Below are 792,977 nucleotides of genomic sequence, written 5' to 3' on the forward strand. Positions count from 1 at the left end.
GTAATGCCTGCCAAACAATGGCTTGCTGCTTCGAGGTCAGTTTCAAAAGGATGCCCTTTCCTCGAAGGGTTTGGATCGGTCCGATGTGTAAGTCAGCAAGAAACGTGTTGATCTCATTCAAATCATTGCGGATCGTCCGCCCACTGGCTGCGGTCTCTTCTGCCAGTTGCTCGATGGATAGTGGATAATCAGTCACCAACAGGCGATGCAAAACATCTACGATTCGTTTTTTCACAACTTTCTCTCCTTCTCTGATTTGAGTATATGATTTCGCTTACAACAAAAAAAGTAGATGTTTCTGCCACTTTAGTTTGCAAAAATGTAAACGCTTCTATTTCAAAATAGGAACCTTTGCTCGATTATTTCACATTTCCCTTCTTTTTCCTATCCAATGGAGAAAACGTTTAGATAGAGGATCAGATGCAAAAAAAGCAAGAGCAGCTGCTCTTGCTTATCGATGATGGTGCATGCTATTGTGTTTGATCCGTCGTGTCTTCTGGCTTATTTCCCAGCGCTTGCTCCATTTGCTTTACTGCCCAATCCATTAGAAAGATCAACAGCATTGCCAGCACGCTGCCAATCAATGCCCCTGAAAAACGCAATGGGATCAATTTCAGTGGCGTAAAACTAGTACCGATCGTCATTAACAGCAGGACTTGTGGGTTGGTAAAGAAATTAGCAACGGTATAATTGACTGGCATAAAAAACTCCGTCAATATGTTTAGAATGATCAATACCACTGCGATCGCTTCAAGGGGCATATGCAAGGACATCAATAAGAAACCCAGCAGCAGCCCTACGATTCCTCCCAGTACCCTGCCGATCGTGCGATTTTTGATTTTTTCCATATGTTCCCCTGCCAAGACGGCAGCAGCGGAAATCAAGATCCAATACCCGTTGCTGTCCCGCAACAGATAGGCAATGTAGGTGGCAATAAACAAGATCAAAGAAAAGTGCAACGCCTTGATAACCATTTCTGGTTGCTGAGATAATGCCAGCGAATATTTCTCGTGCAAGCTCAGTTGTTGAAAGGCCGTTTTTTCTTCTTTCAACGGTAGCTGTTCAGCTAACGAAATCACCAGTCCAGCAAGCAGCGAGCCTGCGATGCCATAAAGCAAATAGGAACTGTGGTGCAAGATCTCTCCAAGGTGCGCGGCGTGAAAATTAAAGCCGGTGGCATAAAGCATCAACACGAAGAAATAATCCGGCTTGGGGATCCGCATCACTTTTGACAACAAAAACGCAGAAAACGATAACGCACCGATAATAAAAGGCGCGCTCCAAGGAATCAGTGCTGTCCCAGCACCTAAAATAAAGGCTAGCAGTAGCGCCGCACCGTGGGTCAAAATGGCGCGCAGATTATAAAACAGGGACCGATGTTGAAAAGCTAAGTATGAAAAAGCCCCCATCGCCCCCACAGAACTTATCAAAGGGTCCTGAACAAGAATCCCTATAAATAAAGGAACCGCCATCGCAAACCCTGATCCTAATGGACGCAAGACTTTTCGTTTGTCTTTCATGCAATTCCTCCTATCAAAAAAATATGTACGATGATACAGCGTTTTATAAACAACGTCCTAAACTAGTATACGGAGCAAAAGATGAATATGCAAATTTTTTTCAGAAACTTTTCGATATAATCGTAGCGATGTTTTCTTGATCAAATCATACGCTGGCACAAAACAGCCCTTAGCAATAAAAAAAGAGAAGCATTCGCTTGGCAATAGACTACAAGCGAATCTCTCTACTTTTCGTCAAAATATTCTTCAATGAAGTGCTGGTCATTGTATCTACTATTAGTATCGCGCAGCATTCACCCGTTTGAATAACACTTGATGCACTCAATCAGCTAGTAACTCACCCTAGTGACCACATGGACAGACTCTTGACACACCAACACGAGTCATTGCCTTTGCTGCTGGTGTCTGGCGCGAATATGTCTCTCAATAGATAATTGAAACACTAAAGCACCGAAAACGGCGTCTTCGGTGCTGACCAATTTCCTTTTGTTTACTGCAAACGCCATTGAATAATTTGTTTGACAACAAGGATTGCTCTTTAATCCTGTAAAATCGCCGTTTTCAAGCACTTCGATTAATCATAAAAAAGCTGACAGGGATGACTGCTTTTCAACCAACTGGCAAGAATCATCGGTTGCTTCTCTGCTTTAATTTTTCTTGGAAAAATCACCTTTTGCGATGGCTTTGTCCGTACAATAGTGGCCTTTGCCATGGGTCTGACGGACCTCTGCCAATTTTTCTTGGATCATCTCGAGGATCACCATGAGGTTGTCTTGATTGGCAACAAAGTCCAATTGATCCCCATCGATTTGCATTTTCGGACAAACGTCAAAGTTTTCATACCATTCATCATATCGCTGATTCAATTCTTTGTAATAGTCGTACAATGTCGGATCGTTGGCAATTTGTTCATAGGAACGGCCACGTTTATTGATCCGTTCGATCATTGTATCCAAGGAAACTTTGATATGAACCATTAAATCTGGATGTTTCAACGGCGCCGATTCTTCCAATTCCCGCAGCATCGTATTCAACAGGTTATCGTATTGTTCGACTTCCATCGGTGCGATGCGACCTAGATCGGCATTTAGATGAAACATCAAACTGTCCTCATAGATGGAGCGGTCAATGACATTGTCATCATTCGACAACGCTTCCCGCATCCCTAAAAAACTTTTGTTTAAGAAAAAAATCTGCAATAAAAAGGCGTATCGTTCTGGATTGGAATAAAACAATGGCAGGACATCGTTGTCCTCCACGTTTTCATAGAAAGGCTTCGACGCCATTTCCTTCGATAAAAAATCAGTCAAACTGCTTTTTCCTGCCCCGATCGTTCCTGCGATTAATAACACATTCATCATCCTTTATTAAATATAGTCACCGACAAATGCTCGGTGCGCCATCGCTTCAAAATCATACGCTATTCGTGCCGCCAAATCAGTCAAATACGCTTGTACCGACTCCGTCAACATCAGATTGACCGCCGCGCTTTTTTCCTGAAAAGCGATCACTGGTTTATTTCGTACGTGTGCTGCGCCGATTTTAAAGGCTGTTCCCGGATCAGGGATTCCACCATGGTAATCCAAAACGACAACGACGACGTCGGCTCGTGTCAATTCCAGCATGTCTTTTTCAAAAATTTCTCTCGCCCATTCCGGTGGATTGGGTTCAGATGAACCTTCTTGATACAGGCGCGGCGAATAGATCGCCAAGGGCTGTCGGTTTTCCGCTAAACTGCGTTCTACCTGTTTGAGTCGTGCGACTTGTTCGTTTGAAAAAAACGGTCCAGCTAAATAGACCTGCTTCATCCTGCCAAGCACTCCTTTCCTGACCCCTTCGCCGCCAATCGTTGGATCAACGACTCAACGTCAGATAGGAAAAAGAGCGTTTCCGGCAGTTCAGCCCAAGCTTCAAACATTGTTAGCAGCGGCTTAAGTCCATCCTTCAAGCCTTCGTTCACCAACACACCGATCGGCTTGCCTGGCAATGGCCCAAGAGTCAAAAAAGTGCATACTGATGACAACTCCTCTAGTGTACCAAATCCACCAGGTAATACAAGGTAGGCATCGCTCATTTCCAATAATTGTTGCGTTTGTTCCTCCCTTGTATCCGTATAGAACTCGGTGTATGTGCTTGATCCAGTGACGATTGGCGGCAAATCTTCTGCAAAGGAACCTGATGGATAGATCCCCGTCACTGCGCCTTCTTTTTCAAAGACCCCTTTCACGATCTCCCTCATCAAGCCAGCCAAAGGGGCGCAATAAACCAACTCGATGTGATTTTTTGCTAAGGCATTGCCGATGGCACGAGCGGTCTTTGCCAACTTTTCCTCATTTTCTAAACAGGTACCGCAACATACAGTTACTCTCAAAAAAACAGCTCCTTCTTCACTACACCTGCTATTTTACACAATCTCTTAAAAAAGTAAATACTACATATTGTGCTTCATTTAGATAAAAAATCGATCCATTCACTATATATTGTATATCGCCATTTGCATCTTTTCGCTTTTTCTTAAACGTTACAAACCTTGAAAATAGCAGCCAAGAAAAAACAGAACCAGCTTTCATCGATTGCCTCAGCCCTCTTTCATCCCACATAAAAAAACACGATGCAGCTAGGCTCGTGTTTTTTTATCCATCGCTTTTTTTCTCTTGTCCAAGCAAAATTTAGCAAAAATCTGTATAAAAAATTATTTTTTGTCGGTGGCTGCTTTCAGCTTTTGCAAATCCTCTTGCTCGACAAAAAAGGTCACTTCTCCTGTTTCTAAATCGACGGATGCTTTGACTTCAACCCCTCGTGGGAAAAACTTGCTGGCATCGGTCTCGATTTTCAAACGCATCGTTCCGTCTTTCAATCCAGCACCATAGGTCATCGTACGAAAGTTCTTTTTCATTCCTGCTCGCTCCTTTTTTAATAGCTCATCGACGCTGCACCCATAAAGGGTACTCAGTTTCAATAAATTCAAACTGTCTGGTACCGTCTTGCCGGTTTCCCAATTTGAGATCGATGTGCGGGTCACTAAAATTTTTGTTGCTACTTCTTCTTGGCTCATTTGCTGTGTGACTCGATGGTTCTTTAGCGCTTCCCCAATCGTCATCTTGCCCTCCTTCTCCTACCTTAACGCAGACCTGCTGTGATTTCTGCTCAAATCCATTGATATTACGGCATTGTCAAACAGTTTTGACAGGATTTTCTTAAACGAACTCTCCGTGATAGTGGTTTTCTTTCTATCATAGATGAAAAAAGAATAAATGACTAGAAAATGATTTTTTTATTTCGACTATACTACGACAAAAAAAGTAGCACGAATAAATCGTACTACTTGAGAAAACATGACCTGTTGCTAACGGTGGATCATCACTTCTTTTTTAACTTCTACGGTGATGCGGCCATTTTTGATGACCATCAAACGTTCAGGAATATCGATCAGCACATCGGCTTTTCTTTGGGTATCTAAAAGAATCAAATCTGCGCGGTTGCCAACAGCGATTCCATAGTCTTTAATATTTAATGCTTTGGCGGTATTGGTCGTGATCATTGGCAAAACCGTCGGCAGGTCATCGGCGCCGCCTAAATGCGCCACTGGCACAGCCAACATAGCAATTTGAATCAAATCACCGTTGCCATAGGGCGTAAAGGCGTTACGGATATTGTTGCTGCCTAAACAGATATTCACACCAGCATCACGTAATTTGCGAATCGGCGTCACGGCACGGCGAACGTTGTAGGCATCGTTTCTGGCACCTAAGTGCAAGTCGGTCGCAGGCAACGGCATCACATTGATTTGGGCTTTGACCATCAAATCGATGACTTCTGCCAGCTGATCCGGTTCCATGGCGTGCAGCGCAGTCAAATGTCCTACTGATACCCGACCTTGATAGCCTTCTGCGATAGTTTTTTCACACAGATAGACGATCGATGTATCGTCTGCTTCGTCAGCAAAATCTTGATGCAAGTCAATGTCTTTGTCAAATCGTTTAGCGATCTCAAAGATCAAGTCGATGTGTTCATTGGCTGGCGCATCATTGTAAGGAATGCCACCAACGACATCGGCTCCTTTCTCCATCGCTTCGATCATCATTTTATCCGTCCCTGGGGCTTTAAAAATCCCTTCCTGCGGAAAGGCAACGACCTGAATATCGATCAAGTCGCGGTATTCTTCTTTTAAGCGCATGATGGTGTCAAACCCAGTGAAGCCTTGCGCCGGATCAAATTCGGCATGGGTGCGCACAGCAGTCGTGCCATGTACGATCAGCATTTCTAATGCACGTTTCGCTCGATCATAAATATCTTCTTCGGTAAAAGTCGGTTTGAGCTTTGCCGTAACTTGGATCGCTTCTTGTAATGTACCTGAATTATTAGGTTCACGATCGGCGATCAACGCTTTGTCTAAGTGGATATGGCTTTCGATCAATCCAGGGATCACCACTTTGCCTTTCGCCTCAATCGTTGTTGCTGCTGATTCTTCAATGTTGGGTGCAACTGCGGTGATTTTTCCTCCTGAAATTGCAAGGTCTACTAATTCTGCATCGTCTTCAAGACGTGCTTGCTTGATCAATAAATCCATGTTTTCCTCCTATCCATCAGCCAAACACTAAGCCGATGACTAATAATAATACGGCTGCTAAACTCAACCACTTCACGTTTCCTTTGACTACATCCAGAATCGGAATTTGGAAACCAGAAGATAAAGCTTGCATCGTAATGTTGACGAAACTCATTTGACTGCCGAGGCCAACCCCCATCGTTACAAAGCCAAGAGCTAAGATTGGGAAGCCTAATGAAACGGCAACTGGTAGCACTAATGTTAAAACGGAGCCGACATAGGCACCCGCGGGAATCCCAATCAAGACACCCGTCAAGATCGCCACGGGAACGACGATCGCTGCCGGGGCATTTTGTGCCGCACCGGCAATTACAGCAAAAGTCCCAGTTTCAGCGATCACGTTGATGAAGGCTAAAAAGATCCCCACTTGGAATAAGCGGGTCAAAATATACGTCGATCCGTCCACCATCGCTTCCACCGATTGATTCATCGAAAAGTCGGTACAAACAAAAATCAACGCCAACGTGACCACCATATAAACTAGCGGTGTAAAGAGGACAAAGCCGATCAGGTCATTGATCAACGGACCAAAGATGACCGCAAAAAGCAAGAAAATCGCAGGCAGTGTCGTTTTGAACAACTCGCCATTGCTTTTGTTTTCATACTCTTGGTTGGCAGATTCTTTGAAGCCCAAATGACGTCGCTTGGTCCCAAAGAATGCCAATAAAATCGCCAAACCAACGAATAACAACCAAAATGGGCGCATTTGATCGACATAAGAAGCGACACTAAAGCCGCCTAGTTCAGACACGATACTAGATTCCAAAGAGGCAGGAGAAGTCGTAAAGGAAACCGCTGCCGCTAACGACATCGCTGCGATCAATTCGGGTACCACCCCAACTGCCGCAAATGCTAACGGTGCGATCACCATCGCACTCCCGCCGCCGATCCCAGACATATAAGTCGCTGCTGCCAATAAGATGACAATAAACCCTGCCACATATTCCACTTTTCCTTTAGTCCCTCTTTTGGCTAAGGTTAAGGCCGCCGTATAACTGCCCGCTTTGAAGACCGCCATCGCTACAGCGGAATTGATGATTGGCACCGTAATACTCAACATCGTCGGAATAGCTTCCAACAGTTGCGAATTGGCTTCAGCTAAACTGATCCCGCCAATAATCATCGCCAAGATCCCAGCAATCAAGCCAGCAATGATCATATCTACTTTTTTAAAGAGCAAAACCAGCACTAACACTAATGGAATCAGTACTAGAAATGCTTTGACTCCTGTTGGTGCGACGATCTCATTGATCGCTTCTGCCGCAAACACTGTTCTTTCTGAAAAGATAAAAAGAATGAGAGCCATAAACAGTGAGACGAACGTTCCCTTTTTTTTCATCACATTTCTCCTAACTTATATGAACCTTCATATAATAAATGTTGTGTTGCTATGGGGTGTTGCCGATTGATTTTTCCGCTGAATTTTCTCTGGTGTTTCCCACCTTCTTTCCTCGAAGAAAGGAACCAAGCAAAAGACACCTGCTTTTTCGACCTTTTTCGCCACCTTTTCTTTCTCTATTATAATTCTTGTTGTTAACGCTTTCTTTGGACATTATTCTAAAATAAATCTTCGTTTTTTATCCAATTGGCTAAACGCGCAGAAAAAAAGCGCGGCCTGTGGAGAAAAGAGCCTTCATTTGATCCTTTTGCCCTTTTCTTGGAGCCCGCTTTATTAGTGATCTTCTGTTTATGATCGTTTTTTTCCTCGGTTTGTCCAGCGTTTCAGCCGATAAAAAAGCATCAGTTGTTTGCGCGCTCGCTTGATCCGCTGGTAGCGGTTGGGCTGCTTCTTGTAAAATGCTTGATGGTAGTTTTCCGCTGGCCAAAAGGGTGCAGCCCTGCGGATCTCAGTCACGATGGGTTGCTGATAATAACCAGATTGTGCTAGTTCCTTTTTGGCTCGTTGCGCAAGCACTTCTTGCTCAGCAGTCGTATAGAAAATGATTGGGCGATAAAAATTGCCGCGATCTTGAAATTGTCCGAAAGCATCTGTCGGGTCTGTCACTTGCCAATACAACTGTAACAAGTCCTGATAGGTGATGATTTTGGGATCAAAAATGATCTCTACCGCTTCGACATGCCCTGTTGTTCCGCTTAGTACTTGATCATACGTCGGATTCGGGACTGTTCCCCCGGTATACCCCGACAAGACGGAAAGAATGCCCGGCTGGTCTTCAAAAGGCTCGACCATACACCAAAAGCAGCCGCCAGCAAAAATAGCCACTTCTTGTGCTTTTCCACCTGTTTCGTTCGGCTCCACGGAAACTTCTGCTGGTTGGACTTTGCTTGTTTCTTCATTCATTGCCTTTTTCAGTGCTGACTGGCTGATTGTTTGATAAAACTCTGCGACATTCGGGGTCAGATTGTTTCTCAGTGCCAAAGGACGCAGCGACGCTTCTAGTTTTTCCAAAACCCGCCTGGTCTGTTGGTCTTCAAGACTATTTGACGATTCCTTTTCGTGTTTGCCCGCTTTTTGTTTGGTCGCCAGCTGGGTTTCCAGTGTATTTTTTGCTTGCACCAGTTGTTCTCGTTCCCACTGTCTCGTGCCAGGATGCAAGATCAAATTATAGATTTCTGACAGCCACGCCATCGTTGTTTGCTTCATCACCATTGCCCCTTTGCCTCATGAAGGAGCGACTCTCGCTCCTTGTTTGGTTGCACTGTACCATAGTTTCGCCGATTCGCCCAATTTGATGCCCAAAAAACGTTCGAGAGAAATCCTCGAACGTTTTTGACTGTTTCTTCCATTTTATTAGTTTTGTGTGGTTGTTTCTTCCTTTTGCAACGTCATGATGACTGGACCTTCTTTGGTGATGGCGATCGAATGTTCATATTGGGCACAATAGCTGCCGTCAATCGTGCGTGCTGTCCAGCCGTTCGGGTCCATCTTCATGCGCCAAGTGCCGGTCGTGATCATCGGTTCGATGGTGATCGTCATGCCCTCTTTCAAACGAATTCCTTTGCCAGGCAAGCCGAAGTGAGGAAAGAATGGTTCTTCATGAATGGTTGGGCCAATGCCGTGAGCAATAAAGTCCCGCACGACACCATACCCTTTTTCTTCAGCGAAGCTTTGGATCGCATAACCAATATCCCCGACTCGGTTGCCGACTTGTGCTTGCTCGATGCCTTTCATTAAGGCTTCTTTCGTTACTTCCATCAGCGCTTGATGTTCTGGTGAAATCTCTCCTACAGCATATGTCCAACAGCTGTCAGAGATTGCTCCTTTGTAATCGACACAAAAATCGACTTTGACGACATCGCCTGATTTTAAAACATATTCTGAAGGGAAACCATGACAAATCTCTTCATTGACACTGATACACGTCGCAAATTCATACTCTTCAAACCCGATTTGCGCGGCTGTTGCCCCTGCAGCTTCTATCTGTTGATGGACAAAAGCGTTGATTTGGTTCGTGGTGATACCGGGAACGATTTTTTCCCGTAGTTGCTCGTGAATACTTGCCAAGATACGACCGGAAGTTTTCATTTGTTCGATTTCTCGTGGGGATTTTAATGTGATCAATAGATGATCTCCTTTCCTTAAATAGCCATTATCAAGTTTCTTTTAATAATACACCTCATCTAGAAATAAGCCATGAGAAGGCACTGTTTCACCAGCTGCTTGTCGTACTTTCTCGGCTAACACTTGATCGATCACTTCTGGCGGCAGTGTGCCATCGCCAATGGCAATCAGTGTGCCTGTCAAGATTCGGACCATTTTATGCAAAAAGCCGTTGCCTTTGAAGGTAAACCGCAATAGGTCGCCTTCTGGTGTGATGGTGATTTCATCGATCGTCCGCACCGTTGATTTTTTTGATTTTTTCAACGCAGAAAAGCCGATAAAATCATGGGTGCCGATCAACTTCTCAGCCGCTTGCTGCATTTTTTCCAAATCAAGGGGCTGCGGGCAATGAAAACTGGTATTGCGAGCAAAGACTGATGGGATCGCGTTGTTCCAAACATAATAGCTGTATTGCTTGCCTTTGGCATGATAGCGTGCATGGAAGCGTTCAGGGACTTCTTCAATCTTGTTGACGACGATGTCTTGCGGCAAATAGCGGTTAAAGAACTGCTGCATCTCTGGCAAACTCATTTGATGGGCCGTTTTGAAATTCGCCACTTGTCCTCGAGCATGCGTGCCAGCATCGGTTCTGCCAGAACCCACAACCTCAATTTCTTCTCCCGTCAATAATTTGATGACTCCTTCAACTTTTTCTTGGATCGTTTTTTCAGAATCTCCTAGTCGTTGCCACCCTAAGTAGCGCTTGCCGTCATATTCAATCGTTAATTTGATATTTCGCATGGTTGTTGCTCCTTTTTACCGGTAGTACCGGTGGATAATTTTTTCTATTCTATTGCTTGAGATATTTACTTATGATAAGGCGCCCCCGTATTGATTCGATACGCGCGATAAATCTGCTCCAATAAGATCAGTTTCATGAGTTGGTGCGGGTAGGTCATTTTGCCAAAGGAGATTTTGGCATCACTGCGAGTCATGACTTCTTGGCTTAAGCCTAGGGAACCGCCGATGACGAAGGTCAGTTGGCTTTTTCCTTGGATGCCGAGTTGATCGATTTGTTTGGCGAAGACTTCGCTGGTGGGATTGGTGCCTTCGATTGCTAAGGCAAAGACATATTCGGTGTCTTTGATTTTGGCTAAAATGCGCTGGCCTTCTTTTTCTTTGATTTGCAGCATTTGGGCTTCACTCAAGGTTTCTGGCGCTTTTTCATCTGGTACTTCGACAAACTCAAGCTTTGCGTATGCCCCCAATCGCTTGGCGTACTCGTTGATTCCTTGAACGAGGTACTTTTCTTTTAGTTTTCCTACTGTGACGATTTTGATTTTCATAGTTTCCTCCTCGTTATCCCCTTATTTTATGAAAATGTGGACAATGCTATCCACAACCTTTTACACACTTTGACTTTCTTTGAAATTCTTCTATCTTATCTATAAAACTGTGACACTTCAACGGTTTCTTCATCCACCCAATCAAAGCTCTCAAGTTTGTCCACACACTGTGGATAAAAAGAGCATTGCTTCTCCCCAGATTTCCCTGCTATTTTTATTCAAAAATGAGCGGGTTTTGCGAAGAAAATTTCATCGTTTGAAACAGATTCTTACGCAACTTCTTCATATTTTTTTCAAAATCTCTTAGTAGACTAATCTCAGATAGAAGGAATATACTGATTATAACGAATTATTCATTAAGGGGGAAATAGTAATGGCAAGAAAATATGTCACACCAGGTAAGAAAACTTCTCCTGGTTTATTAAAACGATTAGGTATTGGGATTTTAGGCGGTATGGTCGGCGGTTTATTGACCTTCGGCGGTCTGTATCTGGCAATGGGGTCATCTTTGACTTCAACCCCAGAAACCACGACTAACAGCGGGGTCCAAGATTCTAACGGACAAACCCAAGTATCCAATGTAAAACTTGATGTGACTAGCGATGTCACTGAAGCAGTTGAAAAAGTACAAGATTCCGTCGTTTCCATCATTAATTTACAACAAAGTCAAAGCAACGATTGGAACAGCCTCTTTGGTCAGCAAGGTGGACAAAGTGAAGGCGATAGCCAAAGCGAAGACGACAGCGCCTTAGAAGCTTCTTCTGAAGGAAGTGGTGTCATCTACAAAATTGATGGCGACGATGCCTATGTCGTAACCAACAACCACGTAGTTGAAGGTCAAGATGGTTTGGAAGTTGTCTTAGCAGATGGTACGAAAGTCAAAGCTGAATTGGTAGGTACCGATTCTTACACAGACTTAGCCGTATTAAAAATCTCTTCTGAAAAAGTTACAACTGCCGCAACATTTGGCGATTCAAGTGCCTTGAAAGTCGGCGAACCAGCAATCGCGATCGGTTCTCCTCTAGGCTCTGACTATGCAAACTCTGTGACACAAGGGATCGTGTCTTCCTTGAATCGTCAAGTAACAAGCCAAAACGAGTCTGGTGGTACGATCAGTATCAATGCGATCCAAACGGATGCTGCGATCAACCCAGGGAACTCAGGTGGTCCACTGATCAACGTTGATGGTCAAGTGATTGGGATCAACTCAAGTAAAATCGCCAGCACCTCGGGCTCTGCTTCAGGCGTTAGTGTCGAAGGAATGGGCTTTGCGATCCCAAGTAACGATGTCGTTGAAATCATCAATCAACTAGAAGCAGACGGCAAAGTGGTCCGCCCTGCACTAGGTATCCAAACGATCGATTTAGGTTCCATCACATCACAACAACAAGAACAAATCTTGAAAGTTCCTTCATCTGTAACTTCAGGCGTTGTGATCTACTCAGTCAACAATGCAACACCAGCAGAACAAGCAGGATTGCAACAATATGACGTTATCACGAAGATCGATGATACAGAAGTCAGCACCACAACTGATCTGCAATCTGCGTTGTACAAACACAAAGTCGGTGACACGATCACTGTAACCTTCTATCGTGGCGATGAAGAAAAAACAGCAGAAGTAAAACTTTCCGTTGATACATCGATCAACGAACAATCAACAGACAGCAGCAACTAATCACCAAAACCAATCAAAACAATCAAAAAATGAACTGCCGCAAAAACAGGAAGCGGCAGTTCATTTTTTTAGGCTTTACCGACCGGAAAAGCTTCACCTACAACGGCATCTTGAGGCAGCTCAAGGATGCCTTTTTTCATTGGTGCACCTTCTAAATGTAGTTCTTTAGCAGAGCAGATCATTCCGAAGCTTTCTACGCCACGAAGCGTCCCCGGCCAAATCATCAAGCCATCTGGCATCATTGCGCCAGGTTTTGCGACAACGACTTTCAAGCCTTTACGGATATTGGCAGCGCCACAGACGATTTGCAAGACTTCCCCATCTCCAACTTCTGTTTCCGTGATAGAAAGATGGTCGCTGTCTGGATGTTCTACACAAGATTTCACATAGCCAACGACGATTTTTGGTTCCGTATCTGCAGGCAGTTCTTCGCTGAATCCTGCTTCTTTGATCATGGTGTTCAATTGTTGGATTTGTTCTTTCGTCAACGTCACTTGACCACGGCCTTCGATCGTCATCACTTCTGAGATCGAAAAAAAGTTCCAGCCAACGATCGTGCCTTCTTCATTTTTGATTTGGGCAACATTGCCTTTGCGTTCGACGGTTTGTTCTAATCCTTTATCATCTGCTGTGATGGCAAGCAGTGTATCACTGACATATTCTTTATTATAAGCAAAAATCACGTTTTTTCCTCCTTAGGTACTTACACATTCCGCCCATAATCTTAACAAATTTTTCGGCATCCGTCATGGAATTTCTTTGTTTTCCTTGAAATTCTAGTTATTTTCAAAGACAAAAAAGCCTGAAAACCAGCTACTGCTCATTTGCTAAAGACAATGCTTCACTAGCGAGCAAAATCGTTGATTCTCAGGAACTTCCTTTTGTCACTTGTTACTACCATGCGAACTAAGGAAAAGAACACGGCAGCGACAAGCTTATTTTTTTCAAAAATGACCTTACGCTTTGGTTTCTTCAGGAGATACGATCAGCACGTCGCACCGGGCTTCACGGATAACGAAGCTGGCGACACTCCCCATCATGAAGCGTTCCACGGCGTTCAGCCCGGATTGCCCCACCATGATCAAATCGATGTCGTATTTATCTGGTAATTGAGTGGCAAGAGCGTCTTTGATGGAGCCGTAAGCGACGATGCCTTCTACTAGATCAAAATCTACTGATTTTGCGTAGGCTTTACAGTCGTCGATCAGATTTTTCGCCGTATCTTTTTCTTGTTCCAAGATGGAACTATCCAAAGGTGCATAGCCCATCATGGTCGGCACTTGCTGATCGATGATCGTTGCGGCATAGACCTTCCCTTGATTTCGACGAGCGACTTCCACTGCTTTTTTGAAGGCAGACATCGCTTGATCTGACCCATCGATCCCTACTAAAATGTTTTGATATCTTTGTGCTTCCATCTTTTTCCCCTCCTATGCTGATTGTACGCTGGTTAAAAAGGCTTCGATCTCTTCTTTGGTTTTGCGATCCTTGTTGACTAACCGCCCCAGCTCCTTGCCGTCTTCGATAACGACGAGGCTAGGAATACCAAAAATGTTCCATTCAACCGCTACATCCATGTATTCATCACGGTCGACTTCGATAAATTGAAGATCTGGAAAGTCCGCTTCGATTTCAGGCAATTGCGGTTTGATGTAGCGGCAATCCCCACACCAATCGGCGGTGAAAAAGAAGACATTTTTGCCTTTCTCCACATATGTTGCTAACTCTGCTAAATCTTTTGGAATAATCAAATTCTCACCACTTTCTTTTCTTTAAGTATACACCTTTCTTTCAGGGACTACCAACTGACATGCTGATCTTAGAACCCCTGCAGAAAAAAAGAGACAACGGGTTGCTGTCTCTTTGCTTTCGTTCGTTCTCGCTTATTGTCCTGCCAAAATCGTATCAACGGTTGAACGATCCAAACCTTTCAAGACTTGAATCACCATTTCCCGTGCCGCTTCATAATCAGCGATACTGAATAGGGTTTGGTGGGTATGGATGTATCGTCCAGGAACACCGATAACTGAACTTGGGATTCCTTCATTTGCCATGTGTGCCGCACCAGCGTCGGTACCACCTTTTGAAACAAAGTATTGATAAGGAATGTTGTTGCTTTCTGCTGTATCCAACAAGAATTCTTTCATCCGTGGCAACATGATCATGCCTGGATCATAGATTCGCATCAAAGTCCCGGCTCCTAGATGACCAAAGGTGCCATTTTTCGTGACTGTGTCATCTGCTGGCGAGCAATCGACCGCAAAGAACAAGTCTGGTTTGAATTTCGTCACAGATGGACGAGAACCCCGTAAGCCGACTTCTTCCTGAACGTTGGCACCAGCAATCAACGTATGGCCTAATGTTTCCTCTTTCAAGGCTTCAAGTGCTTCTAATACGACCGCACAGCCGTAACGGTTGTCCCAAGCTTTCGAGATGATGTTTTTCCCATTGGCTGTTTTGATGGTTTCCACTTGTGGGACGATCGTATCGCCAGGACGTACACCAAAGCTTTCTGCTTCTTCTTTTGATTCAAACCCAGCATCAAACAAAATATCTGTCACTTCGACATTTTTTTGACCGCTGCTTCCTCGCAACAAATGTGGCGGTACTGAAGAAGAAACGCATGGGTAATCTCCCTTCGCTGTTTTCAATGTAAACCGTTGAGCAGAAACTACATAAGGGTTCCATCCACCTAAAGGAGTGACTTTGAATAAGCCGCGATCGGTGATCGTCGTCAATAAGAAACCAACTTCGTCCATGTGAGCAGCTAACATCACTCGTGGTGCATCTGCTTCTTGGTGGTGACGCAAACCGAAGATGCCGCCTAAGCCATCTTGTTGGATTTCATCTACCAATGGAGTCATCGCTTCACGCATATACGCTCGCACATCGTGTTCAAACCCGCTGGTTCCTTGTAACTCCGTTAGTTCTTTGATACGTTGAAATGTTTTTTCTTCCATGATCATTCGAGAAACACGTATCAGTTGTTTGCTGCCCCAAAGAAACAAAGCTGCTTTTTTTGAAAAAGCAACGCCTGCTGTTGCTGTGTTTTCCAGCAATTTTCGGGTGAAACAACGGATGTGCTCTCTTCCTCCTTATTCCTACTGATATTCTTTATTATAGCGCAAATTTCTATTGTTGGTTATTTTTCTTATAGAATATTTCTAAACTATGGTAAACTATTGTTAAGAGAACCTGTGCTTTCACCGAGATCACAACATTCGGGAAAACTTACTTTAGGAGGGACATTAGATGGAGAATGAGCATCCATTGCATTATTTTAAAAATGGACTGACCATCGGTTTAGGTCTTGGCTTTGCAGGAGGGATTTTTTCAACGATCTGGTTGAAGAAAAGGCAAGCCATGAATGCCGATGATGTCTTAGACAATATAAAAGCGGCGTTTATCAAAGAAGGACCGATCGAAGGTTCTTGGATCAATTTCGAAAAACAACCTTTGCGCAAATTTGCGATCACTTCCCAAGGATATACTGGCGGCATCACCCGCACCGAAGACGGACAGCTTGTCACCTATGAATTTTTGGCAGATGCTCATACCGGCACCGTCTTAGATATCCAACGAGCAATCGTGGACTAATCACTGCACTTACGACCAGCTTCTTAAGAGGCTGGTCTTTTTTCTTTTTAAGCAGTGCTTTTACTGGAGCAAAGTCGCAAGGTCCAATACCACGACTTCATCGATGCTGCCGCCTTTTTGCCGATACGCCCATGCCCCACTTTCAAACAAGCAGTACAGCTGCCCTTTTTCTACCACGATCTGTTCAAGGTAATGGGGAAACTTGATGCGCCGCAATGCATGTTTGCGGGTCAGCACCGTTGCATCCTTTGGAAAGACCCATAACTCCGCCGACCCTGGTCCAAAAGAACGTGCCAGCAACAAGTATTCAGTGGTAAAGGCGATACTTTGGACTTTCGTGGTGGTGACCCTTCTCTTACGCGGTTTGATGCGAGGAGGCGCTTTGCGACCGCTGGCTGAAAGAACAGACAGCGGATAATTCGCCACCACGCCTCCTTGTTTCAAGGCAAAGGTCCCTGAGACAAGTTCACCGCTATCGGCTACCAAATAGGAGCTGTGAGTGATGCCTGCCAATTCGATGACTTGCTGATAAACAATAGGCTGATTGGTTGCCAAGGAATCATCTTCCAGCAGTGCTTGTAAAGAAACACACGCCACGCGCCCCATCCCTTTTCCAGTGATGGTTAGCCACAGCATTTGCGTTGCTCGATCAAAGACTAGTCCACCGACATGAGGTCGTTTTGGCAGAACCACCGTTTTCAGATGCCGCCCGCTCGTTCTTTCTATTATATAAAGTTGTGAGTGATGTTCCTGCTGCGAACAATACGCTGAGAGGAACAAATAGTCCTCCGAAACGGCCAACCCTTGTGGGGTCATTGCCTGACATTGATCTGCATGCTTGTGCAGCCTCGTTTCTGCTTTCGCCGTTGCCGTCGTTGCCACTGCGGCAGTGGCTTCTTTTAAACCGGGAACCAAAAGGACTGCTTCCCTCTTTGCCCCGGCTGCCAGCCACGCTTGCCGCACGCTGGGATAACGCTTCAGTTGAGCTGCCAGTGCTTGGTTGTGGCGCGCCTGTCGGTGCTTTTTTAGCCAGTACACCACAAAAAGGCCAACCACAAACACGCCCAAAAGCAGCAAGCCCTCTGTTTGTCTCATTGATTGGCCTCCTTGATGAATTCCCTCTTGTCGGCTGATTTATCAGCCGCTTATTGTTTGTCTATTCGTAATAATGCTTAGACTACTTGAACTTCGACATCAATGTTGCCGCGAGTGGCACGAGAATACGGACAAAAATCGTGCGCTTCTTCTGCGATTTTCTCCGCCTCGGCTTTTTCAACGCCTGGTAATGATACTTCTAAAATCACGCCGATTTGGTAACTACCGTCCTCATGCTGATACAAAGACACTCTTGCTTTAACTTCGGATTCGGATTCGATGTTATGCTCTTTCAGCATATGCTGTACGGCACCGTTGAAGCATGAAGCATAGCCTGCGGCAAATAATTGTTCTGGGTTAGTCCCTTCACTATGAAGACCCGGTTTGTCAATTTTCAGGTGAAAACTGCCATTTGGTGCTTCGACCTCTCCGACACGACCGCCTCGATTGATCATCGCTGTTTCATATTGCTTTTTCATTGAACCTCTTCCTTTCTTTTTTTGACCTACTTCAAGTGTAACGACAATTTCCCGATATGACAAAAGGATTGCTTGTACTTGTTTCTTGAAAACAAAAAAGGCAAACCCAGAAACTCTGGATTTGCCTGTCTATTCGAGGTAATTGCTACCCGAAATAAATAAATGGAAACAATTGCTGAATGGACTAGCCGTTTGAACGTCCTAAGAAGAATGAAACAACAGCAACAACAATAACCGCACCAATAATTGATGGGACGATTGCCATTCCAGCAAGTGATGGACCCCAAGAACCTAAGATTGCTTGTCCAATAGCTGAACCTACTAAACCTGCAACGATGTTGGCGATCCAACCCATTGATCCACCTTTATTTGTGATAGCTCCGGCGATCAAACCGATAATAGCTCCTACGATTAATACCCATAACCAATGCATATTTTTCTCCTTCTTTCTTTTAAGTAGTTATTACACATATTATGTTACGCTTAATCCCCGTTTTAGACAAAAGATTTGCACTCAATTTGCAAAAAAAATTTTCAAACCTTGTTATATTAACGTTTATCAGCACTTCTTAATTATCGTTGTAAGAGCTCTAATTCGTTTTTTTAATATTCGTGCATTTTTTGAAATCGTTTTATTTTATATTTTGTATCTTCTCCGCTAAACTTAGGGAGAACTACTCTTATTTTGTCAGATAATTGGCACTTTTCACTCCTCAGTTCTTTTTGGGCGGCTATCTTTTCAGTACTTCAGCTATTTTTCATTAAGGCACGTTTCGATCGTTGTAGATTGGTAATGTCTTCGCAGATTCCCATGTTTGCTTCCAGAGCTCCCAGCGAAGGCGGGACTTATTTTAAAATGGTGGGAAAATACATAAAAGAAACCAGTGTGACTGTAAAAGTTCCTGATTTGCTTTACGTGGATTTATTGACGATCCTAGTCAGTGCCGCCTGCAGCTATGCGTTTACAAAATACGATGCCATTTTTTTCTTCATCTATTATCGCCATCACCATGCTGCCGATTGCCCGACCAATCATTATGACACTGGGGATCTTTTCCTTCCAGTGGCGGTGGAAGGATTATATCTGGCCCTTGCTCGTCTTGAATGATCCAAAAAAATATACCTTGCAAGTGGCGATCCGTAGCTTGGTGGGGGCGGAAAATATCAATTGGACGATTTTGATCGCTGCCTCAGTAATTTCCATTTTGCCTTTGCTGCTGGTCTTCCTCGCCTTTCAGCGCTGGATTCTCGACAGCAATTTAGATAGCGGGCTAAAAGAAAAAAAGTGCCGACTGCTTCGTCGCACCTTTCTCCTTTTATGGATGAACGGTGTCACAGAGCAGCGACGCTTTTTATTTTGAAAAGTCTTTTCGTGACAAGTAGACGGCGGTTAAAATGCCGACTAAAATAGCTAAACCGAAGACGACGATCGTACCGATCGCATTGTCTTTTCCTGGCAGTCCCCCGGTGTTGATCCCCCATAGCCCCGCAATCAAGGATGGCACAGCCACCACTAATGCCGCAGAATCTAAGTATTTCATCAGATGGTTTAGATTGTTGTCCATCATATCGGAGAACAAGCCACCGATAGTTTCTAACAAGTCGCGATAGATGGTGACCATTTTCATGGCAAATTTCTGCCGTAGCTTGATGTCATAAACAAGTGCTTCATTATCCAAACGATCCAAAAATTCTTTGCGATCCATCAAACGATCGACAGTATGATTTTGGTCCCGCAAAGTGTGATCAAGATAGACCATATCTCGTTCAGTATCGGCTAAATTGAACAATTCCTTGTTTTCCGTCGTTTTACGGGCTGCTTGATCCAAATCATCGATCTGTTTCTTCATTTCCTGCAGACCTTTGATGTAATGGGTGTAGATCATCAACGTCGAATAAGCAACGATATCTTCATACCGTTGAATGTCTTGTTCATGCTTTTCAATCAGGCGTTTGATGAGTGTAGATTGATGAGAGACATATGTGATCAAAAGATCTTTGGTATAAATAAAAGTCACCGGTTCTAAACGATCTTCGATGCGGTCTTGTGTCACTTCTGACAAATCGATCAAGGTATAAAGAATCGGATGATTTAACTTAGTGTTACGTAAGTATTCCAAACGTGAGACTTCTTCCGGTTCATTGGCGCCAATAAAAATATCTTCAGGTAGCTGATAACGCTCCAACAAGTGGCGTTGTTCCTCTGGATCTGTCCCAGAAACCACCAGCCAATTGTAATCCTCCTCCGAAGATTCCCTGATTTTTCGGTCTTCCATTTTGTAATACTGAAACATGGTGACTCGCTCCTTTTCTAATTCTCTCTTAATTTAACTATCTAACGCTTCACGCTTTTTGTCAAAGTAAATGGCTTTTCTTTTCAGTGCTTTTCCATTTTAGACAAAGTGCGTTTTATTAGACGAACCTTTCGATTCATGAGAAACTTTTTATGGGCCCAATAAAAAATTTTAGGAGGAATAGTATGTTTCGTCATCAAAAAGAACTACAGTTTGAAGCTAAACCAGAAAAACCAAATCCGTTAGTTGCGAAATACCTTCAAGAATTAATCGGTGGACAATATGGAGAAATGAGTGTTGCCATGCAATACTTATTCCAAGGATGGAGCTGCCGTGGGGAAGAAAAATACAAAGACATGTTAATGGATATCGCTACTGAAGAGCTTGGACACGTTGAAATGTTAGCAACGATGGTTGCACGTCTGTTGGAAGGTGCACCTGTGGAAGATCAGGAATCCGCCATGAAAAAAGACCCAACGATCGGTGCGATCATTTCTGGAATGAATCCGCAACATGCCATCGTTGCCGGCTTAGGACCACGTCCTGCTGATAGCGTCGGCAATCCATGGTCAGGTGCGTATATCATTGCTAGTGGCAACTTGCTTGCTGATTTCCGTGCCAACTTAAATGCGGAATCACAAGGTCGTCTGCAAGTAGCACGCATCTATGAAATGATCGATGACCGTGGGGTCAAAGACTTACTTTCGGTCTTATTAGCGCGTGATAGCTACCACCAAAATCTCTGGGCAGCTGCCGTGAAAGAATTGGAAGAAAACGAAGGCTCAATTTTAGTGCCAAGTACCTTTGACCGCAAAAACGAACGCTTAGATATCGCTTATGATTTCTATAACTTCTCAGAAGGCGACCAAAGCAAAGAAGGCTCTTGGGCGAAAGGCAAAGCCCTTGACGGTGAAGGCGAATACCAATGGCTAGACGAACCAAAAGTCGAAGGAAAAGCGCCAAAACTCGATCAAGTCACACCAAAAATGTATGGCACACCGCCTGAAAAATAATTTGATCAAAAAGAGCAATTGTTTCTGAAACAGAAACCGTTGCTCTTTTTTCTTTGTCTGTTTGAGCAAGTTGGTTACGTTCCTGTCAAAAAAGCGTTAGAGTAGAATGTAAAGAAAAGGAGGAATCATTTTATGAAAGCACCTTTACTGACATTAAACGACGGCAATTTACGCCCCGCCGTGGGCATCGGTACCTATCAGATCCGCGGTGGCGAAGGGTTGAGCCAGCTGCAAGCAGCGATCGCTGACGGGTATCGATTGATCGATTCTTCAACCAATTATGACAATGAAGGCATTGTCGGCAAAGCGATCCGTCGCTCTGGTATCCCACGTTCAGAATTTTATATCACCTCAAAATTACCGGGAAAATACCATGGCTACGATGATGCCCTAACCAGCATTCAAGAATCCCTTGCTCGCATGGGACTCGACTACTTCGATGCCTTTTTGATCCACTGGCCATTACCAAAACGCGGCAAATATGTCGAAGCTTGGCAAGCCTTAGTGACCGCCCAAAAATTAGGCTTGATCCGTTCCATCGGCGTTTCCAATTTTGAACCAGAACATTTGGATGCCATCATTGAAGCAACTGGTGTGACCCCTGCGCTAAATCAAATTGAGATCCATCCTTACTGGGTTCAAGAACGAATGGTCGCAGAAAACAAAAAACGCGGCATCGTAACGGAAGCTTGGAGCCCATTAGGTCGTGGCAGCGATGCCCTGAAAGAACCACTGATCACTGAATTAGCTGAGAAATACCAAAAGTCAGCTGGTCAAATCATCTTGCGCTGGCATGTGGATCGTGGCATTTTGCCCCTTCCAAAATCAAGAAACCTCGCCCATCAACGAGAAAATCTTGCAATCTTCGACTTTGAACTGACTGAAGATGAAATCAATCAAATCAATCAGTTAAACAAGGAAGACGGCCGTATTGATGGTCAAGATCCAAATGAGTATGAAGAATTTGAATAAACAATGATACCTAAAAAACATCATCTGCTGCTCCTTGATCAACGGAGTAACAGATGATGTTTTAATATCAATAATAAACGAATTTGCTTCCCTACTTACAGCTGATAATGGATCGCTTCTTGGTACTTTTCAAACAGGGACTGGTTCAATTCATCCCCGCCGTCTAGGTTCGCTGAGTAAAAAATCGGCGGATAGTCGACGCCAGCTTCTTTTAGTTTTTGGCAAACTTCAACGATGATCGCATTTAAAATCGTTGCGCCGACTACGGTGGATGTAGGCCCGACTTTTTGTTCCACGTCAGGAATCGTACACGCAGCATCGCCAATCTCCCCATGATTGTCGATGACGATATCCGCCGTTTCAAACAAACGCAAGCCTGATGTATGACGGCTGCTGACTGTTTTCGAATAGGTAAGGTTCGTTAATGCGATGATCTTGACCCCTTTTTCTTTAGCATGAAGCGCCATATCAATGATAACTGGGTTTCGCCCAGACACTGAATGCAAGATCAGCACATCGCCTGCTGTAAAGGGCTGGGTCGCCGCCAAGGCCCTACCGTAGCCTTCTAAGCGCTCCATTTTACTAGTGAAGGTGATTGGGCTGCGATCAAGCATCAGTTCTCTTCCAAAGATCGCGTTGATGGTCATCATGCCACCTGCTCGATAATACATCTCTTCGGCTAAGATCCCAGCGTGACTTGCGCCAAAAATGTAGATGGCTTTTTTGGTCAAGTTGGCTTTCGTCAACAATTCAATGGCTTGCTCAATCGCTGGTGCTTCTTTTTCTTCTACAATAGACAATAGTTCTTTTGCTTTTTCAAAGTATTGAAACATTTAAAACCCTCCAAACAGCTTGCCGATCAATTCACCAAGGATGCCCCATAGAGATAAATCGTTCCCACCGAAAATCAAGATCCAGTTTTGAATCGTCGTTGAGAACAACGCTGCAGAGATCCCAACGAGTGCTACCATAACGACAGAAGCTGTGATCGTACCAATAATGGCCCCTCGCAAGCCCCCTTGTCCTTCGCCGATCACCGCAGCACCGCCACATTCAAAGAAGCTGGTGATGACTAAAGGAACGATCAAAATGCCAAAGACGTTGGTCGTATTGGCAATCACCACTAAAATCGTTGAGGTGATCATCGCCACGATAAAGCCGATGATTACAGCATTTGGACGATAGTTGAACAAGATTGGCACATCAAAAGCTGGTTTTGCTCCTGGAACGACTTTTTCTGCGATCCCTTGAAAGGCGGGAATGATTTGGTTGATCAATAGACGTACCCCATACAACATGATCAATAGTCCTGCACCGAAGTTCAAGCCAGCATCAACCGCAAACATCACCAAGTTGCCCCCTTCAGGAACTAATACGGGCGCAATCAGACCGATAACGATATTCATCAAAAACATCACTAATGCGCCAGTAATCGATATTTCACGGAAAAACGAGAGATTTTCAGGCACTTTCAAATCTTCCGTCGATTTTTCTTTGTTTCCGACCCGTTTTGCAACAAAGCCTGAAACCAATGACAAGATCCCCGTTGGATGACCGATCAAAAATGAATCATCCCCAGTGGCATCCCATACATATTTCCGCATGATCCATGGCATGAATGACCAGTAACAAGCCGATAGAACCGCCCCTAAGATCAACAGTGGGATTCCGGTAAGTCCGCCTTCAACGCCCCCAGCGACGATGACGAATGGGAACCACCACAACATGTGGCCGGTGAGGAAAATCGTCTTCACAGGTGTAAAGCGAGCAATCAATAAATGAATGACAAGTCCGAAAAACATCGCTAAACCAACTGTTCCGCCGTATTCTGCCGTAAAGGTGATGTCAGAGAGTCCATCTGACACAGCAACGCCTAATTGGGTTTGAACCGCAGCATTGATCGGTGCGATCGTTCCCACCAACATATTTACCCCAGCCGTCAATGCCACCATCCCGAAGGAAGCTGTTAAGGTTCCTTTGACGACTTCTGCAAAAGGTTTTCTTTGTACCAATAACCCAATCATGGCAATGATCCCCAGTAGGACTGGCGGATTTTTTAAAATATAATCCGTAACAAAATTCATGCTTATCCCTCTCTTTCAGCTAAAAATTTTTCCATTTGCTGTTTGACTTCTTCTTTATCCATATACTTTTTGATTGGATAAACGGGTGCTTTAACGGATGCTTTTAACTCATTCAATAATTCATTACTCGTAAAATAAACATCTGCTGGTGTCGCTTTTGCTGTTGATAAATCAGTATTCTCGGCAGTTGCCGTCAACCCTAACTCTTTGATCACCTTATCGATCGTCATCTTCAATACCATTGAGCTTCCTACACCAAATCCACATACTGCTAAAATTTTCATATCCTTTTCCTCCTATTGGAATAATTGACAAATTTGTTCCCGATCGCCGTTTAATATCACGTTGTATTTTTCTTCATCCATAAAGATCGCCATGATCTCTTTCAAGCTTTCTAGATGGCTTTCACTATCTGCGGCGGCTAAGACAAGAAATATCCGCACCGGTTTCCCCTCAAGATCGATGGGCTGTTTCGTTACTAAAAGGCTCATACTTTGCTCCAAAACCCCTTCTCCAGGACGGGCATGCATCAGCGCAAAGTAATCCGCCAACACCATGTAAGGACCATTTTCTTCCACGCTTTGAATCATCGCTTCGATGTATTCTGACGTGATCAGCGCTTCATCCAGCAAGGGCTGGCTAGCTAATTTTACGGCTGAGCGCCAATCTGCCACTGTCTCATCCGTTTGTATATGCTTTTCAGGCAAATAATCCTTCACTTTCATTCTGATTTAACCTCCAACATTTTTGATAGGAACCATTCTTTGTTTTCGATTCCTTGCATGATCAATTTCATCATTGGTTCCACCTTTTGCGTCTCATCCTCTCGGATCATCAATAAAATAATGATGTCGGCTTTTTGGTTGCCCCATTCTACTGGCTGATCCAAAAGTAGGATTGAGATCGCTGTTTTTTCGACATAATTCGGATTGCCATGAGGGATGGCAAAGCCATTATCTAAATAGGTTGATTGTAGCTGCTCTCTTTCAATGACGGATTGCTGAAACTGCGCTTTTCGTTTTTCATCACTAAAAGGGGTTTGTTCGATCAGAAAATTGATGGCTTCTGTTTTGCTGGCAAATCGCTCGAAAAAGACGGTTGGCTGGATCATCGATTGGGCTTGAAGAAGCAAACCATTTTGATCGACCACCGCCTCATTATCGATGACTAAATCGATGTAGTGATTCATGATCCGCTTCATGTCGCGATTGGTCACCATAGGCGAGATCCGTACCACAGGTTTTTGAATCCCTACGAGATCGATGGTTGAAATAATAAAATCGATTGCCGAAATGTCCATCTGCTTTAATTTTTCTACTGAAACGGTTTCGATACTGTCGATCTCAGGTAGAATGCGACGAATTTTCGCAGAGACAAATGAGCTAGTGCCGACGCCATTGGGACAGACAAAAATGATTTTGTTCATGCGGCGCATTCGCTCGATTGCTGCTTGAAAATGGATCGTGACAAATCCGATCTCATCATCAGAGATCCCCACTTGATACGCTTTCAAGAAATCATGAAGCGAGAACCAGACCACGCCATACAAGGCAGGATAGTTTTGTTTGATTTCCTCTAACAAAGGGTTGATGACTGTGGTTTGCGCTTCGATCCGCAGCAGTAGTTGATACAGATGGATCGTCACATCTTCTTCCAATCGATTGTCTTGGGTCAAGTCGGTGCCTAAGCCTTCGCTGATTTTTTGAATCAAGTTGCGCACTTTTCCCCGAAAGACGAAAGGAACTTTTTCACTTTTCATAAAAAATTTCAAGCCGCTACCGACGATCAGGTAGGTTAGATATTGCACTTCTTTTGGTGAAAATTGATAAATGTGCTGTTCTTCGATTTCTTTCAGTAGCTCATAGACTAACGGATATTTGTCGAACTCCAAAAACAGCTTCCCCACTTGGCGATTTTCTTCAATCACTAAGTTTTCCGCATGACTCGCCCGTTCGATCAGCAGCACGATGGAAAGGACAATACTTTGGATATAGCTGTCGGGCATTTCCACTTGTTTTTCCATTAACGCTCGACGAAAGGCCTGATTTACTTCCTGGTATTTCGCAGGTTCCACCAACAAGGAAAACGCCGCTGGTTGATCCAGCATCATTAAGCAAAAGCGTTTGAGCACCCGATGGATCTGGGATTCACTTGCTTCAAAAAATGTACCTGAATTATCAAATCTCAGACGTAAGCTTTCTTTTTGAAACAGCTCTTTTAAATAAGAAATATCTTTGGCAATACTGCTGCGGGAAACGAAATAATCCTCTGCTAACTGCTGATAGCTGAGGTGCTCGCCAGCAATCAACCGCTTAAAAATCAAAATCCTTCGTTCCGATGTCCCCGAATAATTCATTTTCATACGCTCACCCTCTACATCTATTTTATTGCTACTGTACCAAATTAGAAGGCTAATTGTTAGATTAAAGAATGATTAAAAGGAGTGTACACTTTGATTTTCAAGGCTCCTGCAGGCATTTTATAACAATTTCAAGGCGCTTTTTTTCACAATCTGCCGCCTTTCTCTTATAATTAAGCTAGGATTTATATAGGAGGAGATAACATGAAATGGCGTGGGGGTAGACAAAGCAGAAATGTCGATGATCGAACGGGGCGATCATCTGGCTCAGGCGGGATGTTGGCTGCTGGTGGCGGGATCGGTACGGTGATCATCGCTGTTTTATTTTTCCTGTTTAGCGGTGGTGATTTAAGTTCGCTGCCGGATGTCTTGGGTGGCAGCGGTCAAGCAGCCAATTACCAGACAGAAAATGTGGGCACCAGTGAGTACACGGAGGAAAAAGAATTTTCCGCAGTCGTGTTCGGCTATTTAGAAGATTATTGGCAAGACGTTTTTCAAGAGCGGCAAGAAACCTATCAAGACCCGACACTCGTATTATTTACGGGAAGTGTGCAGTCGGCATGCGGCTATGCCACGTCACAGGTTGGTCCGTTTTATTGCCCAGCAGATGAGAATGTGTACCTTGATCTGAGCTTTGCCAATGAGCTTTCCGATAAATATGGCGCAAGCGGCGACTTCGCAATGGCCTATGTCATCGCCCATGAAGTCGGTCATCATGTGCAAAATGAGCTGGGAATCACCCAACAATTGGAAAAAATCCGCCAGCAAGTTTCAGAGAAGGAATACAATCAGTACAGCGTTCGTTTGGAACTGCAAGCTGACTACTTAGCTGGTACTTTTGCAAAGTATCTACAAGGTGAAACCTATCAAGGACAACCGATCTTAGAAGCTGGCGACATTCAAGAAGCGATCACGGCTGCCAATGCCATCGGGGATGATACGCTGCAAAAAGAATACCAAGGCTATGTTGTTCCAGATAGTTTTACGCACGGCACATCGCAGCAGCGCGTGGACTGGTTTAACCGTGGTTATCGTTATGGTGACTTAGCACATGGCGACACCTTCAATGTCGATAGCCTTGATTTGAGCAAGTAGCTTCAACTAAAAAAACACTCCGAAGCAGCATGAACCGCCTGCTGCTTCGGAGTGTTTTTAGGTTCTTGTTGTCCCTTCAGGCCTTTTGGTGAAGGGACGCTTTACGCTTTCTTAACTTTCGCAATGATTTTTTCGCAAAAACGTGCCTGCTTCGTCATACTTTTTTCACATTTCGAGACTATTATATAAGCATACCAACAAACAACCCTAACACTTTTTCATTTTTACTCCTTTGCCTGTCAGTCCCCGCTGACAGGCTCTTTTTTGTCTTTTGATTGATATACTCAGACCTGCAAGTCTTTGCGCTCGTAACGGTAAAAGGTGCCAAAGAAACACAATACACCGATCAGCAGTACCCATAGGACTGATGTGGCGCCGTTATCCATGAGTTGGACGGGTAGTGCCATCCGCACAGGCGAAAGTCCTGCCAGCCATTCCAATTTATCGTAGAGTTCCCCCACGATGCCGAGCAAATACAGACCGAACACGCAGCCTAAGCCGACGCTGGCGGTTTGTTTGCTGAAACGCAAGATCGTGGATAAAAAGAAACCTAGACAGAGGAAGAAAACTAAGACACCGTATTCGGCAACGAAGATTTTGCTGATTTCTTCTATAAAAGCGGACAGGTCGTCTTCAGGCAGTTTGAATAGAGCAAACGAGGCCAGACTACTGCCATAGGCAATCAGCCAAAAGCCAGTCAGCAGCAACAATCGGGCGAGGAACTTCCACCCAACGATTTCTCTGCGGCTAATAGGCTGAGCATATAAATACTCGATCGTTCCTTCTGATTCTTCAGTGATCAGGCTGTTCAAGCCTAAAAGCATCCCATAAATACACGCGGCGATAAATAAGTATTGAAAGTAGTACCCGAAAAAGCCTGTCGGTGAAACCAAGCTTGAAGGACCTGTCAGTTGGATGTTAAAGATGCCTAGTAATTCTGGGCTGAAAGAGCCCAACATCTGGTCTAATGACGTTTTCATTTCTGGCGTGATCATTTGAGGATAGATAGCCGTAAATCCAAAAATGATTGCTGCAAAAAGGATCGTCCAGACCAGCCAGCCTTTGAAGGTATTTTTAAGGTCGATTTTCATTAAAGTCATTTTTGAGAACCTCCTTCATACAGGAGCATAAATTGCTGTTCAAGGGTTGGGTGTTCGATCGTGAACTCTTTAATGGCAGGATTGGTTAAAAAATGTGCCAGCTGATTCATGTCCCCTTGATAGAAAAAACGCACGGTGTGTGAGTCCTGAGCAAGAACCTGTACATTTTTCAAGCCAGCTAATGAGAGGCTGTCCTCATTCGTGAGCGTTACAACTTTGCCGAAATTTTCTTCCTCACTCAGTTCTTTCACGGTGATGATCTGTCCTTCACGAATAAAGGCGGTCCGATGGGCATAGGTCTGAATTTCATGCAGATCATGACTGGATAGAAAAATCGTCATCCCCTGTTTGTTTCTTCTGAGAAGCTCTTCAAACAGCCGTTTTTGGATCAAGGGATCTAAGCCATTGGTCGGTTCATCTAAAATCAACATTCTCGGTTGTGCAATCAAGGCGCTCGCAAGCCCGACTTTTTTCTTGTTCCCTAAAGAAAGTTCTGCGATCGATTTGTTTGGATCAATTTGAAAAAGCTCCATCAACTCCTGAATCTCTTTTTTTGGCTGCTTGACTTGATGAAAATCCGCCGTAAATGCCAGTAGTTCTGCTGTCGTCATTTTTGAATAAAACCGTACATCACTGGAAACATACCCAGTAAACGTTTTGATCTCTTTGGCTGCTTGTTGGCAATCTCGTCCAAAAATCGCCGCCTGTCCTGCATCTGGTTTGATAAAATTCAACAATACTTTGATGGTCGTTGATTTTCCCGCACCATTTGGTCCGATAAAGCCAAAAATCTCTCCTTCTGCCACTTGCAACGATACATTCTCGATGGCGTACTTCTTGTTGTATTGTTTGCTTAGTCCGTTGATCGTAATGGCATCCATCCTGTCCCCTCCTTGTACTGCTTTGATGCCATCAGTGTAGCCTTATTTCGTGTTTCCGTCAATCAAAGATCTAAAAGGCTTCCGCTGGAATGTTTTACGAAAATCATCAACAGATTGACACACTTCTATTGCTTTCTCTTCCTATTTTTTTCACATTTTCCCGCTATTATTAATACATACCAACAAACAACCCTAACACTTTTTCATTTTTACTCCTATCCCGCCAGTCCCCGCTGGTGGGCTCCTTTTTTTTATCGGCAAAAAAACGCAGACCTAGCAGCAACTGACTTTAGCAAATGTAGCACTCGCTAAAGTCAATTGACTGACTATCCTGCGTTTTTTGGCTCGATCATTTCTGGGACGGATGAATCAATTCTGAATCATCCGTCCCACTTTCATTATTGACAATGCGTCCGTTTTTTAAGTTTTCATGGGTTGATTTGTTAACGAAATGGATTGTAGAAACGTCCGCCATTAAGGACCATCAAGGACAATCCAAGCGCCACGATCAAGCAAACGACAGCAATCGCCAAGAGATCTTTGCCTTGGATCGGCTTAGCTTTCAGCCAGGTACGCTGCTTGTGCTTGCCAAACCTTCTTAGCTCCATGGCAGCAGAAATATGGTCGATCCGTTCCAAGCTGGAAAAAATCAAAGGAATCGCGATCGCGACATTGCCTGCCACTCGCTTGCGCAAAGGTGCTTTTTTAGAAAGCTCCACGCCCCGTGCTTGCTGCGCTTTGGCAATGGTCCGAAAATCATCTTGAATATCGGGAATGTAACGCAAAGCCAGTGCGACTGCATAGGCGATCTTGTAGGAAATCCCGATGCGGTTGATACTGGACGCCAACTCGCTTGGATTGGTGGTAAACAGGAAAATCAACCCTGGGGGAATCGTGACAAAATATTTGATCAACAGATTCAGCTCATAAAACACTTGCTCTTGGGTCAATGTATACCGACCGATCCCTTCAAAAATCACGTGGCGCGTACCGTAGATCTCCACCCCATATTCTGGTGCGAAAAGATAGACCGCCACCAAATTCAAAAGCGAAAAGAAGATGATAAATTTCAATACAAAAGCGATATCTCGGTAGCGAATTCCAGCACTGGCAAATAGAAAGACCGAAAACAATGCCAGTCCAATGAGAAAACGCGTATCATAAGAGATCATCCCGATGACGGATAGCAGCAAAAAACAAATCAGTTTTGCGGCACCGCTTAGTTGGTGGATCCACGTTTTGCGGTCAAGATAGCCGATTAGATTACTCTCCATCGTGTCCCTCCTTCTCGCTGGCAATAAAGGCGGCAGTAAAAGCGGCGGGATCTGTCAGCTGGTTAAGGGTCGCCAGTGTGTACAAGCTGGTTTCTTTGAGGTTCGCGGCACTCACCACTTGTTTGTCTGCTAAAACAACTTCTGGCGGTGCGTCCAGCAAAATCGTTCCTTGCGTCAAAACGATCGTCCGCTGTGTATACTCCAACATCAGGTGCATATCGTGGGTGATCATAACGATCGTTAATCCCCGCTGGTTCAACTCCTGTAAGAATTGCATCATTTCGGTGTAATGGCGATAGTCTTGTCCTGCTGTTGGCTCATCCAATAAAATGAGTTCAGGATCTAAGACGAGGATCGCTGCAATGGCGGCTCGGCGTTTTTGCCCATGACTTAGTGCCGACAATGGCCATGAGCGAAACGGATAAAGACCACAAATTTTCAAGGTCTGATGAACTTTTTCTGTGATTTCAGCCTCTGGGACATTTCGGTTGCGCAAGCCTAAGGCAACTTCGTCAAACAGGAAGTTTTTTGACAGCATTTGATTGCTGTTTTGCAAAACATACCCGATTTTTTGCGCTCGTTCTTTGATGGAATCATTGCCCATGTCTGTTCCTTGCCAAAGCAACTTGCCAGAAGTCGGTGTCAAAAAGCCGGTAATCAAATGGGACAAGGTTGATTTTCCTGCGCCATTATGCCCGACCAAACTAATCATTTCTCCTTGATGGATGGTAAAATCCAGTGCCTGCAAGATGGGTTTACCGACTTGGTAAGAAAACGATAGATTCTTCGCTTCCAACAACGGCGGCTGGTGGCTAGGAAGCGCCGGTTTCGGAAATTTTTCTTGAAACTGAGTCAGTTTTTCAGCAATCTCAGATGATGCAAATGCTTCTACCGCGACCAAATCAGCAGCGTCGGTCACGGGAACGCCCGCTTTTTTTAAGGCGGCTAAATACAGTGGTTCACGAATGCCGACTTGCTGCAGCATGTCCGTTTTTAATAGTTCATTCGGTGTACTGTCGGCAAGGATGCGGCCTTCTTCCATCACGATGATGCGATCAACAGCTGCGGCTAACACTTCTTCTAAGCGATGTTCGATGATGATGGTGGTAAAACGCTTCTCTTGATACAGCTGGTCGATCATTTTGATGGCTTCCACACCTGTTTGCGGATCCAAGTTGGCTAGCGGCTCATCAAACAGTAGAATCGGTGTTTCATCGATCAAAACACCTGCCATTGAAACACGCTGCTTTTGGCCACCCGATAATTCCTGCGGTTTTTTCGCCAAATGATCCATTAAGTCGGTCTTTTCAGCCCAAAAACGCAGCGCCTCTTGCATCACTGCTTGACTACGCTGATCGTTTTCCAATGAAAACACGATATCTTCTGCTACGGTCAAACCTACAAATTGGCTATCGGTGTCTTGCAGCACCGTGCCGACGGTCAAAGACAGCTCATAGATGGAAGCTTGTCCAAAATCATTAGTACCGATCGTCAAAGCTCCGGTACTACTGCCTTTGTCATTTTGCGGAATCAAACCGTTCAAACATTTTCCTAATGTACTTTTGCCAGAACCGCTGGCACCGACGATCAGGACTTTTTCTCCTTCATAGATCGTTAGATCGATGTTTTTCAAGGTGGGTTCCGCTTGTGCATCATATTGGAAAGAAAAATTCGTAAATTGAATGATTTTTTGTTTCATTTTTTAGCCTTCACACATTTCTTTGGTTAGGATTCCTTGCTCAAGCTGCCTTTTTTGGTTTTGGTTTGGGCATAGGCTTTTAGCAGGATCACTCCGATTATCCCAGTTACGACTGCATTGGTCAATCCCGCAATGACTCCTTGCGTAAAGACTTTGTTCGCTGGTTCGCCATAGATCAAAATATCACCGATCGGGGCAATGATCACCCAGACGACCAAATTTGCGATCGTTTCACCGATCAAGAAGGTCCGAATTTCTTTAACCCCAAAGGTTCCTTGCTGGATTGGAATCCAACGAGTAAAAAGTCCAAAGAACACCCCTAAGATCCCAGAGGCGGCGATCCAAGACCACCATGGACCATAAGTCGTTAAATCTCCTAGAGCATGACCGATAAAGCCTGCTAAACCAGCCACGATCGGACCGTAGACAACGCCTAATAGCGCCAAGAAAGGATAGGCTGTGGCGATATCTGTATTTGGGAAACCCGTCGGAATCGTGACGAAACGTTTTAAGACGAAAAAGACCGCAGCACCGATACCGATTGCAACAATGTGTTTTACTGTAAATTTTGATTGATTCATTTTTCATTTCTCCTTTTTTTGAGGGTAATTTTCCAATTCGTGCCAGTCCCGATTTTATAGGTTTCAGCAAATGAAGCCAAGTTGAGCCCTAAACCGATATTCAATAGGGAATTGACGTATAAGACAGGTTCATTTTCCGACACTTGCGCAAAGGAGCGTCCGAAACGCACTTCTTCTTGATAACGCAGTGTATCTTGGTAGTAGATACTGACGAGCAGCGGCTCATTGTATTGGACCTGCCATTGCTTAAAGAACGTGTGGGGAATATTCGTCCACAACGAACCAAAGCGGATATCGAGAATATCGATCGTACCAGTGATCGTTTCTGTTGTTTGGCTTGGCTTTTCAATGGCAAAGACTTGGATCGCTTCTTTAGGTTCGGGTGTTCCTAGCTCTTCAAAACTGATGGCGCCGCTAGCGAGCCGAGCGGCGTTATACATATAAACATCCCGACCATGAAACGTATGGCTTTCGGCTGATCCGGCCAACCGCTCAGTTGCCTCATTGATCACCCGTAGTTCAGCGATTCCGATATAAGTCGCTAAATAGGTTAGGGTGCCATTATCTGGCGTCAAAACCAACTGTCCGGTCGCCAGCTTGGCAACCACGCTTCGTCGATCAGATCCTACGCCAGGATCCACCACTGAAACAAAGACCGTTCCCGCTGGCCAATAGGTGACGCTTTGTAACAGACGATAGCTGGCATCATGAATGTTGTATGGCTCGATCTCATGAGTCAAATCAGCAATGACCAGCTCCGGTGCCACTTGATAAGCTACCCCGTACATCGCATTGACCGCTCCATCTTGCAAACCAAAATCGGTTTGAACCACTAATTTGTGCATTTTTCTCTCCTCCCAACAACCTTTCTCCTTTTCAACAAAACCTGCGCTTGAAACAGCTGACCGTGCAGACACAAAAAAAGCCCTTAGCCAAAGCTAAGGGCATCACCTGCGGTACCACCTTAATCTGCAAAACCTTCACAGGCTTCACCTCATTCAGTACCCGAAAACACTCGGAGACTGTCGCTTGTTAACGGGGCAACCGTATTTTCCTAATTAGTCAGAAAATCCGCTCCAAAGTCATTTTCAAATCATTCGTTGTCGTTCCTTCTCACCTACCGGAACTCTCTGCTAGACAACTACCTTGATTCTACTTTCTTTTTCATCGCCTTTGCATTTTGTTTCATTTAAATTATCAAAGCTTGTGCCTTTTGTCAATTCTCTTTTAAGAAAAAATTCAAACAGAAGGCATAATTTGTCAAAAGATTCACGCAATTCCTGAATTTCGCTCGAAAATTCTTCATATTTTCTCGGTATGATACTTGTATACCAACAAACAACCCTAACACTTTTTCATTTTACTCCTTCCCGCCAGTCCCCGCTGGCGGGCTCCTTTTTGTCTTCTGACTGTTTTAGATGGTTTCACTTTTTCTTGGCGATTTCTTCCCATAATTCTGTTTGATTCGTCAATTTTTTTTCACATTTTCCCGCTATTATAAATGCATACCAACAAACAACCCTAACACTTTTTCATTTTTACTCCTTCCCGCCAGTCCCCGCTGGCGGGCTCCTTTTTGTCTTCTGACTGTTTTAGATGGTTTCACTTTTTCTTGGCGATTTCTTCTCAGAATTCTGTTTGATTCGTCAATTTTTTTTCACATTTACACGCTATTATAAATACATACCAACAAACAACCCTAACACTTTTTCATTTTTACTCCTTCCCGCCAGTCCCCGCTGGCGGGCTCCTTTTTGTGAGATTGGACTTGCATTTCTTCCTAGAAAGGATTATCTTTATCTTATGCGGAAGTGGCGGAATGGCAGACGCGCACGCTTCAGGCGCGTGTGAGTTTATCTCGTGTGGGTTCAACTCCCATCTTCCGCATTTAGCAGTTCAGCTTTCTGAACTGCTTTTTTTGTTGCAAAACGCGCATGTTCATCGAATAAACATGCGCGTTTCATTCAACTATTTTTCCCTTATTCACTCACATAGGCGGTGCGGAAAAAGAAATGCGCGCCATAAGCTGGGAATTGGATGTCTTTTACCTTTGATTTGATCAGATAATTTGAAGCACTTTGGTAAAGAGGGACTTGCGCAGCATCTTGTTCCAATAAAATTTCTTCTGCCACTTTGTAATCTTCAAAATATTGATCGGGGTCATTGGCATGAACGGTGCGCGCATCTTCCGTCAACGCCGTATATTCTTCATTGACATAGCCGCCGTAGTTAAAGGAAGCGCCGGTTTTGTATAAGATAAAGAACATATCCATGTCACTGCTTCCAGCGATCCAACCAGAAACGGAAAGCTCATAATCACTATTTGCTCTTGATTGATTCAAGCTGGCACGTGGCTGTTTGTTGATGGAGATCGACAAGCCTGGCAAGTTTTCTTGCAGTTGGCTTTGCAAGTACTCCCCGATTTTTTGACCATTGTCATCATCTGTCACTAATAAACGCAGCGTCGTACTTTCGCCAATTTCCGCTTGGGCTTTTTCCCACTCTTCCTTAGCAGCCTCTAAATCATACAGGTTGTAATCACCGCTATATGCTCGAAAATCTTCGCCAGTATTTGGATTCGCAGCTAAGCCGGTAGGGATCAATCCATTTAAAACTTTCGCTCCATCGTTCAACACATTATTCACGAGACTTTCTTTGTCGATCGCCAACGCGATCGCTTTACGCACATGAACATTTGCTAAGGCATCGTTGGCGGTTTTATTGAAATCTAAGAAAAAGTTCGCCACATCGTTTTGCGTAACTAGTTCTTCATTGTCCCCGTATTGTTGGACGTAGATCCCGCTGATTTTTTGCAAATCAAGGTCGCCGCTTTCAAACAATTGGATCCCCGTATTTTCTTCTTTGATGGTGGAGCCTTTGATTTCCTCCAATTGAACGACATCAGCATCGTAGTATTGGTCGTTTTTCACTAGCGTCCACTCGTCTCCTGTCTGTTGCCAATCGGTTAAAGTAAAGGGACCAGAATACAGCAAATCTTCACTTGTACGGGCATAGGTCTCGCCTTTTTCTTCAACAAAGGCTTGATTTTGCGGTGCCAACCAGCCGATGGAAATCAAGGATAAAAAGGAAGGCTGCGGCTGCTCCAACTGCACGATAAAGGTCGCGTCATCTGGGGTTTCCAGACCAATCGTTTCTATATCAGCATTGCCTTCACGAATGTCTTTACTATTAACTACATTATCTAACAAATAGGCGTTAGGTCCCATCGTTGCTGGATCGACTAACTTTTTCCACGCATAAGCAAAGTCAGCCGAAGTGATCGCTTCGCCATTGCTCCACTTCGCATCCTCTCGCAAGGTAAAGGTATAGGTTTTGCCATCTTCACTGATTTCGACTCCTTCTGCCAAGCCCGGAACTGGTTCACTGTTTTCATCGAAACGGTAAAGCCCTTCGAATAAATGTTGGACGATGGTAAACGTTGCTTTATCCGTCGTTTGGGTCGTATCGAGAGTCGTCAGCTCAGCTGGTAGACTCACCGCGATCGCTTGATTCGGCGCTCCGTTAGTTCCAGCCTCTGATCCCTCAGTATTTCCTGTTGTCGTGCAGCCAGAAAGGGTCAACCCAATCACTCCTGCTGCAACCAATAAACGCTTCTTCCAGATCATTTCCATTCTTCCTCCTATGTGATTGCGCAACCAACGCAAGTGTTTTTCATGATGGCAAAAAACGCATTCAACGATAAAAAGAAAAAACCTCATCCCTTTGCTTATCAACTTTGACAAACAAAGGGACGAGATTTTCGTGTTACCACCCTTTTTCGCACCATCCTCACAAATGGCACCTCAACAGTACGCTAAGATACTTGGCACGATAACGGCTGCTTTCCGTCTGATTTGCGTGAACAAATCAGATCACTCAGAGTTCATCTTCACTTTTTTTCTGCTGCCCTTTCTCACCATCCGGGTTCTCTTCTAACAGATTCCAAAGCTACTCTTCTCTTCATCGTCTTTCTTTTTATCTAAAAAACAGGTAAATGACGTTTTTTTGTCTATTTCATGATTGTTTTAAAGTATACTATTGGTGTTTTTGGAAGTCAACAAGAATTGCGAATATTCAGTTTTTTATGATTTTTCTATCAGAGCTTGTTTTGCGTCTTGCTTGCCTTTCGTCACGTTCTTCTCTAGGATAAGAACTAGATAAGCCTTCTCATTTGTAAAAAGGAGTGTGCCAAAATGAAATTAGCAGAAGCGTTACTTTTAAGACGAGATTTGAACAATCGTCTGTTTCAATTGCGCAACGAAATCTCTAGTAGTGTGTTAGTCCAAGAAGGCGATACCTTGGATCGCAGTATCACAGAATTGTTCAAGGAATACGATGAGATCAATCAACAGTATTCAGAATTAGTCGTAGCCATCAATCGGAAAAATGCGACTGCCTCTTTAGCAGATAGTGCGTTATTACTGATGGAAGCACTAGAACAGCGAGAACAGCTGCGCCGCAAGCATGCACTGCTTACGCAAGCACTGGAAGAAACCAAAGCAGCTCCCCGAATGGGTCGCAATGAAATTCGACTGGTGCGCACGATCGATACAAAAACGCTAACGGAGCAATTGAATACGACCGCCAAGCAGCTGCGAGAATTAGATGGAAAGATCCAACAAACCAATTGGCTGGTCGATCTTTAATCAATATGGGTGGGTGTCAAAGGCGAGCACAAAGCAGGTACAGGCTGATATGTACACTATGGAACGTCTGGCAGAGACGTAAACGTAACAACCACTGCTTACGAATCACAATCGTAACAATCACATTGTATTTTTTAGCGACCACGTGCTGATTTGACTGGATGGGAAAAACCCTCTTCTTTTTTTGAGAAGAGGGTTGTTTTTTATCGTATCCAGTCGTACAATGAAACGGCTCTTTTACTGAGGAACCTGCTGCTCATTATTCACAGCGGCAGAACGCGTCAGGAACGTTTGTCCTTTCTCACTGCTCCAAAACTCCTTCATCAATGCCGTCAATCCCTCTTTGGTTTGATTGGCACCAAAGAAAGGGCTGCCGGGTTCTAACATGATGCCATTAGCTAAAGCACCGATAGGAAAGGGATCAAAGCCGAAGGCGGCAACGATTTCGGCTGTCTGATCAAGGGCGGTTTGGTCATCACCAGCAATGGCGATGGCTTTTTTGGCAGTTCCTTGAGCAGCCGTTCTCGTCAGCAAGGATTCCTCTTGGATGTCGTGGTACCCCATATGATTGAATCCTTTGACTACTTTACTTTGGGAAAAATAGCGTTGCACACGTTCCGAAGAAGTCTGCTCGATGGATGAGTATTCTGTTTCTTTGCCGTCGACTTCCCACCAATAATTCATGGCATCGATCACTAGCTTGCCAGCCAATGCTTCTGCTGGCAGCTGTTGGTACTTACTCAATGGGATTGCCAAAATGATCGTTTGGGCTTCTGTCATCACTTCAGCGGCATTTTTTGCGATCGCTCCCGGAGCCAACACAGAAACGGACAAGGCGATTTTTTCTGCTGGCTTCGTACTGGCGATCAAGACCCGATAGCCCGTCTGGGCACCAAGATTTGCGAGCGCTAAGCCTAACTTGCCTGCGCCTAAAATACCGATGGTTTTAGGCATTGCCATCACCTGCTGCCAACAATTCTTTCACCCGTGGAATCACTTTGGTTCCATACAATTCAATCGTTTTGAAACGGTCTTTTTGCAGCTGTCCGCCAGTACCGTAAACCAGATCAAAGCGTTCTACACCGACTTGCGGCATCATACGGGCAATTTTTTGCGCCACGGTTTCTGGACTGCCTACATAGTAAGAACCATGTTCGACTTCAAAGTCAAAGCGCTCTTTGCTCATGGCTGGCCAGCCGCGATCAAGACCGATTTTGTCCATGCTCTTTTTGATGTAGTTCCAGCCGATTTCATAGGCTTCTTCGTCGGTGTCGGCGATCACACCATGGGAGTGCATGCCGATTGGCAGAATCGGTTGCCCCAATTGCTGCGCTGCCTTTTTATACAGATCAACATACGGCGCAAAACGAGCAGGTTCGCCACCGATGATCGCTAACATAACGGGAAACCCATAACGAACGGCACGAATGATCGATTCAGGTGTTCCACCGACACCTACATAGGTATCTAATTGGTGTCCCTCGATTTTTGGAAAAACGTCGGCATTTTTTAAGGATTGCGTGAACTTGCCTTCCCAAGTTAATGGTTTGCCTTTTCTCAATTCACTGAACATTGCTGTTTTTTCTTCAAATAGTTCTTCATAATCTTGCAAGTCATAGCCGAATAGAGGGAATGATTCAGTAAAAGATCCCCGTCCCAGCATGATTTGTGCGCGACCGTTCGACAACGCATCAACAGTCGCGAACCGTTCGTAGACCCTCACGGGATCATCCGAACTCAAGACAGTTACACCAGTACCTAATTTGATGGTTTTGGTAACCATTGCTAAAGCCGCTAGTACCGTATCAGGACTTGAGATCGAATATTCTTCCCGATGGTGCTCCCCTAAGGCAATGACATCGATGCCGACTTCATCGGCTAATTTTCCTTCCGCTACGATATTGCGCAACGATTCGCTGTAACTGATCCGTTCTTTCGTTGTATCATCAAAGGCTAGATCGCCAAAAGTATCTAACCCAAATTCAAGATTTCTGTGATTGATGGTCATTTTCTTTTCCTCATTTCTCATTACTGATTCTCTGTTCTCACTATAACAAGGAACAAAAAAAGTTGCGAACAATATGCTTACTTTTTGTAAGTTGCCGATTTTAAAGCAAAAAAACACTTTCCCGAACAAAAATTCAGGAAAGTGTTTGGTCTTTAAAGATAGATCCCTTTACTATGGAGATTCACTAAGCATTCTTCCAAGTATGCTTCATCATGTTCTGGATAGATCGGCGTAGTCAAAGGGACGGCTTGAACGGAGGGTTCCAGCGGCAGATTTTTGCCACGATACGCCGGATCGTACCATTCAGGTGCTGGCCGATAGCCTCGACGGGTCATTTCATCCAGCACTAACTGATGGTATTGAAACAATTTATAGGGTGGATGAGTAAAAACGTAATCGACGGTTGCATGCTTCTTGCCCCAGCCTAACCCTCGTAAGGCTGCTGCTTCACGATGCTGGCCTAACAGCTGCTGCCGAGGCAAAGCAGGTATCAGTGCTTCATGCCATAAGCGCATCGGTTCAGCCTCCTTTATTCTGCGTCTTGGCTGATGAAATTGTCTTGATTTTCAATAACGATCTTACCTACTGCATGGTGTGTCTCACTCAATGCGTGGGCATCGTAAATTCCTTGTGCTGTCAATGGGAAGGTTGCACCGATGACACTGGTGACTTTTTCTGCTTCGATCAGCTCTGTCAATTCTGCCAATTGTTTGCCGTTGGTTCGTAACCAAACTGCTTTGGCGAAGATGTCTTTTTCTTTTGCCAAGTCTTCGTCTTCAATACTCAAAATCGAGATCAGACGGCCCTTAGGTTTTAAGACAGTGAAACTTTTCTTCTGGGTGACGCCCCCCATCGTATCAAAGACCAAATCGATGTCTTGCAAGACTTCTTCAAAATCTGTCGTGTGGTAATCGATGATCTCATCGGCACCAAGTTTTTGTAATAACTCATGGTTACGAGGACTAGCCGTCGTGATGACGTAAGCGCCAGCTGCTTTTGCTAGTTGGACCGCATAGGTACCAACTCCGCCTGCTCCGGCATGGATCAAGACTTTTTCCCCTGCTTTTAAACGACCGTGTTCAAACAACGCTTGGTAAGCAGTCAAACCAGCTAGTGGCACTGCAGCTGCTTCTGCGTAGTTTTGGTTTTCTGGTTTAATCGCTGCTAACTCAGCATCCACGATGGCGTAATCAGCATACGTCCCAAAACGAGTCGTTTCAGGGCGGGCATAGATTGCATCACCAACTTTGAATTCTGTCACGTCAGCGCCTATTTCTACGATATCCCCTGCGACATCCCAGCCTAAAATAATTGGGAAGTCCCATGGAAACATTTGTTTCAAATAGCCTTCTCTTAATTTCCAATCGATTGGGTTGATGGATGTTGCGGCAACTTTGACTAATAATTGATTTGCTTTTAATTCAGGTAATTGGACCGTTGCTTCTTTTAATTGGTCTTTTCCACCATAGGCTTCAATAACGACAGCACGTGTTTCCATTGATGCTTCACTCCTTACATTCATTCTTCATCAAAGAGAGGTTCCTGTTTTTCCATCCCTTGATTTCTCACTTCCCTAGCTTAGGCAAAAGGAGGGAATTTGACAAATGATATGTTTGGAAACTGCCCCAGCCACCTGGCCGTTCCTCCTGCTAAGCCTTGAAAGAAACGGGTTTATTTTTTCTTCATTTTTTTATTGCCTTTTCTTTAAAAATCAATTACGCTACTCAAGAAATACGAAATTGTAGAGAAAGAAGGAATTGATGAATTGAAAAGGTTGTGGGTATTTTTTGGCGGTGTGATCGGCATCACCGCATTGCTGTTTTTCGGTGCTTCGGTGTTAACGAAAGAATCGGGGGCAGCAACGTCGTCCGACAAAAATACAGTGATTATTTACAATTGGGGCGAATATATTGACCCCGAATTGATCAAAACATTCGAAACTGAGACTGGTTACTCAGTGATTTATAATACATTTGACTCCAACGAAGCGATGGAAACGAAAATCAAACAAGGCGGCTCGCGCTATGATTTGGTTTTCCCTAGCGAATCGATCATTCCGAAAATGATCGAAGAAGGATTGTTAGTGCCTTTAGACCATCAGAAATTGACGGGAACGGAAGATCTGTCGCCTTTTTTGATGGATCAAGCCTTTGATCCGGACAATACCTACTCGATCCCCTATTTTTGGGGCACGATCGGAATCATGGCAAATACTGAAGAAGTCGATGCTTCTTCGATCCATGGCTGGGGGGATTTATGGGACCCTGCATTTAAAAATGATGTATTGATGGTGGATGGTGCTCGCGAAACCTTAGGAATCGCGTTACAGACGCTCGGTCTTTCCCAAAATGAAAAAGACCCGACTAAGGTCGCCAAAGCCTTGAAGAAGCTGGAAAGTATCCGTCCCAATGTCAAAGCAGTTTTGACCGACGAGATCAAAACCTTGATGATCAACAACGACGCCCCTTTAGGAATCGGGTATTCGGGCGATGCCGCTTATGTGATGGCGGAAAATCCTGCCGTCACCTATATCGTTCCCAATGACGGCGGTGCGATTTGGACAGACAATTTTGCGATCCCTAAAACCGTTGGTAATCTTGAGGGAGCCTACGCCTTCATCAACTTTATGCTCCGCCCAGAAAATGCCGCACAAAATGCCGAATACGTGGGCTACGCCACGCCGAGTGAAACGGCAAAAACCATGCTGCCAGCAGAACTGACTGCTGACAAAGCTTTCTACCCTGAGCCAAGTGCGATGGAACAAATGGAACATTATGAATACTTAGGAAAAGAAGCGGTTGAGCTTTACAACGACCTTTTCCTTGAATGGAAGTTGGGATTATAATTGTCACTATTACTAAAATCTGAACACATCTTTGATACCAAAACGAAAACGACTTTTGCGGGCTTTCTCTTGATAGAAGACCAGAAAATCACGGCTGTAGGTCCTCTTTCAGCGCTGCCAACACTTGCGGAAGACACCCAGGTCATTGATCTCAAAGAACAAATGATCATCCCAGGCTTTATTGATGCTCATGTTCATTTTTATCTTTCCGCATTACTCCATCAAGGGGCATTGACCCATCTTACGGGAATGACAGAAGAAGCCGTTGCCCAGCAAGTGCCCGCCTTGCCCATCACCCATGGATGGAAAATTGGCATCGGCTGGTTCAGCAGTGATTTCGGTCAGCAAGTCTACCCGACGAAAGATTCGATCGACAACTATTGTGCCAACACGCCTGTCATGCTGATTTCCGGTGATGCCCACAGTATTTGGTTGAATAGCCAAGGGATCGCTGCTTTAGGGATCACACCTGAGAACTTACCAGCAGGGATCAGCGGGGAGGCACTACTTGACGAAAACAGCGGACAATTAAGCGGCTGCTTTTTAGAAGCGATCGCCATTCATTATTTAGCAAAGGTCTTACAGTCGTTCCAAGCACAAAGCCCTGTTGCTTTTCTGACCTATATGAAACAGCTCAATCAATACGGCATCACGACGATCGGCGATGTTGCCTTGACAGGAGAAAGCTGGGACGATCTAGTCTATCCCACTCTTTATCGACAGACGGAAGCAGAAGCGACCTTGCGCGCTGTCTTTTATCCAGCCATGCGAGAAGACATCACACAACTAACAGAAACTTACCGTACTTATCGCTCCGAAAAAGTACAGATGGGCGGCGTCAAACAATTTTTTGACGGCGTGACGAGTACGCACACCGCTTTTTTAAAAGCGGAATATGAAACACCGTATTTTGCTGGTGATGTCGGGATGCCGTTGATCGATGTTCAACGGATGCGCCGCTTTATTTTACAAGCCAACCAGCAAGACTGGCCGATGCGCATCCATACCATTGGTGATGAAGCGATTCGACAAGCACTCCTCTTTTATCAAGAAAGTGCTGCTGCTCACCCGCTTTCTAAAGGCAAAGCCAATACCTTGGAACACTTGGAAGTGATGGATGCCGCTGATCTGCCACTAGTTCGCCAAGAACAACTGGTACTCTCCGTACAGCCTAGCCATTTATTAGTCGGTTATGAGACCCTCGATGAAGAAGTAGGACCTCAGCGTGCCAGTCAAATGTTTCCTTTTCAGTCCTTTCTAGAGCAAGGCGCAACCTTGGCTTTTGGGACTGATACGCCAGTCGTGATCGACGTGACTCCTTTAGACTCGCTGTATTATGCGGTTGCTCGGCAGGAAAAAAACGGCCAGCCAGCAGGCGGATTGATGCCAAAAGAAAAAATCTCCATCGCCGATGCCCTCTATGCCCACACCGCAGGCGCCGCCAAAGCCTTGAGTCGGCAAGATATCGGGCGATTAGAAGTTGGCTGTTTAGCCGATCTTTGTATTTTGTCCCAAAACATCTTGCCTTTGACTGCCGAAGAATTGCTTCAAACGACCGTTGAAGCCACCGTATTTGATGGGCGATTTGTTTATCGGCGTAATTGACATGAACCACCGATAGGAACCACGCGTGAGCTACGCGTGGTTTTTGTTGTGGACGCGCTGAAATTGATGCGCAAAAAAACTCCAGCACTTGTACACTGCAAGTACTGGAGTATTTAATCATAAGCCGTTTCGTTCAATCACTTTTTGATACCAATAGAAACTGTCTTTTTTCTTTCTATCTAAAGTCCCTGTCCCGTCGTCATATTTATCCACAAAAATGATGCCATACCTTTTTTTCATTTCTCCTGTAGAAGCACTGACAATATCAACGGCACTCCAAATCGTGTAACCAATCAACTCGACACCATCATCGATGGCTTTCTCCATTTCAGCAATATGCTTTTCTAAATAATCGATGCGATAATCATCATGAATCTGTCCATCTTCAGCAACAGTTTCTGAAACCCCGATCCCATTTTCCACGATCATCAATGGCAGTTGGTAGCGATCATAAATATCATTCAACGCAATTCTCAATCCTACTGGATCAATCATCGCATTCCATTCCGTCTGCTCTAGATAAGGATTATTTACGCCTGAACCGCCAATCATACTGTGTCCATTTTTGGTAACTTTCTCATCTGCAGAGACACAAAGTGTTAGATAGTAACTAAACGTGTAGTAATCCACTGTTCCCTTAGCTAGGATCGCTTGATCTTCTGGTGCAAACTCGATTGCAAAGCCATGATCAGCAAAATATTTCTTTGCATAATAAGGATATTTCCCTGTGACCTGCACATCGCCACAAAATTTCGAGTGCATATTTTCTTCTTGTTTAGCTAGTAGTACATCATTTGGATGGCTAGTATAAGGATAGCGTGGCATATAAGAAATCATACAGCCGATTTTCAAATCTGGATAGTGTTCATGTCCGTAAGCGACAACCTTTGCACTGGCAACAAATTGATGATGCAGGGCTTGGTAGCGTTGCTGTAGATTATCCGGCTGATTGATAAATTCAGATTCACCAACTTGCAGTCCCAGTGATAAAAAGTTTCCGATACTTAAGGTGGCCGTGTTGATTTCATTAAAAGTGATCCAATAGTTTACTTTTTCGTGATAGCGTTCAAACAACACCGCCGCATATCTCGCATAAAAGTCGATCACTTCACGACTCGCCCAACCATTGTATTCTTGGCTCAAATATGCGGGAACATCAAAATGAGCAATGGTTACAATTGGTTCAATCCCGTACTGCCGACACTCGTCAAACACACGATCATAAAAGGCCAGGCCTTCTTCATTCGGTTCAGCGTCGTTGCCCTTGGGAAAAATCCGGGTCCAGTTGATAGACATGCGGAAAGCTTTAAATCCAGCTTCTGCAAACAATGCAATATCTTCTTGATAATGATGATAAAAATCAGTTGCTTCGTGGCTTGGATACAACAACTCTTCTTCAATTTTTGCTGTGATTTTCCGAGAAGTCGTATGGCTGCCACCGCTGATCAAGTCAGCACAAGCGAGCCCTTTTCCACCCTCATTATAGCCGCCTTCATATTGGTTTGCCGCCGAAGCGCCGCCCCATAAAAAATGTTTTGGGAAACTCATTGCTGTCATCCTTTCTTCTTTCTAATGATTAAAAAATGGCTAATAACTGATCGCCAGCTTTTATTTCTTGCTGTTGGGCAAGTGCCACAACATCTAAGAAGTCTGCCGTATTGGTAACAGTGATCATAACGGTATCTTCATACCCTGCCTGAGCGATTTTTTCTGCATCAAAGTGCAATAATGTTTCTCCCATAGTGATTTGATCACCTTCATTGACTAGTCGTTCAAAGGCACTTCCTTGCATATTCACCGTATCAATACCGATGTGGATCAGTAGTTCAATCCCCTCAGTACTGGTAAGTCCAATCGCATGATTTCCTGGAAAAACGGCAGAAACCTGTCCCGTAAATGGGGCAATCACCTGTTGATCTTGTGGCTTAACAGCAATTCCTTTACCTAATGCCAATGAAGCAAACGCCTGATCATTGGTTTCTGTCAATGGAACGGCAGTTCCTTTTAAAGGTGATACTACAATTTTTTCAATCGCTGATTGTTCTTTCTTCGTTTCAGAAGAAACATCAGTTGCTTTGGGTGTCACATCTTGCGCTCCAGATTTGACTGCTTGCGGCTGATTATTATTAGGAAAATCTGCATCTTTGACCATGAGCCAAGTGTAGGTAAAGGCAATCGCAAAAGTAATCAACGAGCCGATCAGCGCATGAAACACACTGCTGTATGATGGAAGCGCCACAAATGAAGCAATGACTACTGGCGTATTGATTTTCATCAAACCAAAATAAAGTCCCCCAGCAGCACCCCCAAGGATCATTCCGACAATCGGTTTTTTCAGACGTAAGGTTACTCCGTACAAAGCAGGTTCGGACACACCCATCAAGGCAGTAATTGCCGATGAAAAACTCACTTGTTTAAATTCCGTATCCTTAGCTTTGATTCCAGCCGCTAAACAAATCGCTGCTTCGGCAGCCAATCCAAGCAGCATACCAGGGACGATCAAATCATCATACCCGTACGTTGCCAAAGAAGTTAATAAAATAGGGGTCAGCGTCGTGTGCATGCCCGTCATTACTAGCAATTGAGCAAAGGCACCCATAAACAAGACCGCTAACGGACCAAAATTGTTTGTTAAGTAGTTCAAAAACTGTGACACATAGTTGCCGATCGTCACACCTAATGGTCCGATTAGCAATAGAGCCAGCGGTGTGATCACGATGATGGCGATCAACGGACGGAGAATAAATTTGACACTGTTCGGTAAAATCCGATCGGCGAACCGATAGACATAAGACATAACCCAGACACTTAATAAGACTGGCAAAACGGAGGCATTGTAGCTCACATTCGGTACGAGCAATCCAAATAATGTGATTCCTCCTTCTTGGCTGAGAAGGGCCGTCAATCCTGGCATCACAAAAATCGCTCCGACGTAGCTTCCTAAGAAAGGATCTATTTTCAATCGTTTGGCCACAGAATTTCCTAAATAAACGGGAATGAAAAAGAAGGCTGCTTGCGATACTTGATACAATACGAGATACGTATCGTCAGTTGCAGCTAAAATTCCTGATAACTCCAATAGTGAAAGGACCACTTGCAGCATTCCTCCAGCTGCTATGATTGCAATCATCGGTGTAAAACAGCCTGCGATAAAGTCAAGGAGTCGTGAGATGATCGATTGATCGCTGCTGCTTTGATCAGCCGTCGTTTCTGTCGTCGGTAGTTGCGCGTATACACTCGATACATCCGGCCCAATAATCACTTGGTATTGACCATTTCCCTGAACGAGTCCAGTCACTCCTTTTAACTGTTTGATTGCTTCACTGTCAGCTTTTTTGTCGTCGGCCAGCGTGAAACGCAGTCTTGTTGCACAGTGGGTCACGTGCTGGATATTTTTACCACCGCCGACATTTTCATAAATTTCATTGGCTAGTTGTTTATAGTCCATTGTTTTTCTCCCTTTCTCCTTGTTCCGTCAATTTCTGGATATGGAGTGATAGATAAATTTCTTCATTTTCTGAGATGTTGATATCATACGTATTTTTGATATAAACCTTGATTTTTTCCACACAGTGAAATGCTTGCGGATACATCTTTTCAATTTGTGCATAGAGCGTCGACGCTTCATAGCTGGGAAGTGTATGGTTGATCACATTTTGTGCGAAATAGTGCAGATGCGTGACAAAGCGAGAGTAATGGAAACTATTCTCATCAAAATTTTGTTTGTACTCATACTTTACGATCGTCAGTACGTCTTCTATAAATTTCGCGATTTGATTGGTAACCGCCATATCCTTCTTTTGTGATTGGACATTTACAAAATGCAATGCGATGGAGATCGCTTCTTCTGTTGGTACATCGATCGCTAGTTCTTGCTCCATAAGCTGGACAGCATACACCCCTATGGCATATTCATCGGGATAAAATCGCCGAATATCCCATTGCAAAGGACTATGAAAAGTCATTTGCTGCTTGATCCGATGAACAGTGAAATCAATATGATCCAGCAAAGTCAAATAAATATAGTCGCTGACTGCTAATCGATAATTCTGTTTAGCATAAGCCACGATTTTAGCAACGATCGCTACGTATTTCGGATCGCATTTTCCTAATTGATAGCTAAAATGTTCCAGCATTGCATGAGTATCCAATACAAAAATCTTTTCAAAATCTTGTTCTTCTACATCATCTCCTACCTTCTTATTGAAGCTGATGCCTGTAGAAAATCCGATAATTTCATTGCTGCCTTTCTTTAGTAAGACAACATTATTATTTAAAAACTTCTTTATTTTCATGATTTCCTCCACCTTAAAAACACTAAAAAACCTCATACTCCACCCTTGGTGGAATATGAGGTTTGCCTTCTTACAGTAACATGCCTCTTGGTCACAGCACTTCTGTAACCGTTATCTAATTACATCGGTATCATAGCACTTCAAAAAAAACTTGTCAATCGCTTCCTTAAATTTTTTCACACGATCGTTAAGCCCTGTTGAGCTTCTCACAAAAGCTGCCTTTGTCAGACGGACATTTTAAGAATAACTTTTGCTTTTTAATCCCCCAAAACCAGCAACTTGCCAACACAATAAACAACAAGCTTCGTGCTTATATAATGCTTGAATCATCGTTTCTTTCTACAAATCATTTTTTAAGGGGAAAATGTATCAATAACACGCAAAAAACGAAAATAGCTTCTATTCTCTACTTTTGACGTATATCTTAGCTATTTCTCGATTGGTCTATTTGTTGAAATGTCAAAACCAAATAGCATTCATTCTTTGTCCTTCTATGCTGGAAAGCAAGTAGCAGAAATTTTATACGTTTCCGTTCCTTCGTCTTTCCTTCAAATGCGCATTGGTCTATTCCACTCTCCTCCCTTACTCCTTCAATCGTTTCTAAAACCTTTGAATAAATTCTTAATAAAATAACTAACAAAAAATAAACTTTTACTATATCTCTTGAATGTAAGCGGTAAATTTGTTATTATTACCAAGGATAAGGAGGTGTTTATCTATTGTATGCGATTAAAATCTTTCATGGTTATCTAACCGCCGAAGGAAAAAGAACACGGGACAAAACAATTGCATTGACCTATACTTGCAGAGAAGATGCTGAACGTTTCGCAAATAAAATCGGCGGGAGAGTTAAAAAAATTGGCTAACCAACTAGAATAAAAAAGGCTGTCAACCTCAGTAGGTGACTGCCTTTTTTTGTTATCTGGTTTCCGGCAAATCAAGCGATACTCCTGACTTTTTACATATGTTTAAGATCCTTTTCTTGTTGAATCGAGAAGTGAAGCAAGTTAGTTGGTTTTGACGCCTTGAATCTTTATACTGAAACAAAGGCAGCAGCCAATCCAAAAAAAGGAGTGACTCGTCCATGTGCGGCCGATACTTATTTGACCCAACAACTGGAGAATTGTCAGAATATTATCAAGAAGCCGCGGCGAAAGCCCGCAAGCGTCAACAGACTGTCGCTGTCAATGATGTTTTCCCTTCCAATCACGTCGTAACCATCGGTGCAAATCAACAACAACAAGTTGTAGCTGGTGTGACAAGATGGGGCTTTACCGGCTTTATAAAAGGGCATTTGATGATCAATGCGCGTTCTGAGACCGTTGAAGAGAAACCGACTTTTCGCAAACCTTTCCAAGAGCATCGCTGTGTCTTTCCGATGTCTGGTTTCTATGAATGGAATCATGAAAAGGAAAAGTTCCTCTTTTCGCAAGATCACGTGATTTATGCCGCTGGTTTTTATCGCATCCTTCAAAAAGAGGATCAGATCGAAACTGAATCAATCATTCTAACGACTGCCGCGAACGATTCTGTTGAACCAGTCCATGATCGAATGCCTCTGTTCTTAGAAAAAGAAGCGATTGCTTCTTGGATCAATGACTTGGCTTTTGCTCGCCAACAACTCAAAGCAGAAATGCCCAAGCTGAAAACCCAAATGCTCTCTTCTTAACTGTTTGCTACCTCTTTTTCAGCAGAACAAAAACCGCCAAGTCATCTGTGATTTGGCGGTTTTTGCTACTTCTGCTTTTCTTAATAAACGGTGAAGGTTTTGCCAGTCATGATCCCAAAAACTGCTTTTTGATACGCTGCAAAAACGGGTGCGTCACCAACGGGAATAAAGCCTTTGAAAGAATCGGCGAAGGTTTCCCAAGAACCCACAAGCGCATTGGGACTGACTGCATTGATTCGTAGCCCATGACCGATCTCAAAAGCTGCCGATGCCACGAAGGCTTCTAAACCGCCATTGACCAGTGCTGAAGGCGTGCCCATTGGGATAAATTCGTCTTTGATAATTCCAGAAGTCAGTGTGATACTACCGCCTTCATTGAGAAAATGCTGGCCAATCAACGCAAGGTTGACTTGTCCTTGTAGCTTCGAAGCCACCGACTGTTGAATATCAGCTGGCGTCAATTCCTCAAAGGGTTTAAACACTGTGCTTCCCGCAGCGGAAACAATAGCATCCACTTTCCCAGTAGCTGCAAATAGCTGGCTGACACTGGCTGCATCCGCAATTTCGACCTGATGATCACCATTGCTACGGCTAGCCGTGATCAGCTCCACCTCTGGTACCTGCTGAAAGCCTTCAACTAAAAGCTGCCCAAGTGTGCCGGTATGTCCAATCAAAAGTAATTTCATTTGCTCGCCTCTTTTTTTGTTTTGTGTTTCGATTCTAACCCAACCAAGCGATTTCGACCATTCATCTGCTTTTCCTGCTTTTTAGGTCTATTCTTGCCCTTGTCCATTTGCTCCCCTACTACCTGCGTAGTGATTGGAATCACCTATCACGAAAGCAATTGACAACTTTCTCATCTTGTTCTAAGATACTACTAATTTCATACACATGCAGTGAGAAGAAGAGTACGATCCCCCCTTTCTTTCAAGAGAACTCGGAACTGGTGGAAACGAGTAAGGAAGAAGATCCGAAGATGACCTTTGAGCATTCGTGGACGAACAATCCCCGACGGAGAAAGCCCGATAGCGCAATGCAGTTTATTTGATGAACTGACTGAGGTTTTTTGTTTCAGCAAAAAACAAACGAAGGTGGTACCGCGAAATGATCGTCCTTCCCAAAGACTATTCTTTGGGAAGGCTTTTTTTATAAAAAAGGAGGAAAAGTTATGAAACGAAAGATTCGATTGGGTGTGGGCATTGGTTTATTGTCCTTAGTTTTATTTGCCGGTTGTGGCAATCAAGAAGAAGTAACGGGAAATGCCGAGGAACAGCAAACAGAAATCAGATTGGGGACGACACCAGGGCCTTACAGTGAACTGTTTCTCAAAGGAATCAAACCGATTTTAGAAGAAGCTGGATATACTGTGACGGATATTGGCTTTACTGGGGTCTTGGAAGCGGACATTGCATTGAACGATGGCGAGATCGACTTAAACGTCGATCAGCACACCGCCTATTTAGAAAACTTCAATGATAACACGGATGCCGATTTAGTGGGTATCACACCGATTCCTACCGTTCCAGCCGGCTTGTATCCTGGCAGAAAGGACAGTTTAACAGCGATTGAAGCAAACGATACCATCGGGATCCCCAATGATCCGTCAAATAGTACCCGTGCCCTGTTGCTGCTACAAAAAGCCGGCTGGATCGAGCTTGACTCCGAAGTGGCGCCCATTGCCGCGACTTTGAGAAACATTACTAACAATCCTTATGACCTGGACATCGTCGAGATGGATTCTGCCCAAATCCCCCGCAGCTTAGCAGATTTAGACTATGCGGTGATTCCCGGCAGCATCGTTTATAGTGCTGGAATCGCTGCAGAGGAAAGCCTATTAAGTGAAGACATTTTGCAAGAATATGAACTGGTGGCAACGGTAAAAGAAGCCAATAAAGATAGTAATTGGGCACAGGCAGTGGTGGCAGCTTATCATTCTGAAGCCTTTAAAGAACTGCTGGCAGAAGAGAATCAAACGGATTATTGGTTTATTCCTGAGGAATTGCAATGACCGCTTGAAAAGTAGCAATAAGCAGCAACTGTCGTCTTATTTTTTAAAGAAGCTTCTATTATTATAGAAGTAAAAGAACTGACTACTATTGATTGGTGGACCCTTCCCTGTCGAAATCTTTGTAAAGGAGGTCAAAAATTGAATATTCAACAAATGCGGATCGTGCAAGCGATCGCTGACCATGGAAGTTTTCGTGAAGCAGCCAAACGGCTGTATCTTTCGCAGCCAAGTCTTTCCCAAGCCGTGAAAGAGTTGGAAACAGAATTGGAGGTCCAGCTTTTTGAGCGTACGAATCAAGGCGCCCGCTTGACTGCTGAAGGCTCGGAATTTCTAGACCATGCCCAGCCGATCTTGAGTCAAGTGGCGCAGCTGCAAACACGTTTTTCCAGCAAGCAAGCAGCGAATCAAACCTTCACTATTGCAAGCCAGCACTATGATTTCACGGCTGGAATTTTCAGTGAGCTGCTGCAGGAATTTCCCGACTGTCGCCAGTTTCGCCTTTTAGAAACCACGACCTTAAAGGTAATCACGGACGTGCAGCAATATCGAAGTGAATTTGGGATCCTTTATTTAAATGAGCAAAACCAAGCAGGGTTGGAACGACTTCTGCAAGGCGCCCAATTGTCCTTCGAGGCGTTGGGACGGTTTCGCCCCCATGTCTTTTTGCGAGCGGCTCATCCCTTGACAGAAAAAAGGCAGCTTTCCTTAAGAGATCTCGCCCCTTATCCACAAGTACGCTTTTTGCAAGAAGATGAACGCTATTCGTTTTTTTCCGAGGATTTGATCGACTTTGCTCCAAGCCCTCAAGTGGTGCATGTCAGCGATCGAGGCACGATGGTCCAGCTATTACAGCAGACGGATCTTTATGGAACCGGCTCGGGGATCGTTGCCCAACCAGAACGCCAAGGCTTGGCTTTTCTTCCTTTGATCGACGCGTCCGAGGGTGAGATCATCCTCATTAAAAAGAACGCTCGCCCGTTATCAGTGATCGGCGAGCATTTCTTAACAAAATTACGACAACACCTTGCCGCTTTTCCTACTGATATATAAGCGAAGGCCTCCTCTTCCTACTCCCCATAGATGATTGGCTGCACCTTCGCATTATATTAAAAATCCTTGAGCCACTTCCCATGCAGGAGGCTCAAGGATTTTCTTTTACGGTTACTGTTGTCGGCAATCACCGCTGATTACAGCTGCTCTGCCTGCATTTGATACATTTGCTGATAGATTCCTTGCCCTTGGACAAGACTTGCATGGGTTCCCCGTTCCACGATCTTCCCTTGGTCTAGGACCAAGATTTGATCGGCTTGTTTGATCGTTGATAAACGGTGAGCGATCATGAAGGTCGTCCGTCCTTTTTGCAAGACGGTCATCGCCTTTTGAATGATGGACTCTGTTTCAGTGTCCACATGGCTCGTCGCTTCATCCAGAATCAAGATTTTTGGATCAAAGACCAGCGCACGGGCGAAACTGATCAGCTGACGTTCTCCACTAGAAAACTCATTGCCTTTTTCAACGACTGGATGATGGATGCCTTTTTCATAACGGCTCAAAAGGTAGTCAGCGCCGACTTGTTTCAAGGCATCGATAATCATCGCTTCGGTGATCGTTGGATCGTTCATCCCGATGTTGCTGGCGATCGTTCCAGTAAATAGATAGGGATCTTGCATGACGATCGCCATTGAATCTCTTAAACTATGACGATCATAATCAGTGATCACTTGTCCATCCACAACGATTTTCCCCTGCTGCGGATCATAAAAACGGAACAACAGGTTCAAAATACTCGATTTTCCAGAACCAGTATGACCGACTAAAGCAATGGTCTCTCCTGCGGCAACGTCGAAGTTGATATCGTGCAAGATCGCTTGCTCAGGGTCGTAGCCAAAGGTCACCTGTTGGAAAGAAACATCGCCATTCGTAACAGTCAGCTGCTCACTTTGTTGTTTTTCAACCGGCTGATCAGCAAACTCAAAGACCCGCTGTCCAGCAGCTAATGATTGCTGCACGTTGGTGATGGTTTGGACAAGCCCCTCGATGGGATCATACAGGCGGTTGATGTAATCAATAAAGGCATACAGCAAACCTGCTGAGATCGCCAAGCGGCCATCAAGGAAAAAGGCGGCCAAGGTCGTGATTAAAATCAAGATGGTTGAATTTCGCAACAAATTGCCTAATCCCCAAGCGATACTTGAATCGAGTAAGAGGTATTTACGTCCGGTTTTGAACCATTTCTCTACTGTCTCATTAAATTCTTTCTGCAACTGCTTTTCTCGTTGGAAGGCTTGGATGATCGCCATTCCTTGGACAAATTCATTTAACTGTCCACTGATTTGAGAGATGTATTCCCGCATTGCTAAATTGTAACGAGAGGCATATTTGGTGTAAAAATGCTGCCAGATTCCTAAAATCGGGATCAAAATCAGCATCGCTGCTCCTAAGGTGCGATTCAAAAGAAATAATGCAATAAACGCACCAATGATTTGGATAATGTTGCTTAACAAATTACTGATCACGATCACGTAGAAATTAGACCGCAAGACTTCGGTGTCATTCGTGATCCGTGCGACGACCTTGCCGGCTGGAATCTGGTCAAAGTAAGAAACCGGTAATTTGTGCATATGGTCAAAAAGCTGATCCCGCATTTTTTTGACAATACTGTTGGACATTTTTCGCAATTGTAGCAAGCTGATATAACGAAAAAGGGAACCAATCAAATTGACCAGCAAATACCCAGCGAGTAATTGGATCAAAAGCATCGTATTTAGGTTTCTGCTGTCAACCGCCGGTGTCATCACTCGGTCGATCAGCTGTTTGGCAATCAGTGGTGAAGTCAGTTCGAGCGCTGCTGCCAGCAACAGCAAGATCGCGCCCACGGTAAATTGTTTTTTATAATAGCTCAAATACGTGAGCAAGCGCTTAATCGTTGAGAACACTTGTATCGTCCTCCTTTAACTGTTGATGGTAATACTGTTCTTGGTACCACCCTGGGGTTTCGATCAACTCCTGATGGGTACCACGCTGTGTGATCCGTCCGTCTTCTAAGACGATGATTTGATCCGCTTCGGTGATGGCGGACAATCGATGGGTCACGATAATGGAGGTCGGTGCCTGCTTCATCGTTTTCAAATTCGTGATGATGGCTTGTTCCGTTTTGGCATCAACTGCCGAAAGGGCATCATCCAGTAAGAGGACTTCACTGTTTCGTAAAAACGCCCGTGCTAATGACAAGCGTTGTTTTTGTCCACCAGAAAGGGAAACGCCTTTCTCACCGACAATCGTTTCGAGCCCTTCTGGCATCCGCTTGATGTCTTCGCTAAAGCAAGCAGCTTCCAGGGCTTCCCACAATACTTCTTCGGAAGCGTCTGGCTGTCCGAATAACAAGTTCTCGCGAATCGTTCGTGAAAACAAGGTATGTTCTTGCGGTACTTCTGCAAAGTGGTTGCGCACTGCTGTTGTTTGATAGGCCGTCAAGGGCTGCTCATTGATCAAGGGTACTTGATCAGAGTATGGATAGCGGTGACCGAATTGTCTTAGCAGCGTCGTTTTTCCGCTGCCGGTCTTCCCAACGATCCCTAAGACTTCTCCACGAGTGATCGTCAAATCCAGTCCTTCTAACACATAGCGAGCTGCTTGTGGGTATTGGAAATGGTATGCTTCAAAACGGATCGTATTGATGGCTTGCAGGTCGGCTTCGCCTGGCGTTTCTAATTCATCCCCTGTCTGCAGCACTTCATTGATCCGACGCCAGGATGCAGCACCTTGCTGCATCACATTCACAAGATCTCCTGCTGAGATCATCGGCCAAACGACCATTGTCAAATACACTTGGAAAGAAACCATCGCACCAATGGTGATCGTTTGGTTAGCAACAAGAAACGCCCCGACACCAAAGCTCATCACAAAACTGATCGCTAAGATGATGGTAATCAGCGGCCCAAAACGGGAATCGATCTCAGAAACGATATTGTTTTTTGCTCGTGTTTCCAGTGTTTTCTTTTGAAACTGTTCCGTGGTGGCTCCTTCTAGTCCATAAGCTCGGACGACCCGAATGCCATCAATGATCTCCAACACTTCACTGTTCATCTCAGAAACAGAATTCTGCGCTTCCGTAAACGCCTTATCGACTTGCGAGCCCCATTTGAAAATGTAATAGGCTAAAAGTGGCATTGGAATCAAGGCAATCAAGGTCAATAACCAAGAAACCGTCCCAGCCATCATCGCTACGATAAAGCTTAGATACAAACTAGTATTTAAGAAAACCATCAGACCATACCCAACGGTCATCCCCATCACTTGGACATCGTCACTGGAACGAGTCATTAAATCACCTGTTCGGAAACGATGGTAAAACGGCGCCCCCATTTTGAGAAAGTGGCTCATCAATTGTTCCCGTAATTGTTTTTGCAAATCGTAGGAACCAATAAATAAATTAAACGTCCAAACAAATTCCGCCAAATATCCTAACAAGATAGCTCCCGCGAAGAGGCTCACATATTGGATCAGTACGGAGTAATCAAAATTATCTTGAATCAACGCATCGATGAACAAGCGCAGAATATAGATCGGTGCAACATACATCGCACTAGCGATCACCATAAAGACGAATACAAAGGTATAGCGCACCTTATGTTCTTTAAAATACGTTGTTAATTGTTTTAATACATACTTCATGTTTTATCCCTCACATTCTAAAAAAGTACACAAAAAAGCTCTGTCCCTTCGGAAAAGGACAGAGCATAAACGTCGTTATTATAGACATTATCTGTACACTAATGGTTACCGAATGAGGGATTCACTTTATTCAATTTGGTTGTTTTTTTATCAAATACTTTTTGCATCGTAATCCCTCCTTCTCTTTTTATTTTGCTGACTACACCTAACACTTTACAGATAAGTTTCTGAGAATGCAACAACTTTTATTAATTTTCTTTAAAAAAGATTGACTTTTCTAAAAATGCGAATGTCAGAACAGTCCTTTTAACAACCTTTTTTTGAAAACGAATTCCTGTTTTATCCCAAGAGTTGCAAGGATTTTGGCAAAAATAAAAAAACAGATGCCCCTCTTTTCAACAAGCGCTGTTTGATCAGCACAATTGGTTGAAAAAAAGTTCCTCTGTTTTCTTACTACCTGTTTATTCTGTGACAGATGCTAGGCGATAGGATACTGTTCGTCCAAAAGGAAACACTTGCACCCCTTGCAAGCGATCCGTTTTCAAATACGCCACCGCTCCTTGATATAACGGCAAAACGGCTGTATCTTCAACGATCAATTGCTTTTCGAGTTCTTTCAATAAGTCCCAACGGGCAGCTGGGTCGTTTGCTAAAGTCGTCCGTGCTTCTGCTAACCCTTGGTCGTAACTTTCACTAGCATACCCAGAGGTATTCAAGCCACCTGTCGAATCATAAAATTCTAAGAAGTTGATTGGGTCCGCATAATCCGGCGTCCAAGTCCCAAAGACGAGATCAAATTCACCTTGGGATTGCAAGTCCAAGCGGTTTTGTAAAGGAATCGACTTGGCATCGATGGTTAATCCAGGCAAATTAGTTTCTAACTGTCCTTGGACAAATTCGATGGTTTTCTTGGCTGCTGCTGTATCTGCCGATAGCAACTCCAAGGTAATCTCGTCTTGTCCTAGCTCTTCTTTGGCTTGCGCCCAAAGGTCTTGTGCGGTTGTTAGATCATACGGCAGTAAATCGCCGTTTTCTTCACGAAAATCTTGGTCTGTTTCAGGATCTTTGGCAAAGTTGCTTGGCACAAAGCCGTTCAATGCAGTGGACCCATCGCCTAAGATATTTTCGGCAAATGCCTCTTTGTCGATGGCTTGTAAAATCGCCTGACGTACCTTGACATTGCCTGTGACTTCTCGTTTTTGGTTGGCACTTAAATACCCCACCAGCGCCTTTGGCACATAGTTGGCTTGAGCTGAGTTTTGGTATTGCTGCGCGTAAGTATCTGTCAAGGTGGTGTAGTCCAGTTCCCCTGTTTCAAAAAGGCTCACACCAGTTGCCGTTTCCTTCACTACTTGCACGTCGATCTTGGTCAATTGGACATTCTCAGCATCCCAATAATCAGGATTTTTCGTTAACGTCCATGATTCGTTGGTTCCGTTCCACCCTTCGATCAAGAATGGGCCATTGCCGACAAAATTTTCCGCTGATAACCCATAATCGGCGCCTTTTTCTTCAGCAAACGCTTGGTTTTTTGGCATAAAAGGTGTCCCGACCAGAATTTGATCCAGATATGAGATTGGACTTGTCAATGTTAGCTCTAACGTCTGCTGGTCCAATGCTTTGGCACCTAACTCACTCACCTCAGCGTCCCCTTGACGCACTTGACTGCCATTTTTCAACACATCCATTTGATTGCTACTGCTAGAACCGTTCTCTGGATTGGCAACATATTGAAAGGCGTAGACAAAATCATCCGCTGTAACAGGATCGCCATTGCTCCATTTTGCATCACGAATGGTGAAGGTATAAACCAGTCCATCTTCTGATACCGTAGGCTCTTCAGCGGCCATCGCAAGCTCAGGATCCCCCTCTTGATCCAGACGGTATAACCCTTCTGCCACTTGTCCGATCATATCGGAACTGTTGACATCCGTGTATTGCCCGCTATCAAGGGTCGATAAGGCGCCAGCGGTTGATACTTGAATCTCTTGCGCCACGGCGCCTTGCTCCTCTTGCTGTCCAGAATCCGTCGTGGAACTCGTGGTACTGCAGGCACTTAAAACCAATAGTGTGAAAGCAGCGATACCAAACATTTTCTTTTTCATTTTTCTCCTCCTTGCGTGACCTCTTTCTTACAACACGTCAACGACATACTTGAAAACCGCTTGTTCTTGTAAAAGCGCATCATAGGCAAAGTCTGGATGCCATTGAACCGCCAACAAACGCTGACCCACGTGTTCAATGCCTTCAATGATGCCATCAGGACTCCAAGCCGTCTTTTGCAATGGACGAGCCAATCGATCCACCGCTTGATGATGAAAGGAATTGACCTTTGTTTTTTGGCCATAGACACGAGCCAACATGCTTTTTTCAGCCGTCGCGATGGCATGAGTCGGCACTTCTTTCGGAATCGGTGCCTGCATATGAATGATCTCACTGAAGGTACTGATGTCTTGCTGCAGCGTGCCCCCGAATGCCACGTTGACCAGCTGCATTCCCCGACAAACCGCAAAGATCGGTTTCTTTTGCAGCAGCGCTTCATCGATCAGCGCTAGTTCAAACTCATCCCGTGCCAAAAAGCCACTTCCAGTTGCCTGATGGGCCTTCTGCCCATAAAACTTGGGTGAAACATCTTGTCCACCAGCTAATACCAGTTTATCGATCTGTGAAACATAGTCCTTGGCTGCAGCTGGCTCACTGATTGGCACGAGCAATGGCAGTCCGCCCACTTGCTGTATTGCTCGCACATACCCTAATGGTGTGTAGGCGATCGGCAAATGATGCAGCACATCGCCAGCATCTTGCACTTCATTCGCAGCGATCCCTATAATTGGTTTGCCCATCGACATCCCTCCCTGATTAACGATTTTTTCAGAAAAAAGCGGCATCTAACAGTTGAACAAGGCAAGCGCCGCTCTTTTTCTCAAGATATGTTTCAACTATTCTAAACCAATCCGCACTTTTTGTGAAACACTATTTTCACTTTCGCGATCATTTATTACAATCACCATTCTATTTAACCCCCTCTTTGATACGCAATAAAGAACACCGCTAGTCAAATATAGTTGAATTTTACCAATGCTTTCTCTACGTAAAAAAACATGCGAGAAGCCGTTGCTTTCCGCATGTTTCGTCATTAAAATAATCGATTGTCTTTTAAAAACTCCAGCATCTGTGTTTTTAGGGGATCTTTTTCATTACGGATCAACTTTGTTTGCGTCGTTTCATCAAGTGTCGATGGCCGCTTTTTAGGAAAAGGCGCCGCTGGTTCTTCTGCCAACTCTAAGATTTGGAAGCTATCCACCACCACTTCTGCCGCACAAAGTCTCTGACCTTCTGGTGTTTCATAAGGACAGCCTTGCAAGTGTCCATTGATTTTGATACTTGCCCCTTTTTGAGTATACCGTAAAAAGGTCTCTGCCTGCTTTCCATGAATGACGCAAGCAAACCATTCATGGTGCACTTCTTCACTGTTTTGCCATTGAGACACAATGACAAGATCAAAACGTACGCCCTGATCGTCCGCCGCATCAAACGCTTCTTTACTAGGCATCTCTGCGATTTTCCCAGTAAGAACCACTTTATTCATTGCCACGTTGCATCCTCGCTTTTCTCTCATTTCTTGAGTGATCTTAACTTATGCGACCTATTCTACCACATTCCAAAAAACAAGCAATCAAAGGTCGAATGGCTTAAGAAATGCTTTGAACAAAATGAACCAACTCAAAGAATTCGTCTGATCCTGCCAATAATGTGCGATTTTCTGACTGAAAACTTCTCTTTGCTCCAGACAGCAAAAAACCAGTTGGTTCAATCCCCCTCTGAACCAACCGTCTTCTGCAGATCTTTATTTAGCAAAGGAATCTTGACTACCATAGCGATCAAAATGGAGGGTTTCGCTTTCGAGATAATCGATGATCTCTTTAGGGATCATGACCCCTTCTTGCTGGGCTTTTTCAAAGTGTATTTGGCTGATCTCTCCAGGATAGTAGACTTGTGATTGCCCTTCTACTGGCGGGATTGCATGCAGCTCAGTCACCATCTGATCGATGCTTTGCTTGAAGGTTTCGGTGTTGGTAAAACGAGATGGATCGATCACAAGAAGGAATTGTCCTAAGCGGCGTTTTTCCGTCAAGTCCGCATACATGGAGGTGACCTGTTTACCAAAAGCCAAGCCTAGCATTGAGCCAGCTAAAATATCCACCATCATCATCAAGCCATATCCTTTAGCACCAGCGATGGGCAATAATCCTTGGACTGCATTGGGATCGGTGGTAGGCAAGCCATGCTCGTCTACTGCCCAAGTATCGGGGATCTGCTGTTTCTTCGAGCGAGCGTCCAAAATTTTGCCCCACGCTTGAACCGTTGTCGCCATATCAAAAACCACCGGCGGATGATTGGCTCGTGGTGCAGCAAACGCGATTGGATTGGTACCAAAATAGTTTTCAGTCCCACCAAAAGGCACCGCCATCGGGTCAGATTGACACATGGCGATCGCCACTAAGTCGGCTTCAGCAGCCTGTTTGACGTAATACGCCATCGTCCCGCTATGGCTGGTCTGCTCGATTCCTACTGCAGCGATCCCGGCTTCTTTTGCCAGATGAATGGCGATCGCCATCGCTTCATTGCACACATAATGCCCCATGCCGTTATCTCCGTGGAAAATTCCGGTAGCGGCGCCTTTTTTTTCAAAAGACATGTTTGGTTCCAGCGTGATGCCGCCTTTTACTAAACGCTCGGCATAGTAGTCCATCCGCACGGCACCATGAGAATGGATCCCGCACGCATCCGCAAAGGTCAAATGTGCCGCTGTTTCACTGGCAGCGGCTTCTGGCAAACCAGCAGCCAATAGTTTCTTTTTCATTAATGCTTCTAATTCCAGCAGAGAACGTCTGCTCATTTCTTCCATCTTTTCTCCTCCTTATGAAAAAGAGAAGCACGCTTGGCAACGGCTTCTCCTATTGATTAAACACGCGATAATCGAGTTCATCGGCTGACTTAGCGATCAGCAGCGCTGAATAGACGTCTGAGTTCACGTTCAAAATCGTCCGCAGCATGCCAACAAACCATTCGACACCAGCAAATAGCGCAATGCTTTCGATTGGTAACCCGAGCTGGGGAACGATGATTGCCAAGGAAACTAACCCCGCTCCGGGAACAACAGCATTGGCTAAAGAAACGAAAGTCGCAGTGACAGCTACCGTCACCATTTGGATCCCGTCAAAGTTGATTTGATACATTTGGGCGATCGTCATGACGGTAATCGCCATATGCATTGCTGACCCATTGCTGTTCAAAGACATGCCCAATGGCAATACCAAATTGGTGATGCGGCTACTGAGTCCTAATTTGTTCTGGGATTCTTCCATAGCGATCGGCAGTGTGATGGCAGAAGAGGTTGTCGCCAATGCCATGACCGACATATTTTTCATATTTTTGATCAATCGTAACGGATTGATCCGACAATACACGGTCAACAAGACTAGCCACAGCCCAAGGAACGTAACGGTGGCTAGACCGTAGATGAGCAAATAGCTGCCTAATGGCAAAATGATCTGCAAGCCCAGGGAGCTGATCGTTGAAGCGATCAATGCAAAAATACCGATTGGTGCCACGATCATCACGTAACGAATGATGGCAATGACGACCTCATTCAGATCCACGATCAGCCCATAAAGAGCTGACTCAGGTTTCTTTTGCATAAAGCGATTGAGGGCAACACCAAAAAATAACCCAAAAACGATGATTTGAATAATTGACCCTTTACTCAACGCATCGAAAATATTCGTGGGAATAAAGTTGATCACTGTCTCTGATATAGAAATTTCTTGTGCTTGCAGAGGTTCACCGGCAGCTTGTGAAAAGTCGATCCCTTTGCCCGGAGCAAAGAAGACCGCCATCAGCACACCCCATGCAGCAGCGAATAAGGAGGAAATCCCAAAGACAGCGATCGTTTTTCCACCCAAACGTGTGAGTTCTTTCGGGGCAATGCCCCCAACTGCTTGAATGATTTGTCCAACGATCAATAACGGGATCGCCATTTGCATCAGACGCAAGAAAAGATCGCCCAAGATTTTTAGGAATGAAGCGGCTTGCCCAAAGAACAAACCGCAAAGAATCCCTAGAAGAACGGCAATAACGATCTGCGTCACCATCGGTAGTTTTTTTGCTTTCACTTTGATCCCCTCTTTATTTTCGAAGTATGGTTCCTGTATGCTGATCTAGTTCAGCTAACTTTTCGATTGAGGTAATAATCGCGGTTCTGGCTGCATCTTCTTCAACAAAATCAATCGCAGCTTCTATTTTTGGCAACATACTGCCCGCTGCAAAATGGCCTTCCTCGATGTAGCCCTTGGCTTGTGCCACACTGATTTCCCCTAAGGCTTGCTGATTCGGCCGGTTGTAATTGATGTAGATATTGTCGACACCGGTCAAAATAATCAGGCGATCGGCCTGCACATCTTTTGCTAAGACACTGGCGGTAAAGTCTTTGTCGTTGACGGCTTCCACGCCAGTAAACCCATTATCGTTGCGAACGACAGGTACGCCACCACCACCGGCGCAAATCGTGATCACACCAGCATCGACCAATGTTTTAATGGCTTCTTTTTCAACGATTTCTTGCGGTTTCGGGGATGGAACCACTTTGCGGAAACCACGCCCAGCATCTTCTTGATATACCCCGCCATTGGCTGCCATCGCAGCATTGGCTTCCTCTTCACTATAAAATGGTCCGACTGGTTTGGAAGGTTTCTCAAAGGATGGATCTGCTGGATCGACACGAACTTGGGTGACTAATGAGATCACTGAAGGATGTGCTTGACGTGTGGCAAACTCATTGATCAAGGCATTTTGCAGCCAATACCCGATACTTCCTTGAGTCATCGCCACGCAGCTGTCTAATTTCAATTGAGGATTTTTTTCACTTTCCCCGGCTTTTTGCTGCAGCAGTAAATTGCCGACTTGTGGTCCATTGCCGTGACAAACAATGACTTTTTCCCCTTTTTCGACAAAATCGGCAATATAACGTGCTGCTTGCGCAACAACTGCTTTTTGTCCTTCATCACTGGGGTCTTTATCTAAAATAGCATTGCCGCCTAACGCGATCACATTCAAACTCATTTTATGCTCTCCTTCTGATTTTCCTTTGCTAATACGGCAAAAACACCTAATCCGATCAGCAGTAATAGACAAGACAGGTAAAACCCGACCTGCATCGATCCTAAAGAATCGGCTAAAAAGCCAGTAACATAAGGCGCTAAGATCGACCCCGACATCCCGATAAAGTTATAGGCACTCAAGGTCGTTCCTAAGGCGCCTTTTGGTGCATTTTTCGTCACAAAGGTCACGACGATTGGATCAAGCGCCAGCTTGCCAGTCAATCCATACAAAATCAAAACAGTGATCAATAAGGTACGATCGGTTACAAAGGCAATGGCAAATACGGAAAGGGTCGCCAATGGGACCAATAAATAGACTAATTTTTTCGTCGCGCCAGTTTTATCATTCAATCGAGCAAAGATCAATGCACCTGGAATCGATGCCCATGGGACTAAGGAAGCAATAAAGCCGACACTCGCCCCTTCAAAGCCACGCTCGGCAATCAAGAATTGCGGCAACCAAGTAATGATCACAAAGTTTGCATAAATGCTGGTAAAGCAAAGAACAAAGGCTGCCACGAGATTGCGGTTTGAAAAAATCTGCTTCAAGGAAATCTTTTCTTTTGGCCCTTCTTCTTTTATTTCTTGTCCTTCATCTTCTGGACGAATCACTTTTTCTTTCAAAACAAAATAGAACAAGACACCGACGATCAAGGTCGGAATTGCCATTAGGAAGAAGGGTTGACTCCAATGGCCCCCATTATCCAAGACCAATTTACTAGAAAGCAAGTATCCGCCAGACGTTCCAAACGCCATCCCACTGTTGATAATGGCATTTCCGACGGTCCGTTTGTTGTCGGGAATCGCTTCGGTAGACAATGCGTATTGCGGACCGTAATAGGCACCTTGACCAATCCCTGCAATGGCACGAATCACTAAGAACAAAACAAAGCTTGTGGCTAGCCCACTGAAGTACGTAGTCACCGCCAATAAAACAAAACCTAGGGCGATCACCAATTTGCGACCGATTTTGTCGCCGATGATGCCAAAAGGAATTTGCGCAACGGCATATGTCAAAAAGAAAATACTATTGGCAAGTCCTAGTTGTGTGTTGCTTAAATTGAATTCTTCTCCGATCACACCCATGATTGGATTGAAGATCGTCCGTGTGGCGTACATTAAAATCCAGCCGACAAAGAAAATAGCAACGACTTTTTTCCAGTAAGAATTGCTTACTTTGACCGCATCTTTCTGGTTACTGATTTCCATGATTTCTCCCCATTTCTATTCTTTTTCCTCAAGTGACAATGACTCCAACGCTAACAACAACCCAAAACTAAGATCTTTGCCTGACGAATGACCAACGGACATCAACTGCTGCACATCTTTTTCAATCACCTGTGGGTTTTGCTTTTTTAAGTCTTTAAATAATTGCAGCATCAGAGAATTGACATACCCTTGACTGGCACTTTGAATAAAAGCAAGGCTGACATCCGTCGTAGACAGCGGTTTTGCCAATGCTTGCGCTAACGCGTCAGCTTCTGGCTGCTGCAAGGCATAGAGCATCGCTTGATAGGCAACTAAAAGATCATCGCCGCTAGGTGTCAATCCTTTGCCGCGGCCAATCAGGTGAGCAATGATTGGTTCCCAATCTGAGACAGGCTGCCGCAATGCCGCAAACACTGCTTGGGTTTTCTCATCTTCGGGCAACCCAATCTTGGTTTCTAGTTTTTGTTGAAGCAGGATTTCTTTCAAAAGCTGCAATTCCGCAGAGGTGAAGGATAGCTCCTTCACCTGCAGCGAAACCAATTCTTTTTCCTCTAATGACAGAGAAAATGTTCCTTTTGTGCTGTAAAAGGTCAGACCATGCTCTCGGACTTGCACGCGATTGCCGACCTCGATCAAAGGCAGGACTTGTTCAAACAATGCATCTGGTAAAAAGATACCGAAGCCAGTCAAATAGTTGTGATAATTGTTGATGTTAACCAACTGCTGCCCGATCATCACATTGAATGAACGATCAAACACGCTATGCACCCGACCGTTACGACCGAATCGTCGCAATGGGTCTAGATAATCACTGATTTTGATTTTCTCAGTCAACATCGATCCCCAGATCCTTCGCATAAGCCGTCAAGGCATTTTCAAAACAGCCTAACGGTGCGCGCACAGTCCCTGCACCGACTTGGCCGACACCTGCTTCTTTATGGGCGATCCCGGTATTAATGATTGGGGTGATGCCTGTTTCAACGACTTTACGGATGTCGATCCCCAAACAAGTCCCTTGGAAGTCCCATGTTGGGATCGAGAAGGTCGGATTATGACCGAAACAGATTTTTGCCATTTCATTGGAAGTTTCTAGCGCATCTTCAAAGCCACCAGCGCCGACAAAGCGTGTTACCCCTGGTGCAGCTACCATCGCCATTGCTCCGACGCCGACGGTTTCAGTAATGGCACTATCCCCAATATCAGGATTGCCATCTGCTTCGGTAAACCCAGTAAAGTACAAACCTTTCGGCGTATTGACTGGTGCAGTATGCCATTGGTCTTCCGTTTGGGCGACACGAACTCCAAAATTGACGCCGTTTCTCGTCATGGTGGTCACGATCGTTCCTTTGGCATCGACACGAGCACCATCAACGATGGCTTTGCCAGTTGCCATCATGATATTCAAGAAGAACTGATCGGTATCTGCTAAGAACTTGATCACTTCATATTTTTGCTTTTCATCGATCTCTGTTTGGATGATCAACGGCGCGATTTCTTTCAAAAAGTTCAATGATGCTGCAATATTTCGTTGATGGAATTCATCCCCCATTGTGATCGACCGGGCAATCAATACATTCAAGTTGATGCCTTCTTCTGTTAATTGTAATGCCTTGGCAATGGTTGGTCCTAAGACGTCTTTGATCCAATCCAAACGATCGATGACTTCTTGTGAATAGGCACCAAATCGTAAGACTTTACCGATCCCTTCGTTCAAAATACAGTAGGCTTTGTTGCCGACAAGGCGGTTTTCAACCACAAAGACAGGCATATTCCCAGAAGTGATCCCGCCCATTGGTCCAACTGCCTGGACATGGTGACATGGCATAAAGCGGACTTCCCCACTTTCGAGTAAGCGGCGGGCTTCGTCTTCATCCTTCGCCCAGCGTTCAAACAAGGCAGCGCCGATACAAGACCCTTGCATCGGTCCCGTCATTTCCGACCATTGGATCGGTGGTCCTGCATGCAGCAAGGTTTTCTGGCTTTCGTTTAATTCAGCGATCACTGATTTAGCTGGAACGACATCGATCAAGAATGGTTGAGCATTTTTGATTTTATCCGTCACTGCTTGGTTTTCAGCTGTGATTTTTTCGTCAAATTCTTCTAACGCGTCTAAAATACGGATCATTTTCTTGTTGCCGTTGGCACGAGGACGCCAGTTGAATTGTTCTGTTTTCCCGCCATATTGCAGGATCGATTCATTGAAGCTTTGCAAGCCAACATTGATGATCCGTGGTTTGGTGGTCAACAGCTCCATTACTTTCTCGCTGACTGTCGGCACCTCAACCTTGCTACCAGTATAGTCATTGACCGCTTTGTCTGCTTCAGAAAGAGTCGCCCCTTTTAAGGAAAGGGCTAATTGCACTGCTTGAGCATTGCTTGGTGACACATAGACGCCAGCTGCTTTCAAACGGTTGACTGCTTCTTGATAGTTTTGCGGATCTTTTTCAGTTCCGCAGACGGTAGCAACAAAGTACAGCGCGCGATCAGCTGCTTGGGCTGTTTGCTGTGCAGCTTCGATGGCTGGTAACAGTGCACCTACCATATCTGCATGTGCGCCGTAACCTAACACCACATCAAATAAAATGACCCCGGTTTGCTCATCTTGCGTATAGTCTTCGATTTTTTTGATGCGCACTTCAGGATCGATCATTGGGTGCGGTTTGCCTTGGGTATAGATATCATCACCAAGGTCGATCACATCATAGCCGTGGGAATGCAAGATATAGCCTTCTTGTTTTACAAGGCCTTCTAGATTCAAGGCTTCGGAGATCAGCATTCCTGCTTCGGCAGCTAATGTACCGCCAGAATAAAGACCTTTGACCACTTTATCTTCAGCGAGTTTGGGCACATCTGGGGTTTTCACGCGTTCAAAATAGTTCGCTTTGACGGGTTCTTCATTGGCAAGATCAACAGCGATGCGCGCTGTTTCTTCCAGCGTATGTGCCAAATAGACTTTTCCTTCATGGGCTTCTGGTTTTTCTCCTAAAAAAATCGCTACCACAGGTTTGCTGATACTTTGCAGCAATTGAACGACTTCATCCCGCACTTCTTTTGCAGGTGGTTTCGAGATCACGCAAATCACATCTGTCGGTTCATGATTTTCTAAAGCAACGATGGCATCTTTGACAGTGATTGCCCCAACTTTGTCGCTTAAGTCACGTCCGCCGGTCCCGATGGCATGAACGACACCACCGCCTAATCGGTCAATGATCGTCGTCACTTCTTGAATCCCCGTACCAGAGGCACCAACGACGCCGATGTTTCCTGGTGCCACGACATTCGTGAAGGCAATCGGAATGCTAGAAATAATACCAGTCCCACAGTCAGGCCCCATCATTAATAAGCCTTTTTCATGAGCCAGCTTTTTCAAACGCACTTCATCTTCGATAGTGACATTGTCCGTAAACGAGAAAACATGCAAGTCATTTTTTAGCGCTTTTTCCATCTCGGCTGCGCCATATTCCCCAGGAATACTAAATAATGCAACATTGGCATCTGGCATTGCGCTCAAGGCTTCTTGCCATGAAGCCGCCGCTGGCGTTTCTTTGCCTTGATCTTTTGCTGAAAGATCAGCTAAGAATGAATCGATCGCTGGCATTACTTGATCCATGATCTGTTCGTTTTGGCTATCGACCACGATCATCATATCGTTGGGTGAAGCACCTTCTGCCTCTTTAGAAAGCAATCCAGTGTTATTTAATATGTCTTTGTTTGCATCCGTCCCCATCATGATTTGACTCATTTCGACATCGCCTAGATCATTGATCGTATTCGTCAGCAGCATTAAGTTAATGGAATCTTGGTAGTTATTCTTTAAGATTACTGTGTGCAGCATTTGTTCTCCTCCTTTTCTTATACTCTCATTCTAACGAGCCTTGTTTGCGTTTTCATTGGATAAAGTTCTAAAAAAATGCTATACTTTTTATCCAAAAGAGAAAAAAGGAGCATTTTATGAAATTAAAAGAATTGGTTGAACTGCCGCTTTTTGAAAAAAGTAAAGTCCTGACTGGCTCCATTGGTTTAACAAATTCCGTTGGTTCCGTTATGGTGCTGGAAGCGATGGATATCGAGAAATGGAGCAAAGCCCATCAATTGATTTTGACTTCTTTTTATGCCTTCAAAGACCAATCCCCTGAGGAACTGCGTGTTTTTTTTGAAAAAATGCAGCAAATCGGCGTCAGCGGTTTAGTGATCAAAGTGGATCGCTTGATCCCTATGATTCCAGATTGGGTGATCGAGCTTAGCTTTGCTTATCAGATCGCTTTGATCAAAGTGCAGCAAGAAGTCAGCTATGAAGCCATCATGCTAGCGGTTTACGAACCATTGCTGAATCACCAAACCCAGCTGCTGCGTACCTATTACGAAGTTCGCCAGCGCTTCATGAAAGTCGAGCGCAACCACTCTTCTTTCGATCAGATCATGCAGGAGTTCTATCAATTGATCGAAAAGCCTTGTTCTTTGCGCATCCCCCATTTAGATGTGCATGTGTCCGTCGGTCAATCCTTTAAGAATTTCGTGGTGACCAAACAAGAACCCATGAAAACCGTCGAGTTTACCAAGAACCACTACGAATATTTGGAATTATTTTCTCATGAGAACAATCAATATGTGACTGCCATCAAAGTAGAGATCATCAATCCTTACAATGATTTATGTACCTTGATCGTTTATCAGAAAGATTCGCAGATCCCTGAGGCAAAAGTCATGATTATTGAAAATGTGATCGACGTCATCTATGAACGCCTCCAAATGGAGTATTTGTTGAAGAAAGAGCGCTACAATCGTATGAACAATCTTGCCGATGCGATCTTGCAAAACACTCCTAGCAATTTGGCTGAGCTGGATCTTTTGTTAGAAGAAGCGCAACTGGATCGCTACGATTTCTACCAAGGCATCGCCTTTGCTTCCAACAGCTTTAAAGATAAGGAGCGTAAGTCCGTCGTTTTGCACAAGCTACGGGCGTTGAAAACACCCCACGTCTTTTTCGAACACCATAATTATTTGGTGATCCTTTATAATTTCCAATCGATCGCCCATCAGGTGACGAAACAGATGCTGCAGACACATTTTGATGATGCCCTGCTAGCCGATGAACATGGCTGCTTGGTGGTCAGCGAAGTCTTACGCAAGGAACAGATCAAAGAGATCCTGCCAGAGTGTTTGGATGCGATCCGCTTCAATCGGCAGTTTTATTTGGCGCCGATCATTGCCTATAGCGACTTAGGTATCTTTAGTTCCTTTATCAAAGAGAACCAACTAGAAAAGCTGCAGCAAAGCATTCCCCCGAAGCTGTATCAACTTTCGGAAGAAAATGAAGAGCTGTTCAAAACGCTGTATACCTTTTTTATCACGAATCGCAATTACAAAAATACGGCTGAAACCTTGTTTCTTCATGCCAAAACGATTCGCTACCGGCTAAGCAAAATTGAACAGCTACTAGAGATCGATCTAACAAGTCCGATCCAATTAGTCAATTACGAGATCGGCACCTATTTATTAGAGCTTCAGAAAAGGAGTCAAGCAAAATGAAAAAAGAATGGCAATTGACCACCAGCGCTTCGGTGACCCTTTATCCTGCTTCTGAGAAATACCTAGTTTATTTTCACGGTGGCGGTTTTGTTTATGGAACCCGCCAAGACATTCCCGCATCACTGATCGCACTATTTCAAGCGCAGCAATACAGCGTCCTCACAGTCGATTATTTGCTGGCACCTAATTCCTCGTTAGCGGAGATTTTAGCAATGAACTGGCAGAACTTTCAAGAATTGCAAGCAACTGTGCTTAAAGATCGCCCATTTTGTTTCTGCGGTCGGTCAGCCGGTGGGTATTTGATGCTGGCGCTGACCCAGCAATTACTGAAGGAACAACAGAGATTACCTGAAAAACTGGTCAACTTTTATGGGTACACCGATCTTTCTTTTATCGAAAACAAACGAGTCTTGCAGCAGCCGCTCTTAAGCAAAGAGCAAGTCCCTCCTTTGGATCAAACCGAGATCGTTTGGGATGATCCGCAGTTTCAGCGCTATTTGCCTTATGTTTATTGGGTCCAACAGCAAGAACTCGCCACCATCTATGGGCTAACAGCTGAGGATCTTTCTGACTATGCCATTGATCCTGAGCTGCTTTCACAATTTCCTCCAATTTTCAGCAGTGCTAGCAGTACCGATGAGGAAGTACCTTTTCGTTACAGCAAAGGCTTGAAGAAAGTGCCTAAAAGTAAATTTGTCCCTGTCTATGATTTGCCCCACGACTTTTTGAAAAACGTCGAGGAGCCGCAAGTCCAAATGGTCTTTCAGCAGCTTGCCCATTGGCTCGAACAATAATTTGTTACAAGTAAAGTGAAAATAATGTTTTTTTATTTTAATGATTGCGCAGAATAATTCTAATTGCCTTCGCTTCCTCCTCATCTCAAAAAACGTGCGGTTTAATGAAACTCTTTTATTAAAAAAAGGCTTGATACAGGCTCAATTCAAGAGAGAATGCTATACTAAAAGGGAGTATGTTATAGGAAAGAAGGATGAGGTTTTATGCATTTTGTCGGGATTTTGTGTTTGATCCTAATCACGACGACCCTCTTCTCGCATCTGGCGAGACGGATGGGCGTTCCTGCTGTCATCGGGCAGTTGCTAGCGGGGGTTTTATTAGGAGGCGCAGGACTCAATTGGGTCCATCCAGATATTCTGGTTCATGATTTTTCAGAGATTGGTGTTATTTTGCTGATGTTTTTAGCGGGACTGGAAAGTGATATTTCTTTATTGAAACGCTATTTTCGTCCAGGAATGCTCGTTGCCCTTTTGGGGATTGTGTTCCCGATGCTCTTCGGGTATGCCACAGGAGTCGGTTTTCAAAGCAGTCCCACAGAAGCGTTCTTTTTCGGGATCGTATTAGCTGCCACCTCAGTCAGTATTTCTGTCGAAGTATTGAAAGAGTTGAATGTGGTGAACACGAAAGAAGGTTCGACGATTCTTGGTGCTTCCGTCGTGGATGATATTTTGGTCGTGTTGGTTTTGAGTCTTAGCCTTTCCTTTTTAGGCGGCGAAAGCAGCCAAGCAACACCACTGCCGGTCACCTTATTGGTAGAACTGATTTATTTTGTGTTGATTTTTCTATTGGTGAAATGGATCGCTCCGTTCTTATTGGCACTTGCAGAAAAGCTATTTGCAAATTCCGCGGTGATCATCATGTCACTGATCATCTGCTTAGGAATGGCGTATCTTGCTGACCTTGTTGGGTTAAGCTCTGTCATTGGTGCCTTCTTCGCAGGGATCGCTGTCAGTCAAACGAAGGTTCGTGAGGAAGTGGAACACAGTGTCGAAGCATTAGGTTATGCCGTCTTCATTCCGGTGTTCTTTGTCAGCGTTGGCTTAGAAGTTGATTTTTCCCGCTTAAATGAGCAATTATTCTTTATTCTTGCCTTTACCGTGGTCGCGATCTTGACCAAACTGGTCGGCGGCTATGTCGGGGCGAAAATCGCGAAATTCTCGAACAACAGTGCTTGGATGGTGGGAGCTGGAATGATTTCCCGAGGTGAAATGGCATTGATCATTTTGCAGATTGGTCAACAAAACCAATTGATTTCGTCCACATTGTATTCCCCTTTGGTGATCGTTGTCTTGTTGAGCACCTTGATCTCTCCACTGATCTTAAAATACTTTACGAAAAAGATTTATTAAGCGATGTAGCAACAGCTAGGCGATACCGATTAGTGCAAAAAAACAGTGCGGGTTTTGTAGTGACCGCTCAACGGCCGATTTTTTGATCGAACGTTGGGCGGTCATTTCCTTTCCCGCGCTGTTTTTCTCTATACAGGTATAAAAGCGACAATGCTGCTAGTTACTGGAAACCAATGTTAATTTCCCATGATCGATTTGATACACGTCATCCGCGACAGCATCAATAAACGCTTGATCGTGAGAAGTGAACAAAACCATGCCACGATAGCTGCGAATCAATTGTTCCAAGACGGTGATTGTCGGCAGATCAATAAAGTTCGTCGGTTCATCAAGAATCAAGACATTGGCAGCTTGAGTAAAGATGCGTGCAAGCTCGACCCGTGTCGCTTCTCCGCCGCTTAGCACATTGACTGGCTTCATCACTTCATTCTGGCTAAATCCTAGATTGTGTAAAATACTGCGGACCAGTGGTTCCTGATAGTCTGTTTGAGCCATCAATTCCGTCAAAAGTGTTGTGGTGCTGTTTTTTCGATAGCCCATTTGCTCGTATATCGCAAAGACGATTTTCGGTGATAAATAGATCCCCTCTCCACCTGCGATGATTTCTTTTAGTAAAGTCGACTTCCCCGAACCGTTCGGACCCACGATAGCGATTTTCTTCCCGGCAGCAAACTGGAAACTGCTGCTGTCTAGCAAACATTTCGTCCCTCTTTGAATGGTTACTTGCTCCCCACGAATCGGTCGTTTATTATGCAGTTCCACTGCAGGGACTACTGGAAAACGAATCACCTGCTGCTGGGCGACACCCTTCACTTCTTCCAACTGATCCAAGCGGCTTTCCATGGCTTTGACTGTTTTTTGCAATGACTTTTGCACCGTGTCCTTTTGTTTTGATGACGACAAACGGTCTGGTCGGATGTTTTGCTGCCGCTTTTTTTCAGAAATGCGACTGCTCTTGATCACTTGTTCTTTTTTCTTTTGGATTGCTTGAGTCAACTGCTGCTTTTGTTGCTGATACTGTGCCGCCTCCCAGGCAACACGCTGTGTCGCTTGCTCTTTTTGCTGTCGGTAACTGTCATAATTGCCAGAATACTCGATGACTTTGCCTTGATCGACTTCCCAGATTTTCGTTGCCAGCTGATTCAATAGGTACCGATCATGACTGACCACGATCAGGGTGCCATAATAATACTGCAATTCCTCAATCAAGACTTGAATTCCTTGCTGGTCTAAATGGGTCGTTGGCTCATCGAGCAAAAGTCCTAATTGATAGGAAGATAACATTTGTGCCAACCGGTATTTGGTCTCCTCCCCGCCACTTAGTGTCGCCAATTCATTCGTTGGGATCGAAAAACGACCAAACAGCGCCCAGTCAAGAGCCTCCGTCTTTTCAGTCACCTCAGCGATTTGCGGGAAATAGTGAAACGAATTTTCTCTTTGGATCGTTCCTGAATCAGGATCGATCACTCCCGCAATCAATTTCAGCAAGCTGGACTTGCCTTGCCCATTTGCGCCCACGATCCCGATTCGATCTGTTTGATAGGCGCTCAGTTCTTCAATGTTCAGTACTTCTTTGGACCCATAATTTTTGATTAGCTTGTTTATTTTTACACTTAATTGTTCCATCAGTCTGTCCTTCCCGTCTAGGAAAACGCAAGAACAAAAAAAGGGCATAGCCTACCGCTATACCCTGATTTTAATAAGAAATTGGAAAAAAGAGGACACTCATCCCTTGAAATCACGATTGCCTAGACTTTTGAAATAGATTTAAATTAGCTATTCAAAAGGTCAATCCACAATTTCATCGATGCTGTCATGTTTTTTCCTCCTCTTTTTGTCGTATTTGTCTGTTGAATGACGAGCTGAAAATCAGTTGCTACTGTTTACCGTTTACGGTATTTCAGGAAGCTTCTTTAGTCTATCAACGAATCAATCGTAGCACGTTTTCAAAAAAGAGTAAAGTTTCATCACAAGAATGATTGGTCTTATACGCCATCGGTGATTTTTTCTGCTAATTTGACCGGGGCTTTTTCACCATTGAAGACTGCACGATCCAGTTCTCCTTCATCATGAGCAACGATCAACGCCACCGTGACGTCAGGATCCACATTCAAAAGGGTCCGAAACATCCCAGAAAACCAATCGATCCCTGCCAGTAAGGCGATGCTTTCATTAGGCAGTCCTAACATAGGTAAAACCGTAGCCAGTGTGACTAATCCGCCGCCTGGAACGACGATCGTTCCCAAGCATGCCAACGAGGATAACAAGACCACTTGCAAAAGATCTCCCAAGCTTAATTGGATCTGGTACGCCTGAGCAACGGTTACGATTGCCAGGGCTAAAAATAAGGAGAGCCCATTGCTATTTAAGGTCATGCCCAGAGGCATCACGAGCTTATTGATTCGATCACTGATCCCAAATCGTTCTTTGCCATCTTCGATTTGAAACGGCAATGAGACAGCAGAAGAGGTGGTCGTAAAGGAAATCACCGAGAGGCGCCACATGTTCTTTATCAAACGAAACAAGGAAACTTTGCAATAGAGCGACGTCAAGAGAAACCAAAGAAACAAAAAGAGCAAAGATGCTGCTGCTAACGTCAATAAAAAACTGGCTAACATTCCCAAAACACGAATACCGGTATCTTCTACTAAGGAAGCAACAAGGCCGAAAATCCCGATCGGCGCCAACTTCATGATCATGCTGACCATTTTTATCAAAATATGATTAAAACTGCTGATCATATCTAGAAACAGCTGATTCTTTTTTTCATGCTTGATCAAGCTCAAGGCAAGGCCAAAGAAGAGCGAAAAAATAATCACTTGGATCATATTCTGCTCCACCATGGCTTGAATAATGTTCAGTGGAACAAAGTTTAAGATGACTTCTTCCATGCTGCTGGTACTTAATGCGGTTTCTGTACTTTGCAGCAGGGATTGATCAAGGCCTGCGCCGGGCTTGAGGATCAAGGCGAAAAAGAGACCGAAAATAGCGGCGACAAGGGTCGAACCGGTAAACCAGAGGAAGACTTTCCCGCCAATACCACCTAATTCTTTTGGATCAAGTCCCCCCACCGCTTCAATCACCGAGCCCATGACCAACACGACCACAGACATTTGAATCAGTCGCAAGAAGAAGTTCCCGACTAGCTGCATTTGATCACCTAAACCGGGAAAGGAAACGCCCCAAAAAATCCCCAATACCGTTGCAATCATGATTTGGTTGGTCAAACTGATTTTTAAGGATCGTTTTTTCATCTGTTGTTCCTCACTTTTCTACTTTGCTGTTTTCTTAGAGTTTACAGTCAAGAATAAGAATGTACCACCGATCAACAAAATAATTGCGATATAAAAGCCCATTACTTTTGACCCTGTTGCATCCGAGATCGATCCGGTCAATGTTGGTGCGATAACGGAAGACATCATGCCGAAAAAGTTGAAGACCCCTAATGTCGTACCGACCCCAACTTTTGGTGCATTTTCCCCTAGCCAAGAAATGATGATTGGTTCAACCGCTAGTTTTCCAAGGAACCCGTACAAGATCAACGCGATCATTAAGAAGGTCGAATTTGTTGCTTGCACCGTTACTAATAACATCAACGCCGCCAATACTTCTAAAATAACGATAAAGGTAACTTTTTTATGCATGTATTTGTCTGCCAAGCGGCTAAAGAACAAGGCCCCAGGAATCGAAGCAAATGCCACCAATGAAGAAGAGAATCCGATTGCGACTCCTTGGAAGCCTCGTTCTGTTCCTAAGAAGTTTGGTAGCCAAGTAACCGTCATATAGTAGGCATAACACGTCGCAAAATATAACACATAAGTAAAGAGCATCCGCAGTGAGAACAAGGTCGAAAGGGAAACTTTTTCTTTCGGCTGATCCGTTGTTTCTTCTTCAGCTGCTGCTTGGCTCTCCAAGAAAGCCACGTCTTCTTTGTTGCTGCGGATCACCAATGCAAAAGCGATCGTCATACAAACGATCAAGAAAGCGGATAAATACATCATTGTTTGCCAAGGCATGTTCATCTGAATAACGATAAAGCTTGATAAGATCATCCCAAACCCTGAACCAACGGCAGAACCACTATTGACGATCGCTGTTGAGAAGCTCTTCTTTTCTTTCGGAATGTTCTGTGAGGTCAAAGAATACGCTGAACCGTAAAATGACCCACAGCCGATCCCTGCTAAAAAGCTACCGGTATAGATCATGGAGATTGAAGAGGCTTGTGAAATCAGTAAAGCTGCCAGTGCAAATACCACGAATCCTGGAAGCAGAACTGTTTTCTTCCCAATCTTATCCACCAAAAAGCCGGCCGGGATCTGCATGATTACATAGCCGAAAAAGTAAAAGCTGGCAATCGATCCTAATGCTGTATCAGAAATATTGCCGCCAAGTGACTCATTGATTTGCGGATAGACTGGCGATAACGCAGCGCGATAAATCCAGATAGTGACCCAGCCTGAACACATTAAGATAATAATTTGTTTCCAGTAGGCAAGCCCACCACGTTCTTTATTGATTTCCATTTTTTTCCCTCCATCAGTTACACAAGTAAAGTTTGTGAAGCACGCCAACGAAAGCGCTTTAAGATAGTCTTAGTGTACGTTTTTTTGCCGACGATTGCATTTGTCATTTTTCACAAAGCGCTTTCAGTCGTTGTGCATTTGTGCTAAAAATTTAAGTCGTTTTTTGGTAGTAATTTAACGCAGCGATGAGCGCTTTGCCAGCAGAAATTGGTGCTTGCTGGTACAATAGTGCCCCTTCTAACGCGGCTAGGACATGTAAAATATTTTCTTTGCGGCTGCTGTAGCCCATATTTCCAATCCGCCAGATTTTTCCTTTTAGATCACCAAATGAACTAGCGATCTCTACACCAAAGGAGTGAAGCATCTCTTCTCGGACAGCTTCGCCATCAACACCTTCTGGAATAAAGATAGGGGTAACTGTCGGCATTTTGGTTGCTTTTTCGCCATAAATCGACAGCCCCATCGCCTCCAGTCCAGCGACCAACGCGCCTTCATTCGTCAAATGACGTTGATAGGCTGCATCAAGGCCTTCGTTTAGCAGCATCCGTAATCCTTCATGAAGCGCATAGATCATACTCGTCGCTTCTGTGTGATGGTTGATTCGCTCTGTGTTCCAGTAGCGTTGCAGTTGACTCAAATCCAGGTAATTGCTCATAATGTGCCGCTTGTTTCGATCCGTTTTACTCAAGCCTAATTCTTTTTGGTAACGAGCATTAAGGACGGCTTCGACTCGCTCGTTGTAGGTCACTAATGAAAGACCAGACGGCACACTTAAACACTTCTGTGTACCGGCAATCGCTAAATCGACACACCAATCATCGACTGACAGGGCCACGCCACCATAAGTCGCCACCATGTCAACGACAAAGAAAATATCTTTTGCGCGACAATACTGCCCGATTTCTGCTAACGGCTGCATTTGCCCATTGGCGGTTTCCCCGTGGACCATCGCCACGATCTTGGGTTGAAATGCGTCGATTTCTTTGATGACCTCTGCGGGTGCAAAAGGAGCTGTCCACTCTTTTTCTACATATTTGACTTGTGCTTGAGCACGTTCACAGATTTCTCCCAGTAAGAAAGCAAAGCGCCCATAGGCTGGGATCAAGACTTTGTCCCCTGGTTCGATCAAAGCGATCAGCGCCGCTTCTAAACCAGCTCGGGAAGTCCCGTCAATGGCAAATGCCTCTTTGTTTTTGGTTCCAAACGGTTGTTTGATCATTTCTTTGACCTCATCCATGATCGCCAAAAAATTCGGATCAAACTGCCCCAAAATGCGATTGGTCATTGCTTGTAGAACAGCAGGATGGGCTTCTACAGGCCCAGGTGTCATGATCGTACGTTGTGCGATCGTTAACTCTTTATACATCTTTTTCCCTCATTTCTCTTTTTGATTTCACTGTCCAACGCCTTGTCAACGTTTCCAAGTTTGTTGTACAATAAAGCTAAAAAAGGACATGTTTTTGTTTATTTTGTTCAATTCCAAAAGGAGTTTCTCTATGAAGTTAGTTGCTGAATTGCTTGCTACACCACGCTTTTCCAATTTGCGTTTATTGACAGATCCCCTGACTGCGGAAATTCCCGTCGACAGTATCGAAATCACCGAGACCCCCGATATCGCCCACTATATTCCTGAGCATACCTTTATCTTAAGCACGGCGATGGTTTATAAAGATAATCAAGGAGCGCTTCTAGAGCTGATCGATTCTCTCGTAGCCAAAAATGCCGCTGGATTAGGCATCAAGATCGGTCGTTTTTTAGATGTCATCGATCCTGAAGTGATCACCTACGCCGATAGCTTGGGTTTCCCCATCGTAGAAGTACCTGCCACGATGCCGCTGGGTCGTTTGATGCACCAGCTTTTGAATTTATTGTGGAACACCAAAACCGAGCAGCTGAGCTATGCCTTAGACATTCAAAAACGGTTCTCTGCTTCCTTGATGAAGGATGTCAGCATCGCTCGCTTTATCGCTGATTTTGGCCAAATGGTCAATACACCGATCATTTTGTTGAATCCTTTTAAACAAGTGATTGCCCACTCCAAGCATTTCACCCGCATGTCAAAACCCGCGGAGTACTACATCCATCAATTAGGACAAACGAAAGGGGTTTTTACTGGTGAAAAAAGCGGGGCGATCCCTATCAAAGATCTTCATGAAAAAACGTCACAAATTTCTTATTATGCTATTGAAACCTCCACTTATTTCCCCCATTATTTAGTCATTTTGAATCCTGAGGCGATTCCTTATCCTGTCTCGGATTTTGCGCTGGAACAAGCAGCCTTGGTCTTGTCGTTTATGCTCTTCAAGAACCAAAAAGTGCAAGAATCTTTTGAAGATTTAAAAAGTGACTTTTTAACACGGATGATCGAATACCAGCAATCCACCAAGCAAGAACAAAAGGATTGGTTAGACCTCGGAAAGACTTACGGGTTGGTCAAAGCCCGCCATTATCGTGTCATCTATGGTGCCTGTGAACCAACCAAAGAAACCAAAGGCAAAGACAAATACTTAAAAGAAGAAAGTGACCTGGTCTATCAGTGGTTTAGTGAACAACTACCTTATCGCATCAAAGATGTTTGTCTCTTTCGCTTAAAGGGCAGCAATCACTTTGCGATTTTCGTGCAGCACAAGTGTGATGCCTTAGAAGACCATTTGATCGAGACCGCCAATGCTTTGACCAATCGGTTGCCATTTCGAATGGCCTTTGGGGCAGGGAGTGTCTGTGAAAGTATCAATGATTTAGCCAGCTCCTACATCGAAGCAAAGACTGCTTATGAAGAACGAAGAAACCAACATGATTTGTCCATCGTCTCTTTCTACCATCAACGGGGAATGCGGAGTCTATTTGAAAAAATGAGTCCTGAAGATATCCATTATTTCTGCCGTACGATTCTTAAAGAATTGGCGTTTCCGCAAGAAGATGCCACCATCGAATTGCGCAAAACCTTACGAGCTTACTTGGATTATCAATGTGAGATCACCCGCACCGCCAAAGCCTTGTTCGTTCATCGCAACACGATCAAATACCGCATCGAACAGTGTCAAAAGCTACTAGGAAAAAACGTGCATGATCCTAGCATCAGCCTGGATCTGCGTTTAGCCCTTGAGCTGTCCGAAGAAGGCGACTAATAGGCGAATCAAGCAGTTGGATCGCTGGTGTTACCCAGCGATCCTTGTGCCTGCTTCACCTAACAATGCTAAGTCCGCTTCTTCCAATGAGCAGATGATTGCTGTCTTTCCTTGTTTGGCAAACGCAATCGCCGCTTCCATTTTCGGCCCCATACTACCTTCTGCAAAATGCCCCGCATCAAAATATGCTTGCGCTTCACTTACGGATAAGCCCGTTAATTTTTCTTGCTCCGGTGTTCCGTAATTGATATAAACGTTGTTGACGTCGGTCAGCATCATAAATACATCGGCATCCACTTGTTCTGCCAATTTCTTTCCGGTTCGGTCTTTATCGATGACTGCTTCGATCCCTTTCAAGCCTTCCGCTTGTTTTACGACTGGAATCCCTCCGCCGCCACCAGCGATCACGATGGTATTTTGATTCAATAAATGAACCATTGATTCCACGCCGTGGATCGTCACAGGTTGTGGAGATGGCACGACGCGACGGTACCCACGTCCAGCATCTTCTTCCATCACCCAATGTTTTTCCTCAGCCATCTTTTTTGCTTCTTCTTCTGAGTAGAACAAGCCGATTGGCTTCGTTGGCTTTTCAAACGCGGGATCATCCGCTGCCACTTCCACTTGGGTCAATAAGGTCACGACATTGCTAGTCAATTCTTCTTGCTCAATTTTATTTTTGATGCTTTGCTCCATTAAATAACCGATAAAGCCTTGTGACTCTGCATTGCAGACATCCAGTGGAAAAGGCGGCACGACTTCTTTGGCTTCTTCATTTTGTCGTAAAATATTGCCGACTTGCGGTCCATTGCCGTGCGTCACGACGATTTGATGGTCAAGCTTCTCGATTTTAGCGATCTGTTCTGCACTTAGCTGGATATTTGCAAGCTGTGTCTCAACGGTCGCTGATTGATTCGGTTTTAAAATTGCATTGCCCCCTAGAGCGATGACCACTCGTTTTGCCATATGAATTCCTCATTTCTATTGTTTTGAAATTGATCGATACTGCGAGCAAACCCTGCCAAAAAGTCAGCCCCCGAGGTATGACCGATCGCTAGTATCTCTTTGATTACTTGGTAAAAAGCCGCTGAATCGGTACACCTGGTCAAGGATAACGCCGATTGATTGAATGCGCCTGTCAGTGCATGCAGAAGATAATGTTTACTGACGTCAGTCGTCAAATCATTGACTGTCAACAGCCTTCTTTGTAGATAAGCCACCAAGCGGGTATCTTCTTGCCCCATCACTCGGCGAGCAAGCAAATGACCAACTAGCATATCATCGCCTGTGGGGGTCAATCCGACACCCCGTCCGACTAAATAAGCGACTGCTTGCCGTTGTTCTTTAAATGAAGGCGTGCATAGCTGATCGATTGCGTCGTAAAACGGATGATTGCTGCGGATGGTTTCTGAAACAGCTTCTCGAATTCCCGTCTTTTCCGTGACGCTTTGGAGGGCTGACCAAAACAGTTCTCGATCAAATGGGACTGTGCCAGCTGGAAAGATGGTTGTAAATTTGGCTGCCTTTTGAAAAGACAGACGATGATGCGGAAAATGGATCACCCGTTGCTGAACCAAAAGAGCGGTACCAGCAACTAAGCCTGTCGCCAACGCTGCATAATCGTCGGCAGCTAAAATCATCCCTTTGGGCACGCGAGCCGCTTGTTTGGAGACACAGATCAGCTGATCCTGACGAGTATCTTGCAGATTGAAACTATGCTGAAACACACTGTGAACGATCCAGTTGCCATTGATAAATGTGGGTTCAAATAAAGCTTGGTCGATCCATTTTGCCTGTATCATCGCTAGGTTGCTCCTTTTTCACGTTTTCAGTCCCTGATTTATTCTTCAAATCCTAATTTTTTCGCATAAGCCAAGACAGCTTTTTCAAAGCAATCCATTGGTGGTGTCACTGTCCCGGCACCAATTTGTCCCCGTCCAGCTTGTTTGTTGGCGATCCCTGTATTGATCACCGGTAAGATCCCTGTTTCCACGACTTTACGAGCATCGATCCCTAAACAGATCCCTTTGAAGTCCCATGTAGGAACGGGAAAATTCGGATTGGTATCAATGGAGATCTCTAACATCTCATTGCTGGTTTTCAACGCATCGTGAAATCCGCCGGAACCAACGAAGCGTGTCACAGCTGGGGCAGCAATCATTGCCATTCCCCCGACACCAAAGGTTTCCGTAATGGCACTGTCGCCCATATCTGGAGAGGCATCTTCTTCACTGAATCCTGAGAAATAGAGCCCTTTTGGTGTATTGACAGGACCAGTAAACCACTCGTCCCCCATGCCAGAAATACGGATACCGAATTCATGCCCGTTGCGACACATTGCTGTCACAACCGTTCCTTCTTCAATCGTTCGGGCGCCATCAAGCACCGCTTTTGAAGAAGCCATCATGATATTCAAGAAAAACTGATCCGTGTCTGCTAGAAACTGAATGACTTCTGGTTTTTCTTTTTCAAATCCTTCCAGAGTAACGATCGCTGGTGCTACTTCTTTTAAGAACGCCAACGAAGCAGCGATATTCCGTTGATGGAACTCATCCCCCATGGCGATTGCTTTTGCGACTAAGACATTGATGTTCAAGCCATCGGGTTTTGTTTGTAGTGCAGCACTTAAAACTGGTGCTAACGTATTTTTCATCCAATGCAAGCGATCAATGACTTCTTGAGAATAGGCGCCAAAACGTAAAACTGCCCCGATCCCTTCGTTCATCGTACAATACGCTCGGTTGCCATCGGTTTTGTTTTCTACCACGAGCACTGGCATATTGGCAGAGGTGATGCCCCCCATTGGGCCAACCGCTTGCACGTGGTGACAAGGAATCAGTTGAACTTCCCCAGATGCTAATAAATGGCGTACCTCTTCTTCCGTTTCGCCCCAGCCTTCAAAAAGCCCCGCACCAACACAAGCGCCTTGAATCGGATCGATCATCTGGTCGTAGCGGATCGGTGGTCCTGCATGCAATAGGACTTTTCCTTCACCTAATTCTGGAATGACACTGACTGCTGGAACGACATCCAACAAAAAAGGCGAACCGGCAACGATTTTGGCAATAACGGCTTGGTTTGCTTCTTCAATAGTTTCGTACACGATAACTTCCTCCTACTCTGATAGTGACACTTGTGCTAAGAAACGTAAGGCTTTTTGTAACGTTACGTTCCCACCAGCAATTGGCTGCCAGTCATATTGAACGACTTGACCGTGATGCGCCTGGATCGCTTCCGCAAAGCTACGCAACCCTACATTGATGAACGCGTCATTCGCCAACAATTCGCGGCTCTTTTCAGATGGCTCTGGCAACACATCGGCAGTTGTCACTGCTTTTGGCAACAGCTTACGATTAATTGGTGAAAAAGGGTGACCGAGTAATGCTAAAGCTTGTTTGACTGCTTGGGCATTGCTTTGACACAAAATCACGCCAGCTGCGGTTAAAATCTCTGCTTGCTCGTTACTGTCTTGGGGGTCTAAATCAGTTCCGACGATCGTAGCGATCACCGCTAACTCTCGGCCAACTGCTTGTGCTGCTTCCTTCAACGATTTGATGGTCGGTGCCAATTCACTCGCCATATCTTGATGAGAGCCGTACCCTAAAACGATATCTAACAAAATCACTGCCGTTTCAGGATCTTCTCCCGCTTGTTTCAACAGTTCGATCCGCTTTGTTGGGTCGATCATCGGATGGGGCTTGCCTTGCGTATAGATGTCATCACCTAAATCGATGATCTCATGGCCAGCTGCTTTTAAGATGTACCCTTCCTGATGGGCATCTTCTTGTTCTAGATTTAATCCTGCTTTGACCAGCATCGCTGCTTCGTACGCCAATGTTCCGCCAGAATAGTAAGCTTTGATTTTTTGCTGTTCAGGTCCAAAAGCGGCAGCTGCCGTTTCCTCTTTTACTGGCTCTAATCCAATCTGTTCTTGACGTAGCAGCTGCACGGCTAATTGAGCCGCTTCTTCCAGCGTGTAAGCTCGGTAAAGATTTTCTTCGTGGTCCGTTGGCTCTTCCCCCAGAAAAATCGTGACTGCAGGTTTTGTTCCTCTTCTTAATAATGCCAATACTTCATCGCGGACACGTGGTGCAGGTGGCTTGGAGATCACCACGATCACCTCCGTATCAGGGTCATGTTCCAAGGCAAGAATGCTGTCTTTCATGGTGATCCCACCGACGGCTTCTTTGAGATCTCGTCCACCGGTTCCGATAGCTTGTGTCACACCGGCACCCAATTTATGAATGATGGTGGTGACTTCTTGGATGCCCGTACCCGAAGCGCCGACAACACCGATTTTCCCTTTACGGACGGCATTCGTGAAGGCTACTGGTATCCCATTGAGAATCCCTGTGCCACAATCTGGTCCCATTAAAAGAAGTCCTTGTTCATGAGCCATTTTCTTTAGCCGAACTTCCTCTTCCAATGAAACATTATCACTGAAACAAAAAACATGTTTGCCCGCTGCTAATGCGGTTTCAATTTCTGGTGCTGCCATAGTACCAGGAATCGATAAGACAGCGACCTTCGCATCTTTTCCAAGATCTAAGGCTTTTTCCCAAGTTTTGACGCTTTGGGTTTCTTCCCCTGCGCTATTGCTTTGGTCCGATAAGAAGGCATCGATTTCTGACATGACTGTTTCGATGATTTCTTCCTCTTCAATGTCTAAAACGAGCACCATATCGTTGGAGGTCGCATTGCTCATCTCCTCGGTATAAAGACCACCCGTCTTAAAGATATCCTTATTGGCAGGTGTACCCATCATGACCGAAGCGTTGTTGATCCCATCGATCGTCAGTAAACGATTGGTCAAAAGCATTAAAACAATGGAATCCTGGTAATTGTTTTTTTGAATAATAGTGTGTAACATGGGTCTCCTCACTCTCCTGTTCCTGTCTGTGCAAAGGCATCTGACCCAGAATACTGGTCAAAATGAACCGTGTCGCTAATGAGATAGCGATAAATGTTCTTTTCGATAGGAATGCCTTCTGCCATATATTTTTCATAGGTTAGTTGATTGATCTCGCCTGGATAATAGACTTGCTGGAACTGTTCAGCAGCCGGTATGGCGTGCAGCTCTTCGATCATCGTTTCCACCGACTCTTTAAATGTGTCTAAATCTGTGAAGCGTTGCGGATCGATCAGCAAAATAAACTGCCCTAAGTCGCGACCTTTCGTCAGATCGTTGTACATAGAGGAAACATGCTTGCCAAAAGGCAGCCCTAGGAGCATTCCAGACAAGATATCCACCATCATCATCAACCCAAAGCCTTTTGGTCCTGAGATTGGCAATAACCCATGAACATGATGCGGATTCGTTGTTGGCTTGCCATGGGCATCAACGGCCCATGTTGCAGGAATCTCTTTATTTTTGGAGCGAGCGTCTAATATTTTGCCCCACGCTTGGACCGTCGTTGCCATATCAAAGACCACCGGTGCCCCCTGTTTTCGTGGTGCGGCAAATGCGATTGGATTGGTACCAAAATAATTTTCTTTGCCGCCAAAAGGAACCACCATTGAATCTGATTGGCACATAGATAATGCAATCAAGTCAGCTTCTGCAGCTTTTTTGACATAATAGGATAGCGCCCCACTATGACTCGTTTTCCGTACACCAACTGCCGCGATCCCAGAACGTTTAGCCATCTCAATGGCATGCTTTGTCGCTTCTAATACAACGACCTGCCCTGCGCCATTTTGACCGTGAACGATCCCGCTGCTCGGCCCAGTCTCTTCAAACGTGATCTGTGGAGTGCGATTCATTCCACCTTTAGCGATCCGCTCTGCGTAATAGTCTACCCGTACAGCCCCATGAGAGTGGATCCCGCTGGCATCGGCAAAGACCAAATGCTCTGCAACGATGGCTGCGTGCGCTTCAGACAAACCAGCAGCCGCTAATTTTTTTTGGATCAATTGCTGTAACTCTTGTGACTGTACAATAACCGTCTCTTCCATCTTCTAAACTCCTTTAAATTTCCGGATCGCGGTTGCAATCTTTGGAATAAATATAGGTCAATGGTTCGTCACGACCAACACCATAGGCCGCTTGCTGTACATAGGCACTCATGAAAATGTAGTCGCCTTTTTCCACCGGGAACCACTCATTGTCTAAGTTATACATCCCTTTACCTGACAGTAAGTACGCCCCGTGTTCTTGATAGTGGGTCTCAATGTAGCCATGACTTGCCCCTGGTTCAAAGGAAAGGATATGAATATTCATGTCAAAGCCCAACTCTTTCGGTAAGAAATCCCAAAGCAAGACGTCTGCCATCCCTTCGTATTGGATCGGTGTCAACTCTGAAAGATTCCCCACTACTTTGTAGGATTGGTGATTTTCTAACGGTTGGTAACGCTTCTTATACAAGAACACTTCTGTCGCTTCTTCTTGGAGATTTTTCATATACAGTTTTTCTCCAGCAGGCAGATAGATATAGCCTCCGTCCGTCAATGTATGGGTTTCTTTGCCATCACTTACTTCCAGTTTGCCCGAGATGACATACAAGAAACTCTCGATCTCTGGACCGCCGAAGCCCAATTGGTTGGCGCCATCTTTTTTGAATGAAATGATGTAATCGACAAAAGACGCCCCTAATTTTGGTGTGCCGAGTATCGAACATTCACAGTTTTCGAATCCTGGAATGACATTATTCACTAACCCGTCATGCGGCAAGATCGCAAAATTATTTTTTCTAATGACTGCACGTGATTGCAGCAATCCATCTAAATAGCCCGTATTATTATTTTTATATCCCATGTGTGTCCCTGCTTTCTATTCTTTGTATGCTAGCTCGTAAAGGGAAGCTGCTAAAACTTCAACCCCAGCTACTAAATCTTCGATAGTCGTTGCTTCGGCTGGGTTGTGGCTAATCCCATCAATACTTGGTACAAACAGCATCGCAGTTGGAAAATGTGGTGCAATGATTTGGGAATCATGCCCCGCCCCACTATGCATGACTTTGTAGCGTTTGCCAGTTTGCTTCACCGCGTGTTCCACCGTGGCAACGATCGTATCGTCCATCGGCACTGGGCGTTCATCCATCCATAGATCCATCTCCACTGTCAAGTCATGCTCTTGGGCGATCATTTGAATGATCTGTTCTGCTTCAGCAGTAAAGGCATCCAATAGCTGCCCATCAGTATGGCGACAATCCATCGTAAACAACACTTCACCAGGAACCACGTTGACCGTATTCGGTTTTGGCTCAACTTTACCGAATGTCACTACTAATGGATCCCCAAGCTCTAAGCCACGGTCGATCACTGCGGCACACATTTTGGCAAAACCATACACAGCATCTTGGCGATAGCCCATCGGTGTGGTTCCTGCATGATTGGCTTGTCCTTTTAAGACAAAGGTGTAGCGCTTTTGACCAGCGATACTATTGACGACACCGATCTGCAAATTTTCTTTTTCTAAAACACTGCCTTGTTCGATATGGATTTCCACGAAGGCTTTGATGTCTGATCGAACCGGTTCTTGTGGGTCGCGAAAATCAAAGCCTTGGCGTTGCATCTCTGCCACGAAGCGATTGCCTTCAAAATCTGCGATCGCTTCAACATCGGCTTTTTTGGCCTCTCCGACAAAGTTTTTACTTCCCCAAAAAACGGTTGGAAAACGACTGCCTTCTTCTTCTGCCATTGAGATGACTTCCAATGAGCGTAAAGGTTGCCCATAGGTCTCTTTTAAATACTTGATCGCTAAAGCAGCAGCAACGACCCCGTATTGACCGTCTAATGTGCCACCGTTAACGACGGTATCGATATGTGACCCTGAAAGAATCGTTTCTTCTGGATACTGGCTGCCTTCCATTCTGCCGAAGAGATTGCCGACTGCATCATAGGACGTCGTTAAGCCAGTTTCTTTTAATTGTTTTTCTACAAATGATTGCGCTTCTTTCCATGAATCGGTATAAAGCAGTCTAGTCATTCCTCCAGTTGGATCACTCCCAATCTGAGATAGTGCATCGATCATTGCCGCTACTTCTTTTTTCAACTCCATTGTTCTGCCTCCTTTAATTTATACGGTTATTGTAAGCGTGTTACTGAAGGACATCATTGTTCACTTTCGACAAAACCGTTTCTATTTTTAGTCATAACGCTGTTTTTTAAACCGCTTCCTTCTCCTATACTCTTCCTTATACTATCGAAGAAGAGAAAGGAAGAAAACAATGGTTTATCCTAAAAATGCCTTTGCGCAAACAGAAAAAATCCAATTTGACACCTACGCCACTTTGCCGTTAGAAGTGACGATCCTAAAAGCAGCGCAGCCTCGGATCAGCCTTTTGTATTTTCATGGTGGTGGCTTCCTCTATGGTCAGCGGGAAGACCTTCCGCAGGATTATGTCCACCAATTGCTGGCTGCCGGTGTTAGCCTTTACCTGTTCGACTATCCACTGGCTCCCGAAGTAGCGCTACACGATATCTACCTTCATGCAAAAAAGGCAGTGGAGTGGTTTTTGACAGAAGGCTGGCACTTCAGCGGCGTTGGTACAAATGAGTACGTTTTGTTCGGTCGCTCCGCCGGCGGTTTTTTAGCGACCTTACTGACCGCACGCACAAAGCACTCGGAGCAAAAGGGCTTGATCCGATTTTACGGTTACCAAGAGTTGTTTTGTAAAGAATTTTTGCAGCCGGCACGCTTTTACACACAATTTCCGAAAGTCCCACCACTCACCGCTGAAGCCATGATCGAAAGCCAACCCATCACCCACGGCACGTTAGAAAAACGATTCCCTTTGTACCTTTCCGCCCGTCAATATGGCAACTGGCAGCGTTATTTAGGGAATCGGGAACAGCTAGCAGCCTTGGCGATTCCTGCTGCCGCTTACCAAGACTTTCCTCCTTGCTTTGTCGTTCATTGCAAAAAAGATCCAGATGTTCCCTTTAGCGCATCCGAAGCTTTCGCTGCACAAGTCCCCCATGCCAAAACACTTTGGCTCGACTTAGATCAGCATGACTTTGATCGGACACCAAATGCGAGCGCTGATGAGTGCTATCGAGAGATGATTTCATGGCTCCTTTTAACAATAGAGAAAAATTAAGCGCAGATTTAGCCATGCGTCTTTAGTAAACAAAAACAGGCGATCTTCAAAGGAGTGTTCCCTCTAAAGATCGCCCGTTTTTTGATTATAGTGAGTTGAAGGTATTCACGACATTCTCAACACTGAAGCCGAATTCCGCTAAGACTTTGTCACCAGGTGCTGATGCACCGAAATGATCGATCGCGATCACTTTTCCATGGCAGCCAGTGTAACGTTCCCAACCAAATGGGGAAGCCGCTTCGATCGCTACCCGTTTCTTCACTGCTTTTGGCAAGACACTTTCTTTGTATTCTGAGCTTTGGACTTCAAACAGATCAAAGCTTGGTAAGGAGACCACCGATACGTCGATGCCTTCTTCTGCCAATTTAGCTTGTGCTTGGACCGCAAGATTCACTTCAGAACCTGTGGCGATCAAAATACCCGCTGGTGTTTCACCGGCTTGTTTTGAAATCACATAGCCACCTTTTGCGACATTTTCATCCGCACCGGTTTGCGTGCCTTCGATCACTGGTAGGTTTTGTCGACTTAAGACTAAGACCGTTGGCTTATCGGTTGTTGTCATGGCCAGTCTCCAAGCAGCACGGGTTTCATTGCCGTCTGCTGGACGAATCACTTGGACATTTGGCATGCAACGGACGCTAGCTAATTGCTCGATTGGCTCGTGGGTCGGTCCATCTTCTCCAACCGCCACGGAGTCATGCGTCAAGACATAGATCACAGGCGCATGCTGGATCGCAGACAAGCGCACCGCTGGACGCAAGTAATCAACGAAGACGAAGAAGGTTCCACCATAGATTCGCGTACCGCCATGCAATTGGATCCCGTTCATCGCTGCCGCCATCGCAAATTCTCGGACACCAAACCAAATGTTGCGGCCTTCGTATTGGCCAGGTTCAAAGTCTTTTTCTGCTGCTACCATCGTGTTGTTGGAACCAGAAAGGTCAGCCGATCCGCCCCATAAGCTAGGTACGGCTTTGGACAACGCTTGGATCATCTCTTTGCTGGATACCCGACTAGCTTGTGAGCTGCCAACTTCGTAGCTTGGTAATGCTGCATCCCAATCTGCTGGCAATTCACCTACAAAGGCTTGTTTGAATTGCGCCGCAAGTTCTGGATAGGCTGCTTCATAGGCATGGAAAGTTTCGTTCCAAGCTTCTTCAGCTTTTTTCCCTTCATCGATCATGGTTTCTTTGAAGCGCGCAGCAACTTCGTCAGGTACAGTAAATTCTGGGTATTCCCAGCCATAAATCGCTTTGGCTGCTGAAATGCCTTCGGCACCGATCGGCGCACCATGGACGGCAGAGGTGCCTTGATTTGGTGCACCGTATCCGATCACAGTCTTGATTTCGATCAAGGTTGGTTTGTCGCTTTCAACTTTTGCTTCGTCGATCGCTTTCGAGATCGCTTCTAAATCATTGCCGTCTTCAACGAGAATGTGTTGCCAGCCATACGCCTCAAAACGCGCACCGACATTTTCTGTAAAGGCTTTTGAAGTTGGGCCATCTAGGGAGATGTCATTTGAATCGTACAAGACGATCAGTTTGTCTAATTTCATGTGACCCGCCATGGATGCAGCTTCTTGCGAAACACCTTCCATCAAGTCCCCATCGCCACATAAGGCATAGGTATAGTGATCAATGACTTGATACTTGTCGCGATTGTAGGTTGCAGCCAAGTGGGCTTCGGCCATCGCCATACCGACTGCCATAGCGATCCCTTGTCCTAAAGGTCCAGTGGTTGCTTCCACGCCGTCTGTGTGATCGACTTCTGGATGTCCTGGCGTGCGGCTATCCCATTGACGGAAGTTTTTTAGATCCTCAATGGTCACATCGTAACCAGACACGTGCAACAAGCTGTACAATAGTGCCGAACCATGTCCAGCAGACAAAACAAAGCGGTCACGATCCACCCAGTTGCGAGAAGTCGTTGGATTGACTTTCAAGTGTTTCGTCCACAAGGCATAGGCCATGGGTGCTGCCCCCATCGGTAATCCCGGATGTCCTGAATTGGCTTTTTGTACAGCTTCGATACTTAATGTACGAAGGGTGTTCACTCCTAATTGATCGATTTTATCAAATAGTTTTTTCAATTAAATTGCCTCCTTCACTTTCTTCAGCCAGCATGTTTCTATTCACTGCCTTTTCACAATAAAAAAGAACCGGACGTCCAAAGTTTACTGGCTAATAGGTAACGAATGCTCCTCTTTTTAACAGTCCTAACTTTGGTCGTCCGGTTCTTTTGCTTTCGGCTTTGCTCAGCTGCTCAAAACTTTTCCAGTCATTTCTTGATAATCTGCGACCATGATCGACCATGCTTTGGCAATGTCGTCATCTAAACCAAACAATCCACTGCGTCCGACAATATAGATGTCTGGATTGGCTTCATCGATCCGTTTGAAGGATTTCCGATTGGAGGAACCGTCCATTTCAATGACATAGTGATAGTCATATTCTTCCCGTAATTCCCGCAATTCAACAATTTTATCTAACGCCCCTTCAATAAAGCGTTGGCCAGCAAACCCTGGATCAACCGTCATGATCGTGACTTTATCCAATAGATCGATATAAGGCAAAATGACCGATACTGGCGTTTCAGGATTTAAAACGATCCCGGCTTTTAATCCAGCATCATGGATTTGATCGATCAGACGAAATGCTAATCCATCCAAAACCTCAGCGTGCATACAGATCCATTCACAGTTGATATCGATCAGCTGCTGCACCCAAAAAACAGGTTCAGTGACCATCAAATGAGCGGACAGAGGCAACGTACTGATTTTGCGGACCTCTTGAATAAACCATGGGGATAGGGAAATATTGGGTACGTAATGACCATCCATAATATCAATATGATAGGAGTCCACTTGGTCATTCAAAAAAGTGATTTGTTCTTTAAATTTATCTAGATCCATCGTCATCAATGACGGTGAAAATTCAACTTTGTTCATAGACTTATCCTTTCTCCTCAATCAGTCTTGTACTGAGAGGAACGATTCTTCTTCCAATTGAATCGCTTTTTTAGAAAATTTGAATATCATCTAAATCGATTTCTTCTTCTTCCACTTCTGCTTGTACGGCTACTTGTTCTTCAGTGACATTTTTCTTAATCAAAGCCAAGGTGATCCCAGTCACTACTATATTTACCAGCAAAGCTACTGCCCCAGCCCATGGACGAGTCATGGTCGGCAGCATCAGCACACCACCAAACGGTACAGTTGCATCTGCTCCTAAGACCATTGAAACAGCTCCGCCAGCAGCGCCGCCAATAGCTGTTGCGATCAGCCCTCGGACGATATCGTTCATAACGATTGGGATCACCCCTTCAACGATATTGATCACACCCATTGGTACGGCAGATTTTAACGTTTCCACTTCTACAGGCGTATAGATGTTTTTGCCGAACAGTTTTGCAATAAAGAATGCTAAACCAAAGCCGATCGGTGTTGCAGTATTGACTAATTGCAGTGCAGTGATCGGTCCATTGATTCCTTCTGCTTGCATCGTCAGAACAAAAGCAAAGACCGTTTTATTGATTGGTCCACCATAATCAACGCCGCTCAACAAGCCGATGACGGCACCAAAAACCAATAATGAAGAGGAGCCTAAGCTATTTAGTGCGTTCGTCAGTAAGTTCGTAAAGGCAGTGATCGGTGTACCGATAATATAGACCATGATCAGACCACCGATCAAAGAGGTCAAAAAGGGAATGATCAATGTCGGCATCAAGCCTTTCGCCCAATTTGGTACTTTAATAAATCGGAAAATAGCAATTACTAGATATCCAGCTAAGTAGCCGCCCAAAATTCCCCCAATAAAACCTGCACCAATGGCATTGGCTGTCAAACCAATAATAAACCCTGGCGCGATCCCCGGTTTTTCGGCAATCGCATAAGAAATTCCTGTCGCAATGACCACTGGAAGCAACCCGAGTCCTGCGCCTCCCATCGTAGCTAAAGCATCCCAAATCGTAAATTCACCTGGCACTAGTTGTCCCTGGCTGGTGCCGCCGAAAGCCATGCCAATGGCAATCAAGAATCCGGCACCGCAGACAATCGGAATCAAATAGGAGATGGCTGTCAACAAATGTCCTTTTAAATTCAATGCTTTGATTTTTTCCATAGTTTCCTTCCTCCTTCGGTTTGCTTAGACCGCCTGCTGTTGGACGACCTCTTTGGCTTTTTCCAACAATTTGCTTGGGGACTTGATGGCAACTTCGGTCGGCACTTGAATGATTCGTTTCCCTTCAAATCGTTCACGTCCTGCTACTTTGACGTCAACTGCTAAAATCACGACATCTGCAGCCGCAATCGCTTCAGGTGACAATTCATTTTCACGGCCGATCGTTCCTTGTGTTTCCACATGGATCTCGTAACCTGCCTTTTTAGCCGCATTTTCTAACTTTTCTTGAGCAATATAAGTGTGAGCGATCCCTACTGTACATGCACATACTCCGACGATTTTCATAAATAATTCCTCCTTAAATTTTCTGTTATCCTTGAAATGCTTCAATCACTTGCTGCGGCTCTTTTGCTTTCAACAAGGCAGCCGTCACCTCGTCATTTCCTAATTTCCGAGCGAACAAAGAGAGCAATTTCAAATGCTTTTGCGCCCCTTCCGTGTCATCACCGACGGCGAATAAGATAATTCCTTTCACTCCCTTGCCATCCAACGTTTCCCAAGGGATCTCTTCTTTTAAAACCCCGATTGCTACGCCGATCTCCTTCACATGAGCACTTTTTCCATGAGGAATGGCAATGTAATTACCAATCCCTGTTTGACCAACTGCTTCCCGCTCATAGACATCTTTTAAAAATGCTGCCTGATCCGTCAAGTACTCATTGGTATATAAAAGCTGACTCAATTGCTGCAGGGCTTCTTCTTTAGAAGCTGCCTCCATGTTGGTTTTGATTATTTTTGGATCAATTACTGTTGAAATATCCATTCGTTTTCCTCCTCTAGTTGAGTACCTCTTGCCTTACTGAATTGATCATTCATTCCTATCAGCCGCGTTGGTTGAGAAGGAAGGCTTCGATTTCTTCTTTTGATTTTTCTGCAATGAATTGCAGATTTTCTTCATAGGCGAAACATTTCATTAAGCGGATGACTGCCTGTTTCACCGCGGTTGTTTCGTCAGTCTTCATCAGGATCGCAAAAATTGTTTTTGCTTGCAGCGTTCCCTGCCAAAGGACTTTTTCACCTCTGACTAGGACGATTCCACTTTTTTTCACCACAGCACTTTCAATGTGTGGTAGCGCAAAATCTTCAGCAATCATCGTATTGCCGCTCGCTTCTCGGGCTTGCAGTGCTTCAAATAGCAGGGTTTTGCTCTCCGTCAGCCCGATTGTTTGACTAACAGCTGCAATCTTCCTTAAAACATCGACTTTCGTCTCTCCTGCTTCTGTTGAAACTAACGTAAGGGACAAAGGGAATTTAGTCATTTCTCACCCTCCCAATCATCGCTTCAAGGCGTTTTTGGTCTTCCATCGTCAGCATGGCGCTCACGATCACGACCGGAATCGGACTATCGATCGTTAATTGAACGGTTGAGATGATCATCTCCGTATCCGGGTGTTGCTTTAAAGCCGCTTCCACATCACGAGAAGGTAGGACAGCGGTGATTGCCAACTCACGAAATTTCTTATGCACTTTTACTTTTAATAATTCGGAGGTCCCGATTCCCGTAGTACAGACGATCATAACCTTGAGTTGTTGAGGATGTTCTTCGATCGCTTGAGCAAAGTAAAGGGTGACAAAGCCGATTTCATCTTCTGTGAGCGCTGGCAAATCGTACACTTGGCAGATTTCTCTTGCAGTCTCTTCGGTAGCAAAAAACAAATCTGTGTATTCTAATTTGATTTGCTCCAAAAGATTGTTTTTGACTTCGATGCCATGTCGCAACCGATTGATCATTGGTTTGATATGGCGAGCCAATTTACCGAATAACTCCTCGTCTTCAAATGAGCGCTGCAGCTGAGTGCTCATTTTTTCTATAAATGCATTGGAAATCAGTTTTACTTGTTCTGACAGATCCTCTAATTCATCCGTGGCCTTTTGCATCCGTGAGGAGACAAGGTATTGATACATATAATAGCCTTCGTTTTCTGGTAATTTCGTATGCAAGTACTCTTCGCTATTGCCAATGATCTCCTTGGCGATGGTGGCTAACTCTGGGTTTTCTTGCATTTGCTGTTTCTCTTTCTCATCTAAAATATCCTCGTTAAACGAATTCCCTACTTTGCGAAACCGTCGCAATAAGATATACAGGTGAGAAAAAAGATTAATGTTATAAGGATGTGGTATTACTAATCCTAGGTGATTTTCAATCAAATTCAGCTGTCGCAAAACAAACTCCGCATCATAACGGTTGAACGCCTCATTCGTCACATGCAGATCATCCATGCGGATGTTGCGGGTTTGTTGGATATACTCCTGCAATGCACGACGGATATTTTTTTCTGCACCGTTCACCCCGATCATTTTATTTTTGCGGGAAACCGTCAGCTCAAAACGCTGCAAAGCTTCAGAAATTAATTTCTCATCACTGTTGATGACCGTTTCACTTACATAAAAAGGCTGATACAGGGAAAAAATATTCTTTCTTTTGGGTGAAATAAGCAATAGCTCCTCCATCACCTTGTTACGGCGTTCCACTGGTGTCAGCGCATTCGGCATTTCCGCTTTCTGACTCTGGGGCTTTTCTTGATGATGGAAACTTAAGCGGTAGCCTTTCCCTTTTTCTGAGAGAATCACATAGTCAATCGCGGCATCCTCATTGATCGCTTTTACGATGCGATAAATCGACTTTGTAGAAAGTCGAAGCGCTGCGGATAGTTCATCGGCTGTGACAAATTCTCTCGTATTGGAAAGAATATGGATGATTTTTCTCTTTCGTTGTTCCATAACAGTCATGTAACCGTTCTCCTTTCTACACACTTATCATAGCACTAGGAAATGTAAGCGTTCTACCATTCTTTGTCCCCTTCATGGGACAAAGACGATCAATAATAAGAATTACAATACAACGTTATGGACAAAAAAAACAGCCATTTTTCAAAATGGCTGTAACAAAATCAGTGTTATCGTCAATGTTCCTTATTCAACTGTTGGAATAAGAAAAGCTGCTAGTTCCCATGAAACGAGAAGGAAAACGCCGTTTATCGAAACCCTTCAAACGCCGTTAAAGAGCAATCCAGGTTTAAACGGCTTGTGCAGCAAGCGAAATAACCACGCTCATTGAAAGGAACGATTTGAGCTTTTTACATCAACGAACGATAAAGCTCAATAATCTCTTCTAAAGTCGTATCCCGCGGGTTGCCTGGTGTGCAGACATCGTTCAAGGCATCTTTGGCGATGGCTGGGATATCTTCTTCTTTGACGCCTAATTCAGAAATGGTCGCTGGAATGCCCACATCTTTGCTTAACTGATCGATGGCTTGGCAAGCAGCATCTCGGACGTCTTCAAGTGACATCGTTTCTGCCCCTTCAATGCCTAAAACGATCGCGATCTCACGATATTTTTCTCCCGTAAAGTCTTTGTTGTATTTCATGATGGTTGGCAACAAGGACGCGCACGCTACTCCGTGAGGAATGTTGTACCAAGCGGACAATGGATGTGCCATGCCGTGGACTAAGCCCAAGCCGACGTTTGAAAAGCCCATACCAGCAATGTATTGTCCTAGCGCCATTGCTTCTCGTCCTGCTTGATCGCCCTTCACGGAATCTCTCAATGAGCGGCCGATGATCTCGATTGCTTTGATGTGCAGCATATCAGTCATTTCCCAAGCGCCTTTAGTGATGAAGCCTTCGATGGCGTGGGTCATGGCATCCATTCCCGTTGCGGCTGCCAAGCTCTTCGGCATCCCCATCATCATATCGCTGTCCACAAAGGCTACTAGAGGAATATCGTGAGGATCTACACAAACAAATTTCCGATGATTTTCTTCATCTGTAATCACATAGTTGATCGTTACTTCGGCTGCAGTTCCAGAAGTTGTCGGTACCGCTAAAATCGGCAAGCATGGATGTTTCGTGTCTGCCACGCCTTCCAAACTAATCACATCTGAGAATTCAGGATTCGTAGCAATGATTGCGATCGCTTTTGCCGTATCGATCGGTGAACCACCGCCAATCGCAATGATACAATCGGCTTGGGCTTCTTTGACAAACGCTAAGCCGTCTTTGACATTTTGGATCGTTGGGTTGGGCACGATCCCATCATATAACGTATAGTCGATACCTGCTTCATCCAATAATTTCGTCACTTTGGTCGCAACTTCAAATTTTACCAAATCTTTGTCGGTGATCACTGCCGCTTTTTTGAACCCTCGTGCCTTGAATTCTGTCGGTACGTTCTCGATCGCTCCTTTTCCAAAATACGATGTTTCATTCAAAATCATTCTATTCGCCATTCTTCCTACCTCCATTTGTTTGTTTATTCACAATATCTTTTAAATAGAAAAGACTGAAAGCCTTTTCTATTCTTCTACCATTGATTATACCTCAAGATAGCCTGCTCGGGGAGTGACTTTGAAAGCGTCAGCCAATTTTTTCAGATTTTCATCCGTAATGGTTTGTAAAATTGGGCCTTGTGCTTTGACATAGGTGTACACTTCCGCAGCTTTCTCTGCCGTTTCAATCAAGCCAAAGACTTCGTCCATATCTTTGCCGGCGCCATAGATCCCATGTTGCGGCCAAAGGACCAAACGGGTTTCTTTCATTTTAGCAGCTGTTGCTTCGCCGATCTCGTTCGTTCCTGGAACCATCCAAGGAATGATGGAAACTCCTTCTGGGAAGACCACCAAGCACTCCGTACACATCTGCCACAGAGTCCTCGTGAAACTGCGTTCATCCAACTCATGGGTAAAACTCATGGCTAAAAGATGCGATGCGTGGTTATGCATGATGATTCGGTTTTCTGGATCGACCGACAAGCGAGCGATATGACTCATAAAATGACTTGGCAGTTCACTCGTTGGCACCGCACCATTTTCCAAGCCCCAAAGCAATTCCAATGTTTGCCCATCTTCTTTGACTCGGATCACACCAAGGTTTTCCGCTGGATGTGCCGCTACATTTTTAAAGTATTTTCCTGAACCTGTCACGATAAAGTACTTGCCAGCTAGTGCAGTGGCATCAAAAATCATGGGAATTTCCCGCAAGACGCTTTGCGGATCGATGAAAGGCAAGATCTCTTCTTCTGTTAATAAGTAAGAAATATTGCCGCCGTTGCGCTCATCCCACCCTAAACGGTAAAGATTTGCTGTCGTTTTCATCATTTCTTGTACAAAATTCGCTTGTAAAATATCAATCTTTTTCATTGTTCTCCTACTTTCTGGCTTTTAAGACGGTTTCTTCATAGGTTTTCACTTCTGATAGCCAATCCAGACCTGCTGGTACCCCTTGGCTTTCACAGAAGTAATTCCAAACATCTGCATACGGATAGTCTTTTAATTCTTCCGTCATGGCTAAACGAGTGGTGAAATCACCTGACAATTCGATTGCTTTTAGTTCTTCGATCGGTTCTAGCATCGCTTTTAGCAACGCTTTTTGAGTATTGCGCGTCCCGATCACCCACGCAGCGACCCGATTGATCGTCGCATCAAAGAAATCTAACCCAATGTTGGTTTTTGGTAATAAGTCATTGCGAACCAATTCGCGGCCAATCTCTTGCAATTCATCATCCATGATCACGACATGATCACTATCCCAGCGTACAGGACGGCTGACATGCAGCAAAATGCCTTTGCTAAATAGTGCCAATGAAGACAGTTTATTGGAGATCACTTCGGTTGGATGGAAATGTCCAGCATCCAAACAAATCAATTTATCGCGTGTCAAGCCATAGCCCATATAAAATTCATGAGAGCCGACGGTGTAGGCTTCGGCACCAAGACCAAACAACTTGCTTTCCACGGCATCTATCGTGTATTCCGCTGGCAATTCTTCAGCAAAAATCTCATCTAATGCTGTCATCAAGCGTTCCCGTGGTGTAAAACGATCGATCGGGTTGTCTTTGTAGCCATCTGGCACCCAGAAATTATTGACACAGACTTGCCCAGTTTCTTTCCCCATATAAGCAGCGATTTGACGCGAACGTTTGCCGTGTTCGATCCAGAACTGACGAACTTCTTCATCTGGTGAAGCAAGGGTAAAGCCATCTTTGAACATGGGATGTGAGAAAAAGGTTGGATTGAAGTCTAAACCTAAGCCTTGTTCCTTCGCCCAAGCAACCCATTTTTCAAAATGCTTCGGCTCCAATTCATTTAGATCCACTGCTTCCTCGGTGTCTAAATAGATGGCGTGAAGGTTCAATTTGTGTTTTCCAGGAATCAAAGAGTAGGCTTTTTCTAAATCTTGGCGCAACTCCTCTGGGGTATGGGCAGCACCAGGATAATTCCCCGTTACAGAGATCCCACCAGATAATGCTTCATCACTCAAAAATCCTTGGACATCGTCCCCTTGCCAAACATGCATCGAGATTTTCACATCGGCTAATTTTTTCAAAACCGCATCCGTGTCGACGCCTAATTTGGCATATGCTGTCTTAGCTTCTTCATAACGCTGTTGAATCGTTGTCATTTTTTTCCTACTCCTTCTATAAAACGTTGATAGTTGCTTAAAATCTTGTGATCAAAAGGCTGTGGTTCATGAACACTGCAAGGAAATGAGTGTTTGACCGCGCGGCGTGCTTCAGCCAGCGACGTGAAGATGCCAGCACTCATCATCTGCATTAAAAGATTTCCGATCGCCGTTGCTTCACTTGGGCCGGCTTCGATCGTCAGCTGCGCAGCATCAGCCGTCAGTTGATTTAAAAAGCGATTATTGGAACCGCCCCCCACGATATGCAGTTTTTGCAGCTTGTTTGTCGTACCTGTCAGCTGTTCCAGCTTTTGTAATTCACTGGCATAACAAAGCGCTAAGTTATCATACACACAGCGAGCCAGTTCCCCTGCGGTTTCTGGAACTTTCTGCTGGGTTTCTCGACAATACGCTTGCAGTTCAGTAATCATGTTTTCTGGATTCAAAAAACGAGGATCATTGACATCGACAAACTGTTGAAAAGCAGGCGTTGCTTGCGCCAATTCCGCCAATTCTGCATAGGAATACTGATAGTCTTGCTGCCGAGCCACTTCTTGGATCAGCCACATGCCCATAATATTTTTTAAAAAGCGAATCGTGTTGTGGGCACCCCATTCGTTCGTATAATTTTCATCAAAGGCGGCAAGGGAAACATTGGGTACTTTGGTTTCGATCCCCAGCAATGACCAAGTCCCGCTGCTGATGTAGCCCCAATCTGAACCCTCTCCAGGTGTACCGATGATCGCCGACGCCGTATCATGACTAGCGACAGTGACAAAGGTCGCTTGTGGCAAATCATAGGCTGGAAACTTCTGTGTTTGCAGTGCGCCTAAAACCGTCCCAGCATCAACCAAAGGTGGGAATAGGCCTTCTGTTACGCCGACCTCAGCTAACAATTCTGAATCCCATGTTTGGGTGTTGGCATTTAGAAGCTGCATCGTCGAGGCATTGGTTTTTTCCGTGACCATCTTGCCAGTAAAAACGTAGCCCAAATAATCTGGAATCAACAGCAGTTTGTCGGCTTTTTGCAACAGTTGCGCTTCTTCTGTGGCTAATTGAAAAATCGTGTTGAAGGGCTGCAGCTGAATGCCTGTTTTCTCATACAGTTTTTGCAAAGAATAGCGCTGACCAAAAGTTGCGATCGCATCATTGGTGCGACTATCTCGATAAGCAACTGGGTCGCCTAAACGCTCGCCTGCTTGATCGATCAAACAGTAATCCACTGCCCAGGTGTCGATTCCGACGAAGCAGTCATTGATACCTGCTTGTTTCACTTTTTGCAGTCCTACTAAAATCTCTTGGATCAAATAATCGATCGCCCAACGGTCAAAGCCGTCATGGGGACGAAAGCCGTTTTTAAAGCGATGGATCTCTTCTAAAGTGATCTGCTCATTTTCCCAACGGCTCAGCATCAGACGACCGCTTGATGCGCCGATATCGATTGCGATAAATGTGTTCACTGGTCTCCACCTTTCATTATCTTGTTTAAAAATAAATCGATTACAATCCACTGATTCATTCTTGTTGACTCAATTTTAGCTTGACAATCAACGAGTTTCATCACACAATTTTGATAAAGACTTGCACAATCTTGGTAAAAAGGAGGATCCGATGGACTACTGGGAAAAAGCCAACCACTCATGGTCAACCGATTCACTGCGTTACATCAATACTTCAACCCAAAAGCAGCGTGAACTTTTCTATTACATTCAAGAAATCGGCTATTTCAAAGCCAGCAAACCTTACTTTACAGAACGAGAGAACCTGCCTTCTTATTTGATCAAATATACATTGTCCGGCTGCGGTGAATTGCGCTACAAAGGTAAAAGCTATCAATTAAAAGCAGGTGATGTGTTTTTTATCGACTGCCTAGACTATCAGTACTACCGCACCGTTAGTCAAGAGCCCTGGGAAATGGACTGGATCCATCTATATGGCGCCAACGTCGCAGCGTTTTATGATGAATTTCTCAAAAATGGCAGTCCAGTTTTTCACACCAATCCTGCCAGCAGTCGTCAAAATCCGATCCACTTGGTCTTACAAGATTTATTGATGCTACAGCCAGAACCAAATGCGAAAACCGCCTTCCAAAGCTCTGTTTTGATCCATCAGCTGCTCAATGAACTGCTCCTGCAAAAATATCATCTCGATTTTTCGGATAGTGAGATCCCGCCTTATATTTTGCAGATTCGTGACCAGCTAGAAGAGGATTTCCGTCAAGGGATCACCTTGGAATGTTTGGAGGAAAGGTACCATATTAATAAGTATCAAATCGTCAAGGAGTTTTCCAAATACATGGGCTTGCCCCCCATCGAGTACCAGATCAGCAAACGCATCTCTTATTCGAAAGACCTTTTGCGTTATTCTCGGCTATCCATCAAAGAGATCTCATTGGCGATCGGCATCGAAAACACCGCCTATTTCAGCCGTTTATTCAAGAAAAAAGTCGGCATTTCACCTAGTGATTATCGCCAGACGGAGAATGGACGGTAAAAAAAACATGAAATCATTCACTGATTTCATGTTTTTTTGCATCTATTGATTAAACTGTTATCTGCTATTTTATTGATCACTAACTAAAATTGCTCAGGTGCAAAGTTATTTCAACCAACTCATCCCTAATACACCAACCATATAGAGCAAGCTACCAAGAGCTACAAATTGCTTTTCTCTGCCAACTTTTTGTTCCTTTAAGAGGATAATACTTCCATAAGTAGCAACAAGTAAGCTCATTTGAGAAAATGAATAGGTTACGCCTACACCTAAAGATGACGATACAGCGAATAACGAAGTATTCGCGATAACCCATGTGCTACCAGTACCTAAATTGCGGATTATTTTGCGGAAATGCAACTGTTGCTTACTTTTCAAGGAAATTACGCTTCCCCCGAGAAACATCCCTACTGCCTGAGGCATGAAAATCTGTGCGCCACTTATCTGAAACAGACCAGTGACTGTCACATATAGCATCAAAAAAGCTGAAGAACAACATAGATAAAGAAGTACTTGCGGTGTTAATCCTGTTTGCTGATGAGTTGTTTTAGTTACAAGGAAAACACCTGTTAGAATGACTCCTAATGCCATGATTGAGAAAATTACAGTCGTTAAATCTGTCCATTCTTTGAGAAAGAAACCAGATGCTAATGTAACAAATAATAATTGGGTCCCTACGGAGACGGGCATTACTTTAGAAACCTCCGCTTTCTCCAAAGCGAGAAATTGGAAGTATTGTCCGCAAGCCCAAAAAACCCCAGATAATAAACTGATGGAAAATGGCACCAAGGCATAACTCACTTGATTCAAGAAACCAAATACACTACCGAAAATCAAGGCTGCGATTGTTGTTCCTAGCAGTTGTTCCTCTGATTTTCCTCCCATCAATTTAGCGACGATTGGCATTAAGCCCCATCCTAGTGCAGGCAGTGAGGCAAGCAATAAAAGTTGTACGGACATAAAAACTCCTTCTAAACATTGTAAAAAGCGAGAACACAAAATCTTGTAGAGGAAAACGTTACAAAAGCAATTCCTTCTCGACAAATTTTGTGTTCTTTATTCCTAGTTTTTAGTTAATAAATAGGTTGCTACCCCATAAGCATGGATGATATGATCCGCTTCAAGCGGTTCTTCTAAGGCATTGATTCGTTGATATGCGTACCCATTAAATAATTTTTTTGGCTCAAGAGATCGTTCTTTGTTCGTTGAATTGACGAAACGGATAACGATTCCCTCAGAGTAATACGCATTATGAAGCGCACTGACTCCCACACCTGGTTCTAAGCTGCAGGACAACAAAGAAAGAGACATGTCGGTCAGAGATAATGGATCAATGCGCTTTTGAATTTTATTATCTATGCGATAAATAAAGTAATTCAAATCTTGCAATTGATAAGAAATCGATGGCTGTTCTTTAACAGTTTTCCAAGTAGCCAACAACTCTTCAGAAATAGCTGTTGATGCAACTCGCAGGGAAAAATCGAAGACCATCTCATAGTTTTCCATTTGAGCAAGAGGCGTTTCCATCATAATATGTCCCTTTTTGGTTGTATCGCCAGAAGCGCGACCTGGTCGATACAACAAATCCGGTTTTCCAAGGGAGTCGGTTGTAGCTAGTACCGTTACATATAAGGAGTCGTCGAGATATTCATACTCTTTGCTCTGCTCACTATAAAAAACGAGGGCGTTTTCTTGATCATAAACAACCACTTGTTTTTCAAATGGTTCAATATTGACGGGTTTTTCTGCATATTTTTCTTGCCAATTTTCCAGTGTTTGATTTCTTTTTTCAAGATAGCCAAATTGAATGGCTGCAAACGCTCTTTCTATCGGCTTGTTTAATCGAGCTTTCACTCGAATCCGATGATTTAAAAGCGTATTTTTAAAACGTAACTTTGCGTTTACCTCACCATTTTTTGTCAATTGGAGGGTCAATGTATAAGCAAATGTTTTGGTGGCGATTCCTTTCATCCGTTCTTCGATCGTATACGGTAGCTGTAAACTTCCTTCCAAAACCAATGTTTCTTGCTTTCCTTTGCAGCTGGCAAAACGAAGCGTGATCGGTTGATCATTCAAAATAGGCGAATAGTCATACGTATCACCGGCATTACTATCATCGATGATCGACAAGAAATCCACGATCTGTTGTTTTCCATCTGAATAAATCAGGTGGTCATCTTCAAAGGAGAGCATGTATTTTCCATTTCTAATCCATGTGTTTTGATCTAAAGACGATTCGGGAGTTGTCTCTTGCTCTTCAAATGTAAGGACTTGATAGCCAAGGCCTGAAAAGGAACAGTTCACTTGAACGGTTAACAGATAATACCCCTCTTCTTCAATAAAACGGTTGCCAGCAGGAGTTTCTTCCATAATATTTTTCCTGCTTGGGATATACACTGCTTTAAGAACAGATGAATCAGCTCCAATAACCTTGATATTGTTGGTTCTGGATACGATCTTAACGAATTTCTCCCCTTGAAATGGCACTGGTGTTGGATGAAGAATCAGAAATTGGTTGGCTTGTAAAGCGAGTCCTTCACTGATTCTTTTTAAAATCAAATTTTCAATGCTCTCACAGATCTCACTGATTTCTTTTACCCGATGACTGATATCTTGTGCAACACCATCTGATACACAGCCTGCCAAACTATCATGGGCTTGACATTCAAATAACTTTTTCCAAGCTTTCATTAGCAAGCGATTACTTAATTCGATCCCTAAATCTTTCGCAATAACTAACATTGGTTCAATTTCTAAAACTAATTTGTTTTCTAATCGAAAAATCTCACGTTTCAGATCCATTCGTACAGAACCAATCGTTTTGTGAACCCGCGCAAAAACCGGTGCACGAAACTCTCCTTGATAAACTTCTAGTTCTTTTTGACGGACGATCTCCATAAATGCTGGATAGGTGCTCAATTGATACTTGTATTTTCCTAGCTGATTGATTTTCGTTAGTTTTTCTTCTATGGCAGAAACAATGCCTAACTGATCATTTCCAGTTGGAATCAAGATTTCAGGTTCATTCGCGTAGCTCTTAATAAAATCGACACCTTTATCGAGTCTGCCATCTACATAACTGCTCGTTGGCTCCAATTGCTGCTGTGCACCATATCCTTGAGGAAAATTCACCGCATACAGTGAATCTTGCCCACTTAAACTCGTCCATTTAAAGTAAGGGGATTTGACCTGTTCCCCTAAATCGATGCCTCGCCAAAAGATAATGTTATCAAGTCCAACTTCGTTCAATATGGTTGGCATTTGAGCATTAAAACCAAATGTATCTGGCAAATAGCCGATCGGCATATAGCTGCCATATTTTTTGCTATCAAATATACCAATCATGGCATTTCGAATGATGGACTCACCAGAAGCAAAAAAGGCATCTGTTTGGGTGTACCAAGGACCGATGAACAATTGACCATTGGCGATCAACTCTTTGACCTCAGTCAAGCGCTCAGGATATAGTTCTAAATAATCGTCAAGAATAGACAGTTGTCCATCTAGCACAAAAGAAGCAGTCGGTTGCCTCTTTAGTTCTTTTAGTACATCACTAAATAATTGGTCACTCAAAACGACACAGTCCATTGAAGTAAAATACCATTCACGATCCCAATGGGTGTGGTTTACTATGTGTACATTTGTCATAGCTATGCTTCCCACTGCTCTTCCCAAGCAGCTTCGTCAAATTCTTCCATCGTGGTATCTGTTTCTTTCCCCGCATCTTTTGAACGTAGCAAGCTTGTACAAATCGCAATGAATAATGAGCCGGTAGCAATCGATAAAACATACAGTGGCCATTTTTCTACAGTGAACCAGCCATAAAAACCAGAGATTGGGGCTGTATTGACAGCTCCTAGACCAACAGCCATTGCAGAACCAATCGCTGAACCAATCATATTCACTGGGATCACTTTTAGTGGATTTTCCACCGCAAATGGGATCGCTCCTTCTGAAATGCCTACTAGACCCATAATGATCGACGATTTTCCTGCTTCTTTTAATTCGTTATTGTATTTACTCTTGGCAAAAACAGTCGCTAAACCTAAACCAATTGGTGGAATAATGATTGCCACTTGCGCTGCAGTGTTTGGTGCATAAACGTTACTTGTCAATAAAGCCATCGCGGTTGTCACAGCTGCCTTATTTACTGGTCCCCCAAGGTCAAATCCAACCATTGCCCCTACAACTGCCGCCATCACGATCGCATTTCCGCCACTCAATCCGTTCAACCATGACTCTAAGCCCACATTGATAGCTGCAAATGGTGTACCGATCACATAATTCACAAGTAGGACAGTGACTAAAGTACCTAAAACAGGAACTAAGAACACTGGAACTACCGATGCCATCGATTTTGGCAGCTTTATATGGTTTTTGATCCACAAGCAAATGTACCCAGCGATCAGCCCTGAAACAATTGCGCCTAAGAAGCCTGCGTTAATGTCTTTTACTAACATACCTCCAACAAGACCAGGGGCAATCCCTAGCTTATCGGAAATCGAATAAGCAATAAATGCCGATATTACGGGAAACATCAATCCTAAAGCGATGCCACCGAATCCATCTAAACTATGGAGTAATCGGATGATCGTATTCGCACTTTCTCCATGAGAGGCGTCCCAAATATCGACGATCCCAAATATTGATCCGCCTACTCGAGAAATCGCCATGATAACTGCTCCGGCAATCACCAGAGGAATCATATAAGATATTCCTGTTAAAACATGATTTTTCATTTCACTTGCCAACTTTTTCATCTGATTTTCCTCCTCTTTATTGATCAATCAGCTTTAATGCATCTTCAATTACTTTTTCTGCATTTTTTATAGGGGCTGCTACCGGGACTTTAAGGATCTCCTTGCCATTGAAACGCTCCTCATTTCTCACTTTCGTATCAACGGCAAAAATCACAACTTCCCCAATTTGACAATCCCGCTCGTTCAATTCATTTTCGATACCTGTTGCTCCTTGTGTCTCAACCTTGATTAAATCCCCACGTTTCGCTGCTGCTTTTTTTAGCGCCTGTGCTGCCATAAAGGTATGAGCAACTCCTGTGGCACACGCCGTTACTGCAATAATTTTTCTCTTCATTCTTCTTTCTCCTTTTCTCCGTTTTATTCGCTTAATAGTTTCGCGATAATCTCTTTATCTGTTTCGCTTTTCAGCGCTTCAGTGATGTCTTCATCCATCAATTTCATGGCAATTTCTGATAAGATCCGTAAATGGGTGTCTCCTTGATGTTCTTCAGGAATAGCAAGCATAATCACAACCGTTACTGGTTCATCATCTAAGGATTGCCATTCTAATGGTGCCTTTAACCGAGCAAAAACGATTGCGGGTTCAGAAACTGCACGACTTTTTCCATGGGGGATTGCTATATTATTGCCTATTCCTGTGGTCGAGTGATCTTCTCTTTCCATAACTGATTGAACATACTCATTTTCGGATTGAACAATTCCTTCAGTTACCAATATTTTTGCTAATTGACGGACCACTTCTTCTTTAGTGGTTGCCTCTAGACCAAGAACAATATGTTCAAAAGGTAGTAGTGTTTCTATATTCATTTTATGTTCCCCTTTGTAAATACTTTTTTAATTCCTCTTTCGTCCCTTTAAGGAGGAAGGTTCGTTCATCTGATTCCATCACATTAAGCATCGTGTCATAGATTTCCTCAAGTTCTTGTACAGTTTCATCTTTGATACAGATGAAAAAGACATATTTCACCTTTGTTTCTCCCCAGTGGATCTCATTATGAAGACGTAAAAATACAATCGCTGATTTTTTCACGTATTCTGGTGTACCGTGAGGTGTTGCGAATCGTCCAAAAGAAGTAAAGGAAAGCTGTTCCCTTTTTAGGGAAGAGTCAATCATTTCCTCGTTTACATAGCCACGAGTAATCAACTGCTCCCCAATAAATGTAATCACCTCTTGATAATCTTCAAAATGATGATCTAAGAAAATCAAGTCCTCATGAATCAATTTCGCAAACTGACTGAAAGAACCATTTTGTTTTTCTTCGACTTTTCTTAAAAAGGCTTCTATTTTTCGCTGCTCATCTTTATTCAGTACAGGTGAAACATGGATTGTTGGAATCGAATCGATTTTTAAATCCACTGTCGATAAAATCAAGTCCTCATAAATATTGGTCTGAATCAACTCTTGAATTGAAAGAATCCTGGAAATATCGATTTGCTCATAATTTCTCCGAATACGAGCAGCTAATAGCTGTGAAGTGCCTTTCCCACTGCTACAAACTAATAAGACACTCACTTTCTTCGGTTGTTTTTCTTCTCGTTGTTCTTTCATCACTTGGATGTGTACGGCCAGAAAGGCAACCTCATCTTCGGGGATCGAAATCGAAAAATGCCAATTTAAGGCATGAGCTAATCGAAGCGCTTCCTCAAAAGACAAAGGGAAATTCTTCTTCACATCATTTAGAAAAGGATTATGAATGACTAATCCTTTTTGAATGCGATAAATAGCTTCTTTGATATGTGATACCAATCCTAACAAAAGACTTTCATTGCGTAGGGAGATCGTTTCATGAATCAATTTGCGTATCGTTTCATCAAGCAAATCATCGGAGTCATTCTTCTTCATCAACGAATCCCCATAGATATGAAGCGAAATATAATGAACTTCCGAAACTGGCAACGACAGAGAAAACGTTTCTTCTATTGAAGCAATAAAACGATAAAAAGCTCTATTCTCCATCAAAGGATGTCTTCTTTCTTCGAAAGTCAGATAATTCTTCTCTTTGACCCGATCAATCATGATGATTAGATGAAGCAATAGTGAGTGATAGGCAGCATCATTAAGCGTAATTTGTTCTTTTTTCAAATACTCTTGTAAGAGCGTATCAACTAAAGAAATCTTTGTCAGGTCAATAAAATCATTAACAAACTGAGGAATTCCTTGAATCGAATGCAAATAGCGTTGCTGCTCTTGTGTTATTTTCCAATTTCCACCCCAGAAATAGTAGATCAAATCAAATGCTAAACGACGTTTTTCTTGTTCTGACAAATTCAAAAAGGAACCCTTCCCCGGTAAAACTTCAATCGTAACGTTAAAATGACGAAAGATCTCGCTTACCTGCCCCATGTCATTTTCTAAAGTTGATTTACTGATGTAGAGTGCATCTTGCAGTTGTTGACGCGTAAAATACGTTTTTTGTTTCAGTATTTCAAAGCAAAGAAACTGAATACGATCTTTTTTGCTCGTCGGTAAGTTTGATTCCTCGTGCCCATCAAGATACTTTAGAATTTCAGCTGAATCACCATCAAGAAATACACCTACTCTAGGTTTGCGAACAAGCCTTATTGCTGTTTCCTGCAAAAATTCATCAATTCTCTTTAGCGATTGCGAAACTGTCTTTTGCGAAAGCGACATATGCAACCCAATTTTAGCAACCGTTGTTGGTCCATTCTCTAAGAGATATCGAATAATTGCTTTTTCCCGTTCACTGATCATGAAACTATCACCTCGTCTACGTTTCTAATGGTAGCTTTTTCTTAAAAAAATGAAAACACTTACTTTTACTGCATTCATTACAGTAAATCATAGGCACTGAATATATTGCGCCGTTTTTTTTCATGTGTACTTTTTCGTTTAATCCAGATTATTTACATGTCCCTTGGTATTTTCATAGTATAGAGGATATTACTCAGTGGGAACAGAAAAAAAATACCAATGAACAAACGAACTGTCGTCTGTTTCATTGGTATTTTAACTTTTGATTCTCTAATAACGAGACACGCTTGAGCAATTCCTTCCCTTAACGCCCCAACACCTCCGCCACCGAATAAACGCCTGGGGCAAAGGTTTTGCCTGTTAGCTTCATCGTCATGGCATTAAAGGTATAGTGCTCTTCTAAGACGACGACTTCATCGTATTGCTTTAATAGTGTGCGAAAATCTGCATCTGATAAGAGGAAATTCTCTCGGCCATCGACATTAGGTGAAAACAAGTAATATTTTCCGACATAGCCAACTAAGTAGCTATCTACTGCTTCTTTGTTAGTACTGACCACCAAATATTTTTTCTCGTTTAGGTCAAAGTGATCGCCAGTAACGGCTGAAACTTGTGCTGGAATCGAAGCAGCATATTCACGATTGGTATAACGCATGCCATTATTTTCTGAAAGGATCAGCAATGTCGCAAAAAATAACAGAATTAAGGTACTGTATTGATAGATTTTTTTCGTGGTCAAGCTGGCAAAACTACGGTAGTTTCGCCGATCGATCGCTTGTTCATGATACAAATGATCAATGCCTCTGACCATGAAAAAGGTCATTAAGCCAAGTGCTAAAATCACGATACTTGAGGCATAGCGATCGAACCCTGCCAAAGACAATGCTTCATCAGTGGGCATCGAGAACAAGAACATGGCATAGATTCCTAAATAATACCCCCCAATGATACCATCGATCAACAGCAGTTCTTTGAAAAATGGATTGCGTTTTTTCATGATAAATCGGACAAATAGCCAACTGCCCAACAGAATGACCTGGATCAAGAGAATCCCTTGCGTGGAGATCGTCGCAACATCCGTGATCGTTTTGACAAAAACATCCGTAATCTGCTGCAGTATCTGAGAATCCTTTTCGCCAAAAATCTGTTTATATGCGGTCACGCTGACTTCATGCTTCGATTTAGGAAAATTCGCTTTGACATGCAGGTTCCAAAGAATCGCTGGCAGGACAGATAGCCCAATGGCAGCTAATCCTACAATCATCATGCCCAGCCGTTGCCGCCAACGAACTGATGCCTGCCACAAGCAGACTAGTAAATAGCCGCCTAAAATCAGCAGAAAAAAGACGGCGCTATTTTTGACCAAATCAAGAGAGGCGCCAATCAAAAGAAAGAAACCGATCGACGGTAGTACGTTGCCTTTTAAAGCGAATAAGCCAGCGATGCCAGCTAAAGTCAACACTGGCAGGATAAAGTCTACTAACAAATTATTCATTCGAATCGCAATATTAAAATAATTGAAAACCGCCATACTGGTGAAGATCAGGGCAAAAGCCAGCTTTCTTTTCGGATCACGAATAATCGCAAAGAAACTATACAGACTACAGAAAATCAAAATCAATTGACCAATCAGCAAGACATTCTCATGATAGCCAACAATGATCGCTGTATAAGTAACAAACAGCGAGCTGCCTAAAGGATAGGAAGTAAAACTGATGATGGCATCGGCTGCCGTTGGCAATTGTCCCTGCGTATAAAGGAATTTAACGATCGTCGCCCAATGGGAGAAGTTGTCATAGTGGGTCAAATGACTGTGAAGCAAGGTTAAAACGAACAAAGCAAAATAGCCGTAAAACCACAGCAGGATGGGCTCTTGCAAGCCCCAACGTACCTGATAGCGCTCCTGCCAAAAACGCCAAACGCATAATAGTAAACCAAGACCAAATAAAACCCATGCCCCCCGAATCAACCATCCTTTGGGACCATATGCGATAAAGGAAAGAACGAGGATCGGCAAACAGCAAGCAGCGATCCAGCTGATGTGTTTGGGAAAATGGCAAACTCGTACAAAAAGATAGGCATAGCCAGCTAATGATAAACCAAAAAGACTAAATCGCAGCAGGATCTCGATCATCATCTTCCTCCTTTCTCAACAAGCTGTCTACCCATTCTTGAAAGGCTGCTGTAAAACGCAGCTCGGAAAGATTGCTTACTTGATAAATCACTTGATTTTCTGTTGGTTGAAGCGTTGCTTTTTCAGCGTGAAGCACAAGATTACTGATCGGTAAGGTTAGATGGGCCGGCATCTCGACTTCTTCTATTTTTGCCAACGTGAGCTGGTCAAAACCAAATGTTGTGACCACATAGGTTCCTTCATCAAAGTGCCATTTCTGATCAATGGTCAGTATGGGCACTCGTTGAGGCGGCAATGGCTTTTGTTTGGCTTGCAGCAGATGCTTACCGAGATTTTCAAAAAGACTATCAAAGAAGGTCATCCACGGGTCCCGCAGAACCGGCAGGCTTTGATTGAAGCCATCATAAATGATCTGCAAATAAGCCAAGTAGTCTTTTTCTGATAATTGGTGTAAAGCAACCCCATAGACCCAGCGATCCTTGCCTGAAAAAACGCGGACGACGTTTCCCGTCATCTCTGCTTGGTAGCCATTACGGGTTATTTTAAAAGTCAGCTGCGCATCTGGCGGAAAATAAAGAGGAACGTCAGAAACGAAGGACATGCCGTTTTCTGAGATATTTTCTGTCATCAAAGAATAGCTGGCGTCTTGGTCGGAAACTTCAACAGGATAATGGGCTCTGAACCGTTCCGTCGTTCGGTAAATCGGGCGACCGAGATAAAATAAGACCGCAAAGGTTAAGTTAAAGAAATGGGTCAGCAGCCAGAAGGTCAACACACTGCCGTAGAAAATCTCTGAGCCGAATTTGCCGTAATTAAACTTCACTAAGCCGATAATCGTCAAAATCAACAGCAACAAATGCGGCACCACAAACAACAAGTCTTTTTTAGACTGAGTTGCTGCTTTATTGGTCACTTTGAAACGGGTCTCTTTGATGCCAATGGCTTGTAAAAAGACAGGAATCACTAGGTAAGGTGCAAAAATCGTTTCCTGGATCTCGCCCCAGCGCTGCGTTCGAATATCACTGCTCAAATCCTGCATCGCCAAATGCAAGAACGTATAGCTTGGCAGCCAAAACAGCAACAAGACCCAAAAGTTGGTCTCTACGACCCTTACATTAAAGACGGTGTACAAAATCGGCGCGAAAATAAACAGCAACCGCCGTAAAAACGACCACCAATACAAATAGCTGTTTAAGAAAACCATTTTTTGCGCCAAAGACAACGTCTTGTTTTTGAAAAGATGGAGATTGTGGACACTTTGGACCACTCCTCTTCCCCAGCGAATCCGCTGCTTTAAGGCACTTGGGATATCAATTGGAGACAGACCGCTGGCCATTGGCTGCAGTGTTGATAAACTGCGATAACCTTGGCAATTGATCAAGGCGCCTAATTCAAAATCTTCCGTGATCGTGTCCGTCGGAAATCCGCCAGCGGCTTCGATCGCTTCTCGTGCGATCACCGTATTGGAACCTGTATAAATAGCTGTATCATGGGCGTTGTTCAAAACATTGACTTCTCTGGAAAAGAAGTCCTGCTCGTTAGGGATTGCCGCTTCTGAAAAAAGATTGTACTGAAAAAGATCCGCATTATAAAAGCTTTGCGGTGTTTGGACAAAGCCCAACGGTTTGATGGTCTGGTCTTTACGGCGTTCCTGCTGATTTGCCACAAAATATGGCACTGTTTCCAGCAAAAAATCTGAGTAAGGGATCATATCTGCATCAAAGGTCGCCACTAGCGGCGAATTGGTTTTTGATAATGCATGATTGAGATTGCCTGACTTGGCATGCTGATTGCCTGTCAACCCGATATAGCCGATGCCAAATTTATCTGCCAGTGCTTTGACCTCTGGACGGTTGGTGTCATCTGACAAGTAGATGTGAACTTTTTTGGGATCGGGGTATTTCATATGAACTGCCGCATTGACCGTTTTTAATAAAAGCGGCACTTCTTCATTATGGGTCGCAATCAACACATCGATCGCTGGATAGTCGGCTTCTGGCACGATCGGTTTTTCAAAAGGCTTTGCTTTGTTTTTGTTCCAAATCAACAGCAAGCCCGTAAAGTTCGATACGATCTCACTGCCCCAAAGCAGCAAACCAAACAGCAGGGCAAACCAAGACTCGTGCCATGGCAATGTATACAGCCCCCGCCATGATAAATAGATCAGCGAAAAGACAAACGCCAGAAAGTAAACGACTTTTTTCGCCCAAGGCAAACGTTTTTGTTCCACCTCAATCACTCCTTAAAGATGACATTTTTTTGCACATGGTAACTAAAGAAAAAGAGCAGGCAATCGACGCCTATTTTTAACAACACAGAATCCCCGATTGGCAGGATCAAATAGATCAAGTAGACGAGGAAAGAGGACAGCAAAATCTGTACGATCACCAATAAAAAATATTGCAACATACTGTTCTTTGTCCGTTGACCAAAAACAAGCTCACGATTGATGTAATAATTGACGATCGCCGAAATCAATCGGGCCCCCAGCGAAGCGATCACGATGGAGGACAGATCGATGACAGACAAGAAATGGATCAATAACGCATAGGCGATCACATCGACAAAAAAGGAGACCACAGATGAAAACAAATACTTCAAAAAGACGCTATAGATAGCGACAGAATCTGCCAAGACCCGAAAATGGGAAGACGCATTTTCTTCAATATAGATGGTGGCGATCGGTTGCGAGAGAATCGGCCACCCCCGCTTCTGGGCTTCGATCAGCATCCTCGTTTCATATTCAAAGCGCTCACCTGAGATCGCCAACAAATCTGTCATGAATTTCCGAGGGAAAACCCTTAAACCCGTCTGCGAATCCTCGATGGCAAGACCAGTCGCTAAACGTAGGATATTTCGGGTCAAAATGTTGCCGAACTTACTCCGCAAGGGGACTTCTTTGCCAAAGGATCGGGTCCCTAAAATAATGCTGTCCGGATGGGCTTGTGCCTTGGTTAAGCAAGCCATCATATCGGTATACTCATGCTGCCCATCCGAATCAATGGTCACCATAAATTCAACAGCTGGCTGATTTGTCAGCACTTCGGTGAGGGCGGTTTTGATAGCTGCGCCTTTTCCAAGATTTTTTGGATGGGTCAAAACCTGACAGCCAAACTGCTGTTCCAACGCCGAAAAGACAGACTGATAAGCTGATCCACTGCCATCATCCACGACCAAAATCGGCAGGTGCTGGTTATGCAAACGAATTTTCTCCACCAGAGCCAGCAGTTTGTGGTCAGGTTCTAGCGAAGGAATCATGATTAAACTATTTTCCATATGCGTTCCTCATTTAAGGTAGTATTTTTGAAAACAAAAAAAGAAAAGAAGCCAACCCCATCAGTAAAGACAGAGTTGGTCGCGACCGCTGCGCTTGGCGCGATACAATGCTTGATCGGCACGTTCTTGTGTTTGCATCAGCAGCTCGCCCCTTTGCCGTTGTGCGATCCCAATCGACAACGTGATGCTGACCGAATCGCCGGCATCCAAGATGATTTCTTGGTAACGGATGCGCTTTTGGATTTTTTCGAGGAGATAAGCAGCAGCCTGTGCGTCTCCTTGGATCAAGATCGCAAACTCTTCCCCACCGATGCGATAGACCGGATTGCTAGCCGTACAGTAGTTCAAAAAAATACGAGCGATTTCTTGCAAAATCACATCCCCGGCACGGTGTCCGTAACGGTCATTGTAATTTTTGAAATGATCGATATCGATCAAAGCGATCGATAAGTCCACCTCGGTCGTATCTAGGCGTTGGCGGTCCTCTTGAAACTTACGAAAGTTGTTCAACTGCGTCAAATCATCGATTTTGACTAAAGCCAAAATGCGCTGCATATCATTTAATATTGAGTAAAGGAAAAACGCCAACGTATAAGCAAGAATGCCATAAACTATATAAATTAAGGTCGTTTTTTGAATATCACCAGTCAAATAGCAGCCAAATAGAAAGGAGATAACAATCAAGTAGGTGATCGATAAAATCAACTCTTGTTTGTCACTAAGCCGCCGCTTGGCCCAAGCATGGAGAAACGTCAGGGTCACCATCAAAAAGAAACTGAGATATAAGTTCAACCAAGAAGATTTTGATACTTCAAACAAAAAACGACCTAACGCTAGATTGAACATCGTTGGTACGGTCACCTTCCAGCCCAGATACTTCATAGAAAAAGCGTAAAGCAAAAAGCGCAGGTCAAATCTTGTTTCATATACGACATAAGAGAAGTTCATTAGCAACATCCCTACCACGGTTTCACAAACAATCGCCGCTGCGATCTGCTTTGCTTTGAAAGTCCCTTGCCCTACGAAGCCATCACTGACTTTGAACAACAAGTAAATATTGATGATGATTGCACCTAAATTTGCGAGTGTATTGACAACCAGCGTATTTGCCATTTCCTGCGCTTCCTTTCTAAAAAAAAGAACCCTTACTTGCTGATTCGACAGAACATTTCCAAAGATGTTTCATGGAAAAGCGGACGGAGCATCAAGTAAGGATCACTATTTATCATTGACAGTTTCTATCACTCTTGATTTAAAATAATTTACCAGAAATTATACATATTTTCAATCTTTTTGTTGATATAAGAAGATTCTCAAAATAAATAAAATGATCAAAATGTATATTTTATAAATAAATAACATTATTTCTTTATTATTACTAACTTTTTGTGCATAAACATTTAATTCTTTGTGAATTTGTGTAAATTATTTTTCCATTATTTTTTACGTTTCAGGCAAGGTGCACACCCGGTTTCGACCACTTTGTTTTGCGAGATAGAGGGCTTGGTCGGCTCTTTCAACAGCTGCCAAGATATCGCCATGACAAAATGTACTCGCTTCAACGCCGCAAGACAAAGACATCGTCCCTTTTTCAAAATTGGCCACAGGAAACATACTGCTGGAAATGGTTTGACACAGTGTCGTCATCGCAGCTACGGTCTTTTCTTTGACATCCCCTTCGATCACGAGACAGAACTCTTCTCCGCCATAACGATAAAAGGAAAAGGTCTCGGCAAAATGCGCCTCTAAAAAAGTAGTCGTCCGTGAGGCAAAGGTTCTTAACAACTCATTTCCGGCGATATGACCATAACGGTCGTTGACCTTTTTGAAGTGATCGAGATCAATCATGGCGATCGTCACAGTCTTTTTCTGTGAAACGGCTTGAAGCAGATCGTGGTTATAGGTCCCATAATTGAAGCAGCCGGTCAACGCATCGATCTTACTATTCGCCAACTCTGCCAGTACTTGGTACTCTTCGCCTTCAATCAACCGATGAAGCCACATAAAGCCGCCCAACAGCACAAAAGAACCAACAAATACTGCCAGCATCGCTTCCCAGTCATAGGTCGTCGTATGATGCACCAGCATCGAAAAATGCGGTGAGAGCAGACAGGTCAAAAAATACATCAAATAAAATTGCTGTTGCGGACGGATTCGCTTGAGTTTTGATAAAAGAAAATCAAGGACAAAGAACCCAACTCCGAATAATGGAAGATAAAAAGCTTTATCCACATCAGAAAAACCGACAAACCACAAATAAAAGACGACCATACACGGCGTTATCAAAATCAAGATCTTACCACGATCACCATAGAAAAAATGACTCGCTATAAAAGCAGTTGTGTATTGATAACAGATAAACCCAACTGAATTCATTGAAAAAGAAAGAATAAAATACAAATGCGTAAACGTCAGAATACCAATAATAAAATACTTAAATGGACGAGAAACCGATATTTTTTGCACACTTCGTACAAAAACATCTGCGGTCACCAGTAAACTGGCAATCATCAGCGGCAAACCAAACGCCAAAAGCACGCCTCGTTCTAACATTCCATCACAATCGCTCTCCTTTAGACCATAAATACCCTTGTTGCAAATGCACCCCCATCTCAAGCAACTGTACCATTTTTTCGCGGTTCTCAATGCCTTCAACGATCAGCTCAAGCTGATATTTTTGGGCAACCTTCAACCAACAAGCCAAAAAGCTGAAGCCAATCTCCTCATCAAGCTGAATAAACGGTAACAACGAAAATTTCAAACAATCAACGCTGGCAAGATTGGCAAAGACCAACGAGAGGGTATTTTGCCCGCAACCGATATCATCGACCGCAATCACATAGCCATAGGCTTTGATTTTTGCGAGGGCGCTAGACAAATCAAATGACTCCTGCTGTATGCGTACGGGATGCTCCGTCAATTCAATCTGCAACTGCTCCTTATGAACAGCCATCGTTTCAAAAAAGGACCACGTTGACTGCCACAGCAGCTGTTGTGGATGAATATTGACACTAAAGCGGGTTTCCGGCTTTTTTTGACACAAACGCCGCAATTCCTTAGCATACCATTCCATCAATTGCTGATTGCCGCTTTCAGTTTGAATCATTGTACTGAATTCTTGCTGTGGGAAGCGGTTGTTCTTCTCGCTACGCAGTAAGACTTCATAGCCATTCAGCTCCTGCTGACTTAGCGATTCTACCTGCATGATTGGTTGACACAACAGATAAAGGCGATCTATGTTTTCCCAAGTTGTTTCATTCCCCATCTTCGTTAAGCCCCCATCTAGTAAAGTTATCATATCCGAGAATCGGTAATATTCCTGTCATCATTCGTTTCTCATGCAAAAAAAATGGTTCTCGTAAAGGAACTGATTTGCCTAAGTATACCAAACAGAACCAAAAATGCCCAAATATTTTAAATTCTCTGAAAGAGACTTACGTGAAAGAATGGACGGCAACCCCATGCCTGCTTAATAGAAATGCCCTAAAGTAACCACTTTTTGCTTTTTCGTAGAAACTTGCACGTTGAAAGTTGCTTCTTTCTCATCAGCTTCCTATTTCCCTAAGTACTTATAAAAAAAACGATTCTTTTTAAATAACAAAAAAAACAGCAAGTCTGCTTGCTGTTTTTTCTACGTATTTCTTTGACTGGGGTAGCTGGATTCGAACCAACGCATGACGGAGTCAAAGTCCGTTGCCTTACCGCTTGGCTATACCCCAATAATGGTGGAGGAGAGTGGATTCGAACCACTGAACCCTAAGGAACGGATTTACAGTCCGTCGCGTTTAGCCACTTCGCTACTCCTCCAAAAGGTTTTTCTCAAACCTGACAATAGTTATAATACCGAAAAAGATAACAAATTGCAAGAGCAAAAAGTAATTTTTTCTAGAAATTATTCATGTAAATTCCATTGGCGAATAATCATCTCGATGGCAGCTTCTAAGCTTCTGCTCGAACCTAGATCTTCATCCCCTAAAAAGCTTTGAAATTCTTTTGGTCCAGTTGTTAAAATCTCACCGATGCGTTTTTTACCGATAAACAATTCATTGACGGTATAGTCTTTGCCATGAATGGCTTTTGTTGTTTCTTCAATACGGACTTCGATATCTTTATTTTTCTTAGACATGGTTGCACCTCTTTCTTTACAGCACCTTCCTATTTTAACAGAAAAGCAGCAAAAGAAAAAGAAAATCTCTTCTTGAAATAAAAAAAGTAGCCAATCTTTACGATCAGCTACATTTCCTTAGATCACTTCTGGTTCGTCAAGACAGCACTCGTCACGGTATAACCTGCATCGCTTAAAATTTTCTCGATTGCTGCGACTTGCCGTGATTCTACTTGGATCTCAACAACTGTTTTTAGTGCCATCCGATTTACCACAATCGTCAAAATACTCATTTGATGATCAGCAAGGAGTTTCGTCACGTCTGCTAAAACCCCTACATGGTCGTCCGTGATCTCGATCGATACTCGGGTCCCGCCATCGTGGTAGCCAGTGATTTTCAAAAAGGCATCAAAAATATCATTGTTGGTAATGATTCCCACTAGGGCATCATCATCCATGACTGGTAAAACCCCCACGTTCTCACTACGCATGACGGAAATGGCGTCCTCTAATAGTGCATCTGGTTCAATCGTGGTCACTTTTTTCAACATGATATCAGCGACCGTCGTTTTATTTAAGAGATAGTTCATTTCATAAACGCTTAAGCTTGTCGCTTTTGAGGGAGTTGCTTCAGCGATCGTTCCTTCTGTGATCAGCCCTACTAATTTACCATCGTCAACGACGGGCAGACGATGGATATCATGCTGCTTCATCACATCTATTGCATCAAAGATCGGTGTTTGTGAATCGACGGTGATGACCGTCTTCGTCATAAAATCACTTACGCTCATTGTTTAACCTCCTAGATACGCTTTTCTTACTTCATCACTTGCTAGTAATTCTTCTCCAGTACCTTCTAAAACGATTTTCCCCGTTTCTAATACATAGCCGCGATCGGCAATCGATAAAGCCATTTTCGCATTTTGTTCGATCAGCAGCACAGTCGTTCCTTGCTGCTTGATTTCTTGAATGATGGAAAAAATTTCTTTGATAAAAATTGGTGCCAAGCCCATCGATGGCTCATCCAGCAAAAGCAAGCGCGGTTTTGACATCAATGCCCGCCCCATTGCCAACATCTGCTGCTCACCGCCAGATAATGTCGACGCATCTTGCGAGAGGCGTTCTTTCAATACAGGAAACTTGCGGTAAACTTGTTCATAGTCTTCTTTGACACCACTGTCTTTACGCAAGAAGGCGCCCATCTCTAAGTTTTCTTGAACCGTCAAACCGGAAAAGACGTGCCGCCCTTCTGGCACCTGCGACAAGCCGTTTGCGACGATTTTTTGCGGTGCTTCTTTCTCAATTTGCTTTCCTTCAAAAGTGACGGAGCCTTTTGAAGGACGGATCAATCCAGAAATCGTCCGTAAAATCGTGGTTTTTCCGGCACCATTGGCACCAATCAGCGAAACGATCTCTCCTTGATTGACGTGGAAGGAAACATCATGAACTGCTTGGATCATGCCGTAGTGAACACTTAAATTTTGAATTTCCAGCATCAGATTTCCCCTCCTAGATAGGCTTCGATTACCCGTGGATTGTTTTTGATCTCTTCTGGTTCACCATGGGCGATGACTTGCCCGTATTCCAGTACATAGATCCGTTCGCACACTTCCATGACCAAACTCATATCATGCTCGATCAAGAGGATCGTCAATTGAAAATCTTTTTGGATCTTATAGATCAGCTTTGTCAGTTCTGTTGTTTCCTGAGGATTCATCCCCGCTGCCGGCTCGTCAAGAAACAAAATTTTTGGCTCTGTAGCTAATGCGCGTACGATCTCTAAACGGCGTTGCTCGCCATAAGGCAAATTTTTCGCTAACGTTTGACTTTTTCCATCCATATCAAAGATCCGTAACAGCTCTAAGGCTTTTTTCTTCATGGATTCTTCGTTTTTGTAATACTTTGGCAAACGCAAGATGCTCGTCAGTAGTCCTTCCTTATGCTTACTGTTCATAGCGATCAAAACGTTGTCCATCACGGTCAAGTTTTTAAACAAGCGAATGTTTTGGAAGGTTCTTGAAAGGCCTAAATCCGCGATTTTATAAGGCTTCACGCCATTTAAACGTTTTGGCTTACCTTGGGTCTCAAAAAGCACTTCGCCTTCACTAGGCTCATACACACCTGTCAGGAGGTTAAAGAGCGTTGTCTTGCCGGCTCCGTTTGGTCCAATCAACCCGACCAGCTCATTGGTATCTAGATGGAGGTCTACATGAGAAACAGCAGCTAAACCGCCGAAGTTTTTCGTTAAGCTTTTAACTTCTAATAGAGGCATCGTTGTCATCCCCCTTTTTTCTAAATTTATCCAGCAGTCCTTTTACGGAGAATTCCCAGGTTCCTAAAAGTCCGCTTGGTTTAAAGATCATGATGATGATCAAAGCCAATGCATAAATGATCATGCGCAAATCAGAGAAGCCTTGCAAGTACATATTTAAGATTCCTAGCACTACTGCCGAAACAACTGCTCCTGTGGTACTCCCAAGCCCTCCAAAAACGACGATGATCAAGACATCGATCGATTTCATAAAACCGTAATCTCGTGGGAAAACCGACTGCTGATAGCTGGCATAAAGGGTACCAGCAATGCTTGCCATCACTGCTCCCATTACAAACGCAATTACCTTGTATTTCGTTGTGTTGACCCCCATCGATTCTGCAGCGATCTCATCTTCTCGAATCGCTAAAGTCGCTCGACCAGGTCCGCTATGGATAAAGTTTGACACGACAAGAATCGATAAAACGGCAAAGAGAAAGACGATCTGCCAATTACTGAATTGAGGCAATCCGAAAATTCCTGCAGGACCATTGGTCAAGCCTCGTAAGTTCACCAACAAGATCCGAATGATCTCTGCCACACCTAGGGTAGCGATCGCTAGATAGTCACCTTTTAAACGGAGGGTCGGAATCCCAACTACTAATGCGACTGCACCTGAAACCAGCATTCCCACCAATAAACCAGTTAAAAAGCCGCCAAAGGTTGGATTGCTTGCCGACAGGATCGCGCCAGCATAAGCACCGATAGCCATGAACCCGGCATGTCCCAAGGAGAATTGCCCTGAAAAACCAATGATCAGATTCAAACTGACTGCCAAAATAATGTTGATCCCGATATTGACAATGATGGCGTCAGAAAACAGATTGATCATCCCGCCGTTGTAAGCTGCAAATAATCCGAAATAAAGAATAGCTGCCAGAGCGAGCCAGATTAAGTTGTAACGTAAATTCTTTTTCATTTCTGCCACCTACACTTTCTCTTTGATATTTTTGCCGAGGATCCCAGCTGGACGAACCAACAATATAATTATTAAAATGACGTACACTAAAGCATCCTTGTAATCAGAAAAACCAAGCGCTGTCGCTGCTGTCTCCACCAAACCGATCACAAAGCCGCCTAAAGCTGCACCAGGAATGATCCCGATCCCGCCGAGAACCGCCGCAACAAAAGATTTCAGACCAGGAACGACCCCCATTGATGGATCAATGGAATTATAATACAAACCGATCAGCATCCCACCAGCTGCAGCCAAAGCCGAGCCTAAGGCAAAGGTAAAGGAAATCGTTCGGTTGACATTGATCCCCATTAAACGCGCTGCATCCGCATCAACACTTACTGCACGCATCGCTTTTCCCATACGGGTCTTTTTCACGATCAATTGCAAGAGAATCATTAAGGTAACCGAAACAGCCAAGATCAATAACTGGACATTACTTACTTGAACAAACCCGATGGAATAAGTTTGTCGTTCAATCGCTTGCGGAAAGGGGCGCACATTGGCTGAAAAGAAAAAGATCATGACATTTTGCAAAAAATAAGAAACCCCGATTGCCGTGATCAGTGCCGAAATTCGCGTGGAATTGCGTAAGGGACGATACGCTAAAAATTCGATCGTTACCCCAAGAGCTGCACTGGCGATCATTGAAATGAACAACGCGGGGAAAAACCCTAATTGCCATTGATTGATCAAAAAGTAACCGATAAAACTACCGATCATGTAAACTTCTCCGTGGGCGAAGTTGATCAACTTGATGATGCCATACACCATCGTATAACCCAACGCTAACAAGGCATAGATACTGCCTAGAAACAAGCCGTTGATCAATTGTTGGATCATCATTTCCATATACTCACTTCCAATATCATTTATTATGGTCATTCTTTTAGAGAAAAGAAACTGAGACAAACACATCAGGTCTGTCCCAGTTTTCACTGCCAAACAACTGCGGGTTTTTTAAGGTTCCACAGTGTCTGCTGAGGTTTCTTTCCCGTCAGTCAATCCTAAAACAACTGCTGATTTTTCAGGGTTATGATTTTCATCCATCGTGATTTCACCGGTCACACCGACAAAGTCTTTCAGTTCAGACAAACCAGCTGCGATCGCCAATGAATCTGCTGAGTTTTGATCTTCGATCGCTTGTTTGATCATATAAACGGCATCATAGGCTAATGCATTAAAAGCAGAAGGCTCTTTGCCATATTTTTCATTGAAAGCTGCCACAAACGGCTCAACTTTGTCGTTTGCTGGTGCTTTGGTAGAGAAGTGACCTGTATAGTAAACATTGCTGACATTTTCTGCACCAGCTGTTTGAACCATTTTTTCATCACCGAATCCATCCGCACCAATGATTGCTTGATCAATCCCTAATTCTCGCGCTTGCTTGATGATCAAACCAGCTTCTGTGTAGTAGCCTGGAATGAACAAGACATCGAAGTCGACATCTTTGATTCTTGTAAGAACTGCTTGGAAATCTTTGTCCCCTTCAGTAAAGTTATCTTCTAAGACAATTTCGCCTGGGTAGCTTTCTTTAAATGCTTCCGTCAATCCAATTGCGTAATCACTTGAGTTGTCTCCCAAGATCACGGCTTTTGATGCATCCAAATTTTCAGCCGCATATTTTGCTAAGATCGTTCCTTGGAAGCTATCTTGGAAACAAGAACGGAAGGCAAATTCTTGCACTTTCCCACTAGTGTAAGTAATCGCATCGTCAGTACCTGAAGGAGTAACCATTGGTACTTGCGCTCTAGTCACGTTAGGCAAAGCTGCTTTCGTAGCACCAGAGGTTGCTGGACCAATGATGGCTACCACTTTATCATTCGTTGCTAAATTGGCTGCTACTGTTGCAGCTTCATTGTTATCTGATTTGTTATCTTTCGAAATAATTTCAATTTGTTTTCCAAGAACACCACCGGCAGCATTGATTTCTTCTACTGCTAAGTCGATTCCTTCTTTTTCAGCCGTCCCATAAGCAGCTACGGCTCCTGACAACTCTAAATTGGTTCCGATCTTGATAGTATCTCCCTCTTGTTTGTTGCCACCTTCAGCAGCCCCGCTGCCGTCCGTTGATCCACCTGTTGGTCCAGCGCTACACGCTGTCAACAAAAACAAACTCGCAAACAAAAACGCAAATTTCTTTTTCATATTTTTCCTCTCCTTCACTTCCCCTGAATATGTTATCCAATATACTGAAAAATCCGGAAAATGTCAACGAATTATCAGAATATTTCACCTATTCAGAATTTATTTTTTTCGCTATAAAAAAATGGGGTTTTTAAAACACTGATCCACCAACAATGGAATCGCTTTTCAGTTTTTTGAGCAAAAAGAAAAGTAAGCAAAGTTTTTTTCCTTTGCTTACTTTTTGAACGTTTCGAATTGCTTCATTTTTTTGTCAAAAGGACGTTTGAAAACATCACATCTAGATGTTAGCGGCTATTTCTTGGATACAATGCTTGAAAATTGGCTGCTGCCCCAACTAGATTGGCGTCATTGCGATAGTCACAAAGCTTAATCAGTGGGACAAAATCATTTAAAGCTTGATCTGCCAGCATTTTTTTCAACCGTTGATCAACTTCTTGTAATAAGCCTTTTTTGGCACTGACACCGCCACCGATAATGATCACTTCAGGATCAAAAGCAAATTGAATACTGAACAGTCCTTGCGCTAAATAGCGGTAAAATTTATTGACTTCCTCGATCGCAATGGCATCCCCATCTTCTGCGCGTTGAAAGACCTCTTCGCCGGTAATTGTGGCTCGATCTACACCGATTCGATCACAATACCGCCAAGCCATCTGAACCGCTGTCCCTAATTGCGAAAATGTTTTGCCTTGATCCAAGATCATCAACCCAAATTCGCCACCGTATAAATGTGCCCCACGGACTAGCTCACCATTTTGAAACAGGGTGCCGCCAACGCCTGTTCCGATCACAACGAAGGCAGCTTGCTGAAACTCTTTGCCCGCTCCTTGATAAAATTCAGCCATCCCAGCGCAATTGGCATCATTTTCGATGGTTACTGGTACCCCAAATGCTGCTTCGAGTTCTGAGTAAATATCAAACCCATGGATATAAGGGATCGCACTGATGCCGTCGATCCGCCGCTCTTGGGCATTGACCGCACCCGGCGCACTGATCCCGACCCCTTCGATCTCTTCGTTTACGCTTGTTCTCACTTGCTGCAGCTGGGTTTTCATTTCCTCCCAAGTATTTGGAGTAGTAAATTTGCCTTTACTCACCAAAGAATCTTGTGACCAGACGCCGTATTTTACTGCTGAACCACCCATATCAAAGACTAAAATCGCCATTTTTTCCCCTCAATCCTTTATTATTCTGATACTATCTATTTTACCGTAAGTCCCCGCTTGAAGAAAGCGATTTCCGATAACAATAAAAAAAACAGCCTAAAATCGACATAGACTGTCTCTATGGATTAGAGCTGCTTTTCCAAAATAACTTGATCGATCAACTGCTGCCCATTTTCGAAAATCGGTTCAGCATAGTGGGTGGTGAAATAATTTTTCACCCGGTCTTTTTCAACATAGCCTTGCTTTTGATACAAAGTCAGGGCTGCTGAGGGCAGACTACCGGTTTTGATCACGACAAGAGGGTGTTTTGCACCTTGCTGCTGACTAAGAATCGCTTTTTCGGCAGCTTGCAACAATTGACCCCCAATGCCCCTTCCTTGCTTTGCTGGGGAGACAGCCACATTCATTATCTCCCACTTTGTGCCTTGGTCTTGATACACTAAGACACCGATCACTTCTCCAGCTTCTTCATAAACAAGCGTCTGGCTGTCATATAGATAGCCTTCTACAACTGTTTTTTCAGGATCCGCATCCAGCAACAGTGACCAAGGATACGCTTCATTAGGGTGGATTGGACGAATCATGTTTTTCTTCCTTTTCTTTTTCTCTTATGTTCGTTTAACTTTTCCGATAACGGTACGTTGGTTTGACTTTATCATCAGTGTTACGTTTTAACGTAAAGGTCTGAGGCACGTAGTCGATTCCCCCCTTTACAAAAGGATGGCACCGTAAGATACGTGCGATTCCCATCAAACCTCCTTTGGCTGCTCCATGGACTTGGATCGCTTGGATCATGTATCCTGAGCAAGTCGGATAATAACGACAGCTAGGAGGAAATAATGGAGAAATAAAACGTTGATAGAAACGAACAAAGCCAATCAAAAGTTTACTCATTTCTTGCCAACCTTTCTTTTTATGATCACGATGCAGTAAAGACAGATAGAAAAAACTAGGACTCAGCACGAGGCGTAAGTCCTAGTTTTGGGTTACTTCATAAACTCAAAGATATGATTCCAAAGACTTGGAGAGAAGACTTTAAAAGGACTACCGTCGCCAATCACTCCATAGCCAATCATTGTTCCAGCTAAGAACAATAAAATAGCTAACAAAATGACGATTAGAATTTTTATCAAGCTAGTTAGAATGTAACGGTTCAACTTCACTTTATTCTCTCCTACTCCTACTAAGCGTTTACTGGTACGGTTTCTTCAACTACTTCAGAAACTCGTTCCACAGAAGCACCTAATTGCTGCAATTTTTCATGGAATTTGTAATAGCCACGATCCAAATATTTTAGATTGCGGACACGTGTCCGACCAGTTGAACGCAGACCTAATAAAATCAACGCTGCGGCAGCACGTAAATCCGTCGCATAGACCAGCGCACCTTGCAATTCATGGCCGCCTTCGATCACTGCTATGTTGCCGTCGATTTTGACATGAGCATTCATCCGACGCATTTCTTCTAAATGTTGGAAACGATTCTCAAATACCGTTTCATTCACAACACTTGTTCCAGCTGCTAAAAGTTGAATAGCAGACATTTGCGCTTGCATGTCCGTAGGAAAACCTGGATGAGGCATTGTTTTCACATCTGTTGCCTTCAATTTTTCAGGTCCAACGACACGAATCCCTTCAGCTACTTCAGTCACTTCTGCGCCCATTTCGATCAATTTTGAAATCAATGGACGATTGTGTTCTGAGATTGCATCTTTAATAATAACGTCTCCTTGAGTCATCGCTGCTGCAACCATAAAGGTTCCTGCTTCGATACGGTCTTGGACGATCGAATGATCTACTGCATGCAGGTGTTCGACCCCTTCAATACGCATCGTTTCGGTTCCTGCACCAAAGACCTTGGCACCCATTTTGTTTAAAATGTTTGCTAAATCGACGATTTCAGGTTCACGAGCGACGTTTTCAATGATGGTGATGCCTTTAGCTTTTACGGCAGCCATCATGATATTTTGCGTTGCGCCGACACTTGGGAAATCCAAGTAAATGCTATTGCCTTTTAGCTCATCGGCGATCGCTTCTATGTATCCATCTTTTTGGATGATTTGAGCGCCTAGTGCTTGAAATCCCTTCAAATGTAGATCAATAGGTCGTTTGCCGATTGCACAGCCGCCAGGCATTGCCACTTTGGCATGACCATTACGGGCTAACAAAGGCCCCATGACTACGATTGAAGCGCGCATTTGGCTTACATACTCATACGGTGCTTCGATCGCTAACTCTTGTGATGCATCGATCGTCATCGTATTGTTTTCTTCTTCAAAATCGATTGCGACATTTAAATGCCGAATCACTTCTTTCATTGTTAATACATCGGAAAGGATCGGTACATTTGTTAATGTCGTTGTTCCTTCTTCCGCTAATAAGCTTGCCGCTAAGATAGGTAGAACAGCATTTTTTGCCCCTTCGATCTTCACTGTTCCAGTTAATCGATTACCACCTTGAACGATCATCTCTTCCATTTATGTTCCCTCCAAATAATGCAGTGACTCACACAAATCTTGCCAATTATAGCATAATATTCGGTGTTTTTGCATATATTAATGAAATTCTTAAAAACCTGTTAAAAATAAATTACGACATAACGCAATCAACTCAAGGAAAAAAGTACTGGCGGTGTAGCCTAATGCAATCGCAAGAAACACCATGACCATTCGTATCTGAGTCGTTCGTAAGGCTTTAAAAAAAGCATCGATCCGCACAGATTGCAATGCCCAAAATGCTAAATAGATGAACGCTAAATGACTCACGATTCGAATGATTGCATCAATTCCATACACTTGCATACTTCCTGCTCCTTTTTTCATAATTGAACATTCCTATCATACCACAAAGATGTCAAGATAAAAAATAATCTTTCTTGAAACCTTCATGAAAAGACTTTAAAAAGTTTTTAAAACGTTTTCTTGGAGAAACAAAAAAACAAAGGCAAGATGCCCTTGTTTTTTTAGGAATGTTTTGACACGTTGATTCGATTGATGGCGCGGTGCAAAGCAACCGTTGCGCGACGAAGCTGGTCGATATCTTCGACTTGTTTGGCCTCTTCGATTTGACGTTCTGCACGTTGTTTTGCTCTTTCTGCCCGTGAAACGTCGATGTCGCGATCACGTTCCGCACTATCGGCTACGATAGAGACAACATTGTCCCGCACTTCAAGGATACCGCCATTGACGGCGACCCAGTCGACGTGAGTATCCGAATCGATCCGTTTGACCCGGACTTCATCAATCGTCAAAGGAACGATGATTGGGGCATGATGCGGCAAAATACCGATCTCGCCATCTGTCGTACGTGCAACCACGATTTTCGCGTGGTGATCGTAAACCAAACCAGCAGGTGTCACCACATTGACTGTTAAAAATTGATCCATGAGGTTCCCCTCTTTCTTCGAGGCTGGTTAATTAATAGCCAATTTTTTTCGCTTTTTCAATGACGTCTTCAATTCGTCCTACACTACGGAAGGCTTCTTCTGGAAGATCATCATATTTTCCTTCAAGAATCTCAGCAAAGCCTTTGATCGTTTCCTCAACTGGTACATAAGAACCAGGTTGTCCAGTAAACTGTTCCGCTACGTGGAAGTTTTGCGACAAGAAGAATTGAATCCGACGCGCACGAGCCACTAACGTTTTTTCTTCATCAGACAACTCATCCATCCCTAAGATAGCGATGATGTCTTGTAGTTCGCGGTAACGTTGCAACGCATGCTGTACTTCAGTCGCTACTTCATAGTGTTTTTCACCAACGATTTCAGGTGCTAACGCACTTGAAGAAGAAGCCAGTGGATCAACGGCTGGATAGATCCCTTGTTCAGTCAATTTCCGTTCCAAGTTGGTTGTTGCATCCAAATGGGCAAAAGCAGTCGCTGGTGCCGGGTCCGTGTAGTCATCGGCAGGAACATAGATCGCTTGAATAGAAGTAACCGATCCTTTTTTCGTTGAAGTGATCCGTTCTTGTAATTGTCCCATTTCGGTTGCTAGTGTCGGTTGATACCCAACAGCAGAAGGCATCCGACCTAGTAAGGCAGATACTTCAGAACCAGCTTGCGTAAATCGGAAAATGTTATCGATAAACAAGAGTACGTCTTGTCCTTCTACATCGCGGAAGTACTCCGCTAAGGTCAAACCAGTCAAGGCAACCCGCATCCGAGCACCTGGTGGTTCGTTCATTTGTCCAAACACCATGGCTGTTTTTTCGATAACGCCAGATTCTTTCATTTCATTATAAAGGTCGTTTCCTTCACGTGTCCGTTCACCAACACCTGTGAAGACAGAGATCCCCCCATGCTCTTGGGCGATGTTGTGGATCAGTTCTTGAATCAAGACGGTTTTACCAACACCGGCACCACCGAAAAGACCAACTTTCCCCCCTTTTAAATAAGGGGCTAATAAGTCGATAACTTTGATCCCAGTCTCAAGGATCTCGGTACTTGTTGACAATTCATCAAAGTCAGGAGCTTTTTTGTGAATCCCACTGCGGGGTGCTTCATCAGGGAATGGCGCTTCTAAATCGATGGTGTCCCCTAAGACATTAAACACCCGTCCTAAGGTGTCTGTCCCAACTGGAACAGAAATGGAGGCGCCTGTATCGATTACTTCCATTCCTCGTTGTAAGCCATCTGTTGATTCCATGGCAATCGTACGGATAACGCCGTCGCCAAGTTCTAAGGCAGCTTCTAACACAACTTTTGTTTTCTGCTCATCTTTTTTGTAAACAATCAACGCATTGTTGATATCTGGTAATGATTGGTCTAGAGAGAATTCCACGTCAACAACGGGACCAATGACTTGAACAATCTTGCCTGAACTCATTCGTATTCCTCCATTCGTTCTTGAAACTATTCTAACGCGGATGCCCCCGCCACAATTTCAGTAATTTCTTGGGTGATTGCGCCTTGGCGCGCTCGGTTGTAAGAGATCGTCAAGTCCCCAATAATATTTTTGGCATTATCTGTTGCTGTTTTCATCGCTGTCATTCCGGCAGCATGCTCGGCTGTTTTTGCGTCAACAATCGCACCATAAATCAAGCTTTCAGCGTATTGAGGCAGTAATTGATTCAAAATCGCTTCTCTAGAAGGTTCAAACAAGTATTCTTGTTCATAACTTTCGGCTTCTTCAGGATCTAGATCGGAAATCGGCAACATTTTCTCCACACGAAATTGGCTAGTCAATGAGTTGATATGATGGTTATAACACACATATAATTCATCGAAGACTTCGTTTTGGTACATCGTTGTCGCCAATGTTACGATTTTACGCACCTCATCAAAGCTTGGTTGATCCGAAAGGTTTCTTAACTCGTACGCCAAATTGATGCCCCGTGCTTTGAAAAAGTCGGCGCCAGTTGCACCAATGGCAATCATGACATACTCTTCTTCTTTTGCATGGTCTTCGTCCAGCATGGTCATCATTTGCTTCAAGATGGAACTATTGTAGCCGCCCACTAGACCGCCATCAGAAGTGATGACAATATAGCCTGTGCGTTTGACCGGACGACTAACCAACATACTGTTATAGTTCACACCATCTTTAGGACCGGAACCTGCAAGATCGGAAAGCTGCTGCGCAGTTAAATGCGTAACGATTTCACGTACTTTGTTGGCATACACTTGAAACTGTTTCGAATGAGCTTCAGATTTTGTTAATTTTGCAGCTGAAACCATTTGCATGGCCTTTGTGATTTGGCTGGTTTTTTTTGTTGAGGCAATTCGTTGCTTGATTTCATTTAATGAAGCAGCCATTTTCTCTCACCTCTTTTATGCGTTTTGCATTGTCGATATTTTATCTTGCGGCGTCACCCGAGAACTGTTGGATGCCATGAAAATATCTTTGAATGCTTTAATGGTGTCATCTAACAAGCTTTCTTCTGGCAAGTCTTTCGTTGTCCGAATGGTTTCAAAAATCGTTGCTGCGTTTGCTTCGATATATTCAAATAATTCTGCTTCAAAGTCCAATAGTTTATTGACTGGCACACTATCAATGAATCCATGCGTCAAGGCATAAAGAATCACGACTTGTTTTTCTACTGCCAATGGTTCATGCAGTTTTTGCTTCAAGATTTCAACGGTTCGACGACCGCGGTTTAATTTGGCTTGTGTCGCAGCATCTAGATCAGACCCAAACTGTGTAAAGGCCTCTAGTTCGCGATAGCTAGCCAAGTCCAAACGCAAGGTACCGGCAACTTTTTTCATCGCTTTGATCTGCGCAGAACCACCAACCCGTGAAACGGACAATCCAGCCGCTACGGCAGGACGCACACCAGAATAGAATAGGTCGTTTTCTAAGAAAATTTGTCCATCTGTGATAGAAATCACGTTAGTTGGGATATAGGCTGAGATATCCCCTGCTTGTGTTTCAACAAACGGCAATGCCGTCATTGATCCACCGCCTAGTTCATCACTTAATTTCGCTGCACGTTCCAATAAACGAGAGTGCAAGTAGAAGACATCCCCTGGGTATGCTTCACGACCTGGCGGACGGCGTAGAAGGAGAGAAAGTTCACGGTAAGCGACTGCTTGTTTTGATAAGTCATCAAAGACGATCAAAACATGTTTGCCGTTATACATGAATTCTTCTCCCATCGCAGCCCCGGCATAAGGTGCGATATAAAGTAGTGGTGCTGGTTGTGAAGCACCTGCTGAAACAACGATTGTGTAATCAAGTGCACCATAACGGCGTAATGTTTCCACTTGTGCACGAACCGTTGAGTCTTTTTGGCCAATTGCGACATAGATACAGATCATGTCTTGCCCTTTTTGGTTGATGATCGCATCAATAGCGATCGTTGTTTTCCCGGTTTTCCGGTCACCGATGACTAATTCCCGTTGACCACGACCGATTGGTACTAAAGCATCAATAGCTTTTAAACCAGTTTGCATTGGTTCCGAAACGGATTTCCGTTGCATAACACCTGGTGCAGCTGCTTCGACTGGGCGTGATTTATCTGTTTCGATCGGACCTAAACCATCGATTGGTTGCCCTAATGGATTTACTACCCGGCCAATTAATGCATCGCCGACAGGAACTTCCATGATTTTACCGGTTCGTTTTACTTTGTCCCCTTCACGAATGGTTTCAAAATCACCTAGGATGATGATCCCGACATCGTTTGACTCTAAGTTTTGTGCCATCCCATAAGAACCGTTTGAAAACTCAAGCAGTTCTCCACTCATGGCATTTTCTAAACCGTGGGCGCGGGCGATCCCGTCCCCAACGTATGTGACAGTACCGATTTCTTCTACAGAAAGTTCGTTCTGATAATTTTTAATTTGCTCTTTGATCAAGGCACTAATTTCTTCTGCTTTGATGGCCATCCGATTCACCTCTTATCTCTTGTTTATCTGCCGATTTTTTGTCGCAGATAATCCAGTTGGCTCTTAATACTACCGTCGATCACTTGATGATTTGCTTCAACGATGACACCGCCTAAAATCGTTGGATCGATCGTTTCTTTCAATTGTGCCTGCTTGTACCCAAGCTTATCGGCGATTTGCTTTTCAATTTTGCTTTTTTGTTCTGCTGACAAAGCAACAGCCGTTGTGATCGTTCCGAGAACAAGACCTTGATATTCATCGTAACGACGTTCGTATTCATCAATGATCAGCAATAGATCATCCATGCGATCATATTCATAAACGATCTCTAAGAAATTTCTGACCAAGCCTTCAAAGCCCTTCAGCAATTGATCGACTAATTGTCTTTTCTCATGAAGATCCAAACGGTTATCGGTCACGATTTGGCCGAATGTTGGAATCTCCTGATAAATCTGACGCAAGGTCATTAATTCTTGGTAAACTTCTGTCAAGCGTTGTTCTTCCATCGCCAATTCGAACAACGCTTTTCCATAACGTTTTCCCACTGTGAATTTATCGAGTTTCATTAACTGAACCCAATCCTTCGATATATTGATTGATTAGGGATTCATGATTTTCGGGAGTCAATTCGCGGCCTAAGATTTTTTCTGCGATTTGAAGCGAAAGTTCTGCCACATCATCTTTCACTTCTTTTAACGCAGTTTCTTTTTCAAGGGTGATATCTGAGTTGGCTTTTTCTTTCAAACGAGCCACTTCTTCTTTGGTCTCGCTCAAAATATTTTGCCGACTCAATTCCCCGCTATCTTTGGCGCTCTTGATGATCTCCGCAGCTTCAGAATGAGAACGTGCCAATTTTTCTTGGCGTTCTTTTTCTAATTTTGCTGCATTCAAGCGTGATTGTTCCGCTGAATCCAAATCATTGGCGATTTTATCTTCCCGTTTTTGCATCATGCTACTGATGGCATCCCATGCAAAATGTTTCAATAAGAATAGCAAAAGAAGAATTGATCCGCTGACAACGATAATATTGCCAAGCATTGGATTTTGAACTTCCGCTATAACCAACTGATTTAGCATAACGATTCTTCCTTTCTGAAAGTCATTGTTTCATTAGAAAAAAGCAAAAACGAGTGCAATTGTTCGTTTCTGCCTTTTCGTGCTTGTCTTATCGGAAGACTAATAACAGCGCGATAACTACCCCTAGAATCGGTACAGCTTCGACTAGCGCTACCCCGATAAACATTGTTGAACGTAGTTGACCTGACATTTCAGGTTGGCGTGCCATTGATTCGATCGTTTTTGCGATTACTTGTCCGTTACCATACCCTGCACCAATTGCTGCTCCGATAATTGCTAATCCTGCTCCAATAAAGTTCATTCTTTTTTCCTCCTAATTGTATGTCGATTCGATTAATGTTCTGCCACGGTTTTGTGGCTCATAAATACCATGGTCAATGTAACAAATACATAAGCTTGGATCGCTCCAATAAAGAGCGAGAAGCCAATCCAGATCATTTCTAGCGGCATCACGATCGGCAATGACCACCAACCAAGACTAATAAACATGTTGGCAATCAATCCTAATAACACTTCACCAGCGAATATATTTCCATATAAACGCAAGCCTAACGTGATGACATTCGTAAACTCTTCGATGATTTTTAGCGGCAATAAAAAGCCCACCGGTTTCAGATACGAATTGATCAAGTAATTTTTGAAGCCCAACGACTTGATCCCAAAGAAATGTGTCAAGGAAATAACCATAAGTGCGAGTGTCAATGTAACAAACGGGTCTGCTGTCGGACTTTTCCATAAGGTAATGTCATCTGTCGTCACGATTTTTGTGACTAAGCCGATCTCATTTGCCACAAACACAAAAAGAAACATTGTTACACCGAGCAAATGAAAGTTGTTCACTTGAGATCCTGGTAGATTGTCCGCCACGATGCCACGAACAAAGTCAATGACCCATTCAATGAAGTTCTGCTTCCCTTTCGGTTTCATTTGCAAATTACGTGTACAAATAAAGACCACCAAAAAAACAATGATACAAGAAATGATTGTCATCATAGCTACAGTTCCATCAAACCATATAGGACCGATATGAAACATAAGCGATTTATCTTCCAATCTTTCTCACCTCTTTTCCTGTCATCTCCAGAAAAAAATCTGGTGTTACAATGCGTTTCCTCTCATAACAATCGGTATCATACCACCACGAATGGAAAATTTCAAAGCATTTTCAAGAAAATTAGACAAAAAACTCACAATGCTAAAAATCCTAAATTAAGTGAAAAATCCTCGCGTCGCTATGTGGAAGAAAAAGCCTGTTAAATCAACAGCTTTCTCTTAAATGCTACCAAATTTAGCGTGATTTTCAAAGCGATAACCTCTGTCGGATTCTAAAAGAAGTTCTTAGAAAATTAGAAATTTCTAAGAACTCGGTCAATTTGTCTTTCCTGATCTTTGCGTTTTAAGGATTCTCGCTTATCATACTCGCGTTTTCCTTTCGCTAAACCAATCAAAACTTTGGCATAACCATCCTTGATATACACCTTTAATGGCACAATCGTCATACCAGTATTTTTTGTTTCGCCAATCAAACGAGCGATCTGCTTTTTGTGTAGCAACAGTTTTCTCGTCCGCAATGGGTCATGATTAAAAATGTTGCCTTGCTCGTAAGGACTGATATGCACATTGACTAAGAATGCCTCACCGTTACGAATGCGCACGAAGCCGTCTTTCAAATTGATCCGACTGTTGCGAATCGCCTTGATCTCGGTTCCTTGCAAGACGATCCCCGCTTCGATCGTATCGAGGATCGTGTAATCATGGCGGGCCTTTTTGTTTTGGGCGATTAATTTCCCTTCTCCTTTAGGCACGGGCCATCCCTCCAATTATTTTTTCTTGATTCCTTTATAAAAAGGTTTTTTCTTTTTCACTTTGCCAGCTTTTTTCGGCTTGCCTTTGCCTGATTGTTCAAACCGTTTCCCTTGGTTTTTCTCAGGGTTTCGTTGTTTTTTTCCACGGCGGTTCGCTTCATTTTTTTGATGGTTGCTTCGTTTGTTAGCTTTTGGTGCTTGCAGTTTTTCAACTTCTTCTGCTGCTACCAGTTCGAAATCAATCTCTCTTGTTTCTGGATCAGCCTTTACGACTTTGATGCGAACTTTCTGACCAATTTTAAAGGTCAAGCCTGTCCGTTCCCCCACAAGTGCTAGATGGTTTTCCAAATAATGGAAGTAATCTTGCTTCAAGTTATTGATATGGATCAGCCCTTCAATCGTGTTAGGCAATTCAATAAACAAGCCAAACTTGACCACTGAACTGATGATACCGTCAAACTCTTCTCCTACTTTATCGGCCATATACTCAGCTTTTTTAAGCGCATCGACTTCTCTTTCTGCATCGACTGCTCGTCGTTCCATTTGGGAGCTGTGCATCGCGATGTCCGGCAAGATTTCCGCCCATTTGTTTTGGTTGGCTTCAGAGACATCTTCACTGTAAGAACGAATCAAGCGATGCACGATCAAGTCGGGGTACCGACGGATCGGTGACGTGAAGTGGGTATAATCTTCCGCTGCCAAACCATAGTGACCGACGTTTTCTTCAGAATACTTCGCTTGTTGCATACTTCTTAGTAGCATCGTATTGACAACCATTGCCTCTGGCTTATCTGCCACATCTTCAACCACTTTTTGTAGTTGTTTTGGTGAGATCGAGCCATTGGTCTGTTTGACTACGATCCCTAAAGCAGACGCAAAATCAAAGAAGCGGCGCATTTTCTCTTCTTTTGGTTCCTCATGGATCCGATAAATAAATGGTAAGTGCTTTCGATTGAAATGGCGCGCCACAGTTTCATTGGCTGCCAACATGAAGGATTCGATCAATCGCTCGCCGACACCACGTTCTCGCAGAACGATTTCTTGTGGGTGTCCTTCTCCATCGACTAAGACTTTCGCTTCTCGGTCTTCAAAAGAAACTGCCCCACGTTTGATGCGCATCGCTTCTAACACGTGATGCAAGGCGGCCATATCATGGAACATCGGTACTAGTTCCGCATATTTTTTGGTGGTTTCTGGATCATTATCTTCAATGATTTGATTGACTGCTTGATACGTCATCCGGGCACTTGTTTGAATAATACTTTGGAAAATATTGTAATCCGTGACGATCCCCTCTTGATTGATCCACATTTCACAGCTCATGGTCAACCTTGGCACGTTTGGATTCAACGAACAGATGCCGTTTGATAAACGCTGTGGGATCATTGGAATCACTCGATCCGTAAGGTAGACACTCGTTCCCCGATCAAACGCTTCTTTATCCAATGCGCTGTTTTCGGTCACATAATAAGAAACATCGGCGATATGCACGCCCAAATAGAAGCTGCCGTCAGGCAATGCTTTTACCGTCACCGCATCATCCAAATCTTTGGCATCCGCTCCATCGATCGTTACGATCTGTTGATCTCGCAAATCCCGCCGTTCTGGAAAGTCAGCAGGATCGATCGTATCTGGGACTGCATCTGCCGCCGCTAAGGTTTCTTCCTCGAATTTTGTGGGAATCCCGTTCGCCACGACGATCGACAATATATCCATTCCAGGATCGTTTTTATGTCCTACAACTTTCGTGATCAACCCCTCTAAGCTTTTCGAATAACCTTTTTCTGGGTAATGGCTGATTTCAACGATCACAATGCTACCATCTACAGGTCGAATCCCTTGAGCGCCAATAAACACCTTTAATTCACTTAGTTTTTTATCTTTAGGCTGAACTACGCCATATAGATCCGACTCTTCGATCTCTTTTTCGTCAAATAATGTAAACTCGCCGACCAACTGACTGATGGCCCGTTGTTTGATTTCTACGACTTTCCCCTCTGCACCACGATCTGAGAAAGGATCGGCAACATGCACGATGTCTACAGCAACGGTATCGCCGTCCATGGCATAGCCTGTTGCTTCTTTAGGGATATAAATATCGTCTTCTTCTTCATCCAACGTGACAAAACCGAAGCCCCGCTCGTTGGCTCGGAAAGTCCCTTCCACAAATACACGTTTCATGGGTAATTTCACTTTGCCTTTTTTGTTAAAAATCACACTGCCTTCTCGTTCCATCGCTGCTACTGTCTGGACAAGATTCTTAAAGTCTGTGCTTTTTTGAAGTCCTAGACCTTCAGCAATTTCTTCCATTGAAAAGCTTTTTTTGCGGCTTTCTTCGAGAAACTGAATGATTTTTGTTTTAATCGTTTCTGTCATAACTCACTCTTTCCAAGCAAGTGTTTCTAAGAAAGCAAACACATCCTGCTCTAATTTTTTCCGTTCTGGTCCAACGGTCACCACATGACCGCTTTCGGGATACCATTGAAGCGTATAGGGAACATGGGACAGTGCCCCTGCTGTTTTGAAAACTGTCTGTGGATCGATCATTTGATCCTTTCCTGCTTGCGCCAGGAAGATTGGGCGCTTGATTTTTCCTAAATACCCAGCTGTGGTTTGTCCGACTGTTTCGATGCCTTGTAGCTGTTCTCTGACCTTACGAGGGACTTCTGCCAATATTTCTTTTTGGGTCGCCTCGTCTAAATCAGCATAGGGTATGACCATTTCAGCATACTTTTCAAAATTGACTGGCACTTCATTCTTGGTTTCAAATAATGGCGAACAAAACAGTCCGCCCCCCATCAATGTTGGATCTTGGGTCAAACGATCCATCGCTAAAATCCCACCCATGGAAAGTCCCAGCACAGCAACTTCCTCATAGCCTTTTTCTTTCACATAAGCAACTGCATCCGCAGCATCCTGCTGCCAAACAGTCATTCCTTGATCTAAGATATCATCTGGATTCGGTGTACCATGTCCAGTAAACATCGGTGTATAAACCGTGTAGTCTTTTTGTTCTAACGAACGACAAAGCATACGCACATCGTTAGGACTGCCTGAATAGGCATGGAACAAAATGACCGCTCGTTTGCCGTGTTCAGCAAAAACCGGTTTTGGTTGATTAAATGTTTTCATGTTTCCTTTCACCTCACGTCCAATTCTACCATAGTTAAGAAGAATACTTCGACAAATGCGATCAAAATCTTCCCCTTAAAAAGAAAAAAACCTCTCTTTACGAGAGGTTCGCTAACAAAGTGATTAGTTTGATGAAAGAAAAGCCAAAATAAAGAGCAAGACCATCCAAACAAAACCTAAAATGGCCGTTGAACGCTGCATCACCGCTTCAAATCCACGGGCTTTTTGCTTACCAAACAATTGATCTGCACCGCCGGTAAAGGCACTAGCTGCACTATTTTGCTTGCTAGGCTGCATCATGATCGTAATGACCATTAAAATCGAAATAACGATCACAGCAGTTAATAAGATGTTATACACGTTAGCTCCTCCTTGCTTGCTAAAGTCGTCCTTTCCATTTTAGCATTTTCCGCTGGAAATTACTACTCTCTTTTTGTCATTGCCCGTTGCATGATGGTTTAAAAAAAGACTGTCCTTTCTGACAGCCTTTTTCTCATAGATTGCTTTTCGTTCAAATCAGCGAACCAGTACGTCATCGTACTCTGGTTTCTCTTTAAACTCCTTGACCGCAAAAGAGCAGACAGGCATAATTTTTTTCTCTTCCCGTCGTGCTTTTTCAACAACTGCTTTGAGTAACTTTTGCGCCAATTGCTGTCCGCGATAATCAGGGTTGACGAAGGTGTGGTCTACTTCTAGCACATCATCTGGCGTTTCTTGCCATGTGATCTCTCCGATTTCTGTTTCTCCATCATATAAAGCAAAACGCTTGTTTTCTTCTTTTATTTCCATTGTATTCTCCCTTTCTATCAGACAATGTCTGTATTTTGTTTGCTATTCTCAATAAATTGCAAAACGGTTGGCCAATATTCTGGTGCGTCTTTAACTGCCTGTAAATGTCCCATACTGGGAAAAAGGACTTTTTGTTTCGGACCAGCCGTTGCCTCCATTAAAGTATTGATTTCTTTTTCAGAAAGAAACGTATCCTTCTCTCCTTGTAAAAACAACACAGGTAAATGGTTGCTGCCGACTTGTCGGGTCACTGAGATTTGTAGGAAGGGGTAGCCAACTAGGTGTTTACTGTAACGATTGGCTAATCGCAAAAAGCGCTTGACGGGTAACCGAGAAAATTGCGGTAGACTTGCCCGAATGGCACTGTAAACGGACGTGTAACTGCTGTCTGAGATCAACCCCGTCACTTGCACCGGCATGACTTCTCCACTGGCCAGCAGCAAAGTCGCCGCCCCCATTCCTAAACCATAGAGGAAGATTTGGGTTTGGGGGTCTTTTTCCAAAATCTTATCGATCCACAAAAGCAGGTCCATCCGATCTAGCCACCCTAAACCAATCTCTTTGCCTTCACTACGGCCATGTCCACGCAAATCAGGAACTAAAACATTGTAACCCGCAGCCCAGAATTTCTCGGCCGCCTCTTGACAGTCTGCTTGCCCATCACTGCGATACCCATGCAAGCAAATCACCCATGTTTTAGCACACTGATCGAAGACTTCTGCTCTCAAGATCAGATCATCGGTGGTCGTTACCGTACATTCCGAACCTTGTGCCCAAAAAGCCGAACTGCTTTTTGCGATCCGCTCTTTGTATGGAATCCCCAGTTTCTTTCTGCCTTCTTTTTCATACCATTCATTGTTACGCATAATAATTGCCGAAACAAAATAGCGTACGCCCTTTTTCATCACAGACGTGCGATATACATAGTACACCAAAAAAATAAAAATAAGCAGTAGTAGCAATAGCCAAACCATAGGATCCCCCCTTCATTTTAGTTTACCATTTACACCGGTTTTCAGCCAAAGTTTTGTCGCAAGTCTTAAATAAGTCCTATACTTTTTTAAGAAAAAATCTTTGTACTGACTTCTAGCGAAGGAGCAGTACAAAGATTTGTTTGGTTAAATATGTTTCTGTTTATAGAATAGGAAAGCAATCATGGTGAGTAAGATACCTCCAAGAACACTTAGTTCATAAGAGGATTCCTCGTTTGTCTTAGGTAATCGTTTTTCATTATCTGTCTGTGATGACTCTGTCTGGTTCTTTTTGTCATCCAGCTTTTGCTCGGCGTATCTGGCTATTTTTTTCGGTTTATCAGACTTGTCAGAAGGGGTTGGTACTTTGGGACCGCTAGGATCATTCGGTGTCTCAGGCGTTCTCGGCGTTTTTGGTTCGACATAAGTATTGATCAAATCATAGCCATGGACATCTGACTTGTATCCTTTGACAGCCACTTCTTGAATGCTATAGGTGTAAGCTTGACCTTTCGCATCATATTTTGGCAGATTGTCAAAACGATAGGTCCAGTTCCCTTCTTTATCTGCTTTTACGACTTGCTTGGCGATTTCTTTACCGTTTTGCATTAATTCGACAGTGATGCTTTCTGGGCGGGTGTTGAACTTGTTGTCATGGTCATCCCATGTCTTTGTTCCTGATACTTCTGTCGTTTCGGTATTACGGTAGGTGTTAACTAAGTCATAGCCATTTACTTTGGTGGTGTATCCTGGAACATTTTCTTCTTGGATCGTGTAAGTATATGCTTTCCCCTCGGCATCGTACTTAGGCAGATTGTCAAAACGATAGATCCAGTTGCCTTCTTTATCTGCTTTTACGGTTTGCTTGTCAATCTCTTTACCGTTTTGCATTAAGTCGACAGTGATGCTTTCTGGACGGGTATTGAACTTGTTGTCATAGTCATCCCATGTCTTTGTTCCAGCTACTTCTGTCGTTTCGGTATTACGGTAGGTGTTGACTAGGTCATAACCGTTGATTTCACTAGTGTAACCTGGCACTTTTTCTTCTTGGATCGTGTAAGTGTACTCTTTTCCTTCGGCATCATACTTAGGCAGATTGTCAAAGCGATAAGTCCAGTTGCCTTGGTGATCTGCTTTAACGATTTGATCGCCGATTTCCTTATCATTTCGCATCAGCTTGACAGTGATGCTTTCTGGGCGGGTGTTGAACTTGTTGTCGTAGTCATCCCATGTCTTTGTTCCAGCTACTTCTGTCGTTTCGGTATTACGGTAGGTGTTAACTAAGTCATAGCCATTTACTTTGGTGGTGTATCCTGGAACATTTTCTTCTTGGATCGTGTAAATAAATGCTTTCCCCTCGGCATCGTACTTAGGCAGATTGTCAAAGCGATAGGTCCAGTTCCCTTGGTTATCTGCTTTTACGATTTGATCGCCGATTTCCTTGTCATTTCGCATCAGCTTGACAGTGATGCTTTCAGGGCGGGTGTTGAACTTGTTGTCATAGTCATTCCACGTCTTCGTTCCCGATACTGCCGTTGTTTCGGTGTTACGATAGGTGTTTACTAGGTCATAGCCTTTGATTTCAGTGGTGTATCCTGACACTTTTTCTTCTTGGATCGCGTAGGTGTAAGCTTTTCCTTCGACATCATACTTAGGCAGATTGTCAAAGCGATAAGTCCAGTTGCCTTGGTGATCTGCTTTTACGATTTGATCGTCGATTTCCTTATCATTTCGCATCAGCTTGACAGTGATGCTTTCAGGGCGGGTGTTGAACTTGTTGTCATAGTCATTCCATGTCTTTGTTCCGGATACTTCTGTCGTTTCGGTATTACGGTAGGTGTTGACTAGGTCATAACCGTTCACTTTAGTAGTATACCCTTCAACAGGTTTTTCTTGGATTGTGTATTCAAAAGTCTGACCAGATTCGTCAGTTGTCGGTAGGTCCGTAAATTCATAATGCCATTCCCCCTCTTTATTTGGGGTAACCGTTTTTGTTTGGAACACTTCACCGTTTTGCAATAATTGAACTGTAATGCTTGCCGGACGGGTATTGAATTTGTTGTCATAATCGTCCCACGTTTTGGTCCCGCTGATTGTCGTTGTCTCAAAAGAAAGCAATTGATTCATGGCAGCTAGTTTAATAGTCGGCACGATTGTTTCATTTGCTTGCAGATCCCAGCGATGGGTTTCTGCGTTGACCAGCACTGTATCCGCAATGATACTGCCGTCGACATTTTGATGAACATCAACTGTATCACCAACAGCCAAGATCGTTCCTTGGAAGGGACTATTAATCGAAATCGTTTGGCCCTCTGATTGGCCAACAAAATTCCATAAGATAACAGCATCATCAAACTCTTCTGTTTCATGGCTATTACGGGACGTACCATCTGTATATTCTAGTTTAATTTGCGACTTGATATTAACGGTACTTGCTCCTTCGGTATCCACATTGATGAGCACAGGAGACGTGCCTTTTGTCAGCCCTTTGATAGTAATCGGCGTATCTTTTTCTAATTCTGTTTTTGAAAGAGAAACAACTACCTTTTGGTCTTCTTTCGCAATTGGATCTTCTGAAAAGGAGATGGGTTTCGTATCAATCAGGTAGCCGTCTGGCGCCTCCGTTTCCACAAAGGAATACTCTCCCTCTGGAAGATCCGTTTCGATTACTTGTCCATCATCATTTGTGATCTCTTCATCAACCTCTTTATGTGTCTTTTTATTTTGAAGTTCGTAGACACCGTCATCAAGCGGCTTTCCTTTTTCATCCGTTAAGGTCAAAACAACCTCTTGAGTATCATTTTCAGCACTGGCAGTATCAATGACTCGCTGATTATTATCAGTAAAGTCCTTGGTTACACCGGGGGTTTGTGGATAGGCTCCCAGTCTTTCTGACGTCGCCTGTAACGTTGAAAATACCTTTCCAAAATCTATATACGGTTCACTTACGGATGGATCTTGGAAAACTTCGGAAGTTTTCAAGTGATCCATTCTCTGACCATTTATAAAAACGGCAGGCTGTTGATTTTGATCTGCTAAATCTACTGTGACTGATGGACCAAAAACAACTTTGTTTTTTCTACTATCCGTTCCTGACACAAAAGAAGAATTTGCAATCGTATTGACCTTTTGAATGTAATTGATTTCTGTTGCCAACGAACCATCCTGAATACTGGTTCCAAAATTGACATTTCCATTTAGTTCTCCCACTGCTAAGTTTCCATTTGTATGGGTATTTAGCGTCGCATGGTTAGCAAAAATATGAAAATATTGGGCTTCTCCCAGAAGGGCGTCATCAACTTCAGGAACATCATTTTTAAAAATGCCGCCATTTGAAAGTTGTGAAGCTGCTGGTGCACTTGCTTGGGTATCAGGTGTTGATTCTATTGCTGTTGATGCAGTATTTGACTCCGTTTGCTGTTGTGACTCGCTGCTTGTTGTTACAATCTGTTTTTCAGAAGCCTCTGTTTGATCCTGATTATCAGAAAGTACGGCTTCGGTACTCGTTGCTTCTGTGGATTGATTTTCAGGTAGAACAACTGCTACATCGGTTGCGTTGATGAGGTCTTCTTTCACTTGACCCTTTTCTTCATCTGTTTGAAGAAACGCTGATTTGATTGTCAATGTTTGAAGACTTTTTGTTTGAAACGTTAGCGTCATTTGACTAAAGGAACTGCTAGCAGTTTCTTCTATCAACTGCTGTCTTTGCGAATCATATGTAAAGTTCGTGTCGCTGCTTTGGATTGATTCCGGCAAAATCGTTTGTTCCCCTTCACTCAAGCTGAATGCCAGTTGATTAGCTGCTGCTTGTTGGTTTTTTTCAACTTGGATTCTCCAAGTGATCTCCCCTGTGGTAGGATCTGGTAATGAGGTCACTTGCGCTGTGCCTTTTTCGTTCTGAAATAGGACTGTTTTGGTGCTTCCCTCGGTGTTTGCATGAGCTGTAACGACTGGTAACAATGGCGTCACATACGACATGACAAGCAAGGATAACATGAAAATTGGGTAAGCTATTTTTTTCACATAAGTAAGCATTTTTCTTCCTCCAAACAACAAATTTTACTCAGGTGATTATCCTAATCGGAAAAAAGACAAAATGCAAAATACCTCAAAGTTTGTTTATGTGAAAAAAATGAAAGCAAGAATCATAAAATGATTCTTGCTCTCAGGAGAACTTGTGAAAATGAAATAGAATTTCTTTAGTTTTAAAAAAGAGCAGAACAATTTCTTCATGATAAATACTCAAAATCAAGAAAGAATCTTTTGTTTGTGATAAAAGTTCTTTCATTTAAAACTCTTGAGCAACAGCAGTGATTAGCAACTCGTTAAAATTTCACTAGTCAAAAAATAATAATTGTAAATAAAAAAATGAAAATTTTCATAAACAATCATATTATTTTCATTTTCGATTACAAAAATTTTAGCAGATTCTTTAAAATCTTACTATTATTTTCCCTCTATTTATAAGTTCTCTTAATTTTTACTGTACAAAGAAACTTCTTTTTTCATTTTTGGGACTGATTACTCAGAATTGATTCTTCAGTCCCAAATTTGATTTTGCCAAACACATCAATCTCAATGAGAGAAAGATTTTATTGCGCAGTCTGATATTCTGATATTGTAAAAAAACTGACCATTTGGAAAAAGGAATGGTTATTGCTATCTGCAGGAGATTCACTTTTTCTTTGCCAAATTGACTACTCTTTATCGTTGTTGATCAAGAAGTCGAGCAATTCAGACTGTTCCGCAAAAATTGCTTCTACTGATAAGCTTCTATTATGACTCTTTTGCTTGGTAGCTTCTGGCAACTCAGCATCAATTTGGTTAGTTGCTGATTCGATGGCCTTCTCGACTGGTAAAGGTTCTGCATTCACTTTCGTCTCTAAAACGTCTGGCTTCATTGGAAATGGACTGTTATCTTCAAAGTGATCCGTCGAAGCATTCAGTTGACTTTTCCAGAACAACTCCCCAAAGAGATACACACCAAGAGCATTTTTATTGTTAAATACTTTACAAGATAGCCCCATCTTGATGAGTGTCTGATTTACTGTGTTTTCGTTGATCGCTGCTGAAGGAATATCTCTGACTAGAATTGTATCAGCATATTGAATATCTTGATCACTATTTACATACTCAATCAATTGATCTGTCAAAGCAGTCGTCTCTTTACTAACGATTTCAGTTAAATCTATTGTCTGACGTCCATTGATCGTCACAATAAATGGATTGTTTTTCTTAGCTGTGACAAGCATATCGTAGACGACGCCATGATCCAGCTCAAAGATTGGTGCCGGATGATTCCCTTCATTTTCTTGATAAGCTTGTACCACGTTGCCTGCCAATTCATACAAGCCGTCTGCGACTTTTGAACTTTTGATTAGTTCTCCATTTTCGTAGCTGTCACAAGTGAGAGAATGATCATTGATTTCAATGACATAGGTCAACCCAGCAAGGATTTCTTCCACGCCTAACATCAAATGAATATCATTTCGTTTGCTTTCAAAAACTGTGGCTAGAGATTTTGGAATCAGCTTTACTCGCTCGATACGAATCCGATAGTGAGTGCCATCAACAACGGTCTCGAATTCATCCGCCAGTTGTCTCTCAATGTCAGCAAGCCGGTCAAAACTTTCTGTTGCTACTCCAAGGCATAATGAACAGCTAAAGCAATCCTCTGCAATTTCGGTAAAAAGTGAGGGGCTTTTCTCTACTAAATAAGAGAGTATCGTTTTGATATATGTCTTAAATTTTTGATCTCCGAGAGTTATCAACGGATTCCCAAATGTTTGGTAGGCTTCCGATCGTCGACTATACAACCTGTCGAGGCCCCAAGTAATTTCTTTCTCGCTGCCCTCGAGAAGAATTCGTTTCCCTATTTTGTTTTTTAGGTAGATCGGTTCATTATTTTTTCCTAAAAGATATTGTAGATTATTTTTTTTGACTTCTGAGTAAACAGAACTTCTGACATCTTGATAACCGTAGCCAACAACGCCTACTCGAAATTCATCAATGTCTAACGCAATGATTTTGTTCACACTAATCCCCCTAACTTCCCTATTGATCATGACTTACAGCTTTCCATACCATCCTATTGACGCTTCATTCTCTATTCTCCTGTCACTTCTTGGATAAAGAATGCATTGGACAGTTCCTGAATTCTCTCCCTTTGCTCATTGACTTCTGCTTCTAAAAACAACAAATCGCTGAAAATAGCTTTTGTATTATGGATATGCCGTAGAAGTTCATTAGTTTTGACCAGCTGTATGTCAATTTTTTGACATAGCTCTCTCAACTCATCTTGGCTATTCTTTAAGACAAAAAAATCGCGATACCCAATGACTGACTGTTTTTTTTCTAAAATCATTTGTTGTAACTGTGCAATTTTCCTATCTCGTTGTTCGATCGCTTGTTTCAAATCGGCCAGCATCTGGTCTAGCTCGCTGATTTGAACGATTGCGGATAACTTCTTTGTACTCATCGATTGTTTCATGCTTGACTTGCTCCTTTGCTTAGGAGTATTTTCACTTCTGAATCCATCAGTGCCGTTCTAGTAAATATTCCTGATTGCAGTAAACAACTAAATGAAAGAACATTATTTTTTATCCGCAGCAGCTCTTCATCTGATAACTCACTTAATTGATGATCAATGTCTTCAATCGCGTTGATAGTAATGCCAAGTTCCAGTTTCTGTACCATCTCTGCTATAGCTGCTTCTTTCCATACAATGACAGGGATTCCCAACGAGAGATACAACGAGATTTTGTGCGGGGCATTATACTTCGTATATTGTTGGTAGTCACCACCATCAGGCAACTTATCATCCCACGCAAGTCCGAAACTATTTTTCTCCATCCTACGAACCAATTCTTCTTGCTCAAAAACACCACAATAATGAACATTTGGACCAAATTGACTGTCGTTTTTATCGCCGTATACAAGTATTTCCGTGTGATTGGGCCACTTCTGTAGAAAACGGGTTTTTGCCAAGTTTCCTGCAAAGACAACACGTTTTTCTGGTCTTTCATGACTGACACTAACTCCCTGGTGCTGATAGTCGAAAAATGGTTTTTGGACCATTTTCCGTGTCACGCCTCTTTCGACTAGTGCTACCTGCATAGCTTGGCTATGAACGATTAATAATGTAGCTTCATTGAAAAGAGCAGATTCATCAAAATCGACTTTTCCACGCAACATCTCGGCATCATGGATAAATAAGATCGTGTAAATCCCTCTTTGTTTCATTCTTTGTAAAAACATCCGGTCAAAATGGGCTCCGTTATAACTTGGATATTGATAGACCACGATATCTTCATAAGCGACACCAGCTGTAATGCCATCAATCCTTGACATAAGTGCATAATCATCTTCATTCTCATCGATATAACGATAAATATATAAAGGCTGATAATCCATCCCATTGGCAATGTGGTAAACATCTACTTTCGCTTTTTTGACTGAATCTGCTGCATTCGATTCAATGATCGTCGTCACCCACCGATTCACGCTTGCCCCATCTCCTTTTCCATCATTGCCCGCACAAACATCACTTCATCTTTTGGTAAGCACCATTCTGCCCCCTTCAAATTTTTAGAAAACAGTTGTACAGCTGGATCTTCTTGGGCAGTATTCCTTGTAAGCAGCAGATATTTGACTAGTTTTAGAACTGTCTGATTATAGACATCAATATGCCAATGCTCTTCCATTAAACGACTTGCATGTTGAAGTAATTGAACCGCATCATCACATCGTTGGATGTCTACCAAGCATTCTGATAAATCTAGTACGGCGCCTACCAAGACTGGCCGCAGTTCCGTAAAATCAGTCGAATTTATTTTCTTTAAAAGGCAGCTCTCTAACAAAAAAATTTGTTTTTCTAAAGATGAAGCGTGCAAGCCATAGCGCTGTTTGATGCGTAATGTAGCTAAATATAAAAGGCTGTCAAATAATGTATAAAAATCAGTTCCCAGAAAAAATGTTTCAAGCATTTCTAAACTTGCATCCGGGACTTTCTGGTTCATACAACCAAATACGAGGTCAGAATAGGCTAACATAAGTTTAAACATCGTATTATCCTCAGTAGAGGAGCGAAATTTTTCTAACTCTTTTCTGACTTTCATAAAGGTAACAAACATGTCCTCTTTCGTTGATAAAGAGCTATAAATCAATACACTTAATAGATGAAGTTGTTCATCTGTTGACATTGCAAACATGTCTAACAATTCGGTATCAGATATGCTCAACATTTTCTTGATGCCAACAACCAATTCGAAGGGCAAGTCGATCTCATATTGTACCCATCTATAGTACCGTGAGCGAGATAACCCAATCTTTCTTTCAAAAGATTTCACAGATAGTCCTTTACATTTGCGTATCTCTTCTAATTTCTCGCGATCAATATTGACAGCAACGACTGATGTATCAGGTATCTTTAAGTCTGGGTTGATCGTGCTAATTAATCGACAAACGCTTAGTAATCTAGTTTCCATATTTTTCAAATCCTTTTTTCTAAAATGCAGGACCTATTTTTATTCTTACTTCTGTAATGCTTCCAATAAAGAATAAACCAACGATCCAAGGATCACGATCGACATAACTAAGGAAAGCACGATGGTGATCGCTTTGCCCTTTTTCTTTTCTTCTGAGTGATTTCTTACGTTTTCTCGTTCTTCTTGAAATCCCGCTTGAATCGTTTTTTCTAGCTGATTATTCGCCAACGATATCACCTCTTCCAGTTTATTTTCGGCAAACACCTATGAAGAAAACTGGTTTATCTATTGGTTCTGATCGACTGTCAGTTGTAGTGACTCACTCACTTCTGAAACATTTTCTACTGGTTGGTTTTCGTTTGTAGCTATCTCATTCACTACCTCTGCTGCTTCTATTGCCCGAAGCTCATCAATCAGCTCTTGACTCAATTGATTCACATCGTTATCTTGTCTTTCGACGGTTGAAGTTAACCGATCAATGATCTGCTCGGTTTCATTCAAAAAATAGGTTCGAAGCATTTGCTTTTCAACCTCATAAGCAGAAAAGAGCTTCTCATAAATCATTTGTAATTTATTTTGCTCCTCCTGTTGCTGCTCAAAAGATGCATTGAATTGTTTTTTTAATGTTTGGATCACATTTAGATCGATGTCGTTTTCTGGCTGATTCATCATTGCTTTCATTTCTTGATTGATTTGAATCAACTGATCAATCAATTCGTTTTGATCAGCAAGAAGTTTCTTTGCTTCCTCTTGTTCCTTCTCAAAAGTGAGCATGGACCCGCTGTTCTCTTTTACTAGCAACATAATTTGCTCATATAATTCAGTGGCTTTCATTTTTTTCATTTTGTCCTCATCCTTTCAACACAACTTTGTCCATGCATACATTTTTGTTTGCCAACAACTGATAATTCTTTTGATCGACTTCTACCTTATGAATATAAGGAATGCGGTCATCTAAAATACTCATTAAGTTCCCTTTGATATTCCCTTTGCCATCAAGCGGCGATTCTTCCAGATAAAGTGTATTTATTGAGTTGGTTTTTGCTAGAGAAAATAATTCTAATCCCATGTACGAAATGCCAACTGTATCATTTTCTGTTAACTGGAAAGCTAACTGATCCCGAATGAAATCAAGTGTTGTGTTAAATTTTTGAGTTACCTTGAATGTTTCTGTATCACGAGTCGTGACCAAATTGATGGTGCCTTGATAAAAGTAGTAATTCAAGATGCTCTGTTGCTGATCATTGAAAAAAGCAATCTCTTGGACCTGGTCATTGCAGTAATAAATAATTGAGAACAATTTCCCATCTGCGGCATATTCTTCAATGAAATCTGTCGTGCCATCAGGATAAAAGTATCGAACTTCTTTCACATGTCTTCTAGTCATTGGATACAAGCTCACTTTACCTACTTCATCTCCATCAGTGATCAACGAAATGGTCCGATCCTCGTTCATATAAACTTCTGTACAATATGCTGTTGGTACTTGGTTAAAAAACAGAAAGGCTTCTGGATCGTGACTGCGCTGTGTCACTTGATCTAAAATATTGATTCCCTGCAATGCTTCTTTTTGGAGCATTGCTTGGAAATTTGGACTCGGTGAGATGGACAACACCTGACTTCCTTCTTTGATTCGTGATTTTTGTGCCATCCAAATTCGGTCATTTGGTCGGATCACGGTGACTAATTCATAATGCATCGATCAACTCACTCCATTTCTCTGCAATTATCGCGTCTTGAAACATTCGGACAGACTTGCGGGTATTGGCTTTAAGTTGGTTTAAATCAGAAGCAGTCAACTGACGAATGCCATCTGTTAGTTGCTGAATAGTATAGGCTTCATCAGTTCTAGAAAAATCTTTCAAATAACCATTGACTCCTTCTTTGATCAACTCCATGGCCCCAAAACGAGCCTTGAAGGTTACAATTGGCAATCCTGCATTTAAAGCTTCAATATAAGTCAATCCGAAACCTTCTGAAAAAGAACCAGAGATAAATGCATCATAATCAGGATATACTTCATTGATTGCATGAGAATGCCCTTTTAACCGAATGTACTCTTCTGCATTCAACTCCTTGATCACTGCTTTTAACTTGCCTTCTTCTCCCCCTTGACCATAGATGTCTAAAGAGATCGTTGGATATTCTTTTTTTGCTGCAGCAATTGCCCGCATCACAAGATCAATGTGCTTTTCAGATGCCAAACGAGAGACCGTCACAAACTTCTCTGCCTGTTGTTTGCCTATTTCAAATGAGTCTTCTGTCATATCACGAATCCCTCCCACCGGGATCGTGACAACTTTTTGAGACTCGTTTGGAAAGTCGATCAACAAATCTTGCCTTTGCAATTCTGTCGCAACAACGATATGAGCGACTTGTTCCAAATGTGTCAAAGCAAATTCATAGTAATTGTTCCAAAGAGGTGCGCTAGCTACGTCACGATCAGATAAATGATCGGCATGAACAATCTCAATCAATTTGATTTCCGGAGGACAATGATCATACAAAGCAGCCTCGCTTTCCTCTCCCCGATCAATGATGATACTTTTGGTTTCTGGGAATTCTTCTATCAGTTGTTTAAAGAAAAATCGCTGCAATAAGACCTCATTTCTAAAGAAACGATGTTTGCCTTTGAAAGCAAACAAATGAATATTCGTCATTACTCTTCCTCGATGCGGATCATTTTGGTAACTGTACATGATTTTTCTTTGATTCGTTCGATAGTCAAAGATCTCTACCCGATAATCCGAAACTAGCAGTAAGCCTTCTTTTTTTCGACTAGGAGATTTTTCCATATGCTCTACGATTTTTAATCCTGAGGATGTGATAGTTTCTTTGACTCTATGTGTGTTCGTAGCATCTACTAAGAGATCTTGTTGTGCAGTAAAAACTGCTTTAGCCCCTTTCCTTAAATAATCACCTTCTAGTGCAAAATACTCCCACATGGAGATGACTTTATCATCTGGTATTTTCCAAGCTGCCATGGCTTCATGGAGATTCTTCACTAATTCCATAAAAATATACTTATAGGGAATTTTTTTTCTATCAAAACAAGCAGCACGATAGAACTGTGCATGTTCCACACCAGAATTGCCAATCCCCATTGCTTTATTTACAAAAAAATTCATGATGTCCCCCTCTTTATTAGGTTGATTTCTTCCTGTTTTCTTTTACATTCTCTAAAACTTTTAGTGCCCTTTGATTAAGTGCGATCTTTTTTTGCAAACGATCCATAAGCTCGGGTGCTTCAGTTTCTTCATTTGGCTTTGCAAATAATAAAGCTAATACAGAAAAATCTTTGTGGTAACAAGATTCCAGCAGAGAAAAATTTTGTCCCATTTTAAGGTTGATTTTTTCGGGACTGTCGCTTCGCTGGTAGATTTCTTCAAGCAATGCTTCCAAATACGATGATGCAGCCTTAATATCCGGTTCAACAAACAATCCTGCTTCAAAATCTGAAAGTGCATATTCTTTGACATAGCTGTTCTGTTTTTCAAATACGACCGATAATGCAGCATGTTTCTCAACCAGCGGTGTAACCGCAACAACGCTGGTAGCTATGTTTGAGCCTTCGTTTGCTCCAGTGTCTGCATTTATAGGAACCACTTCAAATGCTTGATTCTCCTTAGTGGATAAAACCAATTCCTTAAAAAGAATCTCTTGATGCTTTTTGTTTACCATATGAATCTGGTAATCAGTGGCACCTTTGGGAAAGAAAAAACATTCCTGGTTTGTTTCGAAGACTAGTTTTTCAAGAAAAAACCCATCTTTATCAAAAAATTCCATCAATAGCTGTACTGCTTCCTCACGATCGAATTCAGCATGAAGTGTTAACTCATACTTGTGTCCCGGCAGTAACATAGGCAGCATTGGTGATTTCCGACTAATATGAAATTCTGTTTTCGAATACCAAGATTTAATACTGACGCCGGGAGGCATCAAAGGAGAAGAATAAGAGACCTCCCCAGAGGGCATATAAGCTATTTTTGCGCCATAATTATAATTGTCATTAAAGTCGATCCCCCACTTGATACGATATAAACTATTCATCGACTCCCTCATTCCCTATAATATTTTCTTGATATCACGGTGAAATGTATGCACAAGAATATTTTTGTATTGTTTCAAAAACCAACTATTGATGGCGGGACTATTATCGTTATGTCGGCCGATCATGCCTTTATACAGAACACGAGTCATGGGGAAATTATTTTTTAAAAAATCAAACAACATTGGAAATGCCTCCATGTCGTAGTCGTCTTGTTTCATATAGGCGATAGCAAATGTCGTCTCACGATAATCGCCACTTTTAAATTTGCTCCAGAACCGTTCATTCAATTGACTGCTCGCTTCTTTTGAAACAACCCCAATATTGTAAAGCAGCATATCCAATGAGGTTGGAAATCCAGTTGGTCGATTGATGCGTTCATTTAGAGCAATGGAACCAAGATTCGTCAACGGTTTTCCCACGATGACACTGTTTGGGCTTAAATCGCTAGCAAAATATAGCGCGCCAAACGTTCCCATCGACAATCCGGATAAAATGAGATCTGACTTTTCAAAACCTAGCAGTGCTAGTTTTCCTAAGATGATCGCTACGATTTCTTGTTCGAATTTCTGGCTGCCTAGATAGAAATTTCCACCTTCTAAACGAGGATCACCAATCAGCAGAAAAGGACAGCCCATACTTCCCATCATCCCACGGCCTTCAAAACCTTCAGCTGAACGATAGCCAGAAAAATAAACCGCTAATGGAGGTTTTAAATCTCCCGGGTTAAAGTAATAGATCACTTCTCCCCCCAGATTCTCTTCATCTCGAATCCGACCACCTCCTGGAATCATGACACTTTCATCCGCCATTGCTCTACGCAGGTGCATCTGCCCGATCGTAAATTGCCCTCGATTTCCTTTGGCATACAATGAAACATTGATGTATGAATTTTGATCTAATTTGAAGTAAATCGGTTCCCCATTTATGATTTGATCGTGAAGAATCTCAATCACTTGGATGACTTGATTCGTGTTTTCTCTAATAAAAAAGAGTTTGATCTTCACAATCGCTTCTCCTTCGATATTTGCGATTTCCGGATAAAAGCAGGTGCGTTCATTTTTAGGAATCAGGTTAGTCATTTTCCAAGTAGTTATTTGCTGATAGTCTGATGTCAATTGCGCCTTTACCTGACAGGCTGCATGTCCTTCTTTAGCGATCTGCAACGAAACATCTTTATTAAATTTCATGTGATCCATAGACAGCTTATATCCTTGTTGCTTTGCTGAAAATTGCTCATTGATCATACGAAAAACATTTTCTAGCTGCTTTTTATCAAAGCGATTCGCTGCTTTTAATGTGAAAAGCGCTTGAATTTCTGGAGATAGTCGATCATTTTCTTCGTAAAATATTTGGTAGGCAGGCAATTGTTTTAAAAATTCAAAATTTTCAAGAATTGCGGCATTTTCCTCTAGAAGAAAAATTGCCCGATGATATTTGCTATTATATTTGTCTTTCTTAAACAGCTGCAGCTCCTGCTCATCTTTGCTGAAATCATAGGATAATGGAAGCCACTGATAGGCAAACAAAGGAGAGAGCCGTTTTTGCCACTCGGAAGAAACAGCTGCAATATGAAATACCTGAATCTGTTTAGACGACACCATTTAGCAACTCCCTCCATTGTTTCATAATATTTTCCTCACTAAAATGCTCAATATAACTAATATTTTCCACTAATGCTTGGTTCCAATTATTTAAATCGTCCATGTAAAAAGCGATTGCTGCATCTAATTCTCTAATTTGACCAATGATTTGCCCATTCTTTTGGTCATCCACATAATCGGTTTTCTTCCTAACAAGCTGAGGAATCCCTGCACTAACAGCTAGTGCTTGTTTCTGGACATCAACTTCAGCAGACAAATCAATATACAACCGTGTCTCATTGAAATCCTGACGAATCGCGGTGAGATGAGAATCCAAACGAAAGTGAATCCTAAAATTGACATCAACTGCCTCTACTAGATTTCGCCAATTTTTGCTTTCTCGAATCTCTTCAATCGCCTCTTCATCCGTTTTAAATAACTTTTTTGCCTTTTTTGCTTCAAAATACTTTAATACCTTTTGATACTCCTCTGATTCACTATCGACACCGAAATGAGTATCAACCAGTTCTTTTTGTGCTTCTCGTAAAACGACTTCGCTTTGGAATGTCGTTGTTTCGATGATTAAGTCATAACGATCATTCTGAATAACTTTTTGCAGTAATAGATGATGGATTCTTCGAACGTCTTCGTTAAGCTCACCGGCGTTCCAATAAAGAACCAGCTGGGGAATGGAGTTGCTATTGCCCAGCTGAAAAGAAGTTGTGTAAATAGGTATGCGCTGTATCCGAGATAGGTCATTAATACCGGACTGTCTCATTAAAGAGAGAAGCGCTGTTTGATTACTAGTCGAATCAGTAATAATTTTATTTTCGCCTGCCCATAATTCTGCTTTTTCATCTGATGCACAAGTTGAAAGTCTGTGGGCATCAGAAACGATCTGGATCACTCTTTTTCGTTCCTCGTTCGTTTTGACCAATCTTAGACTCCGCTCATTTGTCAAACAAATTATTTGATCTTCTGACTCAAGGTTCAGTTGAGATTGATTCATCATCTCTAAAAGAAGTTCATCCATGCTTCGATACTGACTTTTCTTTAGCCCAATTCTTTGAGGACTTATCAGCTCAACGTGTGGATTTTCTCCAAAGTATTCCACACATTTTTCTATTCCTGATTCGTTATAATAAATCTTCTTTACTTGTTCCCCTTTGTCATTCTGAAACGATTTTGCAGAAATAAAACCCCGATCATCTAAAAAGAGAATATGTCGATAAGGTTCCGTCATTAAATACATCTGTTCTGCAAAACCAAATGTATTGAACCGAATTTCACCAAATGGTTGATTTTCCTTAATCAGTGTGATCCCAAAAGGTGTATAGACCTTCTCCACATTCTCAGCAAGAGGCAAGTCATCGACATCTAAGGGAAATCCATTGGTTTTTTGAATGTCTTGCAAGCAATCATAAAGTGAAGTCATTTGCGCTGCTTCTAATTCATATGCATGCATCTGATAACGTAAAAACGGCATATGCTCCAATAACAATAAGTGATACGGTTCTCGATTGTTCTTGAAAAGCTGAATGATATTCATCATGTAATCACTTTCTAAATTGCCGCTACTACTCGTCCAATCAGGAATAAAATAGTTCAAAGAATTGCCTCCTAACATCCTCTAAAAAATCCGGTAAGTATGTCTGGAAAAGAGGAACCGTATTTCATTTGTGATAGTTTCTAAAATAATGATCAACATAAAAATGCTTCCGAAATAAAAAGCTAAGTTGGAAATAATTTGATTTTGCAATCCAATCAATAAAGGAATCATTGAAATGATCACAAGGTAACTGTTGCCAAGCAATGCAACGGTCGACAAGCGTTTCCATATATATTGCTCTGTCTGTTTACCAGGAGCAACATTTAAGATATAATCTCCTGTCTCTTTTAGATTTTTCGCTATATCGTATGGTCGAACATTTATAAAACTAAATCCGTAACCTAAAACATAGAGAATCAGACCATAAGTGAAAACACCCCGCACATTATTGAATGAAAAGTAAGTCGTAATAAAATTCGAAAAGCCTGTGTCCCCCCACTTTTCGTTCAATAGTAAAAGCTGCGGCATTGAAAAGACGGTTACTGCAAACATAAAAGGCATTGCCCCGGCAGGTAAAAGTCGAATAGGAATATACGAATTGTTAAAGCGACTGTCGATACCTGTCCGCTCAATATTGATACGGTACTCTGCACTGTAAAGAAACAGTGTGAGATAAATAAAAACCAAGGTCAACATAACTAACCCGATAAGAAAGTTTTGACTCAAATGAACAGATTCTGTTTGTCCTGAAATTAACATAGCTGGGATATTCATCAGTAAACCTGGAACAATAAACAGACTTTGACCTCCGATTCCTTTATCAATGTTGATATCAGCTAGCCATGCAACGAACAATCCCCCGGCAGACAATACAAGAACTGCTCCTAAAAACAACAGGACAATAGAACCTCCAATAGCTTTTTGATCAATCATTGAGGAACGAAATTTTAAGACTAGTGCGCAACTTTGAAGGATAGCAAATAAAAGAGTCAAACAGCGTTGAATATAACCAATTCGTTTGGTGGAAAGATTTCCGATACTTTCTGTATCAATCATGCTGATCGTCGTCCAGATGATCAGAGCGGTCATATACGGGCCCATTCCTAAAGAAAAAAGCGTCGGAACAGTGAAATTCCCACCGGTTGATGTCGCTAAAAACTTCAAAATCAAACTAGTTGATTCTTCTGGTATCTGTTCTGAAACAAAAAATGGAACCTGGATATGCTTTCCTATCTCAACGATGAACAAAAGAAAAAAGCTCGCTACTATTCTTTGAATGAGTTCTTTTTGATTCTTCATTTTCATCTCCAATTTTCTTACTTTTTTTTAATCTACAATGTTTAATAAAATAATATCAGTTTTAAATTTGCCTTTTGTACTTGTTTTTTGTTGAAATGAAAAAAAAAAAGGAAAAGGTGATGTTGGTCATTGTGGTATTATCGATTTAAATTCAAATTAGAAAGTAGCTATTCATTTTTTGATGATCATCTGAAAAACACGTGGATTGAAAAAACGGAAGAATTTCTTAAAAACATCTCCCATAAAGAAGGATTTTATATGAAGAAGCTAATTGAAGTCATAATACCTCTTGTTTTGCTGGTAGGAGGTATCTTTTTTTTGAAAGAAAACTTAACAAGCAACGAAACACCGACTACAGAATCTAGAGCCCCTGACGCTGAAACAACTCCTAAGTTAGAATTGAAAGCTGTCGTTTTGCGAACTGAAGACTCTCTGGAAGCAGGTGATCAAGAATCTATCTATCAAGGTGAATTTCCCTACTATAATATGGATACCACCAAAACCTATACATTTTCGCTTCACTTCGTAACAAGTTCTGGTGAAGCGCTGCTTGATCAAAATAAGGAACCACTTATTGCATCAAGAGAGATGAAACTAGTTACTCAGAAGGGAAAAATCGTCTTTTTTTTAGAAGCCAATGATTTGATGAGGGAATATCTTTTGGAACTAGACGACGTCATGATTCGTGCTAAATTAGAAAGCATTGCTGATTAAGGCATAAGCAATATAAGTTTTTGAAAGGAGGATCAATAAAAATGAAAGATAAAAAGTTTCGCAAGTATATTCGGTTATCGAGAAAAGTTCAAAGTCTCGCGGAAAACTATCGACATTTGTCAGATCAAGAATTGCAAATGCAAACCATTCATTTTCGACAACAACTCGAACAGGGCAAAAAACTAGAGAGTTTACTCCCGCAAGCCTATGCTGTAGTTGTCGAAGCAGACCGTCGTGTCCTAGGAATGGAGCCTTATTTTGTTCAAATTCTTGGTGCAATTGCTCTTTTTTACGGTAATGTTGCTGAAATGAAAACTGGAGAAGGAAAAACATTGACCGCAACCATGCCGATGTATTTACATGGCCTGGGAGGCAAAGGCAATTTTTTGATTACTTCTAATACGTATTTAGCTTTGCGAGATATTGAAGAAACAGGAAAAGTCTATCGTTTTCTAGGACTATCCGTAGCTGTAGGTGTTCCTGAACATGAAGATGAAGGAGAAGAAATCGATAAAGAGGTGGTCTATGCAGCAGACATTGTCTATACTACGCATAGCGCACTGGGCTTTGACTATTTGTTTGACAACTTGGCTGTTTCTCCAGACGAACAATACGTCACCCACTTCAATTATGTACTGATAGATGAAATCGATGCAATATTACTTGATATGGCGCAAACACCATTGATCATTTCAGGAGCACCCAAAGTTCAGTCGAACTTTTTTACGTTATCTGATTGGTTTGTGAAAAGCTTGATTGAAGGTAAAGACTTTATGAGAAGTGAAAACAAACGTCATGCTTGGTTTACAGAAGCAGGCATTCAAAAAGCTGAAGACTACTTAGGCGTTGAAACTATTCTTTCAGAAAAATGGAAAAATCTTTATCGTCATTTAGTCATTGCCTTACGGGCCAATTATCTCTTACACTTAAACAAAGATTATGTTGTGGAAGACAATGAGATTCTTTTACTTGATGAAGCAAATGGACGGAAATTGATTGGAACAAAACTACAAGCTGGCCTCCATCAAGCAATCGAAGCGAAAGAAGGTGTAGAAATCACCACAGAGAGCCGATCCATGGGCTCCATCACCTACCAAAATCTATTCCGAAAATTTAAAATTTTATCTGGAATGACTGGTACTGCCAAAACAGACGCCGACGAATTTCGAGAAACGTATGATATTGACGTAATCGAAATTCCGACAAATAAACCCATTCGCCGAAAAGATCATCAGGATCTGGTCTATGTGACCAATCAGTCGAAAATCATGGCTTCTTTAGAAGCAGTAAGAAATGCTTTGACGCAAGAACGCCCCGTATTGATTGAGACAGGATCAGTCTCAATGTCGACGTTATACTCCCTGATTCTCTTAAAGCATCGAATCCCTCATAATCTTTTAAACGCTACAACAGCGACCAAGGAATCCTGGATCATCTCAGAAGCTGGTAAAAAAGGTGCCGTAACTGTGGCTACTTCAATGGCTGGGCGTGGTACAGATATTAAACTTGAACAAGATGCGAGGGAAAATGGTGGCCTATTAGTAGTAGGAACTGAGCGGATGACCAGTGACCGAATTGACAATCAGCTTCGTGGACGCTCTGGACGTCAAGGAGATCCGGGTGACAGCATTTTTTATGTATCTATGGAAGACAAAATCGTGGTTGAAAGTGCACCCAAATGGGCCGCCGACGAACGAAAATTATTAACTGAACAAGAAGAATTATCCAATGATCTCACTCCTTTAAAAAAGAAAAAATACAATAAACTAATCAATCAGTCTCAAAGCAATCGCAAAAATCAAGAAATTGCCGGACGTCAAACAACGCTTGAATTTGACTCAATCATTACCATTCAAAGAGACAAAATGTACAGCATGAGAAACAGAATTATGACAGGCACTCCGGTTGAATTAGAAAATATCATTAATCAATGCATAGAAGAAGCAATCAATCAGCTCATCACTAAAAAAGAGAACCTAAATAAACAAACGATTCTTGATTTTATCTTTAATAATTTGGACTATAATTTTGATGTTTTTGAAATCGAGAAACTAGATAAATTTAATAAGCGAACGGTCAAAAAATTTTTATTGGATCTGATTTCAGAGCGTTTGACTCACATTCATCAATTTATGCCAGATAGTTTCCAACAGCTGTTTTTCAAGCGAATCATTCTTTTAAAAGCCTTAGATACTCTTTGGATCGAACAATCAGACAACCTGCAACAATTGAAAACAGTCATCAATGGGCGAAACTGGGGACAACATCGTCCCATCTATGAATTTCAAGTAGAAGCACATCGTTCTTTTACTGAAATGCGTGAAGCCATTTATCTAGAAGCAGTCAGAAATTTATTATTATCCGAGTTGGTAAAAACAGAAGATGGTTCATTCGATGTTGAATTTCCATAACCAACCATAGCCAATAAAAAAGCATCACAGTTAGTTTGTCTAACTGTGATGCTTTTTTATTTAATAGAAGTACTTTTATCATTTTAGAAGAGCTAGGAAATTTATCCTAGCTCTTCACAAACCAAAACTAACGGGTTACTCTGTTTCACGCTTTGCTTCATCTTTTTTCTTTTTCATTAAAGCAATAGCAGCTAACAGCGTGGCAATTCCAGCAAGAGACATTTGAATACCACTTGCATCAGATTCGCCAGTCTTAGGAAGAGTAGAACCAGATGCACTGGTCGTACGACCCCCTACTCCAGTGTTGCCAATTGGCGTTACTGTATTTCCATTCACTCCGTTGTTCTGATTAGAACTTGATGGTGTTGAAGTAGAGCCGCTGATAGACTCACTTGCCGAAAGTGAATGATCTTGGCTAGTTGATTGTGATTGCAGCTCTGATAGACTCTCAGACAAGCTATTGCTGTGATATTCACTGACGATATCAGAGTTGATATCACTTGTACTTGTACTTAGCGAAGCAGATTCACTCACGCTGGTACTATCGCTTATTGATTCACTAGCGCTCATGGAAACTGAATCTCGATCAGAGGCACTAAAGCTTTCACTCTGACTAGCCGAGTTGCTAGCACTCAGACTATCGCTTGCTGACCCAGAATCACTTGATTCGGCGCTAAGTGATACTGAATCACGTTCACTATCACTGATGCTGGTGCTTTCGCTAGCTGATTCACTCACACTTAGGCTTTCGCTTGTTGAAGTCGAATCACTTACACTTGCACTTTCAGACATTGAATCACGTTCACTATCGCTGATGCTGGTGCTTTCGCTAGCTGATTCACTCACACTTAGGCTTTCGCTCGTTGAAGTCGAATCACTTACACTTGCACTTTCAGACATTGAACCACGTTCACTGTCACTAATGCTGGTACTTTCGCTAACAGATTCACTCACACTTAGGCTTTCGCTCGTTGAAGTCGAATCACTTAAACTTGCACTATCAGACATTGAACCACGTTCACTGTCACTAATGCTGGTACTTTCGCTAACAGATTCACTCACACTTGTACTGTCACTTGTTGAAGTCGAATCACTTACACTTGCACTTTCAGACATTGAACCACGTTCACTGTCACTAATACTGGTACTTTCACTAGCTGATTCGCTCATACTTGTACTGTCACTTTGACTGATTGATGTGCTTTCACTTGCAAAAATCGACTCACTTGTACTGAAGCTGCGGCTTTCTTCCGTAGAAATACTTGCACTTTCAGACTCAGAATCGCGAATGCTAGAACTGTTGCTTGTGCTTTCAGAAGCGGAGGCTTGATCGCTCGTACTCATAGATTGACTCAAACTTGTACTGTCACTTGAACTAACCGATTCGGAATCTCGGACACTTTCACTTGTACTAATGCTTTCGCTAATGGAGGTTGATTCGCTAGGTGTAACTTCCGTACTATTCCGCTCGCTTTCGCTAGTACTGATGCTGACGCTAACTGATTCACTGGTGCTAGAGCTTTGTGAATCACTTGTCGAAGCACTCACACTTTGAGATTCAATCACTTCTTGTTTTTCGCTAAGCGATGTGCTGATTGATGCCGATTCGCTTAGACTTGTACTAGTAGATTGTGAAATGCTGGTGCTCTCACTAGCACTTGCTGAGACAGAATCATTTGTACTTGTACTGTCACTGGTTGAAAGGCTAGAACTGTTCGATCTTGAATATAGATCGCTTAAGCTATCACTTGCACTATCGCTATTGCTGAGTGATGTGCTTGCACTATCACTCATACTGAAACTACGTGATTCGCTGGCACTTTCAGATCTAGATAGTAAATCACTTAGACTCGCGCTTAAACTTAAGCTGTTACTTACGCTCGTGCTGCCGCTATAGCTTAGGCTATCACTTCTAGATTCACTTGCACTCTCTGATCTAGAAAGTAAATCACTTACACTCGTACTAGAACTTAAGCTGTCACTGGTTGATGTGCTCATGCTATTGCTTACACTATCACTCCGTGATTCGCTCGCACTGCTAGATTGAGAGTTCATTTCGCTTAAACTTAAGCTAGAGCTGTTGCTGCCACTCAACGAAGTACTTGTGCTTTGGCTCAAGCTATTGCTCCGTGATTCACTGGCACTGGTTGAACGAGATAGTAATTCGCTCAAGCTAGTACTGCTACTTTCACTCGTACTAATTGATGTGCTGCTGCTATAGCTTAGGCTATCACTCCGTGACTCGCTGGCACTGACTGATTGAGATAATTGTTCACTTAGACTTGTACTTGAACTCAAACTCGTGCTCGCTGAAGTACTTTGACTGAAACTATTACTTAGGCTATTACTTAAACTAATACCTTCGGAAAGTGAGTCACTTGTCAATTGGCTCAAGCTATTACTCAAACTGTAGCTGTTGCTCGCACTAGTTGACGATGAATCACTTAATGAACTGCTAGTACTTGTGCTCAGACTTAGACTCGCAGAAGTACTACTACTGTAGCTTTGACTTTCACTTGCTAGTGATCTGCTTTCTGAAAGACTATCGCTATTGCTCAAGCTAGCACTGATTGACGATGAGTCGCTCATTGATGTACTGATACTCAAGCTTTCACTCATACTTTCAGAAGCACTATTACTAATACTTGTACTATCGCTAGTACTTGTACTTATGCTTGCTGAGGTGCTGCTACTGTAGCTAGTACTGTCACTAGTACTTAGACTAATACTTGCTGAGGTACTGCTGCTAAAACTTTCACTCATACTTGATCGTGAATCACTAATTGACGTACTCAAACTATTCGATTCACTGTTACTGATGCTTGTGCTAATTGAAGCAGAGTCACTAACCGAAGTACTGACACTAGTACTCATGCTCAAGCTGGCTGAAGTACTGCTGCTATAGCTTTGACTTTCACTAGTCCGTGAATCGCTCACAGACGTACTAATGCTTGTTGATTCACTATTACTTGTACTTGTGCTACCGCTGTAGCTTGCAGAGTCGCTTGCACTTTGTGACATTAAACCACTAGTACTCAATGATGATGAATCACTTAGTGAAGTACTAATACTTGCTGACTCACTGTTACTAATACTTGTACTTACTGATAATGAGTCACTCAATGACGTACTCGTACTTGTTGACTCACTGTTGCTTACACTTGTGCTGCCACTAAAGCTTGTAGAATCGCTCGCACTTAATGACAACGAAGTACTTGTGCTTAGAGATAACGAGTCATTGATCGACGTACTCAAGCTTGTTGATTCACTGTTACTGATGCTTGTACTTACAGACATTGAATCGCTAATTGAGGCACTTGTACTTGTCGAATCACTATCACTCACACTGGTACTTAACGATGATGAATCACTGATCGATGCGCTCAGGCTTGCTGATTCGCTGTTACTGATACTTGTACTTACAGACATTGAATCACTGATCGACGTGCTTGTACTTGTCGAGTCACTGTTGCTTACACTTGTACTTAACGATGATGAATCACTGATTGATGTGCTTGTACTTGCTGATTCACTGTTACTGATGCTTGTACTTAGCGATGATGAATCACTTAATGACGTACTTACACTTGTGGACTCGCTACTGCTAACACTTGTGCTTCCGCTAAAGCTTGCTGAATCACTCGCACTTAAGGATGCCGAAATGCTTGTACTTACAGACAACGAATCGCTGATCGACGTACTTGCACTTGTCGAGTCACTGTTGCTTACACTTGTACTTAGCGATGATGAATCACTTAATGACGTACTTACACTTGTGGACTCGTTACTGCTAACACTTGTGCTTCCGCTAAAGCTTGCTGAATCACTCGCACTTAGAGATGCCGAAATACTTGTACTCAATGATGATGAATCACTGATTGATGTGCTTGTACTTGCTGATTCACTGTTACTAATGCTTGTACTTACAGACAATGAATCGCTGATCGACGTGCTTGTACTTGTGGAATCACTGTTGCTTACACTTGTGCTGCCACTAAAGCTTGCTGATTCACTCGCACTTAGGGATGCTGAAATACTTGTACTCAATGATAGTGAATCACTGATCGACGTACTTGTACTTGTCGACTCACTGTTGCTTACACTTGTGCTGCCACTAAAGCTTGCTGATTCACTCGCACTTAGGGATGTTGAAATGCTTGCACTTTGTGATGATGAGTCACTGATCGATGTGCTCAAACTTGTCGACTCACTAATGCTTGTAGAGGTTGATTCACTACTTGACGTACTTGTACTTGTCGACTCACTGTTGCTAACACTTGTGCTACCACTAAAGCTTGCTGAATCACTCGCACTTAGAGATGTCGAAACACTTGTACTCAATGATGATGAATCGCTGATCGACGTGCTTGTACTTGTCGAGTCACTGTTGCTTACACTTGTACTACCACTAAAGCTTGTAGAATCACTCGCACTTAAGGATGCCGAAATACTTGTACTCAATGATGATGAATCACTGATTGATGTGCTTGTACTTGCTGATTCACTGTTACTGATGCTTGTACTTACAGACAATGAATCGCTAATGGATGTGCTAGTACTTGTTGACTCACTAACGCTTGTAGATGTTGATTCGCTCACTGACGTACTTGCGCTTGTGGACTCACTGTTGCTTACACTTGTGCTTCCGCTAAAGCTTGCTGAATCACTCGCACTTAGAGATGTCGAAACACTTGTACTCAATGATAATGAATCACTGATTGATGTGCTCAAGCTTGTCGACTCACTAACGCTTGTAGATGTTGATTCGCTCACTGACGTACTTGCGCTTGTGGACTCACTGTTGCTCACGCTTGTGCTACCACTAAAGCTTGCTGATTCACTCGCACTTAGAGATGTCGAAACACTTGTACTCAATGATAATGAATCACTGATTGATGTGCTCAAGCTTGTTGACTCACTAACGCTTGTATATGTTGATTCGCTCACTGACGTACTTGCGCTTGTGGACTCACTGTTGCTTACACTTGTGCTTCCGCTAAAGCTTGCTGATTCACTCGCACTTAGGGATGTCGAAATGCTTGTGCTCAATGATGATGAATCACTGACTGATGTGCTCAGGCTTGCTGATTCACTGTTACTAATACTTGTACTTACTGATAATGAATCGCTGATCGACGTGCTCGTACTTGTGGAATCACTGTTGCTTACACTTGTGCTACCACTAAAGCTTGCAGAATCACTCGTACTTAGAGATGTCGAAATGCTTGTGCTCAATGATGATGAATCACTGACTGATGTGCTTGTACTTGCTGATTCACTGTTACTGATGCTTGTACTTACTGATAATGAATCGCTAATTGACGTGCTCGTACTTGTGGAATCACTGTTGCTTACACTTGTGCTACCGCTAAAGCTTGCTGATTCACTCGCACTTAATGATGCCGAAATACTTGTACTCAATGACGATGAATCACTGATTGATGTGCTCAAGCTTGTTGACTCACTAACGCTTGTAGATGTTGATTCGCTCACTGACGTACTTGCGCTTGTGGACTCACTGTTGCTTATGCTTGTGCTACCACTAAAGCTTGCTGATTCACTCGCACTTAATGATGCCGAAATACTTGTACTCAATGATGATGAATCACTGATCGACGTGCTCGTACTTGTGGAATCACTGTTGCTTACACTTGTGCTTCCGCTAAAGCTTGCTGATTCACTCGCACTTAATGATGCCGAAATACTTGTACTCAATGATGATGAATCACTGATTGATGTGCTTGTACTTGTCGACTCACTGTTGCTTACACTTGTGCTTCCGCTAAAGCTTGCTGATTCACTCGCACTTAATGATGCCGAAATACTTGTACTCAATGATGATGAATCACTGATTGATGTGCTCAAACTTGTCGACTCACTAATGCTTGTAGAGGTTGATTCACTACTTGACGTACTTGTACTTGTCGACTCACTGTTGCTTACACTTGTGCTACCACTAAAGCTTGCAGAATCACTCGCACTTAGAGATGTCGAAATACTTGTACTCAATGATGATGAATCACTGACTGATGTGCTCAGGCTTGCTGATTCACTGTTACTGATGCTTGTACTTACAGACAATGAATCGCTAATGGATGTGCTAGTACTTGTTGACTCACTGATACTTGTAGATGTTGATTCGCTCACTGACGTACTTTCGCTTGTGGAATCGCTGTTACTTACGCTCGTACTGCCGCTGAAGCTTGCAGAATCACTCGCACTTAGAGATGTCGAAATACTTGTACTCAATGATGCAGAATCGCTGATCGACGTACTTGCACTTGTTGACTCACTAATACTTACTGAAAGTGAATTACTTGCAGATATACTTTCGCTTGTAGAATCGCTATTACTTACACTCGTACTGCCGCTATAACTTGCAGAATCACTCGCACTTAGAGATGTCGAAATGCTTGTGCTCAATGATGATGAATCACTGATCGAGGTGCTCAGGCTTGTTGATTCACTATTACTGATGCTTGTACTTACCGATAATGAATCGCTAATGGATGTGCTAGTACTTGTTGACTCACTGATACTTGAAGATGTTGATTCGCTCACTGACGTACTTGCACTTGTGGAGTCACTGTTACTTACACTTGTACTGCCACTGTAACTTGCAGAGTCACTTACACTTAGGGATGTCGAAATGCTTGTACTCAATGATGATGAATCACTGATTGATGTGCTTACGCTTGTGGATTCACTAACGCTTGTAGATGTTGATTCGCTCACTGACGTACTTACACTTGTGGACTCGCTACTGCTAACACTTGTACTTCCACTAAAGCTTGCAGAGTCACTTGCACTTAATGATGTCGAAATGCTGGCACTCAATGAAGAGGAATCACTGATTGACGTACTTGCACTTGTTGACTCACTAATACTTACTGAAAGTGAATTACTTGCAGATATGCTTTCGCTTGTCGAATCGCTATTACTTACGCTCGTACTGCCGCTATAACTTGCAGAGTCACTTGCACTTAATGATGTCGAAATGCTGGCACTCAATGAGGAAGAATCGCTGATTGACGTACTTGCACTTGTTGACTCACTATTACTTACTGAAAGTGAATTACTTGCAGATATGCTTTCGCTTGTCGAATCGCTATTACTTACGCTCGTACTGCCGCTATAACTTACAGAATCACTTGCACTTAATGATGTCGAAATGCTGGCACTCAATGAGGAAGAATCGCTGATTGACGTACTTGCACTTGTTGACTCACTAATACTTACTGAAAGTGAATTACTTGCAGATATGCTTTCGCTTGTCGAATCGCTATTACTTACGCTCGTACTGCTGCTATAACTTGCAGAGTCACTTGCACTTAATGATGTCGAAATGCTGGCACTCAATGAAGAGGAATCACTAAGTGAGGTACTCAAGCTCATTGACTCACTGTTACTTAACGATAATGAATCGCTAACTGATGTGCTGGTACTTATCGACTCACTAACACTTGTAGATGTTGATTCGCTCACTGACGTACTTGCGCTTGTGGAATCGCTGTTGCTCACACTTGTGCTGCCACTGAAGCTTGCTGATTCGCTAGTAGACTCACTATTGCTCAATGACATCGACGTACTAATTGAATTTGAGATCGAGTCTGATTCCGATAAACTTTCTGATAAACTCATGCTGGCACTCAATGAATCAGAAATAGATTCGCTGAAACTAATGCTCTCACTAAGCGAAGAAGAATCAGATTCACTAATTGCGACAGACAATGATTCTGATGCTGAAATACTTTCTGATACTGAATCACTCTCTGACAATGATAGTGAAGTGGATTCACTGAGTGATTGCGAGAGTGAAACTGATACTGACTCAGATAAAGATAAGCTTTCAGAATCACTTGTACTGTTGCTCAATGATCCAGAAACAGAGGCACTAAAGCTAGAACTATCACTTTCTGAATCTGACTCAGAAACACTAGCTGATATGGATAACGATTCTGATGCAGAAAGGCTTTCTGACATTGAATCACTATCCGACAGTGAAATAGATGTTGAAATACTTTCAGATAGGGATTCTGATAAAGATTCTGAATCACTAATCGAAATTGAAAGAGACATTGATTCACTTTCTGAGATAGAGGTCGATGACGAACCACTCTCTGAGTCCGACACTGAAATAGATTCACTTATTGAAAGAGACGCTGATTCTGAGTCACTCAATGAAATCGAAACCGATTCTGAATCACTTAAAGAAGATGAAGTAGAGACTGATGTTGATAATGATTCAGATGTCGAATCATTCATATCAGATTCACTTTCTGAAATCGACGATGACAATGAATCACTCTCTGATTCTGATACTGAAACAGATTCACTCGTTGATGTAGACATAGATTCTGAATCACTGACAGAGATCGATTCTGATAAAGAGTCACTTTCTGAAATCGATTGAGAAAGAGAAACACTTTCTGATTCTGAAGTAGAAGTAATAATGGATTCAGATAATGATTCACTTCCCGAAACAGACTCTGAGGTAGACAATGATACTGGATCTTGCTCATAATTGACCGTGAACATCTGAGGTGAAGAATCCATTTGAGATGCTCCATTGCTAGTAGTGTCAAAAGTTTGATTGGCAGCCAAAGCTTCCGCTAATGTATTGTAGACTACTCCATCTGGTCCAGTAACCGTATAAATATATCCATTTCTCTCTAAATCTGCATCTGTTACACCAAGAGTGATACTTTCGTTTGAAACGCCAGAAGTACCATATTTTCCAACAGTGACTGTTCCCGGGATTTGCTCAAATGCTTCCCCTGTAGCCGGATCTGAGGCCGGTTGGTTATTCCCAACGACACCGACTTCTTGATAAGACGGATAGAGAGTGATCGTAATAAACTGTTGATCACTATCTGTCGTACTACCATTATTACTAGTATTATCAAAAACAAATGTCCCTGTTTGATCTGCATAATAGCCGGTTTGAGTGAGGTAATCCGCAATTAAATCCGTATAACTTATTTCTTGTCCGGTCGTCCCATTGATGGCAACTGTGCCAGTTTGGTTCTGTAATGGACGACCATCTGAATTAACAAATGTTACGTTGACTGTTTGTGTATCTGCTACAACATAAATAGTGGTTAGACTCGCACCTGTTCCTACTGTTGTAGATCCAGGCTGGACGTTGCCATTTAATACTGCACCTGTTGCATAATAGTAACCAGGAGGTAAATTCGTCGAAGTATAGTAACTATTGGTCCAATCGATAACATTTCCATAGTTTGCAGGAATTCTATCTGTTCCTGAAGCTTCGGTACCAGCATTCATGTACTCAGAAGAAATCACTTGACCTGTCTTAACGTCAACATATTGGTACTGAACCGAATTATTGGCAACACCGTATACATAAATATTATAGGTATAATTGGTGTTTTCCATCGGAACGATCGCAACTGTCGCTTGTCCATAACTATCCCCATTATCAGCATCAGTCGTACTATCTCCACCACTTTGGCCATCATTTTTCGCAGAACTAGCGACTTGGGTACCAATCGCCCACATGTAATTATCAGGCATTAACTCATTTGCATACTCCAACGTTTGCAAATCAAGATACTCACCAATGTAATTAACGTCTGGATCAATTGGCATATCAACAGTTTTGATAATATTGCCATACTGATCAACATAGTTTACAGTTACAGTTCCTGGTGCAATAGCAACAGTCGCTAATTCACGGGTAGAGGTATCTACAATATTAGATGTAGTAACATTTCCAGCCGTATCTTTAATGGTGGTTGTCGTACCTGAAATAGTCATTTCTACGAATTTTAAATTACGGTTTCCTTCTGGAGCATCGGTTTGGCTACTGCTGCCTTGCCATGTACTAATCTGAGAATTATTCATGACGAATGTTCCTGAACCTGTAATCAATCGGCCGGCTGAAACAGCTCCTGAAGAAGTTAGACGTGCTAAGTGCAATGCTCGCGGTGAAATAAAGCGAACGGTTGCGCCTGAGTCAACGTTTACAACAGTATTAGCATTCCATTGTTGCAAATCAAGTACTGTTCCAGCGTTAAATGTAACAACTGCTCTGTTCGTAACATTTAGCGAATTGGAACCTACTGTGCGGGTAGCGGTCATTTGCAGGTTTTGTCCAAAAGTTGCAGTTCGGTCATTTGATTGACTTCCTGAATAACGAGAAAAATCAAGGAGCATTTGGAAGCCGTCTTGTTTCCAGGTTACGTCATCTCCAACAGTGATTGAGTTAAATCCATAATAGACAAGGGGATAGTTGTTACTATTATAGGTACTAAGTTCGTTACCAATAATTGTCGCACCATCACCTACTTTAAAGGTATGGTTGAATCCTGTATCACTCGCATTGTTCCCTCGGATCGCCATATAGTAAAACATGGAATAACCAGTGGTACCAGCTGTTCGGTTCAACTCTACATGGGACCCATTAGCGATAGCTACTTCCCCAATTTGCATCAATTCTTGTTTTACATTGGCAACAATTTTGCCAGATAAAGTCACTTGACTATCCTCAGCATCCAGTAGTCGTCGTGGTTGATAAGCAGTATCTGTTCCGCTAACACCATCTCGTCCTTCGAGAGTGACATTATCGATATTGAAGTACCAGTATCCATAACCACCTGTTGCCGACCTTGAATCAATCACTGCGTCCGCTGTACCTGTCCCACTGTCTCCTGAGTTGGTGCCTGACTGCCAATGAATCAAGTTAATATTTGTGATCGTAAAAATAGAACCGCGAACCGTAGAACTTGCCCCTACATTAAACGCTGCTCCTGCCATATTGACTGTAAAACCATTCCCGTCAATAATCACACTCGTTTCGCGCCAACCTAAATCACGAGTAGCCACATTGGTAGCTGCTGTAATATTGGCGGTGACCTCGATATAGGTAATCGAAGAATTTCCATACGCTGCTTTTAAGGTAGCCCAGTCATTAACTGCCGCATACGTGCCATTAGCAATAGCGGTTTGTTTGTATAAATCTTTATTCTTCACTTGATCAGGCACATCAACTGTTACTCCAGAAGGTGAATTGGTTTTATTTCCATCATTGATTGCCTGTTCAAATTCTTCTCGACCCATATCCGGATCTGCAGAAACGTTGATTTTAATGATCTGCCCTGATTGAGTGGTGATTGCAAAACTTGCAATCAAGTTATTGGCACTAGCATATTGCTGCGCTGCCCGTATCAAAGATGTACTTGGTGAATTGCCATCTTTGACTACTATTTCTAATGAATTCGTTGTAGTGTCAACCGAAGCTTGTACTTTCTTAGGCACTAATTGATCAAAGAGCTCTTGTGCTTTTTGTGATTCTACTTTATTTTTTTCGGTGACTGTTTGTTTTGGTGGGTTCTTTTGACTTACTGACGTTGAATGAGAAACACTTGTAGATCGTGACATTGATAAACTGGTCGATTCTGATGCACTTGACGACAACGAACCACTTTCTGAAATCGAAGTACTTTCTGAGATACTCAAACTTTCTGATTCGGACACACTCTCCTCCTCAGAAAGACTCATTGATTCAGAAACACTTTGGGATTCTTCAATACTGGTAACATTGTTTTCAATTTCTGAATCACTCACACTCTGTGATTCTGTTAAACTAGTTGACTCTGTCGCACTTTGTGACTGCGTATTACTTTCGGATTCAGAAAAACTTTCCGATGGCTGCGTACTTTCAGAGAGTGAAGTAGCTTCACTTTCTTGTGTCGATGAAGCCGGTATTTTGGTAGTCGTTTTATTTGCCAAGACATTCTCGGCATTTGCTTCTTTACTTGCATCTAATGGCGGTGTGATTTCTGAAGCATGCGCCACGATTGGCGTGATACTCAATCCAGCAATGCCAGTAAAAGAAGTGATCGTTGCATACACCCAATGTTTTCCGCTTTTATACATCTTGTAGCGTTCACTTTTATTGGATCGTAACAACTTTCGATAATTATTCTTTTTACTCATTACGTTTATTTTTCTCCCCTTTCGTAAAAATATTTTTACAAGCTTCCCCAAGTCCTATTTCTTTATGAGATAGGACAACTAATTATTTCATAGCTAGTAAAAAAGTTACGTTTTGTCCCAGAATCGGGACAAAAAAAAGCAACCTCTCCAATAAAAGAAGTTACTCTGCTGGAAATTCATATTGAACAAGCTTCAAAGCAGCTGCGATCGTATCGTCCATATCATAATAGCGATAGTTGGCTAGGCGCCCACCAAATAAACATTTTTTTTGCTGTTGCGCCAATTTCTCATACTTGCGATACAGTGCATTATTGCTTTGATCGTTGATTGGGTAGTAAGGAATATCTCCTTTCTTCCACTCTTTCGGGTATTCTTTAGTGATAACTGTTTTTTTTGTCACCACTGGACAAAAATGTTTATGCTCAATGATTCGCGTATAGGGCGTTTGACTGTCTGTAAAGTTCATGACTGCTGTTCCTTGGTAATTATCCGTATCATAGACTTTAGTTTCAAAATGTAATGACCGATAGGCCAACTCACCATAACAATAATCGAAATATTGGTCAATCATTCCAGTATAAACAATGTTCTTAGAAGAGGCTTCATGACGTGTGCGATCTGCAAAAAAATCAGTCTCTAAAGAAATATCAATCAGTGGATGAGTAAGCATTTTTTGAATCATTTGTGTATAGCCCAATTTGGGTATTCCTTGAAAAATATCCGTAAAATAATTGTTATTAAAGGTATACCGAATTGGCAGCCTTTTGATAATAAAAGAAGGAAGAAGATCACATTCTCGTCCCCACTGTTTTTCAGTGTAGCCTTTGATCAGTTTGTGATAGATGTCTGTCCCGACTAACGAAAGAGCTTGTTCTTCTAAATTTCGTGGTCTTTTTATTCCTGTCTTTTCAATTTGGGTCGATATTTTGATTCGAGCTTCAGCAGGATTTTTGGTTCCCCACAGTTGGTAAAATGTGTTCATATTAAAAGGAAGATTATATAACTCACCTTGATAGTTTGCAATTGGTGCATGAATATAGGGATAGAATTCAGTAAACTGATTGATATAATCCCAAATTTTTTTACTCGATGTATGAAAAATGTGCGCACCATATTTATGTACGTCGATTCCTGCTTGTTTTTCTGTATAGCAATTGCCGCCAATATGTGTCCGTTTTTCTAACATTTTCACTGTATGTCCCCGTTTCGCTGCTTCATGAGCAAAAACTGACCCAAAAAGACCTGTACCAACGATCAAATAATCATAAGCCATTTTTTTCTCCTAACCTTTTTTCTTTTATTTTAGAATTTTGATAAGCCAGAACTATAATTTCTTTTTTCTGAAAAAGAAAATAAAGAAGAAATGAGTACTTTCAGTTATCTTAGATGAACGGTCATTGTCTTCAATGAATGAATCGAGACAACAAAAAAGCTCTGAAATCGCAGCGGCTGACTGTTAAATCAACCGCTACTCTTTCAGAGCAAAGCAATAATCGAGAGATTATTTATTTTTTAAGTTGTAGAAAGCTTGCAAGCCTTTGTATTCAGCAACTTCACCAAGTTGGTCTTCGATACGTAGTAATTGGTTGTATTTTGCAATACGGTCAGTACGTGAAAGAGAACCAGTTTTGATTTGGCCAGCGTTTGTTGCAACTGCGATATCAGAGATTGTTGAATCTTCTGTTTCACCTGAACGGTGAGAAACTACTGCAGTGTAACCAGCTTCTTTCGCCATTTCGATTGCATTGAAAGTTTCAGTCAATGTACCGATTTGGTTAACTTTGATAAGGATTGAGTTACCGATACCGTTTTTGATCCCTTTTTCAAGGATTTCAGTATTTGTAACGAACAAGTCATCCCCTACTAATTGAACTTTGTCGCCTAAGCGTTCAGTTAATAGTTTCCAACCATCCCAGTCATTTTCATCCATACCGTCTTCGATAGTGATGATTGGGTATTTGTTAACTAATTCTTCTAAGTAGTCAACTTGTTCAGCAGCAGTACGTTTTACGCCGTTTTCGCCTTCAAATTTAGAGTAGTCGTAAACACCGTTTTCGTAGAATTCTGATGATGCACAGTCAAATCCTAGGTATACATCTTTACCTGGTTCTAAACCAGCAGCTTTGATTGCTTCTAAGATTGTTTCAACACCGTCTTCAGTTCCTTCAAAACGAGGAGCGAAACCACCTTCGTCACCTACTGAAGTTTCTAAACCACGTTTAGACAAGATTGATTTCAAAGCGTGGAATACTTCAGTACCCCAACGTAAGCCTTCTTTGAATGTAGGTGCGCCTACAGGCAAGATCATGAATTCTTGGAAAGCGATTGGTGCGTCAGAGTGAGAACCACCGTTGATGATGTTCATCATAGGAGTTGGCAATACTTTTGTATTGAATCCGCCTAAGTAGTGGTATAAAGGTACTTCTAGGTAATCAGCAGCTGCACGAGCAACAGCGATAGAAACACCAAGAATCGCGTTTGCGCCTAATTTGCCTTTGTTAGGAGTTCCGTCTAAAGCGATCATTGCCTTATCGATAGCCATTTGGTCACGGACATCGTAGCCGATGATAGCTTCTGCAATGATGTTATTTACATTGTCAACTGCTTTCGTTACACCTTTACCGCCATAACGAGCTTTGTCGCCATCACGTAATTCAACTGCTTCGTGTTCACCTGTTGAAGCTCCTGAAGGAACCATTCCGCGGCCGAAAGCACCTGATTCTGTGTAGACTTCTACTTCGATAGTTGGGTTACCACGTGAGTCTAAGACTTCGCGTGCGTAAACATCAGTAATAATTGACATGTTTTGTCTCTCCTTTGAGTTTGTTTTATCTTAAGGGGAATACCCCTTGCGAACAACTTAATTGTAGTGAAAAAATCACGATTCTGCAAATGTTATTTTCATGAAAATGAAATTATTTTACAGCATCTAATAATGCTAGGAATGAATCAGCTTGCAAGCTTGCGCCGCCAACTAACGCTCCGTCAACATTTTCTTTTGCCATGTATTCAGCAATGTTTTCAGGTTTTACAGAACCGCCGTATTGGATACGCACGCTATCTGAAACTTCTTTGCCGTATAATTTTTCAACGGTTTTGCGGACAACGCCACAAATTTCGTCTGCGATGTTTGCATCCGCTGATTTACCAGTACCGATCGCCCAGATTGGTTCGTAAGCAATCACAAGATTACTTACTTGACCGTCTGTTAAACCGTCTAAGCCAGCAGTGATTTGTCCTTCGATCCACTCAGCTGTTTTGCCAGCTTCATAGGTTTCTAAAGATTCACCACAGCATAGGATTGGAATCATGCCGTTTGCAAAGATTGCTTTGGCTTTTTTGTTGATGTCTTCATCTGTCTCATGGAAGTATTCACGACGTTCTGAGTGGCCGATGATGACATAGTCAACACCTAGATCTGCTAAAGCTGCTGGTGAAGTTTCGCCAGTAAAGGCACCTTCATTTTCCCAGTAGCTGTTTTGAGCAGCAATTTTTAATTCTGTTCCTTCAGCAGCATTCACTAATGTTTCTAAGAATAAAGCTGGCGAACCGATCACAGAGTCAACTGTCTCGTTGCTAGGAATTTTTGTTTTGACTGCTTCAGCAAATTCTTTTGCTTCTTTCGCAGTTTTGTTCATTTTCCAGTTTCCGGCAATAATTGGTTTGCGCATGTTCTGGCACTCCTTTTCGTTATCAAGCGTGCAAAGAAAGTTCTTTGCACGGCTTGTCATTGATTATTTATCGTTGATCGCAGCTAGGCCAGGAAGTGTTTTTCCTTCTAGCAATTCAAGGCTGGCACCGCCACCTGTTGAGATGTGGGTAAATTTGTCAGCAAACCCTAATTGTTCTGCTGCAGCTGCAGAATCACCGCCACCGATGATCGTTGTTGCATCTTCAAGGTTGGCAATTGCTTCACAAACACCAATCGTACCGTTTGCGAAGTTTGACATTTCAAACACACCCATAGGTCCGTTCCAAACGACTGTTTTTGCGCCTTTTAATGTTTCAGCAAACAAAGCGATGGTTTCAGGTCCGATATCTAAGCCCATTTGTCCTTCAGGAACATCACCAGTATGTTCTTCTGTTGGGACATCATTTGAAAATTCAGCAGCAGTGATTGAATCAACTGGTAATACTAATTTATCGCCAGCTTTTTCGATCAATTCTTTTGCTAATTCTACTTTATCTGCTTCCACAAGAGAATTACCGATTTCCATGCCTTTTGCTTTGTAGAACGTATACGTCATTCCGCCGCCGATCAAGATTTTGTCTGCTTTAGGAATCAAGTTTTCGATTACGCCGATTTTGTCAGATACTTTTGCTCCACCAAGAATCGCGATCATTGGACGTTTTGGTTCTTCGACTGCTTCCCCGATGAATTTGATTTCTTTTTCCATTAAGAAACCAGCAACTGTTGGGATACCTGTTGAAGCGATCCCTACGTTTGAAGCGTGTGCGCGATGTGCAGTACCAAAAGCATCATTTACAAAAACATCGCCTAAAGAAGCCCAGTATTTGCCTAGTTCAGGATCGTTTTTGCTTTCTTTTTTGCCATCGATGTCTTCGAAACGAGTGTTCTCAAAAACAACGACATCGCCATCTTGCATGTTGTTGATCGCTGCTTCTAATTTTTCGCCGCGGGTTTCATCAACGAAAGTTACTTCTTTGCCTAATAATTCGCCAAGACGTTTCGCAACTGGCGCTAAAGATTTTCCAGCTTTATCTGCTTCTTCTTTCACACGACCTAAGTGTGAGAAAAGAATTGCTTTTCCGCCGTTTTCGATCACATAATTGATTGTTGGTAATGCTGCTTTGATCCGTGTATCGTCTCCGATCACTCCATCTTTCAATGGAACGTTGAAGTCCACACGTACAAGAACTTTTTTATCTTTTAAATCGATATCTTGAACTGTCATTTTAGCCATGAACAGATTCCTCCTAGCATAATTGTTAAAAAAAGCGGAGAAGCGCGATGCTTCCCCGCTTTCTCTTGCGATGGTTTAAATTAAAGTCGTTCGCAACTCTTATAGGTTAGCGAAGTATTCTAAAGTACGTACTAATTGTGCAGTGTATGACATTTCATTGTCGTACCAAGCAACAGTTTTAACTAATTGTTTGTCGCCAACAGTCATAACTTTTGTTTGAGTTGCATCAAATAATGAACCGTAAGTCATACCAACGATATCAGAAGAAACGATTTCGTCTGTGTTGTAACCGTAAGATTCGTTTGAAGCTTCTTTCATTGCTGCATTGATTTCATCAACAGTTACTTCTTTGTCAAGAACAGTAACTAATTCAGTTAATGAACCAGTTGCAACAGGAACACGTTGAGCAGCACCATCTAATTTGCCGTTCAATTCTGGGATTACTAAGCCGATCGCTTTAGCAGCACCAGTTGAGTTAGGCACGATGTTTGCAGCAGCAGCACGGGCACGGCGGAAGTCACCTTTAGGGTGTGGTCCGTCTAGAGTCATTTGGTCACCTGTGTAAGCGTGGATTGTAGTCATTAATCCTTCAATCACACCAAATTTGTCGTTCAATGTTTTCGCCATAGGAGCTAAACAGTTTGTTGTACATGAAGCGCCAGAGATAACTGTTTCTTCACCTGTTAAAGTTTCATGGTTTGTGTTGTAAACGATTGTTGGAACATCGTTTCCACCAGGAGCTGAGATAACTACACGTTTTGCACCAGCTGTTAAATGTTTTTCAGCAGCTGCTTTAGAAGTGAAGAATCCAGTACATTCTAACACGATTTCAACACCTAGTTCGCCCCAAGGCAATTCTTCAGGGTTGCGGTTAGCTAAAACTTTGATTTCGTTTCCGTTCACATTGAATGAACCTTCGTGAACTTCCACTGTACCGTTGAAACGTCCTTGTGTTGTATCATATTTTAACAAGTGAGCTAACATTTTAGCGTCTGTTAAATCATTGATAGCCACAACTTCGATTCCTTCTACTTCTTGGATACGACGAAATGCTAAGCGTCCGATACGTCCAAATCCATTAATACCTACTTTAACTGTCATTTAAGATTTCCTCCTTATGAAAATCATAAAAATATTTATTTTAAAGGGTTGCCCCTTTTAAAATCTCATTTGCGCAAGCTTCATCAGTGATGAGCCAGGTTTGTTTTGGTGCATTTTTCATGTATGCATTGACCGCTTTGGCTTTTGACTGTCCACCAGCGACCGCAAAAATGATTGGGACTTTTTGCAAATCTTTTAATTGAAGCCCAATTCGAGGAACTTTGTAAACGACCTCGCCTGCTTCATTAAAGAAATACCCAAAGGATTCTGCAACTGCATTTTTTTGTTTCAACATCAGAATTTCTTGTTCTGACATTTTTCGTCGAGCCGCCATATGCAACGCCCGTCCAATACTATGAATAACACAATTTGCTTGACTTATCAAGTTTAAGACATCAACGATGGCGGGTTCTTTCAAGAGAAACTCGTAGGTGTTCATGCTTAATTGTTCTGGTACAAACAAGGAGCGATAATCGCCATTTGTCTGCATCGCCATCACTGAGCTGACTGAGTTTGCTTGGACGTTGACTGATTCTCCAATACCGCCACGGGCTGGTACAAACAAGTTATGACGTTTGGCGGTTTCTAAATTGCCTAATTCCTCAGCAACTTTCGCCATTGTCGTCCCTCCCATCACTGCGATGGTGTTTTTGCCTTCTGGCAATAAGAGATCCAACGATTCATTCAGCAACTGGCCAAATTCAGCAATCACTTTCGGTTGTCGATCACCATCGCCGCTCGCAATCAAACAACGTTCGATGCCAAAGGTCTCTGATAATCGTTTCTCGATTTGGTGCATTCCGAACAGCTGATCCATCAGTGCACCGATCTTCGTGTACACTTCTTCTCCGTAGGCGGTCAATTGCATGCCGCTTTTTGAAGAGTCGATCAGTTTCAGCTTTTTAAGGATATCTGTTTCCGTCCTCAACACGCGTTCCGTCATTGATAAACTTTCCGAAAGTGTCCGGCGGCCAACGGGCTGCATCCAATAAATATTTCTTAAGATACGGTAACGTTCCTGGAGTACAGCGAGAATATCCGGGGTGATTGCCTCAATCAATTTTAATTCATCGAGCATTTTATATCCTCCCGTTGGACAATTTTCGTCCTACAATGACTTAAAATGACCCATCGATTGCAAAAAAAATTTAAATCTGTTTCCTACACCAATAATAGTAGCACTTATCGCCTTGATACGCAACTATTTCAGTCACAAAATCTTGCTTTTCATAAAATCGTCATAAATTAAAAAATTGGAAGTGATCGATAAAAAAAGGAAAGGCTTTGCTGCCTTCCCTACTCGTCGTTAGTAGTAAGCTTTTGCTTTACTCGAATCGTTTCCGCTTGGAAGAACCAGGGATATTCATGGCTTCGCGATACTTTGCCACCGTTCGTCTGGAAATATCGATGCCTTGGGCTTTGAGGGCATCTGTCAACTTTTGATCTGACAATGGTTTATTTTTATTTTCTTCATCGATCAGTGCTTTTAGCTGCTGTTTGATCGATGCAGTCGTCAGGTCATCACCGCTTTCTTGCGTCGAAACTTTCTGTCCAAAAAATAGTTTCAATTCAAACACCCCAAAGGAGGTTTCCAAATATTTCCCATTGACTGCCCGGCTGACCGTTGATTCATGAATGCCTAACTCTTCGGCAACTTCTCTTAAAACCAATGGCTTTAATGGTCGATCCGGTTGGGTGAAAAACTCCTTTTGCCGAGCAACGATCTGCACGCCGACACGATAAATGGTATCCCCTCGTTGCAGCAAGGTCTTCTTTAGCCACTCGAACTCTTGGGCTTTATTGTCTAAATAACTGAGGACCTCCGGATCACCGCTTTGCTTTAATTGGTCAAAGTACTGTTGCTGAAAGCGAACTTCTGGTAAGGCGCGTTTGTTTGATTTCACGATTGGTTGTCCTTTTTCAACCGTTACTCGCAAATCAGGTACAATGTAGAGCCCATCCGTTGACCCAAACGCCGCCCCCGGTGTCGGGGTCAACGTTTGAACATAGTCAAAGACCTTTTGGATCTCGTTTAAAGGGATCTGCAACGCTTTACTGATTTTGTCCCACTTGCGCTCTGCCATTTCCGTAAAGAATTCTTCTAAAATGAGATAGGCCATTGGCGGCGCATAGTCATCTCTTTCCGTTTGCAGCATCAAGCACTCTCTTAGATCACGAGCACCGACGCCTGCCGGATCTAGCTGCTGGATCAAGGTTAGAGCATCGAGCATTTGGATTGGGGTCCCACCAACAAGCTGTCCAGCTTCTTCCAAGTCAATCGTCAAAAAGCCGTTTAAATCAATGTACTCGACTAAAAATAAAACGATCGTCCGCAAAAAGGTGTCGCGGTAATTTAAATGGACTTGATCAATGAGGTGTTCAAACAACGATGTATGCTGGTCAGGAATCTGACTTAAATAATCCATTATTTGTTCTGACGAGCCGCTGCTCTTGCTAGGTGTGATGGGCGAATCATATTCCCCCAGATCAATCAATGGATTTTCTAATGCTTGGTTATCTATGAATGACAATAATTCGTCTGCGGAAAATTGCAGCACTTGGATTGATTGCTGCAATTTCTGCGTCATAGCAAGCTTTTGCGTCTGTTTTTGTTGTTGTGAAAATTGCTGTTGAAATTTCATCATTCTACCTCTTGTTTTTTTCACTGAAATTGGTTAAACTAATATTTGTGCTTCGCGCCTTTAGTGTAGTGGATATCACGTAAGATTCCGGTTCTTGAGACGGGGGTTCGATTCCCTCAAGGCGCGTTTTTTCTTTTCGTTACAAGTATACTCGATTCAAATCAATAATTCAAAAGCACTTAGGGACCGCTGACGCGGTTCCTTTTTTTATTTGTATCTATGTAAGAAGACGAAATCGTCCTTCACCGATTATAAGTTGCTTGCAACCAAAAGGCGAAAAAAAGAAGAGGATTACTCCTCTTCTTCCTCTTCATCCGCAAAATCATCTTCATCATCGTCATCGATAATGGTGAGATCTTCCTCAATGCTGTCAGGTAATTCTTCTTCATCATCGGTGCTGTTGTCGGCGCCGATTTCTTGCAAGTCTGAATTGTATGCCGAGATTTCTTCATCCTCGTCATCATCATCATCAAAGAGATCATCTTCTTCGTCATCTGACAAATCAGTATCCTCAGGATCATCATCGTTATAATCGATTGCGTCTTCATCATCGTTGATAAAGGCATTGACTTTTTTACGTTTGCGACGACGTGGTGTATCTTCATCCTCGTCTTCGATGCCATGGTTGACTTCTTCATCGATCGAATCAATGGCATACCATGAACGTAAGCCCCAACGATTGTCGCCTAAAGAAATAAAACTACCGTCGATATTCAAGTCTGTATAAAACTGCGCCAATGAATCACGAATCTCGCTGTCTGATGTTTCAAGATAGTTTTGGATTTGGTTGACCAAATCAGAAAAATCCATCACGTCACCGCGCTGCTCTAAAATCGCATGGGCAACTTCAATCATCGACAATTCGTTTTTATTTACACCTTCAAATACATTAATTTCCAAACAGGACACGTCCTTTCACAGTCTACTCCTAATCATACAAAATTACGGCTCAAATTGCAATTTTTTCTTTCAATTTCCCTTTGATCAAGCGGTAAATTCTAAAGATAGTTTGTATTCGCCGACTTTGTCAGCAGCCATGAACAAATCATAATCGATATCGATCTTTCCCGAGTATGGACGGTCTTTCAAACTAACGTGCAAGTGATTGGTGAAGGTGTGGAACATCATCAAGCCATACGGGGTTTGATAGCTCGTCTCTAAACGTTCCTTATAAGAAAATTTCAAGCGCATACGCATTTCCCCTGAGCGAATCAATTGAATCAGTCCGTCTGGCATGATTTTCATCGTAACGGGAATGTCGGTGCCATCTGGCTGGATCTCTTTGTAACGGATATATAAGGTATCACCGATCTTGACTGCTTGTCCTTGCAGATCAAACAGAAAGTTCTCTGTTTCCCCTGCTTGACGTACATTGGTTGTTAAATGAATCGAGATTGGGATTCCTTTTGATAATTCTTGCATGTACGTGTGCCTCCTTTGAAGATTTCAGTTTCATTCTTGCTTTTTTTTATGCGTTTGTCAATCATTTCAGTTGATTCTCCTTGGTCTATTTCTTCATTGAAAATAAAAAACGAAAACAAAAGCAAGTTTTCATTCTTTTCTCCAAGTAATTTTCCAAGAATCGTATATAATAAGGATAACAGCTATTTTTAAAGGAGTTTAACCGATTTGACTATCTATGTAATGGATCAAACCTTACCACGTATCCACAATCCTTATGAGCCGTTTGCCTTCACCGATGTTGCCACCGAAGCTGCTGGCAAACAGGAACAAGTTTATTGTCATTTTTGGCAGTTGTCCGATACGATGATTTTAGGCATGAAAGATACCCGGTTGCCGTTTTTGACAGACGGTCTGCAGGTTTTAAAAGAAGCTGGCTATGCCTCGATCATCCGCAACTCAGGCGGGCTTGGTGTAATCAATGATACCGGTATTTTGAATGTCTCCCTCATTTTCCCTAAACACTTGGCTGTCACCACGGATGCAGCCTATGAAATGATGGCAGCATTGTTGCAAACAGCCTTTCCTGAGCAGGCAATTTCGGCTTATGAAATTGCTGACTCGTATTGCCCAGGCACCTATGACCTGAGTATTGATGGAAAAAAAATTGCTGGTACAGCACAACGACGGATCAAAGATGGCGTGGCTGTCATGATGTATCTGAGCATCAGTGGCGACCAACCAGCCCGCGGTTCTCTCGTTCGTCGTTTTTACCAAGCAGGTTTGAAAGAGCGCTTTGGTACGAATGGCTATCCAGCCGTCAATCCTGCGAGTATGACCACTTTAGAAGCAGCCCTCGGCCGTAAGTTTACCACACAAGAGGTGATTGACCGCTTGCAAAAAGCCCTGCTTTCCTTGATCTCTGGCCAATCCCTATATCCGCTTGAATCACTGGATCAATGGCTGACAGAAAATAACCTTAGCGAACAAATGCAACAACGCTTAGCTGGCATGGAAAAGCGAAACCAACCAATAAAGGAGTTTAGCGATGAGTCTACCTTATAAATATCAAACCTTAGCGATAGAAAAAGTATTTCGTGACCCCGTTCATAACTATGTCCATGTGCAGCACCAAGTGATTTTAGACCTGATCAATTCCAAAGAAGTACAGCGTTTACGACGCATCAAACAGCTGGGAACTGCTTCTTTTACCTTTCACGGAGCAGAACACAGCCGCTTTTCCCATTCCTTGGGCGTTTATGAAATCAGTCGTCGCATTTGCGATATTTTCCAACGCAATTATCCCATTGAAAAAGTCGGGCCAAACGGCTGGGATGACAAAGAGCGTTTAGTGACCTTGTGTGCAGCATTGCTTCATGATGTGGGCCACGGACCCTACTCCCACACCTTTGAGCATATTTTTCATACGGATCATGAAGCGATCACAGTGGCGATCATCACTTCTCCTGAGACGGAAGTTCATCAGATATTGAATCGTGTGGAAGCTGGATTTCCTGAGAAGGTGGCAAGTGTTATCACTAAAACCTATCCCAATCCCCAAGTCGTTCAAATGATTTCCAGTCAAATCGATGCTGATCGGATGGACTACTTGCTGCGCGATGCTTATTTTACCGGCACTGAATACGGCACCTTTGATCTGACTCGCATTCTACGAGTGATTCGTCCGTACGAAGGCGGTATTGCTTTTTCTATGAATGGCATGCACGCTGTGGAGGACTACATCGTCAGTCGTTACCAAATGTATGTGCAAGTTTATTTCCATGCTAGTTCTCGAGGGATGGAAGTGATCTTAGCCCATTTGCTGGATCGAGCTGCAGAACTGTATCAATTGGATTCAGAATTGTTTCAAGGCCATTCGCAGCTGCTTCTCCCATTTTTAAAACAAGAATTCACTTTAGATGAGTATTTGAAACTCGACGATGGCGTATTAAATACCTACTTTACCCAATGGACAGAAGAAAATGATCCGATCCTCAGCGAATTAGCCAAACGTTTCTTAAATCGTAAACCGTTGAAATCCGCCCGCTTTGACGATGAGACGCAGTTGCCGATGATCGAAGAAATGCAGGGACTGGTGGAAAAAGTCGGCTTCAATCCCCGCTATTATACTGCCATCAATTCAAGCTTCGATCTGCCTTATGATTTTTATCGGCCGACTTCAGGCAAACATCGGACACAGATCGAATTACAGGAAAAAGATGGTTCCCTTGTGGAATTATCCCAAGCCAGTCAGCTTGTTGCAGCCTTAGCAGGACAAACCCAAGGTGACCAGCGCTTTTATTTTCCAAAAGAAATGATTGACCCCAACATCCAAAATCACTATGATTTATTTGGAGAGACGTATCAAGAGTTTGCCAAGCACATTCGCAATGGTGCTTTGATCAAACCAAGCCACTAGGAGGAACTTATGAGTATCAAATTGATCGCCATCGATATCGATGGCACCCTGTTGAACAACGACCGCAAGATCACCCCAGCCGTTTACAAGGCATTGAAAGACGCTGAAAAGGAAGGTGTACGCATCGTTTTGTGTACGGGACGCCCTTTAACTGGTGTCCAAGATTTATTAAAGGAACTAGACTTATTTACGGACAATGATTTCGTGATTACTTATAATGGCTCTTTGGTTCAAAAAACCAAAAACCAAGAGATCATCTCTGAATTTGGTTTGTCCCAAGACGACTATCTCTTTGTTGAGATGACTGCGAGAAAATTAGGGGTTCATCTTCATGTAGAAACCGAAGATACTATGTATACCGCTAACCGCGATATCAGTCCTTACACGATTTATGAAGCTTTCTTAGTCAACATGCCATTGAAATATCGGACACCAGAAGAAATGACTGCTGACTTGAATATCATCAAAATGATGATGATCGATGATCCCGAAATACTGGATCAGATCATCCCACAATTGCCGAGCAGTTTGACGGACAACTACAATGTGGTCAAAAGTGCTCCTTACTTCTTGGAAGTCCTAAATAAACAAGCCCATAAAGGAGCTGCTGTCAAAAAATTGGCGGAGCACTTAGGCATCAGACAAGAAGAAGTCATGGCGATCGGCGATAACGAAAATGATTTAACCATGGTGGAATACGCTGGTATCGGTGTGGCGATGGCCAATGCCACTGAAAATGTGAAAAATGCCGCAGATGTCCTAACCGCTTCAAACGAAGAAGACGGTGTGGCAGAAGTAATCAACAAGTTTGTTTTAGCAAATAACTAAGTGTAAAAAAAGGCAGGTTTCCTTTTTATCGGAAGCCTGCCTTTTTTATTTTGCCAACCATTGTTCAACTGCCCATTTATGACTGCCGCGTTTCAATCGTTGAATCGCTTCTTCTGGCGTATGCCATGACAACTGATTGGTTTCTTCTGTCGGTTCGCAGACTTTTTTCCATTTGGTCATTAAATAGAAATAGCCGGGGTGATGGTAAAATGTATCGCGATGGCGTGAATAGAAGTATTCAACTGCTTCTCCTAAATAGGCAGCGATCTCCCCTTCAAATCCAAGTTCTTCTATTAATTCTCTCTGGATCGCTTCTTCTTTGGTCTCATTTGGTTCAATTTCACCGCCTGGTAAAAAATAGGCGCCATTGGGTGCTTGCACCAAGATCACTTCATTTTTTTCGTTTGGAAGAACGACATACGCCCCATATCTTGATTTGTATGGTTTCCCCGCTTCTTTTTCCCCGAACACAATTTCCTTTTCTGGCATGATTCCCTCCACCAACACTTTCTTTCCATTTTACCCTATGCCAATAGTCTGGACAAGCTGGAAATAACGCCCTGTTATCTTTTATTCGTTATAAAATGAGAAAATATGTTATCATACAACTATCAAGATCGAAAGGATGATTTACCCATGAAAATGGCTCACACTTGTGTCCGCGTCAAAGACTTAACGGCTTCTCTAGATTTTTATCAAACTGCCTTTGGTTTTGAAGAATCTCGCCGTCGTGATTTTCCTGAACATCAATTTACTTTGGTTTACTTAACATTGCCTGGTGATGACTACGAGCTAGAGTTGACATATAACTATGACCATCCTGGCTATGAGTTAGGCGACGGCTATGGCCACATCGCCATCAGTACCGATGATCTAGAAGCGCTTCATGAGAAGCACCAAGCTGCCGGATTTGATGTCACTGACCTGAAAGGACTACCAGGAACTTCTCCTTCTTACTATTTTGTGAAAGATCCTGATGGCTACAAAATCGAAGTTATTCGCGAAAAATAAAGCGAAGGTGATCGATAAAAGGACCTCGTGTCCTTTTTTCTTTTTCGATCCATTTCGATTCATTTACTAGTAGAAAGGTTTGATCAAATGAAACCCATTATCGGCATCGCTGCTAATGAACGACCAATGATTGAAGAAGCAGAGCATTGGTTGTCCTATACACCCAAAAATTTTGTCACCCATATCCAACAAGCCCAAGGCATTCCCCTATTATTACCAATGGGTGTCGTGGAAGATGCTGCAACTTATATCAGCAAAATCGATAAACTCTTGTTAGCCGGTGGTCATGATGTCTCCCCTGACCATTATGGCGAAGATCCTCATCCTTTGATTCAAGGCATTCATCCTGATCGTGATGTCTTTGAATTGGCATTGATCAAAGAAGCAGTGGCTCAAAACAAACCGATCCTTGGAATCTGCCGCGGTATGCAGTTACTAAATGTCGCATTTGGTGGGAGTTTGTACCAAGATCTCTCTTTGATCGATCACCCAACGATCAAACACGTGCAATTGCCAACGTTCTTTCAATTCCCTACACATCGGGTGGAAATCAAGGAAGACAGTCGTTTGGCTGCTCTTTTAGGCACAACCTATCACGTCAATTCTTTTCATCACCAAGCAGTCAAAACAGTTGCAGATGATTTCAACGTGACCGCCACCGCTCCTGATGGTGTTGTTGAAGCGATTGAATCCACCGCCTATGGCGCACCAATCTTAGGCATTCAGTGGCATCCTGAACTAGCCGCTCACAAGCTGCCTTCTGAGCAATCGATCTTCGACTTTTTTGTGCAGGAATTCTAAAGACCTGCACCTTGTTTTCTAGATTCTAGCCACTAAAAAACGCCCGATCACAAAAAGGATCGGGCGTTTTGTTTATTTCTCATTTTTCATTAACACCAGTGATTGTTTCAACGTTGCCAAGATACCATTGTCGTTATAGATCAAGACATTTGATTTGTACATTTTTGCAGAAATCAGCATCAGAACGATCGTAGTAACAGCAAGGATCCCTACTGAAATCAACGCTCCGCCAATCCCCACTGTATCATTAGCAAGCCGTACTGGCATAATATACGAGGACAAGAATGGGATATAAGAGGTTACTCGTAAAACAACGTTATGCGGATCCATACCGCCTAGTACGATTCCTAGCATATACCCGCCCAATGAAAGATACGTCACTGGAATAATGGCTTTCGCCGTATCTTCTGCTTTATTCACTAACGACCCGCAAAGGGCTGACAAGACAGAATAGATCAAGATTCCTAAGAAGACGAAAACGATCGCAAACACGAGGAAAGGACCAAAAATGCCATCTGACGAAAAACTTGCCAACAAGTCTTTTACCATCGAGTTGTCCTTGATCCAGAAATAACTCCCGCCAAAAATCGCAACATACGCAACTAGCTGGGTTGCTGCAACCATGATTACCCCAGTCAATTTGGCGTAGTAATGGGTTTGTGCTCGCGTACTAGACAAAATGACTTCCATAATGCGTGTGCCTTTTTCAGAAGCAATTTCTTGCGCAATGATTTGTGCGTAAGTGATGATAAAGAAAAAGAGAACGATTGTTGCGATGGTACTAACCGCTGCTTGCATCGCGGTATTATCTTCTCCATAGGTCATTTCGCCATCTTCACTGAAGGAAACTTTTTGCCGGTCAAGCGGTGCAACTTCACTAAGAACTGCCACTTGCTCAGCCGTCAAACCAAGCTCGCTAGCTCTATAGGATGACTGCAGGCCCGTCAATAATTGTTGGATCGTCAGCTCTAAAGCTTGCCCCATCGAAGACTCGCTTAATAATTCCCCTTGCAGCGTATCCCCTGAAGAAGTAATAACTAGCAAGGCATCAGCATCTTTGTCTGCCAATTGTTGTTGTCCTTGTTCTTCGCTGTCAACAACTTCAAATTCATAATCATCGCTACTTTGCTCCACAAAGGTCTGCGCAATAGCCGGTTCATTCGCATAAACAGCAATTTTATCGACACTGCTCATACCATCAGCAAAATAACTAATTAGATAAAACCCGCCCATTGCAATGAATGGAACCAATATCATAATCAAAAACGAAATTGATTTGATATTTTTCTTATAAACATCTAATGCGATTACCCAAAACTTATTCATTTTTTTTTCCTGCCTTCCGCTTAAAGATTTCTTCTAACGTTGGCGGTTGTTGATTGAACATAGGGATATAACCATCCGCCGTCGCTAAATCAAATAAGGTTTTTCCTACTGCAGGATCAGCGATCGTAATATCATAGCTGCCGTCTTCTCTAGCAATGACTTGCTCGACACCTGACACTACCAAAAGCTGTTCTTTCGTCAAATTAGACTCTAAATAAACTTTCGTTCGTCCAAAGGATTCACGAATTTCATGGACCTTTCCGTTTAAGACCGTTTGACCATCTCGTAGCATAATCAAGTGATCGCAGATTTTTTCTACATTATCCATATTATGGCTGGAGAAAATGACGCAAGAGCCTTTTTCTTTCAGTTCAATGATCCCGTTTTTCAACAGTTCCGCGTTGACTGGGTCTAAGCCACTAAACGGTTCATCTAAAATCACTAATTTTGGTTCATGGATCAATGTTGAGATTAGCTGAACTTTTTGCTGATTTCCTTTTGATAAAGATTTGACTTTATCAGTTTTCTTGCCCTTGACTTTAAATTTGTCCATCCAATAGTCAATTTTAGGTACGATGTCTTCTTTCTTTTTGCCTCGTAAACGCGCGAAGTAGATCAATTGATCTTCAATCGTGACTTTTGGAAACAAGCCGCGTTCTTCTGGCAGATAGCCGATAATATTGTATTCTTTTTCACTAATTTTGTGACCATCCCATAATACTTCTCCTTGATCGGCTTTCAAGAAATCCAAAATCAATCGGAATGTCGTTGTTTTTCCTGCTCCGTTTTGACCAATTAAGCCCATGATCTGTCCATCATTGATGGTAAAGGATAAATGATCAACTGCTGTATAATCCCCAAATGTTTTTACTAATTGTTTTGCTTCTAACACATGCTCACCTTCCCTGTCTAATAAAATATATCACTAAAGAAAAAGCCGATAACGGCACCAATGATTGCTCCGACAAACATCAAAATGACTGTGTCACGAATTACCCGTTGTCGCTTCGCCAGTTTCTCTGGTTCATTGTAATAACTTGCTCGATTTTTATATAAGAATTTCATAATGATCGTGGTTACCCCGATACCAATCGGAATAAACACAAGACCAGTGAGTACTCCTAGTCCGAAAGATTTAAACGGATTTGTACGAATATTGAAATAACTAGTAATAAAATATATTGCTGCTAGTATTGCGAGACTGATTACCGAAAACAGAATCGATTTTTTCATCAAATATCGTGTCTCATTATCAATCCGTTCCTGATAGCTTTCTTGATCACTGAAAATCGCCGGTGTATCTAGTGACGCTTTAAAATAAAAATAACGATCTTTATAATTGCTAATGTAGGTCCAGCCCCCAGCTTGGTACATCGCTAAGTAGTCAACGATCTCAGATGGTTCCCCTTCGAAAAAGTCCACTGCATATTTGGTCGCTTCTGGTTTTCCTTTGATAAACTTCAAAAAACCTAAACGATTCATCTTTACAAAATGCCAGCCTAGTGACGCTTGTTTTTGCAGACGAACCATTTCCTTTTCTGGATAGTAGGCGACTCCAAGAGAAAGAAGATATTTCTTATTGATGCCCATCTTGATCCCCTCCTAACGCTTCGAAGACTTGTTCTCCGATTTGATAAAATAATTTGCGTCGCTGAATATCTTTTTCCAGAATTTGTCTTCCTTCTAATGTAATCTGATAGATTTTTTTTCGATCAACGCTTTCTTCTAAATCGATCCACCCCTTTTTCGTAAGCTTTTTCAAAATCGTATACATCGTTGCGGGACCAATCTCAAACGTCCCTTGGCTTAGGTCATCAATCTGTTTCATGATGAGATACCCATGTTTTGGCTTTAAAAGCGCTAATAAAATCAAATAGGTCGAATCTGTCAATGCCTCATCCATTTGATTCCTCCATCCATCACCTATATCACTTAATGATATATTATCGAATGATATAGTCAGCGTCAATCTTTTTTTTGAAAATAAAAGCCGTCCCCGTTTACGGAAACGACTTTTGATCATTAATTAGCAATTTTGACAGGTGTATTATAAGGCATGTTATAGTAAAACCATTTGGCATCCGGCACTGCTAATCGAATACAGCCATGAGAAGCCCGAGTGCCTAATTTTCGTCCTTCAACAGAACTAAAAGCATTGGTGGACCAAGCGATACTCGTTGGAATCGTATGGAATAAATAGACCCCATGGTCTTTAAAGGAGCGGTAGTAGGCGGCTCCTGAAAAAGCTAAGCCTTTTTCTGCTTGAATGCGGAAATTCCCTAAAGGTGTTGGTGTATTAAAGGCACCGGTCGAGCAAAGCATCGTATAAATCACTTTATTCCCTGATTTGATATAAACCCGCTGTTTGCTGATGGATACTTCAATGTTTAAGTTTTGAACGTTTAATGAAGGATATTTCCCTCCTGTAGTATACATCCAAAAATTGCTATTTACATTTGTGGTTTGATTTTCCTTGACCCAACCGATTCGACCAGCTGGCGAAACGAGATACAAGTAATTGCCATCACTTGTTTTTGCTAGTTTGGTCGCTTGTGCCATATAGCCTTTGTAAGCACTCTTTTTTCCAAGTTTCGTACTATTTGGATCGGCTTTTTCAAAGAAATTGCCATCTCCATTCTTAACGACCACATAGCGGCTAATGTTGCTTTGAGAAGTGATCGTATGGGCATTGGTCACTCCGCTTGCATTGATGTAGCCCAGCCATTTGTTGTTGAGATAGAGTGAGTAGTAGGTGGAGCCGTTGAAATGTTGATATTTCCCAGTAACTTGGATATTCTTATTCATGTAATTTGCGCTACTGCCTTTTTTCTTCGTAAAAGCTAAATCTTGCCATAAGGTATAATTCTTGCTTTTAAGGCGGACTGTGCGTTTTTCGCTTTGCCAAGTACCACCTTGATTGTTGGCGACCGTTGCTGCATCGGCATTTAAGTAGCCAATCCATTTTCCGTTAGCATCATAAAGGGACAAGTAGACACCGCCATTGACGTGGTTATATCTTCCTTTTGCAAGATAGGTTTTTCCCGCTAATTTCGTTGTAGTATTTTTCTTACTCGACCAACGGAAATTTCCCCAAATCGTGTAATTTTTCTTGGTCAATGTCACATATTTTCCGTAGGATTGGTAGGCGCCTTGTGCATCCGTCGTTAACTTAACACCCGAGGCATTGATATAGCCCAACCATTTATTGTTATTTGTATAAAGGGAATAATACGTCGACCCATTCAAGTGACGATATTTCCCAGTAACTTTGACTGTTTTGCCATTTAAAGCGGCTGTCGTTCCTTTCTTCGCTGTCCAATTAAAATTTTGCCATAGCGTATAATTTCCGCTGATGATTGTGGCATATTTTGATTCAGATTGCCATGCACCCCCGGGTGAAGTCGCTAGCTTAACACCGGCGGCTTTTATCCAACCGATGAGAACATTTTTATTTGAATACAATGCGTAATAGGCCACTTTATTATTCGTCGTGAATACTTCTTTGATTTCAAAGGTTTGACCATTAATGCTTGAAGAGGTGCTCGTTTTTTTATCTAAAAACACATCTTGCCAAAGCGGTTCTTTCGCACTTGTGATGGTTGCATATTTCTTCTCGGTTTTGAAGGTTCCGCTGGCAACTTTCACTGCTGCTTCTGCTACGACACCGACAACCTTTTGATCGTCGCGAATTTCAAGATAGGTCTGCTTGTCGGTACCTTGATACTGTTTGACACTACGATATACCCTGCCAGCTAATTCATCGATCGTTCCTTGTTCGATCAACTGACCATTTTCTAATCGGTAAAGGATTTTTTGTGTTTCTGGATCCGTTGCGGCGATCGACTTGATTTTTACATATTGGTCATTATCTTCTACTTTCTTAACATCGATTTTCGCAACATCTGGTTCTTCAGAAGATTCTTCCGTCGATTGAGTAGATGAATCTTGTGTGGTCTCGGTCTGACTAGTCTCAGTCGCAGCCGTGCTAGTACTTGACGTTGTTTCTGATGAAGAGGTAGACGTTGATGAGGACTCTGTTGTCGAACTTGACTCTATACTCTCAGTGCTGGCCTCTTGAGATGATGCTGCGCTTTCTTCTGAGAAACTTTCTGACGTCGTCTCTTGCGCAGCGAAAGAAGCTGTTGTCGAATCCCCTTCATTTGCTGCATAAACTTGTGTGATCGTTCCTACAATGGGTGCGATCAGTACCCCAACAATCGCAACGCCTTGAAATAACCCGCGTTTTAACTTTTTCATTTTTATTCCCCCTTTAATCCTATTTTGGTATCACTTTCTTACTATATGAACGAGATATTTTTTAGTGCCACTCCCCACTTTAAGTATACCACTGCCTAAAAGAAAATTTGAAAAAAACGTCCCCAAAATAAAAAAAGCAATAGCCACTTTCGGCTATTGCTTCAAAAACACTTCTTCTATTACATATGTTCTGCAACTAAAGCTTTCAATTGATCTTTTGTATGAACCCCAATTGCTTTATCAACCACTTGTCCGTCTTTTTTCAACAACAAAGTTGGGATAGACATGATTCCGAATGAAGCAGGTGTTTCAGGATTTTCATCCACATCCATTTTCACGATCTTCAATTCGTCTTCCTCATATTCATTCGCTAATTGTTCCAAGATCGGTGCTTGCATACGACAAGGGCCACACCAAGTTGCCCAAAAATCAATAAGGACTAAGCCTTTATCGGTTTCTTCTGAAAAAGTTTTATCGGTAATTTCTTTTGCCATCGTACTTCCCCTCCATTTTTAAAACTAAAAAAAGTATACCACGTATCGGAAGTTTTTTAAAATCGTCTGCTTACAAAAGGTAAGGGTTCTTAACGTTTAGTTAAACTTCACAATGGTCGCTCCATTGCCTCCTTGATTTGCTGGGGCAAATTCAAAACTTTTCACCGAGCGATGATTTTTTAGGTAGTCAGTGATCCCTTGACGCAATGCACCGGTTCCTTTACCGTGAACGATCGTCACCTGCGGATAGCCTGCCAAAATTGCTGCATCCAAATACTGATCCACTTCATTGAGGGCTTCTTCGTACCGCTTGCCGCGTAAATCCAACTGATTGACCACTGGACTGCTGTCAGCAGAACGAATCGTATTAACGATACGCTGTGTAGGCTCCTTCACTGGCGCTGCTGGTTGGAGATCTGTTTCTGGCAAATTCATTTTCAGAATGCCGATTTGGACTTGCCACTGATTTTTACCGGCTTTTTTCAACAGTACCCCGCGCTGCCCATAAGAAGTTACGAGTACCTCGTCTCCTTCTTTCAGCGTCTTGGCTGCTTTGGCTTTTTGCAGAACCTTGTTTTTTTGCAGATGTTCTTCTTGCTGCAGTCCTGATAGCTTGGTGCGCGCATCGATCAGTTCGTGTTCTTTGACCTTCGTTTGACCGCCAGCTAACTGCATTTTACGAATATCGGCAATGATTTTTTCTGATTCCTCTTTAGCCTCTTCTACGATTTGATTGGCTTTTTGACGGGCTTTTGCCAATTCTTTTTCGCGTTCTTCAAAGAAATAACTATAGGCTGCTTCTAGCTCTTGGTGCAAGCGGGCTGCTTCTTTTACATGATGACGAACTTCCAGATACTCCGTTTCCGTCATTTTGCGTCGATTTTCCAAATCAGCGATCATTTCATTCAGATCTTGACTTTCTCCATCCATGATCTCTTTGGCTTGGTCAATGATGGTATCTGGCAAGCCAAGTCTTTTTGAAATCTCAAACGCATTGCTTCGTCCTGGAACCCCGATCAACAAGCGATAGGTTGGACTTAAGGTATCAACATCAAATTCCATAGAGGCGTTGATCGTATTGGATCGGTTATAGCCATAAACTTTCAATTCTGGATAATGGGTCGTCGCCATGACATAAGCCGACTTAGCCCCAAGTTCGTCCAAAATCGCAATCGCTAGTGCCGCCCCTTCTTGAGGATCGGTCCCAGCACCTAGTTCATCAAAAAGCACCAGACTTGTTTCGTCGACTTTTTTCAACACATCAACGATCGTTGTCATATGTGAAGAAAAGGTCGATAGGCTTTGCTCAATGGATTGTTCATCACCAATGTCCGCAAAAATTTCATTGAAGACCCCCATTTGGCTTTCTTCTTCTGCCAGAATTGGTAAGCCGGCTTGGCCCATGATCTGCAACAGCCCTAATGTTTTTAAGGTGATGGTTTTCCCACCGGTATTCGGCCCAGTAATGACAACAGCTTGATAGTCTTTTCCAATCGTAATATCGTTAGGAACGACTTTTTCTTGATTGATCAATGGGTGACGTGCTTGTTTAAAAAAGACATGGTTATCTTGATTAATCGCTGGTACGACCGCCTTCATCTCTTTCCCAAAGCGAGCCTTGGCATTCATGAAATCCATGATCCCGATCACATACGCATTATGGAGAATCTCTCTTTGATATGGGGCTAACTCTGCTGATAATTCTGCTAAAATACGAGTGATTTCGTCCCGTTCCGCAATTTGATGCTGACGCAAGCGGTTATTTTGTTCCACTACTTGTTTCGGTTCGATAAACAAGGTTTGACCAGATGAACTTTGGTCGTGAACCACGCCGCCGAAAACACCTCGGTATTCTTGTTTGACTGGAATCACATAACGCTCATTTCGCATGGTTACGATCGTATCACTTAGATACTTTGCATTGCCACCTCGGACGATGCCATCCAATGTCTCGCGAATCGTCCGTTCTGTTCGTCGGATCGATTGGCGAATTCCCCGTAGTGCTGGAGAGGCATCGTCTGTGACTCGGCCATCCTCATCGATAGCTTCTTTCAAGCGACGATTCAAGGTTGGCAAAGACACCAACTGTTCTTCCCAGTGATACAAGCGGGAAAATTCAATCTCACTTTCAGACAAATCAGCAAAAAAGCGTTTCAATTCCTGCGTGGTTGATAAGACGCGGGCAACTTGTGCCAATTCAATGCCGTTTAAATCTGCGCCGATTTCGATCCGTTTCATTTGGGGACGAATATTCTCAATTTTTGGTACAGGGATTCCGCCTCTTAAACGCTGGATCTTGATCGCGTCTTCTGTTTCTGCTAGCCAAGAGGAAATGACTTGCTCATCACTTGATGGCACAAGCTTTGCTAATGCTTCTTTTCCTTGGGCTGTTACGATATACTGACCGATTTGACTCTTTACTTGTTCAAATCCTAAAACATCAAGGATCTTAGTATTCATTCTTTTCTCACCTGCTTTGTTTTAACTTTTTGTTCCTAAGAAAAAGGCAGAATGGCTCTGCAACCATCTGCCTGCTTTTTACCCAATCACATCTGTGATCCACAATCGATAGAAGTAATCTGAGAGAATCGGTGACCGATCAACGATGAAATTCGCAGTTCCGCTCGTTTCAAACAGATTTTGAATCGTGGCAAACGGGATCATTGAGAGAATCATGAAAAACATATACAAATTGATATACATCAAGATGACATTCAAAACACCCGCAACTGCCCAGTCATAGCCGCCTAAAAAACGTAGGCGTTTGTAACGTAAACTGTCTGCAAAAATCACTAATAGTTTGGTGATCAGCCAACCAGCAAAGAGCACCATCACAAAAGCGATGGCCGCATAATAGGCTTTGTCTAAATCTAAAGCCAGTTCCATATCGTAGTATTTTAACTTTGAATCTGCCGTTACTGACATATAAGGAACATAGAGCTCAATTTTTTTCGCAATTTCTTGGTAATTCGCAACTGCAAAGAAAAAAGAGATCAAATAGCCCAAAACTGAGACCAATTGTAAACTGGTTCCGCGCCGCGCGCCGCCATAAAAGGCTGCCAACAACAAAACCAAGACAAATAATCCAATCATTTAGGAATCCTTTCTACGCCGCACTACCCATGGGCTGTCTTTTCTTGAATTTTTCGTTTCCTTTGTTCATTTAAGATCTGTTGTGCTTCCACATGATTATGGATCTCCACATCACTGCGACCTGTCTCATCGAGAACTTTCCGTGCTTCGGATTCAATCGCTTCGATCCGCTTGATACGATTCTCAAGCTCCGTTGCTTTAATGGCTTGTCCCCGCAATTCGTCCACTTTTTTTTGTAGGACCAACAGCTGTTCTTGTTTTTTCAGCTGGTCGGAAACAGCGTTGATCGCTAATAAGATCGACGCTTGTTCTTGATCGGTTTGTGGCGACAATTGCATGATCTCAAGCAGTTGGTCATTGACCAATCTTGTCACCATATCCATGTGTTCTTTGCTTTCGCGTCCAATAATCGTGTAACTTTGATTCGCGATAACTGCTTTATAGCGTTTCTTTTGCTCCGTCATAGGAATATTTCCTCCCATTGCTTACATTCTGCTCTATTCTATCACTTATTGAACATGTGTCGCAAACTCTTAACTATTATACGTGATTTTCTTATGAATTTCCATGCCAATCGTTTGTTTGCTGATCGTCTTAGTAAAAAAGAATAAGAAGTATGGTAAAATCTTAAAGTATCCTTTTGTCTACCTAAAAAAAGACAAAAAATCAGGAGGAATCAAATGAGTACGATCGTTATCAATGTACCAACTTCAACTATCCAAAAAATGCAGCAATTTTACCAACGAGAATTACTGGCGAAGAAAGTTCCTTATACAGTGTTTGTCGCCAAAAAAGGGCCAACGACGATCACTGCTTATACGTCTGGAAAAGTCATGTTTCAAGGAGCGACTGCTGAAAAAGAAGCTTCCTTATGGGGCGATACGGCTAGTGCTGTACTGGATAAGAAAAAAGCGCCTGTTTCAACCACTGCGTTGCCAGCAGGATTTAGCGAAAAAAGCGTCGTCGGCAGTGACGAGGTCGGTAACGGCAGTTATTTTGGTCCTTTGGTGGTCTGTGCCGTCTATGCCAAAAAAGAGCAATTACCACAACTGAAAGCCTTAGGTGTCAAGGACTCAAAGATGCTGACAGATCCAGAGATCCGTAAGATGGCGCCGAAAATCAAAGAATTGGTTCCTTACCAATTGCTCACTGTCACGCCCAGAAAATACAACGAGATCCAACCAAAATACAACACGGTCCGAATGAAAGTTGCTTTGCATAATCAAGCCATTCGTTTGCTTTTGCAAAAAATTGCTCCTGAGACACCAGATGCCATTTTGATCGATCAGTTCACAAGCGAAAAAAATTATCGCACTTATTTAAAGTCGGAACAAGCAGCGGTCACCGAAAAGCTCTATTTTGCAACGAAAGGTGAACAATATCATCTAGCAGTAGCGGCAGCCTCTATTTTATGCCGTACAGTCTTTTTGGATGAATTAGAGGCAGCCTCCAAAGAAGTCGGTATGCGTTTGCCTTCTGGCGCCCACGCAGCTGCTGACCAAGTTGCCGCAAAATTACTACAACAAGGTGGCATAGCACTATTGAGCAAATATGCCAAACTGCATTTTGCGAATACCGAAAAAGCACAGAAACTTGCTAAGCTGTGAGTTCTCGTATTTTCAAAAAAACTGCCACTGCTTCTGATGAAGGAAGCGGTGGCAGTTTTTGTCCTAAGTCCCAGGTGAATGCTGCGAATCAAAGCCCTAAGCCAGCTGCTTCGATTCCCATCGTGATCAACCCAGCTAAATAATTTTCTGAAAACCGATCGGAAAAGTGTAATTTTGGCAAGACGCCATACTGAAACACTGCTGCCAGCTGCTTTTCCAAAAAGGAGCGCGACACGAGCGCCTGCCACTCAGAGGGTAAAAACAAAATGACTTGATGCGGGTCCGTCACTGCCACGATCGCTTGGAGAGTGGCAGTCACTTGTTCTGGGATCGCCTCTGTTGCCAAAGGGTAAGAAGCCGTGTAAAGATGCGGCAAATGCTTGATTTCGCCACTTAAATGGTTGGCTCCTTTAAAGAGCTGTTGGTCGATGACCAGTCCCGCACCTGGCGGATAATTTTTCGGAAAATAAATGCCAGCCACGATTTTTTTCTCTTCTTTGAAATGAAATACCGCAGCATTCACGTCATTCTCAATAAGCGCTTTTACAGCGATCTCTTTTTCAATCAATTCCCCTAACGCCATGTCCTTAAATGCCGGAGCATCCATGATCTTCAGTCTTCCAGCAATTTCCACACCCGGAATCCCCACGACTGCCAAGCCGATTTTCGGGTATTCCTGTTTTATCTGACGAATCACTTGCAAGAACTGCGGCAATCGGCCCTCTGTTGACTGCTCATGATGCAAAATGTTCCCCACGAGATCAACAACTGAAAAACGAATCACGATCTGCTGATCTTCTTCGATAAACTGAATGATCAACAACAGTGTCCGTTGTGCATTGTACTGGTAAGCCGCAGCTTGACGTCCCCCCGTTCGTTGCGGTTGATCCGTCGTCAAAAGTAGTTGCTTTTCAATCAATTCAGGAAGCAACTTGTTGATCGTTACCACGCTTAATTGAGAGGCATCTGCCAGTTGGCGCTTGGTCATAGGCGCTTGCTGCTGTTTTAGCAAATTCAGCAAAACTGCCTGATTATGTAATTTAATGGTCGTTGGCTGATAAGCTTTCATTTTTCTCCCCCTCAACGCTCCTATTTTAACAGATAAAAAGCTGGGAATATACCTTTATTAATTTTGTTAACAAAGGTATAATAGAAGCAACTTATTAAACAAAGTTTACTAAGTTCGAAAAGGAACGAAGAAAGAACGACGCATGTTGTTTATTAAAGGAGTTGTCAATAATGAAAATTGAACACATCGCACTATATGTCAATGATTTGGAAAAAATGAGAACATTTTATGAAACCTACTTTCAGGCGGTCAGCAACCCAAAATACCATAATCCGAAAACAGGCTTTCAGTCCTATTTTTTGACCTTTGATTCTGGAAGTCGGTTAGAATTAACGACCAAGAAATTTTTAAGCCCTCGTGTCAGTGAAAGCTTAGGCTACACTCACCTTGCGATAGCAGTTGGTGATCAAGCTGACGTCGATCGATACGCTCAACGGTTTGTTGAAGATGGCTACCCTCTTTTAAATGGTCCTCGTACAACAGGCGATGGCTATTATGAAGCAGTTGTCCAAGACCCCGAAGGCAATTTGATTGAATTAACCACCGACGATTTACCGTCTTAGAAAGGATTTTGCAATGAAAGAAGACTTTGATTATCAAGCGATGTTGGCTGGTCAATTGTATCAAGCTGCTGGCATTCTCCCTGAGAATGGTTCAGCGGAGGGAAAAAAACGTGTCCAGGAAATCAACCACTTACCAGTCGATGACCGAGAACGAATCATCGCCAAAGAAAAAGCACTCTTTGGCAAATTTGGGCAGCATTGCTTTGTCCAACCACCCCTTTATGTTGATTATGGTCGCCATGTTGAGATTGGTGATCACTTTTATGCCAATATGGATTGCATTTTTTTAGATGTCAATAAGATTCTGATTGGTGATTATGTGATGGTGGGACCACGGGTCAGCTTCTATACCGCCGGTCATCCAATCGATTCTGTGGTCCGCAGTCAAGATTTGGAATTTGGCCTACCGATCACCGTCGAAGATTACGTTTGGATCGGGGGCAATAGTACGATTTTACCAGGTGTCACGATCGGCAAACATGCCATCGTCGCTGCTGGTTCCGTCGTCACAAAAGATGTGCCGCCGAATACGATCGTCGGCGGCAATCCAGCCCGTGTGATCCGTGAGATTCAGCCGGCTGACAAAGAACATTGGGAAACTGCAGCCCAGCTCTATCATCAAAAACGAGCAGACTGGCAGAAGCAGCAAAAATAACGAAACAAAAGGAGACGCCATGATTTTTACAGACTATCACGTCCATAGTGATTACAGCGATGATTCTTGGTATTTGATGGAAGATGTAGTCAAAGACGCCATTAAACTAGGCTTAGCAGAAATCTGCTTTACCGATCATGTGGATTATGGAGTCAAAGAAGACTGGCAAGCGACGGATACGTACCTCGTCGGGGCCAATAAAGTTGTAAAAAATGTCTACTACGACTTGTATTTTAACGAACTGGCACGCTTAAAGGAAACATACAGTGACCAAATCAAGCTAAATACTGGGCTGGAATTTGGGATACAAATGCACACGATCCCACAATTTACCCGTCTTTATCGTTCGCATCCCTTTGATTTCATTTTACTTTCCGTTCATCAGGTAGACGATCAAGAATTTTGGACCGGAGAATTTCAAAAAGGACGCAGCCAACAGGAATGCTACGAGCGCTATTATGATGAAATGTATCAGCTAGTCACGACATATAAACAGTATTCTGTCTTAGCCCATATGGATTTGATTCGTCGTTATTTAGATAAAGAGAAGGACGCTTTTAAACAAACGAAAGAACAAATCGCAGAGATCTTGAAAGTCGTGATCAAAGATGGCAAAGGCATTGAACTGAATACCTCTTCCCACCGTTACGGAATCAATGGGTATATGCCATCGATCGAGATCCTCAAGCTTTATCGTGACTTGGGGGGAAGCGTGCTAACCATCGGCAGCGATAGTCATAAACCAGAGCAGCTCGGGTTTCAAATCAAAGAGGGACAAGATCTTTTACGATCATTAGGATTTACTGAACTCTGTACGTTTGAACAGATGCAGCCGATTTTTCATCGTTTTGCTTAACCTAAAAATCACCTGATAAAACGCACACTGAAGCGACCTCGACTCGTTAGAATTTTGGTCTAACTGTTCGAGGTTGCTCCATGATCAGGTGATTTTTTGTTGCTCAATGAACCGAATGCTTTCGCGCAAACTCCATGACTGGCGCAAAGTTCAGTAATAATAAGATGGAAATCAGCCCTACGCCAAATAATGCCAGATAAATTGGAACCAAGGCTAACAGCAGCCAACTACTAATGATGATCATAAAACTTAACATATATCGGCTGGATTTCAAAATAAATAATTGGAGATTAAGCAAAAGAGCTTCCTTGATTGAAAGAGACGGTGCCGTTGCGACCACTAAAAAATAGTTGATCGCAAACGTCAAGGCGACGATCAGCAGAAACAGATTTAGCCATTTCAATTCAGTGATTTGGATCGTGACCCTCAGTAACAATAAATTTGCACTACATAACCCAATAACGACTAAAACAGGAAGCCACCCTAGCAGACTATGCTTAAATTTCCTGCGATAGGCCAATAAAAATACTTTTGGGGTACCATCTTTCTCCTTTGCTTCTTTCAAATAGATGAGTAACGCTGTAAAAGCTGGGGCTACTGGCAAGAAGGACAGGAGAAACAATGGTAAGGTGCTAAGTTTGATTTCCATTGTTAGCAATAAAAAAAGAAGGGGTAAATTGAACAACCAAAACAGCAGCGTCCCTAGAAAAGTATAGATAATATAATTTAAATAAGATAGATGATGAAACAGTTTGTAGCTATCTTTTTGATTGATCTCCGGTTGTCGAATATTTTTTTCCATCTGTCGCTCCTTGTAACTCTATTTTTCTATATGCGATCGTCAGTTTTTTTCATAAGCTCTTCAACTTATTTTGTCCCGCTATTGCCAATCCCCAAATTGATTTGGAACAAATATTTTTGTCCTAAGAAATAGATAACGATCTGTGGAAGTGTCAGCAGCAATGACATTACCATTAACATCGACATATTGACGGTACCCGCTGGATTGGAGGTGGCGGACATAGATTGTGCGCCTAAAGCTAAGGTCATTTTGCTCGTATCTGATACATAGATCAAAGGACCCATGATGTCGCTCCAAGCAAAGTTAAAGGTAAAAATAGCAATGGCAGCCATCGCTGGTTTGATCAACGGTAAGACTATTTTGGTAAAGGATCTAAATGGTCCTAAACCATCCATTTCTGCTGCTTCAAATAAGTTTCCCGGAATCGCCGTAATAAATTGGCGAGTAAAAAAGATATTATAGGCAGAGCCAAAGAATTGCGGGATGATCAGTGGCCAAAGAGTGTTATAAAGACCTAAGTTTCTAAAAATCAAGAACACAGGAATCAAGGTGATTTGACCTGGTAACATCATTGTTCCTAATACCAATAGAAACAATTTGTTTTTATGTTTATACTTCATTCGGGCAAAGCCAAAAGCAACCAGTGTCGAAGAAATAATTTGTCCAACAATGCTGAGAACGACGATCAGCATCGTGTTGAAAAACCACAACAAGATTGGTCGCTCTCCTGAAAAGGAATCTCTAAACAAATTGGTGAAATTGGACAAATAGAATTCCATCGGCAGTAAAGTGAACTGTTCTTTGATATTTGACTCCGGCGAAGCTAGTGCAATCGAAATCATATAAACGAATGGAATGATCAAAATTCCCGCAAACAAAATCAAGGTCAGATAGATCAATAATTTAGATACTTTGGATAGATTTTTATCTAACACTTACTTCACCTCCTCTTCATAAAATACCCATAAGCTTGAGCTCTTCAGCACGATCAAGGATAAGACCATCACGATCATAAACAACACCCAAGCCATTGCCGAAGCATAGCCCATCCGATAAAATGAAAAGGCATTTCGATAAAGGTATGGAACAATCATTTCGCTGGCATAATCAGGCCCACCACCGGTCATCATATACACTTGAGTAAAGGTTTGAAGGGAGCCAATGACTCCGGTAATCAGGTTGAAAAATAAAATCGGCGAAATTTGGGGAATGGTTATACTAATAAACATCCTGAATCTGGATGCACCATCAAGAAGTGCCGATTCATACATTTCTTCCCCCACACTATTGATGGCAGACAACATCAAAATCATTGTTCCACCGACACCCCATAGAGAAAGGAATACGAAGCTCCAAAGCACATGGTCCTTACTCAACAGCCAAACTGGTCCGTCGATACCAAATAAGGCTAGTGCCTGGTTGACTAGTCCTTTGGAAGAAAGCAAACGGGTAAACAGCATCGTACTCGCAACGATTGGTACAATGGAGGGTAAGTAATAGATGGTACGAAAAACACGCATCCCTTTCAAATGAAAGCTCAATAAATAAGCCATACCTAATGAAAGTAACAAATTGATTGGAACACTGATCAAGGTATATTGAAAAGTATTTGCTAAAGCTTTTAAAAAAATATCATCCTTAAAAAGACGCAGATAGTTATCAAATCCGATAAAATTAAATTCCGAAAACATATCCCAATCAGTAAAACTCATGATTATCGAAAAAATCATTGGTCCAATGGTAAAACAAACAAACCCAATGATCCAAGGTGAAACAAAGGCAAAAAACCAGCGGGACTGAGTCCGCTTACGCTTTTTTTGATTTAGTTGAAGTTGTGTCGCTGAACTATCCAATAGGAAACCCTCCTTAACTAAGGTGCTTAAGGAAGAAAATTTTTTCTTCCCTAAGCTATCCTTTCTCTGAATTAATATTGTTCCATGATTTTTTCGCCAGATTCTTGCATTTTCTCAAGCGCTTCTTCTGGTGTTAAACGGCCAAGGAGCATTTCTTTTACTTGATTACTGAACTCACCGGTCAGTTCTCCGTAGTAAGGACCTTCGAAAATACCATCGATCACAACACGTTCTGTCGAGATTCCTACGACGTCCAAGCGAAGATCTTTCCCATTTACTTGTCTATTGGTAAATTCTTCAGAGTTCAATACTTTGATATTGGCAGGAGAATCCACTAAACTTTCACCAAGAATTTTTTGTGCTTCTTCGCTCGTCATATATTCAATGAATCGAAAGGCGGCATCTTGTTTGGTCGATTGCTTAGAAATCGCTAAGGCACTTCCGAAAGGCCATGTAACTTTTTCATTGAAGAAAGGCATCGGTGCAATATCAAAATTTAAATCATCCAGTTGTGTGAAGTTGCCAATATTCCAAAATCCTGTCGTCAACATACCAATTCTACCTTGTGAGAACATTGAATCCGCACCAGACTGCGCAACAGATTCATAAAATTCATATGTGCCAACATAACCGTCTTGGTATAGATTATTAAACCAAGTAAGAACTTCTAAGTTTTCGGGAGAATTGATCACAACCTCATTATTTTCCACAAGGGAACCACCATTGGACTTGATAAATACTCCCCAGTTTGGTACCCAATCCATTCCACTAGCACCATACTGAACCGTTTCGCCGTTTTCTATTTTTGTTAATTTTTCGGCAGCAGCTGTGTATTCTTCAATCGTCCAATCATTTGTCGGGTATTCGATCCCTGCTTCATCAAATAAGTCTTTATTGTAGTAAAGAATTTCCGGGCCCCCTCTATCCGGCAAACCAAATGGTTGGCCATCATAGGTATATTGGGTCATTGCATCCCCCCAATTGCTTTCTACGTCAATCGATGATTCCGCAATATAATCTGAAAGATCAATAAATAATCCCTTAGAAGCAAAGTTTTGCCCATTTTCTGCCACTTGGACAACGTCAGGTGCTTCATTTCCGGCATACATTGTTTGCAGTTTGGTGTCATAATCACTTGGCACTTGAACGAAGTCTACTTTTATGTCAGGATTCGCTTCCTCAAAGGCTTTGATGCGTGGCTCATAGATGGGAAGGTCACCTTCACCTCCCCACGTATAAAACTGGATCGTCGTGATTTCTCCATCCGAATCATTATTGTTGTTTTCTTGCCCACAAGCAGCAAATAAGACTACTGAAGACGCCAATAAAGATGTTTTAGCAATTTTCCCAAAGTTCATAGCCATTTCCCCTTTTCTTATTCATTCGTTGTAACGATCTTCAAGGTAACGATCGATTGCCGAGGGATTGTCAGTTCCTGAGAAGTGATGCTCTGCTCTTCTAAATCAGACTCACTATCTGTCGTATAGCTGATGATTTCACCAAATCCGACTCCTTGAAGATCAATCTCTTTTTCCTGAAAACTGTTATTGATAAGCACTGTAATAAGTTCTTCTTCATTTGCTTCATTTTTTCCCAAAAAGCTTACGACATTCACCTCTTTGTCGTCGCTGATTGCGGAAACTCTCGTGTACCCTGGTCGAATAAACTTGCTGAAATTCCCCATTCCCCAAAGTCTTTTTGTCGGAATAATTTCTTTTGAACCTAAGTTTACATAGATCAGACCATCTCGATAATCGTAACTACTGACTGCGATCCAATATTGCCAAGCAACCACATCAAGGATCGTTAAATCATCGTGTATCTCGTTGGCTAAATTTAAGGCAGAATCCATAGTGTAGTCGCGACCATTGATCATTTCTGTCCACTCAGACATTTTTAAGGTAACATCGATTTCCTGTTCGTCTAACCACTCTTTAAAATTCATTTTCTCGACGTAAGTTGTCCAATATGAATGGACTTCCCACGTGTCAAAGTAATTCATCAATGTATCACTTTCGATGATTGCTTCGAAATATTCCTTGCTGGTGTTTGCCCATTCTCCTAATTCGGGCATCGATAGCGCTATTTGTTTCAACTCTGGTCTTTTTTGTTTTTCTTCAATAAATACCTCTAAGAGTGCGACTACTTCAGCTGGATCGTAGTAGGTGCCCTCCTGACCACCAGTCCAATCCCATTGTGGTTCATTGATTGGCGACACATGCGTGACGGGAATGTCTTCTTTTAAGAAGTGTTCCGTCACATCATAGACGTAATTGGCAAATGCCTGATAATTCTCAGGGGCTAGGTTACTGCGTTTTTCTTCCAGCTGATCACCATACGCAGAGCCATTTTTCGTTAGCCTCGTCAATGGGCTATTGACGAATAAATAGATATCATCAATTCCATAATCAACCGCTGTTTTCAGCATCCATCGTGCATTTTCATCCTTCGACCAATCATAGACTTCGGGTCCTTCTTCAAAGTTTTCTGCTCGTCGCCAGGGATCTTCAATGCGAGGACTATTTTGTAACGTACTTCCGGCGCCTAAGTTGTAGCGATAAGACGTCAAGCCAATCCCTTCAAGCGGATCAAATAATAATTCTGCGATATATTCTCGCTTCGAAAGTTCTGCTGTTTCTTCTTCGATCCAGCCACCAACATCTTGACTCCACCAAGCACCACTTGCGCCAAAGCTTTCAATTGTCTGGTAGGTTTCTGCCGTATTTAAGGTGATCATCGCCGTATCAATGACTTCATCTGTCTCTGGCTCTTTTTCTTTCTGTGTATTTTCCTCGACCGTTCCACACGCTGTCAGTATACTCAATAAGACCAAAGGAATAAGGAGTGTCCGCTTTTTTATCATGTACTTCCCTCTCTATTCTCTAGAATCAATCGTGTATCTGGTAGTCCGGGTGAGCGCAGCGTCACAACTGTCTCTTTCTTGCGCTCTCCTGCTACAAAGCAAAGCAACTTTCCTTGCATCGTTCTACGGAATGACTCTGTATAAGCGGTAGTATCTGCTAGATCACCATTCTCTAAACCTAGTAATGTCCCATTTTCGACTTCTAAATAGACCATTACTTCTGCTGCTATCGGATTTTCAGCATAATCTAAGACTTGGCATTCGATTTGATGAAGGTTCTTATTTAGTGTTAAATCGGTTGCAGCCAATTTCTCCCGCCATCTTTGAGGAATTTCATAGTTCATAGCTACCAAAGCAGTTGGCGCTGCTTCGGGTCTTATTTCGTCATACAGAATCGTTTCTTCAAATACCGCTTCCACCGACAAGGTTTTTGGCTGATAGTTGATCCGTGCAACATAATAACCAAAGGTATCATCATAACGAACATCGGGTACTTCCAAGTTGCCAACCTTCAATCGAATCTCTTTTGCATTTGTATAACACCTTACTTCAATTTCTTGCTCAGCTGGGTAAGACCATTTTCGATAGGTGGGTTCCCATTCTGCTCTTCGTTTGTTTTTCTCGTAAGGAATCGTTGTCAAATAAACAGTCGGTTCTTGACTCCACCAGCTCTTTCTCTTGTAATAACTAGGCTTTTCAATACCAGCCAATGTCAATAAGCCTGCCCCAGATCCGTGAATAGGCCATCCATGGGCTTCCCCTAAATAATCAATGCCCGTCCATAAAAATTGTCCAGCGATATACGGAAGAGTGTTTGCCGTTTGCCATTCTTTAAACCCGTGACTGTTCTCACTCCCAATAAAAGGTTTATCTGGGAATTTGCGATGATCTTCTTCGTATAGATGTTCTTTGTAGTTATAGCCAACGACATCCAAGTGATCGATCAAGCCAATTTTCGTAGATAATTCTGGAAAAGCTGCTGCCAAGGTAACTGGTCGAGTCGGATCGAGTGTTTTGCTCAATCGGACCAGCTTTTCGGCTATCGTGCGTAACCTTCTCATATCAGGTCGATGTGGATTATAGATGCGCTCAGCTTCTGGTTTGCTATTGTCATTATTCCCTGTCATTTCAGCAAACAATGGACTAGCATATGGATCATTGGGATAATCAATCTCATTGCCAATGCTCCAAGCAATGATCGATGGATGGTTTCGATTGCGTAAAATCATATTTTCCAAATCTTTTTCATACCAAGTTGGAAAATGTTCTGCTGCTCCTTCTAACTTGGGTGGATACACATTATGACCTTGCCACCATTTATTTTTAGGATTTTCCCATTCATCAAATGCTTCATCAAAGACTAAAAATCCCATGGTGTCGCACAAACGATACAAAGCAAACGAATGAGGATTGTGTGCCATTCGTATAGCATTTGTCCCCATCTCTTTTAACTTTATTAAACGCCGTACCCATACCTCGCTCGGAACAGCTGTTCCGAAAGAGCCCGCATCTTCGTGCAAGCAAACACCTTTGATTTTCAACTGCTGCCCATTTAAAGAAAAGCCCTCATTGGCATCAAAATGAAAGGATCTGATCCCGACATACTCGTTGTATACGCTCTCAATTCTATTTAAGGACGCATCTTGAGAACTCACCTTGGTTCGTAGGTGATAAAGATTCGGCGCTTCAGGTGACCATAGCTCTGGCTTTTCAATTTTTGCTTTCAATGTGACCGTGCGGCGTTCCCCTGCGTTAAGTTGGATTTCCTCACTTATGTTCACCACTTTTTCCGTTTGTAAACTTTCCAGCACTTGTTCGATCCTAACAACACGGTCTTGTTTTAAGGTATTTACTAGCCGATGTTCGATCATGATCTCCGCTTGCCCCTCTGTAACACTTGGCGTTGAAAAACTCGTTCCGTATTCGTCGATATAAATAGAATCATGAATTTCAAGAGAAACAGGACGTGTGAGTCCATTTCCGTTATACCATCTTGAATCTGCCAAATCTGTGTGCTCGACACGGACACTAATAAGCAAGCTATCATCCGAATTGTAAGTTAAAATCTCTGTCAAATCATAATAAAATGAAGCATATCCTGAAGGTCTAATCCCCATATGATAGCCATTGATCCAAACCCGTGCATTTTTATAAACACCTTCAAAATGAATTTTTACGACTTTATTCGTAAGGTCACCCAACTCTTGCAGCGACTGTTTGGTTCGATACCAACCTATTCCTCCGGATAGATACCCTGTTCCGCTTGAAAAATGTTTTTCAAAGGGATAAGAGACACCCCAATCATGAGGAATCGTTACCTTTTCCCAAATAGAATCATCAAAATCTTTTTTCCATGCTTCTTTTTCTTCTTGTTTTGAGAATCGCCATTCATTCAAAAAACGTTTTTCCATTTACCCCCTAACCTCCCTTTTACCAATACTCACATAAAGAAATCGCTTTCTTTCACTTAATTTTACTAAAACATTTAATGAAGAACATAGTCTATCCGATTCATTTTCATGTATTATATAATATGAAGAAAAAAAAGCGCCTACTTTTTCGTAGGTAATAGGAGGGAACTATGTACCACATCCATTCGAATATATTTAATCCTGAAATTATTTATGTCGTTGACTTTTGGAATAAAAAGAAAAATCTTCGGGGCTACCACCATCATGATTTCATTGAGATCAGCATCGTATTAGAAGGAACCGTTGATTACGAATTCAATGAAACTCGCACAAGGCTATATACTGGTGACACGCTCCTTTTTAACCCTGGCCTTCCCCATACCGAAATCCATCCAGCAGGGATGGAATCCCATGAACTTCATATCGGCCTTTCTAATATTCTGATCGAAGGACTTCCTTTTAATACCTTCCCAAATGAAGATCCCCTGCTCAATTTGGGGATTTATCAAGAAGTGTTCTTCAAAAAAGCATGGCAGCTGACCCATGAGTTTAACAGCCATAATATTCATCACGATTTGATGGGCAAAGGAATCATTCTCGAAATGCTAGCTTTGATTTTAAGAAGTTTGACGCCCTCCGATCCAAACAATAGCCTGTCAGTAATTTCTGAAAAAGATAAACAAAAACAAACGCTAGTAAACCATACGATTTATTATTTGGAGAATCATCATCAAGAAGACATCACTTTGGAAATGCTTGCAGACATGCTTTATATTAGTCCTGCCCAACTTTCAAAAGTTTTTCGGAAAATCACTGGTCGTAGTCCGATTAAATATTTGATCGAGATTCGTCTCAAACATGCCTATGAGCTGTTGCTTCATACCAATTTGACCGTCAAAGAAATCGCAGAAAAAGTAGGCTATCATGATCCTTTTTATTTTAGTAAACTATTTAAAAAGCATTATGGTCTTGCTCCTTCTAATGTTCGTAAAAGAAACTAACTGAATTTGCAGACAAAAAAGGATGCATCGCTGCACCCTTTTTCTTATACGACTACTTGCTTCATAAAGCCTGCTTTGTCAAAATCTAATGGGGAAATGCGAACCTGTCGATGAAATCCGCGGGCTTCTTCTGGATACTTACTAAGTGGAACAGCAAAGCTGTGATAAGCAATATGATATCGATCAGAATGTTCCAAAATGCTGTGATGTCCGGTTCCTAAAATGCCTTTCTCAACATTTTTTTGTAAGATAGGATAATGATACTGAATCGGTCCATACAATGAAGATGAGGTCCCATAATTCACATGATAGTCTTCACTGCGGGTATCTTCTCCCGACCAAGTAAAATGATACAAATCATCTTTTTTCAAAACAGTAATGGCTTCTCGAAAATCTTCCAGCCCTTGATATTCTGTTAGCGTATCAAGTTTGACAGTCCGCATGTCATCTCCCAACGCTACGATGGCAGCAGTCCCTCCCGCAGAATTGCCAAACAATAGATAATACTTTCCAGCTTCTACGTAAACAGATGGATCAATGACTTGACTCATGTTTAACCCATAGTCATCGATAAGATCAGGACTCAATAGCGGTTTCTCATCTGCAATAAAGGGACCTGTTGGATGATCCGCATAAGCGACACCGATTCCTGAGCGTCCATCCGCCATTTTTCCAGTAAAGTAAAAATAAAACATTCCTTCTTTTTCTGCTATACAGGGTGCCCACGCACCACCGATCGTCCACTTCACCTGAGCGGATGCTAGATCAAGGATCGTTCCTTTATTTGTCCACTGAGTGAGATCTTCTGATTCAAATACCGAAAAGCTTGTCCCAGACCAATCCGTAAAACCATCTGATGTTGGATATAAGTAAAATTTCCCATTAAATGAAACCAAATCAGGGTCAGCATAAAGTCCCTCTAAAACCGGGTTTTTCTGTTGATAATAGGTCAGTAGTCGTTGATACTCCTCATCTGTGATCGTGATCACCCCACCATGGCGCTTGATAGATTGACCGAAGTCAAAGGCAGAAACAGGTTCGAAAACGCCTGTTGCGAGATCATCACTTACTGCGATCCCATATCCTGTGCCTTTTTTAAAGTGATCTACGATCAGCGCCCATTTGCCATCAGGTAATTGGTACACTTGCGGTCCTTCAACCCCTTCTAATTGAGCGAGGTATTCAGAAGTTACTTCCTGATAGTCTCCTGTCAGCTGTTGACTGCGATCTAAAAAAATGCGACTATTTTCTTCGTTTTTTGTAAAACGATAATAATACCCCTGACTAAAAACAATCGTTGTATCGATCACATCCATCGTTTTTTCAATAAATAGCACAGGCTCAGTAAACGTCTGAAAATCCATAGTAGAAACAGAATAAATCTTATGTTTTCCATTAACCTTTGCAGCAAAATAGACAAAAAATGTCTCTTTTTCTGCGTCATAAATTGCCTCTGGCGCCCACAAATTCCCTGCACCTTCTGGAGCAATCGTTGCGGTCCATGGGTTTGTCCAATACACAAGATCCGTTGATGACCAGATAACCATCTGGCGGCTACCATTGATTTGAGCATGTGCCCAGCCAAGTCCCTTTTCAATACGCAAATCTGTCGCAATGAGATAATACGTGTCCTTCCCCTTAACCAGAAAAGGATCTCTGACTCCTTTTTCCCCAAGATCGCTTTTCAAAACGGGATGGCCTTGATTTAAATCTGTAAAAGTCAATCCATCCTTGCTCACACTAAAGTATACTTGTTCACCATTTTTTTGCTCGCCAGTGAAATGACAAAATAAATAAGCTGTCATTCAATCCCTCCTAATTCCTTCTCTATGCACTCGACTTCCTTCTCTCTCATTTTATAGAAGTCCCCGTGAATTTGTATAAGTTGATGAACGAACTTTTATAAGATTTTGAAACACTTGCTTTCCTATTTTCTTACACGAGCGATTCCATTGACTTGCCATTTTTTGCTATCTCTTGTCAAAAATCGTCAGCCATTATTCTTTCATTTTCTTTATACCTGAAGTTTGTGCAGCAAATAAACGATCAAAAAAAGCACACATCCACTTTCGGATGTGTGCTAACTCAACATTAAAATCGTTTGAAGATTTAATACACTTATTTGAAAGAAGTTAGTTCGTCCAAGCAGCAACTTCTTCTGGGTGATTGGCTACCCAATCTTTGGCTGCATCTTCGGCTGACGTTCCGTCATTGATTGCTAACATGACTTCTTCCATATCTTCTTGTGTCCAGTTGAAACGATCAAGTACTTCGTAAACTTCTGGCATGTCATCTGCTAATCCTTGGCGTACAACAGTATTGATGCTTTCTGCTTCACCCATTGTTCCTTCAGGATCATCCAGATATTTCAGATCATATTTCGCAAACATCCAATGTGGAGACCAACCAGTAATAACGATCTCATCTTGGTTCTTGATGGCTTGGCCCAATGCCACTGTCATCGCTCCTGAAGAAGAGGTAGCGACATTCCAATCTGAAAGGTTGTCATACGTCGCAACCGTATTTTCCGCTGCATTTACGACACCAGCGCCTGGTTCGATACCAGTGATGGTTTTGCCAGCTTCGTCAGAAAGGTCTGCGATGGAATCTACATCCATATAGCTTGGGACAACGATCCCCAGTTTTGCCCCTTCTAAGTTAGGACCCAAGTTCTCGACTTGGTCTTGGTACTGTTCATACTGAGATTGATGCGTAGATGGCAGCCAAGCAGCAACCATCCCGTCAACTTCCCCTTTTGCCACAGATTCCCACATGATGGCATTATCCAATGGCGTCGTATTGACTTCGTAGCCCATTTGCGACAAGACTTCTGCCACCACATGGGTAGATGCAACTTCCGTATCCCATTCGACATACGCCAAGTTCACCGTGCCTTTGCTGTCAGAAACATTTCCAAAGGCAAACGATGCGCCAATTAAAGCAACGACTGCCGCTGCAGCAATCCCGCCAAAAAGACGTTTTTGTTTGCGACTCGTCTTGCTCGCTGCTTTTTGATGTGCCGAACGGTTCAAATTCTGGGTAAAGCGATCCATAATGATCGCCAAAATAACTAAGGATACCCCACTGACAAACCCGTTACCGACTTGTGCTCGTTGTAAGGCGGACAAGACGCCACGCCCTAATCCAGGAGCCCCGATCATTGACGCGATCACGACCATTGATAATGCCAGCATCGTCGTTTGGTTGACCCCAGCCAAAATAGTACTTTTGGCTAGTGGCAATTCTAATTTGATCAGTTTTTGCCAGCCAGTCCCACCGAAGGAATCAGAGGCTTCTACCAATTCACGAGAAATTTGGCGAATCCCTAAGTTCGTCATCCGAACGGTTGGTGGTAGAGCAAAGATCACTGAGGCAAAGACCCCAGGAACCATGCCGATCCCAAAGAAAGCAACCGCAGGAATCAAATAAACGAAACCAGGCATCGTTTGCATAAAGTCTAAGATTGGCGTCACGATGCTTTGCGCTTTTTCGCTTTTCGCCATTAAGATCCCTAGTGGAATCCCAATGATGATCGAAACCAAACTTGACAACAAGACCAACGTCACGGTGTTCATCAAGTCTGTCCATAACCCTTGGTTATAGATGAACAGCAACCCAACAAAAGTAAAGGCTGGCAAGCCGAATTTTTTGCGTGAAACGAAAAAGGCAGCAGCCGTCAATAAGACGATCATTAACAACGGTGGTACAAACAATAATACATTTGTAATAGCGTCCATGATAAATTGTCCGAAAGACTGTAAGGCTGAAAACAATCCACTGAAAGTTCCTGTTAGCCAATCAGTAAAGTTTTCGACCCAATCAGCTACCGGAATCGTATGTTGTAAGAAATTATCCATTTGTCACTACCCCTTCCTCTGCTTGAGCGGCTGAATCGGTCTCAGCCAACGCTTCAATCACGCTTCCGCGGATCACGACTCCGATCAAACGATCGTTTTCTACCACGGCTAAAGGTGTAGGCGAATCATAGATCAAATTGAAGATATCCGTTACCAGCATATCTTTATCAATCTTTTTAACATTTTTATCAATAACTTCCTTCAAGGTCAGATTGTTTTTCCGTGCCTCACGAGCAGACTCGGCTGTCAAACTTCCTTTTAGGTGACGACGTTTGTCGACGGCTAACAACATGCTGACTTCTTCTTTCCGCATCCGGTTCAATGCTACGCTTGGTCCATCGATCTCGATGTTCGTCGTCAATGCTGGAACCATGATGTTTTGCGCAGTCAAGACTTTGGAACGATCGACATCTTCCACGAAATCACGCACGTATTGGTTGGCAGGATTCGTCAAAATATCTTCTCCTGTACCGATCTGCATGATCTGACCATCTTTCATTAAAGCGATCCGGTCACCGATCCGCAAGGCCTCGTTCAAATCATGGGTGATAAAGATGATCGTTTTTTGAACATTGGCTTGTAGTTCTAAAAGTTCATCTTGCATTTCACGGCGAATCAGCGGATCGAGTGCTGAAAAGGCTTCGTCCATCAAGAGGATCTCTGGATCATTGGCTAACGCACGGGCAAGTCCCACACGCTGTTGCATCCCTCCAGACAGCTGGTCAGGATATTGGTCTTTAAAAGAAAGCAATCCTGAGTTTTCTAACGCTTTTTCCGCTTTCGCTGTTCGTTCTTCTTTCGAGACCCCACGGACTTCTAGTCCGTATTCGGTGTTCTCTAAAATCGTCCGATGAGGGAAAAGGCCAAAGCTTTGGAAAACCATGTTGATTTTGTGACGACGAACTTCTCGCAGTTCTTCTTTACTCATTTTGGCAACATCTACGCCATCTATGTAAATATCTCCGCCAGACGGCTCGATCAATCGATTCAAGAGGCGAATCAATGTTGACTTCCCGCTTCCAGAAAGGCCCATGATGACGAAAATCTCGCCTTCGTTGACTTCAAAGTTCACATCATAGACCCCGACGGTGGCACCTGTTTTTTCTAAAATCTCGTTTTTGCTACGTTGTTCTTTGACCATGGCAAGAGCTTGCTGCTTTTTCTTACCGAAGATTTTGGTTAAATGTTCCACTTTAACTTTACTCAAATGATTAATACTCCTTTTTCTGAAAAATTTCACGAAAGTGACCATACTATCTTAACAAGATGTGGTCACTTTGTCAAAAAAAATTTCCCAATGCTTTTTCTTTTACAAAAAAAGCATGGGAATCAAGAAAAAGAATTACGCTGAATAGTCCGTTGGATAGAAGAAATTGGTCATGCGCTGCAACGCCAGTTCATTTCCGACAAAATAAATCGTATTGCCTGCACTAAATTTCGCATAAGGTCCTGGTGACAACAACAATTCTTCGGTTGTTTGGATTGCAATAATCGTCGCCCCTGTGGCTTGCCAAATATTCAATTCATTGATACTTTTTTCCAAATGCTGCGCTTGTTCCGTCAACTGAAGTTCAAAGGGCACAAACGGACTCATGTGGTGTACCTTTTTGGTCTGCTGCACTAACGTGTTCAACAAGTCAGAAAAATTATCCAGCTCTTGCTGCTGCCGCTCCACACTGTCTAAAATATCTTGTCTAATTTCTTGGATCGACTGCACATCTTGGTATTGTTCCACAAAGGCCTGTGCTTTTTCCTTTGAAGCAATATAGGCGCCGCTGCCATGACGGACGTCCATGATTTCTAAATCAACTAATACATTGATCGCTTTGCGGGCTGTTTCAGGAGAGACATTGAAATTGCTGGCTAACGTTGAGCGTGCATGGATCTTTTGCCCAACTTGGTAGCGATTTTCAACGATTCGTTCCGCGATCGCCACGGCAATCTGCTGATAACGAGGCAAAGCGACCTTCTTTTTATCTTGAAACTTATTCGTCATGATGAACTTCCTTTACTTTTTTTTCATCATAACAAGAAACATTGTTGGTGGCAACTATTCACTGATTCGCGGATTTTTGATCAAACGTACACGAATGATTGCCCCTGCCTGCTGCATCTGTTTTTGCAGATCTTGCAGCAGCGTTTCATTTGTCTCATCAAGATCGATCAAGGTATAGGCGACTCCGGCTTTTCTTTCACTTGTCAAATTATCGATATCTACACCTGCTTCAGAAATGATCCGCAATAATGGGGCAAAAGCACCAGGCTTGTCGTGATAAAACAGCGCCAAGCGATACGGTGCCAAAAAAGGCAACTCTGCATGAGGAAAGTTGACCGATTCTTGAATCGTCCCAGCGCGCAAATAGGCATGCATGCGATCAAAAACTACGTGATCCCCTTTTTCCAAGGCATTGGTAGTACTACCGCCAATATGCGGATAGCACAATACTTTCGGTTGGCCGATCAAGCCCGCACTAGGAAAATCAGTGATGTATTGTTTGAGCTGATTTTTGGCTAATGCTTCTAAGACGGCTGTTTCTTCCACGATCTCCCCACGACCAAAATTCATCAGCACTGCATTTTTTTTCATCTGCTGAATCGTTCGGCGATTCAGCAAGCCGTGGGTCTCTTGACTCAAAGGAAGCAAAACCACCACAAAATCTGATTCGGCCAACAGTACGTGCAAGTCACTGACTTGTTCGTAATCGTGGGCCGCTTTTTTCGTACGGGCATAGCCGAGGACTTCCATTCCTAACTGGTGACAGGCTTTTGCCACCCGTTCACCGATCTCTCCTAAGCCTAAAATACCGATGGTTTTTCCAGCTAATTCTTCGCCGATCACTTCTTTTCGCCGTTCTTCAGCTACCTTCAACACATCTTCTGCTTCAATTTGACCTGACGTTAGCTCTTCTTGCAAATCGGCTACCGTCTGGATGGCTTTGAATAAGGGGCGAACGCTGAGAAACAAATTGGAGAGCACCAATTCTTTGACTGCATTGGCATTGACACCGGGACTATTGAAGACTACTGTGCCATTTTGAGTACACCGTGCCAAATCGATCGTATTGGTGCCTGTTCCTGAGCGAGCGATCACAGCTAATTTGGGTGTGATCAATTCGTTAGGAACCGTTGAACTGCGTACAAACAGCGCCTCTGGGGCCGCTTGATTTTTTAACGCGTATCCTTTTTTGATTGCTCGCTTAGCTATCATTTCGGTCATCTTATCTAACTGATAAATCGTCTCCATAACGCAGACCTCCTTTTGTCTTTAGTGCGTATTAGTCAAATAGTACAAAAAAGTGCGGTAAAATGATAGCAATACGCAAGAGAGGATGATTACTATGCACCTATCGATCACAAATTTTCCAGATGAACAGCCGATCGTCGGCAAAGACTCGCAGCTTCAAGACACAACTTTAGGAGACTATGTCGAAATTGGCGAAGCCAATCACATTGATCATTCTTCCATCGGCAATTATACCTATACGGGGCAATATTGCTTTATTCAGAACAGTCAATTAGGACGTTTTATCAGTATCGCAGCGATGGTCCGCATCGGCCCCACCAATCATCCCTATGAACGCCCTAGTCAGCATCTTTTTGCCTATAATGGCGAAGGCTATGGATTTGCGCCAAAGGACGAGTCCTTCTTAGAAAAACGCAAAGCAAAAACGACCGTCATTGGCAATGATGTCTGGATCGGCCACGGTGCCGTGATCCAATCTGGTTTGACCGTCGGTGATGGTGCCGTGATCGCCTCAAACGCAGTCGTAACCAAAGATGTGCCGCCTTATGCGATCGTCGGCGGGGTTCCAGCAAAAGTGATCAAATACCGCTTTGATCCAGAAACGATCACTGCTTTAAAAGAAATCGCTTGGTGGAATTGGAGTCGTGCAGAATTAGAAGCACGCTATCCGGATTTCCGGCTCCCAATCGAAGATTTTGTAGTAAAATACACCCGTTGATTATGCGCTTTTTCCGCTTAGTACGAGGAATGAATGATAACACATCACAGTCATTCATTCTTCGAAAGTCTTTGAGGGAAGGATTTTTTAGAAATAAATAAAAAACACTGAAAATCTATTGTATCGAGAAATTCCTGTGCTAAAATGGAGAAATCAAATGAAGTTTTTCACGAACTTTTAAAGGAGTGTTCTATTTGACCATTTTAGACTATCGTCCATTAAATCTTTACACCAATTACCGCGAAGCTGCCGAGGCATTTCCTGACACAACCATCATCCACGATGAAGTGCTGCCAGCATTTCCTGAACTTGGCTATCGTAGTACCTACCGTTCGAGCCATGAAATGATTTTAAAACGTGCGTACCAACTTGCTGCACTAGGCGTGCAAGCCGGCGATAAAATCATTCTTTACAAATCTTCAAAATTCGATACCTATTTATTAGCAACGGCTGCTTCTTACCTTGGTGCCGTTCCTGCCATGATCTCCTATCATTTTCCTGCTGAAACCATCGAAGTGTTTGTGGATCGCTTAGAAGATCCATTCATCTTATTTGATGAAGAAACCGAAGGCCGCGTCGCACAAGTGAAAAATAGCAGTACTGACAAACAGATTGCTGTTCGTCATCTGCTGCAACAACCAGCGGAACCAGTGGCCCAAACTGAGTTACCGGTGGATCAAATTTCTTATATGACCCACACTTCTGGAACAACGGGTATTCCAAAATTGATTTGTCATTCGGCAAACTCCATGGGCTGGCGGACAAAATGGCAAAAAACGATCTTCACCAAGATTGATCGCACCAAAGCAGACTCTGATTTAATTGCGTTCCATATCTCACCGGTGCACTCCCGCTTCAATATTGGCATCTCATCCTTGATGGCGATGGGCTTTCCGATGATGCCATTAGCCAATGCCAACGGCGCTCATGTCGTAAGCATGCTAAAAGAATACCCACCAATCGCTTTGGAAACTCATCCAAACAATTTTGTCCAATGGAGCTTTGTGGCAAAAGAACAACCAGATGCTTTCGCCAATATTCGCTATTACCATTCAACCTTTGATGCCATCAACAACCAAACAATGGCCACTTTTTTAAATACTTCAGCAACAAAAGAAGCAATCTTTTTGCAAGTCTATGGTCAAAGTGAATGCGGGCCAATGATCCTAAAAGCACATACCTTAGAAAGCATCGCTACCAACGATGCCCGTGATATGGGTGTGGGTCTCGAGGACTTAACGAGAGCACGGATCGCCGATGCAGAGGGCAACGAGCTGCCAGCAAATACCGATGGGCACATCCATTTCCTTTCAAAAGGACGCGCGTTGACCTATTATAAAGAAGATCAGCGTTTTGCTGACAATGTCTATGGCGCTTGGTGGGACAGTGGTGACTACGGCATGATGGATGATCAGGGCCATCTTTACTTAAAAGACCGTCAAGTGGACTTGATCAAAAATATTGAAAGCAATCTTGCCTTGGAAGACATTTTGCTAGATCATTTAGACTTCCTTGCCGAAGTTGTGATTGTTCGCGACAAAGAAAACTCACCACAACCAATCATTGCTTTAGCGCCAAATCGTGAAATGGATTGGGATGCTTGGTGGAAAATGGTGGAAGATCTCCCTCACCTCAATCAACCAATTTTACGCGACTACGAAGATATCCCACGAACAGCAACCATGAAAGTTCAACGACTACAAATTGAAAAAGAATTCAAAAACGCAGAATAAAGCAAAAGAAACGGCCAGCAGATTTCCCTGCTGGCCGTTTCTTTTGCTTTCGCTGTGTTTTCTTTCACTGCGGTTATTCTTTCGCTGACCGTTTTCTTGAGTAGATACGTTCTTTAGATTGCCCATATTGACTTAGCTTTGTTTCAGCTAATGTGATACCAAAGCCCTCTCCATCAGGTACCAGCAGCTTGCCTTTATGCAAAGTTGCAGGCTGTGTAATGACATCATCATAAAAGTAACGGTCAGAAGCGGAAAGGTCCCCGGGAAAATGGAAAATATCTTGACTCGCAAATTGCAAATTCATGGCTCGTCCCACACCAGACTCAAACATGCCGCCTAACCAAACAAGTAGTCCATGGGTTTGACATCGATCAAGGATCCGCAAGGCTTCGGTGATCCCACCAACACGAGGGATTTTCAGGTTGATCGCACGGCAGCTGTCCAGTGCTGCGACTGTATCGACGTCTTCTGCCGTTCGAATATCTTCATCCAAACATAGAGGCGTCTTCATCTGTCGCTGTAGCTGACTGTGCCCCACCAGATCTCGTACCTTAAGGGGTTGCTCGATCATCACCAAGCCTAAGTCATCAAGTGCCAAAATGCGTTCAGGCTCACTTTGATAGGCCCCGTTCGCATCTGCCATCAAAAGCAATTCTGGAAAGGCTTGTCGAATCGCTCGCAAGGGTGCCATATCTTGCCCCGGCTTGATTTTTAACTTGATTCGTTGATACCCTTGGGCGACATAAGCGGCAACAAGAGCCATTAGTTTTTCGACAGAGTCTTGTATGCCGATACTAACGCCAACCGCGACACTCGGTCGGGTCGCGGTATACAGCTCTTTCACACTTTGATGCGTTTGCTTGCCATATAGATCCCAAATTGCTGTTTCCAAAGCCGATTTTGCCATGTAGTTTCCTTGGACCGTTTGAAACAATTGCCAAACTTCTTGCGGATGCTCGATCTCTTGGTCAATCAATAATGGGATCAGTGCTGTTTCAATCACTTGTCGAGCAGAAAAGAGGGTTTCTTCAATGTAATCTGGCTGCTCAAAAGCGACCAATTCACCAATGCCAACCGTTCCATCCTCTGCAGTCACCAAATAAAGATCAAAGGCTTTTTCTGTTAATTGTCCGTAACTTGTCACAAAGGGTTGTTTGAGGGGCAAGCGACAGGCGATGCGTTCAATTTTCTCAATCTTCATTGCGTTCTCTCCTTGTCAATCAGCTGACTGTGGCCCCGATCCTTTTACAAACCATTGATCGATTTCATGACGAACCTGTGTCGGCTGTTCTAAATGGATACAATGTCCAGCATTAGCAACGACTTTGATGGTCATCTCTGGTTGCAGCTGCTTCATTTGGTGGGCGATTTTACGAAACTTTACATCTTTTTCCCCCGCTAAATAAAGAATTTCACAAGCTAGCTGCGGAAGTGCCGACCAACAGCTTGGCTGTTTGCCGGTACCACCGTAAACCAAACTTACTGCCAAGCCAAATTTATTTTGCTGCAAGCGACCTTGCCTTACAGCAGCCTGCTGCACTAAGGGTAGCTCCTTTTGACTAGCAAACAACGGCAGTTCTTGCCAGTAATCGACAAAATCGACCAGAGGCTCCCTTAGTAAGCGCAACGCTAACCGACGATCGTGTCGCTGACGAGCGAGTCGTTCCGCTGGATCAGCTAACCCGGGGGAACCACTCTCAAGCAATAGATGGGTCACTGCAGCTGGTTCCATGACCGCCCAAAAAAGTGCGATTCGTGCCCCCATCGAGTAGCCATAAAGGCCATAACGTTCAATCCCTAGCTTCGCTAAAAGCTGTGCAAGATCCTCTACCAGTAAAGGAAGTTCATAACGCATGGGATGGACATAAATCGATGACCGTCCATGTCCAATCAAGTCGACTGCCAATACATTATAAGAACCTTCCTCTGCAAAAACCGGTCGAAAACTTTCCGAAGAACCCGTGAAGCCATGCAATGCCACAAGGGTTGGTAAGGCTGGTCGGTACGGCTGCAACCACTGATAAAAATAGCTGACGCCATTTATCGTGTTCCTCATTGCTGTGCTCCCGCCTCGCTAAACTGCTGTTGCAGTGCTTGCCATGTATTGACCGGATCTTTTTGCTCACCCTTCACTTCGATTATTTGAAAGCGCGGCTGTTGACTTGTTTCCGCTAAAATCGCTTGAAACTCTATTAAAGAGGTCGGTGTGTGCCAATCTGCCTCATATAAGGCCGCCACTTTTTGAAACTCAAGATCTAACGGCGTGCCGAAGAGTGGGACAAAGTCGCTTGGTTCTAAGGTGTTTTGTGACAAAAAGGAAAAGATCCCACCACCGTTATTATTCAGTAGAATGATCGTTACGGGCAATTGATACTGACGCAGTAGTTGTAGGCCGTTCATATCATGGTACAACGCTAAATCACCAATCAACAAGTAGGTAGGCTTTTGACTGGCGGAAGCAATCCCAGCTACGGTCGAGACAAGGCCGTCGATCCCATTGACGCCCCGATTTCCATACACTCGATAAGTGGAGGTAGTTTTGCTGCCGTAGCGATCAAAGAAACGGATCGCATTGCTGTTTGCCAAAAGGATCTGCGCATCTTCGGGCAAACATTGTTGGAGCATGCGCACAGCGCTGCTCTCATCCCATTGTTGCAACTGCGGACATGCAGCAATCACCTGATCTGCCCGCGCTTGAAGTGCTTGCCATTGTTGTTGCCACGCCATATTTTTGACGATCGGCAACTGGGTGATGGCCGCCACGAAAGTGCTGATCGCTGCTTCGATCAAATAGTTTGCCCGATGCAACTGGTCTTGCCACTGTCCCGATGGATCAACAAAGAGCCACGTCGTCGTATCCGCTGCTTTGTTCAACCATAATAGGACATTTTTAGTGACTGGTAAGCGACCAAAACGCACGACCACTTCTGGTTGGAAGGCAGAAGTCAATTGCGGGAAAACAAGATCGGCTTGGCTGATAAATGTTCCTACTTTGGTACCGGCTGTCGCCAAATTGGTCAATGGATCGCCGACAATCGGCCAGCCTAATTTCTCTGAAAAAGTCAGCAACTGCTGCGCTTCTTCGATCGTAAGGCTTTCTCCAGCAATCAGAATACCTTTTTTACCAAAGTAAGGGGCTAGCTGGGTGATCATCTCTGCTGACAGCTCTTGTTGTGGTGCCAGATAGCTCACGTCTTGCTGTATACTGCATTGGCGACTAAAGTCAGGCAACAGCGGCTCCCGTAATGGAAAGTTGATTTGGACAGGGCCTCTCGGCTGCTTTTGCGCTTCGATCGTGCAAGTTGCAGCTTGCCAAAAACTATAACGCAACAAAGCTGGGTCGTTTTCTGGCACCGTCATCTCTACCATCTTTTTGACGTGAGAGGCATACAAATTCTGTTGATCCATTGCTTGTGGCGCCCCAACGCCCCGCAGTTCTGGCGGGCGATCAGCCGTTAAGACGATCAATGGCAAGTTGGTAGCTTCTGCTTCACAAACGGCTGGATAATAATTGGCTGCTGCAGTTCCAGAAGTACACAGTAAGATTGTTGGCTGGAGATCAACTTTGGACATCCCTAAAGCAAAAAAAGCAGCCGAACGTTCATCGACAGCCACCGTACAGGTGATCTCAGGATCACGATGCAATAGTAGCGCCAATGGCGTTGAGCGTGAACCGGGACTAATAACCGCTCGCTTCGCACCCGCTGCTTTTAGTCCCTGGATTGCCGCTAATAAATAGTCTGTCATGACTGTCTGATTATTCATCTCCTAAGATCCCTCTCCTCATCGGTTGAAATTTTAACCGTGTTTCTTGACGTTCAGATTCCGCATCTGAATCGGCAACGATCCCACAGCCCGCATACAACGTTGCTTGATTGCCGCTAAAGAATCCTGAGCGGATCGCCACAGCAAACTCGCCAATATCTTCTTGAATACCCAACCAACCGATCGGTCCACCGTACATCCCTCTGCTGGCTGGTTCATGAGTACGAATCCATGAGACGGCTGCTTCTTTCGGTTCTCCCCCCAATGCTGGGGTCGGGTGTAGTTTTTGCACGGCGCTCAGAAAATTGACTCCTGCCTTTCTTTGCCCTGCTAAAGGAACAAACAAATGCTGAATGTCACGATTCTTGATGACGGAGCGGGCTTCTGATTGAAAGCCGTCAGCTAACAAAGTGGCCAATGCCGTTTCTAAGCGATCGACAACTACTTGATGTTCATGGGTATTTTTTGCGTCCGCTAAGAGGGCTTGTGCCAGTGCCTCATCTTCTTCTTTTGTTTGGCCTCTTGGTGCGGAACCTGCGATACTTACCGTTTCAAATTGATCGACAGTCGCTTTTAGCAAGCGTTCTGGCGTCGCACCAGCAAAAACATGGCCCCCATGTTCGATGGCAAAAAGATAGGTATTCGGCTGCTGTTGCGCCAACCGTTGCAACACCCCAGCACTAATGATCGACTGCTTCGTTTCTATCTTCATTCTCCTGGCCAGAACCACTTTTTTCAACGGTGTTTCATTCGAGCGAATGGCTGCCACTGTCTCTTCGACCGTTTGCAGCCATTGGGGCACCTCTAGTTCCTCTTGTGCCTGAAAAGCAGGCGTTTCTGCTACAAGACTCTTGTCCGGGTTGGCATTCAACCAGCTTGCGACTTTTTCCTGTAAGGCAGCGACTTTTTGTTGTCGTTGTTCCTCGGAAGAAGCGGCTACTGTATAAACGACGCCACACTGATCGCCAGTTTTGCGGACCAGTATTTCTGGCAACGCAAAGAGACCGGCACCTAGCTCAGCCCAATCCTGACTGACTTCTGCCTGTTCATCAAAAGCAAAGCCCCCAACCAGCTGCGCCTGAAAAGGTGCCTCTGGTTGATAATGGGCTTGCTTTAAGAGAGAGCGGACTTCTGAAAAGTCTGCAAGTTTGGGTTGCGAAAAAGTGACTAACCAACCCAACCCTACCATACTAGTCGTTTCATCAGGAGTACGCCAGAAATAGCGTTCCCCTTGATATTCTTGTGCCGCTGCATAAAGAGCCAGTAAGTCACACCTTTCTAAAGGCTGATACTCACTCAAATAGGTTTTCCCGGCAGCGATCGCTGCTTCATAATTACTTGTTGATTTGCTGTTCAATGTAGTTCACTCTTTCTTCACTCAGCAATAGCCGTTTTAAAAGTTTGCCGCTTGCTGTGCGCGGCATTTCTCGCACGTGATAAAAACGGCGCGGAAATTTATAATGGGCGATCTGCCCTTCTAATGTATCCAACAACGCTTGAAGTCGGACGGGCTCATTTAACGTTAAATAAGCCGCGACAGATTGTCCCCACTCCTCGTCTGGTTCCCCCACCACAGCTGCCTCTTTGACCGCTGGATGCTGCAACAAGGCTTGCTCCACTTCTGCGGGATAGATATTTTCTCCACCAGATATGATCAGTTCGCTTGCACGACTGACTACATACAAAAAGCCCTCTTGATCAAGATACCCTAGATCTCCTGTGGCAAACCAGCCCTCTTGGTCCCACTGCTGTGGACTGCGATCGTTCAAGTAACGAGTCGTGATCGCAGGTCCTTGCAGGTGGATCTCTCCGATCGGCTGGGTACTTTCAACAGTCTGATGATCTGCCATTTTCGCATCAGCCGCAATTCGTAAATGGACACTTTGCAGGGGAACCCCTGAGGAGCCGATTTTTTCTGAAGCTTTTTCTGGTGGCAATGCCACCACTTGTGAACAAGTTTCTGTCATCCCATAGGATTGGATCACAGAAAGCTGTTTTTGCTGGCATTTTTCCAATATACTTTTGGCAATGGGCCCGCCGCCTAGCAGTACATAACGCAACGAATCAAAGCTATGTTGGGGCACCAATGGCAGCAAGTCCATCAACATTTTTGCCACCAAAGAAACGATCGTCCCTTTTCCTGCTTCAAGATCTTTTGCCATTTCTACAGCATCAAAGCGCTCATACAAACGAACACTCATTCCAAGTCGCAGTGAACGCAAGAGAATTGATAATCCACTGATATGGTACAGCGGAACTGCACAAAGCCAACAATCCTCACTAGTGATCGTTAAGTTCTTTTGAGTCGCTTCGGCACTTGCCAGATGATTCCCAAAGGTTTGCGGCACACCCTTTGGATTGCCAGTCGTACCGGATGTATACATAATCGAAGCTACCTGTTCTGCTTGATAGATTGCTTTATTAGGAACAAACGAAGGATCAAAAGAACTGGCAAGAGCCTTCGCCTGCTCCATCGCTTGTCCAAAGGCCATGCTGCGAACACCTGGGACTGCAGCTTGATCTGCCGTGATCAGCCAGTCGCAGTGGGCATCTTGCAATTGGAAGGTGATTTCAGCGGCTGTCAATCGCGTATTCAACAGCTGGACTTCGATCCCCAACTCCCACAACGCAAGGATCGTAAAAACCATTTCAGGGGAGTTATTGCTAAAAAGGGCTACCCGGTTTGGCTGATCAACGAACTGGGCTTGATAATAAGCAGCGTAAGCATAAACCTCTTTTTGCAAGGCAGCAAACGACCAGCTTTTTTCATACCAATAAAAAGCTGGTCGTTCTGGATGAAGTTGTGCTTGCCTTTGCAGCCAACTCCCAGTCATTATGGGAATTTAGGGAATTGGTCGAAGTTTGGTTGACGTTTTTCTTTAAACGCGTCACGACCTTCTTTGGCTTCATCCATCGTGTAATACAATAAGGTCGCATCGCCGGCTAATTGCTGAATGCCAGCTAATCCATCCGTATCGGCATTCATTGATGCTTTGATCATACGTAACGCCAACGGGCTCTTTTGCAGCATCGTTTCGGCCCATTCCATCGTTTCATCTTCTACTCGATCAAGAGGAACGACTGTATTGATCCAGTTCATCGCCAATGCTTCTTCGGCAGTATATTGTTTTGTCATGAACCAAACTTCCTTGGCTTTTTTATGTCCGATCGTCCGTGCAAGATAGCCCGAACCATAGCCACCATCAAAACTACCGACATTTGGTCCTGTTTGACCAAATTTAGCATTGTCAGCGGCAATCGTTAAATCACAAACCAATTGTAAAACATTCCCGCCGCCGATCGACCAGCCTTTGACCATGGCAATCACCGGTTTTGGCAACGTGCGGATCAAGCGTTGCAGATCCAATACGTTTAAGCGAGGAACCTGATCTTCCCCAACATAGCCACCGTGACCACGGACTTTTTGGTCTCCGCCTGAACAAAAGGCTTTGTCGCCGGCGCCTGTCAAAATAATCACGCCGATGCCTGGTTCATCGCGACTGATTGAAAACGCATCAATCATTTCAAACACCGTTTTTGGTGTAAACGCATTGTGGACTTCTGGGCGGTTGATCGTGATTTTCGCCACTTTTCCATGTTGTTCAAATAAAATTTCATCGTACTCTTTTAAGGTTTTCCATTCTCTCATTACTTGTTCCTCCTCAATTCACATAGCTCTATTATACACATATCTAGTCGCTTTTCGTTAGAAATTGCTTTGTTTAAGGGAATTTCTTAAGACTTCTCCACCTGTTGCTGTCTTTCTTAGAACTTCGGCTATTTCTACCAAAACTCGTGCTATAATCATGGTAACTTTCTTAGAAAAAGGAGCAAAAAATGAACTTACTAGAAGCTTTAGAAATCGAAGTAGAAGCAGCAACAGCCGATTTTGTTCGTTTACGAATGCCCATCAGAGAACAGCACAAACAGCCTTTTGGTCTCGTTCACGGTGGCATTAACGGCGTTTTGATCGAGACTGCCTGCAGCATCGGTGCCAATCAAGCTTTGGCTCAAGAAGAAGCCTTCGCCGCCGGCATTGACCTACAAGTCAACCATCTAGCCGCCGCCCAAGAAGGAACCCTGATCGTAGAAGCTAGTCCTGATCGCATCGGCGCCCGTATCCAAACTTGGCAAGCCACTATTTGGTTAGCTAGCGGGTTAAAAACTGCCGTTGGTCGCTGTACCTTGACAACAGTGCGCAAATAATTCTTTTCGCTCCTGTGTTGTAAACACGGGAGCATTTTTGGCCTGCTTTATAAGAAGAGTTTCACCAGACAACTCCTTATGGACGAGCTTCTTTCAGTAAAAAGGATTCTAAAAGCGCGACAGTGTTTTTTCGAAAGATACGTTGTTTTTTTACAGAATAGAGGTCTTTCGTTATAATGTAGCTAAGAAAGCGAGGTTTATTATGAAAAATAACCGATTGATCCACTTTTTAGGCGGCAAAACAAGCTATTATGTCTTAGGACTGATTATCTTGTCGGCAGTTGCTGTCTTTTTGCTAAATCAGATTTCTTTTTTATTTACACCCTTTTCAGCCATACTTACAGCTATTATCCCACCCTTTTTATTTGGGCTGATCCTTTACTATCTGTTTAACCCGGTGGTCGATAAATTGGAATCGAAAAAAATTCCCCGCAGTGTTTCGATTGCTGGGATCTATCTTTTGATTCTTTTATTGATCGTCTTTGCTGGTTTCCAGCTTTACCCGATTTTGGAGCAGCAAACCACCGATCTGATCAACAGTTTACCGAGTTTGGTCAGTGACTTTGAGAAAAACGCGACCGCCTTTTTAGAAAATACCCCGTTTCAAGATGAGATGGCACAAATTACAGACACATTGCAAAATATCACCAACAACATCATGAGTTTTATTGGGGACTATTGGGAAACTGGTGCTGCTGGGCTCAGCAGTTTGTTTTCAACGATTTCGACCTTGTTCATTGCTTTATTCACTGGACCGATCATTGCCTTTTTCTTATTGCGCAACCCCAACAAGTTTTATTTTTCGGTCCTCTCATTAGTGCCACCGCGTTTTCGCAAAGACTTTAATGAAATCGTCAAGATCTCTGACATACAAGTCGGTGCCTTTTTGAAAGGACAAATCATTTCTTCCTTGATTTTAGGGGCGATCTATTGGGTCGTTTTCCTATTGATTGGCTTAGAGTATGCCAGTATTCTGGCGATCGCCGCTGGTCTGCTTTGCATCATCCCCTATATTGGACCTTTTATCGTCTTTTTCCCGGGGCTTTTCATTGCCACACAAGACTCCACCGGGATGTTGGTTAAGTTTTTGATTGCTTGGTTTGCTGTACAGCTGCTTCATGGCGATTTAGTCGTGCCCCGTGTGATGGGTGACCGATTGAAAATCCATCCTATTACGATTCTGGTTGTTTTATTGGTGATGGGTGATTTGATGGGAATCGTTGGGGTGATTTTCGGAATCCCGATTTATTGTCTGCTAAAAGTTCTTGTCGTTTACGTGTTCCGCAAATTCAAGCAGCGCTATAACCGCTATTACGGTCAAGAGGGCAAATACTTCCACAGTGCCTTCACTAGCAAAGATTACCTAGGTGACGAAGACAAAGACACCAAGAAAAAAGCCTAAAAAAAACTGTCGCGAATCGTTGGTTCGCGGCAGTTTTTTGGTCTATTTTATTTCAGCTCATGTTCCAAAAAGAAATGATAGAGCGCCCCTAATAAATTGGCGTCATTTTGAAATTTGCAGGCTTGGATTTCCGGCTTCGTCAAGGTCTGCTGCAAAATCGGTAAACTAGCCAGCAGTTGCTGATACTGACGGTCGATTTCTTCCACTACGATCGCTTGGGCACTGATGCCACCGCCAATCACGAAGCGCTCTAAGTCAATCACGGCTTGAACATTGAGTATGACACACGCGATTTCTCGGCAATACGCTGTAAACAGCGCCCAGACCTGCGGCTCTCTCTGATTGATGGCGTCAAAAACTGCTTCACCATCCGCAAAATCAGCTAAGCCTAGCAGTTGGGCGCTGCGGCGAATCATGGCGACCGCTGAACCGCTAAAACCTGCCAATTGCTGCAGGGTCAATCCCTGATTAGCTGGTTGCTCAGCGTTTTCTGGAGCATCGCTTCTCTTAGTGGCATTTAGTAGAAAACTTAACTCCCCGGCTTGAAAATGTGCACCTTGGATCAGTTTTCCCTCAACGATTACACCACCGCCCAAACCAGTACCTAATGTTATGGCAGCCCCGTTTTGAATTCCTTTAAGGTTTCCTAGCCACCATTCAGCTAATGCGGCTGCCTTACCATCGTTGGTCACAGCAAGCGGCACTTGGTACTTTGCCAGCAGCTGTTTTAAGGAGACTCCATCTAAAAAAGGCAATGCCCCGCCAAACGAGATCGTCCCGGTCTCTGGGTTGACTTTTCCTGGAGTACTAACAGCAATGCCCCGAATGCTCCCCTGAGCGTCTTCAACGATCGTTTCAATCCCTGTCAGAAATTCCGTAAGATTTTTCGGCGTATCCATCCGTCCTCGCGTCAGAATATTCCCCGAGCGATCAATGGCAGCCGATTTGATTTTCGTGCCGCCGATGTCGATGCTTAAATAGTTTTTATTCACTGAATCCCACCCTCTGCTTCTACTGCCCATCGCAGGACGGTTTTGGCTTTATCTGGTGAGACTTTTCGCGGATCAGACAAATAGATTTCTCGATGCTGGAACGTGTCCATCGTTGGACGGATCACTAACTGTTCTTGTTTTAACAGCTCCTTCATTTGCGCAAAGGTTTCCGCTTCAGTGTCAAAAGAGCCTGTATGCATCGCTTGCAGGCACAATCCTTCTTCATAGCGCTCAAAGATGAGCTTTTCTAGATTTGGATTGTCTTTCTTCTCTTTGACGGCCAAGAGCTGTTCTTGAAACAGTGTTTCCGTAACGGGCTCTGGTTGGCGAATCATGATTTTGTAGATCAATTCTTCTTTGTTAACGGCACCGTCTGGCTTTGTCAGCGAGGTCCATACGCCTTCCAAAGGAAAGACCGTGTATTCAAAGGGTTCATTGCCAAAAGCCCCTTTTTTCAATCCCATCCTGAGTGAATAAGAAATCGTATATAAAGCGGCGATCTCTTCGCTAAATTCAGGTCGATTCGGATTGCCGCTGCCGCTCAAACTGATAAATTGATACGTTGGCACCTCGATCACTGTTGGTTTTTTGGGAAGATAGAGCTCTTTTTCTAGTTTGCGCCATTCATACTTCATAAAAGACCCTCCTCGATTTGCTTTTCTTTATTTTACCATGAATCACTTGAGCCGAACGAATGAAATATAGGCCGATTAAGTGAAGGAAAATAATTGGTGTAGCACCATTTTTATACTGAACCCAGTTTGACATTCCAGAAATCCCTACATCTTCCTTGCTTTCGCTTATTGTTTTATTATGACAATCTCCTTTCTTTTATCTTTTCAAATACAAAAACTGCAGAAAACATTTCCAGAAGAAATTGATTTCTGCAGTGATCGAGCCTCGGCTCTTTTTTTATTGTCTTACGGTCTCATTAGCGGCAAAGCGTTTTGAAAAATGTTGTTCTAATCGCTTTTGCCCGGCTTCAATCAAAATGCACAACAGCCAATAGATAACGGCAACTAGCACGTACATGGACATGTAATCAAAGGTTCGTCCGCCAACGATCTTGGCTTTTTGAAAAATATCAGGAATCGTGATCATTGCTGCCAAGGACGTCCCTTTCAACAAATCCATTGCCACATTACTCAATGCCGGTACAGAAATACGAAAGGCTTGCGGTAAAATAATCAGACGCATCGTTTTCGTAAAGGATAACCCTAACGCATAGGCAGCATCAAATTGCCCACGATCCACACCCGCAATTGATCCTCGGTAGATTTCTCCGATAAATGCGCTGCTGGTCAATGTAAAACAGATGATCGCAGCACTAAGCGCCGACAATTGATAAGGCAAGCCAAAATACAATAGGAACAACAAGACCAACGCTGGGACGCCTCTTAGAAAGGAGAGGTAGCCCCGCACGAACCCTCTAATGATGGGGTTTTCCAGCATCCCTAAGAAGGTGAGCATGATCCCTAATACGTTGCCTCCTAGAAACGAAACGACAGCAATGCCGACCGTATAGGACAAGCCCGACAGCAAATAGGGCAATGACTCCCACATCAACGGCAAATCAAGGGTTGGAATATACATTAGTCTGTTTCAACCGTTTGGATCGCTTGATCAGATTTTACTGAAATATCGGTTTGAAAATACGTTTCCGCAAGTTCTTTTAAACTGCCGTCTTCTTTCATTTCTGCTAAAACAGCATCCACTTTTTCCTGCAATGCTTGATGATCTTTCACAAATAAGAAGCCCGTTTCATTCGGATTAAAGTAGACATCTTCTAAAATTTTAACAGGGATATCTGGCAAAGCAGCAACCGCCATTTTTTGCAAATAGTAATCATTCAAGATCACATCCGTTCGACCATTCGCAACATCTGTCAAATACTGATCATTCGTTGCGTTGTCGTAAGTCACTAATTCTGCCCCATAGGATTCGGCTAAGCGCATGTAGCTGGTATTCGGTTCACCAGCAGCTTTTTTGCCATCCAAATCTTCTAAAGAAGCAATCCCAGAGTCATCACTTTTACGCACGATCATACTATCGAACGAGTATTTAATAGGCGTTGAGAGACTGAATTTTTCCGCCCGTTCATCTGTCAAACCAAAATCGTTGGCAGCAAAATCGGCTTCTCCACGTGTTAAAGAAGAAACTTGTCCATCGACATTGTACTCTTTAAATGTGATCTCTACGCCTAATCGTTTGGCGACTTCTTTTGCCACATCGACATCATAGCCCACTAATTCATTTTCATCGTTATAGTAAGACGATGGATACAAGGTTCCCGAAGTAGCAACAACCAATGTTTTGGCTTCTTCCACCTTGCTTAAACTGGTGTCTTCTTCCGTTGGTTTGCTGCAGGCACTTAACAAGACTCCCGCAAATAAACCGAAAAAGCCAACCATTGCAACGATTTTCCCTTTTCTAACTTGTTTCATAATATCCTCCTCTTAGTCTCCTTGTTTTGGCAACAGAAATCGTTGCTGTGTTTCAAATAAATAGCCGACTTGGAAAAGTAGATCTTCTCTGCCTTTAGACGCCATAAATTGGATCCCTAGCGGCAACCTTTCCTCACTAAGAGCAGTTGGCAAGCTGATGGCTGGCTGCCCCGTTAAATTGGCTAATTGAGTGTAAGGTGTCAGAGCATAGCTCTTGGCAAACATTTCTTCGATCAACTCACCCGCAGCATTTTTTCCAAGCGTTTCGATCTCATGCAGTCTTTGGCGAATGCTATCGCTTTGTAAGTCTTCCTCAATCAAAGGGGCTGGAAAAGCCGTCGTCGGGGTTAAAAAGAGATCATAGGTCGAAAAGACTTCTTCCATTTTTTCTGTCAGCTGATCCCACCACTGCAAGGCAAGGACGTAATCGGCGGCAGGCAGTTTTTTGCCATATTGGTAAAGTGCCCAGGTCATCAATTCCATTTCTTCCCGTCTGACCGGTTCTTGACGAGCAGCATCGATCTCAGCAAACATCGCAGCTGTTTCGCCGCCATTCATGGCGTAATAGGTGGTCATCATTTGCTGACCATCCACTGGATAGCCCACTTCAACGACTTCATGCCCCTGCTTTTCTAAAAATGCGGCTGCACTTCGGACTGCTTGGATGGCAGTTTCAGACACTTGGCCACCGGTCGGCGATGCGGTAGTAAAAGCAACCTTCAACCGCGGTTTTTGACTCGCTTGCCGATGATGCCATTCTACTTGCGGTGCCTGATAAGGGGCTGTCGGCTGTGACGTCCGCAACGCATAAAACAACTGTTCCGTATCACGCATGGAAAGCGTCAACGCAAAGTTGATGGAAGCGCCTTGCCAGCTACGCCATTCACTAGGACCCACTGGCATCGTACCACGGGTTGGCTTCAAACCAATCAATCCGCTAAAGGATGCTGGAATGCGGATCGATCCGCCGCCATCACTGGCGCCCGCAATCGGAAACATCCCCGAAGCCACTGCCGCTGCCGCACCACCACTGGAACCACCAGCTGAATAGGCAGGATTCCACGGATTACGTGTAGGCCCATACAATGTTGGATCAGTGATATTTTTGAATCCAAATTCTGGTGCATTGGTTTGCCCTAACGGCACAAAGCCCACCTCTTCTAAACGAGAAACAAAGTGAGCCGTGCGGCTGGCTCGTGCTTTAGCAAACAGTTTGGCTCCTGACGTTGCTGGCCACCCTGCTTTGGTTTGGCCGAGTATTTTTAACGGCATGGGTTGTCCCCCAAAAACCGTTTTTTGAAGATGCTGCTCGTAATGCTGGATCGCTGCTTGCGGATCAAATGTTACAAGCGCATTCAAAAGCGGATTTTGTTGATTGACTTTTTCTTCGATCATCGCCACCCGCTCTGCAAAACTGATTTTTCCTTGCCGCAATTGTTCCGCCCAATAGGTCGCATCTTGCATGCTTGCCCCTCCTTTTCCTCAAACCCTCAAACAATTATCTAAACTGTAACACATGAAAAATTCTTCTTTATATAGACTACAATATACCAAACACTAGGAAATCTTTCAACAAAAATAGAACAGTTTTTAAACCTGTATCATATCGTTCTCAAATGTTCCCATCTTTTTACTACCAGCTGTCGACCAACGCTTCTTCTTAGCTGTCCCCATCATTACCTAACAAAAACGGCACATCGCCAAACGATGTGCCGTTTTGATTTACTTATATTTTTCTTCCAGCTTGCTCATCCAAAGACCTAACCAAGCCCCCAAGACAAACAAAATAATTCCGATGACAGCCGTTACCCAAGTAAAGCCGCTATAGTTTGCCACCGGAGGAATCACGATCAATATCGTTGAGGCAATAACGATCCCTAAAATGAAGTGATAGACTTTTGAATGATAATGGGTCAATAGCCACTCCATCAATTTCGAAAACAGCAGCATCACTGCCAAACCGCCAATGGCGATCGGTAGAAAGACCCCCATGATGTCAAAGCTCTTAAAGCCTTTCAACATCGGATCATAAAGGCCCAGAACGAGCAAAAGGTTTGAAGGACTCAAGCCAGGAACCAAAACACCTAACGCGATCAGACCGCCGGCGATCACGAAACCTATGAAATTGGCAGGGATCGTTCCTAAGATATCGCCCATAAAATAGAGGAACAAGAAGCCGATGACCATACTGCCGAAGAACCAAAGCAGGTCGCCGGTTGTCCGTTTGCTTTTCAAGGTCGATTCTTTAGCAAGTGCTGGTAACGTCCCAATAATTGCCCCCGCAAAGCCCCACAAAACGATGATTTGATAGTTTTGCAGCAGCCACTCTAATGGCTTTGATAAAAGCCCGATCCCTACGATTCCCCCGATCCCTACTGGCAGGAAAAAGAGGAGATTCTCTTTAAAATTCTTCGTCAGATGTGCCATAAAGCGCAGCATCCGCTCATAAATGCCTAAGATGGCTGCCAATACGCCACCTGAAACACCAGGCAAGATAAAGCCCAAGGCAATCACCACGCCTTTAAGAAAACGTGACAAAATACTTTCGTTTCTCTGTTTTTCCATTTACAATTGCTCTCCTTAGCGATGGTTTTCACCAATCGTTCTTTTTTCATCAATCCCTTTAACTATACTTGATTGCCAAAAAAATGGAAAGTAATTTCTAATTCCTCATACAAAGGCAGATTTCAAAGTTCTTTTAGCATCAAGAAATCCGTCTGCTCATCATCCCCCATAAAAAAGGAGTGACTGCCAACTCTTTCAAAGCCCATCGTATGATAAAAAGCCAACGCATTGTCGTTAAATTCCCAAACACCTAACCAGATCGACTTTTTCTGTAGCTCTTTAGCGGTCTCTTGGGCAAACAGCAGCAGTGTTTTGCCATAGCCTCTGCGCTTATGTTCTTTTATGATATAGATTCGTTCAATTTCCAACCCCTCTGGGGCAATCGCTTCCGTTTGCGCCTCACCCCAGTTAAGTTTGATATATCCTACGGTTTGATCATTTTCTTGTAAAAAATAAAACGCCGATTGCGGATTTTCTAACTCTCGGGTCAGTTTCGGCAGATTGTAGGCTTCTTCTAGATAGATACGAGTATTTTCCTCCGTATTGAAAGGAGCAAATGTATCGTAATAGGTGGTTACGCTGATTTCTCCCAATTCTTCTAAATCTGCCAAAGTACATCGTTTGATAGCCATCAAAACGCCTCCTCATTTTTTCAAGCTATTCTATCACATCTCCATCATCCCTTGCAAAAGCAAAAAGGGCGGACAGCTTTCCCCACTGTCCGTCCTTTCATAGACTTACTCTTTTATAACCAAGACCCAGAAAACTGATGGATCACCATCGTACTCGGATCTTCCTCGACCTCACCAGTGATATAGCTTTTTGGTGAAAACGTCATTTGCGGGAAGATTTCTACGCCCTTAACGGTTTGTCGTTGATTATTCAATTCTAATCCGTGGTTTTGCAACAGTTCCGTCACTCGGATCACATTGGTGACGACATCTTCCGTTTTTTCTGCCCGGACAAATTTTCGGTCATCGTAATCGTGGTACCATTCTTCCATAAAGGGATGATGCGGCACCGCCCCAATGATCCCAGTAGAAATCTTGGTTTCGATCTCAAAGCCCATAAATGCCTCCAGTGTCAAGAGCTCATCTAAAGGTTTGACCACCTCGATATCGGTATCCATATAAATACCGCCTTCTGTCACTAACGCATACAAACGAACCACATCTGACACAAAGGCCCATTCTTCTTGGTCATAGGCCTCTTTTAGATAAGGACCGAATTTTGAAAGGTCGATCGTTGATTCATCCCAACGTTTGATCTCATAATCCGGACAATATTTTTTCCAGGTATCCATGTATTTCTTTTCTTGTTCACCTAATGGATTGCCGCCAAACCAGCAATAATGAATAATTTTTGGAATCATCAATCTCTCTCCTTTAGTTTATTGGTCTCTTTTAAGTGTAGCGGATTTTGCAATTGTTTCAAAATCATATACACTTTTTTCAGCGAAAGCAGTTGTTCCTGATCCTCGGCATGATCAGAAAAATCCATTAAAAAAGCACCAGAATCAGTGATTCTAGCGCTTTTTTGAGGGATTGCCTATAAATAGCGATTGTCCCGTAAAACGGCTTTTTTGATATCTGCCACCGTTTGCGTCCCCGCAAGTTGCATGACCATCTCCAATTCTTTTTTGAAGAAATCAAAGACTTGTTGAACACCAGTGGCACCACCTAGAGCCAATCCATAGATCACTGGGCGACCGATCGCCACTAGATCTGCTCCGCAAGCAATCGCTTTAAAGACATGCTGTCCTCGCCGTACCCCGCTATCAAAGACGATCGGCGCCCGACCTGCCACTGCTTCAGCCACGATCTGCAAGGAATCAAAGGAAGCTGGACCACCATCCAATTGGCGTCCCCCGTGATTTGAGACCCAAATCCCTTGTGCACCTGCCCCTAATGCTCGTTCCACATCTTCTTCTGATTGCACCCCTTTGACATAAACCGGCAAATCAGATTCTTTGGCGATAAAAGCGACATCCTGAGGACTTAATTTTTGTTTTGAGGAGCCGTAAACGGCATCCATCGTTTGTCCGATCCCTGATTGATAAGCCTGAACGATCGGCATTGCCAACGGAAAGGTGAAGCCATTGCGGCGATCCGTTTCTCGATTGCCCCCAACAGTTGCATCTGCGGTCAAAACGATCGCTTTGGCGCCATTGCGTTTTGCCATCGCCAAGATGTCTTTATTGATGCCATCGTCTTTGCTCATATAGAATTGGAACCACTGCGGCGCTTCTTGGCCACCAGCTGCTCGGATTTCTTCCAACGTACAAGAAGCATACGAACTCGCCGTATAGATCGTGCCAAAACGTGAAACACCTTTGGCTGACGCTTGTTCTGCCGCAACATTTGCTAAGCCGTGGGCGGCAACAGGCGCCATAATGATTGGCGCTGACAACGTATTACCGCCAAAGGACAACGTTGTGTCCGGTAATTCAATGTCCTTTAAGACATGAGGAATGATCAATTTGTGATTGAAGGCGCGTTCATTTTCTTGATAGGTAAAAATATCCCCCGCACCACTGCTGATATAGCCATACCCACCTTTAGGAATCACTTCCTCTGCCGCGATCTCCAAATCGCGCATATTGATAAAATCAATTGCTCCTTCTGCTGTACTTGCTTGATAAATTTTTTCCATGCCTTTCCCTACTCCCCAACAAGATAACGTTTACATTCTCATCCTACGCCTGATTGTAGGATCACGCAACTCATTCGCTCACTCTGTCAAATAAGCTTCTTTTACTTTCCCACTCAAGACAGCCTTCCATTGAGCTGGCTGAATTATTGTTTTGCTCGTTTAACATATTCTGCCAATAACAACGGCTGAATCGTTGGATATGTCCAGCTGGCAGGCGGCTCTGCCATTACATAGATTGCTTCGATCTCTGAGGTCAATTCATCCTGCAAGTCCGTGATCTGGGCTTCGAACACCAAGCCGTAATCGGTCTCCCCGTCTTTTTCTACCCCATAGATAAATAACGGCTCTAGAGTAAAGTACTTGGCTCCTGTTTCTTCTTTTAATTCACGGGCGGCACACTCTGTGATGCTTTCTCCTAGTTCTCGCTTACCTCCGGGTATTTCTAATGTGTCTCGTTCTTTGTGTTTGACATAGACGAGCTTTTCTTGATACTTGCTGATGATCACCGCAAAAACTAGCTGCTCTTCTGCGATCTTTTCAAGCTCAAAAATCGTTACGTGATTCATTTTACTCATTCCGTTCAAAAAAGCAGGCTTGCTTCTATAATAAACAGTCGTTAAAAATCAAAAAAAGTGCTGATCCCTTATTAAAAGGGGCAGCACTTGCAGCTTATTACTCTTCTTCTTCCGCCATGAATGTGTTGAAGACTTCTTCAATCATATCCCATTCTGCTTCTGTTTCGATCTGTTCTAATTCACCTTCAGAACCGTCTTCGTTTTCAATATAAGCGTACGCTTGTAATTCAACATCTTCTTCTTCTGGTACGCCTGCTGGATAAAGCAAGACGTAGTTGCGGCCGAATTCTTCCGTACCGTCAACCGTTAATAGAATTTCGTATAAGGTTTCATTTCCTTGATCATCGATTAAAGTAATGTGTTCATGTCCTTCATGATCGTGATCGTGGTTATGATCGTGTGTATGTTCTGACATTTATTTTCCTCTTTTCTGTAAATTAAAACAGCTGTTTCCCAGCACCATCTAAATAATTCTGCAAAATCATGACTGCTGCTAATTTATCAATCACTTTTTTTCGTTTGGCACGCGATGTATTCGCCTGTTCTACCAGCATTCGTTCTGCTTGAACGGTCGTCAGACGTTCGTCTTGGTAAACGACCGGCAAACCGAATTGCTGTTCGATCGCTGCGCCGTAAGCCATAGAAGCTTCCGCTCTAGGTCCGATCGTATTATTCATATTTTTAGGTAGTCCTACCACAAAACGTGAGACTTCATATTCTTTCACCAATTCAGCAAGTCGATCATAACCGAAATTGCCTTCATCTTCATTGATGCGAATGATCTCAATCCCTTGTGCTGTCCAGCCCATTGGGTCACTGACCGCCACGCCGACTGTCCGCGAACCAACATCCAATCCCATGATTCTCATTATAGGTTGATCCCGTGATTGCCTAAATAATAACGGATCAGAACTTCCATGATCTCATCCCGTTCGTGACGACGAATCAAATTCCGGGCATCCCGATAACGAGGAATGTAAGCCGGGTCGCCAGAAAGGAGATAACCGACGATTTGATTGATCGGATTGTATCCTTTTTCCTCTAATGCTCGGTAGACGATAGCTAATGTTTCGCTGACTTCTTTTTTACGGCTATCATCAAAATCAAAGCGAACTGTTTCATCTGTAAAACCCATTTCACGACACCTCTCTTTTGTATAGATTTTAGCATATGTTCCTTCTATATTGTACTAAACGTTTGATAAAACTACAAACATATGCTTAGATTTTCTCCATTATAACAAAGGTTTATGATGTTTTTATGAACTTTCTTAAAAAAAGCTAGAAAGCGCGATAGACATACTGATTTTCTGGTGCTTCAATCGTCTTCTCTTGGTCTGCTACCACCATCGGCAAGTCCCGTTTGAAGGGTTGATAGTACTTCGATTGGATCATCCCTTCCACGTGGAGCCACTGGTTATTTTCTGCCGTTGTTTGTTGAGGTAATTCCACTCGCAAGCCAAAAACGCCTGAATCAGCCACACAATGGATAATCCCAAAACGAAACAAAAAGATTTCGTTGGCATCATCTTGATCTGCATGATACACAAATCCATCATAGGTGATTTTCTTACCAATGAATTCACTCGGATACGTATAGATCAACTCCATGACTTCCAAGTAATTCTCTTCCGTTACCGCAATCGTCTCATCTTTGGCGTAACGTGCCAATGCGGCATCCATCTGAGTGTCATAATCTTCTTTGTTAAAATAAAGACTTGTATCGGGTTTCAGATATTGGGTCGTCATTTCTGGATCCCCCACAGATTCTTCACTTAGGGGGAAATTAAACCCTTTTGCTTCAACGATCGTCGTATCCAAGCTAACGGTGGGGAAAAAGAGACCCACGATGATCGGTAAGGCTAATAGAAAATACGCAATCACTCGTTGATGTTTTTTCTCTAATCCATGCTGGTGCTCATCGTCATGATGATGCTCCGGCTCTTGTTTGACCCAAAAATACAGCTGGACCAAAGCCAATAATAAAGAAATGATCATGGATAAAATAGCGAGATAGCGATAATGAATGTTGATAAACTGATTGAGTTTGCCCGTCACTTGCAAATACATCATCAATTCAAAATAGCCTGATAAGATCAAAAAACGAACCATTCTTTACACCACCCATGCATAAATTGAAACGACGATTGCGACTAAACCAACTAAAGAAGCGATAAAACGCCCCGAAAAGTACCGCTTCATCATCAACAGGTTTTTAATATCTACCATTGGACCAAAAACCAGGAAACCGACGACTGGTCCCGTGCCGAATAAACTCAACAACGAAGAGCCGATAAAGGCATCTGCTTCGGAACATAGGGATAACGTTAATGCTAACAGCAGCATGACGAAGACCGCTAGCAGCTTCGTGGAACCTAATGTCAGCATCAAGCCAGTTGGCAGATAGGTCTGCATCGCTGAGGCGATCAACGCACCAATGATCAAATAACGCCCAGTATCGAAAAACTCATCCAAACTATGCTGCAGCAAATGACGAATCTGCCGAAGGAGCCGATGACTGGTCTTTTCTGTTTGATGATGGGCGTGATCATGCCCATGATGGTGTGGGTGAGCTGCCTGCTCATTCCCGCCACTTAATTGATTGGCAAGCCGTGTTTTTAAGACCTCTTGTTTGTTAAAATACGCCAGCCAGATCCCCACGACCATTGCGACCAATAAGCTGCCCAGTACACGCAAAAAGGCGAATTTCGCGGAATTTCCAAAGGCAATAAATGTAGAAAAAATCACGATAGGATTGATGATCGGTGCAGTCAGCATAAAGGCAAACGCCGTATACACTGGAACCTCTTTTTTTACGAACTGATTAACGATCGGTACGATCCCACATTCGCAGGAAGGAAAAAAGACCCCCAGACCACAACCAACTGTGATCGATGCCAATTTGTTTTTTGGTAAGAGTCTCGTGACTCTTTCTGGCGTCAAGAAGACTTGTAAAGCACCTGAGATCAAGCAGCCCAATAGGACAAAGGGCAAGGCTTCAATGACGATAGATAAAAAAATAACACTCATTTGCAGGACAGAATTCGGTAATGCCTGAAACATAACTTTAACCTTCTTTATCAATAAATTCGAAACGCTGGAATTACTATACGTTTTTTCCTTTTTTTATACAACGTTTTTTTTAAAGCAGCCTGTTTTTTTAATCGTTGCTTTAGATTTCCCTTATCTTAAATTCCTTCTTACTCACCTAAGCGATCAGCTACTAGCAGATATTTTGACTTTTCCTCAAGAACAGCGTACATTTTCCATGGAGTAATGACTTATGCAAAAAAATCAACCGATCCAAGAGCAGCTCGCCCAACATCCGTTGGCACTACTCTATCTCTCTCAACCAAATTGCAGTATTTGTGTTGCGGACAAACCACGCATCCAAACACTGGCACAAACCCAACAACTCCCACTATTTACCATCAACACGCTGGCAGAGCCAGAAGCAGCCAGTTTATTTTCGGTCTTAACGGTTCCCGTCGTCCTCTTGTTCGCGAATGGGAAAGAAGTGCATCGTGAAGCCCGCATCATCGATTTTACACGTTTGACTCAACAAATCTTGCGGTATCAAGAAGCGCTCACAAGCGATGAGGAGCAAGATTCCTACGAATCACTTTTTGACCAGTTAGACGAGTAAGTTCAGTGAATAAAAGCCAAAAAAAGCTGTCAGATCGTTGTGTATACTACGATCTGGCAGCTGTTTTGTTGGTTCCTATTTATGTGATGCGATTATTCGCTTAGTGATGGTTCTTCTACTGGTTCTTCATGGGACAAGACGTTGCCTGAATGCAAGAAATAAATCAATGTTTGCAATTCATTGGTTAAGTCAACGTTTTGAATCAGCACGCCTTTTGGTGCAGTGATCCGTGCAGGTGTAAAGTTCAAGATTCCTTTAATGCCAGCTTTCACAAGCTCGTTCACTAAATCTTGTGAATGTTGTGCGGGAACTGTCAAAATAGCCACATCGATCTGCTGGATCTTCACTTGTTCCTTCATGTCATCCATTGGATAGACCGGCACACCATCTACTATTCGACCAACTAGATCTTCGTTGACATCAAATGCGGCACTGATCCGAATGCTGTTGCTTTGGTGAAATTTGTATTTCAACAAGGCGCTCCCCAAGTTTCCGACACCGACTAAAGCTACATTCGTCATGTGGTCTTCGTTCAATGTCTTCGCAAAGAACTGCATCAAGCTTTCAACATCATAGCCGTAGCCGCGTTTTCCTAATTCACCAAAGTAGGAAAAGTCGCGGCGGATCGTCGCACTATCAACTTGAACAGCTTCACTTAGTTCGGTCGAAGAAACTTTTAATTTGCCTGCTTGGTGCAAAATACGCAAGTAACGATAATATAAAGGCAATCGCTTCGCTGTTGCCTTTGGAATTTGATGATCTTTCAAAGAATACTCCCCCATTGTGAAAAATTCACTTGTGATGAAGCTATCATAACAAATACATTGTTCAAAAATCAATTTGAATGCTCATAATTTGAAATATAAATTTTATAATGGTAAAATCAAACTTTTTCCCAATCGCCGTTTCCCCTAAAATATGATAGACTTGTAGTATTGCAACCTTGATACAGACAAGTTTCTTAAAGATAGGAATGACATACACATGATTTTATTACAAGCCAACCAAATCGCCCGTCTTTTCGGAGCCGAGGTTTTATTTGAAAATATCCAATTAGAGATTGCCAGCAATTCCCGAATCGCGCTTGTTGGGCGCAACGGTGCTGGTAAATCAACGCTACTGAAAATTATTGCTGGACTCGAAAGTCCTGATAAAGGAACGATCGCTAAAAACAAAACTGCTACGATGGGCTACTTAGCTCAAGATACCGGACTTGATAGTCAGGCCACCGTTTGGGAAGAAATGCTAGGAGCTTTTGCAACGGTTCGGCAGATGGAGCAGCGCATGCGTACCTTAGAGATCGCTATCTCCGAAGCAGATCCTGCTGCTGACTCTGGCAATCTCCTGAAAGAATACGACCAGTTGCAGCATGAATTTGCAGAAAAAAACGGCTATGGCTATGAAAATGAAATTCGCTCCGTCTTGCACGGCTTTCAGTTTGATCCTTCTTTTTACACACAGCCGATCGATACCCTTTCCGGTGGTCAAAAAACCCGTTTGGCATTAGCAAAAATGCTGCTGCAAAAACCTGATATCTTGATCCTGGATGAGCCGACCAACCATTTAGACATCGAAACGTTATCTTGGCTGGAAAACTATCTACAAGGATATGCCGGTGCGTTGCTGATCGTTTCCCATGACCGTTACTTCCTAGACAAAGTCGTCAACGAAGTCTACGAACTGAGTCGCCAAAAAATGCGCCACTACAAAGGCAATTACAGCCGCTATTTGACCCTGAAAGCCGAACAGCTGCAAAGCGAATGGAAAGCCTTTGAAAAGCAGCAAGAAGAAATCAATAAACTGGAAGACTTTGTTGCCCGCAATCTTGTCCGTGCCTCTACCACCAAACGCGCGCAAAGTCGCCGTAAGCAATTGGAGAAAATGGAGCGGTTGGATCGCCCGCAAGGAGATGAAAAGTCCGCCCACTTCCTTTTTTCCATTGAAAAACCTTCAGGAAATGTTGTAATGCAAGTAGAAAATGCCGCTATCGGTTATTCTGAAGAAGAAGTCTTATCGGCGCCCATCGACTTAGATGTTCGGCGCAAAGATGCGATCGCTTTAGTAGGACCGAATGGGATCGGCAAATCAACCTTACTGAAATCGCTGATTCATAAAATCCCCTTTATTCAAGGAAAGGTCCATTTTGGCGCCAATGTCTCAATCGGGTACTATGACCAAACTCAATCCGATCTGCACTCAACCAAAACGATCCTCCATGAGCTTTGGGATGACCACACTACCACACCTGAAGTCGAGATTCGCAATATATTAGGCAGCTTCTTATTTTCGGGAGAAGATGTTGAAAAGCCGATCACGCTGTTAAGCGGTGGCGAAAAAGCCCGTGTCGCTTTGGCAAAATTAGCCATGGACCATGACAATTTCTTGATTTTGGATGAGCCAACCAACCATTTAGACATCGACAGCAAAGAAGTCTTAGAAAATGCCCTGATCGATTATGAAGGCACGTTGTTCTTCGTATCTCATGACCGTTACTTTATCAATCGAATCGCCACCAAGGTCGTGGAACTGTCTGAAAACGGCAGCAAGCTCTATCTAGGCGATTACGATTATTATTTAGAAAAGAAACAAGAAGAAGCTGAGATCGCAGCGATGCTGGAAGCAAAAACAACCGAAACCATCATTTCAGCGGGCAAACAAACCTTTGTCCAAAGCAAAGAACAGCAAAAAGCCGTTAGAACCTTACAGCGAAAAGTCGCCCAAATCGAAGAAGAGCTTGCCACGATAGAAGAAACGATCCAGCAACTGGAACAAGACATGACCGCACCAGAAGCGTTGAATGATCATGTCAAATTGACCGCGTTGAATCAAGCGTTAGAACAAGCCCGCACTGAACAAGAAGCCCTATTAGAAGCATGGGAAAATACTAGCTTAGAACTAGAGGCATTTGAAAGTTGATCGTGTCATCGGTCTGTAGGCCGATGACAAGCTCCCCCTCCTTTGTTTTACTTAAAAGAACAGGATGAATACGTACGATTCGTAAAACAAGGAGGGAAAAATGCAAAAACAGACAGATGTTTATCGAAAGCGTCGGCCAATGATTGTTTTAGCAGGATTGGTGTTGATTTGGATAGGGTTCAATCGAATCTCTCATCACGTGTTGTACGGAGAGCTGTCCGAACACGTGTCTATCGCCGTTGCCTATGATGATAGCTACGATGACGACTATGTTTACTCCCAAGCTATTTTAAGTGAAGATATCAATGCGTACTTAGGGGAAATGGACATCACAACACCGATTTTCCTGCAGACGAACGAAGAATGGGCCGATAGATCCTATGGCAATGACGGCAGCCAAACCTTTGCAGAAAACGGCTGTGCGATCGCTTCTCTGGCAATGGTTCAATCCTATCTTGAAGGCTATCCCATTACGCCACCGGAAGTCCTTGATTGGGCAGGAGATCATTATTACGTTGACGGCCAAGGAACGGACTGGCGGATTTTTTCTGACTTTGCCGATGCAAACGGCTACAACTATTATGATCTTGGCACAGATCTAGCCAGCGTTGAAGCTTACTTGCAACAAAACCATCCCGTCATCGTTTCTATGACCCCAGGGGAATTTACAGATGGCGGCCATATTATGGTCTTAGGTGGAATGATGGACGATCAAGTGTTTGTCTTAGATCCCAATGATGATCCAGAAAAATCCCATTACTCTATCTATTACACACTAGATGAAATCGCTGATCAAAGCTTGCGCTTTTGGACCTTCAGCTGATTGATCAAAAAAAGTCCCCTTTCGGGGCTTTTTTCTTTGTCGTGGCGTAGGCAGCAACTGGATCTTACTTTTTTAATAAAAAAACCATTCTTTCTCCCCTTAGGAATCCGCTTTCTATTATAATGGAAGAAAGAAAGGTGTGAAGTCTATGAAAATCGGTATCCCAAAAGAAATCAAGAACAATGAAAATCGTGTGGCATTGCCGCCCTCGGGAGTCTATGAGTTAGTCCAAGACGGACACGAAGTCTTCGTTGAACAAGGCGCTGGTGCAGGATCAACCTTTTCTGATCAAGCGTATCAGGAAGTCGGCGCTACGATTACTACCGTTGAAGAGGTTTGGGCCTCTGAATTGGTTATGAAAGTCAAAGAACCTTTACCAGAAGAATACCCCTTTTTGCATGAGGGACTGGTTTTATTCACCTATTTCCACGTAGCCGCCAATCAACAGCTTGCTCAAGCATTGATCGACAGCAAAGTGATCGCTGTTGCTTATGAAAACGTCCAGCTGGCGAACGGCACCCTGCCTCTGCTATCGCCTATGAGTGAGATCGCTGGAAGAATGTCTGTTCAAATCGGCGCACAATTTCTCGAAAAAATATATGGCGGAAAAGGGATCCTGCTTTCAGGTGTTCCCGGCGTCCGTCAAGGTCGGGTAACGATCATTGGTGGTGGCGTTGCCGGTGAGAATGCCGCGAGAGTCGCCGTAGGTCTGGGCGCACAAGTAACGATTTTAGACGTTTCGATCCCACGCTTACAAGAGCTGGATCGACAGTTTTCTGGTCAAGTCCAAACCTTGTATTCCAATCGCTTGAATATCGAACGAACGATCCAATCCGCAGACTTGGTGGTAGGAGCCGTCTTATTGCCAGGACAAAAAGCTCCGTGCTTAGTGACCCGCGACATGGTGAAACAGATGCCTGAAAAATCTGTGATCGTCGATATTGCCATTGACCAAGGCGGAATTTTTGAGACCGAAGACAAAGTCACCACCCACGACGAGCCAACCTATATCCGGGAAGAAGTTATTCACTATGCAGTGGCGAATATGCCAGGTGCTGTACCACAAACGGCAACCATCGCATTGAGCATTGCCACCTTGCCGTATGCCCAGCAGCTAGCGAACGATCCTTTAGCAGCGTTGCGAGAAAATCAGGCACTTGCCAAAGGGGTCATCGCCTATGAGGGCGCATTTACTTCAAAAGAAGCCGCTCACGATCTGTCATTGCCTTTTACCGATCTATCGGAATTGATTTGAGTCACTCTCCCACAATAAAACCAGCAGCCGCACAAGTAATTCGCGGCTGCTGTTTTGCTTTCTATGAGAATTTCCTTTTTTGGGTAGCATGGGCTTTGGAAGTATGCTATATTCATACTTAAAAAAATTCGACCTAGACAGGAGGAACACTGTGCTTACTCAACAACAAATCCAAGCATTTCCCAAAGTAGAACTTCACTGCCACCTCGACGGTTCCATTCGTCCAGAAACATTGATCGCCATCGCCAATCAGCAAGAACTACCGATCGAGCAAGACATAGAAGCTGTGAAAGCACAGATGCAAGCCCCCAAAGATTGTCATGACCTGAGGGATTATCTTCGCTGCTTTGATTTCGTTCGGCCGTATTTGCAAACACAAGAAGCGTTAGCAGCTGCCGCCTATGACGTGATGGAACAAGCCGCTCAAGATGGGGTCGCTTATATTGAGATCCGCTTTGCCCCCAGCTTATCGATGGACAAAGGACTCACTTGCAGCCAGACCATCCAAGCCGTGATCGAAGGCATCGCACGAGCAGAAGAACGCTACCCAATCAAAGGCAATGTTTTGGTCATCGGGATGCGTCAAGAAGACCTACCAGCTATTACGGCGATTTTTGATGAAGCGATCGCTCTTACCGATGAAAAAGTCGTCGGCATTGATCTGGCAGGTCCAGAAGAAGACGGGTACGTCCCTGATTTAGCTGCCAGCTATCAAGTGTTCCTCAAGGACCAAAGTGTCCAGCTGACCTTACATGCAGGCGAATGCGGCTGTGTGCAAAACATTTATCAAGCCATCGAAAGCGGTGCGCAGCGGATTGGCCACGGCATCGCCTTAAAAGGAGATCCTACTGCTCAAGCGTTTGTTCGAGAACAAAATCGCTGTATCGAAGGCTGCCCTACCAGCAATGTTCATACGCGTGCGATTCCCACATACTCGGCATACCCATTAAGAGAATGGCTGAAAGCCAAGGTCCCTTTTTGTTTGAACACCGATAACCGAACGGTCTCAAACACGACATTGACCAATGAATACCTGCAAATGGCTCATCATTGCGACATGTCCGAATCAGAGATGCGCTTCTTAAACGAAACTGCCGTTCAGCATTCCTTTGCGGAAGCTTCCGACAAAGCGGTACTCTTGAAAAAAATTCAAGAATGGCAATTCTAATAAACATGGACGCTAGTGATCCCCACTGGCGTCCATGTTTTATTTCCAAAACGTTCAACTTTCTTTCCTTCACGCAAAGAAGAGCCGATCGATCCGTGTTAATTCCACCTTACCTCCCATTTTCTATTTTTATGAAAATAAAAAAGCTGTTCAGATGAAATCTCACCATAAACAACTTTTCTATGCTAGATAAAAATTTGTATTCAATGTCAACGTTTTTGAAGAAAACAAGAAAACCATTCCCATGTTCTCTTACACAATCATTTACACAAGTACCCAGCTAATTTTTTAAATCTAAGCCTTCAATCAACGCCACCGCACGATCGATCCCAGCGTCTTTTGTTTCTTCTAGCACCACGTAACAGTATGGCTTGTGTTTGATCAGAAGCTGTAAAATTTCTGGATACCGTATTTGTCCTTCACCTAACGGGACAGGGATCACTTCTTCTCCCGAGAGTTGAAAATCCTTTAGGTGCAAGCAGACGATTTTCTCTCCGAAAAGAGTAAATGCTTCTTCTACCAATGCGACTTGATCAGCAGCCGTTTTTGCGGTGATCAAATTCGTTGGATCGTAAATGATGCCTAAATAATCAGAAGGAACACGTTCAATCAGCTCGGCGATGCGCTGATTCGAATACAGCGGATGATTCAGTCCAGCTTCGATCCCTACCATGATTCGATATTTTTCTCCCACTCGAACGAGTCGCTGGATCACATGGATCAAGTCTTCAAAAACCTCATCCGAAAAATTCTCTTCGCTATATCCCAGCGCGGCAATGACTGAGCCTGTTTCTGAAGCCACCATGCTGGCACAAAAATAACGGGCATGGAATAAATAGCGCTCAAATTTCTGTAAGATTTTTTCTCGTTCCCCTGGTTCGGGATGAATCAAGTTACTATAACAACTTAACAAAGCGATTTGAACGCCTTGTTCTTGGAATTCATTCTTGAAGAAGGTCCCCATACCTGGATTCATCTTTTCAGGAGCACTTAGGTCTGGAAAAGACGCATTCAAGGCAAACTGAACGTTTTTTATTTTCTTTGCACCTATGGCTTGTGCTAACTGCTTGGGTGTATATTCTCCTGAGAGATCATGCCCTCGGATGGCTAAATGAATCATCTGACTCCTCGCTTTCTACTGTTTTTTCCCATTCAATAATCAAATTTTCATAAGGTTTTAGCCTATGGTTACCGCGCGTCAGCGCTTCCCCTGACAAGCGTTCGAATCCGGGGAGAGGTAAGGTAAAGTCAGCTGTCGTCATACCTAAGTTACTGATCCAAAGTTGGACATGGGTCGCTGACTCTCTGCGATACTTCATCACACCTTCCGAACATTTGATCAACTGGCGATCTGATTCATAAGGGAAAAGTTCTTTGCGACAAAACGACTGCCATATCAAACTGTCTGTTAAATTGCTAGGTAGCGCACCTAAATAGATGATCTCTCCTTGAGCCAGTTGTTTCTTAGCTAGTAGCGTTTGGTCATTCCCTCGTCCGATCGTTTCCCAATCTTCTGGGCAGTGAAAAACTGTGACCAAATGATCCAAAGGTTCTTCTAGGCCATCATAGGTTAGCTGATAAGCCAGTCCTTTCACCGTAAACTGCTGGATTTGGTCAAACCCGAGCCATTCTCCTAAACGATCTAAACCATTCGTCGCTGGCCACGCCAGCTCTTTGGTCCGATCCCCTGTCATCGGGCCTAAAATCAGCTTGCCTCCTGCTTCGGTAAAGGCGGCAAATTTTTTCAGCAAAGTAGGGCTTATCCAACGAACAAATGGGGCAAGAACAACCTCATACTCTTCTAACGGACTATTTTCTTGAATGATTTCTACACGAATCCCTTGGCGAATCAGACTGCCGTAAAATTCGGTAAATAGGCTGCGATAATCATAAACACCCCCATGATCGATCGTGTAAAAGCGTTTCGAGTAATCCGAGTACATGATGGCTATTTTTGCTGATACATACTTCGTTTCCGCTAAAAGTGGTGCGATCTGTTGTCTTAGTTCGCCAATCCGAACTACCTCTTCATACCCACGATCTGGCTCTCCCCAAGCAGTTAACACGGCACTATGGGGTTGCTCCACACCATAGCGATGTCCACGAAAATGCCAAAAGCAGAAGGATTTCAAATTACCTGCATAGCCAATGAACGCTTCACTTGTGACAAACCTATGAGGACGAGGTGCTGCATAGTTTTCAATATGACCAGCATTGGCAGTACAAGTTTCTAACAATAACATTTCCTTGTTGCGCGGTTTGACATTCCGCCAACGATCCAAGTTCATCGTATATGCTGGATAGTTGTCTGCCGGTGCATACGTATCAAAACCAGCAATATCTAAATCAGCAAATAGCTCATCATTTTGCAAGTTAAACCCAAAAGCGGAGTTATGGGTAATGGGTAACGCGGTCTCCATTCGGATAAAATGACAAAGATCATGCGCAAACTCATTCAACGTATCAGTGGTAAAGCGGCGAAAGGCATTCATCAAGGAAGAATTATGCAAAAATGGGGTTGTTAGCGGCAAGACGACATCCTCAAATGCGTCATACCACTCACTCCACACCTTCGTTCCCCAACACTCGTTGAGGTTAGTCACGGATTGATAGCTGTCTTTTAAATACGTATGCCAACGCGTTTGGCACGTCGTACAGTAACATAGATCGACATGACATTTAAACTCATTGTCCAATTGCAACATAACGACATTTTCATGTTTTTCGGCAATCTCCGCGATTTTTCTCGTCAAACGATAGGCATAACGGCGAAAGTCCTCGTTGTTGGTACAGACATGCTGTCTTGAGCCGTGATGCATCTTCGTTCCATCTTGGTTAGTGACCAACGCTTCTGGGTACTGTTTTGTAAACCAGCGGGGTGGGGTCGGCGTTGGAATACATAAGCAAACATCGATGCCATTTGCTTGGTACTGTTCTAGCGCACGTTCCAACAACGAAAAATCATATTCTCCAGGTTTAGGCTCCAAGTCACGCCACATGAATTCCCCAATTCTAGCAAAATTCATGCCCAACGTTTTCATCATGTGACTATCACTTTGCATGATTTCTTCCGACCAGACTTCTGGATACATGCAGGCGCCATAATAAATATCAGGAAAAAGTGGTTGCTCATGGAAAAACGCCTGTAAACGAATCGCCACGTAGCGAGCGATCATATGCGCCCCGAGCTTTGAAAAGTGGGTATCATCTGCAAGACCTGCAGGATAATTGGGATGCTCATTCGGTGCTAACCAAACAAAGAGTGCTTTGGAAGCTTCTAGTCCTAATGTGTCATAATAATGATAGGTATAGCGATTTAAATCAAACAAAACTACTTCTTCCGTTCGACTAAGTTCTCTTAAGACAGGTAAAAATGCTGACAACGTATGCGCCAGTCGTCCCTCTTCTCCTACCCGCCGTTCAACAGGTGTACACAGGATCGGGATTCCTGCTTTTTCTTTGATCTGACGGATCATGTCTGTTAAATGAGCAATGTATGTCTCCATCGTGACATGGTTTTTCTCTTTTTGGTCATTATGTCCAAATTGCAGTAGGACGACTGTATTCGGTTCGACTTCTTGCAGGAGCTGCTCAAACAACCCTTCTTCGATAAACGAACGAGTCGTACTGCCGTTTTTTGCAAAATTGCGTACGTTTACTTCTGGGGATAGATAGCTTGGTAAGGCTTGTCCCCAGCCCATCATTGGCTGTTGATCAAGGGGATAATCCGCCACGGTTGAATCTCCGCCTAGAACGATTTTCATTTCTTTTCTTCCTCCATCTATTTACTATCAGATTTCCAACAGCTTTGACAAGTCCGCTGGTTTTCTTGTTGAACTTAAGCTGCATTAGAAACCGCTTTCTTTTCTATTATACAAAACATTCGCTGATGAAAACATGGAAAAATCAGAGCAAAAGCTGCGAAAATACGAGCTTTTCCGCAGCAACCAACAGTGATCAGCTCTGACCTTTTCGATATTGTCCTGGGGTCATTCCCGTGCACTTTTTAAATAAACGATTGAAGTAGCTGGGATTATACCCAAGGTTTTCGGCGATTTCATTGATTTGATGATCGGTTTCTAGCAGCTGCCGTTTCGCTTCTACGATGCGAACATTAGTTAAATAATCAATAAAGTTGACCTGCTTGGCACGCTTGAACTCCTTACTCAAAAAGATTGGGTCGACTTCGAAACGATCCGCAACATATTCTAACGAAATTTGTTCATTGCGAAAATCAGATTGGATGTACTCCGCTACTTTTTGGATCATTTCACTATAAGAATTAGCGACATTTTCTTGCCACAGGATGGAGACGGGCTTTAAGAAATGATGGTACAAAAAGGCTTGAATCTGATTGATGTCCAAAAGTCGTTCGATTCGTTCTAACACAACCGTTTTCGATACATAATCCGTTCGTGAGACCCCATTTTCATTTAAAAGGTAATCGACTTGATCATACAGTCGATTGACCACATAGATCACCGCAGCCTGTTGATTGTTTTCTGCAACGACCTGTTCTAAAAACCGCTGGAGACTTCGTTGCAATTCTTCATGATAGCCACTTTTCAGCGCTGTTAAAATCAAATTTTCTTGCGAAAGAGAATACTTCGGCAGCGGGCGCATTTTCTCTCCTTGAAGCACTTGATTTTCGGGAATCAACTGTTGCAGATGGATTTGCTTTTTGAGCCGTTGGGCAACTTCAGGCAACTTGCGAATCTCAGTTTCTTGTTGCGAACTAACGATGGTGACATAACGGCAGACGATCAAATTGATTTGCTTGGTGACCATCGTGAAGTAATCTGTCAGTTGCTGCTCTTGATTGACCACAAAAACCAAAATCCGTCCTTCATTTGACGAAACGATGGTTGATTCTGGGAAAAACATGGCTGTGACATCCGCTATAATGTTTTCTAACGCAAACAAAATGTGGGTTTCATCTTGTGAATTTGCTTGATTGCTTAATAGATCATTGAGTTGGAAATAAAACAGGCGATACCCTTGGTCACTTAAGCGCCAGTTTTTTTGCTGCAGTAATTGTTGCGATTCTTCCTCTGATAAATAGCCATAATACCCTTCCATCAAATGTTGGATCACTTGCCGCTTCAGCGAATCTTGAAAGCGTTCCGCCTGATTTTGTAGCAATCCTTTTTCACGACTTAATTGTTGCCAACGGTCCACCAAAAACTCCAGATCGTTTTCTTTTTTCCATTGGGTATTACCAAAGAGCTGATCCATCGTTTTTTCAAAAGGTTGGTATTGTTTTTTTGCCAAAAAGAGACTCATGACTGCCACACAAGCAATAAAAAGAATACTTACGACGATCAGCACTCTAGCCAAATGAGTGACTGGCTCGGTAATCAATGCTAAGGGAACGACGGTATAAAACGTCCATATTTGGTTGAGTCGCGTACTGTTTACGGCGATCATGCTATAATCATTGCCATTGATCGATTCGACCCAGGTTCCTTGATGCTCCTCACTCAGCGGTTGGATAACATTCGCTAAGTTCTGATCGCCAATAAAACGAAAACTCTCATGATTAAAGGAAATCGCTGCGAGTCCATTTTCAATTTGGGTATCGTAAAAATACTTTAACAATGATTGCTCGTCGATCGTTGCAACTAAAAAAATTTTAGGCTGATCTTCGCCTTGGCCATCAATGTTTTGTACAAAAATCAATTCATCCTCTTCTTCAATGATCTTCCACTGATACTGCCTCCCATTATCGATCCGATAGCGTTCAAATGCTGTTTTGGTTTGCTCGAGCGTTAATTCATACGTGCCGCCACTTTCAATCCCAAAAGGCGTCTCGCCTAGTGAATAAATACCGATTCGATTGACATAATTGGAGCTATTTGTTAAGTAAAACAATTCTTCCGACAGTTGGATCAACGTCTGATAATTTGTCGTTTCCAGTAAATCTTCTTGGTAGCGCCTTTGAAACGATTGCCCCCAAACGCTTAAAGTCACTTCCAGCTGCGAGAACTGTTGGTTGATGTTACTAACGATTCCTTCGACTTGGCGATTATTTAGTTCTTGATACGATCGTTGTAATGGTCCGATCAAATAGGCATGCAAAAAGATTGCAACGGCTAATAGCGGCACGACGATCCATAGACTGGCTAGCTGCAGTTTTCGATGAAAACCGCCTGTTTTAAAGTACTTCATTCCCAAACACCCTTGTAATAGATTTTATGTAACAAATTGTCATGCGAAAAAACGCATGACAACCTATCCACAACTATTGAAGTGTATCATCCTTTGACGGATCCAATCAGCATTCCTTTGGCAAAATGTTTTTGCAAAAACGGATAGAAGATCAAAATTGGTAAAGTCGCCACAATGATGACTGCAAATTTGATTCCTTGTTCCGGCGGCACATAGTTGGGGTCCATACTTGCTAACGCATTGGCACCACTGGACGCCATCGTGATCTGTCTTAACAATAACTGAATCGGCCATTTTGCTGAATCGTTGATATAGAGCAATCCACTCATGAAGTCGTTCCAGATACCAACGGCGTAAAAAAGGGTGAAGGTCGCGATCACTGGTTTTGATAAAGGCAAAATGATTTTCCATAAGATCCCTAGTTCCGTACAGCCGTCCATCTTGGCGGATTCTTCCAATTCGATCGGCATTTCTTGGAAAAAGTTTTTGATGATCATTAAGTTGAAGGGATTGATCGCGATTGGCAAAATCAATGCCCAATAAGAATTGATCAGTCCTAAATTTTTAACCACGATAAACGTTGGGATCATCCCACCTGAAAAGAGCATTGCAAAAATCACGAGATTCAACAAGGTGTTCCGTCCTTTTAGGTGCTTGCGTGATAAAGGATAGGCAAAGGTGAAGGTACAGAAAAGCTGCACCAGCGTGCCAACGATGGTAACGCCGACCGTTACAAGCAAACTACGGATAAAGGTGTTGGTTGAAAAAATAAAGCGATAGGAGTCGAGACTGATCTCATTTGGCCATAAGAAAAACGAACGTGTGGTCAATTCTAACTCCGTAGCAAATGAACCGGCGATCACATAAATAAAAGGAATCACCATGAATAACCCAATCAATGCCAAAAATAGCGCATTAAAAATATCAAATACTTTCCCTGCCTTCGTATTGTGTAAAGTAGCCATCTTTTTCCTCCTTAGTATAAGCCGCTTTCGCCAAAGCGTTTCGCTAATTTATTGGTACAAAGTACGAGGATGATCCCAACGATCGATTTAAATAATCCAACGGCTGTTGAGTAACTGTAAGCGCCATTGGTGATCCCCATCATATACACATACGTATCAAAAACATCTGCTACTGTTCGGTTCAACTGATTGGTCATCAAGAAAATCTGATCAAACCCAGTAGACAAAATCGACCCGATCCGCATGATCAGCATAATGATGATCGTCGAACGAATCGCAGGCAAAGTGATGTGCCACACACGACGGAAACGTCCTGCACCATCCATGATCGCGGCTTCGTATTGTTCCTGATCCACACCTGATAAGGCAGCTAAATAAATAATGGTCCCCCAACCGATCTCTTTCCAAATCGATTGCATCACGATCATGGGGCGGAACCATTGTGGGTCTGAGAGAAAGTCGATTTCAACGCCTGTCAACGAAGCGATAAACTGAGTGATCGCTCCATGATCGATGTTGAATAAGATATGCCAAAGACTAACGACGATCGTCCATGAAAGAAAATGTGGTACATAGACGAAGGTTTGAATGGTCCGCTGAAACAGCTTGTTGCGCAATTCATTCAGTAACAGGGCCAAAAAGATGGGTGCTGGAAACGAAAAGAAGATGTTTAAAAAGGCAATCATCAACGTGTTCCACAAGATCCGAAAGAAATCAGGATTATTGAAGAAATCCATAAAATTTTGTGTTCCGACCCATGGACTATCTGCGATTCCTAAAAAAGGCACATAATCTTTGAAAGCAATGATCAACCCATACATCGGTGCATAACGAAATACTGCAAAATAGATGATCCCGGGAATCGTCAAAATATAGAGCCATTTATTTTGTTTAAAATGGTTGAGAAAACTCCCCCATTGCTCTTTCGTTTTCGGCACTTTTTTTATTGTTGTTTCCATTCAGTCTCCTCCTCTAACTCCGCTCCGATCAGTGCTAAACAACAAATCGTATTTAGACCCCACTGTGACAACACATTGGTCGATACCCACGGCATTTCTTTTATTTTTTTCCACGTTGTCGCTGCTTCAATGGTCGCTTCGATCGGCAATGGAACACCCGATTTGTCCTTATCAAGCAATAACTGCCAAGCCCTTTGGCTGATTGCTTGATCGTTACGCACTCGCCCAGCAAAGGCCATCATCGTCGACGCAAACATTGGCCAGGCAAAATGAGGTTCCGTCAGTACCCCGTTTGATTCTTCTGCTTTTCTCTCAGGACTCAAGCTATAAAACCAGCCAAACTCCCCTAACATCTCTGTCCACTCGGGGTCTTCCAGCACTTGAGCAAGTTCTAACCAAACTTGCGGCGCCCCAAAGGAGATGACCATGTGATAGCCGCCAAAATTCCCAGTTCCCATATAAGATAAGGTTTTGTCTTGTGGATCAAATAACACTGTGGGACCAGACAATAGGCGCTGGGGCATGGCTTTGATGCAGGTGATGCCCGTGCGAATTTTTTCAAGATAAACAGGATCATTCGTCCGTTCCCACTGGGTAAACCAGTTCGAGACTAGCGCAGCCCAATCTGGTCCGATGCGAATCGGTATCCGCTTCGTTTCTCGTTCATAAAACTCGCGCATCGGTGGTAACGCATCAAAAGCATAGGTTTCATTGTCTTTGACTTGTTCCATAACCTCCCCAATGCGTTCATCCGCTGTCAAATAGTAGTAGTAGCGATGCAGACCCGCCATTGAAATTCGAACTTCTTTGGCTTGGCAGCCCCAATGAACGACATTATGCCGAGACCCCAATCCTTTGTATTCACCAGCATGATACTGATCGACTTCTGAAGTATGTCTCGTCATGCTTTCAGCCAGATAGTAGACGCTTGGATCACCGGTTCGTAAAAAATCTAACCAAAGCCACATGTTGGGGACCAATTCAGTGTTTTGCCAAGCGTACCCACCAAGATCGTAGCGCCATTGGTGTCGAAACTGATCATAGGTATGCATGACATCACCATAGTTCCAATAGCCATACCAACCTCTTTGTTGGACTTCTGCTAAATAGAATTGCCGCATCTCAGCCAATTGTTGCTCCAGCAATTGTTTCGTTTTCGTTGATTCGTCTGGTAAACTGATCCTGCCAAAAACCTTCGTCTCTTGATAACGCTCTGGCAATGAAACGATCTGGGCAGGTTCTTGGTTTTCTTGAGCTAAGCCCAGCAACACTTCTTCTGACGGGGCTTCTTCATATAGATCCAACCAACAACGCGTCGTATTTGCTACACCAACTGCCGTCGAACGAATCTCTTCCATTCCTTCGTATCCGCTAAGCATATGATCCCGTTTGGAATAGTGCTGAAAATCCATTGGCTTGGCATTCGGTGACCACTGCCACATCGTGATTTGGGTTTCTTTTTGGGTGATGCCTGTCACCTCGATCGCAGATGGTGCTTTTTCCCAAAATTTCTCCATGCTGCAAGCAACGCCGCCGGTTTCTCCCCCAGCGTAAAAGGTACCTGAATAATGCTCGCCATCCCCAATGGGCAACCAACAGTACCCAGCTTCTGTCTGTTTTTCTAATTCAAATGACCGATGATTGATTTGATTGACCCGAAAATTGTCCCAAATAGCATTTTCCACCGCATGAGACAGCATCGGCTCGTCCGCTGAGGTCAATGAAACGAGCTGTCCACTGGCTTGTTCTTGATAGGGAATGTTTTGCTGATAGTGTCGACGTGAAAGTAACAATTGCGCCGCTTCATGATACACAGCATCTGCAATAAATTTGACTTGTCGATTCCAATTTTCACCTGTCAACGCATAATCAAATGCTATCCCCATGCCTTCATAAGCAAGTGGTTTGATGATAATGACCGTATGAATGATTTCCAATTTGCTGATTTCACGAAAGATGCGGAACCGTAAAATAAACTCTTGCACCACTTCTTGATCGATCTCGATGACGCCCGATACTTTGATAACGGCTTTCTCGGAACCATTTTCTTCCAACATCAAGTCCGTTACTTTGGACTGCACCTTTTTGTTTTGGTATTGCAGGATTGCGTGAAGATCTTGCAATTTTTTCTGCCCATTGACCGCTACCCAGTCCAATACATTTTTCCCTTCCCCATGTTTCGGGAAGAAGCCTTTGATCGTACCGTTGTCAAAATAAATACCGTTGTAAGCTTCCCTAGCAATCGCCTGTTTCTTCTGGACACGCTGTTTTCTTTGAAAAAGTAACTGCGTCGTTTCTGCCACCAGACCACTGTGTCCTGTCCATTTCACACTGCCATCTGGCCAGTAAGCCAGTACTTTCGTTTGCAGCGGCTCCTCACCCAGCAAAAACATTTCCTCACTTAGAGCCTCAGGTTGTAAAGCTCCTTTTTCCCATGGATACCCAAAACTCAGCCCACGTTTTCCCTTAGGTTTATTTTTGAGCCATTTCAATGCCATGTTCGATTTCCTCCTCTTCCCTCTCTACAGGTTGACCTGCATCTTTTTGTTGCTTTAGCTTTTGTTCATTTTCATCAAATAATTTCAAGTAAATCCCCATTGTGCCAATGATCCACATCCCAATACTTAAAAATGGCAGGAGACCGGGGAGAAAAAAACTGATCGTACTACAAATCCCAAACCAAAGGACGCCTAAAAAGGTGCCAATAGGTTGAAAAAAAAGAAAGCGTAGCGAAGCGCCTAGGTACTTCTTCGTTGGGAGCACATAATATTCGTACATGCTAAGCAATGTATTGATCACAGCGATCGCGACGCATTGGCTAACGATCAATAGGATCAAGCCTGTTTGAGTCAATGCCGCTAAAAATCCTTGCTGGATCACCACCATGGGGCACAAATAAAAGAGAATGATCGGTAAGCCCAAGCGATTCGATCGCCAAAAGTTCCTGCGGTAATACCCAAAGAACGTTTGAAAAAAAGGCGGCGATTCCTGTTTAAGGGTTTTCTTTGCTACGTGGAATCCTGCTTGCACGCTAGGCGCCAGTCCAAAGATGATCCCACCTACTAGCGCACCTATAATAACGGTTACATTTATCAGCAAACAATAAAAGACAAAATCTGCTGCTTGATATGCTTTCTGCCAATTCATCACCGTTCCTCCTCTAAGGAATATACCTTTAAGTCTTTATAGCGGGCCTTCATTGGCGCCATTTGCCGAAATCCGATCGCTCCTTTGGTTAATACGGGACCAAACTGTTCCTCATCAAGGTACCTTAACACCAATAAGTCGTTGATCCAAAAGGAGATCGTTGCACCTACCTTATCGATTCTTAGGTGATAAAACCCTCGGGCATCTGCTACACTCGGAAGTGGATCTGCGCCTTGGGCGACCAGATGAAACCCATGGCTTTTGCGCAAATTACACGTTTCAAACGCCCGTTCCTCCTCATACTTTCTTCGAAAATAAGAAAGGTGGTAAGCATTGATCCCTCCAGAATGATACTCGGGATATGCCCCGGTTCGTTTGGGTACTCCAGAATCGAAGATCGAGCCACCCTTGCGATTGGCTGCTGCAAAAAAGAGCATACATAAGCCTGGTTCAGCCAGTGGTTGAAACTGCCAGGTGATTCGTAGGTCCGCTGGAAATTGTTGAGGCAGCCATAAAACAAAATGTGGTTGTTTGTTTGATTCTTCAGAATAAGTATTCGCCAGAATCATCCCGTCTTGGAAAGTAATTTTGGGCTCTCCTTCAGCAATAAAGTGTTGAATATCTGCTGCTTGATTCAGCGGATTTTCATAGATCAATTTCGCTAACATTTCCTCTTCTCCTTTTATGCGTATATGAGCTGCTTTTCTCTTTTCATAGTAAACTTGACCTACATTTCTAACAATTGACTTTTTTTGAATTCCTTGATATCAAGCGTTAGATTAGGGTTTTCACTTGTTTTTTTCCATTTTTTCTTTTCTGATTTCTTACTACCTGTCTCGTCTCACCTGAATAGTACTCCATTTTATTAGCTGAAAAAAATTATTGAAAAAGAAAAAGGTTGAGAGCAAGATCCACTCAACCTTCTTCGACTGTCGTTATTGTGCTTGATGAAGGGCATTCGTTTCTTCCATCAGCTGCGTGCCTCCTTGATTCTTCCAAAGTTCGATCGCAGCTTCCCAACCCGCTTCATCGATTTGTCCTGCAATAAATTGAACCCGTGCATCACTAATGATCTGATCAAGCTGTGCCCCTTTTGTTACATACGTATCTGTATTATAGGAGGCTGCTGGGTTAAAGACAGCGTGCTCTAAATCAGCTTCCATCAATGACAATCGTTTTTCATAGCTTTCAGTAGCCGCTTCTGTATCAGGCTTAGCAATATAGTACAGGGTATCTTCCGTTACATTCATCCCAATTTGTGAGTACCCTTTGACCGCATTGGCTAACGCTTCAGCTTCTGATCCTTCTAATGCCACGGACATTCCATCCACTACTTCAAAATTGATTCCTTCGATTCCGTTGTTCAGCAATACCTGTGCTTCTTTATCATTTAATTTATCAAGGAACGTCAATACCTCTTTTAGATGTTCCTCTGTCTGGACACTCGACTTAGGAATCGCCAAGAAACCAGAATAGCCATCTGTCGGTAACGCATTCATCGTACCGCTATTATCTTTTAAATTCCCTGTAAAGACGACGAGGTCTTCTTCTCCAGCTTGCAATAATTTATTACTGATTTGTGCTGCTCGTGAATACGTATCAATAATGATCCCACCACGTCCATTGATAAACGGCTCATCCCATTTATCTGCTGCCATAGTTGCAAAATCACGATTGACATAGCCTTGTTCCACCATATCTTTAACAAATTGCATTGATTCTAGGTATTCTGGTTGCATAAAGGATGGCTCTAAAGTGCCGTCTATTTCTTTCCAAGCATTTCCTGCCCCAAACCAAGTAGCTAACACATCGTAAGGACTATTTGAATTGATCGAGCCAGGCCATTGGGGAATAATCAAACCAAACGTATCATTTTCACCATTCCCATCGGGATCGTTCTCAGTAAATGCTTTGGCAACCTCATAGAGATCATCGATCGTTTCTGGTACCTCTAAGTTTAAGTTTTCTAACCAATCTTTTCGGATGATCACCGCCGTCCGCATCGCATCACGTTTCCGATAAATTCCGTACACTTTGCCATTCACAGAAGAATTACGCAAAACATCCTCGTTAGACTGAGAGAGATTAGGATAATCAGCTAAATAGTCGGTCAAATCCCAAAAAGCCCCATTTTCTGCTGACTTGATAAATCCTCCTGATTTTCCTTGAATGACCATCACTTCTGGAATATCATCTGAAGCTAACGTAATATTCATTTTATCCTCATAGGATGTATTGGGTGCCCAGGTAATATCAATGTTTTTGCCAGTGTAAGCTTCTAATTGTTTCAAAATCTCGTTGTCACTTGCAGGTGGTTCAGTTTCAATGTACGGCGATAACATCGAAATCGTATCATAATCTGTTGTGGAACCTGCTTCCTCCTTCCCACATGCCGACAAAAAGGCGACCGATAGTAACCCCAAACCAAGAATCGTACTTAATTTTTTCACTACTTTTCCTCCTTAGATTTTGTTGTTGAGCTCGATTAAATAAACCGCTTTCAATACCAAAAGCATAACGAAAAGCAGGATTTCCAGCAATTGACATTTTTTGTTAATCGTTGATATATGGCTGGGTAGGGAGTTTTGCTCTACATTTGCAGGTATCGTAAATTATAGGAAAAAAGAATAAATAGTTCTTCGTGTTCTTAGTTCGCTCAATCAATTTAATTATCGCAGTTTTTCTGATTCCTATCATTCTTAAATTCTCGTTGTAGAAAGGGTAGCCTAAGTACTGATGTTCTTATTCGTGAGAGATTTGGAAACACCTTATCATGAAAAAAAGACCAACTCATTGGTCTTCTTTGATAATTCATCAGTTTTGTAGTACTAAGCGGATCACCACTTATTCATATTTGACAGAAAGAGTACTACCGCTCATACACATCATTTTGATTCAAGGTTGGCGCTAACGCAGTGACGATCGTTTCCACCATCCTTAAGTTCTCAACCCCTGCAATCTTGCCGAACTCATCGGCATGAATGAAAAGATTTTTCAATGTTAGATTGCGGATCGGTTCTGCTGGGCTGGCCTCGATGAAAAAAGCACGCACGCTTTGTTGTCCTGTTTTGGTAGCTTGCACGTTTTCAATAGTAATGTCGCAGACCTTTGCTGGACCTACTGGAACAGCTGGTTGTGCCATCAATTTGTGCCAATAGTCGGGAATCTCTTCCTCATAATCAGCTGGCAGTTCTGGATAACTATAATCTGGGTACCAATTTGTTTGTAAGAGAAAAGGAAAGCCAACATCCTTCATCGTTAAATCCGAAGCAGTGACCTTGCGTATAAATCCACCACGATTGTTGGCGGATTTGATCCGAAACCCTGCACCAGTTTGCTCAAAGACGACTTTTTGGATTTTGATCTCTTCGATCCCACCCGAAGTTTCACTACCAATGGCAATTCCTGAACCATACCCTAATTGACAGTCTTTGATCGTGATTTTCCGACAGCTTCTTTGCTGGGCTAAGGCTTCCGCCCCACGTCCCGCCTTGATCGAAATATTGTCATCGTTGCAGGAAATGTAGGCATTTTGAATCGTGACTTCTTCACAGGAATCAATATCGATGCCATCAGTACTAGGCCCTTTTCCATTGTCTATCGTGATGCCGTCGATCAATATGTGGTGAGAATACGTGATTTGGGTATTCCAAAAACCCGACTGTACCGACGAAATATCTTTGATGGTTACTTGCTGACTTTCATAAACAAGAATATTCCGTGGACGCTTGCAATCATAATCTGCTGCCCAGCGTAAGCCTTTCTTTGCATAATCCGCCATCATCCCGCTGACTTCATCTGTTCCCCAAAACGTTTGCCACCATGTTTCTCCACGACCATCAAGTTTCCCTTTTCCAGAGATCATGACATTTTCTGCGTGAAAAACATTGATCATCGCTGCAGGCCACTTCATATTGATTCCTGCGACCCGATTATCTACTTCGGGATAATCGGCCAGTTCTTGACTACCATACAGAATCGTATCCTCTGAGACAATCAAGTGCACATTGCTTTTTAAAAACAATGCGCCGATTTGATAGGCGCCGGGTGGTGTAATCACTGTTCCCTGCACAGTTGATGCTTGGTCAATTTCTCGTTGCAATAATTGCGTGATGTCTTCCATTCTTGCTTACCTCCTACGCTTTTGTTTTACGCTACAAATAGGTTTGTCGATATCCATGACTTTTAAAAATTTGCGCATCGCCAACCTTTTTTCATCTATCATTTATTTGGATAGAACTAAGTGCTTCTTACTGGCGCTGTCCATCAAGTAAAGCGTTCCTCTTGGCACATCTCGTTGTCTTTTCCCATGTGCTTTCTGGCGTCCTTTTTTCCTACATTCTTTACTATAGTCCCCTTAGCGGCAAAAGAAAGTCCTTTTTGATTTCTGAGGATCGTCTTTTTTTGCAACGTCCTTTCTTATTAGAAAAATGCGCCTTTTTGTCTACAAAAGCAAAAAGGCGCAACCTCTCAAGGGAGGAGATGAGGTGCTTAACTAACTGTTTCTCATTGGGAAAACCAACGCAGATCATTTCCAAAAGCTTGTTCTACGTGCGTTTCTTTTGCCCCATCAAGGATAGCTCGACTGTTTCTCGGCAACTTATTGCGTCACTTATGGCCGCTTGATCAATGATCGATGCTTCTTTAAAGCAGATCTCCTGACACTGTTCAAAAATCATTTTCTTTTGCCCTTTAGCTGATTCAAAGGCAACTGACTCAAAAGTAACGCGTTGGATCGGTGAAACCTGCTGTGTTTGTTCATCGACAAACCCTTTTAGCTCGACCAAAGGGTTCTGCCCTACGATACAGGTATTCTTGACCAAAATATCCGAAATGATTGGTAACTGTTGTGCGGCCTGACCATCGGCATTGTAAGCAACAGGATGAGCCATGAAACGATCCAACAGGCAATCGATGATTGTCACTTGACGAATATAGCCGCCACGATCATTCTGCGCTTTCAATTCTAGCCCATAAAGCGTATTGGTCAGTTGACAATCTCGAAAAGCGATATTTTCGACACCACCAGATTGCTCACTACCAATCGCGATGCCATGTCCCCCTCGAATAGCCAAATCAAACAGCCGAATATTTTTCGCTGGTCTATTGATCTGATTTCCTTCTGGATTTTTGCCAGATTTGATTGCGATACAATCATCGCCCGTATCAAAAACGGTGTCAAAAATCAGCAAATTTTGCGAAGAATCTGGGTCCCAACCATCGCCATTGTCAATGCCTTTGGACTGAATAATCACCCCATGGGTCACAACGGTGTCACAGTAAATCATATGAACAGTCCAGCATGGTGGATCAATCAACGTCAGCTCTGTCAAATGGATGTTTTTGGCCTGCATCATACAGATCAAACGTCCCCTTACTCGTCTTCCAGGTTTTCCATCAGAAACATATTCTGGATACTGTTCACGGTCTGCATAAGGGTTTCGCATCGCTAGTCCTAATGGATTTCCGCCACCAATGATCGTCCCTTTGCCACAAAGACGGACATTTTCACAAACGATACGCCCTCGATCGCCTTGATCAATATACCCAATGTTGATCAATGAATGAAAGCAAAATAATTCCCAGCCTTCATAACGGCTTAATGGTAAGCCCTCTTGATTCACGCTTCCTAAATACTCGTGAGGGGCAACCCGATACTTTTCTATGTCGAGGCTTGCTTGCAATGTGCCATCTACCTGAAAAATCATATTGCTTTTTAGCTCCAACGCACCAGAAAGGATCACCGCCCCTGTTGGGATCCAGACAGTGCCATTACTAGGGCAATCGTTGATCGCTTGCTGGAGAATGGTGGTACTATCTTCTTTGCCTTTGCTATCAGCATGGTAGGGTGCTTGCGTAACATCTATCACAACACTTTTTTTCTTTGTACGAAAGGTCGTCGTGACTGCGGTATTTGTAAGCAGGCACCCCTGATGATCGAGACAGATGATCGTTACTTGATACGTTTGATCGGCAGATAAGTTTGTCAACGTCCAATGCGTCTTGTTTGTTGGTCTGGTTTGGATCAAATCGTTTTCTAAAAACAATTGATAACCAAAAATAGCTTGAGCGTGCAGCGGCTTCTCCCAAATAAGGGTCGCTTGATGGGCACCGATCGTGCTTGGTACGACATGAAAATCAATTACTTGAAATGGTTCCATCGGTTTGTCCTTTCTTCAACGAATTCATTCAATAGAAAAAAGATATTCCAAAACAGCGAATATCTTTTTCCACACTTATTTAAGACCAGTCGTGCTGATGCCTTCAACAATGTATTTTTGGAAAATAAAGAAGATGATCAACACAGGTAGCAAGGAGACCACAGACATCGCGAACATCGCTCCCCAATTGGAGGTGCTGCTAGCATCCAGGAACTGCTTTAAGGCAATCGATACCGTGTAGTTTTGCGGACGTGTGAGGTACAGCATCGGTCCGATCAGTTCTTCCCATTTCCAATAGAAAGAGAAGATCGCAGCGTTTGCCAAGGAAGGCTTCATCAACGGTAGAATCACGCGGAAGAAAATACCGACCCGTCCACAGCCGTCCATTTTTGCTGCTTCATCTAAATCTGTCGGGATCGCAGAGACGAATTGGACCATCATAAAAATAAAGAAGGCTTGTCCGAAGTATGAAGGAACGGTTACCGGACGAATCGAGTTAAGCCAGCCTAATTGATTAAACCAAAGATACTGAGGTACCATGATAATCTCTTGCGGCAGCATCATCGTGACCAAGATACAAGCAAACCAAAAGCCTTTTCCTTTGAAAGGAATTCGACCAAATCCATAAGAAATGACAGCCGAAGAACAGACCGCCCCTACCATTGAAATCAACGCGATTTGCAACGAGTTGAAAATATAGCGAATGAAGGGAATCCCTGCGATTCCTTCAAAGCCTTTGGTAAAGTTTTCTAACGTCCAGCTTCGGGGGATCAACTCCGTTGCCGTTCGAAAAATGTCACTACTAGGTTTAAAGGCACTAAACAGCAGCCAGAAAATCGGATAAAGCATCAGTAATGCAGCAACTAAGATCACGGCATCAAAGAAATAATTTTGTTTTTGTTCACGCATCAATCAAACCTCCTCGTTTTCTTTAAACACCCAAAATTTCGATGTTGCGAACAACAGAATCGTAATCAACCCAACGATGACCAGTAAAATCCACGCTAAGGCTGAAGCATAGCCCATTTTGAAATCGGTAAAGGCTCGTTGATACATGTACAAGGAATAGACTAACGTGCCGTTACGGGGTGAACCCGTCCCATTAGAAATGATAAACGCAGGTGTAAACGTCAAAAAGGCCATGATCGTTTGATAGATCAGATTGAAAAAGATGATTGGCGTCAGGACTGGAACCGTGATATTGAAAAACTGTCTGATTTTTCCTGCCCCATCAATTTCCGCAGCTTCGTAATAATCTTTTGGAATATTTTTCAAACCGGATAAGAAAATCAACATCGACGAGCCAAATTGCCACGCTGCTAATAAAATCAAGGTCATCAACGCTAAGCCAGGACTTTTAAAGAAGTAGATGGGGTCTAAGCCGATCGCCGCTAGCACGCCATTGATCAACCCTGAATCGCCAAAAAGATTCCGCCACATGATCGAGACCGCCACGCTCCCACCTAAAATCGAAGGGATATAAAATAATACCCGATAAGCGCCGCTTAATTTCGATGGGCGGTTGATCAGCATCGCCACTGCTAATGCGACGATCAGCCGTAAAGGGACTGCCAACACAACATATTTCAGCGTAACAGTCAGTGACTGAACAAACTTGGGATCATTCGTAAAAATCGTCTTAAAGTTATTCCAGCCAACAAATTGCGCCTCTGTCAATAAATCATAGTCATGAAAAGACATAAAAAGAGAAATCCCCATCGGGACGATAATAAAAGCAAAAAAGCCAATGATGAAGGGTGAGATAAATAAGTAGCCTGTAACCATATTCTGTTTTGATTCTGGTAATCGATTAAACCAGCTTTTGAGTTTCCCAAGCTCTTTTGCCGTGGGTGATTTTGATTGTAGTTCCATAATTTTCACTTCCTACCTCCTATATTTGATTACGCTTACAAGTTGATTTTAACGAAGTGTTTCTTAAGAATGAATAGAAAAAAAAGCACAGAAATGTGAAAAACTAGAGGAACTATATTTTTTGCTTCCATTGTTTCTCCTAAAAAAACGCCTTTACTGAAAAAGTCAGTAAAGGCGCCGCAGCTATGCTTATTGATAGTTTTCTGCAAAAATTTCTTCGCAGCGTTGCGTAAAGGCATCATAGGTTTCTTCTGGTGTCATCGTGCCATAAGTGATCTCTGCGTACAGCTCTTTAAAGTACGTGTTGATTTCAGCAAACCCAATTGGTGGGATTGGGGATGGATCACCGACGATGTCTGCAATATCATCTAAGAAATCAGAGGACTCTTGTTCTTCTGGTGTCATGTCGTCATAAAGCAATTCTTTGATGGCATCATTAGAAGGAATTCCCCGCTCAGTACCGATGATCTTATTGGCTTCTTCACTATTCACTAAAAAGTCAACAAACTTCGCAGCTGCTTCTTTTGATTCAGAAGCATTCGCGATCGAATAAAAGAACCCTGGTCGATACGCCATCGCCCCATTTTCTGAGTCGAATGGACGAGCCAAGTTGATTTCGACATCTTCTGCGGCGGAGGCTTTATAGGTCAAGTATTGATTGGACCAAGTCATCATATAGGCTGCTTTTCCTTGTGAAAACGGATATTGATCCATACTGTTGGCATTGCTAGTCACTTCTGCGGTTGGCATTGCTTTGGCTTCCGTAAGATCTGCGATAGCCCCCATAAATTCAACCCAGTTTTCTTTGGTAAAACCGATCTCTGGTTTGCCGTCCGCATCGTATTGGTATAGATCTTCGCCTTTGGTACGTAAAAAGTATTGCAAAATCGTACTGTTGTCATTGTTATCATTCCAACCATAATCACCGGTTGCTTCAGCGATCGCTGCCGTACTTTCTACAAGGTCATCGAAGGTATAATTGCTAAAGTCGATCCCAGTGCCCCCTTGTTCTACCAATGATGGATTGTAGAGCATCGCCATAGTATTGACAGAAGTTGGTATGCCAAAAACGTTTCCATCTAACTCGCCAGTTGCTAAAATCGATTCTTTGATATCATCGGTTTGAATCTCATTGCCGATAAATTCCGACATATCTGCTAATTGATTTTTCGTTCCATATTGCGCAATGTACTGCACATCCATCTGGATCACATCAGGTAATTCTCCAGAAGCCGCTTTTGTCGCTAGTTTTTTCCAATGGTCATCCCAAGAACCATATTCATATTCAACTTTGATGTCAGGATTTTGTTTCTCAAATTCTTTGATCGATTCGATATACTTCTCGTGTCTGACTTCTGAGCCCCACCAGGTAAAGGAAATCGTCGTTTTCCCATCTGCATCAGCTTCTGAGCTTCCGCTACTATTGCCGTTATTGCCACAAGCTGCTAAGGTCGCACCAAGAAACAACAAGCTCGCTGCTTTTAAAAAAGTTTTCTTCATTCTTCTACACTCCTTTTTGTTTGCGCTTACAAGGTGATTGTAATGGAAATCTTCGTTAATAAAAATGAAAAAACAAGAGCAAATATGTGAAAAACTAGACTGTCGTTTTTGCTGAAGGCTAAGCCTTCACGGGCAATAGCTAGAAAAAAATAGAAAAACAGATGAAAAATGTAAAAAAACAGACATGCTCTATTTTTTCCAATATACTATGCTATACTAGCGTTGAAAAGGCTTACTTTTCAAAAAACAAGGTAGGTGGAAACAATGAAAAAAATACAAACCGGACTGTTTCGTCTTTTTACGGTAACAGCTTATTTTGCTAAATTAAACCTTTTATGGCTTTTCTTTACCCTTTTAGGGTTGGGAATCTTTGGCTTCGGTCCTGCCACCGCTGTCACGATCAAATGTTTACATGATTTTCGTAAAACTGGCCATGACTATTCAGCTGTTGCCTTCTGGCAAGCCTACAAGCAAGCCTTTCGCACCTTTACCCTTTTTGGCATTGGACTATTAAGTACAGTACTCCTGTTATTGCTTAACTTACGGATCACTCATTTTTTCCCGACTGAAATGGCTTGGCTGCGTCCTGTCTATTTACTTTTAACGATTCTCCTCCTCTACACTGCATTCATCAGCTTTATGACCTATGCCAAAGCCGAACAACACGCTTGGAAACAGACCTTGTACGTCAGTATCTTTCTAGTCTTTCGCTACCCACTGCAAGGCCTTGCCTTGTCGTTTACCTGGTATTTATTGTTTCTCTTATTGACTGCCAAAACCTCCTTGTTACTCGTCTTTGGACTGGTGATTTTCTTGTTCTTCGCTGAATTTTTTCATGGTCAGATGATTGAAAAAACCAAACAATTGCAAGCAAAGCGAGGCAGTGTCCATGAAGTCCCAGAAGCTGATCAATCACTTTAAAAAGCAGCCTTTTGAGCGACAGTTACATTTTGTCTTTTTTGCGACGGTGGCAATTATCGTCTCATTGGCTGTTCTCCTGACCTTAGTTTGGCGACAAGTCTACATGGCGCAGCTGAAAGAAGCTGCGTATAAAGATGTCTCAATCATTTCAACAAATATCGCGAAACGTTTAACTGCCGTCGAAACCCTCTCTTTTCGCATTATCGATAGTGCACCGATCCAAAATGGCCTACAAAGGATCTTGGCACAAGATTCCTTACAATCCTTAGAGGCGATCGACCAAAAGAATGCCTTAAGTGCAGAAATCAACGCCCTCGTACGCAATGAATCAACGATTCAAAATGTCTATCTCTTTACCCCAACGAATGAAAACATGATCAACTTTCTAGCCGAGACCGACCATATCTTTAATGGCCAAACCATCAAAGATATGATTGAGACTTTGCCCGATAAGCCTGCCAAAGGGAGTTGGTTTTTTGCAAAGGACCTTTCTCAAGGCGTTTACCTGCGAAAAATCTATTCAACAGCCGATCTTTCTTTAACCTATATTGGCACGGTGATATTTCTAGTCAATACGTCCTTCTTTCGTAACGAGATCGAAAGTCTTCCCATTGTCTCCGAACAAAACCAATTTTTCATGGCGTATCAGAACCAATTTTATAGTACCGCAAATGACGAGCAAACCGTAGCTGCGGATCAAAATACCTTGCAGCAAAAAATGGAAACCTTCCAGCGATCGATCGGCTCCATGACGTTTGATAATCGCCAGTACTACTATGCAATGGATCGTAAGACGATGCCGAATATGACCTTCATTTATTTGCTGCCTGAAAACCAAGTTTTAGCGGACCTTTATAAGCTACAAGGCCTTTCTATCGCTGTGAGTTTGCCTTTTTTATGTTTGATTATTGTTGTGATTCGGAAAATAAGCAATCAGCTGACCCGCCCTTTAGCTGACTTGGCTTCGCAAATGGCCGTTCTGCGGAAAACCAAAAAACTGGCTTCTTTAAAGACCCTCGCTGTCCCAGAAAATAGTCAAGAAGAGATCATGGTCCTTTATGAAAGCTACAATACGATGATCGATGAATTAAATGCCTTGATCAAGGACAATTATGAAATGCGTATATTGTCCCAAGAAATCGAATTTAAAGGATTGCAAGCACAATTAGATCCGCATTTTCTCTACAATACGTTAGACTCGATCAACTGGATCGCCATTGAAAATCAGCAGTGGCAGATCTCAGAGATGGTCACCTCCCTTGCCTATTTGTTTCGAAAAAAAATCGATACCAAGTCTGACTTCACAACGCTACAAGATGAATTAGATATCGTGCACGCCTATATCAATATTCAAAACGTTCGCTTCGGGAAACGGATCGAGTATATCGAAGTAATTTTGGTGAATGACTTGTCCTTTAAGATTCCTAAGTTACTGATTCAACCATTGATTGAAAATGTCTTTAAATACGCCGTCAATGATATGAAGGAGACGTGTCGCCTCATCCTTACGATTGAACAACAAGCAACTTTTCTCCAAGTCAGTGTCTCTGACAATGGCCCTGGTTTTAAAGCCAACTTCTCGATTGAAAAAGAAGGCGGCATCGGATTGACCAATATTCAAAAACGATTGCAACTGCATTATGGTGATCAAGCGTCCTTAACCATCGTCTCCTCGATTCCCTTCAAAAAGACGACGGTGCGCTTTGTGATCCCCTTTAAAAGGAGTGAGTAAAACATGAAAAACATCCTCGTTGTTGACGATGAACCCTTGATAGCAAATGGTGTGGCTAACCTCGTTGCTTCTTTTGATTTTCCATTAGTGGTCAAAGGAATTTATACAGACAGTGAAGAAGCCTTGGCATTTTGTCAGCAAAACACCATCGACATCGTGATTACCGACATCAATATGCCTAAAGTCAATGGACTTGCCTTGATCAAAAAATTAAAAGCCATCAATCCTGCGATTCAAATCATTATTTTGACAGGCTTTGGCAGCTTCTCCTTTGCCAAAGAAGCGATGGCTTTAGGAGTCAAATTTTTCCTTGAAAAACCTGTTTTTCCGAGCAAGCTTTCAGAAGCGTTGGCTGAGACGATCGAACGCTCTGAACGTCGCCAAATGGAATCTACCCTCTATTTAAAACAACAAATTGAGCAATACATCAATAGCTGCGGAGAAGAACCACTGCCTGAATCATTCGTTTTTCCATTTTGTATGTACTTATTTGATTCGAAATTCTATCACGCCATCGCTAAGCGGATCGAAAACTATGAGAACCATCACGAGTTGGTGATCGGTCATCAAAACAAAGTTGGCTATATTCTGAACTTCAGTACGGAAAATACCTTTAATCTCTTTTTTAAAACGAAGGTACAGGCTGCGCATCTAGGAAAAGGGATCGCTATCAATTGCTGGGTCGAAACTCCCGAAAAATTTTTACTCAGTTATCATTTAGGCAAGCGGAACTTGGATAAGGAGTTTTATTTTGATACCTTTGAAGTCATCCAAGAAGCCCAAATCTCACAAGAAAATGTCTATGAAAATAGTCTCTACATGGAATACCGTGAAAAACTTTTGGCATTGATCGACAAAGGCGAACTGACTTTAGCCCAAGTTCTTACGGAAAACTTTTTTTCTACCTGCCGCATGGAGCTTTACCCTGTCCAACTATTGCGGCTGCAGGTCAACGATTTGTTATCGGCAATTTTTGAAAACCATCGCATCAAAAAAGACATTTACTTTGATGACTATTCCCCAAAGATCATGCTCTTGAATAATTGGCACGAACTCCAGTTTATGCTGCTTCACTGTATCGATTTGATGCGGGGCAGCTTAGATGATAGCGAGAACATGCAGCTGTCCCAAAAGGTCAACCTGATCATCGAAGAATATTATGACCATGAAGCATTGTCATTGAAATGGATCGCAGCCCATCTTTTGTACTTGAATCCTGAATACTTAGGAAAAACCTATTACAAAGAAACCGGGATTCGCTTCAATCAAAAATTAGCCGAATACCGCATCCAAAAAGCACAAGAACTGCTGAAGAAAAACTACAAAGTCTACGAAGTGGCAGCGATGACGGGCTTTAGCAATGCGCCTGAATATTTTGTTCAAACGTTCAAAAAGATTACTGGTATGACACCAAAGAAATTTTTGAAGCAACAAGAAAAAGCCCTTCTCTCTTAACGTTTCTTCTATAACGAAAGCATTGTTTTGCTATTTCAACAAAAGAGGTAGTCCGCTCACATTCGTGAGCGAACTACCTCTTTGGCTAACCAGTGATTGATGTCAAACAACTGATGCGACCGTGTTCGTTTTAAGGAATGAGCATTTTTGTCTAGCTTACAGCGTAAAGACTTCCTTTAACTCCTGTGTCACTGGCGAATCATCCGAATTTGTTTCCATGAGTTCTGCCATGTAATGCCACCATTTTTGGTTGATCTCGGTTGCCGCTAACTGCTGCCAGCGGGTTTCATCTTCAATCTCAAGGTAGCCAAACAACGCAAGGGTTTCTGGATCTAAGAAAATCTGGTAGCTTTTCGCCCCGTGTGCTATGAGCTGCTCTTTTAGTTCTGGCCATAGTTCGCGATGCCGTTTTTCATATTCTGCTTCATAACCAGGATGTAGCTTCATCCGAATCGCTTTTTTGATCATCTTTGTTTGCTCCTCTCTTTATTGCGTAAGGTGTTTAACTTAACAAAATGAAACCAATAGTTCAGTAAATGCTAAGACTGTCAGTGATTGCCCGTAAGGCATCGCCGTAATCGCAATGTTTTTGTAGTACTCCAAGTCTTCTCCCATTCCAGTGCCGATGGAAACATTTTGGACTTCTCCATCTTCTGCGACTTGTTCGATCAAACCGGCTAACGCTTTATAGGCAACATCTTCCCAAGCTTTGTCAATGTAACGCTTATGAACGGCTTTTAAAATCCCATAGGCAAAACCAGCCGTCGCGGAAGCCTCCACATACGAGCTAGGATCGTCTAACAAGGTGTGCCACAGGCCACTTTCATCTTGCATTTCTTGCAAGGCAGTTAGTTGGTCTAAGAGGGTATTGATCAAGAAGCTACGTAACGCATCTCCTTCTTGCAAGTCGAGAATTTCAATGATCTCAGGAATCGCAATGGTGATCCAGCAGTTGCCTCTTGCCCAAAGCGCTTGTGCATAATTGTGGCGTTCTTCAAAGGTCCAGCCGTGGAACCAAAGCCCAGTTTTTTTATCCACTAAGTATTTGATATGGATCATAAATTGTTGTTTTGCTTCTTCGATATAAGCCGGACGATTCAGCAACATGCCAATTTTCGCCAAAGGCAAAGCAGTCATCATCAAGGTATCGTCCCAAAGCTGGTTACGATTTTCTGGTCCATAGGTCGCATGCTGCAGACCATTTTCGTCGGTTCGCGGCATATCATGCATGACCCATTCCGCCCACTGTTCAAGGTAAGGCAAGTAACGAGAATCTTTGGTGTCTTCATAAAGATACGCCATTGCCAAAAGCGGCGCCATCGTGTTGACATTTTTAGGCGGCGCGCCTTCTAACATCCGCTGCTCAAACCATTCTTCCACAACTTGGAGCGCTTTAGGATTTTTGGTGATTTGGTAGTTTTTATAAATGCCATATAGTCCCACCCCTTGCGGCCAGTTCCAAATCCCCCAGCTTTTATCATCAACGATCAAGCCGTCAAAGTCTAATAGAAATTCACCATTATCATCCTTGATCGTCGTTAAATTTTCGATCATGCGATCAATTTTTTCTTCCACGACACGTTTTTCCACAAATAACTGTTCTAAAATCACCATTGGGTTCATCCTCTCATTTCTCTTTGATAGATTGATCGTAACACGCTTACATTTACACGAAAATAGCAGTTATTGACACTTTACTATCTATTCTTGTATGATAAAATCAAACGAGCACGAAAGGAGCCAATCATGGAGAAGCAAAGTGCGGACACGATGATCAACGATCGCTTTGAGGCCTTTCATATCAAAGACATCGTAGAAGAAAACAATACCCTTTATCATTACCATAGTTTTTATGAGATTCACTGTACCTTAAAAGGATCAGCGGTCTTCTTTATCGATGGCGGAGAATTCCCTCTAGAACCTGGTACGATCATCTTGATTCCTCCGAATGTCTTGCATCGAATCGTCCATCAAACTTCTGATTTTTTCGAGCGAACCTACCTGTATATCAATCCTAGTTATCTCGCTGCCCTCTCCACTACCCAAACAGATCTCACTGCCTGTTTTCGTAGCAACGGCGGCATCAACAGTCGTATTTTATCGATCGATGCCGACCAACTAGACCAGCTATTGCGACCTTTGCGCAAAAAAACGGATAGCAATTATGGCACCGACTTACTTTATCAAAATCATTTGATCGCGTTTTTGATTTCCATCAATACGATTGCCTATCAGGAAAAAGAACCGCTGTTTTTATCCGACTCACTCTATAAAAATAAAGACATTTTGGCTGCCATTACCTATATCAATCAGCATTTGACCGCTGATCTCTCCTTAGAGACCGTCGCCAAAGCCCTTTTCATGAGCCCATACTCGCTTTCAAGGACTTTCAAAAAAGAAACTGGCGTCGCCTTTCATGCCTATGTCGTCAAGAAACGACTCTTAAAGAGCAAAGAAATTTTACGTAAAACCAGAAGCGCCACCGCCACCTTCGAAGCTTGCGGCTTCAACTCCTATACCCATTTTTTACGCTGCTTCAAACAAGAATTTCAACTGACACCAAAAGAGTTTTTACAAGAAGAAGCCCAAAATCAGTTTGTTCGTTTTACGCATTTTGCAGGGAAAAAATAGCAAGCCGTTGCAAAGCGTCCACCATTGGCTCGTGTAAAAAAAGAGTTCCTGCTTCTCTATCCTGAAATTACATGACACAATACAAAAAGAATGACACATTTTCTCGTGTCATTCTTTTTGTATATTATAAAACTTCCCCATTTGAAGCGATCACTTTTTTATACCACTCAAAGGATTTTTTCTTGGTTCGTTTCAAGGTGCCGTTGCCTTGATCGTCTCGATCCACATAGATAAAGCCGTAGCGTTTACTCATTTGACCGGTGCTGGCTGCTACAAGATCAATACAACCCCAAGTAGTATAACCAAGTAGTTCCACGCCGTCGATCGTCACCGCATCTTTAAAGGCTTGAATATGTTTTTTTAAATAGTCGATCCGATAATCGTCTGCGACAAACCCATTCTCATCAGGGGTATCGATCGCCCCTAACCCATTTTCTACGATAAACAACGGTTTTTGATAGCGATCATACAATTGATTCAATGAATTTCTCAGTCCTAACGGATCAATTTGCCACCCCCACTCAGTCGATGGTAGATGTTCATTTTTAATTGATGGAAAGAGATTCCCCGTCGCTTGCGCATAGTCTTCTGGGTGGGCACTGACCGTTCGAGAACAGTAATAAGAAAAACTGACAAAATCAACAGGAGAAGCCGCTAAAATCGTCTCGTCCTCAGGTGTTATTTTGATTGTTAAGTCTTCTCGTTCAAATTTTTTCAAGGCATAATTGGGGTATTTGCCTCGGGCTTGCACATCGATAAAGAAATACCCTTCGCGATCACGATTGATTGCTTCTTGGTAATCTTCAGGTCGGCAAGTATAAGGATAATGACTGCCGCCAGCCAGCATACAACCAACTTGATTGGTCGGATCGATTTCATGAGCCTTTTGGGTTGCTAAGGCACTGGCGACTAACTGATGATGCGCTGCTTGGTATTTGATTTCTTGACGATTGTCCCCTTCTTTAAAGACGATCCCGCCACCTACAAAGGGCTGATGCAGCAAAATATTGATTTCATTGATCGTCAGCCAATATTTGACCAACCCGCGATAGCGTTGGAAGACGGTTTCCGCATAAGCCACATAGAAATCAATGAGTCGGCGATTTTTCCAGCCACCAAATTCCTTGATCAAATGCAGCGGAACATCGAAGTGGGCAATCGTGACTAATGGCTCGATTTGATGTTTTCTCAATTCTTTGAAGATTTTCTCATAAAAAAGCAGTCCTTCTTCGTTGGGCGCTTCGTCATTGCCATTTGGAAAAATCCGTGACCAAGAAAGTGACATCCGATACACGTTAAAACCCATTTCGGCAAAAAGAGCAATATCTTCCATATAATGGTGGTACATATCAATGGCCGTTTGGGCTGGATAAAAAGAATATTCCTGCCATTCCAACATTTCCAGTTCACCCGCAGCGACCTTTGCGCGATCAGGACCAGTTGGTAAGAGGTCGACATTTGATAAGCCACGTCCTCCTGCTAATACGCCTCCTTCTGCTTGATTGGCAGCCGTTGCACCACCCCATAAAAAATCATCTGATAATCCCATGTTATTTCCTCCTAAACTTTGACTACAAGTACTTCCTCTTCTTTAGCTACCAATCCTTCCTTCACAAGTTCGACTGCGGTATATTGTGGTGTATTGGTAACGATGATCGGTACTTGTGTGACATATCCTGCAGCTTTTATCTGCTGTACATCGAACGTCAGCAGTCGCTGCCCTTTTGTAACTTTTTGCTCTGCTTCTACTAACGCATCAAAATACTGACCATTTAGTTCCACTGTGTCTAAACCGACATGGATCAACAATTCAATTCCCGTGTCTGAAACCAAGCCAATCGCGTGTTTGGTAGGAAATACAGCAGCGACTTTTCCATCAAAAGGCGCAATGACTTCACCGATGGGTTCATCGACCGCAAATCCTTTTCCGAGTGCTTCAGAAGCAAATGCGTCATCTTTGACTTGATTCATTGGCATCACGGTTCCTGGTACAGGATTGATCAATAGGGTATCTTCTAAGACTACTGCTTTCATATCTGGAACATCAATTGTCACTTTTGTTTCATATTTGAAGCTTAAGACATAGGTAACGACCGCACTCACCACAGCTGCAATCACCAATGCGATAATGATATTCCAAAAATAGCGCATCGTATCATCACCGATATATAGTAAGACTGCTGGGAGACCAGACGAACCGGTCGCAAAGCGATGCGTATTGGTCAAGCCAGCATACAAACCACCAGAAGCCCCACCGATCATTGCCGCAACTAACGGATATTTTTTTGGTAAATTGATTCCATATAAAGCGGGTTCAGTAATCCCCATGTAGGCAGTGATCGCCCCTGATACCGCCAACTGCTTAGTCTTTTTCTCTTTCGTACGCAATGCGACAACTGCTACTGCGGTTGCTTGAGCAATGTTTGAGACCAATGCCCCTGGACCAAAAATACTGTCATACCCAAGTTCTGCCATTTGCATCACCCCTAAAGGAGCAATCCCATTGTGCAAACCAAACATCACCATGATTGGTAAAAAGCCCCCAATCAAAACCGCTGGAACCCAGCTAGCATGGACACTTAAGAAGGTAAAGAAAGTTGCCAAATAGCCACCCAAGATACTACCGATCGGTCCAAATAGCGAGAAGGCTAATGTACCCATTATCAAGAATGTTAGCATTGGAACAAAAACCAGTTCTACTGATTTTGGAATCACTTTGTTCAAAAACTTTTCGACATACGATTGGAAAAAAATCACGATTAGGATCGGAATAACTGATCCCGTATAGTTTGCTAATGTAAAAGGAATAACCCCAAAAAAGTGAACGGGTTCGCCTGCTGTGACCAAGGCACCCCAATTAGGATGCATCATCATAGCAGCCACTGAAGCCGCTAAAATCGGATTGCATCGCAATTTTTGTGCCACAGTGAAGGCAAGGATCATTGGTAAGAAGAAGAAAACACCATCTGCAAAAAGATTCAGCATGTAATAGGTTTGCGAATCAGCGGTGATCACATCAAAGACGATCAATAAAGCCAAAACTGCCTTAACCATTCCAGCACCGGACAATGCCGGAATAATTGGTTGAAACGTTCCTGCCACAAAATCGATCACTGCAGCTGCCGGTCCTTTTTTCTCCCCAGGCTCTGACGTCCCTGATGATTGAAGCGAAACCAATTTTGTGACTTCTTCATAGACATCTTTGACATGTGTTCCAATCACGACTTGATGTACCCCTGCGTTATTGATGTATTTGGCAACCCCATCGAGTGCCTCTAATTCTCCTTCATCTATACGCTTTTCATCTTTGACTTTAAAGCGTAATCGTGTTTGACAATGATAGGCATCCGTGATATTTTCTTGTCCCCCCAGATACTGGACGATTTTTTTTGCTAATGATTGATAATTTTCACTCATACATTCCACCCCTAGATAAATTTCAAAGAAAATCTATGTTGTATGTGCTTACCGGTATAACATACTGTTCTTTCTGCCAGCAATGTACCATTTTTAGAGAGCGGTTCCAATCTTTTTTCTTAAAGACGAAATGGATTTCATCTTTTCATTAAATACCGCTCTTTTTTCGAAATTTATTCCACGAAAAGCCCCCGCATTGCCTTGACGAAGCCAGGAGAAACAATGGTATAATTTACTCTATGAATGCGACACTTTTGAATTGTGGCAATCAAAAACAATCGATGAGCGCACGCCGTAGAATAATCATGTAAAAAAAGGCGGCACAATACTCTCTTAAAATTACTGGAACTGCAGCTTCTTTCCCCCAAACCGTTGAAGCACCTCATAATGGAACAAAGATTCAGCATAGCCTGTTACGAACGGCGATGCTGCGTTGGATTTAAAAAAAACAGCCGAAGGGAACGAAAAAAAATGACAAACGAAAAACAAGCAATTCCTCCAAAAACGATTGTCTTTACCGAAAAAGCTTTTCAAAAAACGGATCAAACGATCATTCGATGGTTAGGAAATTCCGGCATTCTTTTAAACAGCCGGGGTACTTGTATCATGGTCGATCCGGTCTTAGAAGGATTTGACCTGCCGTTACTGATCGATCTGCCAATCAAACCGTCGGCAGTTCCTCACTTAGATGCGGTATTGATCACCCATTCGGATAACGATCATTACAGCATTCCGACAATTGACAAATTCGTTTCTGTTACCGACAGCTTTCATGGACCCAAGTATGTCGCCGAACTTATACAAGAGCACTTTCATGTTGCTGCCCAAGGCCACGATATCTATGATTCATTCACCGTGAAGAATTTGACGATTTCTTTAACAAAGGCGTATCACCTTTGGCAAAATGAAACGACAAAATTTGATCGTGTCTTCCAAATTGAGGACTATTGTGGCTTTTGGATCGATACACCTGATGGCTCCTTGTGGATTCCTGGAGATTCTCGTCTTTTACCAGAGCAATTAGAGATGCCTCAGCCAGATGCGATCTTGTTTGACTTTAACGACAACGCGTGGCACATCGGCTTTGAGAATGCCGTCAAGCTGGCAAACACCTATCCGCATGCTGAATTGATCCTCTCCCATTGGGGAACAGTGGATGCTCCGCATATCGATGCCTTTAATGGGGATCCTGAAGCTTTGTACGACCGGATCGTCAATCCAAAGCGGATTCGTCTTGTCGCTGCCGGTGAGCCAATCGAATTGAAATCAACCACTCCTAACAATGTACGATAGGGAAAAAGGACCACACCATATTCGGTGCGGTCCTTTTATTCTTCTGCCATCTCTTTAAACGTCGTTTTTCGGCTCGTCTCTAAAAAACGAGCATTGGTGATTTTCATCTGGATATTTTCCTGATAATCGAGGGAAAAAATCTTAGCAAACAAAACTGTCAAAAGGAACTGAATCGATTCTTCTGTGGAAAAATTTCCGATTTTGGAATACAGTTTTTCTCGGCTAGCAATCGTCAAGACGATCGTCGAATAGTCCCGCAAATAGTTCTCTCCACCACTCGTAATACTGATAATCGGCACACCATTTTTCAACAATGTTTTCACATTTTTCATAGGATACGTTTCTGAATTATTACCAGAATAAGAGATCAGAATGGCACAATCCTGTGGGGTCAGCGTATTAGAAATCAAGCCAGATTCATCCGCATCTGCAAGAAAGGCTTTTTTATGGATCGTGTTTAAGTTGCGTTTAAACAGCTGTCCGAAATAAGAATTTGGACTACGCCCATAGATGACGATGGTTTGAGCGCCATTGATGAGCCTCGCAGCTTGATTCAGGTCTTTTACGGTCATAAGTGCCACTGTTTCTTTAATCGTTTGCATACGCAAGTTCGCCAAGTTTTCAATGATTTCTAATGTGTCTGCAGCTTCATCAAAAGGAATGTTCACATCGATTGCTGCTGACCCATCATCAAAATGAGCCAATTCGTGCATGAAGGCATATACAAATTCTTTCCAACCAGAAAAGCCAAAATATTTTGCAAAACGGACCAGCGTCGGCTTGGAAGTATGGGTCAGTTTTGCGATTTCTTCCATGCTATACTCACTAACTTTTTCTCGATTGCTTAATAAAAAGTCACCGATCGTTCGTCTCGCATCATTTTGTTTAAACGCTGCTTCTTCAATTTTTTGAAAAAGATACATCTGGTTCTCCCCTCTGATTGACGCCGGCAGTTTGTCTAGTACGCTCAACTCATCATTGTTTCTTTTTATTATAAGCGATGAGAAGGATGAAATGAAGATGGAAAAACGAGGATCAAGCTAGCTTTCGCCTATCCTCGTTCAAAATACAGAAAGTATTTATTTCCCAAAAAAGCTAGGACACCAATCAAGCACAACAAGCCCCCAGATAGAATCATCTGCATCCCTGCTGTTTCATTGCCGCTGACTAGTATCAGCAAGCGTGATGCATAAGGTGCTAACGTGACTCCTAAATTGTAAGCAACGATCGAGACGATCGTGCCAAACTTAGCTTCCGCTTCACCACCAGTCGTCAGCAAGTGGGTGAAAAAAGGCATGATGCTGCGAAAGGCAAAGCCTAGTAGTAAAGAACAACCCAAGAGCAGCCCCACCGTCTGCAAGGGATAGGTCAAATAGATGCTGCTTCCTGCAAGCAATGCCGCAATGGGCAGCAACCAGCGATGTAAGCGACTGTATATCAAGCCAAAGGCATTGCCGGCGATAAATGCCCCCGTCGCAATGGCGGCAATCATGTTACTGCCTTCGGTGGCGTCCCCGATTCCTTTTTCCAACAACAACGGTGTGATCTGTAAATTGTAATTGATAAACAAGACAACGATTAGAAACAAGAGCACACCCAAAACGAATGATCGCTGTTTCCGTTCTTTTGAAACCGTGACGTTCGCCAATAACGTCTCATTAGTCACAGCCTGTGTTTCGTTGGGAATAAATAGCTGGACAAAGAAGAGACTGATCAGGGCAAAGCCATAAACCAAGAAGGACATTTCCCAACTAATCTTCACTAGCTGTCCTACGAGCAAAGTCATAAAGATACCACCTAAACCACCGACGGCACTTTCTAATCCAAGAGCTTTGGCTTTCTTTTGCGGCTCATTTTGAAACAGCAAACTAATCATTTGAATCGCCAAACGATTGAATAAGCCGATCCCGAAGCCAAGAATCCCTCGAGAAAGAAACAAGACGGGAAAGCTCCCCTGATACCATGCCGGCAGCGTGCCAAAAATCGCCACAATGACCAATCCGGTGACCATCGTGTATTTTTTGCCGATCCTTTTTTCGATCATGCTAGTAGTAAAAATCCCCAGCAAAAGAAACAATGACGGAATCGTGGTCAGTAACCCAATGTAGACCGCATCAACTTCTGGAAAGCTTGCCGCAATCGCTGGGACATTGGCAGAAATCGCCGGTGCCGAATAGACGACCATTGCCACCGACAACAGTGCCAACAACTTCATAGAAAAAAATTTCATAAATACCCCTTTCCTTAAAAACACCTTTTCTTCCTTGTCTCTGAACCCAATAGTCCAAGATGACAAGTGATCCTTTCACTACCTTATTATTCGCTAGATTATCCTCGTTGACCAATGCTTAACGCGCTTGGGCTTTATGCTTGAAAAGCATTGGTCTTCTGTATTTTGCTGCAAATCATCACCGATTGTTTGCGAAAAAACCTTGCAGTCTGTTTTTCTGCAAGGTTTCCTTCGATCATTCATTTTTTAACAATCATATCAGCTACACAAGACACCCTAAGAGAACTTATTTCTGCAGCTGTTCTATGACATCTTTCGTAATTTCCTCAGCAGTGATACCAAGTTCAGATAAAACGTCTGCTGCCCGGTAATTATCATAAAATTTCTTTTCTAAGCCATAGTTTTTGACGGCAATCTCACGATCACCCAGGTAGCTGGCAATCATTTGTCCATAGCCACCCTCTCGTATACCATCTTCCAACGTGACAACGAGTTTGTGCGATCGTGCCACAGCATCCAACAACTCTTTGTCGACCCCTGAAATAAACTTAGGATTGATCACCGTTGGCGTAATTCCATGTTGCATCTTCAATTGATCTGCGATCTCTTCCGCTAGCGCATAAAAGTTCCCAACACCGACGATGGCTACCTGCGTGCCAGCTTGAGTCACTTCATTTTTTTGATCGCTATAGTCAGTAGAGACTGCTACTGCCGTTTCGTTGACAGGTCCAACCGGTACCCGGATCGCAACTGGTGCGTTGGTTTGTTCCAGCGACCAATCCAACATTGCCAGATATTCTTCTTTAGAGGTTGGCGCAAGATAAATAAGGTTGGGAATATGTGCCAAAAATGGAATATCAAAAATTCCCAAATGGCTCTCGTCATTCATGCCGTGAATCGATGCACCATATACCAAAATCGTTCCAGGCAGATGATTTAAGGACAAATCATGGGAAATTTGATCAAAACTACGTTGCATAAAGGTAGAAAAAACGGCCCAGACAGGTTTTGCTCCATTTTTTGCTAACCCAGCAACCATCGATACCGCATGTTCTTCTGCAATACCCACATCTACAAATTGTTTGCCTGCTTTTTCTCTTTGTTCCGGAGAAAAAAGCAGCATCGGTGTACCAGCGTTTACTGCCACGACTTTAGGATCTGTCGCCATTTTTTCTAATAAATAATCCGTCGTTAAGCTGTTGTAGGTTACTTGATTGCCGCCAGCAGAAATATATTCGCCGGTTTCTAAACTAAAGGGACCGCCTGCATGAAACTTTTCACGATTTTCTTCCGCAAACTTGAAGCCTTTGCCTTTGATCGTATGAATGTGTAATAAAACAGGATGATCAACATCTTTCACTTTTTCAAATAAAGCGATCAATGCAGCGAGGTCATTTCCTTCATCTAAATAATGGTACTCAAAACCAATCGCTTTGAACAGATTGTCTGCTGCTTGCCCCTTGGTTTCCCGCAATGCCCGCAAATTCTGGTACATCCCTCCATGGTTTTCTGCAATCGATTGGTCATTGTCGTTGAGGATCACGATAGTATTGGTGCCTAATTCCACGATATTGTTCAAGCCTTCAAACGCTAAGCCACCTGATAGAGAACCATCGCCAATCACGGCAACGACATTATACGTTTCATTTTTTAGGTCACGGGCTTTCGCCACACCATTTGCTAACGAAACTGAGGTGGAGGTATGACCGACCGTAAAGAGATCGTGCTCGCTTTCTTTCGGATTCGTGTAACCAGAAACCGCATCATACTGCGCAGCATCAAGAAAGGCATGGGCGCGTCCCGTCAACATTTTATGGATATAGGTCTGATGAGACACATCAAAAATCAGCTTATCTGTGGGAGAATCAAAGACTTTATGCAACGCGATCGTCATCTCAACCATCCCCAGATTGGGGCCATTATGCCCCCCATGGTGACTGATTTTTTCCAATAAAGCAGTTCGTGCTTCTACTACCAGTTCTTGAAGTTGCCCACTGGTCAATTCTTTTAACTCTTTGGGGCTTTTGATTTTTTCTAATAACATGTACGTACCTCCTGTAGAAATGTTTGAATGGTTCGTGTGTTTACTCACAAGGAAAAAGACACGAAGTCGAAATGAGTGGATCGTTTTCTAGAATGAAAAAAAGCGGCAATCGGAGCTAGACGCTCTTTTTAGAATTCCTATCAAACCGAGAAATAGCAAGTTATCTCCTAAAGGGAAATCGTGATTTTTCTGAGTTTCAACAATCGCTGCTCATTTCTTTTATCTAAAAAGATACCACCTAGAGTTAACTTTAGGTCAAGTGGTTTTTGAAACATTTTGAACAAAACGAGGTTGATTTTTCCTAATTATTGAAACAATTGCAGGTTTATTCTCTATAAATTTTCTTTTCTAATACATATTCCTAGAGGTTCATTTGATATGTCATAGTAAATTATAAAAAACTGCCATTAAACAGGATCCATTCCCTGCTTAATGGCAGTTTGCTTACTTCCGATACATCTTCAATTCCAAGAACAAATCATTATAGATGCCCAGATACTCAGCACCTAAGTTTTCATAGACTTCGAGGTGTTCCATCAATTCATCGGATGGGTAGAATTGTTCGTCTTCGGTGATCTCGTCTGGCAGTAATGCCATGGCTGCTTGGTTTGGTGTGGAATAGCCGATGTATTCTGCGTTTTGTGCAGCGTTCTCGGGTTCCAGCATAAAGTTCAAGAATGCATAAGCGCCGGCTTCGTTTTGTGAGGTCTTAGGAATGACCATGTTATCGAACCACAGGTTGGAGCCTTCCGAAGGGATCACGTAATGAATGTGCTCATTTTCGTACATCATGTCGGCTGCTTCCCCAGAAAATGTAACCGCAACCGATGCTTCTTCATTGGCCATGTACATCTTGATTTCATCTGCGACGATGGCTTTGATGTTTGGAGTCATTGTCCGCAGCTTATTGAATGCCTCTTGCAGCTGATCGTCGTCTTTGCTGTTTAGAGAATAGCCTAAGCTGTCCAAACCTAATCCCATTACTTCACGCGCGCCATCGATCAGCATGATGCTATTTGCTAATTCGGGTTTCCAAAGATCGTCCCATTGGGTGATCTCACCTTCATCAAAGAATTTATCGTTATAGACGATCCCCAGTGTTCCCCAGAAATAAGGGATCGAATATTGATTGCCAGGATCAAAACTCAAGTCTAAAAAGCGAGGGTCGATATTGTCTAACCCTTTGATTTTACTGTGATCCAATGGTTTTAAAAGATTTTGTTCCATCATTTTCTCAATCATGTATTCACTCGGTATGGCGATGTCATAAGACGTACCGCCTTGTTGGATCTTCGTGAACATCGCTTCATTTGAATCAAAGGTTTCATAATTGACTTTGTAGCCTGTCTCTTCTTCAAACTTACTGATCAAATCAGGGTCGATGTAGTCGCCCCAGTTGTAGATGTTGACGACCTCAGCGCCTGCCATACCAGAGGAGCGTTCCAATTCACGGACACCAAAGAGCAAGATCAGGACGATCGCAACAATACCGATAATCAGAGATTGTAGTCGTTTCATCGCAGATTTGCCACCTCCACACGGCGGTTTTTACGCAATTTCTTCGCGCCGTTTTCTTTACTGATAAAGTAATAGCCTACCACCAGGATCATGGAGAATAAGAAGACAAGTGTACTTAATGCATTGATTTCTAAACTGATTCCTTGACGTGCTCTAGAATAGATCTCTACCGATAAGGTACTAAAGCCATTGCCTGTCACAAAGAATGTCACGGCAAAATCATCGAGTGAATAAGTAAATGCCATGAAATAGCCGGCGATGATGCCCGGTGTCAAGAAAGGCAAAATGATATTTTTAATGACTTGAAAATTATTCGCGCCTAAATCACGGGCAGCATCGATCATTGAATCGTTCATCTCTTGCAATTTCGGCAAGACCATCAAGACCACGATCGGGATACTAAAGGCGATATGCGAAAGCAATACGCTGAAAAAGCCTAAGCTAAACCCACGGAACAAGTTGCCGATCATCGTAAAGAAAATCAAGAAGCTGGCACCAATGATGACATCTGGTGAAACCAACAAAATATTATTTAAACTCAACAATGCCGTTCTCGTTCGACGTTTGCGGGTATAGTAGATGCCCATCGCACCAAATGTGCCGATGATCGTTGCCAGTAATGCTGATAAAAATGCCAGCATAAAGGTGTTCAACACGATGATCATCAAGCGGGTATCTTGAAAGACGGATTGGTAATGTTCAAAAGTGAAACCCGTAAAAGCATTCATGGTGCCTCCTTCATTGAAGGAATAGAAAATCAAATAAAAGATCGGCACGTACAAAAGAATAAAGACGACGATCAGATAAAGATTCGACCAGCGAAATTTTTTCATTTACGTTGCCCTCCTTTTTTCTTTTCTCCCGTAAACAACATCACGAGGAACATGGCGATGATCAAAATGACGCCGATGGTCGACCCCATGCCCCAGTTTTGGGTAACGAGAAAATGCTGCTCGATCGCCGTACCAAGCGTGATCACGCGATTGCCCCCAATCAAACGGGTCAACATGAAGAGGGAGAGCGACGGAATGAAGACGGCTTGGACGCCGCTTTTCACACCGTTTAACGACAGAGGGAAAATCACTCGTCGAAACGTATCATAGCTGTTTGCCCCTAAATCGCGACTGGCACTGATCAAAGAGGGATTCATTTCTTCTAAGGCATTAAAAATCGGCATGATCATAAAGGGTAGTTCGATATAGACGGCAACCGTCAAAAAGCTGAAGTCGGTAAACAAAATCTGCTTTGGTCCAACACCCATGATTTCTAGGAAGTTGTTGACACTGCCATGAATGCCGAAAATCCCAATAAACGCATAGGCTTTTAACAATAAGTTGACCCACGTCGGTAAGATGATCAGCAGCAGCCACAAGTCTTTGTGACGTAGCTTAGTTAAGAAGTAGGCTGTCGGGTAGCTGATCACTAAGGTAATCAAAGTGATCAAAAAGGCATACCAAACCGAGTTTAAGGTCATGATCAAATATTTGCCAGAACCTAAGTAGCTTTGATAATTGACCAGCGAAAAGTTGCCGTTCATATCAAAAAAGGATTGGTAGATGATCAATAAGACTGGTGCAATAACAAATAGCAATAACCAAAAGACATAGGGTATCGCATAAAAACGACGCATTTTCGTCATTAGCTTTCCCTCCTAATCTTCGTAGCTCTCTAAACGAGCATCAAAATCTTCTTCGGACTCATTGAAACGCATGACGTGGATATCTTCTGGTTCAAAGGAAAGCCCGATCTTGCTTCCTTCAGTAGCTTTTCTTGTAGAGTGAACCATCCATTCGTTGCCTTGTTCGTCATAACAAATGATTTCGTAATGCACGCCTCGGAACAATTGCGTGTCTACTTCAACGACCAGCTTGCCATTTTCCGCCGTCGTCAAATTCAAATCTTCTGGACGGATCACGATCTCAACGGCTTCATTCGGCCGCATCCCGCCATCGACACATTCAAATTGCTTGCCGACAAACTCCACTAAGTTGTCTTCGATCATCGTGCCTGTGACGATGTTGCTTTCACCGACAAAATCCGCCACGAAATGGTTGATTGGTTCATCGTAGATATCCACTGGTGTGCCGCTTTGGACGATCTTCCCTTTGTTCATAACGAAAATCTCATCACTCATGGCCAACGCTTCTTCTTGGTCATGGGTGACAAAAATAAAGGTGATGCCTAGTCGCTGCTGCAATTCCCGCAGCTCGTATTGCATGTCAGTTCGCAATTTCAAGTCCAATGCGGACAATGGTTCATCAAGAAGCAATACTTTGGGTTCATTGACGATCGCTCGTGCGATTGCGACCCGTTGGCGTTGACCTCCTGACATTTCGCTGATTTCACGATTCTCGTAACCAGGAAGTTGTACTAACCGTAACGCTTCTAAGACTTTTCTATTCACTTCATCTTTTGGTAATTTTTTGATTCGCAGACCAAATGCCACATTTTCAAAAACGTTCATATGTGGGAATAAGGCATAATCTTGAAAGACAGTATTCACTTGCCGTTGATTGGCAGGAACGTCATTGATTCTTTGTCCATCAAAATAAACGTCGCCTTCTGTTGCGTCCGAAAAACCCGCAATGATACGTAAAATAGTTGTTTTTCCACAACCTGAAGGACCTAACAATGTATAAAAGCGACCTTCTTCAATATCAAAACTCACTTTTTTCAAAACTGTTTCATCATCATCAAATCGCTTCACCACATTGTTGAATGAAATTATTGTTTTTCCCACACTCTTTCCTCCTGTACTATAAATAAGAATCCGTCACGACTACGAGCACACGGCTTTTTTTGCCGGCGATATTTTTTAATTGATGCGGCTCAGTCGCCTGATAATAAATCGATTGGCCTTTACGAGCCTTGTACTGCGTTTCTCCAAGTGTTAACGCCACACTGCCCTCTAAGACATAGATAAATGTTTCTGCTAACGATGGTTCAAAGGTCTTGTATTCGCCCGCTTTATCAAAAGTCAGCAAGACGGGCTCCATTTCTTTTTCATTGGAATCGGGAATCAGCCACTTCAATTCATATCCATTTTCTTCATCATAATAAAGCGTGCTGTCTTCTTCGCGATAAACCACTTGATGCTGCGCATTTTCTTCTCGGAAAAATTCCTCTGGTGTCACGCCTAAAACTTCTAAGATCGTAAAAAAAGTTTCCATAGAAGGCGAACTCAAATCACGTTCCAACTGTGAGATATAGCCTTTCGTCAAATCGGTCCGCTCGCCTAATTCTTCTTGGGTCAAATTCTTTTGAACGCGCAAATTGCGCAGCTTCTCGCCAATCTCCATGTTCATTCCCCCTTTTATTGACACAACTGCAAGTAAAAAAAGTTTGCTATAAGTAAACTTCATGTTTAATTTCACTTTTTCTAGTATACAAATAATTGCAAAAAACACAAGCCTTTTTTCTGCATTTCTTTGAATTCTTTTCTTACTGATCAAAAAAAGGAGTGACGCTAAACGCTTATGCTATAAAGGAAAGGATTGGCGATCCCGTCATTTTCGCTTTTCACAGGTTTAAAAGAACAACTTCTATTTTAACGAAGAAAAGGTAGATTTAATAATGATCTGTTTTTACTGATTTTTTGATAAGAAGCCCTGCCTTTTCTTGCTTCACTGGTTAAAAAAATAAAACTTATGGTATTATGAGTACAAACCATCAAAGGAGTGTCTGAAATGACGAATTTCTCTACCTTTCGTGTCATGAATGAACCAAATTTTACTGCTTCACTCACAACTGCAACCCTTGACGAGCTGCTAGCAGGCGATGTGCTTGTCCGGGTTGATTACTCAGATGTCAATTACAAAGATGCCTTGGCAGCAAAAGAAAATGGCGGGGTGATCCGCACGTATCCGATGACGCCGGGAATCGATTTAGCAGGGGAAGTCGTGGACAGTCAGTCTGCTGATTTTGCCCCAGGCGACCAAGTCTTAGTGACTGGCTATGGCTTAGGGGTTTCTCACCCAGGCGGTTACAGTCAATTTCAACGGGTCCCAGCCGAGTGGCTCGTGAAACGTTCTGCTGGTTTTTCAGCGAAAGACAGTATGACCTATGGCACGGCTGGATTTACAGCAGCTTTAGCGGTGCAAGAATTAGAGCAGCTGCACTTAGCAAAAGACGCTGCTATTTTGGTGACAGGTGCGAGCGGTGGCGTTGGCAGTGTCAGCATTGCTTTATTGAAAAAACTGGGCTATACAAATATAGTGGCGCTATCTCGGAAAACCGATGCGCAGTGGTTGTTGGACCTAGGCGCAGCAAAAATCGTCAGTCCTGATGAAGTGGTACCCGAAAAGGTCAAACCATTAGCAAAACAATCGTTTGCAGCGGTCATCGATACAGTTGGCGGTCCATTGCTTGCGGCAGTGCTTCCGCAAATCGCTTATGGAGGCGGTGCCTTCTTATGCGGCAATGCTGGTGGGATCAAAATCGAAACGACTGTCTTACCATTTATTTTGCGTGGGATTCGCGTAATTGGGATCGATTCGGTCAATGTTTCCCATGAGATCCGCTCGGCATTATGGGAGAAATTAGCGGGTGAGTGGAATGTGATCGATCAGCTTTACACGAAAGCCATCACTTTGGAAGACTTGCCAGAAACGTTGGCAGCTTTATTAGCTGGTACGCACCAAGGACGGACGATCGTTGAGGTGTCACAAGCGCAATGAGAATTTTGATTACGGCTGGCGGTACTTCCGAAAAAATCGATGATGTCCGTGCAATCACGAATCATTCCACGGGCTCACTTGGTCAAGCCATTGCCAAGGAATGGCTGCAATACCCTGAGGTGGCCATCGATTACGTTACGACGAAAACTGCCAAACAACCGCCGACCGATCCACGCGTTACCTGTCATTTCATTGAAGGGACCACGGACTTGTTGGCGCAATTGACCGATTTATTGACGACCCATTCGTATGCTGCCGTGATCCACAGTATGGCAGTTAGTGATTTTACCCCTGCTGCTCATTTTTCAGAAGCAGCCTTTTATGAAGCAATCAACGATGCCCTACCGACTTATGACAACCAGGTCACTCCGGCATTGATGGCACACGTGCTCACACAATCTGAAGCAACGGCAGGCAAAGTTTCTTCCAATACTGATCATTTGTTTTTAGTGCTGAAGAAAACCCCGAAAGTGATCCAAACCATCAAAGCATTACAGCCGACAACCTTATTAGTCGGATTCAAATTATTAGTAGACGTCGCAGAAGACGAGTTGTTTGCGGTCGCACGAAAAAGTTTACTGGCTAGCCAAGCGGACTATGTGTTGGCCAACGACTTGACGCAAATTTCAGGAAACCAGCATGTTGGCCACCTTTTGACACAAGAAGGACAAATCGGGACTGGTCGCACAAAAGCTGAGATCGCAACCTTGATCGTTGACACATTACGCAATGACCTGCGTGCTTAGCTAGATGTTTTTTTAGAAAAGGAGAAAGAATCATGAAACAAAAACACGTTCTGCTTGGCGTCAGCGGCAGTATCTCTGCATACAAAGCAGCCGACCTCACCAATGAATTAACCAAAAAGGGCTATGCAGTGGATGTCTTAATGACCCAAAATAGCACACAATTTATTACGCCTTTGACTCTACAGTCATTATCCAAACGGCCAATCCATGTGGATGTTATGCAAGAGCGCCAACCAGATCGGATCAACCATATTGAACTAGCCAAACAAGCCGATCTTTTCTTGCTCGCCCCAGCCAGTGCCAACAGTATTGGCAAGCTGGCGCATGGGATAGCCGATGATTTGATCTCAACAGTTGCCTTAGCGTTGCCGTTATCCGTGCCCCGTTTGATTGCACCAGCCATGAATACCGTCATGTACGAAAACCCGATTGTTCAAAGAAATTTGGGGATTTTGAAAGAAGTCGGCTTCCAAGAGATTGAACCCCGTGAAGCGTTACTGGCTTGCGGTGATTTCGGCAGAGGCGCATTAGCAGCAACAGAAACGATTCTTGAAAAAGCATTGACTGCTTTGGAAGTACGGAGTGTCTAACAATGAAAAAAATATCAACTTTTGAACTTGTCTTAACAGCTTTCTTTTTAGGAATCTTGATTCTTTTAGCATCGGTTCCCTTTCTTGGGTTTATTCCCTTAGGACCAATAAATGCGACAACGATGCACATTCCTGTGATCATCGCTTCCATTGTATTAGGCCCTCGGATCGGCGGCTTTTTAGGCGGCGCCTTTGGGATCATCAGTATGGTGCGTTCGACCTGGATCATCACCCCGCTTTCTTTTGTCTTCTCCCCTTTCGTACCGATTTATGGGAGTGATCAAGGAAGCTGGAAAGCGATCCTCGTAGCGTTGATTCCTCGTATTTTGATTGGTGTCGTTCCTTACTTTGTGTACAAAGGCTGTCAAAAAATCTGGAAAAACAAACAGCAAAGTCTTTCGCTACTGATTGCTGGTGTTGCTGGAGGCTTGACGAATACGATCCTGGTAATGAACTTGATCTACTTCTTGTTCCAGCAAGAATATGCGGAGGTTGTGGGGAAAGCTGGCAATGCTGTCTATGCAGCGATTTTGGGTGTAATCTTCGCCCAAGGTGTACCTGAAGCCATTGTAGCGGGAATCGCCACGATGGCAGTTGGAACCGTCCTTTTGCGCTTAGTCATGAACCGCAAAAAAAATCGTATCTAAAAAAATAGCGACCGCCCAAAGTTAGCTTTTTAGCTAACTTAGGCGGTCGCTTCCCTTTTGAGTGACTCATAGACTTCGCACTTGGAGTGCTTCGACAAGCTCTTGATACTGCTCTTGGGTCAAATACTCTTCATAAAATGTCAGATAATCATCGATATCTGCTTGGGTCAAATAAGGCAGCTCTTGCTTGATTTGCAGCAGCAGTTCTTCAAACTCCTCATCCGTCAGCATATAAGAAGACCAATCATCGGTTTCATCATAGCTATCCCAGTACTCATCATCATAATCATTTTCATACCCATCGTCATAGCTGTCATCCCAACCATAATCATAGGGAGAAAACAATTCTTCTGGGTCAATCAATTCTTCCGCTGTAGGGATTGCAACAGCAGTATCACTTTTCTTCCCTGTAAAAGTCACCGTGGCTCCGATAGTGGTTTGCAGCTCATCCGCTTGCACGAAGTGAAAAGCCATTTTCTGCTGATTTGTTTTCGTATTGACGGTCATGGTTAAGTCAAACTGCTCGACTTCTTCCAACATCGTTTCTAATTCGGCGACTTGCTTTTGATCGGCGCCGTGTTCTTGGGCATAATCTGCATAATCTGCCAATTCTTCTTTGGTAAACGTGTGGCTGATCGTATCTCCATCTCTTTTGAAAGCATCCGGTTCAAAGGTTTTCAAATAGTCTGCAAATGTCTCATTATGAAAAAGACTGTTCATGGTAAAGAGGTTTTCAGGCTCTTTTTCTGCTTCGGTCGTCCCCTCGTCGTCCTCTGCAAAAGTTCCTTCGCCAAAGTAAGAATCTAAGGTTTCTTGATCGATGCGCAGGTATTTGCCCTCATATTCCCCAGCGTCTGGTTTTGTTCCATAACTGTCATCACCAAATGCGCTGATATACCCTTGCAGTGTTTCATAGATTTCAGCTGACACATATGCTTCTTGTTTTTCTGGATCGACGATCAGCTTGATCGGCAGCTCCTGCCCCCCAAAAGCGACTGCCAGGTTGAGTAAAATCGCTTTGGTTTCTTTGTCTTGGACGAAGTCCCCTTTAAATGACGAGCCGACTAACTGTGACATCAACATAGAGGCGTACCTATCGGCTTCTTGACCGTATTCGCTGCTATTGCCTATCTCAAAGGTATCGATCGTCGCTTGGAATTCACCAGCATTCGTTGCTTGCTGATTCGTCAACTGTTCGGCAAACTGTTCTTGCGGTAATTTCGTACAACCACCGAAAAGAAAGGCGAACCCAACAAACAAAATGACGCGTCCCCACTTTTTCATCCTGCTCACTCCTTTTCGTTTATTGTACCGAAGACTGCGAAAGCTTACAATCCTAAGCTCTTTTTATTAGCTCTCATGAAAAAAAGATTGCCCCTCGGGACAATCTTTTCGCTAATCTATTCTTCGCCGATGATTCGGACTTCTGTTTCTAAGGTGACATCAAAGGTTTCTTTGATGACTTGTTGGATATGAGCGATCAGTTCAACGTAATCCGTGGCTGTTGCTTGATCGACATTCACGATAAAGCCCGCATGTTTTTCCGAAATTTGGGCTCCGCCCCATTTCAATCCTTGTAAGCCTGCATCTTGGATCAGCTTGCCGGTAAAATGACCGACTGGGCGTTTGAAGACACTCCCACATGAGGGGTATTCTAGCGGTTGCTTCAATTGCCGCAATTCTGTCAGTTCATCCATCCGCTTTTTGATTTGTTCTTGATCGCCTTTTGCTAAATCAAAGCGACTGCTCAAAATAATCATCTTTTGCTCTTGCAATTTGCTATGACGATAAGCAAATTCCATTTCTTCCTTGGTATAAGTCACGATTTGACCATTAGCCAGCAAAACGTCGCATGACGCAAAGACATCTTGGATCTCGCCATCATAGGCGCCTGCATTCATAAAGACGGCACCGCCGACACTGCCGGGAATCCCGCAGGCAAATTCAAAACCAGTCAACGATTCATGCAAAGCGACATAGGTGGTATCGATCAACTTTGCTCCAGCATCGACGATCAAAGAAGTGCCGTCCACCACGATTTGGTTCATTTCTGATAGCATGATCACCACGCCACGAATACCACCATCACGGACGATCAAGTTGCTGGCATTTCCTAAGACGATCCAAGGAATCGCTTGTTCTCGGCAATAATCAAGCAGCTGTTTAGCCTCTTCCGCTGTTTTTGGAAAAGCCAAAATGTCTGCCGGTCCACCAGTTTTTGTATACGTATAGTTCAATAAGGGTTCATCTTTTAATAAGGCAATTTCAGGGAATTGCGCAATCATCAAGTCTTTATTCACGAGAAGGTTTCCTTTCACAATAAACATCTCACTTATTTTAGCATGTTCAAGGAAAAGTTGCTACCTCTGGTGAATAGGATCTTCAACCAATCCCCCCTCTTGAAGGCAAGCATTCCTCCTTGTTTTCCTCATTCCGCTCACTTGCTTTGCGCTTCTGGCTTTTTTAGGTAAAATGGGAGGCGTAGTGGAAAATAAGGAGGAGTCTCAATGAAATTTATTTCTTGGAATGTCAATGGTTTACGGGCCATCGTTAAAAAAAATTTTTCTGAAGTGTTTGAAGCCCTCAATGCTGATTTCTTTTGTTTGCAAGAAACAAAGCTGCAAGAAGGTCAGATCGAATTGGATTTACCAGGCTATCATCAATACTGGAATTATGCGGAGAAGAAAGGCTATTCTGGCACGGCGATTTTCGCAAAAGAACCTGCGCTATCCGTCCGTTATGGACTAGGAGTCGAAGAACACGATACGGAAGGTCGCGTCATCACACTAGAGTATCCTGAATTTTTCTTAATTACTTGCTACACACCGAATTCCCAAAATGAATTGCGCCGCTTAGATTATCGCATGACTTGGGAAGATGCCTTTTTGGCTTACTTGACTGAATTGAAACAACAAAAGCCAGTGATTCTCTGTGGTGATTTGAATGTTGCCCATAAGAATATCGATATCAAAAACTGGAAAACCAATCAAAAAAATGCTGGGTTTACACCTGAAGAACGGGAAAAGTTTTCGACTCTTTTGGCTGCTGGCTTTACCGATACGTTCCGTTATTTCTATCCAGATGCAGAAGGCATTTATTCTTGGTGGAGCTACCGTTTCAACGCTCGCAAAAACAATGCCGGCTGGCGCATCGATTACTTTGTCGTTTCGGATGACTTAAATGAGCGCTTGCTAGATGCCAAGATCCATACAGATATCATCGGCAGTGACCATTGTCCGGTGGAACTGGATCTCAAATAACCGTAAGAAAACTTCAGTTTTTCTTAACGTTTGTTCGCTTTTCATTCTTTGATTTTGTGCTAGAATGGCAATGAGGTGAGTCTGATGAATTTTATCGCAATGGACTTTGAAACAGCAAATTATCAAAAGCATAGTGCCTGTTCCCTTGCACTAGTCATGGTACAAGATAGCAAAATCGTGGGCGAATATTACACATTGATCCAACCGGAAACGGAATTTTTTTGGAAAAACATTCAAATTCATGGCATTCGTCCAGAAGATGTGCAAGAAGCGCCTAAGTTTCCTGACGTATGGAAACAAATCCAACAATATTATCAATTAAACAGTCTGATCGTTGCGCATAATGCTGGTTTTGATACCGGCGTTTTGGCGGGGTGTCTTGACTATTATGGGTTGTCACAACCAAACTATCTTTCCTTGTGCACGGTACGAACAAGCCGCAAACTGTATCCAGAATTTACGAACCACAAATTAAATACGGTTTGTGAGCAATTGCAGATTCCTTTACTAAACCACCATGATGCCTTGGAAGATAGCCGGGCATGTGCCCAAATCTTATTGCGTCAAGAAGAAGAATTTGGCATCGATCCATTAAAAAAATTGGTTTTAGTCAAATAAATAAGAACGTGCGTCCTAAAGTCAGCATTGCGCTAGACTTTAGGACGCACGTTTTCATTTAAGGAAGGATTCATTTCAGGTCAGGTCGATCCAATAATGACAGATTACAGCGCCATCTTCAGGATCAATGGCTTTTTCGGTTAGTTTACCGCCGTTATTTTCAATGACTTTGGCGGAGGCGCGATTGGCTTCTTCACAGGTTACTAACACGTTTTTCAAGCCAAATTGTTTGGCCTTTACCAATGACTGTGCCAGCATTGCCGAGCCGATGCCTTGCTTTCGATGATCTGGGTGCACCGAATACCCGATGTGTCCGCCAATTTGGCGCAAATACGCATTAAGTGTCAGACGCAGATTCAAGAGACCGACCACTTTTTGATCTTGGATAGCCAGATAGGTACGGGCGGGGACGAATCCTTCTGGTACCGTTTCTGCTGTTTTAAAATCCGCCAATCCCTCTAGCCAGTCTTTGACTGTCGGACTTTCTACAAGTCCTGCCCCACCATGGATGACTTCTTGATTCTTCTCAAACGCTTGCCGATACGCTTCGATTTGATCGCAGTCTGCGATCGTCGGTTCCCGAAACTCCATTTCCTTCACTCCTTTTTTATGATTCAAAAAGACGTGCCATCATCAAGACGTCAACTTTTTGCCCCTCGCGGGTTTGCACCGCTTCTTTCATGCAGCCTTCTGTTAAAAAACCAAATTTTTGATACAGATGGATCGCTCGTAGATTTCTCGCTTGGACGGTCAACTCGATGCGGGTCAATTCGCCAACTTCTACTACCCAGTCCAGTAATTCTTCAATCAGGAGCGAACCTAAGCCCAAGCCCCAATAGTCTTTTAAAATCGAGATACCGATCTCCCCGACATGGGCTAATTGCCACTCTTCGTTGCCTTTGACTGATGCCATGGCGATCAACTGTTCTTGATCAAATGCCAGCAACAGCAAATAGTCGTCCCGTTCATAGATAGCATCCAGCTGTTCTGCCAATAAGGCTTCTGGCAACGCCAAGCCACTTTCGTCCATTAAAAGAAAATCCGTTTCTTCTCCTAGCTTTTGACTGACTGCTAACACGGCTTTGGCATCAGCACCAGTGGCTTCTTTGATCTGTAATTGGATCTCACTCATGGGTTGCCTGCCATTTTGTTGTGATCCGTTGCAAAAAGGCGGTTGCTTTGGTGCCATATGCATGACATTTCACAAGACGTTTTTGTTCATCTGTATCATCTTTTTCCAAAATCAGTTCTAAATAATCCTCTGGCAGGGAGGCTTCTAAGAGATTGCCCCACTCGATCACACACAAGCCATCCCCTTCGAAATAATCATCCAGTCCTAAATCTTCTGCATCGTATTCCACCCGATAGACATCCATATGGTACAGGGGCATCCGCCCATTGGTATATTCACGAATGATCGTATAGGTCGGACTTTTGATCAGTTGCTCGATTCCTAGCCCCAAGGCGATGCCTTTCGTCAAGGTTGTTTTGCCAGCACCTAAGTCGCCCGTCAATACCAGATTATCCCCTGGCGCGGCTACCTCTCCAATGATTTTTGCAAATGCTGCGGTTGCTTCTAAGTCGTTAATGGTAAACATAGTCCCCATCCTTTGATCAATCTAATTTACTAGTTGCTAGTATAGCCTGTTTTTCAAGGAATTGTAAAGAAGGAGCTTAGGGAAAATTTCCCGACGATCACTGGATCGTTTCTTTTGCGCTCACTTCCTCCTTTGCTGCCCTCAACTTTCCAAGAGCAAAACAAAAAACTGACCCTCAAGGGATCAGTTTTTCATCAGTGCAGCGATTGGCTGCTTATTTTTCCATTAGTGTTTGTGCCGCAGTAATGATTGATAATTTGTAGACATCTTCTTCATTTGAACCACGAGACAAATCAGAGATTGGTTTGTTCAATCCTTGCAAGATTGGTCCAATCGCTTCAAAGTTACCGAAACGTTGGGCGATCTTGTAACCAATGTTTCCTGATTGTAAATCTGGGAAAACAAAGACGGTTGCTTTACCAGCTACTTCAGATTCAGGAGCTTTCAATTGCGCAACTGCTGAGATATACGCAGCATCGAATTGCAATTCTCCATCGATTTGGTATTCTGGTGCCAATTCTTTGGCGATTTTTGTTGCTTCAACGACTTTATCTACTTCTGGTGCTTTCGCAGAACCTTTCGTTGAGAAGCTTAACATAGCAACTTTTGGATCGATTTCAAATAATTCAGCGGTTTTCGCTGAGTCAACAGCGATTTCTGCTAATTCTTGTGCATTTGGGTTTACATTGATGGCACAGTCTGAGAACAAGTATTTTTCTTGGTCACGACCACGAACCATTAAGAAAGCACCACTTGTACGGCTCACACCTGGTTTTGTTTTGATGATTTGTAAAGCGGGTCTTACTGTATCACCCGTAGAATGGATCGCTCCTGAAACCATTCCTTCAGTAATGCCCATGTAAGTCAACATCGTACCGAAATAGTTGACATCTTTTAAGATTTCTTCTGCTTGTTCTTTCGTTGCTTTGCCGTTGCGGCGTTCCACAAAAGCTTCAACCATTTCATCCCAACGATCATAATTTTCAGGATCTAAAATTTCAAAGTTTGATACGTTGATTCCGCGAGCTTCTGCTGCTTTTTCGATTTCAACCGGGTTACCGATCAAAACGGGTTCAATCAATTCTTCTGAACGTAAACGGCTAGCAGCACCTAGGATACGAGGATCTGTTGCTTCTGGAAAAACGATTTTGATATGACGACGCACGATTTTAAATTTTAAACTTTCGAATAATTCCACGGGTAAAGACCTCCAGTTTTTTTATACCCTTCCATTGTACAATAACTGCGAAAAAAAGAACAGATAAAAATCCTGTATTAGTCGATTATTTTAAATATCGTTACCTTTTTCACAAATTCACTCATTCTAAATAACACAGTTTTACAACTGTGTTATTTTTTCTGGCAACGCCCAGGAAATCGGTTCTTCCCCTAACGCCAGCAATGCTTGATTGATCTTAGAAAAAGGCTTCGAACCAAAGAATCCTCGATGCGCTGATAACGGACTTGGATGAGGCGCTGTTATAATAATATGCTTGCTGGTATCTAACAAAGCGGCTTTTTTTTGGGCGGGTTTGCCCCAAAGTACAAAAATGACCGGTTCTTCTCGTTGATTCAATTTTTCGATAATCGTATCTGTCAGCTGCTCCCAGCCACGTCCATGATGTGAATAGGCTTGCCCTTCACGTACCGTCAATACGGTATTCAACAATAAGACCCCTTGTTGCGCCCATGGCACAAGATAGCCATGGGACACAGGTGCAATCCCTAAGTCATCGGCTAATTCCTTGTAAATATTGCGTAAGGAAGGCGGTATTTTGACCCCCGGCTGCACGGAAAACGACAGTCCGTGGGCTTGGTGCGGGCCATGATAAGGATCTTGACCTAAGATGACGACCTTTACGTCATGGTATGGCGTCAGTTTAAGTGCTTCATAAATATGATCCATCGCTGGATGGATCGTTTGCTGGGCATATTCTTGTTTCAAGAAAGCCCGTAGTTGTTGGTAATAGGGTTGCTCAAATGATTCTTGCAATTGTTCTTGCCAATCATTGTCCAATAGTCGTTTCATGGCGAATCTCCTTTGTTTTCTTCTAGGATAACAAATCCCTCTCCTTAGAAACAAGAATTACTCTTCGAAAGAAAAAAAATCCGTGATTTATGGTACACTAATTGTAGAAACGATTAAGAAAGGACGCTGACAATGATCAAATTAATTGCTTCTGATATGGATGGTACGCTTTTAAATGCCAGTATGCAGATTTCAGAAGAAAATATCCAAGCAATCAAATATGCCCAATCCAAAGGAATCGAATTTATGGTCGCAACTGGCCGTAACCGTAAAGAGGCATTGCCGCCGCTGCAAGAAGCCGGGATCGACTGTGCAATGATCACCTTGAATGGGGCCCAAGTCTATGACGAAGCGGGTAATTCATTATTTACTGTGCCGATCAGCCATGAACAAACTCGTTCGTTGATCGACCTACTAAAAGAAAACGACATCTATTTTGAGATCTCAACGAGCAATGGGATCTATTCGGAAAGTCAGACACGTCGGATCGAAAATTTTGCGATCCATACGGCAGAAGCAATGCCCCATCTCACTCATAAGATGGCGATTGCTATGACAGCAGCCCGTTTAGAATTTTTACCGATCAATTATGTCGATGATTTCAGTGAGTTGTTTTCGATCGAAGAATTAGAATTTTTGAAAGTGATCTGCTTCCACCAAGACGGTGCCCGGGTATTGGGTCCTATCACGAAAATCATCGATGGGTACGGCGATCTAGTGGTGACTTCTTCTGGACAAAACAATATTGAGATCAACCACCGAAACGCGCAAAAAGGAATCGCAGTGGCACATGTCGCCAAAGATCGGATGATCTCACTGGCGGAAGTGATGACGATCGGTGACAACTTAAATGACGTAAGTATGCTGCAACTGGCAGGCGTTAGTTTTGCAATGGGAAATGGCGAGTTAGAGGTAAAAGAAGCCGCGAAGTATTTGACGGACACCAATATTGAGGCTGGTGTCGGCAAAGCAATCGTTCGGGCAATTGATGAAAATCTTTAAACCACGCAGCTTTTTGGGGATACATGAGGAGGCGTAAGTATGTCAGAATTTTTCATCCAAGATAGGCAACTTAGCAGAGTCACACGAACCATTGTCAAAGATGAAACAGGCAAATCACTATTTTTGATGGTGGGACGTTGGGGAACAAAGGGCGATGCCCTCTCCCTTTACCGTTTAAATGGGCAAATGGTCGCTAGTATCAAACAAATCAGCTTTACTTTTGGTACACGCTTTGAGATCTACAAAGACTTTGAGAAAGTCGGTACACTGCAAAAAATCTTTAACTGGCCAGGTGATTTCTACTATATCCAACAGCTTCACTGGGCAGTCCACGGCGATATCTACAATCATCGCTATGGGATCCATCATTTCAATAAAAAGATTATGGAGATGAACAAAGCGACCTTGTTGACGGGGGATTATTATGTACTGGATGTTGTCGATGACCGGGATGCGCCGGTCTGCATCTGTATTGCGGCCGTCATGGATTACTGGCTGTACAATCGGCACCGCAAAAAAGACCACCCTCTTGAGCTTCGACTAACAAATGGAACCAGCTGAAAAATCAGCTGGTTCTTTTTTGCATATGGTCGTAAAGATGGCCACTGATCTCTCTTTGGGCCACGACTTCAAAGCCGTGCTTTTCATAGAGCCGCTTCGCATGGGGATTTGCTCGGTCAACACTCAAGCCGATCACCTCATAGCCATCTCTAGAAGCAATTTTTGGCAATGCTTCTAATAAGGCTGAGCCGACACCTTTGCCCCGAAATTTCTCAGCCACACAAATGGTATCTAAGTACCATTCATTTGGTAAAGTCTCTTCATCGATAAACAGCTTCATGTCTTTACTCAAACCGTACTGTTCCAGCACTTTATCTAGAGGCTGATCGATCGTCGCCTCTTCTTTGTCTGGGTATCCAAAGGCGACCCCAGCAACTTCCCCGTCGATCTCATTGACTAGTGCACGGCGAAAGCCGTAACGATAATCGGGTTCTAGCATGGCATCTGCCAAGATCTCTAAGGTCTTGGCTTCTCCGATCTCTTTGACAAACGGCAATTCCATGTCCTTTAAAATGACTAAAACGAGTTCAGCCATGACAAAACGATCTTCTTCTTTTGCAAATCTTATCACGTTTTTTCCTCCTTGCTTCTATACATAGAATAACAATTCTTTTAAGAAAAACCAAGTTGAATCAAAAAAATGTCCTACCTGAAGTTCCCTCTATTTATTCATGCAATTCCAAGGGCAAGCCGTCTGGATCTTGGAAAAAAGTCATTTTCTTATTGGTAAAGGTATCAAAACGAATCGGTTCGCACACAATCCCTTTAGCGGCTAACTCCGCTACGACTGCTTCAATATTTTCCACCGCAAATGCCAAATGCCGCAGGCCGGCTGCTTCGGGAAAACTTGGTCGTGTTGGTGGGTTTTCCACCACAAACAGTTCTATTTCTGATTCCCCAAAGCGCAAGTCGATTTTTACATCTTTCTTTTCTGGGCGTGCGTGTTCACGAATCACTTCAAAGCCTAATTTCTCTACATAAAATTCTTTGGTCTGCTGGTAATCACTGGCGATGATCGCCACATGATGCATTTTTGAAAACATTATTGCCACTCCTTTGTATTGGACTCCTCTCTCAGTTTAAAGCCTTTGGCTGCATTTTACTAGAAAAGACTGCCGAAGTTCTCCTCTTTTCATAAATGGTTTCTGTTATACTAGAAAGCGGAAGGTGATGAAAAAATGAAACTACTCTATATTTCAATCTCTGGAAATACCCGTGCATTCGTCAACCGCTTGTTGGCCTATGCAGATCAGCAAGACACACCGAGCACTTGGGAAGCCAAGGAAATTCATGACAATAGTGTCTTTGAACAAGAAGACGAACCTTATGTGGTTTTTGTCCCTACCTATTTAGAAGGTGGAAATGGCGTCGATAACGGCGATCAGGAGATCCTCACAGAAACCATGCGGGAATACATTGACTATGAAAACAACGCCGCTCTTTGCTTGGGCGTGATCGGCAGCGGCAACAAAAACTTTAATTATCAATATTGCTTGACCGCAAAGCAATATGCGGAACAATTTTCGATTCCGTTCTTAGCAGATTTCGAGCTGCGAGGCACGACCCAAGATATTGAACGGATCTATGCTTGTTTAAAAGAAATCGATCCTGCCCACAGCAACACTTAGCTTTAGCCAGCATTCATTAGCCATTAGGAGGACTTTTGCATATGGAACCACAAACGATGGTCATTTTGATCATACTCGCCAGCATTCTCATCTTGACCGCACTAGATATCTGGAATCGATACAAAGTACGCCGTTACGTTCGGCTTGCTTGGGGAAAGCTTCCCCGCCAGCCCCGCTTTGATAAAGAAGCGAGTTTGAAAAAGGCTTGGCTGACTGAGAAGAAGTTTCACGATTTTGATAGTGAGGTCGATGACATCACTTGGTATGACTTGGATGGCTTTTCGTTGTTTGAGTCCATTAATCTGACGTTTTCCAGTGTCGGTTCAGAAGCGTTGTATCAGCAGTTACGCAATTTTCGTTTCAAAACGGACAAACAGCTGACCAAATTGATCGACTTTTTTGCTGCTGACAGTGCCGCACGCGAACAATCCCAATATACGTTTGCTCGTTTAGGAAAACAAGATGATAATTTTTCGAAAGCCTACTTGGCCAATGAAGCGGCGCAATCCATCGGTTCTCTGCCTTTCTTTGTCTTTTTAGGTTTGCTGCCGTTAGTCGGCATCTTGCTGCTCCTGCTGGGGTTTGTCCAAGGCATCCTGTTGACGTTGGTTAGTGTCGTTTTCAATACGATCTATTACTCCATCAAAAAAGCCAAGCTGGAAACAGAACTGAACAGTATGCGTTATTTGGTTCAAACGATTGCCTGTGGCAGTCAGATTGCTAAAATCAACACACCCCTCCAAGATGAGATCAAACAATCCTTGGCACCATTAAAGAAGATTACTCGTTTCGCTTTCTCGTTTCGTGCCAAAAACGGCAGCGAAGGAGACATGTTGTTTGAATACATCAATATCATTTTTATGCTGCCGTTTATTTCCTATCAAACGGTCACCACTACTCTGTCCAAACACCAACAAGCAGCCATCGATCTGTGGAATTTGCTGGGAAAATTGGAAGTCGCAGCTGCCATTTTAAATTTTCGCACGTATATGCCCATCACTTGCCTACCGACCTTCCAAACAAGCGGAGGTGTAGAAGCAACGGGTACGTATCATCCCCTTCTGAGTGAAGCAGTCATGAATGATGTCACTTGGACCCACAATACCCTTGTAACTGGCTCCAATGCCTCAGGCAAATCGACGTATGTCAAAAGTGTCGCCATCAACTGTATTTTGGCACAAACGATCCAGACAGCAGTAGCTGAAACCTTTACGATGGTTCCTGGTCACGTTATTACCTCGATGGCTGTCGAAGATGATTTATTTGAAGGCGACAGCTATTTCGTGGCGGAGATCAAATCCATCAAACGCCTGCTAGATACCGTTGCCACGAAACAGCGCTGCTACTGTTTTGTTGATGAGATTTTAAAAGGAACCAATACGGTGGAACGAATCGCTTCTTCTGCCAGCATCATCCATTGGTTGCGAGCCTACCCATCATTGGCCTTTGTCGCTACTCATGATATTGAGCTGACTGAAATTTTGAAAAATGATTGCCGCAACATTCATTTTTCTGAACAAGTCACGGAAGATGACGGCATCTCCTTTGATTATAAGGTCAAATCCGGTCCTGCCTTGAGCCGCAACGCGATCGCCCTCTTAAAAGTCATGGGCTACCCTGAAACGATCGTTCAAGACGCCTACTACGCCGCCAATGATTTTGATCAAAATCGTAAATGGCAGGAATTATAACTTCACACAAACAAAAGCGCCTTATCCCAGTGTCAGTCACAGGATAAGGCGCTATTTTATGTTTCATTTAGTCAAACAAACCAGTCGTTAAACTGTATTGCTCTCCTTGTAGCACATCATATTGGATCAAACTATAGGCATCATAGATTTCTTGGGCTTCTTGATCCAACGCAAGAGTCGTCTGCCATTGTCCCTCTTGATAATATTGACCCTGTTCAAAAGCCGGCAATTCATCTTGCAAGGCCAACAACAACTGGTAAAACCCGCTGGTTGGTTGATCACTGGCTTCTAATAGGTTCGGTGCAAAATAAAAAGGACTTGTTACTGGTACATCTTCTGGCGCAAAATTCCCTTGTGAATCAACCATCAAAAACTCGGTTTCATGCAGGGCAGCCGTTTCATTTTGATCCTTGATTTCATCGGCATAAATGCCTGGTAAATGATCGCCCCAAAAGACGACCAGCGTTCGCCGATCCAGCTGCTCTAATTCAGCCACAAAGTTTTTCAACGCTGTACTGCTATAAGAGATATCCTGCAGGTAGTTTTCCAAAGAAGCCATATTGCCAGGACCGCTCGCTTGGTAATTCAACGTATCGTATTTGCCAGCATAGGGCATATGGGTCTGCATCGTCACTAAATGGACAAATTGCGGTTGCTGATCGTTTTCCAACAATGCCAGCACTTCTTTGTAGGCCGCCTCATCAGAGATGTAAGGATTATTTTCGATTTTGTCGGTATAGGTCATCGTATCTTGATCGATAAACTGTTCAAACCCCATCACCCCATAGACATCCTTGCGTTTGTACATTGATGTATCGTAAGGATGGATCGCCGTTGCCGTATACCCTGATTGTTCCAAGAAAGAAACCAAGGATGGCAGTTGCGTCAATTTCGGCACCAGCATCGTGTAAGGCGTTGTCATTTGCGGATTCAATAGGCCCATGGCAAAACCAGTCAACGCTTCAAATTCGATGTTTGCCGTACCGCCCCCATAATTTTGCGAAAGCATTTTTCCACTGATGGTTTGATCGGCGACGTGGTAATAGTCTTTCAACGGATCGCCGGTGATCGACAAGCCATTTAAATGGCTCGGGTCGGAAAAGCTCTCACTCATCACATAAACGATATTTGGTGCTTCACTTTCACGGTCTTGGTTTTTCTCCGCCGCCTGTGCATTGTAGGTGTCCGCAATCGCTTGGATCGCTTCTTTTGAATACCCCTCAGGCTTCGTCATGGCATCTACCCGCAAGTTGTACAAAAAACCACCGATAAATCCCGTATTGTAATAGTTCATTTTTTGTGAATAAGGAATCCAAAGTGCGGTCTGATTGTAGGCTTTGCGTAAAAGGTTGTTGCTGTCGTTGAAGTGAGAAACATAGACTAAGCCTAGCGAGCATACGACCAGCACTGCCCCTCGCATCACTTGCAAACGCCGGTTTAATTTGCGGCTGCGATAGATACTCCAGCCGATCGCTCCGATCGCCGCCAGAGCGAAGAGGATGGCTAAGAAAAAGGCGCCATTGCCGATCATAGTTCGTAGAAGGTCGAATTGAGTGACCATCTTTAAATCATCGGGATAGATTGGTTCTTGGCGATAGACCATCTTCGTGTGGTTGGCATATCCTAAGATTCCGATGACGACACTATAAAAGATGCCCCCGATCAGTACCGAACCTGCCAAGCTGGCAAACACCCCATACACCAGCAGTAACACCCCACAAGCCAAGAAAAACTTTGCTGTATGCCACGAAAAGGCAAATTTCAAGGCTAATTCAACGGAAAGATTGTTTTGACACCATTGCAAATATAAATTACTGAAAATGATCAACAGGACGATGGCGATGCCTTTTAATGCGATCTTCAGATAAGGATGGCTATTTATTTTCACGAAGGAACATTCCTCCTTTTCTACACGTTCTAGGTACCCCCGTATTTTATGCTTTCAGGACAAGAAAGTAAAGCCAGGGCAAGAAGCTTTTGTTATTTTTAAAGAAAGCAACCCTCATATAAAAAGAGTCTAAGGTTTCTTGCCCCCTAGACTCTTCTTTCTATCTGAATGGAACGGAATCACTGGTTTCGTTTATTTCCAAAAATCGTCAAAAATCGTGACGGGCAAGTGGCGTTTGTGTTGCGTTTTGTTCCACCAGTTTTCAATGGTTTGTTGGGCTTCAGCCGCAATTTCCTTGCCTTCTAAATAGTCATCGATGTCGTTGTAGGTCACTCCTAAAGCTGCTTCATCTGCCACTAAAGGTTTGCCATCTTCCAAGTCCGCAGTTGGGACTTTTGTATACAACGCTTCTGGCGCACCTAAGTATTGCAAGAGTTGACGGCCTTGGCGTTTGTTCAAACGAAACAGTGGTAAGATATCGGCACCGCCATCGCCGTATTTCGTAAAGAAGCCGGTGATATTTTCCGCAGCGTGATCCGTACCCAGAACAGCCCCTGCTTTTTCACCCGCAATGGCATATTGCGTGATCATCCGTTGACGGGCTTTGATATTGCCTTTATTAAAGTCAGAAACCGCTAAGCCTGCTTCTTCCACCGCTTGCACTTGGGCATCGACGGCGGCTTTGATGTTTACCCGCAGCTCAATATCTGGTTTGATAAATTCAATGGCTTTTTTGGCATCTTCTTCATCTGCTTGTTCCCCATAAGGTAAGCGTACCCCTATGAACTGATAGTTGGGATTCCCGGTTTCACTGCGCATTTCCTCCATCGTCAATTGCGCGATCCGGCCGGCTAATGTCGAATCTTGTCCACCACTGATCCCCAAGACAAACGTATGCAAGAACGGATTCTTTTGCAGATACGCCTTTAAAAAATCAATACTCTTACGAACTTCTTCTTTCGGGTCGATGGTCGGTAAGACTCCTAATTCTTTGATAATTTCTTGTTGCATGGTCATAGAAACGCCTCCTCTTATTTTTTGAAGCAGCTGACTGATCTTAGGACCAGCGCAGTTGCGGATTACAAAATCGCGCCATTGGTCTGTTTGCGTACTTTTTCAATCGTGCGCATTTTATGATCCCAGCATTCTTGCGAGAGATCGACTGGGTATTTCTGTGGATTCAAGTCACGTTTGTACTCATCCCAAAGGGAATCCAAGCAATTCGTCGCATAGGCTTTGACGTGTTCTAAGTCAGGCACTTGGTACACTTGCTGGCCATCTACAAAGATGTCTTGCAACAATGGTCGCGCATCAAAGTTCGTCACTGTTTTGTTGATAAAAGTGTGAACAGGATGGAACATGAACAGTTCGTCTGCAGCTTGGGGATTTTCTTCCCATAGCGTGACATAATCGCCTTCGGACTTGCCGTCCGATTTACGGGTGATCCGCCAGACTTGTTTTTTCCCAGGGGTCGAAACCTTTTCGGCATTGCTGGATAATTTGATGGTGTCGATCATTTCTCCCTGCTCATTTTCGATGGCAACCAGTTTATAAACCGCACCTAATGCCGGTTGATCGTAAGCGGTGATCAGCTTGGTGCCGACACCCCACACATCGATTTTCGCCTTTTGCATTTTCAAGCTTAGAATCGTATTTTCATCTAGATCATTGGAAGCATAGACTTTGGCTTCCGTGAATCCCGCTTCATCCAGCTGTTCACGGACTTTTTTCGAGATATACGCCATATCGCCGCTGTCGATCCGCACACCTAAGAAATTGATTTTATCCCCCATCTCTTTGGCCACACGAATCGCATTTGGCACACCTAAACGCAATGTATCATAGGTATCGACTAAGAATACGCAATCTTTGTGGGTTTGGGCATATGCCATAAATGCATCATAGTCGTTGCCGTAGGATTGCACGAGGGAATGGGCATGGGTTCCGCTGGCTGGGATGCCAAAAATCTTCCCTGCTCGCACATTACTTGTCGCATCCGCTCCGCCAATATAGGCCGCTCGAGTCCCCCAAATGGCTGCATCCAATTCTTGTGCCCGCCGTGAACCAAATTCCAACAAGGGATCCGTGCCGATCACGGATTTGATGCGGGCAGCTTTCGTGGCGATCAAGGTTTGGAAATTGACCATATTTAGTAACGCCGTTTCGATCAGCTGCGCTTGTGCCAACGGCCCTTCTACTTGAATGATCGGTTCATTGTTGAAGACCAAATCGCCTTCTAACGCTGAACGAACGGTACAAGCAAACTTGAACTCTTTTAGATACTCTAAAAAGGCTTCTGGGTAGCCGCCGATTTCTCGCAAGTAGGCAATATCCGTTTCTGAAAAGGATAAATCGTTCAAATAATCGATCAATCGTTCCAGACCGGCAAAGATCGCATAGCCGTTTTCAAAAGGCATGTCACGGAAATAGCATTCAAACACCGCATTACGATCGGCTCTGCCTAACTCCCAATAGGTTTGCATCATGTTGATTTGGTAGAGATCGGTGTGTAGCGTCAAGCTGTCATCTTTAAATAATTTCTGCATGTTCTTACTCCCTCTAGCTTACTTCTTCTCATTATAGCAAAAAAAACACAAAAGACAGAAAATCTTGTTTTTTTCAAAAAAAAGTTGGGTTTTTGCCAGTACAAGACAATCCACCTGAGAACAAATTGCTCAAAGCATGGGTCAACCTCCTACTTATTGCGCATTATTTACGCGCTCGTATAAGGTCGCCCCTTTGTTCAACATTTGATTACTCTTGCAACGTGCATGTCCCAACTTCTTTCAACTAGTGTTCTTTCACAGGCAATTGAACAAGAATGACATCTTTTCTCGGTTTAGAAAAGGTAATGCCTCTTGCTTCCATTTCTTTACGAATATTAACATTGACGGTCACGTCTTTGCGATCGACCTTCAGCAAACGATGAATCGCTGTGTCGACTTCTTCCCGACTGATTTTCTTTTTATTGTTGATCAATACTAAAGAAATCGTATCAAAACTATCCACATAGAGAATCTGCGTCCGATCAAGCGAGTACAATTTATAGTATTTGATCGCTATTTTGTCGAATAGGTACTTGGAGATGTTCGGGTAAAAAGTTTCCATATTTAGATTTTGGTTTACTGGGGTTTCAATCAACTTCATGCACAACATCCTCTCTCGAAACTAATTCTGTTAAAATAAAGCGGCCAACACCACCGTCTTCCGCGCGCTCAATGGTTCGATCACAAACTGCTTTGATCGCTGGGCTGGCATTTGCTACCGCCAAAGAAACATCCACCGCTTCAAACATCGCAAGGTCATTTTCACCATCACCGATCCCGTAGCTTTTGGCAGCGGGAAAAGCTTCTAAAAAACTACGGATCGCCGCACCTTTGGTCGCCAATGGATCAACGATCTCCAGTGTTTGGACAAAGGATTGAAAAATCGCTGCCGTTTCTGATTGGATCATCGCCCGCAGCCGTTCTCTTTTTTCGTCTGACGCTTCCATCAGTTCGATTTTGATGACCTTTATCTCTGGATGTTCCTTCATAAACTGCAACACGTCGTCTTTATGAAGGCATTCGTTGTAGAAGAACTCGTATTTGTAGTCAGCGATGATTTGCCCTCGCTCCCCTAACTCCGCGAGTAACTGCTTGCGGCTTTCTTGAAATTGCGCTTCATACAAATGCGCTTGTGGGGAAATGATGCCATGGTCAGTATGTAAGAAATAAAAAACCTCTTCTGTTTCTAAGATACCAATCACTTGCGCCAAGGTCTTATAGGGCAAGGTATGCGTCAAAACAGGCGCTTCTCCTTTTACCATCAGACCGGCGCCGTTTCCGAAAATCACATCGCAGGAAAGGCCTTCTTCCGCCATCATATCTTGAACAAGCTCAAATCCTCGCCCTGTGACAAACACAAAGTGATCCCCTTGGGCTTGCAAACAACGGATGGCTTCTTTATTGATCTCATGAATCGGGTGCCCCATTTCTTGGAACGTCCCATCAATATCAGAAAAAACTATTTGCATCTTATCTTCCTTTCTTTGTTATAATTATAGCACATTTTAAAAAACGCAAAAAAATTTTCTTGACTTTGTCGTTACGTCAACCTTTAGGATACAGGTGTAAGGAGGGAAAAGCCGATGGAATATACGATCAGTGCCTTAGCCAAACTGTCAGGAGTCAGCAGCCGTACCCTGCGGTATTATGATCAGATCAAGTTGTTACAACCGCAACGCACCAACTCAGCTGGTTACCGTATCTACGGGAGGCAGGAAGTCGATCGCCTACAGCAGATTTTGTATTTTAAGTCTTTTGGGCTGTCATTAGAAACGATCCGCGGGGTCTTGGATGAGCCACAAGCATCGATCCAAACGGTCTTGTTGCAGCATTACCAACAGCTTTTACAAGAACGAGCAGCCCTGGACAGTCTTTTGACCACCTTAGCGCAAACAATTGATTATTATGAAGGAGAAAAGACGATGACCGATCAAGAGAAATTCAGTTATTTTAAGGAACAAAAAATTCGTGAAAACGAAGCGAACTACGGTGCTGAATTACGAGAAGCCTACGGTGAGGAAATCATCGAACAAAGCAACCAAAAGTGGCAGCAGATGACCCAAGTCGATTATCAAGCACTGACCGACAACGAAAACCGCTTATTGCAGCTGATAAAAGAGCTGTTGAATGAAAAGGAAGGGAAACGAATCCCTTCTGACAAAGCCCAAATGGCTTTTGCTGCGCATCAAGCATGGCTCAAACAAGCAGCGCCCTTTTACTCAGCAGAATATCACCGATCTTTAGGGGAAATGTACGTTCAAGACGAGCGTTTTACTGCCTATTACGATCAAAAAGCGGGCGTCGGCAGCGCGCAGCTGTTGAAACAGATCATTGACCATTACACCAAATCCCATTAAAAAAACGATGCGCAAGCACTGCCCGCTCAGGGGCTTTGTTTGCGCATCGTTTCGTCTATGCTATCGTTTGATGAACTCATAGGGCATGCGATAGTTGCCGCTTTTTACCATTATCGCCAATTGGACGGCAGTCTCCCCGCAAGCTTGCAAGTGATGATCGATCGTTGAAAGCTGCAGCAGCTCGCTGATGTATAAATTGTCCCGTCCAATCACAAGCCATTCTCCCGGCGCCTGCGATTGGATCCCAGCAGCAACATGATCCCCATTGGTGAAGATTGCTTCGACCCCTTTATCTGCAAAATAAGCAGCTGCTTCTTTGCCATCTTCTTCCGTCAAACAATCCCAAAAGATCAAGTCTTCGGAAAAGGTCGGAAAATAGTCATGAGCCAAACGGACCGTGATTTTTGAATTGCTGCTTAGCTTGCGGCTACGTCCCAATGTCACGCCGATTTTCTGGATACCTTGTTCCTTAAAATACGTAAAGACTTCTTTAATCGATTCCTCTCGATCGATATAGGTGCAGCCGTCAGTCAAATACGGGATATTCTCACAAAAGACGATGCGACCGTAAGAACGATAAGGCAATAAGGTTTCGATCGGATTCGCCCGCGAGGCAATGATCAAGGCATCAAAGCTTTTCGCCGCAAATTCTTGCAAATACGCTTCCTCTACTTGCGGATCATAGTTCGTGGCTAAAAGCGTCACCTTATAACCCCGAGCAAACGCTGCTGTCGTGATGCCGCTCAACAAGCGATCGAAGTACGGATGATTGACAAATGGCAGAATCACACCAATATTTTTGGTTTTGCCAACACTCAATGCCCGTGCCGTGTAATTCGGAATATAGTTGACCTCTTCCATGACAGCCAGGATCTTACGACGCTTTTCTTCACTGACATACGGATTGTTGTTAATGACTCGTGAAACTGTGGAGACCGAATAACCGGTCAAGCGTGCAATATCCCGAATGTTTGCCATGACTCACTGCTCCTTAAACGAATAATTGTTCTTTCATATAGTCTATCACACTTAACCCACATGTATAAAATTCATAGTAATCATTGTGATGAATAAAACCGATCCGCTGAGACCCGAAGTGTTCATCACATGTCAAATGACTGATCTCATCCACCGGAATTTCTACCAAGCGTTCTTGAAAGAACCCTTTTGGTTTCGTCAATACCAACTGTTGTCCATCAAAAGCCAACGTTACATAACAACATTCCGCACCATTCTTCTTCATGTACGTATTCATTTTTTCATCCCGCCTTCCTTTTCATGAATCAAGCATACTGTATGAAACGCGTCTCAGAGCAAGTCATTTGTTTCACTTTTTAACAAAAACCGATCGACCTTCATGTGAATTACTTCGCATATTTTGCTTTTGTTGGTACAATAAAAAGAGAACAGTGCGAAAGGAAGCGCGATTTTTTTAAGGAGGACCGCAAAGTGACATTAGAAGAAGCTTTTTTATTAGACACCTTGCGATGCCGCTTCAAATTTTTAAGAGAAGAACGCGGATTGAGCCCAAAAGAAGTATGCCAGCATCTCGATGTGCCTTACCCCGATTACACCTTATACGAAGCAGGCGATCGCTTACCCGATGTATTGACGCTGCTACACGCAGCTTCCCTCTATAATGTCTCTGTCGATTACTTACTAGGACAGACAGAACGACCAGAACGGTATTTATGCTAACAATCGACTTTATCGAAAAAACGATCAAACGGTCGTTTTTTCTTTTGTCTCTTTCCCACTTTTAATCAATTAGCAACAATCGTTATCTAATCGAATGAAAAAATCAAAACATGCGGTTCTTCTTGAAAAAAAATGATAGAATAAACCATCATACATAGAAGGAGTTCAAATAAACATGACCTATGCACTAGAACTAACCGATTTACGCAAAGTCTATGCTACCGGCGTTGAAGCGTTGCGGGGCATAAATTTGACGGTGGAAGAAGGCGACTTTTATGCCTTGTTAGGCCCAAACGGCGCTGGAAAGTCCACCACCATCGGCATTATCACCTCTCTTGTCAATAAATCTTCCGGAAGCGTCAAAGTCTTCGGCTACGATTTAGACAAAGAATTGGTCCAAGTCAAACAACAGATTGGTCTGGTTCCCCAAGAATTCAATTTCAATCCCTTTGAAACGGTCCAGCAGATCGTGGTCAATCAAGCCGGGTATTATGGTGTCCCCCGTAACGAAGCCATCAAGCGCAGCGAAAAATACTTGAAGCAGTCGAATTTGTGGGAAAAACGCAATGTTCGTGCGCGGATGCTGTCGGGCGGGATGAAACGCCGTTTGATGATTGCCCGTGCCCTGATGCATGAACCACGGCTATTGATTTTGGATGAACCGACGGCAGGTGTCGATATCGAATTGCGTCGGGAAATGTGGAGCTTTTTGCGGGAGCTGAACCAAAATGGCACAACGATCATTTTGACGACCCATTATTTAGAAGAGGCGGAAATGCTTTGCCGCAACATCGGGATCATTCAATCTGGTGAACTGATCGAAAACACCAGTATGAAATCTTTGTTAGCAAAACTGCAATTTGAAACCTTTCTTTTTGATATCGCACCGATCAAACAAGCCCCAACGATCACTGGATATCCGATCCAAATGGAAGATGAACAGACCATCGCCGTTGAAGTCGCTCGAGACCAAGGCGTCAACGATCTTTTTGCTCAATTCAGCCAGCAAGGGATCAATGTCCTCTCCATGCGCAACAAATCCAATCGCTTGGAAGAACTATTTTTGAAAATCACCGAAGAAGCACACGAAGCGGAGGAAAACCATGTTTAGTCTTTATTTTACAGCCTTAAAAAGTTTAGCGGTCAAAGAGACCAACCGCTATTTACGGATTTGGGTGCAGACCCTCGTCCCACCCGTCATCACTACTTCCTTATACTTTATTATCTTTGGGAAAATGATCGGCAGCCGTATCGGCGAAATGGGCGGCTTTTCTTATATGGAATTTATCGTTCCTGGGCTGATCATGATGTCGACGATCACCAGTTCATACTCTAATGTGTCTTCTTCCTTCTTTTCACAGAAGTTTCAAAAAAACATTGAGGAACTCTTAGTGGCGCCGGTTCCTACCCACGTCATCATTTGGGGCTTTGTCTTTGGCGGACTTGGCCGTAGTATCTTGGTGGGCACATTGGTGACCATCATTTCCCTTTTCTTCGTGCCATTACATGTGTATTCTTGGGTCATCGTTGTCTTAACCCTAGTCATGACCGCCATCTTATTTTCATTAGCAGGGTTGCTAAATGGGATCTTCGCCCAATCCTTTGACGATGTTTCCATCGTGCCAACCTTTGTTTTACAACCATTGACCTATCTTGGAGGCGTCTTTTACTCCATCAGCATGCTACCGCCGATTTGGCAAACGATCTCCAAAGTCAACCCGATCGTGTATATGATCTCTGGTTTCCGCTACGGCTTTTTAGGCACCATCGATGTCCCAATTTTCCTATCCATCGGTATTTTGGTCTTGTTCATTGTTGTCTTATACAGCGTATGCTGGTACTTGATCCAAAAAGGCCGCGGGCTGCGTAGTTAATTGCAAAGAAAAAAGATGAACTTCGTTAACGAAGCTCATCTTTTTTCTTTTATTAGGCATTCAAAACGACTTTTTCCAGTAATGCACCGGCTTGGTGTCTGCCTTCTAAATCAGTACTTCCAGAAAATTGCTGCACGCGATCCATGTTGGTGATCAAAACGATCACCATGGTTTCTTTGCCTTGCTGCTTGATATAAGGCAGATCCATTTGTGCCAGTTTGGTTTGCGGAGTGACTTGCTCCCCAGCTTGAACAAAGACATCAAAGCCTTGACCGCCAAGGGAAACTGTATCGATCCCCATATGCACAAGAACTTCAACGCCGTTTTGGGTTTTGATCCCAACGGCATGTTTTGAAGGGAACACAGTGGTGACTTCGCCACTGACTGGTGCAAAGATTTGGCCATCTTGGGACTCGATGGCATAGCCTTCTCCCATCATTTTCGTTGAAAAAACTTCATCTGGTACATCTTCTAATGGGACGTATTCACCATGGGTCACGGCATGCAGATCCACTTCGTTGGTGTAACGATCGCCTTCTGCTGCTTGATTTGGTACCAAGAACCAGCTCATGGCAAAAGATAAGCCGATCGCCAAGATGATCCCTAAAACGGCATAGATAAAGTATTCCCCGATATAGGCTGGCAAACTAAAGATACTTGAAAGAATGTACCCATAAATACGAACACCGAAGAAACTGATGAAGGCAGAAGCCACAGAACTACCAACTGTTGCTGCGATAAAGGCTTTTTTATACTTCGACAAAATCCCGAATAACGCAGGTTCTGTGATCCCTAACAAGCCAGAAACAGCCGACGATAGAATGATCGATTTTTCTTCTTTGGTTTTGACTTTGAAATAAATAGCTGCTGTTGCGCCGGTGATTGCCATATTTGCCATAAACATCATTGGCATCAGCATATCATATCCTTGATTGGCAAAGTTTTGCAAAGCGATCGGGGTCATGGCATGATGCAGTCCCGTGAAGATTGCGATTGGTCGAATCGCCCCTACCACGATTCCTGCTAAGACAGGCGAGATAGTGAATAACCCAGCCACGCCAGCAGCCAATAAGTTTCCTAGATGGATACTGATTGGTCCAATGACCGTTAATGTCAAGATACCAGCGACAAACAACGAAATCGTCGGTGTAAACACGGTACGCAGCACTTGTGGTAAGAGTTTATCGACCCAACGATAAATATAACTGAGCGCCAGCACGGCAAAGATAATGGGAATCACTGTCCCTGCATAGTTAAAGACGGGTACTGGCAGTACGCCGAACAAGCGAAAGGCGGAAATGCTTCCTTCGGCTACCGCATTGGTCATCGTCGGAAATTGCAGCGTTGCCGCGATTGCGATCGCTAAATATTGATTGGTTTTAAAAATCCGAGCGGCTGAGGCAGCAACAAAAAATGGCAAGAATGTGAATACGCCGCTCGCGATCATGTCGATCACTAAATAGGTATCTGTTTGATTAGAGATGACATTCAATGCCACCAATCCAGCCATCAATCCTTTGATCATTCCTGCACCAGCGATAGCTGGAACGATCGGACCAAAAACGCCAGAAACGGTATCCATAAATAAGGAAACGGCCCCTTTTTTCTCTGATGTTTCCCCTTGGTTCGCTTCATCAAGACCTAATTCTTTGGCTAAAGGTGCATAATAATCAGCAACATCCGTTCCTATCACTACTTGCAGCTGATTGCTTTGATATTTTGTTCCTACGACTTTGGGTGTTTTTTCTAACGCCGCATAGTCGACTTTTTTCTCATCCTTTAAATCAAAACGCAAGCGAGTCATACAGTGCCACGCATTGTTGATATTGTCTGATCCGCCAACATCTTTAATGATCTGTTTTACGATGTCTTCTTTGGTCATCTTTTTTTCCCCCTGTTGTTTGCTAACGGTCCTGATCCTTTTGACGGGCGCCCTTTCAGGTGTTTCCGTTTTCACACACATAGTAGCATGCTCACACAGACTTGTAAAACCAGTCCTTTTTTTATAAAAACAGAATAAAAACGCTATATATCAACGTTTTATTATAAAACAAACAAAAATTGGACTGGTTTTATGGTGTATATCCAGTTTTTATTAGACCAAATTGACAGCGGTTGCCAAGCATGTTTCAATGGCTATAGCAACTAGAGACAAAAATTGGAGTGAATGAAATGACACCAACGATCATCACCGACGTCCAAGCCTTTGCGATCAAACCTGATCGTCATAACCTTGTTGTCGTTAAAGTAGAAACGAACAAAGGCGTATCTGGCTTAGGCTGCGCAACCTTCCAGTTTCGCCCACTAGCCGTAAAAACCGTCGTTGACGAGTATTTACGCCCCCTCTTACTTGGCCGCGATGCCAATCAAATCGAAGATCTTTGGCAAGTGATGAATGTCAATTCTTACTGGCGGAATGGTCCGATCACCAACAATGCCATCTCAGGAGTCGACATGGCTTTATGGGACATCAAGGGACAATTAGCCGATATGCCATTGTATCAACTGTTAGGTGGAAAAGCGCGTACGGCGATTCCCGCCTATACTCATGCCGTGGCAGATAATCTCGAAGACCTTTACCAAGAAATCGATCGCTTCTTGGCTGAGGGGTATCGTTATATCCGTTGCCAATTAGGCTTTTATGGTGGAAATCCTAGCCAACTGCAAACACCCGATCAGCCCATCGCTGGTTCCTATTTTGATCAAACAGACTACATGGACACAACACTGAAAATGTTTGCTGCGATCCAAGAACGATACGGCAATCAATTCCAAATGCTGCACGACGTGCATGAACGGCTGCATCCAAACCAAGCGATTCAATTTGCAAAAGCCGCTGAACCTTTTAATCTCTTTTTCCTAGAAGATATTTTGCCGCCGGATCAAAACAAGTGGTTGCAGCAACTCCGCAGCCAGTCGGCGACCCCGATCGCGACCGGCGAATTGTTCAATAATCCGATGGAATGGCAAGAGCTAGTCAAAAATCAACAGATCGACTTTATGCGTGCCCATGTCTCGCAAATCGGTGGGATCACGCCAGCATTGAAATTGGCTCACTTCTGCGATGCGATGGGCATTCGGATCGCTTGGCACACGCCGTCTGATATCAGCCCTGTCGGCTTAGCCGTCAACACCCATCTAAATATCCATCTCCACAATGCCGCGATCCAAGAAACGATTGCGATCCCAGCAAATACCCAGTCGGTCTTTGGTGGCAGTCCGCAACCTGAAAACGGCTATTTTTATCCCATCGAGAAAAGTGGGATCGGAATCACGTTCGATGAAGCAGCAGCTGCGGAATTTCCCGTGGTTTACCGTCCTCATGAATGGACCCAGAGCCGTACACCAGACGGTACTTTGATCACTCCTTAAACACAACAAAAGACATCCCCTGTCCAACCGACAGGGGATGTCTTTTGTTCTCTCTGGGTAAAGACGACGCAACTGGCACCGTTGCTTTCCCAAAATCAATCGATGCGTGAGCGATGGATCTCACGGTCAAAGGGACGGATGTAGGTCACGGCATAATCAATGGCAACGATATTGCTGAACTCATACACGCGGCCGTCTTCTAAAATCGCCCGATTGCTGATCTGCATTGCTGGCGTCCCCCGCTTGCACAATAAAATGCCGGATTGCGCGGTCGATGTGGTGATGGGAGTATAGCTGGTGATGTAGTGGGAAATGCGGTATCCGCAGCTTTCGACATAGCGTTGGATCGAGTGCTCCACGATTTCTTGTGTCAATTCGGGAAATAGGCTGACGGGCAATTTAGAAGTCTCCAGCTGTTCGATTTTGTAATTAACGATCCGCACTCGTTCAAAGGTCCAGACTTCCTCGTCTGGGCCTATTTGGAAAATCTGCTGTTCATCCAACGTTGCTGCCGCCCTATTCAAGGAAATCATTTTGGAACGGATTCGGTCATAAGGGGTGCGGGTCAAGGAATTAAAGATCATTGGGTTTTTGACCCATTTTTCATGGATAAAAATCCCTGAGCCTTGAACCACTTTGACGATCCCGATCTCTTCAAGGTTTTTGATTGCTTGCTGGATCGTAAACCGAGAAACACCATAGGTTTGCGCAAGGGTTCTTTGGTTGGGTAGTTTGCCGGCAGAAAATTCTTCCTGATAGATTTTACTCAACAGATCTTGTACGATAAATTCACGTTTTTTCATAACGGCTCCTTCATTTGAGCGGGAGCGATCTCGCTCATGGACCAACTGCAAGCCTTCATATCGATACGACCACTGGCTTTGAAGACCACCCCTTCATCGACGAGTGCTGCTTTTCGCCCATTGGCGGTAGGACCAACTAAGACGCCATCTGCCCGCACGACTCGATGGGCAGGGACATCCTGAGGGCTCAAGCGCATCGCTCGACCGACTGCCCGCGCACCGTTGATTTGTCCCAATTTCCATGCGATCTGACTATAGGAGACGACTTTACCAAAAGGGATCTGCCGCGCCAGCGCATAGACTTCTTCATAGAATGGATTCATACTGTTCGCTCCTTCTTTGATCTTTCTATCATAGTACTGGATTCCCTACCAATAGTAAATGAACAGACGCAACTTTAGCAATAGCCGTACAAAAACTCGATCCCTTCTCTAGTAAACCAAGAACGAATCGAGTAGTCATTAGTTTGGAAAATCAAAGTAGGTTTTCGCATTGTGATAAGAGATATCTGCGACGATCTGTCCTAAATATATTTCATCTGCTGGCAGTTGACCGTCTTCCACCCATTCACTGATCACCTGACACAAAATCCGCCGGAAATACTCGTGGCGTGGATAAGACAAAAAGCTGCGGGAATCCGTCAGCATGCCGACGAAGTTTCCGAGAATTCCACCTTCTGCTAGGGTCGTCAACTGATGCCGCATGCCAGAATACGTATCATTGAACCACCAAGCAGAGCCTAATTGCAGCTTGCCTTTGCTTTCTTCTTGGAACGCCCCCATCAGCGCAGTCAACACTGGATAATCTTTGGAGTTCAGTGAATACAAAATCGTCTTCGGCAGTAAGCTTTCCGCCTGAAGCTGCGCCAATGTCCGACTTAAGCCCCTCGCTAGACGATCGTCTCCCATCGCATCACCACCGCTATCAGGCCCTAGTTGTTGGAAAAGCTTTTGACTGTTGTTGCGAGTCGCCATCAGATGCAATTGCGCGGTCCAGCCTTGCTTTGCGTATTGGCGCATCAAGTCAATCAGCAAGCCAGTCTGAAACTGTCTGATTTCTTCATTAGTCAGTGTCTCAGTGGTCAAACGCTTTTGAAAAATCGCTTCAAGTGCAGCGACATCATAAGCTTCCTCTCCAAGACGTGACAGACTGTGATCTGCTAAACGACAGCCCTGTTGCTGGAAGTAAGAAATACGTACGGTCAATGCTTCAACTAGCGTTTGATAGCTAGTGATCTCTTTGCTCGCAGCTATAGCCAATTTCTTAAGGTATGCTGGAAATTCTGGATTCTGCAGATTGATTGCTTTGTCAGGACGAAAGGTAGGATACACGGCAAAGGATTCTTCTGCCAGCTTTTGATGATACGTCAACGAATCAATGGGATCATCCGTCGTACAGATCACCTCAACAGCCATCTTTTTGATCAGCCCTCGTGGTGAAAATTCCTTCGTTTGCAGCTGTTGATTGGCTTTTTCCCAAATGCTTGCTGCATTGGCTAGTGTCAACCGTTCATCAATACCAAAGATTCGCTTCAATTCCAAATTGGTCCAGACATATAATGGATTGCCAATGCAAGCCTCCAAGGTCTGCGCCCAAGCACAGAATTTTTCGTAGTCGTCAGCATCGCCAGTGATCAAAGATTCTGCAACACCATTGGCTCGCATCAAGCGCCATTTGTAATGGTCTTCCGCCAGCCACGCTTGGGTCAGATTGGTGAAGTTTTGGTTTTCGAAAATCTCTTTCGGATCTAAATGGCAATGGTAATCAATGATCGGCTGCTTTTTTGCATACTCATGGTATAACTGTTTGGCAAAGCTGTTTTTCAAAATAAAATCATCAGTTAAAAACATTTCTTCGCTCCTTTTCTTAACGCCCCACGCTCTTGTCGATGGCTTCCCACAACCCTAATAAGTAAGAAGCGCCGATCGCCCGATCATACAAGCCATAGCCTGGACGTCCCGTCTCTCCCCAGATCATTCGCCCATGATCTGGTCGGATATAGCCGTCAAAGCCATTTTTGTACATCGCTTCTAGGATTTGATACATGTCTAACGAACCTTCAGAGGAGAGATGCGGTGCTTCATAAAAGTCTTTGTCATTACCCAAGTATTGAATGTTACGAACATGAGCAAAAGGAATCCGGTCCCGGCGACAAAACTCAGCCAAAATCTCATAGACATTATTGGCTGGGTCTTCGGCGATACTGCCAGTACAAAGTGTGATCCCATTTGACGGACTGTCGACCACGTTGCAGACCCAATCCAAATCATCGCGGTTTTTAACGATACGCGGCAGACCAAAAATCGAATAGGGAGGATCATCTGGATGAACAGCCATCTTGATGCCGACCTCTTCACAGGTGGGAATGATGGCTTTTAGGAAGTAAGCAAAGTTTTCTCTTAATTTGTCATCATCGACATCCTTATACGCAGCAAACAATTCTTTGACATGTGCCAAACGTTCTGGTTCCCAGCCTGGCAAGGTATAGCCAGAGCTTGACTCCTCAACTTCTTTGACGATCTCTTCTGGGTCTTTGTCGATTCCTGCTTTTTCAAATGCCATCGTAGAAGAACCGTCGGCTAAGCGATAATCAAGATCCGTTTTGATCCAATCGAAAATCGGCATAAAATTATAGCAGATCACTTCGATCCCATATGCTGCCAAATTTCGAATCGTTTCTTTGTAGTTTTCGATATACAGGTCTCTCGAAGGCAAGCCAATCTTGATGTCATCATGAATATTGACACTTTCGATCACCTTGAGGGAAAGTCCAGCTGCTTCGACTTCTTCCACGAGCGCCTTGATCCGTTCTTTCGGCCAAACTGCCCCAGCAGGCAAATCAAAGAGTGTGCCGACAATGCCTTTCATCCCAGGAATTTGCCGGATATCTGCTAACTTGATTTTATCGTATTCTTTTCCATACCAACGAAATGTCATTTCCATTTTTTATTCGATCCCTTCTACTGTTTCATGTAATGTTTTACGGACTGCGCCGGTTCCTGTTAGCATCTTAGCGAACAAGTGACCCACGTTTTCAGCGATCCCTGCTTGATAGAGATCCAAACCAAAAATCTGCGGATTTGCTAGGATTGGTCGAATGATCCCTTGAACATCGGCGGCTGTCCCTAACTGACACTCCCATAAAATCTCTTGTAATTCTGCTAAGAGGGGATCAGGACTTGGGACAAATGGATGGCCTTCATCATCGATCGCTAAGAGATAACGCAACCAGCCTGCAATCGCTAAGGGAATGAAAGTCAGCTCAGAAGCCGAGCCTTCTTTCTCCACATACTTTTTGATGGTTTCGCCAAAACGGATGGCGATTTTCTGTGAGGTATCTGCGGCGATCCGCTGTGGGGTATCAGGAATCAGCGGATTCGGTAAACGAAGACCGACCACCTCATCGATAAATTTCTTTGGCTGAATGATCTCAGGATCTTCCACTACCGGTAAGCCTTCACGATAGCCGATTCCTTTGATCAAAGCGACAATATCTGGATCGGCCATTTCCGCAGCAATGGATGTATAACCGAGTAAACAGCCGAACAAACTCATTGCGGTATGCAGTGGATTCAAACAAGTTGTGACTTTCATACTATCGGTTTTGTCGACGATCTCTCGACTCGTCAAGATCACCCCCGCTTTATCTAAATTCGGGCGACCATTTGGAAAATCATCTTCAATCACCAAGTAATGAGTCGCCTCTGTGTTAGCAAACGGAGCGATATTCGTTCCTTTATCGGTACGGATGACTGGCAGCTGCTCGATCCCAGCTGCTGCTAATTCTTCTGCAACTGCTGTTGAAGGATTTGGTGTAATCCGATCGATCATTGACCACGGAAACGTCACCTGCGCGTTGTTTTCTAAGTATCGGACAAACGCTTCTGAAACATGCCCCAGCTTTTGCCATTCTTTTGCAATGGTGACAATCGCCGTTTGGAAACGGAGCCCATTTTGCGAAAAATTATCGGTGGAAACCATAGCGATCGGAAGTGCCCCTGATTGAAAGCGATCCCATAAAAAGCTAGCCAAAATGCTCATTGTATGGTTGACCTGATGGGGACCCGCAGCGAGATCCGCTTGGACAACAGGTAAAAAATTCCCCTGACTGTCTTTTAAGCCATAGCCTTTTTCTGTGATCGTTACGGTAACCAACTGTAGTGACGGCTCACGAAATACTTTGCGTATTTGCTCATAACTCGCAGCACGGGAAGGATGGCAATAATAACTAGCTGCCGTTGACTGGAGCAATTTTTTCTCCAGCCGTCCCCCTTCGTGCATGATCACTTCTAAAATATCATTCTCGTAAGGGGCATATACTTGATCAATCACCTGTTCATCAAAGGTTTCACAAACTACGATTCCTTTTGTCAGCGCTTGTTGATCGATCAACGTTTGGGCTACTTCTGCGTGAAATGCCCGATACAAATTTCCCCCACCAAAGTGTAGCCATTGAAACTGAGTATCTGATTGATCCGTCACTTCTTTGGGAACGATCGGCATCGTAACTCCTGCCTGCTTCAAGGCAGCAAAATCAAACATCCTACTTCCTCCTTTTTCTTGAAACTGATATATTAGTATTCTAGTTCATTCTATACTGAATTGCAAGCCTTTACAAAAGGTTATTCAACTTATATACTAGTTTTATTACTCAAAACTATCCCTAGGCACCTTCCTTCAGAGTTTTTCTTTAGAAGGGAATTGAATGCCTGATACAGAAAGAAGCGTTTATGTTGAACCCTACAAATTTTCAATCACAAGCTTATGAATCAATCAAAGAGTTGATCTTAACCGCCAAACTGATTCCCGGTCAAAAAATATCTGAAAAGGAATTGGAGCAACGGCTAATCATTGGCAGGACGCCGATCCGTGAAGCAATTATTCGTCTGCGCCGTGAAGCACTGATCCATGTCGTTCCCCAAAGCGGCACCTATATTTCTAAAATCAGTATCAAACAAATTGAAGAAGCTCGTTTTGTCAGAGAGACGCTTGAAAAAGAAGTATTCGTAGCTGCCTGCCAAGCCGTTACAGATGAACAGCTGAAAGAACTAGAAAAACTCGTTATTTTACAGCGGACCTATGCCCAATTGAAGGATGAAATCGAGTTTTTCCAACTCGACGAGGCCTTCCATCAGTTGATTTATAAAATCGCCGACAAAGAAAATGTCTGGAATTGGCTACAAACGATCAATCTGCCTTTAAATCGCTTCCGCTTCTTACGTTTAGAGGTGGAGGAATTGTCTTGGGAAATTATTTTGCGGGATCACGAAGAAATCTTAGCCACTTTAAAAGAAAAAGACCAAGCCAAAATTGCTCCCTTGGTCGGACAACACATTGATGTCATTGATAACGATTTGATTTTTGTGGAAAAGGCCTTTCCCGATTACTTTACGGAGTAAAGCTATTTGAAAATCATGGACCCTAAAAACCACCCTCGTCGAGTAGATAGCCTACTTGACGAGGGTGGTTTCATACGCTGAACAAGCGAGAATACGCTCATTCGATTGGGTGATAACTAAAGCCTTGGCCCAGTACTTCTGAGACATTATTGACGATCACAAACGCTTTTGGGTCAATGGTCTCAATGATTTGTCTGATCTGCATAAACTCTTGGTCGCTGGCCACGATCAGCAACACTTGCTTGTCGGCTTGCTGGTAACCGCCTTGGGCAGCCAATAGAGTGGCACCACGAGCTGTTTTATCAAAGACCGCTTCTCGAATCTCGTTCACGTGGTTCTCACTTAAGATCATGATGGATTTCTTCCGGTTAAAGCCCGTTTCAATGTAGGTCATCACACCAGAGGTGATCACGATCGATAATATCGCAAACAAGAACTCTTCAAACCCGAAAACGAACAAGTTCATGGAAACAACGATCGCATCGGTCGCCAGCAAGCCAATCGCTGGATTCAAATTAAAGTATTTCTTGAAAATCAGCGGTGGAATCGTTGTGCCGCCGCTGGAAGACTGATTTTTGTACAAAATCGCTACACCTAAAGCAAAAATCGCACTGCCAAATATCACGGAAAGCAGTCGGTCTTCGGCAACCATATATTCTGGGACTAAAGCAATTGCTACTGGAAAAGCAAAACTACCATAGAGGACTTTCAAAAAAGGCCCCTTCCCTAAGAAAGCATAGGCCAGAATAAGCATAAAAATATTCAACACCATAATAACAGCTGCTCGATCCCAACCGAGTGCTGACTCTAATAAAATACCGATTCCGCTGACACCGCCAGCTGCCACATGATGCGGGCCTAAAAATAAATTGATGCTTGCCGCTAGCAAAAAAAGTGCTGCGGTAATTTTTCCATAAGTTTTCAGAATTGTCATTTGTTTCCTCTTTTCTCTGTCATTTTCACAAGTTGATTCCGTCAGTGACCGCCTAGCAGCCATCCTTACTCCTCACTATACGCCCATTTGATGTCTCCGACAAAATTTATGTTTAGCCAGAGGGAATAACCGGAAATCTGTTGGCTGATTGCTTGATTCAATCGTTCTCGCAAGGGATCTTGCCGCCCTACTGTATCGAGAGGAGTTGCAGGTAAAATCACTACATCTAATTCCACAATAACTTGATTACCGACTTTAGCGGTACGTAACACAAAGTCCACCACTTCTTCTGCGCGCAATTCTTTTTCAACGATCGTCATGATGGACTCTCGTAGTTCTTCTTTCGGTGTTGAAGAAGTCAATTCCAGAATGGCCGCTTTCAACTCTTTAATCGAAAGCTGAATAAAGAACAAGGTGATCCCGATGGAGATGATTGGGTCGACATACATCGCGAAATCTCCATAGGGACTGGCTTGAATCAGCCAGGACAAAAGAAATGAACCGACGACACCCAGACTAAAGAAAAAGCCGAAACGCCATTGTTCTAGTTCTACCCAGTAAAAGGGATGAGTCAGTGGTTTCTTTTTTAAGTACAGGTAAAAGGAAAAGCAGTAGATCGTTCCAACCAGTGAGAAATACAAACCGATTGGATCAATCATGCCATCACTAACGTGTAACAAACTAAAGGCAGACTCAATAATCCCATAAATTGAGATCAGCAGGATGATACTATATTGAATAAATACCACTAATGGCATCAACGCTTCTTTGCCGAATGGGAAACGTTCAAAATCTTGGGCTTGGATATACTTTGCTACATATAAAGCAATCAGCGACATCACTGCACCAATCAATGTATAAACTCCATCTAACAAGAGAACGTTATAACTGACCAGTAACCCAAAAAGCAAGGCACCGCCGCCATAGATACTCCCAGCGACAATCGATGCCAGCAAGAGCTTGCGTATTTTTTTCTTTTCACTCATGATATTCCTCTTTCTTTTTTTCAAAAAAACTATCAATTTGATTGCATTCTTCTATCTATAAGCCTATCTTCCCATATAAATAACATAAAAAACAGTCATTTCTTTCATACAAAGCGGAAAAAAATAGTGTTGCTGTCACTCACTCTTCCTAGTCCTCGTTACAGATACTCGATTTCCCCGGCCTATTCTTTTTACATTCTGGTGTAAATCCCCTTGACTAAGCAGATTGATTCCCTTATCATCAAGGGTAACCATATTCAATCAGAATTTTCAGAATATTCCGTTATATTTTTCATAACGGCGATTCATTGGAAGACAGGGAGGATGAAGAGAATGAATGAAGCAAAACAAGTCCCATGGACAGGAGAACCTAACCAACGAGCGATCAACTATTTGAATGAAGAAGGCAAAGTGATCGTCTGCCCCACCAAAGTCGGCTATATTATTGCCGTCTCTGATAAAAAAGGTCTGGAACGCAAGTTTTCGGCAAAGAATCGCAAACGTAATAAACCAGGTGTCGTTCTTTGCAGCTCATTGGAGCAGCTACACGAATTAGCCGAATTAAATGCGGAAACCGCCGCTGTTTATGAAACGTGTTGGAACAATGACGTGTTATTCGGCGCGATTTTGCCTTGGAAAGAATCAGGAAAAGCCTATATCCCAAACGATGGCTCAGAGGAATTGATGACTGACGTTCGGGGAACTAGCTGTTTCGTGATCAAATTCGGTGTCCCTGGTGAGCAGATCTCAAAAGAACTTTGGGATCAAAAAAAGAAATTGCTTTTCGCCAGCTCAGCGAACCCTTCAGGCAAAGGAAATCGCGGACTTGTTGAAGGGATCGGTGAACAAATCGCGCAAGAAGCCGATCTGATCATCGAAGGAAACGACTATGTTGCATCGATCCAACCAGATAAAACGCTGGAAACCCGCTATGAGCAAGGAGTCATGGTTTCTTTCGTTGACCAAGACGGCAACTTGATTCCAGAGCAAGGAGACCAACGCTCCATCACGCCAGCACCTGTCTTGATCCGTAAAGGACTCGATGTTGAAAAAATCCAAATGTACCTTTCTGATCAGTTCAACTCATGGGACTATCGCCACGGGGAGTACTATTAATCTTTCATCGTCAACAAAGAACCGAAGAACCAGCTAGCTGCCTCCTTTTCAAGGAAAAACGCTCAGCTCGTTCTTCGGTTTTTCTATCGCGTCTCATACATTTTTTGCTACTGTTCCGTTTGAATCTTCAGCTTTCTAGTTAGCGGAAGACCTCATTGCATTCCCTTCATTCAATTACCCTTTCTCCATGCTATGAATCAGTGTCTCTTCTTTTATAAATAAAATTCAACTGGAAGCTATCTACTTATACAAAAAATATGAGCATTATATATAAATCATTATATTTTTTACGAAAAACGAATCCATAATTAGGATCAATATTTTTATCTGTTTTAGAATTCCAATTCTTTCTCTGCTATAATACCCTCATAAACACATAGGAGGGACTCTATGAAAAAGCATTCCTCAATTGCTTTCTAGGGGACGACGCCAATGACAGTGACTTTGGACTACACTTACTGCTGGGTTGTGGGCTGCCGCAACACAGTGCTTAGCACAAAACGAAAAAACTAAGCGTGGTACGGATTGCGAAATCGCATGAAGCTGGAAGCAGAAGTAATCGTTACGGACGGTGAATGTGTCCCTAGCCAAAGAAGCCTGATGAAGAACGAACGGAACCCTTTTCTCTCAAAAGAAATCATTCTTTTGGAGGAAAGCAAAATGAGAAAAGAAGAAAACACGACCTTTGTTTGTAAAAACTGCAGTACGCCTGTTGCCCCCTTGACCAATGGTTCGTACCGCAACCATTGTCCCCAGTGTCTCTACTCGTTACACGTGGATATTCGCCCGGGTGATCGTCAAAATACTTGCCATGGCCTGATGCGACCGATCGACTATCGCCAACATTCCCAAAAAGGCTATCAGTTGCTGCATGAATGCACTCGTTGCAAAAACCAGCAGTGGAATATCGTGGCACAGGATACGCAACAGCCAGACCATTTTATTGAGTGGTTGGCACAAACCGCTGCGTATCACTAAAAACCAAAGAAGACCATGCTTCAGGCTGGTCTTTTTTTGGTTATCAGAACAACGGACCCCTTATACCACTAACTGCTCATAGACATTGTCGTCATAAGAAGCGCTTACTCTAACCTAAAAAACAGCCCGCTGTTTCGTCGATTGGTTGACGAAATCAGCGGACTGTCCTGCTAGTGTCTTCTTAATGAGTATACGTTGGTTTGCGCTTATTCAAAAACGAATTGATTGTGATACAGTTCCGCATAAAAGCCGTCGGCAGCCACCAACTGATGGTGATTGCCTTCTTCAATGACTTCGCCGTCCTTCAAGACAACAATACGATCGGCATTCAAAATCGTCTTCAAACGATGGGCGATCACAAAACTGGTTCGTCCTTTGATTGCTTCATCCATTGCTCGTTGAATTTTCGCTTCAGTCACGGTATCAACGTTACTGGTGGCTTCATCCAAAATCAACAATTCTGGATTGGTCAAAATCGTTCGGGCAATACTCATCAATTGTTTTTGACCAGTACTGAAAAGATTGTTCTCTTCGGTGATCTCCGTGTCATAGCCTTTTTCCAACGTCATAACAAACTCATGGATATTGGCTTGTTTCGCTGCTGCAATGACTTCGGCTTCGGTCGCTTCTGGTTTCCCAAAAGCAATGTTTTCACGAATCGTCCCTGAGAACAACACGGATTCTTGCAAAACGATCCCCACTTGAGAACGCAGCAGATCCAAGTCTAACTCTCGGATGTCGATGCCGTCAAAGGTCACAGAACCACCATTCACATCATAGAACCGATTCAACAAGTTCATGATGGTCGTTTTTCCTGAACCCGTCGGCCCGACCAATGCGACCATTTCGCCTTTGTTGACCGTGATCGAGACATCTTTTAGGACCAATTTTTGACTGTCATACCCAAATTCCACATGATTCAAAGCAACCGCCTCTTTGATGCCCTTCACTTTGATCCCGTCTTTTGGTTTGACCTCATCAGGTTCATCAAACATTTCATTGATTCTGCGCGCACCGGTGATCGCCAACTGAATCATGCTGTAACCAGAAGAGATCTGCATCAACGGTTGGTAATATTGCTGCGAATACTGGACAAAGGTCACAACTAATCCTAAGGCAACGGAACGTTCTAAGTCACCGTTCAATGCTAACCAGCCACCAAAGAAAATCACGATTGCCGTGTTCAACAAGGACATCCCTTGCATCAAGGGGAAAAGCAGCCCAGAGTAGACTTGCCCTTTGTAGGTAGCTTCGCGGACTTGTTGGTTGTGGACCAAGAAACCGTCGATGGTTTCTTCTTGCAGTCCATTGGTGATGATGATTCGTTGACCACTGATTTTTTCATCGATATAGCCGTTTAATTTTCCGACTTCATCTTGCTGTAGATCGACATATTTGCGGGCTTTTTGGATCACGATCACCGCGATCAACACCGCAATCGGGGTAGAAGCAATCGTTGCCCATGCCAATTCAACGTTTTGACGGAACATCATGATCAAGATTCCCACCATTAAGACTACATTGGTCAGCACTTGCAACAATGCTTGATTCAGACTGTTTTGGATGTTATCCAAGTCACTGGTGAAACGGCTCAAAATATCACCGTCTTGATGGGAATCAAAGAATTTGATCGTCAATTTTTCCAGTTTATTGAATAAGCCGATCCGCATTCTGTTGGTTGATTTTCCCACCACTTGCGTGAACAAGATACTATAAACAAAATTGGCTGCACTGGCTAAGACATAAAAAATCAACAATTTCCAAATGATCGATAGAAAAGCCGATTTATCATCGACCCCTTGCATCAAACCACCAACATAATTCGCCAACTCTTGGAACGCTTCTCCGACAAAAACTGGTGCTTGCACTTGCAGATACGTTGCCAGAATCACCGTTACAAAAATGAATAGAAACGACCACTTGTATTGTTTTAAGTAATGATAGAAAAATTTACTCGCTTTGAACAAATCTGTCATGGTTACTCCTCTCCTTTCTGTGTTGCGAAGATTTCTTGATAGATGGCATTGTTATTGGCTAAAAATTCATGGCTTCCTTCACCAACCAGACGTCCATTATCTAAAACGAAGATACGGTCGGCTTTCACAACAGAGGCAATCTTTTGCGCGATAATGATCGTTGTCGTGTCTTTTAATTGTTTTTCAAACGCTTCGCGAACCAATTTCTCCGAACGCGCATCTAATGCACTCGTACTATCATCCAAAATCAAAATTTTCGGTTCACCGATCACGCCTCGAGAAATCGATAAGCGTTGCTTTTGTCCTCCAGAAAAATTGCTGCTGCGCTCGGAGACCGGCGCTTCAAACCCAGCGGTCAATTTTTGAATAAATTCACTGGCTTGGGCGATTTCTGTTGCCCGAGACATCTCAGACTCTGAAGCATCTTTTTTCCCTTGCCGCAAGTTTTGGGCAATCGTTCCTGAAAAGAGGATCGCTTTTTGCAAGACAAAGGCGACCGTTTTACGCAAGCTTTGTTCATTGACTTCTTTTAGGTCAACGCCGCCAACCCGCACGACACCTTCCGTTGGGTCAAACAAACGGGGAATCAGCTGCGCCAGTGTTGATTTGCCGGCACCAGTCGCTCCTACGATCCCAATCATTTCGCCAGGTTTGATGGTAAAACTGATATCCGTTAGGGCATTTTTTTCATCCCCAGGGTAACGGAAGCTGACGTTTTCAAAAGCGACACTTCCAGACAATTCTTGTTCTGGGACATCTTGGTATTGCAGATCCGGTTCGGTATCTAGAATCTCTTTGATCCGTTTTAGCGAAACTGCAGCCCGTGATGTCATCATCATCATCATGCCGCCGATAATGATCGCCATCATAATTTGCATCAAATAGTTCATGAATGAGGCAATTCCCCCAATCAAGGTTGGGTCATCTTTCGCTAGATCACTGACAAAGAAAATCGCGCCGACCACTGCTAAGTTGGCCGCCAGCATAAAGGAGGGGATCATTACAGAGAACAGGGTTCCTACAATAATATTATGCTTCGTTAACGTTTCACTGACTTTGGAAAAGCCTTGCAGTTGGTTGTCTTCTTGGACAAAAGATTTCACCACACGAATCCCCATCAAATTCTCTTTGGCGATCCCATTGATTTTGTCGATCAAGTTTTGGATGATCATAAAGTGTTTCCCCATCCGTGTAAAGGAGAGTGCCGTAATCACTAGAACAGCGATAATCAGTAAGACGATGATCCACCACAGTTGTGGCATGGTTGCCATCGCCAAAATGAAGGCACCGATAAATAAGAACGGGATGCGAAACAACGATTGTAGTGAGATCATCACTAAGTTTTGAATTTGCGTGATGTCATTGGTCAAACGCACCACTAAGTTTCCTGCCGAGAAGGTTTCGATATTACCAAATGAGAAGGTCTGGATTTTCCGAAACATTTCTTCTCGAATATCGGCACTAACGCCTTGCGCCACTTTCGCAGAAAAAACCGTATTGATGATCCCTGCAACAAGGCCTAGCAATGCAAGCCCAATCAACTGCACACCAATTTTTTTCATTTCATCATTGTTTTCGGTAATAATTGACTCTAGCACTTGCTGCAAGAGCTTTGGCTGCCATAATGCAGCAACGACCATTAAAATGACCGATAATAAGGCAATGCCAGTTGCCGTTTTGTACTTTTTGACATGGCGTAAGACCAGATCCATATACGTACCACTCCTTTGTGTTTAGCAGAAAAGACTGCCAAAAAATTTCGGTTGCACAACAATTTACCATGGATCACGACTAGAAACAAGCGAACAAATAAAACAAAAAGAGCTTTCATGAAAGCTCTTTGAAAATATTGCATAAATGTTGGCGAAAATAACGAATAATAAAGGGATTATGATGATCCTCAAGAGGGTCTTCCTTATTTTCTGTCGCTAAATCTTTGACTTACGATTCGCTGTTTTCCAGCTCACTTTTTTGTTTTTTTGTCAGTTTTTGTTTGACTAGATCGTAGGAAACCAAAATCATTTGTTCGATGTTTTCTTCCATCAAGGCATCAGATGCCAACTTGATGGTATTCCAATGGGTCTTATTGGCATAATACCCCGGAATGATGACGTCAGGAAATTGCTCTCGCAGCGTTTCGTTGACCTCGGGCAGATTTTTCAAAGTCAAAAACGCTGTTTCTTCTGCTTGCGGACTCATGATCCCAAACTGTTTTCCTACTAAATCAAAGTAGATTGCATCCCAATCTTCGCGGTAATAGACTTTGGCTCCCGGCAAGCCTTCCCCAAATGCTTGAAATCGCTGCATTTTTTGTGCAATTTTTTCTTCAATCGATGTACTCATTGTGTTTCCCCCACTTTCTACTATCAAAACCGTCATTTTCTGTCTCAATTTTTGACAGATTGAATCGCTTTCTGCTCTATTTCCTACTATTATACATGGTTGCCGTGTAAAAAGGGATTTTTATCAATGGCATGTCGCCTGAAAATGACTCTTGAGAGTGGCATGCGGCGTTACATTCATTCCTCTCTCTCAGAAGATACAAAAAACCCTTATCAGCGAGTAAGATGTACTCGCCAATAAGGGCAATTGATTACTAGATGTCATGGACAAGATTCATTTTAGAATCTTAGTACCAACCATTTGCTTCCCAGAATGCTTTGGCAGCAGACCAAGAACCATAACGTGATGCTACATATTCATCGGCAACCTTTTCTTGGTTAGCAGCTGAATAGTCACCATTTAAGTAAGAGTTGGTTAATTGGTAACGGCCATAGTATTGTCCGTTTGTCGCTGTGTAAGAACCACCAGATTCTTTGTTTGCGATCCATTCTTTTGCTGAAGCTTCTGAGTCGCTAGCTGAAGAGCTGTAGCTTGAGCTGCTTTGAGTGCTTGCAGCAGATTGTGTGTTGCTTGATTGTGAAGCTGCTGGTTCACTTGGTTGTTGTACACTTGCTGCAGCAGTCGTGCTTGCAGATTCTGTATAAGTTGCAGTGCCATCTGTAGGGATGATCAATGCTTCCCCAACAAAAATCAAGTTTTTATCAGCAATCTCGTTTGCTTCAACGATCGCACTGATCGTATCATCAGAGCTATAACCATAAAAGTTAGTAGCGATTGTTGATAAAGTATCACCAGATTGAACAGTGTATTGTTCGTCTGCAAAGGCGTCTTTCCCACCTAAGAAAAGGCCGAAACCGGCAAGGACAGCTGTACTAAGTAAAACAGTTTTTAAAGACTTCATATAATTAAATCTCCTTCTTTGAAACTCATTTTGCGTCATTTGAGATGACTCAAGCGCATAAACAAGTCTAACATCGAAGAATATTTCATAGGTAAAGAATTCATTACAGATGATTACGAAAACGACAGTTGCCTTACGTTTCGTAAGAATTTGAGAATCCTATCATATCAAGCTTTACTCTGCTGTAATTTTTAACATTACAGTTATTTTGTTTTCAGGTAAACCAGTTAACCTTAGAAAACCTTTCCTATATTACAAAAAACCCTCTTTTTACACAGGATTGTAACAAAAGAAGGAACGAGACAAGGTCTCATTCCTCATTTACTTCCTATTTTTTCTTCACTGGGATCAATTTATTCATGACGATCGCCGCAATAGCGCTTAAAGCAATCGGTGAGTCTAATAAATATTGTAAGAATTGAGGCGCAGATTCTTTGATTTCTGCTGGCATAAACAACAAGCCGATGGCAATAATCAACGGTACCCCGATAATATACAACTCACGCTCGGAAAACTCTTCATTCTTAATGACCCGAAAGCCGCTCAACAAAATAATGACGCAGACGACCGCGAACACGCCGCCGATGACAGCAGAAGGTACTGCGTGAATCAAGGCTGAAAGTTTTCCCATGAAGGACAATAGGATAAACCAGACAGATGCCATCACAAAGACTTTTTTACTAGCAACCCCGGTGATCGATATGATCCCTGCATTGGTAGAATAACCAGTCACAGGGGTCGTTCCTACTAAGGCGGCAACCAAGCAGCCTAGCCCTTCGCCGATCACGCCTTTATTGATCTGTTCGTCCGTAACAGGTTCTTCTGTCACGGAACTGACCGCATACCAAGTACCTGTTGTTTCTGCTAGGAGCACCATATAGATCACTAGCATCGTTAAGATTGCTGAAACATCAAAGTGCAGGCCGTAGTTTAGAAATACCAGTTTTGGCAGACTAAAGAAAGAAGCATCCGCCACCGACTGAAAATCAACGCCCCCCATAAAGGAAGCAATCACGGTACCGATAACCAATGCAATAATGACTGAACTGATTCGGAAGTATTTTCCCATTCCCGGAAAATAATCACCTAACATAGAAAACAAGATCAAAATCGCCGCAGTAATCGCAGCTAACAACATGTTTTGATTGGCACTTAGTGTTTCAGTGGCAGGATAGATATTGCTGGTAAATGCCGTTGGCAGCAGCGTCAAACCAACGATCATAATGATCGTCCCACTCACGATCGTAGGAATAAAATGACGAACGATATACTTATAAATGCCCGTAAAACCTAGTAAAATGACTGCTGCAGCACCAACAATGCTAGCTCCTAACACCGTGTCCATACCGTTGGCACCAAAATAAATACCGATGATCGCTCCAACGGGTACAAAGGATGGTCCTTGACATACGGGTAATTTCAAGAAAAAGAGGACTTGGATCAAAGAAGCGATCCCTGCTCCTAAAAAGGTCGATTGGATCAAACCTGATGCGTCTGAAGAGGACATCGCCACCGCCGTTGCGATAATAAATGGCGGCACATACACGTCCATTGCCAACACATGCTGCAACCCTAAAAGTACTGCTTGACCAAAGGGAATGTCTTCATTCATTCCGATCGTTAAATGTTTGTTTTTCGTTGATTCCACTGTCTCATTCTCCTCGTTTTTCGTGTACTTTTTTTCCTTGGACCCAGACTTGGCGAATATTTTGCATCGTTGCTAAGTACAGGATTTTTTGTAATCTTGCTTCGGGTGAGGTGAACACACCGAAGTCAGGCAAAGGATTTTCTTTTTGTCGCGTATCGATCACTTGCACATCAAACGCATAACCTTCTTTGATGACACCTACAGGTAATTTCAGTGCCTCACCGCCGCCTTTTGTCGCCAATGAGAACGCATCGATCACGGATATACGAGAATCAGCTACTCCTCGTGTGTTTTGGGGAAGCGTGACGTCTACACCATCTTCTAACATTCTCGAAGACATCACAGCTTGTTTGATGTTGTCATACAAATTCGGTGAAAAACCACCGGAGATATCCGTCCCTAACCCAATCGTGACCCCTTGCTCTTTCAAGCGCTTGATTGGGATCACACCATTGGCAAAGTAGGCATTTGAGATGGGACAGTGCGCAACTGCGGCGCCGCTTTCGACAAAACGGGCGCCGTCAGCTGGGCTGATGAAATTGCCATGAGCCATCACTGCTTTTTCTCGCAACAAGCCGAAATCTTGCAGCACTTCGGTATCCGTTTTGCCAAATCGTTCTTGAACAAAGTCATGTTCCCATTGCCCTTCACTGCAGTGGGTCTGAACATGGACATCATACTTTTCAGCCAATGCGCCTAACCCTGCCAAGCCTTTATCGGTACAGCTGGGGACAAATCGCGGAGTAACCACAGGATAAACGCCTTGAGGTGCAGTCTTTGCGATTGCTTGTACTTCTTGAATAAAACGTTCTGTATCCGCTAATGCCTCTTCTGTTGACGCGTCCCGATAAAAAGCAGGATTGGCTTGGGGATCGTCCATAACGACTTTTCCGACTAATCCCCGTTGACCAAGAGCGGCACAAGTCTTCGCCAATTGAAGGCTCGCTTCTAGATGGATCGTTGCAAAATAAAGAACCGTTGTCGTTCCTCTTGCCAACAACTGTGCCACCAAATCCTGATAGACAGCTTTGGCAAATGCCGGATCGGCATATTTTGCCTCCAGCGGAAACGTGCATTCATCTAACCAGACATTTAACGGTTCATCTAACGCGATCCCTGCTTGCGGCCATTGTGGTGCATGGACATGCAGATCGACAAACCCTGGTAAAAAACACTGGCCTGCAGATAAAGCCTGCAGATTCTCTGATGCTTTCGCCAGCTCTGACTCATACCCTTGATCTGTTTTAGCAGTGACTTTTGTGATGATCCCTGCGTCATCGACTTGAATCAAAGCTTCTTCTATATACTCCAATTTTCCATCACTTGGCGTATGGAAAACATCTCCTTTAAAATAGCGAATGGTTGCCATTTGGTTGATTTCCCCCGTTCTCTAAGACATTGTCAGGAAAAAGCTGTTCATTTAATGTTCCTTTTTCACTAACACGATGTTCTTATTTTAACGCTATTCGAAAATAGTGCAATAAAATTCACTATCATAAAGGAAGATAAAACGCTTAACGTTCGGTTTTTATGCGATTTCAAAAAAAGACACCGTCTAGAAATAAGACAGTGTCTGCTTTTTGAGAATATTCGCTTGGTTTATCTATAACTAAGGCGTTACCTAAACTAGACTAACGGTCAGGGTTTTTCCGAGGGCGGAAGCAAGTTTGGATAATGTTTCGAAACTTGTATTATCCCCTCTCTCAATACGTGCAATGGTTGACTGAGGAACAGCGGCGAGCTCTGCAAGTTCTCTTTGTGTGAGTCCTGCACTTTCTCGCGCTTTCATCAATGCTACAGCACTAGCAAGTTTCGCTTTTTCAGCTTCATATTCAGCTTTGAATTCAGTGTCTTTCATTTTTTCTTTTAAAAAATCATTGAATTTAACTGTTGGCATCTTTGATCTCCTCCTCAAATTCTTTTCGGATCTCTATCGCTTTTGCTATTTCTTGAATTGGCGTCTTCTGCGTTTTCTTGGTGAAACCATGGGTAATAATGAATTTAGAACCTAGCCAATGAAAATATAAAGCTCTTTGAATGTTTCCTCCAATTCCTGATCTCAGCTCAAATAGGTTATCTCCCAGTTTTTTCACCCATTTCATTTTTTGAGCGATCAGTATTCCATGTTCTTCCACATTCGCAATGACTGCTAACATTTTTTTCTGGTCTTTCTCAGGTAACTGTTCAAAAAACTCAATAAATTCATTGTGTCCATTTGGTCGCTCATAAAACTCAAACTTAGGTTTGTCCATATACAAATGATAGCATATATGCCATCATTTGTCGATTCAAGTTACCGTTCATTATTCTTTCTTAGACTTTATTCCCTATAATTGGTTTCATCTTTTTTTCTAGTTGATACAAAACTACTTAACATTCTCTTTGTCGATGAAACCGAATCAACTCCAAATCATTTCTCCATCATTTTTCTTTACGATTCCTACGAAAAACCACCAGTCCACCTACTAGCAAACACAGTAATCCTGCAATCGAGCCCCATTTTGCTGGCTCTAAAAAGCTTTGGATCCTTGAGGTTTGATTCGTTGCCGTCGTCCCTGATAGCTGAAACAAGAAAGCCAGCGGCTGATGTTCAAAACGAAGAATGACAAATAGGAGTGTCATCAAAAGAAATTGATGTACCAGACTCCCTTTGCTTTGTGTGGCATACTTGGCTAAGCTCTGCTGTTCAATTGCTTCCGGTTTTGCCGCCAAATACTGTTTCGTGAGCCATTGATTCAATCCCGCATTAAAGAAACTAATGACAAATAAACTTATTGGGATCAAAAAATCGCTGCTAAATAGAAGAACACCAACCATCAATCCAAGCAAATACGCCGGTACTAACTGTTTTTCTAGCAAGCGTGCGAGTTTTCCTCCGAGAAACATTGCGCCAAAAAGGCCCAGTGCATACGGCAAGTAAACGTGAGTACTGAGCGCTTGTGCCCCAAATCGACCGGTAACATAGACCGAGCCGAAAAGAAAAAGAAAGTTACCGATCACTCCCCGAATAAAGGTGAGGATGTTCAAGTGAAGCGGCTGTCTCCACGACTTACTGCGTTTCGTTAAAGTGATCAGCAGCAAAGCAAAGAGAAACAAGAAACCAGTGATCGCCCACTCAAAGAGGGCATTCGACTTGATCAGCCTGGCTGCTCGCAAGCCAAATAGTAAGAGAAAGAAAAAGAAATACAACAAAAATTGTTTGTTGAATAACTGGTTGCGCTGCATCAGCGGTCTTTTCGGTAGGTTTTTGAATGTTTGACTACTCTTAGCCGCCAGCACAAAGAGTGCAAGATAACTGCCAAATAGACCAATGCCTTGAAGGTCATCAGGCAACCGTAAGGCAAACAATAAAACGAAAAGAAAGAACAGCGCCTCCTTCCAATCATTTTTCAGCGGCTGTTCAGTGAGATTGGCTTTTTGGCGTACCATCAGGTCAGCTGGCGGCAACCAAGAAGCACTGATCCCCAACAAACCAGCAGCTGGCAAGAGTGCAGCGCTCCACCAAGTGCTCAAGATACCTACCAATGCGCCGGCGCTGCCGATCAAGACACTGGCTGCTAAGAGCGATGGTGCGAAAAGCGCCGTAAGCGTCTGTAAGAAAAAGACCCCTGTCATGCGAAAGGTATAAAAGAGCGCAAAGGCTAATGCTGCACTTAGCGACTGCTCTTTGCTCAAAGATAAGAAATAAAGATACGGGATGATCGTGATCGTATTGCTGATGATCAAAAGTGCGGTATGGGATTTTAAAGCTTTCATCGTCCGACTCCTTGCCTTGATTTAAAGTTCCATCTTTCTTCTATCCTACACTTTCAAGCAATCCTGTCAACTTGCGTGTCAAATTTAAGCAAAAAGAAACCAAGTGTGTTGTCAAAGGACTGACACTTCGTTTCTTTTTCTTATTGCGATTTTCGGTTAGGAGCCAGTAGACTGAATCGTTTGCTTAATTGCCTGAATTTCTTCATACAACCCTTGAAACTCTTTTGCAAGCTCACTCATGATGTCTGCGCTCATCAAAAGATCTTCCGCATGACTTAATAGTAAGGACATCCAAACTTTGTCCCCTTGTGCTTCTTGTTGAACTAACTTCCGATGTGCCAAATGGGCTTCATGATAGTGTTCTTTTCCTTTTTCGATTGCTTGCAGTGCAGCCAGATTCTGGGCTTCTCTTCCTTTTTGAATACTTTCAAAAAAGCAACTTCTTGCCATACCCGCTTGCGAGATAATCTGAAAACAAATTTGTTCTTTTTCTTCCATTCTACTCTCCTATTAGTTCAAGTGCTTGTTCCAATGCTTTTTTTCCATCCATCATGCCATAGGTGCGCATGTCGATACTGGCTGCTGGACAAGCAACTAAACCTTGGACTTCATTTAATCGGTATGAAACTTGCGGTCCTAACAGTACGCAATCAGCATCTTTGGCTGCAGTCGTGACCGATTCAATAGAGAACGCATCGATCGCCACCGTTTCTCCTTTTTCTTGCGCTGCTTTTTTCATATTATTTACTAAGACGCCAGTAGACATGCCGCCAGCGCAAACTAATACTATTTTTTTCATCATTGTTCCTCCATTTTCTCGTTATTTGTTACTCAACGACTGCCGCTTGGGTTTGCAGATTCTTTTCTTCAGCGAGTGCTGCTTTGTCTTGCAGACGCATAAAAGGGATGTAGATGATGACACATAAGACAAATTGAATCAATTGTGCAATGATCCCTTGCCAGCCATTCACTAAGAAGCCACCGAAAATAATCGGAAATCCAGTTGGGATATTGACTCCATTGTGATAAGGCAAAAAGCCGACAATTGTTAAGAGATATGCTGACAACACGGAAACAGCCGGTGTTACCATCAAGGGAAGCAGCATTCTGATATTCATCACCTGAGGAATCCCAAATTTGATTGGCTCAGAAATACCAAACATGGAAGGGATCAAACCAATTTTACCAACAGCTTTTAGCTGCTCTGATTTGCAACCAAAAATAGCCAATAAAGCGACTGCAAATGAACGAGCCCCGCGATTGTTCAAAATAAACCCAATCGTAAACAAATGTGGTAATGCTTGGCCGGTACTGTACGCCGCCAGATTATCAAGCCCTGGTTGGTAAAAGACCAACATCAAGATCGGATAAACAGCCAACACTTCGTGAATGCCAAAGAACCAAAGAAATTCGATAAACGCCACAATGATCATACAAGCAAAAATATTCGCTCCTAGCAAGGTCAATGGAGCTTGTACCCAAGTATAGATCATATCTGTCAGCGTGCCGTAAGGAGTTGCCGCCATGCCCACATAAATGATGCCCATAATGGCGGAAACAATAATTGCTGGCACGATCGCTGCAAAGGATTTGTTGACGATCGGCGGTACCGAATCCGGCATTTTGATCATCAAATTCTTCTGTACACATAAAATGTAAATTCTGGCACCCAACAATCCGCCAAACATGGCGACAAACATCCCACCGGAACCAAGGGTCGACAACTCCATCGTACGGGTTTCTTCTAAAGTCGAAATCGGACTCAAGATCAAAAATGATACCAAACTCATGATACCGGCATTTAGTTGATCCGCATTTAAATGCTCGGCTAATTTATAGCCAACTAGAAAGGCGACATAAACGGAAACGACATCGATCGTCATCGCGTTGACTTGGGTTAATAATGCTTTCAAACCAATTTGTTCCATTATCTGTTGCGTTGCCCCGATGTCGATCGCATTGATCAAGGAAGCAATGGAACTGATCATCATGACGGGCATTAAGCCCATCATTGCATTGGCAATGGCTTTCATATAAATATTGTTTTGTACTTGAACGGCTGCAGCTAGTATTTTATCTTTCAGTGTATTCATAAGGTCCTCCTTCACTTAATCCCGCAAGTATTTATCTTTAAGCAGCTGGATTTTCTGCTGTGAAAAACCCAGTTCTTCTTTTACATACGTTTCAATCCCCCCATGAGCCTCAATCAAATCCAAAGCGGTTTGTAAAAAACACCGATCAGCTTCTTTGAAGTATCGCATTGCTGCCACAAAATCGGGGTTGTTCGTTTCTTCTTGTATCAGCTTGAGACTCTTGGTATTTTTCTCCCTTTTGTACTCGTTGGTCAGCAGGTAATCTTCCATGACCTCTTCATAACTGACACCCAACAGTAACTGAATCAGGGCAACCCCATACCCGGTGCGGTCTTTGCCACCACGGCAGTGCTGAACCACTGCACCTTCAGCTTCCAAATGAATGTCCAATACTTCTTTAAAAACGGTCTTGCATTGACTGTTTTCAACAAATTCATAATTTTGCCGAATCATCAATTCTTTTGCAACTTCGGCGGTGATTTTTTCTGAAGAAAGCGCCATTGGCTCCCCTTCTTCTGAAGAAGCTAAAGCAGCAATATCAGCAATTGGCGTCAAATAAAGGATCTGAGCATTCCCAATAGGTTTGTCTTCATTGTCTGCTCTTTCTTGGGCATTGCGGTAGTCAATAATTTTCTCAATTCCCAGAGCTGCTAATTTTTTCTGATCGGCTTCTGTCAATTTGCTCAATTCGTCTGAGCGGTATAGTTTTCCAGTCACTACGTATTTGCCCTCTTTGGTCCGATAGCCGCCAAAATCGCGAAAATTATACGCACCTTCTAAGGTTACTTTTTCATTTGTCATATACTACTCCTTTAAATAATTAATGAACGTCATAAAGTCCGTTGTCGCAGCTAGCTTGTTTACTTTATCCAACGAAGAACATTGTTTGATCAAATGATCATTCAGCGGTTTCACTTTTAAATGATCTTGTTCAGCAATCACTAATAAGAAAACGAGACGAACCGTCTGTTTGTACCAGAACACTGGCTTTTTCAAGTTTGCAACGGCAATCACCGTTTCTGAACCAATCAGTGCATTGGGATGAGGGAAAGCGACTGACGGCAAGAAATCGGTTCCAAAAAAGGCTTCTCGTTCAAAAACTAAGGTTTCAAAATTCTCAGGCATTGAATACTGTTCTTTGATTTGTTGGCATAAAAAATGCAACACCGCTTCTTTTGTTTCAAATTCTTGTTCACAGATGAATAACGATTCCTTAAAGTAGTTCAAAAGCACTTCTTCTGTGAAGACAGCGGCCAATGCGGCTTCGATCTTTTTGATCATATCCGGTTGCATAAAATAATCAACATTCATAACAGGAATCGTTCCTTCGTAAGGAAGTGGAATCGAAGAAAAGATAAAATCGAACTCCTGCTCTTCGATCATTTGCAAAAATTCATATGGATTGCATACCGTGACTTTCTTGATATAATTGCGAAAATAAAACTCAAATTTCTCTTTAAGGAAGGTATTGGCCGCTCGGCCGAGGTCATTGACCACTAAAATATACTTGCGCTGTGTTTGCGAATCTTTCTTATTTAAGGCCACATCAAAGTGCATCGCCAAATAGCTGAGTTCATGATCACTGATGGTCTTTTCAAATTGCTTTGCAATGACTTGACCGGCAATAATGGCTAAATCATAAGCGACATTACAGTGTACCTTCACCTCATTCAACAAAGGATTTTTCAGCTCGATCCCCAATTCGATCCGATCGATCAGCGGAGCAAAGTGCAACATCAACATCGTTTGCAGATCCAAGTCTTTACTGAAATCGATTTGGCGGCTTTCCTTGATCGCTTTTAAAATTTTGCTGACCAATTCTGCTGCTTCATCTGAAACAGTCATCTTTTCATTTCTAGGGACTACTCGTTTGCCAACGATTTGCCCTAAAACATAATTTCGCTCGTATTCGGTAAAATGTACAGCACACTCTTTTTCAATTCTGGCGATGATTCGCTCTCCTAGTAATGTCTGTTCATCATTGGTCCTGCCGCTGATCGGTAGGTTTCGATCTAAGTAGCGGCCGCTTTGCATGCGTAAGACAGCGATCGCTAAATGATTTACCAGATTGTTCAAAATTGCCTCCGACATGGGGTAGGCTTTTTGCGAAAACTCCGACGAAACGATCGCTTTTATCTGCTGGTGAAGAAGCGACGGTGTATCTTCGCTGATTGTGCCCTCTTCTAACTGCTTGATATGGGTTCTTTGCAAATAATTACTAGCCATAAACCGTCTCAAGTCAAATTCGCTACCGCTAAGTTTCATTCCGTAATACGGCTTCGTTTGAATGGAGAGCTGGTAATGGCTTAGTATCCGTCGCAGCTTTTTCAATTCTTGAGATAGCTTGCTTTGAGAAATGAATAAGCGTTCGCAAAGCATTTCGGATTTAATATATGTTTCTTCTTGAATAAAGAATTCAATAATTCTAGAAACAAAGTCGTCATTGTGGGATGCTTGTTCTTTCCTTCGCTGAAAAGCTTCTTCGTTCGTTATTTGTAAATACAACCCACTCCCTTTTTTCGCTTGAATCATACAACCGTATCGTTCTTGATGCTGGTTGATTTCTTCTGCATAACGGCGAACGGTTTTCCTGCTAACACCCAACTCGGCAGCAGCCGCTTTACTCGTCATAAAACCATCATGCTCCGAAAGTGTTCTTAACAACAATAGGCTTAATTTTTCCATCTCTCTCTCCCTCGCTTACTAGTTTAGAGTCAAACCCAAACAACCTCCATAGGTATATCTTCCCTTTCATTAAGGGAAATTTCTACAAGAAGTTGCTTGACTTGTGCTTTGCTTCTTATCAAAAAAACGAATGGTCGTGACTTTCACTTTGTTGTTGCCACATATGACCGACCAATTTGTTTGAGTTTTCTTCTCCACAAAAAAAGACATGATCTTCACTCAATGAAGGTCATGTCTTTTTTATTTAGCGAACCTCGCTGATTTTCTCTACCGACTGTCGCACTTTTAATTGATGGGGACTAATTTTTCGATGGCTCGTTTCTGCTTGATTGGTGATGATGTCTGCTAGTAATTCAGCTGCTTCATAACCGATTCGTTCCATATCTTGAGCAACGGTTGTTAATTCAGGCGTTACGTAGCTAGCCAAAATAATATCATCGAACCCGATGACCGAAATGTCTTCAGGAACCCGCAAGCCCATGTCTTTGATTCCACGTATCGCTCCGATTGCCATAATATCACTAGCACAGAACAGTGCAGTGATTTCTTGATTGTTTTCTAACAGATTTTTACAAATCAAATAGGCAATTTCTTCTTCATAGTTGGCGTACTGGATATACGACTCATTCACTAACAAGCCATGCGCTGCCAAAGAAGCGCGGTAGCCTTTTTCTCTAAGTTCACTGACATTGGCATCACGACTCCCGTTGATCATGCCAATTTGTCGATGATTATTGGCAATCAAAAAATCCACAGCTTCTTGCGCCGCTTTTTCATTGTCAATCGAAACCAAGCCGATCTTAGGATTGTCGATTTCCATATCAATCAGAACTGTCGGCAAAGAGGTTTGCTGTACTTCCTGGTAGTAAGGATCGGTGGTTTTTAACCCTTGGATCACTACACCAGTGATATTGTGCTCATTGCAGAACTGACTAAACGTCTTTTGCTTTTGTTTCTCAGTACTTGTCCCATAAAAGACAAACTCAAAATCTGACTGATCCGTATAACGATAGACCCCATTCAACACTTCCAAAGGCATCGTTGATTTTCGGTTGAAATTCAACTCATTTAAAATCAAGGCGATGGTTTGTTGTTTCTTGGAAGACAGTGTCCTTGCTGCCATGTTTGGGGAATAGTCTAATTCTTTCGCTATTTTTAAAATTTCTTGCTTGGTTTGCTGGTTGATATCACTATACCCATTAAAAACTTTAGATACAGTCGCTATTGATACGCCGGCTGCCTTTGCCACATCGCGAATCGTTGTTCGCATTTGCTATCTCTCCTTTATCCAGATACCACCATCAGTCTTCGTAGCGATCAATCGTGTTTCCTCCGCTAACTGACAGTCAATACGTTGATCCTTTAAATTGATTTTAACAGGTTCTCCTTGATAAAAGAGCGTAAATTTTAGTTCTTTTATTTTCTGTGGCAAGTGATTCGCTAATCGCAACCCTTGATCGTAATACAAACCAGCAAATCCGTAAATCAAGCTCAGCCAGCTTCCCCCCATATTTGCTGCGTGAATGCCATCGACAACATTTTTTTGTAAATCCGTTAAATCCATCAAAGCCGTATCCATGAAATAACGATACGCCTTCTCAGAGTCCCCAATTCGACTCGCCATCACGCTGAAAATAGAACGAGATAAGGAAGAATCATGCGTCGTTACTTGCTCGTAATAATCATAATCTTTTTTTAATTGCTCAAGACTGAAATCTCCTGTATAAAGCATTTGGGCCAAAACCGTATCGGCTTGTTTACAGACCTGATGTTTGTAGATGACCATTGGATGATAATGTAACAGGAGAGGATACTTTTCAGCCGGTGTAGTTTCAAACGGCCAGACTGCTTGTTCTAAGAATCCATCATCTTGTTTCGTAATGCCTCGCTGTTCATCGTAGCCAAAATACATTAAATCGGCTGCCTGCTGCCAAGCACTAATTGATTCTTGGTATTTTCCAAATCGCTGTGCTAACTCAATTGCGTAGTAAAGATTGTTTTGAACCATCTTATTCGTATAAAAATTATTGTTAACAAGGGCGCTGTATTCGTCAGGTCCGGTCACTCCATTGATACAAAAAGCAAGCTTGCCGTCTTTTTCTACCAGATCGCCATAACTCAACCAGAATTTTGCTGTTTCAAAAACAACTTCACTGCCAACCGTTTCGATGAATGCCTGGTCTCCAGTCACTCGTTCATACAATTGGAATGCATAAACGATATCCGCATTGATATGGACTTGGGCAGTTCCCGCTGGATAATAAGCACTCGTCTCATTTCCATCAATTGTTCGCCAAGCAAACAAAGCACCCTCTTGACTTAGCTCCTGCGCCCGTTGTTTGGCTTGCGGCAAGATCTTCCCGCGATAGGAAAGCAATGCTTTGGCTATTTCAGGGTTCGTGAAAATAAAAAATGGCAACAGATACATTTCCGTATCCCAAAAGTAATGCCCTTCATATCCCTCGCCAGTCAATCCTTTGGCTGCGAAATTTGTTCTGCCGTCTCGCCCCGCACCTTGATTCAAATGAAACAAATTGAACCGAATGCCTTTTTGAAGAACTGGATCTCCTTCGATTTGGATATCACTTGCCGCCCAAAATTGCTGATAACTTTGTTGCTGCTCTTGCAAGAGAACTTCAAAATCGGCTAACTCTTGGTTAAAAGGTGTTTCGTGATTTTGATTATCTTCAAGTAGTTTCATTTGGAAAACCGTCGTAAGCGTTTCCTCTGCTTGTAATTGCTTTTCGCCATTGATCACTCGAATTGCTATACTTCGTTGACTATTTTCAGCAGTCCAAATCGCATAATCCTGATAATCAGCTTTTCGTAAGTGATGTGCTTTACTGGCAACCCGAGGATCATCTGTTTGAACAATTGCTGCTTTTTGTTCTAAAGGATGTGTCATGGAAATTGGCTCTGAGAAATTGGTGTTCTTAATTTGATACTGACAGACGTAGAGTTCACTTCGTGTCACAGAGGCAAACGACTGCATCACCAATTCAAAAGTTTTACCTAGTGGCGTTACTACTTTATAGGATTCATCCAACACGCCTTTTTCCAAATCCAAAGTCATTTGTATAGGCTTTACTTGCCATTCTGAAGCACTAGAGTCCTCGTCACCAATCTGTAAACGTACGCCTCTTAGATTCGGCAGCTTGATGATCGTCTGATGCTCTTTGGCATAGCCGTATGCCCATTCACCGTATTGAATCGGCTCACTATCAAAAAAGCCATTAACAAAGGAGCCCGGATTTCCCCCGTAAAGCTCATTAACTTTTAAAGGATGCCCTGACCGCACGCCAATTTGACCATTGCCAACTGCAAACAATGTTTCTAGGTACTCAGGTGTTTGATGAGAAAGTTCCTCTGCACTTACTTTAAATGAATCATTTTTCGCCATCCATTCGCACTCCTTGTAAGAAATATTTGTTGAACAGCAAGTAAATGATCACAATGGGAATGATCGTGATCACACTTGCCGCCATCGTCTGATCCCATCGTACACCACCATTTCGACTTTGGAAAGTCTGCAACCCTAGAGTCAAAGTATATTTACTTGGCGTGGTCAAATAGAGCATTGGTTTCATGAATTCATTCCAAAAGCCCATAAAAATAAAGACAGCTTGGGTTGCGATGGATGGTTTTGCTAATGGCATCACGATACGAAAGAATGTTTGAAATCTGCCGAGACCATCGATTGCCGCAGCTTCTTCCACATCTTTTGGAAAAGATAAAAAGAATTGGCGCATCATAAAGATATTCCCGATGTTGATCGCAGCTGGTAAAATCAACGCTGAAAAACTATCTAACATTCCTAGATTCATCAAGATTAAGTAATTTGGAATCAACAAAACCTGAGCTGGCACCATCATCAATGCCAAAAAACCATAGTAAATTCGTTCACGCCCCGGAAAATTTAATCTTGCTAAGGCATAACCTGCCATCGTATTTAATAAAATATTGATGGTCGTTCCAATAACGGATATAATCACGGAGTTTAGAAACCAACGCATAAACAAAGAAGAGCGCCCCAAGACATATCGAAAATTGTCTAAAGTAAACTCATTGGGGATCAAACTCATATCCCCAGAAACAATTTCTCTATAGGGTTTGAAAGATGCAGCAATTGCCCAGACAAAAGGATAAAAGGTCAGTACTGCATAAAGAATCAAGATCGTATAGAGCAAGATCTTTAAAATTTTTGTTTTCTCTTTTCCTCTCACGGACGTTACCCTCTTTCTTTGTTCAATTTTTCTGCTAAAAGTGACGTGATAAAGATAATAATTGCTAAAACGATCGCTAATGCTGCCGCATACCCCATCGTGTTCATTTGTCCAAAAGCGTATTGGTAAATCATTAGTGACAAGGTCAGAGTCGAATTGTTGGGTCCCCCTGATCCGTTCGAGAAGATATACGCCTGGTCAAACATCTGAAAGGTACCAATGATCCCCGTCAGCAGTACATAGGTAGTGATTGGGCGTAGATAAGGAATCGTGATATACCGTAATTTATCCACGGTTGTCGCACCATCGATCTCTGCTGCTTCGTACAAAGAATGAGGCAGATCAACTAAAGAAGCCAAATAGATCGTCATATAATAAGGCACGGTCGACCAGATATTCATTACCATAATCACTTTCAACGCATAGGCCGGTTCTTGTAAAAAATTGATTGGTTCTGAGTAAAATCCTAAATTCATAAATAAGTCATTGACTGGACCGTAAATATTAAAAATAAACATAAAGATGATCGTCAATGCTGAACTAGAAGTTAAAGTTGGCAAAAAATAAACCATCCGAAACAGTTTCTTCCCCTTGATTCCTTTGCTGCTTAAAATATACGCGATAATCAAAGCAAAAATCGTTTGTAACGGAACGACGACCAAGGCAAACGTGGCCGTATTTCTAAGAGCGATTCGCGCTTTTTGATCGGTGAAGATACGTAAATAGTTTTCTATCCCTTTAAAAGAAAATGTATTGGTAAACAAATTGACGTCGTTGAAAGATAGATAAAAAGCAAAGAGAACAGCTAAGACGAAAAAGATTCCTACGACAATGATTGCTGGAGCCAGAAAGAGCCACGCTTGTCGGATTTCTTGCCATTGGCTTTTTGTATGGTTAGTTTTTTTTCGTTCCATCATGTTGTCACCTTTCCCAAAAGAAAAGAGAGAGGAGTTCCTCTCCCTCGTTCAAATTCAGACTAGTTTGCTGTAATATCTGCGTTCGCTTGTTCATCAGCAGCTTCCATTGCTTCTTCAAAGGTCATGTTTCCATTTAAAGCATTCGGTAAAAAGTTTTGATAGGCTTTGTTGATCGTATCTAAAGTGGTGCCCTTTTGCCAAATCGTTGCATAATCCCAAGCCTCTAGGTGAACATTCAAGTCACTGTTTTCTGTGATTTTAGCTGCATCTGCTACATCTTGACGACTAGGTAATGTCCCGGTTCCTTCAACCCATGCTTGCATACCGCTTTGACCAGTAGCGTGTTGAATCCATTTATCTGCCAAGGCACTTTTTTCAGTCCCAACATATTTTCCCCAACCGACAGAAAACATCATTGACCCTTCCGTTCCTTTATACGTTGGCATTTCTTTTACAACAAAAGGAATATCAGGAAATTCTGTCTTAAGTGTCTCATACACCCAGTTTCCTTCATCCATGATCGCAATTTTTCCAGATCCAAAAGCTTCGCCATTCCAACCTGTTCCGATATCTTGCGGTGTAACAGCTGCTTTCGTATCGACCAACTCTTTTAAAATCGAAAGATTATCAACTACTGCTGGATCAGCCAAATTAGCCGTCCCATCTTCATTGATTGGTTGAGCATTTTCCCGCGTTGCAAGATGATAGTTGCGAGCCATATCTTGGTTATAGCTCATGGCAAAAACATTTCCGTCACCATACGCCTCATTGATTTTTTCTTGGAACGACGGCAGCCACTCAACATACGCTTCAAGTGTGTCTGGCACTTCATCGATCGACACACCCGCTTCTTCAAAAATCGCTGTATTGAAATAGAGTGCTAAAGTTGACATATCTTTGGGAACAGCCTGCAGTTGTCCATCCGAAGTCGTAAAAGCATCGATCAAGCTATCATAAAACTGCTCACTTTCAAAATTAGCCGGATCCAGCTCTGCAAGTGTGCCATTCTCTGAGAACCATGGGAACATATAGGCATCCACGTAAAAGACATCTGGTGCCGTTCTACCAGCCATGTCAGCTTGAATTTGGGTATTATAATCGGTATATACTTTCTTTTCAACTGTTGCACCCGTTGCTTCTTCAAAAGATTGGATCATCTCATCCAACGATTTTTCTTCTGCCTCGTTGCCACCCCAAACACCGATCGTTAACGAATCCCCTGTGAAATCCGTCTGATCTGTCGAACTACTGGTGTCTTCGTTTCCCCCACAAGCTGCCAGCACCACTGCTCCAGACAATAGAAGCCCTGTTCCTACTACTTTTTTCCATCCAGTCATTTTATTTCCCCCTAAAAAGTGATTTTGATTTGTTCTTCAAGCAGATAAACCTTATCAAAAGCGATAAACTCAATCGCTTGCTCCCCATGGTTGGTGACCGTAAAACCTTCCTGTGTGACCTCAATCTTTAATGGCTGTTGGTGCCACATAATACCAAATTCAAGTGCTTCCCAAGCCTTTGGTAAATGTGGTTCAATTCGTAACTGGCCGTCTAAACAACGGACACCACCATAGCCGAAGACCGTCATTTGCCAAATTCCACCGAGTGATGCTGCATGGATCCCTTCATTGGAAGACAGCATATTTTCTCCCATATCAATGTTGATTGCTTGTTGAAACAGATCATAAGAAAGTGCTATTTCCCCTAAATCAGCAGCGAGGATGGCATGTGTCGATAAGGATAAGGAAGAATCATGCAACGTTTTCGGCTCATAGTAATCCCAATTCAACCGTTTCTCTTCTTTTGAAAAAAGGTTCTCAAATAAGAACAAGAGCAAAAGAACATCCGCTTGTTTCGAAACTTGCATCTCGTTGACTTGTTCTAAGTTATACTCATGGAACAGTGTGCCTACCTGCGAATCATTTTTATATTTCGTGAGATCGATCTCTTTTTTCGTCAAATAGGTATCATCTTGCGGGATGATTCCCGCTTCATTCGGTTGCGGTAAATAAATAGCAGCTACTTTTGTTTGCCATTCTTGATAAGCTTCATTTAATGGTAATTTTTCAGCTAGTTTCGCAAATTGTTCTGGCTGGTTCTTTTTCAACTCTTCATACAATGAAATAGCTAATTGAATGTTCCAGTGCGCAGTATGATTCGTGAAAGCATTGTTATCGACATGCTCCTTATATTCATCTGGTCCGACTACGTCTAAAATTTCAAAGCGCTGGTTTTCTTCGGACCACTCTAAACGACTCGCCCAGAAGATCGCCGTATCAAAAATCACTTCATAACCTTTTTCCCATGCAAATTGTTGATCATTCGTTACATCAATAAATTGTTTGATGCCGTAGGTGACATCACTGGTAATATGCTGTTCAATAAATCCTGACCAAATTTTCGTTGGTAAGCCCGTAAGGATATCCGCAGCGCCCCAAACTGGCGTAGTCTCACCATCTTCAGGCCAAGCAGCTTCCCACGGAAATTGGGCGCCTTGATAGCCGTTCTCAGTAGCTTTTTTATGGGCACCAGCCAAACCTAAATAGCGATAAGTCACTAATTTTTTGGCGATTTCTGGGTGTGTGAAGGTAAAATATGGCAGCATAAAAATCTCTGTATCCCAAAAGGTATGTCCTTTGTACCCTTCCCCAGAAAGGCCTTTGGCACCTATGTTCATGCGTTCGTCATGGGCTGGTGTCATCACATGAAGATGATATTTTGCAAAATGAATCGCTAATTGATCTAGTGTGTTCTCTGTCTTGATTTTGATTGGAAAGACGGACCAGACTTCTTTGTCCCATGCCGCTGCTGAAGCTTTTGCTAATTCCTGATAGCCGTTTTTGCGAATCTCTTTCAGCTCTTCAAGGGCAATCTTCTTCAAATCTTGTGGTGTCTTTCCTAAATGCTCTTTATCGATCGTGGTATAAACAGAAGAAAACTTCTCAAGCTTCAACGTCTCATTAGGTGCCAAGGTTTGCCAGTAACGATTGTAGATTTTCCGTCTTCCCATCTCGATCCGCTTCTTCGTTCCATCATAGCAATCTTCTGTTTTTTCTAGATTATGTACTGTCGAAAGAACAAAGGCGATCTTAGATTGAGTGGTCTTTGGCATCATTTGTAAGAAACGATTTTCTGTTAATGATTTGTCACCTTCAGTAAAATGCTGCGAGCCGCTATTTGTCTTTTGTCCGTCAATACCAGAAATAATTTCCAACGTGACTTCTTTTCCTAAATTTTCGACCAGCACTTGTTGCGCAAACACATGCTTTTGGGCAAAGGAAACACATCGCTTAAAGGTCAGTTCGACATTAATCTGACCATGTTTCCATTGAAAGGAGCGCGTGAGTTCCCCAGTTCTCAAATTTAAGACACGTGAATAGTTTGAATATTTGCCTTTTGATAAATCTAATCGTTCGCCATCAAAAAGGAGCTCCATTCCAATCATATCCGGCACATTAGGAAGCTCAGTCACTTCATTTTCGTCGAATTTATTAAAGGTTCCTGCAACAAAAAGATTACGCGTTTCGCCAACATATTTCTCTTCTGTCACAGAGCGCATCCCCAGATACCCGTTGCCCAAACACATGATGGCTTCTGCTTTGCCTAACCATTTTGTATCAAAGGTCTTTTCCGTAATTTTCCAAGGGTCTTCTTTTAAATACTGCATCGCTGTCTCCATTTCTTCCTCCTATTTCTTCAGAAAACGTTTTAGTTTCTTTCAAAAATTTTTTATTTATAAAAATAGTTATTGGACCGAAACAAAAGTACAATCAAGCCCATGAAATAACTACCAATTACTAGGACAATTGCTGCGTTAAGAAACACCCATCCTACGATCAAGTGGAGTGGCGCATAGTAAGCATAATCTCTAATTATTTTTGCGGCTTGGTATTCGTTTCGCCACTTCCAAGCAATAAGACTAGCACTAGCCCAAGCAAAAATAACTAGCAAAAGTAGCGCTTGTGTATTGATCTCCAATAAAGGATTCCCTGTTAACAACTCATCGAAGGAGGTTTCGTTCATACTGATCATTCCCCTGTTTCTTATTGAACCCCACTACACTTTGTCCTAAAATGTCGTGTAACGTTTTTTTCGTACCTAGATAGAGGAAGAAAGAACCAGTGAAAAACAACCAACCGATCATTGGTAAAAAGTAGAGCAATTTTGCTACTTCCCTCATTCCTACAGTTAATATATTACGTTGATTCGTAAAAACAACGAGTTTCGCAAAATGTTTGCCAATCGTTTTCCCCTCAAAACTACTCAAACAAATCATGTTGTAGACCACAAAGAGAAGTTGTGGCAAGACAATCGTTACTCCAGCAGGTACCATTAGGAGATAGCTAAGCATGGTACTTGGTAAAAAAATGATCATGCAATCAATCAAAAATGCTAGCAATCTTAGTAACAGCATATTTGTCCCCCTCTTTTCGAAAACCTTTTCGTTACATCCACATATTACCAGACATCTTTTCTCTATTCAAGCGTTTTCATAAAAAATAATTTTTATTTTTTCCGATTTTCTAATGGAAAATCGCGTAAACACTAAAACGTTTTAGATTGTCTGTTTTTTTGCAAGCGATTTGGTTGGGAACCAGCTTTACTTGTGATACCATGAAGCAAATACGAAAGAAGGCGATTTCTTGGATTTATGGCTTACAAATGTACAACTTGAGACGAGTTATTTAAAAGAAGGCGATTGGTCTTATGGAACCAAAACAGAAAATACAGCAATCGGGATCAATGATGGAAAAATAGCGGAGATCGTGCCGATGACCGAATGGCAGGCATCAAGCGAAGCGACGATCATTGATGGGGGAAATCAGTTATTGTTGCCAGGATTGATCGAAAAACATTGTCATTTGGACAAAAGTAAATTAGGTACTCCTTGGCGTCCAGTAACGCCGGCAGCTAGCTTGGTGGAACGATTTGAAACTGAGATTCCCCAATTAGATGCCTTGCCGTTATCGATCAAAGAACGCGGACAAGCGCTGATCGATTTAGAACTGCCTCATGGTGCGGTGATGTTCCGCTCACATATTGATATTGAACCAATGACTCAGCTGCGTTATTTTGATGCGATTACCGAATTAGTTGCCGAACAACCTTTTGGCTCGGAGTTGGTCTTATTCCCACAACATGGCTTATTGCGCTCAAATGCTGCTTCTTTGATTGAAGAAGCCTTAGCAACGGGCAAAGCATCTTTTATTGGCGGTGTTGATCCTTATACACTCGATCAAGATTACCAGGCTTCCTTACGGACAACTTTTGAACTTGCTCAAAAAGGACATGTCGGGATTGACCTCCATCTTCACGATCGGCAAGAAGCTGGCAGAGCGACCGTCAAAGAAATGATTCGTTTGACGAAGGAATTCAATATGCAAGGAAATGTGGCGATCAGTCACGCCTTTGGTCTAAATGACTTTGAAGGCACAGAACGCAAAGAAGTCTTTCAAGCCTTAGCAGATTTAGAGATCCACATCATTTCAAGTATTCCCATCAGCCCTGGCACGATTCCACCGCTTAAGGAATTGCAAAGCTATGGCGTTGCTGTTCATATTGGTTGCGACAACGTCTATGATTCTTGGTCTTCTCTAGGAGATGGTTCTTTACAAGAAAAACTGGCCCGCTATTTAGAGATTTTTGCCGTCAAAAGTCAGGAAGACTTGACGCAAGCATTAGGTTTAGTCACGGATGGCAAAGTGCCATTGGATAAAAACGGTGCGCAGCAATGGCCTAAGGTTGGTGATTCGGCTGATTTCTTACTGACACCAGCTGCTTGTACGGCAGAATTTGTTGCCCGTAAAGGCTTCGTCAGCAAAAGTTTTTATCGAGGAACGGTTGTCTTTTCAGCTGAATAAACTATCTGATAGCAACAAAAGAAAAGCCATTGTCTGAACTCAACAGACAATGGCTTATTTCTTCCGACCTTAAAACGTTTCTCAAAAATTCCACTTCACCCAATCAGCAAACAATTCTGGCCAACGGACAACCGATGCTTCGATCCCGTGTTGATTGCCGTTGGCGGTTTCCGGTGTTCCTAAACTTAGTCCATGACCACCGCGAGGGAAAATGTGCAGCTCATAAGGTATATTAAATTTGCGCAGCTGTTCGGCAAAAAGGAGGCTGTTTTCCGCCAAGACTAATCCATCTTCTAACGTATGCCAAAGAAACGTCGGCGGTGTCTGTTCATTGACTAAAGTCTCTAAGGACAAAGCGGCTTTTTCTGTTTCATAGCGTTCTGCTAATAATGAACGGAAGGAATCTTGGTGCCCAAGTTCACCACTAGATAAGACCGGATAACTCAACAGTAACCCGTTAGGTCGCCATTCTTCATTGGCTCCTTGTAAAGCCTCTGCTAGAAAAGGTTGCTGCCAAGACACACCCAGATTAGCAGCTAAGTGACCACCAGCTGAAAAACCGGCAACAATGATTTTTTCAGGATCGACGTGCCAGACCTCATGATTGGTGCGCACAAGACGAATGGCAGCCGCCAATTCCTTTAAGGCTAACGGATAGACAGCCGGTTTGATACTATAATGCAACACAAAGGCTTGGAAACCAAAGCTCATCATTTTGATGGCGATGGGTTCCGCTTCGCGATCAGACAACATTTCATAGCCGCCGCCAGGACAGACGATGACCGCTGGTCGAACACGATCTGGTTCCATTTCAGGAGAATTTTCCATGACATACGTGGTTAAACTGGCTTGGCTTTCTGGTAAAAGTGCGGTTCTTTTTTCATGTATCACGGATTGCGCCTCATTTCATTGTAATTTTATAGACAATTGGTTGGTCGGTTTCAATTGGTTCAAAAGTTAGTTGCAAGCCTTCATCGGTCACTTGCCAATCAATAGGCTGTTCTTCGTGTCCTAGAATCGTCACGTTTTGGATGATGCCGTGAAATTCTGGCAAATTTTGATCTTTAGACTGGGCCAGTGCTTGGATCCTTGCGTGCCCATTCTCAGGACTTGCCATGCCAATAGCATACAACGAATCCCCCTGAACCGTAAAGCGGAAATCCTGGCTCGTGTATGTCGTCGCCTGTGCCTCTTGAAATTGTCCTGAGACAACGGTCGTGGGTCCTTCCCCAGCTTTGCGCCATGGTTTCGCTTCATAAATGGCTTCACCGTTTACATCCAGCCACGCACCGATTTCTTTTAAGATCGTTTGATCTTTTTCTGGGATCGAACCATCCCCTTTCGGCCCGATATTCAAAAGGAGATTGCCATTTTTACTGACGACTTCGATCAAATCCTGTAAAATCTCACGCGTTGGTTTGTAATCCAACGTTGTGGTATAGCACCATGAATTACGAGCGATCGCTGTATCTGTTTGCCAGTAAAAAGGTTGTGGTTCGGCAAATTTTCCCCGTTCGATCTCCACAATACCACTACCAAACATCATGGCATCGTGTTTGTAGCAGATACCAACTTTTTTGCCCCATTCAGCCCCACGATTGTAATAGTAAGCAGCGAAAACTTGCAGGTGCTCCTTGAAGGCTTCATGTTGGATCCACCAATCAAAATACAGCAGCTCTGGTTGATAGTTGTCGACGAGTTCACAGGTTCGCAGTAGCCAATCATCTAAAAACTCTTTTGATGGATATGGCTCGCTATACAAATCTTGATTATCAGGTTCTGGCATAGCAGGCCAATAAAAGTCGCCTTTTTCTAACGGTTCCTTGATGTCGCTGTCGAATTCCTTACCGTGTCCCATAAAAAACCAATGTTCGGCACGATGAGATGAGGTACAAAAATACAGGCCTTGTTCCTCAGCTGCCTCTTTTAATTCCGCAAGAATATCTTTTTTCGGTCCCATAACTGCCGCATTCCATTCAGACAGCTCGCTTTTGTACATCTGAAACCCATCGTGATGTTCTGCAACGGGAAAAAGATAATTGGCACCGGCTTGTTTGATCAGTCGAATCCACTCATTTGCATCGAATTTTTCTGCAGTAAACATGGGAATAAAGTCTTTGTAGCCAAAGTTTTTTTGTGGACCGTAGGTGTTGATATGGTGATCGTATTCCGGATGGTCTTTGATGTACATATTTCTGGAGTACCACTCGTTATTAAATGCAGGAACACTATACAATCCCCAATGAATGAAGACCCCGAATTTTGCTTTGGGGAACCATTCTGGTAGAACAAAAGCGCTCAATGACTGCCAATTTGGGAAAAAGGGGCCTTGGTGCGCGACTTGGCGGATCGTTTCTACTGTGATCATGGTTTTTCCTCCAAAATACCGACTGTTTCCAGCCATGTTTTTGCAATCAACACATGTCCTGCAGTCGACGGATGCACACGATCACTGCTTAAGACATAGGATGACTGATAAAGCAAAAAATCATCAAACTTTTCCTGCGTATCTCCTAAAAGGATACCATACTCTTGCGATACTTTAGCAAGCACGTGTTGGTAGTTGGTAAGCATTTTTCTTAGTGGATCTTCTTTGTTGGCTTCAACCATAAACGGGGTCAAGAGAATCATTCCTTTGACACTCGGTAACGTCTGAGCGATCAAATCACGCAACTCTGATTCAAATCTTTCAATCCCCACCAGTTCCGTTTGAGCAAATGTGCCATCAAAATGCCGCCACACATCATTTACACCGATCATGATCGTTACCCAATCTGGTTGAAATGCCAATACATCATCCTTCCAACGCTTCTTCAAATCGACGACTGTATCTCCACTGATGCCTCGGTTAACGATCATTAATTCCATTTGTGGGAGTAATGCTGTGGTATAGGCGTTGATCAGATGAACATAGCCGTCCCCCCATGACGACCATCCCGCAGGTATCGCTTGATAATTTCGATTACTATCTGTGATCGAATCCCCCATAAAAAGCAGACGATCTTTTTTATCCACTATCATTGTTTTCCTCCTTAAAGAAAGAAGACTGATCCGCTGGTGCTGGATCAATCTTCTTAAGTGATTGCTTAACCAAACGCTGTTTACTCACTTTTGTCAAGGAACCATTGACCAACCATTTTTATGATTCTTTGTTTTTGATTAGTCCCCAAATTCTTTTGCTACTTCTACCCGTTTTTCGTTTTGATCTTTCGCATTATTCATGTCAAATTCTAGCACTGTTTGATAGCCTAAGCCGTCTGCTGTTTCTTGCATTTCTTTTAGCAATTGGTCAAATTCTGCTTCATCTTTGGCAAAAACCATTCGCCAAGAGTACTCGATGATCGTCGCCTTGGCTTGATTCCGCAACGTAGAGATCTCTGAACTATCTTCTGGCGCTACATAGCTGGCACCAGGGGCAACTAACAATTGGTCGTTCTCCTCTAAATAGCCAATGGTCGATTCTGCACCACCCATATTTTTTGACCAATCTTCTTTTACAGGATCGGTTGTTTCATTTTGATAGCTTTCCCACATTGTGTAAGCATATGGGAAGCCGGTATCAGGATTGATATCGATCGGTAATACCGTATTGACGTTTAGTGCGGATACACCATCTTTGTAACTTCCGCCACCATATTCTTCTGGCACATCCCCATCGCCATCTAGCAACGCTTGTTTTCCGAACTCAGTTAAGACAGGCTCACCATCTTTCATTTCCCAAGTTAAGCCTTCAGGGCCACTACTACCGCTTGTTTGAGAAGAATTTGCTAACACGCCTTCTGAAGAGTAGAGCCAGTCAATAAAGGCTGCGATTCGCTCTGGGTCTTCGGCATTTGAACCGATCCCGATAAATTGTTTGCCACCGTAAACTTCCGCACCATAAGAGAAGATTTTTTGGTCTTGAATCGGTGCCAACATAAAGCCTTTTCCTTCATTCAAGTTCGTAGTCGTATTAAAAGCCGCTTGACCTAACCAAGGCCACCATGAGAATAAGACTTGTCCTTCTTGGAATTTGGCGAAAAGTGTATCGTAATTTTGCGTCGTTGATTCTGGATCTACTAAGCCCATTTGATTGGCTTGGAAATAAAACTTAAGTGCGCGAATATATTCAGAATCACTATCGAGAATGCTTTGATAATCAGAACCATCCGCTTTTGCCAAGACAAATCCTAATTCATCGTACCCATAATAGGTGACCAGCTGTTTGCCTGCATTCATCATGTTGCCGTCCCAATCGCTGAATAGAGAAAACCCATAAACTTTTTTCCCAGAATCTGTTGTTGGATTGTCTTCTTGCATTTTTTGAATCACAGGAAGCAGGTCTTCAAGTGTCCCGATTTCTGGGTATCCTTGCTCCCCATAAAGATCCCAACGCACATAAGCACCAAATGTAGGATCTAATCCTTCTGAAGGATCGGTGGCTTTTAATGTAGAAACGGAAGTTGGAAAGCCATATAGACCATCGGCATCTTTGTTTAGATTTTGAACAGCCGCATCGAAGCGCTGAACATTTTCCATAGTTTCATAATACTCGCTCGCATCTGTCAACAAACCAGCTTCAACCAATTCGTTGTATTGTTGGCCATTATCAACAATGATCAAATCGCCCAAATCGCCTGCTGCCGTTCTCGTTTGATAAAGGGTATCTCCGTTTCCAGCAACGTTTGGTGCGATGATGTTCAATTCCATATTGAATTTATCTCGCACGATTTTGGCAAACCAACCTTCTTGCATCCCCATATAGTTGGCTAACCCATTATAGACATCGATCGTAATCGTCTCATCGTAACCACTTTCGCTAGAAGCAGCGTCTGTGTCAGATTCAGCCGCTCCTCCACAGCCGGCTAAACTACCTAGCAATGTCATGCCTAACAAACCTGTTGTTACATATTTCGACATTTTTTTCATTTTCTTCCCTCTTTCTTTTTATTAACCTTTCACCGCACCCAACATAATTCCTTTGACAAAATATTTCTGGAATAGCGGATAAATGAACATGATTGGTAAAACAACAATGACTGAAACGGTCATGCGAATCGAAGTCGGCGTCTGCGTTGTCGCTGCTGAAGCGATGCTGGAAAGTGATCCCGATGTATTTTTGACCATTTGTGCCAACGAATTGGCTTGATTGATATACGTATAAAGAAGGTATTGCAAGGAGTAGAGACTTTGATCCGTAATGTAAATCAGTGTATCTTGGAAAGAATTCCATTGACCAACTGCCGAGAAGATTGCGACTGTTGCTAAAATCGGCGTACAGTTGGGTAATATTACCCGAAAGAATACTTGAATGATGCCAGCTCCGTCCATTTCAGCTGCTTCTTGCAACGATTTGGGGATTGACTCAATATAGGTTTTCACTAAGATGATGTTAAAAGGCTGAACGACAGCCGGCAAAATATAGACCCAAAAATTATTCGTTAAACCTAATGTCTTCATGGTGATGAATAATGGAATCAGCCCTGCATTGAAATACATTGTAATCACGACAAAGCGATACCAAAATTTTCGTTTCCACATTTTTTCTTGGGTAAACATAAAGCCTAAGAAGGCTGAAGCTAAGACGGTTGCTGCTGTTCCGATCACCGTTCTAGCCACCGAAACGGTTGCGGCTAATGGCAACCCTTTTAGTTGTAACACTTGACTGTAGTTTTCAAAATGGATCTCTTGTGGAAAAAAGCGAATTTGTCCTAACGCACTCAACTCATTATTACTGATTGAATTAATAATCAAGTAATAAAAAGGATACGCGCAAATCAACGTAATCAGAAAGAAAAAGGTATAATTGAGGATACTAAACGTCAGGTTTTCACGTTTGGGTACTTTTTTCGCCTTTTTCTTTTCACTAATCGATAGTTCCATAGATATCCTCCTCTCCTAAATAATGGAAGTCCCCCGAATTTTTTTCGAAGCAATATTGACGATGGCTAATAAGGCAACAGAAATGACACTTTTTAGCATACTGATCGCGGTAGCCAGAGATAGACTATTTCCGCCCATCCCCAAATTGTAAACATACAAATCGAGGACTTGGATCGTATTTCGATTGAATGCATTTTGGAAAACAAAGTACTGATCCATCCCGTTGTTCAGCAAGTTGGCGATAGACAGCATCAGCATCACAAGGAACGTCGGCATCAAGGCAGGTAGTGTGATATGACGCATCAGATGGAAACGATTCGCCCCATCGATTCGTGCCGATTCATACAATTCGGGGTCAATTCCTGAAATGCCTGCCAGATACATGATGGCACCCCAGCCCAAGCCTTTCCAAATATTCCAAAGACACATCATCAGCCATGTATGATTGCCGCTATCCAAAAATTTGACTGGATCGGTAACGAAGCCCCATTCTTGCAGCAACGTGTTTACCAGCCCTGTTGAAGAAAACAAGCTAAAGGCGATCGTATACACCAAAACCCAACTGATAAAATTTGGCAGCGTGGTCAGCGTTTGTACCAAGTTTTTAAACCATTTGCACTTGATTTCGTTCAGTAAAATGGCGAAGCCTACTGGTAGGATCGAAGTGGCGATCCCTAAAAAACTCATGGCAAAGGTGTTTTTCATTACTTGTACGATCTGATCCACTTGTGTTGGACTAGAGACAAGAAGTCGAAACCATTTGAAGCCTACAAACTCGCTGCGCGCTAAACCTAATGCTGGTTTGTAATCATAAAGTGAATAAATCCATCCGTGCAAAGGAAAATAAGAGAACAAAAACACGAGAATCAGGAAGGGAACGATACATAAAAACAAAATCTTCCCTTCTCGTGTCACCCGCTTATTTTTTCTTGGGACACTGCTTAATTTACTTTCCATTTTCCTCCCCCTTTTTTTGTAACCGCTTTTACATTTTTAATACTAGCACCTGAAATCTTATTTGCCACCTGTTAAAAATAGAGGTCAATCCGTACATTTTAGACTTTATTTTTCTTTTATTTACAAAGAATGCTGATATATCAAGGTTTCAGATAAAAGACACCTAAATGGTAAGGCTTTCAATATTTGTTTTTTGCGAGTACTATAGGAATATATCAATTTTGGAGGGATAAAAATGAAGTACAATCCTGATGGTCAACTGTACAAAATAACCACCGTTTTTTCACAATTCACATTGTTAAATTTACTATATATCGTTAGCTGTTTGCCAATTATTACGATTGGAGCTGCGACAGCTGCCCTTTATGAAGTGACGATTCGTTATGCGGATGAAGAGCGTGGTGAATTGATCGTGGGCTATGTCCGAGCGCTACGAGCAAACTTTATGAAAGCCACCGGTAGTTTTCTCCTTCTTGGGTTGCCCATGGTAGCACTACTGTATAGTAGCTTGTTTTGGTTTTCCTCAAAAACCATTCTTGCCAGTATTTTTGCCTTCGTTCTAATAGTTACAGCTATTTATCTGTTTATTGTGTTAGTCTATTGCCTCGCGTTAATTGGACGTTATGAAAACAGCTTTAGGCAAACATTAAAAAACGCGTTTCTGTTACCGATCGCGGACCCTATCCGTTCGTTAGCCCTCGCGCTTATTCCTATCGCTGCGTTTTGTTTTGTTGTTTTATTTCCGTTGTTTAAATTCCTCTTGTTGATTTTTGGTTTTTCTTTTGTTATTTATTGTAGCTCGTTCCTGTTGCTTTCTATCTTTCGTAATCAACAAGCATGAAAAGAATCAGTCATCTCTCACTTTTTCGTCGTCTGAGTCAGTTTTCCATTCGGCGACAATTGTTCATTCTTTATCTACCTGTTGTTTTTTTATCCACAGTGACTATTGGTCTCTTATTGGTCTACGATTCAACCAAACAGCTGACAGGCAATTACCAACACTTGGCAGAGTTGAATGCTCAGCGTGTCAAATCTGTTCTTTTTGATACAACAAACACGCTGACCAACACGGCGAGTTCCTTATCAAACGATACTCATCTACGTCAGCTTTTAACTGCCAATTACCTTGACGACCAAGAAGCGATCGTGGACATCAATAGCTATGATCAGCTAGATGAGATCAGAAATCTTCAAACCTCGATTGCGAAATTAACCATCTATACGACGAATCAAACCATTCCGAACTATAAATATTTTCAACAGGCAGATGACACGATCCAAGCGACCGCCTGGTACCAAAGAGCTCTCAAGCAACCCGATGCTTTTTTGATGACGATGCCAGAGGATTACAAAGCAAATCGTTTGAGTCTTTATAAAACATTGCCTTTGCCTTTATCAAAAGAAACTGCCGTTTTGGAGATCCAAGTCGATTACAATTATCTCAGTAACCGACTTCGTAATTCATCCTATGAATTGGAATTACAGTTAAATGATGATGTCATCTTTTATAGCGACAAAATCAATCAAGTTGGGGAACCGGGACAGCTGACAGCTCTTTCTGAGCCGCAAACGAGTGCTGCCTTTTTAAAAAATGATGGTACCAAGGTGATGCTGACCAAAAGCACCTTACCCATGAGTAACAAAGAAGATATCATCACGATTTATAGTGCGGATACCAATGCCTATCGCAATCTACGCGCCAATCTGATTCGTTGGAGCACGATCGTTTTGGTAATTTTGATCACTACTTTCATCATCGTCTTTCTGTTTGCTCGATTCTTTACTAAACGAATCTCTCAACTGCAGCAGGCGGTCTACTTTGCCTCGATCGAGGATTATGATTTCTTTCAAAATATTAGCGGCGAAGACGAGATTTCACAGATATCTCTTGATTTCCACAAGATCATTCAACGAATCAAGAAAAAAGAAGAAGAGATCTACCGTTCACGTTTGGCACAGCAAGAGCTGTTGACTCAGCAGCAGCAAATGGAATTTAATATCTTAGCGGGGCAAATCAATCCCCACTTCTTGTTCAATACGTTAGAAACGATTCGCATGATGGCGCTGACTTCCGGCAATTCTGACGTCGTTTATGCCATCAAGTTACTGGCAAAATCGATGCGCTATACGCTAGAAGCCCACGGAACCAAGCGAACAAGTTTAGAAGAGTCCTTAGATGCCGTTCACGTATATGTCAAGATCCAGCGGATGCGCTTTGGCGATCGAGTCAACTTTTCCTATTCAGTCTCCAATGAGATCGACCAAAAAGAGGTCCAAATATTGCCCCTCCTGATTCAACCATTGGTGGAAAACGCCATCTCCCATGGCTTGGAAGGCATCACCTATCCAGGATTTGTCCGTTTGACGATCACCAAAGACGGCCATGATCTGGTGATCGTGGTACAAGACAACGGCAGCGGGATACCGCCAGAAAAACTCGAACACTTGCAGCAAAAAATCAAGACGCCCTCCACCCATGCCAAAAAGAACATTGGGCTAGCCAATGTCAATCATCGGGTCAAAATGTTTTATGGACCTGAATACGGCTTAATGATCGAGAGTGTGTTGGGCAGCGGCACACAAGTCACCTTGCGGATCCACGATCTAAGCCAAGATTCATTTTCTCCTCGCTAAAACAGTAAAGCCCCCCTTCGATTCCTGTTTCAGAAATCGAAGGGGGGCTTTTGATTGATTAGAAATCCCGCACACGAACGGTTTGTTGTGGTGAAGAAGCACTGGCGTAACAGCCCACCATGATTCCAGTAAAGACACCACCGACTTCAGTAGTCAGATATTTTGTTTCTCCACTGCCTAAAGGCTGTGCTTGTCCTTGTTCATCAAGAACAGAAAAACGATAGGTTTCTTTATCGGCGCTCAGCTGCAAGGTGACCATATCGGCTGCATAAGGCAGTTTCTTTTCCACTTTCCATAAGGAACCGATTTGTCGGCGGAAAACCAGCTGCTGACTGGTCGCTGTTTTTTCCAGGTATCCCTCATAGTGATGGGTGGCATTTAAGAAAACCGTCAATCCCACTTGTCCATCCGTTAGTTGCCGACAATCAAAGGTTGCCTGAAATTGTTGCTCAAAGGCGGTTTGTCGTTGGAACACAGCCGCTAGTTTGCCTTGATCAGACAGACCCGTCTGATTAGGATGCAGCAAGAAGCCATGCGGCTCTTCTTCAATCAACGCAGGGTCCCATTCGAATAAAGTCACGTAATCAGGCTTGCTGCTCTCCTTTCGTGTTTCCTTTGATGCTGCCGCTGTGTCTACCTGAATGGTTTCTGGCAAATGACCTTTTTCGCCAAACACCGGCCATGAGTTTGACCAGTCTACTGACAGCAAGCATGTTTCCCGCCCTAACAAATGCCTCAAAGGATAGCTGATGGGGCGTACTGCTAGACAGACTGCCCACCAGTTGCCTTTAGTATCTTGCACGAGATCCGCATGCCCTGAAGCTTGCAGAGGCAGATTCGTACTGCGATTGGTCATCACTGGATTGTTGGGGCATGCTTCGTAGGGTCCCGTCAAGGAACGGCTGCGGGCCATGGTCAGCATATGCCCATAGGACGTTCCGCCTTCGGAGATCAACAGGTAGTAATAGCCGTCTTTTTTATACAAGTGGGGGCCTTCTGGATCAGCCGCTCCGCTGCCCGTCCAAATGTTTTGGCGCGGACCTAGTTCTCCAGAAGCCAAATCGATCGTCCGCAGATAGATTTCCTTATGGGTGCCTAAGTAATAGGTCTGTCCATCGTCATCTGCGAAAATCGTCGGGTCGATCCCAGGGGTGTCCAACCAAATCGGGTCAGACCATTCACCAGCGATGTCATCCGTCCAAATCAGAAAATTGCCTTCTCCTCCTTCGTTTGCGCCAACGTTGGTGCAAACGAGGTAAAAGCGGTCCTTGATAAAACGTAAGGTTGGGGCATACAGACCAAAAGCATTGGGATTTTCAGTCGATAGCTGCAGCTGCTCAGGTCGCGAAAGTCCATGGCCAATCAGCTGCCAGTCTGCCAAGTTTTTACTGTGATAGATTGGTAATCCAGGAAAATATTCAAAGGTACTCGTCACCAGATAAAAGTCTTCACCGACACGGCAAATACTGGGATCTGGATGAAATCCAGGCAAAATTGGATTCGTGATGGTTCGCATGGGCATCTAGAACTCCTTTATCGTGGTTTGGTCAGCGGTCAGCTCATGGCTCGTTTTTCCAGCAGTCGTGTGAATCTGCAAGGATGCTTGCTGGATGCCAGTCAGCTTGACGATCAGTTCTTGATCGACTCTTTCGACAGCCACCTCGCCAAGCCACTCACCGTGGTGATCATAGATAACGGCAGCGGTCTTGTCTTGCGGATCAAAGAGATGGATCGTTGGATGTTGGGCATAGTCATAGACTGCTTTGGTTTGTTCATGGCCTTCGATAATCAGTTGATTTGGTCGGACTAACAGTGGCAAGTGGAAATAATCGTAGGTTTCTTGGTACCAGCGTCCGCCCTCGTAGGCTTTGCCAGATAAGTAGTCGATCCAATGCCCCTTCGTCTTCGGTACGTAAAAGGAGACCGTTCCTTGATCATTAAAAATGGGTGCAACTAAAAGGTGTTCCCCCAGCATGTATTGGCGATCCAAATGATGGGTCATCTCGTCTTCAGGAAACTCTAAGACCATCGCCCGCATCATCGGAATCCCCGTTTGGGCGGTTAGCACCGATTGGGCTTGCAAGTAAGGCATCAAGGACAATTTTAACTTGGTGAAGGCTTTGGCTACCGCCACGGCTTCGTCGTCATAAACCCATGGCACTTTGTATTCCCAGCTGCCATGGTAACGGCTATGGGAAGACAGCAGACCAAATTGTGTCCAGCGCTTGTAAAGGTCTGGGGTTGAACCAGCTTCAAACCCTGAGATATCGTGGCTCCAATACCCAAAGCCGCCTAACCCAAAGGACAGACCTGCCCGCAGTGACTCTGCCATCGATGGATAATCTGAGGTACTGTCGCCACCCCAGTGTACAGGCAAGCGTTGCGAACCAACCGAAGCTGCCCGCGCAAAAACGATGGCTTCTTCTGCTCCCTTGACTTCTTTCAGCAAGTCAAAGACGACTTTATTGTATAGGTAGGCGTAATAATTGTGCATTTTTTCTGGATCAGAGCCGTCATAGTACACCGCATCGGTGGGAATCCGTTCCCCAAAGTCCGTTTTGAAGCAATCCACACCCATGTCTAATAAGGAACGCAGCTTGCTATTGTACCAAGCGACCGCTTCAGGGTTGGTGAAGTCGACGATCGCCAAACCTGCTTGCCATTTGTCCCATTGCCAGACATCTCCATTGGCGCGTTTCAAAAAGTAGCCATTGGCCATCCCTTCGTCAAACAAGGGGGATTTTTGCCCAATGTAAGGATTGATCCAGACACAGATTTTCAATCCTTTGGCTTTCAAGCGCTGCAGCATTTTTTCCGGTTCTGGGAAAGTTCGTTCGTCCCACGTGAAGTTGCACCACTCGTATTCTTTCATCCATAAGCAGTCAAAATGAAAGACCTCAAGGGGAATCTCACGTTCTGCCATACCGTCTACAAAAGATGTTACGGTTTGTTCATCATAATCCGTCAAGAACGAGGTACTTAGCCACAACCCAAAGGACCACGCAGGCGGCAGCGACGGTTTCCCCGTCAAATCAGTGTAGCGCTGGATCACTTGTTTTAACTCATCACCGGCGATCACAAAGTACTGCAGCGATTGTCCTGGATTGCTGAATTGAACACGAGAAACTTTTTCACTCCCTACTTCAAATTGCACCCGGTCTGGTGAATTGACGAAGACGCCATACCCTTTATTACTTACATAAAACGGAATATTTTTGTAAGCTTGCTCCGTACCAGTGCCCCCGTCGGCATTCCAAATATCAACACTTTGGCCGTTCTTCACGAAATTTGTAAAGCGTTCCCCTAAACCATAGATCGTTTCTCCCACATCCAGAGTCAACTGTTCGCTGATATGGGTATTTGCTTGCGGATCAATCACTAAGGCTTTACTGCGAGGTTTGCTTTGGGTAATCAGCTGGTCTTTGTAATAAAACGAAGCTGTCACATTTTCCTCTTTGCTAATCACGACTTGCAAGTCTCCCGTGCGAAAAACATACGATTGCTCATCTTCTGAAATATCAGGAGTGATTTCTTCTGTCATCAATTCAAAATCGGGGGCTTTGGCTTGGACTCCCTTATAATTATAGAGGGTGATCCCAATGATATTGGTTCTAGGGGTAGTGACTTCCATCGTTAACAATCCGCCATCCAGTGTTGCCCCTTTATGCCCGACATAGCTATAAGGCAGATATAAGACCAATTTGTTTTCTTCTTTACGGGCATCGTAGACATGCACCGCAAATTTCACATCAAATCCTTCACGAAATAACCAACCGCCATCTGAAAATTTCATTTTTTTCCTCCTTGTTGGATCAATGTCAACGCCCCTAACAGACCAGAATCATTATAGTAACGACAAGTCTCGATCGGCACTTGGAAATCCGGCCAATGGGGGTTCTCATTGATTGCTTGTTTGATTATAGCTAATAGATCAGGGTTTTGGCTGATGCCGCCGCCGATCAGTATTTTTTCTGGATTCATCGTGACAGCTAGGTTGTAAATCGCAAGTGCGACATAACGTGCCCACTGTTTCAGAATCTCCTGCGTTTCAGGGTCACTCGACCGCTGCTGCATGATGGTTTCGCCTAAAATCTCCTCTGATTCAGGAATCGCTTTTGCCCGTCGATAGGCAGCAATCAGTCCTCTCGTTGAAGCTAGATCATGGAGGGTCGCAAAAGAAGATGCTTGAAAATCAGTGATCATCATCCCGAATTCTCCTGCCCGAAACCCATTCCCGTGAATCAACTGGCGCTGATGAACGAGCGCGCCACCAATACCGGTGCCTAATGTAATCATGACAAAATCTTGTACGTCAGTAGCATTGCCGGTCGAAAGTTCTGCTAAAGCAGCACATTTCGCATCATTTTCGATCCAGATCGGATAGGACTTAGTTAAACGCTGCTGCAGCTCTTGTACGACAGCACAGCCGTGTAAAGGAGCCAACGCCCCCGCCATGATCGCTCGGCCATTGACTGAATCAATGAAACCAGGAAAACTCAGCCCGATCCCTTCGATAACATGCGCTTGCTCGACTTCTTGTATTTTGGCAGCTAAGGCAGCAAAAAATTCATCCCGGGTATTACTCGGGGTTTTGATTTTGCCTCGGTCCAGCCATTGATTCTTCTCGGTAAAAACCCCGAATTTGATATAGGTCCCGCCTACATCAAAGCACAGGCGTACATCTGTCATTTCTCCTCCTCCGTTCGAAAAGCGCTTACAGTTTCATCTAAATTATATAAAAGAAAAAAAAGAAAGCCTACCAAGCAATTTAGTCATCGTTACCCTAAAAAATAGATGTCCGTAGAAAATCACGGACATCTTTGTGGTTATTCATTTTTCCGAAACTCATTTGGTGAAACCTGATGGTATTGTTTGAACTTTTTGTAGAAATAATCAACATTGCTGTAGCCTACCAATTCAGCGACTTCGTAGACCATTAGATTGGAATGACGCAAGATTTCCACCGCCTTTTCCATTCGCACTTCATCCAAGAACGCCAAATAATTTTTACCGGTTTCTTTGCGAAACTTCTTGCCTAGATAGGCACTATTGTAATTGAAACGTTCCCCGATTTTTTTCAAGGTCAAATCTTCTTGATAATGCTTTTTTGTATATTGGATCAATTCTGCAATGATATCGATTTGGTTCAAACTGCTGGCGACTGTTGCTTGCAAGGCTGCTAGTTTTTCGGCGATGACCTCTTGCAGCATCGGAAACGTTTGGGCGAGAAAAATCTGCTGATGCACTTCGTCTGTCGACCATTCGATTGCTAAGGCTACTTTTTCACTGATTTGATGCTGCAACCATTCGATGTCACCATTGATTTGCCATTTGATCTCTTCTTCCAATGCCAATGAATGATAAAAGGTTTGATAATAGCGGAATAACGGCTGTTCCAACGGATCGTTTGCCAAAATCGCTTTTACTAATTCTTCACGCAAATCGCTTCGTTCTTCTGCTTCTTGGGTCGTATCCAAAACATGGTGAGAAATGACTTGATTGGGAAATAAGAAAATCAATTTACTCAATGTCTGGATGTCGATCATCAATGGCTTCAAGTTATCTTGCGCCGCAAACCAGCGGGAGATCAAGATTTCTTGATGAGCCATTTTTTTGCGGCACCACGTATCGATCGCCTCGTCGGGAAAGCGTTCCTCGTTTAACAAAACCAAATACCGATGATGCCGATGGATCAAGGTGATGACTTGCGCCACTTGCTCCTGCAATTTCTCAACCAGCTTTTGGGCATCTGCCTCCTCGGGAAGTCGCAATAGCTTGATGGCTTGTGCCTCTTTGATCCCCGTTTGATCCCCGCCAAACAATTTCTCCATCAACTGACTCTTCTGATTTTTCTGCTGATCGGTCTTGGCTTTTTGATCGATTTTCGTCAAAATACCGATCAGCTCTTCTTCATCAACTGGTTTCAGCAAATAGGTCACAGCGCCCAGTTGCAACGCTTGCTTGGCATAGTCAAAATCTGAGTAGCCGGACAAAATAATGGCAAAAAACAAAAGACCTTCCTCCGATGCTGCTTGCACCATCTCAAGACCATTTTTTCCCGGCATACGGATATCAGCGATCACAACGTCTGGCTTCAATTCACGGATCATCGCCAAGCCAGCTTCGCCGTTTTCCGCCGACCCGACGATTTGATACCCCAGACGTTCCCAATCGATGATCAGAGGCAGTCCATTTCGGATCGATGCTTCATCGTCAACGATCAACACTTTACGCATTTTCCAACCTCCATTTTCAGCTACTCCTTCGTTACATCATGTTTCACTTGTCAAACTTGCCCCGTTGGTGCGAATCACCTCTTGATACCAATAAAAACTATCTTTCGGGATGCGCGCCAACTGACGTTCGCTTTGATTGTCGCGATCGACATAAACAAACCCATAGCGTTTTTTGTATCCATTCAACCAACTCAGTAGATCTGTAAAGGACCAAGCACAATAGCCGATCAGCTCAACCCCATCCGTGATGGCCTTTTGCAGTTCCACCAGATGTTCCTGCAAATAGGTGATGCGGTAGGGGTCATGGATCTGTTTGTCTTCTGTCAATTGATCGATAGCGCCTAACCCATTTTCAGTAATAAAAATCGGCAAGTCATAATTGGCTTGGATGCGTCGCAAGGCTACGCGGAAACCAACGGGATCGATCTCCCAGCCCCAATCCGTTTTTTTCAAGTGAGGATTTTCTGCTGTCGCAAACATGGTTTCTTCGGGTGAGAACTCACCAGCTGCCGCTTGCATCAAATACGGATCGACTTTAGAAAATTCTTTCTTTTCAGCTGACTGCTTTTGCAAATTGTTTTGCTGGGCCGTCCCACCGTGATAGTAATTGATTCCTAAGAAATCAGGTTTTGCCTGTTTTAATAGTGCTTGATCTTCTGGAGTGACTTCAGGAGCCAAGCCAACTTTGGCTAATTGCTTGTAGACAAATTTCGGGTATTCGCCTTTGCAATAGACATCTAAAAACCACGCGTTGTTGAAGGATTCGCCATTTTCTGCAGCCAGCACATCTTCTGGGTCACAGCTAAACGGATACATCGGACCATAGCCAAAACTTGGACCAATCTTGCCCTGAGGAACCAGCTCATGGAACAAATTGATCGCCTTAGCATTGGCAAGGTTGATGATATGATTGGCTGCATACATCCGTTTTAAGTCCTTCAAGCCTGGTGGATGTGCCGCCCAACGGTACCCAAGAGAAGTGAAGACATTTTGTTCATTCATGGTGACCCAATAGGTGACTTTCTTTCCTAGGCGTTCAAAAAGGATCCGACAATACCGTTCAAATGCTTCTGCTGTTTCTCGGCCTTCCCATCCTAAGTATTTGTCTTGCAAAGCCTGGGGAAGGTCCCAATGATACAGCGTCAAAATCGGCTCTACTCCTTGCCGAAGCAATTCGTCCACCAGCTTTTCGTAAAACGCCACACCCGCTTCGTTGACCGCGCCTTCGCCATCAGGTAAGATTCGTGACCATGCCACACTGAAACGATAGGCTTTCAAGCCCATTTGTTTCATCAGAGCAACATCTTCTTTGTACCGATGGTAATGATCGATCGCTACTTTGCCGTTGGTTTCCTCAAAGGTATTGCCGGGAATTTGGGCATAGGTATCCCAAATCGACGGACCTTTGCCGTCTTCTGCCCACGCACCTTCAATTTGATAGGCCGCCGAAGCCGCCCCCCATAAGAAGTTTTCTGGGAAAGGATCTAAGTTTGTGTGAAACATCAAGTTGCCTCCTTCAATTCCTAAACCGAGTTAAATCGGTTACATTTTATCGTATCATAATTTGGTTGATTCGTAACAATTACCAAAAGATATTTTTTAGGTGAAAAAACTGTCGCTCCTCAGAACGACAGTCGTTTCTTATTAAAACAGGTAATCATTCAAACGAGATTTCACATATTCAATGTGGCTGGATTCTAATTCGATTTGATCATGCGCCAATGCGTAATCTGTCAGTGTTTCTAAGTTTTCCTCATCAGCAACGATCTTCGCTCCGATGCCTTCTTGGAAAGAGGCGTACCGTTTTTCCTTCAACTCGTCTAAGAAGCGGTCTTCTTTTAGTTTGGCTGCTGCTTTCAACGCTCGGGCATACGTATCCATACCAGCGATGTGGGCTAACAACAGATCTTCCATTTCAAATGACGAACGACGGACTTTAGAATCGAAGTTGATTCCTCCCGGTGCGATGCCGCCGTTTTCTAAGACTTCGTATAAAGCGAGTGTCGAGTCAAAGACGTTGGTTGGGAATTCATCCGTATCCCATCCTAACAGCATATCTCCTTGGTTGGCATCCAGTGAGCCTAATGCGTTATAGCTGCGGGCAACAGCGATTTCATGTTCAAAGGTATGACCAGCTAATGTTGCATGATTGGCTTCTAGGTTTAATTTGAAATCTCCTTCTAAGCCGTAGTGCTGAATGAAGGCCATCGTTGTCGCTGCATCAAAATCATATTGGTGTTTTGATGGTTCTTTTGGTTTCGGCTCTAATAAGAACTGCGGTTTATGACCGATTTTTTCTCCATAAGCGATCGCCATTTTGAATAGACGGGCGATGTTGTCTTGTTCAAATTTCATGTCTGTATTCAACAAGGTTTCATAGCCTTCACGGCCGCCCCAGAAGACATAGTTTTCACCGCCTAATTTTTTCGAGATATCTAAGCCTTTTTTAACTTGGGCTGCTGCATACGCGTAAACTTCCGCATTATTGGTGGAAGCAGCGCCGTTGTTGAAACGAGGGTGTGAGAACATATTTGCTGTATTCCATAATAGTTTGATTCCCGTTTGTTCCATTTTTTCTTTGATTAAATCGGTGATTTCGTCTAAGTTTTGGAAAAATTCTTCTAACGTTTCTCCCGCAGGTGCCACGTCAACATCATGGAAACAGAAGAACTCTGCTCCTAATTTTTCGCAAATCTCAAAGAAGGCTTCTACTCGATTTTTCGCTGTCTCCATTTCGGTGTCACCGATCCACGTCCGTTTGTTGACGGGTGCGCCGAAAGGATCAGAGCCGTCTTGCGTCATCGTATGCCAATAGGCGATTGCAAAACGTAGATGATCTTTCATTTTCTTGCCTAAAACAACTTCTTCGGCATCGTAATGGCGAAATGCAAACATATTGTCTGTTTTAGGACCTTCGTAGCGGATTTTTTCGATGTCTGGGAAATAAGTCATTGTTGTTGCCTCCATTTTATGTTTTTTAGTGTAATAAACTAACTTACTTGTTTCCAATCATTTAGAACCAAAAACGATTCCTCGCTTTGATCAAGCAGATTGCCTGCGGCCATTACGCTATTCGATTTGCGCCAACGCATGGCAGATAGGCGCGGTCTGCTGGTAGACGGTCCGGTAGATCGCATAGATTTCTTGGTATTTGGCGACATTTTCAGGAATCGGTGCAATGGCTTTGCCATATTTGACAAAGGCGTTAACACAAGCACCTGCATCTGGATAAATGCCACTGCCGATTGCTGCCAGCATTGCTGCGCCCATACCTGGACCTTGTTCAGTAGACAAAGTCAGCATTTCTGCATTAAAAATATCGGCTTGCATTTGCAGCCATTCGGCATTTTTCGCACCGCCCCCCACAGAAACGATCTGGGTGAATTTCCGCTGTGCTCGTTCTTCCATGATCATTTGGGAATCTTTCAAAGAGAAGGTGATCCCTTCTAAGACGGCACGACTGAAATGCTTTTCGCGATGCCGTGTGTCAATGCCAATAAAACTTCCTCTGATTTGGCTGTCGGTATGTGGGGTGCGTTCGCCCACGATATAAGGCGTAAACAGCAGGCCTTCTGCCCCCGGTTTTACCTCACTGATCGCTGAAAGCAATTCCTGAAACGATTGGTTGGGGGCAAACGTATCACGATACCAGCTTAAGGAATTTCCAGCGGCTAACGTGACCCCCATTGAATACAACTTGTCTTTGATCGCATGACGGAAAAGGTGTAGATCGCCTTGATAATCAACCTCTTGCGCTTCTTCAAAGGATAAGAACACACCGCTAGTGCCAATCGACACCATGCCGACACCTTCGGCGATGATCCCTGAACCTAATGCAGCACAGGCATTGTCTGCGCCACCTGCACAGATCGTCACCTCTTGTTCAAAGCCAAAGGCTTCTTGCAGTTCTTTTCGCATTTGCCCTACTGGCGCTGCTGATTCAAAAAGCGGCGGCAGTAAATCCGATGCGATGGCGAATTTTTCTAGAATGGCTTCAGACCAGCACTTCTTTTCGATATCCAGCAGTAACGTACCCGCCGCATCAGAATAATCCATCGAATAGTTACCAGTCAGCCAAAAAGCCAAGTAGTCTTTTGGCAGCATCATGTGACGAACTTGTTGCCAATGTTCAGGCTCATGTTCTTGAACCCATAAAATTTTTGGTAAGGTGAACCCTTCCAAAGCAATATTCTTGGTGATTGCTTTTATTTCCTCTCCAAAGGATGCCATGATCGCTTGGCATTGTTTGGTGGTTCGAACGTCATTCCATAATATTGCCGGACGAATGACTCGGTTATCTTCATCCAATAAAACAAGACTATGCATTTGCCCGGAAAAGCTGATGCCGATCAATTCTTTCTGCAGCGTTGGAAGCTGCTGAATCAAGGTTTTGATTACCTTGTCTGCAGCCTCTTGCCAATGCACCGGCTCTTGCTCACTGAACCCCGGTCTAGGGGATGACAATGGATAGTCAGCACTTGCTGTTCCTTGGAGTTCCCCGGTTTGATCAAAAACTAGGCCTTTTAACGCACTTGTTCCTAGATCCAACCCTAAAAAATAAGCCATCTCTTCTCTCCTTCCTCTGTTTGAAGCAGTTAACCATTGATCCTCAATCGGTTAATTAGCATTCAAAACTAACTAATTGGATAGTAAACGATTCTCGCATTCCTGTCAAGCGCTTTCAACGATTCTTTTATGGTTTTTCGTTCTCAAACTACTGTTCCTACATTCTTCGTTTTTTCTTTATTCTTCAGCTTGCACAATATTAATTTGCACGGTAAACTAACACTAATCACATCTACGAAGAGGAGAACACATGATTATCAATAAAATGGGCATACGCGAACAAAATGAAGCGGCTGTATTGAAGACAATCATTGACAATGAAAATGTGTCAAGAGCGGAAGTGTCAAATTTGACCCATCTCAATAAAGCGTCTGTTTCTCAAATAACCAAAAAACTAATCGACACGGACTTCGTGCGCGAAGTCGGCATTGGGGATTCCACTTCGATCGGTGGTCGCAAACCGATTCAATTGCAATTCAATCACCGCAGCAGCTTAGCTGTTACCTTTGACATCGGCTATAACTATGTTCGTGGAATGCTTTCTTATATCAATGGCGAGATGATCGCCTCCGCCGATCATTCTCATGAATTGATCACCAAAGAAAATGTACTGGCGACGATCGATTCTATGATGAAAGAATTTTGGCCGCAAATGCCGCAAACCACTCATGGATTAGTAGGAATCTGTTTGGCGATCCACGGCATCGTTCACAATCAGACGATCACCTTTGCCCCCTACTACGACTTGGAACACTTTGATTTGATCGCCCCTTTGAGCCAAAAATACAATACGGCGGTCTATATAGAAAACGAAGCCAATTTAACAGCTTTAGGCGAGTACTGTTTTTCTTCTGATTCCACGAATTTACTGAGCGTCAGCGTCCATAGCGGGATCGGTGTCGGAATCATCGTTGATGGGCAGTTGCAAACCGGTACTCACGGTATGGCGGGGGAAGTTGGCCATTCTACGCTCTTTCCTCACGGCAACTTGTGCCCTTGCGGCAATCGAGGCTGCTTAGAGCAATATGCCTCGAACAAAGTCTTGTTTGACACCTACAGTCACTATACAAAAACTGCCTTCGTAAATTCGGATACCTTCGCACAAGCCTACCATGCCGGAGAAAAATCAGCAGTCGAATTGGCGCTACAAAATGTTGAGTTTCTTAGCATTGGGCTAAACAATGTCATCACTTTTTCTGATCCCGAAGAAGTCTATATCAACAGCTCGGTCTATCGCAAAATTCCTGATTTATTACTGGCGCTTCAGCAAAAATTGACCAGCCAGTTCACCAAAAACACGAAGATCAAAAACAGTCGATTAGGCGATCAAGCCCCGCTGTTTGGCGGTAACGTTCTAGTGGCAAAACATTTCTTGAATATCAACGATTTGCGCTTTGCAGCACTTGATCTCTCCCATGCGATCCGTTAAATGAACGCTGGACTGAAAACTCAGTCCAGCGTTTTCTTTTGGTAAAAAGGTCTCGCTATCCTTTGATTCCGCCAGCCGTCACACCGCCCACGATGTATTTCGAGAGAAACAGATAAATCAGTAGTAAAGGAATAATACTTAATGAGATCCCTAGATACATACTGCCAAATTCAGTACGGTAAACATCGGTTTTCAGCAATTGGACCAGCATCGGCAACGTATACTTTTCCGTATCGTTGATCAAGATCAAGGGCATCAAGAAATTATTCCACGAGGTTACGAATGAGAAAATCGCCATGGTGGCTAAGCCCGGTTTCATCAAAGGCAACATGATGCGATGGAAAATTTTGATTTCGCCGGCTCCGTCTAAACGAGCAGAATCTGCCAAATCAGGATGATAGATCGTTTCTAAATATTGCTTTAAGAAAAAAACGGTAGCGGGTGATGCGATCGCTGGTAAAATCAATGGCAGAAAATTATTTAAGAGCCCTAAGCGATTCATAAATTGATAAAAGCCGATCATGCTAATTTGCTGAGGAATCATGATCAGCCCAAGAATGACAGCAAACAGGACTTTCTTGCCACGAAATTCATAGGCGATCACGCCATAAGCCGTCAGCGCCGAAAAATACACATTGAGAACGGTAGCACCAGCAGCAATCAGGAAACTATTTTTAAACCCATTGAAAACATTGAAGCCTCTGCCCATTAAGACGGACCAGTTGTATTGGAGATTACCGCCAGGCCACAAGGAAAGCCCTTGCTGGATCTGTTCTGCTGAACGGGTCGCATTGACTAAGACGACCCAAAACGGCAGAATACTTAAGATGGTCAGCAACACCAAAAAGACATAGATCAACAATCGTTTTGCTCGATAGCTATTTTCCATTTATTTTCGCCCCACTTTGCTGTTTTCTTTGAAAAATTGAAACAATAACGTGCTTAATACGATTGAAAGTACCAATAATAGTACCGACGCGGTTGCGGCAACGTTGAAATTCCGACTCCCGGTAAAGGCCTGGTTGTAGATAAACATCGTGATCGTTAAGACGCTATTGTTGGGATTGCCATTTGTCAGCAAAAAAGGAATATCGAACATTTGCAAGCCACCAATCAAGGACGTCACCAATGTATAAAGCAAGATTGGTTTTAACAAAGGCAGCGTAATCTTGCGGAAAATTTGACCATCATTGGCTCCATCGACCATTGCTGATTCAAAAAGAGCATCATCAATGCTCAAAATGCCCGAAACCAAAACGATCGTGGTCTGACCATACCACATCCAAAATTGGATAAAGGAAACGATCAGCCGAGTACCCGTTTCACTACGGAAAAAGTCATAGGGCTGGTCCAAAACACCGAAATGCTGCAAGACTAGGTTGATCGGACCTAACGGAAAACTGAACAAAACAAAAAATAAGATTGCTACTGAAGCGGCAGTAATGATGTTGGGTAAGTAAAAAGCGACTTTGAAGAAGCCTTTCCCCCGCAAGCGCAGCTTGATATTGGTAAACCATGCCGCCAGCAACAAAGCCAAGCCAATTTGAGGAACAAAGTTTAAGCCCCACAAAATAAAGGTATTGCTGATCGATTTTAAAAATAACGGGTTGCGAAAAATCGCAAGATAGTTATCCAGTCCGACAAGATTGGCAGTCGGATTCCACCCTTTTAGATCTGTAAAGCTCAGGTAAATCGTATAGAGAATTGGATAAAGCTGAAAAACCAAGAATGCTAGAAAAAATGGTGCGATAAATAATAGCCCATAGCGATGATACTGTTCAAATCTTCTCTTATTCTGCATCGTAATCCCCCTGATATTTTTTTCTTCCACTGTCAACTTCTGCCTATAAAGACAAGCCATTTAAGCAGCGCCTAGTACCTAGAAAAGGTTGAAACCGACCCCGTCTTCGGTGCCGGTTTCAACAACACCTAATCTACTTGAACATCTGGATAAGCATTGACGACCGCATCTTTAAAGTTTTGGATCGCCGTTTCCTGATCCACTTCACCTTTTGAATATGGTGTCAAACAACTATCCGTAAAGAGGGTTTCAATCGTCTGGTCATACTCGGTCAGAATTTTCGCGTTGATGTCTTGAACCATATCGGCAAATTCTGCATAGTGGTTTTGACCGCCTAAAAACTCCTCTTGGTATTCGCTTTTAATTTCTTCAACGACTCGCTCATTCGATACAAAATCACCGGTATCTTCGGCCCATTGTTTTAAAAATGCTTGATCTGTGGTCAAGTAAGCCACCAATTGCGCCGCTTCTTCTTGCATCTCAGAATTTGCCGTAGCACCGATCCATGTGCCGCCCCAGAACCAAGACGACGGTCCTTGGATCATGCGCCAGTCCCCTTCTGTTGAGCTGGAGTTATCGGCAGCTGTCGCATTTGGTTTTAACCAATAGTGCAGCCCCCATGTCGGCAAACTATAACCGAATACATTGTCGCTATTCATTCCAGCAAACCAAGCTTCTGATTGTCCTTCTGTATCTTGTGTCAGGCCTTCTTCTACAAATTTTCGTGATATATCCAACAAATCATACAAACTGTCGTCGATCACTAATTTACCGTCTTCAACCCAGCCATGTTCGCGTTGACCATAAAAAGGCTTCGCCAAATCTTGGACACTAGAGATCATATAGGTGGTTCCACCACTTTTTTCTTTGACTGCTTTGGCTTCCTCATAGAACTTGTCGTAGTCTGACAAGGCCGCTTGCGCAGCCGCTGGATCACCGATCCCTAGCAGCTCTTCTGCCATCGACGCCCGGTAATAAAACCCGCCAGGAGCAGCTTGCCAAGCCAAGGCATGAAGAACCCCGTCTTTTGAAGTTCCTACGTCTTTGACATATTGATACGTATCTGCCGCGGCTTCATCAAGTCCCAGTGAACCAAGGTCTGCCATCATCCCTGATTCCACATATTTTTTGACAAAGGCAGATTCTAAAGCAATCACATCTGGTGCATCTTTGGAACCGAGAATCGGATCGAGCTTGGTCTCGAATTGGTCAGAAGGAATCTCCACGATCCGAATGTCATAGGCCAAATCGTCATGCGCCGGCAAATAGTAATCATTGATCATCGTTGATAATTCTGAAGTAAAGGTCCAAACCACGAGTTCATTCTTGCCACTGCTTCCCGTTGCGCTGTTATCCGAGCCGCTGTTTCCTGAACCATTCCCGCAGCCACTAAGCATAAAAGCCGCTAAGCCCGCCACTGACGCTGTTTGTAAGACCCGTTTCCAATTTTTCATCTTTCTTCCTCCTCGATTTTTTGATAGTCAAATGAATCAAAATCAGCCGCCAAACGATTGCCAGTCGTATCGATCGCAAACATCCCCACAAAAGCCCCCGTAAAGAACCCACCGTAATGTTCTGCCACATAGTCGTCAGACAATTGCAAGCTGTCAAATAGCTGATCGATGACCTGCCACTCATTTTGATCAAAGGAGTACGCGTATTGATAGTGGGCATAATTGACGATCGTTTTGAAGTAGACTGTTTGTACATCGGCTGGTATCATAACTTCTGGTGCTTTTTGACTCTTCAGTTGGCCCTTTTCGCTTGCCAATACAGTGATGATTTTTCCTTTCGTCTCATCATGAGTGATGTAGATCGCCGACCAATTTTGTGTATTGTAGTAATTCGTCATGCCTGCCAACTGTAGAAACGAGGTCGGTGAAAATTCGACGGCAGTCGTTGCTTCGAAACGAAAATCGCTCCATCTCCTTGCCACCAGTGCTTGATGGAACAAGGAATTGAATGATTCTCGCCCATACAAGCGCAAGTATCCAGGTCGTGCGGTCAAACTACCGATCTCCTCAGAAAAAGGAATCCGCAAGGTTTGAAACACTGGTGCCAAAGACTTCTCTTCAAAATCATCAAAGCCTGATTCTGTTTCCCACGGATGTTCGGGCAGCTGTGGCTGTGGGACTTCCTCTTTTGGAAAGTTTCCGCCTGTGATATACGGCCAATCATTTTCCCAATAAACAGACTGGATCGCTGTTTCCCGTCCGAGCGGGCAATAGCCGCGATTTTCTAAGAGGGGCGTTTCTGGATACTTCAGCGCTCGCCCTGTTAAGTGAACAAAATACCATTCATCGGTCTGCGTTTTCACAAATGAACCATGGCCAGCTTTTTGTAGCAGGATCTCTGGCTGTCCCCAGGAACTGATCAGAGGGTTTTGAGGATGAACTTCATAGGGACCTTCAATGTGCGTTCCACGAGCGATGGTACTTGCATGTTCAAACTTGGTGCCACCTTCTGCCGTCAATAAATAATAATAGCCGTTTACTTTATACATAACCGGTGCTTCCGTCAATTTGCGCTCTGTTCCTTTGAAGATAATTTTGGGCTGCCCCACCAATTTCTTGGCTTGCCAATCAAACTCTTGAAGAGCGATCCCATAAAAGGAATGGTTTGTCGGGCGATAATCCCATACCATGTTCAGAAAATATTTTTTGCCGTCGTCGTCATGAAATAACGAGGGATCGAAACCAGAAGAGTTCATATAGATTGGTTCTGACCACTCCCCATCAATGGTTTCACAGGTGATCAAATAATTGTTCACATCTTTCCAGCTATTGGATTGGGTTTTGACATCTGAATAAATCAACCAAAAACGACCATCACTGTAACTTAAGTTTGGCGCCCAAACGCCCCCAGAATCAGGGTTTCCCAGCATATTCAACTGACTGACACGATTGACTGGTGTACTGATCAAGCGCCAGTTCTTCAAATCCTTCGAATGGAAGATGCGCACACCTGGAAACCATTCAAAGGTCGATGTAGCAATGTAATAATCTTCTCCTGCACGACAAATACTCGGGTCTGGATGAAAGCCTGTTAGTATCGGATTGGTAATCAAAAAAATTTCCTCCTCTTTCCCTTTTTGGCATTTTGTGATTCAACTGAGAGACAGTAGGAATGAGCTTCTTTCAGTTAGTAAGTTTTCTTTACTAATATACCTAACTAAAAAAAGAAACTTGCTGCTGTAGTCCATTTTAAAAATATTCACTAATCATTGTTCTATTTACTTTCTTCAGCTGAACTGTCATAATTATAAAATGAAATCGCTATCATTCACAGGACGATTTCCACACATCGATAGACAAAAAATGGAGGAAAGATTGCGTGACCATTTTAGAAGAATATCATTTTGGCGAATACCTAGGCGTTTCCAGTTACCATCCCTACTCGCTTAATTACATGGAACATTTTCATCGTTCCTTTGAATTGCTTTTTTGTAGTGACGGCGAAGCGGTTGTCAAAATTGAAGAAAGTCCCTATGTCCTTACAACTGGCCAAGTGTTATTAGTCATGCCTTACCAGACCCATGCCATCGAAACCCCTAAGGAATCACAACTGCATATTCTGGTTTTTTCGCCGGAGTTTATTCCAGATTTTTATGCCAAAACCAAAGATTTCGCTTTGTCAGATCCCGTTATCACCATTGATCCGTCTGTCGCAAATCAGCTGTATTATCCTTTATTTGAAACGGATTCCCTCTATTTACGAAAATCGGCACTGTATCAAGTCCTTTACCTTTTTGAGCACCAAACGACTTTACTACCAGCCAAAAACCAAGAGGATATCCTGATCCAGCTGCTTGCCTATATCGAGTCACACTTCAAAGAAGAGCTGACGCTCGAAAAACTAAGCAGCAGTATCGGTTATAGTAGCGTCTACGTTTCCAGAATGATCACTGAGAAATTGAAAAGCACCTTTCCTCGGCTTTTGAATCAAGCAAGAATTCGCCATGCCTCTTTTTTGCTGACCCATAGTCTCTTGCCGATTACGGAAGTAGCAGAACAAGCTGGCTTTCAAAACGTGCGAACCTTCAATCGAAATTTCAAAGCATTGACCTCACTGACTCCGAAAGAATACCGCTTAAAACACAATGCTCATTTTTCGTTGCTGAAGGAATAGCGCAAAAAAGCAGCTTCACTTACCTATAAAGTGAGCTGCTACAATCTTACTCGTTATTCTAGTCAACCTTTTGCCACGTTCCCAGAAAGTAGTGAAAAACGTTCTAACGCTCCCCTTCTTCATAGAGAAATGAGCAGGAAAAAACCAATTGCCAAAATCAACCTTTGTTGTTTTACCGATTCCGCAACACTATACCTGATTTATAGCACCGTATGTTCTTGCTTAATGCCGTTTGCTTTATCGAAGCTTCTTGGGATAACGATCAATGCCAAGAAAAATGATTCACGACTAGCCAGTCTCTGACTTCCGTCAGATCAGAAAAAGTTTTCACCTGTGCAGCTACTTCTTGCTCAAGTTTTGGCTGTTTAAGCAAAGGGTACTTCCCATTTTTTTTGACTGGCAAAGCACTCAAATCATCCGCAATCAGAAAAGCTGGGATCTCGGCTTGTTTTGCGGCTTTTATGCCGGCGAGAGAATCTTCTAATACCAAGGCAGCTTCAGGCTTTACGCCTAATTGTTGGCAAGCTGTTAGAAAGATTTCTGGATCAGGTTTGCCGTTTCGCACTTGATCCCCAGAAACCACCGTGTCAAACCAATCTGGCATCTGTTCCATTTCAAAATACGCCTTGATTTTTTCTTTCGACGAAGAGGACGCCACGGCTATCAAGCAATCTTGTTTTTTTAATGCTTCCAACAGTTCAAGAAGGCCGGGCTTTTTGAACACCCGTTTTTCTTCAGCTAAAATCACTTCTTTCTGACGATTCATCGCTTCTCGCCACCGATCCGTTGGTACCGTACTGCCATAAAGTTCCTGCATCCCTCTACGAATATCGGCTTCCGTTTTGCCAGTCAGGTAATAATAAACATCTTGGCAAACTTCAAAATCATACTCCTCCGCGGCGCTTAAATAGGCGCGGTAAGCTAGACGACCTGTTTCAAACATCAAACCGTCCATATCAAAAATCACCAGTTTTATCTTCTCCATCCTATGGCCTCCTTTGCTTTTCTGCGAATAAAAAAGCAATGGTACCAAAATCCTTTGGCACCCATTGCTTCATCTTGTTTATTTACAGCTGACTGCTCAACTTAGCAATGATTTTACATGCGCCAAATGGCTGTCAGCCTTTTCCCGACCTTCTTTTACTAATGATTCTGAAAGAATGAAGGAGCCGCCAACTGCTAGCACCTGCGGATCAGATAAATAGTCTTGAACATTTTCGAGAGTGATTCCGCCAGTTGGGACAAATCGAATATCATAAAACGGACCGCTGAGGGCTTTGATCGCCAGCAAGCCCCCGTAGATATCCGCGGGGAAAAATTTCACAACTGATAAGCCATAATCCGTTGCCCGTTGAATGTCATTTGGGGTAGCTGTCCCTGGAAACACTGGAATGTTTTCGGCAAGACAAAATTCCACCACATCAGGTACAAGAGCAGGGGAAACAATAAAGCGCGCCCCTTTCTCAACTGCTGCTTTCGCTTGTTCTAAGGTGCGTACCGTGCCTGCGCCTACGATCAATTTGCCTGATTGAGAGAGTTTTTCAATCGCTGCTAAAGCAAGGTCACTGCGGAAGGTCACTTCAATAAAGGGTAGTTCATGTTCGATCAACAGTGATTCTACTACGGGCAAATAGGTAAGGTCTGTTGCCGTGTAAAGAGGCAATACCCTTGTTTTTGCCAATTGTTCATAGAGTGTCATACACTCTTTCCTCCCTTCGATTGCATTTGCTCTTTCAAGACGGCTTCATGAAGCCCTTGAAGATAACTGATTCCAATCGCGCGATCATACAGGCCATAGCCTGGCATCGCCACTTCCCCCCAGATCGTCCGCCCGTGATCTGGACGGATGACGCCATCAAAACCGACCTCAACCAAGGCTTTCATGATGGCATACATATCTAACGATCCTTCAGTAGAAAGATGGGCAGATTCTTTAAATTTGCGTTCCCCCATAAACAACACATTGCGGAAATGAACAAAGTTGATGCGGCCTTTTAAGGCATGAACGATCTCCACCATGTCGTTTTCTGGATCGGCACCTAACGAACCGGTGCACAACGTCACCCCATTATAAGGCGAATCCACGATGTCCATGATTTTTTTCAAGTCCTCTAAATTTTTGGTGATCCGTGGCAAGCCAAAAATTTCCCAAGGTGGATCGTCCGGATGGATCGCCATTTTCACATCTACTTCTTCACATACAGGAATGATTCGCTTTAAGAAATAGCTTAAGTTATCAAAGAGGATCTCTTGAGTGACCCCTTCATAAGTTGCCATCAAACGATGGAACTTTTTCAGTCGTTCTTCTTCCCAGCCTGGCAATTTAAAGCCTTTTGATTGGCTATGGATCAACGTATACATCTCACTAGGTTCCATATCATCTACAACGGCTTGATCATAGAGCAAGGAGAAACTGCCATCCTCGTTTTGATAAAATAGGTTTGTTTTTGCCCAGCCGAAGATCGGTTTGAAGCTATAGCAGATCATATGTACATCACAAGCTGCTAAATTCCGAATCGTTTGAATATAATGATCGATGTAGTGATCCCGTTCCTCTGTTCCGGCTTTGATCGCATCGTGGATCGCCACACTCTCAATCCCTAATAGCGAAAGATGCTCTTTTTCAATTGATGCTTTTAGTGCGTTGATTTCGGAAATCTCCCAGACATCTCCGGGCATTTTATTCAGAAGTGTTCCTACAATGCCGTGCATTCCTGGAATTTGTCGAATATTCGTTAACGGGATCGTATCCCCTTCCCCGTACCATCGAAACCCCCATTGCATTTGCTGTCATCCTTTCGTTTTTAAAAATCATCGTCCTCATCAGTTTCTTTGCTACTATCACCTGCCGAAGAATTGTGCCAAAGCGCTACACTGTTTTCTCCTTGCTGGATCACTGCTGCCACCGCCTGTTCAATCGGTGTCGCCAAAAATTGGTGATTGATCGCTTCTAATACCATCGGCAAATTCACCCCGCCGATCACATACGTCTTTTCCTGAAGTGGTTCATCTAATTGATTGATCGTTACAACCGACTGATTGTAGGGACTCGCACTCAATAGATCAGCAAACACCACTACACCGTCCCCTTGATCTGTTTCATGGATTGCTTCATGGATTTTGTTTCCCAGAAGCTGAATATCCTCTCCGTGGTTCAAATTAACGACCGCAATATTTTCGACACTGCCCATGATCACCTCTGCGGCATCTTTAAAGCCAGTACTCAGCTGTCCGTGAGTTGCCAATACGATTCCTAACAAATGTTGTTCCTCCTTTTTCGCTTCCTAACCAAATAATGCAAGGACTTTTTGCATATTCCTCAGATTCAGCTCTTTTTGCTTTAATTGTTTTCTAGGCAACACATACGTCTGATCCTGTTGCTTTTCTGCACAAAACAGATAGTTGATGCTGCCCATTGCTTCACTGCTGTGTTCGATCGCCAGCTGCTGCAGTTGCCCTTCATTGAATTGCTTGCCGATAGCTCGAATCGGCGCATCGGCACCAATAGAATCTAAATAATAAATCTTCGCATTCGGCCTTGCTGAATCACGTAACACTTCCAACCCGCGTTCTCCAAAACTTCCTTCATCAAGAAATGCGAAGGCAGTCGCTGTTTGACTGTTTTGACTGATCAATGACAGCAGCGCTAAGATAGAGGATGTATTGCGGGTCAAATTTTGCTCAAATCCTGCCCCGTGGCTTACGCGATTTAATAGCAGAAAATAAATACCGACTCCTAAAGCAAAAAGCGCTGTTTGCCATGAGAGCAAGGGAAATCTCCCTGAGGCAAAGTGGATATAAAGCCAGGTACCCAACAACCCTAAAAGAATCATCACTGCTGAAGCAGTCAGAATAAATTGATTTGTTTTGCGCCCTTGCTCCTGCCGATCAAAAAAATGGTAATCACCGAAATGCTGTGGCGGTGTATCATAATATGTGCAGATGATCCGTTTTGCTTTGGTCAGATCGCCAACATACAAATTGCGTGAGGCGTTTTTTTTCGTGTGATCATACTCAATCACCTGAAGATCTTTGCGAAACGGAATGATATCTGCGATGAGTGCCTTCAAAAATCTTTGTTTGCTTTTATCCGTGGATCGCGACCGGTAGACATACCGATAACGAAACAGCCAATCACGAAATGTTTCTGATTGATTCATGGCGAATTCTCCTATTCACAAATTACCGACAAGGAAGGAGGAACTCTTTTTTTATAAGATCCTCCGCCTTCCTCTTCAACAGATGACGAACTCGCTCAATGATTACAAATTGAACTGCTTCAACACATCTTTAAGGGTTGATTTCGGTGCAGAAGGTGTTGCTTGAAAATAGATTGATTCCACACCGTACGCTTCGTTCATTTCTTTGAGTTTTTGCGCATCCGCTTGATTTAAATAAACAGATTTTGTAACGAGAAGGTCCTTTTCAGGATCTTTTTGGGCGATACCGCCTATGTTTAATTCTTTCATCGGCACGCCGTGTTTGACTAAGTCGTACATCACACTGACAGTTTTGGCGATCAAAATACAGTTGTAATCTTTGAAGTTGTATTCATCCCAGTAAAATTTGGCTTTTTCTGGTGTCACGACGATCGTTTTTTGTCCTGTGCGGCTACCGGCATTTTCGTATAATTCCCGCATGAACTTATCCTTAGCTACTACCTCATCCACTACAAAGATCGAGTTGACTCCGCTTTTTTGCGATAAGGTCATCATGACCTGCCCATGGATCAATCGTTCGTCGACTCGTGCTAAATTTACTACACCCATTTTTGACACTCCTTTTTATAAAATCCCTACACCAGCTAAAATGATCAAGATCAAAGTCAGCCATAACAGTGCTTGGGTCACTTTCAATCCCTTTTTGGTATAGAACCAATAGACACCCATTACGACAGCCAGTGGCAAGATCCCTGGTATGATCTGGTCAAGAATATCTTGAATAATAAATTCTCTTCCAGAAATATCAAATTTTAGAGAAGAACTCACATTCACATAATTTCCTGCTAATACACCCATCATGAATAAACCTAAAACCGATAGCGTCTCAATGGCTGTTTGAACACCTGTACTTTGCATCAGTCCAGTGGCATTGCGGCCCATCGAGAAGGCTTGACGAGCAAAGAACAGGCCGATGGAAACTTGATACAAGGCAAAACAAATGAATGGGAAGAGGGATCCTAATGGGTTCCCTTGTTGTGCCCATGGCACCGCAATTGCTATGAAAATGTATTGCACAGTTCCTGAATCGATGGCATCGCCAATCCCTGCTAAAGCCCCCATCAAACCGGCTTTGGTGTTGTACATCAAATCATCTTGCATCAAAATTTCTTTTTTCTCATACTCTTCTTCGGCTCGCTGCTGCTCCATTGAAGACATCAACCCGGTGATGACCCCGCCACCCCAACTCAGTTGTGTATTGAAGAAAAGCAGTTGTCGTTTGTAAGCAGCTTTTAACGCATCATCTTCTTTATAGAGTTTGCGTAAAATCGGCATCATTGCATATAAAAGCGAAGGTGCCACATAGCGTTCGAATGAGTGAGGGATTTCATTTGCGAAATGCCATCTTAAATAGGCTTTAGTCACATCTTTTGTGGTAATTTCTTCGGGCGCACCTTGTGCATTTTGAACCATTTCTGACATTATTGCTCCTCCTTATCGGTTAAAACCCATCATCGTAATCATCGTCTTCCTCAAATGTTGACGATGCTTTTTCTGCAGCAGGCGCTACTTTTCCTTTTTGAGACTGGACAAAAATCAATGCAATCAAGATACCAAAAATCGAATAAGTTACCATGGTGATTTCCAGTGAGCTTAAAACCACACTCATGAAATAAGCTAGGAAGAAAAAGACCATATAATCTTTACGGCCAATGACATAGACCGTTGTCGCAATCCCGATTGCCGCTAAGCCCCCACCAACTACTTCTAAAATATGAATAACTACAGTTCCTTCTAAGGCATTGATCACATCCGCGATCAGTGGAGCACCAAAATAAAGCGAGATAAAAATCAGTGGTACATATAGAATAAATGAAGCCAATGTCGGGTATAAAATAATGGAACGGCTCATTGCTTTTTGATTTAAGTCTTCAACTGCTTTGTCGGTATACTTTCCTAAGAAAGTATTAATAAAGAACCGAAACTGATACAGGTAACTTCCTAACAAACCAACCGGCACTGCTACGGCAATCGCGGCTTCTGCAGGAAGATCACCAAGTAAAGCAACTGGCACAGCAATCGCTGCGGCAACTGATGGTTCTGCTGGCATTGATCCGCCGGGAGCAAAAACTCCCATATAAATCATTTGCAACGCTGCAGTAACGATCATCGCTTGCTTGACGTCCCCCATCACTATGCCGACGATCAGTCCAGTCATTAATGGCGAAAATCGTAAAGTCAGCGTTGCGCCTCCACCGAGCCAACGAGACATGACTGCTGCCACCCATAAAGCAATCAGTAAACTTTGGGTAATGCTCAATGTATCCATTTTTTGCTCCTCCTATACATCTTTCAAATAAGTTTCTAACGCATAAATAGCTTCTTTCAAACGTTCTTTGTTGACTTCGACCGGAATCAGATGAACTTTTTCTTTCGAATCAATAAAAGCTACCAACTGATCGATCACTTGCTCGTCTTTAGGATAGATTTCCATTTGGTGGAGGCTCATTGGTAGATGTAACTCTTGATAGAATGGCAGCAGCTGATCAATCGCTGCCCATTTTTCTTCAAGGGCTAATTGATAGAACATCCCATAAGCAACCTTTTCCCCGTGAAGAAAACGATGACTCTCAGGAAGATATTTACTGATAGCATCATGCATCGCATGAGCCGCAGCATTCCGGGCGTATTTGTCCCCTAAGCCCCCGACCATACCAGCGACAGCTATAATGATCTCAGACAAATGACAAAAGGCATCAGTGACTTCTTGCTGTTCCATATCTGTAATGGCTTGCTTCGATTGAGATAAAATCGCTGTTTCACATAATTTGGCCGTATAGCCAGCCATCTGCAAGAATGGTTCGTCTTGGAGATGTGGCTGAGCAAGGATCGCTTCGGATTCGATCCATTTCGCCAATGTATCAGCCAACCCAGCGATAAAGTAGTCCACCGGTGCATCAATGACTAAAGTTGGGTCAGTGATCAAAAAAGCCGCCTGTCTCAAATAGTGCTCCGTTTTCCCTTCTGCTTCTCCTGACTCTTTGTACATTACCGATAATGGTGTCCAAGGGGCACAGTTGCTCGCTAATGTAGGGATCAATCCGAATGGCAAATTGGTTTTATGGGCAGCATAACCGACTAAATCCGCTAATTTTCCGCCACCAACGCCGAGAATAAAATCAATTTCTTTTTCTTGCGCAATGTTTTCAATCAACTCAGTCCCATAATAGCTGCATTCTCCTGTATAACGGTGGTAAAAAATTTCTATGGGCAGTGACTTCAAAAACGTCATTTTTGGTTGTGCTTTTTCCCACGAAACACTTCCATGAACAATCAACAATCGCTTCACTTGGTACTCAGCTAGCACCGTTGGCACAAAATCAATTGCTCCTTCATGATAGCGATACACTTGTGGACCTACCTTGACCTTTAAATCTGTTAACATCTCTTTCACACTCCTTTAAACTGCTAGAAATTTACTTTGTGCTTGTACAGCGCGATCTGGTAACAACCCTTTGGTAATTCTCTCGATGTCCGTCACACATTTATTACCCATTTCCTCTAAACACTCTAATGTGTAAGCAGAGGTATGTGGCGTCATCACGACATTGTCGAAGGCAAGATAAGGATGGTCTTTGCTTCCTGGTTCTTCTTCCAAAACATCTGTTGCTAAACCAGCGATTTTCCCACTTTTCAACCCGCTTACAATGGCAGCTTCATCTAATAATGCTCCCCGTGCACTATTCGAGAGATAGACTTTATCCTTCATCTTCGCGACTTCAGCAAAGGAAATCATATGGTAGTTTTCATCTGTTAAATTCGCACAAAGACAAATGATGTCTGATTTGGCCAATAATTCATCTAATTCCACTTTTTTGCCGCCAAAGCTCTGAATATGTAGTGCTGATTTGTAAGGATCATATGCTAAAACATCACAACGGAAGCCATTTCTTAAAATCTCCACTACACAACTTCCTGTATTGCCTACCCCAATAACGCCCACTGTTTTATTGAACAATGCTCTGCCGACAAAATCTGCTCGTTTTTCCCATTGGTCGGCGCGCACTTGCGTCATTGATTCCACAGTACAACGCAAGAGTGCCAGTAAATTCGTTACATTGTTTTCAGCCACCGCATCCCGTTCCACCAACGCAGGAATGATCGAGACAATCGTTTGATGTTCTTTCGCTGCTGCCAAATCAATGTTGTTATACCCGATCCCATGCCGTGTGATCAGTAAGAGTTCATCCTTATTTTCAAAAAATTCTTTTGTAAAAAAAGGGGTCACACTAGCGATGATGATGTTATAGCCCGTCAATGCTTTCGCCAACTCTTTGCCACCGATCTCACTGTCGAAGGAAAAGTAGTTCACTGGTCCAATCGCTTGCAAGCGCTGAATATGCTGTGGAAACACTTTGCCAAAACTGCTTGAATTCACCACAGCGATCTTGAAATTTCCCATTGATTCGCTCCTCTCTTAGCTTCTTATGACCATCTCATGGTCGCTAGATCCATTTTTTATCCACACATCTTTTTCCAAAAATCGTTTTCTTGTGAAATATTTATCATGAGTAAACTCACGGCGTCTGCAACTACCACCAAATTGATCGCTAGCGCAATTTATTCAGTCTATTTTGCTGTCTTAGGATTTCCAAGCTTATCAGTTTGCCTTGTTAGCAATGGGCTTTCAAAAATTATGCGAATGTTTCTAGCAATCAGTACTGAGTGAATCGAGATTTCAAGCCAACTGGTACAAAATCAAATCCAGTTTGACGTTGGGTTCCCAATTGACCCTTTTTTTCATTGCCTCTCACTTGCTTCGATGCCATTGACGAACAGCTTGCAAAAACACCTGATTTTGTAACCAAGTTAACTGTTTGGCCATTAATCCAACCCGATAACTAAATTGCTCAACAGAAAAGCGGTTTCATTTTATCAGCGAAAAAATGAGCAGTCAGTAGTTAGAATCTTTCTTATTTGAATCCCCCTTTCAATCAAGCTGGATCTAACCATTGACTGTGGTACTATCGATCGCTTTTCCTGTAAGTAATATCGGCTAAAGTCTACGGGTGGTAGGTATCGATGTGCCCATTCAATCCAGGCTGAAACTAGATCGATTCCTCTTTTACCGTAGTTTCTTTCACTGATTCTGCAAGGTCGCCCCTTTCCCTAAGTCGCTTTGCTCATTGAGCTTGAGACACATTCTCCATTTTCCAAGACCGATAAGCTCGCCATTATGATAACGCCTCCATTCCACACCTTTATTATACAAAAAAATATTTTTTTGTAAATAGAAAAAATAAAAATAATTTTTATTTGCATTTTTTTCGCAAAAGAGGTACTTTAGAGGTAAAGAGATGTTGTTATTAAAAAGGAGGTAGAAGCTTTTGACTGTCTCGATTCGCTTGCAAATAAAAACGCTTTATAAAGATCTCAGTCTTAAAGAACAAGCAATTGCCGACTATGTGTTAGAAAACCCTAGCAAGGTCTGCCACAGTTCGATCAGTGACCTCTCCAGTGATTTGGGCATTGCTGATTCCACGTTTTTTCAATTCACAAAAAAACTCGGTTACAATGGGTTTAAGGACTTCAAAATGGCGATGTTGATGCAAGAAAGCGAACTTGCCGCCCTCTCGATCCATGAAAACATCGAGAAAGCGGACAATGAATTGACGATCGCACAAAAAGTATTCGATTCGATCATGACGACGCTCACGGACACTAGAAAGTTATTAAAAGAAGAGGATCTTCAGAAGGCCGCAGCAATGATCAATGAATCCAATCGGCTTTTCTTCTTCGGGGTGGGTGGCTCTGAGATTGTAGCCACAGATGCTTACCACAAATTTTTGCGCTCTTCCATCTCTGTCTTCCACAGTGCAGATTTTCATATCCAATTGATGGAAGCGGCGGTATTAACACCAGATGATTGCGCCTTTTTCATCTCCCACACCGGAAAATCACGAGAAACGATTGAGTTAGCCAATGTTGCTAAGAGCAACGGTGCCAAGATTATCGTTGTGACTAGTCATGCGGCTTCCCCTTTGGCAAAACTTGGCGATGTCGTCTTAATTTCGATTTCACAAGAAATCGAGTTTCGGTCAGAGGCACTTTCTTCACGGATTGCCCAGTTAAGTATCTTGGACTCCCTCTATGTGATCGTGATGTTTCTTAACCGTGAGAAAGCCCAACGCTCGATTGCAAAAATTCGCCGTTCCATCTCAACAGCGAAAGAAACCTAACAGAGTAGAGAGATTGACTCCCGCGGATGTTTTTGCTTAATGAACATACAGCAACTAGTCCATAACAAGGAATGAAAATTTTATATAGTTTTTTTAACTAAACTATGATTGCCTTCCCAGAATGTAGGGGAAGGCATTTTTTTTACTGAAAAAATTTTTTTCTCATCTGCCACCAGAACGAGGAAACCTTCGTGCAATCTATAAAGATTCTCAGACACAATTTTCTACAAAAAAAGCACTTTCCTCTTAGCGGAAAGTGCTTTTGAAAGACCCATTTATTACCATCTTTTGGAGACAACTTCTGCCCCGAAAGGCATCAATGCCAGCTGAGCTAGCTTTAATGATTGTGCTGCAAATGGGATGCCAATGATAGTAATGGCAAGAATGACCGCACTAGCTAAATGCCCTAAAGCCAGTGGCACACCAGAAAAAATCAGCCATAATATATTGAGAATCAAGGAAGTGCCACCACCTCGGTAGACGATTTCTTTGCCAAAAGGTGCTAACGATAAGCTGGCGAACTTAAAGCATTGCAAGCCGATTGGAATCCCAATAATCGTGATACACCAGAGGCAGCCTGCTAGAAACCAGGAGATTGCGCCAATCAATCCACCAAAAATAAACCAAATGACATTACCCAGAAAATTCATCTTCCTTCCTCCCTTCTTCTCGTCTAAAAAAAGACTGTACCATAAACGCAAGTTGAAATTTTTTATCTAAATGAGACGTGTGCAAGCCAAGCAAACAGGTGCTTGGCCTTTTTCACTGCCTATGTTATCGTCACCGCTCTAATTAGTAACGGTTCAAGTCTTCATTCTTATTGTCCAGAATCAACCGTTGATTCGCTGCTGTTATTTGACTCATTCGAGTCATTGCCGAAGACACCGGTGATCGAAGACCAGATGCCGCTAAAGAAGCTCTTGATATTTTCCCAAAGGCCCTTAGAGGTTTCTTCGATTTGCTTGCGGGCTTCTGACAGATCCAATTCTTTGATGAAGTCATCGAAGATATTGTTGTCTCGCATGTCGCTCATTAAAGAGGTCAATTCAGAAATTTGATTTTCCGTAACGATTCCTTCAAGTCCATTGTCCTTCAAGGCTTTTTCTACTGTCTCTTGAATATCGGCTTGGGTTAATTCCGTACCATCTGCGGTTTGAGCAGCCAAATCGGTTTTCGCTTGTTCTTGCGCTGCATTCAATGCTTCATCGGAATAGCCTTCTTTGTCTTTGTTCTCTTCGGTGATCGTCGAAAGCACATCCATCTCATCTTGAGCTACAGCTACTCGATTCTGATTAATGACGCCGCCTGATTCTTCAACGATTTTGTAAACCCCAGCTAAAGCACCGGAACCGTCGATCGGTACAGCAGAAGCAACCGTTAGCTTCGCATCAGTGATCCCTGCCGTCAGCGCCGCATTTTGATACTGGGCTGCGGTGATGCGGGTAATGTTATCTGGTGTCGCGATATCGACAGTGATTCCTGCCCCGCTTTCTAGCGTCTGCATTCTGACCGAGCTATAGACCGCCCAATCTGCGGTAAAGCCACCATCGGGAATGTATTTCATCAAGTCAGTACCGTTTGTCGTATAAATCGGTGTTTCGCCTTGAATGCCCAGACGTTCAAGTGTGTAGTCTTCTTGTGCTTTCGTCAAGGCATTTCCGATCGCCACAGCATTGACTTGCAAACGATCTGAACTGCTGTCAGAGGTACTCGTTTGACTATCGCTAGTGGCTGTCGTTGCGGTAGAACTGCTTGTTGCAGTGGAACTGCTCGTCGTTGAATTGGTTTCGTCAGCAAAAACTTGTGGTGCTGCTAATAAAACTTGGCTAGATACCAAGAGAGTCGCTAAAATCATCGCTGGTTTTCGAGTCTGTTTTTTCATCACTATATCCTCCAAGTGTTGATCTCTTTTTCAGGGATTTTTCCCTCTTACTGCTGTTATTGTACTATAGGTTTTCTTGCAAAGCCTACGTCTAGGGTCTGAAATGAAGAAAAACTTAGAACTCTGCTACTATTTAAAAAAAGTGTAACTTGGTTTTATCCTTGGTGCAGCAATACTTTAGGCGTTTTTCTTTTCATCAACTGTTTTTTTAGCAAACCCAACCGCATAGGATTTTAAACGGCTGCCCACTTTCCTCAAGCCGAGAAAGACTCCCGTTAAAACTATCGTATAAAAGAACAACGGAAACCCTGCGAGTGAAAAAAAGACTTTCCCGGATTCCAGAAACAGCGGGTGACTCAGAAAGATCAATCGACTAGCCTCAGCTGCTTGTTTTGCTTGCCAAGTCCGCTTTTGTGGTTGCTGCTTGATCAGCCAAGCAAGGAAAAAAAGAGTCGTCGGCACAAAGAACAGCATGAAATTCTTATCGTCCCCCTGATTGAGATACACCAGTCGACCTTCAATGCCTAATAAGCAAAGAGAGACCGCGAATTTTCTGCCAAGATGCTTCGTGAAAAAAGGATGTTTCTGGTGTTCACCTAAACAAAACCCGCACAGCAAAAAAAGAAACCCATAAAAAAGACCGTTTCTCGTTGTAAAAAATAGGGTCCGATAATTTTGATAAAATACCAATAAAGGACCACTTAAATAACTGCTGTACGTTTCAAGACAGCCAATCAAATACAAACTGATCGCCAGTAAAAACTGCCACCGATAGCCAAGAAAGCGGGTTTTCCTTACTAACCACATGCCAAAGAGCAACGCTGGAAAATACCAAAGATGGTACCAGACCCCTACTGTAAAAAAGCCAGCAGCCAAACCGATGACCCGTAATGGATCGGCAAGATTTTGCTGCCCTAAATAAACCCAGCCTAAGGGAAGATACACGATCGACCAAGGCAAATAAAGCTTGAGTTGTCGTTTGCACCATTGCTGCCATGAACAGGTGCTCTTTTGAAAAAAATAGCCATTCAGCAGGAGAAAAAAAGGAACCGCCAAACGACATAGGAGACTCTTTAATAGGAAATGAAGGCCACTGTTTTCTGCCAGTCGACCACAATGAACGAGAATCACCAGTAAGGAAGCGATGAATTGGATGTAGCCAATTGGAACCATTGGTTGTTTTGTCTTCATTCGATCGTTTCTCCTTTCTCTGTCAAATTTGATCAACCATCCTTCACTTTACTGGCCCTTTCTTTTTATGACCAGCACGGAAAGCTTCCAGGATAGAAAGACAGTGCAACAAGTAGAAACATTGATAAATAAAGGATGTTACCCTTTGTTGCATCGCTAATTTCATAGATCCTCGTTCGCATAGAAAAGAGTTTGCTATAATATAAGAAGAATGATGGAGGCAAAACAGACACATGGATATTGGGAAAATTATTAAAGAAGAACGCACCAAACGAAATCTCACACAAGAACAAGTGGCGCAGGAATTTTTTGTCACTCGGCAACTAATTTCAAAATGGGAAAACGGCAAGAGCTATCCTGATCTAGATCAAGTAGTCAAGCTGAGCAACTATTTTGAATTGACCTTGGACTATTTATTAAAAGAAGATCAGCAGATGGTGCAAGAACTCAATCTGACCACCCACCGCAAACGAATTGGCCTTGTATTGATCGCCCTTTTGACTGTTCTCAGTATTAGCTTAAGTACGATTTTGCTGGCAGGATTTTGGATCGATCCAGTCTTTTTCACAAAAGAAGACCTAACGATCACTTCTATAAAAAAGTACCACTTGCCTGCCACTGAGATAACGAATCAGGCAACCGGACAAGTGATTCAGCTACCTGAAGATACGGAATACTTGATCACTTATACGATCGATCGGCCATTGGTAAAAACGGGCCGTCTGTCGGGTTATAAAGAATACAGCAGCGAAAATGCCAGCCAATTAACGGCTTTTGGTCATCGCGGCTTTCATTTTGGCACGCAAACAAGCAAAATCGTCATTCGCAGCAATCGCCAAGACAATTTAGTTTCACCAGAATTAAATGCAGGCAAGGATCTTTATCTTCGTAATATGAATAAAGCACGTACCTATCAAAAATCTGCAGCAGGTGCCGCATTTTCTATTGAAGACGAAGGCGATCTCCTGTTTACTGCAGAAGAACTGGAACAATTACCCTTTGAACAAGGACAACTGCCAGAGTAAACAAAAACCACCGAATCGTTTTGATCGGTGGTTTTTTGCTGACTTCTTATCCTAACAAGATCATTGCGATCGCCGCCAAGGCGTTATTGAGAAAATGCATGGCGATGGCTGTTTCTAAGCGCTTAGTTTTTACATAAATCAGCGCCATGATCAATCCCATAGTACCGTAAATCAGAAACTCGACCAGATTGGTGACGGAATGGATGATACTAAAAGCCGCCACACTTGAGATGATCCCGACTATCGGGTATTTCTTGAATAAAAGGCCGATGAATCCACCACGGAAAACGATCTCTTCCATGATTGGCGCCGCCACGGCAATCAATAGAAAGATCAAAAGCGGATTTTCGCCTGTAAACAGTTCCCCTAACACTGCATCATTGGCGGTCGCTTCTTGATCGGAAATATGCTGCAGATACATGGTACCACCAACAGCAATGACTCGTCCTAAAACAAAGCCACCGATGATCCATAACCAGTTGCGCTTCGTTGACCAGCCAAAGTCAAAGGTGGCAAGTCCTAGCTTCCGAGCCAAATACATCATCAGGCCAATGTTTGCCAAAAGCAAGGCAATCAATCCGTAGCTCATCATCGCAGGAATCCTCGGCTCTCCGGCTTCCAAATAATAGATTTTTACCACACTGAATACGGTCATCCCTACTTGACTAAGTAAGAACAAGCCAATCAAAATAAATAAGTTCTTTACTGCTTTCATGCTCTCCTCCTTTTTTCTCATTGCATTTTGCAGGATTGGGTTACGACAAATCATGACACAGCTCATCACTTGGTTCCCCATATATCCAGAAACAAGCCGCTATCGGCTTGTTTCTAATGATACTGAGTTTCTTCAGAATTTACAACAAATAAAAAATAAAAACAGTTATTTTGCGTATTTTATCCAATAAACCACATTTTTTCTTTTGCTGCTCTCAAAAAAAAATAAGTAATGTTTGAAAAAAGCGCTCTCTTATGCTACACTGTTCCTACTTTTGTTTGGCTGACGAACCGCTGCCCCAACCATGTTCGTTTGGACCAACTCGTTGCGAGTATTCGATTTCGAATGCTCTTTTTGTCGCGTTTGTCAAAAGAAAGTGAGTGAATCCAAATGATCCAAGTAGAACACCTCAGCAAGACCTTCCAAGTATCCAAGCGAAAAAGCGGCTTTCGCCAAGCAGCCAAAGCCTTTCTTTCTCGTGAAACCACCACCGTCCATGCATTGCAAGACATCAGCTTTACCATCAATGAGGGCGAAATGGTTGGCTACATCGGGCCTAATGGTGCTGGAAAAAGTACCACCATCAAAATCATGTGTGGGATTTTGACCCCTGATCAAGGCGTTTGTCACATCAATGGTCGTACCCCTTGGCAAGAACGTATCCAACATGTCAAAGACATCGGCGTCGTCTTCGGTCAGCGCAGTCAACTCTGGTGGGATGTCCCCGTCAACGACAGCTTTGATTTGATCCGTGATATCTATAAAGTAGACGCTGCTAGCTATCAGCGCAACCTAGAAGAATTAGTCACCTTACTAGATTTAGGTGAGATCTTAAAAACCCCTGCTCGGTCCTTGAGTCTCGGTCAGCGTATGCGCTGTGAGATCGCCGCCTCCTTACTCCATGACCCCAAAATCTTATTTCTTGATGAACCCACCATCGGTTTAGATGCTGTATCAAAAATTGCTGTGCGTCAGTTCATCAAAAAAAGAAACCAAGAAAAAGGCACCACAGTTATCCTGACGACCCACGATATGCAAGACATCGAGGCGCTGACACAACGAATTCTGTTGATCGGCAAAGGGCAAATTTTGCTGGATGGTCGCCTCGATGAACTAAAGCATCGTTTTTCTGATGTCAAAACGCTGGAGATCGACTATCAAGGGAAGGAGCCCCATCTGCCAGAAAATGTCCAGCTGCTTCAAAAAGACGTTGGTCGCTTGGTTCTGAAGCTTAATCCCAAAGAAGTGTCAGTCGCTCAGCTCCTCAGTCTGCTCAGCAATCAAGTCGAGATCACCGATTTGGCCGTTGCCAGTATCACCGCCGAAGAAATGGTCGCCAAGCTGTATCAGGAGTATCAAATATGAGGAAGTATCAGGCATTTTTCCGCATTCGCTTTATCAATACCTTGCAATACCGCTCGGCGGCGATTGCCGGGATGGCTACACAACTAGCTTGGGGCTTGATGGAGATTCTGGCATTCCACGCCTTTTACCAAGCAGATCCTAGTGCCTTTCCCATGACCTTTCAACAAACCGTCTCCTATGTTTGGCTCCAGCAAGCCTTCTTATCCTTGTTTATGTTGTGGTTCTTTGAGGCAGAAATTTTCGACACCATCACCACAGGGTCGATCGCCTACGAACTTGTGCGACCGATGGATCTATACAATCGCTGGTTTTGCCAATCGGCTGCCAATCGCTTAGCAAAAGCCCTCTTGCGTTGCGGACCAATTTTTGTGATTGCCTTTTTACTGCCAGCCCCTTATCGCTTGATTCTGCCAACAAATGTTGTTGCCCTGTTCTTGTTTCTTTTGTCGATGGTGCTGAGTTTAGGTGTGGTGATTGCTATGTCACAGTTGGTCTACATCTCGACTTTTTATACATTATCCTCCATCGGGGTGCGAATCGTCATCAGCTCCATCGGTGAATTTTTAGCTGGCGGGGTCATTCCTCTGCCTTTCTTTCCGCAGCCTTTTCGCCAATTCGTGGAACTATTGCCTTTTGCTTCCATGCAAAACGTCCCGCTGCGAATTTACAACGGGGATCTGACTGGCTTTGCGCTTGTTTCCGCATTGCTCTTACAAGCGTTTTGGCTCGTACTTTTGATCGTGATCGGAAAAATTTGGCTGCAGCAGGCACTCAAGCGTGTCGTTGTGCAAGGAGGTTAAGGAATATGGTTTATTGGCATTATTTTTGTATTCATCTCAAAAGTCAGATGCAGTATAAAGTTTCCTTTATGTTAACTGCTTTGGGACAATTTCTAGGTTCCTTTACTGCTTTTTTAGGCATTTGGTTTATGTTTACGCGGTTTCATCAAGTGGATGGCTTTACCTTTGAGGAAGTCCTGCTTTCCTTTGCGACGGTTTTGTTTGCCTTTTCGATTGCGGAATGCTTCTTTCGCGGGTTCGATCTTTTTCCACAAATGATCAGTAATGGCGAGTTCGATCGGGCACTCGTGCGTCCCCGCTCCTTGATCTTTCAAGTCTTAGCTTCCAAAATGGAGTTCTCGCGTCTCGGTCGTTTTATTCAAGCCTTGCTGTTGTTTGCTTATGCGATTCCCAATAGTGGAATTGCTTGGCATTTTGGAAATGTCCTGACTCTTTTTCTAATGATCGTCTGCGGCGCCCTCTTTTTCGCCCTATTGTTCTTAGTGTATGCTGCCATTTCCTTCTTTACGATCCAAGGACTTGAATTTATGAATATTTTTACCGATGGTGCCCGAGAATTTGGTCGCTACCCATTTAGTATCTACGGAAAACACGTCTTGCGTTTATTGACCTACATCGTGCCGATGGCTTGGTTTCAGTATTATCCGTTTTTGTATGTCATTGGTCGCGTAACTAATCCTTGGTGGATCTTATCACCCTTGGTTTGTCTGCTCTTTGCCTTTCCCGCCTTCTTCTTTTGGCGAGTAGGTTTGAAGAATTATATTTCTACGGGTTCATAAGCCTCTCCCTTTTTAAGCATCTTGTGGGAAAAAAGCGTCACTTTATGGGTGATGCTCTTTTTTTACTTTCCAATAGTTGTGAAATTGCTTCGCTTTTTTGATTGCATAACTACACCTGTCTTATGCAGTAAATAATTATTGTTTTAAAGATATAAACTGGCTAGGAAAAGCCGCCAAACTCTGGTAAGATAAATAAAAACGTAAAAGAGGACCAGTTATGGAATATTTAGCGATTTTACTTGTTTTCTTTCTATTGAATGTAGTGATACTTGTACTAGGATTGAAGAAGAAACGGATCATGCTGCTTTTTCTGTCGCTTTCTGGTTTATTATTGGTGTGTTTGATCGCTATTTCTTATGTTTTCTTCTATTCAAATACACTTTAAATCGCCTAAATCACGGTAGCTGGCTTCAAAATAACCGTGGCTATTTTACTCATTATCCCCTGCTTAGAAGCAGTCGGACGTACAAAAATTGCATCCTGCTTCAAAAAATCACTGCTTTTTTCGATCACTTAATCTGCCGAAAGTATCATTTACGCGTTCGTTACCGCCTCGTCTTTCCACAACATTTTGCAACCCATAGAGTTAGTCACTCAGTCTTCCGTTTGCATGATGGAACATTCGTATGGAACGAGTTTGTTTGAATTACACCTAAATAAAGAGGATTTGACATAAGCCCAGAAAAGAAAACCGCAAGAAATGAAGGGAAAGCGTTCATTTCTTGCGGTTTTCTTGGGTAAAATAAAAAGGAGCACCGGTTGCCGCCAATGCCCCATCATTTAATCCTGAAGGACTAAACAAAATGTAATACTAATCATAGCATGAATCAACTCACTTTGGATCTATCTACTTCATTTTCTCCAAAAGAAAATCATGTCGCCTTTTTATCAATAATCTGGTCGAAGCGCTTCAGATTAATGAATCCTATCTTTTTGGTCGACCAAGAGAATATGAATTAGGTGCCATGATTAAATTGGTTCTTTTTGCAATATGCGAGAAGCCTTTACAACTCGCAAGATTGAACGCTTAGCTGAAGAAACCCTATATGCTCGCTGGTTGACGCAAGAACGGGTTCCAACTTATCGAACCCTCGCCCATTTGTTTTGTTTCCAACGATGGACCAATAAAGGCTTAGATCAGCTGACAGAGTATCTGCGTGCACGGAATCTGATTGATGATGCTTTCTTTATTGACGGCACAAAAATCTTGGCGAATGCGAACAAGTACAGCTTTGTCTGGAAGAAAAACACGATCCGGTTTGATCAAATGGGTCGCGAAAAACTGCTTACTATGATGACGGAACTAAGAGAAGCATATGCCCTGAAACAGATTCCCTAAGGGACGACATTGACCGTAGACATGATAGATGAACGGTTAACACGGATGGAACTGCGTCTGGATGAACTAGATAAAGAAGTTGAGGTAACGAAACGTCTTTCGCCAAATCCAGCAAAACAACAATGGCGAACGTTGAAAAGCCAAGTACGCAAATTAAATACAACGCGAGAAAAACTTCTGGAACATCAAACGCAGTTTTCTATTTACAGCAAATTTGTTATCTTTAGGGCGAAGATTTTGATCAAAAACAGCTATCGAAATCTTGTTTATAGTGTACTTAGTAAGAGATTTTGGCATAGTAATTGTAATCATGTAACTCTATCTGCCTTATAAAAAAATATCTCTTACTTACTAACATTTGTAAATACCATTTCATTAGACATTCAAGGTGTTTATTTCTTTTGTGCACAATCCCACTATAGTTAATTATTTGCGAAAAAGTACAGAAGCTAAAAAGGTAGAGAGAATGAACTATTTGACATTAGGTTATGATTAGAATCTTTTTGTTACACATAAAAATTTTCCGACAATCAAAATATAAATATCCATTGTCGTGAATAGTGCTAGAATAAGAAAACTGAAGAGTATCAGGTACACTTCCCCAAGCATTCCGGCCTAATACTCCTCAGCTTCTTTTGCATGCACTTACTAATTTAAAGCCTAAACTTAGCTACTGCAAGCAATTAAAAAAAATCCCCCTCGTTTGAGGAGGACAGAAAAAAGGATGTAATAATAGTAAGGTTATGACTATTATTCATAAATACATTATATAAGAAGAATGATTCTTTTCAATAACATCCATTATCTTATTTTTGCGAAATTTTGCTAAATCGGGAAATTCCAAGAAATCATTTTGATACTTTCAATACAAAATCATGGTTCAATTTGGAATAAAAAGTCTTGGGAAATAACACAACCCCCCCCTCATAATGAGGGGGCCAAAGTAAGGAGATTGTGACTAGCACTAATCTATGTTCTATCCGTGACTTAAATATATAACATATTTCTACGAGTTCCTACACTTTCAATTATCCTGTTTTTGCAAGATTATGCTTATCCAAGAAAGAGTCTACCATGGAAGCTTATTATCGTTCATCGCTCGTTGCAATTCCTTAACTATATCAGAAACCTGACTGACAATACCGTCAACCATTGTGCCCAATACTTTTTGCATCGGTTTGATTGTTGCTTCGCCACATAAACCATCCATTACACTAGAATAATATCCTCCTCTAGATTTAAGCCCCATTTGGATTGTACGAATAATGTCAGATCCAATTATCATCTAGCAAAACTCTTAATCTTGCAGCTTGAGTAATTAGTTCTTCAACCATACTAAGTTTGTCACGAGGAATTGTATTGAACATTTGTTGAAGACGATCCTTTTCTTCTGTCACACGCTTTTCCATGTCATCCATGTAATAGGTAAGCGACATCCAAGTACTTTTGCTATTGAACTTAGCTTCTCAATAGCAGGTGCATTTTTACCATTTTCAATGCTTCCATAATACTTACTAGAAATTCCTAGTTGCTACATCAACCTGTGTCACCCTATTTTCAAGCCTCTTATGCTTCATTCTCGATTCAATTAGCTTAGAATCTAAAATAATCGTCTTCTTTCTATCTTCAATATGTAGGTCTAGAAAGATAATTTTAGATTTCATCGGCCGGCTCCAATAGTTCTGGATTCTCCTATATGTTGCCGATTTTCTCTGCATCATCACTCACATTAATTAAAGGTTTGTAGTAACCATGTCTAATTAACTCAGTCATAAATTGGCCATTCACAAATATTACTAGGCGATTGTTTGCATTCTTTTCAAAATAAGTATAGAAGATAATATCCCCTTCGAAAATCTCCACGCCGTTGTTGTCTTTCAAGCCTGTTGATTTCATGTGTTCAATTTCTTCGAACCACCGCCAAGCGGCATTTACATTTATCATTCCGTATTCAAAGTCGATACTTTCAACCGGCATCATAGATTCTAGCCCTTTATCCCAAGCTCTAAATTTTGGTACCATCTTATCCCTCATCTTCGATTGCATCATCCTCCACTTCAAAATATTCGGTTTCACCAACGCCTGACCAAGTCGTTTCAATATCAATTCTTATTTTATTACCATGATATCGCTCCTCCTCTTCAATTACTTTTGTTTGCTGTCGATGATAACTAGCTATCAAAATTTGTAATTAGTAAATACGCTTTTTTTTTCATTACCCTTCAACTTTTTATTATAAAATCCACATTTCTATCTATACAAAACCTACGTATGATAAAATCAGAATCGAACTAGAATTAATTCGAGGAGGTAGATCAACAATGTGTACAAGCTTAACTTATGAAGCAAAAAACCATACATTTTTTCTTGCAAGAACAATGGATTTTGGGGTTAAGTTAGAAGGTAGACCTGTCGCAATCCCTAGAAACTATGTGTGGGAAAGACAAAATGGCAAAGAAATTAAAACAAGATACGGTTTCGTCGGAACTGGACGTAAATTGGATGGGTACTTTTTTGCTGATGGTGTGAATGAATTTGGATTGTCGGTGGCCGAACTATATCATCCAAATGAAGCAACCTATCATGATTCTAAAAAACCAGGCAAGCTTAACTTAGCTCCACATGAATTCATAATGTGGGTGATGGGAGAAAATAAATCCATTGCCGAAATAAAAGAAAATATCGGCGGTGTCCGATTAATCAATAAAAAAGTCTCACTGTTGGATGATGTTCCTCCACTACACTACATCATTACCGATTCCACTGGAGAGTCGATTGTAATCGAGACCGAAGATAAAGAGCTAGTCATCAAAGAGAACCCAGTAGGAGTAATGACAAATAGCCCAAAATTCGAATGGCATTTAACAAATTTAAATAATTTTCTCTCGTTAAAACCAACAAATGTAAAAAATAGACAAGTAGGCGAACTCACCCTACATCCTTTCGGACAAGGTTCAGGAACATTCGGATTGCCAGGCGGCTTTACTTCTCCTGAAAGATTTGTTCGAACAGTCTATATGAAACACTTGATCAAACAAGCTGCTAATTCCACTGAAGCCGTAAATACGATATTGAAAATTTTAAACGGTGTGACTATTCCAAAAGGAGTAAATATCAAGGACGATGGATTAGATGATTACACACAGTACCGAGCAGTAATGGATGCTTCAAATAAAATCTATTACTTTAACCCATATGATACAAATAGCATTTTTGCAGTTAAACTAACGGAAGAACTATTGAATGCAGTAGAACCTACTGAATTCCTTTTTGAGGAAGAACTTCAGATCCAATTTATGAACTGCTAAAAAGGTATCTTTTTCTAAACTAGAATCCTTTATAGGGTTCTTTTTTTGCTATTTCGTCGGATAGCTGACTATCCAGTAATTTCAACTAATACATCTGACCACGCTTCGACAACACGTATCCACCGGCAATTGGAGGCACTTTATAAGTTCCGTCTTTTAAAAAATGTCTTCCTTCTGATGAAAAAGATTCCAAACACAAAAATTTTCTCGTTGTATAGTTAATATGAATTGATTGCTCATTTTTTGCCTCATTACAGTTTGCTATTTTGGTTGATAGCAAACTAATTAAAAAACTTACTAAATTTACATTAAATAATCAGCGTTTTTATATATCATTAAAATAACGTTGATGTTAAGATTAATTTATTAAATATAAATAAATTGATAAGGGTCAAAAAATCAATGGCAAAGCTTCCGATAGTGACCGTCAATGATATTTTTAACAACAAAAATTGTATTCTTGACCTTAAGAATTCCATACGCAAAAATAATATTAAGGATATTGAATATTTTTACTCGAAATTATTTCCGTATGGAGAAAAAAACATTTGTGATCTATTTAACGATTCTTCGATTTTTATTCCTCCAATAAGCAAAAGTCCCTGTATTTATCCTAAACATATTGAATTTTATGATCAGCAGTTCGAGTATAATATGCCTGAGAAGTTTAGTAATTGATTATGGTTAGCCAAAATTGATTTTGTATTTCTGTCACTTATCGACTAGCATAACCATTCTTGATAGCTAAGAACCGCATAATCACTTGCTGGCGTTTTTGTTCTTCCATACAAATCCACAATTCTTTCAATAGTCTAGGAACCAATTTGCTCCTACCAGTTAATTCATTGATAATGCCCGTTGGATGAAAGCTGTACTCTTGAACATCTGCTGTTTCGCCTAACATCCAATCAAGGATCATTTGTTGATTTTCTGTTACCGAGCTATTCAGAAAGCTAAATTTTTTTATTTTTATAAAATCGCTAGTACCTTGTACTTTTTCTATTTCAAAAGATTCGCATCTGCCAACTGGCTTCCCATTGTTATAAATCAAGTTCATTTTCTAACCCTCCTAGTTTGCTATTTCTTCCACTAATCAACTATTTTGGTGGATTACTGATTAATTATAGTTAAAAAGGTCTTCGACAATGGTATTGGAAAAACCAATATCAATAACTTTTTGTTGAATAACCTTCATTGACTCTTCAGGATAGCTCCAGTGTCGGCAATACATACCGCCATAACCGTTTGTACCGTTAGCGGAAGTTCCTAGCTGTATGTACTCACGCAAGACCTTCACCAAGGCTTGTAACGTACCGTCTTCTGAGAACCAACGCTTGAAGTTTAGATATCGATAAACGTAAATGTAGCTATTCTTGATAACAAAGTGGGAAATCTCCCCGACTTAATCGGTATCACGGCATCAATATTCAATTATGCTATCAATATCCGGTTACTCAACAATAATCCAATGGACAGGGTAATTCGGCCAAAAAAACAGAAAAAAATAGATGAAGAGGACTACATCGCTCCTTTCTATGATCGTGAACAGTTGCTCACTTTTTTATCGGTGGTAAAAGAAAATTAATCAGAACAATTATTTGTGATGTTTCGCATTCTTAGGTATCCGGGTCTTCGCAAAGGAGAATTACATGCATTACGTTGGAAAGATATTGATTTCGATAAGAAAACTCTTACCGTCAAACAAACACTAGCAACTATTCATAGTTAGGCGTTATTTTTTCAGCCACCGAAGACAAATACGCTCACGTAACTGAACAAAGAAAAGAAAAAACTGCTCATGACTTTGCAAACTTCATGGCAAACGGCAGCCCAGATCCAGATAAAAATACTAGCGGTAGTCAAAGGTAAAAAAAGAGGTTTCCCTATAAATAGGAAAACCTCTAGAAAGCTGATAAGACAGCCCTTGGACAATGTTTGTCTTATTCTGCAGCGTTTGTGTCTTTGAGACCGTATTGTGTATTTCCTTAGAATCTGATTATTCCTGACTCAACACAAACAGCTTTAAATCAACATTTTAGATAAAGGAAAGAACTTGGTAATTGTTAGTAAAACTTATTCGAGAAGGTCAAAAGTATGGTCAAAAAATACTCGCCAGTATTTCAAAAAATTTGTTGCAAATTCTTCGCGTTCTAAAGTTAGATTAAACATAATCAAGTGCTTCATCCGATTTTCTCTTACTAATTTGACTTTCAGATGAAACTCTATTTAATATTTAAAATACAAAATATTCTTCACGGTGATTAGTGTGACAAAAAATTTCTAATTCAATTAGTCTTATTCATTAAGAAATTCATTTTTGGACTGATCAATGAAGCCGCGTTCCCCGCTTCTGAATGTATATTTAACATATTCATTCATCTCATTTGGTGGAGTATTTTCAACTACGATAACCTGCGCCTTTTTAGATAACTCTTTCAACATAAAAAATATATTTAGGTATACTTCTGGATCATCTATCTTTTCTTCACCGTCAATTTCTATATTTTCATTAGTGCCGAAATACTTACTAATTGAATCGAGTAACAGAACTTTAGGATGAAACTTTGATTCTTTATTTGATATGATAGCATTCAAATAAGAAAGTTGCATACATTCCAATAGTCCTCCACTATCTTGCTCATACACACTAGCGTCTTTGTAATAAGGAATGTAGTCTTTGGAATCAATAAAAGAACCTCTCACCTCAGAATACTTCATTCTCTTCATATTACTAAGATAACTATCGTTCAATTCTTTGAGTATAAATTCTTTTCGTTGTCCCTTCTCTTCTAGACTTTTCAATTTTTCTTTTAGTCTCTTTAATTTTACCTCTTCACTATCAATATTTTTTGTTAGTTCATCAATTTTATTAAAAACTCTTTTGCTCTCTAGTAATATTTCTTTGTTTTTATCAAAACTATTTATATTGACATTAATACTATTTAATTCAGGCAATAATGGGGTTTGAATATCCTTTGAAAATTCCTCGAGAGCTAGTAGTAATATATTTTTCTTTATACTCTTTCTATCTATTTTAGTCTTTAATTCTTTAACTTTCTTTTTACTTGTCTCTATGACCCCTTCTACCATTTTCACTTTACTTTGAACATCTTTTAAAATAGATTTGTAATTATCCTTCGATTGCTTTTCAATTTGGTCCTCATGAAAATTATTCTTTATTTTGGAATTACAGAGTGGGCATGTTAGTTCGTGTTCACTTATTTTTAACTTGTAGTTGATTTCTTCAGTTGTTCTAATATCTTCCATTTCTAAATGATAATCATTTAAAAGTATTTCATTACTTGTTATTCCTAATTCTATGTCTCGGATATTCTTTTTATCTGATTGAATAGCATCTTCCAATTCTCGTATTTCACCATTTAAAAGAACATAATCTCTATTGCTTTTGTTCACCTTTTCATCTAGCTTTTGACTTTGAACGATTTCATTTTTTCTCTTTTGTAATTTTTCAATTTGTTCATTCAAATTATCTATTTGATCCAATAAATCTATAAAATTTGAGTTGCCTCGTTGATTTAAATAACCTTCTAAATTTTCTCTGTTTTTTTTGTCATCCTCAATTCGATTTTGAATTTTTGCTATTTCAGTTTGGAGATTATTTTGAGAAAAGTCAATTAAATCAAATATCATTTCAAAACATATTGGATTCTTATAACGTTTCATTGTCTCATTATGTGAGAGAAAATTATGAGTGCCCAAATCGTGTTGACTTACAAAACAATATCTATAAATATCCCTAAATGATATTGTCTCAGTAGTTAGTCTATTCGTTCTAGCCTTATTTTTGGTTTTTGTAAACTCAATTGCTCCCAACTTATTCATTATAAAAGTTTGGAAACTTTTTTTATCAAATTTTTCAGGTATATAGTCATCAATATTTTTATATCCGGAATAATAAACCCAAAAGATAGAGATTCCTTTTTTTATGCTTCTACAAATAGTGAATGTTTCTTCATTAATTGCTATTTCTAAAAAGATAAAATCAACATTGCTATCCAATTCTGTTTGCACTTTTAAAGAGATATTGCTCCCCTTTCCTAAACAATAGTCGATAAGAGAAAGTACTAGAGATTTCCCTGAAGTCTTTTCTCCTCTAATAATGTTTAAACCAGAAGAAAATTCCAAAGTTCTTTGATATGAATCACCACGAACTATTAGTTTTTTTATAATCATTTAGAATTCTCCCTCATATAGTAATTTTTGAAACTCCAGATTCTTAGTTCCATAAGGATATTTTTCCATAATAGCTATAATCTGTTTCAAATACATCTCTACACTTTCAGATTGCAAAGAATCAATAGCATTGATTCCGGTTTCAGAAATGGAAACTTTCAATTTGTTTAACCTTGTAAATAAATCTCCGTGAATTTGCACAAACTCTAAATTTTCAAGATATATGATAATCTCATTAATTTGTTTTTTATCTCTAAGGTATTTGTATATTAACGGTGTATTAATATCAGTAGTCTCAAAATATAACATATAATAGTAGTATAGTAATTGTTCTAAACTTAATTGTCGTTGTCTACATATATCTTTTGCCTGATACAAAATCCCTAGATATTTCAATAAGTCTAGCTTCTTATTATCAAATAATAATTCAATTTCTGAAGATAAATGAGATTGCTTATTTATATGTTTCATAAACGTTCACTTCCCCACCAAATGTCTTTTTCTCCATCGTCTGCTAAAACATGTATAAAACCTTTATTCTCTGATCCAGTGGGTTTATTTGTTTCATTTACTAGCCTATCAATATTGATTTGCTCTAAATTTTTGTGGATTTCTATAAGAAGTTCCTCACTAGACTGACCTTTTCTAAAATAGATTTCACTATACTTTTCCTTATAAGTCATAAAAACTTCAGCTAATATTCCGTCAATAAATTCTTTTGGCAGTCCCAAATTCTTACTTTTCCGTACAAATTTTTCTGCCGCAATATAAAAATATTTACTAATATCTCGTAAGTCTTCGCCAATCTTTGCAAGTTGGAGTTTACGATAAAAGAGATTCTCCTCATAATCTTCTTCCCCAGAAATTAACTCCTCAATGCCAACTGAAGGATAAGCTGGAGATTTTTCTCTCTCTGTTCCATCCTGAGTTTGTTCATCAGTTATTTCAGTCAGTAATTTTCTTATTTCCTCAACATGGGAAGAATCCTGAAGATCATAATCAATAATCTGAATACCAAAATCTTTACTCAATCTATCTTTCTTTTGACTATCTACAGAATCAGAACTAGTTATCATGTAATGTGTTCCTTGAAAAAATTCCTTATGATTTTTTACTAATTCTTGAACAAAAACATCATCAAAAGAAAAACCTAGAAAAAGAAAACTATAATTACTAGAGAAAGCACTCATATAGCTATTAAATTTTGGATCAGAATATACTAAATCATATTTTTCAGAAGAAATAACGATAGAATCAGGGTTTGATACACACCCATGTATATGGAATAAATACTTCTCTCTATCATTTTCAAATAATCTTGGTACACTAGAAGTATATTCAGTTAACGATTTAAATCCATTTATTTCCGGTAAATAATCATCGAGCAGCCTATCATAATTGGTTGTCATATAAACTTTGAAATTATTCTTTATAAGATCAATATAATTGTTATCAACTGTATCTTCTGAATCAGTTTTTCTCATAGAATAGTCTTCAGAAATTTTTTCTTGAATAGGTTGATCTGTCACATGTCCATACTTTTTTATATTCTCAATAGCTTCTTGATAATTTTTCTCATCTAAATCAAAATCCACTGCATCCCAATATCTTTTGTCTAGTAAAGACTCCTTTAATTCATTTATTAGTTCCGGCCATGGTTTTAAAGAAAACGGAATAGATAACCCTGCTCCAATAAACGGGACAATTTTTTTCTCTTGGTATTTTTTCTTCAATTGATCAATAAAGTATTGGCTCATATATACACACTCCTACATTAAGAAACAGTCTTACAGTAATTTTATCATAATAGTATTAAGTATGTTATACCTTAATAACTAGTTCAATCTTTTGCTTTCTCCAATAATTTCAAAAAACTCTAGTAGTACCAATTTATAGTATTTTGAATGGCAAATATTTCACAGTCTTTCATTCTTTTAGAGAGCAATGATGGAAATTTATCGCCAGTTGATATAACACTATTAAAACTATACTCTCATAAAAACTTGTATTTTATCATAAACAATAATTTTTTTATTTGCGCCAAAGCTTTGTTAATACTCTCAAATCGATTTGATTCTCTAATTGATATACTTCCTCATTTCATCTTTAGTAGCCCTTTAATTTCTTCACTAGTTTTAGATATTAAAAACTATTATCTTCATTAATAACATTAACATTTTCTTTTCGCATTTTTGACCTACAAAATTTTTATTCAAATCTTTCAAAAACAAAGAATCTAATTTTTTAACACATCTATTCAGTATTAAAAAAATAAAGTTTCACTTTGAAAAAGAAATAAAGCAAAAACAACTAAATCAAGTAAGAAATAATCGCTATTAAAATAATCATAATGCTATCACTATTGACAAAACCAAAATACTTTGAGCTATAAAATGATTCTAGTTTCTTCTATATGTATATGGTCATTTTGCTCTTAACATTATATAATTTGAATCAAGTAGATTCTTAAGAAAGAAGGTATGGAATGAAAGCTGGCGAATTATTGAGACAACTAACCGCGAATCCCTTTCATGACGATTACAAAGGTATTTATACTCAATTAGGTGGAACATTAGTTCAATTCACTACTGCAAAGCCTGATGATGAAGGAAACATTATTTTTTTTCGCCAAAATAGAAAAGAACCAATGACAACGAAAACTTTGTTTTCGATTTTATTTCTACATAAAAATAAGGATATTTATCTCTGGAATAATCAAAAGATAGCCATATATGGCTATAGTGTAAACCGTGGAAAAATTATTGTATAGAATCCTCTCAGATAAACGTCTGGGAGGATTCTATGAATTAAGGAAATGGCCTTCATTAACAAAGTAAATACGAAATTGCTTAATTTAAACGGACTTTTATATAAAGTTACCTTCATTTTGTGTCTTCAGTTCCTCGTGATAAATTTGTTCGAACTTGTCCATTAATTCAGAATACTCATCTGTATCGATATTAGAATTATAAATAAAATAAATATCAACTAAATCTGTATGATGGTAAATTCCTGTTGTTTCTATTTCTAAATCTGTAAAATTATTAATCGCTTCTAATCTTCTAGCTAATTCTCTGGTCATAGTTCTGCTTTGTAGATTTAAATCATCTTGAATAGATAAATAACCTTTGTTATAAAGTTCATCTAGCAGCTCTCTATCTGACATATTTTAAACTCCTTTTTCTTTATTCTATAATTCAGTAGTCAGTTCTTACAGTTTATTTCTAAAACTACATTTGTAGAAATTGAGTAACTAATCATATTTCACAACTTTTCTAGAAAAATAAATCAAGTCGTTTTCATACCTTTGAAATCAGTATAAGATAAGTTTACTCAATAATATTATTTCTGATTCTATGACTTTTTAATTCTCTAATTGTAGATTTTTTATTAGAGCCTCTTTTAATTCAGCAATAAAGCAGCTAACTTGCTACTCATTGGGTATAGTCCTCTAATATTAATCGTTGTTAACTACAGAGTCCTTAACTGAATGTTCATGTATATATATGAACTGACTTGCTACTGTAACTCGAAACTCATCATTATGCTCATTCCCAACTCTCGAAAATTCATCTTCTTCACCGTTAGAATCATATCTATCCTCAAGTGAAACGACATTTTCTTTTTCAATATTTATTAAACTACTATATTTCTCATTTTCTTTTAGTAACTCATAGAAATAATTGGGGTCTATAAGCTCGCCAATCAGCTCATATGTTGATCGATCCATATCAGTTCTACGATAATCGCTTTTACCAAGAGCTGTAGCTTTCCCTAAAAACTGTGATATGAAGTCTAAAGCTTGATCTGCTGTCTTCACTAGATTCTGTATATACTCTGAAATTTCAGATTTATTCCCAAGTTCTTTCCAATACATATAAATACGATTAGAACTATCTGTCACATTAACCGGGATTTTATTTTCTTTAGCGAATTGTCGGATAAGCTCTAATGCGTGTTCCTTATAAAGACCAATCTCTTCTTCATTTAGATCTATTTCTTTTCGGTTCTTTCCTTTTTGAGAATAGACATAAACATTTTTAAGAAGCAATACGAACGTTTCCATTCGATTTTCACAATAACTTTGATCTAATAACGAAATATAATCTTCTAGCTTAGTATTGGACTTTTCCAAAATATCATCAATTCTAAAAATAAGGGTTTCCAATAAACTCAGCTTAAATCCTATTGAAACATTCTTTTGTGGAAAGGTCTCAACTAGATCCAGTAATACTTTGCAAAAATCCCTACTGTTGCTAATTAAATCTATATTATCCACAATCATTTTCAAAGCAATATCAAAGTTGTTCTTGTTTATCTTACTGAATACTTCATTTTTTAATTCAGTCAAATCTGTCAGTTGCAAAATTTTAATAATTTCCCTATTAGAGATTCCTTCTTCTTCGTCGAGTGAAGCAAAAAACAAATCAAAATAAAATTCAGATGCTATGCGTTGCTGACGTCTGAGCCTTTCTCCATCAGTAGTAAAATGATTGTTATATATTTCATCAATAATAGGAAACAAACCTTGTACTATTTCTAATTTTTCATCAGGTATATTACTTAATAGTTTATCAGCATCTGCCTTTCTCTTTTCATTATCACTGTCAAGAAGGTATTTTGGAGAGATATTACGGGTCTGTTTCACAAATAACTCTCGATTCGTTCTTATTAGTTGATATAAGGGTTCATCAAAAGTTCGGACTATCTCTAAAATACTTAAATCTACAACATTAATTTCTCCAATTGAAATCGGTACTCTAAAACGATACACATTAATAATTTTGTTTATATCTCGAGGAGAGGCAATATATTTATTTGCTCCATAAAAATAAAGACGTTGAAAACGATTTACCTCTTCTTCTGTTAGAGTGATCCCGAATTCATTGAACAACTTATCTATTTTACCGAGTAATACTTTGTCTAATCTCTCCTGGGTTAATTCTGGAAGAGCGATTGGAACTTGAATAAGTTTCTCTATAAATTCATCTCCGTTTTGGTCCTTAGGCAGACATTCTTCAATAGCAGAACAAACATAACGCTTATCAAACGGCAGAATATAGGTCATCCCTCCATAGTCTGCAACCGTATTTATCGCACGCAGAATGTCAATAATTTGTTTGCCTTCAAGCCGGTCTAAATCGTCTATAAAAACAATAACTTTTTTGTCTCCTATCGACTCTTCAATACGTTTACGTGCTTTATCTATATTGTCACTTGAAGCGAGCATTTGACCCACATAATTTACAGTATTGATTATTTTTCCTGAGCTAATTTTTGTCTCTTTACGCCCACCACTATTTAAGTCCAATTCTGTATCTAGATCGAATGGAATTTCTGCTTTGGAGACCTTAGATAAAAATCCTCCAAATCGGGCTCGTTTGTTCTTCGCTTTCTTTTTCATAATCTTTCTAGAAGCTTGATCAAGAATGTCCCATAAAATTTTTTCATAATCTCCCCCAAGTGCCCATGCACTTAAGTAAATTTCACAAAACTGTTCCTTATTTTTCAAACTATCTAAAATCATGTTTACTGTAGATGTTTTACCTCGTCCCCATTTCGCATACAACCCAATAATGTAGTTCTCTTTGTCTTCAAAATCAGTTAATATTTTTATAAAGTCATCAACGAAAACACTACGATTATATTCATCTTTTTTTCTGTCATTGATTGGTTGATCCGAATGGTATTTAGTCATGATTAATTAACTCCCTAAACTGATATTTAAAACATCTAATGTTCACTATTAGAATTTCTCTTTTGTGTCTCTTACTTTGAACGTCCTTACAATCCTTAATCAAAAAGAGCAATCAAATAATTACGCTATATGATTATTTATCAATAAAAAGGCTGTATTTAATGAGGCTTGGATTAACAAATAGTTCGGTTATCTGAGTAGTTTCAAAGTACTTTAGTAGCAATTATCTATAAAGTTCATTTTGGAATTGGTATCGTCTTATAGAATCCAAAATATATCATGAAATATTATTTCTTTTATCGTCTAAATAATTAAAAATAATGTCGCCATTATACACTAATTCTAGTACTGAGCTGACTAACACGTTCATTTCTTGACTAGGCTTGCCTTTATCAAACGTTATATTCTTCCAGTCTAATACTTCTATAAAAAAGTATAATCTAATTTTCTGATCATCTAATTCAAAAACTTTTACATCCCCATATCGATATCTAAAAGCATTTTCTCCATATTGTTCTTTTATTTTAGACAATACTTCGATTAATTGATTTGCAGGATTACAAACAAAAATATTTATCCAATTTTCATTTTTTATATTATTTCGAATGCGATTAAAAAATCTAAGATTTTGGTTATTCGTATAGTTTAAACGACATAAAATATTAATCTCTTGAAACAAATATTTACTTTTATTACTACAAGTAATAAGGTTATCGTTTTTTATAAAATCATACTTAAAATCTCCAGCTTTTTTGTAAGTATTTTTATCAACATCAATTTTTCGTATCAAAACTTTGAAGCCAGTAAATTTCTTGTTTATTGCATCAAAATAGCTTTCATCTTCATAATCAAGCAAATTGTCATTATATGGTGTAAGTAAAGTTATTTGATCAGAGTGAGAAAGTATTTCAATCAATTCTTTTTCACTATCAATTTTCTTAAATCCATTCACAGCATTCATTTCGGAAAATTGTAATATTCTTTCAAAAGGATCTGAATTCTTTATTAATTCAATTTCATTCGATAATATGTTCAGCAAACCTGAAAGTAATGTGGAAAATAGTACGTCTTCAAAGAGTTTATTCACATTTTTTTTACTCTTGAATTCCCTTATCAATTCATTTGATTTACTTTCATAATCCATTATGACTGTTTCGTTTGCTGTATCTATTCTAATACTCCCAATTTTTGAAGGAAGTGCATTTCCAACGTCATACTTTTTTACTAAAAAATCTTTCATTTCTTGAAATGAAGGATTGTCCAAAGTTGTTAAATCTTTAAGTATACGTTTCAGTTTCTTCTTCGGACGAATATTAGATTTGTCAAACCATGTTACTAATTTTTTTGCGTCTTTCAATTGATCATAACTGATGTCTGGCAAGTCATATGCACATGCTAATATAAACAATGTAGAAAAAAAATTTACAGTCTCGTTGTAATTCGCTTTATTTAAGTTTTCTATATAGAAACAAAACCATTTTTTGAATTTTCCTAAGACCTTCAAGAATTTCTCTTCATATTCATCTACTATCTTCTCTTTATCTTTATAATCGTTCAACGCAATTCGTGAACATACTTCAATCAACAAACAGTATTGCTCTTGAATGGAATCAATTTTTTCAAAAAAACCTTCATAACTTTTTTTGAATGAAGGGTCATTATTAGCAAGGTTATTCATTAACCACCCCATTTGACCGAGGCTTGTGTGTAGTGTAAGATATTCATGACCTAATTCATGTACAATTACAGATAAAATTTCCTCTTGGTTTAAATCAGAATTAATCATCACCATATTATAATCGTATCTTCCACGCACTTTTTGTAATTTCACCCTTTTATCTCCTCTACCAACAAGGTATTCAGATGAATTTGAATACCTTCTATATATTCGCCGGTGTTTCAATTTTTGCACAATAAATACAGCTAGCTTTTGTTAGCTATTGCCAACTTGATTAGTGAGTTACTCCTTACTAGTCAAGGCTTTATCACTTGATTACCAGTCTTGTGATAAAGTGCCTTTTTATTATATTATTCTTTCAATAGACATCGATTCTTGACATATTAGCTTCTACATAGTCATTTTGATTAATGTCCTTAGGGATATTGCCATCAGATAAATCTATTTTAAACTCTCCAATTTGTAAAATCTCACTTTTCCTATCTACAATCTTACCTTGAATATAGTAGTTATCGTTTTTTTCATCTATTACGTATTCTTCGTTGAAACTTTTCACAATATTTTTAACATTAAATCCGTAAAGAATATCTGAAAACATATCTCCTTCTGAAAAAGTACAATCACTACAAAAACAATTAATGGAATAAATACCATCTGAAAGTAAAATGTCTGCCTCTCCAGAATCTTCGTCTATCCAATTCACTTTTTTTACAATAATCATTTTATATCCTCTCCTATGGTTTTAAGCCTAAACTAGGCGCCTTTTTAGCAAGTTCTTTTACAGACTTCAAATGTAAAGTTGTTATATTACCTGTTGTTCTATCTAACCCTACAAATGCATACTTAGCGCTACCTTCACCACCAACAAGTTTTATATATCCATTCATTTCAGGAACAAATTGACCTTCTTTAATAACATGGTTTGCATCACTTAGATAATCAGCTATTGAATAATTTTTTTTGTTTAAAGCTTGTTTCATTTCTGAACCATGTTTTGAAAAATGAGTTTCTAATTTTTCTACACTACCAAATTCAAGTCCACTAGCTTTCTTAACACCTTTTGTCACTTTCGCATCTGATTGAAGTATCTTGGCATAATCTCCTAGCTTCCCTTTACCACTCACTTTCATTATAACACCATTCGATGTAACTACCTCATCCATTATAGGGACAGGAATCTTACTCAATTTATTTCCAAAAGCTTTTAACGCATCATCTCCATAAGAAAGAGCTTTGTTAAGACTTGTTGTCAGTTTACTCAATTTATTGAACGTGTTTACCTTTGCTGCTGTCTTAAATGCATTCATTCCCTCAGTCAGCTTCAGTCCCCAAGAGGAGCCCTTTGCCACAGCACTAACTTCACCTACACCGACAAACATGCTGGCAACATCAAAAATATACCCACCAATCGCATAACTATCACCATTCTTTACACTATTCCAAATTTCACCAAGAAGTTCTTTTCCCATCGTAATTGTTTGCTTCTTCGCATCATTAAATAATGGCACGGACTGTAAATACGAATTGTTCATAGCTAATATCCCTAAGCCTACCGTGCCCAGAGTGGCTCCAATAGACTTGGTGTTCTCCCAAGCACCACGTAAGTCGTCCAACTGCCATTGTGGCATCTCTGTGCCTGATACAAGATGATCTAAGCCATTCAATAATTCTCCGCCTAATTGAACCAGTTCACTAGCACCAATTGCAATAGAACTAACAGTCTCTCCTGCTCTACCGATAAAACCCTCTAGTGTTACGAGTAGTTGTTTATCTGAATCGTTCAAGGGTAATGCTTTTGTGCCAGAGACGACATCATCCCAAAAATTTCCGATTTCCTCTGAACGGTCTTGTAACCAACTAGTAATTGGATGTTGCTCAGCCCATTTTTCCTGTTTCTTCTTCGCGGCTTTTTCTGCTTCTATTTTTGCTTGTTTTTCTTGGGCAGTGATTTGATCATCAATTTCCTTAATGGCATTCGCTAACTGACTTTGTTCCCAAAAGATTTAAAGCGTGGATCTGTATAGCTCAGTTCATTCGCTTGTTCAGCCATTGAAACCTGTTGGGACAAAGCAGACACCAGCTCAGCGGTGCTACTTGTAACTTGTTTACTATCAAACTCCGTTACGTTCGTAATAATTTTTGTTAAATACTTTTCAGCATCTGCCTTTTTTCCTTTGAATGTATTTTCAGGCATAGGTAGATCAATCAAATCGGCAATGTCTTCATATACGGCTTTTGTTTCTTTTCGCAACTCCTCATGAGTCGTTTCCATATTATCTAGATCAGCTTTTACTTTTGTAATCACTTCTTCATCTAGAATTGCATCTTCAGAGCTTTCTCCAGTGGTGCTTAAAAACTCTTGAAGTGCTTGCTGAAATTCTGCGCCTAAAATTTTGTAGCTATCTTTCAACCCAACAATGACCGCATTTTGATTATTGTTGATATCATTTGTGATCGCTTTTCCAACTTCACCATACATCGCATTACTCGTAATAATGCCATTCATCCCTTTTCGAGCATCATCCAAAGCCGTTTGTGCGTTATCCGCAGCTTTTAAATAATGCTCGGTAAGTTCTTTTATTTCTTTTACATCCACGTAAAATCCCATAGCGACCTCCTTTCTTTATTTAATCTTTTCCCTTTTCCAACGTCTCATAGAAGCGGAGAGCATCTTCTGTCGTCATAAAGGCAGTAGAAATCTGTTGACGAGCAACTTGTGTTGCTCGCAACACATCAAAGGAAAATCGTTCTTCCCACTCATCTTTATAGCCTTCTTGTATAACACGCTTAATCATCATATTTGAAATTATAATGGGCTCTCCTCCAGGCATTTCGCCGAATGGCCATAACCGACCATAGTAATCAACGAGATAGTGATCAAATCCCGATTGCAACGGGACTTTACGCCCTGTCAAGGTCACCCTTGCTCCTACACCTTCTGTAAACATCCGTTCTACACCTAAAGGCAGCATTGTTTCATCTAGTTCAACAGTTGTTCCTAATGGAAGGATTGGCGCAAAAGCAACGTCTACTTTCCCTAGAAATTGTAAAAACTGTGGCAGTGTTAACGTTACTTCTGATTCTCTTTTTATCGTTACAGACTGCTGCTCATAATCGAATAAAACAACTATTTCCGCTCCGATTAGAGGCTTATGAACAAATTGAAGGTCAAGTTTTCGTAAAGTTTTATATACTCCTCTAAGTAGCGGGAAATTTGTTCCCAACGTAACACCAAAATGTATAAGTATTTCTATTGGATCAAAACTTAGGGAAGAATCATTAATCAACACACCGGTAAAATATTTCTTTGGTTCAACAATCGACATGATTTACTCCTCTCACTTGTATAGTTTTTTTATCTATGAACTTGTTAGTAAGCTGATTTTTCATAACTGTATTTCCATCTTTTTATTTTCCCGTGCTATTTTTGCAGTACATTTTTTTCGCTAATATCTGACTACAAAAAAACATCAGTAGATTTACTGATGCTTTTAAGGACTGTTTAGTTCAAACCAAAAGATTTCGCATCTGCTTGGTCTCGTTGCGCAACAGTGTCGGCGTATTTGGTTAGTTGTCCATTAATACTTTCCAACAGTTGTTCCATCTGCTTCACATTCCCTTCCAATTGGTTGTACTGTTCCAAGTAAGAAGTAAATGCTTGCCCTTGCCATTCTTGAGCGATCGTTTGATTCATTGAGCTCACTTTACGAATGGCGTCTTGCATTTGAGAGGACGCTTGTTGGTACACTTTTGCTTGTTCTTTCAGTTGTTCGGGGGTTACAGAAATTGCTCCAGCCATTAGAAAACACTCCTTATTTATTGATACCCTCAGTATACTCCGGATCTTTTTTTCAAAACTTCCTTTGGTGCTTCCTTTTGAACCTTTGACGTAAAAACAAACTGATTTATTATAAAAGAGAATAACTTCTTTTTTATTTTTTTACCCTTTTTTCGAAAAATGGGACCATTCAAATCGTAGTTATGATGAGGAAAGGAAGAGCCATCCATTGATTGACCTGCGTTGTTTGCTCAATTCGAATGAGGAGGGACTCTTCCATCTCCTTCACCCTATCGAATATAGAAAGCGAGGAAAATAAATGGCTGTAAAAATTAGTGATCTTACCTTACCAAAAGATAAGTTGGAAACAGAATATCAAGTAGTCCAAGTTGCCCGCTGGCAAAGAGACGGAGAGGTCTTAGGTTGGAGTTATGAATGTATTCTGCCAAAACTTCGATTTGAAAAAATGAGTGTCAAAGTAAGCAGTGAATTTCCCGTCATCTCTAAAGAACAATTAGAGGAACAAGGGACCGCTCGACTTCGATTTGAGCAGTTAGTCATTACACCTTGGGGGAGAGTCAATGGCCAATTTGTTAGTTATGGACTATCTGCCACGGCTGAAAAAGCAACACTTATTGCCACTAGATGACCCAGTACTTCACCGCTCATGAAGTACTAGAACAAGTCGCAGGTCTTCATTCTCTTTCCACGTTAAACAAATGGGCAAACTTTGTTCAAAAAGAATGCCATTACACATTCCATTATGAAGAGCTGCCTTTTGTGGTTCGTACAAGAACAAAACGAATGAGAAATCACCGACGAACCAGGCTGTTTACCAAAGAAGAAATAGAGAAGTTTTGCCAAGTTGCTCAATTTATCCCTATCCTTGGTAGAGATAAAGCGCTTCGGGAGCAGTTTGATACGCAGAATCTGTTGGATCGTTGCACACACAGCGAGTTAATGAGGCTTCTTACGAAAAAATTAGAGGAACGGCTGCTTTCGCAACAAGAAGCGATTCGTAATCAAGGAAAACAACTCCAAAACCTACAAAATGACTGTCAAAAGTTAAAGAAACACCTCAGTCAACTGGAAGATCGATTCTTGACAATTGAACAGACTTCCGGCGGGTGGTTTCGACGGAAGCGGTAGAGCGCCCAACGCTCATGCCGCATGACGCTCGAAAACAACCACACGATGAATGACTGTTCGGGAAGAAAGGCGCAGGCTTTCTTCCTACTTAACTTGATTTATAGAACAACATCAGGAGAAAATCGACGGCTCTTTGACAATAAAATATTTACTCAGGAGTGATGATTTTTGAAGGCTTATAATCAAAAGATCATTGAAACTCCCACGTATATTGAAATCTATGATTATGAAGCATTCATTACTCCAAAACGAAAAACAATTGAACATAAAATGAATCAAGAACGAAAAAGACAACTTGCGTGGTTATATGACGAAGAACAAACAATAATTGAAAAAAGAAAAACCTATGATGAACTCTCAGCACAAGGACAATACGACAGTTTGAAACGCAAACAGAGTTATTACAAAAATATGCGTTTTGAAATTGCGCGTCTTGTGGATACAAATTTTGACAATCAGACAAAATTTTTAACCCTTACCTTCAAAGAAAACATTCAAGACATTCCCTACGCGAATAATGAATTTAAAAAATTTATCAAACGATTAAACTATGAAATCTATCACACAAAAAAAGCAAAATTGAAATATCTTGCGACGTGGGAAAAACAAAAACGTGGGGCTATCCATTACCATATCCTTTTATTTAGCTTCCCTTTTGTCTCCATTGACCACTTAACCACCATATGGGGATTTGGGTTTGTCAAAATTAATAAGATTGATGTGGATAGCATTGAAAATCGCGGACGCTATATCAGCAAATATTTTGATAAGAATTTAGAGTTGAAAGAACACAAACAGAAGGCGTTCTTCAAATCTCGTAATCTTAAATTACCAATTGTCACAAAAAAAATAGTTAGCGAACCATATAATGTTTCTAGTCAGAACATATTATATTCGAATAAATATCTAGTTAGACGACCTATTTTTTTTCATACTCTAAATGATTTTGGCCTATCCGAAAAAATGATGGATTTCCAAGAAAGCACGGTCCGGTATATAAAAATAAAGAAAACGAAAAAGAAAGAGGAGACGTAAGTATGATCATAACTGTACCCATTGAATTACCTCAAGAAATTATTGAAGAAATTGTTCAATTAACAAAACAACGAATTAAAGAAGAACAATCTCACCAGACGAAAGTGAACGAGATTCCTCCTTATCCAACAAGAAAACAATTAAAGCAAATTCTCAAAATTGGAGATAGTCGTTTGAACAATTGGATTATGAATGGCCTTAAAACTATTCCTTTTGGAAAAGAAACACGGTTTGATCGTGAAGATGTAAAGCAGTTTTTAAATGATCTTAAAATTTAATCTTGACTTACACGGATACGCTGACTATGATACCGTTAAGAAAGGAGGATTCCTTCTCTTTGATATACTGGCGAGTGAATCAAAGGAGAAAATATGTTTAAGCAATATCAAAAGAAAAATGGAAAAAAGGTCTATATGTTTAAAGCATATCTGGGTATTGACCCGGTTACAGAGAAAAAGAAATATACCACTAAGCGTGGTTTCAAAACATTAAAGGAAGCCAAACAAGCTTATACTCGTTTGATGGTTCAGGTACAAGAAAATGATGTATTGACGGATTCTCAACGGTTATTTTCGGAATTGGCAGATGAATGGTTTGAACAATACAAAAATACGGTTCGTGAAAGTACCTATGTCGCCCAAAAATTGGCGTATAGAAAACATATCCTACCTCTTTTCGGTAATCTGAAAATTTCTAGAATTTCTATTCCCTATTGTCAAAAACAAGTAAACCAATGGTACAGCTACTACAAAAAGTATTCCAATCTCATTGGATTAACTTCGTCTATTTTTAAATATGCTTTAAGTCTACGACTTATTCGTAATAACCCTATGGACGGTGTTATTCGTCCAAAACGGAAAAAAAGAATTGATGAAGAAAAGTATGAAGCACCTTACTATAACAAAAAAGAACTCCTAGCTTTTCTTGAAGTTGTAAAAACGTATCCTGATCCGGTCTATCCCTTATTTCGGGTTTTAGCATTTACAGGTTTACGAAAAGGCGAGCTCTTAGCATTACGTTGGAAGGATATTGATTTTGAGGAAAATACACTTTCGGTTAAGCAAACATTAGCTACTTGTGACAAATGGGAAATCAAATTTCAAGTCCCGAAAACAGAAAAGAGCCTTCGGACAATTTCGATAGACTCTGAAACATTGCAAGTGATTAAACATTGGCAACTAAAACAAAAAGAAAACTTTCTGAAAATGGGGATCCAATTGACAAAAAATGGCGAACAACTGGTATTTTCATCAGAAGAAAACAAACCCCTTTACCTAGACTATGTAAATCATAATTTGAAAATTATTATAAAAGAAAATAATTTGAAACGTATCACGCCCCATGGCTTTCGACATACGCATTGTAGTTTACTTTTTGAATCTGGTGCTTCGCTGAAAGAAGTCCAAGTTCGCTTGGGTCATACTGACATCAAAACGACGATGGACATTTACACCCATGTCACAAAAAAACAGACTGAAAAAACAGCTAGTCGCTTCGCAGATTTTATGAAGGAAGCTGATCAAAAAACTGAGGAGTTTCGGTATGGTCAAAAGTATGGTCAAAAGTATGGTCAAAACGCAAAAAAAACAGACTACCCCTATTAGATAGTCTGCTAAACGTTGATTTATCAATGTTTGTCTTATTCTGCAGCGTTTGTGTCTTTGAGACCGTATTTTTTGTTGAAACGGTCCACACGTCCGTCTGCTTGTGTGAATTTTTGACGTCCAGTGTAGAATGGATGTGAATCAGAAGTTACTTCGACACGGATCAATGGATACGTGTTGCCGTCTTCCCACTCAACAGTTTCTTGAGAATTCTTTGTAGAACCTGATAAGAATTTGAAACCAGTAGTTGAGTCCATGAATACAACTGGATGATAATCTGGATGGATATCTTGTTTCATTTCTTCTTCTCTCCTTTGCCCTGGCTCATTTGCTTCACCAGAGTTGATTTGTCGATTTTACAACATGACTATCTTACCATGTTTGGTTTTTAGATGCAATTATCTTTTTATATTTCTTTTTTGCCGCTTGTCTCCGAAATGGACATCATGAAAAGCCGCTAAAAACTCTTCATTGTTCTTCGTTTTGCGCAAGAATTGAATGAATTGTTCTGTGAACTCTAAGGAATCCCCTAACATGTTGTTGCGCAAGCGCCAAGTTTCTTCCAATTGTTCACTGCTCATCAGCAATTCCTCTTTACGGGTACCAGATTTCTTGATGTCGATCGCAGGGAAGATCCGACGTTCTGCTAAGCTGCGAGAAAGCTGCAGCTCCATATTGCCGGTTCCTTTAAACTCTTCATAGATGACATCATCCATGCGGCTGCCGGTATCCACCAGTGCTGTGGCAAGAATCGTCAAACTGCCGCCTTCTTCAATATTACGGGCAGCACCAAAAAATTTCTTTGGTTTGTACAAAGCAGCTGGATCGATCCCGCCGCTTAGTGTACGTCCGCTTGGAGGTACCACTAAGTTGTAGGCTCTTGCCAAACGAGTGATACTATCCATCAGAATCACGACATCACGCTTGTCTTCTACCAAACGCATCGCCCGTTCTAGTACCAATTCAGAGACACGGGTATGATTGCTAGGCTGCAGGTCAAAGGTTGAAGAAACAACATCGCCTTTGACACTGCGTTCCAGATCAGTCACTTCTTCTGGGCGCTCGTCGATCAAAAGAACGATCAATTCCACCTCAGGATAGTTGTCAGTGATCCCATTGGCAATTTCTTTCAATATACTGGTTTTCCCAGCTTTAGGCGGAGCAACGATCAGTCCCCGTTGTCCAAAACCCACTGGCGATAGCATGTCGATCATCCGAGTAGAAAGGCGTCCTGACGTTGTTTCTAATTTTAAATGACGATTCGGATAAAGCGGCGTCAACGCTGGAAAATGCGGACGCTCTTTGGCATCTTCTGGATCTTTGCCATTAACAGACTCAACGTGCATCAATCCATAATAGCGCTCAGATTCCTTGGGCGGGCGCGCCTTACCGGCGACTTTATCGCCATTACGCAAACTAAACCGACGAATCTGTGACGAAGAAATATAGATATCTTCTGCACTCGGTCCGTAGTTGATTGGGCGTAAAAAACCGTAGCCTTCTTGGCCTACGATATCCAAGATTCCTTCCATATAAAAGAAGCCTTGTTTTTCCGCCTGCGCCCGTATCACAGCCAATGACAATTCTTTTTTATTCATTTGGCTGTAATAAGGAATTCGAAACTCTTTGGCAAAGGTGTAGATTTCTTTTAAGGTTTTGTTTTCCAACTCTGCCATCGTAAGATAATCGCTCATAATTACTCCTCTATCATTTGAATATCAGCTCCAAGAGCCGTTAGTTTTTCGATGATATGATCATAGCCGCGCAAAATGTACTCGACATTAAAGACGCTGGTCGTGCCAGTCGCCATCAATCCGGCAATGACAAGACAAGCTCCTGCTCGCAAATCAGAAGCGACAACTTCTGCTCCGTGCAATTGGCTCGGTCCGCTAACAAAAATCATGTTGCCTTCTGTCGTTGCTTGTGCGCCCATCCGTGCTAATTCAGGAATATGGTTGACCCGTTTGGCGTAAATCGTGTCCATAATCTCCGATGTTCCCTTTGCTTTTAGCAATAATGGTGTGATCGGCTGTTGCAGGTCTGTGGCAAATCCCGGATAAGGATAGGTTTTCACAGTCGCTGGTTTCAAGTCTTTTGAGGGATGCACATAGATTTCATCTTCACTGATATCCATTCGCACGCCGATTTCTTCCAATTTCGCAATGTAGCTTTCTAGATGCTCATAAATCACATTTTTGACAGTAATGCCTTCCCCCGCTGCTGCGGCTAAAGAAAGGTAGGTTCCTGCTTCGATCCGGTCTGGAATGATGGAATGGCGACAACCGTGCAATTCTTCCACACCTTCGATACGAATTTCATTGGTACCTGCACCTCTGATTTTCGCCCCCATATTATTTAAAAGGGTCGCAACATCAATGATCTCAGGTTCCCGTGCGGCATTTTCAATGATCGTTTTGCCTTTGGCTCTTACTGCTGCCAGCATTACATTGATGGTTGCTCCGATGGAGACCATATCTAAGAAAATCCGTTCGCCAGTCAAGCCTTCTTCTTCGGTACGCAAATACATAGCACCATGTTCGTTGGTGACTTTTGCGCCAAGTGCTTCAAAGCCTTTAATATGCAGATCGATGGGTCGCGGGCCTAAGAAGCAGCCGCCAGGCAATCCAACGACGCCTTCACCAAACTTCGCCAACAATGCCCCCATGAAATAGTAAGAAGCTCGTAGACTATTGATTTTTCCGTTAGGCATCGGGATCGAAACGATGTTTGTCGGATCGATCTCAAGCGTATTGTTTTCAAAATGGGTCTTCACACCCATGATTTCGATAATCTCAATTAATGAGTGCACATCTTGGATGTCAGGCACTCCTTCTAAAATGACCGGTGAATCAGCTAAGATCGCTGCCGGGATCAATGCGACTGCACTGTTTTTTGCGCCGCTAATGGTGACTTCACCTTTTAAGGGACGATTGCCGTTGATGACAATTTTTTTCATGGAATTCCACCTATACTCTTTTTTAATTTATGTGTATCATTCCAATTTTAGCACAGATCCCTCAAAGAAAAAAGATGCAGGATATTTTTGATCCCCGCATCAAGAATATTTTCTTGGAAAACAAAAAAACTCTTAGAATCAGTGATTCTAAGAGTTTTGATCTTTGATTAAGATTAAGCTTTACCAGCTGAACCGAACCAGTCGATGTGTTCTTCTGCATCTTTAACGATTGCAGCAACACCTGGTGCTAATAATTTACGAGGGTCGAATCCTTTACCTTCTTTATCTTTGCCAGCTTCGATGTATTCACGAGTTGCTTTAGCAAATGATAATTGGAATTCAGTATTTACGTTTACTTTAGAAACACCCATTGAGATTGCTTTTTCGATTTGGTCTTGAGGAATACCAGAACCACCGTGTAATACTAATGGTACATCAGAACCTACTGCATCAGCGATTGCTTGTAAGTGGTCAAAAGCAAGGCCTTTCCAGTTTTCAGGGTATTGACCGTGAATGTTACCAATTCCGCAAGCTAGGTAATCAATACCAGTTGCAACCATTTGTTTACATTCTTCGATGTCAGCTAATTCGCCAGAACCGATGATTCCATCTTCTTCTCCGCCGATTGAACCAACTTCACACTCCACAGAAACGCCTTTTGCGTGTGCTTTTTCGACAACTTCTTTAGCCAATTTCAAGTTTTCTTCAAATGGTAAGTGAGAGCCATCAAACATAACAGAAGTGTAACCAACTTCGATACATTCCATTGCTGCATCATAATCACCATGGTCTAAGTGGATTGCAACTGGAACAGTGATGTTCATTGAATCAACCAAGTTTGTAACGATGTCTTTAGCAACTTTGTATCCGCCCATATATTTGGCAGCACCCATTGAAGTTTGGATTAGAACTGGCGCTTTTTTCGCTTCAGCAGCTTTTAAAATCGCTTGTGTCCATTCTAAGTTGTTTGTGTTGAATCCGCCGACTGCATATCCGCCTTGACGAGCAGCTTTTAAGAATTCAGCTCCTGATACTACTGGCATAAAAAATTCCTCCTAAGTTTTGAAAAACTTTATTTGTTAAGCAATGCTTAACCGACAATGCTATTTTAGCAAATATTTGCGGTATTTGCTACTAAAAAGAGGAATTTCTCTTTTCAAAAAAAGATTGCACAAATATAAAAATCCAGCATTTTCATCATCTTTTCTGAAAGTCTACGATTCTGTAAGGTTTTGCTCTCCTATATGCGGTCGTTAGATAACATATCAGCGTGTGAAAATTCGAGAAAAATTTCACATATTTTTTCGTCGTTTTATCATAATTTTCCTGTAAATCCTTCCTTCTTCTCCTCTGAGCATAAGAATAGCCTTGTGAAAGCGGCTATATTATTATGTAAAAAAGGAGGGATAAAATGAAAAAAGCGCTTATTGGATTTTTGGCAGTCATCGGAGTTCTTTTCTTGGCAAGTTGCAGCTCGGGGGCCAAAGAAGAAACCAAAACATTCACAATGGATCAAAATGGGGTTTCGATGGAACTGGTCTTCACTTATGAAGGCGATAAAGTAAAAACTCAGACTGCAAACAATGTCATGCCTTATTCAGCAATTGGGGTAACGACTAAAGAAGAAGCACAGACGGTACTTGATCCGATCGCAGAACAGTATCAGCAAGTCAAAGGGTTGGACTATTCCCTCGACTATACAGATAGTGAAGCGACTGAATCCTTGAAGATCAATTACGACGAGTTGGATTATGATTCAGCAAAACAATTGCCTGGGGTTAGTTTTGAAGGAAATACCGAAAATGGGATCAGCATGGAACGTACAGAGGAAATGCTCTTGGATCAAGGGTATAAATTAAAAGAATAATCCTCTCTAGGCACCAGCAAATCAACACGCGTTTCCGCTGGCGGATTTCATTCGAACTGTTAGCGAAAATAATAATGCATCAGCCAGAAACTTCCGGTCGTTTTGACGGAAGTTTTTTGTATGCAGAAACAGATGATTTCCACCAACGCTCACGCAAGTGTCAACCTTTTACGGATTACTGGGATCGCGCAACTCAAAAAACTCCCCATCTTGAGATGAGGAGTTTCGCACATTCATTTTTTGGTTTGCCACTAACGATTATTATGCTTGACGATTGTCTAATGAAGCTCCAACAAATGCTTTGATCAAGCGTTGTGGGCGTGTTGGACGAGAAATCAATTCTGGGTGGAATTGGCAACCCACGAAGAATTTGTTTTCTGGAATCTCAACGATCTCAACCAAACGATTGTCTGGCGACACACCTGAGAAGACCATACCATTTGCTTCAAAGATTTCACGGTATTTGTTATTAAATTCATAACGATGACGGTGACGTTCTTGAACAACTTCCTCCCCATCATAAGCTGCAGCTGTTTTGGTGCCTTTTTTCACTTTACATGGATACAAGCCTAAACGCAATGTTCCACCTAAGTTTTCGATGTTTTCTTGGTCAGCCATCAAGTCAATGATGTTGTTGGCTGTTTCAGGATCCGTTTCTGCGGAATTGGCATTTTCCAAGCCAACGACATTGCGGGCATACTCCACACAAGCCATTTGCATCCCTAGACAAATCCCTAAGAATGGCACATCGTTTTCCCGAGCATATCGGATCGCTTCGATTTTCCCTTCAATCCCACGATCCCCAAATCCACCAGGAACAAGGATCCCGTCTACTTCACCTAAGTAAGACTCCACATTTTCCCGTGTGATTTCTTGGGCTTTGATCCAATCGATCTCGATGTCTGCATCAAAGGCAAAACCAGAATGTTTCAAGGCTTCGACAACTGATAGATAAGCATCTGGCAATTCCACATATTTTCCGACTAATGCGATGCGTACTTTTTTCTTCAAATTCAGCACCTTTTCTTCCAATGCTTGCCATTCAGTCATGTCAGCAACTGGTGCGGTCAGTTTCAAATGATCACACACGATTTGATCCATGCCTTGCGCTTGCAGTGCCAATGGGATCGAATAAAGGGTCTCAACGTCACGAGATTCGATCACGGCTTCTGGTGCCACGTCACAGAATTGTGCCAATTTGTTTTTTGTTGATTGTCCTACGGGTTGTTCTGTCCGAACGACCAAGATATTTGGTTGAATCCCTAAGCCGCGCAGTTCCTTCACACTGTGTTGGGTCGGTTTGGTTTTCATTTCGCCCGCTGCTTTCAAATAAGGAATCAGCGTCGTGTGGATGTACATCACATTGTCTGAACCTACGTCTGCTTTCATTTGACGCAAAGCTTCTAGAAACGGCAATGATTCAATATCCCCTACTGTACCGCCGACTTCTGTGATGATCACATCTGAATCAGTCATTTTGGCTGCCCGCATGATTTTTTCTTTGATCTCGTTGGTGATATGCGGGATCACTTGAACAGTCGCGCCTAAGTATTCTCCTTTACGCTCTTTCCGCAAAACTTCTGAATAGATTTTTCCAGTTGTTACATTTGAGTATTTGTTCAAATTGATATCGATAAAGCGTTCATAGTGACCTAAGTCTAAGTCGGTCTCTGCTCCATCATCGGTTACGAATACTTCACCATGTTGGTATGGGCTCATCGTTCCTGGATCAACGTTGATGTACGGATCGAATTTTTGAATGGTTACTTTCAAGCCGCGATTTTTCAACAGACGTCCTAATGATGCTGCTACGATCCCTTTACCAATAGAAGAAACCACACCGCCGGTTACAAAAATATATTTTGTCATAAACTGAAAAACTCCTTTAATCTATTTTACAGGAAAAGCATTTAGAAAATAATAAAAGCTCCCTATCCATAAATGAATAGGGAGCGAAAATTCTAAATCACTTTCTGACTCTTGTAAAGAGTGCCCAAACAGAATGATACATTCTCACCTAGCAAATGTCAAGAAAACTTTATCTGATTTTTTCAGAAAAAACGGAGGTTTCCAAACGAAGCGCTTCACGCTTCAATGCAGCTGGTTCCTCCTTTTTCACGCCGGCATTCTGAGGTTACTCTTTCTTAAACAACCTTCATGTTTTCTACACAACTTTTTGCAATTTTTTCATTGCTTCTTACGAAATCATTGAACTCTCTTTGGCATAATACAAAGTGTAGATGAAGTCTGGCGCTTTACTCGTTTTGGTAAAAATGATCGGAACGTATTTCTGGTTATTTTTGGCAAAGACGAGGTGCAGGTTCGATTCCTGCCTTCTACGCTAAGATAATTTTTCTTTTGCAGGATAGAGCTAATTATTCTGCTATTTTTGTCTGCCAAGTAATGTGCTCTGAATGATTATTCCCCAATAAGGAGTGCCCTCAATAAATATCAAAATTTGATTGCGCTTTTTGGTTATCTTTGAGATTATAGATATATATTTAAATTATTTTTTTATAGCGTCCTACGGTAATCATTTACCGATAAGGAAACAATCAAATTCTATTGTCTCCCAAAAGAGATTCTATAGAAGCCACAATTTTGGAGGAAGAAGACAATGACTGCTAAAAACCAAAAAGCACCAGATACTGTCAAGACACTAATTCGGCCTCGAAATCCTTTCCAGATTTTTTTCGCATTCTTGCTCGTGATAGGGCTGCCTACCATGCTTTATTGTTATTACTATAATTACAGTCCTTTCCCTAGTAAAAAAGTAGCTGGTGTTCCCAATAATCACCTTGTTCAGCTAGAGAACCCTATGGACCTTTCTAGTTTATTGTTGGATTTTGGCTCACAACTGAAATTTAACACAGTGGCTGAGTCCATGACGGTTTACTTTGATTATTATCAAAAAGGGGAGATAAAAGAACACAAAATAGTCGCTTCCCTGATAACAGAGCCAAGAAGTGATTATAATGGCTATTTGAACATAGGAATTACTAAGAGCGATTCTCTACTCTTCGTTGATTTATTTTCAAATGGTTCCTCATCAAATACAATGACCGACTTATCTAAATTCCACTATACGTCCCTTGGAGAAGATAGTTTATCTCCTACTGGAGCTAGCACTAGTATTCCCAATAACGAGCTTAACATTGAGAAAAAACAAGAAATTCCATTGTTTTATATTGCCAAGGGCGGTGACGTCAAACTATATGCTGAAATGGAAAACAATCTGTCCGAAGAAAATTTAAAAAGCGTTGAAAACGTCTATTACATTTACTTAATAGTAGAATAACGAAAAAAGACCAGTTCAGAATGCCTGAGCTGGTCTTTAGTCTATCACACTGTCGATTAATTCCGACGGTTGTTATTACCGAATAAAATAATCAAACGTAAGAGCTGCAATAAGGTTGCTACGGCAGCTGCGACATAGGTCAACGCTGCGGCAAAGAGCACTCTTCTCGCTTGTGGTACTTCCTCTTCTGTTAACAAGCCACCATCTGCCAAAATACGGATCGCCCGTTTTGAGGCATCGAATTCGACTGGCAAGGTCACTAATTGGAAAATAAACGCCAATGAGAAAGCCAACAAACCTAAGTTGATCAGAAACGAGCCTCGTAACAGTACCCCGATCAAAATCAACGGGATCGAGATGCTAGTTCCGATATTGGCGATCGGCACGATCGCATGACGCAAACGCAAAGGAAAATAACCTTTGGCATCTTGGACTGCGTGACCACACTCATGGGCCGCAACACCGATTGCTGCTACCGAAGTTGATTGTGCGGTGGATTGTGATAAACTCAGCATTTTGTTGCCAGAATTGTAATTATCCGTCAAATCACCAGCGATCGCTTGCACACCAACATTATTGATTCCTTGGCTTTGCAAGATGTACTGCGCCGCTTTTGTGCCGGTAATATTATTTTTACTTCTGACTTTGTCATATTTGTTAAAGGTACTTTTGACATACGCTGACGCTGCTAGCGAAATCACCATACCGATAATTACGAGAATGAAAGTCGGGTCATAAAAAAAGCCGAACCCGTATCCGCCCATACCATACACGATAAAATTCCCCCTTTTAATCTTTGACCTTATTTTACCATTAAAGTGGTGAAAAAATTATGAAGATGACTGGAAGATTTTGTTTTTAACCTTTTTTTACAAATTCTGATTTTAGTTTCATCGCGCCGAAGCCATCGATCTTGCAATCAATGTTGTGGTCGCCTTCGACTAATTTGATGTTTTTCACTTTCGTTCCTTGTTTGATGGCGCCAGATGCGCCTTTGACTTTCAAGTCTTTGATGACTGTCACTGTATCACCATCTACTAAAATATTGCCATTGGCATCTTTGTATACTGGTGCTTCTTCCGCCGCTTGTTGCTCTTGCCATTCGTTTCCGCATTCAGGACAAACAAACAGCCCGCGATCTTCATAAGCGTATTCAGATTGACAATTTGGACAGTTAGGAATTTGAGTCATAGTGTTGCTCCTTTAAAATATAATTTTCGCTGTAAAAAACAACTCACCATCAGCATACCGAAAAACCACTAGTGGCGCAACCAAAAATCAGTGACCGATAAGCAAAAAAATCGCTTCTGTAGAGTAATAACAGAAGCGATAATTCAAGTGTATCCGAAAAGGAACTACAAAGCGTTGGGTATTATTTTGAGAAATGATTCGCACAAGCATCGCCGACCCACTGGATGATTTGTACCAGAAGAATCAGCAGGAGAATCACCACAATCAAAATCGCCGTTTCATAGCGATAATAACCATACTGAATTGCTAAATCGCCAATGCCGCCTGCACCAATTGTTCCCACCATCGCTGAGTAGCCTAAAAGACTGATCAAAGTTAGCACAAATCCGCGAATCAAGGCTGGCAAGCTTTCTGGTAAAATCACTTCGCGAATAATTTGCCCCGTCGATGCTCCGGAAGCGACACTAGCTTCAAGGACGCCATAGTCGATTTCGGCAAATGCGGATTCAGCGATTCGGGCGAAAAAAGGAATCGCGGCAATCGATAAAGCAATCGCTCCGCCGGCCGGGGTATAAGGATCACCGATCAGCATCGCTGATAACGGAATCAGCGTAATCAATAAGATCAAAAATGGTAGCGAACGGATTGCATTGACGACAAAATCGGCCAGATGATGCAAGAAAACATTTTTATGAAAAAGTTTACTGCCGACTAAAAACAGGACTAATCCAATCAATAAGCCGAAAACTACTCCTATAATTGCTGAAGTTCCCACCATGAAGAATGTTTCCCATAGTGCTTGGGGCAGGTTTGTTTTTAAAATCTCAAGCGTATCAGCCATTTTCTTCACCTATCTTTCTTAGAGAAAAGACGTTCGCAGCTAGGTGTGCTCGGGCTTTTGCTACTTCTTCGGCGGGGCCAGTCAAATAGATATACAAAATACCGATCACATCTTTTTTTATATACTCAATTTTTCCGTGGATAATATTGATCGACACATCATAGGCTTTGGCTACAGTCGAAATCAGTGGTTCTAACGTATACTCCCCTTGATAGCGCAATTCCAGCAAGTCGCCTTCCGTGAAGGATGCTAGAATCTCCTCGGGAAGCGTCAGATCCAAGTAACGACCTACCAGTTTTTTCGTCATAGGCTGTTTAGGCTGACTGAACAAGCCGTAGGTCGTTTGTTCTTCAACGATGCGACCCTTCTCCATCACTGCCACCCGATCAAAAAACTTGCGGGCAACATCCAATTCATGGGTGATAAAGACGATGGTGATGCCTGTCTGTTCCTTGATTCGGATCAATAATTTCAAAATTTCTTCAGTCGTTTCAACATCTAACGCACTGGTAGCTTCGTCACATAACAAAATCTCAGGTTCATTGGCAATCGCTCGTGCAATGCCGATCCGTTGCTTTTCTCCCCCAGACAAATTATTCGGATACTCGTGAATTTTGTGAGGCAGATCCACCATTTCCAACAGTTCCTTAATCCTCGCTTCTTGCTTTTCTTGCGGATAATGCCCAGCACGCAAAGCAAAGGCTAAATTTTCCTTGATGGTTCGATTATGGATCAGATTGAAATGCTGAAAGATCATCCCGATTTTTTGTCGTACTTCACGCAAGTGTTTCCCTTTGGCTTGCGTGATGTCTTGACCATCAATCAGAATTTGACCGCTAGATGGTACCTGCAGTAGATTCAACGTACGAACCAAGGTACTTTTCCCAGCCCCGCTCAATCCGACGATCCCGTATACTTCTCCAGCTTGAACGGAAAAATCAACGGAATCCACTGCTTTTTTGATTTGTTTTTTATGAGTGAATGTCACTGATACTTGTTTTACTTCTATTTTTGCCATAAGATATGCCCTTCTTACTCAGTCCAAAATTTCGGTTGATCAAAGTTGCTGAACGGTGATTCGGCAATCGCTTCTTTAAATGCGTCACTTTCTAATACTTCCGTAACTGCCTTAGCAAAATCACTGTCTTCTTCTTCGGAGGACACCACAAAAACATTTTTATATTCTTCTTTCAATGACTCCAACGCCAAAGCATCTGCAGGATCAAGAGAAGCCGCCCAAGCGAAGTTTCCTGGTACTAAAGCTAAATCGACTGTATCTAACGAACGAGCCAATTGAGCTGCGTCTAATTCTTTAAATGTCAGATTCTTCGGATTTTCTTCGATGTCATTCACTGTTGCTTTCGTTTCGTCGATATTGTCTGCGATGGTGATCAACTCATTGGCAGCTAACAGTTGCAAGGTCCGCGCTAAATTTGAGGCATCATTGGCAATCGAAACAGTCGCCCCGTCTGCTAACTCATCCAAGCTGGACAGTTGCTTCGAATAGATGCCCATTCCCAGTGTTGGCACTTTTTGTAATGCCGTAAGGGATAACTGGTTATCTGCGGAAAATTTTTCTAGATAGGCCGTATGTTGAAACAAATTGGCATCGATTTGGCCATTCGCCAAGGCATTGTTCGGCTGAATATAATCATTAAACACTTTGGTCGTGAGTTGATACCCTTTTTCTTCCAGTAATGGCGAGATCACCTCTGTCACCATGTCCCCGTATGGTCCCGGCGCCACTCCAACGACTTTTTCTTCCACTGCATTTACACTGTTTTCACCAGACTGCGTATCCTCTGTGCTGCTAGTATTGCCACAAGCTGCCAATGTAATTAAGACAGCAGCAGCAACTAATCCAACGATTCCCTTTTTCAACTGTTTCATTTCTTTGTTCCCCCTTTTTATAATAAAAAAACGTCCTTTCTCCATCATAGAGAAAGGACGAAACAACCTTGTTCGTGGTACCACCTTTAATTTATTGGCTGAACCAGCCAACCTTATCAGTTTATTAACTGCTTTGCTGTATCGGGCAATCCCGCTGCACGCTTGCTTTTGCTCACGTCCAAACGCTCCAAGGCCATCTTCAGTCAAACGGCTGTGCTCTTTCTCACCAATCCGAGCTCTCTGATCCAATCGAAACTGACTTACTCTTCTTATCATCGCGTGTTTTTTAATTTGTGTTTAACTATACGATAGCCTCAAATGAATGTCAATTCTTTTTTTCACGAAAATATCATCTTTTTGCAATAACTTTCACAGTGTTTACAGAGTCAAATTCTCATCTAAAATCAAGCCTTCAGAGACCATAACCGCATCGCCGATCAATTCTAATGCGCCCTGATCGACATCAACTTCGACCGTTAACTCGCCACCTAACACGTGCAGCAAGACATTCGCTGCCGCTTGCTGGTGACGTTTGGTCACGACATACGCAGTGGCACCAGATCCTGTGCCGCACGCATAGGTAAAACCTTCTACCCCTCGTTCATATGTGCGAACGATCAGCTCACCCTTGTCATCTTCTTCATAGAAATTGACATTGGCCCCTTTTGGGAAAACCTCCCAACAGCGTATCTCTTTGGCAAGTTCAGCCAGCTGTTCCAACTCAGTTTCTGCTAGACCAGGATAGTGAACCACCGCATGAGGGATTCCTGGATCACCCAATTCCACATAGTCCACGAAAGAAACCATTGGATTCGGGTACGCTTGATCAAATGTAGTCACTGTCGGTGGATTCAAGGTTACTTTGTAGTGTTTTGCCGACAAGCGCCATGCAGGGACATCGCCAGCAACTGTTTCGATGGTCATCTGCTCGCCAGCAATTCCCTTCTCAAAGGCATAACGGGCAATACAGCGAGCGCCGTTGCCGCACATTTCTGCTTCAGTCCCATCAGCATTGTAAAACCGCATCCGAAAATCAGCGGTTCCTGTGGGGAAGTCCACTGCCATGACTGCATCCGCGCCGACAGAAAATTTCCGATGGCAAACTTGAGCAGCAAATTGCGACAGTTGTTCATGGGAGAATTTCAATGTGCGGTTATCGATTACGATAAAATCATTTCCTGCACCTTGCATTTTTGTATAAGGAATCGTCATGTTGTCACCTGCTTTTCAAAATTTTACTTGCTGGAAGTTCCCTCTTTTAGAAACGATGGAACCACTTCATTTTGCAGCATTTGCTCGTAGGACTGGCGTTTAACGGCTAATTCCGCTTGGCCGTTTTCCACAAAGACGACTGCAGGTATCTGTAAATTATTGTAGCTGCTGGCCATCGAATAGCCGTAAGCTCCTGTTGCGAACGTAGCAAACAGATCCCCAGTTTCAACGGGCGGTAATGCAAGATCTTTTACTAAGATGTCCGTGCTCTCACAAGCTTTGCCAGAAATGGTGATCTTTTGTGTCGCAGCTTCGGAAGCGCGGTTGGCTAAGATCCCAATATAAGTTGCTTGATAAAGACCAGGACGAATATTGTCTGTCATGCCACCGTCAATGCTGGCGTATGTTCTGATTCCCGGCAATGTCTTGATACTGCCGATGGTGTGCAAACTAATGCCTGCTTCTGCGACGATACTGCGACCGGGTTCAATAACGATGGTCGGACGTTCGCTCTGGTGCTGCGCATAAAAGGCGTCGATTTTTTCCATCACAGGATCTAAAAAGTAGCTGTAGGGTTGGCGAATATCTGCATCTGTGTATCGAACGCCAAAGCCGCCGCCAACATTTAGTTCTTTGATCCAATAATCAAAACGTTCATGAATGGTTTGGACAAGGGCCAAAGCCGCATCAACTGCCGCTAGATGTGAGCTATTGTCCGACAATTGACTGCCGACATGAAAATGCAGGCCATAGAAATCCAATTCAGGTGCTTGAATCACTTCTTCCACTAACGGAAATAAGATTTCTTCATCTAAAGGAATCCCGAATTTTGAATCTTTTTGTCCGGTCGAGATAAATTGATGGGTGCTGACCGAAACCTCGGGTGTGATGCGCAACAAAATTTTAGCAACGACTTGCTTTTCTTGACATAACGCCCTGATCAAGCCGACTTCTTGAATGCCATCAACGATGATCCGTCCCACGCCATAATCAAGGGCGGCTGCTAATTCTTCAATGGATTTGTTATTGCCGTTAAACTCGATGTGTTCTGCTGGAAAATCAGCTTGGATCGCTGTATACAGCTCCCCACCGCTAACCACGTCTAATGAAAGTCCTTCTGACTTGATCACTTGCAGCATCGCTGTGGTACAGAAAGCTTTAGCGGCATAGGCTGCTCGTGTCTTGCTGTAGCGCGTCAAAAACTGCGCCTGAATCTTTTGGCATTCTTCGCGAATCTCCGAAACGGAATACACGTAAAGGGGGGTTCCGAAGGTTTTTGCCAGCTCAACGGTATCGCAACCGTCAATGTATAAGTGATTGTTCTTGATTTCTTTTGCCATCGCTTTACTCCTTGTCTGTCGGCTCGTTCAACGCCTCGATCAAACGAACGTAGCATTCGATGCCTTGCAATAGATTTTTTTCGTCAAAATTCATTTTGCTGCTGTGTAAAGGGTGGACATAACCTTTTTCTTCATTTCGGGTACCGACAAAGAAAAAGACGCCGGGGATTTCCTTTTGGTACATCGAAAAATCCTCTGCCAACATATATGGCGGTGTTTCTCGGTAACTCTCCCCGACCACTTTTTCCAATACTTCCACCATCTCAGGATCATTGTCCACGACACGATAAAGATGCTCGAATTCGACATCCGCCGTGCAATCATATCCTTTGGCGATTTCTTGTGCGACAGTGGTGATTCTGCGTGTCATCGTTTCATAGACTTCATCTTCAAACGCCCGCATCGTTCCTTTTAAAACGACCTTGCCGGGAATGATATTTTCCGCATCTCCCCCATGGATCTTCCCAAAAGTGATGACCCCAGCAGAAAGCGGGCTGATATTGCGTGAAATGATCGAATGCAATCCTTGAATGATCGCAGCCGCAGCTAAAATGGCATCATGTCCTTGATGAGGCTGGGCACCATGGGCACTCGTGCCGTTGATCGTTAGATTGATCTCGCCGTTACGGGCCATCATCGGACCTTTCCGACTCGCAATGACTCCTTCGGGAAAGTCTGGGAAGACATGTAGCCCCACGATTTTTTCCACGCCAAAATCTCGTAAGATGCCTTCATCGATCATCAATTGAGCGCCACCAGGGCTTTCCTCGGCTGGTTGGAAAATCAAAACGATCGTTCCACGAATCACTTCAGGATGTGTTGCTAAATATTTAGCAAACCCTAGCATCGTTGCCATATGGCCGTCATGACCGCAGGCATGCATTTTCCCTTCATGTTTGGAAACAAAGGAAACACCGGTCTCTTCTTTGATCGGTAGTGCATCGATATCCGTTCGAAAGGCCAGTGTCTTTCCTGGGCGATCGCTGCGAAAGACCGCAATCAAGCCGGTTTCAATCACTGGATAGATTTCTTTGATTCCAAAGGATTGCAGCTGACGCAGCAAGTATTCCTTTGTTTTGAACTCAGTTAACCCTAATTCAGGGATTGTATGTAATTCACGACGAAAACGAACCACGTCTTCGGTTAATTCTTTGACTGCTTGCGATACTTGCATGTTAAAACACCTTTCTATTCATTCCTTTTAAAAATATCCATAAAAACCAGCGAATATTCAGTTTTTCATTGATATTGTTTAATATTATAGTATATAATTCGAATAATCTATAGTATAAATTGTCGAAATGTTTCGATTTTTATTGAAAATTTTATCCCTCGTTTTGGTACACTTATACGTAGAGTAACGAAAAATAAATTGGTTGAAAGGATGTGTCGTAGTTTGACAATATTCAAAGGTTCTGGCGTTGCGTTGATCACCCCTATGCTTCAAGATGGTTCGGTGGATTTCGATAAGCTGAAGGAGTTAGCGGAGTGGCATGTGCGGCAAGGAACGAATGCAATCATTGCATGCGGTACGACCGGTGAAGCATCCACGTTAGACGACGAAGAACATATCGCGGTGATCGAAGCGGTGGTAAAACAAGTTGCTGGTCGAATCCCCGTCATCGGCGGAACAGGCTCCAACAACACCCAACATGGGATCCATCTTTCAAAAGAAGCACAGCGCGTTGGTGCTGACGCATTATTGGTTGTAACACCCTACTACAACAAAGCGACCAAGAAAAGTTTAGTCGCTCACTATGAAGCAATCTGTCAAAGCGTTGAGCTGCCAGTGATCTTATACTCCGTCAGCTCAAGAACCGGCTTAAATTTAACACCTGAAGCCGTGGCAGAACTGAAAAAAATCCCTAACATCAAAGGCATCAAAGAAGCCAGCGGCGACATTTCGCAAATCGCAGAAATCGCTCGTCTTGCGGATGATGACTTTGCGATCTACTCAGGAAATGACGATCAAGTAACCCCAATTCTAGCTTTAGGTGGCTCTGGCGTGATTTCAACGATCGGCAATATTGCACCGAAACAAACGGCACAACTCGTTGCTGATTTCTTAAATGGTGATGTAAAAGCAGCCATCAAAGAGCAATTGCGACAAAAACCGTTGATCGATGCGATTTTCAGTGAAGTAAATCCTGTGCCGATCAAAGCAGCGGTCTCCTTGCTAGGCAAATGCGAATTGCATTATCGTTTGCCTTTGGGTGTCCCAGAAGATGCGACCCTCGTTCATTTAGAAGAAGAAATGACCAATTACGGATTGCTGTAAGGAGGAGTTTTTGGTGAAACAGATTTTATTAAGCGGTGCAAACGGTCGCATGGGCAAAGTGTTGCAAAGCCTGATTGCAAAGCACCCTCAGTTAGAAGTGGCCGCCGGCTTGGATCGTACCGAGCAATTAGATGGTACTTTTCCAATCTATGATCGTCCAGAAAAAATCACGCAGCCGATCGATTTGGTGATTGATTTTTCTCATTATAGCAATGTCCCTGCCTTGTTGAACTATTGTGTCGAACAGCAGCTGCCAATCGTGGTTGCTACAACTGGTTTGACGGAAGACACGCAGATGATGCTGCCGTTAGCTGCTAAAGTGATTCCGGTTTTCTATTCTGCCAATATGTCGTTGGGGATCAATGTGCTGATCAAAGCACTACAAAGTATCACCCCCGCATTAGAAGCTGACTTTGACATTGAGATCATCGAAAAGCATCATAATCAAAAACTCGATGCGCCAAGCGGTACAGCTTTGCTGTTGGCAGATAGTATCAATGACAGCTGTGAAACAAAAAAAGAGTATCTCTACGGGCGTGAAGGCAGTGATCTAGTAAATGACCGCAAGCAGATGGGCATCCATGCCGTTCGCGGCGGAACGATCCCTGGGGAACACATTGTCATCTATGCTGGGCAGGATGAAATCATTGAATTAAAACACACTGCGCTCTCCCGCGAAATCTTCGCCAATGGTGCGCTAAAAGCAGCGGAATTTTTAGCCGATCAACCAGCCGGTTTTTATTCCATGCAAAATCTAATCGACAAGTAAAGGTGGTCTCTCATGACAGAATTACAATTTTCCGATCCTTATCAATTAGCAAAATATATCAAAGAAGCAAATAAACAAACACCTGTAAAAGTCTATATCAATGGAGATCTTGGTGACGTCCAAGCAGATGACATCCAATTGTTTGGTAACGGCACCTTCTATTTCGTGGTTGGTGACAGTCAAAAAGTAGCTGAGTTTTTAACCGTGCACCAAGACAAAATCATCGATCACTATCTGGAAAATGATCGCCGCAATTCAGCGATCCCTTTGTTAGACTTGACGAAAGTCGATGCCCGTATCGAACCAGGTGCCTTTATCCGTGACCAAGCCATCATTGAAAAAAATGCCGTTATCATGATGGGGGCCGTGATCAACATTGGTGCCGTCGTTGGTGAAGAAACCATGATCGACATGGGTGCGATTTTAGGTGCCCGGGCAACCGTTGGGAAAAAAGCCCATATTGGCGCTGGTGCTGTCTTGGCTGGCGTTCTTGAGCCACCTTCAGCAAGCCCAGTCATCATAGAAGACAATGTTTTGATCGGTGCAAATGCCGTCGTCCTTGAAGGTGTCCGTGTTGGCGAAGGTGCAGTCGTCGCTGCTGGTTCTGTGGTGACTGAAGATGTCCCTGCTGGAGCAGTCGTTGCTGGCTCACCAGCCAAAGTCATCAAAATGAAAGACGAGAAAACGAAAAGCAAAACCGAATTTTTAGACGATCTACGGGGCTAAGCCGCGCTTTTTCTCAAAAATAAGCAAAAAAACGCAGTGCCGGTTCAGTGATGAGCCTGCGCTGCGTTTTGTCTAAAAAAGGGCATGCCGAAAGCTTTTGGCACGCCCTTTTTTATTGGCAAATGTTCTTGTGAAAGTGTTTATTCTGCTTGAAATTCTTTGATCGCTGCTTGGATCTCTTGATAGATTACGGCAACTTCTTCAAGGTCTTTTGCGTTTGCTCCACTGGCAAGGGGATGTCCGCCGCCATGATGACGTTTGGCGATCTCATTGATCACTGGACCTTTCGAACGCATCCGAACTCGGTAATAGCCTTCTGGTTGTTCGACAAAGATCGCCCAAGCCAGCACCTCATCGATTTTCCCTGGTAAGGAAACGACTGCTGAGGTTTCCGAATCTACTACGCCAAAACGCTGCTGCAATTCTTGTGATAGGATCACTTTGCCAGCACCAATCTCATCGATTTCGATGGTTTCGTAGACATACCCTGAAAGGCGGGCAACACTGCGAGAGACTTGATCCAATTGCCGATTGATCTTCGCTGCATCAAAGCCGTAATCCAATAGTTCAGCCGCTAAGCGCAGGGTTGTCGCTGTCGTTGCCGGATATAAAAACCGTCCAGTATCACCAACAATGCCCGCATACAGTAGACGAGCCGCTTCTTGGGTCATCGTCAGCTCGTTTTGAAACATTTGCCAAAACGAAACGATCATCTCACTACAGCTGCTGGCTTTCGTATTGACCCAGACCAGCTCTCCGTAAGGCTCATCATTAGGGTGATGATCGATTTTGATCAATTTCGCCCCTTGATCATAGCGTTGGTCACTGACCCGTGGTGCATTGGCCGTATCTGTAACGATCACTAGTGCCCCTTTATACAAATCATCAGGGATCGTCTGCATCAGCGCCAAGTAATCCAATCCTTCAACAGGTCCGCCGACTTGATAGATTTCTTTTTTTGGAAAACTAGCTCGTAAAATTTCTGCCAAGCCCACTTGTGATCCTAATGCATCTGGATCAGGGCGTTGGTGCCGATGGATAATGATTCGGTCGAATGCTTTGATTGTTGCAAGTATTTCTTCTTGTACCTTCATGAATGGTCTCAACTTTCTCTCTAAAATTTTTCCATAAGTGCCGTTTTCGATGATTTATGGGCGTTCCATTACTTGGCATACCACGATCGCTTTTGCCACTAAGGAATTTTCGATCGATACTTCAATATCGATTTTCGCCGAACGTCGCCCCAGTTCTAGAATCTTCGGTTGAATGATGATCTCGCTTTCTAATTGGATCAAACGGAAGTAATGCAGATTGACTTGTTCGATCCAACTATTGCGCCGTTGATTCAACTGCATGGTACGTTTTGCCGTATTAGCGATCACTTCACTCAAGACACCAAAAGAGATCGTTCCGACTTCATTGACCATTTGGGGCGTTACCGCAAAACTGAAATGCGGCTGCGGCAATTTGTTTCCTTCAAAATCTTGTTCGATAACTTGCATCTGTCCCGAGATTTGGTCAGAAATCGTATCTGAAATTTGCGTTTGTCGTTGGACCATCTGCATCGCTTTCATGATGTCTTGGCGTGTGACGATCCCAATCAAAGAAAGGTCATCTGCTACGACGGGCATCACTTCTAAGCCATCCCAAATCATCTGATGGCTGGCAGAGGCCACACTCATCTCTTTTTTTACGACCCGTGGTTCCCGGGTCATGATTCGTTCGATGATCTGCGTGTCAGGCTTTTCTAAGACATCTTTGGCTGTGATGATCCCAACGACCCGCATATTCTTGTTGACGACTGGATAGCGGGAGTGGTTGGTAGACTCCGAAAGCAGTTTGTAATCCTTGACCGTATCGAAGGTGTGCAGATACTTGGTTTTTTCCAATGGCATATAAATGTCACTCACCAGCATGATGTCCTTTTTGATCAGCTGGTCGCTCAAGGCACGGTTGATCATCGTTGCCACGGTAAAGGTGTCATAGGTCGTTTGTAAAATCGGCAGCTCCAATTCGTCTGCTAAGCGACAGATTTCCTCTGAGGTTTCAAAGCCCCCCGTGATCAAGACGGCTGCGCCATCTTCCAGTGCCAACTTGTGGACTTCGTTACGGTTTCCGACGATCACTAAAGAACCAGGCGTGATGTAGCGTTCCATTGCCGATTCCTTCATGGCGCCGATAACAAATTTGTTCAAGTCTTTGTCTAAACCGGCAGCGCCGCCTAAAACATCGCCTTCAATTATTTGGACGACTTCGCCGAAAGTTAGTTTTTCAATGTGTTTCTTTAGTTTCCGTTCGATACGGATGGTTCCCACACGCTGGATCGTTGAAACCAAGCCGATATTTTCCGCATCTTTGATCGCCCGATAGGCTGTTCCTTCACTGACATTCAAGTCTTTTGCGATTCCCCGCACCGAGATGCGATCGCCTACAGGCAGATTCTCGATATGCGCTAAAATCAAGTCGTGTTTTGTCGCCATAATTATCCCCTATTCCTACTACGAATCTTCCTGTTGCTTAAACTTCTAATGTCTCACCGACTGCAAGGATCTGGCCCACACCTGCCGGCAATAAATTCACGAAGGTTTGCGGATCTTGCTTGATCATTGGAAACGTATTGTAATGGATCGGTACTACTTTGCTCGCGTTTAAAAGCGCCGCTGCTGTTGCAGCATCTTGAACGCCCATCGTAAAATTATCCCCAATCGGTAAAAACGCCACATCGATGTCGAAACGTTCACCGATCATCGCCATATCGCTAAAGAGGGCAGTATCGCCAGCGTGGTAAATGGTTTTGCCTTCTGCTTCTAAAATGATCCCCACTGGATTGCCCATATAGATCATCGTTCCGTCTTCTTCAAGACCAGAGCTGTGTTTCGCTTCCACCATTGAGATTTTGCCAAACGGAAACTCAAAAGAGCCTCCCATATTCATGCCATGCGTCTCAGTAACGCCTTTGCGGGCTGCATAGCGGCAAATTTCAACGACACTGATCACTGGCGCTTCGTTTCTTTTGGCGATCGGCACCATGTCCCCAATATGATCACTATGACCATGCGTGATCAAAAGCCAATCGGTTTCCACTGTCTCTGCATCCAAATCAGTCAGAGCATTTCCAGTAATAAAAGGGTCAAACAACAATTTTTGGCCATCCGCTAATTGGATAGCAAGCACTGAGTGTCCGTGATACGTGAGTTTCATACAACATTCCCCTTTCCATCTAAGTAATACAGTCTAATATTTTCCATTATAACAGATAACGCCAGAAATCCAAAAGCACAAATTCTGGCAGCTTTATTACATCCGTCCTTTTTCTGGTTCTTGTCAAGAAAAATAAAAAAACTGTTCTACCCTTTCTGAATAAGGAATAGAACAGTTCGACCTGATGACTTCAAGCGATCATAGCGTTTTCTTACGTCCACCTTGTTTATAGATGCGCCAGACTGTTAAGAATAACGCCGTGATACAAAGAAGGAACGCCCCAAAGAAGGTGATTTTCATGCCATAGGCAAAAATATCTGCCCGACCTGCGATATAGGTCGTCACATGCTTCCCATAGGCTTGACTCATTGCGGCATAAAGAATCGTCGTTGCTAAGGATATCCCTAAGACCATGCCCAAGTTACGGGCAAAGGAATTTAGACTACCTGCCACCCCAAGGTTTTCTTTGGTGACACTGCTCATCACCATCGTATTGTTGGGGGATTGGAACAACGAATTGCCTAACCCCATGATGGCAGTGGCAACGATATAATACCAAATCGGCGTATGCTGATTCATAAACATATACATCAGCTGAGTGATGGATAGTAACGCTAAGCCAGCTAAGACCAAGATCTCCGGTCCTACGCGGTCCGTCAAATACCCGCTAAGTGGTGAACCAATGACCATCATCAAAGGAAAGACCATCATCAGCATTCCTGCCACGCTCGGCGTTAAGCCTCGGGCACTTTGCAAGTAAAAGGGAATCACGACATTGACAAAAAAGTTTGCAGAAAAGATCAGCAGCGCCGTAATCAGGCTCATGGTGAAAATTTTATTACGAAAGATCCCAAAGGTAATCAGCGGTTTGCTCACACGCGCTTCTACTCGCAAAAAGACGATGAATGCCACTAAGGCGATCCCCACCAACAGCAGCGGCAGCCACGTTAGAAAGCCACGCTCTTGTCCAAGAAAAATGCCGCCGAAGAAGCTAATAATTGCAATTGAAAACAGCACAAACCCGGTTTTATCGATGGAATCATGACTCATGGTGATATCTTTTGGCAACACCTTTTCTCCAGCAATCATCGTCAGAATACCGACAGGAACATTGATCCAAAAAATAAACGGCCAAGAAAAATGCGCCAAAATCACTCCACCTAATCCAGGACCGGCGATGGAGCCTAACGAAACAAAGGCACCGATCATCCCTAAGGCGCGTCCTCGTTCACTCATAGGAAAGACTTCAGTAATAATTCCGGTATTCGTCGCCATTGTCATGCTAGCACCGATCGCTTGCACCACTCGGGCAAATAGCAGAAATGCTAAGGAGTGATTAAACCCGCATAACAGCGAACCGATAATAAAGATCAGCATCCCCAAGCGGAATACTTTGATTTTGCCCCAACTATCCCCTACCTTACCGAATAATAAAAGGCAGGCACAAACGATCATCAAGTAGACGGATACGACCCATTCCGCTTGATTCATAGGTACACCCATATCTGCTGAGATCGTCGGCAATGCGATATTTACGATACTCCCATCCAATGTTGACATAAAGGTAAACATCGAAACAGCAATGAGAATCCACCACTTTCTCTGTTGTACTACGGGATTTTCTTGATAACTATTCACAAATCGACCATCCTCTCTTTGCTTGTTTTGTTCCTCTAGTCTTAGGGGGACAACTTTGTATTATTGATCGAAATCCATTCGCCGTCAATCCTTATCTGCTCATCAAGACCAAAATAAAGGTCATTTTGTAAAAAAACCGCCGCTTGTTTTCTTGCACAAAAAAAGACAAAAGCTTCGGTGAAAAGAAATCGGCCGTCAAACGGCTATTCTTTCACCTGCTTTTGTCAGTAGGTCAAAACGAATTATTTACGGTTGCGATTTCTTTGGCTTGATTCCATGATGACCGGCAAGATGACGGGACGGCGTTTGGTTTGTTCAAACAAGAAACGACTCAAACGATCACGGATATCTTGTTTCAATTTGCTCCATTCAAACTCTTCATCATGAAGGTGTTTTTCTACGATTTCTTCTACGATCTCGCCACTTTCACGAATCAGGTCACGGCTGGCTTTCACGTAGACAAACCCGCGAGAAGTGATTTGAGGGGCAGAAATAATTTTCTTTTCACGACGATTGATCGTCACTACCGCAACGAAGATTCCGTCTTCAGATAAGACTTTGCGGTCTCGCAGGACGATATTCCCAATGTCACCGACACCGATCCCATCGATCATGACGTTTTCAGCTGGAACCGCACCTGCGGCAAGCATTTCGCCTTTTTTGTATTCTAACACATCTCCACGTGCAGTAATGAAGATATTTTTCATCGGAATCCCGACTTCTTGCGCCAAGTCCACATGGGCGGCTAATTGGCGGTACTCGCCTTGAATAGGGATAAAGTACTTCGGCTTCATCATATTCAACATCAGCTGCAGATCATTCGGGTTGGCATGACCAGAAACACGGAAATTATCCGAGATCTGTTTCACGGTACCGCCAGCGCGATAGATGATATCTTCCGTTTTCGCAACCACCGTTTCCATTGCCGTTGTCGGCGTCGTTGTGATGTAAACAAGATCTCCTTCTTTGATGCGCAGCGTCCGGTGAGAGCCGTTGGCCATTTTTTGCAACGCTTTGATTGGTTCCCCCATGCGACCTGTTTCTAAAATCAACAACTGTTCGTCTGAGTATTTTTTCATTTCTTTTTGGGTGATCAGCAAGTCTTCGGCAGGTAATTTTAATTTCCCTAACTTCATGGCCGTTTTGATGATCCGACCAAAATCTTGCCCGGTCAAAACGACTTTGCGATCAGAACGAAATGCCGCATCTAGTACTTGTTGCACCCGTTGTAAATTGCTAGCAACGCTAGCGACGATGATCCGACCTTCCCAGTAACGGATATTGTCATAAACTTCATCTTGGATCGTCAATTCAGAAGCAATCGGCGTTGGATTTTCGGCATTTGAGGACGTACTTAGCAATGCTAAGACGCCTTCTTTTCCAATTTCCGCTAAGCGGCCAAAATCGGTTTGATACATAGGGATCGCTGTTTGGTCAAACTTGAAATCTCCTGTATAAACGATATTGCCAGCTTCTGTTTTTACGCTGATTCCAACAGAATCAGGGATAGAGTGGGTCGTACGGAAAAAGCTGATGGTCGCATGGCCAAAGTCGATCTCCGAATGTTCATCGATCACATGAAAATCTTTGAAGCGCTTGGTAGCTTCATTTTTATTCACGGTCAATTTTGCTAGTTCGATCGTTAACTCGGTCCCAAAGACCGGTACTTGGATATTCTCCAAGAAATAAGGCAATGCACCAATCGCATCTGCATGCCCGTGGGTCAAGAAGACACCCGCCACACGGTCGGCATTTTCTTCTAAATATGTGAAGTCTGGAATCACTGTATCGATCCCTAATAATTCATTTTCTGGATAACGGACACCGCAATCCAGCACAAATATATCCTCGCCAACTTCAGCAATGTACATGTTCTTTCCGTTTTCGCGTACACCGCCAAGAGGAATGATTTTTATCGTTTCCACTTTTATTCACCTCTTAATTTTTTTCTACTGTATTATTTCCCAAGCATAAGCCGTCCCTATTATTATACAACAAAAAAAAGAAAAGCGTGGCATTCACCACACTTTTCTGAAAAACTTATGGTTTACACATGAACTAATCCTTGCTGATGCAGGCTTTCGGCGATTTGAACGGAGTTCCATGCCGCACCTTTCAGTAAATTATCAGAAACGACCCATAAATGCAAGCCGTTTTCGACATCCAAGTCTTTGCGAATCCGACCAACAAAGGTTTCCGTTTTGTCCACACTGGTCAAAGCTTGCGGATATACTTGTTGACTCGGATCATCTTGTAAGACAGCTCCTGGCGCTTCGCTGATCCACTGCCTAACTTCCTCAACACTGGCATGGTCTTTGGTCTCGATATAAATCGACTCCGAATGACCGCTAAACACAGGGATTCTCACACACGTAGCTGCTACTTTGATCTGCGTATCTTCCATGATCTTCTTCGTTTCATTGATCATTTTCCACTCTTCGTAAGTATAATCCTCTTCGGCAAAAACATCGATTTGCGGCAAAGCGTTAAACGCGATTGGGTAGTGCTTTTTATCGCTGCCTGCTGGTAAAATCTCAGGGTTTAGTTCATCAGCGGCTTTGCCGGCTAATAGTTCTTGAGATTCACGAGTCAATTCAGCCAAGGCTTGTGCGCCAGCACCGGAAACTGCTTGATACGTTGAAACCAAGACCCTCGATAAACCGACTTTTTGACGAATCGGTTCTAATGCCACCATCATTTGAATCGTTGAACAATTCGGATTGGCAATGATTCCTTTATGTTGCGCTAATGCATGAGGATTCACCTCAGGAACGACTAGAGGAACATTCGGATCCATCCGAAAATGACTGGTATTGTCGATCACGACTGCACCGTGTTTGACTGCTTCTGGAGCAAATTGTTTTGAAATGCCACCACCGGCACTGAACAATGCAATATCGACTCCCGCAAAGGAATCTGCGGTCAGCTCTTGAATAACGAGCGGTTCATTTTTGAACACAAGGGTCTTCCCAGCAGAACGTTTGGATGCCAACAACGTTATTTTTTTGATCGGCAACGTGGTCTTCTCCAACATCTCAATCATTTTTGTTCCTACTGCGCCGGTAGCTCCGACAACTGCTATGTGATACCCTGTACTCATCAAATCACTCCTCGAATAAAAATACATTTTTACTAGTTTATCATATCTTGTAAAAAAGAAAAGACCTTTCGTGGAAAGAAGCGCAAAAAGAAGGCAGAACTATCTAAATTTTCAATCGTTTTCCCCGTTTTTGGAAAAAACTACCTATATTTAAGGGTTATCATTTGTCACATTTAGGTGTTATAGGATATAATACCGACAGAAGGAATTTTGGGGAAGATTCTTTCCAACGTGCATGGGGAAATTAAAAATACCCAAAACATTGAATGAGACAAGAATTGCATATGCAATTCTTGCCTCATTTTTATGCTTCATTCAATTCTTCGTTATTTACTTTCACGATAGCAAAGCCTTTGTTATCAATGATCATCGTCTCATCTTCCAGTTGGACAAACTGTTCCATCAAAATTGAATCAGGACGAGAGAGTGTAAGTTGGTCCTCGCCAGTGTTGAAAATACCGATGATCCGCTGTGCCCCCAACTCTCGTTCGAAAATGATCAGGCCATCTTCTTCCGAAACCCAGTTCCAACTCAAGGAACCTTCAGATAAGACTTTTTGGTTGTCTTTGCGTAGTTTGATCAATGACTGGGTGAAATGCAGCAAATCACGATCTTGCTTTTCCTCATCCCAAATCATACATTTACGACAATCCGGATCCATATCACCGGTCAAACCAATCTCATCGCCGTAATACAGGCAAGGAACGCCTTGTTGCAGATACGTAAAGGCCATCACTTGGCGCATCAAGTCTTTGTCTCCCCGAGCCAAAGTTAACAAACGCGGGGTATCATGAGAATCCAAAATATTGAACTGCACTTGGTTGGTTTGCTCCCGGTACAACATCAGCTGGTTATTTAATTCCGAGACCATTTTCGTCATGGAGATCTCGTCTTTGACAAAATATTCAATAATTGCATCTGTAAAGGCGTAGTTCATCACTGCATGAAACTCGTCGCCTTGTAACCAGCGTTGAGAAGAATGCCAAATTTCCCCAAGGATATAAAAATCATCTTTGGCCTCATCACACACTTGGCGGAATTTTTTCCAGAAGAAGTGACTAACTTCATTCGCCACGTCCAAGCGCCAAGCATCGATATCAAATTCTTCGATCCAATAACGAGCGATCTTCAACAAATAATCTTGCACATCGGGATTTTCCGTATTGAGTTTCGGCATATGCGGCGTAAAGGCAAAAACATCATAGGTGATGTCATAAGCGTCTTCAAAGTTTTCCCCTTCTTTGTAGTTGACAGGAAACTCATTGATGTGGAACCAATCAGCAAACGGCGAATCTTTGCCGTTTTTAATGACATCTAGCCATTGATGCGAAGTATCCCCCATATGGTTGAAAACAGCATCCAACATAACTTTGATGCCGCGTTTGTGGCATTCCTCCACTAATCGTTTAAAGGTATCGTTATCACCAAAAGCAGGATCGATGGCCAAATAATCGATGGTATCATACTTGTGATTCGAATAGGCCTCAAAAATCGGACAGAAATAGATCCCATTGATCCCTAGATCGACAAGATAATCCAAATGATCGATGACCCCTTGTAGATCCCCACCGAAAAAGTCTTGGCGATCGGGATTTTTTGAGCCCCACGGCAATACACCTTCTGGATCATTTGATGGATCCCCGTTCGCAAAGCGCTCAGGGAAAATTTGATACCAAACCGTTTCTTTCGCCCACTCGGGAATTTTGAAACGATCGGCTTCTTGGAAGTAAGGCATCCGAAAATAATTGTTGTTCATTTCTAAATATTGCTGTTCAAAGGGATAGACCCCGTGATCCCCATAGAAGACATGCAACCCATCGTAACTTTCGATGGAAAAGCCGTAAGACAAACGGCGGAATTCTGCTCCGACCGATACTTGCCAATAATCATGCAAGTCCGTGGAAAGAATTTTTTGCATTTCAATTCTTTGTTGGTACCACGCTTCTTTATACAGTGTGTAAGGATCACCGCAAAGCAGCTGGACATGGCGGACGTCTTGACGGGCGGTACGCAAACGGATATGCATTTTATCCTTCTCGTACAAATACGCAAATTCACTTTCGGGACGATGATAGATGGCAGTAGTATTCATAGCAGACTCCTTTGACTTGTTTGATATACTCATTGTCGCACAAATCAGAAGTCAAAACAAGAGAAAAACGCAATCGGTTGCTTTATCTAAAAAATCGATAATATAAGTTAATATGAAATTAATTCAGTAATTAAAAAGCAAACGATTGCTTCACCCATTTTTAATCAAACGGTGTCTTCTTCTCACATTGATTGCCAGTCCGTAAAATGTCATATTTCCGCAAGATCCCCACTGCCTCCGTCAACGACTGACTCAACTGCTGGATATCTTCCACAGCCATTTGAGCGGTTTTGGCATTCAAGCGGTCTTCCACTTGTTTTTTCTTTTGGACAAACAACTGCTTCCCAGCTTCTTCCAAATAAACATTGACGTTGCGACGATTGACGCCGTTGGTTTTGCGTACCACAAAGCCAGCCTTTTCCAACCCCGAGATCGAACGACTGATTTGGACTTTTGACGTACCGATTTGCTGAGCCAACTCGGACATCGTAATTCCTTCATTACTAGAGATCACCACGAGTTCCAAGATTTCCATTTTGGTCAATTTTAAATCTTCCAGACCGATTTCTTCAAACAATATGTTTCCCATCAGAGAAAAGATCTCCGCAAACACCGCCATATTGAATGTTCCTAACGCTTTTTCCATACTCTCCCTCTTTTCTGTCTTTAGTTTAGTATAAATTATTTGTTTAAACAATGATAATCGTTGATTTTTGTTAACCATTATGATAGCGTGGTTACATAATGAAAATAATCGTGAAAACGGCAAGAAAAGAGTGACCCCATGTTAGAATTAAAAGATATCAAGAAGTATTATACAGTTGGCTCCAGTACTACGAAAGCCCTCGACGGCGTCACCGTCGCCTTTCGTAAACAAGATTTTGTTGCCATTTTAGGGCCAAGCGGCTCTGGGAAAACAACCATGTTGAACGTGATCGGCGGCTTAGATAATTACGATTCTGGTGATATGATCATTAATGGCAAATCAACCAAATCCTTTAAAGACCGCGACTGGGATGCCTATCGGAACAATTCGATTGGCTTTGTCTTCCAAAGCTACAATTTGATCAGTCATTTAGGCATCATCGACAACGTCGAGCTTGGGATGACCTTGAGCGGTGTGTCAAAAGAAGAAAAACGCGCAAAAGCAACCGATGCTTTGACGCGTGTGGGCTTAGCTGAGCATATGCACAAAAAACCAAATCAGCTTTCTGGTGGTCAAATGCAGCGGGTAGCGATCGCTCGTGCCTTAGCAAATGATCCTGATATCCTCCTTTGTGATGAACCTACAGGTGCCTTGGATTCAGAGACAAGTGTCCAAATCATGGAACTGATCCAAGAACTATCAAAAGAAAAATTGGTCATCATGGTTACCCATAATCCTGAATTGGCCCACAAATACGCTGGACGGATCATTGAATTCAAAGACGGACGAATCATTAAAGATTCGAACCCCCATGTCGAAGGACAAAAGAAAGACCAATTCGAATTAAAGCACACAAAAATGAGTTTCATGACGGCCTTACGTTTGTCGTTTAACAATATCCGCACCAAAAAAGGGCGCACCTTCTTGACAGCCTTTGCTTCTAGTATCGGAATCATCGGAATCGCCATTGTTTTGTCACTGTCAACGGGATTCCAAAAACAAATCGACAATACCCAGTCAGAAACATTAGCTCGTTTTCCGATCACGATCTCACAAGTGGCCACTGAACAAGATCCATCAGCGATGGGTACGCGGGATAAATCGGAAGATTTCCCTTCAGATAAAGAGGTCACTGCCAAATTAAGTGATACGGATCGTGCAACTCATATCAACAAAATCGATCAAGAGTTTCTCGATTACATCAACGACATTGATCCTGAATTAAGCAACAATATCGGCTACACTCGTTCCACTTCATTGAATCTTTTCCGCAAGATCGATGACAATGTGGAACAAGTCAGCTTCTCCAACGCGTCGCCTGACAATGAACAGACCAATGCCATGATGTCTGCCATGAGTGCCTCAACCGGTATTGGGGTTTCGACTTTCCCTGAGCAGTTATCAGAGGATAACGGCAATTTCTTAAAAGACAACTATGACCTTTTAGAAGGCAGCTACCCAAGTGCCAGCACAGATGTCGTTTTGATCGTCGATGAAAACAACGTAACGAATGTCAATGCATTGATCAATCTCGGTTTTGATATTGAAGATGGCGACACGGTTTCCTTCGACGATATCGTAGGAACAAAAATCACATTGGCGTCTAATGATGCCTTTTACACCGAATTGCCGACTGGAAACTTCATTCCAAACCAAGATTTAAATGAAGTTTTCGATAACAGCAACAACAAAGAATTAACGATCAGTGGAATCTTACGTATCAAGCAAAACTCTACGATGAACTTGCTTTCAACCGGCATTGCCTACAGTGATGCCCTCGCGCAAGAAGTCATCAAAGAAAACCAAGACTCAGCGATCGTCCAAGCACAAAAAGATAGCGACACCAACGTGATGACGAATGAACCCGTTGACGAAAGTGCCAAAGATTCATTGATCGCTTATCTTGGCGGTAGTGATTTACCAAACAGCATTATGATCTATCCGAATGATTTCAGTGCCAAAGAAAAAATCCTTGATTACTTGGATGACTTCAACAAAGGCAAAGACAAAGAAGACCAAATCGTTTATTCCGATTTAGCCGGTACGATGACTCAATTGACTGGTGGCTTGATGGATGCGATCACCTATGTCTTGATCGCTTTTGCAGGCATCTCCTTGGTAACCAGCATGATTATGATCGGTATCATCACTTATACCTCTGTACTAGAACGTACGAAAGAAATTGGGGTCTTAAAAGCATTAGGTGCTCGTAAAAAAGACATCACCCGCGTCTTTGATGCCGAAACCTGTATTTTAGGGATCGCTTCAGGGGCTTTAGGTGTCCTAATTGCTTGGTTAGCTACATTCCCGATCAACGCGATCTTATATAGCATGACTGATCTCGAAAATGTTGCTCAATTAAATCCGGTCCACGGCCTGATCTTGATTGCCGTCAGCACCGTCCTAACGATGATTGGCGGCCACATTCCAGCTCGAATGGCAGCGAAGAAAGATGCAGCGATCGCTTTACGCGCCGACTAATTTTATAAGAAAACCTAACAGGCAGCAGCCATCCCCTTGGCTGCTGTTTTTTTGTCCTTCCTTCTGACTTCCAAAAGGTTTCTCTTGAAAAATTCATAAATGAGGAATACAATAGATTTGTTTTTAGGTATACCTAAAAAGATAGGACGTGAAACGATGAATGAAGAAAAAAAATTGATCCAAGCGGCCAACGGTCCTAGCTTGGAAGAAATAAATAATACAGTTGCCATCCCAAAAAACGGCAGCTTTTGGCGCAATCTCTTAGCGTTCTCTGGTCCTGGGGCATTGGTAGCCGTGGGCTATATGGACCCAGGAAACTGGATCACCTCGATCGGAGGCGGTGCTGAATATGGCTATCTCTTACTTTCTGTGATCTTGATTTCCAGTTTGATCGCTATGCTACTGCAATACATGGCAGCCAAGCTAGGGATCGTGACCCAGATGGACCTTGCGCAAGCAACTCGTAAACACACCAGCAAAGGTTTAGGCTTTGTCTTGTGGATCGTCACCGAATTGGCTATCATGGCAACGGATATCGCGGAAGTGATCGGAGGAACGATCGCTCTCAATCTACTATTCGGCTTACCGTTATTAGTTGGGGTCATCTTAACGATTTTCGATGTATTGCTTCTGCTCTTTTTAATGAAACTAGGTTTCCGTAAAATCGAAGCGATCGTCATGACACTGATTTTGGTCATTATGCTAGTCTTTTGTTACGAAGTCATTATTGCTCAACCGGATCTACCGGCTGTCTTGCAAGGCTTTATTCCGCAAAAACAAGTCTTGAACCATGGGCAGCTGACAATGGCGTTGGGGATCGTTGGTGCGACTGTGATGCCACATAATCTCTATCTGCATTCTTCGATCTCCCAGTCACGAAAAATCGATCGCAGCGATACCCAAGAAGTGGCAACGGCCGTGCGGTTCGCTACTTGGGATTCCAATATCCAATTATCCGCTGCGTTTTTGGTCAATTGCCTGCTTTTGATCTTAGGAAGCGCCTTGTTCTTTGGTCATAGTGAAGAAGTCGGCACCTTCTCCGCGCTGTTCAATGCATTGCAAGATTCCTCCATTGCTGGTGCTGTCGCCAGTCCAGTCTTGAGCGTTCTGTTTGCCGTGGCGCTCTTGGCATCTGGTCAAAATTCAACGATCACTGGGACACTGACGGGGCAAGTCGTGATGGAAGGATTTATCCATATGAAGATCCCTACTTGGGCGCGACGTCTGATCACCCGTGGCTTATCGGTGATCCCCGTCTTGCTTTGTACAATTTACTTTGGCGGCAACGAACAAGCTCTGGACGATCTGCTGATCTATTCGCAAGTCTTTTTAAGCATCGCCTTACCCGTTTCGATGATTCCGTTGGTTCTTTTTACCAGCTCAAAAAAAATCATGGGGGAACGTTTCAAGAATCCGCTATGGGTCTCTACCTTAGGCTGGATCTGTGCCATTGCATTGACGGTCTTGAATGTCCGCTTGATCATCGAAACACTCGGCAACTTCTAATAGCGAAAAAAAAGCTTACGAGGCTGCCTCGTAAGCTTTTTTTGGTTAATTCGTTTCTAAATCATGTAAAAACAGACCGCTCAACAGTTTTGGTTCAAACCAAGTTGATTTTGGCGGCATAATTTCTCCCGCATCGGCGACTGCCAAAAGATCGGCCATTTGCGTTGGATACATGGAAAAGGCCAATGTCCATTCTCCGCTATCTACCAAACGTTCCAATTCTTCTGGACCACGAATTCCGCCGACAAAATCAATGCGTTTGTCTGTCCGCACATCTTGGATCGCGAAAATATCAGCCAGCACGTATTGTTGTAAAAGCGACACATCCAGCTGTCCTACCGCATCTTGCGGCACAGCTTCCGGTTTGATGGTCAACTCCCACCACGCATGGTTTAGGTACAGATGAATCGAACCACGTTGCGCTGGTTTCTTCCTTGTAGTTTCTCGAATCGTAAAATGTTGGGCTGCCTGCTCAAAAAAGGTATCTGGCACTGGTACCCGCAAAACCCGATTGTATTCCCAAATCGCCAATTCATTTTCTGGGAATAAGATCGCTAAAAAGCGGTCGCTTTCTTGACTGCTTTGGCCATCAGCTCGCTTTTGCAAGCCGACTTTGACTGCTGACTCTGTGCGGTGATGCCCATCCGCAATATAAAGGGCATCTACAGCTTGAAACTGCTGGGCAAAAGAGGCGACTAGCGCTGGATCATCGATCAGCCAAACACGATGTTGCACCTCATGATAGCTGACAAAATCATAGATTGGTGCATGCTCTGCTTGCCACGCATCGATCGCTTCTTTGACTGCTGCTGGTTGCCGATAGCTCAAGAAAATCGGACTTGTATTGGCATCACATGCCAGAATATGATTGATCCGATCGATTTCTTTTTCTGGACGGGTAAACTCGTGTTTCTTGATTTTCCCAGCGACATAATCATCGATCGAGGTACAGGCGACAAGCCCCGTTTGGCTTCTACCAGCCATCGTCAATTCATACAAATAATATGCGGGCGCCGTTTCTTGAATCAACCAGCCTTCTTCTTGAAAAGATGCAAGATTTTCCGCCGCTTTTTGATACACCTGTGGATCATAAGGATCGATTCCTGGCAAGTCGATCTCCGAACGGTCGATGTGGAAATAGCTGTAAGGATTACCTTGCGCAAACGCTGCGGCTTCTTGTGAATTGACCACGTCATACGGTAGCTCGGCCACTTTTTCTGCCAATGAGGCTTCTGGACGAATGGCTTTAAACGGAAATACTTGAACCATTAATACCCAACCTCCTGATTCTTAATGACCCGTACACGAACGATGTTTTCGTTCTCCCGCAGTTTATCGGCTAATTGATTCAATAAGGCTTCATCTTCAGAAGCGACATCGGCTAGGGTGTAAGCAAAGTCTTCCCGTCCACGATTCAACATATTGTCGATATTGATTCCAGATTCCGCAATGATCGATGAAATCTGACCTAACATATTCGGTACATTGCGATTGATGATCGTCAGACGATAAGGCGAATGAAAAGCCATCTCAACAGTTGGAAAATTCACTGAGCGCTTGATGGTTCCAAATTCCAAGAATTTTTTCAATGTTCGGGCTGCCATTTTGGCACAGTTGACTTCGGCTTCTTCTGTTGATGCACCTAAATGCGGCAAGACGAGGACTTTTTCATTGTGCAGCAATTGTTCATCCGCAAAATCAGTCGTATAGCCCGCTAGACGGTCAGCTTTTAACGCACGTAAAACGGCATCTGTATCGACGATTTCTTTACGAGAAAAGTTGAATAGCTTCGTTGTTGGTTTCATTTTCGCAAGTTCGGCTTCCCCGACGAGATGATGCGTGTTTTCCATTAGCGGCACATGAACCGTAATAAAATCACAGGTTGAAAAGACTTCCGCAATATCATTGGCACGCTTGACCCGACGAGAGATCGTCCAAGCAGTATCCACTGACACGTAAGGATCATAACCGACTACTTCCATCCCTAGACGATAAGCATCGTTGGCGACCATCGCTCCAATAGAACCAAGGCCGATGATTCCTAACTTTTTGCCTTCTAACTCTGTTCCAGCAAATTGACTTTTTTGCGCTTCTGCTTGTTCTTCCACATTATCACCGCTCAAGGTTTGCACCCATTGGGCACCTCGTAAAATCGGACGGACACTTAAGAGCAGACTAGCGATCACTAATTCTTTGACCGCATTGGCATTGGCACCTGGCGTATTAAAGACGACGATCCCTTTTTCAGTACATGCTTTGACGGGAATGTTGTTGGTCCCAGCCCCTGCACGGGCAATACCTAAGACACTTTCAGGAAAAGCGTAATCGTGCAATTTCTGGCTGCGCAGCAAAATCCCTTGCGGTTGGTCGCTTTCGTTGATGGCATACTTTTCTTTTTCTAAACGCTGTAATCCTTCTGGTGCGATCGCATTGAATGTTTTGATTTGGAACATTTATTTGACCTCCGCTTCAAATGATTTCATAAAGTCGACTAACGCTTGAACGCCAGCTAATGGAAAGGCATTGTACAAGCTTGCTCGCATTCCTCCGACGGAACGATGCCCCTTCAAGTTCTCAAAGCCAGCTTTAACAGCTTCTTCATTGAAGCGCTGATCTAATGCTTTATCCCCTGTTACAAAAGGAATATTCGTTAATGAACGGCTGTCAACAGCCACAGGACTACTGTAAAGAGCAGAGGCTTCGATCGTTTCGTATAAAAGCGCCGCTTTTTGGCGGTCTTGTTCTAAAATTGCAGGAATGCCGCCTAATTCTTCCAACCATTCAAACACCAATTTAGCAATATAGATAGCATACGTTGGTGGTGTATTGTACAATGAGTCATTTTTAGCCTGTAGACGATAATCCAGCATTGGAGCGAAAACAGCATCATCATTGAGTAAATCTTCTCGGATGATCACTACCGTCAACCCTGCAGGGCCAATATTCTTTTGGGCCCCAGCATAAATCACACCGAAGTCTTCTACACGATAGTCATTAGCTAAAATATTTGAGGACATGTCTGCTACGATCGGCACATTGCCAGCCTGCGGAATCGTTTGAAAGGCCGTCCCTTCAATGGTATTGTTCGTGGTGATATGCAAATAAGCCGCTTCTTGATCGATCGCATCTTCTGAAATTTCTGGAATATAGGTAAAGTTTTGATCCTCACTAGAGGCAACGACTTCCACCGTCACGTTTCCAAGCGCTTTTGCTGCTTCAATAGCTTTCTTCGACCAAGAACCGGTATTTACGTATAAGGCTTTTTTGTTTTGTGCAAGATTCAAAGGGATCATACTGAATTGGAGACTCGCGCCGCCTTGTAAAAACAGTACCTGATAGTTTTCAGGAATTCCCATTAATTTTCGTAAAAGTGCTTCTGCATCTTTAATGATCGCTTCAAACAAGGAGGATCGATGACTCAGCTCCATAACGGACATCCCACTTCCGCGGTAATTCAAAAGTTCGGATTGTGCTTTCTCCAATACGGGACGGGGCAATACGGCAGGACCAGCTGAAAAGTTATAAACTGTCATACAAAAAATCTCTCCTTTATGTTAGATGTGAAAATCATTATAACAGATAGCCGAAAATGAAAAAAGCCTTAAAAGAGAAAATAATTTTGAATTTTCAGAAAAGACTACCAATTTCTTAACGTTCGTCATTTCGGCATTTTTTCATACAGCCAGCGAGAAATTTCATTGTAAACGATCTCGCGGTTGCGCTCATTCAAAATCTCATGACGGCCATGTTCGAGCAAATACATCGTCACGTCAGCATTTTGCTTCAGTTGCTGAGCCAATTGGCGGACGCTTTTGCCATAGTGCCCCACAGGATCGTCTCCACCTGAAATCAGCAGCAGCGGCAATTCTGGATCAATCTTGCGTAGTTGGTCCGGATCACTGGCAGCTTGTGTCAATGTAAAGAGATCCTTGTAAGCTGCTAAGGAAAAATGAAATTGGGTGTAAGGGTCCTTCAAATAGCGATCCACTTGCTGCGGATCACTGGTCAACCAGTCCTTGGCGGTTCGATTGGGACGAAAACGCCGGTTGTGCTGACCAAAAACTAGCTGTTCCATTACGTGATAAGGCCATTGCTGAGCGGCAAAGGGCCGCAACAAGTTCGTGACAAGTTTGCCTCCTTGCATCAGCACAGCTTTTTCCATCGTGGTGCCCATGATGATCGCTCCTGTCAATGGATATGGCTGACTAAACAAATAATTCCGCAAAACCAGCGACCCCATACTGTGACCTAAGATAAAGTATGGTCGGTCTGGATAGCAAGCAGCGGCGTACTGATGGACCACTCCCACATCTGCCACTAAATATTTGGCGCCCTCTTTTTCACCAAAATGACCATAGGCCTGTGTTTCTTTCACGGATTGCCCATGCCCTAAGTGATCATGACCGACCACCGCATAGCCTTGCGCAGTTAAACATTCCGCAAACTCGTGGTAACGTTCAATGTGTTCGATCATTCCGTGGACGATTTGCACGACTGCTTTTGGCTGTTCTTCTGGCAGCCACGTTTTGACAAAAAGCTGATCCTTCCCATTTGATGAAGTCAGCTTTTCTTGATTCATCCTCATAGTTTGCACCTCTTTTGCTTTTTCTTTTCTCTCCGCCAAATAAAACGGTTGTTTTCTTTATTATACATGGAATTTTAGGCTATGGCGGTAGGAGTTGGGAATTTTCGAGGACGAAAAAATCCTGCCACATTGTCTAAAGACAAAGTAGCAGGAGTCAAACGATCATTACCCATCGCTTGGATTGGAAAACTTCCTCACTATTTTTTATTTGAATTTGACGAGTTCTAAACGATCAATACTTAGCGTATCCACCCCAATCTCAGACGAAAGGGTGATTTCCTGCGCCCCTTTCGATAACTTCATGCGGACTTGTAGCGGTTGATAATATTCGGAAGGATAGACATCCACCACGTGGCTTGCTTGTTTCGTTTCAATCCTGACCTGAATTGGGTCATTTAAGGAGAGGTAATCAGTGGTTTTGACATAGGCAATCACTAGAAATTCGTCTGCTTCTTCAATCTGCGGGGTAAAGATAATTTTGTCAGTCGTTGATTCAAAGCCTTGGACGACTTTTTTCGAGAGTGCTGCCTCATCTTCGACAAGCACTAAATCGCCTTCCAGCAAAGCACGGCTAGCAGTTAATCGCAGTCGATTCGGCTCAGCTTTTGGCAACGCTTGAACATGCCATTCATCCAAAGGAGCTTCCAGCAGAATTTTATCCTCTTGATCCCAACCAAACTTTTGTAAGCGGATCGAACGGTTCCAGCCCGAATGATCCCACCGAGCAGCATGATAAATCAGCCAGTCTTCAGAACCGTCTTTTGATTTGGCAAATCCATTATGACCAGGTCCATAGACAGTGTTTGTCTGTTGGAAAATCGGCGCTGGTTCCTTTTGCCAGTTCGCTCTTTCTAGCGGATCATCAGCCACATCTAAGGTCATAAGACCAAAAGCGTAATCATTGTCCCAGCTTCCACTGGCAGAGTATACCAAATTGACTGTTTCGTCTTTGATCATCACTTGAGGGGCTTCATTGATCAATGGTGTTTGCCGCATTTCCCATTCATATTCTGGTTCTGAGATCAGCCGTTTCTCCCCAATCACTTCCGTAGGGGAGGCCATTTCCGCTAAATAAAGATTTTGCGCAACATTTTCATACCCTTCCCAGCCCGACCAAAGGAAATAGCGTTTGTCATTGATCTCTAAGACTGTTCCATCAATCGCAAATTTATCATCCATCCCTTTGATCTCTTCCAATTGCCACTCACCCATGTAAGGATCTTTCTGATGATTGACTAATGCGTACATACGATGTGTTTCTGAAGGGCGATTAGCCGCGAAATACATCACCCAGCGATCATCTAAGTAATGAAGCTCAGGTGCCCAGATACTTTCAAATTCTGCTGGCATTTCCCAGATGATCTTTTTTTCCCCAGCAGCAACGTGAGAGAGGTTTTCAGCACGCCAGAGCGTTAAATTATTCCCAGTCGTTTTGGTATAATAAAAGAACGCTTCCGTTTGCAAGATCCAAGGATCTGCCCCATTATTATCGATAATTGAAGTAAAATCGGACACTTCTTCCCCTGGATCAGTTCCAGTGCTACAACCGGTTATCATAAGCGCAGCAATCAAGATACTTACTCCACTGAGCCAAGCTGCTGATTTCCCCATCGGACATCGCCCCTTTCCTTACCAATCATTTTATTCTATCTGTGGTGGATGAAACTGCTCATTGATCTCTTTAATCGCTGCCAAATCAACTTTTGGTTGGCGGTCATAGGTCAGTAATCCATTGATTTCTTGTTCAACATCTGTCAACTGAGTGTAGCAATAGCCCCAGAGTCCGACAGAATCATAAACAGCTGTCATGATTCGCTGATAATCCTTCAAGAAATCTTGTTGATTTTCCACTGAGGTATAGCCCCAACCGGGTTGCCCCGAAACATCGAAGCCAATACCGCCAAACTCAGTCAATAAAATAGGCTGATCCTGATAAGAAAATCCTCCAGCGAAAATCGGCCATGGGGTCGATACTCGATTCACCAATTTTTCTCTCGTGCTGAGACTGTCTTTGAAGTATAGATATTTTTGCCGCTCAGATTCTTGCCCATGCGCATAATTATGAATCGCACAAATATCTGTCTCCGTCATCGCCCAACCATCATTTGAAATAACCAACCGTTGCTGGTCTAGCGAATGGATAAAGTGATACATCGCTTGAGAAAAATGCTGTTGCTGACGATCAAATGAGATTTTTGGCACACCCCAGCTCTCGTTGATTGGGACCCAAGTAACGATCGAAGGGTGACTATAATCTCGAGTAATGATTTCTGCCCACTCTTGCATCAAGCGCGTTACCGAACGATCGGTATAGATTGCCGGCGCCGCACACTCTCCCCAAGCAAGAAATCCTAATTTATCTGCCCAGTATAAAAAGCGTGGGTCTTCTGTTTTTTGGTGTTTCCGGCAACCATTGAACCCCATTTCTTTGGCCAATAAAATGTCTTGTTTAAAGTCCTCATCTGTTGGTGCAGTTAACAAGCTGCTCGGCCAATAGCCTTGATCGAGAACCAACTTCTGGTAGTAAGGCTTGTTATTTAAGTAAATCATACCGTTTTCTGTATGTATTTTACGCATACCAAAATAACTTTTTAGCTGATCGATGGCATTCCCTGCTTCTCTAAGCGTCAATTCAACATCAAATAATTGCGGCTTTTCAGGTGTCCAAGACCAGCCTTCGTGGTGAAAATTCGTCCGAAAAATTTCTTGCTGGAAAATATCAACTGCAAAACTCAACTTAGCAGTGATAAAGTCTGCCTTTCCGCTGGTAACTAAAGCACCTTTATAATAGATTTGATATTCTAAGACTACTTGCGGCTGTAACTGGTTCAGTTCTACATCGATCTTCACGGCGCCAGCATCAAAATCACTCGTAAATTTCACCTGTTTCAGATGGGTTTCGGCAACTACTTCAAGCCAGACTGGCTGCCAGATCCCTGTTGAGTTTGTGTACCAGATTCCTGCTGATTCTTCTTCCCAAAATTGTTTCCCCCGTGGAATGCTTTCATCAAAATGCGGGTCAAATGCTCGCACACTTAGTATTTGCTCTTGTCCAGATACTAAAGCATCCGTGATGTCTATATCAAAAGAGGTATGCCCTCCGCAATGATTTTTCACATGATTGCCATTGACAAACACATCTGCTTCATAGTCCACCGCCCCAAAATGCAAAAGGACACGACTTTTTTCAGGGACTTGCACATTGAAGGTCCGATAATACCATACAACGTCGTGCACTTCTCGATGATCAATGCCGCTCAATGCACTTTGATAGACAAAGGGAACATTGATCTTGTACGGATAGTTTGCTTCGTTTGTGTACCACTTTTCTTTTAAACCAAGATTTTGGTCATCAAAGGCAAATTGCCATTCACCATTTAAGCTTAACCAATTCTCTCTCTCAAATTGCGGTCTCGGATATTCTTCTCTACTCATATTTCCTCCAAAAACAAATTATTTTATGCCACTTTGCAACGACATTGACGCCATAAAACTCTTTTGCGCCACCAAATACAATAAAAAGGTAGGGATCAAAGCCAAGATTGCTCCAGCAGTTCCAATTCCCGGATAGGTCATGTATTGCCCTTGTAGCAATTGCAGCCCCGGTGTAATCGGCAATTTATCAATATCGTTTATCACGATCGATGGCCACAAGAAGTCATTCCATGAGCCAGTAAAACTAAATAACGCAACCACCGTCAATACAGGTTTGATCAACGGTAAAATGATATGATAAAAGATTTGAAACTCGTTGGCCCCATCGATCACAGCCGATTCATCCAATTCTTTAGGAATCCCTAAAATGAACTGCCGAACGAGGAAAATGTTATAAACACCTGCAGCCCCAGGAACGATGACAGCTAGAAATGTATTGGTCCAACCTAACGTATCAACGATTTTGAAATTCGGGATCAAATTAACCACCCCCGGAAACATCATCGTTCCTAACAATAGGGCAAAAATCAAATCTCTCCCCTTAAAGGTGAGTCGTGTATAGCCATAGGCTGCAAACGAGACGATCACCATAACCAACAGCGTATGTGAAGTTGAAATAATCATTGAATTCACAAACCAACGGAACACAGGAGAAGAATCATTGCCTTGTAACAAGCCCAAAAAGTTAGCCAGTGTCCAATCTTGCGGAATCAAACTGAACCCAACCTTTTGAATCTCTGCCTCCGATTTAAACGAGGTAAAAATTGCCCATATCAAAGGAAAGATCCAAATCACACAGACGATCGCTAGCAAAATAAAGGCAATTCTTTTCCCTAGTTTGTTTTCTCGCATCTTCTTCCCTCCTATCTTTCCATTTTTTTGATGACCATAAATTGCACAATCGAAACTGCCATGATTACAAAACCTAGTAAAATAGCCATCGCTGAAGAAATTCCTGCAACCGAGGTACTACTACCAAAAGCATTTTCTTGGATGTACATCATCAACACGCGAGTAGAATTGTTGGGGCCGCCACCCGTCAACATTAGTGGCTGACCATAAATATTAAACTGAGCGATGGTCGTCATGACCGTGGTAAAAACAAGCTGGTTGCGAATACTCGGCAAAGAAATACGGAAAAATTTCGTGATACTATTTGCACCATCTAATTCTGCTGCTTCTAACTGCTCTTTGGAGACGCCATTTAATGCAGCAACATAAATAATTAGATTCCCACCTAATGTCCACCAAATCGTCACGATCAAAATAGCGATCCATGCCCATGGTTGCGTGCCTACAAAATTGATGTCGATACCGAATACTTCTTTGATTGGCCCAAAAGATTTGCTCAAAAGGAACCCCCAAATAATCATGACGGCAGAGATTGCAAACAGTGTTGGCAGATAGAGAATCGATTGAAAAAAACGCATCATTTTTGGTTTAGCAGACAATGCAACCGCTAGCAACAAGGGAATCACAATACATAATGGAACGGAGATTGCCGCAAAAAACAGCGTATTTTTCATTCCATTAAAAAATTGCGTATGATACAACGAGTCTTGATCAAACAAAATCGTTTGAAAATTATCAAATCCGACAAAAATCGGTGTACTGAACAGATCCCATTCAGTAAAAGAAACATAGATCCCAATCACTGCAGGAACTAAAAAGAATAAAAGAAAAAGGAGCATATGCGGACCAATAAAAACGATCGGCCAGCCATTTAACCTTTTTTTCATCAATACCCATCCTTCCTTGTATTTCTAGTGCAGCTCTCAACAAGAAACGACTGTGACAGCCCTTTAAACCTCCCCATCAGAATTCCTACCTTATCAAAAAATGGACTGAATTCTTTTTATGGTCGCTCTTCCTTCTGCCACAGCCTCCAAGTGAGAAGATTATTTCATCTTTTCTTCTACAACTTTTTGGATCTCACCAAAAGTCGTTTGAATATCTGCTTTTCCTGTGATCATGTCCCATGAACGATTATCATATTCACCAAAGATATACGATAAGCCATCAACTGCGTTAACAGAAATTGCCGCTTGTCCTTTTTCTGTCTTCAATAAGAAGGATTGTGGCATCTCAACATATTCTTCATTGTCTAGCATTGCTAAGGAAGTAGGATTTGCACCTGATTTGACCCACTCTAATTGGTTTGCTTGTAACCAAGTCAGAAAGTCGACCATGCCACTTTTCTTTTCATCGGAACGTTCCTCGTTCGTTTTGAACATCGCAAACTGATCGACGCCTGAACCCTGAATGATATGTTCCGCATTCCATTGAGGAGTAAATGTTTGACCCCAAGTGAAGTCACTGATTTCTTCCATATTACTTAGCATCCATGTTCCTTCTGGAAGAAAAATCAGCTGCTGGTTTGCAAAAAGTTTATTTGCATCTTCACCATCTGGGACCATGTAGCCGGCATCGTATAGATCCTTAAACTCTTGAACGGCATTGTAAGAAAACTCATTATCGATATTGATGTTTCCTTGTGCATCTTGCCATTCCCCACCCATTTGTTGGTAGAGATTCGAATAATTCTGCATGCCCCATGTATAGCCAAAACTATAGATACCATCTGCTTTTGCTTTTTCCCCAGCTTGTCTGATTTCTTCGTACGTCACTACGCCATCATCCAACGCTCCTGGAACATATTTATCCACCAAATCTTGGTTGTAATACATCACCCACGAACCCATGGTTGCCGGAATCCCATATTGACTATCATCCACTACACCAGTGTCCCAAGCAGCTTCTACGTAGTTTTCCCGTGCCAATTCTGTCCCATCGATCATGTCATCCCAAGTTTCAAGCATGTCTTGGTGTTTATACGTAGGCAAAGCTTCTGAGGCGATCAAAGCCAAATCAGGGACACCTTTCCCCGATTTCCCCGCAGTCGTCAACTTTGAAGTAAAGGTGTCACCTTGCATGCTTACTAGCTTCACTTTAAAGTCTGGGTCTGTTTCATTGTATTGATCAATTGTTTTTTTGATTTTTTCACCGTCCGGTCCTGTCGTCGAAGACCAAAGCAAAATTTCTGAATTATTACTTGAGCTACCACTTCCGCCACAAGCAGCTAACAACACTGTACATAATAAGCTTGTCCCTACTAAAACAATTGATTTACTTACTTTCATTTTTTACACTCCTTTTAATTTAACTAAAAATTAAAATGACATCCAGTTATCAATAAACATAATCGTTAGACTATCGTCGAATAATGTTTACACCGTAAAGTTACTATAAATATAAAGCGCTGTCAACATTATTTTAACAAGGTTTATCTAAAAAAATCATCATTTTACTATTTTGTAAATTCACAAGGTTGTGTTATAATTAAACCATCTTTTCATTAAACATTTTAGTATAACGAGGTGATCGCTATGGAATTGGATCTAACAAACGCATCTTTACCGATCTACGAAGCACTGGCAAATGAAACTCGCTTAGCGATTTTAAGAGAATTAGGCGATAAGAAGAAAAGCATCAGTGAAATTGGACAAAAATTAGCAATCAGCAATGCTTTGATGACCAAACATATCCGTAAACTCGAAGAAGCTCAGTTGATCAAAACAGAAAAAGGATCGGGGCAAGACTGGAAGAAAAAATACTTATCTCTAAAAACTGATTTCATCAATATCAATTTCCCAGCAAAAGTGTTTCCAGAAATGAATCTAACCTCCCAATCCGTGAAAATTGGCCACTTCACCGATTTTAAAGCTGAGCCTTCTTGTGGAATGGCGACCAAAGACCGCTTGATTGGCGCCTTAGATGATCCAAAATCTTTTCTGGATCAAGAACGTGTTGATGCAAGTATCATCTGGCTAAATAACGGTTTTTTAGAATACAAAATCCCAAATCCTTTGAAAAATGGCGAAAAAATCGAATTACTGGAAATCAGTATGGAGATCGCTTCAGAGTTCCCAATTTCGAATAACTATTGGCCCAGTGATCTTTCCTTTTACTTAAACAATCACTGCATCGGTAGCTACACCGTACCAGGAAACTTTTCGGATGTCAGAGGTTCTCTGACTCCGCAATGGTGGATCGATGAGTTCAGTCAATATGGATTACTTAAGCATTTGCGCATCAATCGCTATGATACTTCCCTTGATGGAGAAAAATTAACAGATCACAACCTGAATGAAATCGACTTAGACCACAGTGACTTTTTCACCTTTAAAATTGCTGCACCTGCAACTGCCGAAAACGCTGGTGGTCTGACCATTTTCGGCGATCGATGGGGAAATTATCCTCAAGATTTATTGTTCAATTTTTACGTATCGGAATGACTGTTGTCGTTTCATTACACAAAAAAGCACGTAGCGAAGAGAGACCACTCCCTCAGCTAGTGCTTTTTTCTATTCTCTTACGCTGTGGCAAAAATGCGTTCGATCAACTGCATCACTGCTCGGACTTCTTCGTTTTTAACGATAGGTTCGGCACCGTTGCGTACAACGTTGTAAAAATTCTTGTAGAAAGGTTCAAAATCCGCTTCGGCTTTCGGGAAAGGAATTTCTTTGGCTGCCAATTCCGATGGGGGTGCCATCGTTTTCGTCAAGCCGACGCCTGCTTGGACTGGTTTTGGTGCTGCCACATCTTCGCGACCTGTTGCTTGCACCATTTCCCCATTTAAATCCCAATCGGTGATGGTGGCTGTTCCTTCTGTTCCTTTGATGTACCAGCGAGGCAATTGCGTGTAATTGGAGGTTCCAACTTCCACGATTGCTTTGACCCCATTTTCAAAAGTAATCAAAGCGAAGAACCCATCATCGACTTCTTCCCCCAACACAAAGCTAAGATCCGCTTTGACGTCTTTCACTGGGCTGTCGATCAGCCATAGCATTTGATCCAACAAGTGAACGCCCCAGTCTAAAAGCATTCCCCCACCTTGTTTTTTCACATGGCGCCAGTCTCCTGGGATGCCGTTTGCCCCTTGGACCCGTGATTCTAATTGGAACAAATCACCGATCTGTCCATTACGGTACAGTTCGCGTACAAGTAGAAAATCAGGATCCCAACGGCGGTTTTGGTGAACCATAAAGGTATTGCCAGTTTCTTGGGCAACCGCCACGATCTCATCTAGTTCCGCAGTATTCAGCGCAACAGGCTTCTCGCAAACAACATGTTTGCCTGCTTTCAACGCAGCGATCGATAACTCTTTGTGCAAGTCATTAGGTGTGGCGATCAGTACTGCTTCGATCGTCTCATCGGCTAAGACTTCATCATAGCTTTTAAAGATCTTATGGCCTTTTTCTTGGGAGATCGCTTGACGTTCTTCATTGATATCGTAAGTTCCTACGATGTGGATTCGTTCGTTTTCATTTGGTAAGATATTGTGGACATGGTACGCACCCATGCCGCCATATCCGATTACTGCAAAATTGATTGCACTCATGTCTGACACTCCTCGGTTTTCTTCTTATGCCCACCACATGGATGAAGCTTCTTCACGGATCATAATCGTCTTCAAGTTACTGATGGCACGAGTCAGTCCTTCATCAATGGACATGATTGGATCTTCATGTTCAATACTCAAGACATAATCATACCCATAAATTCTAAGCGCAGAAATAATATCTGACCAGACTTGTAAGCTGTGGCCGCAACCGACTGAACGGAAGGTCCAAGCTCGGGTTTTGACATTGCTATATGGCTGCATGTCCGTCAAGCCATGCATGTTGATATTGTCTTGGTCCAAATACGTATCTTTGGCATGGAAGTGATGGATCGCATCGGCTTCCCCTAAGATTTTGACCGCTGCCACTGGGTCGATCCCTTGCCACCATAAATGACTTGGATCCAAGTTACAGCCGATGGCTTTCCCCGCAGCATCCCGCAGTTTCAACATCGTATAAGGGGTATGTGCCAAAAAGCCACCATGAAGTTCGATCCCAATTTTAACACCAGCCGCTTCCGCTTCCGTGTTGATGTCTTTCCAATAAGGAATCAATTTTTGTTCCCATTGATAATTATAATTGTCATCGTATTCCGTTGGCCACGGCAATACTGGCCAGTTGACTTGCGTATCTGTTTCATTTCCGCCTGAAACGCCTGAAAATCCATTCACAACAGGTACATTCATTAAGCTGGCTAATTTGATGGTTTTGCGCAAAAGTTGATCGGCTTCTTTCGCTTCTGCTTTTAGTGGAGAGATTGGGTTGTTGTGGCAGCTCAAAGCTGAGATTTCCAATCCTTTATCAGCTAATTTCGCTAAGTATTCTTTTCGCTCTGCTTCACTTGCTAGTAAACGGTCAATGTCTAAGTGGGCATTGCCGGGAGAACCACCGGTACCGATCTCAACGGTTTGGAGCCCTTTTTTCGCTACTTCATCGATCATTTCTTCAAAGCTAAGTTGATTGAATAATGGGGTAAAAACACCTAATTTCATTTTCTTTCCTCCTCAATTGCTTGAAAATGCCCATATGTTGGGTAACGATTTTCTGTTGGTGCACACCAGCGAGCCGCATTTTGGATCACTTTTTGCACTTTGGGATTGTAATAGCTTGGGAATGTCTCATGACCAGGCTGGAAATAGAAAATCTTGCCATTCCCACGGCGGAATGTACAGCCGCTGCGGAAAACTTCACCCCCAGGGAACCAGCTGACAAAGATCAATTCATCCGGCGCTGGAATATCAAAGTGCTCGCCATACATTTCCTCTTGCTCTAGTTCGATCCATTCGCCGACTCCTTCAACGATTGGGTGGCTTGGATTAACATTCCAGATCCGCGCATGCTGATCGTCTACCCGCCATTTCAAATCGCACGACGTTCCCATCAACGTTTTAAAGATTTTCGAAAAGTGACCAGAATGCAAGACGATCAGTCCCATTCCTTCCCATACACGCTGCTGCACACGAGCAACGATAGCATCATCGACTTCTTCATGCGCCATATGGCCCCACCAAACCAACACATCCGTGTCAGCCAATACTTGCTCCGTCAACCCGTGTTCTGGTTCATCAAGGGTCGCCGTTCGCACTTGGAAATCATCCTCTGCTAAAAACTTGGCAATTTGACCATGGATTCCTTCTGGATACATTTTTTGGACGGTCTCATTTGTTTTTTCATGACGAAACTCGTTCCATACCGTAACATGGATCATTGGTAGACCTCCTCTACGATGTTTTTTAATTGCAGATAATCAATCCCGCTGGCTTCTAAAGGAGCGAATTTTTGAAACGCTTCCTGCTCGACGATCAGCCATGGTAGTTCTAATGCTTTAGCTGCTTCTACATACGACTTGATTGGTAAAATCCCATTGCCGATCTCGGTGCTTTCCTGCGGCTGCTCTTGCATATCTTTGATATGAACCAAACCGACCTTCGTTTCGCGTTCCTTTAGCCAAGGTAAAACAGCCACGTTTGCAAAGGCTAACCAGTAAAGGTCGGCTTCCAAACGCAGTTGCGGATTGTCTTTGATCAGTTCATCGATCATGGATTCTCCAGCAATTTCAGTAAATTCATGGGCATGATTATGGTAGTAACAAGTCAGCCCTTCTGCCTGCAATTTTTGGGTGATCTGGGTCAGCTCCGCAGCAAAGGCTTGCCATTTTTCCAAAGAATCAAAGCTGGCATACGGAATCACGATCCGTTGATTGCCAATCGTTTTTTCAAAAGCGACGGTTTCTTCAAAACGATCTTGCAATGCTTCAAACGGGATATGGGAAGCCGCGACCGCCAAATCCAACTGCTCCAGCATTTCTTTGATCTGAACAGCACTGTGTCCATGATAACCGGCAAATTCAACACCGTCATAGCCGTTTTGTTTTACTGTTTTCAACGCTTCAAAAAGATCTGTCTTGCAGTCCTCTTGAATACTCCAAAGCTGTAAAGCGATTTTCGGTTTTGTCATTTATGCTCGCTCCTTTTCTTCCAGCAGTTCTTATAGGTAGACTGGCTCACCGGTTTGCGATGATTTGTAGATCGCTTCTAAAATCTCCGTCACGACCATTGCTTCTTCAGGTTTGACCACTGGTTCGGTATCGTTGATGATCGCATGGATCCACGATTGTGCTTCTAAAATTTCTGGCGTCTCCCCGTTTCCTTCATAAAAATCAACGCCGCCTGTTTCAAGTTCGATATTTTTTTCATACAGCAAGCTGTGGTCTTCCCCATTGATGGTCAAACCGTTGTTCATATCCGCACCGGCTTTGCTACCAATCAGTGTCGTTTTGGCTTCTTTCACGTCCAAACTGTTGAGTGCCCAGCTGGCTTCTAAGAAAATCGTTGCGCCATCTTCCATGACCACAAAACCAAAGGCCGAATCTTCTACTGAGAATTTCTCTGGGTCCCAAGGGCCCCAAGCATTTGCGGCATTTTTGGTTTGTGACAACTCATGATACGCTTTTCCGACAACAAATTTTGGTTTGTAATTGTTCATCATCCATAAGGTCAGATCCAATGCGTGGGTACCGATATCGATCAAAGGACCGCCGCCTTGCGCCTCTTCATCAAGGAAAACACCCCAAGTTGGCACAGCCCGACGACGGATCGCATGAGCTTTCCCAAAATAAATGTTTCCTAATTGTCCTTCGGCGCACACTTCATGAAGATAACGAGAATCTTTTCTAAAACGGTTTTGGTAGCCGATCGTGAGTTTTTTTCCTGTTCGGTTGGCTGCTTCGATCATTGCTTTGGCTTCTGCCGCTGTCTTTGCCATTGGTTTTTCACACATGACATGACAATCCGCTTCTAGTGCGGCAATCGTCAACTCAGCATGTGAGGCGTTTGGTGTACACACATGGATCACATCTAGATCAGCTTGTGCCAACATTTCTTGATAATCGCTGAATACTTGGGCATCTTCGGTCCCAAATGCTGATTTCGCTTCAACTGCACGTTCAACCAGCAGATCACAAAAGGCAACCATTTCTACTTCTTCTACTTGAGACAAGGCAGGCATGTGCTTGCCGTTTGCGATCCCACCGCACCCAATGATTCCAACTTTAACTGTCATATCTTTCCTCCTGAAAACGCTTATTATTTTCTACCCCCTCATTATAGCGAAACATCGAAAGCAGTTCTTCCCAGTTTCCATTGAAAAAATTCCCGAAAATTATCTTATGAAACTTTAACAAAAAGAACCACTCCACAATTTATACAAAACGCTTAAAAAAACACTATTGAGAAAAAATAGTGCCAAATTGACAAAAAAAAACAGTCGACAAGCAAAGGCTCATCGGCTGTTTCTATCAATTTTGATTCAGTTGTTTCTGGTACTGCAACGGTGATTGACCAACGGCTTCCTTAAAGACATGGTGAAATGTTTTGACACTGGCAAAACCTGCTTTTTCAGCGACTTCTGCCATGGGAATCTTTTCATTGGCCAAGATAAATTTGGCTTGATTGATGCGGTATTCCGTCAAAAACTGCATGAAGGTCTTGCCAGTATTGGTTTTAAAGAAACGCGTGAAATAATGGGGACTAAACCCTACATGTCTTGCGGTGTCCTCCATCGTCAAGACTTCTTGGTAATGAGATTCGATGTACTCAAAGACATCATTCAGGCGCTGCAAGGTTTCTTTGTATTGTGCGGCCGTTCGTTTTAGCGGATTGACGGCTTGTTTGCGCTTTGGCAAACCTTGATAGCACTCCCCAATCAACTGGTAAAGCAGCCCGAGAGTCAAATAACGCTTCCCAACAACATTTTCTTCTTCCAACTGATACAACTCGATCAAGAGACCTGTTATTTTTTCCGTAAAACTCGCTGGCCAATTTTTGCTGTGGGGCTCCCCTTCTTCAAAGAGTGTCATCAAGGATACTTCATTTTCTCGCAGCAGCGGCTCTTCAAAAAGCTGCATATCAAATTGATAGACATAGCGTTCACTCTCAGGCGATGCTAGAAAATAGTGGGGTTGCCCGCTGGAAAAAAGATACAGATCCCCTTCCTCCAACTCAATGATCGTATCGTCAACACCAATATTGACCGTGCCGCGCTTAGCGTAAATGATCTCGATTTCTTTATGGACATGGGGATAAACGATGGTCAACCCATCATTTAGAAACGTTCGAAAACGAAATTCACTTTCAAATTCAGGAATTTCAAGATACATACTCATGGCTGACCGACTCCTTCGCTCTATTCTTATTTATTATAATCGAAAAATTGCCCAAGAGAAAACCTTTTCTCAGCCAATCATAGTTTCTTCTGCTTTTTTGTGGTATCGTATTCAAGAAAAGGAGTCTTGTTTATGAATTATTATGATCAACATCTGCATACATTTTTGTCTTTTGATTCAGATGAACAGTTTGAGAATTATCTAGCTTACCAACCTGCCTACTTCGTTGCGACAGATCATTTCGATTTGAAGAACCCCTATTCGGGATTCCGTGATGATATTCCTGACTATGAATTACTAGTAAATACCCACCAGAAGCTGCAAGAGACCACAGCGACGAAACTCTTAAAAGGCATCGAGATTGGTGTCGTGCCTGGTCAAGAACAAGAAATCTTGCGCTATCTTGAAAGCCATCCCTATGACTTGAAATTGATCAGTATCCATCAAAACGGTACCTTTGATTATATGGACGATGCCGTGTTGAACAAGGACAAATTTGCAGTCGCCAAACAATACTTTGACCAAATGGCCCACGTGTTGGACTCGTTTTCTGACGGGCATATCGTGACCCACTTTGATTATGGCTTGCGTCGTTTCCAATTTACAGCTGAGGAATTGGCCGCCCATTTTGAAACAGAGTTAACGACGATCTTCAAAAAAATCGTTGCCCGTGACTTAGCGATGGAAATCAACGCTAAGAGCTTTGGCCCCTATCAAAATGCCCACCTTTATCAATATGCAATCCCGCTGTATCAAAGTGTCGGTGGTAAATTGTTCACCCTCGGCTCTGATGCCCATAAAGCCAGTGACTATCGGTTAGATTTTGCAGCGATGAGCGATCTGTTGCGTTCCTTTGGTGTCAATCAATTAGCGGTCTTTCAAGGTAGAGAACGGTTTATGGCGGATCTGCCGACAGAATAAGCTTATTCTTTGACTATCATGCAAAAAAATTAAAAATGACCAGCCAAGGAAAGGAGGATTCCAGCTTCATTAGCAGTTATCCTTTCCTAGGTTGGTCATTTTAGTTGTGCGTATTATTTGATGGTTTTCAATTCTTGCACATTCAGGTCACGAAAATCAATAATCGTTTGATCCGCTGGCAGACCTTGCACAGGGAATGCTGGATTCGCAAAGCCAATACAGTACATACCCGCAGCTTTAGCAGCTTTACAGCCATTGATCGTATCTTCAATGACGATACATTGCTGAGGGTTCGCGCTCAACAACGACGCTGCTTTCAAGAATACGTCAGGAAAAGGCTTCGAGCGTGCTACCTCTTCACTACTGACGATCTCTGTAAAATAGTTTCGCAACTGCAATTGATCCAGGTTCTCCTCAATCTCTTTTTTGGGAGAAGAGGAAGCAACACCAAGCTGAAAGTTCGCTTCTGCTAACTGCCGAATCAATGTTTGCACATGAGGAATCGGTTTGACGCCATCACGTGTGATCAACGCTTTTCTTCTGTGATTCATTTCTTCAATGTACGCTGAAACAGATTTTTGTAACTGTAATTCTTCCTTCATTTTTTCCCACATAAATTCTGCAGTGGTCCCCATGAACTGATAGTGATACGACTCATCTACAAGGTGCCCTTCACTATGAAGCATCGCTGTTTTTGATTCTAAAAACGTATACTCAGAATCTACGATAACCCCATCCATATCAAAAATTACCGTTGTCGTCATTGGCATAACCCCTGAATCGATGGCGACTTAAACGTCTCGACCCAGTCATTGTGAAAGTCCGTTACTGCTTTTTGAATGGAAGGCATGGCTAATCCTTGTCGATAGATGTCTGGATCAGCAGTGAGCGCATGTGCCCCTGCACGAATCGCGCGATTCATTTGCGCAGTGTTCTTAAAGCTTGCGGCAAGGATCTTACTTTGTGCTTGAGTGGTACGAATCGCTTGTGCCAATGATTCAATGACTGTTGGTGCATCAACATTAATATTTTCCATACGGTTATAGTATGGCGCCAAATAATCGACTCCAGCACCAATCGCTAAGAACCCCTGCAATTCGGTATAAATGGCTGTAGCTGTTAAGTTGAATTCACGCTCTTTTAAGCGTTTGATGGCTTCTAACCCATTTTCATTGATAGGAATTTTGATATAGACTTCTTTTCCCAGCTTATTGATAATCGTTTCTGCATCTAGGATCATCTCATCGACGGTTTCCCCAACCACTTGAACATGTAAGGATGCTTCTCCGATTCGTTCTTTCACTGCTTGCAAATGAGTAAAAAAGTCGATGTTCCCCGCAGCTTTCAAAATCGTGGGGTTCGAGGTTACTCCTGCCAGCGGGAGTACCTTTTGATAGTGGGTGATTTCCTCAAGATTTACTGTATCCAAAAAGAATTCCATTGCTTACACTCCTTCAATCTTACGTTTTACTAGACAGTTTCCTTACTTAATGCTGATTTTCGTTCCTTTTTCAATCACAGGGATCGTTTTTGCTTCTACATAAAGTGTGCCTGGTAATTCAGAGGTCGAACTGCCGTCAAATTTAATCGTGATGTGTCCTAATTCTTGTAAATTTCTTGATACCACATCGCCTACCGAGGTAATTTGATAGCTTTGATCATCGATCCATAATTTTTGTTCAGATGTAATCGTGCCATTCATTGGCTGTACTTCAATATTGTAACAATAGTCAGCTAACGCTGTCGGTGCGTCTTTGCCAAAAAGAATGATCATATTTTCTTCGCGAAATAATTCCGCCTCCACACCGATTGAAAGAACTGTCGTAGTAAAAACTGCCATTTCTGCTTCCTCCTATACTGATTTAACTATAAAGCCCAAAACTTGCAAGCCATGCTACGAAGACTCGTGGTACACCATTTAAGAAACGAGAATAAAGAACAGAAGGTACCCCAACCTCAACCGTTTCCGCTTCTGCCTCTTCTAATCCTAACCCAACTGGAATAAAATCACAGGCATTTTGAGTATTGATCGCAAATAATGCAGGTAGAGCAAGTTGAGGTGGAATCGTTCCTTTGCCGATCTCGACCCCAATCAGTGTCCCGATCACTTGACTGATCACTGCCCCTGGTCCAAGTAACGGGGAGAGAAATGGCAAGGAACAAATAAAGCCGATGATCATCAATCCCCAAATATTGCCAGCTAATGGCGCCATCACATTCGCAAAGAAATTTCCAACGCCTGACCCTTGAATGATCCCAATCAACAGGGAAACAAATGCCATGAAGGGAATGACGGTATTGATCATCGTCTGAACCCCGTCTCGTGCAGATTGGTTAAAGGTAGCAACGACTTTCCCCGCGCCCATCCCGATCTTGGCAATAAAATTTTGCTGCTCGGCTTTTTGCTCCGTGATTTTTTTCGAAGTATCGTAGGTGAATTCCCGCTTAGGAGCTGTTGCTTCATTGGTGACGGTGATTGCTTCTTGCTCTTCACTTAATGAAATTTGGTCGACCCCAACCGCCGAAACATAGATCTGTTCATTGATATATTGTGCTAATGGCCCACTTTTCCCCGTCGCGACGACATTGATCGTCGGAATCCCTTTTTTGGGATAAATACCGCAACGTAGCGTGCCACCACAGTCAATGATCGCTAATGCAATTTCATCATCGGGAATCGATGTTTTAAAGCCATTGACTGCTTCCATTCCCGTTAATTCAACAATTTTATCAATGATTGCAGGTCGCTCACCACCACCGGTAATGTAAATAAATTTATGTCTTTCTTCTGTCGGCGTGATCACTAAGGGACCGCCATAACCGCCACTGCCTTTGACTACTCGTATACTTTTGTACGTCATCTTGATTCCTCCTTATTCTGCCGCTAGTTTGACTGTTTTACTCAAAGTGATGCCTTGCTGCTTACACACGTAAGCAGTCGTAAAGTCGGTGACCCAACCGCCAATAAAGTTCATGATCATACCGACCAATAGATAACGAATCGCCAGCTCCATCGAGTTTAAGCCTAATGTTGTGATTCCTTGGGCAATACCCAACCATACAAAGAGTTCTCCAGGATTGATATGAGGAAATACCCCATTACTGGTGTGACAAAATTGCGCTTGTGAGGCATAATAGCTAGGCTTATAGTATTCAGGTAAAAAGCGAGCCATAGTAAACGACATTGGGTTTCCTAACATAAAGGCAGATAGGAAAGGTAAAAGCAAATAGCGAGTGAAAGGATTTTTTGAAGATAAACGTGCCACTTTGGTCACGCGTTCTTCTCCTAAGAAAGCAATCAACGTATTCATGGCGACCATCAGCATTAGCACCACTGGAACGATACCTGTCATCCATGAGATAAAGGTCTCTGCTCCGGTTTGAAAAAGGCTCATAAAACCTTCAGCAAATTTTGTAATATACTCCATTATTTTGCACTCCTTTTTTCTTTCATATATATTTTTTCTTTCCATGTTTGTATTTGTATTTTCAACAGTGTTACAGGCGACACTCCCTGACTTTCGGTATAGTTCCCGGCTTCTGTGCGCAAATAGATTTCTCTGGCATTTTCCATCGCTTGAATCGTCAACTTGTTTTCTTTCTGCACTTTGGGATGGTACTTATCGATATAATGAATATCTTCTCCTAGATAGACCGGCAGCTCTTTAAACTTCGCCAACACGGTTACCCCTTGCATCTTTCTGGCATCAAGAATGATTCCTGCTGGATCGACCGCAAGTAAAACGATCGTTCCTGCTTTTATTTTTCCAGCTCTGCGTCCAATCGCTACCTTGCCTTTTTTGCGCAGTTGCTGATAGTTTTGATTAAAGTGTTTGATCTGTTTCAACCCAAAAAGAATTTGTAACAAATAGGCGCCTAAGGCAAAAATACCAAATAGATAAACAAAACTCATATAATCAACTCCTTCTGATAAAGCCATTCTTTCAATGCCAATAGATTTTCTTGGGCACTGATTTCTTCTCTGAAATCCGCATTGCCAGCAATCGCAAATAATTCATTATAAATGCGCAACAAGTCTTGTTCGTTTTCCCCTGTCAATTCACTTGGAATACCTAACAAAAAAATCAGTTTGATATTCCCCTCAGGAGTAACCAATTTCCTTTTGAACACACCTATCGACAGAACGATTTTATCTGTTTGATCATTGATCGCATGGGGAAAGCCAATCTCAGAATCAAAAATCGTGGCATGTTTTTCCTCTCTTTGTCTGATTCGTTCCAAAAAGCACTCATCTACTATATGCTCCTTTGTTAATTCGGCGATCATTGACTCGACATTCTTTTGATAGGTCAAGTCAGGATCTAAGTGGTTAAAGTGTAAGAGGATCGACTGCTTCCCTACTGACTGCAAGCGTTCGGCTTTTTCCCACTCATTGCGCAACCAATGATCGTCAAATAAGTTGGTCAATTTAATGATTGGACTTTTCACTTGCTCTAAATGTTTTAATGGGATCGTCGTAAAAATGGCGAAGTAATCGGTCAGATTTTCCTGATGATAGGCTTCCTCTGATAAATGGGTGATGCGAATATCATTGCCTAAGACTCGTTCCAATTGACGACGAATGATCATCGCCGTACCTCTGCCACTGTGACAAACTACAGCAATTTGTTTTTTGGCTGGTTCGTTTTGTTGGCTTTTCAAAGCAAGTTCAAAATAAAGTGCTAGATAACTGATTTCGACTGTGGGTATGGTTCGACCAACCACTTCTTCAATCTCTTGTAGACCGACTTTGGCTAATTCATAGGCAAAGGGATATTGTCGCTCGATTTCGCCGTAAAACAAATCGCTTAATTTTGCTTGGACCACGATTCGGTTGATCATATACTTTAAGTGTTCTTTCATTTCTAAAAACAACACTTTCTCATTGATATCCAAAACGAGCGTGCGATGGATTCGCTTTAGCATCGCTTTAAAGTACTGTTCGACTGCTGTCGGGACAACCGTACGCTCAATTAAGGAATTTGCAGATAAATTTAACGGGAACCAGAGAAAGTCTTGTTCTGTTTGACTTAAAGTCACTCGGTATTTGGTCTCTAGATGATAGATCAACTGCTCGATTTGTTCTTCTTCTTTGATGAAATTTGTATAACAATTCGGTATCGTCTCTAAATAATTTCCTTCAATGATCCTTTTCATGGAAATAGAAATCACTTTATACAGTAAACGACCATAATACTGCGGAATCCCTGAGAGAGAAATGATTTTTTGGATCATTGCTCGTGTATCATTTTCTAAATAATTTTCATAAAAATAATCTTGTACATAATAGATATAAAGCAAACGCAGATTAAATTCACTTCCTTTAATCTGAATCCCTCTATTTGGCGTTCCAACTACTTCTGTATCAAAAGGCTTGAGTAGCTTTTTTAGCATCCGAAAATCATTATAGACAGTACTCCTACTGATCCCTAGCGCTTCAGACAGATCGTCAATTAAAATAAATGACTTTTCCTCGATCAATTGTTTTAGGATAAATGCCACCCGTTTACTTGCTGAGTTAAAATCGGTTTCTTTTTTTAACTTTCCAGCCAAAATGAGTTCAAATTCTTCAGCATCTTCTACCTCAATCGAATAGCTCTTTTTCCTTTGCACGATTTTCGCAATACCAATTAGTTCTTCATTAAGCAGATCAATACTACTCTTTACTGTTTTTGAACTACTGCTCAACTTTTTCTGTAAATCAATGATTGAAATATCCTTATGAGTTATTAACAAGTCTAAGATTTGATACCATCGATTTACGAATGCCATTTTATCCCCCTATTTCTATCCCCTAGTTTTTCCTCCCGCTACATTTGTTGTCACTCCTGTAATATAACTGGATCGGTCAGACAGGTAATAGCAGACCAAGTCAGCTACTTCTGTCAATTTGCCACTCCGACCTAGAGGAATTGTACTCGTTTTTGTGTATCCTTCTCGCAGTTTTTTAACTGTCGTCCCTCTTGTGTAAGCCAATGCCTCCTCATAGGCAGGCGTTCTCAAACCTGTTTCTTCCATGATACCGGGTGCAATCCCCACCACTCGAACATTTGATTTTCCTAATTCTTTTGCCCATGATCTTGTATAGCTATTGAGTGCCGCTTTGGTAGCAGCATATGCACTTTGCCCTTCAGATCCTTCAAGCCCTGATTCTGATGACATATTGATGATGACTCCAGATTTTTTATTGACCAATTCTCGGGCTACTGTTTGCGTCATTAGGAAAACGCCCTTTTGATTGATTGCACTCATCTTGTCAAAAATAGGATCTGATAATTCATATTTCCCATGAGGGTCTTTCTTATCTACTAAAAGACGTGGAATATTGATCCCTGCATTGTTCACTAAACCATCGACAGTTCCAAACCGCTCAATGACCTTTTCTACACCTGACTCCACCTCTTCCCTTATTGAAATATCCGTTTCAACAAACAACAAATTGTCATGTTGTTGCGTAGCTTCTGTAAGGTCAAAGTTTGCCACATTCACCCCTTGCTCTAATAAACTTTCAACAATCCTCTTTCCGATTCCTGAAGAACCCCCTGTTACGATCACGGTTTTTCCAGCTATATTTAACCAGTCTTTCATACGTTCCCTCCTACAATTTGATTACGCTTTCAGTATAAGCGTTGACCAATAATAATTAAGACAGGATTTTTTCAAAGATCTGGAAAAAAAGTGTACGAATTCACTGAATAATCTTCAGACCGTTTGCCTTATAAAACAATGCAATTTTATTTTGCAGCCGAAAGAATCATGTTGAAGCGAGTTCTATTCTATCCTATCTTCTCCTTAGATGGAGTCATCCGCTCTTTTTTTTAAAGGACGGTTTGTGAAGACGACTTAATTAATTGCTCTCGATTTTTCCACAACAAAGCCACTCCAATAACAAGCAGTCAAAGAAAGAAAAACTCCTACCTTTTTCTTCCACAAAAAAAGCTTAGGAAAATTCCCTAAGCTAATTGAAACGATTGAAATTAGAGTGTATTAAAAGGCGGAGATTGGTTAGTACGCTCCTTAAGAATGACCCAAATCGTTGACTTTTTCAAATAAAGACTTCGGCGAAAGTCAATCTCAGATATCCGTTTAACCGTCTGGAAGCCAGCATATGTTGACACCTTATTTCCCCTAGTTCAGATATTCCCATTGAAAGAAATCATTCAGTTGTTGCCTGACAAGAAGAAGCTGTTTCCATTAGCACTTCATTCAATGTTTCGATGTTTTTTCTACCGTCTGTTTGCATCCATTGTCTTGCAGCAGCTTCTCCTTCAGTGGCAAATACCTTAACACCATCTGCCCAAGTTGCTCGCCCGCATAATACACCATTGAAGGTTGAACCAGCTGCTTTGGCAAAGCGGAGAGTTTCTTGAAAAAGCTCCGCACCGACGCCCCCGCTAAGAAAAATAAATGGACAAGCAGCCATCTGGCTTTGTTCTTTAAAGAATGCTGCAGCCTCTTTTTGTGTATAGACAACCTCATTCCCGAACCCTTCAACAAACTTCATATTGACAGGAACTTCTACTTTCAAAACAGCCACGTTATAGCGCGGCTCTGCAAAAACCTTCATCATTTGATTGACTTTATGTGGTTTGACCGTTGCGTATTCTTTCGATGTGTTATCCGAAATGGTCGCATCATAGGAGACTAGCTCTAAGAAAAAGGGCAGCCCTTCCGCCAGACATTCAGAACCGATTCGTTCTATATAAGCTTTCTTTTGATCGTTGATCGCATCGCTTTCGTCTAAATCATAGTAGAGTAAAAACTTACAGGCATCTGCTCCTGCCTCTTTGAGTTTCTTGACTGACCAATAATTTAACGAGTCTGGGAGTCTCCCTAGCGTCGTTGCGTCATACCCCGTTTTTTCATAAGCCATCAAAAGACCAGTTTGCTGAGCGCGTTGTTTTGCTGCCGGAAGTCCGTATTCTGGATCTAATAAAATAGCCGATGCATAGGGTGTTAGTTCTTCAGAGACGATGGTTTTAAATTGCTCGATCGCTGCATCCGGCACTTCTTTTTTATATTGACTTAGCATCCTCTTTAATGCGCCTCTTTGATCGATCGCTAATGCACTGATGATTCCTTTTGAATTACAAAGTTTTGTTACTGCTATCGGTTGCTTCATTGTCGTAGTCATTTTTTCAATTCCCTTCTAGATACTGATTCATTACTTGTAGTAAAGCTGTTTTAGAAGTAGTTGCTTGGATCGCTTTTTTAAAATCTTCTTTCATCAACATCCTTGCCACTTGAGATAAAATCGTAAGGTGGGTACTCCCAGCTTCATTCTCTGGTATAAACATAGCGATGATCGTATGGATTTTTTGTCCGTCTAAACTGTCCCAATCGATTGCTTCTCTAAGTTTGATTACACTAATAAATGGTCGTCTAATAACGCTGCTCTTCGCATGAGGAATGGCAAAACCATCCATCATGCCTGTAGAGCCTTGTTCTTCTCGAAGGATAAATGCTGCTTCCACTTCTGAAGCATCCGTAGCATCGTCTTGTCTCCGACTTTCTTTTGCTAGAAATGATAGAGCTTCTGCTTTATTTTTTAAGAGGGAATCGACAAAAATATATTCTTCCGTAATCATGCTTTCACGTCCATTCTCTGTTTGGCAAATTTTCTTTTTTGAACCAATCCTAGCAACAAACCACCTGAGATTGATCCTGCCAAAATCGCACTTACCCATAAAAGACCATGAGTAACAACGGGTAATACCAGAAAGCCACCATGAGGTGCAGGCACTTGCACTTTGAAGAGATAGGTCAGTACAGCAGCAATCGAAGAACCAAGCATCATGATCGGTAACACCCTCAGCGGGTCTTTCGCCGCAAAAGGAATCGCTCCTTCTGTAATATGTGTTGAGCCTAAGATAAAATTGACTAATCCAGCATTTTTTTCATTTGCATCAAAATACTTCCCAAAGAATAAAACGGCAAAACCTGTGATCAATGGTGGGGCAATGCACGCTGCCGAAACTCCTGCCATGAAACTAGTATTTCCTTGTGCCAATAAAGCAGTACCTGTTACATAAGCTGCTTTATTGATTGGTCCTCCCATATCGAATGCACACATACAGCCAACAATAATTCCTAATACAAAGGGACTAGAGTTTTCGAAACCAGCTAAGAAGGACATCATTGCTTCGTTGATCGTTGCCATTGGCCCTGACACAAAGTCCATAATCAATCCTGTAATCAAGACTCCTAAAACGGGATAAAGAAAAATTGCTTTCAAACCATCTAATGATTTAGGTAAAAGAACCAATGCCTTCATCAGCCCTAGCACGACATATCCGGCTAAGAAACCTGAAACGATCCCACCTAAAAAGCCAGTGCCGCCGTCTGCCGCGATCAAGCCCCCAACAAACCCAACCACTAGTCCTGGTCGTTTCGCGATACTCTCCGCAATAAATGCTGATAGGATCGGGACCATCATACTCATAGCAAAACCACCGATTCCATTGAGTCGCGCAGCAAATTCGTTGTACTGAGCGTTAGTTGGATCAGCCGAATAAATCCCCCAAAGAAATGAAATAGCAATCAAGACTCCCCCACTGACCACAAACGGTAACATATGGGAGACATCATTCATTAAGTTTTTGTAGATCGTATGTCCAATCCCGCTGACGGCTACTTCTTCTTTATTGGTCGGAACAGATTGCTTCGGCTGTTTGATTTTCCCTGCACCCTCTAAGGCATCAGCGATCAATTGATCCGCATTGCGAATGCCTGAAGCTACCGGGACATCAATGATTTTTTTGCCTGCAAAACGTTCGGCTTGAACATCTTTATCAGCCGCGATAATGACTGCGTCGGCAGCTTCGATCTCTTCAGCAGTCAACGCATTTTCAATCCCAATCTGTCCATGAGTCTCTACTTTGATCGAAATGCCTCGCTTCTTAGCGGCTTGCTCTAATGCTTCTTGTGCCATATACGTATGCGCGATCCCCGTCGGACATCCCGTCGCAGCTACTATCTGAAATTTTGTCATTTATGGACTTCCTTTCTATGAACATGTATTTGCGCTTCCAATTCAGGGATATCTAAAAAGTCAGTCAATCCCTTTTTAAAAGCAGTTGAACTTCCCGCAGCAATACTTCTTTTCAATGTATGAAAAACCTCCTCCTTGCGAACCATCCCAGCAATAAAGGTCCCTAATAAGCTATCTCCCGCACAGGCTGTATTTACCACTTTGCCTTTTGGGGCATTAGCGATCAGACAAGTTGCTTCATTTAAAAAAATCCCCCCCTCACTTCCTAAAGACAGCAACACATTTTGCGCTCCTTCTGCAATTAACATTTGACCGTATTTCTGATAATCTTCGGGTGCGATCGTGGCGACATCAAACAGTGTCGCTAACTCCTCTTCATTTGGTTTGATTAAGTAAGGACGATACTGCAAACATTCCCGAACTTCCTTATAACTACTATCAATAATCAGCTTGACTTCTCGTTCCTGACAGATTTTACTGATCTCAATCAAAACCGTCGGCTGAACACCTTTTGGCAAACTCCCAGAAACACAGAGAAAATCACCTGGAACAAGAGTCTTGATTTTTGCTAACAATCGTTCCACATTTTCTGGACTGATCGCTGGTCCTTGATTGACCAATTTATATTCTTTGTTTTCTTCGTTGACTTGTGTAAAGACATTGATCCTGGTCATTCCATTAACCGCTACAAAATCGTTCTTGATGTGCTTTTCGCTTAAAAAATCTTCAATATATTTTCCTGTAAAGCCACCGCTAAATCCTAAAGCAGTGCTGGGAATACCTAGCATTTTCAAAATAAGAGAAACGTTCACCCCTTTGCCATTGGCTTGGATCTCATCATCTAGTGTACGATTGACAACTTGAGGCAAAAGCTGTTCTGTTTCAATAAATAAGTCAATCGCTAAATTCATCGTGCATGTGTAAATCGTTCCCATAATTGTTCCTCCTTGCTGTACCTTAAGTATGCACTGTTTCTGAATGTACATGTTTTCTAAAACGATCCATTCTGTTGAAAACATTTTCAATCTTGTTTGATTCCATTTGATTTTCAGATACAATCACACTAAAATAGCGATAAGAGGTGGCAAGATGGACAACAAATTAAGTGAAGCAGAACTATTTTTATGGAATTACATTACGCAAAACCTTTCAGAAATTCCGAGCCTTTCGATTATCAAACTAAGTGAACTGGCAAATGTTTCAACGACAACGATCGTCCGAACCATGAAGAAAAAGGGCTATGAGGGCTACACCTCTTTTAAACATCATTTAAAAGAGCAATCGAATATAACCTTGAATTTTTCAAACGTGGAAATGGTGGATGAAGAGATCCGTCGCTCCATTATTAAAAATGAACAAGAAGTCATTCGTACCTTAAATATGCTGGATACGGGCACTATTGAAGATGCGATCCAAAAAATATACAACGCGAAACGAATCGTTATTTTTGCACGGGGCTTTTCAGAATTGATTGGGGAAGAAATGAAGACAAAATTTCAACTGGTGGATAAATATTGTGAGTTGTACACTGATCCCAATATTATCACTACGATCAGTAAGCGTTTGCATAAAGAAGATACTGTGGTTTTTGTTTCATTAAATGGGGAAACCGAAGAATTAGTCATCGCGGCTCAAAATTGTTACGATAAAGAAATCGGATCGCTTTTGATCACCGCCTCAAAAGAAAGCCGCTTGCTGGAATTAGTCGAGCTTTCTTTGATTGGCTTCAAATCAGAAATTTCCTTTTTCCCTGATTATGAAGTCCGCTCACGACTGCCCTTATCGGTCATTGCTCGAATCTTGTTGGATTCTTATGCGATTCGTATCAAGAAAAAATAAGCAGACTCACTCGAAATCAATAAAAAAAGTCTTTTCGCCCTCATAGTGTTTCTTCTATGAGTGAGCGAAAAGACTTTTTTGCTGAATGATTTGGATGCAGTCTCTTGATATCGCTACTGACTGCTAGCGATTTTACGAGTTATTACCTTCGCAGAAGTGTTATTCTGCTGCTAAAATATCTTCCTTAGCATGGATCATTTGAGTCAAAAAGTCGCAATAAGGCGTTGGCACTTGGTACTTGCGGCCTTTTCGTGAGATTGCGCCATTGATATAATCGATTTCGGTTTTACGATGATTATTGATCAAATCTTGATACATGGATGGATAGTGCATTCCGATGCCTTCTGGATCATAGGTTTCTTCAATATGGTGGACTACTTCGGATACATCCAGTTCAACAGATTCATGGGTAGCAACTGCCGCAAATTCTTCCACAATCGTTTGGACCATCGCACGCGCCGTTGAGGTTTGTCCGAATTGGGCAATATTCACATTTAAAATCGAACACAAACCATTTAGTGTGCCGTTAACACAGGCTTTGCGATAGATGGAGTAGCGAATGTTCTCAGAATAAGACGCATTTAACCCAGCATCAGCCAAGACTGCCGCTAATTGACGGGCATCTTCTTCTTTGCCCGGTTCGATATTTTGCAGTTCTACAGAACCATCCCCAAACAAGCGAACATTACCAGGACCAATCAAGTCCGCCGTCCAAATGGTATTTCCTAAAAAGATTTTATCCGTGCTGACATATTTTTCAATCGTGTCCTCATGACCGATCCCGTTTAATAAGCATAAGACTTTCGTTTGCTCTCCGATCATCGGTTTGATCGTTTGCATCATTTGATCCAGTTGCATCGCTTTAGTAAAGACCAGGATCAAGTCTGCTTGTACAGTCGTTGGGATCTCATTTTGCGAATAGATCGAAAAAGGGACTGCGATCTCTTCACCGTTTAAGTTCGCTCGTAATCCGTGTTCACGGATCGCTTCGATATGCGCCGGCCAGCCGTCGATTAACGTGACGTCATTTCCGCCTCTTTTTAACATAATAGCAAAACGGCTGCCCATAGCACCTGCACCAGCAATAACAATTTTCATCTGAATTCCTCTTTCCTCTTCCACAATTAGGTATAGTTTACTCTAAAATCGTGAAATATGCGAGAGCCTTGCGTTTTTTCTCGATAGGAAAGAAAAAAGAACAATTGGAATAGTTAGATTTTTCAGATAATTAAAAAACGGTCGTTTCCAACTTTGTTCATTCAAAAAAGTCGCACGGAAGATTGAAAACTTGACTGAGCTAAGCCAGTTTTCGGACTCACGTGCGACTCTTTTAATCATTCATTTTCTGTGAAACAGTTGTCGGTTTAGGCAGTGACTGTTTCGTTTTTTGTTGCAAAGTTTTTTAACCGTTCAGCTTTTTCCGCTTCTGTGATCCCATGTTGTTCCACGTAACGGTTGTGTTCGTGGATGGCACAATCATAGCCACAGGCACCTAAATGGGCAGCTTGATTTTCCTCAGAAGTTAAGAATTGGCGATTGCATTCTGGGTTGGCACAGTTTACATAGCGCTCGCAAGGTGTCCCATCAAACCAGTCGCGGCCGATGACTTTTTTATCTACATGATTGATTTCCACACTGATGCGTTCATCAAAGACGTACATTTTCCCATCCCAAAGCTCGCCTTGAACTTCTGGGTCATTCCCATAAGCAAAGATACCACCATGGAGTTGGGCCACATCTTCAAAACCTTCTCGCAGCAGCCAGCCTGAGAATTTTTCACAACGGATACCACCAGTACAATAAGTAACGACTTTTTTATCCATGAATTTTTCTTTATTATCGATGATCCATTGCGGCAACTCACGGAAGCTGCGGATATCGGGACGAACGGCTCCTCGGAAATGGCCTAAATCATATTCATAATCGTTACGGGCATCGATCACCACGGTATCTTCATCTAACAACGCTTCTTTGAACGCTTTAGGATCTAAATATTTTCCAGTCATTTCTAATGGATCGATGTCGTCTTCAAGGTTCAATGAAACCAATTCTTTGCGCGGACGAACGAATAGCTTTTTAAACGCATGTTCTTCTACTTCGTCAATCTTATAAAAAATCCCTTTAAAACGGGGATCAGCTTCCATTTTTTCCATATAGCGATCCGTTGCTTCAACCGTTCCAGAAAGCGTGCCATTGATCCCTTCATTGGCTACTAAAATACGGCCTTTGATGCCAATTTCTTTTCCAAATGCTAAATGCTCCTTGGCGAAGCTTTCCGGATCTTCAATTGTTGTGTATTTATAAAATAATAAAACGCGGTATGTCAAACCAATTCCTCCTTTTTTTGCACCCTACAGTATAGGTTATCACGTGACAAAAAACGAGTTTTATGCTTGTACTTTTCCACACAATCTTTTTCCTTGAGCAAACCGTGTCATGGATTGGTTTTATTGAGCTCTGCCACGAAAAAAGCTGTGACTTGATCCATCGTTTCTCCACGAACCAGATGGCGTTCTTCTCGCGAGATAAACTGCAGATTTGCTTCTGGATTTTCTGCCACAAAGGCTTCCACATCACCATAAGGAATTTTCTCGTCTTGGGTACCATGCCAAAACAAAAGAGGACGCTGTCCTAATTTCTCTGGTTGAGAAGACAGGTCGTAAGCATCCATCCAGCTTAATAGCTGACCATAATCCTCGGGTACAAAGAACCCAGCAGCGCCAGCGTGCATTTGGATGCGGTCACGGTATTTCAACATGGAAGGAGAACCCATGATACAAGCTGCCGCTGTGATTTCTGGATGCTGGCACAATAAACCGCACGTGGTCATCCCTCCCATGGAGACTCCGCCAACTGCGATCTGACCGTTGACCAAACCAAGATTTTCAAAAAAATCGACTAAGTAAGAAAACTCAAATAGATTGGTTTGGATACTTTGCCAAAAAGTTAAAGAAGGAATCTCCGATAGCTGGGTCTTGCGCTCCCCATGATTGGCTGCATCTGGCAAGACCACCCGAAAACCTTCTCTAGCCAACTTTCTGCCTTGTGTCAACACTAATTCTTTACTCGTCTGCCAGCCATGATAGTAAATAATCAATGGCAGCGGCTCATAAATCATTTCTTCTGGTACAACTTCTAAGACCGGAATATTCCCGATTTTTCTTTTTCGAACAGCTAATTTCATTCTTTTCCACCTCAGCTTAAGTATACAAAAAGTCGCCAAAAGCGCCACTGATACGCTGTAAAAAAAGATCATACCCGAAGAGTATGATCCGTTTTTTCGTTTATGAATGTAAGACCGCTTCTCGAGCCAATGCCAAACAACCGAGGGTTCCAGCGTTGTCTTCCAATGCTGGGGTCACGATATATTTGCTTAACTCAGGCGTTTCGACATACCCATTGACCAATTTTGCAAATGCGTCGTGGACGTTTTGCAGCATATGGCGCTGTTTCATCACACCACCGCCAAAAATGATCACATCTGGAGAAAACATCAAGGTTGTATTGTAGGCACATTGAGCAATATAGGAGGCTTCGATTTCCCAATAAGGATCATCTTCTGCAACCTCTTGTCCTTTTTTCCCTAAGCGTTTTTCGATGGCTGGTCCAGCTGCCATCCCTTCTAAACAGTTGCCATGAAATGGACAGCTGCCAGCAAAGTCATCTTTTGGATGAGGGACGACCAGCATATGCCCCATTTCTGGATGACTAAAGCCTTCAATAAAGCGCCCTTCTTGTAAGGCCCCGCCGCCAACACCTGTACCGATCGTGTAGTAAACGACACTACTCAATCCTTTGCCACTGCCGAAGACATACTCACCGTAGGCAGCCGCATTGACATCTGTTGTCCAAGAAATCGGGATCGGAAATTCTTTTTTCATGGTACCGATGAAATCAAAATTTTGCCATGCCAATTTCGGGGTCGAGGTAATGTACCCATAAGTGGCAGAATCGTGATGGATATCGATAGGCCCAAATGAGCCAATCCCAATCCCTGCTAAATCTGTTTGGTATTGTTTGAAGAAATCAATGACTAAAGGCATTGTTTCCTCAGGTGTCGTTGTCGGAAAGCTCACTCTTTCCTTGATCGTCATTTCTTCATCGCCAATGGCACACACAAATTTTGTGCCGCCTGCTTCAATCGAACCGTATAACATGCACATCGCTCCTTTTTTTCTAACTACTTGCTGAACTTGATGCTGCGGCATCATCTGCTTTGACGCGATCGATCGCTACCACTAATGCAATGATCAGGTCATCTAGATCTTCTTCATAGATCACGACTTCATAGGTATCGCCCCAAGAGATCCATTTTTTGTGGATCTCTGCGATTCGCTTACCGTTGCGGTTAACCACAAAATCCATATCCCACCAATTACCGTCCACATCGATGCCTTCTGCACTGATGGAATAGCGGGCTTTAAAAAATGTGAAATGTTTTTCTAAAACGATCGCTTCTTGGCCGTGGACTTCCACAAAAAATTTTGGTAATAAACTGAACACTTTTTTGGTGATCTCCGCGATCGATCGCTGCTGCTCATTGAAGATCGTAAAACTTTTCGGGATCTTAAAAAAACTACCTTCGACATAATAGCGAGGGTTTTGTAAGTCGTCGGTGACGGTAAATTTTTCGCCGATGCTGAAAACCTTCTGTTTGATGTAAAGTTTCTTCAAATGCTACACTCCTTTCTCTTTGACATCACCCGTATTGATCACCGGCTGCGTGCCTTTATCGGTAATGATCGACACCAATAAATTATTGATCAGTTGGACTTTGCGGTCATCTGTGAAATTGATGTCCTGTCCGTCTTCGATTTGTTCTAACGCCATTTGTGTCATGGAGACGGCCCCTTCAACAATGATTTGTCGTGCAGATAAAATCGCTTTGGCTTGTTGGCGCTGCAGCATCGCACTAGCGATCTCAGTCGCATACGCCAAATGGTTTAAGCGCGTCTCCAAGACTTCGACCCCAGCAACAGCCAATCGTTCTTGCAATTCTTTTGCCAGCTCCTCCGAAACTTCATTGGTATTGCCTCGCAACGTCAGATCATCGTCATTGAACGTGTCATAGGGGTATTGCGTCGCAATATGACGAATCGCTGTTTCACTTTGGATCTCAATGAAATCTTGGTAATAATCGACATCAAACAATGCTTTCGCCGTATCTACGACTTTAAAAACCACCACTGCCGAGATCTCGATCGGGTTTCCGTCTGAATCATTGACCTTCAACAGCGAACTGTTAAAGTTGCGGACTTTCAATGAAACATTGATTTTTTGGGTTAAGGGGGTTGTCACGAATAAGCCGTTGTCTTTAATGGTCCCTAAATATTGCCCAAAAAAGAGGATCGCTTTGGCTTGGTTGGGTTGTACGATCGTTAACGAACTAAGGAAAAGAAACGAAACGATCCATAAAAGAATACTGAGAACGATTTCGAGAACGCTCTCATTTACGAACCCATGATAAAACAAATAACCGCCGCCAACTAATAACCCGATCAGCACAACTAGTGCTAAATACCCATTCACATGAAATGTCTGTTTTTCTGTCATTTTTATTCCTTCCCTTCTTGCTCTTATCTTACCTTGGTTAAAGCCGCTGTGCAAATGTTCTTGCGCATATCAGGGACGATTCCCAATCAAGCTATTTTGTTTTCTGCAACTTTCCCGTTACAATTAAGGTAGGACAAAATTTTTCTCAAAAAAGGAGTAATTCTTATGGCACAAAAAATTGACTTAGAAACGAGTAAATGGTCGTTGGAATCGATCATTAAAACGGTCGGCACCGATCTTTCCTCTGTTGTAGAGGTACAAAACAAAGATGGCATTGACGTTGTAGTGATCTCGAAAGACGAGTGGCAACATCTTTTGGAATTACTCGATGCACGTCATGCAGAAGGCTATCGGTTGGAGCAAGAGCTTCCTGAAGAAATTTTAATTGACGTTGCCGATACCGACAACCAATACATCGAAGAAGGCGAGTTAGAAATGGAGCTGCCTGAGCGTGTGCATCCAGCACCAGATTTTGAACTCGATTCAGAAGAAATCGTTGAAAGTGATGACGTACTAGATTAAACAAAAAAGCAAAACGGCCACAGGCACGTTTTGCTTTTTTTATAGCTCTTTTTCCTGCTTTTTGGTCATGACTGCTTGCAATCGTTCGATGGCAGGCTGCAATTCTTGTAGCGCCTCTTCTTCGGGTTCTAACTCTGCGCACCGTTGCAGTCGCTCTAACCACATCTCTGGTTCTTTGACGCCCAACTGGCCAATTGCCCAATAAGCCGTTCCTCGAATCACTGGGCGCACGTCTTCTGTCGCACAGCGCCAAATCGCTGGCAAGGCACTGCGGTCTCCCACATTGGCTAAGGCGATGATGGCATTACGCTGCAGCGGTTTTTTCCCCCGCCAAGAGCCAGATAGATGGCCAAATTGTTCTTTGAAGGCTTTGTTTGATAAAGACAGCATCGGTTGCAGTTTTGGATAAACGGTATCGACTTCAGGCTCCATCTCTTGATGAAAATGGAAGTCCTTCCCCCGATTATAAGGGCAGACCAGCTGACAAATATCGCAACCGTAAATCACGTTATGCATCTTTTTGCGGTACTCTTCTGGCATCATGCCCTTCGTCTGGGTTTGATAGGACAAACAGCGCTGGGCATTCATCCGACCATCGCCCAATAACGCTTTGGTGGGGCAAGCCGTCACACAACGCATGCAATCCCCACAACCAAACGGGACCTCTTCATCTGGTTCAAGAGAGATATTAGTGACGATCTCCCCGAGATAAACAAACGAACCAAATTCCTCTGTGATCAGCAAGCCATTACGACCGATAAAGCCAAGACCCGCCCGCTGCGCTGCCGCCACATCCACCAATTCCCCTGTATCGACTTGCGGTGCGAAACGCCATTCGACTTGTTCTTCCATCGTTTGCGCTTGTTCTTTGATAAAGGCGATCAAGCGATCTAATCGTTCTCGCAAAATATCATGGTAATCGATGCCCCACGAGGCACGGGCAAACATGCCACGTTTTTCATCCCGGGGGACTTTCTCTTTGATTTTTGTCGGATAAGCTAAAGCGATCGCAATGATCGTTTGCGGATTTTCAAATGTCCGTTCAGGATAGATACGCTCTTCGATCACGGGATGCTCAAAACCAGAGGTATGGCCTTTGGCTTTTTGTTCCCGCAAGGAAGGCTCCAATGCCAAAAACGGCTCCGCTGAAGCAAACCCGATCTTGTCAATGCCAAGCCGCTTGCTTTCTGCAATAATTTTTTCTTTTAAAGTCATGCTCGCTACCCTCTTTTGTCCGCTAAGCATCTGCTTCTCGGCTTTTTCTCTTCCCCTATTATACGTAAGCACCTGAAAAAAGTCGATGGCGCGGTTTGTTCCCCCCGTTTTTTTCTTTCTTTAAAAGAACACGTGTTGATTGTTTAAGATTTTAATTAATTTTATCGTTATTTTCCTCGCAACGATTGCATTGCCTTTTTCGAATGCTAGACTAGATAAAGGAATTAGAAAGAAATGAACAAATGAAATGGAGATGCTTATGACTCAATTACCCACCGGCTTGACTGCAGCAGAAGTCGCCAAAAAAACCCAAGAGGGACTGCACAATGATTATGAAACCAAAACCAGTAAATCAACTGCTGCGATCATCAAAGACAATTTACTGACGTTATTCAATTTTCTCAATCTATTGATTGGCGTTTTTTTATTTGCCGTAGGCGCCTATTCCAACATGTTCTACTTAGCGATTATTTTTGTGAATATCACCATTGGGATCAGCCAAGAATTGCACGCGCGTAATTTAGTAAAAAAACTCTCACTTGTTTCACCGCAAACGGTACGAGTGATTCGAGATGCTCAAATCCATGAGATTTCAGCCAAAGAATTGGTCTTAGAGGACGTAGTTATTCTTGGTGCTGGGGACCAAATCCCCGCTGATATGACGGTGCTTTCTGGACTAGTCGAAGTCAATGAAGCGATGCTGACTGGTGAAGCCGATCTGGTTGTCAAAGAAGCAGGTGCTTCCTTACTCTCAGGGAGTTTCATCGTCAGCGGGGAAGTGACAGGAACAGTCCTTCATGTCGGTGCAGAAAACTACGCAGCGAAACTAAGCAATGAGGCAAAGATCCACAAACCGATCCGCTCTGAGCTGCTTGCTTCGATCCGTAGTGTATCCAAATTCACTAGCTATGTAATCGTTCCTTTAGGGGTGATTTTGTTCTTCCAAGCCTTTATGATGCGAGATGCTGGGATCAAGGAATCCGTCGTCGTTTCTGCCGCTGCCTTATTAGGAATGTTACCAAAAGGACTTGTCCTGCTGATCAGTATCGCCTTGACGACAGGTGTCATTAAATTGGCCAAAAAACGGATTTTGGTCCAAGACATGTATGCCGTTGAAACCTTGGCGCATGTCGATACCCTTTGTCTGGATAAGACGGGGACGTTGACGGAAGGCCATATGGTTCTCGAATCGATCGTTCCTCTCCAAACCGATAGCGACCCTAACATGCTCTTAGGGAATTATTTGGCAGCCAGCACAGATAACAATTTAACGATGCAAGCATTGCGTCAAGGCTGCCCTGAGCTAACGGATCATCAGCCGATCGAAGTCGCTGCCTTTTCTTCACAGCGCAAATGGGGTGCTGTAGCTTTTGAACATCTAGGAAATGTCTATCTTGGCGCACCTGAAAAAGTTGCTGGCTCTGCTGCGTTGCCGCAAGTCAAAGAAGCGCAAGAAGCAGGTCTGCGGGTGTTGATTTTAGCCGTAGAGACCGATCCAAAAGCGCCAGTATCCTTTGACCCAACCAATGCACAAGCGGTGGCTGTCTTGATTTTATCCGATATCATCCGCCAAAACGCAGAAGAAACCTTGGTTTACTTAGCAGATCAAGGCATCGATCTAAAAGTAATCTCTGGCGATAATCCAATAGCTGTCGCAGCGATCGCCCATCGTGCAGGCCTAGCGAATGCCGATCAAGCCATTGATCTTTCTACCTTAACGACCGAAGCAGAAGTCCGAGAAGCTGCGACACGCTATACGGTCTTTGGTCGTGTGACCCCTGAACAAAAGAAACTACTCGTTCAAGAATTAAAAGCCAATCAACGGACCGTTGCCATGACGGGTGATGGCGTCAACGATGTGTTGGCACTACGGGAAGCCGACGTCAGCATTGCAATGGCTGCTGGCGACAGTGCGGCTCGTCAAATCGCTAACTTTGTCTTATTGGATTCTGACTTTACTACGTTGCCAGATGTTTTATTTGAAGGACGCCGCGTCGTCAATAACGTCACCAAAGCGTCGGGAATCTTCTTTATCAAGACGATTTACAGCTTCTTGCTCTCTTTGGTTTGTATCCTGACATCCAGCGCCTTTCCGTTCTTGCCGATCCAAATCACATTGATCGACTTAGCAATTGAAGGCTATCCATCTTTCTTCCTTTCCTTTGAAGAAAACAAAGCACCAATCAAGGGGCGCTACTTGCCGACAGTCTTGCTCAATGCGTTGCCAAATGCCTTGTTAGTGTTAGTCAATTACTTCGCGATCCGCTTTTTACAAACCGACTACGGTTGGTCGCAATTTGATACGACGACCTTGTTGTACCATTTGTTGATCGGGATCAGCTGTATCGCTGTGATTCGCGCTTGCTTGCCATTAAATCCATTGCGATTGTTCTTAGCGATTACCACTACCGTGGGGATCTATGTTGCAGCAATGCTCTTCCACGGGTTGCTGGAAGTCGGTTTCTTGACCGCCGTAACATTGCCTTACTTCCTTGGCATGATGGCATTGAACATCTGCCTGTACGTTGGGCTTTCTTTCCTAACGAAGCGCTTTTCAGCCAAAGTGCTTGTTAAACAGTCTTAATTAATTTTGCAGCATCGCTCTTTCTTGCTTTGTCCAGAAAGACGATGCTGTTTTTTTGTCCTCTCCATAGGTGCAACCATACAAGAAGAAAGAAATTTGGTATACTGAACCTGTAGGCGGTTTCAACAAGGACGGTGTTTCTTTGGAAAAGGCAACCCCCTTGTCAAACAGCCAAATTTAATCAGAAAGTGTTGGTGAAATTGGATGAAAAAAAGTATTTTACTCGTTTCTCACAGTCAGCAACTCACCGAAGGATTAAAACAGATGATCGAAGAAATGTCTGATGGCGAGTCAGTCACGATCTATTCTTTAGGCGGGACAGCAGAAGGAGAGCTGGGTTCTGACGCCACGAAAATCGTAGATGCCGTCAACGAATCCGCAGATGCTGAACTGATCTTAGTCTTTGCCGATCTAGGCAGTGCCGTTTTGAATGCCGAACTTGCTTACGACATGCTAGAACCTCAGCAACAAGAACGCTATCACCTGATCGACGCGCCGCTGGTGGAAGGTGCCTTTGCTGCAGCGATCACCGCTGGTTTTAGTGATGATTTGGCACAAATCGTTGCAGAAGCAAAAAAAGCAGCCGAGAAAGGATGGCATGAAGCATGAAAAAAATCATTAATGATCCCTCAATGATCGTAGAAGAAATGTTGGCTGGTATCGTAGGCAGTTATCCTGAACTGGTCCATCAAGTCGCCGACTCACGGGTGATCGCTAAGAATAATCAAAAAGAACAAGTCGGTCTTGTTTCTGGCGGTGGGAGCGGACATGAGCCGGCCCATGCTGGCTTTGTCGGTGATGGGATGCTTAGCGCCGCCGTTTTAGGCGATGTCTTCACCTCCCCTACCCCCGACCAGATTTTGACGGCTATCCAAGATTCTGATCAAGGACAAGGCGTCTTGTTGATCGTCAAAAACTATACTGGCGATATCTTGAACTTTGAGATGGCCAAAGATATGGCAGAAATGGAAGAGATCACAACTGAGATCGTGGTCGTTGATGATGATATCGCTGTTGAAAATAGCACCTATACTGCTGGCAAACGAGGAGTTGCCGGTACGGTCTTAGTCCACAAGATTTTAGGCGCAGCTGCTCGTAATGGTGCCAGCTTAAGTGAATTAAAAACACTGGGCGATGCCTTGGTTGCATCGATCAAAACCATTGGGGTCGCATTAAAAGCGGCAACAGTTCCTGAAGTTGGGAAACCAGGTTTTGACTTAGCCGATGATGAGATCGAGTATGGCGTGGGCATCCACGGCGAACCTGGTTACCGTCGAGAAAAACTGAAACCCTCACGTGAACTAGCACAAGAGTTGGTGGAAAAAATCTTAGCGGATTATGAAAAGACCCCAGAAAAAGTCGGTGTCTTGATCAACGGTATGGGTGGTACGCCGCAAATGGAGTTGTTCGTTTTTGCCAATGATGTCGCGAAATTACTCGCAGAAAAAGACATCCCTGTCTCCTTCCATAAGGTCGGCAATTTCATGACTTCCATCGATATGCAGGGACTTTCACTGACCATGATCGATTTCAGCGAAACGGATCACACCGATGCGTTAAATGAAGACGTCACAACAATAGCCTGGTAAAGGAGCGAATAGAGATGCAATTGACAACAGAAACGGTGCAAGCATGGTTAGATACCTTCACGAAAGAAATCGAAGCAAACAAGGCCTATTTAAGCGATTTAGATACACCGATCGGCGACGGGGACCATGGCAACAATATGGCACGCGGCGTAGCTGCTTATCAAGAAGCTTATGCCAAGCAACAGCCAACGACGATCAGTGATACCTTTAAAGTCTTCTCGATGGCAATGATCTCAAAAGTCGGCGGCGCTTCGGGTCCCCTTTATGGTTCGGCGTTTATGAATATGACCAAAGCAACAAAGGAACTAGAAACAATCGACTCCTTTGAACAATTAGGTACGATCGTTGAAGAAGGCTTGACGGGCATCAAAATGCGGGGAAAAGCTGAGTTTGAAGACAAAACGATGGTCGATGTTTGGCAACCTATCGCAGAAGCCTTGAAAAAAGGGGAATTGACCAAAGACACGATCGAAGCAGCGAAAGAACATACCAAAGAACTCGTTGCTAAAAAAGGCCGTGCCTCTTATGTTGGTGAACGTGCCATCGGTCATATCGATCCCGGATCGGCTTCTAGTGCGATTTTATTTGAGTCACTGTTAACAGTGATAGAAAAAGATTAAAAAAAAACAGTGCTCTTACAACGCACCGTTTAAGACAAAAGACAAACCTTATGATTGCGTAAGGTTTGTCTTTTTCTTGCTTATTCATCTTGTAAAATCGTTTGGGCAACTAGCTTCACGTATTGATCCATGCCATCTGGATTTGGATGGACCCGATCTTCATAGAACCAGGACTCTTGGTCATTACTCAAATCATACCAATCGATCAAGGTCATATTGTCGTATTTTTCCGCCATGCGCTCCAACATCCGATTGACTTCATTTTGCCAACGCTGTGTCGGTACCCGCACATTGATCCAGTAGACTTTGCGATCACCGATCTCATTCATAAAGCTGTCAAATTGGGCTTCTGTAAAGGAACCATTCGTTCCAAGCCCCACAAGGACGGTATCCCGCAAAAGATTTTTTTCTTTCAAGTCTTTGATCAATTCAGGGCTCGCATACAGCTGGCGCCCAACATCCCCATCAACTACCGCTTGGGTAAAGACTTCTTTCAAGTCAGCCGTTGCATCCAGCATCACAGAATCACCAAAAGCCGTGATTTCAAGAGATTCCGCTTTTTTCACTTGGGCTGCTGTTAGATCATACTTTTCCATGATATTTTTTTCATCTTCACTCGTGTTCGCCTCATCATCCGTTTCATTGCCTTCAGCATTCGCATTCTTTTGCGATTGCTCTGCCGCTTTTTTATTGGCCGCAATGTTGTCTCTCAACTGCTGCTGCTGGGCATCGACATAATTCGTCGGTGCAGTCACGACGCCAAACAAAGCAACGAGGGTAATGAGTAAGCTGGGCACTAACCACGGTTTTTTCCAACTAAAAATTGGTTTACTGAACCAACCGCGGACCGTTCTGAATGTATCTTTGTACTGGAATTTACGCATTGGGTTTTCGATAAACCGATAGGACAATTCACTGATAAACAAGATCAAGAATAGTTCCACTAACGTGTGCATCAGCACGTTCTCACCGATATTTCCCACTTTTGCTTCGTAAAATATCATCACTGGAAATTGATACAAATAGATCCCATAACTGCGCTTGCCGATATAACTGAAAATCGGATTACTCAATACCCGATTCAAACTGGCTCCCGGATGAGCGGTGACTGCCACAAGAATCGTACATAGGATACTGATCAAGAACATGCCGCCATAATAGACAAAGGTCAAATGATCATCTAAGAAAAAGAACGCTGCGATCAGACCAGCCAAGGAAGCAAAACCAGAGATATTTAAGACCCGTTTGGCTTTTTGCGGTATCTCTTTCTTCAAGTGGGTACTTGGCCAAATGAATGCTAAGGCACTCCCCATCCAGATCGAAAAGAGTCGCGTATCTGTTCCATAATAGACCCGTGTCGGATCAGCACCCGGTGTGTAAAGGACCGCTAACAGAATTGCCGATAAAATCGTGACTGCGGCAGTAAATTTAAAGGCGCGATGCCTCTGCTTGCCGATTTTCATCAACAAAATAAACACTAAAGGCCAAATCAGATAGTTCTGTCCCTCCACAGCCAATGACCACAGATGGGTAAAGGGAGATTCATTGCCGAACCGATCAAAATAGGATAACCCATGATTGATCTGCCACCAGTTGTTGTAATACAGCAGCGAGCTAACAAAAACCCCGCGCAAATTATTCAGCAGGTTTCGCTGGAACAAAGTGATATACGCTGCTGAGATAAGCAGCATCACCACCATTCCTGGATAGAGCCGTTTCATCCGCCGAACATAAAAATCTTTGACTTTGATTTTGCCGTTTTGATCCCACTCTTGCCTCAGCAAGTCAGTGATTAAATAACCTGATACGACAAAGAATACTGGAACTCCTAAATACCCGCCTCGCATATGAGTAGGTAGTAAATGATATAAAATAACGCCGATGACTGCCAAGGTTCGAATGCCGTCGAACCCGGTAATATAGCGGCTTGTACTTAAACGTTTGTTCATTCTCCAACCACTTTTCTCTAATTGATCCAATTGTTTCATAAAAAAACAATTTCAGCATGAACGCTATTGATTCCATACTCTCATAATTTACCAGAAATCCCCCATATAAAGCTAGCAACATCTGCTATATTTCAAAAAAATTAATTTTTGGCGAAAAAAAAGTACTTCTATAAAGAAATACTTTTTTTAACTCCTTTTTTACAGTTCTTCTTCATAAAACCGACCCAAAATCTGGACATTTTCCGCAATACTAACAAAGGCTTTTGGATCGGCTTCTTTCATAGCACTGCGCAGCATCGGCAGTTCAAAGCGTGTGACTACCGTCAGCAAAACCGTTTGTTTGTCATGTTTGTAGGCTCCTTCGGCTTCATTGATGATGGTAATGCCTCGCCGCATATGTTTTTGGATCGTCTGAATGACTTCTTCTGGGTTGCGAGTGATGATCGTCACCTGCATTTTCTTTTGTTTCGTAAAGACCGCATCCGTCACTTTTCCACTGACAAAAATCGCGATCGCACTATACAACGCATATTGCCAGCCAAACAAGATCCCAGCGGCGAACAAAATAACAATGTTAAAGAAAATCGATATCGAGCCGATCGTCTTCCCTGTCCGTTTGCGTATGGCAATGCTGACAAAATCCAGCCCTCCGGAAGAAAGACCATTCTTCAAGGCATAGCCGATCCCCACTCCATTGATGGCACCACCGAAAATCGCACAGATCATCGGGTCCGTCGTGACGGTTTCTTCTGGCAAAATTTGCACGAATAAGGATGTCAATAAAACAGTGATTCCAGTAAAGATCGTAAATTTGTGGCCGATCTTAAACCAGCCAAGAAAAAATAATGGCACATTCAACAATAATAGCGCAAGAGATAAGGGGATATAAAACCCGATCCATTCTCTTGAGATCGTAGTAATGATCTGAGCGACACCGGTAATGCCGCTGGAATAAATATTGCCCGGCTGATAGAAAAAATTGACCGCAATCGATGCCAGCAGTGCGTACACGATCGAGAATGAAAGTTTGTTGGCATATTCCGGATGAGGGAGCCATTTAAACAGAGGAGTCATTGCATTTCATAGCCTCACTTTTTTGATTTGCCTTTATTATACTTCAGCACATAAAAAAAGAAACGAGCAATGAAAGAAATGGGTGAATTCTCATGAACTTTTTTCATTCATTCACCAATTTCTATTTCATCACTCATTTCATCATGGGTTTAACGCTTATTCGTTTTCTTCAACCGTTGTTACATCAATGCTCAAGTCAAACAGTTGCATTGGTGAAACGGTACTTGGTGCTTGTGACATTGGATCAGCCGCTTTCCCATTTTTAGGGAAGGCAATGACTTCGCGAATGTTTTCTTCACCAGCCAATAGCATCACTAATCGGTCTAACCCAAGGGCGATGCCGCCATGTGGTGGGAAACCATAATCCAAAGCATCCAATAAGAAGCCAAATTGATTTTGCATCTCGCGACGTGAGAAGCCTAGCGCTTCAAACATTTGCTCTTGCACTTCCCGTGTATGGATACGCAATGATCCGCCACCTAGCTCGTAACCGTTTAGCACGATATCGTAGGCTTGCGCATAGACTTTTGAAGGGTCTGTCGTTAACAACGGCAGATCGCTTTCTTTTGGCAATGTGAACGGATGGTGAGCAGAAACATAGCGACCTGCTTCTTCATCGTATTCAAATTGCGGCCAGTCAGTAACCCATAGGAAGTTGAATTTGCTCTCGTCGATCAAGCCTAATTCTTTTCCTAATTTATTACGGATCGCACCTAACGTTGCTGAAACGATCTCAAAGGAATCGGCACCAAACATCAGAATATCGCCAACTTCCGCATTGGCTGCTGCAATAATCGCGTCGGTTGCTTCCGTTAAGAATTTAGCGATCGGTCCTTTCAATCCATCTTCTTCAACTTTGACCCATGCCAATCCTTTGGCACCAAATTGGCCAGCGTAATGACCTAGATTGTCCATGTCTTTTCTGGAGTATTTGTCTGCAGCCCCTTTGGCGTTTAAGACTTTCACAACGCCGCCTTTTTCAAGAGCCATTTGGAAGACTTTAAAATCAACGTCTTTCACAACTTCTGATAAGTCGATAAGCTCCATGTCAAACCGTGTATCTGGTTTGTCACTGCCGTAGCGTCCCATTGCCTCATCATAGGTCATCCGTGGGAATGGCAAGGTAACTTCGATGCCTTTGACTTCTCGCATCACTTTTGCCAATAGCTCTTCCGTATAGGTTTGGATTTCTTCTGCCGTCAAGAAAGAGGTTTCGATATCGACTTGGGTAAATTCTGGTTGACGGTCGCCCCGCAAATCTTCGTCACGGAAGCAACGTACGATTTGATAGTAGCGATCGAAGCCAGCACCCATCAATAACTGTTTAAAAATTTGTGGTGATTGTGGCAACGCATAGAAATGACCTGGATAGATCCGTGAAGGAACCAAATAATCCCGCGCGCCCTCTGGTGTTGATTTTCCTAGATAAGGTGTTTCGATATCTAAGAAGTCGTTCGTGTCTAAGAAATTACGGATCGCTTGCGTCGTTTTCGCCCGCATCACGATGTTGTTCGTCATTTTTGGACGACGCAAGTCTAAATAACGGTATTTCATGCGAATCTCGTCGCCAACGGTTTGATCATCTTCAATCAAAAAGGCTGGTGTTTTTGCAGTGTTTAAAATCGTGATTTCGCTGATCATCACTTCATAGGCACCTGTCACCATTTTCGGATTGATGGCTTCTGGTGCACGATTGATGACTTGACCCGTTACTTCTAATACATATTCGCTGCGACATTTGTCCGCGATTTCCCAGGCTTCTTTCGAAACCTCAGGATTGAAGACGATTTGCACAATCCCTTCCCGGTCGCGTAAGTCAATAAAAATCACGCCACCTAAGTCACGGCGCTTTTGCACCCAGCCTTTTAGTGTCACTGTCTGGTTTAAATGGGTCTCATTTACTAACCCGCAATATACTGTACGTTTTGTCATTCTTTTTCTCCTCACTCAAACATTTTGGTTGTCATTTCATCGTAAATCTCATCGAAGCGGGCATAAAGATCCGCTAACGGAAATTGTTTTTCTTCACGGCTTGCCATGGATTTGATATTGATCACTTGTTCTGCTAATTCTGTTTCGCCTAGAGTCAGAACCAACCGTGCCCCTTGCTTATCAGCAGATTTAAACTGGGCTTTGGCTTTACGATCCATGAAATCACGATCGGCAGAAAAGCCGAAATTACGAATCGCTTGCACGACTTTCAGCGCTTCTAAATTGGTTTCTTGTCCCAAACCAACCACATACGCATCTAACTCATTCAAAGCAGGAATTACAACTTCTTCGGCTTCCATAGTGATCAATAAACGTTCGATCCCTAAAGCAAAACCAAAACCAGGTGTTTCTGGTCCCCCTAGCTCTTCCACTAAATGATTGTACCGACCGCCGGCACAGATGGTGGCTTGCGCCCCCATTTTTGGTGCCTCACTCATGATCTCAAAAATCGTGTGGGTATAATAATCCAGACCACGCACCATATTTGAATCGATCTCATAAGGGATCTCCAACGCATCCAGCATACTCGTTACGGTTTCAAAATGTGCCTTGGCATCTGGCGTTAAGTAGTCTAGGATCGATGGCGCATCTGCCACAAATTTTTGGTCTCGCTTGTCTTTGCTGTCAAGGACCCGCAAAGGATTTTCATGCAAGCGGCGTTTTGAATCCTCACTAAGCTCCGCTTCATGGGGCGCTAGATAGTCGATCAACGCTTGACGATAGTTTTGGCGTGTCTCTTTGTCACCTAATGAATTGATGACCAAGCGCAATTGACTCAGTCCTAATTGACGATAAAAATCCATTGCCATCGCCATTGTTTCAACATCGGTCGCTGGATTTGCTGAACCGAAAACTTCGACACCGATTTGGTGGAATTGACGCAAACGGCCTTTTTGCGGACGTTCATAACGGAACATTGGTCCCATGTAAAACACTTTATAAGGCTTCGTATGTTCTGGTCCGAATAGTTTGTTTTCGACATAAGAACGAGCGATCGGTGCAGTGCCTTCTGGACGCAACGTCACATGACGCTCTCCTTTATCGTAGAAATCATACATTTCTTTTGAAACGATATCCGTTGTGTCCCCGACACTGCGGGCGATCACTTCAAAGTGCTCAAAAATCGGCGTCCGAATCTCGTTGAATTGGTAATCGCGAAACACTAAACGTGCTGTTTCTTCCACAAATTGCCATTTTTCGGATTCTCCTGGCAAAATATCGTTGGTTCCTTTTGGACGTTGGTAACTCATCGTATGCATCCTCCTATTTGTTTCATGGTTGCCCATGTTCTTTGCTTTCATTACTTGTTTGCTTATTCACCTATTGTTTGTTGCTCGTTGATGTGGGTGGGTTGTTCTCGTGTTTGGCTTTTGGGTTATTGCGCTTTTAGTGGTTGGTTGCTGCTGTTCATCATCTATTCTGTCTTGCTCCAAAAGACAATCCCAGTGATTCCTAGTTTGGTTACTACGCTCCCTGTGGTCGCCTAGTACTGTTCATCATCTATTCTGTCTTGCTCCGCAAGCCAATCATAGTGATTCACAGCAAAAAACTCGCCCTTGTTTTTTTATACAAGGGCGAGTTTTGATTACACGCGGTACCACCTAAATTCGAGAAATGTTCTTCTCCTCTCGATTAACGCTCGGTCACGGAACAGCTTTTCTTCTGTTCATCTCCAGATTGTCTTTCCTTTACACGTCCTAAACTGCTTTCAGCCGGGGCAGTTTTCTCTTTTAAGGAATAGAATAAAGTACTCGATCCTTCACTGATTTTTGATATTATCTATAAACTACAAGAAAGCTATGAAAAAGTCAAGGTGTTTCACTGTCTTTTTCATTCCGCTGCTCTCTAGTAGCATTTTCTCAAGTGTTCAACACAAAGAAGCTCTCCTTCTGTTTGCTTTTCTTCCTTTTTGCGTTATGCTGAATAACGAAGGTTTTGTTTCTATGAAAGGAGCTGTTTTTATGTCTTTATATTCAGGCTATATCCGTCAACCACACTACTATGAGACCGATCAAATGGCGATCATCCATCACGCCAATTATATCCGCTGGTTTGAAGAGGCCCGCGTGGAATTACTCGCGTTTTTGGATTTACCGTATCATACCATCGAAGAAGCGGGCTTGATCGTTCCCGTGCTGGAAGTCAGTGCGCAATACAAAACGATGATTCGTTACGAAGATGAGGTGCGAATCGATGTTTTGGTCGACAAATATACTGGCACGCGTTTGGATTTTCGCTATGAGATCTACAAAACGAGCGATGGTCAGTTGGCAACGACGGGGACTTCAAAGCATTGTTTTTTAGCAAAAGAGACCAATCGCATCGTGCAGCTGAAGCGTAGTTTTCCTGAAATCCATCAACGATTTGCTGATTATGCTGCCCTGTCAGGGGAATAATTAATTCTGATCACTCATTTAAGTCAAAATCCTTGCTTTTTGAAACGGCTTTCGTATAATCAAAAGTAATTTCAGGGAAGGATGATGGCGATGTACGTGATTAAAGTTTTGCATGGTTACATTGGCAAAGATGGTCGTCGCACTCGTGAAAAAATTCCAGACAAGTTATGGGTCTTTGAAGATCGGAAGCAGTCCGAAGCATTTGCAGATAAAATTGGTGGTCGCGTCAAACCGTTAACTGAAGTCAAACAGCATACGTAAAGAAATAAGCCGTTATCGTCTTTTGCGCATAGACGATAGCGGCTTATCTTTTTTACTGCGAAACAGGATTAGTCATCTAATTCGGTTTCTAGTACTTCACCTGTTTGGGCATTGATTTTCACATCTGTTTGTTTGTTGCCATCTTCTACTTTGACTTCCCAATAGGTTACATTCATTTCTTTGTCTAAGGACCAATCTGTTGCTTGACCACCGCCAGCTTCTTTCACGGCGATATCAGAAATTTCTTCCAATGAAAGCAAGTTGGTTAGGTCCAATTGATCGGCATCTTTTTTAACACCGTTTTGTTCATCGGTATCCAATTTTTCCGTTCTTTCTTCAGAAGTTTCTTTGGTTTCTGCATCGATCTTTAATTCAAACTCATTCGTGTCATCCACGCCTTCTACTTGGTAGAAGTAATTGCCAAAAGAAGTATCCAAATCAATCGAAGTGATCGCTGCATCTGGGTATTTGTCTTGGAATACTTGGATCGCTTCTTCTACGGTCACCGTAGGCAAGCCCCCATTGGCGATCGCTGCACTGCTTGAAGAGCTGTCCGCTGCTGATGATGAGGTTGTTTCACTTGATGAGGCAACTGCTGTGCTTGAGCTGCTGTTTTGCGCAGGTTCTGAATTTCCAGTGTTGTTTTGTGTACATCCTGCCAATAATCCTAATGTGGCAATTCCGAATAAAATAGTTGTTTTTTTCATGTTTCATTCCTCCAAATGTTTGTGTATTCCTTTTTTCTATATATTTAGAATAACAAGTTCCTCATGAAAAAGAATCAAAAATGCTTGAAGAAAATCTAAAAAAATCTTCATCTTTCTCTTTCATTTGGAAAGGCAAGTTTAAAGATACTGCCTTGCGGTTGATTGTCTGTCACGGTAATTTTGGCATGATACTTGTCTGCCAGCTGTTTTACCAATGAAAGCCCGATGCCTGACCCAGCAATCTGGCTAGAACGAGAATCTTCTACCCGATAGAACCGTTCAAAAATCAAGGCTTTCTTATCATCGGGAATCCCAATGCCAAAATCGGCGACGGTTAAAGACAACTGCCTTTGCTCTTGCGTCAAGGTCACATGAATCGGCTGATCGGCAGGTGAATACTTCGCGGCATTTTCTAATAGGTTTTGGATGATTTGCTGGAAGTCACGTTTATGCCCTCGCTTCATACATTGGTTCTCCACAAAATATTCAATTGATTGCGGAACGATCGTCGCTTGTTTTTCACACTCTTCTCGGACGATCTGGGAAACATCAACGAGGGTCATTTCATCTTGGGATTGATTTTTTTCTAGGTCCAGCAATTGATTGCTCAATGTTTCCAAACGCTTCGACTCTTTGTCGATAAACGCCATTGAGGAAGGAATGACTTCGGGATGTTTGGTTCCACGCCGCTGGATCAATTGGACATGTCCGCGAATCGCAGCTAGAGGTGTTCGCAGCTCATGGGAAGCATCGGCAACGAACCGTTTTTCCCGCTCGATCGTCTCTCGCTGTTCTTTCAATAATTTATTAAAGGCCAAGGCCACCGAACGAATTTCGATGGGCTCTTCAGAAACCGTCAGTTCTCCTGTTCGGCTTTGTTCAATGGCAGCAATTTCTTGCGCCATGCCGGTAAGTTTCTGACTCCATTTCCCGACACTCCAATAAATCAGCAGGCTGCCAATCACAACAGCGATCAGATTCAAGAAACTGCTGATCATAAAGAGACCATAGGCTAATTCCACACTATCCTCCCCATTGATAGCGATCGTCACCTGATCCCCATCGACTTCTTGGGTTTTCGTGTAATAGATGCCATCCTCTGTAAAAACGATGTCTTCGAGAAATGGCATCACTCGTCCTTGATTGATATCGGCAAAAATCTCTTCCGCATCTTCTGATGAAACGACACTGCCATCGGCTAAGATCACTTGCAGGGCGTCTTCTTCATCTGCCGAAACATAGGCATTGACGAGAGTGTCCCAAGCATCCCCTGATGCCTCACCTTTTTCGATGGCTTCAAGGATGTTGCTGGCACGATTTTCAATATGTTCAAACAAATAACCTACGGACAATAGAATAAACAGCAGATTGAAGAGAATCAACAGACCAAAGAGTATCAAGGAAAAGCGGCTCGTCAATTGAAACTGGGCTGTTTTTCTACGTTGGTTGACTGACTTATTCTTCATGGTCGGTCCTCAAGACATAGCCTAATCCTCGAACGGTTGCGATCATTTTGCCTTTGCCGCAAACATCTAGCTTGTTCCGCAGTGTACGGATATAGACATCTACAACATTCGTTTGACCGTCGTATTCATAACCCCAAATCTCATTCAATAGGTCATCTCTTGTTTTGACGACCTCGGGTTCTTTCATCAATTCATATAAAATCCCAAACTCTTTGGGCGTCAACTCAATGGTTTCACCGGCAATTTGAACCAAGTGCTTGGCGATGTCCATCATCAGCTCCCCCGCCACTAATTGGTTTTGCTGGTTCTTTTGTTGTTTGGCTTCTCGTTGCAACCGCCGCTCGATCACCCGAATTCTGGCAAACAGTTCTTCGATTTCAAAAGGTTTCGTTAAATAATCATCTAATCCGACATCAAGCCCCGTCACCACATCGGCGGTTTGATTTCTGGCGGTCATCATCAAAATCGGGATGTCGCTTTCTTTGCGTATCCGCCGCGCCACTGTGATGCCGTCATAGATTGGCAGCATCCAATCCAATAAAATCAGATCAAAGGCATTTGCTTGCTGATTGAACAAGGTCAATGCCTCTTGCCCATCTTTGGCCCAGACCGTGTCATATCCCTCAAAAGTCAATTCGGTCTGAATAAAACTGGCTAAACTTTCTTCGTCTTCTACTAGCAAGATCTTCAAGGCCATATGCACTCCTCCTCCTGTTTTGCTTCTATCATAACGGATTTTTTCGAAACTTCCTAACTGATTGAAAGAAAAAAATCATGAAGATTTTTTCATGTTCAAAAAAAAAAGACGGCATGAACCAAGGTCCACTCCGTCTTTCATTTATTCCATATTTTTTGCTAGCTGATACGTGCCAACGAGTTCTCCTTTTTCGAGTTGAAGCACGTAAGGACATGTTTCAGCCAAAAACTCGCGATCATGACTGATCACCGCTAACAGATCAACTTCTTTAGCAACTGTTCGCAACAGTTTTGCGACTTCTTCCATTTGCTGCAAATCTAACCCACTCGTTGGTTCATCGAAAAACAACAAGCGTTTACCAGAAAGCAGGGCACTGCCGATGGCAACTCGTTGTTTTTCCCCTCCTGACAAGCTTTGCGGATGTCGGGCAAGGAGTGGTGTTAAGTGCAACAATGAGACAATTTCTTCAAAACGAGCTGGGTTTTGGGCTTTGATCAGCAGCTCTTTTTCCACCGTTTCAAAAAACAGCTGCAAGTTGACATCCTGCATCACAAGAAAGCTTTCCTGCAGCAGCTGCTTTTGGGTCCGCTTTTGTCCATTGATGGCAAATACTGCTTCTGGGCATTTTTTCAATCCTGACAGGACTTGCACCAACGTACTTTTGCCAGCACCATTTGGTCCAACGATCCCCACAGCTTGCTTCGTCGGCAATTGTAGTTCAGGCAAGTTAAGCGCCCAATTTCTGCTGTTTGCTGAGCGTTTTGATTGCTTGATCTGCAGATGCGTTGCCGTTAATCCAGATTTTTCTGGCAAAGATTCTCGGCAGTGCTGAGTTTCCAATGCCGCCTCACCTACTTTTCGCAATCCCAACTCGTGAATTGCCTCCTCTGATAGTGACAAAAGCTGAGCTGCTGGATAAGACGCCCGCAATCGTCCTGCTTCTAATAGACAGAAGCGATCTGCCAGTGGCGCCAAATACGCCAAGCGGTGTTCGGCGATCACAATGGTTTTCCCTTGTTGTTTTAAAGAAGCCAATCCTTGAGTCAACTTTTGGATCGCTTCTTGATCCAAATTACTGGAAGGCTCATCCAATAAGAACACATCATGGGGCAACATCGTGGCTGCAGCGAGAGCAATCAGCTGCTTCTCCCCACCAGATAGGTCAAAGACACTAGCATCAAGCAATGGGGTCAGGGAAAACTGCTGTGCTACTTCGGTGATTCGCTGCCGAATGTTTTCTGGTGCGACGCCCGCATTTTCCATCGAAAAAGCCAACTCCGAATAGACATCCGTGGTGAAAAATTGAGTCTTGGGGTTTTGAAAGACGACGCCAATCGTCTGGGCATAATGGGAGAAATCGGCAACTGGCAAGTCTGTTTCTCCGACACGGATCTTCCCTTGCACTTCGGCGGGATACAGCTCAGGGATCAAGCCATTCAAAACATTGAGCAGGGTCGTTTTGCCGCTGCCGCTAGCGCCGCACAAAACGATGACTTCCCCAGCTGCGACCGTCAAAGAGAGCTCAGATAATACGGTTCGATTTTCTCGTTTCACTGACACTTGTTCTAATGTAATCATCCAAGCCACATCCTTTTCACGATAAAGCCGCCTAATGCTAAAAAGACCAAGCCATCCCACCAGCGCAGCTTCAGTTCGTGGACGGTGGTATGGGGAGTTTCTGATGCTAACCCGCGAACCAGCGCCGTAGCCGACAGTTCGGTTGCGGTCTTTTCAGCCGACATCAGTAATGGGATCAAAAAATACTCCGCACTTTGCAGTGGATGAAGCAAGATCGATCCTGCCGACAGCGAGATGCCGCGAAAGCGCATCGCTTGGCGAATACTTTTGAAATCTTGTACCAATGTGGGAAAAAAACGAAATAAGACTGCCAGCGGGACTAATAATACGTTGGGCACGTGCATTTTTTGCAGCGCAGCCATCCACTCACTGTTCTTCGTCCCGCTAATGGCAAAAGCCGCCGCCATGATCGTTGGCAACAAGCGGCGATAACCGACGGAAAAGAAATCCAGCAACACGATTAGTATGTGGTTGCCTTGGCGAAACAAAAAACTATCTGCCAGTGTCAGCAAGACAAACACGCCATAGAGCAGCAAGCCTTTTTTCCAAAAGCCGCTGACTATAAATAGCAGCAGCAAGAAAGTGACAAAGGCAAACTCATCGATCCAGCTGATGGTCACCATCATAGTAAAACTAGCAAAGAGAATCACCGCTAATTTGCTGCGGGGATCAAACCTTGTTTTCGACACATTCCTCACCCTTTATGCGATTGGATCGTTGGTTGAAAATGTTTTTCCATCAAGCGACTGCCAATACCTAAACCAGCCACCGCACCAATCAAAACCGCCAATGCACAAAGCCCCAACATCAAATTGGAGGTATGAGCAAACACGCCGGCAATGTAGGTTTCATCTTTTCCGCGAGCTACTAATGAATCGATGTAGGCATTTTTCATAAACCACAGGGGCAAGATCGGGCCCATCAAGCCAAAACTAAAGACGATATAACTCGCCAGTACGCGAACGTTTCCTTTGAGCTTTGTTTTGTATTGGATCAAATCAGCTGCTAAGGCACAAAGCATATTGGGCAAAAAGGCCAATGGAAAATGTCCTGAAATCAAAAAAAAGAGCCCTACCACGGTACCCATAATGGTGATTGCGCCAAATTTCGGTACTTTATTCAATAAAATCAGATAGATAATGCCAGAAAACAAAGCGGTGACTGCTGGAATAAATAAATTATGAAAACCTGGGATCACAAAACGCAAAATCAATAGACAGACGCTCATTAAAAGAAAATAAATCGCTGTATAGATCCCCACTGCAATTAAATCTTGAACCTTTAGTTTTTTCACTGTGTATACGCTCCTTCTCGCAAGCACTCAATGAAAAAACCGTTGCTGCTTGCTTGTACAAACTTATTTTTACAAAGCCTCAGTATAGCACAAAGCAGACGTTTTTAGGGGGAGATATGCTTACCAACAGTCGATTTTCTTCTAAAACAGAACCAACAAATAGAGGTGTCTTCTGAATGGCTCCATTTCAACACACAGGTACCTTTAAAGATGCACTAATGGAAAATGATGCTTTCACACGCTTAGTTGTTTTCTCCTCTTCCCATCTTTGCGAAATTAATGAATAATAGATAAGGACAAACACTAAAAATCAGCACAGACTCGTCATCATTTTCTTTGTTAAGAAACCAGCAGGTTCTTCTATAAAAAACAATAAGCAAGCTGACTGTCGCTTTTTCGTTGAAGAAAATCAATGCTGTTGTGCTATGTAAACAGCATAAAACCAACTGTAAAAACATTTTGACACTTGATTTCAAGGCATTGTCAAAGACATTTGATCGTTAGAACGCAGACATTGTCCTACACTAATGGTAGAAGGAGCGGATAAAATGAACTTAAGCAAACAAATAAAAAAACATCGGGAACGATTAAGTCTCTCTCAGGAAGGGCTGGCAGAAAAACTTTATGTCTCCCGACAAACGATCTCAAATTGGGAGAATGAAAAAAGTTATCCTGATGTTCACAACTTATTATTGCTCAGTGTTCTATTTGATGTTTCTTTAGATGAATTAGTCAAAGGGGATGTTGAACAAATGAAAGAAACGATTGAGAAAACAGCAATGGATCGCTACACGAAAATAATGTTGGTCTTTACATTGTTGGCCGCATTATCTGTTGGGCCTGCTCTCTTTTTACCAGGACACTGGTGGATTGCCCCGCCTCTATGTTTTTGGCTCGTCTCCATGTATGCCGCATTGAAGATCGAAAAAATCAAGAAAACCCAAAATATCAAAACGTATAAAGAGATCGTTGCCTTCATGGAAAATCAAGACATCGATGCCATTAGGAAAAAGCGGGACATCAAAAAAGATTTCCTCTCAAAAACAGTCATCATCTTGGTCTTTGCCTTGATTGTCGGCATGCTTGCATGGCTTAGTACACTGCCGCATTTACTGATGCGCTGATCAAAACACAGGTTGAATCTGCTTTTATGATGAAGCCGCTTCAACCTGTGTTTTTTTCAATTCAATGATCTCATCCGCATAAATCAAATTTTTCGGGCGATGGGTGATCATAATGACTAGTTTATTTTTCAATTGGTCTTTGATCGCTGCAAAAAGCTTTTCTTCTGTTGTTTCGTCTAAAGCAGAGGTGGCTTCATCAAGGACAATGACTTCTGCGTTTGTGAAAAACAATCGGGCAAAAGCGATCCGCTGTTTTTCCCCACCAGAAAGGTTGGCTCCTTTTTCTCCAATTTCAGCAGACAGTCCTCCCTTGAGTGCCTGATAGAATGCGCCTAATTGACATTTTTCTAATACCGCTATGATTTCCTCGTCTGCGATTTCCTTATCAAAAATGATATTTTCTTTCAGCGTTCCTTGGAATATTGGCGCATCTTGCGATAGATAAAAGACATGCTGATAGTAATCATTTAAGTTGTAAGCAGCCAAATTTTTGTGATTGATCAGAACTGCACCGGTCGTCGGCTGATACAAGCCTAAAATCGTTTTGATCAGCGTTGATTTTCCTGCGCCGCTTTCTCCAACTAACCCATAAATCGCTCCCCGCTTCAGCTCCAGTGTGCTATCGGTTAAGATTTTCTTTTCTTGAAGTGTGACGGATAGATCCTTAACTGTGATATAGTTGATGGTCTCAGACAATGCATCTCCTTGTGTTAATGCTTTGTCCTCTGGCAGATAGAAAAATTCATTTAACCGTGCAAAGGCAACTTTATCTAAGCTGTATTGAACAAAAATCACGTTAAATATTGCAACAGGCGTATAGATTCGATCCACATAAATAATCAGTGCTGCTAAACCGCCCAAGCTGACTGTAATCTGATTTGTGAATGCCAATACCACAATTGCGACTTTGATCAATGCGACTAAAACTGCAAAAAAACCAAAGAAAAACTCATGGATCATCGTCATTTTCGTCAAACGTTCTGTTGTGTCAGCAGACATATTTTTATATTGTGCGATCTCTTTTTCAAACCGCTTATTGATCCGAAACGTGACCATTTCCGTTAATCCGCGGATAAAGGTGCTGTTCATGGCTTCTTCTGAAACTAGCGCACGTTCTTTGAGAGAGCGTAAAACTTTCAAAAGCAAATTGGTCACGATAAACACCACTAGATAGCCCACAAGGATCGCTGGAATCAACCTTTTATCGATCATAGCAATAAAAGCTAAGTTAAACAGTGTTTCGGGAAGCAATTCTTTAAACAAGCGTCCATAAAAATTCAAATGGATATTTCTGCCCGCCGCTGCTCCCGCTTCAGTTTTCTGTAAGAGTGCTCCAGAGCCAATCTGCAAGTACTCAGAATAGGCAATCTTGCTGATTTTCACTAAAGCTTGTTCTTTGAGATAGAAATACATGCTGTTGTGCAATTTCGTTTTGGGTTTCTGCTCGAGATAGGACAAAAGCGGTACCAATACAAGCGTTAACCCATAGATAAAAATAACTGACCAATCAAATGTCTTGCCAAATGAATCGAGTAATTTTTGAAAATAAAAGACATTCGCGGCACTCAAAAATGAGACCGCAATTCCAATCCCAATATATACCGTCAATCCTTTTTTAAAATGCCGCCATAAATCAATCGCCATCGTAAGCTCCTTTTGCTGCAGTGTTCGTGAAAAAGTCGTGAGATAAATAAAATAACAGCTTTCAAAAGTATAAACTATTTTTCGCTTAATGGAAAGAAACGTATGAAAGATAGTGAGAAACCATTCCTCGGTCATCGAGAAAAAACAAAAAAACCCCGCTCAAAGAGCGGGGCTAACGTTGTTGCCAACGATTGATTATTTGTTTAAAGCGTCTTTTGCTTGGTCAGCTAATGCAGTAAATGCTGCTGCATCGTTTACAGCCAAGTCAGCTAACATTTTGCGGTTGATGTCGATTTCAGCTAATTTCAAGCCGTGCATCAATTTTGAGTAGCTTAAGCCATTCATACGAGCCGCTGCGTTGATACGAGCGATCCACAATTTGCGGAAGTCGCGTTTCTTTTGACGACGATCGCGGTATGCGTAGTTGTATGAATTCATTACTTGTTCTTTTGCTGTTTTAAATAGAGTGTGTTTAGAACCGTAGTAACCTTTTGCTAATTTAAGCACTTTTTTACGACGTTTACGAGTTACTGTTCCACCTTTAACACGTGCCATGTATAATTCCTCCTAATATGAAAATCGATAATTGTTTGTATACGTGAAGCTTGGGTTACGCAATTATTTCATGCGTGCTAGTTGTTGACGGATACGTTTGTAATCGCCAGCTGAAACCATTGAAGCTTTACGCAATTGACGACGTTGTTTTTTTGTTTTGCCGTGGAAACGGTGACTGGTAAAGGCACGGAAGCGTTTCAATCCGCCGCCGCCAGTGCGTTTTACGCGTTTTGCTAATCCGCGGTGTGTTTTTTGTTTTGGCATAACTAATTTCCTCCTCAAAATCTTTCGTTATCTGACTTTAAACTGAAACTCAGTGAGTCATTATTTATCGTTTTTTGGTGCTAATACTAAGAACATACTGCGGCCATCCATTTTTGGCTTTTGCTCAACAGTTGCCAAATCAGCAGTTTCTTCCGCCAAACGATCTAACACTTTCTGACCAATTTCTTTATGGGTAATGGCACGGCCTTTGAAACGGATCGAAGCTTTCACTTTGTCCCCTTTTTCAAGGAATTTACGTGCATTACGCAATTTTGTGTTGAAATCATTGACGTCGATCGTTGGACTTAAACGAACCTCTTTAATGTTGATTACTTTTTGTTTCTTACGAGCTTCACGGTCTTTTTTCTGTTGCTCAAAGCGGAATTTCCCGTAATCCATAATTCTTGCTACTGGCGGCTTAGCATTTGGTGCCACCAATACCACATCAAGGTTTGCTCGTTCTGCAATTTGCAATGCTTCAGCTTTACTCTTTACACCAAGTTGTTCGCCGTTTTGATCAATCAAACGCAATTCACGTGCACGAATGCCGTCGTTTACCATCATATCCTTTGCTATGGTCATTCACCTCCGAGTTTTTTGAGAGAAAGAAAAGCTTGTCGATTCGAAATCAGACAATAAAAAAACGAGTTCTTCACGAACCCGCACGTACTCCACACAAATAAATGGTAGGAATCCTATTCTGCCCAGCGATATCTTCACTCAGGCGAGAAGCGGGTGCTTCTGCTTTTATTTCTCAACTTTTATAGTATACTGCTTTTTCCTCTTATTGTCAACAGTTTTCATGATTGTTTCAAAAAAAAAGCCGGAGCATACGCTCCGACTTTTGTGTTTCTTATTCTGCTTTCAACGCAGCCATCGTGATGTAGTTGTATGGTTGGTTGAAGTGAGGCAAGAAGAAGATATCTAATAGCTTCATCTTGTCGATCGTTACGCCTTCTTCGATCGCTAGTGAGAACATGTGGATGCCCATTGCGATTTCAGATGTACGTGACGCCATTTGTGCACCAACGATACGGCGTGTTTCTTCTTCATAGACGATGCGGATCTTAACTGTCGCATTTTCTTTCATGAAGCCTGGTTTTTGGGTATCTTCGTAATCAGAGTATTTCACTTTCATGCCATTACGTTCGGCAGCTTCGACTGACAAGCCAGTTGAAACCATGTTGTAGCCGAAGATCGAAATCCCGTTTGATCCTTGAACACCCGTTGATTCTAAAGAAGTTCCGCCGATATTATGGGCAGCGACGATCCCTGAACGTACGGCATTCGTTGCTAATGCGATATAAGTGGTTTGTTGCAAAGCATTTGAGTACACAGTTGCACAGTCACCGACTGCGTAAACATCTGCATCGCTTGTCCGTTGATGGCGGTCCACTAAGTACGCGCCGTTAGCAAACAATTCCAAATGATCTTTGCCTAGCTCGTTGTTTGGTAAGAAACCGATCGCATTGATCACTAGATCAACTGGGTATTCGCCGTTGTCTGTTACAACTGCTTCTACTTTCTCTGTTCCTTTGTATTCACGTGCTAATTCACCGAAATGCAATTCAATGCCATTGTCAGCTAAGTTTTTGTCCATATCTTCTGTGAACCATTTGTCGTAGTAGTTTGGCAATGCCCGTGTCGCTGCATCAAAAAGCAACACATTTTTACCACGGCGTTTTGCTGCTTCAGCAATTTCAACACCGATGTAACCAGCACCGATAACGGCAACGTTTTTCACGTCTTCTGAGGCTAACTCTTTATCAACCGTTTGTCCGTCTTGGAATTTTTTCAAGAAATGGATGTTTTTCAAGTCACGTCCAGGTACTTTTGGTGAAATCGGAACAGAACCAGTTGCGATGACAACTTTGTCATAAGATTCAACGATCGTTTCACCTTCACTGGTCACAGCGTGTACTTCTTTTTTCTCAAAATCGATATGGTCAACCACTGTTTCCATATGGATTTTTGCACCTTTTGCTTCAAAATCTTCACGTTTTGTATAGAACAAGCCTTCGTATGAATCGATTTGACGTCCAACCCATAAAGCAGTCCCACAACCTAGGTAGCTTAAGTTTGTATTACGGTCGATCATTACGACCTCTTGGTCTTTGTAGTTATCTAATAGTGTATTGGCAGCAGCAATCCCCGCGTGGTTTGCACCGATAATAACTGTTTTTGTCATGGAAAATTTCCTCCTTTTGTTTACATTGTCATTATAGCTCGCTTGTGAATTTGAAAACTATCAACTTTTTCGCGATTTTAAAAATTTGTGACAGTTTTCCGTTGATATACGTCACTTTCAGCGGGTTAAGTTTCTATATCAAAATTATTTTCGTCTTGCAAGTAAAAAGATTGTGAAAAAATATGTATTCAAAATCAAAGGTTTTCCTTGTTATAAAAGCATTCTGCAAACCGATTGAATAAATTTCACAATGCCCCACCGCTTTTTCGTAACTATCGCGGCATCGATTCGCCGTGTTATACTGAGAGAAAAACATACAGGATGGGATCTTGATGAAGAAAAAAATCGTATTGCCAGTACCGCCCTTATTGTCGGCATTAGAGCCACAGGATTTTTATTTAGAAGAAGAACTGCTTTTCGAAGGTGCTTTCTTCGAAGGCGGTGACTATAGCTATGATGCTTGCAAAAACCTCATCTTGAAGCAATGTCATTTCAAGAAAGTGACGATGCAAAAAACACGCTTGAGTCAATGGGAATGCCAAAATGTCCTCTTTGAGAACTGCGATTTTTCTAATCTGGAATGTTTTGGTGCCAGCTTTCATCGGGTTCACTTTAAACAGTGTAAATTGACTGGTACGAATTTTGCGGAAAGCTATTTCCGTGACTGTACCTTTGAAGATTGCGTGGCGAACTTTGCTTCTTTTAGCAATACCAATTTACGGACGATGCTGTTTCGTCAGTGCCAACTAAACGACAGTGAGTTTTATGAGATGGATTGGAAACACTTGTCGCTACAAGAAAACCAGTTGAACAATAGCAACTGGTTTCACACAAAATTAGCAACTCTAGATTTTCGGACCAATCAATTTCAAAAGATCGCGTTGTCCTTTGAACAATTGCGGGGACTAACAGTCGATCAAGAACAATCCTTGGTCATCGCCGCCGGTCTAGGTTTGGTGATCGACTAACGAATTCTGCGCCATAAAGCAATCAACATCCAGACGGATAACACTAAACTAATCAGCAAGGCAATGCCCCAACCGAAAATACTATTGGTAAAAGGCAGCGGAACATTCATGCCAAAGAAACTGGTCACGATGGAAGGCACAGTCAATAAGAGGGACCAAACAGTCAAAAACTTCATGGTATCATTCAAGTTATTGTTTAACAGATTATTGTAGGTTCCAGATAGTTGCTCTAAAATTTGAAAAGCCAGCAACGTCATTTCCACTGCCTGTTTGGCTTCGATCAGGGCATCATCCAGCTGTTCCCGCTCGTCATCATCCATCAAACGATAAATGGATAACGCTTTGATCTGCTCCAAGAGGACCGCATTTTGTTTCGTAGCAGAGACTAAAAAAACCAGTCCAACTTCCAAATCAGACATTTGCAGCAGGTTTTTATTGGTGGTTTTTTCCCGTAGTCGCTGATTCAAGCGAATCCGCTCACTATTGACTTCTTCGACTAGCGGAAAAAACGTGCCAGAAATCAAGAATAAGCTTTGAAACAAAAAATGAATGGGCGTTTGCAGCGGGTTTTGCAGGATCAAGCGCTCCATCATTGGAATCACATAACGGGTATTGTGGGAAGCAAAAGTAAAGAGTTGCTTCCTTTTTAAAATAAACGTCATCGGGCTGGTCTCAAAATGATTGTCACGCTTTTCTTGCTGAGGTACATTGAAAACCAGCAGCAATGCTTCCTCTTCGGCATCATATTCGACCCGTGCGCGTTCGTTTTTATCTAAAGAGTACGTAAGCATCTCGTCAGACAAATGATATTGTTTTTGCAGTGCCATCACGCTTTTTGCGTCTTGTTGGTCGACTTGAATCCATTCATAGTTTCCGTCATAAAAGACATGTTTGTTTTCCACAATCCATCCTCCACTCTTGCTTTCTTCTATTATAAAAGAAAACAGCCAGAAGCCCAATCAAAGGACTTTCCTGGCTGTATCGGCTATTACTTATTTACGGGCGTCTTTCAAGGCCTCTTCCACCATTGTTAAAACGGCCTGTGCCGCTTGTGGGTCTTCGACAAAATTGAATTGATCGCCATCGATCTGGATTTTTGGACTCTCATTGTATTCTTCGTACCACTGATCATAGCGTTTGTTCAACTCTTTGTAGTAGTCGTATAACGAAGGATCAAAGGTCAATTGTTCGTATTCCCGTCCGCGTTTTTCAATACGCTCCAGCATCGTTTCAAAAGAAACGCGAATATGCACCAAGAGATCTGGATGCTTTTTGTGGGCTGCATACGGCAGCTCTTCTAACATATTGGCTAACAATTCATCATAGACTTTGACTTCGGTATCGGTTGCTCGCCCAAGGTCCGCATTTAAATGGAACAACAGTGAATCCTCATAAATGGAACGGTCCAAGACGTTATTGTCGTCTTTCATGGCTTGCTTGATACTTTCAAATCGTTTATTTAAGAAATAGATTTGCAGTAAAAACGCATATTTATTTGGATCTGCATAAAATAATGGTAACACTTCATTGTCATCGATCGATTCATAAAAGGCTTGACTGCCAAAATGATTGGCGATCAATGCGGTCAAACTTGATTTACCGGCACCAATCGTTCCTGCTAATACGATCACGCTCATATCCCCCAACTCACTCATCACTAAATATTGTATGTTGCCTTTGCGATACCAACTATACAATACTATATCTTGTGCCGTCAACTGAAACTTTCGAAGCACAGATCAAGATTTTTTTCAATAAAAGTTTAAAGATTTTTGCTTTTTTTTGAAATCTCATACGGAATGCTTAACGAAAGAGCCTTCTTCTAGTAAAATAGGAAAGGATCTTTAATTAAATTGTGTTTTCGTCAGGAGATAGTTACAATTGACTGACAAACGATAAATGAATCATGTGGGGTAAGCTCCCTAGAGAAATGAGGAAAATAATGTCAATTGGTACTGGCATAGCTACAGGAAAAATCATCTTAATGGGTGAACATTCAGTTGTTTACGGTGAACCAGCAATTGCTTTCCCTTTTGCGGGAGCAAAAGTACAAGTCGAGATCACAGCAAATGAAACAAACACCTTGATTTCAAGTTACTATCACGGTCTGCTTGAAGAAGTCCCCAGCCACTTAAAAAATGTCAAAGACTTGCTGCATCGTCTGCAACAAGATTTTCACACGGGTCCTTTTGCAACCTCCATCGTCAGCACCATCCCTTCTGAACGGGGAATGGGTTCTAGCGCGGCGGTCGCTGTTGCACTGACTCGCGCTTTTTTTGATTGGATCAAAAAAGACTTTACAAAAGAAGAATTGATGACCTATGTCAACTTTTCTGAAAAAATCGCTCACGGCAATCCTAGCGGGATCGATGCTGCGGCAGCCAGTGGGACAGATGCCATTTACTTTATCAAAGGGCATCCCATCACTTCGTTTCCCCTCACGATCGACGGCTATTTGCTCGTCGCTGATACTGGCATCAAAGGGCAAACGAGAGAAGCAGTCAAAAGTGTCGCCCATCTTTTTGAAACCAGCAAGCAGCTGGCTAGTCAAGCAATCCAGCGTTTAGGGATCGAAACCAAAAAAGCTAAAGAGGCCATCATAGCCAATCAATTAGAAGTATTAGGCGAAAGCATGAACAACGCCCATCAGGCCCTGCAGCAGTTAGGGGTCAGCAATCAGCAACTGGATCAGTTGGTTTCCTTAGCATTGGCACACGGGGCTTACGGGGCAAAGCTGACCGGCGGAGGCCGGGGCGGCTGTATGATCGCACTAACCAAAACGAAGGAACAGGCTGAGAATATCAGCCGTATTTTATTGTCCGATGGCGCTCGTGCGGCATGGATACAAGGATTAGGAGTTTATGAACATGTATAAGGGAAAGGCTCGCGCCTACACGAATATCGCATTGATCAAGTATTGGGGAAAACAAGACGAAACCTTCATTTTACCGATGAACAATAGTTTGTCCCTGACCCTCGATGCCTTTTACACAGAAACAACGGTGGCTTTTTCACCCGATTTTACGCAGGATCGCTTTACGCTGGATGGCGTGGTGCAAACAGACGCTGCCACCAAAAAAGTTGCGGACTTTTTGGATCTGGTACGAAAAAAAGCGGACTGCCCGTGGTATGCCACGGTGGAAAGTCAAAACTTCGTCCCAACCGCTGCTGGACTTGCCTCTTCTGCCAGTGGATTAGCGGCATTGGCGGGTGCCTGTAGTGAAGCACTGGACTTAAACTTGTCGGAGCAAGCGTTATCCCGTTTGGCCCGTCGCGGTTCTGGTTCGGCTTGTCGGAGTATCTACGGCGGCTTTGCTGAATGGCATCAAGGCACCGATGAGACTTCTTTTGCCACCCAAGTGCCGTCGAATGGCTGGGAAGAAGAATTGAGTATGATCTTTATTTTGATCAATGCACAAGCCAAAGAAGTCTCCAGTCGTGAGGGGATGCGCCGAACCGTTGAAACCTCGAGCTTTTATCCAGGCTGGCTTTCTGCCACTGCCACCGATCTTGTGAAAATGAAACAAGCGATTGCCGAAAAAGACTTTACTGCTTTAGGTGAAACGACCGAGGCCAACGCCTTGAAAATGCATGGAACGACCTTAGCCGCCGAACCACCTTTTACTTATTGGTCTTCTGAATCTTTGCGAGCTATGGAATGTGTCCGAATGCTGCGAAAAAAAGGATTGGCTTGCTATTTCACGATGGATGCTGGTCCCAATGTCAAAGTTTTATGCCAAAAACAAGAAGAACAAACGATTTTACGTGAATTAAGTGCTCACTTTGCCTCAGAACAATTAGTAACTGCTCATGCGGGCAAAGGATTAGCCTTTTTACCGGTGGAAGAATCTTCCCCCATCAACTAAGAAGCCATTAAGAAGCCATCGATTAGGAGTGTCGAAATGATTGAACTATCCGTTCCTGGAAAACTATTTATTGCTGGTGAATACGCCGTTGTCGAACCTGGTCATCCTGCAATCATCGTTGCCGTTGACCAATTTATCACGGTCACTGTTGAAGAGGCCCGTAAAAACGGCAGCATCCAGTCTGCCCAATACAGCGACCTGCCAATTCGCTGGACGCGTCGCAAAGGCGAATTAGTCTTAGACCACCGGGATAACCCGTTCCACTATATTTTGGCAGCCATTCGTCTGACGGAAAAATATGCCCAAGAAAAAGGCATCCCCCTTTCCTTTTACGATTTAAAAGTGACCAGTGAACTGGATAACTCGAATGGTCGCAAATACGGCCTCGGTTCCAGCGGTGCCGTGACTGTTGCCACGGTCAAAGCATTGAATCTGTACTATCAAATGGAAATGGATCGGTTGACCCAATTCAAAATTGCGGCTCTTGCCCATCTCGCTGTTCAAGGCAATGGGTCGTGCGGTGATATTGCGGCCTCTTGTTATGGCGGCTGGATCGCTTTTTCAACCTTCGATCACGACTGGGTCTTAGCCAAACAAAAAGACCATACCTTAACAGAATTGATCGCTTTCGATTGGCCAGGATTATCGATCCGTCCCTTGACGGTTCCGAAATCTCTTCGACTATTGATTGGCTGGACAGGCTCTCCAGCCTCTACTTCTGATTTAGTGGATCAAGTCTATCAATCCAAAGAAGAAAAAGAAAACGCCTATGCGGCCTTTTTAGCAGCCAGCAAAGACTGCGTCAATCGATTGATCGACGGCTTCTTAAATGAAGACAGTCGCACGATCAAAAAAATGATCACGGAAAATCGAAAGCTCCTGCGGGAGTTGTCCGCACTGACTGGTGTGCCGATTGAAACTCCAGCACTTAAAAAGCTTTGTGATCTAGCAGAAAATTATTGTGGTGCAGCCAAATCTTCCGGTGCCGGCGGCGGCGATTGCGGTATCGTGATCGTTGACCAAAAAACCGGTATTTTACCATTGATGAGTGCGTGGGAAAAAGCCGAGATCACCCCCTTGCCGCTGCATGTTTACCATTACCGGGAGGACCTATCATGAATCGAAAAGATGAACATGTTTCCTTAGCAAAAGCGTTCCATAAAGAACACAGCAACGATTTTGATGCAGTTCGCTTGGTTCACCAGTCGTTTCCACAAATTGACGTGGCTGATGTGTCAATTGCGACGACTGTCTTTGACCGCTCATTTTCCAGCCCTTTTTTCATCAATGCCATGACGGGCGGCAGTGAAAAAACCTTAAAAATCAACCAAGAGTTAGCAGAGATCGCGCAAGCCTGTGAGTTGATGATGGCAACCGGCTCTGTTTCGGCTGCCTTAAAAGACCCAAGTGTCGCCGACTCTTTCCGCATCGTCCGTAAAGCCAATCCTGATGGCTTCTTATTAGCCAATATTGGTGCGGGCAGTCCCGTTGAAAATGCACAACGGGCAGTAGAACTGTTTGGCGCCGACGCCTTGCAGATCCATCTTAATGCACCACAAGAATTAGTGATGCCCGAAGGCGATCGTCAATTTAGCCAATGGCTGCCCTTATTGGAAAAAACGATTGCTTCCGTTGCCGTTCCGATTGTCGTCAAAGAGGTCGGCTTTGGGATGTCCCGTGAAACGATTCAGCAGTTACTGGCGATCGGCGTAAAAACCATTGATGTTGCTGGCAGCGGCGGCACAAGTTTTACTCAAATCGAAAATGCTCGCCGGAAAAAACGTGAATTGGCGTATCTAGATACCTTCGGCCAATCCACCGTGATTTCCTTGCTGGAAGCAAACGAGATCCAACAACCCTTTACCCGCATCGCTTCAGGCGGGGTTCGGGATGCTTACGATATCTTCAAAGCACTTTGCCTTGGTGCCGATAGCGTAGGACTATCCGCCACGATCCTCGTGCTGCTTTTGTCAAAAGGCAAAGAAGAAACGATCGCCACCTTGCAATCATGGAAGGAACAGCTACAGCTGCTCTACACTATGGCAGGACAGACAAGTACCAAAGACCTCACCAAGGTCCAGCTGATTTTTTCTGGCGCTGTCAAAGAATGGTGTGAAGCACGTCAAATTCCCTTAGCAAAGTATAGTTTGCGTTAAGCGATCCAATCGCTGACTACCTCATCGAACAAGCAAAAGCAGTACAATTCGTTTTTTATTGTACTGCTTTTTTTGTGTTCTTTTTTCTATAATAGTAAGTTTCCATTTATCATTTGGATAGTAATGTTATTTAATCGCTACTTGATAATCACTTTCATTATCAGGTACGTTGTTTTTTTACCATCTTGGTTTCGAATGTGCTATGCTCAAGTTGAGGGAGGACCAATCGATTGTTTCTTGAGAAAAGGATCGGTTTTTCATTCCTAGACTACATTCAAAAGGAGGCGTTTCTTATGAGTAAATCAGAATCGTCGGCTGTTTTTTCAACGATCACTTGTTTGCTATTGATGGCTACTGGCTTTCTTATGGCATCTTTTTCTATCCCTTATAGCTTTGTCCCCTACTTGTTAGCGATACTTGCCGGGGGTTGGAAACAAACCTGGGAAGGCACGCAAGAATTGGTGCACGACAAACGATTGAACGTCGATCTACTGATGGCATTAGCCGCCATTGGTGCCTGTATCATTGGTCATTGGTTTGAAGGGGCGATGCTGACCTTTATCTTTTGTTTGAGCGGTGCCCTTGAGGAATATACGACCAACAAAAGTACGCGAGAAATTAGTTCATTAATGGCACTGCAACCAACGACTGCCTTAAAAATGATTGAATCTGGGGAGCTCGTCGAAGTACCAGTCGAAGCCCTTCAGTTAAAAGATACGATTATGGTGGCAAAAGGCAGTGCGATCCCAATCGACGGTATCGTGATCCAAGGAACCAGCAGTGTTGATGAGGCGGCTATCAGTGGCGAATCCATTCCTGTCGAGAAACGTTTAGGCAGTGAAGTCTTTGGCGGAACCATCAACCTCGGACAGCCATTGTACATTGAAGTTACTCAAACGAGTGAAAACACCCGCTTTGCAAAAATCATTCAATTGGTGGAAGAAGCACAGCAAATGCCAAGTCAAACGGCGACCCTGATTGAAAAAATCGAACGGATCTATGTGCCGATCGTCTTGATCGCCGTCCCACTAATGATCGTTTTGTGTACGTTTTTCACGAATTGGGGGTTCCAAGAAAGTTTTTATCGTGGCATGGTCTTACTGGTGGTGGCATCTCCTTGTGCCTTAGTTGCCTCTGCTACTCCTGCGACATTAGCAGCCATTTCTCACGCTGCTCGTTTGGGCGTTTTATGCAAAGGCGGACAAGCCTTGGATGCCTTTGCCAATGTCAAAGCGATCGCTTTTGACAAAACCGGAACGCTGACTCGCGGCAAACCTGCTGTCACTGATGTTCATCTGTTGCTGGATGAACCGTTTATCCCCCAACTGATCGTCGGGATGGAAAAACAATCAAATCACCCATTGGCTGAAGCGATTCTAGCGTATTTTCATGATGAAAAACCATTGGAATTAGCAGTGGAAGAACAAGCGGGGGTCGGTCTAGCCACCACTTACCAAGCTGCCCATTGGACGATTGGAAAAGAAGTCGATCTAACCTCTGTAGCTGTCAGTGAGCAAACCCGCATCCAAGAATTAAAAGCAGCCGGAAAAACCTTGATTTACATCAATCGTGACCGTGTATTAGCAGGGTATTTAGCACTATTGGATCAGCCCCGTCCTGAAGCTCGTGAAAGTCTTGCCTACTTCAATAAGCAAGGAATTCACACGACGATGCTGACGGGTGATCATTTAGGTACTGCCAAAGTGATCGCCGCAGAGATCGGCTTGTCTGACTACGAAAGTGATTGCCTGCCTGATGAGAAAACCACTCGTATCAAAGAAATGAAAGAAACCTACCAAATCAATGCGATGGTCGGTGATGGGATCAATGATGCTCCAGCCTTAGCGACCGCAAGTGTGGGGATCGCGATGGGCGAAGGAACCGACGTCGCAATGGATGTGGCGGACATCGTCTTGATGAAAAATGATTTGCTGCGCTTGGTCGACAGTCACCGTTTGGCTAAGAAATTACAGCGGATCATCAAACAAAACATCGTCTTTTCTATCAGTGTCATCTTGTTGCTGATTGCTTCAAACTTCCTTGAATTTCTCACGCTGCCTCTAGGGGTCGTGGGTCATGAAGGAAGCACGATCTTAGTTATCTTAAACGGATTGCGTATGCTTTTGCCATTACACAAAGAAACACCCCAGCAAGCCAAACCAACCCGCAAAGATTGCGATGATTGTGTCTTGTATCAACAGTCTTTGCATACGTGACCACTATTTGCACTAGCAAAAACGCCCATTGTTGGCACTTCACTAGAAGTCCAACAATGGGCATTTTTACTGTATTTTTTCTACTTATACTTGATTGGCAAGTTGCTCCGTGTAGAGTTTGCCATCGTACATCTTAAAGAATGGATAATAGCAGAGAATGGAAACCCCTAAGTTGATCAAAGCGATCAGGATGGCTCGGAAATCACCGCCGGTTCCTAAAAACGCCCCAATTCCGACTGGTGAAATCCAGGGAATTCCCGTAATGACTTTATCGACAAAGCCAAACGAGCTAGCAAAGTAAGCAATCGTCACATTGATCATAGGGGTTACGATAAAGGGGATGATCAAATACGGATTGTAGACGATCGGTGCCCCGAAGATCACTGGTTCATTGATGTTAAAAAGCCCCGGTAAGATTGCTGCTTTTCCTAAGACTTTGAGTTGTTGCGATTTTGCCACAAACAGCATCAATAAAACCAATCCAAGCGTACTTCCTGCGCCGCCCATAAAAATATACATGTTCACGAAATCCCCAGCAAAAATATTATTGGCACCATCGATATTTTCAGTTAGAGCCACCAACAGGATGGGATTGATGAAACTATTTTTAATAACTGCCGTCCCATGAACCCCCACTGCCCATAAGAGGTGGATAAGGAGCATAATCACGATGATTCCTAACCAAGAACCCGTCAACTCTTTCACGAATTCAAAGGGTTTGGATAGCAATCCGTGAAGATCCGTGTGGAAAGCCGCCAGTACTCCATTGATCACGACCATCAAAAAGGCAATCAAAATCGCTGGGATCAATGACGCAAATGCTTTGCTGACTCCATCAGGAACCCCTTCAGGCATCTGGATGGTGATCTTTCTTTTTACACAAAAACGATAGACTGACGTAGCAATTACTGCGGTGATAATCCCGATGAAGATCCCTACTCCACTGAAGCGAGTGATCCAACCGCCTAAAGCGACCCCATTGTAAACAATGGCGGTTTCGCTTTCTGATTGTAGCAATTGTGCAGTACCATCTGTGATATCGACTTGAATGATCGTCATTAAAAAGGCAAACAAACTTAATAACGCTCCTACAAAACTGCTCATAGTCAAATGCTCTTCTTTATGATAAATCTCAGTTAAATAATACCCTGTTGCTAAACAATAAAAAACAGCAATCGAACCGACAGACATGGTAGTTACGACACTATAAAGCGGCGAAAATCGTAAAATCGTTTGTTCGAAAAAGCTAGCCAGTGGCGGAATGATTTGTGGTAAATTATTAATGATCAAAAAAATCGATCCGACGATCGTAAAAGGGACCGTAATGATCCCTGCTTGCATGATTGCGCGAATAAAGCGTAAATTCGCCAACTTATTCAAAGGCGGCATCAAACGCGTTTCTAAAAAGGTAAAAACACTTGTCATCGTTACTCCTCCAACGAAGGGATTGCCCCTTCTTCAATCAGCTTTTGATACCAATAAAAGCTGTCTTTTCTCACTCGTTTTTGTTCTTTTTCCTCTGCATCATTGCGATCTACGTAAATAAAACCATACCGTTTTCGAATCCCTTCATGCACACTAATCAAATCAATGGCAGACCACGGGCTATATCCGATCAGATCCACCCCAGCATTGATCGCGGCTAAGCATTGATTGATATGCTGCGACAAATAATCGATACGGTACGGATCATGAACCGTGCCATCTGCTTCTAGATGGTCTTCGGCCCCTAAGCCATTTTCGGTAATGATGATCGGTAAGTGGTAACGATCATAGAGTGTTTGCAACGTCGTTTTCAGCCCCAAGGGATCGATGGTCCAATTGAAGGCATTTTTCTTCAAGAACGTATTGGTGAACCCTTTGTAAAAACCACGCTCCATAATGTCTTCGCTTTGCTGATCACTGATGCCGTTTTTCATGTCCCCAGCTTCCGTCGGCTGCTCCACTGTCACCGTGGTGTAGAAGTTCATTGCGACAAAGTCAGGCAGAGCCCGTTTCATCAACGCCTCATCTTCCGGACCAAAGTCAATCGTGAGGCCGTTTTGGTTCAAATAATCTTGAAAGACCGTATTGTAACGACCGAAGCAGGCGAAATCAAGGTACGCCCAGTTCCGGACACTGTTGAAATACAGCGCTGCTTGGTTGTCTTCTGGTCGACTAGTCGCCGCATAGACCAACGAAATATTCGGCACCGGTCCGATTTTGCCATTCGGTACGATTTCATGACACGCTTCGAAAGCATATTTTTCAGCGATCATCAGGTGATGAAATTGCTGGTATTTTTCTGATAATGGAATCTTTTTCCCTAATATTTTTTGATCCACCAACAGCATGATATTTGGTTCATTGATCGTCAGCCAGTGCGTCACTCGATCCCCATAGGCTGTAAACAGCGTTTTGGCGTATGCGGCAAATGCCTCAACGGTGCTGCGTTTTGTCCAGCCGCCTTCGTCTTCCAATGCTTGCGGCAAGTCAAAATGGTTCAACGTTACAAAGGGCTGAATGCCGTGTTTCAGCAATTCATCAATGACATCGCTGTAATGATCCAATCCTTTTTGATTAATAGTACCGCGCCCTTCTGGAAAAATTCGCGACCAAGCGATCGAAAAACGGAAAATTTTGATCCCCATTTCTGCTAACAAGGCGATATCCTCTTTGTACTGGTGGTAATGGTCGACAGCCACAGTAAAATCCGCGATCATGTGGTTGTCTCTTGGACGAGTATCTTGGACACTCAGCCCCTTGCCGTCGGTTTGATACGCCCCTTCGGTTTGGTGAGCGGAAATCGATGCTCCCCATAAAAAATCAGTTGGAAATGTTTGTTTCATATCGTACTCCTTATCCTAAATAAGATGCGTTTAACATCTTAGAATTATTGCTTGCATGGCAAAGACAATATTCTGAATTATCTCTTATTTTTCGCACTAAAGCAAAAAATAACTCCTGTCAAGTAAGCCCCTTTTGAAGATGTGCTACTTAGACAAAAAAAAAGCAAAGTCTAGTTTCCTAGACTTTGCTTTTCAATGCGATAATTTAGAAATAGCAGCTTATTTTTGCTCTGCTTTATCTTCGTTCAATAGTGCTTTTCTTGAAAGGTTCACACGGCCTTGTTTGTCGATTTCTGTGACCTTCACTAAGATTTCGTCGCCTTCTTTGACAACGTCTTCTACTTTGTTGACCCGTTCGTTCGCAAGTTGTGAAATGTGAACTAAGCCGTCTTTGCCTTTGATCAAGTTGACAAACGCACCGAATTTTTCAACACGGACAACTTTCCCAAGGTACACTTCGCCAACTTTTACTTCTTTCGTCAATTCTTCAATGATCTTGATAGCTTTTTGGATCATTTCTGCATCAGCAGAAGCAATCGAAACTTTTCCGTCTTGATCAATATCGATTTTCACGCCAGTTTCATCAATGATGCCATTGATGGTGTCGCCGCCTTTACCGATTACATCTTTGATCTTCGCAGGATCGATTTGGATCATTTCGATCTTCGGTGCGTATTGGCTTAACTCTTCACGAGGAGCAGCCAATGTTGATGTCAATTCATTTAAGATTTCCATCCGTGCTTTTTTCGCTTGATCTAATGCTTCTGTCAAGATTTGTTCAGTGATTCCTTGAATCTTGATATCCATTTGTAACGCAGTGATCCCATCTTTGGTTCCAGCAACTTTAAAGTCCATATCGCCAAGGTGATCTTCTAAGCCTTGAATATCAGTTAAGATCGTGTAGTTTTCACCATCAGATACAAGTCCCATTGCGATACCTGCAACTGGTGCTTTGATTGGTACCCCTGCATCCATCAATGCTAAAGTTCCAGCACAAATACTTGCTTGAGAAGAAGAACCATTTGATTCTAATACTTCTGCAACGAGACGGATTGTGTAAGGGAAGTCTGTTTCATCAGGAATCACTTGTGCTAAGGCACGTTCGCCTAATGCACCATGACCGATTTCACGACGTCCTGGTGAGCCGGCACGACCAGTCGAACCAACAGAAAATTGAGGGAAGTTGTAATGATGGATGAACCGTTTTGATTCTTCAACCCCTAATCCATCAATGATTTGGTGTTCGCCTAAAGGTGCTAATGTACAAGCAGACAATGCTTGGGTTTGTCCCCGAGTAAATAGACCAGAACCATGAACACGTGGCAATAAGCCAACTTCTGATGCCAATGGACGGATTTCGTCTAATTGACGGCCATCCGGACGAATCTTGTCGATGGTGATCAATTCGCGAACCACATCTTTTTCAAGATCTTCCGCGATTTGTTTCACTTCTTTCAAGAATTGTGCTTCCTCTTCATGTCCAGCAAATTTTTCTGCATACACTTCTTTCACTGTGTCTTTGACTTTATCGATCTCGTCTTCACGAGCCAATTTTTCTTCAGTCATAACAGCAGTTTTCATTGTTTGGTAGTAGCCGTCGAAGATTTCTTTTTTCAAGTCAGCATCTACTTGTAACAATTTGACTTCCATTTTTGGTTTGCCCACAGCTGCGACAACTTCTTCTTGGAAGGCAACCAATTCTTTGATAGCATCAAAACCGAATAATAACGCACCTAACATGTCTTCTTCAGAAACTTCTTTCGCTCCTGATTCAACCATGTTGATAGCTTTTTTCGTTCCAGCTACTGTCAATTCGATATCAGTTTGTTCTGCTTGTTCTACTGTTGGATTCAAGACGTACTCACCATTGACCCGACCAACATCAACACCAGCGATCGGTCCGTCAAACGGGATATCTGAAATAGACAATGCTAAAGAAGAACCTAACATTGCCGCCATTGCTGGCGTACAATCTTGTTCAACACTCATTACGATGTTTGTTACTTGTACTTCGTTACGGAAACCTTCCGCAAACATTGGACGGATCGGACGGTCGATCAAGCGGGCAGTCAAGGTTGCTTCCGTACTTGGGCGTCCTTCACGTTTGATAAAGCCACCAGGTACTTTCCCTACGGCATACATTTTTTCTTCGTAATTGATTGTTAATGGGAAAAAGTCGGTATCTTTTGCTTCCTTAGATGCAACCGCTGCACTTAGGACAACCGTATCGCCATAACGAACCAATACAGCTCCGTTTGCTTGTTTGGCTAATTGGCCAACTTCTACTTCTAATGGGCGGCCGCCCCAAGTGGTTTTGAATACTTGTTTTTCTGTCATGTTCTGCTCCTTTTCATCGGATCCCAGCAAGTCACTACTAAACAAATGAAAAAATCGGAATGTCGTTCCGCTGCTTTCATTTGGTTAGTAGGATGCTGCTTACAAGGACCCAAAATTCTTTTTAGCTACGCTTTTTGATTCACCAGTCAAAAGGCCGCTCTTTCGGTGTTTCACTTTTTAGATGGCTCGAAATCACCTGTCAGACTGCATCAGCTGTTTTAGCCGACAATGCCGTCGCAGTGATTCCGCTGCTTGGTCACTACGCTCGCTGCTCTCGCCTAGTAGGTTTCATCATCTGCTCTGTGCGGCTTGCGCCGCCCAGTCGCAGTGATTCATAGCAAAAAAGTGAGATTCGGGTTGAACCTCACTTTTCTTTGTTTGATTAACGACGTAATCCTAAAGCTTGGATTAATTCGCGGTAACGTTGTACGTCTTTTTGACGTAGGTAAGCTAATAAGTTACGACGATGTCCAACTTTTTTCATCAACCCACGGTATGAATGGTGGTCTTTTTTGTGCATACGTGCATGTTCGTTCAAATGGTTGATTTCTTCTGTTAAAACAGCGATTTGAACTTCTGGAGAACCAGTATCTCCTTCATGACGTGCAAATTTGTTGATGATTTCGTTTTTGCGTTCTTTTGAAATTGCCATGTTTTTCACCTCTTTTTCTTTTTCCCCTGCGACTGAGTAAAACGTTGGTGATTCGTTAAACCAAGTAACAGGTACTGTGCTTTTCACACGTAATTACTTTACTTGATTCTAAGTAAAAAAGCAAGTTTATCTACCTATTCTTTTCGTTTCTTTTGAAAGCTCCTCCAAAACTTATGTTATACTTAGGATACTATTCTATCTAAAGGAAGTGTAAGGATGAGCGTTCTTTCCCGAATCGAGAGCATGAAAAATGAATTATCGCTTTCTGAGAAGAAACTCTTCGCATTCATGGAGGCCAATCCTGAAAAAGTGCCGTCGATGACTGCGAGTCAATTAGCAGAAGCCACTGGGATCAGTGCGCCGACTGTCGTACGCTTTGCGAAAAAAACCGGCTTTGCTAGTTTGACAGATTTAAAAATACAATTATCTGCGGAATCCGGCTTGCGCCAAAATGCCAATGAAAACTTGGGCTATGCCGATGTTGAATTAAATGAGCCCTTTCATGCCATCACATCTAAATTAAGCCACAATGCACAGGTGACTATGAATGAGACGGCCCAATTGTTAGAAGAACAGCTGATGTTGGCTGCCGCTGAACTGATCGCGACTCGTGAGCGCATCTTTGTCTGCGGGATCGGTGCTTCCTCATTGATCGCACAAGATATCCAACAAAAATGGACTCGTTTAGGCAAGATCGTCGTGTTTGAAAATGACTACAATCTCTTGTTGCCGCAACTCGTCAAAAACGAGAAAAAAAGTCTCCTCTGGGTCATTTCCAACAGTGGACACACGCCTGAGATGGTTCACTTAGCAGAAATCGTTAAAAATCTTGGCGTCCCGATTCTATCACTCACCCGCTTTGGCAGTAATCCGTTAACAAAATTGGCGGATGTTCCCCTGCAAGTGTCCCGTTCCAAAGAAGCCAACCAGCGTAGTGCTGCTACGAATTCGATTATCGCCCACCTATTGGCGGTCGATGTCCTTTTCTATGTCTTTTTAAGTAAGAATGAAAAGCTGGCACGCAATATCTATGCCTCACGCCAAGCCATTGCCGATTTTCGTGAGAAGTATTTATAAAATAATCATAGCCAAAGAAGTCCGCAGGAAAGTTTTCCTGCGGTATTTTTTCTTCTAAGGACACTTTGATCAATCAAGGGCATTCTTGGCAGCTACTTCTGCCAACCAAAAACTGGACGCTTTGGGATAACGCTTGAAGTCATTTTTCAAATCCACTCGATAAAACCCATAGCGGTTTTTATATGCGTTCAACCAGCTCCAGCAATCCATAAAGGTCCACATATGGTAGCCGAAACAAGGAGACCCGTCTTCGATTGCATGATGCAGCTGACGTAAATGGTCTTCAACAAAGGCGATCCGATACGTATCATTGACCTGCCCCATGGCGTCCATGAACCGTTCTTCCTCAGATACCCCCATGCCATTTTCGGAAACAAACCATGGCATGTTTTGATAGTCGTTCTTTAGACGCATCGCAATATCGTAAATCCCTTCTGGATAGATTTCCCAGCCGCGATGAGGATTGATTTTTTTCTCTGGCCAATCGTACCCACGAAATAACTGACGCGGCTCAAAGGGACCGGATGCTGCCTTCTGCGGAAGTGGTGCTTGGATCCGCAACGGTTGATAATAATTGCAACCAATAAAATCTACGGTATTTTCACGAAAAATTTCCGCATCTGTTGCTTCATATTCAGGGGACAAGTGATGCTCCTTGAATAAGCTCGTTAGTTTTTCAGGAAATTGTCCATAAACGACACAGTCCAAAAAACTGCGAATATACAAGAGATCTGCCCATTCAGCGGCTTCTCGATCAGCCGCTTCTTGGCTTCTTGGATAAACAGGTGACAAATTTAAGATGATACAGATTTCTCCATCAGGAAGTGCGAGTTTACGAAACTCAGCAACCGCCTTCGCATGAGCTAGCAAAGTATTATAACCCACTTGGATCGCCCGCTTGAAATCACGCACTTGCGGCCAATGAGCATCTCCATAATACCCACATTCAATATGCACCAACGGTTCATTAAAGGTCGCCCATTTTTTCACTAGATCGCCGAATTGTTCAAAAGCAGTTTTTGCATAAAATGCAAAATGGTCCACGGATTCCCGCGCCTCCCAGCCTCCTTTTTCCATCAGCCACCAAGGCATGTCAAAATGAAACAAATTAATGATCGGTTCGATGCCTTGGTCCAACATTTCCTGAAAATATGCCCGATAAAACCGGACTGCTGTTTGATTCAATGTTTTTCCATCTGGTAATAAGCGGGTCCATGCAATCGATGTCCGATAGGAATTCAAGTTCATGGCCTTCATGTTTGCTACGTCTTCCCGGTATTGATAGTAGGTATTTGAGGTGTCGCTTGGTCCGACACCATCGTAAAAGCGTGACGGCTCCAACTCAAACCATTTGTCCCATGTAGAGGGACTTTTGCCGTCAACCGCCGCGGCCCCCTCGGTTTGCGGTGCTGACGCGGCCGCTCCCCATAAAAAGTTTTTTGGAAATTGAATCATTCTTTTGCTCCTTTCTGAATTACCTGCCACGTGCGGTCAGGGTTGGATCGTTGAAATGCAAACTGATACCGCTGCGCAGCTGCCTCGATTTCTAAACAAAATGATGTTGTTTCTTCCAGAGAAATTGCCAGCTGCTGCAATGATGCTTCACCGATCACGAGTTGAAAAGCTGCTTGTCCTTGTCTAGGCACCCATACTTTTTGAAAGCCGCATAGGACTTTTTTCCTCGGCACATATGCTTTTGTATACTCTTTTAGATAGCATTGGACCACTTCTTTACCAGACACAGTAGAATGATTTTTAAGTGTGCCACTGACGATAATGCCTTCTCCTGCATATTCAGCCGAAACCGAGCTGCAAATAAAAGAGGCATAACTAAGCCCATAACCAAAAGCATATACTGGTGCGCCTTTTTGATCGAGGTAGTCTTTTTGAAACGCTGTGTTGCGATAATTATAACAGACAGGCAACTGTCCAACCGTATCAGGAATAGAAACTGCTAATTTTCCACTAGGTACCGTTTCACCAAAAAGGATCCGAGCAATCGCTTTCCCTCCATATTGTCCGGGATAGCCAGCGTAAAGCAACCCATCGAACAAGTCTTGCAAAGGTGCTAAGCAATGCGGCCGACCGGAAATCACGATCCCAATCAGCGGCTTTTTACTCTTCTTCAACGCAAACAGTAAATCCAACTGGCATTGCGGCAAATCGAGGGTAGCCAAGTCGATGTTTTCTCCACTGGTCATTTCCTGAGATCCCCTTAAGGCGGCACCGTTTTTGTCAAAATCCGTTGTGAAATCACGGGCACTGGAGCCGCCGATCGTCACTAAGATGACATCCGCTGTTTCTGCAATCTGACAGGCTTGCCTTCGTTGAGCCAGTGTGCCACTAGAGATTTCGCAGCCTTTCTCGTAGAAGAAGTCAGCTTGATGCGTACTTAAACTGGTCAAGCCTTCCCAAAGGGTCGTACATGTTGTTTCTTCCTTGAATGGCGTATAATCCCCCAGCTGATGATAGAGCTGTTTAACGTGAGGACCGATGACGGCAATCTTTTGTCGCGTTTTCTTCAAAGGCAAAATGCCATTGTTCTCTAGTAAAACAATCGATTCCTCCGCCAATTTCAAGGCAACTTGTTGCGCCTTTTCTTTACGGGGCAATGAAACATGGGGCGATGCTTCTTTAAACAAGCCAAGTTTTTCTTTCAAAAGAAGCACACGGCGGACTGCATCATCGATCGCCGTTTCCGCAATCAGCCCCTCAAGGACAGCTTCTTCTAACACTGGGAAAACTTCATCCCATAAACTAACATCCACACCGCTGGTCAAGGATTTGGCGGCCGCTTGCGGGCGGCTTCCCAGCCAGTCAGCAATCCGATCCAGCCCGCACCCATCGGCCATCACAATTCCCGTAAAGCCACTTTCTTCTCGTAAAACCTCTTGTAACAAATAAGCATTGGCATGGCAAGGAACACCATCTAGATCATTGTATGCAGCCATACACCCCAAGGCCCCAGCAACAATCCCTGCTTTCATTGGTGGCAGATGGATCTCGCGGAATTCCCGATCACCGATTGCCACTGGCCCTGCATTGTGTCCCCCCATTCCTGCACCTTGGGCAGCAAAGTGCTTTAACACCGCTAAAACGTTCTGTTTTTCAATCGTTGCTTTTGATCCTTGTAACCCTCTGACGGCTGCTTTGGTAAAGCTACTGGTCAAAAACGGATCTTCACTGAAACATTCTTCTGTTCGCCCCCAACGAGGATCTCTAGCAATGTCCAATGCGGAAACCAAGCCGACATGGGCCCCTTTTGCCCGAATCTCTTGAGCAGTGATGGTTTGGGCCGCTTGATACAGCTCTGGGTTCCAACTAGAACCAACACTAAAATTGACCGGAAACGTCGTCGCTTCCAAACCTTGGTGACCGTGAGGACACTCTTCACTGAGAAGGGCCGGAATCCCCAGCCGAGTGTGTTCCTGCAAATAAGTTTGAATCATAAGGGATAGCTCATAGGACTCCGTGGTCGTCAGGCCGGTTTGCTGATTTCTACCTGACCAAGGATCAGCCCGAAAGACGCCGTAGATCCAGCCAAGACTGCCAAAACGAGCTACTTCTTTTTTAAAGGTTTCAGTTAAAATAATTTTTCCATTGTTTTTTTCGTAAACTTCCCAACCATACAGACGCTGATTCAGCTGGCCGATTTTTTCTTTCAATGTCATTTGCCGTAAAAGTGTCTCAATCATATGCTTCTCCATTTCTATTTAGTCTTCTAAATAAAGCATGATGGTCTGGATCTCAAAAGGCTGGAAATGGATTGTGATGCTTTGGGCATCCAGCGGCTCCACCGGCAGTTCAGCGACGGTTTCTTCCAAAAGATTCGTCAAAACCGCTTTTTTGATTCTTTTCTGGCAGCGCATTTGACAGGCGGTGGTTTGATTGTGATATTCATACAACCGCACGATCAGTGCCTCTTCATCTTCGGCTTTTTTCACCGTATCCAGTAAGACATTCTTTTGGTCGACTGCTAGAAAAGCTTCTGCTGATAGTTGTGGCACACTTGGAACGGTTAGAACGGGAACATTCAATGCCAAAGCTTCTTCCATCGTTTGCGCGTCTTGCCAAGTTCCTTCGTGGGCGTACAAGGAATAGGTAAACTCATGAAGGCCTTGATCCGCTTCAGGATACGGATCGATCGGCGATTTAATCAAAGAAAGCCCGATTTTTTGATAATCCGTATTGAACCCATATTTCGAATCCGTCAAAATACTAACCCCATAATTCCCTTCTGAGAGATCTACCCATTTTTGTCCACAGCTCTCAAAACGCGCTTGGTCCCATGTCGTGTTTTGATGCACAGGCCGTTTTACCTGCCCGAATTGAATATCAAACGTTGCTTCCAATGTGTTAACATCAATCGGCAGCAATGCCTTTAACAGCAGTTGATGCTGGTGCCAATCAACCGCTGTTTCAAAATCGATTCTTCCCGTGCCATGGTAAAAATGCAGCCATTGCGTAATAAAAGAATCTTCAAACTGACGTTTGATCTTCAAGGTATCGCGAATCTCCCCTTGCTCAACAACCTCAGCTGAGAGAACTTGCTTCACAGGATAAGGCTTCTTCTGGTAATAAATATCAATGTCCCACGCATCATAATCCATTGGCAGATCTTCGTAAGCCACTAACTGATTCAACCGCTCTCCTTTTGGCACGATTTCTCGCTGCTGCCGTTTGTCAAATAAAGAGATGATGTCAAAGTGTTCGTCAAAAATCACTTTAAAATCAACCGTTTCAAACGATTCCTCCAGCCGCATTGCCACTTGCTTTGATTGAGGCACAGCTGAGACAGGGGTCAGTGTTTTGCAGCTCAATCCAGCCATGGCGGGAATTTTGACTAAGAGCCGGTCATCATAGGTCCGCTGAGTCAGGTAAGCTTCTTTGATCCCTGTCTGATCGTCTAAATAGACCAGACCCGTCCGCTCTTGTCCCAGCGGATTAAAGACATGCCATGACGTAGCTTCGGCTGCTTGCGCCGCTGGAATCAAAGCTTCGATCAGCTTGCAGCCTTTATCAAAGAGCTGTTGATACTCTTGATCCGTCTGATCATAAACTTCTTTGATTGAGCTTCCCGGTAGAATGTCATGGAATTGATTAAATAGCAGCTGTTTCCAAAGTTGTTCTAATTCAGCTTGCGGATAACGATTGATTGCACAAATACTATAAAGTTTTTCAATCGTCTGTAAGAAAAATTCTCCTTGGCGATTGGCCTTCTTGTTTTTACCAATCGAAGTCAGTGTTCCACGATGGTATTCAAAGTACAATTCGCCGTACCAGACCGGGCCAGGTTCTTCCATAAAAGAATCTGCCAGTCGATCAAAAAAGCCCCCCACATGATTGCCAGTAATCGTCGGCATATCTGGCAGTGTCTTTTGCAGCCGTTTCTGGACTTCTAGCATCTCTTTCGTCGGGCCTCCGCCACCGTCACCGTACCCATAGGCAATCAAAATTTCGTCGTGCTGATCTTTTTGCTGATAACGTTCAAAACTCCCCTTAATCGTATACGGATCTAGCAATCCATTATACGTCGTATAATAATCTCTTGGACTGTATCCTTCACTGATGGTGGTAATAAAATGCGTCAAAACGCGGCTGCCATCAATTCCTTGCCAATAGAAGGAATCATAAGGAATTTGATTGAACTGGTTCCATGACAGCTTCGTCGTCATAAAGTAGGGCGTATTTGTTTTGCGTAAAATTTGCGGCAAGGCGGCTGAATAACCAAAGACATCCGGTAGCCATAAGATGCGGCTATCGACTTGAAATTCCTCTTTCATAAACCGTTTGCCATAAAGGATCTGACGAACCAGCGATTCCCCTGAAGTCAAATTGCAATCGGCTTCCACCCACATCGCCCCGTCAACTTCCCATCTTCCTTCTCGAACTTTTTCTTTGATTGCAGCGTAAAGTTCAGGATAATGTGTTTTCATGGAGAGATACAGTTGTGGTTGGCTTTGAAAAAACGTGTAATCTGGATACTCCTCCATCAATTTCAAGACCGTCTGGAAACTGCGCTCACCTTTTTCAATTGCTTGCTGTGCCGTCCAAAGCCACGCCAGATCGATGTGGGTATGGCCGACAGCCGTCACTTTTTGTTTTGGTGTATGCGCTGGTAAGTAACATGACGCAAGCAGCTGCTTTGCTTTTGCGAGACTTTCATAGAATGCCGCTGAGTAGGGCGTACGAAAATCCAAGACATTGGCGACTTGACCAAGGACTTGTTGATAAAATGCTTCGTCACCGCCAAACGCACGAATGGCACGCCAACTATCAAACAGCGTATAAAAATCAAACCAGAGTTCATTGACGACAGGATCCAATGCCAATAAGTTGATATGCAGTGGGAATGGTTTATCGGAACGGCCCGAGAACAGATCAATCTTCAGTTTGACTGCTTTTTGTTGATATCCTTCAGTCAAAGTGACCTCTCGATGATTGACATCGATAGCTTGGACATAGGTATCGTCCAAATAAATTTTGATTTGGGGATTGGTGGTGTTGTCCCACTCTGAGAGACTTGAATAGACTTGTAAGACGACACAAGGATTCCCTACCCAGTCAGCGGGAACTTGAAAGCTGCCTTTCAACTGATAATAGGTGTTTTTTTCTCCGAAATAACTCCCTTGTTCATACGGTACCCAATCCTCTTGCTTTAAAAAAAGCAGGTCTATTGGCTGTTGATAGCGTACACGGTACTGTTTTAATTTGTAGAAAATTTTTCGGATGCGTTCAAACTCGTAAGGCTGCATAACTCTCATTTTTCTTTTGACTCCTCTATCTATTTTTTGAAAAAAAACGGGTGGAGATTGATTGTCTCGACCCGTTTCCCTTATCGTATGATATTAGTTTGCTTTCCAGCGGTCATAGGCCGTTTGATAGACTTCGACATATTCGTCAATGCCCATTGCTTCGATCGTTTTCACATAATCGTCCCAATTGTCTAATGGCTCGACACCTGTGATAAACTTCGCTTCCATTTGTTCTACATAAGTTGTCAAATCAGTGGCAGTGGCTGCTACTTTGTCATTTTCTTCAATCGTTAAATACAGTAGCGGGAATGGTACTTCAGCGATATCTTCCATCTTTTCTGCCGTTTCTTGTGCAACCCAATCACTAAAACGAGTATCTGGTTCTTCATCAGCCGTTTTGCGGATATGGTATTCACCTGTTGTATCAATGACAATGTTTGGTGTAGTCAATCCATACGCCGGCGTGATTTTGCCGCGTTCGTCTTCCGTGTTGTCTGTATCAATGCCATCCACATAAACCCGGACTTTTTCGCCATCCGCATTTTCTTGGTACTCCCAAAGAACACCTTCTGGCCCTTGTTCAATATATTTTGTGCCTTCTTCCGAATAGAAGTAATCCACCCAACGCATGGAAGCTTCTGGGGAAGGATTGACATTGGTCAATGCAAAAGTTCCGCGGGAGATTCGTGGACTGCCAGGAATCTTGGCTTCTGGTGCCCATTCAGAGGTCAACGGTTGGAACATCGGATCGTTCATTGCCTCTGCCTCACTACGACCAGTAGTAAAGAAGCTGAAATAGTCAGCAAAAAGCCCTAGTTGATTGTTTTCACCCTTCGCTTTTTTCTGCTCATCGGACTGTCCATAAACTTCTTTATCCAGTAATCCTTCATCGTACAGTGTATTCATGTATTCCAAGAATGCTTTGTAGTTTTCTGATGTCGGTGTGTAGGAGACCACATCATCGTCCACTTGAATCCCGCGAGTCCGTAATCCAAAGGCGGCCATCAACCAAACACGTGTCGAGTTCATATCGACATCCGTCAATGGAATCTCGTCTGCTTGACCATTTCCGTTAGGATCTTCGTCTTTGAAACGCGTCAACAATTCTTGCAGTTCCTCTGTGGTTTTCGGCAGTTCTGATACGCCTAAATTATCTAGCCACGTGCCGTTGTACCACATCGGGCCTTGCCACCAGATTGAAGTCGCATTCCGCGAGATCATCGGTAAGGAGTAAATGTGCCCATCTGGCGTGGTGATCGATTTTAAAATAGAAGGATCTTCTTGCGTCAGTGCATAAAGATTTGGCATGATTTCTGGCGTGATATACTCCTCTAAGGGAAGTAAAATCCCTTGTGAACCGTAATCGATCTCCATCGAAGCAGTCAGTGCTTGCGAACCAGCACCGTAAACGATATCCGGCAAGTCGCCGGAAGCAAAGGCTAAGTTCAGTTTCGTACTAAAGTCAGCCGATGGCGGTGTCGTATAAGTCAGTTTGATACCGGTTTTTTCTTGGTAATCCTGTAACGTCGGCATGTCTTCCCACTCGGCCATTCCCACGCCTGGTGCCATGATATTCAAGGTCAGCTCTTCGCCTTCTTTGATGATTGGAAATTGGCTGTCATGATTGATAGCAACCTCTTTCTTTTCTCCAGTTCCCTCATCTGAAGAATTGCCGCAGGCACCCAAGACGAGGGTACTGCATAAAGCGACACCCGCCATTCCTAAAAGTTTCTTTTTTAATCCCATTTTCTTCCTCCTTTGATTTTTTTATCCTTTAATTGAACCGACCATCATGCCCTTGACAAAATACTTTTGTAAGAACGGATAGACGATGATTACCGGTAACGAAGAAACGATCATGACACCGTACTTGATGACTTGAGCGAGTTGCTGTTTGCTGTATAGCATATTCGCCATTTCTGAAGTCACATTGCTGACGGTATTTGAAGACATATCTTGAAGAATCAAAATTTCTCTTAAAATCATCTGCAGCGGGTACATCGATCGATCAGAAAGATAGATCAATGCGTTAAAGAAGCTGTTCCAATGTCCGACGCCATAGAACAAAGCCATTACCGCAATGATCGGCGTTGATAATGGTAAAACGATCTGCATGAATAGCCGAAAATCGGAACAACCATCCACAATCGCTGCTTCTTCCATCTCTCGCGGAATTGTGGATTGAAAAAACGTTCGTGTGACAACCACATTGTAAACCGAGACGGCCCCTGGAATCACCAGTGCCCAAACGGTATTCAGCATGCCTAAGCTGCGAATCAGCAAATAGCTGGGAATCAAGCCACCAGACAGGAACATGGTGACCAGCATAAAATTGGTGAAGGCCCGTCGCCCATAAAAATCCTCTCGCGATAACGCATAGGCACAAGGCAAGGTTACCAAGAGATTGATCGATGTTCCTAACACTGTATAGTAGATCGTGTTCAAATAGCCACGCCAGATACTGCTGTTGCCCAATAATGTTCGATAACCTTCGAAGGTGACCCCTTTTGGTAAAAGCCACATTTCACCAGAGTTTACCAAATGCGGATTTGAGATCGAAGCGCTGACGATATAGATCAGCGGATACAAAACGATCAGCAATGAAATTGCTAAAAACACATAAACAAAGATCAAAAAGATTTTATCAGCACGGGTATCTTTTATTAAAGAAGTTGTTTTCACTTTTGGTTCTCCCTCCTACAATAGACTAGAATTGCTTAAACGTTTGGCGATATGATTGACTACGATCAACAATACGGAATTGATCAGTGAGTTAAATAGGCCGACTGCCGCAGCAAAACTGTACTGCGCATCTAACAGCCCTTGCTGGTATACAAAGGTCGCAATCACATTCGAGGATTGCATATTCAAAGGATTCTGCATCAAGATGATTTTTTCAAACCCAACTGACATCAAGCTGCCGAAGCTCATGATCAATAAGATCACCATCGTGGGCATGATCGTTGGAATATTGATATACCAAACGCGTTGCAGACGAGAAGCGCCATCGATCGTTGCCGCTTCGTGCAGTTGCGTATCGACTCCAGATAGAGCTGCCAGATAAATCACAGACCCCCATCCCGTTCCTTGCCAAACTCCGGACAGGACATAAATCGTTTTAAACCAACGGGGATTGGTCATAAAGCTGATCCGCTCGAAACCCAAAAATTCTAATAGGTGATTGATGATCCCTGTTGAGGGAGATAAGAAAGCAATGACCATACCAACCATGACCACCACAGCAATAAAGTTTGGGGCATAGGTGACTGTTTGGGTAATTTTTTTAAACGGGCCGTCTTTGATCTCATTCAAAGCCAATGCCAAGATGATCGGCAGCGGAAAACCGACAACCAATGAATAGATACTGATTCCTAAAGTATTTTTGATGAGTTCCCAAAAATAATAGGAATCGAAGAAACGTTGAAAATGTTTAAATCCAACCCAAGGACTGCCCAAAATCCCTAATGATGGCATGTAATCCTTGAATGCAATAATGATTCCATACATCGGTCCATAAGAGAAAATCAAAATAATCAAAAATGCTGGTAACACAAACAAGTACAATTGCCGATTTTTCTTGATCTTCATTTTTATATCTTGTTTCTTTGTTTTAGGTACTGAAACGGTTTGTCTGATTGGCGCTGTTTCCATTCTTCCTCCTCCTTGCTTGGTGTTAGCCTTATCATGAATTGTATTCGCTTTCAAATCAATGTGTATTTTTTTCCCTATGTGTCGAAACGCGAATCCCAACTGCCCCAACGTTCGGGTGGCTGATATCCGACCATAAGAGATACGGTTCATCAGCATTTTTATAGATTGGTAACGGTTTTTTAGTAGCTAGATCAATTAGCTCGTCTTCTTCAGTTGCGCCGATCTCTGTTAAAGGAATCTGTTCGCAAACCACTGCAGCGATACTGCGAAATGCAAAATGAGCCTTGCCGTCTTTTTGATAGGTCAAATGCCATTCATTTGGCCAAGCTGTTGGTCTCGCCCGCGTTTCATAGATGCCTTCACCATATAGCGCCAACCAATTGCCGATTTCTTCTAAGCGTTGGGTCTCTTCGAATGTAAATTCGCCCTCAGGTGTTGGGCCAACACCTAAAATCAAATTTCCCCCTTTGCTGACTACATCAATCAAGGTTTCCAGCAGTTCTTGGCTGCTCTTGAAGGTATCATTCGGCACATACCCCCAATCATTCCCAATCGGGATATTGCTTTCCCAAACTTTTTTAGGAATTTCCGCTAATGCAGGAATTTTGCGTTCCGGTGTCACATAATTTTCATGACGGCCACCCATCATCCGATCAACGATGATCAATTCCGGCTGTTTCTCACGCGCAATCTCAGCTAAACGATCCATTTGTAGGTCTTCTTTGCCTTGTCCGCACCAACCGGCATCTAACCAAAGAAAATCGACTGTTCCGTAATTGGAAGTAATCTCTGCAATCTGGCGATGCACAAACGACACATAGCGCGCCCAAATTTCTGGATGAAGGTGGGTGTCGTAGCTGGCATGACGGCCTTTGACCGTATCATCATCCAACCAGTAAAAAGGAGAATACCAGTCAGCTTTAGAATAGTAGGCTCCTGTTGCAATCCCTACTTCTCGAAATGCCGTAAACACTTCTTGCAATATATCGCGTTTAAAGGGACTTAATTTCCCACCGATTTTAAACTCTGATTCCATAGTATTGAACATCGAAAACCCGTCATGATGCTTTGTCGTGAACAAACAGTACTTAAATCCTGCATCCTTACAGATCTTGGCCCATTTGCGGGTATCCAGCTTCTTCGGCTCAAATTGATTGATCAACTGCCAATAATCCAAACGTAGTGCTTCGATAGTTTCTCGATAGGGCTGGTTTTCTCTAGCCCATTCATCTTTTTCAGATAATTGCCATGATTCAACGATCCCCGCTTCGGCATACAGCCCATAATGGAAGATCACTCCGAATTTCAAGTCTTGAAACCATTCCAGACGCTGCTTGAGCATTTCTGTTTCTGGGACCCACGCTGCTTGCTCTCTCTCCTTGGCTTCTTCAATATCGCCGCGAATTTTTGTCATGCATTTGCACTCCTTTCTTTGTTCTAAATGTAAGCGAAAAAAAGTCCATCTAACAATATGTAACTTTTTTCACTGTGTTAAACCAAGCAAGAGCGTTTGCAAAATTTGTAATGAAGAAAGCTTCCTTCCATAAAAACGTGAGGAGAAATAAAGCGGGTCAAACATATTTGCTGTGTTTTTCCTGTATGGGATGTGTGTTTTTTTTCATCCATGCCCACTATCCATGGATCAATGGTACGATAAGGGCAACAATTAAAGCGGATACAATATGGTTATCCGTAAGAAAGTGAGGATCTTATGAAACAATCCAGTGGTCTTTATCATGTTTCCTATCAAGTCGGTGAATGGCTCCTCCATTGCCTAAAATTGCAGTTTCTTTGGTTCTATTGGGTTTTGCGATACGGGATATTTTTAGGGATTTTTCCTGCTACCGCTACGATCATCCAAGCTTTTTTCGACAGTTTCCAAAAAAAGGGACGACCAGCGGCTTTGAAGCCTTGGTTCAGAACTGTCGTGAAAAAAAATTTCCGTCGCGCCAATCAATTAGGAGCCATGCAAGTGGGTTTGCTGCTTTTCTTATGGCTAGAATTGCGCATCTCTAGTACCTTTATCCAAAATAGCTTGCTTCACTTTTTTTTGCTGCTGTTGTTTATCAGTGCCCTTTTGATCAGCTTGTATCTGCTGCCAGTATATTTGCGTTATGACTTGCCCCTTCTTCACTATTTTAAGCAAGCAGTAATACTGATGGTTATCAGTGTTCCCCAAACGATTGCGATGATTTTGGGAATCTTAGTAACTACAATCATTTTGACTTTTTTGCCAATCTTATTAGTCATCGGCTTTGTTCCCTTTTTCCTATTCCCCAGTAGCTGGTTCTCTTTTCAAGCGATTCAGCGCTCGGAATCACTGATGAAAGAAGGACGCTCGTGATGAAGGACATTTTTATCCAAAGTAATGAAAACCTCGATGATTTTTTTAGTCACGCACTGCAAGAACTAGAATTGAGGGAAACGCAGAATGGCCATCCCTTGCGCTTGATTCATCGACCCGGTTCCCTGAAAATTTGCCACGGCCCACTAGAAACGATCATTTACTATCAAGAAAAAGCCCATTTGTTTCGGGCATTAACTTTATGGGTGCATGAAGACCGCCCAGTCTATGTCTTAGAAGAACAGCCGCATTTTGAAGCAATTGGACCAATGATCGATCTGTCCCGCAATGCGGTGATGACCGTCAAAAAGCTGGAACGGTTCATTTTATTAACAAGTAAGATGGGCCTCAATCGCCTCATGCTCTATATGGAAGATACTTATGAAATTCCTGAGTACCCTTATTTCGGACATTTGCGCGGTCGTTATACCCAAGTAGAATTAAAGGCTCTAGATACCTATGCCCAAGCCGTAGGAGTAACTTTGATTCCAGCGATTCAAACATTGGCACATTTGACGAATCCTTTAAAGTGGCAGTTCGCTGGAAATATTCGGGACACAGAAGATATTCTACTGGTGGGAGAAGAAGAAACGTATACTTTTTTGGAAGCAGCGATCCGTTCGATCCGTTCGTGTTTTACGACGGATCAGCTACACATTGGCATGGATGAAGCTCACCAATTGGGGAAAGGAAAATATTTGGTAGTGCACGGTTTAAAAGACCGTTTCTCGATTATGGCCGAACATCTGCAGCGGGTAGCTGTGCTTTGTCAAAACGTGGGTTTTAAGCCGATGATGTGGAGCGATATGTTTTTTAGGATCGGTGCACCTACTGGTGATTATTACGATCCAGACGTGTGTTTTCCAACAGAATTGTTTGCTGACCTTCCTGCTGTCAAAATGGTTTACTGGGATTATTACCACAATGATTATGCCTCTTATCAGCGAATGTTTGCGAAACATCGGGAATTAAAACAGCCAATCGTCTTTGCTGGAGGTATCTGGACTTGGAACGGTTTGGCGCCGAACTATGGCAAAAGTTTCGCCACCATGCGTCATGCCTTGCAAGCCGCCAAAGAAAACGATGTTCAGGAAGTCTATGCCACACTTTGGGGCGACGACGGAGCTGAAACACCGTTGATTGCTGCGCTACTAGGTTTGCAATATTTCAGTGAAGCACAGTTTGGAAACGACCTTTCGTTAGAGAATTTAACTAAAAAATTTCAGCTCTTTCACCAATCAATAGCCAGCGATTTTTTACTGCTTGATCGCTTTGATCAAACTGCAGGTGTACCAAAAAACAATCCTCACGGAGAAAACCCCAGCAAGCTGCTGCTCTACCAAGACTTGCTGTATGGTTTGTATCATGAAAACTTAACCGATCTTTCTTTAGCATCCCACTATCAAGCATTGGCTCAAGAGTTGGCCGCTGTGAAAGCAACACGGGACACACAAACGATGTTTGCCTTTTATCAGCAACTGGCTGATGTTTTGGCACAAAAAGCCTGTATTACCAACCAGATCACCAGTGCCTATAAAAGCAAGGACTTCACGGAATTGCGCCAAGCAGTCGATGAGCTCAGTGTCTATAAATCCGCCTTGCAATCCCTTTATGAAGCCCATCGTCAAGTCTGGTTTGACTGGAATCGACCTTTCGGTTTTGAGAGTATCGATCTGCGCTACGGCGCCTTGCTGATGCGCTGCGACACGACACTCTGGCGGCTTACTGCCTTCTTGGACGGGGAGCTCGATACTTTGGAAGAATTGACTCAACCGTCCTTACCAATGGTGACCCCTTTCAGCGGCAGTACTTCTGTGGGTCGCAATTTATTTCATGGAATCTATAGTGCGGGGAAAATTTCTGATGTTTAAAAGAAGGAGTGAGAAATTATGAAAACATCCTTGCTGCGCCGAACCATCATCGTGAGTTTACTGGCTGTTGTTAGCCTATTCTTTCTCTATTTTCTAACAACCGATTCTTCTGCTCCAGTTCATGCCCAACCTTCAGAAAAACTGGAGATGACAGGTAATATTACAAATCAAGCAGCGGCGGAGGCTTGTTTGGCAGTGCTGAAAGAAAATTTACAAGCAGCCTCTGACCAAGACGCGACAGCTTATGCCGCCACGCTCGTGGCAGCGGCGCGAGCAGAGACGACCCAAGAATTGGCTGATTTTTTTGCAGAAGAACAGCTGCAGCACACGCTGCTTTCTTTTGAAGTCGTTAAACAAGAGACAGGATCCATGCTGGTCGCGGCGCAACAGAAAACGATCAGCCCAAAAGATTCTTCCTACCGTGATCACATCACAGAGGCTTACCATACTTTCGTTAAGGAAGCAGATGGCTGGAAAATTCAAGAAACAGTCATGACGAATACCGAATTTCTTTAAGTGAGTGAAAAAGGAGTGATTTTTAATGAGAACGTATAGGAATTGGCCTGCCAACTACCCTGACCCAAACTGGTTTCTCCATGATCGGTTTGGCTTATTCATCCATTTCGGCCTATTCAGTATTGGCGCTCGACACGAATGGTTTATGACGACAGAAAAAATTGAACCTACCACCTATCGCGAGAACTATTTTTCTCAGTTTGATCCTGATCTTTTCAACGCGGAGGAATGGGCTCAAACCGCAAAGAAGGCCGGTTTTCAATACATGGTCTTCACGACGAAACATCATGAAGGCTTTGCCCTTTGGGACACCGCGCTCAGCGACTACAAAGTAACCAACACCCCATTCAAGCGAGACCTCTTAGCAGAACTGCTGCCGGCATTTCGCAAGGTCGGCATTAAGGTCGGACTGTATCATTCGCTGATTGATTGGTATCATCCAGATTTCACGCTCGACGGCCTGCATCCGCAACGAGAGACTATTCAAGCCCGTCAAACTAATGACCAGCGGGACATGCGCCGTTATCAAGATTTTTTGGCCGGTCAAGTCACCGAACTATTGACCAATTATGGGACCATTGATTATATGTGGTTTGATTTTCCTTATAGCCATCGAGATTGGGGCTGGTCAAAAGGCAAAGGTGCCGCCGATTGGGATAGCGAACGGATCGAAAAAATTTGTCGAAACCTGCAACCGAACATGCTGCTGAATGACCGTTTGGATTTGGGCCGCGGAATTACCACCCCTGAGCAATTCCAACCAGACAAACCATTAGAAGCGGATGGATTGCCTTTAATATGGGAGGCTTGCCAAACGATGTACGAAACGTGGGGCTATGATCGTGATGCTCAGCACTGGAAATCCAGTGAAATGATGACCAAAATGCTGATTGACACAGTAGCAAAAGATGGGAACTTTCTCTTAAACATCGGCCCGACTGCTCGTGGAGAAATCAACTTACCAACTCGCAGCCATTTAGAAGCTATCGGTTCATGGATGCATTATCATCAGCAAGCGATTATCGGCTGTGGTGCCAGCTCTTTTCAATCGCCTATTGACAGTCGCTACACCCAAAACGGGAATAAACTTTACTTGCACCTCTTCTCCTACCCCTACAAATCCTTGCATCTTCCGGGGCTTGCAGGATGCGTGAAGCATATCCGTTTCTTACATGATGGTTCCGAGTTGTTTTATCGAGGATTTGATCCCGAGGAATTTCTCACTTCAACGGAAGCCATCATCAACAAAGAGGACCTTGTTCTCAGCTTACCCGTCTGCCCACCAGATGTGTTGGTACCAGTGGTCGAAATCACTTTAAAAGAAACATAAGCGCCTATTGCACTGTGCTAAATGAATATTTTTATTGATACAAAAACATTGTCCTTACTTTCTTTACAAAAAAATGACTAGAAACTGATCGTTTCTAGTCATTTTTTATGGCTATTTTTTCAAGAACTCCCCAAATTCAGTTATACGAAAGTAGCGAACTAGCTTGTTGAACAGGTGATGAGAACATCCAGACGAGTTGCTTGCTTAATCCATCCTTAACGGTACTTACCACAGAAGGTTCAAAGTTCCTTGGACAAATAAAGAACAAGATCGTCATTGTTACAACAAGGCGCATTCATCGCACAATTCTGATTATTGAACCAAACACCAGACCCATCTGGAATATAGCCTTGTTTTACATACAGTCTCTGAGCCGATCCATAACCAGTGTGTAAACCTACCCCCAAAGTCACCACGGCAGCTATTTCTCGTGCCTTTTCTTCGGCTGCTTTTAAAAGCTGACTGCCTACCCCTTGTTTTTGATAGGATTCAAAAACATTAAAATCTGCAATTTCTGGATACAAGCCTTTAAATGGCCCGTGCTTTGCTAGAGGGACCAAAGTCAAATACCCGGCAGTTTTGTTGTTTATTTTGGCAAGCAAAACGTCTCTCTCCCCCGCTTCTTGCTCATTTAAATACTCAATCAAGAGCTGCTGGCGAGAAGGCCACCCTTGCTTTAAAAACATTTGATCCATTTCAAGAATATCTTTTCTCTTCAACGGTTGAATATCTATGATCACTTATTTGCTCCATTTCTCCCCTCACTCGGAGTTACGTTCATTTTATCAAAAATACTATTGGCTGTTGTTTCACTTGTCGCTAAACTTATTCAGCATAAAGAAAGCAACAGGGATTGTTAGCGATGCGCCCTTTCACCCAATTCCTCTAACAATCAGCTGAATGTCGCTTCCCACCCATCATAAAGCTTTTGAAATGTCTCTTTTGGTCGGTTTGGCTCATTATAAACTTTTTGGCTAATGGCCGCTTGGAGCCAAAAAATCGCTTGGATCACTTCACGGCTAGTCTGAGCCTCAGGTACATCCGCCCAGACGGATAAGGCGATCGCCTGTGTTTGGGCAAGCTGTTCCTGTGCAACTTGTTGTCCATTGGCAAACGTCGTCAACTGGAATTCATTGCTGATTTTTTCGTAAGTTGGATAGGTATACCCTGCCGCTTCTCCTAAGACATAATAGAAAAAATTATCATTGTGATTGATCATGGTATAGCCCTTTTCAAAAAAGACATCCGTCGGCGCCATATTTTGGTTCCAACGGGTCCAATAGGAGATTTGGCAATTCTCCGTCAACGTTGTCTGCTCTTGGCGATTCAAGCGGTAAAAACCATCATTCCAGACCCGCACAACAAAGCCGAGACTTTCAACAAAGACCGCCAGCTCATTGACATAATCAATAAAGACTTCGATTCCGCTGGCTTTTTCCCCATAGCGCTCGCGGGCTGCTTCGATCATTTGTGGAAAGTTTTCTAACTGGTCAAAATCAATAAACTCATCGGCCCCGATGTGAAAATAAGTGCTGTCTTCAAACAGTTGCGCATATTCCCGATAAACTTCCTGAATAAAGGCTACCGCTTCTGAATCCAAAATGTTTAGTGCTCGATCATCACGCGTGCCAGCTGCTGTCGGCAATTGCCACTGAGGTTTTTGAGCCAACACTTGTCGCAAATGACCAGGAGAATCAAAATCAGGGATGATGGCAATTTCATGGTTTTGGGCATACGCAATCAATTCACGAATCTCCTGCTTGGTCAAATATTCTTCCGAAACAATTTCTGGAAATTGCTGGGATTCAATCCGAAAGCCTTCGTTTTCCGAAAAATGAAGTTGCAGATGCGTGAATTGGAAGCAAGCCATGCTGCGGATGATTGCTTTCAAATCAGCTAGCGAATAGAATTTGCGCCCGATATCGATCATCAGACAGCGTTCTTTAAGCGCTGCTAGACAGCTTTTCTGTGCTAATTGACCCGTCGCCTGATCTCGGCCATATTTGGTTAACGAGTAAAAGGCATGTTCTGGCGAGGACACACTGATTGTTTGGTTTTCAAATCGAAAATCAGCATCCAGCTGCGGATCGACCACTATTTTCGGTAACGGATCTTTCGCCGACTGCCAACCTATTTCCTCAAAAAAGACGGCTGCTCGTTGCTGAGCTTCTGTCAAATCAACTTGTTTGTTCATCTCATTTTCCCTCATACTTTCAATAATTTCTCATTTTTTGGTTCATTTCACGGTATTGCCCTGGTGTCACACCCACTATTTTTCGGAACTTTCTCGTATAATTGGAAACATCATAATACCCATTGTTGCGAATAATTTCTTTGATCGGCAAATCTGTCTCAATCAGTTCCTCTTTGATTTTTTTCAGCCGTAGTTCTTGAATATATTTGGAGAAGGTTTTGCCGCTTTCTTTTTTTACAAAACGGCTGACATAAGAGACAGATACACCCACTTCTTCTGCCACCGATTCCAAGGAGAGCTGTGAGGAATGGTAATTTTCTTGGATAAAACTGAAGATTTTCTCATTCATTTCCGACTCATCATCCAGCGGTTGTTTCTGCACCTTCGTGCAAATCTGCTGGGCAATCGTTAACAAGGCCGTTTGCAATTGATTCAAGCTGTTGAAATCAGCACTTTCAGAAGCGGTATGCAGTACTTCTGCCCCCACCAATTCACCGCCGACTTGTGCGATCGTATTCAACAAGTAGTAGCCATACATTTTTTGGACACGCGGCGAAGTCTGTTTACTCTCGCCTTCTTCGATCAACCGCTGGATCGTTTCACTGGCAATCTCAATATTTCCTTGATTCAAGGCTTGGATCAATTTTAATTTTTGATTGTCTGGATAATTGATTGGCAAATGATTGGTCTCTTTGGAAAGCTCTGCATAGTAGCTGATTTGCTTGCCTTGACTCCCTTGATTTTCCAGTGCTGCCAACCCTTCGATATAGGATTCATTGATGGCGGTTAGTTGATCGACCGTCATCCCGACACCCATTGTGGGTGTTAGGGAGATCGCATGGGTTATTTTTTCCGCAATGGCATCCACAATTTCTTTTTGTTCTTTGCCATCAACAAACCCTACGGTCAACGCTAGCATTTCTTTGGATAAAATTTCCGTCGCATATGCCGTATAATCTGCCTCTTTGATTTCCTCGATATAATCGATCAGAAATTTTTTATCTCCTTGCTTGGCTTTGGAATCCACAGTTTTCGTATCAATGGCGATCACAAAGTAGTTTGACTTAGGAAAGCAGACATGAACTGCTTCCAAAAGCAGACCCAATTCTTGCTCGGACCGAAAACGTCCGCTCATTAATTTGCGCAACACTTGCTCTCTGGCATGAGGTGTTTGCAGGCGGACTTCCTGATGCAGTTCTTGGTGCTCAACCAAAAATGCCGCCAAGGTATTATGGACATCATCCATCGAATGAAGGGTCATTTTGGGGTCCCGATGAAACTCCTGAACTAGATTCTCTATTTTGCGAATCGGCCGATAACTTCGTAAACCAAGTATCACTACTGCGGTGATCCCCGTAAACAATATGGCGATAAATACTAGGACGAACTGCTCTTGGACACGGTTAACCGATGCCAGCGCTTGATTCGGATTAGCAACGGCTACCACTGAAATATTCAATTCTTTATTGGCAATTGCTTGAACAAAATACGTCGATTGTTCAAACCGCATTCGTCCTGTTTGAATGCCTTTTTTCATGCGCTCGGGATGATTTAAAAAGCGTGCTAACTCATCATTGGTGGTACTGGCTAATAACTGGTACTCATCATTGATAATATAGGTGTTACTGATCCCAATGTTGTTGCCGAGATCAAGAATTCTCTTCAAATTGTTCTCTTTGATTTCATAGATCGCTGAGCCATAGACAGTCATCTCTTCACTTTGAATGGGAACGATATAAAAGAAGCGGGAATAACGCTGCTCCTCACCGGCGCCTTCTAATGTCAACAATGTAGGCGCTGAGGAATCCAATTGTGCGGCTAACTGTTCCTGGCCCATTTCATTTTTCGGCAGTACTTTTTTCAAAAATGTGTCAAAAGAGAATGATCCTACGGTTGAATACAAGGTTGCTGGGGACTCTTTATAATATAAATAGACTTCTTCGACTAAGTCGTTGGTGATTTTGTATGTTTGCATGGCCTCTCTTGCTTCTTTGGTCAAGTAAGGATGCTGCAAATATGTCAATGAGACAACATGATCATTGGTCATTTTTTGCGTCAGATAATTCAATTGAATAAACGTATTTTCTAAAGAATATTTCAACTGAATTAATTGGTTTCTAGCGGTCAGCATCACTTGTTCATTGATACTTTTGACAGAGGTATCATACCAAATCCATGACACGGCTAAAAAAGGCACTAAAAACACGATTAAATAAGAGCTGATGGCACGAATGATTCCCCTAAATAGTTTTTGACGATTCAGTTCCGTGTACTTTCCCATTTGCATCACCTATTCTCTGTTATTTCGAAAGCTCAAAAACGCTTTCATTTATCGGTACTTATTTAGGAGAAAAGAATGTATGATACTCTAATAAAATACGCTTTATTTCAATAAAAAACAATGCTTTTTTACAAGTCAGCTATCAGGCTTGTATATTCTTAACCAGTTATAACAAGCCCCCAACAAATTAGATTCATTGCCGAAACGACAGGCACAAATTTTGGGCACGATAACCGTACTGGGAATCTGCTCAGCAATCATAGCTAATCGTGCGTTTACATGTGGGATCAAGAAACGGCTCGCACTGATTCCACCGCCAATCAAGATGATTTCCGGATCAATCATATATTGCAGGCTATAGCAAGCTGCCGCCAGCTTATCGACAAAATCAGCTACTACTGGCAGACATCGCGGATCTTGTTCTTGAACCAGTGTATCAATACGCTGACCATTGATTGTTGGGTCTCCGATGCGTTTTGCTGTTTTCTCTACTAAGGTTCTGGTTGACCCTGCGATGCTCCAAAGTTCCCAATCCTTCCTTTCGGTCGGAAAAAGCATATAACCAAACTCTCCTGCTAGTAAGTGTTTGCCGCGAACCAGTTGATGATCGATCATCAAGCCACCGCCAACGGATGTACCTAGAACAATTGTCGCAAAGGACGCACAATTTTGAGCGTGACCCAACCACTTTTCTGCCAATAACGCACAGTTGCCATCATTTTCGGCAGCCACTGGACATTGGTATGTACTGCGCAAATGCTTAACCAGTCTTTTACCAAATCCTTCATATAAAGGGGATGTCATGCCGATTTCTTGGCTTCGGGGATCAACCAGTCCCGTTGAGCTAATAGCAATGCCATCAAATGCTGCTGCATAACATGCATCGATCTGTCGACATATACGTTGCGTGACTGTGGAATATTCCTTGTTCATGGGAAATTGAGTCAATTGTTTACGTTCCCCCTGACTATTCACTAACCCACATTTAATAGCAGTACCGCCAATATCAATTGCTAAAATCCACATTTTGTTGACCTCACAAGGTTTTCTTTTGTCTTAGATTCAGTATACGCAACCGATGTTTTTCTCGACCATATGTATTTCTTGCAGCAATGTGTCAAATCCTTTAAAGCATTGAAAAAGCGCGAAATAGAAGATTTTTGGCATTTAAAAAGAGGACCATTAAAAAGCCAGCGATAGCTTCGTAACTTATTTTTCTAGCACTTGAAAGAGCTGATGTCCCCCTCAACTTCACAAGAATTTGCCTCATTCAAAGCAAAAAACGACCTCATTGGATGTAGTTAACTGAGAAACTAAAAAAGGAAGCCGTTGCATCTCTTTTTCTAATGGGATAAGCGATGTGGATAAAAACAAAAAAAGCGATCACACATAAGGAATCAGCCCATGCGTGATCGGTATTCGATTTAATCATTGATTTTTAGAAATAGATTGAAAACTTTCTAAGAACATATTGGCAAATTCTTGGTAGCAAACAGAACATAAATGCGTAGTAAGAACACTTCATTTTTTTCTCTGACTTATCATTGTTCCTTTGATTCATAAAACCTCAAAAAACTTGTTTGCTCTTTCAAAACAGTTCCTGTTCCAAATAATTCACCAACGGAACCAAGTACTTTTTATCCGTCCAATCGCAATCTTGTCCATTGGCTTCCATGAGCGCCTTCGTCTGTGGGTCATAGGTATGTGGCTCTTTTTTAGCGGCAGCTTTTCTTAACATCTTCACTAAGGTCCGATCAAAAAAGGTCATTTTGCTTTCCTGCCATTGCCCTCTTCCGTAAAAAAGGGGAATGTCCTTTAGCGGACCCGTGAGATTCTGTTCTCTGAGTTTTTTCACAACATCTTCTTCAGGAGCAGAAGCTCCCGCACAAAAGATAAATATCGCTTTGCCTTTTAGTTGATTGCTATTCTTTTTTAAAAAGGACAGTCCAGCAATGCCGGAAGCATAGATTCCCCCACAGAAGATAATTGTGTCATAATCCATTACTTCAGCTATTTTCGCTTTTGGAGTTTCTACGCTAGAAAAACCTGTTGCTTCTTGAAGCCAGTGAACATACTTTTTGACAGCGCCGTATTTCGATTGGTAAACAATAATGCCGTTTTTCATGGGGGAACTCCTCCCTGCAGTTAGGACTGCGACTTATTTTTCTGTGGAATCTATTGCCTGTTTCAAAAACATTTCGTACGCTTTTTCCTGTTGTGCATAGATTTCATCTAGTGGAATACCGGGTGTCGTTACTGAGAAAATCGTGCCGATTCCGATGGTGTAAATCAGCATATGCAAGTGTAGCTGTTTGGCGGTTTCTATGCTAATGTTCAAATCGGCGACAATCCTTTTTGCTACTTGAGGATTCGTTTCCAACTGATACAGCTCTTCTAATGAAGAAACATTCGCTCTTTTTTGTAATACAAAAATTCTCAAAACATGGGGTTCTTCTTTCGCCAGTTGCACATACGCATGTCCAGTACTACGAAACAAATCACGCTTGTCAATATGGGCTGCTAAATACTCTTGTAAAAATTGCCGTGCTCTCTGTTCTACCTCGGTCCGCAGCCCCTCCATATTGGTGCAGTAACTATAAATCGGCTGGACTGAACAGCCTAACTTCTCGGCAATGTTCTTGACGATCACTTGCTCCATACCGCCTTTTCGCGCAATCTCAAAGGCAGCATCAACCACCATTTCCTTTGTTATTCGTTGTTTTGGCATCCATCATACTCCTATACCTTAGTTATATAAACAATTTATATAACTCAATTATATTTATTTGATCCTTAGAAGTCAATCCGTTTCGAGACACCTTTCGATCCTCTTTCTGGAAATAAGTGGGCAGCGTTTCTGTCAGCCCCACCTCTCATAGTCTACTCAAATTTATACGCTATTCAGTTTATAACGATACTGGTTGTTTTATCCGCACAAAAAAGATACAGCCCACAGAAAAAGGCTGTACCGTTGATAATACGTATGGACTCTTTTACATTCGAAGTTGCTAGACTTCGGGTGTCTCCTCTGATGGTGCTTCGGGGATCGGTTCTTCGTCTTCATACAAGGAGGAAACCCGCGTATACCATTCAAATACATGGGTAATGATCACCTTGGCAGCTGCATAGACAGGAATCCCTAAAATGACCCCAACAAGGCCAAATAGTTTTCCTGAAGTCAAGAGGACTAAAAGAATCGTGACAGGATGGATCGACAATTCGTTTCCTAAAACTAACGGTGAGATCAAGCGTCCTTCAATGGTCTGCTCAATGACAAAGACGATCAGGACTTGGATCAGCAATACCGGCCCACCAACAATTCCTAAAAAGACCGCTGGAATCATGGCCAAAAAAGATCCTAAATAAGGGATCAAATTTAAAAAGCCAGCTGCAATGCCTAGTGTGATGGCATAATCTAAGCCAATAATACTAAAGCCGATCATAAACATCACTGCGACCGCAAACGCCACTGTCAGCTGTCCCCGAATATAGGAGGATACCTGGTCATTCATTTCTTTTAAAACGATCAGTGACGGCTGGCGCATTTTGGTTGGTAAAAATTTGACAAAATAAGGGGCTAGTTTGCGGCCATCTTTCAGTAGGTAGAACAAAATAAACGGCATGGTAATGACCGCTAAAACGATCGTCGCAACAGCCCCGAAGAAACTACCTAGATTTTGAATCGTGCTGCGGGAAAGGTTTTGGACGATATCCGTCAGAGAAGAAATCAACTTCTCATTGGAAGCTTCGATCTGCTCTTGGACTTGCGAGAAGATTGGATCAGACAAGATTTCATTCACCTTATTCTCAATAATCGTCAAGTAGCCTGGCAAATTATCCGCAAAACTCATGGATTGCTCTTGAATCTTAGGGATGATCACCACCACACCCCAGACGATCAGACCAACCACTAAAATAAAGAGACCGAAAATACTGTAGATTCGCTTGATCCCTTTTCGTTCTAAGTAGTCAACTGTTGGATTCATCAAGTAATATAAAATGCCCGCCAAAATGATTGGCAATCCGACGATAGCTAAAAATTGCCAGACAGGTTCAAACAAATACGACACTTTCGTAAAGAGCAGCAAAATCAAGAGAATCAATAAAATGACCAGCAAGCTAGTCACTGCTTGATTGTTTAAAAACCATTTCCAAAACCAGGAATGCGGCTTTTTCTGCGTTTCTTTCATGACATTCTTTGCCTCCTAGTTGTACGTCACTTGCATGCCGACTTCGAGGTTCGGCAAAACAGTTGGCGTTAAATAAATCGCACTTGAAAGCGGATCTTCAGCCGGCTCTTCGTCAAAGACAAAGGTCACATGCTGGATCGTTTGCAGGATTTGGTTAGCCACCGTTCCTACATATTGGACTTGATAGGTCTGATCACCAAAAGTGATCTGATTCCCTTTTTTGACGACTAACGCTTGCGAATCAGGAATCGTTTGAATGACTGAATATTCTCGCAGTGTGTCGGTCGCTTCTTCCCCAAAGAAGATGATCATTCTTTCTTGTGAATCGATCGCTTGTGGACCAATTTCTTTGATCGTCCCTTTTTTCATATGACAAACTCCCCTTTCTATCTTCTCGTTTATTATAACATAAAGAGTTTTTCTACCCGCCCAAAACCGCATTCTATGGTAGAATTAAAGAGGAATGAAACTATTAGGAGGTTTTTTTATGTTGCAAACGATTTATTTAGGTACGTACACTCGTCGCGAAAGTAAAGGGATCTATTCGATCGCTTTAGATACGGAAAAAGGAACACTGACCGATTTGACCTTATGTGCGGAAGAAAAAAGTCCGACTTATCTTGCCCGCAGTAAAAAAGAAGCAGTTTACAGCGTCACAGAAGTAGCTGGCAACGGCGGCGCCGCTGCTTATACTCCAGACTTTACCTTGCTGAATACCGCAACGGAAGAAGGCGCACCCCTTTGCTATGTAGCAGTTGATGAAAACCGTCAGCTTTTATATGGTGCCAACTACCACAAAGGTGAAGTGAATGTTTATAAAATTCTAGAAGATGGCAGCATCGAAGCAACAGACAGCATCTACCATGATGAACCCGTCGGCTCTCATGAAAACCAAGACAAACCTCATGTCCATTATACTGACTTAACACCAGACCAACGTTTAGCAGTTTGTGACCTTGGAACGGACCGGGTCTATACTTATGATATTTCAGAAGATGGCAAACTGACAGAAGTTGCCGTTTATGTGGCAGAAGACGGAACTGGTCCACGTCACTTGGTCTTCCATCCAAATAACCAATACGCTTACTTAGTGGGCGAATTAGACAGCTCATTGACTGTTTTACGCTACAATCAAGCAGATGGCAGTTTTGAGAAAATCCAAAAAGTGCCAACGATCCCTGCGGACTTTACGGATTTCAACAGTGGCGCTGCGGTACGTATCTCGAACGATGGACGTTTTGTTTACAGCTCAAATCGCGGCCATAATTCAATCGCTGTTTTTGAAGTAACCGATGAAGGCGCTGGTCTGGCTTTTGTTCAATCAATCTCAACAGAAGGCGACTTCCCTCGCGATTTCGATTTGGACCCGACAAACGATTATCTGGTTTGTGCCAACCAAAATTCTGATAACCTAACGTTATACAAACGCGATGAAGCCACTGGCAAATTGACTGTCTTAGAAAAAGACATCTACGCACCAGAATGTGTCTGCGTCTTATTCAAAAAATAAAGTTTTGGAGGATTCCCCCATGTTTGATAAAACACCAAAGGAACTTGTGCTCAAAGATTTTTCTAATATCTACAATAAATGTCAGTCAACCTTTGAACTAGTGACGAGCCGCAGGTACAATGAATCATTGGTCCTATTAACGACTGCGGAAACGTATGCGATCGCTGAAAAAGCCTATATTCGCTGCGATACTGCCAAAGAGCTGCAAACAGCGGAAGTCATTGCTTTCTTTGATGCTTTTGAGATCTATTATTTTGAATTAAAACAAGTCCTTTTTCATGATGACGATGACTTTGTTTCTTTAAAAAATCGTTTAGAAAAAATGAAAGACACTTACGAAGCATTGACAGCCTCATTTCATTTGTTATGATGAAATCAAATCAAAAGTGAAAAAGGTGACGTTATGAACCAAGAACAAGTGTTGGATCGTTTACGAGAAGAATTGGCGATGCCATTTTTCGAAGCAAAACTAGAAGACAAAGACTATTCCGAAGAAGACTATCAACAAGTCAAAGCGGATTTGGTAAAGTACTTTGATGATTATGTACGTAATGTAGAAAATTAAGAAACAGCCTGCGATGATTCCTTCATCGCAGGCTGTTTTGCTATTATAACGTCACTAGAAAGTTTTGATTCGTCGTAGCTTCGATCTGAGGATGCTGTTTTAAATAGTCAGCAATCAGTTCTGTCATATCGACTTGGATCTCACGAACGATTTTTTCGGCAGAAAACATCGCGTAGTTGCCACCGCCCACGGCACGATATTGGTTGATGACGATCTCTAATTCTTGGTCCATCGCAATGGCTTTTTCTTCAAAATCCAAGCGGGTGATTCGTTGACCGACGGGTTGGCTAAGATCGATCGTATACTCGATGCCTTCATACATATCGTAATTATAATATTGCGGTTTTGGCTCAATAAAAGCAGGATTGAACACGATCTGACCGTCAACAACGGCTAAATAATCCGCCGTTTGTTCTAAAGCGGCTTTTAATTCAGCACCTGTTACTTTGACTACAGCTAACGTATTTGGGTAAATATAATTGGTGATCACATCCCGCATCGTGATGGTTGAGCCAAAGCCCTTGCCTTCATTGTTGAAAAGAGCAGTGCCAGAAATTTTGGCGCCGCTGGCAGCCATCTGAACACGATTGATAAATTCAATATAAGGATGCTCTTTCAAGCGTGCCCCCATCGGATCGGTGATTCGCATATCCCCACTGACTTTGCCTAACGGCTGATCTAGCCATGTTTGTAATTCTTCTTCGATGGGTGCTAACAAAGCCAACGTCTCTTGATCTGGGAGAGCATCCGCAACAGGGATCAACGCAGCCGTACTGTTTGTGACATGAACCCCTGTGTGATTTTTTTCAACCGTCAATTCGATGGCGCCGATAAAGCTTCCACGATAACCGGGCTGTACAACGGGAACACCATTGATTTTTGTGGCGATCTCACGATGTTGGTGTCCTGTGAAGAAGGCATCGATTCCTGAGACTTCCTGCAATAATTGATAGCCCTCATTTTCGCCGGTCAATAATTCAGTCGGTTCCCCAGTGACTAAATCACGCTCGAAGCCACCATGATAACTGACAACAACGATATCGGCTTGTTCTCGTAAGTAAGGTACATAGTTTTTCGCTGTCTCAACGATGCTGACAAACTGCATCCCGCGAATCGTCGCAGGCTGTTCCCAGTGAGGAATATACGGCGTCACCATTCCTAAGATCGCGATCTTGACCCCTTCTTTTTCAATGATGGTGTAGGCTTGCCCAAAAAATGGTTCTCCCGCTTCATTTAAAATATTCGCTGCCAGTACTGGTGTTTGGTAGCTGGCGATCGCTTCTTGCAAATAAGGCAGACCGTAGTTGAACTCATGATTGCCTAAGACATGAACATCAACGTCTAGGTGGTTGACGACAGCGGTCAATGCGGCAACGGAATGCTGGCTCTTGGCGATGTAATAGCTTAAGGGCGAGCCTTGGATAAAGTCGCCATTTTCGATCGTTACGACCGGCCCGGAGGCTGCTTGACGTAGCTCTTTCATTTTGGTGGCAACTTTTGCCACGCCGAATCCTTGTTCCGTATCATCGGCAAAATTGGTTGGATAGACATAGCCATGCATATCGCTCGTTTCTAAAAACGTGATTTTCATTCAAAAGACTCCTTTTCCCCTCAATAGACCAAAAGGGCATGCGCATAAGTCGAAAACCCTCGAAAGCCAGCATTTTCTGCTTCCTTGTGTCTTCAAACCTTATGGCACAAACCCTTTGGTGTTTCATTCTCAGGTGTTTCCCTGATTATACCCTATTTTGACGAAGAAATTCAGAATTATTGGTTCCAAGCATCTTCTAATTGTGGTTTTGCATTTTCAATCAATTGATCGACATCTTGATCTGTATTAGACAAAATGTTTTCCATGATTGAACGCATTTCATTGTAAGCAGGATCAGCATTTTCAATCACTGGGATCGAGAACAATTCTTTGGTTGCGTCTTCTAATTTGGCAGCTACTTTTGTTTCAGGATTGTTTTTGTATTCATCGCTTTCCAAAACAGATTCAACAACTGGCATGTAGCCGGTATCGATTGCCCATGTTTTTTGCGCTTCTGGAGAAGTCAAGAATTTCATGTATTCAAAAGCAGCAGTACGTTGCTCTGGTGTTGCGCTGTTGAACATGTACAAGTCAGTTCCTTGTTGCAAGTTGATGGCTTCTGGACGAGCTGCTACGTCATATTCGAATTTGCCTTCAGTATCTTTCTTAACAAAGCCTTCCCCTGCGATGGAGCCGACATACATTGCGACTTGCTTGTTAGCAAATGGTCCAGACAAGTATTGATCAGAACCAGCGATTCGGAAGTAGCCGTCTTTGACACCATCTAGGTAGTAGTTGATGACTTCTTTTGATTCGTCACTGTCTAGTTGCAAGTCTTTGTCAAAATCAACGCCTTGGTTTTTCATTGCGATGGCGTAGTAGTTGTTTAATGAGTCAAAACCAGCACCGACTACTTCACCGTTTGATTTTTCATAGATTTCTTGAGAAGCTTCTTTTAATTCTTCCAGGTTTGTTGGTACGTCAATACCATACTCGTCTAACATGTCTGCATTGTAAAACAGCATTTCTGTTGATTTGTTGAATGGAATTCCGTATTGCACGCCGTCGATTTGTGCGCCTTCTAAAAGGGCACTGCGGATCTCTTCTTGGTCACCCCAACCGATAGTATCATCGTTGATGTATTCGCCAAGGTCAACCAACATGTCATCTTGGGCAGCATTCCATAACCAACCAGGATATGCTTGGGTGATAGTTGGTAGATCTTTTGGTGAAGGCAAGGTTGAATTCACCTTTGCTTGTAGATCAGAGTAGCTGGATTGGTTTTGCAATTCGATCTTGATGTTTGGATTTTCATCCATGAATTGCTCCGTCAATTTCGTCAATGATTCTTCTTGCGCACCATTCATTGCATGCCAAAAGGTGACAGTCGTATCTTCGCTTAGTTCTGTAACGATTTCATCACTTTCCGTAGAACCAGATGAATCGTTGTTGTTTCCACAAGCCCCTAATACCAATGTCGCGGCTGCAGCTGCTGCAAATGCAAGTTTCTTTGTTTTCATTTTTTCCTCTCCTCTATCACTCTAAAATAATTTTTTCACCGCGTTGCGGCAATATTCTTTCACCGTACGGATTCACCAGATTTTCTGGTTTCAGCGTATGGATTGGAACCAATCGTTGGGGCTCGATCCAGGCAATGATCTGATCTAAATCAGCTGGTTTTGCATGTCCCGAGTTTGGCAAACGGACAAATTCGATCTCCAGTGCTGCCAGTTGATCCAAAAAGACTTGGTAAGCTGGATCAAAATCGCCTAACGGCTGTGCATCACTGTGAATATACAATCCACCTGTTTGCAAGTTTTCAAAATGCGCGACTGCTTGCCAAAGGTACTGGCTCCTGTCGGCACATAATGCCTGATAAGAAATAGCGAAGGCTGGATCGAGGGTCGCTGGTACTTGATCATCGATCGTATAGAACGGTACATCTTTATCGAAAATTTCTTTCAGCAATGCGGCTTGGGTCGCCTCTAGAACAACCGTCCGTGGTGCGGCTTCGACAAGCGCCATAAAGCGCTCGACATTGGCTGGATAGCCATTGAAGGTAATTTGTCGTTGGGGATTTTCTTTGACCAAACGCACAAACTTCTCGATCAATTCTGTTTCACTTTCCACCGTGATCGCATTGGGATCCGGTTCTCTTTCTGGGAAGCTGATGCTGACCCCTTCCATCATCAATAGGTCCGTGTGTTTGGCTAATTGACAGAATTCTTTGGTACGCTCTGGATGATAGCCATGCAAACGTAAATCACCGGTATAAGCAATAAAATGATCCGGCGTGCGAATCAACAAAGCTGCCGCTCCATAAGCATCATGATCGACTGGAATGATCTCGACTTCAATTTCCCCGACTCGAATCACATCGTGCGGTTCTAAGCCGATCAATTCACGGACAAAGCTTTTTTCCTCATGAGGAACGGGCAGCAAGAAGTCCCCTTTTTGATTCAACACTTCAAGGATCGCTTTGGTTTCCTTCAAGGTGTACATAGGAATGCTCGGGTCTAAAAAGTTGATCATTTTTGAGTGATCCAGATGGGCATGGGAAAGGAAGACTGCTGTTTCTTGGTATTCTTTCGTTTCACTGCCTTGATACGTGTAGTCTAAGCGTGGATCGTAGACATTTTTCAGTTCTGGTATCCAACGGTGGGAGACTAGAGTTTGTAATTCTTCATCTGGTAAAGGTGTTTCTGGGTGGTATTCCGAACCGAAGTCAAAAAAGATATGGGCATCTTTGTACGCAACTTCGATGACGGTCCCTCCAATCGTTAAGATCCCGCTATGGAAGGTGATCGTTGTTTTATCCTTTGATGCCATCTTTAGCCACTCCTTTGATAATTTCTTTTCTAAAGATCAAGTAAATGATCAGAATTGGAATGACGGTCAAGGTCGCTGCCGCCATTTGTAAATGAACGTCACTGCCGCTTTCTGTGGTAAAGGCAGCCAACCCATTATTTAAGAGGCGGTATTTTTTCTCATTGGTCACTAACAACGGCCATAAGAAGGAATTCCAGCTAGAGATGAACGTCAGAATCCCGACTGTCACTAAGGCTGGTTTTGACATGGGGATCAAAATCCGGCGGATATAAGCTAGGTCGCTGGCACCGTCAATTTTGGCTGCCTTATAAAAGGTATTAGAAATACTTTGTAAATAACCGTTTAAATAATAGATGTAAAAAATACTGGTCAAAAAGGGAATGATCAAGGCACTATACGTATTCAATAAGCCCATTCGCGCAATCGTATTGTAATTGGTGAAAATGATCGATTCATAAGGAACCATCAATAACGAGATCATCAAGCCAATCACGAGACGTTTGTATTTGAATTCAAGACTTGTTAATGCAAAGGCAGCTAGAATCGCCGTGATCAGCGTCGCGATAGTCGTCACCGCAGAAACGAAGACCGTATTAAAGAAGTAGCGTAAAAACGGTGCTCGGGTAAAGACTTCCCCGTAGTTGCTCCACTGGAAAGACTCCGGCATGATCGTCGGTGGAATACTGGTTGCTTCACTGTAGGTCATTAGCCCAGCCAAGATCATATAGACAAAGGGAAACAGCGTGATCACTGCTAAAATTGCTAAAAACAACATCGAAACAATCGTCACAATTTTTTTCATTCGTTTACTCGCCCACTTTCTTCAAAAGTTTATTTTGGATAAAGGTGACGAGCAAAATAATGATGAACAAGATCACGGTTGCCGCCATTGCAATCCCCGGACGTCCGGCAATATGGAATTTGTCATAAATATAAAAGACTGCTGTCGTGGCACTACGAGCGATCCCTGGCTGGCCGCCAAACAAAGCATATACTTGAGTATAAACTTTAAAGGCACTGATCAGATTGACCGTCAACAAGAAAGCAAAGGTCGGGATCAACTGCGGAAAGGTGATTTTCCGAAAAATTTCGCCATCGGTAGCGCCAAACATTTTTGCGATTTTATAGTGTTCTTTGTCGATGTTGCGCATTCCTGCCAACAAGATAATAATGTTGAAGGCGAGGCTCGTCCAAACGCCGAAGATGATCAAAGTCGTCATACTCATGTTGACGTTATCTAGCCAATTGACTGGCGCAATGCCGACAAGACCTAGCAGATAATTAATGATCCCGTAAGAGCCATTGAAAAAGTAACGAAACACGATCCCGATCGCAATCGTACTTGTGACATAGGGCATAAAGAAGATCGTTTCAAAAAAACTTTTGTATTTGACTTTTTCAAAAATGATCCAAGCAATCGCTAATGAGAGAATCAGCGAGATCGGCACGACCGCAAAAGCAAACAGCGCTGTGTTTTGCAGTGCTCGAAAGAATACGGGGTCCGTTAAAACCCTTTGATAGTTCTCAAGCCCAGCATACTGTTGGTTAATCAAGGTTCCTTTTTGGAAACTCATGATGAAGGAACGAAACAGCGGATACACACTGAATAAGAAAATAATGACCAATGAAGGCAGTAAAAACAGCCACGCCTTTGGTTGATTCTCAGGGTTATAATTTTTTTTGAACATTAGTAGACCCGCTCTCCTTTTTCATCAAAGATAAAGGCTTTTTTGTAATGAAAATCAAATGACACTTGCGCGCCTTCTTCAATGATCTCTTCAATACTAACGATCGATTTCATATGTTTTTCAGCCAGATCAAAGTTCAAGATTCGTTCTCGTCCGATCAGCTCTACACTCTTGATTTCTGTTTGGAACAACCCTGCTTGTAAAGTGGTCAGCACATCTTCTGGACGAATACCTAACGTATATTGGCCGTCTGTCAATGGTTTTTTGAAGCGAATGTCGGTAAAGCGGTCAACCGGGATCGTAAACGCTGGATGGATCATTTGTCCCTCTTTGACTTCTACTGGCAAGATGTTGATGATTGGATTACCAATAAATTTCGCTACGAAAAGATTGTTTGGTTCTAAGTAAAGGTTTTGCGGATCATCATTTTGCTGAATGATCCCTTCGTTCATCAAAATGATCTTATCACTGATAGAAAGAGCTTCTTCCTGGTCATGAGTCACGAAGATCGTGGTGATACCTACTTCTTTGACTAACCGACGGATCTCTTCACGGATCTTCAAGCGCAAACGGGCATCTAGGTTACTCAATGGTTCATCTAGCAGTAACACTTCTGGACTTTGTACCAAAGCACGAGTAATAGCGACCCGTTGCTGCTGTCCACCGGAAAGGGTTCCAGGTTTTTTCTGACTTAATTCTTCAATATTGGTCAGTTTCATGAACTTCTCAGCAATTTTTTGTGCTTCATTTTTCTTGATTTTTTTCTCTCCGACTGTCAAGGGAAACATGACATTTTCTAACACAGTCATATGGGGATAAAGGGCATAATTCTGAAAAACAAACCCGATATTGCGGTCTTTCGGCTCCGTCTTAACAACGGAAGTACCATTAAAGCGGATATCTCCATCGGTGGGACTTAACAACCCCGCGATCAAATTCAATATCGTCGATTTCCCACAACCACTCGGTCCCAACAAACAAACCAAATCGCCTTTTTCTATTGTAAAATCTACTGCTTTCAAGGCTTCAAACTTATTATCGAAAACCTTCTTCAACCCGACTACTTCTATCAAAACTGCCCCTCCATTTTCTCTTTTTCCTCCGAATAGTTGACTGGCATTTCAAGTCACAAAAAAAACGAACTCTTGATGTTTCGGTCAAACGCTCAAAGAAATTCGATTTTAATCATAACAAACTAATGTTTTTATTCGATACTATTATTGTAAATGTTTTGTAAAAATCATTGGGAATTATGAAAGAATTTTTAATTAATTTACCTAATAATGAGAAAACGATGAGTAGTCCAAAGGGGATTGCACCCACTAAACACGAACATTTCGTCATTTTTCGAAAATTTTCATGAAAAAATGAATGAATTTTATCAAATATACGCAGCTGTGTATAATAACACTATTTTTACACTTCTTTTTTATCAAAAGCACCCTTAGTATTTATTTACTAAACCTGCCAGTAAATTCCCGTTTAAAATAACAAAAAAAGAACGATTTATTTAAGAAAACAATCGTCCTTTTTTCCCTTTATTCATTCTTTTTCATCGATCGTCAACGTCAGCAATTTCGTTGAGACTTGCTCAAGAAAATAACGGTCGTGTTCAATGATCAGCATAGAAGGCTCCACCAAATGGATCACTTCCTCTAATTGCTTCTGATTGAAGACGTCCAAATAATTCAGCGGTTCATCCCAGATAAACAATTCCGCTGGTGTTGCTAATGATTTGGCTAGCTCCACGCGTTTACGTTGCCCCATACTCATTTGCTGGATCGGGGTTTGAAAGACAGTTCTTTCCAAGCCAAGTTTTTTTAAATTATTTAGCAGATCTTGATAATTCAAGCCATGCTCTTGGGCAAATTCTGTCAGCATCCCACGGTTGTCCTCATAATTTTGCCGGACGTAACTAATAGTGATCCCGTGGGCTGTTTTGATCGTCCCTGTCTGCTGTCCATCGAAAGTACCTAAAATACTCGCAATCAAACTGGACTTGCCAGATCCGTTGGCCCCTTGAATCCCCAAGCGCTCTTTTTGACGGATCGCAAACGTCAGCGGTTTAAACAAAGGCTGCTCATAGCCGAGCTGAAAATGCTCTGCTTCCAGCAACACGTCATGATGGCTAACCAGTGGGGTCATTTTCAGCGGATCGATCCACTCAATGTCTTTTAACAACGCAGACTTGTCTTGAATTTGATCTTCCATCCGTTTAACGATCGCTTTCGAGCGCTTCATGGTCCGTGCCGCTCGGGCACCGATCGCCCCCGTATCATAGACTGCCCCGCTGCCTTTTTTGGTCGGCGACCCTAATTTGTCCCGTTCGCGTCCTCGGGACCACTCCGCTTTTTCGGCTGCTGTCTGCTTCAAACGCCCGATTTCTTTTTTCAACTTGCTGTTTTGTTCTTGCTCATAGGCATCTTTTTGCTGCTTTTGCAGCTCATAGACTGAATAATTCCCTTTGTACAACACCAAGCGGCTTTTTTCGATCGCCAATACATGATCGACGACTTCATCGACAAACTGTCGATCATGGCTCACAACGATAAACCCGGTTTTTTGCTGCAAATAGCGGGCAACATGTTGGCGAGCGGTCACATCCAAATGGTTGGTCGGTTCATCGATCAAAGGAAAATTCTCTTCATCAACGAACAACCGCGCCAATAGGACTTTCGTTTGCTCGCCGCCAGATAAAGTCGCAAAGGGACGCCAAAGCACTTCTGGATCAAGTTGCAGCAGGTTCAATTCCCGCTCCAAACGCCACTGCTCAAATTCGCCAGATTCCTGTAAAACAAAAAGCGTCAATTGCTGATCATCAGCGACGGTTAAGGGAAAATAAACGAATTGTTGCTCATGGGTGATCGAGCCGCTATAAGGCAATTCATTGAGCAGCAGACGCAGCAAGGTCGTTTTGCCGCGACCATTTCTACCAATCAACCCTAATTTCCATTGTGTATCAAGGTTCAAGTTGGCATCCTCAAAAAGCAACCGTTCTTGGCTATCAAAGCCAAAAGTTAAATGATTAATACTGATATTCGACATAAATATACCTCGTCTCTATTCACGGAATAGAGTAGACCTAAAGCTATTTTCAGAATCAGTTTTTAGAGGTACACAAAAAGATCCCCCATTGAAAAAGTCAACCAATCCTGAAAATCTGCAGACTATCCCCTTGGAGGAACAGTTTCATGCAGCTTTCAACAAATTGGTTAATTTTTCAATGGAGGATCCCTCATTTCGTTTAATAGTGCCCTAAGTATAGCATTGATCGACAAAAAAGCGCAAGTTCGGTACCCACTGCTGCTTTATCTTTCTATTTTATTCACAAACTAAACCCGTTATCGCTGGAAACGTCTCATTAAAAAACACTTGAAAAACAAAAAAACCATCAGGTTGGTTAGTCCTGATGGCAAAAGGAGTAAAATGAAAAATAAAAAGGTTGTTGGTTGTGAATTCATTATACCTCCGATAAAAAAACTTTACATGTGAAAAACATAACAGTTAAATTAAATAACTCTTGTTTAACTTGAATGTTTATCATTTTTTTAACAATAAAGCGGTCATCCGTTGGATAGCAAAAGAAATTTCATCCGTTGCTTCATCTTGCTTAGCTTCTGCCGCATCAAAGGCTTCTTGGTCGATTTTGTTATCCAGACTCAAAATCATCTCATCACAGCCGGCAACATATTTCATATACGCCCGCTCGAATTTTTTATGGATCCCCATCACATTTGCTGGTGGGCGCAATTTGCTGATTTTTTCCAGCATCAAGCGGTATTTGTCCGTGCCTTCTTTAAAAATTCTGGTAATCTCAGCTAGCCGCTCAGGTGTTACCTCGGCTTCTTTTTTCTCGTCGATCGCTTTGCGGATCTCTTCATAATTGGGATTCATTTTCTCCCCGATCGCTTCTGTTTCTTTGACAAGATCGTTGATTGTTTGTACATAAAAACCTAAGTTTGGTCGCACAGTGGGTTCCCTACTTTCTTTGTTATTATCTTCTATTTTACCGTTTCTTACTGCAAATGAAAAGGTCAAGAAACAGACACAGGGTTTATCGAAATAAGCCAGCAAAAAAAGGCCTGCTGCCCATGGAGAAGGACAGCAGACCATTGATTGTTTTTCCGTTTATTTTGGCTTATTTGCGTCCCATTGCTCGTTGGATCGCTTTGACGATCTCAACGACTGGAATGATCGCAAAGGAGGCGCCTAAAACGATGCCCCATTGATACAAGTCAAGGTGTGCAACACGGAAGATATCATTTAATCCTGGCACGATGAAGATCACTAGCATCAACGCAAAGGACAACAGGATCGCCCAGTTGAAGGCTTTGTTTCTAAATGCCCCTACTTTAAAGAGCGACTGATGGATCGATTTGACGTTGAAGGCATGGAACAACTGCATCAATCCTAACGTGGCAAAAGCCATCGTTAAGGCATCGGCATGGATCGCATCGTACATATTGTGAACGGGCCATTGGATCGCTGACCAATAAACGAACAGCACGGTTGCCGCTTCTAAGATCCCTTGGTAGATGATACTACTCATCACACCACCAGAAAAGAAGTTGGAACTGCGTCCCCGCGGTGCATGTTTCATTAAATCTTTTTCAGCAGGCTCCATTCCTAGGGCAATTGCTGGGAAGGTATCCGTTACTAGGTTGATCCAAAGCAAGTGGATCGGCAATAGCGAGTCCCAACCCCACAAGGTTGCTAAGAACAAGGTCAAAACTTCCCCTAGGTTAGCGGCTAGCAAGTATTGAATCGCTTTTTGAATATTGGAGAAGACTTTTCGTCCTTCTTCCACTGCTACGACGATCGTAGCAAAGTTGTCATCGGCTAGGACCATATCAGAAGCACCTTTAGAAACTTCGGTACCTGTGATCCCCATGCCGACACCAATATCGGCTTGCTTCAGTGATGGTGCATCGTTGACCCCGTCACCGGTCATAGCAACGACTTTGCCTTCTTGTTGCCAAGCTTTGACGATGCGGACTTTATGTTCCGGTGATACCCGCGCATAGACTGAATAGTGGGCTACTTTTTGAGCGAACTCTTCATCGCTCATTTTATTGAGTTCAGCACCAGTCAAGACGGCATCATCATCGCCCGGTTTGATGATCCCTAAACGTCCCGCAATGGCTTCAGCTGTATCGCGGTGGTCTCCGGTGATCATGATTGGACGAATTCCAGCTTCTTTGGCTAAACGTACCGCATCGGCTGCTTCTGCCCGTTCTGGATCGATCATTCCGACTAAGCCAGCAAAGACGAGGTCATTTTCGACAATTTCTGATTCTAAGTTTTCTGGTACTTGGTCTACGTATTTGTAGGCCATCCCCAATACCCGTAACGCTTGTTTTGCCAGATCGGTATTGTTGAATAAGATTTTTTCTTTTTCCTCATCGGTCATTGGCAGCTCTTGGCCATCCAATAGCACTTTGGAGGTTCTGCCTAGCAAGACATCCGGCGCACCTTTGACAGCAACTAAATAGCGGCCGTCTTCTTGTTGGTGGATCGTACTCATTAGTTTTCGGTCAGAATCAAATGGCAGATCCGCTATCCGTGGTTCTTGATTGACGAGATCCCGCACATGGAATCCTTGATCCATCCCAAATTGTACCAAGGCAGTTTCGGTCGGATCACCGATCAAGTTGCCTTCTTCACCAAATTTTGTATCATTGGCAAAATTCATGACTTTTAATGCCATGTTGTCTAACGGAATATCTTCTGAAGCAGCATGTTGTTTGTTATTGACAAACAATTTTTCCACGGTCATTTGATTCAACGTCAAAGTACCAGTTTTATCAGAAGCGATAATATCGGTTGCCCCAAGGGTTTCAACCGCAGGCAATTTACGGATCACTGCATTTCGTTTCGCCATGACTTGCGTACCTAAGGCTAAGATGATCGTTACGATCGCTGGCAGCCCTTCTGGGATCGCCGCTACTGCTAATGAGATCGAAGTCAATAGCATGTCGACCCATGACGTATTGTTAAAGATCGTTCCAACAAAGAACATGATCACTGCAATGATAATGATGGCGATCGTCAGGAATTTTCCTAGTTCATTTAAGTTACGCTTCAACGGTGTTTCGGTTTCTTGGGCGCTAGCCAGCATGCCAGCGATTTTCCCAACTTCAGTTCCCATCCCTGTATTGACCACGACCCCTTTTCCGCGGCCATAGGTCACATTACTGTTTGAATAAGCCATATTGACGCGATCGCCGATCCCGACATCCGTCCCGTCGATGACAGTCAATTCTTTTTCGACTGGTACGGATTCACCGGTCAAAGCGGCTTCTTCAATTTTTAACGAACTTGCTTCTAAGAGGCGTAAATCCGCCGGTACGACATCGCCAGCTTCTAATAGGACAATATCCCCCGGAACCAATTCATCGCTCTTGATGGTGACGGTATGACCATTACGCAAGACGTTGGCATTTGGGGTGGACATTTCCCTTAGCGCTTCGATGGCCTGCTCTGCCTTTGCCTCTTGAACAACACCCATGATCGCGTTGATAATGACAACTGCTAAAATAATAATTGAGTCCACGACTTCATGGGAAACGACTGCTGAGATAATCGCCGCCGCTAGCAAAACGATGATCATCAAATCTTTGAATTGCTCAAAGAATTTTTGTGCCATCGATTTCTTTTTGCCTTCTTCTAATTCGTTGGGACCATACTCAGATAAGCGTTTTTGCGCTTCATCGTTCGTTAATCCATTGGCATCTGTTTGCATTTCTTCCAGAACATGCTGCGCTTCTTGCGCATAAAACGCCTGCGAAAGCTGTTCCTTTTTATTTTCTTCTGACATGTTTCTCCTCCTTTTATAGTTACTCTTCCTTTATTGTACATGATATGAAAAAAAATAGACTTATGTATGCACTGTCTAAGCATACATAAGTCTCACTGTTTAAGACAGCACCAGAAATTTCTTTCAGGATGGTGATACTGCCGCAGATAAAATCCGCCAATTACTCCCTCATGTTCATATCAATAACCTACATTATACAAAAACTTTTCGGGTCTGGCAATTTTATTTTCGCTGAAATTCAACAAAGGATTTCTCCTAAAAATCAAGCGATGATCGAGCCGTTTGGCATGCCTTTTGGTGCTTCCACGATTTGCAGACGACCATCATTGTCTTCTGCCGAAAGGATCATTCCTTGGCTGACTTGCCCCCGCATTTTCCGTGGTTTTAAGTTGGAAACGATCACGACTTTTTTGCCGATCAAATCTTGTGGTTCTGGATAAAATTCAGCGATCCCCGATAAAATTTGACGATATTGATCATCCCCAGCAGCTAAGCGGAATTGCAGCAGCTTGTCGGCGCCTTTGACTTTTTGACAGTCAACGACTTCTGCCACTTTTAATTCGATCTTATCGAAGTCTTCGTATTTGATTTCGGCTTTCTCTGATTGCAGTGTGGTTTCTTCTGGGTCCCATTTCACCGTTTCTTCTGGACTTTGTGTCCCTTCAGCCATTTTCTTTTGGATGTAGGCTACTTCTGTTTCAAGTTCCAAACGAGGGAAAATCGGTGTGCCTTTAGCAACGACTTTCGTACCACTTGGAAATTCACCGAAGCGCAAATCTTTCAGATCCATGGCAACAGAAGCTAACCCTAGTTGTTGGAAAATATTGGCTGGTGTTTCTGTCATCACCGGTTGCAATAAGATTGCGACGATGCGTAAGCTTTCCGCCAAATGAACCATCACACTATTTAATTCTGCGCGCTTTTCTTCTTCTTTGGCTAGCACCCATGGTTGGGTTTCGTCAATGTATTTATTGGCGCGAGAAATCAATGTCCAAACTTCGGATAATGCCGTACTGAATTCCATTTTGTCCATGGCTTCATGGTAACGACCGACCACATTGGCAGCAGTCGTTGACAACTCGCTATCAAAAGGTGTCACTTTTGAGGCATAGTCCGGCACTAAACCATCACAATATTTATTGATCATGGCGATCGTCCGATTCAGCAAGTTTCCTAAGTCGTTGGCTAGATCGTAGTTCAAACGAGAGACGAAATCTTCTGGTGTAAATACACCATCGCTACCAAAAGGAACCGCCCGTAATAGATAGTAACGCAACGCATCTAAGCTATAGCGTTCCACTAACATTTCTGGATAAACGACATTGCCTTTTGATTTCGACATCTTGCCGTCTTTCATCATCAACCAGCCATGGCCAAAGATTTTTTTCGGTAATGGCAAGTCTAAGGCCATCAGCATGATTGGCCAATAGATCGTATGGAAACGCACGATTTCTTTCCCAACCATATGCACGTCAGCTGGCCAGTATTTTTGGAACAAGGAATCGTCGTCTGAGCCATAGCCTAATGCCGTAATATAGTTGGATAACGCATCGATCCACACATATACCACGTGTTCAGGACTAGCAGTGACTGGGATGCCCCATTTAAAGGTCGTTCTGGAAACAGCCAAGTCTTCTAAGCCGGGTTTGATGAAATTATTCAGCATTTCATTTTTACGTGATTCTGGTTGAATGAACTCTGGGTGTTCATCATAGTATTCAACCAAACGATCGGCATATTTGCTCATGCGGAAGAAATAAGAAGATTCCTTCACCAATTCTACCTCATGACCGCTTGGCGCTTTACCGCCGATGACTTTGCCCTCTTCATCGCGGTAAACTTCTGCTAGTTGCGTTTCGGTAAAGTATTCTTCATCAGAAACGGAATACCAGCCTTCGTATTCCCCAAGATAGATATCGCCTTGATCAAGCAATTGCTGGAAGATTTTTTGAACGGCTGTTTTATGGTAGTCATCCGTTGTACGGATAAATTTGTCATAACTGATGTCTAGTGTGTTCCATAATTTCTTGACGTCAGCTGCCATTTTGTCGACATATTCTTGCGGATCTACGCCAAGTTCTTCTGCTTTTTTCTCGATTTTTTGACCGTGCTCATCGACACCCGTCAAATAAAAGACATCAAAGCCCATCAATCGTTTGTATCGTGCTACCGCATCACAAGCGATCGTCGTGTAAGAATTCCCGATATGCAGCTTGCCGCTTGGATAATAAATTGGCGTCGTAATATAGAATGTTTCTTTTTCAGCCATGGACGCAAGTCCTCCTTTTCACTAGTAAAGTGTATACTTAGGTAGTATACAGTTCGCAACCCAAAAATGCTATAAATTTAATCAAAAAAGCGGACAACCTAAGACCTTTCTTCATGCTCTAAAAGAAGCAAAGGAATCGTTTTGGTCCTTAAAACGCAGCAAATAAACCAGCAGATTTGAGTATTTCTTTTCTACTAGTTATCATAGCGCAGATAGCCGTTCACTTCAATGTTCTAGGGGAAGAATCTGATCCTGACAACAAATCTCATAGGAAATAAAGCTGTTTTATCTCTCTTTGATTAACAGGTACTTCTTTTGCTATAATGAGGAAGACTTCACTTATAGAAAGGAACGCTATGACCCGAAAAAACAAACAGCATTTTTTGCTTTTAACCGTGCTTTCTGTGGGGCACTTGCTCTTTTCAACCACAGGTTACCCCTTTTTGTTTGCTTACTTCAACAGCCATGATTACGCGGCGCTTTTTGCGACAGCGCTGGCAATCCTACGGGTAGCTTTTCTGCTCTGGATCGCTCTTTGGGGTTATTCAGCGCTCAAAGAACACCCTCGGTCTTCTTGGCTTTATCTCGCATTGTTTTTCATTAATTTGATCGTTCCTTATTTTTTCCGTTAAGGAAAACCATCGCGCTCAGTTACTTACTTTATCTAAGGCAGGAGAAACCAATGAAAGAATTTACCTCAAAATCAGCTGAAAAGCACTACTATGAAAAAGAAGCTTCTGAAGCAGACTTTCTTACGTGGTATCAGGCACAAGATCAGCCAAAATACGAGAAACCCTCCGTAACCGTCGATATGGTGTTGATGTGTTACAACAAAGAAGAAGAACAACTCAAAATTGCGCTGATCCAAAGAAAAGGGCATCCTTTCCGGAATTCTTGGGCATTGCCAGGGGGCTTCGTCAATCCCAATGAATCGACAGGCCAAAGTGTGATCCGTGAGACCCAAGAAGAGATCGGGGTCACCATCTCCAAACAAAACATCGAACAGCTGCATACCTTCAGCACCCCTGGTCGTGATCCGCGTGGGTGGGTAATCACCGTCAGCTATTTGGCATTTATTGGTGAAGAGCCCTTGAGTGCTGGGGACGATGCGAATCAAGTGCGCTGGTTCTCTCTGGAAAGAAAAGCCAATCAAATCTATTTGATCAGCGGTGAGATCGAGATCATTCTTGACTTGGTGACTGGCGCCTCTGTTGGAAAAGATACGTTGGCTTTTGACCACAGCGCGATCATTCTCAAAGCCTTCAAACGGGTTGCCAATAAGATGGAGCACGAGCCGCAAGTGCTTCTTGTGTTAGGCAAAGACTTTACGATCACGGAAGCCCGTAAAGTATTCGCCAAGTTTTTAGGGATCGGTTTTAAAATGATCGATCATTCCAACTTCAAAAAATCCATGCTCCAATATTTTACGGAAGTCGGCGAAAAGCCCGTCGGCATCGGGCGTCCCTCAAAGATCTATCGCTTAAATGACGCATTTTTAGGTGATAAAATGTAAAAAAATACAACCCCCTGTCAGACCTTAGTTTGGCAGGGGGTTGCTGGTTAATCATAATTAGTGAACGTGGTTCCTAGAAACAAAAATCTTAAAGATTTTTTCTATACCCTAGGCGATCCCTGGCGTTCCTTCCAGTTCAAGTGGCTCAGCTACTCATTTCGCCTGAGAGCCGTTCTAGCTTCTGTTGGTCCTGCGTATCCAACGTGACAAAACGCAGTTCTTTACCGTACCACTGCGCTTTGTACTGGATTTTGCGAACGAATTGATGCCAATCACTGATGCTGTAATGACCAGCTTTTAAAACCGTATCTTCTGCGATTTGTTCCAAATAGATCGTATCATACTGTTTTACGAGATGGTAGCTGACTTGATCGATGAATTCCCGCTTTTGACAGCAGTGAAAACGATAAAGGCGAGCGACCTTTCCTTTTAGCTTCTGATAATTTCGTGCCTGAGTCAAAAGGATTTTTTTCCGTTTGACCGCCGTAGCTTTCACCTGAAGTTTGCGTTCTGCTCGTGTCAGCTTTTGCTTCGTTTGGATGGCATGTTCACAGGTGATGGGTACCGGCTGGTTGGCTTTGACCAACTGCTGTGGATCATAAACAACCGCGATAGACGCTTGCTGTTTCGGGAGTGGCGTGATCTCTTCCAAACAAAGGATCGAGATGTAAAACTCTTCGTTGTTTTTTGCTGAGATCGTTGCCGATTTGATTTTCCCTTTGATCTCCCGATGCTTTTTTACGGGAACCAGTGTTTTAAGCTTTGGCAGCTTGATTTGATCCTCTTCAAAATAAATGGTGTGCTGCTGATTATTGGTGGTATACGATTGCCAGATACTTTTTTTGGTTTTCATTTTTGGAAAGCCAGCCCGCTTTTGAAAGTAATTTCGAAACGCTCGATCCAGATTCCGTTGTGCATTCGCCAATGCCAAACTATCGGTCTCCTTCAAAAAAGGATACTCCTTTTTTAGTTTGGCTGGCGTCAACCCTTGCTTTGCTTCATTGTTGGCCAGCTCTTCCATCTTCGCCTCCAGCAGTTGATTGTACGTAAACCGTACACAGCCGAAGGTTTCGATGAAAAACTGTTTTTGCTGTCCATTAGGATAGATCCGAAATTTGTATGCTTTTAAAACACCCAGTTTCATCTCCTCCTAACACTCCCTATACCTTTGACGCTAGTTCCCCTTTTTTTGTGCTAACTTTTCTTGATAGATCTTGGCTTCTTTTTTCGTGGCATAAACGAAATGTCCTGGTGCGATCTCTTCCATTGCTCGTTCTTGGTTATCGTTTGGTTCGCTGACGTATTTGATCCGTTTGCGTTGACGCTCATGGTCAGGATCTGGCAGCGGAATCGCTGATAAAAGACTTTCAGTATACGGATGGACCCCGTAATGATAGATTTCATCGCTGGTGCCTACTTCTAGCAGTTTGCCGTTGTGCATCACGCCGATCCGATCGCTGATGTGTTTGACCATCGATAAATCATGGGCGATAAACAAGTACGTCAATTTATGTTCTTCTTGCAGATCTTGCAGCAAGTTAACGACTTGGGCTTGGATCGAAACATCCAATGCCGAGATCGGTTCATCACAGATAATGAATTTTGGATCGACGGCTAACGCGCGGGCGATCCCGATCCGTTGACGTTGTCCCCCTGAAAATTCATGGGGATAACGGGTCCCGTGACTTGGGTTGAGTCCGACGGTTCGCAAAAGTTCATCCACCCGATCATTGCGTTCTTTTTCATTTTTGGCTAATCCGTTGATATCGATCCCTTCAGCAATAATGTCCCGAACTTTCATCCGGGGATTCAAGGAGGCATAAGGATCTTGGAAGACCATTTGGACTTCCCGGCGAAAATCAGCCAGCGGTTTCTTGCCTTTGATTTTCATAACATCTTGTCCATCAAAAAGAACTTCGCCTCCGGTAGGGTTATTCAAACGAATCACCGTCCGTCCAGTGGTCGATTTTCCACTTCCGGATTCGCCTACTAGACCAAAGGTTTCTCCTTCATAGATTTGGAAGGAGATATCATCGACGGCTTTGACTTCGTCTTTGCGGCCAACGTTAAAATATTGTTTAAGATTCTTTACTTCAAGTAAAACTTTTTCCAACCGTTTCTCCTCCTTTAGACAGATGCCTGAGTATTTTTTTCTTGGAATTTTTTCCAGCGAATCAAGATCTCATCCGGCGGAGTTACCTTCGGTGCTTGCGGCGCTAACAGCCACGTTGCTGCTTTGTGAGTCGGTGAAACATCAAAGAACGGTGGTTGCTGTTCTGCATCGATCTGCAAAGCAAATTCGTTTCGTGGATAAAAAGCGTCCCCTGTTGGCGGGTCCAACAGATCCGGTGGTGAACCAGGAATCGCGTACAACCGATCGCCTGTCCCTTCTAACGTCGGCATCGAGCCTAACAAGCCCCAAGTATACGGATGTTGCGGGTTGTAGAAGATTTCTTCTGCGGTCCCCACTTCGACGATTTTCCCACCATACATCACGGCTACTCGGTCAGCCACATTGGCAACGACCCCTAAGTCATGGGTAATAAAGACGATGGACGAATTGATTTTCTTCTGAATATCTTTTAATAACTCTAAGATCTGTGCTTGTATCGTTACATCCAATGCAGTCGTCGGTTCATCTGCAATCAAGATCTGTGGGTAGCAGATCAACGCGATCGCAATAACGATCCGCTGCCGCTGACCACCGGAAAATTGATGCGGATAATTTTTCAAGCGTTTCTCAGCATTCGGGATACCGACAAGGTTCAGTAATTCCAACGCTTGTCGCAAGCCTTCTTTTTTACTGATTTTGTTGTGCTTCATCAATGACTCTGCCACTTGCTTACCAATCGGCATCGTTGGGTCTAGTGAAGTCATTGGATCTTGGAAAATCATGGCGATTTCCTTGCCACGGATTTTTTGCAGTTCTTTTTCGGATTTTTTCAAAATGTCCGTCCCATTGAAGAGGATCTGGCCATTATCGACATTGGCATTGCTGGCTAACAACCCCATGATACTACGGGTTGTCACGGACTTGCCGCTCCCGGATTCGCCCACGATCGCCAAGGTTTCTCCTTTGTATAGATCGAAACTGACATCACGGATCGCTTGGACTTTCCCAGCAAAGGTGTCAAAAGAAATTTCTAAGTTTTTCACTTCTAAGACTTTTTTCATCGCAATCACTCTTTCATTTTCGGATCAAAGGCATCACGCAAACCGTCTGCCAGCAAGTTGAACCCAATCATAATCACAGACAAGGTCACAGCCGGCACCCACATTTGGTAAGGCAGGAACAAGAAGGTTTTGTAGCCATCGCTTAGTAACATCCCTAAAGATGCTGAAGGTGGTTTTAGTCCTAGCCCGATAAAGCTTAGGAAGGCCTCGAAGAAAATCGCCGAGGGAATACTGAACATCATTTGTACGATGATCACGCTGGAAATATTTGGTAATACGTGTTTCATCGCAATCTTGAGACGACTTTCCCCCAGTGTCGTTGCGGCTAAAACGAATTCCTGATCTTTTAGTTTCATTGTTTGGGCCCGTACGATCCGCGCCATTGGAATCCAGTTAGTGATCGCCATTGCTGCCACGATCGAGAAGATCCCTGGTTCGAAAACTACCAGCATCAAGATCATTACCACTAAGTTGGGAATACCAGATAAGATCTCTAAGAAACGTTGCATCACATTATCGATCCGTCCACCTAAAAGACCAGAGATCAAGCCATAGGTTACACCAAAGATGATATCTAGCATCGCTGCGATAAACGCAATCAATAAGGAGATACGTGTTCCTACAAATAAACGACTCAATAAGTCACGACCTAATCCATCCGTTCCTAAAAGGAAATACGTCCCGTCAGGAACATTGGCAGCTGCATACTTATCTACTAGCTCGCCCCCCACCATCGCATAGCCGTTTAAGCCATTGATGTTGATACCGGGAATTTTCGGCGGCAGATTCGTAAAGGTCACATTTTGTGCAGTTGGATCATGTGGCGAGACAAAAATCGTAATGATTGAGATCGCAATAATGATCAGCAACAAAATGATTGAGAAAACCGCGGCTTTGTTCTTTTTCAAACGACGCCATGAATCTTGGAAAAAGGTTAATGAAGGGGTTGCGATCGCTTCACGCTCTTCATTGGTATTTTTTTGTAACGGTTGAAATTTGGCTGCATCGATGGCAGCAACATCATTTGCTGTGTAAGGTTTCTCTGCCATTAGCCACGACTCCCTTCTGAAACTCGGATCCGCGGATCAACGATTCCATATAAAATATCAACAACAAGAATCACAAAGACCAACATTGCGGAATAAAGGATCGTTACCGCCATGATCGTTGGATAGTCATTGGTCATGATTGATTTTACGAACTGTTCACCGATACCCGGGATCGCAAAAATATTTTCTACGACAAGGGAACCAGTCATCAAACCGACAGCTAGCGGTCCTAACAACGTCAATAACGGAATCAAACTATTCCGCAAACCGTGCTTGAAGGCAATTTCCCAGCGGCTCAATCCTTTTGCTCGTGCCAACTCGACATAATCACTATGCAGCACTTCCACCATCTCGGTTCGAATAAACCTGGCGGAATCCGCTAACGGCGACATCGCTAAGGCGACGGTCGGTAGGATCGTGCTAGCAAAGGTCTCCCACTTAGCAATCGGCAAGATCCCTAGTTTGATGGCAAAAATGTATTGCAGCAAAACGGCAAAGACAAAGTTAGGGATCGAACGCCCTAAGATCGCCACTAAGGTAGACGTTGTATCGATCCAAGTATTTTGCTTCATCGCAGAGATCGTTCCTAAAATGATCCCAAAGAAGGTCCCAAAGATGATCGCTTGTAGCCCTAGTTGCAGTGAAGGTCCGATTCTTCCTGATAGTAAATTCGCTACTGGCTGGTTTTTAAATTGGAAAGAGATCCCAAAGTCACCTTTTAGTAGATTGGTCAAATAAAGCCAATATTGGGTAATGATCGGTTTGTCCAATCCTGCTTGCTCATTTAGCAAGGCAATTTGTTCTGGACTTAATTTTTCAGCATTCGTATATGGTGTTCCTGGCAAAAATTGCATCAAGAAAAAGGTGATCGTGGCAATCAGCCATAACGTTAAGACCATGTAGAACACTCGTTTCAATAAATATTTCAAAAAGCTGTTCACGCAGTTTCCCCCTTAAGTATTTTGACTTCTATTCAATAATTATGTAAATTAACATAGTACGAATCATTAAAAAGGAGTCAGATCATGAAAATAAAAAAAAGTAGTGGGCTCATACCCCTCCTATGCCTCGCAATTTCTGGCGGATGGTTAGCCATAAAAAATGAATTTTCCATAGCAGCTCTTTCAGATGCCCTTTTCTTGTGGGCGCTGTTCTTTTTGATCATTGGCGGTTTTTTATGGGTATTTGCTTCTGGTTTCTTTGACCATTTTCAATATTCCATGAAGAAAGCTTTTTCCAAAAATAAAACAGATTATCTGAAATTATCCCAAGTTGGCAAACAGAGTTACGCCTTTTGGTTAGGGCCTGGTGTCTTCTTATTATTCCTTTCATTGCTCTTTTTAATGATTGCTACTAGTTAATTTCATTCTTATAGTTTTACTCGTTGAAATGAGAAGCAAAAGGCTGAGACAAGAAATTGTCCCAGCCTTTTCTTCGGCATTTCAAGTCAACTACTCGTGATTATTCGATTGATGTCCACTTGTAGTCGTATTGTGCGCCTGCTGCGTGAGCAACAACACCTTTGACTTTTGTTGCACGTAAGTGTGCTTCCGCTTTTTGATAAACTGGAATGACACCTTGTTCATTCATAATGATTTTTTCTGCATTGACTAAATCTTCCCAACGTTTGTCAGGGTCATTGGCATTGGTCGTACCTGCTGCTTTTACAGCTGCATCGTATTCTTCACTGCTCCATTGACCACGGTTGTATGAGTTGCCTGTCGTAAACAAGTCAGTAAAGCTACTTGCATCGGCATAGTCAGCACCCCAACCGCCCATTACTGTATCAAAATCACCCGCATTTGAACGATCCAAACGAACAGAGAATGGAACTGGACTTAACGTGACTTTCACACCGTCCAATGTTTTTTCGATCGTGTCTTGCAAGTACTCAATGATTTTCTTGGTTGAGTCTGTATCAGAAGCTAAGATATCAAATTCTAATGAATCGATTCCTAATTCTTCTTTGGCTTTTTCCCAATATTCTTTTGCTTTCTCTTGATCGTAGCTAATGACGCTGCCAGCTGCTTCTGTGAAGTCTGTATGATCGCCAGGGCTGAAAGTCATGCCTTCCGGCACCAAACCAGTTGAAGCAATTGAACCATCACCTAAGATCGATGTTACTAAGGCATCACGGTCGATCGCATAAGAGATTGCTTTACGCAAGTTTTCGTTACGGAAAGGTGAATCTTCATCACGTTGATTCAATTCTAAGTAAGAAGTCGTTGCTTCTGGTTGAGAAACGAATGCTTCGTCGTTAGCCATCTGTTGCGCCAGTTCACCTGTTAAGATGACATCATCTGCTTGACCATCTTGGAAAAGATTCAAGGCAGTTGAGGATTCTTTCACGACGCTTACGTTGATCGTTTGTAATTTAACAGTGTCTTTGTCCCAATACTGATCGTTCTTTTCATAAGCCCATTCTGTATCCGTTCCTGGTCCATCAAAACCAGTCAAGACAAATGGTCCATTATAAACGGCATTGTCGCTGGTTGATGCATATTGATCGCCATTTTCTTCCACTACTTTTTGATTTTGTGGGAAGAAGGATGGGAATGCTAATAAGTAATCAAAGTAAGGTGTTGCTTTTTCTAGGGTGATTTCTAATTCATAATCCCCCACTGCTTTGATGCCTAGCTCTGATGGATCGGTATCGCCAGCTGTGATGGCATCCGCATTTTTGACTGGTGAAAATAGATACGCATATTCTGATGCAGTTTCAGGTTTGACCGTCCGTTGCCAGCCATAAACATAATCCGCTGCTGTAACAGGGTCACCATTTGACCATTTTGCATCTTCACGCAATTTGATCTTGTAAGTTAGTCCATCCTCGCTGACTTCAGCTGCTTCAGCTGCACCAGCAGGTTGTGGTGTGCTGTCAGCATCCAAACGATACAGTCCTTCATATACATTGTTCAATGCACTGAAGCTGATCGTATCGGTTGCTAATGAGAGATCCGCACTTGGCATTTCTTGTGAAACCACTACGTTAAATACTTGTTCTGCGTTGCTATCGCCGCTAGTTGCTGTGTCATTGCTTGAACTATTTGTTCCGCCTGTTGTACAGCCGGCTAACACCACGCCACACACAGCTACTAAACCATAGGCCCATTTATTTTTCATCCTGTCCTACCCCTTAATTGAATTAATTTTCAGAATAATCATTCGATTTCTGAAGTTAGATAAGATTTTAATTAATAATTATTAAAAAAGCAATCCTTTTTTCGATAAAAAACACCTTTGGAAGAAAGTTTTCTTGGTATTTACTTACCTTACTCTCATCAAACACTCGTTAAATGCTATTTTTCCTTTCTTTATTTATAAGAAATAAAGCAAAAATAATAATAAAAAAACATGGTTAAATGTAACTTACATTCGTTTTCTGTCTTTCTTTTTCATTTGATCCGTCAAAATGAGAAACCCCTGATAGAAGTGTAAATATACAGCAATCACCAATGAATTTTCTCAAAACAGTCCAAAAAAAGACCTGATCCCATAGGATCAGGTCTTCTCGCTTCAAGGACACTTGTTGCCTCCCCGAAAGGATGCCCTTCAATGATTAATGGATCGCGCCGCCAATCGCTTTTAAATCTTCTTTGTCGGCATAATCAACGATGGCTTCCACTGCTGCGGTTAATCCTTTGGCGATGTCTTCGATGCTCATTGCAGGCTGTCCTGCTTTATCGACGACTTGCTGAGGAATAAACGGCACGTGGATAAAACCGCCTTTCATTTCCGGGTATTTTGTATCGATCATGTATTGTACTTGATACATGATGTGGTTGCAGACAAAGGTTCCAGCAGTATTAGAAACGGCTGCAGGTATTCCGGCTTTTTTCATGTTTTCTACCATTGCTTTGATCGGCAGTTGTGTGAAGTAGGCAGGCTTTCCTTCTGTTTGGATCACTTCATCGACGGGTTGATTGCCTTCATTATCAGGAATCCGGGCATCATCCACATTGATTGCCACTCGTTCTGGTGAGATGGCAAACCGTCCGCCCGCTTGACCGATGTTTAAGACGACATCTGGGTGGATCTCTTCAATTTTCTCTTCGACGATCGCCGCTGATTTCCCAAATACAGTGGGGATCTCTGCTTTCACGATCTGTGCACCATGAATTGTATCTGGCAGTAATTTCACTGCTTCTAAGGCAGGATTGATTGCTTCTCCGCCAAATGGATCAAATCCGGTAATTAATAATTTCATTTCCATCATCCTTCCATCTCTGTTTTACCACTAAAATGCCCAAAAGTACATTAAAGCGATGTGAATCACTAACAATATTAAAGCAATTGGGGCTTGTGCTTTAATGACACCATTGGGGTCTTTCATCTCTAACAAGGCCACTGGCAATGCGTTGAAATTGGCTGCCATCGGGGTCAACAACGTGCCACAAAAACCAGCGGTCATTGCCAACGCACCAGCAACGACGGGGTCGCCACCTTGCGCCATTACGAAAGGTACACCAATGCCGGCGGTAATAACAGTAAATGCCGCAAAGCCATTTCCCATGATCATAGTAAAAATCATCATTCCTAAACAGTAAGCCACGACACCGATAAAACGATTGCCTTCTGGCACGACGCCAGAGATTCCTTGAGAAATCACGTCACCAACACCAGCAGCGTTAAAAATGACACCTAGTGCTGCTAATAACTGCGGCAAGATACCGGCAGTTCCGACTTGACGAAGCATCCGATCAGAATCGTCCAGCACTGTTTTGGGTTTAGCGGAAGTTAGCACGACTGCCAACAAGAGTGCTAAGATCGATGCGATCCCGATCCCAACTTGGCCCCCTAATGGCGTATAAGAAATCACTACAGCGATCAATGCTAAACTGATACATGGCACGAAGATCGTACTACCGATCCGTTTAGCCGATGCTTCTGCTTTTTCATCATCAACGTCCACGATTTTACCAATCTGCACTTGTTTGAAGAAGGTCAAACAGCCCATCAAAACGATCAAAATCCCGTCCACAAGATACGGCAAGAAATTTCCGAAAGCAAAGACGATCCCTAGCAGTAGCCAAAAGGCAGAGGTGCCTAATCGGGTGGGATGATCCGCTTCACGAAAAACCCGTACAGCCGTCATGATCGACAGCAATCCGATCAAGATATAAAAGAATTCCAATAATCCGTTAACGATTCCTTCCATCTATTTCTCCTCCTTCTTGCCATATTTTTTTGCTAATTTGCGATCAAAGAGCAAGTTCGACAATGTAGCAATGACTAAGACGATCAATGCGATCGGCAATGAGGCTTGCGCGATTGAACTAGCTGCCACATCATACCCAAGAGATTGCAATGTTCCTACGATCAATAGCACACCAGAAGCAGCCACGAAGGTATTTTGCGCAAAGAAATTCCCAAAGTTTTCGTTGGCGGCAGCTCGGGCTTTGATTTTTTCCTGATCTTTTTCATCTAGTTCCCCAAATTTATTTTCCCCAGCAGCTTGCGCCATCGGGTTGACGATTGGGCGAATAAATTGCGTATGTCCTTGGATCCGAATAGAGAAAAAGCCAGCAAGTTCTCGAATAAATAAGTACAAACTCAGAAACTTCCCTGGTGTCAAGCCTTTGATTTTTTCAATCAATATGACGGCCTGCTGTTTCAAGCCAAAACGTTCCGACAAGCCGACCATTGGTAGCGTCAGCAAGAACAGTGTCACGAGTCGATTATTGACAAACGCTTCTCCTAACATTGTTAAAAAATCAACAACAGAAATCCCCGACACAAGCGCGGTGACAAAACCAGCAACGATTACGACAGCAATAGTATCTAGCTTCAGCAAAAAGCCGACTAAAATAACTAGAATACCAATTAATTTAATCCATTCCATCAAATCATCCTTTCACGATAAGTTATTTTTAATGAATACCAGCCTTTAGTATAATCTATTTTTTTCTTGTAAAACAATATTTTTTGAATTTTCTTTGCGGGAATACGCTTTCTTCAAGGCGTTTTTTAAATGTTTAGATAATAAAAAACAAAAAGAAGAACTGCGCTTGTGCAGTCCTTCTTTTATTTTACATGTTTAAGAAGCAGAGGCTTCTTTTTTCATTTGTTTGCTTCGCAGCTGTCCGCAAGCTGCGTCGATATCTGTCCCATGTTCTTTACGAATCACACAGTTGATGCCGTTTTTCTTTAAAATGTCATAAAAAGCTAACACATCGGCTTTTTTACTTCGAGCATATTGGTCATGTTCACTCACTGGGTTATAAGGAATCAAGTTGACGTAAGACAATTTCTTTTTATCCTTCAATAATGCTGCCAACTGACGGGCATGTTCCGGTCGGTCGTTGACATGATCCAGCATGATATACTCAAACGTGATGCGGCGATTGGTTTTTTCTAAATAATAATCGACCGCTGCCATCAGTTTTTCAATTGGGAAGCTCCGATTGATCCGCATCATAGAGGTTCTGACTTCGTTATTTGGGGCATGCAGCGAAATGGCCAAGTTCACTTGCAAGCCGTTTTCCGCAAACTCTCTGATTTTATGCGCTAAGCCGCTGGTTGACACGGTAATATGCCGCGCGCCGATCGCTAAGCCTTTCGGGTCGTTGATAATCTGTAAGAAATGCATCACATTGTCATAGTTATCAAAAGGTTCGCCGATCCCCATGACGACTACGTGAGAGACTCGTTCTCCCTCGTTGCGTTCATCAAAATAGTGTTGCACTAACATGATTTGAGCCACGATCTCGCCTGCCGTTAAGTCTCGTTGTTTCTTTAATAACCCACTAGCACAAAAGGTACAGCCGATGTTGCAGCCGACTTGGGTCGTCACACAAACGGACATGCCATATTCTTGACGCATCAAGACCGTTTCAATCATGTGATTGTCTGGCAATTGGAATAAATATTTGACGGTCCCGTCACTGGCTTCTTGTACCACCATCTGTTTCAGGGGATTGATCACAAAGGCTGCCGACAGTTTCTCAATCAAAGGCTTCGGTAGATTGGTCATTTCTTCAAAGGTAGTTACTCGTTTTTCATAGAGCCACTCCCACACTTGGTTAGCCCGGAATTTCTTTTCATTTTGTTCAGTTATCCACAAAGATAAATCTGATTTGGTAAGTCCATAAATCGATGGGTTCACTTTTTTCCCTCTTTTCAAACTAGTCGCTACATACTATAACTGAATTCTTTGTGAAAAGCAACCGTGCCTTGTCCCTTCCTCTCAGTCTTTCAGCAGCAATTTTTTGTTGCATTGCTCTTTTTTAAAGGTCTCCTTTATTCCGTTTAACGGTTCATTTATCCATAGAAACACTCTCACAAAGACATGCACAAAAAAAGCAGGAGCCGAACCTACTCCTATGAACAAAATAGAGCGGTTCTTTCCTGCTTATTTCGGCTCTTTCCCCATGAGCGTTGCTTTATTGACAAGATCACCCTTCAAAAGAAAGGACTCGGCCTTCTTTTGCGGTCAACATCCCCCGTTGCGGTGGCTGTAGCTGTAAATAAAGCTGGAGTGACATTTCTAATATTAGTTCTTTGTCTCCTTGTTGAAAAACGCCATAATAATAGGTCTGTTCCCGTTTCTCTTCATATGTATGACTCACAAGGTAATACCCTTGTTCCATGGTTTCATTGCGCTTTTTGGTTTCTGAAAGAAAACGGCGAATATGTTTATAAGTAAAGAGAATCAATAAAATGACAACTGCTATTAAAAATAAATACCCCATTGCTGTTTTACACCTCGATCGTTGATGTGGCAAAGGTCGGCTCCACACCAATACTGATCATCAAAGCAGCATCGACTTCACACATCACTTTATCGTCTAAATGACAAACCTTTTCTTTCAACCGACTTTTGTCGATCGTGCGGATCTGTTCCATCAAAATGACGGAGTCTTTGCCAATCCCTGTGCAAGAAGCGGAAATCCCAATGTGGGTTGGTAATTTCGGCTTCGCCATTTTTGCCGTGATCGCCGCAATGATCACGGTGGGACTGAAGTGATTGCCCAAGTCATTTTGAATGATCAAGACCGGCCGTATTCCGCCTTGCTCCGATCCAACGACTGGTGAAAGATCGGCAAAATAAATATCTCCCCTTTTTACCATAGGACCACCCTAACTTTTATATTCTCGCGGAACCCTTGCTGAGAGGGTGCACGCTACTTCATAGTGAATCGTTTCTAACTGGTCTGCAACATCCTGCATCGTAATTCGTTTCCCATGATTCTCACCAATCAACGTGACCGTTGTACCGACAGCAAAAGCTCGTGGCAAACGAATCATCAGTTGATCCATACACACCCGACCGACGATTTCACAAGGTTCGCCTTCTACTAAGATCGAGAATCCTTGCATTTTTCGTAACCAGCCATCCGCATAACCGATAGGCACGGTGCCGATCCATTCCTGACGGGGCGTGATATATGTCTCACCATAGCCAATCCCCGCTCCTTTTTCAAGTAATTTCACTTGGATCAGTTCAGAAACAAGTGAAAGGGCTGGTTTTAAGGAGAATGGTTCCTTCAATGTATGACCTGACGGATTCAATCCATACATCGCGATCCCAAAACGGACCATATTCCCAACAGCCTCTTTGTGCCACAAGGAGGTCGCACTATTGCCTGTATGTATATATGTCGGCAAATAAGGCAAAACAGTTAAGACTTCTTTAAATCGCTGGTGCTGGGTTTCCCAATAAGTCGTATCAGCTTGATCGGCTGTAGAGAAATGGGTAAAGATTCCTTCCCAATCAAAAGAGGGATGATCTTCCAACCAAAGAACGGCTTGACGCACTTCTTCTGGGGTCAAAAAGCCGATTCTCCCCATGCCGGTATCCACTTTGACATGTACTTTAAGGGATGTCTTTATAGGATTTTCCTTTAAATAAGTATCAGCTTCTACCAACCAGTCCATCGAAGCGACTGGAAAAGAAAAATCGTATTCCGCAAGTAAGGGAATGTCATGCACGTTCACAACTCCTAAAATCAGTAGCGGCTCATTGATCCCTGCTTCTCGCAATTCGATCGCTTCATCAATCGTCGCAACGCAAAAACCTACTGCGCCGCCTTCTTTGGCTGCTTGAGCCGTTTGTACCGCTCCGTGTCCGTACCCGTTAGCTTTGACTACCGCAAAAAGAAACGTCTCACTTGGTAAGTGAGCAATCTCGTTTTTGATGTTTTCGGTAATCGCTGTTGTGTCAATAATCGCTTTCGTTGGTCTATGGTAAGCAACCACCATTTCCAGTTCCTTCTTTCTACTAGTGCTTGATCAGACAAACAAATTAAGTTGGTTTTATGTAGTCGTCTGTTCGTCCATAAAGTATCGTAATTTTCTTCACCAAGTGACGAACTCCACTCAGATTACTCGCTATCCGATACTTCTAAGATAATTTGTGCAAAGGCAGTATCGTTTGTATGAGTGATACTGACAAAAATTTTTTCTAAAGGGTGCGGTGCTTTGGTGACGATCGGTGCACCGAATTCATTGGTCAAGACTTCAATATCGTGAAAAGAAACTTTGCCGATCCCTGTCCCCCAAGCTTTCGAGAACGCTTCTTTGCAGGCATAGCGCCCCCCGAGGAACTCAACTTGACGTTTCAGGGGCAAACGGGCAAATAATTTTGCTTCCTTCTCTGTTAAAATACGCGTTATAAACTGCGGTTTTTTTTCAATTAATTCTTTCATTCGAGGCAGCTCGACTGCATCGATCCCGATTCCTTTGATCATCCTTCTCGCTACCTTTACTTAAGATAGGGGTTTCCAAATTGGAATTGGCCCTTGTTTAGCTAGTTACCATTCTACCAAAAAAATGGCGAATTACCATTCAAATCTGACGAGTTTATACGGAGATTAAGATTTAAAAAAGAAAGATTCAGTTAAATCATATTTTTCGACGATTCGAAAATTTTTGCAATAAATGAACATTAAAAAAATATTTACCGCATTATTATCCCTTCTACTACTATTTAATTAAGTTGCTTTAGCTAAAAGAACTCAAAAAAGCCAATTCAATCAAATGGAACATTTGATTGAATTGGGCCTAATCATTCGTTCTCTATTTTCTAAATAAAATCATAGAAAAGAAAGACGGGGATAATGCTAAGCATTCATATTATAAATATTACTCTATCTATTCAATTGAATTTCATATCTATATCTATCAGCCCGATAATAAATTTCCGCATATTCGATATTTCTATTTTTATCATCGATTGTATTTCTAGTTATATACAACAATGGTTCTCCCGTTTTGATCTTTAAATGATCAGCCAGTACATCATCTGCTACGATAGACTCAATAATTTCGGTAGCACTTTCGATCAGAATAGATTTATCTTCAAAAATTTTATAGAGTGAAGCTTCTGGAGAATTAAAGTCCTCTTCATTCAACTCTATATAATTTTTCGGCACATATACACGCTGAAAACCGATATTCTCATCATCAATGATTCGTATCCGTTCATTCACATAAACTTCTTCCATTGGAGATAATTTTAACTGTAACCTTACTTTTTCAGGTGCAGGTTCTCTTCTAAAATCAACTAGCTTAGATGAAGTAATATGCTCACTATGCTCATCATTAAAACTTATCAAGCGATTCAATTGTAATGTTCGCTTATTGCTGTTGACGATTGTTCCCAATCCAGGAACCTTTTTGATGTATCCATCCGATTCTAACAGTTGCAGTGCGGAACGAATCGTTATTCTGCTAACACCATATTTTTTTTGCAAATCAACTTCAGTTGGAAAAAAATCATTTTCCACATATTTCTTTGCAATGATGCTTTTTTTCAATTCTTCATAGATTTGATAATATTTAGAATTACTATTATTACTCAAATTATCCCTGACCTACTCTCATTTCACTATTTCTGCAATATTAGAGGCTAACCCTCTTATGTCCATTTCATTCGCTTTTTCTATCACTGATAATTTACTCTTGACCGTCTCATCTACTGATACGAGCGCACCTGTCATAGAACCGACGATTGTAGCAATCGTATCGGTGTCATAGCCGATATTTACAGCATCGATCGTTGCTTGATAGGGCGTTTCCTTATTTAGGGCTACGATTCCATACGCACAGGGAACCGCTTCTGAAACATGAAGTCCACTCCCAACAACTTCATAAAGTTTCAACAACTTATCAACTTTTTCACCACTGCCATTCGCTATATCTAAAGCAAGCTGTATTCTTCGATAAACACTTGGTCCTGGAACATGCTTAGAATATTTTTTTCCTTGTTCTTCTCCGAGTTTTGCACCTAATAAGCCAGCTTCAATCACACTATCCATTGTAGCACTTTCCTTCAATGATTCCGACACACTTAGGGCAACCGCACAAGCACCTGAGATTGACAATGAATTATCATGGGTGACTTTTGTAATTATAATAGCATCTTCTAAAGCCTTTTCATAGTCACCTGGATGAAATAGTCCCGCCGGAGAAATCTTCATTGCGGAACCATTTGTAGCTTTAGAAGCATAATCTACTGTTACTGCCCCAGGAAGTGCTTTTATTTCCGATAAATCATTTTTGTACATTTCAATCGCACTTCTTGTTGTAGGTCCAGCAAAACGATTAAAATAATGCGGAATATCAGACCATTCAATAATACTTTTCTTTATAATATCTCGGTCAATCATTCCTTGGTTCTTAAGAATATTTTGACAGATTAAATATATTTGTGAAAAATCATCAGTGACTTCACCTGCCTTATTTCCATATGCGAATGCTGTTTTGCCGGGTTCAACTAGCTTTTCCAATGGTCCAGCAAATTTTAACCGAATTTCATCAAAAGGCAGATTTTCTGTCGCAGCCCCCATTGCGTCTCCAATCGCTGCCATTGTTAAAGATCCTAAAATCCTCTCAATCATGTAATCAATTCTCCCATCCATTTTACTTATTCAAGTCCTTTGACCCCAAACACAAAAGTTAAGACAAGTCCACCAATAAACGATAGCAGTAAACCAACTAAGTATGCCCATAAGGTAGGTCCAGCAAATGCAGGGATCGTTGTCAGTCCCCCAAATACAAACGCATTCCCAATAACATCAAAAGCACCCATAAAAGCACCACCAATCGCTGCACCGATACATCCTGCCGCTAATGGCGTCTTATACTTCACTCCAATACCATAGATCGCTGGTTCGACTATTCCAGATAGAAAAACAGAAGTAATAGCCGACACAGAAAAATTTTTTAAATCTTTATTCTTAGTCATAATAAAAATAGCTAACGCAGCACCGGCCATCCCAAAATTTGCGTTGGCGCCATAAGCAATAAGAGCAGAAGTACCTGTCGCAGCAATTTCAGGAATAATGATCATCGTATTAGGAGCCCAATGGAATCCAAACATAATCAAAATATTCCAAATGCCTCCAATAATTGCTCCAGTAACAATGCTGTTTATCGCTGTTAGTCTCCCAACAACATCGGCAATAAATAGACTAGCATAATTTCCAATTGGTCCAATAATACCGGCTGCAATCGGTACTAATAAAAACAAAAGTATGGTCGGTATAACAACCATATGCAAACTTTGCGGAATTACTTTCTTTAGAAAGAACTCCATTTTTGATTGAAGCCAAACAAGAATAATTGATGGAATCACTTGTCCTGTATAGCTAAATAATCGAATCGGCATACCCATGAATTGAATGATTGTTCCTGGTTGATCATTCATCATCGCTACAAAATCCGGCATAATCAGTACCCCTAAAACAGCAATAGCGATATATGCACTGGTTTTGAATTTCTTAGCAGAAGTGATAGCTACTAGCAATGGGAAAAAATAAAATACCGATGTTGCAGCTAGAGTTAGCAAAGTATTCGTGTCACTCTCTACACTCAATATTCCTAGTTCATTTGCTAAGATAGTAAATCCTCTTAAAAGACCCGCACCAGCGAGAAGCGGCAATAATGGAGAAAAGATACTGACTACTAACGAAACAAATCGGTTGATCAAACTTTCATTCCCTGTTTCTCCACTTTCCAATTCTGAATGATTACTCATATGTGCTCGTACTGCTTCATAAACTTCCCCTACATTTGTTCCTATAATGATTTGAAAACTTTTATCGTTGTCTACGATCCCTATGACTTCAGCTAAATTCTCGATTCCCTCAGCATCAACTTTACTTCTATCTTTGAATGTTGGTCTTAATCTTGTGGCACAATGAGTCAGACTAGAAATATTACCAGAACCACCCATCAACTCTAAAAGCATAATCCCCAATTCATCCATCTGTTTTCCTCCAAGAATTTTTAAATGTTATGACGTCATATCATTAAAAATAATATATAACGCTTTCATAATTATGTCAACAACAACTTTAGCAACGAAGCTAACATAAAAATATAAATAAAAACTATCTAATTTATCTATATTTCTATTAATAGAAATCTTGTAATTTTTAACATAAAAAAAGAACATGAAGTGAGCGAAGCTCGCCATTCATGTTCTTTTAATAAAAAGCTCATTCTTATTGTAATTCAAAAAAACAATTAGTCTTGGTTATTTCTGATAACGAAACCGCGTTTTTTGTCGTTGCTGCGGCGATTGTTTTTACGGGCACCATCTTTTGAATAGTTACCGCGGGCTTTATTGCCGTTGCCGCCGCCACGGTTCCCACCGTTTTCTTTGCGGTTACGATTGCCGCCATTGCTGTTATTGCTGCGACGACCATTTTTGTTGAATGATTTTTTCCCTTGAGGCAATGGACGCTCTGGTGTGATCTTGACTGGTGCTAAATCAGCAGGATCTTTCGCCATGGTTTTTAGAAGCAATGCTGCTAAATCTTGTGCAGAATAACGTTCTAATAGATCGTCGGCTGCTTGCAAGTATTTATCCAAACCATTTTCATCCAATTTGGTTTCAACAGATTCGATTGCGGCACCTAGTTGACCTTTGAATGCTTCTTTTTCGGTCGGTGGGCGCATTGGTGTCATCCGTTTTTTCGTTAAGTTTTCAATGACGTGCAGATAGCTCATTTCGTTTGGTGTAACGAAAGTCACAGACATTCCGCCTTTTCCAGCACGGCCAGTACGTCCGATCCGGTGAACATAGCTTTCAGGGTCTTGAGGAATATCGTAGTTATATACGTGTGTCACGCCAGAGATATCCAATCCACGAGCTGCAACGTCTGTGGCAACTAAGATATCTAGTTGACCACTCTTGAATGAACGCAAAACGCTCATCCGTTTTTGTTGAGAAAGGTCTCCATGAATGCCTTCTGCTTTATAGCCGCGGGCTTCTAAGCCGCGCGCCAATTCATCGACACGACGTTTCGTACGACCGAAAACGATGGTCAATTCTGGTGTTTGCACATCCAATAAGCGAGTCATGATATCAAATTTTTCGTAATCTTTTGAACGAACATAGTATTGATCAATCAAATCAGCGGTCATTTCTTTGGCTTTGATCTGTACATGTTCAGGCTCTTTCATGAATTTCACGCCGATATTTTTGATTGCTGGCGGCATTGTTGCTGAAAATAGCAACGTTTGACGAACATCTGGAACTTGGCTGATGATTTTTTCAATATCTTCCAAGAAGCCCATGTTCAACATTTCGTCTGCTTCATCTAATACAAGTGTTTCAACGGTGCCTAATTTCAAGGTGTGGCGGTTGATATGGTCTAACATACGTCCTGGCGTACCAACTACGATATGGGGACGATCTTTTAGTTGACGGATTTGACGGCCGATATCGGCTCCACCGTAAACTGCTTGTACACGAATTTTTTTGTCTTTACCAAGACGGTACAATTCTTCTTGGGTTTGGATCGCTAATTCACGGGTTGGGGCAATCACTAATCCTTGTAGTTGATGGTTCGTTGGGTCAATTTTTTCTAACATTGGCAAACCAAATGCGGCGGTTTTACCAGTACCGGTCTGTGCTTGACCGATCACGTCTTTGCCTGCTAAGGCTAATGGAATCGTTGCTTCTTGGATGGGTGTTGCTTCTTCAAAGCCGGCACGCTCAACAGAAGTCAATAATTCGTTGGATAATTCTAGATCTTTAAATTTCAAATGGATCCTCCTAGGCTGGTCATCTTTTCGATGCCTGTTTTTCTATCATCGAAGCGTAGGTTAGTTCTTCAGAAACACAAGAGTAGTCCCATTTACTCTTATCTTTCTCTTGGTACCGAAAAACCGCTTCACGAAGGCATTATAAAAGGCTAAAACAAGTGTTGTTTGTCTCAGCCATCATTTTATCTCAAAACGTCAATGTTTTTTACAGTAATCATTCTGTGCTTCATCTTTCGGCGTTAGATAAGTATAACACGCTTTGAAAGTTTCAGCAAGATTTCAACTCCCTTTTACATTCCTTTTAGTGCATCAACGACTTCACTCAGGCCCATGCCATTGCTGCCTTTGATCACTAGGCTATCGGAAGGTTCTAAAGTTTCTATTAAGGAGGCGATCAGCTGTGGTTTTTCATCGATCGCAAAATAGCGCACCTTATCAGCAAGTGGTGACTGAGCTAGTCGTTTTTGCAATGCTTGCATTTCTTTGCCATAAAGAAAAACTAGTTGGAACGAGTCGTCTAAGTGTGCGGCCATCTGCTCGTGCATTTGTGCAGAATCTGGTCCTAATTCAAGCATATCTGCCAATACGGCGATCCGTCGTCCTGCTAAAGGCAATTTGCGGAAGCTATCCAATACAAGACCCATGGCCGTCGGATTGGCATTGTAAATATCGCTCAAAATCGCTGCCCCATTACCAGCAGTCACCCATTGGGTCCGATTTTTCGTCAATTGAAAATGCGCCAAGCCTTCCTTGATCGCTTCATCTGCTACACCAAAATGACGTCCTATCCCAATCGCGATCAAGGCATTTTTGACATTATAGCCGCCTAAGACCGGCAGGGTAAAGGTGGTACCTGCTACCGTAAAAATCGTCTGATCTTGCGATTCCTCCACGATGTCTCCTTGTAGATCTCCCTCAGTTAAGCCAAAAGTTTCAATGGTCTGCGTTAAATTGGGAACAAAGGGCTCTAACAATGGTTCATCAGCTGGCATCATAAAGAAGCCGTCTTTTTTCAATCCTGCGGTGATCTCCATTTTCGCTTTGGCGATCCCTTCTCTGGACCCTAAGTTTTCAATGTGGGCTTCGCCTATCAACGTGATAGCGGCAGCGTCAGGTTCTGCTAAGCGCGAAAGGACTTCGATTTCACCTGCATGATCCATTCCCATTTCTAAAATCAACACTTGGGTATCTTCTGGCGCATGCAAGATAGTCAAAGGCACGCCTAGTTCATTGTTGTGGTTGCCTTGGGTTTTATAGGTCTGGTACTTTTGGGCCATGACCGCTTCCACCATATCTTTGGTGGTCGTTTTCCCGTTACTTCCAGTAATACCGATGATTTTCGGTGCAAGCTTTTCTTTATACGCTCGTGCCAATTGTTGAAACGCTTTGACGGTATCCGTGACAGGAATCACAAGGATGTCTTGCGGCGGTTCGATCGTAGGGTGGCTCCACAGTGTGGCGATCGCACCATTGTCTTTGGCTTGTTGGGCAAATTCATGGCCGTCACGGGTCCCCGCTAAGGGAACAAAAAGACTGTTTTCTTTGATCAGACGGCTGTCGAATTCCACAGAGGCAAGTGGCGTTTCATTTTCAATTTGCTGACCAAATACGGCAGCGGCTTCTTTTACAGTAAAATTCATCAGGTTCGCTCCTTTTTCCTAAAAAAAGAAAGCACAAGATCGCTTCAAGTATTTTCCTTGAGTTGAGCTGGCTTTCTTCCTGCTATTTATTCTGCTTCGTTTTCTGCTTCTTTTTCTGTTGCTTCTACATTGGTCAAGAACGAACGTCTTTGATTGAAACGATTCATCCCTAATTGGATCAATTCTTCAATCAAATCCCCATAAGGCAAGCCGGTCTTCTCCCATAGCAGTGGGTACATGCTGAATTCAGTGAACCCTGGCATCGTGTTCAGCTCATTTAAAAAGAGCTCATTTTTATTGGTCAAAAAGAAATCACAACGGCTCAATCCGCTGCCGCCTAGCATTGTATAGGCTTTTTTCGCAAACTCTTGAGCTTTGGCTTGTGTTTCTTCGGGAATTTGTGCAGGAATCTGCATCTCGATTCGGTTGTCAATGTATTTGGAATTGTAATCATAAAAGGCAACATCTTTCACGATTTCTCCCGGCATGGTGGTCCGCACGTCTTCGTTTCCAAGAACAGCGACTTCGATCTCACGAGCTTCGATTCCTTGTTCAACGATCGCTCGGGTATCGTAGCGATACGCTTCTTGCAACGCATTTTGCAGTTCTTCGCGGTTCTCTGCTTTCGAGATACCGACACTTGAGCCCATGTTGGCTGGTTTGACAAACATCGGATAAAGGAGACTGCCTTCGCATTGATCAAAAATCTTTTTCGGATTTTCTTTCCACGCATTTTTCAAGACTGGTACATACGGAACTTGCGGAATTCCCGCAGCTTGCAAGATGTACTTGGTCATGATTTTGTCCATCCCGCAGGCACTAGTCAAGACACCGGCTCCGACATAAGGCATTCCGATGGTTTCTAAAAACCCTTGGATCGTGCCGTCTTCGCCGTTTGGTCCATGGAGCAATGGAAAGACGATCGCGTCTTCTTCATAGATTTCCCCAGGTGAAATTTCTTCCCCTTTGGTCTCTTCGTTGGTCAATGCCAAAGTATCTGGTGACGTTGGCGCCTCAGACAATAATGGGCCTTTTAACCAGCGTCCTTCTTTGGTGATCATTACTAATTGAACTTGGTAGTAATTATAATATACAGCATTAACAACTGAAAAAGCGGATAACAGTGATACCTCATGCTCTGCACTGCGTCCCCCGTATAATAAAATGATTTTCAAAAGAATTTCCTCCTGTATTCATTGATTCTACCAAACTAAGTCTTCCACATTTTAGCACAAAATCGACCAACCGGCATTAAATCTTGCAGAAATTTCTTTAAGCTTACACAGTCGTTAGTTGAATGTTTTTCATTTTGTCAGTACTATGAATATATCACGGCACGTTTAAAGAGGTGGGACTTATGACAGAACAAACCGCTCCTTCTAGAAAAGGACGATTAAAACAAATCGTTCAAGTCTTTTTGAAATACAAAGTCGTTCAAAATATCAGCAAACAGCAGCACCCCGAAATGGTGCGTCAAGCGTTTGAAGAATTAGGACCAACATTTATCAAAATCGGGCAGATGCTTTCGGTCCGCAATGATCTGCTTTCCAGCACTTTCGTTGATGCCTTCAAGCAGCTACAGGACAATGTCAAAAGCGATCCATTTCCCAAGGTCAAAGCACTACTGGAAACAGAACTGCAGCAGCCGTTAACGGAAGTTTTTTCCGCTTTTGATGAGATTCCAGTCGCCTCAGCTTCCATCGGACAAGCCCATCGAGCAAACTTGCTCAGCGGCAAAGAAGTGATCGTCAAAGTACAGCATCCGGGGATCATTGCGGCGATCCAAGTGGATCTCGATCTTTTTGAAAAAGCCCTGCCGTTGGTTCGCGCAATTCCAGAAGCCAATGTAGTGGATTTAAAAAGCGTGCTAAGCGAAGTCCGACGATCCCTTGCCAATGAAACGAATTTTTTGCAAGAGATGAAAAATGCACAGGAATTCTACCGCAACAATCACCAAGACCCGCAATTGGCATTGCCAAAAGTTTATCCCGAATGGTGCACTCACAAAGTATTAGTCATGGATTACATGGCTGGTGAAAGCTTGAACTGCTTACTGACCCGCAACAATCAAGACATCGTTTATGACAATCAGTCCGTGAAAGCAGTGAAAAAACAAGTGGGCACGCTATTAGTCGAAAACTTTATGAAGCAAGTCTTTGAAGATGGCTTCTTTCACGCTGATCCGCATCCTGGCAATCTGTTCTTGCATGTCTTCACAGATCAAGCCAATCGACCAAAACCATTTCAGGTCAAGCAGCGTGTCGGTGTCCTTGGCGGTGTCGATTATTCGTTGAAATGGCAAGAAGAAGCGGTCATGCCGCCTTACCAAGTGATTTTCTTGGACTTTGGGATGATGGGACATTTGGATCAGTCTTTACGCAGCCGTTTAGCCGATGCGTTGATTGCTCTTTATACCCAAGACACCCAAGAAGTCGGTAAAGCTGTCTTGCGGTTGTGCAACAGCAGCGGCAGTTCCTTTGACGAAGTCGCCTTCTACCAAGACCTACAAAAATTTGTTGAAAATTACTATAATATGCCGCTAAAGGATATCGACTTGCAAAAAGTGATGGCGGAAGTCATCACAATCTGCCATGATAACCAACTGCAGATGCATCGAGACATCACCTTGCTGATCAAGGCTTTTGGCACCTTGGAAGGTGTGATCAAAGCTTTAGACCCCGAATTGTCAATGATGGAAGTCACTCAGCCCTTTGCACAAAAATATTTCCTACAGCAGCTGAGTATTGAAGATGAGGTGAAAAAAAGCGCCTTGGCAACCGCAAAAAGCTTGCGGGCACTTAGCCATCTTCCTGATCGGACCTTGGCTGTCTTAGACACGTTTGCGACTGGTAAACACCGGTTGAATCTAGAAATCCGCGAACAAAAACAGCTATTGGACCGCTTTGATCAGATGGTCAATCGACTGGTGATCGGTATTATTCTAGCTGCGGTCATCCTTGGTTCTTCTTTATTGGTGGTGGCTAGTCCGCAACAAGGAGCTTTCGTCCATCAGATGGGGATCTTCGGATATACCTTGGCATTTTTCGCGATTGTGGCTTTAGTTGGTAAATACTTCTATGATCGTTTTCGTAAGAAATAAATAAGCACCTTCAATTCCCGTGTTTCATGCAGAAGCTGGGTCTTGAGGGTGCTTATTTTGCAAGGGTCTGTCGCAATTCGTTTTCAAAGATTCGTTTGAAGGCTTCCCGATCCTCTTTCGTAAAAGGCTTCGGTCCTTTTGTGCGCTTGCCTGCTTTACGCATCTGCGCACCTAAGTAGCGTTGTCCGAGTAAAAAATCGATCGTTTCTGGCAAATACTCTGTGCCGTTATGGTGAAAAACCCGCGCTTTTTTTGGCAAGACCAACGAGGCTAAGCCATAATCTTGGGTGACGAGAAAATCGCCGGGTTCTATTTCCTTCACGATTTCATAATCCGCGCGATCCGAGCCTTTGTCGACATAGACAAAGTGAACGTGGGCAGGATAATCTTTGGTCGTATAATGATCGACACTGGTCACGATCACTACCGGCAGCTGATACTGCTGAGCCAGTTCAATCACTTCATTTTTCACTGGCGAACCGTCGCCGTCAATAAAAAGCCGCATCTGCTTGCTCCTCTCACAAATTTCTTCGTTTACAATTACTTCTATTGTAAGAGGAGCACCTAGAAGATGCAAGCGGACTTTGCGGTATTTTCATTTCAGTCTTGCTCAATGAGGGAACTAGAATGACGATCTTTCTTTCACTAACGAGCGGTTAAGCTCACCTATCAACTTTAGAAAAGGCTCGTTCCTTCAGCTCATAAACGACATCGCAAGCCTTTGCTACTTCTTGTTCATGGGTCACTAAGATGATACATTTTTTTTGCTCATGGGCAATTTCTTGAAACAGTTTAACGATTTCTTTGGAGGTCGTTTCATCCAAGTTTCCAGTCGGTTCATCGGCTACGATCAGCTCATGCTCACAGCACAACGCGCGAACGATAGCGACCCGCTGCTGTTGCCCACCCGATAATTGGGTCACTTTTTTCAGTGCCAGCTCTTCTGTGATGCCAACTTTGGCCAAGTTGGCTAAAGCATAGGCCTTTTTATCGGCTTGCTGGGACTTGGCGATCGCCATGGCTGTGATCACATTGTCCAGTGCCGACATATAAGGCAGTAGATTATAGGCTTGGAACACGATGGAAACATCTTTGCGACGATATTCCCGCAATCCGATTTTCGCTAACGTTTCTTCGTTGTAAAGGATCTTTCCTTCTTTCGGGGTATCTAGGCCCGTGATCAGCGACAAGAAGGTTGTTTTCCCCGATCCGCTGGAACCTAAGATCGCATACATCTTGCCAGGTTCAAAGGTCAAATCAACGCCACGAAACAGCGCTTCTGCTTCGCTTTGATACCAATAGCCTAATTGTTCTGTTCGTAATGTCATGTCGTTCCTCCTAAGAAACCAAGATTTTTTTCGGATTCAACCGCAAAATGCCCGCGGAAGAGAGTAAGATCGAGCCAAAACTGATCCCTAGACCGAGTAATGCCAATAGACCAATTTGTTGAGGGGAAACGGTGATTTCTAAAGACTCCACTTCTGCTGATTGGGTGAAGGATGGGAAAGAACCGCCACGATTGCCGCCCATTTGCGGCATCTCCCCGCCTCCAGGACCAGCGTTTTCAGTGGCTGCTTGGTCAGTCGTCGTCTCCGTTTGTTGCGCCAATAATTGCTCTCCGACAGCATTACCGACAAGATTGCCGCTAGCGGCCGCAATCCCTAAAGCAAACACCATACAGACAAAAATCTCTGTGAAAAATTGTAGAATCACTTTGGCCCGTGACTCACCTAAAGAGAGCAATACGCCAATCTCATAGCGACGTTCCCGAATCGACATCATCACGATCAACGTCAAAATAATGATACCGGCAGCAGCAACTAAGACAATAATATTTTTTGCAAAGCTAGCGACATTATTCAACGGTGTCAGCATCGATTGATACATTTGATCGTTGGTTTGGATGCTGTAGGTTTCTGTATCGATCAACCCTTCTGCTTCTTCCACGAATGCTGTCATTTCAGACGGATCACTCAAGGTATAGGTTGCCGAATCAATGGTGTCCTCATTGCCGCTCAACGTATTGGCAAGGGTATAAGAAGCAAAGATCGTGTTGGCTGGGTTGAGAAAGTTAAACATTTGGCTCATGCTGTTGCCAACTTCACTCGTTTCATAGATCCCTTTGATGGTCACTTCTACTTCATTGTCCTCTGCATCAGTGATCGAAAACGTATCTCCGACCGCCAAATCATTCGCTTCAGCTAGTGAGGATTCGATCAGGACTTGGTTCGTACCTTCATCCTCAGAAGTAATGCCTGCTCCATCCGTGATCGTCGCTGTTCCTTCCGAAAAAGTCGTATATGCTGCACTGGTTGATACGCCAGTGATTTGGAAATCACCTGTACTCATACTCCCACCAGGCATACCTCCTGGCATACCGCCCATTTGCCCCGATTCGCTGCTATCGGTTGTTCCTGACTCTGTCGAGGAGTCACTGCTTGAGATCGGTTCGATCCCGCTGACGGCATCAGCCGAGGTACTGACTTCAAAACTATATGAAGCAACCCCGTCTAAATCAGCGATCGCTTGGGCATCAGTGATCGCTACGGGCGTCGATTGAAAACTCCCTGGATCTGGTCGGGTGCTTTGGTCATCGCTGTCAGAAGAAGAACTTCTTTGCTGAAAAGCCTGCTCGCGGTTTGCTTGCAACGTCACAGTTGCGCCAACACTTTTCTGAGCATTTTCAGTCGCTACCAATGCCGCACTGCGAATCGTCAAACCCGCTAATACAAAAATCAAGATTGCAGAAAATACGGCGATCAGCAACAGACTCCGGCCTTTTTTCGCCCATAAACTTTGAAGACCTCGTTTCAAAAAATTCATCTTTGTTCCTCCTGAATAGCTATTTATTGTCTTTCGACTATAAGGATCCTAGCTTAAATTGACCTTAAACCATCTCCTGATTTTTGAATCATAGAAACAGACCGCAGCTGCTTCCTGCGATCTGTTGATTTTTTGGATAAACATTTGGTGATGATTGGCGAAACTTCAACTAACGACCAAAACCACCGCCCATCTGATTGGTTGTCGCCGTTGCACCTGATTGGGTCAAGTTAGCGATCGTATCCGTGACGGACAATGTTCCTAATTCTGTCCCATCACTAAGGGTTCCGCCAGCATAATAACCGGAGACTGCTTGTGCATCATTTGTTCCCCCACTGACCAATGTATAGCTGCTATCGGTCAAATCTGGGCTAGAAAGAACCACGTGTTGGTAGCTTTTGCTTGGTGCATAAGACAAGATCGTCTGTCCTTGACTATCCTTTAAGGTCACTAGGGTCTCTGCTGATTGGGTTTGATCGAAACTGATTCCGATCGACTGTTGACTACCACCGCTAACGTTCATGGCCATATCGGTCGTGCCTGCCGCTAACAAGACGCCGCCGGTGAGTTCAAATGTGCCGTTATAGTCCAAAGCACCATTACCTCCGGTCGTTGGACCATTTACGATGACGACGCCATCACTCATGGTGACATTGCCATTACTATCTAGGCCATCCCCTTCGGCATCAATGACCAACGTTCCACCAGTGATCGTGATCTGTTTACTGTCATCCGCGGTATCGCCACCGCCAGGGCCGCCGCCAAAACTGTCTTGACCAAATTGTCCCGTTGTTTCATCCGTATCACTGCCACCACCGGCATTGATCCCGTCATCGCTAGCCACGACGTGTGTCGTGCCACCAGCAATCGTGATTACACTTGCTTCTAAGCCCTCATAGGATTCTTCGATAGAAATCGTTCCGTCGGAGATCGTCAATTCATTGTCGGCGTGGATCCCATCATCGCCACTGCTGGCAGTGATCGTGCCACCTGCAATGTTGATCGTATCATTGGCATGCAAGCTATCATCCGCACTATCGATCGCAAAGGTACCACTGCTGATGGTCATCACACCGCCAGCTTTCAATCCTTTGTAACTTTCATCCGTCACTAGCGACTGACTTTGTGCCCCATCAGCCGTTTTGATCGTAATATCAGCTGATTGTACGCTTAAATTTGTTTCTGCTTGAATCCCGTCACGACCACTTTGGATCGAAAAAGTACCACCATCGATCGCAACGTAGCCTTTTTCCTCATCTTCCGTATTATTCGCTTGGATACCATCTCCTTCAGTGGTGTTCAGTGTGTAGTTCCCCGCCAAGATCGATACGGAATCTTTTCCTTTGATGGCGTTGTTTTTCGCTGTGATTTCAATCGTACCACCTGCTAAAACCAAATCATCTTTGCTGCGCAGTCCGTTGCTGTAATTTCCTGTGATCACCAGCGTCCCATCGCCATTGATGGACAAATCTTCTTTACTATAAAAGGCAGCATCTGGTTCTGTCTCGCCTTCTGCCAAGGTGTAGCTGCTGCCATCCGTCAGAGTATTCGTCGTATCACTGGCTAAGGTCGTGATGACTTTTTCTGCTTGTTCGATGACGACGGCCGCCCCGTCTTCATTGGTGATCGTGACACCGGCAAAGATCAGATGGACTTTTTCTTCTTTGTTGACGTTGACAACCAGTTGCCCATTACTTAACGACCCGCTGACGACATAGGTGCCGGCTTGGGTGATCGTCACGGTTTGGTCTTCCACTGAAACGCCATCAACAGCCGTCGTGTCGCTGCCATTCAATTCAAGTTGCGTAGCAGTTGCCTCATCGTAGGAAGCATCAACATCTTCTTCTTCGTAACTACCGTAATAGTCCACAGAATCATCAAGGGTCGTTGAAACGTTGGTCACTGCGGCCGAACCGGAAACAGCTGCTGCGGAACTGGAACTGCTGCTCGTACTAGTACTATCGGTTTGCCCGCAAGCGCCTAAGAGCAGCGATGAGAGCAAGAGTGGATAAATGAGTTTTTTCATAAAAGGTTCCTCCTTCTACAGCTCATCGCGGTTAGCGGTGAGCTTGCCTAAAACAACAGGTAAATTGCCATTACGAACCCGAACTTCATCAATGATTTGCTTTTCTTGCGCTTGGTCTTTTAACAGCAACTGATAGCGCAATTCATACAAGCTTCCCATCGTCGTCGTTCGAACCGATGTCAGTTTGGCAGAATGCGTATATTTTTCAAAGAGATCATCGAATAATTGCGGATAATCCAAATCTTCCGGAATCGTGACCTTCAGTTCCCGTTCACTCGTAGCTTGTCGATCGCCAAAGGGCACCGTATATAAAAGGGTCAAGAAAAGCGCCACGATAATGGAAAAAATGACGACATAGCCGACATACCCCATCCCAGTTGCCAGACCGATCCCCATCGACCAAAAGACGCTGGTGATCTCTCTAGAACCCCCGGGAACCGAGCGGAAACGAATCAAACTGAAAGCGCCTAAGATCGCCACCCCTGTGCCAAGATTGCCGTTGACTAGCATGATCACCGATTGAACGAGAATCGGTAAGACTGCCAAGGTAATGACGAAGTTTTTCGTATAGACATTGCGGATCATATGGATTGCTGCCACTAATAACCCTAAAAGCAATGAGGCGGCGATACAGATCAATAAGCTACGCCATTCAAGGGTGCTCGTATCGCCAGAAAATAGACTAGATAACATGTAACCGTTCCTCCTTCTTGAATAAATGCCGTTGATAGGTTTGGGCATACTTTGAAAAGCTGCCTTTGCGCACACTGTATTTGTTCAGTAGTTCCACAAACCATATTGGATAAGAGCCGAGGGCTTTGACTTCCATCAACACTCCGACTTCCGGTGCGACTAGCGCACCGTCACTGCCAGAACCTAACATGAGATCACAGGTGCGAAAGCGAATGTTTTGATCGAACGTCACGCGAAATTCACTATCATCATCAACAAACAGCGACAGGCGATCATAGGCAATCAATACTTTCGGCAGCAGGTCCGGGTTTTTCTTAAATAACCAGTGGATCTCCGCGGCGATTTGCGGGGCTTCCTCCATTGACGGCAAGACCCCCGTTTGCATCCAGCGGCAATAGTCAGCATAGGGCATCGGAACGCGGCGTTTGTAGACCACGCCACTGACTTTCTTCTTGATCTCTAAAAAAATCAACTGTTGTTCTGTTGGTACCCCATAGCTACGGACCCGAAATTTTTCTTTGTATTTCGGTTTGTCCATGGAATGACGAATAAAGCGGTAATCCTGGGTATCGTAATACAAGGACATAATCGTGTGTTGCCCATATTCATCGATCGCCATTTTTTGCTGCAACTCGCCAAGAAATGCTGGAAATTGCTCCTTAGTTAATAGATATTTCGTCTCTTTTCTTTGAAAGACTTTTTTTAATTTCATAAAATGTTCCTCCCTTGAAATCCATGCACTGAATTTACGGCAGCTATCTTAAATGCAGCTTAAGACAAAACAGTTTTTTTAAGCATTTTTTATGCTATTCGTGCTATTCTTATCCTTAAAGAGGTGGGAACATGATTAAATTATTAGTAATCGAAGATGACAAAACATTATCTGAAAATATGAAAGAAATCGTCAGCGAAATCGGTGAAGTCACGCAAGCATATGATGGCAGCGAAGGCTTGTACGAGGCGGAAACGGGGATCTATGACTTGATTATTCTTGACTTGATGATGCCTGAGATGAACGGCTACGAGGTGCTTTCAGCATTGCGAAAAAAAGGACTCCAAACACCCGTCCTGATTTTGACCGCCAAAGACGGCTTAGAAGACAAAGTAACCGGCTTTCAAAAAGGGGCTGATGATTATTTGACTAAGCCTTTTTATCGGGAAGAGTTATTGATGCGGATCAAAGCGTTACTAAAACGCTCCTTAGGTTTGTTCAATGAAAATACACTGGAATATAATGGATTGCTCTGTAACCTTGGCACCAACGAGGTCAGCTACCAAGGAGAGCTTTTACCGATTCAAGGGAAAGAATTTGAGCTACTGCTTTATTTTCTACAAAATAGAAACATTATTTTGACCAAGGAACAGATTTTTGATCGCATCTGGGGATTTGATTCAGAAACGACCCTAACTGTCGTCGAAGTCTACATGAGCAATCTGCGAAAACACTTGCGCCAGACAGGAATCGACAAAGAGATCCGCACGTTGCGAAATGTCGGCTATATCATGCAAGGAGCCTAGTCTATGAACAAAGAACGCACTAAGAGACAACGACTGCACTCTTTTCTCCTAAATGTCAGTGCCTTTGCCTTGGTTTTCTTACTTTTAGGAACCATCGTCCTCCAATTATTCAACCAATCGGCTTATAGACAAACCGACATTTCTTTGGAACAAGCAGTCAAAGATACCCGCTTGATCCAAGCAGAGATCAGCGCTTCGCAATCCAATCTAGAGGTATTGCCGCCGGATAGTGCCATGCCAAAGATCCCTGGGACCAATCGCTTCAATACCCAGTTGATCCTCTGGTCTGAGGACGGCGAGATTTTAAACAAACAGACCTTAGGCGGACGTTTTTCACAATTGGCAAGTCTATCTTTAGATACGAGCCACTTAGACAGTATCACGTCTTTTTCAGTGGTGGATCAGTCCTTGTCAGAGGAAGAAGAAACCCTTTTGTTTCGCTCAATCACCACTAAAGCCCCAACCAATGACGCCGGGGTCGGCTATATCCAAGTCTTAGCGAACACCAATCAAATCAAAAATGCCATGAACAATTTCCAAACCATCTTGATTTTATCGATGATTTTTTTCTGGATTCTCTCGATCGGGATCAGCTACTTGCTTTCCAGCTTGAACATGCGCCCGATTTTAGCCTCGTGGAAGAAACAACAAGAATTTGTCGAAAATGCTTCTCACGAGTTGCGCACACCATTGACGATCATTCAAAACAGTCTGGAGCGCCTGTTTACCAAGCCCAATCATACGATCATTGAAGAATCTGAAAGCATTGCCCAAGCGTTAGCGGAAACCCGGCGGCTGACTGGTTTAACGGCGGACCTGCTGACGATCGCCCGCAGTGATTCCAATCAACTGCTGTTAACGAAAGAAACCGTCGAATTAGCTCCGTTTATCGATGACTTAGTCAAACCTTTCAAAGAAATTGCCGAATTGGATCAAAAACATTTTATTGTCGAAAATTTTGCCAAAACGACCGCTTGCTTTGACCAAAAGAAAATTCATCAAGTCCTCGTGATTCTCCTAGATAATGCCTTAAAATATACCAGCAGCGGTGATAAAATTACGCTCTTATCGGAGATTTCTAACAAGCAATGGCTGCTCGAGGTCAAAAATACTGGCCCAACTATTTCCGATGAAGAGAAAGCTCGCATCTTTGACCGCTTCTACCGCGAGGATCGTTCCCGCTCCAAGGAGACCGGCGGCTATGGTTTAGGCTTAGCAATCGCCAAGCAAATCGTCGAAGAGCACAAAGGACAAATCCAGGTCAAAGATTTGCAGCCACGAGGGGTTATTTTTCAGATTCGCTTACCTAAAGAAGGATAAAGGAGAAAAACAAATGCAGGTCATCACCCTTAAAGAACACCCTGAATACTTGGCAGAAGCCATTCGTTACTTCCAAAATCAGTGGGCTAGCCCCGACTCCCTCATGGTTTATGAGGATAGCCTGACCCATAGTTTTTCAACAAGCAGTTTGCCGCAATGGCTGCTGCTGGTCAACGAAGAAATCGCAGCAGACGGACGTTATCAAATCATCGGCTGTGGCGGCTTGATCCCCAACGACTTCATCAGTCGGATGGATTTGACCCCTTGGCTTTGCGCCTTGTATGTGGACCCTTTGTGGCGTGGCCAAGGTGGTGCCCGCCTTTTGATCGAAACAGCCAAACAACGCGCTGCTGTAGCTGGTTTTGATTCTCTGTATCTATGTACGGATCTTTCTACTTTTTATGAGCAGTTTGCTTTTGAACCGATTGGCACTGGTTACCATCCTTGGGGAGAAGCGTCCACCATTTATCGCTGTTCCCTCACTTAAATAAACAAAAAAAGCTGTGAACAAAAATGTTCACAGCTTTCTTCACTCACAGTACTATTGCTAGTAGAATACCCTATCTCCACAAAAGGAATATTCCGACACCCTACAAATCCGGTAGGTTGCTTACGCGGTGTGCCTCTGCTATCAATCTGGTCAGCTAATGCTAGACCTTCTCGACTCGTCGCATGAGGATTACTTTACCATAAAATTAGTCGGAATACTACTGTTTTTTTATAAAATCAAAAACTGCTGATACGCATTTCTCGAGAAAGAGTGCCTATCAGCAGTTTTCCATGAATCAATGGTTACTTTTCAATAGAAACATTCCCATCGATGGATAAAAAAATCTTAGGATAAGAAGGTCGCTACTTTGGTCGTAATCAAATCGATGGCTACGTGGTTTTCGCCGCCTTCTGGTACGATGACATCGGCATACCGTTTTGTCGGTTCGATGAATTGATGATACATTGGTTTTACGACCGTCAAGTATTGTTCGATCACAGAATCCAACGTCCGGCCACGTTCTTCCATATCACGTTTGATTCGGCGAATAATCCGAATATCATCGTCTGTATCAACATAAAGTTTAATATCCATTAAATTACGTAATCGCTCATCTTCTAAAATCAAGATCCCTTCCAAGATAATGACTTCTTTGGGTTCTTGAATGATCGTTGCTTCGCTGCGAGTATGAGCGACATAATCATAGACAGGTTTTTCGATCGTTTGATATGCAAGCAGCTGCTGCAAGTGATCGATCAACAAATCAGTATCAAATGCAAAAGGATGGTCATAGTTGGTGTTCAACCGTTCTTCAAAGCTCAGATCACTTTGGTCTTTATAGTAGGAGTCTTGTTCAAGCATCATAATAGAATGGTTGGGGAAATGATTAAAGATCGCCCGACTCACGCTTGTTTTTCCACTACCTGATCCACCTGTCACACCAATAATAATGGGCTTGCCATTCGTCATTCAATTAACCTCTTTCATCTTAAAAAATTCACACTGGTTCTATTATAGCGAAAATTCGGCAAATTACTACTGTTTCTGAAGAATCAGTGCTGTAATAAAGGAAGTAATTGCTGCAAACGTTCGATCTCATAAGTAGGCTGAATCTCACCACTGTTTTTTTTCTTTGGATTGAACCAAATCGTATCGATCCCTGCCAATTGTCCGCCTAAGATATCTGAAGTCAGTGAATCGCCAATGATGACTGTTTCTTGTTTTTTTACGTTTGGTATGCGAGCAAACACATAGTCAAAATATTCTTTCATTGGTTTTTGATAACCCGTATCTTCTGAAACAAAGATATCACGGAAATAGGGCTTCAATTTGGCATCTTCCAAGCGGCGGTATTGGGTTTCAGAAACCCCGTTCGTCACCACATATAGGTCAAAATGCTGCGCCAACTCCGCTAAGACCTCATCACTGTTGTCTAACAGTTTATGTCCTTCATTTAGAAATTCCCGATAGGCCAATTCAACTGCTGGGCTATCGACCTGAATGCCTTGCGTTTCAAAAAACAAACCGAAACGCTCATTGATGACTTGGTCTCTCGTGATTTTTCCTTGCTCAAACTGCTGCCACAAATCATGATTGATGGTTTGATAGCTTTGTTTGCGCTCTGGGGTCATTTCCAAGCCATGAGCTTCAAATAGTGCTTTTAAGGCTTGATCTTCGGTATCTTGAAAGTCGAGGATCGTGTCATCGACATCAAATAATAATGTTTTATACTTCATTTTCTCCCTCTTTCTCAGCGGAAATGCGCCGCCAATCCTTTTAATTCTTCTTGCGTCAACGAGCGATAACTGCCCACTGCTAAATCATCTGGTAGAACCAGCGAACCCATCGCTGTTCGTTTCAGCTGAATCACTTTTTTTCCCCGAGCTAGAAACATCTTCTTCACTTGATGGAATTTGCCTTCAGCAATTTCTAACGAAGCAAAGGAACGATCCACTCGTGCATCGATGATCGTTAAGTCAGCTGGTTTGCAGGTGACACCGCCATGAAAGGTGATCCCTGTGGCAAATGCCACCACATCCTCAGGGGTCACCAAGTCATTGACCACCACTTCATACCGCTTGGTCACTTTTTTGGATGGATGCAGCAAGTCATAGCCTAACTGACCATTCGTTGTTACCAATACCAACCCTTCCGTGTCCCGATCCAATCGACCGACAGCATAAAGATCTGGATGCTGATCCCTTGGTGCAATCAAATCGATCACTGTCTGGTGCTGTTGATCCAGATTGGCTGTAACGACACCATTGGGCTTATTGACGATATAATAGCGTTCCTGTGTTTCCAGCTGTCGCCCCGCAACCATGATTTGATGCAAGGCGCTATCGACATTGCGCTCGGGTCTTCGCTCAATCCTTTGATCCACAAGGACCTTTCCTTGCTGGAACAACCGTTTCATCTCTTTCCGAGAAGTATTCAATTGTTGCTCGATCACTTTATCTAAACGCATAAGTTCTTCTCCATAGTGGCTATTATAGCTCAGGATCTAGCGAAAGGAAACTGCTGGGATTTCATATGATTTGACTTTCTTTGTCTTTTTGCGTAAGGTTAAAGAGTAAAGTAAATATAGTTTCTCATACACAGCGTTATGACCTGGTGGAGAAAAGTTGAACCAAAACTTTCTGGGGCAGTTGTGTACACAACTGCCCTTTTGCGTGTTTTCACTCACGTACCACTTAATGTGCAGAGTTAACAAAATTTGCTTAAAAAATCTCGTTATTAACGAGAAAATTTTAGGAGGAATTGAGTTATGTCAGTATCATTAGAAGTTACGAAAAGAGAAGTTCGCCCACGTTCTTTACGGAACAAGTTGCGTCACGAAGGAAAAGTACCTGCAATTGTCAATGGGTACAAAGTAGAAAGCACACCGATTGCTGTCAATGCAGCAGAATTAGAAAAGATCTTGCGTGAAAATGGATTGAATACCGTTATTACGATCAGTTTAGAAGGTAAAAAAGTCAATACACTGATCAAAGAGTATCAATCAGATACCTTCACACGCAATTTAACCCACGTTGAATTCATATCTGTCGATATGAATGAAGAAACCGAAGTAGAAGCAGAAGTAACCTTGATTGGCGAATCTGCTGGTGTCAAAGCTGGTGGTGTTCTAGCACAAAACTTGTATACAGTCGTTGTATCAGCAACACCAGACAAATTGCCGGAACGTGTTGAGATCGATGTAACGTCATTAGAGATCGGTGATTCATTAACAGTGGCTGATCTGCCTAAGAACGACGAGTACACGATCGTGACCGATCCAGAAGAACAAATCGTTGCGGTTACTGAACCACAAGAAATCTCTGAAGATGAAGAAGCCGGCGAAGCTGCTGAGCCAGCAGTTATCGGTGAAGACGAAGAATAATCATAGACCGACATTCTTATAATCGCGTCTTCAATCAACAGACAGTTCTAAGAAATGTAAGACTCTTGAAGGGCTTTCCCTTTAAGAGTCTTTTTCATTCTTACGAAGGGCTAGTGCGCTGCAACTGGCTATTTCTGCTGAAAGGCGTCATTGGAAAACTTTGTCCAACCATCCCAACAAATTTTTAAGAGAATATTTAAAATGCGTCGCTGACCAAAAAGAAAAGCAGAAGTAGTTGCATTTTTGACGGTTCTTCATTATGATAAATAGACAAATTTGATGTTAATGGCAAGCCTACTTGAAGGAGGGGTTTATTATGTTTGAAACATTTGATGATCACCGCAGTCGTTACGCTTCTGGCGGTATTGTTCAAACACTACCTAGCGAACTGATCGATAGTATATGGTTAATCATTGATCTTGATTTAAAAGGGTTTATTCCGTTGACAAATCTGCTCACCTTTGAAGTCCAAAACAATCATGGTCGTGTCACCCTGCTTTTTTCTCAAGCCCAAAGTCAAATCGAACTTGGTGTTGATCTACCGTACCGGTATTCCGACCTGTATCCCCAAAAAGTCTATGTATATGACGATGGGCAACAGCAAACGATTTTATTGCCTAGTGAGACCCGTTAACGTCCATTCATATTGATTTTTTATAACGATACCTATATAAAAAACCACCCTTTTTGTTTTAGAAGGTGGTTTTTTTTTGCATCCCTCCTCTCATTTAATTTTATCTAGCAGCAATTTCAAATAAATGCTCGACAAAAACCTCGTTTTTTATTAAGTTTTATTGACTATTTTTTGTGCATTAAAATAACGAGTGAATTTCCCTTATAATAAGGACAGTTGTAAAATTCAGCTGAAAGAGGTGCATGATGTTGAAAAATATTCTTGAAAAAGATATTATGCAAATGCTGCGACTGTCCACAACACTCTTAACCGAAAATCCCCTTCCCTTGAGTAAAGCTGCTGCCGCCCAAAATCTCTCTGTCAAAACGATCCGTCGACTGTTATCAAGCTATTTAAACGAGGATCTTTCCTTCCACTATGATGTAGAGCAAGGACATATTCGCGCAAACCATCGTTTGCAGCAGCCATCAACCAGCCACTCCCTGTCCCATACAGAAATGATTGCTGCACTGTTCAACAAAAGCGTGAATTATCAGCTGCTCTTGCTCTTGTTAAAAATGCCGACTATTTCCTTTGCAGATCTCTACAAACGCTATTATCTTAGCCCATCCAGTTTGCATCGGCGCTTTTCAGCCTTTTCCAGCTTTTTAGCACCTTATCAACTAGCTATCGATCGCCGCAGCTATCCTTTGATTACTGGCAATGAACGACAACTGCGCTATTTGCTTTTTCGCCTTACCCTCTTAGCAAACCCAACGCTTTCCCCCAAACAAGCGTTTCAAGAACTGAAGAAGATCCATCAGTTACGAGCAAAGGCTTTTTATCCTAGCACCCCCGCCCCGTTTACTCAGCAAATTTATCCAACATGTTTTGTGCCACGTTTTTATTTAGTTGGTGAACGCAGCTACTTATTTTTATGGAAACAGCTGCTAACACTGGAACCTTTCTATGTGCCAACAGAAGAAGCCTTCCTTTTGCGACGAATCATCACGCCGATTTTGTTGGAGCATCCGCTCCAACAGCCGTTAGAGGTTCTTTTGCCGAAAATTTTTCAAACCCATCTGCTGGGGGCATTGTTGGAAGGCAATTTATTTGTCTATCCGCCACTAAACCCTCGCTTATCTGAACGTTCCCGATGTTTGGTCCAGGCTTTATTGACACAGCTTCCCCATTACGAAAAACTTTTAAAGAAGCACCCTGAGCTTCCCTTGCTTTATGAATGCATTTGGCAAGAGCTCTCTTTTTTCCAACCGATCATTGCCTTTCCCCAACAAAAAGAGCGCCCGCTTGAATAGCGGTACGCTCTTTTTAAAATCATTTTACTATCAGTAAATTATTGTGCGTCAGCATCAACGATTTTCACGGAACCTTGCCATTGTTTTTCAACAAAGTCTTTGATTTCGTCTGAATGCAACACTTCGATCAATTTCTTGATTTTGTCGCTATCTTCATCACCACTGCGGACAGCGATCACGTTGACATAAGGAGAATTATCCGCTTCTAACAAAACAGAATCATCCGCTGGATTCAAATCGATTCCGAATGCGAAGTTCGCATTGATGGCAATTAGGTCTGCTTCGTCGTTTTGATAAGCAGTCGCCAAAAGAGATGGATCGACGTCATGTTTAAATTCTAAGTTTTTCGGATTTTCAGCAATATCATCAAAGGTTGCCGTTTCTGTATCAACGCCGTCTTTTAAGGTGATCAAGTCAGCATCTTGTAAAATCGTTAGGATACGACCCCAGTCAGATTCAGAAGTGGAGGTAAGAACCGTTGCACCATCTTCTAGTTCCGAAATATCAGAGATTCGTTTTGAGTAAAGACCCATTGGCTCGATATGGATCGCACCGGCATTGACAAAGTCATAGCCATTGTCTGCGATTTGTTTGTTTAGATAAGGAATGTGTTGGAAGTAATTGGCATCGATATCACCATTTTCCAATGCTTTGTTTGGCAACACATAATCATCGAAGGTTTTGATTTCAAGGTCAATGCCTTCTTCTGCTAGTAAAGGTTTGGCTTGTTCTAAAATTTCCGCATGAGGGGTAACTGATGCACCGATCACTAATTTTGTTGATTCTCCCTCAGCCGCAGATGAGTCAGAGCTTCCTGAATTTGAGCCCGTTCCGCAAGCAGCTAAAGCGGCAGTTAATAATAACGTTGTTGCAATACCAAAAATCTTTTTCATATCCATTTCCTCCCATATTTTCCACTTTTTGTTCTTCGTTTCATTTACCGTTTGTCGGTGGTCTTCGCAAGGAAATCGCCGACCCCTTGGATAATGAAAACGATAATTAAAATAATCACTGTTGCGACAAGGGTAACAGTGTAATTTCCACGTTGAAATCCTTCTTGCCAAGCCAAAGCGCCTAGCCCACCGGCACCAATCGCGCCTGCCATGGCGGTATAACCAATCATTGAGATCGTTGTGACTGTCAGTCCTGAAATCAATGCCGGAACACTTTCTGGGATCACGATCTTATAAATGATCTCCCAGTAACTAGCGCCCATCGCTTCTGCAGCTTCAATCACACCAGGATTGACTTCACGAAAAGCAATTTCCACCATCCGAGCATAAAACGGCGCAGCCGATAAAACTAATGCTGGGATCGCTGCTTTTGCCCCTAGGAACGAACCGACTAATAACGTTGTAAAGGGAATGATCAAGACCATTAAAATCATGAATGGTGTTGAGCGAAAGGCGTTGCTGATGATGGAAACCACATTATAGAAAATGTTGGCTCCCGCCGTTTGTTTACGCCCTAGTGAATAAAGCGCCAATCCTAGAAGCAAACCGATCACCACCACTAAAACCATGGAGAAGAAAGTCATAAACAAGGTATCTAGGGTTGCTTGCTGCATGTTGGCCCAATCGACTTTTTCAAAATTAAAATAGGTTTCTACAAATGACTTATCCACGTTCAATCACCTCCACGCCTACTTGCTGCTCTTTGAAAAAGGTGATCGCTTTTTCGATCTCATTTGCTTCACCTGTCAATAAGACCGTCAAGCCGCCAAAGGATCCTTCATTGGTTTGTTGGATCTTTCCATAAACGACATTGACATCGATCTGAAAGCGGCGAATCGCTTGTGAAATGACTGGTTCATTGGCGTTGTCTTGTGTGAATGTCAAGGTCACTAAATGCCCTTGCGGATTTTCTCGTAAGAAGGCTTGTCGTAGTTCTTCGACGTCTTCTTCTGGTTCCAAATCTTGCTGAACAAAACGTTTGGTCACTTCCTGCTGCGGGTTACGGAAAACCGATTGTACTGATCCTTCTTCCACGATCTGCCCGTGCTCCATCACCGCGACCTTGTTGCAGATTTTGCGAATGACGTTCATTTCATGGGTAATCAGCACGATCGTCAAATGTAATTTTTTATTGATGGAAAGCAAGAGATCCAACACTTCTTCTGTTGTTTGTGGATCTAACGCACTCGTTGCTTCATCACACAGCAAAATTTCTGGTTCATTCGCTAATGCACGAGCAATCCCGACTCTTTGCTTTTGTCCGCCAGACAATTGTGCCGGATAGGCAGTTTCCCGTCCTTCCAACCCAACTAACTTGATCAGCTCTTGCGCTCGTTGCCGTCGTTTTGCTTTTTCAACGCCTGCCAACTCCAATGGCAATTCGATGTTCTCCGCCACCGTTCGAGACCATAATAGATTAAAGTGCTGAAAAATCATGCCGATTTTTTTGCGGAAGTTTCTCAATTCTTTGTTTTTCAATGCCAAAATATTTTGACCGTTAATGACTACATCTCCTGCTGTCGGCAATTCTAAGCCGTTCAACAAACGAACTAATGTACTTTTCCCAGCACCAGAGTAGCCAACGATTCCATAGATATCGCCTTTTTCCACTTGCAGTGAAACATCATTGACGGCGTGGACAGCCGTTTGCTTTTTGCCGAATGACTTTTTTACATGCGACAATTCGATTAATGCCATGTTATTCCCATCTTTCCTCTTTGGTTGGTTAAACACAAAAAAAGCTTTCATCCTCTGTACATTATACTGTTACAAAGGACGAAAGCACAACTTCCGCGTTACCACCTTGATTTACTGTCGATTCACATCAACAGCCTCGCTCAGTACTTGAATTGCTTCGCATACTGCTGCACTGTAACGGGTGCCTCCCGTGATAGGCTTGTTTCCACTCACCTCTCATGCTCAAAGACCATCTTCCATCCTCTCTCCGTCGCCCATTTGCACCAAACAGGGCTCTCTGTGTACGTTAAGAACATGTACTCTTCTTTTCAAAGCATTCATTTATTGAGCAAATTATAGCAACGTCTTATCCGACTGTCAATTCTTTTTGAAAAAATAGTCGTTTTTACAGATTTGACTTACAAAGCTTCAAATTGACTTGGGTCAACCTCTTTGAAGCTGACCAGCCAAGCATTCATTTCGTCTTCATCATTTAAGGTATCAATGGATTGATCGATTTTTTCATTTACGGAAGAAATCACGCCCGTCAATGGACTTGGAAATTCACTGACTGCTTTTTCCGCTTCTAGCTCAACAAGGGTCTCTCCTTGTTTTAAAGCAGTTCCTGCTTTTTGAATCGAAGCAAACGTGACCGCACCAAGTTCTTCTTGCGCTTCTTTTGTTAAACCGACACAATATTCTTTCCCGTTAAACAAAACCCACAAATTATCTTTTTTTCTTAAGCATTTCTTTTCCATGATTCTAGTAAGACTCCTTCATATTCATTTTCTTTAAATCCATTAATCAAAAAGCGGTCGCCGCTAACTAGTAGTGGGCGCTTGATCAACATACCATCGGTTGCCAGCACATCGGCTGCGTCTTGGGCAGTCATGGTCGGCACTTTTTCTTTTAATTGCAATTCACGGTATTTCATGCCGCTTGTGTTAAAGAAACGGGTTAACGGTGCTTCGCTTGATTGGATCCAAGCCAGCAATTGTTCCGGTTGAGGCGGTGTGGTCACCATATCGATCGCTTCAAAGGGAATCTCGTGCTCTTCTAACCAACGCTTCGCATTTCGGCATGTACTGCATTTTGGGTACCAATAAAATGTAATCATGTGAACTCCTTAAAGTGTTTTTGGTGCGGTCTCAGCTTGATAGCGCATCGATAAAATCAAACCGATCCCAATCATATTGCTTAATAGGGCAGATCCTCCTTGGCTAATAAACGGCAGTGGAATTCCCGTCAACGGTAAGAGACCGATGTTTGCGCCAATGTTTTCAAACACATGGAAGAGAATCATCATAATGATCCCAGTTGCCAAGTAAGCATAAAATTCATTGTTGGTATCGAAACATACGCGGATCATCCGATAGATCAAAATAAAATACAATAAAATGACAAACGCGCTGCCAATAAACCCAAAATTCTCACCGATCACCGAAAAAATCATATCGGATTCTCGGACTGGTACATACACATCGCTGACATTAAATCCTTTCCCGAACATCCCGCCAGAGGCGATCGCCATCAGAGCGTACGCCAATTGGAAGGATTGCCCTTGGGTATCATGAAAAGGATCTAGCCACGAATCGATACGGGCGAACTGGTACTCTTTAAAGATCCCTGTATTGTACAGCAACTCACGACCAACATCGGTAGTCACTAAGAAAATCGTTCCGCCGCCGAGAATCACGAATGCCGCAATCACTGGCACAACGATTCGCCAAGAGATCCCCGACATCAAGAAGACCCCACCGAAAATCGCCAGAAAGACCAACATCGTACCAAAGTCGTTTTGCAAGGTGATCAGGATCAGTACTGGAATCGTGACGGCCAACATTTTCGCAATCAGCAACCCATCTGTTTTCAGATCTCGTTCCCGATGCTTGACATTGTGCTGTGTGACGACTAAGGCCAACATCATAATATAGGCGATCTTCATCAACTCTGACGGCTGGAGAGTAAAGGCCCCAAAACGGAACCAGTTTTTTGACCCTGTCGAGGCAGCCATTGTCCGGTCGTAAAATTTCAAAAGCGCCAACATGACGGCTAATCCGGCTCCATAAATATAGGGAGTCAATTTCCAAAGCCATTTTGATTTGATCTGCATGATAATAATCACCGCAATAATACCTAGCACATACCATAAAGCTTGAAATCCTAACGTTCGCAAAATATTCGGGTTATTTGGATCGTGGGTCAACGCCACATACAAGGACGCCACACCAATCAGACATAATAAAAATACGGGTAGAATCACACCGTAGTCAATTCGATTATCGTTCGTTTTTATTCGTGAATTTTCCATGTCCACACTCTCTTCTGTAGAATCTTTATCCATTATAGTGATATTTGAGGAGAAAAGAAAGGATTGTCCACGAGCATTCACAAAAAATTTAGAAACTTTAATGATTTTCGGGAAAAGAGGGTTAAAAACAATCCGAAATTGTTTAGAATTACAATGAAAGAAGGGCTATATTCTGATTCATATCTGATTAATCAGAGTAAAATGATCGTATATGTACTAGATAGGAAGTTCACCGACATACTTTTCAATGAAAACTCGCTGAATTCGTCTATTCTCCTTACTTAATAAAATATCTTATTATAAGTATTCTTCTTTATTTTAATTATTCTTTACTCAATGTAACCGAACAAAGCAACTTTAAATCAGTCAAAAATTGCCACCTTATTTTCGTTTCAAAGAAATAGCAACCTGTGACTACTTCCCTTAAGTTGCTCAGAATATAAATTGATGCACGACGAGCCTATTTACCACATTAATGTGGTAATGAAATGTTATTTACGCCACCACATAATTTCACTAGAATACAATTAAGGAAGCGCTTCCGGAGGTGAACCAATGATTTTAAATAATCGAGAACAACTACTGTTGCAACTACTATTAGAACAAACGGAGTTTCGCCCTGCCTCTTTTTTTCAAAAGCAGTTAAATGTATCCCAAAAAACGGTTTATAACAATTTAACGACTTTAGAAAAGAAACTAAAAGATTCGGGACTAGCTATCAAAAAAGTACCAAGAAAAGGAATCTTTTTATCTGGTTCTGAATCAGCAAAACAGAATGGTTATCGATTGTTAGCAAAAAAAGAGACTAAACTCGAACTATTTTCACCTAATTATCGTAAAATCTTTATTTTCGCTAACTATCTGTTTTCAGTAAAACCAATGCATTATCAGGAATTCTCTGAATATTTTTATATTAGCAACCAGTCAATAAAGAAAGATGTTGATGAAATCGTTGCTTTCTGTCGATTCCATCAAGTATCAACAAAAATGACTACTAGCGGACTCAAGCTAACCTCAGTTGAATCTGCTGCTCAAAACGTATTCAAATCTTTTTTAGAGAAGTATACCGACGCCAAAGCCAGTGAAAATCTTTTGGTCAACAATCTCTTTGACTCTAAGGTTCTCGATTTAACGAAGAAATTTGTCTCAGACATGACTCAAACAATCGGCCATCCAGTCAATAATTATTCTATTGAATCCTTGAAGCTTTCATTGCGAATTTTTCTTTCAAGACTTCTTATAGATAAACACATTGAAAAACAAGAGCATCTAGTATTTGACGAACTTAGACGAATGAAATTCTATATGATCGCGGTTGATTTTTCTGAAATGATCCAACAGCAACTACCTGTTCAATTTAGTGATACAGATATTCAATATGTATGTTCCTTGTTATTAGCACACGGCATCGAGCCTTTTGGTCAAATGGATGAGCCTCACGAATCTACTATCACAAATTGTACGAAACAAATTATTCAAAAAATGTCACATATGTTAAACGCAGATCTGACACAAGATAAATTATTGCTGCAAACATTATTGGCTCATATCGTTCCCATGATCCATCGATCAAAGACAGGAATTTTATTGAAAAACCCACTGATAAAAAGTATCAAAAAACAATACTCAACAATGTATACATTGACCAAATATGCAATTGGAGATTTAGAGGAGCGATTTCAAATCTTATTAACAGAAGACGAAGTTTCTTTTCTGACGATCCATTTTCAGCTAGCCTTTGAAAAGATAAAAATTACTAACCATATACTAATTGTTTGCCAATCTGGTTTTGCTACATCGGAGTTGATTTTTAACCGTATCAAACAGACGATCGCTGCTGATACCGTATTGGAGATCATTCCTTTGAGTAAACTGGCCAGTACATCTCTTGAAGCTGTTGATCTGATCATATCAACTATTCCATTGGACATTACAGCACCGCCAGTTACTTATATTTCGCCGCTTCCTACTACCGAAGAAATAGGAAGAATCTCAGCAAAGATATCTAATCTTAATGAGAATGAGAAAAATTTTTACTCAAAAAAATACCAGAAAACGACTTTATTACAAAAATATTTAGATCCTACTTTCCTTTTTGTCAAAAAAAAGTTTCGAACAAAAAAAGATGTACTGGATTTTTTAGCAGATGATTATCTGAAAAAAAAGCTTGTTACAACAAAATTTAAGCATTCTCTATTTGAACGAGAGGAACTAGGAAGCACTGGCTTAAAGACGGGAGTAGCCATTCCACATGCTGATCCACATACAGTGAAAGAAACAAAACTTGCTTTTCTCACCCTCGATGCGCCAATTACTTGGGGAGACACAAAAATCCAACTAATTGTTTTGCTTGCGATTGCTGAAGAAAACATGATCGAGGCAAAAGAGTTGATCGCTTCGATTTACGGATTGTTTAACTCAGCCGAAGAAATTCAATGGATCGTTAATAGTCAAACGCAAGAAGAACTGTATCAAAGATTGTTAAGAGGAGGAAATTGATCATGTTTTTTGATCACCAAATCGTGTTACTTGAAAAAGATTCTAAAACAAAAGAGGAAGCTTTTCGACTATTAGCAGACGAACTCATCAAAACTCATTGTGTAAATGATCAGTTCTATCAAAATATCGTACAGCGAGAAGAAACCTTTCCTACAGGTTTAAAAATTAACGGCATTGGGGTAGCGATCCCACATACGGACAGCAAATTTGTTTTACGATCCCAAGTCGCTTTTATGTCACTTGCCTCTCCCCTTTCATTTATTGAAATGGGTTCGCAAGAAAAGAAAATCGATGTATCTCTGTTGTTCATGCTTGCATTGAAGGAACCACATGAGCAATTGGGTATGCTACAAAATCTTATCTCTATGTTTCAAACACCAGGGGTTTTGGAAGCCCTATCCTCAGTAACGACTAAAGAAGCGTATCTTTCGATTATTGAAAAAAATGGACTGCAATAAAAAGGAGGAACAATTATGTTAAATGCATTACAGTGGTTCGTTGATCTAGGTTCAATCGTTGTTTTGCCTATTTTAATTTTTATTTTTGGAATAATTTTGGGAACCAAGCCTGGCAAAGCCTTTACTTCAGCCTTAACTGTTGGTGTCGGGTTTGTTGGATTGAATTTGGTGATTGACCTTCTAAGCAGCAGCTTGGGTCCTGCCGCCCAGCATATGGTTGAACGTCTAGGATTAAATTTGACAACGATTGATGTCGGATGGCCTGCCGCAGCGGCAATTTCTTACGGGACGATTTTAGGAAGTCTTGCCATTCCGATTGGTGTGGTCCTAAATGTTTTACTCATCATTTTAGGGCTGACTAAAGTATTGAATGTAGATATTTGGAATATTTGGCACGCAGCCTTCATCTCTTCTCTGATTTATGCCCTCACTGGAGACTTTGCAATGGGGATCGCGGCCACCGTCATCTATTTGATGATGATTCTTTTAATGGGAGATATTTTAGGTCCGATCATTAATAAGTTCTACGGATTTCCTAATATCACTTTTCCTCATGGTACCGCCGCACCAGGATTCATCTTTGCACTTCCGATGAATTGGCTCTTTGATCGTATTCCAGGACTAAAAGATTGGAAAGCAGATCCAGAAACCATTCAGAAAAAATTTGGTGTCTTTGGTGACTCTACTGTTATGGGCTTTTTGATTGGTCTCATCATGGGAATACTTGCCGGATATGACACAGCAGGTGTCGGCCAATTAGCCGTCCAAACAGGCGCTGTGATGGTTTTGATGCCTAAAATGGTTGCTTTACTGATGGAAGGTCTAACGCCTATTTCTGAATCTGCAAATGAATTCGTCAAAAAACGGTTTCCTGGAAGAGAGCTTTACATCGGTATGGATGCAGCATTATCGGTTGGTCATCCAGCTGTTCTTTCTTCCTCATTGCTGCTAGTTCCGATCACTATTTTGTTAGCCGTAGTTCTACCTGGCAATACGACCTTGCCTTTTGGTGATTTAGCAACCATTCCCTTTCTGATTTGCTTGATGGCTGCTGTTTTTGGAGGAAACATCATTCGAACAGTAATTGCTGGAACGATTTATATGGTAAGCATTCTCTATATTACTTCGTGGGCAGCACCGCTTGTCACTACTGCTGCTCGATCCGCAAACTTTGATCTACAAGGAAACTCTATGATCACTGCTATGGCTGAAGGTGGTTTATGGACCACATTCCTTTATGTCGGCTTAACCAAAATATTAAGCTGGGGCGGTTTAGCCATAATTGGCGTCTCTGTTTTGTTTGGATTGATTTATGTAAATAAAATTCGTCCCAAGAAACAAACATCGAAATTATAGGAGGAAATGATAATGAAAAAACTATTGATTATGTGCGGTACAGGTGTTGCAACTTCAACAATCGTAACAAATAAGGTAAAAGAATGGCTGAAAGAAAAAGGGATGACTGATCAAGTGAAACTGTATCAATCCAAAGTGGCAGATGAGATGAATAAAATTGATAACTATGACATCGTGGTGAGTACAACGGTTGTTCCAGACTCAATCAAAGATCGCGTAATTATGGGGCTGCCACTCTTAACAGGGATTGGTACAGAAGAAATGTACGCGGAAATCGAAAAGAAAATCAAAGAATAAGGAGAATGCCCTATGTTGGTCACAACAAAAGAACTATTCGCACATGCAGAAAAACACAATTATGCATTACCTGCAGCAAATTTTTTCGACTTAACTAGTGCAAGAACATACGCGGAGACTGCTGAACGTTTAAACAAGCCTTTGATATTGGCCTTCGCTCAGTCCCATATGAACATGTTGACTTTAGAAGAGGCTGCCATGATTGGAAAATTTTTGGCAAAGAAAAGCACTGTACCTATCGCTTTGCACTTAGATCATGGTACCGATGAAGAGGTCATCAAAAGAGCCATTCATTTAGGTTTTACTTCCGTAATGATCGATGCTTCTGAGGAGCCATTTGAAGAAAATGTCCGTCGGTCAAAGGAGATCGCCGATTACGCTCATAAAAATGGTGTCGTTGTTGAAGCCGAAATCGGGCACGTTGGGTCGGAAAACAGTCTGGAATCAGCCGTAAATAGTCAATCTATTTACACAGAACCTTCTGAGGCTGTTGCATTTGCCAAATTAACCGGGGTTGATTCGTTGGCAGTTTCTATTGGCACCTCTCACGGACATTATCAAGGGATACCCAAAATAAATTTTGACGTTTTAAAGGAAATACACCATGCCGTCAATGTTCCTCTTGTTCTGCATGGCGGATCCTCTTCTGGCGATGAAAACCTTGAAAAATGTGCCTTAGAAGGTATCCGTAAAATAAATATTTTTACTGACTTTGTCACTGCTGCTATGAATGAAATTCACAAAAATCAACCAAATGACTATTTCGATTTACTTCATTCAGCAAGCAATGGAATGTCCAAGACACTCGAGCACTATTTTACAGTCTTTCATACCAAACCTTATCGTGAAGGAGAAAGCTAATGAAAAAAAGAACTTTAAGAACGCCATTCTTTGTCATCAATCCCAAAGCCTATCTTTATGGAAAACAAGCATTGGCATTGGCAAAAGCTGCTGATGAGTTGTCATCTTTGTATGACATCGACATTCTATTTACTGTTCAGCATGCAGACGTTTCTTTAATTAAACAAGCAACAACACATTTATTCGTCACTGTCCAACATTTAGACGGAATCGGAATTGGTCGTGGAATGGGCTATGTTTTACCCGAAGCAGTGGCAGAAGCCGGAGCTGAAGCTACCTTTTTAAACCATGCTGAACACCCCATGACATTGCAAGAACTGACTAAAGCGATTCAGCGCTCAAATGAATTGGGTCTCTTAACAATTGTCTGTGCGAATTCATTGAGTGAAGCGAGAGCCGCGGCTTCCCTAAAACCCGATGTGATGGTTTGCGAGCCAACCGAACTAATTGGGACAGGACAAACCAGTGATCTTCAATACATGACGGAAACAAATCGTGTTGTTCGGGAAATTGATCCAGAAATCCTGATTTTGCAGGCTGCTGGTATATCTAGTGCTGCCGATGTTGAAAAAGCTTTGTCGTCAGGTGCTGATGGTACCGGAGGGACAAGCGGTATTGTGCAAGCAGATGATCCAGTTCAAACCCTTACAGAAATGATCAAACAAGCGGTGAAGCACAAAAAGGAGGATTAACACTGTGAAATTTTTAAAAGAGCAACTGACGTTAACTTCTAACGGGAATCGAGTGTCTTACCACAACATCACAGAAGAAGTGAAAGCAATGGTTGAAAAAAGCGGAATTTCAAATGGAATCTGTCTCGTACAGTCTCCCCATACGACTTGTTCTGTTATCTTTGAAGAATACATGCATGATACAGACTTTAACGGAGATGAATTTCTTCAAGTTGATTTAAACCGAATTCTCGATAAAATTATTCCTCGTGAACTATCAGAAAATACCGATTATCGTTATCCTGGACCAAAGCATTTAGAATTTTTGATGAGTCTGGACGATCCAAACTACCCAACAGATCCAGCAACGATTTTAAACGGCGATGCACATATTCGCTCGAGTTTTTTCGGTGCAAGCGAAAGTTTTATTTTAAGTAACGGCAAGCTAGAGATCGGCTCTGTAGGCTATATCTATTTTGTTGATTTCGATCAAAATCGTGTGCGAAATAGGACATGCCATGTAATGCTAATGGGCGAATAAGAACAGTTATCGGGTAAATCAGGAAAAATTTAGATTACTTATCGCCTGCAAAAGAAAAACCATGAATCCTCTAAAAGAAGATTCATGGTTTTTCATTTCTTATGCCAGCTGCAGGATTCGAACCTGTGACCTACGCGTTACGAGTGCGTTGCTCTACCAACTGAGCTAAGCTGGCGTTGTATGGCACAAAGAAAATTATATGCAAAAACGATTGTTTTGTAAAGAGGTCTGCTGAAAAAAATCTACTTACTGAAATTTTCCGAAAATTGTGATATAATAGAAGTATCAAGGAGGTTTTTACATGGCAACATTTGGTAAATTCGAAACAACAATTGTCCCGTCACAAGAAGGTTCAACGTTTGAGGTCGCTACTCCTGTCATGTTCACGTTCCATGGGAAGAAACAAACTGGTACCATCACAAAGCAGTTGAAAAACTCTGCGGTGGTCGAGCTGAACGAAACCCCAGAAAACCAGAAATTAGTTTCGCAAAGTAATGGTGTATTGATCATCAATTACAAACAATTAACCAAACTATAACCCGTTTAATGCAAGGAGAAAATCAGTTGATTTTCTCCTTTTTTCATTGTCTGTTTTTTTGAAAAACGCAAAAAAAGCCATGGATAACCGATCGAACCGTTTTGGCTGTCGATCTTCTTCCATGGCGTCATTGACGAGGCAAAACTTCAGTTGCCGTTGTCGTATTTGTATTGATTTATTTTGTACCGAATAGACGGTCACCGGCATCGCCCAAACCAGGAACGATATAGCCGTGTTCATTTAGGCGTTCATCAAGATTTGCAGTGTAGATGTCAACATCTGGATGGGCATCTTGCAATGCTTTCACGCCTTCTGGTGCAGCAACTAAGCAGACGAATTTCATGTTTGAAGCACCACGTTTTTTCAGTGCATCGATCGCCATGATCGCTGAACCACCCGTAGCTAACATTGGGTCAACGATAAATAATTGACGTTCATCGATATCTTCAGGTAATTTTACGAAGTATTCGTGTGGTTCTAGCGTTTCTTCATCACGGTACATCCCGATATGACCAACTTTTGCGGCTGGGATCAATTCAAGGATACCATCAACCATGCCTAGACCTGCGCGCAGGATCGGAATGATCGCTACCTTTTTACCAGATAGTGTTTTTTGTGTTGATTCTTCAATTGGTGTTTCAATCACTAGATCTTCAAGCGGCATGTCGCGAGACACTTCATACGCCATCAACATTGCGATTTCATTAACAACTTCACGGAAAACCTTTGTTCCACAGTTCTTGTCGCGGATCATTGTTAATTTGTGTTGGATCAGCGGGTGATCGATTACTTGAAATTTACCCATTTAAAAAAATCTCCTTTGGTTTTTCTCTTATTTTAAAGCAAATCGGCTCTTGTTACAACCATCTGCCCCAGGCAATGCTGCTTTTCCTCAAAAAAAGGATTGTGTTAGAAGGAAGGAGACAAGACGGCATGTAACACGCCTCTACGTTCATTCTAGCCCCTTTTTCACTTTTGGTGATCAAAGAGCTGGAGCGCAGGAAAAACGCGTGAGACGTCTTGTCTGACCTTAACTTCTGTCACAGTCCCATTTTATTTGTTTTTGTAAAGTGGATAGTTGTCCGTCAATTCTTTGACTTGCGCCGCTACTTCTGCCAAGACGGCTTCATCATTTGGTTTTTCTAAAACTTTGACGATCAATTTCGCCACTTCGACACAATCTTCTTCTTTAAAGCCACGACTAGTGATCGCTGGTGTCCCCACGCGAATCCCACTCGTTTTGAAAGGACTTAATGATTCGAAAGGAATCGAGTTTTTATTGACGGTAATATTGACTTGATCCAGCAAGGCTTCTGCTTCTTTTCCGTTCAAATCAAAGCCACGCACATCGATCAATAATAGGTGATTGTCTGTTGCACCAGAGACCAAGCGGGCTTGTGGTGCTTGGTTGAAGACTTTCGCCATTGCTTGCGCATTGCGGATGACTTGTTCAGAGTACTCTTTGAACGACTCATCTTGTGCTTCTTTAAAAGCGACAGCTTTCGCTGCGATCACGTGCTCTAATGGTCCGCCTTGGATGCCAGGGAAAACGGCACTATTGATTTTTTTCGCTAAGTCTTCATCATTTGTTAAAATCAAACCGCCTCGAGGGCCGCGTAATGTTTTATGGGTCGTAGAAGTCGTGATGTCCGCATAAGGAACTGGGTTTGGATGAAGACCAGCCGCTACTAAACCAGCGATATGCGCCATATCCACCATCAATTTTGCGCCAACTTCATCAGCGATTTCACGGAACTTCGCAAAATCGATCGTACGTGAGTAAGCACTGGCACCGGCAACGATCAGTTTCGGTTGATGCTTGCGCGCCAAAATACGAACGACATTGTAGTCAATGACTTCTGTTGCAGGATCAACACCATAACTAACAAAATTATAGGTCTTGCCGCTGAAATTCACTGGTGAGCCATGGGTCAAATGACCGCCTGCGGAAAGATCCATCCCTAATACTGTATCGCCTGTTTCGATCAACGCTAAATAAGCTGCTGTGTTGGCTTGAGAACCAGAATGCGGTTGAACATTGGCATATGCCGCACCGAAAATACTTTTCGCCCGTTCAATTGCTAAGTTTTCTACCACATCAACAAATTCACAACCGCCATAGTAACGACGACCTGGATAACCCTCAGCGTATTTATTTGTCAAAATACTACCTTGCGCAGCCATTACACCTTCTGAAACGATATTTTCAGACGCAATCAATTCCAAATTGTTTTGTTGACGATTCGTTTCTTTTTCGATCGCTTGCCACAATTCGGGATCAAACGTTTGATAATCCATGCTTACAACACCCCTTTACCTTAATGGTAGCATTGTATCACATTTCTTCATAAGCTACCTATAATGAATTCTGGTTTTTTGCTAATTTTCTTGAAAGAAACTTTGATTTGCAGCTTTTTTCAACCGATTCATATAAGCAGCCCCTAAGCCGCTTTCTGGAAACGTGGGTGCAAATAAGATATCTAGCTCAGCAATCGATTCATCTAACGCCCGTAACCCCGCAAACAGCCCTTTTGTCGCGGCTTCCACACTGTCATCAAAAAATAAATAAATGGCTGCCGCTTCAAAGCGGACTTGCTCGGCGATCGTCGGTCCAGCTAAAACACCTACCTTAAGCTGCTGTTCTTTTGCCCAAGCCATGGCTGCCGACCAATCTTGGTCATTGACCATCATGACGTTAGTATTCGGTGCATAGTGCTTGTATTTCATGCCTGGCGCTTTGGGTGCTTCACTTTCTGTTACTAAGTGCTGATCGACGAGGACTTTCGTTTGTAAGACTGCTTCAAGCTGTTCTTTAGAGATCGCACCAGGGCGTAAGATGACCGGCGGCGCCGTTGGGTCACTCAAATCTAAGACTGTTGATTCGACACCGATCTGCGTCACCCCATCATCCAAGATGCCAGCAATTTTGCCTGCCAGATCATGCTGAACATGCGCAGCTGATGTTGGGCTTGGTTTACCAGATGTATTCGCGCTAGGACCAACCAATGGCTGTTGGGCTTGTTTGATCAACGCTAACGTCTTGGTGTTGTTGGGCATCCGAAAAGCCGCTGTGGATAAGCCGCCAGTAACGATGCTAGGTAAACTGTCTTTTTTGATCGAAAAGATCAAGGTTAAGGGCCCCGGCCAGAAAGTTTCCATCAATTTATCAGCGAAGGGATGCTTGTTATCCACAAACGGTTCCAACTGCTCTGGCTCGGCAATATGAACGATCAAAGGGTTGTCACTAGGTCGTCCTTTGACTTGATATACTTGCGCAACAGCATTGGGCAAAAGCGCGCTAGCCCCTAGTCCATAGACGGTTTCCGTCGGGAACGCCACTAATCCCCCCTCAGCTAAAATAGCTGCTGCTTCGTTTAACTGTGATTGATCAAAAATTTTTGTTTCCACAATTTATCCACATCCTTTTTTGAGAAGTTTCCACACTTATCAACATTTCCTGGTTTCTTTTCCACATTTTGTGGATAAGTCGTTTGTCAAGTGTGGATAACCCTGTTTATAACTCGGTTTATTTAGAAGTCGTTCATTTCATAAGGTTTTTGCAATTTTTCCTGTGTAAAAAAAATTTATTTATCCACATCTTGTGGATGACTGACGAACACCATCCGGTCTTGACCCGCAAGATCTTTTACTACGGTGACTTCTTTGTTGGGAAAAGCGGCTGCAAACAGTTGTTGAACGGCGGGTCCTTGCTGAAAGCCGATTTCTAGCGCCATTTGCCCACTTGGCGCCAAACACTTCGGTGCTTGCTGTGCTAATTGCTTATAGATCGCTAACCCTTGTTCTTGAGCAAAAAGCGCCATTTTAGGCTCTTTTTCCCGTACGCTGATATCCATCAGTGGCCACTCTTCAGCACTGATATACGGCGGGTTGGAAACGATCAGATCCCATTGCTGATCTGCCACAGGTTCTAAAGTATCTCCTTGGAAAAAGCGGATCTCTGCGCCTAAGGCTGTCGCATTTTCTTTAGCAACGGCTAATGCCTCTGCTGAAAGATCCACGGCACTTACGGCCCACTGGGGACGTGCCAATTTTAAGGCAATGGCGATCGCTCCAGTACCTGTGCCGATGTCTACGACTCGTAGTGGCTGATCTGCTGGTAATTTTGCCAAACACTTTTCCACCAGCTCTTCGGTTTCTGGACGCGGGATCAAGGTTGCAGGAGTCACTTTTAAGCGATGCCCATAAAATTCTTCATACCCCAGTAAATATTGCGGGGGTTCATGCTGTAGCAACTGTTCAAGATCTGCTGCGATCTGTGCCTCATCTTCCTTTAGGATGGGTTGGTCCATCTGCAGCAGCCAATCGAGTTGTTGCCAGTTTTTTCGCTGTAAAAACAGGTATTGGATCGCATACCCGTCCAGTCCTTTCGTTTCTAAAAAAGAAGAAGCCCGTGAAAGGACTTCTCGATAGGTTTTAGCCATTTTGCATCTCATCTAATTTTGATGTTTGATCGTAAACGATCAGTGCATCAACAATTTCATCGAGTTTTCCAGCTAAAATTTGATCCAATTTTTGAATAGTCAACCCGATACGATGATCTGTTACGCGGTTTTGTGGGAAGTTATAGGTCCGAATCCGTTCAGAACGATCGCCGGTACCCACTGCTGATTTACGGTTTGCATCGTATTCGCTTTGTGCTTCTTGCTGCATTTGGTCATAGACCCGTGCCCGCAAGACTTTCATCGCTTTCTCACGGTTTTTCAGCTGTGAACGCTCATCTTGCATCGCAACAGCGATCCCTGTTGGCAAGTGCGTCAAACGAACAGCAGAAGCTGTTTTGTTGACGTGCTGACCACCGGCACCAGAGGCATGGTAAATATCGGTCCGAATATCTTTGTCTGCGATATCGATTTCGACTTCTTCTGCTTCAGGCATAACCACGACCGTTGCCGTAGACGTATGGATTCGGCCTTGTGATTCGGTAGACGGTACCCTTTGTACTCGGTGGGCGCCGCTCTCATATTTCAATTTTGAAAAGACGTTGTCGCCAGTGATCATCATGATGACTTCTTTGTAGCCGCCGATCCCAGTGACGTTGGCATCCATGACTTCGACTTTCCAGCCTTGATTTTCCGCATATTTTTGATACATATTGAAAAGATCGCCAGCAAATAAGGCTGCTTCATCGCCGCCTGCTGCACCACGGATCTCCATGATGATGTTTTTGTCATCATTCGGATCTTTTGGCAATAACAAGATTTTGATGCGTTCTTCTAAAACATCTTTTTCTTTTTTCAAGTCAGAGAGTTCTTCTTTGGCCATCTCCGCCATTTCCGCATCAAGGTTTTCCCCAAGCATTTCTTCGGTATCCTTGATTCCTTCAACGACTTCTTTGTAACGGCGGTAGACTTCCACCGTTTCCCGTGTATTGGCTTCTTCTTTTGAAAGCTGCATGAAGCGTTTGGTGTCAGAGATCACGGCTGGATCACTTAGTAATTCGCCTAATTCTTCGTAACGGTCTTCGATTGCTTGTAACTGATCGTACATTGATTATTCTCCTTCTTTTTTCATTCCCGGGTGAAAGTAATGCTTGCGGCAAACTGGATAATACGCTTCATTGCCGCCGATTTGTACTTGATCGCCCTCGTAAACGGGTTTTCCGTCGATATAGTGCAAGTTCATGGTTGCTTTTTTATGACAGAACCAGCAGATGGTTTTCATCTCTTCGATTTTATCTGCGTAAAGCAGCAAGTATTTTGAGCCTTCAAATAATTCATTGCGGAAATCATTTTTCAAACCAAAGGCCATCACAGGGATACCTAACTCGTCCACGATTTTGGTGAAAGCCAGCACGTGATGCTTCTTTAGGAACTGTGCTTCATCGATTAAAATACAATAAGGTTTATAACCCAGGTCTTTGATCAAATGGAACAGATCCGTTTCATCAAAAATCGGGATCGCGTCTCGTTCTAAGCCGATGCGACTCGAAACATTTCCCACGCCACTTCTCGTGTCCAATCCGCTTGTCATGATCACGACTGGTTTGTCTTGTTCTTCATAGTTGTGAGCAACTTTCAGTATCTCGATCGTTTTCCCACTATTCATTGCGCCATATTTAAAAAAAAGCTGTGCCATCTCGCCCATCCTTCCTCATACTCCTTTGGTATTATACTTGAAAAAGGAGAATTTTTACAGACTTAAATTCGACACATGCCGCCTTTTACGCAAGAGTTTTACGAAAAGTTAACGGATTTTTTTCCGCCAGCATCTCTTACTCGTTTCTGGCTTTTTGGGCCACTTCTGCCAATACCTGACAAGCCAGTGGATATTCTGGATTTTCAGCCCCATTGATATCTGTTGCAATGATCGCAAATCCAAGCTGCTGATAGAGCTTGATTGCTGCGTGGCTCCAGGTTTGCGTATGAAGGTACATTGGTTCGTTGGCTGCCTCCAAGACAGCAACGACTTGCGTGACCAAGCCGTGAGCGATCCCTTGACGCTGGGCTTGCGGCATTACTGCTACCCAATGGACTAGTGGAACCAGTGTGCCGTCTTGCTTGGCTTTTTTCCAAGCGGTAGCCGTACCGACCGGTGTACCTGATTGATCAAGGGCAAAAAACATTCGCTGTCCTAGCTGTGCTTGCTCGGGCATAAATTCCCTTTCAAAATATGCCAATGCCTCGGCCTCATTGTCAAACTCTCCGACGGATGTTTCGATCCGTGCCCAGTGCCTTTCGTCTCCTGCTTGGTAGCTGCGTAGCGAATAGTTATCGGATTGAAGGGGCTGGATCGGTGTGTTTTTGTGCGCTCGCTTCATCCAGATTTCTGCATATGGAATTGATTTATCTAACATTGGTTGTGCCTCTCTCTCATTGGTTTTTTCCTTGTTCAAAGGTTTATTTGAGAATCAATTTGGAATCAATCATGTAATTTCTTTACTAGAAAAATTTCTGTTAGCTGATTTTGCGTATGGGCGATTCTCCCAATTTCGTCATAACCCATTCGCTGATAAAAATCTGGCGCTTGAAAATCAAAGGTCGCCGTCTGACAGTTTTCACAGCCAAATGCTTTCAACTGCTGTTCAAGATCCGTAAGAATCTGCTTGCCATACCCTTTTCCCCGCTCGGATGCTTTGACCCACAGGGTGTCAAGATAGCCGATATGATACATTGAGGCGTAGGCAATGCCACCAGCAATCACCACACCCTCTTTTTTGATTACACTGCTAAAGTTCTGATAGGTATCTGTTTGTGTAAATGGTTTTTGGTGCTTTGTGTAAGCTGTTAATGCTGTTTCTAACGCAGCCAATTCTTGGTCTGTTCCTTGTTCAATGATTCGCGTCATATTCAATCACTCCTTCTTGTTTCTTGATGATCTGCGATGATCTGATCGACCGTTTCTGCTATCGTTAGGCCTTCTTTGATCAGTCTTTCCTCTGAAGATCCTTTTGGGAAAAGCAAGTCACGCTCAAGCCACCATTTACGCATCGTTTCCTCGGAAAAATAGTCTCGCTGCATTCGGGTCTGATGTCTTTTGACCGTTTCCTCAAAAGAAAGATCAAAATAATAAACTAGCTTTTTTTTGGGAAAGAGTTTCATTAGAAAGTCGAGAAAGTCTTGGTATTTTTCACGAGAATAAATTCCTTCAACAAGTACCACCGGCACTTTCCCCTTCGCATATAGGACAGCTTCTTTCATCAAACCGCTGGCTAAATTATTAGGGGTATCTTTGACACAAAAAATTTCTCGCCGAAAAACATCTTGTGAAATCAGCACTGCCTCTTCCCCAAAAACGTGCTGAACAGCTTTGGCAATAGTGGTTTTGCCGCTGCCAGAATTACCTCGAAGTAAAATCAAAATACTTTCCATGCAAACTTCCTTTCTTCATTGCCCTGTTTTCTAAGCATATCTCTTGTTTTCCTCTACTAGAAGCATACCATAGAAGCAAAGGAGGAATACCTATGAAAGATACGGCAATTTTTGCTGGCGGTTGTTTTTGGTGCATGGTGAAGCCTTTTGATTCGCTGCCAGGCATCCTCAAAGTGGTTTCTGGCTTTACTGGTGGCCATGTGCCTAACCCAACCTACCAACAAGTAACGACAGGTACCACCGGTCACACCGAAGCAGTTGAGATCACCTTTGATCCTGAAGTCATCTCTTATGAAGAATTGGTTGCCATCTATTGGCAACAGACAGACCCCACAGATGCGTTTGGTCAGTTTGCCGACCGTGGTGATTCCTATCGTCCAGTGATTTTTTACAATAGTGAAGAACAAAAAGCGATTGCGGAAAAATCAAAGGCGCAGTTGCAAGCTAGTGGCCGCTTTGACCGTCCGATCGTAACGAAGATCGAACCAGCAGAACCTTTTTATCCTGCAGAAGACTATCATCAAGATTTTTACAAAAAAAATGCAGCCCATTACAATGCTTATAGCGAAGGCTCCGGTCGAGCCGGCTTTATTCGCCAAAACTGGGCTTAACTTTTTGGGGAACGTTCATTACAATTCATCACTAACAGCCGATCTGCCTCGTCAGCAGATCGGCTGTTTTCTGTTTTTTTTTGCCAAAAGGAAATTGACAGTCAGGGCATTTTCGCGATACACTGATTAGAAAATTCTGACGATTATAAAGGAGTGTTTGTTTGATGTTAGCCAATGAAGTCCGTCCAGGTCCAAACCGTTATATTACGGGCGATGGGGTCTTAACTGATTTGCCGGAGTATTTACGAGAGTTCCAAGAGGTAGCAGTAATTACTGGGGAGCAGTCATTCGATGTGTTTTCGAACTATTACCCTCATTCATTCGACTACCCGATCTACCGTTACGATGGATCATCGAGTTATGAAAATGCGCAAATCTTAGCTGAAGCGATCCAGCAAGCAGATGCCGTGGTGGCAATCGGCGGCGGCAAGGTCGCTGATACAGCAAAAATCACCGCCCAAACCCTTGGCGCAGAGCTGATCGTGATCCCTACATTGGTTTCCAACTGTGCGCCCTTTACCCCGGTGATCGTCGCCTATTACCCCGATCATACGATTTGTAAAATCGACTATGCCAAAAAAGGTGCCTACATGACGATCGTCGACACCCGTTTTTTACTAGCCACACCTGTTGATTACTTTATCGCAGGGATCGCTGATACGTTAGCCAAATATTATGAAATGGAAGCCATCGTCCGCAACATGGCAGAAGACGACAAGACTGCCTTAGTACGGCTAGGTTTCCAAAGCGCTCTTTTGATCAAAAACTTGCTGATTGCCGATGCGATCCAAGCCGTCAAAGACCTAGAAGCTGGGCAGCTGACACCCGCCTTTGCCCGCATCACCGACGCGATCATTGCTTTGGCAGGCGAAGTTGGCGGTTTTGCAGTAGAGTTTGGCCGCACGTCCGGTGCGCATGCGCTGCATGACGGCTTGTCTTATTTGAATGAGACCCATAGTGTCTTGCACGGCAACAAAGTCGCCTACTGCATTTGGGTCCAGCTTGCCTATACCAATGATTTTGATGTGATTGAAGAATTACGGCCATTTTACGAAGCTTTGCACTTGCCAATGAAGCTGAAGGATCTCCACGTGACGCGCCTTGATCGGGATTACTTCGCCTCGGTTCTGACCTATGCTGTCAAAGAAGAAGAAACCTTTGTTTTGATCGATCCTGCGATCACACCCGAAAAAGTCTATCAGGCGATCGAAGCAGTAGAGGCGCTGTAAGCCGTACACATTGCTAAACAACTTTATATCAAAAAAACTGTTTCCCTAATGCATTTCGGAAACAGTTTTTTTATTTGATGAAACAGACACCCAGTAGCGATCCTGGCGGCGCATGTTCTTAGCGGGCAACAGCAACTGGCGCATTGCCCATCACTGCACGACTTCACCCAATAGCCCATTTTCTAAGCAGTAATGATAAATGCCTTCCTCGGCTACGTGACCGATCACTTCGTCGGCGATTGCTTTTAACTCGTCCGAAGCATTGGCCATTGCGAGACCCCAGCCGACTGCCTCTAGCATCTCAATGTCATTGTTGCAATCGCCAAAGGCAATGGCTTCGGATTTATCCAAGCCATAGTAAGCCAGCATTTTGGCAATGCCGCTTCCTTTTCCGCTGCTGACTGGAATAATATCGACTGCCCGATCCCACCAGGCGGTGATTTTCGCCTCTGTAGTATTTGCCATCACTTTGGCGTAGTCTTCTTTCCCTGAACCTAACATCACTTGGAAAATGTCTTGCTGTTGGATCAACTCATCAAAATCTTCTGCCACGATCACTTCTTGGTGAGCAAAGGAAAAATACTCAACTAAATCAGCATCTTTACCATTGGCAACCGTTCGATCCTTCGTTGCAATCGCTACTGGACGCTTGAGCGCCGTGGCATTTTCTATGATTTGCTGAACATCTTTTTTAGGAATGGGGTTTTGGTGGATCCCCTCGGCTTGATTGAAACAATACGATCCGTTAAAGGTCAAAAACGCATCGAAGGTCACGCCTTCAAATTGCGGCAACGCGATGGGACTTCTGCCAGTCGCAATGCACAACAGGATCCCTTGCTTCTTCAAGGCTTTTAATGTGGCTAACATTCTTTCAGAGATTTGCTTTTTGCTCATATCGATCAGTGTGCCATCAACATCGAAAAAAATAATTTTTACGTCTTTCATGATACTCCCCATTTCCGTCTCGATTTCCAAAAAAATTTATGCGCTTTTTTGTCCGCTTTCTCGCTATTGTTCCGTGCGGATCGTCGCTGCTATCTTTTTCTTCTTTTATCTTCTCATAAATTGCTAGCGTTTTCTTCTGAAATCGTGAAAATTGATCGGAATACTTACTTTTTTTTAAGAATCTTAAAGAACGCCTAGACTATCGGAAACAGCTGTTCCAATGTGACTAATACTCCATCCTCATCATTTGACGGACAGACAGCGGTGGCAACGGCTTTGACGTTTTCTGGCGCATTGTCCATCGCATAGCCTCTCTGGCAATAGGCTAACATTTCCAAATCATTGCCGCCATCGCCAAAAGCGACACATTGCTCAGGAGTGATCCCCCATCGCTCGACCAAGCGTGCCAATCCTGATGCTTTGTGGCAGTTAGGCACGATCAGATCCACGGAACCATGCCCACTGCCTGTTGGTACTAGCAAACCGGCTAGTTCTTTTTGAAACAGTTCCGAATAATAGGCCGTTTTTTCGACAGGAACAGTTGGGGCAAATTTCAAGATCGTGTCCTCTACTTGGGCAAAATCATCGACCCATTGCAATTTGTGGTAATACTTATTTGTTAATTCAAAAAAAGCATCACTGACCGTTCCCCGTTCACAATAAGCACTATTGAGCCCACACATCACATTTTTAACTTCGGGGTATTTTTTACACAAATCTAAGGTTGCTAGAACCGTTTCTCGGGGAATGTCCGCTGCAAAAAGCACTGTTTCTTTGTCTTTGACAAGTGCTCCGTTTTCTGCAACAAAACTCAGCTCGTGATCATAGCCGGGAAATTGAGCCCGCAACTGGTAATACTGATTGCCGCTGGCAACGACAAACTGACAGCCGACAGCTTTCATGCGGGCCAACACGGCCTTGAAGCGGGGAACATCATACGTATAATCCGTGCGCATAAAGGTTCCATCCATATCGACAGCTACTAACTTGATATCATAAGGGTTGGCATTCATCTACTTCTCTCCATTCTGACTTTCTTCATTAAAGAAAGCGTTTTTCTAACGTTATTATTTTAACATGTATATACAACTTCCGCATCCTTTTTCTTGCACAATTTCTGCTGCTCATAAATTCTATCCTGCTTTCTTTCAAATCTACTTGGTTCTTTGGTATACTGGGGATAGTTTATTTAGTGAGGGGTTTTTTGTAATGAACTTTACCCGCTTTGCTCGCTTGACACAGCGCAGGAGCAAAACATTTATTTCCCAGAATGTGTCTTCGATCCAAGTGATCGTTTTTTATTATATCGTGATGACGGTGGTCTCTTTGGGGCTTTTTTCACTCCCCTTCTTTCGGGAACCCGGCTCTCATGTCGCGTTTATCGATCTGTTCTTTATGGCGGTCAGCACGGTCAGTGTCACAGGGTTGACTACCTTCCCAATCAATGACGTATTTAACGACCGCGGGGTCATTTTATTGGAAGTCCTCTTTCAAGTCGGTGGTTTAGGGATCATGATGATCTCGACCTTTTTTGCGATCGTTTCACGGCGCAAAATCAGTTTAAAGCAGCGCCAGTTGATCATGACGGATATGAACCAGCCGAAGCTTAGCGGGATCGTTCGGATGATTCGAACGACGTTTACCATCATTTTAGTTTGTCAGTTGGTAGCAGGCACGATCTTCGCTGTTTATTTTCATCTTTACGGGTATTATGACAATTGGCGAGACGCGATCTTTTATGGGTTTTATCAAGCGATCTCTGCTGTGACCAACTCTGGCTTTGATGTGACGGGCAATTCCATCTTGCCGTTTTCCCATGATTATTTCTTCCTGACGTGTATCATGATTTTGATTTTTATCGGGGGGATCGGATTTCCAGTGATCATGGACTTTCGGGAATGGGTCCTTTTTAAAATGAAAAAACAACGCCGCCGCTTGCCGTTTCGCTTTTCTTTGTTCACAAAAATTGCTGTTTTGGCTTTCGTGATCCTCTTTGTCGGCGGCACATTGGCGATTTTTTTCCTTGAGAAAGATTATTTATTCAAAGATTACAGCTTTAGTGGTATGTGGATGAACAGCATGTTTTATTCTATGACAACGCGGAATGCTGGCTTGCAGATCCATGACTTAGGCAACTTCCAAACCACGACGTTGATCGTTTTCTCCTTGCTGATGTTTATTGGTTGTAGTCCCAGCTCTGTTGGTGGCGGGATTCGGACGACGACCATTGCCATCATTGGGCTGTACCTCTATGCCTTCTTAAAAAGTGAGGATAATATCAATATCTTTGGTCGCCGCATCGATCAAGATGACGTCCGCAAATCGGTGGTAGTCTTCATGCTTTCGATGGGCATGTGCTTCTTTTGTGTCTTATTCTTGACCGCCATCGAGGACATCCCTTTGATTGCCATCATTGTTGAAGTTTCCTCGGCCTTTGGAACCACAGGGCTTTCTTTAGGAATCACGGGCGATTTATCAACTATTGGCAAACTCGTGATTGCTCTTTTGATGTTTATTGGCCGTGTCGGTATGCTGTACACTTTGATGTTATTCGTACCAAAAGAAACACGTGACTTAGGTTACGAGTACCCAACGGAAAAAATCATTATCGGTTAAAGCACAGCAAACCTGACAGAAGGTTTGCTGTTTTGCTTTTCAAGCCTTTGATCAGCGCAAGTAAAAGAGCCATTTATCAGAATGGTCTTTGCAGAAATTTAAAGAATCGCAAAAGCAATTTAACCTTTTTCTTGGTATATGGTATGATAAATTGAATTTGCACAATGAAAGCATTCGCTCTAATGGAGGGTTACATTATGGGAATACGAAGTCATCTGGCTGTTTCAGTCGGTAAGACCTCTCAATGGGTATTAAAGAACTTTTTCAAAGGCGGCTCAAGCCTGCCTGGTAAATTAGCATTAAAAGTTGATCCACATATATTAGATCATTTGGCGAAAGATTACCAAGTCGTCGTGATCACAGGCACCAACGGCAAAACATTGACAACTGCCTTGACTGTCAATATTTTGCGCCAAGAATTTGATGAAGTATTGACGAACCCAACCGGCGCCAATATGGTCCAAGGGATCGTTTCAACCTTTCTATCGGCACGCCCTAAAAAAGGCAAAAAATTTGCGGTTTTAGAAATTGATGAAGCCAGTCTCAGCAAAGTAACGAAGTACATCAAACCGGAATTGTTCGTTTTCACCAATATTTTCCGTGATCAAATGGACCGTTATGGCGAGATTTATACGACCTATAAAATGATCGTTGAAGGTGCCGCAAACTCACCGGAAGCAACGATCCTCTGCAATGGGGATTCGCCACTGTTCAATTCGGTAGCAACTGTCAATCCGCGGAAATACTATGGATTTGATCATTTACCAGATGAAGAGCAGATGGCCCATTACAATACGGATGGCGTGTTGTGTCCTGAGTGTCATCACATTTTGCATTATAAAATGATCACCTATGCCAATCTTGGAAAATACTACTGCCCAAATTGCGGCTTCCATCGACCAGAATTGGATTATAAACTGACGGAAATGACCGCAATGGACAACACCTCTGCTGATTTTGTGATCGACGGAAATGACTATCGCATCGAAGTCGGCGGGATGTACAATGTCTACAATGCGCTGGCGGCAACTGCGGTTGCGGAATATTATGGCGTAGCACCTGCAAAAATCAAAGCTGGTTTGGCCTATGACGAAAAAGTCTTTGGTCGCCAGGAAGTGATCCGCATCGGGGACAAAGAATGTACGTTAGTCTTAGTTAAAAACCCTGTTGGTTTGAACCAAGTCATTGATATGATCGGCCTGTCACCCTATCCTTTCTCGCTAGTCAGCTTGTTGAATGCCAACTACGCAGATGGGATCGACGTCAGCTGGATTTGGGATGGCGACCATGAAGCGTTTGCCGATATGGGGATTCCTCAAGTGATCGCTGGTGGTGATCGTCACAAAGATATGGCGTTGCGGCTAAAAGTTGCGGGGATCCCTGAAGAGAAAATCATTGAAACCCCTGAACTTGATGACGTCATCAAGCAAATCGCAGACTTACCTACAGAAAAAGTCTATATTTTAGCGACTTACACTGCAGTCTTGCAGCTACGCAAAAAACTTGCGGAAAAAGGCTATATCAAAGGAGGAATGAGTCGTGACTAAGTATCAACTGAATGTTGCCCACTTGTATGGAAATCTTTTGAATACTTATGGCGACAACGGCAATCTCTTGATGCTGCGCTACGTGGCCGAAAAACTAGGCGTGACCTTCAACGCAGAAGTCGTCAGCATTCACGAGCCCTTCGATCCTGAAAAATATGATCTCGTCTTTTTCGGTGGGGGACAAGATTTTGAACAAGTGATCGTTTCACAAGATATCCAATCAAAAAAAGAAGCCTTGACCAGCTATATCGAAAATGACGGCGTCATGCTGGCGATCTGCGGCGGCTATCAATTGCTAGGTCATTACTACATCGGTGCCAACGGCGAGAAAATCAAGGGGATCGGTGCCTTGGATCATTACACCTTGAGCCAAGAAAACAACCGGTTCATCGGTGACATCGTGATCCACAATGAAGAATTCGATGAGACCTATTATGGCTTTGAAAACCATAATGGCCGTACTTTCTTAGGTAAAGGGGAAAAACCATTGGGGAAAGTCATCCAAGGACAAGGAAACAATGGTGAAGACCAAACCGAAGGCGTGGTTTACCGCAATGTGTTCGGCTCTTACTTCCACGGACCGCTTCTCGCAAGAAATGAGCATTTGGCAGAGCGCTTGATCCGCACCGCCCTTGCCAATCGTTATGGCAACGTCGAAATTTAAATACACGTATTTAGCAAACAAACCTGTTTTTCGCAGGTTTGTTTTTTTATGGGAAATTTCCCCGCAGTTGCCACCTTTTCTCTTTATTTGCTTCTACGTTCCTATGCTGCCTCGTTTCATTGTAACCGCTATCTTTCTTTTCTATACTGAGGTTGTAGTAAAAATTGAAAGGAGATGTTAAGAAATTATGATGGAAAAAGTTCAGCGGTTTGGCGGTGCGATGTTTACCCCGGTCCTCTTGTTTTCCTTTTCAGGGATCATGGTCGCGCTGTGTATTATCTTTAAAAATCCGATGCTTGTGGGGAGCATCGCCACTGAAGGCTCTACTTGGTACAACATTTGGACGATCATTGAAAACGGTGCGTGGACAGTCTTCAACCAAATGGAATTATTATTTGTCATTGGATTACCGATCGGTCTCGCAAAAAAAGCCAATGCGCGAGCGGCAATGGAAGCCTTTGTCGTCTATATTACTTGTAATTATTTTATTTCTGGCATGATCGAGTACTTTGGTAACTTCTTCGGTGTCAACTTTGCAGCTGATCCCGGCGGTGAGAGTGGCTTGAAAATGATCGCTGGCATCAAAACATTAGATACTGGTATTATCGGAGCAATTTTTATTTCGGCAATCGTCGTCTATCTTCACAACAAGTTTTTCGATATGAAGCTGCCTGATTTTCTCGGAATCTTCCAAGGCTCTTCCTTTGTCGTGATCCTCGGTTTCTTTTTAATGCTGCCAGTTGCTTTTTTGATCGCATTGATTTGGCCGAAAGTCCAAGCTGGCATTGGGTCCATGCAAGGGTTTCTAGCAAGTGCTGGGGTCTTTGGGGTCTGGCTCTATACTTTCTTAGAGCGAATATTGATTCCCACAGGTCTCCATCATTTCGTGTATACCCCCTTTGTTTTTGGTCCCGCTGTCGTCGAAGAAGGAATCTCCAAATACTGGATGGCACATTTACAAGAATTTGCCCAATCCACCAGACCATTGAAAGAGCTTTTCCCTGAAGGGGGCTTTGCTTTACATGGCAATTCTAAGATCTTTGCTGCACCAGGGATCGCTGCTGCTTTTTATTTCACAGCCAAGCCTGAGAACAAAAAGAAGGTCTTAGCGATTTTGATCCCTGCCACTTTAACTGCCGTTTTAGCTGGTATCACTGAGCCATTGGAATTCACCTTCCTCTTTATCTCACCACCCCTCTTTGCGGTGCACGCTGTTTTAGCAGCGACCATGGCGGCAACGATGTTTGCCTTCGGGGTCGTTGGTGATATGGGGGGCGGCTTGATTGATCTGTTGGCGAAGGTCTGGATTCCGCTATTTCAAAATCATCGCAGTATGATCTTCACGCAGCTGGTGATCGGGTTAGCCTTTACTGCCCTTTATTTCCTTGTTTTCCGCTTCTTGATCCTCAAATTTAAGTTAGCCACACCAGGACGGGAAGAAAACAATAGCGAAGTCAAACTGTACACCAAAAAAGATTACAAAGAAAAACAAGCCAACACTGGTACGCCAGTGATTGCTGGTGCCAATCGCTACACCGAACAAGCCGCAGTCTACTTAGAAGGGTTTGGCGGTCGCGATAATATCGATAAAGTCACTAATTGTGCCACTCGCCTAAGAATCACCGTTAAAGATCAAGACCAAGTGCTGCCAGATGACATCTTTAAAGGCGCTGGTGCCCATGGTGTTGTTCGCAACGGCAACGCCTTCCAAGTGATCGTTGGCCTGGATGTGCCACAAGTGAGAGAACAATTCGAAAAATTATTAGCTGTATCAGACTAAGGAGGAAACAAAAATGAAAAAATTTTCAATCGTGATCGCCGGAGGCGGCAGTACCTTTACCCCAGGAATCGTCTTGATGCTTTTGGAACACTTGGATCGTTTCCCGATTCGCCAAATCAAGTTTTACGACAATTTGGAAGAACGACAAGAAAAAGTTGCACAAGCTTGCGAGATTTTATTGAAAGAACGCGCACCAGAAATCAGCTTTTTAGCAACCACTGATCCCGAAACCGCATTTCAGGATGTCGATTTTGTGATGGCGCATATCCGAGTTGGCTTGTATGCGATGCGCGAAAAGGATGAAAAAATCCCTTTGAAATATGGTGTGGTCGGCCAAGAAACTTGTGGTCCTGGCGGGATCGCTTATGGGATGCGTTCTATCGGCGGTGTCTTGGAGTTAGTCGATTACATGGAAAAATATTCCCCTGATGCATGGATGTTGAATTATTCCAATCCTGCAGCGATCGTCGCAGAAGCGACTCGTAAATTACGCCCTGATGCTAAGATCATTAATATTTGTGATATGCCAGTGGGAATCGAAGAACGGATGGCGCAAGCGATCGGTTTAGCTTCTCGCAAAGAGTTGGTGGTTCGCTATTATGGCTTGAATCACTTTGGCTGGTGGACAGATATACGAGACAAAGCTGGCAATGATTTGCTGCCACAGATCCAGGCGCATGTGGCAAAATACGGCTATTCATTGCCAGAAGAAATCGAAGCGAGCCAACATGCTGATGCCAGCTGGATGCACACCTTTGCCAAAGCAAAAGAAGTGTACGAGGTTGATCCATCCACTTTGCCAAATACCTACTTGAAGTATTACTTTTTCCCTCAAGATGAAGTGGCGCACACCAACCCATCTTTTACACGGGCAAATGAAGTCATGGCTGGCCGCGAAAAACACGTCTTTGGTGAATGCCAACGCATCGTAGAAAATCAGACAGCGACTGACACCACGCTTGAAGTGGATGAACACGCCAGCTACATTGTTGACCTTGCACGAGCGATTGCTTATAACACGCAAGAACGGATGCTGTTGATCGTGCCTAACGAAGGAGCGATCGTCAACTTTGATGAGCAGGCAATGGTGGAAGTGCCTTGTATCGTCGGCAGTAACGGAGCAGAACCAATCACACAAGGCAAGATCCCTCGCTTCCAAAAAGGATTGATGGAGCAACAAGTCGCCGTAGAAAAATTAGTCGTGGAAGCTTGGGCAGAGGGTTCTTATCAGAAGCTGTGGCAAGCACTAATTCTTTCAAAAGTGGTCCCAAATGCCCGTGTAGCCAAAGAATTACTCGATGAATTGATTGAAGCAAATCAAGCCTTTTGGCCAGAATTACACTAGCCAGCGTTCTTCGCCTCCCCTCCTGGCTTTTCAGCTATACTTAATCCATAAGGAGGGGTTTTTGTGAAATTACAGTATTTGATTCAACAGCACCAATCAGAGTTAAGTGAACTTGATCGTGGCATTCTAAACTACATTCTTTCCAACGGCGACACCGTTCTATCTATGGGGATCGTCGAGCTATCCGAGCAGGTTCACGTCTCAAAGTCATCTATTTTACGGTTGACGAAAAAACTTGGTTTTTCTGGCTATTCCGAGTTCAAATATTTTTTACGGCATCAGCAAGAACAGATAACAACGATTTCGCAGCAAAAAACGATTTTTGAAAAACAACAAGAGGATATTTTCGCCACCCTCAACTATGTAAAAACGGTAGACTTAGCTGTCCTCAACCGCTTGTTTGACCGCAGCAAAACCATCTACTGCTACCCAACTGGGTTTTCCCAAAAGAAAGCACTGGAGGAGTTTTCCAAAATGATGCTTTCTATGGAAAAACGAGTGATCGTATTGCCGAACAAAACGGAATTTGATATGGTCATGCCGATGATCACTGCCGAAGATTGTGTGATCATCGCCTCACTCAGCGGCGAAACAGAAAACGTCAAAGAGAATCTGACGACTTTTGCGATTCGTCAGATTCCCGTTTTGACATTGAGTGCGCCAGGAGATAATTATTTTGCTCGCCATTCAACGTTTCACCTGACCTATTATTGCGATTTTTTTCAAATCGGTCGCAAGAAAATCCCTAGCCAGTCTTTGATCGGACTGAGCTGCTTGATTGATTATTTGATCCGTTCCTACGGACTATTCACTTTACAGGAGGGCAACCATGACTAAACGAAAATGGGCGTTTCCATTGATTTTACTGAGTTATTGGCTTTTGATCGCCGGTGCTTACTATCTTTATCTTTCCTTGACTGCCTTCAACCATGGAATGACCTTTGCCCAGTACCTCAACTCGCAACCGTTAGCCGCTTTAGGGGTCTTGTTAAGTAGTCTCCTTTTGCTGCAAGGGGCTTGCCTGTACTTTATTCAACGGTTTTCCATGAGTAAAAAAGGCCTTTTGGGACAGTATTTAATCCTGATCTTCTTCCAGCAATTACTGACAGCGAATGTCATCGGCGCAGGACTCGTCTTTTTTACAAGAAGAAGTCTTTCGAGTCAGGAGGAAAACGCAACTTGGGGCGAAAAGAGTTTTACCTATGGGGCATTAGCATTCATTCTTTTATTGAGTTTATTATTTTTCCTCCTTGTTCGATCAACGATTTAACTTCCCCAAAAAGAAAAGCAGTGCCGGTTGGCACTGCTTTTTGCTGTCGTTTCTGCTAGTTTGGCTCTGTTTTTGAAGCAAAAACCACTTTGATTCCAAAGTGATCGCTGACGATCGGAGTACGCGTTCCGTCAAAAACGACTTCATATTCCGTTGCTTGCAGGTCTTTGGATGTAAAAACATAATCGATTCGCAACGCTTCTCGATTATCTTGCCAACCATCAATGGCTTTAACGATAGAGGCTTCCCCGATCGTTTCAGCAGCCGTTAAAAAGCTGTCTTGCAGCTGTAAGGAGCTGTCAAGGACCAGTTGATGCCCAGAACTGGCGGCATCGTTGTTGAAATCCCCTAGGATCAATAAGGTATCAGCCCGTTCTGCTAAAAATGCTTCTGTCTGTTGCCACTCGTAGGCAAATTTACCGTCTTGCCACCAAGAAAAATGACAGCTAATGACTTGTACGATCTGTCCATCGGCTTCAGTCACGCCGCTCAGGTTTTTGCGTGTGGTATGATCCCAGACATCCGTGGCTTGTGAAGCAAGGTATTCTTTGGCAATGATGGGCTGTTTGGACAATAAGGCATTGCCTTCGTGGTAAATGTCATAGCCTACATGACTGTAAGTCCATGACCAATAGTAATCACAGTCTAACAGTTGCAGTTCTTCCACTAGGCGTAAAGCAAAATTGTCCTCCTTGATTTCCACCAGCGTATCTGTTGGGCAATAAAGCCCATCAGGAACGATGGCTTCAGCAGCGATCGTTTGGTTGACTTCTTGCAAGGCGATGATGTCATAGTCGCCTGTTGCAATCTCTTGTGCGATCATTTTGCATTTTTCTAGCTGATTTTCTTCTAACCAGCTATGGGTGTTCAATGTTAATACCTTCATGAATAAGGCTCCTTCTCTCGGTTTGCTTGTACGATTCCTTTTAAAAATAAAAGAGAGCGGGTCAACAAAAGAGTCGACCCGCTTGTCATTTTATTATAGTTTTACGATTCCAACAACTGCGGCTGCTTGTTGCTTGCCGATTTGGGTCAATTCAAAGGAATCGATTTGATCGCTGTTGGTCAACACTACAACGATGGTGGTGTCTTTGCCAGCAGCACTTACTGCAGCGAGATCCATCTCCGCTAACTTGTCACCCACCGCCACTTGTTGTCCTTCAGTGACAGCTACCGTAAAGGGTGCACCGTTTAAGTCAACGGTATCTAAGCCCATGTGAACCAATACTTCGATGCCTTCATCAGAAAGCAAGCCGATCGCATGTTTCGTTGGGAAGATATTGGTGACTTTCCCGCTGATTGGTGCGACAACTGTCGTCTGCTCTGGACGTATACCATAACCGTCACCCATCATTTTTTCCGCAAACACTTGGTCTTTGACAGAGGTGATCGGCATCACTTCTCCAGTGGCAACAGCAGCTAGTTCAGCTGTCACGCCTTGGCTTTGATGGGTAGTCGTTTCTACTGGTGCTTGACTAGCAGTCGGTTCGGGAATCGTGACACCAGAATCTAAGATATCTTGAATGTCTGATTTTAAGACATCTGCTTTCGGTCCATAGACTGCTTGCACGCCATTGTCTTTTACGATCAAGCCTAACGCCCCTGCGGCTTTCCACGCTTTTTCATCGCCGACCGCTTCTCGATTTTTCACAGAGACCCGTAAACGAGTCATACATGCATCAACGTCGGCGATATTTTCACGTCCACCTAATAAATGAATGATTTTCACGACTTGCGAATCTGGGTTCAAATGGCCATCCGCCGAAGCAGTTGCTGGCGCATCGCTGGCCCCTTCTGTTTCATAGTTGCCGTTTCTACCTGGTGTTGCAAAGTTGAATTTTTTGATCAAGAAGTTTGCCAAGAAATACATCCCGACACCAAAGACGATGGTCACTAACACAAAGTTGATCAAATCTTGTCCTAAGCCGGCATTGATCGCCATTGGGGTACGGGTCAACAACTCGATATTCCCAAAAGAATGAACCCGTAAGTTGACGATATCCGCCATCGCAAACGCCGCCCCTTGTACGACTGCATAAACGAGGTAAAGCGGTACGGCAGCAAACATAAACATGAACTCCAACGGTTCCGTTACCCCTGTCAAGAAGACAGCGATGGCAGCTGATAAATACATAGAGGTATATTTGTGCCGTTTGTCCGCATCGACATTGCGATACATGGCATAAGACAAGCCCATCAAGATCCCAGAGGAACCAATCATTTGTCCAACTTTAAAGCGGGCAGGAACAAAGTTTTCCAATAAAAATTGATATTGTGACGTATCGCCAGCATTGCGCATGTTCACTAGATCCGTTGCCCAAGCAAGCCATAAGGGGTCTTGTCCAAAGACTTGGGTGCCGGCTTGTGCTCCAGAAAGAATCGTGTAGGTTCCACCTAATTCGGTGTAATTGATCGGGATCGTCAACATGTGATGCAGCCCGAATGGTAAGAGCAGCCGCTCCAAGGTTCCAAACAAGAACGGTGCTAAAACGGGCGCACTTTCTTGTGATTGCGCGATCCATAAACCGAAGTTGTTGATGCCGGCTTGAATGTAAGGCCAAACGATCGATAATACTAATGCGACGACTACTGAACGGGCAATCACCACGAAAGGGACGAAGCGTTTGCCGTTAAAGAAGGAAAGCGCATCCGGTAATTTGCGGAAATTATAGTATTTGTTGTAAGCTGTTGCCCCCACAAAACCGGCGATGATCCCGACAAAGACACCCATGTTCAAAGCAGGTGCTTCTAATACACTAGTAAAGAAACCGTCGATCATGATCTTTGTCCCAAACAACGTATGGGTAAAGGCGCCTTCTTCGGTTAACATCGCGCTCGTCACGCCAAAGATCGAACCAGTGATCCGGTTGATCAAAATAAAGGCGATCCCGGCAGCAAATGCCCCACCAGCTCGCTCTTTAGCCCAACTACCACCAATAGCTAATGCAAATAATAAATGCAGGTTACCAATAATTGCCCAACCAATGTTTTCAATGACGCCTCCTGTGGTGATCAAGAATGCCCAGTCGGCATTGATCATTGGGATCGTTTTCCCAATACTGATCATCAAACCAGCGGCTGGCATAACAGCGACAACCACCATTAGCGCTTTTCCGAATTTTTGCCAAAATTCGAAGCTCAATAATTTTTTCATCTTCCTTCTTCCTTCCCTGAATCGATTTACGCAATCGGTTTCTTAATGATTTCATTCTAACGGAGAAAAAAGATTTTGTAAACCCAGAAATATCAAAAGGTATTCTATTCGCTTTTTCGCCTTTATCTAACTGAATCTTTCCTTCTTTATGTTTCCCAACAGGAAAATCTACAAACGCAACAACTTTCACTTGACGATGCAATCGTTTGCGCTTATGATAGAGATATCAAAAAGATTCTGGAGGGACTTTCATGAAAAAAATCCAACGATTGTTCGAGATCGATCCATGGAAAATCGCGACATCTACCTTAGATAAAGAAAATCGTCGACTGCAAGAGTCGCTAACAAGCATCGGGAATGGCTACATGGGAATGCGCGGCAACTTTGAGGAACAATATAGCGGCGACCATCACTTAGGTACTTATATCGCAGGTGTCTGGTACCCAGACAAAACCCGTGTTGGCTGGTGGAAAAACGGCTATCCTGATTATTTTGGCAAAGTGATCAACGCGGTCAACTTTATTGCGATGGACCTATTTGTCAACGACCAGTTAGTCGACTTAGCAAAAATCAGCCCAAGTGATTTCTATTTAGAACTAGACATGGAAACTGGGATTTTGCGCCGTAACTACACTGTGTCTTTGGCAGGTGCAACGGTTAAATTCTCTTTTGAACGCTTCTTGAGCATCGTAAAACGTGAACTTGCCCTCATTAAGATGGATGCTGAGATCATTGAAGGCGACGCTGAGATCAAAGTCGTTTCTAAACTAGATAACAACGTCCATAACGAAGACAGCAACTACGACGAACGTTTCTGGGAAGAATTAGATCATGGCCAAACCGAAACCTTCCATTACTTGACCACTCGGACTGTAGAAAATAATTTTGACATTGAACGCTTCACTGTCACTTCTGCTATGCGTCATAGCCAAACACCGATTGATTCCGTGAAAAGCGAACTTTGCGTCGCTGATACCTTTGCCTTTTCTGGGGCAGCCGGTGACACCTTCTCATTGATCAAAGAAGTCTTGATCGTTACGAGTCGTGATGTTCCCGCTCATGATCATCCAGCAAAAGTCACCGAATTAGGCACTTTATACAAAGCAGATTATGATGCGTTGCGTGCAGAACAAGTCGCTGCTTGGAAAGCCCGCTGGGATTTAGCCGATGTGATCATTGAAGGCGACGCTGCGGCGCAACAAGGGATTCGTTTCAACCTGTTCCAATTGTTCTCAACCTATTATGGTGAAGACGAGCGTCTGAACATTGGACCGAAAGGCTTTACTGGTGAAAAATATGGCGGTGCGACTTACTGGGATACCGAAGCCTATGCAGTCCCATTGTATTTGGCATTAGCAAAACCAGAAGTGACCCGCAACTTGTTGAAATACCGTCACAACCAATTGCCGCAAGCCCATATCAATGCGCAAAAACAAGGCTTAGCAGGTGCCCTTTACCCAATGGTGACCTTCACTGGGATCGAATGCCACAATGAGTGGGAGATCACTTTCGAAGAAATCCACCGAAATGGTGCCATCGCTTATGCCATCTACAACTATACGAATTATACTGGCGATACAAGTTACCTGAAAAAAGAAGGATTAGAAGTGTTAAGCGCGATCTCACGTTTCTGGGCAGATCGTGTCCACTATTCAAAACGCCAGCAAAAATACATGATCCATGGCGTTACAGGACCAAACGAATACGAAAACAATATCAATAACAACTGGTACACCAATAAAATGGCTACTTGGGTCTTAGCTTATACCTTAGCCAGCTATGAAGCCTTCAAAGACGAAGCGACTGTCACGATCTCAGACGAAGAACAAGCTAAATGGCAAGACATCATCGACAATATGTACTTCCCAGAAGACCAAGAGCTTGGTGTGTTCGTCCAGCATGATACCTTCTTAGACAAAGACTTGATGCCCGTTTCCGATCTTGATCCAAAACACTTGCCGTTAAACCAAAATTGGTCGTGGGATCATATCTTGCGCTCTTGCTTTATCAAGCAAGCCGATGTTTTGCAAGGGATCTACTTCTTCGGCGATCAATTCAGCAAAGAAGAAAAACAACGGAACTTTGATTTCTATGAGCCGATGACAGTGCATGAATCTTCCCTTTCCCCAAGTATTCATGCGATTTTGGCAGCGGAATTAGGTCTGGAAGAAAAAGCGTTGGAAATGTATGAGCGAACTGCTCGTCTTGATTTGGACAATTACAACAATGATACCGATGATGGCTTGCACATCACTTCTATGACCGGCAGCTGGTTAGCGATCGTTCAAGGTTTTGCTCAAATGAAAACCGATCACGACCACTTAGGGTTTGCGCCATTCTTACCTAAAACGTGGAGCCGCTATGCCTTCCACATCAACTATCGTGGACGTCTGCTCTTTGTTTCCGTCAATGAGTCGACGGTGACTTTGAAAAAAATCAGCGGTGAGGCATTGCCAATCAAGGTGTATGGCAAAGACTATGTTTTAGAAGACGAAATCAGTACAGCTATCAACTAAACAAGCCTTCTGAAAGAAGAAATGTCTGCATTTCTTCTTTCTTTTGATTGGCTCTACCCTTGTGCCGACACTTTGTGATACTATAAGCTAAAAAAGGAGGGAAATCAGTGAGCATTACGGTCAAAGATGTCGCCAAAAAGGCTGGCGTCGCTACATCCACGGTTTCTCGTGTCGTAAATGATCATCCCAGCATTTCTGAAGATACCAAGAAGAAAGTGCGCAAAGTAATGGCAGAAATGGGCTATGTCCCCAATCTTGCGGCTCGAAATCTCGGCAAACAGATATCCAGTGCCATCGGCGTGATCTTGCCGCCTCTTGATTCGAAAGAACGACTAGGAAACCCCTTTTATTTAGAAACGATCGAAGCCATCAATGAAGAGGCCCGCCATCATCAAATGACGGTTGCCGTTGCCTCCGCCCGTGACTTTGCTACATTACTAAAAAACGTGGAACGGATGCACCTGCAAAAACAAGTAGATGGCTTTATCTTGGTCTATTCCGATGAAAAAGACCCCATCATCGATTATCTGGTCGAAAAAGAAGTCCCCTTTACCTTGATTGGTCAACCATACAGCAATGAAGACAAAATCGTTTTTGTCGATAATGACAACCAGTTGTTAGGCAAGCAAGCAACCGAGCATCTGATCGCCCAAGGGCATACGAAGATATTATTTGCTACTAATACGACCCATGAAAATCTGTATTTCGAGCGTTTCTTCGGCTACCAAAAAGCCATGATGCTGGCAAATCTCCCCTTTTATCCAGCATTGACCTTTGAAAAAGCAGAAGATTACGTCACGTTTGAAGAAACGATCAAAGAATCCCAAGCATCGGCCATCGTCGTGATCGATGATCTGTTCGCTGTGCGGATCATTCAATTAGCGACGATGTATGGCTACAAAGTTCCCGACGATTTATCCATCATCAGTTTCAACAATTCGATCTTTGCTACTTTGACACATCCGTATTTGACTAGTATCGATATCAACGTGTTGTCCTTAGGAAAAATCGCTACCGAACGGCTGATGGCGCAATTGAATCATGAAGATTCAAACGGCGTACAGCTGGTCGTACCACATAAGCTGATCAAACGAGAAACAGTCTTGAACCGCAACCAGTTGAACTGATCCGCTGGGTCTGGTCCACTTCCCCCACACGCAAAAGCACCCGCTGTCCCTAAGGATAGCGGGTGCTTTTCATATTTTTATTTATACTCTTTGCTTTCCAGGCGGAACAATGGACTCATTGGTGTATTTTCGTGAATGCGGCGAACGGCTTCCCCCATCAATTCAGCACAAGAAATGTAGTGCAGTTTTTCTGGATGACGTTCTTCGCTGGTCCAACAAGAATCGGTGACACAAATCCTTTCAATCGCTGATTGATCCAAAATTTCTTTAGCTGGCGGCGAAAGTAAGGCGTGAGACACACAAGCATACACTTCGCTGGCACCAGCTTCCTTCAACAAGTCTGCCGCTTTTGCCAATGTATGGCCGGTATTTAAAATGTCATCAACTAAGATACATTTTTTCCCAACGACATCACCAATCACATAGCCGCCATCGGCTTCATCTTGATCGACGATCGCGATCGCTGTATCTAAGTATTCTGCCAAACTACGGGTCCGTTGGACACCGCTGTTTTTTGGTGAAACCACGACATAGTCGTCACCCGTCATTTTTTGTTCGCGATAATAATGGGCAAACAATGGAATCGTAAAGAGATTATCCACTGGGATGTCGAAAAAGCCTTGAACTTGGACGGCATGCAGATCAAGCGTCAAGATCCGAGAAGCTCCTGCTTCCACCAGCATATTGGCAATCAATTTTGCAGTGATCGGCTCATGCGGGTTGGCGGTTCGGTCTTGCCTTGCATATGCGTAATAAGGCAAAACGACATTGATGGTCTTCGCACTAGCCCGTTTCATGGCATCGATCATGATCAGCAACTCTAAATAATGATCATTGACGGGTTCATTCGTCGATTGAATGATATAAATATGGTCGCCCCGCACACTTTCTTCAATATTGATGGCAATCTCTCCATCACTAAACTGTGTCACTTTTGACTTCCCTAGTTCTGTACCGAAAACTTTCGCAATGTTTTCTGCTAATGGTAAATTTCCATTTAAACTAAAAATTTTCAACGAACTATCTTTATAACTTTCGCCCATGATTGCCTCCAATGAATGTGGTTGTTTTCTTCTATTCTAGCACAAAGTGACTGTTTTTTTAACCGTCTCGTTTAAGGAAGTGTGACGGTACCGTTTACCCAACTGGCGGGAATCACTTTTTTGTAGTTGCCCCAGTTGTCATGAACTTTAAAATAGCGTTCTCCGCTGGCGGTTTCAGCGTAGGCGTAAGCCACGACCCAATGATTGCCATATGTGCTGCCTAAAGGCTTCAAAATACCGATGATCACCGGTTTGCCTTCGTCGATTCGTTTGCACGCTCGATGCCAACCGCCAACAACGGTCGCACGTCCGCGGTAAGGCAATTGGAATTGATCGAAAAACCGAGTCAATCCATGACTGACTTGCCAAGCGATCGTCGGCAACCCATGAGGCTGAATCAGCACCCGCAGCATTTCCGTCACTACTGTCAGATCCCGCTGTTTTTTTCTGCGAAACGCTTTCGGGATGATCGTTTCATCGATGTAATCTTGATAGTAGGCCAAAAAGACGGCTGCCGCATAGGTGCCGCATAAATACCCTGAAGGAGTGACCCACTGTTTATACGGACGAAACCGCTCTTCGGCGATCCCTTTCCACTCTAGTTGTTCCATCTCGTTCACCTGCCTTTTTTCTTATTATACCTTAGATTCTCCTCCTATTTGGATCAAAACCCTTTTTCGTCTAGAAAACTTTTCTTTGCGTCCTTACAGATTTTGTTTCATAATAGTAGAAAGCGAGAGGAGCGAAAGACATGACAACCTTGTTAAAAGATGATTTTTATGACTATGTAAATGGCGAGTGGCTGGAGACCGCTGTTATTCCAGCAGATAAACCCGCTACGGGTGGATTCCAAGATCTCGTTGACGGAATCGATTCCTTAATGATCGCAGAATTTGAAAATATGGCACACGATCCCCATGCTACGCCAAAAGGCTGCATGAAGGATGCTGTGGCTTTTTACCGCTTAGCCAGCGATTTTGCCCAACGAGAGGCAGCGGGCGCTACTGAAGCAAATGCACTATTAGCAAAAATCGAAGCGTTGCGTTCTTATGAGGAATTGAATCAGCAACTGGCAAGTTTCGTTTTAGATGGTATTGCCTTACCTTTTCAACTAGATGTCGATGCAGACATGAAAAATGCGCAAATGAATACTTTATCAGTCTATCCGCCTGCTACTATTTTGCCGGATAAAACCTATTACACAGAAAATCCCCAAGCAGGCGAAATGCTGCAAGTCTACTTTGAGATGGCCGTCAACGTTTTAGTTGCTTACGGAAAAGACCAAGCAGAAGCGGAATCGTTGGTAGAGCAAGCGATCGCATTTGATAAATTGATCGCCCCTCACGTCCGCAGTGCGGAAGAAAGTGCGGATTATAGCAAAAACTACAATCCTCGCTCCTTGGAGGAATTTGCAAAGCAAGCTAGCAAGATCGATTTTAGACAACTCTTGACGGCCCTTTTACCAGGTACACCGGAAGAGCTGATCGTAACGGAACCCGCTTACTTTGAAGCCTTTGACATTATTGTTTCTGATAGCCATTTTGAACTCTTGAAAGGCTGGATGATCGTCAACCAAAGCTTGCGCTATACTAGCTATCTGAGTGAAGAATTGCGTCAGTTAGGCGGAACCTACAGTCGCTACTTATCAGGGATCGATGAAGCGGCTCCCCAACAAAAAGCGGCTTATTACTTAACGATGGGTCATTTCAGTCAAGTGATCGGTGATTATTATGGACGCAAGTACTTTGGGGAAACGGCGAAAAAAGACGTCAAACATATGGTGGAAACAATGATTGCTGTCTACCAAGAGCGTTTGCGCAACAACACGTGGTTAAGTGAAGAAACCCGCCAAAAAGCGATTATCAAATTGAATCGTTTAGGTATCCATGTCGGGTACCCTGATCAAGTTCCTGTCATTTATGACCAGTTGCATACCGATGAAGAGAAAAGTCTGCTGGCAAATGCCCTGCATTTCAATCGTTTGTTCCGAGAAGATGCCTTCAAAAAATGGCAGCAGCCCGTGGATCGTGAGGAATGGGAAATGTCCGCCGCTACCGTGAATGCCTACTATCACCCATTTAAAAACGTGATCGTTTTCCCAGCGGCAATCTTACAAGCACCCTTTTATAGTTTGGAGCAATCCACCAGCGCAAATTATGGGGGAATCGGCGCGGTCATTGCTCATGAGATTTCCCACGCCTTTGACAACAACGGGGCAAAATTTGATGAATATGGTAATTTAAACAATTGGTGGACAGAGGAAGATTTGGCCCACTTTGAACGCTTAGCTCAAGCGATGATCGATGAGTTTGATGGACTGTCCTTTGCCGGCGGTACCGTCAACGGCACATTGACTGTTTCTGAAAACATCGCCGATGCAGGCGGACTAAGCTGTGCACTAGAAGCAGCGCAAAAGGAAAGCGACGTTTCTTTAGCAGACTTCTTCACCAATTGGGCGAAAATTTGGCGTACAAAAGCCAAAGAACAATACCAACAGCTCTTACTGTCGATCGATGTCCACGGACCAGCTAAACTACGGGCCAATATCCAAGTTCAAAATATCGATGAATTCTATACAACCTTTGATATCAAACCTGGTGACCCTATGTATCGTGCACCAGAAGATCGTGTGCAGATTTGGTGAACAAAAGCGCAAGCAGATTTTTCTGCTTGCGCTTTTTCTTCGCCAATTGTTTATTTCTGCAAAGCTTTTTTCATCATACTGATCACAGAATCGAATTGAGAATGCTCATTGACGACTTGATCGGCTTTTTGCCGATTAGGGCGGTCTTTTAGAAAGTCGAAGATTTGGTTTTCATTCTGGATGCCTAATTTAGCCATAAACTCATCCAAGTTCTGAAAATCCGTATACTTTTGCAAGAAGTCATTATTCAACAATGCCTTCACATCAAGATCTCCCTTTTGATACGCTTGATAAAGACTAGTCAGTTCACTGAAGCTGAAATTTGCTTTTAATTGATCCATCCATCCCATTTACGCTTCCTCCTTCGCAGAAATGATTTTCGCGCCAAGGGTATTTTCAAAATGGCGCAGTGCCCATTCATGTCCGACCGCGTCAAAGCTGGCAACGGTATCTGCATCGATCACCAGTTGGTAGCCTAAATTATAGGCATCCACTGCTGTATGCAAGACACAGATATCGGTACAAACGCCGGTCAAGTACAATTCCGTGATCCCTCTTTCTCGCAGACGGATGTCCAAGTCGGTACCGCTAAACGCTGAGTAATGGCGCTTGTCGATCCAATAGACATTTGGCGCTTCCTGATAGTTTTCATAAAGCGGGGCTAAACGGCCGTAAAGATGTCGACCTGCACTGCCCGCAAGATTATGGGGTGGGAACAAACGGTTTTCAGGATGATAGTTGTCTGTTTCCTCATGACGATCAATGGCAAAAACGACATACTCACCGGCTTCGATAAAGGCTTGCGTGTGAGCCACTAAGGCAGCTTCAATCGCTTGCCCAGCAGCCCCCGTGGTCAATCGTCCCTCATCTGCAACAAAATCATACGTATAATCAATCGATAGTAATGCTCTCATGCTTCCTTCCTCCTCTTACGGATCGGCTCTCCTGTTTTTTAAGTTACTTTAATGTTTCAACGAATGCCAAGACCATTTCAGCGGAACGCTTGCCAGCTTCTAAGATAAACTCATCAAAAGAGACAGTCGCTGCATGGTCGGCGGTGTCGCTGATCGCGCGCACGATCAAGAAAGGAATATTGAATTGCTGTGCGGTCTGTGCGATCGCGGCTCCTTCCATCTCACAAGCCAAGGCATCTGGAAAATGTCCTAAAATCTCCTGTACTTTTTGCGGGTCATTGATGAAACTGTCGCCGGTAACGATCAATCCCTTTTTCACGGTATGATGGGTCGCCTCTGCGGCTTTCGTCATCTCACTGATCAAGTAGCGGCTGGCTTCATAATACAAGGGCATCCCGCCAGGCAGCTGGCCATATTCATAACCAAAGCCCGTCACATCGACATCAAAATACGCCACTTTATCTGAGATCACTAAATCCCCTACTTGTAAACCGGCACCAATCCCACCAGCCGATCCAGTATTGATCACCATATTGACCCCATATTGTTGGATCAGTAAGCTAGTGGTGATCGATGCCAGAACCTTGCCGATACCTGAACGAACAACGATCACTTCATGATTGCCGATACTTCCTGAAATAAATAGTGCGCCGCCGCGTTCCCAAGAAAGCGGTGAAATCAACTGTTCCCGCAACGCCTTGATTTCTTCCTCCATTGCACCAATAATACCAATTTTCATGTGTTTGCCTCCTGCTTCTCGTTTATTTTTCATCCTTTGAAATGAAAAACAACAGAAATTCCCACGTATCTACTGACGTGTTTTTCTCCTTTCATGATAAACTAGTTTTGACGAAACGAACAGTTTTTTGTCATTATCAAAGGAGGCACTTATGTCTGAAATTTTCAACGCCATGGCAGCAAAATACGATACCCCTGAGCGGATCGCGTTAGCACACTTGGTCACCCAAACCCTTGACCCTTATTTTAAAGACAACCAGCACCAAACCTTGATCGATATCGGCGGCGGTACCGGCCTGGTAAGTCTGCCCTTAGCAGCTTATGTCCAGCACTTAGCCATCTGGGATACTGCCCCTAACATGATCGAGGTTTCTGAAAAAAAAATCAACCAACTGCAGCTGGCCAATGCTTCTGCAACTGTCCACGATCTGCTGCAAGAATCCTTGCAAGCAAAAGCAGATGCTGTGCTGCTATCCCTCGTCTTGCTGCATATTCCTGACACAGCCGCTATGCTGGAAAAACTATACGCCTTGCTGCAGCCGGGAGGAACCCTTTATCTAGTGGATTTCCTCAAAAATCCCGCCGTGTCTCACCCGCTGGTTCATAATGGGTTCGATCCTGCCGCATTGACTCAACTGGCTGAGACGACTGGTTTTGCAGTTACTTCCTTTACCGTTTTTCATGAAGCGGATCATTTGTTCATGAATCAGCCAGCTGCCATGTTTTTAGCTATTTTGAAAAAGCCGACCGAATAACAAAAAAGCCGCACTTGCAGAAGATGCAGGGACGGCTTTTTCTTAGTACTACAAGGATCACAACAAAAAGATCGCTAAACCGACGACGACTAACAATAAAGTGACGATCACGATGGCTTTCATTAAAAAGCGATTCAGATCCCGAGATTTTTGGTTCTCGCCCGCACGGGTCTTCGTGATTTCTTTGTTTTTCTTGCGGACTTTTCGGTAGTGGTTATCGATTTGTTTTTCTTTTTGTTTCCATTCTTTCTTGCTTTGTTTTTCTACGATTTGCTGATTGCGTTCAGCTGCCGCTTGTTCTTCTTCGCGTCGGCGTCGAAGCTCACTGCGGGTGATCAATGGTTCTTTAGGCAAGTCCGTTCCTCCGTTTCAATTCCAGCAACTCCCAAAATTGGATCGCAAACACGGTCTTCGCATCACAGATCGTTCCATCAGCGATAGCGGCTTGTGCCTGCTCTAAGTTCAATTCATAGACTTCCAGCACTTCGTCTTCGTCTTGCGGTAATGGATTGGTCACTTTTTCCAGCTCTTTCGCATAATAGACGTGCAAGATTTCATTCGCAAAGCCTGGTGAAAGGTACATAGAAGAAACGTGCTCCAGCGTTTTTGCACGATAGCCAGTCTCTTCTTCTAATTCCCGGGCGCCAGTCAAATCCGGACGAGCACCTTCTCCTGGATCGATTTTTCCTGCTGGTATCTCTAAAATCACTCGCTCTAATGGTTTTCTGAATTGGCGAACGAACAGCATCTTGTTCTCACTCGTCAAGGCAATCACGGCCACACCGCCTGGGTGAAAGACGAGTTCTCGTTTGCTGGTCCCGCCATTTGGCAAGGAGACATCATCAACCACTACATCAATGATCTTGCCATGGAAAATTTCATTTCGTTGGATCGTTTTTTCTTCAAAATCTTTAAATTCTAACATCTATCGACACCTAACTTTCCTCATACGTCTTATCTATCAAACACTTTAGCATAATTTAGAAAAAATATCTTCTTAAGAAATAGCAAGAAAGCTTATGAATTTACTAAATATCGGAAAATCCACCCCAAGTCTGATATTTTTCTTTTAGTGAACATGCTAAAATAAAGATGTCGAATAACCCAATCTACTTGTCCAAGAGATTTTTAGGAGGAGGAAAAATGAAAAAAAACATCTGGCTGATCGTTGGTGCGATCGTCCTCATCAGTATTATTTTTAACGTAGTAGGCGATTCATTTGCGAGCCTATTATTAATCGTCGGTGCGATTTTAGTCTACGTCGGTATCAGAGGACGTAAAGTTCCAGCAGCCGATCCACAAGTTTTGCCTTCTTTAACGAGAGAAAGAGAAGCCCATTACTTGAAAAGCGGGATGACTAGTCGTGAGATCGAATTGTTCCGGGAAACGATGAATCAGACGAAACACCAAATCGATAAATACCAAAAAAATATCACTAGCAATAACAAGTTAAAAGCCATTGACTTGCGTCACGATGCTTTGCGTGCCTCAAAAGCTCTTTTCAAAGAACTCGTAAAAGAACCAACCAAACTGCCTTTGGCAAGTCATTTTCTCTATACCCACTTGCCTAATATGGTCGATTTGACCGATAAGTTCATTGAAATCAATAGCCATGAGATCAAAAGTCGTGAGACCTATGATAAAATTGAGGAAAGCACCCAAATCATCGAGCAAATGGCTTCCTTGATCGCCAAAGACTACTCCCAATTTGTAGCAGACGATCTTGATGACATGGATGTTGAGTTATCCATTGCCAAACAAAGCATAAAACGAGATAATGAATAGGGATAGATTCTGATTGGCAACAAGAAAAGAATCTAAAAAAAAAAATCTAGCCCAGGCTAGATTTTTTTCGAAAGCAGACACTTATTAGGAGGAGTTATTATGAGTGAAACACCAAATCAAGCAAAACCCGTAACGGATACGCTTGACGATTTATTGAACAACCCATTTTCAACCCCTGTCGACACTTTGACCACCACTCAACAAGCGGAGATCAGTCAGCTGAAAGAACAGCAAACGGCACCGCGTTTGATTGATAAATTACCGCCAGAGCGTCAAGCACAGGCCCAAGAATTAGCCAGCAAGATCGATGCAACTGACCAACAAGCGGTCATCACCTATGGTGCAGCTGCCCAAACCAAACTTGGAGAGTTTTCCCAATCCATGTTGAACCATGTCCAAGCAGCTGATATCGGCCCTGTGGGCGACTCATTGACGGAGTTGATGTATCGCTTGCAAGAAGCCAATCCAGACGAACTGCGTGCAGGTGAAGGCAACTTATTCAAGCGGATGTTTGGTAAAGTCAAACAATCCATTTTTGAAATCACCGCTAAATACCAAAAAATCGGTGCCCAAATCGACAAGATCGCCGTCAAATTGGATAAAGAAAAAGACGGTTTGCTAAAAGACAACCTGATGTTGGAACAATTGTATCAAAAGAACAAAGATTACTTCGATGCATTGAACATCTACATTGCCGCTGGCGAGTTGAAGATGCAAGAATTGCAAACCAAAATCATTCCTGAAGCTATGAAAAAAGCAGAAGAAACGAATGATCAAATGGACGTACAGATCGCCAACGATTATACGCAATTCCTAGATCGTTTAGACAAACGGACCCATGACTTGCGTTTGGCCCGCCAAATCACGATCCAACAGGCACCACAAATTCGCCTGATCCAAAACACGAACCAAGCGTTAGCAGAAAAAATCCAAGCTTCTGTCAATACAGCGATCCCACTGTGGAAAAACCAAGTAGTGATTGCCTTGACTTTATTGCGTCAAAAAGATGCAGTTACGGCACAGCGTCAAGTTTCTGAGACCACCAATGATCTATTGAAGAAAAACTCAGAAATGTTGAAAGTTTCTGCTATTGAAACAGCGAAAGAAAACGAGCGCGGCATCGTCGACATCGAAACATTGCAAAAAACACAAAACGACCTTGTGGAAACGATCCAAGAAACATTACGGATCCAAAAAGAAGGAAAAGAAAAACGTCGGGCTGCCGAAGTGGAATTGGGTCATCTAGAAGAAGACTTGAAAGACCGCTTATTGGATTTAACTAGCAACAAGTAAACGAAACATCACGCATTAAAGAAAGCCCCTCTTTGGTGACCTGAATGGTCAGCCAAAGAGGGGCTTTCGATGTTAAAAGTAGGAAATGCATTGAGCGCCAAATTATTTTTTCACCAACTCTAATGGTGAATCGATTTGTTCAGCGACTGTTTTCCCTTGGAAATGGTCAAACGCTGCCTGCAAAGCAAGGCGGCCCATTTCTTCTGGTTTTTGAGCGATCGTTGCCGTCATTCTACCTTCTTCGATGGCTTTGAGACCGTCTTCAGTACCGTCAAACCCGACAATCACTACGCCTTCTCGGTTTCCAATCGCTTCGGCTGCCCCTAAAGCCATTTCATCGTTTTGTGCAAAGACGCCTTGAATGTCATTGTTGGCTTGGAGGATATTTTCCATAACCGTTAATCCTTCTGCTCGATTGAAGTTTGCGGATTGCTTTTCAACAACATCCAGTTTGTCTTTGGCATAATCATCAAAGCCTTTTCCCCGCTCTCTGGTTGCAGAAGCGCCAGGGACGCCTTCAAGTTCTACCACTTTTGCGTTTTCCCCTAATTGTTCGAGGATAAATTCTGCTGCCATTTTCCCGCCTTCTTCATTATTGGAGGCAACAGTCGTCAAAAGCGTTCCTCCATCGCTACTACGGTCGATGGCAATAACTGGGATGTTGGCATTATTAGCGGCTTCAACAGCTGGGACGATAGCAGCAGAATCAACGGGATTGATCAAAAGCACATCCACGCCTTGTTGGATCAAATCATCAATATCATTGCTTTGCTTGGCAGTATCATCTTGGGCATCAACAAAGCGTACATCGGTGTCATTTTCCTCAGCCAATTGATTGATCCCCTCTTGCATGGAAACAAAAAACGGGTTATTGAGGGTGGAGATTGATACACCAACTGTCAATTCTGAAGCTGCTTTTTCCTCACTTTGTGTCTCACTACTGCCACCATTGTCCAATGTTGCCGCTCCACATCCAGAAAGTACCAATAAGCCTGCTGCCAATAAAAACATTTTTTTCATAATAGATCCTCCTATTTTTTATTTCCTTTTCCGATCCAGTAACACTGCAATTACGATCACGATCCCTTTAACGATTTGTTGATAAAAACTTGAGACACCCAATAGATTTAAACCATTGTTCAACGTACCAATGATCAATGCCCCGATCAACGTACCAAAAATTCTGCCTCTTCCACCAGATAAGCTCGTACCACCTAAAACGACTGCTGCAATCGCATCCATTTCATAGGCTTGCCCTGCTGTTGGTTGCGCAGAATTCAGCCTAGAAGTGATGATCATGCCACTGATTGAAGCCATCAATCCGGAGATCGAATAAATGATCAGTTTTATCTTATCGATTTTCACACCGGCAATAAAAGCGGCCTTTTCATTGCCACCGATGGCATAGGTTTTTCGTCCGAAGGCTGTGCGATGAAGCAACAAGAACAAAAGAAAGAACACGAGAAACATCAATACGACTGGAAAAGGAATCCCGAAAAGATACCCACGACCAATAAAGCTGAATAGAAAGCTGTCACCTAGTCCAGTGATTGGATTTCCATTGGTGTACACTAAGGTAGCACCCCGATAGATCGTCATCGTTGCTAAGGTTGCGATAAACGGCGCCATTTTTCCTTTTGAGATCAGTAGTCCATTCAACGCACCAAGGATCGCTCCACTTAGTAACCCAATCAAAATAGCGACTAAAGGTGACACCCCATTGGCCATCATTCCTGCTGTCAAGGCACTGGAAAGTGCCAAGGTGGACCCTACAGACAAATCAATGCCCCCGGTCAAAATGACAAAGGTCATTCCGAATGCAATAAAGCCATTCGCTGCGACTTGCCGCAAAAGATTCAACAAATTACTGGGTGATAAAAAGCTTGGATTTAAGGCAGTGACAGCAGCCACTAGAGCCATCAAAGCGAGTAAAGGTCCCAATTTACTAATTGATTCCGAGAGTTGTTTTGTTTTCATACCACTTTTTTCCATATTAGTTTCCTCCTGTCGCATACGTCATGATCTTCTCTTGTGTGGCTTCTTGCTGAGAGAGTTCCCCTGATATTTTTCCTTCGTGTAAAACAATGATGCGATCGCTGACACCTAACACTTCTGGTAGATCACTAGAAACCATCAAAATCGCAATACCACGTTCCGCTAACTCATTCATCAGCTGATAAATCTCTCGTTTGGCACCTACGTCTACTCCGCGTGTCGGTTCATCTAAAATCAATACTTTTGGTCCGACACCGATCCACTTCGCCAAAACCACTTTTTGCTGATTTCCACCAGAAAGCTCGCTGGCTAAATTCTGGGCACTCATAGCTTTGATGCGTAAGCGCTCGATCATTAACGCGACGAAACTGGCTTCAGTCTTGCTATCGACCATGCCTGTTTTGACAAAATTATCAATGCTGGGCAAACTGATATTATCGGTCAGGGAAAAGTCTAAGACCAAGCCTTCCGTTTTCCGATTTTCTGTTAGAAAGCCAAAGCCATTGGCGATCGCCTTTGAAGGTGAAGAATTTTTCACTTCTTGCCCTTCAACGATTAAGGTACCGCTTTCAATTTCATCTAAACCAAATATTCCTCGCATGACTTCTGTGCGTCCAGCACCCATTAAACCTGAGAACCCAAGGATCTCGCCTGCTCTTACTTGAAAATTGATGCCTTGGTAAACTTTAGAAGCTGCTGTTAAATTTTTCACTTCAAAAACGACTTCACCGATCTGCGCTTGCTTTTCTGGATAATAATCAGCTAACTCTCTACCGACCATTTTCTTCACGACCTCTTCCATCGTCGTATCCTCCGTCTTTTTCGTATCGATCGATAGACCATCCCGCATCACAGTGATCTTGTCACTTATTTTGAAAATCTCCTCCATTCGATGAGAGATATAAACGATCGCTACGCCGTTTTCTTTCATGCGACGAATGATTTGAAACAAATTATTGATTTCCTTATCCGACAAGGCAGCAGTCGGTTCATCCATGATCAACACCTTGGCATCAGTCATCAGCGCTTTCGTGATCTCGATCATTTGCTGTTGCCCGACTGAAAGTTCATCCACTTCTTTTTGAAGGGGGATCTGAATCCCCAACTGTTCAAAGACTGCCTGCGCCTTGTTTGCCATTTTCTTCGTATCTAGTAGCCCAAAGGTGGTTTTCAATTCCCGATTCAAGAATAAGTTATCCAATACAGTCATCTGTTCCCAGTTATTCATTTCTTGATGGATAAAGCTAACACCGGCTTGTTCGGCTTCCTTCGGATCGGCGTAGTTCGTTTCTTTGCCATCGATCAAAATCGTCCCTGCATCTTTGGCATGTAACCCAGTTAAAATGTTCATCAACGTTGACTTGCCTGCCCCATTTTCTCCCATTAGGGCATGGATTTCTCCAGGGTACAATGTTAATGAGACATCTCTTAACACTTGATTCTTCCCAAAGGATTTCTCAATATTGCTCATCTCGACTTGCACATGATTTCCTCCTGTCTCTTTAGAAGATAACGGCTGCTTGTAAAATAATGTTCGAATAGGGTGTCGCCTCCCCTGTTCGAATAATGGCTTTGCTTTCCTTTGTTTCTTCTTTGAATGCCTCATGTGGAACAAAACGAATCGGAACATTCGGGAACGTTTTTTGAATCAATTGCCACTGCTCCGCATTCTCCGTCTTTATTTCCTCTGCTAAAACGATCGCCTCGACTGCCATCTCTTGTTGCATTACCGATAACACCTCTTCAAAACTCGGACTACCTAGTTTTAATGCCAGATCGATTTTTTTCACCCCTGTGGGTACTGGCAACCCCAAGTCCCCAATCGTAAGCTGATCGGTGTGGCCTAAATCCGCCAATAATTTATCGATTTCACTATTTAATGCCCCATGCTTCTTCATACAATGGACTCTCCTTCATTTCCTTTAATGTAGGCATTCCGCCTTGAGCACCATATCCTTTGACGGAGATCGCTGCTGCTAAGTTGGCAAAGGCAATGGCGTTTTCTAAGGGAACACCTGCTAAAATCCCTACTGCTAATGCACCATTGAAGGTATCCCCAGCTCCCGTAGTATCGACCGCAGCAACTGGAAAGGCAGGAACTAAGACCTCCGACTTCCCGTTGTGAAAAATCGCTCCTTTGGCACCTAGGGTAACGATCAATCGATTAGGGTAGGCTGCTAAAACGTCAGCAAGCTTTTGATTGGGAAAAAGTAACTTAAACTCATGTTCATTAGGGGTCAGATACCCCACCTTAGATAACATACGCGGATTGAGCTTTCTCGCAGGTGCTGGATTATATAAAACAGGGATTTTTGCTTCCCAACACCAGTCGATGATGGCTTCATTGGCTTCTTGGGGAATCTCGTTTTGCAAAATCACTAAATCAGCCTCTGTGATGTTTCCTTTTATTTCGGAAAAGCGAGCTAAATCAAGCGCATTATTGGCACCGGGTATGACAATGATGCTATTGTCATTTTCATGCAAAATGATATGCGCGGCACCAGATGGAGAATGTGTAACGGGTTCCACATTCTCCGTAGAAACGCCGTTCACGTTTAAGTTTTCGACGATTTCATTTCCGAAACGATCAGTTCCTACATGGCCTAGCATTGCTACTTCTGCACCTAAACGGCTAGCGGCGATGGCTTGGTTTGCTCCTTTGCCGCCAAAGTTCGTGTCAAATTTTTCCCCAAAAACCGTTTCTCCTTGATTGGGTTTCACCTTCGTAGTGACTACAAAATCTGTTGCCATACTACCAATCACGATGATCTTATTCAATTGGCGTTCCTCCATTTCTTACTGTTTCTCTTTCTTCTAAATGAACAGGAAGGATGATTTTTTTCTGTTCAATAAATTGATCGTTGATCAATGCAAAGAGCATTTCTGCTCCTTTATAACCTACTTGATAAGCAGGCTGATGGATCGTCGTCAAGCGTGGCACCACCAATTTACTGATGGGAATATCGTCATAGCCGATCACTTGAAGTTGTTCTGGGATCTTTACACCATGATGATAAGCCTCTTGCATGATGGCAATCGCATGGGTATCACTTGGTGCAATCACACTATCGACAGTGGGATGTTCTAAAAAAACTTGCTTCGCTGTCAACGTCGCATCCTCTAAGAGAAAGGATGTGGATTTCACTAGTGCATAAGGAACTTGTGCTTTTTTCAATGTGTATTCAACACTTAATAAACGATCCCGAGCACGGGTGACAGATTCAGGCCCAGCAATCACGACTACCTTTTTGGGGTCACCTTTTAAGATCGCTTCAGCAGCCAGTTCGCCCCCTTGAAGGTCATCCGAATAAACCCCATATTCGACATCTTGATCGATCCGATCCAAGACGACCGTCGGAATATTGCTTTGGGTACGATTTTTATTTTCGACAGCGGAAAGAATCCCCGCCACATTGTTTTGCTCAAACGCACGTAAATATTCATTGGCTTTCTCATTGTCTTCTTGAATGTTGCCAAGGATGACTTGATAGCCTTTTTTTTGTAGAAAGTCTTCAACGCCTTTGGCTACTAGCGGAAAAAACGGGTTGGATATATCAGGAAGTAGCAAACCAATCAATTTTGACTTTTTCTGATACAGCGAACGTGCGACTTCATTGGGGGAATAATTCAGTTCATTGATCGCCTGATGGATTTTCTCACGGGCTTTTTCGCTCACATAGCCAGTCCCATTCATGGCTCTTGAAACTGTCGCTACGGAAAGGCCAGCTAAATTAGCGACATCTTTAATTGTTGGCATGTTGCTCCCTCCTGTGTAACCGATTACACACTTATCATAGCCGACCTTTATGAAAATTGCAAGGAGAAATAAAAAAACTTTTTTCCCTTGGTGTCCCCTTCTCCTAAAAAAATGCGTTTTGCTGCATAAATAGCCGCATTTCGAGGAAGCGAAACTTTCTCGAGATGCGGCAAAAGGTTTGATGAGCGCAGCGACATATCTTTTATTTCCTACCGGTAAAGCTAATTTTTCAATGAAATGAAACTTCAAAGTGATTGACGCCGTCTTGATCCACCGTCAAACTGATTTGCGCCTGCAACATTTCTGTGATGGCTTTGGCGATGGCTAAACCTAACCCATAGCCACCGTCTTGATGGTTGCGAGAAGGATCCCCGCGGTAGAAGCGGTCAAAGACATAGGGAATTGTTTCTTCTGGGATCGGACAACCACTGTTGGAGACTTGCAGCACCGTTTTTCGTTGGCGTTCAACGAGTGCCACTGTGACGGTTTCTCCAGCGGGCGTGTATTTCAAGGCATTATCTACCAATATCATGGTCAATTGCCGCAAGGCTTGCTCATTGCTTTCAAGGCTCACCTGTTTAGCGATCTGTTCCTGATAGTGGATCCCTTTTTCCAGCGCAATGGCCTCCATGCTTTGATAAACACTTTGCACGACTTGACTGGCATCAATCACCGAACGCACGACTTCTTGCTCGGCACTTTCGAATTTGGTCAATAGCAGTAAGCTATTCACTAGCTCATCCATCCGTTCGGAACCTAACTGAATGTTTTCCAGCCATTTCATTTGGCTTTCCAAGGTTTCTTCTGGACTGCCAGCTAATACTTCGGCATTAACTTGAATGATTGCCAGTGGTGTTTTCAACTCATGGGAAGCGTTAGAAACAAACTCTTTTTGTTTGCGCCAAGCCAGTTCAACTGGTCGCAAGGCTCGATTGGCGACGTAAAAACTAGCGATATAGATACTGGCTAAAGCTAAAACGCCGATGAGCAAAAGCGTGTTTCTTAGATTTCTCAGACTGGTCTTATAATCGGTGACATCAAAAAACATTACTTGGTAATATGGCTCATAGCTATTGATACTGGTGGAGTACATTCCCATTGACTCATTATTGATGGAATAATGGCTGAAAGAAGCCACCAAAAAGAGGGAATAGCGCCAATAACGATCATTCAACTTCACCTCGTTTGGTACTGCTCCTTGCTTCGTTGCTGTATCGACCAAAGCGGCATACAGTTCGCTCTCATCGACAACCTCATCATCACTTTGGATCTCAACGTCGACTTGATCGCTGACAACTAAGCCAATTTCTCTGAGATCGCTGGTACTATTGATGACGGTCAAAATCATTGGATATTCTGGATCGATTAGTGATTGCCTTATTTCGTCCTCCTCTAGAGGTGCCGCACCTAAACTATTTGCTTCTTGCGAGATTAGTGATTGAATCTCATTTTCGATTTGCGTGGCATTCAAAATATAGATAAAGGTAAAGGCACCTAAGACAATAATCGAGGTCAATGCCATATTGAACCATAGCATTTTATTTCGCAATTTTTTTAACATGGCGGCTCCTTGCTCTGCAAAATGTACCCGGCATTGCGGATCGTACGAATGCCGATATCCGCTTCTAGCAGCGTCAGTTTTTTTCGCAGCAAAGATACATAGATCTCAACACGGTTTTCTTCCACATCGGGATCAAAGCCCCAAATCTTATTGATGATGGTTTCTTTTGATAAAATCACTTTAGGTCTGGCTAAAAATAGCTCCATCAGTTTCATTTCTTTTGGTGACAGCACCACTTGATTGGTCTTCGTAGCTAACTGCAGCTCATTACGCGCCAAGACCACATTGCCAAATGCTAACTGGTCTTCTTGGTAATCCAAGTCTTTTCTTCTGCCTAGCGAACGGATCCGAGCCAGCAGCTCTTTCATTTGAAAAGGCTTCGTCAAATAATCATCGGCTCCTGCATCTAAGCCAAGCACCTTGTCATCGACTTCGCTTTTGGCCGTCAACATAATGATCGGCGTCCGGATGTTTTGCTTGCGTAACGTCTTTAGCAATGTGATTCCATCGATTTTAGGCAGCATGATATCCAAAACAAGAATGTCATATACACCACTCGTAGCATAATCTAATCCGGTTTCGCCGTCAAAGGCCAAATCAACGGAATAATGGTGTTTCTTCAATAAGCTGGCAACCGCTTCTGCGATCGATGGCTCATCTTCTACGAATAAGATCCGCATCGGTCAGTCCCCCTTTTACACTCATCATTTCTTTTTTCAATCACTTTTCGGTAAGCACAATCATTCCTGTAGGATCATTCTAATTGTTCTCCAATAAAACGTTCTGTTGAAACGATCCGCATGTGTACACTTGATTGATGAATCCACATGTGTAGCAACAATGCTACCATACCGCTTAGTAAAAAGACAAACAGCTTTTTCCTAAGTTCTTGAAAATTCTCTTGATGACGCATGGGTTTCCTCCTTTTGCAGGTTGACTAAAAAAAGAAAGCGGCTATTCAGGATCAGATGCCGTTGGGGCTGTCTGATTGCCTAAACTGATATCAAAGGTGATCGTATCTTCTAACGGCAGAAACTGATTGAACTTGCTCATCCCCACGATCGTTCCGTAGGGTTCTGCTGAGTTGACGTAACGGACTTGATAGCTGATGTTCGCCCCTTTTGAACGGAATTCATCAAAGAAAAGCTTTTGCAGATCTCCTTCAAGGTATTCTCCTCGACGATAATCTCTGATATACGGTTGACCTGCGGAGTAGACGACGTCAATCCCTTGGTCATCTTTGCTAGTCAGGACTGTCCCGGCGGACTCGCTTTGGGAAATCAGCTGTCCGTAAGCCAGACTCTGAGTAAACTGCATCCGCACCCGTACATTGACGCCCTCAACAGCGTCTTGGGCATCATCTGGTAAAATCGTTGAAAAGTCCGGTACGGTGACTCCTTTTCCTAGGGAAATCGTTACTTGAAACGCATCCCGTTTCGCGATTTTTTCTTTTGGTGCCACGCTTTGTTCAATGACTTTGCCTTCTTCCACAGTGTCTGAAGCCTGTTCTTTGACTTCTAGGTCCAGCTCATGGACTTTCCCCCATGTTTCTACCTCTGAACGTGTTTTATCCTTAAAGTCAGGTACCTCAATATCTTTTTCAAAGATTTCTTCGCCTTTTGAATAAAAGACTCGTCCGACATCTCGACGATGATAGTTTTCTCGTGAGACTTCTTTATTGGTAAATTCTACTCGAATCGGTGCTTTTTCCTCGATCTCATCGTGGTATTCATCGACGATCGTCAAATTGCTGGCTTGATTTTTTTCGATCCACTCTGCTGCCTCGTCTCTGGTCATTTCCATAAAGTCTGGCAACGCCAATTTCTCTTCTGGATCTGGTCCTTGGCTAACCGTTAGATGCAACGTGCTTCTTTTTCTGACTCGGCTTCTGGCAGCTTCTTCTTGGGCAATCACTTGATTGGCTGGGGCTTCATTATAGGCTGGTGTGACAGCAACCGCAAGATCATGTTCCGCCGCCCATTCCCTGACCTCTGAGATCTCTTTGTCCACAAAGTTATCCAACCGGACATACGCCAATTGGAAAAATAAAAAGCCGCTGAGTATAAAGAGTCCAAGCAAGGCAGCTAACCCTAGCAGTCGTTTTTTCCGCCGCTTCTTTTTGAAGGAGGGATCGTGTTCGATCCCCTCTTCTAAAGAAGCTGAACCTTTTTCTTTGCGGGAAGCACGGGAAGAAGGTGCTTTAGCTGTAGCTGATTCCTTGTCTGGCTCTTTCGGTTCTTCTTCAAACTTCGATAAAAAATCACTCATAGGCTGTCAACGCACCTTTTTTTAAATAAAATGTCTGATCTGACTGCTTGGCAATCTCAGTCGAATGGGTCACTACGATGATGCACTTGTTGTGGATCGCCGCTAGTTCTTTAAAAATATCCACGATTTCTTGTTCCATGCCTTCATCCAAATTCCCGGTAGGTTCATCGGCTAAAATGATATCAACGTTGGTCGCTAAAGCACGAGCGATGGCGACCCGCTGCTGTTCCCCACCGGAAAGCTGATTGACGAAACGATCGGCTTTCGTGGAATTGATGCCGATATAGTCCAGCAAACGATACGCAATTTGATCGTGCTGATCTGGTAGTTTGTTGTCTGAAATCGCCATTGAAACAAGGACGTTTTCTAAAGCCGTCAAATAAGGGATCAAGTTGTAACTTTGAAAAATCAAACTGATCTTGTTGCGGCGATATTCTTCATAACCGATCGTTTTGATATTTTTTTCTTCAAAAAACACTTCCCCATCGGTTGGCTGATCCAATGCACTGATCAAGGAAAGAAAAGTGGTCTTTCCTGAGCCTGATTTTCCTAAGATCGTGTAAAATTTGCCTTTTTCAAAGGAGATATTGGTTTTATCTAAAATTTTCCGGCGATTCTCGCCATCTTGGTAGTAATACGTCATGTCTTTTGTTTCTAAAATTGCCATGTTCATCGCTCCTTACAGCATGATTTTTTTCGGATTCAACCGTAAAATATACAACAGCGGCACCACTGCCGAAAGCAAGATCGTCACGATCCCAGTCGCTAAAAAGGCGATCACATAAGATAAGGTATATTGAACGCGAAACGCCTCGTTGATCGTCGCTTGGTCGATTTTCGGTGCACCCACAAAGAATTGTTCCATCCCTGCTTGGTTTGCCTCTAGCATACTGCTGGCTAACAAAGATTCAGAAACCATCTTGCCCAGCATGTTGCCGGTGACTAAGGAAATCAACATCGCACTGATACCAATCAGCAGGAGTTCGATAACGATTTGTGCAAACACGTATTTCCGGCGTTCACCTAACGAAAGGTAGATGCCTAACTCATATTTACGATCACGGGTAAACAACACAATGATCAAGGAGATAATAATCAAGGAAGCAATCACCGCAATCACTACGACATACGAGGAAATTTGTGATAAGCGATTCATACTGGTTCCCACACGGTCATACTCATCCGTAGAAGCATTGACCTTATAGCCATTTGGCAAGAGTGGTGTCACCTCTTGTTTGAATTGTTCTGCATCTTCTGGTTGATTCAAAATAAATTGCGGGGTAAAGAAATCCTCGTCAGAACCGGGGTCTGTCGCTGGAAACGCCGCTTGTCGCCCCACACGTTCCTCTTCAACAATCGTTTTCACAGCATCATTTGGCATATAGATCCGATTGAAGGGCCGATCATCAAAAGCAAACGAGCTGACTCCCCCCTCTTGTCCTTGTTCATTCGCTTTTTCTAAGCTGATATTTTTAAAGATCCCGACGATTTCGATAGGATAATCATTGCCTTTTTGTTTCTCTGGCTCCTCACCAGACGAATAGTCGATAAACTGTCCATCTAAGACCATGGTGTCACCAACGGTCAAGCCGTTTTCCTGAGCCACCTCTTCAGAAATCAACCCTACACGTTTTCCGGTACGCTGTTCCTCTTCTGTAAAGAAGCGTCCCTGTGTTAAATTCACCGTATCTTCTTCAAAATCCAACGGTTGTAAGAGATTGGTTCCTGTTAAATAGACCCAAGAATCCATACCTCCAGAAGCCATGATATTCTCGTTTTCAACTTCTGGTCTAAAACTATAGGGTTTGAATTTATCAACAGCAATCATTGCTTCTCGCAAATAGTCATACTGTTTGACTTCCGAGCGCTCGCCAATTTGTTTGATCAGCTCCTCCGGCAGCGGCTGAATCTCCTCCATACTTGCGCCGCCCTCACTATTTGCCATCAAGGCTTCATAGTCGATATCGATCGTTGCGAGGGAACCTAATTGGTTTTTGATCTGCTTTTCGACATTTTGAGTCGACTGATTGACCGCAATTGCGCCAGCGATCACATTTCCTAAAATTAGAATAACAGCAAACAATATTGCAGATTTTCCTCGCTTTCTCGTCACACTCAGCCATGCCCGTTTCATATAATTCAATTGCCAACATCCTCTCTTTTTTTCTCTAACAAAAGCATACTGGATGAACCTTTAGTGAATCTGTCATTTGGAAAATTTCCCAAAAAAAGCAGATCCATAGAGGACGTTTGATAAAAAAAGACTGTCGTTGCAATGATCAGCACCAGAAATGACCACTATTTGAGTAACAAAAAAAGCCTCCTAAAACGCTGCTTATAGGAAGCTCGGCTATATTTACACAAAAAAAGACAAAGACCGCATCCGGGTCTTTGCCTTTTCATAATCCTATTCGTCAATGTTCTCATTTAATTCGCTGTTACGATAGCCATATACAAAATAGATCGCGATCCCGATCACTAAAGAGATCCCAAAAACGATCCAAGTCGCCGTTTTCAGGCGTGTCATCAAGAAGAGACAGCTGGCAACGGACAACAAAGGCAATAACGGTACCAGGGGTACTTTGAACTCACCTTTAGCAGGGGGGCCCATCATCTTCCGCAGCTTGATGATCCCTAAGGACATCAAGATCATATACGACAATGCCGCAATGTTGGTCAATTCTGCTAAGATATTCAATGGGAAAGCTGCTGCAAAGAAGAAAGCAAAAACACCGGCGATATAGGTCGCTTTCTTTGGTGTTTGATGTTTTGGATCGATGGCTTGCATGGCTTTTGGCAATAACCCATCTTTACTGATGGCATATAACAGACGCGCCAAGGAGTACATCATAGCGATCGTCACTGTTAATAAGGTCAAGATCGCCCCTACGGAAATGATTGATCCGACAACCCCATGACCGACATAACGCATAGCAAAAGCCACCGGATCATTGACTCCTAATTCAGCAAACGGCACGATCCCTGTCATGATCAGGGTAACAACGATGTACAGTACCGTTGCGATCGCAATCGAACCAATGATCCCCCGAGGGACATTTTTCTTGGCATCTTCGACTTCTTCCGCCGCCATTGCGACAGCATCGAAGCCAAGAAAAGCAAAGAAGACTAACGCTGCACCATTAAAGACGCCTGAAAAACCAAAGGGCATAAAAGGCTGCCAGTTGTCTGGTTCTACGAAAAAGGCACCAAAAACAATAAACAAGACGATCACGCCGAATTTGACCCACACCATGGCATTATTCAAACGTAACGCTTTTTTCGCTTCTTGGCTAACCCATAAGGTTACAAAAATAATGACTAAACCAGCGATCAAATCAATGTAGGTCCCCTTGCTTGGGTCATAACCGCCAGTCAAAGCGGTTGGTAAATGGATATCCGCACTGGCCAAAAAGCCTTGCACATAGCCTGACCAGCCAGATGCCACCGAAGAAACGGCCAATAAGAACTCGCAAATCAAAAACCAGCCTGCCAGCCACGCGGTAAATTCACCAAAAACGACATATAAATACGAGTAGGCGCCCCCTAAAACAGGGATCCGAGAAGCAAATTCCGCAAAAGAAAGCCCTGATAACACAACAACGATACCAGCTACAACAAAGGAAAGAATCAATGCCGGTCCGGCATATTCAGCAGAAGCAGTCCCTGTAACAACAAAGATACCTGTGCCGATAATGGCGCCGATCCCCAACATAATCAAATCTTTTAACTTCAACTCTTTTTTTAAATTCGTCACACTTTCCCGTTGTATGACTTTTTTTCGAAATAAATCCATAATTCCTCCTCAAACATATACGTTTATGTTGCTTTCATATACCCTAGCAAAACACCGCCGATAATCACCAGCAGACAACCATTCACCACATAACGCAGTTCTTTCTTGGTTTTCTTTTCGCCGAGAATAAAAATCCCGCCTAGCGTTGAAATGATGATCCCCATCTGCGACAATGAGAAGCCCACCGCGAGTCCGACTTGCTGAACCGTGATCAGCATGCAGACATTGCCGATGCCCCATAACAACCCTGACAACGTATTTTTCCCTACAAAACGATCGACCTTCGTCTTCCTTAAAGCAAATAGGCTGGCACCGATCAGCATCCCGATACTTTGCGGCAAAATGATCGCTAGCGGATCCAATCCTGCCCAAGTAATCAAAATCGTATAGGCGCCGTAACCAATCGTTGATGAGATCAAGGCCCGAAATCCTTTAGGAAAATCAAGCATCTTGCTGCCGGCTTCTACCGGACTTTCGCCATCTTGGCGAGCGGTCAGATACGCCCCGATCACCAACAAGATCAATGCGCTAACACCTAATGCATAATCGCGGGTCTGGGTCCATTCCGCAAAAAACAATGCACCGGCGACCGTATTTAAAATTAGCTGCATGCCGGTTGAAAGCGGCAGTCCAACAGACACACCTAAATATTTCATACCATGGAATTGACCGTTTTGACCGACGGACCAAAAGAGACCAGACAAAAGACCGATCAAAATCACCTTTCCATCAATCACTGGCATCGTCACAAAAAATACGACCAGAGAAAAGAAAAAGGCACCAATCGTCATTCCTAGCGTTTGCTGGTTCGCATCCCCGCCAAGTTTGGCACTTACTAAACCAATGCTGCCCCACGCAAACATTGGTACTAATGCAACGAGTATCTCCATTTCATTCATCCTTACCATTCAATTTTAAACACAGGCTTTAGTGTATCAGTGAAAACGTTCTAGGGACAAGTGATTTTTGTCAAAAAACACAAAAAGATACTCGAAAAAAAGCAGATTAGCGTTTTTCCTCATAATAACTTAGTAACGGGAAGAACAGCGTCATGGTGGTTCCTTTTCCAACCGTCGACGAAGCCGTTAGCTCGATGCCTAGTTCCTTCGCTAAACTTTTCGCTAAAAAGAGCCCCAATCCCGTCGAGTGGGTGTCCGTTTGGCGCCCATTTTCGCCCGTAAAGCCTTTATCAAAGATGCGCCGCATGTCTTCTTTAGGAATGCCGATCCCACTATCTTGCAAGTGGAGATAGGTCCCTTGGGCATCTTTTTCGATCCGAATCGTCAGCTGTCCATTTTGTGGTGTGTACTTCACAGCATTGCTGACCAGTTGGCGAAAGATAAAGCCGAGCCATTTTTCATCGGTCAACACTTGCTGGTCCTCGCCTTCAACAGCATAATGCAAGTTCTTTTGGATAAAATAGTTGGCCTGACTGCGCAAAACCGGCTGAACGACGGCTTTCAATGAAATTTCTTGGACCAGATAATCTTTTGAAAAGCTATCCAAACGGGCGACGTACAAGACTTGTTCGACGTATTCATTCATACGGTTCAATTCATTTTCTAGTAAGATAAATTTTTCATCAGGAATATCAAATTCGATCGAATGCAGCAGTAACCGCGAGGCGGCTAAAGGTACTTTGATCTCATGGACCCACGAATCGATGTATTCCTTTTGCTCTTCTTGATTGCTGACCACTTGCTGCATCAATTCTTGGTGCTCTCGGATCAACTGATTGATGTAGGATTCGATCCGCTCTTCTTCTGCCGAGCGTGCTCCTTGCAAGTAGTTTTGCAGCAAGCTGTCTCCGGGCTTGGGGGTGATTTTTTGCCAAAAGCGCCGCTTAGATAAGTAGCTGATTGCTAAAAAGAACACCATCAAGACACTTTGCATCAAAAAGAGATACCCGACTGTGCCCCAATCCATTGGGGAATGAGGAGTCAGCCAAAAAACTAAGACCGTCAACACGAAAAAGACCAGCCAGCCAATAAACAGCAGCCAACGATCTTTCAAAAAACTGCGCAAAACCCGCCACTTTGTCATGGTACGATATACCCTTGACCAACCTTGGTTTCAATGTAGCCATTCATCCCCGCTTGTTCGATTTTTCGTCGCAAACGATTGATATTGACCGTCAAGGTATTGTCATCTACAAAACGCTCGTCATCCCATAAGGCCCGCAAGAGTTTTTCCCGACTTAAAATCTTGCCGTGATTTTTCATCAAAATATACAGCAGGCGGTATTCGTTTTTGCTAAGATCGATGCTTTCGCCATTGATATACATGCTGCTGTTGTCGATATTGAGGGTCAAACCGTTATGCACTAACGTCTCGCTGCTGCTTTCTACATAGTTGTAGGAACGGCGCAATAAGGCATTGATTTTTGCAATCAGAACGTCGATCTCAAAAGGTTTTGTCACAAAATCATCCGCCCCCATATTCATGGCCATGATCATATCCATATTGGTGTTGCGGCTAGAAATAAAAATGATCGGCACTTTGGAGGCCTCGCGGATTTTTTGGCACCAATAATAGCCATCAAAAACCGGCAAATTAATATCCAGCAAAATCAGCTGGGGCTCTTGTTCTTCAAAATCAGTCAACACTTGATGGAAATCCGTGGTGCCAAAGGTCTCAAACTGCCATTTTTCTAGTTCTTCGATAATCAGTTGACGAATCACCGCTTCATCTTCTACTACCATTATTTTTGCCATATCCGTGAATTCCCTCACTTTGCGTAATTTTCTCTTCTATACTTTATCAAATATCAAAAACGAATGCGAACATTAATCGTCGTTTTTAGCAAACCCTAAAAAAACCTCTTCACTGTCCTGAGGAATCAGTGAAGAGGCAAACGCAAAAACGGTCGACTGGGTTACTCGATGATCTCAACAGTCTCAATCAGCAATTTCCCGATAAACAATAAGATCCCATCGAAAAAAAGCACACTCATGTTGACACCTAATAACATCGATAACCGTTCAACGACATCGATTTTTGGTCGTTTGTTCAAATAACGAAACAAAAAAAAATTCACACCATATGTCACTGCCATGATCAGCAGCATCAAAATCACCATTTTAGTTCCCTGCTTTTCTTCAAATTTTTGGTTGCTGTGCTAAAAACTGTGTCAGCTTGCTTTGATCGATGGCTTCATACTGCGATAGGAAGCGACCGATCGCTTGAACGACTGCCGGTAGATGACCCGCTTCGTCATTTTCAATCTGCAGCACGAGCAATGGTTCGTGCAGGCTCATTCGTAGCAAGAACCAGCCTTGACCATAGGGACCCGTTAGATTGATACGAATGCCTTCCTCGTTTTCTGGATCGATCTGCCAGCCTGGAATCAAATGATTGGCTAAATCAGCGATCACTTGGCGACCATAGTCTTGATAATTACTTTGCCGGATGGTAAAGCGCAATTCTTGGGTCTCAGCGGGTTGTTGCAATGCTGCGATCAGCTCATCCAGTGTCGTGCCTTGCTGTTGCAATTGTGGCAGCATCATCAAGAGCTTGGCGATCACGTACGCCCCGTCATCTAAAAAGAAATTTTCTTTAAACGCGGCATGCCCGCTGGTTTCGATGGCTAACTGTGTGTCCAGTCCTGCTTCATTCAGTTCGATCGCTTTGTTGATCACATTACGATAGCCAGAAATATAGCGTACTTGCTGTCCCCCCAGTGCTTCGATAAAGGTTTTTAAATGATTGGAGGTTGGCGAATTGGTGACGATACGTGTGCCAGGGTGTTCCGCTAAGATGATCTTGCTTAATACAGCGATCATATTGTTGCGGTTCAATGGCTCACCGCTTTTGGTCACGACGGCTGAACGGTCGACATCGGTATCGAAAATAATGCCTAGATCGGCTTGTTCTCGTAAGACGGCTTCACGGATACTCGCCATCGCCTCTTTATTGTCTGGATTGGGAATATGGTTAGGAAAATGCCCATCTGGTTCTAAAAATTGCGAGCCATTCGTATCTGCTCCCAGCGGAATTAACACTTTTTCTGCAAAAAAGCCGCCGGCACCATTGCCTGCATCAACAATGATCTTTAATCCAGCCAATGGTTTTTCGGTATTGGTGCCCATTCCTTGGCGAATCTTTTGCAGCAGATCTTGGGCATAAGGCGTCAGCAGGTCTTTTTGCTGATAGCTTCCTTTTTCCGCTGCCTCATGAACGGTAGTGTGGGTCAAAATATAGTGGATATCGGATTTTTCCGCACCGCCTTGGCGGCTGAAAATTTTTATTCCATTAAAGTAATAAGGCAAATGACTCGCTGTCAGCATCACACCGGCATCACAGTCAAAATCTTCAAATTGTGTACTCATAAACATGGCTGGTGTCGTTGCCAAGCCGCAATCGATCACTGCCACGCCTTCTTGCTGCAGCTGTGCCATCAACACTTCTTGCAGTGCTTCACCACTCAAGCGACTGTCACGACCGACTGCCACGCGAAAAGGTCCGCTGCCCTTTGTTGCCAACCAGTTGCGCAAGCCTGAAGCAACTTGCCGGACCGCTTGCTCCGTCAGTGTCACCTGTTCTTTTTCAGTGGCGATCGCAATTCCCCGAATATCAGAACCATTTTGTAATTCAACGATGTTCATTTCCTCCACCCCTTCTTGTAACCGGAATCAATTTTATTATACCAGAGAAATAAGGAAATGAAATTGCTTTTTAGTATTTTTTACTATAAATAGTTTGCTTCATCTATTCTTTAAAAGGAATCCCTTCCAGTTGCAGTAATCGGCGTTTGGTTGCTAACCCGCCCCGATACCCCGTCAAGCGGCCGTTTTTTCCTAACACACGATGACAAGGAACCACGATCATCATCGGGTTACGCCCCACTGCATTGGCGACAGCTCGAACAGCGGTCGGACGGTGGATGCGCAGCGCCAAGTCACTGTACGTAGTCGTTTGTCCATAAGGAATTTGGGTCAGTGCTTGCCAAACGGTTTGTTGAAACGGCGTCCCGACAAAATCAAACGCAAAAGTAAATGTCACTGGTTCACCTGCGAAATAAGCTTGTAGCTGCGCTTCAATTACTGAATCAAGGTCAGCTGTATCACTGATTTCAGCCAGCGGAAAGAACTTGAGTAATTCATGATGATCCTGCTGCCGACCAAAATATACTAGCCCTTTTTCCGATTGGACCACTTCATACCACTCATCATCTAAAACGATCTTTGCCAATGCTAGTTTCATGTTTTCACCTCATGGAATCCATTTTTCGCAGCACAACTGCTTACGTGCTGCCGCCGTTCTACGGCTGTCTCACTGACAGTATACCATTTTTTCGAGCTGCGCAAAAAAACCGATTGGCTTATTGCCAATCGGTCGTTGCAAATAGTGGGAAAATAGGTTGCTCTCCAGCTGCTCCAACTTTGAGCCATAGCACTGGCAGGATCAATCCAATTCGATTTTTCCAGTATATAGCTGATAATAGGTGCCTTTTTCAGCCAATAGCGTTTCATGGGTCCCCCGCTCAATGATGCGGCCATGATCCATTACCATGATGACATCGGAGTTTTGGATCGTTGACAATCGGTGGGCGATCACAAACACGGTCCGTCCAGACATCAAACGGTCCATCCCTGATTGGACGATCCGCTCTGTACGGGTGTCGATACTTGAGGTGGCTTCGTCTAAGATCATCACTGGTGGATCAGCGATCGCTGCGCGAGCAATGGCCAACAGCTGCCGTTGCCCTTGGGAAAGTCCTTCGCCATCCCCCGTGATCACGGTATCGTATTTTTCTGGCAAATGGTTGATAAACATGTCGGCATTGGCTAATTTCGCAGCTGCCAGCACTTCTTCATCACTAGCATCTAGTTTCCCAAAGCGAATATTTTCGCGAATCGTTCCGGTAAACAAATGGGTGTCTTGCAAAACGATCCCTAAGGAGCGGCGCAGGGATTCCAGATGGATTTTTTCAATGTTGATACCATCATAGCGAATCTTCCCATCTTGGATATTGTAGAATCGATTGATCAGATTGGTGATCGTTGTCTTGCCAGCACCTGTGGCACCGACAAAGGCAACTTTTTGTCCGGGTTCTGCATAAAGATTGATATCATGTAAGACCAGTTGATTGTCGACATAACCAAAATCAACGTCTTCAAACCGCACGTCTCCCGTCACTTCCGTATAGGTAATGGTTCCATCCTCGTGGGGATGTTTCCACGCCCACGTGCCGGTTCGTTCTTTGGTTTCAACTAGCTGACCTTGGGACCATTTGGCATTGACCAGTGTGACGTAGCCATGATCGATTTCTGGCGTTTCATCTAATAGGTTGAAAATTCGCTCAGCACCGGCTAACGCCATGATCACAAAGTTGATTTGTTGTGACACTTGGCTGATAGGACCATTCAATGAACGGCTCAGTTGCAAGAAAGAAGCGATCATCCCGACCGTTAGTCCAGAAACACCATTGATGGCAAACAGGCCACCAATGATGGCGATCAAGACATATTGGACATTCAGTAAGTTCATCATGATCGGCATCAAGGTATTGGCGTTGACATTGGCTTTAGTGGCACTTTCTTGTAGTTGGTCATTTAAGGCATCAAATTCTTCCATGACGATCTTTTCATGATTGAAGATCTTGACGACCTTTTGCCCGTGCATCATTTCTTCGATATACCCGTTGACAGCGCCTAAATCTCGTTGCTGGGCGCCAAAGAAGCGGCCGCTGCGGCGAGAAATGATACGGATCACATTTAGCATCAAAATAACCGACAGCATCACGAACAGAGTCAATGGGACACTGATGGAGAACATGGCGATAAAGACGGAACAAAAGGTTACTGCCGCCATCATCAAGTTCGGAATACTTTGAGAGATCATTTGACGCAACGTATCCGTATCATTAGTAAAATGGCTCATGATGTCGCCATCTGAGCGGGCATCAAAGTAGCCGACGGGCAGAGACTGCATATGCGTGAACATTTGGTCCCGGATTTTTTTCTGTGTCCCTTCACTGATTTTGACCATCATAAAGTTATAGGTCAGTGCGGCCAAGATTCCAATCAGGTAGATGATCGCCATTTGAACGATCGCCCGAAACAAGCCGCCAAAATCAGGATTGGCTTGCCCTAAGAGGGGTGTGATATGATCGTCGATCACGACTTGTAAAAACAACGAACCGCGTACGTTGGCAAAGGCACTTAACAAGATCATGACCACGACGAACAGGAGTTGTCCTTTGTAGTCGCCAAACATCGTTCGCAATAAACGTTTCAATGTGCGCTTGGGATTTGCTGCTTGTCTATTCTTCACCTTCACCAAATCCTTTCTGCTGCGAATGGTACACTTCTTGATAGATGGCATTGTTTGCCAACAATTCTTCGTGGGTACCGATGCCGTTGATTTTGCCATCATCCATTACGATGATCCGGTCGGCGTCTTCGATCGAGTTGATCCGTTGAGAAATAATGATCGTCGTCGTTCCCGGAATTTCTCGTTTCAAGCCTTCGCGGATACTGCGATCGGTTTTGGTGTCGACGGCACTGGTAGAATCATCGAGGATCAAGATTTTCGGTTTCTTCAGCAAGGCGCGAGCAATCGTCAACCGTTGTTTTTGCCCACCGGAAACATTGTTTCCTCCTTGCGAAATCTGTGTTTCATACTTGTCAGGAAACTCTTGAATAAAAGGATCGGCTTGTGCGATCGTTGCCACGCGCTGGATCTCTTCATCCGATGCCTCTTCATTGCCCCAACGCAAATTGTCGTTGATAGTGCCGCTAAAGAGTACATTGTTTTGCAAGACCATACTTACTTGGTCCCGCAATGCTTCTAAATCATAGTCGCGAACATCATGACCGCCGACGATGACACGCCCTTCAATCACATCATATAAGCGCGGGATCAGCTGGACGAGGGTGGATTTCCCGCTCCCGGTTCCACCAATGATCCCAATGACTTCACCAGATTCGATGTGTAGATTCGCATCCGTCAGCGCCAACTTATTTTTGTCATTGGCGTAACTAAAGCCAACATTTTCAAAAACGATGGAGCCGTCTTTGATCTCTTTGACCGGATCGGCGGGATTTTTCAAGTCACTTTCTTCATCTAATACTTCCACGACCCGTTCTGCCGACGTTCGTGCGATCAAAATCTGCACGAAAGCCATCGACATCATCATCAAGCTCATCAAAATCTGCATCGTGTAGTTGAACATGCTGACTAATTCACCCGTCGTCAGGCTACTTTGTTCCACGATCAACTGGGCACCAAACCATGACAAGAGCAGCATACATGTATAGACTGCAAATTGCATCAATGGCATATTAAAGGAAACGATCCGTTGCGCCAGCGTGAAATTCCGATAAACATCGGTGGACACTTCGCCAAACAGTTCTTCTTGCTGTTCTTCCCGGACATACGATTTCACGACACGAACCCCTTGTAAATTCTCTTGCACCACATTATTCAAGCGGTCATAAATGCGGAATACTTTTAGAAACAGTGGGTGGGCAAAACGAATCACTAAGGCAAGGCCAATCGCTAAGATCGGCAAAACAACTAAGTAGATCGTCATAAGTTCTGGGCTGATGGTGCTAACCATTGCAAGTGAGAAAATCAGAACTAACGGGCTGCGGACCAGAATACGAATAATCATTTGATACGCATTTTGGACGTTGGTCACGTCAGTGGTCAAGCGGGTGATCAAACTGGAGGAAGAAAAGCGGTCAATGTTTGAAAAGGAAAAATCTTGGATTCGGCGAAACAGATTGTGCCGCAGGTTGCGGGCAAAACCAGCCGAAGCGATCGCTGCGGTTCGTCCGCCAAGCGTTCCTAAAAGTAATGCGATCAAGGAACATAAAAAAAGCAAGCCGCCATCTCTTAGAATCACACCGGCGTCTCCTTTTTCGATCCCTTGGTCGATCATCATGGCCATAATCAGGGGCATAATGACATCTAAGGCAACCTCTCCTGCTACATACACAGGGGTCAGCAAGCTGTCCTTCTTATAGCTGCCAACATTCGCGAGTAATTTTTTTATCATTTGTTTCGTCCCTTCTATAGATGGCACTGCGGAGCCATTTTTTATCGTTACCATCAAGTTTACTTTATCGATCCAGCGATTTCAAGCGGCTCGCTCGTGTTTTTTTTACAATTAGTAAGTAAAAACACCCTTCCAAGGAAGGGTGCTTACCTTTTGATACTGTGTGAAAAAGTGTTGGTTGCGAGATTATTCGGCAGCAGATGAACCAGCGGTACTGACCGGTTCATCGGTATCGTCACCGCCATCATCTGCCGGCGGTGTTTGGGTACTGCCTTGCAGATTGCCACGACTGATCCCGATGGTGATCCACGTTTCTAGGGGAATAAACTCGCCGTAGCGGCTCATTTCAACGACGGTTCCTTTCGGTTCCGCCGAATCGACATAGTAGATTTCGTAATAGACATTGGCGCCTTTTGATTTGTATTCATCAAAGAATAGTTTTGGCAAGTCGCCTTCCGTTGCTTGGAAACGGATGTCTTTCAAATACGGTCTGCCTAATGAGTAGACGACTTTGACAGTTGGCAAAGTATCGCTTTCGCTGTATTCTTTGCCGGCTTCCTCCGACTGACTCAAGAAACTACCATACGCTACTTGATCGGAATAGACCGTGCTGACTTGCAGCGGGATCTTCGATTCTAGACCTTGGGCTTCTTCGATCGTGTATTGTGAAAAATCTGGAACGGTCAAAGCCTGGCCTTTTGAGACCTTCACCACAAATTCTTCTTTTTTCGCAAGTTTGCTGCCTTTGACTGGTTCTTGTGAAACCACCAGGTCTAGGGCGACACTGTCAGAAAAGACGGTTTCTTCTTTGTATTTCAAGTCATTCTTTTTCGCCCATTCGGAAGCTTCACTTTTGGCTTTGCCTGTAAAATCAGGTACTTCAATATTTTTTTCAAAGACTTCTTTGCCCTTTGAATAATAGACACTCAAACGGTCTTTGCGTTTGTATTCGGCTAAATCAAGCTCTTTGTTGGCCGCCTCTTGTTTAATAAAAGCTTCTGCTGCTACATTGTCGTCAAATTGTTCGATCAAAGAGAGGTTCTCGGCTTTATTGCTGGCGATCCATTCTTTTGCTTCGGTCACTTGCATCGCTGAAAAATCTGGCAGCTCTAAGCGTTCTTCAGGATCAGGCCCGAGACTCGCCGTCAGTGTCAATGTGGCACCCTTCTTGATCTTTTTGTCAGGGTCAACACTTTGGTCGATCACTTGGTTGACGTCTTTGTCAAAATCATATTCTTGCTCCACTTTGATAGCGACGCCTTCTTCCACACCCCACGTCCGCGCTTCTGACAAATCTTGGGCAGTGAAATCCGGCACCTTGACATGGGTCATTTGATAGTAGACGATTCCGATCACGGCAACTGCCAAGGCGCTCAGCAGGGCAATCAACAAGATTTTTTTCTGCCGACGCTTTTTGTAGGTCGGATCAAATTCCGTTTCTTCTTTCCCAAAACGGCTGACTGGTTCCTTTGACGCTATCTTCTCCGTCGAAGAACTCGCTGCTTTTGCTTCAGTCGTCTGTGTTTGTTGACGGGCTGCCGAGCGACTCATCGGCTCACTAGCTGTCGGCTCTTCTGATTGGTGAACCGTCGTTGGCTCCGCTGGTTTGCTCGCTTGCTCAGCGCCGCTTGCATTTTGATCTCCGACAGGTTCGCTAGTTTTTTTCTCGCTATTGCCAGCAGGCTTCTTTTTGCCATCATAGTTGTCCGGGCTGAAATTTGATAAAAAATCACTCATGCTTACTCAACACACCTTTACGTAAATACAAGACTTCATCTGCTTGTTGAGCGATCTCATTGGCGTGGGTCACGACGATCACACATTTGTTGTGGACGTGAGCCAGCTCTTTAAAGATATCGATGATCTCTTGCTCCATTTCTTCATCCAAATTTCCGGTTGGTTCATCCGCTAAAATGATATCGACATTGGTGGCTAATGCCCGCGCGATCGCTACCCGTTGTTGTTCACCACCAGATAATTGATTGACGAGCCGATCTGCTTTTTCCTTGGTGATGCCAATATAATCCAGCAAATTGTACGCCACTTCTCGTTGATTGTCCGGCAACTGATTTTTCGTGATTGCCATCGGCACTAAGACATTCTCGACTGCACTCAAATAAGGAATCAGATTATAGCTTTGGAAAATAATACTGATGTCGTCGCGGCGGTAATTCTCATGCCCGATTTTTTCGATATCGGTGCCTTCATAAAGTACTTGTCCACTTTTCGGACTATCCAGTGCACTGATCAAGGACAAAAACGTCGTTTTTCCCGAACCAGATTGACCTAAGATGGCATAAAATCGGCCTTTTTCAAAAGAAACAGAAGTCTCTTTCAGTATATAGCGACGCTGATCGCCGTCTTGGTAATAGTAATCGACTGCTTTGGTTTCTAATAAAGTCATCGTTGGTTCCTCCTACATCATGATTTTCTTTGGATTCAAGCGTAAAATATACAATAGCGGTAAAATCGCTGAGAGTAAGACAGTTCCTAGACCTAACAGCAGATACGTGATGATGTAGCCTGCTGAGAAGGACACTTGATAGGCATTCTTGATATCCATGTAATCAATATTAGCTGCCATCAAACCGCCAGAATAAACACCGCCCATATCATTTTGATTGCTCATCCAATCGTTTTGCATCAAGGTATTTGAAACGGCCCCACCTAATAAGTTCCCGGTCACTAAGGACAATAGCAGTGCGGCTAAACTAACCAGCAAGACTTCAATTACGATCTGTCCAATGACTTTCCCACGGCTTTCCCCCAAGGAGAGATAGATGCCTAATTCTTGTTTCCGATCTCGTAAGAAAAGTAGGACCACTAAGGAAATGATAAAGATGGTTGCGATCGATGCAATGATCACGATGTAATTTGCGATCACCCCTAAACGAGTAAAGCCACCGGCGATCTGCTCGTATTGATCCGTATTGGCAATGACACGATAGTATTGGGGCAATAAGGCACCGGCTTCTTGTTTAAAGGCTTCGACGTCATCCGTTGAATTTAGGACAAAGATCGGCTGATAATAGGCGTCTGACTCTTCTTCGATCACTTCTTGACCCCAAAGCTTTTCAGACTGCAATTTGTTAAAATCTTGCACTAAATTATTGCTAGCATAAAAGGTGTTGATTTGATCCATCACTTGCCATATCTGATCACTATTTTGAGAATTGCTCTGCTCTGATGAATTGCCTTGATTGCTTTGATCCTTTTTAACGACAGAAAAGATCCCTGCAATGGTCACGGGATAATCAAAGGTTGCGACACGATTGCCACTTTCAGCTGTTTCGTCCGTCGCATCCTCACTATCGTCACTCACTGCTTCGCTTGAGCCTTCTTCCATCATGACTTCTGCCCGTGTATCCCACACCAATTGATCACCGACACTCAGGTTATTCAATTCTGCGATCTCTTTACTGATCAATACCGCGTTCGTCAACTCACTGACATCTTTTTCTGTCAATCCCTCGCCTTCCTCCAAGCGAATCAAGCCTTCTTGCATGTCTAATGGCTCAACCAAATTTCCACCCTTCAAGGTGAAATAGTTGCCACCCATGCCGACCGAGCCATCCTCTGGCGTATAGGCTTTCAATTTTGTTGTTTCTAACCAGGCTTGATTTTGGTAATCAAAGTATTTCACATAGCTTAACTGACCGATTTGCTCATAAACATCCAATGCTGGTGGTTTCGGATAAAAATCCTCTCGAGACCGCTCTTCATCCGAAACATCTGCGTTGTCTTTTTCAAAACCTTCCCAATCCATTTCCACCGTAGCTACGTTCCCCATTTTGCGTTTCGTCTCACGCTCCACGTTGGCAGTGGATTGTTGAATTGCTACAGCACCAGCGATCACATTTCCTAAAATAAACAGAACTAAAAATAAAATAAATGATTTCCCTTTTCTTCTGGTGATACTTTTTAATGCACGCTGCCAAAAGTTCATTGTTATTTCCTCCAGTGACATTATTTTTTAACAATTATTCCATACTTCTCCCTTAAGAACAATCGCAATAAAGGGTCGTTTTTCGAATTTGAAATATTAAAAAACGAGCACAAACGATATTTTCATTTAAAAACCCTTATAAAAGAACAAGAAAAAGATGTTAAATAACAAATAAAAGAATGGGATTTTTACTAACAGTTTTGTAAGATTTCCCGATTGCAACTTATATTTCACTTGGATCCCATCAAAAATGCTTGGCGCTTTCGAGAGGATAAAAAAACGAAGGACTTCTCCCACTTTTTCCAGCGAGAAAATCCTTCGTTTTGTATCTCTTATTTTTCTTTCGTATCGATCACGATCGTCACCGGGCCATCATTGACCAAGGCGACTTGCATATCTGCGCCAAATTTTCCGGTAGCAACAGTGATCCCTTCGGCTTTTAAGCCTTCATTAAAGGCTTCGTAAAGCGGGATCGCAATACTTGGCGGTGCCGCTTGAATGAAGCTGGGGCGATTGCCTTTCTTGGTCTCCCCATAGAGGGTAAACTGTGAAATACTCAAGACGGAACCGTTTATGCTTTCCAGTGACCGATTCATTTTGCCCTCTTCGTCTTCAAAAACCCGTAAATTCTTGATTTTTCTTACGAGATAAGCCACATCGTCACCTGTATCCTCATGGGTGATCCCCAACAAAACCATGAATCCCTGTTGGATCTTACCGACGACATTGTCCTCAATCGACACGCTTGCTTGACTGACTCGCTGGATCACTGCCCGCATTCTTTCTCATCCCTTCGTACGTCTGACGCTGTAAACATCTGGAATCTGTTTGATCTTATCAACGATCGATTTCAAATGAGTCAAATTCTGAATCGCCACCGTGATGCGGATCGTTGCCATTTTGTCTTTGTTGGTTTTGGCTTCGACACTTACCAAACGCTTGGTGACGCTATTGACTGTCTGTAAGACATCGTTGAGTAAACCAGAACGATCATAGCCATAGATCTCAAGATCGGCATCGTATTCCTTGTTGATGTCGGTGGCATCTTCCCACTCAACGTCGATCAAACGGTTCGCGGCGTCTTTGTTTTGAACATTGGGACAATCGCTGCGGTGGATCGAGATCCCCCGGCCTTTGGTAATGTAGCCGACGATCGAATCCCCAGGAACCGGATTGCAGCAGCGGGAGATGCGGATCAACAAGTTATCGACCCCTTCAATGACAATGCCGCCTTCGTGACGAACCTTCATTTTTTCTGGTTCTTTTTTCGCCGGTTGATTGATCATCTCTTGGACTTGCTGCTTTTGCTTCTCGATTTGTTTCTCGCGCCGTTCTTCTTCGGTCAAACGGTTGGCTAAGGTCGTGGGACTGACTTCCCCATAACCGACAGAGGCAAACAGATCATCTTCTGTTTGATAATTGAATCGTTCGCAAGCTTCCGCCATTTTGCTTTTCGTCAAGAATTCTTTTGGCACAAAGCCCATATCTTGTAAGGTACGAACCACTGCCTCATGCCCTTTGATGATGTTTTCATCACGATCTTGGGCTTTGAAGAATCGTTTGATTTTGTTCTTCGCTTTGCTGGTAGCCACTAGTTTGACCCAGTCGCGGCTTGGCCCAAAGGAATTTGGTGAGGTCAAGATCTCGATAATGTCCCCATTTTTTAGCTTGTAGTCCAATTGGACCATCTTGCCATTGACCTTGGCACCGGTGGTTTTGTTACCGATGTCGGTATGGATGCTATAGGCAAAATCCAGTGGACTGGAGCCTTGAGGCAACTCCGTCACATCACCTTTTGGCGTAAAGACATAGACTTTGTCGCTGAAAATATCGCCTTTGACACCTTCCATAAATTCAGAAGCATCATAGCTTTCGTCTTGTAGTTCCAAGATTTCGCGGAACCAGCCAACTTGTTGGGTCATCTTGTCGGCTTTGACTTTTTCCGTCTTGCCTTCTTTATAGGCCCAGTGCGCAGCAACCCCAAATTCAGCGATCTCATGCATTTCATGGGTCCGAATTTGGATCTCGACAGGATTGCCTTTGGGACCAATGACCGTCGTATGCAGCGATTGGTACATGTTGGCTTTTGGCATCGCGATATAATCCTTGAACCGCCCAGGCATTGGTTTCCATTTTGTATGGATCGTTCCCAAAACCGCATAACAATCTTTGATGGAGTCAACGATCACTCGGATCGCCAACAAATCATAGATTTCATTGAACTGTTTCTTTTGGTCTTTCATCTTGCGATAGATTGAGTAAATATGCTTTGGTCGGCCATAGATCTCAGCATAGATATCTAGTTCCTCGGTGGCGATCCGAATCTCTTCTACGGTTTCAGAAACGTAAGATTCCCGTTCTTCTCGCTTTGTCTGCATCAAATGCACGATTCGGTAATATTGCTGTGGATTCAAATAACGCAAAGAAATATCTTCTAATTCCCATTTGATGCGGCTGATCCCTAAACGATGAGCCAATGGGGCATAGATTTCCATCGTTTCTTGGGCGATGCGGCGTTGTTTGTCTTCCCGCAGATGTTTCAACGTACGCATATTATGTAAACGGTCAGCCAGTTTGACCATGATGACCCGTAAATCTTGCGCCATGGCGATCAACATTTTTCGATGATTTTCTGCTAATTGTTCTTCATGAGATTTGTACTTGATCTTACCCAGCTTGGTCACGCCATCCACTAGCATCGCTACATCGGCACCGAATTCTTCTTTCAGATCGGCTAACGTCACATCGGTATCTTCGACGACATCATGCAAAAAACCAGTTGCAACGGTATGAGGGTCCATCTGCAATTCTGCCAAGATCCCCGCAACTTGGATTGGATGAATAATGTAAGGCTCGCCGGATTTACGGAATTGTTCTTTATGGGCTTCTGTCGCGTAATCTAATGCTTTTTGGACAAAGGCAACATGCTCTTCACTCATATAATGAGCGACCAATTTGATGACATTGGGCCCGGTCAATATAACTTCTTTTGCCATTCATTCCGCCTCCTGCTTTTCTTTTTTGTGCTATCAAAAAGGCAGACAGAAGTCGCTGTTAACGTTTCGTCACGCACCCAAAGCCTTGCGGACAAACGTTCTAAGCATGGGACTCCTGTCTAACCTGCAGTTCTTATTTTAGTAGTATTATTATACAAATTTTTCAGCTATTTTTCAATCGCTGTTGTTCAAAGCACATCGGGCGACGGCTGGTCCTTAAGCAATTCTTCAAAAACATGATACGAGAGCCCGATTTTCTCAGCGCCAGCAGCCTGTAGTGATTGCAGCGCTTGTTCATCTACTGTGTCAGGATTGATCTGGATCGACAGTTGACTACCACCATCTAAGGAAAACAAGCTCACGTCATGCAATGCTTCTGCTAGCGGTTGTTTTTGCCCTAACACGATCTTTGACCAAGCTTCTTCTTTCAAGCGTTGTGCTACTTGGATCTTCGTCAATTCATTCATGATCTCGGTTTGCACAGCTAAGCGGATCTCTCCTCCTGTCAAGGTCAAGGAGCGGATCGTTTCAGTCAACTCCGCAAAGCCACGATCATTTTCCATGAAGGAAGAAGCTGGCAGCCAGACTTCCAAAAAATCGGCGCCTTCCATAAACGCCCGACCGATTTCAAACGCCACCTTTGCCAATGTTCCTTGGGCAAGGGGGTAATCGATCACTGCGCCGATTTGTAGGGAAGAGCCTTGTGCCAAGATTTTCGCCCGTCGAATGGCACTAGGCAAAACGACGACTTCCTTTAAGGTCGTCTTATATTGATTGATAAAATCCTTCAAGACCCAGTCGGTCAGATCGGCCGTCAACAAACGGACACTGATTGCTTCTTGGTTCTTATTCATCAACTCACATCCTCTTTAATTCCGTTAGCACACTGACAGCACTTAAAAAATAAAATGGTGCTGTTTCTGTTCGTAAAATTCGAGGGCCTAACCCGCATAATTTGGCGTTGTTTTGCTGGGCTTCTTCGATTTCGGAGGGGGTCAGACCGCCTTCTGGACCAAAGATCGCTAAAACTTTGCTGCCAACAGGCAATGCGGTGATCACTTGCAGCAGCATCGCTGCTTCTCCTTGTTTGGCTGATTCTTCATAAGCCACTAGGACCGCATCATACTGACTGAGGCTTTGCCAAAATGCTTTGGCGTTATCCAGCAGCGTGATGGCTGGTGCGATCTGCCGTTGGGATTGCTCCGCCGCTTCTTGGGCGATTTTTTGCAGCCGCTGCTGCTTTTTCTGTAATTTCTTTTGATCCCATTTCACGACCGAAGTTTGCGCAGGAAAACCGATAAAGGCTGCCGCCCCCAGCTCCGTTCCTTTTTGAACGATCAAGTCCAGCTTGTCGCCTTTCGGGTAGCCGCTAGCGATCGTGACCTGCAGCGGCAATTCCTTGTCCTGCTGTTCTTTTTCGACTTCCTCTAAGTACACCGTTTCTTCATCGGCTTCTTTGATCTTGGCAATGATCGCCAAATGATCCTCAAACACTAAACCGACTTTTGCCCCGGGAGTCATGCGCATCACTCGGATCATATGGTGGAAGGGTTCTCCCGAAACGGCAAACACCGCTTTTGCTTCATAAGGCTCCTGTAAAAAATATCGCTGCATCTTACTCTACCTCTGTTTTTTTAAAGGCGATCGCATACCAGTCTTTTTGATTGAACAATTGATCGATCTCAAAGCCTTGTGCGATCATGGCATCGATCACTAATTGTTTTTTCGTCTCAATGATCCCAGAAACGATCAAGGTCCCTTCTTGCTTCAATAGACGCCACGCATCAGGGATCATCAATAGAATGATGTCCGCTAAAATATTGGCAACGATAAGATCAGCAGGGACCGTCACTCCTTGCAAGAGATCATTGGCCTGCACGGTCACATCGTGAGCAATAGGGTTCATCGCCATATTTTCTTGGGCGGACCTCACAGCGACTTCATCTAGATCATAAGCGAACACGTCTTTGGCACCTAAATATTTACTGGCGATACTCAACACGCCTGAACCCGTCCCGACATCTAAGACGGTTTCACCGCCTCGCAAGTAGACTTCTAGGGCTTGTAATGTCAAGCGTGTCGTAGGATGCGTGCCGGTTCCAAAAGCCATCCCCGGATCAAGGGTGATGATCTTTTCCTCTTCTTGCAGCGGTTGATAGTTTTCCCAGCTCGGCACGATCGTCAGATAGCGGGAGATACGGACTGGATGGTAATATTTTTTCCAGGCCGTTGCCCATGCTTCTTCCACGACCTCGCTCGTTGTGATGGTGTTTTTGCCGATCGCCAAACCATATTCTGGCAGACGGTCGATGGCTGCTTTGATCGTCGGCAGCACTTCTGGTAAAAAGATCGTCTCTGGGAAATAGGCACTGACTTGGGCGCCTTCTTCTAAGGTCGTATAGGTTTCTTTATCCAAAATTTCGCCATACGCATCGCTTTTAAAATTTTCGATATCTAAAACGTCCTCGATCGCTACCCCACTTGCTCCGTGTTCCATTAAAATATTGGCGACTGCTTCCACTGCTTCGCTAGCTGTCGCTACGGTTACTTCATTCCATTTCATGTTCGTTCTCCTTAGTAACTAGGGTACGGGATCATGGTTTCCCCAGCTCCCGCTTGATAGTTCGTCATTTTCTCCACAAATTCTTCTTCGTTGAATCGCAATTCAAAGATCGCTTCTTCACTGTCATCGTTCAAGAAATCAAGCAGATCGCTTTGGCCTTCTTCTAAAATTTCTTGAATGTAATCAACCAATCCGTCTAACAAGGCTTTTTGGATCCCTTTTTTCCCTGCATAAGGGATCGTCGCTAAATAATCTTCTTCATCAAACGTTGATTTTTGTGGATCATACAGCAAAATCCCATCTTCAAATTCAATGATCGCTTCTTCTGATGCCACACCTTGTGCATCGTCGATCTGCACGTGGTGAGGATTTTCAGCAAACAAGCGCAGCACCAATTCGATCGTATGATTTTTGGCATCCCAATCGATCGCCACATCATAGTCGGTGATTTTTTTCGTTAATCGCTGATCTAAGTAAGTCAATATCGTTTCTTTCGCCATCACTATTCCTTCTTTCTTAACACCATCCATGGTCTTGCTGAACAGCGGTTTTTCGTATATTTGTCAAATACGGATTGCCAGCCACCGCAAAACGAAGCGGCATCTGGGTCCATTCCCCTTTATTTGGGATACCGATCCGAGGCAATGCCAAAATTTCTTTTGGGGTACGTCGGCGCTCAGGAACCAAATGCAGTGGGCTTGTAAAAATCGATTCTCCATAAAGCTCAGCGGGGATCTGCAGTGCCTGTACCAGTTTCCCGGGGCCGTTGGCTACATCCGGTCCTGTTTTTTGTCGTTGTTGCTCCATCAAAGCGATCCCATCCACCGGTTCTAGCCCGCGAATCATGATTCCTTGCGGGATGCCTTTTGGCTGCGTAATAAAGTTGACGATTCGATGCGTATGCATCGTATATAAATAAATCGTACCTGGTTCCTGATACATCGCCCGAACCCTTGGTGTGTTTCGCATGCCCACACTATGAGCCGCCAAATCATCGGGACCTAGATACGCTTCACAATCCACGATATACCCACCTACTGTTCCTTCTGGGGTCTCATGTTCCAAATACATTCCTAATAAGGCACGTGCGATGGTCGTTGTCGGCTGTGTCGCAAAAAGTGCCATTAATTCATCCATTCTCATCACCCTCTTTATTCTACACAATTCTCGACGAACTTACTATCTTTGACTACAGAGTTACGACGATCTCAACGATTTCTTTTCAACGAACCTGATTTTTGCTGACTGAGTGGAAAATAAGCGCCCTTTTGTTTCTGTAAAGACGCAAATCAGCTTGTTTATGAGAATATACGTTCTTATGTTATACTTACAGGAAAAGGAGAGGATCGTTTTATGCAGCAGCCACTTGCTTATCGAATGCGGCCACGGAACTTAGATGAAGTCGTCGGACAGCAGCATTTGGTTGGCCCGGGGAAAATCATTCGCCGAATGGTCGAAGCCAAAATGCTTTCTTCGATGATCCTATACGGACCGCCGGGAACCGGAAAAACCAGCATTGCCAGTGCGATCGCCGGCTCGACACGCTATGCGTTTCGCATGCTGAACGCCGCCACAGATACAAAAAAAGACCTGCAGATCGTGGCAGAGGAAGCCAAAATGAGCGGTACTGTCATTTTATTGCTTGATGAAGTCCATCGACTGGACAAGACAAAACAAGACTTTTTACTGCCCCATTTAGAAAGCGGCAAGATCATTATGATCGGTGCCACGACGGAAAATCCCTACATTACGATCAATCCAGCGATTCGCAGTCGGACACAGATTTTTGAAGTCAAACCGCTCCAAGAAGAAGACATTTTGACCGCCATTGATCAAGCCTTAGCAGATGAAATTCGCGGACTTGGATCAGAAACCATCGTATTGACCGATGATGCCCGCTTGCATCTCTCGCGAGCGACCAACGGTGATTTACGAAGTGCGCTAAACGGCTTAGAGCTCGCTGCTCGTTCCACCCCAAAAGGACCAGACGGCATTATTCATTTGACCTTAGCGATCATCGAAGAGTGCGTCCAGCGTAAAGCATTGACCCACGATAAAGATGGGGATGCGCACTATGATGTGATCTCTGCTTTTCAAAAATCGATTCGCGGCAGCGATGTGGATGGTGCGCTGCATTACTTAGGTCGTTTAGTAGAGGCAGGCGATCTGGCGATCATTTGTCGGCGCTTGATGGTCATCGGCTATGAAGACATTGGTTTAGCTAACCCAGCAGCCGCTGCTCGAACCGTCAATGCTGTGTTAGCCGCTGAACGTTTGGGCTTGCCAGAAGCTCGGATTCCGTTAGCCGATACAGTGGTCGATCTATGTCTGTCACCAAAATCCAACTCTGCCTACATGGCATTGGATGCAGCGATCGCAGATATTCGCAGCGGTAAAGCTGGCGATGTCCCGGATCATTTACGAGACAGTCATTACAAGGGTGCCCAAAGCTTGAATCGGGGTGTTGGCTATCAATACCCACATAATTTTGATGATGCCTGGGTCGATCAGCAATACTTACCTGATAAGCTGAAAAATACTCATTATTACCAACCAAAAGCCACTGGTAAATATGAGCAAGCCTTAGGTCAACGGTACCAACAATTGCAGCAGCGAAAGAAAAAAAACTAGGTACTTAAAAAAAATAGCGACTTTTTGGTATCGTTTTCAAACAACTTTATTGCACCTTCGTCATTCCTATGCTACTATAAGGGTGGGAATTCTGTGATGTACGAGTTGTCCCTTTTGTGTGTTGACCGAACATTTTTATTGATATCTTGGGATCCGTCTTGTGTCAATGCTGGTAACATGCCTTTTCCTTTGGTAGTTCGAAGCTTAGACCGTGGAACCCACCTGCTAGAATTTGCGGGATCAATACTATGGGAAAAAGAACGGCATCAACGGATATTACCCATTCTTTTTAGAATGTGCCATCTGTTTTTAACAGATGGCTTTTTTGCGTTTTCTAACCGATAGCAACAGTGAAACGTCCTTGCCTGACATCAGAGTAAGGGTGGCTTTTGCTATTCTTTCTAGGGTTCGCTATACTAAACTTATCAACTTAGGACAGGATGGCGTATGTTTATGATTCTTCTATTATTTACGATCGTGGCACTGGTATTATTCGGCACCAGTTATTTGCTTTATGCCAAACAAGCGATTTTTTTCACTTTGATCCCTACCACCGAGGCGAATAAGGTCTTCTTAAAAACCTATAGTCTCATTCATTTCCTTTTAGGCGTGGTGGCATTGGTTGTGGGCTTTGTCGATAAGGAGCTGATTGCCTTGTTTTATTTGGCTTTATTGCTGCTCTCTTCCGCATCTTTCAGCATCTTGCTGGCACAAAAAATGAAAAAAAAGAAAGATTAGGTTTTCTTTTTCCAGAAAAAAGCATTACAATAAAAGTAGAAGATAACAGATGGGAGTGTTTCTTATGTTACAACAATATCAACGAATCATGGTAGCCGTCGATGGGTCTAGCGAGTCAGAATTAGCCTTCAAAAAAGCCGTGAACGTGGCACAGCGGAATGATTCTGAATTGGTTTTAGCACATGTGATAGACACTCGTGCCTTTCAAACCGTTTCTTCTTTTGACGGCATGCTTGCTGAGCAAGCAACCGAAATGGCCAAACAAACCTTGAAAGACTATGAGGATTATGCCCGCAAACACCAAGTAACTGCTGTCAAAACAGTGATCGAATATGGCTCGCCAAAACCGATCATTGCCAAACAATTGCCCGAAGATCACGACATCGATTTGATTATGATCGGTGCCACTGGGTTAAATGCGGTTGAACGAATCTTTATCGGTTCTGTGTCTGAGTATGTCATTCGCCATGCTGGCTGTGATGTGTTAGTTGTACGGACAGATCTAGAAAACAAATTACCAGAAAAAGACCACACCAAAGCTTGATAGTGAGACGACCTGCCGACGAACGGCAGGTTTTTTTGTGCAAAAAAAAACCGTGACAAAAGCAAAAGAGGCAACGAGCACTTAGGTCTCATTGGACTTTTTGCCTTTGGTCACAGCTCTTTGACAAGTCGGTTATCCAAACTTGTACAGCAAAAAATGAAAGCAAAGTAATAGGTACTCCTATCTAACCATGTTTCCTTTTGATTGTAAATAGTTTTTCTGAATTTTCTGAATAAATAGTCAATTTACCCGTCGTTTAATAAAAAAGCAAAGCGTCGTTTCCCTTAGGAAAAACGACGCCAAAATCTGTATTGATAATGGGCTATCCAGAGGCCGCTGGTCAAGAGGATCACGAAGAAAATCGGACCATTCAATAACCAAAAATCAACCGAAGTTGCAGCAAAGCCATAAAGGATGATAACAATGACGGAAAGAAATAGCGTTGCGATCGTTCCAATGGCTAACCCAAGACTCCCCGCCCCTCTCGTAAACAATTGACTGATGTTGGTCCAATCCAAAAGCAGCAGCCGATAATCACGAGCAAAATATTTCAAGCACAAAAGAAAACTGCTCCAAAGTGCCCCAACTAGAAAAGAGACAGCCAAAATCAGCGGCATTTTGAACAGAAGGACTGCTGCCAGCACGATGACTGCCGTTAAGCTCAGTTGCAAAACGACGCCAAAACGGAATTTTTCCCGCAAGTAGCGCTTCATCGATAGCGGCAAGGAGCGGACAAACAAGAAATTCTCCTGATCCAGTGAGATCAAATTACTGATAAAAGAAGTCGGGTTGACCATCAATGCTGCCAAGGCGATCCCCGCCACAAAAACGACACCGATAAATCGCTCATCCAATTCACTTAACTGAATCGCTCCTGTAAACACAAAGGACACTAAGAAAATGATGGGCATCAGCAACGAAGAAGAGAAGACTTGCATAATCAAATTCGGATCACGGATCAACTGCGAATTGTAATTAAACAACTGCTGGCCCAAGCCTTGATTGGGTTTATGCTTCCGGCGAACACTTCCTTGGTTGGGCGCCGCGGCTGCCACTTGCTCATAAAACTTCGGCAAGATCAACCGATAGAGGGCAAAAAGCAACACGCCTGCTGTGGCGATGATCCCTAGCAAGCTAAGCAAACCAGTTGTTTGAAACGGCGCCACCATCACATAATAAAAGGGCAATAAAAAGCTGATCGCTCCTCGGTCTACCACGTCTGCCTCGTAGGTATTCACCTGATTCATCATTAAGACCCCGATCACAACAACCAGCATCGTCACGCCTAGCAACAAACTAGTGACCAATTTTTTATGCTTCAAGAAAAACTTAGTCCGCGTCAGGCTGAAGACGATCAAGCTGCAAATGCTGAAGATCAAGACTAAAAACAAGCCGAACAGCAAAAACGCCCATAAGATCGTCAGCAAGAAAAAGACGTTTGCCCGAATCCCTGTCAGGAGAAATAAGACCAACAGAGGAAAAATAAACGGCGCAACGGTGAGAAATACCACCACGATTTTTGCCAGAAAAATTTCACTCTGTCGAAAGGGCAGCGGCAAATACGCTGGCAGGTCTTGACTCTCGAAAAAGACATTGTAAATAGACGAAATCCCTTGGGAAAAGCCTAAGATCCCGAACAAAGCGACATAAGCGGTAAAAAAGCCTGGCATCTGACTAAAATCCAATGTGATCATCGTCAACCCATAGACTAGCAAAAACACTACCCCAGAAAGCGCATATTGAAACAACAAATAACTGGTCAAGGTCGAACCAGCCTTGCCTTTTTTGCGGGCTTTGTCTGTTAGTTGGGGATTGGCATACCGCAAATTAACGGAGGTCAGCGTCAGAAATTGTTGTTTTCGCATCTACGCTTCCTCCGCTTCTGCAAGAATCGCTTCTTCTTGACTTCTCCCAGTCATTTGCAGATAGATCGTTTCCAAAGAAAGCGACGGATGCTGTGCCAGCAAATCTGCCACTGAGCCATTGTACAGTAGCTCGCCTTTTTTCAAAATCGCCAATTGATCACACAACTGCTGGGCGGTGTCCAAGACATGGGTGGAAAAAATCACGGTCTTGCCCTTGGCAGCGTGCTGTTTCATCATTTCTTTTAAATCATACGCCGCTTGGGGATCTAAGCCTTGTAATGGTTCATCCAAGATCCAAATGTCTGGATCGGGGATCAATGCCCCAATCAGCAGTGTTTTTTGCCGCATTCCATGGGAAAAGCTGGCGATGGTCTCTTCTTCATGAGACAGCATATCAAACAAGCGCCCTAATTTTTGCAAACGCTCAGCCTTTTCCGCTGCTGGCACCTCATACGCTGCGGCAATCAAGTCCCAATACTCCCCTGCTGTTAGCTGTAAAAATAAATCTGGTGTGTCCGGCACATAAGCAATTTGTTTTTTTATCGCTTCCCGATGTTCCACGAGGGATTGACCATCAAAATAGATTTCTCCACTCGTTGGCTGCAAAATACTCACTAAGCTTTTGATCGTAGTCGACTTCCCTGCCCCGTTGTGTCCCAGAAAGCCAAAGATCTCCCCTTGACGGATCGTCAGGGAAAGATCAGACAACGCTTTTTTTGGTCCATATTGTTTCGTCAGATTCTTGATCTCAATCATTTTCCTGCCTCCTTATTCCATACCTATTGTTATCTTACGCTGAAAAGCAGGAAATGAAAAATGTTTATTGCCATTTTTAGCAAATAGATTGACAGGAGCTGCAAAAACAAAGATAATAAGAGCACTTTAGGGGAGTAGCACATGGATCGTTCCATGATCTTAGATCAACAGCAAGCGGGAATCCGCTGGTTTAAGATGTTTCTTGCAAGACCTAAGTGGCAAGGGGCCGCTTAGGTCTTTTTGCAGTTTAAAATGGAGGGAAAACAGTCAATGAGTTCAAGCAAAATGAAAAAAGTGACCGCCGGCGGACTTTTAGTCGCCATGGGGGTGGTCTACGGTGATATTGGTACGAGCCCACTTTACGTAATGAAAGCCTTGGTGGAGGACAATGGCGGACTACGCACCTTAACACCTGATTTTATCTTAGGCAGCGTCTCGCTCGTCTTTTGGACGCTGACCTTGTTAACGACGATCAAGTACGTCTTGATCGCATTAAACGCGGATAACCATGGAGAAGGCGGGATTTTTTCCCTTTATACCTTAGTTCGTAAAAACAGCCGCTATTTGATTATTCCAGCAATCATCGGGGGTGCAGCCCTGCTAGCAGATGGCGTGTTGACGCCGGCCGTGACGGTGACCACTGCCATCGAAGGATTACGAGGGATTCCAGTCTTTTTTGATCGCTTCGGCAATGACCAATCGATCATCGTCGGCATCACCTTAGCAATCTTATTGGTCCTCTTTGCCCTGCAGCGCTTTGGGACTGAGTTTGTCGGCAAAGCCTTCGGACCGATCATGCTAGGCTGGTTTACCTTCTTAGGCATCGTCGGGGTGATGAACTTTGCCGGTGACCTTTCGGTGATTCGCGCCCTTGATCCCCGGTATGCAATCAATCTGCTCTTTAGTCCCGATAACAGTTCCGGGCTCTTTATTCTCGGCAATATCTTTTTGGCAACGACTGGTGCAGAAGCCCTCTACTCGGACTTAGGTCACGTGGGTAAGAAAAACATTTATGCCAGCTGGCCCTATATCAAAATCTGCTTGATGCTGAATTACTTTGGTCAAGCGGCGTGGTTGCTGCAAGTCTATCAAAACCCGACTTATCAAGAAATCGAAAACTTGAATCCATTTTTCCAAGCGTTGCCACAAGGATGGACAGTCTTTGGTGTCAGCTTTGCCACCCTCGCTGCCATCATTGCTTCGCAAGCCCTGCTGTCTGGCTCCTTTACCTTGGTTTCTGAAGCCATCAAGTTGAAACTATTGCCGCGGATGCAAATCATCTATCCGGGGGCGTCTATCGGGCAAATGTATATTCCTGCCTTGAACACCTTGTTGTGGATCGCCTGTTCCGGCGTGGTCTTATTCTTCAGGACTTCTACGCATATGGAAGCCGCTTATGGATTGGCCATTACGGTAACGATGTTGATGACCACTGTTTTGCTCTATTTCTACTTGCACCAAAACAAGAAGACTCGTTTCTTGGCACCGTTCATCACGCTCTTTTTTGCAGTGATCGAGGGCATTTTCTTTATCTCCAGTGCGACCAAATTTTTCCACGGCGGTTACGTTGCCATCTTACTAGCCTGCCTAATCATCGGCGTGATGCTGATTTGGGAATGGGGCAATCGTATTCAAGAAAATGCTGCCGAAGAAGTTGCACTTTCTACCTACATCCCTCAATTGAAACAGTTGCGGGAAGATGATTCTTTGCCATTATCTCAGACGAATGTCGTCTTCATGGTTCCTAAACTGCAAGACGATCAGATCGGTCAGCAGTTCATCTATTCCATTTTAGACAAACGGCCGAAGCGTGCCAAAGTGTATTGGTTCGTCAATGTAGAAGTCACCGATGAACCCTATACGAAAAAATATGAAGTTTCGATGGCAGATACCGATTTTATCGTTAAACTAAAGCTTTATCTCGGCTTTCGGGTGCCGCAAGAAGTCAATCTCTACATTCGCCAAATCATTCAAGAATTGATGAAAGATGGTCGCTTGCCGCTGCAGCCGCAACGCTACTCCTTAACGCCTGGACGCAATGTGGGTGATTTCCAATTCGTGATGATCGAAGAAGAGCTGTCGAATGCAACGGCATTAAGCAAATGGCAGAAGCAAGTCATGCAGACGAAGCTTTTTATCAAACGCCATACGATTTCGCCGGAACGCTGGTTCGGCTTAGAATATAGTGATGTGGTTCATGAGACCGTTCCATTGGTCATCGGTCAGATGAAAGAAAGCTCTCTGACAGAATTACGCATCGAGGAACGCTAAGAAACCGCCAGTCCTGGTTGAACTTTCTGATACTTTCAGGTACACTGAAAAGACAAAGATACAAAGGAGGGAAAACGACCATGATGCGCATGACTAAAATAACAAGTAATGAAAATTACCAACGATACCATATCGCATTTAGCCATGCAATTGGTTTTACAGTTGCTGTTGACGGTACGAGTCTGTCCAAAACAGTGAAATTTACGTAAAATCAATGGCCATCTCAAGGTATTTTTCTCGAAAGAATCTGAGTTTAAATAACACTGGCCATGGGTATCCATGGCCTTTTTGAGTGGTCTCAAGGAGAGAGATCATGATCATACAAGCAATTGCTATTAAAAAAACCATCGGCGGGAATCCGTTATTTGAGGAGTTATCCTGCCAAATCGAAGCTGGGGAAAAAATTGCCCTAGTCGGCATCAACGGAACGGGCAAATCAACCTTTTTACAAATATTGACTGGCGCTGAAGGCGTCGATAGCGGCGTTATCAGCCGCCAAAAAGGCTTAAGGATCGGGACGGTCGAGCAAGAGCTGACCGTTTCTGAAGCAACCGTTATCCACTACCTGCTCCATTCTGCTGCTAACATTCAAGAACTCAAACAACAAATGAGTCATTACGAAGCCTTGATGGCAGAACCCAATACTGATTTAGAGAAGTGTCTGATCCGTTATGGCGAGTTGCAGCAGCGCTTTGAAGAGTTGGGCGGTTATGGATTAGAAGACCGAATTTCCGCGATCTTACAAGGCTTAGGAATTCCCCAGCGACAGGACGCACGGCTAACAGAGCTTAGCGGTGGCGAACGGGTCAAAGTCGCTTTAGCCAAAGTGCTAGTTGCCGATGCTGACTTGCTGTTACTGGATGAACCAACCAATCACTTGGATCTTTCAAGTATCCGCTGGTTGGAAAATTATTTACAGAATACGAAAAAAGCGATCCTAGTCGTTTCTCACGATCGGCACTTTCTTGATCAAGTCACCACCAAGACCTGGGAACTGGAAGAAGGCGCCTTGATTGAGTATCCTGGGAACTATAGCCGATTTCGTGTCTTGAAAGAAGCTCGCTTGGCGGAGCTGACCAAAAATTACGAACTGCAGCAAAAAGAAGTCCAGCGACTGAAAGTCATGATTCGTCGGTTTCGTCAGTGGGGCCATGAAGGAGACAATGAATCCTTCTTCAAAAAAGCCAAAGAATTGGAACGCCGCCTAGCGAAACTTACACTGGTCAAACCGCCAGCGCCCCCGAAAAATCGGCTGCAAGGCTTGGCAAATGGCGGAAAATCGGGCAAAGAGGTGTTCATCGTTCGCGACTTGCACCAGCAATATGCCGATCAGCTCCTATTCAAAGACAGCAGTTTTGCGGTCTACCGTGGGGAGCATCTAGCGATCATCGGCGACAATGGTACCGGAAAATCAACCTTACTCAAGTTACTCCTCGGTGAGGAAATTCCCAGTGGCGGCACCATCAAGCGCGGCAGCAGCTTACAAATCGGCTATTTGCCCCAGCAACTGCAGTTTGCCGCCCCCGAGAGCCGTTTGTTGGCCTACGTACAGACGTTGACAGGAAACGAAGAAACGGCTCGCCGACAGTTAGCTAAAAGCGGTTTTTATCAAAGTGATGTGGCCAAACGAATCAAAGATTTATCTGGTGGTGAAAAAATCCGTTTGGCGTTACTGAAACTCTTTTTAGAAAAAATCAACGTCCTGATTTTGGATGAACCAACCAATCACCTCGACAGCTATGCCCGAGAAGAAATTGAAGAAATGTTGCAAGAATATCAAGGGACCCTGCTGGCAGTCAGCCATGACCGCTACTTTTTACAGCAGCACTTCCAAGAAGCCTTAGTTATTGAACAGCAGCAGATCACGCGCCAATCTCTGAGTCCCTTGATTGACTAAGACATTGATTCACAACAAAAAACTTGATTTTCCGCCTATGCATTGATTGAACAACCAATGCATACGGTAGGAAAATCAAGTTTTTATTTTTTGATCAATGAATGTTGCCGATCAAGTTGCGGATCGGTTTTCTAGCTAAATACAAGATGATGCCGACAACAACGGCTACTCCGCCGACGATGCCATAGTACATCCCTTCTGTTTGCGGTGTGTAGAACCGAGCGATTTGCGCATTGATGGCTTGTGAAGACGCGTCTGCTAGCAGCCAAATCGCCAAGGTTTGTGCTTCGAAGGCTTTCGGCGCAAGTTTGGTCGTCACCGACAAGCCCACCGGTGAAAGACACATTTCCCCAGCAATCATAATGAAGAAGCTCAATACTAACCATAATGGGCTGACCCGTTCTTCTACTCCAAACAAAAGGCTTGGCAGCATCAATAAGAGAAAAGACAAACCGGCTAAGACTAAACCGATGGCAAACTTCACTTCTGTCCGCGGTTGACGAGAACCTAGTTTGGTCCACAACCAAACAAAGACAGGTGTCAGTAAGACAACAAAAAGTGGATTTAAGGTTTGATACAAACTTGCTGGAATATTGATGCCGAATAACGTTGATTGCGTACGGTCAGCGGCAAACAATGCCAAGATCGATGAGCCTTGTTCTTCTAAGGACCAAAAGACGATCGCTGACAAAAACAGCGGAATGTAGGCCAATACTTTTTTCTTTTCATCTGGTGTGACATCTTTCGAACGCAACATTTTGGTAAAGTAGTAGATTGGTAAGAAAATACCTAGAACACTGATAAAGTTGATGAAGAAATCAACCGTCAGATGCCCCGTTGCAGCTGCTGCGCCAAACAACACTGCCAATGCGAGAAGAACCAGAACGACTGCTCGGAAGAAGGTTTTCTTTTCGGCTGCCGATAAAGGATTCGTTGGCGCGATCGCTACACTTTTCAACGTGGTTTTTCCTTGCACATAATACTGCACCAAACCGATAAACATCCCGATAGCAGCAACGGAAAAGCCTAAGTGGTAGTTAACTTCTTGTCCTAAGATCCCAACGATGATCGGTGCTAACAAGCCGCCGATATTGATCCCCATATAGAAAATCGAGAAACCAGCATCCCTACGGATATCGTCTTTGCTGTACAAATGCCCCACCATACCCGATACGTTGGATTTCAATAGTCCGGTTCCGATGACGATCAGCATCATGGACACAAACAACGCTGGAATCCCTAAAGGTGTTGCCAAGACGATGTGTCCTAACATGATCAAGATCCCACCATAAAAAACGGATTTATTTGATCCTAAAAGACGGTCCGAGATCCAGCCGCCAACAATGCTTGACATATACACTAAGGAACCGTAAATCGACATGATCGCCACAGCCGTTCCTTTTGGCAACCCTAAGCCGCCGTTGGCAACTGCATCGTACATGAAGTACACCAAAATCGCCCGCATACCATAATAACTGAATCGTTCCCACATTTCCGTGAAGAATAACGTCGACAGCCCACGCGGCTGACCTAAAAATGTTTTTTCTTTTTCCATATGAATGGCCCCTTATAAAAATTAGTGAAAATAAAATAGCAGAATTTTTCTGAAAATTCACAAATGCCAGTTTATTCCCATTTGGCAACTTTTACAAGGGAATTTCCCTGAGAACATCCTACAAAAAAGGAGGGAAATTTAAATTCAAATGAAAGTAAAATGAGAAGCCTTCTAAATAAGTCCAGTATGAACCACTTTTCATATGTATAATTATTAAATATTCTGTTTAAAAAATTAGAAACTGGTCTTCACCAATTTTTACCTCTGACACCATTTTTTTTGATTTTCATACAAAAAAGCACATGCAAGTATTTTCTCTTGCATGTGCTTCCTCTTCTATTTAAGGATTGCTTTGGCTTAGCCGCGTAAACGTTCCACATCGCGAGCGATCATTAATTCTTCATCTGTTGGGATCAAAAGCACTTTGACTTTTGACTCTTCAGTTGAGATCACTAATTCTTCGCCGCGTTTTGCATTTTGATCGGCATCTAATTCGCAACCAAACCAAGTCATGCCTTTGATGACTTCGCTACGGACGTGGGCATCATTTTCACCGATACCAGCAGTAAAGACGATCGCGTCAACGCCATTCATGGTTGTGACATAGCCACCGATATATTTACGGATCCGGTCAGTAAAGACATCATAAGCAACTTTGACTTCTTCTTTGTCGTAGTTTGCTTCTAGATCGCGCATGTCACTTGAAATACCAGTTAAGCCTAATAAACCAGATTTTTTATTCAAAACATCCACCATTTCATCGATGTTCAAATCTAATTTTTCCATTAAATATGGTAAAACAGCAGGATCGATGTCACCTGAACGTGTGCCCATCGTTACACCAGCTAATGGCGTGAAGCCCATTGAGGTATCCACTGATTTTCCGCCGTCAACCGCAGTGATCGACGCACCGTTCCCTAGATGGCAAGTGATGATTTTTAATTCTTCGATTGGTTTGCCTAACATTTCTGCTGCACGCTCAGAAACATAACGGTGGCTTGTACCGTGGAAGCCGTATTTACGTACTTTAAACTCGTTATAGTACTCTAATGGCAAGCTGTATAGGTAATTGTGTTTTGGCATCGTTGCATGGAAAGAAGTATCAAAAACAGCGACACTAATGATTTCTGGCAAGATTTTTTTGAAAGCAGTGATCCCCATCAAGTTTGCTGGATTGTGTAATGGCGCAAATTCAGCCAATGCTTGGATGCGTTCCATCACTTCGTCTGTAATCACAACAGAATCAGGGAAATCTTCTCCGCCGTGAACGACACGATGGCCGACACCAGTGATTTCATCATAGGCACCTAAAATGTTTAATTCGATCAGTTGATCCAATAACATTTTTACCGCTACTTCGTGATCGTTGATGTCGATGATTTGTTCGAATTTTTGATCTTCCCCATATTTGATGGTAAAGATAGAATCTTTCAAACCGATTCGTTCAACGATTCCTTTAGCGACAACTGTTTCCTCTGGCATTTGATATAATTGCCATTTTAAACTTGAACTTCCAGCATTGATTGCGATTGTTTTTGACATGATGATCTCCTTATCCGAATTATATTACAGATTTGCTGCTTTCCAAGCCGCAAATTGTTCAAAAAGTTTTGTGATGTTCTTTGGTTCTTTCAGTGAGGCTAGCTTGACCAGCAAGACTTCGTCTGCTTGTTTGCTTGTCCCTCCATGGTTTTGTAAAAGCAAAATACTTTTACGTGAATGTTCATTTTTAAAGAGTTCTTCAGGAAGCTGAATCATTCCTTGCAAATAAACCTTTTCTTTCAGCCATTTTTTCAAAAATTCACTCTGTTCTGTTTCCAAGAAGTTGCTTGGTACTAAGAACAAACCGTACCCACCTGCTTTGACATAGTTCATCGCTTGTTCCATCAGCAAATGATGGGCGTAACTGTGTCCTTCAGGAGCCGCTGTAATGAAACTTTGGGCTTTTTCATCTTGTGGGTAATAGCCCACCGGTAGATCGCTGATTGCCAGATCCATTGGTTCGATCAATAGCTCTTGTAAGCCATCTTGATGGAACAAATGCAAAGGCGCTTTGGTCCATTCCCCCGTTGCAGCTGCGATCGCCAACAAGGTTTCGTCAATATCCACACCGGTTCCTTCTACTGGCCGCTTGGCTAATTGTAGATTCAGCAAGACTGTCAATAAGAGATTCCCCATGCCTACCGATAAATCCAGAAGTTTCACTGGTTGGTCGGCACTACTCAACTGCTCGATCAAATAGACGAATAAAAACCCAAGACTATCTGGTGTCAGTTGGTGATTGGCCTGCAGGCGCTCCGTTTGGCTGCCTTTCAACAAAACCAACTGCGCAAGCTTGCGTTTTTCTTCTGCCGATAGTTCCATTGCTCGAATTTCTTGATAGATGGTTTCTAAACGAGTAGCAGTTGCTTCATCAGGTACCCCATCGATCACACGAACTTGGTATTGATCAACAAAATTTTCGATCGTCTCTACGTAAGCATCAAAAAAAGACGTTTCCAATGCGTTTTGAAGCAATTGGATCGCTTCAACGGTCAAATGAAAAGACGTTTCCATTTTTTCTGCGGACATCTTGCACCTCTTTTCAAAACTATAACAACATATATACCTGTTTAATTTTAGCCGATTCATCCAAAATAATCAATCGCTTTCGTTTAGAATAATTTGTGAAGCTGTAAACATTCTTTTTCTATTTCTGTATGAAAAAGGATGGTCGAAACAACCATCCTTTCCCTGTACTATTCCTCTTAGTCTTCTGTGTCTATTTCAGGCTGTTCTTCGGGTAACAAAAAGGTAAATGTAAAGCGGCGGCTTTTGACATGGCACTCGATCTGTAAGACCTGTCCTTGCCGTTCATAGGTCAACTTTCCCACATTATAAAGACGTGACCCTTGATCAGCCATTTCGTTTTGCAAGAATTCCGCATGGAACAGTTCACTCATGATGCGAGCTTCATAAGTTTCAATGGTTTTTGTATAAAAAAGTGCCGTTGTACGACTATTTTCTAACACCAGTAATAGCATCAAACTCATCAGCTGTACAAACAATAGTGCTGTCAATAAAATACCGCCCTTATGCCGCCTCTTGTGTGTGAATTTTCCATTGCCCAATTTTTTGCTCTCCATTCTCAAAAGAAACGGTAAAGCGGATCGCTGCGCCAATTTTCTCAAAAGACACATCCGCTACTTCTGTCAATAGTGGTTGATAGCCATTGTTGTCCCGTTTCCGCAGCACGCGATTGATGCGATCGATCGTTACCGAATTGTTTTGACTGCTTCGCAAATATAGCGTCGTCTCGCTGACTGATAGATAGGTACAGGTACTTAATTCCCGTTCCAGCTGAAGCAAAAACACATGCCACTCTTGATCTTTGCGAGCCATGATCTGCTGATTGACCGGTGCCAGGTGCTTGACGATCCCACTGATCATCAATAAGCAGATCGCCAATACCCATAAAGACAACAGGCACTCCCACAAAGTAAAGCCTTTACTCTTCATACAAAATCTCCCAGAGCTGTTCGCCACTTTGGATGCGTGCCTGTTGATGCTGCGCTGCTTGCCAAAAGCGAACTTGATAGACCGCCTGACGCTGCGTTGTGTAGGTGATGGCTGAAGAATCAAAGGAATGGTTCTGGACTTCTTCATACAGCACCCTCATCATCTGGGCTTTTTCCTGCAATGCCGCACTTTGAGCAAGTACAGCAGCCTGCATCACTAAAAACAATAAGATACACGTTGCTAACACCCCAAACCCCATCAGGCTTTCGGCCAAGATATACCCGCTATTCAACGATTTTTTCATAACGGCCACTCCCAAATAAAAACTTATAGCTGATGGTTTGCTTTTTCTCCTGCCAATAAAAAACGATCTTTCGCAGACTGCTGTTGTTGCCAGATTGACTACTGAACAGGATGTCGGGAAACGCCTGCACCTCTAGCTGTGAAGGAACTTCAATCTTCGTTACCGGCTCAGTTGCAGCGCCATAAAATGAAACAGTTGGCGTTGGCTCTGCTTGATAGACGGCCCGGGTTTGTGTGTTGTCGATGATGGCCGTTTGCTGTAAAGTGTAGAGCCCTTTTTCTAAGCGAGCACAAAAGCCTAAGACTTCGGCAGATTGCTGATAGTATTCAATGGCCACAACAGGGAAAAAGAAAAACATACTACTGACAAGAAGGACCAAAAGGCTTTCTATTAAGGTAAACCCAGCAAAAGAGCGCCATTGACAGTCTTCAGTTCCCCTGCTCATAAATCGCATATTGTTCCTCAGATACATACCCTTCAGCAATCAATTCTTCTCTCGAAGGCTCCCGATTTTCATTCAGACGGAAGAGTTCGATCTGTGTTTCCACTACTTTCACGATGGCCGCATTTCCTTTCTCATCAATGATTCCTCTTTGACTGGCAAGATTTGGGACAAACAATAAAACCAAAATACTGATCACTAATAAAACGACTAGCATTTCAATGAAAGATAGTTAATATACTTATATCATCTCGATGTGTTTTTCTGATACAATAAAGGAAAAAGTAGAGGAGTTTATAACGAACATGAAAAAAGTTTATTTGGGTGTTTTTATTGGTATCAATTTATTATTCTTATCGGCTTGCTCAAGTCCCGAAGATGAGAAAACAGTTACTCAAGGTTCTGCCACTGCTCAAACCGAATCAATTGTTGAATCTTCTGCTGAAAATACTACTGAAAGTAGCACCGTAGAAAGCAATAGTGCCACCGTGGACCGTGCCGAATATTCAGCGAATTTTTCAGAAGATTGGAATGGCCTGACTACGAACATCAATAAAGTAGTGATTGTAGAACTATCCGATGATGAGATTGAAATGCAAGGTCTAGAAAATAAATACGCTGTTCAAGTATATTTCGAAATTACCAACAATTCGGACATGGATTTTGATACTTATCCAGACCAAGCAACAATGGTTGTGGAAGGTCAGCAAATCGAAGCTGAGATGTTCTTAAGTGATAGTATTGGTGGAGAAATCTTAAGCGGTGTAACAAAAGAAGGAATTGTGACATTTTCAGTACCTAAAATAGAAGATGTTAGCAACGTTTCTAATATTCGATTGAAATGGTCGGCTAGCTACGACACCGAAAATTACGACGAGGATAATTATAAAGATTTTGATGTCACATTCGATTTGACTAAATAATTCATGAATGGCAGAACTTAAAATACGGTTGTTTGAATTAAACAAACTCACAAAATTGCTCCTACCTTATTTGGTAGAGAGCTTTTTTTTATTTTCTGTTCGCTTTACAAAACGAACGTTTGTTCGTATAATTCTTGCAAGGAGTGATTGATATGCAAATACCACTTGCGCACCAACGGACATATGCGCTAGAACGCTACTACTACGAGTTTATTGAGAGGATGGGTCCAGCGCACCTGCTATATGATCAGTTTGTTCGGACGATGGAAAATTTCGGGAAACCATATTTCACTGTACCCATCAGCTATAGTCATTATTCGGAAGAGTTGGCTTTTGTATTTAAAATAGACGGCGAAAATTATCTGTTCGATCACGTTAGAACGCAAGACAAGATTCTCCGAAAATACGACCCTAACACAAAGTATAAACCCGGCGGCAACTGATATGAACATAATCAGTCAATATGAGCAAGGCTACCTATCTTTTTCTGAGTTTATAAATGATTTTCCGGACAGTATTTCTGAGTCACAGGAAGCTTTATTCGGAGCAAAATGTGTCGAGTTTTATGTTGATGTCACGTTAGGCAAAACAGATTGTCGCTATTATGTACAAGCTTATGGAGGCGGTTGTTATGAAAACGATGAAAGGCTATGTTTCGAAGATACGTGTGTTGAAGATGAGCAAGACCCCTTTGGTGCGGTTCTCTTTGGATGATGTAAACTGTTTGATTGCTGCACATAGTTTGAACTTCTTGGCAGATGTGGATGAGGGAATGGAGATCGTTGTCGCTGGTGAGTTTAACGATCGGAAGCAGTTTGTTGTGAAGAAGTATTCGGTGATTGGTAAGACGAAGATTATGATTGAATTTGAAGCAATGAAAAAAGCTCCCTACTCTAATTGAGTAAGGAGCTTTTGTTATAACATAAAATTGTCAAACCGTCTTATACAAACATTAGTTCCTCTTGTTTTCCGTTTCATTTAATAAGTATAATGTAAGTAAAATTTTAAAAAGGAGTTTTTAGAATGTACGGTAATATGATTTTGGCTCAAAATGTCACACAAGACCCTCAAGGAAATGGCTATTTCATCAACAATCCAACAAATAGTTTTTCTTTATTAAGCACCCCTGCTCTTCATAATTTAGCATTACTATTTAATGTTTCTGGAATTGATCCCAAAAAGAGCCATTCCTTGAGCTTAGTTTTAAAAAGCAAAACAATAAATAGGGTTGTAATGAATGAAATTATTCCTGCGCAATTCAACAGTTTTAATAATATTGATGATAACCCTGACACCGTTTTTTCTATGAATGCTAATATCGCTTTAGGTTCACTTCAAATTGATCACCTCGGTAGATTTGATTTAACTTTGTATATAGATGATATAGAAATTTGCTCTTCACCATTGTTCTTCACCCAAGCAAAAGCAATTGAATAGGTGGTTGAAATGACTGATTGTATGAAAGAAGAAGATGCTAAAGATATCGGTGAAAACATCTCAATCGTCACTCCTGAAATAATAATTTCCTCACCCTCGAAAATTGAAGATGTGAAAATCAATTTCACAAAATCATCGATGAATAATCAGCTCAAATTTGAAACTAAATCTCCACTAGGGCACAGAGTAGTTTTGAAAGAGAGTACATGGACACAACACGTAATTAAAGATCATCCAGATAGATTTTTTTATGAAATTGAATCAAATTTTTCTCAAATAGTTGGTGTTTTATCGGAACCGACAATAATTGCTGACGATAAAGACTTTTCCCCTGAAAATGTACGCTTGAATTATTTAGGGAATGTTTTAATTAATAATAATGGCAAATTGACCCTAAAAGATGTTAAAATAGTTACAGAAGTAACGACAGATTTTAAAGTAGATTTTAAAAACCCATCGACTTGGACATACCAAGAGATGGTTACCTGCATCGTTCAAACTAAAAATAAAGAAGACTTTTCAGATAGGAGGCTGCATTATGTACGAAATTATGTATAAAGATTTTATTGCGGACGCCACTCTTATCGTGAACTATGACACTTCTTACGACTACCTTACGTTTTATATTAAATCTTCTGGTAACACAGATTATATTCAAGCTAGTGATCACATTTATTTAATAATAGACTTAGATTCTTCTAAAGTTATAGGCGTTAAAGTTTTTGGATTTTTAAATTATTTTTCCTTAAAGGAATTAAATAATTTAGAATATCCTAACGTAGCGAAAACAATTAAAACCCTTTATAATAGAATTTCAAATAACCCCCTACTCTAAAGAGTAAGGGGTTATTTTATGTGCTTTTAGAACTCGAAACTGCGGCAGAAAGATTATGAGCCGTCTGCTCAAAAATAACCCACCCTCAAGGAGAGTGGGCCTGAAAAAAGATATAAAATGAAATAGCCCCGGTCAAGGCTATGATTTCATTCTACAAGAACATAGTTTTTATTTCAACAAAAAGTCCACCCTATTCTGCCTAGAGTGGACCAAAAGAAAAGTAAACATATGAAAAATTGGATTGGTTGGTATGATTCTACATTACATCCATTATTAATTAAATTCAACAAATTTATGACGATTTTCTAATCAATAATATCTATTACATTGAAACAATGCTAAAATAAAAAAATCGAAGAGTACTAGGCACACTTCCCCAAGCATTACCGCCTAATACTCCTCGTAGAGTATTGCACGCACCTACTAATCTATAGGATAAACTTAGTTACTGCAAGTAAAACGAATATAACTTATGTATAAGCCCGCCGAAGCGGGCTATTTGTTTACTTCACTTTCTTCACGTAATCAAGATTGGCAGTCATATAACCCATGGACGTACGTGCTACTGGTGTGCCGTTTACTTTAATGAACTCATGGAAATAAACTCGGGTGCCTAATGGGAATCGAGTAACTTTCTCACTCTTACGTTCCTTATCATCAAATACTGGCTCGTATCCACGGCTCCCCGCTTTAATTACCTCATACCAACCTTTGTCTGTTGCGTATTTCGCTTTTGCCACTGTGTTGTTCCCTCCAGTTGATGTTGATTTATAGCCCATAACTTCCAACGCCGCATTGACCGCTTCATCCATTTTATTGGCCATGATATCCATATCTTTTTGGCTATCTACAAATCCCCATTCGATTAAAATTGCAGAGCCAGTTGAAGCTCGAATTACATATAAGGATGTAGTAGCCTTTGCTCCACGGTTTACCCACCCCGTCACTTTACATACAGCCGCACAAATTTCTTCTGCTAGTTTTTTCGCTTGAGTATTACCAGCGTAATACCAGACTTCAAAGCCATTCGCAGTACCGTTAAAAGCGTTCAAATGGTGGCTAACATGGAATGATACACCCACAGCATTCATTTTTCGGACGATGTTGTACAGGTTATCGTTGGCAGTTCGTCCCACATTGTCTGTTGCATCTACAGCCTTTGTAGCTGCACGAAACTTATCATGGATCTTTTGCGCAACTTCATGCTCTTTTAATCCGCAACCACTTGCCCCGGGTACGATCGCGTTATGACCTCTATGAGAGGTTGAATTATTATATTTGACCATGTTTACTCCCCCTTTCCGATGTAAAAGTAATCATCAATTTCTTCAGAAGAATCGTCCGTTTTTTCACGTTTTTGGACTTCGAATTTAAATGTCTTATCTTGGCCATCTTTTGTAAAATTACCAGTAAGATGATATTCAGTCTCACCTAGTTGGTTCATCGTGTGTGCCGCATCTTGCACTGGATCCACAGCCTCAACGATTTCTGGCTTGGCTACTTCTTCAAAGTCTTCAATAAATTTTGCTTTGTTTCTCATAGTTATCCCTCCAAATTTTTTATATATAAAAAGAGCGGCCTATTCAGCCACTCCTTGATTAATAATTCTGGTAAATGTTTGATGCAAACCTGTAGACGCTAGCCCACTAACTGCACCATAAACAATAGATTCAACCGTTAAACCGTTCATTACAAGACCTAGTACCGCGCCCAGCACTCCGACGATTAATGGGATATAATCATTTACCTTGTTGGTTAAAACTGGCGTGTTCTTGATAATATAGCCAACAGCCAAACATGCAATCACAATCACCGGCACAAAGTTTTCTGTTACTACTGATAAATCCATTTAAATTCCACCTTTCAAATTTCGTAATTCGTTCTCTGTATTTATTAGTTTCGTTGTCAATTCTTCGTTTTCGTCCTCTAGTCTTTCAACTTCAGATTGATAAAATGCTATTTCTTTTTCGTACTTGGTTTTCATGATTTCAATTTGGTGTTCTAAACGATCAACTTTCGCTTCCAATCCTTTATTCAGTTCTTCGTACTTCTGATAAAGCTGAGTTGCATTTTTGATATTCGTTTCAGCTAAGTTCGTTTTATTCGTAGTCTTAGTAGCCGCATAAGTAATTAATCCAGTTACTAACGAAGGCAATATAACTATCCACATTTGCTCTGTCATATCTAACCCTCTTTCAGAGCGATTCCAAACGCTAAAAGCGCCATCGCTAAAGAGAATATCCACACAGTATTTGCTGGAGGACTAATTAAGAATGAAATAGCAAAAACCATCCATAAAAATGATAAGGTTGTCAGCGAAAATCGTTTGAGAACCTTTTTGTTCAATACCACACCAAGCAACTTCATTAGTCCGAGAATAACGAATGTTAAACTGATTAATTTCTGATCAAACATCCCATCTATCAGCCGATAAACTTTATAGCTCTGAAGAATATCTGGATACAATAGAAGTTGAACACCATAGATTATTGAAACCAGTGATAAAATCAGACTATCCCACTTCAATACCAACACTTTCCACATATGTCACCTGCTTTCTAAAAGAAAAAGGAACAAGCTTACGCCTGCCCCTCAACTTCTGCCACTAGATCGTCTTCAACTGCCCAAACTTTATCTTGAAAATCTTCAATATCTTTTCGACATTCCTCACGATTTTGACGATATAAGGTTTGGTTTTCAATTTGCTGATTGATATTTGTATTGCCTGCTGAGTCAGTTGTGACCGTTGCTGAAAAATAAATCACCCGTTGTCCGTTTATTTTTGAATCTCCTGTGATACTGATTGCTTTTTTTACATCTAATACCATGATATCTTCCTCCAATATTTTGTATTTAAAAAGGACACTGACTATTCAGTATCCTTGTTGCTTTCTTCTAACTGTCCAAACTTATCCTTGTATGCTTGTAATTCTGTCGCAACTTGATTAAAAGCCACTCTTAAAGTTGCATTATCCAGATTGGCTTGTGATAACTGACCAGCAATCTCTTTAACGACTTCATTTGCATCAACATTCATTCAATAATCCCTCCCAAGTTAGTAATCAAGTCCTTTCCGACAGCTTTTCGAATATCCTTCATGCCCATTTCTTCTAGTTCGCTTTGCTCAAGAAAAATATGCCCTGTAGCATAAGAGTTGTTCGCAAAAGTAACCTTATAAGATACTTTGTACAAATTGTCTTGCTGTAGAGACTGTCCTGTTATGACAATTTTATCCATTCAAAATCCCCTCCATTAATCTTTCAATTTTATTTAAACGTACATCTTTAAGAACATTACTTTCAACCAGTTTCCTTAAGATGGGAATTAATGTTACCCATAGTCGGTCGTACTCAATCCCTTCAATTTCTCCAGTTTCATAATTGGTAGAAATAAATGCATCGAGTCCAGCTCCACGTAGGTCTTCTGCAATGAGTCCATAGTGTGGATTTAATGTGATAGGGTCAATATCACACAATCCCCCTTCAGTCATATCTCTAGCAGCTAACTCTGAATTTGATTTATCAAACCAATACTTGGGTATGACAGTTAATAGTTTGAGTCCTAAGTCTTCCGCATCCACGATTTCACTAATATTTAATTTGTACTTGCTTGCCGAAGTTGAGCGACCTAATGTACCTGAAGATGTAATTGTTAAGTTGGCAGCAGAGCTATAAGTTCTATTGTAAACAGCTAGAGAGGCTATGGTCTTACCAACTCCATCCAATCCAATTCTTAAATCAGCTGCGGAAGTTTTAGTTTCGTTGAAATAAATATTTGAAATACCAAAGTTGACGTCTGTTATAGCTCGGTTGTCGTTGATTTTAAATGAATCAATTCCTGTTGGAGAGTCAATACGATGAGTTCTTAGCCCGACATTGTTTGGTGCTGATACATCTAATCCAGCAAAAGAACCTCTACCGTTAAAGTATGAGGTTCCATCAGAACGTATTATAGATTGAGATGCGCCGCCCCAGTCTTCATTACTCATAGTAATTGCGTCTGAGTTTACATCAATACGGTTCAATAACTTCCCGCTCGAGTTATATTGACGCATCTTTAAATAGTCGTTCCCATAAAAAGACTCACCATCATATAAATAAGAACCTCGTGTGTTGGAGCTAGTCACGTTATATATTTTGCCAGTAAAAACTAAGTGACGATGTGACAAGCGCCAGTCGCCTACAAACCAACGATAATTAAACGCCGCTGCGTAGCCATCGCCGAAATCGTATGTCCCCATCATCCCTCTGTTTTCTGTGGCCATTGTGAGCCAACCAGTTACATTTAGCGTTCCTGTTTCCGTAGTTATCGCCGCCAAAGAGTTTGCAACTATTTTACTTGCATCCAAATTGATTATTTTTGCACTAGATATCGTAGCATCTGCAATTTTGGCATTAGTGATCGCTGCGTCACCAATTTTCGCATTCACAATTGCTCCGTCTGCTATTTTAGCCGTACTAACTGCCAGATTTCCAATTTTTGCATTGGTGATTGCTGCATCGCCTATCTTACCTTCAGTCACCGAAAGATTTGCTATTTTACCGTCGGAAACAGCAAGATCGGCAATGTGCGCTGTTTTTATAACTGCGTTCTCAATGTATGTCTGGCCAGTAATCTGCACTTTATTCCCTGCAATCAAAACGCCGTCTGTCGAGATATTGATTTGATTCACTACATCATTCTTTGAAACTTTTAAATTGATAGTATCCGACAACTGGGTTATTTGAGACGCGGTTACTTCTCGATCAGTCACATCAACAATAGATATGTCATCCCACCAAACAGTTCCTAATGTATGAGAAGCAGTTAGCGTAATACTCCACTCAAATATATTAGTTCCTGCAGTGTATATTTGTGATTTCTGATTCCATTCTGTTGATGCCCCATCCCAACCTAGAGCGTTAATTAAAGTTCCATTAGTTTGACCAATCCTAAGCTTCTGGTTACCAGAAACACCATTTGCATCTGCCGTTGTCTTATACCAATAACTAACTTCATACTTTCGTCCAGGAACTACAGGAATGTTAATCCTTCTACCAATAGCTCTTCCAGTAGAACCAACATTACTCACAGCTAAAGACTTGGAACCAGAATGAGATTCACTTGTTGTAATTGTGAACCCTGAAGGTTGTGTCCATCCAACATAATCATTCTCGAATCCTCCATTTGATATCAGATTAGTTCCGCCACCGTCAATTCGGTTAACAGTTGATACTAAGCCATCAGCCGTTTGCTCAACCTGAGTTGCTTTCGTCAAAGCATTATTAGCTGTTGTCTCAACACTTGATATTGTTGTTTTCAAGCCATTCGCAGTTGTTTCGACTTGCGTTGCTTTAGTAAGAGCAGAATCTGCTGTTGTTTTCGTACTAGCTATTAACTGTGTGTGTCCGTCAACTGTTTCTGAGACCTGATTTACTTTTGTAATGGTTTCAGTATTACTAGCTAGAGAACCTCTTTCAACTCCATATTGTATGGCATTATATGGCGGCAATTCCGTTATAAAAGGTTGTGTAGCCATGTATTCAATTGTTCCTGCGCCCGCTTTGCTAAATGGTGTCATCCTGAATGCGGTATAGGTTTGAGACCACTTCATGTAATACCAAACTTCACTAAGAGACTCGCTCGTGGTTACTTCTATAGCTACCAGATCACTAGCTGTAACTAAAGAGGTATCAGATATAGATATCTCGAACAAACTGTTTTGTCCCATAGCTGCCTGTTGCTTATGGTTCAAATATATACGGCCAAGAGTAGTCTTGGAATTCCCTGCTCCTGATCCAATAAAATCAATACCAACCCGAATATCTTGATAACGAACAATAAGTTTAGTTTTTGCGATAAGAGTCCATTTTCTTATATTTACATCTGCACTCGAAGAGGTAGCGTAGCTTTGATCAGTAATTTTTGTTGCCAAGTCCGTTTGTACACTAGATATAGTTCTAGTAAACCCATCAACAGTTGTTTCTAATACATTCGCCTTATTCAAAGCACTTTCTGCTGTCATAGTCACAGTTGCCAATGTTTGCTTCTGTCCATCCACTGTGACAACTAATTCATTCAATTTCTTCGTGGTTGATCCAGCCGTGCTTTCAACATCCGTGATCCTTCCAGTTAAACCAGTGACTGAGGTTTCAAGCGTTGCTGTTCTACTTTCGACAGCATTCGCCTTATTATAGGCTTCGTTAGCTTCACTCTTAATAGAATTAACTGTCCCATTGATCGTAGTAACATCAGAAACAAGCCCATTCACATCGATTTTTATCGCATCTGCTTTATCTTTGGCTGCTTGAGCATCTAAACCAGCTTGTGTGGCTAAATTTGCAGCATTTTCTCCTGCTTGCTTCGCTGCAACTGCTTCTTCTTTTGCTTCTTTGGCTGCCTCTTCTGCATCTTGTCCTGCTTTTTTAGCATCTTCAATGGCTGCAAGTAACTCAGGGTCACCGGCTGATGTAATTTCCATTACCCATTTTAAGACACCATCTACATTTCTATAAATCCATATCTCAGTATCTTGTCCATTAGGCTTAAACCAAATATCTCCTTCTTTGGGATTACGAGGTTCAGTTGTATCATAGTAGTTTGAGTTCCAATTATTCGAGCTTAAAATAGAATCAAGATAATCAATTCGCTGATTAAGAGATCCCCGGTACTTGTAGGTTGCTTGCGAGCTTGAACTTGTTGTGGCTTTTGATTCAGCCGACATCCCGCCATTAAATGTAATACTATAAGATAGATTGGGAACTGAATATTCCGTACCATCATTTGCCGTAATGTAAATCCAATCACCAGCTTCAAGTGGTGGGCACCCCCGCCATTTCAACTCGTAAGGAAAGTAATTCAAATTTTTAACTAATTCCCATATTTGGTTCAGCAGTTGTTGGGTCATAACTTTGTTTTCCAATTGAACTTGAGAGCCATTTGTTGACCCTACACGAATGACATCCGTCTCCTCTTCACCCGTTTTTACTGTTATTCCGCCAATTCGATAGCTAACCTCATTTTTTGTAAATCCTTTTAACATATAACTTTCTGGTGTAATCTCAAAGTTTGTAGGCGCTAATCTTCGGATCTCCAACTCACCATTTCTATTAAAGCTGGCAAAACCGCCTTCGAACTGTGCGATTAACCCAATTGCTTGTCTGAATGTATATCCTTCTGGTTTGTTAATTGCAGCTGTTCCCAGAGCAGAAAATGATGCTTCATTTATTTCGACCCCTGCGAGATTCGCTACCTCCAAAGCCACTTCTCTATATGGTTTCTTATAACTCAGTTTGGACTCATACGGCCCTTCCATGAAACGCATCTTATCAGTTGCTTTAATCGTTGTAGTATTGCTGTTTCTGTTTCGCTCAAACTCATCAATAAAGAAGTGGCCAAGCTTTGTGTATTCGTAATTACCATTTACTAAAACAGCAAGTTCAGGTACTACCTCTAAATCTTCTTTGACCGTTTCAATTATCGAAGGAAAAACTAGCTGAATAGAATTCATGTAAGTAGATCCTATTTGGTACGTTTCACCAGAAATACTGCCAGAATCAAAAGAGAGTGAGGTAATATCCTCACTCCCATACGTAACATTATTCATTTTCACTCGAATAGATAGCTGTCTTGAAGGACTTAACCAAGCAGCTATTACGTCATCTGTTGTGACTAACAAAATTACCTCACCTACCTTTCAATAAAACTCATCGTTAGCCCTTCCCACTTAGGCAATTTGTCATGCCATGAATATGCTGGAGCTGATCGATCGCCGACGTAGAATGTCTTTGTAACGATGCCGCCTTCCATGGGATCGGGATAAGTGACTTCAAAAAAAGGAGCCATCACCGCTTTTAAAATTGGTGAAATCTCCGCATCTGTTAACGCACCCCATTCAAGGTCCATTTTTCGTTTTGTAGTGATATAATCACGAGTCATATCGCCTTTCGCATTACGACCAGAATCACCATCAACTGCTTGTATACCTGCAGTAAACTTTTTAGGAGTCTTGATCGTAACTCCATTAATTTTTAAATATCCAGCCATCAGATCAATCCTCCTAAATGTTTAATTCTGTATAACCAAGCTGCTGATGGTATTTGTTGATTTCTTTAACTGCAATACGACCGAATTCTTTACCGCCAATATTAATGACAATATCTCCATTTGGTGCTTGGGTTGGTGTTGCACCCAATGCAGAAATAGCATTCATCAATGTTGTTACCATAGATGAAGTGAAGTCTTTCATGCCGCCACCTTCATAATTCATTTGGTTATTGTTACTAAACGTACTATTCGATGGTGTGAATGTTGGTGTTTGGAACATTTCGGGCAACATTATGCTTGAGTTGAACATATCAAGTCCAAGATACTCAACAGCTTGTTGGATTAATTCAGCAGCACGTTGAGGTTTCTCAAGTGGAATGACCATCTCTTTCTTGTTGCCTTCTCCCATACGATATAAACCGTCTTGAGTTACCAAACCGCCATTCTCATATCCAACGCCTCGATAAGCTGAGGCAAGTGATCCATAACGACTTAATGCGTATCTCATAGATGCCAAAATATTCGACATTGGGTCCCAAATATTTTTGTTGTATGGGCTTCGGGCATACGCTCTAAACGTTGGATCAATAACCTGCATCAAACCTTTTGAAGGGGTTCCGTTCTTAGCGTTGATATCCCAATTATTGATGGCGTTAGGGTTACCATTTGATTCAGTCTTCATTTGGTAAAGCGTGCGATTTGCATTGGCTAGTGAATAAATGTCTAGTTTGTTCAATGCGCTATTGACAGTCGATCGCCATCTTTCTACTGATGAACCATACTGACCAGCAACTGCTGCACCTCCAGATGCGCCAAACGAAGCATTCTTGTCTATGTCGCTTGCTCCGAGTGAGCCGTTGATATGCAAATGATCGTAGTGGTCATTTTGCGGCCATCTCACCCAACTTCCACTCGATCCAGTACCAGACATTCCTTTGCGGTCTCGAACTTTACCTTGGGTGATAACGTAAGCTACTTTTGAGGCAAAGTTATCAAACACCCAGTTCGCTGGGGCAAAGTATTTCGAAGATCCGTTCATACTTGCTGGATACGCAACGTCAATCGCTTGATGCTTCCCATGGGAATGTGGATCACCTGGTCTAAAGCCAGAAGTGATTCTCATACCAGGATATCGATCAACGGTTTTTCTAGCGATATCATATAGGTATTTGTATACACCCCAACTTCCCATTGATCCATCAAACGAACTATTTTGTGCTTCATATCCTGCATCGAACTTCGATTTAAACCATTCATAAGAACCTTCTGCGATCGTTCCAACGGAACCTTTCGCCATTGATAGAGCTGGTTCAACAGCGCCTTTCAAATTAACGAATTTAGAAATTGCTGCATTCAAAAGCTTCTTAGGATTTGATGCATAAGACCAAATATCCGATGCAATCTCTTTTGCGCCATCCCATTTCTCTTTTAGCCATTCGCCTACCCCATTTGCGTATGCTGGTACACCATACATTGCGGCAGTCTTTGGACCACTCAAGACGGATGTTCCTTTTGGAAGGTTAACCATCAGATTTCTTTGCGCTGGAAAGATACCAGTACGTCCATCAGGTGTCCGGTAAGCTTCTTGATAATTAGATCCTAACCCATCATTTACTAAAGCGGGTCCGCCCGGATGATAGCCGGTACCTTTAGCATAAGTAGGAATGGTCCATTTCTTCAGAGCGCTGTCTCCTGCTCCGACTTTACTTAGTACCCAGTTGATACCGCTGATAACACCATTGACACCTTTTCCGATAACGCCGACCATGCCATTGAAAATTTTACCTGCTCCTTCTTTAACTTTCTTAGCGCCATTGCCAAGCCCTTTCCCTATTTTTTCTCCTAGTTCATTAGCCCAACCGGTAATCTTTCCGAAAGCTTCAGAAGCATTTGTCTTCATAGTATCAAACGAGCCACTCATGCTCGTTTTTAAATTACTAAATGCAGTACTTGCTTTTTCTTTAGCTGAATTAGCTGAAGTTGAAACCTTATCACGAATTTCATTCCATTTATCAACGGTATTATTTTTGACATTATTCCATCGATCAGAAACGTTTTTCCGAAGTTCTTGTAATCGGTTTGATGCATTATCTTTTGCTGTTCTTGCTTTGTTTGATACATCTGTGGAAAAAGTATCCCAAGTTTCCTTTGTATTCTTCTTGATATCACTCCATCGTCCGCTAACATTATTCCAGATATCAGAAGCTTTCTCAGTAACTGTTTTCTTAGCATTATTCCAAGTGTCACTGGTCCATTTTTGGACATTTCCCCAAGTATCTGAAACGGTCTTCATTATTTTGCCAAAGCGATCATCGATAACATCTTTAAGTTCACCAATCGCTTTTTTAGGATTCTTAACTGCGTTAGCAACTTTTTCTAACACACCAGCAAGAAATTCTAACCCTTTTGTCAAAAGTTCAATTTGTCCAATAATCAGGAATTTAGCCACCTGAGTAAGAGGAACAATAACGACGTCCCAGAACCATTTAAAGATTGGTTTGAAAATCTCAATCACTTGGTTCAAGACCTTCAATGCTGCTGAGAACATATCAAAATACTTAGGCACATAGTCTTCAATGAAAAAGCTTGCCAAAGGTAGTAGAACGTTTTTATACAACCACTCAAGTCCATCGCCAACATTTTTCAGGATAGGACGAATCGATTTGAATAATCCATCTATCGCTTTAAGTAATGGCGTGAAATCAAGGTTTTTTGCCCATTCTTCTGTGGCTTTGGTCATACTGTTGATATTACCTAACAAATCATCTACAGCATCGAGTATCGTTCCGAAGATTGATTCTCCAACTCTTCCTTCTTTCCACGCCTTTTTAAGTTGCTCAGCAATGTTGCCGATCGTATTGAAGATATTCGTATAGATTTCAAGAATATTGGCAGCTATACTTTCTCCACGACCATCGTTCCATGCGTTTCGAAAAGCAACAGCAATTTCATGAAGTAATTCAAGAATTCGATTCCACATATCAAAGAACGATTGAATCAGCCTTGTTCCTCGCCCATCATCTTCCCATGCACGTCTGAACGCACCAGCAATATCACCAATTATGCCAAGTACATCTGCTAATAAAATCAGGATATTCTCAATGAATAATTGACCCGTTCCGTTTGTCCAAACTTCCATAAATGACTTGCCGATAGCAGAAGCTAAACCTATTACCTCACCTAATGCATACTTCCAAGCATCGATCACTCGTTGTCCTTGATTTTTCCATGCATCTTGGAAAGGCTTGAAGAAATCCTTCAACAAGTTTTGGATGTCTTTCATCCATTTAGGCGTTGAATAAGTGCCTGTCGCTGAACCAAAATCAATGCCAGGAGTTGTGGAATCTTCTTTCTTTTCATCATCCGTATCCATCGTTAGCTTGTTGATTTGGTCAAATCCCATGAGAGATTTTTGTAGTTTTTTCACTTTCTCATTGGCTTTATTTGCAGAAGACCCAGTATCGTTTAGCGCTTGGATATTGTCATACAATCCACTCGCGCCTTGTTTTGCTGCATCATAGGTTGTCCCGAATAACATTGCAATAAATGAAGCAAGCTGCCCCGTGAGTTGGGTTACTGTACTCATTAACGCATTCAACGCTGGTAAGATTGCCGTGTATATTGGATAGAATGCCGTCATAAGATTGACTTTAATCTGATTCAACGAAGCGCTGAATTGATCGTTCGTTTTCAACGCTGACATCATACCGCTAGCTAGTTTGGTAATTGCGCCACCTAACAGCTGATAAACAACCAATGAAGGTAACAGATATTTCATTGACTGACCAAAAGCATTCGTGCTTCCTGTCATTCGATTTGTTCCAGCTGTAACTTTGTTGGAATTACTAGAAAATAGACTTCCGAACTTTCCAATAAATCCAAGAGAGTTCCTTAAGCCATTTCCGACGCTCCCGAATCCGTGTGAAACAGCATTGGACATACGGTTGAATACACCGCCATATTTAGAAACAGCCCGCTCAGATTGCTTCAGTCCTGTGCCTGTCATACTAGCGCCGCTAGAAGCGTTGCCCGTTTGAATGGATGATTGTCCCAAAGCAGAGTTAACTCGTTGCAGAGCCTTTCTCAACGCATCTGCTCTGTCTTCTGTTTGTGCGTATTCCTTTTGCAAACGATCATTGTCACTTATAAGCTTATTCATCTTGATTGATTGTTTTTGAATCTCTCCAGACGTTTTCAGTGATTGAGGAGTATCTTCATAATTTTTGAATCCAGATGTAAAGCTGCCAGTTGGCACACGTTGGTCGTTGTACTCCGCCTTCAACGTCCGAATTCGTTTTCGCATCGCTTCAATTTGAGCTTCGTTTTGGCTCATGCCTTTTGTTATATTTTCCAAGGAAGATGGAACAGCGTCTAATTCACGCTTGATGGTATTACCCATACCTTTTGCCTGATCTTGGAATTTTGTCATCTGAGCTTGCGCTCGAGCGATTTGTTCATCGTATTTAACGACTTTCCCTGTATCTCCTTGACTGGATGCCGTTTGCCTTTGCGATTTCAGATAAGCAACCTTTTCTTGTGCCGCTTTCGCTTGTCCCATTTTAGCGTTGATCTCATTCACCATCGCATCGATTTCCTTTGTAACCTTCGGACGTGCTTTGCGCACCCCGGTTGCGAAGTTATCTCCAGCAGTTTCAGACGATTGCTTTGTCGATCGCTCGAAGTTTGCTAATGTCTTTTCTAGTGCTTGATTCATTTTTCCTAGTTGTTTCGTGAAATTGCTAGCACCTTTTTCAATATCCATATTTTTCTCTGTGCGATCCATTGAGTTACCGGACATTTGTTGGATTCTACTCATTGCACCCTCAATTTTTGGCAATACACTCTCTAGGGATTGCTCAACTCGAGCAGTATTGATATCTAACAAGACTTCAAGTGTTTCTAATTCTAATCCCATGCTTTCTCACCTACCTTTCTTCTATGAGTTTTCTTCTTTCTCTTGTTGCTTTGATAGCCTGCGCTTGGGCCAAGAACATTTCTTGCTCACGCTGCATAGTTTCCTGCTTTGTTTCTTCCTCCGTTTTTGCTTCTTCAACGGCTTGTTCAATTTGTTTGAGAAATGGATAAGCATCTTCAAATTTTGGAAAATTCTTCGGATCATTAAATGCAAAAACGGCTAGCCTTTGCTGAGAATAGTCGAATAATGCTTTTTCTTTTAACTCATTCTCCTTGATTTTCTTGTTGGCTTGAACTTGTATCATTATTTCTTCAAGCGTCATTCCCCAATATTCAGTGGCAGGGATTCCTGATTCGACAGCTTGTGGGTACATGAATTCAAGCATTTCGGATAGATTATCGAAGTTTTTTACAGAAGACTGTCCTCGCTGTTCGTTTGATCCAAAGATTCCCCATCTGTCGCTTCGTTCACCGTTTCTTTCTTTCCGAAAAAACCAGCTTCATCTAAGAAATCGTTGATTTCACCAAATAAATCCATTGTTGTTTTGCCAGATTCGATGTATTGCTCAAAGGCTTCAATAATTGCTTTTTCGGTAACTCCGCTCGTTTTATTGGCGCCTTGCAAGATAATCAACAAGCTATTTGCTGGCGGCAGTTTGATTTCACCTTGTTTTTTAACAAACAGACCCATGATTCCTTCATCTAATTTCTTTTCGATTGCAATGATTGCTTTACCATCCAACCGAAGTTGTAAAGTCAAGTTACCTAACTCGAATGGTGTTGTGTTTGGCATTTGTACTACGTTGTTTTTTGACATGTATGTTTCCTCCTAATTTATAAAAATAGAGACTAAGGATTATCCCTCAGTCTCTGATTCGTCTGCATTGTCCCCTGTGGTATCTTCAGGGGTTGTTACTCCCCCGGCGCTGGTGCCGGAGTGATATCTGGACCGTCACTTACAACGATACCTAAGTTAAACCCAATCGCTTGGTTAACTTCAGCTCCATCAAATTTGTAGTAAGGCTCGCCAGTGAATTCAGCTTTCAATCCGTCTGGATAAGTGATCGTCCAAGCCACAGATTTGCCAGTTTCAACCAATGCATGGACATCTCGGAAGTTGTCCCCTTGATAAACGATCGCAAATTCAAAGTTATCTACATCTTCGATACCTTTGATATAAGCTTTCTTTTCTGATCCCAAGTGTGTAACATCAACTTTTTCTGGGTCACTGCCCAATGCTGGGATAGATTTAACTGCTGCTACAGTTTTAGTTGTTGCACCATCTTTGTAGGTTAAGACGGTACCTTTTGATAATAGTCCTGCAAAATCCATGTGTAATTCCTCCTATTTTTTGTAAACATATTTCGTAACATTATCAACTACAGCTGTTACTTCAACGATGATTCGTTTTAGATCAGCCGTGTTAGCATCTTTAGCGGTACCAGAAAAACCAATACTACCGAATGTGCTTAAAACACTTTCAGCAATACTGGTCTGGCTTTTGTCTCCGTATAATTCAACCGTGATTGTCCAATCTGTTTGTAACTCATTACCCAACGAATCAATCTGATGTGGTTTATTGGCTGTCCTATAAATAGCCAATGGGAATGTATTCCAAGTTGAAGGATAGTCCGTGGCAATCTTTTTGATGTCAGTGACGGCTTGTAATACTTCAACAGTGACTGTCTTCATATTCACTCGTTCCATCACTTCAACTCCCTTAGCTTGCGTTGTACATGCTCTTTGTAGATTTCTGGTGCTTCACCGATCAAATCTACTAATGAAGGATACAAGAACGGTCGTGCTGGCTGTCCTTTGGTAATGTAGAAGTCTGTACCTTGAACAGTCACACGAGGAATACCGTATATAGCTTCCAAATCCACAGCAACATCTTTTGCTGGGATAAACCATGCTGTTTGCGAGTAAACTGGTGTAAATCCTTCTGGTAAGTCTTTTTGACTAGCTTCACCGACAGGACCAGTACCAACTTCTCGGAATAGCGCTTCTTGCTTGTCGGACCAGACACGTCCAACAATTTGGTTTTGTGCATTAATCACGACTTCGTTTTTCAAACTACCCAACAATTCACCACTAGAATATTTCATGCTAGGCGACAATCGCAATTCGGCAGCTTGTTTGATCAACTCAGTGATTTCAAAAGTCGCATCCCACATCGCATCATCTAAGATTTGCGGTATTGCTTTGACTTTTCGCCGTAAACTTTCAAGGCCTTTGATTTCAACTCCCACGATTATCATTCCTTTCTAGCATAATGTTCTTGTGCGTCGAAAATGTCTGGATAGATTTGATCGTGAAGTCTGGTTCCTCATCTTTACCAACGTAGACGCAAATGCCGTCTAGTTCATTCTGTGACTCGCTAATCTTGTCGCCTTGGTATTTGCATGCTTTCATTGTTTCAAGCTTGCTACCGTAGATTTGGGCGTTTACCGAACCGCTTGCAGCTTGTACATTCATACGCAACTCAATTGGTTCGAATGGATAAGTTACTATTTCCTCTGCTTCTTCATCATGAGTAACTTTTCGCTTTTTTAGATAGACTGTTTGTAGGTCATTCTTCAGTAGGCGCATAGTAACTCACAACCTTTCCCTTTCGGAATCTGTTCAAGCCACGTTGAATAGAGACTGGAATATCGGTCAAGAAAGACTGCGACACGCCGCCTTCAGACCTTGAAGCTTCACCTTCAGCGCCCTGTTGGTTGTATGCGATTGTTGCAAGTTGTCTTGCATATACCCACATACTATCAATCATCGCTTCACGACCAGTATAATCAAGGACGAGTGCGACAGCGTCCTCGATCAATACTGTTGCTGAGATAGGAGATATCTCCAATTGCTCAGCTAGTACTGAAATAACTTCATCTCGTTTCTCGTCCATGATTTCACTCCTTATTCGCCAGTCCCACCAGCGATCGTAGTAGTCGGTGTCCATAGTTTATGCTTGAATTGAACGATACGAACATTTTTAGATTCGTATACACGTTCCCAGTTACCGCCAGTAGCTAACTCAGTGTTTGTTGGAGAAGAACCAGCAACAGACTTACTTGTGAACTTAACTCCACGAGGATGCAACAAGAAATGTTGTCGGTTAACCAAGATATCATCGCCAGCCAATGCATCACGATCTGTTTCAGTAGGGACTGGAGCAGCACCGTTACCTAAACCAATAGCACCTTGGCCAAAGATATAAGAAGTGAACACTCCGCCAGAATTAGGCATACCATCATCAACGATCACGCGTTTACCCATGTAAGTTGGGATTTTTGTGTTGTTTGAATCTAACAAGAACTCAATCAAGTTTTGTTTGCGCAAGTTAGCATATACAGACGAGTGAACAGCAATTGCAGTCAGTTTTTCTTCTGCATCACCCAATTTGTATGAAGCATCCAAGAATGTTTCACCAGTGAACGCAGCAGCATTACCTGTTTCAGCAGAAATATCTAAGCTGTTATCACCCATTTTAGTAGTTGTAGCGCCAAACACGCCTTTTAAGACACTTAGCAACGTAGCTTGTTGACGGCGGGCCCAATAAGCCGCAACCAAGTCACCAATAGCACGCATAGGATCGTCACCAGACAATGCTTTAGATAAATCATTTACTTTCCAAGCTTTACCACGCATCAAGAGAGCGGCAACGTCTTGACCAGCAGTGATTTTATCTGTTTCTAGCGATTGGGAATCAGACAACACTTCGTCGTCACCAGTTAAATCTTGCCAAAACGGCATATTGATTAACTTACCACCAGCAGTTGCCAAAGCATCTAATTCTGGATCTTTCACAACGATTCCCGATTGGTACAACGCTGATAATTCAGCAGTACGTTCAATAACGTAACGATTAAAGACTTCTGGTACAATGACATCTTCGATTTTTGTTTTAGCAGCAAAATACTGCAAGTTCATTTTCATTAAACTTTTCCCCATTTTTTCTCCCACTTTCTATTTATTCGCTAATGCCTGTAAGGCTTTTGCTTTTTCTGGATCTTCTCGCAGCAATCTTCCCTGCTCAGTAAGGTTTAAGGTTTCTGCAGCAAACGGATTAGTGTCAGGCAAAGTTGTATTAGAACCTAGTGGCGAATCAACTGAATTCAATAGCGCTTGATCAACAGCAACTTTTAGCGCTTCATCCCATGCTTTCTTGAATGTTTTGACATCTTCCAAAATTTCTTCTGCGGTGTCACCTTTAATGCGTGCTGCTAACTCTTTGCTGATTCCGATCGACTGTAACTGATTACCTTTTTCAACAAATAATTGTTCTTGTCGAAAAGCTTCTTTTTCTTTTTCGAATTCCAACTTATCTTTGTTAAGCAATTCTTTTTGTCTTTCTTCCTCGCTTAGCTTTGCCAAACGGGCAGCTTCATTCTTTTCTTCTTCAAATTCTTTCTGCCAGCGTGACTTTTTACTTTTGACAATAGAGTCAACTTCTTTGTCGTCCTTGAAACCAAACTTCTCTTTGATTGCTGCAATCTCTTCGTCGCTCAACTCTTCTACGTTTAGCTGTTTTGATGTTTCAGAATCATCCGGAGTATCTGATTCATCTTTTTCAGCAAAGAATTGTAGGTTAAGTGGCAACAGTTTTTTGTGTTTCATGTTTTGTACTCCTTCCATATCTTTTAGAGTGGATAAATGCTTGCACTTCCGATGCTTTTAATGTCTTCACGCTTGGACATAATAAAAAACCTTGCGACTGCTAGACTTCTGATTAATAAGGAACACGAATATTTTCTTGTTTTTTGTATACATCCAAATACATTTCATTCTTATCCCCGTTGTTAGTTACTTCAAAATAAAGCCCATCACCAGATCGACTAGTTGATAAGAGCGCCTTGTTGTTTTGTAACGCTTTTACTAGCCAAACCACGTACAACTCTTCCTCTTTTAGTGGTGGATGTAGCGATCCCTTTCGTTCGTTAAACGCCTTGACGATTGCATTTTTTGCTGCCGTTACAAATTCTTGATCTCCCATTTTACACAATCCTTTCTTTTTTTGAGTAACTTCTAACTAGACTTCCGTTTCTTGAATCAATTGTTGTTTTGCAATCTCAACCACGCCGATGACCTGAGTTGAACTTAGTTGAGTGTAAAAGGTATTGATAAAACCATCTTTATCCATGCCTACAACTATAATGCTGTCAGCGTCTTTGAAGAATTCTTTCGATTTATCCATAAACTCTTCGTTGCTAACACCACGCTCTTTCTTGCGTTTCATCTCTCTGAAATCCAAGTGATTCACACTCCCATTATTTTCTTCTTCTGCAATGCTATCTCTTCATCCGAATACTTTTCTTTCAACTTGTTCATCCATTCGTTATAGGTAGTGTCACCTCTGATTGGAATGACTTTCCCGCTGATAGGGTCTAATGCTTTTCTAGGTAGCTTCAGCGTTCGTTTGCTGTACATAACCGCTATTGTTCTGCACCATGGATGGAAAGGCGGATACGTACCACTAGCACCATTTACTTTAGCTTCAGAAACTGAATATATTTTATGATCTTTTCCTTTACAGATATCAGATGTTCGCAAGTCCAGCACAGCTACTAGCATGTACTCTTTTACACCGTTATCTTGCCAAGCTTTGAGTTTCGCTTGGTTAGCCATGTAATTAGCTTCTGTGCGTATCAAACGCCTAGCAACACCAATAGAGCGATCAAACTCACTAGCTATTGCCTTTGCCATTTCAAACTCAGACATACCAGTCATACTTTCAACTGTAAAAAGCTCCTCAAGGCGTTTAGCTAAAGCTTCAGTATCGCCCCATATCCGTTTAGAATAATTCGATCCATGCCAGTGGCTATCGAGGATGTTCTTTGTATACCTGGTCGATAGTTCCTTAAACTGATAATCCTTCTTATTCCATACCTCAATGACTACGCCATTCTTGGCATTCTCTTGTGCCTTTCGGATGACTGATTCAGCCGTTGCCTCACGATACGATTCGTGAATAGCATCTACATAGAACTCTGTCTGCTTTTTTAACTGAACATCTGCAACTTGCTTCGAAACTAAAAAAGACTTGGCTTTCAAGTCCTCTGCACGTGTGATACGCTCTTTGAATGCTAATGCTTGCAATCTGTTTTTTGCTGCAACTTGTAATTCAGGATCTTTAATCTGTTTAGATAGCTTTCTCAATTCTGCTAACTCTTCAACTGGCGTTGTTTGGTTCAGCATCCTTTTAGCTTCAACCTCAGATAGCCCAGAGCGTTGTTGAGAGCGTGCGAATAACTTCCTAACCTTTTGGGTTAAGTATGTTTGTGCTTGCCTGTAAGCCTTGGCTACAGCTTCCTCAACCTTGATTGCACCATCGTTTATCTTTTGCTCTGCGTCGATGTTACGTCGTTCCCAGTAGGATAGCTTGCGTTTCTTTTGAGCCATTTAATCAGCTCCTAGTCTTCCTGAACATCATCTTCAGGTTGATCATCCAAATCTGAATGACTATCTTCAGCTTGCACACCTAATGCTTTCTGGTTCATCACAATAGCTTCTTCTTTTTCAAGGTGCAACTGTTTCAACACCTCGTCCACATCGTCAATATCTGGCAACCATCCTAGAAGAACTTTAAGCGGTAAGATACCAGCTTGGTAAGCACTGACAATTTGATTGATGATATCGCTAGTGTTTACAGGTAAATTAGGCTTGAGTTTGATCTTCGTACCTTGCGCATCAATTGAATTGTCTTTGACCTTCAAGATTGTTTCAAACAATTCCATGCGCTTTCTCAAACCTTTGATCATATAACGTGATTTAACCGACATAAGCTGAAGCAAGCCAAAAAGTTTGTACTTCATAGCTTCACCAGAAACATTTCCAGAAAACTTCTCATCATTCATATCAGGTACATAGGTAATCTTATGGATATCGTCAAGGATTGCAGATCGTAAAAGATTAACGCCGTCCTCGTTTAATTCCTTGGTAAGATACCCTGCGTCTACTTCGTTAGGTGCTGCTGATGTTTGCAGCATCTTTTCTTTCGCCAACTTCTCGCCATCACCATCTTCTAAAGTAAATCCTCTAATAAACAGAATTGCATCTACAAAGGCCTCTTTGTCGTTTAGTCGATCGGATTGGAGTAGATTGTATGCATCAATCAAAGAAATAGCTTGTTCGAAGTCACCTTGCTTTTCTTCATTGTTCCGATACTCAATGACCGGCACTGCTTTGAAGTAATGTGGCTTGGCATCCACTAGTAAGTATTCGCCAAATCCCCTAGAGCTTGCGTGATACGTAATCACTCGATTGTCGTTGTAATACTTAACCACATAGTGATCTATGCCGCCTTGCAGCGTTAGTACGGGTTGATAATGAACCGCAAACAAAGGGTTCTTGTCTACTGTATCATCCGTAACTAAGAAGATACCTCTAGGATCAATACATTTGATTTCTAATTGTGTTCCATCGTTTTCCTTTGTCTTGTTTAGATACACAAGCTCATAACCCACACCGAATGTTGATAGGTCTTTCTCTAATTCTGTATCATGAGAAACAATGTCAATCCTGTCATAAGCATCTAAGATTGGCGATATGTTCTTATCTGATTCAGATACATAAGAAATCGGATTACCCACCATAAATCCAACATTCATGTCCACTACATATTTCGCATGGTTGATCAACACCTTATTATTTGGCGCTGCTTCATTTTCTTTCTTGCGATTAAGAATGTCATGCTTACCATCGTAATAATCTGATAGCCTTTCTAGTCTCGCCAATTCCATCATGTGCTGTTGGATACAAAAATTAAGTAACTCAGCAGATGGGTTATTTAAGTTGCCGGCTATCTGTCTGTTAACTACTATTGCCACAATATCACCTCTCTTAAAATCCGAATTTAACTTTGCTGACGATTTGAGCCTTTTTGCTTTTCTTCAACTCGTGTGAGTAAATTGCATATCTTAATGCATCAAGAACATCATCAAATTCTTTAATCGGTTCCCCTTTTCGTTTATCCCAAACATATTGATAAATCTCGTTTGGAAACTTCTTAACTTTGTCACGACAGATAAAAAGCTTATCCGCTTTAATCTTCTTGGCAACAGATTCAACACCACTTAATCTGGCTTTGTCTGCGTTAAATGCTTCGATTCGTTCGCGTTTAAACCTTGCAACATGCTCTGGTCTTGCAGAATCACAATAAAAAGGTATCCTTGAGCCATAACGCTCTCGAATACCTTTGGCAATTTCTACCCAATAATCAATTTCTTCAAACTGTGTGGCATGTTCTTCTATGAGATATGCTGTTCCGTTATCTGTTTCGCCTATAACAACAATTGATCCCCAGTGTTCGTATCCCCAGTCAACTCCACAATAGAAAGAGGATAACTGAGGGATTTCATTTGATTGGACGTAATGCTTACTCGCATCAAAGTCTTGATATACCACACCTTCAGCAGACACCCACAATCCTTTTATGTCACGATCGTAGAACATACCACTAGGCGTTGACTCTTTAATATTTTCTCTGTATCGATCAGAAAGAAATGTGTTGTCATCTAATTCAAAATGAAACGCCTTGATATTTTTACTTGTATTGTCGATATATTCCTTTTTTAGCCAATGCTCTGGATTATCTGGGTTGGTATCGCCCAATATCCTAGCGCCTGTTCCTGAACAACGAGAAACGATTTCAGCAAATACTTCTTGCTTAGCTAATGAAGCTTCATTGATATATGCACCATGAGCCGTCATACCACGAATAGCACCAACACCGCCAATGTTTCCCGTGTATGCTTGAACCACCTTCACACCGAACAAGACAAAGTTATTATGCTTATCAAATTTGGGTTCAATGCTATACATGTTGTAAAGCTCTTGCAGTATGTTCTTTTGAATAGTGGCACTTGATACACCAGCGAGAATATACATCGGCTCTTTAATGCCTTCTTTATCTGCTATCTTGCGCACACGTCTTAACTCAAACAAAAATAAATCATTGTTTATCTTTGTCTTTCCTGATCGCTTAGCTCCATGCAGCAAAGTAATGAACCAATCTTTCTTTACCGTTTCATTCAAAACTTGGATTTGTTTAGTAGTGTATACATCACTAATCATTCAGTTCACCACTAATCTTCTCTAACAACTCATCTAACTTATCTTCAGTAGTCTGAGTTGTGCCATTTTTGAGTGCTTCGGCTTTAAATTGGGAAATTTCTGCGTCTGCTTTAGCTTTTTTGATTTGAGCATTGTGCAATTCATCAATTTCAATATACTTCATAAGTTCGGCCATAGCTTTTTGCTTGTCATAGAGTTTGACAGAAACTCCATCTTTCCCTTTTTTAACCTCTTGGATGAGTGTGCCATCGACTTCTTCACTGTTTTTCAATGAAACTTGGGATGATTTGTATGTTTCCAATTCGCCAGTAAACTCGTTAAACACCTCTTGCTTCTCGCCTGCCTCATCATACTCATAAAGCTTGTGTTCTGTTGATGAGAACTCAACAAAATCAGTGATATCGGCAAATGCCTGCTTTGCATATTCTCTAATCAAATCTTTTACATCAAGAAACACATCTTGCTGCAGTTCTGCCTTCAGTCTTTTCAACTCGATCTTTATGCTATCTTTTGCTAGCAATCTTATACTGTTAGACCTAGCGGAATTATAATCACATCCATACGCCTGTTGGTATGCCTTAGTCGCGTTGAAGCTCTGTAGATAATAAAGACAAAACAGTTTTTGTTGCTCTGTTAAATCATCATTATCTATTACTGGTTGCACCTCTTTTTTGTGTGCAACCTTTTCTTTCTTGGTTGCACCCTTTTTTTCAGGAGGTGCATTCCACTTTCTAGACTTCCAAGACTTAACTGTATTGATAGATACATCATGTTTAGCGGCTATGTCTTTGTACTTCATGCCGTTTTGATAATCTATGTATGCTAACTCCCATTTCTGCACATCAACGCCACCGCCTTCGTAATGTTTTAACCACAAAAAAACGGCCCATAAAAGGACCGCTTTCTTTTCATCTATACTTTAGTAGGAAGTATCAAAGATCATGTGAGTAATCTAACCGACAACTCCCAATCAGGAATGTAGGATTTGAACCTACGACCTCTACTGCCCAAGAGTAGCGCTCTACCAAACTGAGCCAATTCCTGTCTTAAGACGGCTAGCGAATGAAGATAAGGAGTGTGTTCAACTCCATTCATTTTAAATTTTTTGGTGCCGTCTTAATTAAATACAGGGCGCTAAAAGGAGAATCACGAAAGTAGGTCTGCCAACTGATCATAAAGGAGTGCGCCCTGATATTTACAATTTGTTGATGATACTATTGTATTACGCCAAATGTCAAAAATGTCCTATTTTATCCCTAACTTTTCCCTATTTTATCCCTAATTTTTTAGAGTGATCAGTTCTCCCATCTTATATGCTTCAGCAAACGCGATTAAAGCCTGAGCTTTTAAGCGTTCAATATTCTTGATGCTGTAGTGAAATTCTTCTTTCTGGCCATACGTGGTAATCCTGTATCCAGTTATGCTTGCTGCCAACTCGTTGATCGTACACGGGTTCTTTACACAGTATGATTTTTTCAGTATCTTCTGATAAATGTCAGGCAGCTGCTTAATAGCATGATCGATTTCAGCGATTTTCCTATTATAATTTTGATGTTGTTTGGTTATCCCTCGAAACATCATAGCAGTTTTATGCTCCTGTCCATTACGGCTGCTTGGGCTTTTGGGCATGTCACTGTATTGTATGGCTTGAGTTAGATCATAGACACTGTCGTCAAAACTCACATGCCTCTTCATTGACATATAGTCTCCGAGAAGCTCACGTGCTCTTTCACGAGTTTTATTCTCATCAATTTCTGGAAATAAGCTCATAGCCTCGACCCCTCCGATATGTTAGAATTTATTTGTGGTTTATAACTTAGTCGGAGAAATCCGGCTTTTTTATTTCTTTTTAGCAGTTCCATTAGCTTCTGCCTTTTGTTGCAATCTACGCTTTTTCTTTTTTATTTTTGATTTTTTCTTTGGCAATGGCTTGCTTCTCCTTTTCATCTAATTCTTTACCAAAAATTACACTTGCGAATACTGTGGCAAAAAGTGCCACGGCTACTAACACTGCAAAGTCCATCATTTATCCCCCTGCTTCCATAGCATCTCTCACCAGCGGATCGTTAATAATAATCTTGTACTTCATCTGCTCATGCTGCAGTTGTTCTTGTAACTGTTCAATTTGTTCCTGTTGGTCCACTATTGTATAGGATAACCAACTTAGACCGAGTATGGTTAGCAGTATTATGATGACAGAATGGCTAGTTTTCATAGGCTTGCTCCTGTTCTACCCAACCCCAGTCAACATAATTAAAAATTGCTTGCTTTGCTTCTTTCTCAATAACTTCATTTGTAGCATCATCTTCCACTTCAATTGTTGCATAGATGTCGTTACCTCCGTCTGCGTTTAACCAAACATCTATTTTTCTGCTCACTATAAGACCTCCATTCATTTATCGCTGACGATTGCGGAATTAACTTCTTGGCAGGCTATAACGTATTTAACTGCTGGATAAGTGTCCATTTCTGCAATAGCCCCGTCTGATGTGACAGCTTCAATTTGCATCGTTCCTACTGATCCATCATGAGAAACGCATGTTACTTCAAAGGTTTTCATCACTCTTCCTCCTGTTCCAAAGCCCAATTAACATAAGCGCTCATAATTACTAAATCCTGTTTGCCATTCATCGATTGATAAGCTTGCTCAACGGTAGAAGGTAACGCTGAACCAAAGTGTTGCCATCCGAAATCTGCAAAAGTTACAATTGGAGCACTGTCAGTTTTTACGGCTATTCCCTTCAAAAACTCCAACACAATCTGCTGATTCTCGTTGAGTTGCGGTTGCTTCGTCTCAAAATTTTCTAGCATTACAAATGGGCTAGTGCCCTGAACTTTTTCAATTGCGAACTTGCTACACTTACCAATTAATTTTTTGTTGTTATAGACTAAACTCACATTCATTCCTCGCTTTCTGCTATTTCGTCGGATAGCCGACTATATTAGTGCTTCAAACAGACTTTCAAAGATATCAACAGGTATGCTATTCCCAGCCTGTTTATACATAGGCATTCGAAACCTACCATTTCTTTTAACTGTTGAGGCGGCCGCAAAGTAATCCTCATCTGAATAACCTTGTAGCCTCCAGCACTCCAATTCAGTAAGATATCTAAAACGATCGTTCCCACAATCAATTACCTGCGCTGGTGTGCGATCCTGTCGAGTTGTGATTGTGTATGCATATTCTTGAATCACTGTTGCTCGCTTGATGCCTGTCTTTCCGATTACAGAAAGAACACTAGGCTGTGTTACATCGTAGATTGGATCAACTTGATCATTGGACAATAAAAACTCCTTGATATCTCTCATAGGCTTTCGCTTTAAGATCTGGAAGTTAAAAGGCCCTTGGTTAAGAATCGAAATCGTGAACACACGCTGCCGTGCTTGTGGTAGTCCAAAATCCCTTGCATCTAACAATTCAAAGGAATTTGAATAACCTAGTTTTTCCAGTTCATCAAGATACCGATTGAAATTCTTTCGCATATGCTTATGCAATACACCTTTCACATTCTCCCAGATGACGACTCGAGGTTTCCAAATCCCCATATCTCGAACAACTTTAATTGTTTCCCACATTAAACTGGACCTGGTTTCTGATCCTTCATCAGCACCTTTTCGCTGTCCCGCAATAGATACATCTTGGCAAGGTGATCCATGAATCAAAATGTCCGGTTTTAGATTCCAGTTAATAACTGACTGAGTTTTGAAGGGTAATTCATCTGCGAAGATAGCGTTATAACTATCAACGGCTTTCTGATCAATCTCCACATAATCAATTGACTTAGTCGGTATTCCTAAATTTCTCAATGCAATTCGAGGGCTGCCAATGCCTCCGAAAAGTTCTAAAATTTGAAGCACTAGCTTCACTCCTTAGTTGGTTATTTTGGTGGATTATATACTAGCTTCTATATGTCTATGAGTTATTACACATCTGATAATTCATATTTCTTACGTATTATCTTCGACCTTGCCCTCCATTTTAATAATTGAATATTCTCCACATCTCTCAAAAGGCTTTTGCTTGAATTCCAAGGTTGATTGTTTCTGCACAGTTATTATTATTTTTTTTTTGAAAATTTTCCGTTAAAAAAATAAATTTAGCTTATAATGAATTAATAAAAATAATTATAAGCAAGGGAGTTTTAGAATTGGACACTATTCATTACAAAGAATTTGGATCTGGTAAATTAATATATTTCATTCATGGAAATTCCTTGAACTTAGAAAGTATGATTGAATTTTATGAACCCTTTTTCGAAACTAATCAATCATTTAGAAGAATTTATCTAGATATACCGGGAATGGGAGATTCTTATCTGAAACCTTCTATTAACAACTCAGACGATATTCTTGAAGAAATATATTCATTTATTTTAGATCATTCAAATAACAAAAACTTCTCACTGTGTGGACATTCTTATGGAGGATATTTATGTCTGGGGCTGGCAACCCTCTTTCCAAATATTAGTAAGCTATTCCTCACCTGTCCTGTTGTAAAAGCAAAACATAGAGAGCGTATTTTAGAAAACCACAAGGTCATTGTTCAAGAAGAAGTGATTCCTGTTGATAATAAAGAGTATTTTGAAGATTATTTAGACATGAACGTACAAATAAGCAATCTCAGCTGGTCTAAATATCAACATTCAATATTACCTGGTCTAAAAAAAGGAACTGATTCTTTTTGGACTAATATTTCCGAAGAGGACTATATGTTAAGTTTTGAAAATCTACTCTTTGATAGAATAAAAGATACCCATTGCACAGTTTTATTAGGTAGATATGATCAAATAGTAGGTTATAAAGACCAACTAGAATTAATGAATGATAGAAAAAATTTTGAAGTTAAACTCTTATCTCACAGCGGACATAACTTACCGATTGACGAACCAGATTCGCTATTCTTGTTCTTTAAAAATTTTATTGAGAGTTAAGGCAAATTGTTAAAACAGAAAAACTCCGTTTTTATCATAAATTTCATTATTTCTGTCGTTGCTAAATTTTCATATCTACAAACATTTATAGTATTTATTTATTTTGTTTGTTTATTATGGTATTTTATTTTAAAGGAGTGATTCTATGGCGAACAATATTGAATTTGAAGTTGAACAGGTTTATAAAGGCAGAACCAACGAAATCTTTGTTATTACTGATCCCGAGACACAGGTACAATATATTCAAACAATTGTTATCGGTTCAGACGGAAAAGGCGTCGCAATTACACCAAGACTAGAGCCAGATGGAAGTATTCATTATAAGGATTAATTAGATCAACTTTTGTTGGTCTTTTTTCTTTCCAAGTTGGTAATCTCTTCCGATTCTGGAATTATTTCAGGTCACTGGACTTAACGAAAACACCATTGACCATCTTTCCAGTCCGTCCTTTGATTTCGTCATAAGCGAAATTCAAGCACTCGTATAGATCCATGTCGTTTTGTAAAGCTAAAATAATTAAAGTCACAGCGACATCTCCGATGCCATCACGAAGTGCATCCTGATCATTTCTAGCTAATGCAGCCGCAACTTCACCAGTTTCTTCGACAACTTTCAGCATTTGTTTGCTAGGTTCTGCCTTATCAAGTCCCTTATTTTTTGCCCACTGTTCTACTGATTCAATTAATACATCCATGTTATTTCCTCCAAATTTAAGTTATGCACATATCCACAAAGTTATGCACAATATATTGTAGGAACGTACTTTCGCCCACTATATATTGATTACTTTGTTCTTTTATAGCCCAATTCAATCAAAAACTCTTCCCTTTGATTCAGAGCGTTACGATAAATCGCCTGTACACCAATTTGATCCGCATAGGCTATTCCTTCTTGACTAGTAATGAAACGATAGCTCCTTGCTGTTTCATCCACTAAAATCGCATGAAATTCGTTATAATAAATTCTTTTCAAAATATTCACCTCAACTTACAAACTTTTGATGGGAGATCTTCACTTCATCATCATTAATCATCGAATAAGCCATCGTAGTCTCAATATTTTCATGACCGAGGAACCTAGAAACGAGTTCTATAGGCATTCCGTGTCTTCTCGCAAGTGTTGCGGCTGTCCTTCTGAATCTGTGTGGGTGAACATTCAAAACACCTGCACGCTCCCCTAGACGCTTGACCAACTTTTGGATTCCGGCAGTAGTCATCTCTTTCCCTCTCGTCTGTCCATAAAATAATGGACCAGTGATGTGAGGCACCTCTTTTAAGTAATGATTCAATGCCAGCTTTGCCTTGGCATTAAAGTATAAAGTTCTTTGCTTGTTCCCTTTTCCAATCACTTCAATCGAATCATTTTCTTGGTCATAGTCACTAAAATTTAGAGAAACCAATTCTGAGACTCGACATCCAGTACTCAGTAGCAGTTCGATGATTAGCGTTTCTTTCGCATTAGATGCAGCACTTCGCAGCTTTTCAACTTCAAGCTCGCTGAATTCTTGTTTGCGCCTTTTGGGTACTTTTATCTTTTCCACCCTTGCGCCAGGATCTCGATCGATAAACTCTTCGATATAAAGCCAGTGAAAGAACCTAACGATGCAGCCACGTTCACGAGCAAGTGTACCTTTAGATATTCGATCATGGATTTCCCTGTTAGCAATAAACAATCGGATGTCATTTGTGGTGATATCCTTAAACGGCTTTCTAAGCTTGCTCATGAAGAAATTGATCGTCTGCATATAAAGTTTCAATGTTCCCTCTGAAAGCCCCTGAATCTTCTTTGACACCATAAATTGATGGTAAGCTGACGCATCTGACTTTTCGTCATAGATTACTATGTCTGTTGAAGACTTAACCAATTCAAATGGTTCGAGATACATCACCAGAAGCATGTTCACTTTTCGAAGCTGTTCTGAATTTAAATCAGCTTCTAATTCTCCGACAATTTTATTTACCAGAGATTCTTTAGCAGTCATCTCACTAGACTCCACATTAGTGCCAAGGCAACTAAAACAATGATTCCATGAACTGCTTTGTTTCGATTTTTTGTTTCTGCGGTGATGTTTTCCATACTCAACAAAACAATCACACCGAGAAAAATTAAGAATACTATCATCATTCACTCCTAACCGAAACTCTTTCGAATTTCATATTCGTGGTCGATCAACTCTTTCAATGTATCTTTGGGATATAATTTCTTGCCTGACCGCTTTTGATGCTGCACACACAACCACTGAAACTTTTCGATGGTTGCATCATCCATTGCGTATCTGGGTCTTTTTTTCTTCGTAGCCAATAGGTGGGACACCTCCTATGAAATGGTGGGACACCTTTGGGGTTACTCTTTCCAGCGGTATATTCGCCCTTGTTTATCAGGGTTCCCACTTTGGATTAAATTTTTAACAGTGACTTTGGACTTCTTGCATTTCTCACTAACGGTTTTCTTATTCCCTGTAAAAATGACATCCCCTTTATAGAGAACCTCAACTAAACGTTTTTCAGGATTTACACCTTCATAGAGATCCTCCCGAAGCTTTTCCCATTCCTTTTTGGCATCCGGGTCTTTTTCGAGATCGACTTTTTCTGCAAGGTACACCATCCGCTGCCGGCGAATCTTTTTTTCAAGACTTTTTTCTTTATCCATCTAACCGCCTCCCTTTTTGTTTAGATAAGCTTGGACCTTAGCATTTATTTCCGCTTGGCGTTCTGGGGCAATTTCAGGCTCCGGTTCAGGATTAACAAACCTTTCTGGCAATGGTTCTTCTCGAATAAAAGGTTTCTTCATTCGCTGTTGGTTACTTGATTCCTTTTTTATCTCAAACTTGAGACTGTCAAATTTTTCTCTCAGCTTTTTAGCGCTTCTGATATTGCCAAACCAAAACTCGCTTGTAGGAAGCCAATTGATCACATACTCAATTTGTTTGATAGTACGATCATCCTTTTCCTCCATAAGGCGGATAACATCTGCCCATTTTTCCAAGTTGGCTTTTTTCATTTCTTTAGGAAAATCATTAATCAAATTATTTTTAAGCTTCGAAGCAAGCGTGAAGTGTTCGGTAGAATACTTCACAGGAGAAGTTTCAACTTCTTCTTTATCTGTATTATTAAATGTATTATTAATAGATGTATTATTATCTTGATAGATTTCTTGGTGGGGGGTCACCAAATTTTCTTGGTCACCCTCATCAAGATTTTTTGATGACCCCACCAAATTTTCTTGGTGAGGGGTGTTGATTATACGTATTTTTCTGGCTTCAACTTCCTTAGTGTTTGGTCTGTATTTTACTTCTCTGTAAATATGACCATAGTCTTCCAAGGATTTAAGCCAATTTTGAATTGTTGGTTTGCTAACTCCGTATAATTGGGCGAAATAATCATTACTTGCCCAGCAATAGCCTCTTTCATTAGATAAAGCGGTTATCTCACCATACAGAAGTTTCGCACTTGGTATCAATCTGTTATCATACCTAACACTTGCCGGTATGATTGCAAAGTAACTTCTGTGAATTACCACGTTATACCTCCTTTGTGGCTTTCTTAAACAAATCTTCTGTCTCATATTCTTCATCAAATCGCATGATTTGGGCGTTATTCATAATTCCAATCTTAATCAATGCCTCTTGGTCTAAATAGACTGGTTTGATTTGATATTTTTGGATAAACTCTTCTTGACCCAAGTTGTGAGCGATATTATGGTACTTCCAACTCAAAGCAACAAACGGAAACTTTCGATGATCGACCTTGTTTCTGTGGCGATTCCCTACTGCCGTTACATGGTGGATCTGCGCGCCTGATTGACCAGTTACTGCGCATTTTCGGTATTTGCAGCAGAAGTAGAAGAAACTGTCATGTTCCAGAAGGTAGTTATAGCGTCTTGGTAACTGAACTCCTTCTGAAACAACGTATTCGATTAGAAAGTCAATCCATTGGTTCATCTCTGATTTTGTAGCTTCCGCATGACTGAATTCACAATCGTAGGTGTTTTGATAGATGTGCCGCATTTTCTCTTTTGCTTCATAGCGTGGAATGTTTTCACTCTCAGCAATATCTTTGATCAATGAATGAGACAACGCATTTTGCTTCGCACTCCTAGGGTCGTTATCTATAAATTGGATTTCTGCAAATCCCTCTTGTCCCCTGCGGATCGTTTCAAGGTGTTTAGGATTCACATCCTCGTCAACTTCCAGTAGAAATCTGTTCCCCTTTTGCTTTAGAATCTTTGCTAGCATCACTCGGTCACTTCAACAATTTCGATCCTTAATTGCACAATGCTTTTGTTTAGTAGTTTAAATTGTTCATCCGAGCCTTTGAGTTTCAGCGTGACTACTTTGCCGTTTGCTGATACTTCCTTTTCTTGAGCAGGCTCTTCTTGGATTTCGCCAGTTTCCGGATCAATCGGTACTGATGGAACTGGCTCTTTTTTCTCAACTTTTTCAATGATTGCTGCTGCTTTAGCAAGCTTTTCTTTTTGTTCAGCAACCACTTGATTGATCTGATCAAAGACTTCTTGCAATTCATGACCTTGATCAATCCAACGAACCCAAGAGAATGGATCCAAGCCAACGGCCTGCGCATAGCTTTCCACTGCTTGTTTATTCGCTGCTAATGTTTGTTTTTTAGACACGATGTCGTTGATGGTATCTGTGATTTCTTTACTGGTCGTTTTTGTTAATTCACCCTTTGCAGCAGTAAAGGCACCTTTATTTGTCCATCGATCAGGAATTTCGATTTCATTTGGATCGACACCTAATGCATTGCACAGGTCCTCTATTTTTTCTTTCACTTTTAGCGATCGTGAATCACGTTCTTTAGTTTCGAACTTTTCGAGGCTCCGAGAAATTCCTTCTTTGGCAGTTTCCATCTGATTAACAAATGTCTTGATCTTGGCTTCGAATGCTGTTAACGGCTCAGAATACCCTTTTTTTACTTCTTTTCGTTTTACTTCCAATAATTTGATAATTTTATTTAGAGAAGATTGAGCATCTTTCGCCCCCTGAATGTCTCCTTCACTGAAAGTCAAACTATTGTAGTGATTGACGGTATTTTCAACCAGCGCTTCTAGCTCTGCTTCATTTTTGATTTCAATGGTACTTGGTGTATAGTCAATCTGAATCATTGTGTCCGTTTTGATTAATTCATTCATCAGATATTTCCCCCCATGTAAATGATTTAGTTTCATTCTTTTTCGGCGCTGCTTGTTCAGGTGGTTTAGCCTTCTGAACTTTTTCCGCCTTAAGCTTCATCCGATTGGCATAATTCAAAATAGTGCCATATTCATTTTTATTTAATTGATCAAATGGTGTTTGTATTTTTGTGTTTTCTCGTATATTTGCAACAAGGATTTCAAAATCCGTGTCTGTCGCTTGAGCAACAACCTTGAGTATTTCGTCCAAATAGCCGACTTGTTCCTCGCTAATTAGTTCTGGTTTTGAAATATCTTCTGGCATATCTTCCCCTGCATAGAGATACAAGCCTAATCCATGTTTGGCCAACGCTTTAACAAAGCAACGTTTGTTACTAGTGTTAATTTGAAAACTATTAGGATTAGATACTGGATACTTGGCTTTTTCAACAATTGGCAGCCATTCGGTTTCTGCCTTACCTTGAAATGTCACAGTGTTTCTGACGAAAAATCCTTGTGGTGTTTTCAAATAAGGGACTGTCACCCCTTCAATCATTCGGAATTGATTATCAAACATTGGAAATTCGTGGACTTTTTCTGATGCCTCAGGATCAATACGTTTCATTTCACGCCATCCGTATGACCATGAAAGATATTCAAGAGAAAATTCTTGTGGATTTCCTTGTTTATCTGTGTATTTTTGGACATTCTTCTTAACTGCATTCGTCAGATCTCGGTTGTAAAGCTCCTCGAAAGAAACGATTTCTTTTATTGTCATAAGGGCACCGGCTTTCCTAGTTTTGATTTGCAGTACTCCAATAGGTCATCCTCATGGATGAATTGATCTTCAATGGAATAGACTAGGTCACCTTGATATAGGGGATTGCCACGCCAATCAAATGCTATAGGGTCATTTTCCTCTGGTGGCAATTGTCTTGCCCCTAGACTGTCAAATTGATCCATGATACACTCTCCTTGAATACATTTTGTTTGTGACTCGATGCTTGGCGGCTGAGTCACTTTTTTTGTTTCATTCGTTCGATATGTTGTTTAGCTAAAATAGATGGCTTTTCAATCTCACACATGCGATCAGCAATGACTTTACCGATGCGCAAAGCTTCTGCTCTAGTCATACCGTCTCACCTTCCTTTTGCTTTTATAATTAAGGAATACTCCATAGGGGCCAGTATCCGCACTTAGGAAAACCGGTCCTTTTTTTGCGGCAAGATTGATGTCCCCATCCACCGTTTCTAAATTGAGAAATACCGGTGTTTCAGTGATTCGTAAATACCAGATGCAAAATTTCTTAATCATAGTTTTTCCTCCTTGAAGTATCGATCGATCAAAGCGAGCGCTTCTTCTTTTGTTGATACGGTATGCTGCATTGTCGATCCGTTTGTTTCTATTGAGATAGTGATTTTCATGCTGTTCCTCCTTTGGTATAATTGTTAAAAACTGGTGGTGTTAATGTGGATGGATTTAATCTCGAAACATTTAATTCTTACTTAGAAGAACGAAAGAAAATTATTGAGCCTGCCTTAGAACAAATCCGACAATTTGAAGAAGTGATTGCTCCACATGTTAAGATAATGAATGCTGCTACTGAAAATGTGAAAGTAGCAACTGAACATTACGACAAGATTCGTTCTTTAATCCCAGATGTAAAGAAATTTTATAGCGGTATTACTACTCCCGATGAACTCAAAAATGATGGTCCGATCGAAACTCAACTTACTAGTTTAGACTCCAGATTAGTTGAGTTGAAAGAGAAACAAGATTTTACAAAAGAGGAAAAAGAAAGTTTGTTGTTAGCGTCGGAATTTATTGCCAATCAGAACATTCAAGAATCCAATGAGATTCGAAATTATCTTAATTCGATGTCCCCTACGTTGCTCAAGGACAATCAAGAAATAAGTGATAAAAGTGAGTTGGTATCTAATAAAACTCAAGATTCCGAACACGAAGAAAAAGTTATAAATCAAGATATCGACCCTTCTTTCTTAGATGTGCTTCTAAATAAACAGACATTTTATAATGAACTTTCTGGCTTTATTTACCAAACTATTTTTGCAATGGCTTCTGGTGTAATTAATGGTGTCACCTCACCCATAACTCTTATGCTAGTTGTTTCGATTCTTTGCAAAATACTTATCAAACCAAACAATTGAAATAGTAATAAGACTAAGCCCCTCCTTCCGTGTGGGGTTATTTTTAATCCAGTAGATCCATTTGAGGATAGTAACCCTCTGCAGTTAATAAGTTGTAAATGAAGACCCGACCTTTTTGCGTCCACTTTGTATTCATCACAACTTTTACGCCGCCATCAGCTTTTGGAATTTCGCTTGTGTGCGATTTTGTGTATCCTTGGTTCATGTGTTTGCGGTACAGTATCCATTGACCACTGACTTTATGCTGAACACCTAACTCATTAAGCAGTTTGTTAAGTGCGATTGCCGACATTCCATAATCAGCAGCGATTTGAGACGTTGCTGCTGTATCAGTCGATGACAGGATCATATCTAGGTAACTGATTTTCGGTTCATATTCAGCGATTTGCTGTTCGAGCAGTTGGTTCTTTTCTTCTAGGTCAGCTGCTAGTCGCAATGCCTGAGCGAAACTTTGAGGAACGTTTGTGTAGCTACCTGTTTTTCTGATTGTTGGAAGGACTTCACTCGTTACCCAACGTTTGAACTTTCTTGCATTTGGTAGCTTGGATTTAAGTATCATGCTGTACAACCCCGATTCGTTGATGATCGTCATCTCTCTTGATTGACCTGAGGTCGTGATTCGCGACCCCGTCTTATCTTCCGAATCCACGTGTCGTGACAAGGCGTCTTTAGTGTTCGAATATCCTAAAACTCCTGCTACATCTTTACCTACAAAATATGGCTCGTCATTTACTAAGATTGTCCGAACTTCGTTTTGTTCGAAATTGAAAATTTGTGGTGTGTTCATTTTTTTATTCCTTTCTTTGGTATAATTTCCTTATCAGTCAGTGGTCGGCTGAAATAATTGATAAGGTGGTGGAAACTGTGAATATGAATGAATACTTAAAAATGTTAAAAAGAATGGATAGTATAGCTAATACTCCTAACTTTAAAAAAGCTTTAGAAACAAGAAAGAAAATCGAGCAAATCATAAATCCTGAATGGATAAAAAGAACCGAACGTATTCAAAATGAATTTTCAAGAACAGACCTAATATCGTATGTGCAGCAAATCAGTCAACTGCAAACAGCTATCAAACCAATTGAATTTGTAGATATAAATCAAAATTTTTACAATCAAATTCAATCTATTCAGAATAAATTAAGTGATTCGATGCCTGATTTAACTAAATATTATTCAGATACTGAAGAAGTCGATGATGAAGTTGTTGAAACTCTTCAAAGTGACTACTCTATTTTAGTGAATGAACTCGAAACATTTCCCAAACAAAGATTAACTGAAGAACAAAGAATCGAAATGATTCAAAAATTAGAAACCTTTCTTGATGATATCCAAGCACCTTCTGATATAGCCTCTACTGAACTGAATGATGTAGTAGAGGAAAACAATCGGGAGCATGAACACGACGTGTACAATCAAGACGATAGGGAAAATCAACAAAGCGAAACCGGCCGAACAAACGATGGCAACCCATTGTATATTTTTATTCAAAGTACACTCTCCTCTCTAAAAGACCCAAAATGGCATGGTGAAAAAGTTGCTGAATCTTTAGTAAGTAATGGTTATATCTTACTTGCCGATTTGATTTTCAATGCCCAATCCGGTCAGATAAATATTTTTGCATTGGTTGCAACAATTAAACTTTTAACTTTCTTTTTCCAAAAGAAAAAATAATAAAGTGATCATCCATCAGAACTAATTTGATTCTTCTTGAGAAGTACCATGAATATGTGGATACAACTCGTCCAATGAAGGAAAGCGACTAGGTTTATTACTTGGATCATGAATAATTTTTACCAACTGTTGCTCTAGGTTGCTTCCGACAGCTTGGAGCAATTTTGTTATTTCTTCTGGTTTTGCTTCGATTGTGATTTTCATTCTTCTCACCTCACTTCTATTTGCCGATTCAATCGGCATTGATAAAGTAACTCCTGATATCTTTTGAGATCTCTAACTAGCAAATCTCGTTGAGAGTCGCTCAGTAAGCTTTTGCGATCGTTTAGCTGCTCATGTAGGCTATGCACTTTCTCTTTAGCTAGGGTGTCGATCTGCAGCTCTTGTTGTAGTGTGTAGGTCATGCTGTCACACCCCTATTGTTGTTACTTCTTATAATCAATTGGTAAAGCAACAAGCTCTTTTCTTGGGACAATACGATTTTTGACAAATCTTTTATCTTATTTCCATTACTATCCAAATTAATAATTTCCATAGGAGAACCTCCCATCATTTCAAACTATCGCTAAAAGCGATACTATCGCCAAAAAAAATTCCATTAAGCGGATATTTGTAAAGATCAGCAAAAACAAACATATATTTTGCCGGCATATCTGACGAATCTTTCTCCCACCTCATGATTGTTTCTCTTGTAACCCCAATCCTTTGCGCTACCTCTGACTGCGTTAATTGCATTCTTTTACGCAACGCAGCCAATGTCATCATCTGCTCTTTCGGCATTTCAACGCCTCCTTTCTATGCCCTTATACTATATCGCTAAAAGCGATACGTCAAGCAAAAAAGTGATAAAGAACACTCTCTAAGTTAGAAAAATATCGCTTTATGCTATACAAAAATCGCTTTAAGTGATATACTCTTTTCGAGCACATATTATAGAAGGAGAAATTAATAATGACAGAAGATCTGAAGGTTGTTTTCGGGAAAAATTTGGAGAAATTTAGGCAATTAAAAAACGTCAGTATGGTTGAGCTTGCGGAAAGAATTGGTGTATCTCAATCAACGGTTTCAGATTGGGAGAATGGTAAAAAAATGCCACGTTCAGGCTCTATTCAAAAGTTAGCTGACTTTTTTGGTGTCCAAAAGACTGATTTGTTAACAGAGAACGATGAATTAGCATCAAATTTGATGAGAGTCACTGAGTTTATTGATATTCCTATATTAGGAACTATTACATGTGGTGAGCCTATCCTTGCGATTGAAAACTTTGATGGTTATAGAAGAATGCCAAAAGATAATCTACCTAAAGGGGATTTATTCTTTCTAAGAACTAAAGGGGATTCGATGTCTCCAACTATTCGTGAAAATAGTTATGTGCTTATTAAGAAACAACCAGAAGTCGAAGATGGCGAGATTGCAGCAGTAATTGTTAATGGTGATGATGAAATGACTTTGAAACGTGTCAAACGTCAAAATGGTTTAATAATGCTTATGGCGGACAATCCTACTTTTGCTCCGATGATTATTACACCTGACACACCTGCTAGAATAATAGGAAAAGCAGTACAAGTAAGTTTTGATCTATAAAACAAGCACATTCCCGGTCGCCAAACTAGAAAATGTGCTTAGAAATTTTGAAACCTAGGGTATAGGTCTCTTTCTTGTACCCTATTTTAACAAAAATATGGGGGTTTTACTATGAAATTTGCTATTTATGTTCGTGTATCTACACTTGAACAAGCTGAGGAAGGATACTCAATTGAAGAACAGATTGATAAATTAAGTAAATATTGTGAGGTAAAAAATTGGGGTATTTTTAAGATTTATAAGGATGGCGGATTTAGCGGATCTACAACTGACAGACCCGGGCTATCTAGTTTGATAACAGATTCTAAAAGGAAAAAGTTTCAGGGTGTGCTTGTTTATAAACTAGATAGATTGTCCAGAAGTCAAAAAGACACGCTGTATCTAATCGAAGATGTCTTCACCGCGAATGATATTTCTTTTGTATCGTTAAATGAAAATTTTGATACAAGTTCCGCTTTCGGTAAAGCTATGATAGGTATTCTTGCTGTCTTTGCTCAACTCGAGCGAGAACAAATAAAAGAACGAATGGTGATGGGAAAAGTAGGACGTGCAAAATCTGGCAAGGCGATGAGTTGGTCAAAAGTACCGTTTGGATATATTTATAAAAATGATACATACGTTGCCCATCCTATTCAAGCGCCAATTGTAAAGCAAATTTTTGACGATTACATGAGCGGAATATCCATTACCAAACTAAAAGACAAGTTAAACGACGAAGGACATATTGGGAAAGAAATAAATTGGTCATATAGAACAATCAGACAGACATTAGCAAATCCAATCTATGCTGGTATTAATCGTTACAACGGCGAATTATTTGAAGGTAACCACGAAGGTATAATCACTAAAGCTTTTTTTGAAAAAGTACAAAACGAACTGAAAGTACGGCAAGTAGCAGCTTATGAGAAAAACAATAATCCTAGGCCTTTTCAATCAAAATATATGCTTTCTGGAATAATACGTTGCGGACTTTGCGGTGCTTCTCTCAGTGTAGGAATGCGAGCAAAGAGAAAAGACGGTTCTAGACATCGCTATTACAGATGCTATTCTAAATCTAAGAAGAAAAATTTAACGATGACCAAAGATCCAAACGGCTGCACTTCCCCCAATTATAGTATGGATGAATTAGAAAAACACATACTTTCGCAAATAGAACAGATCAGACTAAATACAGAACTTATAAATTCTTTATCAGCAAATGATTCTGTCGTTGACTTTTCGTCCTATAACAAAAGAATAGACGAACTAGATTTATCTCTCGAAAAAATTGTTAATCTATTTATAGATGATGCTATCCCAAAAGACATATTAGAAGCAAGGATGGAAAAAATAAAACAAGAAAAAGATTCACTAGAAAAGAAAATAGATTCTCTGAAAATAAAAAGACCAATTCTTGAACCTATGGATGCAAAAGAGATACTGTCAAAGCTAACTGACAATATATGGAATCTTTCCTATATGGATCAAAAATCAATTGTCATGGAATTGATTAGTAAAATATTAGTTTATCCAGACAAGCTAGAAATTCACTGGAAGTTTGCGATTAATTAGTATATTTAATATATAGCATTTCAACCAATGTAAAGCCTTTTTTGACACGCCAAATCCCCTGCTTGCGAGGAGATGCTACTTTCTTTTCTATCATTCGATCACTCCTTGGATATTTCCATAGATTGGTAAAAACATAGCGGCATAGATCCCAACGATCATTAAAGCAACCAACAAAAAAATCAGAGGCTGAACCCAGTGAATAGTTTTTTCGATTCGTTGAAACAAGCGTTCCATCAATAATTGGCTGTATAGAAAAAGTTCTTCTCCTAACTTCCCCTGCACCTCTCCTTGAAAGACGATCAAAGAAAATTCTGGTGTGAGAAACGAAAAACGCCGAAGTTTTTCTGGGAGTTGTCCACCCAAAGTCAAGGTTACTCGCAGCTCCCGTGCTAATTCTTGGATCAAGGTAGCTTTATTGGTATGCTCCATACACTCAATAATTTGTTGGATATCTAACCCTTGCTGAAACAACTTGCCCCATTCCAATGCGAAAAAACTCGTGTGATAACTCGTGTACAATGCTCCGAACAATGGCAGGCGGCTGAAAAACACAGCTTTTTGCAAGGCAGTGCGGCGGGCAAACACCCAGCGACTGATCACAAAAAGCAGCCCACTGAACAACAAGAAGAGGATAAGTACTGCGGGTGCCCAAGTGATGGCGCGAATGCCCCAATGACCTTCGTCGATCATGCCAGAGGCTAACAATTGGGGCAATAAAAAGCGGTGCATCCCAAAAAGCGCAGCTAGTAAAAAGACCAGTAACAAAAGCGGATAGGCAGCTACTTTGTACAGCAGCTGTTTTTGCTTGTTGACCAATGTGTGGTAGTCGACCATCCGCCGCAAGGTCGCCGTGAGATCCCCATGCCTTTCTGCTAAATGAAGCTGACTTTTTTCAGTAGCTGATAACGACAACGGCGCTACCGCTGCTGCAAAGCTTTGCCCTTGGGCAAGATGGACAATCAGCTGTTCGATCACAGGTTCAGAAAACTGGCGGCTGCGCAGCAGCACTTGGAGGCTTTCTTGTAGGGAAAAGCCACTCTCCAATAACACCGTGAAGGTGACTAAGAGGGCTTCAGTTGCACGGCGTGGTAGCTGGGGCTTCTTTTTCATAAACTTCATCGCTGATCCACCCACTTTCTTTCACTCGGTTTAGTACGTGTTGCCACTGTTTTTCCACTTGTCCCTCATAAAAGTGATACGCCAGCAATCCATGAGGTTCATTCGCTTCATTTGGCAGCAATCGCTGATAAATGATCCCTTGCAGCGCATGTGCCAGACGATCGTCTGTCCCGAGCAATTCCAGCAGCCGCGTCTTGGTTTCTGCTACACCTCGGGCATGGATCGTGGCAAATACTCGGTGACCTGTCAGAGCGGCTCGAACAGCGGCTTGCGCCGTTTCTTTGTTACGGATCTCGCCGATCAAAAGCAGGTCCGGACGATGCCGCAAAGACAAGCGAATCAATTCATCATAATCTTGCCCGATCTTCAAATTAGTTTGTAGCTGCAAAAAGCGCGGCTCTTCGATCTCGACGGGATCTTCAATGGTAATGACTTGCCCCTTGGTTGCCCGTGCTAACTGATACATGAGGGTCGACTTTCCTGATCCAGTGGGGCCTGAAAACAAATACAGCCCTCTTTGTTTGGTCCCCTGCTGGATCTGCTGGACATCTTCTGCAAAGAAATAGCGCAGATGCTCCTGAGTCAAGGGATAAAGAAACCGCATCACGAGACTTTCACGCCCTTGGTAGTCACCGACTGTTGAGATGCGCAGCCGCTGCAGCTGATCGCCGAACGGATAACTGACTGCGCCTAACTGAGCTTTACGTCGCTCTCCCACCTCCATTCCTCCTAAAAATTTGAAGCGAGTGATCAGCTGCTGGGCTTCTTCGTTGGTCAGTACTTGATAGGTCTTTCTGAGATAGCTTTTACTGAAAGTCACCTCCATCTGTGAACCGCTAGGCAAAATGGCCAGATCCTGCATGCGTTCTTGTCTTCCATAAAGAATCAACTCGTCTGAGAATGCTTGAATATCCACGACTTATCCCTCCTAAAAAGAAATACGCAAACGCTTTGAGAATAGAAAAAAAGATGAAGCAAATTTGCTTCATCTTTCATCATTCGTTTATTTCTGTGGTTCTTTTGCCACAAATTGGGCTTCCACCCGATAGATTCGCTGACCGCGGCTGGAGAATTTTTCTTCATATTCCGTCATGATATTGTTCTCAAAGGTACTGTTATGCAGGTCCAACCAAACTTGTTTGATAATCATGCCATATTGAGAAAAGCTCGCTAAGGAATACTCAAACAATCCTTGGTTGTCCGTTTTGAAATGGATCTCGCCATTAGGTCGTAAAATTTGCTCGTCCACTGCTAAAAAGGCTTTAGAAGTCAAACGGCGCTTCTCATGCTTTTTCTTAGGCCAGGGATCAGAAAAATTCAAGTAGATCTGGTCTACTTCATTGTCTGCAAAATAGTTGGTCAATGCGGAACCATCCACATGCAGCAGTTGCAAGTTTGGGATCTCCTGCTCGATCATTTTATCCAATGCGATCGAAACGACACTGATCTGCATCTCTACCCCAATATAATTGATCTCGGGATGAGCTTTTGCCATTTCCGTAATAAATTGACCTTTGCCCATGCCGATTTCGATGTGTAGCGGATGATCATTGCCAAAGCGTTCATGCCAACGCCCTTTCCATCCGGTAGGCTCTGCAACGACGTATTGTGGATGAGCTTCAATCAGCTCTTTTGCACCTGCACGTTTTCTTACTCTCATGTTTCTTCCTTTCCGAAAAAACAAGATGGAACCAAATTGCCTCGCTCCATCTTCTCTTCATTCACTATAAATTCGTTTTAATTGTAAAATCTCTGCATTCATGGCTTTGTAATCGCCCCGCAGATAATATTTTTTGACCTCTTGCAGCATACTCAACAATGCATACCAATAAATCTTTTCGATCACTTCGCTGCTGCTATGGATACCATAGCGCACCAGCCAATGAGACCAGCTGGATAGCGGCACATAGTGACCTAAAATAGTCCCGATATCGATTGCTGGATCTGCAAACATCACGGAATCCCAATCGACTAAATATAAATAATTTTGACAAACTAGCCAATTTCGATAATTGACATCGCCATGGACGACCGCGGCTTTTTGCTCGTCAAAAGCTGGAATATTAGCTTTTAAATACTCGGTGACCAAATGAATAAAACCGTTTTGGGCGACCGCAGAAGGCAGCTGATCCTGATAATCCATCAGCATCTGTTCAGGCGATCTGACTTGTCCCCCTATTTTACTTAGCATCTGTGCCAGTGTTTTTGAATGATGCAAGTGATACAACACATCAATGACGTCATTTCTTTGGCCGATTTCATCGGGATCTAAGACCCGTCCATCCAGCCATTCTTGTGCGGAGAGCGTATCGCCATTTCCCGTCCGTTTCGTCCAGACGAGTTTGGGTGCAATGCCCTCTTTAGAGAGTGCCGCAAGCATCGGGGTCGTATTTCGTTTGATAAAGACTTTGTCGTTGTCCTTGAGCCCGATATAGGCTTTCCCGGTGTCGCCTTTGATCGGCCGCATACGCCAATCTTGATCCAAGCGAATATCCATCCTAGCTTCTCTCCTTATTTCGCAGTACCTCTTATTCTAGCTTCCCAAAGGGTCGCCGTCAAGCGCATATGCGTTCGCTTTTTGTAAGAGAAGCCACTTGTGGATCAAGCATGCATTTTCTTTAATCGCCCTGGTAAATAGATGCCTAAAAAGAGACCCGCAAACCCTAAGAAGCCAAGAAACGCGATACCGCCTTGCCAAACAAAAGGCAAGCGCAAGCAACAGATCACGCCGAAAAGAACTGCGGTCACCAGTAAGAGTGCCCCAAGAATTTTTTTGATCGCTGCGGCTTTTTGTTTTTCTGGCACGGGATACAGATGGGTCAAAACCATGTATTGAAATTCATTGATCAAGGGAATCAGTTGGAAACCGATCAGATAAAGAAACAAGCAGCCGATCAGCAGACTGATCCAAAGCTCATCGACAAAGAACAAGACGAACCCACCAATCAAGGATAAGCGGACATAAAGGCCGCCGTATTGCCCACCACGAATCACTCGGCGCAAGTAAAGATAGAGATACGTATTGCTGTGCACTGGCTTGATCTTTGCCAGCAACCAGTCGAGGTATTTGCGCCGTTTGGCTTCCGTCGTGATTTGGGGAACATCTGTAAATAAGTTGATAAACCGATAGATCCGCATTAAGCGCGACTGTTCGGCTTGGATCATATAGTCCCAATCTAAAAGCTGACGATTAGATTTCACGCCAAAGAGGAACCAGATTGCTTGGAGGATGCTGATCACCAACCCTAACCAAGGTACTACATAAATACTAGCAAGTGCAGCAACTAGCGCACTGACCATCCAGATGCCTCGCTGCTGTTTGACTTGCTGCTGGGTTTCTTGATACAAACGGATCCGTTGTAGTGAAAGATCCCCCAGTTTTAAGAGCCACATCATCCCTAAAAAGTATGGGAATGAGGCAAAGGTGCTGTTTGCTGTGACCACGACCAAAGGCATTGTTGCCCCTACGGTTAAAAATAAAACCCCAAAGGGCAGCCAGAGGGAATAACGTAACGCTTGGCTGAGGTAACTTGTCATTTGTCCTTCCTTGGCTAAAAGAAAAATCAAGTCTGCCGGTTTTGTCAATGTCGCTAAGCGTCCTAACGGTAAAACAAATAACCAAACAGCCACCACGATGACGCCGCCTAAGGGAAACGGCCGCGGCAATGTTTTTAATAACTCCGAATAGTAAAGACCGAGGCCTCCGACTAAAAAGGTGCTGATCAAAGCAAAATGATCATTGAAGACATAGCGCAAATAGCGTGTCATCTGTTTTTGATGCCGCTGTAAGCGTTGCGAGAAAAACTGCTTCATGCTTGACTCTCCTTTGTCAGTGCGAGGTACAGATCATCAAGGGAGGCTTCCGGTGCTTGAAATTGGCTTCTTAGTTGCGCCAAGGTCCCTTGTGCGCGGATCTCACCGTTATGCAGTAGAATGAATTTATCACAATACTTCTCTGCGGTTGCTAAAATGTGGGTGGACATCAAAATCGATGCTCCAGTTTGTTTCATCTCATTCATCAGTTCCAATAATGCATTGATCGCTAAAGGATCCAATCCTAAGAAGGGTTCGTCGATGATGTAAACGCTTGGTTCAATCAAAAAGGCACAGAGCACCATGACTTTTTGTTTCATTCCTTTTGAAAAATTTGCTGGGAACCAATCGAGTTTGTTTTCTAAACGAAACGTTTTTAACAAGCGTTCTGCTCGCTTCATGGCTTCTCCTTGCGGAAGATCGTAGGCCATCGCCGTCACTTCGATGTGCTCTCTTAAGGTCAATTCTTCATATAAAGAAGGGGTTTCAGGGATATACCCGATTTGTTTGCGGTATTGCTCTGGGTTTTCTTTCAGGGTCAGGCCATCGATCGTGATGGTGCCGCTGTGAGGTTGCAGTAACCCGATGATCTCTTTGATCGTCGTACTCTTTCCTGCCCCGTTCAAGCCGATCAAGCCGACGAGTTCCCCATCGCCGATCGTAAAATCAATATTTTTTAAGACTGGCAGTTGATTATAGCCGCCTGTCACGTTTGCTACTTGTAAAGTCATTTTCTTCCTCCGATTCACCTAATTACGACACTTTTTCAACATAGGCTCTTTTTGTTCAATTCAGTCAGCTGGCAAAACAGTTATTTATTTTTCTTTATTCGTAACTTGCAAGATAAATTCGTTTTCTCCCACTGTAATGGGTTCTTGCGGCAGTTCTTGGCTGCCAAAGCGCTCTTGCCACGTTTGTGCTTCGCTGGCTGGAAAGACGACCATTTGGATCGCACCAGCAGCAAGACGGGTGGTAAAGGCTTGGACAGCGGCTGGTTCAGCATAAGAAACCAGACTGATCCTCAGCTCTTCTTTTTGATACCCTTGGTCGATCGCCCATGCTTCAACGGTTTCTTCCAACTCACTTTGCACCGCAGGGTCCATTGCTGTTTCAGTGACAATGGCGGCATTGACTACTTCTTCTTGCGGACGTGTCAGAGAATAAGTGATTGAACCAGCAAACACCACAAACAGCGTGATCGCGATCAACCACTCTTTATAGGCATAGGCTAAGTAGCGAAGCTTCGCTGAAGTCGTTGTTTTTTTCTGTAAGGTTTCTCTAATGATCGGTTTCATAGGTTCCTTCTTTCCAAATGATTTCTGATATTAAGTCTAGGGTTGTTGGAATCTAAATGCAAGCGTTTCTCGCTCGCTTTTCGCATTTCTTTAAAAAAGCGCCTTTGTTGAAGGAACAGTTGCCTTGTTCCGACTTTTTCAAAGAGGAAATCAGACGAAAAAAAGCAAAATATGGTAAAGTAGAGGTACTAGATCAAGGAGGTTTTTTTACAATGGAAAATTGTATTTTTTGTAAAATCAACAATCGTGAGATTCCTAGCTACAAAGTCTACGAGGATGAGCAAGTCTATGCCTTTTTAGATATTTCCCAAGTCACCCCGGGTCATACATTGGTGATCCCCAAAACTCATGTGACGGATATTTTTGAGTACGATGAAACGTTGGCAGCAGCGGTTTTTGCCCGCATTCCTAAGATTGCTCGAGCGATCGAAAAAGCATTCCCTGAGATCGAAGGCTTAAATATCATCAACAACAATAAAGAATTGGCGTACCAATCGGTCTTTCATTCCCATGTCCATTTGATTCCTCGTTACAGCAAAGACGATGATTTCAAGATCCATTTTGGCAATCACGCAGACAACTACACGGGGGAAGAACTAGCGGCAATCGCCGAAAAAATTGGAAAGCAGGTGGATTAAATGATCGGCAATTTTCTTAAAGGACTATTATTCGGTTCCATCGCCGGCGGCTTAGGTGGTTTGCTTTTTGCACCGAAAAGCGGCAATGAAACTCGTGAAGAATTGATTCGCTATTTAGATGACACGACAGAAGCGACCTTAGAATTCAATGACAGCGTTAAACAGCTAAAGGATGCTGTGATGGTGACCCGCAAAACGATCGACGAAACCATCCCCGTTGTGACCGAATCTTTTACGAAAGATCTGGAAGCCTTCAAATTCCAAGCGCAACCGCGCCTTGCTCGGATCAAAACCCAAATGGAGCAGTTGAATCAGCACATCACGACGATTCAAGCCCAAAGCGCAGAGGATACCAAACAAATTGAAAATTTGTAGTTTTTATGAATTTTGTTTGAAACATCCACTGTTTTCTTCCCAACCATTTCTAGAAGTGGTATAGTAGGTGCAGTGATTATTATGAATCTTTTTTAGAATTAGGAGTGCTTAAACGAATGAAGAAAAAATTAATTTTAGTAGCAGTCAGTGCAATGAGTCTTTTTGCATTAGCGGCTTGTGGTAATTCAAGTGAGGAAATCGCAACAATGAAGGGCGGTAAAATCACTGTTCAAGATTTTTATGACCAAGCAAAAACAAGTTCAGAAAACCAAAATGCGTTGCGTCAAATGATCGTCTTAAAAGTCTTTACTGAAAAATATGGTGATGATGTTACCGAAGACATGATCGATGAGCAATTCAACAATATGGCTGAACAATACGGTGGGAATGATTCCTTTGAATCAACCTTGACTGCCTCTGGTTATACGGTGAAGTCTTACCGGGCAGAATTGAAGCAACAACTTGCTTTACGTGAAGGTTTAAAAGCCAACATGGATATTACTGACGAAGACATGAAAACAGCATGGGATTCTTTCCACCCAGAGGTAGAGGCACAAATCATCAAAGTAGCAAGTGAAGATGATGCCAAAGATGTCTTAGAAGAAGTGAAAAAAGATGATGCTGATTTTGGTGAAATTGCCAAAGAAAAATCAACCGATGCAGCCACAAAAGAAGATGGCGGAACGATCAAATTCGATTCTACTTCATCAGCTGTACCGAATGAAGTAAAAACAGCCGCTTTTGACTTAAAAGATGGTGAAATCTCTGAAGTGATCTCTGCCACCAACACATCAACTTACACGACAGAATACTACATCGTGAAAATGGTGAAAAACCAAGACAAAGGCAACGACATGGATAAATACAAAGATGATTTGACTGAGATCGCTCAAAACACCTTATTGAATGATCAAACATTCGTGGCAGCAACGATCGGTCAAGAATTGCAAGCAGCTAATGTGAAAATGAAAGACTCTGACTTAGCAGACTTGCTTTCTGATTACATCACAGCAGCCGAAACAGAAGATTCAACTGCTGACTCTTCTGCAACGGACAGCTCAGCGGCAGATTCTTCTGCTACTGATGCAACCGATGACTCTACTGCAACGAGTGAAAGTGCTACAGATTCTTCTGCTGAATAATAAAAAAAGAAGTGCCGTCATAGCGGCGCTTCTTTTTTTGTACCGATTAGATTTCTATCTACGATTCAAATTTTTCCAGCAGCTAACAAAAACCACGCTAAGCAAGCCTAGCGTGGTTTTTGTTCTTTCCGTCATTCACTTTGGTTGATCGTGCTGCAACGTCGCTGCTACACTTCTTTCGGTACATAAAAACTCCGATTGTCCATGCCAAAAATACGATCCGTGTATTGACCAGGTTCCGTTAAACGGATTGACGTCAGCATCATTTGCATGGAAGCATCCAAGTTATCGATCTGATGGAGGATTTCTGCTTCCATTATGCGGGGCCGAACAGGTGACCCATATTCTAGCAACCCATGATGAGCTAAGACCATATGCCGCAAAACAACGATATCTTCTTCTTTATCATCAAATTTCAAAGCAATACAGGCTTGTGTGATTTCTTCATCCACTAAGACGAGATGCCCTACTAGATTCCCTGCTAAGGTATACTCTGTCGTCATGGGACCTGTCAACTCGATTACTTTTCCTAAATCATGCAAAATAATGCCCGCATACAGCAGTGAAGCATTTAATTCAGGGTATTCTTTGACGATCGCTTTTCCTAAACGCAGCATAGTTGTCGTATGATACGCCAATCCACTGGCGAAGGCATGGTGATTGCGTTTCGCAGCTGGAAAGTCAAAGAATTCCTTTTTATACTTGTTCAACAAGAAACGGACGATGCGATTCCAATGAGGATTTGTGATCTCAAACAAGGTTTGACTGATTTCTTCTTCCATCTCTTCTTTTCGCAAGGGCGCTTTTTCCATATATTGGCTTGGTTCGTGGGGTTCTTCCGGCTTCGCTAAACGCAAATGCATGATTTTGACTTGCGGATTGCCTTGGTAGACTTCCCGTTTCCCATCTAGCAGTACTACTTTCCCGGGTTCAAAACGGGCGATTTCTTCATCTGATGCATCCCAGAACTTTCCGTCGATCGTGCCAGATGTATCTTGAAAGGTGAAGGCAATAAATTTTTTGCCGTTTTTCGCGATTCGTACATCGGCATTCTTAATCAGTAAGAAAAGTTGAAACGTTTCATCAACAGTTAATTCACGAATTTTTTTCATGGGCTTATTTGGCCGATCAGCCAAATCTTTCACTTCCTTTACTCAGATCCTGGATAGGCTGCTGGTACTTCTGATAATAGCTTACCATTTCTTGGTCAGAAGACAAACAAATTACTTGATAACTTTGACCAAACTCTTTTAATAGTGCTGCGAAGCGTTCCTTACGAACACTGTCATAATGCAACCAACCATCATCAATAATGATTGGACACAACGGATGATTTTTTTGCAGCGCTAGATAACCGAAACGTAACGCCATGATCAACTGATCCTTCGTGCCTGTGGACAAGTCGATGATCGAAAAGGTCTCGCTGGCATTTGCCGCTACTAACAGACCATTTTCCAGAAGAATCTTTTGATAACGTCCGTTTGAAAGCTGTTCAAAATAAGTCGAAGCGGCTGACAATAGCTGCGGCAATTGCTGTTCTGACAATTCGGTCGTGACATCCGTCAAAATTGAAGCCGCCAACTGACGACTGCCCCATGCCACAGCGAGTTCTTCAATGACCGCCTTCAGCTCACTTTCTTCTTGATAAAGCTGATTCAAGGTGCCGTTTTTTTGACTGGCTGCTGCTTCTAATTCCAAGCGCTGTTTTTGCTCCATCAACTGCTGTATTTGTGCTTGAAGTTGTGTTTGCTGCTGCTTGATCTGGTCTTTTTGCTGCAGCAATTCTGCTTGTGTCACTGGTTTGGGATAGATCGGTGTTAACATCTCCGCCAATTCTTCTGCTCGCTGCTGCGTGCGTTGCGCCGCTTCCCATTGCTTCAACCAGAGGCTGATTTCTGCAGGGTGATCTAAGCCTTGCTGCTGCAAGAGATCACTGGCCTGGGAAAGCAGCTGGTCGCGTTCATTGCGGGTGCGGTTCAATTGTTGAGCCAGCAGTGTGCTAGGTTGTTGCAGCCGTGAAAGCTTGATCGTTTGCATCTCTTCATGAAATTTCTGTAAGATCGCTGCTTTTTCTAACACTGTTTTGTTTTGCAGCGGCAGCCACTCCGCATACGGACGGTACTGCTCGTCAAAGGGGGCCAGTTCTTCTGCGACGGCTTGCCGTTCTTGATAGGCTTGTTTGCGTTGTTGCGAGTAGGCTTGATAGCTAGCAACATCTTCATCATAGGCCAATAGATACGCCTGCCAGCTTTCCACCGGCAAATCACCAAAAAAGGGTGTCAACGCTTGGTAGGCACGATCGATCTGCTGCTGCTTTTGCTGCTGTTCATTTTCCAGTTGTGCCAACTCTTCTCCCAGTAGATCCAGCTGCATGAGGATCGTCTGCCATTCTTGCTTGATGCCTTGCTGCTTGTTTGGCGCTGCTTTCATCAGCGGTAAAACACTGCCGATGATCGCTGCGATCCCCACACCTAATGCAAGCCAGCGCCACGGACTCGGCAAAAAGATACCGATCACTGCTAGCAGCCCACCGACGATCCCTAGCGGCCATAGTGGGCGAGAAACCGACTTGCGGCCAATCAATTGAGGATGCTGCTGTTCTAAGCGGGCCGCGGTGGCTTGCAAAGGCTGCGCTTTTTCTTCTAAACGCATCATGCGCTTTTCGAGCTCTTCTAACTGCACACGTTCTTGTAGTAAACGTGTGGTTTGTTCATGGATCGAAGCCGTTACTAGCGGCGGCGATTCTCTGCTCCATTGGCGCTTTTCGATCAAGCGATTCAGCTCCGTGATGGCGACGGCTTCTTGTTGATTGGCCGCTGATTCACGATCTGCCAAACGCGCCATCGTCACTTGCTGCTGCAGCAAGTGATGGATTTGGTGCTCATGATCAAGATAAAAGAAATACTTATCTGATTCTTTTCCTTGCTCCAACTGATCTAATTCAGCTTCTTTTTTGCGAATTTCTTCCGTCAGCTGCTGATACTGCTGATAAAACTGTTTGATGGCTTGGACTTGCTGAGGATCGGCTAACGTATCTGCTGGTGCCATTTGCTGCCACTCTTCATAAAGACCCCAATGACTCAGCTGCTGCTGATTTTCCTGATAGGCGTCATTCAATGCTTGATACTGGTGTCGCAAGTCTTGGATCTGTTCTTGCAGCTGGGAGATCTGCTGATACTGATGTTGGATGCGGCTTTCTTCGCTTTCTTTTTCCGCAATCGTTTTTTGCAGTTTTTCTAATTGTTTTAACGCCTGGTTCAAAGGCAGCTTTTGCCCCCGCGGCTTGTATTGCTGCTGATTGATGGTTTCATATTGCGCCACTTGCTGCAGCATTTTTTGACTGCCGCTGATCCCTAGAGAAATCAACGCTTGGTGCAGCTCATTTTCTTCTAGCTTATCGATCTGGGTCAATTGCTCTTGCTGAAAAGTAAAGACATCGAAGAACAACGCTCGATTGAGGGGCTGCAAGTGTTGTGCCAGCCATTGCTCATCAACCGTCTGACCAGCGACATGGACTTTGGCACGACCACGGTCCACTTGCCGATAGCGTTCGACGATCACTTCGCCGAAGGGTTCCAGCGCCAACCATAACTTGCCACCGTAAGCAGCACCGTTTTTGGGGGTATAGTCTTTTTTCTTGGCTGTCTTTTTCGGAAAGCCAAACAAGATGGCGGCAATAAATTGATACAACGTCGATTTTCCGATCTCATTGTGCCCAAAGAGCAGCTGATTTTGCGGATGAAAGGCAAAGCTTTGTTCATGGTATTTCCCAAAACCGGTAATCTCTGCTTTTAAAATTTTCATGACTGCTCCTCCCATTGAAAGTCGTCTTTCAACAATTGTTTAGCTTGCTGCAAGACTTCTTCTTGAAATGATTCATGGGTGATCCCTCGCTGGATCAGCGGATGCTGCAACAGGTCCGACAGTCGGTCCGCAAACATCTCTGGTGACTCATACATCGCTAAAAACTGCAGCATATAATCTTCTGATACCGCCAATGCGATCTTGTCTTCATTGGCTTGCTCGACTTCAAGGGCATAGATCACTTGCAGTGGCTCTGTTTGCGCCAACCGTTCATTGAGGTAGGTTAGCCATTCATTTTTTTCCGCAGCTGGAAACCAATCTGGCGGCAGCTGCTGCACATCGGTCAACACCAGATGCAGCAAGCGCGAACGAGGACTTTTTAAACGCTCGATGATCGCTGGCAATACGGCATTCGAGGCGGTCACATCCGCTAAGGAGACCACTTGCTTTTGCCAAGCGATCTCAGCGACCTCCAAGCGCTCGATTGTTGGTCCTTGCGGCGTTAAATCTGCCAAAATCACCCCAGTCGCCTGTTCTTTCTTGGTCTTTCCTTGAGGTGTACCGGGATAGAGGATCGGTGGCTGCTCTAAGAGTGTCTTAGGTACATGGATGTGCCCCAAGCCCCAATAATCATAGCCTTTTTTCTTCATTTCACTGATTGAAAAGGGGGCATACCGTTCACCGGCTTGATCCCCGTGGTAAAGCCCAATATGGTAATCCACCGCTGCTCTTGCGGGAAATTCTGTTACTTTATTTTCAGCGATCCAAGGATGTTGGTAGCTAAATCCACTGATTGCATAGGTTTCATCGTTTTTCGTTGTTCCTTGAACCGTTTGAACTTCTTCTGATGAAAAGAGAATGACATTTTCTGGAAAAGCAAACCAATACCGTTGCGGATCATAATAATCATGGTTGCCGAAAATCATATAGACTGGGATCTGTGCTTCCCCTAGTCGTTGCAGTTGGGCAAAAAAGTCATGCTGCACTTTTAGACTCGGCCGTGCTTGATGGAATGTATCCCCAGCCAGCAAAACAAAATCGACCGCTTTTTCTAAGGCAACATCCACCAAATTACGGATGATTTTTTGATTGATGGCAGGGAGTTGGGTCTTCACTTTTTCAGATAACAAATGAACCCCTTCAAATGACCGGTCGATATGCAGGTCTGCACTATGTAAAAATCGCATTTCTTTCTCCCTCCTTAATGCTTCTATCATAACATTTATCAGGCATTTCGTCAGCAAAATACGAAAATTTGTTCGCCTTTTTCATAAAAAAAACCAAAGAAGCGCTTTTGAAACTTCTTTGGAAACGGCTCTTGCAGTTGCAGCCGATTTCTCTGAAGATTCACTAGCTTCTTTGGTCTTTGTCTGTTGGCGATTACGCTTCGTATAGATCTCTTACAGGACCCATGATGATGCGGTTCAAGTCATTGGCTACTAAGCTGAAGGCTTGCTCTTTTTGCATCAAGTCAGAAACGATGCCGTCTTGTTGAATTTTTTGCGATAATTCTTGGGCTTTTTGCGCTTCTTCTTCCGTCATTTCTTCGCCAGCCATCATTTTTTGTTGCAGGCTTTGTTGCAACTCTTGAAACTCTTTGAATAACGCATAGGCTTCTTCATTTGCTTTCAAGCGGTCGAAAGAACCTTTCAAATCTTGAAACTGTTCTGACTCCCGTAATTCACGTTCTAATTGGTTTGCTGTATCATAAATATTTGCCATTTTGACGCCTCCTCTTTTTTTCTAGTATACCATTCTTCTCAGGTTCTAGACTAGCAGTTGCGTAATTCCTTTAATTTCCGCTGATGGAATTCCACAAGCCACCAAACAGTTCTTTCGTTCCTTCTTTGATCTTGCTGCCGAATTCCTTCATGCCTTCTTTGGCGCTTTCGGCAAAGTCATCGATGGTTTGCTGCCAATCATTGCCATTTTGTGACGTACTGCTCTCAGGATCTGGTACTTCATCGGCTGCCATCAATTTTCCGCCTGTCCAATAAGCGTCTGCAACTTGGAATTGAGTGCCTTGACTATAAGGCAGTAAGCTTTCGGCCTCTGCTTTAAATATTTTCCCAACGACTTGTCCGCTAGTTCCCGTTAAGTAATGATCTTCACTCACATGTTCAAATCCTAGCCAGGTTGACAGAACCATATCAGGAGTATAGCCGACGATCCATTGGTCATTGACCTTAGAAGCATCAAAGTTGGTCTCTGTCGTACCCGTCTTACCGGCGATCGTAAAGCCGTACGGACTAGCACTAACCCCCGTCCCGTTAGAGAAGGTACCCAGCATCATGCTCGTCATTTTATCAGCGGTCTCTTTAGAAATCACGCGTTTGCCTTGCACAGACGTATTGTCAACGATCACGGCACCGGTAGAATCAACGATTTTGGTGATCAAATGCGGTTTGTAGTAATACCCGCCATTTGCGAAAACGCCATACGCTGCTGCCATCGTCATTGGTGATTCCCCTTTTTCCAAACCACCTAATGCTAAGCCATAATATTTGTCGGATTCAGTCAAGGAAAGACCGAATTCTTGTGCTTTGCTGTACCCACGATCTAAGCCGATCTCATGCAGCAGCCAAACTGCTGGCAGATTCAAGCTTTGGGCGAGGGCTTGATACATGACTGCTTCGCCAGCATAGGTCCCATCAAAGTTTTGAGCATCATAAAAATCAAGGGGCTCGTCTTTCAGGATACTATCGGGTTCAAACCCAGCTTCTAGGGCAGGGGCGAAGACGCTGATCGGTTTGATCGTGGAGCCTGGTGAACGTTTCATTTGCGTGGCAAAATTAAAGCCTCTAAAGACGTGCTCGCCACGACGACCCACCACCGCTTGCACCCCACCGGTATTCGGATCAAGTGCGACAGAGCCAGATTGCACCATCGTGCCATCAGCGGCATTTTCAGGGAACAAGGCATCGTTTTTATAGGCAGCTTCCATTTGTGCTTGGTAGTTTTGATCCAGCGCTGTATAGATCTTGTAGCCGCGATTCATGACATCATCAGCATCCAACCCATAGGATTCGGCTTCATCGATGACCGCATCGAAATAATAAGGATACTTATAGCCAGATTCTGAATTGCCAAATCCATCATACAGTAAATTGGCTAAGGCAACTTGTGATTCTTGGTCAGCAACGGACTGGTCCAACTTGCCGTTATCCACCATCAAACTCAAGACGGTGTCGCGACGGTTCGTGGCGTTTTCCAGATTGTCGATCGGGTTATAGATCGAAGGACCTTTGAGCATCCCCACCAACGTCGCAGCTTCTCCCACGCTTAGTTCAGAAGCATTGACACCGAAATATTTTAGCGAGGCATCTTGAATGCCCCAAACCCCGTTACCGAAATAGGAACTGTTCAAATACATTTCCAAAATCTCATCTTTGGAATATTTCTTCTCGATCTCGATCGCTAAGAAAAGCTCCTTGGCTTTTCGACTAAAGGTTTGATCCAAGGACAAATAGGCATTTTTGGCAAGCTGTTGGGTGATGGTACTTCCCCCACCGCCTTCGGCACTGCGGTTAACCAGCATGCGTAGGGCTGCCCGAGCGATCCCCTTGATATCAAATCCGTGGTGATTATAGAAGTTGCGGTCTTCGGTTGAGATCAAGGCGTTGACTACATCACTGGAGATGGCATCAAGAGAAACGTACGTGCCTTTTTGCGAGTACAATTGCCCTGCTTCATCGCCATTGGCATCAAAAATCACCGTTGATTCTTTCAGACCTGACTCTAATTCACTAACTTTCGTATTTTTGGCGATATAAAACAAATACCCGCTCATGATTAAAATAGCAACTAAACTAAGTAAAATAAAAATTTTATTTACGTGGTATTTTTTCCAAACCCGTTTGCGCCATTGATGAAATTGCTGCAAATATGGTTTTAACCAGCGCCAAAAGGTCAGCCAACCGGTTTTTATTTTGTGAAGGATGTGCTTCCAATCCATTACTTCACGCTCCTTTGGTTAAGTGTAGCATAAATGACTTTCTTTGTTATACGGCTCTAGACGTAATTTCATTCGAAAAGAATGCTTTATTATTCTAGCATTGAATACTCTGTTTTTTATTGTTTTTTTTATAAGAAAAGCTTAAAGATGCTATAATAGTCGGTAGCGAACAGCAAAGAAAGGACGTTTTTATGGAATACACCATGACTTTACCCGAAAATCACCCGCCCATGCCGCTTCGCGAGTTGTTGGAACAGGAGTGGCTCGTCCCACGAAAAGTGCGCCATTTTCTGCGCACACGGAAAAATGTGGCCGTCAATCAGCAGCCTGCGATGTTTCATCAAGAAGTTCGTGGCGGCGATCAAATCACTTTGATCATTGAAGACAGTGATTACAGCTACCAGCCGATCCAGTTAGGCCAAGCAGACAAAGTCGACGTACTTTTTGAAGATGAGCACTTATTGGTACTGAACAAGCCAGCCGGGGTCAAGACGCACCCCAATCAGCCATTAGAAGCAGATACCCTGTTGAATGATGCAGCTGCTTACCTTGCGCCGAAACAGCAGCAGCCTTATGTGGTCCATCGTCTAGACAAAGAAACCAGCGGTGTCGTTTTATTCGCAAAAAATCCCTTGGTGTTGCCGATCTTGGGCCGAATGTTGGAAAACAAACAGATTTTCCGCCGCTATCAAGCCACGGTTTGGGGCAAACTCACGCAAGATCAAACGATCGCCAAAAAAATCGGTCGTGACCGTCACGATCGGCGCAAGCGGATCATTGACCCCCGCAACGGTCAGTCAGCCGTCACTCATGTAACCATCGCCCACGCCCAACAAAAGACGACCGATGTGTATTGTGTGTTAGATACGGGGAGGACCCACCAAATTCGCGTCCACCTTGCCAGCATCGGTCATCCAGTCGTTGGTGACCCGCTTTACCAAAACAAACCAGCGCCGCGTTTGCTGCTGCATGGCTACGAATTGCATCTAGAGCATCCCTTTACCAAAGAACAGTTAGTGATCATCGCTCAACCGGGCTTGTGGTAAACAAAAAAAGCATGACGACTTGAGGAACCCCCTCTTGTCAGTCATGCTTTTTGGTTTCAGATGATTGTTTTCAATGTTTCTACTCGGAGCTTTGCCTTATAGCGGCAAGTAAGCTGCTGGATCAACGAACTCTGACCACAACGTCTTACTTAGTCCAAAGTGCAGATGGACGCCTGTCGAATTTCCAGTCGTCCCCATCGTACCGACTTGGTCGCCGACTGCAACGGTCGCCCCCTTCGAGACACTGACAGCTGTTAAATGAAAATAATACGAGTAAAAGCCGTTATCGTGAGCCAAAATCACGTAGTTTCCAGTGCTTGGGCCATAGCCAGCATCTTCTACCTGTCCATCACGAGCGGCGACAATCTTCTCCCCCGCTTGACCGGTGAAGTCGATCCCGTCATGCTGCGTCCCTGAAAAACCAGTTGGGTCAGCTCGAGTACCAAAACCGCTGGAGATCGACACGGAGCCCGTGATTGGCAGTGAAAATTCACTGGCTGCCGCTTTCTCTGCTGCTTCTTTGGCTTTTTGTTTTGCTTCTTCAGCGGCTTTTGCTTCTTTGTCCACTTTTTCTTGCAAGTCTTGTACTTGCGCTTGCGTCTGCTGCAGCTGCTCTTGTTGGCTCTGCAATTCTTCTTTTGCTGTTGCTAGTTGTTCTTTACTATGTACTAATTGGGCTTGCGTCAAGGTTTGGTACGAAGTGATACGTTGTTGTTCGGCTTCTTTTTCCGCCAACTGTTGGTTTACTTCCCGTAAAGCTGCTTGTGTTTCACTAAACTTGCGTAGTTGCTGGATCGTGGCTTGCGGTCCATCGACTACCAGGCTGCTTTGCGCTTGGCTTCCTTGGTGCTGGGCTTTTTGGTCATTCAGAGCAGCGATCTGCGTTTGAACTTCCTTGCTTTCTTCTGCCAATTGGTTTAATTCTTCCTGATAATCTGCTAATTGACTTTCCAGCGCTGTGACTTTCTGTTGGCTAGTCGTGACTTCTTCTTCATAAGAGGCTAGTTCTGTGGTCAAAACCGTCAGTTCCTCGCTGCTCTTGGTTTCAGCAGCATAACTGACAGCTGGCTGGAAAAGCGGCAACGTAAGGGCGAGCAATAAAAAAATCTTTTTCTTCAATGAGGTAACTCCTTCTTTTTTTAGTAGCTTGGCTACTGTAACATGCTTATTCATGAAAAAAAAGAGGGTTTTTCCAACAGTTTAAAGTCTATTGTTGCAAATTTTCATGTAAATCACCTATAAAACGGGCTTTTTTTACAAATATTGCAGCCGAATAACAACTTTTATAAGAATTTCTTTAGCTCGCCGATCGTCTTATCCTCGCTCTTGCAGCTTCGCCAATTCCTCAGGAGTTAATTCCCGATACTCGCCTAATGCCAAATCATCTGGCAGGGACAGGCCTCCCATGCGAATCCGTTTCAAATAAACGACTTCTTTTCCTACTGCCTGGACCATCCGTTTGACTTGATGAAACTTGCCTTCATGGAGAATCAGTTTGATTTCGCTGCGCGTTTCTTCTTCATCGACGTTGAGGATCTGCAGTTCAGCCGGCAAGGTCCACTCGCCGTCTAATTTGATGCCTTTGGCAAAGGTTTTTTGATCCTCCGCTGTCATGATTCCCTCGACTTGGGCATAATATTCTTTTTCCACATGCTTCTTAGGCGACAATAATTGATGCGCCAATCCGCCATCGTTCGTAATCAGCAAAAAGCCTTCGGTGTCTTTATCCAACCGTCCTACTGGAAACAAATCTTCGCGAAACGCTTCTTCAGAAAACAAATCTAAGACCGTCTCTTCATAGGAATCGACGGTTGCCGAAATCACTCCAGCGGGTTTATTTAGTAAATAATAAAACTGGCTTTGATAGACGATGGGTTCCCCCTCAAAACAAACGGTATCTTGTGTTTCTAGTACTTGCGCTTTGTCACTCTTGATGACTTGTCCATTGACGGTCACGAGACCTTTTTTGATCAACTGTTTCACTTCTTTGCGGGAGCCATAACCCATATCCGCTAAAAACTTGTCTAAACGCATTGCTTTCTTCCTTTCATGGAAAACAGCCGCCAAGGTCTCGCAATGGAGGCTCAGCGACTGCTTCTGGTTTTATTTGATGTGTAATTTCTGGCGCAAACGAACCATTGATGAGCCGAGCAGTTTTTCAGCTAAACGTAATTTCAGCGCAATGTAGATGTACACACTGCCACCGACTCCTGCTACTAGCAAGCTCAAGATAAAGGCTTGAACTTTTCTTTCAGAGCTCAAGACAAGCCCAAAGAGTTGACGAGCGATCAACGCTGCGATCACCATAATGATGGTCATCGCGCCAATCAATAATGTCCGTCGCAACGTCAAGTTTACATTGAAATGGCCTTTGCGAATCATCTTGCGAATATTTAGCCAGCAAACGATCCCTAGAGCAATCGTGGTGGAAACCAATGGGCCGTAAACTTGGAACAACCGAATCGCTGGGTATTGCAAGATCACTTTCACCAGCAACCCTACAAAGAAGAAAGTAACGGCTTCTTTGTTGTGGTACATTCCTTGAAGCATACTGGAACTAAGCATAAACAAGCCTAAGACCAGTCCAGACAGACAGGCAGCGACTAGGACGCTCGCCCCTAACGCATCTGGGCGATAAAACAAGGTGTATAAGGGATAAGACAGTACGATCATCCCAAAGGTCGCTGGGAACATTACAAAGGAATACAATTGCAAGTTGTTGCTGATCAATTTAGCTAAGTTCTTTTTGTCCTTTTTGGCGACTGCTTCACTGATCAAAGGCAAGCCTGTTGAAGCCATGGAAGTAGCTAATCCGATAACGACCATCGTCAGCTTATCAGGATTGCTACCGAAAATCGCCATTAATTCTAAGAGCTGGTCATTTGAAAATTCAGTAAAACTACTCATGATCCGTACAAAGGTGTACTGATCCACCAATTTTAAAATCGTGATCCCAGAACCAACGATAATAAAAGGGATCGCTTCTTTGATGGTCGCTAAAACCAATTCTTTGGTTTGCAGCACGGTTTCTTCTTTGCTCATATCGACTAAGACATCCATCCGCACCCGTTGCTTTTGGAAGTAATAGCCTAAAACCAAAATACTTGCTAAGACACCAATAAAGGCGGCAAAAGTCGATTGCGTCACTGCTGCCGTGTATTCGCCTTCGATGACCCGCATAATGATGAAGGTCGCTAAAAGCATATAGCAGACGCGGGCGATTTGTTCCACCACTTGCGAGATCGCAAAAGGTTTCATGTCTTGATTCCCTTGGAAGTATCCTCGCATGACACTCATACAAGGAAAGACCAATAGTGCAATGCTCAATGAGCGCATTGCAGGAATCAATTCTTCTCCACCACCTGAAGCCGTTGCCAACCATGGGGCTGCCAAATACATGATGCCGGCGGTCACCACGCCAAAGCCTGCCATCAATTGGAAGGCTCTTAAAAAGAGTTTCTGGCTCGTGCGGTATTCTTGGCGAGAATTATAAAAAGAAATCTGTTTGGCAATTGCCGATGGGATCCCCGCAGTGGAGATCATTAAAAATAAGGCGTAAACATTATAGCCCATTCCAAATAACGCATTTGCTTTATCAGCATTTGCCCCCATCCAATAATACCAGGGTAAAATGTAAATGGCGCCAAGCAAACGTGAGCCGATATTTCCCATCGTCATCCAAGCAGATCCTTGAGCCATTTTTTCTTGTGTAGTTAATTCTTTTGACACTGAACGCATGTGATTATCCATCGCCATTATCTCCAACTTTCTACAAACATATCCCTTCCATTTTAATTCGAAAAAGGGTTGGTCGCAATCTATTTTTGCAACATCTTAAAGTTTCTTCAAAATAAGGAGAAAAAAAAGAAAACTTTTCTCTCCCAAACGGCGGTTTTTAGGAGTTATGCTATAATAAGAGAAATCTTTAGAGGAATGAAGGAGAACAATGATGCAAAAGGAACTCATTACCGTGCCCCAGATCCGCAAGCTCTTATTGCAGGAAAACCTATTGAAAGAAATCATCACCCCCACTGATTGGGTTTATACCGTGCCGCAAGAAATGACTGATCTTGCCTTTACCTCATTAAGCTACGACTCGCGAACAGCCGATGCGGCGACGCTTTTTTTCTGTAAAGGGGCTTCTTTTAAAGAAAGCTACCTAGCCGCCGCCATTGATCAAGGCATTCAGTGCTACATTTCAGAAACACCTTATGACAACTTCGCAACCTACGGGATCATTGTTACGGACATTCGAGAAACGATGGCAGTGATCGCCCAAGCGTTTTATGGCAACCCGCAAGAACAGCTGGTGACCATCGGCATCACTGGCACAAAAGGCAAAACCAGCTGCGCCTATTTTGCTCGGGCGATTTTAGCAGAATCGACGGGTCAAAAAGTAGCATTCTTTTCATCTGAGGAAAACTCAGTCGATGGAAAAACCTTTAATGAAGCAGTGTTAACGACCCCCGAAACACTGGATCTCTATAAAATGATGGCCGAGGCTGTCGCAAACGGCCTGACCCATCTTGTGATGGAGGTTTCTTCCCAAGCCTATAAAACCAAACGGGTCGCCGGTATTACCTTTGATATTGGCGCGTTCTTGAATATTTCGCCTGACCACATTGGACCGGTGGAACACCCGACTTATGATGATTACCTTTACTGCAAACGGGAACTGATCCGCAACAGCAAACAAATGATTTTAAATCGGCAAAGTGATCACTACCACTTGCTGCGAGAAACTTGTGAAGTCCATAAAGTTCCTTATATCACCTACGGACGTTCAGACGCCGATTATGTCGTTCAAGAAGGAATGGACCTAAAGAGTTTTGCCCTGACAGCTACTTCTGATGTCTTGCAAGTCTCTGGTGAATATCAACTGGGGATCTTAGGTTCTTTCAACCATGAGAACGCCGCAGCGGCGATTTTGGCTGCCTGCTTAGCGGGTGCCTCTCGTGAGGACGCCCAGAAAGTCCTGCCGACAGTGATCATCCCTGGACGAATGATCGTTTTAGAAAAAGAAAATGGGGCGGTCATGATTGTTGATTATGCCCACAATTACCTTAGCTTCCAATCATTAAGTGAACTTGCCCGTCAATTGCGCCCAGATGGCCGCCTGCTTTTTGTCACTGGTAGTGCGGGTGGCAAAGCCCAATCTCGCCGAGCAGATATGGGACGAGCATTAGGAGAATATGCGGACAAAGTCTATCTGACTAGCGATGATCCTGATTTTGAAGAAGCATCGGCGATCGCCCAAGAGATCGCCGACGCTATCATCAATCCTGAAGTTGCCGTCATTCTTGAGATGGATCGGGAACAAGCCGTCAAATCGGCGATCGCTGAAGCAGACAGTCGTGATATCGTGATTATTGCGGGCAAAGGTGCCGAACAATACTTGAAAGTTGCCGGAAAAAAAGTCCCTTACATTGGTGACTTGACCTTAGCACAGCAGCAAGCCAAGCATTAATAGCAATGCCTCAACCAAAAAAGCTTTCAGATGATCGGTTAAATCATCTGAAAGCTTTTTTCTGCGTGATTAAGGTTGTTCGTCTTCGTAAGTCTCATAGACATAGGGTGCGCCATCATAACGGAATTCTGTTGAAATGGCAGCGTCAAGGTCTTCGGTAAACATTCGCTTGCTGAAAGGAAACAAAAAGACTTGCCCTTCTTTGGCATCTTCGGCTGCTAAACGGTAAAACAGCTCTTCTTCTGTTAATTGTTGATTCAACTGTTCCAAGACATCGGCAGTGACTGCCTCTTCTTCATAGCCAGGTTTGGCAATCCGTGCATAATCTTCAAAAAAAGCCGTTTGGCCTTCAAATGATTGATACTCCATGTAAGTCCCCTCTTTCTTTTCTCTTTCTTTATTATACGAGAGTCTGTGAGGATCAGCGAATAATATGATCGCTAACAAGCGGAATTTTGGCTTTTTTGGCGCTTAAATATGTCAGAAACATTTCAAGTGTATTACGAATCAATTATTTGACAAAATCAGATTGAACACGTATCCAAATTTTGTATAATGATACATAGAGACTATAAAAGGGGCAAATGTAATGAACAACGCAAAGAAAAAATTATTCGTCGGTACTGGTGCTGCAATTGGTTTTGTCGCAATCGTTGCTATGATGGCTCAGTTCATGATTTCCAATCATCTATTTGGCGGAAGTGATGCTTCATCAGAAATTTTCACTCGCGCTACGTATCCAAACGGCTTTCTACTAGTGATCTTGATTCCATTGGTCGCAACAGCCGCTTTGTTCTATGGGATCATTCGCAAAAAATAACAAAAAAGTGTTGCTGAGAACCACTCAGTAACACTTTTTTTCTTTGTCGCTACCAAAAAGCTGCCTAACAGACTGTCGATCTGTTAGGCAGCTACGTTTTTAGCGTTTAGTTTGCAACGATATTGACCAATTTATTCGGTACAACGATCACTTTGCGGATCGTTTTTCCTTGGAGCTGTTCTTGGACAAGTTCGTTTTCTTGCGCCAATTGTTCAAGCACTGCTTTTTCGGCATCCGCTGGCACCATTGCTTTGGCGCGAACTTTGCCATTGACTTGAAAGACGACTTCGATCTCATCTTCCACTAGGGCACTTTCGTCATAGGTTGGCCATGGCACATATGAGATCCCATTGTCATTTCCGAGGATCGACCAGAGCTCTTCCCCGATATGCGGTGCGATCGGAGCCAATAGCTGCACAAATCCTTCGACATATTCGTAAGGCAAGGCATCGGCTTTGTAGGCTTCATTGACGAAGACCATCAATTGGGAAATCGCCGTATTGAAGTGCAGCTGCTCAAAATCTTCCGTCACTTTCTTAACGGTTTGATGGTACACTTTCGACAATTTGCCATCGTTGAATGTCGTGATGCGGTCGCGCATTTTGCCATTTTCATCGACGATCAAGCGCCACACGCGATCCAAGAATTTGCGACTGCCTTCAAGACCATTCTCATTCCAAGCGATCGATGCATCCAGTGGTCCCATAAACATTTCATATAAACGCAAGGTGTCCGCACCGTATTGGTTGACGACATCATCTGGATTGACGACGTTGCCGCGGGATTTTGACATTTTTTCATTATTTTCCCCAAGGATCATCCCTTGGTTAAACAATTTTTCAAATGGTTCTTTCGTTGGTACAACACCGATATCGTACAAGAATTTATGCCAGAAGCGAGCATAAAGTAAATGCAAGACAGCGTGCTCTGCGCCACCGATATAAATATCGACTGGCATCCAGCGTTTCAATTTATCGTAGTCAGCCAAAACAGACTTATTATGAGGATCGATAAAACGTAAGAAATACCAGGAACTTCCAGCCCATTGCGGCATCGTATTGGTTTCCCGACGTCCTTTTTTCCCAGTTTCAGGGTCGGTGACATTGACCCAATCCGTGACATTGGCTAATGGCGATTCACCAGTACCGCTTGGTTTGATATTGTCGGTTTTTGGCAAACGCAACGGCAGCTGATCTTCAGGAAGCGTCGTAGTCGTCCCATCTTCCCAATGGATGATTGGGATTGGTTCCCCCCAATACCGTTGACGAGAGAACAACCAATCGCGAAGACGATAGCTGACTTCTTTTTTCCCAACATGGTTTTCTTCCAACCATGCGACCATTTTTTCGATGGCAGTCTCTTTGTCTAGCCCATCCAAAAAGTCTGAATTGATATGCAGTCCATCTTCGGTATAGGCAGATTCTTCCACGTTGCCCCCTGCCAATACAGGAATGATCTCTAAGCCGAATGTTTTGGCAAATTCGTGGTCACGTTCGTCATGGGCAGGAACCGCCATGATCGCACCTGTTCCATAAGAAGCCAAAACGTAATCGGCGATCCAGATCGGGATCTCTTTGCCATTCACGGGATTGATGGCATAGGCACCAGTGAAGACACCGGTTTTTTCTTTGGCCAAATCTGTTCGGTTCAAATCAGATTTTTTCGATGCTTCTTCTACATAGGCATCAATGGCTGCTTTTTGTTCAGGGGTAGTGATTTGGGCCACTAGCTCATGTTCTGGCGCCAATACGGCGTAGGTCGCACCAAACAAGGTATCTGGGCGAGTCGTAAAGACGGTAAAGTCTTTTTCCATCCCTGCCACTTTAAACGTTACGTTGGCTCCGACAGAACGTCCGATCCAATTGCGTTGCATTTCTTTGATGCTTTCTGGCCAATCAACTTCTTCTAAATCGTCCAACAAACGATCAGCATACGCCGTGATTTTCAGCATCCATTGGCGCATCGGTTTGCGGATCACATCATAGCCGCCCCGTTCGCTCTTGCCGTCAATGACTTCTTCATTGGCGATCACAGTTCCAAGCTCTGGTACCCAGTTTACTGGAACTTCAGCTTCATAAGCTAACCCTTTTTCATAAAGCTTGGTAAAGATCCATTGGGTCCACTTGTAGTATTCAGGGTCTGTCGTGTTGATTTCACGATTCCAGTCATAACTGAAGCCTAACGAATTGATTTGACGACGGAAGGTCTCAATGTTTTTCTTTGTGAATTCCGCTGGATCATTTCCAGTGTCTAATGCATACTGTTCGGCAGGCAGACCAAAGGCATCCCAGCCCATTGGGTGCAGTACATTGTAGCCTTGGCTGCGTTTGAAGCGGCTCAAGATATCCGTAGCCGTATAGCCTTCTGGATGTCCGACATGTAATCCTTGTCCAGATGGATATGGGAACATATCTAGCGCATAAAATTTTGGTTTGTCCGGCTCATCATGGGTGTTGAATTCATTTTTCTTCGCCCAATATTTTTGCCATTTTTTTTCGATTTCTTTGTGATTGTAATTCACGATGGACTCCTCCTAAAAATTGGTGTTTTGCTCGTCAAATCAACTAGCAAAACTTAAAAAAAGTCCTATAAAAATCGCTATGATTTTTATAGGACGTTATCAACGTGGTACCACCTAAGTTTATCTGCTCCTCAAAAAAGCAGACCTCGATGTTTTAACGGCCATCGCCGTATCTGCCTAGCCAATTCAGGTTCAGTCAGATATCACTCGAAGACGAGTTCGAAAGGTGTGCTGTGCATTTCCACCAACCATGCACTCTCTAAAAGTCCCACCGTACTTCTACTATTCCTTCTCAAACGTGAAAGTTTCTTTGCACTTATCCTAACAAAAATCATTAGGAATAGCAATCTATTTTACCCTAACTGTTTGTCCTGGGTAAATAAAGTTATTTTGAATATTGTTCCATTGGATAAATTGATCCGTCGTGATGCCGAACTTATCTGCGATTCCCCAAACGGAATCCCCCGATGCGACCTTGTAAGAACCATTTGTCGTGGAAGTACTGGTGGTAGCTGCCGTGCCGCCTTGCTTAACGACCACCTTTTGTCCTGGATAGATAAAATCATTTTTGATGTTGTTCCAGCTGCGGAATTGATCCATCGTAATCCCATGTTTATTGGCAACTGACCAGACTGAATCACCCGCTGCCACCGTATAGGTATTGCCTGCAGCACTACTGCTGGTTTGGCTACTGACGGTCGTGCTTGTTGTAGTACTCGTTGCGGAACTACCGCTGACAACCACCTTTTGTCCTGGATAGACATAGTCGTTTTTAATATTGTTCAAACTGCGGAATTGATCCATCGAAATCCCATGTTTGTTAGCAATCGACCAGACCGAATCGCCAGCTGCCACCGTGTAGGTGCCGCCACTGCTTTGGCTAGCCGTTGATGCCGTGCTGACGGTCGTAGTACTGCTGGTATTCGTAGACGATCCACCGCTGACGACAACTTTTTGCCCTGGATAGACAAAATCATTTTTGATGTTGTTCAAGCTGCGGAATTGATCCATCGAAATGCCATGCTTATTGGCAATCGACCAGACCGAATCGCCAGAAACTACGGTATAGGTGTTGCCTGATGTAGTTGCTGAAGTATTACGATTGACGATCGATACTGTTGAAGTTGTCGAAGTACTTTGGGTGCTGCCGTTGACATTCAACGTTTGCCCCGGATAAACAAAATCGTTTTTGATGTTGTTCAAACTGCGCAACTGATCCATGGAGATGCCATGTTTGTTAGCAATCGACCAGACCGAATCGCCTGAAGCGACTGTATAGGTTTGACTGCCGCTCGTGCTAACAGCTGCCGTTGTAGTCGTGGTATTGGTTGATGCGCTAGCTGTGGCACCACCACCGGCATTGCCAGAAGCTGGTGTGTCATATTGCGTCAAACCAAATTGTTGGATCACGGCATTCAGGGAAGAAGCATAGTTTGGTGCAGTCGCATAGCGACCTGCTAGCCATGCGGTTGCATCAAGATATGAAGTCGTATTGCTCTTCCAAGCGCCAGAATAATACGCGACACCGCTTTGTAAAGAGGTTGAGCGTAAAGTACGTGCATTATCTTCGAATGATTGCGTGTAAGATGGGTAGCGCTTAAAAGGTTCATTCATAGTCAACCATTGATTGTTCAAGTACTCCAAGGTACTCATATAAACGGTTTGACCGTTGTAGCTGCCTTTGATCCCGAATAAATTATAATTTGGTGCTTTTGATAAACTGCTTCGGCCCCAACCACTTTCTAAAATGGCTTGTGCGATCATCACAGAAGCATATAAATCGTTGGCTTGTGCCACGGGCTGAGCGTACGTAGCGATTTCGGCAATAAATGCGGAAGTATTCGGCGCGGCAAAATTGCTAGTAGAAACTTGGGCGATCGAGGTCTCTACGGCTTCTGCTTGAACCGATGACACCAATGGAGCTACAACAGAGCAAGCAGTCAGTGTCGTTCCTAAAACAACTGCACTTTTTTTGATCACTCGATACTTATCGCCCGATTGGTCTGCTTGACGATGTACTTTTCTTGATTGACTCGTGTTCATGTCCGTTATTCCTCCGTTTTTTCCTTATAGTGAACGTAGATTTAGTATACAATTTCTTAAGAATTTATAAAAGGTATTTGAGCCGATTTCAGAAACTGTAAACTCTTTGTAATCAAACAAACATTTATTGAAATGAAGAGTTTGTATTTAACCAAACGAAAGCTATTCTTTGAAAGTGGGAGAATCCTTGATTAGTCCCCTGCTTTTTCCGTCGTGCGATAAATGCTATAATACCTTCTAGATGTCTCTTTGCTTGTAGAGACAGAAATTCTCTAGAAACGAGGCTTTTCCATGCATAAAAAACTATATTTTCAATTTGCCGGCAGCTGCTTTTTACTGCTGTTCGTTTTTCTCGGCTATCTCGTGAAATTTTATCCTACTTGGTTGGTCTCCTTTGACGAAACCTTGACTCGCATCATCCGCAGCGGCTACCCGTTTTGGACACCGTTTTTTCTATGGGTCACAAAATTTGCGAACCCTACCACGATCATCTTGCTCTTTCTCGCCGTTTTAGCCGTCTTAGTGATCAACAAATATTATGCAGAAGCACTATGGCTCAGTATCGGCACCATCGGGATTGCTGGGCTCTTTAATCCATTGATCAAACTCGTCTTTTTACGGGAGCGACCAACCCTTGAACACTTAGTCACGGAATCAAGTTTCAGTTTCCCCAGCGGACACTCGACGGGCAGTATGGTTTTTTATGGGACATTGCTCTTCTTGGTCCCGGTCTTCTTCAAGCAGCCGTTTTGGCAATGGGGACTCCGCATTCTGTTAGGCCTATTGATCGGTTGCATCGGCATTAGCCGCATCTATGTTGGCGTGCATTTTCCCAGTGATGTATTAGGCGGGTTTTGTGTTGGCCTGTCTTGGCTGCTATTGACCTACCCTTACTACTTGCAAAAACGCTTTGTCTGGCGCTTCACCCGTAAACAATTATAAAAGAAGGTAAAAAAATGAATCCATTTCCTTATGCAGAAGATAAAAACAAACGATACCATTCGTGGAACTTTGCTTTGCGGCAAGAATTTGGCGAAAAAATCTTTAAAGTCCCCATTGATGCCGGCTTCGACTGCCCCAATCGTGACGGCACCGTTGCCAAAGGCGGCTGTACATTTTGCAGTGTGTCCGGCTCTGGCGATATGATCGTAGCACCTGAAGCCCCGCTGCCAGAGCAGTTTGAAAAAGAGATCGACATGATGCACAAAAAGTGGCCGCAAGTGGACAAATACATTGTCTATTTTCAAAACTTTACGAACACTCACGCACCGGTGGCAGTGATCCGCGAGCGCTTCGAGCAAGTGCTGACACTACCTGGTGTTGTCGGGATCTCCATTGGGACCCGACCAGACTGCTTACCAGCAGATGTCGTTGACTATCTGGCAGAACTCAATCAACGCTTTTATTTATGGGTCGAATTAGGACTGCAAACGACGTTTGAAACCACGAGCAACGCCATTAACCGCGCCCATGATTATCAAACTTACTTAGACGGCGTCGCCAGCCTGCGCAAACACAATATTCGTGTCTGTACCCATTTGATCAATGGCCTGCCAGGCGAGACGATCGAGATGATGCAAGAAAACGTCCGCCGTACCATTCAAGATTCTGATATTCAAGGCATCAAACTACACCTGCTGCATTTGATGCGCAATACTCGGATGCTGCGGGATTATCATGAGGGACGTTTGCAATTGATGCGGCGCGATACCTATGTGTCATTGATTTGTGATCAGTTAGAGATGATCCCCCCAGAGATCATCATTCATCGCTTGACAGGCGATGCACCATGGGATTCTCTGGTAGGTCCAATGTGGAGTTTGAAAAAATGGGAAGTCTTGAATGAGATCGATCAAGAAATGTTGCGCCGCAACTCCTATCAAGGAAAATTCAATGTGCGAAAGGAGCCAGTCGATGCTGCCGACCGCCATGCGCTATAGCCACACCCTTTTAAAAGAAGTTCTGCAACCGGGACAAACCGCCGTTGATGCCACGATGGGCAACGGCTTCGACACGGAATTACTGGCTTCCTTAGTTGGACCGACTGGTCAGGTGTTTGCTTTTGATATTCAAGAACAAGCCCTGCAAGCTACCAAAAAGCGGTTGGCTGAAAAAGAGCTGTTGGCGCAAGTCCAGCTGATCCATCAAGGCCATGAGACGTTGGCAGATATTGTGAGTGGTCCGGTTCACGCCGCCATTTTCAATTTAGGCTACTTGCCTAAAGGGGACAAAGCGATCATCACGCTGCCTGATACAACGAAAACGGCTTTAGAAGCTTTACTGACACGTTTAGCCCCGAAAGGTAGAATCATCCTCGTCTGCTATTATGGACACGCTGGCGGCGAAGCAGAGCTGAAAGAAGTCCACTCCTTTTGTCAGCAGCTGCCGCAAGAGGCATTCAATGTCCTTTCCTATCAATTTATCAATCAGCGGAACCAGCCGCCGATCTTATTTTGTATCGAACGAAAAAACCATCAGTCCTCGGCACGTTAAGGTGTCGATCGACTGATGGTTTTTTTTATTCGCTAAAAAGCCATTGCAAGACTCGTTGGATCCATTGATCCCAGAAATTCCAATCATGATCCCCAGTTCCCGATTCAAACGTTACGGCTATTTTGCGTTTTTGCAGCTTATCCGCCGCATACTCACTTGCCGGGTACAGTTGATCTTCGGTTCCGCAGCTAATAAAAAAACGCGGCGCGGTGCTTGGATCGATGGTCTCAATCAGATGGATCAAATCATTTTCAGATCCTTTGAATTGCTCTAAAGGGCCAAAGATTCCTGCCCAATAAGCTTGGCTTCGCAGCTGCAGCAAGGAATCCATGCTTTCAGCCAGCGCTAATGCCCCAGACAAAGACGCTACCGCCGCAAACTGGTCAGGCTTGCGCAGCCCAAGTTTTACAGCCCCATAGCCTCCCATCGAGAGACCTGCTGCAAAAGTTTTTTCTCGTTTTTGCGTCAGCTGAGGAAACAGCTCATGGCAAATCTGTGGTAATTCTTCGGCGATAAACGTCCAATACTTCATTTCATAGGTCGTATCAGTATACCAGCCTAGATCAGTAGACGGCATGATGACCGCTAGTTGATACTCTGCGGCATACCGCTCGATCGACGTCCGTCGCTGCCAGACACTATGATTTCCGTTCATCCCATGCAATAAATAAAGCACTGGGAGATCTGTGCCCGTCGATTGGCTTTGGGTGCCGATTTTTTTCTTGGTACTTTGAGGCAAGATCACATCGATCATTACCTCCATTTCAAGAACATTTGAATAGATATTTGCTTGTAAAAAAGCCATACAATCACCTGCGATCCTTTTTTTATATTGTACCAGATTCTCGCGAAATCGTGCGGGTCAAACCAATCGCTAGCACAATGAGTAAAACACCGATCCCAAAAACCCAGTGTAGACCGCTATAAAGAATCTCCCGTAATTGTCCTAATAATGCGGTTGGCAGCTGACGCGCGGCGGCTGGATCTACCAGTTGATTCATGACACTGCTGTCAGTGACTTGCGCCTGTGCTAAGCCTATGCTATTACTGGTATTTAAAACGATACCGAAGACCGCCACCATGATGGTTTGCCCGATCGTGCGCAGCAGCGTATTAAAAGAAGTTGCCACGCCGACTTGGGTGGGGGCAACGCTGGTTTGGGCAGTAACGGTACAAACCACCATCGTTGCCCCTAAACCGACGCCCGTAATAGAAGAAATCACTAAGAACAACCAGAATGACGTCTGTGCCGGTGTCAAAAAGAGCCACAAAGCACCGGTAGCCGTGATCACTAAGCTAACCGTCAAGACCCAACTGACACTGTGTTGTGTCAACCAACGGCTGGCTAAGAAGGAACCAATCATCCATAAAATCGACAACGGTGCCAACACAAGCCCGCCAATCCCCGCACTCATGCCTAAGACCCCTTGCATCCACATTGGGATATAGACATCGATCCCCATCAAGAAGCCGCTCGCCAAAGCTGCTACGATATTGACCACCACAAACAATTTTGAGTGGAACAGCTTCAGATCAATAATCGGATCTGTTGCTTTTTTCTCCACTCGAATGAAGCCGATAAACGTAAGGACAGAAAAAACGAATAGCCCGATGACAGGCAGACTCATACCATAATCTCCCAGCAACTGGAAGCCTAGCAGGAGCCCTACTAGCGTCAACATCAACAAGAGACTGCCAGCATAATCAATGTTGACTGCAGCAAAGGCTTTTTTTTCTTCATGAAAATAAAACCAAATCAAGGCGATCAACCCTAATCCGATGGGCACGTTGATAAAGAAGATCCAATGCCAGCCGATCGTATCTACGATCAAGCCACCGGCTAAGGGTCCGACGACGCTGGCGATCCCCCAAGCAGTACTATTGAGCCCTAAGACTTTCGCCCGCTTTTCAACAGGATACAGGTCCGCAATGATCGTTAGGGCAACGGGCATCATGGCCCCTGCGCCTAATCCTTGCAACGCTCTGGCAATGATCAACGTCAACATCGTATTGGCCATCCCACAAAACGCCGACCCGATAATAAACAGCAGCGTACCAAATAAAAAGACTGGTTTGCGGCCGATATTATCGGCAAACTTGCCGTAGATCGGGGTCAACATCGCACTGGTCAAAAGATAGATCGAGAAGACCCAGTTCATGATCTCGATTCCTTTCAATGAACTGACGATGGTAGGCATCGCTGTCGTAATGATCGTTCCTTCGATCGCGGTCATAAACGTTGCGACAAAAACTGCAATGGTGACTAATTTTACATTGGTTCGCATGTAACTCCTCCTTTTACTCCAAAAAAAAGAACCTCTATTGATAGTCATCAATAGAGGTCGCCTCTTTTAATCCTTCACACTTGCCAAAAGTGCCGCCACCTTGTCGGTGCGTTCCCATGGCAAATCGATATCTGTACGACCGAAATGTCCGTAAGCGGCAGTCTGACGATAAATCGGACGGCGCAAATCTAACATTTCAATAATTCCTGCTGGTCGCAAATCAAAGTTTTCCCGTACCGCTTGGATCAAGCGCTCGTTGCTGACGGTTCCGGTACCAAAAGTGTTGATGCTGATCGAAACGGGCTGTGCCACACCGATCGCATAGGCTAATTGGACTTCCACTTTTTTGGCTAGCTTTGCTGCTACGATGTTTTTGGCAATGTAGCGAGCCGCATAACTAGCTGAACGGTCAACTTTGGTTGCGTCTTTTCCAGAAAACGCACCGCCACCATGACGTGCATAGCCGCCATAAGTATCAACGATGATTTTTCTGCCAGTCAAACCGGCATCCCCTTGAGGACCGCCGATCACAAAACGACCAGTAGGATTAATATAATATTTTGTCTGCTCGTCTAAAAGATCGGCAGGGATCACTTCTTTGATCACTTTTTCAATGACATCACGGTGGATCGTTTCATTATCAGCCGCATCATCATGCTGAGTACTAATAACGACGGTGTCCACTCTTTGTGGTTGATCGTTATCATCATATTCAACGGTTACTTGTGATTTTGCATCTGGACGCAAGTAGCTTAGTTCATTGTTTTTACGCAACTCTGCTAAACGACGGACTAACCGATGGCTCAAGGCAATCGGTAAAGGCATCAATTCAGGTGTTTCATCAACGGCAAAACCAAACATCAAGCCTTGGTCACCGGCACCGATATCTTCTTTATCCGTTTCTCCGCGACTTTCTAAAGCATCATCGACGCCTTGAGCGATATCTGGTGATTGCTCATCGATCGCTACTAAAACAGCAACCGTGTCGCCGTCAAAGCCGAATTTTGCTCGTGTATAGCCGATTTCTTTGATGGTTTCTCGGACGACTTTTTGGATATCTACATAAGCAGAAGTAGAAATTTCTCCAAAGACTAAAACCAGTCCGGTAGTAACTGACGTTTCGCACGCGACCCGTGCCATTGGATCTTCGGCAAGCAACGCATCTAAGATGGCATCACTGATTTGGTCGGCTACTTTGTCTGGGTGTCCTTCTGAAACGGACTCTGATGTAAATAAGTGTTTCTCTGTCATTTTTGTATTCCCCCTAATATATGTTTCGGTTACAAGGCATCTTCGCAGCTGCGAATCCTTTCGGGAACTTGCAACGGACTGATTATAACAAATTTTGACTGCTTATGCTTGAGAAAATGATAAAAAGATCATTTTTGGGTAATAAAAAAACACTCTCAAGAGTGTTTGCATGATCCGTACGGGATTCGAACCCGTGTTACCGCCGTGAAAGGGCGGTGTCTTAACCGCTTGACCAACGGACCAGTTTAAAAATGTAATGGGCCTAAATGGACTCGAACCATCGACCTCACGCTTATCAGGCGTGCGCTCTAACCAGCTGAGCTATAGGCCCCAAATAAAAAATGCAAAGCGGGTGACGAGAATCGAACTCGCGACAACAGCTTGGAAGGCTGTAGTTTTACCACTAAACTACACCCGCATTCCTATGGCGCGGGACAGAATCGAACTGCCGACACATGGAGCTTCAATCCATTGCTCTACCAACTGAGCTACCGAGCCAAAAACAACGGTCTGGACGGGACTCGAACCCGCGACCTCCTGCGTGACAGGCAGGCATTCTAACCAACTGAACTACCAAACCAGAAGCTTTGTATTGCTGCTTTGTCGTTAAACAAAGCGATTGCGGGAGCAGGATTTGAACCTACGACCTTCGGGTTATGAGCCCGACGAGCTACCAGACTGCTCCATCCCGCGATAAGTAATTACTTTAGAGTAATTAAAGGACTGTGATTCTTTTGCTCGCA

Annotated in this window: 739 protein-coding genes, 12 tRNA genes, 1 other RNA gene, 1 pseudogene, 1 riboswitch and 7 other annotated features (1 of these 761 cut by a window edge); of the genes and pseudogenes, 178 read left to right on the plus strand and 575 right to left on the minus strand. The window is 42.9% G+C overall.

Going from position 1 to position 792,977, the window contains the following annotated elements; translation table 11 throughout:
* From ENLAB_RS03755 to rlmH, 12 genes are all read right to left on the minus strand, one after another.
* Nucleotides 1-235 carry the start of a BglG family transcription antiterminator gene (locus ENLAB_RS03755; RefSeq protein WP_244352696.1) on the minus strand. It extends 1,835 nt beyond the left edge of the window, so 235 of the gene's 2,070 nt are visible here — the first part of the coding sequence; the start codon lies at nt 233-235; its stop codon lies beyond the left edge, outside the window.
* A gap of 235 nt (nt 236-470) precedes the next feature.
* Nucleotides 471-1,520, minus strand: coding sequence for an FUSC family protein (locus tag ENLAB_RS03760; RefSeq protein ID WP_005234658.1), 1,050 nt, complete (start codon nt 1,518-1,520; stop codon nt 471-473).
* 647 nt (nt 1,521-2,167) lie between these two features.
* Nucleotides 2,168-2,872 (minus strand): deoxynucleoside kinase, encoded by a 705-nt coding sequence (locus tag ENLAB_RS03765; protein WP_244352698.1) that lies wholly within the window; start codon nt 2,870-2,872, stop codon nt 2,168-2,170.
* A 15-nt stretch (nt 2,873-2,887) separates the two neighbouring features.
* Nucleotides 2,888-3,328, minus strand: coding sequence for a nucleoside 2-deoxyribosyltransferase (locus ENLAB_RS03770; protein WP_244352700.1), 441 nt, complete (start codon nt 3,326-3,328; stop codon nt 2,888-2,890).
* Nucleotides 3,325-3,891 carry an LOG family protein gene (locus ENLAB_RS03775; RefSeq protein ID WP_244352702.1) on the minus strand — a complete coding sequence of 189 codons (567 nt, stop codon included), beginning with the start codon at nt 3,889-3,891 and terminating at the stop codon, nt 3,325-3,327. Before ENLAB_RS03775 ends, ENLAB_RS03770 begins: the two co-directional genes overlap by 4 nt.
* A gap of 321 nt (nt 3,892-4,212) precedes the next feature.
* Nucleotides 4,213-4,620 (minus strand): helix-turn-helix domain-containing protein, encoded by a 408-nt coding sequence (locus ENLAB_RS03780; protein ID WP_244352704.1) that lies wholly within the window; start codon nt 4,618-4,620, stop codon nt 4,213-4,215.
* A 246-nt stretch (nt 4,621-4,866) separates the two neighbouring features.
* Nucleotides 4,867-6,090: an amidohydrolase family protein gene (locus ENLAB_RS03785; protein WP_244352705.1), complete on the minus strand. Its 1,224-nt coding sequence runs from the start codon at nt 6,088-6,090 to the stop codon at nt 4,867-4,869.
* Between the two features lie 16 nt (nt 6,091-6,106).
* Nucleotides 6,107-7,468, minus strand: a complete 1,362-nt coding sequence (locus ENLAB_RS03790) for a citrate transporter (protein ID WP_244352707.1) — start codon at nt 7,466-7,468, stop codon at nt 6,107-6,109.
* Nucleotides 7,469-7,816: 348 nt separating this feature from the next.
* Nucleotides 7,817-8,740, minus strand: a complete 924-nt coding sequence (msrA, locus tag ENLAB_RS03795; protein ID WP_244352709.1) for a peptide-methionine (S)-S-oxide reductase MsrA — start codon at nt 8,738-8,740, stop codon at nt 7,817-7,819.
* Nucleotides 8,741-8,881: 141 nt separating this feature from the next.
* Nucleotides 8,882-9,652 carry a type I methionyl aminopeptidase gene (gene map / locus ENLAB_RS03800; RefSeq protein ID WP_244352711.1) on the minus strand — a complete coding sequence of 257 codons (771 nt, stop codon included), beginning with the start codon at nt 9,650-9,652 and terminating at the stop codon, nt 8,882-8,884.
* Nucleotides 9,653-9,694: 42 nt separating this feature from the next.
* Nucleotides 9,695-10,432: a tRNA pseudouridine(38-40) synthase TruA gene (gene truA, locus ENLAB_RS03805; RefSeq protein ID WP_086291979.1), complete on the minus strand. Its 738-nt coding sequence runs from the start codon at nt 10,430-10,432 to the stop codon at nt 9,695-9,697.
* Between the two features lie 65 nt (nt 10,433-10,497).
* Entirely contained in the window at nt 10,498-10,977 is a 480-nt protein-coding gene (gene rlmH / locus ENLAB_RS03810) for a 23S rRNA (pseudouridine(1915)-N(3))-methyltransferase RlmH (protein WP_244352713.1), read from the minus strand.
* Nucleotides 10,978-11,350: 373 nt separating this feature from the next.
* On the opposite strand from rlmH, the gene ENLAB_RS03815 reads away from it, so the two are divergent.
* Nucleotides 11,351-12,655, plus strand: a complete 1,305-nt coding sequence (locus ENLAB_RS03815; RefSeq protein ID WP_008379110.1) for a S1C family serine protease — start codon at nt 11,351-11,353, stop codon at nt 12,653-12,655.
* A gap of 68 nt (nt 12,656-12,723) precedes the next feature.
* Here ENLAB_RS03815 and ytpR read toward each other — a convergent pair whose 3' ends face one another.
* The 4 genes from ytpR to pepA form a co-directional block, all read right to left on the minus strand.
* A complete protein-coding gene (gene ytpR / locus ENLAB_RS03820; RefSeq protein ID WP_244352714.1) occupies nt 12,724-13,338 on the minus strand; it encodes a YtpR family tRNA-binding protein in 615 nt (204 codons plus the stop codon).
* A gap of 273 nt (nt 13,339-13,611) precedes the next feature.
* Nucleotides 13,612-14,073: a universal stress protein gene (locus tag ENLAB_RS03825; protein ID WP_140965803.1), complete on the minus strand. Its 462-nt coding sequence runs from the start codon at nt 14,071-14,073 to the stop codon at nt 13,612-13,614.
* Between the two features lie 12 nt (nt 14,074-14,085).
* Complete coding sequence (locus tag ENLAB_RS03830; protein WP_026008043.1) at nt 14,086-14,406, minus strand: thioredoxin family protein; 321 nt, start codon at nt 14,404-14,406, stop codon at nt 14,086-14,088.
* Between the two features lie 132 nt (nt 14,407-14,538).
* Nucleotides 14,539-15,615 carry a glutamyl aminopeptidase gene (gene pepA / locus ENLAB_RS03835; RefSeq protein WP_034878843.1) on the minus strand — a complete coding sequence of 359 codons (1,077 nt, stop codon included), beginning with the start codon at nt 15,613-15,615 and terminating at the stop codon, nt 14,539-14,541.
* A 292-nt stretch (nt 15,616-15,907) separates the two neighbouring features.
* Here pepA and ENLAB_RS03840 point away from each other — a divergent pair, with 292 nt between their 5' ends.
* Nucleotides 15,908-16,252: a peptidase gene (locus tag ENLAB_RS03840; RefSeq protein ID WP_005225425.1), complete on the plus strand. Its 345-nt coding sequence runs from the start codon at nt 15,908-15,910 to the stop codon at nt 16,250-16,252.
* Between the two features lie 60 nt (nt 16,253-16,312).
* Here ENLAB_RS03840 and ENLAB_RS03845 read toward each other — a convergent pair whose 3' ends face one another.
* From ENLAB_RS03845 to ENLAB_RS03855, 3 genes are all read right to left on the minus strand, one after another.
* Nucleotides 16,313-17,347, minus strand: a complete 1,035-nt coding sequence (locus ENLAB_RS03845; RefSeq protein ID WP_244352715.1) for a hypothetical protein — start codon at nt 17,345-17,347, stop codon at nt 16,313-16,315.
* Nucleotides 17,348-17,424: 77 nt separating this feature from the next.
* Nucleotides 17,425-17,826: an Ohr family peroxiredoxin gene (locus ENLAB_RS03850; protein WP_005225423.1), complete on the minus strand. Its 402-nt coding sequence runs from the start codon at nt 17,824-17,826 to the stop codon at nt 17,425-17,427.
* Nucleotides 17,827-18,010: 184 nt separating this feature from the next.
* Nucleotides 18,011-18,259: a GlsB/YeaQ/YmgE family stress response membrane protein gene (locus ENLAB_RS03855; protein ID WP_005225422.1), complete on the minus strand. Its 249-nt coding sequence runs from the start codon at nt 18,257-18,259 to the stop codon at nt 18,011-18,013.
* A gap of 508 nt (nt 18,260-18,767) precedes the next feature.
* On the opposite strand from ENLAB_RS03855, the gene ENLAB_RS03860 reads away from it, so the two are divergent.
* Nucleotides 18,768-19,187 (plus strand): ABC transporter permease family protein, encoded by a 420-nt coding sequence (locus ENLAB_RS03860; RefSeq protein ID WP_244352716.1) that lies wholly within the window; start codon nt 18,768-18,770, stop codon nt 19,185-19,187.
* Here the strand turns inward: ENLAB_RS03860 and ENLAB_RS03865 are convergent.
* Nucleotides 19,179-20,120 (minus strand): magnesium transporter CorA family protein, encoded by a 942-nt coding sequence (locus ENLAB_RS03865; RefSeq protein WP_244352717.1) that lies wholly within the window; start codon nt 20,118-20,120, stop codon nt 19,179-19,181. The genes ENLAB_RS03860 and ENLAB_RS03865 overlap by 9 nt on opposite strands.
* Before the next feature lie 185 nt (nt 20,121-20,305).
* Between ENLAB_RS03865 and ENLAB_RS03870 the strand changes: the two genes are divergently transcribed.
* Both ENLAB_RS03870 and ENLAB_RS03875 read left to right on the plus strand, forming a co-directional pair.
* The gene (locus ENLAB_RS03870; RefSeq protein ID WP_244352718.1) at nt 20,306-21,133 is read left to right on the plus strand and encodes a manganese catalase; all 828 of its coding nucleotides are present in this window, start codon (nt 20,306-20,308) and stop codon (nt 21,131-21,133) included.
* Between the two features lie 132 nt (nt 21,134-21,265).
* Nucleotides 21,266-22,105 carry an aldo/keto reductase gene (locus ENLAB_RS03875; protein WP_077452825.1) on the plus strand — a complete coding sequence of 280 codons (840 nt, stop codon included), beginning with the start codon at nt 21,266-21,268 and terminating at the stop codon, nt 22,103-22,105.
* Nucleotides 22,106-22,200: 95 nt separating this feature from the next.
* On the opposite strand, the gene ENLAB_RS03880 is transcribed toward ENLAB_RS03875, so the two are convergent.
* From ENLAB_RS03880 to ENLAB_RS03900, 5 genes are read right to left on the minus strand one after another with little or no spacing between them, the layout of a single operon-like run.
* On the minus strand, nt 22,201-22,938 hold the full coding sequence (locus ENLAB_RS03880; protein ID WP_086291968.1) for an SIS domain-containing protein: 738 nt from the start codon (nt 22,936-22,938) through the stop codon (nt 22,201-22,203).
* Complete coding sequence (gene ulaA / locus ENLAB_RS03885) at nt 22,939-24,189, minus strand: PTS ascorbate transporter subunit IIC (protein ID WP_015509221.1); 1,251 nt, start codon at nt 24,187-24,189, stop codon at nt 22,939-22,941.
* 2 nt (nt 24,190-24,191) lie between these two features.
* Nucleotides 24,192-24,473 carry a PTS sugar transporter subunit IIB gene (locus ENLAB_RS03890; RefSeq protein ID WP_005225413.1) on the minus strand — a complete coding sequence of 94 codons (282 nt, stop codon included), beginning with the start codon at nt 24,471-24,473 and terminating at the stop codon, nt 24,192-24,194.
* Nucleotides 24,474-24,485: 12 nt separating this feature from the next.
* Nucleotides 24,486-24,914, minus strand: coding sequence for a PTS sugar transporter subunit IIA (locus ENLAB_RS03895; protein ID WP_081117417.1), 429 nt, complete (start codon nt 24,912-24,914; stop codon nt 24,486-24,488).
* Nucleotides 24,911-26,551, minus strand: coding sequence for a BglG family transcription antiterminator (locus ENLAB_RS03900; protein WP_244352719.1), 1,641 nt, complete (start codon nt 26,549-26,551; stop codon nt 24,911-24,913). Before ENLAB_RS03900 ends, ENLAB_RS03895 begins: the two co-directional genes overlap by 4 nt.
* Before the next feature lie 201 nt (nt 26,552-26,752).
* Between ENLAB_RS03900 and ypfJ the strand changes: the two genes are divergently transcribed.
* Nucleotides 26,753-27,643, plus strand: a complete 891-nt coding sequence (gene ypfJ, locus ENLAB_RS03905; protein ID WP_081117419.1) for a KPN_02809 family neutral zinc metallopeptidase — start codon at nt 26,753-26,755, stop codon at nt 27,641-27,643.
* A 284-nt stretch (nt 27,644-27,927) separates the two neighbouring features.
* On the opposite strand, the gene ENLAB_RS03910 is transcribed toward ypfJ, so the two are convergent.
* From ENLAB_RS03910 to ENLAB_RS03935, 6 genes are all read right to left on the minus strand, one after another.
* Nucleotides 27,928-28,743: a DUF2705 family protein gene (locus tag ENLAB_RS03910; RefSeq protein WP_244352720.1), complete on the minus strand. Its 816-nt coding sequence runs from the start codon at nt 28,741-28,743 to the stop codon at nt 27,928-27,930.
* Nucleotides 28,740-29,624, minus strand: coding sequence for an ABC transporter ATP-binding protein (locus ENLAB_RS03915; protein ID WP_244352722.1), 885 nt, complete (start codon nt 29,622-29,624; stop codon nt 28,740-28,742). The genes ENLAB_RS03910 and ENLAB_RS03915 overlap by 4 nt, the downstream gene beginning before the upstream one ends.
* 443 nt (nt 29,625-30,067) lie before the next feature.
* The gene (locus ENLAB_RS03920; RefSeq protein ID WP_005225404.1) at nt 30,068-30,898 is read right to left on the minus strand and encodes an energy-coupling factor transporter transmembrane component T family protein; all 831 of its coding nucleotides are present in this window, start codon (nt 30,896-30,898) and stop codon (nt 30,068-30,070) included.
* Nucleotides 30,888-32,597, minus strand: a complete 1,710-nt coding sequence (locus tag ENLAB_RS03925; protein ID WP_244352724.1) for an ABC transporter ATP-binding protein — start codon at nt 32,595-32,597, stop codon at nt 30,888-30,890. The genes ENLAB_RS03920 and ENLAB_RS03925 overlap by 11 nt, the downstream gene beginning before the upstream one ends.
* Before the next feature lie 26 nt (nt 32,598-32,623).
* A complete protein-coding gene (locus tag ENLAB_RS03930) occupies nt 32,624-33,178 on the minus strand; it encodes an ECF-type riboflavin transporter substrate-binding protein (protein WP_244352726.1) in 555 nt (184 codons plus the stop codon).
* Nucleotides 33,175-34,023: an SAM hydrolase/SAM-dependent halogenase family protein gene (locus ENLAB_RS03935; RefSeq protein ID WP_220426871.1), complete on the minus strand. Its 849-nt coding sequence runs from the start codon at nt 34,021-34,023 to the stop codon at nt 33,175-33,177. The genes ENLAB_RS03930 and ENLAB_RS03935 overlap by 4 nt, the downstream gene beginning before the upstream one ends.
* A gap of 92 nt (nt 34,024-34,115) precedes the next feature.
* Nucleotides 34,116-34,355: a binding site (T-box leader), on the minus strand.
* Between the two features lie 628 nt (nt 34,356-34,983).
* Between ENLAB_RS03935 and ENLAB_RS03940 the strand changes: the two genes are divergently transcribed.
* A tRNA-Leu gene (locus ENLAB_RS03940) sits at nt 34,984-35,065 on the plus strand.
* Between the two features lie 92 nt (nt 35,066-35,157).
* Here the strand turns inward: ENLAB_RS03940 and ENLAB_RS03945 are convergent.
* Complete coding sequence (locus ENLAB_RS03945; protein WP_244352728.1) at nt 35,158-36,810, minus strand: peptide ABC transporter substrate-binding protein; 1,653 nt, start codon at nt 36,808-36,810, stop codon at nt 35,158-35,160.
* Nucleotides 36,811-37,371: 561 nt separating this feature from the next.
* Here ENLAB_RS03945 and ENLAB_RS03950 point away from each other — a divergent pair.
* Nucleotides 37,372-37,824 (plus strand): DIP1984 family protein, encoded by a 453-nt coding sequence (locus tag ENLAB_RS03950; RefSeq protein ID WP_244352730.1) that lies wholly within the window; start codon nt 37,372-37,374, stop codon nt 37,822-37,824.
* Nucleotides 37,825-38,061: 237 nt separating this feature from the next.
* On the opposite strand, the gene ENLAB_RS03955 is transcribed toward ENLAB_RS03950, so the two are convergent.
* The 4 genes from ENLAB_RS03955 to ENLAB_RS03970 form a co-directional block, all read right to left on the minus strand.
* A complete protein-coding gene (locus ENLAB_RS03955) occupies nt 38,062-38,778 on the minus strand; it encodes an NADPH-dependent F420 reductase (RefSeq protein WP_244352732.1) in 717 nt (238 codons plus the stop codon).
* A complete protein-coding gene (locus tag ENLAB_RS03960; RefSeq protein WP_015509212.1) occupies nt 38,771-39,832 on the minus strand; it encodes an LLM class flavin-dependent oxidoreductase in 1,062 nt (353 codons plus the stop codon). The genes ENLAB_RS03955 and ENLAB_RS03960 overlap by 8 nt, the downstream gene beginning before the upstream one ends.
* Before the next feature lie 152 nt (nt 39,833-39,984).
* Nucleotides 39,985-40,347 (minus strand): TIGR02328 family protein, encoded by a 363-nt coding sequence (locus tag ENLAB_RS03965; RefSeq protein ID WP_016610641.1) that lies wholly within the window; start codon nt 40,345-40,347, stop codon nt 39,985-39,987.
* Between the two features lie 14 nt (nt 40,348-40,361).
* The gene (locus tag ENLAB_RS03970) at nt 40,362-41,330 is read right to left on the minus strand and encodes an NADP-dependent oxidoreductase (RefSeq protein WP_244352734.1); all 969 of its coding nucleotides are present in this window, start codon (nt 41,328-41,330) and stop codon (nt 40,362-40,364) included.
* A gap of 267 nt (nt 41,331-41,597) precedes the next feature.
* Here ENLAB_RS03970 and ENLAB_RS03975 point away from each other — a divergent pair, with 267 nt between their 5' ends.
* Nucleotides 41,598-42,677, plus strand: coding sequence for an ABC transporter substrate-binding protein (locus ENLAB_RS03975; protein ID WP_244352736.1), 1,080 nt, complete (start codon nt 41,598-41,600; stop codon nt 42,675-42,677).
* The gene (locus ENLAB_RS03980) at nt 42,678-44,282 is read left to right on the plus strand and encodes an amidohydrolase (RefSeq protein WP_244352738.1); all 1,605 of its coding nucleotides are present in this window, start codon (nt 42,678-42,680) and stop codon (nt 44,280-44,282) included. It abuts the gene before it with no gap.
* 117 nt (nt 44,283-44,399) lie between these two features.
* On the opposite strand, the gene ENLAB_RS03985 is transcribed toward ENLAB_RS03980, so the two are convergent.
* From ENLAB_RS03985 to ENLAB_RS03995, 3 genes are read right to left on the minus strand one after another with little or no spacing between them, the layout of a single operon-like run.
* Nucleotides 44,400-45,830, minus strand: coding sequence for a glycoside hydrolase family 1 protein (locus tag ENLAB_RS03985; protein WP_244352740.1), 1,431 nt, complete (start codon nt 45,828-45,830; stop codon nt 44,400-44,402).
* Nucleotides 45,831-45,858: 28 nt separating this feature from the next.
* Nucleotides 45,859-47,730, minus strand: a complete 1,872-nt coding sequence (locus ENLAB_RS03990) for a beta-glucoside-specific PTS transporter subunit IIABC (RefSeq protein ID WP_244352742.1) — start codon at nt 47,728-47,730, stop codon at nt 45,859-45,861.
* Nucleotides 47,720-48,577 (minus strand): PRD domain-containing protein, encoded by an 858-nt coding sequence (locus ENLAB_RS03995; RefSeq protein ID WP_074534926.1) that lies wholly within the window; start codon nt 48,575-48,577, stop codon nt 47,720-47,722. The genes ENLAB_RS03990 and ENLAB_RS03995 overlap by 11 nt, the downstream gene beginning before the upstream one ends.
* 719 nt (nt 48,578-49,296) lie before the next feature.
* On the opposite strand from ENLAB_RS03995, the gene ENLAB_RS04000 reads away from it, so the two are divergent.
* Both ENLAB_RS04000 and ENLAB_RS04005 read left to right on the plus strand, forming a co-directional pair.
* Complete coding sequence (locus ENLAB_RS04000; protein WP_005234527.1) at nt 49,297-49,443, plus strand: hypothetical protein; 147 nt, start codon at nt 49,297-49,299, stop codon at nt 49,441-49,443.
* Nucleotides 49,444-49,661: 218 nt separating this feature from the next.
* Nucleotides 49,662-50,246 carry an SOS response-associated peptidase gene (locus ENLAB_RS04005; RefSeq protein WP_244352744.1) on the plus strand — a complete coding sequence of 195 codons (585 nt, stop codon included), beginning with the start codon at nt 49,662-49,664 and terminating at the stop codon, nt 50,244-50,246.
* Nucleotides 50,247-50,326: 80 nt separating this feature from the next.
* On the opposite strand, the gene ENLAB_RS04010 is transcribed toward ENLAB_RS04005, so the two are convergent.
* Nucleotides 50,327-50,932 (minus strand): short chain dehydrogenase, encoded by a 606-nt coding sequence (locus tag ENLAB_RS04010; RefSeq protein WP_244352746.1) that lies wholly within the window; start codon nt 50,930-50,932, stop codon nt 50,327-50,329.
* Nucleotides 50,933-51,133: 201 nt separating this feature from the next.
* Nucleotides 51,134-51,365, plus strand: a binding site (T-box leader).
* Nucleotides 51,366-51,414: 49 nt separating this feature from the next.
* Between ENLAB_RS04010 and ENLAB_RS04015 the strand changes: the two genes are divergently transcribed.
* Both ENLAB_RS04015 and ENLAB_RS04020 read left to right on the plus strand, forming a co-directional pair.
* Nucleotides 51,415-52,254: a MetQ/NlpA family ABC transporter substrate-binding protein gene (locus ENLAB_RS04015; protein ID WP_244352748.1), complete on the plus strand. Its 840-nt coding sequence runs from the start codon at nt 51,415-51,417 to the stop codon at nt 52,252-52,254.
* Between the two features lie 138 nt (nt 52,255-52,392).
* Entirely contained in the window at nt 52,393-53,304 is a 912-nt protein-coding gene (locus tag ENLAB_RS04020; RefSeq protein ID WP_220426874.1) for a LysR family transcriptional regulator, read from the plus strand.
* Nucleotides 53,305-53,441: 137 nt separating this feature from the next.
* Here ENLAB_RS04020 and ENLAB_RS04025 read toward each other — a convergent pair whose 3' ends face one another.
* The 11 genes from ENLAB_RS04025 to ENLAB_RS04075 all read right to left on the minus strand — a co-directional run bounded on the left by ENLAB_RS04025 (nt 53,442) and on the right by ENLAB_RS04075 (nt 69,132).
* Nucleotides 53,442-55,190 (minus strand): ABC transporter ATP-binding protein, encoded by a 1,749-nt coding sequence (locus tag ENLAB_RS04025; protein WP_220426875.1) that lies wholly within the window; start codon nt 55,188-55,190, stop codon nt 53,442-53,444.
* Nucleotides 55,174-56,928 carry an ABC transporter ATP-binding protein gene (locus tag ENLAB_RS04030; protein WP_077452853.1) on the minus strand — a complete coding sequence of 585 codons (1,755 nt, stop codon included), beginning with the start codon at nt 56,926-56,928 and terminating at the stop codon, nt 55,174-55,176. Before ENLAB_RS04030 ends, ENLAB_RS04025 begins: the two co-directional genes overlap by 17 nt.
* Nucleotides 56,929-57,389: 461 nt before the next feature.
* Nucleotides 57,390-59,033, minus strand: coding sequence for a peptide ABC transporter substrate-binding protein (locus tag ENLAB_RS04035; RefSeq protein ID WP_244352750.1), 1,644 nt, complete (start codon nt 59,031-59,033; stop codon nt 57,390-57,392).
* 27 nt (nt 59,034-59,060) lie between these two features.
* A complete protein-coding gene (locus ENLAB_RS04040) occupies nt 59,061-59,771 on the minus strand; it encodes a gamma-glutamyl-gamma-aminobutyrate hydrolase family protein (RefSeq protein WP_244352752.1) in 711 nt (236 codons plus the stop codon).
* A 293-nt stretch (nt 59,772-60,064) separates the two neighbouring features.
* A complete protein-coding gene (locus ENLAB_RS04045) occupies nt 60,065-60,547 on the minus strand; it encodes a single-stranded DNA-binding protein (protein WP_077452856.1) in 483 nt (160 codons plus the stop codon).
* 228 nt (nt 60,548-60,775) lie between these two features.
* Nucleotides 60,776-61,837 (minus strand): ureidoglycolate dehydrogenase, encoded by a 1,062-nt coding sequence (allD, locus tag ENLAB_RS04050; RefSeq protein WP_244352754.1) that lies wholly within the window; start codon nt 61,835-61,837, stop codon nt 60,776-60,778.
* 49 nt (nt 61,838-61,886) lie between these two features.
* Nucleotides 61,887-63,104, minus strand: coding sequence for a dicarboxylate/amino acid:cation symporter (locus ENLAB_RS04055; protein WP_216691455.1), 1,218 nt, complete (start codon nt 63,102-63,104; stop codon nt 61,887-61,889).
* 13 nt (nt 63,105-63,117) lie between these two features.
* Complete coding sequence (gene arcC / locus ENLAB_RS04060; RefSeq protein WP_244352756.1) at nt 63,118-64,050, minus strand: carbamate kinase; 933 nt, start codon at nt 64,048-64,050, stop codon at nt 63,118-63,120.
* Nucleotides 64,047-65,297, minus strand: a complete 1,251-nt coding sequence (locus ENLAB_RS04065; RefSeq protein ID WP_005225376.1) for an MFS transporter — start codon at nt 65,295-65,297, stop codon at nt 64,047-64,049. Before ENLAB_RS04065 ends, arcC (ENLAB_RS04060) begins: the two co-directional genes overlap by 4 nt.
* A 15-nt stretch (nt 65,298-65,312) precedes the next feature.
* A complete protein-coding gene (locus ENLAB_RS04070) occupies nt 65,313-66,134 on the minus strand; it encodes an oxamate carbamoyltransferase subunit AllH family protein (protein WP_244352758.1) in 822 nt (273 codons plus the stop codon).
* Complete coding sequence (locus ENLAB_RS04075) at nt 66,124-69,132, minus strand: bifunctional FdrA/YlbE family protein (protein ID WP_244352767.1); 3,009 nt, start codon at nt 69,130-69,132, stop codon at nt 66,124-66,126. The genes ENLAB_RS04070 and ENLAB_RS04075 overlap by 11 nt, the downstream gene beginning before the upstream one ends.
* Before the next feature lie 116 nt (nt 69,133-69,248).
* Here ENLAB_RS04075 and ENLAB_RS04080 point away from each other — a divergent pair, with 116 nt between their 5' ends.
* From ENLAB_RS04080 to ENLAB_RS04090, 3 genes are all read left to right on the plus strand, one after another.
* Nucleotides 69,249-70,826: a PucR family transcriptional regulator gene (locus ENLAB_RS04080; protein WP_244352773.1), complete on the plus strand. Its 1,578-nt coding sequence runs from the start codon at nt 69,249-69,251 to the stop codon at nt 70,824-70,826.
* The gene (locus tag ENLAB_RS04085) at nt 70,823-71,620 is read left to right on the plus strand and encodes an alpha/beta hydrolase (protein WP_086291940.1); all 798 of its coding nucleotides are present in this window, start codon (nt 70,823-70,825) and stop codon (nt 71,618-71,620) included. The genes ENLAB_RS04080 and ENLAB_RS04085 overlap by 4 nt, the downstream gene beginning before the upstream one ends.
* A 204-nt stretch (nt 71,621-71,824) precedes the next feature.
* Nucleotides 71,825-72,970 carry a cation:proton antiporter gene (locus ENLAB_RS04090; RefSeq protein ID WP_081117446.1) on the plus strand — a complete coding sequence of 382 codons (1,146 nt, stop codon included), beginning with the start codon at nt 71,825-71,827 and terminating at the stop codon, nt 72,968-72,970.
* Nucleotides 72,971-73,126: 156 nt separating this feature from the next.
* Here ENLAB_RS04090 and abc-f (ENLAB_RS04095) read toward each other — a convergent pair whose 3' ends face one another.
* From abc-f (ENLAB_RS04095) to ENLAB_RS04110, 4 genes are all read right to left on the minus strand, one after another.
* Entirely contained in the window at nt 73,127-74,596 is a 1,470-nt protein-coding gene (abc-f, locus tag ENLAB_RS04095) for a ribosomal protection-like ABC-F family protein (protein WP_244352774.1), read from the minus strand.
* 359 nt (nt 74,597-74,955) lie between these two features.
* Nucleotides 74,956-76,224 (minus strand): dicarboxylate/amino acid:cation symporter, encoded by a 1,269-nt coding sequence (locus ENLAB_RS04100; RefSeq protein WP_220426886.1) that lies wholly within the window; start codon nt 76,222-76,224, stop codon nt 74,956-74,958.
* Nucleotides 76,225-76,242: 18 nt separating this feature from the next.
* Complete coding sequence (locus ENLAB_RS04105) at nt 76,243-77,493, minus strand: MFS transporter (RefSeq protein ID WP_005225368.1); 1,251 nt, start codon at nt 77,491-77,493, stop codon at nt 76,243-76,245.
* Nucleotides 77,494-77,644: 151 nt separating this feature from the next.
* Complete coding sequence (locus tag ENLAB_RS04110; protein ID WP_005225367.1) at nt 77,645-78,859, minus strand: pyridoxal-phosphate-dependent aminotransferase family protein; 1,215 nt, start codon at nt 78,857-78,859, stop codon at nt 77,645-77,647.
* A 130-nt stretch (nt 78,860-78,989) separates the two neighbouring features.
* Here ENLAB_RS04110 and ENLAB_RS04115 point away from each other — a divergent pair, with 130 nt between their 5' ends.
* Nucleotides 78,990-80,621, plus strand: coding sequence for a PucR family transcriptional regulator (locus tag ENLAB_RS04115; RefSeq protein ID WP_244352775.1), 1,632 nt, complete (start codon nt 78,990-78,992; stop codon nt 80,619-80,621).
* 30 nt (nt 80,622-80,651) lie between these two features.
* Here ENLAB_RS04115 and arcC (ENLAB_RS04120) read toward each other — a convergent pair whose 3' ends face one another.
* From arcC (ENLAB_RS04120) to allC, 7 genes are read right to left on the minus strand one after another with little or no spacing between them, the layout of a single operon-like run.
* On the minus strand, nt 80,652-81,587 hold the full coding sequence (arcC, locus tag ENLAB_RS04120; RefSeq protein ID WP_244352779.1) for a carbamate kinase: 936 nt from the start codon (nt 81,585-81,587) through the stop codon (nt 80,652-80,654).
* Nucleotides 81,560-82,423 carry an oxamate carbamoyltransferase subunit AllH family protein gene (locus tag ENLAB_RS04125; protein WP_244352780.1) on the minus strand — a complete coding sequence of 288 codons (864 nt, stop codon included), beginning with the start codon at nt 82,421-82,423 and terminating at the stop codon, nt 81,560-81,562. The genes arcC (ENLAB_RS04120) and ENLAB_RS04125 overlap by 28 nt, the downstream gene beginning before the upstream one ends.
* Nucleotides 82,424-82,461: 38 nt before the next feature.
* A complete protein-coding gene (locus tag ENLAB_RS04130) occupies nt 82,462-83,724 on the minus strand; it encodes a YlbE family protein (protein WP_005234461.1) in 1,263 nt (420 codons plus the stop codon).
* A gap of 12 nt (nt 83,725-83,736) precedes the next feature.
* Nucleotides 83,737-85,491 carry an acyl-CoA synthetase FdrA gene (gene fdrA, locus ENLAB_RS04135; RefSeq protein WP_244352781.1) on the minus strand — a complete coding sequence of 585 codons (1,755 nt, stop codon included), beginning with the start codon at nt 85,489-85,491 and terminating at the stop codon, nt 83,737-83,739.
* An 8-nt stretch (nt 85,492-85,499) separates the two neighbouring features.
* Nucleotides 85,500-86,576, minus strand: a complete 1,077-nt coding sequence (gene allD, locus ENLAB_RS04140) for an ureidoglycolate dehydrogenase (protein ID WP_086297686.1) — start codon at nt 86,574-86,576, stop codon at nt 85,500-85,502.
* A 13-nt stretch (nt 86,577-86,589) separates the two neighbouring features.
* A complete protein-coding gene (allE, locus tag ENLAB_RS04145; RefSeq protein ID WP_081117457.1) occupies nt 86,590-87,375 on the minus strand; it encodes a (S)-ureidoglycine aminohydrolase in 786 nt (261 codons plus the stop codon).
* 15 nt (nt 87,376-87,390) lie between these two features.
* Nucleotides 87,391-88,620, minus strand: coding sequence for an allantoate deiminase (allC, locus tag ENLAB_RS04150; protein WP_144770644.1), 1,230 nt, complete (start codon nt 88,618-88,620; stop codon nt 87,391-87,393).
* 169 nt (nt 88,621-88,789) lie between these two features.
* On the opposite strand from allC, the gene ENLAB_RS04155 reads away from it, so the two are divergent.
* Nucleotides 88,790-89,662, plus strand: coding sequence for an alpha/beta hydrolase (locus ENLAB_RS04155; RefSeq protein ID WP_244352782.1), 873 nt, complete (start codon nt 88,790-88,792; stop codon nt 89,660-89,662).
* An 85-nt stretch (nt 89,663-89,747) separates the two neighbouring features.
* On the opposite strand, the gene tkt is transcribed toward ENLAB_RS04155, so the two are convergent.
* The 11 genes from tkt to rhaB form a co-directional block, all read right to left on the minus strand.
* Nucleotides 89,748-91,751 carry a transketolase gene (tkt, locus tag ENLAB_RS04160; protein ID WP_244352783.1) on the minus strand — a complete coding sequence of 668 codons (2,004 nt, stop codon included), beginning with the start codon at nt 91,749-91,751 and terminating at the stop codon, nt 89,748-89,750.
* A gap of 165 nt (nt 91,752-91,916) precedes the next feature.
* Nucleotides 91,917-92,609 (minus strand): D-allulose 6-phosphate 3-epimerase, encoded by a 693-nt coding sequence (alsE, locus tag ENLAB_RS04165; RefSeq protein WP_244352784.1) that lies wholly within the window; start codon nt 92,607-92,609, stop codon nt 91,917-91,919.
* Nucleotides 92,610-92,679: 70 nt separating this feature from the next.
* Nucleotides 92,680-93,780 (minus strand): PTS fructose transporter subunit IIC, encoded by a 1,101-nt coding sequence (locus ENLAB_RS04170; RefSeq protein WP_244352785.1) that lies wholly within the window; start codon nt 93,778-93,780, stop codon nt 92,680-92,682.
* A 24-nt stretch (nt 93,781-93,804) separates the two neighbouring features.
* On the minus strand, nt 93,805-94,125 hold the full coding sequence (locus ENLAB_RS04175; protein ID WP_008380953.1) for a PTS fructose transporter subunit IIB: 321 nt from the start codon (nt 94,123-94,125) through the stop codon (nt 93,805-93,807).
* A gap of 25 nt (nt 94,126-94,150) precedes the next feature.
* Nucleotides 94,151-94,603, minus strand: coding sequence for a PTS sugar transporter subunit IIA (locus ENLAB_RS04180; protein ID WP_074536500.1), 453 nt, complete (start codon nt 94,601-94,603; stop codon nt 94,151-94,153).
* Between the two features lie 58 nt (nt 94,604-94,661).
* Complete coding sequence (locus tag ENLAB_RS04185; protein ID WP_049321074.1) at nt 94,662-95,099, minus strand: PTS sugar transporter subunit IIA; 438 nt, start codon at nt 95,097-95,099, stop codon at nt 94,662-94,664.
* Nucleotides 95,092-96,570: a BglG family transcription antiterminator gene (locus ENLAB_RS04190; protein ID WP_244352786.1), complete on the minus strand. Its 1,479-nt coding sequence runs from the start codon at nt 96,568-96,570 to the stop codon at nt 95,092-95,094. The genes ENLAB_RS04185 and ENLAB_RS04190 overlap by 8 nt, the downstream gene beginning before the upstream one ends.
* 347 nt (nt 96,571-96,917) lie before the next feature.
* Entirely contained in the window at nt 96,918-98,069 is a 1,152-nt protein-coding gene (gene fucO / locus ENLAB_RS04195) for a lactaldehyde reductase (protein ID WP_244352787.1), read from the minus strand.
* Nucleotides 98,070-98,153: 84 nt separating this feature from the next.
* Nucleotides 98,154-98,978: a rhamnulose-1-phosphate aldolase gene (gene rhaD / locus ENLAB_RS04200; RefSeq protein WP_244352788.1), complete on the minus strand. Its 825-nt coding sequence runs from the start codon at nt 98,976-98,978 to the stop codon at nt 98,154-98,156.
* Nucleotides 98,979-98,985: 7 nt separating this feature from the next.
* Nucleotides 98,986-100,239, minus strand: a complete 1,254-nt coding sequence (gene rhaA, locus ENLAB_RS04205; protein ID WP_244352789.1) for an L-rhamnose isomerase — start codon at nt 100,237-100,239, stop codon at nt 98,986-98,988.
* Nucleotides 100,236-101,651, minus strand: a complete 1,416-nt coding sequence (gene rhaB / locus ENLAB_RS04210; RefSeq protein WP_439711696.1) for a rhamnulokinase — start codon at nt 101,649-101,651, stop codon at nt 100,236-100,238. The genes rhaA and rhaB overlap by 4 nt, the downstream gene beginning before the upstream one ends.
* A 199-nt stretch (nt 101,652-101,850) precedes the next feature.
* Between rhaB and ENLAB_RS04215 the strand changes: the two genes are divergently transcribed.
* On the plus strand, nt 101,851-102,732 hold the full coding sequence (locus tag ENLAB_RS04215) for an AraC family transcriptional regulator (RefSeq protein WP_077452878.1): 882 nt from the start codon (nt 101,851-101,853) through the stop codon (nt 102,730-102,732).
* A gap of 105 nt (nt 102,733-102,837) precedes the next feature.
* Here the strand turns inward: ENLAB_RS04215 and ENLAB_RS04220 are convergent, their stop codons facing one another.
* From ENLAB_RS04220 to ENLAB_RS04485, 54 genes are all read right to left on the minus strand, one after another.
* Nucleotides 102,838-103,692: a GRP family sugar transporter gene (locus tag ENLAB_RS04220; protein WP_244352793.1), complete on the minus strand. Its 855-nt coding sequence runs from the start codon at nt 103,690-103,692 to the stop codon at nt 102,838-102,840.
* A 102-nt stretch (nt 103,693-103,794) separates the two neighbouring features.
* Nucleotides 103,795-106,380 (minus strand): glycoside hydrolase family 38 N-terminal domain-containing protein, encoded by a 2,586-nt coding sequence (locus ENLAB_RS04225; RefSeq protein ID WP_244352795.1) that lies wholly within the window; start codon nt 106,378-106,380, stop codon nt 103,795-103,797.
* Nucleotides 106,381-106,382: 2 nt separating this feature from the next.
* Nucleotides 106,383-107,519 (minus strand): PTS fructose transporter subunit IIC, encoded by a 1,137-nt coding sequence (locus ENLAB_RS04230; protein ID WP_071859233.1) that lies wholly within the window; start codon nt 107,517-107,519, stop codon nt 106,383-106,385.
* Nucleotides 107,509-107,826, minus strand: coding sequence for a PTS fructose transporter subunit IIB (locus ENLAB_RS04235; protein WP_008380922.1), 318 nt, complete (start codon nt 107,824-107,826; stop codon nt 107,509-107,511). The genes ENLAB_RS04230 and ENLAB_RS04235 overlap by 11 nt, the downstream gene beginning before the upstream one ends.
* Nucleotides 107,827-107,849: 23 nt before the next feature.
* A complete protein-coding gene (locus ENLAB_RS04240) occupies nt 107,850-108,299 on the minus strand; it encodes a PTS sugar transporter subunit IIA (protein WP_086297724.1) in 450 nt (149 codons plus the stop codon).
* A gap of 1 nt (nt 108,300) precedes the next feature.
* On the minus strand, nt 108,301-110,205 hold the full coding sequence (locus ENLAB_RS04245; RefSeq protein WP_244352797.1) for a BglG family transcription antiterminator: 1,905 nt from the start codon (nt 110,203-110,205) through the stop codon (nt 108,301-108,303).
* A 304-nt stretch (nt 110,206-110,509) separates the two neighbouring features.
* Nucleotides 110,510-112,339 (minus strand): glycosyltransferase family protein, encoded by a 1,830-nt coding sequence (locus ENLAB_RS04250; protein WP_244352799.1) that lies wholly within the window; start codon nt 112,337-112,339, stop codon nt 110,510-110,512.
* Nucleotides 112,314-114,578 (minus strand): glycosyltransferase family 2 protein, encoded by a 2,265-nt coding sequence (locus ENLAB_RS04255; protein ID WP_244352800.1) that lies wholly within the window; start codon nt 114,576-114,578, stop codon nt 112,314-112,316. Before ENLAB_RS04255 ends, ENLAB_RS04250 begins: the two co-directional genes overlap by 26 nt.
* Nucleotides 114,575-115,615 (minus strand): bifunctional glycosyltransferase family 2/GtrA family protein, encoded by a 1,041-nt coding sequence (locus tag ENLAB_RS04260; protein WP_077452883.1) that lies wholly within the window; start codon nt 115,613-115,615, stop codon nt 114,575-114,577. Before ENLAB_RS04260 ends, ENLAB_RS04255 begins: the two co-directional genes overlap by 4 nt.
* Before the next feature lie 60 nt (nt 115,616-115,675).
* Entirely contained in the window at nt 115,676-116,728 is a 1,053-nt protein-coding gene (locus ENLAB_RS04265; protein ID WP_096741539.1) for a GGDEF domain-containing protein, read from the minus strand.
* 330 nt (nt 116,729-117,058) lie between these two features.
* Nucleotides 117,059-118,168 carry a GGDEF domain-containing protein gene (locus ENLAB_RS04270; protein WP_244352801.1) on the minus strand — a complete coding sequence of 370 codons (1,110 nt, stop codon included), beginning with the start codon at nt 118,166-118,168 and terminating at the stop codon, nt 117,059-117,061.
* A gap of 4 nt (nt 118,169-118,172) precedes the next feature.
* Entirely contained in the window at nt 118,173-118,880 is a 708-nt protein-coding gene (locus ENLAB_RS04275) for an EAL domain-containing protein (protein WP_077452886.1), read from the minus strand.
* A 382-nt stretch (nt 118,881-119,262) separates the two neighbouring features.
* Nucleotides 119,263-119,334 (minus strand) — tRNA-Gln (locus ENLAB_RS04280).
* Nucleotides 119,335-119,338: 4 nt separating this feature from the next.
* Nucleotides 119,339-119,422: transfer RNA gene (locus ENLAB_RS04285), tRNA-Tyr, on the minus strand.
* A gap of 85 nt (nt 119,423-119,507) precedes the next feature.
* Entirely contained in the window at nt 119,508-119,741 is a 234-nt protein-coding gene (locus tag ENLAB_RS04290; RefSeq protein WP_005228752.1) for a DUF2969 domain-containing protein, read from the minus strand.
* 122 nt (nt 119,742-119,863) lie between these two features.
* Nucleotides 119,864-120,511: a CBS and ACT domain-containing protein gene (locus tag ENLAB_RS04295; protein ID WP_008380901.1), complete on the minus strand. Its 648-nt coding sequence runs from the start codon at nt 120,509-120,511 to the stop codon at nt 119,864-119,866.
* A gap of 3 nt (nt 120,512-120,514) precedes the next feature.
* Nucleotides 120,515-121,216: an ABC transporter ATP-binding protein gene (locus tag ENLAB_RS04300; protein WP_005234392.1), complete on the minus strand. Its 702-nt coding sequence runs from the start codon at nt 121,214-121,216 to the stop codon at nt 120,515-120,517.
* The gene (locus ENLAB_RS04305) at nt 121,216-121,992 is read right to left on the minus strand and encodes an ABC transporter ATP-binding protein (RefSeq protein WP_008380898.1); all 777 of its coding nucleotides are present in this window, start codon (nt 121,990-121,992) and stop codon (nt 121,216-121,218) included. The genes ENLAB_RS04300 and ENLAB_RS04305 overlap by 1 nt, the downstream gene beginning before the upstream one ends.
* Nucleotides 121,973-122,950, minus strand: a complete 978-nt coding sequence (locus tag ENLAB_RS04310; protein ID WP_005228744.1) for a branched-chain amino acid ABC transporter permease — start codon at nt 122,948-122,950, stop codon at nt 121,973-121,975. The genes ENLAB_RS04305 and ENLAB_RS04310 overlap by 20 nt, the downstream gene beginning before the upstream one ends.
* 9 nt (nt 122,951-122,959) lie before the next feature.
* Nucleotides 122,960-123,838, minus strand: coding sequence for a branched-chain amino acid ABC transporter permease (locus ENLAB_RS04315; protein ID WP_005228742.1), 879 nt, complete (start codon nt 123,836-123,838; stop codon nt 122,960-122,962).
* Between the two features lie 108 nt (nt 123,839-123,946).
* The gene (locus tag ENLAB_RS04320) at nt 123,947-125,134 is read right to left on the minus strand and encodes an ABC transporter substrate-binding protein (protein WP_081117474.1); all 1,188 of its coding nucleotides are present in this window, start codon (nt 125,132-125,134) and stop codon (nt 123,947-123,949) included.
* A gap of 284 nt (nt 125,135-125,418) precedes the next feature.
* The gene (locus tag ENLAB_RS04325) at nt 125,419-126,300 is read right to left on the minus strand and encodes an ROK family protein (protein ID WP_223079956.1); all 882 of its coding nucleotides are present in this window, start codon (nt 126,298-126,300) and stop codon (nt 125,419-125,421) included.
* 125 nt (nt 126,301-126,425) lie between these two features.
* Entirely contained in the window at nt 126,426-126,884 is a 459-nt protein-coding gene (locus ENLAB_RS04330) for a GNAT family N-acetyltransferase (protein WP_081117476.1), read from the minus strand.
* Between the two features lie 34 nt (nt 126,885-126,918).
* Complete coding sequence (gene yidD / locus ENLAB_RS04335; protein ID WP_206600723.1) at nt 126,919-127,194, minus strand: membrane protein insertion efficiency factor YidD; 276 nt, start codon at nt 127,192-127,194, stop codon at nt 126,919-126,921.
* A gap of 92 nt (nt 127,195-127,286) precedes the next feature.
* Nucleotides 127,287-127,463, minus strand: a complete 177-nt coding sequence (locus tag ENLAB_RS04340; protein WP_005228723.1) for a DNA-directed RNA polymerase subunit beta — start codon at nt 127,461-127,463, stop codon at nt 127,287-127,289.
* 20 nt (nt 127,464-127,483) lie between these two features.
* Entirely contained in the window at nt 127,484-128,776 is a 1,293-nt protein-coding gene (gene murA / locus ENLAB_RS04345; protein ID WP_086291913.1) for a UDP-N-acetylglucosamine 1-carboxyvinyltransferase, read from the minus strand.
* A 90-nt stretch (nt 128,777-128,866) separates the two neighbouring features.
* Nucleotides 128,867-129,100 carry a DUF1146 family protein gene (locus ENLAB_RS04350; RefSeq protein WP_008380880.1) on the minus strand — a complete coding sequence of 78 codons (234 nt, stop codon included), beginning with the start codon at nt 129,098-129,100 and terminating at the stop codon, nt 128,867-128,869.
* Between the two features lie 161 nt (nt 129,101-129,261).
* Nucleotides 129,262-129,684: a F0F1 ATP synthase subunit epsilon gene (locus ENLAB_RS04355; RefSeq protein ID WP_005228716.1), complete on the minus strand. Its 423-nt coding sequence runs from the start codon at nt 129,682-129,684 to the stop codon at nt 129,262-129,264.
* Between the two features lie 31 nt (nt 129,685-129,715).
* A complete protein-coding gene (atpD, locus tag ENLAB_RS04360) occupies nt 129,716-131,122 on the minus strand; it encodes a F0F1 ATP synthase subunit beta (protein ID WP_077452892.1) in 1,407 nt (468 codons plus the stop codon).
* A 26-nt stretch (nt 131,123-131,148) separates the two neighbouring features.
* Nucleotides 131,149-132,051 (minus strand): F0F1 ATP synthase subunit gamma, encoded by a 903-nt coding sequence (locus ENLAB_RS04365; RefSeq protein WP_005228710.1) that lies wholly within the window; start codon nt 132,049-132,051, stop codon nt 131,149-131,151.
* A gap of 15 nt (nt 132,052-132,066) precedes the next feature.
* Nucleotides 132,067-133,623, minus strand: coding sequence for a F0F1 ATP synthase subunit alpha (gene atpA, locus ENLAB_RS04370; protein ID WP_005228708.1), 1,557 nt, complete (start codon nt 133,621-133,623; stop codon nt 132,067-132,069).
* A gap of 23 nt (nt 133,624-133,646) precedes the next feature.
* Nucleotides 133,647-134,189, minus strand: coding sequence for a F0F1 ATP synthase subunit delta (locus ENLAB_RS04375; RefSeq protein WP_016619750.1), 543 nt, complete (start codon nt 134,187-134,189; stop codon nt 133,647-133,649).
* Nucleotides 134,176-134,700 carry a F0F1 ATP synthase subunit B gene (atpF, locus tag ENLAB_RS04380; RefSeq protein ID WP_005228706.1) on the minus strand — a complete coding sequence of 175 codons (525 nt, stop codon included), beginning with the start codon at nt 134,698-134,700 and terminating at the stop codon, nt 134,176-134,178. The genes ENLAB_RS04375 and atpF overlap by 14 nt, the downstream gene beginning before the upstream one ends.
* Before the next feature lie 88 nt (nt 134,701-134,788).
* Nucleotides 134,789-135,001, minus strand: a complete 213-nt coding sequence (atpE, locus tag ENLAB_RS04385) for an ATP synthase F0 subunit C (RefSeq protein WP_005228705.1) — start codon at nt 134,999-135,001, stop codon at nt 134,789-134,791.
* A 32-nt stretch (nt 135,002-135,033) separates the two neighbouring features.
* Nucleotides 135,034-135,753 carry a F0F1 ATP synthase subunit A gene (gene atpB, locus ENLAB_RS04390; protein WP_077452900.1) on the minus strand — a complete coding sequence of 240 codons (720 nt, stop codon included), beginning with the start codon at nt 135,751-135,753 and terminating at the stop codon, nt 135,034-135,036.
* Between the two features lie 293 nt (nt 135,754-136,046).
* Nucleotides 136,047-136,505: an SsrA-binding protein SmpB gene (smpB, locus tag ENLAB_RS04395; protein ID WP_008380870.1), complete on the minus strand. Its 459-nt coding sequence runs from the start codon at nt 136,503-136,505 to the stop codon at nt 136,047-136,049.
* 15 nt (nt 136,506-136,520) lie between these two features.
* Nucleotides 136,521-138,881, minus strand: coding sequence for a ribonuclease R (rnr, locus tag ENLAB_RS04400; RefSeq protein ID WP_081117477.1), 2,361 nt, complete (start codon nt 138,879-138,881; stop codon nt 136,521-136,523).
* A 3-nt stretch (nt 138,882-138,884) separates the two neighbouring features.
* Complete coding sequence (locus tag ENLAB_RS04405; protein WP_244352802.1) at nt 138,885-139,637, minus strand: alpha/beta hydrolase; 753 nt, start codon at nt 139,635-139,637, stop codon at nt 138,885-138,887.
* Nucleotides 139,638-139,760: 123 nt separating this feature from the next.
* Nucleotides 139,761-139,997, minus strand: coding sequence for a preprotein translocase subunit SecG (gene secG / locus ENLAB_RS04410; protein ID WP_005228700.1), 237 nt, complete (start codon nt 139,995-139,997; stop codon nt 139,761-139,763).
* Between the two features lie 156 nt (nt 139,998-140,153).
* Nucleotides 140,154-140,426 (minus strand): GNAT family N-acetyltransferase, encoded by a 273-nt coding sequence (locus tag ENLAB_RS04415; RefSeq protein WP_005234370.1) that lies wholly within the window; start codon nt 140,424-140,426, stop codon nt 140,154-140,156.
* Between the two features lie 17 nt (nt 140,427-140,443).
* The gene (locus tag ENLAB_RS04420) at nt 140,444-141,400 is read right to left on the minus strand and encodes an alpha/beta hydrolase (protein WP_216681998.1); all 957 of its coding nucleotides are present in this window, start codon (nt 141,398-141,400) and stop codon (nt 140,444-140,446) included.
* A 144-nt stretch (nt 141,401-141,544) separates the two neighbouring features.
* The gene (locus tag ENLAB_RS04425; protein ID WP_244352804.1) at nt 141,545-145,432 is read right to left on the minus strand and encodes a Cna B-type domain-containing protein; all 3,888 of its coding nucleotides are present in this window, start codon (nt 145,430-145,432) and stop codon (nt 141,545-141,547) included.
* Between the two features lie 662 nt (nt 145,433-146,094).
* Complete coding sequence (locus ENLAB_RS04430; protein WP_244352806.1) at nt 146,095-147,432, minus strand: hypothetical protein; 1,338 nt, start codon at nt 147,430-147,432, stop codon at nt 146,095-146,097.
* Between the two features lie 71 nt (nt 147,433-147,503).
* The gene (locus ENLAB_RS04435; protein WP_077452918.1) at nt 147,504-147,887 is read right to left on the minus strand and encodes a hypothetical protein; all 384 of its coding nucleotides are present in this window, start codon (nt 147,885-147,887) and stop codon (nt 147,504-147,506) included.
* Nucleotides 147,884-148,900: a glycosyltransferase gene (locus ENLAB_RS04440; protein WP_077452920.1), complete on the minus strand. Its 1,017-nt coding sequence runs from the start codon at nt 148,898-148,900 to the stop codon at nt 147,884-147,886. Before ENLAB_RS04440 ends, ENLAB_RS04435 begins: the two co-directional genes overlap by 4 nt.
* Entirely contained in the window at nt 148,897-149,883 is a 987-nt protein-coding gene (locus tag ENLAB_RS04445; RefSeq protein WP_081117484.1) for a helix-turn-helix domain-containing protein, read from the minus strand. The genes ENLAB_RS04440 and ENLAB_RS04445 overlap by 4 nt, the downstream gene beginning before the upstream one ends.
* Nucleotides 149,884-149,928: 45 nt before the next feature.
* On the minus strand, nt 149,929-150,120 hold the full coding sequence (locus ENLAB_RS04450) for a hypothetical protein (protein WP_077452924.1): 192 nt from the start codon (nt 150,118-150,120) through the stop codon (nt 149,929-149,931).
* A 48-nt stretch (nt 150,121-150,168) separates the two neighbouring features.
* On the minus strand, nt 150,169-150,726 hold the full coding sequence (locus tag ENLAB_RS04455; RefSeq protein WP_081117485.1) for a hypothetical protein: 558 nt from the start codon (nt 150,724-150,726) through the stop codon (nt 150,169-150,171).
* A gap of 7 nt (nt 150,727-150,733) precedes the next feature.
* Nucleotides 150,734-151,582: a hypothetical protein gene (locus tag ENLAB_RS04460; RefSeq protein ID WP_140966009.1), complete on the minus strand. Its 849-nt coding sequence runs from the start codon at nt 151,580-151,582 to the stop codon at nt 150,734-150,736.
* Nucleotides 151,572-153,011 carry a glycosyltransferase gene (locus ENLAB_RS04465; protein ID WP_244352808.1) on the minus strand — a complete coding sequence of 480 codons (1,440 nt, stop codon included), beginning with the start codon at nt 153,009-153,011 and terminating at the stop codon, nt 151,572-151,574. The genes ENLAB_RS04460 and ENLAB_RS04465 overlap by 11 nt, the downstream gene beginning before the upstream one ends.
* A 16-nt stretch (nt 153,012-153,027) precedes the next feature.
* On the minus strand, nt 153,028-153,933 hold the full coding sequence (gene asp3, locus ENLAB_RS04470) for an accessory Sec system protein Asp3 (RefSeq protein WP_244352810.1): 906 nt from the start codon (nt 153,931-153,933) through the stop codon (nt 153,028-153,030).
* A 15-nt stretch (nt 153,934-153,948) separates the two neighbouring features.
* Entirely contained in the window at nt 153,949-155,535 is a 1,587-nt protein-coding gene (asp2, locus tag ENLAB_RS04475; protein ID WP_244352812.1) for an accessory Sec system protein Asp2, read from the minus strand.
* The gene (asp1, locus tag ENLAB_RS04480; RefSeq protein ID WP_244352813.1) at nt 155,522-157,123 is read right to left on the minus strand and encodes an accessory Sec system protein Asp1; all 1,602 of its coding nucleotides are present in this window, start codon (nt 157,121-157,123) and stop codon (nt 155,522-155,524) included. Before asp1 ends, asp2 begins: the two co-directional genes overlap by 14 nt.
* Before the next feature lie 21 nt (nt 157,124-157,144).
* On the minus strand, nt 157,145-158,362 hold the full coding sequence (locus tag ENLAB_RS04485) for an accessory Sec system protein translocase subunit SecY2 (RefSeq protein WP_140966004.1): 1,218 nt from the start codon (nt 158,360-158,362) through the stop codon (nt 157,145-157,147).
* 129 nt (nt 158,363-158,491) lie between these two features.
* Between ENLAB_RS04485 and ENLAB_RS04490 the strand changes: the two genes are divergently transcribed.
* Together ENLAB_RS04490 and secA2 are read left to right on the plus strand one after the other, a co-directional pair.
* Entirely contained in the window at nt 158,492-159,076 is a 585-nt protein-coding gene (locus ENLAB_RS04490) for a hypothetical protein (RefSeq protein WP_233619061.1), read from the plus strand.
* A 41-nt stretch (nt 159,077-159,117) separates the two neighbouring features.
* Nucleotides 159,118-161,487 carry an accessory Sec system translocase SecA2 gene (gene secA2, locus ENLAB_RS04495; protein ID WP_244352814.1) on the plus strand — a complete coding sequence of 790 codons (2,370 nt, stop codon included), beginning with the start codon at nt 159,118-159,120 and terminating at the stop codon, nt 161,485-161,487.
* A 135-nt stretch (nt 161,488-161,622) separates the two neighbouring features.
* On the opposite strand, the gene ENLAB_RS04500 is transcribed toward secA2, so the two are convergent.
* From ENLAB_RS04500 to rpoN, 8 genes are all read right to left on the minus strand, one after another.
* Entirely contained in the window at nt 161,623-173,448 is an 11,826-nt protein-coding gene (locus tag ENLAB_RS04500; protein WP_244352815.1) for a KxYKxGKxW signal peptide domain-containing protein, read from the minus strand.
* Between the two features lie 160 nt (nt 173,449-173,608).
* The gene (glf, locus tag ENLAB_RS04505) at nt 173,609-174,721 is read right to left on the minus strand and encodes a UDP-galactopyranose mutase (protein ID WP_140966001.1); all 1,113 of its coding nucleotides are present in this window, start codon (nt 174,719-174,721) and stop codon (nt 173,609-173,611) included.
* 228 nt (nt 174,722-174,949) lie between these two features.
* The gene (gene eno / locus ENLAB_RS04510; RefSeq protein WP_005234360.1) at nt 174,950-176,251 is read right to left on the minus strand and encodes a surface-displayed alpha-enolase; all 1,302 of its coding nucleotides are present in this window, start codon (nt 176,249-176,251) and stop codon (nt 174,950-174,952) included.
* A gap of 112 nt (nt 176,252-176,363) precedes the next feature.
* Entirely contained in the window at nt 176,364-177,119 is a 756-nt protein-coding gene (gene tpiA / locus ENLAB_RS04515; RefSeq protein ID WP_008380860.1) for a triose-phosphate isomerase, read from the minus strand.
* A gap of 63 nt (nt 177,120-177,182) precedes the next feature.
* Entirely contained in the window at nt 177,183-178,373 is a 1,191-nt protein-coding gene (locus ENLAB_RS04520) for a phosphoglycerate kinase (RefSeq protein WP_005234355.1), read from the minus strand.
* A 99-nt stretch (nt 178,374-178,472) separates the two neighbouring features.
* Nucleotides 178,473-179,474, minus strand: a complete 1,002-nt coding sequence (gene gap / locus ENLAB_RS04525) for a type I glyceraldehyde-3-phosphate dehydrogenase (RefSeq protein WP_008380858.1) — start codon at nt 179,472-179,474, stop codon at nt 178,473-178,475.
* A gap of 40 nt (nt 179,475-179,514) precedes the next feature.
* Nucleotides 179,515-180,552, minus strand: coding sequence for a sugar-binding transcriptional regulator (locus ENLAB_RS04530; RefSeq protein WP_005228675.1), 1,038 nt, complete (start codon nt 180,550-180,552; stop codon nt 179,515-179,517).
* A gap of 247 nt (nt 180,553-180,799) precedes the next feature.
* Complete coding sequence (rpoN, locus tag ENLAB_RS04535) at nt 180,800-182,119, minus strand: RNA polymerase factor sigma-54 (RefSeq protein ID WP_175632000.1); 1,320 nt, start codon at nt 182,117-182,119, stop codon at nt 180,800-180,802.
* 51 nt (nt 182,120-182,170) lie between these two features.
* On the opposite strand from rpoN, the gene ENLAB_RS04540 reads away from it, so the two are divergent.
* Nucleotides 182,171-182,242 (plus strand) — tRNA-Arg (locus ENLAB_RS04540).
* A 165-nt stretch (nt 182,243-182,407) separates the two neighbouring features.
* Here ENLAB_RS04540 and rpoE read toward each other — a convergent pair.
* Together rpoE and ENLAB_RS04550 are read right to left on the minus strand one after the other, a co-directional pair.
* Nucleotides 182,408-183,016, minus strand: coding sequence for a DNA-directed RNA polymerase subunit delta (rpoE, locus tag ENLAB_RS04545; protein WP_005234347.1), 609 nt, complete (start codon nt 183,014-183,016; stop codon nt 182,408-182,410).
* Between the two features lie 84 nt (nt 183,017-183,100).
* Complete coding sequence (locus ENLAB_RS04550) at nt 183,101-183,538, minus strand: YwiB family protein (protein WP_077451789.1); 438 nt, start codon at nt 183,536-183,538, stop codon at nt 183,101-183,103.
* Nucleotides 183,539-183,760: 222 nt separating this feature from the next.
* Between ENLAB_RS04550 and ENLAB_RS04555 the strand changes: the two genes are divergently transcribed.
* From ENLAB_RS04555 to yidA, 3 genes are read left to right on the plus strand one after another with little or no spacing between them, the layout of a single operon-like run.
* Nucleotides 183,761-184,582 carry a lipoate--protein ligase family protein gene (locus ENLAB_RS04555; protein ID WP_439711697.1) on the plus strand — a complete coding sequence of 274 codons (822 nt, stop codon included), beginning with the start codon at nt 183,761-183,763 and terminating at the stop codon, nt 184,580-184,582.
* Nucleotides 184,566-185,936 carry an HD domain-containing protein gene (locus ENLAB_RS04560; RefSeq protein WP_244352827.1) on the plus strand — a complete coding sequence of 457 codons (1,371 nt, stop codon included), beginning with the start codon at nt 184,566-184,568 and terminating at the stop codon, nt 185,934-185,936. The genes ENLAB_RS04555 and ENLAB_RS04560 overlap by 17 nt, the downstream gene beginning before the upstream one ends.
* Nucleotides 185,937-185,945: 9 nt before the next feature.
* Nucleotides 185,946-186,764 (plus strand): sugar-phosphatase, encoded by an 819-nt coding sequence (gene yidA, locus ENLAB_RS04565; RefSeq protein WP_244352834.1) that lies wholly within the window; start codon nt 185,946-185,948, stop codon nt 186,762-186,764.
* Nucleotides 186,765-186,809: 45 nt separating this feature from the next.
* Here the strand turns inward: yidA and ENLAB_RS04570 are convergent, their stop codons facing one another.
* Nucleotides 186,810-187,253, minus strand: coding sequence for an NUDIX hydrolase (locus tag ENLAB_RS04570; protein WP_005234342.1), 444 nt, complete (start codon nt 187,251-187,253; stop codon nt 186,810-186,812).
* A gap of 147 nt (nt 187,254-187,400) precedes the next feature.
* Here ENLAB_RS04570 and gloA point away from each other — a divergent pair, with 147 nt between their 5' ends.
* Nucleotides 187,401-187,775, plus strand: a complete 375-nt coding sequence (gene gloA / locus ENLAB_RS04575) for a lactoylglutathione lyase (protein WP_005234340.1) — start codon at nt 187,401-187,403, stop codon at nt 187,773-187,775.
* 87 nt (nt 187,776-187,862) lie between these two features.
* A complete protein-coding gene (locus ENLAB_RS04580) occupies nt 187,863-188,576 on the plus strand; it encodes a gamma-glutamyl-gamma-aminobutyrate hydrolase family protein (RefSeq protein WP_244352843.1) in 714 nt (237 codons plus the stop codon).
* A 72-nt stretch (nt 188,577-188,648) separates the two neighbouring features.
* Here the strand turns inward: ENLAB_RS04580 and ENLAB_RS04585 are convergent, their stop codons facing one another.
* From ENLAB_RS04585 to zapA, 9 genes are all read right to left on the minus strand, one after another.
* Complete coding sequence (locus ENLAB_RS04585) at nt 188,649-189,902, minus strand: ABC transporter permease (protein WP_244352844.1); 1,254 nt, start codon at nt 189,900-189,902, stop codon at nt 188,649-188,651.
* Nucleotides 189,895-190,794, minus strand: a complete 900-nt coding sequence (locus ENLAB_RS04590) for an ABC transporter ATP-binding protein (protein ID WP_244352845.1) — start codon at nt 190,792-190,794, stop codon at nt 189,895-189,897. Before ENLAB_RS04590 ends, ENLAB_RS04585 begins: the two co-directional genes overlap by 8 nt.
* Nucleotides 190,795-190,811: 17 nt before the next feature.
* Complete coding sequence (locus ENLAB_RS04595; RefSeq protein WP_244352846.1) at nt 190,812-191,492, minus strand: DUF2812 domain-containing protein; 681 nt, start codon at nt 191,490-191,492, stop codon at nt 190,812-190,814.
* Complete coding sequence (locus tag ENLAB_RS04600; RefSeq protein ID WP_077451805.1) at nt 191,479-191,805, minus strand: PadR family transcriptional regulator; 327 nt, start codon at nt 191,803-191,805, stop codon at nt 191,479-191,481. The genes ENLAB_RS04595 and ENLAB_RS04600 overlap by 14 nt, the downstream gene beginning before the upstream one ends.
* Nucleotides 191,806-191,924: 119 nt before the next feature.
* A complete protein-coding gene (locus ENLAB_RS04605) occupies nt 191,925-194,159 on the minus strand; it encodes a L,D-transpeptidase (RefSeq protein ID WP_244352847.1) in 2,235 nt (744 codons plus the stop codon).
* 179 nt (nt 194,160-194,338) lie between these two features.
* Nucleotides 194,339-194,653, minus strand: a complete 315-nt coding sequence (trxA, locus tag ENLAB_RS04610) for a thioredoxin (RefSeq protein ID WP_005228645.1) — start codon at nt 194,651-194,653, stop codon at nt 194,339-194,341.
* Nucleotides 194,654-194,749: 96 nt separating this feature from the next.
* Nucleotides 194,750-197,113 carry an endonuclease MutS2 gene (locus ENLAB_RS04615; RefSeq protein WP_244352848.1) on the minus strand — a complete coding sequence of 788 codons (2,364 nt, stop codon included), beginning with the start codon at nt 197,111-197,113 and terminating at the stop codon, nt 194,750-194,752.
* Between the two features lie 78 nt (nt 197,114-197,191).
* On the minus strand, nt 197,192-197,746 hold the full coding sequence (locus ENLAB_RS04620; RefSeq protein WP_005234314.1) for a CvpA family protein: 555 nt from the start codon (nt 197,744-197,746) through the stop codon (nt 197,192-197,194).
* Between the two features lie 23 nt (nt 197,747-197,769).
* Nucleotides 197,770-198,210 (minus strand): cell division protein ZapA, encoded by a 441-nt coding sequence (gene zapA / locus ENLAB_RS04625; RefSeq protein ID WP_005228634.1) that lies wholly within the window; start codon nt 198,208-198,210, stop codon nt 197,770-197,772.
* A gap of 216 nt (nt 198,211-198,426) precedes the next feature.
* Here zapA and rnhC point away from each other — a divergent pair, with 216 nt between their 5' ends.
* A complete protein-coding gene (rnhC, locus tag ENLAB_RS04630) occupies nt 198,427-199,353 on the plus strand; it encodes a ribonuclease HIII (RefSeq protein WP_244352849.1) in 927 nt (308 codons plus the stop codon).
* Between the two features lie 88 nt (nt 199,354-199,441).
* Here rnhC and ENLAB_RS04635 read toward each other — a convergent pair whose 3' ends face one another.
* Nucleotides 199,442-200,422, minus strand: coding sequence for an ROK family protein (locus ENLAB_RS04635; RefSeq protein ID WP_244352850.1), 981 nt, complete (start codon nt 200,420-200,422; stop codon nt 199,442-199,444).
* Nucleotides 200,423-200,592: 170 nt separating this feature from the next.
* Here ENLAB_RS04635 and ENLAB_RS04640 point away from each other — a divergent pair, with 170 nt between their 5' ends.
* From ENLAB_RS04640 to ENLAB_RS04650, 3 genes are read left to right on the plus strand one after another with little or no spacing between them, the layout of a single operon-like run.
* Entirely contained in the window at nt 200,593-200,985 is a 393-nt protein-coding gene (locus tag ENLAB_RS04640) for a VOC family protein (RefSeq protein ID WP_016619764.1), read from the plus strand.
* A 13-nt stretch (nt 200,986-200,998) separates the two neighbouring features.
* Nucleotides 200,999-201,640: a sugar O-acetyltransferase gene (locus ENLAB_RS04645; protein WP_244352852.1), complete on the plus strand. Its 642-nt coding sequence runs from the start codon at nt 200,999-201,001 to the stop codon at nt 201,638-201,640.
* Nucleotides 201,641-201,659: 19 nt separating this feature from the next.
* Entirely contained in the window at nt 201,660-202,496 is an 837-nt protein-coding gene (locus ENLAB_RS04650; RefSeq protein WP_244352854.1) for a histidinol-phosphatase HisJ family protein, read from the plus strand.
* 103 nt (nt 202,497-202,599) lie between these two features.
* Here the strand turns inward: ENLAB_RS04650 and ENLAB_RS04655 are convergent, their stop codons facing one another.
* From ENLAB_RS04655 to ENLAB_RS04680, 6 genes are all read right to left on the minus strand, one after another.
* Nucleotides 202,600-203,298: a DUF624 domain-containing protein gene (locus tag ENLAB_RS04655; protein WP_244352855.1), complete on the minus strand. Its 699-nt coding sequence runs from the start codon at nt 203,296-203,298 to the stop codon at nt 202,600-202,602.
* A 65-nt stretch (nt 203,299-203,363) separates the two neighbouring features.
* A complete protein-coding gene (locus ENLAB_RS04660) occupies nt 203,364-204,233 on the minus strand; it encodes a carbohydrate ABC transporter permease (RefSeq protein ID WP_016619769.1) in 870 nt (289 codons plus the stop codon).
* The gene (locus ENLAB_RS04665; RefSeq protein WP_241508679.1) at nt 204,234-205,151 is read right to left on the minus strand and encodes a carbohydrate ABC transporter permease; all 918 of its coding nucleotides are present in this window, start codon (nt 205,149-205,151) and stop codon (nt 204,234-204,236) included.
* A gap of 71 nt (nt 205,152-205,222) precedes the next feature.
* Nucleotides 205,223-206,509 carry an ABC transporter substrate-binding protein gene (locus ENLAB_RS04670; RefSeq protein ID WP_244352856.1) on the minus strand — a complete coding sequence of 429 codons (1,287 nt, stop codon included), beginning with the start codon at nt 206,507-206,509 and terminating at the stop codon, nt 205,223-205,225.
* 17 nt (nt 206,510-206,526) lie between these two features.
* Nucleotides 206,527-208,014: a glycoside hydrolase family 30 protein gene (locus tag ENLAB_RS04675; RefSeq protein ID WP_244352857.1), complete on the minus strand. Its 1,488-nt coding sequence runs from the start codon at nt 208,012-208,014 to the stop codon at nt 206,527-206,529.
* A complete protein-coding gene (locus ENLAB_RS04680) occupies nt 208,011-210,425 on the minus strand; it encodes a glycoside hydrolase family 2 TIM barrel-domain containing protein (protein WP_244352858.1) in 2,415 nt (804 codons plus the stop codon). Before ENLAB_RS04680 ends, ENLAB_RS04675 begins: the two co-directional genes overlap by 4 nt.
* 170 nt (nt 210,426-210,595) lie before the next feature.
* On the opposite strand from ENLAB_RS04680, the gene ENLAB_RS04685 reads away from it, so the two are divergent.
* Nucleotides 210,596-211,426: a helix-turn-helix transcriptional regulator gene (locus ENLAB_RS04685; RefSeq protein WP_244352859.1), complete on the plus strand. Its 831-nt coding sequence runs from the start codon at nt 210,596-210,598 to the stop codon at nt 211,424-211,426.
* A 44-nt stretch (nt 211,427-211,470) separates the two neighbouring features.
* On the opposite strand, the gene ENLAB_RS04690 is transcribed toward ENLAB_RS04685, so the two are convergent.
* The 5 genes from ENLAB_RS04690 to ENLAB_RS04710 all read right to left on the minus strand — a co-directional run bounded on the left by ENLAB_RS04690 (nt 211,471) and on the right by ENLAB_RS04710 (nt 218,527).
* Nucleotides 211,471-213,231 carry a glycoside hydrolase family 43 protein gene (locus tag ENLAB_RS04690; protein WP_244352860.1) on the minus strand — a complete coding sequence of 587 codons (1,761 nt, stop codon included), beginning with the start codon at nt 213,229-213,231 and terminating at the stop codon, nt 211,471-211,473.
* Between the two features lie 327 nt (nt 213,232-213,558).
* Complete coding sequence (locus tag ENLAB_RS04695; protein WP_005228611.1) at nt 213,559-215,283, minus strand: ABC transporter permease/substrate binding protein; 1,725 nt, start codon at nt 215,281-215,283, stop codon at nt 213,559-213,561.
* Complete coding sequence (locus ENLAB_RS04700) at nt 215,276-216,490, minus strand: quaternary amine ABC transporter ATP-binding protein (protein ID WP_005228609.1); 1,215 nt, start codon at nt 216,488-216,490, stop codon at nt 215,276-215,278. The genes ENLAB_RS04695 and ENLAB_RS04700 overlap by 8 nt, the downstream gene beginning before the upstream one ends.
* A gap of 135 nt (nt 216,491-216,625) precedes the next feature.
* The gene (locus ENLAB_RS04705) at nt 216,626-217,279 is read right to left on the minus strand and encodes a GntR family transcriptional regulator (RefSeq protein WP_244352862.1); all 654 of its coding nucleotides are present in this window, start codon (nt 217,277-217,279) and stop codon (nt 216,626-216,628) included.
* Between the two features lie 54 nt (nt 217,280-217,333).
* Nucleotides 217,334-218,527, minus strand: coding sequence for an NAD(P)-dependent oxidoreductase (locus ENLAB_RS04710; RefSeq protein ID WP_244352864.1), 1,194 nt, complete (start codon nt 218,525-218,527; stop codon nt 217,334-217,336).
* 94 nt (nt 218,528-218,621) lie between these two features.
* Here ENLAB_RS04710 and ENLAB_RS04715 point away from each other — a divergent pair, with 94 nt between their 5' ends.
* Both ENLAB_RS04715 and ENLAB_RS04720 read left to right on the plus strand, forming a co-directional pair.
* Nucleotides 218,622-219,245 carry a DapH/DapD/GlmU-related protein gene (locus tag ENLAB_RS04715; protein WP_077451819.1) on the plus strand — a complete coding sequence of 208 codons (624 nt, stop codon included), beginning with the start codon at nt 218,622-218,624 and terminating at the stop codon, nt 219,243-219,245.
* A gap of 194 nt (nt 219,246-219,439) precedes the next feature.
* Nucleotides 219,440-220,978, plus strand: a complete 1,539-nt coding sequence (locus ENLAB_RS04720) for an AMP-binding protein (protein ID WP_244352865.1) — start codon at nt 219,440-219,442, stop codon at nt 220,976-220,978.
* A gap of 73 nt (nt 220,979-221,051) precedes the next feature.
* On the opposite strand, the gene menC is transcribed toward ENLAB_RS04720, so the two are convergent.
* The 6 genes from menC to menB are packed head-to-tail and all read right to left on the minus strand — an operon-like array spanning nt 221,052 to nt 228,392.
* Nucleotides 221,052-222,179: an o-succinylbenzoate synthase gene (menC, locus tag ENLAB_RS04725; RefSeq protein WP_081117514.1), complete on the minus strand. Its 1,128-nt coding sequence runs from the start codon at nt 222,177-222,179 to the stop codon at nt 221,052-221,054.
* 15 nt (nt 222,180-222,194) lie between these two features.
* The gene (gene menH / locus ENLAB_RS04730) at nt 222,195-223,034 is read right to left on the minus strand and encodes a 2-succinyl-6-hydroxy-2,4-cyclohexadiene-1-carboxylate synthase (protein WP_244352866.1); all 840 of its coding nucleotides are present in this window, start codon (nt 223,032-223,034) and stop codon (nt 222,195-222,197) included.
* Nucleotides 223,031-224,743, minus strand: coding sequence for a 2-succinyl-5-enolpyruvyl-6-hydroxy-3-cyclohexene-1-carboxylic-acid synthase (gene menD / locus ENLAB_RS04735; RefSeq protein WP_244352867.1), 1,713 nt, complete (start codon nt 224,741-224,743; stop codon nt 223,031-223,033). Before menD ends, menH begins: the two co-directional genes overlap by 4 nt.
* Nucleotides 224,736-226,100 carry an isochorismate synthase gene (locus ENLAB_RS04740; protein WP_096741570.1) on the minus strand — a complete coding sequence of 455 codons (1,365 nt, stop codon included), beginning with the start codon at nt 226,098-226,100 and terminating at the stop codon, nt 224,736-224,738. Before ENLAB_RS04740 ends, menD begins: the two co-directional genes overlap by 8 nt.
* Nucleotides 226,078-227,577: an o-succinylbenzoate--CoA ligase gene (gene menE, locus ENLAB_RS04745; protein ID WP_244352868.1), complete on the minus strand. Its 1,500-nt coding sequence runs from the start codon at nt 227,575-227,577 to the stop codon at nt 226,078-226,080. The genes ENLAB_RS04740 and menE overlap by 23 nt, the downstream gene beginning before the upstream one ends.
* Complete coding sequence (menB, locus tag ENLAB_RS04750) at nt 227,577-228,392, minus strand: 1,4-dihydroxy-2-naphthoyl-CoA synthase (protein ID WP_010749830.1); 816 nt, start codon at nt 228,390-228,392, stop codon at nt 227,577-227,579. The genes menE and menB overlap by 1 nt, the downstream gene beginning before the upstream one ends.
* Before the next feature lie 188 nt (nt 228,393-228,580).
* Here menB and ENLAB_RS04755 point away from each other — a divergent pair, with 188 nt between their 5' ends.
* Together ENLAB_RS04755 and ENLAB_RS04760 are read left to right on the plus strand one after the other, a co-directional pair.
* A complete protein-coding gene (locus ENLAB_RS04755; RefSeq protein ID WP_244352869.1) occupies nt 228,581-228,949 on the plus strand; it encodes a PaaI family thioesterase in 369 nt (122 codons plus the stop codon).
* A 202-nt stretch (nt 228,950-229,151) separates the two neighbouring features.
* Nucleotides 229,152-230,351 carry an AI-2E family transporter gene (locus ENLAB_RS04760; RefSeq protein ID WP_244352870.1) on the plus strand — a complete coding sequence of 400 codons (1,200 nt, stop codon included), beginning with the start codon at nt 229,152-229,154 and terminating at the stop codon, nt 230,349-230,351.
* A gap of 47 nt (nt 230,352-230,398) precedes the next feature.
* On the opposite strand, the gene ENLAB_RS04765 is transcribed toward ENLAB_RS04760, so the two are convergent.
* The 15 genes from ENLAB_RS04765 to ENLAB_RS04835 all read right to left on the minus strand — a co-directional run bounded on the left by ENLAB_RS04765 (nt 230,399) and on the right by ENLAB_RS04835 (nt 242,641).
* On the minus strand, nt 230,399-231,343 hold the full coding sequence (locus ENLAB_RS04765) for an ROK family protein (protein WP_086291887.1): 945 nt from the start codon (nt 231,341-231,343) through the stop codon (nt 230,399-230,401).
* The gene (locus ENLAB_RS04770) at nt 231,340-231,978 is read right to left on the minus strand and encodes a GyrI-like domain-containing protein (protein ID WP_081117521.1); all 639 of its coding nucleotides are present in this window, start codon (nt 231,976-231,978) and stop codon (nt 231,340-231,342) included. The genes ENLAB_RS04765 and ENLAB_RS04770 overlap by 4 nt, the downstream gene beginning before the upstream one ends.
* A gap of 277 nt (nt 231,979-232,255) precedes the next feature.
* On the minus strand, nt 232,256-232,936 hold the full coding sequence (locus ENLAB_RS04775; protein WP_244352871.1) for an amino acid ABC transporter permease: 681 nt from the start codon (nt 232,934-232,936) through the stop codon (nt 232,256-232,258).
* Nucleotides 232,936-233,787: a transporter substrate-binding domain-containing protein gene (locus ENLAB_RS04780; protein WP_244352873.1), complete on the minus strand. Its 852-nt coding sequence runs from the start codon at nt 233,785-233,787 to the stop codon at nt 232,936-232,938. Before ENLAB_RS04780 ends, ENLAB_RS04775 begins: the two co-directional genes overlap by 1 nt.
* 12 nt (nt 233,788-233,799) lie before the next feature.
* Nucleotides 233,800-235,251: an amidase gene (locus tag ENLAB_RS04785; protein ID WP_244352875.1), complete on the minus strand. Its 1,452-nt coding sequence runs from the start codon at nt 235,249-235,251 to the stop codon at nt 233,800-233,802.
* A 258-nt stretch (nt 235,252-235,509) separates the two neighbouring features.
* Entirely contained in the window at nt 235,510-236,352 is an 843-nt protein-coding gene (locus ENLAB_RS04790) for a DUF368 domain-containing protein (protein WP_015510213.1), read from the minus strand.
* Between the two features lie 122 nt (nt 236,353-236,474).
* Nucleotides 236,475-236,984, minus strand: a complete 510-nt coding sequence (locus ENLAB_RS04795) for a GNAT family N-acetyltransferase (RefSeq protein WP_244352877.1) — start codon at nt 236,982-236,984, stop codon at nt 236,475-236,477.
* A 113-nt stretch (nt 236,985-237,097) separates the two neighbouring features.
* The gene (locus ENLAB_RS04800; protein WP_010749841.1) at nt 237,098-237,724 is read right to left on the minus strand and encodes a glycosyltransferase family 32 protein; all 627 of its coding nucleotides are present in this window, start codon (nt 237,722-237,724) and stop codon (nt 237,098-237,100) included.
* Nucleotides 237,725-237,900: 176 nt separating this feature from the next.
* Nucleotides 237,901-239,004: an alpha-hydroxy-acid oxidizing protein gene (locus ENLAB_RS04805; RefSeq protein WP_244352879.1), complete on the minus strand. Its 1,104-nt coding sequence runs from the start codon at nt 239,002-239,004 to the stop codon at nt 237,901-237,903.
* Between the two features lie 143 nt (nt 239,005-239,147).
* On the minus strand, nt 239,148-239,570 hold the full coding sequence (locus ENLAB_RS04810; protein WP_244352881.1) for an NUDIX hydrolase: 423 nt from the start codon (nt 239,568-239,570) through the stop codon (nt 239,148-239,150).
* Nucleotides 239,571-239,676: 106 nt separating this feature from the next.
* Nucleotides 239,677-239,994: a DUF1292 domain-containing protein gene (locus tag ENLAB_RS04815; protein WP_005228559.1), complete on the minus strand. Its 318-nt coding sequence runs from the start codon at nt 239,992-239,994 to the stop codon at nt 239,677-239,679.
* Between the two features lie 22 nt (nt 239,995-240,016).
* Nucleotides 240,017-240,448, minus strand: coding sequence for a Holliday junction resolvase RuvX (ruvX, locus tag ENLAB_RS04820; RefSeq protein WP_005234242.1), 432 nt, complete (start codon nt 240,446-240,448; stop codon nt 240,017-240,019).
* Nucleotides 240,448-240,714, minus strand: coding sequence for an IreB family regulatory phosphoprotein (locus ENLAB_RS04825; RefSeq protein WP_005228556.1), 267 nt, complete (start codon nt 240,712-240,714; stop codon nt 240,448-240,450). Before ENLAB_RS04825 ends, ruvX begins: the two co-directional genes overlap by 1 nt.
* Before the next feature lie 145 nt (nt 240,715-240,859).
* Nucleotides 240,860-241,690, minus strand: a complete 831-nt coding sequence (locus ENLAB_RS04830; protein ID WP_201688504.1) for a TIGR03943 family putative permease subunit — start codon at nt 241,688-241,690, stop codon at nt 240,860-240,862.
* A gap of 3 nt (nt 241,691-241,693) precedes the next feature.
* Nucleotides 241,694-242,641 carry a permease gene (locus ENLAB_RS04835; RefSeq protein WP_195266580.1) on the minus strand — a complete coding sequence of 316 codons (948 nt, stop codon included), beginning with the start codon at nt 242,639-242,641 and terminating at the stop codon, nt 241,694-241,696.
* A gap of 220 nt (nt 242,642-242,861) precedes the next feature.
* Between ENLAB_RS04835 and ENLAB_RS04840 the strand changes: the two genes are divergently transcribed.
* Complete coding sequence (locus tag ENLAB_RS04840) at nt 242,862-243,224, plus strand: thioredoxin family protein (protein ID WP_200125351.1); 363 nt, start codon at nt 242,862-242,864, stop codon at nt 243,222-243,224.
* 92 nt (nt 243,225-243,316) lie between these two features.
* Here the strand turns inward: ENLAB_RS04840 and ENLAB_RS04845 are convergent, their stop codons facing one another.
* Complete coding sequence (locus ENLAB_RS04845; RefSeq protein ID WP_005228549.1) at nt 243,317-243,991, minus strand: redox-sensing transcriptional repressor Rex; 675 nt, start codon at nt 243,989-243,991, stop codon at nt 243,317-243,319.
* 217 nt (nt 243,992-244,208) lie between these two features.
* On the opposite strand from ENLAB_RS04845, the gene abc-f (ENLAB_RS04850) reads away from it, so the two are divergent.
* The 4 genes from abc-f (ENLAB_RS04850) to add all read left to right on the plus strand — a co-directional run bounded on the left by abc-f (ENLAB_RS04850) (nt 244,209) and on the right by add (nt 249,386).
* Complete coding sequence (gene abc-f / locus ENLAB_RS04850) at nt 244,209-246,140, plus strand: ribosomal protection-like ABC-F family protein (protein ID WP_244352883.1); 1,932 nt, start codon at nt 244,209-244,211, stop codon at nt 246,138-246,140.
* 100 nt (nt 246,141-246,240) lie between these two features.
* The gene (locus ENLAB_RS04855; protein ID WP_244352885.1) at nt 246,241-246,963 is read left to right on the plus strand and encodes a C39 family peptidase; all 723 of its coding nucleotides are present in this window, start codon (nt 246,241-246,243) and stop codon (nt 246,961-246,963) included.
* Nucleotides 246,964-247,111: 148 nt separating this feature from the next.
* Nucleotides 247,112-248,218 (plus strand): alanine dehydrogenase, encoded by a 1,107-nt coding sequence (gene ald, locus ENLAB_RS04860; protein ID WP_081116086.1) that lies wholly within the window; start codon nt 247,112-247,114, stop codon nt 248,216-248,218.
* Nucleotides 248,219-248,369: 151 nt separating this feature from the next.
* Nucleotides 248,370-249,386 carry an adenosine deaminase gene (add, locus tag ENLAB_RS04865; protein WP_231434783.1) on the plus strand — a complete coding sequence of 339 codons (1,017 nt, stop codon included), beginning with the start codon at nt 248,370-248,372 and terminating at the stop codon, nt 249,384-249,386.
* Between the two features lie 280 nt (nt 249,387-249,666).
* Here add and ENLAB_RS04870 read toward each other — a convergent pair whose 3' ends face one another.
* The 14 genes from ENLAB_RS04870 to ENLAB_RS04935 form a co-directional block, all read right to left on the minus strand.
* Entirely contained in the window at nt 249,667-250,506 is an 840-nt protein-coding gene (locus ENLAB_RS04870) for a sugar phosphate isomerase/epimerase family protein (protein WP_244352887.1), read from the minus strand.
* Nucleotides 250,478-253,150: a beta-galactosidase gene (locus ENLAB_RS04875; protein ID WP_244352889.1), complete on the minus strand. Its 2,673-nt coding sequence runs from the start codon at nt 253,148-253,150 to the stop codon at nt 250,478-250,480. The genes ENLAB_RS04870 and ENLAB_RS04875 overlap by 29 nt, the downstream gene beginning before the upstream one ends.
* A 193-nt stretch (nt 253,151-253,343) precedes the next feature.
* Nucleotides 253,344-255,554, minus strand: coding sequence for a helix-turn-helix transcriptional regulator (locus ENLAB_RS04880; protein ID WP_081117540.1), 2,211 nt, complete (start codon nt 255,552-255,554; stop codon nt 253,344-253,346).
* A gap of 86 nt (nt 255,555-255,640) precedes the next feature.
* Nucleotides 255,641-256,519 (minus strand): carbohydrate ABC transporter permease, encoded by an 879-nt coding sequence (locus ENLAB_RS04885; RefSeq protein ID WP_081117541.1) that lies wholly within the window; start codon nt 256,517-256,519, stop codon nt 255,641-255,643.
* Between the two features lie 11 nt (nt 256,520-256,530).
* The gene (locus tag ENLAB_RS04890) at nt 256,531-257,478 is read right to left on the minus strand and encodes an ABC transporter permease (protein ID WP_005234199.1); all 948 of its coding nucleotides are present in this window, start codon (nt 257,476-257,478) and stop codon (nt 256,531-256,533) included.
* A complete protein-coding gene (locus ENLAB_RS04895; RefSeq protein ID WP_244352890.1) occupies nt 257,463-259,976 on the minus strand; it encodes an exo-rhamnogalacturonan lyase family protein in 2,514 nt (837 codons plus the stop codon). Before ENLAB_RS04895 ends, ENLAB_RS04890 begins: the two co-directional genes overlap by 16 nt.
* Nucleotides 259,951-260,625, minus strand: a complete 675-nt coding sequence (locus ENLAB_RS04900; RefSeq protein WP_081117543.1) for a YesL family protein — start codon at nt 260,623-260,625, stop codon at nt 259,951-259,953. Before ENLAB_RS04900 ends, ENLAB_RS04895 begins: the two co-directional genes overlap by 26 nt.
* Nucleotides 260,625-261,293, minus strand: coding sequence for a DUF1961 family protein (locus ENLAB_RS04905; protein WP_081117544.1), 669 nt, complete (start codon nt 261,291-261,293; stop codon nt 260,625-260,627). Before ENLAB_RS04905 ends, ENLAB_RS04900 begins: the two co-directional genes overlap by 1 nt.
* A 267-nt stretch (nt 261,294-261,560) precedes the next feature.
* On the minus strand, nt 261,561-263,075 hold the full coding sequence (locus ENLAB_RS04910) for an extracellular solute-binding protein (RefSeq protein WP_081117545.1): 1,515 nt from the start codon (nt 263,073-263,075) through the stop codon (nt 261,561-261,563).
* 419 nt (nt 263,076-263,494) lie between these two features.
* Nucleotides 263,495-264,748: a glycoside hydrolase family 28 protein gene (locus tag ENLAB_RS04915; RefSeq protein ID WP_081117546.1), complete on the minus strand. Its 1,254-nt coding sequence runs from the start codon at nt 264,746-264,748 to the stop codon at nt 263,495-263,497.
* A 424-nt stretch (nt 264,749-265,172) separates the two neighbouring features.
* Nucleotides 265,173-266,786, minus strand: a complete 1,614-nt coding sequence (locus ENLAB_RS04920; RefSeq protein WP_244352891.1) for a glycosyl hydrolase family 28 protein — start codon at nt 266,784-266,786, stop codon at nt 265,173-265,175.
* A gap of 75 nt (nt 266,787-266,861) precedes the next feature.
* Nucleotides 266,862-267,695, minus strand: coding sequence for a carbohydrate ABC transporter permease (locus tag ENLAB_RS04925; RefSeq protein WP_005234188.1), 834 nt, complete (start codon nt 267,693-267,695; stop codon nt 266,862-266,864).
* Between the two features lie 3 nt (nt 267,696-267,698).
* Nucleotides 267,699-268,658 carry a carbohydrate ABC transporter permease gene (locus ENLAB_RS04930; RefSeq protein ID WP_244353411.1) on the minus strand — a complete coding sequence of 320 codons (960 nt, stop codon included), beginning with the start codon at nt 268,656-268,658 and terminating at the stop codon, nt 267,699-267,701.
* 189 nt (nt 268,659-268,847) lie between these two features.
* Nucleotides 268,848-270,158, minus strand: a complete 1,311-nt coding sequence (locus tag ENLAB_RS04935; protein WP_081117550.1) for an ABC transporter substrate-binding protein — start codon at nt 270,156-270,158, stop codon at nt 268,848-268,850.
* Between the two features lie 264 nt (nt 270,159-270,422).
* Between ENLAB_RS04935 and ENLAB_RS04940 the strand changes: the two genes are divergently transcribed.
* The 3 genes from ENLAB_RS04940 to ENLAB_RS04950 are packed head-to-tail and all read left to right on the plus strand — an operon-like array spanning nt 270,423 to nt 274,266.
* Nucleotides 270,423-271,079: a DUF624 domain-containing protein gene (locus ENLAB_RS04940; RefSeq protein ID WP_244352893.1), complete on the plus strand. Its 657-nt coding sequence runs from the start codon at nt 270,423-270,425 to the stop codon at nt 271,077-271,079.
* A complete protein-coding gene (locus ENLAB_RS04945) occupies nt 271,048-272,811 on the plus strand; it encodes a sensor histidine kinase (RefSeq protein WP_244352895.1) in 1,764 nt (587 codons plus the stop codon). The genes ENLAB_RS04940 and ENLAB_RS04945 overlap by 32 nt, the downstream gene beginning before the upstream one ends.
* 3 nt (nt 272,812-272,814) lie before the next feature.
* Entirely contained in the window at nt 272,815-274,266 is a 1,452-nt protein-coding gene (locus ENLAB_RS04950; RefSeq protein WP_244352897.1) for a response regulator, read from the plus strand.
* 156 nt (nt 274,267-274,422) lie between these two features.
* On the opposite strand, the gene rhaM is transcribed toward ENLAB_RS04950, so the two are convergent.
* Entirely contained in the window at nt 274,423-274,734 is a 312-nt protein-coding gene (rhaM, locus tag ENLAB_RS04955) for an L-rhamnose mutarotase (protein WP_016608846.1), read from the minus strand.
* A 39-nt stretch (nt 274,735-274,773) separates the two neighbouring features.
* Nucleotides 274,774-275,880 carry a beta-galactosidase BglB gene (gene bglB / locus ENLAB_RS04960; protein ID WP_142965485.1) on the minus strand — a complete coding sequence of 369 codons (1,107 nt, stop codon included), beginning with the start codon at nt 275,878-275,880 and terminating at the stop codon, nt 274,774-274,776.
* Between the two features lie 132 nt (nt 275,881-276,012).
* Here bglB and ENLAB_RS04965 point away from each other — a divergent pair, with 132 nt between their 5' ends.
* Nucleotides 276,013-276,897 (plus strand): AraC family transcriptional regulator, encoded by an 885-nt coding sequence (locus tag ENLAB_RS04965; protein WP_008380738.1) that lies wholly within the window; start codon nt 276,013-276,015, stop codon nt 276,895-276,897.
* Nucleotides 276,898-277,021: 124 nt separating this feature from the next.
* Here ENLAB_RS04965 and ENLAB_RS04970 read toward each other — a convergent pair whose 3' ends face one another.
* Nucleotides 277,022-278,446 carry a 6-phospho-beta-glucosidase gene (locus ENLAB_RS04970; RefSeq protein WP_244352899.1) on the minus strand — a complete coding sequence of 475 codons (1,425 nt, stop codon included), beginning with the start codon at nt 278,444-278,446 and terminating at the stop codon, nt 277,022-277,024.
* Between the two features lie 11 nt (nt 278,447-278,457).
* Nucleotides 278,458-280,314 carry a beta-glucoside-specific PTS transporter subunit IIABC gene (locus tag ENLAB_RS04975; protein ID WP_244352901.1) on the minus strand — a complete coding sequence of 619 codons (1,857 nt, stop codon included), beginning with the start codon at nt 280,312-280,314 and terminating at the stop codon, nt 278,458-278,460.
* Between the two features lie 471 nt (nt 280,315-280,785).
* On the opposite strand from ENLAB_RS04975, the gene ENLAB_RS04980 reads away from it, so the two are divergent.
* On the plus strand, nt 280,786-281,607 hold the full coding sequence (locus ENLAB_RS04980; RefSeq protein ID WP_081117557.1) for an MBL fold metallo-hydrolase: 822 nt from the start codon (nt 280,786-280,788) through the stop codon (nt 281,605-281,607).
* A 35-nt stretch (nt 281,608-281,642) separates the two neighbouring features.
* Here ENLAB_RS04980 and ENLAB_RS04985 read toward each other — a convergent pair whose 3' ends face one another.
* The 8 genes from ENLAB_RS04985 to ENLAB_RS05020 form a co-directional block, all read right to left on the minus strand.
* On the minus strand, nt 281,643-282,530 hold the full coding sequence (locus ENLAB_RS04985; RefSeq protein ID WP_081117558.1) for a MurR/RpiR family transcriptional regulator: 888 nt from the start codon (nt 282,528-282,530) through the stop codon (nt 281,643-281,645).
* Nucleotides 282,531-282,658: 128 nt separating this feature from the next.
* Nucleotides 282,659-283,837, minus strand: a complete 1,179-nt coding sequence (locus ENLAB_RS04990; protein ID WP_081117559.1) for an MFS transporter — start codon at nt 283,835-283,837, stop codon at nt 282,659-282,661.
* Nucleotides 283,838-284,123: 286 nt separating this feature from the next.
* Complete coding sequence (locus ENLAB_RS04995; RefSeq protein ID WP_096741607.1) at nt 284,124-285,881, minus strand: 1-deoxy-D-xylulose-5-phosphate synthase; 1,758 nt, start codon at nt 285,879-285,881, stop codon at nt 284,124-284,126.
* A 444-nt stretch (nt 285,882-286,325) separates the two neighbouring features.
* Nucleotides 286,326-287,399, minus strand: coding sequence for an ABC transporter substrate-binding protein (locus tag ENLAB_RS05000; RefSeq protein ID WP_074933293.1), 1,074 nt, complete (start codon nt 287,397-287,399; stop codon nt 286,326-286,328).
* Nucleotides 287,396-288,232 carry an ABC transporter permease gene (locus tag ENLAB_RS05005; protein WP_005228535.1) on the minus strand — a complete coding sequence of 279 codons (837 nt, stop codon included), beginning with the start codon at nt 288,230-288,232 and terminating at the stop codon, nt 287,396-287,398. Before ENLAB_RS05005 ends, ENLAB_RS05000 begins: the two co-directional genes overlap by 4 nt.
* Entirely contained in the window at nt 288,229-289,038 is an 810-nt protein-coding gene (locus ENLAB_RS05010; RefSeq protein WP_005234157.1) for an ABC transporter permease, read from the minus strand. Before ENLAB_RS05010 ends, ENLAB_RS05005 begins: the two co-directional genes overlap by 4 nt.
* A gap of 12 nt (nt 289,039-289,050) precedes the next feature.
* Nucleotides 289,051-290,139, minus strand: coding sequence for an ABC transporter ATP-binding protein (locus ENLAB_RS05015; RefSeq protein WP_077451918.1), 1,089 nt, complete (start codon nt 290,137-290,139; stop codon nt 289,051-289,053).
* Nucleotides 290,140-290,155: 16 nt separating this feature from the next.
* Nucleotides 290,156-290,698, minus strand: coding sequence for a helix-turn-helix domain-containing protein (locus ENLAB_RS05020; RefSeq protein WP_015510239.1), 543 nt, complete (start codon nt 290,696-290,698; stop codon nt 290,156-290,158).
* Nucleotides 290,699-291,085: 387 nt separating this feature from the next.
* On the opposite strand from ENLAB_RS05020, the gene ENLAB_RS05025 reads away from it, so the two are divergent.
* Genes ENLAB_RS05025 through ENLAB_RS05040 form a run of 4 tightly spaced genes read left to right on the plus strand, consistent with a single transcriptional unit; the run spans nt 291,086 to nt 294,058 of the window.
* Complete coding sequence (locus ENLAB_RS05025) at nt 291,086-292,075, plus strand: acrylyl-CoA reductase family protein (RefSeq protein WP_244352903.1); 990 nt, start codon at nt 291,086-291,088, stop codon at nt 292,073-292,075.
* Nucleotides 292,072-292,821: a phosphopantothenate--cysteine ligase gene (coaB, locus tag ENLAB_RS05030; protein ID WP_244352905.1), complete on the plus strand. Its 750-nt coding sequence runs from the start codon at nt 292,072-292,074 to the stop codon at nt 292,819-292,821. The genes ENLAB_RS05025 and coaB overlap by 4 nt, the downstream gene beginning before the upstream one ends.
* Before the next feature lie 32 nt (nt 292,822-292,853).
* Nucleotides 292,854-293,411, plus strand: a complete 558-nt coding sequence (coaC, locus tag ENLAB_RS05035) for a phosphopantothenoylcysteine decarboxylase (RefSeq protein WP_005228528.1) — start codon at nt 292,854-292,856, stop codon at nt 293,409-293,411.
* A gap of 2 nt (nt 293,412-293,413) precedes the next feature.
* Nucleotides 293,414-294,058: an ECF transporter S component gene (locus ENLAB_RS05040; RefSeq protein ID WP_005228527.1), complete on the plus strand. Its 645-nt coding sequence runs from the start codon at nt 293,414-293,416 to the stop codon at nt 294,056-294,058.
* Between the two features lie 66 nt (nt 294,059-294,124).
* Here the strand turns inward: ENLAB_RS05040 and ENLAB_RS05045 are convergent, their stop codons facing one another.
* Complete coding sequence (locus tag ENLAB_RS05045) at nt 294,125-295,342, minus strand: hypothetical protein (RefSeq protein ID WP_244352907.1); 1,218 nt, start codon at nt 295,340-295,342, stop codon at nt 294,125-294,127.
* A 116-nt stretch (nt 295,343-295,458) separates the two neighbouring features.
* Nucleotides 295,459-296,343 (minus strand): UDP-N-acetylmuramate dehydrogenase, encoded by an 885-nt coding sequence (gene murB / locus ENLAB_RS05050; protein WP_370447898.1) that lies wholly within the window; start codon nt 296,341-296,343, stop codon nt 295,459-295,461.
* A 222-nt stretch (nt 296,344-296,565) separates the two neighbouring features.
* On the opposite strand from murB, the gene ENLAB_RS05055 reads away from it, so the two are divergent.
* Entirely contained in the window at nt 296,566-297,318 is a 753-nt protein-coding gene (locus tag ENLAB_RS05055) for an exodeoxyribonuclease III (RefSeq protein WP_244352909.1), read from the plus strand.
* Nucleotides 297,319-297,402: 84 nt separating this feature from the next.
* Nucleotides 297,403-297,936, plus strand: coding sequence for a 3'-5' exonuclease (locus tag ENLAB_RS05060; RefSeq protein WP_010749886.1), 534 nt, complete (start codon nt 297,403-297,405; stop codon nt 297,934-297,936).
* Between the two features lie 75 nt (nt 297,937-298,011).
* On the opposite strand, the gene ENLAB_RS05065 is transcribed toward ENLAB_RS05060, so the two are convergent.
* From ENLAB_RS05065 to ENLAB_RS05085, 5 genes are all read right to left on the minus strand, one after another.
* Entirely contained in the window at nt 298,012-298,527 is a 516-nt protein-coding gene (locus ENLAB_RS05065; protein WP_244352912.1) for a GNAT family N-acetyltransferase, read from the minus strand.
* A gap of 16 nt (nt 298,528-298,543) precedes the next feature.
* Nucleotides 298,544-299,068, minus strand: a complete 525-nt coding sequence (locus ENLAB_RS05070) for a GNAT family N-acetyltransferase (RefSeq protein ID WP_244352914.1) — start codon at nt 299,066-299,068, stop codon at nt 298,544-298,546.
* On the minus strand, nt 299,061-299,534 hold the full coding sequence (gene tsaE / locus ENLAB_RS05075; RefSeq protein ID WP_244352916.1) for a tRNA (adenosine(37)-N6)-threonylcarbamoyltransferase complex ATPase subunit type 1 TsaE: 474 nt from the start codon (nt 299,532-299,534) through the stop codon (nt 299,061-299,063). The genes ENLAB_RS05070 and tsaE overlap by 8 nt, the downstream gene beginning before the upstream one ends.
* Before the next feature lie 214 nt (nt 299,535-299,748).
* Nucleotides 299,749-300,732 (minus strand): phosphate acetyltransferase, encoded by a 984-nt coding sequence (pta, locus tag ENLAB_RS05080; RefSeq protein ID WP_008380699.1) that lies wholly within the window; start codon nt 300,730-300,732, stop codon nt 299,749-299,751.
* Between the two features lie 141 nt (nt 300,733-300,873).
* Nucleotides 300,874-301,563, minus strand: coding sequence for a uracil-DNA glycosylase (locus ENLAB_RS05085; protein ID WP_077451940.1), 690 nt, complete (start codon nt 301,561-301,563; stop codon nt 300,874-300,876).
* A 132-nt stretch (nt 301,564-301,695) separates the two neighbouring features.
* Here ENLAB_RS05085 and ENLAB_RS05090 point away from each other — a divergent pair, with 132 nt between their 5' ends.
* Together ENLAB_RS05090 and ENLAB_RS05095 are read left to right on the plus strand one after the other, a co-directional pair.
* Entirely contained in the window at nt 301,696-302,565 is an 870-nt protein-coding gene (locus ENLAB_RS05090) for a Cof-type HAD-IIB family hydrolase (RefSeq protein WP_077451942.1), read from the plus strand.
* Nucleotides 302,566-302,604: 39 nt separating this feature from the next.
* A complete protein-coding gene (locus ENLAB_RS05095; protein WP_077451944.1) occupies nt 302,605-303,126 on the plus strand; it encodes an LURP-one-related/scramblase family protein in 522 nt (173 codons plus the stop codon).
* 4 nt (nt 303,127-303,130) lie between these two features.
* Here the strand turns inward: ENLAB_RS05095 and ENLAB_RS05100 are convergent, their stop codons facing one another.
* Nucleotides 303,131-303,697, minus strand: coding sequence for a GNAT family N-acetyltransferase (locus ENLAB_RS05100; RefSeq protein ID WP_005234129.1), 567 nt, complete (start codon nt 303,695-303,697; stop codon nt 303,131-303,133).
* A gap of 94 nt (nt 303,698-303,791) precedes the next feature.
* On the minus strand, nt 303,792-304,169 hold the full coding sequence (gene gloA2, locus ENLAB_RS05105; RefSeq protein ID WP_086291839.1) for an SMU1112c/YaeR family gloxylase I-like metalloprotein: 378 nt from the start codon (nt 304,167-304,169) through the stop codon (nt 303,792-303,794).
* Nucleotides 304,170-304,304: 135 nt separating this feature from the next.
* Between gloA2 and nrdI the strand changes: the two genes are divergently transcribed.
* Nucleotides 304,305-304,754, plus strand: coding sequence for a class Ib ribonucleoside-diphosphate reductase assembly flavoprotein NrdI (gene nrdI, locus ENLAB_RS05110; protein ID WP_005228511.1), 450 nt, complete (start codon nt 304,305-304,307; stop codon nt 304,752-304,754).
* Between the two features lie 41 nt (nt 304,755-304,795).
* The gene (locus ENLAB_RS05115) at nt 304,796-306,445 is read left to right on the plus strand and encodes a MutS-related protein (RefSeq protein WP_244352918.1); all 1,650 of its coding nucleotides are present in this window, start codon (nt 304,796-304,798) and stop codon (nt 306,443-306,445) included.
* Between the two features lie 67 nt (nt 306,446-306,512).
* Here ENLAB_RS05115 and ENLAB_RS05120 read toward each other — a convergent pair whose 3' ends face one another.
* The 5 genes from ENLAB_RS05120 to ENLAB_RS05140 form a co-directional block, all read right to left on the minus strand.
* On the minus strand, nt 306,513-308,333 hold the full coding sequence (locus ENLAB_RS05120) for an LTA synthase family protein (RefSeq protein ID WP_244352920.1): 1,821 nt from the start codon (nt 308,331-308,333) through the stop codon (nt 306,513-306,515).
* A 192-nt stretch (nt 308,334-308,525) separates the two neighbouring features.
* Nucleotides 308,526-309,350 carry an NAD(+) synthase gene (gene nadE, locus ENLAB_RS05125; RefSeq protein WP_077451952.1) on the minus strand — a complete coding sequence of 275 codons (825 nt, stop codon included), beginning with the start codon at nt 309,348-309,350 and terminating at the stop codon, nt 308,526-308,528.
* Nucleotides 309,351-309,412: 62 nt separating this feature from the next.
* Nucleotides 309,413-310,879 carry a nicotinate phosphoribosyltransferase gene (locus ENLAB_RS05130; protein WP_005234120.1) on the minus strand — a complete coding sequence of 489 codons (1,467 nt, stop codon included), beginning with the start codon at nt 310,877-310,879 and terminating at the stop codon, nt 309,413-309,415.
* Nucleotides 310,880-311,123: 244 nt separating this feature from the next.
* The gene (locus tag ENLAB_RS05135) at nt 311,124-311,480 is read right to left on the minus strand and encodes a DUF1827 family protein (protein ID WP_077451954.1); all 357 of its coding nucleotides are present in this window, start codon (nt 311,478-311,480) and stop codon (nt 311,124-311,126) included.
* Nucleotides 311,467-312,348 (minus strand): HAD-IIB family hydrolase, encoded by an 882-nt coding sequence (locus tag ENLAB_RS05140; protein ID WP_086291835.1) that lies wholly within the window; start codon nt 312,346-312,348, stop codon nt 311,467-311,469. The genes ENLAB_RS05135 and ENLAB_RS05140 overlap by 14 nt, the downstream gene beginning before the upstream one ends.
* 114 nt (nt 312,349-312,462) lie before the next feature.
* Here ENLAB_RS05140 and ENLAB_RS05145 point away from each other — a divergent pair, with 114 nt between their 5' ends.
* Entirely contained in the window at nt 312,463-313,236 is a 774-nt protein-coding gene (locus tag ENLAB_RS05145; RefSeq protein ID WP_244352933.1) for a MerR family transcriptional regulator, read from the plus strand.
* A gap of 60 nt (nt 313,237-313,296) precedes the next feature.
* Here the strand turns inward: ENLAB_RS05145 and ENLAB_RS05150 are convergent, their stop codons facing one another.
* Both ENLAB_RS05150 and ENLAB_RS05155 read right to left on the minus strand, forming a co-directional pair.
* Entirely contained in the window at nt 313,297-314,214 is a 918-nt protein-coding gene (locus ENLAB_RS05150) for a LacI family DNA-binding transcriptional regulator (protein WP_244352941.1), read from the minus strand.
* 13 nt (nt 314,215-314,227) lie between these two features.
* Nucleotides 314,228-314,491 carry a hypothetical protein gene (locus tag ENLAB_RS05155; RefSeq protein ID WP_005228502.1) on the minus strand — a complete coding sequence of 88 codons (264 nt, stop codon included), beginning with the start codon at nt 314,489-314,491 and terminating at the stop codon, nt 314,228-314,230.
* A 194-nt stretch (nt 314,492-314,685) separates the two neighbouring features.
* Here ENLAB_RS05155 and ENLAB_RS05160 point away from each other — a divergent pair, with 194 nt between their 5' ends.
* The 3 genes from ENLAB_RS05160 (at nt 314,686) to ENLAB_RS05170 (ending at nt 316,808) form a co-directional block, all read left to right on the plus strand.
* Nucleotides 314,686-314,934: a helix-turn-helix domain-containing protein gene (locus ENLAB_RS05160; RefSeq protein WP_077451962.1), complete on the plus strand. Its 249-nt coding sequence runs from the start codon at nt 314,686-314,688 to the stop codon at nt 314,932-314,934.
* A 175-nt stretch (nt 314,935-315,109) separates the two neighbouring features.
* Nucleotides 315,110-316,045 carry an ABC transporter ATP-binding protein gene (locus ENLAB_RS05165; protein ID WP_005234114.1) on the plus strand — a complete coding sequence of 312 codons (936 nt, stop codon included), beginning with the start codon at nt 315,110-315,112 and terminating at the stop codon, nt 316,043-316,045.
* Nucleotides 316,038-316,808, plus strand: coding sequence for an ABC transporter permease (locus ENLAB_RS05170; RefSeq protein ID WP_005228499.1), 771 nt, complete (start codon nt 316,038-316,040; stop codon nt 316,806-316,808). Before ENLAB_RS05165 ends, ENLAB_RS05170 begins: the two co-directional genes overlap by 8 nt.
* A 52-nt stretch (nt 316,809-316,860) precedes the next feature.
* On the opposite strand, the gene ENLAB_RS05175 is transcribed toward ENLAB_RS05170, so the two are convergent.
* A complete protein-coding gene (locus tag ENLAB_RS05175; protein WP_086291832.1) occupies nt 316,861-318,690 on the minus strand; it encodes a glucose PTS transporter subunit IIA in 1,830 nt (609 codons plus the stop codon).
* A gap of 290 nt (nt 318,691-318,980) precedes the next feature.
* Here ENLAB_RS05175 and ENLAB_RS05180 point away from each other — a divergent pair, with 290 nt between their 5' ends.
* Nucleotides 318,981-320,180, plus strand: a complete 1,200-nt coding sequence (locus ENLAB_RS05180) for an enolase C-terminal domain-like protein (RefSeq protein WP_244352943.1) — start codon at nt 318,981-318,983, stop codon at nt 320,178-320,180.
* Between the two features lie 95 nt (nt 320,181-320,275).
* Here the strand turns inward: ENLAB_RS05180 and ENLAB_RS05185 are convergent, their stop codons facing one another.
* The 5 genes from ENLAB_RS05185 to ENLAB_RS05205 all read right to left on the minus strand — a co-directional run bounded on the left by ENLAB_RS05185 (nt 320,276) and on the right by ENLAB_RS05205 (nt 325,525).
* Nucleotides 320,276-320,983, minus strand: coding sequence for a GntR family transcriptional regulator (locus ENLAB_RS05185; protein ID WP_077451974.1), 708 nt, complete (start codon nt 320,981-320,983; stop codon nt 320,276-320,278).
* A complete protein-coding gene (locus tag ENLAB_RS05190) occupies nt 320,980-321,306 on the minus strand; it encodes an MGMT family protein (RefSeq protein WP_010749905.1) in 327 nt (108 codons plus the stop codon). The genes ENLAB_RS05185 and ENLAB_RS05190 overlap by 4 nt, the downstream gene beginning before the upstream one ends.
* Before the next feature lie 138 nt (nt 321,307-321,444).
* On the minus strand, nt 321,445-322,833 hold the full coding sequence (gene uxaC, locus ENLAB_RS05195; protein WP_244352945.1) for a glucuronate isomerase: 1,389 nt from the start codon (nt 322,831-322,833) through the stop codon (nt 321,445-321,447).
* A 16-nt stretch (nt 322,834-322,849) separates the two neighbouring features.
* Nucleotides 322,850-323,926: a mannonate dehydratase gene (gene uxuA / locus ENLAB_RS05200; protein ID WP_010749907.1), complete on the minus strand. Its 1,077-nt coding sequence runs from the start codon at nt 323,924-323,926 to the stop codon at nt 322,850-322,852.
* Nucleotides 323,927-323,929: 3 nt separating this feature from the next.
* On the minus strand, nt 323,930-325,525 hold the full coding sequence (locus ENLAB_RS05205; protein WP_244352947.1) for a mannitol dehydrogenase family protein: 1,596 nt from the start codon (nt 325,523-325,525) through the stop codon (nt 323,930-323,932).
* Between the two features lie 188 nt (nt 325,526-325,713).
* On the opposite strand from ENLAB_RS05205, the gene ENLAB_RS05210 reads away from it, so the two are divergent.
* The gene (locus ENLAB_RS05210; protein WP_244352949.1) at nt 325,714-326,382 is read left to right on the plus strand and encodes a GntR family transcriptional regulator; all 669 of its coding nucleotides are present in this window, start codon (nt 325,714-325,716) and stop codon (nt 326,380-326,382) included.
* Between the two features lie 97 nt (nt 326,383-326,479).
* On the opposite strand, the gene ENLAB_RS05215 is transcribed toward ENLAB_RS05210, so the two are convergent.
* Nucleotides 326,480-327,316: a YitT family protein gene (locus tag ENLAB_RS05215; protein WP_081117936.1), complete on the minus strand. Its 837-nt coding sequence runs from the start codon at nt 327,314-327,316 to the stop codon at nt 326,480-326,482.
* Between the two features lie 65 nt (nt 327,317-327,381).
* On the minus strand, nt 327,382-328,302 hold the full coding sequence (locus ENLAB_RS05220; RefSeq protein WP_244352951.1) for a cation efflux transmembrane domain-containing protein: 921 nt from the start codon (nt 328,300-328,302) through the stop codon (nt 327,382-327,384).
* Between the two features lie 333 nt (nt 328,303-328,635).
* Between ENLAB_RS05220 and ENLAB_RS05225 the strand changes: the two genes are divergently transcribed.
* Both ENLAB_RS05225 and ENLAB_RS05230 read left to right on the plus strand, forming a co-directional pair.
* On the plus strand, nt 328,636-329,418 hold the full coding sequence (locus tag ENLAB_RS05225; RefSeq protein ID WP_081117934.1) for an L-threonylcarbamoyladenylate synthase: 783 nt from the start codon (nt 328,636-328,638) through the stop codon (nt 329,416-329,418).
* 660 nt (nt 329,419-330,078) lie between these two features.
* The gene (locus tag ENLAB_RS05230) at nt 330,079-330,396 is read left to right on the plus strand and encodes an RNHCP domain-containing protein (protein WP_175632003.1); all 318 of its coding nucleotides are present in this window, start codon (nt 330,079-330,081) and stop codon (nt 330,394-330,396) included.
* A gap of 206 nt (nt 330,397-330,602) precedes the next feature.
* On the opposite strand, the gene ENLAB_RS05235 is transcribed toward ENLAB_RS05230, so the two are convergent.
* The 22 genes from ENLAB_RS05235 to ENLAB_RS05340 form a co-directional block, all read right to left on the minus strand.
* Entirely contained in the window at nt 330,603-332,372 is a 1,770-nt protein-coding gene (locus tag ENLAB_RS05235) for an ABC transporter ATP-binding protein (protein ID WP_244352953.1), read from the minus strand.
* A 2-nt stretch (nt 332,373-332,374) separates the two neighbouring features.
* Nucleotides 332,375-334,084 carry an ABC transporter ATP-binding protein gene (locus tag ENLAB_RS05240; RefSeq protein ID WP_244352955.1) on the minus strand — a complete coding sequence of 570 codons (1,710 nt, stop codon included), beginning with the start codon at nt 334,082-334,084 and terminating at the stop codon, nt 332,375-332,377.
* Nucleotides 334,085-334,313: 229 nt separating this feature from the next.
* Nucleotides 334,314-334,715 (minus strand): MmcQ/YjbR family DNA-binding protein, encoded by a 402-nt coding sequence (locus tag ENLAB_RS05245; RefSeq protein WP_008380641.1) that lies wholly within the window; start codon nt 334,713-334,715, stop codon nt 334,314-334,316.
* A gap of 286 nt (nt 334,716-335,001) precedes the next feature.
* Nucleotides 335,002-335,616, minus strand: coding sequence for an aggregation-promoting factor (gene apf / locus ENLAB_RS05250; protein WP_244352957.1), 615 nt, complete (start codon nt 335,614-335,616; stop codon nt 335,002-335,004).
* A 328-nt stretch (nt 335,617-335,944) separates the two neighbouring features.
* Nucleotides 335,945-337,228: a uracil-xanthine permease family protein gene (locus ENLAB_RS05255; RefSeq protein ID WP_016612741.1), complete on the minus strand. Its 1,284-nt coding sequence runs from the start codon at nt 337,226-337,228 to the stop codon at nt 335,945-335,947.
* 40 nt (nt 337,229-337,268) lie between these two features.
* Nucleotides 337,269-338,633, minus strand: coding sequence for a guanine deaminase (gene guaD / locus ENLAB_RS05260; RefSeq protein ID WP_244352959.1), 1,365 nt, complete (start codon nt 338,631-338,633; stop codon nt 337,269-337,271).
* A 252-nt stretch (nt 338,634-338,885) separates the two neighbouring features.
* Nucleotides 338,886-339,161, minus strand: coding sequence for a helix-turn-helix domain-containing protein (locus ENLAB_RS05265; RefSeq protein ID WP_005228477.1), 276 nt, complete (start codon nt 339,159-339,161; stop codon nt 338,886-338,888).
* Entirely contained in the window at nt 339,148-339,516 is a 369-nt protein-coding gene (locus tag ENLAB_RS05270) for a type II toxin-antitoxin system RelE/ParE family toxin (protein ID WP_060791427.1), read from the minus strand. The genes ENLAB_RS05265 and ENLAB_RS05270 overlap by 14 nt, the downstream gene beginning before the upstream one ends.
* A 169-nt stretch (nt 339,517-339,685) precedes the next feature.
* Nucleotides 339,686-341,020 (minus strand): hypothetical protein, encoded by a 1,335-nt coding sequence (locus ENLAB_RS05275; RefSeq protein ID WP_244352961.1) that lies wholly within the window; start codon nt 341,018-341,020, stop codon nt 339,686-339,688.
* A gap of 156 nt (nt 341,021-341,176) precedes the next feature.
* Complete coding sequence (locus tag ENLAB_RS05280; protein WP_061053195.1) at nt 341,177-341,518, minus strand: PTS sugar transporter subunit IIA; 342 nt, start codon at nt 341,516-341,518, stop codon at nt 341,177-341,179.
* 1 nt (nt 341,519) lies between these two features.
* A complete protein-coding gene (locus ENLAB_RS05285; RefSeq protein ID WP_010749922.1) occupies nt 341,520-341,819 on the minus strand; it encodes a PTS sugar transporter subunit IIB in 300 nt (99 codons plus the stop codon).
* Between the two features lie 28 nt (nt 341,820-341,847).
* Complete coding sequence (locus ENLAB_RS05290) at nt 341,848-343,113, minus strand: PTS sugar transporter subunit IIC (RefSeq protein WP_244352963.1); 1,266 nt, start codon at nt 343,111-343,113, stop codon at nt 341,848-341,850.
* 15 nt (nt 343,114-343,128) lie between these two features.
* Nucleotides 343,129-343,914: a tyrosine-protein phosphatase gene (locus tag ENLAB_RS05295; RefSeq protein ID WP_244352965.1), complete on the minus strand. Its 786-nt coding sequence runs from the start codon at nt 343,912-343,914 to the stop codon at nt 343,129-343,131.
* A gap of 3 nt (nt 343,915-343,917) precedes the next feature.
* Complete coding sequence (locus ENLAB_RS05300; RefSeq protein WP_244352966.1) at nt 343,918-345,798, minus strand: BglG family transcription antiterminator; 1,881 nt, start codon at nt 345,796-345,798, stop codon at nt 343,918-343,920.
* A 244-nt stretch (nt 345,799-346,042) separates the two neighbouring features.
* Nucleotides 346,043-347,068 (minus strand): LacI family DNA-binding transcriptional regulator, encoded by a 1,026-nt coding sequence (locus tag ENLAB_RS05305; protein WP_005234088.1) that lies wholly within the window; start codon nt 347,066-347,068, stop codon nt 346,043-346,045.
* A gap of 3 nt (nt 347,069-347,071) precedes the next feature.
* Nucleotides 347,072-349,198 (minus strand): glycoside hydrolase family 65 protein, encoded by a 2,127-nt coding sequence (locus tag ENLAB_RS05310; RefSeq protein ID WP_244352967.1) that lies wholly within the window; start codon nt 349,196-349,198, stop codon nt 347,072-347,074.
* On the minus strand, nt 349,185-350,021 hold the full coding sequence (locus tag ENLAB_RS05315; RefSeq protein ID WP_016612747.1) for a carbohydrate ABC transporter permease: 837 nt from the start codon (nt 350,019-350,021) through the stop codon (nt 349,185-349,187). The genes ENLAB_RS05310 and ENLAB_RS05315 overlap by 14 nt, the downstream gene beginning before the upstream one ends.
* A gap of 5 nt (nt 350,022-350,026) precedes the next feature.
* A complete protein-coding gene (locus ENLAB_RS05320; protein WP_244352968.1) occupies nt 350,027-350,935 on the minus strand; it encodes a carbohydrate ABC transporter permease in 909 nt (302 codons plus the stop codon).
* A gap of 62 nt (nt 350,936-350,997) precedes the next feature.
* Nucleotides 350,998-352,275 carry a sugar ABC transporter substrate-binding protein gene (locus ENLAB_RS05325; RefSeq protein ID WP_005234084.1) on the minus strand — a complete coding sequence of 426 codons (1,278 nt, stop codon included), beginning with the start codon at nt 352,273-352,275 and terminating at the stop codon, nt 350,998-351,000.
* An 11-nt stretch (nt 352,276-352,286) separates the two neighbouring features.
* On the minus strand, nt 352,287-354,614 hold the full coding sequence (locus ENLAB_RS05330; protein ID WP_244352969.1) for a glycoside hydrolase family 65 protein: 2,328 nt from the start codon (nt 354,612-354,614) through the stop codon (nt 352,287-352,289).
* A 50-nt stretch (nt 354,615-354,664) separates the two neighbouring features.
* Nucleotides 354,665-354,958, minus strand: coding sequence for a hypothetical protein (locus ENLAB_RS05335; RefSeq protein WP_005234082.1), 294 nt, complete (start codon nt 354,956-354,958; stop codon nt 354,665-354,667).
* On the minus strand, nt 354,936-355,349 hold the full coding sequence (locus ENLAB_RS05340) for an RDD family protein (protein ID WP_200125462.1): 414 nt from the start codon (nt 355,347-355,349) through the stop codon (nt 354,936-354,938). The genes ENLAB_RS05335 and ENLAB_RS05340 overlap by 23 nt, the downstream gene beginning before the upstream one ends.
* A 229-nt stretch (nt 355,350-355,578) precedes the next feature.
* Between ENLAB_RS05340 and ENLAB_RS05345 the strand changes: the two genes are divergently transcribed.
* Entirely contained in the window at nt 355,579-356,796 is a 1,218-nt protein-coding gene (locus tag ENLAB_RS05345) for an amidohydrolase family protein (RefSeq protein WP_244352970.1), read from the plus strand.
* 81 nt (nt 356,797-356,877) lie between these two features.
* Here the strand turns inward: ENLAB_RS05345 and ENLAB_RS05350 are convergent, their stop codons facing one another.
* The 6 genes from ENLAB_RS05350 to ENLAB_RS05375 form a co-directional block, all read right to left on the minus strand.
* Entirely contained in the window at nt 356,878-357,687 is an 810-nt protein-coding gene (locus tag ENLAB_RS05350; RefSeq protein ID WP_244352971.1) for an alpha/beta hydrolase, read from the minus strand.
* Nucleotides 357,688-357,697: 10 nt separating this feature from the next.
* Nucleotides 357,698-359,164 carry an alpha-L-fucosidase gene (locus ENLAB_RS05355; protein ID WP_244352973.1) on the minus strand — a complete coding sequence of 489 codons (1,467 nt, stop codon included), beginning with the start codon at nt 359,162-359,164 and terminating at the stop codon, nt 357,698-357,700.
* Nucleotides 359,161-359,817 (minus strand): SGNH/GDSL hydrolase family protein, encoded by a 657-nt coding sequence (locus tag ENLAB_RS05360; RefSeq protein WP_244352975.1) that lies wholly within the window; start codon nt 359,815-359,817, stop codon nt 359,161-359,163. The genes ENLAB_RS05355 and ENLAB_RS05360 overlap by 4 nt, the downstream gene beginning before the upstream one ends.
* A 138-nt stretch (nt 359,818-359,955) precedes the next feature.
* Nucleotides 359,956-361,704, minus strand: a complete 1,749-nt coding sequence (locus tag ENLAB_RS05365; RefSeq protein ID WP_096741639.1) for a type 2 periplasmic-binding domain-containing protein — start codon at nt 361,702-361,704, stop codon at nt 359,956-359,958.
* Nucleotides 361,705-361,725: 21 nt separating this feature from the next.
* Nucleotides 361,726-362,658 (minus strand): carbohydrate ABC transporter permease, encoded by a 933-nt coding sequence (locus tag ENLAB_RS05370; RefSeq protein ID WP_005234069.1) that lies wholly within the window; start codon nt 362,656-362,658, stop codon nt 361,726-361,728.
* 15 nt (nt 362,659-362,673) lie between these two features.
* Nucleotides 362,674-363,615, minus strand: coding sequence for an ABC transporter permease (locus ENLAB_RS05375; RefSeq protein ID WP_005228459.1), 942 nt, complete (start codon nt 363,613-363,615; stop codon nt 362,674-362,676).
* Nucleotides 363,616-363,850: 235 nt separating this feature from the next.
* On the opposite strand from ENLAB_RS05375, the gene ENLAB_RS05380 reads away from it, so the two are divergent.
* Both ENLAB_RS05380 and ENLAB_RS05385 read left to right on the plus strand, forming a co-directional pair.
* The gene (locus ENLAB_RS05380) at nt 363,851-364,456 is read left to right on the plus strand and encodes a YesL family protein (protein WP_077452020.1); all 606 of its coding nucleotides are present in this window, start codon (nt 363,851-363,853) and stop codon (nt 364,454-364,456) included.
* The gene (locus ENLAB_RS05385; protein ID WP_244352976.1) at nt 364,453-366,249 is read left to right on the plus strand and encodes a sensor histidine kinase; all 1,797 of its coding nucleotides are present in this window, start codon (nt 364,453-364,455) and stop codon (nt 366,247-366,249) included. Before ENLAB_RS05380 ends, ENLAB_RS05385 begins: the two co-directional genes overlap by 4 nt.
* A 58-nt stretch (nt 366,250-366,307) precedes the next feature.
* Here the strand turns inward: ENLAB_RS05385 and ENLAB_RS05390 are convergent, their stop codons facing one another.
* From ENLAB_RS05390 to xylB, 7 genes are all read right to left on the minus strand, one after another.
* A complete protein-coding gene (locus ENLAB_RS05390; RefSeq protein ID WP_244352977.1) occupies nt 366,308-367,771 on the minus strand; it encodes a glycoside hydrolase family 43 protein in 1,464 nt (487 codons plus the stop codon).
* Complete coding sequence (gene yicI, locus ENLAB_RS05395; protein WP_244352978.1) at nt 367,772-370,042, minus strand: alpha-xylosidase; 2,271 nt, start codon at nt 370,040-370,042, stop codon at nt 367,772-367,774.
* Nucleotides 370,039-370,938: an ROK family protein gene (locus tag ENLAB_RS05400; protein ID WP_081117913.1), complete on the minus strand. Its 900-nt coding sequence runs from the start codon at nt 370,936-370,938 to the stop codon at nt 370,039-370,041. Before ENLAB_RS05400 ends, yicI begins: the two co-directional genes overlap by 4 nt.
* 137 nt (nt 370,939-371,075) lie before the next feature.
* The gene (locus tag ENLAB_RS05405; protein WP_077452030.1) at nt 371,076-372,485 is read right to left on the minus strand and encodes a response regulator; all 1,410 of its coding nucleotides are present in this window, start codon (nt 372,483-372,485) and stop codon (nt 371,076-371,078) included.
* A gap of 36 nt (nt 372,486-372,521) precedes the next feature.
* Nucleotides 372,522-373,988, minus strand: a complete 1,467-nt coding sequence (locus ENLAB_RS05410) for a glycoside hydrolase family 1 protein (protein WP_244352979.1) — start codon at nt 373,986-373,988, stop codon at nt 372,522-372,524.
* Between the two features lie 141 nt (nt 373,989-374,129).
* Complete coding sequence (gene xylA, locus ENLAB_RS05415) at nt 374,130-375,437, minus strand: xylose isomerase (RefSeq protein WP_244352980.1); 1,308 nt, start codon at nt 375,435-375,437, stop codon at nt 374,130-374,132.
* Between the two features lie 117 nt (nt 375,438-375,554).
* Complete coding sequence (gene xylB / locus ENLAB_RS05420) at nt 375,555-377,051, minus strand: xylulokinase (RefSeq protein ID WP_244352981.1); 1,497 nt, start codon at nt 377,049-377,051, stop codon at nt 375,555-375,557.
* A 250-nt stretch (nt 377,052-377,301) separates the two neighbouring features.
* Between xylB and ENLAB_RS05425 the strand changes: the two genes are divergently transcribed.
* Nucleotides 377,302-378,480 (plus strand): ROK family transcriptional regulator, encoded by a 1,179-nt coding sequence (locus tag ENLAB_RS05425; RefSeq protein WP_200125488.1) that lies wholly within the window; start codon nt 377,302-377,304, stop codon nt 378,478-378,480.
* A gap of 55 nt (nt 378,481-378,535) precedes the next feature.
* On the opposite strand, the gene ENLAB_RS05430 is transcribed toward ENLAB_RS05425, so the two are convergent.
* The 4 genes from ENLAB_RS05430 to ENLAB_RS05445 all read right to left on the minus strand — a co-directional run bounded on the left by ENLAB_RS05430 (nt 378,536) and on the right by ENLAB_RS05445 (nt 383,348).
* Nucleotides 378,536-379,369 carry a carbohydrate ABC transporter permease gene (locus ENLAB_RS05430; RefSeq protein ID WP_005228444.1) on the minus strand — a complete coding sequence of 278 codons (834 nt, stop codon included), beginning with the start codon at nt 379,367-379,369 and terminating at the stop codon, nt 378,536-378,538.
* The gene (locus tag ENLAB_RS05435; protein WP_244352982.1) at nt 379,370-380,281 is read right to left on the minus strand and encodes a carbohydrate ABC transporter permease; all 912 of its coding nucleotides are present in this window, start codon (nt 380,279-380,281) and stop codon (nt 379,370-379,372) included.
* Nucleotides 380,282-380,409: 128 nt separating this feature from the next.
* Nucleotides 380,410-381,735, minus strand: a complete 1,326-nt coding sequence (locus ENLAB_RS05440; RefSeq protein ID WP_244352984.1) for an ABC transporter substrate-binding protein — start codon at nt 381,733-381,735, stop codon at nt 380,410-380,412.
* Nucleotides 381,732-383,348: a glycoside hydrolase family 43 protein gene (locus ENLAB_RS05445; RefSeq protein WP_220426425.1), complete on the minus strand. Its 1,617-nt coding sequence runs from the start codon at nt 383,346-383,348 to the stop codon at nt 381,732-381,734. Before ENLAB_RS05445 ends, ENLAB_RS05440 begins: the two co-directional genes overlap by 4 nt.
* Nucleotides 383,349-383,614: 266 nt before the next feature.
* Here ENLAB_RS05445 and ENLAB_RS05450 point away from each other — a divergent pair, with 266 nt between their 5' ends.
* Nucleotides 383,615-384,409 (plus strand): AraC family transcriptional regulator, encoded by a 795-nt coding sequence (locus ENLAB_RS05450; protein ID WP_185938616.1) that lies wholly within the window; start codon nt 383,615-383,617, stop codon nt 384,407-384,409.
* 262 nt (nt 384,410-384,671) lie between these two features.
* Here the strand turns inward: ENLAB_RS05450 and ENLAB_RS05455 are convergent, their stop codons facing one another.
* From ENLAB_RS05455 to ENLAB_RS05500, 10 genes are all read right to left on the minus strand, one after another.
* Complete coding sequence (locus tag ENLAB_RS05455; RefSeq protein ID WP_244352986.1) at nt 384,672-385,394, minus strand: HAD family hydrolase; 723 nt, start codon at nt 385,392-385,394, stop codon at nt 384,672-384,674.
* A 96-nt stretch (nt 385,395-385,490) separates the two neighbouring features.
* Nucleotides 385,491-386,108, minus strand: coding sequence for a bifunctional 4-hydroxy-2-oxoglutarate aldolase/2-dehydro-3-deoxy-phosphogluconate aldolase (locus ENLAB_RS05460; protein WP_244352988.1), 618 nt, complete (start codon nt 386,106-386,108; stop codon nt 385,491-385,493).
* The gene (uxuA, locus tag ENLAB_RS05465; RefSeq protein WP_244352990.1) at nt 386,105-387,193 is read right to left on the minus strand and encodes a mannonate dehydratase; all 1,089 of its coding nucleotides are present in this window, start codon (nt 387,191-387,193) and stop codon (nt 386,105-386,107) included. The genes ENLAB_RS05460 and uxuA (ENLAB_RS05465) overlap by 4 nt, the downstream gene beginning before the upstream one ends.
* 20 nt (nt 387,194-387,213) lie before the next feature.
* Nucleotides 387,214-387,669, minus strand: coding sequence for a PTS sugar transporter subunit IIA (locus ENLAB_RS05470; protein WP_244352992.1), 456 nt, complete (start codon nt 387,667-387,669; stop codon nt 387,214-387,216).
* A 24-nt stretch (nt 387,670-387,693) separates the two neighbouring features.
* The gene (locus ENLAB_RS05475; protein ID WP_244352994.1) at nt 387,694-388,569 is read right to left on the minus strand and encodes a hypothetical protein; all 876 of its coding nucleotides are present in this window, start codon (nt 388,567-388,569) and stop codon (nt 387,694-387,696) included.
* A gap of 102 nt (nt 388,570-388,671) precedes the next feature.
* The gene (locus tag ENLAB_RS05480; RefSeq protein WP_244352996.1) at nt 388,672-389,178 is read right to left on the minus strand and encodes a PTS sugar transporter subunit IIB; all 507 of its coding nucleotides are present in this window, start codon (nt 389,176-389,178) and stop codon (nt 388,672-388,674) included.
* A 15-nt stretch (nt 389,179-389,193) separates the two neighbouring features.
* Nucleotides 389,194-390,051 (minus strand): PTS system mannose/fructose/sorbose family transporter subunit IID, encoded by an 858-nt coding sequence (locus ENLAB_RS05485; RefSeq protein ID WP_244352998.1) that lies wholly within the window; start codon nt 390,049-390,051, stop codon nt 389,194-389,196.
* A gap of 19 nt (nt 390,052-390,070) precedes the next feature.
* Nucleotides 390,071-390,898, minus strand: coding sequence for a PTS mannose/fructose/sorbose/N-acetylgalactosamine transporter subunit IIC (locus tag ENLAB_RS05490; RefSeq protein ID WP_244353000.1), 828 nt, complete (start codon nt 390,896-390,898; stop codon nt 390,071-390,073).
* A 12-nt stretch (nt 390,899-390,910) separates the two neighbouring features.
* The gene (locus ENLAB_RS05495; RefSeq protein WP_244353002.1) at nt 390,911-392,014 is read right to left on the minus strand and encodes an iron-containing alcohol dehydrogenase family protein; all 1,104 of its coding nucleotides are present in this window, start codon (nt 392,012-392,014) and stop codon (nt 390,911-390,913) included.
* Nucleotides 392,015-392,029: 15 nt separating this feature from the next.
* Nucleotides 392,030-393,031, minus strand: a complete 1,002-nt coding sequence (locus tag ENLAB_RS05500) for a D-isomer specific 2-hydroxyacid dehydrogenase family protein (RefSeq protein WP_244353004.1) — start codon at nt 393,029-393,031, stop codon at nt 392,030-392,032.
* A gap of 925 nt (nt 393,032-393,956) precedes the next feature.
* Here ENLAB_RS05500 and ENLAB_RS05505 point away from each other — a divergent pair.
* Entirely contained in the window at nt 393,957-394,808 is an 852-nt protein-coding gene (locus tag ENLAB_RS05505) for a MurR/RpiR family transcriptional regulator (protein ID WP_244353006.1), read from the plus strand.
* A 278-nt stretch (nt 394,809-395,086) separates the two neighbouring features.
* Here the strand turns inward: ENLAB_RS05505 and ENLAB_RS05510 are convergent, their stop codons facing one another.
* From ENLAB_RS05510 to ENLAB_RS05520, 3 genes are all read right to left on the minus strand, one after another.
* Nucleotides 395,087-395,458: a YccF domain-containing protein gene (locus ENLAB_RS05510; RefSeq protein WP_244353008.1), complete on the minus strand. Its 372-nt coding sequence runs from the start codon at nt 395,456-395,458 to the stop codon at nt 395,087-395,089.
* Nucleotides 395,459-395,625: 167 nt separating this feature from the next.
* A complete protein-coding gene (locus tag ENLAB_RS05515) occupies nt 395,626-396,690 on the minus strand; it encodes a DUF1002 domain-containing protein (protein WP_244353009.1) in 1,065 nt (354 codons plus the stop codon).
* A 177-nt stretch (nt 396,691-396,867) separates the two neighbouring features.
* Nucleotides 396,868-397,881 (minus strand): acyltransferase family protein, encoded by a 1,014-nt coding sequence (locus ENLAB_RS05520; protein ID WP_244353010.1) that lies wholly within the window; start codon nt 397,879-397,881, stop codon nt 396,868-396,870.
* Nucleotides 397,882-398,114: 233 nt separating this feature from the next.
* Between ENLAB_RS05520 and ENLAB_RS05525 the strand changes: the two genes are divergently transcribed.
* Nucleotides 398,115-398,906: a helix-turn-helix domain-containing protein gene (locus ENLAB_RS05525; protein ID WP_244353011.1), complete on the plus strand. Its 792-nt coding sequence runs from the start codon at nt 398,115-398,117 to the stop codon at nt 398,904-398,906.
* 46 nt (nt 398,907-398,952) lie between these two features.
* Here ENLAB_RS05525 and ENLAB_RS05530 read toward each other — a convergent pair whose 3' ends face one another.
* On the minus strand, nt 398,953-399,621 hold the full coding sequence (locus ENLAB_RS05530) for a CPBP family intramembrane glutamic endopeptidase (protein ID WP_081117896.1): 669 nt from the start codon (nt 399,619-399,621) through the stop codon (nt 398,953-398,955).
* Between the two features lie 390 nt (nt 399,622-400,011).
* Here ENLAB_RS05530 and ENLAB_RS05535 point away from each other — a divergent pair, with 390 nt between their 5' ends.
* The 5 genes and pseudogenes from ENLAB_RS05535 to ENLAB_RS16940 all read left to right on the plus strand — a co-directional run.
* On the plus strand, nt 400,012-400,986 hold the full coding sequence (locus ENLAB_RS05535; RefSeq protein ID WP_140965290.1) for an ABC transporter ATP-binding protein: 975 nt from the start codon (nt 400,012-400,014) through the stop codon (nt 400,984-400,986).
* Nucleotides 400,983-401,786: an ABC transporter permease gene (locus tag ENLAB_RS05540; protein ID WP_244353012.1), complete on the plus strand. Its 804-nt coding sequence runs from the start codon at nt 400,983-400,985 to the stop codon at nt 401,784-401,786. Before ENLAB_RS05535 ends, ENLAB_RS05540 begins: the two co-directional genes overlap by 4 nt.
* A gap of 5 nt (nt 401,787-401,791) precedes the next feature.
* Nucleotides 401,792-402,565, plus strand: a complete 774-nt coding sequence (locus ENLAB_RS05545) for an ABC transporter permease (RefSeq protein ID WP_081117893.1) — start codon at nt 401,792-401,794, stop codon at nt 402,563-402,565.
* Nucleotides 402,566-402,782: 217 nt separating this feature from the next.
* Nucleotides 402,783-402,950 carry a hypothetical protein gene (locus ENLAB_RS05550; protein ID WP_005234033.1) on the plus strand — a complete coding sequence of 56 codons (168 nt, stop codon included), beginning with the start codon at nt 402,783-402,785 and terminating at the stop codon, nt 402,948-402,950.
* A 437-nt stretch (nt 402,951-403,387) separates the two neighbouring features.
* Nucleotides 403,388-404,111: pseudogene (locus ENLAB_RS16940) on the plus strand (transposase); the annotation flags it as partial.
* A gap of 862 nt (nt 404,112-404,973) precedes the next feature.
* Here the strand turns inward: ENLAB_RS16940 and ENLAB_RS05560 are convergent.
* From ENLAB_RS05560 to ENLAB_RS05570, 3 genes are all read right to left on the minus strand, one after another.
* The gene (locus ENLAB_RS05560; protein ID WP_244353014.1) at nt 404,974-405,189 is read right to left on the minus strand and encodes a hypothetical protein; all 216 of its coding nucleotides are present in this window, start codon (nt 405,187-405,189) and stop codon (nt 404,974-404,976) included.
* Nucleotides 405,190-405,297: 108 nt separating this feature from the next.
* Nucleotides 405,298-405,426 carry a helix-turn-helix domain-containing protein gene (locus ENLAB_RS05565; protein ID WP_369522133.1) on the minus strand — a complete coding sequence of 43 codons (129 nt, stop codon included), beginning with the start codon at nt 405,424-405,426 and terminating at the stop codon, nt 405,298-405,300.
* A gap of 170 nt (nt 405,427-405,596) precedes the next feature.
* Nucleotides 405,597-405,926 (minus strand): YopX family protein, encoded by a 330-nt coding sequence (locus ENLAB_RS05570; protein ID WP_244353015.1) that lies wholly within the window; start codon nt 405,924-405,926, stop codon nt 405,597-405,599.
* 299 nt (nt 405,927-406,225) lie between these two features.
* Between ENLAB_RS05570 and ENLAB_RS05575 the strand changes: the two genes are divergently transcribed.
* Nucleotides 406,226-407,212: a choloylglycine hydrolase family protein gene (locus ENLAB_RS05575; protein ID WP_194195167.1), complete on the plus strand. Its 987-nt coding sequence runs from the start codon at nt 406,226-406,228 to the stop codon at nt 407,210-407,212.
* Between the two features lie 715 nt (nt 407,213-407,927).
* Here the strand turns inward: ENLAB_RS05575 and ENLAB_RS05580 are convergent.
* Together ENLAB_RS05580 and ENLAB_RS16975 are read right to left on the minus strand one after the other, a co-directional pair.
* Entirely contained in the window at nt 407,928-408,269 is a 342-nt protein-coding gene (locus ENLAB_RS05580) for a hypothetical protein (protein ID WP_244353016.1), read from the minus strand.
* 60 nt (nt 408,270-408,329) lie between these two features.
* Nucleotides 408,330-408,605, minus strand: a complete 276-nt coding sequence (locus ENLAB_RS16975) for a YoqU family phage-derived protein (RefSeq protein ID WP_500861599.1) — start codon at nt 408,603-408,605, stop codon at nt 408,330-408,332.
* Nucleotides 408,606-408,815: 210 nt separating this feature from the next.
* On the opposite strand from ENLAB_RS16975, the gene ENLAB_RS16945 reads away from it, so the two are divergent.
* Nucleotides 408,816-408,941 (plus strand): site-specific integrase, encoded by a 126-nt coding sequence (locus ENLAB_RS16945; protein ID WP_305879420.1) that lies wholly within the window; start codon nt 408,816-408,818, stop codon nt 408,939-408,941.
* 566 nt (nt 408,942-409,507) lie between these two features.
* Here the strand turns inward: ENLAB_RS16945 and ENLAB_RS05585 are convergent.
* The 3 genes from ENLAB_RS05585 to ENLAB_RS05595 are packed head-to-tail and all read right to left on the minus strand — an operon-like array spanning nt 409,508 to nt 413,163.
* Complete coding sequence (locus ENLAB_RS05585; RefSeq protein ID WP_244353017.1) at nt 409,508-411,406, minus strand: SMC family protein; 1,899 nt, start codon at nt 411,404-411,406, stop codon at nt 409,508-409,510.
* The gene (locus tag ENLAB_RS05590; protein WP_244353018.1) at nt 411,407-411,877 is read right to left on the minus strand and encodes a hypothetical protein; all 471 of its coding nucleotides are present in this window, start codon (nt 411,875-411,877) and stop codon (nt 411,407-411,409) included.
* Nucleotides 411,874-413,163, minus strand: a complete 1,290-nt coding sequence (locus ENLAB_RS05595) for an ABC-three component system protein (RefSeq protein ID WP_244353019.1) — start codon at nt 413,161-413,163, stop codon at nt 411,874-411,876. Before ENLAB_RS05595 ends, ENLAB_RS05590 begins: the two co-directional genes overlap by 4 nt.
* A gap of 728 nt (nt 413,164-413,891) precedes the next feature.
* Between ENLAB_RS05595 and ENLAB_RS05600 the strand changes: the two genes are divergently transcribed.
* A complete protein-coding gene (locus ENLAB_RS05600) occupies nt 413,892-414,176 on the plus strand; it encodes a hypothetical protein (RefSeq protein WP_244353020.1) in 285 nt (94 codons plus the stop codon).
* A 96-nt stretch (nt 414,177-414,272) separates the two neighbouring features.
* Here the strand turns inward: ENLAB_RS05600 and ENLAB_RS05605 are convergent, their stop codons facing one another.
* The 8 genes from ENLAB_RS05605 to ENLAB_RS05640 form a co-directional block, all read right to left on the minus strand.
* A complete protein-coding gene (locus ENLAB_RS05605) occupies nt 414,273-414,572 on the minus strand; it encodes a hypothetical protein (protein WP_244353022.1) in 300 nt (99 codons plus the stop codon).
* 291 nt (nt 414,573-414,863) lie between these two features.
* Nucleotides 414,864-417,104, minus strand: coding sequence for a KAP family P-loop NTPase fold protein (locus ENLAB_RS05610; RefSeq protein WP_244353024.1), 2,241 nt, complete (start codon nt 417,102-417,104; stop codon nt 414,864-414,866).
* A 277-nt stretch (nt 417,105-417,381) separates the two neighbouring features.
* Nucleotides 417,382-418,935, minus strand: a complete 1,554-nt coding sequence (locus ENLAB_RS05615; protein WP_244353026.1) for a M48 family metalloprotease — start codon at nt 418,933-418,935, stop codon at nt 417,382-417,384.
* A 205-nt stretch (nt 418,936-419,140) separates the two neighbouring features.
* Nucleotides 419,141-419,503: a hypothetical protein gene (locus tag ENLAB_RS05620; protein WP_244353027.1), complete on the minus strand. Its 363-nt coding sequence runs from the start codon at nt 419,501-419,503 to the stop codon at nt 419,141-419,143.
* A 13-nt stretch (nt 419,504-419,516) separates the two neighbouring features.
* Nucleotides 419,517-420,566: a hypothetical protein gene (locus ENLAB_RS05625; RefSeq protein WP_244353028.1), complete on the minus strand. Its 1,050-nt coding sequence runs from the start codon at nt 420,564-420,566 to the stop codon at nt 419,517-419,519.
* A gap of 194 nt (nt 420,567-420,760) precedes the next feature.
* The gene (locus ENLAB_RS05630; protein WP_244353029.1) at nt 420,761-421,378 is read right to left on the minus strand and encodes a T7SS effector LXG polymorphic toxin; all 618 of its coding nucleotides are present in this window, start codon (nt 421,376-421,378) and stop codon (nt 420,761-420,763) included.
* Nucleotides 421,379-421,409: 31 nt separating this feature from the next.
* Nucleotides 421,410-422,108 carry a DUF4176 domain-containing protein gene (locus ENLAB_RS05635; RefSeq protein ID WP_244353030.1) on the minus strand — a complete coding sequence of 233 codons (699 nt, stop codon included), beginning with the start codon at nt 422,106-422,108 and terminating at the stop codon, nt 421,410-421,412.
* Nucleotides 422,109-422,284: 176 nt separating this feature from the next.
* The gene (locus ENLAB_RS05640; RefSeq protein WP_244353032.1) at nt 422,285-422,581 is read right to left on the minus strand and encodes a WXG100 family type VII secretion target; all 297 of its coding nucleotides are present in this window, start codon (nt 422,579-422,581) and stop codon (nt 422,285-422,287) included.
* 298 nt (nt 422,582-422,879) lie between these two features.
* On the opposite strand from ENLAB_RS05640, the gene ENLAB_RS05645 reads away from it, so the two are divergent.
* From ENLAB_RS05645 to ENLAB_RS05660, 4 genes are all read left to right on the plus strand, one after another.
* Nucleotides 422,880-423,209, plus strand: a complete 330-nt coding sequence (locus tag ENLAB_RS05645; RefSeq protein ID WP_244353034.1) for a hypothetical protein — start codon at nt 422,880-422,882, stop codon at nt 423,207-423,209.
* A 668-nt stretch (nt 423,210-423,877) separates the two neighbouring features.
* Nucleotides 423,878-424,744: a rolling circle replication-associated protein gene (locus ENLAB_RS05650; protein WP_244353036.1), complete on the plus strand. Its 867-nt coding sequence runs from the start codon at nt 423,878-423,880 to the stop codon at nt 424,742-424,744.
* A gap of 2 nt (nt 424,745-424,746) precedes the next feature.
* The gene (locus ENLAB_RS05655; protein ID WP_244353049.1) at nt 424,747-425,022 is read left to right on the plus strand and encodes a DNA-binding protein; all 276 of its coding nucleotides are present in this window, start codon (nt 424,747-424,749) and stop codon (nt 425,020-425,022) included.
* 93 nt (nt 425,023-425,115) lie between these two features.
* On the plus strand, nt 425,116-426,348 hold the full coding sequence (locus tag ENLAB_RS05660) for a site-specific integrase (RefSeq protein ID WP_244353068.1): 1,233 nt from the start codon (nt 425,116-425,118) through the stop codon (nt 426,346-426,348).
* 35 nt (nt 426,349-426,383) lie between these two features.
* Here the strand turns inward: ENLAB_RS05660 and ENLAB_RS05665 are convergent, their stop codons facing one another.
* The 4 genes from ENLAB_RS05665 to ENLAB_RS05680 all read right to left on the minus strand — a co-directional run bounded on the left by ENLAB_RS05665 (nt 426,384) and on the right by ENLAB_RS05680 (nt 430,347).
* Nucleotides 426,384-426,647: a type B 50S ribosomal protein L31 gene (locus ENLAB_RS05665; RefSeq protein ID WP_005233979.1), complete on the minus strand. Its 264-nt coding sequence runs from the start codon at nt 426,645-426,647 to the stop codon at nt 426,384-426,386.
* Between the two features lie 99 nt (nt 426,648-426,746).
* Nucleotides 426,747-428,042: a transcription termination factor Rho gene (gene rho / locus ENLAB_RS05670; RefSeq protein WP_005228301.1), complete on the minus strand. Its 1,296-nt coding sequence runs from the start codon at nt 428,040-428,042 to the stop codon at nt 426,747-426,749.
* Nucleotides 428,043-428,044: 2 nt separating this feature from the next.
* On the minus strand, nt 428,045-429,304 hold the full coding sequence (gene murA, locus ENLAB_RS05675) for a UDP-N-acetylglucosamine 1-carboxyvinyltransferase (RefSeq protein ID WP_244353070.1): 1,260 nt from the start codon (nt 429,302-429,304) through the stop codon (nt 428,045-428,047).
* Nucleotides 429,305-429,477: 173 nt separating this feature from the next.
* Nucleotides 429,478-430,347, minus strand: coding sequence for a class II fructose-bisphosphate aldolase (locus ENLAB_RS05680; protein ID WP_005228297.1), 870 nt, complete (start codon nt 430,345-430,347; stop codon nt 429,478-429,480).
* Between the two features lie 368 nt (nt 430,348-430,715).
* On the opposite strand from ENLAB_RS05680, the gene ENLAB_RS05685 reads away from it, so the two are divergent.
* Nucleotides 430,716-431,171 carry a YehR family lipoprotein gene (locus tag ENLAB_RS05685; RefSeq protein WP_142425536.1) on the plus strand — a complete coding sequence of 152 codons (456 nt, stop codon included), beginning with the start codon at nt 430,716-430,718 and terminating at the stop codon, nt 431,169-431,171.
* A gap of 261 nt (nt 431,172-431,432) precedes the next feature.
* On the opposite strand, the gene pyrG is transcribed toward ENLAB_RS05685, so the two are convergent.
* On the minus strand, nt 431,433-433,040 hold the full coding sequence (pyrG, locus tag ENLAB_RS05690; protein ID WP_081117877.1) for a CTP synthase: 1,608 nt from the start codon (nt 433,038-433,040) through the stop codon (nt 431,433-431,435).
* 748 nt (nt 433,041-433,788) lie between these two features.
* Here pyrG and ENLAB_RS05695 point away from each other — a divergent pair.
* On the plus strand, nt 433,789-434,469 hold the full coding sequence (locus tag ENLAB_RS05695; RefSeq protein WP_244353071.1) for a hypothetical protein: 681 nt from the start codon (nt 433,789-433,791) through the stop codon (nt 434,467-434,469).
* A 56-nt stretch (nt 434,470-434,525) separates the two neighbouring features.
* On the opposite strand, the gene ENLAB_RS05700 is transcribed toward ENLAB_RS05695, so the two are convergent.
* The 8 genes from ENLAB_RS05700 to ENLAB_RS05735 form a co-directional block, all read right to left on the minus strand.
* Entirely contained in the window at nt 434,526-435,233 is a 708-nt protein-coding gene (locus tag ENLAB_RS05700; RefSeq protein ID WP_016612795.1) for a zinc metallopeptidase, read from the minus strand.
* 94 nt (nt 435,234-435,327) lie between these two features.
* Complete coding sequence (locus tag ENLAB_RS05705) at nt 435,328-435,660, minus strand: zinc ribbon domain-containing protein YjdM (RefSeq protein WP_005228268.1); 333 nt, start codon at nt 435,658-435,660, stop codon at nt 435,328-435,330.
* A gap of 181 nt (nt 435,661-435,841) precedes the next feature.
* Nucleotides 435,842-436,501, minus strand: a complete 660-nt coding sequence (locus ENLAB_RS05710) for a methionine ABC transporter permease (RefSeq protein ID WP_244353072.1) — start codon at nt 436,499-436,501, stop codon at nt 435,842-435,844.
* Nucleotides 436,494-437,519, minus strand: coding sequence for a methionine ABC transporter ATP-binding protein (locus ENLAB_RS05715; RefSeq protein WP_244353073.1), 1,026 nt, complete (start codon nt 437,517-437,519; stop codon nt 436,494-436,496). Before ENLAB_RS05715 ends, ENLAB_RS05710 begins: the two co-directional genes overlap by 8 nt.
* Nucleotides 437,520-437,533: 14 nt before the next feature.
* Nucleotides 437,534-438,391, minus strand: a complete 858-nt coding sequence (locus tag ENLAB_RS05720) for a MetQ/NlpA family ABC transporter substrate-binding protein (RefSeq protein ID WP_042890512.1) — start codon at nt 438,389-438,391, stop codon at nt 437,534-437,536.
* Between the two features lie 50 nt (nt 438,392-438,441).
* Nucleotides 438,442-438,676, minus strand: a binding site (T-box leader).
* A gap of 93 nt (nt 438,677-438,769) precedes the next feature.
* Nucleotides 438,770-439,603 (minus strand): diaminopimelate epimerase, encoded by an 834-nt coding sequence (dapF, locus tag ENLAB_RS05725; RefSeq protein ID WP_244353074.1) that lies wholly within the window; start codon nt 439,601-439,603, stop codon nt 438,770-438,772.
* A 23-nt stretch (nt 439,604-439,626) separates the two neighbouring features.
* Nucleotides 439,627-440,943 carry a diaminopimelate decarboxylase gene (gene lysA / locus ENLAB_RS05730; protein ID WP_244353075.1) on the minus strand — a complete coding sequence of 439 codons (1,317 nt, stop codon included), beginning with the start codon at nt 440,941-440,943 and terminating at the stop codon, nt 439,627-439,629.
* Nucleotides 440,944-440,947: 4 nt separating this feature from the next.
* Entirely contained in the window at nt 440,948-442,117 is a 1,170-nt protein-coding gene (locus ENLAB_RS05735; protein ID WP_005228259.1) for a M20 metallopeptidase family protein, read from the minus strand.
* A gap of 222 nt (nt 442,118-442,339) precedes the next feature.
* Between ENLAB_RS05735 and dapA the strand changes: the two genes are divergently transcribed.
* Genes dapA through dapD form a run of 3 tightly spaced genes read left to right on the plus strand, consistent with a single transcriptional unit; the run spans nt 442,340 to nt 444,716 of the window.
* Nucleotides 442,340-443,221, plus strand: coding sequence for a 4-hydroxy-tetrahydrodipicolinate synthase (gene dapA, locus ENLAB_RS05740; RefSeq protein ID WP_216696203.1), 882 nt, complete (start codon nt 442,340-442,342; stop codon nt 443,219-443,221).
* Between the two features lie 13 nt (nt 443,222-443,234).
* Nucleotides 443,235-443,990, plus strand: coding sequence for a 4-hydroxy-tetrahydrodipicolinate reductase (dapB, locus tag ENLAB_RS05745; protein WP_244353076.1), 756 nt, complete (start codon nt 443,235-443,237; stop codon nt 443,988-443,990).
* A gap of 12 nt (nt 443,991-444,002) precedes the next feature.
* Nucleotides 444,003-444,716 carry a 2,3,4,5-tetrahydropyridine-2,6-dicarboxylate N-acetyltransferase gene (dapD, locus tag ENLAB_RS05750; protein WP_223080245.1) on the plus strand — a complete coding sequence of 238 codons (714 nt, stop codon included), beginning with the start codon at nt 444,003-444,005 and terminating at the stop codon, nt 444,714-444,716.
* Nucleotides 444,717-444,856: 140 nt separating this feature from the next.
* On the opposite strand, the gene ENLAB_RS05755 is transcribed toward dapD, so the two are convergent.
* The 8 genes from ENLAB_RS05755 to ENLAB_RS05790 all read right to left on the minus strand — a co-directional run bounded on the left by ENLAB_RS05755 (nt 444,857) and on the right by ENLAB_RS05790 (nt 455,393).
* Nucleotides 444,857-445,810, minus strand: a complete 954-nt coding sequence (locus ENLAB_RS05755; protein ID WP_216697751.1) for a DHH family phosphoesterase — start codon at nt 445,808-445,810, stop codon at nt 444,857-444,859.
* Nucleotides 445,811-445,864: 54 nt separating this feature from the next.
* Complete coding sequence (locus tag ENLAB_RS05760) at nt 445,865-447,196, minus strand: DRTGG domain-containing protein (RefSeq protein WP_005228249.1); 1,332 nt, start codon at nt 447,194-447,196, stop codon at nt 445,865-445,867.
* A gap of 37 nt (nt 447,197-447,233) precedes the next feature.
* Nucleotides 447,234-447,917, minus strand: a complete 684-nt coding sequence (locus tag ENLAB_RS05765; protein WP_244353077.1) for a metal-dependent hydrolase — start codon at nt 447,915-447,917, stop codon at nt 447,234-447,236.
* 198 nt (nt 447,918-448,115) lie between these two features.
* Complete coding sequence (locus ENLAB_RS05770) at nt 448,116-449,555, minus strand: MFS transporter (RefSeq protein WP_140965312.1); 1,440 nt, start codon at nt 449,553-449,555, stop codon at nt 448,116-448,118.
* 242 nt (nt 449,556-449,797) lie between these two features.
* A complete protein-coding gene (locus ENLAB_RS05775) occupies nt 449,798-451,480 on the minus strand; it encodes a ribonuclease J (RefSeq protein WP_010749981.1) in 1,683 nt (560 codons plus the stop codon).
* Between the two features lie 122 nt (nt 451,481-451,602).
* Nucleotides 451,603-452,655 (minus strand): aspartate-semialdehyde dehydrogenase, encoded by a 1,053-nt coding sequence (locus tag ENLAB_RS05780; protein ID WP_081117864.1) that lies wholly within the window; start codon nt 452,653-452,655, stop codon nt 451,603-451,605.
* Nucleotides 452,656-452,959: 304 nt separating this feature from the next.
* Nucleotides 452,960-454,747 carry a glycoside hydrolase family 13 protein gene (locus ENLAB_RS05785; RefSeq protein WP_244353080.1) on the minus strand — a complete coding sequence of 596 codons (1,788 nt, stop codon included), beginning with the start codon at nt 454,745-454,747 and terminating at the stop codon, nt 452,960-452,962.
* Nucleotides 454,748-454,907: 160 nt separating this feature from the next.
* The gene (locus ENLAB_RS05790) at nt 454,908-455,393 is read right to left on the minus strand and encodes a MarR family winged helix-turn-helix transcriptional regulator (protein WP_008380390.1); all 486 of its coding nucleotides are present in this window, start codon (nt 455,391-455,393) and stop codon (nt 454,908-454,910) included.
* 138 nt (nt 455,394-455,531) lie between these two features.
* On the opposite strand from ENLAB_RS05790, the gene ENLAB_RS05795 reads away from it, so the two are divergent.
* Both ENLAB_RS05795 and ENLAB_RS05800 read left to right on the plus strand, forming a co-directional pair.
* Nucleotides 455,532-457,874, plus strand: coding sequence for an ABC transporter ATP-binding protein/permease (locus ENLAB_RS05795; protein WP_244353082.1), 2,343 nt, complete (start codon nt 455,532-455,534; stop codon nt 457,872-457,874).
* A gap of 156 nt (nt 457,875-458,030) precedes the next feature.
* Nucleotides 458,031-459,380 (plus strand): Nramp family divalent metal transporter, encoded by a 1,350-nt coding sequence (locus ENLAB_RS05800; RefSeq protein WP_244353085.1) that lies wholly within the window; start codon nt 458,031-458,033, stop codon nt 459,378-459,380.
* Between the two features lie 45 nt (nt 459,381-459,425).
* Here ENLAB_RS05800 and ENLAB_RS05805 read toward each other — a convergent pair whose 3' ends face one another.
* The 9 genes from ENLAB_RS05805 to ENLAB_RS05845 all read right to left on the minus strand — a co-directional run bounded on the left by ENLAB_RS05805 (nt 459,426) and on the right by ENLAB_RS05845 (nt 470,540).
* On the minus strand, nt 459,426-460,649 hold the full coding sequence (locus tag ENLAB_RS05805; RefSeq protein WP_244353087.1) for a DUF1015 domain-containing protein: 1,224 nt from the start codon (nt 460,647-460,649) through the stop codon (nt 459,426-459,428).
* Nucleotides 460,649-461,833 carry a phosphoglycerate dehydrogenase gene (locus ENLAB_RS05810; protein WP_016609459.1) on the minus strand — a complete coding sequence of 395 codons (1,185 nt, stop codon included), beginning with the start codon at nt 461,831-461,833 and terminating at the stop codon, nt 460,649-460,651. The genes ENLAB_RS05805 and ENLAB_RS05810 overlap by 1 nt, the downstream gene beginning before the upstream one ends.
* Complete coding sequence (gene serC, locus ENLAB_RS05815; RefSeq protein WP_005228215.1) at nt 461,834-462,913, minus strand: 3-phosphoserine/phosphohydroxythreonine transaminase; 1,080 nt, start codon at nt 462,911-462,913, stop codon at nt 461,834-461,836.
* Between the two features lie 125 nt (nt 462,914-463,038).
* A complete protein-coding gene (locus tag ENLAB_RS05820) occupies nt 463,039-463,965 on the minus strand; it encodes an alpha/beta fold hydrolase (RefSeq protein ID WP_096741683.1) in 927 nt (308 codons plus the stop codon).
* Nucleotides 463,966-464,169: 204 nt separating this feature from the next.
* Nucleotides 464,170-465,576 carry a glycoside hydrolase family 43 protein gene (locus ENLAB_RS05825; protein ID WP_244353089.1) on the minus strand — a complete coding sequence of 469 codons (1,407 nt, stop codon included), beginning with the start codon at nt 465,574-465,576 and terminating at the stop codon, nt 464,170-464,172.
* Between the two features lie 30 nt (nt 465,577-465,606).
* Nucleotides 465,607-467,400 (minus strand): glycoside hydrolase family 2 protein, encoded by a 1,794-nt coding sequence (locus ENLAB_RS05830; RefSeq protein WP_244353090.1) that lies wholly within the window; start codon nt 467,398-467,400, stop codon nt 465,607-465,609.
* 18 nt (nt 467,401-467,418) lie between these two features.
* Nucleotides 467,419-468,252, minus strand: a complete 834-nt coding sequence (locus ENLAB_RS05835; protein WP_081117855.1) for a carbohydrate ABC transporter permease — start codon at nt 468,250-468,252, stop codon at nt 467,419-467,421.
* Nucleotides 468,253-468,263: 11 nt separating this feature from the next.
* Entirely contained in the window at nt 468,264-469,139 is an 876-nt protein-coding gene (locus ENLAB_RS05840) for a carbohydrate ABC transporter permease (RefSeq protein WP_016612866.1), read from the minus strand.
* 159 nt (nt 469,140-469,298) lie between these two features.
* On the minus strand, nt 469,299-470,540 hold the full coding sequence (locus tag ENLAB_RS05845) for an extracellular solute-binding protein (protein WP_086337881.1): 1,242 nt from the start codon (nt 470,538-470,540) through the stop codon (nt 469,299-469,301).
* Between the two features lie 246 nt (nt 470,541-470,786).
* On the opposite strand from ENLAB_RS05845, the gene ENLAB_RS05850 reads away from it, so the two are divergent.
* Nucleotides 470,787-471,695, plus strand: coding sequence for an ArsR/SmtB family transcription factor (locus ENLAB_RS05850; protein ID WP_008380365.1), 909 nt, complete (start codon nt 470,787-470,789; stop codon nt 471,693-471,695).
* A 77-nt stretch (nt 471,696-471,772) separates the two neighbouring features.
* Here ENLAB_RS05850 and ENLAB_RS05855 read toward each other — a convergent pair whose 3' ends face one another.
* The 6 genes from ENLAB_RS05855 to ENLAB_RS05880 form a co-directional block, all read right to left on the minus strand.
* Nucleotides 471,773-472,801, minus strand: a complete 1,029-nt coding sequence (locus tag ENLAB_RS05855) for a Gfo/Idh/MocA family protein (RefSeq protein WP_010749991.1) — start codon at nt 472,799-472,801, stop codon at nt 471,773-471,775.
* Nucleotides 472,802-472,825: 24 nt separating this feature from the next.
* Nucleotides 472,826-473,794, minus strand: coding sequence for a sugar phosphate isomerase/epimerase family protein (locus tag ENLAB_RS05860; protein WP_081119273.1), 969 nt, complete (start codon nt 473,792-473,794; stop codon nt 472,826-472,828).
* The gene (locus ENLAB_RS05865; RefSeq protein WP_167826892.1) at nt 473,791-474,510 is read right to left on the minus strand and encodes a ThuA domain-containing protein; all 720 of its coding nucleotides are present in this window, start codon (nt 474,508-474,510) and stop codon (nt 473,791-473,793) included. Before ENLAB_RS05865 ends, ENLAB_RS05860 begins: the two co-directional genes overlap by 4 nt.
* The gene (locus ENLAB_RS05870) at nt 474,507-475,259 is read right to left on the minus strand and encodes a sugar phosphate isomerase/epimerase family protein (RefSeq protein ID WP_200125539.1); all 753 of its coding nucleotides are present in this window, start codon (nt 475,257-475,259) and stop codon (nt 474,507-474,509) included. Before ENLAB_RS05870 ends, ENLAB_RS05865 begins: the two co-directional genes overlap by 4 nt.
* A gap of 30 nt (nt 475,260-475,289) precedes the next feature.
* Nucleotides 475,290-476,363 carry a Gfo/Idh/MocA family protein gene (locus tag ENLAB_RS05875; protein WP_244353091.1) on the minus strand — a complete coding sequence of 358 codons (1,074 nt, stop codon included), beginning with the start codon at nt 476,361-476,363 and terminating at the stop codon, nt 475,290-475,292.
* Nucleotides 476,364-476,598: 235 nt separating this feature from the next.
* Nucleotides 476,599-477,465 (minus strand): AraC family transcriptional regulator, encoded by an 867-nt coding sequence (locus tag ENLAB_RS05880; RefSeq protein WP_077452146.1) that lies wholly within the window; start codon nt 477,463-477,465, stop codon nt 476,599-476,601.
* 132 nt (nt 477,466-477,597) lie between these two features.
* On the opposite strand from ENLAB_RS05880, the gene ENLAB_RS05885 reads away from it, so the two are divergent.
* The gene (locus ENLAB_RS05885) at nt 477,598-478,386 is read left to right on the plus strand and encodes a PHP domain-containing protein (protein ID WP_244353092.1); all 789 of its coding nucleotides are present in this window, start codon (nt 477,598-477,600) and stop codon (nt 478,384-478,386) included.
* 113 nt (nt 478,387-478,499) lie between these two features.
* Here ENLAB_RS05885 and ENLAB_RS05890 read toward each other — a convergent pair whose 3' ends face one another.
* The 12 genes from ENLAB_RS05890 to pfkB form a co-directional block, all read right to left on the minus strand.
* The gene (locus tag ENLAB_RS05890) at nt 478,500-479,150 is read right to left on the minus strand and encodes an HAD family hydrolase (protein WP_081119277.1); all 651 of its coding nucleotides are present in this window, start codon (nt 479,148-479,150) and stop codon (nt 478,500-478,502) included.
* Nucleotides 479,147-479,827, minus strand: a complete 681-nt coding sequence (locus tag ENLAB_RS05895; protein WP_081119278.1) for a fructose-6-phosphate aldolase — start codon at nt 479,825-479,827, stop codon at nt 479,147-479,149. Before ENLAB_RS05895 ends, ENLAB_RS05890 begins: the two co-directional genes overlap by 4 nt.
* A 42-nt stretch (nt 479,828-479,869) precedes the next feature.
* Complete coding sequence (locus ENLAB_RS05900) at nt 479,870-480,226, minus strand: PTS glucitol/sorbitol transporter subunit IIA (RefSeq protein ID WP_142425049.1); 357 nt, start codon at nt 480,224-480,226, stop codon at nt 479,870-479,872.
* A 22-nt stretch (nt 480,227-480,248) separates the two neighbouring features.
* Nucleotides 480,249-481,247, minus strand: coding sequence for a PTS glucitol/sorbitol transporter subunit IIB (gene srlE, locus ENLAB_RS05905; RefSeq protein ID WP_244353093.1), 999 nt, complete (start codon nt 481,245-481,247; stop codon nt 480,249-480,251).
* Nucleotides 481,248-481,259: 12 nt separating this feature from the next.
* On the minus strand, nt 481,260-481,814 hold the full coding sequence (gene srlA, locus ENLAB_RS05910; protein ID WP_074934132.1) for a PTS glucitol/sorbitol transporter subunit IIC: 555 nt from the start codon (nt 481,812-481,814) through the stop codon (nt 481,260-481,262).
* Nucleotides 481,814-482,299, minus strand: a complete 486-nt coding sequence (locus ENLAB_RS05915) for a transcriptional regulator GutM (RefSeq protein WP_074934131.1) — start codon at nt 482,297-482,299, stop codon at nt 481,814-481,816. Before ENLAB_RS05915 ends, srlA begins: the two co-directional genes overlap by 1 nt.
* Entirely contained in the window at nt 482,296-484,158 is a 1,863-nt protein-coding gene (locus ENLAB_RS05920; protein ID WP_244353094.1) for a BglG family transcription antiterminator, read from the minus strand. The genes ENLAB_RS05915 and ENLAB_RS05920 overlap by 4 nt, the downstream gene beginning before the upstream one ends.
* A gap of 15 nt (nt 484,159-484,173) precedes the next feature.
* Complete coding sequence (locus ENLAB_RS05925; RefSeq protein WP_081119282.1) at nt 484,174-484,974, minus strand: SDR family oxidoreductase; 801 nt, start codon at nt 484,972-484,974, stop codon at nt 484,174-484,176.
* A 568-nt stretch (nt 484,975-485,542) separates the two neighbouring features.
* Nucleotides 485,543-486,520, minus strand: a complete 978-nt coding sequence (gene lacD / locus ENLAB_RS05930) for a tagatose-bisphosphate aldolase (protein ID WP_244353095.1) — start codon at nt 486,518-486,520, stop codon at nt 485,543-485,545.
* 4 nt (nt 486,521-486,524) lie between these two features.
* Nucleotides 486,525-486,974, minus strand: a complete 450-nt coding sequence (locus ENLAB_RS05935) for a PTS sugar transporter subunit IIA (protein ID WP_195266162.1) — start codon at nt 486,972-486,974, stop codon at nt 486,525-486,527.
* Nucleotides 486,971-488,377: a PTS fructose transporter subunit IIC gene (locus tag ENLAB_RS05940; RefSeq protein ID WP_244353096.1), complete on the minus strand. Its 1,407-nt coding sequence runs from the start codon at nt 488,375-488,377 to the stop codon at nt 486,971-486,973. Before ENLAB_RS05940 ends, ENLAB_RS05935 begins: the two co-directional genes overlap by 4 nt.
* Complete coding sequence (pfkB, locus tag ENLAB_RS05945; RefSeq protein ID WP_081119286.1) at nt 488,374-489,312, minus strand: 1-phosphofructokinase; 939 nt, start codon at nt 489,310-489,312, stop codon at nt 488,374-488,376. Before pfkB ends, ENLAB_RS05940 begins: the two co-directional genes overlap by 4 nt.
* A gap of 154 nt (nt 489,313-489,466) precedes the next feature.
* On the opposite strand from pfkB, the gene ENLAB_RS05950 reads away from it, so the two are divergent.
* The gene (locus ENLAB_RS05950) at nt 489,467-490,216 is read left to right on the plus strand and encodes a MurR/RpiR family transcriptional regulator (protein ID WP_096741696.1); all 750 of its coding nucleotides are present in this window, start codon (nt 489,467-489,469) and stop codon (nt 490,214-490,216) included.
* Nucleotides 490,217-490,375: 159 nt separating this feature from the next.
* On the opposite strand, the gene ENLAB_RS05955 is transcribed toward ENLAB_RS05950, so the two are convergent.
* The 6 genes from ENLAB_RS05955 to ENLAB_RS05980 form a co-directional block, all read right to left on the minus strand.
* Entirely contained in the window at nt 490,376-491,314 is a 939-nt protein-coding gene (locus tag ENLAB_RS05955) for a 2-dehydropantoate 2-reductase (protein ID WP_008379573.1), read from the minus strand.
* 266 nt (nt 491,315-491,580) lie between these two features.
* Nucleotides 491,581-492,543: an oxygen-dependent tRNA uridine(34) hydroxylase TrhO gene (gene trhO / locus ENLAB_RS05960; protein WP_096741697.1), complete on the minus strand. Its 963-nt coding sequence runs from the start codon at nt 492,541-492,543 to the stop codon at nt 491,581-491,583.
* Between the two features lie 107 nt (nt 492,544-492,650).
* Nucleotides 492,651-493,400 carry an alpha/beta fold hydrolase gene (locus ENLAB_RS05965; RefSeq protein WP_015510359.1) on the minus strand — a complete coding sequence of 250 codons (750 nt, stop codon included), beginning with the start codon at nt 493,398-493,400 and terminating at the stop codon, nt 492,651-492,653.
* A 100-nt stretch (nt 493,401-493,500) separates the two neighbouring features.
* The gene (gene scrK / locus ENLAB_RS05970; protein ID WP_077452152.1) at nt 493,501-494,373 is read right to left on the minus strand and encodes a fructokinase ScrK; all 873 of its coding nucleotides are present in this window, start codon (nt 494,371-494,373) and stop codon (nt 493,501-493,503) included.
* Between the two features lie 19 nt (nt 494,374-494,392).
* The gene (locus ENLAB_RS05975; RefSeq protein ID WP_244353097.1) at nt 494,393-494,890 is read right to left on the minus strand and encodes an LURP-one-related/scramblase family protein; all 498 of its coding nucleotides are present in this window, start codon (nt 494,888-494,890) and stop codon (nt 494,393-494,395) included.
* Between the two features lie 3 nt (nt 494,891-494,893).
* On the minus strand, nt 494,894-495,769 hold the full coding sequence (locus ENLAB_RS05980; protein ID WP_005228179.1) for an SPFH domain-containing protein: 876 nt from the start codon (nt 495,767-495,769) through the stop codon (nt 494,894-494,896).
* A 165-nt stretch (nt 495,770-495,934) separates the two neighbouring features.
* On the opposite strand from ENLAB_RS05980, the gene ENLAB_RS05985 reads away from it, so the two are divergent.
* The gene (locus ENLAB_RS05985; protein WP_244353098.1) at nt 495,935-496,291 is read left to right on the plus strand and encodes a hypothetical protein; all 357 of its coding nucleotides are present in this window, start codon (nt 495,935-495,937) and stop codon (nt 496,289-496,291) included.
* A gap of 39 nt (nt 496,292-496,330) precedes the next feature.
* Here the strand turns inward: ENLAB_RS05985 and queG are convergent, their stop codons facing one another.
* Nucleotides 496,331-497,506, minus strand: coding sequence for a tRNA epoxyqueuosine(34) reductase QueG (gene queG / locus ENLAB_RS05990; protein ID WP_201705318.1), 1,176 nt, complete (start codon nt 497,504-497,506; stop codon nt 496,331-496,333).
* 259 nt (nt 497,507-497,765) lie between these two features.
* Here queG and ENLAB_RS05995 point away from each other — a divergent pair, with 259 nt between their 5' ends.
* The 4 genes from ENLAB_RS05995 to dhaL all read left to right on the plus strand — a co-directional run bounded on the left by ENLAB_RS05995 (nt 497,766) and on the right by dhaL (nt 502,299).
* On the plus strand, nt 497,766-500,090 hold the full coding sequence (locus ENLAB_RS05995) for an HAD-IC family P-type ATPase (protein ID WP_244353099.1): 2,325 nt from the start codon (nt 497,766-497,768) through the stop codon (nt 500,088-500,090).
* A 204-nt stretch (nt 500,091-500,294) separates the two neighbouring features.
* A complete protein-coding gene (gene dhaM / locus ENLAB_RS06000) occupies nt 500,295-500,699 on the plus strand; it encodes a dihydroxyacetone kinase phosphoryl donor subunit DhaM (RefSeq protein ID WP_244353100.1) in 405 nt (134 codons plus the stop codon).
* The gene (gene dhaK, locus ENLAB_RS06005; RefSeq protein WP_005228158.1) at nt 500,696-501,679 is read left to right on the plus strand and encodes a dihydroxyacetone kinase subunit DhaK; all 984 of its coding nucleotides are present in this window, start codon (nt 500,696-500,698) and stop codon (nt 501,677-501,679) included. The genes dhaM and dhaK overlap by 4 nt, the downstream gene beginning before the upstream one ends.
* Nucleotides 501,680-501,693: 14 nt before the next feature.
* The gene (gene dhaL, locus ENLAB_RS06010; protein WP_244353101.1) at nt 501,694-502,299 is read left to right on the plus strand and encodes a dihydroxyacetone kinase subunit DhaL; all 606 of its coding nucleotides are present in this window, start codon (nt 501,694-501,696) and stop codon (nt 502,297-502,299) included.
* Between the two features lie 80 nt (nt 502,300-502,379).
* Here dhaL and ENLAB_RS06015 read toward each other — a convergent pair whose 3' ends face one another.
* From ENLAB_RS06015 to hisS, 4 genes are all read right to left on the minus strand, one after another.
* On the minus strand, nt 502,380-504,248 hold the full coding sequence (locus ENLAB_RS06015; RefSeq protein ID WP_244353103.1) for an acyltransferase family protein: 1,869 nt from the start codon (nt 504,246-504,248) through the stop codon (nt 502,380-502,382).
* Between the two features lie 198 nt (nt 504,249-504,446).
* A complete protein-coding gene (locus ENLAB_RS06020) occupies nt 504,447-505,322 on the minus strand; it encodes a YitT family protein (RefSeq protein ID WP_005233887.1) in 876 nt (291 codons plus the stop codon).
* A gap of 156 nt (nt 505,323-505,478) precedes the next feature.
* The gene (gene aspS / locus ENLAB_RS06025; protein WP_074536792.1) at nt 505,479-507,254 is read right to left on the minus strand and encodes an aspartate--tRNA ligase; all 1,776 of its coding nucleotides are present in this window, start codon (nt 507,252-507,254) and stop codon (nt 505,479-505,481) included.
* A gap of 11 nt (nt 507,255-507,265) precedes the next feature.
* Nucleotides 507,266-508,564, minus strand: coding sequence for a histidine--tRNA ligase (gene hisS / locus ENLAB_RS06030; RefSeq protein WP_060791494.1), 1,299 nt, complete (start codon nt 508,562-508,564; stop codon nt 507,266-507,268).
* Nucleotides 508,565-508,881: 317 nt separating this feature from the next.
* Nucleotides 508,882-509,086: a binding site (T-box leader), on the minus strand.
* A gap of 189 nt (nt 509,087-509,275) precedes the next feature.
* On the opposite strand from hisS, the gene ENLAB_RS06035 reads away from it, so the two are divergent.
* Both ENLAB_RS06035 and ENLAB_RS06040 read left to right on the plus strand, forming a co-directional pair.
* Nucleotides 509,276-509,710 carry an acyl-CoA thioesterase gene (locus ENLAB_RS06035; RefSeq protein ID WP_008379539.1) on the plus strand — a complete coding sequence of 145 codons (435 nt, stop codon included), beginning with the start codon at nt 509,276-509,278 and terminating at the stop codon, nt 509,708-509,710.
* A gap of 90 nt (nt 509,711-509,800) precedes the next feature.
* Nucleotides 509,801-509,971, plus strand: coding sequence for a hypothetical protein (locus ENLAB_RS06040; RefSeq protein WP_008379536.1), 171 nt, complete (start codon nt 509,801-509,803; stop codon nt 509,969-509,971).
* A gap of 68 nt (nt 509,972-510,039) precedes the next feature.
* On the opposite strand, the gene ENLAB_RS06045 is transcribed toward ENLAB_RS06040, so the two are convergent.
* From ENLAB_RS06045 to ENLAB_RS06070, 6 genes are all read right to left on the minus strand, one after another.
* Entirely contained in the window at nt 510,040-510,678 is a 639-nt protein-coding gene (locus tag ENLAB_RS06045) for a PepSY domain-containing protein (protein WP_244353105.1), read from the minus strand.
* Between the two features lie 107 nt (nt 510,679-510,785).
* Nucleotides 510,786-512,144: a sensor histidine kinase gene (locus ENLAB_RS06050; protein ID WP_195266174.1), complete on the minus strand. Its 1,359-nt coding sequence runs from the start codon at nt 512,142-512,144 to the stop codon at nt 510,786-510,788.
* On the minus strand, nt 512,134-512,841 hold the full coding sequence (locus ENLAB_RS06055) for a response regulator transcription factor (protein WP_244353106.1): 708 nt from the start codon (nt 512,839-512,841) through the stop codon (nt 512,134-512,136). The genes ENLAB_RS06050 and ENLAB_RS06055 overlap by 11 nt, the downstream gene beginning before the upstream one ends.
* A 141-nt stretch (nt 512,842-512,982) precedes the next feature.
* Complete coding sequence (locus tag ENLAB_RS06060) at nt 512,983-514,419, minus strand: ABC transporter ATP-binding protein (protein ID WP_244353107.1); 1,437 nt, start codon at nt 514,417-514,419, stop codon at nt 512,983-512,985.
* The gene (locus ENLAB_RS06065; protein WP_200125554.1) at nt 514,416-515,117 is read right to left on the minus strand and encodes an energy-coupling factor transporter transmembrane component T; all 702 of its coding nucleotides are present in this window, start codon (nt 515,115-515,117) and stop codon (nt 514,416-514,418) included. Before ENLAB_RS06065 ends, ENLAB_RS06060 begins: the two co-directional genes overlap by 4 nt.
* A complete protein-coding gene (locus ENLAB_RS06070) occupies nt 515,114-515,713 on the minus strand; it encodes an MptD family putative ECF transporter S component (RefSeq protein WP_244353108.1) in 600 nt (199 codons plus the stop codon). Before ENLAB_RS06070 ends, ENLAB_RS06065 begins: the two co-directional genes overlap by 4 nt.
* Nucleotides 515,714-516,261: 548 nt before the next feature.
* Between ENLAB_RS06070 and ENLAB_RS06075 the strand changes: the two genes are divergently transcribed.
* The gene (locus ENLAB_RS06075) at nt 516,262-516,837 is read left to right on the plus strand and encodes a helix-turn-helix transcriptional regulator (RefSeq protein WP_244353109.1); all 576 of its coding nucleotides are present in this window, start codon (nt 516,262-516,264) and stop codon (nt 516,835-516,837) included.
* A gap of 24 nt (nt 516,838-516,861) precedes the next feature.
* Here ENLAB_RS06075 and ENLAB_RS06080 read toward each other — a convergent pair whose 3' ends face one another.
* The 5 genes from ENLAB_RS06080 to nox form a co-directional block, all read right to left on the minus strand.
* Nucleotides 516,862-518,481 carry an ABC transporter ATP-binding protein gene (locus ENLAB_RS06080; protein ID WP_244353110.1) on the minus strand — a complete coding sequence of 540 codons (1,620 nt, stop codon included), beginning with the start codon at nt 518,479-518,481 and terminating at the stop codon, nt 516,862-516,864.
* A gap of 195 nt (nt 518,482-518,676) precedes the next feature.
* Nucleotides 518,677-519,036 (minus strand): 50S ribosomal protein L20, encoded by a 360-nt coding sequence (gene rplT, locus ENLAB_RS06085; RefSeq protein WP_010749133.1) that lies wholly within the window; start codon nt 519,034-519,036, stop codon nt 518,677-518,679.
* A gap of 63 nt (nt 519,037-519,099) precedes the next feature.
* On the minus strand, nt 519,100-519,300 hold the full coding sequence (gene rpmI, locus ENLAB_RS06090; protein ID WP_003128650.1) for a 50S ribosomal protein L35: 201 nt from the start codon (nt 519,298-519,300) through the stop codon (nt 519,100-519,102).
* 60 nt (nt 519,301-519,360) lie between these two features.
* Complete coding sequence (gene infC, locus ENLAB_RS06095; protein ID WP_005228103.1) at nt 519,361-519,882, minus strand: translation initiation factor IF-3; 522 nt, start codon at nt 519,880-519,882, stop codon at nt 519,361-519,363.
* 47 nt (nt 519,883-519,929) lie between these two features.
* Nucleotides 519,930-520,053, minus strand: a sequence feature (ribosomal protein L20 leader region).
* 100 nt (nt 520,054-520,153) lie between these two features.
* Complete coding sequence (gene nox, locus ENLAB_RS06100) at nt 520,154-521,488, minus strand: H2O-forming NADH oxidase (protein WP_081117741.1); 1,335 nt, start codon at nt 521,486-521,488, stop codon at nt 520,154-520,156.
* Nucleotides 521,489-521,820: 332 nt separating this feature from the next.
* Between nox and ENLAB_RS06105 the strand changes: the two genes are divergently transcribed.
* Nucleotides 521,821-522,456, plus strand: a complete 636-nt coding sequence (locus ENLAB_RS06105; RefSeq protein WP_140965343.1) for a pentapeptide repeat-containing protein — start codon at nt 521,821-521,823, stop codon at nt 522,454-522,456.
* Here ENLAB_RS06105 and ENLAB_RS06110 read toward each other — a convergent pair.
* Both ENLAB_RS06110 and ENLAB_RS06115 read right to left on the minus strand, forming a co-directional pair.
* A complete protein-coding gene (locus ENLAB_RS06110) occupies nt 522,453-523,358 on the minus strand; it encodes a magnesium transporter CorA family protein (RefSeq protein WP_086291675.1) in 906 nt (301 codons plus the stop codon). The two genes, ENLAB_RS06105 and ENLAB_RS06110, sit on opposite strands and share 4 nt — an antisense overlap.
* A 90-nt stretch (nt 523,359-523,448) precedes the next feature.
* The gene (locus ENLAB_RS06115) at nt 523,449-524,093 is read right to left on the minus strand and encodes a deoxynucleoside kinase (RefSeq protein ID WP_008379503.1); all 645 of its coding nucleotides are present in this window, start codon (nt 524,091-524,093) and stop codon (nt 523,449-523,451) included.
* A gap of 305 nt (nt 524,094-524,398) precedes the next feature.
* On the opposite strand from ENLAB_RS06115, the gene mvk reads away from it, so the two are divergent.
* The 5 genes from mvk (at nt 524,399) to ENLAB_RS06140 (ending at nt 530,694) form a co-directional block, all read left to right on the plus strand.
* On the plus strand, nt 524,399-525,331 hold the full coding sequence (gene mvk, locus ENLAB_RS06120; protein WP_008379501.1) for a mevalonate kinase: 933 nt from the start codon (nt 524,399-524,401) through the stop codon (nt 525,329-525,331).
* Nucleotides 525,324-526,322 (plus strand): diphosphomevalonate decarboxylase, encoded by a 999-nt coding sequence (gene mvaD, locus ENLAB_RS06125; protein ID WP_096741740.1) that lies wholly within the window; start codon nt 525,324-525,326, stop codon nt 526,320-526,322. The genes mvk and mvaD overlap by 8 nt, the downstream gene beginning before the upstream one ends.
* Nucleotides 526,323-526,358: 36 nt before the next feature.
* A complete protein-coding gene (locus ENLAB_RS06130) occupies nt 526,359-527,441 on the plus strand; it encodes a phosphomevalonate kinase (RefSeq protein WP_016609860.1) in 1,083 nt (360 codons plus the stop codon).
* Nucleotides 527,438-528,478: a type 2 isopentenyl-diphosphate Delta-isomerase gene (gene fni / locus ENLAB_RS06135; RefSeq protein ID WP_140965345.1), complete on the plus strand. Its 1,041-nt coding sequence runs from the start codon at nt 527,438-527,440 to the stop codon at nt 528,476-528,478. Before ENLAB_RS06130 ends, fni begins: the two co-directional genes overlap by 4 nt.
* 293 nt (nt 528,479-528,771) lie before the next feature.
* Nucleotides 528,772-530,694 carry a heavy metal translocating P-type ATPase gene (locus tag ENLAB_RS06140; protein WP_140965346.1) on the plus strand — a complete coding sequence of 641 codons (1,923 nt, stop codon included), beginning with the start codon at nt 528,772-528,774 and terminating at the stop codon, nt 530,692-530,694.
* 84 nt (nt 530,695-530,778) lie between these two features.
* Here ENLAB_RS06140 and celB read toward each other — a convergent pair whose 3' ends face one another.
* From celB to rpsO, 4 genes are all read right to left on the minus strand, one after another.
* The gene (gene celB / locus ENLAB_RS06145) at nt 530,779-532,119 is read right to left on the minus strand and encodes a PTS cellobiose transporter subunit IIC (protein ID WP_140965347.1); all 1,341 of its coding nucleotides are present in this window, start codon (nt 532,117-532,119) and stop codon (nt 530,779-530,781) included.
* A 2-nt stretch (nt 532,120-532,121) separates the two neighbouring features.
* On the minus strand, nt 532,122-533,522 hold the full coding sequence (locus tag ENLAB_RS06150; protein WP_140965348.1) for a glycoside hydrolase family 1 protein: 1,401 nt from the start codon (nt 533,520-533,522) through the stop codon (nt 532,122-532,124).
* Between the two features lie 219 nt (nt 533,523-533,741).
* Nucleotides 533,742-535,859, minus strand: coding sequence for a polyribonucleotide nucleotidyltransferase (gene pnp, locus ENLAB_RS06155; RefSeq protein WP_077452226.1), 2,118 nt, complete (start codon nt 535,857-535,859; stop codon nt 533,742-533,744).
* A gap of 382 nt (nt 535,860-536,241) precedes the next feature.
* Nucleotides 536,242-536,511, minus strand: a complete 270-nt coding sequence (rpsO, locus tag ENLAB_RS06160; protein WP_005228072.1) for a 30S ribosomal protein S15 — start codon at nt 536,509-536,511, stop codon at nt 536,242-536,244.
* A gap of 216 nt (nt 536,512-536,727) precedes the next feature.
* Here rpsO and ENLAB_RS06165 point away from each other — a divergent pair, with 216 nt between their 5' ends.
* The gene (locus tag ENLAB_RS06165; protein ID WP_008379484.1) at nt 536,728-537,588 is read left to right on the plus strand and encodes a MurR/RpiR family transcriptional regulator; all 861 of its coding nucleotides are present in this window, start codon (nt 536,728-536,730) and stop codon (nt 537,586-537,588) included.
* 69 nt (nt 537,589-537,657) lie between these two features.
* On the opposite strand, the gene ENLAB_RS06170 is transcribed toward ENLAB_RS06165, so the two are convergent.
* The 7 genes from ENLAB_RS06170 to ENLAB_RS06200 all read right to left on the minus strand — a co-directional run bounded on the left by ENLAB_RS06170 (nt 537,658) and on the right by ENLAB_RS06200 (nt 549,408).
* A complete protein-coding gene (locus ENLAB_RS06170) occupies nt 537,658-539,043 on the minus strand; it encodes a glycoside hydrolase family 1 protein (RefSeq protein ID WP_244353112.1) in 1,386 nt (461 codons plus the stop codon).
* A complete protein-coding gene (locus ENLAB_RS06175) occupies nt 539,040-541,295 on the minus strand; it encodes a glycoside hydrolase family 3 N-terminal domain-containing protein (protein ID WP_369522127.1) in 2,256 nt (751 codons plus the stop codon). The genes ENLAB_RS06170 and ENLAB_RS06175 overlap by 4 nt, the downstream gene beginning before the upstream one ends.
* A 6-nt stretch (nt 541,296-541,301) precedes the next feature.
* On the minus strand, nt 541,302-544,352 hold the full coding sequence (locus ENLAB_RS06180; RefSeq protein WP_244353116.1) for an alpha-mannosidase: 3,051 nt from the start codon (nt 544,350-544,352) through the stop codon (nt 541,302-541,304).
* A gap of 84 nt (nt 544,353-544,436) precedes the next feature.
* Nucleotides 544,437-546,089 carry an extracellular solute-binding protein gene (locus tag ENLAB_RS06185; RefSeq protein WP_061053315.1) on the minus strand — a complete coding sequence of 551 codons (1,653 nt, stop codon included), beginning with the start codon at nt 546,087-546,089 and terminating at the stop codon, nt 544,437-544,439.
* Nucleotides 546,090-546,110: 21 nt separating this feature from the next.
* Entirely contained in the window at nt 546,111-547,025 is a 915-nt protein-coding gene (locus ENLAB_RS06190) for a carbohydrate ABC transporter permease (protein WP_142425028.1), read from the minus strand.
* 15 nt (nt 547,026-547,040) lie between these two features.
* Complete coding sequence (locus ENLAB_RS06195; RefSeq protein WP_008379472.1) at nt 547,041-547,994, minus strand: ABC transporter permease; 954 nt, start codon at nt 547,992-547,994, stop codon at nt 547,041-547,043.
* Between the two features lie 55 nt (nt 547,995-548,049).
* Nucleotides 548,050-549,408, minus strand: a complete 1,359-nt coding sequence (locus ENLAB_RS06200) for an alpha-L-fucosidase (protein WP_195266190.1) — start codon at nt 549,406-549,408, stop codon at nt 548,050-548,052.
* A gap of 297 nt (nt 549,409-549,705) precedes the next feature.
* On the opposite strand from ENLAB_RS06200, the gene ENLAB_RS06205 reads away from it, so the two are divergent.
* The 4 genes from ENLAB_RS06205 to ENLAB_RS06220 are packed head-to-tail and all read left to right on the plus strand — an operon-like array spanning nt 549,706 to nt 554,055.
* Nucleotides 549,706-550,338 (plus strand): YesL family protein, encoded by a 633-nt coding sequence (locus ENLAB_RS06205; protein ID WP_244353118.1) that lies wholly within the window; start codon nt 549,706-549,708, stop codon nt 550,336-550,338.
* Nucleotides 550,338-552,209: a beta-N-acetylhexosaminidase gene (locus ENLAB_RS06210; protein ID WP_244353120.1), complete on the plus strand. Its 1,872-nt coding sequence runs from the start codon at nt 550,338-550,340 to the stop codon at nt 552,207-552,209. Before ENLAB_RS06205 ends, ENLAB_RS06210 begins: the two co-directional genes overlap by 1 nt.
* A gap of 18 nt (nt 552,210-552,227) precedes the next feature.
* Nucleotides 552,228-552,725: a hypothetical protein gene (locus tag ENLAB_RS06215; RefSeq protein ID WP_096741751.1), complete on the plus strand. Its 498-nt coding sequence runs from the start codon at nt 552,228-552,230 to the stop codon at nt 552,723-552,725.
* Nucleotides 552,726-552,750: 25 nt separating this feature from the next.
* Nucleotides 552,751-554,055 (plus strand): alpha-L-fucosidase, encoded by a 1,305-nt coding sequence (locus ENLAB_RS06220; RefSeq protein WP_244353122.1) that lies wholly within the window; start codon nt 552,751-552,753, stop codon nt 554,053-554,055.
* Between the two features lie 239 nt (nt 554,056-554,294).
* On the opposite strand, the gene ENLAB_RS06225 is transcribed toward ENLAB_RS06220, so the two are convergent.
* The 8 genes from ENLAB_RS06225 to ENLAB_RS06260 form a co-directional block, all read right to left on the minus strand.
* Nucleotides 554,295-554,795 (minus strand): GNAT family N-acetyltransferase, encoded by a 501-nt coding sequence (locus ENLAB_RS06225; RefSeq protein ID WP_244353124.1) that lies wholly within the window; start codon nt 554,793-554,795, stop codon nt 554,295-554,297.
* 152 nt (nt 554,796-554,947) lie between these two features.
* A complete protein-coding gene (locus ENLAB_RS06230) occupies nt 554,948-556,249 on the minus strand; it encodes a beta-N-acetylhexosaminidase (RefSeq protein ID WP_244353126.1) in 1,302 nt (433 codons plus the stop codon).
* A 19-nt stretch (nt 556,250-556,268) separates the two neighbouring features.
* The gene (locus ENLAB_RS06235) at nt 556,269-558,536 is read right to left on the minus strand and encodes a helix-turn-helix domain-containing protein (RefSeq protein ID WP_369522128.1); all 2,268 of its coding nucleotides are present in this window, start codon (nt 558,534-558,536) and stop codon (nt 556,269-556,271) included.
* Between the two features lie 129 nt (nt 558,537-558,665).
* Entirely contained in the window at nt 558,666-559,556 is an 891-nt protein-coding gene (locus tag ENLAB_RS06240) for an ROK family protein (protein ID WP_086291657.1), read from the minus strand.
* Between the two features lie 562 nt (nt 559,557-560,118).
* Nucleotides 560,119-560,655: a flavodoxin domain-containing protein gene (locus ENLAB_RS06245; RefSeq protein ID WP_140965361.1), complete on the minus strand. Its 537-nt coding sequence runs from the start codon at nt 560,653-560,655 to the stop codon at nt 560,119-560,121.
* Between the two features lie 33 nt (nt 560,656-560,688).
* On the minus strand, nt 560,689-561,258 hold the full coding sequence (locus ENLAB_RS06250; protein ID WP_140965362.1) for a TetR/AcrR family transcriptional regulator: 570 nt from the start codon (nt 561,256-561,258) through the stop codon (nt 560,689-560,691).
* A gap of 280 nt (nt 561,259-561,538) precedes the next feature.
* On the minus strand, nt 561,539-562,720 hold the full coding sequence (locus tag ENLAB_RS06255; protein ID WP_077452243.1) for an AI-2E family transporter: 1,182 nt from the start codon (nt 562,718-562,720) through the stop codon (nt 561,539-561,541).
* 15 nt (nt 562,721-562,735) lie between these two features.
* Nucleotides 562,736-563,089, minus strand: a complete 354-nt coding sequence (locus ENLAB_RS06260; RefSeq protein WP_077452244.1) for a PTS glucitol/sorbitol transporter subunit IIA — start codon at nt 563,087-563,089, stop codon at nt 562,736-562,738.
* A gap of 118 nt (nt 563,090-563,207) precedes the next feature.
* On the opposite strand from ENLAB_RS06260, the gene ENLAB_RS06265 reads away from it, so the two are divergent.
* Genes ENLAB_RS06265 through ENLAB_RS06275 form a run of 3 tightly spaced genes read left to right on the plus strand, consistent with a single transcriptional unit; the run spans nt 563,208 to nt 564,795 of the window.
* Complete coding sequence (locus ENLAB_RS06265; RefSeq protein WP_034878296.1) at nt 563,208-564,230, plus strand: lactonase family protein; 1,023 nt, start codon at nt 563,208-563,210, stop codon at nt 564,228-564,230.
* Between the two features lie 19 nt (nt 564,231-564,249).
* Nucleotides 564,250-564,600, plus strand: coding sequence for a hypothetical protein (locus ENLAB_RS06270; RefSeq protein WP_244353131.1), 351 nt, complete (start codon nt 564,250-564,252; stop codon nt 564,598-564,600).
* Nucleotides 564,601-564,633: 33 nt separating this feature from the next.
* The gene (locus ENLAB_RS06275; RefSeq protein WP_005233739.1) at nt 564,634-564,795 is read left to right on the plus strand and encodes a hypothetical protein; all 162 of its coding nucleotides are present in this window, start codon (nt 564,634-564,636) and stop codon (nt 564,793-564,795) included.
* A 43-nt stretch (nt 564,796-564,838) separates the two neighbouring features.
* Here ENLAB_RS06275 and ENLAB_RS06280 read toward each other — a convergent pair whose 3' ends face one another.
* From ENLAB_RS06280 to metG, 10 genes are all read right to left on the minus strand, one after another.
* Nucleotides 564,839-566,386 (minus strand): bifunctional metallophosphatase/5'-nucleotidase, encoded by a 1,548-nt coding sequence (locus ENLAB_RS06280; protein WP_140965363.1) that lies wholly within the window; start codon nt 566,384-566,386, stop codon nt 564,839-564,841.
* Nucleotides 566,387-566,562: 176 nt separating this feature from the next.
* Complete coding sequence (locus ENLAB_RS06285) at nt 566,563-567,846, minus strand: ABC transporter substrate-binding protein (RefSeq protein ID WP_081117767.1); 1,284 nt, start codon at nt 567,844-567,846, stop codon at nt 566,563-566,565.
* 16 nt (nt 567,847-567,862) lie between these two features.
* Complete coding sequence (locus ENLAB_RS06290; RefSeq protein ID WP_140965364.1) at nt 567,863-569,155, minus strand: MBL fold metallo-hydrolase; 1,293 nt, start codon at nt 569,153-569,155, stop codon at nt 567,863-567,865.
* Nucleotides 569,139-569,957: a carbohydrate ABC transporter permease gene (locus tag ENLAB_RS06295; protein ID WP_005228015.1), complete on the minus strand. Its 819-nt coding sequence runs from the start codon at nt 569,955-569,957 to the stop codon at nt 569,139-569,141. The genes ENLAB_RS06290 and ENLAB_RS06295 overlap by 17 nt, the downstream gene beginning before the upstream one ends.
* A gap of 4 nt (nt 569,958-569,961) precedes the next feature.
* A complete protein-coding gene (locus tag ENLAB_RS06300) occupies nt 569,962-570,843 on the minus strand; it encodes a carbohydrate ABC transporter permease (protein WP_008379450.1) in 882 nt (293 codons plus the stop codon).
* Nucleotides 570,843-571,916 (minus strand): ABC transporter ATP-binding protein, encoded by a 1,074-nt coding sequence (locus tag ENLAB_RS06305; protein WP_096741761.1) that lies wholly within the window; start codon nt 571,914-571,916, stop codon nt 570,843-570,845. Before ENLAB_RS06305 ends, ENLAB_RS06300 begins: the two co-directional genes overlap by 1 nt.
* A 469-nt stretch (nt 571,917-572,385) precedes the next feature.
* The gene (gene abc-f / locus ENLAB_RS06310) at nt 572,386-573,888 is read right to left on the minus strand and encodes a ribosomal protection-like ABC-F family protein (protein ID WP_140965365.1); all 1,503 of its coding nucleotides are present in this window, start codon (nt 573,886-573,888) and stop codon (nt 572,386-572,388) included.
* 495 nt (nt 573,889-574,383) lie between these two features.
* A complete protein-coding gene (locus tag ENLAB_RS06315) occupies nt 574,384-574,812 on the minus strand; it encodes a hypothetical protein (protein ID WP_005228008.1) in 429 nt (142 codons plus the stop codon).
* Nucleotides 574,813-574,981: 169 nt separating this feature from the next.
* Nucleotides 574,982-577,660, minus strand: coding sequence for a cation-translocating P-type ATPase (locus ENLAB_RS06320; protein WP_194195220.1), 2,679 nt, complete (start codon nt 577,658-577,660; stop codon nt 574,982-574,984).
* A gap of 262 nt (nt 577,661-577,922) precedes the next feature.
* Nucleotides 577,923-579,929 (minus strand): methionine--tRNA ligase, encoded by a 2,007-nt coding sequence (gene metG / locus ENLAB_RS06325; RefSeq protein WP_244353133.1) that lies wholly within the window; start codon nt 579,927-579,929, stop codon nt 577,923-577,925.
* A gap of 356 nt (nt 579,930-580,285) precedes the next feature.
* On the opposite strand from metG, the gene ENLAB_RS06330 reads away from it, so the two are divergent.
* Together ENLAB_RS06330 and ENLAB_RS06335 are read left to right on the plus strand one after the other, a co-directional pair.
* The gene (locus ENLAB_RS06330; RefSeq protein ID WP_081117773.1) at nt 580,286-580,561 is read left to right on the plus strand and encodes a hypothetical protein; all 276 of its coding nucleotides are present in this window, start codon (nt 580,286-580,288) and stop codon (nt 580,559-580,561) included.
* Between the two features lie 50 nt (nt 580,562-580,611).
* Nucleotides 580,612-581,442 (plus strand): NUDIX hydrolase, encoded by an 831-nt coding sequence (locus ENLAB_RS06335; RefSeq protein WP_244353134.1) that lies wholly within the window; start codon nt 580,612-580,614, stop codon nt 581,440-581,442.
* A gap of 145 nt (nt 581,443-581,587) precedes the next feature.
* Here ENLAB_RS06335 and ENLAB_RS06340 read toward each other — a convergent pair whose 3' ends face one another.
* Genes ENLAB_RS06340 through opp3b form a run of 5 tightly spaced genes read right to left on the minus strand, consistent with a single transcriptional unit; the run spans nt 581,588 to nt 586,606 of the window.
* Entirely contained in the window at nt 581,588-582,586 is a 999-nt protein-coding gene (locus ENLAB_RS06340) for an RNA-guided endonuclease TnpB family protein (RefSeq protein ID WP_081117774.1), read from the minus strand.
* Nucleotides 582,587-582,616: 30 nt separating this feature from the next.
* Entirely contained in the window at nt 582,617-583,555 is a 939-nt protein-coding gene (locus ENLAB_RS06345; protein WP_005227998.1) for an ABC transporter ATP-binding protein, read from the minus strand.
* A 14-nt stretch (nt 583,556-583,569) separates the two neighbouring features.
* Entirely contained in the window at nt 583,570-584,622 is a 1,053-nt protein-coding gene (locus tag ENLAB_RS06350) for an ABC transporter ATP-binding protein (protein ID WP_216593164.1), read from the minus strand.
* Nucleotides 584,622-585,665 carry an ABC transporter permease gene (locus tag ENLAB_RS06355; RefSeq protein WP_005227994.1) on the minus strand — a complete coding sequence of 348 codons (1,044 nt, stop codon included), beginning with the start codon at nt 585,663-585,665 and terminating at the stop codon, nt 584,622-584,624. Before ENLAB_RS06355 ends, ENLAB_RS06350 begins: the two co-directional genes overlap by 1 nt.
* The gene (gene opp3b, locus ENLAB_RS06360) at nt 585,665-586,606 is read right to left on the minus strand and encodes an oligopeptide ABC transporter permease (protein ID WP_005227991.1); all 942 of its coding nucleotides are present in this window, start codon (nt 586,604-586,606) and stop codon (nt 585,665-585,667) included. The genes ENLAB_RS06355 and opp3b overlap by 1 nt, the downstream gene beginning before the upstream one ends.
* Before the next feature lie 84 nt (nt 586,607-586,690).
* Here opp3b and ENLAB_RS06365 point away from each other — a divergent pair, with 84 nt between their 5' ends.
* Nucleotides 586,691-587,026 carry a DUF3899 domain-containing protein gene (locus ENLAB_RS06365; RefSeq protein ID WP_244353135.1) on the plus strand — a complete coding sequence of 112 codons (336 nt, stop codon included), beginning with the start codon at nt 586,691-586,693 and terminating at the stop codon, nt 587,024-587,026.
* 100 nt (nt 587,027-587,126) lie between these two features.
* On the opposite strand, the gene ENLAB_RS06370 is transcribed toward ENLAB_RS06365, so the two are convergent.
* The 15 genes from ENLAB_RS06370 to ENLAB_RS06440 form a co-directional block, all read right to left on the minus strand.
* On the minus strand, nt 587,127-588,788 hold the full coding sequence (locus ENLAB_RS06370; protein ID WP_077452269.1) for a peptide ABC transporter substrate-binding protein: 1,662 nt from the start codon (nt 588,786-588,788) through the stop codon (nt 587,127-587,129).
* Between the two features lie 436 nt (nt 588,789-589,224).
* A complete protein-coding gene (pcp, locus tag ENLAB_RS06375; RefSeq protein WP_081117776.1) occupies nt 589,225-589,872 on the minus strand; it encodes a pyroglutamyl-peptidase I in 648 nt (215 codons plus the stop codon).
* A gap of 30 nt (nt 589,873-589,902) precedes the next feature.
* Nucleotides 589,903-590,823, minus strand: coding sequence for a DUF979 domain-containing protein (locus ENLAB_RS06380; protein WP_077452271.1), 921 nt, complete (start codon nt 590,821-590,823; stop codon nt 589,903-589,905).
* On the minus strand, nt 590,824-591,507 hold the full coding sequence (locus ENLAB_RS06385) for a DUF969 domain-containing protein (protein ID WP_005233676.1): 684 nt from the start codon (nt 591,505-591,507) through the stop codon (nt 590,824-590,826). It abuts the gene before it with no gap.
* Between the two features lie 195 nt (nt 591,508-591,702).
* Nucleotides 591,703-592,770: a dual-specificity RNA methyltransferase RlmN gene (gene rlmN / locus ENLAB_RS06390; protein ID WP_244353136.1), complete on the minus strand. Its 1,068-nt coding sequence runs from the start codon at nt 592,768-592,770 to the stop codon at nt 591,703-591,705.
* 289 nt (nt 592,771-593,059) lie between these two features.
* Nucleotides 593,060-593,356 carry a hypothetical protein gene (locus ENLAB_RS06395; RefSeq protein ID WP_077452272.1) on the minus strand — a complete coding sequence of 99 codons (297 nt, stop codon included), beginning with the start codon at nt 593,354-593,356 and terminating at the stop codon, nt 593,060-593,062.
* Nucleotides 593,357-593,363: 7 nt separating this feature from the next.
* Nucleotides 593,364-593,735 carry a type II toxin-antitoxin system PemK/MazF family toxin gene (locus ENLAB_RS06400; RefSeq protein WP_005227961.1) on the minus strand — a complete coding sequence of 124 codons (372 nt, stop codon included), beginning with the start codon at nt 593,733-593,735 and terminating at the stop codon, nt 593,364-593,366.
* Nucleotides 593,736-593,744: 9 nt separating this feature from the next.
* The gene (alr, locus tag ENLAB_RS06405) at nt 593,745-594,866 is read right to left on the minus strand and encodes an alanine racemase (protein ID WP_086291642.1); all 1,122 of its coding nucleotides are present in this window, start codon (nt 594,864-594,866) and stop codon (nt 593,745-593,747) included.
* Nucleotides 594,867-594,988: 122 nt separating this feature from the next.
* On the minus strand, nt 594,989-595,354 hold the full coding sequence (gene acpS / locus ENLAB_RS06410; protein ID WP_077452274.1) for a holo-ACP synthase: 366 nt from the start codon (nt 595,352-595,354) through the stop codon (nt 594,989-594,991).
* 399 nt (nt 595,355-595,753) lie between these two features.
* Entirely contained in the window at nt 595,754-596,467 is a 714-nt protein-coding gene (locus ENLAB_RS06415) for a GntR family transcriptional regulator (protein WP_096741770.1), read from the minus strand.
* 18 nt (nt 596,468-596,485) lie between these two features.
* Nucleotides 596,486-597,526 carry an ADP-ribosylglycohydrolase family protein gene (locus ENLAB_RS06420; RefSeq protein WP_096741771.1) on the minus strand — a complete coding sequence of 347 codons (1,041 nt, stop codon included), beginning with the start codon at nt 597,524-597,526 and terminating at the stop codon, nt 596,486-596,488.
* A 5-nt stretch (nt 597,527-597,531) separates the two neighbouring features.
* The gene (locus tag ENLAB_RS06425; protein WP_096741772.1) at nt 597,532-598,875 is read right to left on the minus strand and encodes a PTS transporter subunit EIIC; all 1,344 of its coding nucleotides are present in this window, start codon (nt 598,873-598,875) and stop codon (nt 597,532-597,534) included.
* 260 nt (nt 598,876-599,135) lie between these two features.
* Complete coding sequence (cshA, locus tag ENLAB_RS06430; protein ID WP_077452275.1) at nt 599,136-600,662, minus strand: degradosome RNA helicase CshA; 1,527 nt, start codon at nt 600,660-600,662, stop codon at nt 599,136-599,138.
* A gap of 290 nt (nt 600,663-600,952) precedes the next feature.
* Nucleotides 600,953-602,302 (minus strand): UDP-N-acetylmuramoyl-tripeptide--D-alanyl-D-alanine ligase, encoded by a 1,350-nt coding sequence (locus tag ENLAB_RS06435; RefSeq protein WP_086291641.1) that lies wholly within the window; start codon nt 602,300-602,302, stop codon nt 600,953-600,955.
* Between the two features lie 86 nt (nt 602,303-602,388).
* Complete coding sequence (locus ENLAB_RS06440; protein WP_244353139.1) at nt 602,389-603,477, minus strand: D-alanine--D-alanine ligase; 1,089 nt, start codon at nt 603,475-603,477, stop codon at nt 602,389-602,391.
* A 182-nt stretch (nt 603,478-603,659) separates the two neighbouring features.
* Here ENLAB_RS06440 and ENLAB_RS06445 point away from each other — a divergent pair, with 182 nt between their 5' ends.
* Nucleotides 603,660-605,402, plus strand: coding sequence for an ABC1 kinase family protein (locus ENLAB_RS06445; protein WP_244353141.1), 1,743 nt, complete (start codon nt 603,660-603,662; stop codon nt 605,400-605,402).
* Nucleotides 605,403-605,454: 52 nt separating this feature from the next.
* Here ENLAB_RS06445 and ENLAB_RS06450 read toward each other — a convergent pair whose 3' ends face one another.
* From ENLAB_RS06450 to ENLAB_RS06475, 6 genes are all read right to left on the minus strand, one after another.
* Nucleotides 605,455-605,907: a YaiI/YqxD family protein gene (locus tag ENLAB_RS06450; RefSeq protein ID WP_015510428.1), complete on the minus strand. Its 453-nt coding sequence runs from the start codon at nt 605,905-605,907 to the stop codon at nt 605,455-605,457.
* A 157-nt stretch (nt 605,908-606,064) separates the two neighbouring features.
* A complete protein-coding gene (locus ENLAB_RS06455; RefSeq protein WP_081117782.1) occupies nt 606,065-606,730 on the minus strand; it encodes an ABC transporter ATP-binding protein in 666 nt (221 codons plus the stop codon).
* A gap of 10 nt (nt 606,731-606,740) precedes the next feature.
* The gene (locus ENLAB_RS06460; protein ID WP_244353143.1) at nt 606,741-608,225 is read right to left on the minus strand and encodes an ABC transporter permease; all 1,485 of its coding nucleotides are present in this window, start codon (nt 608,223-608,225) and stop codon (nt 606,741-606,743) included.
* 169 nt (nt 608,226-608,394) lie between these two features.
* Nucleotides 608,395-610,251 carry a carbohydrate-binding domain-containing protein gene (locus tag ENLAB_RS06465; RefSeq protein ID WP_244353152.1) on the minus strand — a complete coding sequence of 619 codons (1,857 nt, stop codon included), beginning with the start codon at nt 610,249-610,251 and terminating at the stop codon, nt 608,395-608,397.
* Nucleotides 610,252-610,266: 15 nt separating this feature from the next.
* Entirely contained in the window at nt 610,267-610,944 is a 678-nt protein-coding gene (locus ENLAB_RS06470) for a DUF4956 domain-containing protein (protein ID WP_140965376.1), read from the minus strand.
* Entirely contained in the window at nt 610,934-611,656 is a 723-nt protein-coding gene (locus ENLAB_RS06475; RefSeq protein ID WP_077452282.1) for a polyphosphate polymerase domain-containing protein, read from the minus strand. The genes ENLAB_RS06470 and ENLAB_RS06475 overlap by 11 nt, the downstream gene beginning before the upstream one ends.
* A gap of 131 nt (nt 611,657-611,787) precedes the next feature.
* Between ENLAB_RS06475 and ENLAB_RS06480 the strand changes: the two genes are divergently transcribed.
* Genes ENLAB_RS06480 through ENLAB_RS06490 form a run of 3 tightly spaced genes read left to right on the plus strand, consistent with a single transcriptional unit; the run spans nt 611,788 to nt 614,269 of the window.
* Nucleotides 611,788-612,462 carry a response regulator transcription factor gene (locus ENLAB_RS06480; RefSeq protein WP_005233644.1) on the plus strand — a complete coding sequence of 225 codons (675 nt, stop codon included), beginning with the start codon at nt 611,788-611,790 and terminating at the stop codon, nt 612,460-612,462.
* A gap of 3 nt (nt 612,463-612,465) precedes the next feature.
* Nucleotides 612,466-613,782 carry a sensor histidine kinase gene (locus ENLAB_RS06485; protein ID WP_140965377.1) on the plus strand — a complete coding sequence of 439 codons (1,317 nt, stop codon included), beginning with the start codon at nt 612,466-612,468 and terminating at the stop codon, nt 613,780-613,782.
* A gap of 13 nt (nt 613,783-613,795) precedes the next feature.
* Nucleotides 613,796-614,269 carry a GNAT family N-acetyltransferase gene (locus ENLAB_RS06490; protein WP_140965378.1) on the plus strand — a complete coding sequence of 158 codons (474 nt, stop codon included), beginning with the start codon at nt 613,796-613,798 and terminating at the stop codon, nt 614,267-614,269.
* Nucleotides 614,270-614,617: 348 nt separating this feature from the next.
* Here ENLAB_RS06490 and udk read toward each other — a convergent pair whose 3' ends face one another.
* From udk to ENLAB_RS06505, 3 genes are all read right to left on the minus strand, one after another.
* Nucleotides 614,618-615,241: a uridine kinase gene (gene udk / locus ENLAB_RS06495; RefSeq protein WP_005227927.1), complete on the minus strand. Its 624-nt coding sequence runs from the start codon at nt 615,239-615,241 to the stop codon at nt 614,618-614,620.
* An 83-nt stretch (nt 615,242-615,324) separates the two neighbouring features.
* Nucleotides 615,325-616,008, minus strand: a complete 684-nt coding sequence (locus ENLAB_RS06500; RefSeq protein ID WP_010749090.1) for a YjjG family noncanonical pyrimidine nucleotidase — start codon at nt 616,006-616,008, stop codon at nt 615,325-615,327.
* 14 nt (nt 616,009-616,022) lie between these two features.
* On the minus strand, nt 616,023-616,739 hold the full coding sequence (locus tag ENLAB_RS06505) for a 16S rRNA pseudouridine(516) synthase (RefSeq protein WP_140965379.1): 717 nt from the start codon (nt 616,737-616,739) through the stop codon (nt 616,023-616,025).
* Nucleotides 616,740-617,039: 300 nt separating this feature from the next.
* Here ENLAB_RS06505 and ENLAB_RS06510 point away from each other — a divergent pair, with 300 nt between their 5' ends.
* The 3 genes from ENLAB_RS06510 to ENLAB_RS06520 all read left to right on the plus strand — a co-directional run bounded on the left by ENLAB_RS06510 (nt 617,040) and on the right by ENLAB_RS06520 (nt 619,583).
* Nucleotides 617,040-617,654, plus strand: coding sequence for a 50S ribosomal protein L25/general stress protein Ctc (locus tag ENLAB_RS06510; RefSeq protein ID WP_140965380.1), 615 nt, complete (start codon nt 617,040-617,042; stop codon nt 617,652-617,654).
* Nucleotides 617,655-617,970: 316 nt separating this feature from the next.
* Nucleotides 617,971-618,288, plus strand: coding sequence for a DUF960 domain-containing protein (locus ENLAB_RS06515; protein ID WP_140965381.1), 318 nt, complete (start codon nt 617,971-617,973; stop codon nt 618,286-618,288).
* A gap of 242 nt (nt 618,289-618,530) precedes the next feature.
* Entirely contained in the window at nt 618,531-619,583 is a 1,053-nt protein-coding gene (locus ENLAB_RS06520; protein ID WP_140966486.1) for a helix-turn-helix domain-containing protein, read from the plus strand.
* Between the two features lie 38 nt (nt 619,584-619,621).
* Here ENLAB_RS06520 and ENLAB_RS06525 read toward each other — a convergent pair whose 3' ends face one another.
* The 6 genes from ENLAB_RS06525 to ENLAB_RS06550 form a co-directional block, all read right to left on the minus strand.
* Complete coding sequence (locus ENLAB_RS06525) at nt 619,622-620,476, minus strand: MetQ/NlpA family ABC transporter substrate-binding protein (RefSeq protein WP_077452288.1); 855 nt, start codon at nt 620,474-620,476, stop codon at nt 619,622-619,624.
* A gap of 44 nt (nt 620,477-620,520) precedes the next feature.
* Nucleotides 620,521-621,207, minus strand: coding sequence for a methionine ABC transporter permease (locus ENLAB_RS06530; protein ID WP_140966487.1), 687 nt, complete (start codon nt 621,205-621,207; stop codon nt 620,521-620,523).
* The gene (locus ENLAB_RS06535) at nt 621,200-622,234 is read right to left on the minus strand and encodes a methionine ABC transporter ATP-binding protein (protein ID WP_077452289.1); all 1,035 of its coding nucleotides are present in this window, start codon (nt 622,232-622,234) and stop codon (nt 621,200-621,202) included. The genes ENLAB_RS06530 and ENLAB_RS06535 overlap by 8 nt, the downstream gene beginning before the upstream one ends.
* 71 nt (nt 622,235-622,305) lie before the next feature.
* Nucleotides 622,306-622,555: a binding site (T-box leader), on the minus strand.
* 77 nt (nt 622,556-622,632) lie between these two features.
* On the minus strand, nt 622,633-622,971 hold the full coding sequence (locus tag ENLAB_RS06540) for a glycine cleavage system H family protein (protein WP_010749086.1): 339 nt from the start codon (nt 622,969-622,971) through the stop codon (nt 622,633-622,635).
* Nucleotides 622,953-623,330: an arsenate reductase family protein gene (locus ENLAB_RS06545; protein ID WP_005233612.1), complete on the minus strand. Its 378-nt coding sequence runs from the start codon at nt 623,328-623,330 to the stop codon at nt 622,953-622,955. Before ENLAB_RS06545 ends, ENLAB_RS06540 begins: the two co-directional genes overlap by 19 nt.
* A 9-nt stretch (nt 623,331-623,339) precedes the next feature.
* Nucleotides 623,340-624,524, minus strand: a complete 1,185-nt coding sequence (locus tag ENLAB_RS06550; protein ID WP_140966489.1) for an FtsW/RodA/SpoVE family cell cycle protein — start codon at nt 624,522-624,524, stop codon at nt 623,340-623,342.
* A 555-nt stretch (nt 624,525-625,079) separates the two neighbouring features.
* On the opposite strand from ENLAB_RS06550, the gene ENLAB_RS06555 reads away from it, so the two are divergent.
* From ENLAB_RS06555 to ENLAB_RS06585, 7 genes are read left to right on the plus strand one after another with little or no spacing between them, the layout of a single operon-like run.
* Complete coding sequence (locus tag ENLAB_RS06555) at nt 625,080-627,023, plus strand: BglG family transcription antiterminator (RefSeq protein WP_244353154.1); 1,944 nt, start codon at nt 625,080-625,082, stop codon at nt 627,021-627,023.
* 2 nt (nt 627,024-627,025) lie between these two features.
* Nucleotides 627,026-627,481, plus strand: coding sequence for a PTS sugar transporter subunit IIA (locus tag ENLAB_RS06560; protein WP_005233600.1), 456 nt, complete (start codon nt 627,026-627,028; stop codon nt 627,479-627,481).
* Nucleotides 627,482-627,496: 15 nt separating this feature from the next.
* Nucleotides 627,497-628,837, plus strand: coding sequence for a PTS galactitol transporter subunit IIC (locus ENLAB_RS06565; protein WP_016612941.1), 1,341 nt, complete (start codon nt 627,497-627,499; stop codon nt 628,835-628,837).
* Between the two features lie 12 nt (nt 628,838-628,849).
* Nucleotides 628,850-629,134: a PTS sugar transporter subunit IIB gene (locus ENLAB_RS06570; RefSeq protein ID WP_010749080.1), complete on the plus strand. Its 285-nt coding sequence runs from the start codon at nt 628,850-628,852 to the stop codon at nt 629,132-629,134.
* A 12-nt stretch (nt 629,135-629,146) separates the two neighbouring features.
* Nucleotides 629,147-629,995 carry a class II fructose-bisphosphate aldolase gene (locus ENLAB_RS06575; protein ID WP_194195237.1) on the plus strand — a complete coding sequence of 283 codons (849 nt, stop codon included), beginning with the start codon at nt 629,147-629,149 and terminating at the stop codon, nt 629,993-629,995.
* On the plus strand, nt 629,995-630,687 hold the full coding sequence (locus ENLAB_RS06580) for a triose-phosphate isomerase (protein ID WP_096741787.1): 693 nt from the start codon (nt 629,995-629,997) through the stop codon (nt 630,685-630,687). Before ENLAB_RS06575 ends, ENLAB_RS06580 begins: the two co-directional genes overlap by 1 nt.
* A gap of 4 nt (nt 630,688-630,691) precedes the next feature.
* Complete coding sequence (locus tag ENLAB_RS06585) at nt 630,692-631,207, plus strand: YjbQ family protein (protein ID WP_008379364.1); 516 nt, start codon at nt 630,692-630,694, stop codon at nt 631,205-631,207.
* Nucleotides 631,208-631,309: 102 nt separating this feature from the next.
* Here ENLAB_RS06585 and ENLAB_RS06590 read toward each other — a convergent pair.
* Nucleotides 631,310-631,382 (minus strand) — tRNA-Thr (locus ENLAB_RS06590).
* Between the two features lie 126 nt (nt 631,383-631,508).
* On the opposite strand from ENLAB_RS06590, the gene ENLAB_RS06595 reads away from it, so the two are divergent.
* Nucleotides 631,509-631,745 (plus strand): hypothetical protein, encoded by a 237-nt coding sequence (locus tag ENLAB_RS06595; protein ID WP_005227896.1) that lies wholly within the window; start codon nt 631,509-631,511, stop codon nt 631,743-631,745.
* A gap of 175 nt (nt 631,746-631,920) precedes the next feature.
* Here the strand turns inward: ENLAB_RS06595 and upp are convergent, their stop codons facing one another.
* From upp to ENLAB_RS06640, 9 genes are all read right to left on the minus strand, one after another.
* Nucleotides 631,921-632,550: a uracil phosphoribosyltransferase gene (upp, locus tag ENLAB_RS06600; protein WP_005227894.1), complete on the minus strand. Its 630-nt coding sequence runs from the start codon at nt 632,548-632,550 to the stop codon at nt 631,921-631,923.
* A 248-nt stretch (nt 632,551-632,798) separates the two neighbouring features.
* A complete protein-coding gene (gene glyA, locus ENLAB_RS06605; RefSeq protein WP_142437369.1) occupies nt 632,799-634,043 on the minus strand; it encodes a serine hydroxymethyltransferase in 1,245 nt (414 codons plus the stop codon).
* A gap of 81 nt (nt 634,044-634,124) precedes the next feature.
* On the minus strand, nt 634,125-635,153 hold the full coding sequence (locus ENLAB_RS06610) for an L-threonylcarbamoyladenylate synthase (RefSeq protein WP_244353156.1): 1,029 nt from the start codon (nt 635,151-635,153) through the stop codon (nt 634,125-634,127).
* A 176-nt stretch (nt 635,154-635,329) separates the two neighbouring features.
* On the minus strand, nt 635,330-636,187 hold the full coding sequence (gene prmC / locus ENLAB_RS06615) for a peptide chain release factor N(5)-glutamine methyltransferase (protein WP_244353158.1): 858 nt from the start codon (nt 636,185-636,187) through the stop codon (nt 635,330-635,332).
* A complete protein-coding gene (prfA, locus tag ENLAB_RS06620) occupies nt 636,180-637,253 on the minus strand; it encodes a peptide chain release factor 1 (RefSeq protein WP_005227884.1) in 1,074 nt (357 codons plus the stop codon). The genes prmC and prfA overlap by 8 nt, the downstream gene beginning before the upstream one ends.
* Nucleotides 637,254-637,256: 3 nt before the next feature.
* Nucleotides 637,257-637,841 carry a thymidine kinase gene (locus tag ENLAB_RS06625; RefSeq protein ID WP_005227882.1) on the minus strand — a complete coding sequence of 195 codons (585 nt, stop codon included), beginning with the start codon at nt 637,839-637,841 and terminating at the stop codon, nt 637,257-637,259.
* A gap of 136 nt (nt 637,842-637,977) precedes the next feature.
* Nucleotides 637,978-638,559: a GNAT family N-acetyltransferase gene (locus tag ENLAB_RS06630; RefSeq protein ID WP_244353161.1), complete on the minus strand. Its 582-nt coding sequence runs from the start codon at nt 638,557-638,559 to the stop codon at nt 637,978-637,980.
* Nucleotides 638,560-638,624: 65 nt separating this feature from the next.
* On the minus strand, nt 638,625-639,050 hold the full coding sequence (locus ENLAB_RS06635) for a GNAT family N-acetyltransferase (protein WP_244353163.1): 426 nt from the start codon (nt 639,048-639,050) through the stop codon (nt 638,625-638,627).
* 2 nt (nt 639,051-639,052) lie between these two features.
* On the minus strand, nt 639,053-639,574 hold the full coding sequence (locus ENLAB_RS06640; protein ID WP_244353165.1) for an AAA family ATPase: 522 nt from the start codon (nt 639,572-639,574) through the stop codon (nt 639,053-639,055).
* 92 nt (nt 639,575-639,666) lie between these two features.
* Here ENLAB_RS06640 and msrA (ENLAB_RS06645) point away from each other — a divergent pair, with 92 nt between their 5' ends.
* Together msrA (ENLAB_RS06645) and ENLAB_RS06650 are read left to right on the plus strand one after the other, a co-directional pair.
* Nucleotides 639,667-640,185: a peptide-methionine (S)-S-oxide reductase MsrA gene (gene msrA, locus ENLAB_RS06645; protein ID WP_077452300.1), complete on the plus strand. Its 519-nt coding sequence runs from the start codon at nt 639,667-639,669 to the stop codon at nt 640,183-640,185.
* Between the two features lie 164 nt (nt 640,186-640,349).
* Entirely contained in the window at nt 640,350-641,414 is a 1,065-nt protein-coding gene (locus tag ENLAB_RS06650) for an iron-containing alcohol dehydrogenase family protein (RefSeq protein ID WP_244353167.1), read from the plus strand.
* 150 nt (nt 641,415-641,564) lie between these two features.
* Here ENLAB_RS06650 and ENLAB_RS06655 read toward each other — a convergent pair whose 3' ends face one another.
* The gene (locus ENLAB_RS06655) at nt 641,565-642,359 is read right to left on the minus strand and encodes an HAD family hydrolase (RefSeq protein WP_369522129.1); all 795 of its coding nucleotides are present in this window, start codon (nt 642,357-642,359) and stop codon (nt 641,565-641,567) included.
* Nucleotides 642,360-642,553: 194 nt separating this feature from the next.
* Nucleotides 642,554-643,372 (minus strand): Cof-type HAD-IIB family hydrolase, encoded by an 819-nt coding sequence (locus ENLAB_RS06660; protein ID WP_244353171.1) that lies wholly within the window; start codon nt 643,370-643,372, stop codon nt 642,554-642,556.
* 64 nt (nt 643,373-643,436) lie between these two features.
* Between ENLAB_RS06660 and ENLAB_RS06665 the strand changes: the two genes are divergently transcribed.
* From ENLAB_RS06665 to ENLAB_RS06695, 7 genes are all read left to right on the plus strand, one after another.
* Complete coding sequence (locus tag ENLAB_RS06665; protein ID WP_077452304.1) at nt 643,437-644,975, plus strand: TrkH family potassium uptake protein; 1,539 nt, start codon at nt 643,437-643,439, stop codon at nt 644,973-644,975.
* A gap of 197 nt (nt 644,976-645,172) precedes the next feature.
* Nucleotides 645,173-646,522 (plus strand): Mur ligase family protein, encoded by a 1,350-nt coding sequence (locus ENLAB_RS06670; RefSeq protein WP_077452305.1) that lies wholly within the window; start codon nt 645,173-645,175, stop codon nt 646,520-646,522.
* Nucleotides 646,515-647,186, plus strand: a complete 672-nt coding sequence (locus ENLAB_RS06675) for a type 1 glutamine amidotransferase (RefSeq protein ID WP_005233555.1) — start codon at nt 646,515-646,517, stop codon at nt 647,184-647,186. Before ENLAB_RS06670 ends, ENLAB_RS06675 begins: the two co-directional genes overlap by 8 nt.
* Nucleotides 647,187-647,373: 187 nt before the next feature.
* A complete protein-coding gene (locus ENLAB_RS06680; RefSeq protein WP_244353173.1) occupies nt 647,374-648,966 on the plus strand; it encodes an alpha-glucoside-specific PTS transporter subunit IIBC in 1,593 nt (530 codons plus the stop codon).
* Between the two features lie 13 nt (nt 648,967-648,979).
* Nucleotides 648,980-650,311 (plus strand): 6-phospho-alpha-glucosidase, encoded by a 1,332-nt coding sequence (locus ENLAB_RS06685; RefSeq protein ID WP_008379332.1) that lies wholly within the window; start codon nt 648,980-648,982, stop codon nt 650,309-650,311.
* Between the two features lie 63 nt (nt 650,312-650,374).
* A complete protein-coding gene (locus tag ENLAB_RS06690; protein ID WP_244353175.1) occupies nt 650,375-651,148 on the plus strand; it encodes a MurR/RpiR family transcriptional regulator in 774 nt (257 codons plus the stop codon).
* Nucleotides 651,141-651,581 carry a hypothetical protein gene (locus ENLAB_RS06695; protein ID WP_244353177.1) on the plus strand — a complete coding sequence of 147 codons (441 nt, stop codon included), beginning with the start codon at nt 651,141-651,143 and terminating at the stop codon, nt 651,579-651,581. Before ENLAB_RS06690 ends, ENLAB_RS06695 begins: the two co-directional genes overlap by 8 nt.
* 55 nt (nt 651,582-651,636) lie before the next feature.
* Here the strand turns inward: ENLAB_RS06695 and ENLAB_RS06700 are convergent, their stop codons facing one another.
* Complete coding sequence (locus ENLAB_RS06700; protein WP_244353178.1) at nt 651,637-652,467, minus strand: endonuclease/exonuclease/phosphatase family protein; 831 nt, start codon at nt 652,465-652,467, stop codon at nt 651,637-651,639.
* Nucleotides 652,468-652,560: 93 nt separating this feature from the next.
* Complete coding sequence (locus ENLAB_RS06705) at nt 652,561-654,735, minus strand: PTS transporter subunit IIBC (protein ID WP_244353179.1); 2,175 nt, start codon at nt 654,733-654,735, stop codon at nt 652,561-652,563.
* A 251-nt stretch (nt 654,736-654,986) separates the two neighbouring features.
* Between ENLAB_RS06705 and ENLAB_RS06710 the strand changes: the two genes are divergently transcribed.
* Nucleotides 654,987-657,251, plus strand: a complete 2,265-nt coding sequence (locus ENLAB_RS06710) for a glycoside hydrolase family 65 protein (RefSeq protein ID WP_244353180.1) — start codon at nt 654,987-654,989, stop codon at nt 657,249-657,251.
* 107 nt (nt 657,252-657,358) lie between these two features.
* Nucleotides 657,359-658,378 (plus strand): LacI family DNA-binding transcriptional regulator, encoded by a 1,020-nt coding sequence (locus ENLAB_RS06715; RefSeq protein WP_244353182.1) that lies wholly within the window; start codon nt 657,359-657,361, stop codon nt 658,376-658,378.
* Nucleotides 658,379-658,455: 77 nt separating this feature from the next.
* On the opposite strand, the gene ENLAB_RS06720 is transcribed toward ENLAB_RS06715, so the two are convergent.
* The gene (locus tag ENLAB_RS06720; protein ID WP_005233536.1) at nt 658,456-659,421 is read right to left on the minus strand and encodes a ribose-phosphate diphosphokinase; all 966 of its coding nucleotides are present in this window, start codon (nt 659,419-659,421) and stop codon (nt 658,456-658,458) included.
* Nucleotides 659,422-659,492: 71 nt separating this feature from the next.
* Nucleotides 659,493-660,032 (minus strand): C39 family peptidase, encoded by a 540-nt coding sequence (locus ENLAB_RS06725; protein ID WP_144771186.1) that lies wholly within the window; start codon nt 660,030-660,032, stop codon nt 659,493-659,495.
* 140 nt (nt 660,033-660,172) lie between these two features.
* Here ENLAB_RS06725 and ENLAB_RS06730 point away from each other — a divergent pair, with 140 nt between their 5' ends.
* Nucleotides 660,173-662,065 carry a M13 family metallopeptidase gene (locus ENLAB_RS06730; RefSeq protein WP_244353184.1) on the plus strand — a complete coding sequence of 631 codons (1,893 nt, stop codon included), beginning with the start codon at nt 660,173-660,175 and terminating at the stop codon, nt 662,063-662,065.
* A 50-nt stretch (nt 662,066-662,115) separates the two neighbouring features.
* Here ENLAB_RS06730 and ENLAB_RS06735 read toward each other — a convergent pair whose 3' ends face one another.
* The 3 genes from ENLAB_RS06735 to ENLAB_RS06745 are packed head-to-tail and all read right to left on the minus strand — an operon-like array spanning nt 662,116 to nt 663,718.
* Nucleotides 662,116-662,415, minus strand: a complete 300-nt coding sequence (locus ENLAB_RS06735) for a hypothetical protein (RefSeq protein WP_005227832.1) — start codon at nt 662,413-662,415, stop codon at nt 662,116-662,118.
* Nucleotides 662,416-662,979, minus strand: coding sequence for a cysteine hydrolase family protein (locus ENLAB_RS06740; RefSeq protein WP_244353186.1), 564 nt, complete (start codon nt 662,977-662,979; stop codon nt 662,416-662,418).
* 43 nt (nt 662,980-663,022) lie between these two features.
* Entirely contained in the window at nt 663,023-663,718 is a 696-nt protein-coding gene (locus ENLAB_RS06745) for a 5'-methylthioadenosine/adenosylhomocysteine nucleosidase (protein WP_081117805.1), read from the minus strand.
* A gap of 151 nt (nt 663,719-663,869) precedes the next feature.
* Here ENLAB_RS06745 and ENLAB_RS06750 point away from each other — a divergent pair, with 151 nt between their 5' ends.
* On the plus strand, nt 663,870-664,472 hold the full coding sequence (locus ENLAB_RS06750) for a class I SAM-dependent methyltransferase (RefSeq protein WP_142424916.1): 603 nt from the start codon (nt 663,870-663,872) through the stop codon (nt 664,470-664,472).
* Nucleotides 664,473-664,529: 57 nt separating this feature from the next.
* Here ENLAB_RS06750 and macP read toward each other — a convergent pair whose 3' ends face one another.
* On the minus strand, nt 664,530-664,826 hold the full coding sequence (gene macP, locus ENLAB_RS06755) for a cell wall synthase accessory phosphoprotein MacP (protein WP_005227820.1): 297 nt from the start codon (nt 664,824-664,826) through the stop codon (nt 664,530-664,532).
* Entirely contained in the window at nt 664,819-665,397 is a 579-nt protein-coding gene (locus tag ENLAB_RS06760) for an NUDIX hydrolase (protein ID WP_081117807.1), read from the minus strand. The genes macP and ENLAB_RS06760 overlap by 8 nt, the downstream gene beginning before the upstream one ends.
* A gap of 218 nt (nt 665,398-665,615) precedes the next feature.
* Here ENLAB_RS06760 and ENLAB_RS06765 point away from each other — a divergent pair, with 218 nt between their 5' ends.
* Both ENLAB_RS06765 and ENLAB_RS06770 read left to right on the plus strand, forming a co-directional pair.
* Nucleotides 665,616-666,257, plus strand: a complete 642-nt coding sequence (locus tag ENLAB_RS06765) for a 5-bromo-4-chloroindolyl phosphate hydrolysis family protein (RefSeq protein WP_244353188.1) — start codon at nt 665,616-665,618, stop codon at nt 666,255-666,257.
* A gap of 99 nt (nt 666,258-666,356) precedes the next feature.
* The gene (locus tag ENLAB_RS06770) at nt 666,357-667,550 is read left to right on the plus strand and encodes a toxic anion resistance protein (protein ID WP_077452316.1); all 1,194 of its coding nucleotides are present in this window, start codon (nt 666,357-666,359) and stop codon (nt 667,548-667,550) included.
* Between the two features lie 102 nt (nt 667,551-667,652).
* Here ENLAB_RS06770 and ENLAB_RS06775 read toward each other — a convergent pair whose 3' ends face one another.
* The 31 genes from ENLAB_RS06775 to ENLAB_RS06925 all read right to left on the minus strand — a co-directional run bounded on the left by ENLAB_RS06775 (nt 667,653) and on the right by ENLAB_RS06925 (nt 700,570).
* Nucleotides 667,653-668,570, minus strand: a complete 918-nt coding sequence (locus ENLAB_RS06775; RefSeq protein ID WP_192940725.1) for a D-ribose ABC transporter substrate-binding protein — start codon at nt 668,568-668,570, stop codon at nt 667,653-667,655.
* A gap of 18 nt (nt 668,571-668,588) precedes the next feature.
* Nucleotides 668,589-669,542 (minus strand): ABC transporter permease, encoded by a 954-nt coding sequence (locus tag ENLAB_RS06780; protein ID WP_244353189.1) that lies wholly within the window; start codon nt 669,540-669,542, stop codon nt 668,589-668,591.
* 1 nt (nt 669,543) lies between these two features.
* The gene (locus ENLAB_RS06785) at nt 669,544-671,028 is read right to left on the minus strand and encodes a sugar ABC transporter ATP-binding protein (protein ID WP_244353190.1); all 1,485 of its coding nucleotides are present in this window, start codon (nt 671,026-671,028) and stop codon (nt 669,544-669,546) included.
* A gap of 19 nt (nt 671,029-671,047) precedes the next feature.
* Nucleotides 671,048-671,443 (minus strand): D-ribose pyranase, encoded by a 396-nt coding sequence (gene rbsD, locus ENLAB_RS06790; RefSeq protein ID WP_060792556.1) that lies wholly within the window; start codon nt 671,441-671,443, stop codon nt 671,048-671,050.
* A complete protein-coding gene (gene rbsK, locus ENLAB_RS06795; RefSeq protein WP_220426507.1) occupies nt 671,418-672,323 on the minus strand; it encodes a ribokinase in 906 nt (301 codons plus the stop codon). The genes rbsD and rbsK overlap by 26 nt, the downstream gene beginning before the upstream one ends.
* Complete coding sequence (locus ENLAB_RS06800; protein ID WP_060792557.1) at nt 672,316-673,302, minus strand: LacI family DNA-binding transcriptional regulator; 987 nt, start codon at nt 673,300-673,302, stop codon at nt 672,316-672,318. The genes rbsK and ENLAB_RS06800 overlap by 8 nt, the downstream gene beginning before the upstream one ends.
* Nucleotides 673,303-673,531: 229 nt before the next feature.
* Nucleotides 673,532-674,863: a sensor histidine kinase gene (locus tag ENLAB_RS06805; protein WP_244353191.1), complete on the minus strand. Its 1,332-nt coding sequence runs from the start codon at nt 674,861-674,863 to the stop codon at nt 673,532-673,534.
* The gene (locus ENLAB_RS06810; RefSeq protein WP_077452321.1) at nt 674,857-675,543 is read right to left on the minus strand and encodes a response regulator transcription factor; all 687 of its coding nucleotides are present in this window, start codon (nt 675,541-675,543) and stop codon (nt 674,857-674,859) included. The genes ENLAB_RS06805 and ENLAB_RS06810 overlap by 7 nt, the downstream gene beginning before the upstream one ends.
* A gap of 74 nt (nt 675,544-675,617) precedes the next feature.
* Complete coding sequence (locus ENLAB_RS06815) at nt 675,618-675,776, minus strand: hypothetical protein (protein ID WP_170920075.1); 159 nt, start codon at nt 675,774-675,776, stop codon at nt 675,618-675,620.
* 41 nt (nt 675,777-675,817) lie between these two features.
* Nucleotides 675,818-677,131: a PASTA domain-containing protein gene (locus ENLAB_RS06820; RefSeq protein ID WP_244353192.1), complete on the minus strand. Its 1,314-nt coding sequence runs from the start codon at nt 677,129-677,131 to the stop codon at nt 675,818-675,820.
* Nucleotides 677,124-677,798 (minus strand): ABC transporter ATP-binding protein, encoded by a 675-nt coding sequence (locus ENLAB_RS06825; protein ID WP_008379303.1) that lies wholly within the window; start codon nt 677,796-677,798, stop codon nt 677,124-677,126. Before ENLAB_RS06825 ends, ENLAB_RS06820 begins: the two co-directional genes overlap by 8 nt.
* A 12-nt stretch (nt 677,799-677,810) precedes the next feature.
* Entirely contained in the window at nt 677,811-679,265 is a 1,455-nt protein-coding gene (locus tag ENLAB_RS06830) for an ABC transporter permease (protein WP_244353415.1), read from the minus strand.
* Between the two features lie 273 nt (nt 679,266-679,538).
* Entirely contained in the window at nt 679,539-680,924 is a 1,386-nt protein-coding gene (locus ENLAB_RS06835) for an APC family permease (protein WP_086291612.1), read from the minus strand.
* Nucleotides 680,925-680,947: 23 nt separating this feature from the next.
* Nucleotides 680,948-681,814 carry a GRP family sugar transporter gene (locus ENLAB_RS06840; RefSeq protein WP_244353193.1) on the minus strand — a complete coding sequence of 289 codons (867 nt, stop codon included), beginning with the start codon at nt 681,812-681,814 and terminating at the stop codon, nt 680,948-680,950.
* Between the two features lie 115 nt (nt 681,815-681,929).
* Nucleotides 681,930-682,967 (minus strand): two-component system sensor histidine kinase SapS, encoded by a 1,038-nt coding sequence (gene sapS, locus ENLAB_RS06845; protein WP_077452325.1) that lies wholly within the window; start codon nt 682,965-682,967, stop codon nt 681,930-681,932.
* Nucleotides 682,964-683,638, minus strand: coding sequence for a two-component system response regulator SapR (gene sapR / locus ENLAB_RS06850; RefSeq protein WP_005227794.1), 675 nt, complete (start codon nt 683,636-683,638; stop codon nt 682,964-682,966). The genes sapS and sapR overlap by 4 nt, the downstream gene beginning before the upstream one ends.
* Before the next feature lie 161 nt (nt 683,639-683,799).
* Nucleotides 683,800-684,003, minus strand: a complete 204-nt coding sequence (locus ENLAB_RS06855) for a hypothetical protein (RefSeq protein ID WP_005227790.1) — start codon at nt 684,001-684,003, stop codon at nt 683,800-683,802.
* Between the two features lie 19 nt (nt 684,004-684,022).
* Nucleotides 684,023-685,528, minus strand: a complete 1,506-nt coding sequence (locus ENLAB_RS06860; RefSeq protein ID WP_244353194.1) for a phosphohexomutase domain-containing protein — start codon at nt 685,526-685,528, stop codon at nt 684,023-684,025.
* A 103-nt stretch (nt 685,529-685,631) separates the two neighbouring features.
* Nucleotides 685,632-686,126 carry a methylated-DNA--[protein]-cysteine S-methyltransferase gene (locus ENLAB_RS06865; protein WP_244353196.1) on the minus strand — a complete coding sequence of 165 codons (495 nt, stop codon included), beginning with the start codon at nt 686,124-686,126 and terminating at the stop codon, nt 685,632-685,634.
* Nucleotides 686,127-686,327: 201 nt separating this feature from the next.
* On the minus strand, nt 686,328-688,250 hold the full coding sequence (locus ENLAB_RS06870; RefSeq protein WP_229045650.1) for an ABC transporter ATP-binding protein: 1,923 nt from the start codon (nt 688,248-688,250) through the stop codon (nt 686,328-686,330).
* On the minus strand, nt 688,189-689,928 hold the full coding sequence (locus ENLAB_RS06875) for an ABC transporter ATP-binding protein (protein ID WP_081117814.1): 1,740 nt from the start codon (nt 689,926-689,928) through the stop codon (nt 688,189-688,191). Before ENLAB_RS06875 ends, ENLAB_RS06870 begins: the two co-directional genes overlap by 62 nt.
* A gap of 186 nt (nt 689,929-690,114) precedes the next feature.
* A complete protein-coding gene (locus tag ENLAB_RS06880; RefSeq protein ID WP_244353198.1) occupies nt 690,115-691,665 on the minus strand; it encodes a PASTA domain-containing protein in 1,551 nt (516 codons plus the stop codon).
* Nucleotides 691,658-692,332, minus strand: a complete 675-nt coding sequence (locus tag ENLAB_RS06885) for an ABC transporter ATP-binding protein (RefSeq protein WP_010749041.1) — start codon at nt 692,330-692,332, stop codon at nt 691,658-691,660. The genes ENLAB_RS06880 and ENLAB_RS06885 overlap by 8 nt, the downstream gene beginning before the upstream one ends.
* Before the next feature lie 12 nt (nt 692,333-692,344).
* Entirely contained in the window at nt 692,345-693,895 is a 1,551-nt protein-coding gene (locus ENLAB_RS06890) for an FtsX-like permease family protein (RefSeq protein ID WP_244353200.1), read from the minus strand.
* A gap of 311 nt (nt 693,896-694,206) precedes the next feature.
* Nucleotides 694,207-694,653 (minus strand): D-aminoacyl-tRNA deacylase, encoded by a 447-nt coding sequence (gene dtd, locus ENLAB_RS06895; protein ID WP_244353202.1) that lies wholly within the window; start codon nt 694,651-694,653, stop codon nt 694,207-694,209.
* 6 nt (nt 694,654-694,659) lie between these two features.
* Complete coding sequence (locus ENLAB_RS06900) at nt 694,660-696,870, minus strand: RelA/SpoT family protein (protein WP_077452332.1); 2,211 nt, start codon at nt 696,868-696,870, stop codon at nt 694,660-694,662.
* A 188-nt stretch (nt 696,871-697,058) separates the two neighbouring features.
* Nucleotides 697,059-697,724, minus strand: coding sequence for a beta/alpha barrel domain-containing protein (locus ENLAB_RS06905; protein ID WP_244353204.1), 666 nt, complete (start codon nt 697,722-697,724; stop codon nt 697,059-697,061).
* A 4-nt stretch (nt 697,725-697,728) separates the two neighbouring features.
* The gene (locus tag ENLAB_RS06910; protein WP_015510470.1) at nt 697,729-698,484 is read right to left on the minus strand and encodes a 16S rRNA (uracil(1498)-N(3))-methyltransferase; all 756 of its coding nucleotides are present in this window, start codon (nt 698,482-698,484) and stop codon (nt 697,729-697,731) included.
* Between the two features lies 1 nt (nt 698,485).
* Nucleotides 698,486-699,433, minus strand: a complete 948-nt coding sequence (gene prmA / locus ENLAB_RS06915) for a 50S ribosomal protein L11 methyltransferase (RefSeq protein WP_142965622.1) — start codon at nt 699,431-699,433, stop codon at nt 698,486-698,488.
* Nucleotides 699,434-699,444: 11 nt separating this feature from the next.
* Complete coding sequence (locus tag ENLAB_RS06920) at nt 699,445-699,933, minus strand: DUF3013 family protein (RefSeq protein ID WP_005227763.1); 489 nt, start codon at nt 699,931-699,933, stop codon at nt 699,445-699,447.
* A gap of 16 nt (nt 699,934-699,949) precedes the next feature.
* Nucleotides 699,950-700,570 (minus strand): DNA-3-methyladenine glycosylase, encoded by a 621-nt coding sequence (locus ENLAB_RS06925; protein WP_010749036.1) that lies wholly within the window; start codon nt 700,568-700,570, stop codon nt 699,950-699,952.
* 216 nt (nt 700,571-700,786) lie between these two features.
* On the opposite strand from ENLAB_RS06925, the gene ENLAB_RS06930 reads away from it, so the two are divergent.
* From ENLAB_RS06930 to ENLAB_RS06945, 4 genes are all read left to right on the plus strand, one after another.
* Complete coding sequence (locus tag ENLAB_RS06930; protein ID WP_244353206.1) at nt 700,787-702,064, plus strand: replication-associated recombination protein A; 1,278 nt, start codon at nt 700,787-700,789, stop codon at nt 702,062-702,064.
* Nucleotides 702,065-702,149: 85 nt separating this feature from the next.
* Nucleotides 702,150-702,344: non-coding RNA, 6S RNA (ssrS, locus tag ENLAB_RS06935), on the plus strand.
* Between the two features lie 167 nt (nt 702,345-702,511).
* On the plus strand, nt 702,512-702,802 hold the full coding sequence (locus ENLAB_RS06940; RefSeq protein ID WP_010749034.1) for a hypothetical protein: 291 nt from the start codon (nt 702,512-702,514) through the stop codon (nt 702,800-702,802).
* Nucleotides 702,803-702,866: 64 nt separating this feature from the next.
* Entirely contained in the window at nt 702,867-703,346 is a 480-nt protein-coding gene (locus tag ENLAB_RS06945; protein WP_077452339.1) for a universal stress protein, read from the plus strand.
* 284 nt (nt 703,347-703,630) lie between these two features.
* Here the strand turns inward: ENLAB_RS06945 and ENLAB_RS06950 are convergent, their stop codons facing one another.
* Both ENLAB_RS06950 and ENLAB_RS06955 read right to left on the minus strand, forming a co-directional pair.
* The gene (locus ENLAB_RS06950; RefSeq protein ID WP_244353208.1) at nt 703,631-705,211 is read right to left on the minus strand and encodes an ABC transporter; all 1,581 of its coding nucleotides are present in this window, start codon (nt 705,209-705,211) and stop codon (nt 703,631-703,633) included.
* A complete protein-coding gene (locus ENLAB_RS06955) occupies nt 705,212-705,967 on the minus strand; it encodes an ABC transporter ATP-binding protein (protein WP_005227750.1) in 756 nt (251 codons plus the stop codon).
* A 270-nt stretch (nt 705,968-706,237) separates the two neighbouring features.
* Between ENLAB_RS06955 and ENLAB_RS06960 the strand changes: the two genes are divergently transcribed.
* The 3 genes from ENLAB_RS06960 to abc-f (ENLAB_RS06965) all read left to right on the plus strand — a co-directional run bounded on the left by ENLAB_RS06960 (nt 706,238) and on the right by abc-f (ENLAB_RS06965) (nt 710,135).
* Complete coding sequence (locus tag ENLAB_RS06960; RefSeq protein WP_081117824.1) at nt 706,238-708,238, plus strand: KUP/HAK/KT family potassium transporter; 2,001 nt, start codon at nt 706,238-706,240, stop codon at nt 708,236-708,238.
* An 80-nt stretch (nt 708,239-708,318) separates the two neighbouring features.
* A complete protein-coding gene (locus tag ENLAB_RS16870) occupies nt 708,319-708,447 on the plus strand; it encodes a hypothetical protein (protein ID WP_005233423.1) in 129 nt (42 codons plus the stop codon).
* A 104-nt stretch (nt 708,448-708,551) separates the two neighbouring features.
* Nucleotides 708,552-710,135: a ribosomal protection-like ABC-F family protein gene (abc-f, locus tag ENLAB_RS06965; protein WP_244353209.1), complete on the plus strand. Its 1,584-nt coding sequence runs from the start codon at nt 708,552-708,554 to the stop codon at nt 710,133-710,135.
* Nucleotides 710,136-710,229: 94 nt separating this feature from the next.
* Here abc-f (ENLAB_RS06965) and ENLAB_RS06970 read toward each other — a convergent pair whose 3' ends face one another.
* From ENLAB_RS06970 to comGC, 8 genes are all read right to left on the minus strand, one after another.
* Nucleotides 710,230-711,690: a peptide MFS transporter gene (locus ENLAB_RS06970; protein WP_081117826.1), complete on the minus strand. Its 1,461-nt coding sequence runs from the start codon at nt 711,688-711,690 to the stop codon at nt 710,230-710,232.
* Nucleotides 711,691-712,047: 357 nt separating this feature from the next.
* Nucleotides 712,048-713,232: an acetate/propionate family kinase gene (locus tag ENLAB_RS06975; protein WP_005233419.1), complete on the minus strand. Its 1,185-nt coding sequence runs from the start codon at nt 713,230-713,232 to the stop codon at nt 712,048-712,050.
* A 24-nt stretch (nt 713,233-713,256) separates the two neighbouring features.
* The gene (locus ENLAB_RS06980; RefSeq protein ID WP_081117827.1) at nt 713,257-714,261 is read right to left on the minus strand and encodes a class I SAM-dependent methyltransferase; all 1,005 of its coding nucleotides are present in this window, start codon (nt 714,259-714,261) and stop codon (nt 713,257-713,259) included.
* A gap of 176 nt (nt 714,262-714,437) precedes the next feature.
* The gene (gene comGG / locus ENLAB_RS06985) at nt 714,438-714,749 is read right to left on the minus strand and encodes a competence type IV pilus minor pilin ComGG (protein ID WP_244353210.1); all 312 of its coding nucleotides are present in this window, start codon (nt 714,747-714,749) and stop codon (nt 714,438-714,440) included.
* 13 nt (nt 714,750-714,762) lie between these two features.
* Nucleotides 714,763-715,188: a competence type IV pilus minor pilin ComGF gene (gene comGF, locus ENLAB_RS06990; RefSeq protein ID WP_077452346.1), complete on the minus strand. Its 426-nt coding sequence runs from the start codon at nt 715,186-715,188 to the stop codon at nt 714,763-714,765.
* On the minus strand, nt 715,178-715,492 hold the full coding sequence (locus ENLAB_RS06995; RefSeq protein WP_077452347.1) for a hypothetical protein: 315 nt from the start codon (nt 715,490-715,492) through the stop codon (nt 715,178-715,180). Before ENLAB_RS06995 ends, comGF begins: the two co-directional genes overlap by 11 nt.
* A complete protein-coding gene (gene comGD / locus ENLAB_RS07000) occupies nt 715,473-715,946 on the minus strand; it encodes a competence type IV pilus minor pilin ComGD (protein WP_244353211.1) in 474 nt (157 codons plus the stop codon). Before comGD ends, ENLAB_RS06995 begins: the two co-directional genes overlap by 20 nt.
* Nucleotides 715,921-716,151 (minus strand): competence type IV pilus major pilin ComGC, encoded by a 231-nt coding sequence (gene comGC / locus ENLAB_RS07005; RefSeq protein ID WP_244353212.1) that lies wholly within the window; start codon nt 716,149-716,151, stop codon nt 715,921-715,923. The genes comGD and comGC overlap by 26 nt, the downstream gene beginning before the upstream one ends.
* Before the next feature lie 88 nt (nt 716,152-716,239).
* Between comGC and ENLAB_RS07010 the strand changes: the two genes are divergently transcribed.
* From ENLAB_RS07010 to ENLAB_RS07035, 7 genes are all read left to right on the plus strand, one after another.
* Entirely contained in the window at nt 716,240-716,857 is a 618-nt protein-coding gene (locus ENLAB_RS07010; RefSeq protein ID WP_213357303.1) for a DUF4352 domain-containing protein, read from the plus strand.
* 152 nt (nt 716,858-717,009) lie between these two features.
* Entirely contained in the window at nt 717,010-717,300 is a 291-nt protein-coding gene (locus ENLAB_RS07015; protein ID WP_142434609.1) for a DUF5960 family protein, read from the plus strand.
* Between the two features lies 1 nt (nt 717,301).
* The gene (locus tag ENLAB_RS16950) at nt 717,302-717,571 is read left to right on the plus strand and encodes a hypothetical protein (RefSeq protein ID WP_439711692.1); all 270 of its coding nucleotides are present in this window, start codon (nt 717,302-717,304) and stop codon (nt 717,569-717,571) included.
* Nucleotides 717,489-717,758 carry a hypothetical protein gene (locus ENLAB_RS07020; protein ID WP_244353213.1) on the plus strand — a complete coding sequence of 90 codons (270 nt, stop codon included), beginning with the start codon at nt 717,489-717,491 and terminating at the stop codon, nt 717,756-717,758. Before ENLAB_RS16950 ends, ENLAB_RS07020 begins: the two co-directional genes overlap by 83 nt.
* Nucleotides 717,759-717,880: 122 nt before the next feature.
* A complete protein-coding gene (locus tag ENLAB_RS07025) occupies nt 717,881-718,294 on the plus strand; it encodes a hypothetical protein (protein ID WP_118215254.1) in 414 nt (137 codons plus the stop codon).
* A gap of 9 nt (nt 718,295-718,303) precedes the next feature.
* Complete coding sequence (locus ENLAB_RS07030; RefSeq protein WP_118215255.1) at nt 718,304-718,852, plus strand: hypothetical protein; 549 nt, start codon at nt 718,304-718,306, stop codon at nt 718,850-718,852.
* Nucleotides 718,833-719,129, plus strand: coding sequence for a hypothetical protein (locus ENLAB_RS07035; protein ID WP_118215256.1), 297 nt, complete (start codon nt 718,833-718,835; stop codon nt 719,127-719,129). The genes ENLAB_RS07030 and ENLAB_RS07035 overlap by 20 nt, the downstream gene beginning before the upstream one ends.
* A gap of 503 nt (nt 719,130-719,632) precedes the next feature.
* On the opposite strand, the gene ENLAB_RS07040 is transcribed toward ENLAB_RS07035, so the two are convergent.
* From ENLAB_RS07040 to dcm, 34 genes are all read right to left on the minus strand, one after another.
* A complete protein-coding gene (locus ENLAB_RS07040; protein WP_244353214.1) occupies nt 719,633-720,415 on the minus strand; it encodes an N-acetylmuramoyl-L-alanine amidase in 783 nt (260 codons plus the stop codon).
* 2 nt (nt 720,416-720,417) lie between these two features.
* On the minus strand, nt 720,418-720,669 hold the full coding sequence (locus ENLAB_RS07045) for a DUF5960 family protein (RefSeq protein ID WP_244353216.1): 252 nt from the start codon (nt 720,667-720,669) through the stop codon (nt 720,418-720,420).
* Between the two features lie 39 nt (nt 720,670-720,708).
* Nucleotides 720,709-720,978, minus strand: coding sequence for a phage holin family protein (locus tag ENLAB_RS07050; protein WP_244353218.1), 270 nt, complete (start codon nt 720,976-720,978; stop codon nt 720,709-720,711).
* Entirely contained in the window at nt 720,979-721,311 is a 333-nt protein-coding gene (locus ENLAB_RS07055; protein ID WP_244353221.1) for a hypothetical protein, read from the minus strand.
* A 2-nt stretch (nt 721,312-721,313) separates the two neighbouring features.
* Nucleotides 721,314-721,673: a hypothetical protein gene (locus ENLAB_RS07060; RefSeq protein WP_128489072.1), complete on the minus strand. Its 360-nt coding sequence runs from the start codon at nt 721,671-721,673 to the stop codon at nt 721,314-721,316.
* A gap of 35 nt (nt 721,674-721,708) precedes the next feature.
* A complete protein-coding gene (locus ENLAB_RS07065; protein WP_123834727.1) occupies nt 721,709-721,957 on the minus strand; it encodes a hypothetical protein in 249 nt (82 codons plus the stop codon).
* A gap of 41 nt (nt 721,958-721,998) precedes the next feature.
* The gene (locus ENLAB_RS07070; RefSeq protein WP_244353223.1) at nt 721,999-722,166 is read right to left on the minus strand and encodes a hypothetical protein; all 168 of its coding nucleotides are present in this window, start codon (nt 722,164-722,166) and stop codon (nt 721,999-722,001) included.
* Nucleotides 722,163-722,366: a hypothetical protein gene (locus ENLAB_RS07075; RefSeq protein WP_142963170.1), complete on the minus strand. Its 204-nt coding sequence runs from the start codon at nt 722,364-722,366 to the stop codon at nt 722,163-722,165. The genes ENLAB_RS07070 and ENLAB_RS07075 overlap by 4 nt, the downstream gene beginning before the upstream one ends.
* Nucleotides 722,359-726,786: a carbohydrate binding domain-containing protein gene (locus tag ENLAB_RS07080; protein ID WP_244353225.1), complete on the minus strand. Its 4,428-nt coding sequence runs from the start codon at nt 726,784-726,786 to the stop codon at nt 722,359-722,361. The genes ENLAB_RS07075 and ENLAB_RS07080 overlap by 8 nt, the downstream gene beginning before the upstream one ends.
* An 11-nt stretch (nt 726,787-726,797) precedes the next feature.
* Nucleotides 726,798-727,154: a DUF6711 family protein gene (locus ENLAB_RS07085; protein ID WP_244353227.1), complete on the minus strand. Its 357-nt coding sequence runs from the start codon at nt 727,152-727,154 to the stop codon at nt 726,798-726,800.
* Nucleotides 727,155-727,167: 13 nt separating this feature from the next.
* Nucleotides 727,168-732,069: a transglycosylase SLT domain-containing protein gene (locus tag ENLAB_RS07090; protein ID WP_244353229.1), complete on the minus strand. Its 4,902-nt coding sequence runs from the start codon at nt 732,067-732,069 to the stop codon at nt 727,168-727,170.
* A 10-nt stretch (nt 732,070-732,079) separates the two neighbouring features.
* A complete protein-coding gene (locus tag ENLAB_RS07095) occupies nt 732,080-732,454 on the minus strand; it encodes a hypothetical protein (protein WP_244353231.1) in 375 nt (124 codons plus the stop codon).
* Between the two features lie 23 nt (nt 732,455-732,477).
* Nucleotides 732,478-732,885, minus strand: coding sequence for a DUF6096 family protein (locus ENLAB_RS07100; protein WP_244353233.1), 408 nt, complete (start codon nt 732,883-732,885; stop codon nt 732,478-732,480).
* A gap of 95 nt (nt 732,886-732,980) precedes the next feature.
* Nucleotides 732,981-733,400, minus strand: a complete 420-nt coding sequence (locus ENLAB_RS07105; protein WP_086294682.1) for a phage tail protein — start codon at nt 733,398-733,400, stop codon at nt 732,981-732,983.
* Nucleotides 733,401-733,412: 12 nt separating this feature from the next.
* Nucleotides 733,413-733,775, minus strand: coding sequence for a hypothetical protein (locus ENLAB_RS07110; RefSeq protein WP_010749493.1), 363 nt, complete (start codon nt 733,773-733,775; stop codon nt 733,413-733,415).
* A complete protein-coding gene (locus ENLAB_RS07115) occupies nt 733,775-734,317 on the minus strand; it encodes an HK97 gp10 family phage protein (RefSeq protein ID WP_244353235.1) in 543 nt (180 codons plus the stop codon). The genes ENLAB_RS07110 and ENLAB_RS07115 overlap by 1 nt, the downstream gene beginning before the upstream one ends.
* A complete protein-coding gene (locus ENLAB_RS07120; RefSeq protein ID WP_142963179.1) occupies nt 734,307-734,657 on the minus strand; it encodes a hypothetical protein in 351 nt (116 codons plus the stop codon). Before ENLAB_RS07120 ends, ENLAB_RS07115 begins: the two co-directional genes overlap by 11 nt.
* The gene (locus ENLAB_RS07125) at nt 734,638-734,964 is read right to left on the minus strand and encodes a phage head-tail connector protein (protein ID WP_244353237.1); all 327 of its coding nucleotides are present in this window, start codon (nt 734,962-734,964) and stop codon (nt 734,638-734,640) included. Before ENLAB_RS07125 ends, ENLAB_RS07120 begins: the two co-directional genes overlap by 20 nt.
* Nucleotides 734,965-734,975: 11 nt before the next feature.
* The gene (locus tag ENLAB_RS07130) at nt 734,976-736,010 is read right to left on the minus strand and encodes a major capsid protein (protein ID WP_244353239.1); all 1,035 of its coding nucleotides are present in this window, start codon (nt 736,008-736,010) and stop codon (nt 734,976-734,978) included.
* A 15-nt stretch (nt 736,011-736,025) separates the two neighbouring features.
* A complete protein-coding gene (locus ENLAB_RS07135) occupies nt 736,026-736,676 on the minus strand; it encodes a DUF4355 domain-containing protein (protein ID WP_244353242.1) in 651 nt (216 codons plus the stop codon).
* 112 nt (nt 736,677-736,788) lie between these two features.
* Nucleotides 736,789-737,052, minus strand: coding sequence for a DUF6275 family protein (locus ENLAB_RS07140; protein ID WP_195493233.1), 264 nt, complete (start codon nt 737,050-737,052; stop codon nt 736,789-736,791).
* Nucleotides 737,053-737,088: 36 nt separating this feature from the next.
* Entirely contained in the window at nt 737,089-737,295 is a 207-nt protein-coding gene (locus tag ENLAB_RS07145) for a hypothetical protein (RefSeq protein ID WP_244353243.1), read from the minus strand.
* A gap of 20 nt (nt 737,296-737,315) precedes the next feature.
* Nucleotides 737,316-738,458 carry a minor capsid protein gene (locus ENLAB_RS07150; protein ID WP_244353248.1) on the minus strand — a complete coding sequence of 381 codons (1,143 nt, stop codon included), beginning with the start codon at nt 738,456-738,458 and terminating at the stop codon, nt 737,316-737,318.
* Nucleotides 738,459-738,469: 11 nt separating this feature from the next.
* Nucleotides 738,470-739,885 (minus strand): phage portal protein, encoded by a 1,416-nt coding sequence (locus ENLAB_RS07155; RefSeq protein WP_244353256.1) that lies wholly within the window; start codon nt 739,883-739,885, stop codon nt 738,470-738,472.
* 13 nt (nt 739,886-739,898) lie between these two features.
* Entirely contained in the window at nt 739,899-741,131 is a 1,233-nt protein-coding gene (locus ENLAB_RS07160) for a PBSX family phage terminase large subunit (RefSeq protein WP_244353257.1), read from the minus strand.
* Nucleotides 741,124-742,008, minus strand: coding sequence for a terminase small subunit (locus ENLAB_RS07165; protein WP_244353258.1), 885 nt, complete (start codon nt 742,006-742,008; stop codon nt 741,124-741,126). The genes ENLAB_RS07160 and ENLAB_RS07165 overlap by 8 nt, the downstream gene beginning before the upstream one ends.
* Before the next feature lie 93 nt (nt 742,009-742,101).
* Nucleotides 742,102-742,175 (minus strand) — tRNA-Pro (locus ENLAB_RS07170).
* Between the two features lie 234 nt (nt 742,176-742,409).
* Complete coding sequence (locus ENLAB_RS07175; protein WP_221693334.1) at nt 742,410-742,901, minus strand: ArpU family phage packaging/lysis transcriptional regulator; 492 nt, start codon at nt 742,899-742,901, stop codon at nt 742,410-742,412.
* Nucleotides 742,902-743,016: 115 nt separating this feature from the next.
* Nucleotides 743,017-743,157 carry a hypothetical protein gene (locus ENLAB_RS07180; RefSeq protein ID WP_244353260.1) on the minus strand — a complete coding sequence of 47 codons (141 nt, stop codon included), beginning with the start codon at nt 743,155-743,157 and terminating at the stop codon, nt 743,017-743,019.
* The gene (locus tag ENLAB_RS07185) at nt 743,158-743,346 is read right to left on the minus strand and encodes a hypothetical protein (protein WP_244353262.1); all 189 of its coding nucleotides are present in this window, start codon (nt 743,344-743,346) and stop codon (nt 743,158-743,160) included. It abuts the gene before it with no gap.
* Nucleotides 743,336-743,509 carry a hypothetical protein gene (locus ENLAB_RS07190; RefSeq protein WP_244353264.1) on the minus strand — a complete coding sequence of 58 codons (174 nt, stop codon included), beginning with the start codon at nt 743,507-743,509 and terminating at the stop codon, nt 743,336-743,338. Before ENLAB_RS07190 ends, ENLAB_RS07185 begins: the two co-directional genes overlap by 11 nt.
* Before the next feature lie 14 nt (nt 743,510-743,523).
* Nucleotides 743,524-743,691 (minus strand): hypothetical protein, encoded by a 168-nt coding sequence (locus ENLAB_RS07195; protein ID WP_244353265.1) that lies wholly within the window; start codon nt 743,689-743,691, stop codon nt 743,524-743,526.
* Nucleotides 743,691-744,029, minus strand: a complete 339-nt coding sequence (locus ENLAB_RS07200) for a hypothetical protein (protein ID WP_142968747.1) — start codon at nt 744,027-744,029, stop codon at nt 743,691-743,693. The genes ENLAB_RS07195 and ENLAB_RS07200 overlap by 1 nt, the downstream gene beginning before the upstream one ends.
* A gap of 39 nt (nt 744,030-744,068) precedes the next feature.
* On the minus strand, nt 744,069-744,989 hold the full coding sequence (dcm, locus tag ENLAB_RS07205) for a DNA (cytosine-5-)-methyltransferase (protein WP_244353266.1): 921 nt from the start codon (nt 744,987-744,989) through the stop codon (nt 744,069-744,071).
* Nucleotides 744,990-745,279: 290 nt separating this feature from the next.
* Between dcm and ENLAB_RS07210 the strand changes: the two genes are divergently transcribed.
* Together ENLAB_RS07210 and ENLAB_RS07215 are read left to right on the plus strand one after the other, a co-directional pair.
* Nucleotides 745,280-746,062, plus strand: coding sequence for an alpha/beta fold hydrolase (locus ENLAB_RS07210; RefSeq protein ID WP_008381291.1), 783 nt, complete (start codon nt 745,280-745,282; stop codon nt 746,060-746,062).
* Between the two features lie 145 nt (nt 746,063-746,207).
* Nucleotides 746,208-746,393 (plus strand): DUF6440 family protein, encoded by a 186-nt coding sequence (locus tag ENLAB_RS07215; protein WP_103301192.1) that lies wholly within the window; start codon nt 746,208-746,210, stop codon nt 746,391-746,393.
* A gap of 61 nt (nt 746,394-746,454) precedes the next feature.
* Here ENLAB_RS07215 and ENLAB_RS07220 read toward each other — a convergent pair whose 3' ends face one another.
* From ENLAB_RS07220 to ENLAB_RS07275, 12 genes are all read right to left on the minus strand, one after another.
* Nucleotides 746,455-746,757, minus strand: a complete 303-nt coding sequence (locus tag ENLAB_RS07220; RefSeq protein ID WP_144772084.1) for a MazG-like family protein — start codon at nt 746,755-746,757, stop codon at nt 746,455-746,457.
* An 89-nt stretch (nt 746,758-746,846) separates the two neighbouring features.
* On the minus strand, nt 746,847-747,035 hold the full coding sequence (locus tag ENLAB_RS07225; RefSeq protein WP_439711693.1) for a hypothetical protein: 189 nt from the start codon (nt 747,033-747,035) through the stop codon (nt 746,847-746,849).
* A 10-nt stretch (nt 747,036-747,045) separates the two neighbouring features.
* The gene (locus ENLAB_RS07230; protein ID WP_244353268.1) at nt 747,046-748,044 is read right to left on the minus strand and encodes a tyrosine-type recombinase/integrase; all 999 of its coding nucleotides are present in this window, start codon (nt 748,042-748,044) and stop codon (nt 747,046-747,048) included.
* Nucleotides 748,041-748,184 carry a hypothetical protein gene (locus ENLAB_RS07235; RefSeq protein ID WP_244353269.1) on the minus strand — a complete coding sequence of 48 codons (144 nt, stop codon included), beginning with the start codon at nt 748,182-748,184 and terminating at the stop codon, nt 748,041-748,043. Before ENLAB_RS07235 ends, ENLAB_RS07230 begins: the two co-directional genes overlap by 4 nt.
* Before the next feature lie 9 nt (nt 748,185-748,193).
* The gene (locus tag ENLAB_RS07240) at nt 748,194-748,364 is read right to left on the minus strand and encodes a hypothetical protein (protein WP_167827182.1); all 171 of its coding nucleotides are present in this window, start codon (nt 748,362-748,364) and stop codon (nt 748,194-748,196) included.
* A gap of 42 nt (nt 748,365-748,406) precedes the next feature.
* Nucleotides 748,407-748,712 (minus strand): hypothetical protein, encoded by a 306-nt coding sequence (locus ENLAB_RS07245; protein ID WP_244353270.1) that lies wholly within the window; start codon nt 748,710-748,712, stop codon nt 748,407-748,409.
* A complete protein-coding gene (locus ENLAB_RS07250) occupies nt 748,713-749,582 on the minus strand; it encodes a helix-turn-helix domain-containing protein (RefSeq protein ID WP_244353271.1) in 870 nt (289 codons plus the stop codon).
* Between the two features lies 1 nt (nt 749,583).
* A complete protein-coding gene (locus tag ENLAB_RS07255; protein WP_244353279.1) occupies nt 749,584-750,297 on the minus strand; it encodes a putative HNHc nuclease in 714 nt (237 codons plus the stop codon).
* Nucleotides 750,297-751,211: a DUF1351 domain-containing protein gene (locus ENLAB_RS07260; RefSeq protein ID WP_244353281.1), complete on the minus strand. Its 915-nt coding sequence runs from the start codon at nt 751,209-751,211 to the stop codon at nt 750,297-750,299. Before ENLAB_RS07260 ends, ENLAB_RS07255 begins: the two co-directional genes overlap by 1 nt.
* Nucleotides 751,204-751,968, minus strand: a complete 765-nt coding sequence (locus tag ENLAB_RS07265; RefSeq protein WP_244353282.1) for a Sak single strand annealing protein — start codon at nt 751,966-751,968, stop codon at nt 751,204-751,206. Before ENLAB_RS07265 ends, ENLAB_RS07260 begins: the two co-directional genes overlap by 8 nt.
* Nucleotides 751,965-752,153, minus strand: coding sequence for a hypothetical protein (locus tag ENLAB_RS07270; RefSeq protein ID WP_244353283.1), 189 nt, complete (start codon nt 752,151-752,153; stop codon nt 751,965-751,967). Before ENLAB_RS07270 ends, ENLAB_RS07265 begins: the two co-directional genes overlap by 4 nt.
* A gap of 162 nt (nt 752,154-752,315) precedes the next feature.
* Entirely contained in the window at nt 752,316-752,504 is a 189-nt protein-coding gene (locus ENLAB_RS07275; protein ID WP_142425404.1) for a hypothetical protein, read from the minus strand.
* A 155-nt stretch (nt 752,505-752,659) separates the two neighbouring features.
* On the opposite strand from ENLAB_RS07275, the gene ENLAB_RS07280 reads away from it, so the two are divergent.
* Complete coding sequence (locus ENLAB_RS07280; protein ID WP_244353284.1) at nt 752,660-753,358, plus strand: hypothetical protein; 699 nt, start codon at nt 752,660-752,662, stop codon at nt 753,356-753,358.
* 43 nt (nt 753,359-753,401) lie between these two features.
* On the opposite strand, the gene ENLAB_RS07285 is transcribed toward ENLAB_RS07280, so the two are convergent.
* Entirely contained in the window at nt 753,402-754,145 is a 744-nt protein-coding gene (locus ENLAB_RS07285) for a phage antirepressor KilAC domain-containing protein (protein WP_244353285.1), read from the minus strand.
* Nucleotides 754,146-754,222: 77 nt separating this feature from the next.
* Between ENLAB_RS07285 and ENLAB_RS07290 the strand changes: the two genes are divergently transcribed.
* The gene (locus tag ENLAB_RS07290; RefSeq protein WP_244353286.1) at nt 754,223-755,032 is read left to right on the plus strand and encodes a hypothetical protein; all 810 of its coding nucleotides are present in this window, start codon (nt 754,223-754,225) and stop codon (nt 755,030-755,032) included.
* Between the two features lie 21 nt (nt 755,033-755,053).
* On the opposite strand, the gene ENLAB_RS07295 is transcribed toward ENLAB_RS07290, so the two are convergent.
* From ENLAB_RS07295 to ENLAB_RS07300, 3 genes are all read right to left on the minus strand, one after another.
* Entirely contained in the window at nt 755,054-755,275 is a 222-nt protein-coding gene (locus ENLAB_RS07295; protein ID WP_244353287.1) for a hypothetical protein, read from the minus strand.
* Nucleotides 755,276-755,432: 157 nt separating this feature from the next.
* Nucleotides 755,433-755,567, minus strand: coding sequence for a hypothetical protein (locus ENLAB_RS16875; RefSeq protein ID WP_276526166.1), 135 nt, complete (start codon nt 755,565-755,567; stop codon nt 755,433-755,435).
* A 14-nt stretch (nt 755,568-755,581) separates the two neighbouring features.
* The gene (locus tag ENLAB_RS07300) at nt 755,582-755,812 is read right to left on the minus strand and encodes a helix-turn-helix transcriptional regulator (RefSeq protein WP_074934662.1); all 231 of its coding nucleotides are present in this window, start codon (nt 755,810-755,812) and stop codon (nt 755,582-755,584) included.
* Between the two features lie 171 nt (nt 755,813-755,983).
* On the opposite strand from ENLAB_RS07300, the gene ENLAB_RS07305 reads away from it, so the two are divergent.
* A complete protein-coding gene (locus tag ENLAB_RS07305; RefSeq protein WP_074934661.1) occupies nt 755,984-756,616 on the plus strand; it encodes a LexA family protein in 633 nt (210 codons plus the stop codon).
* 111 nt (nt 756,617-756,727) lie between these two features.
* Complete coding sequence (locus tag ENLAB_RS07310; RefSeq protein ID WP_244353289.1) at nt 756,728-758,167, plus strand: recombinase family protein; 1,440 nt, start codon at nt 756,728-756,730, stop codon at nt 758,165-758,167.
* Between the two features lie 90 nt (nt 758,168-758,257).
* Here ENLAB_RS07310 and comGB read toward each other — a convergent pair whose 3' ends face one another.
* From comGB to ENLAB_RS07345, 7 genes are all read right to left on the minus strand, one after another.
* Nucleotides 758,258-759,286 (minus strand): competence type IV pilus assembly protein ComGB, encoded by a 1,029-nt coding sequence (gene comGB / locus ENLAB_RS07315; protein WP_244353290.1) that lies wholly within the window; start codon nt 759,284-759,286, stop codon nt 758,258-758,260.
* Nucleotides 759,240-760,202 carry a competence type IV pilus ATPase ComGA gene (gene comGA / locus ENLAB_RS07320; protein WP_244353291.1) on the minus strand — a complete coding sequence of 321 codons (963 nt, stop codon included), beginning with the start codon at nt 760,200-760,202 and terminating at the stop codon, nt 759,240-759,242. The genes comGB and comGA overlap by 47 nt, the downstream gene beginning before the upstream one ends.
* An 87-nt stretch (nt 760,203-760,289) precedes the next feature.
* Nucleotides 760,290-760,946 carry a tRNA (guanosine(46)-N7)-methyltransferase TrmB gene (gene trmB, locus ENLAB_RS07325; protein WP_244353292.1) on the minus strand — a complete coding sequence of 219 codons (657 nt, stop codon included), beginning with the start codon at nt 760,944-760,946 and terminating at the stop codon, nt 760,290-760,292.
* A 57-nt stretch (nt 760,947-761,003) separates the two neighbouring features.
* A complete protein-coding gene (locus tag ENLAB_RS07330; RefSeq protein ID WP_077452353.1) occupies nt 761,004-761,783 on the minus strand; it encodes a phosphotransferase family protein in 780 nt (259 codons plus the stop codon).
* 104 nt (nt 761,784-761,887) lie between these two features.
* Nucleotides 761,888-763,099, minus strand: coding sequence for an ABC transporter permease (locus tag ENLAB_RS07335; RefSeq protein WP_140966129.1), 1,212 nt, complete (start codon nt 763,097-763,099; stop codon nt 761,888-761,890).
* On the minus strand, nt 763,096-763,830 hold the full coding sequence (locus ENLAB_RS07340) for an ABC transporter ATP-binding protein (RefSeq protein WP_077452355.1): 735 nt from the start codon (nt 763,828-763,830) through the stop codon (nt 763,096-763,098). The genes ENLAB_RS07335 and ENLAB_RS07340 overlap by 4 nt, the downstream gene beginning before the upstream one ends.
* A gap of 84 nt (nt 763,831-763,914) precedes the next feature.
* Nucleotides 763,915-764,394, minus strand: coding sequence for a hypothetical protein (locus ENLAB_RS07345; RefSeq protein ID WP_244353294.1), 480 nt, complete (start codon nt 764,392-764,394; stop codon nt 763,915-763,917).
* Nucleotides 764,395-764,606: 212 nt separating this feature from the next.
* On the opposite strand from ENLAB_RS07345, the gene ENLAB_RS07350 reads away from it, so the two are divergent.
* From ENLAB_RS07350 to ENLAB_RS07360, 3 genes are all read left to right on the plus strand, one after another.
* Nucleotides 764,607-765,032 carry an HIT family protein gene (locus ENLAB_RS07350; RefSeq protein ID WP_005227719.1) on the plus strand — a complete coding sequence of 142 codons (426 nt, stop codon included), beginning with the start codon at nt 764,607-764,609 and terminating at the stop codon, nt 765,030-765,032.
* The gene (locus ENLAB_RS07355) at nt 765,033-765,407 is read left to right on the plus strand and encodes a YtxH domain-containing protein (protein WP_077452358.1); all 375 of its coding nucleotides are present in this window, start codon (nt 765,033-765,035) and stop codon (nt 765,405-765,407) included. It abuts the gene before it with no gap.
* A 116-nt stretch (nt 765,408-765,523) separates the two neighbouring features.
* A complete protein-coding gene (locus ENLAB_RS07360; protein WP_244353296.1) occupies nt 765,524-766,549 on the plus strand; it encodes a peptidylprolyl isomerase in 1,026 nt (341 codons plus the stop codon).
* Between the two features lie 167 nt (nt 766,550-766,716).
* On the opposite strand, the gene ENLAB_RS07365 is transcribed toward ENLAB_RS07360, so the two are convergent.
* The 5 genes from ENLAB_RS07365 to ENLAB_RS07385 all read right to left on the minus strand — a co-directional run bounded on the left by ENLAB_RS07365 (nt 766,717) and on the right by ENLAB_RS07385 (nt 774,308).
* Complete coding sequence (locus tag ENLAB_RS07365) at nt 766,717-767,661, minus strand: 3'-5' exoribonuclease YhaM family protein (RefSeq protein WP_081117852.1); 945 nt, start codon at nt 767,659-767,661, stop codon at nt 766,717-766,719.
* A gap of 16 nt (nt 767,662-767,677) precedes the next feature.
* Nucleotides 767,678-770,353 (minus strand): AAA family ATPase, encoded by a 2,676-nt coding sequence (locus ENLAB_RS07370; protein WP_244353298.1) that lies wholly within the window; start codon nt 770,351-770,353, stop codon nt 767,678-767,680.
* Entirely contained in the window at nt 770,350-771,540 is a 1,191-nt protein-coding gene (locus ENLAB_RS07375) for a metallophosphoesterase family protein (protein ID WP_244353299.1), read from the minus strand. The genes ENLAB_RS07370 and ENLAB_RS07375 overlap by 4 nt, the downstream gene beginning before the upstream one ends.
* A 193-nt stretch (nt 771,541-771,733) precedes the next feature.
* On the minus strand, nt 771,734-772,075 hold the full coding sequence (locus ENLAB_RS07380) for a YlbF/YmcA family competence regulator (protein WP_005227708.1): 342 nt from the start codon (nt 772,073-772,075) through the stop codon (nt 771,734-771,736).
* A 70-nt stretch (nt 772,076-772,145) separates the two neighbouring features.
* A complete protein-coding gene (locus ENLAB_RS07385; protein WP_081117837.1) occupies nt 772,146-774,308 on the minus strand; it encodes a PBP1A family penicillin-binding protein in 2,163 nt (720 codons plus the stop codon).
* Nucleotides 774,309-774,499: 191 nt separating this feature from the next.
* Between ENLAB_RS07385 and ENLAB_RS07390 the strand changes: the two genes are divergently transcribed.
* Nucleotides 774,500-775,354 (plus strand): RluA family pseudouridine synthase, encoded by an 855-nt coding sequence (locus tag ENLAB_RS07390; RefSeq protein WP_077452364.1) that lies wholly within the window; start codon nt 774,500-774,502, stop codon nt 775,352-775,354.
* A gap of 96 nt (nt 775,355-775,450) precedes the next feature.
* Here the strand turns inward: ENLAB_RS07390 and ENLAB_RS07395 are convergent, their stop codons facing one another.
* The 3 genes from ENLAB_RS07395 to ENLAB_RS07405 all read right to left on the minus strand — a co-directional run bounded on the left by ENLAB_RS07395 (nt 775,451) and on the right by ENLAB_RS07405 (nt 779,104).
* The gene (locus tag ENLAB_RS07395; protein WP_369522130.1) at nt 775,451-776,527 is read right to left on the minus strand and encodes a M23 family metallopeptidase; all 1,077 of its coding nucleotides are present in this window, start codon (nt 776,525-776,527) and stop codon (nt 775,451-775,453) included.
* 141 nt (nt 776,528-776,668) lie between these two features.
* Nucleotides 776,669-777,388, minus strand: a complete 720-nt coding sequence (locus ENLAB_RS07400) for a pseudouridine synthase (RefSeq protein ID WP_077452366.1) — start codon at nt 777,386-777,388, stop codon at nt 776,669-776,671.
* A 69-nt stretch (nt 777,389-777,457) separates the two neighbouring features.
* On the minus strand, nt 777,458-779,104 hold the full coding sequence (locus ENLAB_RS07405; protein ID WP_244353304.1) for a putative polysaccharide biosynthesis protein: 1,647 nt from the start codon (nt 779,102-779,104) through the stop codon (nt 777,458-777,460).
* A 199-nt stretch (nt 779,105-779,303) separates the two neighbouring features.
* On the opposite strand from ENLAB_RS07405, the gene murE reads away from it, so the two are divergent.
* Entirely contained in the window at nt 779,304-780,821 is a 1,518-nt protein-coding gene (gene murE / locus ENLAB_RS07410) for a UDP-N-acetylmuramyl-tripeptide synthetase (protein ID WP_244353306.1), read from the plus strand.
* A gap of 69 nt (nt 780,822-780,890) precedes the next feature.
* Here the strand turns inward: murE and ENLAB_RS07415 are convergent, their stop codons facing one another.
* On the minus strand, nt 780,891-781,190 hold the full coding sequence (locus ENLAB_RS07415; RefSeq protein ID WP_008382014.1) for a DUF5960 family protein: 300 nt from the start codon (nt 781,188-781,190) through the stop codon (nt 780,891-780,893).
* 220 nt (nt 781,191-781,410) lie between these two features.
* Here ENLAB_RS07415 and ENLAB_RS07420 point away from each other — a divergent pair, with 220 nt between their 5' ends.
* Nucleotides 781,411-781,641 carry a hypothetical protein gene (locus tag ENLAB_RS07420; protein WP_005233376.1) on the plus strand — a complete coding sequence of 77 codons (231 nt, stop codon included), beginning with the start codon at nt 781,411-781,413 and terminating at the stop codon, nt 781,639-781,641.
* Nucleotides 781,642-781,747: 106 nt separating this feature from the next.
* On the opposite strand, the gene leuS is transcribed toward ENLAB_RS07420, so the two are convergent.
* Both leuS and ENLAB_RS07430 read right to left on the minus strand, forming a co-directional pair.
* A complete protein-coding gene (leuS, locus tag ENLAB_RS07425; protein ID WP_077452369.1) occupies nt 781,748-784,162 on the minus strand; it encodes a leucine--tRNA ligase in 2,415 nt (804 codons plus the stop codon).
* Between the two features lie 86 nt (nt 784,163-784,248).
* Nucleotides 784,249-784,468, minus strand: a binding site (T-box leader).
* Between the two features lie 42 nt (nt 784,469-784,510).
* Nucleotides 784,511-786,205: a muramidase family protein gene (locus ENLAB_RS07430; RefSeq protein ID WP_144771246.1), complete on the minus strand. Its 1,695-nt coding sequence runs from the start codon at nt 786,203-786,205 to the stop codon at nt 784,511-784,513.
* Between the two features lie 291 nt (nt 786,206-786,496).
* Between ENLAB_RS07430 and ENLAB_RS07435 the strand changes: the two genes are divergently transcribed.
* Genes ENLAB_RS07435 through mnmM form a run of 3 tightly spaced genes read left to right on the plus strand, consistent with a single transcriptional unit; the run spans nt 786,497 to nt 788,698 of the window.
* Nucleotides 786,497-787,147, plus strand: a complete 651-nt coding sequence (locus ENLAB_RS07435) for a phosphatase PAP2 family protein (protein WP_081117844.1) — start codon at nt 786,497-786,499, stop codon at nt 787,145-787,147.
* Between the two features lie 14 nt (nt 787,148-787,161).
* Nucleotides 787,162-788,145, plus strand: coding sequence for a tRNA modification radical SAM protein MnmL/YtqA (mnmL, locus tag ENLAB_RS07440; protein WP_244353308.1), 984 nt, complete (start codon nt 787,162-787,164; stop codon nt 788,143-788,145).
* Nucleotides 788,120-788,698: a tRNA 5-(aminomethyl)-2-thiouridylate-methyltransferase MnmM gene (gene mnmM, locus ENLAB_RS07445; RefSeq protein WP_244353310.1), complete on the plus strand. Its 579-nt coding sequence runs from the start codon at nt 788,120-788,122 to the stop codon at nt 788,696-788,698. The genes mnmL and mnmM overlap by 26 nt, the downstream gene beginning before the upstream one ends.
* A gap of 25 nt (nt 788,699-788,723) precedes the next feature.
* Here the strand turns inward: mnmM and ENLAB_RS07450 are convergent, their stop codons facing one another.
* From ENLAB_RS07450 to ENLAB_RS07490, 9 genes are all read right to left on the minus strand, one after another.
* On the minus strand, nt 788,724-789,503 hold the full coding sequence (locus tag ENLAB_RS07450; RefSeq protein ID WP_077452373.1) for an alpha/beta hydrolase: 780 nt from the start codon (nt 789,501-789,503) through the stop codon (nt 788,724-788,726).
* A gap of 22 nt (nt 789,504-789,525) precedes the next feature.
* Nucleotides 789,526-790,983, minus strand: a complete 1,458-nt coding sequence (locus ENLAB_RS07455; protein WP_077452374.1) for an MDR family MFS transporter — start codon at nt 790,981-790,983, stop codon at nt 789,526-789,528.
* A gap of 66 nt (nt 790,984-791,049) precedes the next feature.
* The gene (gene metK, locus ENLAB_RS07460; RefSeq protein WP_005233362.1) at nt 791,050-792,234 is read right to left on the minus strand and encodes a methionine adenosyltransferase; all 1,185 of its coding nucleotides are present in this window, start codon (nt 792,232-792,234) and stop codon (nt 791,050-791,052) included.
* Nucleotides 792,232-792,313, minus strand: a riboswitch (SMK box riboswitch). (Overlaps the previous gene by 3 nt.)
* Before the next feature lie 91 nt (nt 792,314-792,404).
* Nucleotides 792,405-792,476: transfer RNA gene (locus ENLAB_RS07465), tRNA-Glu, on the minus strand.
* A gap of 15 nt (nt 792,477-792,491) precedes the next feature.
* Nucleotides 792,492-792,565: transfer RNA gene (locus tag ENLAB_RS07470), tRNA-Ile, on the minus strand.
* Between the two features lie 16 nt (nt 792,566-792,581).
* Nucleotides 792,582-792,652, minus strand: a tRNA-Gly gene (locus tag ENLAB_RS07475).
* Between the two features lie 7 nt (nt 792,653-792,659).
* A tRNA-Phe gene (locus ENLAB_RS07480) sits at nt 792,660-792,732 on the minus strand.
* Between the two features lie 8 nt (nt 792,733-792,740).
* A tRNA-Asp gene (locus ENLAB_RS07485) sits at nt 792,741-792,814 on the minus strand.
* 39 nt (nt 792,815-792,853) lie between these two features.
* Nucleotides 792,854-792,927: transfer RNA gene (locus ENLAB_RS07490), tRNA-Met, on the minus strand.
* Nucleotides 792,928-792,977 lie beyond the last annotated feature (50 nt).

It is taken from the genome of Enterococcus innesii (assembly GCF_022846515.1).
Taxonomy (GTDB): domain Bacteria; phylum Bacillota; class Bacilli; order Lactobacillales; family Enterococcaceae; genus Enterococcus_D; species Enterococcus_D innesii.

What these genes read in the sequence shown, in the direction of transcription:
- metG (WP_244353133.1), bottom strand. Translation starts at nt 579,929, where the DNA reads ATGGCTGAAAAAGAAACATTCTATATTACGACGCCAATTTATTATCCA.
- ENLAB_RS06320 (WP_194195220.1), bottom strand. Translation starts at nt 577,660, where the DNA reads ATGTCAGAAGAAAATAAAAAGGAACAGCTTTCGCAGGCGTTTTATGCG.
- ENLAB_RS06500 (WP_010749090.1), bottom strand. Translation starts at nt 616,008, where the DNA reads ATGAAGTATAAAACATTATTATTTGATGTCGATGACACGATCCTCGAC.
- ENLAB_RS06625 (WP_005227882.1), bottom strand. Translation starts at nt 637,841, where the DNA reads ATGGCACAGCTTTTTTTTAAATATGGCGCAATGAATAGTGGGAAAACG.
- ENLAB_RS04975 (WP_244352901.1), bottom strand. Translation starts at nt 280,314, where the DNA reads ATGAGTGAAAATTATCAATCATTAGCAAAAAAAATCGTCCAGTATCTG.
- menB (WP_010749830.1), bottom strand. Translation starts at nt 228,392, where the DNA reads ATGAGAGAATGGAAAACCTTAAAAGAGTACGATGAAATTTTATTTGAA.
- ENLAB_RS05025 (WP_244352903.1), top strand. Translation starts at nt 291,086, where the DNA reads ATGACGAATTTCTCTACCTTTCGTGTCATGAATGAACCAAATTTTACT.
- ENLAB_RS07075 (WP_142963170.1), bottom strand. Translation starts at nt 722,366, where the DNA reads ATGGATAAAATTGTCATAACAGGACAGTCTCTACAGCAAGACAATTTG.
- ENLAB_RS07100 (WP_244353233.1), bottom strand. Translation starts at nt 732,885, where the DNA reads ATGTCAAAAAACAACGTAGTACAAATGCCAAACACAACACCATTCGAG.
- ENLAB_RS06230 (WP_244353126.1), bottom strand. Translation starts at nt 556,249, where the DNA reads ATGAACAAACAAGTTGATTTGACAGAAGCTCAGCAACGAGCAGCCGTC.
- ENLAB_RS07010 (WP_213357303.1), top strand. Translation starts at nt 716,240, where the DNA reads ATGAAAAAAGTTTATTTGGGTGTTTTTATTGGTATCAATTTATTATTC.
- ENLAB_RS05800 (WP_244353085.1), top strand. Translation starts at nt 458,031, where the DNA reads ATGAATGAAGAAAAAAAATTGATCCAAGCGGCCAACGGTCCTAGCTTG.
- ENLAB_RS05915 (WP_074934131.1), bottom strand. Translation starts at nt 482,299, where the DNA reads ATGAGTTTTGTTTATCTATTTGGTATTTTTGCCTTAGGCGCCTATTTG.
- ENLAB_RS07095 (WP_244353231.1), bottom strand. Translation starts at nt 732,454, where the DNA reads ATGCTTGAATTCATGTACCCACAAGCTGTCGAATCAGGAATCCCTGCC.
- allC (WP_144770644.1), bottom strand. Translation starts at nt 88,620, where the DNA reads ATGGAGTTGAAAAAAGAAGTAGCGGCAATGATCGATGCACTATCTCAG.
- ENLAB_RS06245 (WP_140965361.1), bottom strand. Translation starts at nt 560,655, where the DNA reads ATGAAAAACGGCATTATTGTTTACCAATCGAAATACGGCGCTGTCAAA.
- allD (WP_086297686.1), bottom strand. Translation starts at nt 86,576, where the DNA reads ATGGAAGAGACGGTTATTGTACAGTCACAAGAGTTACAGCAATTGATC.
- yicI (WP_244352978.1), bottom strand. Translation starts at nt 370,042, where the DNA reads ATGAAATTTTCAGATGGCGGTTGGTTATTTCGTGAAGGATTTGATGTG.
- ENLAB_RS06680 (WP_244353173.1), top strand. Translation starts at nt 647,374, where the DNA reads ATGATGGAAAAAGTTCAGCGGTTTGGCGGTGCGATGTTTACCCCGGTC.
- ENLAB_RS06200 (WP_195266190.1), bottom strand. Translation starts at nt 549,408, where the DNA reads ATGACAAAAATTCGCGGCGATATTGAAGAAGCCAAGGAGAGAGAGCAA.
- ENLAB_RS05410 (WP_244352979.1), bottom strand. Translation starts at nt 373,988, where the DNA reads ATGTTTCACACAAACTTAGATCCTTTCCCAGAAAACTTCTTATGGGGG.
- ENLAB_RS05265 (WP_005228477.1), bottom strand. Translation starts at nt 339,161, where the DNA reads ATGCCAACAGTTAAATTCAATGATTTTTTAAAAGAAAAAATGAAAGAC.
- ENLAB_RS05270 (WP_060791427.1), bottom strand. Translation starts at nt 339,516, where the DNA reads ATGGACAAACCTAAGTTTGAGTTTTATGAGCGACCAAATGGACACAAT.
- ENLAB_RS05965 (WP_015510359.1), bottom strand. Translation starts at nt 493,400, where the DNA reads ATGAAATTAGCTGTTCGAAAAAGAAAAATCGGGAATATTCCGGTCTTA.
- ENLAB_RS06635 (WP_244353163.1), bottom strand. Translation starts at nt 639,050, where the DNA reads ATGACGCGAATCATTGAACAAGGAACAGACCAAGAATTGGCTGCGTTA.
- ENLAB_RS05695 (WP_244353071.1), top strand. Translation starts at nt 433,789, where the DNA reads ATGACTGCTAAAAACCAAAAAGCACCAGATACTGTCAAGACACTAATT.
- ENLAB_RS06175 (WP_369522127.1), bottom strand. Translation starts at nt 541,295, where the DNA reads ATGGAGAAGCATATGATTGAGACACTTTTACGGCAAATGACATTGAAA.
- ENLAB_RS06660 (WP_244353171.1), bottom strand. Translation starts at nt 643,372, where the DNA reads ATGAATGCCAACCCTTATGATATCAAGTTAGTAGCTGTCGATATGGAT.
- ENLAB_RS04965 (WP_008380738.1), top strand. Translation starts at nt 276,013, where the DNA reads ATGGAGAAGCAAAGTGCGGACACGATGATCAACGATCGCTTTGAGGCC.
- ENLAB_RS06355 (WP_005227994.1), bottom strand. Translation starts at nt 585,665, where the DNA reads ATGGCAGAGAAACCTTACACAGCAAATGATGTTGCTGCCATCGATGCA.
- rhaD (WP_244352788.1), bottom strand. Translation starts at nt 98,978, where the DNA reads ATGAAAAAGATTGATATTTTACAAGCGAATTTTGTACAAGAAATGATG.
- infC (WP_005228103.1), bottom strand. Translation starts at nt 519,882, where the DNA reads ATGACCATAGCAAAGGATATGATGGTAAACGACGGCATTCGTGCACGT.
- ENLAB_RS06775 (WP_192940725.1), bottom strand. Translation starts at nt 668,570, where the DNA reads ATGAAAAAAATGTTTTTATTGGCAGCAGGCTTATTGGTACTTTCTGGA.
- ENLAB_RS04100 (WP_220426886.1), bottom strand. Translation starts at nt 76,224, where the DNA reads ATGAAAAAACGATCCTTAAAAATCAGTTTGACCAACCAAATCATGATT.
- ENLAB_RS06470 (WP_140965376.1), bottom strand. Translation starts at nt 610,944, where the DNA reads ATGTTATCTAGTCTATTTTCTGGCGATACGAGCACCCTTGAATGGCGT.
- ENLAB_RS05645 (WP_244353034.1), top strand. Translation starts at nt 422,880, where the DNA reads ATGGCTGTAAAAATTAGTGATCTTACCTTACCAAAAGATAAGTTGGAA.
- ENLAB_RS05490 (WP_244353000.1), bottom strand. Translation starts at nt 390,898, where the DNA reads ATGGATACATTGAGCATTACCCAAAGTTTACTGATTGCTTTATGGGTG.
- ENLAB_RS05360 (WP_244352975.1), bottom strand. Translation starts at nt 359,817, where the DNA reads ATGATAGTGGATAAAAAAGATCGTCTGCTTTTTATGGGGGATTCGATC.
- ENLAB_RS06080 (WP_244353110.1), bottom strand. Translation starts at nt 518,481, where the DNA reads ATGGCGATTGATTTATGGCGGCATTTTAAAAAAGGATTGACGGTATAT.
- ENLAB_RS06465 (WP_244353152.1), bottom strand. Translation starts at nt 610,251, where the DNA reads ATGAAAAAACTCATTTATCCACTCTTGCTCTCATCGCTGCTCTTAGGC.
- ENLAB_RS06950 (WP_244353208.1), bottom strand. Translation starts at nt 705,211, where the DNA reads ATGCGAAAACAACAATTTCTGACGCTGACCTCCGTTAATTTGCGGTAT.
- ENLAB_RS06570 (WP_010749080.1), top strand. Translation starts at nt 628,850, where the DNA reads ATGAAAAAACTATTGATTATGTGCGGTACAGGTGTTGCAACTTCAACA.
- abc-f (WP_244353209.1), top strand. Translation starts at nt 708,552, where the DNA reads ATGATCATACAAGCAATTGCTATTAAAAAAACCATCGGCGGGAATCCG.
- ENLAB_RS04220 (WP_244352793.1), bottom strand. Translation starts at nt 103,692, where the DNA reads ATGTCCGTACAACTTTTATTGCTTGCCTCACTGCCTGCACTAGGATGG.
- ENLAB_RS05085 (WP_077451940.1), bottom strand. Translation starts at nt 301,563, where the DNA reads ATGAAACGACTATTGGACAATGATTGGCAAGAACAATTGCAAGAATCA.
- ENLAB_RS07180 (WP_244353260.1), bottom strand. Translation starts at nt 743,157, where the DNA reads ATGATGGACTTTGCAGTGTTAGTAGCCGTGGCACTTTTTGCCACAGTA.
- ENLAB_RS04045 (WP_077452856.1), bottom strand. Translation starts at nt 60,547, where the DNA reads ATGAGAGAAAAGCGAGGATGCAACGTGGCAATGAATAAAGTGGTTCTT.
- ENLAB_RS05620 (WP_244353027.1), bottom strand. Translation starts at nt 419,503, where the DNA reads ATGATTATTGTAAAAAAAGTGAATTGGATAGACGAAGATTCTGGAGAG.
- ENLAB_RS05525 (WP_244353011.1), top strand. Translation starts at nt 398,115, where the DNA reads ATGGATATTGGGAAAATTATTAAAGAAGAACGCACCAAACGAAATCTC.
- ENLAB_RS06115 (WP_008379503.1), bottom strand. Translation starts at nt 524,093, where the DNA reads ATGAGCGTGATCGTATTAGCAGGAACGATTGGTGCCGGTAAATCAAGT.
- ENLAB_RS07015 (WP_142434609.1), top strand. Translation starts at nt 717,010, where the DNA reads ATGCAAATACCACTTGCGCACCAACGGACATATGCGCTAGAACGCTAC.
- secA2 (WP_244352814.1), top strand. Translation starts at nt 159,118, where the DNA reads ATGAAAGATAAAAAGTTTCGCAAGTATATTCGGTTATCGAGAAAAGTT.
- ENLAB_RS05995 (WP_244353099.1), top strand. Translation starts at nt 497,766, where the DNA reads ATGACTCAATTACCCACCGGCTTGACTGCAGCAGAAGTCGCCAAAAAA.
- serC (WP_005228215.1), bottom strand. Translation starts at nt 462,913, where the DNA reads ATGACAGTTTATAACTTTTCAGCTGGTCCTGCCGTATTGCCCCGTCCC.
- ENLAB_RS06445 (WP_244353141.1), top strand. Translation starts at nt 603,660, where the DNA reads ATGACAGAACAAACCGCTCCTTCTAGAAAAGGACGATTAAAACAAATC.
- allD (WP_244352754.1), bottom strand. Translation starts at nt 61,837, where the DNA reads ATGGAAGAAATGAGCAGACGTTCTCTGCTGGAATTAGAAGCATTAATG.
- nadE (WP_077451952.1), bottom strand. Translation starts at nt 309,350, where the DNA reads ATGACCATGCAACAAGAAATTATCAAAGAATTAGGAGTCTTACCGACC.
- ENLAB_RS05700 (WP_016612795.1), bottom strand. Translation starts at nt 435,233, where the DNA reads ATGGGCGGATACGGGTTCGGCTTTTTTTATGACCCGACTTTCATTCTC.
- ENLAB_RS06460 (WP_244353143.1), bottom strand. Translation starts at nt 608,225, where the DNA reads ATGAATTTTTTGAAACGAGGTCTTCAAAGTTTATGGGCGAAAAAAGGC.
- ENLAB_RS04825 (WP_005228556.1), bottom strand. Translation starts at nt 240,714, where the DNA reads ATGGGTTTTACAGATGAAACAGTTCGCTTTGATTTTGATGATAGCCGT.
- ENLAB_RS03770 (WP_244352700.1), bottom strand. Translation starts at nt 3,328, where the DNA reads ATGAAGCAGGTCTATTTAGCTGGACCGTTTTTTTCAAACGAACAAGTC.
- ENLAB_RS06925 (WP_010749036.1), bottom strand. Translation starts at nt 700,570, where the DNA reads ATGGATGAATTAATGGCACTTTTTGCGACACAGCCGACAACGACCATC.
- rhaB (WP_439711696.1), bottom strand. Translation starts at nt 101,651, where the DNA reads ATGCTGAGCCGTTGGGAAAATGAGCAGATCACTTTAGAAGAGATCCAT.
- ENLAB_RS06695 (WP_244353177.1), top strand. Translation starts at nt 651,141, where the DNA reads ATGACTAAACGAAAATGGGCGTTTCCATTGATTTTACTGAGTTATTGG.
- asp2 (WP_244352812.1), bottom strand. Translation starts at nt 155,535, where the DNA reads ATGGTGTCGTCTAAACAGATTCAGGTATTTCATATTGCAGCTGTTTCT.
- ENLAB_RS04075 (WP_244352767.1), bottom strand. Translation starts at nt 69,132, where the DNA reads ATGCTGCACACAGTAATCTTAAAGAATAACTACCAAGATTCCATTAAC.
- ENLAB_RS06250 (WP_140965362.1), bottom strand. Translation starts at nt 561,258, where the DNA reads ATGCCAAAACAACGAATAACAAAGGAAATGGTGGTTGATGCTGCCTTT.
- ENLAB_RS05755 (WP_216697751.1), bottom strand. Translation starts at nt 445,810, where the DNA reads ATGAAGGTACAAGAAGAAATACTTGCAACAATCAAAGCATTCGACCGA.
- nrdI (WP_005228511.1), top strand. Translation starts at nt 304,305, where the DNA reads ATGAAACTACTCTATATTTCAATCTCTGGAAATACCCGTGCATTCGTC.
- ENLAB_RS06815 (WP_170920075.1), bottom strand. Translation starts at nt 675,776, where the DNA reads ATGCGTCATCAAGAGAATTTTCAAGAACTTAGGAAAAAGCTGTTTGTC.
- ENLAB_RS04930 (WP_244353411.1), bottom strand. Translation starts at nt 268,658, where the DNA reads ATGGAACTACAATCAAAATCACCCACGGCAAAAGAGCTTGGGAAACTC.
- ENLAB_RS04415 (WP_005234370.1), bottom strand. Translation starts at nt 140,426, where the DNA reads ATGGAAATAAAAGAAGAAAACAAGCGTTTTGCTTTATATGATGGAGAA.
- ENLAB_RS04225 (WP_244352795.1), bottom strand. Translation starts at nt 106,380, where the DNA reads ATGACAAATGTACACATAGTAAACCACACCCATTGGGATCGTGAATGG.
- hisS (WP_060791494.1), bottom strand. Translation starts at nt 508,564, where the DNA reads ATGAGTTACCAACGTCCAAAAGGAACCAACGATATTTTGCCAGGAGAA.
- ENLAB_RS06255 (WP_077452243.1), bottom strand. Translation starts at nt 562,720, where the DNA reads ATGAAAGAAACGCAGAAAAAGCCGCATTCCTGGTTTTGGAAATGGTTT.
- mvaD (WP_096741740.1), top strand. Translation starts at nt 525,324, where the DNA reads ATGTATAAGGGAAAGGCTCGCGCCTACACGAATATCGCATTGATCAAG.
- ENLAB_RS07335 (WP_140966129.1), bottom strand. Translation starts at nt 763,099, where the DNA reads ATGAAGCAGTTTTTCTCGCAACGCTTACAGCGGCATCAAAAACAGATG.
- ENLAB_RS07305 (WP_074934661.1), top strand. Translation starts at nt 755,984, where the DNA reads ATGACAGAAGATCTGAAGGTTGTTTTCGGGAAAAATTTGGAGAAATTT.
- lacD (WP_244353095.1), bottom strand. Translation starts at nt 486,520, where the DNA reads ATGACTACGACAATGAAGCAACCGATAGCAGTAACAAAACTTTGTAAT.
- ENLAB_RS07450 (WP_077452373.1), bottom strand. Translation starts at nt 789,503, where the DNA reads ATGGCTTTTTTACAAGCAAATATCTATTCAAATGTTCTTGAAATGGAG.
- ENLAB_RS06545 (WP_005233612.1), bottom strand. Translation starts at nt 623,330, where the DNA reads ATGATTACATTTTATTGGTACCCAAAATGCAGTACATGCCGAAATGCG.
- ENLAB_RS04635 (WP_244352850.1), bottom strand. Translation starts at nt 200,422, where the DNA reads ATGAAAGCTTATCAGCCAACGACCATTAAATTACATAATCAGGCAGTT.
- dhaL (WP_244353101.1), top strand. Translation starts at nt 501,694, where the DNA reads ATGCAATTGACAACAGAAACGGTGCAAGCATGGTTAGATACCTTCACG.
- ENLAB_RS04690 (WP_244352860.1), bottom strand. Translation starts at nt 213,231, where the DNA reads ATGACAGCTTATTTATTTTGTCATTTCACTGGCGAGCAAAAAAATGGT.
- ENLAB_RS05375 (WP_005228459.1), bottom strand. Translation starts at nt 363,615, where the DNA reads ATGGAAAGTAAATTAAGCAGTGTCCCAAGAAAAAATAAGCGGGTGACA.
- ENLAB_RS05295 (WP_244352965.1), bottom strand. Translation starts at nt 343,914, where the DNA reads ATGACAAATGAAAAAGTAACCTTAGAAGGTGCGTATAATTTTCGCGAT.
- ENLAB_RS05255 (WP_016612741.1), bottom strand. Translation starts at nt 337,228, where the DNA reads ATGAATGAAGACATTCCCTTTGGTCAAGCAGTACTTTTAGGGTTGCAG.
- ENLAB_RS04950 (WP_244352897.1), top strand. Translation starts at nt 272,815, where the DNA reads ATGAAAAACATCCTCGTTGTTGACGATGAACCCTTGATAGCAAATGGT.
- ENLAB_RS04755 (WP_244352869.1), top strand. Translation starts at nt 228,581, where the DNA reads ATGAACTTACTAGAAGCTTTAGAAATCGAAGTAGAAGCAGCAACAGCC.
- zapA (WP_005228634.1), bottom strand. Translation starts at nt 198,210, where the DNA reads ATGACGGAGCAAAAGAAACGCTATAAAGCAGTTATCGCGAATCAAAGT.
- ENLAB_RS07365 (WP_081117852.1), bottom strand. Translation starts at nt 767,661, where the DNA reads ATGAAAAAAATTCGTGAATTAACTGTTGATGAAACGTTTCAACTTTTC.
- ENLAB_RS07300 (WP_074934662.1), bottom strand. Translation starts at nt 755,812, where the DNA reads ATGCCGAAAGAGCAGATGATGACATTGGCTGCGTTGCGTAAAAGAATG.
- ENLAB_RS04840 (WP_200125351.1), top strand. Translation starts at nt 242,862, where the DNA reads ATGCAAAAAAATCAACCGATCCAAGAGCAGCTCGCCCAACATCCGTTG.
- ENLAB_RS07420 (WP_005233376.1), top strand. Translation starts at nt 781,411, where the DNA reads ATGAACAACGCAAAGAAAAAATTATTCGTCGGTACTGGTGCTGCAATT.
- ENLAB_RS06750 (WP_142424916.1), top strand. Translation starts at nt 663,870, where the DNA reads ATGTCTGAAATTTTCAACGCCATGGCAGCAAAATACGATACCCCTGAG.
- sapR (WP_005227794.1), bottom strand. Translation starts at nt 683,638, where the DNA reads ATGGCAAAAATAATGGTAGTAGAAGATGAAGCGGTGATTCGTCAACTG.
- ENLAB_RS05760 (WP_005228249.1), bottom strand. Translation starts at nt 447,196, where the DNA reads ATGGCGACAAAACACGACTTGATTTTAGCGCATATCGAGAATCTGCCT.
- ENLAB_RS05715 (WP_244353073.1), bottom strand. Translation starts at nt 437,519, where the DNA reads ATGGCAAAAATAGAAGTAAAACAAGTATCAGTGACATTCACTCATAAA.
- ENLAB_RS03985 (WP_244352740.1), bottom strand. Translation starts at nt 45,830, where the DNA reads ATGAGTTTCCCAAAACATTTTTTATGGGGCGGCGCTTCGGCGGCAAAC.
- ENLAB_RS04785 (WP_244352875.1), bottom strand. Translation starts at nt 235,251, where the DNA reads ATGCAAGATGCGACCTATTGGGCGGAACAATTGCGGCAAGGAAAAATC.
- ENLAB_RS07245 (WP_244353270.1), bottom strand. Translation starts at nt 748,712, where the DNA reads ATGGATAAAGAAAAAAGTCTTGAAAAAAAGATTCGCCGGCAGCGGATG.
- rplT (WP_010749133.1), bottom strand. Translation starts at nt 519,036, where the DNA reads ATGGCACGTGTTAAAGGTGGAACAGTAACTCGTAAACGTCGTAAAAAA.
- ENLAB_RS04365 (WP_005228710.1), bottom strand. Translation starts at nt 132,051, where the DNA reads ATGGCTGCTTCATTAAATGAAATCAAGCAACGAATTGCCTCAACAAAA.
- ENLAB_RS04835 (WP_195266580.1), bottom strand. Translation starts at nt 242,641, where the DNA reads ATGTTTCAGGCATTACCGAATTCTGTCCTGCAAATGAGTGTTATTTTT.
- ENLAB_RS03900 (WP_244352719.1), bottom strand. Translation starts at nt 26,551, where the DNA reads ATGAAAATGAATTATTCGGGGACATCGGAACGAAGGATTTTGATTTTT.
- ENLAB_RS06340 (WP_081117774.1), bottom strand. Translation starts at nt 582,586, where the DNA reads ATGAAACTGGGTGTTTTAAAAGCATACAAATTTCGGATCTATCCTAAT.
- ENLAB_RS04375 (WP_016619750.1), bottom strand. Translation starts at nt 134,189, where the DNA reads ATGAAACTCGATAAATTCACAGTGGGAAAACGTTATGGAAAAGCGTTG.
- ENLAB_RS05825 (WP_244353089.1), bottom strand. Translation starts at nt 465,576, where the DNA reads ATGGGGAAATCAGCAGCTTGGCTCAGTGGAGTAAGTATCTTGATTGCT.
- ENLAB_RS06220 (WP_244353122.1), top strand. Translation starts at nt 552,751, where the DNA reads ATGAGAACGTATAGGAATTGGCCTGCCAACTACCCTGACCCAAACTGG.
- ENLAB_RS03945 (WP_244352728.1), bottom strand. Translation starts at nt 36,810, where the DNA reads ATGGAAATGATCTGGAAGAAGCGTTTATTGGTTGCAGCAGGAGTGATT.
- ENLAB_RS04985 (WP_081117558.1), bottom strand. Translation starts at nt 282,530, where the DNA reads ATGTATCTTTTTCAAAAAATTGAAGAAGCAGCGTTTAAACAAAATGAT.
- ENLAB_RS05540 (WP_244353012.1), top strand. Translation starts at nt 400,983, where the DNA reads ATGAGGAAGTATCAGGCATTTTTCCGCATTCGCTTTATCAATACCTTG.
- bglB (WP_142965485.1), bottom strand. Translation starts at nt 275,880, where the DNA reads ATGGTGATTTTAGAACAGTTATTTGTGGAAAAACGTGTCGTGGAAGAA.
- ENLAB_RS04235 (WP_008380922.1), bottom strand. Translation starts at nt 107,826, where the DNA reads ATGAAGAGAAAAATTATTGCAGTAACGGCGTGTGCCACAGGAGTTGCT.
- alsE (WP_244352784.1), bottom strand. Translation starts at nt 92,609, where the DNA reads ATGAACAAAGTTGAATTTTCACCGTCATTGATGACGATGGATCTAGAT.
- ENLAB_RS05535 (WP_140965290.1), top strand. Translation starts at nt 400,012, where the DNA reads ATGATCCAAGTAGAACACCTCAGCAAGACCTTCCAAGTATCCAAGCGA.
- ENLAB_RS05135 (WP_077451954.1), bottom strand. Translation starts at nt 311,480, where the DNA reads ATGAAGTTGATTGAAACCCCAGTAAACCAAAATCTAAATATGGAAACT.
- ENLAB_RS06365 (WP_244353135.1), top strand. Translation starts at nt 586,691, where the DNA reads ATGAAAATAAAAAAAAGTAGTGGGCTCATACCCCTCCTATGCCTCGCA.
- pnp (WP_077452226.1), bottom strand. Translation starts at nt 535,859, where the DNA reads ATGACAGAAAAACAAGTATTCAAAACCACTTGGGGCGGCCGCCCATTA.
- ENLAB_RS03855 (WP_005225422.1), bottom strand. Translation starts at nt 18,259, where the DNA reads ATGCATTGGTTATGGGTATTAATCGTAGGAGCTATTATCGGTTTGATC.
- ENLAB_RS06170 (WP_244353112.1), bottom strand. Translation starts at nt 539,043, where the DNA reads ATGATTCAATTTCCAAAAAACTTTTTATGGGGAGCGGCCGCGTCAGCA.
- ENLAB_RS05735 (WP_005228259.1), bottom strand. Translation starts at nt 442,117, where the DNA reads ATGCAAGTATCGCAAGCAGTCAAAGAATTAACCGAAGACGTGGTTCGT.
- ENLAB_RS04520 (WP_005234355.1), bottom strand. Translation starts at nt 178,373, where the DNA reads ATGGCTAAAATGACAGTTCAAGATATCGATTTAAAAGATAAAAAAGTT.
- ENLAB_RS06455 (WP_081117782.1), bottom strand. Translation starts at nt 606,730, where the DNA reads ATGACATTACGAACAGAACAATTAGGCTATTGGTATCAAAGCGAAGCA.
- ENLAB_RS06885 (WP_010749041.1), bottom strand. Translation starts at nt 692,332, where the DNA reads ATGACTTTATTAGAAACCAAAGCAGTCGATTACTATTACCAAGACGGC.
- ENLAB_RS06880 (WP_244353198.1), bottom strand. Translation starts at nt 691,665, where the DNA reads ATGAGTGATTTTTTATCAAATTTCAGCCCGGACAACTATGATGGCAAA.
- ENLAB_RS03825 (WP_140965803.1), bottom strand. Translation starts at nt 14,073, where the DNA reads ATGGAAGCACAAAGATATCAAAACATTTTAGTAGGGATCGATGGGTCA.
- ENLAB_RS06260 (WP_077452244.1), bottom strand. Translation starts at nt 563,089, where the DNA reads ATGAAAAAAGGGACGATCAAAGAAATTGGTCCACAAGCGATCGATTCA.
- menC (WP_081117514.1), bottom strand. Translation starts at nt 222,179, where the DNA reads ATGAAGATTGAGAAAATTGAACGCATCGCCTGTCGCTTGCCCCTCAAA.
- ENLAB_RS04015 (WP_244352748.1), top strand. Translation starts at nt 51,415, where the DNA reads ATGAAACGAAAGATTCGATTGGGTGTGGGCATTGGTTTATTGTCCTTA.
- rho (WP_005228301.1), bottom strand. Translation starts at nt 428,042, where the DNA reads ATGAGCGATTATCTTACGATGGCAGAGTTGGAAAACAAAACCTTAAAA.
- atpE (WP_005228705.1), bottom strand. Translation starts at nt 135,001, where the DNA reads ATGAACTTTATTGGAGCAGGATTAGCAATTATCGGAGCAGCAATTGGT.
- ENLAB_RS04155 (WP_244352782.1), top strand. Translation starts at nt 88,790, where the DNA reads ATGGTTTATCCTAAAAATGCCTTTGCGCAAACAGAAAAAATCCAATTT.
- ENLAB_RS04240 (WP_086297724.1), bottom strand. Translation starts at nt 108,299, where the DNA reads ATGAATATAGAAACACTACTACCTTTTGAACATATTGTTCTTGGTCTA.
- ENLAB_RS06205 (WP_244353118.1), top strand. Translation starts at nt 549,706, where the DNA reads ATGAAACAATCCAGTGGTCTTTATCATGTTTCCTATCAAGTCGGTGAA.
- ENLAB_RS06150 (WP_140965348.1), bottom strand. Translation starts at nt 533,522, where the DNA reads ATGAAACAAACATTTCCAACTGATTTTTTATGGGGAGCATCGATTTCC.
- ENLAB_RS06075 (WP_244353109.1), top strand. Translation starts at nt 516,262, where the DNA reads ATGAACTTAAGCAAACAAATAAAAAAACATCGGGAACGATTAAGTCTC.
- ENLAB_RS05720 (WP_042890512.1), bottom strand. Translation starts at nt 438,391, where the DNA reads ATGAAACAGTTGAAAAAGGGAATCGTTGGATTAGTTGCTGCTGCTGTC.
- murA (WP_244353070.1), bottom strand. Translation starts at nt 429,304, where the DNA reads ATGAAAAAAATTGTCATCAACGGCAATCGTCCCTTAAAAGGTGAAGTC.
- ENLAB_RS06720 (WP_005233536.1), bottom strand. Translation starts at nt 659,421, where the DNA reads ATGGGCGAAAGTTATAAAGATAGTTCGTTGAAAATTTTTAGTTTAAAT.
- ENLAB_RS05290 (WP_244352963.1), bottom strand. Translation starts at nt 343,113, where the DNA reads ATGAATACACTGAAAGATAAAATACTAGCTGCAGCCGTTCAAGTACAA.
- ENLAB_RS05065 (WP_244352912.1), bottom strand. Translation starts at nt 298,527, where the DNA reads ATGGAGTTTCGGGAACCGACGATCGCAGACTGCGATCAAATCGAAGCG.
- ENLAB_RS07275 (WP_142425404.1), bottom strand. Translation starts at nt 752,504, where the DNA reads ATGATTAAGAAATTTTGCATCTGGTATTTACGAATCACTGAAACACCG.
- ENLAB_RS04695 (WP_005228611.1), bottom strand. Translation starts at nt 215,283, where the DNA reads ATGGATAATTTCTTACAACATACGATTCCGGTAGCTGATTGGGTCGAA.
- ENLAB_RS04875 (WP_244352889.1), bottom strand. Translation starts at nt 253,150, where the DNA reads ATGAAAATCGTTCTAGGCGGAGATTCAACCGTGGCGGATTATCCCCTT.
- udk (WP_005227927.1), bottom strand. Translation starts at nt 615,241, where the DNA reads ATGACGAATGGCAAGCCCATTATTATTGGTGTGACAGGTGGATCAGGT.
- ENLAB_RS05300 (WP_244352966.1), bottom strand. Translation starts at nt 345,798, where the DNA reads ATGGAAAAATTAAGCCTATTGTTGTTAAGAACACTTTCGGAGCATGAT.
- ENLAB_RS05005 (WP_005228535.1), bottom strand. Translation starts at nt 288,232, where the DNA reads ATGAAAAAATTTCGCTGGTCGAATCTTTATCTGATCGTCGTCTTTATT.
- ENLAB_RS07430 (WP_144771246.1), bottom strand. Translation starts at nt 786,205, where the DNA reads ATGAACACGAGTCAATCAAGAAAAGTACATCGTCAAGCAGACCAATCG.
- ENLAB_RS05245 (WP_008380641.1), bottom strand. Translation starts at nt 334,715, where the DNA reads ATGAGTACATCGATTGAAGAAAAAATTGCACAAAAAATGCAGCGATTT.
- ENLAB_RS03915 (WP_244352722.1), bottom strand. Translation starts at nt 29,624, where the DNA reads ATGGATGCCATTACGATCAACGGACTAAGCAAACAATACAACAAGAAG.
- ENLAB_RS06180 (WP_244353116.1), bottom strand. Translation starts at nt 544,352, where the DNA reads ATGAGAGTTATGCAGCCTTACGAGTTTGAACGCATCCGAAAAATTTTC.
- ENLAB_RS05795 (WP_244353082.1), top strand. Translation starts at nt 455,532, where the DNA reads ATGTTAGAATTAAAAGATATCAAGAAGTATTATACAGTTGGCTCCAGT.
- ENLAB_RS07355 (WP_077452358.1), top strand. Translation starts at nt 765,033, where the DNA reads ATGATCGGCAATTTTCTTAAAGGACTATTATTCGGTTCCATCGCCGGC.
- ENLAB_RS05900 (WP_142425049.1), bottom strand. Translation starts at nt 480,226, where the DNA reads ATGGCAGTTTTTACTACGACAGTTCTTTCAATCGGTGTGGAGGCGGAA.
- ENLAB_RS07400 (WP_077452366.1), bottom strand. Translation starts at nt 777,388, where the DNA reads ATGCGTTTAGACAAGTTTTTAGCGGATATGGGTTATGGCTCCCGCAAA.
- ENLAB_RS06475 (WP_077452282.1), bottom strand. Translation starts at nt 611,656, where the DNA reads ATGAAATTAAAAAAAGTCTTTCAAAGAAAAGAGACGAAATATCTATTA.
- ENLAB_RS05585 (WP_244353017.1), bottom strand. Translation starts at nt 411,406, where the DNA reads ATGATTATAAAAAAACTAATAGTTCGTGGTGATTCATATCAAAGAACT.
- ENLAB_RS07055 (WP_244353221.1), bottom strand. Translation starts at nt 721,311, where the DNA reads ATGACAGAGCAAATGTGGATAGTTATATTGCCTTCGTTAGTAACTGGA.
- scrK (WP_077452152.1), bottom strand. Translation starts at nt 494,373, where the DNA reads ATGTTATACGGTTCGATTGAAGCAGGCGGCACAAAATTTGTGTGTGCC.
- ENLAB_RS05810 (WP_016609459.1), bottom strand. Translation starts at nt 461,833, where the DNA reads ATGTTCCAAATCAAAACATTCAATGCGATCGCACCAGAAGGATTACAG.
- ENLAB_RS06960 (WP_081117824.1), top strand. Translation starts at nt 706,238, where the DNA reads ATGAGTTCAAGCAAAATGAAAAAAGTGACCGCCGGCGGACTTTTAGTC.
- ENLAB_RS07435 (WP_081117844.1), top strand. Translation starts at nt 786,497, where the DNA reads ATGCATAAAAAACTATATTTTCAATTTGCCGGCAGCTGCTTTTTACTG.
- ENLAB_RS06185 (WP_061053315.1), bottom strand. Translation starts at nt 546,089, where the DNA reads ATGGGATTAAAAAAGAAACTTTTAGGAATGGCGGGTGTCGCTTTATGC.
- ENLAB_RS04350 (WP_008380880.1), bottom strand. Translation starts at nt 129,100, where the DNA reads ATGCAAGTGTATGGAATTGATGCAATCATTCGAATCGTGAGTCATTTA.
- ENLAB_RS07390 (WP_077452364.1), top strand. Translation starts at nt 774,500, where the DNA reads ATGGAATACACCATGACTTTACCCGAAAATCACCCGCCCATGCCGCTT.
- ENLAB_RS07215 (WP_103301192.1), top strand. Translation starts at nt 746,208, where the DNA reads ATGGCGAACAATATTGAATTTGAAGTTGAACAGGTTTATAAAGGCAGA.
- atpD (WP_077452892.1), bottom strand. Translation starts at nt 131,122, where the DNA reads ATGAGTTCAGGCAAGATTGTTCAAGTCATTGGTCCCGTTGTTGACGTG.
- ENLAB_RS07045 (WP_244353216.1), bottom strand. Translation starts at nt 720,669, where the DNA reads ATGAGAAACAAAGCAAAATTTATTGAAGACTTTGAAGAAGTAGCCAAG.
- ENLAB_RS04710 (WP_244352864.1), bottom strand. Translation starts at nt 218,527, where the DNA reads ATGGAGACGATTTATCAGTTAGATAAGATGACCGAAATGATAGCTAAG.
- ENLAB_RS06870 (WP_229045650.1), bottom strand. Translation starts at nt 688,250, where the DNA reads ATGCCATCTATCAAGAAGTGTACCATTCGCAGCAGAAAGGATTTGGTG.
- ENLAB_RS06400 (WP_005227961.1), bottom strand. Translation starts at nt 593,735, where the DNA reads ATGGTAAAAAGGGGAGATATTTATTTTGCCGATCTTTCACCAGTCGTT.
- asp3 (WP_244352810.1), bottom strand. Translation starts at nt 153,933, where the DNA reads ATGAATAGTTTATATCGTATCAAGTGGGGGATCGACTTTAATGACAAT.
- ENLAB_RS07255 (WP_244353279.1), bottom strand. Translation starts at nt 750,297, where the DNA reads ATGCTAGCAAAGATTCTAAAGCAAAAGGGGAACAGATTTCTACTGGAA.
- ENLAB_RS06810 (WP_077452321.1), bottom strand. Translation starts at nt 675,543, where the DNA reads ATGCGGATCTTATTCGTAGAAGATGAGCCATCGATCGCAGAAGCGGTT.
- ENLAB_RS03850 (WP_005225423.1), bottom strand. Translation starts at nt 17,826, where the DNA reads ATGAAAAAGCAATATGAAACAGCGATGATCAATCGAGGCGGTCGTGTC.
- ENLAB_RS05500 (WP_244353004.1), bottom strand. Translation starts at nt 393,031, where the DNA reads ATGGGAAATTTCAAGATCGCTGTGGTGAATTCAAGCAGTTTTGGCAAA.
- ENLAB_RS05890 (WP_081119277.1), bottom strand. Translation starts at nt 479,150, where the DNA reads ATGACGACAACGGTAATTTTTGATATGGATGGGGTTATCGTAGATTCT.
- ENLAB_RS05385 (WP_244352976.1), top strand. Translation starts at nt 364,453, where the DNA reads ATGAAAAGAATCAGTCATCTCTCACTTTTTCGTCGTCTGAGTCAGTTT.
- ENLAB_RS05940 (WP_244353096.1), bottom strand. Translation starts at nt 488,377, where the DNA reads ATGACAAAATTTCAGATAGTAGCTGCGACGGGATGTCCGACGGGGATC.
- ENLAB_RS06480 (WP_005233644.1), top strand. Translation starts at nt 611,788, where the DNA reads ATGATTAAATTATTAGTAATCGAAGATGACAAAACATTATCTGAAAAT.
- ENLAB_RS06710 (WP_244353180.1), top strand. Translation starts at nt 654,987, where the DNA reads ATGAAAAAAATCCAACGATTGTTCGAGATCGATCCATGGAAAATCGCG.
- msrA (WP_244352709.1), bottom strand. Translation starts at nt 8,740, where the DNA reads ATGGTGATGAAGCAAACAACGATGGCGTGGCTGTCAGAAATCTATAAT.
- ENLAB_RS05855 (WP_010749991.1), bottom strand. Translation starts at nt 472,801, where the DNA reads ATGAGTGCAATCAATTTTGCAGTAATCGGATATGGCGGCATGGGTGCG.
- ENLAB_RS05185 (WP_077451974.1), bottom strand. Translation starts at nt 320,983, where the DNA reads ATGAAAAAACGTGAATTTATCGTACAAGATCTGTTGAGTAAAATCTAT.
- ENLAB_RS07340 (WP_077452355.1), bottom strand. Translation starts at nt 763,830, where the DNA reads ATGACTTTACAAGTAGCAAACGTGACAGGCGGCTATAATCAACTGCCA.
- ENLAB_RS06380 (WP_077452271.1), bottom strand. Translation starts at nt 590,823, where the DNA reads ATGGAAGGAATCGTTAACGGATTATTGGAATTCTTTTATATCTTGATC.
- ENLAB_RS05275 (WP_244352961.1), bottom strand. Translation starts at nt 341,020, where the DNA reads ATGAAAGCTTTAAAATCCCATACCGCACTTTTGATCATCAGCAATACG.
- ENLAB_RS05865 (WP_167826892.1), bottom strand. Translation starts at nt 474,510, where the DNA reads ATGATCCATGTTACGGTATGGAACGAGTTTCGTCATGAAAAAACAAAT.
- ENLAB_RS04795 (WP_244352877.1), bottom strand. Translation starts at nt 236,984, where the DNA reads ATGGCTATCAAACGATGTACTTTGGCAGATTTAGAAGAATTGGGAGAA.
- comGC (WP_244353212.1), bottom strand. Translation starts at nt 716,151, where the DNA reads ATGCTAGTCGTTTTATTAGTGATCAGTATTTTGGTTTTATTGTTTGTC.
- ENLAB_RS05640 (WP_244353032.1), bottom strand. Translation starts at nt 422,581, where the DNA reads ATGGCTGGAGCAATTTCTGTAACCCCCGAACAACTGAAAGAACAAGCA.
- ENLAB_RS04455 (WP_081117485.1), bottom strand. Translation starts at nt 150,726, where the DNA reads ATGAAAAAAATGAAAGCCACTGAATTATATGAGCAAATTATGTTGCTA.
- ENLAB_RS06580 (WP_096741787.1), top strand. Translation starts at nt 629,995, where the DNA reads ATGAAAAAAAGAACTTTAAGAACGCCATTCTTTGTCATCAATCCCAAA.
- ENLAB_RS05070 (WP_244352914.1), bottom strand. Translation starts at nt 299,068, where the DNA reads ATGAGTGAGATCCAATTACAGATCAAAGAAGCCACTGGTGCTGATGCC.
- apf (WP_244352957.1), bottom strand. Translation starts at nt 335,616, where the DNA reads ATGAAGTCTTTAAAAACTGTTTTACTTAGTACAGCTGTCCTTGCCGGT.
- ENLAB_RS06825 (WP_008379303.1), bottom strand. Translation starts at nt 677,798, where the DNA reads ATGGCAATTTTAGAAACAAAAGACATGACGTATTACTACCAAGATGGC.
- ENLAB_RS06630 (WP_244353161.1), bottom strand. Translation starts at nt 638,559, where the DNA reads ATGTTAGATAAATCAATTCCATATGCAGAAATCTGGATGAAGCGAGCG.
- ENLAB_RS05950 (WP_096741696.1), top strand. Translation starts at nt 489,467, where the DNA reads ATGGACAACAAATTAAGTGAAGCAGAACTATTTTTATGGAATTACATT.
- ENLAB_RS05580 (WP_244353016.1), bottom strand. Translation starts at nt 408,269, where the DNA reads ATGAACTTGATTTATAACAATGGGAAGCCAGTTGGCAGATGCGAATCT.
- ENLAB_RS07140 (WP_195493233.1), bottom strand. Translation starts at nt 737,052, where the DNA reads ATGGGAGATCAAGAATTTGTAACGGCAGCAAAAAATGCAATCGTCAAG.
- ENLAB_RS05485 (WP_244352998.1), bottom strand. Translation starts at nt 390,051, where the DNA reads ATGTCAGAAATGGTTCAAAATGCACAAGGTGCGCCCGAAGAAATTACC.
- ENLAB_RS05680 (WP_005228297.1), bottom strand. Translation starts at nt 430,347, where the DNA reads ATGCCAGTAGTATCAGGAGCTGAATTCTTAAAAGCTGCTCGTCAAGGC.
- ENLAB_RS04920 (WP_244352891.1), bottom strand. Translation starts at nt 266,786, where the DNA reads ATGGAACCATTTCAAGTAATTGATTTTCATGTCGTACCAAGCACGATC.
- ENLAB_RS06370 (WP_077452269.1), bottom strand. Translation starts at nt 588,788, where the DNA reads ATGAAAAATAAATGGGCCTATGGTTTAGTAGCTGTGTGTGGCGTGGTG.
- ENLAB_RS07025 (WP_118215254.1), top strand. Translation starts at nt 717,881, where the DNA reads ATGTACGGTAATATGATTTTGGCTCAAAATGTCACACAAGACCCTCAA.
- pyrG (WP_081117877.1), bottom strand. Translation starts at nt 433,040, where the DNA reads ATGACAAAATATATTTTTGTAACCGGCGGTGTGGTTTCTTCTATTGGT.
- ENLAB_RS05145 (WP_244352933.1), top strand. Translation starts at nt 312,463, where the DNA reads ATGGAATATACGATCAGTGCCTTAGCCAAACTGTCAGGAGTCAGCAGC.
- ENLAB_RS05850 (WP_008380365.1), top strand. Translation starts at nt 470,787, where the DNA reads ATGGAATTGGATCTAACAAACGCATCTTTACCGATCTACGAAGCACTG.
- ENLAB_RS06765 (WP_244353188.1), top strand. Translation starts at nt 665,616, where the DNA reads ATGAAAAAAAACATCTGGCTGATCGTTGGTGCGATCGTCCTCATCAGT.
- ENLAB_RS05935 (WP_195266162.1), bottom strand. Translation starts at nt 486,974, where the DNA reads ATGATTACGGAAGAATATATTTTTGTCGATTCCCTCTTAAAAAATAAA.
- ENLAB_RS04085 (WP_086291940.1), top strand. Translation starts at nt 70,823, where the DNA reads ATGAAAAAAGAATGGCAATTGACCACCAGCGCTTCGGTGACCCTTTAT.
- ENLAB_RS06055 (WP_244353106.1), bottom strand. Translation starts at nt 512,841, where the DNA reads ATGGCCTTGAAGATCTTGCTAGTAGAAGACGAAGAAAGTTTAGCCAGT.
- ENLAB_RS06910 (WP_015510470.1), bottom strand. Translation starts at nt 698,484, where the DNA reads ATGCAGCGATATTTTTTACAGGAGCCTTATGAAGCAAAAGCGGTGTTT.
- ENLAB_RS04245 (WP_244352797.1), bottom strand. Translation starts at nt 110,205, where the DNA reads ATGATCAGTGAACGGGAAAAAGCAATTATTCGATATCTCTTAGAGAAT.
- ENLAB_RS07375 (WP_244353299.1), bottom strand. Translation starts at nt 771,540, where the DNA reads ATGCGATTTTTACATAGTGCAGACCTGCATATCGACCGGTCATTTGAA.
- ENLAB_RS07065 (WP_123834727.1), bottom strand. Translation starts at nt 721,957, where the DNA reads ATGGTATTAGATGTAAAAAAAGCAATCAGTATCACAGGAGATTCAAAA.
- ENLAB_RS06525 (WP_077452288.1), bottom strand. Translation starts at nt 620,476, where the DNA reads ATGAAAAAGATTTTTGGTATTGCAACAACGTTATTATTAACTGCCGCT.
- ENLAB_RS03925 (WP_244352724.1), bottom strand. Translation starts at nt 32,597, where the DNA reads ATGAAACAAAAAATCATTCAATTTACGAATTTTTCTTTCCAATATGAT.
- ENLAB_RS05925 (WP_081119282.1), bottom strand. Translation starts at nt 484,974, where the DNA reads ATGAAAGACTGGTTAAATATAGCTGGAAAAACCGTGATCGTAACAGGG.
- ENLAB_RS03780 (WP_244352704.1), bottom strand. Translation starts at nt 4,620, where the DNA reads ATGACGATTGGGGAAGCGCTAAAGAACCATCGAGTCACACAGCAAATG.
- ENLAB_RS03955 (WP_244352732.1), bottom strand. Translation starts at nt 38,778, where the DNA reads ATGCCTAAAACCATCGGTATTTTAGGCGCAGGCAAGTTAGGCTTAGCG.
- ENLAB_RS04330 (WP_081117476.1), bottom strand. Translation starts at nt 126,884, where the DNA reads ATGATTCGTCCAATCCACCCTAATGAAGCGTATCCTTGGTCACTGTTG.
- ENLAB_RS03845 (WP_244352715.1), bottom strand. Translation starts at nt 17,347, where the DNA reads ATGAGACAAACAGAGGGCTTGCTGCTTTTGGGCGTGTTTGTGGTTGGC.
- ENLAB_RS06945 (WP_077452339.1), top strand. Translation starts at nt 702,867, where the DNA reads ATGTTACAACAATATCAACGAATCATGGTAGCCGTCGATGGGTCTAGC.
- murA (WP_086291913.1), bottom strand. Translation starts at nt 128,776, where the DNA reads ATGGAAGAGATGATCGTTCAAGGTGGTAATCGATTAACTGGAACAGTG.
- ENLAB_RS04895 (WP_244352890.1), bottom strand. Translation starts at nt 259,976, where the DNA reads ATGGCATTGAAATGGCTCAAAAATAAACCTAAGGGAAAACGTGGGCTG.
- ENLAB_RS05355 (WP_244352973.1), bottom strand. Translation starts at nt 359,164, where the DNA reads ATGATCACAGTAGAAACGATCCGCCAAGTCGCGCACCAAGGCCCCTTT.
- ENLAB_RS06650 (WP_244353167.1), top strand. Translation starts at nt 640,350, where the DNA reads ATGTTAGCCAATGAAGTCCGTCCAGGTCCAAACCGTTATATTACGGGC.
- abc-f (WP_140965365.1), bottom strand. Translation starts at nt 573,888, where the DNA reads ATGTCGAATATCAGTATTAATCATTTAACTTTTGGCTTTGATAGCCAA.
- ENLAB_RS04680 (WP_244352858.1), bottom strand. Translation starts at nt 210,425, where the DNA reads ATGGAAAAACGTTTTTTGAATGAATGGCGATTCTCAAAACAAGAAGAA.
- prfA (WP_005227884.1), bottom strand. Translation starts at nt 637,253, where the DNA reads ATGTACGATCAGTTACAAGCAATCGAAGACCGTTACGAAGAATTAGGC.
- ENLAB_RS05280 (WP_061053195.1), bottom strand. Translation starts at nt 341,518, where the DNA reads ATGGAAGAAAAAGAACAAATTTGTTTTCAGATTATCTCGCAAGCGGGT.
- nox (WP_081117741.1), bottom strand. Translation starts at nt 521,488, where the DNA reads ATGACAAAAACAGTTATTATCGGTGCAAACCACGCGGGGATTGCTGCT.
- ENLAB_RS04980 (WP_081117557.1), top strand. Translation starts at nt 280,786, where the DNA reads ATGACAAACGAAAAACAAGCAATTCCTCCAAAAACGATTGTCTTTACC.
- ENLAB_RS05550 (WP_005234033.1), top strand. Translation starts at nt 402,783, where the DNA reads ATGGAATATTTAGCGATTTTACTTGTTTTCTTTCTATTGAATGTAGTG.
- queG (WP_201705318.1), bottom strand. Translation starts at nt 497,506, where the DNA reads ATGACTTTAAAAGAAAAAATTATTGCAGAAAGCAAGCGGCTTGGCATT.
- ENLAB_RS03970 (WP_244352734.1), bottom strand. Translation starts at nt 41,330, where the DNA reads ATGGAAACACGTGCTGTCGTTATTGAAGCCTATGGTGGAAAAGACCAA.
- ENLAB_RS07310 (WP_244353289.1), top strand. Translation starts at nt 756,728, where the DNA reads ATGAAATTTGCTATTTATGTTCGTGTATCTACACTTGAACAAGCTGAG.
- ENLAB_RS05710 (WP_244353072.1), bottom strand. Translation starts at nt 436,501, where the DNA reads ATGGCTGATACGCTTGAGATTTTAAAAACAAACCTGCCCCAAGCACTA.
- ENLAB_RS06760 (WP_081117807.1), bottom strand. Translation starts at nt 665,397, where the DNA reads ATGTTAGAATTTAAAGATTTTGAAGAAAAAACGATCCAACGAAATGAA.
- ENLAB_RS06685 (WP_008379332.1), top strand. Translation starts at nt 648,980, where the DNA reads ATGAAAAAATTTTCAATCGTGATCGCCGGAGGCGGCAGTACCTTTACC.
- ENLAB_RS06295 (WP_005228015.1), bottom strand. Translation starts at nt 569,957, where the DNA reads ATGAAAAAAATTGTGACGATTGTTTCGATGTTGTTTTTAGCAATTTTA.
- ENLAB_RS05660 (WP_244353068.1), top strand. Translation starts at nt 425,116, where the DNA reads ATGTTTAAGCAATATCAAAAGAAAAATGGAAAAAAGGTCTATATGTTT.
- atpF (WP_005228706.1), bottom strand. Translation starts at nt 134,700, where the DNA reads ATGCTAAATCAGTTGGTTATAGCGGAAGTTCAAAATCCAATGCTTGGC.
- ENLAB_RS06955 (WP_005227750.1), bottom strand. Translation starts at nt 705,967, where the DNA reads ATGATTGAGATCAAGAATCTGACGAAACAATATGGACCAAAAAAAGCG.
- ENLAB_RS05180 (WP_244352943.1), top strand. Translation starts at nt 318,981, where the DNA reads ATGACACCAACGATCATCACCGACGTCCAAGCCTTTGCGATCAAACCT.
- ENLAB_RS06665 (WP_077452304.1), top strand. Translation starts at nt 643,437, where the DNA reads ATGTATATACAACTTCCGCATCCTTTTTCTTGCACAATTTCTGCTGCT.
- ENLAB_RS04940 (WP_244352893.1), top strand. Translation starts at nt 270,423, where the DNA reads ATGAAAAAAATACAAACCGGACTGTTTCGTCTTTTTACGGTAACAGCT.
- lysA (WP_244353075.1), bottom strand. Translation starts at nt 440,943, where the DNA reads ATGGCAAAAGAAATCAAGAACAATCACTTATACATTGACGGTTGCGAT.
- ENLAB_RS04090 (WP_081117446.1), top strand. Translation starts at nt 71,825, where the DNA reads ATGCATTTTGTCGGGATTTTGTGTTTGATCCTAATCACGACGACCCTC.
- ENLAB_RS06165 (WP_008379484.1), top strand. Translation starts at nt 536,728, where the DNA reads ATGAGCGTTCTTTCCCGAATCGAGAGCATGAAAAATGAATTATCGCTT.
- ENLAB_RS04705 (WP_244352862.1), bottom strand. Translation starts at nt 217,279, where the DNA reads ATGACGAATAAGTTTCAAGATAAAAAGAAGGTCGCTTTGCCTCGTTAT.
- ENLAB_RS04465 (WP_244352808.1), bottom strand. Translation starts at nt 153,011, where the DNA reads ATGAATTTTTTTGTAAATAAAGCAATGGGGATTGGCAATTCTGGTGTG.
- ENLAB_RS04675 (WP_244352857.1), bottom strand. Translation starts at nt 208,014, where the DNA reads ATGATAAAAAAGCGGACACTCCTTATTCCTTTGGTCTTATTGAGTATA.
- ENLAB_RS06805 (WP_244353191.1), bottom strand. Translation starts at nt 674,863, where the DNA reads ATGTTAAAAAAATTGCGAAATAAAATGCTATGGTTCAATATGGCATTG.
- celB (WP_140965347.1), bottom strand. Translation starts at nt 532,119, where the DNA reads ATGACAAGTGTTTTTACCTTTTTAGAAACGCGTTTGATGCCGCCTTTG.
- ENLAB_RS06105 (WP_140965343.1), top strand. Translation starts at nt 521,821, where the DNA reads ATGAAGAAAAAAATCGTATTGCCAGTACCGCCCTTATTGTCGGCATTA.
- comGD (WP_244353211.1), bottom strand. Translation starts at nt 715,946, where the DNA reads ATGCGATTTATGAGCAGGGGAACTGAAGACTGTCAATGGCGCTCTTTT.
- dapF (WP_244353074.1), bottom strand. Translation starts at nt 439,603, where the DNA reads ATGACGATTCCTTATACAAAAATGCAAGGTGCAGGAAATGATTTTATC.
- ENLAB_RS07120 (WP_142963179.1), bottom strand. Translation starts at nt 734,657, where the DNA reads ATGCGCCTACTGAAGAATGACCTACAAACAGTCTATCTAAAAAAGCGA.
- ENLAB_RS07105 (WP_086294682.1), bottom strand. Translation starts at nt 733,400, where the DNA reads ATGGATTTTGCAGGACTATTATCAAAAGGTACCGTCTTAACCTACAAA.
- ENLAB_RS04655 (WP_244352855.1), bottom strand. Translation starts at nt 203,298, where the DNA reads ATGGAAAAAAATATTCGACAACCGGAGATCAATCAAAAAGATAGCTAC.
- ENLAB_RS05310 (WP_244352967.1), bottom strand. Translation starts at nt 349,198, where the DNA reads ATGGCGAAAAATGATTCATTTAAAGTAAGTGCAGAGGAACTTTCTCAT.
- ENLAB_RS05010 (WP_005234157.1), bottom strand. Translation starts at nt 289,038, where the DNA reads ATGACGAAAATGCGTCGTTTTTATGCGATACCCTATGTCTTTTGGTTA.
- ENLAB_RS06800 (WP_060792557.1), bottom strand. Translation starts at nt 673,302, where the DNA reads ATGCCAACAATTAAAGATGTCGCTAATTTAGCTGGCCTTTCCGTAGCG.
- ENLAB_RS04445 (WP_081117484.1), bottom strand. Translation starts at nt 149,883, where the DNA reads ATGGAAACTAGATTACTAAGCGTTTGTCGATTAATTAGCACGATCAAC.
- ENLAB_RS03935 (WP_220426871.1), bottom strand. Translation starts at nt 34,023, where the DNA reads ATGCACAAATTAGTGGTTCAAACCGATTTTGGTTTGCAAGATGGAGCG.
- ENLAB_RS04530 (WP_005228675.1), bottom strand. Translation starts at nt 180,552, where the DNA reads ATGCTCGATGAATTAAAATTGATTGAGGCAATCACCCCGGATATTCTC.
- ENLAB_RS06595 (WP_005227896.1), top strand. Translation starts at nt 631,509, where the DNA reads ATGGCAACATTTGGTAAATTCGAAACAACAATTGTCCCGTCACAAGAA.
- ENLAB_RS05390 (WP_244352977.1), bottom strand. Translation starts at nt 367,771, where the DNA reads ATGCCCATGCGAACCATCACGAATCCAATTTTGCCTGGATTTCATCCA.
- ENLAB_RS06450 (WP_015510428.1), bottom strand. Translation starts at nt 605,907, where the DNA reads ATGCGGCTTTTTATTGACGGCGACGGTTCGCCAGTGAAAAATGAAGTG.
- ENLAB_RS03865 (WP_244352717.1), bottom strand. Translation starts at nt 20,120, where the DNA reads ATGTTTCAGTATTACAAAATGGAAGACCGAAAAATCAGGGAATCTTCG.
- ENLAB_RS04615 (WP_244352848.1), bottom strand. Translation starts at nt 197,113, where the DNA reads ATGAATACTAAGATCCTTGATGTTTTAGGATTTGAACAAGTAAAGAGT.
- rnr (WP_081117477.1), bottom strand. Translation starts at nt 138,881, where the DNA reads ATGACAGAAACGATTAAAACAAAAATCATTCAGTTTCTCGAAGAAAGC.
- ENLAB_RS03950 (WP_244352730.1), top strand. Translation starts at nt 37,372, where the DNA reads ATGAAATTAGCAGAAGCGTTACTTTTAAGACGAGATTTGAACAATCGT.
- ENLAB_RS06330 (WP_081117773.1), top strand. Translation starts at nt 580,286, where the DNA reads ATGACCCGAAAAAACAAACAGCATTTTTTGCTTTTAACCGTGCTTTCT.
- ENLAB_RS04905 (WP_081117544.1), bottom strand. Translation starts at nt 261,293, where the DNA reads ATGTTAGCGAAATTGATCTATGAAAATCCGCTGAATCAAGCAGCAGAT.
- ENLAB_RS04270 (WP_244352801.1), bottom strand. Translation starts at nt 118,168, where the DNA reads ATGTTAGAACGAGGCGTGCTTTTGGCGTTTGGTTTGCCGCTGATGATT.
- ENLAB_RS05430 (WP_005228444.1), bottom strand. Translation starts at nt 379,369, where the DNA reads ATGGAAAATAGCTATCGAGCAAAACGATTGTTGATCTATGTCTTTTTG.
- ENLAB_RS05840 (WP_016612866.1), bottom strand. Translation starts at nt 469,139, where the DNA reads ATGAAAAAAAGGTTAAATGGCTGGCCGATCGTTTTTATTGGTCCGCAT.
- tpiA (WP_008380860.1), bottom strand. Translation starts at nt 177,119, where the DNA reads ATGCGCAAACCAATTATTGCCGGAAACTGGAAAATGAACAAAACTGCG.
- ENLAB_RS06930 (WP_244353206.1), top strand. Translation starts at nt 700,787, where the DNA reads ATGCAGCAGCCACTTGCTTATCGAATGCGGCCACGGAACTTAGATGAA.
- ENLAB_RS06975 (WP_005233419.1), bottom strand. Translation starts at nt 713,232, where the DNA reads ATGTCAAAAACAATCGCAATCAATGCTGGAAGTTCAAGTTTAAAATGG.
- ENLAB_RS05875 (WP_244353091.1), bottom strand. Translation starts at nt 476,363, where the DNA reads ATGACAGTTAAAGTTGGAATCATTGGGTGCGGTGGGATCGCAAACGGC.
- ENLAB_RS06195 (WP_008379472.1), bottom strand. Translation starts at nt 547,994, where the DNA reads ATGGAAACAGCGCCAATCAGACAAACCGTTTCAGTACCTAAAACAAAG.
- ENLAB_RS04110 (WP_005225367.1), bottom strand. Translation starts at nt 78,859, where the DNA reads ATGTATAAAGAGTTAACGATCGCACAACGTACGATCATGACACCTGGG.
- ENLAB_RS04995 (WP_096741607.1), bottom strand. Translation starts at nt 285,881, where the DNA reads ATGTTATTAGAAAAAATCAAAAGCCCCAAAGAGTTAAAAGAATTGACC.
- ENLAB_RS06535 (WP_077452289.1), bottom strand. Translation starts at nt 622,234, where the DNA reads ATGGCATTAATCGAATTGTCGCATGTAAAAAAGTCATTCGGCAAAAAG.
- ENLAB_RS06655 (WP_369522129.1), bottom strand. Translation starts at nt 642,359, where the DNA reads ATGAAAGACGTAAAAATTATTTTTTTCGATGTTGATGGCACACTGATC.
- ENLAB_RS05130 (WP_005234120.1), bottom strand. Translation starts at nt 310,879, where the DNA reads ATGCAGAAATTATTTAAAGATGACAGCTTGACGCTACACACCGATCTC.
- rlmH (WP_244352713.1), bottom strand. Translation starts at nt 10,977, where the DNA reads ATGAAAATCAAAATCGTCACAGTAGGAAAACTAAAAGAAAAGTACCTC.
- mnmM (WP_244353310.1), top strand. Translation starts at nt 788,120, where the DNA reads ATGCTGCCGACCGCCATGCGCTATAGCCACACCCTTTTAAAAGAAGTT.
- ENLAB_RS05635 (WP_244353030.1), bottom strand. Translation starts at nt 422,108, where the DNA reads ATGTCGATTGTTGAACCAAAGAAATATTTTACCGGTGTGTTGATTAAT.
- ENLAB_RS04180 (WP_074536500.1), bottom strand. Translation starts at nt 94,603, where the DNA reads ATGGATATTTCAACAGTAATTGATCCAAAAATAATCAAAACCAACATG.
- ENLAB_RS05835 (WP_081117855.1), bottom strand. Translation starts at nt 468,252, where the DNA reads ATGCGAGAAAACAAACTAGGGAAAAGAATTGCCTTTATTTTGCTAGCG.
- ENLAB_RS05240 (WP_244352955.1), bottom strand. Translation starts at nt 334,084, where the DNA reads ATGGATCTGGTCTTACGCCATGTCAAAAAGTACAAAACGGCAACTGGC.
- ENLAB_RS04800 (WP_010749841.1), bottom strand. Translation starts at nt 237,724, where the DNA reads ATGATTCCAAAAATTATTCATTATTGCTGGTTTGGCGGCAATCCATTA.
- ENLAB_RS07380 (WP_005227708.1), bottom strand. Translation starts at nt 772,075, where the DNA reads ATGGCAAATATTTATGATACAGCAAACCAATTAGAACGTGAATTACGG.
- ENLAB_RS03840 (WP_005225425.1), top strand. Translation starts at nt 15,908, where the DNA reads ATGGAGAATGAGCATCCATTGCATTATTTTAAAAATGGACTGACCATC.
- ENLAB_RS04595 (WP_244352846.1), bottom strand. Translation starts at nt 191,492, where the DNA reads ATGGGCATCAATAAGAAATATCTTCTTTCTCTTGGAGTCGCCTACTAT.
- abc-f (WP_244352883.1), top strand. Translation starts at nt 244,209, where the DNA reads ATGATTTTATTACAAGCCAACCAAATCGCCCGTCTTTTCGGAGCCGAG.
- ENLAB_RS04300 (WP_005234392.1), bottom strand. Translation starts at nt 121,216, where the DNA reads ATGCTGGAAATTCAAAATTTAAGTGTTCACTACGGCATGATCCAAGCA.
- ENLAB_RS04970 (WP_244352899.1), bottom strand. Translation starts at nt 278,446, where the DNA reads ATGGGATTATCAGATGATTTTTTATGGGGTGGTGCAACGGCTGCCAAT.
- ENLAB_RS05845 (WP_086337881.1), bottom strand. Translation starts at nt 470,540, where the DNA reads ATGAAAGTAAGTAAATCAATTGTTTTAGTAGGGACAAGCTTATTATGT.
- ENLAB_RS05655 (WP_244353049.1), top strand. Translation starts at nt 424,747, where the DNA reads ATGATCATAACTGTACCCATTGAATTACCTCAAGAAATTATTGAAGAA.
- ENLAB_RS06540 (WP_010749086.1), bottom strand. Translation starts at nt 622,971, where the DNA reads ATGGAAAAGAAATGCTTAAGAAAAAAAGATAATTTGTGGGTTTTGTTT.
- ENLAB_RS06835 (WP_086291612.1), bottom strand. Translation starts at nt 680,924, where the DNA reads ATGGATTTATTTCGAAAAAAAGTCATACAACGGGAAAGTGTGACGAAT.
- ENLAB_RS06420 (WP_096741771.1), bottom strand. Translation starts at nt 597,526, where the DNA reads ATGGATGGGAGAATTGATTACATGATTGAGAGGATTTTAGGATCTTTA.
- arcC (WP_244352756.1), bottom strand. Translation starts at nt 64,050, where the DNA reads ATGAGTTTGAATGTGATCGCGTTAGGCGGCAATGCTATTTTAGATAAA.
- ENLAB_RS03785 (WP_244352705.1), bottom strand. Translation starts at nt 6,090, where the DNA reads ATGGATTTATTGATCAAGCAAGCACGTCTTGAAGACGATGCAGAATTA.
- ENLAB_RS04425 (WP_244352804.1), bottom strand. Translation starts at nt 145,432, where the DNA reads ATGCTTACTTATGTGAAAAAAATAGCTTACCCAATTTTCATGTTATCC.
- ENLAB_RS06740 (WP_244353186.1), bottom strand. Translation starts at nt 662,979, where the DNA reads ATGAGAGCATTACTATCGATTGATTATACGTATGATTTTGTTGCAGAT.
- ENLAB_RS03870 (WP_244352718.1), top strand. Translation starts at nt 20,306, where the DNA reads ATGTTTCGTCATCAAAAAGAACTACAGTTTGAAGCTAAACCAGAAAAA.
- dhaM (WP_244353100.1), top strand. Translation starts at nt 500,295, where the DNA reads ATGAAAAAAAGTATTTTACTCGTTTCTCACAGTCAGCAACTCACCGAA.
- ENLAB_RS05780 (WP_081117864.1), bottom strand. Translation starts at nt 452,655, where the DNA reads ATGAGTACAGGGTATCACATAGCAGTTGTCGGAGCTACCGGCGCAGTA.
- ENLAB_RS07145 (WP_244353243.1), bottom strand. Translation starts at nt 737,295, where the DNA reads ATGAAACGCAAGAAAGAGCGTGGTGTTAGCAACGAAGAGTTTATGGAT.
- truA (WP_086291979.1), bottom strand. Translation starts at nt 10,432, where the DNA reads ATGCGAAATATCAAATTAACGATTGAATATGACGGCAAGCGCTACTTA.
- pcp (WP_081117776.1), bottom strand. Translation starts at nt 589,872, where the DNA reads ATGAAATTATTAATTACCGGATTTGATCCATTTGGCGGAGAAGCAATC.
- ruvX (WP_005234242.1), bottom strand. Translation starts at nt 240,448, where the DNA reads ATGAGAATCATGGGATTGGATGTTGGTTCGCGGACAGTCGGCGTGGCG.
- ENLAB_RS07360 (WP_244353296.1), top strand. Translation starts at nt 765,524, where the DNA reads ATGAAGAAAAAATTAATTTTAGTAGCAGTCAGTGCAATGAGTCTTTTT.
- ENLAB_RS04715 (WP_077451819.1), top strand. Translation starts at nt 218,622, where the DNA reads ATGCACCTATCGATCACAAATTTTCCAGATGAACAGCCGATCGTCGGC.
- ENLAB_RS06980 (WP_081117827.1), bottom strand. Translation starts at nt 714,261, where the DNA reads ATGTCCGCAGAAAAAATGGAAACGTCTTTTCATTTGACCGTTGAAGCG.
- ulaA (WP_015509221.1), bottom strand. Translation starts at nt 24,189, where the DNA reads ATGAATTTTGTTACGGATTATATTTTAAAAAATCCGCCAGTCCTACTG.
- fucO (WP_244352787.1), bottom strand. Translation starts at nt 98,069, where the DNA reads ATGGCGAATAGAATGATTTTGAATGAAACATCGTATTTTGGAAAAGGA.
- ENLAB_RS05370 (WP_005234069.1), bottom strand. Translation starts at nt 362,658, where the DNA reads ATGGAACTATCGATTAGTGAAAAGAAAAAGGCGAAAAAAGTACCCAAA.
- ENLAB_RS04005 (WP_244352744.1), top strand. Translation starts at nt 49,662, where the DNA reads ATGTGCGGCCGATACTTATTTGACCCAACAACTGGAGAATTGTCAGAA.
- ENLAB_RS06780 (WP_244353189.1), bottom strand. Translation starts at nt 669,542, where the DNA reads ATGGAAAAAAGTGGTATGAAAACAAAACAACTCTCGGAATCAATTAGT.
- ENLAB_RS05820 (WP_096741683.1), bottom strand. Translation starts at nt 463,965, where the DNA reads ATGAGGATGAATCAAGAAAAGCTGACTTCATCAAATGGGAAGGATCAG.
- ENLAB_RS06520 (WP_140966486.1), top strand. Translation starts at nt 618,531, where the DNA reads ATGATGTTGAAAAATATTCTTGAAAAAGATATTATGCAAATGCTGCGA.
- ENLAB_RS06050 (WP_195266174.1), bottom strand. Translation starts at nt 512,144, where the DNA reads ATGAAGAATAAGTCAGTCAACCAACGTAGAAAAACAGCCCAGTTTCAA.
- atpA (WP_005228708.1), bottom strand. Translation starts at nt 133,623, where the DNA reads ATGGCCATCAAAGCAGAAGAAATTAGTGCCTTGATCAAAGAGCAAATT.
- comGF (WP_077452346.1), bottom strand. Translation starts at nt 715,188, where the DNA reads ATGAAGAGTAAAGGCTTTACTTTGTGGGAGTGCCTGTTGTCTTTATGG.
- ENLAB_RS03790 (WP_244352707.1), bottom strand. Translation starts at nt 7,468, where the DNA reads ATGAAAAAAAAGGGAACGTTCGTCTCACTGTTTATGGCTCTCATTCTT.
- ENLAB_RS04420 (WP_216681998.1), bottom strand. Translation starts at nt 141,400, where the DNA reads ATGGTTTGGCTATTGCTACTACTGCTTATTTTTATTTTTTTGGTGTAC.
- gap (WP_008380858.1), bottom strand. Translation starts at nt 179,474, where the DNA reads ATGACAGTTAAAGTAGGTATTAATGGATTTGGACGTATCGGACGCTTA.
- uxuA (WP_244352990.1), bottom strand. Translation starts at nt 387,193, where the DNA reads ATGCAATGGGGGTTTCGATGGTACGGGGAAGGGGATACGATCCCGTTA.
- ENLAB_RS06275 (WP_005233739.1), top strand. Translation starts at nt 564,634, where the DNA reads ATGAACCAAGAACAAGTGTTGGATCGTTTACGAGAAGAATTGGCGATG.
- uxuA (WP_010749907.1), bottom strand. Translation starts at nt 323,926, where the DNA reads ATGGAAATGACATTTCGTTGGTATGGAAAAGAATACGATAAAATCAAG.
- gloA (WP_005234340.1), top strand. Translation starts at nt 187,401, where the DNA reads ATGAAAATGGCTCACACTTGTGTCCGCGTCAAAGACTTAACGGCTTCT.
- acpS (WP_077452274.1), bottom strand. Translation starts at nt 595,354, where the DNA reads ATGATCAAAGGAATCGGGATCGATGCAGTCGAGCTGCCTCGAATGAAA.
- ENLAB_RS04250 (WP_244352799.1), bottom strand. Translation starts at nt 112,339, where the DNA reads ATGATCGAGATCCTGCTGCGATTTAGTCTTTTTGGTTTATCATTAGCT.
- ENLAB_RS07220 (WP_144772084.1), bottom strand. Translation starts at nt 746,757, where the DNA reads ATGGATGTATTAATTGAATCAGTAGAACAGTGGGCAAAAAATAAGGGA.
- ENLAB_RS03895 (WP_081117417.1), bottom strand. Translation starts at nt 24,914, where the DNA reads ATGAAAGTGAAGGATTATTTGCCTGAAAAGCATATACAAACGGATGAG.
- ENLAB_RS06995 (WP_077452347.1), bottom strand. Translation starts at nt 715,492, where the DNA reads ATGAAAAAATCGTTGAATAGCGGGTATATCTTGGCCGAAAGCCTGATG.
- murB (WP_370447898.1), bottom strand. Translation starts at nt 296,343, where the DNA reads ATGATTGCGCAATTCCCTGAAATTGCCTTATTAAAAGATGAACCCTTA.
- tsaE (WP_244352916.1), bottom strand. Translation starts at nt 299,534, where the DNA reads ATGTTTACCATTAACGACTTAGAAGCAACCGCAGCATTTGCAAAAATC.
- ENLAB_RS04065 (WP_005225376.1), bottom strand. Translation starts at nt 65,297, where the DNA reads ATGGAAATCAGTAACCAGAAAGATGCGGTCAAAGTAAGCAATTCTTAC.
- ENLAB_RS05590 (WP_244353018.1), bottom strand. Translation starts at nt 411,877, where the DNA reads ATGAAACATATAAATAAGCAATCTCATTTATCTTCAGAAATTGAATTA.
- menE (WP_244352868.1), bottom strand. Translation starts at nt 227,577, where the DNA reads ATGACTGGGAGTTGGCTGCAAAGGCAAGCACAACTTCATCCAGAACGA.
- ENLAB_RS06550 (WP_140966489.1), bottom strand. Translation starts at nt 624,524, where the DNA reads ATGGAAAATTCACGAATAAAAACGAACGATAATCGAATTGACTACGGT.
- ENLAB_RS05425 (WP_200125488.1), top strand. Translation starts at nt 377,302, where the DNA reads ATGATTATCAATAAAATGGGCATACGCGAACAAAATGAAGCGGCTGTA.
- ENLAB_RS06770 (WP_077452316.1), top strand. Translation starts at nt 666,357, where the DNA reads ATGAGTGAAACACCAAATCAAGCAAAACCCGTAACGGATACGCTTGAC.
- upp (WP_005227894.1), bottom strand. Translation starts at nt 632,550, where the DNA reads ATGGGTAAATTTCAAGTAATCGATCACCCGCTGATCCAACACAAATTA.
- glf (WP_140966001.1), bottom strand. Translation starts at nt 174,721, where the DNA reads ATGGCTTATGATTATTTGATCGTTGGTACAGGTCTTTTTGGGTCAGTT.
- ENLAB_RS04900 (WP_081117543.1), bottom strand. Translation starts at nt 260,625, where the DNA reads ATGAATTGGCAGAAAGCATATCAAGCAGCAGATTTTGTCTTTTATTGT.
- ENLAB_RS05165 (WP_005234114.1), top strand. Translation starts at nt 315,110, where the DNA reads ATGACCTATGCACTAGAACTAACCGATTTACGCAAAGTCTATGCTACC.
- ENLAB_RS06860 (WP_244353194.1), bottom strand. Translation starts at nt 685,528, where the DNA reads ATGAACATCGTTGAATTACAAAATGGTTCTGATATTCGGGGAATTGCG.
- fni (WP_140965345.1), top strand. Translation starts at nt 527,438, where the DNA reads ATGAATCGAAAAGATGAACATGTTTCCTTAGCAAAAGCGTTCCATAAA.
- ENLAB_RS05170 (WP_005228499.1), top strand. Translation starts at nt 316,038, where the DNA reads ATGTTTAGTCTTTATTTTACAGCCTTAAAAAGTTTAGCGGTCAAAGAG.
- menD (WP_244352867.1), bottom strand. Translation starts at nt 224,743, where the DNA reads ATGAATAATCAGACAGTCATGACAGACTATTTATTAGCGGCAATCCAG.
- ENLAB_RS05225 (WP_081117934.1), top strand. Translation starts at nt 328,636, where the DNA reads ATGAATGAAGCAAAACAAGTCCCATGGACAGGAGAACCTAACCAACGA.
- arcC (WP_244352779.1), bottom strand. Translation starts at nt 81,587, where the DNA reads ATGGCAAAACGAGTGGTCATCGCTCTAGGGGGCAATGCAATTTTAAAA.
- ENLAB_RS05595 (WP_244353019.1), bottom strand. Translation starts at nt 413,163, where the DNA reads ATGAGCCAATACTTTATTGATCAATTGAAGAAAAAATACCAAGAGAAA.
- srlA (WP_074934132.1), bottom strand. Translation starts at nt 481,814, where the DNA reads ATGGAGTATATTACAAAATTTGCTGAAGGTTTTATGAGCCTTTTTCAA.
- ENLAB_RS05600 (WP_244353020.1), top strand. Translation starts at nt 413,892, where the DNA reads ATGAAAGCTGGCGAATTATTGAGACAACTAACCGCGAATCCCTTTCAT.
- ENLAB_RS07070 (WP_244353223.1), bottom strand. Translation starts at nt 722,166, where the DNA reads ATGAATGTTGATGCAAATGAAGTCGTTAAAGAGATTGCTGGTCAGTTA.
- ENLAB_RS04010 (WP_244352746.1), bottom strand. Translation starts at nt 50,932, where the DNA reads ATGAAATTACTTTTGATTGGACATACCGGCACACTTGGGCAGCTTTTA.
- ENLAB_RS06505 (WP_140965379.1), bottom strand. Translation starts at nt 616,739, where the DNA reads ATGCGTTTAGATAAAGTGATCGAGCAACAATTGAATACTTCTCGGAAA.
- ENLAB_RS06490 (WP_140965378.1), top strand. Translation starts at nt 613,796, where the DNA reads ATGCAGGTCATCACCCTTAAAGAACACCCTGAATACTTGGCAGAAGCC.
- sapS (WP_077452325.1), bottom strand. Translation starts at nt 682,967, where the DNA reads ATGACAAAGTGGCGGGTTTTGCGCAGTTTTTTGAAAGATCGTTGGCTG.
- ENLAB_RS06575 (WP_194195237.1), top strand. Translation starts at nt 629,147, where the DNA reads ATGTTGGTCACAACAAAAGAACTATTCGCACATGCAGAAAAACACAAT.
- ENLAB_RS05980 (WP_005228179.1), bottom strand. Translation starts at nt 495,769, where the DNA reads ATGACAGAAAAACAGACATTTCATGTGAATGGGTATTTAGCACTAGTT.
- ENLAB_RS05610 (WP_244353024.1), bottom strand. Translation starts at nt 417,104, where the DNA reads ATGACTAAATACCATTCGGATCAACCAATCAATGACAGAAAAAAAGAT.
- ENLAB_RS05405 (WP_077452030.1), bottom strand. Translation starts at nt 372,485, where the DNA reads ATGCGTAAAGTGTTGATCGTTGACGATGAAGCATCGATCCGAAATGGA.
- ENLAB_RS04315 (WP_005228742.1), bottom strand. Translation starts at nt 123,838, where the DNA reads ATGGAAATGATGATCCAACAATTGATCAACGGCTTGTTTCTAGGCAGT.
- ENLAB_RS05785 (WP_244353080.1), bottom strand. Translation starts at nt 454,747, where the DNA reads ATGAATACTACTGCCATCTATCATCGTCCCGAAAGTGAATTTGCGTAT.
- ENLAB_RS16945 (WP_305879420.1), top strand. Translation starts at nt 408,816, where the DNA reads ATGTTTCGCATTCTTAGGTATCCGGGTCTTCGCAAAGGAGAATTACAT.
- ENLAB_RS04275 (WP_077452886.1), bottom strand. Translation starts at nt 118,880, where the DNA reads ATGGGGAATGAAACAACTTGGGAAAACATAGATCGCCTTTATCTGTTG.
- ENLAB_RS05325 (WP_005234084.1), bottom strand. Translation starts at nt 352,275, where the DNA reads ATGACTGGATGGAAAAAAGTAGTAGGAACAGGGCTTCTATTGTCTGGA.
- ENLAB_RS07270 (WP_244353283.1), bottom strand. Translation starts at nt 752,153, where the DNA reads ATGGATCAATTTGACAGTCTAGGGGCAAGACAATTGCCACCAGAGGAA.
- ENLAB_RS04405 (WP_244352802.1), bottom strand. Translation starts at nt 139,637, where the DNA reads ATGAAAACATTTAATCAACCAAAACCGGTTTTTGCTGAACACGGCAAA.
- ENLAB_RS07260 (WP_244353281.1), bottom strand. Translation starts at nt 751,211, where the DNA reads ATGAATGAATTAATCAAAACGGACACAATGATTCAGATTGACTATACA.
- ENLAB_RS16875 (WP_276526166.1), bottom strand. Translation starts at nt 755,567, where the DNA reads ATGGAAATTATTAATTTGGATAGTAATGGAAATAAGATAAAAGATTTG.
- ENLAB_RS06035 (WP_008379539.1), top strand. Translation starts at nt 509,276, where the DNA reads ATGTCTTTATATTCAGGCTATATCCGTCAACCACACTACTATGAGACC.
- ENLAB_RS04580 (WP_244352843.1), top strand. Translation starts at nt 187,863, where the DNA reads ATGAAACCCATTATCGGCATCGCTGCTAATGAACGACCAATGATTGAA.
- ENLAB_RS07350 (WP_005227719.1), top strand. Translation starts at nt 764,607, where the DNA reads ATGGAAAATTGTATTTTTTGTAAAATCAACAATCGTGAGATTCCTAGC.
- ENLAB_RS06865 (WP_244353196.1), bottom strand. Translation starts at nt 686,126, where the DNA reads ATGAAACTAGCATTGGCAAAGATCGTTTTAGATGATGAGTGGTATGAA.
- ald (WP_081116086.1), top strand. Translation starts at nt 247,112, where the DNA reads ATGAAAATCGGTATCCCAAAAGAAATCAAGAACAATGAAAATCGTGTG.
- ENLAB_RS05955 (WP_008379573.1), bottom strand. Translation starts at nt 491,314, where the DNA reads ATGAAAATTGTTATTGCTGGTGCAGGTGCTATGGGCAGCCGTTTTGCT.
- ENLAB_RS06745 (WP_081117805.1), bottom strand. Translation starts at nt 663,718, where the DNA reads ATGAAAATTGGTATTATTGGTGCAATGGAGGAAGAAATCAAGGCGTTG.
- ENLAB_RS07040 (WP_244353214.1), bottom strand. Translation starts at nt 720,415, where the DNA reads ATGGTCAAATATAATAATTCAACCTCTCATAGAGGTCATAACGCGATC.
- alr (WP_086291642.1), bottom strand. Translation starts at nt 594,866, where the DNA reads ATGGTGGTTGCTTACCATAGACCAACGAAAGCGATTATTGACACAACA.
- ENLAB_RS05705 (WP_005228268.1), bottom strand. Translation starts at nt 435,660, where the DNA reads ATGACTCAAATTCCTAACTGTCCAAATTGTCAATCTGAATACGCTTAT.
- eno (WP_005234360.1), bottom strand. Translation starts at nt 176,251, where the DNA reads ATGTCAATTATTACTGATGTTTACGCACGCGAAGTCTTAGACTCACGT.
- ENLAB_RS06435 (WP_086291641.1), bottom strand. Translation starts at nt 602,302, where the DNA reads ATGAATTTTACTGTAAAAGAAGCCGCTGCCGTATTTGGTCAGCAAATT.
- ENLAB_RS04555 (WP_439711697.1), top strand. Translation starts at nt 183,761, where the DNA reads ATGGATCAAACCTTACCACGTATCCACAATCCTTATGAGCCGTTTGCC.
- ENLAB_RS06280 (WP_140965363.1), bottom strand. Translation starts at nt 566,386, where the DNA reads ATGAAAATCACGTTTTTAGAAACGAGCGATATGCATGGCTATGTCTAT.
- ENLAB_RS05190 (WP_010749905.1), bottom strand. Translation starts at nt 321,306, where the DNA reads ATGAATCCATTCTATGAAGAAGTCTATGCGCTGGCGCGGCAGATCCCT.
- metK (WP_005233362.1), bottom strand. Translation starts at nt 792,234, where the DNA reads ATGACAGAGAAACACTTATTTACATCAGAGTCCGTTTCAGAAGGACAC.
- ENLAB_RS06890 (WP_244353200.1), bottom strand. Translation starts at nt 693,895, where the DNA reads ATGTCACTGGAGGAAATAACAATGAACTTTTGGCAGCGTGCATTAAAA.
- glyA (WP_142437369.1), bottom strand. Translation starts at nt 634,043, where the DNA reads ATGGATTATCAAACGTTTGATCCCGAATTGTGGCAAGCGATCGAAAAA.
- ENLAB_RS04600 (WP_077451805.1), bottom strand. Translation starts at nt 191,805, where the DNA reads ATGGATGAGGCATTGACAGATTCGACCTATTTGATTTTATTAGCGCTT.
- ENLAB_RS06270 (WP_244353131.1), top strand. Translation starts at nt 564,250, where the DNA reads ATGTTTGATAAAACACCAAAGGAACTTGTGCTCAAAGATTTTTCTAAT.
- ENLAB_RS04485 (WP_140966004.1), bottom strand. Translation starts at nt 158,362, where the DNA reads ATGAAGAATCAAAAAGAACTCATTCAAAGAATAGTAGCGAGCTTTTTT.
- ENLAB_RS03880 (WP_086291968.1), bottom strand. Translation starts at nt 22,938, where the DNA reads ATGTTTCAATACTTTGAAAAAGCAAAAGAACTATTGTCTATTGTAGAA.
- ENLAB_RS06045 (WP_244353105.1), bottom strand. Translation starts at nt 510,678, where the DNA reads ATGAAAAAAACAACTATTTTATTCGGAATTGCCACATTAGGATTATTG.
- ENLAB_RS06215 (WP_096741751.1), top strand. Translation starts at nt 552,228, where the DNA reads ATGAAAACATCCTTGCTGCGCCGAACCATCATCGTGAGTTTACTGGCT.
- ENLAB_RS05055 (WP_244352909.1), top strand. Translation starts at nt 296,566, where the DNA reads ATGAAATTTATTTCTTGGAATGTCAATGGTTTACGGGCCATCGTTAAA.
- dtd (WP_244353202.1), bottom strand. Translation starts at nt 694,653, where the DNA reads ATGCGGGCAGTGATCCAGCGAGTCAGTCAAGCAAGCGTGTCGATTGAG.
- ENLAB_RS04585 (WP_244352844.1), bottom strand. Translation starts at nt 189,902, where the DNA reads ATGAATAAGTTTTGGGTAATCGCATTAGATGTTTATAAGAAAAATATC.
- ENLAB_RS06020 (WP_005233887.1), bottom strand. Translation starts at nt 505,322, where the DNA reads ATGACTCCTCTGTTTAAATGGCTCCCTCATCCGGAATATGCCAACAAA.
- ENLAB_RS05830 (WP_244353090.1), bottom strand. Translation starts at nt 467,400, where the DNA reads ATGAGTAGAGAAGAATATCCGAGACCGCAATTTGAGAGAGAGAATTGG.
- ENLAB_RS05320 (WP_244352968.1), bottom strand. Translation starts at nt 350,935, where the DNA reads ATGGAACGAAAAAAAACTAACCATACAAAAAGCCAATGGCAAGAAATC.
- ENLAB_RS03875 (WP_077452825.1), top strand. Translation starts at nt 21,266, where the DNA reads ATGAAAGCACCTTTACTGACATTAAACGACGGCAATTTACGCCCCGCC.
- ENLAB_RS06210 (WP_244353120.1), top strand. Translation starts at nt 550,338, where the DNA reads ATGAAGGACATTTTTATCCAAAGTAATGAAAACCTCGATGATTTTTTT.
- mnmL (WP_244353308.1), top strand. Translation starts at nt 787,162, where the DNA reads ATGAATCCATTTCCTTATGCAGAAGATAAAAACAAACGATACCATTCG.
- ENLAB_RS05455 (WP_244352986.1), bottom strand. Translation starts at nt 385,394, where the DNA reads ATGGAGAAGATAAAACTGGTGATTTTTGATATGGACGGTTTGATGTTT.
- ENLAB_RS05235 (WP_244352953.1), bottom strand. Translation starts at nt 332,372, where the DNA reads ATGACAGATTTGTTCAAAGCGAGTAAATTTTTCTATCATTACTTAAAA.
- ENLAB_RS06840 (WP_244353193.1), bottom strand. Translation starts at nt 681,814, where the DNA reads ATGGAGATACTCGTTGCATTAGTACCAATGTTTGCGTGGGGCAGCATT.
- ENLAB_RS07295 (WP_244353287.1), bottom strand. Translation starts at nt 755,275, where the DNA reads ATGCCGATTGAATCGGCAAATAGAAGTGAGGTGAGAAGAATGAAAATC.
- menH (WP_244352866.1), bottom strand. Translation starts at nt 223,034, where the DNA reads ATGAGGAACACGATAAATGGCGTCAGCTATTTTTATCAGTGGTTGCAG.
- ENLAB_RS07385 (WP_081117837.1), bottom strand. Translation starts at nt 774,308, where the DNA reads ATGGATTGGAAGCACATCCTTCACAAAATAAAAACCGGTTGGCTGACC.
- ENLAB_RS04560 (WP_244352827.1), top strand. Translation starts at nt 184,566, where the DNA reads ATGAGTCTACCTTATAAATATCAAACCTTAGCGATAGAAAAAGTATTT.
- rbsD (WP_060792556.1), bottom strand. Translation starts at nt 671,443, where the DNA reads ATGAAGAAGCATGGGGCATTAAATAGTGAAATCGATAAATTATTGGCG.
- ENLAB_RS06940 (WP_010749034.1), top strand. Translation starts at nt 702,512, where the DNA reads ATGTTTATGATTCTTCTATTATTTACGATCGTGGCACTGGTATTATTC.
- rpmI (WP_003128650.1), bottom strand. Translation starts at nt 519,300, where the DNA reads ATGCCAAAACAAAAAACACACCGCGGATTAGCAAAACGCGTAAAACGC.
- ENLAB_RS06700 (WP_244353178.1), bottom strand. Translation starts at nt 652,467, where the DNA reads ATGAAGGTATTAACATTGAACACCCATAGCTGGTTAGAAGAAAATCAG.
- ENLAB_RS04990 (WP_081117559.1), bottom strand. Translation starts at nt 283,837, where the DNA reads ATGAAATTTTTTTCTATGAAGTTGTTGGCACTGTTGTCGGTGGCAATG.
- ENLAB_RS06830 (WP_244353415.1), bottom strand. Translation starts at nt 679,265, where the DNA reads ATGAAACGGGCATGGCTGAGTGTGACGAGAAAGCGAGGAAAATCTGCA.
- rpsO (WP_005228072.1), bottom strand. Translation starts at nt 536,511, where the DNA reads ATGGCAATTTCAAAAGAACGCAAAAACGAAATCATCAACAAATTTGCA.
- allE (WP_081117457.1), bottom strand. Translation starts at nt 87,375, where the DNA reads ATGGGATATAAAAATAATAATACGGGCTATTTAGATGGATTGCTGCAA.
- ENLAB_RS04290 (WP_005228752.1), bottom strand. Translation starts at nt 119,741, where the DNA reads ATGTCTAAGAAAAATAAAGATATCGAAGTCCGTATTGAAGAAACAACA.
- ypfJ (WP_081117419.1), top strand. Translation starts at nt 26,753, where the DNA reads ATGAAATGGCGTGGGGGTAGACAAAGCAGAAATGTCGATGATCGAACG.
- ENLAB_RS05045 (WP_244352907.1), bottom strand. Translation starts at nt 295,342, where the DNA reads ATGAAAAAGTGGGGACGCGTCATTTTGTTTGTTGGGTTCGCCTTTCTT.
- ENLAB_RS05040 (WP_005228527.1), top strand. Translation starts at nt 293,414, where the DNA reads ATGAAAAAAATATCAACTTTTGAACTTGTCTTAACAGCTTTCTTTTTA.
- ENLAB_RS07090 (WP_244353229.1), bottom strand. Translation starts at nt 732,069, where the DNA reads ATGGGATTAGAATTAGAAACACTTGAAGTCTTGTTAGATATCAATACT.
- ENLAB_RS05435 (WP_244352982.1), bottom strand. Translation starts at nt 380,281, where the DNA reads ATGCAGAATAAGAGAAGATTTGAACAGTATCATCGCTATGGGCTATTA.
- ENLAB_RS06970 (WP_081117826.1), bottom strand. Translation starts at nt 711,690, where the DNA reads ATGGAAAAAGAAAAAACATTTTTAGGTCAGCCGCGTGGGCTGTCGACG.
- ENLAB_RS06640 (WP_244353165.1), bottom strand. Translation starts at nt 639,574, where the DNA reads ATGGAAAGTATTTTGATTTTACTTCGAGGTAATTCTGGCAGCGGCAAA.
- ENLAB_RS06425 (WP_096741772.1), bottom strand. Translation starts at nt 598,875, where the DNA reads ATGGATGAATTGGGGATTATGCTTTTAGAGTTGATGGGTGGTTCTGGT.
- murE (WP_244353306.1), top strand. Translation starts at nt 779,304, where the DNA reads ATGCAAAAGGAACTCATTACCGTGCCCCAGATCCGCAAGCTCTTATTG.
- uxaC (WP_244352945.1), bottom strand. Translation starts at nt 322,833, where the DNA reads ATGTTTTTAACTGATGATTTTATTTTGAAAAACAGCTTTGCCAAACAG.
- ENLAB_RS05860 (WP_081119273.1), bottom strand. Translation starts at nt 473,794, where the DNA reads ATGAAATTAGGTGTTTTTACCCCATTATTCAATCAACTTAGCTTTGAA.
- ENLAB_RS16870 (WP_005233423.1), top strand. Translation starts at nt 708,319, where the DNA reads ATGATGCGCATGACTAAAATAACAAGTAATGAAAATTACCAACGATAC.
- ENLAB_RS03930 (WP_244352726.1), bottom strand. Translation starts at nt 33,178, where the DNA reads ATGAATCAATCAAAATTTACAGTAAAACACATTGTTGCAATCGGTATC.
- ENLAB_RS04070 (WP_244352758.1), bottom strand. Translation starts at nt 66,134, where the DNA reads ATGTTGACTGAGAAAATCAAAATCAGTGATTATCTAGACCCATTGCGA.
- trxA (WP_005228645.1), bottom strand. Translation starts at nt 194,653, where the DNA reads ATGGCAAAAGAAATTACCGATAAAACTTTTTCAGAAGAAACCGATAAA.
- msrA (WP_077452300.1), top strand. Translation starts at nt 639,667, where the DNA reads ATGAAAGATACGGCAATTTTTGCTGGCGGTTGTTTTTGGTGCATGGTG.
- ENLAB_RS04935 (WP_081117550.1), bottom strand. Translation starts at nt 270,158, where the DNA reads ATGAAGAAAACTTTTTTAAAAGCAGCGAGCTTGTTGTTTCTTGGTGCG.
- ENLAB_RS05155 (WP_005228502.1), bottom strand. Translation starts at nt 314,491, where the DNA reads ATGAATACGTACATGAAGAAGAATGGTGCGGAATGTTGTTATGTAACG.
- ENLAB_RS06235 (WP_369522128.1), bottom strand. Translation starts at nt 558,536, where the DNA reads ATGCAAATGGGAAAGTACACGGAACTGAATCGTCAAAAACTATTTAGG.
- ENLAB_RS03995 (WP_074534926.1), bottom strand. Translation starts at nt 48,577, where the DNA reads ATGAAAATAAAGAAGTTTTTAAATAATAATGTTGTCTTACTAAAGAAA.
- ENLAB_RS06290 (WP_140965364.1), bottom strand. Translation starts at nt 569,155, where the DNA reads ATGGCATCAAAGGATAAAACAACGATCACCTTCCATAGCGGGATCTTA.
- ENLAB_RS04885 (WP_081117541.1), bottom strand. Translation starts at nt 256,519, where the DNA reads ATGGCTACTTTACACAATACGAAGGCAGGGAAAGTATTTGATATTTTT.
- prmC (WP_244353158.1), bottom strand. Translation starts at nt 636,187, where the DNA reads ATGGCTAAAACCTATCGAGAAGTCCTTTCACGGGCTTCTTCTTTTTTA.
- mvk (WP_008379501.1), top strand. Translation starts at nt 524,399, where the DNA reads ATGTCAATTGGTACTGGCATAGCTACAGGAAAAATCATCTTAATGGGT.
- ENLAB_RS05885 (WP_244353092.1), top strand. Translation starts at nt 477,598, where the DNA reads ATGAATTATTATGATCAACATCTGCATACATTTTTGTCTTTTGATTCA.
- ENLAB_RS05495 (WP_244353002.1), bottom strand. Translation starts at nt 392,014, where the DNA reads ATGTTAACAGATTTAAAGGTCAAGGTAGGTCCACAAGTGTATCGCTAT.
- ENLAB_RS05765 (WP_244353077.1), bottom strand. Translation starts at nt 447,917, where the DNA reads ATGAAACTCACGTATCACGGACACTCAGTGCTTGCTATCCAATTAGCG.
- ENLAB_RS07110 (WP_010749493.1), bottom strand. Translation starts at nt 733,775, where the DNA reads ATGGAACGAGTGAATATGAAGACAGTCACTGTTGAAGTATTACAAGCC.
- ENLAB_RS07415 (WP_008382014.1), bottom strand. Translation starts at nt 781,190, where the DNA reads ATGGAGTATCAATCATTTGAAGGCCAAACGGCTTTTTTTGAAGATTAT.
- ENLAB_RS07085 (WP_244353227.1), bottom strand. Translation starts at nt 727,154, where the DNA reads ATGGCTGGATATTTAAAAATTAATGGAGTTACGATCAAGACTCCTAAA.
- ENLAB_RS04830 (WP_201688504.1), bottom strand. Translation starts at nt 241,690, where the DNA reads ATGGTTCGTTTTTTGATCTTATCAGGCTATTTTGAATTGATGATGTAT.
- ENLAB_RS07265 (WP_244353282.1), bottom strand. Translation starts at nt 751,968, where the DNA reads ATGACAATAAAAGAAATCGTTTCTTTCGAGGAGCTTTACAACCGAGAT.
- ENLAB_RS05530 (WP_081117896.1), bottom strand. Translation starts at nt 399,621, where the DNA reads ATGAAAGCAGTAAAGAACTTATTTATTTTGATTGGCTTGTTCTTACTT.
- ENLAB_RS04870 (WP_244352887.1), bottom strand. Translation starts at nt 250,506, where the DNA reads ATGATTCATTTAGCCATCCGAGGGCATGATCTCTCAGGAGAATATACA.
- ENLAB_RS04435 (WP_077452918.1), bottom strand. Translation starts at nt 147,887, where the DNA reads ATGAAACAATCGATGAGTACAAAGAAGTTATCCGCAATCGTTCAAATC.
- ENLAB_RS04645 (WP_244352852.1), top strand. Translation starts at nt 200,999, where the DNA reads ATGAAAGAAGACTTTGATTATCAAGCGATGTTGGCTGGTCAATTGTAT.
- ENLAB_RS05475 (WP_244352994.1), bottom strand. Translation starts at nt 388,569, where the DNA reads ATGAATCAATCAGAAACATTTCGTGATTGGCTGTTTCGTTATCGGTAT.
- coaB (WP_244352905.1), top strand. Translation starts at nt 292,072, where the DNA reads ATGAGAATTTTGATTACGGCTGGCGGTACTTCCGAAAAAATCGATGAT.
- ENLAB_RS06385 (WP_005233676.1), bottom strand. Translation starts at nt 591,507, where the DNA reads ATGGAATGGATTAAATTAATTGGTATTCTAGTTATTTTAGTCGGCTTT.
- ENLAB_RS04790 (WP_015510213.1), bottom strand. Translation starts at nt 236,352, where the DNA reads ATGGAAAAACAGAGAAACGAAAGTATTTTGTCACGTTTTCTTAAAGGC.
- ENLAB_RS04355 (WP_005228716.1), bottom strand. Translation starts at nt 129,684, where the DNA reads ATGGATCAATTTTTAACAGTCAATGTGGTGACACCTGCTGGTTTGGTT.
- ENLAB_RS05920 (WP_244353094.1), bottom strand. Translation starts at nt 484,158, where the DNA reads ATGGCATTCGTAAATCGATGGTATCAAATCTTAGACTTGTTAATAACT.
- ENLAB_RS04325 (WP_223079956.1), bottom strand. Translation starts at nt 126,300, where the DNA reads ATGGCGATTTTAGTCTTTGATATGGGTGGTTCAGCAGTAAAATACGGC.
- ENLAB_RS07175 (WP_221693334.1), bottom strand. Translation starts at nt 742,901, where the DNA reads ATGAGCTTATTTCCAGAAATTGATGAGAATAAAACTCGTGAAAGAGCA.
- ENLAB_RS04605 (WP_244352847.1), bottom strand. Translation starts at nt 194,159, where the DNA reads ATGAAAAAGTTAAAACGCGGGTTATTTCAAGGCGTTGCGATTGTTGGG.
- ENLAB_RS04810 (WP_244352881.1), bottom strand. Translation starts at nt 239,570, where the DNA reads ATGAATCACGTAACGATTTTTGAGCTTGAAAAGATCGCAGAAGAGCAG.
- ENLAB_RS05880 (WP_077452146.1), bottom strand. Translation starts at nt 477,465, where the DNA reads ATGAGTATGTATCTTGAAATTCCTGAATTTGAAAGTGAATTTCGTTTT.
- ENLAB_RS05440 (WP_244352984.1), bottom strand. Translation starts at nt 381,735, where the DNA reads ATGAAAAATTGGAAACGGGTCTTACAAACAGCGTCAGTGGCGGGCTTA.
- ENLAB_RS05205 (WP_244352947.1), bottom strand. Translation starts at nt 325,525, where the DNA reads ATGTTTGATTTTGCTGCCTTGAAGCAGGCAGGAGTTACGATGCCGATC.
- ENLAB_RS05545 (WP_081117893.1), top strand. Translation starts at nt 401,792, where the DNA reads ATGGTTTATTGGCATTATTTTTGTATTCATCTCAAAAGTCAGATGCAG.
- ENLAB_RS06670 (WP_077452305.1), top strand. Translation starts at nt 645,173, where the DNA reads ATGGGAATACGAAGTCATCTGGCTGTTTCAGTCGGTAAGACCTCTCAA.
- ENLAB_RS04855 (WP_244352885.1), top strand. Translation starts at nt 246,241, where the DNA reads ATGCAAAAACAGACAGATGTTTATCGAAAGCGTCGGCCAATGATTGTT.
- ENLAB_RS07195 (WP_244353265.1), bottom strand. Translation starts at nt 743,691, where the DNA reads ATGAAAACCTTTGAAGTAACATGCGTTTCTCATGATGGATCAGTAGGA.
- ENLAB_RS05805 (WP_244353087.1), bottom strand. Translation starts at nt 460,649, where the DNA reads ATGGTTCAAGTATTTCCGTTTAAAGCCATTCGTCCAGAAGCCTCATTG.
- ENLAB_RS06395 (WP_077452272.1), bottom strand. Translation starts at nt 593,356, where the DNA reads ATGGGGTATTTATTTTTAATAGCAGTTGTCATTTTATTGATTCTCTTT.
- ENLAB_RS04760 (WP_244352870.1), top strand. Translation starts at nt 229,152, where the DNA reads ATGAAAAATAACCGATTGATCCACTTTTTAGGCGGCAAAACAAGCTAT.
- ENLAB_RS04805 (WP_244352879.1), bottom strand. Translation starts at nt 239,004, where the DNA reads ATGGAAAAAATTTATCAAGCAAGTACAGCAGAAGGAGCAATTGATTTT.
- ENLAB_RS03890 (WP_005225413.1), bottom strand. Translation starts at nt 24,473, where the DNA reads ATGAAAATTTTAGCAGTATGTGGATTTGGTGTAGGAAGCTCAATGGTA.
- ENLAB_RS05895 (WP_081119278.1), bottom strand. Translation starts at nt 479,827, where the DNA reads ATGGAATTCTTTTTGGATACAGTAAATCTTGAGGAAATCACCCACTAT.
- ENLAB_RS05220 (WP_244352951.1), bottom strand. Translation starts at nt 328,302, where the DNA reads ATGAGTGAAAAGAAAAAAATACGCAAGCTCTTGCTGGCATCGATTGTC.
- ENLAB_RS04460 (WP_140966009.1), bottom strand. Translation starts at nt 151,582, where the DNA reads ATGCATTATGAATTAGTCACCGTGATCCGACCAAATGACCGAATTTGG.
- rnhC (WP_244352849.1), top strand. Translation starts at nt 198,427, where the DNA reads ATGAGTACGATCGTTATCAATGTACCAACTTCAACTATCCAAAAAATG.
- abc-f (WP_244352774.1), bottom strand. Translation starts at nt 74,596, where the DNA reads ATGGAACAATTAAGTGTAAAAATAAACAAGCTAATCAAAAATTATGGG.
- ENLAB_RS07035 (WP_118215256.1), top strand. Translation starts at nt 718,833, where the DNA reads ATGTACGAAATTATGTATAAAGATTTTATTGCGGACGCCACTCTTATC.
- ENLAB_RS05335 (WP_005234082.1), bottom strand. Translation starts at nt 354,958, where the DNA reads ATGAACGAAACCTCCTTCGATGAGTTGTTAACAGGGAATCCTTTATTG.
- ENLAB_RS06725 (WP_144771186.1), bottom strand. Translation starts at nt 660,032, where the DNA reads ATGGAACAACTAGAGTGGAAAGGGATCGCCGAAGAGCGGTTTCGTCCG.
- ENLAB_RS07395 (WP_369522130.1), bottom strand. Translation starts at nt 776,527, where the DNA reads ATGAATAAGCATGTTACAGTAGCCAAGCTACTAAAAAAAGAAGGAGTT.
- ENLAB_RS04640 (WP_016619764.1), top strand. Translation starts at nt 200,593, where the DNA reads ATGAAAATTGAACACATCGCACTATATGTCAATGATTTGGAAAAAATG.
- ENLAB_RS05175 (WP_086291832.1), bottom strand. Translation starts at nt 318,690, where the DNA reads ATGACCAAAGAAGACATCGTAAAACAGATCATTAAAGATGTTGGCGGA.
- ENLAB_RS05510 (WP_244353008.1), bottom strand. Translation starts at nt 395,458, where the DNA reads ATGAATTTTCTGGGTAATGTCATTTGGTTTATTTTTGGTGGATTGATT.
- ENLAB_RS04815 (WP_005228559.1), bottom strand. Translation starts at nt 239,994, where the DNA reads ATGTCAGAACATACACACGATCATAACCACGATCACGATCATGAAGGA.
- ENLAB_RS06705 (WP_244353179.1), bottom strand. Translation starts at nt 654,735, where the DNA reads ATGAAAAAATTATTGAGCTTCGAATTTTGGCAAAAATTCGGAAAAGCG.
- ENLAB_RS07125 (WP_244353237.1), bottom strand. Translation starts at nt 734,964, where the DNA reads ATGGACGAGAAACGAGATGAAGTTATTTCAGTACTAGCTGAGCAATTG.
- ENLAB_RS03920 (WP_005225404.1), bottom strand. Translation starts at nt 30,898, where the DNA reads ATGGAGAGTAATCTAATCGGCTATCTTGACCGCAAAACGTGGATCCAC.
- ENLAB_RS04925 (WP_005234188.1), bottom strand. Translation starts at nt 267,695, where the DNA reads ATGCGTGAACAAAAACAAAATTATTTCTTTGATGCCGTGATCTTAGTT.
- ENLAB_RS05210 (WP_244352949.1), top strand. Translation starts at nt 325,714, where the DNA reads ATGTTGAACCCTACAAATTTTCAATCACAAGCTTATGAATCAATCAAA.
- ENLAB_RS06900 (WP_077452332.1), bottom strand. Translation starts at nt 696,870, where the DNA reads ATGGCAAAAGAAGTTATATTGACCGGGCCCAATGTCATCAAATTGGTC.
- guaD (WP_244352959.1), bottom strand. Translation starts at nt 338,633, where the DNA reads ATGGCAACCATTCGCTATTTTAAAGGAGATGTTTTCCATACGCCAAGT.
- rhaA (WP_244352789.1), bottom strand. Translation starts at nt 100,239, where the DNA reads ATGACAACGATTCAACAGCGTTATGAAGAAGCTAAGACAGCATATGCC.
- ENLAB_RS07185 (WP_244353262.1), bottom strand. Translation starts at nt 743,346, where the DNA reads ATGAAAACTAGCCATTCTGTCATCATAATACTGCTAACCATACTCGGT.
- ENLAB_RS05020 (WP_015510239.1), bottom strand. Translation starts at nt 290,698, where the DNA reads ATGGAGATTGGCGAGAAGCTGCGCAATTTGCGCGTTCAAAAGAATTTG.
- gloA2 (WP_086291839.1), bottom strand. Translation starts at nt 304,169, where the DNA reads ATGTTTTCAAAAATGCATCATGTGGCGATCATCGCCAGTGATTACCAG.
- ENLAB_RS07020 (WP_244353213.1), top strand. Translation starts at nt 717,489, where the DNA reads ATGAAAACGATGAAAGGCTATGTTTCGAAGATACGTGTGTTGAAGATG.
- ENLAB_RS04500 (WP_244352815.1), bottom strand. Translation starts at nt 173,448, where the DNA reads ATGAGTAAAAAGAATAATTATCGAAAGTTGTTACGATCCAATAAAAGT.
- ENLAB_RS07370 (WP_244353298.1), bottom strand. Translation starts at nt 770,353, where the DNA reads ATGAAAATTTTAAAAGCAGAGATTACCGGTTTTGGGAAATACCATGAA.
- dapD (WP_223080245.1), top strand. Translation starts at nt 444,003, where the DNA reads ATGACAGAATTACAATTTTCCGATCCTTATCAATTAGCAAAATATATC.
- ENLAB_RS04880 (WP_081117540.1), bottom strand. Translation starts at nt 255,554, where the DNA reads ATGAAGTACTTTAAAACAGGCGGTTTTCATCGAAAACTGCAGCTAGCC.
- ENLAB_RS05515 (WP_244353009.1), bottom strand. Translation starts at nt 396,690, where the DNA reads ATGAAAAAACAGACTCGAAAACCAGCGATGATTTTAGCGACTCTCTTG.
- ENLAB_RS04175 (WP_008380953.1), bottom strand. Translation starts at nt 94,125, where the DNA reads ATGAAAATCGTCGGAGTATGTGCATGTACAGTAGGGATCGCTCACACT.
- dhaK (WP_005228158.1), top strand. Translation starts at nt 500,696, where the DNA reads ATGAAAAAAATCATTAATGATCCCTCAATGATCGTAGAAGAAATGTTG.
- comGB (WP_244353290.1), bottom strand. Translation starts at nt 759,286, where the DNA reads ATGAAGTTTATGAAAAAGAAGCCCCAGCTACCACGCCGTGCAACTGAA.
- ENLAB_RS04265 (WP_096741539.1), bottom strand. Translation starts at nt 116,728, where the DNA reads ATGGCAAATACGCTGGTTGTCAATACACTCGCAAATTTAGGTGCAATC.
- ENLAB_RS04295 (WP_008380901.1), bottom strand. Translation starts at nt 120,511, where the DNA reads ATGAGCGTAAGTGATTTTATGACGAAGACGGTCATCACCGTCGATTCA.
- ENLAB_RS05985 (WP_244353098.1), top strand. Translation starts at nt 495,935, where the DNA reads ATGGCACAAAAAATTGACTTAGAAACGAGTAAATGGTCGTTGGAATCG.
- ENLAB_RS06240 (WP_086291657.1), bottom strand. Translation starts at nt 559,556, where the DNA reads ATGTGGATTTTAGCAATTGATATTGGCGGTACTGCTATTAAATGTGGG.
- ENLAB_RS06565 (WP_016612941.1), top strand. Translation starts at nt 627,497, where the DNA reads ATGTTAAATGCATTACAGTGGTTCGTTGATCTAGGTTCAATCGTTGTT.
- ENLAB_RS05665 (WP_005233979.1), bottom strand. Translation starts at nt 426,647, where the DNA reads ATGAAACAAGATATCCATCCAGATTATCATCCAGTTGTATTCATGGAC.
- ENLAB_RS16950 (WP_439711692.1), top strand. Translation starts at nt 717,302, where the DNA reads ATGAACATAATCAGTCAATATGAGCAAGGCTACCTATCTTTTTCTGAG.
- ENLAB_RS04310 (WP_005228744.1), bottom strand. Translation starts at nt 122,950, where the DNA reads ATGAAAAAGAATTTACGTTACAACTTAATCTGGCTCGCTCTGGCAGCT.
- ENLAB_RS03960 (WP_015509212.1), bottom strand. Translation starts at nt 39,832, where the DNA reads ATGACCATCAATCACAGAAATCTTGAATTTGGGTTAGATACTTTTGGC.
- ENLAB_RS05330 (WP_244352969.1), bottom strand. Translation starts at nt 354,614, where the DNA reads ATGGAGACAGCGATGCAGTATTTAAAAGAAGACCCTTGGAAAATTACG.
- ENLAB_RS07455 (WP_077452374.1), bottom strand. Translation starts at nt 790,983, where the DNA reads ATGCGAACCAATGTAAAATTAGTCACCATTGCAGTTTTTGTCGCAACG.
- ENLAB_RS04040 (WP_244352752.1), bottom strand. Translation starts at nt 59,771, where the DNA reads ATGGGCAAACCAATTATAGGGATCGCTGCGAATGAAGTGCAAGATGCT.
- ENLAB_RS07130 (WP_244353239.1), bottom strand. Translation starts at nt 736,010, where the DNA reads ATGGGGAAAAGTTTAATGAAAATGAACTTGCAGTATTTTGCTGCTAAA.
- ENLAB_RS07230 (WP_244353268.1), bottom strand. Translation starts at nt 748,044, where the DNA reads ATGACTGCTAAAGAATCTCTGGTAAATAAAATTGTCGGAGAATTAGAA.
- pepA (WP_034878843.1), bottom strand. Translation starts at nt 15,615, where the DNA reads ATGGAAGAAAAAACATTTCAACGTATCAAAGAACTAACGGAGTTACAA.
- ENLAB_RS06730 (WP_244353184.1), top strand. Translation starts at nt 660,173, where the DNA reads ATGACAACCTTGTTAAAAGATGATTTTTATGACTATGTAAATGGCGAG.
- coaC (WP_005228528.1), top strand. Translation starts at nt 292,854, where the DNA reads ATGAAACAAAAACACGTTCTGCTTGGCGTCAGCGGCAGTATCTCTGCA.
- ENLAB_RS07345 (WP_244353294.1), bottom strand. Translation starts at nt 764,394, where the DNA reads ATGAAACCGATCATTAGAGAAACCTTACAGAAAAAAACAACGACTTCA.
- xylB (WP_244352981.1), bottom strand. Translation starts at nt 377,051, where the DNA reads ATGGCTTATTTTTTAGGGTTGGATCTAGGAACAAGTGCGTTAAAAGGC.
- rpoN (WP_175632000.1), bottom strand. Translation starts at nt 182,119, where the DNA reads ATGATGAAATTTCAACAGCAATTTTCACAACAACAAAAACAGACGCAA.
- ENLAB_RS04305 (WP_008380898.1), bottom strand. Translation starts at nt 121,992, where the DNA reads ATGCCTCTATTAGAAGTTAAAAGCTTAACGAAAAACTTCGGCGGTTTA.
- fdrA (WP_244352781.1), bottom strand. Translation starts at nt 85,491, where the DNA reads ATGTTACACACTATTATTCAAAAAAACAATTACCAGGATTCCATTGTT.
- ENLAB_RS04890 (WP_005234199.1), bottom strand. Translation starts at nt 257,478, where the DNA reads ATGGAAACAACAATAAAAAAAGTGCCGAAAACGAAAGAGCAATGGGGG.
- ENLAB_RS04685 (WP_244352859.1), top strand. Translation starts at nt 210,596, where the DNA reads ATGTACCACATCCATTCGAATATATTTAATCCTGAAATTATTTATGTC.
- ENLAB_RS06265 (WP_034878296.1), top strand. Translation starts at nt 563,208, where the DNA reads ATGTTGCAAACGATTTATTTAGGTACGTACACTCGTCGCGAAAGTAAA.
- ENLAB_RS06920 (WP_005227763.1), bottom strand. Translation starts at nt 699,933, where the DNA reads ATGGCGAAAGAAACGATATTGACTTACTTAGATCAGCGATTAACGAAA.
- ENLAB_RS05215 (WP_081117936.1), bottom strand. Translation starts at nt 327,316, where the DNA reads ATGACAATTCTGAAAACTTATGGAAAAATTACCGCAGCACTTTTTTTG.
- ENLAB_RS07030 (WP_118215255.1), top strand. Translation starts at nt 718,304, where the DNA reads ATGACTGATTGTATGAAAGAAGAAGATGCTAAAGATATCGGTGAAAAC.
- ENLAB_RS04670 (WP_244352856.1), bottom strand. Translation starts at nt 206,509, where the DNA reads ATGAACTTTGGGAAAATTGCTAAAACATCTTTATTGGCGTCTTCAGTA.
- ENLAB_RS04915 (WP_081117546.1), bottom strand. Translation starts at nt 264,748, where the DNA reads ATGGAAGACATCACGCAATTATTGCAACGAGAAATTGACCAAGCATCA.
- ENLAB_RS07160 (WP_244353257.1), bottom strand. Translation starts at nt 741,131, where the DNA reads ATGATTAGTGATGTATACACTACTAAACAAATCCAAGTTTTGAATGAA.
- ENLAB_RS06875 (WP_081117814.1), bottom strand. Translation starts at nt 689,928, where the DNA reads ATGATAAAAAAATTACTCGCGAATGTTGGCAGCTATAAGAAGGACAGC.
- ENLAB_RS03910 (WP_244352720.1), bottom strand. Translation starts at nt 28,743, where the DNA reads ATGACTTTAATGAAAATCGACCTTAAAAATACCTTCAAAGGCTGGCTG.
- ENLAB_RS03760 (WP_005234658.1), bottom strand. Translation starts at nt 1,520, where the DNA reads ATGAAAGACAAACGAAAAGTCTTGCGTCCATTAGGATCAGGGTTTGCG.
- ENLAB_RS03815 (WP_008379110.1), top strand. Translation starts at nt 11,351, where the DNA reads ATGGCAAGAAAATATGTCACACCAGGTAAGAAAACTTCTCCTGGTTTA.
- ENLAB_RS06820 (WP_244353192.1), bottom strand. Translation starts at nt 677,131, where the DNA reads ATGAGTGATTTTTTATCGAAGTTTGAAGAAGAACCGAAAGAGCCAGAC.
- ENLAB_RS05095 (WP_077451944.1), top strand. Translation starts at nt 302,605, where the DNA reads ATGTCAGAATTTTTCATCCAAGATAGGCAACTTAGCAGAGTCACACGA.
- ENLAB_RS06040 (WP_008379536.1), top strand. Translation starts at nt 509,801, where the DNA reads ATGTACGTGATTAAAGTTTTGCATGGTTACATTGGCAAAGATGGTCGT.
- ENLAB_RS05000 (WP_074933293.1), bottom strand. Translation starts at nt 287,399, where the DNA reads ATGAAACGACTACAATCTCTGATTATCGGTATTGTTGCGATCGTCCTG.
- yidA (WP_244352834.1), top strand. Translation starts at nt 185,946, where the DNA reads ATGAGTATCAAATTGATCGCCATCGATATCGATGGCACCCTGTTGAAC.
- ENLAB_RS04550 (WP_077451789.1), bottom strand. Translation starts at nt 183,538, where the DNA reads ATGCAAGAATTATCAAAAGGAATCCCAATCTCGATTCATTTAACAACC.
- pfkB (WP_081119286.1), bottom strand. Translation starts at nt 489,312, where the DNA reads ATGGGAACGATTTACACATGCACGATGAATTTAGCGATTGACTTATTT.
- ENLAB_RS06060 (WP_244353107.1), bottom strand. Translation starts at nt 514,419, where the DNA reads ATGATTACATTAGAACAAGTGTCAGTGAAACGAGAAAATCGAACCGTA.
- ENLAB_RS06555 (WP_244353154.1), top strand. Translation starts at nt 625,080, where the DNA reads ATGATTTTAAATAATCGAGAACAACTACTGTTGCAACTACTATTAGAA.
- ENLAB_RS04620 (WP_005234314.1), bottom strand. Translation starts at nt 197,746, where the DNA reads ATGATTGGATTATTTGTCTTGGTTTTGTTGTTGGCAGCCTTTTATGGC.
- ENLAB_RS04080 (WP_244352773.1), top strand. Translation starts at nt 69,249, where the DNA reads ATGAAATTAAAAGAATTGGTTGAACTGCCGCTTTTTGAAAAAAGTAAA.
- aspS (WP_074536792.1), bottom strand. Translation starts at nt 507,254, where the DNA reads ATGACAAAACGTACAGTATATTGCGGGTTAGTAAATGAGACCCATTTA.
- srlE (WP_244353093.1), bottom strand. Translation starts at nt 481,247, where the DNA reads ATGACGTACAAAAGTATACGAGTAGTCAAAGGCAGTGGCGGTTATGGC.
- ENLAB_RS05605 (WP_244353022.1), bottom strand. Translation starts at nt 414,572, where the DNA reads ATGTCAGATAGAGAGCTGCTAGATGAACTTTATAACAAAGGTTATTTA.
- prmA (WP_142965622.1), bottom strand. Translation starts at nt 699,433, where the DNA reads ATGAAATGGAATGAAGTAACCGTAGCGACAGCTAGCGAAGCAGTGGAA.
- ENLAB_RS07135 (WP_244353242.1), bottom strand. Translation starts at nt 736,676, where the DNA reads ATGAAACACAAAAAACTGTTGCCACTTAACCTACAATTCTTTGCTGAA.
- ENLAB_RS04170 (WP_244352785.1), bottom strand. Translation starts at nt 93,780, where the DNA reads ATGGAAAAAATCAAAGCATTGAATTTAAAAGGACATTTGTTGACAGCC.
- ENLAB_RS06855 (WP_005227790.1), bottom strand. Translation starts at nt 684,003, where the DNA reads ATGGTGATTTTGATGCTGCTGATCATGGCAGTGACATATGGTGTGAAT.
- ENLAB_RS06515 (WP_140965381.1), top strand. Translation starts at nt 617,971, where the DNA reads ATGTTTGAAACATTTGATGATCACCGCAGTCGTTACGCTTCTGGCGGT.
- ENLAB_RS05520 (WP_244353010.1), bottom strand. Translation starts at nt 397,881, where the DNA reads ATGAAGACAAAACAACCAATGGTTCCAATTGGCTACATCCAATTCATC.
- ENLAB_RS05060 (WP_010749886.1), top strand. Translation starts at nt 297,403, where the DNA reads ATGAATTTTATCGCAATGGACTTTGAAACAGCAAATTATCAAAAGCAT.
- ENLAB_RS05460 (WP_244352988.1), bottom strand. Translation starts at nt 386,108, where the DNA reads ATGACACTCTATGAACAATTGGCAAAAACAAGGGTATTGCCTCTTTAC.
- ENLAB_RS06510 (WP_140965380.1), top strand. Translation starts at nt 617,040, where the DNA reads ATGTCAGTATCATTAGAAGTTACGAAAAGAGAAGTTCGCCCACGTTCT.
- ENLAB_RS05380 (WP_077452020.1), top strand. Translation starts at nt 363,851, where the DNA reads ATGAAGTACAATCCTGATGGTCAACTGTACAAAATAACCACCGTTTTT.
- ENLAB_RS04215 (WP_077452878.1), top strand. Translation starts at nt 101,851, where the DNA reads ATGGACTACTGGGAAAAAGCCAACCACTCATGGTCAACCGATTCACTG.
- ENLAB_RS05140 (WP_086291835.1), bottom strand. Translation starts at nt 312,348, where the DNA reads ATGCAAATAGTTTTTTCTGATATTGATGGGACGTTCCAAGAAATGGGG.
- ENLAB_RS07235 (WP_244353269.1), bottom strand. Translation starts at nt 748,184, where the DNA reads ATGATAGTATTCTTAATTTTTCTCGGTGTGATTGTTTTGTTGAGTATG.
- ENLAB_RS05575 (WP_194195167.1), top strand. Translation starts at nt 406,226, where the DNA reads ATGTGTACAAGCTTAACTTATGAAGCAAAAAACCATACATTTTTTCTT.
- ENLAB_RS03965 (WP_016610641.1), bottom strand. Translation starts at nt 40,347, where the DNA reads ATGCGCTTATGGCATGAAGCACTGATACCTGCTTTGCCTCGGCAGCAG.
- ENLAB_RS04105 (WP_005225368.1), bottom strand. Translation starts at nt 77,493, where the DNA reads ATGGAAATCAATAAAGAACGTGGTGGGCTTGCCTACTGGAAACAAATT.
- ENLAB_RS03990 (WP_244352742.1), bottom strand. Translation starts at nt 47,730, where the DNA reads ATGGACTATAAACAACTAGCCAATGAAATTTATGAAAATGTCGGCGGT.
- ENLAB_RS05685 (WP_142425536.1), top strand. Translation starts at nt 430,716, where the DNA reads ATGAAAAAAGCGCTTATTGGATTTTTGGCAGTCATCGGAGTTCTTTTC.
- ENLAB_RS04260 (WP_077452883.1), bottom strand. Translation starts at nt 115,615, where the DNA reads ATGGAAAATAGTTTAATCATGATTCCTTCGCTAGAACCTGACCACAAA.
- yidD (WP_206600723.1), bottom strand. Translation starts at nt 127,194, where the DNA reads ATGAGTAAACTTTTGATTGGCTTTGTTCGTTTCTATCAACGTTTTATT.
- ENLAB_RS05090 (WP_077451942.1), top strand. Translation starts at nt 301,696, where the DNA reads ATGATCAAATTAATTGCTTCTGATATGGATGGTACGCTTTTAAATGCC.
- ENLAB_RS04650 (WP_244352854.1), top strand. Translation starts at nt 201,660, where the DNA reads ATGATTTTTACAGACTATCACGTCCATAGTGATTACAGCGATGATTCT.
- ENLAB_RS04125 (WP_244352780.1), bottom strand. Translation starts at nt 82,423, where the DNA reads ATGATACAGGCAAAATGGATCGACCAAGCTTTATTTGAACCCACATTT.
- ENLAB_RS06300 (WP_008379450.1), bottom strand. Translation starts at nt 570,843, where the DNA reads ATGTTCAAAAAAAATTATAACCCTGAGAATCAACCAAAGGCGTGGCTG.
- ENLAB_RS05150 (WP_244352941.1), bottom strand. Translation starts at nt 314,214, where the DNA reads ATGGCAAACATTCGGGATATTGCACGCTTGACCGGTTATTCGGTCTCC.
- ENLAB_RS07405 (WP_244353304.1), bottom strand. Translation starts at nt 779,104, where the DNA reads ATGGATAATCACATGCGTTCAGTGTCAAAAGAATTAACTACACAAGAA.
- ENLAB_RS06905 (WP_244353204.1), bottom strand. Translation starts at nt 697,724, where the DNA reads ATGAATAAGAACCAAGAAGCAATCAGTGTCCGTTTGTTGACGGCCGAT.
- ENLAB_RS05790 (WP_008380390.1), bottom strand. Translation starts at nt 455,393, where the DNA reads ATGGAAAAAGCGTTAGGAACATTCAATATGGCGGTGTTTGCGGAGATC.
- xylA (WP_244352980.1), bottom strand. Translation starts at nt 375,437, where the DNA reads ATGACTTATTTCCCAGACATCGAAAAAATCCGCTACGAAGGTCCTAAA.
- ENLAB_RS04775 (WP_244352871.1), bottom strand. Translation starts at nt 232,936, where the DNA reads ATGTATATTCCAACCCTTGATTTGCCGTTGATGTGGGAGTCATTGCCC.
- ENLAB_RS04320 (WP_081117474.1), bottom strand. Translation starts at nt 125,134, where the DNA reads ATGAAAAAGAAATTTGCGTTTTTGTTTGCGAGTTTGTTTTTGTTGACA.
- ENLAB_RS07060 (WP_128489072.1), bottom strand. Translation starts at nt 721,673, where the DNA reads ATGTGGAAAGTGTTGGTATTGAAGTGGGATAGTCTGATTTTATCACTG.
- ENLAB_RS04190 (WP_244352786.1), bottom strand. Translation starts at nt 96,570, where the DNA reads ATGACTGTTATGGAACAACGAAAGAGAAAAATCATCCATATTCTTTCC.
- ENLAB_RS04035 (WP_244352750.1), bottom strand. Translation starts at nt 59,033, where the DNA reads ATGAAAAAGAAAATGTTTGGTATCGCTGCTTTCACACTATTGGTTTTA.
- ENLAB_RS06285 (WP_081117767.1), bottom strand. Translation starts at nt 567,846, where the DNA reads ATGAAAACAAAGAAACTTGCATTTGCAGCAGCTGCAGCCGCGACATTG.
- ENLAB_RS07330 (WP_077452353.1), bottom strand. Translation starts at nt 761,783, where the DNA reads ATGGATATTCGCTTGGATCAAGATTGGCGTATGCGGCCGATCAAAGGC.
- ENLAB_RS06130 (WP_016609860.1), top strand. Translation starts at nt 526,359, where the DNA reads ATGATTGAACTATCCGTTCCTGGAAAACTATTTATTGCTGGTGAATAC.
- ENLAB_RS05285 (WP_010749922.1), bottom strand. Translation starts at nt 341,819, where the DNA reads ATGAAAAAAATAGTATTAGTTTGCGCTGGCGGCATGTCTACTGGCGTC.
- ENLAB_RS07050 (WP_244353218.1), bottom strand. Translation starts at nt 720,978, where the DNA reads ATGGATTTATCAGTAGTAACAGAAAACTTTGTGCCGGTGATTGTGATT.
- ENLAB_RS05400 (WP_081117913.1), bottom strand. Translation starts at nt 370,938, where the DNA reads ATGACAGATGTACGCCTGTGCTTTGATGTAGGCGGGACCTATATCAAA.
- ENLAB_RS06560 (WP_005233600.1), top strand. Translation starts at nt 627,026, where the DNA reads ATGTTTTTTGATCACCAAATCGTGTTACTTGAAAAAGATTCTAAAACA.
- ENLAB_RS06015 (WP_244353103.1), bottom strand. Translation starts at nt 504,248, where the DNA reads ATGAACAAACGTTTAAGTACAAGCCGCTATATTACCGGGTTCGACGGC.
- trmB (WP_244353292.1), bottom strand. Translation starts at nt 760,946, where the DNA reads ATGAGAGTAAGAAAACGTGCAGGTGCAAAAGAGCTGATTGAAGCTCAT.
- ENLAB_RS04945 (WP_244352895.1), top strand. Translation starts at nt 271,048, where the DNA reads ATGAAGTCCCAGAAGCTGATCAATCACTTTAAAAAGCAGCCTTTTGAG.
- ENLAB_RS05870 (WP_200125539.1), bottom strand. Translation starts at nt 475,259, where the DNA reads ATGACAAAACCGAAAATCGCTTTACAGCTTTGGAGTATTCAAGAGGAC.
- ENLAB_RS05570 (WP_244353015.1), bottom strand. Translation starts at nt 405,926, where the DNA reads ATGGTACCAAAATTTAGAGCTTGGGATAAAGGGCTAGAATCTATGATG.
- ENLAB_RS07285 (WP_244353285.1), bottom strand. Translation starts at nt 754,145, where the DNA reads ATGAACACACCACAAATTTTCAATTTCGAACAAAACGAAGTTCGGACA.
- rhaM (WP_016608846.1), bottom strand. Translation starts at nt 274,734, where the DNA reads ATGATCAAAAAAGCGATTCGGATGAAGCTACATCCTGGTTATGAAGCA.
- ENLAB_RS04770 (WP_081117521.1), bottom strand. Translation starts at nt 231,978, where the DNA reads ATGAAGTATGAATGGCGCAAACTAGAAAAAGAGCTCTATCTTCCCAAA.
- ENLAB_RS06485 (WP_140965377.1), top strand. Translation starts at nt 612,466, where the DNA reads ATGAACAAAGAACGCACTAAGAGACAACGACTGCACTCTTTTCTCCTA.
- ENLAB_RS04780 (WP_244352873.1), bottom strand. Translation starts at nt 233,787, where the DNA reads ATGAAACAAGTTAGAAAAGGGAAAATCGTTGCAATGGTTGGCTTTTTC.
- ENLAB_RS05230 (WP_175632003.1), top strand. Translation starts at nt 330,079, where the DNA reads ATGAGAAAAGAAGAAAACACGACCTTTGTTTGTAAAAACTGCAGTACG.
- ENLAB_RS06735 (WP_005227832.1), bottom strand. Translation starts at nt 662,415, where the DNA reads ATGGGATGGATGGATCAATTAAAAGCAAATTTCAGCTTCAGTGAACTG.
- ENLAB_RS05340 (WP_200125462.1), bottom strand. Translation starts at nt 355,349, where the DNA reads ATGCTGTTACTAAGATTGCTAGCATTTTTGATTGATTGCATGATCATT.
- ENLAB_RS05305 (WP_005234088.1), bottom strand. Translation starts at nt 347,068, where the DNA reads ATGCGAACAACGATTCGCGATGTGGCAAAGGCAGCCGGCGTATCAATA.
- ENLAB_RS04185 (WP_049321074.1), bottom strand. Translation starts at nt 95,099, where the DNA reads ATGACTAAATTCCCTTTGTCCCTTACGTTAGTTTCAACAGAAGCAGGA.
- ENLAB_RS04030 (WP_077452853.1), bottom strand. Translation starts at nt 56,928, where the DNA reads ATGAAGTATGTATTAAAACAATTAACAACGTATTTTAAAGAACATAAG.
- ENLAB_RS05560 (WP_244353014.1), bottom strand. Translation starts at nt 405,189, where the DNA reads ATGATAATTGGATCTGACATTATTCGTACAATCCAAATGGGGCTTAAA.
- ENLAB_RS07150 (WP_244353248.1), bottom strand. Translation starts at nt 738,458, where the DNA reads ATGGCTCAAAAGAAACGCAAGCTATCCTACTGGGAACGACGTAACATC.
- ENLAB_RS05480 (WP_244352996.1), bottom strand. Translation starts at nt 389,178, where the DNA reads ATGGGTGTAGTAAATTTAGCACGAGTCGACGAACGATTGATCCATGGG.
- ENLAB_RS05115 (WP_244352918.1), top strand. Translation starts at nt 304,796, where the DNA reads ATGGAACCACAAACGATGGTCATTTTGATCATACTCGCCAGCATTCTC.
- ENLAB_RS06335 (WP_244353134.1), top strand. Translation starts at nt 580,612, where the DNA reads ATGAAAGAATTTACCTCAAAATCAGCTGAAAAGCACTACTATGAAAAA.
- ENLAB_RS04115 (WP_244352775.1), top strand. Translation starts at nt 78,990, where the DNA reads ATGAAGTTAGTTGCTGAATTGCTTGCTACACCACGCTTTTCCAATTTG.
- ENLAB_RS06140 (WP_140965346.1), top strand. Translation starts at nt 528,772, where the DNA reads ATGAGTAAATCAGAATCGTCGGCTGTTTTTTCAACGATCACTTGTTTG.
- ENLAB_RS04570 (WP_005234342.1), bottom strand. Translation starts at nt 187,253, where the DNA reads ATGCCAGAAAAGGAAATTGTGTTCGGGGAAAAAGAAGCGGGGAAACCA.
- ENLAB_RS05365 (WP_096741639.1), bottom strand. Translation starts at nt 361,704, where the DNA reads ATGAAAAAAATGTCGAAATATGTAACAACAGGTTTGTTAGGCATGACA.